Genomic DNA, 922,746 nt, shown 5'->3' on the forward strand with positions numbered 1-922,746 from the left:
AATGGTTCAAGCCGTCCCCACCCCGGAGCAGCACCGCTGAAGAAGCCCAGCAGATTAAAATATCCTCGCGCGGACAGTGCTGCGAGCCGTTCCGGTCACTGTACCGGGCCACGCGACCATGACGTAGATCACATCCATCGCGTTCAACATCCAGCGCCCCGCGTGCGAATCCCTCTGCGACACGTACGACGGACAACACGCACAGTGCGGGACGAGAGGAGCCGGCCGGTGGGAATGCACGGCGGCGGTAGACCGGTCGGCGGGTCGGCGTGAGGGCGGGACGCGTGCGGTGGCCCCGCCGCAGGGCCGTCGCCGGCGGCGAGCCCGCCGTGACGTCTCTGCGCAGCGAGCAGGACGTGCGGGCGGCCTACCGGCGGTACGGCTCGGAGCTGTTCGGGTTCGCCTGCAACGCGCTTGACGACCGGCAGCTGGCCGAGGAGGTCGTCCAGGAGACGTTCCTGCGGGCCTGGCGCTCGGCGCCGTCCTACGACGAGCACCGGTCGGGAGTGCGGACCTGGCTGTATGCCATCGCGCGCAACGTGGTGGCGGACGCCAGGCGGCGCAGGTCGGCACGGCCGCCGCTCGCCGGGCACGAACCGGAGCGGGACGGGCGGCCGGGCCCGGGGGACGGGTCCGGTGACCCGTTCGACAAGCTGCTGCTGCGCATCGAACTCGACGAGGCGCTGCAACGGCTGAGCCCGGACCAGCGGCAGGTGATCACGGACGTCTACCTGCTCGGCCGTTCCTGCGCCGATCTGGCCGCCGAACTCGGCATCCCGGCCGCCACGGTGCGCAGCAGGCTGTACTACGGTGTCCGCGCCCTGCGTGGGATTCTGGAGGAGAACGGATGGCTGGCCCCGTGAACACGACATGCCACGCGGTCCGGATGGAACTCACCGAACTGCTGATGCTGGAGCGGCCGCTGCCCACGCCGCTCGCCCGCCACCTCGCCGGTTGCGACGCGTGCGCCGACGAGGCCGAGGGGGTCCGCCGGGTGATCCGGACGTTCGAGCGGGCGGAGTCACCGCTGACCATCCGCGACGACGCGCACCCGGCCCGGCTCGCACGGACGCCGCTCGGCAGGGCCGTCCGGACCAAGCCGTCGTACGCACGGGGCCGCCGCCGCGCGGCGCTCGTGACGGCTGCCGTGGCGTTGGCCTGTTGTGTGGCGGTGACGGTGACGGCGGACGGCGACCGCAGCGCTCCCGCCGCCACGCGGGTGACCCTGTCCCGGGAGGGGCGGATGGTCGAGCGCGGTTGGGGGACCGAGGTGCCGGTGTCCCTGTCCGGGCTGCGCCCCGGGCAGACCTACCGGCTGATGACCGCCGACGCGGACGGCCGGCGGATGCCCGCTGGCAGTCTGCGTGCCGACGAGGGCGGTTCCTCCCTGCACACCCGCATGATGACGGCCATGCCCCGGCGGCGGATCAGTGTTCTGCTCGTGCAGGACGAGCACGGTCGCCTGGTCGCCAGCGTCAAGGTGACCCCTCCGCCCGCCACCGGAGAGGCGTAGCCGGCCGGGCGGCAGGCGCTACCGGCCACCTGCCCCTTCCTGTTCGCCCCCGTCCTGTTCCCACCCCGCTCCCACTCCGTCCCCGCGCGGTCCACGCGATCCGCTTCCGCCGCGTGCCCCCGGACTTTCTCCCCCGCCGGGCACGGCTCTTGCCGTCCCGCATGCCCATGCCTGATGACCCCCGACCATCGGGCGCCCCTTTTACGGAGGTTCATTCATGTTTTCCGTACGACGTATCTCCGGTACCGCCGCAGTGCTCGCCGGTCTCGGTGTCACCGCGTCAGGTGCCGTGGCCATCGCCCAGGACAAGCCGGCCCGGCCCGCCGCGTCCCGTGCCGCGTCCGCCCGGCCGGCGGACGACGCCACGTCGTCGTCGGCATCGGCATCGATCTCTGGACGCGACCGGGTCTACACCGCCGACCAGACGTCCAACACCGTCACCGTGATCGACCCGTCCACCGACCGCACCCTGGGCACCATCGCGCTGGGCGCGCAGCGGCTGGGCGCCACCCTGAGCCCTCAGTACACCGACAACGTCGGCGTCCACGGGCTGGCCTTCTCCCCCGACCACACCCGCCTCGCGGTGGTCAGTGTCACCAGCAACACCGTCGACATCATCGACACCACCACCAACAAGGTGCTCAGCCAGACCGACGTCGGCCGCGCCGCGCACGAGGGCACCTTCACCGCCGACGGCAGGAAGTTCTGGGTCGCCGACCGCGGACGCGACACCGTCACCGTGGTCGACGCCGTGCACGGCGGCGTCCTGGGTACCGTGCGGGTGGGCGCCGGACCGTCGAAGGTGGTGCTCAGCCCGGACGGGAAGTACGCCTACGTCAACCACATCAGTGAGCCGGAGATTACGGTCGTCGACGTCGCCTCGCGCAGGGTCGTGGACCACATCACCGGGCTCGGCGACACCTTCTCCTCCGACGAGGCCATCTCCCCGGACGGCACCGAACTGTGGGCCGCGCACAAGCGCGTCGGCAGGACCAGCGTCATCGACCTGGTGCACCGCAAGGTCACCACGGTGCTGGACACCGGCCCGGACACCAACCACCCCAACTTCGCCACCACGAAGGCGGGTTCCTTCGCCTACCTCACCGTCGGCGGTCTGGACGAGACCCTGGTCTACAAGCGCACCGCCGACGGCATCCCGAAGCTGGTGACCCGGATCCACGACCACGGACACGCCCCGCACGGCATCTGGCCGAGCGGCGACGGCAGCCGGCTGTACGTCGGGCTGGAGAAGTCCGACAAGGTCGACGTCATCGACACCGCCACCAACGAGGTCGTCGACACCATCGGCGTCGGGCAGGAGCCGCAGGCCCTGGTCTACGTCTCCGACGCGGCCCCGGCCGGCTCCGCCGCCGGCCTCGGGCAGCAGGGACTGGGCGGCTCGCCCCGCAACGTGCCCACCGCCCTGCCCGACGGCACCGCCGGCGAGACGATGCGCCGGGGGAACAAGGGCCGCTCCCTGGAAGCCACCATCCGTCCGGTCAGCGGCCTGGACATGATCCAGCTCCAGGCGCGGGACCTCCAGCCGACCACCACCTACCAGGCCTACTCGGTGGACGCCGAGGGCAACCGGATCCCGGTGGTGTCCTTCACCACCGACTCCAGCGGCAACGCCGCCCAGGTGCTGGCCTTCGCCGACTTCACCGGCCGGAGCATCGCCCTGGAGTCCAAGGGCAAGGCCACCCAGCAGACCCTGGCGAACGCGGCGGCGGCCGCCGCGGCCATGCACCCCGGATCCGACAGCAGCGTGCAGGCGGCCGACCTGCTGTACTGCGACTGCTGCTGACCTGATCAAGGCGCCTGTGACGGCTCCCCGCCGCGTCGCGGCGCCCGGCACGCGCCCTCGCTGCACCGCATGCCGAGCACACGCACCGCACGCCGCTCCCCCTTCCCGGAGATCCGCCACAGGCGCCCCGGCGCCGGGACGACGATTCCCTCCTCCTCCGAAAGGCCCGCCACGATGGCACACCGCCTCCCCCGTCCGCGCTGCGTCCGCCGAGCGGCCGTGGCCGTCCTCGGCTCTTGTGCCGGATCCGTGCTGCTCCTGGCGGGTCCCGCCTCGGCCCACGTCAGGGTCTTCTCCGACGGAGCGAGCGAAGGGCACGCGGCGACCCTGCGGTTCCGAGTGCCCGCCGAGAAACCCTCGGTGACCACCGTACGGATCGAGGTGACCCTGCCGGCCGGCGTGCGACCGGTGTCCTATCCGGCCGTACCGGGGTGGACCCACACCCAGAGGTCCGTCGGCACCACGACACACGTGGTGTGGACGGCCACCGCCGGACACGAGATCAAGCCGGACGACCACCGGTACTTCCCGGTCCGGGTCGGACCGCTGCCGCACCGGCCCAGCCTGGGGTTCGACACCGTCCAGACCTACTCCGACGGGTCCGTGGTCGACTGGAACCAGCCCACGACCGGTGACGGGGAACCCGATTTCCCCAGCCCTCAGTTGGTCTTGGACGCGGCGGTGGTGAGGGCGCAGCAGGGCAAGGCACGGGAGGAGGCCGCCCCCACGCCGTCGTCCCCGGCCCCGAGCGTGTCCGCCACCGCCGCCACCTCGGCCGCCGGGTCCGCGACGGCGGAGGGCGGCACCTCCTGGGTGCCGTGGGCCGTGGTCGGCGCGGCCGTCGTCGCGACCGGCGCGGTGGTCGGCAACCGCCGGCGCGGACCCGGCGGCCGAGGTGGCGGCAGGAGGAGCGGCGCCGCGGACCGTTGACGTCCCGGACGGCGGACGGCGACGGCATCCGCGGCGGAACAGCCGCGGATGCCGTCGCCGTCACGCGCCCGCCCCCGCGGGTGACCGCGCGTCCTGCGGGCGGCGCGTACAGCGCGCGGCGGTGCGCCGGTGTCCCGGCGCACGGCGGGGCGGCGGAGGTCACGCCGTGGTGAGGGCGGCGTTCATCTCCCGCAGCAGCACCTCGGCGCCGTCCGGGCCGCCGTGAGGCGCTGGTCCTCCGCCCCGGAGGCGCGCCACGGCGTTCCCGGTCCGCAGCGCTCCCGCCTCCTCCGGGTCGGCGCTGCCGCAGGCGGCGAAGAGATCGAGGGGGGTGTCCGCGACGGCGAGGGTCTGCGTGGGCCGGATGCGGGCGATGCACGGCGCCGCGTGCTTGTGCCGGATGCCGATGACTCGCCGGTCGGGGTGCCGGGGCATGCCGGACGCCAGGGTGGTCCGGCCGCCGCGGGCAAGTTCGTCGTCGAGGTCGAACTGCTCGCAACCGGGCCGGATGCCGGCCTCGTCGGGGCGGCCCACATTTCCACGAAGCGGACGAGCTGTTCGTGGGCGAGTTCGCCGGTGGGGTTCGGGGCCGTTCCTCTCGCTGTGCAGGATGCCGATGCCGGCGCTCGCCCGCTGGGCCGGGCCCGGGTGGATCACGCCGTCGCGCCCCTCGGAGTCCCGGCGCACCAGGGCTCCGACGAGGACCCGGGTGACGATCTCCATGTCCTGGTGGGAGTGGACGTCGAGGGCCGGGGTCATGGCGGGATCCTTCTGCCCGCCCGGTGTGCGCGGTTGCACATCGCCATTGAAATTGAATATTAAACAATACGGATGAGGGGATTCCCGTCCGGCCCGGTGACCGCGACGACGCGCCGGCCGAGCCTCCGCACGGACCCGGGTCCGTGCGGAGGCTCGGCCGGCGCGGGCGCCGGACCGGTTTCACGCCGCGGGCGCTGCCGGCAGGAAGAGGGTGCCGCGGGCGCTACCCGCCAGGGTGCGTACGGCCACAGTGGCCCAGGCGACGACGAGCAGCGCGTACAGGGCGACCGCAGCGGCGGTGAAGGCGGCGGCGTGCGTGCGGGACGCCAGTGCGCTGGTGCCGGTGACGCAGGTGCCGACGGGGAAGGTGAAGCTCCACCAGGTGAGGGAGAACGGCAGGCGGACGCGGGCGGTGCGCAGGGTGAGGGCCGCGGCCAGGGCCAGCCACATCATTGCAAACCCCCAGGTGGGCACGGAGTAGAGAAGGCCGAAGGCCTCCGCCCCGGTCGAGTAGGGCCGCGGCAGGGCTAGGTGGGCGGCCGAGCCGAGCAGGTTCGCGGCGGTGACCGACTGGCCCAGCGGGCCGAGCACGATCCACAGCGTGGGCACCATGGCCGCCGGGCCGACCTTGTGGTGCACGAGGCGGCTCCACACCTGAACGAGGATCACGAAGCTGCTGAACAGGCTGATGCCGAACAGGGCGTAGCAGGCCAGCAGGAAGGTGAGACGTTCCTGTCCGGGGGAGACGTACGGGACCAGCGCGGCACCGGTCGCCGCGGAGACCATGGGCGGGACGACCGGCATCAGCCAGCCGCCGAAGGCGGAATCCGCGGCGACCTTGTGCCCGGTCATCGCGCGGTACGGGATCCACACGCTGGTGGCCACGCCCAGCACGGTGCCCGCCGTCCACAGCACCGCGTCCACGCGCACCGCTGTGTGCAGGCCGATCCAGTCCTGGCCCAGCGCGAACGTGCCGGCGCCCACGGTCATCAGCGCCATCGGAGGGGCGCCCCAGAAGTGCGCCGTCACGGGGTGGTACGCGTGGCCGCGGGCGATTCGGGGATGGCGGACCCAGTGCACGGCCCACGCGCAGGACAGCGCCACCAAAAGGAGGGCCGCCAGCGCCCACACCACGGTGGCGGCCGTCCGCAGGCCGGTGATGTGCGGTGGCAGGCTCGCCGCCGCGTTCGCCACGATCCCGGTTCCCATCACGGATGCGAACCAGTTCGGGCCGAGATGGCGGAACACGTGCGACGGACGGTCCAGGTCGCGCAGGAGTCCGGCGGGCAGCCGGGGGCCGGGGTGTGCGACGGAGCGCTGCGGCGGTGCGGTGAGCGAGGTCATGCCCCCACCCTCGGTGCTGCGGCGCGCACCCAGTAGGGACCGGTTCGGCATAAGGCCATAGGCTGGTTCTATGCCCCTTGCCAGCAGAGTCACCGATCTCGGTCCTTTCGACCTGCTCCTGTCCGTCGCGAGACTCGGCAGCGTGGGGGCCGCCGCCCGCCATCACGGCATCAGCCAGCCAGCCGCCAGTTCCCGCATCCGGCACCTCGAACGGCGCCTGGGCCTGCAACTGCTGGCACGTTCCCCTCAGGGCTCACACCTGACCGAGCACGGGGCGCTCGTCGCCGACTGGGCCAAGACCGCCCTCGACGCCGCCGACGCCATGGAAGCCGGTATCGCCTCCCTGCACCACACCGCGGAGAGCAGACTGCCCGTCGCCGCGAGCCTCACCATCGCCGAATACCTTCTGCCGCACTGGTTGGTCCGCTTCCACCGCCGCGTACCGGGCACCACCGCGGCTCTGACCACGGGCAACTCCGATGAGGTGGCCGCCGCCGTGCTCGCCGACCGGGTCGGCATCGGATTCGTCGAAGGCCCCACACTGCCCCGCGGTCTGAGCGCGCAGACCGTCGGACACGACGAGCTGCTGGTGATCACGCATCCCCGGCACCCGTGGGCACGCCGCCGGTCCGGCATCAGCGCCGCGGAGCTGGCGGCGACCCCTCTGGTGAGCCGTGAGCGCGGCTCCGGCACCCGCCTCTCCCTCGAACGCGCCCTGCGGGCCCACACCGACACCCCGCCGGCCCCGCCCCTGCTGGAGCTGTCGTCCACGACGGCCATCAAGACGGCCGTCGCCGAGGCCGTGGCGCCCGCGGTCCTCAGCAGCCTCGCCGTCTCCCGGGAACTCGACGCCGGGACGGTCGTCGCCGTTCCCGTGGCCGGCCTCGACCTCACCCGCCGGCTCCGCGTGATCCACCGCTCGCACGCGCAGATCGTCGGCGCGGCCCGGGAACTGGTCGCCATCGCCTGCACGCCGGAAAGACTGCGGGACGTTCCGAGGAGTAGAGGGCTCTGACCGGTGCCGGGGGGCGGGACCTCACTGAGGCTGCCCCTTTGGAGTGGACACTCTGACAATGGATCTCGATGGTCCAGGGAGGGATGTCCAGGTGGGACGGAAGTCTCCGTATCCGGATGAGTTCCGGAACGACGCTGTCGCGCTGTACCGCGCGTCGGACGGTAAGCGGACGTACGCGGCGGTGGCCGCGGATCTCGGGATCACCGGGGAGACGCTCCGCACGTGGGTCCGCAAGGACACCAGCCGGCCCGCGCCCGAGCCACCGGGCGGCACCGCGCTCAGCCCGGCCGAGGAGCTGGCCCGGCTGCGGGCCGAGAACCAGCGGCTGCTGAGGGCGGAGAAGGAATGGCAAGTGGAACGAGAGATCCTGCGCCGTGCAGCCGCCTATTTCGCTCGGGAGGTGAAGTGAGCCCCCACCGCTGGGACTTCATCTCCGACAACCGCGCCGCCTTCGGCGTGCAGCGGATCTGCCGGGTCCTGGACGTCTCCCGTTCCGGCTACTACCGGCATCAGGCCACCGCGCAGGCCCGCGCCGCGCGTCAGGCCGAGCAGGCTGCGGCAGTCGCTGAGGTCCGGCGGATCCACGCCGAGCACCACGGCGCCTACGGCGCCCCGCGGATCCATGCCGAACTCCGGGCCCGTGGCCGCAAGGTCAACCACCGCAAGCGCGTCACCCGGCTGATGCGTGTCAACCACCTTGTCGGCGGTCATCTGCGCCGGAAGAAGCGGACCACGATCGCGGACAAGACGGCCCCGCCCGCACCGGACCTGGTAATGCGGGACTTCACGGCCACGGCGCTGAACACCACGTGGTGCGGCGACATCACCTATATCGCTGTCGGCTCGACGTGGATGTTCCTGGCGACGGTCGTCGAGATCTGCTCGCGTCGCGTGATCGGCTGGTCCATCGCCGACCACATGCGCACCCAGCTCGTCACCGACGCACTCGAAACGGCAGCCGCCGCCCGCGGCGGCCGGGTCGACGGAGTCGTCTTTCACACGGACAGGGGCGCCCAGTACGTCAGCCGGGCCTTCGCCGAGGTTCGCCGTCGGCACGGCATCCGCCGCAGCATGGGACGTATCGGATCGAGCTACGACAACGCCCTGGCCGAGTCGTCTTCCAGGGCATGAAACGCGAGTTGCTCCACGGGCGACGCTTCACCTCGAAGGCTCAGACACGCCTGGAGCTGTTCCCCTGGCTCGCCTACTACAACCGGCGCCGCCGCCACTCCGCCCTCGGCTACCTCACACCAGCCGAGTTCGAACGACAGCTGGTCTCGTCACATACGCTGTCACTTGTCGCATGAAACCCGATGTCCACTTCCGAGGTTGAGCCTCACACCCGGCGCGGCCGCCCACCCCGGCTCACCTTCAGCGACCAGGTCCTGGCCACTGTGCTCCACCTACGCGTCAACCTGGCCGCAGAACCTCTTGCCGTGCTCTTCAACAGCAGCCGCACCGCCATGCACCGCACCCTGCAGAAGATCAGGCACCTGCTCGAAGCACAGGGCATCACCATCGCGCCGGCCACCACCCCACCGGCCGCCCTGGCAGCCCTGCGAGCCCGAGTAGCCGCCCAGAGCAGCAGCCCCAACAGCAAGATCTAGACGACAGGTTAATGATCGGCGGACCCTTAGATCAACTTCCTAGCGTTGTTTTTCGCTGGAAGCAGGACGGAGCGATGCCCGGTGGAGACGACGCTCATCATCCGAGCAGCCGCACTGCTTCGGCGAGCCGACGGGCCCCGGCCAGGCCGCTGGTGACCACTCGCTGCGCCGTCTGCGGGTGTGTGCCGGCATCGCTCATCGCCGCAGCGAAGATCACCATGTCGAGCACGCAGACCTCGAACAGGTGGTCGACGGTGTCAGGCCGGACCATCGTGCCCAGCAGGTCCAGAGCGCGGCTCGCCGCGCTGCCGGACCGAAGCGCATCCACCAGCGCACCCGTGTCGGTGCCGGTGCCGCTCGCGAGGGTGAGGATGTCGGTGATGGCCTGCATGTTCATCAGCATCAGCGCGTTGTTGAACAGTTTCGCCCGCTGCCCGGCGCCGGCGGGACCCAGATGGATGACGCGGGCAGAGAAGGTCTCGAACACCGGTTTCGCCGCCTGGATGGCCGCTTCGTGTCCGCCTGCGAGGGTGGTCAGGCTGCGGGCCTCGGCGCCCGGGCGGCCGCCGCTGACCGGTGCGTCGATGACGCGGATGGCATGCCGGGCGCCGAGCTCGGCCAGCGCCACGGCGTTGACCGGTGTCCCCGTACCATGGTTGACGAAGATCGATTCGGGGCGCATTGCCGGGATGATCGAGGCCGCCAGGTCGAGGACCGCCTCGTCTGTGCTGACGCAGAGCGCGACAAGGTCGACCGCGGCCGCGAGCTCGGTCACACTGGCGTGCCGTGTGAGGTCGCCGAGCCGCGGATCGTCGAGCGTCTGTGGGCGGCGCGCCCAGGTATGCACGGCGAACCCGGCTTCGGTGATCGCCTCGGTCATCGGCAGCCCTTGGTCGCCCAGGCCGATGAACCCGACGATCTGCCTGCGGTCCTCGCTGTGCGTAGTCATCTCAGGATCCTTTCGTGGAAAAAACGGGCCGCGGGGGGGCCGGCTCCCCGGCCCCCCGCACACGAGCACGGCGCACAACGCGACGGTTCTCGGCACCTTGGCGGGCTTGGCAGTAGCACGGAACGGCGCTTGGAGATGGCTGAGCGCGGCGCGGATCAGCGCCCGGGAAGGTTGTTGAGCGGCTGGGAGCGGCGCTCGAGGAACTCGGCGTAGGTGCCGTCACGTTCGGCCCAGCGCAGCGGGAGTGCGGCCTTGACGACGATCTCGCGGGCCGTCGGCTCCGCCGCCAGCAGTTCCATGACCTCGTCGAGGTACTCATCTACCGGCAAAGCCGCCGGATTGAGCTTCGCCATCGCCGGGGTGGCGACAGCGGGCGGCACCAGCTCGGCCACTTCGACGCCCGTGCCCGCCAGGTGCGCACGCAGCGATTCCGTGTAGGAGTGCACGGCCGCCTTCGTGGCGCCGTAGGTGGCCATCAGCGGGAACGGAAGGAACGCGATTCCCGAACTGACCGTGATGATGGTTCCAAAGCCACGGGCGATCAGGTGGGGGGTGAAGGCGTCGACCACCCGGATCGTGCCCAGCAGGTTCGTGGCGATCGTGGTCTCGGCTGCGGCGATGTGCCCCGGGTCCCGCAGGTCCTCGGTGAGCAGGACGCCGGACATCGTGATGACGGCATCGAGATCGGGGTGCGCGGCCAGCACCTCGTCGCGCGCTCGCAGGACCGAATCCGGATCGGTGACATCCATCCGGACACTCTCAAGCCCGGCCTGCGGCTCGGCACTGCGGCCCCCGACGATGACCGTGCTGCCGACGTCGGCGAACCGCTGCGCGAGCCCGCGCCCGATCCCCGACGTGCCGCCGACGATGAAGACTGTGCGGTTGGTGAGCTTCACGAGAGCCTCCGTGTAGATGCAGTCAGTTCCATAAAGATTTCCATTTAGCCCTTGGCGGCTATCGGATTTCCTGCCATCAGGTTCTCCCGCGTGCTGCAAAGCTGAAAGGTCCCTGCCGATCCAGGGTATGGCAGGGCCCCCTCTGAGACCGCCTGACGCGGTTATCATCGGGAATACGCTTTGATGGAAGCGATGCGAACCGGCTGGGCGAGTATTCGCGCGCCCGCCGTGACCTGATTACGCCCGAGCAGGTCGGCATCCCGGTCGGCGTGAGGCGGCGGGTGCCCGGGCTGCGCCGGGAGGAGGTCGCGACGCTGGCCGGTATCAGCTCGGATTACTACCACCGGTTGGAACGCGGCCGGGACCACAGTCCCTCGCCACAGGTGCTCGAGGCCATCGCCCGCCTGCTGCGCCTCGATGAGGTGGAGACCGAATACCTCCTCGGTCTGAACTCGCCGCGGTCACGAGCCCGCCGCAAACGCCATGCGCCACGGCTGCCCTCCCGGTTGGAGCACCTGCTCGCGGCCCTTGAAGTGCCCGCGTTCGTCGAAGACCAGCACTTCTACGTGCTCGCCTCCAACCAGTTGGCGCGCGTCCTGTCCCCGCGGCTGCGGCCCGGCGAGAACCGGCTGCTCTCCCCTGCTGCTGGACCCCGAGGAACAAAGCTTCCAACGGGACCGGGAGGCGGCGGTCGTCGACGTCGTCGCGGCATTCCGCCGTTCGGCCGGCGACAGCGTCACCGACCAACGCACCGTCGGACTCGTCGGCGAACTCTCCCTGTCGAGCAGCCTCTTCCGCACCCTGTGGGCGCGCCACGACACCAAGATCCTCAAGGGCGGCCTCACGATCGACCACCCCGTCGTCGGCGAACTTAACCTCAACCGCGAGAAGCTCCCCGTCGGTGAGGTGCTCCTCGTGCTCTACTACCCCGACCAGGACAGGGACGACGCCGAGAAACTCCGGCTGCTGGCTTCTTTGGCCCCGCCCATGAGGCCGCGCCTGCCGACGATCTTCCAGCGTGACAAACCACCCCGCCGGATCGGCGGTCGATCCGCGCGACGGCCGACCGGATCACCGCGGTCGTGCGCAGTGCGGGCCGAGTAGCAGGTCAACGAGGAGCTAATGGAGCCTGATGCGCTGGATGAGCAACTGCTCGGCCAGCTGGATCAGGCACGCAAGGGATCGCGGTGTGAAGCTGGCCGGGGAGGGAGGACTGTTCCAAGCGCTGGGCAAGCGGCCGCTACGCCCGGCTGATCGTCGTCTTCCGCCGGGCCGCCCGGCACAAGACCCAGCGACTGAACTCAGCCCTCGACGACCACCGCGGCCCGACCGCTGTTGCTCGCCGGGTTCTTCGCCGCCCTCGGCCTGACCGGCCCGCTCGTGGCCACCTGGGGCGAGCGCACCCGGCCCCGTCAGTGGGCGGTGGGGTTCCGCAGGATGAACATCCGCCGCTGGGACCGCATCGTCGCCGCCTGGGCCGCCGGCGACGACCAGGAAATCGACGACACATGGGTGGACCAGGTCGTCGACCTCGGCTCGCAGTGGGGCCAGTACGAGTGCGTCACCAACTCGGCTTCGCGGCATGGCGGCGCCCTGTTTATAACCTGCGGCCCAACACACAGGATGCGAACGTTCGTTCCATGGGTGGGGTGGCGGGAGCCGCGTCGCAGCCGGGTGGTTGGATGCCGGTGTCCGCTTGTGCGGCGCCTCGTCGGGCCGCTGCGGTACCGGTGGACAGGCTCGGTTCGAGGGGATGGAGGGCCGACCGCGGCTGATCGCAGTTCGATCGAGTGGACCGAAGCGACGTGGCACCCGACCACGGGATGCCACCGCGTCTCACCAGGATGCGACAACGGCTGTGCGCTGACGTTGTCCAAGCGGCTGAAAGCGATGGGATCACCGAAGTATCAGGCCGACGGTGACCCGCGGACGTCCGGGCCCGGCTTCGGGCTGACGGTGCACCCCGATGCTCTGCGCGTGCCCTACGGGTGGAAGAGCCCGCGGACGGTGTTCGTGAACTCCATGAGCGACCTGTTCCACGCCCGCGTGCCGCTCGACTACGTGCGCCGCGTCTTCGAGGTCATCGCCGACACCCCGCAGCACGACCACGGCCGACCGGATCAGCAAGCCTCCCTGTCGGCGATGGTGCTCTCGGCGGCCGGTTGTGGCGCTATCGCGGGTAGTGACTGGCCTCTGTTCCCAGAACGTTCAGCAGGGCCAGGGCCTCGGCGCCGGGCGATCCCGGCGGCGCGCTGAAAAGCACGAGGTACTGGTCGCGGTCGGTGAGGGCGAGGGTGTCGCAGTCGACGGTGACCTCGCCGACGGTCGGGTGGCGGAAGGTTTTCGTGAGCATCGGCGCGGCCTGCACGTCGCGCCGTTCCCAGAGCCGGGCGAAGTCGGGGCTGGCATCGCGGAGTTCATCGACGAGGCCGCTCACCGCAGGATCGGTGGGGTAGCGGGCGAGGGCGGCGTGGAGCTGCATCACGACCCCCAGCCGGAAGTCGGCGGCGTCGGAGATCCCGTACAGTGCCGCATCGGCGGGCTGCGGCCCGGGGAAGGCCCGGCGCGCGAGGTTGCGGTCCTTGGGGGCGAGCGGGGCGAAGTCCTCCATGAGTGCGGCCGCGAGATCGTTCCAGGCGAGGACCTCGCATGCGGCGGACATCACGAAGCCGGCCGTCTGCGGCAGCCGCTCCAGGAGCGCGAGGATGCTCGGGCGGACGTCGCGCCGGTGCAGTCCGGTACGGTTCGGCGCGGTGCCCGCGAGGACGTGGAGGTGGTCGGACTCTGCGTCGGTGAGCCGCAGCGCTCCCGCGATGGCGGCCAGGACGTCGCCCGAGGGGCGTGGCGCTCGGCCCTGCTCGAGCCGGATGTAGTACTCCGTGGAGATGTACGCGAGGACCGCTGCTTCCTCGCGGCGAAGACCTGGTGTGCGGCGTCGCGGGCCGGAGGGGAGGCCGACGTCCTGCGGGCGGAGCCGCTCGCGGCGGCTGCGGAGGAACGCCCCGAGTTCCTGTTTGTCCATACGCCCAGTGTGCGCGCGGCGCGGTGGCGGGTCCTGGTACAGCCTGTGCCTGTATCCGGCTGGCAGCCAGCCGGACGCTGTTGCCATGACGAACAACACGAACACCACCGACAGCGCACCCATCAGCCTGCTCACCGGCAAGGTCATCTTCATCACCGGCGCCAGCCGCGGCATCGGGGCCGCCGCGGCCCGGCTCTTCGCCTCCGAGGGCGCCGCCGTCGTGCTCGCCGCCCGCAGCACCGGCGCCCTCGAGACCATCGTGAAGGAGATCCGCGCCGACGGCGGCGTCGCCGACGCCGTCACCCTGGACCTGGCCGACCGTGCGAGCATCCGCGCGGCGGTCGACCGCGTCGAGGAGCTGCACGGACGCCTGGACGGTGCCTTCAACAACGGCGCGGTGATCCAGCAGCCCGGCCCGGTCGACGCCACCACCGATGAGGACATCGACGAGCAGTTCACCGTGAACTTCCGCGCACACTGGACCGCCATGAACGCCGAGGTCGCACTCATGCGGCAGGGCGGCGGCGGGGCCATCGTCAACACCTCCAGCATCGGCAGCCGCCGCGCCAATCCCGGCCTGCCCGCCTACGGGGCCATGAAGCGCGCGCTCAACAGCCTCACCGAGACCGCCGCGGTCGACCTGGCCCCCGCCAACATCCGGGTGAACGGCATCACCCCCGGCGGCACCGCTACCGAAATGATCGACGAATGGGAAGCGGCGACTCCCGGACTCATCGAGGGAATGAGCGCAAGGATCCCGATGGGCCGGATGGGCGAGCCCCGGGAGATCGCCGAGGCAGCCGCCTGGCTGCTCAGCGACCGCGCCTCGTACGTGACCGGTGCGATCGTCCCGGTCGACGGCGGCGCCGGCGCCTGAAAAGGAGCGGCCGAAGCTCCGGGCCGCTCCTTCACGACTCTGTACAGGAACGGCGACAGCATTTCGATCACCGGCGACGCGCTCGGTATGGCATTGTCGGGTTGAGTGGTGGTCTTCCCGGGCGGCGTGATCATCCGTCTGGTCGGATCGCCGGGGGCTTTCCGTGGTGACGCCGTCGTGCCGGGGTTTCCGCTTCCCTCCGGAGGTCATCTCCCACTGCGTGTGGTTGTAGCACCGCTTCGACCTGAGTCCGCGCGACATCGAGGAGCTGGTGCTCGAGCGCGGCATCGAGCTCGGCCACGAGGCAGTCACAGTGGACGCGCCGGTTCGGCCCGGCTTGTGCCGCTGCTCGGCGCCGGCGCCGTCCGGGGCCTGGTGACAAGTGGCACCTGGACGGGGTGTTCGTCAAAACCAACGGTGTGCAGCGGTACCTGTGGCGGGCCGTGGACCAGCACGGGAACGTGCTCGACATCCTGCCGCAAAACCGGCGGGACCAGGCCGCGGCCAGGCGCTTCTTCCGGAAGCTGATGAAGAAGACCCGGCTGGTGCCCCGGCTGATCGTCACCGGCAGGCTCCGCTGCTACGGCGCCGCCCACCGCCACGAGATGCCGTCGGTCGAACACCGCTCACACCAGAGCCCGAACAACCGGCCCGAGAACTCTGAGCTTCCCCCGCTGTGCGGGAGGTGCTGACTAAGAACTCCTATCGCAATGACGTCAGGCGCCTCCAGCAGATGAGCGCGCATCCGAGGGTGAGGAAGGCTTCGTGGATGTCGTCGCGGATCTCCCAGCGGATCCGCAGACGGCGGAACCAGTGCAGGTGGGCGAATGCGCGTTCCACGACCCAGCGTTGGGTGCCAAGTCCGGAGCCGTGTTCGGTGCCGCGTCGGGCGATCAGTGGCTTCACGCCCAGGTCCCGGACGAGCCGGCGGTACTTGTCGTGGTCGTAGCCGCGGTCGCCCAGCACCACGTCCGGGCGGCGTCGGGGCCGGCCTCGCTTGCCCCGCACCGGCGGTATCGCCTCCAGCAGAGGGATCAGCTGGGTGACGTCGTTGCGGTTGCCGCCGGTCAGCGTGGCGGCGAGCGGGATGCCGGTGGCGTCGGTGATCAGGTGGTGCTTGCTGCCGGTTCTGCCCCGGTCAACAGGGCTTCGTCCGGTCTTGGGACCCCCTTTAGCGCGCGGATGTGGGAGCCGTCGACGGCCGCTCGGGAGAAGTCCAGGGCGTTCGCGCTGCGGAGCTTGGCAAGGAGGACCTCGTGCAGTCGGGGCCACACGCCGGCCCCGGTCCACTCGGCCAGGCGTCGCCAGCAGGTCATGCCCGAGCCGAAGCCGAGTTCCTGCGGCAGGTGTTCCCAGGAGATCCCGGTGTGCAGGACGAACAGGATGCCCTGGAACACCAGCCGGTCCGGATGCCGCTTGCGCCCTGGGTGCCGGGCCCGACGCTCGACCTTGGGCAGCAGCGGTTCGATCACCGCCCACAGCTCGTCATCGACTTCCCACGGCTTCGGCCGTGCCACTTCGCACCCCCAGATCATCGCTGCCGTAATGATCCAACCACCTCGAAAATCATTTCGTTAGGAGTTCTTACACCGACGTGGGACGACAGCTGAGCGTGGGCCCGGCCTAGTGGGCGCGCATCATGTTCGCCTGTTCCCACGTCTCAGTAGTCCCTCTCGGGTTCCCGAGCGAGACTACTGTAGCCACGATGGTGACAAGAATGGCAAGATGGGGTAATGGCCCGCTCCACGAACACCCAATTCGCCGTCGCCGTGCACGTACTGGTCATCCTGACAGTCGCCACTGATGGCCAAGCCGTGAGTTCCGAGGAACTCTCCAAGAGTGCCAATGTCAACCCGGTCTATGTCCGCCGCGTGCTCGGGCCGATGCGCAACGCGGGGCTGGTCCGGTCCCGGCCCGGCGTGAACGGCGGCTGGGAGCTGGCAGCCGACCCTGCCCAGATCACGCTCGAACAGGTGTGGCTGGTGCTTCAGGGCGACGAACCCGTGCTCGGACTGCACGGCCCCGATCCGTCCTGCGTCATGGGCCGGTCCGTCCAGAAGTCCCTGGTCTCGATCGACCGTACGGTTGCCCATGCTGTGGCGGCGGCTTTGGGGCGCTTCACCGTGTGGGACATCTCGCAAGGTGTTCCGGGGGCGGCGCTGCTTCTGGAGGGTATGCGATTGTGATCCTTTCCGCCGGCCGTGGAGGGCTGTGCCGTAAGGCGGTGGTCGGCTCGGGTCCGTTGCGCGTAGCGCTTCCGGCCCGCCGGGCTGGAGCCTGGCGGGCCGGAAGTACGGGAGAGACCTTTCACGCGGAGACGGACGGACTCTCCTTATCGACGGATCCGGCCCGAGCCGTGGTGAGTGCGATGAGCGCGTCGGCGGCGGGGCCGGAGGAGGCGGGGTTCTGGCCGGTGATGAGCAGGCCGTCCTGGACGACGTAGGGCTGCCAGTCGCCGATCTTGGAGTAAAGGCCACCGAGCTTCTTGAGTTCGTCCTCGACGAGGAAGGGGACGACGTCGGTGAGGGCGACGCCTTCCTCCTCGGTGTTAGTGAAGCCGGTGACCTTGCGGTCCCGGACCAGCGGGGTGCCGTCCTCGTTGACGGTGTGGCGCAGGACACCGGGGGCGTGGCAGACCAGGGCCAGGGGCTTGCCGGAACGCAGGGTCGTTTCGATCAGACGGGCGGAGTCGGCGTCCTCGGCCAGGTCCCACAGGGGGCCGTGGCCTCCGGGGTAGAAGACGGTGTCGTAGTCGTCGGCGGCGACCGAGTCCAGGCGCACGGTGGTGGCCAGGGCGCGGGTGGCTTCGGGATCGGCTTCGAAGCGGCGGGTCTGGTCGGTCTGGTTGGCGGGTTCGTTGCTCTTGGGGTCCAGCGGCGGTTGGCCGCCCTTCGGGGAGGCGAGGGTGATGTCCCAGCCGGCCTCCTGGAACCGGTAGTAGGGGGCGGCGAGTTCCTCCAGCCAGAACCCGGTCGTGCGGCCGGTGTCGCCGAGCTTGTCGTGCGAGGTGAGAACGATCAGAACCTTCATGATGACTTCCTGTAGATCAGTAGGCCGATCACCCCTGGCGAGGCGAGCGGTGCAGGGGACGTAATGAAGCGGGGCGCGAGGGTGCGGGCACGGCCCGCCTGCCGGAGCGGCCGGCCAGGCAGCGGTGCGGCTTACTGGGCGAGGAAGGTCAGCAGGGTTTCGTTGACTTCGGCGGTGTGGGTGGTCAGCAGGCCGTGGGGGGCGCCGTCGATCTCGGTGTACTGGGCGGTGGGCAGGGCCTTGGCGAAGCGGCGGCCGGTGGCGTCGATGGGCAGGGTCCGGTCGGCGGTGCCGTGGACGATCAAAGCCGGGACGTCGATCTTGGGGATGTCGGCGCGGAAGTCGGTGGGCCAGGCGAGGGGTGCGGCGGCCGAGGCGATGGCCCCCGATCCCGCGGCGACGTTCCAGGCGTTGCGGACCGCTTCTTCACTGACGCGGGTGCCCAGGTTCTCGTCGAGGTTGAAGAAGTCGTTATAGAAGTCGGTGAAGAACGCGTACCGGTCCTTCTTGACCGCCTCGGAGACACCCTGGAAGAAGGAGGCGGGCGCCGCACCGTCGGGGTTGTCGTCGGTGATCTCCAAAAACGGCTCCAGCGAGGCCAGGAACACGGCCTTGGCCACCCGCGCCGAACCGTAGACGGACAGGTAGCGGGCCACCTCACCGGTGCCCATGGAGAACCCGACCAGTACCGCCTCGTGCAGATCCAGCGCCTCCAGCACCGCGTTCAGGTCCGCGGCGAAGGTGTCGTAGTCGTACCCCGTCGAGGGCTGGCTCGACTTGCCGAAACCCCTGCGGTCGTAGGTGACGACCCGGTAACCGGCCTCCAGCAGCGCCGACGTCTGCCCCTCCCACGAGTTCCCGTCCAGCGGATAACCGTGGATCAGCACCACCGGCTGCCCCGATCCCTTGTCCTCATAATGCAGCTCGATGTCCGCGCTGTTTTCCGTACCGACCTTGATACGTCCCATGACGCCCAACCTCCACAGTGTGTTCCGCGCTCCGACAACCACAACTATACGACCGGTCTACTCAACCGTCAATCATGCCCGCGCCGACAAACCCGCCGATCACCCCACCGACGGCCGAAGACCGCAGGTCATGATCGACACAGACACCCCAGGGGCTACTCGGAGGTGGCTCGGACGGCCTGCTCGATGAGACGGGTGACCGCGCCGGGGTGAGAGACGGCGACCGCGTGCGAGGAGTCGACCTCGACGGTGTGCGCGTGGGCACGTTCGGCCATGAACCGCTGCTCGGCCGGCGCGATCGCATGATCCTCGGTGGTGACCAGATCCCAGGAAGGGATGGTCTTCCAGGCCGTCTTGGTGGTCTTCTCATCGAAGACGGAGGCGGCCAGCGGACGCTGGGTGACGGCCATGAGATCGGTGACCGACCTGGGCACGTCGGCGGCGAACGCGTCGTGGAACTTGCCCTTTTGGACGTAGAGATCGGTGCCGGTGCCTCCGCCGGGCAGCGGATAGGGCACGGCATCGAGGACCGAGGGGAGCGTCGCCCCCGGGAACCTGTCGCCGAGTTCGGCGAGGGTCTCACCCTTGTCGGGAACGAACGCGGCAACATAGACCAAAGCCTTGACCTGCGAATTGCCCGCAGCGGCATCACTGATCACCGAACCACCGTAGGAGTGGCCGACCAGCACGATCGGACCCTTCACGCTTCGGAGGTAGCTCTCCAGGTAGCCCGAGTCACTCGCCACGCCGCGCAGCGGATTGGCGGGAGCCTCCACCGGATACCCCGCGCGCCGCAGACGCGTGATCACTCCGTTCCAGCTGGAGGAGTCCGCGAAGGCCCCGTGCACCAGCACCACCGTGGGCTTCGCCCCCCGCCCGGCGGGCTCGGCGGTAACCGCGGAAGCCGGCATCACGGACGCCAGACCAAGGGCAGCCACACCCGCAACGGCCGCGAGCGCGGAAACACGCCGGCGAGACGGACGCAGCACACTCTTCATCTTCGCCTTCATATCCATCTACATCTCCTTGAGAGGTGTCGTTCATCGCTCTTCGAGTGGTAAGTGCCGCCACCCCACGGACACGGACCGGGGCAGTAGCCGACACGCCGGACACACCGGCACGCGCAGCGCCGAGCACGACGTCAGACGCGCCCAGCCGGTTCGAAGGGCTCCCCAAGCCGCCGCTCCCACCTGCGTGAATACGACGATCTCACCTTTCCGTCACCGGCGTGGCTACATTAACATAACTGTAGCCGAGACGATTACGAAAGTGGGTGACATGAAGATGACCAGCAACACCGACCCCCCAAGTCCGCACACCACACGGCCAGGACGCCGAGGCGAGAGCGCACGGATCGCATACCAATGACGGGGTAGTCCACCCTCTCGGCCCGAACATCCATAGGGCTGGTCTACTCATGGTTTGGGGTTGTGGCATGGGTACTTCGAAGATCAAGGCTTCCCCGCACCGGCATGTCGCTGTCGACCTGCACGGCTCCCACCACAGCGGATTGAACCGCAGCACGGGGTCTTTCGACGCCGCGGCGCCGGCCGCGGCGGAGACGTCGCCTGTGGTTTCGCGGATGGCGTGGGTGCGGCCTGCGGCGGCTGTGTTCACGGTGGGATGGGGGCGAACATGTTCGCCTCGGTCCTTCAGGTCTACCGGGGCAGTCTGAGCGGTTTCCAGGTGAACGCTCTGTTCGGGGCCTACGCGGTGGGGCTCATCCCGGCGCTGCTGGTGATGGCGAAGGTCTCCGATCGGCTGGGCCGGCGGCGCGTTCTGCTGGCCGCCCTGCTGTTGTCCGCGCTCGGCTCCGCGGTGATCCTCTTCTCCGGCGAAGCCTTCGGGACGATCCTGGCCGGGCGGATCCTGGTCGGGGTCAGCGCCGGTTCCGCGTTCGGGCCGGGAACGGCGTGGATCAAGGAGCTGTCCGACACCGGGAAGCCCGCCCGCACCGGGTCCGGGGCGGGGGCGCGGCGGTCGGCCGTCGCACTGACCGCCGGGTTCGCCGTGGGGCCGTTGCTGTCCGGGGTCGTCGTGCAGTGGCTGCCCTCTCCGCAGACCACGGCCTACCTGGTGCACATCGCCCTGGTGGCGCTGACGCTGCCGGTGGTGTGGCGCGCCTCGGAGTCGGCTCCGCCCGCCGCCGGACCCGCCGCCGGACCCGCGGCCGGTGCCGGGGCCGATGACGGGCTGCGGCGTGGTGCGGGAGCGATGAGCGTGCTGACCAGCCGCCTGTTCGTGACCGCGGTCCTGCCCACCGCGCCGTGGGTCTTCGGGGCCGCGACCGTCTCCCTCGCCGCGCTTCCCGTCCTGGTGCCCCTAGGCGGCTACGCGGCCGTCGGCGGCGGTGTGGTCGCCGCCGTCACCCTCGGCAGCGGCATCGCCGTGCAGCCCTTCGCCCGGCGGCTGGCCCGGCGCTCCCCGGCGGCACCGTTTCGCACCGGCATGGCATCCGTGACCGCCGGACTGCTCGCCGCGGCACTCACCGTCACCACCGGCTCACTGCTCCTACTGCTGGCCACCGCCGTCGTCCTGGGCGCCGCCTACGGCATCCTGCTGGTGAGCGGCCTGCAACTCGCCGAGTCCCTCGCCGGCCCCCAGACCATCTCCACGGTCATCGCCGCGTTCTACAGCCTCACCTACATCGGCTTCGCCTTCCCCCCACTCGTCCAGGTCCTGGGCAAACTCTGGGACCCGGCACCCGTCCTGATCACCGGCTCGGCACTCGCGGTCGGCGCCCTGACCACCACCCTGCTCGCCTGGCCGGCGCGACGGACCACACACGCCGCATCCTGAACCGGCCGGGGCACGACCGACCCCTGCGATAAAAACCACGGACGGACCCCGGCCGCGCACCGGTACCAGTGCGCTCGGGCCGGAGGGAACACCTGGGGATTGTGCTGGCCGACCACGGTCGGGCCGCGGCGGAACCTCTCCCGCAGCCCGGCTGCGACAGACGGCAGGAAACCGTCGCCGCCGTCGGACCGGCCAAGTCGCCACCTAGGATTCCAACTCGCAAGGGCGAACCCGAACGGGTCGGAGCCGAGTTGTTCAAACCGCTGCACCAGCTGATCGAGTCCGTCAACGGGACTCTCAAAGCCCAACTGGACCTCGAACGCCACGGCGGCCGCACGCCCGGCGGGGTGGCCGTCCTCGTCCCGCAGCGGCTCCTCACTCTGACCACGGCGTTCTGGCACAACCACCACACCAGTAGCCCGATCACCCGCTCCCTGACCGCCTACGACCACTGACCTTGGAATCAATCATCTAGGAGCTGTCGCAACCGGGCTCGTCGTTCGGCCGGTAGACGCCGACGAGGTGCCACCCTTCGTCGTCGGGACGCTGACCGGTTCCAGCGCGGTGGGGATCGCTCCGTCGGCGAACAGCCGCTTGCCGGTGCCGACGATCACCGGGTGGATGGTCAGCCGGTACTCGTCGACGAGACCGTGCCGCATGAGGCTCTGGGCGAGGTCGCCGCTGCCGACAATATTGATGTCTCCGCCTTCGGACGCCTTCAACTCGCGTACGGCATCGGCGGCATCGCCAGCGAGCAGCGTGGAGTTCCGCCACTCGACGGATGTCAGGGTCCGGGACGCCACGTACTTGTGCCTGCTGTTCATCCGGTCGGTGAACGGGTTGCCGGCACTACCTCAGACCGGGATCGCCGGGGGGACCGACCACCAGGTGCCGCATTCGGTTTACGGCCGCAACACCCAGGTCCCACAGGAGGTGTACGGTCCCCCGCAGGGAATCGGCACGGACAGCCGAAACGTGCAGCGGTCCAGCGACCCGCGCGATCCGTCCGTCGACGCCGCTCGGCGCGAGTCGGTCCTCCACGGACGCCGGAACGTCCACACGGTCGCCGCGTCGCGCGAAGCACGTGTGCGTGCCATGGGCGGGAGCCCCGCGGCCCGGGTGAACGCCAACTGGGACCGGTGGTTCCTGGAGAAGGTCGCCACCGGTGACCTGGACGACGTGGCCGCCCTGGAAGACGAGTGCCTGGAGGAAGAGGCGGGCAGCGGCGGCCACGAGGTGCGCACCTGGCTGATCGGCCGGGCCGCGGTCGACGTCCCGCTGGTGTGGACCTGCTACGAACCCATCCCGGAGTGGATCACCGGAATGGGCACCGGCTCGACCTTCGCGGTGGAGGGGCCCTGAGCAAGCGGGGGTGAGGAAGCTCGCCCTGCCGATCCCGCTGGCAAACCCGTCCTGCTCGGTGAACGCCGTTTTCCTTGAGCCGGCAGTTCCGAAGGATCTTCCGGTTCTCCGTCGGGACAGAGCGCGTTCGACTGGCGCGCGCCCCGCGGTGGACGGTGTTCCCCGGCGGTCCGGGGCGATGAGCGTGCCGGACCACGAGGTGGAAGAAGAACCAGCGTCTTTGGTATGTACGCGCAAAAGGGACCTGGGATACCTTCTCCTCGCACGCCTCGTTTGAATCGTTTCATTCCGATCAAGAAGGACAAGGTGTCATGTCGTCGAGCCGCAACAACCCCCAGCCCCCGAGCGATCCCACCCGCAGAACCGTCGTGGCGGCGGGAGCCGGTCTGGCCGCACTCACCGCCGTAGGACTCCCCCTGGCAGCGTCCACCACGGCCACGGCCGCACCCTCGGCAGGGTCGCCGAGGTCGGTCCCGCGCGGCGCGACGTCCTGGCACCGTTACGTGCAGGGCCCGTCCAGCCGCACCGTACAGCCGGTCCGCGTCATCGCGTCCACCGGCGACGTACGCCTGCCCGACGCCCTGCTCAAGCGCGGTGGAGCCGTGACCGTCCTCGACCGCCCCGAGCCCGTCGCACCGCCGCGCTGGCCCGAAGGCACCACGGCCGAGGCCTCATCCTCGCACGCGGGCAACGGGGGCAACGACGGCAACCCGCGCACCTACGACGCGGGCAACGCCATCGACGGCAACCTCGACACCTTCTGGAACGACGACACGCTGGGCGTCTTCCCCGACACGCTCACGATCACGACCCCGGCCGCCCAGCGGCTGTCGGGCATCACCGTCATATCCAACAGCGACGGCGTACCGACCGACTTCACCGTCGACACCTGGCAGGACGACGCCTGGCAGACCGTCGCCACGGTCTCTGGCAACGATGCCGTCCAGCGGGCCGTCACCTTCTCCCAGTCCGTCTCCACGACCCGGGTCCGCATCACGGTCACGAACGTGCAGGACACCCCGCGCGGTGCGTTCACCCGGATCAACGAGGTGTGGCCCGCCGCCGTGCAGACGCCCGACGTCCCCAGCGTCACGATCGACTTCGGCAAGGTCGTCGTGGGCTACCCCCGCATCCGCTTCGCCTCCGCGTCGGCCAACTCCCCCGGCGTACGCCTCGCGTTCTCCGAGACCAAGGAGTTCCTCACCGACCGCTCCGACTTCACCCGCTCCGACCAGTCCGGCGGCGCCGGCCAGGGCACCGACCAGTTCGCCGTTCCGCCCGGCGGCACCACCTGGACGGACCACAAGGGATACCTGCGCGACGGCAAAGTCTACGCCGACGGACTGCACGGCTTCCGCTACCTCAAGATCACCCTCGACGCGCTGGCCACCGACGCCCCCGTCGCACAGCCCTGGGGCACCGTCCGGATCGACTCCGTCGACCTGGACTTCACCGGCTACGTCGGTACGCCCAGCACCTACCGCGGCTGGTTCCTGTGCTCCGACGACGACCTCAACCGGTACTGGTACGGCGCCTCCTACACCAACGAACTCGTCACGGACACCTTCCGCCAGGACGACGTGGACCCGCGCAACGCCTGGAGCGCCTCCCTGGAAGGCAAGCTGGTTCTGCACGACGGAGCCAAACGCGACCGCGACCCCTACGTCGGTGACCTCGCCGTCTCCGCCCGCACGCTCTACCTCACCCATGACGACACCGCCGCGGCCGCCCGCAACGTCCTGGCCGATCTCGCCGACCACCAGCGTGCCGACGGTTGGATTCCCCCGGCCTCCATCTCCGGATACGAACTGCCCCTGTTCGACTATCCCTTGTGGTGGGTGACGTGCAGCTGGGACTACGTCCTGTACACCGGTGACCGCTCCTACGCGGCCCGGTACTACCCCGCGCTGGTCAAGGTGCTGGACACCTGGTACCCGAGCGTCACCGACGAAGCGGGACTCCTGAGCAAGGGCCTCAACGACACCGGCCGCTACGGCGACTACGCCTTCCTCGACCGCACCGGTCAGATCACCTACTACAACGTGCTGTACGTGCAGGCCCTCAACGACAGCGCGGCGCTGGCCCGTTGGCTCGGCCACGAGGCGGACGCCAAGCGGTGGACCGCCCGTGCCCGGGCGGTCGCCGACGCGGTCAACGCCCACCTGTGGGACGACTCCGCGGGCGCCTACCTCGACTCATCGACCGGAGCCGTACGGCACGCCCAGGACGGCAACTCGCTCGCCATCGTCTCCGGCGTCGCCGGGACCGAGCGGGCGGCCTCGGCGCTCGACCACCTCGACGCCACCACGCAACTGCCCTACGGCAACGCCTTCATGGACAACGACACCCTCTTCGGCGGCGCCTCCCAGCGCGTCTACGCGTTCACCTCGTATCCCGAAATCGTGGCCCGTTTCGAGAGCGGACGGGAGTCCTCGGCACTGGACCAGATCCGGCGCACCTACGGCTGGATGGACAGCCACGATCCGGGCGTCACCGACTGGGAGGGCATCGGCCCCGACGGTTCCCTCTACGAGGGCGGCTTCACGAGCATGGCGCACGGCTGGTCCACAGGCGTACTGCCGGCACTCACCCACCAGCTCCTCGGCGCCAGGCCCACCTCACCCGGGTACGCCACCTGGGAAGTGCGGCCCCACCCCGGCGACGTGACCTGGGCGCAGGGCGAGCTGCCCACACCCACAGGCCCGTTGGCCGTGGACTGGACGAACTCGGCCACGTCGTTCACGCTCACGCTCCAGGTGCCCCACGGCACCCGAGGCACTGCCTCGCTGCCCGTCAGCGCCTCACGCGGGGTGGTGCGGCAGGAAGGGCACGTCGTCTGGGACGGCCACCGCGCGCGCGGCCGCCAGGTGGCGAAAGACGGCGACCGGGTCACCGTCTCCGGTCTGGGACCGGGCCGTCACCGCTTCACCATCACCCACTAGACGGATGAGTCCGATGTTCGTGCTGGTCGCGACCAGCACGAACATCGGACTCATCCATCTAGGAATCACGAAGCTGCACTGCAGCCCGTGCCAGGCAACCGCGAGCACTCCCGAACTACGTGAATCGAACCCGTCATACGGCGCGCCCCAGCAAGGAAAGAAGCTGAACGACGGGGTCGGTGCTGGTGGTGCGCACCGGAGCAGCGAAGATTCCCAGGCCTGCCACTCTCTCGGCGTTGGCGCGCGCGTAGGCCAGGCTGTGATCGACCGCGGCCGGGGCGAGCCACTCGGGCTGGCCGCACCCGCGGGCCAGGTCCCACTCGTGGACGGTCAGGTCGACGAGCATCTGGTCCGCGTACATGGTCAACGGCGCCTCCCCGAAGGAGAACCGAGCTGTCCCGGAAAGATCTGCGCCCTTCCACGCCGCGAGGGAGCGCTCCGCGGCCTCGTCCCACGCCCGCACGGGATCTGCGCCGACCATGTCACCGTCGTAGCGGTCACCCACCTCCTCCAGGGACTCTCCGGCGAGCAGGTGCGGAACCCACAAGTGCTCGCTGACCAGGTGGTTGACGAGGTCCCGAACGGTCCACTCGGTGCACGGCGTCGCATCGTTCCACTGGTGGCCGTCGACCGCGTGTACTCGTGCGCCGAAGCGGTTGATGGCATCGGGAATTAACTGCAGAGATGAATTCGTCATGGCAGTACGCTATGCCATGACCTTCCACTCTCCCCGAACGGAGGTCAGACGACGGCGCCGTCGGTGGGCCGTCCGGGATCGCCGTCCGCGACGACCTGCGCGGCTTCGTCGTTGACCACCTCGGCACCGACGCGTCGTCCCGGTCGTCGACGAGACCGGTGACCGAAGAAGGGCACGCCCAGGGTCGGTGTGCAGCGCCAGTACACCAGCACGGCCTGGTCCTTGTGAGAGCGGTTCGGTCAGCCACGATGGAAGCGCGGTGACAGGGCTCCTCCGTGATCACAGAACGTCGCAACTCCATGATCACCAGACCTGTTCCCGTTCTGCTACCGAGGTCCCCTCACCACGCCTATCTGCGCGACCTCTAAGAACTCCTATCGCAATGACGTCAGGCGCCTCCAGCAGATGAGCGCGCATCCGAGGGTGAGGAAGGCTTCGTGGATGTCGTCGCGGATCTCCCAGCGGATCCGCAGACGGCGGAACCAGTGCAGGTGGGCGAATGCGCGTTCCACGACCCAGCGTTGGGTGCCGAGTCCGGAGCCGTGTTCGGTGCCGCGTCGGGCGATCAGTGGCTTCACGCCCAGGTCCCGGACGAGCCGGCGGTACTTGTCGTGGTCGTAGCCGCGGTCGCCCAGCACCACGTCCGGGCGGCGTCGGGGCCGGCCTCGCTTGCCCCGCACCGGCGGTATCGCCTCCAGCAGAGGGATCAGCTGGGTGACGTCGTTGCGGTTGCCGCCGGTCAGCGTGGCGGCGAGCGGGATGCCGGTGGCGTCGGTGATCAGGTGGTGCTTGCTGCCGGTTCTGCCCCGGTCAACAGGGCTTCGTCCGGTCTTGGGACCCCCTTTAGCGCGCGGATGTGGGAGCCGTCGACGGCCGCTCGGGAGAAGTCCAGGGCGTTCGCGCTGCGGAGCTTGGCAAGGAGGACCTCGTGCAGTCGGGGCCACACGCCGGCCCCGGTCCACTCGGCCAGGCGTCGCCAGCAGGTCATGCCCGAGCCGAAGCCGAGTTCCTGCGGCAGGTGTTCCCAGGAGATCCCGGTGTGCAGGACGAACAGGATGCCCTGGAACACCAGCCGGTCCGGATGCCGCTTGCGCCCTGGGTGCCGGGCCCGACGCTCGACCTTGGGCAGCAGCGGTTCGATCACCGCCCACAGCTCGTCGTCGACTTCCCACGGCTTCGGCCGTGCCACTTCGCACCCCCAGATCATCGCTGCCGTAATGATCCAACCACCTCGAAGATCATTTCGTTAGGAGTTCTAAAAGGCGTTGTCCGTCGTCAGGGTGAGCTCGGCGATCCGCCACCCACGGTCGGACCGGCACAGGCCGAACGTGTAGACCCCGGTCGAGACCATCTGGGTGCTCTCGCCGGTGTTCCTCGTCTGCACCAGATAGGCCCGCACCTCAGCGGTAGCGGCGTCCGTCGTCGTGACCACGACATTGCCCAGGTGGTGCCGCACCCTTCCGGTCTGGGCCGTGTGCCCGTCACGGACGAAGTCGAGCACCGCCGCGCGTCCGGCGACCGGGCCGAGCACTCCCTGTCCGGGCATCGTGAAGGTCCAGGTGGTGTCTTCGGTCAGGACCGCTTCCAGCTCGGGCACATTCAGTTCGTCCAGGGCGTGGGCGTACTTCGCCACCGCCTGCTGGAGTTCGGCGATCACGAGACCACCGTCAGCACGATCTTGCCCTGGAGGTGACCCTGCGCGGCTCGCGTGTGTGCGTTGCCCGCTTCGGGCAACGGGTAGGTGCTGTCCACCCCGACCTGGAGCTTGCCCTCGTCGAGCAGGCGCCCGATCTCGGCGAGCTGGGGGCCGTTGGAACGCACCTGAATGTTCGAGACTGTGATGCCCCGCCTCGCCGTCTCTTCCGGGTCGTACTCGGCGAAGAACACCGGAAGCATGGTGCCACCGCGCTTGAGCACGGCCAGAAAGCGTGAGCTGTCCGGGCCGCCGACGGCGTCGATCACCAGGTCCACACCGCTGACCACGTCCGCGGCCTGCGTCCTGGTGTAGTCGATGAACTCATCGGCGCCGAGCTTGCGCAGGAACTGCTCGTGCCGGCCCGAGGCCACCGCGATGACGTGTGCCCCCTTCCATTTCGCCAGCTGCACCGCGAAGTGGCCCACTCCACCGGCGGCCCCGTTGACCAGCACGGTCATCCCCGGCGTGATCGGCACCGGCTGGTGCACCTGGCCGGTGAAAGGAGACGGCACGTCGTGGCCGAGATCAATCAGGTACTGCCAGGCCGTAAGCACGGCCATCGGTGCCCCGGCCGCCTGCACGTGGTCGATACCGGCCGGCTTGTGAGCCAGGTCCGAAGCCGGCGCGGCCACGTACTCGGCGTAGGTCCGGCCGTCGAATCCGGGGAACCGCAGCATGCCGAAGACCTCGTCACCGACGGCGAACCCCAGCACGTCCGGAGCGACCGCCTGGACCACGCCCGACATGTCCGTCCCAGGGATCAGGGGGAACTCCAGCGTCGGCCTCATCTCGGCCGGCATGACCTTCATCCCCTCACGCAGGTACCAGTCCGGCGGGTTGATGCCCGCCGCGTGCACCCGGACGAGCACCTCGCCCGGACCGATCTCGGGAACCGGCACCTCGTCATACCGCAAAACTTCCGGCCCGCCCGCTTCGTGGACCTGGATCGCCTTCATCGCACCTGTCGCTTTCCTGGGGAAACGTTGCCCCTTCAGTCAAGGCCCAGGACGGCATGGCCGTCCAAGACCGGTTCGGCAACCCGATCATTCCGAAACGGCATGACGCGTACGCTGGAAGGGTGAACGATTTCGGACAGGACCTGGAATTGCGGCTGGTGCGCTACTTCACCGTGGTGGCGGCGCACCAGCACTTCGGCCGGGCGGCCGCCGACTTGCACGTGGCCCAGCCGGCGCTGAGCCGCCAGATCCAACGGCTCGAGAAATATCTCGGCGCACGCCTGCTGGACCGCACACCCCAGGGCGCCCGGCTCACTCCGGCCGGACAGACGTTCCTCCCCCAGGCCCAAGCCCTGCTGCAAGCCGCCCGCCAGGCCGAGCTGGCCGTGCGTGAACAAGCCGGGACCGAACGAATCGCCATCGGCTACGTTGAAGACCTGGTGATCACTGCCGCCGTACGGGAACTGCGCCGCCGTTACCCGAACGCCGAGATCGCCACCCGGTACCTGAGCTGCCGCGACGTCGGGGCGCTGTCCGACAAACGGGTCGACGCCTTGATCGCGCGGGCCCCGCTGCCGTTCGCCGCCGACGACGTGTTCACCACCCCGCTGTACGAGGAGCCCCGGATGCTCGCGGTCCCGCGCGGCCACCCCTTGGCCGACCGCGCGTCGGTGACCGCGGAAGAACTGGCCGGCGAGGAGGCGGCGCCGTGCGCGTTCGAGACCGCGGACTGGACTTCCTACCGGATCCTCGGGACCGGCGTGCCGCCGATCGAGAGTTACGAGGACAAGCTCGAATTCGTCGCGAGTGGCAGGGCGATCGCCGTGCTACCGGTCGGCGATCGGCGTAGCTCACTGCGCCCCGACCTCGTCACCGTCCCGATCGAGGGCGCTCCCCCCAGCCAGGTCGTCCTGGTCAGCCGCAAGGGCGACCCGAATCCGATGATCAGGCATCTCCGGCTGGCTGCCAAGGCCGTCCTGACCGCCCCGGCAGCCTGACCGGGACCAGCCATCCCGCTTGGCGCCGAACTGCACCAAGCGGTGTTCACGCGCGCCGTGTTCGTCGCGCATCTGCCGGTATCGCCCGGGGTCAGGTGATGCCGGCTCAGCGTCCGACCCCATGGAACGGCGATCAAACACGCCGTCTCGACCGGGAACCGTTGGGCGGCCCGGTGCCGCCGGTAGGGCCAGGTCGTGGTGTCGGTGCCGGAGAGCCGGAACAGATCGAGGGCGCCTTGGCGCTGACGGACAGCATGACCCGCGAGGACCTGGAGGGTGAGGAGTTCCAGGACACCTGCACCGAGGCTCTGGAGCAGATCATCAAGGCGAAGCGGGAGCACCGCGAGCCGCCGGCCATGCCGCAGCCGGAGGGGGGCGGGCCAGATCGTCGATCTCATGGCCGCCCTGACCCAGTCTGTGCAGAAAGCACGGGCGGACAGGGGCGAGGACGCCGACGTGCACGACATGCCGAAGAAGACCACGAAGAAGCAACCCTCCAAGAAGGCCGCGGCGAAGAAGACATCAGGGCGTGAGCCGCGCAGGAGCGCGTGAGGTCGGGCGCCGACGGCGCCGAAGCGTGACCGCGACGAGCAGCACGAGCCGGTCGGCAAACGACGACTACGGTCAAGGACTACGCCAAGGGCGAGGTCACTGGACGCCTACCGCGCCCGCCGCATTTCTCCTTGACCACGGCCCGTGTCAAGACATCTCAAGGGGATAAGAAGTCAAGAGGGACCGTGAACCGCCCCGGGTTCGGTAGAGATCTCAGATTGTGGGTGTGACCTGTGGTTTCGTGAGTTCCGTGTAGTAGTTGGTCTCGTACTCAACGGGTGGGACGTGGCCTATCTCACCGTGCAGGCGTCGGTGGCAGTACCAGTCGACCCACTCGGCGGTGGCCAGCTCGACCTGGGAGAGTGTCTTCCAGGGTCGCTGTGGCTTGATCAACTCGGTTTTGAACAGGCCGATCGTGTTCTCCATCAGGGCGTTGTCGTAGGCGTCGCCGACGGAGCCGATCGAGGCCGCGATGCCGGCCGCGTCGAGGTGTTCGGCCAGCTTGAAACTGGTGTATTGGCTGCCCGCATCGCTGTGGTGTATCAACTCGCCCCGAATGTGGGGGCGTTCATCGCGGTCGCGCTGCCACAGCGCCATCTCCAGAGCGTCCAGGACGAGCTGGGTCTCCTTCGACGTCGCGGCGGACCAGCCGACGATACGGCGGGAGAAGGTGTCCACGACGAAGGCGACGTAGACCACCCCGGCCCAGGTCGCCACGTGCGTGAAATCCGCGACCCAGCAGCGGTTCGGTGCCGTGGCGACGAAGTCGCGGTCCACCCGGTCCGGTGCCCGCCCGGCTTGCTGGTCCGGGACCGTAGTGATGACCTTCTTGCCGCGGACGGCGCCGGCGATGCCCAGCTCGCGCATCAGCCGCTCCACGGTGCAGCGGGCCACCTCATGACCCTGCCGGTTCAGTTCCCGCCAGATCTTCCGTGCCCCGTAGACACGGTAGTTGTCGGTGTAGACCTGCCGGATCAGCTCCTTGAGTTCCGTGTCCCGCACGGTACGAGCGGACGGGGCGGCCAGTCGTTTCTTGTAGGCGTAGTAGGTGGAAGGGGCGATCTTGCAGTCGTGCTCGGTGAGCGTCCTGCAGATCGGCTCGACCCCGCCGAAGCGGTCCCGGTGCTCGTCGATGAACGCTACGAGCGCAGGTGTGGCCGGTCGAGCTCGGCCGCGAAGAAACTCGCCGCCGCCTTCAGGATCTCGTTCGCCCGCTTCAGCTCGGCGATCTCCTTCTTCAGCGCCTTGAGCTGGACCGATTCCTCCGTCGTCGTCCCCGGCCGTGTCCCCGCGTCGATCTCCTGCTGCTTCAGCCAGTTCCGCAGTGTCTCGCGGGAGCCGATGCCGAGCTTGTCGGTGACCGCCTGCAGGGCGGCCGTCTCGTTCGGGTAGTCGTCGCGCACCTCGGCGACCATGCGCACCGCACGACGGCGGAGCTCAAGCGGGTAACGGGAAGGTCGTGCCATGACTCGATCCTTTCATGAAATCGAGTCTCTATTCGAACCGGGGCGGTTCACCGTGAGTCTTGATCGCTACTGAGGCCGCTGATTGGCTGGCCGACATGAATGATCTCGGACCCGTTGCGTGGCCGCCTGCACCGATCAAGACCGAGAGGCTCGTGTTGCGTGAGCCCGAAGCCCGGGACCGTGCGGCGTTCATCGAACTGCACGCCTCGTCGGAGGTGCACACCTACCTCGGCGGCCCCCGCCCGCGTGACGAGCTTGAGCGCGAGATGCCCGAGGTGCCCGGGCGGCGGCCCGGGAGTTTCGTCGTCGATCTCGACGGGGCGATGATCGGCCAGGTCCTGCTCAGGAGAGCAACGGAGCACCTTTGCCCCGCTGCCCTGGGGAAGGTGGATCTCGGCTACCTGTTCCTGCCGCGGGCGTGGGGATTCGGGTATGCCGCCGAGGCGTGCGCGGCGGCACTGGACTGGCTCGCCGGCGTCCTTCCGGGTGAGCCGGTGGTGCTCGCCACCCAGACCGCCAACGTCCGTTCGATGCGCCTCGCGGCAAAGCTGGGGTTCACCGAAGTGGAGCGGTTCCGGGCCTGGGACGCCGATCAGTGGCTCGGCCTGCGGGCCCCGGTAATGCCGTCCGGTTGAGCCCGGCACCTCGGATCTGTCGACGTGCTGTTGACGGAGCCGGGCGGGGTCGCGGGTGATGCAGGCGTTGGGAGGAGTGGCGCGAAGGCGCGCTGCGCCGCCGGCAGCCTCGGTCTGGAGACGAGTGGCATCTGGACGAGGTCTTCATCAAGATCAATGGGGAACAGAAGTACCTGTGGCGGGCCGTCGGCCAGGACGGCAACGTCCTGGACATCCTCGTGCGGAGCCGACGGGACAAGGCCGCGGCCGGGCGCTTCCTGCGCCGCCTGCTGAAGAAGACCCGTACGGTGCCGCGGGTGATCGTCACCGGCAAGCTCCCCTCCTACGGCGCCGCCCGCCGCGAGGTCATGCCTTCCGTCGAGCACCGGCAGCCGAAGTACCCCAACAACCGGGCGGAGAACAGCCACCAGCCCACCAGGCAGCGCGAACGCGCGATGAAAGGCTTGCCGCAGCGTGGACGCGGCCCAGCGGTTCCTGGCCGCGTTCAGCGGCATCCCACCCCACTTCCGTCCCCGCCGCCACCTGATGCCCGCACACGACTACCGCGCCCAGATGACCGTCCGCTTCGCCGTCTGGGAACACATCACCGGCGCCGCCGGCCTCGCAGCCACGGCCTGAGCACAGTACGAAGCCGGGCTCCACCACGCCACGACACACCGTCAGGCACCTACCTACCCAACAACGTGACAGCACCTTCCCAAGCGTGAGGCGGGGCCTGCGGTCGCAGGCGGTTCGGGTGCGGATTACCAACTGCTCTTGGTCACGCCGGGGAGCTCGCCCGCGTGGGCCATCTCGCGCACGCGGATGCGAGACAGGCCAAAGGCGCGCAGGTGGCCACGGGGGCGCCCGTCCACGGCATCGCGGTTGCGCAGGCGGGTGGCGCTGGCGTCGCGGGGCTGCCGGCGCAGTTCCCGCTGGGCGGCGGCGCGTTCCTCGTCCGAGGTTCCGGGGAACGAGATGATCGCCTTCAGCGCGGCGCGGCGCGCGGCGTAGCGGGCCACGACAAGGCGCCGCCGTTCGTTCTTCGCGATCTTGCTCTTCTTCGCCATCAGACCTTCTCTCCCCGGGCGCGGATGCGGGCCACGGCGGCCTCGATGCCGATCGTGTCGACGGTCTTGATGCCCTTGGCGGAGAGCGTGAGCCGGACGTGGCGGCCTTCGCTGGGCAACCAGTAGCGCTTGCGCTGGATGTTCGGGTCGAAGCGGCGCTTGCTGCGCCGGTGCGAGTGGGAGATGTGATGGCCGAAGCCGGGCTGTCGGCCGGTGAGTTGGCAGTGGGCGGACATGGGGTTCCTCCTCTGTTGGCGGCAACAACAGCACACTAGCAAGTTAATGAAAATGAAAACCAATCTCCTGTATGGTGCCGTCCATGGTCCGCACCGAACTCCGCCCGATCATCAAACTGAGGTCCACCGCCGGCACCGGCTACACCTACGTGACCCGCAAGAACCGCCGTAACAACCCCGACCGGCTGAGGCTGCGCAAGTACGACCCTGTCGCTGGCCGCCACGTCGACTTCCGTGAGGAGCACTGAGAGCCGTGAAGCCCGGAATCCACCCCGCCTACCGCCCGGTCGTCTTCCGTGACCGGGCCGCCGACTTCGCCTTCCTGACCCGGTCGACGGCCACCAACGACAAGACCGTCGAGTGGGAGGACGGCAACACCTACCCGGTCATCGACGTCGAGATCTCCTCGGCGAACCACCCCTTCTACACCGGCACCCAGCGGGTCCTGGACACCGCGGGGCGGGTCGAGCGTTTCGAGCGGCGCTACGGACGCGGAGGGAGCAAGCGGTGAGCGGGGACCAGGCGCGGATGCCGGTCGTGATCGTCGCCGGGTTGCACGTCGATGCCCGCCGGGCCGCCGTCGAGGAGATCCTGCGCACGGTCCCCGGCTCGGTCGCCCTGCACCACGACCTGACGTCCGCCGTCGACAGCGCGGTGCACCGCACCGTACGTGATGCCGGCGGCCTGCTGGGCAGCGGTGACGCACCCCTGGTGAACGACTGTGCGTGCTGCGCGCTGCGCGAGGACCTGGTCCCCGAACTGCTGCGGCTCGCGCGGGAGGACAGGTACCGGCTTGCCGTCGTGGAACTGTGGGACTCCGTCGAACCCCAGGCCATGGCCGGAGTCATCACCGCCGCAGGCGCACCGCTCGCGCTGACCGGTGTTGCCACCGTGATCGACCCGGCCCTCGTCCTGCCGTACCTGTCCAACGGCGATGACCTGGCCGACGCCGGCCTCGCCGCCGCCCCGACCGACCAGCGCACCATCGCCGACACCTTCGCCCGGCAACTGGAGTACCCCACGCTCATCGCCGTCGGTGGGGACGGTTCACACGGGCAGGACGTCGAGGCCGCGGACGACACCGACCACGCGCTGCTCGCCCAGCTCACACCAGGCGCACGCAAGGTACGCGTGGACAGCGGCGCCCTGGGAGCAGTCCTGCTGGCGGGCTTCGACGTGGCAGCGGCCGCCGCCCGCGTGCACCCCGCGTGCGCGCTGCTGCCGCAGGAGGCCGACGAGCACGGCGTGAGCACCCTCGTCTGGCGGCGCGAACGGCCCTTCCACCCGTAGCGCCTCTACGCGGCGCTGGAGGACCTGACCTGCGCCGCCGCCCGCAGCCGTGGGCGGTTCTGGCTGGCGGACCACCCCGACACACTCCTGTCGTGGGATGCCGCAGGCGGCGCGCTGTGCGTGGAGTCGGCCGGCCCCTGGCTGGCCGCCCTGCCCGACGCCGCCTGGGAGATGGTGCCTGCCGAACGCCGCATCGCCGCCTCCCTGGACTGGCACCCCGAACACGGCGACCGCTGCCAGCACCTTACCTTCACCTCGCCCGGCCTGGACCGCGACGGCCTGTCGGCCCTGCTCGACTCGTGCCTGCTCACCGATGACGAGTACGCGGCGGGCAGGGACCGCTGGAAGCAACTTCCGCATGCTTTTGACGACTTGCTCGACCCCGTGACCTGAAAGAGAGGAACGATCTCACCATGCCCCGACCCACAAGCACCCGGCGGCAGACCGGCAAGCGTCAGCGCACGAACCCGCTGGACGCCGCCGGCATCACCTACATCGACTACAAGGACACCGATCTGCTGCGGAAGTTCATCTCCGACCGCGGAAAGATCCGCAGCCGCCGAGTGACCCACGTGACGCGTCAGCAGCAGCGGCAGATAGCGCGGGCCATCAAGAACGCACGCGAGATGGCGCTCCTGCCCTACAGCTCCCGATAGCCGAGACGACTGAGGAGCCGTACGGATGGAGTCACCGCTCCTCGTACGGCTCCGGAACAGTGTCCGTGCCGGGCCGGGCGGCGCCGTGGCCGCGTTCGCCGCCCGGCCGGGGGTCTTCAGACGCCCGCCACGAGTTCGGGGTGCTCGTGCTCGCAGGTGTCCTCGATGCCATAGGTGTTCCAGGCAGGGAACGGGTCGGTGGGCGGCAGGCTCTCGCCGTCGGTCACAAGGCAGTCGGTCAGTGTCGCGTGCAGTGCGTCCGCACGCAGGTGCGTGCCGATGGAGATGAGAACGCCTCGGCCACGCGCTCGACGACCTGCGCACCGCCGTGGCCGCCGTCGAGGGCGACCGGACGTGCGCCGACGCCGACGACAAGGGGTGCGCCTGAGTCGACGGGCCGGCTCAGGCCGCATTGGGTGCAGAGGAGGTGGTGGCGGTGTTCGGGTCCCGGGCGGTAGCGGAAGAGGCGTTCACCACTGGTGTCGCGCACCATGTCGGCCCGGCCGACGCCGGCCAGGCCGGCCAGCGTGCGGTAGACCGTGGACAGGCCGACCGGTGAGCCGGCGGCGGCGAGCTGGTTGTGGAGGGCCTGGGCGCCGACGAAGCCGTCGGCCCGGATGAGCGCCTCGGCCACGATGGTGCGTTGCCGGGTGAGGCGGCCGATCAGCGTGATGTCGTGCGACGGGGTGGGGGTGCACTGGCGGTCGGGTGCCATCGGGTGCCTTCGCTCATGTGCCGGTGAGGACGGCGGTTCGCGTGCGGGGACCGGGGGCGGGTCGTCGTATCAGGAAGGTGGCGGCGTATACGGCCGTGGCGGCGGCCATGATGGCGAAGCTCGGCGGCATCTTCGGCACCGCGTACGAGGCGAGCAACCCCGCCCACATCTCCAGCACCGCCAGGCCGGCCGAAAGGGCGAGCGCACGGTAGGGGCGGTCGGTGAGCCGGATCGCGGCGCCGGCGGGGGCTGCGAGCAGGCCGAGCAGGAGCAGGGAGCCGACCGCCTGGGTGGCCTCGGCGGCGCTGATCCCGGCCAGGGCTAGGAAGCCGTAGCCGAGCAGCCGGACCGGTACCCCACGGGCGGCGGCCACGGCCTCGTCGAGCGTGGCGAACAGCAGTGGGCGGGCGATGAGGACCACCAGCAGGCCGACCCCGGCGGCCACCAGGGCGGTGACGGCCGCGCTGCTGGAGGAGATGCCGAAGATGGAGCCGAACAGCACACTCACCCCGGCGGTGCCGTTCGTGGTGCTGCGCGAGGTCGTGTAAAGGGTGATGAAGAAGGCGCCCAGGCCCAGGATCCAGGAGAAGACGCTTCCGATGACCACGTCGTCGGGCCGCGCTTTGCGGCCGAGGGTGCCGAAGAGCACCGCCACGGCGATGGTGGCGGCGAACAGCCCGAGGCGAAGGTCGGCGCCGAAGGCGAGGGCGGCCATCGCGCCGGTGAAGGCGACATGGCTGAGCGCGTCGCCGGTGAAGACCTGGGCCCGCAGGACCAGGAAGTAACCGACCGGTCCGCAGGCCGCGGCGATGGCGGTCCCGGTGAGAAAGGCGTGCAGGAAGAACGGGTGGGACAACGGGGAGGCGGCGAGCAGGACGGTCATGCGACCACCTCCCCGGCAGTGGGCGCGGCGCCGGCCCGGGTGCGACTGAGTACCTCGCGCAGGGAGCGCTGGCCCAGCGCGAGCAGGTATCCGGCGAAGGCGATGGTCGTCACGAAGAAACCCAAGGGGTAGGGCGAGTAGTAGGCGGCGGTCAGCCCCAGCCAGGTCGCGGCGAAGGCCAACAGGACGGCCAAGGCCAGACTCAACGCCGGGCGGACGGTCAGGACTTGCGCGGTGGCGGCCGGGATCACCATGAGGGCGAAAACCAGGAGGGTCCCGGTGATCTGGCTCGCCTCGGCGGTGGCCGCACCGAGCAGGACGAGGAAGACCACCGACAGGGTGCGGACCGGCACCCCGCGCCCCTCGGCGACCTGTGGGTCGACGGACGCGAACAGCAGCGGCCGTCCGATCAGCACCAGCACTGCGAGCACCGCCGCGCCGACCCCCGTCACCACGCTCACCTGGGCGGAGGTGATGCCCAGGAAGGTGCCGAAGAGGATGGTCTGCGGTCCCTCCAGCAGCCCCCGGTACAGGGCGGTGAACAGGAACCCGGACGCGAGCAGGAACGCCTGCACGGTCCCGGTCAGTGCGGAGTCCTCGTGGTCACCGCGGCCACGGAGGGCCGCGATGACCAGGGCGGCGGCCACGCACAGCGTGAAGTAGCCGTAGACCGCGCTGAACCCGAGCAGGAGCGCCCCGGCGGCGCCGGGGAAGGCGACCACGGAGACGGTGTGCGCGGCGAACGTCTGCCGCCGCAGCACCACGAACCACCCCACCATCGCGCAGACCACGGCCACGACCGCGCCCGCGCGGAACGCGTTGACCATGAAGGGGTAGGACCATATGTCCTGGAAGTCGGTCAGGAGGTTCCACGACCAGGTTGGTGCCCCTGCCTCAGCTAGCCACATGACCGCTCCCCGGGGTGGCGTGCCGGTCGGTGTGCACGGCCGGTGCCTCCGGCTGGCCCACCACGACCAGCCGCCCGTCCGAGGTCTGCAGCACCTCGACCGGAGTGCCGTACAGCCGGGTCAGCGTCTCGGAGGTGACGACCTCGGTCGGTGTGCCGGTGGCGGCGCCGCCTTCGGCCAGGTACACCACCCGGTCCAGGTGGTGGAGGATCGGGTTCACGTCATGGGCGACCATGACCACCGACACGCCATCCTGGTGGCAGATGCGCCCGATCAGCGCGGCGACGGCGCTCTGGTTGGGCAGGTCGAGGCTGTCCAACGGCTCGTCGAGCAGGAGCAGTTCGGGCCGTCGGACCAGTGCCTGGGCGATCAGCAGGCGCTGCTGCTCGCCGCCGGAACACTGCCCGATGGGCCGGTGTGCGTAGGCCGACGCCCCGACCAGCTCGATCACCTCGTCCACCCGCGCGCGGGCGGCCCGCCGACGCTCGCTGGGGAACGGCAGCGGTACTCCCCAGCGGTCGCCGTCCAGGCCCATGCGCACCACGTCGACACCGCGGATGCGCAGGTTGGCGTCGAAGCTGCGGCGCTGCGGCAGGTAGCCGATACGTTCGTTGGCCTGCCCGGGCCGGGCGCCGAGCACCCGAACCTCGCCGGCCGCCGCGGGCAGGGCGCCGAGCAGGACCTTGATCATGGTGGACTTGCCGACGCCGTTGGGACCGAGCACGGCGGTGAACTCACCGGCCCCGATGCGAAGGTCCACACCCGACCACAACGTGCGGCCGCCGACCCGCACGGCGGCGCCGCGCAGGGCGACCACCGGGTCGCTTCCTGTTCCTGTGGCCGTGTCGTGGCCGCCGCTTCGGCGGCCGGGGACGGTGTGGCCGCTGGTGTGGGTGACGGCTTCGCGGGCCTTCGCTGTCGCGTTCATGGCTTCAGTTCACTTCCCGGTGGCCTTGGCCAGGGCCTGCTCGATGCCCTGCAGCTGGGTGGTCTGCCACTGTTGGAAGGTGGCCCCGGAGGGGGTGAGGGTCTCGGTGACGGTGGCGACCGGGATGCCCTGCGCCTTGGCCTCCTTGACCTGCGCCTGCACGTCCGGCGTGGAGTTCTGGGAGTTGTAGACGTAGATCTTGATCTGTTTGTTCTTGATCTGCTGGTCGATGGTGGCCTTGTCCTTGGCCGTAGGGTCGGAGCCCTCGCTCATCGCGTCCAGGAACGTCTCCGGGGTGAGCGTCTTCAGCCCCAGGCCCTTGGCGAGCGGCGTGACGATGGACTCCGAGGCACCGATCGGGGTACCCGCGTACTTCGCCCTGATGTCGGTGATGAGCTTGTTGTAACCGGCGAGCGTCTTCGTCTCGAAGGCCGTCTTCTGCTGGTCGAAGTAGGCCGCGTCGGCCGGGTCGATCTTCTTGTAGTCGGCGGTGATCTTCTCGATGACCTGATGGACGTTGTCCGGGGAGTACCAACGGTGCGGGTTGCCGCCCGGCTTGATGCCGACCAGGTCACCGACCTTGAGCTGAGTACGTCCGCTGCCGGGGTTGGCGGCCAGCAGCTTGTCGGCCCAGGCGTCGTAGCCGATGCCGTTGACGATCGTGTACTGGGCGCCGGCCACGGTGCGGGCGTCGGCGGCGGTCGGCTCGTAGTCGTGCGGGTCGGCGTCCGGGTTGTTGATGACGCTGGATACCTTCACGTGGCTGCCGCCGAGCTGGGAGGCGATGCTGCCCCAGAAGTTCTCCGCCGCCACCACCCGGATCGTCTTGCCCGAGCCGCTGCCGCCCCCGGTCGCGGCGGTGTCGGTGGTGTGCGAGGAGGAGGTCGAGCAGGCGGTCGCCGTCACGGCCGTCAGAGCGGCCGTCGCGGTGACCAGTGCGATCCTCGCGGTCGGCCAGGCGGAACGGGAGGCGGGGGCGGTGGACATGCGGCAAGCTCCTTCGGGCGGTACCGGACGCGCGGCGCACACGCGCCGGCCGTGTAGCGACACTCCGACGTTAGATGGAAATGATTTTCAGACCAATGGCAGATGAAAACCGTTGCCATCTTTTGACCGGGCGTACGACTCCTCCGGGCTGCGCGGGTAGGGGGTGCGGCGGATGCCTCCGGGACAAGCGTTGGCGGCCGTCGCTCGCAAGGACCGGGTGTCCTTGCGGGCTACGGCCGCCAAGGGGGCGAAGCGGTCGGCCTGATTGCCGAACGCCGGTTCCGGCGGTCGGCGGTCGCGACCGGCAGTGGTTCAGCAGTCGCGGAACTCCGGTGACTGGTTGAGGATCTGCGCGCGCAGGGAGGTGAAGCGGGTGTGGGTGGCGCCGCCGCGCGCCTCGGGGTGGAAAGCGGCGACGCGGTGGCAGTTCTGGAAGGCGAGGGCGATGCCGAAGTGTCGTTCCAGGCTGCCCCGGATGGCGTCGCTGGACAGGGCGCGCAGCAGCTGGCCGCGCTCCGTCTCGGAAGGCGGCGGGGTCTGGTTGTCGGCGAACTCCGCAGTACCGGAACGCAGTTCTTCTGCCAGGCGGGCGATGAGGTCGTAGGCGTACGGCAGGGAGGTGCGCACCGTTCCCACGAAGTCCTGCTCTCGCACATCGCCGTTCTCGGCTTCGGCGAGCAGCTGCGGGGAGACGTCGAGTGACATGACGGACTGTCCTGTTCTGTGGTTCTGGTCTTGATGGAGTGGGGTCAGGCGTGGGCGGTCAGCGCTGCGGGGCCGTGCCGGAAGTCCGGGTCGACCTGGGCGGCGAGGTCCTGGCCGGTGGCCGTGTTGGCCCAGGCGGCGGCGTTGCGCAGGTGGAACTCGACGGCGTGCTTCTGGAAGGCCGCCCAGTCCTTGGGCCGGGCGTCCACGGCCGCGCGCAACCGGTCCAGGGTGCGGGTGTTGTGCGGCTCCAGTTCCCCCCGGCCGCGGCCCTGCTCCTGGGCGCGCACGTAGGAGGACTGCTCGCAGTGGGCGAGCAGGTCGTCGCCGACGTGCTCCTTGAGGAAGAGCAGGTCGTCCTCACCGGTGATCTTGTTGCCGACGACGGCGATGGGGATGTCGAACTCGGCGGCGTGGTCGCGGTACTGGCGGTACACGGCGACGCTCTTGCGGGTCGGTTCGACGACCAGGAAGGTCATGTCGAAGCGGGTGAACAGCCCGGAGGCGAAGGCGTCGGCGCCGGCGGTCATGTCGACGACGACGTACTCGCCGGGGCCGTCCACGAGGTGGTTGAGGTACAGCTCGACCGCACCCAGCTTGGAGTGGTAGCACGCCACCCCGAGGTCGCCCTCGTCGAAGGCGCCGGTCACCATGAGCGGTACGCCGCCGACCTCCTGGACGTGGTGACTGTGGATCTCATCGTCACCGAGCGGGCGCAGCAGCCGGGAGCCGCGTCCGGGCGGTGTCGTCTTGACCATGACGTCACGGGACGCGATCCGCGCGTTGGTGCCCCGCAGGTAGTCCTTGATCTCGCCGGTCCGCGCGCTGAGCGGCGGGGCGGCGAAGAACTCGTCCTCACCGAGACCGAGGGCGTGGGCCAGGTGCTGGTTGATGTCACCGTCGATCGCGACGACCGGCGCTCCCGAGCGCGCCAGGTGGCGGGAGAAGAGGGCCGACAGGGTCGTCTTGCCACTGCCGCCCTTGCCGACGAAGGCAACGCGCATGGCTAGGCACCCCCCGTATTGAAAATGGATGTCATGAGCATAGGTTGGTGGTGCGGCCAGGTGTTGTCAAATCATCAGAGCCTGAACTTGCCGATCGCTACGGCGTGTTGGGCCGCCCGGCGGCAAACAGGGGATCGCTTTCACTCATGCGGAGGTGAACCGCCCCGGGTGAAGTGGAGGCTCGATTCCATGTAAGGGTTGGTCATGGCACGACCTTCCCGTTACCCGCTTGAGCTCCGTCGTCGTGCGGTGCGCATGGTCGCCGAGGTGCGCGACGGCCACCCGAACGAGACGGCCGCCCTGCAGGCGATCACCGACAAGCTCGGCATCGGCTCCCGCGAGACACTGTCGAACTGGGTGAAGCAGCACGAGATCGACGCGGGGCAGCGTCCGGGGACGACGACGGAGGAGTCGGCCCAGCTCAAGGCGTTGAAGAAGGAAAACGCCGAGCTGAAGCGGGCGAACGAGATTTTGAAGGCCGCGGCGAGTTTCTTCGCGGCCGAGCTCGACCGGCCACACACGCGCTCGTAGCGTTCATCGACGAGCACCGGGACCGCTTCGGCGGGGTCGAGCCGATCTGCAGGACGCTCACCGAGCACGACTGCAAGATCGCCCCTTCCACGTACTACGCCTGCAAGAAACGCCTCGGAACTCCCTCAGCCCGTTCCGTGCGCGACGCGGAGCTCAAAGAGCGGATCCAGGACGTCTATACGTCCAACTACCGTGTCCACGGGGCCCGTAAGATCTGGCGCGAGCTGAACCGACAGGGCCAACCGGTGGCCCGATGCACCGTCGAGCGCCTGATGCGCGAGCTCGGCATCCAGGGTGCGGTGCGCGGCAAACGCGTCATCACCACGCTCCCCGGCGGCCAGTCCGAGCGGGCGCCGGACCTGGTCGACCGCGGCTTCGCCGCCGCCCCGAACCGGTGCTGGGCAGCGGACTTCACCCACGTGAAGACCTGGGCCGGTGTCGTCTACGTCGCGTTCGTCGTGGACACCTTCTCCCGCCGGATCGTCGGCTGATCCGCGGCCACCGTGAAGGAGACGGTCTTCGTGCTGGACGCCCTGGAGATGGCGATCTGGCAACGCGACCGCGACCAACAGCCCCTCCAGCCAGGCGAGTTGATCCATCATTCCGACGCCGGGTCGCAGTACACGAGTTTCCGGCTCGCCGAGCATCTGGACGCCGCCGGCATCGCCACCTCGGTCGGATCGGTCGGCGACGCCTATGACAATGCCCTGATGGAGAGCATGATCGGCCTGTTCAAGACCGAGCTGATCAAACCCCGACGGCCGTGGAAGACGCTGTCCGACGTCGAGCTCGCCACCGCCGAGTGGGTCGACTGGTACAACCACCGACGACTCCACGCAGAGATAGGCCACATCCCACCCGTCGAATACGAAGCCAACTACTACACCGAACTCACGAAACCCCAGGTCATCACCACAATCTGAGATCTCCACCAAACCCGGGGCGGTTCAACGGCTGCTACCCGCGGATCCGACATCAAGATGATCTCGCTCATCTCGTAATGATCCCTGAGCGCGGTCAACGACCACAACGTTACTCAACCACCCGGCGAACGTTCCTGGTCACAGCACTGGCTCTCGTGTCCGAGTCCGGTTAGCCGACTCAGCGCAGCCGTATGAGGATCACCGCTACTACGCTTGCTCCATGCCCGATTTCTCGTCACACTTCGCCGGCTACCTGCCGGGCCTGACGCCCCATCCGGCGCCGGCCTTCCCCGTACTGGTGCAGGCACGCCATGACGACGTTCATCATCTGGCCGTGCTGCAAACCGGTATACGGGGCGGCACCGTCTCACAGTGGGCCGATCGCATTGCCCGGACGGTCGACGGTGAGCGCAGTGCCGTGGTGCTCGCCAGGGTGGACGGGGAGCTGGCCGGGTACGCCAACGTGGCTTTGCTTCCGGAGAATCCGGACGACGGCGCGCCGAGTGGGTACTACCTGACCGGGGTGACGGTGGCGGTCCGTTGGCGGCGGCGCGGGATCGGCAAGTCGCTGACTCGGTGGCGGATGGCCTGGGCCTGGCAGCGTGCTTCGGAGGTGTGGTGCTTCGTCTCCGCGCAGAACCGGGCCTCCCTTGACCTCCATGACGCGCTCGGCTTCGCCGAGGTGCGGCGCGCGGACAGGCTGCAGGGGGTGTCCTTCGACTGCGGGGAGGGTGTCCTCCTGCGGGCTCATCCGCCGCGATGACCGTTGATGCGCTGGAGCAGCTCTGCCAATGGGACCCGGTGCCAGTCCTGTTCGACCGCCGTGAGGTCGATGCCCGTGGCCTGGGCCAGGTTGATCTCTGGGGATTCGAAGAGCCAGTCGAGCTGAGCGACCAAGCCGCTGCGCGCTGCCGTTACCTGTAGTTTTCGGCCGATTGCCAGGCGACCCTTGAAGGTGAACGGTGACCCGGTGGCGAGGGTTCCGACCACGGCCTTCAGCATGGCGAATGATCTGCGAGGACTCGTCACCGTTAGGTCGGCGTCGGGGGGGACGATGACGGTCCAGCGGTTGCGCTCCGTCAGGCCGTCGGAAAGCGGGGAGGGGGAGAGAAATCCGTCGGCGGTGCAGGAGCCGCGGAGCCAGACTGTGAGAGGGATCTCGGTCAGGCACTGCTCGATCCGTGTCCGGTCTAGGTAGCCTCCGAGGCGCGGATCCTTGAACCGGAGTTCGGAGTACTCGTCGGTCACGTCCGCCTCTCCGTCGCGGACCCGAAAGGTGCCTTCCAGGTGGGGAGCGCTCAGCAGGCGGGCAACGGCGGCCGTGAAGGTCTGCTGTGTCGGGGTCGTCATGGTCAAAGTCCCAGTCGGCGGACGGCGTTGAGCAGCACGGTGTCCGGGTGTGTTTGTCCGTTCACCAGGAGTTCCGTGGCAAGAGCTGACGGATGCGGTCTGGTGATGGTGAAGGTCAGGTGCGTCGATCGGTTCGAACTGGTCCTGGCTCGGTGCGGCCAGCCGTGTGGCAGGTACAGCACGTCTCCGGGCGAGAGGACAAAGCTTGCCGGCTCCCCCTGCGGAGCGGGTTCAAGTCCGGCGTTCGGGTTGGTGCCGCCGACTGGCCGAACGATCTCCCAGTGCTTCTGTCCTTCGAGCTGGACGGCCACCACGTGGGAGGCATCCCGGTGAAAGCTCAGCCCTCGTGACTCTGCAGGAGTGACGAATGCGTAGGACGTCGTCGCAAGGCCGAAGTGATCCTGCAGTGCGATGGTCGTGGCCCGGACGGTGTCATCGAAGTCCTCGATACGCTGGTACTTCAAGGTGTAGCCGTCGGCGACGAGCCGGCTGAGCCGGTCGACATCGATAGTGCGCTGCCGGTAACCGGGGATGTCGGTGGTGAAGTCCCGGACGGCGGGCTGGGCGCTGGACTTGACCAGCGTCAGGTAGGGCCAGTGCATGCCCGGTGCTGTGACCAAACGCAACAGCGACTCTGCGCCAAGGCATTCGGCGGGCAGGCAGCCGCGGCCGATCCAGTGGCGCTCGTTCCAGTCGTCTGAGATGCGGTGCAGCACAGCAAGGGGAAGGATTGACATGTGCCTTAATCTCCAGCCGGCGAGGTGAGTACCTGGGAGGGAAGACGGCGGAGCCTGCAGAGGTAGCCGACCAGCACCATGCCGCTCAGCACGGCGGCGGCCAGTGAGCTGCTGCGGACGCCGGCAAGCGAGCCCAGCAGTCCGCTCGCCAGCGCACCCAGGGGCATGCCCGCCACCGACACGGTCCGGAACAGTGCCATGGTGCGACCGATCATCTCGCGTGGTGCCGTGGTCATCAGCAGCGTGGAGGAGGGTACGTTCCACAGGCCGCTGGCCAGTCCCAGCGTGGCGGTCCCCAAAGCAAGCGGCATCGGCGAGTGGGCGGCGCAAATCAGCAGGAAGCCGGGAAGCTTCATGCCGATCGCCAGGGCCGCGACGTGGTGGTGGGGTGTCCCGCGGTCGGCGAGCCGGCCGGCGAGGAGATTCCCCGCGACCATGCACGCGGCACCGGCGCCGGTCAGAAATCCGAAGGCGGCTGGGTGCAGGCCGACGGAGCGTATCGACAGGAGGGGCAGCATCGCACTGTTCAGGCCGTTGCAGAAGTTGTTGACGGAGACGCAGAGCAGGAGCGTTGACAGCAGTCCCCGGGTCCGTACGGCTCCCAGACCGTCGCGGATGTCGCGGGCCAGTGTTCGGGGTGCCGCTCTGACGGGCTTCGCCTTGGAATGCCAGTCGGTGTCTCTTGGGAGTGCTGTCACCCAGCCCGCTGCCGCTCCGAAAGTGACCACGTTCAGCAGGAAGGGCAGTGCGGAAGAGACGATGGCGAGCCAACTGCCCAGCGGCGCGGCGACGATGCCGACGGTGGACTGGGAGGCACTCAGTCGTGCGTTGGCGGCACCCAGGTCCTTCTCTTCAACGATCGAGGGCAGCAGGCTGTTGAAGCAGCTGTCCGAGACCGTCTGCAAGGTCGTGAGAAGGAAGACGAAGACGATGAGGAGTGTGATCGACAGACGTCCGGAAAGGGCCAGGCTGCACAGGAGCGCTGCTGCCGCGCAGCGGACGCTGTCCGCGGTGAGGAACGCACGACGCTTGTCCCAGCGGTCGACCAAGGCTCCGGCCGGCAGCCCGAACAGCAGCCAGGGCGCGAAGGACATCGCCAGGACGACGGAGACCGCAGCGGGGCTTCCCGTCAGCTTCGCCGCCAGCACGGCGACCGCCGAGGTCCGCGCAGCGTCGCCGAGTCGGGTGCCCACGGCGGCGGCATACAGTTTTTCGAAGGATGCCCCGTAGGTGCGGACCATGTCGGCTACGCCTCCGCCAGCATGGCACCGATGCACTCGGGTACGGGGATGAGCTCAGTGGGAGCGCTCGTTGGGGCCAGCCCCAGGACGACGTCGCGGATTGCGCTTTCGGCATCGTGCCGCTTCGCATCCCAGTGTGCCAGCTGTGGCGGGGTCAACCGGTGGAGGACGAGTTCCAGGGTGCCGGGGGCGAGGCTGCTGCCGCTTGCGAAGCACGTCCGGGCGAGTTGGCGCAGTGCGGAGTAACTGCGATCACCGAAGTAGAGTTCCCGGGCCCGGCGCCTGAACTCCTCGCAGTGCCCCGCAGACACTCCCTCGGCGGCCAGCAGCGTGCACAGCAGATCGACGTTGACCGTGGGCGCGGTCAGACTTCGGTAATGGTCGTCGTGCAGCAGGGCCACGTTCTCGTCGGCAGTGCGCCTGCCCGTGAGGTAGTCGGTGAAGATGACGCCCAGGCCGATCATGCCCCATGGTCGTGCTTCGACTGCCCGCAGGGCTCCCATGCTGCTGCAGCCGTACAGGCGCACTCCTCGGCCGAGGGTCTCCTGGATCTCCGTCAGGCTGACAGCCTGGCCGGCGCCGAAGTACCCGTCGATCATGAGCACGGTGGTGGGTGGCGGAGTGCGGGTCAGCAGGGCGGTGAGATCACCGTCCCGGACGGGAGGAAGGATCAGGTGGGCGGCCGGTGCGGTCAGGGGGGAGTCGGCGAGGCTCGGTCCGGCGTAGATCACGAGGTCGGCTTGGTCGAACTCAGCCAGTGCCCGGGACAGGGCGGGGTCGTTGACCGGCGAAGTGTGTGACACGGATCAGCGCACCTTCCGTGCTTCGCGGTAGAAACGGCTGCCTATCCGGGAGGGTTCGTTGGCCGCGAACTCCAGACCGGGGACGACGACCTTGACCACCCGTGGCAGCAGCTCGTCGGTGCGCGCGCCATTGCACAGGGTCAGATCGGCGACAAGAAGCCGTCGCAGTCCCGTGTCGGTCAGACGCCGGCAGATCGTCGCCAGGTCAGTTTCGAGGTCGCCGGCCGACTGGTTCGGGATCTCGTCGAAATCGATCTGCTCCCAGTCCTGTGACCAGCGGACCGCGCGATCGTGAGCTGCCTGGTAGGTCTCGTTGCGGCGCTCCCGGTAGCGGGTGCTGAAGTCCTCTCGAGCGCCGGAAATCACGCTCAGCCGGGACTGCGCGAGTTCGGTGAGCGCCCGGGAGGCACCGATCGCCGGGTTCAGGTGGCAGCCAGCGCCGGCATTCACCAGCATCGGGTTCTCCGCGAGGCGGTCATCGCCAAGCGCGAACAGGCTAAAGACCTCCAGGGATGAGCGGAACGCGAAGAGAGTCAGGGAGATCCCGGCGTCCTCGAAGGTCCGCGCGAGATCCCGCAGTTCGGGCGGCAGTGAGTCGATACGGACCTGGAAACCCTGCCGGAGCACTTCGCCGAAGGACCGGCTGTCCCGTTCGATCAGCTCGTAGAGCGCATGCAGGGTGGCCTCAGTCAGGCAGTTGCCGGACGCCAGGCCGTCGGAGTGGCTGGCGAAGAGCCGTGCACCGCGCGCCGCGTACGGTGAGAAGACCGCGTCGGCGGGGATTCGGACCACGTCCCCGCTGACCAGGTCCCGGGTGGGAATCCATTCCAACGGTGAGTCCAGGTTCCAGCCGGTGCGAGTGTCTAGGACAAGTTCTCGGGGGTCCAGCACCTCGCCGAAGTACTCCCGTGCCCGAGTAAGGGTCATGATGGCCCCGGAGCGGCCCTGCTGCTCTCCGCAGTACCGCTCGTGGGCCTCCATCAGCGCGGAGGCCAGCGCAGCCTCGCGCGTGCGTCCCTTTCCACAGGTCACGGTGAGGTTTCCGGGAGCTGCAGTGGTCCGGTACGTGTTGAACACCGGCACGCCCAGGCGGTCGAGCCCGGTGATGTCAGCAACCCGGGAGACGCCCGAAATCCCCCGCAGCCGCCAGGCGGCCTCGATGGAGTCGGCCAGCGGGCGGTGGCGGCCGGTGCTGGCGTAGAGCTTCTTGTCGCAATGCGGCTGTGTGTCGACCAGGACGGTTTTGAAGTCTGGGACGAGCTGGTCCAGGGACTGCGTCGTTGGGGGGAGCGTCATTGAGCCGCCCTCAGATGAAGTCACGTAGATCGGCCGCCTGGTAGGCGGATTCCTGCGGTTCCGGCTGGGACAGCTGTCCGAGCGCCAGCTGGCGAAGTGCCTGGGGATTGCGCTTGGCAACTCGGGTGAAGGCGTCGAAGGCGAAGCCGATCAACGCCTTGCGCTCATGGCACGCTGCCGGCAGCGTGCCGAACTCGCCCGCGCCGGCGGACAGCGATCGGTGATAGCACTCCCCACCACAGACATGCTTCGCCCAACAGCTTCGGCACGGTTCGCGCTCGTCGACCCTCTTGAAGTGCTTACTGCGGATTTCGACGATTGGAAGCCCCCGGCCGATGTGTCCCATCTCGAAAGCGGGCTCCTCAATGGCGTGATGGCAGGAATACACTCGGCCATCGGGTCCGACCGTGACCGCATTTCTGGCCGCCAGGCAGGGGTACCAGGAACTGACCGCACGTCCTTGGTGCAGGATTTTTTGGAAAAACGCACCGAAGGGCATGATGTCCAGTACCGTCCCCTTTTCGAGGTTGTCCGTCCACCAGTCCAAGAGCTCGATCATTTCGGATTCGCCGACAGAAGTTATTCCCTCGCCGTTGTACATCGGTTGTACGTGGACCTCATTGAAACCAAGAGCAACCAGATATTTGTGCAGGGCCAGCAGAGAGGTTCCGGGCTGGCTGACCGCGCGCACCCGCCGCATCGGTGAGGTCTGGGTCTCCATCAGACGCCGAATATTGCGCAAGACGATCTTGCTCGTTGGGCGCCCCGAAAGGAGCACGCGGTTGGTGTTCAGTGCGGGTGGCCCGTCCAGGCTGACGATCAACGAGATAGCGTGCTTCTCGCACCAGGCAAGCGTCCGCCCAGTGAGCAGGGTGCCATTGGTGTACACGTTGAAGCGGACCTTCACCCCGAGTGGAGCCGCGTATGCCTCGGCGTATTCGACGCTGCGCTCGAGGATCTCGCGCTCCAGCAGTGGCTCGCCGCCAATGAAGAAGATCCGCACGGGCCTGCCAGGGTCGGCCTGGTCGAGGACCTGCTCGATGCTGGTCCTGGCCGTCTCCCAGGTCATCCCTGTCGGGACCTCGGACCCCTTCTTCTCCTTGGTCTCCAGTTCGTTGTAGCAGTACGTGCAGCCCATATTGCAGTGGTAGGTATTACCGATGACCAGTTGGCTGATGCGGGTGCTGGCATTGTCCGCCGGCACCGGGAAGGAGGAGGCGGAGATCAGATGGGTCAGCTCTTGCCACTCCTGCAGTTCCTCGGCGGTCAGGTCCGCCCCGCCATGCCCAGCCGCCGCAAATCGCCGGGCGCGCTCGACCGCGTGCGGGGGCAGGCTGGCGAATGACATCCGGTCCGGGTCGTAGAGCGTTGCCCGCGAGCCGTCGGCACTCGGGAGAACCACTGCCTTGTCGGAAGCCATCCGCTGCGGCCACCTTTCGTATTGCACTGCTTATGAAGCGGACGCAAAGGACCTCAGGCCCGTCTGTTGGGCCCTTACTGACGGGCCTGAGGTCCCTATGAAATCGGAATCATCTGGAGTGGCCGCTAGGCGGAGATATCGCAGATGATACCGGGACGCTCAACCTGGTTCTCGGCGTAGATCTCGTCGACGAGGTCGCTGAGGTCGATCAGTTCGATGTCCTGCTCGACGGTCTCGGTGGGGGTAACTGCACTGGCCATTGGTTCGTTCACCTCCCTTAAATCGACGGTAAATGGCATACCCGGGCCTCGCCGCCGGAAACCATCAAATCGGAATGTCCGGTATATTAATGATGTGGTCATTGTTGCTAGAATGTCGATTCGACTTTTTAATGGCATCCCCAACCGATCATGGTCGCAGTCGATTGATCGGGGAGACGCTGATCAGAGTCACTTAGCAGGTTAAGCGGCCGTTTATTGCGTCTTCCAGAGTCCGGAATGCTGCTAGGATTTGGCCGATCGATCAAGTCCGCAGCCGGATAACGAGGCCGCCGCAGTGACTATTGATCATTGGTCGGTAGGCGGATTTTACGTCCCTCAACTGAGACCGAATCATCCGAACGAGTGACGTCGGTGGCGCTGATCTGCGGGGCACCGCCCTTCGTTCGGTGCGGGCCTGGGATCACGGCCGTACCTCTTCCAGCTCCCCGGCGCCCAGGCCGATGCTCCGGGCGACCACGTGCCCGGGCCGCGGGGACAGGTCGACGGCCTGGCCCTGGGTGCCGGCCCTCTCGGCCTTGACGAGCGCCTGGAATCCCGAGGCCACCGACGGCTTCTTCCCGGTGCTCTTACCAACCTTGATAACCAGCTTCCCCGCGATGTCCGACCCGGCATTCCATTGGCCTTGAGCGCGAGGGCCAAAGGTCAGCATGTCGTCGTGGGACCTTGGGTCGGCCGCCGCGGTTGCCTCTGGCCGCGGCGATCTTTTGGCCCTCCAGCGCCTTCCCCGGATGCAGTTGGGCTCGATCTGGGCGGCGGCCAGCGCGGCGAGAAACTTCGCACCCATCCCATTCGGGGCGTACACCGCGGAGGGGAGCTGCCAGCGGCAGGGGCAAGCGGACTGCCAGGGAAATGACGAGCATCGTGCGGCCCGTCGCTGTACCGACCCGCTGATCGGCGGTTGACCAACTCGCGCTGGCTTCTCATGAGCAGGGCTTTGCCACAGTTCGGGATCCGGTCGTTCAATCTGGCGGACCGAGCTCGAGAACCGGGGTGTCGGCAGGGGACAAGTTCGGGCGCATCCGGTGCCAGCGCACTGGGTGGCGCCGGCGCCCGGTACTGTCGCGGGCGACATCGACGCCGACCTCCACCACCAGCTCCGGCACAACGAGTGTGATGTGCAGCTTCTCGCGCGAGCCCCACCCTGCGCTGAACGTCCAGCCGGTCCAGGGGCGGTCTCGTGCCGGGAACGCAGCACCAGCCCCGGGATGCCCTGGTGGTTCTTGATCTCGTCCAGGGTGTTCTCGATCTCCCACCGCTGGGCATAGAGGGCGGCGAGCTCCTCGGCCGGTGCATGGTCGGGGTCGAGGACGGTGGTGATCAGCCGGTAGGCGGCGCCGTCGCCGCCGCGTGGGCCGAGGGTGTACTCAATCGCCCGCACCCGCTCGGGGTCCGCGCGCCGGTAGTGGTCCCGCGCGGCGACGATCTCCGACAGGTAGGAGCCGTCGGCGAGGGCTTCCAGGACCGGCAGCACTACGGTGCTGCGGACCCGCCAGAGCAGGTCCGCGCCGCCCGCTTTCGCGGCCCGCCACAGGTCGAAACCGCAAAAGCCCCGGTCGGCGAGTACGAGCATGCCCTTCGTCAGCGCGGGGAACAGTCGCCTGGCCAGAGCGGTCTCATGGAGCGACAAGGGGCCGCCCTCGGCCGCGAACACGGCATGGGTACCGCACTCGGCCAGGGCCGCCGCCCTCGCCTGCGGATACGCACTGCGGCCCTGCCCGCGACTGGTACCGGGACGCCCGAAGCACTGGGCGTTCGCCGGGGTGTCGGGGACATCGAAGACCGTCCCGTCCACCGCGACCAGCCGCCACCGCCGGTACCAGGCGCCTTGCGTCCGCGCGACCGCCACCGGCCGGCACACCCGGGCGAACAGGGCCCGCAACGGCTCCGGCCCCAGCCGCACCTTGGCCCTGCACGAGAACACCGTGGCGGTCGACACCCTCTCCACCTTGTACTTCATGGAGGAGATGTCCGCCCGGCTCGGGTGGGCGTGGGAGCCACGCGAGGTGACGCCCGGCCGCCGGCCCGTCATGGAGATCGCAGGCCTCGACCAGCGGCTCATCGGCTGGCAGTCGACCCGCCGCCAGTAGATCGAGGACGCGCTGCCCGTCCTCACGGCCAAGTACGAGGAGAAGCAGGGGCACGCGCCGGGGGAGCGGGCCGCCTACGCACTGGCTTGCCGGGCCGCCGACCAGACGCGCCCGCCCAAGCGCACGGAGCTGCTGTAGCTGACCGAGCTGCGCGAGCGATGGCGGGACTCAGCGATCCGGACCTACGGTGCCGACGTTGTCGACCGGCTTGCGGAGCGGGCGCGGGTGCGGCCGGTGGTCGACATAGCGCTGCCGGCCGCCGACGTCGTCGCCGTGGTGTATGTGATGTGCGGTGCGTTCAAGCGCCATCACCTGCTCGCCGAAGCGCGCCGCTACTTCTCTACATCCTGCGCGGCTGGCCCCACCAGACGGGCCTGGACGACCAGATCGTCCAGGCGGTCGTCGACGACTACACCCACTCCGTCGGCCGGGGCCGGATGATGACGGCTGACTTGCGCGCCCTGTACACCCGCGACACCGAGGACCAGACCACGCTGCGCCCGCTGACACGCAAGCGGACCGCCCCACCGTACGAGCGGGCCCGCCTCGCCGCCGACGCATTGACCGCCCGGGTCCACGCTGCGCGGCGTGCGGACCGTCTGGGCTCCCGCACCCGGCCCCGCACCGTCGCCGTGCCCGCCGCCTTGGTCGCATCCGCGGCCTTTCCACACTGGCCGGGAGACCGGCCGCGTTCCAGAGCAGACGACCGACGTCGACACGGCGGAGCAGACCGGACGCTCGCCGAAGCCGGCCTCGCCAGGGTCCAGGAAGGCGCCGGGGAACGCGCCCTCACCCACGGCCCCGACCGCAGCCCACCCCGGCGACCGCCCCGCCGCCGCACACCCAGCAGCCCGGCACCCAGCACACACCGGGCCGGACCACAGGAGGAGTCGCGTGAGCACCCCGGAAGAACAACCCAGCCCTGACGAAGCCCGCGCCCGCGCCGCCGCCAAGAAGACGGCTGCCGCGCTCGACTACGAACCCCACCTGCGAGCCGGACGGCTGGTGCTGGGGCTGCTGTCGGACCTGCCCCGCAAAAACTGCTGAACGATCACGGAGTAGGCCGGGGAGGCCAGCCCCACGGCATGCAGCACCTGTTGCGCCGGGCCGCCTGGGATGCCGAGGCCGTCCGCGACGACGTGCGCGAATACGTCGTCGAGCACCTCCACGACGATGCCGCGGTGCTCGTCGTCGACGAGACCGGCGATGTGAAGAAGGGCATCCACACCGTCGGGGTCCAGCGCCAGTACACCGGCGCAGCCGGACGGATCGAGAACTCCCAGGTCGCGGTCCACCTCGTCTACGCCGGCGCACGGGGACACGCGGCAGTCGACCGCGAGTTGTACATTCCGCGCTCTTGGACGAGTGATCTGGATCGCTTCCGGGCGGCGAGGCTCAGCAGGGACACCGTCTTCGCGACCAAGCCGGACCTGGCCCTCAGGATGATCGAACGGTTCTGGGATGCCGGCCACCGCGTCGGCTGGGTCACCGGGGTTCCGCGCCGATGCCCTGGTGAAGAAGGTGCCGAAGCGGGCATGGCAGAAGCTCTCGGCCGGATCCGGCGCGAAGGGACAACGGTTCTACGACTGGGCCGTCGTCGACCTCATCGACCCGACGCCAGGCAGCCACCAGCTCTTGATCCGCCGCAGCCGCACCACCGGCGAACTGACCTACTACCGCTGCCACTCACCCGAACCGGTGCCGCTGACCACCTTGGTGAAGGTCGCCGGCTCCAGATGGCGGGTGGAAGAGACCTTCCAGGCCGGGAAAGGGCTGGCGGGACTCCACGAGCACCAGGTCCGCCGCTACCGCTCCTGGATTCGTTGGACCACCCTCGCGATGCTCGCCCACGCCTTCCTCGCAGTAGTTCGCGCCGACGAACACGTCCGCAGACCCGCCCCGGACGGCCTGGTCCCGCTGTCCTGCAACGAGATCCAGCACCTCTTCATCACGCTCACCGTCCAGCCTCGCCACAACGCAGCTCACCGGCTCGGCTGGTCGCACTGACGGCGGCTCCATCAGCAGCGATCCCTCGCCAGCCATTACCGGCGACAAGCCGTATCCCCGACCTGAAGATCGCGATCTACAGCTGGAGTATTAGTACTCCAGCAGCGGTTCGTGTCCTGAGCTGGTGGTTGTCGTTGTCCTGGTATGGAGGGGATGAGTGAAGCCGCTTGCTGGGCCGGCGAGTTGGAGTTGGTGTTCGCTCGGGTGGCGGGCAGGTTCACTCGGGCGGATCTGCGGTGGCGGATGCGGGACTACGTCCGTGGTCTGCTGGGGCGGGCGACACGCAAGAACGGCTGGCAGCTTGCGGAATGGGCAGGTCACCGCACTCCGGACGGCTTTCAGCGGCTGCTGAACAGCAGTGTCTGGGACGCGGACGCCCTGCGTGACGACGTCCGTGCCTACGTCGCCGAACGGCTCGGACCGGGCGGTGTGCTGATCATCGACGACACGGGATTCATCAAGAAGGGCACCACCTCAGCCGGGGTCAGTCGGCAGTACACCGGCACCTCAGGAAAGATCGACAACTGTCAGATCGGCGTGTTCGGCGCCTACGCCACCAGCTCAGGCCGGGCCTTGGTGGACCGGGAGCTCTACCTGCCCAAAGCCTGGACGTCCGACCGTGACCGCTGCCGGGCGGCCAAGATCCCCGACGGGCGAGGCTTTGCGACCAAGGGGGAACTGGCCCGGGACATCGTCCGCCGCTGCCTGGCCGCCGGCCTGCCGGCGTCGTGGGTGACCGCGGATGAGGCCTACGGGCAGGACTGGCACTTCCGCCGCCTGCTCGAGCAGACGGGCGTCGGCTACGTGGTGGCGGTGCCCAAGTCCCAGCAGATCAAGTCCCTGGCCGGCATCTGGCGCATCGACCATCTCATCGATGAAGCACCCGATGATGCCTGGCAGCGGCTGTCCTGCGGCGATGGGGCGAAGGGCCCGCGGATCTACGACTGGGCCGGGGCCAAGTTGCCCGCCAACATCATCTTCGATCCGGATCCGCCGACCCATCACCGGTGGGTGATGGCCCGCCGCAGCCTGTCCGACCCCGAAGATGTGGCCTACTACCTGGCCTACGCACCCGTGGGTGTCGAGATCGCCGAGCTGGTCCGCATCGCCGGCTCCCGCTGGGCGATCGAGGAGTGCTTCCAGGCCGCGAAGAACGAGTGCGGCCTGGACGAGTACGAAGTCCGCCGCTATGTCGGCTGGTATCGGCACATCACCCTGGCCATGCTCGCCCACGCCGTCTTGGCCGCACTCGCAGCACAAGCCCAGGCCGGCGGGGAGGCAAAGGGGGCTGCAGAAACGGATCAGCCACCGTCCCGCTCACCGTGGCAGAGATCCGGCGGCTCCTGGACACTCTCCTGCCCCACCCACGAGCCGACCGCGATCCCATCACCCACGCACTGAACTGGTCCGCCTGGAGAAGACACCGCCAGGCCATCGCCCGCCGCTGCCACTACCGAAAACGCACCTCAGGCCACGAACCGCTGCTGGAGTATTAGATCGTGTTCTATGTGGTGGTGACTCGTTGGGCCGGTCATGGGACGGGGTACGTGGAGTTGGGTTGTTCCGGACGGGCTGTGGGAGATCGCCAAGCCGTTGATCCCGCCGTCGAAGGTGCGGCCGCAGGGCGGGAGAACGCAGGACACCCCTGATGAGACGCTGTTCGCGGCCATCATCTACGTGCTGGTCAGTGGGTGCACCTGGCGTCGGCTGCCGCCCTGCTTCGGCATATCGAAGCCGACGGCTCACCGCGGGTTCCTGATCTGGTCGAGAGCCGGTGTGGGGGGCCGCCTGCACGAGGCGGTGCTGCACCGGCTCGACGACGCCGGCCTCATCGACGTCACCCGTGTGGTCCTGGACTCCGCCCACGTGAGGGCTGAAAAGGGGGCGGACACACAGGTCCGAGTCCCGTGGACCGGGGCAAGCCGGGTTCCAAAAGGTACATCCTGTCGGACGCGAACGGACTGCCCCTTCTCGTCGGCGTCTCCGCCGCGAACGTCCACGACGGCGAAGGGCTGAAGCCCATGGCCGAGGGGCACCAAACGAGACACGACCCCCGCCGCGGCCGCCACTTCAAGCCCCAGCCTCTGCATGCGGACAAGGCTTACGATGTGCCTCACCTGCGTAAACGGCTACCTGGCAAACGCATCGGCGTGCGGATCGCCCGCAAAGGGATCGAGTCCAGCGAACGACCGGGCCGCCGCCGGGTCATCGAACGGACCATCTCCTGGCTGTCCGGCTACCGCCGCCTGAGCCCTCGCTACGAGCGCGATCCCCGCGACCACCTGGCCTTTCTCGGCCTCGCCGCCGCCCTGCGCTGCTACAAACGACTCATCCGCCTCACCACATAGGACACGGTCCACCCCCCCACCACGCCCAGACCAGGTCGAGCACCGGTCGGCCGGCGCACCCACTACGGCGTAACAGGTGAAGGCCCACAGAGTCGACCTGGAACACCGGACGGTGGTGAACGGGGTACCGTTCCGGCCCGCCCTGAAACCGTCAGCCCGTCGGTGTACCGGTACGGTCGCGTTCGAGGGCCGCGCGCAGCGCCGCGAGGACCTGGGCCGCGGCCGTGGCCGAGGGGCCGTGGAGGACGGTGCCGAGCAGCTCGGACAGTCCCTCGGTAAAGGTTTCCTCCGCCGCGTCGACGAGCCGCGAGCCGTCGTCGGTCAGGACCAGCAGGGGGGAACGGCCGTCGGCAGGGTTCGGCTGCCGGGCGGCCCAACCTTGCTTCTGCAGACGGTCGACGCTCTTGCTGGCCGCCCCGACGCCGATGGCGAACTCGGCGGCGAGGTCCGCCACTCGGCACCCGGGATGGTCGCGCAGGTAGCACAGGGCCTCGAACTGCGAAGTGACGATCCCGTGCCGCGCGCGGAGCCGGTCATTGAGCGCGTTGTACAGCCGTGTCTCACAGCGGACGAGGTCGGCGAAGAAGCCTGCGAGATCGAATGTGTTTGATTTATATGCCACGGCATATAGTATAGATGTATCGCTCACGAACGGAGTACATACATGAGCAAGGAACAGCGCGCCCAGGTCAACGCGATGCTACGGCAACCGCGGCCCGAGGGCCCCCGGACGGTCGAAGCGCTCCGCGCCGGTTTCGAGGCACTGATGTCCCGGACGACAACCGTGCCGGACGGCATCCGCACCACACCGGCGACGCTCGGCAACCGGCCTGCGCTCCACGTTACGCCGACCGACGGTCCACGCCCTGGCCTAATCCTCTATTTCCACGGCGGCGGCTGGGTGGTCGGCTCCCCCGAGTCCACGATGTCGTTGACCGGGCGCCTTGTGACCGGCACCGGCTTCGAGGCATACTCGCTGGACTACCGGCTCGCCCCCGAGCACCCGTTCCCGGCCGCCATCGAGGACGGGGTGAGCGCCTACCGCGCTCTTCTCGACCGGGGACAGGACCCTTCGGCCATCTTCTTCGCCGGTGACTCCGCGGGCGGTGGTCTGGCCGTCACCACCTGCCTCGCCGCACGGGACGCGGGTCTCCCGGTGCCCGCCGCGATCGTGGCCTTCTCCCCCGGCCTCGACGCCACCCGCACGGGCGAGAGCATGGACACCAAGGAAGGCACGGACCCCATCTTCACCCGCGCGTCCGTCGAGCACACCGGAGCCATGTACCTGGCCGGAGCCGACCCGCGCCAACCCCTGCTCAGCCCGGCCGTCCTCGCCGACCTAACCGGCTTTCCCCCCATGCTGATCCAGGTGGGCACCAACGAGATCCTGCTGGACGACTCTACGCGCCTGGCGGCACGGGCATGGGCCGCCGGGGTGGACGTCATCCTGGACGTCACCGCCGACGTGCCGCATGTGTTCCAGTCGTTCGCCGGCATCCTGGACGAAGCGGACGAAGCGCTGGACCGCGCGGCGCACTTCCTCAGCCAGCGACTCCGAGCCGCGGTCGCGCCGCGCCCGTCAGCGCAGTAGGTTAAAACTCGTTCTTCGCGGCCTGGAAGCACTCCCCGATCGCCCAGCGCGTCCCGGCGACCCGCACAAGCTCCTGAACGGTGGTCTCCAAAGGGGCGTAAGCGAGGTGTTGACCAGGAACTCAAAGGGTTCTCGTCCTGGACGTAGCGGACGTGGGGCCGCCGAAGTAGCCGCGGACGATGTGCGGTTGTCGCTGGCGTCTGTGGGAGAAGCGGCGGGTCTCGGCGGCGGGTTCGGCCTGGTTCCGGGCCCGGCGCTGTCTGGGCAGGCCGTGCTTGAGGTCGGCGTTGACCGGTTCGTCGGGGTGAGCTCGGGTGAGTACGGCGGCGGGAAGTGCGGTTCGACGTCGTCGGGGTGGGCGGCGAGCCAGTCGCGGACCTCCTTGGAGCGGTGGGCGCAGTGCCCGTCGACCACGAGGTGGACCTTGTGGTCGACGTAGTCGGCGAGCCGGTCCAGGAAGCGGCACATCACCTCGGCGGTGAAGTGCTCGGTGAAGACCATGAAGTGCATCCGGCCCTTGGTGCTGATCGCCGACATGGCGTTCACCGAGAACCGGTTCCCGCTCCGCCGCACCACGGGTGTCCTGCCCTTCTCGCCCCAGGTGCGGCCGGTGACCTGGTCGCAGCGGACGCCGACCTGGCCGGCGAACAGGACCTCGCCGCCGTCCTTCCCCGCCTTCGCACGGATCGCCGGCCAGGTCTCCCTCGTGCCGGCGGCACACGGTCTCGGGGTCCTGCTCGGCAACCCGCTTGTCCGGACGCTGGAAGGACAGCCCCACCGCCTCAGGTACTTGCCCGCCCCGGACTCGGTCAGCCGCACCCGGTACAGCTTCACGATCAGCTCGCCCACCAGCCGCCGCGTCCACAGCTGCCCGCTCAGTCCCACGTCACAGGGCCGGTGATCGAAGACCGCCTGCCGGACGGCGCCCTGCCCGGCCTCCCCGAACACCTGGTGCACCCCGACCGGCTTGCCCCGCGGCCGCACGACCAGCGCCTCCCGCCCGCCGACCTGCCACTTCGCCCACCACGCGTCGGCCGCCTTCAGCGACACCCCGAAGACCGCCGCCACGCCCTCACGGTCCCGCTCCGCCACCAACGCGGCCACCGCCCGCAACCGCAGGACCTCCTGCGCCGACGGCGACAGATGCCGCGCGTCCCCCACCAGATCGTTCACACACCACCAACGACCCAGAACCCAAACCCTCTCGAATCAATACCAGCAGGCGACGCTGCCGCTCGTCGAGGTGCGGCAGAATCGCCTCGGACTCGGCTGCCAACACAGCCTGCTGCCCATCCAACCCGCTCATGCCAGGCCAACGAACCACCGAACGAAAAGCCACGGGTTGAAAATCTGCACGTCCTAAGCGCTGTCCCGCAAATGATCTACGGCATGCTGGCTGACCAGCGTTGTTTCCCGGTCATCCGGCAAGGGTGAGGGTGTGGAGCCGGGCGATGCCGAGCATGGCGTGGTGACGCCGTCGTCTTTCGAGCGGCAGTCACGGAGGATCTTCCAGGTCTTCATGCGGGCGAAGGCGTGCTCGACGCGGGCGCGGACTTTGCGGTGCGAGGCGTTGTGGCCCTCCTTCCAGCTCGGGAGTTCGGTCCGGCCGCGTTCGCGGCGGTGCGGAATGACCAGGCCGGTGCCGTGATAACCGCCGTCCGCGATCACTGTGGTGCAGCCGACGGCGTCCTTCGCGCCGGACTCCTCCCACGGCTTGCAGTCGTTGCGGTTGCCGGGCAGCGGCCGGCCGACGGCGACGACGAGCCGGGTGTCGGCGTCGATGACGACCTGGTGGTTGGTGGAGTACCGGTAGTTCTTCGGCTGCTCGGCGACCGCGTGGTGGCGCGTGGGCACCGAAGTGCCCTCCACGATCAGCACGGCGTCTTTACGGAACCGTCTGCAGGGGCTGGAGCACGAGGGACGGGCCGAGGTGGTCGACGATCCGGTCGGCCGCGGACTTCGACACCCCGAACGACGGAGCCAGTGGGCGCAAGGTGAGGTACGTACGCCGGTAGGCGGCGACCAGGAGCGCACAAGCCTGCTGCCGTTCACTGGTCGAACACCTCGTAGGGAAGCTCGGAGAAGAAGCGTGCGGCCCGGATGAGCTGTGCGACGTCGATCCGCTCGTCGGTCTGGTGGGCGAGAGTGGGGTCGCCCGGACCGCACAGCAGTGTCGGAAGACCGGTCGGTGGCTGGAGGATCGAGCCGTCACTGAAGTAGCTGACAGCTGTCTTGTGCGGTGCGTCGTCACCGAGCGTTCGCAACACGCGGTCGGCGGCTGTCACGAGCGGGTCATCGGGTGCGGTCCCGACGGGCGGGTAATCACCGGTCACATGCAAGTCGAACTCGACGCCGTCGACGCGATGAGCGTCAACCAGGTGAGCGAGCATCGCGAGCAGCGTTTGGTGATCGACGGCGGGCGTCGTCCGAAGGTCGACCTGCGCCACGCAGCGGTCAGGGACGATGTTGACGACCGACCCACCGGTGATCGTCCCGACGGTGACGGTCGGGCGGCCCAGCAGCGGGTACTCGCCGACACCGAAATCCAGTTCTTCGATGCGTCCGAGCAGACGCATCATGTGGCTGACGGCATTGATTCCCTGTTCGGCCATCGCCGCGTGCGCCGCACGTCCTCGCGCTGTCAGTTCCAGGAACAGCGCACCCTTGTGAGCGACGACCAGCTCCATGTTGGTCGGCTCGGCAATGACGAGCTGGCCGACACCGTCCATCGCACCGGCGTCGAGCGCGGCACGCGCGCCTGCGCAGTCGACTTCCTCACCGATCGTGCCGAGGAACCGGATCTCGGCGGGAAATCGCGCTGACCTGCGCGCGAGCGCTGCCATACCGCACACCATCGCCGCGACACCGCCTTTCATGTCGACCGCGCCACGTCCCCACAGAACACCCTCGGGGCTGAGATGGGCACCGTGAGCAGCGTGCGTCCACGGGGCACCGCCGAGCGGCACGGTGTCGAAGTGCCCGCAGTACATCAGCGCCGGCCGATCGGCGCTGCAGCCGGGGAGCCGCAGCTGCAGGTTCGCCCTGTCTGCAGACAGCTCCACGATCTCACCCTCCAGACCCCACTCAAGCGCGCGATCGAGCAGTAGCTGCGCCACCGCGCGCTCGTTGCCAGGTGGGTTGACGGTGTCGATCCCAATCAACGCCCGCGTGACTTCCACGAGTTCGGCCGCCTCAGCCGAGCTGAATAGGTCGGTTTCGCCTTGCATCTGGTCCATGAGGTGCAAGGTGAAGCATGGGCCGCAGCTCGGCAAAGAGCCAATCGGACACAGGTGGCCCTGATCGTCGGCCGGAACGGCGCGTCCCGCGCTGTCGGGCACGATGACGAGCGAGCGCACCGAGCCATGCCGATCTGCCCAGCTGGAGATCGCCCCTGCGGGAGAAGACGCGGTGGGAGATGCTCTACGAGTTCGCCGCACGGGCCGATGAGGTGCTGTGCCTGAAGCTGTGCCTGAACATGGAGGACCTGTACCCGCAGGGCAAACGCCGAAGGATCACCGCCAAGGACGGGCCGAAGAGATCTTCGAGGAGAACACCCGGCTGCTGGCCAACCCGCTCGCCTCGACCGAGGACATCGAGGACCTGGATGGGTGGACGCTCCGCCGGCTACGTCACAGTGCCCTGACACGACGCCGAGGTTGGCACCTCCACTCCGATGTTGCCGGCCCGCTCCCGCCACGCCTCCGTACGCTCCCCGGAGCGGTACGCCCGCCCCGGTCGTCGACGCGGTCGCCCGATGCGCCGCGAGTCGCACTGACACAGATCGTCAACTGATCGATTCTCACGGGACTGGTCGCTGCCCCGGTCCTGCATAGGGTTTCAAGAAGGCGGCAGTGCGGCGTTCGCACGCTCTCCGCTGCCACGCCGAGTGTTCCGGCGTTTTACGAGAGAAGGAAGCACATCACATGCGCGCCCTTGTGGTCGCTCACGGCGAGGCCGGACCCATCCGGTTCGCCGATGTCGATGAGCCCGTACCGTCCGCCGGTGAGGCGTTGGTGGAGATACGGCACATCGGCCTCAACTTCGGAGAGTTGAACTACGCGCACCAGTGGCCGGCCGGCGCTGTGCACGGTCACGACGCGGCCGGCGTCGTGGTGCGCGCCGCATCCGACGGCTCGGGGCCACCCGAAGGTACGCGCGTCGCACTGGGAATGGCTCCCCACGCGTGGGCGGAGCGGGTGGCAGTCAGCCCCGCCTCGCTCGGCACCGTCCCCGCGGGCGTGAACCTGGCCGACGCCGCCGCGCTGGGGATCGCCGGAGTCACAGCACTCCGGGTGCTGCGCAAGCGTTCCCTGCTGGCGCGCAACGTCCTGGTCACCGGCGCCAGCGGGGGCGTGGGGCACTTCGCCGTCCAGTTGGCGGCGCTGGCGGGCGCCCGGGTGACGGCACTCGTCGGTTCGCCGGGCCGGGCCGCCGGACTCCGCGAACTCGGCGCCGACGAGGTCCTGACCGACCTGGCTGGGACCGAGTACCGGTTCGACCTCGTCCTGGACACGGTCGGCGGGCCGCTGGTGGCCCAGGCGTGGAGTTCCCTCGCCGAGGGCGGCACCATCCACCTGGTCGGTTACTCCTCGGGGCAGGAAACCACTTTCCCGTCAGGAGCCTTGTTCGGCTTCGGCGAACCCCGCAGCATCGCCACCTACGGCGACATGACGCCGACCAGCGGGGAGCTGACGGACCTGCTGGGCCTCATGGCCGCCGGGAGGCTCTCGGCACCGGTCGGACTGCGAGGCGACTGGCAGGACGTGGACGACGCCGTCCAGGCGCTGTTCGCACGGAAGGTGCACGGAAAGATCGTTCTCGACGTGACCTGAAGCTCTGGATGAGGACACATGCGCCGTCGCCCGCCGGTGGACGGTGCGCGGCGATGGACGAGAATGGACCCATGGATGTGCTGGCGGAGGTCTTGCGTGTCTCGGGTGCGCGCGGGGCGCTCGGAGGCGTGCTGAAGGCCGGAGGAACCTGGGGCCTGTGGCTGGACTCCTATCCAGGAGCGGCACTGCACGTGGTGTCCCGCGGCACGATGTGGCTCCACGTCACAGGCGAGAAACCTTTTCAGGCGCAGGCCGGAGACGCCGTCCTGGTGTCGCCGGGCACCGCACACGGGATAGCCAGCGGCACCAGCGTGACGATGGGTTCCTGCGACCGTGAGGCGGCGGCCAGGGCTTTTGGCGATGGCCGAGCCCTGCTGCTGGGCTCGGTGCCGGTGCAGACAGAAGTGATCGTCCTGCACTATGAGAAGGACCCGGAGGTGAGCACACCGGTGTTCACCTCCCTCGCCCGGCCGATGCACGTCACAGCCCGCCAGAACGCGCAGCTCAGAAGGACCGTCGAACTCCTCAGGGCGGAACTCGCACAGCCCCAGATCGGCACCACCGCCGCCATCAACAGCATCGTCGACCTTCTGCTCGTCCAGTTCGTACGCGCCTGGCTGGCCCGCCACCCGGAGGAGCAGTCCGGCTCGTGGCTGGGAGCGATGCGTGATCCGGTCGTGCGCGACGCCCTGGCATGTGTCCACGCCCAACCGGAACACCCCTGGACCACGGAGACCCTGGCCGCCGCGACGAGCGTCTCCCGGGCGACGCTGTCCAGGCATTTCCAGTCCGCCCTCGGACAGACGCCGGGCGCGTACGTGACGCAGTGGCGCATCGACCTGGCATCAGTCCGGCTCCGCGACACCGATGAGCCGGTCGAGTCGATCTCCAGCGCGGTCGGCTACGCCTCTCCGCACGCTTTCAGCCGTGCCTTCAGACGTGTCCGAGGCACGGCCCCGGGCGAGTACCGTTCTCGACTTCGCCAATGATCAGGGGAAACGAGAGGGACGCCCGGAGACGGGACGGGACCTGGGGCTGAACGGGGTGAAGGACCTGGTAGCCGAGAGGAAGGCGCGACACACTTCCTGCGCAGCGCCGGCGGCACCTGGATCCTGCTGAGGGGGCACAAAATCCTCGTCGGCACCACCGGGCCTACGGCTCACCCACCGAAGGCGGTATCGCCTTGACCACTCCCCGTCTCGACCGCCGGCGTAACCCGATCGTCCCTTACGGGCTGGTGCGTGATTGCGGGTGGGGTGTCCTTGCCGGTGGTGGCATGATCCTGCTGTGACGGCCATGGTCAGCCGGACGGTTCCCACGCATCGGGTGTTCACGGGGAGCTCCTGGGAACACCTGGCCTGTCCGGTTGGGGAGCTGGCCGGCCCGTGGCCGAGAGGCATCGCCACGAAGTTCGCGGCGGGGCCGGAAAGCGTGCGGCAGGTGTCCGGCATCGGCCGGTGTTCGCCGACCGGCTGGTGGCCACGCCGATCCATCTGCGGCACGATCTGCCGCACGCGGTGCTGGGACTGCTGTTCGGTGCCGACCGCTCCGCCCTCACCCGCGCGATCGGCGAGATACGCGGGCTGCTGGCCGATGGGGGATGTGCAGTCGTCTGTAGTGCGAAGGGCGGCCAGAACCGCACCGACCCTGGCGAGCCAGGCGGTGAGGCGGTCCGGCCGGAGTACGGCCACGAACGAACGCACCATGCCGATCGTCAGGGAACGCAAGGCGGCCGCGAAGGCCACATGACACAGCGGGAGAAGAACCTCCGAACGCCGGTCAGTCCAGGCCGGCACTGGCCAGGGGTGACCGCGGGCGTGAGTGCGGAACGGCGCGCCAGCAGACTTCCACCGTCGTGTCCGGGTCGGATGCGGTGCGCACCTCACCGGGGGGTTCGGGCGCCGGAAGAAAGATGAAAACGCCGTGCCGGGGCATCCGCTGTTCGACCGGAGGGACGGATGAGGGCAGGTGGCGGCGGATGGACTTCGACGACAACGCGGGGCTGGACACCTCGCAGGTGGACGACCGGCGCGGCATGGGCCGTGGCGGCCTGGCCGTGGGCGGCGGAGCGGTCGGCATCGTCGGGCTGCTGATCGCGCTGTTCTTCGGCATCGATGCGACCGGCGGCGGTGACGACGGCAGCCCCGCGGGCCCTGCGGCGTCCGGCACGCAGGATGTGCGCAACGACTGCCGCTCGGGTGCGGACGCCGATGAGCGTACGGACTGTCGGGTCGTCGGCGTCGTTAACAGTGTGCAGGAGTATTGGACGTCCGAGTTCAGGGCCGAGAACCGCGCGTACGAGCCGGCGAAGACCGTGCTGTTCGCGTCGAGCACCCAGAGCGCGTGCGGGACCGCCAGCAGCGACGTCGGGCCTTTCTACTGTCCCGGCGACAAGGAGGTCTACCTCGACGTCGGCTTCTTCCGTGAGCTCACCTCGCGCTTCGGCGCCAGGGGCGGCCCCTTCGCCCAGGCGTATGTCGTCGCCCATGAGTACGGGCACCACGTCCAGGACCTGCTCGGCACGATGGGCAAGGTCGGAGACGGCCGCCGGGGCGCGGACAGCGCGTCGGTGAAGCTGGAACTCCAAGCGGACTGCTACGCGGGCGTGTGGGCCCACCACGCCCAGTCCACGCCCGACCGGAAAACCGGCCGCCCGCTCCTCGACAAGGTCACCCCGGCCGACATCGACGACGCTCTCGACGCCGCGGCCGCCGTGGGCGACGACCGGATCCAGCAGGGTTCCCAGGGCCGCGTCGACCCCGACACCTGGACCCACGGATCGTCGGCGGAACGCAAGCGCTGGTTCGCGACGGGCTACCGCTCGGGCAAGCCGGCGTCCTGCTCGACCTTCAGTTGACGCCAAGGGGTGTCCCGCAACGTTGAGGTGGGCGGTTGAGAGACCGAGGGGTTCGCCGCCCATCCTCCTGTTGTGCAGTTGCCTCGTGATCCGTCGAACGTCGCCCGCGCCCTGGTGGCGGCATTTCCGACCCGTCTTGCCGGTGAGGTGCTTCGTGTCCTGGCGGTCATGCCGGAGGCCAGCTCCGCACCGATGATGCCCTTCGAGGTCGAGGTGCGGGGCGAGACCGTCGCCATTCCACCGCGCATCTACAACGAGGAGCCGGACGCCGGAACCGAGCGGGCCCTGTCCGGAACCCAGCAGATGATTTTGCACTGCCGGTACTCCCGGCACCACGATGGCCGGGTCCGCCAGCGGCGCCTCGAGCGGATGACGGCGTCGGATGAGCCGTGGGCGGTCCCGTCCCTGGTGCGGTTGGCCGGCGAATATGTGTTGCAGACCATTGGGTCGATCGGCCGGGGGCTGCCCGGGTTAGCGGAGCCGGGCTCAACCCAGCGCCGACTCTACGGGGAGTTCATCGCTCGCAACCCGGCCTTCTTCGCACGCACTGAGCGGCGCGCGGTGAGCTACTGGTCGTGCTACTACCGCTGGGAGTACGGAGCGTTCGGGATGTATCCCGGATGCGTTCTCTTGGAGGCGTTCCGGGCCGCTGTCGTGGAACAGGTGGGCGCGCAGTGGCCGCGGCACGCGCCGCCCCCGCTGACGGGCGCGAGTGAGGCACCTGCCTGAGTTCGGCCATGGTCTTATCCAGCAAGGACGAGATCGTGCAATCGCCTTCGTGTTCCCGTCCGGCGGCTCACTGTCCCTGTGGGAGCTGCGGGAGCACCTGGCCGGCGCGACTACCGGGCCGCTGACCTGCCCACCATCAGCTCCGGAAGACGAAAGAACCCACCGACTCCGTCGGCGGATCCTCACGAAAAATCGAGGCCGGGCTATGACTTGGCCAGGAACGGGTCGATCGCCGCCCAGGTCGCGTCCGGGGCTTCGAGGTGCGGGAGGTGTCCGGCTTCCGGGATTTCGGCGAACTGCGCGCCCGGCACCACATGTGCGACGGCCCGCCCGTATGCCGGCGTGACGATCCGGTCGCTCTCGCCCCACACGACGAGCGTCGGGACGTTCACCGTGCCGAGCCGGCCGAGCAACGTCGGGTCGCTCATGCTCGTGCCGGCGATGGCGGCCATCGCGCGTCCGTTCGCCTGCTGGATCGCGCGCTGCTCATCGGTGAAGCCGGCCGGGTCGACGTATCCGCGCTCCGGGTCGTGCCAGGCGGCCTCGGCGAGCCCGCGGGCATCGAGGGCGAAGAAGTCCGCGACAGGCTCGCCCTCCACAACCGCACCGACGCCGTCGATATCGACCACGGACCCGATCAGTCCTGCGTACCGCTCGTCGGCGGCGGCCTGCACCGCCATCTCAAGGGCGATCCACCCGCCGATCGAGGACCCGATCAGTACGACGTCATGCTCTCCGTGCTCGAGCAGGCGCGTGAGGTAACCGGTCGCGAGTTGCGCGACCGAGGTGATGGAGTCGGGGCGTGCTGTGCCCTCCCAGCCGGGATGCGTCGGCGCGAGCACGTGCATGGTGTTCGCGAGGTGTCCCACTATGGGCGCGACGGTCCGGGGCCCGCCGCCGCCGTGCAGCACGAGTGCCGTGCGTGACTCGGGGGCGCCGGCCTGAACGACGGGAAGGTCCTCGGGAAGGGAGATGTCCATGATGCTCCTCAATGAATCAACATGTTTATATACCGGTGTTGATACCGTAGCACCATGACGACCGACCTAGAAGCCCTCGGGCAGGCGATCAAGCGTGCGCAGCACCGGAACCACCGCGCGATGGATGCCGCGCTGCGCGAAATCGGGGTCAGCCTCGTCCAGTGGGACGCCCTGCGCGCCATCGAGCGAATGCCTGGGGCCTCCGGGCACGAACTCGCCGTCGCGACGTTCCAGAGCGATCAGGCGTTCGGCACCCTCGCGAGCCGCCTTGTGGATCGTGGACTCATCGCTCGGTCCGCAGGCCGCGGGCGACGCCTCGAGCACGTCCTCACCGAGGCGGGGCATGCAGTGCTCGCGCAGGGTCGACGGCTGTCGACCGGCGTGCTGCAGGACCTCTTCGCACCTCTCGACGAGGCACAGCGTACGGAATTGCTTCGATCACTGCGGGAACTCACCGAGGACACGTGATCGGGCATCACGCGACCCAATCACCCCGGGACGCCACCTCAAGGAGCAGGGGAGGACGCGACGGCAGTTGACGGACGGCATACGGCGGCGGACCCGGACCGGGCCCCCTGGGGCGTGACATGCCGGGAAGGTGCGGCTACGGGACCGGGGTTGACGACCTGTTCCGGTGCTGGCGGCGCGACGGCACCTGGGCGAGAACCCTGACCCAGGTGCAGGTCGGGAGCGAACGGCTACGGTCGGCACTTTCGCAACAATATCTATACGACTGGTCTATTCATAGAATAGAGTATGGAACATGCCAGTCATCACAGCACGCAGTGCCGACACCCGTCGGAACATCCTCAACGCCGCTCAGCGAATCATCGCGCATAAGGGCTACTCCGCGGTCGGTCTCAACGAGGTGCTCGCGGAGGCCAGCGTACCGAAGGGGTCCTTCTACCACTATTTCTCCTCCAAGGACGCCTTCGGTGAGGCCCTGCTGAAGAGCTACTTCGACGAGTACCTCGCCGACATGGACCAGGTACTCACACAGCCCGGCCGGTCCGCCGCCGAGCGACTGATGTCCTACTGGCAGGTGTGGCGGGAAACGCAGAGCTTCGACGAGTGCCAGGGCAAGTGTCTCGCCGTGAAGCTCGGAGCCGAGGTCTCCGACCTCTCCGAACCGATGCGACTGGCCCTCAGGGAGGGCACAAGCGCGATCGTCGACCGCCTTGAGCGGGCCATCACCAGTGGCCTCACGGACGGATCGGTCGTGATTGACGGCGCTCCGCGCGAGACGGCACAGATCCTCTACGACATGTGGCTCGGTGCCAGTGTCATGGCCAAGATCCATCGGAGTCTCGAGCCCCTCGACGCCACTATGGCGATCACTCGCCGGCTCCTGCACGTGTAGGAGCAGACACACACGTCGCCCGTGTCCGGCGAACCGCCGGACACGGGTGTTCTACGCCAGTCCGTAAGTGACGCCGGGCGGACCTGGGTTCCGTCGTACAGGTCCCTCTCGATTCGGCGCATTTCGCCGACCTGCGCGTCGACCGTCTCAGCCCGTGACGCCGTCAGCCGGCTCACCTGGGTCCGCAGCCTGGCCCGCGGTGGGGGCCGGGAACGACCGGATCACCGCCGCATTCGTTCGCCGGCGGCACCGCGCTGACGTGCCAGAGCGCCAGGAGCACGAAGCCGAGCGGCGGTGCCGCGCTGGCCACGGTGCTGGTGCGCTGATTCGCCGACAGGCACCGGGACTGGGACTGGGGCCAGTGCCTCTATGCCCGCCACCTTCCTGTCGCCGGTCGGCCGATCGACCGTACGGTTGCCCATGCTGTGGCGGCGGCTTTGGGGCGCTTCACCGTGTGGGACATCTCGCAAGGTGTTCCGGGGGCGGCGCTGCTTCTGGAGGGTATGCGATTGTGATCCTTTCCGCCGGCCGTGGAGGGCTGTGCCGTAAGGCGGTGGTTGGCTCGGGTCCGTTGCGCGTAGCGCTTCCGGCCCGCCGGGCTGGAGCCTGGCGGGCCGGAAGTACGGGAGAGACCTTTCACGCGGAGACGGACGGGCTCTCCTTATCGACGGATCCGGCCCGAGCCGTGGTGAGTGCGATGAGCGCGTCGGCGGCGGGGCCGGAGGAGGCGGGGTTCTGGCCGGTGATGAGCAGGCCGTCCTGGACGACGTAGGGCTGCCAGTCGCCGATCTTGGAGTAAAGGCCACCGAGCTTCTTGAGTTCGTCCTCGACGAGGAAGGGGACGACGTCGGTGAGGGCGACGCCTTCCTCCTCGGTGTTAGTGAAGCCGGTGACCTTGCGGTCCCGGACCAGCGGGGTGCCGTCCTCGTTGACGGTGTGGCGCAGGACACCGGGGGCGTGGCAGACCAGGGCCAGGGGCTTGCCGGAACGCAGGGTCGTCTCGATCAGACGGGCGGAGTCGGCGTCCTCGGCCAGGTCCCACAGGGGGCCGTGGCCTCCGGGGTAGAAGACGGTGTCGTAGTCGTCGGCGGCGACCGAGTCCAGGCGCACGGTGGTGGCCAGGGCGCGGGTGGCTTCGGGATCGGCTTCGAAGCGGCGGGTCTGGTCGGTCTGGTTGGCGGGTTCGTTGCTCTTGGGGTCCAGCGGCGGTTGGCCGCCCTTCGGGGAGGCGAGGGTGATGTCCCAGCCGGCCTCCTGGAACCGGTAGTAGGGGGCGGCGAGTTCCTCCAGCCAGAACCCGGTCGTGCGGCCGGTGTCGCCGAGCTTGTCGTGCGAGGTGAGAACGATCAGAACCTTCATGATGACTTCCTGTAGATCAGTAGGCCGATCACCCCTGGCGAGGCGAGCGGTGCAGGGGACGTAATGAAGCGGGGCGCGAGGGTGCGGGCACGGCCGGCCTGCCGGAGCGGCCGGCCAGGCAGCGGTGCGGCTTACGCAGGGGTGCGGCTTACGCAGGGGTGCGGCTTACGGTGGGGTGCGGCTTACTGGGCGAGGAAGGTCAGCAGGGTTTCGTTGACTTCGGCGGTGTGGGTGGTCAGCAGTCCGTGGGGGGCGCCGTCGATCTCGGTGTACTGGGCGGTGGGCAGGGCCTTGGCGAAGCGCCGGCCGGTGGCGTCGATGGGCAGGGTCCGGTCGGCGGTGCCGTGGACGATCAAAGCCGGGACGTCGATCTTAGGGATGTCGGCGCGGAAGTCGGTGGGCCAGGCGAGGGGTGCGGCGGCCGAGGCGATGGCCCCCGATCCCGCGGCGACGTTCCAGGCGTTGCGGACCGCTTCTTCACTGACGCGGGTGCCCAGGTTCTCGTCGAGGTTGAAGAAGTCGTTGTAGAAGTCGGTGAAGAACGCGTACCGGTCCTTCTTGACCGCCTCGGAGACACCCTGGAAGAAGGAGGCGGGCGCCGCACCGTCGGGGTTGTCGTCGGTGATCTCCAAAAACGGCTCCAGCGAGGCCAGGAACACGGTCTTGGCCACCCGCGCCGAACCGTAGACGGACAGGTAGCGGGCCACCTCACCGGTGCCCATGGAGAACCCGACCAGTACCGCCTCGTGCAGATCCAGCGCCTCCAGCACCGCGTTCAGGTCCGCGGCGAAGGTGTCGTAGTCGTACCCCGTCGAGGGCTGGCTCGACTTGCCGAAACCCCTGCGGTCGTAGGTGACGACCCGGTAACCGGCCTCCAGCAGCGCCGACGTCTGACCCTCCCACGAGTTCCCATCCAGCGGATAACCGTGGATCAGCACCACCGGCTGACCCAATCCCTTGTCCTCATAATGCAGCTCGATGTCCGCGCTGTTTTCCGTACCGACCTTGATACGTCCCATGACGCCCAACCTCCACAGTGTGTTCCGCGCTCCGACAACCACAACTATACGACCGGTCTACTCAACCGTCAATCATGCCCGCGCCGACAAACCCGCCGATCACCCCACCGACGGCCGAAGACCGCAGGTCATGATCGACACAGACACCCCAGGGGCTACTCGGAGGTGGCTCGGACGGCCTGCTCGATGAGACGGGTGACCGCGCCGGGGTGAGAGACGGCGACCGCGTGCGAGGAGTCGACCTCGACGGTGTGCGCGTGGGCACGTTCGGCCATGAACCGCTGCTCGGCCGGCGCGATCGCATGATCCTCGGTGGTGACCAGATCCCAGGAAGGGATGGTCTTCCAGGCCGTCTTGGTGGTCTTCTCATCGAAGACGGAGGCGGCCAGCGGACGCTGGGTGACGGCCATGAGATCGGTGACCGACCTGGGCACGTCGGCGGCGAACGCGTCGTGGAACTTGCCCTTTTGGACGTAGAGATCGGTGCCGGTGCCTCCGCCGGGCAGCGGATAGGGCACGGCATCGAGGACCGAGGGGAGCGTCGCCCCCGGGAACCTGTCGCCGAGTTCGGCGAGGGTCTCACCCTTGTCGGGAACGAACGCGGCAACATAGACCAAAGCCTTGACCTGCGAATTGCCCGCAGCGGCATCACTGATCACCGAACCACCGTAGGAGTGGCCGACCAGCACGATCGGACCCTTCACGCTTCGGAGGTAGCTCTCCAGGTAGCCCGAGTCACTCGCCACGCCGCGCAGCGGATTGGCGGGAGCCTCCACCGGATACCCCGCGCGCCGCAGACGCGTGATCACTCCGTTCCAGCTGGAGGAGTCCGCGAAGGCCCCGTGCACCAGCACCACCGTGGGCTTCGCCCCCCGCCCGGCGGGCTCGGCGGTAACCGCGGAAGCCGGCATCACGGACGCCAGACCAAGGGCAGCCACACCCGCAACGGCCGCGAGCGCGGAAACACGCCGGCGAGACGGACGCAGCACACTCTTCATCTTCGCCTTCATATCCATCTACATCTCCTTGAGAGGTGTCGTTCATCGCTCTTCGAGTGGTAAGTGCCGCCACCCCACGGACACGGACCGGGGCAGTAGCCGACACGCCGGACACACCGGCACGCGCAGCGCCGAGCACGACGTCAGACGCGCCCAGCCGGTTCGAAGGGCTCCCCAAGCCGCCGCTCCCACCTGCGTGAATACGACGATCTCACCTTTCCGTCACCGGCGTGGCTACATTAACATAACTGTAGCCGAGACGATTACGAAAGTGGGTGACATGAAGATGACCAGCAACACCGACCCCCCAAGTCCGCACACCACACGGCCAGGACGCCGAGGCGAGAGCGCGGAAATCAGCACCCGACGAAGAGGTCCCTCAGCGCGGTCCCCACACGTCGACCGACCTCCGGCTGTTCGCACAGCCGGGCGTCGGACGCGGCGCGGCGCGGCGCGGCAGCCGAGTCGCACGCCGGTGACGGAGCGGTCCACTCCCCGGCCCTGGGGGCGGACCGGCTCAGAAAAAACCGCGAGCTATATACGACCGGTCTACTCATAGTTTAGTGTCGTGGCCATGGATACTTCAGAGATCACGGCTCCCCCTCGTCAGCACGCCGCTATCCGCCCGCGAAGCACCGGTGACGGCGGGCGGAACCGAGGCGCGGGGCCTTCCGGCATCGTCACGCCGGCCACGGCAAGGACGTCGGCAGCAGTCACGCGGGCCGCGTGGACACGGCCCGCGGCCGCTGTCTTCACCGTGGGGTGGGGCGCGAACATGTTCGCCTCCGTCCTCCAGGTCTACCGAGGAAACCTGAGCGGACCCCAGGTCAACGCCCTCTTCGGGGCCTACGCGCTGGGGCTCATTCCGGCGCTGCTGGTCATGGTCCGGGTTTCGGACCGGCTCGGCCGGCGGCGCATTCTGCTGGCCGCCCTGCTGTTGTCCGCACTCGGCTCCGCGGTGATCCTCTTCTCCGGCGGGGCGTTCGGGACGATCCTGGCCGGGCGGGTCCTGGTCGGAGTCAGCGCCGGTTCCGCGTTCGGGCCGGGAACGGCATGGATCAAGGAGCTCTCCGACACCGCGAGGGCCGCGGGGGCGGGAGCGCGCCGTTCGGCGGTCGCGCTGACCGCCGGGTTCGCGCTCGGACCGTTGCTCTCCGGCGTCATCGTCCAGTGGCTACCCTCTCCGCAGACCACGGCCTACCTGGTGCACATCGTTCTGGTGGTACTGACGCTGCCGGTGGTGTGGCGTGCTCCTGAGTCGGCTCCGCCCGCCGCCGGACGTGACAGTCACTCGTCGAACCACGGTGACGGGCCCCTGAAGGTGCTGACCAGCCGTCTTTTTCTGACGGCGGTGCTCCCGACCGCGCCCTGGGTCTTCGGGGCCGCGACGGTGTCGCTCGCCGCGCTGCCCGTCCTGGTGCCTCTGGGCGGGTACGGCGCCGTCGGCGGAGGCGTGGTCGCCGCCGTCACCCTGGGCAGCGGCATCGCGGTGCAGCCCTGGGCGCGGCGTCTGACCCGGCGGTCCCCGGCGGCACCGTTCCGGACCGGCATGGCATCAGTGATCGCCGGACTGCTCGCCGCGGCGCTCACCGTCGCCACCGGTTCGCTGGTCCTGCTGCTGGCGACGGCCGTCGTCCTCGGCTCGGCCTACGGTCTTCTGCTGGTGAGCGGTCTGCAGCTCGCGGAGTCGCTCGCCGGCCCGCGGAACATCTCGACCGTCATCGCCGTGTTCTACAGCCTCACCTATGTCGGATTCGCCGTCCCCGTCCTCGTGCAGGTGCTGGGCAAGCTCTGGGATCCGGCAGCTGTCCTGGTCACCGGCTCGGCGCTCGCGGTGGCCGCCCTGGCCGTGACCCTGATCGCCTGGCCGGTACGACGGGCGTCCCGTACCGCGTCCTGACTCCGCCTCGGGCACGGCCGGGCGGGTGCGATGAAATCCGCGGACGGGCTCGGCGCCGTACCTGTAGCGGTGTGTTCGGGCCCGGAGGGAACACGGGTCCTCCGGGCGAATCCGTGCGGTCGTACCGGACCCGGCGGACGGCGTCGCCGGCTTTCCGCCTCCCGGTTCGTCCCTCGGTTCGCAGGCCGGACCGGTGGTCCCGGCCAGGTCGGGCAGCCGGGCTCCGGCGGCGGCGAGGCGGAGCCGTCCGAGGCGCGTCCGGCGCAGGCGGGCGCAGGTGACACAATTGGCGTGACAGGACACTGAGTTGCCGGACCCGCGACTGAGTTGCCGGACCCGCGGTCGAGCGTGCGCCGTACCTCTGCCACCATGGCCCCGCGGTGCCACGACGATCACGGTGGTCCGCCCCCTCATGAATCGAACCCGCGTGGCGCCGCACCGAAATCCATGAATCGAAACGTGACAGGTACGTCTGCTCCGGGCCTGCGTATGTATTCTGACCACTCGACGCGGAACAGAGGCGCCGTCCGACCGAAGAGGCCCGGAAGGAAAAGGAACTTGAAGCATGAGTAATAATTTTCATCCTGTGCACCACAGGGACCGAAGTGTTTCCATAATTGATGCCGACACAGCGGACAGTGAATCCAGGTTTTTTTCCTCCGTTCCAGGCTACAGCCTGACGGTTGCCGACCGGGACGAAGTGCGCGAAGCTCAGCAGTTGCGTCACGATGTGTTCGCAGCTGAATTCGGCGCCCATATGTCCAGCCTGACCAATGGATTCGACGCCGACGAGTTCGACGAACACGCCGCCCATCTGATCGTGCGCGAGAACAGCAGCCGGAAGATCGTCGGAACGTACCGCATGATGACACCGCGCTGCGCAGCGCTCGTGGGAGAGCGGTTCGGGGACCGGACCTTCGACCTCGGCCCCCTGCGGCCCATCTCCGCCGATCTGGTGGAGACGGGGCGCTCGTGCGTACACCCCGACCACCGGAGCGGCGCGGTCATAAATTTGATCTGGAGTGGTATCGGTCAGTACATGCGCAGGACCGGGTATCGCTGGCTGGGTGGCTGCGCCTGGGTTCATCTACGGGGCGGCGAAAGTGAATCCACTGTCACATGGAAAACGCTGCGCGAGAAGTACATGGCGCCGCCCGAATTTCGGGTCGCCGCGCATGAGCGCCTCTTGAGTGATGACACTGTCGATGTGGACAGTCTCGCCATTCCACCACTGTTGCGCGGGTATTTGCGGTTGGGTAGTTGGATCTGTGGCGAGCCGGCGTACGATCCGGATGTCAGAGTGGCCTCGTTCTATGTGCTCCTTTCCCTGGATCATATGAACCCGCGCTACCGTCGTCATTTCTTCGAGTGATCTCGAGTCCCTCACCTGGAGGGCAAACCGCTCCGGCCCGGCCCGGCCGGGACAGCGAAACGGTCGAGCCCGTGCGACGGAGGGGCTCTGGCCACCGGCTACCTGCCGGTGCTCGGCATCGCCGTGCCGCTCAGTACCTAGGTGTATTGCCCTGTGAGGTGGGGGACGCGGCTGGCGGGTGGTCGGCCTTTCAGTGCGGTGTGTCCGCGGTGGTGAGTGTAGGTGTGCAGCCGGTCGGGGAATGCCGCACGTCGTTCGGCTTCTGAGCGGTGGGGGCGTGCGTGGGCCCATTCGTGGAGCAGGGTGCGGTTGAAGCGTTCGACCTTACGGACGGGGCCCACGGATTCGAGGCCGGCTTCGCAGCCATGACCGCGCCGGTGACACCGGGCGCGCCGGCTCGACGGTGACCCACGCTTTCGGGCTGCTGGTGGTACGTGGCATGCCTCGGGCGGGTCGGTACCCCGCCGCCGCACCACTCGGACGACCCCGTGGTCGTCAACGTCGGCAGCAGCACGGACTCCCCCACCCATTCCCGCCCACGGTCCGGGCCGGGCGTAGTCGCGCCGCGGTGCGCCGCCCGGAGGCGGCACCGACGATGCCGGCCACCCGGTACGTCGGGGCACCGCGGGGCATCGGTGTCCATGCCGCCGGCTCCGGCTGCGGCTGCGGCGACCGGCCTGAAGGATCACGACACCCCTCGGACCGCCACCGAGCGCCATGGGGGGCGGCCCGTCAGGTCCCGGGTAGGCCGCGCCGCCCCGTCAACCGCTGTGGCACACCCAGGCGCCGGGATCCTCCTTCACCATGGCGAGCGTGGCCAGCGCGGTCACCTCTATCTCCGCGTACGGCCGGATCGGCAGGCTCTCCAGCGCCCCCTCCAGGGCGTCCGCGTCCGCGGCCGACCAGATGCCGACATTGGCACGCGTACCGGGCACGCGCCAGATGTGCCGCAGCACCCCCTCCGCGTGCAGCTCACGGCCCCGGGTCTGTTCCCGCTTGATCAGGTCGGCCCTCTCCTCGGCCGAAAGGTCATAGGCGCGGCGCACATCGATACGTACCAAAAAATCCATCACGGTCTCCTCGGCTTGCACAATGAACCATACATCGATGTTCGTCAAACATAGATCATGGACGTAGACTCGCCGCATGCCCAAGCACCCCCATCACCCCGACGTACGGGACGTCCGGCTCGTCCGGATATTCTCGGCGCTCGGAGATCCCGCCCGCCTGTCGATCATGAAGATCCTGGCGGACCACGGAGAGCATCAGCGCGGCGATTTCGAGGTGGACGTCACCCCCTCGACCCTGAGTCACCACATGAGGACACTGCGCGAGGCAGGACTGACCCATCACCGGATGGAGGGCACACGCTGCTTCGTGTCGCTGCGGGAGGACACCCTCCAGCGCTTCCCCGCCGTCCTGAAAAGCGTCCTGCAGGCTGTCACCACCGAAGAGCGGGAGCACGGGAGCGTCCTCTGACGAGGGTGCGGGGAGCCGGCCGTCCTCCGCGGCCTGAGACTGCGGTCGACACCCGGCCCGGGACGTCGATGGCGCCGCGCCTGCCGCCGTGGCCGGCGCGGCGCCACGGCTGTGCCACCGTGCCGGCCGGGACTGGTGGGCGGACCGACGCGCTGTCCGGCCGCGGCGGGGACACCCCGGGACGTGTCCGCACTGGCGCCTCGGCGCCGGGGGCCCTCACCCAAGGCCTGTAAGTTACAGGGCTTGCAGATCAATAACTCGCCGTCTTGATCTCTGGTTTGGGGCTGCCGAGGTGTGTGGCGAGGTCGGTGAGATCGTCGAGGGTGGCCAATTGCGTCTCGGCGGGTTCGATGGCGTGCCCGATGTCGTGGAGGAGCCGACGGGTTTGGCTGATGGCCCGGTTGAGGGTCACGGATGTCACGGTGAAGAGCGGGGCGAGGACGACCTGGGGGAGCTTGAACCGCTGGTAGAGGATGGTGGCCAGGAGTCGGTCGACGAGGGTGAGGCCGGCGCGTCGACCGGTGTAGAGGCCAGCGGCAGGGGTCTTCCGTCGATCGCCGCCGCGTCGCTGCTGGGGGTCTGCTTCCCGCTGAGCCGCGCGGGCCGCTGCTAGCTCGGTGACCAGCGAGTCCCACTGCTCGTGCGGGATGCCGGTGAGAGCGGGATGGGTCAGCCAGTCGCGGCCGGGGCCGCTTCGTTCTGGGGCGGGATCGGAAGGACGCCGTCCCGGCGGTGTTCCTGGGGATGGAGGGTGTAGTTCCAGTCGCCGTGCCAGTCATGGCGGCTCAGCGGCAGGGCGTTCAGCTGCCCGTCACTGATGCGGACGCCGGTCTCGTAGAGGGCGGTGTCGAGTTCGGCGCGGACTGTCAGCCCCGTGCGGGTGGTGGTCGCTGCGATGCTGTTCACGATGACTTCATGGCTGGTCAGCGGCCTGCCCCGCCAGTTCATCGTGATGTGGGAGAACAGTCGATGCTCGATTCGGTTCCACTAAGAAGTCGTCTCATTTGGAGTGTTCGGTAGTCTGGCGTCGTGGGGATCGTTGAGCGTCTGGTGCCAGATGGGTTGTGGGAGTTGTTCGAGCGGGTGGTACCGCCCGCTCCGTCTCGGCCGCAGGGCGGTGGCCGCCGTCGGTACGGAGACCGGGAGGTCCTGGCGGCGATCATCTTCGTGGCCACGTCGGGCTGCACGTGGCGGCAGTTGCCCCCGTCGTTCGGGCCCTCGGGGCCGACAGCCCACCGGCGGTTCACCGAGTGGACCAAGGCCCGGGTGTGGGCCAAGCTCCACCGTCTGGTCCTGGACGAACTGGGCAGGCACGGTGATCTGGACTGGAGCCGGTGCGCGATCGACTCGGTGAACATGCGCGCGATGAAAGGGGGGAGCTGACAGGTCCGAACCCTGTCGACCGGGGCAAGAAGGGCTCAAAGATCCACTTGATCACCGAGCGGACCGGTCTGCCCCTTTTCCGTCGGCATCTCCGGTGCGAACCTGCACGACAGCCAGGCCCTGGAATCCCTCGTCCGCGGCATCCCGCCGATCCGCTCCCGCCGCGGACCTCGCCGACGGCGCCCCGCCAAACTGCACGCGGACAAGGGGTACGACTACGACCACCTGCGCCGATGGGTACGCAAACGCGGGATCACCCACCGCATCGCGCGCAAGGGCATCGAGTCCTCCAAGCGGCTGGGCCGACACCGCTGGACCATCGAACGCACCATGGCCTGGCTCGCCGGCTGCCGCCGACTCCACCGACGCTACGAGCGCAAAGCCGGCCACTTCCTCGCCTTCACCAGCATCGCCTGCACCCTCATCTGCTACCGAAAATCCACCAAATGAGACGACCTCTAATACTCCAGCAGCGGTTCGTGTCCTGAGCTGGTGGTTGTCGTTGTCCTGGTATGGAGGGGATGAGTGAAGCCGCTTGCTGGGCCGGCGAGTTGGAGTTGGTGTTCGCTCGGGTGGCGGGCAGGTTCACTCGGGCGGATCTGCGGTGGCGGATGCGGGACTACGTCCGTGGTCTGCTGGGGCGGGCGACACGCAAGAACGGCTGGCAGCTTGCGGAATGGGCAGGTCACCGCACTCCGGACGGCTTTCAGCGGCTGCTGAACAGCAGTGTCTGGGACGCGGACGCCCTGCGTGACGACGTCCGTGCCTACGTCGCCGAACGGCTCGGACCGGGCGGTGTGCTGATCATCGACGACACGGGATTCATCAAGAAGGGCACCACCTCAGCCGGGGTCAGTCGGCAGTACACCGGCACCTCAGGAAAGATCGACAACTGTCAGATCGGCGTGTTCGCCGCCTACGCCACCAGCTCAGGCCGGGCCTTGGTGGACCGGGAGCTCTACCTGCCCAAAGCCTGGACGTCCGACCGTGACCGCTGCCGGGCGGCCAAGATCCCCGACGGGCGAGGCTTTGCGACCAAGGGGGAACTGGCCCGGGACATCGTCCGCCGCTGCCTGGCCGCCGGCCTGCCGGCGTCGTGGGTGACCGCGGATGAGGCCTACGGGCAGGACTGGCACTTCCGCCGCCTGCTCGAGCAGACGGGCGTCGGCTACGTGGTGGCGGTGCCCAAGTCCCAGCAGATCAAGTCCCTGGCCGGCATCTGGCGCATCGACCATCTCATCGATGAAGCACCCGATGATGCCTGGCAGCGGCTGTCCTGCGGCGATGGGGCGAAGGGCCCGCGGATCTACGACTGGGCCGGGGCCAAGTTGCCCGCCAACATCATCTTCGATCCGGATCCGCCGACCCATCACCGGTGGGTGATGGCCCGCCGCAGCCTGTCCGACCCCGAAGATGTGGCCTACTACCTGGCCTACGCACCCGTGGGTGTCGAGATCGCCGAGCTGGTCCGCATCGCCGGCTCCCGCTGGGCGATCGAGGAGTGCTTCCAGGCCGCGAAGAACGAGTGCGGCCTGGACGAGTACGAAGTCCGCCGCTATGTCGGCTGGTATCGGCACATCACCCTGGCCATGCTCGCCCACGCCGTCTTGGCCGCACTCGCAGCACAAGCCCAGGCCGGCGGGGAGGCAAAGGGGGCTGCAGAAACGGATCAGCCACCGTCCCGCTCACCGTGGCAGAGATCCGGCGGCTCCTGGACACTCTCCTGCCCCACCCACGAGCCGACCGCGATCCCATCACCCACGCACTGAACTGGTCCGCCTGGAGAAGACACCGCCAGGCCATCGCCCGCCGCTGCCACTACCGAAAACGCACCTCAGGCCACGAACCGCTGCTGGAGTACTAAGACCGTGTCCTATGTGGTGATGGCTCGTTGAGCTGCGTATGGGGCGGGGTACGTGGAGTTGGATTGTTCCGGACGGGCTGTGGGAGATCGCGAGGCCGCTGATCCCGCCGTCAAAGGTGCGGCCGCAGGGTGGCGGGACGCAGGACACGCCTGATGAGACGCTGTTTGCCGCGATCATCTATGTGCTGGTCAGCGGCTGCGCCTGGCGGGCACTGCCACCGTGCTTCGGTATATCGAAGTCCACTGCGCATCGCCGTTTCGTGATCTGGTCGCGCGCCGGTGTGTGGGGCCGGCTCCATGAGGAGATCCTGCGCCGGCTCGACGACACGGACCTCCTCGATCTTTCCCGTGTCGTCCTCGACTCCGCCCACGTGAGGGCTAAAAAGGGGCGAACACACAGGTCCGAGTCCCGTGGACCGGGGCAAGCCGGGTTCCCAGATGCACATCCTGTCGGACGCGAAGGGACTGCCCCTTCTCGTCGGCATCTCCGCGGCCAACGTCCACGACAGCCAGGCCCTGAAGCCCATGGTGCTCGGTCACCTAACGAGACACGACCCGCACAACGGCCGGTACTTCAAGCCCCAGCGCCTGCATGCCGACAAGGCATACGACGTCCCTGAGCTGCGGAAATGGGTACGCGGCAAGCGCATCGGCGTCCGCATCGCCCGCAAGGGCATCGAGTCCAGCGAACGGCTGGGCCGGCGTCGTTGGGTGATCGAACGGACCATGTCCTGGCTGACCGGCTACCGTCGGCTCAACTACCGCTACGAACGCAATCCCCGCAACTACCTGGCCTTTCTGGGGCTTGCCGCAGTCCTCTGCTGCTACAAGCGACTCCTCAAGCCCACCACATAGGACACGGTCTAAGAGTCGTCCTTGCGAACCTACGTCCGCAGCGACTTGGCAGTGATGCCGAGGTCCGCGGTCACCGCCGCGCACGTCCACTTCCCGGCCACGGCGCGGCAGAGCGCGACCGCGTCCTTCCTGAACTGCTCCGGATACGGAGACGTGCGTCCCGCCTGGACGTCCCTCCATGGGCCATCAGCATCCATTGTCAGGGTGTCCACTCCAAAGGATCAGCCTCGTCCGGCAGTTGCCCGCTTAACGACGCCTCAGCGCCGCAGCCGAAACGGCGAGGCTAGATCACCAGGCCGTGCCGGTAGGCGTAGATGACGGCCTGGACGCGGTCACGCAGGTCGAGCTTGGTGAGGAGGCGGGAGACATAGGTCTTGACGGTCTCATGGCTGATGACGAGCGCCGCGGCGATCTCGCTGTTGGACAGTCCGTCCGCGATGAGGTGGAGAACCTCCAGTTCGCGGGGTGTCAGCGGGATGTCCCGCGCGCCGCCCCCGGCGGGCCGGACACGGGCGGCGTAACGGCTCACGAACCGACGCGTCACCTGGAGGTCCAGCAGCGCCGCGCCCGTGGCCACGGTCCGGATTGCGTGCAGCAGCCGGTCCGGCGGCGCATCCTTGAGCAGGAACCCGCTCGCTCCGGCCCGCAGCGCCTCGTAGAGGTACTCGTCCGCATCGAACGCGGTCACCACGAGCACCTTCACGGGGTGCTCGACCCCGGCACCAGCCAGCAGCCGGGTGGCTTCGATGCCGTCGAGGACCGGCATGCGCACGTCCATCACCACCACGTCCGGGCGCAGTCGGCCGGCCAGCTCCACCGCGGTCCGCCCGTCCCCGCACTCGCCCACCACCGCCAGGTCCGGCTGAGCCTCGATGATGGTCGACAGCCCGGTGCGGATCAGTACCTGGTCGTCGCAGACCAGGACCCGGACGGACGCGCTCATGCCGGGCTCCCCACGGGTGTCCGCGCCCGGACGAGGAAGCCGGCGCCCAGCAGGCCGACCCGTTCGCGCAGACCCTCCAGTCCCCTCCTGCCGCCGCCGGGGGAACCGGCCCGCGAACCGGAACCGTCCGTGCCGGCCCCCACCGTGAGCTCCCCTCCACCATGACGCACCGGGGCCGAGGTCCGGCCGCCGCGGTCATGCTTGAGCGCGTTCATCAGGGCCTCCTGCACGGCCCGGCAGGCCACGGGGCCGGCGCCGCGCCCTCCTCGGCGAACCTCACCGGCTGCCCGGCCGACCGCGCCTGCCCGACGAGCGTGAGCACCCACCCGAGGGGGGGGCATCCTGTCCTCGTCGCCGTGGCCGGTGCCATGGCCGGGGGCGAGCAGGCCGAGCAGGTACCGCAGGTCCGTGACGGCTTTCCGGCCGGTACCACTGACGGCGGCCAAGGCCTGGCCGAGGCGGTCCGGCGAGGCGGTCAGGTACCGGGCCGCCCCTGACTGCACCACCGTCCCCGCCACATGAGGGGTCACCACGTCGTGGAGCTCGCGGGTGATCCGGACGCGCTTCGGGCAGAACGCACCCTGCCCGCGGATGGTGCCGAACTGCCGCAGAGGGTTCTCAATGGAAAAGGACATGCACAACGCCCGGTAGGCCGCACCGGACGCTCGGCTCGACTCCCCAGGCGGACTCACTTTGGCCGGGCGGACAGAGGGCGGGCGACTCGATGCCGAGGGCGGCCAGGGCTTTTTCGGCGGCCTTCGGAACGGCCCCCAACAGTCCGACCACCATGGCGAGAACCATGGCGAAGGACGGGGCACGCCGCAGTAAGGCGGCCCGTCGGCCCGGAGACCCCCGGCGCGAGGCCCGGTGTCAGACACGCGGGCTGTGAGCAGCCGGGTGCTTCATGGGTAACTGCATGGTTGTACCTTCCGCGCGCCGCCTCCCCGTGCCGGGCCGTCGGTGGGCGCACGGCAACGGACATCCGCCACCCGGTCGGGCGGACGCGACAAGTACACTGCTCGTCACGGCCGGTGCCCAGGTAGAACAGCAGGCACAAGTAGCGCCGACCAAGATGCCCGCACGCATACTGGCAGGGACGCGGACGGTGGACAACTTAGGAGCGCTCGTACGGCGGCTGCGGCACGCCGCCCAGATGACCATCGAGGAGTTGTCGCACGCTTCCGGGGTGAGCGTGCGAGCGATCGGCAACCTGGAGCGCGGCGGGAGCCTCGGGCCGCAGCGCGCCACCGTGACCGCGCTCGCCGAGGCGCTGCGGCTGACCGGCGATCCGCGCGACGAACTGCTGCGGACCGCCCGTGCGGGCCGGCGCCGCAGCCCGGCACCGGCCCCTGGACTGATGGCGATGCCGCGCGCGGTGCCCGACTTCACCGGCCGCGGTCAGGAAATGAGCCGGCTGACCTCATTGGCGGACGGATCGCCGGACGAGCCGGCGCCCATCGTCGTGATCTCGGGCCAGCCGGGGGTCGGCAAGACCAGCCTGGCCGTGCACGCCGTCACCGAGCTGTCGGGGCGCTTTCCCGACGGGTGCTTCTTCGTCGACCTGCGCGGCATGGAGGCACGGCCGCTGGACCCCGGCGTCGTTCTGGAGCGGCTGATCCGCGCCCTGGCACCGGACCACAGCCGGCTGCCGCTGGATCCGATCGACCGGGCGGCCGTGTACCGGTCCGTGGCGGTCGGGCGCCGGTTCGCCGTGGTGCTGGACAACGCGGCGGACGAGGCCCAGGTACGTCCCCTGCTGCCGGCGACCGGCACGATCCTGACAGTGATCACCAGCCGCCGGATGCTCACCGGTCTGGAGGGGGTGGCCCGGCTGACGCTGATGCCCCTGCCCGTCGCAGAAGCCCGCGGCCTGCTGGAACACTTGATCACCGACCTGCCCTGTACCGACCGCGCCACCGACGCGGTGATCCGGCTGGCGCGCTCCTGCGGCAACCTCCCCCTGGCCCTGCGGATCGTCGGGAACCGCCTGGCCAGCCGCCCCGACTGGTCACCCGATCGGCTCGCCGCCCGTCTGGAGGACGAGGAACGCCGCCTGGACGCGCTGACCGCCGGTGACCTGGAGGTCACCGCGGCCTTCGAACTGTCCTACGGACAATTGTCCGGCGCCGCACAGCAGCTCTTCCGGCGCCTGTCCCTGATGCCGGGACCGCACAGTGGCCCCGAACTGGCCTCGGTGCTGGGAGGACTGCCGGGCGCCGACACGGAGGACGCCCTGGACGAATTGGTGGAACTCGGTCTGGTCCAGTCCGGTTTCACCGCGCGCTATCGACTGCACGACCTCATCCGGCTCTTCGCGCGGCGGCGGCTCGAGAAGGAAGAGCCAGAGGACGAGCGCATCGCCGTAGAGGCACGGGCGGTGGACTGGTTGCTGGACACGGCGATCACCGCCGGCCGCCGGTTCCACCCGGACCACCCCGCCTTCCTCGAGCACCGGGACGACCGCGTGCGGCTGGACACCCCTGAGGCGGCACAGCACTGGCTGACGACCGAGGCCGACAGCTGGCTCGCAGCGCTGGAACTGGCTGCCGCCACCGGAAGGCGGCGACGGGTGATCGATGTGGCAGAAGCCATGCACTGGTTCTCCGACCGCTGGATCCACTGGGGCCACTGGCCCCGGGTGTTCGCCCTGTCCAGCCAGGCTGCCGCCGAACTGGCCGACCACGCCACCACCGCGACGCACCTGAACTACCTCTCCTGGGCACACAACACCTGCCTCGGCGACACCACCGGAGCGAGCGACTGCGCCCGTCGGGCCCACGCGGAAGCGGTCGTGGCCGGGGACCTGCGACAGCAGGCGTGGGCCGACTCCTACCTGGCGGTGGCGCTGCTGAAGGGCGGGGACGCCCAGGGTGCGCTGCCGCTGGCCGCCCGGGCGATGCGGGGGTTTCGCACGGTGAACGACCGCGAAGGCCTGGTGATGCACGCGCTGTCCACCCTGGGCAGGGCGCTCGAACGCACCGGGAAGCCCCACCAGGCGTTGCGGGCCTACGGGCGCAGGCTGGCACTGGCGGCCGACCCGGCCACCGCGCCGTCGCCCGTGATCGCCGGAATGACGCGGGTGTCGGCGGCACGCGACATCGGCCTGCTGCACATCACGCAGGGGCGGTGGCGGGAAGCGGTGGAAACACTGGAAGCGGCCGTAGCCTGGGAGCCGGCGTCGAACATCCCGCAATGGCAGGCGCAGATGTACGCCGCGCTCGGCCGGGCACGGCGCGAACTGGGGCAAAATCGGCGGGGATCGGCCGACGTGGACCGCGCCATCGCGATCTACCGGAGGATCGGTGACGACAGGGCCATGAAGGCTCTCCAACCCCTGCGGGACAGTTTGGGCCCGCCTCCGAGCTCGCTCGACAGCGGATGCGGGGAATCATGTCCGGAAGTGGCGTCAACTGGGTGACGTCGTGTCTGTTTCCGCTGCTCAGAGTAACGACGAGGGGTGTTCCGTGCCGGTCGGTGATCAGGTGGTGCTTGCTGCCCGGCCGCGCGCGGTCGCCCGGCGAAGGTCCGGTGTGAGCGCCCTAATGCGGCCTGCAGGCGGTTCCAACTCGTTCGTGCAAGGTACTGGAACCGCTCCACGCCGGTGACGGACAATGACCGTGTAGGCCGACTTCTCGTTCGGCTGGGCGTCTTTGACGTTGTTCGCGCGGGCCCGGGATCGGAGCACGGCTTCGGCACGGCTGGGGGAGAGTACGGCTGCTCCCCCGGCCGCCGCCTGTTGCGTGGCATACGCACCGGGACGCATCGCCCTCGGCGTCGCCTGTATCAGCAGTCTTTGATGGCCAGCCGGACCGGTCTCGCTCATGCCGGCGACAAGCTCCGGCTCAGATCCGGGATAGAACATCCCCGGACCTTGTCCAGTGAGCCGAGCCAACAGCACGCGGGCCCGTGTTCCGCACTTCATGGTCAGCCGGGGATTTGCAGCATCTCTCGCCGGCAGGGGAGGGCGAACGGGGTCCGCAGGGCGGTCCCCAGTGGCCTCGCCGAGTTGCTGGTCGCACGGGAGCCTTGAGAGTCGCCGACCGTGGATGTACGGGAAGGCGGCGACGCGTCACCGGCCGGCGTGCCGTCAGAAGTCGTACGGCTTCTCGGTGCTCCAGTTCAGCACGTCGGCCTCGTTCCAGCTGAACTGCGGCTTCTGGCCCTTGTTGACGACGGAGCAGAAGGGGCCGGTGCGACCGTCCGCGCCGCGCAGCGCGATGGCGAGCGACTGCGCCGTGTGGTTGTTCGAGCCGTAGTCGAAGAGGTTCACCGCGCTGTATGCCTTGCCTCCGGGCTGGAGCGTGATGCGCTTGTCGCCACCCGGGTTGTCCTTCTTCGAGTGCGGCAATGCCGTGTTGTCGACGTTCCAGTCGAGCACCACGGCGGGGTAGGAGGTGACCCAGCATGGCTTGGTGCCCTCGTTCACCGCGGTGAGCAGCAGGTGGTCGCCCTGCTGACCGGCGAACCGGTGCACCGCGGTGACCAGCATCTCGTCTCCGCGGCACGGCTGGGTGCCGGCCGTCGTGCGCTTGCTCACGACCTTCTCCGTCACGCCCGAGGCGGTCGCCGAGCGCACCCCCACCCTGAGGTGACCAGCGCTGTTGGTCTGCTCCGTGCCGCCCTTGCCGTTCTCGGCAGACGCGGACCTGCTCTGGGCGGTCACAGCGCTGTAGTCGCCGCCCGCCGCCGTCGAGCCGCCGTTGGCGCCGCCGCAGGCGGTCAGGCCCAGCGCCAGCGCGGCGGTGACGGCGGCCAGGGCGGCGGAACGGGCGGTACGGCGGGCACGGTGCGTGGTCATGGTGAAAGCTCCCCTGTGGTCTGCCCGGACGCGGTACCTCCCCTGCTCCCGCAGGGTGACCGGCCGCATCGGCTGTTTCACTGCACCCCATGAGATGACGTCGGGGCGAACGTCGGTTCACTCGGGTCCGTCCGCATTCGGTAACAAGGCGACCGGGCGCAGGCACGACGGTGTTCAGGCCGCGTCCGTCGCGGTGCGGCGCCCGTGGCCGCTGCGACCCTGGGCAGGGCCACCAGGCGCTCCCATCCTGGCCGCAAAACGGTTCGCCGGCGGTCCACCGCGTATGCGACCACCGCCACGCCCAGCCCCGGCAACGCCGGTGCCACCCTGGTCGGCATCGGTGACGTCACGCCCAAGCCCGGCCACGAGTGCCGGACCGCTGAGCCACACTTCCCCTTGGAGCGTTCGATCACAGTCCGGGCGCGCGAGCTGTGGGGAGAGCGGCCTCTACAGGTCGAGTTCCAGGTGCTCCACGTCCGTGAACCGCACCTCCTCCGGGCTTCCGGCGCGGCGGCCGCCGTCCTGGAAGCAGACCTCCTTGAGCGCTTCGGCCGCGATCTCCTGCAGGCGGGCGTCGCTGGCACCCTGCTCCTGGGCCTCGAAGAAGCGGGCGGCGTGGACGGGCGGCAGGACGACGGTCAGGTGCTCGTCCTGCCCCAGGCCGTGCCGCAGGTGGTGGATGAACACGTCGGTCATACCGAGGCTGAGGAACGTGGTGATCGTCAGCAGCACGGCCAGCGCCCGCAGCACCGGCGTGCGCCGCAGGAAAGCGGCACCGGTGCGCAGGTCGTGCGCGCGCGTGGGGCCGCTCGCCGGCCCGCCGTCCGGCGGCCGTTCGGTGGGCCTGAGCCTGATGGCGGCCAGGCCGAGGAGGGAGGTCCCGAAACTGCCCGCGTTGATCGCCACCGTCGCCGTGGGCCCGAGGGACCCGGAGACCACACCCGCCAGGGCGGGCCCGGCGATGTACGCGACCGCGTCGGTGGCCTCCAGGCGGCCGTTCGCCGCGGCGATCTGGTCCTTGCCGAGACGGGCAACCCCGTGCCCAGTGCAGCTCCGGCAGGTGGTCGAAGTTCATGCCGTGGACGGAGGCGACCAGCGCCGGGTGGACAGGATCGCCGCCCACGACGAAATCCTCTTCACCTGCTCGCCCCATTCGGAGGTCTCCTCCGTGAAGCGGCGGCTCTCCTCGCCCCGGGCAGGGCTCGCGCTCGACATGCGCCGCACGGCTTCGTTCTGCTCCATCGTCACAGCGCGGAGCGGGCGGTCAGGGCGTTCTCCAGCGGCGACCTGGCACCGTCGACGCGTTCCGTCACCCGGATCGCGTGGTCCAGCACGTCGCGTAGCCTGTCCTGCACATCGTCGCCGGTGCCGAGCCGCGCCGAACAGACCGGGCCAAGTAGGTGGACGAAGCAATACTGGTCGTTTGAGGAGCCTCAAAGCACTGACAGGCGATCCCCTCCGCGGACGGCCTCCACGACCAGCGCGAGCACCTCGGCAACCAGTCACACCAGCTCTTCGAGCTGCGTCTTCAAGCTGGCGGAGGCTCACCGGGTTGCCGCCGACGTGATGTGAGGCATGCGGATGGGGGCGGGCTGAGCGCTGCGGGACAACGGCGCTGGGAAACGGTGCGGATGCAGGCAACTGGGTGGAACGGCGTGCCGCCCCCGCGGGCGCTGCTGGCCGAACAGGACTCGCCCCGGGGCGGCAACCCAGCTTGCGGGGTGGTTTCATCGCGGTGCGCGCACTTGTTGACGCTGCCCTCCGGCGATGATTCACTTCGCTTCCGAGAGCGCTCTCAGTCGGTTGAGGACCAGCCGCGATCCCCTTTGCCCACCATGATCAGGGAGAGCCGTGCCCGTGATTCCCACTCGACGTGCCCTGCTCCGCGGAGCGGCGGCCGTTGCCGCCGCGGCGCCGCTGGCCGGCGTCTCCACAGGAACCGCCGCCGCCGCGTCGCCGCCCGCACCCGCGGAACACCCGGGCCGCCACCGGACGGCGAGCCTGGGGCCGAACGTCCTGCTCTTCAACCCCTCGATGGGCGACGCCGCGATCCAGAAGCAGCTGGACGCCGTGTTCGCGGTCCAGGAGTCCAACCAGTTCGGCACCGAGCGGTACGCCCTGGCGTTCGAGCCGGGCACGTACAACGTCGACGTCAACGTCGGTTTCTACACGCACGTGCTCGGGCTCGGCGACAGCCCCGGGGACGTCGTGATCAACGGTCACGTCACCGTTGACGCCCAGTGGTTCGACGGCAACGGCACGCAAGACTTCTGGCGGTCCGCCGAGAACCTCACTGTCGTACCGCCGGACGGACTGGAGCGCTGGGCCGTCGCCCAGGCCGCGCCGATGCGCCGCGTGCACGTCAAGGGCAGCATGAACCTGATGCCGAGCCCGCCCGGCAACGGGTGGTCCAGCGGCGGATTCCTGGCCGACAGCGTGGTGGACGGCGACATCAACTCGGGTTCGCAGCAACAGTGGCTCTCGCGCAACGACACCATCGGCAGTTGGACCGGCTCCAACTGGAACATGGTCTTCGTCGGTGTCCAGGGCGCGCCCCCCACGTCCTTCCCGACGCCGCCCTACACCACCGTGGAGCGCACCCCCGTCATACGCGAGAAGCCGTTCCTGACGGTGGACCGCCGCGGCGCGTACAGCGTCTTCGTACCCGCGCTGCGCCGCAACAGCACCGGCACCTCCTGGGCGAACGGGCGAGCCGCCGGCCGCAGCATCCCGCTGTCGCAGTTCCACGTCGCGCACCCGGGCGAGTCGGCCGCCAGCATCAACCTGGCACTCGCCCTCGGCAAGCACCTGCTGCTGACCCCGGGCATCTACCCGCTGTCCGCTCCGCTGCGGGTGTCCCGCCCCGGCACCGTCGTCCTGGGCCTGGGCCTGGCCACTCTTCAGGCGGTCCGCGACAACGCGCTGATCGAGGTCGCCGACGTCGACGACGTCTCCCTGGCCGGCGTGATCCTGGAGGCCGCCTCGGCCGACTCCCCCGTCCTGCTGCGCGTCGGTCACGGCCGCAGCCGGCTGAGCCATGCCGCCCGGCCCACCGCCCTGTTCGACATCTTCCCGCGCATCGGCGGTGCAGTACCCGGCGGCACCCAGGTCAGCATCCAGATCGACAGCAACGACGTGATCGTCGACCACGTGTGGGCCTGGCGGGCCGACCACGGCCTGGACGGCACGGTCGGCTGGTCCGTCAACCCGGCCGGCACCGGCTTCCTCGTCAACGGTGACCGGGTCACCGCGTACGGCCTGTTCGTGGAGCACCACCAGAAGTACGAGGTGCTCTGGAACGGCAACCACGGCCACACGTACTTCTTCCAGAACGAGCATCCCTACGACGTCCCGACGCAGTCGGCCTGGAGGCACGGCAGCACCAACGGCTACGCCGCCTACAAGGTCGGTGAGCACGTGACCGACCACCACGCATGGGGCCTGGGCAGCTACTGCTACTTCAACCTCAACGCGGACATCTACACCGACCGCGCCTACGAGGTTCCCGACACCCCCGGCGTCGTCCTCACCTCCCTGATGACGGTCTGCCTCAACGGCCCGGGCGGAGGCGGCATCCTGCACTGCGTCAACAACACCGGTGACCCCGTCCAGAACGGCTTCGGCGTCTTCAGCATGCAGTCGTACACGCACGGCGTCGGCACGCCCTGACCGCGCCTCCGCCCCTGAGCGGGCAGCTCCCCTTCCCTGGAGCTGCCCTGCGAAATCGCGCTCCTATCGATCCCAAACGGTTCGGGTTCCGGGCCGTTGGTGGTGTGTGAGCGATCTGGTGGGGGACGCGCGGCCTCCGTCGCCGCCGGCGCAGGAGGCCCTGCGTGGAACCAGCAGTACGTCGTCGAGCCGATCCCGTCTGTCTTGCAGTGACGGGAGACGGCCGTGGAGACGTGGGCCTTGGCGTACGCCGTGACCTTCACGGTGCGCGGCTTGTAGGGCGAGTCGCCCTTGAAGACGGCGTGGACGGTGGTGTCGCGGACCATGTCGACCACGGCGGAGATGTCGCCGTGGGAGTTGACCGTTCCGGACTCGACGAGCTTTTGGGGGCGGTCCGAGCCGAACGGGTCGGACCGGATCTCCACCGTGCGGTTGTTGTACGTCGTGCCCAGGTGCGCGGTGAAGCGCACGTCGGCGCCGTACGCGTACACCTTGCCGTTGTTGTCCAGGTTCAGCGACGGCGTGGCGCGCGAGACCGGGACCTCGTCGTAGGCGCTCGCCGTGGTGTGCTCGGCGTCGCCCGCGTAGGACACCCGGTAGGTGACGGTGCCGCCGCAGTCCGGGGTGTCGGAGAAGGAGTACGTGCCGTCCGCCTTGACCGCGACCGCGGGCAGCGTCTTGCCGTCCGGGTGCTCCATGTCGGTGCGAGTGGCCTTCAGCCGGGCCCGGCCGGGAGCTTCACCGTCGCCGTAACCTCGCCGACACCGCCAGCGGCTTGGCGCGGGTGGCCGTTGACGGCGCGTTCACCGTGATCGTGGACACACTCAGCGCGGGGTCGGTGAGCACCCTGAGCGTGTAACCGCCCGGGGACGACACGAGGGCGAACAAAGGGGAGGCGTCCGGGGCCCAGGCGACCTGGGATGCGTCGAGCGCGCAGGTGCGGACCGCCTTGCTCTCGCCGGGCCGGTAGACCGACACCCGGTTCTCCTCGACGGAGCCGACCTGGGCGACCAGGCCGTTCGGCGCGACGTCGGCGCGCTGCCCGAACGGGTAGGAGACGGTTTCGGTGAACGCTCCGTCGGCGTACGCGTACCGCTTCGTCGCGCCGCCCCGGACCGTTGGGCCACCGGGCAACAGGTCGTCGTTAGTCACGGCAAACCCGGTGTCCCACACAGGTCGTGTCGCCTGACCCTCGCTTTCCCTCTCTGACCCAGCCGTTCCGCTCCTGGCTCCTGCGCGTTGGGGGCGGTGGTTGTACGCCGGCGTCCCGGAGGGCGACACCGTGATCGCGGTGCGCGGCCCGCACCGCGGATCCCGCTGTGCGCGAGCGGGCCCGCTCCGGACGGCTCGGCTTCGTCCAGGAGCCGGTCAACTGCACGATCCATACGGCGCCGTGCGGTCTGCGGCAGCGGGCAATGCCCGGACGACGGCCCCGTCGGTGATCTGCTGGCGGAGGCGTTCGATCTCCGCATGCTAGGCGGCCAGCCGGGAGATCGCCAGCTGCTTGAAGTCGGTGAGCTCCGCCAGGCTCGCGTCGCGGTCCGTGAGGCGCTTCTTCAGTTCCGCCCGCTCGGTCTTCAGCCGTTCGATCTGTGCCCCGCGCGGGTCGACGATCTTCCCGGCCTGCTGGAGTTCGCGAACCCGGCGCTCGAACTCTTCGGCCAGGTACTGGTAAGCGCCGGGTCTGGGGGTGCCGTCGCGGCTCTTCTTTGGGTAGAAGCCAGTACGGGTCACTCCGGCGACCGCAGCGAGGGTCTTGAGATCGGTCTTGCCGCCCGGCGGCAGGTTCCCGCTCAAGATCCGCTCCATCGCGCCCCGGATCGCGGCCTCGTTACGGGCTTTGTCCTCCTCGGTGAGCCGAGCCATCACATTCCTCTCACGCCACCGCAGAAGCGGCATCGATCTCGGCGACCACACGCAGGGCACGGTCGCGTTCAGGCAGGAGCCGTTCCTTCTCGCCCTTGGCCACCCGAGGGCTCTCGAGGGCTCTCGACGAAGGTGTCGATCACGGTGACCTGGACGAGCCACACGGGCCGGTGACTTTGGTGATGGGTGGCCTGCGGACAACGGGCCGAGTCACACATCCCCACCAGCGGCTGCTTGGCATTCGGGTTGCCCGCGAGCTTGAGGCACAGCGCCTTGGACGGGTCGCGGAACCAGCAGAAGTTCGCCACTTCGACGTGCAGCACCTTCGACGGGAGGTAGGAGTCAGGTGACGTCCCACATCGTCCACACCAACCTGGTCGACGCCGATATCAACTCACTCACCGACAGGGCGGCGATGGGGCTGCCGGAAGGCTACGTGGAACCGAGAGCGGCACGCCTCGAGCATGCCGCTCAACTGGCGCGCCACCCGGCCGCCCAGCTGGCCGCTGCGGTCGAGGACGCGTCCACCACTGTCGAACACCACTTGGCGGCGGGCACCGTACTGGCCTTCACCGAACTCCCCCGCGCGCACCCGGCCGCGCCCGTTGTCGCCGTCGCCGTCGTGGTGGCGGTCGTGGCCGGAGGACTGCTCGCGCTCAGCCAGGGGCGAAGCCGGCCGCTGGTTCCACGCGCCCTGTTGCGCGTGCGAACCCTTCGAACAGCCGGCCTGGTCGCGGCGTTGTACATGGCGAGCTCCGGGGCCGAGTTCTACCTCGTCACCTTGTACCTCCAGGAGGTACGGGCCTACGGCGCCCTCGCCGCAGGCACGGCCTTCCTGCCGCTGGCCGGAGCCATCGTCGTGGGAAACACGGCAGCCGGTCGGCTGGCCGGCATCCGGTCACTGCGGTGGCTGTTGTCCACGGCCTTCCTCACCGGAGCGGCCGGCCTCCTGGTACTCGCCCTGGCCGTCGCCGCCGGGGGCGGATACGCTCCGGCCATCCTGCCAGGACTGCTGCTCAGCGGCCTCGGACAGGGGACGGCCTTCACCGGCATGTTCATCACGGGCACCCGGGATCTCCCCGAGGAGAGCAACGGAACCGGAAGCGCCCTGGTGACGACGGCGCAGTACATCGGCGGCTCCGTCGGCCTGGCACTACTGGTCCTGCTCCACGGAGAGCACCCGGCAGCCCCTGACTTCGTACGAACGTTCTGCGTCACCGCGGTCATCGCGGCGGCCGGTGCACCGCTGGCGCTTTCCCTCCTCGGCCGCAGTGGGAGCCACCCCGCTGCGGCGTCCTCGCAGGACCAATTCTTCGAGCAAGGACCGGAGGCCATCAATGAATGCCGCCCGATTACTCGGCAGGCCCGGGCTCCTCCCGGAAGTCCGGCACACGGTGGACGAATTCGAGAAGGAACACGACACCTACTTCAGCCACTTGATCCATTTCGAACCACAGGTACTGGAGTCGCTGCACTCCCCGGGCCCCGTGCCGCAGAACGTACGCGTCGCGTCCGCGGCCCATCCCCAAGTGGCCGAGCGGATGGCCACGGTCACCGCAATCGCCAACCTTCCCCAGCAGCAAGACGTCGACCGCGCTCGATACCTGCAGGCTCTCCTCGACATCTACGGGATGCTGCCCGTTCAGGTCGCATCCAGCGCGTCCGCTCCGGGAACCGCCCTCATCGCCCCGGAACGCGAGGGACGCATCCTGGCCGAACGGCTCGGGGTCATGCCGCACCACCGGGGCTGGACGCCACAGGCCAAACGCATGCCGTTGGACGGCGGACTGCTCGTCGGCGTGGACGAACGGCTCCCATCCCGGACCGACCGGCTGGTGATCGTCGACGGTGTCGTGGTCAGCGGGGTCACCCTCATGGCCATGCTGCAGTTGACGGCTCGGCCGGGAGCCTCAGTGGAGATCTTCACCTGCCACTCCACCGAGCAGGGTGCATTGGCCCTGGCAAGGTACGCCGAGCGGATGGGGGTATCACTGACCCTCCACGTCGGCCATGTCTCCGGCATCTTGAACAAGAAGTTCTACGCCGTTGAACCCGACTCCCCCCAGAACGTGGTCCTCGGGGATGTCGGAGACACCGTCAGCCCCGTCGCACCCGCCGTCCCACCGCGGCGGAAACCGGCGTGAGTCCGACCGAAGGCCCGGCGCCCGGGCCAGGACTGCTCCAACGAGAGCCTGCGACCGGTGACGGAGCCGTCGACCGGTACTTCCCCCCTCACCGCGCGGGGATCGACATGGCGCCGCGAGGTCTTCGCCGGGATGTCGACGTTCCTGGCCCTGTCCCACATCGTGGTCGTCAACCCGGCCGTCCTCAGTCAAGGAGGCTTCCCGCACGGCGCCGCCTCCTTCGCCACGGCAGCGGTCGGCGGCCTCGCCACCATCGCCATGGGCCTGTGGGCCCGGCTTCCCTTCGCCGTGGCACCGGACATGGAAACGAACGCGATGATCGCCTTCTCTGTGGTCGGCACCCTTGCCTACACCTGGCCTCAGGCGCTGGGCATGGTGTTCTGGTCCGGCGTCGCCATGCTCGTCGTGTCCCTGCTGCGACTGCGCGAAGCGGTGGTCAACGCCATTCCCGCCGAACTGCGCTCGGCGCTCGCCGCCGCGGTCGCCGCCTTCATAGGCCTGGTCGGTCTGCGGATGTCCCACCTCGTCATCACCTCCGACAGCCGGCTGTCCGGCTCGGGCGACTGGACAGCGGCTCCCGCCGTCGCGCTGTACATCGGTCTGGCCGTCGCCCTCGTCCTGGATGCGTCCGGCGCGCGCGCCGCAGCAGTCCTGGGTGCAATCGCCGCCTCGGCGGTCTACTGCGCCGTCGGAGGAATCAGGGCCACAGCCGCCCACGCCACACTCCACGATGCCGGGGCGGCCCTCTTCCGCTTCGACCTCACCGTCATCGCCGATCCCCGTGCGTGGGGCGTGATCCTGGTGCTCTTCGCGCTCGACTTCTTCGGCAGCATCGCCAAAGTGGTGGGCCTTTCGGCGAACACCCCACTGCATGACCACGAAGGACGGGTGCCCGGCATGCGGCAGGCACTACTGGTCGACGCGGGCGCCACCGTGACCGGATCCGCCGTCGGCTCGTCGAGCTTCGTGGCATACGTGGAGAGCGCCGTCGGTATCCGCGCCGGCGCCAGAACGGGGATCGCAGCAGTGGTCACCGGACTGCTCCTGTTCTCCCGCCTCTTCCTCAGCCCGGTCCTGGTCCACGTCCCGGTGGAGGCCACGACAGGCGCCCTCGTCTTCGTGGCGGTCAAAATGCTGACCGTACGCCGCCCGGGGACCACGGGCGCACCGGCACTGATCCCCACCGCGGCCGCCGTGATCGTGACCGTTGCCACCCTCGCGATAGACCAGGCCATGGCCGCGGCCTTCCTGGTGAGCACGGCCGCCCGCCTCATCCGGCGACGATGGCCGCATCCCGCGCTCTGGGGGACAACACTGACACTCGTAGCCGGCGTCGTTCTTCAATACCTCAACCGCTGAGCGGCGCACTCACCACACCATCGAGGAACCTTCCGTGCCCGACGACACACCCCCCTTCTCTGCGACTCGGTTCAGCAACCCGAAGGCACCCCCGACAGGCTGCGCCGCCAGATCGAGTTCATCATCGAGGTCGACCGCCTCAAGGCCGTCTTCCGGCAGAGCCCCCTGCTGGCAGCGGACCGCAAGGAGAACGACGCCGAGCATTCCTGGCACCTGGCGCTGATGACCCTGGTCCTCGCGGAATACGCGGACGAACCCATCGACACGGGCAAGGTGCTCGCCCTGGTCGTCCTGCACGATCTCGTGGAGATCTACGCCGGGGACACCTTCCTGTACGACACCGCGGCCTCCGCCGACCAGGAGGAAAGGGAGCAACAAGCCGCGGACAAGCTCTTCGCGCTCCTGCCACCGGACCAGGGCGATCACTTCCGCTCCCTGTGGGACGAGTTCGAGGCACGCATCACCCCCGAGGCGCGATTCGCCAAGGCCATGGACCGGCTCCAGCCGCTGCTGCTCAACTACGGCAACCGCGGCGGGACCTGGCGCGCTCCAGGGGTCACGGAGGAAGACGTACTCGTCCGCAAGTCCGTGATCAAGGACGCCTCCGCCGACCTCTGGGCATACGCGCAGGAACTGATCCACACCGGAGCCGCCAACGGATGGGTCCCCCGTTCCGGGACCCAGGACTGACAGTCGACAGAGCACGCGCCGAGGCACCGCGCCCAGCACGGGCGTGGGGCCGCGCGCTGGCTGGCGTAGCCAGGGTGCCTCCCCACCCTGCCGGTGTCCCGGTCGGCAGGGTGGGGACCCGGTGCGGGCGGGCGCTGGCCCGCCCACGCTCTCCGGTGACGCCCCGCAGCCCCACCGCCGGTGAACTCCCCCTGCTTCGAGCCGTACTCGCCCCTGTTCACAGGATTCGGGCCCGTCGAGGACCAGGCGGTGGGGCTTCGCCCACGCCCGGGCCTTCGACCACTCCGTGAACCGCCGGTGGGCGGTGGCACCCGCCGGCCCGAACGAGGCAGAGGGCGACTGCTGCCACGTGCAGCCCGACGTCGCGACGAACACGATCGCCGCCGGCACCTCCCGATCGCCCTTGCCGAGGCCGGCCTGCTCGACGGACTGACCGTCACCCCACCGGCAAGTGGCGGACCGCCTGGGCCGGAAGCATCCGGCAGTCACTGTGGATCCCGACGTCCTCTGCCCCGGTCATGATCAGGTTCTGCCCTCTGCCAGCGCGTCCGCAGGAATCGGTCTCCGTCTGCACGTCATCCGGGGACTACGGCGCGGACGCCGCCAACGCCGCTGCCAGGTTCGCGGTCGCCGCGCCACGCCGTACCGGGGGCCAGAACCAGTACGTCAAGCGGTCCGTGCCCCAGGCATCCGGACAGTCACTTGCCCGGACTCGGGAGTGGGCGCTGCGTCACCTCGGCGAGGCACTGCCGGTCCGCCGGTTGGCCCAGCACGCGGCCCTGGCAGAACGCACGGAGGTGCTCCACGGGAGGCGCGGGACCCCGACGGCGCAGATCCGGCTCGGGCTGTTCCGCCGACTGTCGTACTGCAAGCGGCGCCGTCCGGCGCTCCGCGCCCGGCCACCTCACCCCAGCCGGGTTCGAACAGCTTTACGGCGTGCTGGGCGAGTGCGTGAGCTGCAGGCGTGGTGCCGGCGGCAGCGGCGCAGGCGCCCCCGTCCTCGGTGCGGCGCGGAACGCCTCGATCACGTAGGCGGCGAAGCGGCGGGAGGCCGTGACCCGGGCGGCAGATGGCGCGTCCTGGACGCCCTGGTGGGCCATGAGCACGAGGACGAGGTCGTCAACGACGAAGGCGGGGCGCAGCAGGCCGATCTCCTGGGCGCGGCGGGCCAGTTCGCCGACCGCGTGCAGGGTCTGCTCCCGGTCGGCGGCGAAGTCCACGGTCCCGGGGAAGGCCGTCATGAAGGCGTCGGCGAACCCCCGGCTGTGCGCGTGGAGTTCGCAGATCCGCTCGACCAGGCTCCGGAATCCGTGCCACGGGTCCGAGTCCGCGAGGGCGTCGCGGACGGCGGCGTGGCAGGCGCGCCGCTGCTCGGCGAAGGCTTCCGCGATCAGTGCCTGCTTGGTCGGGAAGTGCCGGTACAGCGTGGCGGGGCCGACGCCTGCGTGTCGGGCGACCTCGCGCATGGGCGCACCCAGGCCCTCCTCGCCGAACACCGCGTGGGCGGCGTTCAGGATGCGGGCCCGGTTGTCGCGGGCGTCGGAGCGCACGGTCCGAGGCAAACGGGTGGTCATCGTTTCCCACTTTAGCCAAACGGACGGGGACGTCCGTTACGGTCCGATGGCGGTGCTGCCACCCCGTTCCGGCACTTCGCCGGTGGTGCCCCGGTTGTGGGGGTCGGCTCGACGCCCACGGCCGCAGCAACTGCGATCCGTCCCTCCACCGACCCGAGGAGCAGAGATGAAAGCCGTCGTGATCAGGACGTTCGGGGACCCCGATGGCCTGGAGGTCGTCGACGTGCCCGCGCCCGTTCCTGCCCCGGGGCAGGTGCGGATCGCCACGGAGGCGATCGGGGTGGGCGGCGTGGACGCCGTGATCCGCCGGGGAACGCTTGCCGCCCACGGCTTCCGGAAGGGCCATCTCCTCGGCAGCGAGGTCGCGGGAAGGGTAACCGCGGTGGGGGAGGGAGTGGACGCCTCGTGGACCGGGCGGCGGGTGTGGGCGTCCACCGGGTTGTCCGGTGGGTATGCCGAGCAGGCCGTCGCCGCGGTCGAGGACGTCCTTGCGCTGCCGGACGGCCTGACCGGAGCCGACGCGGTGACCCTCGGCGGCTCCGGCGTGGTCGCCCACTTCGCCCTGGACCGGGCCCGCTTCACGCCCGGTGAGACGGTGCTCGTGCGCGGTGCGGCGGGCGGCATCGGGATCATGACGGTCCAGCTCGCAGCCGGGGACGGCGCGGGCGCGGTGGCGGTCACCACCTCATCGGCGCGGCGCGGCGCCCGCCTGAGGGACCTGGGCGCAACCCATGTCCTCGACCGCTCCGGCGGGGGCGGCCCGGACGCACCGGAGGGCTTCGACGTGGTGATCGATGTCGTGGGGGGTCCCCGGCTCCCCTTCTTCCTGGACAGGCTGAACGCCAACGGGCGGTTCGTGGCTGTCGGTGTGGTCGGTGGACAGCCGCCGGCGGACTTCGGCATGCGGCTGATGGACGCCTTCCGCAGGTCGCTGTCGTTCGCCACTTTCAGCTCCGACACCGTGCCCGGCCCCGACCGGCAGACGGTACGGTCCTCCCAGTTCGCCGATGCCGCGCGCGGGGAACTGCGCACGGTCGTACACGAGGTGCTGCCCCTGGACCAGGCGGTGCGGGCCCACCGGAAGATGGACGCGGGCGAAGTGTTCGGCAGGGTCGTGCTGGTTCCCTGAGCCGGCCGGGGACGGCCTGCGCGGCCAGCCGGTCAGGCAGCGCAGGGCCGGGCTGGCGCGCACCACGGGTTCCGGGCGACCTTCCGCCCCGAACCACGGCCCCGCACCCGCACCACCGGGAGCTGGCCGACCCTCCCCCACGCCCTGGCACGCGGCGGAGTCACCGGTTGCCCGGCCTCGTCCCCGAGGACAATCCCGGCCCCGTGCTCCGCCGCGATGCTCCTGCCCCTCCCCCGGACCCCGTCCGGGGGTACCCCCACCCACGCATTCTCCCGGAGCCGGACGATCGCCGGATCCTTCCTGTCCCAGGCACCGGCGAACTCCGTGAACCGCTCCAGTGCGTCTTCTTCGGTCGCCGCGGTGCGGACGGGCTGGAGAAGCTTGGGGATCCTGTCCCACGTCCTGGCGGGCGGCATGACGGAAGGAGGTCCGCAGCAGGTGGACCGCGCAGGTCCGGACGACAGTACGGGGCCGGACGGTTCCGACGGCGCCGGGCAGTCCCTCCAGGCCGTCACGGGCGGGCATGCTGCAGGCCTCGGCCTGAGCCCGGTCCGCCAACTCGTCGATCAGCCGGTCGTCCACGGACTTTGCCGGCGCCGCCTCAGACGGCTCGACGGACTCGGCCTCGGTCACGTTCCCGCTGATCATCGATGCGTCCTCCACGATCGGGAGTCGCACCGGCCGTTTCACAGTCCCGCTCGAGTCCGGGGCGGCCGCGTCACCGGCGCGGCCGCCCCGCCGTATTAAAACCTGTGTGAATCCGCGTCCGGTTCCGGGCGTTGCCTGAAAAATTGTTTTAGTACTCCAGCTGTAGATCGTGATCTTGCTGGTCGGGTCGGGTCCGGGCATGGGTACGGCCACCAGTGATCATCGGTGTGTGAAGACAGGAGAACAGCTGGTGGCCGCGGGCCACAGCATAGATCCTGCCCGCTGGCACCTCACGTTCGAGGTCCTGATGGACCGGATCGCCTCCCGGTTCCGGAGAGTCGAACCACGGCGTCATGCCCGGGGGTTCGTGCTCGGGCTGATGGCCGGGCTCCCGCGGAAGAACTGCTGGACGCTGGCCGAGCACGTCGGCCAGCCGAGCCCGGACCGGCTCCAGCACCTGCTGGCCAGGGCGAAGTGGGAGGCGGACGCGGTCCGTGACGACCTGCGCGATTTCGTCGTCGGCCACCTCGGCGGCGATGACGTGGTCCTGGTGGTCGACGAGACCGGCGACCTGAAGAAGGGCAGCCACACCGTCGGTGTCCAGCGCCAGTACACCGGCACCGCCGGCAGGATCGAAAACGGCCAGGTCGCCGTCTATCTCGCCTACTCCACCCCGCACGGCCACGCCGCGGTCGACCGGGAGCTCTACGTTCCCCGTTCCCGGACCGACGACCCGGACCGCTGCCGGGCCGCCGGCATTGCCGAGGACCACCGGTTCGCGACCAAGCCGCAGCTCGCCCTGCGAATGATCAACCGGGCCAAGGCGGCCGGAATCAGCCCGGGCTGGGTGACCGCCGACGAGATATACGGCGGCAACCCCGCACTCCGGCACAGCCTCGAACAATGCGGCCAGGCATACGTTCTCGCCGTCGCCTGTGACCATCAGATCAGCACCCGGGCCGGGAAGATCCGAGCTGACCGGCTCGCGCAGAAGATCCCGAAGCGGGCCTGGCAGAAGCTGTCGGCCGGAGCCGGCGCCAAGGGCCACCGCCACTACGACTGGGCCCTGGCCGTGATCGCCGACGACCGGCCCGGCCACCGGCACCTCCTCATCCGGCGCAACCGCCGCACCGGCGAACTCGCCTACTACCGCTGCTACTCGACAGGCAAGGCCCCCTGTCCACCCTTGTCCGCGTCGCCGGACGCCGCTGGACCATCGAGGAGACGTTCCAGTCCTCCAAGACCCTCGCCGGCCTCGATGAACACCAGGTCAGACGCTGGACCTCCTGGCACCGCTGGGTCACCCTCGCGATGCTCGCCCACGCCTTCCTCGCCGTCGCCACTGCCGCCGAACCCGCCACCGGCCAGAATCCGGACGACCTGATCCCCCTCACCCGCAACGAAATCCAACACCTGTTCACGACCCTGACCGCCAAACCCCACACGGCCGAGCACCGGCTCCGCTGGTCCCTCTGGCGACGACGCCACCAAGCCACAGCCCGGACCTGCCATTACGAACGGCAGGCCACCCGAGCAACATGAAGATCGAGATCTACGGCTGGAGTACTAGGACGCTCTCAGACCAACCAGGCAAAACAGGAGATCACCCAGGCCGGCGCCTTCCTCGCCTGGCTCGCCGATCAAGGCCGCACCATCGAACACTGCCAGCAGGCCGACCTCGACGCTTGGCACACCGAGAAGCTGGCCACCCGGCGCCCGGCCCAGACGTTCCTGCGCTGGTGCATGAAGACCGGCAGGATGCCCCGCCTCAACCTGCCGTCCCAGGTCATCAACCAGGACCAGACGCCGCTGCACCAGCACCGCCGACTTGCCATTCTCCGACGGATCCTCAGCGACGACTCCCTGCCCCTGCGGGCCCGGGTCGCCGCTGCGCTCGTTCTCCTCTACGCGCAACCCGTCACCCGCATCGCCCGCCTCACTGTCGATGACGTCATCGACGACGGGGCCACCGTCAACGTCCGGCTGGGACACCCGCCGTCCCCGCTTCCGGAGCCCGTCGTTGACCTCGTGCGGGCATACGTCCAGTCCCGCCAGCACCTGCCCTACGCCAGCAGCAGAAGCTCCCAGTGGCTCTTCCCTGGCCGCCAGCCCGGACAGCCGATGAACCCGGTCAGTCTCCAAGTCCACCTGCGGAAGATCGGCGTCCCGCCGCAGCGCGGCAGGACCTCCGCGATCCGCCAACTCGTCCTCCAGGTCCCGGCCCCCGTTATCGCGAAGGCACTCGGCTATCACGACAAGACGGCCACCCGCTTGGTCACCGAGGCCGGCGGCACCTGGAGCCGATACGCCCCCGGCGACCACACACGGTGATTGACTGGCCGATCAATCACCGCTGCGCGGCCTTGCACGCTGGGTAAGGCGGTCGATGGTCAGGCGACGGCTGGCTGAACCGTCAAGGTTCCTTCGGCGGTGTCGATCGTGGCCTGAGTGCCAAGCGGGATGGTCGGGGGGTGGAGGCCGTGTCCGGCAGGGAGTCCGCCGAGAACAGGAACACTCAGGCGCGTCAGCCGGTCGCGCAGTACGTCGGCGATGCCCCATCCCCCCAGCGTTGGATCATCGGCATCCTGGTCGAAGCCGAGGAACTGGCCAAGCGCGACACCGCACAGCCCCTCCAGGGCTCCAGTACGGGTCAGCTGGGTCAGTGCGCGGTCGACCTCTCCCAGCCCTATGCCTCTCTGGTGTTCGAGAAAGAGGATTGTCCCCCTAAGGCTCGGCAGACCGGCTCCGGCCTCGGTGCGGATCGCGTCAAGGTTGCCGCCGACCAGGACACCGGTCGCGGTGCCCTCGACGGTGACCGCCGCGCTGGCTTGGCTGGTGTCCCGGTGGAGGATGACAGGGTCGGTGGTCATCAGCGCGCGGCGAAGGGCTTCGGCCGACGCCGGCCCGGACCATTCGTCGCTCCAGTTGGCGAAGGGGCCATGCAGCGAGGCCAGACCGCATCGCGCCCACAGGGCAAGGTGGAGGTGGGTGATGTCGCTGAAGCCGACCAAGGGTTTCGGGTCGCGCCGCACGGCGTCGATGTCCAGGTCGTCGACGATGCGGTAGGCGCCTTTGCCGCCCCGGGTGGCAATCACCGCGCGGACTCCCGGGTCACCGAACGCGGAGTTCAGGTCGAAGACGCGATCCTCATCTCGGCCAGCCATATACCCCCATTGGCCGAAGATGTGCTCGCCCAACTCGACCCGAAGCCCCCATGACGTCAGTAGCTCGATGCCACGGGCGACTCCCTCGCGGCTGGGTGGACTGGCTGGAGAGACGATCCGCACCCGATCCCCGGGCCGTAACCGCGGCGATTGCACGGTCTGATGACTGTCGCAGTTGTGCATGCCGGGATCTTCCTACACCCGCCGAGCCGAAGGTGAACCGTCTACAACGATCACTCACCGTCAACGCAGCCAGGCAGCCGTCAGCGAATACGCGACACCTGAACATGCGAGCTCACCAGTCCCGAGGCCGGGGACCGACTGGACACGTCCAGCCCGCACGGGTAGACAAGCACGTAAAGCCTCTGGTGGGTACCGGGTGACCTTGGTCGTGAACCCGTCTACCAGGGGCTTCACTCGTCTGCCGATCCAACTGAACACCTCACGCCTGAGGTTGGCAAAGGCTCAGTGTCGATCAGTTCGTGTCAGGGGTTTCTGTCTGCCGGCGGCAAACGCGCCGCATGCCCCGGCCGCGCCAGGCTGGGGCATGCGGCTTTCTCCAGGGTCTCCGGTCAGCAGGCCGGGACCGAAGACTGGTTGGTCACGAAGGACGAGTGCACATACGCCCAGACCGGCGCCGATCCGCCGGAGTAGTTCACGTAGGCATAGAACCACCGGTTGCTGGAGTAGTTGCCGGTTGCCCACCCCGCGTCTTTGTAGCAGGCCACCCACGAAGCCTGCCCGTTCGGGTTCCGCCACCCGTCGGAAGTCACCCAGCCGATGAAGGACCACGACTCGGCATAGGGCGCGGTGCGAGCCGCGGCCCCGGCTTGGACGGTCATCGTCGGATAGCTGGTCGCGTCCGCCTGCGCGGCCGGCGCAATCGTGAGCATGGCGCCCATCACCATGAAGAAGGTCACGACGGATACGCTCACACGCTTCAGCAGTGCTTTCATGCCTCACCCTTTCGGTTCGACAGCGGTCCTCACCGCGTTCTGCGGGACACCGTAGGGCGGTTGTGGCGTCGTTATGGCGATGGCTTCCCGGATCAGAACGCCAGGGGGTACGCCGAGATGATGCCTTCTCCGTACGGTTCGACGATCACCCGGACCGCCACCGCGTCGTACTGCCCGTCGACCCGAAAGCGGGCCGGAATGGCCCACTCCACCTCCGGGAGGGTGTGCCAGGGATTGAACAGTGTCCCCCGCTCGCCGCTGAAGTCGTCATAACCGCGGCTCCATCGGGAAGACGGGTCGGCGGCCACCGTCTGAGCGGCCAGGAAGATCTTTTCGTCGGTCCAGTCCGCCGGGAAGAGACTCTTCCCGAGCTGGAGGGCTGCGGCTCTGCCGGAATGCAGCTCCGCGATGTGGTCCATGCGGAACGGTGACAGGTAGCTGCCCGCATGTCGTTGCTCGGCGCTGATGCCGAGTACGGTCTCACCCACCACCGGAACTTCTTCCCACCCGCCGTACTTCCCGGGCAGGGCGCCACGGCCGCTCTCCTCGTGACCGTAAACGTTCTTGGGGTGATACGGCTCAGGTTCCTTGGTCAAAGAGTCTCCTGGAAGGCTGCGGTAAGGGCCCAAGCAGGACTATAAATTGCTGGTATGAATGCGGGCCAGGGCGGCGGACACCCGCAGGACCCGGAGTCGTCGCGGGTCGCTGCGGCGGGAAGGTGCCTGCGCGTCCTGCTCACCGAACGTCGTGAGTACCGGCGCCGCTGGCTCGCCTACACGCGGCGACGGCGGGGGGACGAGGTCAGCTACTCCGGGGTCTCGCAGGTCGTCGCCCTGCATTTGTGGGAGAACGGTCTGCGCTCGGACACGGACCGCGAGTTACCGAGGAAGTTACGCGACCGTGTGCGGCAGGCGCTGCGTGGCGAACAACTCACTCACGAGACAATCACCTGGCTCACCGAGTCGTTCGACTTCTCCCCGGAGGACGTCACAGAGGTCTGGGACGCCTTCTCCGGGCGTAGCGCGGTTGACTTGGGCGGCAACGGCGTCGCGTTCACCTTACGCGAACAGCCGGTACCCCTCATCCGGCCGCAGCGCCACCGCACGACGGCTCTGTTCACGCGCTACTACGTGGCGGCGGACCGCGCACTGCGACGCATAGAGACTAGTCACGTCCTGGTCGCTGCGGAAGACGGCTTCGAGGTCTTCGCCTACAGTCCTCGTGACACGGTGATCGGTGTCGCATCGGTCGTCGGTGGAACCTTCACTGGTTTCTCCCCGAGCAGCCCGGGATACGTCGGGATGGAATTCCAACTGGACCGGCGACTGTCGAAGGGCGAGCACGCGTCACTACATTACACAACGCTGCACCGGCTGGCACCCGATCCCTGTGTCCACGTGCGGCGGGCGGCACGGAAACGCATGGAGAACGTAGACATGCGGGTCATCTTCGACGCGGTGGTGCCCCGAACGGCTTGGTGGTGCGTGTGGGACGACTACAGCGGCACCGAACCGATCCGCAGGATCCGAACCGCCATCTCACCCGCAGGTGAACTGCACCAGTTCTTCCCGTATCTGGAACAGGCGGTGGTCGGTTTTCAGTGGGAGTGGTAACACGGCCAGGACCGGCAAGGTCGTGTTCTTTACCGAACGGACTTCTCATCGTTTCGGCACTATTGCGTTGACTGATGGGGTGGGATGATCTTCGGATTGGTCATGCTGGAGAGAAGTCGTCCGTGGGGAGCGCGTCGCCGTCGTACAGAGGGCACCGGCACCCGATCGAGGTCGTCTCCCACTGAGCCTTTGCCAACCTCAGGCGTGAGGTGTCCAGTTGGATCGGCAGATGAGTGAAGCCCCTGGTAGACGGGTTCACGGCCAAGATCACCCGGTATCCACAGAGGCTTCACGCGCTTGTCCACCCGTGCGGGCTGGACGTGTCCAGTCGGTCCCTGTCCTTCCTTACCGCTCGCCTGCGAGAACACCGGCGTCGGATCGGAAGTCGCTGGCGCCGGCTCCCCGTCGGCCGGCAGGCCCTGCCGGTGGTGGCGCATCTGCGGGACGGGACCGCGTACGCTCAGCTCGCGGCGGGTTTCGGGATCGGGACGAGCACGGTCTACCGCTGCATCAGCGAGGCCGTCGACCTGCCGGCCGCACTCGCACCGACCCTCGACGAGGCCGTCCGGGCTGCTTCGACGAAGGCGTACGTCCTGCTCGACGGGACGCTTCTGCCGATCGACCGGATCGCCGCCGACCGGCGGTCCCACTCCCGAAAGCACGAGAGGCACGGTATGAACGTGCAGGTCATCGCCGATCCCTTCGGCCGGCTGCTGTGGGCTTCACCCGCACTGCCCGGGGCGGTTCACGATGTTCGCGCGGCCCGTGAACACGGCATCGTCAACGCCCTCGGCCAGGCCCGGGTCCCTTGTCGGGCGGGCAAGGGCTACCAGGGCGCCCGCGGCACGGTCCGGGTTCCGTTCCGCGGCCGTTGAAAGACGCTCTCCGCAGGTCAGCAGGCCGTGAACCGATCCCAGGCCAAGAGCTGGGCCCTCGTCGAACAAGCCATGGCCACCCTCGGGAATTGACGGCTCCTCCGCAAACCGAGGTGCTCGACGACCCGCATCACCGCTCTCGTCCAGGCCGTCCTCGTCCTGCATCAAGCCAGCTCAACCGCAGGATGAAAAAGACTCAGTGAGCGAGCTGGGAATGTACCGACCCATGACGGCCGCGAGGTCACGAAGTACCACCGCCGTGTCAGTGGCAAGCTCCGGTCGCAGACCGACGACCGGCACGGACCGCGTACCGCCCCCGTGGTACGCGGCCCTGCGCCCCTCGCCGGTCAGGGCGCGGGAACGACGCGCCCTGCGGTCAGCGCACCGGCTTCGGACCGGCCGCCTCCGGCAGCAGCCGGGGGTTTGCGTTGTGCACCAGTTCCAAGGCCTGCTGCGGGAACCACTTGCCGGCCGCGGGGTCCTGGTAGCCGCGCTCGGGATCGTTCGGACCCGCCGTGCCTCGGGTGCACTGCCCGTCCGACTCACCGGGGATCTTCACCCAGACCTTGGCGTCGGCCAGCGCATCCCCCGTGTTCAGCGTGGGCCGGGCGCCGGTGCCGCGTCCGGGCGGATTGCACCAGTCCTGCGGGTCGGAGTAGACGCCGGCTGGCGGGGTCCACGGCCCCTGGCCATTGCGGCTGGTGTCGGTGACGAAGTGCTTCATGGCGGACGGCGCCGCGTGCACGTGCGCGTCCAGCCACGCCTGGGCGTCGTTCACCGACCACCACTGGTTGGGGCAGTCGGCGGCCGAGCCGCCGTCCGACACATGACTCAGGCAGGACGAGACCAGCTTGCCGTACCAGGCCAGTTCGCTGTCGGGACGGTAGTTGGACACGTTCAGGAAGAAACCGGTGGCGGTGTCGATGCCGCCGGCGACCAGGCGGGGCACGAGGTCGTTCACGCTGTGCCAGCCGCTGTGCCCGGCATCCAGGTAGACCTTGGTGCCGGCCAGTGGTTCCAGGGCGTCCACCGCGTAATGGATCTCGGTGTAGCGCTCGGTGGTCTTGCTGCCCTGCGCATCGTCCTGACCACAGTCTGAAGGCAGCAGCGCGAGCGAGTCCGGCTCCAGGATGACGGAGGCCGGCAGGTGGCCGATGCCCGCGCGCACGGCGTCGATCCACGCCTCGTACTGCGGGGTGTCGGCGGCCCCGCCGGCCGAGTACTGGGCGCAATCCCGGCCCGGGATGTTGTACAGGGCCAGCACCGGGAGCGCGTGGTGGCGGGCCGCCTCCACGACGGTCCTGTGCACGGACACCCGGACCTCGTCGGGTGTGCCGTCGCCGTACCACACGGCCTGCGGGGTCCGCGTCATCGCGAGCACACCGGCCGCGTCCTTCAGTTGCCTGTGCCGTACCAGGTCCAGGATCTGCTGGTTGGCGTCCGAGTTGGCGGGCGGAGTGTACAGCGCGGTGGGCGGCGCGACGTACGCCGACGTGGCGGCCTGCGCAGGGGCGGCGGCGAGTGCACTACCGGCCAGAGCGGCGGCGACCACGGCGACCGTCAACGGGCGGAGGGCCCTGCTGGTCCTGCTGGGTGTTCCGTTGCTTCCGGCATGGTCGTGTGCGGTCATGCGGACGGCTCCTCGGATACGTGGATGGCAATGCTCGCTCACGACAGCCTTGGGAGCGCTCCCATGAGTGGCACCAAGGACTTAACCCCCGCACGGGAGCAGCGTCAATCCCCCCGTCAGGCTTCAAGAACTGAAAATTCAGAGGCGTGACGGGAACTCGCGCAGCATCCTCGCGACGAGCTACTCCGCACGGACGGCTTCGCATGCAAGGCCACCCGGACGATGGCCAGTTGGGCGACCGTGCACCCCTTCGCGTCGGCCACCTGGCGCAGGGTGTCGAGGAGGGCCAGGTTGTGCTCCACGTTCCCGTGCGAGAACCGCGGGTTGGGGCCGCGGCTGTCGCCGAGGAAGGGGTCGGGCCGGCGGACCAGTGGGGGCTTTCCCTGTGATTGTGGGTGCCGCCGGTCATGCGGTGGTGGCCGGCGTGTTTGATACCTGTTTATGCGTGATGGGGTTGATCTGACCGGGACGGGAGTGTTGCCGGCGGGTATTGTGGTGTGTCGCCTGCCGGAAGATCGAGAGGCGGGTCCCGTGGACTCTGTTCCACTGCTTTCGGCTCTGGGGCGTTTCGCGTTTCATGGTCGTGTTCGGATTCTCCGCGGCAGCGTTGTCCGCGCTCGTGCCCACCGCGTCGTGCGATCTGCTCAGACCGAGCTTCGAGCAGGCCTGGACGGTCTTTTCGATCCGTGCGGGCCCCGTTGTCGCTGCGGAAGACCGCCCCGCGCAGGCCGTCCCCGCCGTGGACCGCCGCGGCGGCCCTGAGCGCGTCGGTGACCGGTGAGGTGCGCATGTGGTCGGCGATCGACCAGCCTGCCAGGCGTTTCGAGCGCAGGTCCACAACCTTGCCGGATAGAGGAATGGGCTGTTCCCGATCGGGAGACAGGTTATGGCACCGACGTATTCGGTGTTCGGTGCCTGGACGGTGAAGTCGCGCCGCGACAGGTCCGGCACAGGCGTCACCGACGGCTCGGGGGCGGTCGCGCGGATCTTCTTGTGCGGATGCAGTCCGATGATGCGGAACTTGCGCACGATGCGCTCGGCACGCTTGTGGTTGACCGGCCTCCCAGCCTCCTTCAGCTCGGCGGTGACACGCGGGACCCCGTAGGTTCCATCCGATTCCTGGTGGATTTCGGCGATGCGTTCGGTGGGTCCGGCGTCCGCCCTCATCCGGCTGGCCCGCGTTTCCGTGCCGGCCGGCCACTGACAGAAACAGAACGCGAGACCTGAAGCGTCCGGCACAGCCGCTTGACGCCGAAGGCGTCACGGTGATCTTCGGCGAACTGGAAGCGGCTGCTCACCGGCTGGTCCCGGCCGCAAAATACTTTGCGGCCCCCCGCAGGATCTCCCGGTCGAGCTCGAGTCCCTTCGCCCGCGTCCGCGGCTGCCGGTTCCCCTTCCCCCTCTCCCCCTTCTCCATCGCCGTGGCCTCCACGTCCCCGGGTCGGGCGACCTGCTCGGCATCCCGCACCCAAGTGCGGAGCGTCTCATGGGTGACGCCCAGGTCCCTGGCCATTGGCGCATACGTCCCACTCGGGCTCGAGTAGTACAGCGCGACGGCATCGGCCCGGAACTCAGGCGAGCACTTCGGCGTCCCCAACGGGAACTCCTGTCCCATGGATCTTCACGATCCAATGATCAGGATGTCCACGATCAAGGGGGAACGCCCGATCGACCCCACTACAGCCAGCCGGCACGGATTTACAGAACGATGCGTCCAATATTATTCAGTCGTTCTGGTTTCGGTTGGGAGACGCACATGAGTGAAGCGGCAACGGTCGACTGCGGGGGCAATGTCGTTCGGCGCGGTCCGGGCAGGCCCCGCAGTGAGGAACGGCGTACCGCCATCCTGGAGGCGGCCGGTGACCTCATGATCCAGGGAGGGCTCAAGGCGGCCACGATGGGCGCCATCGCGGAGCGCGCCGGAGTGGGCAAGGCGACGATCTACAAGTGGTGGCCGTCACGGGGGGCGGTGGCCATGGAGGGGTTCATGCTCCGTGCGGCCGACTCCTGGTCATTGCCGGAAGGCGTGCGCGCCACAGAGGCGCTGCGCATCCTGGTAGCGGCGGCGGTGCGCCTGTTCACCGGCACCGCTGCCGGACCTCTCATGCGCGCCCTCGTGGCGGACGCGCAGTCCGACGACGAGCTGGCGCGGGCGGTGCGGGAGCAGTGGCTCGCGCCGCGTCGGGCGGTCGCCGCCGAAATCCTGCGCAGCGGCGTCACGCGCGGCGAGCTCCGGGCCGATCTGGACGTGGAGACGACGCTGGATCTCGTGTTCGCTCCCGTCTACCACCGGCTGCTCTTCGGCCACGGCGCCCTCGATGAGGCGTTCGCCGAGCGCACCGTCGCGCACGTCCTCGCCGGGGTCGGGAACGAGGCGGGCGGATCGCAGCCCGAGACCATATACTGAACTCATCGTTCAGTAATACTCCAGGCTCGGGCTGTGCGGCACCGTTCGAGTCCGGACTCACAGGCCGTGCGCGGCCCGCTCGCAACTGCGAAAGAAGCGAATCCGGTGACACAGAACATGACCGCTCACCCCCTCCCGTCGACAACCCGCGCGTGGCAGCTCTCGGCCAGGCCGCATGGTGTGCCGAAGCCGGCCGACTTCACCCTGCGGGACGTCCCTCTGCCCGGTCTCTCGGCAGGTCAGCTCCTGGTGCGCAACCAGTTTTTGTCGGTGGACCCGTACATGCGCGGCAAGATGGACGCCAACCGTACTGACCAGCCCTATGCGCTGGGAGAACTTCTCACCGGAGCCGCGGTCGGCGTCGTCGAGGCCTCGCAGTCTCCGGACGTACCCATGGGCTCGCTGGTGCGGCACATGCTGGGATGGCGTGAGCACGCGGTGGTGCGCGCGTCCGACGTCACCGTGCTGAAAGGGACCGGTATCCCGCTCTCCGCTCACCTCGGAGTGCTCGGCAACGGGGGGCTCACCGCCTACGCCGGTCTGTCGCGCATCGCGAACCTGAGGAAGGGTGACGTCGTCTTCGTCTCTGGGGCCGCGGGTGCTGTCGGCAGCCTGGTCGGGCAGATGGCCCGCATCATGGGGGCTGCGCGCGTCATAGGGTCGGCCGGAACCGACGACAAGGTCGGACAGCTTCGCGAAGAGTACGGCTTCGACGCCGCCTTCAACTACCGTGCTGCCCCGGTTACCCAGCAGTTGCGCGACGCCGCGCCCGAAGGCATCGACGTCTACTTCGACAACGTGGGAGGCGATCACCTCGAAGCGGCCCTCGACTCACTGAACCACCACGGACGAGCGGTTCTGTGCGGCATGATTTCGCAGTACAACGCCACCCAGCCGATCCCTGGACCGGCCAACATCATGCTCGCCGTATACAAGAGCCTCCGCCTGGAGGGCATGCAGGTCTCCGAACACACGGATCTGCGGGACGAGTTCGTGGGGCGCGCAGCCGAGTGGCTGCGCGAGGGTTCCCTGCGCTATCACGAGACCGTGGCCGAGGGCCTGGAGAGCATGGCGAATGCCTTCATCGACATGCTGAACGGTGTCAACTCGGGAAAGACCGTCGTCGCTCTGGCCGACTGACGCCTCGGGCCCCCGTGGGAAAGGCGAGGAGAAGCTGTGCATCCACTCGACGACGTCCTCAATCTTCCGCGCACCACCTCCGGCTCCTGCATCCCACCTCCGGCGACTTCGCTCGGCTCGTCGCCGGAGGTGGCTGGGCGGTGCGTTTCACCCCGTCCCGTGGCACCAAGTTCAACGCGGTGATGCGGGGTCCGTGCGTGGTGGCCGTGGAGGGCGGCGAGCCGGTCACCGTCCAGGAAGGGAGCTGTTACGTGGTGAGCGGCGCTCGCGGCTGTACGCGCGGCAGCACTCCTGCCGTTCCTCCCGTCCGCGCGAGGACTGTCACGCTGGGACAGGAGAAGAATGCGCCCTGCTCGGCGGCTCGTTCACGTTCCGTGGACGCTCCTGCGCCATACTGTTGGAGCATCCGCCGCCGCTGATCCACGTGCCCGTCACTTCCGCCGAGTCGCCCGGCATCCGCCGCGCCCTCACCTGGATCGATCGGGAATCCTCCGGTGACGGCCTCGGTCATTCCTTGGCCACGGGTCGCCTGGCGCTCGTCATGCTGACGTACGTGCTGCGCCAACGGAGCGGGAGCCAGCGGCTGGCCGACAGGTCTGTCGCATCCGGTGGTGGCGCCGGTGCTGCGGGCACTGCACACCGACCCGGCGCGCTCCCAGACCTTGAGTGGGATCGCCGAGAGTATGGCTGTGTCACGGTCGACCCTTACCGCGCGCTTCAAAGAGGTCGTCGGCACCGACCCATTGGACTACCTCCCCTACTGGCACCTGGAGCACACTTCTTGTCGACTTCGCGAAGGGAACAAAACTGTTGCGTGCATCGCACGGTCGGCGGGCTACGGGTCCGAGAGTTCGTTCAGTGTCTCGTTCAGGCGCGTGATGGGAAGCACGCCGGATTCGTTTCGACGGGCGCACGCAGCGATCGCCGATCACACCTTGGAACTGCCCGACTGATCGCGGGGCGCGAACCTCACCGCACTGTTGGCGGTCCACGCGCCGGACGGCGACTGCGTGCACGTCTAGGGACTGATCACCTGGGGCGTGAACGTCGACTCCACCGTCTGCCGGGCCCACCAGCACGCCGCCGGGCGTCGAAAAAGGGGACCTGCAGAAGGAGCCGCCCGGCGGCATCGCCGTCGAGCCGGCCGACCGCGGTCTCGGACGCTCCCGGGGCGGGCTGACCACCAAGATCCACCTCGCCGGCGAGCAGGGGCAGGAGCCGCTGTCGGCGGTGATCACGGCCGGACAACGCGGGGATTCCCCGCGGTCCGAGCCGGTCCTGGAGGCAATCCGAGTACCCCGGCTCGGCCTGGGACGGCCGCGCAAGCGCCCGGACCGGGTGCGGACCGACAAGGCGTACGACTCCCGCGAGAACCGCGCCTACCTGCGCCGACGCGGGATCAAGGCAACGATCCCCGTCCCGGCGGACCGGAGCCGCAACCGCAGGGATCTCGGCTCCCACGGCGGTCGGCCGCCGAAGTTCGACAAGACCGACTACCGCGAACGCCACGCGGTCGCATGCGGGATCAATCGCCTCAGGCGCCACCGCACGGTGGCCACCCGCTATGACAAATTGGCCGTCCGCTACGAGGCCACCGTGCTGGTCGCGGTCCTGAACGAATGGCTATGACCAGCAGCGGAATCGTCCTCATCGATCACCTTGTAGCCGGGGACGGAAGGCCAGCGAGCCGTCAGAACCACCGACTCTTCCTCCGCGAACCAGGAGTGATCGACGCCCCGGCCCCACACCACGTAGTCCCCCTGCTCGGCCAGGAGAACACTGCACCCGGGCAGTTCCAACCGGAAACGCCCGCTGGTGAGGACCAGCAGGGCGGTGCGCTCTTCGCCGGTCACTGAGCTTGAACTCGTGATGCCGTCTTCGGTGATCAGGGGTTGGTGGTCAGTCCCGTCTCGGCAAGGCAGCCGTCTGTGGGGGCTGCGGTTGTGGATGTGGCGGAGGCCGCGCCGGGTGCGCTGGACGAGGTGTTCGGGGGTGCTGAAGGCGACGTGGGAGAGCCAGCCGCGCCGCAGCAGGGACCAGATGCCTTCGACGGGGTTGAGGTCGGGTGCGCAGGGCGGCAGGTAGGAGATGGTCAGCCAGTTCCGGGCTGCCGCCCATTGCCGCAGTTGGGCGGCTTTGTGGACGTTGAGGTTGTCCCAGACGAGCACGACCGGACCGCCGAGCTGCTGGTGTGCTGCGGTCCGCAGGTCGCGGTAGCCGCGCCGGGAGAAGCTCCTGCGGCCGTCGCGGCGGCCGTCGTCCCGGCGCGGCCGGTGGATCGGCCTGGATCAGCTGCCGGGTTCGTAGCAGGTCAGCGCGGCAGTGGACACCCGTCTGCGAGAACGGCCCCGTACCCGCACCACCGGGGTCCGGCCGCGCTGTGAGCAGGTCTTCGCCTGCGGCGGCGTCATGCAGAACCCGGCTCCGTCCTCGAAGACGGGCCAGGCTCCACGGGCCGCCGCGAGCCTTCCACGCACGGCCACACCTCCTTCACCCACCCGGCCACCGCCTCGTCGTCCCGCTCCATGGCGCGGCGGGCCGGGACCTGGCAGGACCAGCCGTTGCGCACCAACAGCTTGCGCACGCCCTGGATGGTGTAAGCCAGGTGGAAGCGCCGACCGATCACGGTCTTGCCCCGGCCAGGGACCAGCGCTGGTCCTCCCAGCCGTGCGCGGCCGGCCCCTTGGCCGGCTCCGCCTCCAACTGCGCGAACCGCCTCTCGCTCGGCCTCGGCAACAACGCCGGTCCCCGTGACCGCACAGCACGCGGCCCACCCCCGTCCCACGCCCGCCGCCACCGCTGCACCGACCGGACGCTGACGCGCAGGTCCTTGGCGATCACCGAACCCGCCTCGCCCCGGGCGAACCGCTCGGCCACCTGAAGCCCAACCCCTCGCGGAACCGCTGCCGCTCGGCGGTCAGCCCGCCCCTTGGGGATACCGCATACCCCGGTGATACCGCACGCGACTGCCGCCCGCCAGCCCTTACGACGTCACGAGTTCAACCTCAGTAACCTGATCAACCGTCAAGAAGCGGACATCAGCCGATTACGCCGAAACCCTGAGGTCCCGAGACGCAGTCAGATCAAGAGCCGGTGATGACCCGCGATCTGGGCATGCACTGTTCCGCCACCCCGGGACGTATGGCGCGATTGGTTTTACTGCATCATCTTCAAAATCCGGAAACACCTGATGCAGCCTGTCCATCGCGACCTCCGCCACATGCAGTACCGCAGACACCATGCAGGCGGCTGCTTCACCTTTCCACGGCATGAAATCGACGGTTTGGCCTGAAAATAAGGAATAAGATATGCGCTGCGTCATCATTGCCGAGATGAATCGGCCGACTGTAGCATGCCCGACTGACGGCATGCTGACAGGTAACTGATATAAATCTTCGATTGACTCTGATTACCTATTCGGGCATGCTGTGTTTGATCTGAAAGCCGGAGCCGACTCATCCTTGTTCAAGATCTGGAGTACGGATGAACGACAGCCTGCGAGCCGACGGACCAGTTGGCGCCATCCGCCTGTCGGAGCTTCAATGGGAACGCTCGCCGCCGGCCACCTCTGCCCCAGGAACTCTCCCGCAACTGGATGAATAGCCGAGCGGCCCACTGCCGCCGGATCGTCTTGTTCGGCTTCGCTCCGATTCGCGATCCCGTCGATGTCCTTCCCGGATGAGGCGAACTGGGCGCCGACGAGCGACCCCAGGAGTTGTGGGACAACCTTTACAGTCTTCGATGGCAGAAGTTTACCAATCGAGTTTTCAGTGCCGTCGGAGGATCGTTGCCCCACCACTCCCCCAAACCTCTTGGGCGCTGGGCACAGGCGGCCTTTCGCTAACTTGATCGGCCAGGTCGGAGCCACAGGGCTGGCTCAACGGTCCAGAGGCTGCACCGCCGCGCTGTCCGTACATTACGGATGCCGGTAAACAGAGTCGGCCCACTGGGGGTGATGTTACAAAAGATGCACGATAAAATTCGGCACAAATGACTTGATTTCAGGGCGATCGCGATAGCCCGCTAGTGGGAGAACCCTGACGGCGTACGGCTCGGAGCATCAATTATTTCCGTTTCAGAGTCGAAGGAGCAGGCGTGAGTGTTGTTCTTATAACAGGCTGCAGCAGTGGCATCGGCCTCGCGACCGCCTTGGCGTTCGCCCGAGGCGGCATGACAACGTATGCCACCATGCGGGACCTGTCCAAAGCTGAGAAGCTACAAAATTGTGCCGATGCCGAGGACCTGACGCTCCAGATACTGCCACTCGACGTAACGGACGACGCCTCGGTGGAGGCGGCGATACGCGTGATCAAAGAGCAGCACGACGGCGTGGACATCTTGGTCAACAACGCGGGGGTAGGATTCAACGGGCCGGTCGAAACCATGCCCCTAGAGCGAGCACACGCCGTCTTCGAGACAAATGTGTGGGGACCGATACGGCTCGTCCGGGCGGTGCTGCCGACGATGCGCGAGCGGCGCTCCGGCGTCATCGTCAATGTCGGTTCGATCGTGGGTCGGATACCCGGCTGGCCGCACAATGGCTTCTACGGCGCCAGCAAGCACGCGCTCTCGATCCTCACCGACGCTCTGAGTTGGGAGCTGGCTCCCTTCGGGGTACGCATGGTGATCGTGGAACCAGAATTCTACGCCACGGAACTCCTCCATAGTGGTGTGGCCGGCTCCATCGTCGACGGGCCCTACCGCGACGACCAGAGATGGGCCGCTGATTATGCGCTGCGCGCTTGCGAACAGGCGGGGGGTGATCCGGCGGATGTAGCGGAGGCCATCGTGGCGGCCGCGCTCGCCCCTGACTCACCCGTGCACGTCCCCATCGGGCCCGGCGGCCCGTCACTCGCCAAAAGCGCGACTGCGGTCAGCAGTTTCGAGGACTGGGTAAAAATCGTGACACAGATCATGGAATCCCTCGCGGGCCCCCGGCCGAATGGCTCCGTCGCCCGTTCCTGAAATACCCCGCGGTCCACGGTTCCTCCGACCGCAGGCCGATCAAGCCTTGGCTCCTTCGCCTGGCAGAGCGCCGCGTTCCGCGTCCAGACCGCCGCCGGCGCACACCCCGCCCACGGGGAGACGCACCCGCAAGCGGCGGAAGTGGTGTGCTGCCCGACGAGCGGTGTACGCCTCCGCTTCCCGTCCCCGACAGGCCCGGCGGCGCGATGGAAAACCAGGGGCGTCCTCATCCGGGCACGGTGTTCCGTGCCCGGATGAGGACGCCCCTGGTTGAGGTCAGGACCGGATGGTTCAGCAGCCGGATGCCGGGCCGGTTCAGGATGCGGCGTGTGTGGTCCGTCGCGCCGGCCAGGCGAGCAGGGTGGTGGTCAGGGCGCCGACCGCGAGTGCCGAGCCGGTGATCAGGACGGGTGCCGGGTCCCAGAGTTTGCCCAGGACCTGGACGAGTGGGGGAAGGCGAATCCGATGTAGGTGAGGCTGTAGAACGCGGCGATGACCGTGGAGATGGTCTGGGGGCCGGCGAGGGACTCGGCGAGTTGCAGGCCGCTCACCAGCAGGATGCCGTAGGCGGCGCCCAGGACGACGGCGGTGGCCAGCAGTAGGAGCAGTGAGCCGGTGGTGACGGTGAGTGCCGCGGCGAGCAGTCCGGCGGTCACGGATGCCATGCCGGTGCGAAACGGTGCCGCCGGGGAGCGCCGGGCCAGCCGCCGGGCGAAGGGCTGCACGGCGATGCCGCTGCCGAGGGTGACGGCGGCGACCACACCGCCGCCGACGGCCGCGTAGCCGCCTAGGGGCACCAGGACGGGAAGCGCGGCGAGGGAGACGGTCGCGGCCCCGAAGACCCACGGCGCGGTGGGCAGGACCGCGGTCACGAACAGGCGGCTGGTCAGCACGCTCATCGCTCCCGCACCACGCCGCAGCCCGTCATCGGCCCCGGCACCGGCCGCGGGTCCGGCGGCGGGTCCGGCGGCGGGCGGAGCCGACTCCGAGGCGCGCCACACCACCGGCAGCGTCAGCGCCACCAGGGCGATGTGCACCAGGTAGGCCGTGGTCTGCGGAGAGGGCAGCCACTGCACGACGACCCCGGACAGCAACGGCCCCACGGCGAACCCGGCGGTCAGTGCGACGGCCGACCGCCGCGCCCCCGCCCCGGACCCGGTGCGGGCGGGCTTCCCGGTGTCGGACAGCTCCTTGATCCACGCCGTTCCCGGCCCGAACGCGGAACCGGCGCTGACCCCGACCAGGATCCGCCCGGCCAGGATCGTCCCGAAGGCTTCGCCGGAGAAGAGGATCACCGCGGAGCCGAGCGCGGACAACAGCAGGGCGGCCAGCAGAACGCGCCGCCAGCCCAGCCGATCGGAGACCTTCGCCATCACCAGCAGCGCCGGGATGAGCCCCACCGCATAGGGCCCGAACAGAGCGTTCACCTGGAAACCGCTCAGACTGCCCCGGTAGACCTGAAGGACCGAGGCGAACATGTTCGCCCCCATCCCCCCGTGAACACAGCCGCCGCAGGCCGCACCCACGCCATCCGCGAAACCACAGGCGACGTCTCCGCCGCGCCTTCCGCAGGGCCCGATGAACCGGGACCGGGACGTTCCACGCCTCGGTGCCGCACACCGTCGCTGTCGTGGCTCAGCGGAGGAAGAGTGACATGCCGACGCGGCGGGACTGTGATCTCTGAAGTACCCATGACCACGACGCTAGAGTACAAGTAGACCAGTCGTCTAGATAGCTGCACGAATCGGTTGCCCGTCCCGGCCTCCGCCTACGAGGCGTTCCTGGTGACGCTCGCCGCCGGCCGCCCGCGGACCGGGCCGAGCACGCACGGCAGGGCGGGGAACGACACCCGTGGCCGTCCCCCGCCCTTTGCTCAACCCCTGCCGACCAAGGTCAGCACGTCCCCCGCGTAGTCGAGGGATTGCCCCGGTGTCTCTGCGACGTAGAGCGAGTCGACCAGGAAGTGGTCGATGCCGGTCCGTTCGTGCACGTTCCTGATCACGTCGGCGACGGCCGAAGCCGGGGTACCGGCGTCGGCGTTGACCCGCAGCACGGTGTCGATCGCCGACGGATCACGACCGGTCTCGATGGCCAGACGGTCGATCAGCTTACGCTGGGCGATCAGCCCGTCGATGTCCACGTAGCTCGGCACCACGCACAGCGGCAGCCAGCCGTCCGCCCGCTGCGCCACCCTCCGCAGAGCGCGCTCCGACAACGCACCGAGGTAGACCGGGGGCCTGGGGTGGCACTGCGGCTTCAGGGGGGCGTGATGCAGCGGCACGGTGATGTGCGTGCCGGTGTACTGGGCAGGGTCGGAGGTCCAGATGATCTCCAGGGCATCGAGGAGTTCCTCCATTCGGGCTCCGCGCCGGTGGAAGTCGAGGCCGGCCGCCTCGTACTCCTCCGGGGACCAGCCGATCCCGAACCCGGGCAGCAGGCGCCTCCCGCTGATCAGATCGACGGTCGTCAGCGCCCGGGCCAGCTGCACCGGCGGGTACAGCGGAGCCAGCAGCACATGGGTCCCCAGTTCCACGCGCTCGGTGACGGCCGCCACGGCGCCCAGCAGGACCAACGGGTCGGCCGCCGCGTTGAGTTCGGGCGGGATGGTCGTGCCCCGACCACCGTAGCCGACCTTGGGATGGACCGCCGCCAGGTAGCGGTCGCTGACCCACAGACTCGCCGCGCCGAACCTTTCCGCCTCCCGGGCGAAGTCGGCGATCTGCGAGATCTGGAACGCCTGCTTGTGGAACTGCGGAAGGGCGAAGCCTGTTTTCATGGTCGCTGTCCTGCTCATGTGATCGAGGGGGGAAGAAGGAGCCACCGGCACGAGGCCCTTGCCGTGCCGCTTGAAGGAGGCTCGGCACCAGTCAGCCTGCGACGTAGGGCGGTTCTCCGGTACGGCACGCCGGCGCACCGGTACCCACCCGCCGTCAGCCGCGCAGGATACGCCCTTTGCTGTCGGCACGGTCGTCGCCGGTGAGGAAGAGGATGCCATCGATCAGCGCCCAGATCCCGAGGCCGCCGAAGGTGAGCAACCGGGCGATGCCGGTACCGACGGAGCCTGCGTACAACCGGCCGGCACCAAGACCTCCCACAAGGATCCGAAGGATCCCCGCGACGACCTTCGACTTCTCGGAGTAGGGCCGGCCAAGGGGGTCGACTCCATACGGAGTCTGGGTGGGGTAGGTGGTCACGCAACTGCCTTTCCTGTCACGACCGACGGCATGTCGGGCGACACCTCCCACGGGATCATGTCGTCCAAGCACCACGACGTGGTGGGGTGGACAACGATTCACCCGGCCTTCGCGGATGAGGGGCGGCGCCGGCCTCGCCCTCGGCTCCGAGTCCTGGGTGAACCACCGGCGCGGCGGAGCCGTAGTCGTTGACCGGTGAGACAGGTCGGGCCCTGCGAGAAGCCACGGACGAGGCATATCACCGAACATCCGCGGGAAAGGACCGCAAAAACTGCGCGAATTCGAAGGCCCCCCCATGACACCCGCATACGAAGAAAACAGTACGTCCGCCTGCCAGATTCAGCGGCTCCGTGACGTCAGCGATCCGACGGATCAGCTCCTCGCCCAACTGGAGGGGCTGGAACGGCAGATGCCGCTCTCGGCCCAACTCGTACGCGCCAAGTGGGGCCTTGAGAGTCTGCCCGATGATCTCGATGCCTACGTCGACCGTCTTGAGGAGGTGGCGGCGGAGTCCGTGTTCTTGCGGGCCGAGGACATTGTTCCGGACGTGGATCTGGTCCAGCTCACTCGGGACCTGCTCGACTTCGCCGACTGGCTCGACGAAGTCGAGGAGATCGTCGCCGCGACCCACACCTCCCGCCCTTGGCCCACCCTCTGAAGCCACGGCGCGCTCCTTCGGAACGCCGGTACCGGCAGAGGGCGCCGGCCGGCTCGGAACCGCATGGTCCGCCCTCAGGCCGCGTCCTGCTGCCCCTCCGGCCTCATACCGACTGGGGCTGGTGGCCTTCGAGCAGTTTGGCGAGCAGACGGTGCAAGTCCCTCCGTTCCCCGGCGTCGAGGCCGGCGAGAAGGGCGTCCTGCACGGCGTCGGTGTGCCGTTGCAGTTCTTCGAGGTAGGCACCGCCCGCGGGGGTGAGACTGACCACCTCAACACCGCGGCGATCTGCGCGAGTCTCTACTGGATCACCCAGATCTCCGCCCTGGCCTATCCCGGCTCCGCCGCCGTCGATCCACCCGGCACCGCCACGTTCCCCCAGGGCAAGTTCGCATTCCCGGCCCTGGCACTCGTCGGACTCGGCTACCTCATGGAACGCGCCCGCACCACCAGCGGCCGGCCCGACCGCAGGACCCGAAGGGACAACGGCAAGTCCGACCCCGTTGACGCCTATGCCGCAGCACCGGCCGTGCTCTCGGGCCGCGCCCAGGGAATACCGACGTCCCGCAACGGCATCGCTGGAGCCATCCGCGCCCTGCGGGCGGCGCGCAACTCGGCCGATCAAGGCCCGCACCCTGATCCTCACCGCCCCTGCCGAAGTACGCGAGCAGTTCCGGGGATTGCCCACGGTGGAGCCGATCGACCACCTGGACCGCTCCCGCCCTGCCGGCGATCCGGCGGACCCCGCCTGCGCCGTCAGAACAGCTCTGCGGCGTCTCGCCCGCCGTTGTCGGGCACTCAGCCAGGAGATCGCCGACCCGGACGCTGAGCTGAAGCCCCTGGTGACGAGGACCGCACCGCAGCTGCCTGCCCTACCAGGCGTCGGTCCCGAGACCGCCGGACAGCTTCTGATCACCGCCGACGACAACCCCGAGCGGCTGAGGTCCGAGGCGTCCCCCGCGCACCTGTGTGCGGCCGCACCCATCCCAGCGTCCTCCGGCCGCACGAACCGGCACCGCCTCAACCGCGGAGGTGACCGCCAGGCGAACCGGGCTCTGCACACGATCGTCACCGTTCGCATGCGGCACGATCGCCGGACGCAGGAGTACGTTGCCCGCCGCGCCGCCCAAGGCATGACGGAGAAGGACATCATCCACTGTCCGGAACGCTTCGCTGCCCGGGAGGTCCACAAACACCCGCCGTGTCCGCACATCACGCCTCAACAGCTTCAACCGACCCTTGACGAACCTGCAGGAGCTTCCAAGCAGCTGCTGGAGTCCGCCCTGGAGAGCGAGATCACCGACCACCTCGGCTACGAGAAGCACGACGCGGCGGGCCGGGACAGCGGCAAGGCACTTCCCCAACGAGGCCGTCCCCAAGTGCGTCCACATGGCGCTGATGAGCCTGGACCCGGTGGAGGAAGGCCCGCAAGCGGTGGACCATGCGCTGGAAGGCACCCTTGAACGCCTTCCAGATCGCCTTCGAGGGCCGCCCCACCCCGAGCAACAACTGATCACCCAACAACCAGGATCAGCCGTTGGATCGACACAGCCGGTGCAGGAGCTCCCTCTCGGGACTGGGCCAGCAACCAACGCTCTCGAGCGGCGACGCTCTCCGCCGAGCGCATGGAACAGCTCTCCGTCGTCGGCATGCGGTGGGCGTAGGTAGTCGGGGTGCCCTGTCCTGCGCCGGATGGGCAACCGTTCGCGAACGGCAGGAGTCTAGCGGGCGGGAACTGTTCCCTCGGAGACACCGTCCGTGACACCGTCCGTTCACTCGCGCCCCAGCAAAGGATTCCTTCCGTGCAGGCACCCTCACCAGCCCGTCGCGCTTTCTGGTCCTCTGTCGCCGCCCTCGGCGCAGCAGGTCTTATTGCACTGGCCACCGCACCTGCGGCCCACGGCGAAGAGAACTTCCCCGACCTGGTCGTCGGGGGCATCGCGCCGGTCAGCGGGCTGAGGCCGGGAGAGAGCATCGACGTTCCGGCCACCGTGGCGAACAAGGGCACGGTGACGGCCGGGAAGGTGTGGGTCGCCTACTCCGTCAGCCGAGGGCTCGACTTCGCCCAGGTGCCCTCCAACTGCCAGGTGCAGCACGTGCGGCCCTACGACGAGATGCCCGAGCGGTGGACTGCGGTGTGCGCGTTCGACCAGGCGGTGGAACCCGGCGCCGTCTACACGACCGACAGGCCCCTGCGCGTCACGGCTCTGGACCGCGCGCTCAACGACGAACTGCGCCTGCGTGTCGAGAGTACTGATCCGGGGGCTGATGAGAACGGCAGTGACCCGGTGGCGGGAACCGCGTCGCCCGTGAAGCTCGTTGCGGCGGAGGGCGGGGAGGTGGGGTCGGCGCGCATCGTCGACGTGCCCGTCACCACCGTGAACACGGCCGACTACCAGGTGACGGGTGCCACACTCAGGGGGAGCGTCGGGGACACGGTCACGATGAAGGTGAAGTTCACCAACGCCGGACCCGCCTGGGTGTGGCCCAGGGAAGGAGACAAGGCCGTCCACGTGGTGATCACTCCTCCCACCGGAACGTCGGTCGTCAAGCGCGGCACCTTCTGCCGGGCCGAGGATGGAACGTACGTCTGCGGCATGCGGTCGCTCTACGAGGGCAGCGGGGAGACCTACACCTTCGACTTGCGCATCGACAAGCGGGAGCCCGGCGCCAAGGGGTCCATAGCCCTGAGCACCGAAGCCCGGCCGTTCGATCCCTACAAGGCCAACGACCATGCCGACATCACCCTGGACGTCGCGGGCGGTGGTTCCTCCGGCTCGGCAGGCGGCTCGGACGGGTCAGGTGGCTCCGACGGATCGGTGGGCGGCTCGACCAGCGGCACGGGCGGACCGGTGGGCGGCTCGAACGGCTCGACAAGCGGCTCGACCAGCGGCATGGACGGCGGATCGTCCTCCACGGTCACCGGCGGGACGGCGAGCGGCGGCAACCTCGCGGACACCGGCTCCTCGGCGCTGCCGGCCGTCGGCGTGGCTGCTGCGGCGGTAGCGATGGGAGCCGGCGTGCTGCTCGTCCAGCGCCGCCGCCGCGCCCAGCGGCCCGACTGACCTCTTGCCGATGTGTCCGTGGGCACCTGGCCCGGTCCGGGGGCGGTAAGCCGGTGCGGTGCCCACGTCCAGGCATCGACCGTCTGTCGCGGGACATCGTCACGACGCGGGGATGGAGTGCAGGTGCTCAACCTGTGGTGCAGCGGCGAAGTGCGGTCCAGCCAGTGTGCGCCATAGGGCGTAGCCCTCTGAGGCACGGAAGGCGACGATGTGGTGCTCGACCGCCGCCCATCGGACCAGGAGCCCGGTAGCGCGAGGGGTGTGTGCGACGACGTCGCCGGCGCCGGACCGGGGGACGACGCTGCCGGGGGCGCAGGGTGGGCTCGTACAGGGCCTGCCTGGCGCATCCGAACAGCGCCGAGCGGACCGCCCATCTGGCCACGCTGACCCCCGGCCCCGGCCATCGGGGCACACACTTCAACCAGAGCCTGCTCGACGAACTCCTCGCACCGCTCAGGGATCCGGGGAGCGGGCGGGCGCGGGTGGAGGAGGCGTCGTTGGACGAGGTGCGGTTCACCGGGGACGCGGAGTTCGCGGCGATCGACTTTGGCGGCTTCCGCTCCTTGGCGTCGGCCGTGTTCGGCGGAGGAGTGTACGTCCGTGACGGGGGCGATCTCCGCCTCGGAGCGGCGCAGGTCGCGGAAGACGTGTGGCTCGACGTTCGGTCAGGCTGGACAGCTGCAGATCGGGCAGTGCGACCGGCTCGGGCAGCGGTGCGGTGATGGTCGGCGAGCAGCCCTCGGACTCGGCGGCCTTGCGGGCTTCCAACGCGACCATGTCCGCGGTGCGGACATGGATCACGGGGGCGGCTCGTATCCCGGCGACCACGTCACGGTGCTGCAGGTGCCGGTGCAACAGCAGGATGTGGACCAGGACCTCGGTCCCTTCGATCTCGCCCAGGCCCTGCTTGGCCGCGGACCAGAACGCCTCGTGGACCGAGGCGAAGGGGCCCTCGCGGCGGGCCTGATCCAAGGCTTCGGAGTCGGCCAGCGCGCCCGGCTTGGCTAGGGTCTGTTGCGAAAGTGGATCTTGTTCGTCGATGATCACCTCCTGTGGGACGTGGGGATCCGGCGAACGGCCAGTGGGCCCGGCTGGAGCCGTTACTGCCGCGGGGCATCAGGCCGGGCCGGCCGCAGGTGTGGACGCGGCGGCAGTTGATGGACGGCATACGGTGGCGGGCCCGGACCGGCGGCCCGTGGCGTGACGTGCCCGAACGCTATGGCCCGCGGGACCGGGTCCATGACCTGTTCCGGCGCTGGCAGCGGGACGGAGCCTGGGCCGGGATCCTCACTCAGCTCCAGGCCGGAGCCGATGCGCAGGGCCTGATCACCTGGGACGTGAACGTCGACTCCACCGTCTGCCGGGCCCACCGGCACGCCGCCGGGACGGCGAAAAAAAGGGGATCTCCACAAGGAGCCGCCCGGCGGGATCTTCGTCGAGCCGGCCGACCACGGCCTCGGACGCTCCCGGGGCGGTCTGAGCAGCAAAATCCACCTCGCGGTCGGGCAGGGGCAAAAGCCCCTGTCCGTCGTGGTCACGGCTGGGCAGCGGGGCGACTCGCCGCAGGGGCCTTGACCCCTGATCTTGGACACACGAGACACTGGATCCTGAGGATCTGAGAACGGACATCTCCTGGTCATGAAGCACTGTCCGCCGCAGTTCAAGGCGGGCGCGGTCGCGCTGTACCAGTCGCGACCGGAGGCGACGATCCGGCAGGTCGCTGCCGATCTGGGTATCAACCCGGAAACCCTGCGGAACTGGGTTCGGGCGGCCGGTGCGAGCCGGCCGCGGGGGCGCCGGGCGGAGACACCCGCCGAGCCGCCCACGCCGCTGGAAGCGGAGAACACCGCGCTGCGCCAGAAGGTCCGCGACCTGGAGGAAGAACGCGAGATCCTGCGCAAGGCCGCGAAGTATTTCGCCGGCCAGACGCGCTGGTGAACCGCTTCCAGTTCGTCGCCGACCACCAGCGCCGCCACGGCGTGAAGCGGCTGTGCACCATCCGGGGCATTGTCGGGTCCCAGCTGATGTCTGACGGTTTGGTCCCAGGTGATGCTTGACGGTGGGCCTAGTACTCCAGCCGTAGATCTCGATCTTCATGTCGCTCGGGTGGCCTGCCGTTCGTAATGGCAGGTCCGGGCTGTGGCTTGGTGGCGTCGTCGCCAGAGGGACCAGCGGAGCCGGTGCTCGGCCGTGTGGGGTTTGGCGGTCAGGGTCGTGAACAGGTGTTGGATTTCGTTGCGGGTGAGGGGGATCAGGTCGTCCGGATTCTGGCCGGTGGCGGGTTCGGCGGCAGTGGCGACGGTGAGGAAGGCGTGGGCGAGCATCGCGAGGGTGACCCAGCGGTGCCAGGAGGTCCAGCGTCTGACCTGGTGTTCATCGAGGCCGGCGAGGGTCTTGGAGGACTGGAACGTCTCCTCGATGGTCCAGCGGCGTCCGGCGACGCGGACAAGGGTGGACAGGGGGGCCTTGCCTGTCGAGTAGCAGCGGTAGTAGGCGAGTTCGCCGGTGCGGCGGTTGCGCCGGATGAGGAGGTGCCGGTGGCCGGGCCGGTCGTCGGCGATCACGGCCAGGGCCCAGTCGTAGTGGCGGTGGCCCTTGGCGCCGGCTCCGGCCGACAGCTTCTGCCAGGCCCGCTTCGGGATCTTCTGTGCGAGCCGGTCAGCTCGGATCTTCCCGGCCCGGGTGCTGATCTGATGGTCACAGGCGACGGCGAGAACGTATGCCTGGCCGCATTGTTCGAGGCTGTGCCGGAGTGCGGGGTTGCCGCCGTATATCTCGTCGGCGGTCACCCAGCCCGGGCTGATTCCGGCCGCCTTGGCCCGGTTGATCATTCGCAGGGCGAGCTGCGGCTTGGCCGCGAACCGGTGGTCCTCGGCAATGCCGGCGGCCCGGCAGCGGTCCGGGTCGTCGGTCCAGGAACGGGGAACGCAGAGCTCCCGGTCGACCGCGGCGTGGCCGTGCGGGGTGGAGTAGGCGAGATAGACGGCGACCTGGCCGTTTTCGATCCTGCCGGCGGTGCCGGTGTACTGGCGCTGGACACCGACGGTGTGGCTGCCCTTCTTCAGGTCGCCGGTCTCGTCGACCACCAGGACCACGTCATCGCCGCCGAGGTGGCCGACGACGAAATCGCGCAGGTCGTCACGGACCGCGTCCGCCTCCCACTTCGCCCTGGCCAGCAGGTGCTGGAGCCGGTCCGGGCTCGGCTGGCCGACGTGCTCGGCCAGCGTCCAGCAGTTCTTCCGCGGGAGCCCGGCCATCAGCCCGAGCACGAACCCCCGGGCATGACGCCGTGGTTCGACTCTCCGGAACCGGGAGGCGATCCGGTCCATCAGGACCTCGAACGTGAGGTGCCAGCGGGCAGGATCTATGCTGTGGCCCGCGGCCACCAGCTGTTCTTCTGTCTTCACACACCGATGATCACTGGTGGCCGTACCCATGCCCGGACCCGGCCCGACCAGCAAGATCACGATCTACAGCTGGAGTATTAGACGCGATTCATCGAGGCCTCAGCAAAACCGGCTTTTTCCGGCTCCGGTGTCCCGTAGTGTTTTCCATACCGAAAGCGAACGACGCGAAAGCGAAGAGCGCGAACGGGAAGCGGATCGCTGTCATCGACGGATCGCTGACGGATCACCGACAGAAGGAGACAGGCATGAGCTTCCACAAGGTCGCCCTGGCCGAGAAGGCCTGCAAGCCCGCCGCAGCGGTCGCCAGGAAGGCCGCCCCGAAGCGCCGCCCGGTCATCCACAAGGGCTGACAAAGAATACGCCCAAGCAAATCAAAGCAATTACTTATTCAGAGAGGGAACCGTCATGAGCTTCCACAGGATCACCCCCGTCAAGAAGACCCGCAAGCCCGCCCCGGCGCCGAAGAAGAAGGCCCCCGCGAAGGGGGCTTCCGCCCGGTGGGTGGGACGCAGCGGTTCCTGTCCGCGCCCAGCGGCGTCTCACCCCGCATCCGCCCCGGCGCCGCCTGATGACCACACCCCATCACCGAGCCGGGACGACTGTTCGCTTTGCCAGCTGGGACCGGACCACCCGCGCCGCCAACCAGCCCACCGTGAACGGCCCCGTCCCACCGGCGGGTGAGCAGTTCACCCATCCGGGTCGGGCTCTCCCGTCGGAGCACGGCCGCACGGCCGGCTCCGCTCCCGAATGCCCGTCCATGTCCATGTGCCCGGCCCTCAGGGGAAGCGCACGAGGACGGGCCCCGCCGGTCGGGGACCGCCGGGGCCCGCTGCCCAAGGAGGTGTGATCAGTCCGTGCCGGATTCCATGGCGGCGCGGTCCAGGGCCTCGTCCTCCTCCGAGACCTCGCCCCGGGAAGCGATCGCCTCGGCGCCGCCCTGGGGCATCGCGCCGATCAGACCAGTGGAGGCGGCCTGGGCCGCGCCGATCAGCGCGGGGTGCTCGGTGCCGACCATGCCGAGGCCCGCGTACTGCTCCAGCCGGGCCCGGGAGTCGGCGATGTCCAGGTTGCGCATGGTGAGCTGCCCGATCCGGTCGGACGGGCCGAACGCGGAGTCCTCGGTCCGCTCCATGGAGAGCTTGTCCGGGTGGTAGCTGAACGCCGGGCCCGTGGTGTCGAGGATCGAGTAGTCCTCGCCGCGCCGCAGCCGCAGCGTCACCTCACCGGTGACCGCGGCGCCGACCCAGCGCTGCAGCGACTCGCGGATCATCAGCGCCTGCGGATCCAGCCAGCGGCCCTCGTACATGAGGCGGCCCAGCTTGCGGCCCTCGCTGTGGTACTGGGCGAGGGTGTCCTCGTTGTGGATCGCGTTGACCAGGCGCTCGTACGCGGCGTGCAGCAGCGCCATGCCGGGCGCCTCGTAGATGCCGCGGCTCTTGGCCTCGATGATCCGGTTCTCGATCTGGTCCGACATGCCGAGCCCGTGCCGGCCGCCGATGGCGTTGGCCTCCGTGACCAGCTCGACCGGGGAGGCGAACTCCTTGCCGTTGATCGTCACGGGGCGTCCCTGGTCGAAACCGACCGTCACGTCTTCGGCGGCGATCTCCACCGACGGGTCCCAGAACCGCACACCCATGATCGGTTCGACCGTCTCGATGCCGGTGTCCAGGTGCTCCAGGGTCTTGGCCTCGTGGGTGGCGCCCCAGATGTTGGCGTCGGTCGAGTAAGCCTTCTCCGTACTGTCGCGGTAGGGCAGCCCGTGCGCGAGCAGCCACTCGGACATCTCCTTGCGGCCGCCCAGCTCGGTCACGAAGTCGGAGTCCAGCCAGGGCTTGTAGATCCGCAGGTGCGGGTTGGCGAGCAGGCCGTAGCGGTAGAACCGCTCGATGTCGTTGCCCTTGAAGGTGGAGCCGTCGCCCCAGATCTGTACGTCGTCCTCCAGCATCGCCCGGACCAGCAGGGTCCCGGTCACGGCGCGGCCGAGGGGCGTGGTGTTGAAGTAGGCGCGCCCGCCCGAGCGGATGTGGAACGCGCCGCAGGCGAGCGCGGCCAGCCCCTCCTCCACCAGGGCCGCCCGGCAGTCGACCAAGCGCGCGATCTCGGCACCGTAGTTCGTCGCACGGCCGGGTACCGAGGCGATGTCGGGCTCGTCGTACTGGCCGATGTCGGCGGTGTAGGTGCACGGGACGGCACCCTTGTCGCGCATCCAGGCGACGGCGACCGACGTGTCGAGGCCGCCGGAGAAGGCGATGCCGACGCGTTCGCCGGCCGGAAGGGAAGTGAGGACCTTGGACATGGGAATAGTATGCACAATTTCGCATACCAATGCACAACGCCGGGTTCTCTCGGCGCCGGTCAGTCCATGGCGACGAACCGTCCGGCCATGACGTGGCGTGCACCCCACTTGACGACACCGGGGGCCGTCCCGTGACTGCGGGCCCTCCCGTCCCGGCGGAGTGGGGCGACCGCACCAGGGGAGGAGCGAGTACCGGGCGGGGAAACCAGCTCGACGGTGGTCACCGCGGTAACCGATCATGCCCTCATGCCGTTGCGAGAGACCCTTGCCCGAGTCGATGCAGACCTGGCCGCCGGCCGGGTCCCCGTCGCGCGCCAGCGCCTGCGCGGGCTGGTGTCGTCCTTTCCGGACGATCTGATGCTCCGTCGCCGCCTGGCCGGGATCTACCGCTTGTACGGGGAGCCCGCGGAAGCGGGCCGTTGGATGTACCTCGAACGGGACCGGGACGAGGCTGAGACCTCCGCCTTCGAGGCGAGGTACCGCACCGCTCCACAGCGCATGCGGGCACTTGCCTGGCACGGTCCTGAGTCGCTTGCCCGAACCGCCTTTGCCCGTGAGCAACTGGCAGCGGTACGAGCAGCCTGCTCCGAGGCCGTGGGACACCCCGTCGACTGGGGCTCGGCGCCAGTCGGCGGGGAGGAAGGCAGCGGAGGGAACTCGTTCGCCGACTTCCTGGCAGGGACCGGATGCCTGGTGGTGGTCCTTGCGTTCCTCGCCGTCTGGGTGAACGGACTCGTCGCCCTCTTCGACTGACGCAGGTCACCCGGGACGACCAGGCGCACGCCCAATGCCCGGGAGACCGTCCGAACCCTCAATGATCCAGACACCGCTCACCGGTGGGATGGTCCTCGGGGTGACCAGGCCGGGAGGGAGCGTCCGTGGGGAGCGCGTCGCCGTCGCGCAGGGGGCACCGGTGCCCGGCCGGGGTGGCCCCGCAGCGCGTGCGGCTGTGCCTGCGGTTCCCGCTCGGCCCCCGCGAGGCGGAGGAGCCGATGCTCCGGCGCGGTGCGACCCCCTCGTAGGGGACGGGTACGGCGGCGGTGTCAGAAGTCGCGCGGGCCTGTGCCGGCGGACTGTGCCGCCACCGTCTCCCCGCCGGGGACGAACGGCACCTGAACAGGGTCTTCCGCAAAGCCGGCGAAGAGCCGGGACGTCCGTGGCGGGCCGTCGGCCAGGCCGGGACGGCGACGTGCTCGACATCCTGGCGCGGAGCCGCCGGGACCAGGCCGTGGCCGGACGTTTCCTGCGCGGACCGGTGAAGAGGACGCCCCCGGTGCCCCGATTCGTCGTCACGGACAAGCTCCGTTCCCGCGGCACCGCCCAGCGTCGGGTCGTGCCCTGCGCCGAGCACCGCTCCGTCAAGGGCCTGGAACAACCGGGCCGGGGACGGCCGTCGGCCGGCAAGGCGGCGGGAACGCGCCCGCTTCCACCGCACCCTGCTCGACGAAGGGGCCTACCTCCGGCCCTACACCGGCAACGACGAACGACCCGCAGCCCTGGCGGACTTCCTGCACCACTACAACCGCCACCGCTGCCACACCGCACTCGGCGGCCACCCACCGATCAGCCGTGTGAACAACCCCGCGGGTCGATACAGCTAGACACCGGAGCCGGACCACGGGTTTTCCTCCCGGCGTGGTCCCCGCCGCATACGGGAAACCCCGTGGGTCCCACCACCGGGGAGAAGTGTGCGGGGGCGCCGGCGGAGCGGGACGGGACCAGGCCGCGCGGGCCCCGGCTTGCGTCACGGCTTGCCCGCCCCGCGCGGACCGTCACCCGTAACGGCCGGGGTGCCTGCCAGGATCGGTACCATGGAAATGCACATCGCACCGGCCGGCGTGGCCGACTTCCACCAGGTCCTGGCCGATCACCCCCGTTACTGGGGCGAACGGGACCTTCGGCCGCTGCACCTTCTGGCACTGGTACAGGAGTTCGCTTCCACCTGCCTGGTCGCCCGAGCCGAGGACGGGATCCGTGGGTACGTCTTCGGGTTCGTCACCCCGGACGGCACCGGGTACGCGCATCTGGTCGCCACCCGGGAGGACGCCCGTGGCACCGGTCTCGGGCGCCGTCTGTACACGGCGTTCGCCGAAGCAGCGGAACGTCACGGTGCACGGCGGTTGAAGGCGATCACGTCGATCGGGAACACCGGCTCGATCGCCTTCCACCGCAGCCTCGGCTTCGACACGGAGGTCGTCGACGACTACAACGGGCCGGGCCGGGGCATGGCCGTCTTCCACCGGGATCTGCCGCTCGACGCCCCGCGGCCCTGACCGACGCCACGGGCATCACCCGGGCCAGCGCGTACGCGGCCTTCGGCAACAAGGAGGACCCGTTCCGCAAGGCCCTGGAGCGCTACGCCGAAGGCCCCGACGCCGCTCGGGGCGGTGACCGGCTTCGGTGTCGACACCGTTCCACAGATCTCGGCCGGTGTGCATCCGGCCTTCCGTCACTGCGTGGCCGGCTGGGGCGGGAAGGCGTGGTCGGCGTTCTCCTCGACCCATGAGCGCAGCGCGTTGAGCGGGACCGCGGCGCTCTGGCCGAGGGGGGTGAGGGAGTACTCGACGTGCAGCGGGACGGCGGGGTAGACCGTGCGGTCGAGGATGCCGAAGTTCTCCAGGCGGCGCAGGGTCTGGGTGAGCACCTTGGGGCTGACGCCCTGGAGCCTGCGCTGGAGCGCTCCGAACCGCTGGGGTCCGTCCTCCAGGGCGCCGATGGCGAGGGCGGACCACTTGTTGGTGAGCAGGTCGAGCAGGGCGCGGCAGGGGCACTGGGCGGCGTAGACGTCGTGGTGCGAGTGCTGGCCGCTGGGGCAGGTGGCCGTCATGGTCACTCTCCTGACCTTGATGCTTCCCGATGGGAAGCAGGAAACCTTGAAGGTAACCATATGCCTGCGAATAGCGTCGCCGAGGTCAAGGGAGGACCCCAAGGGCCTTCCGCAAGGCGCTGTTTCAGGAGATGACGTATGTCCGCAGACACGATGCGTGCGGTGGTGCAGGACGGTTTCGGCGGTCCGGAGGTGCTGCGGGTCCGGCAGGTGCCGCGACCGGCGCCGCTGCCCACCGAGGTGTTGGTCCGGGTGCACGCCGCCGGCATCAACCCGGTCGACTGGAAGACCCGTGGCGGCACCGGTATGGCCGGCGTGCTCGGCGAGCCGCCGTTCACCCTCGGCTGGGACGTGTCCGGTGTGGTGGAGGAGACCGGCTTCGGCGTGACCACGCTGAAGGTCGGTGACGAGGTCTTCGGAATGCCGTGGTTCCCGCGCGCCGCGAACGCCTACTCCGAGTACGTGACCGCACCGGCCCGGCAGTTCGCCCGCAAGCCGGCCACCGTCGACCACGCGCACGCCGCCGCCGTGCCACTGGCGGCGCTGACCGCCTGGCAGGCCCTGACCGACACCGCCCACGTGCAGGTCGGCCAGCGTGTCCTGGTCACCGCCGCCGCCGGCGGAGTGGGCCACTTCGCCGTCCAGTTCGCCCGGCACCTGGGCGCCCACGTGATCGCCACCGCCAGTGCCGCCCGCCACCCCTGGCTCAAAGAGCTCGGCGCGGACGAAACCGTCGACTACACCACCACCCGCTTCGAGGATGCCACCGCCGACGTCGACGTCGTCATCGACCTGGTGGGCGATGCCCATGACCTGACGAGCACCCGCTCACTGAAGGTGCTGCGTCCCGGCGGACTGCTGGTCGCCGTCCCGGCCGGGGTTTCCCCGGAGCTGGCGCGGGCCGCCGAGGCGGCCGGGGCGCGGGTCACCCCGTTCCTGGTCGAGCCGGACGGTGCGGCGCTGACGGCGATCGCCGGACTGATCGACGCCGGCGAGGTCGTGGTGGAGGTGGAGGAGATCTTTCCGTTGGAGCAGGCCGGCACGGCCCACGCCCGCGGCGAGGCCGGCCGTACCCGCGGCAAGCTCGTCCTGACCGTCACCGACTGACCGCCCGGGCAACCCCCTCGGAGTGACGTCGTGCTCCACGAGATCCGTCGCCACCAGGTCCGGCCCGGACGCCGTGCGGAGTGGGTCCGCTCCCTGCAGGAGGTGGTCATGCCGTTCCAGGCCTCGCTGGGCATGGACGTGACCGCATCCCTCGTCCTCGTCGAGGAGGAGGACGACTACGTGTGGATCCGCCGGTTCGAGGACGAGGCCCGAAGCGAGTCCCTGCACGCGGCGGTCCGCGACCACGGCCGCTGGAGGAACGGGACCGGTCCGGCGGTCCATGACCTGCTGGTCCCCGAGGAGTCCGTCATCACCCGCGTGGTTCCCACCCCCGCCCCGCCACTGCGGTGAGGCGGCTCCCACTCACCGCGAACACCACGAACCGCCCGTGCCGACGACGCGCCCTTCCTCACCACCGAGGTCGCTCTCGACAAGGCGTGGACCGCGGCTGCCTTCCACATCCCAACCCACGCGTGGAACGACTACCTCGCCAACCCGCGCGTGGCGCCACTGGCCGGTCACCCGCGTATGACGGCGGTCGGCGGCGGCTACCCGATCATCGAGGACGGCCGGTGCGTCGGTGGTCTCGGGATTTCCGGCGGCAGCTCCGGGCAGGACCAGCAGGCCGTCGAGGAGGCTCTGACCGCCCTCGGGTTCGGGCTGCCCGTTCACTGACCGTCCATCGGCCAACGCCGCCGGGCTGTCCGTCCCAGCCCACGGCGTTGCCGATGGCAACAGGGGTGGTCGGCCCCGACGGCGAGAGGGCTCCCGTCGCGGGCCTCGCGTGAGCGAGGCCTCACTGATGAACGGGTCGAGGTCGACGGCCCACCACCGGTTTGTGATCCGGTCCCGGGCCGCGTCCGGGGCCGCCTGCATGAGGCGGTCCCGCACCAGCCCGACGACGCGAACCTCCCCGGTCTGCCCGTGGATCAGGGGGCAGGGCGAGCGCTCCACGCGTTCCGGAGAGCCGGCTGCACGTCTTCCCCGAGAACGAGATGCGTCGTCCTGCCCGGCAGGGTGGGCGGCTCAGCCCAGTGAGTCACGGTGTCGTCGCCGGCGGGACCGTAGGGCAAGCGGACGAACCCGTCGGAGTCGGCGAAGCAGTCCCTGTGTTCCGTCCCGTCCTCACTGAAGTGCAGAAATGGTGAAGTACATCGGCTCACCAGCCAGAATGCCTCCCCCAACGCTGTGCCGCACCCAGCACTGCCGACTGGATACCGGCCCGTGATCGCCGCCGCCACCGGTACACCGCTCCGCGGCAGATCCCGACGTACGTCAACCCAGGTCACCTTGGTCCTCAGATCCGTCATTCCCGTCCTCATCCGAGCGCTCGGACAACCGTTCTCCGCCCATGCGCCGGCACGTCGGCAAGAACGCCGTCCCGACCTCGGCATCCGGTAGGACTGCTCGGCGCTCGCGGAGGTTGCTCGAGCCGGAACGAACACGGCACCGGGCCGACCGAGGCGTCGACCGGAGTCCGTGTTCCTGCGCGGGATGCGGGGCGTGATGCCACGGCCGCGGAGCCATCGCCGCAGGTGGTCGTCTTCGCGGCCTTCGCCGCCGTGGAGCTTTCCGGCCGACGCCTGCGTCGGCCCCGCCGGAAGCCGACCGACGGCATGTCCTCCGCCAGTGGGACCAGCGCCCGGCTGGCGTGCACGTTCCCACCGGAGGTGCCGACGGACGGGGACGACCGGTCCGCTCGGTGATCAAGTGGGTCTTCGAGCCGTCCTTGCTCCGGTCCACAGGACCCGGGCCCGTCAGGTCCCCCTTTTCCGGGACTCGCATGTTCACGGGGGCGACGGCACCTGCTGTCCGGCGGCGGTTCGTCGTCACAGTCCCTGCGCGTCGGCCATCGAGGCGGCCTCGCCCAGCATCCGTACCGGGGTGTGGCCGCTGCCGAAGCTGTCGTTGAACGCGGGTACGGAGTCGATGTGGGTGCCGAAGCGGCGCCGGATCGCGTTCAGGACGGTGCGCGCGGCGTCGGCTTCCAGTGCGCGGTTGCCGCCGGCCTCCGCGCGGATGGCTCCGATGAGGCAGACCGCGCCGTTCTCGTCGGCCGCGACGCCCGCGCACCATCCGCCGGTTTCCATCCGGTGCCGGGCGCGCTCAAGGAGCGCGGCGACCGGAGTGGCGTAGGTCCGGGGTGCTGCCTGCGGGGCCGCGGTGAGGGGGACGGTGATGACGTCGGCCAGGTCGACCGGGGCGGTGTCGATGTGCGCGGTGCGCACTTCGTGGGCAACGGCGGCTTCGTCCAGCCGGACGGTCATGGCCGCCTCCACCGCGGCCAGCCGGGCCTCCAGGCTCAGCACCGCGCCGTCGGCCCCGGGCGCTGCGGAGGCCGGCGGGGCGGGGGCGGGGTGCGGTGCGGCGGCCATGGAGTTCCCGTCAGTGCACGGAAGCGGGGCCGACAGCGGCGGCCGGGACGCGCGCGACGGCGGGGGCCGGGCCGGTGGGGGCGAGGCAGGACCCGAACGCAGCGCGGACGGGGGCAGGAACGGCACCCACGGTGCGCCGGCGCAGCAGAACGGCCACGACGACGATCGGGAGCAGCGCGGCGGAGACGGGGACGACCACGGGAGGATCCCTTCCCCGAGGCCGGGCGGAGTGGTGTCGGCCGTGCGGGTACGGTTGCGGCCCCGGCGGGTGCCGGGGCCGCAGCGGAGGGGTGCGGCCAGTCGTCCGGGAGCCGGCGCCGACGGAGGCCGGGACGAGCGCGTGGACGCCGGGACCGACCTGGTGCAGGCGGCGTTCGGCGGCTTCGGCCGACCCGTTCCGTGAGCGCGGTTGCGGCCCGCAGGGCGCGCCGGCCCTCACGGTCCTGCGCCGGCGAGCGCGCCGGCCCCTCCGATCACCAGCCCTCCGGTCGATGTCACGCGCGCGCTCCCCCGAAGGCAGCCGTGATCTCGTCGGTGGTGGTGATGGCGTGGGCGTAGGTGGGACCGTTCAGTTCGTGCGCGGCGTGCATCATCTCGGGGAGGAACGCCGCGGTGGCGTCACGCACCAGCGTCACGTGGTAGCCGAGTTCCATGGCGAAACGTCCGGTGGACTCGATGCAGGTGTTCGCCAGCAGGCCTGCGACGACGACGTGGCTGATGCCGTGCTGCTTGAGCCGGAGGTCGAGGTCGGTGTTGGCGAACCCGCTCTGCCCCCAATGCTCCTGCGCTACGACGTCGCCGGGCCGGGGCCGGAAGTCGGCGTGGAACTCCCCGCCCCAGGTGCCTCGGGCGAAGCTGTGCCGTTCCATGACGGCGCGCTGGGTGGGGTTGGGGTGATCCCACGTCTCGTAGTCGCCCGGCTCCCAGCGGCGGTGCGGAACGAACACCACGCGCACACCGGCCCCGCGGGCGGCGGCGACCACGCAGCGCAGGTGGTGCAGCAGACCCACCTCCTTCGCCACGGACTCCAGGCGCGGCCAGATGCTGCCCCCTTCGGACAGGAAGTCGTTGTAGGGGTCGACCAGTAACACGGCCGTCTCCTCGGTCAGGTCGCCGTGATCGCGCACACTCCACTGCGACTCGAACTCGAAGCCGGCACGGCGCTGGACCGCAACGCGGTGCACGGCATCGTCCTCGTGCTCCTCGCCGTCGGCGGCGCGGCGCCGGACGCCCTCGCCACGGGCGACCCGGGTTCCGGCGTCGGACGCCTCGCGCTCCCATCTGCCGTCGGGGTCGCTGAGGCCGGCGGGGGCCGCCCGCGCGCGCAGGCTGATCAAAGTTGCTGTAGTTGTTGCATAAATGTCCTGAACGGCGCTGTCACGTTGGCTGACCGGGTGGGATGATTTTCTGGTTGGTCGTGCTGGGAGGGGTCGTCCGTGGACAGCGCACCGCCGTCGCACCAGGGGCACCGGTACCCGGTCGGGATCGTCTCCCGCTGCGTGTGGCGGTACTTCCGCTTCCCGCTCGGCTTCCGCGAGGTCGAGGGGCTGATGCCCGAACGCGGCGTGGTCGTGTCCCACGAGACGGTCCGCCGCTGGTGCGCGAAGTTCGGGCAGTCCTGCGCCGACGGCCTGTGTCAAAGGCGGCCCCGGTCCGGGGACACCTGGCACCTGGACGAGGTCTTCACCAGGGTCAACGGCGAGCGGAAGTATCTGTGGCGGGCCCTCGACGCCGGCGGCAGCGTGCTCGACATCCCGGTCCAGAGCCGGCGGGACACCGCTGCGGCCAGGCGCTTGTTCCGCAAACCGCTCAAGAAGACCTGCCCGGTGCCGCAGGTGGTGGTCACCGGCAAGCTCCGTTCCCACGGCGCGGCCCACCACGAGGTCACGTCCTGCGTCGAGCACCGCCCGCACAAGGGCCTGAACAACCGGGCCGCGAACAGCCACCAGCCCACCCGGCAGCGCGAACGCGCGATGAAAGGTTTCCGCAGTACCGGCGGGACCCAGCGATTCCCGTCCGCGTTCAGCGGCATCCCACCCCACTTCCGACCCCACCGCCACCTGATGACCGCCGCCCACCACCGCGCCGAAACGACCCCCCGCTTCACGATCCGGGATCAGACCACCGGCGCCACCGGCCAACCCGCCGAAGCCTGAACACGGAACCGGAACCCTGCCCCACCACACCCCGACACGCCGCCAGGCACTCACACACCCACCAACGTGACAGCGCCGTTGGGCGGCGGTGCGGCTGCCAGCCGTTGCCGAGTTCGACTGCAAGTGCGAAATTCCCCACGGATTCGGTGGGCCCTGGACGGGCGCCGCCTCAGCAGCGCCCGTGGGGCCGTGTGAATGAAGTCTTCGAATGTTTTTTCCCATGCTTTTTGAGAAAAGCAAGGAGGAGGTCAAGACGTGGAAGAACCGGCAGCAAAACTCACCTGTCGGGAGTTAGAAGTACTCCGCCTGCTGGCCCAGGGGTTAAGCAACCGGCTCATCGCCCGAAAACTCGACATATCCGAGAAGACCGTGAAGAACCATCTCAGCAACATATACTGCAAGATCGGGGCCACCCACCGCACCCAGGCCGCCCTCTACGCCCAGTACGCCGGCCTGACCGACCCCGGGGAAGCGGCTCCGCCCGCTTCGGCACCTGCTCCCCTCCCCGAGAAGGACGCGCCCCCCGCTGGCCCCTGCCTCACCGCACGCGAGCGGGGCGTGCTCTGCCTGCTGGCCTGGGGATTAAGTAACCGGCTCATCGCTCAAAGACTCGACATATCCGAGAAGACCGTGAAGAACCATCTCAGCAACATATACTGCAAAATCGGGGCCACTCACCGCACCCAGGCCGCCCTCTACGCCCAGTACGCCGACCTCGCTTAGAGGTCATCTCATTTGGAGCCAGCAGTAACCTGGAGGGGCGCCGATGGTTGGGCGTCTGGTCCCGGACGGGTTGTGGGAACTGTTCCAGCGGGCGGTGCCGGAGGCGCCGTCACGCCCGCAGGGTGGTGGCCGGCGCCGGTACGGCGACCGTGAGGTGCTGGCCGCGATCACCTTCGTGGCGACATCGGGCTGTACGTGGTCGCAGGTCCCGCCGGTGTCCGGACCGTCCGGCGCGACGGCCCACCGCCGGTTCGCGGAGTGGTCGAAGGCTCGGGTGTGGGCGAAGCTGCACCGGCTGGTGCTGGACGAGCCCGGCTCGCGGGGCGAGCTGGACCGGTCGCGGTGCGCGATCGGTTCGGTGAACATGCGGGCCCGGAAAGGGGGGACCCGACGGGTCCGAATCCTGTGGACCGGGGCAAGGAGGAGTCGAAGATCCACTTGATCACCGAGCGGACCGGACTGCACCTGCCCGTCGGGATTTCCGGGGCCAACCTGCACGACAGCCAGGCCCCGGAGCCACTCGTGCGCGGTATCCCGCCCATCCACTCCCGCCGCGGCCCACGTCGGCGCAAGCCCGCCAAGCTCCACGGCGACAGGGGATACGACTACGCTCATCTGCGGAAACGGCTGCGCGAGCGCGGCATCCGGCACCGCATCGCCCGCACCCTCATCTACTACCGCCGACTCACCAAATGAGATGACCTCTTAGACCGTGTCCTATGTGGTGATGGCTCGTTGAGCTGCGTATGGGGCGGGGTACGTGGAGTTGGATTGTTCCGGACGGGCTGTGGGAGATCGCGAGGCCGCTGATCCCGCCGTCAAAGGTGCGGCCGCAGGGTGGCGGGACGCAGGACACGCCTGATGAGACGCTGTTTGCCGCGATCATCTATGTGCTGGTCAGCGGCTGCGCCTGGCGGGCACTGCCACCGTGCTTCGGTATATCGAAGTCCACTGCGCATCGCCGTTTCGTGATCTGGTCGCGCGCCGGTGTGTGGGGCCGGCTCCATGAGGAGATCCTGCGCCGGCTCGACGACACGGACCTCCTCGATCTTTCCCGTGTCGTCCTCGACTCCGCCCACGTGAGGGCTAAAAAAGGGGCGAACACACAGGTCCGAGTCCCGTGGACCGGGGCAAGCCGGGTTCCAAGATGCACATCCTGTCGGACGCGAAGGGACTGCCCCTTCTCGTCGGCATCTCCGCGGCCAACGTCCACGACAGCCAGGCCCTGAAGCCCATGGTGCTCGGTCACCTAACGAGACACGACCCGCACAACGGCCGGTACTTCAAGCCCCAGCGCCTGCATGCCGACAAGGCATACGACGTCCCTGAGCTGCGGAAATGGGTACGCGGCAAGCGCATCGGCGTCCGCATCGCCCGCAAGGGCATCGAGTCCAGCGAACGGCTGGGCCGGCGTCGTTGGGTGATCGAACGGACCATGTCCTGGCTGACCGGCTACCGTCGGCTCAACCACCGTTACGAACGCAATCCCCGCAACTACCTGGCCTTTCTGGGGCTTGCCGCAGTCCTCTGCTGCTACAAGCGACTCCTCAAGCCCACCACATAGGACACGGTCTTAGAGCTTGTCTCACGTGGCGATCTTTGCGAGTTTCTTGTAGCAGGTCAGGACCGCTGCGAGCCCGAGGAAGGCCAGGAAGTGGCTGCCTTTGCGCTCGTAGCGGACGGTCAGGCGGCGGTAGCCGAAGAGCCAGGAGATCGTCCGTTCGATCTTCCAGCGGTGCCGGCCGAGACGCTCGCCGGACTCGATGCCGGGTCGGGCGATGCGCGGGACGATGCCCCGTTCACGCAGCCACCTCAGCCTCTCGGCGGAGTGGTACGCCTTGTCCGCGCGAAGCCTGCCGGGCCTGCGTCTGCGAGGGCCGCGCCGGGAACGGACGGCGGGGATGCCCAGCACCAGCGGCAGGAGTGCCTGGCTGTCATGGACGTTCGCCCCCGAGACGCCAAGGGCGAGAGGGAGGCCCTGGGCGTCGGACAGGACGTGGAGCTTGCTGCCCTTCTTGCCCCGGTCGACCGGATTGCGCCCGGTCAGCGATCCCCCTTTTTCGCCCGGACGGAGGCGGCGTCCACGATCACCGAGGTCCAGTCCACCTCGCCGCGGGCGCCGAGTTCGTCCAGAACGGCCTGGTGCAGCCGCCGCCACAGCCCGTCCTTGGTCCATGCGGAGAACCGGCGGTGGGCGGTGGCCGGTGAGACGCCGAACGTCTCCGGCAGGTGCCGCCAGGCGCAGCCGCTGGTCAGCACGTACACCACGGCCGTGAACACCGCTCGCTCATCCACCGGGGCCGTGCCTCCGCCTTGCGGACGGGAAGCGAACGAAGGCAGCAACGGTGCCACGAGCGACCAGAGTTCGTCAGGAACCAACCGCTGCGACAAACCAACACCCATGGCACGGCATCATGCCGCATCAACCTCACACCACGTGAGACACCCTCTTACTCGTTAAAACTACATCAGTGAGCTGGTGGATTCAATGCGTTGCTGATCGCGAAGTGTCCATTTCTGCTGAGGACTTGACAGGTGCCGTTTCCCAAGGCTTGAACGTCTACGGTCTTCGCGTCCATTCTGGGAGCGGGTATTCGCGGCTGGAAGGCGGAGCGGATCGCATCAGCGTGCCATGACCCGGGCCGACCCGAGCATGCCTGTGCCCGCCCGCATGCGGCCGTCATGCTGCAGTTACGCGAGGCCTGGCCGGTGTCGCCTGCTTGACCATCCGCCACGCCAGTGCCGGACCTGGTCCGGCGCGACGTCACCGCGAGCGCGTCGAACACCCGGTCCGGTAGGGGCATCACGTACCCGGCCGCGGACGACGGCGAGTTCCCGCCTCTGTCCGGCGATCAGCCGCAGGTGATCCTCGTCGCGGCCGGCGGCGGGAAGTACCGGCCCCTCTGGGGCCTCACACCCGCCAGTCGCCCGCGATCTTCAGCAGATGGTCGTTCTCCTCGGGAGTGCCGATGGTGATCCGCACCCCCTCGTCGCCGAAGGGGCGCACCATGACTCCCGCCGCCTCGCACACGTCGGTGAACGCCGTCGTGTGCGCACCGAGGCGCAGCCAGACGAAGTTGGCCTGGCTGTCAGGAACGTTCCAGCCCGCGGCCCGCAGAGCGCGGGTGACCCGGGAGCGCTCGCCCACCAGGGTCTGTACTCGCTCCAGCAGTTCGGGACCCGCGTTCAACGATGCCTGCGCGGCGGCCTGGGCGAGTCCGCTGACGGCGAACGGCGCGGTGCAGGCCCGCAGCGCGGCCGCAACCGGCGGATGCGCCACCGCGTAGCCGACGCGCAGTCGCGCCAGCCCGTACGCCTTGGAGAAGGTGCGCAGTACGGCGACGTGGGGACGGTCGCGGTAGAGGTCGATGCCGTCGGGTACATCGGTGTCGTCGACGAACTCGCGGTACGCCTCGTCGAGCACCACCAGCACGTCGCCCGGCACCCGGTCGAGGAAGCGCTCAAGCTCACCACGGTGCACGGCCGTGCCGGTCGGGTTGTTGGGGCTGCACACGATGATCACGCGCGTGCGGTCGCTCACCGCGTCGGCCATGGCCTCCAGGTCATGCCGCTCGTCACGCAGCGGAATCGGCACGGGCGTTGCCCCGGTGGCCCAGACGAGCAGCGGGTACGCCTCGAACGAGCGCCAGGCGAACAGCACTTCGTCCCCCTCGCCGACCGCGGCGCACAACAGGTCCTTGGTGACCCCTAGGGATCCGGTGCCGGGCACGCAGTGTTCCGGAGGCACCCCCAGGGCACCGGACAACGCCGTGACCAGTTCACTGCTCTTCGCGTCGGGATAGCGGTTGACGCGCCCCAACTCCTCGCGCATCGAGGCGACGACCGACGGCAGCGGGGGGTAGGGGTTCTCGTTCGATGACAGCTTGTCCACCAGGTCGCTGGGCGCGACCCGGCCGGGAACGTAGCGAGGCAACCGGGAGACATCGGCGCGCAGCCGGGGAGCAGGTGCAGGGGGCATCGGTGGAACTCCTGAACGGGGGGAGGTGAACGGTCCCGGGTGTCGTTCAGCCGGGGTTCCGGGGGCCATGCGCCGCGGGGCGCGCGGGCGTGAGATCCAGCCCGCGCGCCGACACCTCTGCCATGGTCAGCTGCGCGTCTCGATCACCTGTCGGGTCCGGTCTTGCGCGCCCCCGCGGCACAGCGGCCCGCCGGGGTTGCCGCAGGCGGGGTCAGCCGACGGCCCCAGCGGGCGCGTTCTCCTCCTCGACGGCCGTGGTCCGCACCCCTGCCTTGGTGAACTCCTCCATGAAGGTGGGAAAGGACAGCCGGACGTCTTCGAAGCCCGAGAACCGGTTGGCGGACTGCATCCGCAGGCCTGCCACGAACAGCGACATGAAGATGCGGTGGTCGCCCCAACTGGAGAGCGTCACTCCGCCGGGGTACGTCCGCGCGCCGCGGACCTCGAAACCGTCGCAGACGCCGTCGTCGTACAGGACCTCGATGTCCACGCCCGCGCGGGTCAGTTCAGCGACCATGGCCTCGATGCGTGACGCCTTGTGGAAGCGGGTGAGGCGTCCGCCGGTCACCCGCAGGCTGCCCTGCACGTACGCCCCGAGGGCGGCGAGCGTGGGCACGATGTTCGGGCAGTCCCGCACATCCACCTCGAAGTTGCCGCGCAGACTGTCCTGCGGGTTGTCGACGGTCAGCGACGAGGTGGCCCGGTCGAAGGTGACACTCACCCCGAGCTGCTCCAGGATCGGGACGATCGCGAACTCACCCTGCATGCTGTCGCCGTACACGTTGGTCAGGACAGTCCGGCCCGGGAAGAGCGCGGCGGCGGCCAGCAGGTACGAGGCCGAGGTGTAGTCCTCGTGCGTGGTGACGTCCTGGGCCTGGTAGGAGGAGGGCTCCACGTGGTAGCGACGCATGTCCTCCGACGCGGAGACCTTGATACCCGCTTCCGTCAGGCTCGCCAGCGTCTGCCGGATGTACGACTGGGAGAAGACCTCGCCCGTCACCTCGATCTCCACCGGGCGGTTGGCCAGCGGCGCGGCGAATAGGACGGCGGTGATGAACTGCGAGCTGATGTCGCCCGGCAGCCGGCACGTGCCGCCCTTCAGGCCACGTCCCCAGTTGACGACCGGAGCCTTGTTCTCGCTGACGATCGACTCGATGTCCGCGCCGAGTTCGCGCAACGCCTCCAGCAGGGGCTCCATCACGCGGTTGCACAGGGTCGCGTCGCCCGTCACCACGACCGGCGACGGCAGTACGGACGCCAGCGCCGTCATGACGCGAAACACCAGACCCGAGCCGCGGGCCTGGATGACGCGCCGGATGTGCGGGCGCGTCCCTCCGATGCCCTGGATCTCCAGGAATCCGTCGTGCTCGGTGATCTTGGCACCGAAGGCACGGCAGGCGTTTTTCATGGTCTCCGTCTCGTCGCAACGGAGGTCGTTGTAAACACGTGACGTACCCGCGGCCAGTGTGCCGGTCAGAATTGCCCGTTGCGTCTCCGGTTTCGAAGAAGGGACGCGGAAAGTTCCGGAAAAGGAATCGACCGGATCAACCCTCAGCAGCATCCTCGTATCTCCTTTTTCCCATCGTGCGCCGTCTGAGACCGCAAGCGATGTCGCATTGGCGTTCAGGGGCGGCGATATCTGCGGAGGGAGAATAGGTCATCCCAACGCTTGGCGCTTCGATGTCGGGGCGACAGTTCCAAAAAGTTTCCTGGCGCGCACGACAGCCCTCCTCCGACGGTGGGGGCGCGAGAAGAATTCTGCGTCCCGTGGTGTGCGCGCGCAATAGGTCCATCGGCCCATGACGCTTCCGGTACGCATCCGGTACGAGGTGGTTCATACCATGGTGCAGCGCGGGACGCCACTGTCGTCGATGCTCAGTGACACCACCGGGACCAGCGGACGAGCCGTCAACCGTGCACTCTTCACGGGCCGAACGTGCCCCTGGTGTCCTGCAGGTGCTTGATTTATCACTTGTTGGCGACGGCGATCGCGCACAGCCCTTCGTCCCGGCCGGGGCGGCCGCAATAGCCTGGCAGCACGTGCCCGCGCGCCTGCAACGCCGGGGGTGCTGGGACCTAGGTCCTATTCTGACCAGGCCGGTCCCATGCGAGGCTATGGCAGCGCGATCAACACGTTGCGGGCCCGTTCCCGAGATTCGGGTTCGGGTTCATTCTTCGGTTCCGAAATGCCCGCCGCCGCTGTCAACCGGCTGCCCCCGGCCGGGCACGTCCATGCTTCCTGTGAACCGTGAGGACGACATCCATGTCCGGCGCAATCCTGTTCTTGACCCGCTGGCCCTTGTACGAGGACGAACGGCGCTGGGAGAACCGCCTCGCCGCTCCCGAATTGGTCTTCGACCCGGAGACCGACCGCGTCACGTACGTGTGCGACGAGGGCGCCCGCAGCGGAGTGCCCGCCGACGCCGAACGGGTCCACGTCGTACGGGACTTCGGCGACCTGGACAACGTGCTGAAGGTGGTCGACGCCATCGTTCGCGAAGAAGGCCCGTTCGACCACGTCATCGGCTTCTCCGAAATGCTCCTCGACCTCGCGGCTACCCTGCGCGAGCGGTACGGCGTCCCGGGCTTCAGCCCCGAGGAAACCTCCCGCTTCTGCGACAAGACCGTCATGAAGGAGAGGGTGTCGCGGGCCGGCCTCCGAGTGCCGCGCTGGGCGCCCTGCTGGACCGAGGAGCAGGTCCTCGCGGCCGCCGAGGAGTTCGGCTACCCCGTGATCGTCAAGCCGGTGCGAGGGGCGTCGAGCCAGGGGGTGCGCGAGATCGCCTCGGCCGGGGAGCTGCGGGCCCTGTGTGCCGAACGGAACCTGAGCGACCTCGAGATCGAGGAGTTCGTGCGAGGCGAGATCCTGCACGTCGACGGCGTCCTGGACGCCGCGGGCAAACCGCTGTTCCTGTGTACCTCGCGCTACGTCTCCACCTGCCTGGACTTCGAGGTCCTTGGCGCACCGCTCGGCTCCGTCTTCCAGACGGACCCGGTGGTGCGCGGCCGCTGCGAGGACTTCGCCGTGCGCTGCCTGACCGCGCTTGGCCTGCACAGCTCCGCCTTCCACCTCGAACTCTTCGACACCGGCGAAGAGTTGGTGTTCCTGGAGGTCGGAGCCCGAGTGCCAGGCGCCGACGTGTCGTACGTCATCAACGACGTCCACGGCGTGAATCTCTTCCGGCTGTGGGTCGACGTCCTGCTCGGCCGCCCGGTGGACCCACCGGTCCCCGACCCGGAGCTGAGCGGCGGCTGGCTGATCATCCAAGCTCCCAAGCCTCTGCCCCAGAAGGTCACCGCCGCCAGCTCGCTCCTGGGTCACGTGCCCTACCTGTACCGCGAGTTGGTGCCACGGCCGGGCGAGGTCCTGGTCTCACGGCCCGGCGCGTACGCCACGCTCCAGGGCGGACGCTTCCTTTTCCGGGGCGGCACCCAGGAGCAGATCGAGGAGGCCGTGCGGCAGGCGCGTGAGCAGTACCGCCTGACGACCGAGCCTGTCCCGTAGACCACCCGAACCATCTCGTGCCACCGGCAATAGAACCGTCGAGTCCATGGAGGAAGACGTGGATCAGTTGAGCCATGCGGAGCTGGTCGACAAGAACTTCGTGTTGTTCGCCGAGGGGTGCTTCGGACTCTTCACGAGCAAGATCGCCGCCTCACTGATCCGCTACAACGGGGACCGCTGCGTCGCCGTGATCGACAGCCGTAAGGAAGGCCAGACCGTTCAGGACGTCCTCGGCTACGGCGGTGCGATACCGATCGTCAGCCGCGTCGAGCACGCTTTGCACCTGCGTCCCGAGGTCATGATCATCGGCAAGGGCCTGCATTCCGCCAACCTGCCCTCTGCCTGGAAGCCGCACATCCTCACGGCCGTCCAGAGCGGCCTGCACCTGATCAACTCGATCCACTACCGCCTCGCCGACGATCCAGACATCGCCCGTGCCGTCCGTGAGAAGGGCATCACCGTCTGGGAGACCAAGGACGCCCCGGCAGTGCAGCTCAACAAGGCCCGCGTCCTGGACCTGGACACCTGGGTCATCCACACGTGCGGCAGCGACTCCAACATCGGCAAGAAGACCGCCGCCCTGCAGATCTGGAACGAGGCCAACCGCAGCGGCATCCGCACCGGCTTCGCCGCCACCGGCCAGAGCGGCATGCTGATCTCCGGCCATGGCATCGCGGTCGACGGTGTGCCCGGCGACTTCATGGCCGGCGCCGTCGAGCAGGTCGTCATGGAGGCCGCCGCCGGCAACGAATGGGTCGTCGTCGAGGGCCAGGGTTCCCTCAACCACATCGGGTTCAGCGGCGTCGCCCTCGCCATTCTCCACGGCGCGCTGCCGCACGCCCTGGTCTTCTGTCACCGCCTCGGCGCCGAGCGCACCAAGGTCTGGGAGACACCCATCATCCCCATCCCCGAGCTCATCCGCATGAACGAGGACCTCTCCGTCTTCGCTCGGCCCGCCAAGGTCGCCGCCGTCAGCGTCAACAGCGTCGGCTTCTCCGAGGAGGACTACCGCCGCGAGACCGAGAAGCTGGAGGCCGATACCGGACTGCCCGTCGTCGACCCGATCCGTGAGGGCGGCGCCGCCCGGCTCGTGGAGATCCTGCGCACCCACCAGCGCGAGACCGCGGGCAAGCTGTCGGGCCACCGGGGCTGAGGGCGGTCCCGGAACTCCGAGGAGATGCACAGATGAAGCGAGCAATCCTGCTCCTCATGCACCAAGGCAAGTCGTACACCGAGGAGGCCGCCGCGGCCACCGCCGCTCTCGGCCTGACCTTGGTCGCCCTCAGCTCCCGGCCGGAGACGCCAGGAGTCCTGGACGCGAGCCGCCGCCACGTGGCGGACTGCGTGGTCACCGAGGAACCCGAACTGACCTCCGGCGACCTCGACAAGGCCGTTCGTGAACTCGCCGACCGGGGCTATCGGGTCGAGGCCGCCCTCGCCACCTTCGAGGGCTACCGACTGCTGATGGCAGAGCTCAATGAGCGGCTCGGCGCGCGGGACTCCGCCGAAGCCGCGTTGCGCCTCTGCCTCGACAAGTACGAACTGCGCCGCCACCTCCTCGCCGAGGGACTGAGCGAGGTCCGGCTGCACCGCCTCACCCCCGGCGCAACCCCTGAACTCGACCCCTCGGCACGCTGGTTCGTCAAGCCGGTGCGCGGTGCCTCGTCCTTCGCGACCTTCCTTCTGGACGACGTCAACGACCTGGCTGACCTGCCCGCGATCCAGGGGCAGATGCGTGCCGACCGGCGCATGAAGGCGATCTTCATGGACCGGTACGACTTTCTCGTCGAGGAGTACGTCGAGGGTCCGGAGTTCAGCTTCGAGACGATCGTCCTCGACGGCCGGATCCACCACCTGTGCGTCCACGAGAAGGCCCGCGTGGAACACCTGGCGCGGACCGTCCTGGAGGGGATGTCGGTCAGCCCGCCCGCGAGCCTCGACCGTGACCTCGTCCTGGAGGGGGCCGACCACGTCAGCAGCTGCCTCGCCGCGCTAGCGGGGCAGGGGCTGACCGACGGCGTCTTCCACATCGAGGCCAAGTACTGGGAGTCGAGGAAACGCTGGGAGATCATCGAGATCAACCCCCGGATGGGCGGCAGCCTCATCGACGCCAGCGTCCAGACCGTCACCGGGCACTCCCTCCTCGACCTGTGGACCGAGTCCCTGCTGCTGCCCGATGGCGAGCGGGGCGCCTTCCACGAGCGACTCACCCGTGCCTCCCAACTGGAGGCCCTGCGCACCGGCGCGCCCGCCCGGGCGACCGTGTTCCTCAGCAAGTACGGAGAGAAGGGGCGGACCGTCGACACGATCCGCTTCGAGCCGCCCACCCGTCCGCCCCGGATCCTGCGCGTCCACGTGGCGGAGGGAACCGAACTCGACGAGTCCGACCGCGGGATCTGCCTGATGGACGCCCTGTGGGACGTGGCGGCCGACGACCTCGACGCCGAGACCGCCTTCCTCGACCGACACGCGACGGAGCATTTCCACGTCCGCTACCGCTGACCGTGGGCGGCACCACGCTCCGTCCCGTCCGTGAACGCCCCGAACCCTCTTGGGAAGGAGAACGCGATGAACCGCGTGCAGAACACCGGGATCGACCATCCGAAGCCGTTCTACAACGACGAGCAGAGCCGTCTGAAGAAGGCCGAGCTCAACCACTACATGGACAAGAAGATGGCGGAGTGGAAGGCCACCGTCCCCTTCGCGTCCCACCTGGCCGAACCTGAGCTCCACCAGGCGTACTACCGCCGCACCCTCATCGAGCACGTGTGGCGGATCCGCCTGTCCCGGGTCAGCCAGTCCAAGGCCATCTACAAGATCGCCCAGGTCTCGCCCAGGGCCGCTCGCGACTACGCGCAGTACCAGGCCGACGAGATGCTCCACGACAGGCTGTACGTCAGCGACGCCGCGGCCGCCGGCATCACCGAGGAAGAGATCCTCGCTACCGAGCCCTACCTGTCCACGCGTCTTTTCGAGGGCTTCTTCTACTACACCCTTGAGCACGAGTCGGCTCTCGCTCCGGTCGTCTCGAACTACCTGGTGGAGTACACCCAGGTCAAGCTCCAGCCGGCCATCGTCGAGAACCTCCAGGACCGGCTCGGCAAGGAGAACGTCAAGGGGCAGGCCGCCCACCTCCACGTCGACACCACCGAGGACCACTCCCAGGAGATGTGGGACATCCTCCGCCAGCTGATCTTCAGCGAGGAGGACTTCCAGAAGGTGTTCAAGTACATCGACGACGTCCAGGAGATCCTCGCGATGTTCTTCCGGGAGATCTACGAGGACACCGTCGCGAAGCAGGTGCAGCCCTCGAACGCCTGAGGGTGAACCGGCCGGGAGCTTCGCGGGGACGTTCCGCGTCCCCGCGCCGAAGCCGGAGGCACGGCGGGCGGGCCGGCGAGGGCGGGTGCCAGCCGCGGCGCCGGTCGGTGGCGCCGTTGAGCCATCGCGGGTCCGCCGGGCAGTCGTTGCCCGGCGGACACCCGTACGGGCCCCGCCCCACCGCACTCCCGCCACCCGACAGAGAGGTCCCCACTCTCCGTCAGAACTCCAAGGCCCGCGGACGACGAGGGGGCCGTCATGCGGCGGGCTCACACCACGACGATCAACGGCCAGTGCGTTTCGCGGGGCCGACGGCACCGGGTGGCAACCGTTCTCTCCGGAGGACTCACGGGCCGGGAACCAGCAGGAGTCGGGCCGGGCCCACGTGACCACCGCGAGCCCACCACCACACCAGTCCGGCCGGTCCCCGAAGGGGACGAGCTGGAACCAGTCACCCAAGGATTGAGGAACTCTGCGCATGCCCGCACCCGACACAGCCGCGCTCACCAAGGAGTACCGCGAAAACGGCTTCGCAGTCGTCGAGCGTCTCTTCGATCCGAGCGAAGTCGCCGAGCTCAACACCGCCATCACGGAGATCCTGAACGTCCCCGACATCGGCTCCGTCGCCGAGGTGGAACCGGGTGACAACGGCATCGCCCGCCGGATCTGGTCACCCACCAAGCAGCACTCCGCATTCGAGCGGGCCGCCGCCCACCCCAAACTGCTCGACCACGTCGAGGCACTCATCGGCCACGACATCCTGTTCCACTACAGCAAGCTCCACCTCAAGGCCCCGCAGGTGGGCAGTGTCGTGGACTGGCACCAGGACTTCGCCTACTACCCCCACACCAACACCGACCTGGTGACGGCCCTCGTCTACCTCGACGACACCACGACCGAGAACTCCGCCCTCCAGGCCATCCCCGGCTCTCACCATCGCGGCCTCGCCGACCACTACGTCGACGGCTTCTTCCGCGGCAAGGTGGCGGGTGCCGACGCGCCCGACCCGGCGCTCGCCGTGCCCATCGAGGCCCCCGCGGGCAGCGTCGTCTTCATCCACCCCCTGCTTCTGCACTACTCGTCTCCGAACCGCTCCGACCGGTTCCGCCGCGCCTTCCTTCCGGCCTACCGGGCGGCCGACGCCTACCCGATCCACTTCGGCCCGCACGCCGGCCACAACGAGCCCGGAGTGAAGGTGCTGCGCGGGAGCGCGTCGGACACGGCACGTGTGGAAGCCGGGGCGTGGCGTCTGCCGCTCGCGGAGCGCCCCTTCGGCTCGCTCTTCCAGCTTCAGGAGGGCTCCGACAAGGCCGCGACCGCGGCGGTGACCACCGGGTACGCCACATTGGAGTAGGCGAAGCGGCAGCCCCGTGTCCACGCCGAACGTGACGGCCGTCCGCGCCTGCCTGCGAGGAGGCGCGGACGGCGACCCCACAGCCGCCGTCCCGGAGGACGACCGGACGGCCCGCCGCAGGGCGACGACGAGCGGCGCCGGATCCCCGTAGCACGGAGCGCCTCGCACGCTGTGTACGTACGTCACACCGGCAACGCGACCGAGCTGCGCTTCTTCACCGCGTAGGGGGAATACCACCCCTGTGGTCACGGCACTGCCCTCGCCCTTCTCGCGGCACGGCACGGCTGTGCCGGGCCCCACCGGACCACCCTCCGTGCCGGAGGAGGCATGCCTTCCCTGGGCGGGCCGAGCGTGCCGGCGAGCCGATCACCGCCGCCCTCGCCCCGGACCCGTGGCGCCGGGCACCTGGCCGGCCGAGGCCGTCCACCGGATCGCCGTCGATGGGCGACGCCCTCGGCAGCACACCACCACCGCCACGGCGGGACGGGGCTCCCCCAGCCGAACATGTCGGCACCGCCGCAGTCGTGACGGCGCATCAGCTCTTTCGGCCTTCTTGAGAACGAACGGGCGTTGTTCGGCACAGGCGGTGGTCTACCGGCCTCTTCGCGCGGGTGACGGGGGCACCGAAACCGCATCGTCTTCCTGAGCGGGTCCGGGTATCGGCCGCGCTGCTCTTACGGCTTCTGCGCGGTGGTGAGGAAATCCAGGACGAGGGGGCTGGCGTGGGTGCGGCATTCCTCGAAGTAGGCGTGCCGACCATGGGGGACCAGGTGCAGTCGGGCGCCGGGGATGCGGTCGGCGAGCAGGGGCGCGTTGGCGGTGGGGTTGAGCAGGTCGTCGTTGCCGTGCACGACCAGGGTGGGAGCGGTGATGTCCGGCAGGAGGTCCCAGGCGTTGTGCTGGTTGCTGGCCACGAGGTGGTGGCGCCGGGCGTGGGCGGGCATGTGGGGGTCGCCGAGGGTGTGGTGCGGGCCGGGATGGGAGGCGAGCCACCCCGGGGTGTACATCAGCTCCAGCAGGGCCTGTCGCGCGGCTCCGGGCCGGGACTGCGCCAGTGCCCGGCGGACGTCGTTGCCGCGTTCGACGCTGTGAGGGCCCCCGGGTGAGGTGCAGCCGAGAACCAAGGCACCTACCCGGCGGGGATTGCGGGCCGCGATCTGTTGGGCCACTCGTCCGCCCATGGACGTGCCGTAGACGTCGGCCCGGTCGATGCCGAGTTCGTCGAGGACTGCGATGACGTCACGGGCGAACAGTTCGGTGCTGTAGGGGGTGTCGGGCTTGTCGCTGTCGCCGGTGCCGCGGTAGTCGAGCGTGAGGGTGCTGCGAGCGGGATGGAAGTCGGCGCGAACCGCGTCCCACCAGTGGTGGTTGTTGGCCTGGCCCGCCAGCAGGACCAGCGGCTCCCCCCGACCCTGGAGTTGGTAGGCGATGCGGGTTCCGTCCGGTGTCGTGACGTACGTCATCGGGTTCGTCGCTCCTGTGCCGTCGGGCGGAGAGCCCGCGTGGCCCCGGCCGGGGTGTACGGCCGAGCCGGAGCCTATCGTTCCGGTGTGCTCCACCGCCACCGGGCCTGCCGGGCGACCGTGACTCCCCGTACGCAAGGCGGCAGCCGCCTCGGGCGGTCCGGCGCCGCTGGATACGTACAGGTCCTCAGAGACCTGCTGCCACCGCGGCGCCCAGCCCCAGCAGGACGACGCCGGTGGTCACGCTGAGCCCCCGCAGGACGTTCGGCTGCGATACCAGGGCGCGCCCTCGACTGGCGGCCCAGGTGAGCAGTATGTACCAGGAAGCGCTGACGAGTGCCCACAGGACTCCCAGGGCGACGGTCGACAGGAACACCGGGCCTTTCGCGGTCACGAACTGGGGCAGCACCGATATGGCGAACACGCCCGCCTTGGGGTTGCCGAGGTTGGTGCCCAGCCCGGTGATGTATCCACTCACGAAGCCGTTGCGGCGCTCGCCCTCGTAGGTCGGCTGGGTGGAGACGGTGGTGAGCGCGGTCCACAGCGTCTTCGCCCCGAGGTACATCAGCACGATGCCGCCCGCGATCCGGAGCACCGCGTACGCGGTGGGGCTGGCCAACAGGACGGCGGACAGCCCGGCTGCGGCGGCCGTGGACCACAGCAGGAAGCCGCTGGCATTGCCCGCGAGCGTGCCTTGGAGCGTACGTTTGCCGCCTTCCAGAACCTGCCGGATCATCAGGGCTGCACTCGCGCCTGGCAGCATCGCCAGCAGCAAGGTGGTGGCGATGAAAATCGGCACATGCGTCGGCATGGAAAAGGAACCCTTCCGGGGATTGCGACCGATGGGTGTACCTCCAGGCTTCCTGCCACGCGCCCCCAAGAGAAGTTAAAAAAGAAGGGTGCAGCGTTAGGATTACTGAATGGGAATGGTGGTGGATCCGGGACAGCTGCGGCTGCTCGCGTTGATCGAGCGGCACGGCTCCCTGACGGCGGCAGCTCACGCACTCCAACTCACGCCCGCGGCGGTCACCCAGCAGGTGACCAAGGCCGAGCGCAACTGGCAGGTGCCCCTGGTCATCCGTGGTCCTCGCGGGGCAACGCTCACCGCGGCCGGTGCGCTGCTCGCCTCCCACGGTCGAACTGTGGAGGAGGCATCGGACAGGGCCGAGGCGGAACTCTCTGCACTGCTCGGCCACCTCTCGCTCCGTCTCCGGATAGGGACGTTCCAGGCGGCTGCCCTGCACCTGCTGCCACCGGCCCTGACGACTCTGCGACACCGTCATCCGGACGCCGACGTCTCCGTCATAGACGTGGTGTCCGGGCGCGGGGCGGACGAGATCAGCGCGGGTCGCCTGGATGTGGCCATCGTCGCGTCCTGGGGCACCTCGCTCGCGCCGCCCCCACACCTACGGGCCCACTCGCTGCTGTTGGACCCGATGGTCGTGGTTCTCCCCGATGACCATCCACTGGCCACCGGGCAGCCCGCGGACACCCAACTTCACCTGGAGCAACTGCGCGACGAATCGTGGGTTTCCATCCTGGCCGGCCATGCCGCCCGCGAACAGTTCCACGACGCTGCCCGCGAGGCCGGTTTCACTCCCACTGTGCGGTTCGAGACCGAGTCCTACGACGTCGCCCAGGCCCTTGTCGGCACCGGCATCGCGGTGGCCCTGGTCTCGCGCCTGGCCCTGACCCATGCGCCTGGCACCACCTACCGCGAACTGGCCCGCCCCAGGCCCTACCGCCAGCTCTACGCCGTGACCAAGACCGCCGTCAGCCTCACACCACTCGCGGACATGCTCATCGACCTCTTACGCGATGTCGCCCGCGACATCACCGCCACGTGGGAGGCTCCCCCGCAGGAAGACAACGCTCATCGAACTCACCGCACGGAGCCTGAAGGCCGAGGCCGTGACGTCAGGTCTGGTGAGGGCCAGGTCCGGTGAGGGCGCTGTCACGTTGGTGGGTGTGTGAGTGCCTGGCGGCGTGTCGGGGTGTGGTGGGGCAGGGGTCCGGTTCCGTGTTCAGGCTTCGGCGGGTTGGCCGGTGGCGCCGGTGGTCTGATCCCGGATCGTGAAGCGGGGGGGTCGTTTCGGCGCGGTGGTGGGCGGCGGTCATCAGGTGGCGGTGGGGTCGGAAGTGGGGTGGGATGCCGCTGAACGCGGACGGGAATCGCTGGGTCCCGCCGGTACTGCGGAAACCTTTCATCGCGCGTTCGCGCTGCCGGGTGGGCTGGTGGCTGTTCGCGGCCCGGTTGTTCAGGCCCTTGTGCGGGCGGTGCTCGACGCAGGACGTGACCTCGTGGTGGGCCGCACCGTGGGAACGAAGCTTGCCGGTGACCACCACCTGCGGCACCGGGCAGGTCTTCTTGAGCGGTTTGCGGAACAAGCGCCTGGCCGCAGCGGTGTCCCGCCGGCTCTGGACCGGGATGTCGAGCACGCTGCCGCCGGCGTCGAGGGCCCGCCACAGATACTTCCGCTCGCCGTTGACCCTGGTGAAGACCTCGTCCAGGTGCCAGGTGTCCCCGGGCCGGGGCCGCCTTTGACACAGGCCGTCGGCGCAGGACTGCCCGAACTTCGCGCACCAGCGGCGGACCGTCTCGTGGGACACGACCACGCCGCGTTCGGGCATCAGCCCCTCGACCTCGCGGAAGCCGAGCGGGAAGCGGAAGTACCGCCACACGCAGCGGGAGACGATCCCGACCGGGTACCGGTGCCCCTGGTGCGACGGCGGTGCGCTGTCCACGGACGACCCCTCCCAGCACGACCAACCAGAAAATCATCCCACCCGGTCAGCCAACGTGACAGCGCCTGACGATCGGCTGGCCGTCCCGGTCGACCATGCCGCGCCGCTGTCGAGGAGCACGCCCCCGACACCGTGGTGACGGACGTACGCATGCCGCCTGGTTTCCAGGACGAGGGCCTGCACGCGGCGGTGCGGCTTCGAGCGGGCGGAGCCCACGACCGCGCCGACCTGCGCAAACGGCTTGGGGAAACGCAGCGCAGTGCGCATCGCCCGCAAGGGCACCGAGTCCGGCGGGCGGTCGGGGCGGCACCGCCGAGCGGCCGAGCGGCAGGCACCAGCACCCCGACCGCCCGCGACGCCGCCGGGTCAGCCCGTCGCAGACCCACCCCTGCTTCGCCGACAAGGACGACCTCGCCCGGGACCAGCACGCCACCGGGGTGCTCGAAGCCGCTCCGGACGCCGTCGTCGCGCACGTCCGCCACCACGCGACCGAGCCGCGACGACGGTGCTCGCGGTCCCCGAAGCGAACGGCTCGCACGCCGACCGCCGCGGCACGGACGGCGAGGAGGTGGTGCCCGCTGGTCCCGGGCCCGGCCGCCGACGGGACCTCCCCCACCGCACCGGGCATCTCGCCGCGCGACCGCAGCCGGCCGGCCGGTGGGCCGGATCAGCTGTGCGTGGTGGCCGGCGGTCCGGCGACGGCGGTGAGCCGGAGCCTGGTCTCGTCCTCGCTGCCGGGTGCGGCGGTCATGATGACGATCTTGAGCTCGGAGTCGCCGTCGGTCAGGATGTCGCAGTCCACCGTGACCGGGCCCACCGAGGGGTGGTGAATCGTCTTGTGGTCCTCGCGGTGTGCGGCCACCTCTCCGGTCGCCCACAGCTCGGCGAACCTGCTGCTGCCCGCGTTCAGATCGCGGATCAGCGCGTCCAGGCGGCTGTCCCGGGGGAAGCGGCCGGTGGCGCGGCGCAGGTCGGAGACGACGGCGGCGTCGGTGGCGGCGCGGTCCGCCTCGGTCACCGGCCACCGCGTGAGGCGGGCGGGGCCGGCGTCCACCGGGAACCTGTCGCGGGCGAAGTTGCGCAGCCGCGGCGGCGAGGCGGAGGGGTCGCCCAGCAGGGCGGCCCACCCATGGTTCCACCACACCAGTTGCCAGTCCGCCGCGAACACGGCGACCGGCACGTCCCCGAGACGGACGAGCACCCGCTGCACGCCGGGCGGAAGGTGGTCACTGATCGCGCCGCTCACCGGAGGTGCGAGCCGGGCCAGCCGGTACAGGTGATCCCGCTCGGCGGTGGACAGCTGCAGGGCGCGCGCCAGGGACGCCACCACCGGCGCCGAGGGCGTCGTGGCCCGCCCCTGCTCCAGGCGCACGATGTAGTCGACCGACATTCCTGCGAGGTCGGCCAGTTCCTCGCGCCGCAGCCCGGCCGTGCGGCGCCCTCGTGCCGTCGGCAGTCCGGCGGCCTCCGGGGGCAACCGGTCCCGCCACGTGCGGATCATCGCGCCCAGTCCGGTCCCGGGTGTCGTCGTCATGACCTCCATCCTCCCGCATCCCGGGTCGTGCGGGGGAGCGCGAGGGTGGTACCGCTCCTCCCACCGTCGCAGCGTCCCCGGTCCACCTCCGTCAGCGGGGTCGGTATCGAAGGCATGGCGATCACCTTCATCACCGGAGCCAACAAGGGTCTCGGCCGCGAGACCGCCCGCCGCCTGATCGAGCACGGCCACACCGTGCTCGTCGGAGCCCGCAACCGTGAGCAGGGCGAGGAGGCCGCCGCAGCGCTCGGCGCACGCTACGTTCCCATCGACGTCAGGGACGACGCGTCCGTGGCCGCCGCGGCCGCGAACGTCGCCGAACACGAGGGCAGGATCGACGTCCTGATCAACAACGCCGGTGTGCACGGTGCCGCCGGCGATCCCAGCGACCTCACCGCCGCCGATGCCCTCGCCGTTTTCGACGTCAACGTCATCGGCGTCATCCGCACCACCACCGCGTTCCTGCCACTGCTGCGCCGTTCGGATGACCCTATGATCGTCAACGTCAGCAGCGGCATGGGCTCCCTCGCCCTCACCCACGACCCCGACCGGCCCGAGTCGCATGTCGTCGCGCCGCTGTACACCTCCTCGAAGGCGGCGCTGACGATGCTGACCACGCAGTACGCCAAGGGACTCAAGGACATCCGCGTCAACGCCGCCGATCCCGGCTACACCGCGACCGACCTCAACGGTCACAGCGGCCCCCGGACCGTCACCGAGGGCACGGACGCGATCGTGGCCCTCGCCACCGAGGGGCCCGGCGCCGCGACCGGGCGCTTCGTCCCCCGCCACGGCGAGATCGCCTGGTCCTGAACCTGTTCGGGCCGGCAGCCGGTTGCGGTCCGTCGGCGTTCCGCCGGGCCGCACGGTCACGACCGTGCGGCCGCGAACCGCTTCGGTGCCGGGGCCGCCCCTGCGGCGGGGCGCGCGGGGAGGCCGGCGACGTCGTGCCACGCCGGTCGGGACTCCCAGGAATCGGTTCGGCCGAGGGCAGCGTTTCGGCACCGGGCGACGGGTGGCGCCGTGACCGGGGGCGCGCCGGAGGCACGAGCCACTGGCCGGAAATCGGCGTGGTCCAGGCGCATTGCCCGTCCCGAAATCGACGCGGCGAAAGACCTCTGGCAGAGTCCGGACCCATGACGACTTCCCATGCCCACGACCCCCACCAGGACAGCCCCGAGGCGGCCGTCTTACGCATGAAGGCCGAGGCGGTCCGCCGCCTGGCGGCTCGTCAGCACGTCGATCTGGACCCGAGCGGGGTGGCCCGCGACGCCGGGCTCGACCCGGTGCGCGCCGAGGAGTTCTTCCCCGACCGGGACAGCCTGTTGACCACGCTCGTCCTGGACGCCTACAACGCCATGGGCGACAGCGCGGAGCGGGCCGCGACCGAGGCGGAGAAGGCGGGAGCCGACCGGCTGGGACGCTGGACCGCCTGCTGGGAGGGCGTGCGCGGCTGGGCGCTCGCCCACCCCGAGGAGTACGTCCTGATCTGGGGCCGGCCCGTGCCCGGCTACAGCGCCCCGCCGGAGACCATGGCCGCGGGTGCCCGCACCGTGCTCGTCCTCCTCGGTGTGGTGCGAGAGGCGCTCCAGGCCGGAGAACTCGCCGTGGACCACGTCCCCGCGCCCGCGCTGTCCGAGGGCATGGCACGCACCACCGAGACGCTGGCCGGTGGTCTGCTGAGCGGGCTGCCCGCCCCCGTCATCGCCCGCATGCTCATCATGTGGACCCAGCTGCACGGCATGGTCGGTTTCGAGGTCAACGGCCATGTCGCGGGTGTCGCCGCGGACCCGGGGGCGTTCTTCACCCACGCGGCGACGGCCATGGGACAGTACGTCGGCCTGACCCGCTGACCCCGGCCCCGGCACTCGCACCCGCTCCTCACCGCCTGGAATCCTCCCCGTCGCCCGCGGTGGTCGCCCCTGCCGTCCGGTCCCGGGGCGGGCGGGCGTGCCGGTCGGCCCCCTCATGCCCAGGGAGCCTCTTTCCGGCCATCCGATCATGGGCCCGGCTGTGGCGAAGGCGGGACGGGTGACGCCCGCCGCGGGGGCGAACCGGTCGAAACCGCACAGGTGGCCGGGGTGCACGTGGAGTTCCGCCGACACCCCGGCGGCCGACGACCGCACCGCGCGGCGGACGTCCTCGCCGCGGGAGCGGCGGGCGCCGACCCGTCCGCCGACCGCCGTGACGGCAGTTCCCGGAACCCGCCGGATCACGTCCCTGCCGGATCACGTCCCCGCCGGACGCGCCAGCGCGCCGACGGCCGCGGAGAACAGCCACGGCAGCCGCTGCGCCGCGGGCACCAGCGCCGCGCGGACCGGGGGCACCCTCGCCGCGCCGAGCAGCACGTGCGTCAGCCAGCGGTGGCGCCGGGTGAGTCGCCGCCACTCCCGTTCGTAGGCCCCCGGGTCACCGCCGATGACCGCCCGCACCGCCGCCGAGGCCTGTGCGAGCGCCAGGGCGATGCCCTCGCCGGTCAGCGCGTCGACGTAGCCGGCCGCGTCACCGACGAGCAGCACCCGGCCGGCGGTGCGCGCGCTGGTGTCCTGGCGGAGCGGACCCGCCCCGCGCACCGGTCCGGCGGTCCCGGCCCCGGCCAACCGCTCCCGCAGCTCGGGGAAGTCGGCGAGGTGGTCGTCGTACGGGCCGCAGCCGGCGGTGAGCACCGCGACGCCCACGAGGTCGTCGGCCACCGGCGTCACGTAGGCCTCCGCGCCGCGGGCCCAGTGCACCTCGACGCGGTCGCTCCAGGGGCCGAGCACGTAGTGGCGCCGCAGCCCGTGCCGCCGGTGGGCCCGGCGGGGCCGGTGCAGACCCAGGGCCCGGCGGATCGGCGAGTGCAGACCGTCGGCCGCGACGAGGTGGCCGGCACGGGTGCCGTCGACCACCACACCGTCCCCGTCCTGCTCGACACGGCGCACGGTGCGCTGCTCGACCCGCACGCCCGCGGCCGACACCGCCTCGCGCAGCGCCGCGTGCAGCGTGGTGCGACGCACTCCGCGGCCCGGGCCCGCCCGGAAGACGGCGTCGGCCCGGTGCGGTCCGGCGACGTACCGGACGCCCAGCAGGTCGCGCCCCCGCGGGTGAACGCCGAGTGCTGCCAGGGCGGCGACGGCACCCGGCATCAGGCCCTCGCCGCACGCCTTGTCGACGGTGCCGGCACGCTGCTCCCAGACGGTCACGTCGAGCCCCGCCCTGGCCGCGTGCAGGGCCGTGGCGAGACCCGCGGGTCCCCCGCCCGCGACGAGCAGGTCCATGCGCGTCCCCTCAGGCCAGCCGCGCCAGGGCGGCGGCCTCGGCGCGGATGCGGGCGGTGAGCAGGAACCCGTTCAGCACGGTGAAGACGACCGCCGTGACCCAGGCCGAGTGCACCAGCGGGAGCGCGATCCCCTCGACGGCGACGGCGGCGTAGTTCGGGTGCGGGAGCCGGCGGTAGGGGCCGCCGGTCACGCGCGGAGCACCGGGCACGACGATCACCCGGGTGTTCCACTGCCGGCCCAAGGTGGCGATGCACCACCAGCGCAGCGCCTGCGAGGCCGCGACGAGGGCGAGCATGCTCCAGGCGAGGACCGGTACGGCGTCCGGCCGGCGCACCCAGACCTCCGCGAGCGCACCGGCCAGCAGTCCCGTGTGCAGCACCACCATGACCGGGTAGTGCCCCCGCCCGGACTCCACGCCGCCGCGCGCGAGGCTCCAGGCGGCGTTGCGGCGGGCCACGACCAGCTCGGCGGCCCGCTCCAGACCGACGGCCAGGACCAGGGCGGTGAACAGGACCTGACCGTTCACCCCTCGTCCCCCGCGGCGCGCAGGAGCACGAGTTCGGAGCAGAAACCCGGCCCCATGGCGAGCAGGAGCCCGTAGGAGCCGGGCCGGGGCGGGCGGTCGGCGAGCGTGTCCGCCAGGACGTGCAGCACCGAGGAGGAGGACAGGTTGCCGACCCGGCGCAGGGATTCCCAGGTCACGCCCAGGACGTCCCGTCCGACCCCGAGGGCGTCCTGCAGCGCCTCGATGACCCTGGGGCCACCGGGATGCGCGACGTACCAGCCGAGGTCGTCGTCGCTCAGCCCGTGGTCGGCGAGAAAGCCGCGGACGTCGTCACCGACGTACCGGCGCACGAGGCCGGGGATCGAGGAGTCGAGCACGATCCTGAACCCGCCGGAACCGACGTCCCAGCCCATCGTGCGCTCCGAGTCGGGGTAGAGGCGGCTGCGCGAGGCGAGCACCTCGGGGCGGACGGGGTCGTCGGACCGTGCGAGCGGATGCTCGGGACCGACGGCGACCACCGCCGCGGCGCCGTCCCCGAACAGGCCGCTCGCCACGAGATTGGCGACCGAGGTGTCCTGGCGCTGCAGCGTGAGCGAGCACAGCTCGACCGACATCAGCACCGCGACCCCGTCCGGACGACCGCACAGCAGGTCGTGCAGGCGTGCGATGCCGGCCGCGCCGGCGACACAGCCGAGGCCGACGAGGGGCAGGCGCACCACGTCGGGGCGGAGCCCGATCCGGGCCGCGACGCGGGCCTCGAGCGTGGGGACGGCCAGACCGGTCGCCGTGCACGACACGACGTAGTCGACGTCGGCCGGCGTGAGGCCGGCGTCCTTGAGCGCGTCGACGACCGCGCGCCCGCCGAGCTCGACACCGGCCCGGATGAAGGTGTCGTTCGACCGGCCGAAGTCCCCGAGCCGGGCGTACTCCTCCAGTGGGAGGACGGTGTGCCGGGTCTCGACGCACGCGTTGTGGTGGAGCCGCTCGACGACACCGCGGTCGACCGTGCCCTCGGCCAGCGTGGTGGTGAAGGACTCGGTGATCTCCTCCTGCCGGTGGCAGTGCTCGGGCAGGACGCCGCGGACGCTGAGGACGCGCATGGTCATGCTGGCTCCTGAGGTCGGCCGGTCGGACGGAGGGGCGCGAGGAACGCCCGGCCGAGGCCGAGCGCGACGGCGGGGGTGAGCCGGCCCCCGGCCAGACCGAGTTCGACGAAGTCGTCGAAGACACGCTGGTCGGCGGCCGAGGCCCGCAGCCCGGCCTCGACGGCGCGCGTGCTGCGGGCGAGGCGGGCGGCCAGGGCGGTGTGGCGCAGGTGGGGCAGCAGCATCCGGCGGGTGGCACGGGCGTACCGCTCCCCAGCCCGCTCGGGCCGTCCCTCACGCAGGGCCGCGGCGGCAGCGCGACCGGCCGCGATGCCGGTGGCCACGGCGTGGTGGATGCCCTCCCCGGTCAGCGGGTTCACCAGGCAGGCGGCATCACCCACGAGCAGTACGGGGCCGGCCGGAGGGCACCAGCGCGCCGTCGAGAGCGGCAGGTGGTGCCCGACCCAGTGCCGCCCGCCCTCGGTGGCGCCGGGCAGGAGCGCCTCGATGCGCTCGAGCAGGCGGGCACGGGTCGGCGCCGGACGGTCCTCGTGGAGGGATTCGCCGTACCCGACGTTGGCGAGGCCGTCACCGCGGTCGAAGGACCAGGCGTACGACGGCTGGTGCCGGGTGCCGAACTCGATGACCTGCGCGCCGCGCCGCCCGGCTGTGACCGGGGCGTATCCACGCAGCGCCAGGGCCACCGGCCCCCGGGACCGGCCGAGCGCGCGCCGGACGACCGAGTGGGCACCGTCGGCGCCGACCACGACCGCGGCGCGGACCTCCCCGTCCAGGACCACCGCGTCGGTGTCCTGCCACAGGTCGCGGACGCGGTGCCGCAGGAGTCGTGCGCCGGCGGCGACCGCCGCGTCGACCAGCCGGGCATCGAGGATCCGGCGCGGTACCACCCACGCCGAGCGGGCCATACGGCGCTCGGCGACCAGGCCGCCGCGGCCGAGGCGGAGGCGGTCGACCGGGACCCGGTCGTCGACGAAACCGGTGGCACCGACCCCCGCGAGGAGGTCGAGGGCGTGCGGGGCCACTCCGTCGCCGCAGGCCTTGTCCCGCGGGAAATCCACCCGGTCCAGGAGGGCGACGCGCAGTCCGGGGTCGGCGTGCAGTGCGCCCAGGGCGGTGGCGGCACCGGCCGGTCCGGCGCCGACCACCGCGAGGTCCCAGTGGGTGGGTGCCGACGCCATCAACCGGCCGCCACGAGCAGCACGACGTCGAGCAGGGCGATGGCCACCGCGGCCCGGAACGGAGCACGGCCGCGGGTGGCCCACGTGAGCACCACGAGGACCGCCACCAGCGCGAGGGCCGCCCACGCCCATGTTGCAGGGGGCCCGGCGGGACCGAGCACGGCCAGCAGCGAGGCGGCGGACAGCAGCACGACGGCCAGGACGCGCGAAGGGCGCTCGCCGATCCGGTGCGGCAGGCCTCGGACGCCGGTGCGTTCGTCGTCGGCGAGGTCGGGCAGCGTGTTGAGCAGGTGCGCCCCGACACCGAGCGCGGCGCCGGCACCGGTCGCCCACGGCGGCGCCCAGGCCGGGGCGGGGCCGGCGAGGGTGACGACCGAGGGCAGCGTCCCGAAGGCACTGGCGTACGGCGCCCACGACCACCGGGTCGCCTTGAGCCCCAGGTTGTAGGCGTGGCCCGCGCCGGCGCCGAGGACGACGTTGACCAGCGCGCCGCGCCAGCCGACGAGCGCGGACAGCACGAGGCAGGCGAGCCCGGTCACGACCAGGGCGCGCACCGCCCAGCCGACCGGGAGGGCTCCGGTGACCAACGGCTTGTCGGTGCGGCCGGCGGCGCGGTCGCGAGGGAGGTCGCGCAGGTCGTTGCCCCAGCCGATGGTGAGCTGGCCGGTGAGCACCGCCGCGGTGACGACGGCGGCGTCGAGCGGGCGCAGGTCGCTGCGGAGGGTGAGCAGGCCCGCGATGGCGCCGACCGCCAGAGCCGGCCCGCCGTGGGCGACGGTGAACAGCGCGAGCACGGGCGGCGGCCCGGGGCGCGTCGGGGCCGCGCCGGCGGTCACGGGTACCGCCGCACGGCGACCGGCCCGCGGCGGATCGAGTCGCCGAGCGCGCCGAGGACGGTGCGCGGGCGCAGCACGGGTGTCCGGCCGGACGCGGCCTCCTTCATGCCCTCGATCACCTCGGCGAGCACCTGCGGGCCGTCCTTGACCGGTGCCCAGTCGAGTTCCGTGCGCGCGCGGGTCGTGTCCAGCGTCGGGAGCGCGAAGCCCATGTCGAGCCATCCGGTGTCGACCTGTTGCAGGTGCGCGTGCCAGGCGGCCGACATGGCGGCGCGGACCACCGCGGAGGGCACGTGCACCAGCCTGGCGCCGAGCGCGTCCGCGAGGACCGCCGCGGTCACGGGCGTGTCGGCGGCGAGGTTGAACGGACCGCCCGCGCGTCGGCGGAGCACCGCGACGATCGCCTCGGCCACGTCGTCGGTGTGGACCATCGGGACGGTCATCCGCCGGTCCATCGGCAGGACCGGCAGCAGGTCGAGCACCCTGGAGGGCACCAGGGCGGGCACGCCGTACCGGAGGAGGGCGCTGCCGGCGGCGCGCTGCCCGACGATCCCCGGCCGCAGGCGGGTGACGAGGGTGCCGGCGCCGGAGGCCTCGTGCCGGTCGAGGAGGCGCTCGGCCGCCGACTTGTGCCGGCTGTACCGCGAGCTGCGCACGCCTCCGGTGGGCCAGGACTCGTCGACCGGACGGTCGTCCCTCTTCGGTGAGTAGGCGCCGACCGAGGACATGTGGACCAGGTGCGGGACACCGGTCTCGGTGACGGCCCGGAGCACGCGGCGGGTGCCGCCGATGCCGAGCTCGGCGAGGTAGGCGAGGTCGTGGGACGGCTGGAACCCCCACGCCAGGTGGACGACCGCGTCCGCGCCGGTGAACGCCTCCGCGAGCGCGTCCTGGCAGGCCTCGGTGCTGAGGTCCACCGAGCGCCAGTCGACACCGCGGCCGTCGGGACCTTCGGGCAGCCGCCGGGCCAGGCCCACCAGGTCGTGCGCGCCCTCGGCACGCAGCCGTCGCACGATGACGGAACCGATGTTCCCGGTCGCTCCGGTGACCACGATGCGCATGCAGGATGGGATGCCCCGCCGCTCCTCCGCTCACACGGGGCACTACGGCATCCGGTCTACACCGGCGCCACCCGGCTGGTGCACCGCGCGACCTCCGTTTCGCCCCCGCTCGTGGACGCCGCGTCCCACCGGCGCACCGCGGGAACCGGGAACCGCCGGCCCCCGCGGCACCACGGGTTCGTCCCCGGCGACCGGCGAAGGCGGCTCGGGAGGCCGGCGCAGCGGGTAGTAGCCTGTGCGCCCTGCCGGCGCCGTTGGGAAGGTCCGGCACCGTCGGGGAGGGCCTTGATGAACTACCGGAACGCGCAGCATGAGCACTGGCCGCAGTACGAGGACATCACCGACGAGTACTACCGGCACGGACGGTTCTTCTACGGCGAGGACGGGGGCGGGCGGCTGCGGTGGGGGCGGGTCGTCGCCTTCTACCGGGCGTTCAACGGGATCACCACGCCTGCGATCGAGCCGGTCGTGCGGTTCCTCGGTCAGGACGGGACGGAGGGCCGCCCCGAGTACGTTTCGCTGGGGAGCCGGACCGAGAGGTACTGGATGGGCCGGACGGTCCAGGACGTGGAGCAGGCGTGGCGGGAAGCGTCGTCCACCGGATCGTGGCCGCGGCCGCACGGTAGGCCCATGGCTCATCGTGCCGACCCGTTCCTCATCGACCCGGCGCACTACCTGCTGTTCTACGCGGCCCGGACCGAAGAGGGGGAAGCCTGCCTCGGCCGGGTCGTGGGGTGGGACCCGCCCGAGTTCAACGACGAACTCCCGGCCCCGGTCGTGCGCCTCTACGGTCCGGACGGCGGCCTCGAAGAGGAGGCCCAGTACGTGGGGCTGAACGTGCCGGACACCTACTGGTTGACGGGCTCGCTCGAATCCGCCCGGCGGCATCTCGCCGACCGGCACGCGTAGAGGGGCCGGAACCGCGCTCGGCGCACCGGCCGCCGGTGGGGGGCTCACCTCGCACCGGCGGCCCAGGGGTCCTGCCGGCTCCTTCCCGCCACCCGTCCCGGCAGGTCCCCGTCCCGGTCCGGCCGCGCCTGCTGACGACCTCGTGCACGACGCGGACCGGCACTTCCCTGCGGGTGCGTCCCTGCCGGTCACAGCCTCGTCCCTTGACGACGGGCTCCGCCGGCGTGCCCGAACGGCCGTCGGGCGCGAGAACGCGAAGGGTGTGGCAGCGGGCCGTGATCACGCGGACCGGAGCGGGCGGTCCGGCGGCGCAGTCGCGGTCCGAGCACTGGTCCTCCCCCGGCCGTACCCGGGGGCCACCTCTGACGAGGGGGGCGCCGGCCCGCCGGGCGACGGGAAGACGTTCATCACCTCGGCGAGTACCGCGCGGCAGAAGTCGAGCACCTCGTCGTGGACGCCGAGGACGGTGTCGCAGACGCCCCAGCGGGTCCACACGTCGAGGCTGCGGTCGGGGCGGTTGCCGAGGTGGGGGCAGGCGGCCAGGGCGGCGCGGACGCCGGGCGGCGCGCAGCAGGACGGAGTGCGGGGAGACGGTGAGCCCGTCCCCTTCCCGGCCGAGGCCGTGCAGTCCCGCGTCGACGGCGAAGGTGACGGCGCCGGACGGCGAGGGGGCGAGGGGCAGGCCGGTGGCGGGGGCGAGGGCACGAGCGGCCGTGGCGCTCCGGAGCGACGGGGTTCGCCGGCGGCTGCCTGTCCGGGCGCCGCGTTCCGGGCACCCGGACAGGCCGTCCCGGCTACAGGTACGGGCGGGTGATCAGCTCGATCGCGTGACCGGCGGGGTCCTTGAAGTAGACCCCGCGACCGCCGTGCTCGTTGTTGATCTCGCCGGGGCGCCGCATCCGCGGGTCGGCCCAGTGTTCGATGCCGCGACCACGCAGTCGCCGGTACGCCCGGTCGAACAGTTCGTCGTCGACCAGGAACGCGTAGTGCTGCATCTGGATCTCCACCGGCGGCTCGGCGAACTGGAGCAGCACGCCGTCACCGAGCTGGATGTTGGTGAAGGGGCCCCAGGACGGTGCTTGGGGAAGTTCCAGCAGCTCCCGGAAGAACCGGGCCGACTCGTTGCGGTCCCTGGCGGCGATGATGGTGTGGTTGAACGTGACTGTCATTCGGCTGACCTCGCTGTTGCTCGGCACGGAGAACGGACTCGTGGTGCGCGAGCGCGGGGAGGTCCGCGTGCGGAACGTGGGTGCCTGCTGCGCACCCGCTGTGCGATCAGCCTCCCACCGGGTGGCCGATCCGTGCGTGGCGTGGCGCCGATCCGGTGTTCACGTGGGTGAGCCTATTTGATCTCGCTGACCGCGGCAACGGTACGGCGACCGGCTCCTGGGCGGGCGGCGGGCAGCGGCCCCGGGGGACGGGCGGACGCGTGAAGCGCGGCGTGGGGCGGGGGGACGCGCGGTGCGCGGCGGGGCCGAGCGGCCGGGTCCCCCGGGCCGGGGGACCCGGGCCCGGGCCCGGCGGCCCGCCGGCCGGGGGTGAGCGGCGGGTGGCGGGCGGGTACCCGTGGGCCGGCCGGCCGCCGGAACCCGGCACCGCCGAGCCCGTGGCCCGCGCGGGCCGCCGGCGGACGGGAGCGCAGCGGCCCCGGCCCGGCGGCATGCGCGGGCCGCGGGCTCGGGGCCGCCTTCGTGTCCGCGTCAGAGCGCGTCGTCGTCCCCGTGGCTGCGCACGATCTCCTTGACCTTGGCCAGGGCGAACCCCCAACCCTGCTCGACCGTCGGTTTGGCCGGCACCGCGATCTCGTCCGGGTTGGTGAGCACGTCGAGCAGCACCGGCCCACGGGTGTCGAAGGCGCGGCGTACGGCCTCCTCCAGCTCGGCCGGGTCGGTCACGCGGATCCCGGGGATGCCCATGGCCGTGGCGACGGCGGCGAAGTCGGGGTTGTCGAGGACGGTGCCGAACTCCGGGAGGCCGGCCTGCTCCTGTTCCAGCTTGACCATGCCCAGACGGCGGTTGTCGAAGACGACGAGCTTCACGGGGAGGCGGTGCGTCTTCAGCGTCATCAGGTCTCCGAGGAGCATGCTCAGCCCGCCGTCCCCGCAGAAGGCGACGACCTGCCGCTCGCGGTCCAGGCACTGGGCGCCCAGCGCCTGCGGCATCGCGTTGGCCATCGAGCCGAGGTTGTAGGAGCCGATGAGCCGCCGCGCACCCCGCATCTCGACGAAACGCGAGAGCCACACCGTCGCCATGCCCGTGTCGGAGGTGAAGACGGCGTCGTCGTCGGCCAGCCGGTCCACCACTGCCGCCAGTGCCTCCGGCCGGATGTCGTGGGTGCGGTTGTCGAGCGAGGAGCGCACCCGGCCGATCAGGCCCTTGTCGTGTGCCGGGTCGGCCAGCCGCGCCTGGCTCTCGCGCCACCGTCCGAAACGCTCACGTGCCTCCTCCAGGTGCGAGCGGTCCCGCGCGCCCTCCGTCCCGGCGGGAGCGGCGGCGAGGTGGGTGAGAAGGTCACGGGCGGTCGCGCCCGTGTCGCCGACGAGACCGACGTCGACCGGTACGCGCCGCCCGATGTGGGCCGCCTCGGTGTCCACCTGGATGACGGTCTTCCCCGCCGGGTACCAGTCCCGGTAGGGGAAGTCGGTCCCCAGCAGCAGCAGGGTGTCCGCCTGCTGGAGGGCCGACGCGGCGGCCGGGTTGCCGATCAGCCCGGTCTGGCCGACCTGGAACGGGTTGGCGTCGCCCTCGAAGCCCTCCTTGGCCTTGAGCGTGAGCACCATCGGCGCGGCCAGCCGGTCGGCGAGGGTCAGCACGTCCTCGCGGGCGCCGCGGGCGCCCCGTCCGACGAGCAGCGTGACCCGCTCCGAGCCGTCGAGGAGTTCGGCCGCCCTGCGCACGGCGGACTCCTCCGGCCGGCTGAGCGGGGCGTTCAGGGAGAACCTGGCCGGGCGGTCCGTGTCCAGTTCGCGCTCGCCCAGGTCGCCGGGCACGGTCAGGACGGCGACCCCCTTGCGGCCCAGGGCGTGGCGCACCGCCGTCTCGAGCATCTGCGGCAGTTGGCCGGGAGAGGTGATGGTCGCGCGGAAGACGGCCACGTCGCTGAAGAGCGCGTCGTTGTCGACTTCCTGGAAGTAGTCGGTGCCGAGTTCGGCGAGCGGCACCTGGCCGGCGATCGCCAGGACGGGGGTGTGGCTCTTGGCCGCGTCGTACAGCCCGTTGAGCAGGTGGACGGAGCCGGGTCCGACCGTTCCCATGCAGACACCGAGAGTGCCCGAGAGCTGCGACTGGGCGCTCGCGGCGAACGCCGCCGCCTCCTCGTGCCGGCAACCCACCCATTCCAGGTCCTCGGTGTTGCGAATGGCGTCCGTCAGGGGATTGAGCGCGTCTCCCACGACGCCGAAGACCTGACGCACGCCGAGTTCGCTCAGTGCGTCCACGATGACGCGGGCGACGGTACGGGCCACTTGAGTCCTCCAGGGTCAGACGGTGAATCGGTCGGGATCGGCGGCCTCCCAGTCGGCCGCCCAGGAGTGGGGGGCTCGGCGAGCAGTTGCCCTGGCGCGAGCCATTCGTACAGCTCCTCGTAGGAGCGTTCGGTGTAGGGGTCGATGCGCCGGCGGAGCATGTGGGGACGCAGCTCGGCGGGATCGGTGACGCCCATGGACGCCATGATCTGCAGGGCGCTGGCCACGGTCGCCTCCTGGAAACGCTGGACGCGCGGCGTCTTGTCGCGGACGTCGAGGGCGCGGGCGCGCCGGGGGTCCTGTGTCGTCACACCGGTGGGGCAGGTGTTCGTGTGGCACCGCTGGGCCTGGATGCAGCCGACGGCGAACATCATCGCCCGGGCCGCGTTGCCGTAGTCGGCGCCCTGCACCAGGCGTTTGACCAGGTCGGTGCCCGTGGCGATCTTGCCGCTCGCCCCGATTCTGACGCGGTCGCGCAGGCCCGCGCCGACGAGGGCGTTGTGCACGGTGAGCAGGCCCTCGGTCAGCGGGGTCCCCACGTGGTCGGCGAATTCCAGGGGCGCGGCTCCGGTACCGCCTTCCCCTCCGTCCACGACGATGAAGTCGGGGGCCGTGCCCTCCGCCAGCATGGCCTTGCACACGGCGAGGAACTGCCGGCGCGAGCCCACGCACAGTTTGAACCCGGTCGGCTTGCCGCCGGACAGCTCCCGCATCCGGGCGATGAAGCGGACGAGTTCGCGCGGGGTGGAGAACACCCTGTGGTACGGCGGCGAGATCACCGTCCGTCCCTCGGGCACGTCCCGCACCTTCGCTATCTCGGCATTGACCTTCGCACCCGGCAGGACCCCGCCGATACCCGGTTTGGCGCCCTGGGAGAGCTTGAGGGACACGCACTTGACGTGATCGTGCGCGGCCTTGTCGGTGAACTCGGCGGGATCGAAGTCGCCGTCCCGGGTGCGGCAGCCGAAGTAGCCGGTGCCTATCTCCCAGACGAGGTCCCCGCCCGGCCTGAGGTGGTACTCCGACAGGCCGCCCTCGCCGGTGTCGTGGGCGAAGCCCCCGGCCGCCGCTCCGCCGTTGAGCGCGAGGATCGCGTTCGCCGACAGCGAGCCGAAGCTCATCGCCGAGACGTTCAGCAGCGCCATGTCGTAGGGGCGGCGGCAGTCGGGCCCACCGATCCGCACCCGCACGGGGGTTTTCGGCACCGGGCAGGGGGCCATCGACGGCACCAGGAACTCGTAGCCGGTTTCGTACACGTCCCGTTCGGTGCCGTACGGCTGTTCGGCGTCCGTGCCCTTCGCCCGTTCGTAGACGATGGTGCGCACGTCCCGGTCGAAGGGGCGCCCGTCGAAGTTCCGCTCGACGAAGTACTGCTGCAGTTCCGGGCGGATCCGCTCCAGGAGGAAGCGGGCGTGCCCCAGGACGGGGTAGTTGCGCAGCACCGAATGCCGACGCTGCAGCAGGTCCGCCGCACCCAGCAGACCCAGCAGGACGAGCGGTACGGCGGCCGGGCACCACCAGGGCGACACAACGACCGCTGCAACGGCCGCCGCGATGCCGGCGGCCAGGGTCAGGGCGACGATTGCCATACGAGTCACCCCTCGCTCATTGCCCTGGTGCGGCCTTCCAGTCCTGCGGTTTCGTCAAGAAACCTGCAAAGGTGCGGCTCAGTGGCACCACGTGGTCGGACCGGTCCGGCTTACCGGCTCGTGCGCAGGGCAGGTGATCGACGGGCCGGAGGGACGACGAAGCCCTCATCACCGTCTCCACGGTCGGTGGTGCGCGGTGACGAGCGGAACGGCCGGTGGGCCGGACAGCGAGGAAGAGGGGACGAAAACGGTGAAGGAGAGTGGGCCGGTCCTGCCGGCGATGGTGGACAGCCCCGCGCTGCGGACGCAGTCCGCCGGCCGGCTGGCCGGCTGGTTGTTGCGCCACCGGGTGCAGCCGGTCGGACCGGCCGCCGGCGAGGGGCACGGTGAGCCGCATCCGTGGTGGAAGGTGATGTGCCTGACGGGCGTGGACTACTTCTCCAGCCTGGCCTACGTGCCGGCGATCGCGGCACTGGCGGCCGGGGCGGTCTCTCCGCTGGCCACGCTGATCATCGTGGCGCTGACCTTGCTGGGGATGCTGCCGATGTACCGGCGGGTGGCGCGGGAAAGCCCCTACGGGGCCGGTTCGGTGGCGATGCTGGAGGACCTGCTGCCCTTCTGGTGGGGCAAGCTGTTCGTCCTGGTGCTGCTCGGGTTCGTCGCCACCTCGTGGATCATCACGATCACCCTGTCCGCGGCGGACGCCTCGGTGCACATGGTGGAAAACCCCTACCTGCCGCACGCCCTGCACGGTCACGAGGTCGCCATCACCGTCGCGCTGCTGTTGCTGCTCGGCGGGGTGTTCCTGCTGGGCTTCAGCGAAGCGGTCAGTGTCGCCATCCCTCTGGTGGCCGTCTTCCTCCTCCTGAACGCGGTCGTCGTCGCCGTCGGTCTGGCGGACGTGGCCACCAGCGACGGGGCGTGGGCGGCCTGGACCGGTGCCCTGGCCGACACCGGAGGCGGCCTGACGGACCTCGCCGGCCCCGCGCTGCTGGCCTTCCCACTGCTGGTGCTGGGCCTGTCGGGATTCGAGACGGGGGTGAGCATGATGCCGCTCGTGGCCGCCGAGGGCACCGGCCCCGGCCAGCGGCTGGAGTCCCGGGTCCGCAACACCCGCAAGCTGCTCACCGTCGCCGCGGTGATCATGAGCGTCTACCTGCTGTCCGCGAGCTTCGTGACGACCGTGCTCATCCCGCACAAGGAGTTCGAGGCCGGTGGTGGCGCCAACGGCCGGGCCCTGGCGTGGCTGGCCCACGAACGCCTCGGGGAGGCGTTCGGCACCGCATACGACATCAGCACCATCCTGATCCTGTGGTTCGCCGGCGCATCCGCGATGGCGGGTCTGGTCAACATCGTCCCCCGCTACCTGCCCGGCTACGGCATGGCCCCCGAATGGGGCCGCGCGGTCCGCCCGGTCGTCCTCGTCTACACGGGGTTGTGCGTGGGCATCACCATCGCCTTCGACGCCGACGTCAACGCCCAGGCGGGCGCCTACGCCACCGGCGTCCTGGCGATGATGGTCTCCGGTGCCTTCGCCGTGACCGTATCGGCCGCCCGCCGCCGTCAGCGCACGACCACCGTCGGTTTCGCCCTGCTCACCACGGCGCTGCTCTACGCACTGGTGGCGAACATCGTCGACAAACCCGACGGCATCGCCATCTCCGCCGTCTTCATCGCCGGGATCATCCTCGTGTCGCTGGTCTCCCGGATCTCCCGCACCACCGAACTGCGCGCCGACAGCATCGAGTTCGACACCGCTGCCCGCCGGTTCGTCGCCGACAGCCTCGCCCACGACCGCTCCCTGAACATCATCGCCAACCGCCGCCAGGCCGGCGACCGGGCCGAGTACGCCGGCAAGGAGCGCGAGCAGCGCGGCTCCAACCCGGTCCCCGGCCGGGCCGACGTCCTCTTCCTGGAGATCGACGTGGTCGATCCGTCCGACTTCAGCGACACCCTGGCCGTCCACGGCGTCGAAGTCGACGGCTACCGGGTCCTGCGCGCCCAGGCCCCGGCCGCCCCCAACGCCATCGCAGCGATCCTGCTGGCCCTGCGCAACGCCACCGGCATACGCCCGCACTGCTACTTCGCCTGGGCCGAGGGCAGCCCGCTCAAGCACATGTTCCGTTACTTCCTCCTCGGCCGCGGCGACACCGCCCCCGTCACCCGCGAGATCATCCGCAAACACGAACCCGACCCCGACCGCCGCCCCGGCATCCACGTCGGCGGCTGACCCTGCCGCCCCGCCGCCGCGGGAACGCGAAGGACCCCTGGCGGTGTGGCCCGCCGGGGGTCCTGGGCCGGGGCGGTCCGTGTCAGTCGTCGGACTCCGCCGACGGGATGAAGGCGCCGGGCACGTCGTTCGGTGCGTAGATCTCCTTCTCCCCGGGGTACGGCTTGCCCCAGTTGTGCGTCTCGTACCACGTCAAGTGGTTCATCTGCGCCGGATTGGCGTAGTCGGGGACGGCCTGGGGGCCGGTCAGGCGCTGCTTCGACTTCCAGGACTCCCACTCGGCGGCGAGCGGCTTCCTGTCCGCCGGCACCTTCGCCGACGGCACGGCCGCCGCCCCGGGGTCCTGCGGGGCGGGGGTGTCCGCACCGCAGGACGGTGGGGTCTTCAGGCCGTCGGTCAACGGGGTCCGGTTGGGCAGCGCCGTGAACGGCGTGCGGTCCGGGTGCCGGGTGAACGCCCCTCGCATGGGGGTGGCCGCGCTGTCCTTCTGGTTCATCGGACGGATCCCGAGGATCTGCTCGATGGTGCGGACGACCGTGATCTGCGAGTAGTAGTGGTCGTCGACGACACCGTGCTGGGCCCAGGGGCTGATGATCTGGATCGGGGCGCGGTGGCCGTCGACATGGTCCAGGCCGGCCTGGGAGTCGTCCTCGACGACGAAGACCGCCGAGTCCTTCCAGTACGGGCTGTGCGAGATCTCGTCGACGATCCTGCCGGTGGCGAGGTCGTTGTCGGCGACCTGGGCGGCCGGACTGGCCGGACCACCGGTGTGGTCGCTGGAGAGCCAGAACATGTTCAGGTTCGCCGGACCGTTCTTCTCGAAGTCCTGCTTCCAGATCTCGTACCGGTAGAGGTCCGGGACGCTGGTGTCGAACTTCGGGAAACCGGGCACGGACACGCTGTTGAGCGACGGAATCGGCGACGACGAGTTCAGGGGGTAGGCGGTGCCCTGCCCGGTCGCGTCCATGTTCCTGGCGTCGCAGTACAGGTTCTGCCAGCTCGCGCCGGCCGGCTTGGTCAGGAACTGCTGGAACTCGCCGAAGTCCCGCACGGTCTTGCCGGCGGCCTGCGCACCGGTCCACAGGAAGCCGGTCTTCTGGTGGCCGAGGGCGTCGTCCTCGGTGTCGTAGCTGCGCGCGTACTCGCCGGCCGAGGACTCGGTGTACTCGGGGTTGTCCGCCTGCATCAGCCAGTTGTGGCCCTCGGCGGAGTTGGTGCCGATGTCGTAGGTGTTGTCGTACAGCCCGAACTGCTCGGCCAGCGCGTGCTGGTTCGGCGTCACGTTCTCGCCGAACTGCGTCAACGACGGGTCGCCGTCGCCCTTGGCGATGTCGCCGAGGACCTGGTCGTAGGTGCGGTTCTCCTTGACGATCAGGAAGACGTGCTTGATCGTCGACGGGTCGCCGATCCGCACCGGGACCGGCTGCGGCTGCGCGTGGCTCCTGCCGTTGGCGAGCTGGACGGAGCCGGGACTCCAGCCGTTCTGCCGGAAGACCTTCGCGGTCTGGGAGCGGATGACACGGTCGCCGGGGAGGGTGAACTGCGTGAGGCTGGAGGTCGTGTCGTGGGTGCCGCGGCCGGCGCCGCCGGGGCGGCGCGCGTCGATGCCGCGGGTGTGGGAGATGACGACCTTCTCGCCCACGGTGGTGATCTCGGCGGGGAAGTAGTCCGTCGGAAGCAGGCCGACGTAGCTGACCGGTTCCTGCGGGGAGGTGTAGCGGTAGACGGCGACGGCGTTGGCGCGACCGAGCGTCACCAGCAGGTGGCCGTCGTCGGTGAGCGTCACCGCGTCGGGCTCGTATCCGACCGACGCCTCCGGCCACGGCTGGGTGGAGATGGTCTGCACGACCTTGTCGTTGCGGGTGCTGATGACCGACACGTCGTTGTCGGCGGTGTTGGTGACGAACACGGCGCCGTTCCTGGCGTACACCGCGGTCGGGTGCAGGCCGACGTCCGTGGTCCGGACGGCGGCGGACGGGTCGGCCAGGTCGATGACGCTGACCGTGCCCGTGGTGGTGGCACCGGTCCCGGGGTCGGCCGGCACCTGGGTGCCGTAGGAGTTCATCGTGGTGTCGCCGGCCTTCGCGGGCCGCCCGCCCTCGTTGCTGACGTAGAGCTTCTCACCGACCCGGGCCATGCCGCGCGGGGCGTTGCCCACTGCCCAGTCCTGCTCGATCGCCCCGGTGGCGGTGTCGATGGCGACCACCCGGTTCTGCCCGTTGACGGCGGAGTACACGGTGGAGCCGTCGGCCGAGAACACCGCCACGGCGGCCAGGGCGTGCTTGCCGCCGTCGGCCGGGATCCTGACGGTCACCGGGCTGGAAAGGGTGCCGTCCTCGTTCACGGTGAACTTGGTGTAACCGTCGGTCTGGCCGAGCCACAACTGCTTGCCGTCGGGTGAGTACGTGGGGCCTTCCTGGCCGACGGAGGCACTGCCGATGCGCAGGTCGTCCGCGGCGGCGGTGCCGATGCGCTGCTTCACCCGCCCGGTGGCGAGATCCACGACGACCAACGCCGCGTCGCCGTCGGTGACCGAGGCGGCGAGATGGCCGCCGTCCGGACTGACCGTCGAGGACATGATCTTGCCGTCGTTGATGACGAGGCGGTCGCCGTACGGGGAGATGTACTGGTCGGCGGAGAGGACCTGGCCCCGGGCGGTCACCTGGCCGACCCGGTCGGTGCCGAACTGGCGCGTTCCGGCGACGGCGGTGCCGGTGGCCAGGGCGGCCGTGGTGATGCATGCCGTGAGCAGCGTTGCCCGGCGGCCGACGCGTCTGCCCAGCAGGACGTAGTACTCCTTCTTGGCCTGCCGGCGGCGTGTGGTCTGCATGAGGTCATCCCTTCGGGGAGGTGGAGAGCAGTTCGACGTCGCCGTCGAACTGCCACAGCGGGTTCGGTGCGTCTCCCGTCGGAGTCCGCACCAGGAAGTAGCCGTTCACGCCCTTCGGTCCGTCGCCGTCGGCGACGAACCGCCCGTCCGCCGTGATGTCGAGCTGGTAGACGGCCGACCCGGTGGCCGCGACGCCCGGCAGGTGCCAGGAGACGACGCACCGCCAGTCGTTGCCCGGGCCGCGGGCGTCGTCCTGGACGCCGGCCTTGGTGCACGTCGCCGAGGTGTTCAGCTGCGCTTCCGTGACGGCGGGCCGGTGGAGCTGCCGGGTCTGCATGCGGTACAGGTGCGCGAACTCCGTGGCGAGGGAAGCCTGTACCCCGGCGCGGTCGATTCCGGAGCCGGCGACCGTGGTCGTCGCCGCCACGACCGCGACCGTCACCCCGAACAGCCCCGCGAGCGGCAGGGCACCCACGGTGACCGCGCGGCGCGCTGAGCCGTCGTCGGTGAGGTCGGTGAAGTCGCGCCGCAGGAACAGCGCACAGGCCAGCGCGGTCGCGGCCGCGGCCCACAGGAGGCCGACAACGATGCCGGTCAGCAGCGGGGCGAGCTGCACCGGGCTGGTGAACAGGCCGTTCCAGGCGGTGAAGGCGCAGCCGGGCAGGGCGAGGCGGACGGCGACGGGGAGCGGCAGCATCTGGGCGAGCTGCATCGCCAGCGCGACGAGCGCGGGCAGCAGCAGCCCCATCGGGGACCGTGCAAGCACGATCGACCCGAGGAGCCCGATTCCGGCGAGTGCCAGGGCCGGGGCGAGCACGCAGGTCCAGGCGAGCAGGACCCGGCCGGCGGCGTCCCCCGGCGCGAGCAGACGGCCGTCGAGGCCGACCAGCGGCTGGTTGCCGACGGCCGCCAACCCGCCGGCCGTGCTGGAGACGGCCAGCCCGGCCACGAGCAGCAGGATGACGGTCAGGCTGGCCAGCGCCTTCGCGGCGAAGATCCGCCGGGGTGAGCGGACGGCGACGAGCAGGTGGCGCCAAGTGCCGAGCCGGTCCTCGGCGGCGAACACGTCACCGGCGACGACGGAGACGAGCAGCGGGAGCGCCCAGGTGCCGGCGAACCCGAGCGTCACCAGTGGCCCGGCCCAACCGGTGGCGTGCATCCAGCGGCCGAAGAGGGTGTCCGTGGGCAGTGTGCTCTGCCGGCTCACCCCGGCCACGAACAGTGCCGGCGCGGTCCAGCAGGCCAGGACCAGCAGGCGGATCCGCCACTGCGAGACGAGTTTGACGACTTCGAAGCGGTAGCTCCGGGCAACTGAGGCACCGCCCGATACGGCGGCGTGCTCAGGGGATGCGGTCGCGGTCATCGGCCGGCCTCCTGGCGCTGGACGCCGGTCTGCTGCGGGCCGGCGGTGCCGTCCTGCCGTTGCCGGACGCCGTGGACGCCGGCCGACTGCTCGGTCAGGGCCAGGAAGGCCGCCTCCAAGGGGGAGACGACCGGGGTGAGTTCACGCAGGGCGACGCCGGCCCGGACGAGCCGCACCACCAGGTCGTCGAGGGCCGGCACCGACGCGCGCACCACGAGCGCCTCACGGTCCCGGTGTCCCCCGGCATCGTCGGCCAGGCGGATTCCGGGTGTGCCGACGGCCAGTCGGCGGGCGTGCTCCGGGCCGGACGTGACGAGCCGGTAGTCGAGTTCGCGGTTCCCGGCGGTCAGCCCGCCCAGTGGACCGGAGAAGACGACCCGGCCGGTCGCGAGGATGGTGACCGCGGAACACAGGGCTTCCAGGTCGTCCATGCGGTGACTCGACAGCACGACGCCGGTTCCCTCCCGGGCGAGCCGGGTGAGGACACCGTGGACGTGCTTCTTGCCTGCCGGGTCCAGGCCGTTGGAGGGTTCGTCCAGGACGAGCAGCCGCGGCTTGGTGAGCAGGGCCGCGGCGAGACCGAGCCGTTGGCGCATGCCCAGGGAGAAGCCGCGGGTGCGGTCGTCGGCGACGTCGGTGAGCCCCACTTGGTCGAGCGCGTCGTCGATCCCCGCCGTCCGCGTGCCGCCGCCGCGCAGAGCGGCGAGCGCGGCGAGGTTCTGCCGGGCGGTGAGCGAGGGGTACAGACCTGGCCCGTCCACGAACCCGGAGACGCCTCCGGGGGCCTCGAACGCCCGGCCCACCGGCGTGCCGAGGATCTCGAGACTGCCGCTGTCGGCCGCGGCCAGGCCGAGCAGGAGTCCGAGCAGTGTCGTCTTGCCGGCGCCGTTCGGTCCGACGAGGCCGTGGATCCGGCCCTGCGCCACATCCAGATCGACGCCGTCGAGCGCGATGACATCACCGAAGCACTTGGTGATGCCGCGAGCCCGGACCGCGAGGTGTGAGTCCATGGGTTCCTTCTTTCGAAAGCCTTATGGACCCTAGGGACTCCACACGACGCGGACGGAGATCGCCAGTTGAACGCTCGGGGAACGGACGTCCAAACGGGAGTCAATGGGCGTCCACCGCACCGGGAGCCGGGGACGCACGCTGACAGCCGTGCCGTGGCCCGACGGTGGTGACCGGTCCCGGCTCCGCGAGGTCCGGCAGGCAGGGCCGGGCGGGCGCGGCGGGCGAGCGGCCGGGCCCGCTCCGCGACGGCCCGGGCGGTGGTGTCGGCGAGGTCGGCGTCAGGAGCTCGTCGACCAGGTGGAAGGCGTCGAACGCGATCACCGACGCGACGCTGCGGCACTGGAGCCGGTTCACCGATCGCTCGCGCCGGCCCCACGGCGTCTGGTGGTAGTCGACCGCTTCGATCATGTCGATGTCGGTGATGCCCGCCTCCGCCACGTCCTGCGGGCTGTCGGGGATCCAGTGGGTGATCAGCGGCTCGCCGCCACGGGCCCCGGTCGTACGCCGCTCCCCCACCGCTTCCAGGTCCTCGATCACGGAGCCGCCGGATCGGCGGGCCCGGCCGATGTCCACCGGGACGACCGCGCCGACCGCCTTGATGCGGTGCTCGGTCATGGCGGCGTTGACCGCGTAGCCGCCGCCGGCGCACACGCCGAGCACACCGATCCGCCGGTCGTCCACGTAGGGCAAGGGCGGTCAGGAAATCGACGGCGCACCTGACGTCCTCCACCCGGACGGCCGGCTCCTCCAGGTACCTGGGTCCACCACCGCTCTCGCCCTGGTAGCAGGCATCGAATGCGACCGTGACGTACCCCTTGTCCGCCATGTGCCGCGCGTAGGTCCCGGCCGTCTGCTCCTTCACGCCGTTACCGGGGTGAACGCAGACGATCGCCGCGTGCTTGCGGCTCCCGTCGAAGCCGGGCCGAACCGCCGTCGCGCGGGCGTCCGCCGCCACTTCCCCGGCCGGGTTCCCGGACAGCTCGGTCCGGGAACCGCGGCACGACACCTGCTGAGGCCGGAAGGGGCCGCCCGGCCGCCCGGGGCGATCGCTCGAACTCCGGTGGGACCGCTCACGCCACGCCGAGCGGTCCCACCGCGTCGGGGCGCGCGCCGGCACCTCGGCGCGGGCGTGGCGGATCCGGCCGTGCCGGCGCCGCCCACGACGGACCCGGCCCCTTCCACCACACCGCACACGGTCCCGGTCCGTCGTCCGGCCCCTGTTCCGGGCGGGTTCAGCCGAGGACTTCCTGGGTGACGACGATGTGGCCGGCGTCGGGGTCGAGGCTGCCGCCGAGCCGGCTGAAGGCGCCGTCGGTCAGGTCCAGGCACTTGGGTTCCTGCGGGGTCTGCTGGAAGGTGCCGCGGTCGTTGATGCGGACGACCAGGGAGGCGCCGTTGGCCACGTTCACGACCCGTACGAGGGTCCCGAACGGCAGCTGCGGCGAGCGGGTCAGGGAGGTGGCCGCGGTGTCGGCGTTGTTGTCGAACACCTCGCCGCTGGCGGTCAGCGCACCGGCCGGCTGGGGGCCGTAGTGGGTCGCCCAGCAGGTCTCGGCGGCCCGGACCGCCGAGCCGGTCCCGGCCGCGGTGGCGGGCGCGGCGGAGACCAGCGCGCACACGGCGGCGACCGCGGCGGCCGACCGCAGCGGCAGGGGGTCACGGAGCATGGGGGGTTCCTTTCTCGGGGCGGCGTGGTGCCGTGCGGTGCAGGCGCGTCGGGAAGGCGGTGGCGGCCGTCGGCCGGCGTTGCGGTGAACGGCCGCCACCGGGTGGGGCGGCGACGGCGGTCAGCCGACCGCGCGGTAGGCGGCGCCCACCTCGTTCGCGGCCGAGCCGTCGTACAGGCCCGTGCCGTCGCCGCGGCTGGTGGACAGCGTGAACCACGCGTAGCGCTCGACGAACGACAGCTGCCCGAGCATGGCGGTGGACTGCCGGACGAACTCCGCCTGCTGGGCCCGGCTCGGGTAGCGCGGGGTGCCGGAGGAGAAGTCGGTCAGGGCGTACTCGGTGAGCCAGATCGGCTTGTGGTAGCGGTCGTACACCGCCTGCAGGTACGACCGCAGCTGGCCGGTGGCGCGGGCCGGGTCGAAGTCGGCGCCGTACCAGTGCAGCGGGATGAAGTCCACCCGGTAGCCGCGGGCGGAGGCGCCCTGCATGAAGCGGTCGAGCCAGCCGCCGGGGGTGTCCCCGCCGTAGGCGACCGCGGGGGCACCGAGCCGCAGGCCGGTGGACTGCAGCCGGGGCCACAGGGTGAGGGCCTGCTCCACGGTCATGGCGGCCTGTCCCTGCATGTCGGGCTCGTTGAAGCCGAGCAGGGTGGTGCCCTGCTGCCGGGCCCGGTCGAGTTCCGCGTCGGTCACGGAGCCGGCGCCCCAGATCATGGGGACGAACTCCACGCCGGGCGGGGCGGTGATCTGTTGCGGGTCCGCCGCCCAGGTGTAGAACCAGCCGGAGCCCGAGTCCCGCAGCGCGTCGGTGACGCCGGCGAAGTTCCAGGCGCTGACGCCCTTCTTCTTGACCGCGTCCGCGGCGTCGGTGTCGGCGCCGGCCGTGCCGGAGGTGGCGAGGACGGCCAGCAGCGCCAGCAGTACGGTGAGGATGCGTGTCCTGCGCACGGTCGCCCCCCTCACGCGCCGGTGTGGAACTCGACGGTGAAGCCGGTGCACGAACTGCACTGTTGCATCACCTGGTTGCCGGGTTCCTGGTCCTGCCGCGACCAGCCGTAGGCCCGCGGGCAGTGCGAGGCGATCATGTTGCTGTAGGAGGTCTTGGCATCCCGGTTGGGGTTGGTGCACAGCATCGGCGTGCCGTCGGGCCACCGGGTGAGGTCTTCGGCCGGACACAGCGGCAGCAGGTTGTCCGAGCAGCCCATCGTGGCGCAACCGCCGCCACCGGGGCGCGCGTTGACCGGGGTGATGGTGACGGGCACCGAGAAGGCGTTGACGTAGCTGACGTCGTACCAGGGGGCCAGGCCATCGGCGGTGTCGAAATTGAACTCCGCGAGGCTGACCGGCTGTTCGCCCGTCTCACAGTGGTCGGCGTACTTGCCGCAGTCGCCGAGCCGGCAGTGGAAGGTACTGCCCGGGGAGCCGCTGCAGTCCGTGCGGGCGAAGAACTTGCCGCGCCAGTGCCCGGGATCGGCCGTCTCGGGGATGGTGATGGTGGCCGACTGGTTCGGCTGCAGCACCGGCAGCCCGGTGAGCTGCTTCGAGCCGTCGGCGTTGACGGTGCTGCCGATCCACACCGTGCGCCCGGTGTGGTTGACGAACGTGACCGTGTGGGCGGTCACGGCGGCCGCGGCCGGCGCCACCGAGCGGGCCGCCGGGGCGGTGGCCGCGCCGGTGCCGGCCGATGCGCCGGCGTGCGGTGCCACCGCCACCAGGACGGCTGCGGCCGTCGCGGCGAGGGTGGCCGGGGTCTTGCGCACGGCTCCTCCGTGGAAAGCGTGTGAGGTGGGGGGTGGGGTCGGCGGGGCGGGCGGCCGGGGTGCCGGGGTGCCGGACATCGTTGTCGCTCACATATTGGTCAAGTCCATGACAAATCAAACCCTTGGCCGGTCCTGGGCCGACGGCCACATATGACAGCGACGACCGCCCCTGCCTGTCAATGGTGTGCGCCACGCACCGAACACTTCCGGACATACGCCGACCGGCGGGGCACGGCCTGCCCGGGACGCTCCGCGGACCTCGGTGAGCACGCCATGACGTGCCTCCGCCCGGGCACGCGGCGCCCCCGCGGGACCACTGCCCGACGCCTCGTCCGTGCGGCCGGAACGGCTGTGCCACGTGCCCCGGTGACCCCGCTGGACTCCGTGGTCGGGACCGTGGGACGGGAGCGGCCGCTGCCGCCGGGCGTTGCGCGGCTCAGGGGGAGCACTGCAGCGTGCGGGCGCCCTCCCTCATCCGGTCGCCGTCGTCGGCCCGCTGTCCTTCGAGGCCGGTCCGGCCGGTGCCCAGCACCTGGTCCACACCCGGCCCCGGCCAGTCGGCCGGCACGTCCTCACCGCACGGCCGAGCGGATACCGGCGGCACCGGCACGTGCCCAACGTCCGGGGCCGGTGCCGGATCGGCGGAAGCAGCGGCCCTCGTCCAGGCCGGCCACCGGCCGAGCTGCTCCGGCTGCCGTCCGCGCGGGCCCCGGGTGCGCGTGCTGGACGCCCGTACGTCGAGGCCGTGGAGGTGACCGGGCCGGCCGAAGCGCGCCACCACGTCCTGCTCCGGGGCGACGGACACCACCGGCGGCCCGAGGCCGCGCCCGGTCGCCCCGGCGGTCGCCCGGGCCGCCACGCCCTCCTCCGCGATCCGGAGCGGGCGGGCCCGACCACCTCGTGCCCCGCCGCCGGTGGCTCGGGCACGACGCCCGAGCCGATCCGGCCGGACCCGCCGGTCACGAAGACGCGCACGCGCCACCTCCCCGGGGTGCCGTGGACCGCACGCCCGTCACCAGGGCACCTCGCCCTCGTCGTCGAAGAAGCGGCCCGTCGGCCCGTCGGCCGGCACGGTCGCCAGCCGGATCGCGGAGGCCGCGCCCTGCCGGGGGGTGCGCACTCCCCGGAAGCCGTTGAGGTCGGTCGCGGTGAAGCCGGGGCAGACGGCGTTGACCAGGATGTTCGTGCCGGCCAGTTCCTTGGCGTACTGCACGGTGACGGCGTTGAGGAACGTCTTCGACGGCGCGTAGGCGACGGAGATCGGACCCGTCTCCGCGCCGGGCGTGGTCTGGAGGGTGAGGGAGCCGACGCTGCTGGAGACGTTCACGATCCGCGGCGACGGCGAACGGCGCAGCAGCGGCAGCAGGGCGTTGGTGACGCGGATGACGCCGATCACGTTGGTCTCCACGGCCACCCGTACCCGGTTCACGTCGACCGTGGTGGGCTCCTGCGGTCCGCCGCCGGTGATGCCCGCGTTGTTGACGAGCGCGTCGAGCCGCCCGGCCCGCTCCTCGACCAGCCGGGCCGCCGCGTTCACGCTCGCGTCGTCGGTCACGTCCAGCGGCACGCCGAACGCGTCGGCCCCGGCCGCGCGCAGCTTCTCCACAGCGGCCTCGCGCCGCTCCTCGTTCCGCGCGCCGACCCCGACGGACCAGCCGAGGGCGCCGAGCCCGGCGGCGATCTCGTACCCGATGCCCTTGTTGGCCCCGGTCACCAGTGCGATCCTGTGGTGGTTCCCGATGTTCGTCTCATTCATGGCACCGATACTTCTCCCCCGCCCGGCGGGGCGTCCAAGACCGATCGGGTGGACGGCGATACCGCCCGGGTATCGCTCGTGGACGGCCCGGTTACGCTGGCGGGGTGGAGACACGTGAGCTGCGGTACTTCGTCGCGGTCGCCGAAGAGCTGCACTTCGGCCGGGCCGCGCAGCGGCTCGGGATCGCCCAGCCCCCGCTGTCGCGGGCGATCGGCAGGCTGGAACGGCGTCTGGGAGCCACCCTTCTGGAACGTGGCAGCCGGGGCGTCGCCCTGACCGGGGCCGGGTCGGTGCTGCTGCGGGAGGCGCGGGCAGCCCTGGACAGCGTCGAGGCCGCCGAGCGGCGCACCCGCCGGGCCGCCCTCGCCTCGGCCGGCCGCCCCGCCGTGGTCCTCGCCGCGAAGGCGGGCGCCTCCGGCGAACTGCTGGCGAAACTGCTCGACGCCTACGCCGCCGAGCCCGGCGCCGTCGCCGTGGACGTCGTGCTGTGCGGGCCGGGCGAGCAGGCACAGGTGCTGCGCGACGGACGGGCCGACGTGGCCCTGCTGCACCGGCCGTTCGACGACACGGCCGGCTTCGACGCCGAGGACCTGCACACCGAGGGCCAGGTCGCGATCCTCCCGGCGGGCCACCCCCTCGGCGTCCGCCCCCACCTGCGGCTCGCCGAGGTCACCGGCCTTCCCGACCTGCCCCTGCCCCGCTGGCCGCGTCCCGACGGCACCTTCCCGGACGGGCCCGGCCCGCAGGTGCGCGACCACACGCAGCTCACCCAGCTCATCGCCCTCGGCCGCGCCTGCGCGGTCGTCCCGGAGTCGGGCCGCACCGGCCTGCGCGAAGACCTCACCGCCGTACCGGTCCTGGACGCCCCCCGCGTCACCACGGTCATCGCCTGGCCCCCGCACAGCCGCTCGACGGCGGTCGCGGGACTGGTCCGCGCCGCCACCGGTCTGTGACCGGCGGCGGTGAACGCCGGGTCCGACGGGAGCGGGCACCCGGCCACGGTCCGCTCGGCGGCCGCGGCGAGCGCGGTCGAGGGGAAACGTGCGCGGTCGGACCGCGGCCGGAGGGGCCGTGGCCCGCTGCCCGGCAGATCCTCACCGTCCGGCCCCGGCCGGCCGGGGCCGGAGGGTCCCCACCTGGATCCCGCACTCGTCGAGGGCGAGGCGTCCGAGGATGTCGAAGCTGGTGCGGGACACGACCAGGCCGCCGTCCGCCCGCCCGGCCAGGTGGCGGTCGATGGCGTGGACGATCAGGCCGTCCAACGGGCTGAAGTGCTGCTCGTCGGGGTCCCACGCTCCGCTCGCACGGGGCGTGGGTCTGTAGCGGTGTTCGTCGACGGCCTCGAAGTAGCTGCCGGTGCTCAACAGGGTGCCCCCCTCAGTGGGCGGAGGCGGTACCGGCCGGGATCACGCGGACGAGGGAGCCGAGCAGGGCTCCGGCTGTCGTGCTGCCGGTCCGGTACAGGTGCGTGAACAGGTGCAGCCAGAGGATGCCCCGGCCCGGCCAGGAGCGGGAGTGCTGGGCGGCGGTCGGGGCGTACGCCCCGGCCGTGAGCGCGAAGGCGCTGTGCGTCCTGCCGGTTCGGTGGCCCACCCGCCGTCCAGCGGCTGACGCCCCACCGCACCACGAAGAGGACCGAGGCGAGCAGCCGAACGCCGGCCTGCTGCGCACCGGCACCGCCCCGCCGGTTCGAAGCCCCCCCACCGGGTCGAAGCCCCCATCGGGTCGAAGCCCTCGCGGAACGGTCCGGCCCGACAGGCCCGGCCCCGGCGGCGGTTTGCGTGCCGCGAGCACTCGTCCCCCGGAGCGCTCCGCGAGTCCGCGGGAACCGAAGACCCACCAGCGGGAGCCCGAGGGTCCGATGCCTCTGTTTGCGGGAACGGACCCGTGGGTCCGTGGTGAACGGCCTGGGTCGCTTCGCCGTGATCTAGGCTGGGCTCGCACCACCGGCCCCCCTGGAATCGGAGTTCCCATGCGTGTCTTCGTCGCCGGCGCCACCGGCGCCGTCGGCAGTCTGCTCGTCCCGATGCTGCTCGCGGCCGGGCACGAGGTCACCGGGACCTCACGGACCCCGGCCGGGACCGAGCGGATCCGGGGCCTCGGAGCGACCGGAGTCCAGGTGGACGCGTTCGACGCGGAGGAGCTGAAGCGCGCGGTCTGCACGGCGGCGCCGGAGGCGGTGATCCACCAGCTCACCGACCTCTCCGGCGCGGACGGGGCCGCCAACGGCCGGATCCGCCGCGAGGGCACCCGCAACCTGGTGGAGGCCGCGAAGGCTGCCGGGGTCGGCCGGATCGTCGCGCAGTCGATTTCCTGGGCGTACACGCCGGGCGACGCCCCGGCCGATGAGGTGGTACCGCTCGACAGCACATCCGCTCAGCCCCGAGCCCGGACGGTGGCCGGTGTCAGGGCCCTGGAGGAGACGGCGGCGGAGCTGGGGACAGCGGTCCTGCTGCGCTACGGCCTGCTGTACGGACCCGGCACCTGGTACGCACCGGGCGGCGCTTTCGCGGCGTCCCTGGCCGGCGACCGGACGGCACGGTTCCTGGGGAGCACCGTGGTAAACGACGCGGTGAGCTCCTTCGTCCATGTCGCCGACGCGGCGGGCGCGGCGCTGGCCGCGCTCGAGTGGCCGGGCGGACCGGTCAACATCGTGGACGACGAGCCCGCCCCGGCCCACGAGTGGCTCCCGGTCCTGGCCGGGGCCCTCGGTGTGCCCGCGCCCGATCCGGTGGCGGGCCGCCAGGGGTGGGAGCGCGGTGCTCTCAACACACTTGCCCGCAACCGGGGTTGGCAGCCCGAATGGCCGACCTGGCGGACGGGTTTCGTCGCCCGGCGCGACGTCCTGTGAGTTCTTCGCAGCCGTGTCCCTTCGGCCGGAGCGCAGGTCGGTCCGGCGGAACGGGGACGCTTCGGGAAGTGCCCGGGCACGTCACGAGCCGGCCGGGCACGTCGGCGCGGGAGAAGCCCCGGACCGGGGACCGCGGACCCCGGCAGGGGGCTCGGGGGCTCACGGCAGGTCGCGCACCGGCGGCCACCGGGCGGGCTCGGGACCGGGCGTCGGACGGCCCGCGGGAGTGGTGATCGTGCGGTACGACAACTGCCGCCACGCCCCAGTGAGTAGCATCCGGCAGCAACACCCGGATACGAGGAGCGTGCCACCGTGGCCGAAGAGCCCGAGAAGACCACCATCCAGAACGTGTACGCACAGCGATACGCCGCCGACCTCGCGGCCAACCGCACGGAGCAGGGCGAGCTCATCGAGCGCCTCGAGCAACTGAAGGCGGACGAGGCGTGGTTGGAGCGGGCGCTGGCCAACGTGCCCGGGGCGGTCACGAGCCCTTCCGGCGCCGGGCCCGCCGCCGGGCCGGACGAGGAACCGACGGCACCCGGGAAGGGCCGGCGCAAGGGCTCGGCTCCGGCCGGGGCCGGTAGGCCCGCGCCCGTTCCGCAACCGCGGCAGGACGGCCAGGGCGAGGCGGCGCCGTCGGAGCCCGTCGCCGAGAAGGCGGTTGCCTCCAAGGGCAAGGCACCGGTGGAGAGGACCACCGTGAAGAAGACGGCGGCGAGGAGGAGGAGCACCGCGAAGAAAGCCCCGGCGAAGAAGGCTCCGGCGAAGAAGACCTCGGCCGCGGACGCCCCGGCGGGCAGGACGGCGGACAAGGCGCCGGAGCCGCCGCTGCACGAGCTCGTTCTGGGCATCCTCCTCAAGGCGCCCGGCGAGCCGCACATGACGCGTGAGGTGCGTACTCGGCTCGAGCAGGACCATCCCGGGCGGACGACGACCATGCAGACGGTCCGCAACACCTTGGAGGCCCTGGCCAAGAAGGGCCGTATCGACAAGTCCAACCAGCAGGGCTCGGTGATGTACACCGCGTTCGCCGGCGCGGACGCCGCCCCCGGTGCGGGCAACGAGGCCGGGCCGGCTCCCGCGGGGACGGACGAGGAGGGCCCGGCGGAGGGCTAGCCAGGCCGTTTCCTTCGGATCACTTCGCTGACCGGACGGGGACGGCGGCGGGGCGGATGGCGGCGGTCCTGCCGTGGCGGGTGGCCGGGCCGCACCACTGCTTGGGTCCGCCGCTGCGGCACCCGAGGCCGTCGCGCCGCTTGTACGCCTCCCGGCGGGGGACCGGGGGGCCGCGACGCGGGGACCCGGGTCCGTGGTCCGGAGGACGTGCCGGTGAACCCACTGCCTGTTCGTCGCATCCGGCGGCGAGCCCGGGATCCGTGTGCCGCGCTCCGCTTCAGGATCGCGGTGCCCGTGGGTGGTGGCCGAGGAAGGCGCGGACCGGTCCGGACAGTTCGTCGGGCCTGCTGATGGTCACGACGTCGACGCCGGTGGCCGTGGTGTGCAGGGGCCGGTAGGCGATGTCCGGCAGCGCGATGCGTTTCGTCACGGTGGGCACGACGGCCACACCCGCTCCGGCCGCGGCGAGGGCGAGTACGCCGAGCGTGCCGCTCACCAGGCGGATGCGTGCCCGGTGCCCGCCGGGGGCCGTCCGGAACCGGACGAGGACGGTCTCCTCGTCCTCGTCGGCGGCGAACACCATGAGGTCCTCGTCCGCCAGATCGGCATCTGTCACCGACACGGCGGCGGCCAGTTCGTGGTCGCGCCGGACGGCGATCGACAACGACGTCTCCGCACGGCGGGTCACGACGAGGTCGTGCGCGTCGTCGAGGCCGAAGCCGGGGCTGTAGCCGACGTCGAGCGTGCCGTCGCGGACCCCCTGGACCTGCGCGGCGGGGGGAAGCTCGGTCAGGGCGAGTTCCACCCGGGGGTGTGCCCGGTGGAAGCGGCGCAGGTCCGCGGTGAGGACGCCCTCCAGCACGGCGACACCGGAGAACCCGATGCGCACCGCTCCGATCTCGCCGCCGATGGACTGCCGGGCGACGCTCAGCGCCCGGTCGGCCTGCGCCAGGGCACGACGCGCCTCGACCAGCAGCAGCTTCCCCGCCTCGGTGAGTTCGACACGGCGGCTCGTCCGGACGAACACGGGACCGCCGACCCCTCGCTCGAGCCCTTGCACCTGAGTGCTCAGCGTCGACTGCGTCACGTGCAGCCGGGTCGCCGCACGCCCGAAGCGGCGCTCCTCCGCGACCGCCACGAAGTAGCGCAAGTGACGCAGTTCCCTCCTGCTCCCATCGCTGAAAACGATTGCTGCGTCGTATCAATCGACTGGCACGATCGAGTCGGCGAGCGGACACCGGGGCATGACAGCAACGCCGCGGGACCGTCGGGACATCGCCGACCTCATGACCGGATGGGTCCGCCGCGACCTCGGTGAATGGGGCCGGCTCCGTGAGCTGTTCCATCCGGACGGGCGGATCGAGATCACCTGGTTCGAGGGACCGGCCGCCGGCTTCGTCGACGCGTCCACGCGCGCGGGCGCCTCCGACTTCCGCACCAAGCACCTGATCACGGCACCTGTGGTGCCGGGCCCGCGTCCACCGGATCATCACCGACCTCGCCGTCCCGGACGTCACCGAGCACGGACTGGTCCTGGTCGAAACCGCCCCGGCACCGCCGCCCAGGACGTGGTCACCGCCACGGCGGCCCCGCTCCGCATCCCGGAACCGGCCGGCCCGCCCGGATGAGGTCTTCCGCCGGCCCGGTGATCCCGGACAGCCACCGGGCCGGCGGAACCGGGCAAGCCGCCCGCCCCTCGGCTCCGCCCCGGCCGCGCCCTGTCCGGGGTTGCCCTGCCTCGCGGCCGGGGCGGATCCTCCCCCTTTCGCCGTCCCACCGCCGTACGACCGGCATCCCGGACACCGCCAGGAGGCTCGTCTCCCCCGTCCCCGAAGAGGTCCTGGTCCCCAGCAGTTGGACTCTCTCTCCTCCCCCTCCCCGGGCACACCGGACGCTGTCGCGCACCCCGGCGTACGGTCACCGGCCGGACGGGATCCGGTGTGGCGTTCCGCCCGGCCGGCAGGTGCCGGGCGGTGCGGCTCCCACGGACTTTCAGGCGCCGGGTGCCGACCACTTCTGGTTCGCCCCGCCGTTGCAGTCCCAGATCACCGGTTGCGTGCCGTCGGTGATGGAGGACGCCGGGTCGTCGAGGCAGCGGCCGGAAGCGGGATTGCGGTAGCCGCCGTTGTACGACTGCCACTGCTGGTTGCCGCTGCCGTTGCAGTCCCAGACGCCGACCTTGTTGCCGTTCGCGGTGCCGGCGCCGACCACGTCCAGGCACTTGCCGAGCGCACGCAGCGTGCCGTCGGAGGACGCGGTCCACGCTTGCGCGCCGGTGTTGTTGCAGGACCAGACCTGCGCGGCGGTGCCGTTGGCGGTGTTGCCGCCGGTGACGTCGAGGCACTTGCCGGCGATGCCCGAGCGCACGGCGCCGACGCCGCCGGTGGCGACGGGCGTCTTGATCCAGCCGGCGGCGTCGGCGGCCTGGACGCCGGCGTTGAAGGCGTCGGCCATCTTCCGGTAGCCACTGTCGTTGGGGTGCAGCGCGTCGGCCAGGTCGGCGGTGGTCAGCGCGCTCATGTCGACCAGCCGGACGTGCTTGCCGGCCGCCTGCTCGGTCTGGACGATGCCGGGGATCGCCCTGTTGAACGCGGGCCGGTTGGGTTCCTCGGTGGAGTTCGTCGACACGATGAGCGTGCCGACCAGCACGGTGGCGTCGGGTGCGTCGGCGGTGATCTGGTCGATCAGCGCGTGCAGCCGGTCGGTGGCGGTGGGCACCTGGTAGTTCTGGTTGAGGTCGTTGGTGCCGATCTCCAGGGTGACGACGTTGGGCCGGTACTGGGCCAGCACGGAGTCGGCGATGCCGGCGATCTGGTCGATCCGCCAGCCGGAGTGGCCCTCGTTGTCCGGGTCGGACATGGTGCCGTTGCGCTGGGTGCCGACGAAGTCGAGCGCGTGGCCCTCGGAGGACAGCCTGTTCCACAGGTCGCCCCGGTAGCCGTTGCCCGTGCTGCTGCCGATGCCCCAGGTGATCGAGTCGCCCAGCGGCATCACCCGTAAAGAGGCGGGTGTGGCCGCGGCCTGGCGCTGGTCGGCGGTGGCCGGGCCGGTGGCGGCGGCCGCGGGCGGGGCGACGCCCACGCTGAGCGCGGCCGCCACCACGGCCGCGAATCCTGCCGTGTGATACCTCATGCTTTTTTCCTTTGCTGTGTGGGGGATGTGCGAGGCTCTGCGCTCGGCCGCCTGGGGCCGTCCTGCGGACCGGGGGGTGCCTGCGCGCGCGTCCGCGCCGGCACACGTCCGGCCCGGGCCCGCCGGCCGGCAGCGGTTGCCGGGGGCGCTCCCCGGGGACCGGGGGCACCCGGCTCACGATGCGGAGGGGACGTTCCACCTCTGGTTGGCACCGCCGTTGCAGTCCCAGATGTCGAGGGCGGCGCCGGCGGCGGTGGGGTCGGTGTAGTCGTCGAGGCACTTGGCGGTGTTCAGGGCGGGGGTGACCTGCCCGGTCGCAACACCGCCCGCGCTTCCCGGACCCGCGGTGATGGACAGGTTGTCGAACTGGTCGGTGCGGTAGCCCTGGATGCCGGGACCGGCCTGCCCGGGCTGGAAGGAGGTGTCGGTGACCGAGCCGATCTGTCTGCCGCCGGTCCTGGCGCTGATCGTGGAGTCCTGGAAGGTGAGGGCGAGGTCGTGCCACTCACCGGTGCCCGGGGTGTGGTTGGAGCCGTCGGTGTGCGTCTTCTCGATCCACCACCGCCCGGTGTCACGGATCCGGAAGTAGTGGGCGTTCACGTGCGACCGCGGGCGCAGTTGGGTGTTGGCCCTGCCGAGCAACTCGGTCGTGCCTGCGCTGCGCAGCAGGACGTCGGAGCTGACGGTGTAGTTCGACCAGCCGGTGTCACCGATCAGTGCGTAGGAGTCGGAGTCGTCCTGCCACTCGATCGGTTTGACCGGTGCCACCTGCTGGACGCACCGCCCGGGACGACCGGTGCGGGGTTGGACCTCGGAGGATCCCTGCATGTCGGACAGGTACGTCGCCTCGGTGCCGTCGGCGTCGGCCTCGAAGTCGTCGCTGCGGGGCGGACCGAGGGAGTGGGCGGCGGACGCGGTCGCGGTGCCCTTGCCCTGGCCGGTGGTGGTTTCCAGGATCGTGGAGTAGTCGGAGCCGGTGTTCGACCTGATGGTGACGTAGCTGCCGTGGGACTCCGAGCCACCCAGGCGGCCGGCGGCGGAGTCGATGAACTTCCAGCCGGGCCGGGTGAACGGGGTGACCTGCGCGGTGGCCCAGGTGCTGCTCCCGATGGCGTGATGACCCGACCGGGGGGAGCCGGCGGTGGCCAGGCCGACCGTGCTGAAGGGCACATTCGGATGGACCGCGGCGAGCAGCGGCCGGTTGAAGTAGCCGGTCATCCTCGCGTCGATGTAACCGCGGGTGATCGCCCAGATCAGCGCGGGGGCGCCGGTGTTCATGTCCTGGGAGCCGTTCTCGCTGTCCCGCAGGGGCTTGCCGAGGTCCCTGCCGGTCTGGGTGCTCTGGCAGGAGCGCGCGTCGCCGTCGTCGCCGCCGTCGCAGGAGTAGTGGACACCGATGGTCGACGCCGCGTCGTTGAACGCCGGGTTGTTCGCCATGTCGTCCGCGCCGCTCCAGCCCGAGTCGTTGCCGACGAGCTGCGCACTCGAGCAGCCGGCGCTGTTCAGCGCCGAGCGCAGCCGGACGTACCAGTCGGCGTCGTGACCGCGTTCGTTCCAGCCGCCGAGGTACCCGCTGTTCAGGCCGTGCCGTTCGACGCAACCCAGCCAGGAGATCAGGCGATCGATGATGGCGGTCGGCGCCGGACCGGCGACGGCCGCGAGCAGTGCGGCGAGCAGCGCCAGTACCCACACGGGAGTGGGTCTCGCTAATCGGGGCACGGACCCGCCCTTCGACGTGGGGAGTTGACAGGGAGCGCGCACCCGGCCGGAAGGCGCGCCGAGCACCGCCGAGATGATGGCGCACAGCGTGCGTTCGCGTTTCTTTCGAGGTCAACCCTCACGGCGAGGAAACAATTTCACACATACTGTGACCTGGACCGCGCCACAGACCGCGGTTCCGCGGGTGGTCGACCGGTGAAGTGCGGCCGTCCCGTCGACGCCTGCCGTCCGGTGTTCGCGCACGGCGTGTTCCCGGACGGTCCTTCGCGCGGCGGTCCGACGAGCGCCCGAACCGGTGGGGCGGGGGGTGGGCACTTCGGGGCCGGTGGGCCCCCTGCTCGGCGCTGATCGGCGGGGCGGGAAGCGGTGAGCGGCGTCGTCGGCGAAGTGCGGCGGCAAAAGTGCATACGTTGATCGATCGGGGGCAGACGCCCCACCGGAGGGGGAGCGTCCGCCCCCTTCCACCTGTGTGCCACCTGGCGGGTGCCCGCTCAGGGACGTCGCAGGCCCGGCGAGAAAACGGGCCTTTGGAGAAAGGTTGTCGCTGTGCTTCTGCCTGCGGAGAAGGAACTGCGCGCGGTGCTGGCCCGCTTCGCCGAAGTTCGCTTCCGCCATGACCTGCAGCCCACCGGCCGTTCGAGCAGGGAGCTGGAGGACATCTCCTACACGCTGTGCGTCATGACCGGCACCCAGTCGGTGGACCAGGCCCTCGCCGCTGCCGACGCCCTCCTGGAGCAACTGCGGGCGGACCGCCGCACGGTCACCGAAGTGCCGCAGATCCTGGCCGCCTGACCCGCGCGGCGAGCGGGCGCCGTGCCGACCGGGCGCGAGGGACCTGCCTGGCACTACCCGGCGGAGCTTCGAGCAGGCACCGGTGGTCCAGTCCGGGGCCCCGGCCCCGTCCGTCCTCAGCAAGTCGGCCCGCCCGCCGCGGACCGGTCCGCGCGCTCGTACCCGCCCGCCGGGAACCGCACCTCCCAGCAGCGCCCTCCTGGGCGCACCGGAGAACCCCCGCACGCCCGCCTCGACGTCGGCGGGACGCGGTACGACCCCGCTCCTGCCGTTCGCCGTCGTGTGGAACGGCTTCAGGCCCGGCGTCTTCCCCGCCTCGGCCCGGGGACCACGGACGCCGGAAGGGCCGACGCTCCCCGCTCGCCGTTTGGCGGTTCCCCGGCCCGATCCGGGCCACCCGCCGACGACGCCGTCCCTCCCCCGTCCGGTGGGAAGGGCGGCGTCGTCGTGCGTGAGCCGCGGATGGAGGCGGTCGGGCGGGAGCCCGGTGAAGCGCGGGGCGTACCTGGTGAGACACCGTTCCGTCCGGGCGGGGACGGTTTCCGGACCGGGTGCGGTCGTCGCGCAAGGGGCCGGGGCCGGTCCCCCTCGTGCGCACGGCGCACCGGCGCGCGGGCAGGTGTTCCCGGATCCGCGGCCCGGCAGACCGGCCGCGCGCGGGCGGCTCACAAGTGGGGTGTCGTCCGGGCGGGACGCCGTGCCGGACCGTGGCGCGTGTCCGCAGCGCCGGGCGGCGGGCCGGCGGCGATCGCCCCGTCCGTGGCGAAGCGCGCGCGGTAGGCGGACGGGCTGAGCCCGGTGTGGCGCTTCATCAGCGCGCGCAGGTTCGCGGTGCTGCCCGGGCCCGTCCGGTGCGCGACCAGTTCCAGGTTGACCGTGCCCTGCTCGATCAGTCTGCGCGCCAGCTCGACGCGCTCGGCGGTCAGCCACTTCAGCGAGGTGGCGCCCAGCTCGGTGCGGAACCTCCGGTGCAGCGTGGTCACGCTCAGGTGGGCGTGCCGGGCGAGCGCTTCGACCGGCAGCGGCTGGTCCGGACGCCGCTGTGCCCAGGCGAGGGTCGGCGCCAGCGGTTCCTCGGACCACTGCGGCACCGGGCGCTCGACGAACTGTCTCCGGCCGCCCTCACGGAACGCCGCGAACACCGGTTGCCTGCTGACCTGGTTGGCCACCGCGGCCCCGTAGTCGCGCCGGACGATGTACAGGCTCAGGTCGAGTCTGGCGCGGCGCAAGGAGCGGACCGTGTCTTTCGTTCGGAACGCAATGTCTTGGGGCCGCACGCACCTCGCGCCGCCAGGCGTCGTACACCAATGACTCCTGCCGGTTCTGCAGCAGGTGCAGGCTCAACGCCGCGTCCCACAGCGGGTCCGTTCCGCAGGCCACACGTAACCGGGCCAACGTCCCTTCGCCGAAGTCCGCTTGCAGCACCGTGCACGTGCCCCCTGAAAGGGCCGCGACCGTCGCGGGACCGGTGGCTCACTGTGGTGACCCCGGGGCGGCAGGTCAGCGGGTGATCCGCAGCAGGCGCGGCGGCCGTGCGGCGGGGGCGGGCAGGCGCAGCGGTGACGGGCCCGGGGTGATGCTGCCGAGGAGTGCCGCCCGGCGGGCGCCGGTGCCCGAGGGCAGGGTGCCCGGCAGACCGTGCACCGTGAGGAACCCCAGGACGGCGAAGGCCAGGGCCTCCTTGGCGTCGGAGGGCAGGCCCAGGTCGTCGCTGGGGCGCAGCGGGACGCCGGGCAGTTCCTCGGCGAGCATGCGCATCAGCACCGGGTTGCGGACGCCGCCGCCGGAGACGACGAGCTCGGTGACCCCGTGGGCGCGGCAGGCGTCGGCCGCGGTGACGGCGGTCAGCCGGGTCAGGGTGGCCAGTACGTCGTCGGGAGCGGGCGTGGACACCTCGTCGAGCGCCCGGCGGAGGTAGGGCAGGTGGAAGTGCTCCTTGCCCGTGCTCTTCGGAGCCGGTCGGCGGTAGTAGGGGTCGTCCAGGAGCACGCGCAGCAGCTCGGGGCTGGTGCGGCCGGCGGCGGCCCGGCGTCCGTCCTCGTCGTAGGTGCGGGCGCCGTCGGTGAAGTGCCGTACGGCCGCGTCCAGCAGGGCGTTGGCGGGGCCGGTGTCGAAGGCCAGCGGCTCGGCGCCGGGGGCGAGGACGGTGACGTTGGCGATGCCGCCGAGGTTCAGCGCCGCGGGTGTGCCGGGCAGGCCGCGCAGCAGCAGGGCGTCGGTCATGCCGACCAGCGGGGCTCCCTGCCCGCCCGCCGCCACGTCCCCGCTGCGCAGGTCGGACACGACCGGCAGTCCGGTGGCCTCGGCGATCCAGGCGGGCCGGCCGAGCTGGAGCGTGCCGCGGACGATGCCGTCCTCCGACCAGTGGTACATGGTCTGGCCGTGCGAGACGACGAGGTCGGCGGTGCCGTCGCACAGTTCGCGCAGGGCACGCTCCGCGGCGCCCGCGAAGGCCTGGCCGATGCCGGTGTCCAGGGCGCAGACGGCCTGCATGGTGGTGGCGGCCGGCGGCAGGGTGGCGGCGATCAGGTCCCCCAAGGTGCCCGGGTAGGGGACGCAGAGGTGCCCGAGGGGCCTCAGGAGCAGGGTGGTGCCGTCCAGGGTCAGGTCCGCGGCGGCCGCCTCGATGGCGTCGTACGAGGTGCCCGACATCAGGCCGATCACGCGCACGGTGCCTCCCGGCACCCGGTCCGCCGCGTGGGCGGGGCCGGCTGCGACTGTCGCATGGCTTCTCCGACGGGTCCGCCGGACGGGACGGGTGCGGCCCGGACGGGGCACCGGTGCCGGGCGGGGCGGGTGCGGGACCGCCGCGGCGGTCCCGCGCCCGCCGCGGCGGTCCCGCGCCCGCCGGGGCGGTCGTGCTGTCAGTCCTGGTCGGCGGCCGCCGCGACGCGGTCGGGACCGGGGCCCGGTTCACCGCCGACCGCGGGGGCCTTGGCGGTGACGGGGGCGCGGTGGGACAGGCTCGTCAGGCCGCCGACGGCCAGGGTGATCACCACGCCGATCGGTACGAGCCACTGGGCGGCGATCGCCGTGGGCACGGTGGCGCCGGCCACGGTGACGTCGATCTTGACGCTGCGCACGATGTACGTCATCACGCCGACCGTCACGAGGAACGCCACGACGGAGTCGATCTCGTTGGCGCGCCGGACGGTCCGGCCGAGCAGGAACGCGCCGAGCAGCGCGCCGTAGGTGTAGCCCGCGATGGTCAGACCGGTGAGGTAGACGTTGCCGGTACTGGTGCTGAAGGCGCAGGCGAACACCGCCATCAGCACGGCCCAGACCAGCGTCATCACCCGGGCGAGCCGGAGCAGGAACTCCTCGGAGGGCGTGCTGCGGAAGAAGCTGTGGATGATGTCGGCGACCGTCGAGTTCGACATGGAGTTCAGCGCCGAGGACAGCGAGCCCATCGCGGCGCCGAGGATGCCGGCCACGAGCAGGCCGGAGACCACCACGGGCAGGCCGTGCAGGATGAAGTTCGGGTAGAGGTTGTCGGAGCTGGCCAGCCCCAGGTCCTTGAAGCCCTTGCCCCCGTTGTAGGACCACAGCAGGGCGCCGACGAGGGAGAAGGCGGCGAACTGGAAGGTGACGAAGACACCGGAGGCGATCATGGCCTTCTGGCCGTCGCGCAGCGAGCGGGTGGCGAGGATGCGCTGGACGATCAGCTGGTCGGAGCCGTGGCTCGCCATGGCGAAGATGGCGCCGCCGATGATCGCGGTGGGCAGGGCGAAGGGGCTGGTCAGGATGTGCGCCGGGGCGAAGTCGGTGTCGAAGAGCTTGAACCGGCCCGCGTGCAGGGCGCGCGAGAAGCCGTCGCCGCCGACGTGGCCGGACAGCACGGCGATGGCGAGGACCGCGCCGCCCAGGTACAGGCCCATCTGGATCGCGTCCGTCCAGATGACCGCCTTGATGCCGCCGAGGTAGGTGTAGACGACGGTGATGACGGTGAGCACGATGATGATGGCGCGGTAGCTCGCGTGCACACCGAACTCGTCGAGCAGCAGCTTGATCGGGATGGCGGAGGCGAAGAGCCGGACCCCCTCGGCGAGGAGCCGGGTGAAGACGAAGGTCACCGAGGCGAGCCCCTGCAGCTTCAGCCCGAATCTGTCCCCCAGGTACTGGTAGGCGCTGACGAAGCCGCCGCGTTTGTAGAGCGGGATCAGCACGGTGGCCACGACGACGCGGCCGATCACGTAACCGAGGGCCAGCTCCACGTTGCCGAAGCCCTGCCCGCTGTAGGCGCCGCCGGGCACGCTGATGACGGTGAGCACGCTGGTCTCGGTGGCCACCACGGAGAAGGAGACGGTCCACCACGGCATGTGGCCTTCGCCGACGAAGTAGTCCTTGGCGGTCCTCTGCCGTCCGGCCAGCCGCAGTCCGATCGCGGCGATCGCCACCAGATAGACGACGACCACCACGAGGTCGAGTTGGCGCACGCTCACTCCTAAACAGCGGCCGGCGGGGTGGCCGGCGGGGCGGGGACGGTGTGCAGGGGCGTCGTCCGCCGTACGCGGACGACATGGGCTTCGTGCGGTGCCGACGCGTCCAGCGCCAGCAGGCGTGCGCCGTCCAGCGGATCCCCGAGCGGGGGCCGCAGGTGCAGGGGGCGCGGGGAGCCGGTGAGCAGCGACCGCAGCGGGCCGAGGAGCGGTTCGCCCAGTTTGGTGAGCCCGCCGGTGACGGTGACCGGGAGGGCGTCGCCGCCGATGCGGCGGGCGGCGGCCAGGACGGCCTCGCCGAGCGCGGTGGCGGCGTCCCGGACGATCGCGGAGGCGGCGGCGTCACCCGCGGCGGCCGCGCGCGCCACGTCCGGGGCGAAGGACGCGGCGGTGCGGGCCGGGTTGCCGTCCCGGCCGACGGCCGAGGGCAGCCGGTCGAGGTCGCCGAAGCGCTCGGCGGCGGCGGCCAGCAGCGCGGTGTCCGGTCCGCGTCCGTCGTGGGCGCGCAGTGCGGCGCGCAGCCCGGCGGCACCGATCCAGGCGCCCCCGCCCTCGTCGCCGAGCCAGGGGCCCCAGCCGTCGACGCGGGCGCAGGACCGGTCGTCCCCGATGCCGACGGCGACGGCGCCGGTGCCGATCGCGAGCACCACGCCGGTCCGGCCGCCGAGGGCGCCCGCATGGGCGGTGACCGCGTCGCTGGTGACGGCCACCTCGTCCACGGGCAGGTCCCCCAGGAGCAGACCGGCCAGGGCGCGTGCGGCCTCCGGCGCTGCGGCGGCCCCCGCGGCGCCCACGCAGAGCGCCGCCGGTCGGAGCGAGGGCTCGCGTGCGAGGAGGGGGAGGACGGCGGCGCGCACGGCGGCGCGGGCCGCCGCCGCTCCGTTGCCGGTGGCGAGCCCGGGCGCTCCGGGCACTTCGTGGACGTCGTGGGCGGGACCGGCGCCGTCGTTCCACAGGACGGCGCGGCAGCCGGTCTTGCCCAGGTCCACCGCCACTGCTGCTGTCATGGGGCATGCCTTCGCGTCCCTGCGGATCCGTCGCGTCGGGCGGTCGCCGGGGAACCGGAGACCGGCGCGGATCACGGTCCAGCGAGTATCGGAAGGCCAACATCTTCATGTCAATAAGTAACCTCACGTAATTCGGTGCGTAAATTTTTGACGCACAGCCGGGGCCTGGTTACCGTGTCGCCCAGCCACCGAGGAGGGAACGGTCCATGTCCCGCCAGGAACCGCCCCGCATACCGTCCCGGCCGGTGGAGGACACCTCCCCCGCCGGGACCTTGGCGCGCATACGCGCGGCACTGCCGTCCCTGGCGCCCTCAGAGCGGCGGGTCGCCGACGCCGTCCTGGCCGACCCGGCGCAGGCGGCGGAGCTGTCCATCAGCGCGCTCGGCCGGCGCGCCGACACCTCGGTGGCCACGGTGATGCGCTTCTGCCGCGCCATAGGGGTCGCCACCTACCCGCAGCTGCGCCTGGCGCTGGCCGTCGCCGCGGCCCGCGAGCACGCCCTTGGCGGTGAGCGTCCGGCGCCGGGCACCGACATCAGCGCCACGGACACCCTCGACGAGATCGTCAGCAAGATCATCTACAACGAGGTGCGCGCCCTGGAGGACTCCGGGGCCGGGCTGGACGTGGAGGTGCTGGGCCGCGCGGTCGACGCCGTGGCGGGGGCCCGGCGGATCGACATCTTCGGCATCGGCGCCAGCGCCTTCGTCGCCCAGGACCTGCACCAGAAACTGCACCGCATCGGCCACATGGCGTTCGTCTGGACCGACCGGCACGCCGCCCTCACCGCCACCGCCCTCCTCGGGCCCGGTGACGTCGCCCTGGCCGTCTCCCACTCCGGGGAGACGGAGGACACCGTCGAGCCCCTCCGGGCCGCCGCCGAGCGGGGCGCCACGGCCATCGCCCTGACCAACGCGCCGCGCTCCGCCCTCGCACGCAGCGCGGACCTGGTGCTGACGACCTGCGCCCGGGAGACTCCCTTCCGCTCCGGCGCGACGGTCAGCCGCATCGCCCAACTGGCCCTGATCGACTGCCTGTTCGTGGGCGTCGCCCAGCGTTCCTACGACGCCACGGCCGCGGCGCTGGAGAAGACCTACGGGGCCGTCCAGCGCCGCGGACGCCCGCAGCCGCAGCGCCGCTCTCCGGCCGGCGACTGACCGCCGGCCCGGGTTCCCCCTCCCCGCGGCACCGCTCCCGGGCGGCACTTGCGAACGGCCGGCTCCTGGGCGGCGGACGACCCTCGGGGGGCGCACCCGCGACGGGCGGGGCGGGGATCGGTCCGGGAGTTGCCGTCGAACGTCACGTCCGCGTCAGCAGGGAGGCGCGGGGGCGGCTGCCCGGGGGCCGCGCCGGGCTTGCCGTGGCGAGTGGTGATGCCGCGCCGCCGTGTCAGCCGGCTGGAGCGCCGTTCCAGCACGCTGCGGTGCTTGTGGATCCTCCGGATCGAAGGCGGGGGGACGGCCCCGCTGCGGCTGCCGCGCTCGGGGCGGTTGCGTACCGGTCGGCCCGCCCGGGGACGCCCCGCCAGACCGTCCCGGTGCGGGACTTCCGCACGGTCCCGTCGAGGACGGTGCGGTCGTCCCACCGCTTCCACCCCGACGGCTCGACCAGCAGCCGCCGGACGAACCACCAGCCGGTGGCCGGTACTTCATGGCGACGTGTCGTCCGGCCGTGGTCCACCACCCGGGACCGTTCGTCGGCGGCCCCCGGCCAACGCAAACCGTTCGGCGGTTCAGCCCCTGGTCAGGGGTCCGGCGGTGGCTTCGGGGTCCGGGTACAGCATGGGGCGCGTCCCCTCGGTGAAGACGGGCACGTACGGCCACACGACGCTCTGCCGGTCCCAGACCGCGGAGGTCACGGCCCACACGACGCCGTTGCGGTCGGTCACGCGCGGGGAGGAAGACGTCCAGCACCCACGGGGTTGTCCGTGCGGCCGGCCCGCCCGTCCGCGGCGGGTCGGCGGTTCGGTAGGGCGGCCGGTCGTAGGCGTCGGCAGCTGTCATGGTGAGTCCCCCGCACCTCGGTCGACAACGGCGCCATGATGGGGTGTCACGACCGGTACCGCGGCTGCTTTTCCGGGCCGTGGGCTCCGCCGCTGCCCTGCGCGGCCGTGACGGGGGCGCAGGGCACGGCCCGGACCCGCGGGCTCCTCCCCCACTCGTGCCGCGGGCGCCGGAGCCGAACTCGCGGACGGACGGCCGGCGGACACGCGGACCGGGCCGGGTGACCGGTGAGGCCGGTTCGACCCTCACCGGTCACCACGGGGCCGGCGGCACCTCCGCTACGGCGTGCCGGTCCTGTTGAAGCCCTTGTCGAGGTAGGGGTACTGGTCCACGACGAAGTCGTCGTGACGCAGGCGGGCGATGCCGCCCTGGTCCCGCCAGACCTCCTGGGAGGAGCCGAAGGAGAATCCGCCGAACTCCCGGTGGGTCTCGTTGGTGTGGACCCGGTAGCGCTGGCCGGGCTGGATGACCGTCCCCGGGGGGAAGGTGAAGGCGTGTCCGGTGGTCTTGCACTCCACGACCCAGCCGGTCAGGTCCTGGGGCGCGCCGCCCTTGTTGAAGATCTCGACGTACTCGTCGGGCTGGCCCTGGCCGGTGCCCAGGTAGCGCAGGTCGGAGATGATCACGTCGGGCTCGTCGGCGGTGAACATGCAGACGACCTCGGCGAAGTTGATCCCGCCCTCGGGGCTGCGGAACTGCCGGACGACCTGGCCGTTGCGCTTGAACCCGCTCAGGACCGCCTTGTACTGCTTGCCGGCGACCGTGACGGGCTGGGGGTGGACGAAGGTCTCCAGGTCGACCAGATCGTCGTCCGCGGGACTGCTGCCGGTGCTGTTGGGCGTCTCGTGGTGATGGAAGCTGAAGTCGAGGCCGGTCGTGCTGCCGTCCTCGAACATGACGTTGACGGTGAGCTTGACGTCGAACTGGCTCGGGCTGACGTTGGTGGGCATGTTGCGGTGCACGAAGGTGCCGACGACGAACTCGGTCCCGTCGAGCTGGACGTCGGCGGCCGCGCCGCGGAACTGGTAGCCGCTCTGGGAACCGCTGCTGCCCCACCTGATGTCCGCGGTGCCCAGCCCGTCGGCCTGGGAGAGGGACGGGTCGGTGGACGGGAAGGCACCGGAGGTGACGACGGTGGTCATGGCGTCTGGTTCCTGCTCTCTCAGTCCTCGTCCTCGATGACCTCGGCCTTGAGCTTGGCCGGGGGCGCGGTGCCGATCCGGGCGACGCCGTCGGTGCGGCGGCCGGGCTCGGCGCCGTCGACGGCTTCGAGGCCGCAGGTGTAGACGATGAGGTCCCTGTCCTCGTCGCTCGTGTTCAGGTGCACGTGGTAGGTGAAGGTCAGCGTGCGGCCGTCCCCGCTGACCTCGGCCCGGACGGGTGGCAGGTTGCCGCCCGTGGTCTGGTCCATGCGTTTGTACTGGGCGCCCACCGTGCCGTTCCAGCGGAATCCGGTGGGGGCGGTGAAGACGTGCTCGCGTTCGCCGGCGTCGACGGTGTCGCTCCAGTCCGGCGTACGGACGCAGATGTTGACGGTGGTGCCGAGGCCGCCCGGGGCGTCCTCCACCCCGCCTTCCTGCCACACCACGAGGTTCAGCTTCTGGGCGCGGGCCTGTTCGTAACCCCAGTCGTAGCCGTTCGCGTAATGGTCCTTCTCACCTCGTGCGCCGTCGCGCGGCGGGTCGGCGTACGGGTGGCCGGCGAGCGCGTCGGCGCGCCCCTGTTCCTCTCCCCGTTTGTAGGCTTCCTTCTTCGCGGACTGCACGTCGGTGGTCATCTCCGGATCCTCCTGGGACTGTGATCGAAGTACGCGATGGAACATGATGAGATTCCGCCAAGAGGTGCGTCCCGGCGCGGAGCACCCCGACCCGCAGGCGGCGGACAGGGCCTGACACCACGCGCCGCGCGGGTGCGCGGCGCACGGGACGCCGCGGGAGCGGCGTCACCGGGACAGGACGCAGGACGCCGCCGGTTTCGGCCGGGGTGTTGCGTACGCGAACAGCGCCACCGGACCGGTCGTCCGCGTTCATGGTTAGCCCGGGCTCAGCGGCGGTATGCCGCTATTACGCCGTTTGTGCATGCGGGATCGATTCTGTGTCACTTGTTCGAGTGGAGCTGGGGCGCGCAGGGGCGCGCGAGCGCGGAGCACAGCGGCCCCGGTGCCCGTGGGAGAGATCCCAACGACGGCTCGGCGAGGAGGAACCGCACGGACGGGCTTCCGGGTGCGGGAGCCGCGGAAGGTGGCAGACGCCGCCCGGGTGCCACCGCGCCGGTACGGCCGCACCGGCGTGTCCTGGGCGGGCAGCACCAGCACGTGGGAGAGCCGGAGTCGCGTGCGCCACTGCGGGAGCGGCATGCCGAGGTCGGCTTTGAACAGCCGTGACAGTGTGCGGTCGCCGGCCCTCGATCGGCCTGTACGTCCCGTTCTCGCTGCAGGTCACGCTCGCCCAGGCCCATCTGCCCACGCGCGTCGGCACAGCCGGCGGGATCGCCCCGGCCTCACGGTCGGCGTCGGCGGTCCGACCGGTCCGGTCATCGGCGGCATCACCGACGCCACGTCGCCGCGCACGGCCCCGACACCCCTGATCGTGATGCCCGCCCTCGGGTGGCTGCTGTTCCGCCCCCCCCCGTTATGTTCTTCGCGGTCCTGCAAGAGGGCCGCTGGCTTCCGGGCCCGGCATGACTGTTCCCCCCTGTCGAACGGATGACCTGGGGGGTGGTGTCACCGGGCCCGAGAGGCGCCGTTGGAGACGCTGATGAGAGGTCCGACTACCGCCTGGCCTGGCGCAATGCCCGGCCGCTTGCAGGCGGCAGGTCTGCATAACGTGGATGCGCGCATACGACGCCAACGCCCTGGCCAGCACCGCACGAACCCCGTTCCGGAGGATGGGTTGGACGACATCGACGACGTGGGCGTCTTCCTTGGCTTGGACGTCGGCAAGAGCGCCCATCACGGGCACGGTCTCACCCCGGCCGGCAAGAAAGTCTTCGACAAGCAGCTGCCCAACAGCGAGCCGAAGCTGCGGGCTGTCTTCGACAAGCTGGCCGCGAAGTTCGGCACCGTGCTGGTCATCGTGGACCAGCCCGCTTCCATCGGAGCCCTGCCCTTGACCGTCGCCCGGGACGCCGGCTGCAAGGTCGCCTACCTGCCCGGACTCTCGATGCGGCGGATCGCCGATCTCTACCCGGGCGAGGCGAAGACCGACGCGAAGGACGCCGCGGTGATCGCGGACGCCGCACGGACCATGCCGCACACCCTGCGCTCGCTCCAGTTGACCGACGAGATCACCGCCGAGCTGACCGTGCTGGTCGGCTTCGACCAGGACCTCGCCGCCGAGGCAACCCGCACCTCCAACCGGATACGCGGCCTGCTCACCCAGTTCCACCCCAGCCTGGAACGCGTCCTTGGCCCACGCCTGGACCACCAGGCCGTGACCTGGCTGCTGGAACGCTATGGATCCCCCACCGCGCTGCGAAAGGCCGGTCGCCACAGGCTCGTTGAGGTGATCCGGCCCAAGGCCCCGCGCATGGCCGCCCGGCTGATCGACGAGGTCTTCGACGCGCTCGACGAGCAGACCGTCGTGGTCCCGGGCACCGGCACCCTCGACATCGTGATCCCGTCCCTGGCCCGTTCCCTCGCGGCCGTCCACGAACAGCGACGAGCCCTGGAAGCGCAGATCGGACAGCTGCTGGAGGCTCACCCTCTTTCCCCGGTCCTGACCTCGATTCCCGGGGTCGCGGTCAGGACCGCCGCCACGCTGCTGGTCACCGTCGGCGACGGGTCCAGCTTCCCCACCGCCGCTCACCTGGCTTCCTACGCCGGCCTCGCCCCGACGACCAAGTCGTCCGGGACCTCGATCCACGGCGAACACGCACCCAGAGGCGGCAACCGGCAACTCAAACGCGCGATGTTCCTGTCCGCGTTCGCCGCCCTGCACGATCCCGCCTCCCGCACCTACTACGACCGATGCCGGGCCCGCGGAAAGACCCACACCCAGGCGCTTCTCCGACTGGCCCGCCACCGCACCAGCGTGCTGTTCGCCATGCTCCGCGACGGCACCTTCTACGAACCCAGAACCCCACGCCTCGCTTGACGAAAGACATAGAGGCACCCCCCCGCTCTGACCGGCCGTGCCGAAGCGGCTGGCGGACCACGGCGAGCAACCCCCGCCGGCGAGGTCAAGCGGACGCCGCTGTCAGCTTGCTCCTGCGGGCCCACCGCACGGCGGGTCCGATCGCGGCTGCGCCGGAAAGGAAGATCAGGCACATGGTGAGCCACCCCGAAGAGCCGTGGCGGATCACGAGGAACGAGACCACGGCCGGTCCGACGGTGGCCTGAACGACCATGTGGAGATGGAATGCTCCCAGGTACTCCCCTTTCGCCGACTCGGGGGCGAGCCCGAACCCGAGGCCGAACGCGCTGGACGACTGCCACAGCTCGGCGAACGTGAAGAGGAGAACCGCTGCCAGCGCGAAGAGGCCTGCGGCCCATGCCGTGGTGATGTTGCCGATCACCAGGACGAGGCATCCTGCCACGCTGATCAGCCCCGCCCTGCGTGCCGCCCCGACGGAGCCGTCCAGGGTCTCGGATCCCCTGGCGCACTTCACCTGGAAAAGTACGACCAGGATGGTGTTCAGCACGAAGACGACAGGAATGACACTGCGGGGAAGCTTGTCACTGGTCACGAGCCACAGCGGAATTCCGACCATGAGGACCGCGCTGTGCAGAGCCAGCAGGCTCGATGCGCCGATCACGCTGAGGAAGGACGTGTCCTTCAGCGCCCGGAACCGGGACACGCGTTCCGTCCCGGGCGGCGGGACAGGGGTGGCGGGCAACCGCAGCACGAGTCCTGCCGCCAGCAGGAAGGAGAGGGCGTTGCCCAGAGGCAGCGCCTGCATGACGGAGCCCCCCACTCCGATGAGGGCAGCAGCCACCAGGGCACCGACCGAGAAACCGACGTTGAATACCGAACGCAGGGCCGCGCGTGCACTCACCCGGTCGTCTTCCGGTACCAGTTCCATGATCAAGGTGTGGAACAACGGGCCACTGCCCCACTCGAGCGCTCCGACCAGGCCCACCACCGCGAAGAACGCCGGCAACGAACCGACTGCGGGGTAAAGGCAGTAGGCCCCTGCGATCGCCAGCATGCTGAGGAACAGCAGACGCCGAGCACCGATCCGATCGGCGGCCATACCCATGAGCACGCTGGACACGAACCCGGAGAAGCCCGCGAGTGAGAACCCGAGACCGACCTGGGCGGCAGGAAGGTCGGTGACCACGATGAAATAGACAGCCGAGCCGGAGGTGAAGATACCGCCGCCCACGCTGTCGAGGAAGTGCAGCGCGCCGAGCGTCCTGGCCGGGCCGTTCAGCGAGGCATAGTTGTTGCGTACGAAAGAAACGATCAAGTTGATCTCCGTGGCATGTCGGGCGGACGGGGATCGCCGAGGATCACTGAGCGCCGGGTTCTGTTCGGTGCGGGCCCGGCTCCCGGGCCGCCGCCATCAGCACCGGGGCGACCGCACGACTCGCACCTCGAAGCCGCTGGTCTCGCCGCGGGTTCGGCCGCGGCGGGCCGAACCCAGTCCACCGCACCGCACGGGACACGGTCCGGGCGCTCCGGGACGAGCCGCGCCCGGATCCGCCCGCCGGAGGTCCACGAGTGGGACGTCGTGGGCACGGCGCTTGCCGGTGTCGGCCGGTCTCCCCGTGCGGAGGCTCTCCTTCCCCTCGTCCCCGCCCCCGCGTCGCCGCGCTCGGCCGGCCCCGGGGCGGAGCCGGCCTTCGCCCCAACCGCCCGGCCGTGGTGCGCGCGTCAGGTGCTGGGCCGCGGTCCGCGGCAGCAGCGGGGCTCGACCTCACGGGAGCCTCGGGAAGTCGTCGTCCGGGAAGGGGATGCCCTCGGGGACGCCGCCCACCTCGGTGAGGGGCTGGCCGGCGGGGCGCTTGCGAGGGTCGTAGCGGGTGTCGGCGTCCATGTAGACGACCACGTGGGCGATGCGTGGGTCATCGGTGCGGTTCGGGGCGGCGCTGTGGGCGGTGAACGCGTGGTGGAAGGTGCAGTCGCCGGCCCTGAGGGGGACGGTGACGCGGGGTTCCCAGAGCAGTTGCGGAGCGACCCGCATCAGGTTGTCGGCGTCGTGCACGTCCTGGCGGCGCAGGCCGTCGAGGCGGTGTGAGCCGGGAATGAAGGTCATGCAGCCGCGCGCCGCGGGTACATCGACGAGGGCGACCCAGGCGGACAGGGAGTGCCGGGAACCGAGGTGCGGCCAGTAGGGCTGGTCCTGGTGGAACTCGGTGGCGGCGCCGTTGTGCGGTTCCTTGATCAGCAGATGGTCGTGGTACAGCCGCAGCGGGATGCCTGCCAGGGCGGTGGCCGCGGCGGCCAGGACGGGGCTGAGGGTGAGTTCGCGGAGGGTGTCGTCCTGCTGCCAGACCTGCGCCACGCGGGTGAAGGTCGGATCGGCAGGAAGGTCGCTGATACGGTCCCGGGCCGCCAGTGCCGCTTTGGCGTAGCGGGAGGCGTCGTCCTTGTCGATGATGTTGGGGATTCGGACGAACCCGTCGCGTCGGTAAGCGGCGATCTGATCTTCAGTCACGGAGTTGGTCATGCGTTCTTCCTGCCGGAATCCGTAGAACGGGGTCAGGCCCCTTCGCAGGGCCTGTGCATCCCCATGCGGTGAGACCGAGTGGGTGGACGGTCTGGTCGGGATGGCCGCGGTAGGGGACGTCAGCGGCGCTGACGCCGGCCGCCCGCGAACGTCCGGATGACGTGGCCCTGCGTCTCAGGACAACGCCGCTTGGACGGCTTCGAGGGCGTCGAGCCTCTTGCGGTCCCAGTGGTCGAGACGGTCAGCGGCGAAATGCGCTTCCAGGGCCGCCGCGGTGCGCCGGGGAAGCCCCCGTTTCCACTGCTTCAACAGAACGGAATGCCGTCTGTTCCGGAAGTTCAGGGACTTCGCGATCCCCAGCGCACTGCTCGCCTCCTCGGCGGAGATCTCTCCCTCCTTGGCCTTCTCCCCCAGCAGCCAGCGGACGTTCACCAGGGGAATGGTGACGGGGGTGAAGTCCTCCGGGTCGTAGAGGAGCGCCACATCGCCGTCGGACTCGATCGAGCCGTTCAGGTACTGCGCGTAGACCCAGCCGCTGCCGGTCATCCCGATCGTCCGGCACTCCACGGCCCGCAAGGCGCCCATCGAGGACGCGCCGGACAGCGGTTGCCCCGCGAACAGCAGGGCCCGCACCTCGGTGACGCTCACCGCGAGGCTCTGGCCGAATTCCCCGTCCAGCATGATGATCTTCCGGGGGACTCCGCGCCGATGAGGGCCAGCAGGTCGTGCCGGCGGACCGGGGGGCGCAGGTCGAGCGTCCGGTTCCGTTCACCGGCGAGGGCGTGCAGCCGTGTGAGGTCCGCCGGGCGCAGCGAAGGGCCCACGAACACCGTGACAGTGGGGCCGGCGGTCATGACAGGGGCTTCGCAAGGCCGGCCCGCACCATCTCGCGGTGCAGGCGTGTGCCCAGTCTCGCGCGATCGTTGTGGTAGACCTCGAGTCCGGGAACGATCACCTTGGTCACCGAGAAGGGAAGGTCGTCGGGCGCCAGTTCCGTCGCGAAGACCAGCGGGAGCCCGGCGCGTTGCAGTCCGGCCAGGACCACGTCGAGGTCGCCGTCCGTCGTGCCGGTGCTCGAGCTCTCGATCACGTCAAAATCCGCTGTGGGCCGCCCGCTGCTCCAGATCCTGTACATCTCCTGCAGGGCTTCGTAGGACGAGTGCCGGCGATAGGCCTGTCCCGTGAAGTCCTCCCGTGCGCCCGCGATGACCGCGAGTCTCGACTGGGCCGCCTCCGTCAGCGCGCGGGTCACCGCGACGACCGGATCGAGATGACAGCCCGCACCGCCGTTGAAGAGCATGCCGTCGCCGGCCTGGGTGTCGTCGGTCGTCGCGAAGAACGTCGGCACTCCGATGTCATTGGCATAGGCGAAGACCTGGACGTCGACCCCTATCCGGTGGAATCGCCCGACCAGTTCCCCGGCGGCGTCCGGCAGCGAGGACAGCTGGATGTTCCAGCCGCTCTTGAGGGTCTCGCCGAATGCCGTGCAGTCGTGCTCGATGGTCTCGAGCAGTCCGTGCAGCAGAGCTTCCTGGGGACTGTTGCCCACGGCGAGGCCGATGGTGTTCGAGCGGAACATCCCGCACTCGTTCGGGAAGGGGACGAAAACCGCGAGAGCGGGAATGAGGACCTCGGCGTTCGAGACCAGTTCCCGCACGGGCCACCAGCCGATGGACGCGTTCTCGGTCCAGGTGTGGCCGCGCTTGAGGATCAGGCGCCGCGGATCGAGGGCCGGGACACCCGCGTCGCACAGCTCGGCGTACGAAGCCCGGAGCGGGGGCTCACCCGCCCGCTGCTCGCACCAGGTCCGTTCGATCGCCTCCATCATGGCCGACACCCGGGCCGCGGCCGCGGTCATGCCCTTTCCGCTGGTCACCGTGTTGAGCCCCGGTGCCGCGGTGGGACGGAAGCTGTTGAAGACCGGGATGCCGAGGTCGTCGAGCTCGGTGACGTCGGCGATCCGGGTTATTCCGCACCGGGTGAAGCTGCTCCGGGCCAGCGCCTCCGTCTCCTCCAGCGTGCGCGTCCGCAGGGAGGTGCCGCAGGCGGTGGCGGGCGCGTCCCCTGCGGGCGGGAACCAGTGGATCCGGTCGAGGCTCGCGGGAACACCCGCAGGAAGAGCCGTGGGAACACCCGTATGAACGATCGTCATCTGACGCTGAAGTCCTTTCTGGCTGACCGGTCGCCGAGCGTCTCGCGACATGCTTGGGCGACCCACCGGTGCCAGGCGGCGGCATTCGCGGGTCTGAGGATGCTGTGCCCCTCGTGCGGGACGAGCATGAGCTCGACGTCCACACCCTGGGTTTCCAGCGTCCGGTACATGGCCCGTGATTCGCCGACCGGCACGTGGGTGTCCTCGCACCCGTGGGACAGGAGCACCTTCGTCCGCGGCGGGACGGCCTCGAGCGAGAGGCTCTCCGAGCGGTAGGACGGCGACGAGTCCACCGGGCCGTACTCGCGCAGCCAGTGCCAGTGCAGGTCGCACGCCCGGGCCACCGCGGGGAAGTCGGCCCAGCCGCAGTGGCTGACGATCAGGCGCGGTTCGGGCAGGAGGGTCCCCAGTGCCAGCGACAGGAAGCCGCCGAAGCTCGCTCCCATCACCGCCACCCGCTCGGCGTCGAGACGCGGATCGAGCAGCGCGTCCCTGACCTGCTCGGCGGCCACGGCGGCCACCTCGGAGGTCCATTTCCCCCACCCGCGCTCGATGGCGTCCTGGCCGTACCCGACCGACAGGGGAGGGTCGGGCATCAGCACCGCGTACCCGTCGGCGACGAACGGCCAGGGGTTCCACCGCCAGGACCAGTCGGTCCAGCTGAGCATCGGTCCGCCGTGGCACCAGACCAGGACGGGCAGTTCCCCGCTGACGTCCTCGGGCAGGCAGAGCCAGCTGCTCCAGCCGACTCCGTCGGGTGCCTTGTAGGTGAGGCGCTCCATCCTTCCCCGGGGGGTGGCCGCGGCGGCCGGGGCGAAGATCTCCGTCCGGGTGGCTTCCGGCGTGGGAAGCGCGAGCGCCACGACCGAGGGGGGCGACGCGATGGAGGAGCAGACGACCAGGGCCTCGCCCGCACGGGCCGTCACGGAGAGCGTCGAGCCGCCGGTGTCGATCCGTGTGACGGCGCCCGTGTCGATGGCGATCCGCCAGAGGTGGCGCTGCCCGTCCTCCTCTCCCGTGCAGAGGAGGTTCTTCGGGTCCTGCCAGCAGCGGGGCTGCAGCCAGTCGCGGTGTTCCTGGCCGACCTTGCGGACTTCGAGTCCGTCGCTCGACACCAGGGCCGCTTCCTGGCGGGGCGCCCTCCCGGGGACCGCGATCCGTTCCGCGGTACAGGCGAACCAGGCGCCGTCAGGGGAGGGAACCGTGTCGCTCAGGTCGTCGTCGGCCCATACCTGCCGGGCCTCGTCCGGCGTGGCCGGGGAGAAGAGGAGCAACCCGTAACGACGGTGGCCGCCGGGAAGGAAGCGGACCAACCCCGCGGCGCAGCGGCGGCCGTCGGGGGTCAGGGCGACCTGCCCGGACAGCCGGGTACGCCGGTCGAGGGGCAGTTGCAGCAGTTCCGGCTCGGCCGGGTCGTCGTCCAGGGACAGTCTGACCAGCTTGAGCACCTCGGTGCCGAACTGGTGGCTGGAGCGCGGCCAGAGGTCGCCCTCGACGGTCACCGCGGTCAGGCCCTCCCGGGCCAGCTTCTCCCGGCGGACTCGATCCGACGCGAAGGAGTCCGCCTCGGCGTGCACCCAGGCGGCCGCGACGGCCGTCCGCCCGGCGGCGGCGTAGCCCACCACGTCGCGAGCGGTGCCGAGCAGCGCCGCCGGTTCCTGCCCCTCGCGGTGCCGCCAGAGCGACCGGCCGCTCACGGAACCTCCCGCTCGCGGTCGCCGGTCCGAGAGGAAGAGGTAGTCGTCGTCACCGAGAACGGTCACCGACGAGGCACCCGCGTGGGCGTGCCGCAGGGTCGGCCGGCCGTCGCCGTCCGAGGAGTAGCCCAGCACGAAGGGAACGAGGTCGGGACGGTTCTCCCGCTCGATGTCGGATTCGACGAGAAGACGGCTGCCGAGTCTGTGTGCCGTCTTGAGCCGCTGCTGTGCTCTGATGAGTTCGTACAGAGCGGTCCCGGCGGCGCCTTCGGTGGTGGGCTCGCTCACGGTCCTAAGCCCTGCCTTCGCGTTGCCGGAGCAGCACGGCCTGTTCCGCCAGCGCTCCGCGGTCGTGGCCGGCCAGATGCGCGCGCAGCTCGGTCCGGAGCCAGGCGACCTTCTCCTCCAAGGACAGGAAGTGATGCGTTCCCGCGATCCCTGCCGCGGCGGGGCCCTTGAGGAACGTCGCCAGGGCCAGCTCGGCGAGGTCCCGGGCCGTGGGCTGCTGGAGGGAGATCACCAGGTGGAGCGCGTCGGCGCCGCACGGGGCTCCTTGCCGCACCTGTCCGGCGGGGACGTAGAGGATGTCGCCGGCTTCGGCAACGGTCTCGGACACGTGCTCGCCCTCACCCACGGACCAGCGCATCCGGCCTTCCAGCTGAACGGTGAGGGTGTGGGCGCCGTCGGCGTGGGCGGGCACCCCGCCGGATCCGGCGGCGCAGAAGTACGCGGCAGCGCCGGCCTGGGCACGGCACTGGGCACGGAGCGAGTCGACCAGTGCGCCGACCCTGCCGTTCCAGTCCTCCAGCTGGTTCAGCACGAAGACGTGGCCGGAGGCGACCAGTTGTCGCACCGCGGCCGGTTTCGCGTACCCCGGCCTGGGCTTCGTCTGGACGATCCGGGTCTCGGTGATGCCCGAGACCGTGGGGGTGGTGCCCTCCCGGAGGACGCCGAAGTAGGGAGCGACCAGCGAGCCGCAGTCCAGCTCGCGCCAGACGTCCGCCGTGGAGAGCAGCGCCTTCGCCCGCCCACAGCTGAACGTGGCCGTACGGACCCCCCACACCTCGCTGAGGAACGACTCGGCGTCGCCGACGAGGTCGGCGAGGTGCTCGGGCGCCCGGGTGGTCTCTTCCGCCGGTGAAGAAGCGTTGATCGTCATCGGTTCAGGCTCTCCGGTTCCGCATGCGCATCACGGCCGCGTTCACGAGTGCTTCCGGGTCCACCCGGTCCAGGTGGTCGAGCAACGCGCTGGTCACCGCCTCGGCCTTGTCCTCGGTGGAGATGCCGGAGGTGAGGGAGTCGAGGCGGTCCGCCTCGTCGCCGAAGCCCTCCATCAGGGACTCGACGAGCTCCAGCGGAGCCGGCTCCGTGATGGTCAGGGTCAGGTGAAGCGAGGTGCCCGTCCGGGCCGTCGCGACATGGGGGATGCCGTGCGGCAGGTAGAGGACGTCCCCGGGCTCCATGACGAAGGAGTGCGAGTGGCTGTCCGCATCCAGGTCGGGCAGGAGCCCGCCACGGGAGTCGACCTTGTCCGGGGCATCGTAGATGCGCCATTCCTTGGCGCCCGCGATCTGCAGGGCGAGCACATGGGACGGGTCCCGGTGCGGAAGCATGCCGGTGTTGTCGCACGGGGTGTAGAAGATGTACGCCTTGAGCTCGGCGGGGAGCCTGCTCTCGATCTCGTCCATGAGCTGCCGCGTCGGCAGGTGCCAGTCTTCGAGCTGGCTCAGCTTCATCGTGGCACCGCCGTCCAGGAGCTTCCGGACCTTCTTGGCGTCGGCGAAGCCGCTCACGCTCTGGCCGCGGACGTTCCTGGTCCGGGTGAAGTCCGAGATCGCGGGTTGGATCCCCTCTTTCAGGAGCATGAAGTACGGCCAGCGGAGCAGTCCGACGTCGAGTATTTCCTGAATGGCAGTCTCGTCCAGCATTCCCGCGACGGGAGAAGCATTCTTGAACAAGCCGTGTTTCTTGTTCCAGAAGGCATCCATGAGATCGACTTCATCAATGAGGCGAGTAAGTGGATGCACAGTTCCCACGAGAATCCCTATCGGTCAAATGGAAACCATTCGGAGACGACCCGGAGGCCGTCTCCGAATGGCACGCTCTCAGGCCTCGTTGATGACGCCGATGACCATCGGGCGCTCGTGCTCGGACAGCTCCGCGATCTCGGCCTCGGCCTCGGCGATGATGACCTCTTCGTTGGTGGCGGAGAGCTTGTCGTTGATGGACATCGAATACCCCTTTTCCTGATGATCGACTTCCCGTCGAACAACGGGCTTAGAAATATTAGATAGGAGTGTTGATCTCGCGTCAAGAGGCAAGAAATGAAGCAATTTTCTGACGCAGTCCCGCCGGGCCCAGGCCATGCGCGATAGCGTGCTGCCGCGGCGATCCGTAGTTCCTCAGCTCTTCTTTCGCGACTCCAAGAGCGAGGGTTCTGTGCGGCCTGTCCACAAGGGCGCCAGCGACTTCGGCCGCCGATGTCCCCGCCAGGTAGGGCTCGACCAGGACGACGGAGGCCACCGCTTGCTCGCGCACCGCCGCGCGCAGTCCCTCGCTGTCGAAGGGGCGGATGGTGGCGGAGTAGAGGACGGTGACGTCGAGGTGCTCGGTGGCCTGGAGCACCGCGTCGGCCAGGGGACCCACCGCGAGGACGGTGGCCCGGGTCCCCCGGCGCAGGACCCTGAAACGCCGCCCGGAGTCCAGACCGTACGGCTCGGCGTTCGACTGGTTGGACAACCGGACGTAGACAAGTCCGTCGCCCGTCGCGGCCTCGCGCAGTTGCGCCTCGGCCTCGTCCGGGTGGCCCGGCACGTGGATGGTCCAGTGGGGCAGCGTCGACAGCAGCGCGACATCGCCGGGCGACTGGTGGGACCGGCCGCTGCTCGCCATGTCGTAGGAGGCGCCTGCGCTGACCAGGACCGCGCCCACGTCCTGGTGGTTCAGGTCGAGCTTGATCTGCTCGAAGGGCCGCTCGATGAGGAAAGGAGCGAAACTGTGGGCGATCGGCCGCATGCCCGCCAGCGACAGGCCGCCCGCCACGCTCACCAGCAGCTGTTCCCTGATCCCCAGGTTGACGACCCGGTGGGGGTGGTTCTCCCTGGCCGCGCGGAACAGCCCCGCGGTGAGGTCGGCGGTCACCAGTGCAAGGTTCTCGTGGACGTCCAGCAACTCTGTCGTGACATCGACGAAGCGCTCGCGCATGATGCCGGCCAAGGACACTCCTCCGGATAGCTCTGATATCTGTGCGTCAGCGGTCGCCCGCGGCACCCACATCGGCGACGACCAGACCGGGCCGGCCGGGGTGCGGAGCGGTGAAAGCCGCTTCCAGCGCGTCGTGGTCGCGGCCGTCGACCCGCCGGGTCGCCCAGCCTTCGGCCGCGAACCGCGTCTCCAGACCGCCGGGCCACCCCTGTGTCGCCGAGTGGTTGTCGATCACCACCGCGTTGAGCCGGTCCAGACCGGCACGCGCGGCATAGGCGACCGCTTCGTGGTTCGACCCCTCATCGAACTCGCCGTCGCCGAGCAGGACCCAGAGCCGGGAGTCGGTGAGTCCGCGTGCCCGCAGCCCCAGCGCCGTTCCCACCGCGAGCGGCAGTCCGTGTCCCAGCGATCCGCTGGAGATCTCGACACCGGGGACGAGCGCACGGTCGGGGTGGTAGCCGAGCGGCGACCTGAACGCGCCGAACATGTCGAACAGTTCGGGCTCGAAGAAGCCCTTGGCGCACAGCACCGCGTAGTAGGCCTGCGGACCGTGGCCCTTCGAGAGGTAGAACCGGTCGCGGTCCTCGCGCATGGAGGGATCGACCTTCAGGACCCGGTCGTAGAGGACCCAGAGCACGTCCATCGTCGAGGTCGCGGCTTCGGAATGCTTCTCGTCCCCGGTCATCCTCGACATCAGCCCGGTGAGGTCTCCGAACCCAGACGGGGCCGGCTCCGCATCCCGTTCCCGCGTCAGGTCATCGCGCATGCTCGTCCTCTCCAAGGCCAAGCGAGAACGTACACCTGTTCTGGTCAACGGCGACCTCGAACTGGCGGGTTGGCCGAAATCATTCGGCGAGATCGCGCCATTGGCTGATTATGGCCGGGCGTACACTGCCGAGCCATGAAGCATCGAACACTTGGGCGTAGCGGGCTGAAAGTAAGCGAAATCGCCTACGGGAGCTGGATCAGCTATACAGAGGGATCTGCCGAACGAATCGCCCGCGAAGCGCTCGAGCAGGGCATCACGACCTTCGACACCGCCGATGTCTACGGTGGGACCCGGGCGGAAGTCGTGCTCGGTCGCGCTCTGGAGAGCGTGCGCCGGGAGTCCGTCGAGATTTCCACCAAGGTCTTCTCCCCGATCGGACCGGGGCCGAATGACCGGGGGCTGTCCCGCAAGCACATCATGGAGGCGGTACACGGGTCGCTGCGCCGGCTCAGGACCGATTACATCGACCTCTACCAGGCGCACCGCTTCGACGAGCGGACCCCGCTCGCCGAGACCCTGCGCGCCTTCGACGACCTGGTCCGGCAGGGGAAGGTCCTCTACGTAGGGGTGTCGGAGTGGACGGCGGGCCAGATCTCCGAGGCCCTGGAGCTGGCCGACCGGATGGGGCTCGACCGGATCATCTCCAACCAGCCCCAGTACAACCTGGTGTGGCGGGTCATCGAGGAGGAGGTCATCCCGCTGTGCGAACGCGAGGGGATCGGCCAGCTCGCCTGGTCACCGCTGGCCCAGGGCCTGCTGACCGGCAAGTACCTGCCCGGCCGGCCGGCCCCCGCCGGATCGCGCGCCGCAGGGGCGGCCGCCTCCCAGTTCGCCTCGGGGGCGCTGACCGACGACGTGCTGGCGCGCGTCGCCCAGCTCGGCGAGGTCGCCGCGGACCTCGGGCTGTCCATGCCCCAGCTGGCCATCGCCTGGGTGCTGCGCAACCCGAACGTGGCGTCCGCGATCGTCGGCGCGACCAAGCCCGAGCAGATCGCCCAGAGCGCCACGGCCTCGGGGGTCGAGCTGGACGACGAGACCGTCGAGCGCATCGACCGCATCCTTGGACCGATCGTCGAACGCGACCCCCGCAGGACTCCGGCGCAACCGACCGACTACGGCAACTGACAAGGCAGAACACCCGTGAGTTCCACGTTGATCCGCTTGATCGAGCCCTCCGACGGCCCCGTGCTCGCCGGTCTGCTCTCCCGGGACAAGCAGGCGTACGCACGCTGGCTGCCCGCGAGGCCCGCGGAGTTCTACACGCCCGACGGCCAGGCCTCGGTCGTCGAATCCCTCCTGGCCTCCCACGACAAGGGCCTCGCGTGGCCCGGCGTCATCGTCTGCGACGGGACCGTCATCGGGCAGGTCACCATCAGCTCGATCCTGCGCGGCCCGTTCCAGAAGGGGTTCCTCGGCTACTGGATCTCCTCCCTCCACCAGGGACTCGGGCACACGAGCCGTGCCGTCGGCCTGGCACTGCGGATCGCCGAGGACGAGCTGAACCTGCATCGGCTGGAGGCGCACACCCAGTTGGAGAACCTCGCGTCCCAGGCGATCCTCCGCAAACACGGGTTCAGTTCCTGGGGCATCGCCCACGAGCACTTCTACGCCGACGGCGCATGGCGCGACGAAGTCTTCTGGGAGAGGAAACTGACCGGCGGGCCCGCCTCCTGAGGGTCGTCCCGCAGCTGCTGGTCACGGCCGTGGTCAGGGGCGGGAACCGCACGGCCGCCGGGTCGGCCGTCCCGCTCGGCGGCCGGCGGTGTGCGTGCCCGACGGGGCGCCGGCCGGCGCCCCGGTCCGGGCCGGCGGGGCGGTGAGGTGAAACTCACCGAGTGGACCACGGCCGCACGTGCCGCAGTCCTGCTCCGCTTGCACGGTTGCGCCAACGGCCCCGAACTTGACCGGCCCACCGTGGACTGCCGGTGGGCCGCGGCGGTCCGCGACCGAGTCCGTGAGGGTGCTCCTGCCGCCGCCCGCCGCCGCGGTCGTCCGCGGGAGGTGGCGGGTGGAGCAGAGGGGATCAGCCGATGGCGGAGAGCAGGTGCGGCTTTCCGTGGCTCTCACTGCCCGGTGCGGCCGTGAAGTCTCCTCCCGGCGCAGCCCTCCGGTGCGCCGGCGCGCCCCCGGGGAAGACCGACGTCCTCGGGTTGCAGTGCCTCGCGTCGCGTGCGCAGGAAGTGGGCAAGCCGAGCTCGGTCCATCGTCTCGGTGTCCCCGGGCGGCGAACGCGACGCGGACCGGGCCGGGGCCGATCCCGTCACTCGCGCCGGTGACGACCGCGAGTTTGCCGCGCAGGTTCGTTCGGCTCATGAACCAAGCACGGGCGGACCGGCCGCACGGATGAAGGACCTCCTTGTCCACGGACGAATAGTCCGTGGACAAGAGTGCCGCCACCCGGAGTTCCACAACTTCAGAAGCCGCTCACCGGGGACTGCGGCGGCTGAGCGGTTCGGCGGGACCGGTCTCCGGGGACGGCGGGAGGTCGCCGGACGGGGGCCTCCGGCGGTGGACGCGGCCCCCGCCCGGCGCTGCCGGCCCCCGGTGGACACGATGACCACCGCGTCCCAGAATGCGGAAAGGCTGGTCCACGGGCGATCCGTGGGCCAGTCCTCGACGCTCCGGCGACACCCCGCGGCGACGACCACCGGCGTGGTCCGTCCGGACGGACACCTCCGTCGCACGCGGAAGCGGTCGGCCGGGCCGGACCCGGGCACTGCACCGCTCCCGGCACGGAGCACTCCCCCGGCTGCTCGACCGCCGGGCCCGGGTGCGCACCGGCCCGGCGGAGCGGTTCCGTGGGCAAGGCTGCACCACGCCCTGCCCACGGGACGCGCTACAGCGCGCGTTCGAGCCGGTCGGTGACCAGCTTGACGAATCGGCCGGGCTCCTTCGGCCGGCCTCCCTCCGCGAGGACCGCCAGGCCGTGGAGCAGTTCGGCGGTCTCCGCGAGGGCGGTGCGGTCCTCCCGCTCCTTGTACGCCTGGTTGAGGCCCTTGACCAGCAGGTGGTCGGGGTTGAGCTCGAGGATGCGCTTGGTCCGCGGCACTTCCTGCCCCATGGCGCGGTACATGTTCTCCAGCGCGGGCGTGAGGTCGTCGGCGTCGGAGACGACACAGGCCGGGGAGACCGTGAGCCGCGCGGACAGGCGCACGTCCTTGACCTCCTCCTGCAGTTGCTCCTTCATCCAGCCGAGCAGGCCGGCGTACTCCTCGCCGCGCTTCTCTCGTTCCTGCCCGGCGTCCTCGTCGCCGTCCGCGTCCAGGTCGACCTCGCCCTTGGCCACAGACCGCAGCCGCTTGCCCTGGAACTCGCCGACGGCGTCGACCCACACCTCGTCGACGGGGTCGGTGAGCAGCAGGACCTCGACACCCTTGGCGCGGAACGCCTCCAGGTGGGGGAGCTTTCGATGCTCTGCCGGGACTCGCCGGTCATGTAGTAGATGTCGGCCTGGCCCTCCTTCATCCGCTCCACGTACTGCTGGAGGGTGGTCGGCTCGTCGCCGTGGGTGCTCGCGAGGGTGGTGACGGCGATGATGGCGTCGCGGTTGTCGGCGTCGGTGACCAGCCCTTCCTTCAGGGCCGTCCCGAACTCCCGCCAGAAGGTGGCGTACTTCTCCGCGTCGCCCGCCTTCATGTCCTTGAGCGAGGACAGGACCTTCTTCGTCAGGCGCCGCTGGATCATCCGGATGTGCCGGTCCTGCTGGAGGATCTCGCGGGAGACGTTGAGCGAGAGGTCCTGGGCGTCGACGACACCCTTGACGAACCGCAGGTACGGCGGCAGCAGCGCCTCGCAGTCGTCCATGATCAGGACACGCTTGACGTACAGCTGCAGGCCGCGCCGGTAGCCCTGGGTGAACAGGTCGTGCGGGGCGTGCTCCGGGAGGAACAGCAGGGCCTGGTACTCGAACGTGCCCTCCGCCTGGAGCCGGACCGTCTCCAGGGGGGCCCGCCAGTCGTGGCTGATGTGCTTGTACAGCTCGTGGTACTCGTCGTCCGAGACCTCCTCGCGCGAACGCGCCCACAGGGCCTTCATCGAGTTCAGCGTCTCGGGTGCCGACGACTCGGACGCGGTGTCGCCCTCGCCCTTCTCCGGGGCCATCCGGATCGGCCACGTGATGAAGTCGGAGTACCGCTTCACGATCTCCCGGATGGTCCAGGGGGAGGTGTAGTCGTGGAGCTGGTTCTCGGGGTCGGCCGGCTTGAGGTGGAGGGTGACGGCAGTGCCCTGCGGGGCCTCGTCCACGGTTTCCAGGGTGTACGAGCCCTCGCCGCGCGAGGTCCAGCGGGTTCCCCGGGCCTCACCGGCCCGGCGGGTCACCAGGGTCATCTCGTCGGCCACCATGAAGCCCGAGTAGAAGCCGACGCCGAACTGCCCGATGAGGCCCTCGGCGCCGGCCGCGTCCTTCGCCTCCCGCAGTTCGCGCAGGAACTCGGCCGTGCCCGAGTTGGCGATGGTGCCGATGAGCCGCCCGACCTCCTCGTAGGACATCCCGATGCCGTTGTCCCGCACGGTGAGCGTACGGGCTTCCTTGTCGGCCTCGATCTCGATGTGCAGGTCGGAGGTGTCGACGTCGAGCGCTTCGTCCCGCAAGGCCTCGAGGCGCAGCTTGTCCAGCGCGTCGGAGGCGTTGGAGACCAGCTCGCGCAGGAAGACATCCTTGTTCGAGTAGACCGAGTGGATCATCAGCTGCAGCAGCTGACGAGCCTCTACCTGGAACTCAAACGTTTCGATGGGCATGGTGGGTGCTTACCTCACAGGTCCCGTCGTGGCCGGATTCGATGACTGTCACTTTAACGACTGAGTCGATTGCACGGACCCGTATTCGCCGGGGGCGAATGCCGGCCGCGGCGAACGACGCGCTCGCTCCCGGAACACCCCGGCCGGCGAACCGGGCCGTCACCGAGGCGGCGTCACCTGCTGGCGGGCGGCGTGTCGCCCGGGTCACCGGGGCAGTTCGACGGCACGCTCGGCGCGCCCAATGACCTCCGCAAAGTAACGCAAGAAATTGCGTATACACTGCAATTATTTAACAAAAAGTTGTCACTTGGGCCGACGAGGCTCGACGGACGCGTCGAGTCCCGTCGCGGAGCCCCGCATTCGCAGGTCGGTGGTGATGGGCGTGGTTCGTGACGGCCGCGGTCAGGACGACGGCCGGGGTGCCGGCGGACACCCGGGGCCCGCGGCGACGCGAGGCCCGGCCGCCCTCCGGGAAGCGCGACCCGTACCGCCTGCTCACCGGGGCTCACCAGCGGCCGGCCCCGTCCTCGTGCGGGCCGTGACGTGTTCCCCGGTCCCCGCAACCGGACACCGAGCGGGTGGAAGCGCTTCGCCGAGTGGCCGACGCGGCCTCCGACCGCACCCGCCGGCCCCTTCACCGGCCCCGGAAGCGCGCAGCCGCCGTCTCCCCCGCCGGGACGGATGCGACCGGTGAAAACTCGTGCTGTCGCAACCGTGGACGAACCCAAGAGCCTCTGCAATATTGCGATGAATAACTGCAAGAAGCTGCGCATGGGTTCCCGGCCTGGCCGCGTGGGCCCATCGACGCACGCACCTCCGGCTTCCCACGCCTTCGCGTGAGGCCGCTACAGCTGTGCCAGTGGCGGACGGCTCCGGCCCTCCCGCCCGACCGCGCCACCGCTCCGCCCCGTAATGAGCCGCCCTCGCGCGCCCCCACTGGTGCGTGAGCCTCTGCAGGGAGTGACCCCGCATGACCCGATACAAACCCAGTTGCAGGAAACGGCGCACGGCCGGCGTTGCGCTGGCCTCCACCGTCATGGTCCTCGGGCTGCCCGCCCTCGGCGCGCACGCGGCGGGCGGCCCGAACACCGGGGCCGGTGCCGCGGCCAGGGCCGGCAGTGCGCTCGGCGCGCACTCCGCGGCCAACGTGAGCGACGGCGACACCGGCACGTACTGGCAGGCCGGGAAGAAGTCCGCGCAGTGGGTGCAGACCGATCTCGGGCGGACCGAGCGCGTCCGCCGGGTCGTGCTGCGTCTGCCGGCCCGCTGGCAGACCCGCAAGCAGACGATCGCCCTGCAGGGCAGCGCCGACGGCAGAAGCTTCATCACGCTCAAGCCGTCGGCGCCGTACGTCTTCAGCCCCGGCAACGGCAACACGGTGACGGTCTCCTTCCCCGCGACCCTTGCCCGCTACGTACGTGCCGATTTCGGCGGCAACTCGGTCGCCGGCACGGCACAGCTCGCCGAGATGCAGGTGTCCACGACCGACGCCGCCACCCCCAACCTCGCGCAGGGCAGGCCCTTCAGCGAGAGCGGGCACGCCGACGTGTACGGCGCGGCCAACGCCGGTGACGGCAACCGTGCCACGTACTGGGAGAGCAGGAACAACGCCTTCCCGCAGTGGGTGCAGGTCGATCTCGGCTCCTCGGTCAAGGTGAACCAGGTGGCGCTGCGGCTGCCGAGCGGATGGCCGAGCCGCAGTCAGACGCTCAAGGTCCAGGGTTCGGCCGACAACCAGAACTTCACCGACCTGACGGCGTCCAAGGCCTACACCTTCGACAGCGGCAACGACCAGTCGGCGACCATCGGCTTCGACACCACCACGACGCGGTACGTGCGCGTGCTGGTCACCGCCAACACGGGCTGGCCCGCCGGACAGCTGTCCGAGCTGGAGGTGTACGGGCCGGCGACCGGTGACACCCAGGCGCCCACGGCCCCCACGAACCTGAACTACACCGAGCCCGGCACCGGGCAGATCAAGCTCACCTGGAACGCGGCCGGCGACGACACGGGCGTCACCGGCTATGACGTCTACGCCAACGGCCAGCTACGCGCGAGCGTCCCCGGAAACGTCCTGACGTACACCGACACCCAACCCGCCGGCAGCGACATCACCTACTTCGTCCGCGCCAAGGACGCCGCGGGCAACGTGTCCTCCAACAGCAACAGCGTCACCCGGAAGGGCTCCGGCGGCGACACCCAGGCGCCCACCGCGCCCGGGAACCTCGCCTACACGCAGTCCGGCGGCGACGTGAAGCTCACGTGGCAGGCGTCGAACGACGACGTCAAGGTCACCGGTTACGACGTCTACGCCAACGACCAGCTCGTCAAGTCCGTCGCGGGTGACGTCACGACGTTCACCGACACCCCCTCGGCGGCCTCCACCGTCACCTACTACGTCAAGGCGAAGGACGCCGCCGGCAACGTGTCGGCGCCGAGCAACAGCGTCACCCGACCCGGCTCACCCAGCGGTCCCGGCTCCGACCTCGCCCAGGGCAAGCCCATCGAGGCGTCCTCGGACACCTTCACCTACGTCGCCGGCAACGCCAACGACGGCCTCACCAGCACCTACTGGGAAAGCGCAGGCGGCGCCTACCCGGCCACCCTCACCACCAGGCTGGGCGCCAACGCCGACCTCGGCCAGGTCGTCGTCAAGCTCAGCCCGGACGCCGCCTGGTCCTCGCGCACCCAGACCATCCAGGTGCTCGGCCGCGACCAGGACGCGACGTCCTTCACGAGCCTGGCGGCGGCGAAGGACTACGCCTTCTCCCCCGGCAGCGGCAACACGGTGAGCATCCCGGTGTCCGGCTCCGCCGCCGACGTCCAGCTCAAGTTCACCAAGAACACCGGCGCACCGGGCGCCCAGGTCGCCGAGTTCCAGGTGATCGGCACCCCCTCCGCCAACCCGGACCTCAAGGTCACCGGCATCACCAACACGCCCGCCGCGCCGGTCGAGTCGGACGCCGTCGGCCTCACGGCCGCCGTCACCAACAGCGGCAGCAAAGCCGCGGCGGCCACCAGCCTGAACTTCACGCTCGGCGGCACCAAAGTCGCCACCGCGGACGTCCCCGCCCTCGCGCCCGGCGAGTCGAGGACCGTCACGGCGGGCATCGGGGCACGCGAGGCGGGCAGCTACCCGGTCGGCGCCGAGGTGGACCCCTCGAACAAGGTCATCGAGCAGGACGAGGCGAACAACGTCTTCACCCGCTCCGACGCCCTCGTCGTCAAGCCCGTGTCCAGCTCCGACCTGGTCGCCGCACCGGTCTCCTGGACCCCCTCCAGCGCCTCGGCCGGCGACCAGGTCGGGTTCACGGTCGCGATCAGGAACCAGGGAACGACGGACTCGGCCGCCGGCGCCCACAACGTGACGCTCACGATCCAGGACGCCCAGGGCGCCACCGTGAAGACGCTCAGCGGCTCCTACAGCGGCACCATCGCGGCAGGGCGGACGACCGCCCCGGTGAACCTCGGCTCCTGGACGGCCGGCAACGGCAAGTACACCGTCAGGACGGTCATCGCCGACGACGCCAACGAGCTGCCGGTCAAGCGGGCCAACAACACCACGGCGCAAGCCCTGTTCGTCGGCCGCGGGGCGGACATGCCGTACGACGTGTACGAGGCCGAGGACGGCACACTCGGCGGCGGGGCCAAGGTCGTCGGCCCGAACCGGACCGTCGGCGACCCCGCCGGCGAGGCGAGCGGCCGCAAGGCCGTGACCCTCACCGGAACCGGCCAGTACGTCGAGTGGACCACCCGCGCGGCGACCAACACCCTCGTCGCCCGCTTCTCGGTCCCGGACGGCACCGACACGACGCTCGACGTCTACGTGGACGGCCAGTTCCTCAAGGCGATCGACCTCACCCCGAAGTACGCCTGGCTCTACGGCAACGAGACCTCGCCCGGGAACTCGCCCGGCTCGGGGGCCCCGCGGCACATCTACGACGAGGCGAACCTGCTGCTCGGCAGGACCGTTCCGGCCGGTTCGAGGATCCGGCTCCAGAAGGACGCGGGCAACTCCTCCAGCTACGCCATCGACTTCGTCGACACCGAACAGGCGACGGCGTCAGCGAACCCCGACCCGGCCGCCTACACGGTCCCGGCCGGCTTCTCGCAGCAGGACGTGCAGAACGCGCTCGACAAGGTCCGCATGGACACGACCGGCAAGCTCGTCGGCGTCTACCTGCCCCCCGGCGACTACGAGACCTCCAGCAAGTTCCAGGTCTACGGCAAGGCGGTGAAGGTCCTCGGAGCCGGGCCGTGGTTCACCCGCTTCCACGCGCCCTCCTCGCAGGAGAACACCGACGTGGGCTTCCGGGCCGAGGCGAGCGCCAAGGGCTCCTCGTTCACGGGCTTCGCCTACTTCGGCAACTACACGTCCCGGATCGACGGTCCGGGCAAGGTGTTCGACTTCTCGAACGTTTCCGACATCACCATCGACGACATCTGGGTCGAGCACATGGTGTGCCTCTACTGGGGCGCCAACACCGACAACATGACCATCAAGAACTCCCGCATCCGGGACACGTTCGCCGACGGCATCAACATGACCAACGGCTCCACGGACAACCACGTGGTCAACAACGACGCCCGGGCCACGGGTGACGACAGCTTCGCGCTCTTCTCGGCCATCGACGCGGGAGGCGCCGACGAGAAGAACAACCTCTACGAGAACCTCACCTCGACGCTCACGTGGCGGGCGGCAGGCGTGGCCGTCTACGGCGGCTACAACAACACCTTCCGCAACATCCGCATCGCCGACACCCTGGTGTATTCCGGCATCACGATCTCCTCGCTGGACTTCGGTTACCCGATGAACGGCTTCGGGACCGGGCCCACGACGATCGAGAACGTCTCCCTGGAGCGCACGGGCGGCCACTTCTGGGGCTCGCAGGTCTTCCCGGCCATCTGGGCGTTCTCCGCCTCCAAGGTCTTCCAGGGCATCCGGGTCAACGACGTCGACATCGACGACTCCACCTACGGAGGCGTGATGTTCCAGACCAACTACGCGGGCGGCCAACCGCAGTTCCCGGTCAAGGACACCGTCTTCACCGACATCTCCATCACCAACTCCAAGAAGAGCGGGGACGCGTTCGACGCCAAGTCCGGCTTCGGCATCTGGGCCAACGAACTGCCGGAACCCGGCCAGGGCCCGGCAGTCGGCGAAGCCACGTTCCGCAACCTGCGGATGAGCGGCAACGCCGAGGACGTCCGCAACAGGACCAGCACCTTCAAGATCAACATCGAGTAGCGTCCGTCCGGACGGAACCGGCGGGCGGGGGCCGCCCCTCGTGAGCACGGCCCCCGCCCGCCGGTTCCGCGCCGCAGCGTGGAGGAGTTCCGGCAGGTCGCGGCGATCGCCTCGGCCGCCGGGCTCGGTGTCGTCAACGGCGGCTACACGTACGACCGCGAACTGGTCCACCGACTGCCCGAGATCAGGCCCGGGGTCAGCGTCGCCGACCTCGATCCGGCGACCCTCACCGCCCACCTCGACCCCGTCGACCGGGAGACGGAACTGGCCGCCGCGGCCTACCTCGCCCTGGCTCGCGACACCCTCGACGTCTTCGACTGCGACGTCGCGCCGCGCGCCTTCCAGCCCGCCTCCGCCCCCGCCCTGCTCGTCGACAGCCGCGAGGCCCAGCACGAGCGCACCCGCTCCCAGCTCGCCCGTGAGCAGGAGGGCGGTCTGTGGGGCGACATCCTCGGTGCTCTGCGCCAGGAAGCCCCGCGGGCCCAGCTGATCCTCAACCAGCTCAACCCGCTGGTGCGCACCGCCGTCGCCATCGACGAGCCCGAACTGGCCCGCACCAGCGCCGAAGCCCTCTACGGGCAGGCCGCGCTGCTGTCCCGGCGCCCGCTCAGGCCCGCCGAGTCGAGCTTCATCAACCGCTCCTTCCTCGGCCTCCTCGCCCACGCCCTCCGCAAGGACAGCTGACGATGCCGACCGCACCCGAGACCACCGACGAGCTGTACCGGGCGCTCCAGGAGAACGACCGGCGCCCCTACGGCCGCACCCGCACCGTCACTGCCGAGGAACTCGTCGACGCCGCGGAGCGGTTCGAGGAGCCCGTCCCGCTCGTCCACGCCCTCCTCGAACTCCAGGAGGCGTACACCTACGGCTCCGAGCCCCGGAAGTCGCCCGTGGTCTTCGCCCGCCTGCTCACCCTCTTCGACGAGCGCCTGCGCCACATGCTGTTCTGGCGGTTCAAGTGGGTGGCCGGCGCCCTGCGCGCGCTGCCCGAGATACCGCTGGTCAGCCTGCGCCAGTGGCTGACGGAGATGCGCGACCGGTACGAGAGGGCCGGCCTCGGCCTCCAGCCGTACTACGGACAGGCCTATCAGCTCACCGCCCACGTCGGGGAGGACACCGCCCTCGCCTACGAACTGTGGGCGGGCCGCGCCCGCACCCGGCTCAGCGACCGCGAGGCCTGCGGGATCTGCGAGCACGCCCTGCACCACCTCGCCGCAGGCGACGACGAGCGGGCGCTGCGCGCCTGGGAACCCGTCCTGGCCGGCAAGGAATCCTGCCAGGAGGAGCCGGTCCGCTCCGTGTCGTACGCGCTGCTGCCCCTGCTGCGCACCGGCCGCGCCGACCGGGCACGCGAACTGCACCTCGCCGGCTACCGCGGCTGCCGCCGCAGTCCCTCGATGTCCGGGGAGGTCGGCCGGCACCTGGAGTTCTGCGCGCTGACCGGCAACGAAGCACGTGGCCTGGAACTGCTCGCCGAGAACCGGAACCTGTTCGACGAGGTGGACTCGCCGCTGGACCTGTTGGACTTCCTCACCGGCGTGGAGGTCCTCCTGCAGCGCGTCGGGCTCCTCGGCCACGGCGAACTGCCCGCCGCCGGGTACGCGGGCCGCACCTGGACGGTGGCCGCCCTGCGCGCCGAGGTGCGGGGCCGCGCCGACGGCCTCGCCGCCCGCTTCGACGCACGCAACGGAACCACGGCCCACACCGACCGCCGCAGGGCCCGCCTCGACCGTGCACCGCTCCTGGACGCGCTGGAACTGACCCTGCGCACCCGCGGCATCGCCGACGTGGCCCCGGCCGCGCCGGTCGCCGTGCCCGCCGCCCCCACGGCCGCCGACTCCGGATCGCTGTCCGAACTCATCGTCCGGGCCAGGGCGCTGGACGAGCAGGGGCACCCGGACGCGCAGGCCTGCTGGGCGCGGCTGCGCACGCTCGTCGCCGCCCGCGACTACACCCACCCCGACGACCCGGCCGTGGGCCCGCTCGTCCGGCTGCGCGCGGACCTGCTGGCCGACGAGGCGAGCCGGGCGGGCGAGAAGGACGAGTTCGCCGTGGCCGCCGCCCTCCACGAGGAGGCCGCGGGCCTGTACGAGGACGCCGGAGCGCGGGGCCACGCGGCACTCGCCCGCGCCTGCGCCCTGCTCGCCTCCACCGGGGGCCCCGCGGAGGGCGCCGGCGGGACCGAGGCGAGGGCCGCCGCGCTGACCGCCGCCCACGCCTCCATGGTCCGCCTGCACGAAGGGCCCCCCGGCCTCGCCCCGTACCAGGAGGCACGTCTGCTGCGGCTGCGGGCGACCGCGCTCGGCCTGCGCCTGCAGACCTCGGGGAGCGAGGAGCACGTCGCGCCGGTCCTGGCCGAGGTGGACCTGCTGCACGCGTTCGCCACCCGGCACGACGTCGCCGGGCAGATCTCCGGTGCCCGGCTGCTGCGGGCCAGCACGTACGCCATCTCCGGCGACCTGCCCACCGCGGTCACCGAGATCGACGGTCTCCTCGACCGGCTGAAGGCACACGGCCCCGCCTGGCACCTGCCCCGCACGCTCGGGCTGCGCGGCCGGTTCCAGCTGGGCCTCCGCAACGCCGAGGCCGCGCACGCGGACCTCACCGAGGGTCTGCGACTGGCCGCCGACTGGCCGGCCGACGCGGTCGACACCGCCCGCCTCCACGGCGATCTGGCGGAGGCCTGCATGCACCTGGGCCGTCCCGACGAGGCACTGCGGCACCTGACGCGCTCGGCGGAACTGGACCTTCGCCGCGGCAGCCGGACGGACGCGTTCTGCGCCTACGGCAACGCGGCACAGCTCAGCCTCGACCTGGGCCGCGTCGAGGACTGCATCGCGCTGCTCGATTCCCTGCTGGCCGAACCGGACGTGGCCGCCGGCGAGCTGGACGACCGGCTCGTCGCCCAGCTGCGCCTGACCCGCGCCCGCGCGCTCCACGCGGGGGAGGACCTCAAGGCGGCCACGGCGGAGTTCGTCACCCTCGCGGCCGAGTCGGCCGGCTGGGACGACGACCCGGGGAGCCACGCCATGATCGCCGCGGAGACGGCCGTCCTCCTCGGCGAGTCCGGCGAGTTCGGCCGGGCCCGCGAGGCCGCGGACCAGGCGCTCACCGCCCACGCGCGGGCCCCGCGCTACGAGCAGCTCAGCAACTGCCTGCGCGAGCTCGCCCGGCTCCAGGCCCAGCGGCAGGGCGCCGACGGCCTGGCGGACGCCCTCGCCTTCCTCGCCGACGCCGGCCGGATCGCCGACGAGGCCCGCGCCGCCGGATTCGACGCCCGCGGCCGCTCCCTGGACACCGCTCTGGCCTACGAACACGGGCGGGTCAACGCCTACGCCGCTGCGTACGAGGACGCCCTGGCCGCCTTGGAGAGGGCCCTCGCCCTGCTCGGTGAGCCGGGACCGGAGCAGGGCCGCGCCGGCGAGTGGGCCGAGTGCGTCCGCCTCGCGGGTGCCGTGGAGGGCATCTACCTGGAGCGCCCCGCCCCCGCCCTCACCCGCCTCGACGCCGCGGTCTCCCGTCTGACCGCCCTGGGCCACGCCGGGGAGACCGAGCCGCTGACCTCCTTGGCGGCCCGGCCGCGCGACGGGCGGTGACGCGGCGGGCACGGTGCCGGGGCGGCAGCCCGCCGGCGGCGGACTCCGGACGGGCGTCCGCGCTGAGCGCCGCGGAGCGTACCGCCGGGGTCACCGGTGCGTGGCACGGGACCGCGCAGCGGCCCGCCCGCCGTTCGCCGCACTGCCGGCGGACGCCTGCGGCCACCGCCGGACCGCGTACGGACGGAGAACCCCCGCGGTCGGGGAGAACGGCCGCCCTCCGCACGGCGGCGGCTGCCGGGGCCGTGGGCGGGCACGACCGCCCGGGAGCGGTTTTCGGTCAACGCCCGCCGGTGGCCGGACCGGGGCCCCGACGGGGCTGTTCCACCTGACGGGCTATCAATAGCCTTGCACGTCGGAGACGTCAACGATCTGAGGAGCTGTATGCCCACCGCGCAGCAGGTGCCCGACATTCTCTCGCCCGAGTTCGCAGCGGACCCCTACCCCGCCTACCGCCTGATGCGCGACACCGCGCCCCTCATCTGGCACGAGGCCACTCGGAGTTACATCATCTCGCGCTACGAGGACGTCGAGCGCGTCTTCAAGGACAGGAACAACGAGTTCACCACCGACAACTACGACTGGCAGATCGAGCCCGTACACGGCAAAACGATCCTTCAGCTCAGCGGACGGGAGCACGCCGTGCGCCGGGCCCTGGTCGCCCCCGCCTTCCGCGGCAGTGACCTGCAGGAGAAGTTCCTGCCCGTCATCGAGCGCAACTCCCGTGACCTGATCGACGCCTTCCGGCACACCGGCTCCGCCGACCTGGTCACCGACTACGCCACCCACTTCCCGGTCAACGTGATCGCCGACATGCTGGGTCTGGACAAGGCCGACCACGCGCGCTTCCACCGCTGGTACACGGCCGTCATCGCCTTCCTCGGCAACCTCTCGGGCGACCCGGAGGTGACCGAGGCGGGCCGGCGGACACGTGTCGAGTTCGCCGAGTACATGCTGCCGATCATCCGTGAGCGCCGTGAGAACCCGGGCGACGACCTGCTGTCCACGTTGTGCGCCGCCGAGATCGACGGCGTGCGGATGAGCGACGAGGACATCAAGGCGTTCTGCAGCCTGCTGCTCGCCGCCGGCGGCGAGACCACCGACAAGGCGATCGCCGGCATCTTCGCCAACCTGCTGCTCCACCCCGAGCAGCTCGCCGCCGTCCGCGCGGACCGCAGCCTGATCCCGCGTGCCTTCGCCGAGACCCTGCGCCACACCCCGCCCGTCCACATGATCATGCGGCAGTCCGCGACCGAGGTGACGCTCAGCGGCGGCACCGTACCCCCCGGCGCCACCGTCACCTGCCTGATAGGTGCCGCCAACCGCGACGAGAACCGCTACCGCGATCCCGACCGCTTCGACATCTTCCGCGACGACCTCACCACCGCGACCGCCTTCTCCGCCGCCGCCGACCACCTGGCCTTCGCGCTCGGCCGGCACTTCTGCGTCGGCGCGCTGCTCGCCAAGGCCGAGGTCGAGACGGGCGTCAACCAGCTCCTGGACGCCATGCCCGACGTGCGCCTCGCCGACGGCTTCGATCCGGTCGAGCAGGGCGTCTTCACCCGCGGGCCGCAGTCCGTGCCGGTGCGGTTCACTCCGGTGTCCGCCTGAGGCGCGCCGCGGCCGAGGTGGTGGGCCCCGGCCGCGGGGCCCACGTGCCCGCCTACTGCACGACCGGCGTGAACTGCACCGGGAGCTCCGTCAGCCCCCGCATCCAGATCGACGGCCGCCAGGTCAGCTCCTCCGGCTCCACCGCCAGCACCAGGTCCGGCAGCCGTTCCAGCAGGGTCTCGACCGCCGTCCGCGCCATGACGTCCGCCAGCAGCGGGGCCGGATAGGGGCAGCGGTGCTCGCCGTTGCTGAACGACAGGTGGGCGGAGTTCTCCGCGCCCACGTGGGCCTCCGGCCAGATCTGCGGATCGGTGTTGGCCGCGGCCAGTCCCAGCACCAGGCAGTCGCCGGCCCGGATCTGCCGGCCGCCGAGCTGGGTGTCCCGCACGGCCCAGCGCCCGATGAAGTTCTGCGTCGGGGTGTCCAGCCACAGCACCTCGTTGAGGGCCTCGCCCACGCTGAGCCGGCCGCCCGACACGTTGACGGCGAACCGCTCGTCCGTCAGCAGCAGCCGCAGCGTGTTGCAGATCCAGTTCGCCGTCGGCTGCTGGGCCGCGGCGATCACCGAGATGAGGTCCTGGACGATCTCCTCGTCCGTCAGCCCCGCCGGATGCAGCAGCATGCGGGAAGTGACGTCCGGACCGGGGCTGGCCCGCTTGTCCTGCACCAGCTGCCGCAACCGCTCGCCCACGCGCGCGTAGGCCGCCACCGGGTCGTCGCCCTCCGCCGCGTCCAGCGAGATCCGCAGGTCGTCGACGAGCTGCTGGGTGTCCGCGCCCGAGGTCGGCATCCCGCACATCTGCACCACGGCCCGCATCGGCAGCGCGTGCGCGTACCCCGTCATCAGCTCGGCCTGGCCGCTGCCCGCGAAGTCGGCGATGAGCCGGTCGGCGATCAGCTGGCAGTCACGGCCGAGCTCGAACTGGTCGACGCCCTCCAGCGCCTCGGTGATCACCCCGGCCCGCCGCCGGTGCTCGTCGCCCTCGGTGAACAGCACCGACGGCTGGTACCCGACGAACGGCAGCAGCGGCCAGTCCGGCGGGATGTTCTCCCACTGGTTCCAGCGCCGGGAGTCCCGCGCGAACAGCTCGTCGTGGCTGGTCACGTACGTGACCTCGGAGTAGTCGAGCACCAGCCAGGCCGGCACGTCCCCGTCGAGCAGGATCGGCGCGACCGCGCCGTGCTCCCGGCGCAGCGCCCGGTACATCTGCGACGGCGTCTGCTGGTACTGCAGCCCCGTCAGGCGCACCGCGTCGGCGTGGGCGGGACAGCCCGAGGGCGCGGAGTGCACGGAAGAGGAACCGGTGTCGGTCACGGTGTCGCCTCCTGGGCCATGGCCAGTTCGTGAAGGTGGGCTACGAGGGTGATCAGCACGTCCTTGCCGGACTGCCGGACCCGGGCGTCGCAGTCGACCATCGGCACGTGCTCGGGCAGCGCGAGCGCCTGACGGATCTCGTCCAGGGAGTACCGGACGGTGTCGTCGTCGAACCGGTTGACGGCCACCACGAACGGCGTGCGGTGGTGCTCCAGCCGGTCGATCGCGTACCAGGAGTCGTCCATGCGGCGCGTGTCCACGAGCACCACCGCGCCCAGCGTGCCGGAGAACAGCCGGTCCCACAGGAACCAGAAGCGCTCCTGGCCCGGCGCGCCGAACAGGTAGAGGACCATGCGCTCGTTCAGGCTGATCCGCCCGAAGTCGAAGGCCACGGTCGTGGTCGTCTTGGACGCCACGGCGCTGGTCTCGTCGACGCCCACGCCGGCCTGCGTCATCACCTCTTCGGTGTTCAGCGGGCGGATCTCGCTGACCGAGCGGACCAGGGTGGTCTTGCCGACGCCGAATCCGCCCACGATGACGATCTTCAGGCCGGTGTCCGCCGCGTCGGCCAGCGGCGTGCGGTGGGAGGGCAGCTCAGAGGTTGCGGAGCCCATGGAGCACCTCCTTGAGAAGGGCGGAGTCGGGAAGCGAGGCGACGGACCGCGCCGCGCGTGGGTGGCGGGCGGTGATGCAGCCCATGTCGAGCAGGTCGCCGAGCAGGATCCGCACCACCGTGATCGGCAGTTTCAGCTCCGCGGCGATCTCGACCACGGCCGTGGGGTGCCGGCACAGCTCCAGGATCCGGACGAGCTCCGACTGCATCCCCGCCGTGGGCTGGCTTTCACTGACGACGAGGGTGACCAGGTCGAAGGAGTCGTCGGCGGTGCTCCGCCCGCCCGTGACCGTGTAGAGCCGGTCGGGGTCACCGGTGTCCACCGGCTTGCGCATCACGAGACGGCACTCCCCCGGCCGGACTCGCGGGGCTCGGCCCGCAGGTGCTCGCCGATCTGATCGACCAGTTCGGTCATCTGGTGGCCCACCACACCGGGATCGGCGCTCTCCTCGGCGACGACCGCGAGATGGGCCCCCTCACCGGCCTCCACGATGAACAGCAGGCCCCCGTGGAACGCGGTCATGGAGTGCCGGACGCCGCCGGTGCCGTCGCCGAACTCCACGGACGCTCCTTGGGCGAGGGCCTGGATGCCGGAGCAGATCGCCGCCAGCTGGTCGGCCTGGTCCAGCGTCAGATGCTCACTCCAGCACAGCTTCAAGCCGTCCCGGGACAGGGCCAGGGCGTGCCGGGTGCCGGGGGTGCGCTTCAGCAAGCTCTGCAGGAGCCAGGTGAGGCTGTTGTCGGTGGTCTGCATGTCGGGTGACGGGACGGTGGTGTCCGGCTGACCGGTCACCGCCGTCCCGTTCCTCCAATCTCACGTACTCGAGCGGGGAAGAGGGCACCGCAAACGGGCGGGGCTTGCGGCTACGGGGAGGCCGGCGGCCGGGCGTCCGGGGAGGCGGCGCCGCTTCCGGACTGGCGCCCGCGGTGGAAGGCGCCGAACCGTGATCCCGCGTCACTGGCCGGGCGCTGCCGCGGCGGGGTGCCGTCCGTCGTCTCGGGTGCGGACCGGCGCTGCTCGCGCTCCCGCTCGGCCTCGGCCATGGTCCGGCCGGGGGCGCGGACGGGCAGGCCGTTCGGCGTGGAGTCGGCAGAGCGCCGGTGCCGCCCCTGTTCGGGCGGCTCGGGCAGGGCGGTGGGCCGCTCCGCGGCGGCGAGGCGCGGGGACACGGCGGGTGCCGGGACGGAGGACGCGGCGGGTGTCGCGGCCGGGACGGAGGGCGCGGCGGGTGCGGAGTCCGGCGTGGGCGCGGTCAGGGCGGCCGGACGGGGGGACACCTCGCGCGGCGCGCGGCCGCGCTCCTGGGACAGCAGCTGCGGGGGCAGCAGGATGACCACGCCGGTGCCGCCGCGTGAGGAGGGGCGGTAGTTGACGCTGATGCCGTACTTCACCGCGAGCCGTCCGACCACGGCGAGGCCGAGCCGGGTGCCCTGCAGCGAGGCCAGGTCGGTCATGCGGCCGGCCACGGCCTCCTCCGCGCGGCGCATCGCCGCGTCGGCCATCTTCAGGCCGCTGTCCTCGATGGTGACGACGATGCCGGCGCTGCGCTCCTCGACGTAGACGTGCACCTCGTCGATGGGCGGGGAGAAGTTGGCGGCGTTGTCCATCAGCTCGGCGAGCAGGTGCATGACGCCCTCGGCGGCGAAGCCGGAGATCGAGGCGGTGGTGGAGCAGTGCAGGCGCACCCGCTGGTAGGCGGCGATACGGCCGACGGCGCCGCGCAGGATGCTCTCCATCACGATCGGCTTGTTCCAGGCACGGCTGGACCGGCCGCCCATGAGCAGCGCCAGCCGGTCGGCCATCAACCCGAGCTGGGAGGTGCTGTGGTCGAGCCTCAGCAGGTCACCGAACACCTCCCCGCCGTGCCGGTCCTGCATCTCCCGCAGGTCGGCGAGCATGCTGACGGCCTTGGCCTGGACGCGGCTGAGCGCCTTGGCGGAGGCGGCCTGTGCGGCGGCGGCGCGCCGCTCGCTGTGGGCGACTTCGCGGACGAACACCTCGGCGGGGGCGCGGACCACGGGCAGCTTCGGCAGGTCGAGTTCGGCGAGGACCGTGGCGGCCGACTGGCCCTCGCGCAGCCGGGCGACCGCGGCGGGCAGCGTCTCCCGCCCGAGCCGCTCCAGCTCGGCCGCCGCCTCCTTCAGCTCCTGCCGGGCCCGTCGGCGCTCGCCGTCCAGGATGGCCGCGTGCCGTACACCCTCTTCGACGGCGGTGGCGAACATCTGCGTGAGCCGGTGCAGCTGCGGGTCCGCCGGCAGCGGCAGGCCGCCCAGCGCGTCGGCGGCGCTGGCGCCGTCACGCAACCGCTTGGCCACGGCGGGCAGCGTCACGTTGACCAGGTGTGCGCTCTCCGCCGAAAGCCGGGCCACCTGTACCTTGAACTGCCCCGTCTCGGCATCCTGTGATGCCGCCGTCCGCCGGGCCCGGTGGACGAGCCGGTGGCCGGCGAGGACGGCGACGGCCACGCACACCCAGGCGCTCGCCACCACGGCCGACGTCCAGGCGCGGGCCCCGGACGGCGCCAGGGCGACCGCGGCGCCCGCGGCCGCGGCGCTCACCGCCAGTCCGGCCAGAGGCACGACCGGTGAGGTCCGCGGCGCCTTCGCCGATCGGTGCTGACTGGGCGGTGCAGGCACTGGCATTCCGCGGTCCCTCGGTCCGTGAGAGCAGAAAAAGTGAGGCGACCGACACACGACGGCCGCAGGCCGGGATGCAGCCGCCAAGAGGACGACGATCTTCCGACCGGTACTGGTTCATGCTAGCCGTCCTGCCGTGCGACGAGATCTGACTAGCTGCATAGTCGGCCCACCGCCCGAGTTCGTCGCAAATGCAGCGCTGATACCGCTCAGCATGGTAGGGGAGACAGCGTCAATTCGCTGGCCCAGCGCACTGAAAGACGTTCCAGGGACGCCTGACGGGTCGTCGAATGGCAAGCAGGCATGCTTCTCCAGGACGTCGATTCCTCATGTGAGCAACCAGTTTTCGGCCAAGTGCACCACGGAGGGGCCGGACCCGAACGACGGGCGTAGGGCCGGGTGCTTCCCGGTTTCCGCCGATGCCGCCGCAGCCTTCACCGGCCACCACCGACCCGCCGGCCGGGGCGAGGGCCATCACCGCACCCTGTCACCGCGTCCCCTGCGCGGTGGTTCGTTGCGCCGCACCGGGGCCGGCGTTCCATCCGTCTTCGAGCAGGCCGAAGGCGGCTCGACGGCTCGTTCAGGGCAGCGTCGGCGAGCGCCCGGCGCGTGGCGGCCCGGCCTGCGCCCGCCTCCTGCAGCGCCCCGGCGTCGACGTCACCGTCTACGACCTCGACGCCGACGCGACCGCCCGCGACCAGGGCGGCACCCTCGACATGCAGCCCGGGACGGGACAGTACGCCCTGCGCGCCGCCGGCCCGTGGGAAGACCTCACCTCCCTGGCCCGTCCCGAGGACGAGCAGACGCGCCTGGTCGCCCGCGACGGCCGCGCCCTGTTCGACGCCGGCCCGCCCCGGGACGGGCCGGGCAACCCCGGGACCGACCGCGGACAGGAGGACATCGATGGCGCCTTCGCCCCTGACAGCGCCGAGCGGACCTTCGCCCACATGACCGCCCACCGCTGACACCAGCCGCTCCCGGCCGCTCCTTCCGCAGCGGCGGCAGGGCGGCGCAGGGCCGCGGTGCCTGCCGGAGTGCGGGGGCGGCGTGACCGGGCGCGTCCCGGGGCCCTTCCGCGGCCGGCCGGTCGTGCGAGCTGATCGCGCACGGTTCGCGGTTCGCGGCCGAGCAGGTCGGCGAGCAACGGATCCACACCGGCGCGCACACGCACGTCCTCGGGAGACCGTGCGTGCCATGCCGTCCGACGGCGTCACGGCCCGCCCCGTCACCTGTTCCGGCGCCGGGGCGCCCTCCTGCGCGCGAGAACCGCGTCGACGAAGGAGCGTGTGAGCGGGGCCGCCCCGGCCGCCGTGACGTCCTTCGTCCGGCTGCCGGTCGCGCGCCCACCGCGGTCCGGCCCGAACCGGTGCGCCCCGGACGCGAGTTCCGGGTGACGGGCGTGCGGCTGCCGGCGTCAGCGTCCGTGCCGCCCGGCCCGCCGCAGGAGGGCCCGAACCGCACCCGTGCGCAGCCGGCGCCGACTGCCGGCGCGGCGCGGCGTCAGAGCCGCCCCGGGCGCCGTGCCCGGCGGGCGAGCGTGGCGAAGAGCAGGCACAGGGCGCAGAATCCCGCGAGGGTGAGCGGGATCGCCGCGGGCGGCCGGGTGTCCGTGAGTCCCTCCACCACCGCCGGGACGGTGGCGTTGCCGAGCATGCAGCACAGGGTGAGGACGGAGGTCGCGCGCTGGGGGACGTCGGCCACGCCCGACGTCCAGGTGATCACGGTGGGCAGCACGGGGGCGAGGCAGAGCCCGGCCAGGGGGTAGGCGGCCATCGCGAGGTGGGGGACGGCGGCCAGCAGGAGCGCTCCGAGCGCGCTGACGAGGTAGAGCGGGACCGTGGTGCCGGCCGGCAAGCGTGCGGTGAGCTGGGGGACCACCAGGCGGCCCAGTGCCATGCCCGCCCAGAATCCGGACGCTGCCATGGTCGCCGCCGCGAGGCTCCAGCCGCTCCTTTGCAGGTGGGTGGACTGCCAGGCACCGATGCTGGTCTCCAGGCCCGCGTAGAGCAGGCCGGTGACGAGGAAGAGGACCAGGACCGCGCTCGGGCGGCCGAGCCGGGGCCGGGCGCCGCCCGTCCGCGCGGAGGCCGGCTGCTCGAGCACGACGCCCATGCGTCGCACCAGGATGCAGGGCAGGGCCAGCAGACAGGCCGCCAGGGCCAGTAGCCGGATGTCCGTCCGGCCGACGGGACCGGTGGCCAGGGGGCCGAGGATCGCGCCGACGCCGAACACGGCGTTGAGGCGGTTGACCATGATGACGCTGTTGTGGCCGAAGCCCCTGGCGAAGGCGGTGTTGAGGGTGAGCACCATCCCGCCGTAACCGGCCCCGGCGACGGTGGTGGCGCACAGGTACGAGGCCCAGCCGGGACTGAGCGCCATGCCGGCGGTCGCGGCGGCGAACACGGCCAGCAGGAGGGTGATCGTCGGCCGGGGCCTTGCCCTGCGGCCGAGCAGGCCTATCAGGGCGGTCGCCGCGAGCGCCCCGAAGTTGTAGCAGGAAACGATGCGTCCGACCGCGTGCCCGGAGCCGAATTCGGTCTTCAGGTAAGGCAGCGACGCCCCCAGGGACGCGGTGAGCGCGCCGAGGACGAAGAACACGCAGAACGCGGAGACGACCGTGGTCCCCGCGACGTGCGGCGCGGACGCCGGCGCGCCGGTGGGGGCTTCGGGAACCGCGGCCGACGCGGCTTGCGGTCCGTCGGCGGGATCAGGCATGCGCGCGCTCCCCGGCGGAGGTGATGACGACCGGGACATTGAGCCCCGTGAGCACCAGGCTCCCCCGGCCGCGGGCGGCTCCGACGCCCAGACCGGTGAAGTCCGGGGTCACGGCCACGGCACCCGCCTCGGTCAGCTCGTCCCCGCCGATGCCGACGCAGACGGCGCCCGCCGACACGGCCGAACGCACCCCGCTGACCGAGTCCTCGAAGACGAGGGTGCGCTGCGGCCGGACGCCCAACCGCCGGCAGGCTGCCAGATAGGGGTCCGGATGCGGTTTTCCGCGTGTGACGTCGTCACGGGTGACCTGGATGGCGAACACGTCGAGGAGGTGCAGTCCGCCGAGGGCGTTCTCGATCTTGCGTGTCCAACTGCTGGTGGCCAGCGCCAGGGGGACGCCCTTGCCGGCCAGCCCGGTCGCCAGCGTGTCGGCGCCGGGCACGACCGGGTAGGGGGCCTCCTCCTCCAGCGTGTCGACCTCGGCCCAGATCGCCGACCGGTCGCTGTCGGAGTGGTGGGGGAACAGCAGTCGGACGGTCTCGGATCCGGTCCGTCCGTGCACGTACCGCTCGAGGTCGGCGGACGTCAGGGTCCTGCCGTGACGCCGTGCGACATCACGCCAGGCGTTCTCGATCACGGGTTTGGAGTCGATCAGGACCCCGTCCATGTCGAAGACGACGGCATCCACCTCGTACGGTGCACCGACTGCCAGTTGCATTGTTCTCCTCACCCGTCCGCTCGCGGGTCCGGTCGGCGTTGGGTCGTCAGGACGTCACGTCGTCACGTCGTCACGTCGCCCGCGAATCCGTTCGCGCCGTCCTTCCACACCAGGTACACGTCATCGATGAGCAGCAGGTCGATGACCTCGTCCCGCAGCGGATCCAGGGCGTCGCGGTGCGACTCCACGATGGGCTCCTCGTGCTTGTTGAACGACGTGTTGACGAGCGCCGCCTGTCCGCTGCGCTCGTGCCAGGCCAGCAACAGGCCGTGCAGGAAGGGATCGTCGCCCCGCCGTACGATCTGCGGGCGGGCGGTGTTGTCGACGTGCACCACGGCGGGACACGTCTTGGCGAACTGCTCGTGGCAGTCGTAGGTGATGGTCATGAAGAGGGCCGCGGGCTGGTCGGGTGCCCAGCCGCGGTAGCAGTCCGGAGCCAGTTCCTCCGCGGTGATGGGGGCGAACGGCATGAACTCGGTGCGGTTGAGGCGCTTGTTCAGCCAGTCGTTCATCGAGGGGTCGTCGGTGCGGCAGAGGACGCTGCGCCGGCCCAGCGCACGGGGGCCGAACTCCATGCGGCCGCGGTGCACACCGATGACCTTTTCCTCGTCCAGTGCCCCTACCAGCAGCTCCTGCAGACCGTGGTCGACCCGGCGGAAGCGGAGCTCGGGATAATCCTGGAGAATCTCTTCCAGGTGTCCCTCGGAAATGGCGGCGTCGGGGCCCAGCGCCATGGACGGGAGCCTGTGCCGCTGCCCGGTCTCGCGGTAGGAGACCACCGACGCCGCTTGCAGGGGAAGTCCTCCGTCACCCATCGGCGGCAGCACGTATATATTGCGTACGCCCGGGGTCTCGAATATGCGCTGATTCAGCTTGACGTTCGCGAAGACTCCGCCTGCCAGACAGATGTTTCCGCTCGGCACCTTTTCGATGTGCTGGGCCACCACGGCGGTCAGCAGGTTTTCCACGTGCATTTGCGCGGCGGCGGCGACGTCGGCCGGGTCGTGCTTGGCGATTTCGTTCAGGATTTCCTCGGAGTACCCCTCGTAGGAGGGCTGGTAGTACTTCCCGGTGCGCGCCCTGATGGCTCCGTCCCGGGTGATGTCGATCATGCTCTTCATCAGGGGGAGGAGCTTGTGGGGATCACCGTTGGCGGCCAGCCCGGTGATCTTGCCCTCGTGGCGGTTCGGCTTGAAGCCCAGCAGTTTGGTTATGCGGCCGTAGAAGTAGCCGAGGCTGTCGACGGAGGTCTCCCGCTGGAGGACCTCCTCCCCCTCCGGGGAGCAGCGCATCACGGTGAGGGACTGGAAGTCGCCCCGTCCGTCACAGGTCAGTACCAGTGCCTCGTCGAAGGGCGAGCAGAGGAAGGCGCCGAGGCCGTGGGACTCGTGGTGGTCCACGTGGACCGCCTTGCCGCGCAGCCCGTTCTTGTCGACGAACTCGTCGAACTCGGCGCGCTTCGCCTTGTCGTTGCGTATCTCGTCGGACACCCGCTTGCGCAGGTGGACGAGCCCCTCGGGGCGCTTCTGCGCCTCCTCGGCGACGCGGTCGACGTACAGGAGGAGGTGCTTGTCCGCGTCGAAGCCCGCGCACCAGCCGTAGGCGACGCGGTCGACCTCTTCCAAGGAGACGCCCGCCTCCCGTAAGACGTACTCGATGGAACGGGCCGGCCAGGTCTTGTGGTCCTTTATTCGGGTGAACCGCTCCTCGCTCACCGCTGCGATTATTTTTCCGTCCCGGATGAGACATGCGCCGGCAAGGTCATTGTTGGTGATGCCCAGGATCTTCACCCTGTATGCCTCCGAAACGCGTGTGGGAACCCGAGAATCAATGCGAGTTCCTCGGGATGCGATGATGCTAAGCAGGCCGTCCGCGATTCGACAACATCATGAGCGCTTCTTGGCCATCCTGTCCGCCGGTCGGAAAAACGACGACGGGGACTGTTGCGTTAACCCCGATTTTGCGTGCTGGTCGGCCGACGGGTTCGGCGCACCTTTTCATGCTTTGTGGCTGATGACGGGCAGGCCGGCGGCCCGGTCGCCGCATCGGGCGGACGCCGGGTTCCCCGCTCCGGCCCGGGGCGGCCGCCCGCCGGCGGTGTTCGTGGCGTGATCCGCACGCCGTCCGCATCCGTGGCCCGCACCCGGGTGTCATGGCACGGCCGTTCCTGTGGACGATCAGCCGCTTCCCCTTCGGCCGGCCGTCGGGGACGTCACCGGCCGGTCCGGTCGCCGTCCCGGGCACGGCCGCCGGTCCCGGTGGCCGTGCCCCGCCGGTACGGCGGGCGATCCGACGGCCCGGTGCCCGCGGGTCCTGTGCGGTGGTCCGGACCCGGCCGCCGCCCGTCGTCGGCGGGAGGCGGTGGCCACGGCGACGGGCCTGCCGACCGGTTCGCACGCCCTGGCCGCATTCCGGGGATCACACGCCTCAGCCCCCTCTGCAGTACCAATTATACTGTGTGCAAAGGTCGTTGATCGCCGTACATACGGTCCGGCCGCGCGCGGCCCCGGTGTTCGTCCACCGCGCGCGGGTCCGGCGCTCCCCCCGTCCGCACCCCATCCGCATCCCGGCACACCCACCCAACCGGTTCCGCCCCCAGGTCCCGTCTCGAACGGGCCCGGACCGAGGAGGATCATGCTCGACCGTTTCCCGACCACGAACTCCCCCTCCGACCCGCCCGGGCCCGGTGCCGCTCGCGTCGCCCCGGCCGGAGCGCGGGCCGGTGCCGACGGGGCGCCCCTGGAGTGGACGCAGGAGGGCGTCGTCGTCGTCGACCAGCGGGCCCTGCCGCACGAGGTGCGGCGGCTGTGCCTGCGGACCGTGGACGACGTGATCGACGCCATCCGGACCCTCGCCGTGCGAGGCGCGCCGGCGATCGGCCTCACCGGCGCTCTCGGCGTCGCCCTGTCCGTTCGCCGGAACACCGCGGCCGACGGGTCGGTCGACGAGAGGGCCGTCCGCGCCGACGCCGAGCGCATCGCCACCGCGCGGCCGACCGCCGTCAACCTCGCCTGGGCCGTCGCGCGCGTCCTCGAACAGCTCCCGGACGGTCCGGACGCCGTGCTCGGCACGGCCCTGCAGTTGGTCGAGGAGGACGTCACCGCCAACCGCGCCGCCGCCCTCGCCGCCGCCGACCTGGTCGCCGGCCTGTTGCCGGACCGGCCCCTGCGGCTGCTCACCCACTGCAACACCGGGCGGTTCGCCACGGCGGCGGGCGGCACCGCGCTCGGCGCCGTCCTGGAACTGGCCGCCCGCGGCCGGGTCGCGGAGGTGTTCGTCGACGAGACGCGCCCGTTGCTGCAGGGCTCCCGTCTCACCGCCTGGGAGCTGGGCGAGGCCGGCGTGCCGTACCGGCTGTGCCCCGACTCCGCCGCGGCGGCCGCGATGGCGCGGTCCATGGTCGACTGCGTCCTCGTGGGAGCCGACCGCATCGCCGCGAACGGGGACACCGCGAACAAGATCGGCACCTACTCCCTGGCCGTCGCCGCCGCCCGGCACGGCATCCCGTTCGTCGTCGTGGCGCCGGAGTCGTCCTGGGATCCCGCGCTGCCGGACGGGGCGGGCATCGTGATCGAGGAGCGGGACGCCGAGGAGGTCACCTCGGTCGCCGGGGTGCGGGTGGCCCCCGAAGGCGCCCGGGCGTTCAACCCGGCCTTCGACGTGACCCCCGCCGACCTGATCACGGCCGTCGTCTCCGAGGCCCGCGTCCTGCGTCCCTGCGCCGCGCCCGGCCCGGAGGCCGGGGCGGCCACCGCCCTCGCCGACTGCTCCCGCGACCTGTACCGGCGGGGCTGGATGCCCGGCACCTCCGGAAACCTCTCGGTGCGGCTGCCGGGCCCCGGCTCCCGCGCCCTGATCACCGGCAGCGGCCTGGACAAGGGCACGCTCGGCCCGGACGACATGGTGCTGGTCGACTCCGCCACCGCCCGGGCGCTGCGCCCGGGCGGCCGGCGTCCCTCGGCGGAGACCGCCATCCACACGGCCGTGTACCGCACCACCGGCGCGGACGCCGTGGTCCACGCGCACCCGCCGTACGCCACGGCCCTCGCCCGTCTCGCGGCCGTGCCCGGGGAGTTGGGCCGGATCCCGCTGAAGGGCCTGGAACTGCTGAAGGGGCTGGGGCTCGACGACCCCTCCGCGGCACTGCTGCCGGTCTTCCCGAACTGGCCCGACGTGGCGCGGATCGCCGACGAGGTGGCCGCCCACCTCAGCGGGGATCCCGCCGCCCCGCCGGCGCTGCTCATCGCCGATCACGGCGTCACGGTGTGGGGCGATGACCTCGCCCAGGCCCGCAACCGGCTGGAGTGCGTGGAGGCCATGTGCCAGATCCTCCTGCTCACCGGCGAAGGAACCGCCTCCCGCGCGGCCGCCTGACGTCTCCGCCGCCGACCCCTCCCGGAAGGAAACCCCGATGACACTGCTGCAGATCATGCCGGAGGACGCTCCGGACCGGGTGCTGCTGCGCACCCACGACGACGACCGCATCGTCACCGAACTCGCCGCACACGGAGTGGCGTTGCGCCGCTGGCCGGTGCTCGCCCCCGACGCGTCCGCCCTCGACGACCAGACCCTGCTGGACCTGTACCGCGACCGGATCGACGAGGTGTGCGCGCGGGATTCGATGACGCTCGTCGACGTGGCGCGGCTGCACCCCGAACCCACCGCGGAGTGGCGCGAGCGGGCGGCGAAGGCCCGGCTGACGTTCCTGGAGGAGCACCGGCACGGCGAGGACGAGGTGCGCTTCTTCGCCCACGGCCGCGGCCTGTTCACCCTGCACCTCGACGAGCGGGTGTACGCGGTCGTGTGCGAGGCCGGTGACCTGCTGTCGGTGCCCGCGGGGGTGCGGCACTGGTTCGACATGGGCGAGTGCCCCGACTTCGCCGCCGTCCGGTTCTTCCAGGAGGAGGACGGCTGGGTGGGCGACTTCACCGGCGCCCCGATCGCCGACCGCTTCCCGCGCCTGGACGAGCTGACCGGGGCCGGGCGGTGACGGTCTACGACGCGGACGTGGTGGTGCTCGACATCGAGGGCACCACCGGCTCCCTGTCCCACGTGCGGGACGTGCTGTTCCCCTACGCGCGCCGCGAGTTCACCGGGTGGCTCACGAACCACCGCGACGAGCCGCGGGTGCGGGAGCTAATGGACGCCGTGGGCCGTGAGGTGGGGCGGCCCGGGATCGGACCGGACGGCGTGGCGGCGGCGCTGGCGGCCTGGTCGGACGCGGACGTGAAGGCGGCCCCGCTGAAGACCGTGCAGGGCTGGATCTGGGCGGAGGGATACGCGGCCGGCCGCCTGCACGGCCATGTGTACCCCGAGGTGCCCGGCGTGCTGCGGGACTGGCGTGCGGCGGGCACCGGGATCGCCGTCTACTCCTCCGGTTCGGCGGCGGCCCAGCGGGACTGGTTCCGGCACACCGGGTACGGCGACCTGTCGGGGCTCCTGGACGCCTTCTTCGACCTGGACAGCGCCGGCGCGAAGACGGACCCGGCGTCGTACCGCGCCATCGCCCGCGCCGTCGGCGCACCGTCCGGACGGCTGCTCTTCCTCAGCGACGTCGCGGCCGAACTGGACGCCGCCCTCGCGGCCGGCTGGCAGGCGGCCGGGGTGCGGCGGGACGGCGACCCGCGCGGTCCCGAGGTGCCCGGTCACCGCACGGTGCCCTCCCTCGACCGGCTGCGCGTGTGCCGTCCGTCCTCCTCCGCCCCGTCCCGTGGACTCCCCGGGACGTCGTCGTCATGAGTGCCTCCCCGCGCCGCCGGAACCCGCCGGAACCGGTCTGACCGGCGGCACCGGTGTCCGCGAACCGCTGTCGGACACCGCCGGGGCGCGCGTCACCGTGCCCCCCGGCGGGCCGTCCGGCGCCGGCCGCCGGCGTGGTCGCCGGCCGCCGGCGCCGCGACCGCGCAGGACCTCACGGAGCGGTGCCGGACCGGCCCGCCGAGGGGCACGGGCCGTCAGGACGGGGCGGGTGACCACCGGCACCGCCCGGAGCGTCCGCGGGCGGCCGGCCTCCGGAATCGATCATCCGGGTGGCGGGGCGCTCATCGCCCCTCGGTGGGGGGCCGCCGCACCTCGAAGTGGAAGCACCCGTATTCCACTGCCCTGACGTGCACGAGCACCACTTCCGGGTCGTCGAACGCGTCGTCAAGGGCGGCGTCGAAGCCGGCCGTCGCGTCGGCCGGGATCTCCAGGAGGCGGCCACCTGCGATACGGCCCCGGGCGTCGTAACGGCGCGCGGTGCGCAGGGCCCCCGGCCGGTCGAAGGGATAGTTCCCGCGGGGAGTGAACCCCTCGCAGTCGTCGGCGTGGATGAAGACGGGACCCTGTTCGTCGTACGCGCCCGGATCCACGCCCCTGGCGGCGGCCCAGCGGCGCAACGGGGCGTACGAGACAAGGGCGATCCGCTCGCCGGACGTGACGGGACGCAGGCAGCACCGCAGCGGGGAGCCCCCGTCGTCGCGGGTCGCGGTGTACGGGGCGCAGGGACGGCCCGCGTCGTCGGCGGTCCGCAGTTCCTTGAGGACGGCTGGGTCGACGGGGAGGACGGTGTACCGGGTCATGTGCCCATGCTGGACCGGTACGCGTGTGCTCACCGGCGGGAAACGGACGTCATGGCGGTGCCTGCCCACCTCGGCCGCCGCTGACCCGCGGGATGCCGGGCGCGGTCCGGCCGGTCCCGGCACCCGGACCGGTGCCGGTCGCGCTCGGCGCCTCGTGGGCGCGCCTCGGCGGAGCGGTCCGTTGCCGGCGTGCCGGGCCACGAGCCGGCCGGTGGCAGACGGTCCGCCCGTCCGGGCATCGCCTCGCGGCCTCCGGTTCCGGCCGCACGACGGGCGCGGGCCGGGGACGCCCGGCCGGCCCCGCCGCACGCCCGCCGCCGCGGGAACCGGGGTCGCGGGAACCGGGGCCGTGGCGCCGTGCTCCGGGAAGGAGCGGCGCGAGCGGGGATCAGCCGGCCGGCTGGGGTGCGGGGTGGCGGGCCATGAGGTGTTCGATCAGGGTGAGCAGGACGTTCCGGCCTTCGGTCCGTTCGCGTGCGTCACACATCACCAGGGGAACCTGGGGATCGAGGTCCAGGGCGGCGCGGACTTCCCGGGGCGTGCGATCGCGGACGTTGTGGAAGCAGTTGACCGCGACGACGAACGGGATGCCGCGGCTTTCGAAGAAGTCGATGGAGGCGAAGCTGACCTCCAGGCGGCGGGTGTCGGCCAGCACCACCGCTCCCAGCGCGCCGTGCACGAGGTCGTTCCACATGAACCAGAAGCGTTCCTGGCCCGGGGTGCCGAACAGGTAGACCACCAGTTCGTCGCTGATGGTGATGCGCCCGAAGTCCAGGGCGACGGTGGTGGTGGCCTTGGCGTCGACACCGACCAGGTCGTCCACGCCGACGCTGGCGCGGGTCAGGTATTCCTCGGTGTGCAGGGGGGCGACCTCGCTGACCGCGCCGACCAGGGTGGTCTTGCCCACCCCGAAGCCGCCCGCGATCAGGATCTTCACGGCCTGGGCCGTCTGTGCCGGATCAGAGCCCGCGGAGCCCATTTCTCACCGCCTCAAGGATCGTCATGTCGGGGAGGGTGCCGTTGTACGCGAAGGCCAGGGGCGGCCGGGCCCGTACCCGGCCGGCGTCGATCAGGTCGCCGATGAGAATCTTGGTCACCGACACCGGCAGGTCCAGTTCGGCGGCGATCTCGGCCACCGCGACGGGCCCGCGCGCGCACAGGCGCAGGACGGTGCGGTGTTCCGGCTGCAGTGCGTGGCGGTCGGCCGCGGTGTCCGTGCCGGACGTGGTCTGTGCCGTGATCAGGGTGATCAGGGTCAGGTCGGCACGGCCGGCGGTGGTACGGCCGCCGGTGATGGTGTAGGGGCGGACCAGTGGTTCGTCCGCGTCGTCGTCCAGGTCCTCCGTCCAGTGCCTCATGCGCCGGCCCCGGGGCCGGCGGGCGGGGACGGGTCGGACTGCGGGGTACGCGCGTCGGTGCCCAGTTTCTGGCCCACCTGCTGGACCAGGGTGTGCATGGCGACCGCCATCACCTCGGCGTCGACCTCCTGGGAGGCGACCACGGCCAGGTGGGTGCCGCGGCCGGCCGCGGTGACGAACAGCCACAGGTCGGCCATCTCGACGATGACCTGGTGGACCGGACCGCCTCGGAAGAGCTGTCCGACACCACGGGCCAGGCTCTGCTGACCGGTGGCGATCGCAGCCAGGCGCTCGGCGTCGGAGCGCTCGACGGTTTTCGAACGGCTGATGACCAGGCCGTCGTCGGACAGGACGATGGCGTGCCGGGTGCCGGCGACCTGGTCGACCAGTCCGTCGAGGAGCCAGTCCAGGTCTGCGTCGGTGGCGATGGTTCGCTGAGTCATCCTCGGTCTTCCGTCGTGAGCGGTTCGGACTGGTCGGTGCTGGGCGTGGACGGCCGCGCGTCGGCGGCGCGGTTCTTGCGGGACTGCCGCTGGAAGGCGCCGATAGTAGCGCCGGAGCGGGTCGGGGCGCCGGGCGGGGCCTGGGGGGCCGGGGCGTCCTGCGCGTCCGGCGCGCGCAGTTCGGCCGCCAGGCTGGCCTGACGCGTCCGGCGGGGCAGCGGTGCGGGCCCGGTCCGCGGGTTCGCGGGGGCCGGCGCCGGTGCGGTGACGTCGGCCATCGCCTGTCCGCGCGACCGCACCGGCAGGTCGTCCGGACCGTCCGGGCGACGGGAGCCGTCCGCGGGGCGGGAGTCCGCGGACCGGCGCGGCGCGGGGAGGGGGGTGCCGGCGTCGTCCGGCGACGGGCCGTCGGCCGCGTCCGGTACCGACCGGGGCCGCTCGGCGACGAGGGCCTGCGGGACGAGGACGATGACGCGGGTGCCGCCGAACGCCGACGGCCGCAGTTCCACCTGCAGGCCCAGGGACGCCGACAGGCGGGCCACCACGTACAGGCCCAGGCGCGCGTCGTCGGCGCGGGTCATCACGTCCAGCTGCGGAGGGGCCTGCATCAGGGCGTTGGCGGCCTCGTACTGCTCGGCCTCCATGCCCAGTCCGCGGTCCTCTATCTCCACCGCGATGCCCCGGCTGACCGGAGCCGCCTTGATCTCGACCGGAGCCGGCGGCTTGGAGAACGCGGTCGCGTTCTCCATCAGCTCGGCCAGGATGTGGATCAGCGGTCCCACCGCCCGCTCGGAGATCCACGGCCGGCCCTCGACGTCGATCGCGATGCGCCGGTAGTCCTGGACCTCGCCCTGCGCGGCGCGCAGGACGTCCAGCAGCGGCACCGGTTTGCGCCAGCGGCGCCGCGGCTGGCCGCCGCCGAGGATCACCAGGTTCTCCTCGTAGCGGCGCAGCCGGGCGGTGAGGTGGTCCAGGTCGAACAGCCCCTCCAGCACCTGCGGGTCCTCGTGGCGGCGCTCCAGCTCGTCCAGCTTCTTCAACTGCAGGCCGATCAGCAGCTGGGTGCGGCGCGCGATGCGCTGCAGCAGCCGTTCGAAGCCGCGGTGCTGCTCCGCCTGGCGCACCGCGGTGCGCACCGCGCTGCGGCTGGCCAGGTTCAGCGCCCGGCTCAGCTCGCCGAACTCGTCCGATGCCGGGGCGAGTACGGGAACCTCCACCTCCACGTCCACGTCCTCGCCCTGTTCGAGCCGGGCGACCACCCGCGGCAACCGCTGCCCCAGGTCCTGCGCCTGATCGCGCACGGCCATGACCCGCCGGCGCAGCCTCACGGTCAGCCGCCAGGTCACCAGCACGACGAGGACGATCGCGAGCAGGCCCAGCGCGGCGGCGGAGTACAGGAACAGCCGCAGCTGCCGCACCTCGGTGGCGCCGGCGGCGTCGGAGACACCGCTGCGGACGTTGATGAGCCGCTCCAGCCGGTTGACCGAGGCGTCCGCCGCGGTCCGCCACTCGGTGCGGGCACGTGGCAGCGCCACGCCGTCGGGGCCGGCGTCGGCGGCCTGCAGCCGCTCCTCCAGCGCGACCCGGCTCCGCCACTCCTTGCTCTTGGTCATCGCCGCGTACAGCCGGCTCTCCGCCGGGGTGAGGTTCGGCGCCACCCGCGAGTCCAGCAGGTACTCCTGGGTGCCGACGGCGTCGGTGACCAAGTCGTAGTCGTCGGCCGACAGCCGGCCCGACGCCCAGCCATGCGCCAGTACCGCGTCCTCCCGGCTGATCATGTCCACGACCCCGTTCAGGTCGAACAGGACCTGTGACAGGTCGGCCACTTCGCCGTTGGCGCCGTGGGACAGGGTGGCGAAGACGTCGGTGCTGGCGCCGACGGCCTCGGTGTAGTAGGCGAACGCGCGGTCCTGGCCGACGGTGCCGGCGTCCACCGCGCGGCGTTCCTGCGCGAGCCGGTCGGTCACCCGCACCGCCCGGGCGAGCGCGTCGGCCAGCCCCCGCTGCCCGTTGCCGGTGTCCAGCGAAGCCAGTGGCCTGAAGGCCCGCACCGCCCGGTCGGTGACCGTACGCTGCCGGTCCAGGGCCGTCCGGGCCGCCCGGGGTGAGGCCAGTGCCTCCCCGGTCAGCCGGCGCTCCCGCTCCAGGGCGTTGAACAGCGCCGCGTTGGGCTGGGTCACGGCCGCGGTCAGGTCGTACTGGGCGGCCTGCTCCCGGTACTCGTCGCCCAGGTGGTACGTGCCCAGGCCCCACAGCGCGACCAGCGCCACGCTCGGCACGAGCAGCAGCACCAGCAGCGCCGTGCGCAGCGACAGGCGGCGTTCACCGGCCGTCCACGCCTGCTCGTCCGTCCGGTCCGTTCGTCGGCGGCCGGTCCGCGCGCTGCCCGCTCCGCGCCGTCCGGTCCTGTTCAATCCGCTCACACGCAGGACCCTCTCCTCGTCACTGGTCAGCCGCACCTGTGACGAGAACGCGCCAGACAGTAGCGGTTGGTGGCTTGATATTAGTCATACAGTCAGCGAAGTCCGAAAGTTCATCCGGTGGTACGCGCGAACACGGCGTCCGGAAACGGATCCGGCACCCCGCGAGGGAGCCCGGTCCCCCGCGTTCCCTCCGCCCCTCCACGACGGCCGGCCGGCCCGGCGACGGCCCCTCCCCCACCCGGCCGGGCTCGACCCGGCGGCCCGCCCGCGACGCCGACCGACGAGGCCGATGGCCGCCACCCCCGCACGGTGGCGCGCCGCAGGCACCTCCTCGACCGATCGGCGGGAACGCGTGCGGAGGTGTCCGGAAAACGTGTCGTCCGGGCACGCCCGACGCCCGCCCGACCCCCGTCCACCCGTGACCGCCCCCACGGCCGTTGTCCTGGATCGTGCGGGAAATGAGCTCCGCGCGACACCATGCAATCCTTGCGGAGCAGGACACCCCTGGATTCTCCGGTAATGGTCGGCTAGGGTTTGCCGGAACGGTTCCACGATAAAGGAGGGAAAAGTGTCCAGTTATCCAGGACTGACTGCGGAAGAGGAAAAGCTTCTGCCGACGCAGGCCGACGTCCGCCTCTACGAGGAGCGTGGCTGGTACTTGTCCGAGAAATTACTCAGCGACGCCGAGACCGACGCGCTCACGGCGGCCAGTGAGCGGTACTATGCAGGTCAGAGGGACCGCCGTCTGCCAGTAGAGCCGGACAGGTGGGCGGACTGGAAGCCCTCGGACGGTGACGTCCAGCGAAACAACGACTATGTGCACTACCAGGACGAGACAATAGCCGGAATCCTGCGCAAGCCGGTGATCGGAGCGGTCGCCGCACGCCTTGCGCGGACTTCCTCGATCAGGGTCTTCCAGGCAACCCTGATTTACAAGCCGCCGATTGCCGAAGAGCGGTCGAACATCGTCTCCTGGCATTTCGACAAATACTTCTGGCCGACCTGTTCATCGGACCGCATGCTGACGGCGTTCATTCCCTTCCACGACTGCGGGGAAGTGGACGGCACCATCACCATGGTGAACGGCAGCCACCTCTGGACCGAACGGCACGGCGCCGACCGGGGCAGCGGCGCGCCGGAGGACGTGGCGCGCGAGTACCTGCTGAGGAACGACGCCGAGCGCAACGGCAGGGCGGAGGTCGAGAGGGTGCCGGTCCACATACCCAGGGGCCACATGACCTTCCACCACTGCCTCCTGTACCACGGCAGCGGACCCAACCGCGGCACCCGCCCGCGCCGTGCCATCTCGTTCCACCTCCAGGACGAGGAGAACGCCTACCGGCCGCACCACCTGTCCGACGGGCGCCAGCAGCCCTACAAGCACGACCGCTTGGTCCGGACCACACCGGACGGCACACCCGACTACGCCGACCCCGACTTCTGTCCGCGGCTGTGGCCCGTCGCAGGGGCCTGAAGCCACCGCCGTCCGGGCCGGTGACGCCGGGACGCCGACCGCGGGAGGGGGTCCCGCGGTCGGCGTCCCGGCTCGCACCACCACGCTCAGTCCAGCATCCAGCTCTCGGCGTCGATGCCGCCCACCACGGTGGGGCCGTGCTCCTCGGCGAAGGCCAGCACCTCGGAACGGTTGCGCTCCCTGACGGCGGCGGCGTCCGCGTCCAGCGGGCGGTCCACCCCGACCAGCACGGAGTACAGGGGGGTCGGCTGGGCGCCGCGCGACATCTTCGCGTGGAAGGTGCCGAGCCCCAGGTGGATCGCGCGCACCGAACGCCCCGCCCCCGTCGTGATGGGGTGGTAGAAGACCAGGTTGAAGTAGTCCGCCAGGTTCGACGCGGAGTAGTCGAAGCCCGCGACCCGTCCGTAGAGCATGTCGTGCTGGCGGTAGCGGAGCACGCACCCCACGGGCCTTCCCGCGTCCTCGGCCATCAGCAGCGAGCTCTGGTCACCGAGGAAGCGGCCCTGCCGTTCGTAGACGGTCGCGACGCGCTCCTCGTCGAACGCGGTGTGACCGTGGCGCTGCATCAACGCGCTGTTGAGCGGGGCCATCTCCTTCACCGCTTCGGGCAGCCGGTACTCCTTGACGATCCGGTCGCTCTCCTGGAAGAGGCGCAGCTCGCGGAGGGCTCGTTGCCGGCGGCGGGCGGGCAGCCAGGCCCGGTAGTCGTCGAAGGTGTCCCACAGACCGAGCGGCAGCGAGGTCTCCACGTCGTGGAAGCGCACCACGGCACCGTCCCCGGCGTGCGCGCGGGCGACCTCCAGGGCCTGCTCGCGAGGCAGGTAGTAGTACGCCAGGACGCTCGCGCCGTTCGCCCCGGCGAACCGCATGGCCTCCGCGGTCAGGGCCCGCACGGCGGCCTCGCGGTCCGCGGCGGACACGTCCGCACGGCGGGGAAGCTGCCCGCGGAACTCCGACCAGCCCGAGCCGAACGCCAGCGGATTGGTGGCCACCCGGTGGTGCCGTTCCCCGGGCACCAGGCCCGTCAGCAGGTCGGCAGGTGTGTACAGGACGTGCGGAGGGGTGCGGAAGGAGTACGCCTCCAGCCCGGAGACCGCCGCGCCGCCGGCGTCGCGGGCCAGGAGGTAGTGGCCGTGGGCACCCTCGGGCAGCTCCTCCTCGCGGACCTTGAGGAAACCGCTGCTCGAGTAGATCGTCGCGTCGACGGTCAGCGAATCCCAATCGCCGGCCGGAAGTTGTCGGGATGTGCTGTGTAAGGAAACACGCATGGGGCTCTCGCAGAAAGATGGGGAGGAAGGGTCAGCTCCGGCCGTGGCCGACTAGTGACCGTACCCGGTAGGTCCGGGTGCGGACGAGCCGGACGCCGGAATCCTGCAGGCGGGCGAACAACTCCTCGTTGGCCCGCTGCTGGGTCCGGCGCACGCGCAGTGCGTACCAGAGGATGGAGCGCGGGCCGATGACGGTCCGCAGTGTCTCCCGGGTGCCGCCCCACAGCCGTTCACCGCGGATCCAGCGGCTCACGGTGCGTCGCACGAGGCGGGGCCAGGACACGAGGAGCGGGACGTCCAGCCAGATCACGCAGTCGGCCCGGTCCACGCACGCCGCGAGGGCCGCGGGGTACTGGCCGTCCGCGATCCACCGGGGACCGCTCAGCGCGGACCGCACCGACGCCACGAACACCTCCTCCGGGTTCGGGTGGCCGCCCGGTCCCCAGAACAGGTCGTCCAGCTGTACCGCGGGGGCCCCGGACACCTCGGCGAGCGCCGCCGCCAGGGTGGACTTGCCGCAGCCGGGACCACCGACGACCCAGACGGTACCGGCGGCGGCCGCATCGCTCAGATCGGGGTCGGACACTGTTCCTCCAGCCACACGGCCACGCCGTCCGCGGCGTGGTGCCCGGCCACCGCGTCGGCGGCCGCGCGTACTTCGGGGCAGGCGTTCGCCATGGCCACCCCCCGGCCCGCGGCGGCGAGCATCCCGGCGTCGTTGAGCGAGTCACCGAACGCGAGCACGTCCTGCCACGTCCGGCCCAGCCGGACGAGGACGTCCGAGAGGGCGGACACCTTGTCGGCCCCGGCGGCCGAGAACTCCAGCAGGCCGGGCTGCGAGGAGGTCCACACCACGGCGTCCTGCGGCCGGCACAGCGCGGCGGCGTCCGCGGGACCGCCCGTGACCATCAGGCACAGGGCGGGCTCCGGGTCCGCGGCGGCGGGCGGCCCGGCGACCGAGCGCTCGACGAGGGGGCCGGCGGCCAGGACGTCCGGCCAGCCGGGGCCCAGGAGCCGGTCCCCCTCGCGGTCCACGGCCCAGGCCGCGCCGGCCTCCAGCCGCGCGACGACCGCGCGTACGGTCGAGGACGGCATCCCTCGCACCCAGTAGGGCCGGTCGCCGTCGAGGTCGCCCGCCACCGCGCCGTTCGACGAGACGAGGACGGCTCCCAGACCTGCGGCCGGGGCGAGGACGGCGCGCGCGGACGCCGCGGGACGCGCGGTCGCGAAGACGATCCGGACACCGGCGGCGGCCAGCGCCCGCAGGACGCGCACGGTCCGCTCGCGGAGCACGCCCTCGGCGTCCAGCAGCGTGCCGTCCAGGTCCGTGACCAGGACGTCGAACGTCCTGCCCGGCCGCTCCGCGGTCCCCGGACCGGGGACCGCGCGTGCGGTGTCCGGCCCGGTCACCTGGCCACTGCCGTCTCGCGCGGCGGAGGCATCCGGTGGGTGATGACGGCGGCGTAGCGGTGGTAGTGCCACTGCTCGTAGCCGAGGTGGCTCTCGCCGTGGATCCCCAGGTCCGCGTTCTCGAAGAGCGTCCAGCCGGGCCGGTCGACGATCTTCTCCATCACCTCGGTCTCCGGGTAGTAACCGCACTCCCTCTCTTCGTCGTTGAGGCCGATGAGGTAGTCGCCGAAGAAGATGCCGCCCGGTGCCACCATGTCCATCGCGTGGTCGATGAGGGCCTGCAGGCTGTGTGCCCTGTTGGGCGCCATGGACCACAGGCCACTGCCCATGACCAGCTGGAAGTCCCCCTCCGCGGGGACGGTCATGTAGTCCTGCTCCACGATGGTGCAGCGGTCCGCGAGGTGTTCCGCGGCGAGCCGGTCACGGAGCCCGGTGACGACGTGGTGTCCGTCGAGCAGGTCCAGTTCGCCACCGCCGAGGAAGAGCTCGTCGGTCTCGATCGCGACGACCTCCCAGCCGGCGCGCAGCAGGGGCAGGGCGAACTTGCCGTCGGAAGCCCCCAGGACGCAGGCGCGCGGCCGGGTGAGCCGTGCGTAGTCACCCAGCGGGACGTAACGGGTCAGGGCGGGGAAGTAGGTGAAGTACTTGCCCCAGTAGCTCCCCCGGTCGACCTCCAGCGTCGGGGGGTCGGCGGGCGGACGCGGGATCGTCGGGTTCATGAGGCCTCGTTCAGGGAGTGGCTGTCGAGATTGCGGGTGGTGCCCCAGCGTTTCTCGGCGGACGTGTGGATGTACCAGATGTCGTCCTCGGTCAGCAGCCTGGAGACGACTTCCGGATATGCCTCTTCGAAGTAGGTGTACGGGGGCCGGTTGTCCTTGCGGGAGTGGTAGTCGAGCCGGTCCTGCCCGTGCTGCGCGGTGATGGCGGTCCCGGGGTGGTAGGTCAGGATGTTCGGGCTGGCCATGACCAGCAGGCCGTCGTCGATGAGACGGCCGATCTCCTCGATCGTCTCCTCGATCGTCTCCCGGTTCTCGCCGTCGAGGCCGAAGAGCACCGAGCTGCCCACTCGGATGCCGTGCCCCCTGATGGTCTCGAGCGCCTCCCGCACCTTGTCCACCCAGGCTTCGGGGTTGCGGCGCGTGAGGTTCTTCCCCACGTGGTCCATGACGCGCTGCGCCATGCTCTCGATCCCGATGTAGACGTACGTGCAGCCGCTGGCCGCCATCAGGTCGAGGGTCTGCGCGACCTCCGCCGCCTTCGCCCGGTTGAGGACCACGTCCACCGTGAGCTGGGCACCCCACTCGAACGGCACGGTGTCACCCTGCTCGGCGCGGCGGGCCTGGAGGTCGTGGCAGAAGTCGCTGATCGCCTTCCAGTTGCCGCCCCAGAACACGGGGTCGTCGAAGAAGGCGGCCTCCGCGCCCCAGTCGATCAACTGGGCCAGCCGGTCCGCGGCGTGCGCGGTCTCACTGACGGCGAAGCGGGTGGGCCGCTGGGACACCTGGATGCTCTCGGAGCAGAAGGTGCATTTGAACGGGCAGGAGTCCAGCGTCATCATGTGGGCCGTGCGGCTGCCGACGGGTGAGCTGCCGGCCCGGGTGAAGACGGCGAACCGGGACCGGACGGAGAACGCCTCGTAGGGCGAGGGGAGTTCGGCCGACGTGAGCCGACGCCCGAGCACCGGCTGCACCACGACCCGGTCCGCGCAGAGCCCGGCGATGGTGTACGAGCCGGTCAGGTCGTCGGTTCCGGCGGCGACGAGCGGCAGGGCGGCGAGGACGTCCTCGGTCCGGACGGGTCCCGGTTCCGGCGCGAGGACGAGGGAGAGGGCCTGTAACAGGAGGTCGAGGCCGGGAGCCCCGTCACCGGCCACGACGAAGTCCACGACCGGCGCGGACCGGCCGTCACGGATGACTTCCACGGTGCTGCTCCAGGACAGGTCGACGGTGTGCGAGGCGGGCGCGTAGCGCACGGTCTCGTCGGCGTGCCGTCCGCCGACCACCACTAAGCAGCCGGGTGAGTGGGTCTTGGCCAGCTCGGCCATCTCCAGTGCGTAGCGGTGCGCGGCGGACACCGCACTGAGCAGGACCACGGTGGGCCGCTGGGCCCGCAGTTCGGTGATGAAGCGGGTCCGGGCCGCGCCGTCCCAGACGCGCGGGTCGAAGACGTGGCCGTCGGTCGTCGGGTTGTCGGCGATCAGCGTCGTGCGGGGACCGCTCGCCGTCCGCCGGTACGCGTCGGTCGGGTAGTCGCCCCAGTCCGCACAGACGTCGTCGAGGGCGGGCTGTTCGGACAGTCCGGCCCGTGAGCGGGCGACACCGCGGCGGATCGCCAGTGTCAGCGCGGAGTAGAGGCACATCGGGTCACCGGGGTAGGCGACCTCTCCGCCCCTGCTGGTGGCCACCGGTACCAGCGCGGCCATGACCGGGTAGCGGTATCGGGCCCCGGGCGTGGAGTCGAACAGCCGCCGCCGGCGCAGCAGGCGGGAGGCCAGCTCGTCAACGGCCGTTTCTTTGCCGGGGCTTCGGGGTGAGAGCACGGGGCGGAGGGCGGTCTTCACGTGGGGGTCCGTTTTCCGCATGCTCAGGACGCGGCGATCAGGTCCGCGACTGCTTCGCTCGCCACGGGACTGGAGACGACCGTGGTGCTGTCACCGAGCTTCCGGTACGCCTGGGTGGCGAGGCAGGCGCGGGCCACGTCGGTGAAGTCGCAGCCGGCCTTGCGCCCGGCGATCTCGTCCACGGTGGCGCGGTCGCCCGCCTCGGCCGCCTCCCGCAGCCGGCTCTCCAGGAGGACCAGTTCACGGGCCGCCTCGCGGCCGGCCTCGGCGGTGCCCGGGAAGGCGGGCAGTGCGGCCGCGACGGGCGGCGTGTCCACGATCTTCCGGGCCATCGACTCCTCGTTCTCGTAGAAGTGGAAGGTTCCCGCCTGGTGGATGTAAGGACCGCAGGGGACGTTGAGCAGGGAGGCCGCGTACTGGTGCAGGCCCATGAAGAGGAAGGCGTCGTACGGCATGACGGTCAGTGCCTGCTGGGCCCGCATGACGGTGAGCCAGGTCAGCGCGCCGTCCCGCAGGAAGAGGTGCACACCGACGGCACAGGGATACTCGCGCGACTGGCGGAAGTTGTCCTCCGGCTCCAGGACCAGGGCGAAGGCACGACGGTGTGCGGGGTCCTGCTCGATGCGGCGCACCACTTCCGCGAGCTGGTCCCCGTTGTGGGTGATCAGCCGGTGGCCGAAGGCTCCGCTGAGGGTGTGCTGGTCGTCGGAGTACTCGTGCGCGCCGCGGCGGTAGTACGCCGGTGTGGCGACGTCGTTGCGGCCGTCGAGGGACCACGCCAGCAGGCCTAAGCAGTACGGCAGGTTGACGGGGAGGGCCGGGCTCACGGCGAGGCAGGACGCCGGGTCCTCGATCGTCGTCTGGTACCCGATCAGTTCCCGGTACGGGCGGTCGTTCCGCCCGAAGTCAGATGCCTTGGACAACGGGTCGCGTACCGAGGGGACGTGTTTCCCTTCGTCCAGAACCTCTTTGAGGCCCGCAACATAGGCGCTGGCGAAGCTCTGATGGGTGGCCATGGAAACCTTCTTTCGGTAAAAAGTCGGCAAGAATGCGGACCCTGTGGGCAGACAGCAAGGAATAACAGGTTCCACTTGGTGGCCCGTGCTGATTCCACGTCACAAATAGCGGGCTGTCAACCGGCGATTCGATCGCGTGATGGCTGATTTTGATGGCCTATCGGATCGGTCGGCGAGGACGTGTTGTAGGCACGTTTTCCCGCGGCGTCGACGACCCGCCGCATCGCCGTCCCCACCTCGAACGACCTCTTCCTCCCCACCCCCCGGAGCGCCGGTCGCCGAACCGGAGCACGGCGGGGAGAACCGCTCCGCAGGTGCCGTCCACCCTCACCGAATGTCGCACCGGGCGGACCTCCGCAACCCTGAACAGGCCATATGCAGAAGTCACGGAGAAGCCGGGGGCCGACCCCGCCCCGGCCGTGCCGACTTCGTCAAGGGTGTTTCACGCCCAAGGACCCGTCGAACACCCTGCGCGAAGAGCACGACCGGGACGCCGGCACCGGCCTTCACCGCAACGCCCGCGCCCCCCTCACCCATCGGGCCCTCCAGTCGAAATGAACATGAACCGGGCAACGGCCGACCAATGCCGAGTATGTGCACGGTAAACGAGCGGCACGTGATTTCGCTGTTTCTCACAGAGGACACTAAAAACCCAGGACGGCATTGACACGGATCGCGCGGACTGACGAAGGTGTCTGTCTCACAAGACGACCCGTGGTCCGGATATGGGAGCTCGTGAACCAGTGGAAGAAGACAAGCGCCCGATGCATGACCGGGCAGTGGCTGGGCATTTACGTGCGGGAGTCGGAGCGGCGGTCGTCGCGGCCACCTACGCGGTACTGATCGCGGTGCGCCCCACGTCCGAGCACGGGGTGGGCGGCCCGGCGGCCCTGCTGGCGCTCCTCGGGTACGCCGCCGGCGCGATGCTGATCGTCTCCGGCGCCATGGCCGGGATGGCGACCGCGACGGTGTCGCTGCTTCCGGTGGCCGTCGCCGTCAACATCGTCATGGGCAAGGTCGTCTACTTCAGCGGTCTGCCCCTGCAGCTCGACTCCATCGGCACCGTCCTCGTGGGTGTGCTCGCCGGCCCGGCGGCAGGAGCGGCCACCGGGGCGCTCGCCAGCATCCTCGTCGGCATGACGATCACGCCCGGCGCCCTCCCCTACGCCGCCACCGCGGCGGCGATCGGCTGTACCGCCGGCCTGCTGGCCCGCTGCGGGTGGTTCCGCCGTACCCCGACGGCCCTGCTGGGCGGGGCTCTGATCGGAGTGGTGGCCGGTACCGTCTCCGCGCCCATCACCGCCTTCGTCTTCGGCAACGCCTCGGGCTCGGTGGGGCAGTCCGCCCTGATCGCCACCTTCCAGGCGTACGGCAACGGCATGCTCAAGGCGGCCAGTCTGCAGGGGCTGGCCGCGGACCCGCTCGACAAGGCGCTGACCGTGGCCCTCGCCCTCGCCGTCCTCGCGGGACTGCCGCCCGGGTTCGGTCAGCGGTTCCCCTTCGTCCGCGCGCACCGCGTCCTGCGGTCGTCCCGGCGGCACCCGGAGGCGAAGGCGACGTGAACGTCCTGGCCAGCACCGGCACCTCCTGGGTGCACCGGCTGAATCCGGTCACCAAGCTCGTCTTCGCCGGCTCCCTCGGGGTGTGCGCCTTCGCCGACACGTCCGCGTGGTGGCCCGCCCTCATCCTGCTCGTGGCCGTCGTCCCGGTCGCCGTCTGTGCCGGAGTGACACGAAGGCTCCTGCTCCTGGTCGGATCGCTCGGCCTTCCCGTGGCGGCGGCCCTCTTCCTCGTGCAGGGCTTCTTCTACCCCGGTGCGCAGGACGTGCTGGCTCGCGTCGGGCCGCTCAGCCTCAAGGGCGAGGGGGTGCGGTTCGCCCTGGAGACCTCGCTGCACATCATGGTGCTCATCGGCGGATTCTGCTTCGTCCTGCTCACCACGCACCCCGCGCTGCTGATGGGCGCGCTGCTCCAGCGCGGCATGTCGCCACGCGTCGTCTACGTCCTCTCGGCGGCCCTGCAACTGGCTCCCGCCCTCGCCGCCCGCGCGCAGGGCATCCTCCACGCGCAACAGGCCCGGGGCCTGATGCTGAAGGGTGTCCGGGGCCGTGTCCGCGCGCTGCTGCCGCTCGCGGCACCCCTCGTCATGGGGGCCTTCACCGACGTGACGGACCGCGCCGCCGCCATGGAGGCGCGGGCCTTCGGGGCACCCGGCCGTCCGACCAGCCTGTCCGACGTGCCGGACACCGCCGCCGAGCGCGCCGCCCGCACGGTGCTGCTGCTGTGCGCGCTCGCCGCCGTCGCGTTCAACGTGTGGGGAGCCGCCCGGTGATCGAATTCAACAACTACTCGTTCGCCTATCCCACCGGATCGACCGACGCCCTGAGCGGTGTCCAGCTGCGTGTCGAACAGGGTGAACTGGTCGTCGTGGTGGGCGCCGAGGGCGCCGGGAAGTCGACCCTCGCCGCATCGATCGGCGGCACGGTCCCCCACCTGACCGGCGGTGAGACCACCGGGACGGTCCGTGTCGCCGGGCGCCCGGTCGCCGATACGCCGGTGGCCGAACTCGCCGCCCACGTCGGGCTGGTGATGCAGAATCCCTTCAACCAGATATCGGGAGCGCGTTTCTCGGTCCGGGCGGAGCTCGCCTTCGGCCTGGAGAACCTCGGGGTCGAACGCGGCGAGATGGGCGAGCGGGTCGACCAGGTCATGGCCGACCTGGGGATCACCGGGCTGGCCCACCGGTCGCCGTACGAACTCTCCGGCGGCCAGCAGCAGTTGCTCGCCATCGGTTCCGTCCTCGCCATGCGCCCGTCCGTACTCGTCCTGGACGAACCGACCTCCCAGCTGGACGCGGACGGAGCCCGTCTGGTCCTTGACACGCTGGGCACGCTCCGGGAGTCGGGCACGACCGTCGTGCTCGTCGAACACCGGCTGGAGCTGCCGGCCCACTGGGGCCCCCGTGTGGTGGTGCTCGAGAACGGCCGGATCGTTGCCGACGGCACGGCCCAGGACGTCCTGACCGATCCCCGGCTGGCGGACTGGGGCGTGGCCCCACTGGACTACACGACCGCCGCCCGGCGGGCCGCCGGGCACGGCCTGTGGCCGCGCAGCCGGCCACTTCCCATCACCCTGGACGCCGCGGCCGAAGGTTTCACCCGGGCCGGCCGCAGGCCCCTGGTCATCGGAGACGGTTCATGATCCTTCGTGTCGACTCCCTCACCCACCGCTACCCCGGTGGCACCCTCGCGCTGCGGGACGTCTCGCTGCAGGTGCGGGCCGGTGAGCGCGTCGCCGTCGTCGGGCCCAACGGCGCGGGCAAGAGCACCCTCGCCCGGCACCTGATCGGGATACTCCGCCCCACCTCGGGCGTGGTGGAGGTGGACGGCAGGAGCACCGAGGGGCTGCCCGTCGCCGCCCTGGCCCGCACGGTCGGCTTCGTCTTCCAGAACCCGGACAACCAGCTCCACGCCCGCACGGTGGCCGACGAGGTGGCCTTCGGACCCCGCAACCTCGGCTTCTCCGCCGCGCGGCGTGACGAGCTCACCGCCTGGGCGCTGCGGGTCACGGGGCTGTCGGGGAACGCCTCGGACCACCCCCATCACCTCTCCTTCAGCCGGCGCAAGCGGGTGGCTCTCGCTTCCGTCCTCGCCATGGACACCCCCGTGCTGATCCTGGACGAGCCCACGATCAACCAGGACCACCGCTCGCTCGAACTGCTCGGCACGGTCGTCGACGAACTCGCCGCGCGCGGCAAGACCCTCGTGGCCGTCACGCACGACATGGACTTCTGCGCCCGCCACTTCGACCGGGTCGTGGTGATGCACCAGGGGCGTGTCCGCTGGGACGGGCCGTTCGAGCAGTGGCTCGACGACCCGGAGCACGCCGCCCGCGCCGGCGAGCTGCCGCAGGTCACCCGCCTGGGCCGGGCACTGGGCTGGAACGCCCCACCGGCCACCGTCGACGCGTTCCTCGACCGGCTCCGGGCCCGCGACGGCGCTGCCTGACCACGAGGGTTCCCGGGCGGGCCCGCCGGAGGGCATCCACTGCCCCGGGCGGGCCCGCCGGAGGACCCCGGTGTCACCCGCCCCCGCCGGACGCGTCCTCCACGCCTCAACTGCTGGTGAACGTCCGGCCGTCGGCCGGAGCCTGCGCGATGATGCGGCCGTCCTGGTCGGCGCTCAGCAGCGGACGCAGCGTCAGTGCCAGCAGCGAGGCGACCAGGCAGCCCGCCGTCACCAGCCCGGCCCAGACCGTGCCGCCCCCGAGGGTCAGCAGCGGACCGGCGGTGACGGGACCGATCACCCCGCCGATCCCGAAGATGACGGACGTGAAGGAGTTGTACCGGCCGCGCAGTTCGTCCGTGGCCAGTGCGTTGGTGAGCACCGGAAGCACCGGCGACAGCATCGTCTCGCCGAATCCGAAGACGGCGGCGCAGGCCGCCACGCACACCGCCGCCAGCAGCGCGTGGTGTTCCGCCACGACACCGCCGAGGCCCAGCACGAGCCAGGCGGCGGCGAAGGTCACGCCCACCACCGCCAGTACGCCGGACCTGCTGCGGCGTTCCATCAACCGGATCATGAGCAGCTGCGACACCACGATCACGACGGTGTTGCCCGCCAGGGCCCACGCGACGATGCGCGGTGTCACCTCGACCACCCGGGTCGCGAACGCGGGGAAGCCGACCTGGATCTGGGCGTACCCGCACGTCGTCAGCACCAGGCCGTAGCCGACCAGCCGCCGGAAGGGACGGTCGCGGAGCACGGCCGCGTACCCGCCGGACCGGGCGCCGCCCGAGGCCGGCCGGACCTCCTCCTTCTCCGGCGTCCGGTGCCGGTCGCTGACTCCCGGAAGCGCCAGCAGGATCACCACCGGCGCGAGGAAGCTCACCGCGTCGATGAGGTAGACGGCCTGGAACGTTCCGGGCCTGGCCGTGTCCACCAAGGCGCCCGCCACCACTCCGCCCAGCCCGATGCCGAGGTTGAGCAGCGTGAAGTGGAGCCCGAAGACGCGCTGCCGTTCGTCCGCGCCGGTGAGGCGGGTGAGGATGGTGGACTGCCCGGCCAGGACGGAGGCGTTGCCCACGGCCACCGCCGACATCACCGCGAACGCCGTTCCCACCGTGTGGACCAGCGCCAGGGCCCCGGTGCCGACGGCTTCGACGAGCAGGCTCGACACGACCACCCGGCGGGCTCCGAACCGGTCGATGAGGGCGCCGCCGACCGGCGACAGGACCAGGCCGACCGCACCGTACCAACCGATCACCAGTCCCGCCTGGGTGCCGGACAACTCCCTGACGTCGCTGAGGTAAACGAACAGGAAGGGCAGGGTGAGTCCGCGGCCCACCGCCGACAGCAGCGTGCCGGCCAGGATCCAGCGTGCCTCCGTACGGCGGGGCAGCGCGCTGTTTAACATGAGGAGGCTTTCCGATGGTGTTCGCAGGGCCGAAGACGGTCGCCCCGATGACAGGCTGACAGTCTAGGACCGGCCGATCGGATGCCCGGGCCCGTTCGGCCACGCGGAGGGTCCGTCCGCGGGCGGCCGAGCAGGCGCCGGCACCCCCGCGCGCGGCACCGGCCGGTGCCGCGCAGTGCGCGCTGCGAACCCGCCCCGGCGGATCACGTCGGTCCGCCCTGCGGCGCCTTCCTGTCGAGGAAGGCCGGCGTGCCGCAGTGTTCGCCGCCGTCGGTCAGGTCGTCCCGCACCAGGGCGAGGAGCTGCGTCAGCCGCGGACGCTGGGAGCCGTCCAGTGAGCGGAAGAGGTCGTCCTCCGCTTCCCGCTGCGCGCCGACCGCGGCTCGCAGCCGCCGCTGTCCCGCTTCGGTCAGCACAACCAGGTGACGGCGCCGGTCGCGGGGATCGCGCGTACGCGCCACCAGCCCCTCGTTCTCCAGGGGGTTGAGGAGGGTGACGAGCACGCTGGCCGCGGTGTCCGTCTCCGCGGCCAGGGCGGTCTGCGCCAAGGGGCCCCGATCGTGGAGCAGTCCGAGGACGTGGAACCGCCGGGGCGTGAGGCCGTTGGCGGTGTGCGCACCCCTCAGACGACACGTGGCCCCGTGCCCGAGGGGGGCGAGCATGAGGCCGGGGCATGCTCTCCTTCCGGAGCGCACTGGGCCCTCCCGGGCCCGGGCGTCGGACTCCGCACCACGCACTTCGACCTCCAAGCCGCAGCCACCCAGCTCAGCCGGGACTCGTCCTACCCCGACATCACCGAGCGGACGGACCACTTCCTGCACGCCCGCGCGACCGACGCCGACGCCCTCGCGGCCTTCGTCCCACGGGACGGACGCGACCACGGCCCATGACGCTCGCTGCCCCTCCGCAGCCGGGGGAGCCGAACACCGACTGCACGATCAACGACGCCTACCGATCCCGGGGCCGGACGCGGAGCGAGGCCACCGCTCACCGCACGCCGTCGCGGTCCGGGATCCCGTTGGCGCGTCCGCCGGCCGGCGACGCCGGGCTGGAGTACCGGTCCGCCGTCCGGTCCGGGCGAACCGGGTGAAGCCGCGGGCGGCTCCCCGTGCGGGGCGGGTTCCCGCTTCGCGGTGCCGGCCCGCACGGGGTCAGCGGGCGAGGGGGACGGCGAAGGGCTTGAAGCCGTGCCGGCGCAGGATGTGGGGCACCACCAGGATCATGGCCTCGGTGGCGCGGGCTGTGGTGAATGTCCCCGAGGTCCTCGATCCACGCGGGCTGCCAGCCCAGGTCGCCGAGCAGGCCGGCGACGGTCTTCTTCGCGTGTTCGTCGTTGCCCGAGACGTAGGCGGTCGGCGGGGTGGCCAGGATTTCGGGAGCGGTCATGACCATGAACAACATGGTGTCGAGGGTCTTGACCACACGGGTGTCGGGGAGGGCTGCCTGGAGTTGCTCGGCGAGGCTGCCGCCGGGGCAGCACAGGTCGCCGGGCAGGCCGTCGTCGGCGTCGCGGGTGGCGTTGGAGACGTCGACGAGGATCTTCCCGGCGAGTTCGGTGCGCAGGTCGGCGAGGCGGTCCAGGGCGCTGCCGCCGGGCGTCGCGTTGATCACGATGTCCGCGGTGCGGGCGGTGGTGCGCTGGTCGGAGAGGGAGACGCGGGGATCGGCGCCCTCGCCGGCCGCTGCGGTCCGGTCCTGCGGGCTCCGGCGGCCGAGGACGACGTGGTGCCCGGCCGCGGCGAGCTTGCCGGCGAGGCCGGTGCCGACGCGGCCGGCCCCCAGGATGCCGATGGTGGTCATGAGGTGGTGCTCCTTGCGGTGTGTGCGGGGAGGGAACGGAATCGGGCCGCTGCGCGGTCAGACGATCGGTGACGGGACCTTGAGGGCGGCGGAGTGGATGCCGGGGCGGCGGCTCGTCGTCGCCGTCCGCCCCGGCCACCCCCTCGCCGAGGGTCCGCTGAGCCTGGAGCGCTACGCGGCCGCCGAACACCTCACCGTCTCGCGGCGCGGACGCCTGCGCGACCCGATCGACGACGCCCTGGCCACGCACGGGCACGAACGCCGCGTCGTCGCCGCCGGGCCCACCGTCGACCTGGCGCTGCGGCTCGCCCCCGGCACCGACCTGGTGCTCAGCCTTCCCGACGCGGTCACCCGCGCGGCACGGGACCGGCTCGGCCTCATCACACTGCCGCTGCCGCTCCCGATGCCCGCCGTCCCGCTGTACTTGCTGTGGCACCAGCGCCACGACGACGACCGTGCCCACGCCTGGCTGCGCGACCTGGCCACCGAAACCGTCCGGGCACTGTTCGCGCCACCGGCCGCCTCCCCGCGGTCCCCCACCTCCGTGACCGGGCAGTGAGGGCACCCGGGGCGAACGGGGCGGGAAGCCGGCAGCACCGGCGGGTCGTGGAGGTACGTCGCCGTGATCGGTGCCCGGCGTGACCACACGCGGGCGGACCCGGGGCGGGCAGGAGCCCGGCAGGGCGGACGGCGGTGGAACGCGCGGCGCGGCACGGGCGGGGAGGACCGACCGCGGCCGGCCGTCCCCGCCGCTCGGACCTCGTTTTGCCGGACCGGCAACAGGAATGGCGTCCCGGGACGCGCTGGGCGACGGTGGCCCCGTGAACGACGAAATCGCAGCGGAATCGACCGCGCCCAGCACCCCCTCGTCCACCGACGGATACGTCGGGGATCCCGCGGTGCGGGCGGAGTGGGACAACCGTTACGCCGAACGACAACAGCTGTGGAGCGGCCGGCCCAACGGTGCGCTCGTGGCCGAAGTAGCCGCGCTCACCCCCGGGCGGGTGCTCGACGTCGGCTGCGGCGAGGGCGCGGATGCCGTCTGGCTCGCGCGCCGCGGCTGGGACGTGACCGCGCTGGAGGTCTCGGGCGTGGCACTGGAGCGGGCGGCCGGACACGCGCGGGAGGCCGGCCTCGCCGTCCGCTGGGTGCACGCCGCGCTGACGGAGGCGGCGCTCCCACCGGCCTCCTTCGACCTGGTCTCCGCGCAGTACCCGGCCCTGCTGCGCACTCCCGACGCCGCGGCCGAGCGAGCGCTGCTCGATGCCGTCGCGCCCGGCGGTGTGCTGCTCCTCGTGCACCACGCGGGGATGGACACCCAGCACGCGCACGACAGCGGCTTCGATCCGGCCGACTACGTCTGGCCCTCGATGGTCACCGCTCTGCTCGACGACGACTGGGAGGTGGAAGTGGACGAGCAGCGGCCACGCGTGGCACCCGACGGCGGCGCCGGCGCGCACCATGCCGACGACCTGGTGCTGCGCGTGCGCCGGCTGCGCTGAGACCGCTCGCAGCAGGCGCACGGCCGGCCGGGCACATGGCGGTTCCCGTACCCCGCCACCCGGCCCCCGCCACCCCCCACTGCACCAGCGGATGAGTTGCTCGTGGTCCTGCGCTTCCACGTCCGGGCCCCGACCCTCCGGGAACGGCTCCGGCGGGGTGAGCGTGCCGAGGCGGTGGAGGCGGCCCCGCCGGCTGGGAACCGGCACTGCGCCCGCGTGCCGCCGCCACGCCTCGGCGAAAGCGGTGGCGGTGCCGTGTTCTGCGGTGACGCCGAGGAGGGGCCGGCCGAGGCCGGCCAGGTGAGCGGCGAGGGTGTCGGCCTGCTGGGGGAGACGGGGGTGAGGCTGAGGCGGTGGGACGCAGGACGGTAGAAGACGGCGCAGACCTCGCCCCCTCGCTCCAGCCGGCCGAGCACGGTGGCTTCGGCGCCCGGCGCGTCCGCCCCGCGCGTTCTCAGTTTCTCGATCACCGTCAGCGGCATGGTGTGCAGGGTGGGGCGCGAACGCAGGAAGTCTCCGGCTCGGGCGAGAAAGTCGTCGATGCCTTCGGTGAGGTGGCAGTCATCCGAACGCATGCCTCATCGTCCCTGAAGTACTCGGCCGCGGGGAGCACCTGCCCGGAAACGGTGCCCGTTCCCACACCGGCACGGCGATGCCCCCGGTCACCGCGTGACACGGGCCGGGGGCACTGCTGCCGGTCCCCGCACCGGTCAGCGGGACGGGCGGGGCGACGACCCGGCCGGACTCACCCGTACGGCCACCCGGACACCCTGGCCCGCGGCCGCCCTCCGGCTGGCCGCACTCGCTGACACCTGTACGGCATCAGGTCGCGTCAGCAGTTTCTACCCACCGCGTCCATCTTTCCGCCGAACCCGCTCAGGTAGTAGTCCCGGTAGTCGCCCTTGCGCACCGAATGGCACTCCTTGCCGCTGGCCCAGTCGATGAAGGCGCCGCCCGTGTTGGCCCGGAAGGAACCCACGTGGTCCGTGAAGTTGCCGGGCAGGTCGTGATAGCCGCCCGTCCACACGTAGCGGGTGCCCGTGTGGCGCTCCCCGCGCCACAGGCAGATCGCATTGCCGGGGCACAGGGCCCGCGCCTGCGTCCGCGCCTGCGCCTGCGCCTGCGCCTGCGCCTCGACGGGAGCACCGAGCGTCATCGCCACCATCGTTCCGGCGACCAGCGCGAAAATCGCCAATCGTTTCCTCATTCCGCCCCCCTTGATTCAAAAGCGATTTCCTTCATTGTCCGACTCGAAGGACAGAACGGGAATCCGGGTCATCAGTTCGGTTTGGTCTCGAAGGACTGACAAGTCGCCACTGCATCCGCAAGCTATGGTCATATGCAATATTCATTCGACGCAGGCGTGGCGGCATGCGGGGATTTCGACCACGGCGGCGGCCGGCCCCTTGGAGGATCCTTCCCGACTGCCGTCTGAAGGGCGACGGAGTTCGCACCGCCGTGCTCGGCATCGCCCGGCCGCACGACCTCGCCCGCGCGGAACGGCTCCCGCCCCGTGCGGGACCAGAGAGGCCCGAGGGATGCGGCTGCCCACCTCGCCGGCTCCGAGGACGGTCAGTCAAGACAGAACTCGTTGCCCTCGATGTCCAGCATCGGGATGCACGCGTCACTGCCGTCATACAGCGTTCGCACGTGTACCGCGCCGAGCGGGACCAGTCGTGCGCACTCGGCCTCGAGTGCGGCGAGGCGCTCTTCCCCCACGAGTCCGGTGCCGACCCGCACGTCAAGGTGCAGCCGGTTCTTGGCGGCCTTCCCTTCGGGAACGCGCTGGAAGAACAGTCGCGGGCCCACACCGGAGGGATCGACGCACGCGAACCGTGCGTCCCGCTGCTCAGGTGGCAGCGAGCGCTTGAAATCGTCCCACGTGGCGAACCCCTCCGGTGGCGGCGGTACGACGTACCCCAGCACCTCGCACCAAAAGCGAGCGAGACGTTCGGGTTCCGCGCAGTCGAAGGTGACTTGGAACCGTTTGATCGATGGCATCGGCGCACCTTACCGAGGACGAGGCAACCCCGGCCACGTGGCCCACCGGTGGGGCCCACGCCCCTCTCCCGACCACCCTCGGGCGAGGGGCGATCAGGATTCGTAGAACATCAGCCAGGTGTTGTGCGCCGCGTCGTGGATGCAGGTGGTGGCCTCGACCCACCAGTACTCGTTCTTGTACGCGGCGGCTTTGGCCAGGCAGGCGCCCGCCGTGGCGAACGTCGCGTAGAACGTCCAGTCCGTGTCGTACGCCGGCCGGCCGACGGCCGTGTACGAGGTGCTCGCGGGGGCGGCCGCCAGCGCCGCCGGCGCACCGCTGCCGCCCACGGCGGCGGCCAGCACCACGGCGGGCAGGAGCCGCTTGGCAACGGAGGTCATGCGCACCATCAGTCCCTCTCCCAGACGAAGACGTAGGAATGTCCACCGGACATCTGCTGGGTCGCGTCGACGATGTTGTACATCTGCGTGTGAACGCCGAACGTCTTCGCCTTCCACAACTGGAGTCCGTGGGCTCGGAAGTCGGAGACCGAGAACTGGGCGGCCGACGAGGTCTGGTTGTCCTGCGCCTGGCAGAGCACGATCGGTCCCGACTGGATGCCCTTCCACCAACTGACCCCGGCCAGCTTCAACTGGATCTTGATCACCCCGGGATCCACGCCGCCGGGCAGGTCTGTCGCCTGGATCATGTCTCCGTCGGACAGGCGCTCGCCGTTGAGGAGCTGACTGAAGCGGACCCCGACGGCGGCCCGTGCGGCCGGGGCGTCGGCCGCCACCTGTACGGCGGCGAGCATGACCGCGGACAGGCCGAGGGCTGAAAAACGTTTCATGGACACACGCATGATTCCACCTCACGCGGTTGCAGAATTACTGGCGGGAAAACGGCGTGAACCCGGGACAAACGGGCTCGCCTTTGCCTGCCCACCAAGGATCGCAGTCTTTCGCGTCGGTCCGAAAGGCGCAGAAGGGAGCGCTCGAAGCATACGGGTTTATCGCATGTTCGCTAATTCCTATGGAACCAAAACGCGTCGCGAAGGCCACGGGGTACGTGGAGACGTGCGGACGTCCGACGGCCGGGATCCTCGAGGCGCCCCGTGCTCCTCCGCCGTCGGAGCAACTGAGGACGTCCGTGGTGAGCACCTTCTCCAGCGTCGCCGCATCACCCGCCCGGGGGGCGCCGGGGAACACTTCCGGCAGGCGCCGGCGGTTGACCGGGCTGACGCGTTCCCTGCGCCCGGCGGTCGGGTGCTCGCGCACACGGCTCACCAAACGGCGGTTGCCCGTTCGATCGCCTCGGCCCGTTCGGCCCCGCGCGACGATGCCCTCGGCCTCGGTCCGAAGCGCACCGAAGTGTTGGGCGCACCGCACTTCCCCATGTCACGCGTGCGGTGCGGTCCCGTTTGGGAGTACAGGGGCCGAGCCGGTGACGGGGATCGTGATGGACGGCTGCGAGGTCGTGTGAACGTGAACCGGCCGATCGGCCTCCTCCCCCGCGGCAACGGAGCCGGGCCACCAGGACGGGTGGCCGGCGCCGCGGCGGGGAGCGGATGCCCTCGACGGGACCGGTCAGGTGTGCGGGGCGGCAGGCGGCGGGCGGCCAGCCGGTCCGTGAAGCGGCGGACCGGTTCTGCGGACAACTGCGCGGCGTGGCCGCCCGCCGACCCTCCCCCTCCGGGGCGGGACCCGTCCGGGAGCGGGTCACCCCGCGCCCCGCTCCCGGACGGGCCGGTCGTCAGCCTCCCGAGCACGCAGTGCCGTTGAGGCGGAGGACCGTCGGTTCCGGGTTGGGTCCGTCGTTGGCGCCGACGAACCCGAACGAGGCCGTCGACCCGCCGTCCGGGGCCAGCGGTCCCGCGCCCTCGGAGGCGGTCACCCGCACGTGCCGGCCGGTCTGGTGGAACGTGGCGTTCCAGCCGGAGGACACCGATTGGCGGTCGGTCGGCCAGTCCCAGTCCACGGTCCAGCCGGTGATCGGATCGTCCGAGAGGTTGCGGACGGTGACCGTGGCCACGAAGCCGTTGCCCCAGCTCGTGTCGTGGTGGTACGTCACCGCGCAGGTGGCGTCCGGCGGGGTGCCGGTGGTGAAGGTCAGCGGGGTGGACGGGGCGGACAGCCGTCCCGAGGCGTCGGCCGCCAGCACGTTGACCGTGTGGGTGCTGCCCGGGGGCAGGTTCCGCAGGGTCACGGACGTGCCGGTGGTTTCGCCGACCAGGTGGGTGTACGCGCCGTCGCGCTCCTGGACCAGGTAGCGGGTGGCGCCCGCGGCGCCCTCCCAGGACAGGCGCGCAGTGGTGTCGGTCGCCGCCTCCAGCTTCGGGGTGCCCGGGGTTCCAGCGGCCGAGGCCCCGGGCCCGGTGCCGGCTTGCGGTTCGAGGGTGACGGTGAGCATCGCGTACGGCGGCACGGTGACCCGGGAGGCGGACGCCTCCCCGCCGGTGACCTCGGTGATGCCGCTGTCGCCGCGTGCGTAGCGACTGACTTCGGGTGCGGCGGCGGACGGGGTGAAGCCCGCGTACTGGAGGTCCACGGTCCGTGCGGCGTCCGGGTCGTTGTTGATGAGCAGGACGCCCAGGCTCCCGTCGCGACGGTGCACGGCGTGTACCGAGACGTCTTGCGCGGAGGAGGTGGCAGCGACCATGGTGTCGCCCGCACTGCCCAGTTCGCCGGTCATCCTCATGCCGTAGTAGGGGTGGAACGGCGTGTTCGGCGCGGGCTCGCAGACGTCGCCGGTGCAGGCGCCGCTGGAGAGCATGCCCATGTCGCCGTAGTCGGTCTCGCCGTCGACGGTGGTGATCTGGCCCGCGCCGTTGTGGGTGTTCCACCAGTCGACGGTGAAGACGCCGTTCTCCAGGGCCGTCATGAACGCGTCCGCGGCGAACAGGCCGTTGGGGCGGGCGGTGAGCCGGGCGCCGCCGGTGTTGGTGTTGATCTCGGTGAGGGCGATGCCGATGCGCGGCGAGTCGGCGCCCGCGTACCGGTCGATCTGGTTGCGCACCTCACGCAGTTCGCCGGGCAGGCCGGACAGCCTGGCCGTGGCGTCCTGGGCGGTGGTGCCGGATCCACCCGCGTACCAGTGGACGCTCACGAAGTCGATGACGTCGGTGACTTCGGAGAGCACGGTGTGGTTCCAGTCGCCGGGGTCGCCCTCGCCGACCACGCCGTCCGGCCAGTAACCGGGGGTGGTGAGGACCGCGCCGATCTTGACGGTCGGGTCGACGGCCTTCATGGCCTCGGCATAGGCGCGGACCTGGCGGGCGTACTCACGGGGGCTCTTGTCCCCGTGCTCGTCGTGCTCCCAGCCGTTGCCGTAGTGGCCGTTGCCGTAGACCTCGTTGCCGATCTCCCAGTACTTCGCCCCGTAGTCCTTGGTGACGTTCGCGTACCGGACCCAGCCGGCCGCCTCCTCGGGCGTGCCGGAGCCGTAGTCGGCGATCAGGATCGGCTGCGCCCCGGTGGCGCGGACGGTGCCCATGAAGGAGTCGAAGTCGGTGCCCGGGGCGACGTACCCCCCGGGCGCCGTGTGCGTCTGCCAGTGGTAGATGTCCGCGTACGAACCGCCGGGGTAGCGCATCGCCCCGACGTCGGCCGCCTTCATCAGTGCGGCGGCCCCGAAGTCGTTCATGTGCGAGTCCCAGACCGCGGTGTTGACGCCGCGGGCGGTGCCGGACAGCCGGCCCAGCGATGCCTGGGTGTTCACCCGGACGCTGACGTCCGCCGCGGAGTCCGCCTGTGACGTGGCGGACGCGACGCCGGCGGCGCCCGGCGGGGACAGCAGGGCGAACGCGGCGGCCAGGACGACCGCGGTGCGCGCGGCGCGGCGGCGGCCGGTACCGGCCGGCCGGCCGGGTCCGTGCGGTAAGTGCATGGGGATCCTCCCTCGGGGGTCCGGCGGCAGGGTGGGGCAGCGGATGCCGGACCGTGCCGCCGGAGGGGCGGGGTGCCGGTGCGGCGGCAGGGCGTTCCGCACCGGTGGCACGGAGGGCGGAGCGGGGTTGCGGTGCGGTGGCCGACGGGCGGGGCAACGGCCGGCCCCATCATGGGAGCGCTCCCATGATGGGAGCGGTGTCACCTCCTGTCAACGCCCCGGACACCGGTGCGCGGGCGGTGGACGGAACCGGCCCGGCGCGGGCCGCGACGTCCCCGACGGTCACCCGTCGCTCGCCCACGAGGGATCCGCCATGGACCGGTCCAGTTCTCCTGCACCCTCACCCAACGGGCACGACCCCTTTCACTACGTGCCTTTTACTTAACTTACTCAACGTCTGGGCAACGATGTCCTCGGTCTGCAAAGTGTCCGGACAGCACCGTCTTCGGCAACCTGCCCTCCAGGGAAGGGAACTGTCCCGTGCGCGGAACGCCCATGCCCCGAGCACGCGGCATCGCGCTGCTCGCCGCCGCGCTCCTGGCGCTGGCTCCGACCCCGAACGCCCGGGCGTTCCCGAGTGGTTCCAAGCAGCAGGTGCTCGACCACCTGCGCTCCATCACCGGCTCGTACGTGGTGTCCGGCCAGCACAACAAGGAGCCCGCGAGCAATCCGGGCCAGTACACCCAGCAGGTCAAGGACGTCACCGGGCGGTACCCGGGCCTGTGGGGCGGCGACCTGATGTTCCGGGCCGAGGACGTGGCCGATCGGCAGCGGGTGATCGACCAGGCGGAGACCGAGTGGGCCAACGGCTCACTGGTGGCACTGACCTGGCACGTCTGTCCGCCGACCATGGGCAGCTCGTGCGAGTTCGAAGACGGTGTGAAGTCCGCCCTCACCGATGCCCAGTTCACGCAGGTCGTCACCGACGGCACGGCGCTGAACACCGCCTGGAAGCGCCGCCTCGACGAAGTCGTGCCCTACTTCCAGCAGTTGAAGGCCGTGGGCGTGCCCGTCCTGTTCCGGCCGCTGCACGGGATGAACGAGTCGTGGAACTGGTGGGGACACCGCCCGGGGACGAACGGCAGTGCGCGGCTCTACCGGATCACCCATGACTACCTCGGGGCCAAGGGACTGGACAACCTGATCTGGGTGTGGAACGTCCAGGACAATCCGGCGGGCGGTTGGTCGAACTACTACCCGGGCGCCGGTTGCGTCGATGTCGTGTCGCTCGACGTCCGGTACAAGAGCTACCCGAGCTCGTCCGACTACCAGCAGTTGCAGGGCATCGCCGGTGGCAAGCCGATCGCACTGGCCGAGATGGGCAAGATCCCCAATGCCGCCCTGCTCGACGGCCAGACCCGCTGGGCGTACTTCATGATGTGGTCGGAGCAGTTGCGGGGGAACAACACCAACGCCGAGCTCCAGGCCGGCTACTTCCACCCGCGCGTCCTCAACCAGGGAGAAGTGAAGTCGCCGTAGTGCCGCGGCAGGGGCGCCGCCACGGTACCGGGCGTCGTGGCGGCTCCCATCACCGTCTTCGTGGCCCCGAAACGGGGTTGCCGCCCGTCGGGGTCCAACGGCCTCGCCGGCCGGTTCGGTTGCGCGGGCAACCGGGAGGAGGCCGTCGACCCGGGTGCGGCCCCGCCCGGGACGCGTCCTCCTTGCCGCCCTGGCCGCGTTCGGGACCGAGTACGTCCAGCGCGGCACGGCCGCCGGCCGCCCGCCGGCCGTGGGGGACGCGCTTTCGCCCCGGCCTCGGCACCGCATCGGGTGGGCGGACAGAGGCGGGCAGGCGGGCAGGTCCGGACGACGCGGCAGGCCGGTCAGCGCGTCGTCCGGACGGCGCAGAGCTCGGCGGTGCCGTTGAAGATCCGCCGCGAGAGCACCTGCCCGCCCCCGTCCGCCGCCGGTCCCTGGCCCAACGGGCGCAACATGCCGGACCTGACCGCTCCGAGCTACGACAGCAGCGTCGCGCAGGGCTGCAGGAACCCCCTGACCGCTGCCGAGGAGATCCACTGCGAGGACCCGGAGCGCACGGCTCACGATCGCCGGCCACTCCCAGGGCGCGCAGGCCGCCGACGCGGTGCTGGAGACCATCGCGGCCGGCGCCCCCGGCATCCCGCGGGAACCGGTCAACGGCATGCTGGACGCCGACCCGAAGCAGCCCGGTACCGGCCTGCGGGCCAAGGCCCCCGGGGTCTGGACGCCCTCGGCTTCACCTCCGCGGGCCCGGGCCCCGAGGGGTTCCCGGGCGTCCCGGTGGCCCGCTTCCGCATCCGCGGCGACCCGGTCCGCGACGCCACGACGCCCGCGGCGCCGTCGGCCTCTTCCTCACCGACACGCACAGGCGCCACTTCCCGGACGGGAACGTCATGACCCGTACCCCCGCCGAGGAGGACCTCGACGGGGTCTTCCGGTACGAGTCGTGACCCCGTCCGGGCCGTGACGGGCCGGGGCCGGGTCCGCCCGTGGCGCACGCCGGTGCGGCTGCTGTTCCCGGCTTCGTCCCACCCGGGAGCCGAACCGGCCGTGCGCCCGGCCCACGCCTTTCGCGGCACGGTCACCGCAGCGGCGATCCGCCCGTGGTCCCGCCCGCGCTTCGCCGGACACCCTGCTCCGGTGCGATGTCTCCGGAACGGGACGGGACGGCGTCCAGGACGGAGAGCGTCGCCCCGTCCAGGGTGACCGCTCCGGCCTCCGCGTTCGCCTCCAGGTGTTCGGGGTCGGCGGTGCCGGGGATCAGCAGCACGTTCGGGGCGTGGTGGAGCAGCCAGGCCAGTCCGATCTGTGCGGGGGTGGCGCTCAGCTCGCGCGCGACGGTGACGACGGCGGGCTCGTCGGTCACCTTCGGCATCCCGTCGAAGGCGCTGCCGAGGGGGAAGTACGGAACCCAGGCGATGCCCTCCTCCAGGCACAGCCGGAGCATGTCCTCGTCGTCGCGGGCCAGGAGACTGTAGGCGTTCTGCACGCACGCGATACCCGCGGGAAGGGCGCTGCGCAGAACGTCGAGGGAGACGCTGCTGAGGCCGATCGCGCCGATCTTGCCCTCGTCCCGCAGGGCGGTCATCACGGCGAGCTGGTCGTCGGGGTCGACGATCTGGTCGCCTTCGGCGCGCAGGCCGGGGCCGACGTCCGTACGACGGAGGTTGACCAGGGGGATCCGTTCCAGCCCGAGGGCCGTCAGGTTGTCCTCGACACTGGCGCGCAGCTGTTCGGGGCGCTGCGCGAGGCGGAGGGGGAGCGGGCCGCCGGGGGCGGGTTCGGCGCCGACCTTGCTGACCACCATGACGTCGTCCCCTGGACGGACGGCTTCGCGGATCACCTCGTTGACGAAGCCGTGGCCGTAGAACTGGGCGGTGTCGATGTGGTCCATTCCCAGCTCGACGCAGCGGCGCAGCATCGCGATCGCCGCCTCGCGGTCGTTCCGCAGGCGCTCCAACTGCATCGCGCCGAAGCCGATCCGGGAGACGGTACGGCCCGCGAGCCGTCCGGCGCCGCCGGCGCGTCGCGCGCCGGACGCGGTGACCTGAGGGGATCGGGCGGGGGTGGCCATGGGTGTGCTCCCTCACATGGGACCATAGAGAAAACGGAGCAACTCCGTTTCACCCAACGTACCACTAACCGGAGGTCCTCCGTTTTGTCTGGGAGTGAACCCGCGGCCGCCGGCCGCGGCGCGGCAGTGCCGGATCGGCCGGTGCGCGCCGACGCGCGGCGGAACCGCGACCGGCTCCTCGCCGCCGCCCGGGACGCCTTCGCCGCGTCGCCGGACGCCGTACCGCTGGACGCGATCGCCCGCGCGGCCGGCGTCGGGATCGGCACGCTGTACCGGCACTTCCCGACCCGCGAGGCGATCGTGGAGGCCGTCTACGCCGCAGAGCTCGACGAGGTCGTGTCCAGCGCACCGGCGCTCCTCGACGAGCTCGGGCCCGCGGCCGCGCTGCGCGCGTGGATGACCCGGTACGAGGCGTTCCTCAGGATCAAACGCGGCATGTCCGACACGCTGCACGCGGGCTGGGCCTCGGGAAGCATCGCCACGCCCGCGACGCGGGAACGCATCACGGCCGCCATCGCCATGATGCTCCGCAGGGGCGCGGAGGCCGGTTCGCTGCGCCCGGACGTCGACCCCGAGGACGTCACCGTGATGCTCCTCGGCGTGTTCCTCTCGACTGCGGCGACCGACGCACCGGACAGGGTCGGCCGGCTCCTCGATCTGACCGTCGACGCGCTGCGCCCGCCCCCCGAACCGGGGAGCCGGTGACGGCGCGGACCGGCCGTCCGGTCCGGGCGGCGGCGCCGTGCTTCACAACCGGGTGCTCCACCTGCCCCCGAGGCGTGCCGCCGTGGGGTGCTCGGTCGCGGTGGGCGGCGGCACGCTGTCCCTGCCGACCCAGGCGGCCGAGCTGAACCTCGGCGACAACACCGCCTCCGTCCTGACCCGCCCCGCGCCCACGGGCGACTACACCGTCGAGAAGAAGCTGCGCTTCGCCCCCACCGCCTCCGACCAGCGGGCCGGACTGGTGCTGTACGGAGGGGACGACCGGTACTTCAAGCTGGTGCACACCGTACTGCCGGTGGCCCACACCGCGGGTGTCCTCACCCACGTCACCGAGTTCGCCGAGGAGGGCTCACGGCCACCGCCGCACCGTCGGCCCTCCCGGCCTACGGCCCGATGTGGGGCGGCCCCACGGCGGACACCCTGTGGCTGCGGCTGACCCACCGCACCGGCACCACCCCGGACGAACACGAGGTACGCGCCGCGACCAGCACGGACGGGGTGCACCGGGAGCGGACCGGTGCCTGGACCCTGCCGGACGAGGGCCCGCTGCGGATCGGCCTGGTCTCGATGAACACCGCCGGCGCGACGGCCCGCTTCGCGTACGCGCGCACCTACCACGGCTGGCACTCCGGTCGCGGTCGCCGTCCCGGCCGGGTCGCGTCCAAAAGCACCTTCGCCGTGCGGCCGGCCGGGCCGGCCGGGCCCATGCGGGCGCGGTGCGGGTTCCACCCGGAGGGGTCCGCGCCCGCTCCCGGCGGGCGGCGGGGAACGCGACGGGCGGCGTACGCCGACGCGGTGCCGGAAGTACGCCGCCCTCGGGCGGGACGGGCCGCGGGAGGCGGGTGAGGTCCTCCCGGCTACTTCGGATCGCGGTTGAAAGCCGCCTTCGCCCAGAGGTGGCCGAGCACCGTCAGACCCAGGCACCAGGCGACCGCGAGCCACCCGTTGTGGCCGATCCGGCTGCCGAGCAGCAGTCCGCGCAGGGTCTCGATGGCCGGCGTGAACGGCTGGTACTCGGCGATCGGCCGGAACCAGCCCGGCATCGTGTCGACCGGGACGAAAGCGCTCGAAATGAGCGGCAGGACGATCAGCGGCAGCGCGTTGTTGCTGGCCGCCTCGGCGTTGGGGCTGACCAGGCCCGTCCCGACGGCGATCCAGGTGAGTGCCGTGGCGACCAGCGCGAGCAGTCCGAACGCCGCCACCCACTCCAGGGCCGTGGCGTGGGTGGACCGGAAGCCGATGGCCACGGCGACGGCACCCACGAGGGCCACGCTGACGACCGACCGCAGCACGCCGCCGACGACGTGCCCGGTGAGCACCGAACCGCGGTGGATCGCCATGGTGCGGAAGCGGGCGGTGATGCCCTCGGTCATGTCGTTGGACACGGACACCGCGGTCCCGACCACGGTGCCGCCGATGGTCATCAGCATGATCCCCGGCACGAGGTAGGCGATGTACCCGGAGCGGCCGGCACCGCCGCCTCCCATGCCCGCGCTCATCACGTCGCCGAAGACGTAGACGAAGAGCAGCAGCAGGACGACCGGTGTGAGCAGGAGGTTCAGGGTGAGGGACGGGTAGCGCCGCGCGTGCAGGAGGTTGCGGCGCAGCATCGTGGACGAGTCGCGCACGGCGAGGGAGAGGGAGCTCATCGGACGGCCTCCTCGGAGGTCTGGTCGGTGCCGCCGGTCAGGGCGAAGAACACGTCGTCGAGGTCGGGGGCGTGCACGGTGAGCTCGTCCGCCTCGACGCCGGCCGACTCCAGCCGGTCGAGGAGGGCGCGCAGTTCGCGTTGGCTGCCGTCGCTGGGGATCTGCAGTGACAGTGCCTCGTCGTCCCCGGTGACCCCGCGCAGGGCGACGGCGGCGGACCGGTACGCGGACGGGTCGGAGAACCGCAACCGCACGTGCCCGCCCGGGACGAGCCGCTTCAGTTCCCCGGCGCTCCCCTCGGCCGCGATCCTGCCGCCGCTCAGTACCGCGATGCGGTCGGCGAGCCGGTCGGCCTCCTCCAGGTACTGGGTGGTGAGGAGGACGGTGGTGCCGCCCGAGACCAGTTCGCGGACGATCCCCCACGTGTCGTGGCGGCTGCGCGGGTCGAGGCCGGTGGTCGGCTCGTCGAGGAAGATGATCCGCGGTTCGCCGACCAGCGTCATGGCGAGGTCGAGGCGGCGCTTCATGCCGCCGGAGTAGCTGGAGACGGGCTTCTTCGCGACCTCCGCCAGGCCGAAGCGTTCGAGCAGTCCGGTGGCGGTGCGGCGCCCCTCGCGGCGCGGGAGGTGGTGCAGGTCCGCCATGAGGAGCATGTTCTCCTCGCCGGTGATCAGTCCGTCGACGGCGGAGAACTGCCCGGTGACGCCGATCACGGCGCGCACCGCCTGCGGGTCGGTGGCCAGGTCGCAGCCGCCGACGTGCAGGTCGCCGGCGTCGGCGGTGATGAGGGTGGAGAGGATCTTGACGACGGTGGTCTTGCCGGCGCCGTTGGGTCCGAGCAGCGCGCACACCGATCCGGCCGGGATGTGCAGATCGATGCCGTCGAGTACGGTCCTGCCGCCGTACGACTTGCGCAGACCGACGGCACGGACGGCGGCGGGCGGCTGCGGACCACCGCCCCATCTGGACGTGGACATGACAGAAGAAGGCATGGAGTTCTCCCTTTCGAAGGCTCGGGCGACCGGGGGGCGAGCGGGTGGCGGGGCCGGTGTTCAGGCCCGGGCGCGGCGCACGTCGATGTTGCCGTAGCGGGTCCGGGCGCGGACCTCGACGGTGTCCTCGGCCTCCCCCGGGACCTCGGAGGCGGTGAGCGTGTTGCGCACCTGTCCGTGGTCGGAGCTGACGTCGAGCCAGGCGGCGGTGCCCTCGCGGATGCCGACCTCGATGGCGCCGTAGGAGGTCTCCAACTGGACGGTGCCGCGGGCGACGTCGGCGACGCGCAGGGTGCCGTGGGCGGTGGTGGCGACGACCGAGCCCTTGGCGCGCGCGATGTCGATGTCGCCGTTGGCGCCGCTCACCCGCAGGTCGCCGGCCGCGGTGCCGACGGTCGTGGTGCCGTGCGAGTTCTTCAGGACGGCGGGGCCGTCGACGGTGCCGACGCGCAGGCTGCCGGAGCTGGTGGTGATCTCGGCCGCGCCCTCGATCCGGTCGACGGTGATCGAGCCGTGGGAGGCGGTCAGCTGGAGCGGTCCGGTCGTGTCGAGGCGGACGTCCCCGGAGGAGGTCTTCACCCGGACCTCGCCGAGCACGCCCTCGCCGAGCACCTGGGCCCAGGCGCCGGTCACGTCGGCGCGCGAACCCGTGGGCAGTTCGACCGTCACGTCGACGGTGCCGGTGCGGCCGACGAGATAGCGCTGCTTGGGCGTCCTGACGGTCAGCACGCCGCTCGCGTACGTGACCTCGGTCTGGCCGGCCGCCCGTACGTCCTGGTCCTTCTCCGGGTCACGGGGCCGCACCTCGACGGTGGTGTCGAGGCGGTCGCCCGCGGTGAACCGGATGGATCCGGCCTCCACGTGCGCCGTGGCCGAGATCGGTTCGGGAGTGTCGAAAGAAGGCATGGCTGTCCCGTTCTCGTGGGTCTTCAAGGCGTCCTCGCTGGTGGGACGTGGTGCAGGTGAAGTGGATGGCGTGGGTGGAGCGGTGCGGGCGGGGGCGCGGCTAGCGCACCCAGCCCGTGTAGCGCTGCCCGATGCTGCGGGTCCGCTCCGTCGCGCGCGGCCGGGTGCCACCGTCGAGCGCGGCCGACACGGCGCGCACCAGCCACGCGTTGACCGACAGGCCCTCGCGGGCCGCGGCCTCCTCGGCGCGGGCCTTGAGGTGGGCCGGCAGGCGCAGGTTGACGCGGGCGGTGCCGCCCTCGTCACCGTCGGCCGGGACCGGGGCCCCCTGCGGTTCGACGGGCGCGGCGGGTTCCGCGGGGGCGCCCCCGTGGGCGGGCGGCGGTGTCACCACGAAGTCGGGGTCGAGCCCGCGCAGCCGTACGTCGACCGAGCCGGGGGCGAGTTCGCGGGTGATCTCGTCCATCGCGGCGGAGAGCACGTTGAGCATGGTCAGCCGGGTCGCCGACTCCAGGGGGGCGGTGAGCCTCTCGGCCAGCTCGCGGGCTTCGTCACCGCCGGCTTCGGCGGCCACCGCGAGTTCGCGGCGAAGAGTGTCGACATACGGGGTGAGGTCCATGACGCCATCATGGCATCACTATGGCGTCATACACAAGTCCGCATGGCACCTCGCATGGGAGCAGGTCCACGAGGGACCCCGGAACACGCAACGCGCAGGGCGGCTCGGACGGCGGCCGCACACTGCGCGTTCACGCCCTTCCGGGAATCCGGAAGGGCCCTTCACGGGACCTCGTGGCGCCGGATGGCACTATCTGACGCCATCCGGTGCCGTCCGGCGCCACGAGGTGTCACCTGGTGTCGCAAGGAGGTGGCCTCAGCCCGTGACCGAGGCGGACAGGATCCGGGAGACCCGCACGGTGCCGCCGCAGGACTCGAAGGGGAAGGCGACCGTCTTGGCGGCGTCGGCCAGGGGGTCGAGCGGCGGGCGGAAGGCGAAGCCGGTCGCCTCCGGGCACGGCGCGTCGCCGACGGGCACGGTGATCCGGGTGAGGAAGAAGACCGCGCTCTGACCGGGCACGAGCACCACCGTCCCCCGCACTGGCCGAGGTCGCCGAAGGTGTCGGGGATCGGCGTCACCTGGACGGTGTCGCCGCCGGGCGTCTGCGGCACCACGGCCGGCATGCCGGTCATCGCGCACGAGGTGTGCGCCACGTCGGTGACGAGGAAGCGCTGCACCCGGGTGCCTGCGGCGCCCTGCGACGTCGACGCCACCACCTTCAGCCAGGGGTTGCGGATGACGTGGTTGACGCTGGCGGAGGTGATCTCCCGCTCGATCTTCTCCCGGCACTCCTGCGGTGAGCCCGCCACGGAGAGGCACCCGGCGACCCCGGGAGGCGTCAGGCCCCGGAGGCGGGAATCCTGGGAGCGGGGCCCGCCGGGGAGACCGGGCCATGATGCCCGCGGCGGATCCGCACGTCACGGGTGCGGGTCCGCCGGGGCGGCGGCTTCCAGGTCGGCGATGCTGCCCGACATGATCGTCCGCACGTGTTCGGTGATGTGCTCGGCGGGCCAGTCCCACCAGGCCACCGCCAGCAGCCGGGCGATCTCGTCCTCGCCGTAACGGCGGCGGACGAGGCGGGCCGGGTTGCCGCCGACGATGCCGTAGTCGGGTACGTCGCCGGTGACCACGGCGCCGGAGCCGATGATCGCGCCGTGCCCGATCCGCACGCCGGGCATCACCGTCGTGCCGTGGCCGAACCAGACGTCGTGGCCGACGACGGTGTCCCCCCGGTTCGGCAGGCCGGTGAGCAGGTCGAAGTGATCGGCCCAGGAACCGCCCATCGTGGGGAAGGGAAAGGTCGAGGGGCCGTCCATCCGGTGGTTGGCACCGTTCATGAGGAACCGCACGCCCGTGCCCAGCGCGCAGAACCTGCCGATGATCAGCTTCTCCGGTCCGTAGTGGTGGAGGACGTTGCGCGTCTCGAACGCGGTCGCGTCGTCCGGGTCGTCGTAGTAGGAGTACTCCCCGACCTCGATCAGCGGGGACTTCAGCAACGGCTTGAGCAGTACCACCCGCGGCTGCTCGGGCATCGGGTGGAGGACCGTCGGGTCGGCGGGTACGGGCATGGCGGACGATTCCTCAGCGGTCGTGTGCCGTCGGTGACCGTCCCATGATCGCCGCACCGCGCCGTCCAGGACACCGATTTCACCGCCTGGATGAGCGTGCGCCCGTCCCCTGCCGGCGTCGTCCCGGGCCCGCAGGGACTCCCGGCGGGCCCCGCAAAGGGGGCAGGACCGGCCGGTGGTGCGACGGCCGGCCGGTCCGGTCCGGTCCGCGGCGGACGGCGGCGGGGTCCGGCCCGGGCCTTCGGGCGCCCGGGCCGTCCGTCACGCCCGCGTCATCCGGCCTGCATCGCCTGTGCCATCCGGAGCACCTCGTCGCCCTCGGGCGCGTCGATCTCCACGTCGAGCACCGTGCACACCCGGGCCACGAGGAAGTAGAAGCCCACCAGGACCAGCGCCTCCACGACCTGCTGTTCGTCGTAGTGCTCGCTCAGCCGTGCGTAGAGGGCGTCGTCGACCCGGGGGCCGGCGGCCACTGCCGCGGTGAACGCCACGAGCGCCCGCTGCGCGGGGCTGAACGCCGCCGCGTCGTGGTCCAGGCGGCGCAGGGCCGCCCGTTGCTCGTCGGTGACACCGACGGCCCGGGAGATGGAGACGTGCTGCGCCCATTCGTACTCGGAGTCGAAACCGGTGGCGCAGGTGAGGATGAGCAGTTCGCGGTCCACCGCGCTGAGGCCGCCCTCCGTGAAGAGCGCGGCGCCGAGCCGGGCGATCTGCTCGACCGACTGCGGGGCGTGGGCGAGGATCCGGTACAGGTTGATGATGCGGCCCTGGGTGAGGGAGCGCAGGGCTTCGGGAAGGGCCTCGGTGTCGAGGCAGGGGATGCGGGACATGGTGACGTCTCTCCTCGATCGGTGTGCGGGGCGGGGATCAGCGGGTCCCGGTCTCCAACCAGTGGGGCTGCGAGGAGCCGCGGGGCACGAGGAGGGGGCCGCGCCAGGACGGCGGGGTCTCGCTCATGCGTACGGGAGGGGCGACGAGGCTCAGCTCGCCCAGGGGCGTGGACCGGGTGAACCGCTCGGCTGGGGGCAGGGAGTCCGGCGTCACCGACCGGGCCACCTCGTCCTGGCTGAACGTGCCCAGCTCGTAGGCCCAGTTGGAGACACCGGCGAGGGACACGCGCACCTCGTAGCTGCCGCCTTCCCGGGCCCGGCGCAGCACCGCGCTCATCACGCCCGCGGCGGCGAGGTACGCGGCCAGGTAGTCGTTGAGCATCCGCCCGTGCGGGAGCCTGGGCTCGTCCCCCTGCCGCTCGCTCCAGTTGATGCCGGTCAGTGCCTGGGCGTGCTGGTCGAAGCCGCCACGATCGCGCCAGGGTCCGCTGTGGCCGTAGCAGCGCACCGACACGTAGATCAGTCCGGGCGCGGCCTCCGCGCATTCCCGGGGCCCGAGTCCCAGCCGGTCGATCTTCGGGGCCCGGTGGTTCTGGACGAAGACGTCGGCCGTGCGCAGCAGTTCGTCGAACCTCCGGCGCCCGTCGCTGTCCCGCCGGAGGTCGAGCCGGGCGGATCGCAGGCCGATTCCGCACTCGTTCCAGCACACGTCGTGGTCGAAGGCGTGCGGTTCGCACACGTGCAGCACGTCCGCGCCCTGTTCCGCCAGGACCCGGCCGGCCGCGGTGCCCGCGAAGACGTGGGTGAACTGCAGACTGCGCAGTCCGGACAGCGGCTGCGCGCCCACCGGCAGGGGGCGCGGCGGGGCATCGCCGATGCGCTCGACCGAGACGAGCGGCTCGGCCAGCACCGCCCGCCCCTGCGGGTGGTCGAGGAACTCCTGCCTGCTGCGGACGACGGCGAGCGGCACGCCGCGCGCCGCCGCCGCCTCCTCCAGTTCCCAGGAGTTCCACTTGGCGATGGCGGCGGTGAAGTGCTCGCGCGTGTGGGCGGTACCCAGCAGGGCGAGCAGCTCGTCGCGGGAGCGCGGGTAACAGGCGATGGGGACGACCCAGCGGTCGTCCGCCGTGTGGTACAGGTCCCACAGGGCGGGGATGGGGGTGCCGTCCCCGCCGAGCACGCTGCCCATGTTGGAGCCGTATCCGTTCAGCGTGTTGCCGCCGCCCAGGTACGGCGTGATCTGGTGCACCGCCTGCCCCAGATCCAGTGCCAGCCGTTGCGGGCGCCCGGTGCCGGCCTGCCATATCTGGGCCGCACCGACGGCCGCGGACAGCAGGGAGATGCCCATCGCCGAGCCCATTCTGATGGTGGACGGCACCAGGGGGTCGCTTCCGCTGACGCTGATCTCGCTGACCGCCGTGTCCCGCGCGAGTCCCAGCACCTTCAGCGTTCCGTCTAATTCTCCCAGTAGATCGAATTTGTTTTCCGTCATGGGTGGGATCGTAACACCATCGCGTCGGCAGTAAAGCGGCCGGCGTGAAATGCCGGACGCCGGAAACCGCCATCAGCCGTCTATCAGTTGATTATCAGACGCGACTGTTCTGATGACAGGGAAGCAGTCGAATCGGAAAGGCGGTGATCGAGGTGTCGCATGATTTCCCCTCCATGGAGAAGCTGAGGCTCATGCCCCTGCACGAGCGGCGGGACATGATCGAGGACTTGGTGATCGAAGAGTTCAAGCAGGCACTTTTCATGACGGAGCGGGACGAGATGCCGCTCGATGTCGGCTTCTTCGACCTCGGCCTCACCTCGTTGCGCCTCAGCGAGGTGAAGCTCGCGCTGGAACGCAAGCTTGAATGCGAGATCTCCACGGCCGCCCTTTTCGGGCATCCGACGGCGGGCCAACTGATCGACCACCTCTCTGAATGACCGACCCTCCGGTTGGAGATAACAAATGTCAGACACGTCGAAGCCGAGGCAAGACGAATTGGCCACCGTGCTGGCCAAACTGCGGGACACGGAAGAAGCGCTCGCCGAGCTGACGCGCGAGAAGTACGAGCCCATCGCCATCGTGGGAATGGGACTTCGTTACCCGGGCGGGAACAGCACGGCCGACGCGTTCGCCGATTTCCTCAGGGAGGGACGGTCGGGCATCCGCCCCCTGCCGGCCGACGAGCGCCGGCAGCTGGCCCCGGACCCCGACTCCGACAAGGGACCCGCCGGCGAGCGGCCCAGCGGCGGCTTCCTGAGCGACGTCGACCGGTTCGACGCCGCCTTCTTCTCGGTGTCCCCCAAGGAAGCCCCGTACATCGATCCCCAGCAGCGTCTGGCCCTGGAGACGGCCTGGGAGGCGCTGGAGCACGCGGGCATCGACCCCACCTCCCTGCGGCACGGCGACACCGGCGTGTTCATGGGTGTCACCACCCTCGACTACATCTTCGAGTCCACCGACCTCGCCTCCTCCGATCTCGACGGCTACCTCGCCGCGGGGCTCACCCACAGTGCCGTGTCGGGCCGGCTGTCGTACTTCCTCGGCCTGCGCGGTCCCTGCATGACGATCGACACCACCTGCTCCTCGTCGCTCACCGCGACCCACCTCGCCGTCCAGGCGCTGCGCAACGGCGAGTGCCGCGTGGCGCTGAGCGGCGGTGCCAACGTCATCCACAACGCGCACAACCACAAGATCCTGTCCCTCGGCGGGGTCCTGTCCGCCGACGGGCAGTGCAAGACCTTCGACGAACGGGCCGACGGCTACGCCCGCGCCGAGGGGTGCGGTGTGCTGGTCCTGAAGAAGCTGTCCGACGCGCAGCGCGACGGCGACACCGTGCACGCCGTGATCCGCGGTTCCGCGGTCGGGCAGGACGGGGAGAGCGCGGGACTGGCGGCGCCCAACGGCGCGGCCCAGGAGCAGGTGATGCGCTCGGCCCTGGCCCGGTGCCGGCTGGAACCCGGTGACATCCAGTACGTCGAGGCGCACGGCACGGGCACGGCGCTCGGTGATCCCACGGAGATGGACGCGATCATCGACGTCTTCGGCCGGTCGCACAGCGCCGCCGAGCCCGTCGTCGTGGGATCGCTGAAGACGAACATCGGCCACATGGAGGGGGCCGCCGGTGTGGGCGGCATCATCAAGGCGGCCCTCCAGCTGCGGGAGGGGACGATCTTCCCGCACCTGAACCTCGTCACGCCCTCCCGCCGCATCGCCTGGGACGGAGCCCCGGTCACCGTCCCCACCGAAGCACGTCCCTGGCCCACCGCCGGCACCAGGCGCGCACTGGTGAACGGCTTCGGCGTGACGGGGACCATCGCGTCGATCGTCCTGGAGGAACCGCCGGTCCCGGCCGCACCCGTCGGCGGCGGTTCCGCCGCCGACGAGCGTCCCGACGCCGTGTTCACCATCTCCGCCAAGAGCCGCAAGTCGCTGCGCGCACTCGCCGAACGCCACCTCGACCACCTGGAGCGCAACCCGGGCCTGACGGTCGCCGACCTGTGCCGGACCTCCAACACCGGCCGGGCGCACTTCCGCTACCGCATCGCCGAGGTGGTCCGCGACCGGGAGGACGTCGTCCGGGTGCTGCGCAAGCGCATCGCGGCGCTCGAACAGGGGGACACCGGGGCCGGCAGGTCCAACGCGCCGAAGGTGGCGTTCCTCTTCTCCGGCACCGGGACGCAGTACCCGGGCATGGGCGCCGCCCTCTACCGCCAGTACCCCGTCTTCCGGGCGGCCCTCGACGCGTGCGACCGCGTGCTGACGCCGTTGACGGGCGTCCCGCTGGGCGAGCTGGTGCGCGGCGAGTGCTCCGAGCCCGAGCGCATCCACGAGGTCCGCCACCTCCAGCCCGCCCTGTTCAGCTTCGAGTACGCCTTGGCGCAGCTGTGGATGTCCTGGGGCGTGCGCCCGTCGGTGCTGATGGGTCACAGCCTGGGCGAGTTCGCCGCCGCCGCCACCGCCGGCCTGTTCTCGCTGGAGGACGCGGCCCGGCTGGTGGCCGCGCGCGGACGGCTCAGCGAACGGGTGCAGGTCAAGGGAGGCATGGCGGCGATCGGCGCTCCGGCCGCCGAGGTCGCCCCGCTCGTCGAGCAGTACCCCGATCTCGTGATCGGTGCCGTCAACGGGCCCGGCCAGTGCCTGATCACCGGCGCGAGCGCGTCCCTGGCCGAGGCCGGGCGGCGGCTGGCCGACCGCGGTGTCAAGGTCACGCCGCTGCGGGGAGCCGTGCCCTACCACTCCCCCCTCATGGCGGAGATCGTCGACGAGTTCCGCGAGGTCCTCACGACCGTGAAGTTCGGCGCGCCGACGATGGCCCTGGTGTCCAACGTCACCGGTCGCGTGGCCAGGTCGGGCGAGATGGCGACCCCCGACTACTGGATACGCCACCTGCTCGACCCCGTGCAGTTCGAGTCCGGGGTCCGGGCGGTGGACAAGCGCGGGCGGCACGTCTTCGTCGAGGTGGGCCCCTCGACCGCGCTCACCGCGCTCGCCCGGACGTCCGTCGGCGACTCGGACCACGTCTGGCTGAGCAGCGCCTTCCGCGACGACCACGACGCCAGCATGATCCGCCGCTCGCTGGCCAAGATGTACGAGGCGGGCGTCACCGTCTCCTGGGCGGGCTACCACCAGGGCGCCCCGCAGTACCGGGTGCCGCTGCCGTCCTACCCGTTCGACGGCAAGCGCTACTGGCTGCCCACCCCGCAGCGCCGGGCGGCCGAGGCGGCCCGGCTGGCCGGGCAGCGGCCGGAGGAGGAGCGGACGGCGGCCGGCCGCCTCTTCTACGAGCAGCACTGGACGGCCCGGCCCCTGTCCGGCGACCGGACCGGCAAGCGCCGCGTGCTCGTCCTCGGGGGCCCGGAACACCGGCCCCCGGGACTGCAGGACGCTGCCGCCGGGGCCGGCGTCGACCTCGCCTTCGCAGCCGACGTACCGGCGCTGGACTCCGCGCTGGCGGCGGAACCGCCCACCGACCTGTGCTGGTTCTGGCGCGGCGGCCCGGACGACGACGTCAGCGTGCAGGGCCTGCGCGCCGCGTGCGAGCGCAACTACCGCGACCTGCTCCCGCTCCTCGACACCCTGGCGCGCCGGGGCTTCGGCCGGGGCCAGCGACTGTGGCTGGTCGGCGAGGGAGCACAGCGGCTGCCCGGCGACGGGGACACGCGACCGCCGACCGCCGCGGCCACCCTGTGGGGCTTCGGCCGCGCCCTCGGCGTCGAGTGCCCGGGCTACCGGGTGACGCTGGTGGACCTGCAACCCGGCGCCGACAGCGTCACGGGCCTGGTGCGGGAGTGGACGGCGGACGGGGACGCCGAGTTCGAGATCGCGCACCGCGGCGGGCAGCGCTGGGTACGCCGGCTGCGCCCGGCACCGCAGACGCCCGAACCATCACTGCCGATCACCGTCCGTCCCGACCGCACCTACGTGGTGGCGGGCGGAACCGGCATGGTCGGACTGGCCGTCGCGCGTCGGCTGGTCGCCCTGGGCGCCCGCCACCTGGCGCTGCTGAGCCGCACCGGCGCGCCCGCGCCGTCCCTCGGTGACGGGGTCACGGTGACGGTCCACCGGTGCGACATCGGCTCGGCCGAGGACGTCGCCCGCACCATGGCCGGCATCGGGGCCCTCGGGCAGCCGGTGGGAGGCGTGGTGCACGCGGCCGGGGAGGGGCAGGACCTCCCGGTCGACCAGCAGACCTGGGAGACCCTCGACGCGGTGTTCCGGACGAAGGTCTACGGGGCCTGGCTGCTGCACGAGGCGACGGCCCGGATGCCCGAACTGGACTTCTACCTCGGCTGCTCCACGGCGGGTGCGCTGGTCGGTGCCCCGACCCAGACGAACTCCGGCGCGGGCAACGCCTTCCTCGACCACCTGATGGCCTGGCGGGCCGACACGGGCCTGCCCGCCACCACCGTCAACTGGGGGCCCTGGGCACCCGAGGACCCCGCGCAGCAGCTCAGCTCCTCCCTGCTCAGGAGCTGGGAGGGCCAGGGCATCGCACTCCTGGAGCAGTCCACCGCCGTGAACGCGCTCCCGGCGCTGCTGGACCGCGGCCGGGCGCAGGTGCTCATGGGGCTGTGCGACTGGGAGCGCTTCACCTCCCGCAGGGCGCACAACGCGCTCTTCGACGACCTGGTGACCGGCCGCGACCGGGCCGGGGGCGGAGCGGTGACCGACGTGAGCGACCTGCCGGCCGCGCCGGGCCCGGCCCGGTCGGCGGGGGTCAACGCGCTCGTCCGTGCCCGGCTCGCCGACGTCCTGCGCTTCGAGGGGGCCGACGACCTGGAGACCGACGCGGAACTGGCCGCCCTGGGAATGGATTCGCTCAACTCGGTCGAGATCCGCAACTCCCTGGAGGCGGCCTTCAGGGTCACGCTGCCGGCGTCCGTCGCTTTCGACCGGCCCCGCGTCGACCTGCTCAGCGAGTACATCGAACAGCTGCTGCCCACCGCGGGCGCACCAGCACACGAGTCAGTGACGGGAGCGAAGTGATGACCACGACAGTGCGACCGCGTACGCTGCAGGCCGTGATCTCCGGCCGGGCGCGGCTGCAACCCGACTGCCCGGCCGTCGTCTGCGAGGGCCGGACCGTCACCTACGCCGAGCTGGACCGGGACAGTGACCGCACGGCGCAGGTCCTGCTCTCGGCCGGGATCGGCCCCGGTTCCCGGGTGGGCTACCTCGGCAAGGAATCGGTGGAGTACTGGGAGCTGGCCTTCGCCTGCGCGAAGACCGGTGCGGTGCTCGTGCCCGTCAACTGGCGGCTGACCGCACAGGAGGTGGACCACATCCTGCGCGACTCGGGCACCGAGCTGCTCCTGGTGGACGAGGAGCACCTGCCGGTCGCCACCGCGGTGCGGGCGGGACTGCCCACCTTGCGCACGGTGCTGCGCGCGGACGCCGCCGCCGACGATCCCGACGGACTGGCGGCGCGCAAGGCCGCCGTGCGCGCCGGGGCCACCGATGCGGCCGCGGACGACGAGGAGAGCCCGGTCGTGCAGATCTACACGAGCGGTACCAGCGGTCTGCCCAAGGGTGTCGTCCTACCCCACCGCAGTTTCTTCAACGTGGCCGAGGCGATGGAGAGCCACGGACTGGACTGGTTCGACTGGAAACCCGGCGACCGCAGCCTGATCGGGCTGCCGGGCTTCCACATCGGCGGTCTGTCCTACGGCATGCAGGCGTTCAACGCGGGCGCCACCGTCGTGTCCCTGCCCACCTTCGTCAGCTCCCACGCGGTGCGGGTGATCGAGGAGCAGCGGGTCACCACCGCCATCGTGGCCCCCGCGATGCTGGAGCTGATGCTCGCCGAGCCCGCCGCCGCCCGCGGCGCCCTGGGCTCGCTGCGCAAGATCGTCTACGGGGGCTCCCCGATCAGCGAGGACCTGCTGCGCCGGGCGCTGGACGTGCTCGACTGCGACTTCCTGCAGATCTACGGCAGCAGCGAGACCGGCAACTTCGCCGTCTGCCTGCCACCGGCCGACCACGTCGTCGGCAGTCCCCGGCTGCGGGCGGCGGGCCGGCCCTACCCGGGCATCGAGATACGGATCGAGGACACCGACGGCAAGCCGCTGCCCGCCGGTGCGGTGGGGGAGGTCTGTGTGCGCACCCCCGCCAGGATGCTCGGTTACTGGCGGCTGCCCGAGGCCACGGCGAAGACCGTGGTCGACGGCTGGGTCAGGATGGGGGACGCCGGCTACCTGGACGAGGACGGCTACCTCCACGTCCGCGACAGGGTCAACGACATGATCATCGTGGCCGGGGAGAACGTGTACCCGGCCGAGATCGAGGAGGCCCTCGTCCAGCACCCGGCCGTGGCCGAGGCGGCCGTGGTGGGCCTTCCGCACGAACGGTGGGGCGAATCCGTCCACGCCCGGGTGGTGCTGGAACCGGGCGGGCAGGCCGGGCCCCGGGACCTGCTGCTGTTCCTCCACGGCCGCCTGGCCGGCTTCAAGATCCCCACGTCGTACGACTTCGCCGAGGCGCTGCCGCGCAATCCCAGTGGCAAGGTCCTGCGACGGGCGGTGCGGGCGGAACTGGCCGTCCCCGCGGCCGGCTGACCGGTCCCCCACGCGAGAAGCGGTGGCCGTTTCGGCCACCGCTTCGTCCTTGCCGGTTCGTGCCCTCATTCCAGGGCGTAGTCCTGCGGCACGAAGACCGCGGTGCGTTCCCGGTACTCCTCGATGCTGGACGGCCAGTTGTTGACCACCTTGCCGTCCTGCGTCTTGTACCAGCTCGCGCAGCCGGCGCTGAAGGCGGTGTCCGCCAGCTTCCGCTGGAGTTCCTCGTTGTAGCGCCCCTGGACCTCGGGATCCACGTCCACCCGCCCTGACGGGACGGCGTCCAGTGCCTCCAGCGCCTGCAGCACGTACGCGATCTGGCACTCCACCATGAAGAGGATCGAGTGGTGGCCCACGTTGGTGTTCGGGCCGTAGAGCATGAACATGTTGGGGAAGCCGTTGACCGCCATGCCGAGGTACGCCTGGGGGCCCTCCTTCCACACCTCGCGCAGGGACCGCAGGTCCCGTCCGACCACGTCCACCCCGCCGGTCCGGTCGAGCGGCTCGAAACCCGTGGCGTGCACGATCACGTCGACGTCGTGGAGACGGCCGTCCGCGGTCCGTATGCCCTCCGGCTCGATGCGGGTGATGGGCTCGGTGACGAGTTCGACGTTGTCGCGGCCCAGTGCCGGGTAGTAGTCGTCGCTGATGAGCACCCGCTTGCAGCCGAACGCGTAGCCCGGGGTGAGCACCTTCCGCAGGCCCTCGTCCGGCACCTGGGCCTCGAGCAGTTCCCGGGCGGCGCGCAGGAACTCCCCCCGGACCGGGTTGGCGTCGTTGCTCAGGGCCACGACCCATCCGTCGCGCTCGTGGTACATGGCGTCGCGCATCGCCTGGTAGCGGTCGGGCTCCGCGAGGAGCGAGGCGCGCTCCTCGTCGGTCAGCACCCGGTCCTGCCGGGCGATCAGGTAGTTGGGGGACCGCTGGAACACCGTCAGCCGCTCGGTCGCCGGGGCGATGGCGGGCACCAGCTGGACGGCGCTGGCCGCGCTGCCGATGCAGGCGACCCGCTTGCCGGTCACGTCCAGGTCCTCGGGCCAGCGCGCGGTGTGCACCTGCACACCCGTGAAGGTGTCCACCCCTTCGACGCGCGCCGGGGCCGGCCTGTTCAGCTGCCCCCACGCCGCGACCAGGACCCGTGCGCGCACCTCCTCGCCGCGCGCGGTGTGCAGGACCCAGACCCCCTCCCCCGACGACCACGACGCCTGGGTGACCTCGGTGCCGAAACGGATGTACTCACCGAGACCGTGGGCCTCGGTGAAGCGTTCGAGGTTGCGGAGGATCTCCGGCTGCCCGGCGTAGATGTGGCTCCAGTCGGGCTGCTCGCCGAAGGAGTACCAGTACAGGTGGGACCGCACGTCGCAGGCGGCACCCGGGTAGGTGTTCTCCCGCCAGGTGCCGCCGACCGACGCGGCCTTCTCCAGCACCGTGAACGCGTGCCGTCCGGCTTCCTTCAACCGGGCGGCCATGCCGAGGCCCGACATCCCGGCACCGATGATGACCACTTCGTAGTCTTCGCTCATCCTCTTCCCTCCGTGGCATCGATTCCGTCGTTCACTCTGACCAGTGGTGCTGATCGAGGACTGAGAATCGGCTGATGGTCCGCACCGGCGAAGACGGCGGCGACGGGCACCGGCGGGGGACGTCCGTGCTCTTCCGGACCGCCTGAAGGGCACGGGTCCGGTGGGGGACGGATCGTTGGGCTGTACAACCTTTCAGCGATCGATCAGGCGGTCATCAGGTGCCGTTGGTGGGATTGCCGGAACCGCTCCCCCTACTTGAGAGAGGTGCGTGATGGGTGTCTCCCGTCAGCAGTTCCGCACAGGGACCCCGCTGCCGGCCCGGGAACGGGCGGCCCCCGGTGGGGACGAGGCGTTCGAACAGGCCCTCCATGCCCGCGGCGACCGGCTGTCCTCCGGGCCCTGGGGCGGCCCGGCCGCCGGGGGGACGGCATGAGCGCCGCGGGGAGCGCGCGGCGCGCCCGGTGGTTCGTCACGTCCGACGCCGCCCCCGATGCCCCGTACCAGGTGTTCCTGTTCCCGCATGCCGGTGGCACGGCTCCCATGTACCAGGCGTGGGCGGCCACCCTGCCCTCCACGATGCACGTCCACACGCTGCAGCTCCCCGGACGCCAGGAGAGGCTGGGAGAGGAACCGTTCAAGGACGTGGCACCGCTGCTGGACGCCCTGCAGGAGGCGTTCGAGGCCGAGCTCGACGGCAGGCCCTACCTGCTCTTCGGGCACAGCTTCGGTGGGCTGCTGGCGTACCGGCTGGCCGTGGCCGCCGAGTCGAGCGGCCTGCCGGTTCCCGCGCTCCTGGCGGTGTCCGGCTGGGCTCCCGCGCTGGAATCGGCGAAGGAGCTGGAGGGCGTCGCCGAGATGTCCGACGACGGACTGCTGGCCCGGGTACGGCAGCTGGGGCTGATGCCGGACGACGCGGCGCTCGACCCGGCCACCCTGGCCACGATCATGCCGGCGCTGCGCAGCGACTTCCTGGTCGCCGGGGGTTACCAGGACGACGGGGCGCCGGCGCCCTGCCCCGTCGCCGCGTACTGCGGCACGGCCGACCCGATCGTGAGCCCGGGGGACATGGCCGGCTGGTCGGCACTGTCCCAGGACTTCCTCGGCGTCACCGAGTTCCCCGGGGGCCACTTCTACTTCTTCGAGCACGCAGCCGCGGTCCAGCACGGTCTCCAACGCCACCTGCGCCGGCTGGCCGCGCACATGTGAGCCTTCATCGACCGCACCGGACGACGGGCACACGGAGGGCGTCCGTCCGCGGCTGCCGCCGCGGGGACGCGCCCGGCGCCACGGGAGCGGGGAACGGACGGAAGCCGGAAGCCGTCCCGTGGACCGGGCGTACCGGCCGGCGTCGATCCGGCCGGACAGGTGCCGCCCGTTCGAGGACCCGCCCGCACCGACGCGTTGACCGAACCGCACGGCTCCGCGCGTCACCGCCTGCGCGCGAAGGAGAAGCCATGACGTACGTCCCGCCGCCGTTCGACCCCGAACTCGCCGCCGCGCTGGAACTGATGGGCGAGGCCGTCCAGCCCGGGCTGACTCCCGGGGAGATCGAGGCGGTCCGCCGGGGGCCGGGCATCGCCATGCTGGCCGACCTGGACCTGACCATGGGCGGTGCCTTCGAGGTCGAGGACCGGACGGTGCCGGGGCTGGGGGGCTCCCCCGACGTCCCGCTGCTGATCTGCCGCCCCGCCTCGCCGCCCTCCGGCGGGCCGCGACCGGTCGTCTACCACGCGCACGGCGGCGGCATGGTCATCGGCAACAACCGGGTGGGCATGGACGCGGCCCTGGGCTGGGCACGGGAACTGGACATGGTCGTGGTGTCCGTGGAGTACCGCCTGGCCCCCGAGCACCCCCACCCCGCGCCGATCGAGGACGTGCACGCCGGTCTGCTGTGGACGGCCGAGAACGCCAGGGAGCTGGGCGGGGACCCGGACCGGATCGTGCTGGCCGGGGCCAGCGCGGGCGGCGGCCTCAGCGCGGCGCTCGCCCTGCTGCTGCGCGACCGCGGGGGGCCGCGGCCGCTCGGCCAGCTGCTGATGTGCCCGATGCTGGACGACCGCAACGACACCGTCTCCTCGCACCAGATGGAGGGCCTCGGCGTCTGGGACCGCACGGCCATCAAGACCGGCTGGAACGCCCTGCTCGGCGGGGTGCGCGGCGGCCCGGCCGTCTCCCCCTACGCGGCGCCCGCCCGTGCCGAGGATCTGTCCGGTCTCCCCCGGCCTTCCTCGACGTGGGCTCCGCCGAGACCTTCCGGGACGAGGTCGTCGCCTACGCCACCCGCATCTGGCAAGCCGGCGGGGTCGCCGAACTGCACGTCTGGCCGGGCGGGTTCCACGGCTTCGACGGGTTCGCCCCGCAGGCCGCGCTGTCCCGGGCGGCCCGGGCGGCCCGGATGGACTGGCTGCGCCGGCTGCTCGCGGGGTGAGACGCCTCCCCGTGCGGCGCCTCCGGCGAGGCGCCGCACGGGGAGGCCGGGCGTCACCCGCTCGGGGCGCCGGGTTCCGGTCCGCCCCGGCGGCCCGGAACCGTACGGCGGCGAGTCCGGCGCAGGGCCGCCCGGGACGCGGGCCGCGGGCACGCCGCCGCCCGGGTCCGGTGACCGCCGCCGGCCCGGCCGGCCGCCGCCCGGGCAACCCGGTCCCGCCGCCCCCGGTCACCCGCCGTCGCCAAGCGGCCGGCCGCCCGGGAGCCGGCGGTCCCTCCCTCCGCTCCGGCGATTACCCGGCAGGTAATCGACCGGCCGCCCAGCGCCCGGCAGAGTGTCTGCACGGCCGCGCTGACACCGCGGCTCGGAACAGGAACGAAGGAGAACCCCATGACGACGTACGCCGCCGCTGCCGAGCGCTACTTCGCCGCCTGGAACGCCGACGGAGCCGAGGCGATCGCCAAGGCCGTGTCCGACGCCTTCACGGCGGACGCCACCTACACCGACCCGCTGGCCGACGTGTCGGGTCACGACGGGATCGCCGCGGCGATCGCCGGCGCCCAGTCCCAGTTCCCCGGCTTCGAGTTCCGGCTGAAGGGGGAGGTCGACGGCAACCACCACATCGCCCGCTTCTCCTGGGACCTGGTGTCGAGGGCCGACGGGTCCTCCCCCGCCGGCGGCTCCGATGTCATCACGCTGGCCGAGGACGGCCGCATCAGGTCCGTCAGCGGCTTCCTGGACCGGGTTCCGGGGGCCTGACCTCGCCGGTCATCTCCCGCAGGGCGGCGGCCGTCTCCGGGTCCGAAGGCAGGAAGGTCTCGATTGCCAGCTCGGAGACGGTCACGTCCAGGGGCGTGTTGAAGGTCGCCAGCATCGACACGAAGGAGAGCTGCCTGCCCCGCCAGTCGATCCACAGCGGCAGCGCGTAGGCGTTGCCGGAAACCGGCGCCGAGGGCCCACCGTCGGGGACCGGGTAGGCCGCCACTTCCCGGTAGAGCTCCGCGATGGCCGCCGAGCCGCTCAGCGCGATCTGCCGTTCCATCTGGCCCAGCAGATGGGTGCGCCACTGTGCGAGGTTGCGGATCGCGGGGGCCAGGCCCTCCGGGTGGAGCGTCAGGCGCATCGTGTTGATGGGCGGTTCCAGCAGGTGGGGGGCCGCGCCCGAGATCAGGGCGAGCAGACTGCGATTGGCTTCGACGATACGGTAGTGGCTGTCGTGCACGAGGGCCGGGTTCGGATCGTGGACGGCCAACAGCCGTTCGAGTTCCCCGCTGAGCGTCTTCATCGAGGGGTCATCGAGCGGAGTTTCGGGGAATTGCGGGGCGAATCCGGCAGACACCAATAAACTGTTGCGGTCCCTCAGCGGCATGTCGAGGTGTTCGGCGAGCTTCATCAGAAGGGTGTGACTGGGCCTGGCGCGGCCGGTTTCGATGAAACTGATGTGCCGGGCGGAGCTGCCGGCCCGGGAGGCCAGTTCGAGCTGGCTGACTCCCCGTCTATCCCGCCACCTGCGCAGAACGGCGCCGACGTCGGGGGTATCGGGTGACCGCAGCGAGGTGATCATTGTTCAACATTAGCCGATCGGTTTGGAATGTGTTCCGGGGAAGCCCGACCGTCATAGGACGGTGGCGAGCCCCTCCGCGACATCAGATATTTCTGCGCCGACGCCCCAGGACGCGCAGTCCCGTTGCTCCTGGATCGCACGCACGCCACCCTTGCCGACCGGGCCGACCGCCGGCGCCCGGGACGACGTCCCGGCCGGACGCACGGCCGCGGGAGACCGCGGACCCGGTGACGCCCCCGGACCGGGGCCGTGCCCCTCGCGGCGCCTGCCCGCGGGGCCACGTGCGGGGCGGGTCGCGCGCAGCCGGTCCGCCCCGCGGCGCGCAGGGCCGCGAACCTGCCGGGAGACGCCCGGAGGGACCCCGTCCACCGCCCCGTCCACGCGTCGGCCCTCGGGCGGGGGCGAGCCGGCGGGCCCCCGCCCGAGGGCCGGACGAGCGGCTCCTTCGAAGGCGTGCCCGGGCCGGCACGGACGGGCCCACCCTTGCGCGCCGGCGTCCGCGTACGGCGCCGGTCACGGCACGCCGGCCGGGCTCCTGTTACCGCCGATGTGCCGCAGGCGCCGGACCGTGCTCCACGCCGCCCGCACAGGCGCCGGCTCCGGCGAGCAGCCCGGCCGCCACGGGTGGACCACCGAGCGGACCGCCCCCCCGGTCGGCTCCGGTACTCCGCGCCGTCGCAAGCGCTGCGAAAATTCCGGCCACCGGACCGGGCCGGCAGGCGGGACACGGCCGGCGGCGCGGACGAGTCGCGCGCATCAAAAGCGCTTTCCTCGGCACCTCCTGGTAACCGCACCCATTACCTGGGCGCCCACAGGTAATGAAATAAATTACCCGGCCGACCTTTGAGGCCGCTTTTCAATCTGCCGCCGTTTTGCACCGCCGATTATTCCCGCTTTTCTGACGCGCCACTGACTCGGCTCTGACATGACACTGACTTGGCACTGACGCGCCACTGACTCGCCGCCTGGCGGAAAATGTAGGCCAGGGTGTCATTGGACTCCCTGCACAGCCGCCGCGAACACCGGACTTCCCACCTCGCCCGTCGGCGCGTCGCACCTCCGGGGCCTGTCAATTACCTTTGAGGTAATGGGCGGAGATGCCCCCCAATCACGCCGCCATTCCCCTGGCCGGACGCTCCCTGAGAATCGAATCCGTCAACGCCGAGTTGACAAAATCGAAGGGGCGTTGGTGAATAATCGTTCCTGCAATCAACGCTTCGCCCTTTTTACCCCTTATTTCATGACGGACTCATAAGATTTTCAACCTCTCACGCACCTTGGCCAATAATCGACTCCCACCATCCCCGCCCTCTTGCCCCTCCCTTATTTCGTCGTATTAATTAATATCTGAATAGGGGCCGTCGCTCATGCATGATCGGAGAATGTCTGTGCTGAAGAGGGTTGGTTCTTCGTACCGGGCTGTTGTCTCCAGTCGCTGCTCCGAAGGCAGAGAGGTGAACCCGGAAAAAAGCAAAGAGAGCAAGAGCGAATTGGACTTCAGGCTCCTCGGACCACTGGAGATCCGGGCCGGCGACCAGGTCAGTACCGTCGGAGGTGCCCGCCAGCGCACCCTGCTGGCCATCCTGCTCGTCGACAGCGGACGGCTGCTCTCCGTGGACCAGCTGTACGGAGAATTGTGGGGCGAGGCCCCGCCGCCCACCATGGGCAACTCGCTCCAGGCGCACGTGTACCGGTTGCGCCGCACGCTGCAGCAGATCTCGCACCCGACGGCCGGCCCCCGTCTGCTCAACCGCTCCTCCGGCTACGTCCTCGAACTGAACGGTGCGACGGTCGACACCAACACCTTCCACCAGACGGTCTCCCGGGCACGGGCCCGCATGTACACCGATCCCGTCGCCGCGCACGCCCTGTTCAAGGAGGCGCTCTCCCTGTGGCAGGGCGAACCGTTCCAGGGCATCGCCCAGGGTCCCAGGTGCCGCAGCATCGCCCTCCAGCTCAAGGAGGAGTACCTCACCGCGCTCGAGGACAAGCTCTCGCTCGACATCGACATCGCCGACCCGGTCCGCACCATCGGTGAACTCAAGAGGATGAGCGCCGCTCACCCGTGGCGCGAGCGCATCATCGAGCTGCTCATGCTCGCCCTGTACCGGGCGGGCCGCCAGGCCGAGGCGCTGGAGACCTACTACAGCACCCGGCGCCGGCTCGTCGAGGAGCTGGGCATCGAACCCTCCGTCCAGCTCAGGGAGCTGCTGCGGGAAATCCTCGCCCAGGAAACCCGGACGCACAGGCCGGCCTTCGCGCGGAGTGCCCGGGTCCCGGTGACCAGCGGCAACTGAGGGGCCCGCCGCCCGGTCGGCGGTGGGGTGGGGCTCGATGCGGCCGTCGGCGCGATCGCGCGCAGCCCGGCCGCTCCCCGCACACCGCGGTTCGACCGACACGACGGCAGGCGCGTCGCCCGCGCACACCCGCCGCACCACCACCCGGCCGGTCGGCGAACGCCCCGTCGCGGTTCCGCCCGTCCACCCGGCGCACCGGTGGACCGGCACCCGGGCAGGCCCGTCGGCGGAGACGGACGGGTTCCGGCGGCGCGACGGGAAGCCGGCTCCCGGCACCGCCGTACGCACCGGTTCAGTACGGGCTCGGCCCACTCGGCGGCCGGGGAGCGGCGCTCCCGCCGGTATGGGCCGGACCGTGCGGCACCTTGCGCACACCGGGCGCGGTGGCCGGTCATTCCTGGTCGCCGGAGCCGGGTTCGGCCATCTTGCGGTGGGCCTCACCCTTGAGCCGGTCCGGGAGCACCTTGTCGGCCAGTCCCTGCGCCTTGGTCTTCGCGGAGCCTGCGACGAGCTTGTCCTTGCCCGAGAAGAGGGCGTCCAGTCCCTGCTGCGCGACCTGGGCGGGGTCGTCCTTGTCCTGCTGGCCGATCCTGGTGTCGTCCATGCCGGCCCGGTGGAAGAAGTCCGTCTCGGTGGGGCCGGGCATCAGCGCGGTCAACGTGACGCCGGTGTCCTTCAGCTCGTTCTGCAGGGCCTGGGTGAACGACTGCAGGAACGACTTGGACGCGTTGTACACGGCCTGGAAGGAGCCGGGCATCGTGGACGCGATGGAGGAGGTGACGAGGATGCGGCCCTCGTCCCGGGCCGCCATGTCCCGCACGACGTGCTTGGCCAGGTGCACGGTCGAACGGACGTTGAGGTCGATGATGTCCAGCTCGTCGGCCAGGTCGGTGTCCGTGAAGGCGCCACCGCGCCCCACCCCGGCGTTCAGGACAGCGACAGCGAGCGGCCGGCCTGCCGCGGTGACCGCCCGGTGGAGGGCTTCGACCTCGTCGGCGAGGCGCAGATCCGCCCGGACCGCCTGCACCGTGGCGCCGGCCGTCCGGATCTGCTGGGCCGCCCGCTGCAGGCCGGCCTCGTCCTCGGCGTTGATGACCAGGTCGTGGCCCCGCTCGGCGAGCTGCTTGGCCAGTTCGAGACCGATACCGCTGGACGCGCCCGTGACGAGGGCGAGAGGTTTGACGTCGTTCATGAACGGTTCTCCTTCCGGGCGGTGATGACGCTGCCGCCGAGCGCCTCGGTGCCCGGGATCCGGGGGCGGGGCTGGGGGTGCCGTCGGCGACGAGCGTGCGCATGGCCCCCTGTTCCCCGATCCGCGGTCCCTGAACGGCGGGTCGCGCAGGTCTTCACACGGGCGGAGGCGGGCCTTCCGGCCGGGCGTCCCGAACGGCCTGCCACCCGACCCCGGCGCGCCCCGCGCCGCGGGCAACCGCTTCGCGGGGCGTCCCGCGCCGCCGGTGCAGCCCGCTCCGACGGCTTTCACCCGTTCGGCCCCTCGTCCGCGCAGGAGCGAACGTGCCCACCGGCCGCCCGGCACGCCCGGCCCCGGCGCCCTCCGCACGCTCCCGGACCCCCCGGGGCCCCTCGGCGGCCGGCACCGCCGAACACCTGGCGGGTCATACTCGACCGAAGGGGTCGGAACGTGTCGGTGACCCGCGGAGGTGCAGCCATGCACGACAACGCCGAAGGCGACGACAGCCCCGTCGAGGAGCGCGACCTGCACGACGGGGCCGGCGCCGGGGAAACCGGCGGGTACGTCGAGCCGGAGCCGGACGACGGCGAGGAGCCGGATTTCCACGGCGGGGACGAGGCGGCCACCGCCTACGGGGACGCCGTCGTCCCCGTAGGCGGTGGGAGCGCCGGTGCCGGCGTGGCGGCCGCTGCGGCTCCCGACGTCTTCCTCGACGTTCCCCTCCTGAAGGTCGACCAGATCGACCTCGACGTCGAGGACCTGCGGGCGCGCGTTTCACTGCAGGCCGAGGTGCTGGACCTGCTGAAGCTGAATGTGGGCGCCGACGTCGCGCTGGGCCGGGTGCACCTGGGCATCTCCGGTGTGGAGGCGCAGGCGCAGCTCGAGGTCCGTCTCGACAACGTCGCGGCGATCATCAGCCGGGTGCTCACCACGCTCGACCGCAACCCGCAGATCCTGCAGGAGCTGGCACGTGGGGTCGGGTCCGCCGTGCGGGACGTCGGTGGCGGGGCGCGGCGGGCCGTTGGTGAGCTGGGTACGGGCGCGGGCAGAGCCGTCGAGGACGTCGGCCGGGGCGCCGGGTCGGCGGTAGGGGACGTGGGCCGCGGCGCCGGCGGTGCGGTGGAGGACGTCGGCCACGGCGCCGCAGGGGCCGTCGAGGACGTCGGCCGGGGCGCCGGGTCGGCGGTAGGGGACGTGGGCCGCGGCGCCGGCGGTGCGGTGGAGGACGTCGGCCACGGCGCCGCAGGGGCCGTCGAGGACGTCGGCCGGGGCGCCGGGTCGGCGGTAGGGGACGTGGGCCGCGGCGCCGGCGGTGCGGTGGAGGACGTGGCCGGTGAGGTGGGCCGGACCGTCGGTGAGGGGACCGGTGACGCCACCGGAGACGTGGCAGAAGCGGTGGGCGGCGCGGCGCGCAAGGGCGGTGGCGCCGCCGAGGACGTCCAGGGCGCGGCGGGCGGCGCCGTGCGCCGCGCCGCCCCGGCCGGACGGGCCACGCCGCGCAGGGCCGCCGAGGGGGAACGCGGCCGGACGGCGCCGGGCCGGGACAGCGCTCGCGCGCGCCGGGTGCGCGCCGAGGACGGGAAGGAGCCGTCGCGGCCCGCCCGCCGTACCGGCGGCAGGCGTGAGGAGCCGCCGTGAACGGCCGGGGGCACGGGACCACGGGACGCCGGCCCGCCCGCCGCCGCCGGACGGGGCCCGGGCCGGGAGCACGTCGCGGGTGGGGGCCCGCGACCGGACATCTCGTTGCGGACGACGGTCGGGGCCGACCGCCTCCGCTTCGCGGAGGAACCGCGGACTTGCGTCGGCTTCCCCGGTACCGGGGAGCGGGAGTCGACGTCCCGGAGCGATCGGACCAACCTTCCCGGCAAGGTCGTTCCGGGTGAGGACTACCACCACGTCACCGTCAGCCACCACCTCGCGACCCTGCTCGGCGGGGAACCGCGGGGCGGGCGGGACGGGCCGGGTGGCACGGACGGGCGGTGAGCGCACCGCCGTGCCCCGCGACGGCGCCGCCCACCGGGGGCGGCGCCGCCCACCGGGGGCGGGCCGGTCAGCAGTAGAGGTTGGCGCCCGCCGTGGTGCCCAGGATCTGGACGAAGCGCTGGTAGGCGTCCACCCGGCTCTGGACCTGCGCGGGGTTCTTGCCGTCGCACTCCAGTGATCCGTTGATGCTGCGGATGGTCTGGCCGAATCCGGCGCCGTTGACCATCGCGTTGTGGGGGGTCATCGTGCCGGGGCCCGTCTGCGTGTTCCAGTACCACAACCCGGTCTTCCAGGCGACGGAGGCGTCCGTCTGCACCAGGTTGGGGTTGTTGAGCAGGTCGATGCCCAACGCGTCGCCCGCCGCCTTGTAGTTGAAGTTCCAGCTGAGCTGGATGGGCCCGCGGCCGTAGTAGGCCGCCTGCCCGGCCGGGCATCCGTAGGGCTGGCTCCAGTCGCAGTAGTGCGGGTAGTTGGCGGTGTTCTGCTCCACCACGTAGACGAGCCCGCCGGTTTCGTGGCTGACGTTGGCGAGGAAAGCCGCGGCCTCCTGCTTCTTCACGGTGTCGCTGCCCGTGTTGGCGAAGCCCGGGTACGCGCTCAGGGCCGCCTTCAGACCGTTGTAGGTGTAGAACGAATTCCGGTTCGGGAACATCTGGTTGAACTGCGCCTCACTCACGACGAAGCTGCCGGAGGGGTCGGTGGAGCCGCCGTCGCAGGCGTAGGGTTCCCAGTACCAGGTGCTGATGACCGGGTCGTAGCCGGGGTTGTCGTGCTCCGCGATGTAGGCCTTGCCGTCGGTGTAGCGGACGATGTCGCCGGTGACGTAGGACCTGCCGGCCGTCCAGCTCGGGTAGCTCGAACAGGACGCGGCGGAAGCTTCCGCGCCCGGCAGCAGCGCCGGAGTCGCGGTGCCGACCACGATCGCGGCCAGCAGGGCGGCAAGTCGGGCGGAGGGGCGGCGCTTCGACACGGGACCACTTCCTTTGCGTTGCCAGGCCGTACCGATGGCGAGGAAGGGCTCTGTGCGCACGCGCCGACGGAGTCGGCCACGGCATCGGTGCGGCCGCGGTGGGGGGTGTGGGGCCACACTCAACCGCTTTGGTATGTACCAGTCAAGAGTGTGGATCTGTCTTCGGACAACCCCGGCGGGCCGCGGTGGCGCGGGGAACGCGGCCTGACGGCGGGTCAACCGCCCGTGACGGACGGCGGATCCGTTCCGCCGGGTCGCCCCGGCCGCCCGCCCGGGGCGCACCGGGCGCCGCCGCCTCCCGTGCGGCCGACGGCGCGTCAGCCGCCGATGTGCAGGCTCCCGTGCACGTCCCGTGCCTGGACGACGGTGGTCTGGGTTCCTCCGGACACGGTGTTGCGCACGTCCCCCTCACCGGTGCGCACGGTGGTCCCCGCCTCGGCCTCGCGCCGCCAGGCGGCCAGTTCCCGCGCGAACGCGGGGTCCTCCCCGGCACGTACGGCCAACGCCCGCGCCAGGCCACGCGCCTGCTCGGGGCTGTCCGACGCCTCCTCCAGGGCCGTCAACTCGTCCTCCCCGCCGACCGGGTCGGCCGTAGGCCTGCGGCGGACGAGGTCCCGCAGGGACGCCCAGAGCTGCTGTCCCGCCGCGCCCGCCGTGCCGCCGGCGAGGGCCATGAGGAGTTCGGGTGCGACGGATTCCATGAAGAGCCTCCTCGTGCGCGCCGTGTGCTGCTTCCCGCACAGAGCGTAGGACACGCGGGGTGCCGACGGCCGCCCGTTGCGCCGGTGTCTCCCGGGCCGTTCCGCGCCGGGGAGCGCCGCGGTGCCCGCCGCCGGGACACCGGGGAGGCGGTCGGGGCACGTGCCGGGGCCGGGGGCCGGGCGGCCGTACCCTGACAAGGTGCACAGCGTGGAACTGCTGCCGGACCGTGCGACCGGGCGGACCGTCGAGGACGTGTGGCGCCGCCTGCTGGAGTCGGGCCTGCCCAGCCAGGCCGCGCACCGGCATCCGACGAACCGTCCGCACCTCACCCTCGCCACGGTCGACACCCTTGCGCCGCGGGTCCGCGACCAGCTGGAGCGGGAGCTGGCCGTCCTGCCCCTTCCGCTGTGCCTGGACGGCGTCGTGCGGTTCACCGGCCGGTACCGGGTGCTCGCCTGGGCGGTCCGGGCCGACGACGCCCTGCTGCGCCTGCACGAGACGGTCTGGCGGACGCTGCGCGACGCGCCGGGGAGCGGTCGGCTCAACCCACTGCACGACCCGGTCCGCTGGGTCCCGCACATCACGCTCGGCCGCGGACGCGACGCCGTCTGGCCCGGTCCGGACGACGACCTGTTCGGAGGGACCGCCGCGCCGTCCGCCGTCCTGACGGGCTGGTGGACCGACGCGCGGCACTACGACTCGGTCACCCGCGTGACCGGGCGCATCGGTTTCTGAGCCCGGCCACCCGGCCCTTGGGTCCTTCGACCGTCCGGGACGGAGTGGGCGGCCGTGGCGTCCGGGTCGGTTCGGGGCCCGCCCGCCGGAGGGACCGCGGAAGGCGACAGTGCCCGCCGCTGGCGCGGGGTGAGCCCGCCCCACACCCCGTCGGTTTCGCCGCAGCGCAGCGCCCACCTGCGGCATTCACGCAATACGGGACAGCGGTGACAGATCCGTCTGGCCTCTTCGATCTGACGCAGGGACGAGCCCCCGTCGCTGACGGGGAAGAACAGTTCGGGATCCTCGAAGCGGCAGGCGGCCATCTCGCGCCAGTTCACAACGCCCTCCTCTGGCGAGCCGGACGGGAGCGCGGTGCGGCACGGGGCATGTGGCACCGACGACATCCCACACGTCGTCGACCCGGCAGGGGTTCCGTCCAAAATAGGGGCGATTGGTTTTTTTGTCCAGCTTCCACCACTGATCACGATTTCGCCGGAGGCACGTCAGCACGCCGTCAGCACGCCCTGTCACTGTGGTGCACGTGAACGGCACGGGACACCGGACGCCGGACACGAGGAGAGGTGCCCGGAGCGGTTGATCGGGGACCGACGAGCACGCCTCGAAGGTCGGGCCACCCCGGTGGCCCACGCAGGTTCGAATCCTGCCCTCTCCGCCCACGGCCCTCCGCACAGCCGGACGGGCCCACGTGATCGGCCGGCCCAGCGCTCTTCGGACGCCCCGCCCGGTCGCCCGCGTACGCGTTCGCCGACGACGCGGAAGTCGTGTTCACTTTCCTGGCATGATCCGCAGAAGTCAGTTCCAGTGCCGGGCCGGAGCCGCCGATGGATGAAGCCGGGTCGGGGCACGCCGCGCGAGTGTCCGCCCACGCGGCAGTGGGAGCACGGCTGTCCCTGTTCAGCGACCGTCGGCTGCGGGACGTGGTGGCCGCCGCACCGGGTTCCGGTTCCGGCATCGGCGGCAGGTCGGCGGAGATCGAGGTCGAGGGCAGACGCGTCTTCGTCAAACGGGTTCCGCTGACGGACCTCGAACTGCGGCCCGAGCACGTCCGGTCGACCGCCAACTTGTTCGGTCTCCCGCTCTTCTACCAGTACGGGGCCGGGTCGGCGGGTTTCGGCGCCTGGCGTGAGCTGGCCGCACACCTCATGACCACGGCCTGGGTGCTGAGGAACGAGTACGCGGGTTTCCCGCTGCTGCATCACTGGCGCGTCCTGCCCGACAGCGCCCCCGTCGGTTTCGCCGACGCGTTGGGGGGCGTCGAGGGGGCCGTCGCGCACTGGGAGGGGTCGCCTGCCGTGCGCCGCCGGCTGGAAGCCATCGGGAGGTCCTCCACCAGCCTGGTCCTCTTCCTGGAGCACGTGCCCCGGACGCTCGCCGCGTGGCTCGCCGACAGGCACCGCGCGCAAGGACCGGGACCGGCGGACGAGGCGGCCTACCAGTGGGTCGAGGAGGCGCTGTCGCGGGGCACGGAGTTCATGAGCGCGCACGGAATGGTCCACTTCGACACGCACTTCGCCAACCTGTTGACCGACGGCCGGCAGGTCTATTTCGCGGACTTCGGGCTCGCGTCGAGCCGGGAGTTCGAACTCTCACCGGAGGAGGGCGCCTTCCTCGCCGAGCACCTCGTGTACGACCGCTCGTACGCACCGAGCCACCTGCTTCGCCACCACCTGCCCGACAGCGTGCGCGGCGGTACCGAACCCGGGGCCTTCCTGCGTGCGTGGGCCGGGGGTCACCGGCCCGACGGGGTCCCGCCCGGCATCGGGGAGATCATCGACCGCCACGCCCCGCACGCGGTCGTCCTGGACGACTTCCACCGGCGGCTGCTCACGCGGAGCAAGCGCACTCCGTTCCCCGCGACCGCGATCGAACGGGCCCTGGCCCGCGCATCGATGCCGGGGAGGTGAGAACCGCCTCCGGCGGGCGGCCGCGGGACGAGGGGCCGGCTGGCGGGCTCGCGCGACGGCGGTGCCCCCTCCCGCCACGAGCAGGACGGGCAGCGGTGCCGGCCGGGACCCCTCGGCCGGGGTTCCGGCCGGCGGCCCGTCCCCGCGCCCGTCTCCCGAGGCGGCCGGTGTTCGGCGGTGGTTGCGGTCCCGGCCGGGACCGGCGTCACCGGAACACCCCTGGCCCCCGGCGCGTCGCGCCGGGGGCCAGGGGTGTTCCGGTGCGGGTCAGCGCTCCGTCGTGTCGTCGCCCCCGTAGGAACGGCGCACCGCGTCGGCGGCCTTGTCGGTCTGGGCGTCGTACTTGTCGCCCGTACGCTCGTCGATCATCCGCTCGGCGCCCGCGACACCCTTGTCGGCCTGGTCGGGGTGGCCCTTCGCCAGTTCCTTGGCCTTGTTCGCCATGTCTCCCAGCTTGCCCATGGGTACCTCCTGCGATAGCGCCGGCGTCGTACTCGACCGCGGGTACCCCCGACGTCCCGTCCCTCACCCCCCGATCCCAACGGGCGACGTCCATGCGCTGTGTGCCGATGACCGACAGCAGGCGCAGCGCTTCCCCGGACGGCGAACCCGGGGCGGTGGTGTAGATCACGACCTGCTGGTCGCGGTCGGCGATGCCGAGGGCGTCGCAGTCGACGGTGACCGGGCCGACGATCGGGTGCTGGAAGGTCTTGCGCAACGTGGACTCCGCCGACACGTCGCGGGAGGCCCACAGCCGGGCACTCGGGGCTGCCCACGAGGAGTTCGTCCACCAGCTCGGGCACCTCGGGCGCCTCGGTGTAGCGGGCGGCGGCGCGCAGGCGCCGGGCCGCGCGGCGGGCGAACGCGTCGGCGTCGGAGACGCCGTACAGGCGCCGGCCCTCGGGGGGCGGCCCGAGGAAGACGCGGCGCACCAGGTTGCGGTCGCGCCGCGGCAGGGCCGAGAAGTCCTCCATGAGAGCGGCCGCCCATTCGTTCCAGGCGAGCACCTCGAGCGTCGCCGACGTCACGAACGCGGCGGCCTGCGGCAGCCTGTGCAGCAGCCCGAGGATGCTCCGCCGCACCTCGCGCGGGGGCCCGGTGGCGAGGCGGGCGGAGCGCCGGCGAGGTGGTGGAGGTGGGCGCGCTCGGCGTCCGACAGGCGCAGGGCCCGGGCCAGCCCGGCCAGCACCTCGCGCGACGGGCGCGGGCCTGCTCCAGCCGCGTGCAGTACTCGGTCGAGACGAAGGCGGGCTGTGCCGCCTCCTCACGGCGCAAGCCCGGGGTACGGCGCCTCGGCCCGGTGGGCAGGCCCACGTCGGCAGGCCTGATCCGCTCGCGCCTGCTGCGCGGGAAGGCCGCCAGTCCTCGTCCGTCCACACCCCCGGTGCCCGCGGTGGCGCAGGGGCGATCCGGGTACCGCCCGTGCCTGGATCGCCCCCGCCGCCGGCACAGGCTCCTCGCCATGGACAACACACCCGCCACCGTCTCCACTCCACCTCCACCGCGGGCCTGCAGGCCGGGAAGGTCGCCTTCGTCAGCGGTGCCGGTCGCGGCATCGGGGCCGCGGCGGCGCGGCTGTTCACCCGGGAGGGCGCCCGGGTGCTGCTCGCGGCCCGGACGGAGGCCCGGCTGGAGGAGGTGACCGAGCAGGTCCGCGCGGCGGGCGGCACCGCGGACTACGTCGTGTGCGACCTGGCCGACCCGGCCGGCGTGCGCGCCGCCGTGGACCGCGCCGTGGGCCTGTACGGTCGGCTCGACGTCGCCTTCAACAACGGGGCGGCCATCCAGCGGCCCGGCCCGATGGACCAGCTCCCCGAGGCGGACTTCGACCACGTCCACGCCGTCAACCTCAAGGGTGCCTGGCTGGCCGTGGTCGCCGAGGTGGCCGCGGTCCGGGTCACCGCCGGCACGGGCGCCGTCGTCAACAACCCCTCGGTCGGCAGCCTGGCGGGCAACCCCGAGCTGCCCGCCCACGGCGCGATGAAGCGGGCGGTCAGCAGCCCCACCGAGTCGGCCGCCATCACCTACGGCCCCGAAGGCATCCGCGTCAACGCGATCGCCTCCGGCAACGCGCTGACCGGGATGATCCGCGCGTGGGAGGCGGACTGCCCCGGCCCGCAGGAACGGTTGCGGGCCCACACACCGCTGCGCCGCGGGGCCGATCCGGCCGAGATCGCCGAGGCCGCCGCCTGGCTGCTCAGCGACCGCTCCTCCTGCGTGACCGGTGCGGTTCTGCGGGTGGACGGCGGTGCCCGGGCCTGAGCCGGGGGCACCCCGCCCCGGCCGGTCCTGCGGCCGGTCCTGCCACTGCGGGACCGGCGGTGCGAGGAGGCCTGCGCCGGTCGGGGTCAAGGGGCTGCGAAGGCACGGCAGTTGTGCGCAGAGCGGCCGGAGGTCCCCTCAGTGGCCGGAAAGCCACTGTCCGACGACCTCTTGACCTTCTTCCGATCCCCGGCTTAACGTTCCGGCGTTTACAGGGAATTGAAACGATTCAACCCCTGATTCGATCCGGACGACCTGTTCGCAGCGTCACCGAGCACTTGGGGCGACACATGCAGAAGTACATCCCGCAGCGTGGCGGGACCTCCCGGCGCGCGGTACTGGCCGCCTCCCTGGCCGCCGGCGCCGCCGTGGCCCTCACGGCGGTCGGTGCCCCGGCAGCCGGCGCCGCCTCGGCCCTCCCGTCGGCCGGTGCCGGGAACCCGTCCGACGACTGGTTCGCCGCCGCACCGCGCTCCGTGCGCCCCAAGTTCCGCTGGTGGTGGCCCGACGGCCTGGTCGACCCGGCGGAGATCGCCCGGGAGATCGACCAGATCGCGGACGCCGGCTTCGGCGGTGCCGAGATCGCCGCCGTCCACCACAGCGTCAAGGACAAGTCCGTCCTGGACACCGCGCACCACGGCTGGGGCAGCGCGCCGTGGCGCGAGGGCGTCGAGGCCGCCCTGCGCCAGGCCGCCCGCCGCGGCCTGACCATCGACCTCACCCTCGGCCCCAGCTGGCCCGTCGCCGTCCCCGGCGTCACCCCCGACGACGAAGCCGCCGCCCAGGAACTCGCCCACGGCCGCGTCTTCGTGGCCGCCGGTGCCACCTACCAGGGGCCGGTCCCCGAGCCCGTGCGCACGGCCGCCTCCGGCGTCACCCGGCGCAACCTGCTCGCCGTCCAGGCGGTCCGCGTCGAGCCCGCCAACGCCACCCGCAAGGAGACCGGCCTCGACCTCGCCAGCGTCCGCGACCTCACGGCCACCGTCCGCGACGGCGCCCTGGCCTGGACGGCCCCCGCGGACGGCGACTGGGTGCTGCTCTCCCACTGGCAGCGCGGCACCGCACAGCAGCCCGAGTCCGGCCCGCACTCCTCCCCGGCCGCCTACGTCGTCGACCACCTCAGCCCCGCCGGCACCGCCGCCGTCACCGGCTTCTGGGAGCGGGCCGTGCTGACCGGCACCGTGCGCCGGCTGCTCAGGGCGGCGGGCGGCGCCTTCTTCGAGGACTCCGTGGAGCTGGAGACCGACGCCCTCCTGTGGACGTCCGCACTGCCCGACGCCTTCGAGAAGCACACGGGCCACTCGCTGCTGCCCTACCTGCCCGCCCTCGTCCTGGACAAGGGCAACCAGGTCTTCGCCTTCGAGGCGCAGGTCACCCGGCAGATCCGGCACGACTTCTGGGAGACCGTCTCCCAGCTCTTCAACACCCACCACGTCACCGCGCTGCGCGACTGGGCGCACTCGCACGGGATGGCGCTGCGCTCGCAGCCGTACGGGCTGCAGACCGACGCCATCGCCTCCGCCGCGATCCTGGACATCCCCGAGGGCGAGTCGCTCGGGTTCAAGAACCTGGACGACTTCCGCTGCCTGGCCGGCGGGCGCGACATGGCCGGGCACACGGTGCTGTCCTGCGAGTCGGGCGCGTACACCGGGTCCGCGTACAGCACGACCTGGGACCGCTTCCTGCGCACGATGGGCGGCGCCTACGCGGCCGGCGTCAACCAGACGGTGGTGCACGGCTTCTCCTACGCCACCGCCCCGGGAGTGAGCTGGCCCGGCTTCGCCGCCTTCAGCCCGTACAACGGCGCCTCCGGCTACGGCGAGTCCTGGGGGCCGCGGCAGCCCACCTGGCGGCACGCCGAGGACGTCGCCGGCTACCTCGGCCGTGTGCACCAGGTCCTGCAGACCGGCAGCCCGCGCGCCGACGTCGCCGTCTTCCGGCAGACCGGCTACACCGCCACCGGCATCGGCGCCTCCTGGTTCACCGCGACCGGCGTACCACTCGGCTGGACCCACCAATTCCTGAGCGGGCCGCTCCTCGACCTGCCCGGTGCCCGGGTCTCCGACGGACGCCTCGCCCCGGACGGCCCCGCCTACAAGGCCCTCTTCGTCGAGGGGGACTTCTTCTACGGCTCCACCCCGACGCTCGCCCTGGCGGACGCCCGCAAACTGCTGGGGCTGGCCGCGGCGGGGCTGCCCATGGTCCTGCTCGGCGCCTTCGACCAGGCACTCACCCCCGGTGTGCCGGACCAGGGCGAGACGGAGCAGCTGCGCGACGTCCTCGCCCGGCTCCTGGCCCTGCCGCACGTCACCGCCGTCACCGACAAGGCGGCCGTGGGGGACGCCCTGGCCGCCCTCGGCGTCGCCCCGGACGCCCGCTACGCGACGCCGTCCACGCTGCTGAACGCCCATCGCGTCAGCGGGGACACCGACTTCTACTACCTGTGCAACGGCAAGCACGCCGAGACCGTCAAACCGCCGGTCGCGACGATCGACCACGACATCACCCTGCGCCGCACCCGGCGCGGCACCACCGTCCCCTACCTCCTCGACCCGTGGACGGGCGAGGCGGCCCGCATCGGCCGCTACACCGAGGACGGCGACGGCATCACCGTGCGCGTCACCCTCGAACCCGGTCAGGCCACGGTCATCGCCCTCGGCAGACCCGGACTCTTCGGGGACCGCAACGGAGACAGTCCGCACGCCGTGGGCGGGGACGCCGAGCGCGTGCTGTTCACCGCCCGCGGCCTCGCCGTGCGCACCACGACGGCGGGCACCTGCACCACCGAGCTGTCGAACGGCCGTACGGTGACCACCACCGTCCCCCGGGTGCCCGAGCCCGTCACCCCCGCCCGCTGGCAGCTGGAGGTCGAGGACTGGCGTCCCGGCGCCGGGCCGACCAGCACCGAGATCGTCCGGCGCACACTCCGCCTCGACGCCCTGCTGCCCTGGTCGCAGATCCCGGACCTGGCCGACTCGGCCGGCATCGGCCGCTACCGCACCACCGTCGTGCTGCCCTCCGACTGGACGTCGTCGCACGGCGCCTACCTGGAACTGGGCCAGGTCAGCGACACCTTCCGGGTCACCGTCAACGGCACTCCCCTGGCCCCCGCCGACCGGCTCCACCCGGTCGTCGACCTGGGCGGGCGGCTGCGCAGTGGCGACAACGTGATCGAGGTCGAGGTGGCCACCCCGCTCATCAACCGCCTCCGGGTGGCCCAGCCGGCCGTGTTCGGTGCCGTCGCCCGCCAGGCGTACGGGCTGACGGGCCCCGTCCGGCTGGTGCCCTACGTCCAGGAGGTGCTGGGCTGACGGTCCCTCCGCACGCCGGAACCGCCCGGCCCCGGCCCGGCCGCCTCGGGGCGGCCGGGCCGGGACGGCCGGGCCGGGGCCGGGCGCGGCACGGAAAAGGGCCCCTCGGAGACCACGACCTGCTCGTGCCCTCCGGGAGGCCCCTGCTGTGGCGCCGCCCGCACCGCTGCGACGGCAGCCGCCCGCGCCGGTCCGGCGGACCGGCGCGGTGGTCGCTCAGCGGGTCACCATGTGTCGTTCGTCGGGGACGCAGTGCGTCATCGTGATGCCCTCGACGTCGCGCGGCGGGTTCTTGCCGAGGTTGGAGAGCCGCTCCTTGTCCTCCGCGGTCAGGTCCTGACTGGCCAGCGGTTCCAGGTCCGCGACGTCCTCCGGGCGGATGCCGAGGCCCTCGCCGACCCTGAGGCCGAGGTCGTTGTCCACCAGCAGGAAGTGCCAGACCATGCGTTCCTGGATGGGCCGGTCACACCGGGAGAGCTGGCCCACGAGGTTCTTCACCAGGTCGTCCCGCTCCCACTGCTCCATGAGCAGGTAGCGCTGACCGGCCTGCTGGTAGTCGTTGGTGCGGGGGATGCGCTTGCGGGTGAGCCGGCCGCGGATCTCCGGGCCCTGCTCGTCGTGCATCGGGTACTGCGCCTCACGCAGGCCGCCCCGGATCGACGGCTCGTAGTTGACGTGGGGGTTCTCCCCGCCCCCGTCGACGTGGTAGGTCATCAGTCCGTCGCGCTGGTTGGTGCGGACCTCGGCGTTCTTCGCCTGGTTGACCGGGAGCTGGAGGTAGTTGGGTCCGACGCGGTAGCGCTGGGTGTCGCTGTAGGAGAAGGTGCGGCCGATGAGCATCTTGTCGTCGGAGAAGTCCAGTCCGTCGACGAGCACACCGGTGCCGAAGGAGATCTGCTCGTTCTCCGCGAAGTAGTTGTCGGGCATGCGGTCCAACACCATCCGGCCCACCGGCTTGGGCGGGAAGTCCTGCTCGGGCCAGGTCTTGGTGTCGTCCAGCGGGTCGAAGTCCAGTTCCGGGTGCTCGTGGTCCTCCATCATCTGCACGAGCAGTTCCCACTCGGGGTACTCGCCGCGCCCGACCGCCTCGTACAGGTCCTTGGTGGCGTGGCCGAGGGAGTCGGCCTGGACGTTCGCGGCGTCCTCCTCGGTCATGGAGCGCACGCCCTGCTTGGGCATCCAGTGGTACTTCACCAGTACGGTGTCGCCCTCGGCGTTGACCCACTTGTACGTGTTCACACCGAAGCCCTGCATGTGGCGGTAGTCGGCGGGGATGCCGCGCGGGCTGAACAGGTTGACGAGCATGTGCATGGATTCCGGGGTCTGCGACATGAAGTCGAAGATCCGGTTCGGCTTCTGCTCGAAGTCCACCGGGTCCGGCTTGAGGGCGTGGATGACGTCGGGGAACTTGATGGCGTCACGGATGAAGAAGACACCCAGGTTGTTGCCGACGAGGTCCCAGTTGCCGTCCTCGGTGTAGAACTTCACCGCGAAGCCGCGCGGATCGCGTGCCGCTTCGGAGGAGTCCCGGCCGCCGATCACGGTGGAGAAGCGCACGGCGAGCTCCGTGCGCTTGCCGCGCTCCTGGAACAGCTTGGCGCGGGTGTAGCGGCTGATCGGCTCGTCACCCCAGGCGCCGTACGCCTCGAAGTAGCCGAACGCGGTCACGCCCCGCGCGTGCACCACGCGCTCGGGGATGCGCTCGCGGTCGAAGTGGCTGATCTTCTCCAGGAACTGGTAGTTCTCCAGGGTCGCGGGCCCCCGAGCGCCGACGGTGCGCTGGTTCTGGTTGTCGTAGACCGGGTGACCCTGCCTGTTGGTGAGGGTCTTCCGGTCGTCTCCGGGCTCGGGGCCGCTGCTGGCTACGTCCGTCATGGTGTTTCGGCTCCTTCGGATTGTGCCTGCCGCCGGGCGGGAACGCGGCAGTGGCGACCGGCGGGTACCCGGCCGGGGTGCCGGCCACTCGTGCGGGCGCGCACTCATGGATCCATATCCGCCACCGCTGGCTCCAGCCTTGCACCGCGGCCTGCCGGGCACGGCGCGGGCTGGGCCGAACGGGCCGGGAAATCGCCCGCTCGCCGTCCGGGCGCCGTGGGCGGGGGACCGTGCCGGGCGCACCGGGGGCCGGGGGGGCGTGCCGCCGTTTCCCTGCCGTGGCGTGCGGGAACCCGGGCGGGCCGGTTCGAGGATGCGGGGGACGGACGTGACGGAGCACACCGACGACCCGGTGGGCGGGTACGAACGCGCACGCGACGAGGGTGAGTCCGGGGCGCGCTCGGGCGGTGAGAGCCAGCCGCGCGAGCGGACGGTCCCGGGAACGGCGAGTGCCGCGGAGGGTTACCGGCCCGGGTGGGGCACGGCGGGCGGCGAGCCGCTGGAGGGGGTGGCCGGGGCGAACGAGGAGGACGGGGAGGAGGAGTCGGAGGAGCGCGGCCGCGGGTAGCCGCGTCCGGGCGCGGGTGGCGCGTGGGCGGGCACCGGGTGGCGGGCGGGTCGCGGGGCTTCAGATCCGGTGGCCCTGCTCGGCCAGCCACTGGTGGACGTCCTCCTTGTCCGCCGGGGTGATGCGGGCCGGACCGGCGACGTCGGGGCCCTCGTCCTCGTTGAAGCCGGTGTCCGTGATCCTGGCGGTCACCCACATGGCCAGGTCCTGCGCGGCCTCGGGGGAGAGCTCCCCCTCCCGCCAGCTCTCGCGGGCCCGGCGGGCGGCGTCGGGGTCGTGCTGCTCGGTCTCCCGGAGCCAGACGGGGACGAGCCGGTCGACGGTGCGCCGGCCGGACGCCCGCTGGTCCTCCTGCGCGTTCGGGTCGCTCATGCCGTTCACCCTGTTCGTGCCCTTGACGGTGTTCCTGGCGGGCGGGTTCCCGGAACGCGCCCGCCCTACCGCGGTTCGGGAACCGGCCGCGTCCGGGATGCGGACCGCCACCCGTGAGCACTCCCCCGCCCCGGAAACCGGCCGGAAACCGCCGGGTGCGGTGAGCGCGGAACACGGGAGCAATCAGTGCGGTCGGCGGGGGTAGCCGGTAGTGGCCCGATTCCCCTGCACGAAAGTGATCCCGGTCATGCCCGAAACGCACGATGTCGTCGAGCTCATCCTTCAGGACCACCGGCGTATGGAGGACCTCTTCCGCCTGATGCGAAGCGTCGAAGCCGACCGAGCCGCCGCGCTGGAGGAGTTCGCGGACCTGTTGGTCGCGCACGCGCTGGCCGAGGAGGCCGAGGTCTATCCGGCCCTCAAGCGCTACAAGAACATCGACGACGAAGAGGTCGAGCACGGCGAGCACGAGCACGACGAGGGGAACGAAGCCCTCCTGGCCCTCCTCGAGGTCGATGAGGTCGGCTCCGAGGAATGGGACTCGAAGCTGGAGGAGCTGGTGGAGGCCGTCACCCACCACGCCGACGAGGAGGAGCGCACCATCCTCAACGGCGCGCGCGAGAACGTGGCGATGCGGCGGCGCGAGGAGCTGGGCGTGGCCTTCCGGGAGGAACGGGAGCGCCAGCTGAAGGCCGGCTGCGGCTCCGTGGACAACCTGCGCCGGATCGTCGGGCCCTGATCGCACGCGCTCCGCAGGTCGTCAGCGGCCGGCCGCTCGTCCGCGGCCGGCCGCTGACGTTCGCCGGTGTCAGGGGCCCGGGTCGGGGTTGACGGCACGGCCCAGGCCCGCCCGCGCCGCTTCCAGCTGGGCGGCGAACGCGATGCCCAGGAACAGCGCGACGCCCGTCAGGTTGGCCCACAGCAGCAGGGCCACGAAGGCCGTGAGGGGGCCGTACACGGCACCGAAGGAGCCGCTTCGGGAGACGTAGAGCGTCAGCAGCCAGGTGGCGACGACCCAGAGCACCAGGTGCACCGCGGAGCCGAACGCCAGCCAGGTGTAGCCCGGCTGGTCCCTCCGCGGCGACCAGCGGAAGATGACGGCGGAGGCGATCCAGGCGAGGGCCGTTCCCACCGGGATCTCCAGGGCGCCCCACCAGCCCGGCGGCCGGGACCAGCCGAACGCCTCGGCCGTCGAGGCGCCGACGGCCTCGCCCGCGACCAGGGCGAGGAAGCCCAGGACCATGGGGACGCCGGCGGCGAAGGCGAGGAGCACGGCCCTGCCGTACTTCTGCGGCAGGGGCCGGTCCCGTTCGACGCCGTAGATGCGGTTGGCGCCCCGTTCGACCTGGCCCATGGCCGAGGCCAGGTTGACGACGGAGAAGACCAGGCCCAGGCACAGCGCCACGGTGCCCCACCTGTCGGAGCCGGCCGCGCGGCGGGTGCCGCGCAGCGCGTCCTCGATCACCTCGGCACTGGCACCCGGCACGATCCTGCCCAGGGTCAGTTCGATGATCCGTCCCACGCTCTCCGTGTGCGCGGCCGAGGCGAGGCCGACGAGCGCGATGGTGAACGGCACCATGCCCAGCACGATCTGGAAGCCGAGGGCGCGCGCGTTGGTGAAGCCGTCGGCGTAGCGGAACCGGGAGAAGGCGTCGAGCAGCAGTCGGACACTTCCGTAGTGCCGCAGCGCGGTGAAGGCCTCGTCGCCGGAGAGCTCGTCCCCGATCATGTCCCGCGTCTGCGGGACGTGCACCACCGTCCCCATGGCCTGGTCTTCTCCTCGTCGGTGTGAGAGCGGCGGCGTACGTGCGCGCCGGGGCGCCCGCCGCTCGCGGGGCCCGGCTTACCGTCTCCCCTGCCGCGGGCGATTCAGCCCTCGGGGCCCCTGCCCGCACGGCCCCCGTCCGCACGGGCTCCGGCCCTGTCCGGCGCGCTGACGCCGCGGGAGCCGGGGCAGGTGTCCCGGTCCCGTGCCGCGTCACCCGCTCACGGGTGCCCGCCGGCCGGCCGTCACCGCGGGTCCGGGTGGTTGCCGGGTTCGCCGCCGGGGCCGGCCAGCGGGGTGGGCGACAGGGTCGTGGGTTCCTCGCCCGGTTCGAGCAGGGTGTCCGCCGCGCCGACGATTAGCGGATCGGGTTTGCCCACGGCCGCGTGGTCCTTGGCCGGGTAGTCGAAGCGGTCCAGGAGGCTGCGCATCGCTTCCAGCCGGCCCCGCCGTTTGTCGTTGTTCTTCACGACCGTCCACGGCGCGTGCGCCGTGTCCGTCGCCCGGAACATCTCGACCTTGGCGGCGGTGTAGTCGTCCCAGCGGTCGAGCGAGGCCAGATCGGTGGGGGAGAGCTTCCAGCGGCGCACCGGGTCGACCTGGCGTATCGCGAACCGGGTGCGCTGCTCGGCGCGGGACACCGAGAACCAGAACTTCACCAGCAGGATGCCGTCGTCGGTGAGCAGTTGCTCGAACATCGGGGCCTGGCCGAGGAACTGCCGGTACTCGGTCTCCGTGCAGAAACCCATGACCCGTTCGACACCCGCCCGGTTGTACCAGGAGCGGTCGAAGAAGACGATCTCGCCGCGGGCCGGCAGGTAGGTCGCGTACCGCTGGAAGTACCATTGTCCCGCTTCGCGCTCGGTCGGCTTCTCCAGTGCCACCACGCGGGCCCCGCGGGGGTTCATCCGCTCGGTGAACCGCTTGATGGTGCCCCCCTTGCCGGCCGCGTCGCGCCCCTCGCAGACCACGACGACCCGCTGGCCGGTGTCCTTCACCCAGCGCTGCAGCTTGAGCAGTTCGATCTGCAGGATCCGCTTGGTACGTTCGTACTCGCGCCGGCCGATCCTGCGGTCGTAGGGGTGGTTCTCGCGCCAGGTCTCGATCGGCCGGCCACCGGCGTCCAGGAGCACCGGCCGCTCCGGTTGCCGGTCGTCCACCTCGAGGCCCCGCAGCAGGTCGTTCCCGTCCCCCGTGCCGTGGGTCTGCTCCCCCTTCGTCACGTCCCCGCCCTCGTGCTCGTACTCGTGCTCGTACTCGGCCACGACACCGCCTCTCCCCGCTCCGCCGCCCGCAAGGGCCGCCGTGACGGGCCGCCCGCCACGGTCATTCACCGCGTGCCCACACCGGGCGGACCCAGACGCGCGGCGCGCGGGGGAAAGCGCGCGGGAAGCGGCACCGGTGCCGGGTGCAAGTCCGGTCCGCCACGGGGTAGCCGCTGTGGGGCCTGGGGGCGGCCATCGGCCGCGGAGCCCTGTACGGTCTCCTCGGTCCTTCTTTACCGTACGTGCAAGACAGGAGGGCGATCACCGTGGCCGAACTGCGCCTGGGTCCACTGCTGAGGTACACCGACGGCTCGTGCGCGACCGTCTGGGTCGAGACGAGCGGTCCCTGCTCTGCGGAGGTGCGCTGTTCCGACGGCGCGGGCGGCACGGCCGCCACCTTCCAGGTGGCCGGGCACCACTACGCGCTCGTCACGGTGGACGGGCTGCGGCCGGGCACCTCACCGTCGTACGAGGTGTTCCTGGACGGCAGCCCGGTGTGGCCCCTGCCCGACTCCCGCTTCCCGCCCTCCGTCATCCGGACCCCCGCCGCCGGCGACGCCGTCCGGGTCACCTTCGGGTCCTGCCGCTGGGCCGCGCCCCCGGCCGACGGCAAGGACCCGATCGGTGCCGACGCCCTCGACGCCCTCGCCACCCGCCTGTCCGCCGATCCCGGGGCCGAGCGTCCCGACGTCCTGCTGCTGCTGGGCGACCAGGTCTACGCGGACGAGACGTCCGAGGAGATGCAGCGCTGGCTGGCCACCCGCCGCGATCTCGACGAGGACCCCGGCAGCCAGGTCACCGACTACGAGGAGTACTGCCACCTCTACTACGAGTCCTGGCTCGACCCCGAGATCCGCTGGCTGCTGTCCACCGTGCCCAGTTTCATGATCTTCGACGACCACGACATCGTCGACGACTGGAACACCTCCGCCGCCTGGCTCGCCGACATGCGCACCACCGACTGGTGGCAGAAACGGCTGGTCAGCGGCCTGATGTCGTACTGGGTGCACCAGCACCTGGGCAACCTCTCCCCCGCCGAGCTGGCCGGCGACCCGACCTACGCCGCCGTGTGCGCCGCACCGGACGGCACCGAGGCGGTGCGTGCCCTGGCCGTGCAGGCCGACGCCGACCTGGCCTCGGTCCGCTTCAGCTACCGGCGCGACTTCGGCCGGACCCGGGTGGTGATGGTCGACTCGCGGGCCGCCCGGGTCCTCGAGGAGGACCGCCGTGCCATGCTCGACCCGGGCGAGGCCGACTGGCTGCGCGAGCAGGTGCTGGCCGACACCGGAGCGTACGACCACCTCCTGATCGGCACTTCCCTGCCCTGGCTGCTGCCGCACCTGGTGCACGACACCGAGGCCTGGGACGCGGCCCTGTGCGCCGGCCGGCGCGGGCGGCGCTGGGCCCGCTTCGGCGAGTACCTGCGCCGCGCAGCCGATCTGGAGCACTGGGCCGCCTTCCCCCGGTCCTTCGCCGACCTGGCCGGCCTGATCGCCGAGGCCGCCGCCGCGCCGGAGGGCCCGGCGAGCGTGTGCGTGCTGTCCGGAGACGTGCACCACGGTTACGTCGCGCGGGCCTCCTGGCCGTCCGGAGGACCCGGCATCCCCGTCCTCCAGCTCACCTGCTCGCCCGTGCACAACTCCGTGCCCCTGTCGATGCGGCTCGGTTTCCGCTTCGGCTGGAGCGCTCCGGCCCGCCTGCTGGGGCGGGCCCTGGCCCGGCACGGACGCTGCTCCCGGCCGCCGGTGACCTGGCGCAAGGAGGGCGGCCCGTGGTTCGGCAACCAGCTGATGACGCTGACCCTGCGGGGGCGTTCGGCCCGGCTGCGGCTGGAGCAGACCGGCACGGGCGCGACACTGCGCACCGTGCACGACCGTGACCTGACGCCCGCGTGAGCGCCGGCCGCCGATCGCCGGGGGTGCACCGCCGGGGTCCGGCGCGGCGACCGCTGCGCTATGGCGGCGGGCACCGGCCACCGGTTGTCCTGCGGGCGGGTCCGGGCCCGAAGGGGCGCACGCGGCCCGCTCGCGGATGACGGCGGCCCCGTCCCGGACGGCGCCGGGACGGGGCCGCCGTCGTACCCCTGGGGTCCTCGGTTCGGATCGGGTCGGACCCCGCGGGCCCGGCGGGGTCCGAACGAGGGGTCCTAGCAGGGGCGGATGTAGAAGACCGGGGTCCACGAGGCGGTGCCCGTGGCCTTGGCCACGTTGGACCAGCGCTCCGATCCGTCGGAGTTGTAGAACCGGGCTCGCGTGCCGGAGGTCTGGTTGTTGTTGAAGACGCCGTCCCCGATCCCGTTGAAGCTGTAGTAGCCGCAGCGGTAGTAGTCGTAGACCTGGCCGCGGCCGTCCTGGATGCACAGGTGGCCGCTGCCGCACGCGATCGCGGCGGTGCCGGCGGCGCCCTTGCCCGTGATGGTGACGGTGCCGCCCGGGATCTTCAGGGTGTCGGCGTCGATCTGCTGCGCGTTCGGGTGGGCGGCCTTGAACGCCGCGACGTTCTCCCGGAGCCGGGCGTCGCCCGCGGGTGACGCGGAGGCGGTGGTCGCGGCCAGGGAGCCCAGCAGCAGCGCTGCGGCGGTCGCGGCGGTCGCGGCGGTACGTGAGAGGTTCATCGGTCCCCGTTTCTCTTCGTGGGAGCTGACCCGGACGACGGACAGCTCGAAGCACGACTTACCGTGCCAGGAACGAAGGCTCCTCCCGTAGGGGCATTTCGGTCGTAAAAAACGGACTAGAGAGGAGAAAATGTAAAATCCACCTTTGATTACGGAGGGTGATCGAGCGGTCCGTGCGGCGGCGGGGAGTCCGGCGACCCGGTCCCGCTCCGGATGCAGGACCAGCCGGGTCCGCCGACGGTGCGCCGCGCGGAGCCTTGGGCACGGCATTCGGCCGAGCACAGCGGAGTCGCCCGCGCCACCCGCCCCAACACCCCCACCGGTGTGGCCGAAAGCCCTCCTTCCGGACCACGCGTCCCGATGGAAGCGCAGCCGCGGCGCCCGGCCGGGGCGCCGCGGCCCGGCCCGCGAGACGCCCGATCGCGCAGCCGGCCCCGCGGCCCCACCCCCGGCGGCCCCCGGACGGCACGCCGCCCGCCGGAGCGCCGCCGCACCGTCCGCCGACAACGCCGTCACGTATCCGTACGCCACAGCCGGATCTGTAATAGCGCCTCCCCGCACGCCGCGTTTGAATCGATTCAAACAATCGCGAGGATGAGTTCCCATGTCATCGAGTCCCTGGAGGGACGGCTGGTCCTCCACGACGGCGCCAAGCGCGACCGCGCCCCCCACGTCGGCGACCTCGCCGTCGCCGCGCGCACCCTCCACCTGACGCACGCCGAGGCCGCGGACGCCGCCCGCAACGTCCTGGCGGACCCCGCGGAGCACCAGCGGTCCGACGGCTGGACACCACCGGTCTCGATCTCCGGCTACGCCCTCCCCCTGTTCGACTGTCCGCCGTGGTGGGTGACGTGCAGCTGGCACCACGCCCTGTACACCGGCGACCGCGCCCACGCGACGCGCCACTGCCCGGCCCTGCTCAAAGTGCTCGACGACCGGTGCCCGGGCGTCACCGACGAGACCGGCCCGCTGAGCAAGGGGCTCAACGGCACGGGCGGCTACGGCGACTACGCCCTCCTCCCCCGCTCCGGCCGGGTCACCTACCACAACGCCCTGTACGTCCAGGCGCTCAGCGACGGTGCCCGGACGGCGCGTTGGCCGGGACACGAGAGCGACGCCGGTCGCCGGAGCCGACGGGCCCCGGACGTCGCCGACACGATCAACCGGCACCTGTGGGACGGCGCGGCCGGCGCCTACCTCGACTCCGCCACGGACGCCGTGCGCCACGCCCAGGACGCCAACGCGCTCGCCATCACCACGGGCGTGGCCCCGGCGGAGCGCGCGGCCTCGGCCCTCGCCCGCCTGGACGCCACGACGAAGCGGGACTACGGGAACGCGTTCGTGGACAACGACACGCTCTTCGCGGGGGCGTCCGAGCGCGTCCACGCCTTCCCCTCCTACCCGGAGATCGTGGCGCGGTTCACGGCCGGCCGGGCCGGCTCGGCCCTGGACCAGATCAGACACACCCACGGCTGGATGGACGCGCACGACCCCGGGATCACGAACCGGGAGGGCAGCGGCCCCGGCGGATCGCTCTACGAGGGGACCTGCACGAGCATGGCGCACGGCTGGTCGACCGGCGTGCCGCCCGCGCTCACCCACCAGTCGCCGGGCGTCCTGCCCACCTCGCCCGGCTACGCCACCCGGGGCGTGCGGCCGCATCCCGCGGACGTCGACTGGGCCGAGGGCCAGCTCCCCACCCCGCAGGGATCCCTGCGCGGTGACACGGCAGAACACGGCCGCGCCCTTCGTCCTGACCGTGTACGTCCCGCCCCGCACCCGCGGGACGGCCTCGCCGCCCACCCGCGGGGGTCCGCGCCGCCCCTGCGGTCCGACGACGGCGTCGTGCGGGACGCGCACGGCGCCAGGGGACGCGGTGTCCCGGCGACCGGCGACCGCGTCGAGGTCGCCGGGATGGGTCCGGGCACTCCAGGCCTTGGGCCTGGCCCACTTCGAGGGCCGCACCTGGAACGGTTGGCACCACCACGTCACCCTCGTCTCCGCCGCCCATGCCTTCTGCGCGCTGCAGCGACTGACGCGAGACCCAAGAGATCCGGTGCCGGCCTGAGCCTCTACCAGGTCGTCCGCGAGCTGCAGACACCCCTGGCCACCTGGACCGGCGCCTGCCCCACCTGCCACCGCGACATGCCCACACCCATACGGACCTGACCAAGCCCTACTAGGGCTGCTCCGCGGAAGTCCGTGGAGGGGTGTTGATCGGATGGTCGATCCGCCGAGGTAGAGGCCATCTGCGCAGTAGAGAGCTCTCTCAGGAGAGCCAGCGTGCAGTCCGCTGGGCAGGATGTTGTCCCGGTTGCTGTCGCTGCGGGCCAAGTTGGGGTGACGTTGACGGGTGGGGTACCAGCCGTCATAGCGGCTGGTACCCCACTCGTCAACATCACCTTAAGCCGGTTGCGGCTTGTGGCTGTCGAGCAGCTTGGCAAGCAGGGAGTGAAGCTGTCGTCGTTCCGCGGCGTCGAGGCCGGCGAGGAGTTCGGCCTGGACGGCATCGGCGTGCTGTTGGAGTTCCTCGAGGTGCTGCCTTCCGGCGGCGGTGAGGGTGACGACGTTGCGGCGCCGATTGGCGGGGTCGGCCTGCCGGTCGACCCGGCGGCAGCCTTCCAGGCGGTTGAGGATGCCGCTGACGTCGTTGCGGTCAAGGCCGAGGCGGCGGCCGATCTCGGCCTGACTGAGCGCCCCGTACTCCTCCAGTGCCGCCAGGACGGCGAAGTCGGCGCGGGCGCTCAGCGGCATGCGCTGCGCGGTCAGCCGAGCGCCGAGCGTCGACACCTTGCCCGCCTGCCAGCTGGCGAGCTCACGCAGTCGGGCCGGGGGTTGCAATGCGTGATCCATGTCCCCATCCTAACCGTTGGCCAACCCAACACACACCTGTTATGTTGGACTAGCCAACGTTGGCCTGGCCAACGCTTAAGTGGGGTCAGTGGAGGACCGCCGGTCGACTGCCCCGCACCGCTCCCGAGGAGTCATCTCATGCACAGCAACAATGCTCTTCCCGATCTGTCCGGTCGCAGGGTCGTCGTTCCGGGCGGCACGGGAGCCGTGGGAGAGGGTGTCGTCCGCAGCTACCTCGCCGCCGGTGCGGACGTCGTTGTCCCGACCCGCACCCAGGAGCGGGCGGAGGAGTTCCGGCGCGTGCTCGGTGACGCGGCGACCGACCACCTGCACCTGGCGGTTCACGACTACACGACGTTCGCCGGCGCCGAGCAGCTTGCCGAGGAGATGGAGCGCAGGCTCGGTGGTGTCGACGACGTGGTGGCCCCGATCGGTGGGTGGTGGGCCGGCAAGCGGCTCTGGGAGATCGACGAGAGCGACTGGCAGAACGCCTTCGTCGGGCTCGCGACCGCGCACGTGGCCGTCCTGCGGGCCTTCCTGCCCAGGCTGGACGCCCGCGGCGCCTACACGTTGATCGTCGGGGCTTCCGCGTTCACGCCAGTTCCCGGTAGCGGCCTGGTCAGCATGGAGCAGGCCGCCCTGCTGATGATGCGGCAGGTGGTCGAGGCCGAGGTGGCAGGACAGCAGCGGGTCTTCGCCCTGGTCCTCGGGCCGGTCAGGACCCGCCTGGTCGACTCCGGCGATCCGGACTGGGTCAGTGCCGAGCAGGTCGGTGCGGTCGCCGTCGCGGCCTCGGCCGCAGCGACAGTGGGCGGCCTGGAGATCCGGCTGCGCAGTCGGGTCGAGGCAGACGAGGCGCTGGCAGTGCTCCAGGGCGACCAGCCGATCAGGACCGGCGCGGTCGTTGCCGTGTCCACGATGGAGCCCAGGAACGGACGGCGCGAGGACCTCCTCGAGGTGCTGGCCGAACTCGCTCCGCAGATCCGCGCCGAACCGGGGTGCCTGTGCACCACTCGGTACACCGACCACACGGCGATGCCGACGGACCACTGCTGATCATCCAGAGGTTCGCTTCGATCGAGGCGTTCGAGGACGGTGACCTCTGCGAAGTCTCAGGTTCGGGCGGTGTTGCGGGCCCGGATCGTGCTCGCGGCAGCGGACGGGCTCGCCAACGGCGCCATCGCCCGGGAGCTGGAGATCAGTACGAACACGGTGCGCAAGTGGCGGGGACGGTTCGCCGCCTGTGGGCCGGCCGGCCTTCGAGATGCCGAACGGTCGGGACGGCCGAGGACCTACGGGCCAGCGGTGCGCATGACGGTCGTGGCCACCGCGACGAGCGAGCCGCCGCACCCGGAGGCGACCTGGTCGCATCGGGCCATCGCGCAACGGGTGGCCAGCACGTGCTTCGCGTCGGTGTCTGCCTCCCAGGTCGGCCGGATCCTGGCGGACCTGGAGCTGAAACCGCACAAGGTCCGAGGCCGGCTCACCCGCCGGGACACCCCCGACTTCTGGCAGCGGGCCGCCGACGTGTGCGCTCTCCATCTGGAACCGCCTAAGGGGGGCAGTCGTGCCATCGATCGACGAGAAGACCGCGATCGCCGCCCGCTCGCGCCGGTATCCCGGGCGCCCCGCGCGCCCGGGAGAACCCGTCCGGCAGGAGTTCGAGTACCGGCGTCACGGCACCGCCTCCCTCGTCGCGGCACTCGACGTTCGCAGCGGTGAAGTACTCACCGAGGTGATCACGCGCAACGACGCGGTGACCTCCACCGGCTTTCTGGACCAACTCGACGCCGTCATCGCCCCGGGGCACGAGGTCCACATCGTGCTCGGCAACGGCCCCTCGCACACCGCCAAGCGCACCAAGGCTTGGCTGGCCTTGCACCCGCGCGGGCAGGTCCGCTGGACCCCACCGCACGCCTCTTGGCTCAATCAGGCAGAGCTGTTCTTCTCCGCCCTGACCCGCGGGGTCGTGCGGCACGGCGACCTCGCCGGCCGCAACGACCTGATCGAGAAGCTGGAGGCATACACGATCGGGCACAACGAGACCGCCAAGCCCTACCGGTGGACCTACGAAGGCACCCCACTCAAGGCAGCCCGACCACCACCCCTCCACGGACTTCCGCGGAGCAGCGCTAGCGGACGGACCGGCCCGCGCGGGCACGCCCCCCGTCCCGGCCGGCCGGCAGGTCGACACCGTCCACGCCGGCCGGCGCCCGGCGGGCCCGGCGCGCTGCTCCCGGCGCGTGCGCGTCGGGGGTGTGCGGGGCGGGCTCGTGGAGCGGAGTGCAGTGGTTCGGGACCGGGCCTTCGGGGGTGCCTGCGCGCGCAGGGACCCGGCCGGTGGCCGCGGTTCCGCGAACGCCGGGCGGGCCGGCCGGGCGGCCGCCGGCGGACCGGCGCTCCGGGCCGGCCCTGCCGCCGAGCGGCCCGTGGTGGCCGGCCCGGGGCCCTACGGTCTTCGCGGACCGGCCGCCACGGGCCGCTTCCACCGCGCCGGCTCCGCGCGCAGGTCGCGGCACGCGTCCGGTGTGCCGCACGTGTCCGGGACCTCCGGCTCGGCGCGCGGACGCGCCCGCTCCAGCCATTCCCGGTAGGCCGGCGCCTCACGGGCCGCCGCCCAGTAGGACTTCTCCAGCTCCGGGTACGCGTCCTCCAAATCGTCCTCCGTACGGGCCGCGAGCAGCAGGCGTACGCCGATCGGGTCGCCCTCCAGGGGGCGGATCGCCAGGTCGGGGCGGGGGTGGGCGATGGGCTGACTGACCGTGACCACCTCACCGGTGGCGGCCAGTGAGTAAGCCGTGAGGTAGTCGCCGTGCAGCATCTCCGACTCCAGGCCCACCGCGCGCAGCGCCCGGCACAGGGCGTCCCACTCGCCGTCGACCGTGGAGTCGACCATCCAGCGGTCGCCGGCCAGGTCGGCGAGCCGCACCTGCCGCCGCGACGCCGCCGGATGATCTGCGGCGAGCGTGACGAACTGCGGTTCGCGCTCGACGAGTACGCGCAGGCACAGGCCCGGCGGAATGCGCAGCGGACTGCCCTCGACCTCGTGCACGAAGGCCACGTCGAGCCGGCCCGCGGCGACCATGGTCAGCAGGGAGTTGGCGGACACGTCCATCTGGAGCGTCGGTTCGATGCGCGGCACCCGGGCCCGCAGCCGACGCAGCCAGCCCGGGATGGCCCGGCTCGCCGTGGCGCCGATGCGCAGGTGGAAGCCGCCGGCGGCCCGGGCGGCCGCCGCCCTGGTCTCGGTGACGACCGCCGCGAACTCCGCCACCAGCGGCCTGGCCCGGCTGAGCACCGCCAGCCCCAACGGGGTGGGACGGCAGCCGGTCCGGTTGCGCACGAACAGCTGAGCATCGAGCGCGTGCTCGATGCGCCGCAATTGGGTGCTCAACGACGGCTGTGCCATGCCGAGTTGCCGAGCGGCTTTGTGCAGGCTGCCGGTGTCGGCGATGACGCAGAGAACGCGCAGGTGCCTCACCTCGAGCTCCATGGGGGGAGCGTAGGGCGGCGCGCGGCATGGCACCAGATGTTCAAATCCGACTGGAAGTGAACGAGTCGGCCGCCGATAGTCCCGTGTTATCCCCGGTTGCCATCATCCGCGCTCCCGTCGGCCTGCCTGAGACTCACTGGCAACCGACCGTTCGACCCCACAGGACGAGTAGGAGTCCCCCCATGGCATCCTTCCGCACGCGCAACGGTTCGAAGAACCCCAGGAGACTCCTGGCCCTCGCGCTCGGCCTCGGCCTGGCCTCCGCCGCACTCGGCACCGCCGGCCCGGCGAGCGCGCAGGGCACCGCCCCGGCCCCGGCCCGCTCGGTCACCGCCGGCTACGTGGGCTCGGCGCAGGGCACCGCCGACAAGGCGTTCTTCGACGCCGTGCTGAAGTCGGTCGCGAAGCGGCAGGCCGGCCAGCCGTCCCTGAAGGCGGTGACCGTCTACTACAACGCCTCCCAGGCGCCGAGCTTCCGTACCCAGATATCGAGCGCCGCCTCCATCTGGAACAGCTCCGTGACGAACGTCAAGCTCCAGGCGACGTCGGGCAGCGGCGACTTCAACTACTACGAGGGCAACGACTCGCGCGGGTCCTACGCCTCCACCAACGGCCACGGCAGCGGCTACATCTTCCTGGACTACGCGCAGAACCAGCAGTACGACTCGATCCGCGTCACCGCCCACGAGACCGGCCACGTGCTGGGCCTGCCGGACCACTACAGCGGCCCGTGCAGCGAGCTGATGTCGGGCGGCGGCCCCGGCCCGTCCTGCACCAACCGGTACCCGAACGCCACCGAGCGCTCGCGGGTCAACCAGTTGTGGGCCAACGGCCTGGCCAAGGCCCTCGCCGAGGTGAAGAAGGCGGGCTGACCCTGCCGAACCGGGCGGGTGCGGGCTCCCCCACGGCCTTGTCCGCCCTCCGGGGCCCGGACCGCGGTACCGAACCGCGGTCCGGGCCGTTGTCGTGCCCGGCGGCGGCCGGCCCCGACCCCACCGCCGCCACGCCCCCCGCGACCGGCGTGGCGCACGGGGTGGCCGCCGGGTCGGCTCCTGTCCGCCCGCTCCGGCCCGTGACCGGCGCCGGGTTCAGTCCCTGCGCACGTCGACGTCGCCGTTGACCGTGGTCAGTGTCATGGCGGGGCCGCGACCGGTGTTCCGTGCGGGGGCGGCCACGGTGGCGCGGCCGTTCTCGGTGCCCGCGGTGACCCGGTACGCGGGGCTGTCGTGCGGAACGGTGACGTCGACCGAGCCGTTGGTGGTGGTCGCGGTGACGCCGGACGGCGCGGTGACACACGCCAGGACGACGTCCCCGTTGGTGGTCGCGCCGGTCAGCCGGCCCGCGGCGAGGGCGGAGGTGCGCACCGAGCCGTTGTGGGTGGACAGCCGCACCGCGGCGGCGCCGCGGCCGGAACGCGTCACCGTCACGTCGCCGTTGACGGTCGTCAGGTCCAGGGCGGCGGCGATGCCCGCGACGTCGATGCCGGCGTTGCGGGCGGTCACGGTGACGCCGACTCCGCCGGGGACGCCGACCCGGGGCATACGGGGGCACGGACCCCCGTCCGGGCTGCGGTCGGCGCAGGACAGGTCGAGGGTCCAGGTGTGGTCGCGGTGGGACCAGCGGTGCTCGACGCGGTCGTCCACGGTGGCCCGGTCGCCGTCGGTGGGGCGCAGTCGCAGCCCGTCGTCGGTGGTGATGATGAGGTTGTTCCCCGGTGCCCCGAAGACCGGGGCTTCCGTCCCGGCCCCGCCGCCGGACCCCTCGTCCCCGTGGCCCGCGCACGACACGGCGGCGGGTAGCGCCGCCAGTACGGCGGTCAAGCGCAGCAGGTGCCTTCTCGTCCTCGCCCTCATGCCTGTGCTGGTGCCCCGCCTCCACACCGGCATGACCGCGGCGGACACCTGCGGGCGGTGCCCGCGCGCTCAAGCCGCCCGGCGGGCGGCGCCGTTGACGGTGGACGACGCGGGCCTGCCGGTGTCGCCGGTGTGCGTGGCCCGGAAGCCGAAACAGCCCCCGCCGCGGGCGGCCGACCAGGAAGCCGTACCGGTCGGCCGGGAGAAGCCGTACCGGTCGGCCGGGGACGCGAACCCGGTGCCCGGATGGAAGGCGGGTCCGGAGCCGGTGCAGTGGTCCGGGGTGGCAGCGGCGCGGGGTGGACCGACGCGCTGTCCGGCCGGTGGACGTACCTGCATGGGTTGCCGGGTTCCCGCCCGAACCGGTCACCTCGGTGAGCGGGCCGGCCTGGGCGGCGGGGGCGGCCGGTGAGCGCCCGAGCCCCGGGCCTCGGGGCATGTCGGCGCCCTTTCGGCTGCCGGAGGAGTTGGGCTTTCGAAACTTTCGAAGGAATTTCCGGAAGGTGTCGCGACACGCCAGGGATCGGACGGACCCGCGTCAACCACTCCAACACCGGTACGCACGGCGGCAGTCACGAAAGAGCCCACGTTCGGACATCCGCCCTCGACCGACGCGCAAACGGTTGACCCGGCCCATCGGTGTTCGTATGGTCTGCGAAGCAATTCGGTAACATATTCGAAACTTTCGCCGCCCCTCGGTGCGCGGCGACCACCGCGCACGACCACCGAAAGGAATGTCATGACCATGATCAGAAAAGGACGGGGCGGTGTCCGCTCCGCGCTGAGCGCGGCCGCGGTCGGCCTGCTCGCCGCGGCGGCGATCCCGGCCCTCGCGCACCAGGCCGCCGCGGCCGACACGCTCGGCTCGGCCGCGGCCGGCAAGGGACGCTACTTCGGCACCGCCGTGGCCGTGAGCCACCTGGGCGAGTCGGCCTACGCCGGCACGCTGGACCGGGAGTTCACCGCGGTGACCCCGGAGAACGAGATGAAGTGGGACGCCACCGAGAGCAGCCGGGGCACGTTCACCTTCGGCTCCGCCGACCAGATCGTCAGCCACGCGCAGGCCCACAGCATGAAGGTCCGCGGGCACACGCTCGTGTGGTACTCGCAGCTGCCGTCATGGGTGTCGAGCCTGTCGGCGACCGACCTGCGCACGGCCATGAACAACCACATCACCCAGGTCATGCAGCACTACAAGGGCAAGATCTACGCCTGGGACGTGGTCAACGAGGCCTTCCAGGACGGCGGCAGCGGTGCCCGGCGCAGCTCGCCGTTCCAGGACAAGCTGGGCAACGGCTACATCGAGGAGGCGTTCCGCACCGCCCGCGCCGTCGACCCGAACGCCAAGCTCTGCTACAACGACTACAACACCGACGGCGTCAACGCGAAGAGCAATGCCGTCTACAACATGGTCAAGGACTTCAAGTCCCGTGGCGTGCCCATCGACTGCGTGGGCTTCCAGTCGCACTTCAACAGCGCCTCCCCGGTGCCGTCCGACTACCAGGCCAACCTGCAGCGCTTCGCCGACCTCGGCGTCGACGTGCAGATCACCGAACTGGACATCGAGGGCTCCGGCACCGCGCAGGCCACCAATTACTCGAACGTGGTGCGGGCCTGCCTCGCGGTCAGCCGCTGCACCGGCCTGACCGTGTGGGGCATCACCGACAAGTACTCCTGGCGCAGCAGCGGCACCCCCCTGCTGTTCGACTCCAACTACAACAACAAGCCCGCCTACGACGCCGTCCTGTCCGCCCTCGGCGGCTCGGGCTCCGGTGGCGGGGACGGCGGGGGCGGCGGCACCGGCGCCACGTGCAGCACGTCGTACACCAGGACCCAGGAGTGGAGCGACCGCTTCAACGGCCAGGTCACGGTCACGGCGGGCTCGGCGCCGATCAGCGGCTGGAGCGTGACGGTCACCCTGACGTCCCCGCAGAAGATCTCCACGACCTGGAACGGCTCCCCCACCTGGGACAGCAGCGGCAACGTCATGACGATGCGGCCGAACGGCAACGGCACGCTGTCGGCGGGCGCCTCGACCAGTTTCGGGTTCACCGTCATGAAGAACGGCAGCTCCGCGGCACCGGTGATCGGGGCCTGTACGGCCTCCTGACCGGTCCGCCCCCGCGTGCTGCCCGGGTCACCGTCGAGGGGGGACGACGGTGACCCGGGCAGCAGCCGGTACGGGCCGGACGCCGGACCACGGCTCCTGCGACGGCGTCGGCGCCCGGCCCCGCGCGGGGCCGGGCGCCGAGGTGTTTCTCGAAGGGCAGCAGGCCGACGGTCCCGGGGCCGGCCTCCGTGTCGGACGACAGCCGGTGGCCGGAGACGGGTTCCGGGCCTCCGGCTGGCCCGGCCCGGTGGTCGGGTGCACCCGCCGGCGTCCGCCGCTGCGCCCGTGCCCGCGTGCCGGACCACCCGGCCCCCCGTTCGGGCCGGAGGGGCGCGGGGCCCGCCACCGCGTCCGCCGGCACCGGCACGTCGCGCGGGCGGCGCGATGCCGCCGGACGGGCCGGGATCGCGAACCTTTTCCGCACTTACCGCGAACCTTTTCCGCACGTGCGGCATCTCACCGGGGGAAGGCGAACTCAAGAGCCGAAAACGAAGGGGAGAACGCTCATCATGACCCAGCACCAGAGCCGCACGCCTCGGACCGCCACGGCCACCCGCACCGGCCGGCGCCGCCCGCACCTCGTACGCGCGACGCTCGCCGCGACCACCGTCGCCGCACTGGGCGTCGCGGGCGCGGGCGCCGCGCAGGCCGCCGGGGCGGCCACCGCGACCGCGACGCCCACCTGCTCCGTGTCCGGCCTGAGCGCCTCGTTCGGCGAGAGCCTGGCCGGTGGCATGAACCACCAGGGCGTGGTGGTCAAGCTCCGGAACACCAGCGCCCGCACCTGCCTGCTGCGGGGGTACCCGGGCCTCGGCCTGGAGGACTCCGCCCACCGGACGCTGCACTCGACCACCCACTGGGGCGACACCTGGTACACCAGGAGCCCCGCCAAGTCCACGCTGACCCTCCGGAAGGGGCAGAGCGCCGAGGCGGTCATATCCTGGACGCACGCCAACACCGGCACGCCCGACGCCGTCCACGCCGCGTACCTCCAGATCACCCCGCCGGCCGCGACCGGCCACAAGACCCTCGGGTTCCCGCAGTGGGTCGACAGCGGCGACCTCCGGGTCACCGCCCTCGCCTACCGGGTGCACGTCGACGGCTGAGGGCGGTGCGGGCGGGCCCTGCCGGCCGGGCGTCCGTCGCCGAGCCGTCGCCGAGTCGTCGGGGACGGACGGGTCCCCGTGCCGGCGCCCTCCGGCGGCCGCGTCGGGCCGCCGGACGGCGGTGAGCGCAGCGGCTGCGGCAGGGCCGAAAGGCCGGTCACGTCCGCGCCCTGCGCGTCGCCGGCGGTACACCGGCTCGCGGTCCTTGCCCGACGGCCCCCGCACGGGTGGCGGGCGCCGTCAGGGGCAGTCGCCGGACCAGTCGAAGCGGCCGCGGTCGCCGGGGCGCGGGTCGTACAGTGCGCGCCCGCCGGCGCCGAACGCCCCCAGCTCGGTGGGGAGGGAGACCCCGGCCCCGATCTCCTCGGCCGTCCAGCCGGTGATGTCGAGCAGCAGGCCGTCCAGTGGACCGCCGACCAGTTCGGCGTACGTCTGGCCGGGGCGCGGGCCCGGGTGGTCGTGGTCGGTGCCGTAGACGCGGCCGCGCAGCAGCTGCTCATCGTCGCCATTCATGCCGTCCAGCTTTCCAGCCGCCACTGACAGCGCGGCTGTCCGGGGGACGGGGCCCACCCTCCGCCCCGGGTTCACCGGCCCGGGCGCGGAGGCGCGGGAGCCGGGCGCCGGCTCCGCGGCACCTGCCGCCCAGGAGGGGCGGCAGCGGTCCGCGGGTCCGCCGGGCGCCGGGAGGGCGGCTCACTCCTCCCGGGGCCCGATCTCCTTCCCCGCCGCGTCCCGGACGGTGATCGCCAGCATCGGGCAGATGTCGGAGGCCTCCAGGGCCCGGTCGTCGCCCTCCGGGATGCGCTCGCTCACCGGGCGTGCGCGATCGTCGCCGTTCAGGGTGAACAGGTCCGGGGCGGCGCCGGCGCACATGCCGGAGCCGATGCAGCGGTCGGGGGCGACCTGCAGGTGCCAGCTCATGCGCCGCCTCACCACCCCACCGGCATGACGCGGGGGCCGCGCACCAGCATCTCGGTCTTCCAGGTGATGTCACCGGCCAGGTGCAGCCGGGGGAACCGGGCGACCAGCGCGCCGATGGCCTCCTGGAGTTCGAGGCGGGCCAGGGGCGCACCGAGGCAGTGGTGGACGCCGTGGCCGAAGCCCAGGTGGGGGTTGCCGGTGCGGGAGATGTCGAGCGTGCCGGCGGCGGTGAAGCGCAGCGCGTCGCGGTTGGCCGCGCCGATGGCGACCAGCACCGGCTCCCCGGCCCGCACCAGGGTGCCGCCGACCTCGACGTCCTGTGTGGCGTAGCGGGGCTGGCCGGCTCCGCTGCCCAGGGGGACGAACCGCAGCAGTTCCTCGACCGCGCCCGTGATGAGCGCGGGCTCGGCGCGCAGGCGGGACAGCTGCCCGGGGTGGTCGAGGAGGGTGAGCACGAAGTTGGGGATCTGGGTGGCGGTGGTCTCGTGGCCGGCGACGAGGATGCCGACGCACAGATCGACGAGTTCCAGCTCGGACAGCCGGTCGCCGTGATCGCGTGCCTCGATCAGTGCCGTCATGAGGTCGTCCCGGGGCTGCTCGCGGTGCCCGGTGATCAGCCGGGCCATGTACGCGCGCAGCTCGTCGCGGTTGCGGTGGAACTCCTCGGCGGTGAGCGAGCTGGTGGACAGGGCGGCGTCGCTCCACTCGCGGAACCGCGGACGGTCCTCCTCGGGCACGCCGAGGAGACGGCAGATCACCGCGACCGGAATGGGCAGGGCGTAGCGGTCGACCAGGTCGGCCGGCGGGCCCGCCGCCTCCATCCCGTCCAGCAGGGTGGATGTCAGCTGCCTGACCTGGGGGCGGAGCTTCTCGACCTGGCGCACCGTGAACGCCTTGGCGACCAGCGAGCGCAGCCGGGTGTGGTCGGGCGGGTCCATGCTCAGGATCCCGCTGTCCCGCCTGCCGGCGGAGGCGCGCGGCTCGTCGTGTTCGCGGCCCAGCGCCCGGCTGAAGCGCTGGTCGCCGAGGACCAGCCGGGCGTCCGCGTAGCGGGTGGCGAGCCAGGCAGGCTCCCCGTAGGGCATCTGGACGCGTAAGAGGCCCGGGGTGTCGCGGGCTCGTCCGTACGCTTCGGACAGTGCCAGGCCCCGGCTGGAGTTGAAGGGGTAGGCGAGGGGTGCGTGGTCCGCCGTCGTCATCGCTGCCTCTCTGTAAGCATGTGCTTACAACCTAGGTGGCGTCCGCCGGGCGGGCAACGACGCTAACCAGCCGTTACGCTGACGGGCCCTCGGCAGGCGCGAGCGGGCCACGGCGGGAAGGAGCACGGGGTGGACACCAGCGGGCACACGGGCGGTCACGAGCGGCCCGGAGGCGGTCTTGCGCACGAGGAGTCGTTCCACCGTCCCCGCGACGCCCGGGCGACCCGCACCCGCATCCTCGACGCGGCCGGAGCGCTCTTCGCCGAACGCGGGTACGAGGGGGCCACGGTCCGCGACATCGCCGGCCGCGCCGGGGTCAACCAGGCGCTGATATTCCGTTACTTCGGTTCCAAGCAGGCGCTGCTCACCGAGGTCATGGCGCAGGGGGGCAAGGAGCAGCTGACCAGCACGCCCCCGGACCGGCTGTTCGAGACCGCCCTGCGGGGCGTTCTGGCGGGGGGCGGCGCGGCCGGCCCGGACCGGCTGCTGGCCGTCTACCTGCGCTCCATCGGCAGCGCCGACGCCGCCCCCGACACGGTCCGCGCACTGGGCGACGAGTACGCCGCCGTGCTCGCCGCCCTCTCCCCCGCCGACGACAGCGGCCTGCGCGCCCAGCTCGCCATGGCCTGGCTGCTCGGCATCGGCCTGATGCGGGTGGTGGTCCACCAGGAACCCCTGGCGAGCGCGGAACCCGACGAGGTCTGCGCCCACGTCCTCACGGCACTCGAACAGCTCCTGGGCGGCGGGGAGGGGTCCGGTCGCGTCCGCCGGGCCGGCTGAGGCGGAGCGCGGTGCGGGCGCCGGGTCAGACGAAGGCGCTCTGCCCGGTGATCGCCTTGCCGACGATCAGCGTGTTCATCTCCCGGGTGCCTTCGAACGAGTAGATGGCCTCGGCGTCCGCGAAGAAGCGTGCGACGTCGTACTCCAGGACGATGCCGTTGCCGCCGAAGATCTCCCGGGCCCAGGCCACGACCTCGCGCATGCGGGCGGTGACGTGGGCCTTGGCGAGTGAGGAGTGCTCGTCCCGGAACACCCCGGCGTCCTGCAACCGGGCCAGTTGCGACAGCATGCCCCAGCTCGAGGTGATGTTGCCCAGGCTCTTGACCAGGAGGTCCTGGACGAGCTGGAAGCCCGCGAGCGGCCGGCCGAACTGCTGCCGCTCGGTGGCGTAGCGCAGGGCCAGTTCGTAGGCGCCGATCATGACGCCGAGGGCCTGCCAGGCGACCCCGCTGCGCGTGGCCCGCAGGATCTCGGCGACGTCGCGGAAGGAGGACGCGTTCTGCAGGCGGTCCTCCTCCGGGACCCGGACGTCGGTGAGGGTGATGTCCGCGTTCTCGACGATGCGCAGGGAGGTCTTGTGGGCGATCTTCTCGGCCTTGAACCCCGGTGTGCCCCTGCCGACGACGAATCCCTTGACCTGGTCGTCCTCGACGTCCCGGGCCCACACGACGACGTGGTCGGCGAAGGTGGCGTTGCCGATCCAGCGCTTGGCCCCGTTGAGCACCCACGTGTCGCCGTCGCGCCGGGCGGTGGTGCGCATGCCGGCCGCTATGTCGGAGCCGTCGAGCGGCTCCGTGAGCGCGAAGGCGCCGATGGTGTCCATCCTCGCCATGCCGGGCAGCCAGCGGTCGCGCTGGGCCTGGTCGCCGCCGGCGTGGATCGCGTACATGGCGAGGCCGTTGTGCACGCCGAAGAAGGTGGCGACCGAAGCGTCGACACGGCTCATCTCCATCGCCATCATCCCCGTCAGCAGGTGGCCGGCGGCGGGGCCGTGCTCGCCGTAGCCCTCGTAGGGCAGCCCGACCAGACCGCTCTCACGGAACCGGGTGATCAGCTCTTCGGGGAAGGTGCCCTCGGCCCAGTGCCGGGCCACCAGGGGCTGGACCTCGTCGCGCATGAACGCCCGCGTCCTGAGCAGGACCTTGCGCTCCTCCTCCGTCAAGGAGGCCTCGAAGTCGTAGAAGTCGGCGGCGTTGCGCTGTTCCGTGGGAGAAGTCATGGGGCCCTTCTTCCACGCCCGCGCCGTGCGATGCGTGGCCGCGGCGGTGCCCTGCCCGTCCCCGCGCACAGCCCCTGCGGACGCCGAGCGGCTCACCGGCCGCCCGCCGGCCCGCACCACCGGGGGACCGTGAAGGACACGGCGCGCACCGGGCGGGGAACGGCCTGGGCGGCGGGCGGGGCCCCGCGCCGGTGCCACCGACGGCATCGCCCGGTACGCGGTCGGGTGCTCCTCGGAGCCGACCACGGACGCGCCCCCGAACCGGTCGCCGGGGGCGCGGGGCTCACGGTCGACGGCGAGCTGTCGCGGGCGGACCGGGAGGGCCCGGCAACGGCCCCGGGCTCCGGCCCTTGCGGGCAGGGGTCCGGCCCGTCACGAACCGGACCGCGGTACGGCGTAGTAGAGGCGCAGCCCGTCCAGCGGCACGGACGGCCAGTGGCGGGCGTACCCCGGCGGCCGGGAGTCCGGCGTCACCAGCGTGGCCACCGGGGTGTGCCGGGCGGTGCGGGTGATGGCGCCGGCCGTGCTGTTGGCGTTGTGCCCGGCGGTGGCGGCCGAGGAGCAGCCGGCGTAGAAGGCCACCGGAATGGCCTCGTGCCCGGTGAGCAGGCAGGGCGGGCGGACACCGAGGCCGTGCAGGGTGGCGGCGGTGCGGGACCAGGTCCGGTGGGACGTGGTGGTGTGGTCCACGGTGTGCGCCAGGACGACCAGTTGCACCGCGAGGTGGGCCGCGAGCCCGAGCGCCACCAGCGTCACGGCCACCGGCCGCGGGCCGCGGCGCGGCGCGGTCGCCAGGTGGACGAGCGCGTCGGCGACGGGGATCGCGCACAGGGCGTAGGCGGGCAGCAGGAAGCGGGGCGCCGCGTAGCCGAGCATGAACAGGTAGGGGAAGGCGGCCGTCGCGGCGCAGGCGAGCGTCAGCAGGGTGGCCGTCGTCCGCCGGGCGCGGACCGCGACCGCCAGGCCGAGCACGGCGAGCAGGGGCAGGACGAACCACCAGGCGGTCACCGCCGGGTGGGGCGGCGGGACCGTGCACGGCCGGCACAGGGTCCGCCCGCCCAGGCTGCGCAGCTGGTCGTCGACGGCGAGGTGCAGTCCGAGGCCGCCCTGGATCTCCGATCCCTCGGCCAGGCGGCGGCCGAGCCCGCCGAAGCCGACGTACGCCTCGACCACCCATTCGGCCGCCCCGGCCGCCAGTCCGGCCAGGAGGACGAGCAGCGTGCGCCGGTGGCGGCGCGGCAGGCCGAGGGCGAGCAGCGGCAGGGTGACCCAGACCGCGTCCATGGGCCGCATCCACGCCATCAGCGCGCCGCTCACGGCCAGCCCCCACCACGCGGCCCGGTCCCGGCCCGGACCCCTCGCCCCGCTCACGCCGGGCGGACGGCCGGAGTCGGCGCGGGCGCGCAGGAAGCAGGCGACGGCGGCCAGGGCGCCGACGGCCACCCAGTAGTTGGGCATGGCCTGCGGGCCGTAGAAGAGGGTCACCCACAAGGAGGCGAACAGGGCACCGGCGAGGGTGAGGACGCGGACGGGGAAGAGCCCCCGCCACGCCCGCAGGGCCAGGAACAGGGCGAGCCCGGACAGGACCGCCAGGTGGACGCGCAGCAGGACCGTGGAGGACGACCAGGAGGCGACGGGCGCGACGAGCAGGGTGACGCCCCGCGCGCGGGGTGCGCTGAAGTAGGCCGCGGGCGCGTGCCCGCTGACCTGGCTGACGTACACCGTCTCGTCCCAGCCCAGGCCCATGCCCGGGCGGACGAGGAGGAGCTGGGCCAGGGTGAAGGCGGCCGCCAGGGCCGCCAGCGGCCGGTCGGCGCGGGTCCACCGGGTGCCCGCGGCGGCGCGGCGCGAGCGCTCGCGCCGGGTCCCGGCGAGTGTGGCGTGTGCGCTGTCGGCCATCATCACCCCTCCGTCCCCACGGCGTGCGGGATCGCTGGCTCCCGCAGCCCGCAGGGCCGAGGGCGGAGGCGGGGAGAACACGGCCAAATTAACGCGGACCGCTCGCTCCCGCCTCGCGGGCGCGGCCGGCCGGGCCACGGCCCCGCCGGTGGGGCGCACGGACGGCGCTCCCCGCCCTCCGCGGGATGCGCGCAGCGGCCTTCCGCGGCCGTCGCCCGGCTCCCGGCACCGGTCCGTCCCCGGCTCCCGCCCTCACCGGCGGCCCGCTCGTTCGGCGAGCGCGGCGTACCACTGGTGGGTGTCCCGCCCCGCGGGGCGGTCGTGTCCGTGCCTGTCCGCCTGCTGCCGTGCGATGCGCCGCAGTTCGCCGAGCGGATCGCGGCCGGGCGGCAGACGCCGGCCGGCCGGTGCCAGGGCGCGGGCGACGGTCAGGTACTTGTGGGTTTCGAGGGTGTCGGGGTGGTCGGGTCCCAGTTCGCGTGTTCGCCGGGCGGCGACCGCGTCGTATTCGTGTCCGGCTTCCCGCCAGCGTTCCTGGCAGGCGACGGCCCGGGCGAGCATGCACCGGATGTGCAGGCGCAGCGACGGGTCGGCGTGCGGGTGCTGCGCGATGCGGGCGCCGAGGTCGCGCAGCCGGGCCTCGCCTTCGGCGAAGCGGGCCGTCTTGACCGGGCCCGGCCCAGCGGGCGGCGGGTGGGGAACGTGTCCGGATGGCCGGGCCGTAGGTCCGTGCCTCGCCCCGGCCCGGTTCCTCCAGCAGGGCGGCCTGCCGGAAGCGGCCGGGTTCCAGGGTGCGCGGGCCTGCGCGCGGCGAACGCCGAGGACGGCCGGGCGAAGGGGGCCCAGGGTCGCCGCCAGCGGACCGGCGGTGTCCGCGAGCCTCTGCGCCGCGCGTTCGTGTCCGAACCGGTCGGCGGCCCGGCCTCCCACAGCACCTCGGTCATGGTGTCGGCGCCTCCCGCGCGCGGTGCCGCCCCGCGGATCACCGGAAGGCACCCGGGCGCCGCCCGGGGTCCGTACCGGCCGCGGGCCGTGTCAGACGCAGTACCAGCCGATACAGGTGCTGGCCGCCGCGCCCGCGCGGTCCGGGATCTCCTGCTCCAGTTCGCCGATGACGAGGTCGGGCTCCTCCTCGGCGGACGGCCGGGTCTCCGGGCGGGCCTGTGCTTCGTGCGTGGTGGCCTGAATCACGATGATCCTCCTGGGGGCAAGAGACGATCGGGAGGTGACGCGCGACCCGGCCGAGCTTTAGGCGCCCGCGGACCGGCAGCGCAGGGTCCGCGTGCGTCAGTTTGCGCCAAGTAGCGCGCATGGGGTGCGACTTGTCCCGCGGGTGCCGTCACTCAGCACCCGGATGCCCCCTTCGTGTCCCCCTCCGTGTCCGAGGAGGGCGCGGGGGGCCGCCCGGAGTAGGCCGCCCACCGCCCGCCGTGCCGGACCACGGTGACGGGCCGTCCGAAGCACTGCGTCAGCCGTTCCCCGGTCAGCACCTCGCCGACGGGGCCGCCGGCCAGGACCCGGCCCTCCCGCAGCAGCAGCGCGTGGCCGACCGCGGGGGACAGCTCCTCCAGGTGGTGGGTCACCGTCACGCTGGACAGCTCCGGCCGGGTCGCGGCCAGCCTCTGCAAGGCCTCGACGAGGTCCTCGCGGGAGGGCAGGTCCAGCGCGTTGAACGGCTCGTCCAGCAGGAGCAGGCGCGGCGCCGCCATCAGCGCCCTGGCGATCAGGACGCGCGCTCGCTGGCCGCCCGAGCACACCCCGTAGGGCCGGTCGGCCAGGTCCTCGATCCCCAGTTCCGCGAGGAGTTCGTACGCGCGCTGGCGCACTTCGCCGTCGTAGGTGGCCCACAGCGGCTGCACCGTGCCGCTGTGGCCGGTCAGCACGATCGTGTGCGCGGTGGCGTCCTGCGGCACGCGCTGGGCCGGGGTGACGTGGCCGATGCGGGCGCGCAGTTCGCGGACGTCCACCCGGCCCAGACGGCACCCCAGCAGTTCGACGCTCCCGGAGGTCGGGTGCATCAGCGCTCCCAGCAGCCGCAGCAGCGTGGTCTTGCCGGCGCCGTTGGCGCCGAGCAGCGCCCAGTGCTCCCCCGCCCGCACCGTCCATCCGATGTCCGTCAGGATGGTCCGGCCGCTGGTGTGACGGCGGACGTCCACGTCCTCCAGGGACACCACCACGTCCTGCGCCGCACGCTTGCGGTCGGTCGGCACCTCGGTCACGGCCACGCTCCTCTCGCCTCGACGGGATCACGGGGATCCCGGGAGCATCCTGCCGTCCGGGCGGCGGGGCCGTGAGACCGGCCCGGCCGGTATGCGCTCCCGGGCGGTGCGTCCGCGCACGCCTCGGGAACGCGCCCCCGGCGCACGCCGTATGCCGACGCGCAGGGGCGTGCACCCGAGGGCCCGCATCATCCGCCGCCCGCTCGGACAGCCTTAGGACACCCCTGCGGGCCCCTGATGACTGCTGAGGAGTTCCGGTGACGGATCGTGCGGAGTCGGTCGAATCGATGGAACAGCTCGCCACGGTCTGGCGGGCCATGGTGCTCGACCGGAATCCGGAGGCGGACGTGCGGGACCTCCCGGGCATCGCCGTGCGCTGGGCCGACTGCCGGTTCGCGTTCTGGAACTGCGTCACGCTGACCGACACGGGAGCGGACGCCGGCCTGCTGGAGCGGCGCCTGCGCGAGGCGGTGGACGTCATGCGCTCGAAGCGGCGTCCCGGCTTCCTGTGGCTCTTCGAGGACCTGCTGGCCCCGGAGGCACGCGCGAGGCTGGAGCGGACCGCGGAGGAGGCGGGCCTCCAGTACGCCTTCCCCGGCACCGGCATGGCCGGCGACCTGCTCCCCCTTCCCGAACCGGCCCACCCCGAGCTGACCTTCGCGCGCGTGAGCACCGACGAGCACCTGCGGGCCTACGCCGACCTCAACTCGCGCGCCTACGGCTTCCCCCTGGAGGACGGCCGCGACGGGCTCGAAGGCTCCCGGCTGTGGAAGAAGGACGTGCACGCCTACCTGGGGCTGCGGGACGGGGTCCCGGTGACGTGCGCGGGAACGGTGGAGGCCGGGGGCCGCCTGTTCGTGGTGCTCGTCGCCACGCGCCCGGACTGCGAGCGCCGGGGCTACGGCGAGGCGGTGACCCGCAAGGCGCTGTACGAGGGCGCCCGGGCCACCGGTCTCACCCGCGCCACCCTGCACGCGACCGCGGCCGGGGCGCCGGTGTACCCGCGTATCGGTTTCAGGCCGAACTCACCGATCCGCTTCTACGGCCTGAAGGGCTGAGCTCCCCCGGCGCCCGCACCTGCCCGCCGCGTGTCCCGCGGCGCCGGTGCCCGCGCGGGGACCCGGGGCACGACGACGTGGAACCGCAGGAGGAGAGACATGACCGACACCGTCCGAGTGGACGCCGACGGCGTGGTGGACGTGGGGCTGACCGCCCTGATGGCCGCCGCGGCGCGGGCCATCGAGGCGTCCCGGCCCGATGCGCTGGCCCGGGACACGTTCGCCGAGCACTTCGTCCGGGCGGCGCCCGCCTGCGCCGGCTGGCCGCGACGCCCGGAGGACGTGCCCGACGCGGAGGCCGATCCGCTGTGGGGCCGTCTGGCCCGCTTCTTCGCGCTGCGCACCCGGGTCTTCGACGACTTCCTGCTGTCCGGGGCCGCCGCCGGCAGCCGTCAGGTGGTCCTGCTCGGTGCCGGTCTCGACACCCGCGCCCACCGGTTGCCGTGGCCGGACGACTGCGTGGTCTTCGAGATCGACCGGGAGCAGGTGCTCGCCTTCAAGCAGTCCGTCCTGGACTCCCTGGGCGCCGCACCGCGTGCCGAGCGCGTCGCCGTCGCCGCCGACCTGCGCGAGGACTGGATCGGCGCGCTGGTCGCGGCCGGCTTCGATCCGGCACGGCCGTCGGTCTGGCTCGCCGAGGGGCTCCTGCCCTACCTGCCGCCGGCCGCCGAGCGGGAGGTCCTGGCGACCGTCCACGCCCACAGCGGCCCGGGCAGCGCGCTCGGCTGCGAGGTCAAGCACGGGGTGGACCCGGCCGGGCAGCGCGACTACCCCATCTACGCGGCGGCCCGCGAGAGGGCCGGCATCGACCTGCTCGCCCTGTTCAGCGCGGAGCCCCGTCCCGACTCCGCCGCGGAGCTGGCCGCCCGCGGCTGGGCCACGTCCGTCCACAGTCCGTTCGACTTCACGCGCCGCCACGGCCGCGGCCCGCAGCCGGCCGAACACGACGCGCTGGCCGCCAACCGCTGGATCCTCGCCACCCGCCCACCGGTCCGCCCTCCCGCGCGTCACCGCCTCGACGGGTGACGGTTGCCGTGTGAGCGTGGGGGCACCGAGTCGGGCGAGGAGCAGTCGGCTCCGCTCCCGACCCAGTGGAGGCCGCCCCGTGAAGAACGACGACGCCCCCGGCCGCGCCGCGGTCCGCCGGACGAAGTTCGGCAAGCCGCCCGAGCGCGTCCCCTACGCCGACATGACCACGGAGAAGCCCGTCGGTCCGAGGAACCCCGCAGGGGACGGGTACAGCCTCGAGGGATCGTGGAAGCACTTCTCCCGGCGCGGACGAGGCGTCGGTACGCGAGATCACCGAGAACACCACCGCGCCCGGTGTCCGGCTCAAGACCTTCGTCCCGCCGGAGGCCCTCGAACCCTGGCTCGCCCCGGCTGGAGCCTCGCGGGTGGTGACGGTTTCCTGATGTGCGCCGGGTCCGCCCCGATCGACGCCCCCGAGGGCTACCGGGTGCGCGCCTGGACCCGTGCCGACGTCACCCGCGCCCTTGGTGCGCACCACCGGCGGTGCCTTCGCCGCACGCGGTCAGATCGCCGTCACCGGCCCCACCGCCGTCGTCGACCGGGTGGAGACCGACCCGGCCCATCAGCGCCGTGGCCCGGGGCGCCTGGTGAGGCGCGCGCTCACCGGTGCCGCCGCGGACCGGGGTGCCGTGGCGGCCGTGCTGGGCGCGGCACCGGAGGGCCGGGCGCTGTACGAGAGCGCGGGGTGGCGCGTGCCGGCCCCGCTGACCGGCGGCGTGTCCCCCTCGGGCGGCGGTCGTCGAACGAGCGCGCCCGGGAGGCCCGCGGGCGGCGGCCGGTGACGTGACCGGCCGGTGGCACAGCCCCGTCGGCGGCGCGTCAGTGCGGGGTCAGCGGGGCCTGCCACGGTGGTGACCGTGAACGGCACGGGAGACCGGGGGCCGGACACGGGGAGAGGTGCCCGGAGTGGTTGATCGGGGACCGGCGAGCACGTCTCGGGGTCGGGCCCCAGTGGCCCACGCAGGTTCGAATCCTGCCCTCTCCGCCGCACGACCGTCCTCGGCACGCCGGTCATCCGCGCACGGCCAGGACCACGAGGAAGAGGTTCAGCCCGCTGACCGCGGCGCAGATCACCACTGCGGCCCCGGTGGTGACGCCCCGGTTGACGAGCGGGCCCATCAGCGCCCGCCGCGCGGTGAACCACAGCAGCGGCGCGAGGGCGAAGGGGATGCCGAAGGACAGCACGATCTGGCTCAGGACCAGTGCCCCGGTCGGATCGGTGCCCAGCGCGAGCAGGACCAGCGGCGGTGCCATGGTCAGCAGCCGGCGGACCGTCAGGGGCACCCGCCTGCGCAGGAACCCGCGCATGATGACCTGTCCGGCGAACGTCCCCACGCCCGCCGAGGCCAGGCCCGACGCGAGCAGGGCCAGCGCGAAGGCCAGGGCCGCGCCGGGGCCCAGTGCGAGGCCGAGGCCTTCGTGGAAGCCGTCCAGGCTCTCACCGCCACGGCCGGAACGGTGCAGCGTCGCGGCGGCCAGGGTGAGCATCCCGGCGTTGACCAGGCCCGCCAGCCCGAGGGCCACGCCGATGGAGAGGCGGTGCGCGCGCAGCACCCGGCGCTTCTGCGTCAGCGGGGTGCCTGCGGGCAGTTTGCCGAGGGAGGAGTGCAGGTAGATCACGTGCGGCATGACCGTGGCGCCGATGATGCCGGTGGCCAGCAGCAGGCTCTGCGATCCCGCGAGCCGGGGCTGCATGCCGGCCAGGGCTCCGTGCCAGGAGCCGGCCCGCAGGGACTGGTAGACGAAGCCCAGGACGAGCACCAGCAGCAGGAGCGCGGTCACGACCTCGAAGCGGCGCCGTCCTTCGGGTGCCACCGCCAGCAGCACGAGGGAGGAGGCGGCGACGATGACCGCCGCCGGCAGGGTCGGCAGTCCGAACAGCAGGTGCAGGGCCACCGCCCCACCGACGAACTCGGCCAGGTCGGTGGCCATGGCCACCAGTTCGGCCTGGACCCACAGGCCGTGGGTGAGCGCGCGCGGTGCGTGCTCCCGGCACAGTTCCGGCAGGTCCCGGCCGGTGGCGACGCCGACCTTGCAGGCGAGGTACTGCACGAAGACCGCCACCACGTTGGCCAGGACGATCACCCACAGCAGCCGCGGGCCGTACCGGCTGCCCGCGGTCATGTTGGTGGCGAAGTTCCCCGGGTCCATGTAGGCGACGGAGACGACCAGGGCCGGCCCGAGCATGGCCAGCCCCGCCCGGGCCCGCCCCGGTGCGCGTGCCGCCCGTTTCCCGGGCGGGGGGACCGGTCCGGCACGGGGGGACCGGGGCGGGGTCCGCGGGAGGGCGGCGGGCGGTGCCTCCCCCGGACGGGGTCCGTCCGCTGCGGCGGGCGGCCGCAGGGTGCCCGTGGGCGCTTTGCGGTAGGACCGCGGGTCGAGCATCACGGCCGGCTCCCCTCGCTCCCCGGCTCACGGCCGGCTCCGCTCCCCCGGCCACGGCCGGCTCCGCTCCCCCGGCCACGGCCGGCTCCGCTCCCCCGGCCACGGCCGGCCCGCCTGCCCGGCCGGCGGCCGGCGCGTCCGGCCGGCGGGCCGTACTGCTCCGCTGTCCGGACGGTCCGCCTGCGCGCGGTGGCGCGGTGCGCGGCCACGTGGTGGACGGCGGCGGCCAGCAGCACGGGGGCGAGCAGCCGCTGCGGCCACCCGCCCAGGGCGAGGCCGGTCACGGCGGCGGTCAGGTAGAGGCAGACCAGGACGGGGCACGCCCGCACCGAGCGGGGCCGGTGCCGTGCGGCGGCGGTGGGGGACGGGACTGCCATGGTCGCTCCCGGGAAGGCGGGTGACGGGTGACGGGCCCGCTGCGGCGGGCCGGTGGGCCACGGGGCCCGGCGGGCCCCGTGGGCCTGGTTCATTCGTCCGGGGTCAGCACGTCCTTGATCTTTCCCTTGACCCCGGTCTCGGTGCCCAGGACCGGACCCCTCGGCTGCCCGAGGCTCCCGTCGTAGGTCGCGAACAGCTTGGGGTCGGGCGGGGGCGCCATGCCGATGTCACCGAGCGGTTGCGGGGTGTTCAGGATCGTCAGCTCGTGCTCGCCGTCCGGTGCCGGGCCGGTGGCCCACAGTCCGGCCCCGGCCTCGGTGCCGTCGGAGAGGTGCCACAGCGTCTGCGCGTGCTCCCGGTACTCCTCCTCCTCGAGACCGCCGGGTACGACCACGCCTTCCAAGCCGTCCTCGCGCAGTTGCTCGATGGCCGCCAGCCACTGGTTCTGGTGGACCGTGTCCCGGGCCAGGTTGAACCGGAGCATGTCCTTGACCCCGGGATCGTCGGTCATGTTGTACAGCCGCGCGGTCTGCAGCCGGCTCTGCGCCTCGGCGGCGACGTTGGCGTAGAAGTCGGCCAGCAGGTTGCCGCTGGCGACGGCGTAACGGCCGTTCCAGGGGTAGCCGTTGCTGTCGGCGGGCAGCGCACCGCCGCCGGCGATGATGGCCTGCTGGGGGTCCATGCCGCCCAGGACCGCGCCGACGGCCGGGTCGCTGGTGGCCATCTTGGTGGTGGCGGTGGCCGGCGCGCCCTCCAGGAGCCTGGCCACCATGGTGGCCAGCATTTCCACGTGGCCGATCTCCTCGGTGGCGATGTCCATGATCAAATCCTTGTACTTGCCCTTGATGCGGGCGTTCCAGCCCTGGAACAGGTACTGCATCATCACCGACATCTCGCCGTAGGCGCCGCCCACCAGTTCCTGCAGCTTGTGCGCGTAGGGGGGATCGGGCTTCTCCGGCTTGGCTTCGAACTGAAGACGTTGGGTGTGGGTGAACATCGGCACTCCTCGTCCGGGACGTGGTCGGTGTCCGCCGGCCGGAAGGACGTGGGCGCCCCGGTCGCCGGAACAGGTGTCGTCGACGCTAGGAGGGGGGCGTCACCGGCCCGTCTCCAACGGTGTACGCATCCGGGGCCGACCGCGTCGCCGGCCTCCGTCCGCGGCGGGTGCGGCGTGTCCGGCGGCCGGCGGACGGGACGGCGGCCGGGCGGGGCTTCCCCGTGCCCGGCCGGGCGGGACACCCCGTCCGGCACCCGGGAACGGCACGGGTGACCGCGTGGAGACGGGCGCCGCCTCGATCCGCGCGGGCACGGGACCGCCCGTTGGAAACACCGTGGCCGGTTTAGGCCTGCCGGGGCCGGTTACCTGGCTGCGGACGGGTGGAAAAGGCAGCGACCCGTCTGCCACACCGCAGGAGCGGACGCCACGGGCACCGCCGCGCACCACTTTCCGCAGCGGAGCCGGCACGACCCGGCGACGGCACTCGGCGTGCGCCACTCGAGCCAGGTGCGGAGCGATGAGGCCTCAGAACGACACTCCCCGCGCGGACCAGGCCCCGGCCGCCCTCCTCAGGCTGCTGGGGGACTTCCGCCTGGAGGTGAACCGGCGCAACGTCTACCTCCCGCCCTCGGCGCAGCGGCTCCTGGCCTGTCTCGCCCTGCACGCCGGAGGGGTCGCGCGCGAGCGGGCCTCGCAGCTGCTGTGGCCCGACCTGCCGCACGCCCGCGCGGGAGCGAGCCTGCGCTCGACGCTCTGGCGGATATCCCGGCGCAGCGATCAGCAGGGGCTGGTGGACCTGGGCGCCGCCCGGCTGTCCGTGTCCGGCCGCGTGGACGTCGACCTGCACACCGCCTCCCGCTACGCCGCCGAGCTGGCCAACGGCCCCACCCGCGACGCCCCCGGCGTGGAGATCCCGCCCGTCCTCCGCCAGGACCTCCTGCCCAGTTGGTGCGAGGACTGGCTCACGGACGCCCGCGAGCACTTCCACCAGACCCGCCTGTACGCGCTGGAGGCCGTCAGCCGGCACCACCGCCGCCAGGGACACATGTGCACGGCGCTGAGGTACGCGATGACGGCGGTCGAGGCCGAACCCATGCGGGAGAGCGCCCACCGCGAGGTCACCGCCGTCCACCTCGCGGAGGGCAACACGGCGGAGGCGCTGCGGCACTTCGAGAACTACCGGCGCCGGTTGCGCGGCGAACTGGGCCTTCCCCCGTCCACGGGCTACCGCCGCCTGCTGGCTCCCTACCTGGGCCGCCCCCTCGACTGAGCACGGCGGCGGGGCCGCTCCGCGGCGGGCGCCGGGGTCCGGTGGTTCGGAGGCGCAGGTCCCACTGCTTCACCGGGCCCCGGCTGTGGCCCCGGGTGCCCTGACGGGTGACCCCTACACCGGTTCGCCCGAAGAACGCGTCCGGCCGGGAACAGGCCCGTGGGCCCCGGGGACGTTCCCCGGGGCCCACGCAGCAGCGCTCCCGCGATCTACCAGCGGTACCAGCGACCCTTGCGGCCACCGCCGTCCGCACTGCGCACGACGAAGCCCAGCAGCCAGACCACCAGCACGATCACCGCCACCCACCACAACGCCTTCAGCGCGAAACCCGCACCGAACAGGACCAGGGCCAACAGCAGAACAAGAAGCAGGGGAACCATGTGCATCAACCTCCGGCCCTCCTCGTGCCCGCCCCACGCACGAACACACGGCCGAACCACACGGTTTCTCCACCACTTCCCCGGGCACCGGAACGGGTTGCGGGCGCCGGGGACCGCCCGGTCGGCCCGGGTGCGGGCCGTGGCCTCCGCCGTCACAGTGGTAGTCGGGCACGCAATCGCCGGCAAGGAGGAACGACCATGGCGAAGCCGAAGGACACCTCGGGGAAGCGGGAGCCGTCCAAGGGCGACAAGGTGGCCTGGAACAGTCACGGCAGCGAGACCTCGGGCACCGTGGAGAAGAAGATCACCAAGCGGACGGAGGCGGCGGGACGCACCGTGGACGCCTCGCCGGACGAGCCCCAGTACGAGGTGCGCAGCGACAGGTCCGGCCGTTCGGCCGTGCACAAGGCCTCCGCCCTCAAGAAGAAGAAGCGGGGCTCCGAGTGACGTCCGACGAGGACCGGGGCGAGGTGTGGGACACCTTCCGCGAGCTGGTCAACATGACACCGTCCGCGCTGGAAAAGTGGCTGGACACCGAAGACTCCCGGACGGCCGGGCAGCACAAGGACGGGGGCGAGTCCACCGGTCACGCCTCCGGCCGCGCCATCGTCGGGATCCTGCGCAAGAAGAAGGGCGACCTCACGGACGCGGATTACCAGCACATGCGCAAGGTGAACGGTTACATCCACCGTCACCTGGCGCAGCGCCCGGCGGGGGACGTCCGCGACACCCGGTGGCGCCACTCACTGATGAACTGGGGCCACGACCCCCTCACCGACAAGTAGGGCAGATGGACAAGGCACAGTTGATCGAGGCGACCGCGGACTGCACCACGGACACGGCCGACGGCCGCAAGCACGCCGCCGAGGACGTCGAGCGGGTGCTCGACGCGCTGTTCGGGACGGTGGAGCACCCCGGAACCATCGCCGAGGCCCTCAGGCGGGGCGAGACGGTGCTCGTGGGCAGTTTCGGCAGTTTCCAGAGCGACGGTCGAAGCGCCGTCTTCCGCCCCGGCAGGGCACTCACGGAGTACCTGCACGGCACGACCCGCTGAGCGGGGGAACGCGTACCGCGCGCGGGCCGTGCCGCCTGCGTCAGAGGGGCCGGTATCCGGTGACCGCACCGCCCGGGTCGTCCAGCAGGGCGAGGCGGGCGGTGATGCGCTTGCCGACCGGCTCCCGCCGCGCCTCGAAGCCCTGGCTGACCGCCATGACGATCTCCAGGCCGTGCTGGCCCACCCGTCCCGCGTCGGCCGCCCGGGCCACCGGCAGCACCGGGTCGGAGTCCCACACCGCCACCTCGATCAGGTCCCCCACGACCCGCAGGTCCAGCAGCACCGGACCCGGCGCGTACTTGCGGGCGTTGGTGACCAGCTCGCTCACCACCAGCTGCGTCAGGTCCAGGGCCCGGGCGGACACCGGCAGCCCGTACTCGCCCTGGACGCGCGTGAGGAAGCCGACGGCCAGATGACGGGCCCTGGCGATGTCCGAACCGTCCCCGTCCAGGGCCACGGTGGTCCGTATGGCCCACTCGTCCGGCACCGTGCCGTCCTCACCCACGGGCACCGGTTCCCTCACGGCCGCCTTCACTACCCTGTTCACACCCCGCGCTTACCCGCGCGTTCGCGGGTGATGCCTCATTTTCGACTGTGGGCTGCGCCACACCGGCGCATCGGCCCTGACATGCGGGGCAGCGATTCCGGGTGAAGGTCAGGTGTGCGAGTATCACCGGCATGGCTGAGGGAAGAGTGGCAGGGACCGAACGAGCTGAGCACCCGAGCCGGCTGTCGGTCACGGCCACCGTCGCCGAGGGTGTCCGCGTGCTGAGCGTGGCGGGGGAGATCGACCACCACACCGGCGACGCGCTCCGCCGGGCCCTGGACGTCCCCGACGGCCCCCCGCGCGTCGTGGCCGACCTGCACCGGGTCACCTTCATGGACTCCAGCGGCATCAACATCCTCCTCGCCGCCCACCGCACCCTCACCGAGGCGGGCGGCTGGCTGCGCCTGGCCGCACCCACCCCCTCCGTCCTGCGCACCCTGCAGATCGTCGGCATCGACAGCGTCATCGACTGCCGGGACACCCTGCACCAGGCCCTCGACGGCTGACCCCGCCCGACCGGGACGGGGCCGTCCTAACCGGCCGTGCGGGCACCCTCCCCCGGCCGCGGGCCGGCCGGCTGGACGGCCAGGGGGGCGGCGCCCGGTGTGATGAGCAGGAAGGTGTCGAGGCCGAGGCGGCTGAAGACGCGCTGCAGATGGTCACCGACGCCCGTGAGGCTGAGGGATCCTCCGCTGCCGGCGAGCCGCTGGTACCAGCTGAGGAAGACGGTGATGCCGGTGGAGTCCCAGTTCTGGACCCGGGAGAGGTCCAGGACCAGATGACGGCAGCCGTCGTCGATGAGGCGCTCGCCGGCCGAGTGGAGCTCGGGCGAGGTGTACAGGTCGACGTCTTCGGGCAGGGCGGCGGTGACACGTTCGCCCGTACGCCGGATGTCCTCCAACACAGCCGTAGGCCTTTCCCTGCCGAGGCGGACAGACATGTGAGCTGCAGTGCTACGGCAGACCACCCTACAGAAGGCACCGCTCCCCGACCGACCGGAGGCCCGTTCAGCGGGGTCTGGGCCCGGGACCGTCCTCCTCGCCGGGGTGTTGGAGCGGCAGGCCGGTCAAGTCGGCCGCCCCGTCGGCCGGTTCCGGTTCCGGACCGAGCCACTCGCACAGCAGGACGGTGGCGTCGTCCTGCAAGTGGCCGTCGTGGTACTCCAGGACGGCGTGGATGAGGCGGCGCAGGGTCTCGGCCACCGGCAGGCCGTCGGCGTGGTGGCGGATGAGGAATTCGGTGAAGTGCTCCAGTCCGAATTCGGGACCGCCGGGGCGCCGGGTCTCGGTGGTGCCGTCCGTGTAGAGCACGATGCGGTCACCGGGCCGGAGTTGCTCCTGGCACACCTTGGCGGGCAGGCGGGGTGGGAGCTCCAGCGGCCGTCCCGGATGATGATCGGCGGGTGGTGGCCCCGGTTGACCCACTTCAGGACGCCGGTGCGGGTGTCGAGGGTGGCGAGGATGCCGGTGACGTAGCGCCGCCGGCCGTACTGCTCGATGAGGGCGGCCTCCACCGCCTCGCTCCTGCCGACGAGGCCGGCTCCCCGGCGGCGAGCGTTGCGGCAGGCTCCCGGTGCGAGGGTTCCGGACAGGCCGGCGGCGGTGTCGTGGCCCATGGCGTCGAAGACCGACAGGTGGACGAGCGGTCCGTCGATGGCGTACTCGAAGACGTCGCCGCTGATCTGGTAGGCCGGTTCCAGCGACGCGGAGATCGCGACGCGTCCGTCCGCGTAGGAGCGCGGGGGCAGCAGGTTCCACTGCATCTCCGCGGCCAGGCTCATCGGCTGCGCCCGCACCAGTTTGGCGAGCGCGTCGCTCGTCCCCCGCTTGCTGACGATGATCAGTGCGATGAGGGCGGCCAGCGCCTCCATGTCCTGGCGGGCGCGGGCGTCGTCGCGGTCGGCGGTCATCCGCAGCAGCCCGATGCGTTCGGTGCCGTCCAGCAGCGGGACCCACCACACGGACACGCCGGCGTCCGCCGGCGCGGCGGGCAGGACGTCGCCGTACTGGAAGGCCCGCCCGGCGACCGTCCCCTCGATCTGCAGTTCCCTCCCGTACCGCTCGCCGGACGCCTTGGCCGGCAGCAGTTCGACCGGCATGAGGTGGCTGGCCTCCAGCGGACTCGCGAGCATCACCCGCCCGTCCTGACCACTGCCCTGCATCCGCGCGCGCCTCCGGTCCCACCGGGCGTGTCGGAACGACGCCCTTCAGCAGTTCTGTCCCACCTGGGCGGCCCCCGCGGCCCCGCCCCGGACGACTACCCCCTGATGCCGACGAAAAGGCGGCCACATCCCGCTCCCCCGGCGGGAGGGCCGGCCGCGGGGCGGTGAAGCGGTCCGCGGGGCGGTGAAGCGGTCCGCGGGGCGGTGAAGCGGTCCGCGGGTCCGCGGTCCGGTGCGCGCCGCGGGGCCGGCGGGCGGGGGTGCGGGCTCCGGACGGTGACCATTCGGGAAGGCCCGTCATTTTCACCACGAACGGCAGTAAGGTTGTCACTCCTGGCAGCGAGGCCTCGCTACCACGTTCTAGCTCGGTGGGGACATGCGCGCCGGTGATGCGGAGGTTCGACTGTGCTGGTCGTCACCGAACGCGCGGGGGACCGCGTCACCGCGGCCCTGCCCGAGGACGTGAGCCTCTTCACGGTGCCCGGCCTGCGGGCGGTGGGCGACCGCATCATCGACGAAGGCTGCCGGCACCTGACCCTGGACGCCTCCCACACCCAGGACCTGGACTCCACCGGCATCACCGCCCTCGTCACCTGGTACCGGCGCCTGGAGGACCTCGGCGGCACCCTGGCCGTGATCGAGGTCAGCGACCACCACCACCGCCTCCTCACCCGGCTGGGCCTGCACACCGCCCTGGCCGTCTCCCCCCGCACCGGTCCCGCCGGTCCGTCCCGGCCCGCGAACTGACGCCACGCCGGTCCGCGCGGGACGGGCGGCGCGGCACCCCCGCGCCGGCCGGGTCCCGGGGACGGATCAGGCGGCACCCAGGCCGGCCCGGGCGGCGTCCAGGTCCGGATAGTGGGGCAGCACCCCGCCGGTGCCGGTGATCTCCAGCAGCCGCTTCACGGAAGTCCGGGGGGCCACCAGCCCGACGGGACGCGTCCGCACCGTGCCCAGGAGATGGTTGAGCAGGGCGGAGTCGCAGAAGGTGACCTCTCCCAGGTCGTAGACGAGGGGTCCGGCGAAGGAGCGCAGGGCGCGGTCGGCGGCGCGCTCGACACCCTCGATGGACTCCAGGTCGAAGGAGCCGGACAGAGTGATCACCCATACGTCGCCGTCGGGCGCTGATGCGGCCACCCCCTCCGGTGCGGGACCGAGATCAGATGTCATGCGACAATGGTCTCCGCAGGTGCGTGCAATGTACAGCCAGCCGACAAAACCGGACACGCTCCCGGAGTTCCGGCCAGGATGCGCCGCCCCTTCGCCGCCGTGCGATCCCCCGCGAACCGATGACGACCGGCCCCGGTCGCCCTTCGAGCCGTTCTCCCCCGCGCGGACGGGACACGCCAAGCCGCCGCGGCGGCGGCCGCGTGCGGCGGGAGCCCGGAGACCACGAGCGACGCGCCGGGGCGCGCGGGACCGCGTCCGTGGACGAGTCGGCACGTCAGGCGGAGCCCGCGGCTGCGGACGGGTGCCCTCAGGCCCGGACGCGGTCCTGCGCGGCACCGGTGCCGTCCGTGCCCGCGACCGGCTGGAGTTCGCTGGTGCAGTGCCCGCACCGCCGGGCCCGGACCGGGACCGGATTGAGGCAGGCCGGGCAGTCGCGTTTGTCGGCCTGGACGTCCTGGTGGGGCGCGAACCGCTCGTGCAGCTTGTTCACGGGCAGCACCACGAGGAAGTACAGGGCGCAGGAGACCAGCAGGAAGCTGACCACCGCGTCGACGAAGGCGCCGTAGGGGAAGACCGTCCGGCCGACCGTGAACGTCTTGCGGTTGAACTCCCCCGTCATCCCCGCGGCCAGCCCCACGACCGGGGTCAGGAACGCCCGTACGAATCCGTTGACGACGGCGGTGAAGGCCGCGCCGATCACGATGCCGACGGCCAGGTCGACGACGTTCCCGCGCAGCACGAAGCTCCGGAACCCCTTCAGTAGGTCCTTCACCGGCCACTTCCCCTTCCTGTCGGCTCCCCCTCGACGCGCACGGACCGGCGGACCGTCCGGTGCCGGACACCGGCGGCCACACGGCCGCTCCTCCCCCGTTTCCCGTCCGGCGGCGGGCATGCTTGGCACCACCCGGCCCGAAGGCTTGTGGGGTCCGCCTTGCGGGCAAGCGGAAGCGCAGGGGAACCCCGGTAGTTCGAGAGCACGGTCACGAAGGAGGTCGGCAATGGTGTGGTGGGGCTGGATGGTCCTGCTCGTCGCGGTGATCGGACTGGCAGCCGCGGCGACGCTGGTGGTTCAGGCCAAGCGCCGTGCCGGTACGGTCATCGCGGTGCGCGGAGGTCGCAGGTCGGGCCGGGGAGGTGTGCGGTGACGTCACTGGTGCTCGCCTCCGAGCTGACCAAGCGGGTGGTCGTGACCCTGGGCGGCGAGGCGGTGGCGCAGATCAAGGACACCGTCTTCGACGCCGGGGCGGGCCGCGTCACCGGGTTCACCCTCAGCGGGCGGGGCCTGCTGTCGGGTCCGCTGAAGCAGGCCCTGCCGTTCTCCGGGGTGCACGCCGTGGGCCCCTCGGCGGTGATGATCCCGAGCGAGGCCGTCCTGGAGGACCGGGACGCCGTCGTGCGGTCCGGTGACGCCGGACACGGCCAGGTGATCGGCGCGCCGGTGGTCACCGACGAGGGCACCGAAGTGGGCACCGTGCGGGACGTGGTGATCGAGGCCGGCACCGGTGGACGGGTGATCGGCTTCGAGATCGCCGCCAACGAGAACCTGGACCGCCGCCAGCGCAAGGTGTTCATCCCCCGCGGACAGACACTGTCCGTCTCCGGTCAGGCCCTGGTCGTCCCCGCGCGGGCCAGCCACTTCGTCGCCGAGGACCTTCCCAGCTTCGGCGCCCAGGTCGAGGCCTTCCACGCGCAGACCGGCCGGCCGTACGCGGACACCCGCTCCCCCGTCGAAGGAGGCCTCGCATGATGCTCTTCACACAGGCCCGGGGTCTTCCGGTGATCACCGCCGAGGAGGCGGTGACCCTGGGCACGGTGAAGGACCTGACCATCGACCCCCACACGCGCGGCATCGCCCGGCTGCGCCTGTCCGGGGCGGCGAAGGACGCCGCGGTCGTCGACTGGCAGTCGGTGGAGGCGGTGGGGCAGGACGCCGTGATCGTGCGCTCCGGTTCCGCCGCCGGGCTCGGCGCGAAGGACGCGCCGGAGCACCACGAGGCCGTCGGGAGCCGGGTCCTGACCGAGTACGGCGCCGAGCACGGCACCGTCAAGGACGTCGCCTTCGACCCCGTGTCGGGGCGGGTCCTGACCCTGTACACGGCGCTCGGTGACATCCCGGGGGAGCGCCTCATCGGCCTCGGCTCGTACGCCGTCGTCGTCCACGCCGAGCGCCCCTGAGACCCCGAGCCCCGGCGGCCCACGGAAAACGGCCGGCCGGGCCGGCGCCCTCGCGGCGCCGGCCCGGCCGGCCGTTCCGCGGTCCCCCCTCCCGGTCCGCCGCCCGGTCCGCCGGGTGACCGGCGACCGGTGTCCGGGCGGCCCGGTGCGCGTGCGCCGCGCCCGGGCCGGTGCCGGGACGCCCGGTTCCGTGAGCGGGCCGCGCACGCGGCCTGCGGCCCCGTTCCGCAGCGACCGCACGGCGCCGCAACCCGCGGTGACGGCCGCCGCCGAGGTCCGCGCGGTCTCGGTGCCGAGGGGCCTCGGCCCCGGGCGGAGACGCCGGCGTCGGCCTCCTCCGTGGTTCCGGCGCCCGTGCCGGACCGGAGCGCGAGCGGCCCGGCTCCGCCGGGACGGGATGCGGCAACTGTTGACATGGGCATGCGCTACCTCCATGCTCCTGCTCATTGTTTCCGTTCCTCTGGACGCGCCACCCCACTCGCGCTCCCCTTCGCACCGTTGCCCGAGTGCTCCCGTTCTGCGCCCAGTGAAGCGGGACTTTCCCCCACACCGCTCCGGCCTCCCCGTCGGAGCACAGGAAGGACAACGTTGTCAGCTCTCCCTGCCAAGCGTCTGGTCGCCCTGGGCGCCGCGCTCGGTTCCCTCGTCCTCGCCAGTGCCACGGCCCAGGCCGCCGGGCGGCCCGCCCCCATTCCGTCGGCCCGGACGGTCAGTGCCGCCCAGCAGTCGGCGGCGCTGGCGTTCTGGACTCCGGAGCGCCTGGCCCACGCCGTCGACCTGGACGCCGCGGTGCACGCCGGCCCGGCGCCGCGGGGGTCCGGCGCCGCCGGTGCCGCTCCCCGGCGGGCGCTCGAGCCCACCTCGGTCCCCGCGGCGATGCCCAAGGACGAGGCGGCCCGCAAGGCGGTCGCCGCCTCCCCGCGCGTCGCCGAATCCTCGCCCCAGCGCTACACGGGCGGCGGCCTGATCAGGACCACCGCGGGGAAGGTGTTCTTCTACAACCCCAAGACCGGCGGCTCCTACGCCTGCAGCGGCGACGCGGTCAACAGCGGCAACAAGTCCGTCGTCGCCACGGCGGGCCACTGCGTGGTCGACACCGACGGCACGGCCTACCAGAACTGGGTGTTCATCCCCGCCTACGACCACGGCAACCGGCCCTTCGGCACCTTCGCCGCGACCTCGCTGCACTGGGAACCGCAGCGCATCGGCGACGCCGACGCGGCCTGGGACGCGGCGTTCGCCACGGTCGGCACGGTCGGCGGACGCACGCTGGTCGACACCGTCGGCGGCCAGGGCATCGGCTTCGACCAGGCTCCGGGGCAGTACGTGTACTCCTTCGGCTACGGCGGCTCCGCGGCCGAAGGCGGCGGGGAACAGATGAACTGGTGCGCCGGCACCGAGGTGTTCCAGACCGGGCACGCAGGCGGCGGCGTCTGGGGCATCGACTGCGTCCAGACCGGCGGGTCGAGCGGCGGCCCCTTCCTGGCCCGCTTCGACACCGGGAACGGGACCGGCATGCAGATCGGCAACATCAGCATCAGCGTCGGCTCGTACGAGTACCACCCGTACTACGGGCGCGAGGCCGCCGGCGCCTACAACGAGGCGGCGCGCTGACGCGGGACCCCCCGCCCGCACCGCCCGGCCCCGCCCCCCGCACCGCATCCAGGCGCCCGCGCACCCCGGCGGGCGCCCCCTTCCCCCTCCGCGGAGAGCCGCATGCCGCTCGACCGGCGCCAGTTCCTCGGCCTGACCAGCACGTGGTCGAACCGCTGCAGACGAGTCCGGCACCGAACACCCAGCCGGTGGAGACGGTCACGCCGATCCCGCTGGGTGCGGCGCGGTTGCGCATCTCGGCCTTCCCGCTCGCCTCCGCGTCCGGCACCCGGTGGCACGCGGCCGGGGCGTTCTTCCGGCTGGCCAGCCGCCGCAGCGGCAAGGTCCTCGGCGTCCACCTGATGTCCCACGACGACAGCGCCCCGGTCGTGCAGTCCGCCGACAACGGCACCGCCGACACCTCTGGCGCCTGCTATAGGCCCGCGCCGCGGTGAGGCGCCGCGGTGCCTCCGGCGCCGTCCCGGCGGGCCGGGCGCCCGCGGGCCCGCAGCGGTGTGCCGTGCGTACGCGCACGGGTGCCCCGGCCGGCGGAGGGTTCCGCCGGCCGGGGCACCCGGTCCGCTCGTTGCCGGCACGAGGCGTGCCCCGGGGGCCGGCCGGGCGGGGAAGGGCCGGGGGGACACGGCCACCGCCCCGCGGGTGGAGCGGTCAGATGCGGGAGCGGTCGGTGCGGCGGCTCAGCAGGAAGGCCAGGGCGATCATGCCGATGCCGAGGACGAAGTGCAGCCAGTTGTCGGCGGTGTTCAGCGGGATGAAGTTGGCGTCACTGCCGTGGCTGATGATCAGGCCGTAGATCCACAGCACCAGGTAGATGGCGCCGCCTCCCATCAGGTAGGCGTAGGCGCCCGAGGCGGTGCGGGCCATGGCCAGACCGGCGACGCCGAAGGCGAGGTGGACCAGGTTGTGCAGGATGGAGATCTGGAAGATGCCCAGCAGCTTGGCGCCGGAGGTGTGGGTGGCGAACTCCATCGAGCCGTAGTGCGTGGTGATACCGGGAATGAACCCCAGCACACCGACCAGCAGGAAAACCGCGCCGACCAGCAGAGCGGCTTGCTGGATCCGGGTTCGGTCGGTCGCGGGACGTGTATGCGTGGCCATGGCGGCATCCTTCACTCGTGCGCTCTACGAACGAGCCCGTGCGGGCGTGCTCTTGGGCGTCGTGTACCACACTGGTCCGAGGTCATACTCCGGCGCGCGGAGCCTTTTCGGCCCGCCGGCCGCGGTGGTGCCGCAGCGGGCGTGCCGGTGGTCACCTCGGCAGCGGGGGTCACCGGAACAGCGGGGTGGCGGAGCGGGCGTGCTCCCAGAAGCCGTGCATCTGCTCGAAGGGACGCTGCTGCTCGCCGTGCAGTGCGTTCAGCACGACCAGGCATCCGGTGAGGGCGGGCACCGCCCACTGGAAGCAGACGAGCTGGCGCGCGGCCTTGGCCGTGTCGATGGGGTGCTGGGCGGCCTTCTCCAGGTCCTGGGGGTCGGAGGAGGAGGCCAGCTCGATCTTCTTGCCCAGGACGCGGGCGTAGGCGGTGGCGGCCAGGGCCGCCGCGGTGACGGCGGTCTTGGCCGTGGTGGAGGCGGCCACGCCCTTCTGCCCGGTGATCCGGTGGGCGTTCACCGCGAGCAGTCCGCCGCCGCCGAACAGGTGTGCGCCGATGGCGGCGGCGTTGACCGGGGTCCACTTCGCCCAGCCCGACGAGGAGATCCGCGCCACGGCGGTTTCCGAGCCGCCCTGGTCCTTCGCCGCCCCGTTGAGGCCGACCGCGCCCATCAGGGAGCCGCCGAACCACGTTGCGAGGCCCACGTCGTGCAGGCTGCGGATGACGGTGTTGCGTCCGGACATGGCTGTGCTCCTTTGCCAGGGGTGAGGTGAGCCGACAGGGGTGTCGAGCACTCCTCCACCCTCGCCGGACCGCGCCCCCACCGCTATCGCTGCTGGTCCAGACGGGCTCCGGCGGGTGAGCGGCGACCGGCCCGCCCAGCGGCGCGCACGCCCTCGACCTGTCGGTACGAAAAATCTCGGTACGAAAAACCGATGGGGCGGATTTATGTGTCAATTTCGGCCAGCTCGTTACTCGTCAGTGAGACGACAGCACTTCGGTGCCGAGGAGGATCACTGATGAGTGAGACCACGCAAGAAGGGGCCGGGAGGCTGAAGCAGACCGGTGAGACCGCCAGGACAGAGGCGTCCACCACGGCCGGCCAGGCCAAGCAGGCCGCGAACCAGGTCGCCGGAACGGCTGCGGAGCAGGCCAGGACCGTGGTCGGGGAGGCACGGCAGCAGGCCGGCACGGTCATCGACGAACTGCGCGGCCGGGTGATGGACGAGGCCGAGGGGCAGGCCCGGCGTGCGTCGGGCGCCCTGCGCCAGTGGTCGCAGGACATGACCGACCTGGCCGACAACGCCCCGGGCGACTCGTCCGCCCGCAACCTCGCGGCCCAGGCGGCCGACAGGGGACACCGCGCCGCCGACTACCTGGAGAGGCAGGGGGTGGACGGGGTGGTGTCCGACATACGCGACTTCGCCCGCCGACGCCCCGGGGCCTTCCTCGGGGGCGCACTGCTCGCCGGGGTGGCGGTCGGCCGGCTGGCCAAGGCGGCGGGCCGGGCCAAGCAGTCGTCGGAGCCGGAGCGGCGGACGGCCGGCGGCGGGCGGTTCGAAACGCAGGACGAGCCGCTCACCACGCCGGCTCCGCCGGCGGGAGCGGTGCCGCAGGCCCCGCCGATGCCGCCGGTCCCGCCGGGCCCGGTCCCGCCGGCGGAGCCCTCGGTGTCGCCGCAGGCCCCGCCGCTGCCCGTCGATCCGCCACCGCCGACCGGCACGCCCGTCCGGCCCTATCCGGAGGTGTGAGGTGTCGTCGATCCCCCCCGGCCCCGCGGAGCGCGGGCAGGACCCGTCGGTGGGTGAACTGCTGTCGGTGGTGACCTCCGACGTGCAGACCCTGTTCCGCCAGGAGGTGGAACTGGCCAAGGCCGAGGTCCGGCAGGAGGCCGCCAAGGCGGGCAAGGCGGCCGGCATGTACGGCGGTGCCGGGTTCGGCGGCTACATGGTGCTCCTGTTCCTGTCGCTGGCGGCCGTGCTCGGGCTGGCGAACGTGATGGACGGGGGCTGGGCCGCCCTGATCGTCGCCGCCGTGTGGGCCGTCGTCGCGGCCGTGCTCTACCAGCGGGGCCGCACGCGGATGCGCACCGTGTCACCCAAGCCCGAGCAGACCGTCGAATCGTTGAAGGAGGATGCGGAATGGGCACGTCACCCGACCAAATAAGGGCTGAGATCGACGCCACCCGCGACCAGTTGTCCGTGGACGTGAACCAGCTCGCCGACCGGACCAGTCCCCGGCGCATGGCGCAGCGCCAGACCCAGCGTGCGCGGGGCAGGCTCACCGGTCTGCGGGACCGGGTCATGGGATCCGCCTCGCAGACCGCTCACGGGGTCACCGGTGGTGCCCGCTCGGCGGCCGGCTCGTTGCAGGAGGGCGCCGGACAGGCGACCGACTCCGTCCGTGAAACGGCCGGTCAGGTGGGCGATGCGGTGAAGGAGGCGCCCGGACAGGTGAAACGCCAGACGCAGGGCAGCCCGCTGGCCGCCGGACTGATCGCCTTCGGCGCCGGTGTGCTGGTGTCGTCGCTGCTGCCTGCCTCGCGGGCCGAGGAGCAGGCGGCCTCGGGCCTGATGGAGCGCGGCGGCGAGGCGCTGGAGCCGGTGAAGCAGGCGGCCCTGGAGTCCGTGCAGCAGGTGAAGGAAGACGCCAAGGAGGTCGCGCAGCAGGCCACCGAGGAGGTCAGGAGCACCGCCGCGGACGCCGCTCGCACGACGCAGGAGGAGGCGCGGGGGCAGGGCGAACACCTCACGTCCCAGGCGCGTGAATCGGGCCGGCAGGTCGCCGACGAGGCACGTCGGCAGCCGGGGGGCTGACGGCCCGGCCGACGGCCCGCTCAAGTGGGACGCCGCGTGCGCGGCACCGGCACGGTCGCACCGCGTGCGGCCACAGGGGGCGCGCGAGCGCGTCCGTCCTCGTCCGCCCGGGCGCCGGATCGATTCCCGATCCGGCGCCCGGGCGGACCGCGTGCGGCGCCGGTGCGTGCCGGCGCATGAGGAGCGCGCGGTGCATCCGTTCCGCCCGGCGATCCGGAAGTGCTGGTGGGGCCGTGCCCTCCGGAACCGGGGACGCGCTCCGGCGCCCTCCCGCCGGGCCGGCCGCCGCGACGGCACGTGCGACGGTGTGGTGCCGTCCACCCGCTCCCCGCCACCCGTCCCGGAGGCGCCATGTCCGCGACCGACCCGCCCGGCGAGCGCCCGTCCCCCCGCCCGGGGCGGCTCCGGCTCAGCCTGACCGTCCACCTGGTCGTCAGCGCCACCGAGGGCCTGGACGTGGAGACGCGCTTCAGCTACGACTCCACGGACCCGCTCGCCGTGCGCATGGACTTCCCGGACGCCGGCGGCGCGGCACCCTGGGTGCTCTCCCGCGACCTGCTGCACGAAGGCCTGCGGTCGCCCTGCGGCGACGGCGACGTACGGGTCTGGCCGCCGTGCCGCTGCCACGGCACGACGACGGCGCGCATCGCTTTGCGGAGCGCGGAGGCCGCCGCCGTCCTGTACGTCCCGGCCGAGGCCCTCCGGCGGTGGCTCACGGCGACCTACCGGGAAGTGCCCGCCGGCGACGAAGGCCGTCACGTGCGGTGGGACGACCTGGTGGCACGGCTGCTGCGTCGCGACCGGCCGGAGCCGGGTACCACCGAGTAAACGATGCAGAATCGATGCGAGTTGTTCGATGCATCGTTTTACCGGACGGTGGTCCGGACGGCGGTGCACGACACGGCCGTCACTCGTCCGCGGGTGGCGCGGAACGCACCTCCGTCCGAGCAGGAGTGGTCGCCGTGACAGCAACGCAGGCGGTTCACGCCGAAGGCCGCGACGCGCCCGCCCCCTCCCCCGCCGTCGCGTCGGACCTGACCGACCGCTTCACCGCCGGCGACGAAACGGCGCTGGCCGAGATCTACCACGCCTGGGGCGCGCTGGTGCACACCGTGGTGCGCCGCACGCTGGGCGATCACTGCGAGGCCGAGGACGTCACCCAGAACGTGTTCCTGGCCGCCTGGCGCGGCCGGGCGGGGTTCCGCCCGGAGCGCGGCAACCTGTCCGCCTGGCTGATGGGCATCACCCGGCGCAAGATCGCGGACGCGCTGGCGGCCACGCTGCGGCGGATGGGGTTCGCCGCCGTGGTCCTGTGGTCCCAGGCCCGCTCCACCGCGAACCTGGCGCTGGCACGGCACATCGCGGCCACGCGGTGGGGGGTGCGCGGCGCCCGTACGCACAGTCCCGTACTGCTCTGCGGTCCGGGCTGGGGCCTTCCCGGCAGGTCCGAACCCGGGCTGTCGCGCCCCGGGAGCCTGCGGGAGGCGGTCGGGATCCTGGCCGGCCCGGACCACGTCCGCGGGGACGGCGAGGGAGCCGGGGCCGGCGCGGACGCGTGAGACCGGCGGCGGTTCAGCGGGCGTCCGGAAGGGCGGCGGAGTGGGCGCGGGCCCGGGGCGGCCCGCCGCGGCGAAGACCCAGCGGTCGGCCGCCAGGGCGTCGTCCGCTCCGGGAGCGGACCGCGGCCGTGCAGGCGGGCGAAGTCGTACGGACTGCGGACCGCCACCGTCCAGCCGCGGCCGGCGAGTTCGCCGGCCGAGTCGGGACGGGGCCCGGCGGCGAAGAGGGACGGCAGGTCGACGCCGAGCCCCTGCCGCGCCGCGACGTACACCGCGCCGGCGCGCACCCGCGGCGACTCGCCTGCCTCCTTGATCTCGTACGCCAGGGTGCTGCCGGCCGCGCTCAGCCGGTCCACCGTGGCGATCAGGAGCCGCTCGGCCTCCGCCGGGAGCTAGAGCAGCAGTCCCTCGGCGAGCCAGGCGGCCGGCGCCCGGCCACGGGCACGGCCCCGGCCCGGCCGAGCACCGCCTGCCTGAAGGCCAGCACCTCCGCGGTGTCGACCTCGTGGACGGTGCAGCCGGTCGGCCAGCGGAGCCGGAACGCCCGGGTGTCCAGGCCCGCGCCCAGCAGGACCACCTGGCGCACGCCCGCCCGCGCGGAGCGGAGCAGGCGGTCGTCCAGGACGCGGGTGCGCAGGCCGAAGTACCGGCCGAGGCGGCCCCAGAGCGGGTCGGCGGTCCCCCCGGGCACCTGGTCGGGGTGGACCGGCCAGCCGGCCGAGACCGGTGCCGCGCGGACGGAGTGCTCCGCGAGCGGGTCCCGGGCCAGGGGGTCGGGGCGGTGGGTCCCGATGGCGCGGGCGGCGGCCACCAGCAGGGCGGTGCGGCCCACGCCCGCCGCGATCCCCGCGCTCAGCCCGGGGACGGTGCACATGGTTCCCCCCTCGGGCCGGGCTCCTGGCCCGGGACGGGCGCGGCCCACGCCCCGGGGTCGTCCGCGGTGGTGGTCCGGGCGCCGTAGACGACGCGCATGAACCGCAGGACGGCGTCGTACGGCAGGTGCAGGGCGGCGGTGAGCGCGCCCAGGACCCGCTCGAAGACGGCCGCGAGCTCGGGGCCCGTGCCCCGGCCGACCGCCAGGCCGATGACGGGCCCGGTGGCCGGCGGTTCCTCGCCGGTCCCGCCCCGCGGGCCGGGCCGGGTCACAGGACCGCGCCCGCGGTCAGGTGGTCGCCGGGGATCCCGGTCTTCTCGGGGTGGTGCTAGCCCCTGATGCCGCCCGCCCAGGTGGACACCGGGACGCGGTCGCCGTCGACCGGGCCGAAGGCGTCGAAGAGCGCCTCGGTGCCGGACGGGCCGAAGCCGATGGCGGCCATCAGGGCGAGGAAGTCGGCGCGGGTGACGAAGCCGTCGCCGTCCGGGTCGCCCAGGGCGGCCAGGGACTCGGCGAACTCGTCCACGACGGCGACGATCCGCTGCGGGTCGAGCGTGACGGCGGTGAACTCCCCGGGGCTGATCCGTCCGTCGCGGTCGGCGTCCAGCTCGGTCGCGAGCGTGTCCCCGTACCGGCGGAGGGCGCCGAGGAACCCGTTCTTCGCGGCGTCGGTGGCCGCCGGCACCGCCGCGACGACCCGCTCGCCCATCAGCTCGAAGTCGGCGGGTTCCAGGTAGCCGTTCCCGTCGGCGTCGAAGAGGGAGAAGACGAGCTGGACGCGGTCGCTCGCCTCGCTGGTGGGCATGCTGGTGCACCTCTGCTTCCGGACGGAGCGCGCCGGTGCCCGTGCCCCGGCGGCTGATCCACTATCCGGCCGCCCGGCGGCTTGGGCGGAGGGAAGCGGGGCCATGCATACGATCGAGGGAATTCGCCGGCCGGTGCATGAAACACCGCGCTCCCGGGAAGCGTCCGGCGGCGCACCGGCCCGGTGCCGGGCGGGCGCCCCGGCGCGGGGCCGGGCGGGCGCCCCGGCGCGGGGCCGGACCCGGCGGGTCAGGCGCCCGCCGCGGGGGCGGCGGTGTTCCAGTCCAGGCGCAGGATGGCGAGGTCGTCGGTGTGGCGGTCGGCGTTGAGGGTGCGGGTACTGGCGATGAGCTGGTCGAGGTGTGCTCCGGGGTCCGGCGTGCGGATCGTGTCGATGATCCGCAGCAGGCCGTTCACGCCGAGCCGGGCGTCGGTGGTGTCGGCGAAGCCCTCGATGAGGCCGTCGGTGTAGGCGATGAGGGCGCCGCGGGCCGGCAGGGCGAGGGTGGTGGGGGGCCATTTGCCCAGCCCGGGGACGATCCCGAGGGCGACCCCGTGGGCCGCGTTCACCTCCCGGGCGCCGTCGGCGGTGACGAGCAGGGGTTCGTGGTGGCCGGCCAGGTGCAGGGTGAGGGTGGCCGCGTCGGGGTCCAGGGTGATCAGGGTGCAGGTCGCGAACAGGTCGTTGCCGGCGCGTTCGGCGATGTGGATCTGTTCCAGCAGGTGCAGCAGGTGCTGGTCGCGGTGGCCGCCCAGGGTCAGCGCGCGCCAGGCGATGCGGAGGCAGACGCCGAGCGCGGCGGCGTCCGGGCCGTGGCCGCTGACGTCGCCGATGACGGCGTGCACCTGTCCGTCGTCGGTCTGGACGACGTCGAGGAAGTCGCCTCCCAGCAGCGCCTGCGCCCGGCCCGGGTAGTAGCGGCTGGAGACGGTGACGGCGGAGGAGGTCAGCAGGGGCTGGGGCAGCAGTCCGCGCTCCAGCCGCGCGTTCTCCTCGGCCCGCAGCCGGCCGATCTGGAGGGCGGCGTTGGCGCGCTCGGCCTGCTTCCGCTGGACGGCGTAGCGGACGGCGCGCTGCATCAGGTCCGGTTCGACCTTGCCCTTGACGAGGTAGTCCTGTGCGCCGGCGGCGAGGGCCTCGACTCCCGCGCGGGGTTCGGCCAGCCCGGTCAGGACGATGATGGCGGCCTGGGTCTCCGTCTGGACGGCCTGGACCGTCTCCACTCCGGAGGCGTCGGGCAGGTGCAGGTCGAGCAGGACGCAGTCGACGGGGCCCGCCGCGAGGGCGGTGCGCGCGTCGGCGGCCGTGCGGCAGCGCGCCAGGGTGTACGGGAGGTCGGTGTCGAGGAGCAGTTCCTCGACCAGGAGGGCGTCCCCGTCGTCGTCCTCCACCAGCAGGATGCGGTACTGCTCGGCGCGGTCCGGGGCCTGGTCGGTCACGACTGCGTCTTTCTCTCCGGGGCCGCGGGCGCGGTGTCGGAGACGGGGAGGGTGAAGACCACGCGGGTGCCGGTCCGGTGGCCGGGGTCGATCCCGATCGTGCCGCCGTGGAACTCCACGACCTTCTTGCACATCGCCAGGCCGATGCCGGTGCCCGGGTAGGCGTCCTTGGTGTGCAGCCGCTGGAAGAGGATGAACACCTTCTCCTGGAACTCCGGCGCGATGCCGATGCCGTTGTCGCTGACCGCGAACTCCCAGTGGTCGCCGACGGCCGTGACGCCGAAGTGGATGCGCGGGGCCCGGTCGGGGCTGCGGAACTTGATGGCGTTCGACAGCAGGTTCTGCCAGAGCATGCTCAGCTGGGTGGTGTCCCCGACGACGGTGGGCAGCGGGTCGTGGGTGATCTCGGCCCCGCTCTCCTCGACGGCCACGCTGAGGTTGTCCGCGGCCCGCTCCATCACCTCTTCCAGGTCCACGGTCCGGTGGTCGTTGTGCACGCGGCCGACCCGCGAGAAGGCGAGGAGGTCGTTGATGAGGACCTGCATGCGGTTGGCGCCGTCGACGGCGAAGGCGATGTACTGGTCGGCCCGCTCGTCCAGCTGGCCCCCGTACCGCCGCTGCAGGAGCTGGGTGAAGCTGGACACCTTGCGCAGCGGCTCCTGCAGGTCGTGGGAGGCGACGTAGGCGAACTGCTCCAGTTCCGCGTTCGACCGCCTCAGGTCGGCGGCCTGCTCGTCCAGCAGCGTCCGGGATGCCTCGCTGAACTTCAGTTCCTCCACCAGGCGCCGGCGCATCGAGTCCATGTCCGAGGCCAGCCGGCGCAGGTCGGCCGGGCCGCTGCTGTCGAGGGCGCGGTCGAAGTGGCCCTGCGCGACGTCGCGGGCGGACGAGCCGAGGCGGTTGAGCGGAGTGGTGATGCCGCGGCGCAGCCCCTCGAAGACGAGACCCGCCACCAGGAGGATGAGGCCGGCGATGATCGCGAACGTCCAGTTCCGCAGGGTCACGGCCTGCCGCAGGTCACGGGTGGCCGCGGCCCGCTCGCCCTGCAGGTGGGCCTGCTGGCGGCTCATCGCGCGGCGCAGCGAGTCGAAGGTGGTCTTGCCCTCCGTGGCCCGTTCGGTGGCGAGTTCCACGGTGTCCTCGGCCGACGCGGTCGAGATGGGCCGGGCGATGCGCTCCTGCCAGGTACCGGCCAGTTTCTCCACGTCGGCGAGGTCGGCGCGGGCCCAGGTGTCCCGCGCGACCAGGGGCCGCAGCCTCCTGAGGGCGGTCTGCTCGTCGGTGACGCCCTGCGCGTAGGGTTCCAGGAAGTCGGCGCGGCCGGACAGCCCGTAGCCCCGGATCCCGGTCTCCTGGTTGACCAGGGCCTCCTCCAGCCGCATCGAGTCGATCAGGGCGGGCGACCGCCGGTCCACCAGCTCGGACGTGATCTGCGAGGTGCGCCACATGGCCCAGCCTCCCAGCGTTCCCAGCACCGCCAGGACGACCAAAGTGGTGGCGACCCCGACCCGCAGCCAGCGTCGGGTGGTCCAGCCGGAGAAGGCACCCCTGGTGCCGGACGGCTCGCTGGTCATCGCGGTTCGACTCTTTCCCTCGGCGCTCTGCGCCACGCCTGGGCGCGCGGCAAGCCAACCATACCGGTGGCCCGACAACGCATGTTGTCCCTGGTGAGATCAACGCCGTAGGGTGATGCCATGCCTGGTTCGCCGTCCACTCCGCGTGCGTCCGGCGGGGAAGCCGCCGCGCTGGTGACCCAGGCGGTGGACGAACTCGCCCGCCGTCTGGCGCGCAGCACCGTCCCCCCGCCGGCCGGGTCCAGCGACGAGACCGGTGACGCCCGTCGGCGCGCGCTCGTGCGGCTGCGCGTCCTCGCGGGCGTCAAACAGGCCGTCCGGCACCTGGAGGACCAGGCGGCCCTCGCCGCGGCCGCGAGCGGCGCGGGTTATCCCGAGATCGGCCAGGCCATGAGCATGAGCCGGCAAGGAGCCCGTCGCCGCTGGCCCGGGCTGATCACTTCCAGCACACCCCGTCCCACCCCCCATCGCACCCCCCGGAGCTCGTGAAATCATGGCTGCCGCCGCAATCCGCCCCTACGACGTGCTGCTGGTCGAAGACGACGTAGCCGACGCCATGCTCATCCAGGACGCCCTCGCCGAGCGCGGCACCCGCAACCTCACGCAGGTCCCCGACGGCATCGCGGCCCTGGACTACCTGCGTGACCCGGACAAGGAGCGGCCCGACCTCATCGTGCTCGACCTCAACATGCCGCGCATGAACGGCCGGGAGTTCCTCGCCGTGGTGAAGGAGGACCCCGAGCTGCGCACCATCCCGGTCGTGGTGCTGACCACCTCCGCCGCCCCCGACGACGTCAGCGGCGCCTACCGCCACCACGCCAACGCCTACGTCACCAAGCCGGTGAACCTCGAGGAGTTCGAGGCGGCGGTCCGCAGCATCGACGCCTTCTACCTCGACATCGCCGTGAAGCCCCCGAAGGAGTAGGGCGCGGCGTTGCGCGGAAGGACCCGAACCGTCCGGCACCGCCGGCCCGCTACCGGGGGCGGCGCCGGCCGGCGGCGGTCCCGCCCGGGTCGTCCAGCAGGGCGAGGCGGGCGGTGATGCGCTTGCCGACCGGCTCCCGCCGCGCCTCGAAGCCCTGGCTGACCGCCATGACGATCTCCAGGCCGTGCTGGCCCACCCGTCCCGCGTCGGCCGCCCGGGCCACCGGCAGCACCGGGTCGGAGTCCCACACCGCCACCTCGATCAGGTCCCCCACGACCCGCAGGTCCAGCAGCACCGGACCCGGCGCGTACTTACGGGCGTTGGTGACCAGCTCGCTCACCACCAGCTGCGTCAGGTCCAGGGCCCGGGCGGACACCGGCAGCCCGTACTCGCCCTGGACGCGCGTGAGGAAGCCGACGGCCAGATGACGGGCCCTGGCGATGTCCGAACCGTCCCCGTCCAGGGCCACGGTGGTCCGTACGGCCCACTCGTCCGGCACCGTGCCGTCCTCACCCACGGGCACCGGTTCCCTCACGGCCGCCTTCTGCCACCCCGTTCACACCCCGCGCTTACCCGCGCGTTCGCGGGCGACGCCCCATGCCCCTCTGCCTGCTTTCCCGCATCGGCGCATCACCCGTTTCAAGCTGGGCAGTGATTCCGGGCAAGGGTTCTGCTGTGCCAGTATCACCGGCATGGCCGAAGGACGAATGACGGACTCCGTACGAGCCGAACCGAACCGGCAGCCCGACGCGCTGTCGGCCGACTCGACCGTCGCCGAGGGTGTCCGCGTGGTGACGCTCGCGGGGGAGATCGACCACCACACCGGCGACGCGCTCCGCCGGGCCCTGGACGTCCCCGACGGCCCTCCGCGCGTCGTGGCCGACCTGCACCGGGTCACCTTCATGGACTCCAGCGGCATCAACATCCTCCTCGCCGCCCACCGCACCCTCACCGAGGCGGGCGGCTGGCTGCGCCTGGCCGCACCCACCCCCTCCGTCCTGCGCACCCTGCAGATCGTCGGCATCGACAGCGTCATCGACTGCCGGGACACCCTGCACCAGGCCCTCGACGGCTGACCCCGCCCGACCGGGACGGGACGGGGGCCCAGTGGTCACCAGGCCTTCACGTACGGGGCCGACTGGCCGCCGCCGGGGCGGGGATCCGGTGTGGTGTCGTCGGCTGTGAGGGGCTCGTGGTGATCGTCGTCGCTGTTCTGGTGCTGCCGGTGGTGGGAGCACTGATGTACGGGATGGACCGCCTGCTGCCGGGCCCCGGGAGCGCGCCACGCGCGGGGCCGGCACCTGCGGCTGGTGCGCAGCGCCGGCGCCTCCCCTTCCGCCCGCCGGCGGGCCGGACGCGGGGAGCGGGACGCCGACGCCGCCTGAGGCGTCGCACCGGGCCCTCACGGGACCCGCGGCCCGTGCCGCCGCACCGCGTGCGCCGGCGGGCCGGTCACCTCGCGGTGCCCGTCCGGCTCCACGGCGGTCCGGCCGGACATGGAACCGCCCGGCCGGGCAACCCGTCGACCGGTCCGTGCCACAGGGGCCGCGGACGTGGACGAGGGGGTTGTCATGCCGTTCGACTCACGCGACGCGCTCGCCATCGCGACCGCGGCGCTCGCGGGCAGCGGGGCCGCCGTCGGCGCTCTCCTGTGGTGGTCGCGCCGCCGGCCGCCCGTCCGCCGGCACACGGCCGGCCGTGACGGGGCGAAAGCCCTGCACCTGACCCGCCGGGATCCCGCCGTCCCGCTCCCGGAGGAGCCCGAGGACGAGCTGCGCCACCAGTGGAGCAAGCTGCAGCCGCTGCGCCTGGCCCGGTGAACCCGCGCGGCACGAGCGCGTTCCGGCGGCACCGCGGGCGGCACCACCGCGCGCCCGGCCCCCGGCCGTGCCGGGGCGGTGGCGCCGGTTCCGGGCACTCCCGGCCCCCGTGACCGGGCGGGCCCCGGTGCGGTGGTCACGGCCCGTGCCGGGGGCCTTCGCCCGCGGGTGCGCCGCGGTCACGGCCGCTGGGCGGATTCCAGTTCCCGCTTGAGGTTGCGCAGCGTCCTGTCGATGTTGTCCACCTGGAACTCGGCGAAGGTCCTCCCGGCGGTGACCACCCGGTCGAAGGCGACGGCCACCGCGTCGGGCCACGCGCGCCGGTCGTCCGTCCAGGTCTCCGTCACCCGGGTACCGGCTCCCTCGGGCTCGAAGCGGTACTCCCACGTGGCGATCGGGCCCCGCAGCCGCGGACGCCCCACCCCGATCGCGTGCACGCGGAAGGCGAAGCGGCGGCCCGGATCGGCCGCCGTCACCGTGCACCGCGTCACCCACCGGAACGCGCCCCGCCTGTTGCGCCCCACGAAGGTCGTTCCCGGCACGGCCGGGCCGTCCGGCGTCCCCGCCACCGTGCCCAGGTTCTCCGGGCTCCAGCGGCCCATGTCACCGGGGCGCGACACCGCCTCGTAGACGGTGCCGGGCGGGACGTCGACGAAGATGCCGCGGGTCACGGTGAGGACGCGGGCCACGGTGGCACCTTCCGTGGGAACAATGAGGCTGCTGACAAGCAGCAGCATGGCACGGGGAGGTCCGCCCGCCGCGTGCCGGGAACAGGCCCGTGGGCCCCGGGGACGTTCCCCGGGGCCCACGCAGCAGCGCTCCCGCGATCTACCAGCGGTACCAGCGACCCTTGCGGCCACCGCCGTCCGCACTGCGCACGACGAAGCCCAGCAGCCAGACCACCAGCACGATCACCGCCACCCACCACAACGCCTTCAGCGCGAAACCCGCACCGAACAGGACCAGGGCCAACAGCAGAACAAGAAGCAGGGGAACCATGTGCATCAACCTCCGGCCCTCCTCGTGCCCGCCCCACGCACGAACACACGGCCGAACCACACGGTTTCTCCACCACTTCCCCGGGCACCGGAACGGGTTGCGGGCGGGACGGCGGGCGGGGCCGCGGCCGGCCGCCCGGCCGCACGAGCCCGCCGGCGGGCTCGTGCGGTCCCCGGCCGGTGCCCGGCGCCGCGCGTACGGCGCTCCTCAGGCCGCCGACGGCTGCCAGGCCTCCTGGAAGCGGCGCCGGGCGCGGTGGAGGCGGGAGCGGACCGTGCCGACGGGCAGGGACAGCGCCTCGGCCATCTCCTCCTCGTTGAGGCCGTAGACCCGCAGGGCCAGCACCTGGCGGTGCGCCTCGGACAGCCGGTCCAGCACGTCGTTGATGTGGACCGCGTCCAGCGGGTTGGCCTCGTGTCGGGACTCGACCTGCGATATCGCCGGCTCGTCGCCGAGCCGCTTGACGGTGCGCAGGGCCGCGCGGGCGGCGACCGAGCGGACCCAGCCGTAGAGGGCGGCGGGCTCGCGCAGGGTGGCGAGCCCGCGGTAGATCGCCAGCAGCGCCTCCTGCGTGGCGTCGGAGCCGTTGTCGCGGGCGATCGAGGCGCAGACCCGCGCGACGTACGGGGTGATGTGGGTGAGCAGGTCGTTCATGGCCTGCTCGTCGCCCGCCTGGGCGCGCGGCAGCAGGAGCACGGCGGACGGGGTGAGTTCGTGCACGGTGTTCATGTCGGGGTGGTGCTCCTCGGGGGCGGCCGGTGGGGGTGCGGCGGGGGCCGCCCTCAGGACGCGGCCGCGGCGGGTTCGGTGCCGGCGGAGCCGGTGAAGGCCAGCAGGGCGGCGCGGACGTCGTCGCGGAAGGCGCGCATGAAGGCGGGGGTGAAGCAGGCCGTGTGGTGCGGGAACTCGATGGTGAGACGGCCCTCGAAGGACACGACGCAGGCCATGACGGGGCTGCGGCCGGCCTGCGGGAAGTAGTTCTCGCGGCCCGGTACCAGGCGGACGTCCTCCAGGGTGAGTCCCTCGGGCAGGCGCGGGCCGGGGACGACACCCATGTTGGTGACGATGACGGTGCCGCGCTGCAGGACCGGGTGCCGGGCGGCCTCCGGCATGATCCGCGTCTCGCGGAAGAGGTCGCCGCTCCCGACGAACTGCCGCACCCGGCCGGCGACCTCGCGTGCGAGGACGAGCGGGTCGGTGTCCTCGGCCACCTCGACGGTCTGGTTGTGGATGGTGACGGCGGCCACCATCTCCGAGGCCGGCACCGGCGGCGTCAGCCGGGAGCGGAGGTCGACCGGTGACATGCAGCCGAGGGTGCGCGCCCCGGTGCCCCCGATGCGCCGCCGGGCCGCGGTCAGGACGGCCGCGGCGACCAGGCCGTGCACGGAGACGCCGGCCGCGCGGGCCGCGCGGCGCAGCCCGGCGGTGCGCTCCGCGTCCAGCGTGAGGCGCCGCACCTCGATGTGGCCGGGGTAGGAGGGGGCGCCGGCGGACGTGCCGGACGGCTCCCTCGGGGTGTCGTAGGCGACGAGTTCCAGGTCGTGCCGGGACGCCTCCTCGACGCGCTGCCGCAGGTACTTGGCGATCTCCCCCCGGTCGCTGGGCGGCAGGAGCGTGCTGACGGGCACCGGCCAGCGGACCTCGTCGTCCTGCGGGGCGTGCGCGGTGGCCGCCTGGCCGGACACCAGTTCCCGGTAGCGGTCCCAGACCGCGTTCTGCAGGGTGACGGCGCTGTGTCCGTCCGTCACGGTGTGGTCGACGCACAGCACGAGGAGGTGGCGGTCGCCGTCGGGCGTGCTCGCCAGGACGGCGCGGGACAGCGGGCCGCCGACCGGGAGCGGGGTGTTCAGCTCCTCCTCGTACGCCTCGTCCCCGCCGATCCTCGTGATGAGCCGGGGGCGCTCGTGGTCGGGGAGGAGTTCGAGCGCGTAGCCCTCGCCGTCGGGCACGATCCGGGTGCGCAGCGTCGGCTGCGCGGCCGTGACGGCGTCGAACGCCGCCGACAGCGCCGCGGTGTCGAGCCGTCCGCGCACGACGGTGGAGAGCACCGCCCTGCTCCTCTGGGCGACATAAAGCGATTCCACCGGACACAGCGCACGTCGCATGCGGCCAGCCCCTCTTCTCGTCGTGATCCGTCGACCGCGGTCGTCCGGGCTGCGCCCGCCGCGGTCCGTGAGCCCCGATCCCGGCAGAGAACCGGCCTTCCCCCGACGGCCCCTGGTCGGCGGGCCGTCGCCCCGGCCCCGGGCGGGCGGTGCGCGTCGGCGTGCGCCCGCCCGAGCGCGGCAGTGCGGAACAACCGGATCGGTACCCGGTCATTGTGGGCACCTCAAATCTCGGGATTTCCCTAGACAGATGACGGATCGGTCCCGAGCGGTGCCCATGCGGACATAGGGATGGAGGGGCCGTCCCCGTACCGGAATCCGGGCATCCGCCCGCTTCTAAGGATTCACCTGAATTGCGCCCGCGCCCAGCGGGATCCGCTTGACCTGCGTGTTCGACGTCGCCGAACGTGGTGCGACGTGGACATCGCGGTGGGCCGCGCGGTGTCCGGAGCCTGGAAGCGTGCGGCGGTCGTCCGCACCCGCGTTCCGCGTCCCGGCGGCGCCCCTGGCGGCACCGGCGCGGGCCGGCAGCGACGGACGGCGCACCGAACCGGCCCGGCCGGGCACTTCCCTGCCCGGGTGAAAAACCGCTCGCCACTGAGGGTTGGTGCTATGTCAGTCCACGACGACGATCGTCGACCGCTGTCCGGAGCCCAGGAAGGCCTGTGGTTCGCCCAACGGCTCGCGCCGGGAAGTGCCGCCTACAACACCGGCGAATGCGTGGAGATCCACGGTCCCCTGGACACCGCCCTGTTCGAGCGGGCGCTGCGCCGCGCCGTGGGCGAGGCCGACACCTTCGCGCTGCGCTTCTTCGACACCGACGACGGCGTCCGCTGCCGACGGGCCCCGGACGCGGACGACTGGCCGCTGCACCGGATCGACGTCAGCGACGCGGCCGATCCCTCCGCGGCGGCCATGGAGTGGATCCGCGCGGACCTGGCGACGCCGGTGGACGTGGAGAAGGGCCCGCTGTTCTCGCACGCGCTGCTCACCCTGGCGCAGGATCGTTTCATCTGGTTCCTGCGCGCGCATCACATCCTGCTCGACGGCTACAGCTACAAGCTCCTCGGCCGCCGCCTCGCCGACGTCTACGACGCGCTCGCCGCGGGACGCGAACCCGCCGGCTCCCCCTTCGTGCCCGTGGACCGCTTGCGCACCGACGAGGAGGCCTACCTCGCCTCCGAACGGTACGCGCGCGACCGCGACCACTGGACGCGGCGCCTGGCGGGGCTCCCGCCGGAGCCGGCGCGGCTCGCCCGGCGCACCGCCGATCCCGTCGCCCCGTTCGTGCGCCGCGCCGCGGAGCTGGCGCCCGCCGAGGCCGAGGCGCTGTCGCGGGCGGCGAGCCGGTTCGGCGTGTCCCGCACCGACCTGTTGACGGCGGCCTTCGCCCTCTTCCTGCACCGCATGACCGGCGCCGACGACCTGGTGCTGGGGCTGGCCACGATGAGCCGGCCGGGCAGCGCCGCGCTGCGCACCCCGGGCACCGCGTCCGACATCCTGCCGCTGCGCGTGGCCGCCTCCGGCGGCACGGCCGTCGGGGACCTGGTGCGGGCGGTCGCCGCCGAACTGCGCGAGCTGCGCGGGCACCAGCAGTACCGCGGCGAGTTCCTGCGCCGCGACCTCGGCCTGCTCGGCACCGGCCGGCGGGTGCACGGGCCGGTGCTGAACATCATCCCGTTCACCGAGGAACTGACCTTCGGCGGACACCCGGCCACCTGGCACCACCTGTCCGGCGGGGCCGTGGAGGACCTCCAGGTCAACGTCCGGCCCTCGGAGGTCAAGGGCGGTCTGTGGCTGGCCTTCGACGCCAACCCGGCGGTGTACGAGGAGGACGAGCTCGGCGCCCACCGCGACCGGTTCCTGTCCGTGCTGCGGCAGCTCGCCGACGCCGACCCGGCCACGGCCCTGCGGGAGGTGGACCTGCTGCTGGCGGGCGAGCACCCGCGGGACGCCGTCGTGCGGGAGTTCCCGGTCACCCGCACCCTCACCGGGCTGTTCGAGGAGCAGGCCGCCCGGGTGCCGCAGCGGACGGCGGTGACGTGCGACGGCGAGTCCGTCACCTACGCGGAGCTGAACGCGGCCGCCAACCGGCTCGCCCGGCTGCTGGCCGGGCACGGCGCCGGCCCCGGCCGCTTCGTGGCGCTGGCGCTGCCCCGGGGCATCCGGCTGATCACCGCCCTGCTCGCCGTGCTGAAGACGGGCGCCGCCTACCTGCCGCTGGACACCGGCCACCCGGCCGAGCGGCTGCGGCTGGTCACCGAGGACGCCGGGCCGGCCGTCCTGGTCACCGAGGGCGACCTCGCCGGGCGGCTGCCGTCCGTGCCCGTCACCGTCCGGCTCGACGACCCGCTGGTCGCGGCGGACCTCGCCGGGCGGCCGGCCGGCGACCTCACGGACGCCGAGCGCACCGGTGCCACGGGCCCGGCGGACATCGCCTACGTCATCCACACCTCGGGCTCCACCGGCCGGCCCAAGGGCGTTCCGGTCCCCCACGCCAACGTGGTGCGGCTGTTCGCCGCCTGCGCCGAGCACTTCGACTTCCGCGAGGACGACGTGTGGACGCTGTTCCACTCGTACGCCTTCGACTTCTCGGTGTGGGAGATCTGGGGTGCGCTGCTGCACGGCGCGCGCCTGGTCGTCGTGCCGTACGCGGTCAGCCGCTCCCCCCGCGACTTCCTGCGGCTGCTCGGCGAGGAGGGCGTGACCGTGCTCAGCCAGACGCCGTCCGCCTTCGAGCAGGTGGTGGACGCCGACGCGGCCGGCGAGAGGGGTGCGCACGCGCTGCGGTACGTCGTCTTCGGCGGTGAGGCGCTGCGCCCGGAGCGGCTGCGCCCCTGGGCCGACCGGTACGGCCTGGACGCGCCGGCGCTGGTGAACATGTACGGCATCACCGAGACGACCGTGCACGTCACCCACCACCGGGTGACGCGGGCCGACCTGGACGACGCGCGGCGCGGCAGCGTCGTCGGCACGCCGCTGGCCGACCTGCGGGTGCACCTGCTGGACGCCGAGCGGCGCCCGGTGCCGCCGGGCGCGGTGGGCGAGATCCACGTGTCGGGCGCGGGCGTGGCCGTCGGCTACCTCAACCGGCCCGAGCTGACCGCCGAGCGGTTCCTCGACGACCCGTTCGGGCCGGCCGGGGCACGGATGTACCGCTCCGGGGACCTGGCGCGGCGCCGGCCCGACGGCACCCTGGAGTACCTCGGGCGGGCCGACCAGCAGGTGCAGATCCGCGGCTTCCGGGTGGAGCCCGGCGAGATCGAGGCGGTGCTGGCCGCGCACGAGCAGGTCGCGCGGGCCGCGGTGGTCGCGCGCCGCGCGGCGGACGGCACGCAGCAGCTCGTCGGGTACGTGGTGCCCGCGGCCGGCGCCCGGCCGCTCGCGGCCGACCTGCGGGCGCACCTGGCGGCGCTGCTGCCCGAGCACATGGTGCCGGCCGCCTGCGTGCTCGTGGACGACCTGCCGCTGACCGCGAACGGCAAGCTCGATGCGGCGGCGCTGCCCGAGCCGGACTTCGCCGCCGCCGCGGGCGGTGCCCGCCCGTCCACGCCCGAACAGGTCCTGGCCTGCCGTCTGTTCGAGGAAGTGCTGCAACTGCCCGGGGACACCGTGGGCGTGGACGACAACTTCTTCGACCTGGGCGGTCACTCGCTGCTCGCGACCCGGCTGCTGGCGCGGCTGCGCGCCGGGACGGGCGTCGAGGTGCCCATCACGGCCCTGTTCGACGCGCCGACGCCGAGCGCCGTGGCGCGCCGGCTGGCCGCGCAGCCCGGCGTGGGCCCCCGGCAGCCGGCTCTCGCGGACGTCGTGCGCCCGCAGCGCGTGCCGCTGTCGTTCGCGCAGGAGCGCATGTGGTTCCTCAGCCGGTTCGACGACGCGTCGGCCACCTACCACATCCCGCTGGTCGTGCCGCTGCCCGACGGTGTGGACACCGAGGCGCTGCGCGCGGCCCTCGGGGACGTCGCCGACCGGCACGAGACGCTGCGCACGGTGTTCGCCGAGCACGACGGGAAGCCGTACCAGCGGATCCTGCCGCCCGGCGCGCTGCGCCCCGCACTGCACTGCGTGGACTGCCCCGCCGACGAGGTGGACGCCCACGTCGCCGCGGCCTCGCGGCGCCCCTTCGACCTGAGCGCGGAAAGCCCGCTGCGGGCCGCGCTGTTCGGCTCCGGCCCGGCGCGCACCCTGCTGCTCCTGCTGCACCACGCCGCGGCCGACGGCTGGTCGCTGCGCCCGCTCGCGGACGACCTGAGCACCGCCTACGAGGCGCGCCGGGCCGGCCGGGCACCGCGGTGGGAGCCGCTGCCGGCGCAGTACGCGGACTACGCGGTGTGGCAGCGCGCCGTCCTCGCGCCCGAGCCCGGGGGTGCGGGCCGGCTGGAACAGCTGACGGCGCACTGGCACCGGGCGCTGGCCGGGCTGCCGGCCGAGTGCACCCTGCCCACCGACCGGCCGCGCCCCGACCAGCCGCGCGGCGGTGGCGCGAGCGTCACCGCGACGGTGGACGCCGGGCTGCACCGGCAGCTGCTGTCGCTGGCGGACCGGGAGGGCACGAGCCTGTTCATGCTGCTGCACGGCGCGGTCGGGGCGCTGCTGACGCGGGCCGGCGCCGGTACGGACGTGGTCCTGGGCACGCCGGTCGCGGGCCGCTCGGAGCCGGTCCTGGACGACGTGATCGGCCTGATGACCAACACGCTGGTGCTGCGGGCCGACACGTCGGGCAATCCCGCCTTCCGCGACCTGCTGGCGCGGCTGCGCGGCACCGACCTGGCCGCCCTGGACCACCAGGACCTGCCCTTCGACCGGCTGGTGGACGAACTGAACCCGCCCCGGCATCCGGCCCGGCACCCGCTGTTCCAGGTGATGCTAGCGCTGCAGAACAACGAACGGGCCGTGCTGCGGCTGGACGGCACGCGCGTGGCGCTGCGGCCCACCGCGACGGGTACCGCCAAGTTCGACCTGTTCGTCGACGTCCTGGAGCGCCACGACGCCGGGGGCACCCCGGACGGCCTGGAGCTGCACGTCGAGTACGCCACGGACCTGTACGACGCGGCCACCGCCGAGGCGTTCGCGGCCGGCCTGCACGCCGTGCTGCGCGCGGTGTGCGCCGACCCGGGCGTCCGCGTCGACGCGCTGCCCGCGCCCGGGCGGCCCGCCGCCGGCACCGCCACCGGGTCGTACCGGGCCCGGGAGGCGGAGCGCACGGCACTGGCCGTGCCCGGCGTCCGGGACGCCGTCGCGCTGTCCGCGCCGGACGGCGCAGCGGTGCGGGTGTATGTGGTGCCGAGCCGTGCCGGTGCCGCGGACGCCGTCGAACAGGCCCTGGCCGCGGCCGGTTCCGCGGCACGGGTCACCGCCGTCAACGGTCTGCCGCTGACCCCGGACGGCCGGGTGGACGCCGACGCGCTGCGGGCGGTGCCGGTGGTCGACCGCGCGGCGGCGGACGCCTGGCAGCGGCACCTCGCGCGCGTGCCGGGTGTCCGGGAGGCCGAGGTCGCGCTGGAGGAGGTCCCCCAGGAGCTGGGCCGGCTGCACGTGGGCACCGCCCGCCGCGCCGGCCGGCCAGAACCGGGGCAGGAGACGCGGGAGCGGCCGGCCGCCGGGGGCGTGCCGGCGCTCAGCGAGGGACCGCGGCTGGCGGAGCCGTCCGTGCCGGGCTGGGCCGCGGCGCTGCTGCGGGCGGCCGGGAGCGCACACGGGGAGATCGTGCACGTGCGCGCCGACGGCACCGAGACGCGCCGCGATTACGCCTCGCTGGTGACGGAGGGGTCCAGGGTCCTCGCGGGCCTGCGGCGGGCCGGTCTGCAGCCCGGTGACCGGGTGATCCTGCAGTGCGGCGACACCGAGGACTTCCTCGCCGTGCTGTGGGGCTGCATCCTGGGCGGCTTCGTCGCCGTGCCGCTGACCGTGCCGGCCTCGTACTCGACGCCGTCGGCGGCGCTCACCAAGCTGGAGGGCATCTGGGAGATGCTCGGCCGGCCGTGGATCGTCTGCTCCCCCGGCAGCGGGCCGGGGCTGCGCGACCTCGCGGCGCGGCAGGGGTGGCCCGGGCTGCGGCTGGCGACGGCGGACGTACTGCGCGCGGCGCCCGAGGACCGCGACTGGTACGAGGCGCGGCCCGACGACCTGATCCTGATGCTGATGACGTCCGGCAGCACCGGGCTGCCCAAGGCCGTCCGCCTCACCCACCGCAACGTGCTGACGCGCTCGGCCGCCGCGGCGGCGATGAACGGGCTGGGCGAGCGGGACGTCACGCTGAACTGGATCCCGCTGGACCACGTCACCGGCGTGGTGATGTTCCACCTGCGGGACGTCTACCTCGGCTGCAAGCAGGTCCACGCGCTGACGCCGTGGATCCTGCAGGACCCGGTGCGCTGGATGGACCTCGCCAACCGGCACCGGGTCAGCGTCACCTGGGCGCCGAACTTCGCGTTCGGTCTGTTCGCGGAGCACGCCGACCACTTCCGGGACCGTTCCTGGGACCTGTCGCCGATGCGGCTGGTCATGAACGCCGGTGAGGTCGTGGTGGCCGCGTCCGCGCGCCGGTTCCTGCACGTGCTGAAGCCGTTCGGGATGCCGCAGGACGTGATGCACCCCGGCTGGGGCATGTCCGAGACGTGCTCGGTGGTCACCGACTGCGTACTGCCGGGCGAGGAACCGGAGCACGACGAGTCGTTCGTCAGCTGCGGCCTGCCCTACCCCGGTTTCGCCATGCGCGTCGTCGACGAGCAGGGCACCGTGCTCACCGAGGGCGAGGTCGGCCGGCTGGAGGTCCGGGGCACCTCGGTGACCCAGGGCTACCACGACAATCCCGGGGCCAACGCCTCGTCGTTCACCGAGGACGGCTGGTTCGACACCGGCGACCTGGCGTTCCTGCGCGCGGGCGAGCTGTACATCACCGGCCGCGCCAAGGACGTCATCATCGTCAACGGCGTCAACCACTACAGCCACGAGATCGAGGCGTGCGTCGAGGAACTGCCCACCGTCGTGCGCAGTTTCACGGCGGCCGTCGCGGTGCGCTCGGACCCGTCGTCGCCGACCGACGAACTCGCCCTGTTCCTCCACCTGGCGCCGGGGCAGGACGCGGCGTCGGCACTGCGGGAGATCAGCGGCAAGGTGACCCGCGAGATCGGGGTCAGCCCGGCCTTCCTGGTGCCGGTGGAGCAGGACGCCATCCCGAAGACGGAGATCGGCAAGATCCAGCGCACCAAGCTGCGCAAGGGTTTCGAGGCGGGCGACTTCGACGAGCAGGTCCGCGCCGCGCAGTTGCTGCTGGGCACGGCGGCCACGCTGCCCGACTGGTTCCTGCGCCCGGTGTGGCGGCGCGCCGAGCGCGCGCACCCGGCCGGTTCGCCGGCGGGCCGGCACACCCTGGTCCTCGCGGGGGCCGCGCCGGCCGCGCACGCGCTGGCCGAACGGGTCGCCGAACGGCTGCGCGCGGACGGCGGGCTGTGCACCGTCGTCACGGACGGGGCGGCGTACGAGCGCGTGGACGCGGCCCGTTACCGCGTCCGGCCGGCCGAGGAGGCCGACCACGCGGCGCTGCTGGGGCAACTGGCCGAGGACCACCGGCCGGTGGACGCGGTGCTGCACCTGGGCGGCCTGGCAGCCGGGGCGGACGGTGCCGCGCGGGCCGGTGCGCCCCGCGGCGGCGCGGCGAACGGCCCGGACGGTGCGCTGTCCGGGAGCGCGGTGTCGCTGCTGGTGCTGGCGCGTGCGCTCGCCGGGGTGTCCGGGCCGTCGCGGCCCGTCACGCTGCTGTACGTGACGGCGGGTGCCCAGGCGGTCGCGGAGGCGGACCGGCCGGTGCCGGCCCACGCGGTGGCGGGCGCCCTGCTCAAGTCGCTGCGGGAGGAACTGCCCGCGCTGCGCGGGGTCCACCTCGACCTCGCGGCGGACGCCCTCGACGGCGCGGCGGACGGCACGGGCGCGGCCGACGTCCTGGTGGCCGAGTCGCTGGCCGTGCCGGCCGAAGCGGAGGTCGCCCTGCGCGAGGGGGCGCGGTACGTGCGGCGGCTGGCCCCGCTGCCCGATCCGCTGCCCCGCACCGAGCCCGCTCCGGTCGAGGGCTTCCACCTGGTCAGCGGCGGCCTGGGCGGCGTCGGCGGCGAACTCGCCGCCCACCTGCTCAAGGCGCCGGGGACCCGGCTGCTGCTGGTCGGCCGGGCCGAGGAGGGCGCCCGCGCCGAGGAGCTGGCACGGCTGCGGCAGCTCGGTGAGGTCCGGTACGCCCGCGTCGACGTCACCGACGAGGCACGGGTGCGGGCCGCCGTGGACGCCGCCGCCGAGGCGTGGGGCGTGCCCCTGGCGTCGGTGCTGCACCTGGCCGGCGCCTTCGACGAACGCCCCGTCGGCGCGCTCGACCCGGACGGCTGGCGGCGGGCCCTGGACGCCAAGGTGCGCGGCGCCTGGACCCTGCACCGGGTCGCCGCCGACCACCCGGTGACGCGGTTCGTGCTGTTCTCCTCGGTCAACGGCTACTTCGGCGGCGCCATGAACGCGGCGTACGCCGCCGCCAACGCCTACCTCGACGCCCTCGCCCTGCACCGGCGCGCGCTCGGCCTGCCCGCGCAGAGCCTGGCGTGGAGCATGTGGCGCGAGCGGGGCATGAGCCGCGGCTACGGGCTCGCGGCGCTGACGGAGGCCCGCGGCTACCGGGTGCTCGACGCGCCGGCCGCGCTGCGCAGCTACGACCTGGCCCGCTCCCTGGACGAGCCGCACCTGCTGATCGGCGTGGACCGCGGCGCCCCGTGGGTGCGCAGTCACGTCGTGGCGCCGGTGCGGCAGGTGCGACGGCTGTCCGGACGGGTGGCGCTGGAGGAGGGCACCGATCTGGCGGCCCTGCTGTCCGCCGCCGGGTCGGCCGCCGACGCGGGCGCCTGGGTGCTGCGCTCGGCGGGCAGCGCCGAGCGGGCCGCCGACACGGACGCCGGGGAACGGCTGCGCCGGCTGGAGCAGCGACTCGCCGAGGTGTGGTCCGGGGTGCTGGGCCGCGACCGGGTGGGCCGGGACGAGAACTTCTTCGACCTCGGCGGCAACTCGCTGCTGCTGGTCGCCGCGCAGAGCGCGGTCAACAAGGCGCTGGGCTGCGAGCTGAGCGTGGTCGACCTGTTCGGTCACCCGACGGTACGGGACCTGGCCCGCTACCTGGCGGAGCGCGGCACCGCGGCACCCGCCGGTGAGGCGGCGCCGGCCCGGGCCGGCGCGCCGGCGGCCGGCGGCCTGGACCGGGCCAGGGAACAAGCACAGCGGCAGCGCGCGGCCCGTACGGCGCGCCGCTCCGCACGGGACAGGAAGGACCGAGGCCATGACTGAGACGGCCCCGCAGGACGAGGAGGTGCCCGCCGTCGCCGTGATCGGCATGGCGGCCCGCTTCCCGGGCGCGGACGACGTGGACGCGTTCTGGGAGAACCTGGCGGCCGGGCGGGAGTCCGTACGGCCGGTGACCGACGAGGAGTTCGTCGCGGCGGGCGGTGACCCGCGCGACCTCGACGACCCGTCGCTGGTGCGCATGGTCTCGGCCGTCGACGGCATCGACCGCTTCGACTCGGGCTTCTTCGGCTACAGCCCGGCCGAGGCGGCCGACGTGGACCCCCAGCAGCGGCTGCTGCTGGAGACGGCGTACCACGCGCTGGAGGACGCCGGGTGCGTGGACGCGGAGGCGGCCGGCACGATGGGCGTGTACGCGGGCAGCGCGGACAGCCGGTACTACCCGGCCCACCTGTACCCGCGGTTCGCCGGGCAGCCGGGGTCGGTGGCGCTGGTGCACGCGGCGACCGCCAACTCCCTGGGCACGCTCGCCACCCGGCTCTCGTACGAGCTGGGGCTGACCGGTCCGAGCCTGTCGCTGCAGACGGCGTGTTCGACGGCGCTGGTGGCGGTGCACACCGCCTGCCAGGACCTGCTGGACTACCGCTGCGACACGGCGCTCGCGGCGGCGGTGTCGCTGAACCCGTCGGCGTTCCTGGGCTACCGGCACGTGCCCGACGGGCCGTTCTCCCCGGACGGTCACTGCCGGGCGTTCGCGGCCGACGCGGCCGGCACCTCCTCCGGCGACGGCCTGGGCGCGCTGGTGCTCAAGCGGCTGGAGGACGCCCTCGCCGACGGCGACCGGATCCGCGCGGTGATCAGGGGCAGCGCCGTGAACAACGACGGGCGCCGCAAGGTCGGTTTCACCGCGCCCAGCACCGCCGGGCAGACGGAGGTGATCCTCGCCGCGCAGGCCCAGGCCATGGTCGACGCGGACACGATCGGCCTGGTCGAGGCGCACGGCACCGCGACGAAGCTGGGCGACCCGATCGAGGTGGCCGCGCTCACCGAGGCGTTCCGGCAGAGCACCGACCGGCGCGGCTTCTGCGCGCTGGGCTCGGTGAAGACGAACATCGGGCACCTGGGCGCGGCGGCCGGCATCGCCGGGATCGTCAAGGCGATCCTCGCGCTGGAGCACGGCCAGATCCCGCCGAACCTGCACTTCGACCGGCCCAACCCGCTGATCGACTTCGAATCCGGGCCGTTCCGGGTGCCGACGGCCCTGGAGGAGTGGCCGCGGGGCGCCCACCCGCGGCGGGCCGCCGTCAGCGCGTTCGGCATCGGCGGCACCAACGCGCACGTCGTCCTGGAGGAGGCGCCGCCCGTCACCCCCGCCCCGCCCCGCCCGCCGGAGGACGGCCGCCGCCTGGTGCTGCCGCTGTCGGCGCGCACGCACGGCGCCCTGCGCGGCCAGGCCGACGCCCTCGCCCGCCACCTGGAACGCCGCCCGGACCTGCGGCTGGACGACGTGGCGCACTCGCTGCGCGTGGACCGGCCGGCGCTGCGCCACCGGCTGGCGGTCTCCGCCGCCTCCCGCGCCGAGGCGCTGTCCGCGCTGCGCTCGGCCGTGCCGGACGTGCCGCCGGTGCCCGACGAGCCGCCGGCGGTGGCGTTCCTGCTGCCGGGCGGCGGCGCCCAGTACCCCGGTATGGGCGCGGAGCTGTACCGCGACAACGACGTCTACCGCGACACCGTCGACCGGTGCGCGCGCATCCTGCGCCCCGCGCTCGGCAGCGACGTGCGCACCGCGCTGTTCGAGGAGGCGGAGCCGGACAGCACGTCGTCGTTCCTGACGCTGGTGGTGACCGAGTACGCGCTCGCGCGCACCCTCATGGAGTCGGGGGTGCGCCCGGACGCGCTCATCGGGCACTCGCTCGGCGAGTACACCGCGGCGTGCCTGGCCGGTGTCATCGACCTCGACGACATGCTGCCGCTGGTCACCGAGCGGATGCGGCTCATCTCCTCGGCGGGCGGCGCCACCGTCGGCGTGGCCGCTCCGGCCGAGGACGTCCTGCCGCTGCTGGACGAGCGGTTGTCGCTGACCGCCGTCAACGGGCCGGCCGCGTGCACCGTCGCCGGGCACACCGGGGCGGTGGAGCGGCTGGAGGCCGAACTGGCGCGCCGGGGCGTGCCGTTCCGCCGGCTGCGCATCCCGCTGGCCGCGCACTCCCACCTCCTGGACCCGGTGCTGGAGACGTACGCGGGCCACCTGCGCGGCGTCACCCTGCGCCCGCCGCGGATCCCGTACGTCACGAACGTGACCGGCACCTGGGCGACCGACGCGCAGGCGACGTCGGTGCGGCACTGGATCGACCACACGCGGGAGACGGTCCGCTTCGCCGACGGCATCACGGCGCTGTGGGAGCGCGGGCGTCCGGTGCTGGTGGAGATCGGACCGGGCGACACCCTCACCAAACTGGCCACCGCCCAGCTGGAGGAGCACGCGCCGGTGACGGTCACCACCATGCGGCACGCCAAGGCCGACGCCTCCGACGGCTTCGTCCTGGCCGAGGCCCTGGGCCGGCTGTGGAGCGCCGGCGTCGACACCGCCCTGCCGGACGTGCCGGGCACCGGTGACGGGCCGCTGCGGGTCCCGCTGCCGGGCTACGCCTTCGAACGCCACCGGCACTGGATCGACGCCCCGGGCGCCCGCGCCGGCGCGCAGGACGACCGGGAGGCGGCGCGCGCGGTCCCGGAGCTCGCCCCGCGCCCCCGGCTGGCGACCGAGCCGGTCGCCCCGGCGACGGACCGCGAGCGGGCCGTGGCGCGGCTGTGGGAGGAGACCCTCGGCATCGCCGGTATCGGTGTGCACGACAACTTCTTCGACCTCGGCGGCGACTCGATGCGGGCCGTGCTGCTGGCGGGCCGGCTGCGCCAGGCCGGTGTGCTGGACGTGCCGGCCGCCACGCTGCTGGCGGCGCCCACGGTGGCGGGCGTGCTGAAGGCGGCCGAGGAGGACGGTACAAAGGCCGCGGGTACGGGTGCGCAGGCCTTCGGACCGCTGCTGCCGCTGCGCACGGAGGGTGGCGCCACACCGCTGTTCTGCGTCCACCCCGGTGCCGGTGTGGCCTGGCGCTACACCGGTCTGCTGCCCCACCTCGGCGGTGACCAGCCGGTGTTCGGCATCCAGGCGGCCGGCCTCGACGGCTCCCGGCCGCCCGCGCCCGACGCCGCGGCCATGGTCGCCGGGTACCTGGAACTGGTCCGGCAGGTGCAGCCGCACGGCCCGTACCGGCTGCTGGGCTGGTCGTACGGCGGTTTCGTGGCGCACGCGATGGCCTGTGCGCTGCAGGAGGCCGGCGAGCGCGTGGAACTGCTCGCCATGCTCGACGCTCCCCTCCCCCACAGCATGCCCTTCGACCCGGTCACGGCGGAACGGCAGGTGGCGTCCCTGCTGATGCGGGTGGCGGGACTGCCCGTCGATCCGCAGGACGTGCCGGGGGTCGACACCGTCCTGGACCTCGTCGACGCGAGCGTCCGGGCGGACCCGGGCAGTTCGCCGGTCACGCGGGCGCAGGCGGCGGCCATCGCCGCGGTGATGCGCAACAACCTGCGGATCGCGCCCCGGTTCGTCCCCGGGATCTACCACGGCGACGTGCTGTTCTTCAGCGCCCGGGAGGACGCCCGGTCGTCCTTCGAGGGTGACGTGTCCGTGATGACGGGGAAGGCCGACAGCTGGCGCGCCCACGTCAACGGGACGCTCGAGGACCACACCGTGCCCTGCGGACACTACGAGATGACCGAACCGGACCCGATCGCCCGCATCGGTGCGGTGGTCGCCAAGGCGCTGCGCGGAACGACCGCCTGACCGACGCCTGGGCAATGCCGGGTCGTATCCGCGTGCCCCGGCGGGCCGGGGCCGCCGGGGCACGGGTCCTCGGCGGCCCCGGCCCGCCGGATGTCGTGGGGGCGGCCGGTGGGGAGGTGTGCGCCGGCCGCGCCCTGGCCCGCGGCACCTGCGTGCGCCGTGCCGGGGCGGGCCGGCTGTCAGGGGTGGGGAGCTTTCGTCGCACGGCGACGGCCGACCGGGGGCGGCGGGCGGCCCCGGCCGCGGCGGTGTGGGAAACACGGCGGAACACGCCTTGAACCGGGACGTCGGGGCGTCGGGACGTCGGGGCGTCGGGGCGTCGGGGCGTCGAAGAACGGTTACGGCCGCTCGTCGGCGGGGCCGGCCGCCCGGCCCAGTACCCAGCTGAACACGCCGTCGACGAGGGGCACCACCCGCACGTCCACCGCGCGTTCCGGGGCGGTGCGGGACCACACGCGCACGCGGTCGCCGAGGGGCTCGGCCCGCAGGTCGCGCAGGGTGCCGCTGGAGTGGGCGGGAACCGCCGGGACGGGTCGGGCGCAGTGGGGCGCGAAGCCGTCGAGGCCGTGCGGCTCCGGCACGGCCGGGCCGGGACCGCCCCGGCCGGCGCCACCGCGCACGGCGGACGCCTCCCGTGCCGCCGCACACGCGGCGCACGCGGCGGGCACGGTGCTGACCGCGCACGCGGTGGGCCCGGTGCGGGCCGCGGGGACGGCGTGGTTCACGGGCGCGGCCGGCCCGGCGTGTGCCGTGGGCGCGTGCAGCGCCTTCCACGCCGCCTCCTTCGCCGAGAACAGCGCTGTGAGCCGGTCGCCCAGGTGCTCGGCGGGGCCGGCCTCGCGCAGCCACCGTTCCTCGTCCTCGCGCAGCACCAGACGGGCCGCGGCGCCGGGCAGCGGGCGCAGTTCCAGGTCGCAGCCGGCGGGCCCCAGGCGGCCGGGCACGCGGGCCACGGCGACCGCGAGACCGTCGCTGTGGGTGATGGACGCCGTCCGGCCCGGCGGGAACACCGGCGCGCGCCCGGCGCGTGGGATGTCGCCGCAGTCCAGCCCCACCGCGCACAGCGCACGCCGGGCGGCGAGGCGGCCGGCGAGGAACTCCCGGCGCCGCCCGTCCGGCATCGCGGACGCGGCGGCCTCCTCGGCGGGGCCGGCCGGGCGCGCAGCCGGGTCGGCCGTGCCGGCGAGGCCCAGGCCGAGGCCGCAGGCCGTCAGCACCGGCCGGAGCGCGAGGAGTTCGCGCACCGCGCCGTGCGCGACGGCCGACGGCACCGACAGGGCGTCGAGCGGCGAGGCACCCCCGCCCCCCGGCGGCAGCCGCCCGGCGTCGAACCGTACGGCATCCGCCGGGACAGGCGTCACCCGTCGCTCGTCCACGGCCTCAGACCCGCAGCAGCTTCTTGATGATCTTGCCGGCGGGGTTGCGCGGCACCTGCTCGATGAACTCGACGTGCCGGGGCCGCTTGTAGGGCGCGAGGAGACCGGCGACGTGGGCGATCAGCTCCGCCCTGCCGGTGCCCTCCTCGGCGACGACGTAGGCGAGCGGGACCTCGCCGTAGTCCTCGTCGGGGGTGCCGACGACCGCGGCGTCCCGGACCGCAGGGTGGCTCATCAGGGCCCGCTCGATCTCCGAGGGGTAGACGTTCTGGCCCGCCCGGATGATGACGTCCTTGCTGCGGTCGACCAGGTGGATGCGGCCGTCCGCGTCCACGAAGCCGAGGTCGCCGGTCCTGACCCAGCCGTCGAGGGTGATCTCCCGGGTGGCCTCGGGGTCGTTCCAGTAACCCTGCATCAGACCGGGGCCCCGGACGATGATCTCGCCGATCTCGCCGCGCGGCAGCTCCTCGCCGGCCTCGTCCACGGCACGGGCCGACATGCCGGGCACGACCCGTCCGCAGGGGATGCGGGCGGTGACGTCGCCGGGCTGGGGGTGTTCGTCCGGGCCGAGCGTGACGAACGGGCCGCCGACCTCGGTCATGCCGTAGACCTGGCGGAAGCCGCAGCCGAAGCGCTGCACGGCGTCGGCGTACACGTCGAGCGGCATGGGGGCGGCGCCGTAGAGGATCTCGCGCAGGGACGACAGGTCCGTGCTCCGCGAGGCCTTCGCCTGGAGCATGAAGCGCAGCATCTGCGGAACCAGCCAGACGTGCGTGGCCCGGTGCTTCTCGACGGCGGCGAGCGCCCGCTGCGGCGTGAAGCCGGGCAGCAGCACGATCGTGGCGCCGGCGGCCATGTAGGTCAGGGAGACGACCATGCTGCCGTGGTACAGCGGGCAGCAGTTGACCATGACGATGTCGTCGGTGGGCCGGGCCATGACCAGCCAGCCCAGCGCGATGGCGCGGAACGAGCCGGCGTCGACGGTGACGCCCTTGGCCTGTCCCGTGGTCGCCGAGGTGTGCAGCACGGCGGCCGGGTCGGTGTCGGTGACGTCCGGCAGGTCCAGCGGCGGCGCCAGGGTGCCCAGCGACTCGAACCCGGGCTTGTCGAAGGCGATGCGGAGGCGGACCGACTCCGGCAGCGTGGCGTGCCGGTCGAGCAGTTCGGACTCGCCGAGGACGGCCACGGCGCCGACCCGCTCGACGATGCCGGCGACCTCGGGCACGGCCAGGCTGTGGTTCAGCGGGACGAACAGCGCGCCGAGCCGGGCGAGCGCGAAGTAGCTCTCCAGCACCTCGATGCGGTCCTGCGACAGGACCGCGACCCGGTCACCGCGCCGGATGCCCGACTCGGCCAGACCGCGCGCGAGCTCGATCGTCCGGTCGTGGAACTCGGACCAGGTGACACTGCGCCGCTCGTCCACGAGGGCGGTGCGGTCGGGGTGGCACTGCCGGTTGCGCTCCAGCAGCTGGGTCAGCCACATCAGGCACCGCCGGCGGCGACCGAGCGCTCGGCGACGAAGTGCTCGTAGTCGGCGATGGTGTGCAGCTTCTCCATGTCCTCGGCGGTGATCTCCACCCCGGTGCGCTGCTCGACGAGCAGGACCAGACGCACCAGATCACCGGAGTCGATGCCGCTGGCGGCGAGGTCGGCGTCGTCGCCGATGGCCTCGGCGTACTCGGCGGTGCCGGTGAGTTCAACCAGCAACTCCCTGATGGTGCTCATGGGTTTCCTTTCGCTGTGCCGTACCGGCGGCCGTCGCGGGCCACGCGTGTGTCACCCCAACAAGAGACCCGCGGGCCGCCGCGCACTCCCCCGCACCCGGCGTGACGCTTGTCACGCACCGGAAGCGGGACGCCGGGGATAGCGGGCCCGGCCCGCGGACTCTTTCCGGGGTGGAGGTCACGTCCGGCCTCGGGGGACGGACGCGATCCCCCGGCGAGTTCGAGGCGAGGGAGTGATGCGAGTGCGCGGGCAGTGCCTGCGGGCCGGCGCCGGAAGGCGGTACGGCCCCACGACGGCAAAGACCGGCCTCGAGGACGGTGCGGCGTGAGCGCCGGAGCGGCCGTCACTGCGACGGCGGACACGGAGGACGGGCTGCAGGCCCGCTTCGAGGCGCTGGTCGCCGGGGGCGGGACGGTGGAGCCGCGCGACTGGATGCCCGACGGCTACCGCCGGATGCTGCTGCGGCAGATCGCCCAGCACGCCCACTCCGAGATCATCGGCATGCAGCCGGAGGGCGCGTGGGTGACGCGCGCGCCGTCGCTGCACCGCAAGTCGGTGCTCATCGCCAAGGTCCAGGACGAGGCCGGGCACGGGCTGTACCTGTACTCGGCGGCCGAGACGCTGGGCGTGGACCGCGCCGACCTGCTGGACGCCCTGCACCGGGGCCAGCAGCGCTACGCCGCGACCTTCAACCACCCCGCGCTGACCTGGGCGGACGCCGGAGCGGTGGCGTGGCTGACGGACGGCGCGGCCGTGATCAACCAGGCGCCGCTGTGCCGGACCTCGTACGGCCCGTACGCGCGGGCGATGCGCCGGGTCTGCCAGGAGGAGGCCTTCCACGTGCGGCAGGGCTACGACCTGATGCGCGCGCTGTGCGAGGGCACGCCGGAGCAGAAGAGCATGGCCCAGGACGCGGTGAACCGCTGGTGGCTGCCGGCGGTGGCGCTGATGTTCGGCCCGCCGGACACGGAGGCGGGCGGCGCCGACGCGCGCACCGCCGCCCTCGGCGCCGCGGTCTCCCGCCGCGCGATCGCCTGGGGCATCAAGCGGCACACCAACGACGAGCTGCGCCAGCGCTTCGTGGACCAGGTCGTGCCGCAGGCCGAGCGGATCGGCCTGACGCTGCCGGACCCGGCGATCCGCTGGAACGAGGAGCGCGGCCACTACGACTTCACGCCGGTCGACTGGGAGGTGTACCGCGGGGCGCTCGGCGACGACACGCACTGGGCGCGGCAGCGGATCGCGCACCGGGTCGCCGCGCACGACGACGGCGCGTGGGTGCGGGAGGCGGCCACCGCGTACGCCGCCCGCACGGCCGCCGGGAAGGACCCGGCGACGCCCGCGGACACCGATGACCGCGGCGCTTCGGACGACTCGGAGAACGGGAGGCGGGCATGAGCCGCCGGACGGAGGGCGCGCCCGCGTCCTGGGAGGTGTTCCTGCGGCCCCGCCGGGGGCTCGCGCACAGCCACGTCGGGTCCGTGCGGGCCGGCGACGCCGACATGGCGCTCGCCTACGCCCGCGACCTGTACACCCGGCGCGGCGAGCCGCAGTCGCTGTGGGTGGTCCGCTCGGACGCCGTGCACACCTCGTCGCCGGACGAGCGCGATCCGTTCTTCAGCAACGCCCGCCACAAGCCGTACCGGTACCCCGAGCACTTCACGCCGCTCACCGAGAAAGGCCCCGACGGTGACGCCGACGACCACTGACCCCGCACCCGGCGCGGCCCGCACCGACGCCGACACCGCCGTGCAGCTCAGGCGGCTCGGGGACGACGCGCTCGTCCTGGGGCAGCGGCTGTGCCAGTGGCTGACCCGGGCGCCCACCATCGAGGAGGACCTGGCGCTGTCCAACATCGCCCTGGACCTCATCGGCCACGCCCGGACGCTGCTGGCGTGGAGCGGACGGCTGGACGGCTCCGGGCGCAACGAGGACGACCTGGCGTTCACCCGGTCGGACCGCGAGTTCACCAACGCCCTGCTGACGGAACTGCCGAACGGCGACTTCGCGGTGACGGTGGCCCGGCAGCTGGTGTACACGCACTACGCGGTGCCCTACTACGAGGCGCTGGCCGGCTGCGCGGACGCGGAACTGGCCGGGTTCGGGGCGCGGGCGGCCAAGGAGGTCGCCTTCCACCGGCTGCACGCCGAGAACTGGACGGTGCGGCTGGGGCTGGGCACCGGGGAGAGCGCGCGGCGGATGCAGGCGGGCCTGGAGCGGGTGTGGCCGTACGCGGCCGAACTCTTCGAGGAGGACGAGGTGGTGGGCCGGCTGGCCGGGGCCGGTGTCCTGCCGTCACCGGCGCCGCTGCGCGCGGTGTGGCAGGAGCGGGTGGCCGAGGTGGTGGGCCGGGCCGGGCTGGCCGTGCCGGCGCCGCGCTGGGTGGCGCGGGGCGGGCGGGCGGGCCTGCACAGCGAGGAGTTCGGGCCGCTGGTCGCCGAGATGCAGTCGGTGCACCGCCAGTTCCCCGGGGGTACCTGGTGAGCGGGGCGGTGACGCGTGCGGCGCTGGACGAGGTCCGGGCGCGCGTGGAGGCGGTCCCCGATCCGGAGCTGCCGATGATCGGACTCGGCGACCTGGGCGTGGTGGGCTCGGTCGCGCGGGGCGCGGACGGGGCGGTCGAGGTGGAGATCCTGCCGACGTTCCTCGGCTGCCCGGCGCTGCCGGAGATCGAGGCCTGCGTCCGGGACGTGCTGGCGGCGTGCGGCCATCCGGACGGCCGGGTCCGGCAGGTGCTGGCGCCGGCCTGGACGACGGACCGGATCACCCCCGCCGGGCGCGCGAAGCTCGCCGCGCACGGCATCGCCCCGCCCGTGGCGGCCGGCCGGGGCGGCCCGGTGGACGTCCGGCTGGGCGTGCCCTGCCCGCACTGCGGATCGCTCGCGACCCGGCCGCACAGCCCGTTCGGGCCGGCCCGCTGCCAGTCGGTGATGCGGTGCTCGACCTGCCAAGAAACGTTTCCGCACATGACCACGCTGTGAGGCCTCCCGTGGACACCGCACGCCCCTCAGGGACCACCGCCGGGCCCCGCGCCGGCGCCCCCCGCACCGGATGGCACCGGCTCACCGTCACGGACGTCCGGCGGCTCACCGACGACGCCGTGGCCGTGACGCTGGGCGTTCCCGGCACGCTGCGCGAGGTGTTCCCGGGCCGGCCCGGGGCCCACGTCGTCGTCCGGCACCGGCTCGGCGGCGCGGAGGTGCGCCGCAGCTACTCGGTGTGCCCGCCGCCGGGCGACCCGGCCGCGCTGCGGCTGGTCGTCAAGCGGGGCCGTCCCGACGGGTTCGGCGCCTGGGCCGCGACCGCCCTCGCGCCGGGCGACACCCTCGAACTGTCCGCGCCCGTCGCGAACTTCTCCCTGCCCGACCTGCCCGGCGGGCACCACGTGCTGGTCGCGGGCGGCTCCGGCATCACACCGCTCGCCGCGCTGGCCGCCGACGCCCTGCGCACGGACCCCGCCTGCCGGGTGTCGCTCGTCCACGCCGTGCCCACCGCCGCGTCCGCGCTGCTGGCCGACGAGATGGCCGAGCTGAAGGACGCGTTCGTGGACCGCTTCACCGCCCTGTACGTCCTCACGCGCGAGGACCGGGAGAGCGAGCTGTTCACCGGCCGCGTCGACGGCCCCAAGCTGCTGCGGTTGCTCACCGCGCTCGACGCCCGCCCCGGACCCGGCACGTCCTTCGCCCTGTGCGGACCGGCGGGCCTGACGGACACCGCCCGGCGGACGCTCACCGCGTGGGGCGCCGAACCGTCCGCGGTGCGCACCGAGGTGTTCACCGCCGACGGCGCGCCCGCGCCGCCGGTGCCGGTCCCCGCCGACGCGGCACCGGACACGAAGGTGACCGCCGTGATCGCCGGACGCAGCAGCGTCGTGGCGGTCGAGCCGCAGGACGCGGTGATCCTCGACGCCCTGCTGCGGGTCCGCCCCGACGTGCCGTACGCCTGCCGGGACGGCGTGTGCGGCAGCTGCCGCGCCAAGGTCGTGACCGGCGCGGTGGTGCTGGGCAGCCAGCAGGCGCTGGACGCCGGGGACCTGGCCGCCGGCTACACGCTCGTCTGCCGGGCCCGGCCCCGCACCGGCGAGGTCACCGTCGACTTCGACGTGTGACCGGCGCACCGCCGCGCGACCGCCACCCGGGCGCGGCGGGCCCCTCCCCCATGCCAACCCCCGACGCAAGGAGACAACGTTGACCACCACCCAGCGGCTCGGCGGAAGAACCGCCCTGGTCACCGGCGGAAGCCGCGGCATCGGCCGGGCGATCTCGCGTCGCCTGGCCCGCGAGGGCGCCCTGGTGGCCGTGCACTACGGGCACAACCAGGACGCCGCCGAGCGCACGGTGAAGGAGATCGGGGCCGACGGCGGCCGGGCCTTCGCGGTGCACGCCGAACTCGGTGTGCCGGGCGACGCCGCCACGCTGTGGGCCGCCTTCGACGAGGGCCTGTCCGGCCAGGACGCCGAGCCCGGTGTGGACATCCTCGTCAACAACGCCGGCATCACCCTGCCCCGTCCCCTCGCGCACGTCACCGAGGAGGACTACGACCGGGTGTTCGCGGTGAACACCAAGGCGCCGTTCTTCATCGTCCAGGGCGCCCTGGACCGGCTGCGCGACGGCGGCAGGATCGTGAACATCTCGACCGGCGTCACCCGGTTCGCCTTCCCCCCGATCGTCGCCTACGCCATGACCAAGGGCGCCCTGGACGTCCTGACGACGAACCTCGCCCAGGAGCTCGGGCCGCGCGGCATCACGGTCAACGCCGTGGCGCCCGGTTTCACCGAGACGGAGATCAACCCCACCCTGGCCGATCCGCAGATCCGCAAGAGGTACTCGGACCACTCGGTGTTCGGCCGGCTCGGCCAGCCCGCCGACATCGCCGACGTCGTGTCGTTCCTCGTGAGCGACGACGGGCGGTGGGTGACCGGCCAGTGGATCGACGCCACCGGTGGCGTCCACCTCGGGGTGTGACCGCGGCCCGGCCCGTCCCGCCCCGGGCGTAACGCCCCACGCCACATCCCGGCCCCGCCCCCCGGCCGGCGGCAACAGCAAGGAGAAGCCATGAACGACGGCCCGTCCGCCCTCGCAGAGCTGCCCACGGACGATCCCCTCACCCGGCCCTTCGAGGGCGCGAGCCCGTACGACGAGTACGTGCGCGCGTCGGTCCTCAACGCCCTGCAGCACCCGCTCACCGAAGCGGCTGACGAGATGGGGTTCCTCGTCACCACCCAGGTGATGGAGCTGTGGTTCACGCTGATCGCGCACGAATGGCGGGCCGCCCGCGAGGCGTTCGCCAAGGACGACCTGGACAGGGCGATGGACGCGCTGGTGCGCAGCCGCCGCGCCCTGGGCGCGCTGGGCGCCTCCTGGCAGCCCATCGCCGCGCTGACCCCGGCCCAGTTCAACGGGTTCCGGGCGGCGTTCGGCAAGGCGTCGGGCTTCCAGTCGGCGATGTACCGGCACCTGGAGTTCCTGCTCGGCGAGAAGTCGGCCGGGATGCTGCGCCTGCACCTGGGCGACGGCGCGGTGCACGAGGCGCTCGCCGAGACGTACCGGGAGGCGTCCCTCTACGACGAGGTGCTGCTGTTCCTGCACCGGCAGGGCCTGCCCGTCCCCGAGCACGTCCGGGAGCGGGACGTGACCACCCCGTACACCTCGGACCCGGGCGTGGTGGAGGTGTGGCGGCGGATCTACGCCGGCCCGCAGCACCATCCGCTGCTGCGGCTGGGCGAGTTGCTCACCGACGTCGCCGAACTGGTGACGCGCTGGCGGCAGGACCACGTGATGGTGGTGCGCCGGGCGATGGGTGCCAAGACGGGCAGCGCCGGCTCCACGGGGCTGGCCTGGCTGGAGAAGCGCGCCGGGCGCCCGGTCTTCCCGGAGCTGTGGGAGGTGCGCGGTGACGTCTAGGGAGATCTCCGCGTTCGCCGCCGAGGAGGAGCGGCGGGTGCTGGGCCTGAAGCCGGTGCTCGCCCCCGAGCACGGCCGGTACGGCGACCACCCGCACCAGGTGTACGACGCCTGGCCGGCCGGGGACGCGGACGCGCCCCTGGTGGTGCTGCTGCACGGCGGGTACTGGCGCTACGACCGGATGCACCTGACGCCGTTCGCGGCGTACCTGTCCCAGCAGGGTTTCGACGTGCTGCTGCCGGGCTTCCGGCGGTCGGGCGGTGCGGGCGGGTACCCCGAGACGTTCGACGACGTCGCCCGGATCGTGGACACGCTGCCGGCGGGACGGCCGTACGTCCTGGCCGGGCACTGCTCCGGCGGCCACCTGGCGCTGTGGTGCGCGGCCCGCGGGCTGCTGCCGGAGGACTCGCCGTGGCACACGCGGACCCTGCCGACGGCCGTCCTGGCGCTGGCGCCGATCACCGACCTGAGGGCCACCCGCCGCGACCGGCTCAGTGACGACGCCGCGCTCCAGCTGCTGGGCGGTGAAGAGGTGTTCGAGGAGCGGCTGCCCGGTGTCGACCCGCTGACCCTGCTGCGGGAGGCCGGCACGACCGGCGTGCCGACGGTCCTGCTGCACGGCGCGGTCGACGAGGAGGTGCCGCTCACCCAGTTCGCCGACTACGCGGCCGTCCACCGCGACCTGCGCACGGTCGTCCTGCCCGGTACGGGCCACTACACCCTCATCGAGCCGGGCGCCGACGGGGCCCGCGCGGTCGCCGGCACGCTGTGGGAGATGGCCGCCGGCTTCGGCGCCGTACGGCCCGACCGCGGTGCCGCGAAGGAGGTGCGGGCATGACGACCGCTCCCGCCGTGATCGGCGAACTCGCCCGGTCCCTCGACGCCCGGGACGTCCTCGCCCCGCTCCGTGAGCGGTTCCTGCTGCCCGAGGGGGTCGTCTACCTCGACGGCAACTCCCTGGGCCCGCTGCCCGCCGCGGTGCCGCCCGTCCTCACCGAGGTCGTGCACCGGCAGTGGGGCACGGACCTGATCCGGTCGTGGAACACCCACGGCTGGTGGGAGGCGCCCACCCGGATCGGGGACGCGGTCGGGCGGCTGATCGGGGCGGCGCCGGGCCAGACCGTGGCGGGCGACTCCACCAGCGTGCAGCTGTTCACCGCGCTGAACGCCGCCGCGTCGCTGCGGCCGGGCCGCCCGCTGCTGGTCACCGACCCGGGGCACTTCCCCACCGACCGCTACCTGGCGGACGCGGTGGCCCGCGGCCGGGGCCTGGAGGTGCGGGGCGTGCGTCCCGCCGAACTGGAGGCGTTCCTCGCCGGGGAGGGAGACCGGGTCGCCGTGGTCAGCTACTCGCCGGTCGACTACCGCACCGGCGAGCTGTACGACATGGAGTCGCTGACGCGGGCCGCGCACCGGGCCGGCGCGCTCGTCCTGTGGGACCTGTGCCACGCGGCCGGGGCCTTCCCGCTGGCCGTGGACGAGCTGGCCGTGGACCTCGCGGTGGGCTGCGGCTACAAGTTCCTCTCCGGCGGCCCGGGGGCGCCCGCGTTCCTGTACGTGGCGCGACGCCACCACGCCTCGCTGGAGACGCCGCTGACGGGCTGGACCGGGCACGCGGACCCCTTCGGGCTGGGAGCGCACTACACGCCGGCCGAGGGCGTGGCCCGGGCGCGCATCGGTACGCCGCCGATCCTGTCGCTGCTCGCCCTGGAGGCGGCGCTGACCGCGTTCGACGGCGTCGACCTGCACCGGGTGCGCGCCAAGAGCCTGTCGCTGACGGGGTTCCTCATCCGCTGCGCCGAGGAACTGCTCCCGCTCGGCTTCGAGGTGGTGACGCCGGTGGAGCCGGCGCGCCGCGCGAGCCACGTGTCGCTGCGCCACCCGCACGCCTACGGCCTGGTGCGGGCGCTGGCGGACCAGGGCGTGGTGGCGGACATGCGGGCGCCGGACCTGCTGCGGTTCGGCGTGAACGCCCTGTACACCACGCACCGCGACGTGCTGACGGCCGTCCTGCGGCTGCGGGACCTCGTCAGCACGGCGGCCTACGACCCGACGCCGCACCGCCCGGGCGCGGTGACCTGAGCGGCCGGGCGCGGGGGACGCCCCGGAGGGCCCCGCCCCCGCGCCCGGCCGCGTCCGCCGACGCGGCGCCGCGTGTCCCGGCCCCTGCGCCGGCGGGCCCGGAACGCGTCCCCGGGCCGGCGGGGCCGTGCGCAACGTGGTCGCAACCTCCCGTGCGCTGGGCTGGAGCCGCAGGGCCGCACGGCCCGGTCTGTTCCGGTACGGCGAAGGACGGCGACGATGAACGAGCAGGTCCCCCGCGTCGAGCTCACCTCCGCTGCCGCCGACGTGCTCCGGCGGCTGAGCGGGGCGCACGGCCCGCTGATGTTCCACCAGTCCGGCGGCTGCTGCGACGGCAGCGCCCCCATGTGCTATCCGGCGGGTGAGTTCCGCACCGGCGACGCGGACGTGCTCCTCGCGGAGCTGGAGGTCGAGGGGGTCGGGAAGCCGGTGCCGTTCTGGATGTCGCGCAGCCAGTACGCGGTGTGGAGCCACACCCGGCTGATCGTGGACGTGGTGCCGGGGCGCGGCAGCGGCTTCTCCCTGGAGGCGCCCGAAGGGGTGCGCTTCCTGACCCGTTCCCGCCTCCTCGACGGATAGCGCGGGGTCCGCGGGCCGCGGCGCCCCCGGACACCTCGGCGGACGCGGGGAGCGCACGACGCCCGCGCAGCCGCCGTGGGCGGCTGCGCGGGCGTGCGCCGGTGGCCGGGTCAGAAGGCCGTGAGGGTCAGGCTCATCCCGGTGGGGGCGGTGTCCTGGATGTACGAGGCGAAGTCGGCCACGTCGTCGAAGGCGAACCCGTAGGCCCTGCCGTCCTCGGTGACGGCGTGCATGGCCTTGGCGTAGTGGTTGGTGATGTCCGTGCCGTAGAAGGACGCGGCGTCCGTGGCCGGCTGGGCCGGGTTGCTCAGCAGGGTCGAGCGGTTGAAGCCGGCGCCCAGGACAGCGGCCACGGGACCGGTCGTCCCGTCGTTCGGAGCGGCGAGGCGGCCGTCGCAGAACAGCACGTCCCGGGTGGAGGGCTTGTCGAAGGAGACCTGTCCGGGTCCGTCGAAGGTGAACTTGTCGCCGCGCACCCGGCCGGTGAACGCACCGGCGTTGGTGGTGACGGTCAGGTCCCGTCCGGTGTAGGTGCTCCACACCTCGTCGATGTAGGGGGCGAAGTAGTCCGTGGGGAACAGGCCGGCGTCCAGGCCGTGCCCGGGGGCGATGACCCGGGTGTCGTCCACCACGAGCCGCGCGAAGTCCTCCGCCCGGCGTACGGCGTCGAAGGCGGCGGCCCTGCCGCCGGGGCGCACGGTGCCCGTCGTCTGGTCCTTCGCGCCGGTCAGCCGGATGGCCAGCGGCACGCTGAACATGTCGACCATGGTCGTGTTGCAGAACATGCCCGACGCGTTGTAGGTGAACTCGGCACAGTCGTGCAGCACCCCGTAGTTGGGGTCCGAGGTCACCCATCCCGCCGGGTACTGCAGCGCGGCGTTGCCGTTGCCGTCGGTGACGGCCTTGAACTTGAGCTTCGCGCCGAGCGAGACGTAGATGCGGCCCGACATGTACGGCAGGGACAGCCGGGTCTGGCCGCCGCCGGCCAGGTCGATGGCGTAGTCGGTGAAGCCGTCGGCGCCGTTGTCCGACAGGGAGATCGGGGCGAGGGTGCCGTCGGGGGTGACCCGCACCTGCTTGCCGTCCTGGTTGCCGACGATGTAGACGTGCACGCCGGCGTTGTCGTACGCGCCGGTGTTGTTGGTGATCGTCAGCGGCAGCGCGCCCGCCGCGGCCGACTTCGCCTCACCGGTGCCGGGGTCGGCGAGGGCGTGGGGCGCCACCGCGGCGATGGCGGGCACGGCCACCGCCGCACCGCCGAGGGCGAAGAGGAACTTGCGGCGGCCGAGACTGCGCTGATGGCGAGGTGTCATGGGGGGGCCTCCTGGAACAGGGCGTTGCTGTGCGTCCATGGCCGGGGAAGTTGCCGTCGGACCATCGGGACGCGGGGACGGGGCGGACGTGCGGGGTGGGAGCGACACGGTACTGAGAGCGCTCCCAGGAAGCTGCCGCATCTCGGATGCTACGGACACCGACCGCTTGGTCCAACCCTGGCGAACACGGCCCACACGCCGCTGACCTGCGGATACTTCATAAAGAGGCCGTCACTCACCATCGCTTAAGCGGCTCTTAAGGATCACTTAATCGCCATCGCGAAGAACACGGCAATTGACCGCTGGGCCTCCTGGTTCCAGCCGGCACGAGAAACCGGACCGGGCGCTTCCGCGGCCCGGTCCGGCTCGGTCCCACCGACCGGTCGTCCCGGCCCACCCGGGCGGCGCCCCGGCGGGCCGCCGCTCCTCAGCCGTCGAAGTCGACGGTCAGGGCGTCGGAGACGGGGAAGGTCTGGCAGGTCAGTACGTAGCCCGCGTCGACCTCGGCGGGTTCCAGCGCGTAGTTGCGGCGCATGTCCGCCTCGCCGTCGGTGATCCGGGCCCGGCAGGTGCCGCAGACGCCGCCCTTGCAGGCGAAGGGGAGGTCGGGGCGGACACGGGCGGCCGAGTCGAGGAGGGTGGTCCCGCGGGGGAGCACGGACGTGGTGGAGCGGCCGTCCAGGACGACGGTGACCCGGCTGACCGGTCCGTCGGCCCGGGACTCCTCGTGGCGCACGGCCGCGACGGGCTCCTCGCCCGCGTAGAACAGCTCCTGGTGGACCCGGTCGCCGGGCACGCCCAGGCCGGCCAGCACCCGCTGGGCGTCGCGGACCATGCCGTGCGGGCCGCACAGCCACCAGTGGTCGGCGTCGGAGACGTCGACCAGGCCGTCGATGAGGGCGGCCAGCCGCTCGGCGTCCAGGCGCCCGGTGAGCAGTTCGGCCTCGCGCGGTTCGCGGGACAGCACGTGCGCGAGCTGGAACCGCGCGGGGTGGAGGTCCTTCAGGTCCGCCAGTTCGTCGGCGAACATCACCGAGCCGGTGCGGCGGTTGCCGTAGAACAGGGTGACCCGGGAGCGGTCGTCGGCGGCCAGGACCGACTCGGCGATGGACAGCATCGGCGTGATGCCCGAGCCGGCCGCGATCAGGACGTGGTGGCCGGGCGTGGTCAGGTCGGGGGTGAAGGCGCCCGTCGGGGCCATCACCTCGACCGTGTCGCCGGGCTGCACCTCGTGGACGAGCCAGGAGGAGAACAGGCCGCCCGGCACCACCCGGACGCCGATCCGCGGCCGGGACCCCACCGGCGAGCAGATCGAGTACGAGCGGCGTTCGTCCCGCCCGTCCACCTGGCGCCGGAGGGTGAGCGACTGCCCGGGCGCGAAGGCGAACTCCTGCGCCAGTTCGCCGGGGACGTCGAAACCCACCGCGACCGCGTCCTCGCACAGCCGGTCCACCGCCGCCACCCGCAGAGCGTGGAAGGCCGGCCGGCGGCGTGCGCGCCGCGCCGGGGCGGGGGCCGCGGCGCCGGGGGCCAACAGGTCCTCCATCAGATCTCCTTGACGTACTCGAACGGTTCGCGGCAGGCGCGGCAGCGCCACAGCGACTTGCAGGAGGTGGCGCCGAAGCGCGAGGTCTCCTCCGTGTCCGCCGCACCGCAGCGCGGGCACGGCACCGTGCGCCGGGTGGCGGACAGGACCAGCGGCACGGGCCCGGGCGCCGGGCGCGGTGCCGGCCCGGGGGGTGCGATCCCGTGCTCGGTGAGCTTGCGGCGCCCCTCGGGGGTGATCCAGTCGGTGGTCCACGGCGGATCGAGGACCGTGCGCACCTCGACGCTGCGGTAGCCGGCGTCCTTCAGCCGGGCGGCGACGCCGGCCCGCATCTCCGACATGGCCGGGCAGCCGGAGTAGGTGGGCGTGAGGTCGGCGACGACCGTGCCGTCCGGGTGCACCGTGACCCCGCGCAGCACACCGAGATCGGCGAGGGTGAGCATGGGCAGCTCGGGGTCGGGCACCTGCTCGGCGATGCGCCGGGCGCGCCGGGCGTCCACGGGCGTGGTCACCACGTCGCCTCCGGGTGGGCACGGGCCACGCTCTGCAGTTCGGCCAGCAGCGGGGCCAGGTGCTCGGTGTGGTCGCCCGCGCGCCCGGAGCCCGGGACCCGCGGGGCGTCCGGCAGGGGCAGGCACGCGGCCCCGGTGACCTGCCGCAGCACCGCGAGGACCTCCGTCCGTGCCTCCCCGGCCGCGTCCGCGCCCTGCGCGTCGAACAACTCGCCCAGGTAGGGGGCCACCCGGCCGAGTCCGGCCCGCATGCGCCGGTGGGACTCCTCGGTGCCGTCACCGAGCCGGACGACCCACTCCGCCGCGTACTGCCGGTGGTAGGCCAGCTCCTTGACGCCCTTGGCGGCGACGGCCGCGAGCACCGGGTCGGGCGAGGCGGTGAGCCGCTCGAAGCGGGCCAGCCGCCAGGCGGCGAACACCAGCAGCCGTGCCATGGAGAACGCGAAGTCGCCGTTGGGCAGTTCGGCCAGGCGTACGTTGCGGAACTCCTCCGGACCGCGGAAGTAGGCGTAGGCGTCCTCGCCGCGTCCGGTGCCGTCGACCTGTCCGCAGCGGGCGTACAGCAGGCGGGCCTGGCCGAGCAGGTCGAGTCCGATGTTGGCGAGGGCCACCTCCTCCTCCAGCTCCGGTGCACGCGTGGTCCACTCGGCCAGGCGCTGGGCCGTGACGAGGGCGTCGTCGGCCAGCGCCAGGCAGTCCGCGGCCAGCTCGGCCCGGTCGACGCCCTCGGGAACGGCGGTGCTCACGCCGTGCAGCGGGTCCTCGAAGCCGGTCCCGAAGGCCCAGCGGGCGTCGCCGTCCTCGTGCCCCTCGGCCAGGGACAGGTAGACGTGATCGTCGCTCATCGCCTGCTCCTAGATGTGCGGGACGTCGTCGGGGATGTCGTAGAAGGTGGGGTGCCGGTAGACCTTGTCGGCGCTCGGGTCGAAGAACGGGTCCTTCTCGTCGCGGGTCGAGGCCGCGATGTGCTCCGAGCGCACCACCCAGATGCTCACGCCCTCGTTGCGCCGGGTGTAGAGGTCCCGGGCGTGGGTGAGCGCCATGCGGTCGTCGGCGGCGTGCAGGGAGCCGACGTGGACGTGGTTGAGTCCGCGCTTGCCCCGCACGAAGACCTCGTACAGCGGCCAGTCGCCCCTCGTCGCCTGCGTGTCGCTCATGCTGCCGCTCCCTTCCGCGTCCCGGCGGCCTGCTTGGCGGCGTGCGCGGCGGCCGCCTCGCGCACCCAGGCGCCCTCCTCGTGCGCGGTCCGGCGGCGTGCCATGCGCTCGGCGTTGCACGGCCCGCCGCCGCCGATCACCCGCTTCAGTTCGGCCCAGTCGGGGGTGCCGAAGTCGTACCGGCCGCGTTCCTCGTTCCAGCGCAGCTCCGGGTCGGGCAGGGTCACGCCCAGCTTCTCGGCCTGCGGCACGGTCATGTCGACGAAGCGCCGGCGCAGTTCGTCGTTGCTGTGCCGCTTGATCCTCCAGGCCATGGACCGGGCCGAGTTGGGCGAGTCGTCGTCGGGCGGGCCGAACATCATCAGCGACGGCCACCACCAGCGGTTCACCGCGTCCTGGACCATCTCCCGCTGGGCCCCGGTGCCGCGCATCATCGTCATCAGCAGTTCGTAGCCCTGCCGCTGGTGGAAGGACTCCTCCTTGCAGATGCGCACCATGGCGCGCGCGTAGGGGCCGTAGGAGCTGCGGCACAGGGGCACCTGGTTGCAGATCGCGGCGCCGTCCACGAACCAGCCGATGACACCGACGTCGGCGAAGGTCGGGGTCGGGTAGTTGAAGATCGACGAGTACTTCTGGCGGCCCTCGATCAGCCGCTGGGTGAGGTCCGCGCGGTCGGCGCCCAGGGTCTCGGCCGCCGAGTACAGGTACAGCCCGTGGCCGGCCTCGTCCTGGACCTTGGCGAACAGGATCGCCTTGCGCCGCAGCGACGGCGCGCGGGTGATCCACTCCCCCTCCGGCTGCATGCCGATGATCTCGGAGTGCGCGTGCTGCGCGATCTGCCTGATCAGCGTGGTGCGGTAGCCCTCCGGCATCCAGTCGCGCGGCTCGATCCGCTGGTCGCGCGCGATGGTCTCGTCGAAGCGCTCCTGCAGTTCGGGCGGGGCGGCGTCCGCCGCCGCCGAGCCGGGCTGCCGTGCAGTCATCCCTACCACCTATCCCAACCGACCGTTCGTTCGGTCCATGATACGCCGGACCTCCGCGGTTTCGGCAAGTACCGGGAGGCGTCCGGGTGCGGCCCGCGCCGCCCGGCCACCGCCACCCGTGGGAACACCGCACCGCGCCGCCGGTCCGACCGGCCCCTTGACAGGCGGCGGCGCGGCTTGATTATTTGACCCTGCCGCACACTAACCGAATGTTCGGTCGGTACACGAGGTGGTGTCAATCGTGACGGAAACCAGGCGACCGGTTCCGGGACCCGCCGCGCGCATGTTCGCCGCGGACCGGGCCTCGCAGCTGCTCGGCATCGAACCGCTGGAGCTGGGCGAGGGGACCGCCGTGCTCCGCATGACCGTCACCGCGTCCATGGTCAACGGCCACGGGATCGCACACGGCGGGTACGTCTTCCTGTTCGCCGACACCGCCTTCGCCTGCGCCTGCAACAGCCACGGCGCCGTGACCGTGGCCTCCGGGGCGGAGATCAGCTTCGTCGCCCCGGCGCACGAGGGGGACGTCCTGGTGGCCACCGCCCGGGAGGTCACCCGCTTCGGCCGCAGCGGCATCTACGACGTGCGCGTGGCGCGCGGGGACGCGGTGATAGCCGAGTTCCGCGGCCGCAGCCGCAGCATCCGGAGCACGGAACCCGAGGAGCCGCAATGACCAGCGAACCGAAACCGCCGGCTCACGCCCCGGCCCGCCGCGGTGAACCCGTTCCGGCGCATCTGCTGGACGACGCCGAGCGGATGCCGCGGGAGGAGGTGCGGGACCTGCAGCTGCGCCGCCTGCGGTGGACGCTGCGGCACGCCTACGACAACGTCGAGCTGTACCGCCGGAAGTTCGACGCGGCCGGGGTGGCTCCCGACGACTGCCGCTCGCTGGCGGACCTGGCCCGGTTCCCCTTCACCACCAAGGCCGACCTGCGCGACACCTACCCCTTCGGCATGTTCGCCGTCCCCACGTCCGACGTGCGGCGCATCCACGCCTCCAGCGGTACGACCGGGCGCCCGACGGTGGTCGGCTACACCGAGCGGGACCTGGCGACGTGGGCGGACCTCGTCGCCCGCTCGATCCGGGCCGCCGGCGGCCGCCCGGGCCACAAGGTCCACATCAGCTACGGCTACGGCCTGTTCACCGGCGGGCTCGGCGCCCACTACGGCGCCGAGCGGGCCGGGTGCACGGTGATCCCCGCCTCGGGCGGCATGACCGCGCGCCAGGTGCAGATCATCCAGGACTTCGAGCCGGACATCATCATGGTCACGCCGTCCTACATGCTCACCCTGCTGGACGAGTTCGAACGGCAGGGCGTCGATCCCCGCTCGTCCTCACTGAAGGTCGGCGTCTTCGGCGCCGAGCCGTGGACCGAGGAGATGCGCCGCGAGATCGAGGAGCGCATGGACCTCCACGCGGTCGACATCTACGGACTCTCCGAGGTGATGGGGCCGGGCGTCGCGCAGGAGTGCGTGGACACCAAGGACGGACTGCACGTGTGGGAGGACCACTTCCTCCCCGAGGTGGTCGACCCGATCACCGACGAGGTCCTGGCCGACGGCGGGAACGGTGAACTGGTCCTCACGTCCCTCACCAAGGAAGCGCTGCCCGTCGTCCGCTACCGCACCCGGGACCTGACCCGGTTGCTGCCGGGCACCGCCCGGCCCGGGTTCCGCCGCATCGAGAAGATCACCGGCCGCTGCGACGACATGATCATCCTGCGCGGGGTGAACGTGTTCCCCACGCAGGTAGAGGAGATCGTGCTGCGCACCCCCGCCGTCGCCCCGCACTTCCAGATCCGGCTCAGCAGGCGGGGCAGGATGGACCACATGACCGTCCGCGTGGAGGCCCGGGCCGGTGCCGGGCCGGAGCAGCGCGACGCCGCGGCGCGGGCCATCGCCCAGGGGGTGAAGGACGGCGTCGGCGTGAGCGTGGAGGTGGAGATCGTGGAACCGGAGACCCTGGAGCGCTCCCTCGGCAAGCTCCGCAGGATCAAGGACGAACGCGACTCCTGATCCGCGCCGCCGCGACCGTGTCCGGCGGTGCCCGTGTGGACGGAGCGCCGCAGGGCAGGCGAGTGGCGACGTCCGAGGGACAGGAGACCACGTGTTCGACGGCTTCGAGCTGACGCGGTGCGAGGGCGACGGGGTCCGGCTGCGGGTGCGCCACGGCGGCCGGGGCCCCGCCGTGCTGCTCCTGCACGGGCATCCGCGCACGTACGCGACCTGGCACCGCGCCGCCCCGCTGCTGGTCGCCGCCGGCCACACGGTGGTCTGCCCCGACCTGCGGGGTTACGGCGGGTCCGACAAGCCCCCGACCGACCCGGAGCACCGTCCGTACGCCAAGCGCGCGATGGCCGGCGACTGCCTGGCGGTGATGCGCCGCCTCGGGTTCGAGCGCTTCGCCGTCGTCGGCCACGACCGGGGCGCCTACGTCGCCACCCGCCTGGCCCTGGACCACCCGGAGGCCGTGTCCGCCGTCAGCGTGCTGGACGCCGTGCCGATCGGGGAGGCGCTGCGCCGCTGCGCCGCGGCGTTCGCCGCGAGCTGGTGGCACTGGTTCTTCCTCGGGCAGACCGACAAGCCGGCCGATGGAGGACGGCGTCCGCGGGCGCCGGGTGGCCGGACGAAGTGAGGATGCCATGTGCCGTCTGTTCGGGCTGATCAGTTCCCCCGCGCGTACGCACGCCACGTTCTGGCTGCTGGACGCGCCCGACAGCCTCAGCGCGCAGAGCCGCCGCGAGCCCGACGGCACCGGGCTGGGGTACTTCACCGCCGACGGCACCCCGGAGGTGCACAAGGCGCCGATCGCCGCGTTCGAGGACCGGGACTTCGCGCGGGAGGCCCGGCAGGTGCTGTCCGCCACGTTCCTCGCCCACATCCGTTACGCCTCCACCGGAGGCCTCGACGTGCGCAACACCCATCCTTTCGAGCAGCAGGGCCGGTTGTTCGCCCACAACGGGGTGATCGAGGGCCTCGACGAGCTGGAGCGCCACCTGGGCGAGGACCTGTCGCTGGTGCGCGGCGACACCGACTCCGAGCGCTTCTTCGCCCTGGTGACCCGGGAGACGGCGGCGCACGGCGGTGACGTGTCCGCCGGGATCGCGGCCGCGGCCCGCTGGGTCGCCGCGCACCTGCCCGTGTACGCCCTCAACGTCGTCCTCGTCACCGCCGGCGAACTGTGGGCGCTGCGCTACCCCGCCACCCACGAGCTGTACGTCCTGCAGCGGCCCGCGGGCGGCCGCCACGGGGCGCGGCACCTCGACCACAGCGGCCGTCACGGCCACCTGCGCGTCCACGCGGCCGGCCTGGCGGACCGCGCGTCCGTCATCGTGGCCAGCGAGCCCATGGACGAGGACCCGCACTGGCGCCTTTTGGAACCGGGTGAGCTGGTCCACGTCGACCGGGAGCTGAACACCACCTCCCGTGTCGTCCTGGCGGACGCTCCGGCCCGCCCCATGACGCTGGACGACCTGCGGCCCGAGGCGGCCGCCTCGCAGAAGGCCGTCTGAGACCCCCGTCCGGGCCCCGCCGGGCCCGCGGGGTCCGGCCCGGTCCGGCGAAGGACCCCGCGCGGACGCCGCCGGCGTGCGGCAGTGCGTGGTCCGGACGGGTCAGCGCGGCGGGCACAGGCGTTCCAGGGCCGGTATCACGGCGCGCAGGTCCTCGTCGGCCACCGACATGTCCGCCCGGGCCCGCAGGTCCGGCGGCGCGTTGAACGCGACGCCGAGGCCCACGGTCTCCAGCAGCGGGCCGGCGCCGGGGAGGGCTCCGACCGCCGCGCAGTCCTGCGGCGCCACGCCGAGGTCGTCGGCCCGCCGCACGGCGGCGTCGCGCAGGCACGCCGGGTCCATCGGGCCGGCCCCGCGGCCGGTGAAGACGCCGGTGTCCGCCTCCAGTGCCCTGCCGGTGTAGGAGTGGAAGCCGAAGCGGTCGGCCAGGTAGGCGCCGACCGGGGCCCAGGCCGAGGTGGCGATGACCGGCAGCAGTCCGCTGCGGTGGCACCACAGGGCGGTCTCCTCGACGCCCGGCACCGGATCGATGCCGTCCAGTTCGGCGCGCACCGCGCTTTCGGGGATCCCGGCCCACCGCCCCGCGTCGATGCACCCGTCCGCGGCACCGGTCACCGCGCCGGGGCCCGAACGCAGGCCGAGGCGGTACTCGAGCAGGAGGGACAGATCGGCCCTCCGGACCAGAACGCCGTCCACGCAGAAGAAGACGACGCCGACGTGATCAATCGGCAACACGCTTCGACTATGCCACTCGGAAAGCGCGTGCATAAGGCCCACTCGAACGTACCCCCGGTATCTGCACAGCCCCGGCCGGGTCGTGAAGGCGGGCGTGCGGCGGGAGAACGCCCCCGCCGCGCCGTGCGCGGCGGTGCGATGTCTAGGGATCTGCTGGGACGGATCCCACCAGCATGGGAGGCCCGTACCCACCGGGCCGGCACCGGCCCACCGCGACTGGAGACCCGTGCCGCCCAACTACGTCGCCCTCACGCTCGCCCTCAGCGCCGTACTCGCCGGCTCGGCGGTGGCCATGCTGATGCGCGCCCGCTCCATGGTCACGCGGCTGACAGCGCTGGGAGTGCCCGAGAGCTGGCTGCCCCGTCTGGCCGCGGTGGAGATCGCCGGCGCGCTGGGGCTGCTCGCCGGTTTCGCCTACCGCCCGCTGGGCGTGGCGGCCGGTGCCGGGGCGCTGCTGTACTTCGTCGGCGCCGTGATCGTGCACCTGCGTTCCGGTGACACGAGGGGATCGCTAGCGCCGCTCGTCCTCGTCCTGGTCTCCTCGGGTGCCGCTTTGCTGGCGCTGCAGACCAGTTGACCGTCCGATCGCCACTACCACCGCAACCCCAGGGAGCGTTGTGTCCCGTCGTCTGTTCACCTCGGAGTCCGTGACCGAGGGTCACCCCGACAAGATCGCTGACCAGATCAGCGACACCATCCTCGATGCGCTCCTGCGCGAGGACCCGGCTTCCCGGGTCGCCGTCGAGACGTTGATCACCACCGGTCTGGTGCACGTGGCCGGTGAGGTCACGACCAAGGCCTACGCGGACATCCCGACGCTGGTCCGCGGCAAGATCCTGGAGATCGGCTACGACTCCTCCAAGAAGGGCTTCGACGGTGCCTCCTGCGGGGTGTCGGTGTCCATCGGTGCGCAGTCCCCGGACATCGCGCAGGGGGTGGACGCGGCCTACGAGGCGCGGGTGGAGGGCGACGAGGACGAGCTGGACCGGCAGGGTGCGGGTGACCAGGGTCTGATGTTCGGGTACGCCTCGGACGAGACGCCGACGCTGATGCCGCTGCCGATCTTCCTGGCGCACCGTCTGTCGCGGCGGCTGTCGGAGGTCCGCAAGAACGGCACGATCCCCTACCTGCGTCCGGACGGCAAGACGCAGGTGACCATCGAGTACGACGGTGACAAGGCCGTGCGGCTGGACACGGTGGTGGTCTCCTCGCAGCACGCCAGTGACATCGACCTGGAGTCGCTGCTGGCGCCGGACATCCGTGAGTTCGTGGTGGAGGCGGAGCTGCGGGCGCTGCTGGAGGAGGGCATCAAGCTGGACACGGAGGGCTACCGGCTGCTGGTGAATCCCACCGGGCGGTTCGAGATCGGTGGTCCGATGGGGGACGCGGGGCTGACCGGCCGGAAGATCATCATTGACACCTACGGGGGGTTCGCCCGGCACGGTGGTGGTGCGTTCTCGGGCAAGGACCCCTCCAAGGTGGACCGTTCGGCGGCGTACGCGATGCGGTGGGTGGCCAAGAACGTGGTGGCGGCGGGGCTGGCGGCGCGCTGCGAGGTCCAGGTGGCCTACGCCATCGGCAAGGCCGAGCCGGTGGGTCTGTTCGTGGAGACCTTCGGTACCCACACGGTGGAGCCGGACAGGATCGAGAAGGCGATCGAGGAGGTCTTCGACCTGCGTCCGGCCGCGATCATCCGTGACCTGGACCTGCTGCGCCCGATCTACGCGCAGACCGCGGCCTACGGTCACTTCGGCCGTGAGCTGCCCGACTTCACCTGGGAGCGCACCGACCGCGTCGACGCCCTGCGCAAGGCCGCCGGGCAGTAGGTCCGGCGGGCACGCCGCACCTCACTCCGGCACCCGCAGCCGTCCGGCCCAGCGGGGATCGTCCAGCGCCTCGGCCGCCTCGCGCGGAACGCTGAGGTGGACGTCCCGGCTGTGGCCGTCCTCGGGTGTCGGAGTGATGAGGACCGTCCAGGGGATGGGGCTGGCCGGGTACTCGTACCAGAACGGCCGGCCGGCGCCGAACTCGACGTCGTAGACGGGCAGCCGGCTGACGTTGTTCAGCGCGACGGTGCCCTCGAAGGCGTCGAGGGACATCCGGCTGAAGACCCGCTTGATGCGCCCCGCACGGTGCTGGGCCTGTAGGAAGGCCATCTCGTCGCGCACGCGTTCCGCGGTGACGCGGTGGCGGGCGTCCCGCACGGCCGCCGCGGTGTGCGCGAGCGGTTGCGCGCGCAGGGCGTGCGCGGGCAGGGCCGCGGTGATGTTGGAGACGGCGTTGCCCGAGTAACCGTCCGGCAGCCGGTCCTTCAGGGCGGGGCGCAGGCTGACGACCATGCCGAGGCGCTCGGTGCTCTCCGGCGTCCGGTCGCGCAGGGCGGCCAGGACCCGCCACACGTGCGCGCCGAGCGCGTCCCCGCTGGACACCGGCGCGGAGCCGTCGGCCGCTCCCCCGCCCGCCGCCTCCTTCAGCGCCAGGACCTCCTGAGCGTCCAGGCGCACCGTCAGGGTGCGCATGCGGTGGGCGCCCGCGTTGACCCGCCAGAGGAAGCCCCACTTCTGCCGGCCGGTGACGACGGTGTACTGCGGGTCGTCGGGCCCGGTGGCCGGCGCCGCGTCGGGGGTCGCGTCGGGAGCCGGGCCCTCCAGCAGCCGGCGCGCGTAGGGCGCGGCGCGGTGCGCGAGTCCGCGGTGGGTGCGGGACCAGTGGAGCAGGAAGTCCAGGAAGCCCGCGCCGTCGACGACGCTGTGGTTGATGCAGACGCCGAGGACCGAGCCGCCGCCCCGGGTGTGGGTGACCTTGACGGTGAGCAGGGGGATGTCGTGGCCGACGACCCGGAAGGGGTTGACGGTGTGGACGTAGCGGCGCAGGTCGTTCCCGGCCCGCCGCCCGGGGCCGTACTGCGGCATGGGCCGGTCGGAGTGGTGGACGCTGAACGCCGCTCCGGCGTCGTTGCACAGCACGCTGAGGCCGCCGTCGTCGTCGCGCTCCAGCCGACCGGTGAGCATCGGGTACCGCTCCAGGGCGCGGCGCAGGGAGTCCCGCAGGGCGTCGGCGTCCAGGGTACGCCGGTAGTAGAAGGTGCGGGCGGTGGCGAAGGTGCCGTTCACCAGGTCGTACACGCTCAGCCGGATGCGCTCGCCGGTCGGCCGGCCGGTGCGCAGGGTGACGGTGCGGGCGGTCTTTCGTACCGCGGGGCCGGAAGTCATGCAGCCTCACTGGGCAGACGTGGTCGGGCGGGCCGGACGCCCCAGCCTCTCCCGCCCGCGTCGAGGAAATCCCTAGACGTACGGGCGTGGCCGCGGCCGCCCGCGGGGAAGCCGCGCGGTGTGCGCCGGGCCGCCGCGGGGGCTTTTTGGTGGATCCCTAGTCTTGCCCGCCCGCGCTGGCCCGCGGCCCGTCCCGCGTGCTGGGCTGGAGTCCCCGATCGATCGATTCGGGCGTGGGGACGCTTCGGCCGCGGGCCTGAGGTACGGCTCGCCCCCCACTGGCACACACAGGAGGCCGTCAGCCGATGGGGAACGACAAGACCGAGATCCTCGACCTGGTCCGCGAGTACCACCGCAACAACGCCTCCTCCGGGTTCGTTCCGGGCGTCACGCCGGTCCTGGCCTCCGGTGCCGTGCTCACGGAGGACGACCGGGTGGCCCTGGTGGAGGCGGCCCTGGACATGCGGATCGCCGCGGGCGTCAGCTCGCGCAGGCTGGAGCGGGCGCTGGCCAAGTACTTCGGCCTGCGCAAGGCGCACCTGACGAACTCCGGCTCGTCCGCCAACCTCCTGGCGCTCAGCTCCCTGACCTCACCGCAGCTGGGCGACGACCGGCTGGTGCCGGGCGACGAGGTGATCACCGCCGCGGCCGGCTTCCCCACGACGGTCAACCCCATCCTGCAGAACGGTCTCGTGCCGGTCTTCGCCGACATCGAACTGGGCACCTACAACGTCTCGCTGGAGAGCGTCGAGCGGGCGATCGGACCGAACACCCGGGCCATCATGATGGCGCACGCCCTGGGCAATCCGTTCCAGGTCGCGGAGATCGCCGAACTCGCGCAGGACCAGGGCCTGTTCCTCATCGAGGACAACTGCGACGCGCTGGGCAGCACCTACCGGGGGCAGTTGACCGGCACCTTCGGGGACCTGGCCACCGAGAGCTTCTACCCGGCCCACCACATCACCATGGGCGAGGGCGGCTGCGTGCTGACCGACAACATGATCCTGGCCAGGATCGTGGAGTCCATGCGGGACTGGGGCCGCGACTGCTGGTGCGAGCCCGGCGAGGACAACCGGTGCTTCAAGCGGTTCGAGCACCAGATGGGCTCCCTGCCCCAGGGCTACGACCACAAGTACATCTTCTCGCACGTCGGGTACAACCTGAAGTCGACCGACGTCTCCGCCGCCCTGGGACTGCAGCAGCTCGGCCGCATCGACGAGTTCGGCGCGGCGCGGCGCCACAACTGGACGCGGCTGCGCGAGAACCTGGACGGGCTGCCGCACCTGGTGCTGCCGGAGGCCACCCCGGGCAGCGATCCGAGCTGGTTCGGGTTCGCCATCACGGTGCGGCCCGACGCGCCGTTCGAGCCGGGCGCGCTCATCGACCACCTGGAGTCCAGCAAGGTCGCCACCCGCCGCTTCTTCGCCGGCAACCTCACCCGCCACCCGGCCTACGAGGACCGCCAGTTCCGGGTGAGCGGCACGCTGGCCAACAGCGACATCACCACCGAGCGCACGTTCTGGATCGGTGTCTACCCCGGTCTGACGGACGAGATGATCGACCACAGCATCAGCACGATCAGCGAGTACGTGACGCTCCCCCACTGACCCCGCCCGCCCCGCCCCGCCGGCCCCGGCCGGCGGGACCCACCCGGGACGCGTGCGGGTCCCCTCCGGTCCCCCCGGCCGCGACCGGAGGGGACCGCTCGTGCCCCGGCGGGCGCTCCGGGTCAGCCGGCCGCGGCGGGTGCCGCGGATCGCAGCCCGGCCCAGGTCTCCAGCAGGTCGGCGGCGCGCACGGCCCCGCCCGCGGCGCGCACGGCGTCCCGCATCCCGGCGCGCGCGGCCGGTCCGGCGGGGTCCGCCAGCAGGTCCGTCACGGTCCGCCTCAGCCGCTGCGCGGTCAGCCCCCGCCGGGACAGGCAGCGTCCCACCCCGCACTCCTGGAGGCGGTTCGCGCTCAGGGCGAGTTCGTGCGCGCGGGGCAGGGCGACGACGGGGGTTCCGTAGGCGAAGGCCTCCATGAGGCTGCCCATGCCCGCGTGGCAGACGAAGACGTCCGCGTGCGGCAGCACGGCCGGATGCGGCAGCCAGGGGTGGGCCTCGACGTGGGCGGGCAGCGGGCCCAGCGCGGCCGGGTCGCTGCCCCGGCCGAGGGTCATCACGACGTGCCACCGGTCCGGCGCGAACGCCTCGGCGCACATGCGGAAGAAGTCGCCGCGGTCCGTGGACTCGGTTCCCAGGGAGACCAGGGCGACGCGCCGGCCGTCGGACGGGGGCGTCCAGGTGCCGGGGGCCGGCTCGGCGAACGTCGGCCCCACGAAGGCGAACCGGTCGTCGAAGCCGTCGCCCCCGATCTGGAAGGCGCGCGGCAGGAACACCAGGTTGCGGTCGTCCCACTGGGCGCCGTAGCGGCCCATCTCCTCCAGGCCGATGCCGTGCTCGCCCATGAACCCGATCAGCGCCTCGGCGCCGGCGATCATCAGCGGGTGGCCGGGGTCCCACATCTGCGCGCGCAGCGAGAACGTCTCGTTGGCCGCGTGGCTCGGGCTGACCTGGACGGAGACCGCGTCCAGCCGCCGGGCCAGGACGCGGGCGGGGGCGACCGTCTCGAAGTCGTAGAGGACCACGTCCGGCGGGTCCTGCGCGAAGGCGGCCCGGGCCACCGGGAAGACGGTGCGCACGGTGTCGAGCAGCAGCTCGTAGCCGTCGCGGGCGAGCTGCTCCGGTGTGGGGTCCGCCGCGCGGTAGAACGCGCCGCGCGCCGAGGTGTAGGTGACGGCGCGGGCGCCGGCCTCCTCGACGGTGGCGGCGAACCGTTCGTCGACGACGTAGGTGACGCGGTGGCCGCGGGCGCGCAGTTCGCGGGTGACGCCCAGGGTGGGGCCGATGTGGCCGAAGTCGGCGAAGAGCAGCAGGGCGAAGTGTCGGGTGGGTTCGGCGGTGCCGGACGGCATCGGCTCTCCTCAGGGTGGCGGTGCCGGCCGGGCGGGTGCCGGCCGGCGTGCGGCGGTGGCCCCCCGGGGCTTCAGCGGGACGCGCGCAGTGCCGCGTAGTGGGCCAGGCAGTCCTCGTAGCGGGCCAGCAGCCCGGTCCGCCGGGCCTCGGCGACGGAGATGGCCGAGGAGTCCTTGTCCGACATCAGGGGCGCGTCCGCCAGCCCCCAGGGCAGGTCGAGATCGGCGTCGAAGGGGTTGATGTCCACCTGCGTGCCGGGCACGAACTCGGTGGAGCACAGGTACGACACGCAGGTGTCGTCGGTCAGGGCCAGGAAGCCGTGGACGAGCCCCTCGGAGACGAACAGGACCTCCCCGGACTCGCCGTCCAGCCAGTTCACCTCGTGCACGCCCCAGGTCGGCGAGCCGACGCGCAGGTCGACGACGATGTCGAGGACCGCTCCGCGCACGACGGACACCACCTTGGCCTGGCCCGGGGGCAGCAGCGTGCCGTGCAGGCCGCGCAGGGTGTGCCTGCGGGACACCGAGTAGTTGACCTGGGCGACGGGCACGGGCCTGCCGATCTCCTCGGCCAGCCGGTCGCCGCGGAACGCCTCGTAGAAGCAGCCCCGCACGTCACGGATCTTGTGTGGGGTGATGTGGTACGCGTCCGGCACCGCCGTCTCTCGAACCTTCATGGTGGCCCCACCCTAGGACCCGTACTTCGAGGCCGCCCACGGCTGCGGTCGAGGCCCGGTCCAGGACGGGTACAGGCCCGCTCCGGCGCCGCTCGCGGGCCGGTCCGGTCGGACGGGCCTGGACCGATCCTGGAACACCGGCTGTCACAGTGGACGCCTGCCCGCACGGCGGGCCGGGCAATTCGGACGGGTGCGCCGCGCGTGCGTCCGGGAGGAGAGAGGCATGAGGGACGTCGGTGCGCGGGAGCTGCCGGGCGGAGCCTGCGGCCGGGCGATGGTTCTCGGGGCGACCGGTTTCGTCGGCCGGCACGTGGGCGCCGCCCTGGAGGCCGCCGGTCACGAGGTCGTCGCCGTGGCCCGCAGTCCCCTGAAGACACCGGCCTCCTGGCGGTTCTTCGCCCTGGACCTCGTGCACGGCGGCCTGGACGCGCTGACCGACCTGCTCGTCGCACAGCGGCCCACGGTGGTCGTCAACGCGGCCGGCGAGGTGTGGTCCTCGTCGGCCGACGCCATGCGCCTGAGCAACCAGCTACTGGTGGACCGGCTGCTGGCCGCGCTCGCCGCGGCCGGGTCCCGGGCCCGGCTGGTGCACCTCGGATCGGTCCACGAGTACGCGCCGCAGCCCTCGGGCGTGTGGCTCACCGAGGCCTCGCCGACGGAGCCGACCACGGACTACGGGCGGTCCAAGCTGGTGAGCACGCGGGCGGTGCTGGGCGCCGCCCGGGCGGGAGAGGCGGACGCGGTCGTCCTGCGGCTGTCGAACGTCATCGGCGCCGGTACGCCGTCGGCCAGCCTGCTGGGCCAGGTGGCCGGTCAGCTGCTCGCCGCGTCCGCCGAGGAGGTCGCGCAGGTGCGGGTCTCGCCGCTGCGCAGCAGCCGTGACTTCGTCGACGCCAAGGACGTGGCCCGGGCCGTGGTCGCGGCGACGCGGGCGCCGGAGGCGGCCGGGCGGGTGCTGAACATCGCGAGCGGCACCTCGCAGCACGTGCGGGACATGGTCGATCTGCTGATCTCGGTCAGCGGCCGGCGGGCGCGGCTGGTGGAGCGGGCCGGCACGGGGGTGCGTCCGGTGACCGACACCCACTGGATGGGGGTGGACGTCTCGGCCGCCCGGCAGGTGCTCGGCTGGACCCCGCTCCGCACGCCCCGGGACATGGTGCGCGACCTGTGGGGGGCGGCGGAGCGGGGCGCGGCCGTCAGCGCGGCAGCAGTCCCAGGTCGGCGAGGCTGATCTGGTCGGTCAGCACGTGCTGGCGGATGCGCTGCAGGCCGGGCGAGGGGTCGAGGCCGAGTTCGTCGCGCAGCCTCTCCCGGAGCCGCTGGTAGACCTGGAGCGCCTCGCTGCGCCGGCCGCACCGCTGCAGGGCGATGATCAGGGTGCCCTGGAACCACTCGTGCAGCGGGTGGGCGCAGGCCAGCTCCTTCAGCTCGCCGACCAGCTGCCGGTGCCGGCCGAGCCGCAGATCGGCCTCGATGCGCAGCTCGCGGGCCTGCAGGTGCAGTTCCTCCAGGAGCAGGGCGTGTCCCTGCAGGGCCGGCCCCTGCGGGACGTCGGCGAAGGGCGGTCCGTCCCACAGGGCGAGCGCGCGGCCGAGCAGGTCAGCGGCCGTGGCGTGGTCGCCGGCGGCCAGGGCGGCCCGGCCCTTGGTGGTCAGCGTCGTGAACTCCGCCGCGTCGCACTCGCCGTGCTCGACGTTCAGCAGGTACCCCTGGGGGCGGGTGATCAGCGGGCCGCCGTCCGCCGGGCCGCGGCCGTCGCCCTGCAGGGTCTTGCGCAGCTGGTAGGCGTAGGTCTGCACGACGCCGGTCGCGCTGCGCGGCGGCCGCTCGGGCCACAGCTCCTCGACGAACGCCGTGACCGGCACGAAGGTGTTGCGGCGTGCCAGCAGCAGGGCCAGGGTCTGCCGCACCTTGGGGGCGGTCGGGGTGAGGTCGTGACCGCCGGGGGTCATGCGCACCGTTCCGAGGACGTGCCAGGTCAGCACGGTGCGTCCTCCTCGGGACCGGGGTGGGCCGGGGTGCGGGCCCACACGTCCCGGTTGTCCCGGTACCAAGCGACGGTCTCGGCGAGTCCCTCGGTGAAGTCCTTCTGCGGCTTGTAGCCCAGCTCCACGTGCGCCTTGCGCCAGTCCACGGAGTAGCGCCGGTCGTGGCCCTTGCGGTCGGTGACGTACTCGACGCTGTCCCAGGTGGCGCCGCAGGCCTCCAGCAGCAGGCCGGTGAGGCGGCGGTTGTCCAGTTCGGTGCCGCCGCCGATGTTGTAGACCTCCCCGGCGCGGCCCGCGGTGCGGACGAGCTCGACGGCGCGGACGTGGTCGTCCACGTGCAGCCAGTCGCGGACGTTGAGGCCGTCGCCGTAGAGGGGCACCGTCCCGCCGTCCAGCAGGCGGGTGACGAACAACGGGATGATCTTCTCCGGGAACTGGTGCGGCCCGTAGTTGTTGGAGCAGCGGGTGATGCGCACGTCGAGGCCGTGCGAGCGGTGGTAGGCGAGGGCCGTCAGGTCGCTGGAGGCCTTGGACGCCGCGTACGGGGAGTTGGGGTTCAGGGGCTGCTCCTCCGAGCACGACCCGGTCGGGATCGAGCCGTAGACCTCGTCGGTGGAGACGTGGACGAAGGTGCCGACGCCGTGTTCGAGGGCGCCGTCCAGCAGGGTCTGGGTGCCCAGGACGTTGGTGCGGACGAACTCCGCGGCGCTGGCCAGGGAGCGGTCGACGTGCGACTCGGCGGCGAAGTGCACCACCTGGTCGTGCTCGGCCATGAGCCGTGCGACGGTGGGCGCGTCGCAGATGTCGCCGACGACGAGGCGGAAGCGCGGGGAGTCCCGGACGGCGTCGAGGTTGGCCGGGTTGGCCGCGTAGGTGAAGGCGTCCAGGACGGTGACGGTGACGTCGTCGGGGCCGGCGGGGCCGAGCAGCGTACGGACGTAGTGGGACCCGATGAAGCCGGCACCGCCGGTCACCAGGATACGCGTGGGACTCATCGTGGGTGCGGCGCGTCACCGGTCGGGCCGAGCGGGCGCCGTCCTCCTTCCTCGGACGGGTGGTGCGGTGGGTGGAGCGGTCGTGGGCGGGGCCGGTGGCGGGATCAGAGGTCGGCGACGAGGCGTTCCAGTTCCGGGACGAGGTCGTGCGGGCTGGGCATGGCCGCGGACTCCTCGCGGAGCTTGCGCGCCGCGGCCGTGTAGGAGGGATCTTCCAGCAGGCGGCGCGTCAGGTCCGCGACCCTGTCCGGGTCGGCCTCGCTGTGGTGCAGGTACAGCCCCGCCCCGGCGTCCTGCAGGGACCGGCCGCGCAGCTCCTGGTCGGCGACGTGGGTCGACAGGGCCAGCTGGGGGACGGCGTTGACGAGCGCGGTGGAGAAGGTGCCCCAGCCGCCGTGGTGGACGACGGCGGCGCAGGAGGGCAGCAGGGTGCTCAGCGCGACCCCGCTGACGGCCCTGACGCCCGCGGGCAGATCGCCGAGCCGCTCGACCTGTTCGGGCATGAGGGCGGCGACGAGGTCCACGTCGAGGCGGGCGAGCGAACGCAGGATCTCCTCGACGGGCACGTAGTCGCCGCCGTAGGCCTCGGTGTTGGTGCGGCCGAGGGTGACGCAGACCCGGGGGCGCCGGGGCTCCTCGCGCAGCCAGTCCCACTGGACGGCGGGGCCGTTGTAGGGCACGTACCGCATGGACATCTCGCGCAGCGCGCTCGGCGGGCGCAGGCTCGGCGGCAGGGTGTCGATGGTGAACTGGCCGTTGATCAGCTCTTCGTCGCAGTGGACGCCGTAGGGCCGCCCGCGTTCGCCGAGCCATTCGGCGAGGGGGTCGCGGCGGACGGACCCGGGCACGTCCCGGGCGAGTTCGGTGAAGGTGCCGCGTGCCTGGCCGTAGACGTCGGCGCACCACAGCAGGCGGGCGTGCGCGGCGCCGCAGGCGCGGGCCGCGATGCCGCCCGCGTAGGCGATGGGGTCCCGTACGACGAGGTCGGGCCGGAAGTCGCGGGCGAGGGTCACCAGGTCGTCCAGCAGGGGGTCGTTGTAGCGGGCGAACCCCCAGGGGACGCTGATCTCGTAGCGGGCCAGCAGGCTGTCGAAGTCGACGTCGCCGTAGCCGAGGCGGCTCCAGTTGGCGACGTCCGCGTCCTGGGAGTCGCGGGCCACCGCCATGTCCTGGTGTAGCCCGGGGTCGCTGCCCACCGGGGCGGCGACCAGGCCCGCGCCGGTGACGGCGTCCGTCAGCGAGGGCGCGTTGGCCATCAGCACCTCGTGGCCGGCCGCCGTCAGCGCCCAGGCCAGGGGCACCATCGTGAAGACGTGCGACTTCTCCGGCAGGCCGGCGAACAGGACGCGCATGGGTTGCTCTTTCGTCGGACGGTCGTGGTGGTGGCGGGGGCCGCCGTCAGCCGCGCGCGGGCGGGTCCTCGCGTACGGAGATGGCGCCGAGCGGGCAGGACTCGCTCGCCTCCCGCACCGCCTCGCGCTGGCTGTCGTCGGGGCGCTCGACCAGCAGGACGGCCAGGCCGTCCTCGATCCGCTGGTCGAAGACCTGCGGGGCGATCAGCGCGCACTGGCCCGCGCCGATGCACCTGCCGTGGTCGATCGCGATGTCCATGCGGGTCCTCCACGAGCTGGTCGGGCCGGCGCGGATGGCCGGAGCGGGACCATCTTGCGGGGCCGTGCCCCGTTGCGGCCGGCCGCGGGGGACGGTCTGGGGTTTCCTCCAGACATTGGCGCGCACGCGCGGGCACCGACGAGGACGCGCCGCCGCCGGCCGCCGTGGCCGGAAGGCCGTACAGACGCGGTGAATCCCTAAACTGTGCCCTCTCCCCTGGCCGTTCGCCGCGCCGCCGTGCTGGAGTGGCCCGCGAACGGCGGTCGGCGGGCGCGGTGCCCAACCAGTGGCCCCACCGTTCGTCCGGGTCCGGCGGGCCGGCCGGCGGGTGCGGCCCGCACCGGTACGACGCCCCCGCGCGGACCCCTCGCCGACTGCGGCCCACGGCATCCACGGATGCACCAAGCGCGTGACACGTGAAAGGGGAATCCGGGTGGCGCGACAAGGCACTCCGGACGTGCTCGACCCGGCACCCGTGGCGGACGCCGCCGGCCGTGCCCCCACGGTGGCTCCCGACGGCGGGGCCACGCTGCTGCGGTGGGCGGCGCGGATGCGGGCCGAGCAGCCCGCCTGGCGGGACGACGCCGGCAACGTGCACGTCTTCCGGCACGCGGACGTCCAGCGGATCCTGGCGGACCCGGCGGTCTTCTCCTCGGACACGGTGGGCCGCCTGTCGGGCGGTGAGCGGCAGGCGCCGCGCGGCACGCTGCTGCTGCTCGACCCGCCGATGCACGGCAAGATGCGGCGCCTGGTCAGCAAGGCCTTCACGCCGGGGCTGATCGCGGGCCTGGAGCCGTGGATCACCGAGCTGACCGGGGGACTGCTCGACCGGGCCCCGGCGGACCGGTTCGACCTGGTCGACACCCTGGCGAACCCGCTGCCGGTGACGGTCATCGCCCGGATGCTGGGCGTGCCGACCGCCGACCGGGACCTCTTCCAGGGCTGGGCGGACCAGTTGCTGTCCACCGACCCGGAGGACCCGGAGAGCGTGCGGCGCATGGAGGAGACCGCGGTCACGATCTCCTCCTACCTCCAGGGCTTCATCGAGGACCGGCGCAGCCGGCCGCAGAGCGACCTGCTGGGCACGCTGGTGGCGGCCGAGCTGGACGGGGAGCGGCTGGAGGACGAGGACATCACCAGCTTCGCCACCCTGCTGCTGCTCGCCGGGCACATCACCACCTCGGTGCTGCTCGGCAACACGCTCATGTGCCTGGACGGCGACGAGGAGCTGTTCGCGCGGGTCCGGCAGGATCGCTCGCTGATCCCCGCCGTGCTGGAGGAGACGCTGCGGCTGCGCCCGCCGTTCACCCGGATCGAACGGGTCACCACCGAGGACACGACCCTCGCCGGTCTGGACGTGGCGGCCAACACGCTGGTGCACCTGTGGCTGCTGTCCGCCAACCGCGACGAGACGGTCTTCGAGGCCCCGGACGCGTTCCGGCCGGAGCGGACCAACGCCCGGCAGGCGGCCTTCGGGCACGGCATCCACTACTGCATCGGCGCACCGCTGGCCCGGCTGGAGGGCCGGATCGCGCTGGAGGCGCTGCTCGACCGGTACACGCGCATCGGGGTGGACCCCGAGGCCCGGCTCTCCTGGCACGGCACCAACGTCTTCGGCGCGCGCCACCTGCCCCTGTGCGTGGAGCGGGCCTGACCGGACGCGGCAGCGCCCCGCTCCCGTCCTCGCCTCCGCCTTCCCTCTTCCCCGCTGCCCCGCTGCCCCGCTTTCCAACGGAGTCACCATGAAGACCAGGCCCGACCCCGCCGTGATCCCCACCGACCGCGGCAGGTGCCCCTTCGACCCGCCGGCCGAGTACGCCCGGCTGCGCACGGAGGAACCGGTCAGCCCCGTCACCTTCCAGGTGGCGCCGAAGGATCCCTCCGGGTGGCTGGTGACCCGGCACGACCTGGTGCGGCAGATCCTGTCGGACGACCGTTTCAGCCACCGCAACGAGCTGCTCGCGCACGTGGTCGCCCCGCCGTTCCCGATGGCGGAGTACGCCCCGCAGCCCTCTCCGCCGGGTTCCTTCGCCAAGATGGACGCCCCCGAGCACACCAAGTACCGCAGGCTGCTGGCGGGCCACTTCACGCTGCGCCGGATCCAGCAGTTCGAGCCGGAGCTGCGGAGCATCGTGGACGGCGCGCTGGAGGAGATGGCGGCCAAGGGCTCGCCGGTGGACCTGGTGAGCGCGTTCGCCGAGGTGGTCAGCCTCCGTTCGGTGTGCTCGCTCATGGACGTCTCGCCGGAGCTGATGGACGGCATCGCCGAGCACTTCGCCGCGCTGATGACGCTGACGTACACGCTGGAGGAGTTCATCCACCACGTGGAGTCGATGGACGCGCTCATCCGGCCGATGGTGCGCGAGCGGATGGCCGAGCAGGGCGACGACTTCTTCGGCCGGCTGTCGGCCACCGGCGAGCTGACCGAGGAGGAGCTGGTCAACCTGGCGGTGCTCACGCTGGGCGGCTCGCTGGACACCACCCCGAACATGCTCGCGCTGAGCACCTTCGCCCTGCTGGAGCACCCGGACCAGCTGGCGCTGCTGCGCGAGCGGCCGGAGCTGTACGAGGAGGGCGCGGTGGACGAGCTGCTGCGGTACCTGACCATCTCGCAGCTCGGCTCCAGCAGGTGTGCCCTGGAGGACGTCGAGATCGGCGGGCGCACGGTCAGGGCCGGGCAGACGGTGGTGCTGTCCCTGCCGGCCGCCAACCGGGACCCGGAGGTCTTCGAGGACCCCGACCGGCTGGACGTCACCCGGGTCCCGCGCAAGCACCTGGCCCTCGGTTTCGGCGCGCACCAGTGCCTGGGCCAGCACCTGGCCCGGGCGAGCCTCAGGATCGGGCTGGGCCGGCTGTTCGACCGGTTCCCCACGCTGCGGCTGGCCGAGCCCGCCCAGGAGGTCCCGCTGCGGGACCGCGCCGTGCACTACGGCGTGGACCGGCTGCTCGTGGGCTGGGACTGAGGCCGTGCACAGACAGCGGGCCCGGAGCGTGCGCACGGCCGTGGACAGCCGGGCCGACAGCGTCCACACGGTGCGGACCGGGCACGCCGGCGGCGACCGGGTCCGGCTCAGCGGCTTCGACCTGCTGACCGGACCGTGGTACATCCCCCTGACGTTCTTCTACCGCAAGACGCTGGACGCCGAGGCACTGCGGGACTCGCTGGCGCGCACGCTGCGGCACTACCCCGTGCTGGCCGGGCGCCTCAGGCGCGACGCGGACGGCGGTCTGAGCGTGGTCTGCGACGACGCCGGGGTGCGCTTCACCGAGGCGTGGAGCCCGGACGCGATGGGCGACTTCGGCCACGACCTGCGCAGCGAACCCGTGGCCGGGAATCTGGTGCGCGAGGTCACCGCCTTCGGCGTGGTCGACCGGGACACCCCGCTGCTGAAGATCCGGCTGACGCAGATGCGCGGCGGCGGCTCCGTGCTGGCGGTGATGATCAACCACACCCTGGCCGACGGGGCCAGCGCCCTGTCCTTCCTGCAGAACTGGTCCCACGAGCACCTCGGCCTGCCCTGGGAGAAGCCGAACCACGCGCGGGAGGTGCTGGACTCGCTCGGGCGGCCCTCCCCCAGCGCGGCGGTGCGCGAGGGCCGGGCACTCGTCACCGTCGGCCGCCTCCGCCGCCTGGCCGCCACGGCCCGCCTGGCGGCCAGGCGCCTGACCACGGTGACGACCCGGTTCCACGCGGCGGAACTCGCCGCGATGAAGGAGGACGCCCGCGCCTCGCTGCCCGGGTCCGGCGCCTGGGTGTCCACCAACGACACGCTCACGGCCCACCTGTGGCGGGTCTACGGACAGCTGCGGGAACGCCCGGCGGACGCGCCCGAGTGGCTGGGACTCGTCGTCGGCGCCCGCACCCGGCTGGGCGGGGAGCTGCCCGCCGGCTACTGGGGCAACTGCGTCAGCAGCAGCTGGACGTCGACCACCGCCGCCGCGCTGCGCACCGCCTCCCTCGGCGCGCTCGCGCTGGGCGTGCGGCGGTGCCTGGAGAGCACCACGGAGGACAAGCTGCGCGACGAGATCGCCTTCCTCAACTCGTTGCGCCGCAAAGGGATCTCCCGGCGCGTGATGTCCGCCCGGGCGCACGACGCGTTCGACGCGTCGCTGTCGGTGAACAACTGGTCGCGGTTCCCGCTCTACGGCGTCGACCTGGGCGGCGGCCGGCCCTTCTGGTACGAGTTCCCCGACGTCCCGGTGCCCACGGTGCACATCACGCCCACGCCCGACGAGGACGGCGGCCGCGACGTGTACCTGTGCCTGCTGGAGGAGCACGCGGGCGAACTGGCGGGCCCCGGCTGGCAGGCACGGCTGCATCCGTTCCGCTAGCCGAAGCGGCAAGACGTGACCTGGATGTTGCGCGAAATTTTCGGTCTGTGCGATCTTCGGCCTTGGCCTGGGCCAAAATGGCGTGGTCAACCTGTCTCGAGGAGAGCGTCCGGACAACGCTGATCGCCCGGTGCGGCACGTCGGGCGGGTCCGAGGGGCACCGGGGTGCCACTGCCGCCCCGGAGGAGAGGGACGCGGTGATGGTCGTTGCCTCGGGCGGGCGCAGTCCGCGAGGGACACGGGTCGATGAGCCGTGCCCGTATCCGGTGGAGCGCGAGACGGAACTCGCGGTGCTCACCGAGTCGGTCCGGCAGGCCGCGGCGGGCCGCTCCGGGCTCGTGGTGCTGGAGGGGCCGGACGGCATCGGCAAGACGACGCTGCTGCGCGCCCTGGTCGTCGAGGCCCGCCGACTGGGGCTGCGCGTGCTGCGCGCCCGCGGCGGTGACGACGCGCACGTGCTGCCGCTGAGCACGGCGCGGGACCTGCTGCAGGAGGTGGCGGACGACAGCGCCGCCGTTTCCCCCGCGCCACCCTGGCACACCGGGCCGGACGAAGCGGGACTGCTGCGCCGGCTGTTCCTGCTGCCCTGCTGCGACTGCGACTGCGACTGCGACGACGTTCCGCACGGCGTGCTGGCCGCGCTGCACCGGCTGGTGCGTTCCGCCGCCGCCCGGGGACCGGTGCTGATGGTGGTGGACGACGCCCACCGGGCGGACGCCGCGTCGCTGCGCTTCCTCGCGCACACCGCCCGCAGACTGCCGGGGCTGCCGGTGCTGCTCGTGCTGGCCCGGCGCGCCGGCGGCGAGGCGCCCTTGCTGAACGACGTGGTGGCGCAGCCGCGGTGCCAGGTGCTGCGGCCCCGCCCGCTCACGGGCGCCGGCATCGGGCTGGTCGCCGCACGCCTCACCGCCTCCGCCAGCGACACCGCGTTCCAGGAGGCGTGCCTGGCCGCCACCAACGGCAACCCGCTGCTGGTGACACGGCTGCTCACCACCTTGCAGGAGGAGGGGCTGCCGCTGACGGCGGCGGCCCTCGCGGCCGTGGACGGCCAGGACATGCCCGCCTTCCAGGCCCGCATCGCCCGTCTGCTGCACCGGCAGCAGGCCGCCGCGGTGCGCACGGCGCGGGCGATGGCCGTGCTCGGCGACGACGCCTCACCGGAGATGTGCGCCCAGCTGGCGGCGCTGGACACCGTCACCTGCGGGCAGGCGCTGCTCGCGCTGGACGGCCTGGGGCTGGTCAGCGCGCCGGAGGCCGGCGACGGGAGGTGGGCCTTCGCGCACTCGGTGGTGCGCGGCGCGGTGCTGGCCGGCATGTCGGCCGAGGAGCGGGCCGCCGCGCACGGCCTGGCCGCGCGGTTGCTGCACGACAGCGGACGGCCCGCCATGGACGTCGCCGAGCACCTGAGCCTGTCGCAGCGGCCGGTGACCGCCGGGTGGGCGCTCGCGGTGCTGCGCGAGGCGGCCCGGGAGGCGACGCTGCGGGGTTCGCCCGAGCGTGCGCTGGAGCTGCTGCGGCCGTGCGTGCCGGACGGCGAGGAGGAGAACTGCGATCCCGAGCTGCTGGTCGAACTCGGCCTGGCCGAGGCGCGGGTGGACCCTCCGGCCGGCGTGCGGTACCTGACGTCGGCGCTGGACCGCCTGCACTGCCCCGACCTGCGGCTCACCGCGCTGAGTGCGCTGGTGGGCGGGCTGACCCGCACCGGGGAGGTGGGCCGCGCCATCACCCTGCTGGACCGCTGCCGCTCCGAGGCCTCCGGTTCCGCCGCCGGCACCGCGAACGCCCAGTTCCTGGAAGCGCAGTTGCTGTTGTCGGCGACCGCCACCCTCGAGGGCTACACGCAGATGCTCACCAGCGTCTCGTTCGACCTCGGGCTGCCCGGTGACACGCCCGCCCAGCGTGCCCTGCTCGCGGCGCGCGCGGTGCTGTCGGTGTCGCGCATGCACCAGGTGTCCGAGTCGCGTGCCGCGGCGCGCACCGTGCTCGCGCAGGGTGCCCCGATCACCGACGCGGCCTCCTTCCTCGCCTCCGCCGCGTCCGTCCTGCTGTACGGGGACCGCCCGCACGAGGCGGCGCGCGGCTACCGGCAGCTGATCGACTGCGTCGAGGTGTCGCTGGAGCAGGCGTACCTGGGTCTGCTGGCCCTCAGTGCGGAGGCGCACGAACGGCTCGGTGCCCTGGACGAGGCGCTGCGGCTGACCGAGGAGGTCCTCGGGGAGCGGGGAACCGGGCAGGCCGGCCGCCGCGAGGCGCTGCCGCTGGCGGTCCGGCTGCACACGCTGCTCGACCGGGGGGACCTGGCGGCGGCGGGCGACCTGGTCGCCGGACTGCCCTCGCTGTCGGCGCGGGAGGGCGCCTGGCAGTGGAACGAACTGCTGTGCGCACGCGGCCGGCTACGCCTGGCGATGGGCGATCCCGAGGCCGCCCTGCTGGACCTGCAGGAGTGCGGGCGGCGCCAGCGCGCCTGGCAGCGCACGAACCCCGCCGTCTCCCCCTGGTGGTACTGGGCCGGGCAGGCCCACCTGGCCGTGGGAGAGCGAAGGGCCGCGCTCGAAATGGCCGAGGAGGCCGTCACCCTCGCGCGCCGGGGCGATCTTCCCTGCGCCCTGGCCTCGGGCCTGGAACTGCGGGCCGCGGCCGGGGACGAGGAACACCGTCCCGCCCTGCTGGAGGAGGCGGAGGCGGCACTGGCCGGGACCGGGGCTGCGTTGCTGCTGGCCCGGGTGCGGGTGGCCCGCGGACGGGCCCTGCACCGGGCCGGGTTCAAGGAGTCGGCGCGCACCGTGCTGCGGAAGGGCTGGGAGGAGTCCTACGCCCTGGGAGCGCGGCCCCTGCACGCCGAGGCCCACCAGGCGCTGCTGGCCACGGGGGCCCGCCCCCGGCGCCCGGTCTCCCACGGGCCGAGCGCGCTCACGCCGAGCGAGCGGCAGGTCGCGGACCTGGCCGCCGGGGGCCGGTCGAACGCGGAGATCGCCGAGGCCCTGTTCGTGACCCAGCGGACGGTGGAGGTCCACCTCACCTCGGTGTACCGCAAGCTGGGTCTGTCCGGGCGCCGGGAACTGCGCGGGGCGTTGGGCGCCGCGGCCGGCCCGGAGGCCGACGGCCGCTGAGTCCCGCCCCCTCCGCGCGCTCGGGACGGCCGCGGACCCCGGCGCACGGGGCCCGGCGCACGGGGCCCGGCGCACGGGGGCCCGGCGTTCGCCGAACGGAAGGTGACCGGTTCGCCACGGACCGTCCGCGGGCACCGTCGGCAATTCGCCGACGATCTCGATGTGCTGTTTTCGCATGACAATGTGTGTTCGGCGACGTGATTACCGGCGGGAAACATTCCGCCCGGTCGGAATGATCGGCGATCGACACTCGGCGCTTATGACGAAATCTCCCGCCGTTACCGCGATGTTGTTTCCGGATGATTAGCTATACGCCCACGAGCATCGCGAATCGCCGTCAATTGATGCCCCTTGCCCAGGGGCACACGGCTGTGATCTGCTGAGCTTGAGCTTTCAAGGTCTGTGACCAACCCTCAGGGAACCTTCCTCATGCACGATTTCAGGGGCGACCCGGCACACCTCGCCGTGGAATGCGCGCCGCTGCGGGGGTTTTCCCGGACGGACCGATTCGGCACGCCCGGGAGCGAGTGTCCGCGTGCCTCACGGACCAGGAAGGACGGTCATGGATTTACTGGAGCGTAAGGAGGAACTGGCCCTCGCGGCCACGGCCCTGCGGCAGGCCCGGGAGGGCCGCGGTTCACTGCTCGTCGTGCAGGGCCCGCTGGGCACGGGCAAGTCCTCGTTCCTGGAGGCCGTCGCCGAGCTGGCCCGGGACCACGGGGCCGTACTCCTGCGGGCCCAGGCCGCGGAGGCCGAGGAGGGCTTCGCGTACGGCGTGATGCGGCAACTGGTCGACTCGGCCGTCTGCGTGGCCGCGGACGGCGAGGCGGAGCGCTGGCTGGGCGCCGGGGCCGCGGCCGTCCCCGACGTCCCGGCGGCTTCCCCGGACACCGCGTGGGAGTGTCCGTGGGCCGGTCCGGAGAACGTGCGGCGGTGGCTGACGGCCGTGCTGGACGCCATGGCCGACGACGGCACCGTGATGCTGCTGGTGGACGACGTGCATTGGTCCGACACCGAGTCGCTGCGCGCACTGGTGCCCGCCCTGACCCGGCGCCACGACCGGCGCATGCTGTTCGTCGTCTCGGTCATGGCGGGCGACGTCCGCGGCGACCGCTCCCAGGTGCGGCACCTGCTCGGGCTCACGGACCACACCATCGGGCTGTCCACGTTCGGCCCCGGCACGATCCGCCGGCTGGCCGAGCACACCTTCGGCCAGCCGGCCGAGGAGGAGTTCGCCGAGGCGCTGCGCGTCCGTTCGGGCGGCAATCCGCTGCTGCTGCGCACCCTGCTGGACGAGGCCCGGTTCCGGGGTCTGCGGCCGACCGCGGGGTACGCCGCCGCGGCGAGGACCCTGCGGCCCGACCGTGTCCGCCAGCGCCTGGCGGCGTTCCTGCGCTCGCAGCCCGACCACGTACGCCGCGCGGCCTACGCGCTGGCCGTGCTCGACCGGGCCGCCGACGTCCAGCTCATGGCCCACCTCGCCGAACTGGACGAACGGCAGCAGTCCGAGGCGGTGCACATCCTGGGCCTGGCGGGCCTGGTCGACGAGCGCACCTGCACCCTGACCTCCGGGACGGTCCTGCGGGATCTGCTGGACGAGAGCATGCCGGACGGGGAGCGCGCCGCCATGCGCGGCGTGGCCGCGGAACTCCTCCACCGCAGCGGGTACCCCGCCGAACTCGCCGCCGAGCAGCTCATGTCCGTCATGACCCTGCACGGCCGGGAGGCCGTCGGCATCCTGCACAACGCCGCGGACAGCGCACTGGGCCGCGGCTCACCCCGCGACGCGGCACGCTACCTGCGCCGCGCCCTGCTGGATCCGTCCTGCGCCGGCGCCGACCGCGCGCACCTGCTCATCGACCTGGCGTCGGCGGAGCGCAGCTTCGCCACCGCCGCCTCCCTGCGCCACGTCGTCGAGGCCGTCCCCCTGCTCACCACCGTGCGGGAGCGGGCCGCCGCCGTGGTCCGGCTGGGCCCCCTGCTCATGGACCCGGCCTCGTTCCGCATCGACCTGATGATGCGCCGCGTGGCCGGAGAGCTGCGCTCCTCCCCGGCCGGCGACGCCGTCGACCGGGATCTGGACCTGCGCCTGCGGGCCCGCGAGCACTACCTGTCCGCCCAGGACCCGGTGCACATCCGCGACACGCTGCGCCACTTCCGCGCGCTCGGTCCGCGTCCACCGTTGCGCACCACCGGCGAGCGGGAACTGCTCACCTCCCTCATCCACATCGCGTTCGTCGCCAACGCCGCGCCGGCCGCGGAACTGGCGGAACTGGCCACCCGGCTGCTGGAGCTGGAGGCGCCGACCCCCGAGCACGTGCACACCACGCTGCCGCTCGTCGTGAACATCCTCGCCGCGGCGGACCGTACGGACGGGGCGGCGGGCTGGCTCAGGCGGGCGCACCGGCTGGCGCAGCGCCGCGGCGGTGACGTCGAGCAGGCCGTGATCCGCGCCGAGCAGGCCCTCGTCGCCCTCGCCGACGGCCACCTGGGCTACGCCCGGGAGAAGGTGCTGCAGGCCGACGCCCTCGCCGGCCCGGAGATGAGCGGTCTGCCCACCATCTGCGCCGCCATCCTCGCCATCGTCGCCCTCAACACCGGTGAGCCGGAACTGGCGGAGCAGATACTCGTCCAGCACCGGCTCAGCGCCGAGAACCAGCATCTGGCGGCCCTGCTGCACGTGTCGCGCGGCACCGTCGCGGCCCGGCGCGGTGACGCGCGGACCGCCCTGGACCACTTCCGCACGGCGGGCGTGGGCATGGAGCAGATCGGCTGGCTCAATCCGGCCACGCTGCCGTGGCCGTCGTGCGCCGCCCTCATGCACCACCGGCTCGGCGAGCACGAGGAGGCGCTGGCCACCGCACACCTGGAGGTGGCGCGGGCCCGCACCTGGGGAGCCCCCATCACGCTCGGACGGGCGCTCGTGGTCCTGGGCCGGGTCACTCCCGGACGCCGGGGGGCGGAGGTACTGGAGGAGGCCGTGGCCGTCCTGGAACAGGGCTCGAACGGCTACGAGCTGTGCCGGGCGCAGTACGCCCTGGGCGTCTGCCCGGAGACCGAACCCGCCCGGCGCCGGCTCATGCTGCAAAAGGCGTACGACACGGCCGCGGAGTGCGACGCGCACTGGCTGATGGGGAAGATCCACCGCGAGAAACGGTCCCTGGAATCCACGGACATCACCTCGCGGCTGACGCCTTCGGAACGCCGGGTCGCGCAGCGGGCGGCGTCCGGACTGAGCAATTCGGAAATCTCGACCGAGCTGAACATATCCTCCCGCATGGTCGAAAAGCACCTGACTAATTCTTATCGGAAGCTCGGAATTCCCGGGCGGTCCAGCCTTGCCGCCGTCCTCGGCCGCGCCGGCGAAGCAACCGAGAGCTGATCGTTTTTCAGGTGCGGCGGTACCGGCACGGGAATCGGGCAGCAAACGGTCACCGGTGCGCGAGCAAACGGGCAGGCACGCCGACGACTTCGCCTCCCACCGTGGCGAACTGCGCCCGACCGTGCCTGAACCCCGGTCACCTTGAGTGCGAAATCCACCACGCGCGGCGACCGACACCTGCTCAAAGCGCTGGTGTTGGAGGGAATGGGGCGGCCCGCCGGCTCCAGCGCCCCCGAACCACCGAACCATGGACCACAGTGTTTTGCTCGCAAGCAAGAGTTTGCTTGACCGGCTCTAGGTGGATTCCTAGGCTCCCTGGCAGTTGGGGAAGGACGGTACCGGCCGGTCGACCGCACAGCACCAGTGAAGGTACTGCTTTCCTTCCGCTTCGCCTCACGGCAGTGCATGACCCCCCACATCTGAATGTAGAAAGACGGTACGTCGTAGTGACCACGCGAACAGCAGGTACCTCGCACCACAGAGATCGGGTACAGACCTCCTCGCCTGCCGCCGCTCACCGGAACGCACCTGAGCCCCAGCCTCTCCCGGTGAACAGCCGCCCGTTCTTCACGGCGCACATGAATCCCGGTATGCACATCATCGCGGCAGAGCCGGACTTTTCCCGCCAGTTCGGCCGGACGTCCGCCGAGACGTGCGGCCGCAGCCTGTACGAGCTACTGCACCCCAGCTCACCTGTGATACTGAACCGGCACTTCGACCGGTTGTCCCAGGGCCGCTGCAACCGCTTCGCCGAACGAATGGTCGGACTGGCCGGTTCGGGACGTGCGTTCTCCGGCGAGCTGACGGGCATAGCGGTGCAGGACACGTCCGGCGACCTGGCCGGCATCGTCGTCCAGGTACGCCCCGACGACCACGTCGCCCATCCGGAAACGGAGGAAGGAGCGGTCAACCCGCGCGAGCGTCTGCTCAGCAAGCTCGACGCACAGGTTCTTGAAGGTGTGGCCAGCGGCGCCTCGACCGTACAGCTGGCCACTCGCCTGTACCTCAGCCGTCAGGGAGTCGAGTACCACGTGGGCCTGATGCTGCGGAAGCTGAAGGCACCCAACCGGGCAGCGCTCGTGGCCCGCGCCCATTCCATGGGCATGCTGACGGTGGGGCAGTGGCCGCCGCGCGTCCTGCCGGAGTTCATCAAGTAGTTCCGGCAGCCCGGTTCTGTGTAACGGGACGCGCATGGGTCACGGGGGACCAGCACGAAGATCGACGCACCTGAAGGCGGTCGTACCGTTCCTGCCGGTACGGCCGCCTTCGCGTGTCCACGTCCGGCCCCGGTGGGGCCCGCCGGGGTCAGGGCTGTTCGAGCGCGCCGTCGATGAGGCTGAACAGCTCCTCGTCGGTGGCGTCGTCGAGACGCTCGCTGAGCGAGGGACCGCTCTCACCGGACGCCCGCTCACCGCCGTCGACCTCGGCGAGCAGCGCCTTGAGGCGCGTGGCGAGCAGGCTCCTGGCGTCCGGGTCCGGGTCCGCCTTGAGGATGCGGTTGATCCCGGTCTCCAGTTCGGCCAGCATCGTGGCCACCGTGCCGCCCTCACCGGCCAGTTCGGCTTCCAGGAAGCGGGCGAGATCGGCGGGTGCCGGGTGGTCGAACACCAGGGTGGCGGGCAGCCTCAGCCCGGTGTCCCGGGCCAGGCGGTCGCGGAGTTCCACGGTGGTGAGGGAGTCGAAGCCCATGTCGCGGAAGGCCCGGCCCGGCTCGACCGCGGTGGCGTCCTGGTGTCCGAGGGCCGTCGCCGCCGCTTCGCGGACGTGGTCCAGCAGAGCGGCCCCGCGGTCCCGGGGCGGCAGCGCCGCGATCCGCTCGGCCAGAACGGGGACGCCCGTGCCGGCGGCGTCCCCACCGGAGGCGTCCGGCCTGCCACGGTCGGGGCCGTCGGTGGTGGTGGGCAGGGTGGTCAGCAGGGGGCTGGGCCGGCCACTGGTGAACGCGGGAACGAACCGCTCCCAGTCCACGTCCGCCACCACCACGGCACCCTCACCCCCCGCCAGCACACCCTCCAGCCCCGCCAGCGCACGCCCCGGATCCATCACCCGCAACCCACGACGCTCCAGCTCCACCGCACCCGCAGCCGACACCATCCCCCCACCCGACCACGGACCCCACGCCACCGACACACCCACCAGACCCCGACGACGCCGCTCCAGCACCACCGCGTCCGCAAACGCATTGGCCGCCGCATACGCCCCCTGACCACCACTGCCCCACACACCGGCGATCGACGAGAACACCACGAACACCTCAAGATCCCACCCGGCCGTCAACGCATCCAGATGCACCGCACCCCGCGCCTTCGCCCCCCACACCGACTCCAGATACCCCTCATCCACCCCACCCAAGGGCATCAGGTCCGCAACCCCCGCCACATGAAAGACACCATCCACACGATGCCGGGACAACAACCCCGCCACCTGCTCCCGATCCGCCACATCACACGCCTCGACGAAAACGGAAACGGCACCCAGACGGCGCAGATCGGCAAGGAGCTCGGAAGTGCCGGGAGCATCCGCCCCACGCCGACTGGTCAGCACCAGCTCGGTGGCACCGTGCCCGGCCAGCCAGCGCGCCACACGGGAACCCAGCGCGCCGGTACCCCCGGTGACCAGGACCCTGCGAGGAGCCGTCCAGGCGCCCGCACCGGGCGCCCGGACGGACGGTGCGGGCCGCAGGCGCCGGGCGTGGACGCCGTCGGCGCGCACGGCGACCTGATCCTCGCCGGCGGATGCCAAGACCTGGACGGCATGGGCTAGTTCGTCCCGCCCGGGCCGCGCCGGGAGGTCGAGGAGACCGCCCCAGCGGTCGGGGTGCTCCAGGGCCGCGACCCGCCCCAGTCCCCAGACGGCGCACTGCGCGGGGGCGTCGGGAGCGTCGCCCGGCCTGAAGCCGGCCCGGGTGACCACCCAGAGCGGTGCCGCCACGGCGGCGTCACCGAGTGCCTGGACGACGGCCAGGGTGGCGGCCACGCCCGCGTCGGCGGCGGAAAGGGCGACGGAACCGGCGTCGGCGTCATCGGAGATCGCGGTCCCCGGGACGTCGACGGTCTCCGGCACCGCCTCGGAGAGGCAGGACAGGACACCGTCCGGTGCCGCGTCACCGACCGCGTCACGAATGGTCCGGGCGAGGCCGTCGCGGTCCCGGGCGGCACAGGACACCCGTACCAGCCCCGGCAGGAACTCCTCCAGCCCCTCCAACGGGACGGCGCCCGGCGGCTGCAGCAGGAGCCAGCGGCCTTCCACGGGCGTCGTACCCCGGACGATCACGGGTTCCCAAGTGGCCCGGTAACGCCACGAGTCCACCGCCGTACGCTCCAAGTGCCGCTCCCGCAGCGTCGTCAGCGCGGGGAGCACGACACCGAGGGCGTCCTCGGGGACGTTCAGCGTCTCGGCCAGTGCGCCGGGCTTCCCGGACCGCACGACCTCCCAGAAATCGGCGTCACCGGCACCACCCGGTCCGGAGGCGCGCGCCACCCCGGTCACGTGGGGCCAGAAACGGGTGCGCCGGAAGGGGTAGGTGGGCAGGTCGACGTGCCCCCGCGGCGCCGTGTCGGCGAGTGCGGACCAGTGGACCTCGGCACCCGTGACGTGCAGGGCCGCGATGGCTGCGAGGAGGGTGTCGGTCTCGGGGCGGTCCTTGCGCAGGGCGGGGGTGCACAGGGGGGCGGGAGCGGACTGGTCGGCCAGCGTGGTGCGGGCCAGGGCGGTGAGGGTGGCGTCGGGCCCCAGTTCCAGGAACCGGCTCACCCCTTCCGCCGCCAGGGCGCGCACGCCGTCGGCGAAACGCACGGCTTCGCGCACATGGCGCACCCAGTACTCCGCCGTGACCAACTCACCACCCACCGCCAACCGCCCGGTGACGTTGGAGACCACCGGCAAGGACGGAGCCCGGTAGGAAACCTGCTCCGCCACCGCACGGAACTCCTCCAGCATCGGCTCCATCAACGGCGAATGGAAAGCATGACTGACCCGCAACCGCGTGGTGCGATGACCAGCGCCGGCCAGAGCCCGGGCCACCTCGGCCACGGCCTCCTCGACACCAGCGATCACCACCGCACGCGGACCATTGACCGCCGCGAGCGACACCACACCCGCACGACCCTCCAGCAGCGCCAGCACCTCCCCCTCGGAGGCCTCCACCGCCACCATCACACCACCGGCCGGCAACGCCTCCATCAACCGACCACGCGCCACCACCAAACGACAGGCATCCTCCAACGAGAACACCCCCGCCACATACGCCGCCACGATCTCACCGACCGAATGACCCGCCAGGAAATCCGCCCGCACCCCCCACGACTCCACCAACCGAAACAGAGCCACCTCAACAGCGAAAAGAGCCGGCTGCGCCCACCGCGTCCGATCCAACCGCCCCCCGTCATCCCCGACATCCCCGAAAACAACCCCCCGCAACTCCTCCCCCACACACGCACACACCGCATCGAACGCCTCCGCGAACACCGGAAACGCCTCATACAACTCCCGGCCCATCCCCACACGCTGAGAACCCTGACCGGAGAACAACAACGCCGTCCCGCCCTCCCCGGCCCTGCCCACCACCGCCCGGGCAGCCCCCTCACCCCGCGCCACGGCCCCAAGAGCGGCCAGCAACTCGGCACGCCCACGCCCCCACACCACCGCACGGTCCTCGAACACCGCACGCGAGGACACCAAAGCCCCCGCCACCTCACGAACACCCACACCGGGCTCGGAACGGACGAAATCCAGCAAACGCCCCGCCTGCGCACGCAACGCATCCACCCCCCGACCCGACACCACCCACGGCACAACCGGCAACTCGGTGGTGGACTCGGTCTCTTCGGCGGCCTCACGCTCAGGAGCCTGTTCCAAGATGACGTGGGCGTTGGTGCCGCTCAGGCCGAAGGAGGACACACCCGCCCGCCACGGCCGGTCCACCTCCGGCCAGGCCCGCTGCCCGGTCAGCAGCCGCACCCCGCCCGAGGACCAGTCCACATGCGAGGACGGCTCATCCACGTGCAACGTCGCCGGCAGCACACCATGCCGCAACGCCAACACCATCTTGATCACACCGGCCACACCCGCAGCGGCCTGCGTGTGCCCGATGTTCGACTTCACCGACCCCAGCCACAACGGCCGCCCCGCAGGACGCCCCCGGCCATAAGTGGCCAGCAACGCCTGCGCCTCGATCGGATCACCAAGGACGGTACCCGTGCCATGCGCCTCCACCACGTCCACACCGTCCGGCTCCAGCCCCGCACTCGCCAACGCGGCCCGGATCACCCGCTGCTGAGAGGGACCGTTGGGCGCCGTCAGCCCATTGGACGCACCGTCCTGATTGACCGCACTACCCCGCACCACCGCCAGGACACGGTGCCCGTTGCGGCGGGCGTCCGAAAGCCGCTCCACCACCAAGACACCGACACCCTCACCCCAACCCGTGCCATCAGCACCCTCCGCGAACGCCTTGCACCGCCCGTCCGACGCCAGACCACCCTGACGCGAGAACTCCACGAACGCACCCGGCGTGGACATCACCGTCACACCACCGGCCAGCGCCAGATCACACTCCCCCGCACGCAGCGCCCGCACCGCCAGATGCAACGCCACCAGCGACGACGAACACGCCGTGTCGACCGTGACCGCCGGACCTTCGAGGCCCAGCACGTACGACACCCGGCCCGACACCACACTCGCCGCGTTCCCGGTCCCGACATACCCCCCGAAGTCACCCCCGGACACACTCAGCAACGCCGGGTAGTCCTGACCGTTCGTCCCCGCGAACACACCGGTGCGCGTGCCACGCAGCGACCGTGGGTCCACCCCCGCCCGCTCCACCGCCTCCCACGACGCCTCCAGCAACAACCGCTGCTGCGGATCCATCGCCAACGCCTCACGCGGCGACACACCGAAGAACTCCGCATCGAAGTCCGCAACACCATCGAGGAAACCGCCGCAGCGGGCGAAGTCGACGCCTTCCGAGCCGGGTCCCGTGGCCATGCCGTAGACCGGGGCCAGCAGGTCCCAGCCGCGGTCGGTGGGGAAGTCGGTGACCCCGTCACGCCCCTCGGCCAGCATCGACCACAACGCCTCCGGGGAATCCACACCCCCCGGGAACCGGCACGCCATCCCCACGACCGCCACCGGCTCATCCACCACCGAAGCAGCCGCCACCACCGCACCGGCCACCTCCGCCGGCCCACCCCCGCACAACTCACCGAACAGGAAATCCGCCAACGCCCGCGGCGTCGGATGATCGAACACCACCGTCGCCGGCAACGACACCCCACACACCGCCGCCAGCACGTTCCGCAACTCCACCGCGATCAGGGAATCCACCCCCAGATCACGAAACGCCCGCTCAACCCCCACCAACTCCGCACCGGCATACCCCAGCACCGCAGCAGCCCGCGCCCGCACCTCCTCCACCAACACCCGACGCTGCACATCGGCAGACAACCCGTCCAGACGGGAACGCAGTTCGTTGCCGGACGTCCGGGTTCCGTTGCCGGACGCGAGCGGTGCGGGTGCGGAAGCCGGGCGCTCCACCAACGGTGTCAGCAGTGCGCTGGGGCGCGTCGAGGTGAAGGCGGGGGCGAGCCGGTTCCAGTCGACGTCGGCCACGAGGTGCGAGGCGCGGCCGGTGTCCAGCACCCCGCCGAGGGCGGCCAGCGCCTCTTCCGGCGCGAGGCCGGTCACCGCGCCGTGCCCCCGGTGCCGGTCCGCGACGGTCGCGGCCATGCCGCCGCCCGCCCAGGGACCCCACGCGATGGACGTCGCCGGCAACCCCTCCGCCCGCCGCCGCTCGGCCAGCGCGTCCAGTACGGCGTTGGCCGCAGCGTAGGCGCCCTGGCCGGGGTTGCCGAGGGTGCCGGCGAGGGAAGAGAAGAGGACGAAGGCGGAGAGGTCGGCCGTCCTGGTGAGTTCGTCGAGCAGGAGGGCGCCGACGGCCTTGGCCCGCATCACCCGGTCGACGCGCGCGGCGTCGGTGGTGAGCAGTGTCCCGTCGTCCAGCACGCCGGAGGCGTGGAAGACGGCGTCGGGACGGTGCTCGGCCAGCAGCGCGGCGAGGTCCGCCCGGACGGAGACGTCGACGGCGGTGATCGTGACGTCGGCGCCGCGGGCCGTCAACTCGGCGTGCAGTTCCGCCGCTCCCGGTGCCTCGGGCCCGCGGCGGCTCACCAGGACGAGGTCGCGCGCGCCCCGGTCCACGGCCCAGCGGGCGACCTCCGCACCGAGGGCACCGGTGCCTCCGGTGACGAGGACCGGGCCGCGGGGCCGCCAGGTTCCCTCGGTGTCGGGGAGGGCGACGGCCCGGACGATACGGCGTCCGAACAGGCCGTGTGCCCGTACGGCGATCTGGTCCTCGCCCGGAGCGAGGGCCGTCAGCGCCGTGACCACGCGGGCGCAGACGCGGTCGTCCACGCGCGCGGGCAGGTCCAGCAGTCCGCCCCACAGGTCCGGGTGTTCCAGGGCGGCGACCCGGCCGAGCCCCCACACGGCGGCGTCCCGGGGCCGGGCGATCCGGTCCGACGGACCGGCCGACACGGCTTCCTGCGTGATCGCCCACAGCGGTCCGCACGGCTCCGCCCCGGCGAGCGCCCGCACGAGCGTGAGGACGGCGACGGCCGGGTCGGGGGTGGTGCGGGGAGCCGGGTCGGGGGCCGGGGTGGGCAGCAGCAGGACGCCGTCGGGTGCGACGCCGATGCGGGCGCGGGTGGCCCGGACGTCCTCCGGGCACGCTGCGCCGTCGTGGAGGTCCGTCTCCACCACGTGTACGGTCAGTCCCCGCTTGCGCAGACCTGCCATCAGGCGGGTCACGGTCTCCGGCAGGGTGGTGTCCCCACCCGTCGGCAGTACGAGCAGCCAGTGGCCCGAGCGGAGCCCCCGGTCGGACGCGGGCCTCTCGTGGTCCCGGGTCAGCGGGTGCCAGCACACCTCGTGGCACAGCGAGTCGATCCGCGCCCGGGTCAGTCGACGCCGGTACCAGTCCGAGAGTGCGGGCACGACCGGTTCGAGCGTCTCGGGGGCGAGCCGCAGGTCGGCGGCGAGTCCGGGGATGTCGTCGTGTTCGACAGCGGCCCAGAACTCCGCGTCCACGACTGCGGAGGCGCGGGCCGCCGCCGCAGCCGTACCCGGCGCGGACTCGGTGGGGGCGAGCCAGTAGCGCTGCCGCTGGAAGGGGTACGTCGGCAGGTCCACCGCGCACGGACCCTCGTCGCCCAGCACGCGGGTCCAGTCGACCTCCACGCCGTCCACGTGCAGTCCCGCCAGCGCCCGGAGCACGGAGTGGGAGGCGGGAAGGTCCTTGCGGAGGGCGGAGACGAAGAGGGTGTGGGAGTCGTCCTCGACGCAGGTGCGGGCCAGGGCGGTGAGGGTGGCGTCGGGGCCCAGTTCCAGGAACCGGCTCACCCCTTCCGCCGCCAGGGCGCGCACGCCGTCGGCGAAACGCACGGCTTCGCGCACATGGCGCACCCAGTACTCCGCCGTGACCAACTCACCACCCACCGCCAACCGCCCGGTGACGTTGGAGACCACCGGCAAGGACGGAGCCCGGTAGGAAACCTGCTCCGCCACCGCACGGAACTCCTCCAGCATCGGCTCCATCAACGGCGAATGGAAAGCATGACTGACCCGCAACCGCGTGGTGCGATGACCAGCGCCGGCCAGAGCCCGGGCCACCTCGGCCACGGCCTCCTCGACACCGGCGATCACCACCGCACGCGGACCATTGACCGCCGCGAGCGACACCACACCCGCACGACCCTCCAGCAGCGCCAGCACCTCCCCCTCGGAGGCCTCCACCGCCACCATCACACCACCGGCCGGCAACGCCTCCATCAACCGCCCACGCGCCACCACCAAACGACAGGCATCCTCCAACGAGAACACCCCCGCCACATACGCCGCCACGATCTCACCGACCGAATGACCCGCCAGGAAATCCGCCCGCACCCCCCACGACTCCACCAACCGAAACAGAGCCACCTCAACAGCGAAAAGAGCCGGCTGCGCCCACCGCGTCCGATCCAACCGCCCCCCGTCATCCCCGACATCCCCGAAAACAACCCCCCGCAACTCCTCCCCCACACACGAACACACCGCATCGAACGCCTCCGCGAACACCGGAAACGCCTCATACAACTCCCGGCCCATCCCCACACGCTGAGAACCCTGACCGGAGAACAACAACGCCAGGGGGGATTCGCCTCCGGCGGTACCGGTCACGATGTCGCGGCCCTGCGTCGTGGCGCCGTTCGCGAATCGGAACAGCGTGTCCGGCAGTGCGGTGGTGCCGTCGCCGATGACGACGGCGCGGTGCTCGAAGGACGAGCGGGTTGCGGCGAGGGCCCGGCCGGTGCGGACCGGCGCGATGTCCGGGTGCTCGGTGGCGAACTCGGCGAGTGACCGGGCCTGTGCGCGCAGGGCTTCTTCGGTGCGGGCCGAGAACGGCCAGACCACGGGGGAGGAAGTGGCGGCCGGGTCGTCCGCGGGGGCGGGCGCCTCGTCGGCAGGGGCCTGTTCGAGGATGACGTGGGCGTTGGTGCCGCTGACACCGAAGGCGGAGACCGCCGCGCGCCGCTGCCTGGCGACTTCCGGCCAGGCCCGCTGCCCGGTCAGCAGCCGCACCCCGCCCGAGGACCAGTCCACATGCGAGGACGGCTCATCCACGTGCAACGTCGCCGGCAGCACACCATGCCGCAACGCCAACACCATCTTGATCACACCGGCCACACCCGCAGCGGCCTGCGTGTGCCCGATGTTCGACTTCACCGACCCCAGCCACAACGGCCGCCCCGCAGGACGCCCCCGGCCATAAGTGGCCAGCAACGCCTGCGCCTCGATCGGATCACCAAGGACGGTACCCGTGCCATGCGCCTCCACCACGTCCACCTCGGTGGCGTCCACGCCCGCACTCGCCAACGCGGCCCGGATCACCCGCTGCTGAGAGGGACCGTTGGGCGCCGTCAGCCCATTGGACGCACCGTCCTGATTGACCGCACTACCCCGCACGACGGCCAGGACGCGGTGTCCGTTGCGGCGGGCGTCCGAAAGCCGCTCCACCACCAAGACACCGACACCCTCACCCCAACCCGTGCCATCAGCACCCTCCGCGAACGCCTTGCACCGCCCGTCCGACGCCAGACCACCCTGACGCGAGAACTCCACGAACACGTCGGGGGTGGACATGACGGTGACGCCGCCCGCGAGGGCCATCTCGCATTCACCGGCCCGCAGCGCCTGCACCGCCAGGTGCAGGGCCACCAGCGACGACGAGCACGCGGTGTCCACCGTCACCGCCGGACCCTCCAGGCCCAGCACGTACGACACCCGGCCCGACACCACGCTGATCGCGTTGCCGGTGAGCAGGTGGCCCTCGGCGCCGGTGGGCAGGTCGCCGTCGGCGCCGGCGCCGTAGTTCTGGTTGCTGCACCCGACGAAGACCCCGGTACTGCTGCCCCGCACGGATGCCGGGTCGAGGCCCGCGCGTTCGAGGGCCTCCCACGAGGCTTCGAGGATGAGGCGCTGCTGCGGGTCCATCGCCAGGGCCTCGCGGGGCGAGATGCCGAAGAAGGCGGCGTCGAACTCGGCGGCGTCGGTGACGAAGCCGCCCCGGCCCGCGGCCGGATCGTAGGAGTCGGGCAGGGTCCAGCCCCGGTCCGCGGGGAACGGGGACATGGCGTCGGCGCCGTCGGCCACCAGGCGCCACAGGTCCTCCGGGGAGTGGACGTCACCGGGGTAGCGGCATGCCATGCCGACGATGGCGACCGGTTCGCCGGCCGCGTGCACGAGTTCCTCGTTCCGCTTGCGCAGACGCTCGTTCTCGAGGAGGGACGCGCGCAGTGCCGCGACGACACGCTCATCGGAGGCGGACATGTTTCAACTCCACTGGATGGTGGCCGAGTAGAACGAAAGGGCAGGGCGGGGGCGGGGGCTACGGCGTGGAGTCGCCCAGGGCCAGGTTGACGAGGGCGTCGACGTCCATCGAGCTGATGGCGTCCTCCTCGGTGCCCGCGGCCCCGGCGCCCCCGGTGGGTCCGGTGGTCCCGGTGCTCCGGGCGCTCCCGGTCGTCCCGCCCGCCCCGGTGGTCTCGGCGAGGGTGAGGACGGCGGTGAGCAGTCCGCTCTCCTTCCAGCGCGAGAGCGGGATCCGCGCGAGTGTGCGCTGCAGGGTCGCCTCGTCCGGGTCGGCCGTGCCCGGTGGCACGTCCTGTGCCGGGTCCGGCGCCGGGAAGAGCTCCTCGTACAGGTGGTCGGCCAGCTCACGGGGTGACGGGTGGTCGAAGACGAGGGTCGCCGGGAGACGCAGTCCGGTGTCGGCGTTCAGCCGGTTGCGGAGTTCGACGGCCGTCAGGGAGTCGAAGCCGACGTCGCGGAAGGACCGGTTCATGTCCACGGGCCGGTCGGCGGGCCTGCCCAGGACGGTGGTGGCACCGTCCCGTACCAGTCGGCGCAGGGCCCGGCGCCGCTCCGTGTCGGAGTGGTCCGCGAGACGCGCCACCAGCCGCGCCCGCGCGTCCCCACCGGAGGCGTCCGGCCTGCCACGGTCGGGGCCGTCGGTGGTGGTGGGCAGGGTGGTCAGCAGGGGGCTGGGCCGGCCACTGGTGAACGCGGGAACGAACCGCTCCCAGTCCACGTCCGCCACCACCACGGCACCCTCACCCCCCGCCAGCACACCCTCCAGCCCCGCCAGCGCACGCCCCGGATCCATCACCCGCAACCCACGACGCTCCAGCTCCACCGCACCCGCAGCCGACACCATCCCCCCACCCGACCACGGACCCCACGCCACCGACACACCCACCAGACCCCGACGACGCCGCTCCAGCACCACCGCGTCCGCAAACGCATTGGCCGCCGCATACGCCCCCTGACCACCACTGCCCCACACACCGGCGATCGACGAGAACACCACGAACACCTCAAGATCCCACCCGGCCGTCAACGCATCCAGATGCACCGCACCCCGCGCCTTCGCCCCCCACACCGACTCCAGATACCCCTCATCCACCCCACCCAAGGGCATCAGGTCCGCAACCCCCGCCACATGAAAGACACCATCCACACGATGCCGGGACAACAACCCCGCCACCTGCTCCCGATCCGCCACATCACACGCCTCGACGAAAACGGAAACGGCACCCAGACGGCGCAGATCGGCAAGGAGCTCGGAAGTGCCGGGAGCATCCGCCCCACGCCGACTGGTCAGCACCAGCTCGGTGGCACCGTGCCCGGCCAGCCAGCGCGCCACACGGGAACCCAGCGCGCCGGTACCCCCGGTGACCAGGACCCTGCGAGGAGCCGTCCAGGACCGGCGGCCGGTGACCGAGGAGGACGACTCCACCGGCTTGAGCCGCCGGGCGTAGACCTGTCCGGAGCGCAGGGCGACCTGGTCCTCGGCACGGGAGGTGATGACGTCGGCCAGTTGCCGCAGGTCGGAGACGTCGGGACGACCGGGCAGATCGACGAGTCCGCCCCAGCGGTCGGGGTGCTCCAGGGCGGCGACCCGCCCCAGTCCCCAGACGGCCGCCTGCTCCGGTCGCAGGGCGTCGGCCGGGTCGCCGACGGCCACGGCGTCCGTCGTCACCCACCAGGAGGGTGCCGTGACCCCGGCGTCGCCGAGGGCCTGCGCGAGCTTGAGCGTCGCCGCGACCGTGCCGGGCAGTGCGAGCACGCCCGCGACGGTCTCGTCGCACACCGCCGCCGCGATGCCGCGGGCCAGCGTGGCACGGTCGGCGTCCGCGGAGCAGGCGAAGGGGAGCACGTCCGTCAGGTGGCGGGCGATCGCCTCCGCCAGGGACGTGTCACCGTCGGGGTGCACCAGCAGCCAGCGCCCCGGCACCCGCGGGGACGACGTGACCGCGACCGGTTCCCAGGCCACGCGGTAGCGCCAGCCGTCCGTCTCCGACCGCTCGACACGCTCCCTGCGCCAGTCGGCGAGGGCCGGCACGACCTTGTCGAGCACAGCCTCGTCGACGTCGAGGGCGCGGGCCAGGTCCTGAGTGTCCTGCCGCTCCACCAATTCCCAGAACGCGGCGTCCTCCGCACCGGCGGTCTGCGCGGTGGGCCTGGTCCGCGGCCAGAACGCGGTGCGCTGGAACGCGTAGGTGGGCAGGTCGGCCTCGTGGGCGCTCCGGCCCACCCACGCCGACCAGTCGACCGGAACCCCGGCCACGTGCGCGGCCGCGACGAGACCGGTCAGGCTGTCCACTCCGTCACGGTCCTTGCGGAGGGCGGAGACGAAGAGGGTGTGGGAGTCGTCCTCGACGCAGGTGCGGGCCAGGGCGGTGAGGGTGGCGTCGGGCCCCAGTTCCAGGAACCGGCTCACCCCTTCCGCCGCCAGGGCGCGCACGCCGTCGGCGAAACGCACGGCTTCGCGCACATGGCGCACCCAGTACTCCGCCGTGACCAACTCACCACCCACCGCCAACCGCCCGGTGACGTTGGAGACCACCGGCAAGGACGGAGCCCGGTAGGAAACCTGCTCCGCCACCGCACGGAACTCCTCCAGCATCGGCTCCATCAACGGCGAATGGAAAGCATGACTGACCCGCAACCGCGTGGTGCGATGACCAGCGCCGGCCAGAGCCCGGGCCACCTCGGCCACGGCCTCCTCGACACCAGCGATCACCACCGCACGCGGACCATTGACCGCCGCGAGCGACACCACACCCGCACGACCCTCCAGCAGCGCCAGCACCTCCCCCTCGGAGGCCTCCACCGCCACCATCACACCACCGGCCGGCAACGCCTCCATCAACCGACCACGCGCCACCACCAAACGACAGGCATCCTCCAACGAGAACACCCCCGCCACATACGCCGCCACGATCTCACCGACCGAATGACCCGCCAGGAAATCCGCCCGCACCCCCCACGACTCCACCAACCGAAACAGAGCCACCTCAACAGCGAAAAGAGCCGGCTGCGCCCACCGCGTCCGATCCAACCGCCCCCCGTCATCCCCGACATCCCCGAAAACAACCCCCCGCAACTCCTCCCCCACACACGAACACACCGCATCGAACGCCTCCGCGAACACCGGAAACGCCTCATACAACTCCCGGCCCATCCCCACACGCTGAGAACCCTGACCGGAGAACAACAACGCCGTTTTGCCCTCCCCGGCCCTGCCCACCACCGCCCGGGCAGCCCCCTCACCCCGCGCCACGGCCCCAAGAGCGGCCAGCAACTCGGCACGCCCACGCCCCCACACCACCGCACGGTCCTCGAACACCGCACGCGAGGACACCAAAGCCCCCGCCACCTCACGAACACCCACACCGGGCTCGGAACGGACGAAATCCAGCAAACGCCCCGCCTGCGCACGCAACGCATCCACCCCCCGACCCGACACCACCCACGGCACAACCGGCAACTCGGTGGTGGACTCGGTCTCTTCGGCGGCCTCACGCTCAGGAGCCTGTTCCAAGATGACGTGGGCGTTGGTGCCGCTCAGGCCGAAGGAGGACACACCCGCCCGCCACGGCCGGTCCACCTCCGGCCAGGCCCGCTGCCCGGTCAGCAGCCGCACCCCGCCCGAGGACCAGTCCACATGCGAGGACGGCTCATCCACGTGCAACGTCGCCGGCAGCACACCATGCCGCAACGCCAACACCATCTTGATCACACCGGCCACACCCGCAGCGGCCTGCGTGTGCCCGATGTTCGACTTCACCGACCCCAGCCACAACGGCCGCCCCGCAGGACGCCCCCGGCCATAAGTGGCCAGCAACGCCTGCGCCTCGATCGGATCACCAAGGACGGTACCCGTGCCATGCGCCTCCACCACGTCCACACCGTCCGGCTCCAGCCCCGCACTCGCCAACGCGGCCCGGATCACCCGCTGCTGAGAGGGACCGTTGGGCGCCGTCAGCCCATTGGACGCACCGTCCTGATTGACCGCACTACCCCGCACCACCGCCAGGACACGGTGCCCGTTGCGGCGGGCGTCCGAAAGCCGCTCCACCACCAAGACACCGACACCCTCACCCCAACCCGTGCCATCAGCACCCTCCGCGAACGCCTTGCACCGCCCGTCCGACGCCAGACCACCCTGACGCGAGAACTCCACGAACGCGGCGGGAGTGGACATCACCGTCACACCGGCGACGAGGGCCATCGAACACTCGCCCGAACCAAGGGCGCGGGCGGCCCAGTGCAGTGCCACCAGGGAGGACGAGCAGGCCGTGTCGACCGTGACCGCCGGACCTTCGAGGCCCAGCACGTACGACACCCGGCCCGACACCACACTCGCCGCGTTCCCGGTCCCGACGTACCCCCCGAAGTCACCCTCGGAGACGTTCAGCAACGCCGGGTAGTCCTGGCCGTTGGTGCCGGTGAAGACACCGGTGCGGGTGCCGCGCAGGGACCGTGGGTCCAGCCCGGCCCGCTCCACCGCCTCCCACGACGCCTCCAGCAACAACCGCTGCTGCGGATCCATCGCCAACGCCTCACGCGGCGACACACCGAAGAACTCCGCATCGAAGCCGGCCACGTCACGGAGGAAAGCACCGTGCGTGGTGCCGGTCCCGCCCGGCCGGTCCGGTGCGTGCCGCAGCGTCTGGAGGTCGAAGGCGTCCCAGCCACGGTCCGTGGGGAGGTCTCCGATGGCGTCCTCACCGCGTAGGAGCAGCTCCCACAGGGCTTCGGGGCTGTCCGCGCCGCCGGGGAAGCGGCAGCTCATGCCGATGATCGCGACGGGGTCGTCGGCGAGGTCCGCCGCGGTTCCCCGCCAGGTGCTGGCCGGGGTCGCGGTCGCCTGCGCCGTTCGGGGTGCCGTGGCCCGCACGAGGTGGTCGATCACGGCCGACGGGGTCGGATGGTCGAACACCAGGGTGGCGGGCAGGGCCAGTCCGGTGGCCCGGGTGAGGGCGTTGCGCAGTTCCAGTGAGGTGAGGGAGTCCAGGCCGAGTCCGCTGAACGGGGCTTCGAGGTCCACCGGTGTGCCCGGTGCGTGCCTGAGGACGGTGGTGAGCGAGGTGCGTACGAGCTCGGTCAGGACGGCACGCCGCCGGGGCTCCGGCAGCTCCGGCAGTGCGCCGGATCCCTGGGGGGCGGAGGCGCCCGCGGTGACGGGCGTGGCCCTGCGCAGTGCCGGAAGGCCGGTGAGCGAACGCAGGAGCGGGGGCAGGCGCTCGGTGTCGCGGCGCAGGGCACGCCGGTCCAGGAGGAGGGGGATCGGGGTGGTGCCGGTGTGCGCCAGGCAGCGGTCGAAGAGGGCCAGTGCCTCGCGGGTGGGCAGGGCGCCCAGGCCGCTGCGCGCGGCCCGGTCCCGGGCGGTGCCGCCCGCTCGCCGGGTCATGGCGCTGTCCTCGTCCCACAGGCTCCAGGCGATGGCCAGTGCCGGCAGGCCCTCTGCGCGCAGGCGGGCGGCGAAGGCGTCGAGGAAGGCGTTGGCGGCGACGTAGTTGCCCTGGCCCGAGGCGCCGAAGGCGGCTGCCGCGGAGGAGAACAGGACGAAGGCCGAGAGGTCGTGGTCGCGGGTGAGTTCGCGCAGGTTGACCGCCGCGTCGGCCTTGGGGCGCAGGACGGAGGCCAGGCGGTCGGGGGTCAGGGAGGTGAGGACGCCGTCGTCGAGTACGCCGGCGGCGTGCACCACGGCGCCCAGCGGGTGCTGCTCCGGGATGCCGCGGATCACCTCCGCGAGGGCGGTCCGGTCGGCGGCGTCGCAGCTCACGGTCCGGACGTGGGCGCCGGAGGCGGTGAGTTCGGCCGTCAGCCCGGCGACGCCCGGGGCGTCGGGGCCGCGCCGGGTCACGAGGAGGAGGTGGCGCACGCCGTGCTCGGCCACGAGGTGGCGCACGAGGGCGGTGCCCACCGTGCCGGTGGCACCGGTGACCAGGACGGTGCGCCGCGGGTCGAAGGCGAGCGCCGGTTCCGCAGCGGCTTCGGTCGCGCGTTCGAGGCGTGGGGCGAGGAGGACGCCCGCGCGGAGGACGAGGTCGTCGTGGCCGCGGCGCGCGGCCTCGGTGACGGTTTCGGGAGCGGGGTCCTCGTCGGTGTCCAGGAGGAGGATGCGTCCCGGGTTCTCGGACTGGGCGGTCCTGATCAGGCCGCGGACCGCCGCCGTCGGCAGGTCGGTGACGGTTTCACCGTCGGTCGCCGCGACGGCGCCCCGGGTGAGGACGAGCAGGCGCGAGGTCGCGGAGCGCGGGTCCGCCAGCCAGTGCTGGAGCACGGCCAGGGCGTGCGCGGTGGCCGTGTGCACGGCGGCGGCCAGGTCCGTGCCGGCCACCGGGTCCGCACCGGTGGCCGGGGTGTGCCAGGGCAGGACGACGAGTTCGGGGTGCGGGGCGCCCGCGGCGGGGCCCCGCAGGATGTCCCCGGGGCCGGTGAGGACGGCGGTGGTGGCGGGTACCGGGTGCACGGCGGGACCGGCCGGTGCCCAGGCGACGGTGTAGAGGTCGCCGGAGTGGCGCCTGCTCGCCGGGACGGTGTCGTCGCCGGACGCGGGCGGCAGCAGGCGGACGGTGCGCGCGGTCAGCACGGGGGCTCCGGCACCGTCCAGGAGGCGCAGCGCGGCCTCGTCCCCGTCGCCCGGCCGGACGTGGATGCGGACGGATTCCGCGTCGTTCGCGTGCAGGGTGAGGCCGGACCAGGCGACCGGCTGGCCGGCGTGCCGGCCGGTGGCGGCGGCCACCGCGGTCAGGGCGCCGTCGAGCAGGGCGGGGTGGAGGGCGAACCGGGCCGCGTCCGGCGTCTGGCCCTCCGCCAGGGCCGCCTCGGCCAGGACGTCGTCGCCGAGTCGCCAGGCGGCGGTGAGTACGCGCGGCGGCTGTTCCGCCGCTCCACGCAGGTCCGCCTGCCCGTACAGCGCGTCGAGGTCGAGCGGTGTCGCGCCGGCCGGTGGCCAACTGGCGTCGGCAGCCGCGGCCGGGGCGGCGTCCGGGTCGTGGCCGGTGTCGTCGGTGAGGGTGCCGTGCGCATGGCGGACCCAGGGCCGGTCGAGGCCTTCACCGTCGTCGTCGGGGTCGTAGGGGCGGGCGTGGAGGGAGAACGTCCACCGACCGCTCTGCCCGGTGGCCTCGGCGACGGTCTGGATCTCGACCGCGTCCGTCTCCGGCAACAGCAGCGGACGGTCGACGTGCAGGGCGCTGAGGTGACGGGCGCCCAGCGTGCGGCCGGTGTGGAGCGCGAGGTCGGTGAGCACGGAGGCGGCCACCAGGCCGTCGTCGCTCGCGGCGAGGCCGGTCAGCCACGGCTGGGCGCGCCGGGAGAGCCGCCCGGTGGCGACGACCGCCGTGGACGCGGCCAGGGCGATGCCCGCCGAGAGCACCGGGTGGCCGCGGCGGTGACCGGAGCGGTCCGTGGGCGGGTCCAGCCAGTAGCGGTGCCGCTGGAAGGCGTAGGTCGGCAGGTCGACCAGCTCGTGTTCGCCGGATACCAGCGCGCCCCAGTCGACGTCGGTGCCGTCGGTGTACAGCTCCGCGAGCGCGGTCAGGGCCGTCAGCGGCTCGTTGCGGTCCTTGCGGAGGGCGGAGACGAAGAGGGTGTGGGAGTCGTCCTCGACGCAGGTGCGGGCCAGGGCGGTGAGGGTGGCGTCGGGCCCCAGTTCCAGGAACCGGCTCACCCCTTCCGCCGCCAGGGCGCGCACGCCGTCGGCGAAACGCACGGCTTCGCGCACATGGCGCACCCAGTACTCCGCCGTGACCAACTCACCACCCACCGCCAACCGCCCGGTGACGTTGGAGACCACCGGCAAGGACGGAGCCCGGTAGGAAACCTGCTCCGCCACCGCACGGAACTCCTCCAGCATCGGCTCCATCAACGGCGAATGGAAAGCATGACTGACCCGCAACCGCGTGGTGCGATGACCAGCGCCGGCCAGAGCCCGGGCCACCTCGGCCACGGCCTCCTCGACACCAGCGATCACCACCGCACGCGGACCATTGACCGCCGCGAGCGACACCACACCCGCACGACCCTCCAGCAGCGCCAGCACCTCCCCCTCGGAGGCCTCCACCGCCACCATCACACCACCGGCCGGCAACGCCTCCATCAACCGACCACGCGCCACCACCAAACGACAGGCATCCTCCAACGAGAACACCCCCGCCACATACGCCGCCACGATCTCACCGACCGAATGACCCGCCAGGAAATCCGCCCGCACCCCCCACGACTCCACCAACCGAAACAGAGCCACCTCAACAGCGAAAAGAGCCGGCTGCGCCCACCGCGTCCGATCCAACCGCCCCCCGTCATCCCCGACATCCCCGAAAACAACCCCCCGCAACTCCTCCCCCACACACGAACACACCGCATCGAACGCCTCCGCGAACACCGGAAACGCCTCATACAACTCCCGGCCCATCCCCACACGCTGAGAACCCTGACCGGAGAACAACAACGCGGTGCGCCGGCCGCGCCGTGCGGTGTTCACCGCGACGTTGGCGGCCTGCTCGCCGGCGGCCAGGGCCTTCAGGCCGCTGACGAGGGTGTCGCGGCTCTCGCCGAGGACGACGGCCCGGTGCTCGAACCGGGAGCGGCGGGTGGCGAGGGTGTGGGCGATGGCCTGGTCGTCCTCGGCGGGGCGGCTGCCGAGGTGGGTGAGCAGGGCGCGGGCCTGCTCGCGCAGGGCGTCGGCCGTGCGGGCCGACAGCGTCCAGGGCAGGACGGGCGGCACGCCGGGCACGGCCGTCACGACGGGGGTGTCCCGCTCGGTCGCGGCCGGTTCCGCGGCCGGGTCGTCGGCGGGCGGTGCCGGTTCGGCGGGCGGTGCTTCCTCCAGGATGACGTGGGCGTTGGTGCCGCTGACGCCGAACGCGGAGACGCCGGCGCGGCGGGGCCGGTCGCCGTGCGGCCACTCCACGGGCCGGACGAGCAGGCGGACGTCGCCCTCGCTCCAGTCGACCTTGGTGGTGGGCGCGTCGACGTGCAGGGTGCGGGGCAGGCGGCCGTGGCGCAGTGCCTGGACCATCTTGATGACGCCGCCGACGCCGGCGGCGGCCTGGGTGTGGCCGATGTTCGACTTCAGGGAGCCCAGCCACAGCGGGCGGCCGGACGGCCGGTCCTGGCCGTAGGTGGCGAGCAGGGCCTGGGCCTCGATGGGGTCGCCGAGGACGGTGCCGGTGCCGTGCGCCTCCACGGCGTCCACGTCGGCCGGGGAGAGCCCGGCGGCGGCGAGGGCGGAGCGGATGACCCGCTGCTGGGCGGGGCCGTTGGGGGCGGTCAGGCCGCTGCTGGCACCGTCCTGGTTGACGGCGGAGCCGCGGACGACGGCGAGGACCCGGTGGCCGTTGCGCCGGGCGTCGGACAGGCGCTCCAGCAGGAGCATGCCGACGCCTTCGCCCCAGCCCGTGCCGTCGGTGGCGTCGGCGAAGGACTTGCACCGGCCGTCGGGGGCGAGTCCGCGCTGCCGCGCGAACTCCAGGAAGGTGACCGGGGTCGACATGAAGGCGACGCCGCCGGCCAGGGCGAGGTCGCACTCGCCGCCGCGCAGTGCCTGGACGGCGAGGTGGAGGGCGACCAGGGAGGAGGAGCACGCGGTGTCGACGGTGACCGCGGGGCCCTCGAAGCCGAAGGTGTAGGAGATGCGGCCGGAGGCGATGCTTCCGGCGCTGCCGTTGCCGAGGTGGCCGTCGAGTCCCGCCGGCGGCTCGGGGAAGCGGGTGGCGTAGTCGTTGTACATGACGCCGGCGAACACGCCGGTGGCGCTGCCCCGCAGGTCGGCCGGGCGCAGCCCGGCCCGTTCGAGGGCCTCCCACACCACTTCCAGCAGCAGGCGCTGCTGGGGGTCGGTGGCCAGGGCCTCGCGGGGTGACATGCCGAAGAACGACGCGTCGAAGTCGGCGGCGTCGTAGAGGAATCCGCCTTCGCGGGTGTAGCAGGTGCCCGGGCGGGAGGGATCGGGGTCGTAGAGCGTCTCCAGGTCCCAGCCGCGGTCGGCGGGGAAGCCCGCGATGCCGTCGGTGCCGGTGTCGACGAGGTCCCACAGTTCCTCGGGGGTGCGCACCCCGCCGGGGTAGCGGCAGCTCATGGAGACGATGGCGATGGGCTCCCTGGCCCGGGCCTCGACCTGGCGCAGCCGGGTGCGCGTGCGCTGCAGGTCGGCCGAGACACGGGTCAGGAACTCGCGAAGCCTGTCCTCGCTCACGGATCGGTCTCCCTTCGAGGGCGGGCCCGGGCCTGGGGCCTGTCCGGCGGGGCACGGGGGCGGGGGTGGCCCCGGCGCTCCCCGAGGGGGCACCGGGGCCGGGGGCGGAGGGCCTCCGTCCCCGGTGCCCTCCTGGGGACGGAGGCCCTTGACGCTCCCGGGTTCAGGGCTCGTCCCCGCGCCGATTATGGGCAGCGGGGTGGCCACCGGCGGGGGCGGGCGGTGCGGGTCTAAGTGAACTTCTAGCGTTGGCAGCGGCGGTGACCTCGCCTTTCGCCCCGCGGGGCGGTCCGCGCCGGGTGTCCTTCGCCGGTGGCCGGGGTCAGGCCGCGGGAACCGGGTCCAGGGCGCCGGACGGAATGGCGGGCAGCAGGCCCTGCTCCGCGGAGCGGGTCAGCAGCGTGTGCACGGCGTGCAGGCCCTCCTCGCCGAGGTCGGCGGTGAAGTGGTTGACGTACAGGCCGATGTGCTGGTCGATGACGTCGGCGTCCATTTCCTGCGCGTGCCGCCGCACGTAGGAGCGGCACAGGCCCGGTGCGGCCCACGCGGCGCGGACGGAGTCGCGGGCGGCCCGGGCCAGCCGGGCGACGTTCGCGTCGCCCAGGGCGCGGCGGGCGACGATGGCTCCGAGGGGAATGGGCAGGCCCGTCTGCTTCTCCCACTCCTCGCCCATGTCAGCGAGGCGGTGCAGGGCGAAGCGCTGGTAGGTGAAGCGGGCCTCGTGGATGACGAGTCCGGCGTCCACGCGGCGGTCGCGGACGGCGGGCATGATCTCCTCGAACGGCAGGACGACGACGTCGCCGACGCCGCCGGGCACGGCGCGGGCGGCCCACAGCCGGAAAAGCAGGTAGGCGGTGGACGTGGTGCTGGGCACGGCGATCCGTGCTCCGGCCAGGGCGGCCGGTGCGACCGGGTCGGCGGTCAGCACGAGGGGGCCGCAGCCGCGCCCGAGAGCACCGCCGGCCGGGAGCAGGGCGTACTGGTCGAGGATGTGCGGCAGGACGCCGTAGGAGACCTTGAGGACGTCGAGTTCGCCGCGCCGGGCCTGGCCGTTGGTGACGTCGATGTCGGCGAGGGTGACCTCCACCTCGGGTGCGTCGGGCAGCAGTCCGTGCGTCCAGGCGTGGAAGACGAACGTGTCGTTCGGGCAGGGAGAGTGCGCCAGGCTGAGCGGTGCCGTCATCGGTGATCGCGTCCTTCGTCCGGGTGCGGATCGGTTCTGGTGCGGTGAGCCCTCAGCAAAGCCGTTGCGGGTATGGGGTTTTCCCCAGACTGCCGTCCGCGAAGATGAGGACGCCCCCACCGGCGCGGCGTCGATGTCCGCGTCCGGCAACCGTGGTGGCCGTGGTGCCCGGATCGTTGGCCGGGTGCCGCGGACGCCCGGCCGAGCGGACGACTGCTGCGGAGTCGTCCGGGTGCCGCAGCTGTTCCGTCCGGCCGTCCCCGGACGGAACGGCCGGCCCAGGGCCGGCGGCACCGTTGTCCGGGGTCCGCTGACGCGCACTGCTCCGTGCTGCGTGATCAGGATTCGCTACCTGTGCCGCCAGGCACCGACCGAGGAGGTTCCCGGCCATGGACGCTGGGCTCAAGCGCGAGCTGGAGGAGAAGGTCCGCTCCGGTGAGCGGCTGTCCCGCGAGGACGGCATCGCCCTGTACGAGTCGGACGACCTGGCGTGGCTGGGCGGCCTCGCGCACGAGGTGCGCACCCGCAAGAACGGCGACGTGGTGCACTTCAACGTCAACCGGCACCTGAACATGACCAACGTGTGCACGGCCTCCTGCGCCTACTGCTCCTTCCAGCGCAAGCCGGGGGAGGCCGACGCGTACACCATGCGCATCGAGGAGGCCGTCAAGCTCGCCAAGGCGATGGAGAACGAGCACCTCTCGGAGCTGCACATCGTCAACGGGCTGCACCCGAACCTGCCGTGGCGCTACTACCCGCGTTCCCTGCGCGAGCTGAAGAAGGCGCTGCCGAACGTCTCCCTGAAGGCGTTCACCGCCACCGAGATCCACCACTTCGAGACCATCTCCGGGCTGAGCGCGTCGGAGATCCTGGACGAGTTGATCGACGCGGGCCTGGAGTCGCTGACCGGCGGCGGCGCGGAGATCTTCGACTGGGAGGTCCGCCAGCACATCGTGGACCACCGCACCCACTGGGAGGACTGGTCCCGCATCCACCGCCTGGCGCACGAGAAGGGCCTGAGGACCCCGTGCACCATGCTCTACGGCCACATCGAGGAGCCCCGCCACCGCGTGGACCACGTGCTGCGGCTGCGTGAGCTGCAGGACGAGACGGGCGGCTTCCAGGTCTTCATCCCGCTGCGCTACCAGCACGACTTCGTGGACATGAAGGACGGCAAGGTCCGCAACCGGCTCCAGGCCCGCACCCGGATGGCGACCGGCGCGGAGGCGCTGAAGACGTTCGCGGTCTCGCGCCTGCTGTTCGACAACGTCCCGCACGTGAAGGTGTTCTGGGTGATGCACGGCGTGCGGACCGCCCAGCTCGCCCTCCAGCACGGCGCCGACGACATGGACGGCTCGGTCGTGGAGTACAAGATCACCCACGACGCCGACAACTACGGCACCCCGAACAAGCTGACCCGCGAGGACCTGCTCGACCTCATCCGCGACGCCGGCTTCCGCCCGGTCGAGCGCAACACCCGCTACGAGATCATCCGCGAGTACGACGGCCCCGACCCCCTGCGCCGCGAATCGCCGCAGCCCATGCGGGTCTGACCCGTCCGCGGACGGGCCGGCCGGGCCGTCCGCTTCCGCCCATGGCGCACCATGACCAAGACGACACTGCCAGGCAGGTGTGAATGTCCCCGCAGACGACGAACGAGCAGGACCTGGAAGTCTGGATCGACCAGGACCTGTGCACGGGCGACGGGATCTGCGCCCAGTACGCCCCCGAGGTCTTCGAGCTGGACATCGACGGGCTCGCCTACGTGAAGGACGGGCAGGACGAGCTGCTCCAGGAGCCCGGCGCGACGACCAGGATCCCGCTGACCCTGCTCGGCGACGTGGTCGACTCGGCCAAGGAGTGTCCCGGCGAGTGCATCCACGTCCGGCGGGTCGCCGACCAGGTCGAGGTGTACGGCCCCGACGCCGAGGACGACTGACGGCCCGCAGCCCGAGACGTGGGGCGCCCCGGTTTCCCCCACCGGGGCGCCCCGCCTCCTCCGCATCCCCGTTCCCGGCCGCCGCGCGGGACCGGATGCGTCGACCCACCGGAAGGACACGCACGTTCCATGAGCACCGCCCCCTCCACCGACCTGTGGATCCGCAGGTTCCGGCCCGCACCGGAAGCCGCCGAGCAGCTGGTGTGCTTCCCGCACGCCGGCGGGTCGGCCACCTTCTACCTGCCGGTCGCGGCCGCTCTCAGCCCCCGTGTCGACGTGCTCGCGGTCCAGTACCCCGGCCGTCAGGACCGCAGGAACGAACCGGGGCCGGCCTCCGTCGCGGACCTCGCCGACCGGATCACCGACGCCCTGGCCGCCTGGGACGACCGGCCCCTGACCTTCTTCGGCCACAGCATGGGAGCCCTGGTCGCGTTCGAGGTGGCGCTGCGGATGGAGCGGGCCGGGACCGGACCGGTGCGGCTGTTCGCCTCCGGCCGCCGCGCCCCCTCCCGGACCCGGGACGAGAAGGTGCACACCCTCGACGACGACGGCGTGGTCGCCGAGCTGCGCGCCCTGGCCGGCACCGACACCCAGTTCCTGGAGGACGAGGAGCTGCTGCGCATGGTGCTGCCCGCCATCCGCAGCGACTACCGGGCCGTGGAGACCTACCGCTGCGCGCCGGGCGCGGCGGTGAGCTGCCCGATCACCGTCCTGACCGGGGACGCCGATCCCAAGACGTCGCTGGACGAGGCCGGGGACTGGGAGAAGCACACCAGCGCGCAGGCCGACGTGCGGGTCTTCCCCGGCGGCCACTTCTTCCTCTCCGAGCGCCCCGCCGAGGTGCTCGCCGTCCTCAACGGCCACTTCGACGCCGCGGCGGCCCGCCGCGGCTGACGCCCGCGTGCCCTCCCCGCCCCTCTCGCCCCGCCCGCCGACCTCCCCCTCCCCCGCCTCTCTCCTCCGACCCGTCCGGGAGCTGTGCACCGATGACCGAGCAACCCGTCCAGGAGACCGGTCCGTCACCGCGGGTCCGGCGGCGCCGGCCCCGGGTCGGCCACATCCAGTTCCTCAACTGCCTCCCCCTGTTCTGGGGCCTGGCTCGCACCGGCAGCCTGCTCGACCTGGACCTGCGCACCGACACCCCGGACGGGCTGAACGACGCGCTGGCCGCCGGGGACCTCGACATCGGGCCGATCAGCCTGGTCGAGTTCCTACGGCACGCGGACGACCTCGTGGCGCTGCCCGACATCGCCGTCGGCAGCGACGGGGACGTCATGTCCTGCCTGATCGTCAGCCAGGTGCCGCTGGAGGAGCTGGACGGACAGCCGGTCGCCCTCGGCTCGACCAGCCGCACCTCGGTGCGGCTGGCCCAGCTGCTGCTGGCCGAACGGATCGGCGTCACACCCCGCTACCACGTCTGCCCGCCCGACCTGCGCACCATGATGACCGGGGCGCGGGCGGCGGTGGTCATCGGCGACGCCGCCCTGCGCGCCGCGCTGCACGAGGCGCCCCGGATGGGCCTGCAGGTGCACGACCTCGGCCGGATGTGGAAGGACTGGACCGGACTGCCGTTCGTGTTCGCGGTGTTCGCCGCGCGGCGCGACTTCCTCACCCGGGAACCCGACCTGGTGCACCGCGTCCACGCCGATCTGCTGGCCTCGCGCGACCTGTCGCTGTCGGAGGTGGCCAAGGTGTGCGAACAGGCCTCCCAGTGGGAGGAGTTCGACGCCGCGACGCTGGAGCGCTACTACACGACGGCTCTCGACTTCCGCCTCGGCTCCGAACAACTGGCCGGAATAGCGGAGTTCGCGCGCCGGGTGGGCGGCGAGGCCGAGGGGTTCCCGCCCGACGTGCAGGTCCGGCTGCTCACCCCGTCCCCCGTATGACCTCGCTCCCATCCGCTAAGACCGGAAAGGCCGGCACCATGCCCCCAACCCCGCAGCCCGAACCCGCTTCCACCGACATCGCAGCCGTGCTCGAGCGAGCGGCGGCGGGCGGACGCATCACGCCCGAGGAGGCGCTCGTCCTGTACCGCGACGCCCCGCTGCACGCGCTGGGCGCCGCGGCGGACGCCGTGCGGCGCCGCAGGTACGCGGGTAGCGAGCACATCGCGACGTACATCATCGAGCGGAACATCAACTACACGAACGTGTGTGTCACGGCGTGCCGGTTCTGTGCCTTCTACGCGGCTCCGAAGGACACGGAGAAGGGCTGGACCCGCGACCTGGAGGACATCCTGCGCCGGTGCGCGGAGACGGTCGAGCTGGGCGGCACGCAGATCATGTTCCAGGGCGGTCACCACCCGGACTACGGGGTGGAGTACTACGAGGAGCACTTCTCGGCGATCAAGAAGGAGTTCCCGCAGCTCGTCATCCACAGTCTGGGGGCGAGCGAGGTGGAGCACATGGCCCGGATCAGCAAGGTGCCGGTGGAGGAGGCGATCGCGCGCATCCACGCGGCCGGTCTGGACTCCTTCGCGGGGGCGGGTGCCGAGCTGCTGCCGGAGCGTCCGCGCAAGGCGATCGCGCCGCTGAAGGAGTCCGGCGAGCGGTGGCTGGAGATCATGGAGACCGCCCACCGCCTGGGGGTGGAGTCCACCACGACGATGCTGATGGGCACGGGGGAGACGAACGCCGAGCGCATCGAGCACCTGCGGATGATCCGGGACGTGCAGGACCGCACGGGTGGTTTCCGCGCGTTCATTCCGTACACGTACCAGCCGGAGAACAACCACCTGAAGGGCCGTACGCAGGCGACGCTGTTCGAGTACCTGCGGATGATCGCGATCGCCCGCCTGTTCCTGGACAACGTCCCGCACATCCAGGGCTCGTGGCTGACCACGGGCAAGGAGGTCGGCCAGCTCTCGCTGCACTACGGCGCCGACGACCTCGGCTCCGTCATGCTGGAGGAGAACGTGGTCTCCTCCGCCGGCGCCAGGCACCGCTCCAACCTCCTGGAGCTGATCGCCCTGATCCGGGCCGCCGGCCGCGTCCCGGCGCAGCGCTCCACGACGTACGAGCACCTCGTCGTCCACGAGGACCCGGCCGACGACCCCGTCGACGACCGCGTGGTCTCCCACGTCTCCTCCACGGCGATCGCCGGCGGCACGGCCCACCCCGAGCTGAAGCTGATCGCCGCCACCTGAGCCGGTCGTGCGCCCGGCATCCCGCCTGTCACAGCCGGGCGCACGGCTCCCTCCCCGTCCCACCCCGGGACACCCCACGCACCACACACGGACGGAGAAGCCCATGGCGGGCGCCATTCACGCCAGCGGCCTGGTGAAGAGCTACGGCGAGGTCCGGGCCGTCGACGGCATCGACCTCGACGTTCCGGAAGGCAGCGTGCTGGGCCTGCTCGGGCCCAACGGGGCGGGCAAGACCACCACGGTGCGGCTGCTCACCACGCTGGTGCGCCCCGACGCGGGCACCGCGACCGTCGCCGGCCACGACGTGGTGCGCGCCCCCGACCTGGTCCGGCTGTCGATCGGGCTCTCGGGCCAGTTCGCCGCCGTGGACGACCGGCTGACGGGCCGCGAGAACCTGCGCATGATCGGCGAGCTGTACGGGCTGCGCAGCCGCCCGGCGCGCCTGCGGGCGAATGAGCTGCTGGACCGGTTCGACCTGACGGCGGCGGCCGACCGGAGCGCGGGCACCTACTCGGGAGGCATGAAGCGCCGCCTGGACCTGGCCTGCGCATTGGTCGTGCGCCCCTCGGTGATGTTCCTGGACGAACCGTCCGTCGGGCTGGACCCGACGAGCCGGCTCATGCTGTGGGACGCCATCGAGGACCTGGTGGAGCAGGGCACCACGCTGCTGCTGACCACCCAGTACCTGGAGGAGGCGGACCGCCTCGCCCGGGACATCGCGGTGGTCGACCGGGGCCGGATCATCGCCCGCGGCACCCCGCGCGACCTGAAGACCCAGGCCGGCGGCCAACGGGTGGAGGTGGTGGTGGCCCGGCCGGAGCACCTGCAGGCCGCGGCCGCGCTGCTGGCCCGCTTCGCCTCCCGGAAACCCGAGGTGGACCGGCCCCGCTCGACGGTGTCCGCGCCGGTGGACGGAGGCGTGCGCCTGCTGACCGAGGTGGTCGCCGCGCTGGACGCCGAGGGCGTGGAGATCACCGACATAGCACTGCGCCGTCCCACGCTGGACGAGGTCTTCCTCGCCCTCACCGACGACAGCCCGGACCGCCCCCGCGAGACCGGGCGCGCCACGGTCGGCGCCGGCGCGCCGGGCGAGAAGGAGTGATGACCGTGTCGGCAGCGGCACCGACCGTGCCCGACCTGAAGCCCGGGACGGCCGCCAAGGCCGTGCGCGACGTCGTGGTGGTGACCCGGCGGAACGTGGTCAGGATGATGCGGATCCCGGAGGTGCTCATCCTGAGCCTGGTGCAGCCCGTGGTGTTCGTGCTGCTCTTCGCCTACCTCTTCGCGGGCTCGTTCAGCCTGCCCGGCGCCCACGGGCCCGCCGCGTACCGCGAGTTCATGATGCCGGGGTTCTTCGCCCAGACGATCGCGTTCGCCACGGCCAGCAACAGCAGCGTCAGCATGGCCAACGACGTCAAGGACGGCATGGTGGACCGCTTCCGGTCCCTGCCGATGGCGCGCGGCGCGCTGCTGACCGGCCGCACGCTGGCGGACCTGGTGCAGAACTGCGCCGTGATCGTCGTGATGATCGCGTGCGCGCTGCTGGTCGGCTGGCGCGTGCACCACGGACTGCCGCGCGCCGCCGCCGCGTTCGCGCTGCTGCTGCTCATGGGGTACGCGCTGTCGTGGGTGGGTGTCGTCATCGGCCTGGCGGTCAGGGCTCCGGAGGCGGCGGCGACCTCCAACTTCCTGTGGCTGTTCCCGCTGACGTTCCTGTCGAACGCGTTCGTGGCGCCGTCGACGCTGCCGACCGTGCTGCGGTGGGCGGCCGAGTGGAATCCGCTCAGCGCGACCGTGCAGGCGGCGCGGGGGCTGTTCGGCAACCCGGGTGTGGCCGCCACGGGCGCCTGGCCCGCGCAGCATCCGGTGCTGGTGTCGGCCGTGTGGTCGGTGGTCATCGCGCTGGTGTGCCGGACGCTGGCGGTGCGCCGGTACTCGGCGGGGAAGTGAGGGACGGTCGCATGAGTGCCGACACCGCGTTCCGCGCGGACCTGATCCGCCCGCTGCACGAGCTGCTGGCCGGGCACGCCGCCCGGCAGCCCGACCGGGTCGCGTTCAAGGACGCCCGCCGCGCGGTCACCTACGCCGAGCTGGACCGCCGCACCGCCCGGGTGGCCGGCCACCTGGTGGGCCTGGGCCTCGACCGCGGGGCGTGCGCGGTGATCCACCTGGAGAACCGGGTGGAGATGGTGGAGGCCTACCTCGCCATCACCCGCGCGAGCGCGGTCGGGGTGCCGGTCAACCCGCGCTCGACGGACGTCGAACTCGGTTTCCTGCTCGACGACTGCGCGGCCCGGCTCGTGGTCACCTCGGCCGCCCAGCTGCCGCAGGTGCGCCGGGTGCTGGCCGACCGGCCGGGCGTCGCCGTCGTCCTGGTGGGCGACGGCCCGGACACCGGCCCCGGCGACGGGCGGGACGCGGGCGAGGAACTGCCCCGCTGGGAGGTCCTGGCCTCCACCTGGTCGCTGCGCGACCCGCCCCGCGACGACCTCCGGCTCGACGAGCCGGCCTGGATGCTGTACACGTCCGGGACGACCGGGCGCCCCAAGGGCGTCGTGTCCACGCAGCGCGGTTCCCTGTGGGCGACCGCCGCATGCAACGCCCCGCTGCTGGGGCTGTCGGCGCGGGACACGGTGGTGTGGCCCATGCCGCTGTTCCACGCGGTCGCGCACAACATCGGCGTGCTCGGCGTGCTCGCGGTCGGCGCCACCGCCCGCATCACCGACGGGCTCGCCGCGGAGGAGATCCTGCGCCTGGCGCACGAGGAGGCGGCCACCTTCCTGGTCGGTGTGCCGACCCTGTACCACCAGATGGTCGACCTGGCGCGGTCCGGAGCCGTGCAGGCACCGCCGCTGCGCGTGTGCATGGTGGCCGGCTCCTCCTGCCCCCAGTCCCTGCACGAGGCGTTCCGGGCCGCCTTCGGCATCCCGCTGCTGGACAGCTACGGCTCGACCGAGACCGGCGGGGCGATCACCACCAACCTGCCCGAGGGCCCGTACGTGCCCGGTTCCTGCGGGGTGCCGCTGCCCGGCCTGACGCTGCGGCTGGTCGACCCCCGGACGCGCGCCGAGGCCGAGCCGGGCGGGGAGGGCGAGGTGTGGGTCTCCAGCCCGGCCCTGATGCTCGGCTACCACCAGCGGCCGCGGGAGACGGCCGAGGTGCTGTCCGACGGCTGGTACCGCACCGGGGACCTCGCCCGCCAGGACGCCGACGGCTACGTGACGATCACCGGCCGGCTGAAGGAACTCATCATCCGCGGCGGCGAGAACATCCACCCCGGCGAGGTCGAGCGGGCCCTGGCCGCGGCGCCGGGCGTCGCGGACGCCGCCGTCGCGGGCAAGCCGCACCCCTCGCTCGGCGAGGTGCCGGTGGCCTACCTGGTCCCCGGCCCGGACGGCGTGGACGTCGAGGCGGTGCTGGCCGTGTGCCGGCAGCGGCTGTCGGCGTTCAAGCTGCCGGAGGAGATCCACGAGATCGCGGAGGTGCCCCGCAACCCGGCCGGCAAGGTGGCCCGCAAGCGGCTGGCCGGCCTGCCCGCCCGGCTGCTGTGGCGCAGGTCCCGCGAGGTGGCGGCCGCCGCGGCGGGCAGTGGTGCCGGCGCCGCCGGCCTGGGCCTGACCGACGGCGGGCACCCGCTGCTGACGGCGGCCGTGGAACTGCCGGAGCGGGACGAGACGGTGTGGACGGGCCGGGTGACGGCGCGCGAGGGCGATCCCTCCCTGCTGCACCGGGACGGCGGCGGCGTCCTGACCGGCTCGGCGCTGCTGGAGATGGTGCTGCACGCCGCGGACCGGGCGGGTTGTGCGCGGGTCGCCGAGCTGACGGTGACCCGGCCGCTGGTGCTGCCGGAGGACGGCGGGGTGCAGCTGCGGGTGAGCGTGGGCGCCGCGGACGCCGACGGGACGAGGCCCGTGGCCGTGCACGGCCGCCGCGACGCGCGCGGCGCGGCCGGCCGCCCCTGGACACGGCACGCGCACGGCCGGCTCGCCCCCGAGCCGGTGCCGGACGGCGGCTGGCGGCCGCAGGTGTGGCCACCCCGGGACGCCGAGCAGGTGCCCGCTCCCGCCGCCGGGGGCGCCCACCGCACGCCGCAGGGTCTCTGGCGGCGCGGTGCGGAGGTGTTCGCGGAGGTCGTGCTGCCCGGCCGGACGGTCACCGAGGACGCCTTCGGGCTGCATCCGGCACTGCTGGAGGGCGCCTTGTCCCCCCAGGTGCGCGGGGCGGCCGGTGACCCGGAGGGCACCGGCCCGGACGCCGCCGGCTCCGACGCGGTGCCGGTCCGCTGGCAGGACGTGTCCCTGTACGCCGTGGGCGCCCGCGTGCTGCGGGTGCGGCTGTGCCCGGCCGGGGACGGGGCGTGGAGCCTCGATGCGGTGGACGGTGCCGGGGACCCGGTGCTGACCGCCCGGGCCGCCGGCTGCGCACCGCTGCTGGAGCGGACCGCGCTCGCGGCGGCGTCGGCGGCGCAGCAGGACGGGTTGTTCGAGCAGGTGTGGGAGACGGCGGAGCTGCCGGGGCTGCCCGCGCGGCCGGACCGGTGGGCGGTCGTGGGACCGGACGGGGTGCGCGCGCGGGCCGGGCTGATGTCGGCCGGCCGGTACAGCGAGACGCATCCCGACCTGCCGTCCCTGCTGGGCGCCGTGGAGCAGGGTGCGCCGGTGCCGGACGTGGTGGTCGTCTCCTGCGCCGGTGCCGGCCAGGACGCGGACGAGGCCGCCGCGGTGCGCTCCTGGATCGGCCGGGCACTGGGGTGGGTCCGGCTGTGGGCGGACCCGCGGTTCGCCGACAGCCGACTGGTCGTGGTCACCCGGGACGCCGTCGCGGCCGGGGACGACGGTGTGCCGGAGCCGTGCGCCGCGGCCGTGTGGGCGCTGATCGGCGCCGCGCAGGACCGCGCGCCGGGACGGTTCGCGCTGCTGGACACCGACGGCTCGAAACGGTCCTGGCGGCGGGCGCAGGACGCGGTCGCCTCCGGGGAGCCCCGGCTGGCGCTGCGGGGCGGCCGGACGCTCCGCCCCGGCGCCGCGCGGCCGGCGGCGGTCACGGTGGCGCCGCCGGCGCCGGGCCGGTGCGCGTTGTTCGCGGGCCGTGAGGAGCCGACGGCGGCCGAGCGGTTCGTGACGGCCGCCGGGCCGGCCGGGCCGCTGCTGGCGGGTCCGTTCGCCAAGAACGCCGCCGACCGGATGCCCGAGGGCGCCTTCGCCGACCCCCTGCCCTGGGACCCGATGGATCCGGTGGCCTGCGTGCGGCCCCTCCTGGACGGAGGGACGGACACGATCGTGTTCGCCGCGTCCGTGCGGTCCGAGGCGACGGCGGCCGGCGCGCAGGCGGACGTGGACGCGGCGTTGCGCCCGGTGGTCGATCCGGCGCTGGAGCTGGGTCGGCTCGCCGCAGGACGGGGTGTCCCCCGCGTCGTGTTCGCGGCGCCCTCCCCCCGGGAGGCCGGGCTGGCCGACGCGGCGGTGGGCGCGGTCCTCGACGTGTGCGCGCGCCGCCTGCGCGCGGCCGGCGTGTCCGCCGTGACCGTGCACGGGCCCGCCGCGGCGACCGGGGAGGCGGTGGACCTGTTCGCCGCCGCCGTGTCCGGCGGCGCGGTGTCGGTGACGGCCGAGCGGCCCGACCTGGCCGTGGCGCCCCACGGTGCCCTGTCCGCGACGGCCGCGCTGCTGCGCGGTCTGCTCCCGGGCGTCGCGCGGCGTCCCGCGCGCGACGCCCTCGCCGATCCGTCCGGACTGCGCCACCGGCTGGCGGAGCTGTCCGGTGCCGAGCAGGACGAGACGCTGCTGCGGCTGGTGCGCGGGCACCTGGCCACCGCGCTGGGCCGCCCGGGAGCCGCACGGGTCCCGGCCGACGGGGAGATACGGGACCTGGGGTTCGACTCGCTGACCGCGCTGACCGCCCGCAACGCGCTGCAGGCGGCGACCGGGCTGGACCTGCCCGCCTCGGTGGTGTTCGACCACGCGACGCCGGCCGGTCTGGCCCGTCGTCTGAAGAAGGAACTGCTCGCCGGCTGAGGCGGGCTGCGCGCCGGGTGGCGCGGCACCCGTCCGGTGCCGCGCCACCCGGCACCGTCATGACCAGGAGGAGGAGCGGATGCGTGTCGAGAACGTGCACATCGAGTCCCTGGGCGTGGTGCTGCCCGAGTGGGCCAGTGCCGAACAGGCGGTGGCCGAGGGCCGCCTGGACGCCGAGGTCCAGGCCGCGAACGGGCTGACCGGCGCCCATGTGGCCGGGGAGGTGCCGGCGATGGACATGGCGGTGGCGGCGGCCAGGATCGCCCTGGACCGCTCGAAGACCGACCCGGAGGACCTGGGCGCCCACATCCACAGCGCGGTCCACTACCAGGCCCCGGAGGGCGCCTACCCGCCCGGTTACATCCTGCGCGAACTCGGCCTGGGCCGGCTGCCGGCCCTGTACCTGCAGCAGGGCTGCGACGGCATGCTCAGCGCCCTGGAGGTGGCGGTCGGCAAGCTCACCGGGGCGGCGGAGGCCGGGACGGTGCTGCTGACGACGGCGGAGAACTTCGCCTCCCCCACGATGGACCGCTGGAAGGGCTTCGGGCAGGCGTACATCCTCGGCGACGGGGCCGCGGCGGCGCTGGTCAGCGACGCGGGCGGGTTCGCGGCGGTGCGCTCCCTGAACTCCGGGGTGCTGCCCGAGCTGGAGCAGTGGCACCGCGGGGACGGCCCGCTGCTGCTGCGGGAGGGCGGGGCGCAGACGGTGGACATGGCCGAGCGGGCGCAGCGGTTCACCGACAGGGAGATGCCCCTGTCGGAGACCATGGAGAAGCTGACCCTGTTCGACCTGGAGATCATCCAGCGGTCGCTGGTGGACGCGGACCTCAACGCCGCCGACCTGGCGAAGGTCGTCCCGATCAACATGGACGGCCGCATGATCGAGTACTCGATCATGATGCCGCTGGGACTGCCGATGAGCCGGTGCAGCTGGGACTTCGGCCGGGCGGTGGGGCACGTCGGCGGGGCCGACGTCTTCATCACGCTCGAACACCTGGTCCGCACACGCGAGGTGGGTCCCGGCGACCACGTCCTGCTGGTGTCCCAGGGGCCCGGCTGGCTGTGCAGCGCGGCGGTGGTGACCGTCACCGAGGTGCCGCACTGGGCGGAGTGAGCCGGCCGGCGCCCACCCGCGGACGTGCCCGGGGCCCGTCCCCTCCGTGCGGAGGGGACGGGCCCCGTCGCCGTGGCGGGGTCCGCTCACACGCCTCGGCCGGCGAGCCAGTCGTCGGTGGTGCGGGCGGTGGACCGGGCGTGGGCCTCCATCATCGTGAAGTGGTTGCCGGGCACGTCCACCACGGTGTGGGCGCGCCGCCAGGAGGTCTGCCACTCCTGCGGCGGCAGCTCCTGCCCGGGCCCGGCGGGCACCGGCGGCTCGCTGGAGCGCACCAGCAGAACCGGGCAGTCCAGCGGCCCCGGCTCCCACTCGCCGATGAGCGCCACGTACCAGCTCATCGCCGTCAGCCGGTCGGCGTCCATGTGGGCGAACATCGACTCCCGCTCGAACATGCCGCCGAGCATCTGCTGCGAGAAGCGCAGGAACGGCGAGTCGGCGCGCGGCATGTAGGTGTCGAGCAGGACGACGGCGGCCGGCGCGGTGCCCCGCTCCTGCAGGCGCCGGGCCGCGGAGAGGGCGAGGACGCCGCCGGAGGAGGAGCCGACCAGGACGGCCGGGGTGTCGCCCGCGGTGCGGACCACGGCGTCGGCGTGCAGGTCGGCGACCGCGTCGAAGGTGGCGGGCAGCGGTTCACCGGTGCCGAAGCCCTGCGTGGGCAGCGCCCACACGTCGCGCCGGCCGCGGAAGGCGGAGGCGAAGCGGGCGTACTGGTGCACGCCGGCCAGTGCCACGTAGGAGCTGAAGCAGACCAGCGGGGCGGCGGCGTCGCCCGCGGCGAGCCGGATCGCCTCCGGGACGCGCTCCAGTTCCTCCGGGGAGGCGAAGGTGGGGCGCAGTTCGGCGGCGGCCTGCAGCAGGGCGAAGCCGTCGTCGACCCGGCCCGCCTCGCAGGCCCGCCGGAACAGGCCGCCGAGGGTGTCCTCGGCCCGGGGTGCGGGCGCGGCCGGCTCCGCCGCCCGCGGCTCCGGCCGTTGCCCGGGGGTGTCGGCCAGCAGCCGGTCCAGGTGCGCGGCGAGCGCCTCGGGCGTGGGGTGGTCGAACAGCAGGGTCGGAGCGAGCTTCAGGCCGGTCGCCGTGGCGAGGTGGTTGCGCAGTTCCACCACGGTGAGGGAGTCGAAGCCCTGCTCGGTGAAGAGGCGGTCGGCCGCCACCTCGTCGGCGCGGGCGTGTCCGAGGACGGTGGCGGCCAGGTCGCGCACCAGGTGCAGCAGCAGACCCGGGCGTTCCTCCGGTGCGCGGCCCGCGAGCAGCGGGGCGGCGGCCGGGGCGCCGGGGGCCCCGGCGGCGGCCCGGCGGGCCGGGGCCGCGGTCGGCGGGTGCAGCAGGGCGCGCGCGGCGGCCGGGCCGGAGCCGGTGTTCATGGCGATGACGGCGGGGGTGGTCGTGGCCAGCGCGTCGTCGAGCAGTGCCAGGGCGTCCTCGGTCGCCAGGGGCCGCATGCCGCCGCGGGCGAGGCGTTCGCGGTCGGCGTGCGACAGGCGTGCCGTCATGCCGCTGCCGGCGTCCCACAGGCCCCACGCCACGGAGGTCGCCGGGCGGCCCTGCGCGTGCCGGTGGGCGGCGAGGGCGTCCAGGAAGGCGTTGGCGGCGGCGTAGTTGGCCTGGCCGGGGGATCCGAAGGTGCCCGCGGCGGAGGAGAACAGGACGAAGGCCGCGAGGCCGAGGTCCTCGGTGAGCCGGTGCAGGTGCCAGGCGCCGTCGGCCTTGGGCCGCAGGACGCTGTCGAAGCGGGTCGGGTCGAGGGCGGTCAGGACCCCGTCGTCGGTGACGCCGGCGGCGTGCACCACGGCGGTCAGCGGCGCGTCGGCGGGCACCTGGGCCAGGAGCCGCCGCACCTCGTCCTCCTCGGCGACGTCGCAGGCCGCCACCCGGGCGCGGGCGCCCAGTGCGGTCAGTTCGGCCACCAGGGCTTCGGCGTCCGCGCCCGCGGGGCCGCGCCGTCCGGCGAGCAGCAGCGAGCGCACGCCGTGCCGGGTGACGAGGTGCCGGGCGACCGCGCGGCCCAGGGTGCCGGTGGCGCCCGTGACCAGGACGGTGCCGGCGTCCAGGGCGGGCGGTGCGGCCCCGGCGTCCGCGGGGGCGGCGTCGGGCAGCAGCAGGCGTCCGTCGCGCACCGCGCCGTGCGGGTGGCCGGCGGCCACCGCGGCGAGGAGGGCGTCGTCGTCCGCCGGGCCGGGGTCGCCGGGCAGGTCCAGGAGCTGGAAGCGGCCGGGGTGTTCGGCCTGCGCGGAGCGGACCGCGCCCCACAGGGCGGCGTCCGGCAGGTCCGGCTCGTCCGGGGCGCCCGCCGCGCCCCCGGTCGTGGTGGTCACGGCGGACCGGGTGACGAGGACGAGCCGCGCCGCGGCGAACCGCTCGTCGGCGAGCCAGGCGCGCATCAGCTCGTGGGTGCGGGTCAGCCGGCCGCGCACGGCCTCGGGCGTCCCGGGGCCGCCCGGGGCGCGGTCCCCGGGGACGGCGAGCACCACGTCCGGCATGGCCATGCCCGTGTCGACGGCCTTGGCCAGGGCTTCGAGGTCGGCGTACGTCTCCAGGTGGACGCCGGCCGCGTCGAGCGCGGCGGCCACCCGGTCGTCGCCGCCGCCCAGGATGATCCACCGCGTGGTCTCCGGGCGGGGCGCCGCGGGCGCGGGGGCGGCCTCCCGCCAGAGCAGGCGCAGCAGTCCGGGGCGGGCCGCGGGGTCGGGCCGGGCGGCGGACGCCGGGCGCAGGGTGATGGCCTCGGCGGAGGCGACCGGGCGGCCCGCGGGGTCGGTGACGAGGACGGCGTACCCGTGCTCGTGTCCGGCGGGTGTCAGCCGCACCCGCAGGGCGGTGGCGCCCTCGGCGTACAGGGTCAGTCCGGTCCACGCGAACGGCAGCATCGGTTCCGCGGTCCGCCCGGACGCCGCCGCGCCGGGGCGCCGGACCAGCAGGGCCTGGACGGCCGCGTCGAGCAGGGCCGGGTGGAGGCCGAAGCGGGCGGCGTCCGCGCGCTGGGACTCGGGCAGGGCCACCTCCGCGTAGACCTCGTCGCCGCGCTGCCACACGGTGCCCAGGCCCCGGAAGGCCGGCCCGTAGGTGAAGCCCGCGGCGTCGAACCCGGCGTACGGGTCCTCGCCGGAGGCGTCCCGGCCGCCGACGGCGACGGCGCCGGGCGGCGGCCAGGCCGTGAGGCCGTCGGCCGGGGCGGCCGGCGCCTGGGGTGCCAGGACGCCCTGGGCGTGCCGCCGCCATGCGGCGTGGCCGTCGTCGGCGGGCCGGGCGTGGACGGCGAAGGCGCGCCGGCCGGAGTCGTCGAGGGCCTCGACCTCGACCTGGATGCGTACGGCACCGTCGGCCGGGAGCACCAGCGGGGTGTGCAGGGTGAGTTCGGCGAGGTGCCCGCAGCCGGTGCGGTCGCCGGCGTGCACGGCGAGGTCGAGGAAGGCGGTGGCGGGCAGGATGACGTCGCCGAGGACGGCGTGGTCGGCCAGCCAGGGGTGGGTGCGCAGCGACAGTTGCCCGGTCAGCAGCAGCCCGCCGGATCCGGCGGGTTCGACCGCGGCGCCGAGGAACGGGTGCGCGGCCGCCTCCAGGCCGGCGCCGCCGAGGTCGCCGGACCAGGGCGCGGCCGGCAGCCAGTAGCGCTGCCGCTGGAAGGCGTACGTGGGCAGCGGCACGGTGCGGGCGTCCGGGAGCAGGGCGGCCCAGTCGGGTTCGCCGCCGTCGGCGTGGAACGCGGCCAGGGCCGTGAGGAGCTGACGCCGTTCGGGCCGCTCGCGCAGGACCGCCGGGAAGCACGCGGCGTCGTCGGCCCCGGCGTCGAGGAGCGTGGCCTCGGCGAGCACGGTGAGGCGGCTGTCCGGGCCGACCTCCACGAAGCGGGCGGCGCCCAGCTCGCGCAGGCTCCGTACGCAGTCGTGGAAGCGGACCGGTTCGCGCACGTGGCGGACCCAGTAGCCGGGGTCGGTGAGCAGGCCGGGGCCGGCCGGGGCGCCGGTGAGTCCGGAGACCAGGGTCAGCCGGGGCTCGTCGTAGGCGAGTTGTTCGGTGACGGTGCGGAACTCGGCCAGCATCGGTTCCATCAGGGGCGAGTGGAAGGCGTGGCTGACCCGCAGGCGCGTGGTGCGCCGCCCGTCGGCCGCGAGCGCGGCGGCGACCTCGTCCACCGCGTCCCGCGCGCCGGAGACCACCACGGCCCGGGGCCCGTTCACGGCGGCGATCCCGGCCCCGTCGCGGTCCTCCAGCAGGGCGAGGACCTCCTCCTCGGTCGCCTCCACCGCGACCATCGCACCACCGGGCGGCAACTGCTGCATCAGCCGGCCGCGGGCGCCCACCAGGGCGCACGCGTCCGCCAGCGACAGCACGCCCGCCACGTGCGCGGCGGCGATCTCACCCACCGAATGCCCGGCGAGCAGGTCCGGGCGCACGCCGAGCGACTCCAGCAGGCGGAACAGGGCGACTTCGAAGGCGAAGAGGGCGGGCTGGGTCCACCGGGTCTCGTCCAGCGGTCCGGCGTCCGTGCCGAAGACGACCTCGCGCAGCTCGTCGCCCAGGTGGGCGCACACGGCGTCGAAGGCGTCGGCGAAGACGGGGAACGCCCCGTACAGCTCCCGGCCCATGCCCGGACGCTGCGCGCCCTGACCGGTGAACAGGAACGCTGTCCTGCCTCCGGTGCGGGCGGTGCCGGTCACGGTGGCCGGCAGCGGGGTGCCGTCCGCGAGCGCGCTGAGCTGGCCGAGGAGTTCGTCCCGGTCCGCGCCGAGCAGCACGGCGCGGTGGGTGAACGGGGTGCGGGTGGTCGCCAGTGACAACGCCGTGTCGGCGAGCGGCACGGACGGGTGGGACCGTGCGTGGTCCAGCAGCCGCTCCGCCTGGGCGCGCAGGCCCTGCGCGGTGCGGGCACTGATCACCCAGGGCACGTCGCCGGCCGGGGTGCCGGTGTCCGCTCCGGCCGGGCCGGGCTGCGCGGGCGGGGCCTCCAGGATGACGTGCGCGTTGGTACCGCTGATGCCGAACGAGGACACACCCGCCCGCCGCGGACGGTCCCCCGTCCCCGGCCACGCACGCGCCTCGGTCAGCAGCTCCACCGCACCCGCCTCCCAGTCCACGTGCGAGGAGGGACGGTCCACGTGCAACGTCGCCGGCAGCACACCGTGCCCCAACGCCAGCACCATCTTCATCACACCCGCCACACCGGCACCCGCCTGCGTGTGACCCACGTTCGACTTCACCGACCCCAGCCACAACGGCCGCCCCGCAGGACGCCCCTGGCCATAAGTCGCCAGCAACGCCTGCGCCTCGATCGGATCACCCAGCGTCGTACCCGTACCGTGCGCCTCCACCGCATCCACCTCGGTGGCGTCCACGCCCGCGTCCGCCAGAGCGGCGCGGATCACCCGCTGCTGGGAGGGACCATTGGGGGCGCTCAGCCCGTTGGAGGCGCCGTCCTGGTTGACCGCGCTGCCACGCACCACCGCCAGCACCCGGTGGCCGTGGCGGCGGGCGTCGGAGAGGCGCTCCACGAGCAGCAGGCCGCCGCCCTCGGAGAAGCCGGTGCCGTCGGCGGCGTCCGCGAACGCCTTGCACCGCCCGTCCGCCGCCAGACCGCGCTGCCGGCTGAAGTCCACGAACAGTCCCGGCGACGCCATCACCGTCACACCGCCGGCCAGCGCGAGATCACACTCACCCGACCGCAGCGAACGCACCGCCAGGTGCAGCGCCACCAGCGACGCACTGCACGCGGTGTCCACCGTCACCGCGGGCCCTTCCAGACCGAAGGTGTACGACAGCCGTCCCGACATGACGCTGGCGGAGTTGCCGGTGCCGAGGTGGGCCGCCACGTCGTCGCCGGGCGCGATGGGGCGGGAGGAGTAGTCCTGGTAGTTGGTGCCGGCGAACACGCCGGTGCGGCTGCCGCGCAGCGTGCGCGGGTCGAGGCCGGCCCGCTCGAACGCCTCCCAGGCCATCTCCAGCAGCAGCCGCTGCTGCGGGTCCATCGCCACCGCCTCGCGCGGGGAGATGCCGAAGAAGCCGGGGTCGAAGTCGGCGAAGCCGTTGAGGAAGCCGCCGGTGAGCGTGGAGGTGCGGCCGGGGCGGCCGGGCTCGGGGTCGTACAGCGAGGCGAGGTCCCAGTCGCGGTCCTCGGGGAAGGGCCCCATGGCGTCGGTGCCCTCGGCCAGCAGCTGCCAGAACCGCTCGGGGGTGTCGGCGCCGCCGGGGAAGCGGCAGGCCATCGCGACGATCACGACGGGGTCGTCGGCGTCGTCCGCGGGGCGCGGACCGGCCGTGGCACGCACGGCGGGCGCCGCGGGGGCCCCGGCGGGGGCGAGCGCGTCGCTGAGGTGGTCGGCGAGCGCGGCCGGGGTCGGGTAGTCGTAGACGAGCGTCGCGGGCAGCCGGGTCCCGGTGGCCTCGCCGAGGGTGTTGCGCAGTTCCACGGCGGTGAGCGAGTCGAAGCCGAGTTCGCGGAAGGCGCGGGCCGGTTCGACGTCCTCCGGGCTGGGGTGGTTGAGGACGTAGGCGATGTGCGCGCGGACCAGTTCCAGTACGGCGTGCCGGCGTTCGGCGTCGCCGAGCCGGGCCAACTGGGCGACCAGTTCGTTGCCCGTGTCCGCGCCGGCCGCGGACTCCCGGGCCTGCGGGCGCCGGGCGGCGAGGACCGGGCGGAGGTCGGGGAGTTCGGCGTACAGGCGGCGCGGGCGGCCCCTGACCAGTTCGGCGCCGAACACCTCCCAGTCGATGTCGGTGACGACGAGGGCGGTGTCGTCGTGGTCGAGGGCGTCCTGCAGGGCGGTGACGGCGATCTCGGGTTCCATCAGGCGGACGCCGTGGCGCTGCAGGCGTTCGCCCACGGTGCCCGCGGCCATGCCGCCGTCCGCCCAGCCGCTCCAGGCCACCGCGGTGGCGGGCAGGCCGCGGGCCCGCCGGTCCTCGGCGAGGGCGTCGAGGAAGGCGTTGCCGGGCGCGTAGTTGCCGTGCCCGGGGCTGCCGAAGACGCCGGAGGAGGAGGAGAACAGCACGAACGCGGACAGGTCCAGGTGCGCGGTGGCCGCGTCCAGGTTGCGGGCGCCGCCGACCTTGACCCGCAGCACGTCGGCGAGGCGCCGGGGGGTGAGCGCGCCGATGATCCCGTCGTCGAGGACGGCGGCGGTGTGGAAGACGGCGCCCAGCGGGCGTTCGGCCGGCACGGAGGCCACCAGTGCGGCGACCTCGGCGGGGTCGGCGACGTCGCAGGCGACCAGTTCGGTGTGCGCGCCGAGCACCGACAGTTCGGCGAGCAGGTCGCGGGCGCCGGGGGCGTCGGCCCCCGACCTGCTGACGAGCAGCAGGTGGCGGGCACCGCAGCGGGCGAGCCAGCGGGCGACGTGCCGGCCGAGGGCACCGGTGCCGCCGGTGACCAGGACGGTGCCCTGCGGGTTCCAGGCGCGGCGGCCGGGCAGGCCGCCGGTCGCGGCGCGCTCCAGGCGGCGGCCGAGCACGCCGGTGGCGCGCACGGCGACCTGGTCCTCGTGGTCGGTGCCGGCCAGGACGCCCACCAGGCGGTCGGCGGCGCGCGCGTCGACGCGGGCCGGGAGGTCGGCCAGACCGCCCCAGTGGTCGGCCTGTTCCAGCGCGACGACCCGCCCGAAGCCCCACACCAGGGACTGGGCCGGGCTGTCCACGCCGGGGCCGGGGCCGGTGGCGACGGCGCCGCGGGTGACGAACCACACCGGCAGGTGCGTGTTCAGGTCGTCCAGGGCCTGCACCAGGGCCACGGTGGCGGCGAAGCCGGCCGGCAGGTCCGGGTGCGCGGGGTGTGCGGACTCCTCCAGGGCCAGCAGGGACAGCACGGCCCGGGCCCCGGACGCGGCGCCGCCCAGCGCCTCGGCCAGGGCGGCACGGTCGGCGGCGGGGTCGACGACGACGAGCGGGCTGTCGGCGCCGGCCCGGACGAGGGCGGCGCGCACGGCGGTGGCCTCGGGGCCCGTCTCGTGGCCGCGGGGCACCACCAGGGGCCAGCTGCCGGTCAGGACGGGGGTGCCGGCCTCGGCCAGGGGGTGCCAGGTGATGCGGTAGCGCCAGCGGTCGGCGGTGGCGCGGTCGGCGCTGCGCCTGCGGTAGCGGGCGAGGGCCGGCACCAGGGCCGACACGGCGGTCTCGTCCAGGTCGAGGGCGGCGGACAAGGTGGGCAGGTCGGCGGACTCCACGGCCTGCCAGAACGGCGCGTCCGCGGTGCCGGCGGCCGGCGCCTCGGTGTCGCGGGCGCTGAACCCGGGCCAGTAGCGGCGGCGCTGGAAGGCGTAGACGGGCAGGTCGACGCGGCGGCCGGGCTCGTCGTGGACGCTGCTCCAGTCGACGCGGACGCCGCGTACGGCGAGTTCGGCGACGGAGGCGAGGAACCGCCGCGGTCCGCCCTCGGAGCGGCGCAGGGTGCCGGTGACCACGCCGTCGGTGATGCCGAGGTCGTCGAGGATGTCGCCGACGGCGGTGGTCACCACCGGGTGCGGGCCCGCCTCGACGAACACCCGGTGCCCGGCGGCGGCCAGTTCGCGGACGGTGTCCTCGAAGCGGACGGTCTGCCGGATGTTGCGGTACCAGTAGGCGGCGTCGAGCGTGGTGGTGTCCTCGACGCGGGTACCGGTGACGGTGGAGTGGAAGGGGATGCTCGCCTGGCGCGGGCGCACGGGGGCGAAGCCGTCGAGCAGGGCCTCGCGGACCTCCTCGACCTGGGCGCAGTGGGAGGCGTAGTCGACCGGGACGCGGCGGGCGCGGACGTCCTCGGCGGTGAGCTCCTCCAGCAGTTCGGTCAGGGCGGTCGTCTCGCCGGAGACGGTGACCGAGCGCGGACCGGTGACGGAGCCGACCGAGATGCGGCCGTCCCAGCGGGCGATGCGCCGCTCCACCTCGGCCAGCGGCAGCGGCACGGAGACCATGCCGCCGCGGCCGGTGATCGCGGTGAGGGCGCGGGAGCGGGTGACGACGACGCGGGCGGCGTCGGAGAGGGTGAGGACGCCGGCGATGTGGGCGGCGGCGATCTCGCCCTGGCTCTGCCCGGCCACCGCGGCCGGGGTGACGCCGCAGGACTCCCACAACCGGGCCAGGGCGACGCAGACCACGAACAGGGTGGGCTGGACGACGTCGAGGCGTTCCAGGGGCGGTGCGCCGGGGGCCTCGTGCAGCACGTCGAGGACCGTCCAGTCGGTGAACTGCTCGACCGCGCCGGCCGCCTCGGTGAAGTGGGCGCGGAAGCGGGTGTCGGACTCGAGGAGTTCGACGGCCATGGAGGGCCACTGGGGGCCCTGTCCGGGGAAGAGCAGGACCGGGTCGCCGGTGGTGTTGGCGACGCCGCGGACGACGGAGGCGGCGGGGGTGCCGTCGGCCACCGCGCCCAGGCCGCGCAGCAGTTCGTCGTGGTCCCGGGCGACGACCACGGCGCGGTGTTCGAGCGCGGGCCGGGTGGTGGCCAGCGACCAGGCGAGGTCGGCCGGCCGGTCGGCGAGGCCGGGGGTGTCGCGCAGGTGGGCGGCCAGGCGTGCGCCCTGGGCGCGCAGGGCGGCGGCGGTGCGGCCGGACAGGGGGAAGGCGCGGGTGCGGGGGGCGCCGGCGGGGGCCGGCCGCGGGCTCGGTTCCTCCTCCTCGGCGGGCGGGGCCTGTTCGAGGATGACGTGGGCGTTGGTGCCGCTGACGCCGAAGGAGGACACGGCGCAGCGGCGCGGCCGGTCGGCGTCCGGCCAGGGGCGGGGGTCGGTGAGGAGCTCGACCCGGCCGGCGGACCAGTCGACGTGCGAGGAGGGGCGGTCGACGTGCAGGGTGGCGGGCAGTCTGCGCTCGCGCAGGGCGAGGACCATCTTGATGACGCCGGCGACCCCGGCCGCGGCCTGGGTGTGGCCGATGTTCGACTTGACCGAGCCGAGCAGCAGGGGCCGGTCGGCGGGCCGGTCCTGGCCGTAGGTGGCGAGCAGCGCCTGGGCCTCGATGGGGTCGCCGAGGGTGGTGCCGGTGCCGTGCGCCTCGACGGCGTCCACGTCGGCCGGGACCAGTCTGGCCGCTTTCAGCGCCTGCCAGATGACGCGTTCCTGCGAGGGGCCGTTGGGGGCGGTCAGGCCGTTGGAGGCGCCGTCCTGGTTGACGGCGCTGCCGCGGACCACCGCCAGCACCGGGTGGCCGTTGCGGCGGGCGTCGGACAGCCGCTCGACGACCAGGACGCCGGCGCCCTCGCCCCAGGCGGTGCCGTCGGCGGCGTCGGCGAAGGCGCGGCAGCGGCCGTCGGGGGACAGCCCGCGCTGCCGGCTGAACTCCAGGAAGATCGTCGGGGTGGACATCACGGTGACGCCGCCGGCCAGGGCGAGGTCGCACTCCCCCGCGCGCAGCGCCTGGGCGGCCAGGTGCAGGGTCACCAGGGAGGAGGAGCAGGCGGTGTCGACGGACACGGCCGGCCCCTCCAGGCCCAGGGTGTAGGAGATGCGGCCGGACAGGACGCTGGGCGCGTTGCCGACGCCGTCGTCACCGGCGTTGTCGGACAGGCCGAGCAGCGTCGTGTAGTCCTGCAGGTTGGTGCCCGCGAACACGCCGGTGCGGCTGCCGCGCAGGGACAGCGGGTCGATGCCGGCGCGTTCCAGGGCCTCCCAGCAGATCTCCAGCAGCAGCCGCTGCTGCGGGTCGGTGCCGACCGCCTCGCGCGGGGAGATGCCGAAGAACCCGGCGTCGAAGTCGCCGACGCGGTCGATGAACCCGCCGGTGCGGGTGTAGCTGCGGCCGGGGGTGCCGGGCTCGGGGTCGTAGAGCGACTCGACGTCCCAGCCCCGGTCGCGGGGCCACTCGGTCATGGCGTCGACGCCGTCGTCCAGGAGCCGCCACAGGTCCTCGGGGCCCTGGACGCCGCCGGGGAAGCGGCAGCCCAGGGCGACGATCGCTATGGGCTCGTGGTGGCGTGCCTCGGCCGCGGCGAGCCGCTGCCGCGTCTGGTGCAGGTCGGCCGTGACCTTCCTCAGGTAGCCGAGGAGCTTGTCCTCATCACTCATGCGTTGTTCACCCGTTCCCAGGTCCGGTGGCCGTGCACTCGTCAGGAGATGCCGAGGTCGTTGTCGATGAAGTCGAAGATCTCGTCCGCCGCGGCGGAGTGGATCCGGTCGCCGATGTCCGCGGCGGCGGTGCCGGACCCGTCGGCGGGGGTGTGCTCGGACCCGTTCCAGTGGGCGAGCAGTGCCTGCAGGCGGGCGCCGATGCGGTCGCGCCGGGCGTCGTCGCCGGGCACGGCGGCCAGGGCGGCCTCCAGTCGGTCCAGGCCGGCCAGGACGCTGTCGGCGCCGTCGGTGCCCTCGGTGAGCCGGCCGCGCAGGTAGCCGGCCAGCGCCGTGGCGTTGGGCTGGTCGAACAGCAGGGTGGCCGGCAGGGCGAGCCCGGTGGCCGAGCCGAGCCGGTTGCGCAGCTGGACGGCCATCAGGGAGTCGAAGCCGAGCGCGTTGAAGGCCTGCGCGGCACCCACCCGGTCGGCGGTGGCGTGGCCGAGGACCGTGGCGGCCTCGGCGCGCACCAGGGCGACGAGGGTGCGCTCCTGTTCGACGGCCGACCGGCCGGCCAGCCGGTCGCGCAGGTCCCGCGCGCCGCCGGCCGCTTCGTCCGCCCGGGGCCGGGCGGGTCCGAGGCCGGCGACCTCGGGCAGGTCCGACAGCAGCGGGCTGGGCCGGTCGGCGGTGAAGCCGGGCGCGAACCGGGCCCAGTCGACGTCGGCGACGGTGAGCACGGCCTCGCCGCGGGCGACGACCCGGCCGATGACGTCGGCGGCCCGGTCGGGCGGCAGCGGGGTCAGCCCGCCGCGCCGCATGCGGGAGGCGGTCTCGGCGTTGTCGCTCGCCATGCCGCCGCCGTCCCACGGTCCCCAGGCCAAGGAGGTGGCGGGCAGCCCGGCGGCCCGGCGGCGCTGGGCCAGGGCGTCCAGGAAGGCGTTGGCGGCGGCGTAGTTGGCCTGGCCGATGGTGCCGAGGGTGCCGGAGACGGAGGAGTACAGGACGAACGCGGACAGCTCGCGCCCGCGGGTCAGTTCGTCGAGGTTGCGGGCGGCGGCCAGTTTGGGCCGCAGCACGCGGTCCAGGCTCGCCGCGTCCATGCCGTCGATGAGGCGGTCGTCCAGGACGCCCGCGGTGTGCACGACGACGTCGACGGGATGCTCGGCCAGCAGTGCGGCCAGGGCCGCCCGGTCGGCGACGTCGCAGGCGGCGACGACCAGTTCGGTGCCGGTGCCGGCGAGGGCCTCCTTGAGCCGGGCGGCGCCCTGCGCGCCGGTGCCGGACCGGCTGACCGCGACGATGCGGGTGGCGCCCTGTGCGGCCAGCCAGGCGGCGGTGCGCAGGCCGAGGGCGCCGGTCGCGCCGGTGAGCAGGACGGTGCCCGTCCAGTCGGCGCCGGTGCCGGCGGGCGGCCCGGCCGGCACGTGTTCCAGGCGGCGCAGGAAGGTGCCGGAGGGCCGTACGGCGGCCTGGTCCTCGCCGTCGCGGGCGGCGAGGAGGGCGCACAGCCGCGCCGCCACACCGGGGTCGACGGCCGCTTCGGTGCCGGCCGGGACGTCCACCAGGCCGCCCCACAGCTGCGGGTGTTCGAGCGCGGCGCAGCGGCCGAAGCCCCAGACGGCGGCCTGTTCGGGCGCGGCGGGTGCCTCGTGGCCGAGGGGGGCGACGGCGCCCGTGGTCAGGCACCACAGCGGCACCGGTGCGGCTCCGGCCGCGCCGTCGGCCAGGCCCTGCACGAGGGCGGCGGTGGCCGCGAGGCCGGCCGGGGTGGCGCTGTGCGCGGCCAGCGGGCGGGTGTCGGCGGCCAGCAGGGACAGCACGCCCGCCAGGTCCCCGTCCCCGGTGTCGCGCAGGGCGGCGAGGTCGGCGGCCAGGGTGGTGCGGTCGGCGGTGGCGCAGTCCACCGGCAGGGTCAGGACGCGGGCGCCGCGCGTGGTGAGGGCGTCGGCGAGGGAGGCGGCCCAGGCGCTGCGGTGCAGGGACGCGGGCACCGGCAGCAGCCAGGTGCCGGTGAGGGTGCCGGCCGCGCCGTCGGGGGCCGGCCGCCACACCACGCGGTGCTCCCAGCGCTCCGACTCCGCGCGGCTCCGGCTGTCGCCGCGCCAGGCGGCGAGGGCGGGCAGGACGGCGGTGAGCGGGGCGTCGGGATCGACGTCGAGGTGTTCGGCCAGCGCGGCCGGGTCGGCCGACTCCACCAGGTCCCAGAACGCCCCGTCCTCGGCCGGGGCGGTCGTCGGGGCGGAGGACTGCAGCCAGTACCGCTCGCGCTGGAAGGCGTAGGTGGGCAGGTCGACGGGCCGGGCGTCGGGGTCGGCCAGGACGTCCGGGCCGCTGCCGCGGCCACGGGTGTGCAGGTGCGCCAGCGCCAGCAGCGCGGCCCGCGCCTCGGGCACCTCGCGGCGCAGCAGGGACACCGCGGTCGCCGCCGCCGGGTCGGCCAGGCCGTCGGGGACCAGGGTGGCGAGGGTGGCGTCGGGACCGAGTTCGAGGTACGCGGTGACGCCCTGCTCCTCCAGGGTGCGCACGCCGTCGGCGAAGCGGACCGCCTCGCGGACGTGCCGTACCCAGTAGTCGGGGGTGATCAGGTCGTCGCCGCCGGCGACGGCGCCGGTCAGGTTGGAGACCACCGGCACGGCCGGCGGCGCGTACGCCACCTGCTGCGCGACCCGCCGGAAGTCCTCCAGCATGGCGTCCATCAGGGGCGAGTGGAAGGCGTGGCTGACCCGCAGCCGGCGGGTCCTGCGTCCGCGTCCGGCGAACTCGGCGGCGATGCGCTCGACGTCGGCGCCGTCGCCGGAGAGGACCACGGACGCCGGGCCGTTGACCGCGGCCAGGCAGACGCGGTCGCCGAGGTGGGGCCGCACCTCCTCCTCCGTGGCCTCCACGGCCGTCATCGCGCCGCCCTCGGGCAGGGCCTGCATGAGCCGGCCGCGGGCGGCGACCAGGGCGCAGGCGTCCTCGAGGGTCAGCACGCCGGCGCAGTGGGCGGCGGTCAGCTCGCCGATGGAGTGGCCGAGCAGCAGGTCGGGCCGCACGCCCCAGGAGACGGCGAGGGCGTGGGCTGCGGTGCCGAAGGCGAACAGGGCGGCCTGCGTCCAGGCGGTCCGGTCGAGCAGGGCCGCCTCCTCGCTGCCCTCGGCGGCGAACACGACCTCGCGCAGGGGCGGGCCGTCGAGGTGACGGTCCAGTTCCGCGCAGGCCGCGTCGAAGGCCGCGGCGAACACCGGATGGGTGGCGTGCAGTTGGGCGCCCATGCCCGGGCGCTGCGCGCCCTGTCCGCTGAACAGGAAGGCGGTGCGCCCGCCGTCGGCCGTGCCGGTGGCGACGTGCGCGGCCCGCTCCCCCGTGGCGACGGCGTCGAGTCCGGCCAGCAGTTCGGCGGGGTCCTCGGCGACGACGACGGCCCGGTGGGCGAGCGGGTGCCGGGCGGCGGCCAGGGTGAGGGCGACGTCCCGCGGGTCGGCGCCGGCGCCGGCCAGGTGGGTGCGCAGGCGGGCGGCCTGGGCGCGCAGCGCCTCGGGGGTGTGTCCGGTGACGGGGAAGGCGCGGGGTTCGGTCCGCGCCGCGGGACGGTCGGCTGCCCGCCGCGGGGCGGGGGGTTCCTCCAGGATGACGTGGGCGTTGCTGCCGCTGATGCCGAACGAGGACACACCGGCCCGGCGGGGCCGCCCGGTGACCGCCGGCCAGGGGTGCGGCTCGGTGAGCAGTTCGACGGTTCCGCCGGACCAGTCGACGTGCGGGGACGGCTCGTCGACGTGGAGGGTGCGCGGCAGTTCCCCGTTGTGCATCGCCATGACCATCTTGATGACTCCGGCGGCGCCGGCGGCGGCCTGGGTGTGGCCGAAGTTGGACTTGGCGGAGCCGAGCAGCAGGGGGCGGCCGGCGGGCCGTTCCCGGCCGTAGGTGGCGAGCAGCGCCTGGGCCTCGATGGGGTCGCCGAGGGTGGTGCCGGTGCCGTGCGCCTCGACGGCGTCCACGTCGGCCGGGGAGAGCCCGGCGGAGGCCAGCGCCTGCCGGATGACACGCTGCTGGGCCGGGCCGCTGGGGGCGGTCAGGCCGTTGGACGCGCCGTCCTGGTTGGTGGCGGAGCCGCGGACGACGGCGAGGACCCGGTGGCCGTTGCGTTCGGCGTCCGACAGGCGCTCCAGGAGCAGGACGCCGACGCCCTCGGAGAAGCTGGTGCCGTCCGCGGCGGCGGCGAACGCCTTGCACCGGCCGTCGGCGGCCAGGCCGTTCTGGGCGGTGAACTCGGTGTAGGTGCCGGGCGTGGCCATCACGGTGACACCGCCGGCCAGGGCCAGGGAGCACTCGCCGCGGCGCAGGGCGTGCGCGGCCAGGTGCAGGGCGACGAGGGCGGAGGAGCAGGCGGTGTCGACCGTCATGGTCGGCCCTTCGAGGCCGAAGGTGTAGGCGACGCGGCCGGCGATGACGCTGCCGGAGACGCCCAGGCCGATGTAGCCCTCCATGCCCTCGGGGATGTCGGCGAGGCCGGAGGCGTAGCCGGAGCCCATGGCGCCGACGTAGACGCCGGTGGCGCTGCCGCGCAGGGACAGCGGGTCGATGCCGGCGCGTTCGAACGCCTCCCAAGAGGTCTCCAGCATGAGCCGCTGCTGCGGGTCCATCGCGAGGGCCTCGCGGGGCGAGATGCCGAACAGGGCGGCGTCGAAGTGGGTGGCGCCGTAGAGGAACCCGGCCTGCAGGCCCCCGAGGCGCTCCAGGTCCCAGCCGCGGTCGGTGGGGAAGGCGGAGATGGCGTCGCCGCCTTCGGCGACGAACCGCCACAGGTCCTCGGGGGAGTTCACGCCGCCGGGGTACTGGCAGGCCATGCCGACGACGACCACCGGGTCGTCGTCGGTGGCGGTGACGGCCGCCGCCGTGGTGCGGTCGACGGTGCCGGCCAGTTCCCGGCGCAGGTGACGGGCGAGGGCGGCGGGGCGGGGGTGGTCGAAGACGAGCGTGGCGGGCAGCCGCAGGCCGGTCTCGGCGTTGAGGCGGTTGCGCAGGTCGACGGAGGTGAGGGAGTCGAAGCCGAGGTCCTTGAAGGACTGCTCGCCGTCCACCGCGCCGGCCGAGGCGTGGCCCAGCGCGGCGGCGGAGTGGCGGCGCACCACGTCGAGCAGCAGCCGCTCCTGCTCGGGTTCGGACAACCCGGCCAGCCGGCGGGCGAGGTCCGGGGAGTCGGACCGCGCCGCCCGGGCGGCCGGACGGGCCGGTGCGGGGACAAGGCCGCGCAGCAGGGCGGGCAGGCGGCCCGCGGCGGCGGCCGCGCGCAGGGCGGTCGGGGCGGTGCGCAGCGGGGCCAGCAGGGGTTCGCCGGTGCTCAGCGCGGCGTCCAGCAGCTCCAGGCCCTGTGCGGGCTCCAGCGCGGGCAGTCCGGAGGCGGCGATGCGGCGCACGTCCTCCTCGCCGAGGCCGCCGCTCATGCCGTCCGTGCCCTGCCACAGGGTCCAGGCGAGCGAGGTGGCGGGCAGGCCGTGGGCGCGGCGGTGGTGGGCGAGCGCGTCGAGGACGGTGTTGGCGGCCGCGTAGTTGGCCTGCCCGGCCCCGCCGAGGAGGCCGGCGGCGGAGGAGAACAGCACGAACGCGGTGAGGCCGGTGTCCTTGGTGGCCTCGTGCAGGGCGAGCGCGGAGCCGGCCTTGGCCCGCAGGACGGAGGCGAGCCGTTCGGGGGTGAGGGAGCCGAGGACACCGTCGTCGAGCAGGCCGGCGGTGTGCACGACACCGCGCAGGGGGCGCTCGGCGGGGATGTCCGCCAGGAGGGCGGCCAGGGCCTCGGGGTCGGCGGTGTCGCAGGCCGCGATCCGGACGTCGGCGCCGTGCGCGCTCAGGTCGGCGGCGAGGTCGCCGGCGCCGGGTGCGTCGGGACCGCGGCGGGAGGCGAGGACGAGGGAGCGGATCCCGTGCCGGGCGACGAGGTGCCGGGCGACGAGGGCGCCGAGCGCTCCGGTGCCGCCGGTGATCAGGACGGTGCCGTCGGCGTCCCAGGGTGCGCCGCCGTCGCCGGCGGGCACCTCGGCCAGGCCCGGGGTCAGCACCCGGCCGTCGCGCAGCGCGAGCTGGGTGGCTCCGGAGGCGACGGCCGCGGGGAGGGCGGCCAGCGAGGCGCCGGTGCCGTCGAGGTCGACGAGGACGAGCCGGCCGGGGTTCTCGGTCTGCGCGGAGCGGACGAGGCCCCAGACGGCGGCGGCGGCGAGGTCCGCCACGTCCTCGCCGTCGCCTGCGGCGACGGCGCCGCGGGTGACGACGACGAGCGGGGCGGCCCCGACGCGCTCGTCGGCGAGCAGGGCGCGCACGGCGTCCAGGGCGCGGGTGGCGACGGCGGTGGCGTCCTCGCCGGGGGCGCAGGCGCAGGGCAGCAGGACGGCGGTGGGGGCGGCCGCGCCGTCGGCGGCGCCGAGGCGCGGCCAGGCCGGGAGCAGGCCGGTGGGGTCGCCGCCGCCGAGGAACCAGCCCTCGGCACCGGGGCCGGCGGGGTCGCCGCCGGGCGAGCGGTCGTCCGGGCCCGCGGCGGCCGGTGACCAGCGCACGGCGTACAGGGCACCGTCGGCGGCCGGGGCCGTGGTGAGGGCGCCCGCGGGCACGGCGCGGCTGACCAGGGCGTCGACGGTGGCGACGGGGCGGCCGGTGCCGTCCGCGACGCGCAGCGCGACGCCGCCGCCGGTGGAGGCGCTCGGCTCCATCCGCACGCGCAGTTCGCTCGCGCCGACCGCGTGCAGGGTGACGCCGCCGAAGGAGAACGGCAGTCCCGCGCCGCCCTCGCCCCCGTCCCCGGTGACCCCGGCGAGCTGGGCGTGCAGCGCGGCGTCGAGCAGCGCCGGGTGCAGGCCGAAGCGGGCCGCGTCGCGGTGCTGGTCCTCGGGGAGGACGACCTCGGCGTACCAGGCGTCGCCCTGGCGCCACACGGCGCGCAGGCCCTGGAAGGCGGGCCCGTACTGGTAGCCCCGGGCGGCCAGCGCGGCGTAGAAGCCCTCCAGCGGCACGGCGTCGGCGTGGGGCGGCGGCCAGGCGGTGAGGTCGGCCGGACTGCCGGCGGCGGCGCGGGTCAGGACGGCGGTGGCGTGCCGGGTCCACGGCGCGTCGTCGTCGCCGTCGGGGCGGGCGTGTGCGGTCAGGGTGCGGCGGCCGGTGGCGTCGGGGGCGCCGATGCCGAGCTGGAGCTGCACCCCGCCGCTGCCGGGCAGCACGAGGGGCGCCTCCAGGGTCAGTTCCTCCAGCAGGTCGCAGCCTGCCTCCTGCCCGGCGCGCAGGGCCAGTTCCACGAAGGCGGTGCCGGGCAGCAGGACGGTGCCGTGCACGGCGTGGTCGGCGAGCCAGGCCTGGGTGCGGGTGGACAGGCGGCCGGTGAGCAGGATCCGGTCGTCGTCGGCGACGCGCACGACGGCGCTCAGCAGGGGGTGGTCCGCGCCGGTGAGGCCGGCGCCCCTGGGGTCCCCGGCCGTCGTGGCGGGGCGCAGCCAGTACCGCTCGTGCTGGAAGGCGTACGTGGGCAGCTCGACGTGCGCGGTGGCGCCCCGGCCCAGGAGGGCCTCGACGTCCGTGGCGGCGCCGTGGGCGTAGGCGCCGGCCACGCCGGTGAGGACGGCGACCGGTTCGGGGCGGTCCTTGCGCAGCAGCGGCAGGCACACCCGCTGGGTGGTGTCCTCGGGCAGGCAGGTGCGGGCCAGGGCGGTGAGGGTGGCGTCCGGGCCCAGTTCCAGGAAGCGGCTGACGCCGTGTTCGGCGAGCCAGGTGACGCCGTCCGCGAACCGTACGGCCTCGCGCAGGTGGCGCGCCCAGTAGTCGGGCGAGGCGAGGTCGTCGGCGGTGGCGGGCCGGCCGGTGAGGTCGGAGACGACGGTCAGGCGCGGCCGGTGGGCCGTGGCGGACCGGACGACGGCGCGGAAGTCGTCCAGTACGGCGTCCATGCGGGCGGAGTGGAAGGCGTGGGCGACGCGCAGCCGGCGGGTGGCGTGGCCGCGCCGGCCCAGTTCGGCGGCCACGGCCTCGACGGCGGCGGCGTCGCCGGAGACGACCGTGGCACGGGGTCCGTTGACCGCCGCGACCGTGACGGCGCCGGCGTCGGGGCCGGCGAGCCGTGCGACGGCCGCGGCGACCTCGTCCTCGCCGGCCTCCACCGACACCATGGCGCCGCCGGCGGGCAGGTTCTGCATGAGCCGGCCGCGGGCGGCCACGATCCGGCAGGCGTCCGCGAGGGACCACACGCCGGCGACGTGGGCGGCGGTGAGTTCGCCGAGCGAGTGGCCGAAGACGTACTTGGGCGTCACGCCCCAGGACTCCAGGAGCCGGAACAGGGCGACCTCGACCGCGAACAGGGCCGGCTGCATCAGGTCGGTGCGGTGCAGCGCCTCCTCACCGAGCGCGCCGTGGAAGACGGCGTCCTTCAGGGAGGTGCCCAGTTCGGTGTCGAAGTGGGCGCACGTCTCGTCGAAGGCCCGGGCGAACACCGGGAAGGCGGCGTGCAGTTCGCGGCCCATGCCGGCCCGCTGGGCGCCCTGGCCGGAGAACAGGAAGGCGGTGGCGCCGCGCAGGACACGTCCGGTGACCACGTCGGGCCGCTCCTCGCCGGCGGCGAGGGCTTCGAGGGCCGTGCGGGCCTGTGCGGCGTCCCCGGCGAGCACGACCGCCCGGTGTTCGAGGGCCTGCCGGGTGGTCGCGAGGGCGTGGGCGGTGCCGTGGGGGTCGTCGTGCGGGTGGGCGCGGACGTGGTCGGCGAGCCGGGCGGCCTGGTCGCGCAGGGCGGCGGCGGCGCGGGCGGACAGCACCCACGGCACGACGGGCGGCACGGCCGCGGTCGCGGGGGCGTCGCTGCCGGGGGCGTCGCCGGGAGTGTCGTCGGCGGGGGCGGACTCGATGATGGCGTGGGCGTTGGTGCCGCTGATGCCGAAGGAGGACACGGCGGCGCGGCGGGGCCGTTCGGCGCTCACGGGCCAGTCGGCGGGTTCGGTCAGCAGCCGGACGTGTCCGGCGCTCCAGTCGACGTGGGTCGAGGGCGTGCCGACGTGCAGGGTGCGCGGGAGGCGGCCGTGGCGCATGGCCATGACCGTCTTGATGACGCCGGCCACGCCCGCGGCGGCCTGGGTGTGCCCCAGGTTGGACTTCAGCGAGCCGATCAGCAGCGGCCGGTCAGCGTCGTGGGCGCGGCCGTAGGTGGCGATGAGGGCCTGGGCCTCGATGGGGTCGCCGAGGGTGGTGCCGGTGCCGTGCGCCTCGACGGCGTCGACGTCGGCGGCGGTCAGACCGGCGTTGGTGAGGGCCTGCTCGATGACGCGCTGCTGGGAGGGGCCGTTGGGGGCGGTCAGGCCGTTGGAGGCGCCGTCGGAGTTGACGGCGGAGCCGCGGACCACGGCGAGGACCCGGTGGCCGTTGCGGCGGGCGTCGGACAGCCGTTCCACCAGGAGCAGGCCGACGCCCTCCGACCAGCCGGTGCCGTCGGCGTCGTCGGAGAAGGCCTTGCAGCGGCCGTCGGGCGCCAGGCCGCGCTGCCGGCTGAACTCGAACAGCAGGCCGGGGGTGGCCATGACGGCGACGCCGCCGGCCAGCGCGAGGTCGCACTCCCCCGCGCGCAGCGCCTGCACGGCCCAGTGCAGCGCCACGAGGGAGGAGGAGCAGGCGGTGTCGACGGTGACCGCGGGGCCCTCCAGGCCGAGCACGTAGGCGATGCGGCCGGAGGCGACGGAGGTGGCGTTGCCGGCGAGCATCAGGCCGTGGACGTCCTCGGGGACCTCCACGGGGCCCTGCCCGTAGCCGGAGGTGGCGGCGCCGACGAAGACGCCGGTGGCGCTGCCGCGCAGGGTGGCGGGCCGGATGCCGGCCCGCTCCAGCAGTTCCCAGGAGGCCTCCAGCAGCAGGCGCTGCTGGGGGTCGGTGGCGAGGGCCTCGCGCGGGCTCATGCCGAAGAAGCCGGCGTCGAAGGAGGCGGCGTCGCGCAGGAAGCCGCCCTCGCGGGTGGTGAAGGTGCCGGCCTTGTCCGGATCGGGGTCGTAGCGGTCCTCGATGTCCCAGCCGCGGTCGCCGGGCAGCGGGCCGATGGCGTCGCCGCCCCGGTCGACCAGCTGCCACAGGTCCTCGGGCGAGGTGATGTCGCCGGGGAAGCGGCAGCTCATGGCGACGATGGCGATGGGCTCGCGGCCCCGGTCCTCCACTTCGCGCAGCCGCTTGCGCGTCTGGCGGAGTTCACCCGTGACCCGCTTGAGGTAATCCACGTACTTGTCGTCGTCAGCCACGTGCGTCACTTCCTTGAGCCGTGCGGGCCGTGCGGGCCGGGCGGGGCCGAGGCCGGAGTCGGGGTCGGGGCGTGCGGGGGCCGGTGGCGGCGCGATGAGGCCGGCTCGGGGAACTCATGCGTCGCCCAGCTCCCGGTCGATCAGGTCGAAGAGGTCGTCGGCGCTGTCCACGCCGTCGAGTTCGGCGTCGCCGGAGACGGCGGACACGGGGGCCGGCACGGGCTCGCCCTGCCAGTGGGACAGCAGTTCCCGCAGGCGGGCGGCGACCCGGTCGCGGTCCTCGCCCGCCACCTCCGCGTCGTGCAGGGCGGTCTCCAGCCGGTCCAGCTCGCCGAGCAGCGCCTGCGCGGTGCCGGGGGGCTCCGGCAGGTCCAGTTCGGCCAGCAGGTGGCCGACCTGCGCGAGGGGGGTCGGGTAGTCGAAGACGAGCGTGGCCGGCAGCCGCAGGCCGGTGACCGCGCCGAGCCGGTTGCGCAGCTCGACGGCGGTGAGGGAGTCGAAGCCGAGCTCCTTGAAGGTCTGCTCGGGTTCGATCTCGGCGGCCGAGCCGTGGCCGAGGACCGTCGCCGCCTGCTCCGCGACCACGTCGAGGAGCAGCTGTTCGCGGTCGGCCGCGGGCAGCGGTGCCAGGCGCTCGGCCAGGCTCTGCGGTGCGGCCTCCTCGCGGACGGGTGCGGCGCCGACGGCGCGGCGCCGCACGGGGCGGACGAGTCCGCGCAGCAGCACCGGCAGCGCGTCGTGGTGGGCGCGCAGGGCCTCCGGGTCGAGGTCCATCGGCAGGACGGCGGCCCGGTCGGTGGTGCGCGCCGCGTCCAGCAGGCGCATGCCCTGCTCGGGGCCGAGCGGGACCATGCCGGTGCGGGCGTGGCGGTCGCGGTCGGCGTCGGTGAGGCTGCCGGTCATGCCGGCGTCCGGCAGCCAGGTGCCCCAGGCCAGGGACACGGCCGGCAGGCCGAGGGCGCGGCGGTGGTGGGCGAAGGCGTCCAGGAAGGCGTTGGCCGCCGAGTAGTTGGCCTGTCCCGCTCCGCCGAAGGTGCCGGCCACCGAGGAGAAGATCACGAACTGGGCGAGGTCCAGGTCGCGGGTCAGCTCGTGCAGGGCCGTCACCGCGTCCGCCTTGGGCCGCAGTGCCTCGGCCAGCCGCTCGGGCGTCATCGAGGTGACGACGCCGTCGGCGAGGACCCCGGCGGTGTGGACGACGGCGGTCAGCGGGTGCGTGCCGGGCACGCGGTCGAGCAGGGCGGCCAGGGCGGTGCGGTCGGCGACGTCGCAGGCCGCGATGGTCACCTCCGCCCCGAGCGCGGTGAGTTCCCGGTGCAGCTCGGCGGCGCCGGGGGCGTCGGGGCCGCGCCGGCCGGCGATCAGCAGGTGGCGCACCCCGTGGTGGGCGACCAGGTGGCGGGCGGTGAGGCGGCCGAGGCCGCCGAGGCCGCCGGTGAGGAGCACGGTGCCCTCGGGGTCGGGGGCGACCGGCACGGTCAGCACCACCTTGCCGACGTGGCGGGCCTGGCTGAGGTGGCGGAAGGCGTCGGGTGCCCGGCGGACGTCCCACACCGTCATCGGCAGGGGCCTGAGCACGCCCCGGTCGAACAGGTCGACCAGGTCGGCGAGGATCTCGCCGATGCGGTCGGGGCCGGCCTCCACCAGGTCGAACGCCCGGTAGGCGACGCCGGGGTGGTCGGCGGCGACCCGTCCGGGGTCGCGGACGTCGGTCTTGCCCATCTCCAGGAAGCGCCCGCCGCGCGGCAGCAGCCGCAGGGAGGCGTCCACGAACTCGCGGGCCAGGCTGTCCAGGACGACGTCGACGCCCCGGCCGCCGGTGGCCTGCCGGACGCGCTCCTCGAAGGACAGGTCGCGGGAGGAGGCGATGTGCGCGTCGTCCAGCCCCGCGGCCCGCAGCGCGTCCCACTTGGCCGGTGCGGCCGTGCCGTACACCTCGGCACCCAGGTGGCGGGCGAGCTGGACGGCGGCCGAGCCGACGCCGCCGGCCGCCGCGTGCACGAGGACCGACTCGCCGGGGCGCAGCCCGCCGAGGTCGACCAGTCCGTAGTAGGCGGTCAGGTAGACGATCGGCGCGGTGGCGGCCTCGGCGAAGGTCCAGCCCTTGGGGATGCGGGCGACCATCCGCTCGTCGGCGACGGCGACGGGGCCGAACGCCCCGCCGAACATGCCCATGACCCGGTCGCCGGGGGCCAGCCCGGTCACCCGGTCACCGACCTCGGTGACGATGCCGGCGCCTTCCAGGCCGATGGCGGTGGCGTCGCCCGGGTACATGCCGAGCGCGGTGAGCACGTCACGGAAGTTGACGCCCGCCGCGCGCACCGAGACGCGCACCTCGCGCGGGGCGAGCGGCGCGGTGACCTCCGGGCAGGGGGCCAGGCGCAGGCTCTCCAGGGTGCCCGGGCGCTCGACGCCGAGCCGCCAGGCACCGGTGCCCGCGGGCGGGACCAGGGCGCGGTCGGCGGCCAGGGGCACGAGCCGCGGCGCGGTCACCACGCCGTGCCGGACGGCCAGTTCGAAGGCGTCGTCGGTCAGGGCGGCGGGCAGCGCGGCGGCGGAGGCCGGGGTGCCGTCGACGTCGGCGAGGACGAAGCGGCCGGGGTTCTCCGAGCGGGCAGCGCGGACCAGTCCCCACACGACGGCCTGCGCCGGGTCGGCCAGACGGGTCCCGGTGCCGGTCGCGTCGCGGGTGACGACGGCCAGCCGCGCGTGGGCGAAGGCCGGCTCCTCCAGCCACCGCCGCACCAGGGCGAGGGTGTGCTCCGCCGTCTCCCGGGCGGCGCGGGCCGGGTCCGCCGCGGCCGGGGCGGGCACGGCGTACAGCACGGTCGCCGGTATCCCGTCGAGCCCGGCGAGGGCGTCGGGACCGGGCACGGTCCGGACCTCGGTCCCCGCCTCCCGCAGCGCGGCGGCCAGTTCGCGGGTGGCCTCGCTGTCGCCGACCACGGTGCACCGCCGCGGCGCGGCGGCGGTGCCGGCGGCGAGCGGTGCCCAGTCCAGTTCGTACAGGTCCTGGACGCCGGGGGCGCCGACGGTGGCTCCCTCCACGTCGCCGGTCAGCTCCCGCAGGGTGAGGGAGCCCACCGAGGCGACCGGGCGGCCGGCCGGGTCGGCGAGCGCGAGGCCGACGGCCTCCGGTCCCCGCTGCACCATGCGGACGCGGACCGCGCGGGCGCCGACGGCGTCCAGCCGCACGTCGCTCCAGGAGAAGGGCAGCCGTCCGGCGTCCTTCATGGGGACGAACATGACCGCGTGCAGCGCCGCGTCCAGCAGGGCCGGGTGCAGGTCGAACGCGTCGGGCGCCGGGTCGGCGTCGTCGGGCAGCGCGACCTCGGCGAAGACCTCCTCGCCGCGCGTCCACACCCGGGTGAGCCCCTGGAAGAGCGGGCCGTACAGGTGGCCGCGGTCGGCGAAGTTCTCGTAGAAGCCGTCCAGGGGCACCTCCTCGGCGTCCCGCGGCGGCCAGGCGGTGAAGTCGTACGGTGTCTCGGCGGGTTCTGCCGCCGGGGTGAGCAGGCCGGTGGCGTGCAGGGTCCACGGCGCGCCGGGGCCGGCGTCCTCGCGCCGACCGTGCACCGTCACCGGCCGGGCGCCGCTGGCGTCGGGCGCGGCCACCCGGACCTGTACCTGGACGCCGCCGCGCTCGGGCAGGGTGAGCGGGGCCAGGATGGTCAGTTCGCCGATGTGCTCGCAGCCGACCTGGGCGCCGGCGTGCAGGGCCAGGTCGAGGAAGCCGGTCGCCGGGAACAGGGCGGTGCTGGTGAGCGCGTGCTCCCGCAGCCAGGGGTGGCTGCCCAGGCCGAGCCGGCCGGTGAGCAGGCAGCTGTCTCCGTCCGCGAGGTCCACGGCGGCGCCCAGCAGGGGGTGGCCGCTCGCACCGAGGCCCGCGGTCGTGACGTCGCCCAGCAGGACGGGCGGCTTCGGCCAGAACCGGCGGCGCTGGAAGGGGTAGGTGGGCAGTTCGGCGACGCGGGCGCCGGTGCCGTCGAAGACGCGGGCCCAGTCGACGCCGACGCCCTTGGTGAAGGCGCGGGCGAGGGCGTCGAGCAGGGCGTCGCGCTCGGCGCGGTCCTTGCGCAGGGCGGGCACCAGCAGGGTGCCGTCGGTGTCGGTCAGGCAGCCCTCGGCCAGTGCGGTGAGGGTGCCGTCGGGGCCGATCTCCAGGAAGCGGGTGACGCCGAGCCCGGCGAGTTCCCGCACGCCGTCGGCGAAGCGGACGGCCTCGCGGACGTGACGGACCCAGTAGTCGGCGCACTGCAGTTCGCCGGGTGCGGCGGGCCGCCCCGACACCAGGGAGACGACGGCCATGCGCGGCGGCGCGTAGGCGAGTTGTTCGGTGACGGTGCGGAACTCGGCCAGCATCGGTTCCATCAGGGGCGAGTGGAAGGCGTGGCTGACCCGCAGGCGCGTGGTGCGCCGCCCGTCGGCCGCGAGCGCGGCGGCGACCTCGTCCACCGCGTCCCGCGCGCCGGAGACCACCACGGCCCGGGGCCCGTTCACGGCGGCGATCCCGGCCCCGTCGCGGTCCTCCAGCAGGGCGAGGACCTCCTCCTCGGTCGCCTCCACCGCGACCATCGCCCCACCGGGCGGCAACTGCTGCATCAGCCGGCCGCGGGCGCCCACCAGGGCGCACGCGTCCGCCAGCGACAGCACGCCCGCCACGTGCGCGGCGGCGATCTCACCCACCGAATGCCCGGCGACGAAGTCGGGGCGCACGCCCCAGGATTCGACCAGCCGGTAGAGCGCGACCTCGACGGCGAAGAGGGCGGGCTGGGTCCACCGGGTCTCGTCCAGCGGTCCGGCGTCCGTGCCGAAGACGACCTCGCGCAGCTCGTCGCCCAGGTGGGCGCACACGGCGTCGAAGGCGTCGGCGAAGACGGGGAACGCCCCGTACAGCTCCCGGCCCATGCCCGGACGCTGCGCGCCCTGACCGGAGAAGAGGAAGGCCAGTTTGCCCTCGCCGCGGTGGACGCCGGTGACGGCGTGCGGTCCGCTCTCGCCGGTGGCCAGCAGGCGCAGTCCGTCCACGAGTGCGGCGCGCTCGGCCCCGAGGACGACGGCGCGGTGCTCGAACACGGCCCGGGTCGAGGCCAGGGACAGTCCGAGGTCGGCGGCGCCGAGGCCGGGGTGCTCCTGGAGGTGGTGGAGCAGCTGCTCCGCCTGGGCGCGCAGGGCGTCGCGGCTGCGGGCGGTCACCACCCAGGGCAGGGTGCCCGGGGTGCCGGCCGTCCGGTCGTCGCCGGCCGGGGTGCCGGTGTCCGCTCCGGCCGGGCCGGGCTGCGCGGGCGGGGCCTCCAGGATGACGTGCGCGTTGGTACCGCTGATGCCGAACGAGGACACACCCGCCCGCCGCGGACGGTCCCCCGTCCCCGGCCACGCACGCGCCTCGGTCAGCAGCTCCACCGCACCCGCCTCCCAGTCCACGTGCGAGGAGGGACGGTCCACGTGCAACGTCGCCGGCAGCACACCGTGCCCCAACGCCAGCACCATCTTCATCACACCCGCCACACCGGCACCCGCCTGCGTGTGACCCACGTTCGACTTCACCGACCCCAGCCACAACGGCCGCCCCGCAGGACGCCCCTGGCCATAAGTCGCCAGCAACGCCTGCGCCTCGATCGGATCACCCAGCGTCGTACCCGTACCGTGCGCCTCCACCGCATCCACCTCGGTGGCGTCCACGCCCGCGTCCGCCAGAGCGGCGCGGATCACCCGCTGCTGGGAGGGACCATTGGGGGCGCTCAGCCCGTTGGAGGCGCCGTCCTGGTTGACCGCGCTGCCACGCACCACCGCCAGCACCCGGTGGCCGTGGCGGCGGGCGTCGGAGAGGCGCTCCACGAGCAGCAGGCCGCCGCCCTCGGAGAAGCCGGTGCCGTCGGCGGCGTCCGCGAACGCCTTGCACCGCCCGTCCGCCGCCAGACCGCGCTGCCGGCTGAAGTCCACGAACAGTCCCGGCGACGCCATCACCGTCACACCGCCGGCCAGCGCGAGATCACACTCACCCGACCGCAGCGAACGCACCGCCAGGTGCAGCGCCACCAGCGACGCACTGCACGCGGTGTCCACCGTCACCGCGGGCCCTTCCAGACCGAAGGTGTACGACAGCCGGCCCGAGACGACGCTGGCCGCGTTGCCGGTGAGCAGGTAGCCCTCGTAGTCCTCGCCGGAGGCGGCGAGCATGCCGGTGTAGTCCTGGCCGTTGGTGCCGGCGAACACGCCGGTGCGGCTGCCGCGCAGCGTGCGCGGGTCGAGGCCGGCCCGCTCGAACGCCTCCCAGGCCATCTCCAGCAGCAGCCGCTGCTGCGGGTCCATCGCCACCGCCTCGCGCGGGGAGATGTTGAAGAAGGCCGGGTCGAAGCCGCCCACGTCCTCCAGGAAGCCGCCGGTGCGGGTGTAGACGGTGCCGGGCTTGCCGGGCTCGGGGTCGTAGAGGGCGTCGAGGTCCCAGCCGCGGTCCTCGGGGAACGGGACGAGGCCCTCCTCGCCGTCCGTCAGCATCCGCCACAGCTGGTCCGGGGTGCTGATGCCGCCGGGGAAGCGGCAGGCCATGGCCACGATGGCGATCGGGTCGTCGTCGTGGGCGGCGGGACGCGGCGCCGCCGGCACGGCGGCGGGCGCGGCGGCGTCGCCGGCGACTTCGGCCAGCAGGAAGTCGGCCAGCGCCCGGCAGGTGGGGTGGTCGAAGACGAGGGTGCTGGGCAGGCGCAGACCGGTGACGCGGTTCATGCCGTTGCGCAGTTCGACCGCGGTGAGCGAGTCGATGCCGAGGTCCGTGAAGGGCCGCTCGGGCTCGACCGCCTCGGCGGACGCGTGTCCGAGGACCGCGGCGACGTGGCCGCGGACGATGTCCAGCACGGCGCCGGCCCGCTCGTAGTCGGGCAGGGCCGCGAGGTGGGCGCGCAGCGAGGAGGGGGCGGCGGCCGGTGCGGTCGCGGCGGTCCCGCCGAGCGCCTCCAGCGCCCGCCGGGCGTCGGGGAGTTCGTCCAGGAGGTGGCTGGTGCGCGGCGCGGTGAAGGAGGGCGCGTAGGTGTCCCAGCGGATGTCGGTGACCACGACGTGGGTGTCGTCGAGGTCCAGGGCGCGGCCGAGGGCTCCGCAGGCGGTGGCGGTGTCCATGGGGTGGACGCCGTAGCGGCGCATGCGCTCGCCGGCCGCGTCGCCGACCATGCCGCCGTCGGCCCACAGGCCCCAGGAGACCGCGGTGGCGGGCAGGCCCTCGGCGCGGCGCTCCTCGGCGAGGGCGTCGAGGTAGGTGTTGCCGGGCGCATAGTTGGCCAGTCCGGCGCCGCCCAGGACGCCCGCGGTGGAGGAGAACAGGACGAACGCGGACAGCTCCAGGTCGCGGGTCAGCTCGTGCAGGGTACGGGCGGCACCGGCCTTGCCGCGCAGCACGGGGTCCATCCGGCCGGGGGTGAGGGCGTCGATGACGCCGTCGTCGAGCGAGCCCGCCGCGTGGAAGACCGCGTCCAGCGGCCGGTTGGCGGGTACGGAGTCGAGGAGGCGGCGCAGCGCGTCGCGGTCGGCCACGTCGCAGGCTTCGAGGCGGACCTCGACGCCGCGGGCCTCCAGTTCGGCGCGCAGCTCGTCGGCGCCGGGCGCGCCGGGGCCGCGCCGGGAGGCGAGCAGCAGCCGGGTGGCGCCCCGGTCGGCGAGCCAGCGGGCGACGTGCCGGCCGAGGGCACCGGTGCCGCCGGTGACCAGGACGGTGCCGCGCGGCCGCCACTGCTCGTCCGGGTCCTGGGCGCCGGGGGCGTGCGCCAGGCGGCGTCCGTAGGCACCGGAGGCGCGCAGGGCGATCTGGTCCTCCTGGCCGGGGTCGGCGAGGACGGCGGCCAGGCGGGTGCCGACGCGGGCGTCGAGCGTGGCGGGCAGGTCGATCAGGCCGCCCCACCGTTCGGAGTGTTCCAGGGCGGCGACCCGGCCGAAGCCCCACACCAGGGCCTGGGCGGTGTCGGGGGCCGGGTCGGCGGAGGCGGTGCGGACCGCTCCGGTGGTGGCGCACCACAGGGGGGCGTCGGTGCCGAGGTCGCCGAGCGCCTGGACGAGGGCGAGGGTGGCGGCCAGTCCGGCCGGGACGGCCGGGTGGCCGGGGTGCGGGCGGGTGTCCAGGGCGAGCAGGGACAGCACGCCCCGCGGGGTCTCGTCGGCGGCGCCGGTCGCGGTGAGCAGCGCGGCCAGCGCGGCCCGGTCGGCGGCCGCGTCGTCGGCGGCCACCGTCACCCGGCGCACCTCGCGGGCACCGCCGGCGGTGAGGGCGTCGGCGACCGCGCCCGTCAGGCCGGCGTGGGCCCCGGGGTCGGCGGGTTCCACCAGCAGCCAGGTGCCGGAGAGGGTTGCGGCGGTGCTGCGGGTGAGCGGGCTCCAGGCGATGGTGTACCGCAGGGCGTCGGCGGCGGCGCGTTCCCGGCCGGTGCGCCGCCAGGACGACAGGGCGGGCAGGACGGTGCCGAGGGGGGCGTCGGCGGGCAGGTCGAGCGCCTCGGCGAGGGCTTCGAGGTCCTCCTCCTCGACGGTCCGCCAGAAGCGGGCCTCGACGGAGCCGGCGGTCGGGGCGCCGCTCGCGGCGAGGTCGGCCGCGGCGGCCTCGCGGACGTTCGGCCAGTACCGGCGGTGCTCGAACGGGTAGGTCGGCAGGTCGGTGCGGCGGGCGCCGGTCCCGGCGAACACCGCCTCCCAGTCGACGGCCACGCCGTGCACGTGGGCGTCGGCGGCGGCGGCCAGGAACTGGCGCAGGCCGCCCTGGTCGCGGCGCAGGGAGCCGAGGACGGCGCCGGTGACGCCCAGGTCGTCCAGGACGTCGCGCAGGCCGACGGCGAGCACGGGGTGCGGGCCGACCTCGATGAAGGCGCGGTGTCCGGCCGCGACGAGTCCGCGCACGGCCTCCTCGAAGCGGACGGTCTCGCGCAGGTTGGCGTACCAGTAGCCGGCGTCGAGGCCCTCGGTGTCCTGCCAGTCGCCGGTGAGCGAGGACCGGAAGGGGATCTCGGCCTCGCGGGGCCGGATGCCGTCGAGGGCGTCCAGGACCGTGTCGTGGATCGCCTCGACCTGCGGGGAGTGGGAGCCGTAGTCGACGGCGACCTTGCGGGCGCGGACACCGTCCCCGGTGAGCGCGGTGAACAGCTCGTCCAGGGCGTCGGCCGCGCCGGAGACCACCACGGAGACGGGTCCGTTGACCGCCGCGACGGCGAGCCGGCCGGCCCAGGGGGCCATCCGGGCGCGGGTCTCCTCGGCGGACAGCGGCACGGACATCATGCCGCCGGTTCCGGCGATCCGGGTGATGGCGCGGCTGCGCAGGGCGACGACGCGGGCGCCGTCCTCCAGGGTGAGCCCGCCGGCCACGCAGGCGGCGGCGATCTCGCCCTGGGAGTGGCCGACGACGGCGGCGGGGCGGACCCCCACCGAGCGCCACAGCCCGGCGGTGGCCACCATCACGGCCCACAGGGCGGGCTGGACGACGTCGACGCGGGCGAGGTCGGCGGCGTCCTCGTCGCCGCGGAGCACGGCGGTGAGCGACCAGTCGACGTACGGGGCGAGGGCCCGCTCGCACTGCTCGATCAGCTCGGCGAACACCGGTGACTCGGCGAGGAGTTCGCGGGCCATGCCGGCCCACTGGGCGCCTTGTCCGGGGAAGACGAGCACCGGTTCGGCGGCCGCCGGCACGGCGCCCGCGACGAGCGCGGGCGCGGTGAGCGGTCCGTCGGCGGCGAGGGCGGCCAGTGCCTCGTCCAGCTCCCCGGCGGTGCCGGCGAGGACGGCGGCCCGGTGCTCGAAGGCGGAGCGGGCGCAGGCCAGGGTGTAGGCGACGTCGGTGAGGGCCGTGCCGGGCGCCGTCCTGAGGTGCGTGCGCAGCCGGGCGGCCTGGGCGCGCAGGGCGGCCGGGGTCCGGGCGGACAGCAGCACGGGCAGGGCCGGGAGGTCCCGGGCGGGCGCGGGGTGTTCGTCGGCGTCGTCGGGCGCCTGCTCGACGATGACGTGGGCGTTGGTGCCGCTCATGCCGAAGGAGGACACGCCCGCCCGGCGGGGCCGGCCGGTGTCGGGCCAGGCCTGCTCCTCGGTGAGCAGGCGGACCCGCCCGGCGCTCCAGTCGACGTGCGGGGTGGGGTTCTCGGCGTACAGGGTGCGCGGCAGGACGCCGGCCCGCAGTGCCATGACCGTCTTGATGACGCCGCCCACGCCGGCCGCGGCCTGGCTGTGCCCGATGTTGGACTTCAGCGAGCCGAGCCACAGCGGGCGGTCCTCGGGCCGGTCCTGGCCGTAGGTGGCGAGCAGCGCCTGGGCCTCGATGGGGTCGCCGAGGGTGGTGCCGGTGCCGTGCGCCTCGACGGCGTCCACGTCGGCCGGGGAGAGCCCGGCGGAGGCCAGCGCCTGGCGGATGACGCGCTGCTGGGCCGGGCCGTTGGGGGCGGTCAGGCCGTTGGAGGCGCCGTCCTGGTTGAGGGCGGAGCCGCGGATGACGGCGAGGACCCGGTGGCCGTTGCGCCGGGCGTCGGAGAGGCGTTCCAGGACGACCATGCCGACGCCCTCGGCCCAGCTGGCGCCGTCGGCGTCCGCGGAGAACGGCTTGCAGCGGCCGTCCGGGGCGAGGGCCCGCTGCCGGCTGAACTCGATGAGGGAGCCGGGCGTCGACATCACGGTGACGCCGCCGGCCAGCGCCAGGGAGCACTCGCCCTGCCGCAGGGCCTGGGCGGCCAGGTGCAGGGCCACCAGGGAGGAGGAGCAGGCGGTGTCGACGGAGACGGCCGGGCCCTCCAGGCCGAGCGCGTAGGCGACGCGGCCGGACAGCACGCTGGGCGAGTTGCCGGTGCCGACGTAGCCCTCGAAGTTGTCCTCGGCGGCGGCGAGGATCGTGACGTAGTCCTGGTAGGTGACGCCCGCGTACACGCCCGTGCGGGTGCCGCGGGCGGCGGCCGGGTCGATCCCGGCGCGTTCCAGCGCCTCCCAGGAGACCTCCAGCAGCAGGCGCTGCTGCGGGTCCATCGCCAGGGCCTCGCGCGGGCTGATCGCGAAGAACGCCGGGTCGAAGCGGCTGGCGTCGTGCAGGAAGCCGCCCTCGCGGGTGTAGACGGTCCCGGGGTGGTCGGGGTCGGGGTGGTAGAGGCGCTCGGGGTTCCAGTTGCGGTCGGTGGGCAGCGGCGAGATGCCGTCCTGTCCGGCGCGGACCAGCTCCCACAGGTCCTCGGGGCCGGCGATGCCGCCCGGGTAGCGGCAGGCCATGCCGACGACGGCGATCGGGTCGTCGTCCACGGGCCGCGCCGCGGCGGCGGTGGCGGCACCGTCGGCCGCGGTGCCGAATAGGTCGCCGGCCAGGTGGCGGGCGAGCACCGCCGGGGTGGGGTGGTCGAAGACGAGGGTGGCGGGCAGGGTGACGCCGAGGGCGGTGCTGAGGGAGTTGCGCAGCTCCACGGCGGTCAGCGAGGTGAGGCCGAGGTCGGTGAACGGCCGCTGGGGTTCGACCTCGTCGGGGCCGTCGTGGCCGAGGACGGCCGCGACCCGGTCGCGGACGACGGCGAGCAGCGCGCGTTCGCGTTCCGCGGCGGACCGGCCGGCCAGCCGCTCCAGCGGGCCGCCCGCCGGCTGGGTGCGGGCGGCGGCCCGCCGCCGTACGGGCCCGGTGTCACCGGCGGTGGCGTCCTGCACGGCCTGCGCGGCCTGGGACCGCCGGCCGGTTCCGGCCTCCGCGGCCCGGGTCCGCGGGGCGGGTACGGCCGTGGTGTCGGACACCGGGCGCAGCAGCAGGGAGCCGACGGCGAGGACCGGGTCGCCCACGGCGTCCGCGGCGGTCAGCGCCAGGGTGTCGGGGCCGGTGCGTTCCAGCCGGACCCGCAGCGTGGTGGCGCCGGTGGCGTACAGCCGGGCCCGGCCGGCGGAGAACAGCACGCGTCCGTCGCCGAACCCTTCGAACACGCCGAGGCCGAGCGGGTGCAGGGCGGCGTCGAGGAGGGCGGGGTGCAGGTCGTAGCGTGCGGCGGCGTCCTCCTCGGATCCGGGCAGCGCGACCTCGGCGTACACGGCGGCGCCGTCGGACCAGGCGGCCAGCAGCCCCCGGAAGACGGGTCCGTAGTCGAGTCCGGCCGCCGCGAGCCGGGTGTACAGGTCCTCGGTGGGGATCTCCCGCGCCCCGGCGGGCGGCCACGCGGTGAGGTCGTGGTCCGGGGCGGGCCCGGCGGCCGGGGTGAGGAGTCCGCCGGCGTGCCGGGTCCACGGCGTGCCGGATTCGGCGGTGGCGGGGCGGGCGTACACGCCGAAGGCCCGGGTACCGCGCGCGTCCGGTGCCTCGACGCGCACCTGCAGGGTGACGGCGTCCCGCCCGGGCAGCGTGAGCGGGTTCTCCAGGGTCAGTTCGCCGACCTCGGCGCAGCCGGTGTGGGCGCCCGCGCGCAGGGCGAGTTCGAGGAAGGCGGTGCTCGGTACGACGGCCTCGCCGCCGATCCGGTGCCCGGCCAGCCAGGCGGGCGCGTCGGCCGACAGCCGGCCGGTGAGCACGAGGGTGCCGTCGACGGCGGACGGGACGAGGGCGCCGAGCATCGGGTGGCCGGCGGTGAGCAGTCCGAGCGCGGCCGGGTCGCCCTGGCCGGCCGGGACCTCGATCCAGTAGGAGCGGTGCTGGAAGGCGTAGGTGGGCAGCTCCACCGGCCGCGAGCCGGGCGCCGTGGCGTCCAGGACGGCGTGCCAGTCGACCGGGACCCCGCGGGTGTGCAGGGCGCCGACGGACGCCAGCAGGGTGGCCGCCTCGGGGCGGTCCTCGCGCAGGGCGGGCACGGCGAGCAGGCCGGCGGTGCCCCGGGCGCCCTCGGCGAGCGCCGTCAGGGTGGCGTCGGGGCCGAGTTCGAGGAGCCGGTCGACGTGGTGGGCCTCCAGCCAGGCCAGGCCGTCGGCGAAGCGCACGGTCCGGCGGATGTGCGCGACCCAGTGCTCGACGCTGGTCAGTTCGCCGGCGGCGGCCACCCGGCCGGTCAGGTTGGTGACGACGGGGATGCGGGGCTCGGCGTAGGCGACGCCGGCGGCGACGGCGCGGAACTCCTCCAGCATCGGTTCCATCAGCGGGGAGTGGAAGGCGTGGCTGACCCGCAGCCGCGCGGTCCGGCGCCCCCGGGCTGCGAGCCGGGCGGCGACCTCCAGAACGCCGTCCTGGGCGCCTGCGACGACCACCGAACGGGGGCCGTTGACGACCGCGACGGACACGTCGTCCGCGCGTCCCTCCAGCAGCGGCAGCACCTCGGCCTCGGACGCCTCGACGGCGACCATCGCGCCGCCCGCGGGCAGCGCCTGCATCAGCCGGCCCCGGGCGGCGACCAGACGGCAGGCGTCGGCCAGTGACATCACGCCGGCGACGTGGGCGGCGGCGAGTTCCCCGACGGAGTGCCCGAGCAGGTGGCCGGGGCGCACGCCCCAGGATTCCAGGAGCCGGAACTGGGCGACCTCGACGGCGAACAGGGCGGGCTGCGCGTACTCGGTGCGGGCCAGCACCTCGGCGTCGTCGCCGAGGACCACGTCGGCGAGCGGTCGCGGCAGCAGGCCGTCGAAGTGCGCGCAGACGGCGTCGAAGGCGTCGGCGTACGCGGGGAAGGCCGCGTACAGCTCGCGTCCCATGCCCGGCCGCTGCGTGCCCTGGCCGGCGAACAGGAACGCCGTGCCGCCCTCGGCGAGGGTGTCGCCGGTGACGGCGCCGGAGCCGGGGCGCCCGGCGGCCAGGGCGCCCAGGTTCCGCAGCAGTTCGGCGCGGTCGCCGCCGACGACGACGGCCCGGTGCTCCAGTGGTGCGCGGGTGAAGGCCAGGGCGTGGGCGACGTCGGCCGGGCGCAGGTCGGGTCGCCGTTCGACGTGGTCCAGCAGCCGGGCGGCCTGGTCCCGCAGGGCGGCCTCGCCGCGGGCGGACAGCAGCCAGGGCAGGGGCGTGCCGGGGGCGCTGTCCGCACCGGCCGGGACCGGGCCGGACACCGGTTCGGCGGGAGCGGCGGGGGCTTGGGCGGACGGGCCGGCGGACATCCCGGCGAAAGACCCGGCGGCGTCTTCCGCGGGCGGTTCCGTCAGGACGACGTGGGCGTTGGTGCCGGAGACGCCGAAGGCGGAGACGCCCGCGCGGCGGGGCCGTTCGCCGCGCGGCCACTGGACGGCCTCGTCCAGCAGGCGGACGTGACCGGCGCTCCAGTCGACGCGCGAGGAGGGCTCGGTGGCGTGCAGGGTGCGGGGCAGCGTGTCCTCCCGCAGGGCCAGCACCATCTTGATGATGCCCACAGCACCCGCCGCGGCCTGGGTGTGGCCGAGGTTGGACTTGACCGAGCCGAGCCACAGGGGGCGGTCCTCGGGCCGGTCCTGGCCGTAGGTGGCGAGCAGGGCCTGGGCCTCGATGGGGTCGCCGAGGACGGTGCCGGTGCCGTGCGCCTCCACGGCGTCCACGTCGGCCGGGGCCAGGCCGGCCGCGGCCAGCGCCTGGCGGATGACGCGCTGCTGCGAGGGGCCGTTGGGGGCGGTCAGGCCGTTGGAGGCGCCGTCCTGGTTGACGGCCGTGCCGCTGACGACGGCGAGGACCCGGTGGCCGTTGCGCCGGGCGTCGGACAGCCGCTCCACGACCAGGACGCCCACGCCCTCGGACCAGCCGGTGCCGTCGGCGCCGTCGGAGAACGCCTTGCAGCGGCCGTCCGGGGCGAGACCGCCCTGGAGGCTGAACTCGACGAAGGCACCCGGGTCGGCCATCACGGTGACACCGCCGGCCAGGGCCAGGTCGCACTCCCCCGACCTGAGGGACTGCGCTGCCAGGTGCAGCGCGACCAGGGAGGAGGAGCAGGCGGTGTCGACGGTGACCGCGGGCCCTTCCAGGCCGAGCGTGTAGGCGATGCGCCCGGACACCACGCTGCCGGCCTGGCCGGTGAGCAGATGGCCCCCGAGCCCTTCGGGGACCTCCCGCAGCCCGGCCGCGTAGCCGGAGCTGCCCGCACCCACGAACACGCCGGTGCGGGAGCCCTTCAGCGCGGTCGGCGCGATGCCGGCCCGCTCCAGGGCCTCCCAGGAGGTCTCCAGGACGAGCCGCTGCTGCGGATCGAGCGCCTGCGCCTCGCGCGGGCTGATGCCGAAGAACGCGGCGTCGAAGGCGGAGGCGTCGGCGAGGAAGCCGCCGGAGAGGGTGTCGCTGGCCCCGGCGAGCGCGCGCAGGTCCCAGCCGCGGTCCTCGGGGAAGCCGCCGACGGCGTCCCCGCCGCCGGCGAGCAGCCGCCACAGGTCGTCGGGCCCGTGCACGCCGCCGGGAAGCCGGCAGCCCATGCCCACGATGACGACGGGGTCGGTGTCGGTCACGGCTCGGGAGGCGGCCGGGACCGCCTCCTTTGTGCCGGCGCCGTACAGCTCGGCGTCGAGGTGGGCGGCGACGGCGAGCGGCGTCGGGTGGTCGAAGACGAGCGTCGAGGGCAGCACCACCCCGGTGGCGGCGGTCAGGTCGTTGCGCAGCTCGACCGCGGTGAGCGAGTCGAAGCCCATCTCGCGGAAGGCCCGGCCGGCGGCCACGGCGGCGGCGTCACTGTGCCCGAGGGCCACGGCGGCACGGCGGCGCACCAGGTCGAGCAGGGCGGCGGCGCGTTCGTCGGCGGTGAGCCCGTCGAGCTCCTCGCGCAGCGCGGCGCCGGGCCGGGTCCCGGCGGACGCGGCCTCCTCCCCCGCGGAAGCCGCCGCGGCCTCGGGCAGCGCGGCCAGCAGCGGGCTGGGGCGTCCGGTGGTGAACGCGGGCGCGAACCGCGCCCAGTCGACGTCGGCCACCACGACGGTGGTGTCCGACGCGCGCAGCGCGGCGTCCAGCGCGCGCAGTGCCGCGTCGGGGTCCAGCGGCGGCAGGCCACGGCGGCGCAGCAGTTCCTGGGCTTCGGCACCGGCGGCCATGCCGGTGCCGTCCCACGGTCCCCAGGCGACGGCGAGGCCGGCGAGGCCGCGGGCGCGGCGGCGCTCCACCAGGGCGTCCAGGTGGGCGTTGGCCGCCGCGTAGGCGGCCTGCCCGCCGCTGCCCCAGACGCCCGCGATGGAGGAGAAGACCACGAACTCCGTCAGGGCGGCGTCCCGGGTCAGCTCGTCGAGGTGGTCGGCGGTAGCCGCCTTGGCCCGCAGGACGCGCGCCAGCCGTTCGGGCGTGGTCGCCGCGATCACGTCGTCGTCGAGCACGCCCGCGGCGTGCACGACGGCGTCGACCGGGTGTTCGGCCAACAGCCGCTCCACGGCCCGCCGTTCGCTCAGGTCGCAGGCGGTCACGACGACACGCGCGCCGAGGGCGGCGAGGTCCCGCCGCAGTTCGGCCGCGCCCGGGGCGCCCGGCCCGCGGCGGCTGGCGAGGACCAGTTCCTCCGCTCCCCGCTCCACGGCCCAGCGGGCGACCCGGGCGCCGAGCGCACCGGTGCCGCCGGTGACCAGCACCCGGCGCGGGGCGCGCCAGGCGGTCCGGGCGTCGGCGGACGCGGGCGCGTGCACCAGGCGACGGGCGTGGACGTCGCCGCCGCGAACGGCGACCTGGTCCTCGGTCCCGTGGGCGAGCACGGCCGCGAGGCGTCCCAGGGCCCGCCGGTCGGGCCGGGCCGGTACGTCCACGAGACCGCCCCAGCGGTCCGGGTGCTCCAGGGCGGCCACCCGCCCGAGGCCCCACACCGCGGCCCGGGCGGGCTCGGCCGGAGCCTCCACGGCACCGCCGACGGCGACGGCCCCGCTGGTCACCACCCACACCGGAGCGGTGAGTCCCGCGTCCCCGTGCGCCTGCACGAGCGCGAGCACCGCCTCCAGGTCCGCGAGGCAGCAGAGCACGCCGGCCACGGGGCCGTTCCCGGCGGCGGCGGTCAGCAGCCCGGCCAGCTCGGAGCGGCCGGCACCGGCCGGGCACGCCACGCGTTCCACCGCGGGCAGGAACTCCTCGAAACCGGTCAGCGCGGTGGTGTCCGCCTCCTGCAACAGCAGCCACCGGCCCTCGACGGCCGGTACCTCCGGCACCGGGACCCGTTCCCACCGGACGCGGTAGCGCCAGCCGTCCGTGGTGCGGCGCTCCACTTGGGCCCGCCGCCACGCGGACAGCGCGGGCACCACCGAGTCCAGCTCCGACGCGGGAACGTCGAGCACGTCGGCGAGTTCCCCGGCGTCCCCGCGCTCCACGGCGCGCCAGAAACCGGACTCCTCCGGGCGCTCCCCGCCGGACACCGGGTCCGGGGAGCGGCGCGGCTCCGGCCAGTACCTGGCCCGCTGGAAGGCGTACGGAGGCAGGTCGACGGGCCGGGCCGGCCCCGTCAGCGACTCCCAGGCCACGTGCGCCCCACTCACGTGCAGGGCCGCGATGGCTGCGAGGAGGGTGTCGGTCTCGGGGCGGTCCTTGCGCAGGGCGGGGGTGCACAGGGGGGCGGGAGCGGACTGGTCGGCCAGCGTGGTGCGGGCCAGGGCGGTGAGGGTGGCGTCGGGGCCCAGTTCCAGGAACCGGCTCACCCCTTCCGCCGCCAGGGCGCGCACGCCGTCGGCGAAACGCACGGCTTCGCGCACATGGCGCACCCAGTACTCCGCCGTGACCAACTCACCACCCACCGCCAGCCGCCCGGTGACGTTGGAGACCACCGGCAAGGACGGAGCCCGGTAGGAAACCTGCTCCGCCACCGCACGGAACTCCTCCAGCATCGGCTCCATCAACGGCGAATGGAAAGCATGACTGACCCGCAACCGCGTGGTGCGATGACCAGCGCCGGCCAGAGCCCGGGCCACCTCGGCCACGGCCTCCTCGACACCGGCGATCACCACCGCACGCGGACCATTGACCGCCGCGAGCGACACCACACCCGCACGACCCTCCAGCAGCGCCAGCACCTCCCCCTCGGAGGCCTCCACCGCCACCATCACACCACCGGCCGGCAACGCCTCCATCAACCGACCACGCGCCACCACCAAACGACAGGCATCCTCCAACGAGAACACCCCCGCCACATACGCCGCCACGATCTCACCGACCGAATGACCCGCCAGGAAATCCGCCCGCACCCCCCACGACTCCACCAACCGAAACAGAGCCACCTCAACAGCGAAAAGAGCCGGCTGCGCCCACCGCGTCCGATCCAACCGCCCCCCGTCATCCCCGACATCCCCGAAAACAACCCCCCGCAACTCCTCCCCCACACACGAACACACCGCATCGAACGCCTCCGCGAACACCGGAAACGCCTCATACAACTCCCGGCCCATCCCCACACGCTGAGAACCCTGACCGGAGAACAACAACGCCGTTTTGCCCTCCCCGGCCCTGCCCACCACCGCCCGGGCAGCCCCCTCACCCCGCGCCACGGCCCCAAGAGCGGCCAGCAACTCGGCACGCCCACGCCCCCACACCACCGCACGGTCCTCGAACACCGCACGCGAGGACACCAAAGCCCCCGCCACCTCACGAACACCCACACCGGGCTCGGAACGGACGAAATCCAGCAAACGCCCCGCCTGCGCACGCAACGCATCCACCCCCCGACCCGACACCACCCACGGGACCAAAGGAAGATCGGGAAGGACCTCGGAGACGGGTGCCGCGGTTTCGTCCTCCACGGCCTGTTCCAAGATGACGTGGGCGTTGGTGCCGCTCAGGCCGAAGGAGGACACACCCGCCCGCCACGGCCGGTCCACCTCCGGCCAGGCCCGCTGCCCGGTCAGCAGCCGCACCCCGCCCGAGGACCAGTCCACATGCGAGGACGGCTCATCCACATGCAACGTCGCCGGCAGCACACCATGCCGCAACGCCAGCACCATCTTGATCACACCGGCCACACCCGCAGCAGCCTGCGTGTGCCCGATGTTCGACTTCACCGACCCCAGCCACAACGGCCGCCCCGCAGGACGCCCCCGGCCATAAGTGGCCAGCAACGCCTGCGCCTCGATCGGATCACCAAGGACGGTACCCGTGCCATGCGCCTCCACCACGTCCACACCGTCCGGCTCCAGCCCCGCACTCGCCAACGCCTCCCGGATCACCCGCTGCTGAGAGGGACCGTTGGGCGCCGTCAGCCCATTGGACGCACCGTCCTGATTGACCGCACTACCCCGCACCACCGCCAGGACACGGTGCCCGTTGCGGCGGGCGTCCGAAAGCCGCTCCACCACCAAGACACCGACACCCTCACCCCAACCCGTGCCATCAGCACCCTCCGCGAACGCCTTGCACCGCCCGTCCGACGCCAGACCACCCTGACGCGAGAACTCCACGAACGCACCCGGCGTGGACATCACCGTCACACCACCGGCCAGCGCCAGATCACACTCCCCCGCACGCAGCGCCCGCACCGCCAGATGCAACGCCACCAGCGACGACGAACACGCCGTGTCCACCGTCACCGCCGGACCCTCCAGACCCAGCACGTACGACACCCGGCCCGACACCACACTCGCCGCGTTCCCGGTCCCGACGTACCCCCCGAAGTCACCCTCGGAGACGTTCAGCAACGCCGGGTAGTCCTGACCGTTCGTCCCCGCGAACACACCCGTACGCGTGCCACGCAGCGACCGCGGATCCACCCCCGCCCGCTCCACCGCCTCCCACGACGCCTCCAGCAACAACCGCTGCTGCGGATCCATCGCCAACGCCTCACGCGGCGACACACCGAAGAACTCCGCATCGAAGCCGGCCACGTCACGGAGGAAGGCACCGTGCCGGGTGTGGCTGGCGAAGGGGCGGTCGGGGTCCGGGCCGAAGAGGAGGTCGAGGTCCCAGCCGCGGTCGGTGGGGAAGTCGGTGACCCCGTCACGCCCCTCGGCCAGCATCGACCACAACGCCTCCGGGGAATCCACACCCCCCGGGAACCGGCACGCCATCCCCACGACCGCCACCGGCTCATCCACCACCGAAGCAGCCGCCACCACCGCACCGGCCACCTCCGCCGGCCCACCCCCGCACAACTCACCGAACAGGAAATCCGCCAACGCCCGCGGCGTCGGATGATCGAACACCACCGTCGCCGGCAACGACACCCCACACACCGCCGCCAGCACGTTCCGCAACTCCACCGCGATCAGGGAATCCACCCCCAGATCACGAAACGCCCGCTCAACCCCCACCAACTCCGCACCGGCATACCCCAGCACCGCAGCAGCCCGCGCCCGCACCTCCTCCACCAACACCCGACGCTGCACATCAGCAGACAACCCGTCCAGACGGGAACGCAGGGCCGTGGTCGTTCCGGCGGTGTCCCGTGCACCGGCCGGTGCGCGGTACACCTCGGTGAGCAGCGGGCTGGGGCGTACGGCGGTGAAGGCGGAACCGAAGCGGTCCCAGTCGACGGCGGCGACGAAGGGGGTGGCGCTCGTTCCGTTGGCGTGGACCGCGAGGGCCCGCAGGGCGTCGGCGGGGTCGAGGAGGCCGACGCCGCCGCGCACCTGCCGGTTCTCGGCCGAGGCGTCGGCGGCCATGCCGCCGCCCGCCCAGGGGCCCCACGCGATGGACGTGGCCGGCAACCCCTCGGCCCGCCGCCGCTCGGCCAGCGCGTCGAGCATGGCGTTGGCGGCGGCGTAGTTGGCCTGGCCGGCGGAACCGACGGTACCGGCGAAGGAGGAGAACAGGACGAAGGCGGAGAGGTCGCGGTCGCGGGTCAGTTCGTCCAGGTGGTGTGCCGCGTCGACCTTGGCCCGCAGGACCGTGTGGAAACGGTGGGGTTCGAGCCCGTCGAGGACGCCGTCGTCGAGGACGCCGGCGGTGTGGACGACGGCGTCCACCGGGTGGTCGGCGAGGAGTGCGCGGACGGCGGAGCGGTTGGCCAGGTCGGCCGACACGAAGGTGACGTCGGCGCCCAGGGAGACGAGTTCCTCGCGCAGTCCGGCGGCTCCGGGGGCGTCCGCACCGCGTCTGCTGACCAGCACCAGGTGGGCGGCGCCGTGCTGTGCGGCCCAGCGGGCGACGTGGGTGCCGAGCGCGCCGGTGCCCCCGGTGATCAGGACGGTGCCCGTGGGCTCCCAGCCCGTGCCGCCGCCGGGTGCGGCCGGGACGAGCCTGCGCCCGAGCACGGTTCCGGAACGGACGGCTGCCTGGTCCTCCCGTGCCTCCGCGGTGTTCCGGACGCCGCCGAGCAGGGCGAGCAGACCGTCGGCCGAGCGCCGGTCCAGCGTCACGGGAAGGTCGACGAGTCCGCCCCAGCGGTCGGGGTGTTCCAGGGCGGCCACGCGTCCCAGGCCCCAGAGGGCGGCCTGGGTGGGGTGCGGCGCCGGGTCGTCCGCCGACGTGGCGACGGCGCCCCGGGTCAGCACCCACAGGGGCGCGGCGATGCCGGCGTCGCCGAGGGCCTGGACGAGCAGGGTGGTGGTGAGGAGCCCGCCGGGCACCTCCTCGATCTCCTCCCCGGCGTTCGGGGCGGGCAGGCTGAGCACGCCCGTGAGGGGGCCGTCCTCGGTGGCGTGGGTGAGGCGGCGGGCGAACTCGGGCCGGGTGTCGAAGGGGTGGTGGTCGACGGTGACCAGGTCGGCGCCGGCTTCCCGTAGGGCGGCGGTGAGGGCGCCCTGCCAGCCGTCGTCGCCCTGGAGGGAGACGGGGCGCACGAGCAGCCAGCGGCCCGTCAGGTGGCCGGTGTCGGGCAGGCCGGCCACCGGGTGCCAGGCGATCCGGTGGTGGGCCGGTTCCGCGTCGGCGGCCTCGGCGGGCGCGGCCGAGCCGTCCTCGGCGTAGGAACGCTCCAGCCAGTAGCGGTCGCGGCGGAAGGCGTAGGTGGGCAGGTCGACGGTGCGGGCGTCCGGCAGGATCCGGGACCAGTCAAGCGCCGCGCCGTCGAGGTGGAGCCGGGCGAGTGCGCGGACGAGGTCACGGGCGTCCTGCCCGTCCTTGCGCAGGAGGGGCACGAACGTCGTCGCCGCGGTGTCGTCCACGCAGTTCTGGGCGAGTGCGGTGAGGGTGCCGTCCGGGCCGATCTCCAGGAAGCGGGTCACGCCTTCGGCGGCCAGGGCGCGGACGCCGTCGGCGAAGCGCACGGCTTCGCGCGCGTGGCGCACCCAGTGGTCGGGGGTGGCCGGCTCGTCCTCGGCGGCGACGGCACCGGTCAGGTTCGACACGAGCGGAATCCTCGCGGGGGCGTACTCGATCTGCTCCGCGACCGTGCGGAACTCCTCCAGCATCGGCTCCATCAACGGCGAATGGAAAGCATGACTGACCCGCAACCGCGTGGTGCGATGACCAGCGCCGGCCAGAGCCCGGGCCACCTCGGCCACGGCCTCCTCGACACCGGCGATCACCACCGCACGCGGACCATTGACCGCCGCGAGCGACACCACACCCGCACGACCCTCCAGCAGCGCCAGCACCTCCCCCTCGGAGGCCTCCACCGCCACCATCACACCACCGGCCGGCAACGCCTCCATCAACCGACCACGCGCCACCACCAAACGACAGGCATCCTCCAACGAGAACACCCCCGCCACATACGCCGCCACGATCTCACCGACCGAATGACCCGCCAGGAAATCCGCCCGCACCCCCCACGACTCCACCAACCGAAACAGAGCCACCTCAACAGCGAAAAGAGCCGGCTGCGCCCACCGCGTCCGATCCAACCGCCCCCCGTCATCCCCGTCATCCCCGAAAACAACCCCCCGCAACTCCTGCCCCACACACGAACACACCGCATCGAACGCCTCCGCGAACACCGGAAACGCCTCATACAACTCCCGGCCCATCCCCACACGCTGAGAACCCTGACCGGAGAACAACAACGCCGTTTTGCCCTCCCCGCGGGCGATGCCGGTGAGCAGGCTCTCGTGGGGTCGGGCCGCGGCGAGCGCGGTCAGGCCGGTGCGCAGGTCGGCGGAGTCGGCGCCGACGACGGCCGCGCGGTACGGGTGGGCGGTGCGGGTGGTGGCCAGGGAGGCGGCGAGGTCGTAGGGGTCGGTGTCCGGGTGGGCGGCCACGTGGGCGGCGAGCCGGGTCGCCTGGGCGCGCAGGGTGTCCTCGTCGCGCGCGGACAGCACCCAGGGCAGCACCGGCGGGCGGGTACCGGCCGTGGCGGTGGCGGCGGCCCGGTCGGTGCCGGTGTCGGTGTCCTCGGTGGGGGCCGCGGGGGCCTCTTCGACGATGACGTGGGCGTTGGTGCCGCTGACGCCGAACGCGGAGACGCCCACCCGGCGCGGGTGGTCGGTGTGCGGCCAGTCGGTGGCCCGGTCCAGGAGCTTGACGTGTCCGGCGGACCAGTCGACGTGGGTGGAGGGCCGTCCGGCGTGCAGGGTGCGCGGCAGGACGCCGTGGCGGAGGGCGAGGACGGTCTTGATGACGCCGACGACGCCCGCCGCGGCCTGGGTGTGGCCGATGTTGGACTTGGCGGAGCCGAGCAGCAGCGGACGGTCCGCGGGGCGGCCCTGGCCGTAGGTGGCGAGCAGGGCCTGGGCCTCGATGGGGTCGCCGAGGGCGGTGCCGGTGCCGTGCGCCTCGACGGCGTCGACCTCGGCGGCGGGCAGGCCGGCGTTCGCGAGCGCGGCGAGGATGACCCGCTGCTGGGACAGGCCGTTGGGGGCGGTGAGCCCGTTGGAGGCGCCGTCCTGGTTGACGGCGGAGCCGCGGACGACGGCGAGGACCCGGTGCCCGTTGCGGCGGGCGTCGGAGAGCCGTTCGACGACGATCATGCCGGCGCCCTCGGCCCAGCCGGTGCCGTCGGCGTCGTCGGAGAAGGCCTTGCAGCGGCCGTCGCCGGCCAGGCCGCCCTGCCGGCCGAACTCCAGGAACGCGCCGGGGCTGGACATGACGGTGACGCCGCCGACGACGGCGAGGGAGCATTCGCCGGAGCGCAGGGAGCGGGCGGCCAGGTGGAGGGCGACCAGGGAGGAGGAGCAGGCGGTGTCGACGGTGACCGCGGGTCCCTCCAGGCCGAGCGTGTAGGCGACGCGGCCGGAGAGGACGGACATCGAGTTGCCGGTGAGCAGGTGGCCGCGCACGTCCTCGGGGACCTCGCGCAGGCCGGAGGTGTAACCCTGGTCGCTGCAGCCGACGAAGACCCCGGAGCGGCTGCCGCGCAGGGCGGCGGGGTCGATCCCGGCGCGTTCGAGGGCCTCCCAGGTCACTTCGAGCAGCAGGCGCTGCTGCGGGTCCATGGCGAGGGCCTCGCGGGGCGAGATGCCGAAGAAGGCCGGGTCGAAGCGGTCGGCGTCGTGCACGAAGCCGCCGCGGCGTCCGGCGGCGTCGATGTCCGCGGCCGGGGCCGTGTGCCAGCCACGGCCGGCGGGCCAGTCCGTGATGGCGTCGGTGCCGGACACGAGCAGGTCCCAGAAGTCCTCGGGGCCGCGCACCGAGCCGGGGAGCCGGCAGGCCATGCCGACGATCGCGATGGGTTCCTGCTCGCGGGACTCCAGTTCCCGCAGCTTGCGGCGGGTGTCGTGCAGATCGACGGTGACCCGCTTGAGGTAGTCCCGAAGCTGCGCTTCCTTCGACATGGACTGCCCCCATGGTGTTCGGTTTCGGTGACGGCGTGCACAGCATGACCTGCGGGGGGAGGCTTTTTCGGCCCTCGGCGGGGTTGTCTGGGGAAACCCCTGGAAATCGCCGCCGGGTGAGCATCCGCGCAGGCGAGCGCCTCGACCGCGGTGTGTCCGGAAGCGCGAAATCCCCCTGCTTCAGGGGGATTTCGACGGGCGGATCACATGTAGGGGGGCGGTGCGGCGCGATCGAGCACGGTGCGCAGGACGGCGAAGGTGTCGCGCAGCGCGGCGAGGGCTTCGGGTATCCGCCAGGCGGCCCGGTCGCGGGCGCCGACCGTGTTGGAGACGGTCCGGATCTCCAGCAGGGGGACGCCGTGCGCGGCGGCGGCCTCGGCGACGCCGAACCCCTCCATGGCCTCGGCGGCCGCGTCCTGGTGGCGGTGGCGCAGCGCGGCGGCGGACTCGGTGGTGCCGGTGGCGGTGGAGACGGTCAGGACGGGGGCGTGCACGGCGCCGAGGGCACGGGCGACGGCGGCGCCCAGGCGTGGCGCGCAGGTGTGGACGGTGGTGCCGAAGCCGAGCGCGTCCACGGGCAGGAAGCCGTCGGCCGTTTCGGCCCCGAGGTCCGCGGCGACGACGCGGTCGGCGACGACGACGCCGCCGAGGTCGGCCACGGGGGCGAAGCCGCCGGCGATGCCCGCGGCGATGACGAGGTCGTACGGTTCCCGCCACAGGGCGGCGGCGGTCAGGGCGGCGCCCGTGGCGGCGGCGGCCGCGGCCGGTCCCACGCCGGCGGCGACCAGGTCGGCCCGCACCGGCCGGGGCACGCCGTGGCCGGTGGTGCGGACCATCCGGTGGCCGGGCAGGGGGTGGGGGCGCGGTGGCGCGGTGGCGTCGAGTCCCCGGGCGGCGGCGTCGCGTTCGGCGGTGACCGCGGTGACGACGAGCAGGCGTACGGCGTTCACGACGACAGCTGTACCTGACCGTGGTCGCCGATCACCAGACGGTGGGTGGCGGGCAGCCGGGGTGCCAGGGTGACCTTGACGTTGCGGCCGACGAGGGAGGCCTCCACGCGGCGGATGCGGTCGAAGGAGGAGTCGCGCAGCACGATGGAGTACTCGATCTCGGTGCTGGTGATGCGGCAGTTCTCCGCGACGGACGTGGACGGGCCGATGTAGGAGTCGGTGACGACGCTGCCCGCGCCGATGACGGCGGGGCCGACGATGCGGGAGCGGCGGACCTCGGCGCCGGCCTCGATGCGGACGCGTCCGATGATCTCGCTCTCGTCGTCCACGAAGCCGTCGACGCGGGGTTCGACGCGTTCCAGGAGGGTGCGGTTGACCTCCAGCATGTCGGTGACGTTGCCGGTGTCCTTCCAGTAGCCGGTGATGACCGTGGAGTGGACGGCCAGCCGGTGGTCGATCATCCACTGCAGGGCGTCGGTGATCTCCAGCTCGCCGCGGGCGGAGGGCCGGATGGCGCGGACGGCGTCGTGGACGACGGGGGTGAAGAGGTACACGCCGGCGACGGCGAGGTCGCTGCGCGGGTGCCGCGGCTTTTCGGCGAGTTCGGTGACCCTGCCGTCGGCGTCGGTCACGGCGACGCCGAAGGCCGACGGGTCGGCGACGCGGGTGAGCAGGATGTGGGCGTCGCGGCGGTCCTTGCGGAACTCCTCGACGACGTCGGTGATGCCGTCCATGACGAAGTTGTCGCCGAGGTACATCACGAAGTCGTCGTCGCCGAGGAAGGGCTGGGCGATGAGGACGGCGTGGGCCAGCCCGAGGGGTTCGCTCTGCGGGATGTAGGTGACCCGCAGACCGAAGGCGGAGCCGTCGCCGACGGCGGCCTGGATCTCCGCGGCGGTGCTGCCGACGACGACGCCGACCTCGGTGATGCCGGCCTCGGCGATGGCCTCCAGGCCGTAGAAGAGGATCGGCTTGTTGGCGACCGGGACCAGTTGCTTGCTGGACGTGTGGGTGATCGGCCGCAGGCGCGTACCGGATCCCCCCGCGAGCACGAGAGCCTTCACTTTTCCATCCAGGTGACAGGGGGCGGACGGCGGCCGGGCGGGGGCCCGGCCGCGACGGTCGGGTGGTCAGGAACCGCCGAGTTCGCCCTCCAGGAAGGCGCGCAGTTCGTCGTCGGAGACCTCGTCGGCGTCGGCGGTGGTCACCGGGCCGCCGGCGGGCTCGGCCGGGAGCGGTGCCCCGTCGAGCCGGTCGAGCAGGCCGCGCAGCCGGGTGCGCAGTTCGTCGTGCACGAGGGCGTCGTCCGGCGTCTGGTGGAACTGCTGCTCCAGCCGCTGCAGTTGGGCGAGCAGCGGGTCGGTGGCCGGGGTCGGCGCGGGCGGGTCGGCGGGGGCGGTGCGGGACAGCAGGTGCACTGCCAGCCGCTCGGGAGTGGGGTAGTCGAACATGAGGGTGGCCGGCAGCCGTACGCCGGCGAGGGCGCCGAGCCGGTTGCGCAGTTCCACGGCGGTCAGTGAGTCGAACCCGATGTCGAGGAAACCCCGTTCGGGGTCGATGGCCGCCGGGGTGTCGTGACCGAGGACGAGTGCCGCCTGGGCCAGGACGGCGTCCAGGACGGCCGCCTGCCGTGCGCTTCCCGTGAGCCCGGCCAGGCGTGCGCGCAGGCCGCCGTCCGCCGTGGCGGTGTCCGGGCCGTCGGTGCCGGCGGCGGTGGAGGCGGGTGCCGGACGCCGGGGTGCGGCGGGCACGAGGTCGCGCAGCAGGTCGGGCACGGTGCCGTCGCCGCGCAGCGCCGCCGTGTCCAGGGCGGCGGGCGCCAGGACGGGTTCCGGGCTGCGCAGGGCGGCGTCCAGCAGGGCGAGCGCGTCGCCGGTCGCCAGCGGACGCAGCCCGCCGCGGGCCACGCGGCGCAGGTCGGCGCCGTCGAGCTTGCCGGTCATGCCGCTGCGTTCGGCCCACAGGCCCCAGGCGAGGGACCAGGCCCGGCGCTCCGCGCCGCGGCAGCGGGTGGCGAAGGCGTCCAGGAAGGCGTTGGCGGCGGCGTAGTTGGCCTGTCCCGCGCCGCCGAAGGTGCCGGCCAGCGAGGAGAACAGCACGAGGGCGGCGCCGGTGTCGCGGGTGAGTTCCTCCAGCAGCACCGCGGCGTCGGCCTTGGCGTGCAGCACCCGGTCCACGCGGTCGGGGGTGAGGGACTGCACGATGCCGTCGTCGAGGACGCCCGCGGTGTGCACGACGGCGGTCAGCGGGCGTGCGGCGGGGATGCCGTCCAGGAGCGCCGCCAGTGCCCGGCGGTCGGCCACGTCGCAGGCGGCGACGGTGATCTCGGCGCCGTGTCCGCGCAGTTCCTCGCACAGCTCGGCCAGTCCCTCCGCGGCGAGGCCGCGGCGTCCGGCCAGCAGCAGGGAGCGGCTGCCGTGGACGGTGACGAGGTGGCGGGCGACCTGCCGGGCCAGGACGCCGCCGGCTCCGGTGATCAGTACGGTGCCGTCGCCGGACAGCCGCGGCGCGGCGTCGTCGGCCGGGAGCCCGGTGCGGGTGAGCCTGGGCACCAGGGCGGTGCCGTCGCGCAGCGCGGTCTCCTCGGCGCCGCCGGCCAGGGCGGCGGGCAGCAGGGCCAGTGACGCGGCACGGCCGTCGTGGTCGATCAGGGCGAAGCGGCCGGGGTTCTCCGTCCGGGCCGACCGCAGGAGCCCCCACACGGCGGCCTGGGCCGGGTCGGTGCGCGGTGCGTCCTCGGGCCGGGCGGCGACCGCGTCGCGGGTCAGCAGCACCAGCCGGGAGTCGGCGAGTGCGTCGTGGGCGAGCCAGCCGGTGACCAGGCGCAGGGCGTGGTGCGTGGTGAGCCGGGCGGCCTCGGCCGGGTCGGGCAGGGTGTCGGTGCCGGGCACGGTGGCCACCACGGTGCGCGGCACCGCCCCGCCCACGGCGGCCAGGAGCGCGTCCAGGTCGTCGTACCGGGCGACGGTCGCGGGCGCGTTCGCCCAGGCGGGCTCCGCGCCGATCACGTGGACCGTCGCCGGGACGCCGCCGGCCGGGTCGGCCGGTGTCCAGCGCACCCGGTGCAGGGCGCCCGCGCCGGGCGCGGGGCCGAGGCGGGTGGTGTCCACCGGGCGCAGGGCGAGGGAGCCGATGTCGGCCACCGGGGCGCCGGTGCCGTCGAAGAGCCGTACCCCGTAGGTGTCCGCCGCGCCCGGTGTCAGCCGCACCCGCAGGGCCGCCGGGCCGGTGGCGTGCACGGTGACGTCGGTGAAGGCGAACGGGACCACGGTGCGGCCGCCGCCGGCGGCCAGTGCCACGGTGTGCAGCGCCGCGTCCAGCAGGGCGGGGTGGACGCCGAACCGGTCGGTGCCCTGCAGGTGGTGGCCCTCCTCGGGGGCGATCTCCGCGTACACCGTCGTGCCGTCGCGCCAGGCCGCGCGCAGTCCGCGGAAGGCGGGGCCGTAGGCGAAGCCGCCCCGTGCCATCCGTTCGTACGTCGCGGACACGTCGACGGGCTCGGCGCCGGCCGGCGGCCAGGTCTCCAGGGGTGCGGGGCCGGCCGGGGCGCCGGTGGCGCTCAGGGTGCCTTCGGCGTGCCGGGTCCACCCGCCGGCGGGCGCGCCCGCCTCGACGGGGCGGGCGTGCACGGTGAGCGTGCGGTCGCCGCTGCCGTCGGGTGCGCCGACGGCGACCTGGAGCTGGACGCTCCCCGACTCCGGCAGCACCAGCGGGGTGCGCAGGGTGAGGTCGGCGACGCCTGCCGCGCCGGTGTGGGCGCACGCCTCCACGGCGAGGTTGAGGAACGCGGTGCCGGGGAAGAGGATCCGGCCGTCCAGGGCGTGGTTGGCGAGCCAGGGCCGGCCGTCGAGGGAGACGGTTCCGGTCAGCAGGACGCCGTCGCCGTCCGCGAGCGGCACGGCCGTGGACAGCAGCGGGTGGCGTACCGCGTCCAGGCCCGCCGGGGCGGCGTCGTCCGCGGTGCTCTCCAGCCAGTAGCGGCGGCGCTGGAAGGGGTAGGTGGGCAGGTCGACGGGGCGCCCTCCGGCGGGTGCCAGGAGCGCGGCCCAGTCGACGGACCGGCCGTGGACGTGCAGCCGGGCCAGGGCGGAGGTCAGCGACTCGGCCTCCGCGGTGTCGCGGCGCAGCAGCGGTACGAGGGTGGCGTCGCCGTCCACGCAGTCGCCGGCCAGGGCGGTGAGCACACCGCCGGGGCCGATCTCGACGTAGGTGGTGACGCCCTGTTCCTCCAGGGCGCGCACGCCGTCGTGGAAGCGGACGGCCTGCCGGACCTGGCGCGGCCAGTAGCCGGCGTCGAAGGGTTCCTCCGCGGTGACGGGCCGGCCGGTGACGGTGGAGACCACCGGCAGGGCGGGGGCCTCGTGGTGCAGCGCGGCCGTCTGCTCGGCGAACGCGTCGAGCATGCCGTCCATGAGGTGCGAGTGGAAGGCGTGGGCGACGTTGAGCCCGCGGGTGCGGTGGCCCGCGGCGGCCAGCGCGCCGGCGACCTGCGCGACGGCGTCCGCCTCACCGGAGACGACGGTGGAGCGGGGGCCGTTGAGGGCGGCGACGGTCACCCGGTCCTCGTGTCCGGCGAGCGCGCCGGCGACCTCCTCCTCGGAGGCCTCGACGGAGACCATGGCACCGCCCTCGGGCAGGGCCTCCATGAGCCGGCCGCGGACGGCGACCAGCCGGCAGGCGTCCTCCAGGGACAGCACACCGGCCACGTGGGCGGCCGCGATCTCGCCGACCGAGTGCCCGAGCAGCACGTCGGGCCGCACGCCGAGGCTCTCCAGCAGCCGGAACAGGGCGACCTGGAGGGCGAACAGCCCGGCCTGGGTGCAGGAGGTGCGCTCCAGGTGGGCGGCCATGGGAGTGCCGGGGTCGGCGAACAGCACCTCGCGCAGCGGGACGTCGAGGTGGCCGTCGAGGTGGGCGCAGACCGCGTCGAGCGCGTCGGCGAACGGCTCGTGCGCCGCGTACAGCGCCCGGCCCGTCGCGGCGCGCTGGGAGCCCTGTCCGGAGAACAGGAAGGCCACCTTGCCGCCGCGGGCCCGCCCGAGGGCCAGGGCCGGGTGCTCGCGGCCCTCGGCGAGCGCGCCGAGCGCGTCGCGCAGGGTGCCGGTGTCGCCGGTGACGACGGCGGCCCGGTCCTCCAGGTGGGCCCGGGTGGTGGCCAGGGACAGCGCGAGGTCGGCCGGGGCGGCGTCGGGGTGTGCCGCGAGGTGGCCGAGCAGCCGGCCGGCCTGGGCGGCCAGCGCGGCCGGGCCGCGGGCCGACAGCAGCCACGGCAGCGGCTGTCCGGACTCCGCGGCGCCGGCGGGCGCCGGCGGCTCGGGTGCGGCGGCGGGCTCGGGCTCGGGTTCCTGCAGGATCACGTGGGCGTTGGTGCCGCTGACGCCGAAGGAGGAGACGCCGGCCCGGCGCGGGGCACCGCCCGCCGTCCACGGCTGGTCCTGCTGCAGCAGGCGCACCGCGCCCGACGACCAGTCGATGTGCGGGGAGGGCTGCTCGGCGTGCAGGGTGCGCGGCAGGACGCCGTGCCGCAGGGCCATCACCATCTTGATGACGCCGGCGACGCCCGAGGCGGCCTGGGTGTGGCCGATGTTGGACTTCAGCGCGCCGAGCCACAGCGGGCGTTCGGCGGGCCGCTCCTGCCCGTACACGGCGAGCAGGGCCTGCGCCTCGATGGGGTCGCCGAGCTTGGTTCCGGTGCCGTGGGCCTCGACGGCGTCCACGTCGGCCGGGGAGAGCCCGGCGCTCGCGAGGGCCTGCCGGATGACGCGCTGCTGCGCGGGGCCGCTCGGGGCGGTGAGCCCGTTGGAGGCGCCGTCCTGGTTGACGGCGCTGCCGGCGACGACCGCGAGCACCCGGTGCCCGTTGCGGCGGGCGTCGGAGAGCCGCTCCAGCAGCAGCAGGCCGACGCCCTCCGCCCAGCCGGCGCCGTCGGCCGCGGCGGCGAACGGCTTGCAGCGGCCGTCGGGCGACAGGGCCCGCTGCCGGCTGAACTCGACGAACGTGTCGGGGGTGGAGATCACGGTGACACCGCCGGCGAGGGCGAGTTCGCACTCGCCGGACCGCAGCGCCTGGGCCGCCAGGTGCAGGGCGACCAGGGAGGAGGAGCAGGCGGTGTCGACGGTGACCGCGGGGCCTTCGAGTCCGAAGGTGTAGGCGATGCGGCCGGAGGCGACGCTGCCGGCGCTGCCGGTGGCCAGGTAGCCCTCCAGGTCCTCGGGGGCCTGCCGGACGCGGTTGCCGTAGTCGTTGTAGTTGGAGCCGACGAACACGCCGGTGCGGGTGCCGCGGACCCGCTCCGGGTCGATCCCGGCCCGCTCGAAGGCCTCCCAGGAGGTCTCCAGCAGCAGCCGGTGCTGCGGGTCGATGGCCACGGCCTCCCGGGGCGAGATCCCGAAGAACGCCGGGTCGAACCGGTCGGCGTCGTGCAGGAAGCCGCCGTGCCGGGCGTAGGAGTGGCCGGTGCGGTCGGGGTCGGGGTCGTACAGGTTCTCCACGTCCCAGCCGCGGTCGCCCGGGAAGGGGGTGATGGCGTCGGTGCCGTCGGCGACCAGCCGCCACAGTTCCTCCGGGGAGGTGACGCCGCCGGGCAGCCGGCAGCTCATGCCGACGATGACGACGGGGTCGTCGTCCACGGCCGCCGTGGGCAGCGCGGACAGCGGGTCGGCTCCGGAGCGCGTACCGGACAGCTCGTGGTCGAGGTGCGCGGCGAGCGCGTGCGCGGACGGGTGGTCGAAGGCGAGGGTGACCGGCAGTTGCAGACCGGTGGCCTCGGCGAGCCGGTTGCGCAGCTCGACCGCGGTCAGCGAGTCGAAGCCGAGGTCGCGGAAGGCGCGGCCTTCGGGGACGGCGTCGGTGTCCGCGTGTCCGAGGACGGCCGCGGCCTGCGTGCGGACCTCGGCGAGCAGGGCGGCGCGGCGCTCGGCGGGAGCCAGGGCGGCCACGCGCCGGGCGAGCGGGGGTCCGTCGGCGGACTCGGTCTCCTTCTCGGCGCGTTCCTGCGTCTTCACGGTACGCGCCTCGGGCACCTCGCGCAGCGCGGCGAAGGCCCGGACGGTGATGAGCTTCCAGTCGACGTCGGCGACGATGATGAACTGCTCGTCCTGGTCGAGCGCCTTCTGCAGGGAGGCGACGGCCAGTTCGGGGTCCATCGGCGGGACGCCGTCCCGGCGCAGCCGCTCGGCGACCTCCTCGCCGACCATGCCGCCGCCGGCCCAGGTGCCCCAGCCGACGGAGGTGGCGGGCAGTCCCTCGGCCCGGCGGCGCGCGGCCAGCGCGTCGAGGAAGGCGTTGGCGGCGGCGTAGCTGCCCTGGCCGGGTCCGCCGAGGGTGCCGGCCATGGAGGAGAACAGGACGAACGCGTCCAGGTCCAGGTGCCGGGTGGCGGCGTCCAGGGCGAGGGCGGCGTCGGCCTTCGGCCGCATCACGCCGTGGGCGCGCTGCGGGGTGAGGGCGTCGATCAGGCCGTCGTCGATGACGCCGGCGGTGTGCACGACGGCGGTCAGGGTGCCGCCGCCGGGCAGGTCGTCGACGAGCCGGCGCACGGCGTCGGCGTCGGAGACGTCACAGGCCACCAGGGTCGCCGGGGTGCCGAGTTCCGCCAGTTCGGCGGCGAGTTCCGGCGCGCCCGGCGCGTCCGGTCCGCGCCGCGAGGCCAGGACGAGACGCTCGGCGCCGGTGCGGGCCAGCCAGCGGGCGACGTGGCGGCCCAGTCCGCCGGTGCCGCCGGTGACGAGCACGGTGCCCGAGGGGCGCCACTCGCCGTCCGGGCGCGGTCCGTCGCCGGCCCGCACCAGGCGGCGGGCGAAGACGCCGGACGGCCGGACGGCCAGGTGGTCCTCCTCCAGCGCTCCGGACAGTGCGGTGACCAGGCGCCGCGCGGCCCGTGCGTCCAGGGTGCCGGGCAGGTCGACCAGGCCGCCCCAGCGCTGCGGGTACTCCAGGGCCGCGATCCGGCCCAGGCCCCAGCTCATCGCCTGCAGCGGGCTGTCGAGTTCGTCGTTGCGGTGCACGGACACCGCCCCGCTGGTGGCGCACCACAGGGGCGCGTCCACCTGGGCGTCGCCCAGCGCCTGCAGGAGGGAGGTCATCAGCACCAGGCCGGTGGGCAGCACGCCCTCGTCCGACCAGGGGCTCTCGTCCAGGGCGAGCAGCGACAGCACCCCGCCGACGCGCTCCCCCCCGGTGTGCTCGCGCAGCAGTGCGGCCATGCGTTCCCGTTCGGCCTCCGGGGCGCCCGCCACCACGAGCCGGACCCCGGCCGACCGCTGCTCGACGGCGGCGGCCACCTCGCGCACGGTCCGGTGCTCCTCGTGGCCCTCGGGCACGACGAGCAGCCAGGTGCCCGGCAGTTCGCCTGCTGCGACGGACTGTTCGCCGCGCGGCCGCCACACCACGCGGTAGCGCCAGCCGTCCAGCCGGGAGCGGTTGATCCGGTTGCGGCGCCACGAGGACAGCGCGGGTACGACCTCGCTGAGGGCGCGGACGTCGGCCACGCCGAGGCTTTCCGCCACGGACTCCACGTCGTGGCTGTCGACGGAGGTCCAGAAGCCGTCGTCCATCAGGTCGACGCCGCCGAAGGTGACGTCGTCACCGCCGGCCGGGCGGCGTGTCGTCTCCAGCCAGTAGTGCTGGCGCTGGAAGGGATAGGTGGGCAGCTCCACCCGCCGCGGCGACAGCCCCTCGAACGCGGGCGTCCAGTCCACCTCCACGCCGCGGGTCCAGGCCTCGCCCAGCGACAGGTAGAACCGCTCCAGACCCCCCTGACCCCGACGCAGCGTGCCCGTCACCACGGCTTCCGCGCCCGCGGCCTCCACCGTCTCGGCGACGGGAACGGTCAGCACCGGATGCGGACTCATCTCCAAGAACGCACCATGCCCCTCGGCCACCAGCGTGCGCACCGCCGGCTCCAGCTGCACCGTCTGACGCAGATTGCGGTACCAGTACCCGCCATCGGTCTCAGCCGACTCAACCCACCGCCCCGTCACCGTCGACAAGAACGGAACCCGCGGAACCAACGCCTGAACCGGAGCCAGCAACCGCGCCAGCTCCCCCTCTACCTCCTCCACATGAGCCGAGTGCGAGGCATAATCCACCTCCACCCGACGCACCCGCACACCCGACTCCTCAGCACACACCACCAACTCATCCAGCGCGTCCGCATCCCCCGACACCACCGTCGACGACGGCCCATTGACCGCAGCCACCGACACACGACCCACCCACGGCCGCACGAACTCCTCAACCGCCCCCCGCGACAAAGCAACCGACACCATGCCACCACGACCCGCCAACGCCCTGAGCACACCACTACGCAACGCCACCACCCGCGCCGCATCCCGCACACTCAACGCACCCGACACACACGCAGCAGCAATCTCACCCTGCGAATGCCCCACCACCGCAGCAGGCCGCACACCGAACGACTCCCACAACGCAGCCAGCGACACCATCACCGCCCACAACACCGGCTGCACCACATCCACCCGATCCAGCCCCGGAGCACCCTCCACACTCCGCACCACATCGAACACCGACCACCCGACAAACCCCTCAAGCGCCCCCGCACACTCCGCGAACCGAGCAGCGAACACCGGCGAGGAATCCAACAACTCCACCGCCATCCCCACCCACTGCGCCCCCTGACCCGGAAACACGAACACCGCATCGACCGACTCACCCGGACGCTGTGCGGTGCCGCGGGTGAGGGCGGCGTCGGAGGTTCCGGCGGACAGGGCGCCGAGCGCGGTCAGGAAGGTGTCGCGGTCGGCGCCGACGACGACGGCGCGCTCCTCCAGCGCGGCGCGTCCGCCGACGAGGGAGTGCGCCACGTCGACGGTGTCCGGTTCGGCGGACCGGACGTGGGACCGGAGCCGGTCGGCCTGGGCGCGCAGGGCCGCCGCCGAGCGGGCGGACACCGGCCACGGCACGACGGTGCCGGTGCGGTCGCCGGCGGGCACGGTCACCTCGGCGGCCGGTTCGGGCTGTTCGAGGATGACGTGCGCGTTGGTGCCGCTGACGCCGAAGGAGGAGACACCGGCGCGGCGCGGACGGCCGGACTGCTCCCACGGCCGGGTCCGGGTGAGGACCTCGACGTGCCCGGCGGTCCAGTCCACGAACGGGGACGGCTCGTCGGCGTGCAGGGACCTGGGCAGCACGCCCTCACGCATCGCCTGCACCATCTTGATCACACCGGCCATGCCGGAAGCGGCCTGGGCGTGGCCGATGTTGGACTTCACCGACCCCAGCCACAGCGGGCGCTCCGCGGGCCGGTCCTGGCCGTAGGTGGCCAGCAGCGCCTGCGCCTCGATCGGGTCACCCAGCTTGGTACCCGTACCGTGCGCCTCCACCACGTCCACGTCCGCCGCCGACAACCCCGCGTCCGCCAGGGCCGCCCGGATCACCCGCTGCTGCGACAGTCCGTTCGGCGCCGTCAGACCGTTGGACGCACCGTCCTGGTTGATGGCCGAACCCCGCACCACCGCCAGCACCCGGTGGCCGTTGGCGCGCGCGTCCGACAGCCGCTCCAGCAGCAGCACACCCACGCCCTCGGACATTCCCATGCCGTCGGCACCGGCGCCGAACGCCTTGCAGCGGCCGTCCACGGCCAGACCCCGCTGGCGGCTGAAGCCGACGAGACCGATCGGCTCGCCCATGACGGCGGCGCCGCCGGCCAGCGCGAGGGAGCACTCACCGGAGCGCAGGGAGCGCATGGCCAGGTGCAGGGCGACCAGGGAGGACGAGCACCCGGTGTCCATGGTCACGGCCGGGCCCTCGAGGCCGAGGGTGTAGGAGACGCGGCCGGAGGCGATGCTCGTGACGGTGCCGGTGATCAGGTGGCCCTCAAGCCCTTCGGGGACCTCGTCGCCGGCTCCGTAGCCCTGGTGCGAGACGCCGACGAAGACGCCGGTGTCGCTGCCGCGCAGGCTGTCGGGCGCGATGCCCGCCCGCTCCAGCGCCTCCCAGCTGGTCTCCAGCAGCAGGCGCTGCTGCGGGTCCATCGCCGTCGCCTCGCGCGGTGAGATGCCGAAGAACCCTGCGTCGAACTCGGCGGCGTCGTGCAGGAAGCCGCCTTCACGGGCGTACGTGGTCCCGGCCTTGTCGGGATCGGGGTCGTAGAGGGCGTCCACGTCCCACCCGCGGTCGGTGGGCAGGTGGCTGATCGCGTCGGTCTCGTCCAGGATCAGCCGCCAGAACTCCTCCGGCGTCCGGGCGCCGCCGGGGAACCGGCAGCCCATCGACACGATCGCGATCGGCTCGTCGTCGCGGACGGCCGGTGCGGCCGGTGCGGCCGTCGCGGTGGCCGCGGCGGGCGGGGCGGCCTGCTCGGCGGCGGTGTCGTCCACGAGGTGGCCGCGCAGGTGCCGTGCCAGGTCACGCACGTTGGGGTGGTCGAAGACGATGGTGGCGGGCAGGGCGAGCCCGGTGGCCGCGTTGAGCCGGTTGCGCAGTTCGACGGCGGTGAGGGAGTCGAAGCCGAGTTCGCGGAAGGCGCGGGTGGCCGCGACGTCCGAGGCGTCGGCGTAGCCGAGCACGGCCGCGACCTCGGTGCGCACCAGGTCCGACAGGGTCCGGTCGCGTTCGGCGGCGGGCAGGGCGGCCAGTTCGGCGCGCAGGCTGCCCGCGCGGTCGGTGGTCCCCTCGGTCGCGGCCTCGTCGGCCTTCATCGCCTCGGCGACCTCCGGGACCTCGTGCAGCAGCGGCCGGGGGTGGGCGGCGGTGAAGACGGGGACGAAGCGCTCCCAGTCGATGTCGGCGACGGCCAGGAAGGTGTCGTCGTGGTCGAGTGCCTGCTGCAGGCCGGTGACGGCGAGGCCGGCGTCCATGAACGGGATGCCGCGCCAGCGCAGCTGCTCCCGTACGACGTTGACGGCCATGCCGCCGCCCTCGGGGCTCCAGATGCCCCACGCGATCGACGTGCCGGCGAGGCCGCGTGCGCGGCGCTGCTCGGCGAGGGCGTCGACGTAGGCGTTGGAGGCGGAGTAGGCACCGTGGTCGCCGCTGCCCCAGGTGCCCGCGACGGAGGAGTACAGCACGAAGGCGTCGAGGCGGTCGTGGTCGAAGAGGGCGTCGAGGTTCTGTGCGCCGAGGAGCTTCGCGCGGGCGCCCTCGGCGAAGAAGTCCAGGTCGGTCTCGGCCAGCGGGGCGAGCATGCCGACGCCGGCGGTGTGCACCACGGTCCGGATGGCGGGCCCGTCGCTCTCGACCTCCCGGACCAGCCGGGTCAGGGCCTCGGCGTCGGCGACGTCGCAGGCGGCGATGGTGACCCGGCAGCCGAGGGCGGTGAGTTCGTCGCGCAGCTCCGGTGCGCCGGGCGCGTCGAGTCCGTGCCGGCTGGTCAGCACCAGGTGCTCGGCTCCGTTGCGGGCCAGCAGGCGGGCGGCGTGGGCGCCGAGTCCGCCGGTGCCGCCGGTGACGAGGGCGGCACCGCTGGTCCGCCAGGTCCGCGGTGCGGCGCGGCCGGCCAGCGGGGCGCGGACCAGTCTGCGGATGCGGGCGTCGGCGCCGCGCAACGCGATCTGGTCCTCGTGCCCGCCGGCGGCCAGGACCGCGATCAGGCCGCGGGCCGTGTCCGCGTCGAGCGCGGCGGGCAGGTCGACCAGGCCGCCCCACCGCGCGGGCTGTTCCAGTGCGATGACGCGCCCGAGGCCCCACAGCGCCGCCTGGAGCGGGTTGCGTACGGCGTCGGAGTCCGCGCCGGTGGTGACGGCCTGGCTGGTCAGGATCCACAGCCGGGCGTCGAGGCCGGCGTCGAGCAACCCCTGGAGCAGGGTGACGGACGTGGTCATGCCGACGGTGGCGCCGGAACGGCCGGGGGCCGGGCGCTCGTCGAGCGCCAGTAGGGAGACGACACCGCGCAGGGGTTCCGGTCCGTCCGCGCCGACACCGGCGGCCAGGCGCCCGGCCACCTCCGTCCGGTCCTGGTCCCCGGCCGCCATGACGAACGTCCGGGGAGTGGCACCGGCGGTGGCCAGAGCCTCGGCGACCGCGGTGACCAGCGGGGCGTCACGGTGCTCCTCGGGTACGGCGAGGAGCCAGGTGCCGTCCAGTGCCGCGGTGTCCGCGTCCGGGGGCGTGCCGGGAGCGGTGTGGGGCCGCCACACCACCCGGTACCGCCAGCTGTCCAGCGTCGCCCGCTCCCGCCGCCCCTCACGCCAGGCGGCCAGCGCGGGCACCAACGACTCCAGCCCCTCGGTGTCCGCCAGCCCCAACGTCCGCGCGAACCGCCCCAGATCACCCTCCCGGACCGTCCGCCAGAACTCCTCCTCCACCGGGTCGGCCGCCGCCTGCGCACCCTTCGGCGCGTCCAGCCAGAACCGCTGACGCTGGAAGGGATAGGTGGGCAGCTCCACCCGCCGCGGCGACAGCCCCTCGAACGCGGGCGTCCAGTCCACCCCCACACCACGCGCCCAGGCCTCGCCCAGCGACAGGTAGAACCGCTCCAGACCCCCCTGACCCCGACGCAGCGTCCCCACCACGGCCGCGTCACTCCCCGCGGCCTCCACCGTCTCGGCGACCGGCACCGTCAGCACCGGATGCGGACTCATCTCCAAGAACGCACCATGCCCCTCGGCCACCAACTGGGCAATAACCGGCTCCAGCTGCACCGTCTGACGCAGATTGCGGTACCAGTACCCGCCATCGGTCTCAGCCGACTCAACCCACCGCCCCGTCACCGTCGACAAGAACGGAACCCGCGGAACCAACGCCTGAACCGGAGCCAGCAACCGCGCCAGCTCCCCCTCTACCTCCTCCACATGAGCCGAGTGCGAGGCATAATCCACCTCCACCCGACGCACCCGCACACCCGACTCCTCAGCACACACCACCAACTCATCCAGCGCGTCCGCATCCCCCGACACCACCGTCGACGACGGCCCATTGACCGCAGCCACCGACACACGACCCACCCACGGCCGCACGAACTCCTCAACCGCCCCCCGCGACAAAGCAACCGACACCATGCCACCACGACCCGCCAACGCCCTGAGCACACCACTACGCAACGCCACCACCCGCGCCGCATCCCGCACACTCAACGCACCCGACACACACGCAGCAGCAATCTCACCCTGCGAATGCCCCACCACCGCAGCAGGCCGCACACCAAACGACTCCCACAACGCAGCCAGCGACACCATCACCGCCCACAACACCGGCTGCACCACATCCACCCGATCCAGCCCCGGAGCACCCTCCACACCCCGCACCACATCGAACACCGACCACCCGACAAACCCCTCAAGCGCCCCCGCACACTCCGCGAACCGAGCAGCGAACACCGGCGAGGAATCCAACAACTCCACCGCCATCCCCACCCACTGCGCCCCCTGACCCGGAAACACGAACACCGCATCGACCGACTCACCCGGGCTGGTGGTGGTGCCGAGGACGGTGCCGGAGGGCTGCTCGCCCCGGGCGAGGCCGCGCAGGCCGGTGAGCAGGGCGTCGCGGTCGGCGCCGACGACGAGGGCGCGCTCCTCCAGCGCGGCGCGTCCGGTCGCCAGTGAGTGGGCGACGTCGGCCGCGCCCAGGCCGCGGGCCGGCACGTGGGCGGCCAGGCGCTCCGCCTGTTCCCGCAGGGCGTTGCCGGAGCGGGCCGAGAGCAGCCAGGGCAGTGGGGGCGTGGGGGCGGTGGCCGGGGCCCCGTCGGCCGGGGTGGTCTCCTCCGGCTCCTGTTCGGGGGCCTGTTCGAGGATGACGTGGGCGTTGGTGCCGCTGCCGCCGAAGGAGGAGACGCCGGCCCGGCGCGGACGGTCGGTGCCGGGCCAGTCCACGGGCTCGGTGAGCAGGCGCAGGGTGCCGGAGGACCAGTCGACGTGCGGGGTGGCCTCCTCGGCGTGGAGCGACTTCGGGACGACGCCGCGCCGCAGCGCCTCGACCATCTTGATGACGCCGGCCACGCCCGAGGCGGCTTGGGTGTGGCCGATGTTGGACTTCAGCGAGCCGATCCAGAGCGGGTGCTGCTCGTCTCGCTCCCGGCCGTAGGTGGCGAGCAGGGCCTGCGCCTCGATCGGGTCGCCCAGCTTGGTGCCCGTGCCGTGTGCCTCGACCACGTCCACGTCGGCCGCCGACAGTTCGGCGTCCGCCAGGGCGGCCCGGATCACCCGCTGCTGGGACGGACCGTTCGGTGCCGTCAGACCGTTGGACGCACCGTCCTGGTTGATGGCCGAGCCCCGCACGACGGCCAGCACCCGGTGGCCGTTGGCGCGCGCGTCCGACAGCCGCTCCAGCAGCAGCACACCCACGCCCTCGCCCCAGCCGGTGCCGTCGGCACCGGCGGCGAAGGGCTTGCAGCGGCCGTCGGGGGCCAGTCCGCGCTGGCGGCTGAACTCGATGAAGTTGCGCATGGTGGCCATGACGGTGGCGCCGCCGGCCACGGCCATGGAGCACTCGCCGGAGCGCAGGGCGCGCACCGCCAGGTGCAGGGCGACCAGGGAGGACGAGCACATGGTGTCGAGGCTGACCGCGGGGCCCTCGAAGCCGAAGCTGTAGGCCAGCCGACCGGAGAGCACGGCCGCGGAACCACCGGTGAGGAGGTGGCCCTCCACGCCCTCGGGCGCGTTGGTGCCGTCGATGGCGTACGCCTGGTTGCTGGCGCCGACGAAGACGCCCGTGGAGCTGCCCCGCAGGGTGGTGGGGTCGATGCCGGCCCGTTCGAAGGCCTCCCAGGTGGTCTCCAGCAGCAGGCGCTGCTGCGGGTCCATCGCCGTCGCCTCGCGCGGCGAGATCTCGAAGAACCCTGCGTCGAACTCGGCGGCGTCGTACAGGAACGCGCCCTGGCGGACGTAGCTCTTGCCCACCCGGTCGGGGTCGGGGTCGTAGAGCGACTCGATGTCCCAGCCGCGGTCGGCCGGCAGGTCGGCGACCGTGTCGACGCCGTCGAGGACGAGCTGCCACAGCTCCTCGGGGGTGCGCACTCCGCCGGGCATGCGGCAGGCCGTCGCCACGATGGCGATCGGTTCGTGGGCGCGCGTCTCCAGGTCGGTGAGCCGGCGGCGGGTGTGCCGCAGGTCCGTGGTGACACGCTTGAGGTAGTCGCGGAGCTTGTCCTCGGTGCTGTCCGTGTGTGCCATGGCAGATGAGCCCTTCGAGAAAACGGGAGGTCGTGTCGGGGGTCCGCTCAGGAGATCCCGAGTTCCCTGTCGATCAGGTCGAACATGTCCTGGTCGGAGGCGCCGGCCAGTTCCTCGTCCACGGCCGTGTGCTCCGGTTCGTCGGCCGGTTCCGGTGCCGCCCAGGTGTCGAGGAGGGTGCGCAGGGCGTCGACGAGCGCCTGTCGCTCGGCCGGGCCGGTCGCGTCCCGGTAGGCGGCCTCGACGTCCCGCAGCCGCGGGTCCGTGCCGCCGGCGCCCGTGGCCGCCGGGTCCGGGCCGTGGTCCGGCTCCGGGAGGAGTTCGGCGGCCAGGTGGTCGGCGAGCGCGCGCGGTGTCGGATGGTCGAAGACGACCGTCGCGGAGAGTTTGGCGCCGAGGGCGGCGCCGAGGCGGTTGCGCAGTTCCACCGCGGTCAGCGAGTCGAAGCCCATGTCGCGGAAGGCCCGTGCGGCCTTGACGGCGTCGCCGGGACCGAGTCCGAGGACGGCGCTCACGTGCGTGCGGACCAGGTCCACCAGGCGCCGCCGACGCCGGGCCTCGGGCAACGCGGCCAGCTCGCGCAGCAGTTCGTTTCCGGTGTCGTCCCCGCTCCGCGCGCCGGGGTCGGGGTCGCCGGCCCGGCCGGCCGCCGTCAGCTCCCGTGCCTCGGGCACCTCGTCGATCAGCGGACGGTGCCCGTGGGCGCAGTAGGCCGCCACGAAGCGGTCCCAGCGGATGTCCGCGACGACCAGCGCGGTGTCCCGCGCGGTGACGGCGTCGCGCAGGGCGCGCACGGCGAGCCGCGGCTCCATGGCGGGCACGCCGCGGCGCAGCAGCTGCTCGCCCACCTCCTCGTCGACCATGCCGCCGCCGGCCCAGGCGCCCCAGGCGATCGCCGTGGCGGGCAGCCCCTCGGCGCGGCGCCGTTCGGCGAGGGCGTCGAGGAAGGCGTTGGCCCCGGCGTACGGCGCCTGGCCGCCGTTGCCCCAGACGCCCGCCCCGGAGGAGAAGAGGACGAAGGCGTCGAGCGGCTGCCCGGCGAGCAGGTCGTGGAGGTTCCGCGCCCCCGTGACCTTGGCCTCCATCAGGGCGATCGCCTCCTCGTCGGTCATCTCGGCCAGCGGCCGGGCCCGGTCCACCGCGCCCGCCGTGTGTACGACCGCGGTCAGCGGGAAGCCGTCCGGCACCGAGTCCAGGAGCCGGGCGAGCGCCCCGCGGTCGGCCACGTCGCAGGCGGCGACGGTGACCGCGCAGCCGTGCGAGGCCAGTTCCCGCTCCAGCTCCGCGGCGCCGGGCGCGTCGGGTCCGCGCCGGCCGGCCAGCAGCAGGTGCTCGGCGCCCGCGCGGGCCAGGTCACGGGCCACGTGCGCGCCGAGGGCACCGGTGCCTCCGGTGATCAGGACGGTTCCGCGCGGACGCCACGGCGCGTCGGCCCCGGCACGCGCGCCCAACGGGGAGCGCACCATGCGCCGCACGTGCGTGCCGCCGGGACGCAGGGCGTACTCCGTCTCGCGCCCCGGTCCGGCCGGGCCGCCGAGCAGCGGGAGCAGGTGGGTCAGCGATTCCTCGGCGGCGTCCGACGCCGGCAGGTCGACCAGTCCGCCGAAGCGCCCGGGGTCGTCCAGGCCGGCGACCCGGAGCAGTCCCCAGACGGCGGCCTGGGCGGGATCCGGGGTTTCCGTCCCGGCGTCGACCGCGACCGCTCCCCGGGTGACGCTCCACAGTGAGGCGTCGAGGCCCGCGTCGGCGAGGGCCTGGCTCAGCGCCATGGAGCCGAGGAGACCGCACGGGACTGTGGCACTCCGCCTGTCGACGCGGTCGTCGAGCGGCAGCAACGACAGCACTCCGGCGAGCGGTGTCCCGGGAACGGCGGCGGCCAACCGGGTGGCGAGCACCACGCGGTCCGTCCGGTCGCCCGGTACGGCGAACCGGACGACGCGTGCACCCGCCCCCTCCAGCGTCTTGTGGGTCGCCGTCGTGAACGCGTCGTCCTCGAGGTGTCCGGGTACGGCGAGGAGCCAGGTGCCGTCCAGTGCCGCGGTGTCCGCGTCCGGGGGCGTGCCGGGAGCGGTGTGGGGCCGCCACACCACCCGGTACCGCCAGCCGTCCAGCGTCGCCCGCTCCCGCCGCCCCTCACGCCAGGCGGCCAGCGCGGGCACCAACGACTCCAGCCCCTCGGTGTCCGCCAGCCCCAACGTCCGCGCGAACCGCCCCAGATCACCCTCCCGGACCGTCCGCCAGAACTCCTCCTCCACCGGGTCGGCCGCCGCCTGCGCACCCTTCGGCGCGTCCAGCCAGAACCGCTGACGCTGGAAGGGATAGGTGGGCAGCTCCACCCGCCGCGGCGACAGCCCCTCGAACGCGGGCGTCCAGTCCACCCCCACACCACGCGCCCAGGCCTCGCCCAGCGACAGGTAGAACCGCTCCAGACCCCCCTGACCCCGACGCAGCGTCCCCACCACGGCCGCGTCACTCCCCGCGGCCTCCACCGTCTCCGCCACCGGCACCGTCAGCACCGGATGCGGACTCATCTCCAAGAACGCACCATGCCCCTCGGCCACCAACTGGGCAATAACCGGCTCCAACTGCACCGTCTGACGCAGATTGCGGTACCAGTACCCGCCATCGGTCTCAGCCGACTCAACCCACCGCCCCGTCACCGTCGACAAGAACGGAACCCGCGGAACCAACGCCTGAACCGGAGCCAGCAACCGCGCCAGCTCCCCCTCTACCTCCTCCACATGAGCCGAGTGCGAGGCATAATCCACCTCCACCCGACGCACCCGCACACCCGACTCCTCAGCACACACCACCAACTCATCCAGCGCGTCCGCATCCCCCGACACCACCGTCGACGACGGCCCATTGACCGCAGCCACCGACACACGACCCACCCACGGCCGCACGAACTCCTCAACCGCCCCCCGCGACAAAGCAACCGACACCATGCCACCACGACCCGCCAACGCCCTGAGCACACCACTACGCAACGCCACCACCCGCGCCGCATCCCGCACACTCAACGCACCCGACACACACGCAGCAGCAATCTCACCCTGCGAATGCCCCACCACCGCAGCAGGCCGCACACCAAACGACTCCCACAACGCAGCCAGCGACACCATCACCGCCCACAACACCGGCTGCACCACATCCACCCGATCCAGCTCCGGAGCACCCTCCACACCCCGCACCACATCGAACACCGACCACCCGACAAACCCCTCAAGCGCCCCCGCACACTCCGCGAACCGAGCAGCGAACACCGGCGAGGAATCCAACAACTCCACCGCCATCCCCACCCACTGCGCCCCCTGACCCGGAAACACGAACACCGGCGAACACGCCGACGCCAGCACCGAACCCGACACCACCGGCTCCCCACCCACCAGCACCGCCCGGTGCTCGAAAGCCGACCGACCCGACACCAACGACCACGCCACATCCACCCGGTGGGCGTTCCCGGTGTCCACGTAGCCGGCCACCTGCCGGATCTGCTCGGTCAGAGCCCTTTCCGACCGTGCCGACACCAGGAGCGGGAGTGCGGCGGTCTCACGGCGCGGGTCCCCGGCGCGCGCGGACGCTCCGGATGCCCCGTCGTCCTCCGGGGCCTCGATGATGACGTGGGCGTTGGTGCCGCTGATGCCGAACGAGGACACGCCCGCCCGGCGCGGACGCCCCTCGCCCTCCTCCCACGGCCGGCTCTGCGCCAGCAGCTCCACCGCGCCCTCCGCCCAGTCCACGAACGGCGACGGCTCCTCCGCACGCAGGGACCTGGGCAGCACGCCCTCACGCATCGCCTGCACCATCTTGATCACACCGGCCATGCCGGAAGCGGCCTGGGCGTGGCCGATGTTGGACTTCACCGACCCCAGCCACAGCGGGCGCTCCGCGGGCCGGTCCTGGCCGTAGGTGGCCAGCAGCGCCTGCGCCTCGATCGGGTCACCCAGCTTGGTACCCGTACCGTGCGCCTCCACCACGTCCACGTCCGCCGCCGACAACCCCGCGTCCGCCAGGGCCGCCCGGATCACCCGCTGCTGCGACGGACCGTTCGGCGCCGTCAGACCGTTGGACGCACCGTCCTGGTTGATGGCCGAGCCCCGCACGACGGCCAGCACCTGGTGGCCGTTGGCGCGCGCGTCCGACAGCCGCTCCAGCAGCAGCACACCCACGCCCTCGGACAGCGCGAACCCGTCGGCGTCCCTGGAGAAGGGCTTGCAGCGGCCGTCGGGGGCGAGGGCACGCTGCCTGCTGAAGGCCACGAACGCTCCGGGACCCGACATCACCGTGGCCGCCCCGGCGACCGCGAGGCCGCACTCGCCGGAGCGCAGGGCGCGCACCGCCAGGTGCAGGGCGACCAGGGAGGACGAGCACGCCGTGTCGACCGTCACCGCCGGACCCTCCAGACCCAGCGCGTAGGCGATGCGCCCGGAGGCCACGCTGGCGGCGGCGCCGGTGGCGAGGTACCCCTCGTTCTCTCCGGAGGCGGTGCGCAACCGGTCGGCGTACTCCTGGTCCGTCAGGCCGACGTAGACACCGGTGGTGGAGCCTCGCAGGGTGCGCGGGTCGATGCCGGCGCGTTCGAGGGCCTCCCAGGTGGTCTCCAGCAGCAGGCGCTGCTGCGGGTCCATCGCCGTCGCCTCGCGCGGCGAGATGCCGAAGAAGGCCGCGTCGAATCCGGCGGGGTCGTCGAGGAAGCCGCTCTCGCGGACGTAGCTGGTGCCGAGGTGGTCGGGGTCGGCGTCGTACAGGGCCTCCAGGTCCCAGCCGCGGTCGGCGGGGAACGGGGCGATGGCGTCCGCCTCCTCGCTGACCAGCCGCCACAGGTCCTCGGGGCTGCGCACGCCGCCGGGGAACCGGCAGCCCATCGACACGATCGCGATCGGCTCGTCCTCCTCGCCCGGGTCGGCCGCCCGGGTCGTGGCCGGGGCCGGGGACCGGGACGTGTCGGACTGTTCGCCGCCGAACGCCTGCTCGTGCAGGAACGCCGCGAGCGCCGTGATGCTGGGGTGGTCGAAGACCACCGTGGTGGGCAGCTTCAGCCCGGTCGCCCGGCTGAGCCGGTCGCGCAGGGCGACCGCGGTGAGGGAGTCGAAGCCCATCTCCTTGAACGCCGCCTGCGCACCGAGCGCTCCGGCGTCGGTGTGCCCGAGGGTGGCGGCCACCTGGGCGGCGACGAGACCGCGCAGCGCGTCGGCGCGCCGGGCCGGTTCCAGGGCGGCGATGTCGGCGAGTGCCGCGCTGCGTGCCTGCGCGGGGGCGTCGGCCGACTGCTCCGACGCGTCGCGGACGGCGGGCAGTTCGGTGAGCAGGGGACTGGGGCGCACGGAGGTGAACACCTCGGCGAAACGCCGCCAGTCGACGTCGGCCAGGGCCACGAACGTGTCGTCGTGGTCCAGCGCCTGCTGCAGGCCGGTGATCGCGGTCGCCGGTTCGATGACCGGTACGCCCCGGCGGCGCAGGTCGCCCTGCACCGACTCGGCGATCATGCCACCGCCGGCCCAGGGCCCCCAGGCCACCGACAGCACGGGGGCGCCCTCGGCCCGCCGTCGCTCGGCGCGCGCGTCGAGGACGGCGTTCGCGGCGGCGTACGCACCGTGCTCGGCGACGCCCCAGGTGCCGGAGATGGACGAGAAGTGGACCACGGTGTCCAGTTGCTCCGGGTCCAGCACGGCGTCGAGGTGGGCCGCGCCGAGGACCTTGCCGGAGAACGTGGCGGCGAGGTCGTCGACACCCGTCTCCGCCAGGGGGCCGAGCACGCTCACGCCGGCCGCGTGCACGACCGCCCGTACCGGGTCGCCCTGGTCGGCCAGGTGCGCGACCAGCTCGGCCACGGCGCGCCGGTCGGCCATGTCGCATGCGGCGGCGGTGACGCGGGTCCCGTACGGCTCCAGCGTCGCCCGCAGTTCGGCGAGGTGCGGTCCGTCGCCCCGCCGGCCGGTGAGGACGAGGTGCTCGGCGCCGTTGCCGGCGAGCCAGCGGGCCACGTGGGCGCCCAGTGCCCCGGTACCGCCGGTGACGAGCACGGTGCCCCGGGGCCGCCAGGCGCGGCGGGCAGCGGCCCGTGCGGGTGCCTGGACGAGCCGCCGGCCGAACAGGGTTCCGTTGCGCACGGCGACCTGGTCCTCGGCACCGCCCGCCGCGACGGCGTCCGCCAGGAGCGGGAGCGCTGCGGCCGTGCCCTCGGTGGGCAGGTCGGCCAGACCGCCCCACCGCCTGGGGTACTCCAGGGCCGCGGTCCTGCCCAGGCCCCAGGTGGCCGCCTGCTCGGGCGCCGAGGGTGCGTCGTCCGTGCCGGTGCCGACGGCTCCCCTGGTCACGCACCACAGGGGGGCTTCGATCTCCGCGTCGCCGAGCGCCTGGACGAGCGTCAGCGTCGCGGCGAGCCCCGTCGGCACGGCCTCCCGCGCCGGATGCGGCCGCACGTCGAGCGGCAGGAGCGAGAGGACCCTCGTGAACGGGGTGTCCGCACCGGTCCGGGCGAGCAGGTCCGCCCACCGCCCGCGGTCCGCGTCCGCCGCGTCGAGCGTCAGGACCACGGTTTCGACGCCTCGGTCGTTCAGCGTGGAGTCGAGGGCCACGACGAGTGCCTCCTCGCCCGTTCCCGCCGGGGCGACGACGAGCCAGGCGCCGTCCGGCCGCGTGGAACGCGGCCGGGGCAGAGCCCGCCAGACGATCCGGTGCCGCCAGCCGTCCACCAGCGCGCGCTCACGGCGGGTGCGCCGCCACTCGGCCAACGCCGGCATCACGTCCTTGAGCTCTTCCTGCGGCGAGACCCCCAGGGCGTCCGCCAGCAGGGCGGGGTCGCCCGACTCGACGGTCCGCCAGAAGTCGTCCTCCACCGGGTCGGCCGCCGCCTGCGCACCCTTCGGCGCGTCCAGCCAGAACCGCTGGCGCTGGAAGGGATAGGTGGGCAGCTCCACCCGCCGCGGCGACAGCCCCTCGAACGCGGGCGTCCAGTCCACCCCCACGCCGCGGGTCCAGGCCTCGCCCAGCGACAGGTAGAACCGCTCCAGACCCCCCTGACCCCGACGCAGCGTCCCCACCACGGCCGCGTCACTCCCCGCGGCCTCCACCGTCTCGGCGACGGGCACCGTCAGCACCGGATGCGGACTCATCTCCAAGAACGCACCATGCCCCTCGGCCACCAACTGGGCAATAACCGGCTCCAACTGCACCGTCTGACGCAGATTGCGGTACCAGTACCCGCCATCGGTCTCAGCCGACTCAACCCACCGCCCCGTCACCGTCGACAAGAACGGAACCCGCGGAACCAACGCCTGAACCGGAGCCAGCAACCGCGCCAGCTCCCCCTCTACCTCCTCCACATGAGCCGAGTGCGAGGCATAATCCACCTCCACCCGACGCACCCGCACACCCGACTCCTCAGCACACACCACCAACTCATCCAGCGCGTCCGCATCCCCCGACACCACCGTCGACGACGGCCCATTGACCGCAGCCACCGACACACGACCCACCCACGGCCGCACGAACTCCTCAACCGCCCCCCGCGACAAAGCAACCGACACCATGCCACCACGACCCGCCAACGCCCTGAGCACACCACTACGCAACGCCACCACCCGCGCCGCATCCCGCACACTCAACGCACCCGACACACACGCAGCAGCAATCTCACCCTGCGAATGCCCCACCACCGCAGCAGGCCGCACACCGAACGACTCCCACAACGCAGCCAGCGACACCATCACCGCCCACAACACCGGCTGCACCACATCCACCCGATCCAGCCCCGGAGCACCCTCCACACCCCGCACCACATCGAACACCGACCACCCGACAAACCCCTCAAGCGCCCCCGCACACTCCGCGAACCGAGCAGCGAACACCGGCGAGGAATCCAACAACTCCACCGCCATCCCCACCCACTGCGCCCCCTGACCCGGAAACACGAACACCGGCGAACACGCCGACGCCAGCACCGAACCCGACACCACCGGCTCCCCACCCACCAGCACCGCCCGGTGCTCGAAAGCCGACCGACCCGACACCAACGACCACGCCACATCCACCCGGTGGGCGTTCCCGGTGTCCACGTAGCCGGCCACCTGCCGGATCTGCTCGGTCAGAGCCCTTTCCGACCGTGCCGACACCAGGAGCGGGAGTGCGGCGGTCTCACGGCGCGGGTCCCCGGCGCGCGCGGACGCTCCGGATGCCCCGTCGTCCTCCGGGGCCTCGATGATGACGTGGGCGTTGGTGCCGCTGATGCCGAACGAGGACACGCCCGCCCGGCGCGGACGCCCCTCGCCCTCCTCCCACGGCCGGCTCTGCGCCAGCAGCTCCACCGCGCCCTCCGCCCAGTCCACGAACGGGGACGGCTCGTCGGCGTGCAGGGACCTGGGCAGCACGCCCTCACGCATCGCCTGCACCATCTTGATCACACCGGCCATGCCGGAAGCGGCCTGGGCGTGGCCGATGTTGGACTTCACCGACCCCAGCCACAGCGGGCGCTCCGCGGGCCGGTCCTGGCCGTAGGTGGCCAGCAGCGCCTGCGCCTCGATCGGGTCACCCAGCTTGGTACCCGTACCGTGCGCCTCCACCACGTCCACGTCCGCCGCCGACAACCCCGCGTCCGCCAGGGCCGCCCGGATCACCCGCTGCTGCGACGGACCGTTCGGCGCCGTCAGACCGTTGGACGCACCGTCCTGGTTCACGGCCGAACCCCGCACCACCGCCAGCACCCGGTGGCCGTTGGCGCGCGCGTCCGACAGCCGCTCCAGCAGCAGCACACCCACGCCCTCGGCCCAGTTGGTGCCGTCGGCACCGGCGGCGAAGGGCTTGCAGCGGCCGTCGGGGGCCAGTCCGCGCTGGCGGCTGAACTCGACGAACATGCCGGGGCTGGACATGACGGTGGCGCCGGCCGCCAGGGCGAGGCTGCATTCGCCGGAGCGCAGGGCGCGCACCGCCAGGTGCAGGGCGACCAGGGAGGACGAGCACGCCGTGTCGACCGTCACCGCCGGACCCTCCAGACCCAGCGCGTAGGCGATGCGCCCGGAGGCCACGCTGGCGGTGGTCCCGGTGAGGACGTGGCCTTCGCAGGCCGCGTCGGCCTCGTGGAGGCGGGGCCCGTACTCGGGGGCGGTGGCGCCCACGAAGACGCCGGTGTCGGTGGCCGCGAGGCGGCGCGGGTCGAGGCCCGCGCGCTCGACGGTCTCCCAGGCGGTCTCCAGCAGCAGGCGCTGCTGCGGGTCCATCGCCGTCGCCTCGCGCGGCGAGATGCCGAAGAACCCTGCGTCGAACCGGGTGGCGTCGTCGAGGAAGCCTCCGGTGCGCACGTAGGTGGTGCCGGAGCGTTCGGGGTCGTCGTCGAAGAGGGCGTCCAGGTCCCAGCCGCGGTCGGCGGGGAACGGGGCGATGGCGTCCGCCTCCTCGCTGACCAGCCGCCACAGGTCCTCGGGGCTGCGCACGCCGCCGGGGAAGCGGCAGCCCATCGACACGATCGCGATCGGCTCGTCCTCGCCGCCGGGGCGGGAGCCGCCGGGGCGCGTGGCCCGGCCGGTGTCCGGGGTGCCGTCCTGTGCGGTGGACAGGTGCCGGGCCAGGCGGGACGGCGTCGGGTACGCGTAGACGGCGGTCGCCGGCAGCGGCAGTCCGGTGAGGTGGTTGAGACGGTCCCGCAGCTCCACCGCGGTCACGGAGTCGATGCCGAGGTCCTTGAAGGAGCGCTGCGGGTCGATGCCGCCGGGGTCCGGGTGGCCGAGGACGACGGCGGTGCTGTCGCGGACCAGGTCCAGGGCGTCGTCGGCGGTGAGTGCCGGAGGCTGTGCGGGTGCGGGACCGGTGGTCGTGTCCGGGGCGGAGGCCGCCGGGGAGGCCTCCGCCGGGGCAGGGGCGGGCGTGGTCCGGCCGGCCGGTGCGGGGACGTCCCCGATCCAGTGGCGGCGGCGCTGGAAGGCGTAGGTCGGCAGTGCGACGCGGCGGGGCGCGAGTGCGCCGAAGGCGGGCGTCCAGTCGATGGCGGCGCCCCGGGTCCACAGGGCGCCGAGCGCGGTCTGGAAGCGGGCGGGGCCGCCGTCGTCGCGGCGCAGGGTGCCGGTGACGACCGCCTGGTCGCGGCCGGCGGCGGACTCCACCGTCTCCTGCACGGGCGCGGTGAGCACCGGGTGCGGGCTGACCTCCACGAAGGCTCCGTGTCCGGCGGCGACCAGGGTGCGCACGGCGTCTTCGAGCAGTACGGGCCGGCGCAGGTTGTCGTACCAGTACCGGGCGTCCGTGGCGGGGCCCCGGAGCCAGTCGCCGGTGACGGTGGACAGGAAGGGGATGCGGGGCGGCCGGGGGGTGATGGGGGCCAGCAGCCGCAGCATCTCCTCGCGGGCGGGCTCGACGTGCGCGGAGTGGGAGGCGTAGTCGATGCCGACGCGGCGGGCACGGACCTGTTCGCGTTCGGCGGTCGCCAGGAGGTCGGTGAGGGTGCCGGCGTCGGTGGAGACCACGACGGAGGCCGGTCCGTTGAGGGCGGCGACGGTGACGCGGTCGCCCCACCGGCCGATGAAGCGGCGGGTGTCGGCCTCGGACAGGGCGAGCGAGACCATGCCGCTGAGGCCTTCCAGCGGGACCAGGACCTTGCTGCGCAGCGCGACGACGAGGGCCGCGTCCTCCAGGCTGAGGGCGCCGGCGACGCAGGCGGCGGCGATCTCGCCCTGGGAGTGGCCGATGACGGCGGCGGGCCGGACGCCGTACTCCTCCCACAGGGCGGCCAGGGAGACCATGACGGCCCACAGCACGGGCTGGACGACGTCGGAGCGGTCCAGACCCGGTGCGCCGGGGTCGCCGCGCAGGATGGCGTGCGGGTCCCAGTCGACGTGGGGGGAGAGCGCCCGGGCGCACTCGGCGAGGCGCTGGGCGAACACCGGTTCGGCGGCGAGGAGTTCGGCGGCCATGCCGGCCCACTGGCTGCCCTGGCCGGGGAAGACGAGGACGGGCCGGTCGATGTCGCCGTTCACGGCGGTGGCGGGCAGGGCGGTGCGCAGGTCGCGCAGGGGGCGGTCGGTGTCCGTGCCGGAGGCCACGGCCCGGTACGCGTGGTGGGCCCGGGTGGTGAGCAGGGACCAGGCGGTGTCGACGGGGTCCGGCCGGTTGTCGCGGACGTGGCCGGCGAGGCGTTCGGCCTGGGCGCGCAGGGCTTCGGGGGTGCGGGCGGACAGCAGCCAGGGGACGACGGCGGGGGTGTCGCGGGCGGGGCGGGGCTCGGCGGCGGCCGGGACGGGTGCCGCTTCGAGGACCAGGTGGGCGTTGGTACCGCCCATCCCGAAGGAGGAGACGCCGGCGCGCAGCGGGCGGCCCGCCCGGGCCGGGGTCCAGGGGGCGGTCTCCAGCTGGACGCGGAGGTTGAGGGTGTCCAGGTCGATGGCGGGGTGGGCCTCGCGGTGGTTGAGCGTGGGCACGAGCCGGGCGTGCGACAGGCACAGGACGGTCTTGATCAGACCGGCGATGCCCGCGGCACCCTCCAGGTGGCCGATGTTGGTCTTCACCGACCCGACCGCGAGGGGTGCGGACCGGCCGGCCGCGGTGCCGAGGACGGCGCCGAGTGCGGCGGCCTCGACGGGGTCGCCGGCCCTGGTGCCGGTGCCGTGGAGCTCGACGTAGTCGATGTCGGCGGGGTCGACGTCGGCGCGGGCGCAGGCGGCGCGCAGGACGGCGGCCTGGGCGTCGGCGTCGGGGGTGGTGAGGCTGAGGCCGGTGCCGTCGTTGTTGACCGCGCCGCCGCGCACCACGGCGTGGACGTGGTCGCCGTCGGCGAGCGCGCGGGAGAGGAGCTTGAGGACGACGACTCCACCGCCCTCACCGCGTACGTAGCCGTTGGCGCGCGCGTCGAAGGTGTGGCAGGCGCCGTCGGGGCTGAGGGCGCCGAACTGGGCGGCGGCCCGGGTGCTGTCGGGGCTGAGGTTGAGGTGGACGCCGCCGGCGAGGGCGAGGTCGCAGTCGCCGGAGCGGAGGCCGTCGCAGGCGAGGTGGACGGCGACGAGGGAGGAGGACTGGGCGCTGTCCACGGTCATGCTGGGGCCGTTGGCGCCCAGGACGTAGGACAGCCGGTTGGCGATGAGGGCGCGGTTGAGGCCGGTGAGGGTGTGGTGGCCGATTCCGTCCGGGCCCTGCCGGCGGACGACGTCGGCGTAGTCGCACACGTCGGCGCCCAGGAAGACGCCGGTGGCGCGCGGCGTTCCGGTGGGCGGGATGCCGGCGTTCTCCAGTGCCTCCCAGCCCAGTTCGAGGGCCAGCCGGGCCTGCGGGTCCATGGCGTCGGCCTCGCGGGGCGAGATGCCGAAGAAGGCGGCGTCGAAGTCGGCCGGCGCGGTGAGGTGGCCGGCCCGGTGGGGTGCGGTGGCGCCCCGGGGTGCCGGGTAGCCGTCGTGCGGTGCCCCGGCCCGGCGGTCCGCCGGGGTGTCGGTGACCGCGCTGCGTCCTTGGCTGAGCAGTTCCCAGAAGGCGGCCGGGTCATCGGCTCCCGGCAGCCTGCACGCGAGGCCGACGACGGCCACGGGCTCGTGGCCCGGGGCGGTGGGGCGGGCGTCGGCGGGCACCGGCTCGGTCATCGATGGCACTCCAAACACCAAGGGCAGGGGCAGCCCTCACGGTGGCATGCGGTGACGTGCGGTGGACGGCCCGGCGGAATGCTCTAGGGAAATGTCTAGGCGGCTCGGCGGCCATTGCCGCGGGCGTTCCCGCGCCGCGGATCGGGCGCCGCAATTCCGTCGCACATAGCCGGTCCGGGAACCGGGCGCAAGAGCGGGACTCTAGGCGCATGCTGGAATTACCGGGGGCAGGATCGCCGGGTGGCCGTCGGGTGCCGTCGCATTCGCGCGGACGGCGCGGAACGGGGTTTTCCCGCCGGTGGGCCGCGCTCGTGGCCGTGGCCGTGCTGCCGGTGAGAGAAGAGGGCGGAAGGATGACCGCGACGACCCTGCTGAGGCCGTCCCGTTCCGAGGAGTTGCGCATCCGGTCCCGGCTGGCCGCGTCCGCCGCGGCCCGCGACGGCGGAGTGCTGAGCAACGCCCGGCTCGCCGAGTGGCTCGAGGACCGGCGCCGGGCACAGGCGCAGCGCGTGGAGCGGGTGCCGTTCGCCGAACTTGCCGGCTGGGGGTTCGACGAGGAGACCGGTGACCTGCGGCACCGCAGCGGGCGGTTCTTCACCGTGCACGGGCTGCGGGTGCGCTCGGACTTCGGCCCGGTGGCGGAGTGGGACCAGCCGATCATCGACCAGCCGGAGATCGGGATCCTCGGCATCGCGCTGCGCGACTTCGACGGCGTGCCGCACCTGCTGATGCAGGCGAAGTCGGAGCCCGGCAACGTCAACGGTGTGCAGCTGTCGCCGACGGTGCAGGCGACGCGGAGCAACTACACCCGTGTGCACGGCGGTTCGGCTGTCCCGTACCTGGACTGCTTCCGGCGCCCCCGGCCGGGCTCGGTCGTGGCCGACGTGCTGCAGTCCGAGCAGGGCTCGTGGTTCCTGCGCAAACGGAACCGCAACATGATCGTCGAGGTCGGGCCGGAGGTGGAGGCGGGCGAGGACTTCGCCTGGCTGACGCTGGGTCAGGTCAACGCGCTGCTCGGCGCGGACGACACCGTGAACATGGACGCCCGGACGGTGCTGTCGTGCCTGCCGGACTGGCGGCAGGACGCCGGCGGCGCGGACCGGGCCCTGCACACGGACACGGAGGTCCGCAGCTGGATCACGCGGCGGCGGGCCGAGCACGAGGTCGTCGCCGCGCCGGTCGGGCTGGCGCGGCTGCGGGGCTGGCACCGCGACGAGCGGGCGGTCTCCCACGAGCGCGGTCAGCACTTCAGCGTGGTGGCGGTCGACGTGGCCTCGGGCCGGCGCGAGGTGCCCGCCTGGTCCCAGCCGCTGCTGCAACCGCACGGGGTGGGGCTGGCGGCGCTGTTCGTGCGCCGGGTGGACGGGGTGCCGCACGCACTGCTGCGGGCCCGCGCCGAGGCGGGCTTCGCGACGGTGGCGGAACTGGGGCCCACGGTGCAGTGCACGCCGGAGAACTACGCGCACCTGCCCGAGGAGGTTCGGCCCCCGTACCTGGCCGAGGCGCTCGCGTGGCGGGAGAAGGCGGTGTACGACGTGGTCCAGTCGGAGGAGGGGGGCCGCTTCCTGCACGCGCGCAGCCACTACGCGGTCATCGAGGTGGAGGACGCGCTGCCTCTCGTCTCGGACGAGTTCCAGTGGGTGTCCCGTCCTCAGATCGAGGACCTGCTGCGCTACAGCCATCATCTGAACGTGCAGGCCAGGACGCTGGTCGCGGCCCTGAGGACACTGTCGTGACCGGGCGCGGGGAGCCCGTGCGGCTGGGGGTGGTGGGCACCTCGTCGATCGCGTGGCGCCGGGTGCTGCCCACCGCGGCGGCAGCCCCCGAGGTGGAAGTCGTCGCCGTGGCCGGGCGTTCGCCGCACAAGACGGAACGGTTCGCCGGACGGTTCGGGTGCGCGGCGGAGGAGAGCGAGGAGACGCTGCTGGCCCGGCCGGACGTGGAGGCGGTCTACATCTCGACGCCGACCGCCCTGCACCACGCGTCGGCGGAGCGCGCACTGCTGGCGGGCAAGCACGTCCTGGTGGAGAAGCCGGCCGGCGTGGACGCCGCCGAGGCCCGTGCCCTGGCCGGGCTGGCCGCGGAGCGCGGGCTGGTGCTGCGGGAGAACTTCATGTTCCTGCACCATCCGCAGCACGACTTCGTCAGGGACCTGGTGGACCGCGGGCGGCTCGGCCGGCTCGCCTCCTTCCGGGCGGCGTTCTGCATCCCGCCGCTGCCCTCCGACGACATCCGCCACGACCCGGCGCTCGGTGGCGGGGCGCTCCTCGACGTCGGGGTGTACCCCCTGCGGGCCGCGGCCCTGCTGCTCGGCCCGGAACTGCGGGTGGCCGGGGCCACGCTGCGCACCCGGGCCTCGGACGGACTGGACCTGTCCGGGCAGGCGCTCCTGGTGTCACGGACGGGTGTGCTGGCCGAGGTCGCCTTCGGGTTCGAGCACGCCTACGCCTCCACCTACACCCTGTGGGGGGACCGGGCGCGGGTGACGGTGCCCTGGGCGTTCACCCCGCCCCCCGCCCACCGTCCCGAGGTCGTCCTGGAGGAGCAGGACCACGAGGAGCGGTTCACCCTTCCGGCGGCCGACCAGTTGGCCTCGTGCCTGGCCGGGTTCGCCGATGCGGTACGCCGTGGCGGGGAACGGCGGACCGCGGCGTCACCCGCCGCCGCCGTCGCGGCGATGGAGGTGGTCGACGCGGTGCGCGAGACGGCGCTGAGAGTGCCCGTCGGCTGAGCGGGGTCGCCCGGGCGCGGCGGGACAGGACAACCGGAACACGATCAGGCTGATTTGAATAGATGATGGCCAAGGCAGCTCAGGCGAACGCTCGTACTTTCACCCAAAAGGCACGGAGGGCCCAGATAATTGAGGCAGCCATCGAGACCCTGGCCGAAGCCGGTTATGCGAAGGCCACCTTCAGCAGGATTTCCCAGCAGGCCGAACTGTGCAGCACGGGCCTGATCTCGTACCACTTCTCCGGTAAGCCGGAGCTCCTGCGCGAGGCCGCCCGCACCATCGTGGCGCAGGCCGAATCGGTGGCGGGCTCGCGCATCGGCACGGAGCGCACCTACCGCGGGAAGCTCAACGCGTACATCGCGGCCAGCTTCGAGTTCGTCGTCCGGTATCCGGTCCACACGCGGGCGCTGACGGAGATCGTGGCGATGATCCGCGACCGGCGCATCACGGGCCTGGACGAGGTCGAGCACACCCTCATGTCCGTGGACCGTCTGGCGAGCCTGCTCGAACGCGGGCGCAGAGCGGGCGAGTTCGGTACCTTCGACAGCCTCGCGATGGCCCTCGCCATCCGCGGTGCCATCGACAACGTCCTGTGCCACCACTTCCGTACGGCGGAAGTCGACCTGAACCACTGTGCCCGGGAGCTGACGACCATGTTCGACCGCTGCACCCGGCCAGCCTGACATCCGGCTGCGGCCGGCGCGCGGCCTCCGGGCCTTCCACAGGGAGCACGTTCATGAAACCCCCCACGTCCCGTCCCGACTCGCCGGCCTCCCCCGCGGCCCACGGCGAGGACGACCACTCCGCGTCCGACAGCGCCCCCTCGTCCCGCTGGGGCTTCGTGGTGACGGTGGTCTGCGACATCGCCCTGCCCGTCGGGCTCTACTACCTGCTGCGTGCCGCCGGCGCGTCGGAGATCGTCGCCCTGCTGCTGAGCGGTTCCGCACCCGCCCTGCACGCGCTGTACTCCGCCGTCCGCCACCGCAGGGTGGACGCCGTCGGCGTGTTCACCCTCGCCCTGCTGCTGCTGAGCGCCGGGGCCTCCCTGCTCACCTCCGATCCGCGGATCGCCCTGGCCCGCAACGGGCTGTTCACCGCGCTCGCCGGTGTCTGGCTGCTGGTCACCCTGTTCATGGCGCGTCCCTTCACCTACCTGGCGCTGCGCACCCTGGTGCAGGGCCGGGCGGACCTGCTGGAGCGGCTGTGGACGTCCGACGCGGCCTTTCGCCGGGTGTGGCGCGCGCTGACCGTGCTGTGGGGGGTGGGGCTGCTGTGCGACGCGGCGGTGCGGCTGGTGATGGCCTACACGCTGCCCGTCGACACCGTGCCGGCGCTGGACGCGGGCCTGTACGCCGTGTCCTGGGTCGTGCTGCAGATCATCACCCAGGTCGTGCTGTTCCGCACCGGAACCCTCAAGAAGGTTTTCGGTGATCTGCGTCCGGGCCACCGCTCCTCCCGCGGCACGCCGGACGCGTCACCGGACACCCGCCCCTGACCGTGCGCCCGGCCGACGTGCCGCCGGCGTGGGGCCGCGCCCCGGACGCGGGTGCCGCCGAGCCGGACGGTCGTGCCGGTCACCGGCGGGTGCCTTCCTCGCGGATGAGGACCTTGCCGGGGTTGGACAGGTGGTGCGGGTCGAGGGCGTCCCCGACCGCCCGGTTCGGGGTCAGGACCGCGGGCCCCGCCTCCGCGCCGGGTGCGTCGAAGCCCGGGGAGCGGGTACACGCGCGGACACGGCTTCGGTGATGTTCCCGCGGGGAGGCGAACGGTGAGCGATTCTTCGTTGAGGGCGGTCGGCTGGGCGCGTTCGCTGCCGCTCGACACGACCGTCAAAGCCGCGCGCGACTGGGCGCGCGAGCACATGCAGTCCCTGGACTGGGCCGAGTCCTCGCCGGACACCGTGGACGCCGCGCTGCTGACCATCTCGGAACTGGTCACCAACGCCCACGTGCACGCGCACAGCGCGGCCGACCTGGTGCTGACGTGGGACGGCTCGTGTCTGCACGTCGCCGTGCACGACACCTCCTCCCACCTGCCCACGCCCCGCCCGGTCGACTTCGAGCGCCCGAACGGACGGGGCATGCTCCTGGTCGACGCCCTGTCCGACACCTGGCAGGCACGCCCCTGCCCGGCGGGCAAGATCGTGCACGCCTGCTTCCGGCCGTCGAAGGGTGACGCGGGCGACGGGGCGGGCACCGGCTGAGGGAACGGCGCCCGCGCCGGCCACGCGGGCCGCACGGGAAGGCCGGGACCGGGGCACCCGCCCGTACGCGCGCCCGTCCCCCCGCGGGGCCGAGGGCCTGATGGAGGATCAGCTTCGCCGCGCCCCTGGACGGGGTCCGCATTCCATGTTGTCATGCCCACTACTGTCCATGACAACGTTGTACTGGACCGGATCGATCACCTGTCCGCGATCATCCGTCCCACCCCGTTCCCAACCCTCCCGAGGCCTTCATGACTTGGAAACGGCACCTCGGTCTGTGCCTGGCCGGGACCCTGGCGGCGACCGCGCTGCTCACCGCTCCCGCGACCGCACAGGCCGACGGGTCCTCCGGCACGCGCCTGACCGACCTCGTCAACCCGTTCATCGGCACCCAGAACGAGGGCAACACCTACCCCGGCGCGGCCGTGCCCTTCGGCATGGTGCAACTGTCCCCCGACACCGGCCACAACACCGGCTACGACTACGCCGAGGACCACATCCGCGGCTTCTCCCTGACCCACCTCTCCGGCGTGGGCTGCGGCCTCGGCGGCGACCTGCCGGTGCTGCCGACCACCGGCGACGTCACCTCGACGGACTACGCGCGCTACGCCGCCGGGTTCGGCCACGACCACGAGGAGGCGAGCCCCGGCTACTACCGCGTCGGCCTGGACAGCGGCGTCGACGCCGAACTGACCGCGACCGCCCGCACCGGCGTGCAGCGCTACACCTTCCCGGCCACCGACAAGGCCAACGTCCTGCTCAACGCCGCCCAGTCGCTGCACCGCAAGGTCGCCACCCGGGTGGAGATCCTGGACGACCACACCGTACGGACCACCCTCACCGGCCGCGGCTTCTGCCAGGACACCCTGCCCTACACCGTCTACACCCTGACCCGCTTCGACCGCCCCTTCACGGCCTACGGCACCTGGAACGGATCGACCGTCACCGACGGCGCGAGGACGGGTTCCGACGGGGCGTACGTCCGGTTCGACACCACCGGGGACCGTACCGTCGAGGCGACCACCGCGCTGTCGTACGTCGACGCGCGCGGCGCGGCCGTCAACCTGCGTGCGGAGGGCGGCCGGTCCTTCGACGCCGTGCGCCGCGCGGCCCGGCGGGCCTGGGAGGACCGGCTCGACGACGTGCGCGTGCGCGGCGGCGGCGACGAGCAGCGCCGCACCTTCTACTCGTCGCTGTACCGCTCCTTCCTCGCGCCGAACACCGGCAGCGACGCCGACGGCCGCTACACCGGCTGGGACCGGGAGGTGCACCGCGCCAAGGGCTTCACGTACTACCAGAACTGGTCGCTGTGGGACACCTACCGCACCCAGTCCCAACTGCTCTCCCTGCTCGCGCCGCGCGAGGCCCGCGACATGGCCATCTCGGTGATCAGGATCGACGAGGAGGGCGGCTGGCTGCCCAAGTGGGGCTACGGCACCGTCGAGACGAACATCATGACCGGCGACCCGGTCACCCCCTTCCTGACCAACGCCTACCAGCAGGGCCTCCTCAAGGGCTACGAGGAGCGGGCCTACCGGGCGCTGCGGAAGAACGCCGACGGCGTGCCGCCGGCGGACTCGCCGTCCGTGGGCCGGGAGGGCAACCGGGAGTACCTCGCGAACGGGTTCGTCCCCTACCTCAAGGACCGCCCGCACGCGAAGCCGGGCGACTCCGACTACGACCACGGCCCCTCGGCGACGCTGGAGTACGCCCTGTCGGACGCGATGCTCGCCCGGATGGCGCGCGACCTGGGCCACGAGGCCGACGCCGCCCGCTACGCCGCCCGCGCCCGCAGCTACCGCAACGTCTTCGACCCCTCGACCGGCTTCTTCCGCGCCCGCGACGCCTCCGGCGCCTTCACCGGACCGGACGACCCGGCCCGCAGCGAGGGCTTCCACGAGGGCACCGCCTGGCAGTACCAGTGGCTCGTCCCGCAGGACCTGCCCGGCATGGTGGACCTCATCGGCGGACAGCGCGCCGCCAACGACCGCCTGGACTCCTTCTTCGCCTACGACCGGCTGCTGGAGGACCCGGAGCGCACCGCCCGCGAGGTGTGGGTGCACGGAGGCGCGTACGACTACTACGACGCCGACAAGTACAACCCGCAGAACGAGCCCGACCTGATCGCGCCCTACACCTACCTGTCCACCGGCCAGCCCTGGAAGACCACGGACGTGGTCCACGCGGCGCTGACCCTCTTCACCGACGGGCCCACCGGGATGACCGGCAACGACGACCTCGGCACGATGTCCGCCTGGCACGTGCTGTCGTCCATCGGCCTCTTCCCCGTCCAGCCCGGCTACGACACCTGGGGCCTGTCCACCCCCGTCTTCGACCGCGTCAACCTCACCCTGGACCGCCGCTACTACCCCCACGGCCGGCTCACCCTCACGGCACCCGGCACCTCGGCCGCGGACCGCTACATCCAGTCGGCCCGCCTCGACGGGGCGGCGTACGGCCGCACCTACCTGACCACCGACGCCCTGCGTTCGCACCGGGCGCTGACCCTCACCGTCGGCCCCCGCCCGTCGGACTGGGGAACGTCACCGCAGGCCGCGCCGCCGGCGCTCGGGTGACACCCCGGGGGCGGCAGGCCGCACCGCCGGCCGGGCACGGGCCCGCCGCTCCTCCGGCCCCCGGCCCCGGCACGGCGGGCCTCCCGCTGCCGGGGACCGGCACCGGCCGGGACGGCCTCAGTCGGGGGTGAGTGACTGTTCGGCCCAGATGGTCTTGCCGTCGGTGGTGTAGCGGCTGCCCCAGCGGCGGCACATCTGGGCCACGAGGAACAGGCCCCGCCCGCCCTCGTCGGACAGCCGGGCCCGGCGCAGCCGGGGCTGGGTCTGGCTGCTGTCGCCCACTTCGCAGACCAGGGTCCGGTCGTGGATGAGGCGCAGTGCGACGTCACCGCCCCCGCCGTGGCGGATGGCGTTGGTGACCAGTTCGCTGGCGACCAGCTCGGTGGTGAAGTGCAACTCCTGCAGTCCCCAGTCCGTGAGCTGCTGCTGCACGTGCTGCCGGGCGGTGGCCACCTCGGCCGGGTCGCCGGAGAACCGCCAGGTGGCGATGGACGAGGCGGGCAGGCGGTGGATGCGGGCGAGCAACAGGGACACGTCCCGGTCCAGCGGCGCGGTGATCAGCTCCCTGCGGATCAGGCTGCTGGCCTGGGAAGCGGAGGAACGGCCCTGCGCGGCGTCGGTGAGCGCCCGGCAGAGCAGCCGCCGCCGCGTGTCGAAGGCGTCCCCGGTACCGCCGGCCAGCAGCGCGGTGCTGTGGAAGGCCAGCAGGCTGCCGGGGCCGAGGGTGAGGCTGACGGCCTCGAAGGGCAGCCTGCCGTTGCCGAGCACCGGTCCGGGGACGAGCTTGACCGGCTCGGCGGGTGTTCCGGGGGCGGCGAGCACGGGGGGCGGGTGCCCGGCGCTGGCCATCTCACAGCTCCCGTCGACCGGGTCGTACACGCAGTACAGGCAGGTCGCCGCCATGCCGGGCCGGGCGGCGCCCTCCGGGGCCGGCTCGTCGGCGAACGCCTCGTCCGCGCTTTCGTCCGCCGCGAGGTGGACCACGAGATCGTCCAGGTGGGTCAGCAGTTCGCCCGGTCCCAGGTCGAGGTCGGTCAGCGTGTGGATGGCCGTGCGCAGGCGCCCCATGGTGGCCGCCGCGGCCAGTCCGCGGCCGGAGACGTCACCGACGACGAAGGCGGTGCGCGAGGACGACAGCGGGATCACGTCGAACCAGGTGCCGCCGATGTCCTGCGCGCTCGCCGCGGGGATGTAGTGGCCGACGGTGTCCGCCGCGCTGGTCTCCTTGACGCCCTTGGGCAGCAGGCTGCGCTGCAGCGCCTCGGCCGTCTTGCGCTCGCGGGTGTAGCGGCGCGCGTTGTCCAGCGCGAGCGCGGCCCGGGACGCGATCTCCTGGGCCAGGTCGGCGTCGCTGCGGCCGAACAGGGCGTTCCTGCTCGTCCGCCACATCACCAGGGCGCCCAGCGGCCGTTCCCTGGCCACCAGGGGCGCGACGAGGTAGGACACCGCGGCGGGCGGCAGGAACAGCCGGGCATGCTCGGGGTCGTCCGCGAAGTCCCGGAACCAGTCGCTCAGGTCGGCCTTGTAGACGGCCCGGGCGCTGCGCACGTGGTCGCTCTCCGGCGTGCCGAGCCGGAAGTCCGCTCCGCGCGGGTGCACCTGCGCCGGCCACGGGCCGTGCGCCGAGGCCACGGCCACCCTGCGCACCACGGTCTCCAGCCGGAGCCCCTGCGGCTCCGCACCGCGCAGCACACCGTGGGTGAGGTCCACGGCGGCCAGGTCGGCGAACCCCGTCGAGACCATGACGCCGGCCAGTTCCTCGGCCTCACGGGTGACGTCGAGGGTGGAGCCGATGCGTTCGGCCGCCGCCTGCAGCATCGTCATCCGCTGCCGGGCCAGCTGCTGCTCGGTGACCTCCGTGAAGATGACGGCCACGCCGCTGGGCGTGCCGCGGGCGTCGTGCAGGCGGAAGGCCTGGAACGACAGGACCCGCTCCCGCTCCGGCGAGTGGCGGAGCCGGGCCCGGTGCACCCAGTCCATCAGCGGTTCCCCGGTCGCGGCGACCCCTTCGAGCCGCGCGCGCACGGCCGCCGCGTCCTCGGGCACCAGGACCTCCTCGATGCCCCGCCCGACGGGGTGCATGGCGGCGCCGGCCTCGCTCGGCGGTCCCAGGGAGGCCGGGGTGATGTTGAGCCGCGTGACCCTCAGGTCCATGTCCCGGATCGACAGGCCCACCTGGCGCTGCGCGAAGAGCGCGCGCACCAGGTCGTCGTTCTCCTCGCGGCGCCGGGCGACGTCCAGGGGGACCAGGCGCACCCAGAAGTGCGGCCGACCGGCCGTGCGCAGCGGGTGCACCTCGGCGCGGAACACGGCGTCCGCCAGGTCCGCGCCGCGCAGCGTCACCGTCTGCGGTCCCGAGGCCTCGGCGCGGGCGCGTAGTTCCGGCCAGCCGACGGGCTCCAGCAGCAGGTTGGTGAGGGGCCGCCCGCACACCTGCCGCCACGGCCGGCCCGCCGGTCCCTGCACACCGCTGCCGCACATGACCACGCGTCCCGCGGCGTCGACCACGAAGAGGGCCTCGCCGGCGGCACGCGCATCGCCGAGCTCCCACGCGGAGGTGTTCGGGTTCGCCATCTGCTGTGCTTCCGCCGGTCACGTCTGGTCTCGCTTCCTCCCTCCATTCAAGCCCCTCCCCGGCCGTGCTGCGCGGCAGTCGCCCCGGGCGACGACCCCGCCCTGCACGGGCGGAACCACCCGTGCGCCACGGCACTCCCCGCCGGTCGCGCCACGGGGTCCTCGTGCGTCCGGGGGCGGCGCACATCGGCCAGGCCGGTCCGATCCGGTTCGGTCCTGTCCGATCCGGTTCGGACACGTCGTTCCGGTCCGATCCCGTCCCGGTCAGCGGGACGACGTCCGGCTGGACGGGAGGCGGGCGTGCAGGGTGGCGGCTAGCTCCTCGGCGCGGGCTAGCTGGGTGCGCAGGTCCTCGATCCTGCGCTGCACGGCCTGCTCGAAGCCGCGGATCTGCTCCAGCAGGTGCGCGCGCTCCTCGGGCGGCAGTTCCTCTCCCGAGTCGAGGCGGTCGGTGGCGGTCAGGAGAGCACGCATCTCGTCGAGGGTGAAACCGAGCGGCTTCATGCGGCGGATGACCATCAGCCGGGCGACGTCGGCCTCCGTGTGCAGACGGAAACCGCCCTGGGAGCGGGCGGAGGGGGTGACCAGGCCGGTGTCCTCGTAGTGCCGGATCGTGCGCAGCGACAGCTCGGTCCGCGCGGCGACCTCGCCGATCCGCATGTACTCGCCGCTCACCGAGTGCCCTTCCTCGTCCCTCACCGCACCCGCGGACGGCCGGTGCGATCCCTGCCCCTTCCCACCAGCCCCGCTTCCCCCGCCCGCTCGGCGCACGCCTGCCCGGAACGCTCGGCGTCGAAGTCGCCGGCGGTCACCGACGGCCGGCCCGCGTCGTCCGGGAGCCCCGGCCCCGTCGCCGCCCGCGCCCGGGGGCCCGGTGGCCGGAAGCCGCCGGCGCCAGGGCGGGAAAAGCGCGTTCACCTGCCCTGAACCGGTCTTTTCGGGGTACTCGCCCTCAGCGGATGGCCGGGTGCCGCGGCGCCCGGGGGCCAGTACAAGCAAGTGACGCGAGGTGATCGCCGTGGCGAGTACGCAGCAACACTACGAATCAGGTCCGCGGACACCGGGTTCCGAGCCGGTGGGCGAGCTGGTGCAGCGCGCGTCGCAGCAGCTCACGGAGCTGGTGCGCAACGAACTGCGTCTGGCACAGGCGGAGATGAAGGAGAAGGGCAAGTCCTACGGCAAGGCCGGCGGGATGTTCGGCGGAGCCGGGGTCCTGGGCTTCCTGATGCTGCAGGCCCTCGTGGCCACCGTCATCGCCGCCCTGGCGGTGCCGCTGCCGGTGTGGGCCGCGGGTCTCATCGTCACCGCGCTGCTCGGAGTGATCGCCGCGGTGATGGCGATCACCGGGAAGAAGCAGGCCTCCCGGGCCGCGCCGCCCACGCCGGAGCAGACCATCGAGAACGTCAAGGCCGACGTGGCCGAGATCAAGGAGAGTGCGCACCGATGACCGAGCTTCCCCACGAGACCGCCCAGAGCCCGGAGGAGCTGCGCGAACAGGTCGAGCAGACCCGCGCCGAGCTCGGCGAGACGGTCGAGGCGCTCGCCGCCAAGACTGACGTCAAGGCCCGCGCCCAGGAGAAGGCCGGCGAGATCAGGGAACAGGCCGCCGCCAAGGCCGGCGTGCTGAAGGCCAAGGCGGCCGAGGCCGCCTCCCGCGTGCAGGACAAGCTGCCCGACCCGGTCAAGGACAAGGCCGCCCAGGCCGCCGATCTGACCCGCGCCAAGGCGGCCCGGGCCGGTTCGGTCTGGGAGGAGAAGGCGCCCGAGCCGGTGCGGGCCAGGACCGCCCAGTACGCGCAGGTGGCCCGCGACAACCGCACCGCGCTGCTGGCGGGCGCGGGCGTGGCCCTCGTGGTGTGGCTGGTCTGCCGCCGCAAGGGATGAGCCCCCGGGCGGCACCGGCCGCCCACGGCCGGCCGGCCCCCGGGCACTTCGCCGCCGGACCCGCGCGAGCGGGCCGGCCCGTGCCGGGGCCACGGCCGGCGCGGGCCGTACCGGTGCCGCCGGCTGATCACGGCACCACCCGGCGGGGACGGCCTCGCACGGGGGTCGGCAGCGGCACGCGCCGGCCCCCTCCCCCGGCAGAAACCCGCCACCCGCACGGAAAGACCTCTCCCTGTGTCCGTACACACGCTCCCCGTCCTGACGGCCGCCGCGGCGGCCGGTGCCGTCCTGGCCGCCCGCCGGGCCGCCACACACAGGCGGCGCGGACCGGTGCCGCACGGTGCCGGCGCCGCCCGTCCGCCGTGGCGCCGCACCGCCCCGTCCCCCGCCGCCGGGCCCCCGGCCGAGGCTTCCTGGAACGCCGTGCACCGGGCCGAGGAACACGTCCACCGCTGCTGGCGGCAGCTGTCCGCGGAGTCCGGCCAGGGAGGCTGAGAGGCGCCGCGGGGCCGGTGCGCACCCCTGCGGAACCGCGTTCCGGCCGGCCGGAACGCATCCGAACGCCCGCTGCTTCCCCTGCGGGCCCACGCCGGCCCCCGTTCCGCCCGGCACGAGGACGGCGTCGCGGCCCCCGTGCCGCCCGCCCCCGCCCGGTGGGCCCCGTGCCGAGCCCCTCGCGGTGTCTGCCCCGCCCACCGGGTGCTTCTCCTCCCGCGAGCGGGGCGTAACGGCGTGACCGGGGGTTACCCGGCAGACATGGCAAAACCGCACCTTCCAGGACACAAGGACCACCACGACGGCGACGAGGCCCCGGCGCCCCCGACGCCCGAGGAGGCCGGGCCGGGGCCCGAGGTGGAACGGCGGGCGCCGCACGCGCCCACCGAACTGCCCAAGGGCGCCTGGCGCCGGGTCCTGAAGGGCTCGCTGCGCGAGTTCAAGGACGACGAGCTGACCGACCGGGCGGCGGCGCTCACGTACTACGGCGTGCTGTCGCTTTTCCCGGCGCTGCTGGTGCTCGTCTCGCTGCTGGGCCTGACCGGCAGGTCGACCACGGACAAGCTGCTGTCGAACATCAAGCAGCTCGCCCCCGGTCCCGCGCGCGACATCCTGACGCGGGCGGTGGAGCAGTTGCAGGGCAGCGCGGGCACCGGTTCCGTCATGGCCGTCGTCGGCATCGCGCTCGCCGTCTGGTCGGCCTCCGGTTACGTGGCCGCCTTCATCCGCACGGCCAACGCCGTGTACGACATGCCCGAGGGCCGGCCGGTGTGGAAGGTCCTGCCGGTGCGCCTCGGTGTGACGGTCGTCCTGATGGTGCTGGCCGTGGCGAGCGCCCTGATCGTGGTCTTCACCGGCGGACTGGCCAGCCGGGCCGGGCAGGCGCTCGGACTGGGGGACGCGGCGCTGACGGCGTGGTCGATCGCCAAGTGGCCCGTCCTGGTCGTCCTGGTCGTCATGATGATCGCGATCCTGTACTGGGCGACGCCCAACGCCAAGGTGCGGGGCCTGCGGTGGATCACCCCGGGCAGTTTCCTCGCCCTCGTCATCTGGTTGATCGCCTCCGCCGGCTTCGCGTTCTACGTGGCCAACTTCGCCTCGTACAACAAGACGTACGGCACGATGGCCGGCGTCATCGTCTTCCTGGTCTGGCTCTGGATCAGCAACCTGGCGATCCTGCTCGGCCTGGAGTTCGACGCGGAGACCGTGCGGCAGCGGGCCATCGCCGGGGGCCATCCGCCCGAGACCGAACCGTACGCCGAGCCGCGGGACACCCGGAAGTGGGACGAGGAGGACGTGCGCCGGCTCGGCGACGCCTGACCGGCCCGGCCCCGGGTCACGGAGGGGAGCGTCCTTGCCCGCCCGCCCCGCCCTGCCGCCGAGGAAGGCGGTCACCCAGCGACCGCGGCAGCCCGGCGCCGGCGGTCCCGCCGCACGCGCCGGCAGCGGTGCCGGCACCGGCACCGAGCGCGTACGGCGGCCCGCCCCGCTCGTGGTGGGCCGCCGTCCCCCGCACCCCCGCCCGCGCCACCCCCGGCCAGTCCGTCAGTACAGTACGGCCAGGTCACCGGGCCGTACCCGCACCGTCACGGGCAAGACGGCCTCCACCTCGCCGTCGGCACCGCAGGGCACGGGCCGGGAGGCCTCGACGCGCAGTTCCCGGCCGCGCAGGACCCGCACTTCCGGGCGGTGCACGTGGGCGCCCGTCCTCAGCTCGTTCATCAGGGCGAAGAAGAGGCGGCGCGGTGCCTCGCGGATCAGCACGGCGTCGAGCAGGCCGTCGTCGACCCGCGCGGCGGGGGCGATGAGGCGGCCGGAGCCGTAGTACGGGGAGTTGGCGGCGACGACGGTGTAACCGCGGTGGGCGTGCTCCCGGCCGTCCAGGGTGACGCGGTAGTCCGCCGGGCGCCAGGCGGCGACCGCGCGCAGACCGCCCGCGTAGTAGGAGGCGGCGCCGCGCAGCAGGCGGGAGCGGTTGGCGTGCCGGTTGGCCAGCGCGTCGACGCCGGCGTAGACGCTGCCCAGGACCACCGTGCGCGGGTGGGCGGCCGACTCGACCTCGAGGGTGTCGACCCGTCGGGGCTCGCCGTGCAGCAGGATCCCGGCGAGGGCGGCGGGGTCGTCGGGCAGGCCCAGGGCGCGGGCGAAGTCGTTGCCGCGTCCGGCGGGTACGAGCCCGAGTACGGTGCCGGTGCCGCTGAGCGCCCCGCCGATGCCGCCGGCGATGCCGTCGCCGCCGACCGCCAGGACCACCCGGCCGCGTTCGCCGGCCCGGCGGGCGAGGTCCCGGGCGTGGGCGAGGCTGAGGCTGTACTCGGTCTCCAGCGGGGCGCCGGCCTCGCGGAGCAGCCGGGCCAGCCGGAGGAGCGTCGCCGCCCCGGCGGAGCCGCCCGCGGTCGGGTTGACGACGGCGGTGAACTGTCGCATCGGTGTGCCTCCGGGGCGGACGAGCGTGACGGGAGGGGGCGGGGCAAGGGCGGAGCGGGAACGGGGCGGGTCCGGGACGGGTCAGTCGGCGGGCAGTAGGACGCCGGGGTTGAGCAGGCCGTCGGGGTCCAGGCGGCGCTTGACGGCGCGCAGGGCCCCGATGCCCAGGGGGCCGGCCTCGCGGACGTACCAGTCGCGGTGGTCGGTGCCCACTCCGTGGTGGTGGGAGATGGTGCCGCCGGCGGCGAGGACGGCCTCGTTGGCCGCGTGCTTGGCGGGCGTCCAGTGCGCGACCGGGTCCTCGCCCCGGGCGCTGACCACGGTGAAGTACAGGGAGGCGCCGTTCTCGTACACGTGGGAGATGTGGCACATGACCAGGGGAGGCGTACCTGCCCGGGTGAGGGTGTCGGTGAGCGCGGTGCGCACGGAGTCGTACAGCGCGGGGACGCGGGACCAGAAGGCGGCGGTCTCCAGGGTCTCGGCGAAGGCTCCCGCGTCGAGCAGGGCGTCGCGCAGGTAGGGGGCGGAGTAGCGTCCGCGGGCCCAGCGTTCGCCGGGTTCCGCGCCGAGGTGGGTCCCCCCGGCGGCGCGCAGCACGGCCGCCGCCCGCTCGCGGCGCGGACCGGTGTCCCGCCGCGCGCCCTCGTAGCCGGTGACGGCCAGGCATCCGGTGTCGCCGCGGGCCGCGGCGGCGCCGATCGCGTCGGGCTGGGCGAGGCCGACGAGCGTCTCGGTCTCGTCGGACAGCCTCAGGACGGTGGGCGGCGGTCCGTCCTGGGCGAGCCGGCGCAGCGCGGCGGCACCCTCCTCGAAGGAGGCGAACCGCCAGCCCTCGTACACGCGGTGCTCGGGCAGCGGGCGGATCCGCACGGTGACGGAGGTGATGACGCCGAAGGCGCCCTCGGAGCCGAGGACCAGCTGGCGCAGGTCGGGGCCGGCGGCGGAGCGGGGGGCGCGGCCGGTTTCCAGGGTGCCCTCGGGGGTGGCGAGGGTGAGGCCGAGCACCATCTCGTCGAAGCGGCCGTATCCGGCCGAGGCCTGGCCGCTGGAGCGGGCGGCGGCGAAGCCGCCGACGGTGGCCCACTCGAAGGACTGCGGGAAGTGCCCGAGGGTGAACCCGCGGGCGGCGAGGAGGGCTTCGGCCTCGGGGGCGCGCAGGCCGGGCTGCAGGACGGCGGTGCGGGAGACGGGGTCCAGGTCGAGCAGGGCGTTCATGCGCCGCAGGTCGAGGGCGACGAAGTCGCGCCGCTGCGGGGCGAGGCCGCCGACCACGGAGGTGCCGCCGCCGAAGGGCACGACGGCCAGGCCGTGCGCGGCGCAGGCGCGCAGCACGGCGAGGACGTCCTCGTGGGAGGCGGGCAGGACGACGGCCTGGGGGACGTCACCGGTGTCGCCCGCGCGGATGCGCAGCAGGTCGGGGGTGGACTTGCCGCGGGTGTGCCGGATCCGGCTCTCGGCGTCCGTGCGGACGTGCTCCGCGCCGCCGACGGCGTCGGCGAGGGCGCGCAGCGCGGCCGGGGCGGCCGTGGTGGCGGGCGGGCGGAGGTCCGGCAGGGCGAGCGCCCCGGCGGGGCGCGGTGTGACGCCGAGCAGGTCGCGCAGCAGCGCGGTCGCCGTGTCGGGCAGGGGTGCCGCCTTCGCCGGGTCGCCCCAGCCGTTCCACAGCATGTCCATCGACACGGTCGTCCTCACAGGTCGGTTCGCTCGGTGCGCGCGGTGCCGTCTTCCGCCCCGACTCCGGGGCGTTACACTGTGACACATGGCGCCTATTCGTCACAACCGTTCGGGCGGCGACGCCGTGCTCGACGCGGTGCGCGACTGCGTGCTGGCCGTCGGGGTCCGCCGCACCACCCTGGCCGACGTGGCCCGCCGTGCCGGCGTGTCCCGGATGACGCTGTACCGGCGCTGGCCCGATCTGCGGTCACTGGTGGGCGATCTGATGACCCGTGAGTGGATCGCCGTCGCCACCGGCGCGATGCCGCCGCGCGCGGACGGCGCGGACACGCGGACCCGGATCGTGGCGGGGCTGGTCGCGGGGGTGGAGGCGTTCCGCGCCCACCCCCTGTTCCGCAAGATCGTCGACGTCGACCCCGAGCTGCTCCTCCCCTACGTGCTCGACCGGCGCGGAGCCAGCCAGGAGGCGCTGCTCGGGCTGCTCGCCGACGCCCTGCGCGAGGGCCACGCGGACGGGTCCGTCCGGATCGCCCACGTGGAACGGCAGGCCCGCACCACGCTGCTGGCCGTGCAGTCCTTCGCGCTGTCGCTGCGCACCATGACCGACGAGGACGACCCCGAACTCGGCGCGTCCGCCTTCCTCGGCGAGCTGCGCACCCTTCTGGAGAGGACCCTCAGCCCATGAGCCCCACCAGCAGCCGGCCCGGGTCCGCCGCGGCACCGGGGTCCTCCCTCAGCGCCGGGCGGCGTGCCGGCGAACTGGCCGCGGCGGCGGACGGCACGGTGGCCGACGTCCTGGTCGTCGGCCTCGGCGCGACCGGGGCGGGCGCCGCCCTGGACGCCGCCGCCCGCGGGCTCGACGTGGTCGCCGTCGACGCCCACGACCTCGCCTTCGGCACGTCCCGCTGGAGTTCCAAGCTCATCCACGGCGGACTGCGCTACCTGGCGTCCGCGCAGTTCGACGTCGCGCACGAGAGCGCGGCCGAACGCGGCGTCCTGATGACCCGCACCGCCCCGCACCTGGTGGCCGCCCAGCCCTTCGTCCTGCCGCTGACCCCCCTGGTGTCGCGCGCCCAGGCCTCCCTGGCCTGGGCCGGCTTCCGGGCCGGGGACATGCTGCGGCTGGCCGCGCGGACCCCGCGCCGGGTCCTGCCGGCGCCCCGCCGGCTCACCGCGGCGCAGGCCCGGCACCTGGCGCCCGCGGTGCGCGCCGCCGGCCTGCGCGGCGGACTGCTGTCCTGGGACGGACGGGTGAGCGACGACGCCCGGCTGGTCACCGCGCTGGCGCGGACGGCCGCCGCCCACGGCGCCCGCGTGCTCACCCGGGTGCGGGTGCTGGAACTGACCGGCACGGGCGCCCGGATCCGCGACGAGCTCACCGGCGAGGAGGGCGAGATCCGGGCCCGCGCCGTGATCAACGCCACCGGCGTGTGGGCCGGCGGGCTCGTCGACGGCGTCCGCATCCGCCCGTCGCGCGGCACGCACCTCGTCCTGCGCTCGGAGCGGCTCGGCTCCCTCCCGGCGGGCCTGCACATCCCGGTCCCGGGCGAGACCAACCGCTTCGTCCTCGTCCTGCCCCAGGGGGACGGCCGGGTCTACGTCGGTCTCACCGACGAGCCCGTCGAGGACGGGGTACCGGACGTGCCGGAGGCCCCCGAGAGCGACGTCGGCTTCCTCCTCGACGTCCTCGGACCGGTGCTGGACGCGCCGGTGCGGCGGGAGGAGGTCGCCGGCGCCTTCGCCGGACTGCGGCCCCTGCTGGACACCTCCGGGCACGAGGGACCCGGCGCCGCCCGCACCTGCGACATCTCCCGCCGGCACGCGGTGCTCACCTCGTCCGAGGGCGTGGTCACCGTGGTCGGCGGCAAGCTGACCACCTACCGGCGGATGGCCGAGGACGCCGTCGACGCCGCCGCCGCGGCGCGCGGCCTGTCCGCGGGCCCCTCCCCCACCGCCGCCCTGCCCCTGGTCGGCGCCGCCGCCCCCGCACGGCTGCGCGCCCTGCCCGCGCCCCGCCGGCTGGTCCACCGCTACGGCACCGAGGCCCCCGCGGTCCTCGCCCTCGCGGAGCGGGATCCGGCCCTGGCCGAGCCGGCCCTGCCGGGGCACCCGGTCACCCGTGCCGAACTCGTGTGGGCCGCCCGGCACGAGGGCGCCCTGGACGTATCGGACCTCCTGGACCGGCGCACCCGCATCGGCCTCGTCCCGGACGACCGCGCCGGGGCGCTACCTGCCGCCCGGGAGGCGCTGGCACGGGCCGCGGCGCACTCCTGACCGGCCGGGGTGCGGGGCCGCCCGGGCACGCCGGTGCCGGAGCCGTGCCCGCCGAGCGCCCCGTGACCGTGCATCGGACGTCCCCGGCCGGCGGCCGCCGGGTGCGGACGGACGGCGAGGTCCCCGGTCCGGCCCACGGCGTGCGCGACCTGGTGGGGCTCCCGCGCCGGGCCGGGCCGGAGATCGAGCCCGGGGGAGGTGGCGGACTCCCCGCCCATCGACTGGCGCGGTCCCGGTCCCGGCCCTCAGTCGGCGAGGTGCCGCTGGATCCAGTCGGCGGCGGTGCGGCGGAACAGGCGCCGGTTGTCCGCGCGGCGGAAGTCGTGCCCCTCCTCGCGCAGCAGCAGGAGTTCCGCCTCCAGCCCGCGCTCCCGGGCCGCCCGGACGAACTGCTCCGACTCCCCCGGCGGCACGTTGGTGTCGTGCTCGCCGTGCACGGTCAGGACGGGCACGCGCAGGGCGTCGATCCGGCTCATCGGTGACAGGTCCCGCAGCAGGTCGCGGTCGCGCTCCGGATGCCCGTACTTGTGGGCGGCCGACTCGGCGATCCACGGCTCGGTACCGGCGAAGAACGTGTGCAGGTCCGACATCCCGCACACCGCCACCCCCGTACGGAACAGCTCCGGGTGCCAGACCAGCGAGGCCATCACCAGGTAGCCGCCGTACGAGCGGCCCATCACCGCCAGCCGCCGGGGGTCGGCCATGCCCTCCACCACCACGTGGGCCGCGCAGGCGGCCACGTCCTCGATCGCGGCGAAGCGGCCCTCGCCCAGGTCGGCGTCGACGAAGGAGCGGCCGTACCCCGACGAGCCGCGGATGTCGGGCGCGAAGACGTCCAGGCCGCGGCCCAGCAGCTCGTGGTAGAGCGGTTCCAGGACGGGGCGTTCCTGTTCCTCGGGACCGCCGTGCAGGTGCAGGACGCACGGCGCCGGCTCACCCGGCGAACGGCCCGGCGCCCGGTAGTACCAGCCGCCCAGGGCGAGTCCGTCGCGGGCGAGGGGGCGCAGCGGTACCGGCCGCACCGGCGGCCGGCCGTCCGGCACCTGCTCCTCGTCGCGCGAGGACCAGGGGGTGCGCAGCGCCGCCCCCTGGGGCAGCCACCACACGCCGGGCCGCCGCCGCGAACCCGACAGGGCCACCACGGGGCCGTCGGGGCCGAAGCCGGGGGCGGCGCGGACGACGACCTCGTGGGGCAGCGCCACGGCGCGGGAGGGGCCGAGCAGGGGGAGGTCCGGCGGGAGGCCGGGCGGCTCGTGGGCGTCCGCGGCGCCCACCGGGGCGGCCGGGCGCGTCCCGGTGCCGTCCGGGACGGCCGCCGGGACGGCCGCACGCGCCGCGGGGACGGGCGGTCCCTGCCCCGGGGCGCCGGCGGCGGCACCGGGACGCCGCGTCCCGTCCGCCCCGTGCCGTTCCGGGGCCGCCGGCGCCAGGGCCGCGACCTCCAGCTCGCTGACGCCCCGCACGTTCCAGCACAGCACGGCGCTGTGCGCCTCGCGGTCGAGGGCGAGCAGTTCCAGGTCGCAGTCGGGTCGGGCGGCGGCGACCGTCCGGTCCAGCTGCTGCCCCCGCGGGCCGAGCCGGACCGCGAGCAGGGCGGCGTACTCGCGGCCACTGTCGCTGCGCAGCCACAGCGTGCGGCCGTCCGGTGAGAAGCCGCCGATCCACGGGTCCCCGTCGGCGACCCGGACCGCGCAGGTGACGGTGCGGTCGGCACCGCGCACCACGAGCGCCTCGCGGTTGCCGCGGGGCCCGCGGCGCAGCAGGGCCAGCCGGCCGTCCCGGCTCACGTCGCACACGCGCAGGGTCGGCGCCCCGGGTTCGCTCGCCAGCAGGACCGGCGCCGCCTCGCCCTCCGGGTCGACCAGGTAGGCCGTCAGGGTCCTCGGGCCGGGCTGTTCGCGCACCGCGCCGGGGTGGGGCGGGTGGACGCCGGCCGCGGGGGCGTCGAGGTGGACGGGGTGGGGCGCCGTGGTGAGGGCCGTGCCGCCGAGCAGCACCGCGCGGCCGGCGCGGCCGGTCCAGTCGCGGGTGCGCACGGGCACCTGCGGATCGGCCGACGCGGTCGGCGCGTCGGGTCCGTCCCGGGTGAGGACGGCGGGGCCGGGCTCCCTGACGGTCACCGCGAGGGCCGAGCCGTCGTGCGTCCAGCAGCCCAGGTGGGCGGAGGTGCCGGGCTCGCCCCCGGCCAGCAGGCGCCGTCCGGTGCCGTCGGGGCGGACGCACAGGACCCGGGTCAGCTCCCCGCCGCCGGGGGCGGTGGTGTAGGCGATCCACCGGCCGTCCGGCGACCAGGACACCTCGGTCACCGGCTCCGGATCGGCGTCCAGGAGCCGGACCTGCCCGCCGTCCACGGGCCCGGCCCACAGCTGGGGCACTCCGGTGCGGTCGCAGATGAAGGCGACGTGCCGGCCGCCGGGGTCCACGGAGGGGTACCAGCAGCCGTGGGCGACCAGGGGTTGCGGGACGTCGTAGGGGGCGGCGGTGTCCGCCAGGTGCACCGGCTCCGGCGCCGCGCGGATCGCGGCCGCGCCGCCCCCGTCCGGCCCCGTGGCCAGGTGCACCGGACCGAACGCGTGCAGCGCCTCGCCGCCTCGCGCGATCACCCCGGAGTCCGCGCGCGCCTGCCGGGGCCGGCGCGTGTCCACGTGCCCGTGGTGCGCCGGCTCGGTCACCTCCATGCCGCCGCGCGCCGGTCCGGGCGCCACCGGAGCACCGTACGCCCGGCCGGGCGCCCCGTCACCGGTGCGGCCGGGGGCGGGCGCGTCTTCCCGGCCGCGCCCGGCCCGCGCCGCCCCGGCGTGCGCCCGGCCGGCCGCAGGGGCACCGTCCGCGCCCCGGCCGCCGGCGCCCGCCCCCGCGCCGCCCGGGGCTGGGGCCGGACCGCCGGCACCCCCGGCGGTCCCGTTCTCCCCGGCGTGCCCGGCTCCCGCGTTCGCCCCGCTCAGCGGATGCCGTGGGTCTGGAGCCATGTCTCCAGCAGCGCGACCTGCCACAGTGTGTTCGCTCCTCGCCTGGTCCGGTGCTCGTTGGGTGCCGCGAGCAGCTCGGCGACGTACTCCTGGCGGAAGACGCCGCGCTCCTTCGCCTCCGGGGAGGTGAGGGTCTCGCGGACCCGCTGCAGGACCGGGCCCGCCATGTGCTTGATCGCGGGGACCGGGAAGTAGCCCTTGGGCCGGTCGACGACCTCCCGGGGCAGGACCTTGCGTCCGGCCGCCTTCAGGATGCCCTTGCCGCCGTCGGCGAGCTTCAGTTCGGGCGGGCAGGCCGCGGCCAGCTCGACCAGTTCGTGGTCGAGGAAGGGCACCCGGGCCTCCAGGCCCCAGTCCATCGTCATGTTGTCGACGCGCTTGACGGGGTCGTCGACCATCATCACGTGCGTGTCCAGCCGCAGGTCGGCGTCCAGGGCCGTCTCGGCCCCCTCGGCCGCCATGTGGGCGCGCACGAACTCGGCGGAGGCGTCCTCGGCGGCCAGCAGGCCGGGTTCGAGGATGCGGGCGAGATCGGCGTGGGACCGGTCGAAGTAGGTGTCGACGTACGCGTCGGCGGCGCTCTGCCGGGGCACGCCCGCCATCGCCGGGTACCAGTGGTAGCCGGCGAACACCTCGTCGGCGCCCTGGCCGCTCTGCACGACCTTGACCTCCTTGGCGACCTGCTCGGACAGCAGGTGGAAGGCCACCACGTCGTGGCTCATCATGGGCTCGCTCATGGCGCGCACCGCTGCCTCCAGAGCTCCGGAGACCCGGTCGGAGGGGACCATGAGCTGGTGGTGGCGGGTGTCGAAGTGCCGGGCCACGAGGTCGGAGTAGTGGAACTCGTCGCCCTCCTCGCCGCCCTCGGACTCGAAGCCGACGCTGAAGGTCGCGAGGTCGTCCTGCCCCTGCTCGGCCAGCAGGGCCACGATGAGGCTGGAGTCCAGCCCGCCGGAGAGCAGCACGCCGACGGGCACGTCGGCGACCATGCGGCGGCGCACGGCGGTGCGCAGCGCGTCCAGTACGGCGTCCGTCCAGTCGTCCGCGCCCAGTGCCGCGTACTCGGCGCGGCGGGTGTACGAGGGCTGCCAGTAGCAGTGGTCGCGCCGGGTGCCGTCGGGCTCGACGGTCCGCACGGTGGCCGGGGGCAGCTTGCGCACGCCGTTCAGGACGGTGTGGGGCGCGGCGACGGTCGCGTGCCAGCTGAAGTACTGGTGCAGGGCCACCGGGTCGAGCGAGGTGTCGACGCCGCCGCCCGCGAGCAGCGCGGGCAGGGAGGAGGCGAACCGGAGCCGGTCGGGCGTCTCGGCCAGGTACAGCGGCTTGATGCCGAGCCGGTCGCGGGCCAGCACGACCCGCCCGGTGTCCTGCTCGACGATCACGAAGGCGAACATGCCGTAGAAGCGGTCGACGCAGTCGGCGCCCCACTGCGCGTAGGCCTTGAGCACCACCTCGGTGTCGGAGTCCGAGAAGAAGTGGTGGCCCAGGCCGCGCAGTTCGTCGCGCAGTTCCCGGTAGTTGTAGATGCAGCCGTTGAAGACGCCGGCGATCCGGGCGCGGGGGTCGGACATGGGCTGGGCGCCGGTCTCCGACAAGTCGATGATCTTCAGCCGACGGTGGCCGAGGGCGACCGCTCCCTGGGACCAGACGCCCCGGCCGTCGGGGCCCCGGGGGGCGAGCCGGTCGGTCATCCGTTCCACGGCCGCCAGGTCGGGGCGTTCGCCGTCGAACCGTATCTCTCCGCTGAGTCCGCACATCAGAGGCGCCCCTTCTCCCGGTCCGCGGTGCGTCCCGGACCCGCCGGGCGGCTCCGGGCCGGGCGTCGCGGCCCGGGGGCGCCGGCCGGGACGGCGGACGCCGGGTGCGGGTGGTCGGAGGTGGCGGGGTGCTGCCTACTGGACATGACGGTCTGACTCTCCTTCGTCACTCGGGGGTGCCGGCACGGTGGGGGGGTGCGGCGGGCCGGGAGCGCGGTGCTCAGGCGCTCGGGCTCGGGGCGGCCGGCCTGCGGACGGGACCGCGCACACGTCCGGCGCCCACCGGCGCGGTCCGGTGCGGGGGGCGGGCGGCCGCGCGCCGCGTTCCGCGGTCGCCGCGGGTCTCGGCCACCATCAGGTCGACGCTGGCGAGGAGGTCCTCGGCCTGGGCCGTCCGGCGCAGGCGGTGGGCGGCGCTGCCGGCCTCCAGGGCCTCCTCCAGGAGCGTGCTCACGGTGTCCCAGTCGCCGGAGGCCTCCAGCGCGGGGCGCAGCCGGGCCAGCATGCCGCGCAGCACCACGGGGGCGGGGGCCGCGCGGTGCGCGACCGGGTCGACCAGGGGGCCTTCGAGACCGGAGCGCGCGGCCCGCCAGGCGGCGGCGCGCAGCCGGTCGTGGCGGCCGTCGCACAGCGGGCCGTCCGCGCGTTCCAGGCGCTCGCAGGCGTCGCGCACCAGCGCGCGGAACAGCCCGGCGACCAGTACCACGGTCTCCGCGCGCGGACAGGCGTCGCAGATGCGCAGCTCCAGCGTGCCCTGGTGGGCCGAGGGCCGCACGTCGTGGTAGACCATGCCGGCGTCGGTGATGACACCGGAGTCGATCAGCTCCGCGAGGGCCGCGTCGTAGGCGGCGGCGTCCGGGTGGCAGCCGGCCGGGCCGGCGGTGGGCCAGCGCTGCCAGAGCATGGTCCGCCAACTGGCGTAGCCGGTGTCCGAGCCGAGCCAGAACGGGGAGCTGGCGGAGAGGGCCAGCAGCGGCGGCAGCCACGGCGAGACCAGGCACATGGCGCGGACGGCGGTGTCGCGGTCGGGCACGTCGACGTGCACCTGCGCGCTGCAGATGAGCTGTTCGTCGGCGACCAGGCGGTAGTCGTCGACCATGCGCTGGTAGCGCGGGTCGGCGGTGACGTCCCGCGGGGTGACGCGGGCCAGCGGCACGGTGCCGGCCGCCACGACGGCGAGGCCGAGGTCGGCGGCGGCCGTGTCCAGGGCGCGCCGGGCCGAGGACAGGTCGGCGTACAGACCGTCCAGCGTGGCGTGCACGCCGCTGTTGCGCTCCACGACCGAGCGCTGCAGTTCACCGGTGAATCCGGGTCTGCCGAGCCGGCCGAGCAGTTCCCCGGCGCGTGGGACGAGCCGCCCGCTCTCCACGTCCAGTACGTGAAACTCTTCTTCTGCCCCAAGGCGCGGCGTCACGGCTTCTCCCCTGTGCGTAGACAACAGCCGCCGACGCGCGGCGCCCGCTGGGCGCCGCCGGCCGGCCGACGTCGCCCGAGTTCCCCGATCAGCCGTTGACAAGCATGTTCACGCGCCGTATGTGACCCCTCACTCTCATGTGAGCGGGTGCGGTCGCCGGGGAGTCACCGGCCTGCGGCCCACCCCGGCGCCCACGGCCGCGACCAGCGGCGCCGCGCACGCGGTGAAGACCAGGCCCGCCTCGCGCACCCCCAGCGCCACCGCCAGCGCGCCCACGGCGACGAGCGGCGAAGACGCCCGCCGCGGCCGGGTATCCCGGGCGGCGGGCGTGCCGGTGCGTCCCGGCGCCGCCGTTGGCCACACCCCATCATGGGCACGCCGCCCCCACTGCCGGAGGACGGCGCTCCCCGCGCGGGCCGGACTTCAGCGGCGGGCCGTCCGGGCGCCCCGGCGCCGGGCGGCGGCGAACAGCAGGCCGCCGAGCGCCGCCGAGCCGGCGGCACCGGCGGCCACCAGCCCGGTGCCGTCGCTGCCCGTGGCGGCGAGGCTGCCGCCGGCCGGGGTGCCGGCCGGACCGCCCGTGGCACTGCCGCCCGTGTCACTCCCGGCCGTGGCGCTCGCCGGCGTCGGTGCCGGGGTGCCGGAACCGCCCGTGGACTGGCCGTGCGGGTCGTTGCCGGTGCCGCCCGTGCCGGAGCCGCCGTCCGTCTCCCCGCCCCCGGAGGTGCCGGTGCCCGGGTCGTGGTCGTCGGTGACGTCGACGGCGAGGTACGCCGTGTCGTTGGCCGGGTTCTCGTCGTACGCCTGGTGGATTCCGTAGACGGAGGAAGCGGTCACCGCGCCCTTGGTGTCGTGGGCGTGCCCGCCGATCCTCAGCACGAAGTCGTACGCGAGCGACTGGCCGACCTCGATGGTGTTGTCGTCGTGCCAGCACACGTACGTGGAGTGGCCGGGTTCGGACGGCCCGGTCGGCGCGTCGATCCCGAACGGGGCGCACTCCTCGGGGACGTCGACGGCCTCGGTGCCCGGCGGGATGTGCACCATCAGGCCCGGCTGGTCGTCGCTCTCCTGGTTGTGGATCCAACCGGGGCCGTCGTTGCGCAGGGTGGCCCTGACGGTCACGCGGCTGCCGCGCCGCCCCTCGGCCCGGTCCCCGATCGCGACGAGGTCGGCGGTGCTGTCCGCGGTCAGCGGCAGCCGGCGGTAGCTGTCGCCGTACCCCTCCGCCGCCGGGGCCGCGCCGGTGGAGGAGGTGCCGTACTCGACGGACTCCAGCAGCGCCTCGGGCAGCGCCTTGAACCGGACGGGCGTGCTGACGGAGGCGCCGGGTGCGATGGCCGTGGCCAGCTCGCACCGCGCCTGCCTGACCTGGCCGGCGAGGGTCGAGTAGGTGCAGCCGGGAACCGGCTCCGGGAAGTCGAGGCCGCGGGTCAGCCGGATCTGGAAGGTGACGCGGTCCGCGGCCGCCGTGCCCTCGTTGGTGATCGTGACGGACCGGTCGTACACGTCGCCCGGCCTGGGCGTGGCGCTCGGCAGCGACGAGACGACCAGGTCGGGTGCGGTGTCCTCGGCGTGGGCCGCGGGGGCGGCGAGGGCGGGAACGCCGATGCCGATCGCTGCGGCTGCCACGGCTGCTGCCGCGGGCGGGAGGTGTGGACGCACGGTGGGTCTCCTCGTCGGAACCGGATGGGCGGCGACCGGGGCGGATCACCGCCGGCCGGTCATGTCCTGGACACCCGGGGAGCCCCTTTGGTTGCCCTGGGGGCCGTCCCGGTCCGGCGGCGGGACGCGGCGGGCCGGGCCGGGGCGACACCGGGCTCCCGGACGGGGACCTTCCGTACGGGGCCGCGCCGGGCACCGGTAGGTTGATCACCATGAGCGACAACGTCTACTTCGACATCACCATCAACGACGAGCCGGCCGGCCGGATCGTGTTCAAACTGTTCGACGACGTGGTGCCCCGGACCACGAAGAACTTCCGCGAGCTGGCCACCGGTGAGCACGGCTACGGTTACGCCGGTTCCTCGTTCCACCGGATCATCCCCCAGTTCATGCTGCAGGGCGGCGACTTCACGCGCGGCAACGGCACCGGCGGCCGGAGCATCTACGGCGAGAAGTTCGCGGACGAGAACTTCACCCTCAAGCACGACCGCCCCTACCTGCTGAGCATGGCGAACGCGGGCCCGAACACCAACGGCTCGCAGTTCTTCGTCACCACGGTCGTCACGTCCTGGCTCGACGGCAAGCACGTGGTCTTCGGCGAGGTCGTCGAGGGCAAGGAGATCGTCGACCGGATCGAGTCCCTGGGCAGCGGGAGCGGAACGCCCGGCGCGAAGGTCACGATCGCCGCGAGCGGCACGGTCTGACCGGTACCGGTACCGGGCGACCGGGTCCGCCGTCCCCCGGCGGACCCGCCGCCCGTCCGCGGCGGCCGGTCCCCGGACGGGAACGCCCCGGTTCCGGGGGCGTTCCCGTCCGGGGACCGGCCGGCGCGCGGTCGTGCCCGTCCCCGCCGGCCGGGTCACGACCGGCCGGGCGGAGCCTGGACGCGGGGGCCGGCGAGGTCCGCCACGCACGCCAGGGCATCGGCCCTGAACAGCTCCCGCGCGCGGGCGGTGCGGCGCCTGCGCTCCGGGCCGGACGGCCGCAGCCGGTCGAGCGCGGCCGGCAGGTCCGCGGCGCGCGCGGCGAACTCCGACAGTCCCGCCGCGGCCATCCGCCGCACGCCCTCCGCCCCGTGCCCGGGCAGCGGGCGGTACCCCACCACCGGCAGCCGTGCGGCGAGCGCCTGGACGGCGGTCTGCCCGGCGGCGTTGTCGACCAGGGCGTACGAGGCCCCCATCAGCGCGGGCATGTCGGCCACCCAGCCCAGGGCCACGGCTCCGGGAAGTCCGGCGAGCCGGCCGAGGAGGCGCTCGTTGCGCCCGCACAGCAGCACGGGCAGGAAGCCGGCCGACGCCAGCAGCCGGGCCGTGCCGGCGGCGTGCGACAGGGCTCCCCAGGCGCCGGCGGAGACCAGGACGGGCGGGCGGCCCGGAGCGCGCCGGTCGAACCACTCGCGCCGGCGGGCCGACGGGGCACCCGGCGGGGCGAAGAACCCGGGGGCGACGACCGGCCCCGTCGTGCGCACCCGGGACTCGACCGCACGCCGGACCTCGCGCGCCGCCTCGTCGGTCAGGCACAGGTAGTGGTCGTTGCCCGGGTGCAGCCAGTGCCGGTGCACGGCGAAGTCCAGCAGGAACACGGCGCTCGGGACGTCGAGCCCGCCCCGGCCGCGCAGGTGGCCGGTCAGCTGGGCCGCGAGGTGGAAGACGGGCACCACCACGTCGGCGCCGAACCGGTCCACCCGTTCGCGCAGCCGGTCACCGGCCAGCCGGGCCAGCGGGACGCCGCTGGGGCGGGCTCCGGGCCCCGGACGCATGAACGTCCGGTACAGGCCCGCGTACGCCCAGGGAGCGTGCCGCACCGACGCCTGGTAGCACTGGCGCAGGGCCGCCCCCAGGCCGCGGGGCAGCAGCTGGAGGACGTCCACGACGCGGGCTTCGTGGCCCTGGACCCGGGCGCGCCGGGCGAGTTCGCCCGCCACCGTGTCGTGTCCGGCGCCCATGCCCGCGCTGACGACGAGGATCCGCCGGGGCCCGCCGCGCGGGAGCGCGGGCCGGCCGGGTCCGGGGGAGCAGTCACGCACGTCCACCGGGCGACCGTACCCCGCGGCGCGCGGGCCGGCGGGCCCGCGCGCGGGTGTCCGGCATGTCGCGTTTCATCCGAATGGCCAGTTGTGCGTTTCGCGGTCCGGCCCGGAGGATACTCCGGTCACTGCCCGCATCCCCCGACTCCGGGAACGTCGACTGCCCGGCCTCGTTTCCGCCTCCGTTCCCGCAGCGAGGTCACACCATGTCCCAAGCGCCAGCCCGTGCAGGATCGGCGGCCCCCGCGTCACGGGCGACGGCCCCGGAGACCGGATCGGCGCGCCGGCTCGCGTCCCGGCCGGCCGCGCCCCTGGGCACGGCCCTGGTGACGGGCGCCTCGTCCGGGATCGGCGCGGCCGTGGCCCGCCGGCTCGCCGCGGACGGCGGCTGGGACCTGGTGCTCAACGGGCGCGACACCGCCCGGCTGGAACGGGTCGCGGCCGAGGTGTCCGCCACGGCCCTCGCCGCCGACCTCCGCCTGCCCGACGCCGGCCGGGTGCTGGCCGAGTTCGCCCTGGAGCACACCGGCCGGGTGGACCTGCTGGTCGCCAGTGCGGGCATCGGCTGGGCGGGCGACTTCACCGCCATGCCCCGGCACGCCCTAGACGACGTGCTCCGGGTGGACGTGCTGGCCACGCTGCACCTCGTCCGGCAGGTGCTGCCGCACATGGTGGCGGCCGGGCGCGGGCGCGTCGTGCTGGTCGGATCCGTGGCGGGCTGCGTGGGCGTGCGGGGCGAGGCCGTGTACTCCGCCGCCAAGGCCGCCGTCGCCGCGTTCGCGGACGCGCTGCGCTACGAACTGCGCGGCACCGGCGTCGGGATCACCCTGGTCGTCCCGGGCGTGGTGGACACGCCGTTCTTCGACCGTCGTGGCGTGCCCTACCGGCGCACCCGGCCGAGGCCGGTGCCGCCCGAGCGGGTCGCGGACGCCGTGCGGACGGCCGTCCGGCGGGGCCGGGACGAGGTCTACGTGCCCGGCTGGGTGCGCCTGCCCGCCCGGGTGCGCGGCGCGGCACCCGGCCTGTACCGGCGGCTCGCCGCCCACTTCGGATAACCGGCCGTGAGTGTCCTCACCGTCGTCCTGGCCCTGCTCGCGGCGCTGTCGAACGCGACCGCCTCCGTCCTGCAGCGGCGGGCCGCGGTGGACGAGGCGGACGACCGGCGCGGCGTCCGGTACGCGGTGCGCTGGCTGGCGCACCTGCTGCGGCGGCCGTACTGGCTGGCGGGGGCCGGCCTGCTCGCCCTGTCGGCGGTGCTGCAGGCCTGGGCGCTGTCCATGGGCGGCCTGTCGCTCGTGCAGCCGCTGCTCGCCAGTGAGCTGCTGTTCACCCTCCTCGTGGGCAGTCTGGTCTTCCGCCGGCGTCCGGAGGTGCGGACGTGGCTGGCGTTCGCGGCGCTGGCGGTCGGGCTGGCCCTCTTCCTGGGGGTGGCCTCGCCGTCGGCCGGGCGCTCCACCGCTCCCGCCGGGCGCTGGCTCGTGGCGGGCGGCCCGCTGCTGCTCGTGGTGGTGGTCCTCGTGCTGCTGGGCCGGCGGGCCCGGGGAGCACCGCGCGCGGCACTGTTCGGCCTGGCGTCCGCCGTCTCCTTCGCCGTCACCGCGGCGCTCGTCAAGGAGGTCGTGGGCGGGTTCGGACAGGGGGTGGCGGCCGTGCTGGCGCACTGGTCGCCGTACGCCACCGCGGTCGTCGGGCTCGTGGCCTTCCTGCTGCTGCAGAGCGCCTTCCGCGCCGGCACGCTGACGGCGTCCCAGCCCGCGCTGACCCTCGGCGACGCGGTGACCAGCGTGGCGCTGGGCTGGGTGCTCTTCGAGGAGCACATCGCCCTGGGGGTGCGGATCCTCCCCGAGGTCGTCGGCATCGCCCTGATCGGGGCGGGCAGCGTCGGCCTGGCCGGGGCCCCGTCGGTCAGCGGGGCCTGGGACACGGCGCCGGGGGCGGACCGGCGGACCGGGACGTCGGCCGGGGCCGGGCCCCCGGAGCGACGGTGACCCGCGCGGCGCGCGGGGACACCGGTGCCCGGTTCCCCGCGCGGTGCGGCCCCCGGCCCGCCCCGGCCCCGAAGGGGGCGCCCCGGGCGCCCGGCACCGGGCCCGTACCGCCCCGAGGGGGACCGCCGGCGTTCCCCCGTCCCGTCGCTCCCGGCGGGCCGCCGCCGTGGCGCTGCCGCTCACCGTCCTGGCGGCGGCGCACATCGGCCCGGCGGCCACCTGGCTGCCCGGCCTGCGCCGCGCCCTGTTCCCGGCCCTGGCCGGGAGCGGCCGCCCGGACCACGTCGCCCTCACCTTCGACGACGGTCCGGATCCGCTGTCCACGCCCCGCTTCCTCGACGCCCTGGACGGCCTCGGCGTGCGCGCGACCTTCTTCGTGCTGGGCGAACGCGTCGTGCGGCATCCCGGACTGGTCCGGGAGACCGCACGGCGGGGGCACGAGCTGGCGGTGCACGGCTGGGCCCACGACCGCCCCTGGTGGCCGGCCCCGGCGCGCGACGCGGCGGACGTGCTGCGCGCCGTGCGCGCGCTGTACGACGCGACCGGGGTCCGCCCGCACTGGTACCGGCCGCCGTACGGCATCCTCACCTCCGGCCGCTGGCTGGCCGCGCGCGGGGCCGGGCTGCGCCCCGTGCTGTGGACCGCGTGGGGCCGGGACTGGACGGCGCACGCCACGCCCGCCTCCGTGCGGGCCCGGGTGGGGGCCGGCCTGCGCGGCGGGGGCACCGTCCTCCTCCACGACTCCGACCGGCACGCGGCCCCCGGGTCCTGGCGCTCCGCCCTCGGCGCGCTGCCCGGCATCGTGCGCGGCTGCCGGGACGCGGGCCTGTCGGTGGGACCGCTGGCCGAACACGGCACGGCGGCGGCGCGGTGCGGGAGCGCCGCGGAGGAGGGCGGGGAGGTGGCTGGGGCGGTTGCCGGGTGAGACGCTTCCCGAAGCGGCGCGGCCCGCGCTCCGGCCGGTGCGCGGCGCCGGACCGGCGCGCCGTGTCCGGCCGGTTGACCATCTGCGGCCGGTCCGCCACCCGAGGCCGGGCGCGCGGGCGGCTTCCGGCCGGCCGTGCCACCGGGGACCCGCAGGGGGCCGCGCCCGCCCGTGGCGGCCCGCGGCCGTCGGTGGGCGGCGCGGCGAGCACGGGAGGGTACCGTGAGACAGGGGCGGCGCGGCCTCCACCGCGCCTGGGAGTGGCTCGGGGTGCGCGTGCTGTTCCGGCGCGGCCGCGAGCTTGAGCTGATGCACCGGGCGATGGGGTTCGCCACGCTGGCCCTGGTGACGCTGGCCCCGCTGCTGATCGTGGTGGCGGCGGCCGACCCGCTGGGGCGGGGCGGCTTCGCCTCCTGGCTCACCGACGGCATGGGCCTGTCCGGCCGGTCGGCCCGCGCGCTCACCGCCGTCATCTCCCCGCCCCGCAAGGTCATCGGCACCACCAGCCTGCTGAGCGGCCTGCTGCTCGTGGTGTTCGGCACGTCCTTCGGGGGCAGCGTGCAGAACGGGTACGAACGGATCTGGGGTCTGGCCCCCGGCCCCTGGCACCGGGTGTGGCGGCAGGCGACCTGGCTGGTGGTGCTGACCGCCTACCTCTACCAGGAGGTGCTCACGCAGACGGCCCTGCGCGGTGACCAGCGGATCGCGCTGTCGACCGTGAGCGGCGTCCTGTTCTTCTGGTGGGGGCAGCGCTTCCTGCTGGGCGGCCAGGTCCACTGGCGCACGCTCCTGCCGGGCGCGCTGGCCACCGTCGTCGGCCTGGGCGGGCTGCGCGTCTTCTCCTCCCTCGTCTTCGAACCGCTCATCGTCACCAACGCGCTGAACTACGGCGCGGTCGGCACGGTGCTGGTGGTGGAGTCCTGGCTCATCGGCGTCGGATTCGTCGTCTACGGCGGCGCGCTCCTCGGCCGCTGGTTCTGCGACCACCACTGGATGCCGCGCCACGACGGGTGAGCGGGCGGCGGGCCGGTACCGGAGCGCGGCCCGGCCGGGGAGGACGCCGCGCAAGCGGGTCCCGACGGGGGCTCCTTGACGCCGTGTCGGTTCCGGGCGGCCTTGTCCCGGGCGGGCGGCGTCCGCATGCTCGGACGTACCCGGGGACCGGGGTGCCCGTCACCGGGTGCGTCCGGTCCCGTTCCGACCGGACCCCTTCCTCCTTGGAGCCGCCATGCCAGCTGCCGCCACCGTGCCCGGTGACCGGGCCGCCGTCTCCCCCGGCGCACGCCGACTCGCGCTCGTCGGCGGGTCCCTGGGCAACCTCGTCGAGTGGTACGACTGGTTCGTCTACGCCAGTTTCGCGATCTACTTCGCCGACTCGTTCTTCCCCGGCGACGACCCCACCACCCAGTTGCTGAACACGGCCGGCATCTTCGCGGTCGGCTTCCTGATGCGCCCGGTCGGCGGCTGGATCCTGGGCCGGGCGGCGGACCGGCACGGCCGCAAGAGCGCGCTCACCCTGACCGTCGGCATGATGTCGGTCGCCGCCCTGCTCATCGCCGCCGCGCCCACCTACGGCCGGGCCGGCCACCTCGGCGCCGGGGTGCTGCTGCTGGCGCGGCTGCTGCAGGGCCTGAGCATCGGCGGTGAGTACGCCGCCAGCGCCACCTACCTGACCGAGGCGTCCGCCCGGAACCGGCGCGGACTCGGTTCCTCGTTCCAGTACGTGTCGATGACGTGTGGTCAGCTCCTCGGCCTGGCGATCCTGATCACCTTGCAGCACACCCTGACCACCGGCCAGCTGGAGAGCTGGGGGTGGCGCATCCCGTTCGCGTTCGGGGCCGTCTTCGCCGTGGTGGTGTTCTGGCTGCGGCGCCGGCTGACGGAGACGGAGGCCTTCACCGAGGAGTCCGGCGCGGACGGGCCCGCGGACGGCGCGCGCGGCACGCTCGGGGCCCTGTGGGAGCACCGCCGCGAGGCCGCTCTGGTCATGGCGCTGACCCTGGGGGGCACGGTGGCCTACTACACGTACACCACCTACCTCACCAAGTACCTGGTCGGCAGTGCCGGGATGGCCAGGTCCACCGCCACACTGGTGAGTTTCACCGCGCTCACGGTCTTCGCGCTGCTCCAGCCCCTCGCCGGGCTGCTCTCCGACCGGATCGGACGCCGTCCGCTGCTGATCACCTTCGCGGTCGGCTGCACGGTGGGGACCTATCCGATCATGACCGCTCTCGGCTCGGCGTCCTCCTACTGGCCGGCGTTGGGCCTGTCCCTGCTCGCCCTGGTCGTCGTCACCGGGTACACCTCGATCAACGCGGCGGTGAAGGCCGAACTGTTCCCCACCCGGGTCCGTGCCCTCGGCGTGGCGCTGCCGTACGCGATCGCCAACGCGCTGTTCGGCGGGACGGCGGAGTACATCGCCCTGTGGTTCAAGGACATCGGCCACGAGAAGGCGTTCTTCTGGTACGTGTCGGGGTGCGCGCTGGTCTCGCTGGTCGTCTACGTCCTGATGCCGGACACCCGTGGCGCCGCGCTCAGCCGCGCCGAGGCCGGCGCGGACGCGGGTCCCGGCCACGGCGCGGCGAAGGCCGCCCGTTGATCCGGGGGCGGCGACCGGGCGGACGGCCGGGGCCGAACGGACGCGCCTGGCCCGGGCGGACGGCGTGGCACTATCGTTGCGCCTTCGATCACGGGTGCGGAGAAGGGACACAGGCGTGGCATGGAAAGCCTTGCGGTCGGCGTTGGAAGCGGTTTACGTACGGCGCCTGAACCGCAAGCTGGAGGGGCTGCCCCGGCCGCGGCATGTGGCGATCATGCTGGACGGCAACCGGCGCTGGGCGCGGGGCGCGGGACACAGGGACGTCCGTGAGGGCTACCGCGTGGGGGGCGCGAAGGTCACGGACTTCCTGCACTGGTGCACGGACGCCGGGATCAAGCACGTCACGCTGTGGATGCTGTCCGACGACAACCTGCACCGGCCGGCCCACGAACTCGAGCCCCTGCTCGACATAATCGAGGAGACCGTGCAGCGTGTCTGCGTCCCCGGGGAGCCCTGGGAGATCGAGATCATCGGCGCGCTGGACCTGCTGCCCGGCAACACCGCGCGGGTGCTGAAGGAGGCCGCCGCGCCGACGAAGGGCCGCGGCGGCCTCAAGGTCGACGTCGCCGTCGGCTACGGCGGCCGCCGCGAGATCGTGGACGCGGTCAGGGCGGCCTTCGACAGGCACATCGGCGCGGGCGGCGACCCCCGGGACCTGGCGGCGGAGTTCGACCTGGAGCACATCACGGACAACCTGTACTCACCGGCCGGGCACGACACCGACTTCATCATCCGCACCTCCGGCGAACAGCGGCTGTCCGGGTTCCTGCTGTGGCAGTCCGCCTACGCCGAGGTGCACTTCGTGGACGTGCTGTGGCCGGCGTTCCGTCAGATCGACCTCCTGCGCGCGCTGCGCTCGTACGCCGACCGCGACCGCCGCTACGGCCGCTGACCGCGCGCGTCCGCCGCGCGCGGTCCCGCGGGTCGTGCGGCGGGGCGGCCCCGGCCCCGTGGTGCGGGGGTCCTGCCCGGTGGGACGCGGTGCGGGGGCATCGCCCGGCGGGCCCGCCACGGCCCGCCCCGGTGCCGCGCCCCGCGTCCCGCACGGTCGGGGCCGCGGCCCGCGGGATGCCGCCGCGTCGCGGAAGCACCCCGGAATCGTCCGTGATCGGTAACAGGCGGATCCTCCCGCGGGTCCCGCCCGTCCTGACAGGTGCACGGGAAACGGCACCACGAGGAACGGGGCGGACATGGCACGGCACGGTGGGCGGGGATGGTACGGCCGGGTGGCAGCGGCGGCGCTCGGGGTGACGGCGCTGGCCGCCGCCACCTCGGTGTGGACCGCGCAGGCGGGCCCGGCTGGCGGTCACCCGGCGGCGCGTCCCGCCGCGCCCCGGGCGGCGCACGTGTCCGCCGCCATCGCCCACGCCTCCGACCGCGGCGCCCACGCGGTCAACATCACCGTCGACGACGGCCCGGACCCGGTCTGGACGCCGCAGGTGCTGCAACTCCTGCGTGACAACGGGGTGAAGGCGACCTTCTGCATGGTGGGCACCCAGGCCGAGGCCCATCCCGACCTGGTGAGACGGGTGGTGGCGGCCGGACACCGGCTGTGCGACCACACGGTGTCGCACGACACCACCATGGACACCAAGTCCCGGGCGTACCAGTCGCAGCAGATCCTGGACGCCGAGCGCCGGATCACGAAGGCCTCCGGAGGCGTGCGGCCGGTGTACTACCGGGCACCGGGCGGTGCCTTCACCCCCTACAGCCGCCACCTCGCGGCCTCCCACGGCATGCGCCCGCTGGGCTGGAACGTCGACTCCATGGACTTCGAGCGGCCCGGCGCGGACGCCATCGTCGCCACCGTGCGGAGCGAGCTGGGCAACGGCCCGACGCTGCTCTTCCACGACGCCGGCGGTGACCGCTCCCAGACCGTGGCCGCCCTGCGCACCCTGCTGCCCTGGCTGAAGCGGCAGGGCTACTCCTTCGGCTTCCCGGTGCGCTGAACGGCGCGCGCGTGAGCGACCCGGTCCACCGGCCGGGCCGCTCGCGCGTCAGCCCGCCGTCAGCGGCTCCTGCCACTGTTGTCCACGTGAACGGCGGACGGGACACCGGAAGCCGGACGCGGGGAGAGGTGCCCGGAGTGGCTGATCGGGGACCAGCGAGCCCAGCTCACGGTCGGGCCCCCCAGGGGGCCCACGCAGGTTCGAATCCTGCCCTCTCCGCAGCGCGGTCGCCGGCGCGTGGCGTGATCCCGCCGGTTCAGGGGACAAGGGCGACATGTCGACGCTCAAGCCACAGCCGCACGCGGCCGCCGCGGGCCCGTCCCTCGAACGGACCCTCACCACCCCCCTGCTCTACTTCTTCATCCTGGGCGACGTCCTCGGTGCCGGGGTGTACGTCCTGGTGGGCCAGGTCGCCGCCAAGGCGGGCGGAGCGGTGTGGGTGCCGCTGGTCGCCGCGCTGCTGCTGGCCCTGCTGACCGCCTCCTCGTACGCCGAACTGGCGACGAAGTACCCGAAGGCCGGCGGAGCGTCCCACTACGCCACCCTGGCGTTCGGCCCCTTCGTCGGGTTCGTGGCGGGCTTCTGCATGCTCGCGGCGGGCATCGTCTCCGTGGCCGCGCTCGCCCGGGGGTTCGGGGGCGACTACCTGTCGGCGTTCGTCACCCTGCCCGTGGGGGCCGTCGCCGTGGCGTTCCTCCTGCTGCTCGCGCTGGTCAACGCCCGGGGCATCAGGGAGTCGACCCGCGCCAACGTGGTCGCCACCCTGATCGAGGTCGGCGGTCTGGTCACCATCGTCGCGCTCGGCGCGTGGCTGCTGCTCCGCGGCGACGGCGACCTGGGCCGTCTCACCCGGCTCGGCACCCCGGACAGGGGCGCCGCCGCCGCCGTGCTGGGCGGGTCGGTGCTGGCGTACTACTCCTTCGTGGGCTTCGAGACGTCGGTGAACGTCGCCGAGGAGACCCGCGACCCACGGCGCTCCTACCCCCGCGCGCTGTTCGGGGCGCTCGCCACGGCGGGGGCCGTGTACGTGCTGGTGGGCGTCGCCGCGTCCGCGGCCGTCCCGACCGGCCGCCTGGTGGCGTCCAGCGGGCCCCTGCTGGAGGTCGTCAAGGCCGCCGGTGGCGTCCCGCCCCGTCTCTTCAGCGCCGTCGCGCTCGTCGCCGTCGCCAACGGCGCCCTGCTCACCGGCATCATGTCCTCACGCCTGGCCTTCGGCATGGCCCGCGACGGGCTGCTGCCCTCCGCGCTGACCAAGGTGCTGCCCGGCCGCCGCACGCCCTGGGTCGCCATCGCGGCCACCACCGCGCTGTCGATGCTGCTGGCGCTCACCGGCAGCGTCGCCACGCTGGCCTCCACCCTGGTCCTGCTGCTGCTCGTGGTCTTCCTGATCGTCAACGTCGCGGTGCTGGTCCTGCGCCGTGATCCGGGATCCGCCGAGCACTTCCGCACCCCGACCGCGCTGCCCGTCCTGGGGGCCGCCTCCTGCGTGCTGCTCGCCACGCAGGTCGAGGCCGCCGTGTGGTGGCGCGGGCTGGTGGTGCTCGGTGCCGGGACCGTGCTGGCCGCGGTCGCCGCCGTGCGGCGGGGCAGGGCCGCGGGGGCGGCCGGGGACGAGCCCGGGACGGACACCGCCGGGCCGCGGACGCCGGCGTGACGGAAGGGGACGGGGGGCAGGCCCGTCCCCGGGGGGCGCGCACCGCCGGGGCGGCGTGCCCGTACGACGACGGACCGGCCGGGCGGCCGGACGTCGGGTCCGGCTCGGGACGGCGGACACGGCCCGGCCGGGTGGTGCGGCCGGGCCGCCCGTCCGGCCCCCGGCACGTCCGCTGCGGCCGGGCGCACGGAAGAGGCCGGCACCGCGCCCGACGGCGGTGCCGGCCCGGGACGGCGGGCGCCGCGATCAGGGCAGCGGGGTGCCGCCGGTCGCGTTCAGGATCTCGCCGGTGATGAAGCTCGCCTGGTCGGAGGCGAGATAGACGTAGCCCGGAGCCATCTCCGCGGGCTGCGCCGGCCGGCCGAGCGGGGACTGCTTGCCGAACTCGGATGTGTCGGGCATCGTCGCGGGGATCAGGGGGGTCCACACCGGCCCCGGCGCGACCGCGTTGACGCGGATGCCGCGCTCGGCGACCATCTGGGCCATGCCCTGGGTGAAGGTGACGATCGCGCCCTTCGTCATCGCGTAGTCGAGCAGGTGCGGACTGGGCTTGTAGGCCTGGACCGACGTGGTGTTGATGACCGAGCCCCCGGCCGGGATGTGCGGCAGGGCGAACTTGGTCAGCCAGAACATGCCGTACAGGTTGGTCCGCAGCACCCGGTCGAACTGCTCGGTGCTGATCGCCTCGATCCCGTCCGGCTGGGACATCTGGTAGGCCGCGTTGTTCACCAGGACGTCGATGCGGCCGAACTCGTCGACGGCCCGTCCGATCAGCGCCCGGCAGTTGTCCTCCTCCCGGATGTCGCAGGACACGGCGACCGCCTTGCGGCCGGCGTCCTCCACCAGGCGGGAGGTCTCGCGTGCGTCGTCCTCCTCCTCGGGGAGGTGGGTGAACAGCACGTCGGCGCCCTCGCGGGCGAAGGCGAGCGCCACCGCACGGCCGATGCCGGAGTCCCCTCCCGTGATCACGGCCTTGCGGTTCTCCAGTCGGCCGGAGCCCCGGTAGGACTCCTCGCCGTGGTCGGGCGGCGGGTCCATCGGCCCGGTCCAGCCCGGATGCGGCTGGTCCTGCGAGGGGAAGTCGGGGCGGTCGTGCTGTGTGACCGGGTTCGGCCGGTCGCCCTGCTGGTCCGTCACGGGGCCTCCTGGGTGTCGAAGGAACGGAACGGCGACCGGGTTCCCGGATCACGGCGGCCGAAAAGCACTTCCGGTGCACGGAAACCCGCAGGTCCACTACGACCCGTCACAGGCGGCGGGTGCCCGCCGGGGGCGCCGGGCCGGCCCCCGGCGGACGGGGGAGGACGTGCCTGGACCGCGCGCCGTCCAGGGCGCCACCGCCGAAGGCGGGCATCAGGGGGAACCCGTCAGCACCACGTCAGCCGGCCGTCAGCGGCCCCTGCCACTGTTGTTCCTGTGAACGGCGGACGGGACACCGGAAGCCGGACGCGGGGAGAGGTGCCCGGAGTGGCTGATCGGGGACCAGCGAGCCCAGCTCACGGTCGGGCCCCCCAGGGGGCCCGCGCAGGTTCGAATCCTGCCCTCTCCGCTCGTGCACGGCCCGCACGGCCCGCACGGCCCCGGGGCCCCGGTCCGGCGGCTACTACTCGCCGGGGGCGAGGGCGCGTGCCAGGACGCGGGCCGTTTCGGCGAGCAGGGCCTCGTCCACGGGTGCGTCCTCGGCGGACTTGGCGGACAGCACCGTCAGCAGGACGGGTGTCCCCCGGGTCGTCCAGGCGACACCGATGTCGTGGGCGCTCGCGTAGGAACCGGTGCCCGTCTTGTCGGCGAGGACCCAGTCCCGGGGCAGTCCGGCGCCGAACCGCCGGGTGCTGGTGGTGTTGCCCTTCAGCCAGGTGACGAGCTGCTCGCGGCCGAACTCGTCCAGGCCCCGGCCCAGTGTCAGCCGTTCGAGGACGGTGCCGAGGGCCTCGGGGGTCGTGGTGTCGCGCGGGTCGCCGGGGACGGCGGTGTTGAGGTCGGTCTCCCAGCGGTCGAGCCGGCTCACCGGGTCGCCGAGCGACCGGAAGAACGCGGTGAGGCCGGCCGGCCCGCCGATCCGGCGCAGCAGGAGGTTGCCGGCCGTGTTGTCGCTGTAGCGGATCGCGGCCGCGCACAGGTCGCCCACCGCCATGCCGGTGCCGACGTGCTCCTCGGTCCTCGGCGAGTTCGGCAGGATGTCGTGCGGCGGGTAGTGGACGACCTCGTCCAGCGGTGCGCAGTCGCCGCCGTCGCGCAGGACGGCCGCGGCGGCGAACACCTTGAACGTGGAGCACATCGCGAACCGCTCCCCCGCCCGGTGGGCCACGGTCCGCCCGGTGCGGACGTTGCGGGCGTACACGCCGAGGCGCGCGCCGTAGCGCTGCTCCAGCCCGGTCAGCTCGGCCCGGGCGCCGCCCGGGCCGGTGGCGGAGCTCGCGGAGGCGGCCGGCGCCGCGGCGGGGGCGGCGGCGGTGAGGGCGAGGCCGGCCTTGATCAGGCCGCGGCGCGGCACAGGGGTGGCACTGGTCATGTGCGGAGCTCTCCCGGGGGTTCGTCGTCGGCTGGGCGGATCTTCGGCGGGGACAGCAAAACAGCGGGACACCCCTCATGTCCAAGAGTGAGCTTTGAAGCTGCCATAACGTATGGGTATGACTGCTGGATGGACCTCCTCGCACACCTAGAGGCGTACGTCGCGACCGCCGACGAGGCGGGCTTCTCCCGGGCGGCGGACCGGCTCGGGATCGCCCAGCCGCTGCTGAGCCGTCGCATCAAGGTGCTGGAGGACCACTTCGGGGGCCGGCTGTCCGACCGCTCCCGGCGCCAGGTCCCGACCACGGAGTTCGGCCTGTTCCTGCTGCCGTACGCCCAGGACGTGCTGGACCGGGCCCAGCGGCTGCGCCGGGCCGCCCGCTCGGCCCGACAGGCGCGGCCCCGCGCCACCGGGGCGCGGGGGACGTGCCGGGCTGGCTGGTCGCGCTGCTGGCGGCGGGACCGCCGCGCCCGGCGCGGGGCGGTCCGGTGCGGCGGCCGGGGACGCGGCAGCGCGGCTGGCGGCACGCGGATGAACGCGGAGGCGGTGCACCGGCCGGCCTGTGTCGGCGGCGACGGCGGTCTCCTCGCCCTGGCCGAGGAGACCGCCCGGGACTGGGCGGACCTCGGTGTGCGCGGGGCGTTCCTCGCCCGCAACCCCGACTCGGGCGAGGAGCTCGGCTTCGACGTGGACGAGGCGGTGCCGCTGGCCTCGGTGGTGAAGGTCCCGCTCGTCCTGGCCGTGCTGGACCGGATCGCGACCGGGGAGCTGGATCCGGCCCGCCCGGTGACGGTCGACCCGGCCACCAGCGGCGTCGGCCCCACCGGGCTGGCGGCGTTCCGGCACCCGGCCACCGTCGCGGTCGGCGACCTGCTGTTCCTGATGCTCTCGGTGAGCGACAACGCCGCCGCCGACGCGCTGTTCGACCTGGTGCCGGTGGCCGACGTCGACGCGCGGCTGCGCGCCTGGGGCTGCGCGGGCATCAGGGTGCGGCACCGGATGAACCACATGTACGAGTGCGCCGCCGGTGCCGCCGGCGACGACTTCTCCCTCGCCCTGGAGCTGGCCGTCCGGGACGAGGGGTCGGGCCGGCACGCCATCGGGACGCTCGACCCGGTGTACGCCAACCTCGGCACCGCTTCCGCACTCGTCGGCCTCCTGCAGCGCGTGTGGCGCGACGAGGTCTCCCACCCCCGCGCGACCGCCGAGCTGCGCCGGCTGATGGGGCTTCAGGTCTTCGTCCAGCGGCTGACGGGTGAGCTGCGCGCCGACAGCCTGCGGCTGAGCGGCAAGGCGGGCACCTTCCTGCACCTGCGGCACGAGATCGGCGTGGTGGAGGCCGACTCCGGGGACCGGGTGGCGCTGGCCGCGCTCACCCGCGCCGACCGCCGGGCCGGGCCGGGCCCGGACATCGACCTCGCGATCGGCACCGCCGCACGGCAGGCGTTCGAGGCCCTGCGCGGCTGAGCCGGCGCCCGGGGTTCAGCCCCGGCCGCCGCTCAGGTCGCGCCACTCGGGACCGATCCGCTTCCACTCCTCGTCCCACTCGGCCAGCCGCCGGCGCACGAGCCGGGTGCGCACCAGCCACCCGGCGCCCCAGACCGCCGTACCGGTGACCTGGGCGGCGAGGGCGCCGCCGAGCACCATCTGCGCGCCCGCCTCGGACGCCGAGGCGGGCGGCGGCACCACCCGGTCCGCGCGGTCCGCCCACATCGTGACCGTGGCGCCCGCCGCGGTGCCCGGGAGGACCTTCACCCGGTCCGTGCGCACGGAGCCGTCCCGCGCCGTCCAGCGGACGGTGGCCCACACCCGGGCGTCGTCGTACCCGCCGCCGGCGGCCGGGGTCTTCGCCGCGTCGTCGGTGAGGACTGCGGAGACGGGGTGCGCCTGGGCCCGTCGTGCGGAGAGCGCCGTGTCGGTGCAGTACGCCACCGCCGCGCCCGCGGCGGTGCCGGCCAGCAGGGCGAGGATCCAGGTGGCGAGGACGATCCAGGCCTCCACGATGTCGCTGTGCCGTCTGAGCGGATTGCGCCGCCAGCGCCACAGCCGTACCCGTGGGACCGCCGTGGGAGGTGTCCGTGTCATCAGCCGCCTCCTTCCGCGTGCCGGCCGCCGCGCGCGGGGGTGTGCGGTCCCGCTCGGCACCGGGACGATCCGGACCGGGGTCCGGGTGACGGGCGGGCCGGACGGCGCGCGCTCGCGGGCCGCCCCCGCCGCCAGGCCGGGAGGGGACGGGCGGCGGACGGTGCGGAGCGGTCGCGCGCATCCGGCGCGTGGCGCCACCAGACCATCGTGCGCCTTGTTCCGGCCCGGTGCAGACCGGGATCCGCGGATCCCGCGGGCGGGAGGGCGCCCGGGTGCGCCGAAGGCGCCCATCCCGGCCGCGGAGGCCGGGACGGGCGCCTTCGGCAGGACCGTCAGGCGAGGTCGAACCGGTCCAGGTTCATGACCTTGTCCCACGCGGCGACGAAGTCCTTCACGAACTTCTCCTTCGCGTCGTCGGCGGCGTACACCTCGGCGAGCGCGCGCAGCTCGGAGTTGGAGCCGAAGACCAGGTCGGCCCGGCTGCCGGCCCACTTCACCTCTCCGGTGACGGCGTCGCGGCCCTCGAAGGCGGTCTGGTCCTGCGAGGTCGCCCTCCACGTCGTGCCCAGGTCGAGCAGGTTGACGAAGAAGTCGTTCGTCAGCGAGCCGGGGGTCTTGGTGAAGACGCCGAGCTGGGACTGCTGGTGGTTGGCGCCCAGCACGCGCAGGCCGCCGACCAGCACGGTCATCTCGGGGGCGCTCAGGGTCAGCAGGTTGGCCCGGTCGAGCAGCAGGTACTCGGCCGGCAGGCGGTTGCCCTTGCCCAGGTAGTTGCGGAAGCCGTCCGCGGTCGGCTCCAGCGCCTCGAAGGACTCGGCGTCGGTGTGCTCCTCGGTCGCGTCGACACGGCCCGGGGTGAAGGGCACCTCGACCTGGAAGCCGGCCTCCTTGGCGGCCTTCTCCACGGCCGCGACGCCGCCGAGGACGATCAGGTCGGCGAGGGAGACCCGCTTGGCGCCGGAGGAGGCGTTGAACTCCTGCCGGACGCCTTCGAGGGTGCGCAGCACCAGCGCCAGCCGGTCGGGGTCGTTGACCTCCCAGCCGCGCTGCGGCTCCAGGCGGATGCGGGCGCCGTTGGCGCCGCCGCGCTTGTCGCTGCCCCGGAAGGTGGAGGCGGACGCCCACGCGGTGGTGACCAGCTGGGACACGGACAGGCCCGAGTCGAGCAGCTTGGTCTTGAGGACGGCGATGTCCGCGGCGTCGATCGGGTCGCCGTCGCGCTCCGGCAGCGGGTCCTGCCACAGCAGGGTCTCCGCCGGGACCTCCGGGCCGAGGTAGAGCGCCTTCGGGCCCATGTCGCGGTGGGTCAGCTTGTACCAGGCGCGGGCGAAGGCGTCCGCGAACTCCTGGGGGTTCTCGTGGAAGCGGCGGGAGATCGGCTCGTAGACCGGGTCGAAGCGCAGCGCCAGGTCGGTGGTGAGCATGGACGGGGCGATCTTCCTGGCGGAGTCGTGGGCGTGCGGGACCGTGCCCTCGCCCGCGCCGTCCTTCGGCCGCCACTGCTTGGCGCCGGCGGGGCTCTCGGTCAGCTCCCACTCGTAGCCGAAGAGGTTGTCGAAGAAGCCGTTGCTCCACCGGGTCGGCGTCGAGGTCCAGGTGACCTCCAGGCCGGAGGTGATGGTGTCCGCGCCCTTGCCGGTGCCGTAGGTGCTCTTCCAGCCCAGGCCCTGGTCCTCCAGCGTGGCGGCCTCGGGGTCGGGGCCGACGTGGTCGGCGGGGCCGGCGCCGTGGGTCTTGCCGAAGGTGTGGCCGCCGGCGATCAGGGCGACGGTCTCCTCGTCGTTCATCGCCATGCGACCGAACGTCTCGCGGATGTCGCGGGCCGCGGCGAGCGGGTCCGGGTTGCCGTTGGGGCCCTCCGGGTTGACGTAGATCAGGCCCATCTGCACGGCGCCGAGCGGATTCTCCAGCTCGCGGTTGCCGGTGTAGCGCTTGTCGTCGAGCCAGGTGGTCTCCGGACCCCAGTAGACGTCCTCCTCCGGCTCCCACACGTCCTCACGGCCGCCGCCGAAGCCGAAGGTGGTGACGCCCATGGACTCCAGCGCCACGTTGCCGGCGAGGATCATCAGGTCGGCCCAGGACAGCCTCTGCCCGTACTTCTTCTTGACCGGCCACAGCAGCCGGCGGGCCTTGTCCAGGTTGGCGTTGTCCGGCCAGCTGTTCAGCGGGGCGAAGCGCTGCTGGCCGGCGCCGGCGCCGCCGCGGCCGTCGCTGATGCGGTAGGTGCCCGCGCTGTGCCAGGCCATACGGACGATGAAGGGGCCGTAGTGGCCGAAGTCGGCCGGCCACCAGTCCTGGGAGGTGGTCAGCACCTCGGCGATGTCCTGTTTGACCGCGGCCAGGTCCAGGCTCCGGAAGGCCGCGGCGTAGTCGAAGTCCTCGCCCAGCGGGTTGGCCACGGCCGGGTTCTTGGCGAGGATCTTCAGGTTGAGCCGTTCCGGCCACCACTGGCGGTTGCCACCGCCCTGGGTCGGGTGCAGCGCCCGCTCGTGCGCGACGGGGCAGCCGCCGCTCCCCTCCTGCGCCTTCGCGTCTGTGACGATCGCGTCGTGGTTCTCGGTCATGGCAATCCTTCCGAACGGGCGGAACTAGGGGCTCAGGAACTACGAACGGTGGAACAGCCGGGACACAGGCCCCAGTAGACGACCTCGGCCTCGTCGATCGAGAAGCCGTGGTCGTTCGACGCGGTGAGGCAGGGAGCGTCACCGACCGCGCAGTCGACATCGGCGACGGCACCGCACGAACGGCACACGACGTGGTGGTGGTTGTCGCCGACGCGCCCTTCGAACCGCGCGGGGCTGCCGGCCGGTTCGATGCGGCGGACGAGTCCCGCGGCGGTGAGCGCGTGCAGCGCCTCGTAGACGGCTTGCAGGGAGACGTGGCCCACGCGGTCGCGGACGCCGGCGGCGATCGCCTCGACACCGAGATGGTCACCGCCCCGGACGGTCTCCAGCAGCGCGACGCGCGCCGCCGTCACGCGCAGGCCGGCACCGCGCAGTTCCTCGGCCGTGGCCGGAGTCCGGGAAGCGGTCATGTGGGCGAACCTATCCTCAAAAACACGAGGGGTTCAATAAAACGAACCGTGCAATTTCGGTGCCGGGTCCCCGACCCGCCGTCGGCCTGCGTTCACCCCGGCGCGGTCCGGCCCGCCGGCGCCCCGCCGTAAGTCCGCGCGGGGGGGGCGCGGGAGGCCGAACGGGAGCCGGGAGGGGTGGGCGGGGGCGGGGAACGGAAGGGGCCGGACACCGGTCCCGGGCCGCCGCCGAACGAGGCGGACGCCCGGCCGCCGGCGCGTCGTGGCTGCGGGCGGGGCCCGCGCTACCCCTTCACCTCGTCCGTCCTCTTCCCGGCCGAAGCCAGGGTTCCGCCCAGGAGGGCGGCTCCCAGTGGCCACGAACGCATGTGCACGGGGAGGGTCACGCACTGGTCCCCGACGCGCAGGAGCAGGCCCGCGTCCACCAGGTCCCGCGCGGCGGCGGCGTGCCGCGGGGTCCGGGCCGCCTCGGCCCACGCGCAGCCCTCCAGGGCCTGGAGGAAGACGTCCGTCATGGCGGGATCGTCCACGACGACCTGTCCGCGGGAGTCGGGCCGCTGGTCGACGACGGACAGGAACGCCGGTCCCTTGCGGAAGTACAACAGGCCGAAGGTGCCGGCGGACCGCCACTCGCCGACGGGTGCACCGCCCTCCCCCCGCACCGTGAGGGCGCCGGGGGCGGGAAGGTGGTCGAGCCGCGGGACCAGGTCCAGCTGGTCCGCGCCCAGGATCAGGGACCAGGTGACCCGGGCGCCGATCGAGGAGCACTCGCGGATCAGCGCGATGAGGCGCACGAGCATGTGGTCGGGGAGAGCCGGGAAGTCGGCGGGCTCCGCCAGCCGCACCCCCGCGACCGGCACCCGGGACAGGAGCGCCGTCAGCTCGGCGGCCGTGGGGAGCCCGGCCCCGTCGGCCCCCAGGGTCAGCGTCGCGGCCCCGGGCCGGCCGCCGGCCGGCGCGCGGCCCCGGGCCGCGGCCCGGGTGCGCAGTTCCCCGATGTCCATCAGCGCGTTCGTCATGACGCGGCGACCTCCTTGCCGTTGACCAGTTTCCGGCGGTACGGGTCGACCCCCAGGGCGACGCTCACGTACCGCCCCTCGTCCTCGAAGGCCAGGCCGCGATCGACGAAGTAGCGCAGCGTCTGCTCCAGTTCCGCCTCGCCGACGACGTGCCCGCTCTCGGCGAGCCGCCGGCGGATGCCCTCGCGCGCGGCGCACTGGAACATGCCGAGGTACACGTTGCTCCGGACGTCGTCCAGTTCGATGACCTCCTGCGGCCAGCTGGCGCGGCGGTCCTCGACGACCACCCGGCCCCGGTCGTCGGTCCAGTAGGTGAGGGTGCTGTGCCGGTAGGCCCTGGCCCACTCCTCGACCCCCTGCTTCAGCTCGTCCTCCAGGGGGCCCGCGATCCCCTGGATGCTGGTGTCGAAGAGGTAGACGAGGTCGTACAGTTCGTCGCGCGGGACCTTGTAGATGAAGTCGTATATCTCGGCCGGTCGCCGGAACATGAACCCCTGGCCGGGGTCCTCGAAGTAGGGGCTGAACCGCTCCAGCGCTATGCGCCACGCTCCCGTCGGCGGCTGCAGGTGCTCCAGGGTGGCGAACTTCCCGAGCAGCGGGCGGTAGTCGTCCTCGGTCTCGCCGGGGAAGCCGTAGAGGATGTTCCACGTCACGTTGAGGCCGAGGTCCTCCCCGTCGCGCAGCATCCGCACGTTGTGCGCGCCGCTGACGCCCTTGTCCATGAGGCGCAGCACGTGGCTGCTCAGGCTTTCGATGCCGGGCTGGACGTAGAGGACGTTCGCCTCCTTCAGGGTGCTCAGCTGCTCCCGCGTCATGTTGGACTTGATCTCGTAGTGGATCCTCAGGTCGCAGCCGAGGGCGGCCATCGCCGGCATGGCCGTGTTGAGGTACTTCATGTCGAGGATGTTGTCCACCATGATCAGGTCGAGGACCCGGTACCGCTCGGCGAGGTCCCTGACTTCTTCGGCGATGCGTTCGGGGGCCTTGCTCCGGAAGTCGATGTTCGACCCGTTCAGGCCGCAGAACGTGCACTGGTGGACCTCCCCCCACCAGCAGCCGCGGGAGGTCTCCAGCACCATCATCGGGCGGATGTGCTGCCGGAAGACCGACTTCTCGAGCGCCTCGAAGTAGCTGTCGTAATCGGGCGGGGGGACCGCGGCGAACGGCAGCGCCCCCTGGGCGGGCGGATTCACCACCGTCCGCCCCTCGTCCCGCCAGCTGAGGCCCGGGATGCCGGCGAAGTCCCGGCCTTCGGCGATGCGCCTCAGCAGCGCGGGCAGTGACCGCTCGCCCTCACCGCTCACCACGAGGTCGACCTGCTCGAAGTTGCGGTGCAGGGCGGGACCCTGCGCTCCGTCGCAGTTGCTGCCGCCGAGCACCGTGACGATGCCCGGCACGAGGCGCTTCAGTTCCCCGGCCAGCGCGAGGCACGGCACGTTCTGCATGAAGGTGCTCGTGAACCCGACGACGTCGGGCGGGTCGAGGGCGATCTCGGCCGCCAGGGCCCGGATGAACTGCCGGGCGTGCTTCTGCATCGCGACGGGCACGAGCGGGTCCACGTCCCGCTGCCGCAGGAACTCGGAGAACTCGTCGGCCCGGTAGGTGTCCAGGTCGTACAGCGCCGGGGTGAACACCCAGTCGCCCACGCCGTGGAACACCTGGACCGCGACGTGCTGGTAATCCGCCGACGTGATGGCGCCGTCGCTCTCGCGCACCAGGTGCTCGGCCCAGCGGATGTTGGCGTACAGCTCCTCGACGGCCCAGCCGGTGGCGTTCCTGCGAACGCACTGCCCGAGTATGCCCAGTGCGCTGGACGGTGTGTCGAGCCCTTGCCACGGCATGCTGATCAACAGGATTCTCATACGGTGCCTGCCCTAGGACGTCGGTGCGCGAGCGCGGAAGGGGTTCCGCCGGCACGGATCGGAAGGTGCGGGTGCGAAGGACATCGGGGAAGCCCGGGTCGGCGGGTTCCGTTGCTGACGGGGGCCCTCACGTGTTCCGGGCCGGCCGGCGGCGGCCGGCCCGGGGCGCCGCGCCGGTGGCGCCGCGCGTCCGGTGCCGGTGCCCGCGGCCCGTCGCCGCCTGCCGTGACCGGCGCCCGCGGCCCGCCGGGCCGGGGCGGGCCGGAGGCGGACGAAGCCGGCCCGGGAGGGCGGGACGGGCGGGCCGCAGACCTTGGCGAAGGGACCGCGGGGCCACGGTGCCGCGGACCTCCCCGCGCCGGTGGGGACGCGTGGTCCGGTGCCGGTGATCCGCCGCCGTGGGGGGCGCCGGGCCCGCCCGCGGGCCTCCGGGCGAGCCCGGCGGTGGCGGTCCGGCGCGGGCCCCGGTCCCCGGGCTTCACCCGTGCGTCGCCGGCCGCGCCGCGCGCGTGGCGAGCAATTCGTACAGCATCTCGTGGACCGGCGCGGTCAGGCCCGCCCGGCCGGCGAGGCGGACCACGGCCCCCGTCCACGCGTCGAGTTCGGACGGCCTCCCCTCCAGGATGTCCCGCTGCAGCGAGGTGGTCACGTCCGGGTGCTGCCGGTCCATCAGTCCGGTCGCCGTGTCCACGGCGTCCTCGGGCAGCGCGATCCCGAGCGCGGTGCCGGTCTCGTGGATTTCCCGCATGCCGGCGAGCAGCATCCGCCGGGTGCCGGGGCGCGACCGCAGTTCGCCGACGGTCGCCCCGGCGGTGGCGGCCCCCAGGCTGCCGATCGGCACCAGCAGCAGGAACTTCGCCCACAGCGCGGCCCAGATGTCGCTCGGCTCCGCCGCTGTCAGCGAGGCGTCGCGACACACCTCGCGCAGCCGCTTCACCCGGTCGGACACACCGCCGTCCCACTCGGCGAAGCCCAGCACCGCGGGGTCGCCCACGTGCCTCACCTCGCCGGGACCGGCCAGCGTGGCGACGATCCTGACCGTGCCGGGGAGCACCCGGCCGCGGCCGACGCGGGCCGCGACCTGCCCGGGGGCCTCCACGCCGTTCTGCACGGTGAGCACGGCGGTGTTCCCGCCGACCATCGGGCCCAGCGCGTCGACGGCCGCGGGCAGCTGCCACGTCTTGACGCAGAGCAGTACGTAGTCGACCTCGCCGATGTCCCGCGGGTCGTCCGACACCCGCGGGCTGCGCACGGACCAGTCCCCCGCCGCGTGCCTGACGCGCAGTCCGGTCCGTCCGAGCGCGGCGAGGTTCTCCCCGCGGGCCAGGAACCGCACGTCGTGCCCGGCGGCGGCGAGCCGGCCGCCGAGGTAGCCGCCGACTCCGCCGGCCCCCACCACGGCGATGCTCGGGCCGCCCGTTTCCCCCGTCATCCCTCCGCACTCCTCACCGGCTCCGGCTCGCGCCGCGCGTCCCGCACTACGCCCTTCCGCGCACCCGTCATCGCGGCAACCGCCCCCGCAGCCGCAGGGGGAGGGCCTCCAGGCCCCGGCTGAGCGAGCTGTCGGCGATCCAGGAGACCTCCTCGGGAGCCACCGCGAGCTCGAAGTGCGGCAGCCGGCGCAGCAACGTGCCGAACGCGATCTCGCCCTGCAGCCGCGCCAGCGGAGCGCCGATGCAGAAGTGGGCGCCGTGGCCGAAGGACAGGTGGCGGTTCGGCGACCGCGTGATGTCGAAGCGCTCCGGGTCGTCGTACACCTCGGGGTCGTGCCCCGCGGCGGACAGCGACAGGTGGACGAAGCTGCCCTTGGGTATGTCCACCCCGCCGAGCCGCATGTCCTGCGCCGCGATCCGCAGCGAGGCCCAGGCCGCCGACCCCTCGTAGCGCAGGATCTCCTCGATCGCCGAGGGAATCAGTTCGGGCTCGTCGCGCAGCAGGGCGAGTTGCCCGGGGTGGCGCAGCAGCAGCTCCGTCCCGTTGCCCACCATGTTGGCGACCGTCTTGTGCCCGGCGATGATCAGCAGGAGGATCGTGGAGAGCAGCTCGTCCTCGCTGAGGTCGTCCGCGTCCCTGGCTCTGATGAGTTCGCTCAGCAGGTCGTTGCGCAGTGCGTCGCGGCGCCGGGCGACCAGGGCGGTGAAGTAGTCCCGGAACTCCCCGCTCGCCCTCTTCAGGTCCGCCTCGGGGTGCTGCAGCGGATCCTGGCTGAGGACGTAGCTCCACTCCTGGAACAGCGGCCGGTCCTCGACCGGTATCCCCAGGTACTCGCAGATGGTGATGAGCGGCAGCGGCAGGGCGAAGGCGCTCAGCAGGTCGATCTCGCCCGACTCCGGGAAGGCGTCGATGAGGTCGTCGACGATGTCCTGGATGCGCGGGCGGAGCCGGGCGACGGTCGCGGGCAGGAAGGCCCGGCTGATGGGCTTCTTCAGCCGGGTGTGCTTGGGCGGGTCGGCGAAGCCCAGGTTGCCGATCACGAGGAGGCTGTTCTGCGCGGCCTTGTCCCGGTAGGGGTCGGGCAGGTTCTCGACCTGCTTGGTCAGCCGCGAGTCGCCGAACGCCTGCTCGACCACCTTGTTCCCGAGGACCGCGTACGCCCGGGCGCCGGGGGGGATGTCGATCCGGTGGACCGGGCACCGTGACCTGAGTTCCGTGGTCGCCGCGTGCGGAGACGGCCCGGGGTGGGTGAAGAATTCCGAGGGGAGAATGTCCGGCATCGTGACTCCTGGGCCCGCGTCATTCCACTGCCGCCCGCTGCCGCCCGCTACCGCCGGCACTATCCACACGACGTCTTCGTTCGCCACTTTCGTTTCGAGGCCGTCGAGGTCCCTGATGTCGTTGTCGTTCCGGTAGACGTTGACGTAGCGCTTCACGGACCCTTCCGGGTCCATGAGCCGTTCGAGTATGCCGGGACAACATCGGTCGAGGGCGTCGAGCGCCTCCCGAATGGTGTATCCTTCAACGGAAACTTGCCGCTGACCGCCGGTCAGCATGTGGAAGGCTGCGGGGAGTTTGATGGTCACCGAGGACATCGGAAGACTTCTACTGACATCCTGCGAGACGTCGGGCATGTCTCATCTCCTTGGATAGTCCCTCTTGTTTCGCCCTGCGGGAGCCGCACTCGTCAGTGGGGCGGGAATTCGACGTCGAACTCGTCGCGGATCGCCGGCGGAATGCGTATGTCGAGGCTTTCGCACCGCTCCGCGCCGGGCCGCCAGCCCGCCACCCGGTGCGCCGTGCCGCCGCGTCCCCCACGGATGTACCAGATCACGTTGACCGGCCAGCACGACTGGCGGAAGAGGTACTCGTCCATCCTGGTCGGGTTCTCGCTGAGCTCCTGGTAGCGCTCGTGCGGCGGGCCGATCTCGTGCCAGTTCGGATGCGAGTGCACGGATCCCATCAGCTCCCGGCCCCGGACGGACTGCTTCTTGATCGCCTGGAGCACACCCTTCCCGTCGCACCAGAACCCCCGTCCCGAGTTCCTGTACACATCGCCGAACCGGGGGGCGATCGTCCCTTCGAACTCGGCCATGACGCTCTCGTCACTGTCGCGCACGTTCGTCACGAATTCGATGCCGCTGATCGTTATCTCGACGCCGTCCGACTCTCCGAACAGAAGGGCCGAGGCGCGCGGCAGGTGGGTGGGGACTCCGTCGCCGTTACGGCTGTCCAGGCATTTCTGGTACTCCTGGACCGCATGGTCGATGAAACGCCTGGCGGGTTCCGGCTCCCATCGGGCGATTGCCGGAAGGCCGCCGAACGGCGAAGCGCGGTCCGCCTCGCCGGCCGCACCGCGGTCCGCAGCAGGAGTCACACGTTGAGCATTCCTCATGCCTGCCTGTACCTCCCCCATTGATTTCCTGTTGAAACCTTGCGTGGAACAGACGGGCGGGACTTCTCCGCACTTCGCGGAACACGGCTCCCTCTTGGCCGTTCATTTGGCCGGATGCCGCAGCAGTCTCCGCTTCGCATCACGTCGGCGAGGAGGGCCGATCAAGCCAACCTGCAAGAAGGGGGTACTCGGAAACCCTGGAGCGTTTCGGCTTTGTCGAAATACCAGTGACTTAGGCCCCTGTTGTCCGCGGCCGGCGCGGCGGGCGCCGGCCGCGGTGGCCGGCCGGGGGCGTGCCGGGGCCGCGACGCGGTGGTCCGCGTGGCCGGGGGCCGGCCGGCGGTCTCGCGTCCGGCGGCGCCCGGGGCCGGCCCGCGCCGGCCGGCGTACCGGCTGCCGGGCCGTGGCCGCCGGTGCGCCGCGGCGCTGTGGACGGCGGCCGAAAAGTCCCGGGTGGGCGGGACGGCGGCAGCGGGAGCAGGGGACCGCGGCGCGCCCCCGCGCGCCGCGTGCGGATTCCGGCCCGTCCGCGTGCACGCCCGTGCACGCCCCTGCGGGACGGGGGTGGGGCACCGTCACGCCACGCGGGGGCGGCGCCCCATCGGGCCGGGACCGTCAGTACCGGCTGTTCATCGCGGCACGCACCTCGGCGAGCGTGGCGTCGGCCACCGCCCGTGCGCGCTCGTTGCCCTCGCGCAGCGTCCGGCGGAGGAAGGCGCGGTCCTGCGCGTACTCGGTGCGGCGCGTCCGGATCGGTGCCAGGTACTCGTTGACCGACTCGGTCACGGTCTTCTTCAGCGCGGCGGCTCCCGCGGCGCCGATGTCCTCGGCCACCTGCTGCGGGGTCCGGCCCTGGCAGAGGGCTGCCAGCAGCAGGAGGGAGGAGACCTCGGGACGAGTGGCCGGATCGTAGGTGATGTGCCGCTCGGAGTCGGTCTTGGCGCCCTTGAGCAGCCGGGCGGTCTCGTCGGCGCCGGCCGCCAGGGCGATGGCGTTGCCCCGGCTCTTGCTCATCTTCGTGCCGTCCGTGCCGAGCAGGAGCGGTGCGCTCGACAGCAGGGCGTCGGGCTGGGGGAAGACGGCAGTGCCGTTCCCGTAGCGGTCGTTGAAGCGGCGGGCGACGGTCCGGGTGACTTCCAGGTGGGGAAGCTGGTCCTGGCCGACCGGGACGAGGTTGGCCTTGCAGAAGAGGATGTCGGCGGCCTGGTGAACGGGATAGGTGAACATCAGGCCGCTGACGGCGGACTGGCGGGAGTGGGCGATCTCGTCCTTGACCGTGGGGTTGCGGTTGAGTTCGGCGACGGAGACGAGGCTGAGGAAGGGCAGCATCAGCTGGTTGAGCGCGGGGACGGCGCTGTGCGTGAAGACCGTGCTGCGCGCCGGGTCCACGCCGATGGCGAGGTAGTCAAGCACCAGTTCCTCGACGTGCCCGGTCAGGTTGTCCGCCACGTCCCGGTCGGTCAGGACCTGGTAGTCGGCGATGACCACGAACGTCTCCACCCCGAGGTCCTGCAGGCGTACCCGGTTGTGCAGGGTCCCGAAGTAGTGCCCCAGGTGCAGGCGGCCGGTGGGGCGGTCGCCCGTCAGGATGCGGAACCGTCCGGGATCCTCGAGGATCTGCTCCTCCAGCACCGCGCTGCGGGCCTGTGCGGTGGACGTCCCGAGCGTGTCGGCGGAAGGACCTGGGGCGGAGGCGTCGGGGTCCACGGTCTGGGGGGTGGTGTTCACAGGGTCTCCTGGTGCGTCGGTCTCGCCGCCAGGATGGCAGAGCCCCGGTCCAGGGGGACGCGAACGGGCCGTCCATCCGAACGGCCCGGTCATGCGTGAGAGGTGGCCGCTCCTACGAGGAGCGCCACCAGCTCAGGCGGGGGGAAAGCTGCATGCGCCCATCGTAGCGTCCGCCGCCGTGCCCCCACAGGCATTGCCCGGCCATCCGCCGGAAGTACCGGGGGCCGGGAGGGCCGGAGGGACCGCCGAGGAGGAGCGGGCGGGTGCGGGCCTGCGGGCGGGTTCACCCGTCCAGGTGCACCGGAGCGGCCGTCCGTGGCGTGCCGGGGGCTCCGTCGTCCGGCAACGGTGTGAAGTTCGCGGCCGGACGCGAGAGCACGCCGGCGACGGGGCAGGGAACCCCTCCATGCCCCACGCGAACCCTCTGCGGCAGGTGATCCGATGACCACGGCGACGACCCGGACGCCCCGGACGCCGCCCGCACGCACCGGCGCGGACACGGCCGCGGCGCGCCCCGTCCCGCCCGCGGCCAGGCCCTCCCTGCCCTCCCTCACCGGCCTGCGCTGGGTGGCGGCGCTGCTGGTGTTCGGCCTGCACGTGAGCAACTTCGGTTACTTCAAAGGCGGTGCCGGCCGTCTCGTGTCCTGGGGGTTCGGGGCCGGTGCGACGGGCGTCTCGTTCTTCTTCGTGCTGTCCGGCTTCGTACTGACCTGGTCCGCGCGCCGCCACGACCGCGCACGCGACTTCTGGCGGCGGCGCGTCGCGCGGATCTACCCGGTGCACCTGGTCACCCTGGCCGCGGCGCTCGTCCTGGCGTACGCGCCGGCCCACCAGGCCAGGCCCGGCCGCTCCCAGGCGCTCGCCAACGTGCTGCTGGTGCACTCCTGGTGGCGGCCCTGGTGGCAGACGCTGAACCCGGTCAGCTGGTCGCTGGCCTGCGAGGCCTTCTTCTACGCCGCGTTCCCGGCGCTCATCGTGCTGCTGCGGCGGCTCGGTGCCCGCGGCTCCGCGGCGCTGGGCGGCGTGTCGGTCACGGCGGTGCTGGGCCTCGCCTGGGCGGACGCGCACCACTGGATCGGCCAGTCGCCCTATTCCCTGCCCGCCGCCCGCCTGCCCGAGTTCGTGCTCGGCGCGGTCGCGGCCCGGCTGGTGCTGCTCGGCCGCTGGCGCGGGCCCGGGCCGGAGGCGTCGCTGGCGGTGGCGGTCATCGGTTACTTCCTGGTCCCTCAGGTCACGCCCGGGTACCCCGCCACCGTCTGCACCCTGGCCGGGTTCGCCCTGCTCATCCCCGCGGCCGCCCTCGCGGACCTGCGCGGGCTGCCCTCGCCGTGGCGGGGCCGGCGGCTGGTGCGCCTGGGGGAACTGTCGTTCGCCTTCTACATGGTCCACCTGCTGGTCCTGCGCGCGGCCACCGGCCTGCTGGGCACGAAGCCGCACTTCGGCGTCCTGGCCGGACTGGCCGTCACCAGCGCCGTGTTCACCGTGTCCCTCGCCCTGTCCTGGGTGCTGTACGAGGCGGTGGAAGTCCCCGCCCGGCGCCTGCTGCTGCGCGGCCGCCGTTCCGACGCGCCCCGGCCGGTCCTGCCGGCTCCGGTCCGGGCGCGACGCGGCGAGCCCCCGCCCCCGGTGGCGGCACCGGACCGGAGCCGGTGACCGCCCCGGCCCCTACCGGGTACCGGGCGCGGGGAGTCGGGGGGCGCACCGGCCGCGGGCGGTGCCGTGCCGGCCGGCCGGCCGGTGCGGTGCGGTGCGGTGTTCGCAGGAATACCCTGCGCGCGAGCAGGAACCCGTACTCCAGACACAGTCGACAGCAACGAGAGGTGCAACTCATGTCGCAGGTCGAGGAGTCCGTGCGGGTCGACGTCCCCGTCCGTACCGCCTACAACCAGTGGACGCAGTTCGAGACCTTCCCGAAGTTCATGGAAGGCGTGGAGCGCATCGAGCAGCGCACCGACACCCTCACGCACTGGGTGACGAACGTGGGCGGAGTACGGCGGGAGTTCGACGCCGCGATCACCGAACAGCGCCCCGACGAGCGGGTCGCCTGGACCACCGTCGACGGCGAGGCGAAGCAGGCCGGTGTGGTGACCTTCCACCGCATCGACGACTCCACGACGAAGGTCATGCTGCAGCTGGAGTTCGAGCCCGAGGGCGTGGCCGAGACGGTCGGCGACAAGCTGGGCCTCGTCAAGCGGCGGGTCTCCGGCGACCTCAAGAGGTTCAAGGAGTTCATCGAGCAGCGCGGTGGCCTGGAGACCGGTGCCTGGCGGGGCGAGGTCGGCGGATCGCAGGGCGGTGGGGCGTTCTGATCGGTTCGTACGCGCGGGTGATGGGGAGGACGGCCAGGAGAGGTCGCGCGCATTCGGGGTAGACGCGGGCGAGAGCGGCCCGGCGGCAGGCTGCCGCCGGGCCGCTGCCGCATGAGGGTACGAAGGAGCTGTGTCGGACGTGCGCGGGGAAGCGGCCGGTGGGCCACCGGCGGGGACGAGGCGTGCCGTGGGCGCCGCGCGCCGGCCTCCGTCCCCCGGCCGGCCGGCCCGCCTGCGCTCCTCGCCCGCCCCGGCCGACCCGGAGCTGCTGCGGACGACTGGTGCGCGTGACCTCGTGAACGGCCTCGCGGCCGCCTGGCGCCCCCCGCACCCGGCGGTGCCCCGCGGCCTTCCGGACGCCGTGCGCCGTGCTCCGGTGGAGCGCGGCGCCGGGCCGTGCCCGGCCGGCCGCGGCCCGACCGCGCCGGCCCCGCCTTTCCCACCCGCCCCGTCCGTTCCGCGTGCCCGGTCCGGCGGCGGTGCGGCACCGGTCCCGCCGGGCCCGCTCGGGTCCCCTTCGAAGACCCCGCGGTCGGGTGCCGGGACGACCGGAGGGGTTTGTCCGGGCAGGAGCCCGACGACTACTGTTGCCACACGGCAATGATCGGCGGAGGACCGGTCGGCTGGCCGCGGCGCCAGGCAGCTGGAAGGGAGAGGATGCAGGTGTCAGAGCAGGACGCGGCCGAGTCGGCGCCGCAGCTCGTGGGCGCCTTCCTGAAGCACCGACGGGAGCAGATCGTCCAGCGCTGGGCGGACGCACCGCTGTTCCGAACGGTCTTCACCGTCTCCCGCGACGAAGCGGTGGAGGCGTGCGGGGCGGTCGTGGACGCCCTCTGCGAAGTGGCGTCCAGCGGGCGCCTGGAGGACATCGGGGCCCCCGGTTTCGAAGCCGTGCGCGACCAGTTGGGGCGCATGACCGCGGCCCGGGCGCGCACCGGATCGGGCCCGGCCCAGGTCACCGAGGAGGTCGCCGCGCTGCGCGCCCCGGTGCTGGAACTGCTGCGCGAGGAGTTCCCCGACCCCGCTTCCCCGCGCGCCCGGGAGGGCGTGCTGGCCCTGACGCTGCTCATCGCGACACTGCGCCTGGTGGTGATGGAGACCGCGCTGCACGCCGGCGAGGACCTGATCGAGCGGCAGCGGCAGCAGCTGCTCGAAGTGGCCACGCCGGTCGTCAAGCTGTGGGAGGGGACCGTGGCCGTCCCGCTGATCGGCACCCTGGACAGCGTGCGCAGTCAAGTGGTCATGGAGTCCCTGCTGGAGGCGGTCGTCGACCAGCGGGCCCGGTACGCGATCCTGGACATCACCGGCGTGCCCACCGTGGACTCGCTCGTCGCCCAGCACCTGATGAAGACCGTGGCCGCCGCCCGGCTGATGGGCGCCGAATGCATCGTCTCCGGTATCCGCCCGGCGATCGCGCAGACGATCGTGCAGCTCGGCATCGACCTGGGACCGGTGCTCACCCGTGCCTCGCTCGCCGACGCGCTGGCCTACGCGCTCGGCCGGCAGGGCATCGAGGTCTCCCGCGCGGACGCCGGTGCGGGCGCCCGGTGAACGGGCCCCTTCCCGGCCGGGCCCAGGTACCGGTGCTCGCCCTGGGCGACGTCCTGCTCGTCACGCTGCAGGGCGAGCTGCACGACGGCACGGCCGAGCAGCTCCAGCAGGACATCACCAGCCGCATCGCCGCCAGTGGGGCGGCCGGCGTGGTGATCGACGTCTCCGGCGTGGACGTCGTGGACTCCTTCCTGGGCCGGGTGCTCGCGGAGATCGCCGCCACGGCCGGGCTACTGGCGGCCCGCACGGTGCTCGCCGGCATGCGGCCGGCCGTGGCCATCACCCTGGTCGAACTGGGGCTCACCCTGCCCGGCCTGGTCACCGCCCTGGACGTGGACCGCGCCATGGAACTGCTGTCGCGAAGGGGGACGTGATGCCGGCGTCCGGCCGGATCCCCACGACCAGCCTGCCCATCGGGTCGGACGCGGATCTGGCCTGGGTCCGGCAGCAGGTGCGGCAGTGCGCCGCCCAGCTCGGGTTCGGCCTGGTGCAACTGACCAAACTGGTCACCGCGGCCAGTGAGCTGGCCCGCAACACCCTGGTGCACGGCGGCGGCGGCCGGGCGGAGCTCACTCCGCTGAACGACGGCCGCACCCCGGGGCTGAGGATGGCCTTCGTCGACAGCGGCCCGGGCATCCGCGACCTCGACCTGGCCATGACCGACGGCTACACCACCGGCGGCGGCCTGGGGCTGGGACTGAGCGGGGCGAAGCGGCTCGTGAACGAGTTCTCCGTCGAGACCGAACCCGGCCGGGGCACCACCGTCACGGCCGTCGCCTGGGTGGCGCACGTGCCCTCCGCCCGTCCGGGGGTGCGATGAGCCGGGTCTGGGAGGTCCCCGTGCACGACTCCACGCGGGTGCGGGGCGTCCGCGTGGCGGTCCACGAGGCGAGCGCCCACGCGGGCCTCGGCCGGGAACGCACGGCGGCCGCCGAACTGGTCGCCACCGAGCTGGCGGCCAATCTGCTCGGGCACGCGGGCGGCGGGCAGCTGGTCGTGAACCTGGTGGGCGCGCCGGACGCCTCCGGCGGGTCCGGCGCGTCGGTGCAGCTGTACGCGCTCGACCACGGGCCGGGCATCGCCGACGTCGCGGCGGCGATGCGGGACGGCCGGACCACCACCGAGGGGTCCCTGGGCGCGGGTCTGGGCGGTTGCCGGCGCATCGCCGACGCCTTCGACCTCTTCAGCGCCCCCGGCCGGGGCACGGCGGCGGCGGCCCGGATCGACCCCGCGCCGCCCGCCTCCGGACGGGGCGCCCCGCCGGCCCCGCCCGTCGGCGGCATCACCCTCGCCCTGGCGCGGGCCGAGCACTGCGGGGACGGCTGGGGCTGGGCACGCTCCGGTGACCTGCTGACGCTGGTGCTCGCCGACGGCCTCGGCCACGGCCCGAAGGCCGCGCACGCCTCCGCCGTGGCCGTCGCGGAACTGCAGCGGGCCGCCCACCTGCCGCCCGACGAGGTGCTGCGCGTCCTGCACACCGCGCTGCGGCCCACGCGGGGCGCGGCCGTGGCCGTGGCCCAGGTCGACGGCCGGCGGGAGGAACTGCACTTCGCCGGTGTCGGCAACATCGGTGCCCGGCTGCGCGCCGGGGACCGCTGGACGGCCCTGATCTCCCACCCGGGCGTCGTCGGGGCCCACTTCCCGGCGCGCGTCCCGGTTCGACGGGTGCCGTGGGACCGGGACAGCCTGCTCGTCGCGCACAGCGACGGGCTGCCCTCCCGGTGGGAGCCGCCCGGCGACCCCCGACTGCTCACCCGCGACCCGGCGGTGGTGGCCGCGGCGGTCCTGCGCGACGCCGGCAGTCCCGCCCGCCCCCTGCGCGACGACACCAGCGTGGCCGTACTGGCCCCCGACCGCCGGACCGGCTCCCATGACGACCGCCTCTGACATCTGGACCATCGCCTCGGCCGCCGACGCGGCCCGTGCCCGCGCCCGCCTGGCCTGCCTCGCGGCCGGCAGCGCGGCGGGCGCGGTCGAGCGCGCCCGTTTCCTGACCGAGGTCGGCGCCCGGCTGCGGGAGGGCGTGGAGCGGGGCGGCGCGGACCTCGCCGTCTCCACCGGTGCGCAGGAGGAACTGCGGGTCACGGTGCGGCAGCCGGGCCGGCCGGGCGCGTGGGAGCGCACGCTGCCCGGCCCCGCGCCCGCCGCGGCGCCGGACGGCGGGGGCGGCAGGGAAGGCGGGGAGGACGGGGAGGACGGGGAAGGGGCCGCCGCGGAACTCGCCGAGGCGCTGCTGTGCGCCGACGAGGACACCGCCGCCGTACTGGCGACCCTCGCCGAGAGGGAGGAACTGGTCCGGTTCCACCGGGAGGAGCTGCACCAGACCAACCAGGGCGTCCTGGCGCTGCACGCGGAGCTGGAGGCCGCCGCGCTGGCCCAGCGCGAGCTGCTGGAGGCCGAGCGCGCGGCCCGCGCGGAGGCGGAGAACGCCCGCCGCCTGCTGACCTTCCTGACGGACGCGAGCGCCACGCTGAACGCCTCCCTCGACCACGAGGACATCCTGCGCAGGCTGCCCGGTCTGCTCGTCCCGGAGTACGCGCACCACGTGGACGTCTGGCTCGCCGACGACGACCGGACGCCTCCGGGCGACCGGGCGGCCGCCACGGTGACCGCGGTGCGCACCGGGCGCCCGCAGCACGCGGCCGCGCACCCCGCCGGCCTGCCCGGCGTGGACGACCTGCCGGCCTCCGCCCTGTCCCCCGACCGGCCGCTGCTGTGCGTTCCGCTGGGCGCGCGCACGGTGCAGGGCGTGCTGACGCTGACCGCACCCGGCGACCGCTTCGACCCGGACACCGCCGTCATGCTGCTGGAACTGGCCCGGCGCGCGGGCATCGCCCTGGACAACGCCCGCCAGTACGAGCGGCACCGGGACGTCGCCGAGGCCCTGCAGCGCGCACAGCTCACCGACCTGCCCGTCATTCCGGAACTGGCCCTGGCCGCCCGCTACCTGCCGGCCACGCACGGCCTGAACATCGGCGGCGACTGGTACGACGCCTTCCCGCAGCCCGACGGGAGCGTGCTGACCGTGATAGGGGACGTCACGGGGCACGGGCTGCGCGCCGCGGTCATCATGGGGCAGCTGCGCACCGCCCTGCGCGCCTACGCCGTCGAGGGCAACGGGCCGGCCGGCATCCTCACCCTGCTGCACCGCATGCTCCGGCACCAGCAGCCGGAGCTGTACGCGACGTGCGCCATCGCCCGGTTCACACCCGGTGACCCCACCGTCGTCTGGGCCGCCGCCGGCCATCCGCCCGCCCTCACCCGCGGCCCCGGGGGCGAGGTGCGGGTGCTGGACGCCAAGCCGGGGATCATGCTGGGCGTTCCGGTGCCCTTCGAGTACGAGGAGCACACCGTCCGGCTGCCGGCCGGTTCGACGCTCGCGCTGTACACGGACGGGCTGGTGGAGCGCCGGGCCGCGGGGATCGACACGGGCATCGCCCGGCTGGCGCAGGCACTGGCGGCCCTGAGCGCGGCGGACATGGAGGACCTGGACGCGGCGGCCGAGTCGCTGCTGAAGCCGATGCTGCACGATTCCGAGCACGACGACGACGTGTGCCTGCTGCTGTGCCGCACGGCACCGGAGGGGGCCTGAGCCGCACGGCACCCGAAGGGGTCCGGCGGGCCGGCGCGCGCCCACCCGGCGGGCGCCGGCCCGTCCGCCCGCGGTGCCGTGCGGTCTGCTCGTGGTGCCGCCCGGTCCGCGGACCGCACCGGCCGCGGACCGCACGGGCCGGGGACCGCCGGTCAGCGGCGTGCCACGACCCTCAGCGTCTCCAGGGCGGGATCCGCGGCGTCCGAGATCAGGAAGCCGTGCTCGATCCCGCTGCGCAGGTAGTCCAGCACGTCGGCGGTGATCACCTCGCCCGGGGCCACGACCGGTACGCCGGGCGGGTACGGGCTGATCATCTCGGCGCAGACGCGGCCCACGGCCCGGTCGGCGGGGATCTGTTCGGTGGGGCCGAAGAAGGCGTCGCGCGGCAGGACGGCCTGTTCGAGTTCGAGGACGTGGGGCTCGGGCAGGTGGACCGGGGGCTGCCGTTCGATGGAGTCGGCACGCTCGACCAGGCGGCGCAGGGCGTCGTGGAGGACCTTCTCGCTCTCGTCGTCGTCGGCGTGCGTGAGGGAGGCGCTGATCCGGCAGCTGTCGGAACCGCCCACGTCCACGTGGAGGTTGGCGCGCAGCCACTCGGCGGCCTGCATGCCGCTGATGCCGAGGTCCCGCACGTCGATGACGATCTTCAGGGGGTCGAACTCGGCGGCCAGGCCCTCCTCGATGATCTCGCCGCCCATCACCCGCAGTCCGGGCAGCTCCCGCAGTCCGGCCCGCAGCCGTTCGGCGCGGTGCAGGGCGGCGTCCAGCAGGGCGTGCCCGTGCTCCACCATCTGCCGCCGCCAGCCGTCCAGGGCGCCGTGCACCAGGGAGGAGGCGCTGGTGGTGCCGAGCAGGTCCTCGCGCTGCTTGAGCACTTCGGGGGCCACGCGGTCGTGCTGGAGGTGGAAGACCGAGCTCTGCTCGATCGCGCCGCCCATCTTGTGGACGCTGGTGACGACCAGGTCCGCGTCCGCGTTCATGCCCCAGACCGGCAGGCCCGGGTGGAAGGGCAGGTGGGCGCCCCACGCCTCGTCCACGATGAGCGGCACGTCGAACGAGTGGCAGGCGTCGGCGACGCCCCGGACGTCCGCGCAGGTGCCCCAGTCGGTGGGCGTGATCAGCAGCATGCCCTTGGCGTCGGGGTGTTCGCGCAGCCGGTTGCGCACGTCGTCGGGCTCCGGCGGGTGGGCGAGGTGCCGCTCGCGGTCGAACTTGGGGTGGACCCAGATCGGTTCCACCCCGTTGATGATGACCGCGGCCATGACGGCCTTGTGCGCGTTGCGGGACAGCAGGAGCTTCTCCCCCGGGCCCGCGACCGAGAGCATCGCGGTCTTGACCGACAGGGAGCTGCCGCACGTCGAGAAGAACGCGTGTTCGGCGCCGACGGCGTCCGCCATCAGCTCCTGGGCCTGTTCCAGGACGCCCTGGGACTGGCGGCGGTCGTCCAGGCCGTTGAGGCCGAGCACGTCCGAACGGAACACGTCCATGCCGAGGACCTCCGCGACCCGGGGATCGGTACCGCGCCCCTGCCGGTGGCCCGGTGGCCCGAACACCACGTCCCCCCTGCGCCGGAACTCCTGCAGGGCGTCCAGTACGGGTGCGCGTGAGTGGTCCACGGTCGTCCTCCTCCCGGGACCGGGTCCGGGCGTACGGCACCGTTTCGCCGTACGCGTCACCGCCCGGTGCCGCACCGATCGTGTTGCACCCGCCGGGCGCTCCAAACCCCCGGCCCGGTGTGGGTGCCCCGATCGGTGGAACCCGGCATGACGGGAAGTCGGCCGACCGTGCGAGGAGGTCCGCGTTGTCCAGCCCGCAACTGCCGTACGAGCGCGTCCGGGACGAGGTGGCGAGGCGTGCCGGCCTCTTGTGGGAGGTGGCGTCGGCCCTGCACGCGGACCCGGAGCCGGCCTTCGGCGAGCACCGGGCGGCGGCCCTGCTGACCGATGAGCTGGAACGCGCGGGCTTCGCCGTGGAACGGGGGGTGGCGGGCCTGCCGACGGCGTTCGCGGCGCGTTCGGGCCAAGGACGGCCCGCGGTGGCGCTGTTGATGGAGTACGACGCCCTGCCCGGCCTGGGGCATGCCTGCGGGCACAACCTGATCGCGGCCGCCGGCCTCGGTGCCGCCCTCGTCGCCGACGCCGTGCTGGCGGGGACCGGGGGGTCGGTGCTGGCGGTGGGCACGCCGGCCGAGGAGGGGGGCGGCGGCAAGGCCCTGGAGGTGGCGGCGGGGGTCTTCGACGACGTCGACGCCGCCTTGATGTTCCACCCGGGGGTGTACGACTGGGTGCGGGCGCCCCTGACCGCGCAGGAGCAGTACCGGGTGGGCTTCCGGGGCCGGGCGGCGCATCCGACGGGCAGTCCGACGGAGGGCGTCGACGCGCTCGCGGCGCTGATCGAGCTGTTCAACGTGCTGTCCTCCCTCGGCCGGCGGCTGCCGCAGGGTTCGCACGTGCAGGGCATCATCACCCACGGGGGCACGGCCACGAACATCGTGCCGGAGTACGCGGAGGGACGGTTCGGGCTGCGGGCGCTCACCACCGGCGCGCTGGACGACCTGGCGGCGCGGCTGCGCACCGCGGCCGAGGGTGTCGCGTCGGCGACCGGTACGGCCGTCGAGGTCGAGCGGGCGACCGTGCGCTACGAGCACTTCCGCGACAGCGGGGTGCTGTCCGGGCGCTTCGCCGGCCACCTGGACCGGGCCGGGATCACCCTCACCCCGCCCGTTCCCGGTGTCTACCTGGGCTCTTCGGACATCGGCAACGTCAGCGGCCGGGTGCCCGCCATCCATCCGTTCGTCGCGATCATGGACGACAGCGGCTCCGACCACACCCCCGAGTTCGCCGCCGCGGCGGCCTCGGAGCGCGGCCGCCGGGTATTGACGGCCGTGGTGGAGGCGTTGGCCTGCACGGCCGTCGACGTGCTGCGGGACGCGGACCTGCGGACCCGGGCCTGGGAGGGGCACCGGGCCGGGGCCGGCGCGCCCTGAGCACGGCGGGGCCCCTCCGCGCCACCGGGGCGGGCCGGCGGACGCGGAGGGGCCCGGTGGTGCCTACGGGAACAGGGTCACCTTGGACGGGACGGTGCTCGTCCCCGAGGTGGGCGCGCCCGTGTTGTTGACGACGTGGGCGTACTGCCCCATGCCGCCCAGGGAGATCACCTGCAGGTCGTGCATCTTGATGCCCGGGGTGGCCGGGACCTGGAAGCCGTGGGTCTGGACGATCGAGGGATCGGCCGTGAAGTTGCAGTAGCTGCCCAGGCCCCACGCCTCGTGCGTGGTGACGGAGTCGGCGACCTTGTAGGCCGCGTAGCCGACGACGCCGTCGTGGGTGACGGTGGCGGCGTTCGGGACGTCGTACGCCTTCTCGTTCTGGAAGAAGATCGTCCGCCCGCGCTCCCCGCTCCAGTAGACGTCGTACTTGTTGAAGTGCTCGACGAACAGGCCGGTGGCGAGGACGTCGTTGCCGTTGACGCGCAGACCGTAGTCCGCCCGGTTGGTGTCCCAGCCGACGCCGCTGCCGTGGTCGGCCCGCCACAGCCAGGTGTGGTCGACGATGACGTTGTTGCTGTTGACCACGACCGAGTTGGTGGCGAGGCCGGGGCCGGCGCCGCCGATGCGGACGAACACGTCCTGCATGGTGGTGGGGTTGGCGGAGTGGTCGGCGGTGGAGCCGGGGGGGCCGATCCGCAGGAGCGTGTCGGAGTTGACCGAGCCGGCGTCGATCAGGAAGCCGGCGAGCCTGACGCCGTCGACGTCGGCGACGTGCATCGCGTCGACGCCGTTGTCCGGGACGAGCGTGGCGAGGCCGAGGCCGAGGACCACGGTGTTGGCGCGGGTGACGTCGATGGTCTGGTCGAGGTGGTAGACGCCCGGGGTGAACAGGAGGTTCAGGCCCTGGGCGAGGGCCGCGTTGATGGTGGCGGCGGTGGCACCCGGCTTGACGACGTAGAACTGGTCCAGCGGGATCGAGGTGCCGGCGTTGGCCGGCCAGGAGACGCCCCGGGCGTTCGTGCGCTTGGCCGGGACGAACACCTTGTAGGTGGAACCGTCCAGGTAGAGGAACGGCTTCTCGCGGGAGACCGGGGTCGTGTCCAGGGTGGTGTACGGGCCGCTGTCGAAGTTGGTCGCGGGCGCGCCCTGGACGCCGGAGAAGGTCATGTTCCACACGCCGTTGGTCCAGCCGCCGACGGAGCTGTCGCGGGTGTACCACTGCTGCTGGGAGTACGGGCCGACCGTGCCGTCGACCTTGGAGTCGGCGATGTAGCCGCCGGAGGCCCAGCCGTAGCCGTTCGGGGCGAGGTTGAGGCCGCCCTGGACGTGGATGCGGCGGAAGGGGGCCGCCTGGGCGACGGCCCAGCGGTCGTCGCCGTTGGACGGCCTGATGGCGAGGTTCTCCGCCGAACGCCAGAAGTTCTGGGTGGCGTTGCCGTTGAACCAGCCCGCGTCCACGGTGACGTCACCGTTGATCTGGGTGTCGTCGGGGTTCAGGCCGAGCCCGGAGATGGAGGTGTAGAAGCCGATCTGGGCGTTGATGCCGTTGTAGGTGCCGGGCTTGAGCAGGAACTGGTAGCGGCCGGTGCCGAACTGGTTCGACTCCTGCTGGGCGAAGACGCTGTCGAACTTCTGCTGGAGGTTCGGGGTGGAGGGGTCCACGACGATCACGTTCGGACCGAGGTCGCCGCCGCCCTGGACCGGCGGGACGCCGGTGGAGCCGGTGTGCACCGCCACTTCCCACAGGGAGTAGCCGTAGGCGGTGCCGCGGGCCGTGCCGTAGATCCGCACGTAGCGGCCGGAGCCGCTCACGTCGTAGGAGGCGGTGCCGCCCGTGGCGTCGGTGACGCTCTTCAGCGTGCTCCAGGTCTGACCGTCGGAGGAGGTCTGGATCTGGAAGTTCTTGCCGTACGCGGCCTCCCAGTTCAGGTCGACCTTGCACAGGCTCTTGACCGAGCCGAGGTCGACCTGGACCCACTGCGGATCGGCGGCCTGGCTGGACCAGCGGGTCGCGGTGTTCCCGTCGAAGGCGGCGGAGGCGGGGGTGCCGGCGTTCTCCGTGGAGGAGGCGGTGGCGGTCCTGCCCTGGGCGGCGTTGGCCGTGTCACAGGTGGGCTGGGTGCTGCTCGTGCTGCCGAACACCTGGAACTCCCAGAGGGAGTAGCCGTACTGGGTGGCCCGGTGCACGCCGAGCATCCGCACGTAGCGGCCCTGGCCGGACACGGCGACCGTGTCGGTGCCGCCGTCGCCGCCGGTGACGGACTTCAGGTCCGTCCAGGCGGTCCCGTCGTTGGATATCTGGAGTTTGTAGTCCTTGCCGTAGGCGGCCTCCCAGTTCAGCACCACCTGGCTCACCGTGGCGGTGTCGCCGAGGTCGACCTGGACCCACTGGTCGTCGGTGGCGGCGGAGGACCAGCGGGTCCCCGTGTCGCCGTCGACGGCCATGGCGGCGGTGGTGCCGTAGGTCTCCTCGGAGGAAGCGGTGGCCGTCTTCCCCTGCGACAGGGGGGTTTCGGCGGCGGCGGCCGGTGGGTGGGCGGAGGGCAGGGCGATCAGCGCTGCCGTCGCGGCCAGCGCGATCCCCAGGGATCTCAGTCTCGTTCTCATACGGCGGCTCCATGCGGCTGCGGGATCCAAGAGGTGGAACCCCTCACTTAGTTCATGTTTTGATTTAAGTGATGAACCAAACGGTCGGCAAGCCTTCGGAAGTCAAATCCTCAAAACCCGGCGCCCCGCCGGGCGCCGCACCGCCCCGGCGCCCGCACGTGGCTGCCCGCCGGGCCCGCCTCTTAGGGCCGCGTGGGGGCGCGCCGCTGGTCCTGGTCGCCGACGGGGTCGGACAGGGGCGTGTCCCAGGCCAGTTGGTGGTGCGGCGCCTCGTCCTGCCGCTGGACGGGGGAAGCCGCGGCCCCGGCGCGCGGGGCACCGGGCTGGGCCGGGGCGCGCATGCCGTTGCCGGCGGGGGTGAGGAAGGCGCCGAGGTCCTCGGCCGTGCCGGAGTGCGCCTCGTGCACGGTGACCTCGTGTCCCGCCTTGTGCAGGGCCAGGGCCGCCGCCGTGCCCGCGATGCCGCCGCCGATCACCAGTACTCGTGTCACGCTCCGCTCCCACCGGCCGTATGCGTTGGCACCGTCCAAGGGCAGTGACGGGCGCGGGGGCCGTCCGGGGGCCGCGATCCGGACACGTCCGGCCCGCCCGGGGCAGGGCCGGCGACCGGCCGGGGCAGGGGCCGCGATCCGGGCAGGCCCTCCCCGGCGGGGTGGCGGGTCCGGCTCCGGCCGGCCCCGGGGGACGGCTCGCGGCCCGCCGCCCCGTCACGGCGGGGGGCGGCGGGGGCTCGGGGTGTGCTCGCCGTGCACACGGCCGTGCTGCGCACGGGCGGCCCGTGCGGAGTCCGCGCGGGCGCACGGGCGGCGCGGACGCGGGTCCCCGCGAGGCCGCCCGCGGTGACCCGGGGCGTTTCCGGTGGCCCGGGAGCCGTGCCCGGCCGGCCGCGGGCCGGACGCTCCCCGCCCGGCGCGCCGACGGCAGGGCGCACGGCGAGCAGGGCCTTTGCGACCGTGCGCGGGGTGTCCGGCGGCCTGTCGAAGGGGTTTTCGCCCGCGGAACGGGTACGTGCGGGCCATGCGGGTGAGCGTGGTGGATGCGGGTTCGAAGACGGTCCGGTTGGCGGTCGCCGATGCGCAGGGGGGTCTTCCGCTGCCGGTGCACACGGTCAAGTGGAAGCTGCGCCTGTCCGACCACGTGGCGCCGGACGGCACCATCGGCGAGGCGGCCGTGGACGAGCTGGTCAAGGCCGTGGCCGCCGCCGGCAGTGCGGCCCGGCGCTGGAAGGCGGCGGGGCCGCTGGCCTTCGCGACCACCGTCGTGCGCAACGCCCCCAACCGGGAGGAGGTGCTGGAGCGGGTCTCCTCGGAGACCGGCGTCCGCATGTGCACCCTGCCCGGCGAGACCGAGGCCGAGCTGACGTTCCTGGCGGCGCGCCGCTGGCTGGGCTGGCGCGCCGGTCCGCTGGCACTGCTCGACGTCGGCGGCGGCTCGCTGGAGGTGGCCTTCGGCCGCGGACGGCTGCCCGACTTCGCCGCCTCGCTCCCGCTCGGCGCGCACCGGCTCACGCAGGAGCTCCTCGGCCCGCAGGACCCGCCCGCCCCGGGGGACGTCAAGTCGCTGCGGCGCCGGGTGCGCCACGAACTGCGGGACGTGGCGGCGCGGATCCGCTGGGAGGGGCCGCGCACCGCGGCGGTGACGTCCCGCACCTTCCAGCAGCTGGCCAGGCTGTGCGGGGCGGCGGCGGGGCGGCACGGGCCCTTCGTGGGACGCGAGATGCTCCGCCGGGACCTCCGCGAGGTCATCGACACCCTCTCCTCGCTGCCCGCCGCCGAGCGGGCCCGGCTGCCCGGCATCTCCGCCCCGCGGGCCGAGCAGAGCCTCGCGGGCGCCGTCGTCGGACACACCGCCCTGAAACTCATGGGACTGCGCCGGGTCGTCGTGTGCCCGTGGGCGGTCCGGGAGGGCGTACTGCTCCGCTACCTGGAGGACGGCGCCGACTGGTGGGCGGAGGCTTCCGCGGCCGTCACCGCGCCCGCCGGCACCGCCGCCCTCACGCCTCCCACGGTCCTCACGAGACCGCCCCGGCTCCCGCACGCCCGGGTCGGCGGGTGAGCCGGAGGACCCCCGGCGGCCCGGGGCGCGGCGCCCTCGGCCGGGCCGGTGCCGCCTGCCCGGGCGGCAGGACCCGGCCGGTGCTCCCGGTGTGCCCGGCGCGGGGGGAGCGGGCCTGCGCCGGCCGCCCGTCGTCGTCGCCCGCGAGCAGGGCGACGAGTCGGGCGCCGGTCACCGTCCCGTCGTCCTTGTGCGCGGCCCAGCGGGCGAAGGTCTCCGCCGCCGCGTCGGCGAAGGTGCCCGGGAGTCCGGTGTCGTGCCGGGCCGTGCGGATCTCCCGCATCCCCGGTTCCCGGCGCCAGGCCCGCGGACCTGCGCCCGCCGGCTGACCGGACTGTGCCAGCGGGGTGCCGGGCAGCGACCGTCCGGCCAGTTCCGGCAGTTCCCCGCCCACCTCATGCCCCTCGGCGAGGGCGAGGGCCTGGGCGGCCAGGGCGTGGGAGACCTCGGTGCAGGCGGCGAAGGCCAGCTTGAGCGCCGAGGCCCGCCCGACCGGCCCGGGCAGGGGGCGCGGGGCCAGGAGGGCGCCGGTGAACAGCGCCCAGACCCGTGCGACGGCCTCCGCCGGGCCCGACAGGTACAGCCGGGTGGTCCCGGCCGTGCGGGGCGGCGGGCCGGTGATCCCGCCGTCCACCACGGTCGTGCCGGCGGCGCCGAACACCTCGCTGATTTCGGCCATTCGCCGCGGGCTGACCGCGTTGGCCCCGGCGTAGACGCCGCGGAAGCCGGTGGCCGCGACCTGCCGGGCGACGTCGAGCGCGGCGGCCGGCGGGCATCCGCTCAGCACGACGTCGCAGGCCGCCGTCAGTTCCGCGGGGTCCCCGGCGGGGCACAGCCCGGCCTCGGCGGCCCGTTCCCGCGAGGCGTCCGAGCGGCCCTCGGGCACCCGCCGCACCGTCGCTCCCGCGGCCACGGCCTGCGCGGCCACCCGCGCCCCCATGGCGCCGGGGTGCACGATCCCCACCTGCCGCCCAGTCATGCGGGGACCCCGACCCCACGCCCCGCGCAGGGGCGGCGGGGCTGCCGGGGAGGCCTGCCCCGGGGCGCCGGGGCCCGGCAGCCGGACAGCCGGTCGGGCCAGGTGACCCGGCCGGCGCCGAAGGGGCCCCGCTCGCACCGGAAGGAGCCGACCGCCTCGCCGTCCCCGCGCGCCACCGCGGCCCGTGCCGCGGCCGCGGTGGCGGCCGGCCCCCGGCGCGTTCGCGCCGGCCGGTCCCGGGCGTGCTGGCACACTGCCTGGTCGGCCCGCGGAGCCCCGCGGCCCCGACGAAAGGCGGTACGCCATGTCCTCCCTCCCGAAGCCCGCCGAGTTACTGGCCGCCATGCCGTTCGCGGCCGGGCTCGGCATCGAACTGCTGGCGGCCACGGCCGAGCGCACGGTCGGCAGCCTGGCCTGGTCCCCACGGGTCTGTACGGCGGGCGGCGCGCTGCACGGCGGGGCGCTGATGGCGCTGGCGGACAGCGTCGGTGCCGTGTGCGCCCACCTGAACCTGCCCGAGGGGGCCTCGGGCACCTCGACGGTGGAGTCCAAGACCAACTTCCTGCGGGCGGTGACGGGCGGGCACGTCCGCGCCACGGCCCGCCCGCTGCACCTGGGCGGCACCCTCCTGGTGGTGCAGACCGACCTGCGTGACGACCGCGACCGGCTGGTCGGCCAGACGACGCAGACCCAGATCGTGCTGCGGAGGGGCACCGGCTGACGACGTGCCGGGACCCGCGGGCCACCGGAGCCGCAGCCTCCACCACAGGTAAAGAGATCGCATGGTCTAGTCCAAAGAGCAGCTTTGGACTAGACCAACCCATTGACGTGAGCGCAACAGCTCCCGGAGGCTGGGGCCCCTCCCCCATCCCATCCCCTGGAGGCACGCAGTGAGACGTCTTCGCGCATGGCTGGGCGCCGCGGCCGCCGTCGGACTGGCCGCCGCGGGCACGACCGCGTTCGTCGCCGGCAACGCCCAGGGCGCGACCAGCGCGCTCAGCAACCGCTGGTACGCCGCCGCGCCGTACCTGATGCCGCTGGACAACGACCCGCCGAACCCGGCCGCCATCATGGACGCCACCGGCCTGAAGGCCTTCCAGCTCGCCTTCGTCCTGGCCCCCAACGGCGGCGGCTGCTCGCCGACCTGGGGCGGCACGGCGGCCGTCTCCTCGGACACGGCGGTCCAGTCGGTCATCAACACCGTCCGCGGCAAGGGCGGCGACGTCTCCGTCTCCATCGGCGGCTACGGCGGCACCAAGCTCGGCCAGGCCTGCCCGGACGCGGCGTCCACGGCGGCGGCCTACCAGCAGGTCATCAGCAAGTACGGGCTGCACGCCATCGACTTCGACCTGGAGGAGCCGGAGTACGAGAACGCGGCGGCCATCAGGAACGAGATCGGCGCCGCGAAGATCCTCCAGCAGAACAACCCGGGCCTGTACGTCTCGGTGACCACGGCCGGCACCGCGGACGGCACCGGCTGGTTCGGCAAGCAGATGCTGCTGGAGGCGAAGTCGCAGGGGTTCACCCCGAACAACTTCTCCATCATGCCGTTCGACGGCGGCTTCAACGGCGCGGCGAGCCAGACCAGCGCGCTGACCAACTTCAACGCGATCCTGCAGTCCACCTTCGGCTGGGACCAGGCGACCGCCTACGCCCACGAGGGCTTCTCGGGCATGAACGGCCGCAGCGACACCGGGGAGTACTTCTCGCAGGCCGACTTCCAGACCGTGCTGGACTACGCGACCAGCCACAACATGGACCGGTTCACGTTCTGGTCGCTGAACCGCGACCGGCAGTGCACCCCGGCCGACAACGGCGGCCGCACGTCGGGCACGTGCTCCAGCGTGGCCCAGAACTCCTGGGACTTCGCGAAGTACTCGGTGAAGTTCGCCGGGGCCACCCCGCCCACCACGCCCCCCACCTCCACGCCCACGCCGACCCCGACCCCCACCCCGACGTCCTGCAAGACGGCGTGGAGCCCGGCGGCCGTGTACACGGCGGGCAACGAGGTCTCGTACAACAAGCACAACTGGAAGGCCAAGTGGTGGACCCAGAACGAGGTACCCGGCACCTCGGAGTGGGGCGCCTGGCAGGACGAGGGCTCCTGCTGACCCCTTGACTCCCCTGGTTCGGACCTCTAGCTTCGCGGGTCACCAGCAACCAAGGATGCGTTCGGCGTTCATCATGCTGAACGCATCCTTGCGGCGAAGGGACCCCCACATGATCCGTTCCAGGCTCCTCGCGGCCGTCACCACCGCGGCCTTCGCGCTCGGCCTCACCGCCCTCGGCGGCGGCAGCGCCGACGCGGCCGACCCGCACGTCGCGCCCGGCGGCAACTTCGACCTGTCCGTCTGGCAGCTCCAGGAGCCGGTGGGCTCACCCGGCTCCCCGACCACCGTCCCCTCCTCCCGGCTCCAGGGCGCGGACGGCTACCAGGACGCGTACTTCCACACCGACACCCGCGACGGCGCGATGACCTTCTGGGCACCGGAGAAGGGCGTGACCACGCCCAACTCGAACTACGCGCGCTCCGAACTGCGCGAGATGAACCGCGACGGCAGCGCCGCCGACTGGCCGCTGAGCGGTTCCCACCGGATGAGCGCGACCCTGCGTGTGGTCTCCGTGACGAAGAACGTCTGCGTCGGGCAGATCCACCTGGGCTCGGGCGGCTCCTCGACCAAGCCGCTGCTGGAGCTGTACTACCACTCGGACGGCGACATCGTCCTCGGCACCGAGAACTCGCCGGCCGGGGGCCAGACCGCGCACACCGTGGGCCACGTCCCCGTCGGCAAGACCTGGACCTACACCATCGCCGTCTCGGGCGGGAACACCGTCGGCCTGACCGTCAACGGCACCACCACCCACTACGCCGTCCCGTCCTCGTTCCAGCCGTACAAGCAGTACTTCAAGGCGGGCTCCTACAACCAGTCCTCCTCCGACAGCACCACCCAGGGCGCCCGGGTCGCGTTCTACGGGCTGACCGTGAAGCACGGCTGACACGCGGTCCGACCTGCGCGACTGGTGCAACCGGCCGAACGGCCGTAGCGTCGGTGTGCACCGGTCGGACACGGCACGACGAGTGGGAGCGGCCATGCGCGGATCACTGGTGGGAACGGCGGTCACCCTCGCGGCGGGGACCATGCTCACCGCGGCCATGACCACGGCCTCGGCCAGTCCGCCGGAGACGGCGGCCCAAGCCGCTCCCGCGCAGCTCACGCAGCCCGTGCTGGTCGACTGCCTGTGGCACCGCGACGTCCGCCCGGCCGACTTCGTCCTGGCCTGCGGCGACGGCAACAGCCGCCTCACCGGACTGCGCTGGACGAGGTGGAGCCCGCAGGCGGCGGACGCCGAGGGCGTCAACGTGGTCAACGACTGCAAGCCGTACTGCGCGGCGGGCACCTTCCGCTCGTACCGGGTGACCGTGCGGCTGGACCGGCCCGAGCCGTGGAAGAAGCACCCCGGCACCCAGCACTACACCCGGATGAGCCTGACCTACACCGGCGCCCGGCCGGAGGGCTTCCAGCAGGTCATGACCTACCCGTTGTGGGACTGACCGCCCGCCCGGCGGGTCCGCCGGGACGCCGCTCGCCGCGACCGGTCCTCCCGGGTCGCGGCAAGCGGCGTCCTGGCGGGTGACCCGGCCGGTCAGGCGATCTCGACCAGCAGGTCGCCGCCCTCCACCTGCTGGATCCGGTTGATGGCGAGCCGGGAGACGCGTCCCGCCCTCGGCGCGGTGATCGTGGCCTCCATCTTCATCGCCTCGATGGTCGCCACCGTGGCCCCCGCCGCCACCTCGTCGCCCTCGGCCACCGAAAGCGTCACGACCCCGGCGAACGGCGCCGCCACGTGACGGGGATCGGCCCGGTCGGCCTTCTGCGTCGCCGGCACGTCCGAGGCCGCCGCCCGGTCGCGCACCCGGATGGGCCGCAGCTGTCCGTTGAGCGAGGACATCACGGTGCGCATACCGCGCTCGTCGGCCTCGCCGACCGCCTGCAGCTCGATGAGCAGCCGCACCCCCGGCTCCAGGTCGACGGCGTACTCCTGGCCCGGGCGCAGGCCGTAGAAGAAGGCCTTGCTGTCCAGGACGCTGGTGTCGCCGTAGGACTGCCGGTGCGTGTCGAACTCACGGGTCGGACCGGGGAACAGCAGCCGGTTCAGGGTCGCCCGGCGATCCCCGGCCAGTCCGTCGCGGTCCTCGGCGGACAGCCCGGGGACCGGCCTGGGCGCGCCGCGGCCCTGGAGGGCCTTGGTCCGGAACGGCTCGGGCCAGCCGCCGGGCGGGGTGCCCAGCTCGCCGCGCAGGAAGCCGATGACCGAGTCCGGGATGTCGAACCTGTCGGGGGTCGCCTCGAAGTCCTCCGGGCAGACCCCGGCGCCGACCAGGTGCAGGGCCAGGTCGCCGACCACCTTGGACGAGGGGGTGACCTTGACCAGGCGGCCCAGGATGCGGTCGGCGGCCGCGTACATCGCCTCGATGTCCTCGAAGCGGTCGCCGAGGCCGAGGGCGACGGCCTGGGTGCGCAGGTTGGACAGCTGCCCGCCGGGGATCTCGTGGTGGTAGACGCGGCCGGTCGGGGAGGCCAGGCCCGCCTCGAACGGGGCGTAGATCCGCCGGACGCCCTCCCAGTACGGCTCCAGGTCGCCGACGGCCTGCAGGTCGAGGCCGGTGGGCCGGTCGGAGTGGTCGGTGGCGGCGACGAGCGCCGACAGCGAGGGCTGCGAGGTCGTACCGGCCATGGAGGCCACCGCGCCGTCCACCGCGTCGGCGCCCGCCTGGATCGCGGCGAGATAGGTGGCGAGCTGGCCGCCCGCGGTGTCGTGGGTGTGCAGGTGCACCGGCAGGCCGAACTCGCGGCGCAGCGCGGAGACGAGCCTGGCGGCGGCCGGGGCGCGCAGCAGTCCGGCCATGTCCTTGACTGCGAGGACGTGGGCGCCGGCCTCGACGATCCGCTCGGCCAGGCGCAGGTAGTAGTCGAGGGTGTAGAGGCGCTCGGCGGGGTCGCTGAGGTCGGCGGTGTAGCAGAGGGCGACCTCGGCGACCGCCGTACCGGTCTCGCGCACGGCGTCGATGGCGGGCCGCATCTGGCCGACGTCGTTGAGCGCGTCGAAGATGCGGAAGACGTCGATGCCGGTGGCCGCCGCCTCCTGGACGAAGGCGTCGGTCACCTCGGTCGGGTACGGGGTGTAGCCGACGGTGTTGCGGCCGCGCAGCAGCATCTGCAGGCAGATGTTGGGCACGGCCTCGCGCAGGGCGGCCAGCCGCTCCCACGGGTCCTCGGCGAGGAAGCGCAGGGCCACGTCGTACGTCGCCCCGCCCCAGCACTCCAGCGACAGCAGCTGCGGCAGGGTGCAGGCGACCACGGGGGCGACGGCGAGGAGGTCCTTGGTGCGCACGCGGGTGGCGAGCAGCGACTGGTGGGCGTCGCGGAAGGTGGTGTCGGTGACGCCGATGGTCGACGATTCGCGCAGGTGGCGGGCGAAACCCTCGGGGCCGAGGTCGACCAGTCGCTGCCGGGAGCCGGCCGGTGGCTCGCCGGCCGGGAGCGGCGGCAGCTTGGTGACCGGGTCGAGCAGGCGGGGACGCTCGCCGTGCGGCTTGTTGACGGTGACGTCGGCGAGGTAGGTGAGCAGCTTGGTGCCGCGGTCGGCGGAGTGCCGGGCGGTGAGCAGGTGCGGACGCTGCTCGATGAACGACGTGGTGACCCGGCCCGCCCGGAAGTCGGGGTCGTCCAGGACGGCCTGCAGGAACGGGATGTTGGTGGCCACGCCCCGGATGCGGAACTCGGCCACCGCCCGCCGGGCCCGGCCGACCGCCGCCGTGAAGTCCCGTCCCCGGCAGGTCAGCTTGACCAGCATCGAGTCGAAGTGGGCGCTGATCTCCGTGCCCGCGTGGGTGGTGCCGCCGTCCAGGCGGATGCCGGAGCCGCCCGGTGAGCGGTAGGCGCTGATCCGGCCGGTGTCGGGGCGGAAGCCGTTGGCGGGGTCCTCGGTGGTGATGCGGCACTGGAGGGCGGCGCCGCGCAGGGTGACCGTGTCCTGGGACAGGCCGAGGTCGGCGAGGGTCTCGCCGGCGGCGATGCGCAGCTGGGCCTGGACCAGGTCGACGTCGGTGACCTCCTCGGTCACCGTGTGCTCTACCTGGATGCGCGGGTTCATCTCGATGAAGACGTGGTTGCCGTCGGGGTCGAGGAGGAACTCCACCGTGCCGGCGTTGCGGTAGCCGATCTCGCGGGCGAAGCGCACGGCGTCGCCGCAGATCCGCTCCCGCAGCCCCGGGTCGAGGTTGGGTGCGGGCGCCAGCTCGATGACCTTCTGGTGACGGCGCTGCAGCGAGCAGTCGCGCTCGAAGAGGTGGATGACGCCGCCCTCGCCGTCGGCGAGGATCTGCACCTCGATGTGGCGCGGGTCCACGACGGCCTTCTCCAGGAAGACGGTCGGGTCGCCGAAGGCGGACGCGGCCTCGCGGGAGGCGGCCTCGATGGACTCGCGCAGCTGCGCGGGGTCCGCCACGCGGCGCATGCCGCGCCCGCCACCGCCGGCGACGGCCTTGACGAAGACCGGGAAGCCGATGTCCTCGGCGGCGCGGACCAGCTCGTCCACGTCGTTGGAGGGGGCCGAGGAGCCCAGCACGGGTACCCCGGCCGCCCGGGCGGCGGCGACCGCGCGGGCCTTGTTGCCGGTCAGCTCCAGGGTCCGTGCGTCCGGCCCGACGAAGGTGATGCCCGCCTGCTCGCAGGCACGGGCCAGTTCGGGGTTCTCGGACAGGAATCCGTAGCCCGGGTAGACCGCGTCCGCTCCGGCCCGGCGGGCGGCGCCCACGATCTCCTCGACCGAGAGGTAGGCCCGCACCGGGTGTCCCGGACGGCCGATCTCGTAGGCCTCGTCGGCCTTCAGCCGGTGCAGCGAGTTGCGGTCCTCGTGCGGGAACACGGCGACCGTGCGCGCGCCGAGTTCGTAGCCCGCCCGGAACGCGCGGATCGCGATCTCTCCACGGTTGGCGACCAGCACCTTGCGGAACATCATGAATTCCCTTCAGCTGCCTGTCGGCGACGACCACCATGGTCTCAGCCACGCCCTGCCGTACCTCGCGGCAACATTAGGTGCTGCCCGTACGTGTCGAAGTGCGAAAACCATCACATCGACGTGGTGCGGACGCGCCGGGAGCGGGGATCCCGCGCCCGGCGCGTCCGGCCCCGGGACCCGGCGGTGCGGCGGCCACCGCCCGCCGGGCGCGGTCGTCCGGGCGCCGGCACGGCCGCCGGGGTCCGGGCCGCTCGTGCCGGCGGGACGGGACCCGGTGTTCCCCGCTCGGAGTCAATGCGCGTACATGACCGACGAATTTGTGGAATGCCGTCGGAATCTTTCGAATCCGAACAGCAACTCTCGTATAGTGACCGCCGGTTCGCCCCCTCCCGGAGCGACTGCGCTGTACCCGACCGCCCCTGTTCGTCCCCTTCTGCCGCGAGGACCAGACCGGACCGATGACCGCGCCCACGCCTCCCGGCGACCGTCCCCCCTCCGCACCCTCGTCGTCACCCTCGTCGTCACCGGCGCCCTGTCGGCACTCGCGGTCGGCGCGGCCGTGGCCGCCGCACCGGACGCCGTGCGCACGCCCCTCGCCCAGGGCGCGGGCGCCGCCGCGGTCGCGTTCTGCGCGGCCGTGACCACGGCCGTGTACGCGCTGCGCAGCGCCCGCGGCACCCGGCGCAGGCTGCGGAGCGCGGTCCAGGAGGTCGCCCGGCTGCGGCAGGAGCAGGCCGGGGCGGCCGAGGAGGCACGCCGGGAGCGGCAGCGGCTCGTCGACGAACTGGCGCGGCAGCGCGAGGGGTTCACCGAGTCGCTGGCGGCCGGGCGCGCCCGGCTGGAGGAGGAGGCCGGGCGGGAGGGGGACCGGCTGCGCCGGGAGAACGCCCGCCTGGCCCGGGAGGCGGAGCGGGCCCGGCGGGAGCGTGCCGCGGCGATCTCGGCGACCTCCGGCGTCGCCGGGCGGATGCAGGCCCTCGCCACCGCGACCCTCGCCGACCTGCGTGCGATGGAGGAACGGCACTCCGACGAGGACGTGCTCGCCGACCTCCTGCACCTGGACCACCGTACGGCCCAGGCCGGACGGCTCGCCGACTCCATCGCCGTGCTGACCGGGGCCCGCTCGGGACGCCGGTGGGCGCGGCCGATCGGGATGGAGTCCATCCTGCGCGGCGCGATGGGCCGGATCGCGGGGTACCGGCGGGTGCGCGTCCATTCGGTCAGCGAGGTCGCGGTCGCCGGGCACGCGGCCGAGGGCGTGATGCACGCGCTCGCCGAACTCCTCGACAACGCCGCGAACTTCTCGCCCCCGACCGCCGAGGTCCACGTCTACGTGGAGGAGGTGCCGGCCGGTGTCATCGTGTCCGTGGAGGACAGCGGTCTGGTGATGGGGGACGTCCAGCTGCGCCGCGCCGAGCGGGCGGTCTCCGGCGACGCCTCCGAGCTGGGCGGTCTGACCGGTACCCGGCTGGGCCTCACCGTGGTCGGCCGGCTGGCCCGCAAGTACGGCCTGAAGGTGTCCTTCCGGCCGTCCGCGCGCGGAGGCACCGGTGTGCTGATGCTCGTCCCGCAGGAGATCCTCACCGGCCCGGCCGCGCCCGGACCGGCGGCCGTGACCGTCCCTCCCGGCGCCGGGAAGCGGGCCGAACCGTCCGCCGTCCCCGGAGCGGCGGACACCGCCCCGGCCTCCCGGGCCCCTCGGCCCGCCACCGGCGCGGAGGACGCGGAGGACGCGGGACTGCCCCGGCGCCGCCGGGGCCGTACCCTCGCCGAGGCCGAACGCTCCCGGTCGGCCTCCCGGACCGACGCCCCGCGGCCCGCGCCCGGCACCGACGACGCGAAGGCCCGGGCGGCCCGTTTCGGCAGCTTCCGCCAGGCCGTCCGCCCCCCGGCGCCGGAGATCCGGCAGCCCGCGCCCGGCTCCGCGTCCGCGCCCGGCCCGGCCTCCGCCACGGACAGCGCCCCTCGCCACGCCCACGCCGCCGGCACCGCCCCGCAGGACCGCCCGGCCACCGCACCGCAGGCCGCGACGCGGGACGGCCACCGCCCCGGCGCCCCGCACGACGCGGCACCGGAACACCGCACGCCCGACTCACCCCACGCCGCCCGCACCCCCTCCGACGGGGCCGGGCACACCTCCCCCGCACCCCCGTCCTCATCATCCCGCCCGCACGCGTTCCCGGAAGGCGACACCACTTCATGACCGGCAGGACCACCGCCGACGACACGCTCACCTGGCTCCTGGAGGGCCTGCTGGAAAGGACCCCCGGGGCCCGGCACGCGCTCGTGCTGTCCCGGGACGGACTCAAACTGTGCCGTTCCCCGGAGCTGACCGTCGACCAGGCCGACCAGCTCGCCGCGATCGCCGCCGGCATCCAGTCGCTGTCGCACGGCGCGTCCGTCGAGTTCGGCGACGGCAGTGGCGGCGTACGCTCGGCCATGACCGAGTTCTACGGGGGCGTGCTGTTCATCGTCGAGGCCGGCGAGGGCGCCCACCTGGCGGTCGTCACCGCCGAGGACGCGGACCCCGGGGTCGTCGGGCACCACATGAGCGAACTGGTGGAACAGCTCGGCGAGCACCTGACCGCACCGCCCCGGACGTCATGAGCCGTCCGGGCAGGGACGACGCGCCCGACCGCCTCTACACGATCACCCAGGGACGCAGCCGGACCGGCCCCGACAACCCCTTCGACCTCGTCACACTGGTCGTCGCCGAGTCGGAGCCGGTGGCCGGCATGCAGTCGGAGCACACGGCGATCCTCAGGACGGCCGAGTTCCCCACTTCCGTGGCCGAGATCGCCGCCGAACTGCGGCTGCCCGTGAGCATCGCCAAGGTGCTGCTGTGCGACCTGCTCGCGGCGGGCCGGATCAGCGCCCGTCATCCGCACCGGCCGGCCATCACCGACCCCGACATCCTGGAGCAGGTGCTCGTTGGACTCCGCAACCTCTGAGGCGCGCGCCCCGCTGAGTGCCTCCGCCGCCAACGGTCTGAAGATCGTCGTCGTGGGCGGCTTCGGCGTCGGCAAGACCACCCTGGTCCGCTCGGTCAGTGAGATCCGCCCTCTCAGCACCGAGGAGACGATGACCCGGGCCGGCGAGACGGTGGACGACACCGGCCGGGTGCGCGGCAAGGCCACCACCACCGTGGCCTTCGACTTCGGCCGGATCACACTGGACGCGCGCAATGTGCTCTACCTGTTCGGCGCACCCGGCCAGGAGCGGTTCTGGTTCCTGTGGGACCGGCTGTTCTCCGGCACGCTCGGCGCCGTCGTGCTCCTCGACACCCGGCGGATCGACGACTCCTGGTACGCCATCGACCGGCTGGAGCAGCACGGCACGCCGTTCATCGTGGCCTGCAACGACTTCGGCGGCCCGGTGCGCGCCTCGGAGAAGGTCCGCACGGCCCTGGACCTGGATCCGCAGGTGCCGCTGGTCGACTGCGACGCCCGCTCCCGCCGGTCCGCCAAGGAGGTCCTGATCACATTGGTGCAGCACGTGAAGAACCGGTACGCCGGCCCGGCGGTACCGGCCGGCCCGCCCCGACAGGAGTTGGTGTGATGTCCGACGCCGTCCCGCTCGGCGGGTCCCGGTTCCGGACCGGACCCGACCGCCTGTACCGGGAGATGCGGCGCGACCACGGTGCCGTGGTGCCGGTACTGCTCGACGGGGACCTCCCGGCCTGGCTGGTCCTGGGTTACCGGGAACTGCACCAGGTGACCGGCGACCCGGTGCTGTTCAGCCGCGACTCCGAGCTGTGGAACCAGTGGGAGAACGTTCCGGAGGGCTGGCCGCTGCTGCCGATGATCGGCCGCCGGCAGCCGTCGATCCTCTACACCGTCGGCGAGCGGCACCGGCAGCGCGCGGCGATGGTCAGCGACGCGCTGGAGGCGGTGGACCCCGTCGAACTGCGGGGCCACGCCGAGCGGTTCGCGGACGAGCTGATCGACGCGGTGTGCTCCGAGGGCGAGGCCGACCTGATCGCGCAGTACGCGATGCTGCTGCCGGTACGGGTGCTGGCCCGCCTCTACGGCTTCCCGGACGAGGACGGCCCGGGTCTGGTCACCGCCCTGAACGACATGATCGACGGCCGGGAGCGCGCCCTTGCCGGACAGGCCCACCTGGGCCTGTCCATGGGGCAGTTGCTCGCCGCCCGGAAGAAGGAGCCGGCCGACGACGTGGCCTCGCGGATGCTCGCCGACGGCAGCGGGTTCACCGACGAGGAGATCGCGCAGGACCTGATGGTGATGATGGCGGCCGGGCACCAGCCGACCGCCGACTGGATCGGCAACTCGCTGCGGCTGATGCTCACCGACGACCGGTTCGCCGCCTCCCTGTTCGGCGGCCGCAACAGCGTCGCCGAGGCGATGAACGAGGTGCTGTGGGAGGACACGCCCACCCAGAACGTGGCGGGCCGCTGGGCCGCCCGCGACACCCGCCTCGGCGGCCGTCGCATCCGGGCCGGTGATCTGCTGCTGCTCGGCCTGCAGGGCGCCAACTCCGACCCCCAGGTGCGCACCGACGCCTCCGCGCTGACCGGCGGCAACAACGCGCACTTCTCCTTCGGCCACGGCGAGCACCGCTGTCCCTTCCCCGCACAGGAGATCGCCGAGGTGATCGCGCGCACCGGCATCGAGGTCGTCCTGGACCGGCTGCCGGACATCGACCTGGCGGTGCCCGCCGGATCCCTCACGCGTCGGCCCTCGCCCTGGCTGCACGGCCTGACCGAGCTGCCCGTGCGGTTCACCCCGTCCCCTGCTCCGGGAGGCGCGCCACGATGACCGGTACCGAGACCGCCAGGATCGTCCTCGACCCCTTCGTCACCGACCTGGACGGTGAGAGCGCGGCGCTGCACGCGGCCGGCCCGCTGGCCGCCGTGGAGCTGCCGGGCGGCGTCCCGGTGTGGGCGGTCACCCACCACGCCGAGGCCAAGTCGCTGCTCACGGATCCGCGGCTGGTGAAGGACATCAACGTGTGGGGCGCCTGGCGGCGCGGTGAGATCCCGCCGGACTGGCCGCTGATCGGCCTCGCCAACCCGGGCCGCTCCATGCTCACCGTGGACGGCGCCGACCACCGCCGGCTGCGCGCCCTGGTCGCGCAGGCGCTCACCCCGCGCCGGGTGGAGCTGATGCGCGGACGGATCGAGGGGCTGACCCGGGACCTGCTGGACGCGCTGCCCGCCGGCGAGGACGTCGTGGACCTGAAGGCGGCGTTCGCCCACCCGCTGCCCATGTACGTCGTCGCCGACCTCATGGGCATCGAGGAGGCGCGGCTGCCCCGGCTGAAGGTGCTGTTCGAGAAGTTCTTCTCGACGCAGACCCCGCCGCAGGAGGTCCTCGCGACCCTGACCGAGCTGGCCGGGATCATGGCCGCGACCGTGGCGGCCAAGCGGGCCGAGCCGGGCGAGGACCTGACCAGCGCGCTGATCCTGGCCTCCGAGGACGGGGACCGGCTCACGGACGAGGAGATCGTCTCCACGCTCCAGCTCATGGTCGCGGCCGGTCACGAGACGACGATCTCACTGATCGTCAACGCCGTCGTCAACCTCTCCACCCACCCCGGACAGCGGGCCCTGGTACTGAGCGGGGAGGCGGACTGGTCGGCGGTCGTGGAGGAGACCCTGCGCCGCTCCACCCCGACCACGCACGTCCTGATCCGCTTCGCGACCGAGGACGTGCCGGTCGGCGACCGGGTGATCCCGGCCGGGGACGCGCTGATCGTGTCGTACGGGGCGATCGGCCGCGACGGGAGGGTGCACGGGCCGAGCGCCGGTGGGTTCGACATCACGCGCGGGACGCGCCACCGGCACATCTCCTTCGGGCACGGGCCGCACGTCTGCCCCGGTGCCGCGCTCTCCCGTCTGGAGGCGGGCGTCGCCCTGCCCGCCCTGTACGCCCGCTTCCCGCGCCTGGAGCTCGCGGTGCCGGCCGGGGAACTGCGCAACAGGCCGGTGGTCACCCAGAACGACCTGTTCGAACTGCCGGTGCGGCTGAACCCCTAGCGCCCGCCGGCCGGCCTTGACTTGGAGCGCGCTCCAGGCCGTAGCGTCGCAGTCACCCACGCGGACGAAGGCGCCGTCGCGGCCGCCCGGGATGCCGGGCGGCGCGATCCGCCCCTCAATGGAGGAAGGCCCTCGTACCGCGGGGAACGACGTTCGAGTGTGCAGGAAAGGCTGGGACACCACATGCGTCAGCGCAATCTACGGGATCTACAGGTATCGGCCATCGGCCTGGGCTGCATGGGCATGTCCGCCTTCTACGGCTCCGCCGACCGCGACGAGGGCGTCGCGACCATCCGGCGCGCCCTGGAGCTGGGCGTCACCTTCCTCGACACCGCGCAGGTCTACGGCCCGCTCACCAACGAGTCGCTGGTGGGCGAGGCGATCCGCGGGCACCGCGACGAGTACGTGATCGCCACGAAGTTCAACCACCGGATGGACGACGCGGTGCCGGGCGACATGAGCACCGTGGGCCGGCAGGACGGCTCGGCCGAGCACGTGCGCAGTTCGGTCCACGGCTCGCTGCAGCGCCTGGGCACCGACCGCATCGACCTGTACTACCAGCACCGGGTCGACCCCGAGGTGCCCATCGAGGAGACCGTCGGCGCCCTGGCGGAACTGGTGGCCGAGGGCAAGGTGCGGCACATCGGGCTGAGCGAGGCGAGCGCGGAGACCATCCGGCGCGCGCACGCCGTCCACCCGGTCACCGCCGTGCAGAGCGAGTACTCGCTGTGGACGCGGGACGTGGAGGCCGAGGTGCTGCCCGTCTGCCGGGAGCTGGGCATCGGCTTCGTCCCGTACTCGCCGCTGGGCCGGGGCTTCCTCGCCGGGCGCTTCTCCTCCCCCGAGGAGCTGGACGAGAACGACTTCCGCCGCGGCAACCCGCGCTTCACCGACGCCAACCTCCAGGCGAACCTGCGGCTGGCGGCGAAGGTGCGGGAGATCGCCGCCGAGAAGGACGTGACCCCGGCCCAGCTGGCGATCGCCTGGGTACTGGCCCGGGGCGAGGACCTGGTCCCGATCCCGGGCACCAAGCGCCGGACCTACCTGGAGCAGAACGCGGGCGCGGTCGGCATCGAACTGACCGGGGACGACCTCGCCCGCATCGACGCCGAACTGCCGCAGGCGGCGGGCGAACGCTACGACGAGGCGGGCATGCGCACGGTGAACCGCTAGGCAACCGTCCCCGGCCCGGACCCGCCGTGCCGGCCGCACCGGCCCGGCGGGCGCGACGGCGGGTGCGGCCGGGGGCGGGTGTCCGGTTCCGGGCGGGGCGGGCCGGTGCCGGCCGCCCGGCCCGCCCGCACCTCTCACCCGGCGGGCGCCGGTCGCCGGCCCGGCAGGTGGTACACGTGGAACGCCTGGCCGATCACCGGCTGGGCCACGTTGCGCACCCGCACGCCCCCGCTCGTCATCCCGTGCTCGGTGCCCGCGTGGGCGTGGCCGTGCACCGCCAGGTCCGCTCCCCCGGTGTCGATCGCCTCCGCGAGCAGGTAACTGCCGAGGAACGGGTAGATCTCCGGTGGCTCCCCCGCCAGCGTGTCCGGCACGGGCGAGAAGTGCGTCAGGGCGATCCGGACGTCGCAGCCCCGTTCGTCCAGCTCCTTCAGCGCGCCGAGCAGCCCGTCCGCGCACTGCCGGCTGTAGCGCACGAACTCCTTCATGACCGGCTCGCCGAACTCCCCGGCGCAGCGCCCGACGAACCCGCCGCCGAAGCCCTTCGTCCCGGCCACGCCGATCCGCGCGCCGTCGGCGGTGACGACGGCCGCCTGTCCCTCCAGGACCTGCGCGCCGGCGTCCCGGAGGATCGCGCAGACCTCCTCGGGCCGGTCGTCGTGGTGGTCGTGGTTGCCGAGCACGGCGACGACCGGCACCGCGAGGTCCTTGATCTCCCGGGCGACCACCCGGGCCTCCTCGGGGGTGCCGTGCCGGGTGAGGTCACCGGCGAGCAGCAGCACGTCGGCGCACTCGGGCAGCGTCTCGAACGACGGACGGAGGGTGCCCTGGCTCTCCGCCGCCATGTGGATGTCCCCCACGGCCGCGATCCGGATCATGACAGGTCCTCCCCGTGGTCGGGCGAGGCGGTCCCGGCGACGAGGAGGTCGCAGTGGACCGGGTGCCCCGCCAGTTCCTCGCGGGCCGTGCGCAGGATCTCGTCCCGGCACTGGGTGGACGGCACGGTGCCGGTCAGCAGCACGGAGTCGCCGTGCACGGACACCCGTACGCCGAGTTCGCCGAGGGTTCCCGAGGCGAGGTGCTCGGCGAGATGGGCGACGCGGTACTCCAGGTTGAGGCCCGCCGCGTCCGCCGGCGGACGGCTCACGTCGTGGTCGGTCATGAGAACCCTTCCCGGGGGTCGATCACGTTCATGCGTTCGAGCAGGAAGAGGAAGGCGGCGGGCATCGGCTCGTCGCCGCAGGCGTCCCGCACCTCGTCCCAGTCGACCTTCTCGCGCACGGCGCGCGCCACCGGCAGCACCGAGCCGAAGTCGCAGTAGTGCTCCGAGAAGGCGCTGATCAGACTGCGGATCAGGTCGGTCGGGGACAGCACGGGCATGATGACGGAGTCGACCGGGAGGCGCTGCGCCCGGTCGAGCATGTCCTTGGTGACCGGCCGGTGGGCCAGCGCGAAGATGATGTCGACGTCCTGCCCGTGGCAGGTCGTCTTCAGCAACCAGTCCTCCGGCGGCTGCCGCACTTCGAGACCGGCCTCCCGCAGGCTGGCGGCCACCGCTTCGGCGTCCCCGGGCAGCACGCAGAAGTCCGCGTCGTGCTGGAGGTGCCGGCTTCCGCCGTGGGCGTAGACGGCCACGCTGCCGGCCAGCGCGAAGGGGTGCCCCCTCTTCTTCAGGAGGGCGCCGATCTGCTTGGCCGCCTCCAGGATCGCCTGGCTGCGGTCGTGCGGCAGGTTCTCCGCCTCCGGTGCGGGCGACACCGTCCGCCCGTCCGGCGCGAGGCGGAGTCCGGTGACCTCCGGTCGCCGCGCGGATGCGGTTTCCTCCCCGTTCTGCGTCATGGCCTCTCCATTCACGGCACCCAGCGCCCCGGGCGGTCCCGGGGGACGTCCGGGTACCCGGCGTGCCCGCACCGACACCGCCCGACCGGGTGCGCACGTGACGGCGCGCCGGGTCCGCGGACACGCCGCGTGGGCACCGGTCCCGGGGCCGGCGGCGGGTCCGCGGCGGTCAGGGCTTGCGGGCCACCGCGCCGTACATGGCGATGTCCTCGTCGCGGATGCCCTGGTCGCCGGTGCCGTCGGGGCGCCACTTGTGCACCTGGACGATGCCCGGCTCGACCAGTTCCAGGCCCTCGAAGAACTCGCGGGCCTCGTCGGGGGTGCGCAGCCGCATCGGCATGTTGCGCGCCGCGTACTCGCGGGCGACCCGGCCCACCTCCTCGGGCGCGAACTCGGCGGTGCCGATGGACATCGCCAGGTGGCTGCCGGAGGGCAGCGGCTCCAGCAGCCGCCGTACGACACCGACCGCGTCGTCCGCGTCGAGCATGAAGTGGACGATGGCGATGACGGTGAGCGCGACGGGCTCGCCCAGGTCGAGGGTGTCGCGCAGTTCGGGGGCGCCCAGGATGGCCGCCGGGTCGCGGAAGTCGGCCTCGACGTACGACGTCCGGCCCTCGGGCGAGCTGGCCAGCAGACCCTGGGAGAGGGTGAGGACGATCGGGTCGTTGTCGACGTAGACGACCCGGGACTCGGGCGCCACCGCCTGGGCGATCTCGTGGAGGTTGGGCGAGGTGGGGATGCCGGTGCCGATGTCCAGGAACTGGCGTATGCCGGCCTCCTGAGCGAGCCAGCGCACGGCGCGGTTCATCCAGTCGCGGTTGGCGCGCATGTGGACCGGGAGGGCGGGCCACTCCCGGACCATGGCGTCGCCCGCCTCCTGGTCGGCGGGGTAGTAGTCCTTCCCGCCGAGGATGTAGTCGTAGATGCGGGCGGAATGGGCGTTCTCGGTGTCGATGCGGTCGGCCGGCCATCCGTTGTCGGGCAACGCCGTGTCTCCCTTTCGGGTCGGGGGGTGGGGCGTGCGCCAATGTACGTGCGTCGAGGGCCGATCGGGAGTGCGCCGGTGGTGCCGGGGCGGTCAGAGCAGGAAGTCGGCGTCGCCCTCCTTGACCCCGGTCAGGAAGTCCGCCATCTCGCGGGGCGTGAACACCAGCGCCGGCCCGTCGGGGTCGATGGACTGGCGCACGGCGACCCGGCCGTCGGCGAGCTTCTTCACCTCCACGCAGGCCCCGCCGGCGTCGTCGCTCCACGGCTTGGTCCAGCCGCGGGCGCCCAGGTGCCGGGCCGGCATGCCGTTGCGTGGGGGAGGGTGCACCTCACAGCTCCTTCCGGATCGCGCCGAGCAGCGCCTCGGTCTTCTTGGCGGATGCCGCCTGGGCGCCCAGGCGGTCCATGGCCTCCCGGTACCTCACGACGTCGTCGGCCTTGTCCAGGTAGACGGCGCCGACCAGGCTGTTCAGGTAGACGATGTCCGGCAGCTCGCGGGCCCGGAACCGGAAGAGGTGGAAGGCGCCCGCCCGCATCGCGGGGTGCGGGCCGTTGGCGAACGGCATGAGCTGCACGGTCACGTGCGGCAGCCGGTTCAGCTCGACGAGGCGGTCGATCTGCGCGCGCATCACGCCGGGTCCCCCGACCGGCCAGCGCAGGACGGTCTCGTCCATGACGACCCACAGGCGCGGCGGGCCCTGGCGGACCAGCAGCTCCTGGCGGCGCATGCGCAGGGCGACCCGGCGCTCCGCCGCCTCGGCCGGGGCGCCGGTGCCCAGCAGGGCGCGCGCGTAGTCCTCCGTCTGCAGCAGGCCGTGCACGAACTGGTTCTCGTAGGCGCGGATCTGCAGCGCCGCCTGCTCCAGGCTGAGGTAGGCGTCGAACCAGTCCGGCACGACGTCGCGGTAGGCGTGCCACCAGCCGCGCTTGTTGGCCTCGCGCACCGAGTGCAGGAAGGTGTCGATCTCCCCCCGGTCGGTGACGCCGTAGACCTGGAGCAGTTTCTCGGCGTCCGTGAGGCGGAGCCGGGCGACCTTGGCGGCCTCCATGCGGCGGATGGTGGAGTGGCTGACGCCGATGGCCGCGCCCGCCTGTTCGAAGGTCAGGCCGGCCCGGGTGCGCAGTGCCTCCAGTCGCCGGCCGAGGATCATGCGCAGGACGGACGGGGCTCCGCCCCAGTCACTCTCCGCGGTCAAGCCCCACTCCCCTCACGCCGGTCCCGGAACCACCGTCTCACGTGGCCGGAGCCGTGCACCCCTGCGATCGCGCCTCGCCCGCAGCAGCATGCACGGGACCGCCTGAAATTTTCAACTTGCCGGTTGCGGGCCGTTGTTGGCTGATGCCACAGTGGACCCACTGCTCCGGCCGACCGACGGAGCGGGCGGCGCGGCCCGGTCGGGAGAGGGTGGGCCGCACCACGGCCCCGCACGGGGGCGGTGTGTCGTCTGCTGCGTGAGCGGCCGGCCCAGGCCCCACCGCCCCCCCCACGACGCGCGGCCGGACGAAAGGCGTACGGCGATGGCTCCGCCCCTCCTTCCCCCAACCGCCGCACCCCCGGCCGGACACCGACGACCGCCCGCTCCGGCCGGTGCCCCCGGCCGGCCTCCCCCGGCCCGTCTGGAGGCGGGCGTCCGCGTCGACTCCCCGGGTCCGACGGCCCCGACCGGCTCGCTTCCGGGGCCGCTCCCCCGGCCCGCCGCCCGCGGTGCGCGGGGCCGCCCCGCCGCCACCCGGCCGGACCGCACGCGCCGCCGTCGCGGAACCGCCGCCGGCGCCCCGCGCCCGGGAGGCGGCCGGCCCCACGCCGGACGCCGCCCTCCCCCGGACCATCCCCCACTCGTCCGAAGGACCCACAAGCCCATGACCCAGTACGCACCCGGTTCCGACCCGTCCGCCGACCCGTCCTGGACCCGCACCCGCCCGAAGCCGGGCACCGACCCCGACACCGGCCGCATCTGACCGGCTCCGGTCACCGGAGGGCGCGCCGGCCGGGCCGGCGGGGCTGCCGGACCCGCTGCCGGTCAGCCGCGGGTCCGGCCGCGGCGGTTCCGGCCGCCCCCTCGCCCGCTGCCGTGCGGGGCGCCGGACCGTTCACGCGCCGCGCGCCCCGCCGCACGCGTACCACCTCCGCGAGCGGTGCCGGCGCGCCGTTGTGGACGCCCGGAGCGGGGTGCGACGATGCCCCGGCAGTCGACAGGACGACAGGGGGAGCCGTCGTGGCCGAGGACGAGGACCGGGCACCGGCCGCCGTGGTGTTCGACGCGCTGGGACTCGACTACGAGAAGGCGTTCGCCTCCTGCGAGGCGCACCGGGCGTCGCTGCGGTGGCTGCTGGACGGACTGGCGCCGGGCAGCCGGGTGCTGGACGTGGGCAGCGGAACCGGCAGGCCGACCGCGTGGACCCTGAGCGGGGCGGGACACCGGGTGCTGGGCGTCGACGTCTCCCCGGTGATGGTCGCCCTCGCCTCCCGGCAGGTGCCGCAGGCCGTCTTCCGGCTCGCCGACATCCGCCGGCTCCCGCTCGCCGAGGGCTCCTTCGACGCGGTGTGCGTGTACTTCTCACTGCTGCAGATGTCCCGCGCCGAGCAGGCGTCCGTGGTGGCCTCCCTGGCCCGGGCGCTGCGGCCCGGCGGCCTCGCCGTGCTGGCCACCGTGCCCCTCGACGCGGACGCCGCCGAGGGGCGGTTCATGGGACAACCGGTGCGGGTGACGAGCTTCGCCGCCGCGGCCTTCACCGAACTGGTGGCCGGGGCGGGCCTGACGGTGCTGTCCGAGCACCACGCCCTGTTCACCCCGGCCCATCCCGACGCCGTGCCCGAGCCGCACCTCTTCCTGTACTGCCGGCGGGACGGGGACTGAGCCCGTCAGGGCGTCAGGGGCAGGTACCGGCAGGTGGCGGAGGCGGGCCTGCCGGAGAGGCGGTCGGTCAGCCAGCCGAGTTGAGTAAGTTACCGGTGGTGGCCCGTGGAGGGTCACGGTTGGGCAACGTGATCTCCCGTCAGCCGCGGTCGCCGGCCGGCATGCCCACGGCGGTGGTGTTCAGTCCGTGATCGTTCGGTCCGTGGCCGTGGCCCGCCCCAGGTAGGTGAGCGGACCGGCGTCCGCGACCGGGATCTCGTGGAAGCCCAGCCGGTCGTAGAAGGCCCGGGCGGCCGTGTTGGCGGTGACCGTGCCGAGGTGGACGGCCGGGACGCCCCGCCCGTGCAGGGCGTCCAGCAGCGTGCGCATCAACCGCCGGCCGTGTCCGCGCCGCTGCCAGGCCGGCAGCAGGTCGATGTGCAGGTGGGCGGGGTACGCGGCGAGTTCGGGCACGAGCATGCGCTCGGGGTGGTGCAGGAGGCCGGTCATCTCCTCGGTGGGCGTGCGCGGCGCCCCGGCGGGGGGCGTCGTTGGACTGGTTGCCGACGTAGTCGTGGACGTGGTGGGCGCCGTTGGGGACCCCGGGGGCGACGATGACGTTGTCGGAGTTGAACAGGCCGCCCGCGTTGACGCCGCAGTCGGAGGTGAAGGTGCCGCGCGAGGCACCGGCCCGGCGGGGCGGCTCCGGCACGTTGGGCCGTACGGCGGTGATGTCGGCGTAGTCGGAGGTGAAGGGGCCGGTGCCGCCCTGGCCGGCACCGTTGCCGCCCTGGCCGCCGGCCTGCCGGGCGGACCCGGCACCGCTCCCGCCGCCTCCGGCGGCCGGGGCGTGGACGTTCGCGGCGACGAGCCCGCTTCCGCCGAGCACCAGGGCCACCGCGGTGAGGGTCGCGCGCCGGGCGCCGGCCGGGCGTCTGCGCGTGGTGCGTACCAAGGTCTTCCCCCCTGCGGGTCGCGGCGGTGGACGCGGGGTCCCCGGCCCCGTACGGACGGCGGCGCCGCCGCGTCCGACCGGACCGGCGGTTCACGGCGAACCCGCGGGAGAACCCTGCCACACCGGACCGCGGCCGGGCGCGGCTCCCCGCCCCGCGGCCGGGCGGGCGGGAACGGCGGGACCGGCCCGACCGGTTGGACCGGTTGGACCAGCACCCGGTCCGTCCGCCGGACGACGCGGTGAACGCCGCGCACGCGTATCGGACATCGCGCTCCCCGACCTTCACACGGGGCACACGAGTTGGCTAGGTTGACGCCGGGCCGCCCGGCTCACCTCCCCCACCGACCCCGGGCACACCGGCCCGGCCGCCCCGTGGGGCGAGGAAGGAGCACGTCCTCCATGGCGCCGGAGAGCCGCGACGAGGTTCGGCAGCGGATCGACTCCCTGTACGAGCGGGCCGAGAACGCGACCGGGAACTTCAACGCGACCCGGGCCATGGCCGCGGCGGCCCGCAGGAGGGGCGTGCCGCCGGCCGAGCGGCCGGACCGGCGGCCGGACCCGGCTCCGGCTCCGGACGCGGTGGCGCAGCAGTGGTTCGACGTGGCGCGGACGCGATTCGGCCCGACCGTGCCCGCCGTCCTCCCCGCCGACCGGCTGCCCGGCCGCACCCCGCCGGCCCGCTCCCGGGACCGCGCGGCCGGCGGCCCGCCCGGCGGCGGCCGGGCGGACCTGGCGGCCCGATTGCCCGAACTCGCCCCCGGGTCCGCGGGACGGCCCGCCGGGCGTGCGCTGCCGGGGCCGGCCGGCGGCCCGCCGGCCCACCCGGCCGGGCGGCCCCGGCCCGCCCTGGAGCCCGGCCCCACGGCGCGACCCGGCGGACGGCCCGTTCCGCTCCCCGCCGGAACGCCGGAGCCGCCCGCTCCGGGCGCACCCGCGCCCACCGGACGGCGGGCGGCGGGGACGGCCGTCCTGCCCGCCGCCTTCCCGGCCCCCCTGCCGGACGCCCCTCCTGCCGCAGCTCCGGGCCCCCGCCACGCGGCACGTCCGGACGCCTTCCCGGTCCCGTACCCGGGGGCACCGCCCGCCGCGCACCCGGCCGCCCCGTGGGACGTCCTCCCCGCCGCGCGCCCGGCCGCCGAGCCGCCCACCGTGCCGCGCACCGCCCCGGAGGGGACCGCCCCGCAGGCGCCCGGAGCGCTGTCCGGCGCCCCCGCCGCCCCCCTGCGCCCCTCCCCCGCCGACCGCAGGGCGGGGACCCGGCGCAGGCTCGCCGCCGCCGCGGACCTGCTGTCCCGGCGCACCGGCCCCCCTTCCCGTCCCGCCCCCGCCGCTCCCCCCGCCGGTGCCGGCTCGCCCGGCCCCTCCACGGACCCGGGGGCGGCCCGCGCCGCGCGCATCGCGCAGGTCATCGGCTTCGCGCGGGCACAGATCGGCAAGCCGTGCGTGTGGGGTGCGACGGGACCGGACTCCTTCGACTGCTCCAGCCTGACCCGGAGCGCGTGGCGGGCGGCCGGGGTCACCCTGCCGCGTGCCGCACACCAGCAGGCGCTCGCCGGCACCCCGGTCGCGTTCACCGGCATCCAGCCCGGTGACCTGGTCCTCTTCTTCGACGACGACCGGCACGTGGGTCTCTACGCCGGGGATGGCATGATCATCCACGCGCCGGGCCCGGGGGCGTTCATCCGCGAGGAGTCGGTGTACGGCGCCGGGGAGGCAGCGGTCCACCGGGTGGTGCGACCCGCCTGACGGGGCGGGTGGTGCGGCCCCGCGCGACGGGCGGTCCCGCACGGCGCACGGACCGTCGGGAGCGGCCCACGAGCAGCCACCGGACCGCTCATAAGCTCAGCTTATGAGGTCATAGACCGGACCCGCGTACCAACTTAGGGCTGCCTCAGTTTAGGCTTCCTGATCGAGTCGTCGTTCACGCTCGCACCGTTCACGCTCGAAGGGAACCTGATCATGCCGCGCCCCCTGCGGGTAGCCATCGTCGGAGCCGGTCCCGCCGGGATCTACGCCGCCGACGCCCTGCTGAAGTCCGAGGTGGCCGCCGAGCCCGGTGTGTCCATCGACCTCTTCGAGCGGATGCCCGCACCGTTCGGCCTGATCCGGTACGGCGTCGCGCCCGACCACCCGCGCATCAAGGGCATCGTCACCGCCCTGCACCAGGTCCTCGACAAGCCGCAGGTCCGCCTGTTCGGCAACGTCGACTACCCGGGCGACATCAGCCTGGACGACCTGCGCGCCTTCTACGACGCGGTGATCTTCTCCACCGGCGCGATGGCCGACCGCGAGCTGTCCATACCCGGCATCGACCTGGACGGCTCGTACGGCGCCGCCGACTTCGTCTCCTGGTACGACGGCCACCCGGACGTCGCGCGCACCTGGCCGCTGCACGCGGAGAAGGTCGCGGTGCTGGGTGTCGGCAACGTCGCGCTAGACGTCGCCCGGATCCTGGCCAAGACGGCGGACGAGCTGCTGCCCACCGAGATCCCGCCGAACGTCTACGACGGCCTGAAGGCGAACAGGGCGGTGGAGGTCCACGTCTTCGGCCGCCGGGGCCCCGCGCAGGCCAAGTTCAGCCCGATGGAGCTGCGCGAGCTGGACCACTCGCCGAACATCGAGGTCATCGTCGACCCCGAGGACATCGACTACGACGCGGGTTCGATCGAGACCCGGCGCGGCAACAAGCAGGCCGACATGGTCGCCAAGACCCTGGAGAACTGGGCGATCCGGGACGTCGGCAACCGGCCGCACAAGCTGTTCCTGCACTTCTTCGAGTCCCCCTCGGAGATCCTCGGCGAGGACGGGAGGGTCGTCGGCCTGCGCACCGAGCGCACCGCCCTCGACGGCACCGGCAACGTCAAGGGCACCGGCGAGTTCAAGGACTGGGACGTCACCGCGGTCTACCGCGCGGTCGGCTACCTCTCCGAGAAGCTGCCGAAGCTGCCCTGGGACATCGGCTCGGGCACGGTCCCGGACGAGGGCGGCCGGGTGATCGAGGAGTCCGGCGCGCACCTGCAGTCGACGTACGTCACCGGCTGGATCCGGCGCGGTCCGGTCGGCCTGATCGGGCACACCAAGGGCGATGCCAACGAGACGGTGTCCAACCTGCTGGACGACTTCGCCAACGGCCGTCTGCACACCCCGGCCTCGCCCGAACCCGAGGCCGTGGACTCCTTCCTCGCCGAGCGCAACGTCCGCTGCACCACCTGGGAGGGCTGGTACCGGCTGGACGCCGCCGAGCGCGCCCTGGGCGAGCCGCAGGGCCGCGAGCGCGTGAAGATCGTCGAGCGGGAGGACATGCTGCGGGAGAGCGGGGCGTAAGGCCTGCGACCGCGGCGGCGAAGACGCCGGGGCGGACGGGCGGGCCGGCTCCGTCCGCCGGACCGTTCTGGACGCGGCGGCAGGTCACGGGGGCGCGTGAACCCCGGTCACCCGGCGTGTGCGGTGCGCATCCCGAGCGCGTGGCGCGCGTCCCGCGCGCGGGGCGTACCCCGGACCGGCGCGCCGTGCGCGGGCCCCACCGACGGATCACGCCGCCGGACGGTGATACTGGTAGGCGCACCCGCCCCCATCAGCAGATTGGCTCATGTCGAACTCCTCCGGCGACCGCGCCACCATCCCGCACACCCTCTGGGCCGCCCGGGGCCGTCACACCGGCTCCGCCCCCGAGGACGTCGTCCGTCGCACACTGCGCCGGCGCAAGGAGAGCGGGGACATCGACGACTTCGCCGAGCCCCCCGCGCCCGACGGCTCACCGGAACGGGTCTTCGAGGCGCGCTGGCGGGCCGGCGGCTCGGTGACCGTGCGGGCCCGCCTCGTCCTCGCGCCCCGGCAGGACCGGCCGACCGGGCAGCCGTGGACGCTCGTCGCGGAGGCCGAGCGCCCCTGGGACGAGACCTGGCCCTCGCCCGCGACCCTGTTCTGGCCCGAGGCCGCGGCGGAGGGCGACGACGGCGCCTGGGACCACCACCCCACCGTCGGCGGCCTGCGCCTCCGGCAGGTCAACGCGCTGCCGGAGGACGACAAGGAGATGCGGCGGCGGCTGCGGGACGCGGCCCGCGAGTCCTGGTGCGTCAACATGGTGGTGCACGAGGCGATGACCCCGGACGAGCGCGGCCGGCTGCCGCTCGCCCGCCTGCTGCCGCCGGGCCTGCGGCACCGGGTGGTGGAACACCGGGCCGCGCCGCAGCAGTTCCGCGCCGTCAACTGGGCGCTGAAGGACCTCGGGGTCGAGGTGCCGCGCGGCGGGGCCGTCCTGCTGCCGCCCGACCCGGCGCCGGACGGCTACGACCACCGGGAGCACAGCGTGCGCAACGTCTTCCTGGACGGCTCCGAACCGGTCGAACTCGTCACCGCCCTGCGGCACTTCGTGGCGCTGCCCCGGCCCCTCCCGCAGGGCGCCGGACAGGCGCTGAGGGACCTGCGCGAGAAGTGGACCTTGATGACGCTTCAGGAGGAGCTGGAGCGCCAGCGGCAGCTGGTCGCCATGTACGCCGAGGCGCTGGAGGCCATGACGGAGTCCCGCGACCTGTACCGGGAGGCGGCCGAACAGGCCCACCAGGCACTGGCCGCCTACCGCGACGCCCCCGTCCCCGCCATGCCCCCGCAGCGGCCCGCCGCCCGGGCGCCCTTCGCGCTGCAGCAGCTCACCCGCACCCTGGAACGGCTGCGGTTCGCCGGCAAGGACGACGGACCGGACCGCCCCTCGTAGCCCGGGAGCGAGGCGGAACGGGCCACGGCGGGCCACGGCGGGCTACGACGGGCCGGACCGGGAAGAGGAAGGGGCAGCGGCGGGACGCCGATCCCGCGCGCCCCGCACATCTCCCAGGGACAGGAGGCCGTATGGATTCCAGCGCGACCCCGCTGTGGATCGCCGCCGTCGCCGCGGCGCTGCTGCTCGCCGTCGCCGTCGGCCTGCTGGTGAGACTGGTGCGCACCCGGCGCACCCTGCGGCGGGCCGGCCTGCCCACGGGCCCGCGCTGGGTGTTCTGGGGCGCGGTCCTGTACCTGGTCCTGCCCACCGACCTGCTGCCCGACCCGGTCTACCTGGACGACATCGGCGTCCTGCTGCTCGCCCTGCGCAGCCTGCGCACCGGCGGCCACACCCTGCCGCCCGGCACCACCGGGCCCTGAACCGGGCGGGTCCGCCGCCGGCGTGCCGCCGCCTTCCCGTCCGGCGGGCGGGGCGCCGACCGGCGCCGGCTCAATCGGCGGTGGCGCGGCGGGTGTTCACCAGGAGCAGGGCGGTGAGGAGCACCGGCAGGACCGCGAGCGCGGCCACCGCGGCGGCCGCTCCCGAGAGCCACGGCGGGGCCAGCATGGCGGCCTGCAGCCGGGACGGGTCCGGCAGCCCGAACCGGCCGCCGAGCATCTGCCCGACGGTGAGCGCCGCCGTGACGGCCAGTGCGGCCGTCGCCACGACCAGCCGGACCGCCGCGGCCCGCGCCGGCAGGGCCAGGGCCAGCAGCACGCAGGGGCCCGATGCGAGGAGCGTGGCCGCGAGGACGTTCGAAGACAGGCCGGTCCAGTGGCGCGGGGAGTGCGCCACCCCGCACAGCAGGACCGTCAGCGCGGCGACCCGCGCGAACCGCAGGGAAGCCGGAAGTTTCCCGCGGGGCTCGGCCGGCACCGCCGCGACGGCCGCCTGCGCGGACCGGACCGGGGCACCGACCGGCACGGACCCGGCCCGGTCACCGGGCGGCGTGGACCGGACGGGGCCGCCGGACGGGACGGGCCGGAACGGGTCACCGGCCGGAACGGACCGGGAGGAGGTGCCGAACGGCGCGGACCCGGCCGGGTCACCGGGTGGCGCGGACCCGGCCGGGTCACCGGGTGGCGCGGACCCGGCCGGGTCACCGGGTGGCGCGGACCCGGCCGGGTCACCGGGCGGCGCGGGCCAGGACAGGTCGTCGAACCGGGCGGATCCGGCCGGCTCACCGCCCGGCGCCGACCCGGCCGTGCCGGCGAACGCCACGTCGTCCGCCGGCACGGGCCACGCCCGGTCACCGGACGGCAGGGAGCGGACCGGACCGCCGAACGCGGCGGACCCGCCCGGCTCACCATCCGGCACGGACCCGGCCGGGGCGTCCGGTGACGCCTCGTGCGACGGCGGGGCCCAGGCCCGGTCACCGGACAGCGCCGCACCGGCCAGCTCACCGGACAGCACGGACCGGACCGGACCGCCGAACGCGGCGGACCCGCCCGGCTCACCACCCGGCTCACCATCCGGCACGGACCCGGCCGGGGCGTCCGACGGCACGTGCCCGACCGCGTCGCCCGGCAGCGTGCGGCCGGCCCGGTCGCCGGACAGCGCCGCACCGGCCGGATCATCGGGCGGCGCGGGCGGACCGGCCGGGCCGGAGACCTCCTGCGGCGGTGCCGAGAGGGCGCGGTCGGCTCGTGCGGCGGACAGCCGGGCGATCAGTTCGGCGAGTTCCTCGACGGGCCGGTTCACCGCCGCCGCCTCGACGGCCGTACGCCCGCAGTGGGGTTCCACGGGCGCGCGGTGCAGCAGTTCCATCAGTCGGGAGACCTCCGCCACGGGGCGGTGCTCGACGGCGGCGCGGATCGTGTCGTCGGCACCGTCGGCCGGTCTGGGCGGCCTGGTGAGGAGGGCGACCAGGCGGGTGACGTCCTCGACGGACCGGCCGACACCGGCCGCGCGCAGGGCGTCGGCCGTGGCACGGGCGTGCTCCGGTGAGCACTCCAGCAGCGTGATGAGCCGGACGACGTCCTCCAGGGGGCGGTCGGCCACGGCCGTGTTCAGCAGCCCGTGCAGCGGATCGGCGTACGGGGCCGCCTGCCCCTGTGCGGCCGCGGCCTCGTGGGCCGGCGCGTACCGGTAAGGGACCGCGCCCCGGTGCGGCGGTGCCCCGGGGAACTCCTCCGCAGGCGCCGCGAAGGAAAGGCCCGGGCCGGGGGACGGCGGGGCGCCCCCGGTCGCGGCCGGCGGGGCGGACACGGCGGAGTCGTCGGGACGGAGGGACGAAGAGCGGGTGGTCATCTCGGCTCCAGGAGAAGGGTGCGGGCCGACCAGGGCCCCGCGTGCGGCGCGCGGCGGTACACGGACCATTACTAGGAGTCCCCGGGGAGCCCCGCCACCGGGGTGCGGCGCGGGTGTGACGGGGAGTGCGGCCCCGCCGCCCTCCTCCCGGGTGCGTCACACCACCGCCTTGGCGCATTCTTGCTGTGTCATCCAACCCGGCGGCGCGGGACGAGGTAGAACCGATGGCTGGGAGCGGGGAACGGGCGGTCCGCACGCGGGCCCGGCTGGCCGCGCTGCTGACCGACGCCTCGACCGGTGCGCTCGGTGCGGCCGGCGGCCGTGTCGCGGGCGTGTACCTGCGCTCCGGCACCCCGGGGCTGCTGCACCTGGCCGTGCTCGTGGGGCTGCCCGGCCCGCTGTTCCGGTCGTGGTGGCGGCTGCACGTCGGCCGGCCCTTCCCGGTGTCCGACGCCTACCGCCTGGGCGTGCCGGTGGTGCTGCCCAACGCGACGGAGACGGTGCGGCGCTACCCGCAGTTCGCGGCGGGCCTGCCCTTCCCCTTCGGGTCGGTGCACGTGCCGGTGCCGGGCGGGACCGAGCCCCTGGGAGTGCTCACGGTGCTGCGCCCGTCCGGGTCGGACACCCCGCAGGAGCTGCTGGACCGGGAGCTGCTGACCCGGCTGGCCGAGGGGCTGGGCTCGGAGCTGCTCGGGCTCGCCGACGGCGACGAGGCGGTGGTCGCCTGGGACGGGGAGCCGCTGTGCGTACGGCCGCCCGCCACCCGGCCGGCGCAGATCCGCGTGGGCCGGTTCACCTGGGACCCGGCGACCTCGGCGGTGCGCGCGGACGACCGGCTGCACGCCGTGCTGGGGCTGTCGCCCGACGCGGTCACGGGCACCGGCGCGGCGTTCGCGGACGCCGTGTCCCCGGCCGACGCGCACCGGATCCTGGCCGCGCTGCGCGATACGGCCGCCGGGAAGCCGCCGCCCGAGCCGCTGCCGCTGCGACCGGGGGACGGCGTCCTGCGGCTGCTGGACCTGTGGCCCACGGGGGAGAACGGCGGGGCGCCCCAGGTCGCCGGAGTGGTCCTCGACCCCGGCCCCGCCGCGTCGGCGGACGGCGCGGCCGACCTGCTCCCGCAGGGGGTGTTCTGCCTGGACCGACTGGGGACGGTCGTGTACGTCAACCCGGCCGCGGCGCGGCTCGCCGGCCGGGAGCGGGCGCGCCTGCTGGGCCGTCCGCTGTGGGAGGCGATGCCGTGGCTGACCGGGCCGGCGTACGACGACCACCTGCGCGGCGCGCTGCTGTCCACGGGGCCGGTGCGCTTCCACGTCCGGCGGCCCCCGGACGGCGGCGGGGCCCCCGGGGACGGCGACTGGCTGGCCCTGTCGGTGCATCCCGGCCCCGACATCCTCACCTGCACGCTGGAACCCGCCAGCCGCGTGGACGCGCCCCGGGAGCCGGCCCGCGAGGTTCCCGACGTGCCCGGGGAGGTGGCCGGTGACCAGTCCATGGCGCCGCTGTACCGGCCCATCGCCCTGGCCATCGCGCTCACGGACGCGGTGACCGCCCAGCAGGTGTCGGCGGTCGTCGTGCGGGAGCTGCTGCCCGCCTTCGGGGGCCGGCGCCTGGCCATCCACCTGCTCCAGGACCGCCACCTGTACCTCGCCTGGGAGACCGGATTCCCGCCCGGCTTCCTGGTCCCGTTCGAGGGCGTCGGTCTCGACGCGCACCTGCCCGGCGTGGAGACGCTCACCACCGGCCGCCCGCTGTTCTTCGAGTCCATGGAGCAGTTGGCCGCCACCTATCCGGGGATCCCGCTGGACGCCGAGGAGGGCGCCCGCGCCTTCCTGCCGCTGATCGCCTCGGGCCGGCTGGTCGGCTCCTGCATCCTCGGCTTCGAGAGCCCGCGCCGCTTCAGCACCCAGGAACGCACGGTCCTCACCGCGCTCGCCGGACTGATCGCCCAGGCGATGGAGCGGGCGCGGCGCTACGACAGCGAGGCCGCGCTCGCCCGCGGCCTCCAGCAGGCCCTGCTGCCGCGCCGGCTGTCGGCGCATCCCGGGGTGGAGACGGCCGGCCGGTACCTGCCGGGCACGCAGGGCATGGACGTGGGCGGGGACTGGTACGACGTGGTGGAGGCGGGTGACGGACTGGCGCTGGTGATCGGTGACGTGCAGGGGCACGGGGTGCAGGCGGCGGCCACCATGGGCCAGCTGCGCAGCGCCGTGCGCGCCTTCGCGCTCGGCGACCGGCCGCCCGACGAGGTGCTGAGCGGGACGAACCACCTGCTCATCGACCTCGACCCGGGCCAGTTCGCCAGCTGCTGCTACCTGCGGCTGGACCCGGCCACCGGTCGGGCCCGGGTCGCGCGGGCGGGGCACCCGCCGCCGCTGCTGCGCTCCGCCGACGGCCGCACGCGGGTACTGGACATACCCGGCGGAGTCGTCCTGGGCGTCGATCCGCACGCCCGGTACCCGGTGACCGAGCTGTGGATGGAGCCGGAGGCGATCCTCGCGCTGTACACCGACGGGCTGGTGGAGCGGCCCGGTGCCGACATCGACGACGGCATCACCGCGCTGCGGCTGGCGCTGGCGAGGGCCGCGACGGCCCACGGCCGGCGCGGCGGACGGTCCCTGGGCGGGGTCGCCGACCGGCTCACCGCCACGGCCCGTCACTCGGTCGACCGTCCCGACGACGTGGCACTGCTCCTGGCCACCCGCCGTCCCGGTCCGGCGCACCACCGGTGACCGGACCGGGACGGCAGATGATCGTCACGGTGGGTGACACCCTCGCCTGACGGGGCCGGGCAGTGTAGACATGGGCACATGGTCCGACTGCCCGGCCGGTCCGATACTCGGCCCCCCCGCCCTTCCGGCCGCCCGCGCGCACCGCTGCCCGCGAGCCCGGGCGGTCCCGTCGCGGACGGCGGCCGGCCCGCGGGGGTGCTGCGGCCGGCGCTGGCCCGGCGGAGCGTCGCCGGGCAGGTGTTCCTCCTGCAGTTGCTGATCGTGCTGCTGCTGGTCCTCGCGGCCGTGGTGGCGCAGGTGCTGCAGGTGCGGCACGACAGCGACCTGGAGGCCCGCAACCGCTCCCTCGCCGTCGCCGAGACCTTCGCCAACGCGCCGGGCACGGCGGCCGCGCTGCGCGCCCCGGACCCCACGGCCGTGCTCCAGCCCAGGGCGGAGGCCGCCCGCAAGGCGACCGGGGTGGACTTCCTCGTCGTCATGACCACCGACGGCGTCCGGTACACGCATCCCCGGGCCGACCGCATCGGCAGGAAGTTCGTCGGCACCATCGCCCCCGCCGCGGCCGGCGGGACGGTCACCGAGGAGGTCGACGGGACGCTCGGGCCGCTGGTGCAGGCGGTGGTGCCGGTCAGGGACCCCGCCGGCACGGTGGTGGGCCTGGTGTCGGCGGGCATCACCACCGCGCACGTCGGCGGGGCCGCCGACCAGCAGCTCCCGCTGCTGCTGGCCGCCGCGGCGGCGGCGGTCGCTCTGGCCACCGCCGGCACGGCTCTGGTCAGCAGACGGCTGCTGCGCCAGACGCGCGGCCTGGGCCCCTACGAGATGACCAGGATGTACGAGCACCACGACGCGGTGCTGCACGCGGTCCGGGAGGGCGTGCTCATCGTCGGCGGCGACGGCCGGCTGCTGCTCGCCAACGACGAGGCGCACCGGCTGCTGGACCTGCCCGGGGACGCCGAGCGGCGGCACGTGCTGGAGCTGGGCCTGGACGACGAGACGGCGGGACTGCTCGCCTCCGGGCGGGTGGCCACCGACGAGGTGCACCTGGTCAAGGACCGGCTGCTGGCCATCAACCAGCGCCCCACCGACCTGCGCGGCGGTCCGGCCGGCAGCGTCACCACGCTGCGCGACTCCACCGAACTGCGTGCCCTGTCCGGCCGCGCGGAAGTGGCCCGCGAGCGGCTGAACATGCTGTACGACGCCGGGGTGGGCATCGGCACCAGCCTGGACGTGACCCGTACGGCACAGGAGCTGGCCGAGCTGGCCGTGCCCCGGTTCGCCGACTTCGCCACCGTGGACCTGTTCGACCCGGTGCTGAAGGGCGAGGAGCCGAGGCCCGGGACGGCGCTGCGCCGGACGGCGTCCAGTGGTATCCGCAAGGACGCCCCGCTGTACCCGGTGGGCGAGCGGATCCGGTTCGTGGTCACTTCGCCGCAGGCCCGGAGCCTGACCACCGGGCAGTCCGTCGTCGAGCCCCGGCTGCGCGAAGCGCCCGGCTGGCTCGCGCAGGACGTGGAGCGCAGCGGGCGGATCGTCACCTACGGCATCCACTCGCTGATCACCGTGCCGTTGCGGGCGGGCAGCCTGGTGCTCGGCGTGGCGAACTTCTGGCGCTCGGAGAAGCCGCAGCCCTTCGACACCGAGGAGCTGGCGCTCGCCGAGGAACTGGTCGCGCGGGCCGCCGTGTCTATCGACAACGCCCGCCGCTACACGCGCGAGCACAGCATGGCGGTGACGCTGCAGCGCAGCCTGCTGCCGCGCACCCTGCCCGAGCAGGGCGCCCTGGAGATCGCCTACCGCTACCTGCCGGCGCAGTCCGGCGTGGGCGGCGACTGGTTCGACGTGCTGCCGCTGTCCGGCGCGCGGGTCGCCCTGGTGGTGGGGGACGTCGTGGGGCACGGGCTGCACGCGGCGGCGACGATGGGCCGACTGCGCACGGCCGTGCACAACTTCTCCGCGCTGGACCTGCCGCCCGACGAACTCCTCGGCCTGCTGGACGAGCTGGTGGGCCGGATCGACCAGGACGAGACCCCGGCCGACGGCGCCGCCGCGGTCACCGGCGCGACCTGCCTGTACGCGGTGTACGACCCGGTCTCCCGGCGCTGCACCGTCGCCCGGGCCGGCCACCCGCCGCCCGCGCTGGTGCACCCGGACGGGGACGTGGAGTTCCCGGACGTGCCCGCGGGACTGCCGCTGGGCCTGGGCGGCCTGCCGTTCGAGACCGTCGACTTGGAGCTGCCGGAGGGCAGCCGGCTGGTGCTGTACACCGACGGGCTGGTGGAGGACCGGGTCCGGGACATCGACGAGGGCCTGGAGCTGCTGCGCGAGGCCCTGCGCCGGGCGCCGGGCGCCTCGCCCGAGGCCACCTGCCGCACCGTGCTGGACAGCCTTCCGGCCCGGCCCAGCGACGACGTGGCGCTGATCGTGGCCCGCACCCGGGTCCTGGGGGCGGACCGGGTCGCCGAGTGGCAGGTGCCCTCCGAGCCGGCGGCGGTCTCCGAGGTGCGGGCCTCGGTCGCCCGCCGGCTCGCCGACTGGGGCCTGGACGAGCTGGCGTTCACGACGGAGCTGATCCTGAGCGAGCTGGTCACCAACGCCATCCGCTACGGGCGCGGGCCGATCGGCGTACGGCTGCTGCGCGAGCGCACGCTGATCTGCGAGGTGTCCGACCGCAGCACCACGTCACCGCACCTGAGGTACGCGGCCAGCACCGACGAGGGCGGTCGAGGCCTGTTCCTGGTGGCGCAGGTCGCCGACCGCTGGGGCACCCGCTACACCCCCCACGGCAAGATCATCTGGGCGGAGCAGCCGCTGCCCTGAGAACGGTGCGCGCCGGGCGGGCGGTCGTCAGCCGCCACCCAGCCGTGAACGCAGCAGTTGCTTGCCCAGTTCGGCACCCTTGCGGCTGTCGGCCTGGGCCTTGCGGAACAGGTCCGCGGCCTCGTCGTCGCCGTCACGCTCGGCGTCCTGGACGTACTGCTCCAGGCGCAGGGCGTTGCTCAGGCACGCCTCGACGTACCAGATCAGGTTGTAGTCCTTGTCCCGGGTGCCGGTGACGTCCCCGGTCTCACTGGTGCTGGTCATCCGGGGTCTCCTCCCTGTGTCGGTCCGGTGTCGGTCGGTCTTCGGAGACTGCCGGGTACCCGCGGCGAAGTGCGGGCACACCGCCCGGAACGGATCCGGCTCACTCGTCGATCACCGCGCCGAAGCGGGCCCCGCGGGCCGCGGCGCCGTAGGACCAGGAGCCGTCGGCGAGCGGCCCGTGGTCGCTCGCGGGCGGGGTCAGCCGAGGGCGCGGTCCAGGTTGAAGGCGGCGCTGATCAGGGACAGGTGGGTGAACGCCTGGGGGAAGTTGCCCTGTTGCTCGCCCGTGCGGCCGATCTCCTCGGCGTAGAGGCCGAGGTGGTTGGCGTAGGTGAGCATCTTCTCGAACGCCAGGCGGCCCTCGTCGATCCGGCCGGCGCGCACGAGGGCCTCGACGTACCAGAAGGAGCAGATGGAGAAGGTGCCCTCGTCGCCGCGCAGCCCGTCGGGGCTGGCCTCGGGGTCGTAGCGGTACACGAGGGAGTCGGAGACCAGTTCCCCGGTCAGCGCGTCCAGGGTGGACAGCCACTTCGGATCGGTGGGCGCGATGAACTTGGCCATCGGCATCATCAGCACGGAGGCGTCGAGGACGTCGCCGCCCTCGTACTGCACGAACGCACCCCGGCGCGGCGACCAGCCGCGGTCCATGATGCGCCGGTAGACGGCGTCCCGGCACGCGAGCCAGCGGGGCAGGTCGGCGGGCAGGCCGCGCCGGTTGGCGAGGCGGACGGCGCGTTCGACGGCCACCCAGCACATCAGCCGCGAGTACAGGAAGTCCTTGCGGCCGCCGCGCGTCTCCCACACGCCCTCGTCGGGCTGGTCCCAGTGGTCGCAGACCCAGCTCACCAGGTGGCACACGTCGTCCCACTGGGCGCTGGAGATGGGCTGCGCCCACTTGTCGTACAGGTAGACGGAGTCGATCAGGGCGCCGTAGATGTCCAGCTGGAGCTGACCGGCGGCGGCGTTGCCGACGCGGACGGGGGCGGAGCCGCGGTGCCCCTCCAGGTGCGGCAGTTCGCGTTCGGGCAGGTCGGTGCGGCCGTCGATGCCGTACATGATCTGCAGTGGGCCCGAGGCGTCGCCGCAGCCGGGGCTGATGTGCGTGGTCAGGAACCGCATGAAGGCCTCCGCCTCGCCGCTGAAGCCGAGCCGCAGCAGCGCGTACACGCAGAACGCGGCGTCGCGCACCCACACGTAGCGGTAGTCCCAGTTGCGCTCGCCGCCGGGCTGCTCGGGCAGGCTGGTGGTGGGTGCGGCGACGATGGCGCCGGTGGGCGCGTAGGTGAGCAGCTTGAGGGTGAGGGCGGAGCGGTGGACCATCTCCCGCCAGCGACCCCGGTAGCGGGACTGGTGCAGCCAGCGCCGCCAGTAGGCGACGGTGGCGTTGAACTCGTGCTCGGCCTCCGCGCGGGCGCAGCCGCGGGGGGCCACCGTGCCGTCGACCTGGTCCAGGGCGAACACCTCCGTCTCGCCCTCGGCGAGCTTGAAGGCGGCGAGCACGTCCGGGCCGGCGCACTCCAGGGTGACGGTGGAGGTGAGCGCGAGGCAGCGGTCGGGCGACTCGAAGAGGAGCGGGCCGTCCGGGCCGTCCACCGGGCGCAGGGTGTGCGGGTCGGCGCCGTAGTTGAAGCGGGGCGCGATCCGGGCCCGGAAGGGCACGGCGCCGCGTACGCAGACCACGCGCCGGATGAGCCGGTGCCGGTCGCCCCCGCCGGCCGGGTCCGCGCCGACCGGCATGAAGTCCTGGACCTCGCCGACGCCCTCCTCGGTGAAGAAGCGGGTGATCAGCACGTTGGTGTCGGGGAAGTAGAACTGCTTGGTGCGCGCGCTCACGGCGGCGGCCAGCTCGAAGGCACCGCCCCGCTCGGCGTCCAGCACGGCCGCGAAGACGCTGGGCGCGTCGAAGGACGGGCAGCAGTACCAGTCGATGGTGCCGTTGCTGCCGACCAGGGCGACGCTGCGCAGGTCCCCGACGAGGCCGTGCTCGGCGATCGGCAGGTAGCGGGGGTGCGCGGGCGGGTCCGGCTGGAAGGACGTGTCGGCCATCGCGGCCTCCCGGTGCGGTGGGCTGCTCGTCCCAGCTTACGGGCGGGTTTCCGGCCCCGGGCGGCGGACGGTCCGGGCGGGCGCCCCGCACTCCGTGCCCGGCGCCTTCCGGATGCAGGGTGCGCCGAGCCGGGCAATGGTGAGAGGGTGCCCCGTTCGGCGGCACCGGCACGGATGCGGTCATCCGGACCGAGGAGGAGGCATCATGTCGACGTCAACACCCGACGAGTCCCGGTCGCCCGACGACAGCTGCACCCCGGACGCCCTGCTCCACTCCGCTCCCTCCCGGGACGTCACCCCGGAGGACCTGGTGATGGCGGCGGGCAGGGACGTCACACCGGCGAGCCTCGACTGGGCGCGCCGCAAGCTGGACAGCGAGGGTTCGGCGGCCATCGAGAAGCTGCTGCCCTAGGTCCCGCCGCCGCGCCCCCGCCGTCCGCCCCGCGGGGCGGACCCGCGGCGTCGGGTGCGGCCCCCGGGCGTGCCGGGTCCCGGCCCGCGTGCCGGACGTCGTGCCGGACGTGCTCGCGTGCGCCGGGCCCGGGGAGCCGCCGGGCCGCGGCGGGAGCGCCGGGCGGGCGCTCGTCCGCGCGGGCGCCCCCGGCGGGGCGCCGGGTCCGTGCCCGCCCAGGGGCTCACCCCGCCCCGGTGTCGCGGTCCGGCAGCTCCGTCTCGTCCGGTACGACGTGCATCGCGGCCTCCTCCGCGCCCGCCGCCCCGCCGTCGATGCCCACGTCGTCGGCGACCTCTTCCTTGGTGGTGTCGGTGTGGGCGCCCTCGTCGGGGGCGACCAGGCGGCCGGCCCGTTCGCCGCCGGCCTCGGGGTCCACCGGCTCGCCCTCGCCGCCGGGCAGGTCCCCGACCTCGTCCCCGGCCGGCGGGACCACGTCGGGCACCTCCTGGCGGAGGCGCTCGTCCAGGCTCTCGCCGTCGTGCTGCTCGGCGGCGGTGACACCGTGCTTGGTGACGCCCAGGGGGCGTTCCGGCGGGGAGTAGCCCTCGTCGAGCATGTCGTCGTAGGTGCGCTCGCCGACCGCGTCCTGGAGGTCCAGGGGGGCGGCGTCCTCCTGTTCCTCGTTGGTTCCGGTGGGCTGGTAGGCGTCGTCCGCCATCGGGGTCTGCTCGGGCTGCAGGTCGCTCATCGCGCCTCCTTCTCGGCTCGCGGTCCCGGTCCACGTTTCCCGCAACCGCCTCCCTAACCCCACCTGCTCCCATCGGGTGCGGCCGGGGGCGGCCGGTCATGGAACGGCGGGGTGCGGGCAGGGGCCGGGGAACGGACCGCGCCCACCGGTCGTCTACAGTTCGGTAGACCGTCTACAGGTGCGTAGTCGGACGTAGTCGAAGGAAGGGCGTGCGCCATGGCCGCTCCCCCACCGGCCCCCGGCGACCGCAGGGGCATCGCGGAGCTGGCGGGCAGTGTCGCACTGGGCGCCTGGGCGGCGTTCGGGGTACTGGCGATGGCCGTGCTCGGCGGACGGAGCGCTCCGCCGGGCGTGGACCTCGGTCTGCTGTCCTGGTCCGTCGGCCACCGCCCGCGGACGGCGGTGGCAGCGGCCCGCGCGCTGACCGCCACCGGCACCGGGGCCGTCCCGTACGCGCTGGTCGTGCTGGCGGGACTGCTCGTGGGCCGCACCGGGCGGCAGCGGCGGACCACCGCACTGCTCGCGGCCGGCTGTCTCGCCACCGGCCAGGCCGCGCGGTACGGAACCATGGAGCTGGCCGCCCGGGCGCGCCCGCCGCACCCCGACTGGCGGACGCACGCCTCCGGCTGGTCGTTCCCCTCGGGGCACACCACCACGGCGGCCCTGGCGGCCGGTCTGGTGATCGTCGCGCTCTGTCTGCGCGCCCCGCGCGGTCGCGGCCTGCTGTGCGCGGCGACGGCCGGCTGGGGGGCGGGGGTCGGGCTGACCCGGGTCTTCCTCGGCGTGCACTGGTTCACCGACGTGCTGGGCGGCTGGCTGTTCGCGGCCGGTTGGCTCGGTCTCTGGCTGTGCGCGACGGCCCGGTGGCTGCCCACGGGCCCGCCCGCCGGCGCCGGCGCCCCGGACACGGCCGGGACGCCGTCGCCGGAGCGCCCCCGCGCCGAGCGTACGGCCGCACCCGGAGCCGGGGCGCGGCGCGCGAGCCGTCCGGACGCCCGCCGCTCGACGGCCCGGCGCCCCGCCCCCCTGCCCGCTCGCCGCACCGCCGCGCCGTCCTCCGGCTAGGCTCCCGCCCCACCGCCCACCGCCCGCGGACCTCCTGCGTGCCCCGCGGCACGTACGGGCGGGACGTGCACGGGCGGTACCGGGTGCGGCGGCGGTCGCCACCGGGGTTCCGCGGGCGGCCGGGCACGGCTCAGGCGCCGTTCGGGGCCCGGTGGAGCGGTTGTTCGGGGGTCGGGCGCGGGGTGGCCGGCGGGATGGCGCGGACCGTGGGTCCGTCGGTGCTCACCGTCACGGGCTCGCCGTGGTGGTGCAGCGTCAGCGGCGGTCCGTCGAGCAGCGTGTAGACCGCCTTCTCCGCGCCGATCTCCACCCGCAGGCGGCGGCCGAGGACCTGGAGGTGGAAGGCGAGGCGGCGCAGCCGCTCCGGCAGCCGGGGCGCGAAGCACAGCCCGGCGCCGTCGTGGCGCATCCCGCCGAAGCCCGCCACCAGCGCCATCCAGGTACCGGCCAGCGAGGCGATGTGCAGTCCGTCGCGGGTGTTGTGCTCCAGGTCCTGCAGGTCCATCAGGGCCGCCTCGGCCGTGTAGGCGTAGGCGAGCCGCAGGTGGCCGGCCTGCGCGGCGATGACGGCCTGGCAGCAGGCGGACAGGGAGGAGTCGCGGACGGTCAGCGGCTCGTAGTAGGCGAAGTTGCGGGCGATCTGCTCCTCGTCGAAGTGGGCTCCGCACGTGTACATCGCCAGCACCAGGTCTGCCTGCTTGACGACCTGCTTGCGGTACAGGTCGAAGTAGGGGAAGTGCAGCAGCAGCGGGTACTGGTCGGGGCGGGTGCCGGCGAAGTCCCAGCGCTGGTAGCGGGTGAAGCCCGCGTGCTGCTCGTGGACGCCGAGTTCGTGGTTGTAGGGGACGTGCATGGCCTCGGCGGTGTCCCGCCAGGCCGCGCTCTCCTCCTCTTCCACGCCCAGCCGGCGCGCCTCCCCCGGGTGCCGTTCGACGGCGTCCGCGGCGGCCAGCAGGTTCGCGCGGGCCATCAGGTTGGTGTAGGTGTTGTCGTCGGCGACCGCGCTGTACTCGTCGGGGCCGGTGACGCCGTCGATGTGGAAGACGCCGTGGTGGTCGTGGTGGCCCAGCGAGCGCCACAGCCGTGCGGTCTCCACCAGCAGTTCGACGCCCACCTCGCGTTCGAAGGCGGTGTCCCCGGTGGCCTCCACGTAGCGGATGACCGCGTCGGCGATGTCGGCGTTCACGTGGAAGGCGGCGGTGCCGGCCGGCCAGTACGCCGAGCCCTCCGAGCCGGCGATGGTCCGCCAGGGGAACGCCGCACCGCCGAGCCCGAGCTGGACCGCGCGCTCGCGGGCGGCGTCCAGGGTGTTGTAGCGCCAGTGCAGCGCCTCGGCGACGGCCTCGGGGGCCGTGTAGGTGAGGACGGGCAGCACGAACATCTCGGTGTCCCAGAAGGCGTGCCCGTCGTAGCCGGAGCCGGTGAGCCCCTTGGCGGGGATGGCCCGCTGCTCGGCGCGGGCCCCGGCCTGCAGGACGTGGAAGAGGGCGAACCGGACGGCCTGCTGGATCTCCTCGTCGCCCTCCACCTCGACGTCCGCGCGGCCCCAGAAGTCGTCCAGGTAGGCCCGCTGGGCGTCGAGGAGGCCCTGCCAGCCGTCGTGCGCGGCGGCGGCGAGCGCCGCGTCGACCTGGTCGGCCATGGCGGGCAGCGAGCGGGTGCCGGACCAGCCGTGGGCGACCAGCTTCTCCACGCGCAGCGTCTGCCCCGGCTCCAGGACGGAGGTGACGGTGAGCCGGGCCACGTCGATGCCGCTCTCGCCGCGGATCGTGGTGCGCTCGGGCCCGGTGACGACGTGGTCGGCGGCGACGGCCACCCGCAGGCCGCTGCGGCGGGTGCGGTGGACCAGCCGCAGCCGGTTGCCGGAGGCGAAGCCGTCCTCCTGCTCCAGTGGCGACTTCAGGGCGATCGCCGCGCGCGGGTCGCCGTCCGGTTCCGGCAGGCTCTCGTTGGTGACCAGCTCGGACTGGATCACCACCCGGGTGCGGCTGTCGACGGGCTCCACCTCGTAGGCGACGGCGGCCACCGCCCGCTGGGTGAGCGAGACCAGCCGGGTGGAGCGCACCCGGACCGTGGAACCGGCCGGGGACGTCCACTCGCAGGTCCGCTCCAGCACCCCCCGGCGCAGGTCCAGGACGCGTTCGTGGGCGACGAGCCGGCCGTAGCGCAGGTCGAACGGCTCGTCGTCCACCAGGAGCCGGAGGATCTTGCCGTTGGTGACGTTGATGACGGTCTGCCCGGACTCGGGATAGCCGTAGCCGGCCTCCGCGTACGGCAGCGGGTGCAGCTCGTGCACGCCGTTGAGGTAGCTGCCGGGCAGGCCGTGCGGCTCGCCCTCGTCCAGGTTGCCGCGCCAGCCGACGTGGCCGTTGGACAGCGCGAACACCGACTCGCTCTGGGCGAGGACGTCGAGGTCGAGCGCCGTCTCGCGCACGGTCCACGGCTCGACGGCGTACGACCGGTCGGTGATCACCGCGCACCTCCCAGCTCTTCGAGGTCCTTGACGACGACGCTCGCGCCGTGCGCGTACAGCGCGTCGGTCTGTCCGGTGCGGTCGACGCCGACGACGTACCCGAAGCCGCCCGCGCGGCCCGCGTCCATGCCGGCCAGCGCATCCTCGAAGACGGCCGCCCGCCCGGCCTCGACGCCCAGGTCCCGGGCGGCGGCCAGGAAGGTGTCCGGGTTCGGTTTGCCGGGCAGCTTCCGTTCGGCGGCGACGACGCCGTCGATCCGCACGTCGAAGAAGTGCTCGGCGCCGACGGAGCGCAGCACGTCCCGGCAGTTCGCGCTGGAGGACACGATCGCGGTGCGCAGGCCCCGGGCGCGGACGGCCTCCAGATAGCGCAGGGTGCCCTCGTAGGCCTCCACGCCGCCGGTGCGGATCCTCTCCAGCAGCAGGTCGTTCTTGCGGTTGCCGAGGCCGTGGACGGTGCGGGCCTCGGGCGGGTCGTCGGGGGCGCCCTCGGGCAGGTGGATGCCGCGCGAGTCGAGGAAGGCGCGGACCCCGTCGGCGCGCGGGCGTCCGTCGACGTACTCGTCGTAGTCCGCGACCTCGTCGAACGGTCGCGCCCGCTCGCCCTCGCGGTCGCGCAGGAACGCGTCGAAGGTCTCCTTCCAGGCGGCGGCGTGCACGACGGCCGTCTTGGTGACGACTCCGTCGAGATCGAAGAGACAGGCCGTGATGGTGTCGGGCAGACCGAGCTGAGTCATACCCAGCACTGTTCCCCGCCCGGGGCCCTTAAGCCGGTGGCGAGCACCACATGGGTCCGCTTTCCCGGCGGCGCCCCCGTTCCTCCCCTCCGGGCGGGCGGGTGACACACTCTGCCGTGTGCCGCTGACCTTCGACGATCTCCTCATCCGCGCCCGTGCGCTCGCCCCGGGCGGACGGCGCGCGATCCTCGGTGTCGCGGGCAGCCCGGGGGCGGGCAAGACGACACTGGCCGAGCGCCTGGTGGGTGCCCTCAACGACGGGGGACCGCCCTGGGCGGCGCACGTCCCCATGGACGGCTTCCACCTGGCCGACGCCGAGCTGGAGCGGCTGGGCCGCCGGGAACGCAAGGGCGCGCCGGACACCTTCGACGCGGCCGGGTACGCGGCGCTGCTGCGGCGGCTGCGCGAGGACACCGACGAGGTGGTGTACGCGCCCGCGTTCGAACGGACGCTGGAACAGCCGCTCGCGGGCGCGGTCCCGGTGCCGCCGACGGCCCGGCTGGTGGTGACCGAGGGCAACTACCTCCTGCTGCGGGAGGGTGCCTGGGCCCGGGTGCGGCCGTGCCTGGACGAGGTGTGGTTCTGCGCGCTCGGCGAGGAGGAGCGGATCAGGCGGCTGGTCGCCCGGCACGAGGAGTTCGGCAAGGACCACGCGGCGGCGGTGGCGTGGGTGCGGGGCACGGACCAGCGCAACGCCGACCTGGTCGCGGCGACCCGGGAGCGGGCGGACCTGGTGGTGCCGCCCGGCGCGCTGCCCGCCCCGGACGGGACGCCGGACACCCGGTCCCGGCCCGTCCGGGGCTGAGCGGCCGCGCTGCCGGCCGGCGGGCCGGCGGTTCGTGCGCACCGGGCTGAACCCCGGCCGGCCGCGGACCGCACCCGTGTGCACGGCGGAGGGCCTGCCGGCAGGACGCGTGGAGCAGTGGCGCCGCCGGTCGCGGGAGCGGTGCGCGCGGGGCGCCCGCCGGGCCCCGCGTACGCTGGCGCCGCCGTGCGTCCGGGGCCGCCGAGGGGCGGACGATGGCATGCGGGCGGCGCACGCCCCCGGTCCGGACGGCCTCGGCACCCGGGCCGCCCGGCGCCCTCCCCCCCCGCCGCCCGTGCGCCGTGCTGCGCCGCCACCGCCGCCGGCTGCTCCCGCTCCCGGTGGTGCCGGCCCGGACGGGCTCCGCGACGGTCACCACCGCCGGCCGGCGACGCCCGCCGTCGACGAACCCGTGTGCGTGGCGACGGCCACCGACCGCCTGCGCGAGCACCGGCTGCGCCACGACCCCGAACGCCCGCCGCTCGGCAGGCTGCCGGTCGCCGCCGGGGTCGCACCCGGCCCGCGCGGTGCCGCCGGGCCGGGTGCGCGGGCCGCTCGCGGCGCCGGACTCCGCGGCGGCCGGGGCGCGCGGGGAACTGGCCGGACTGCTGCGCACGAGCCGTCCGGCGGACCAGGTCGGCCACTCGGTCGCGCCGTACCGGCGGTGGGCCCGCGGTCCCGCCGCTCCCGCTGGTCAGCACGGCCGGTGGGCTATGTTGAGTGCTCGTGGGAGACAAAGGAGGCGGACCGGTGTCCTCGCCGCAGCAGGCACGCGCACAGGCATCCGCGATCACCTCGGGCAGGACCGCCCCGGCGGCCGGCGCCGCTCCGACCTCCCAGCTCCGCGAGCTCTTCGACGGTCCCCGGCTGTCCCCCGGCCAGCGCCGCGTCGCGCAGTACCTGATCGAGCACATCACCGAGGCCGCCTTCCTGTCGATCACCGAGTTGGCGGACCGCGTCGGCGTCAGCCAGCCCTCCGTCACCCGCTTCGCCGCCGCGGTCGGCTTCAGCGGCTACCCGGCACTGCGGGAGAAACTGCAGTCGATCGCGCTGCGCACGCTGGCCGGCGGGCCCGGCGAGGAGAACCGCGCCAATGAGCTGCAGGCGGCCGTCGACGCCGAGATCCAGAACCTGGAGAACCTGCGCCGCGACTTCGCCGACCCCGACCGGGTCATCCGCACCGGCCGCGCGCTGTCCCGCTCCGCCCCGCTGACCGTGCTGGGGCTGCGCATCTCCGTGTCCCTGGCCGAGTACTTCGGTTACGCGGCGCGGCGCATCCATCCCGACGTGCGGCTGGTGACCCGGGGCGGCAGCGTCGCCTACGACGCGCTGCTGCAGTCGCGCGAGGCCGGCGGCACGTGGGTGCTGGCGTTCGCCATGCCCCGGCACGCGCAGGAGACGCTCACCGCGCTGCGGGTCGCGCGCGGCGCGGGCCTGAAGGTCGCCCTGGTCACCGACCTGGCGCTGGGCCCGCTGGCCGACGAGGCCGACGTCGTCTTCGCCACCGGCACCGGCTCCCGCCTGGTGTTCGACTCCTACGCCGCGTCCGGTGTGCTGGCCGCCGCGCTGCTGCAGGCCATGACCGACGCCGACCCCGAGCGCACGCAGGCCCGCCTGGAGAAGTACGAGCAGGTCGCGGAGACGCACCAATTCTTCCTGAAGGACTGACCGGGTCGGTCCTTCGCGCCGGGGGCCGGTGTCCCCGCAGATCTTCCCGTCCCCCGCCCGCCGGACGGAATCTTGTGTCGCACGGGGATCATTCACCACATTTCACGGATGAATGTTTTTATGCGTCTTGCAAAGTGGACGGCATATATAAATACTGCTCACGGATCGCACCCGGCGCACTCCGGGCACGCTCCGCAGCAGCGGGCCCACCGCTCGACCACGTCCCGGAACGCCGACGGACCGACCATGCGCACGCAAGCCCAGCCGCCGTGCCGGTTCCCGGCGCCCGGGGCTCCCGCACCGGTGTCCCGGGCCGCCGTTCCCCACCCACGGCGACGTCCGGGACACCCGCGGGCGCACCGTCCCGCGCGGTGCGCCCGCGGCGGCCCCGGTCATCCCCTGGCCGGGGCCGCCCCACCGTCGGACCACCCCCACGACGCCGCACACCGGAAGCGATGACCATGCCCCTGACCACCCCGCGCATCAGTCCCGACTGGCCCTGTCAGGTCAAGACACCGGGCAGCTACGACTGGGAACGCTCGGCGGCCAAGTGGCTGCGGGAGCTGATCCCGGCGCGCTACGCCAGCTACCCGGCGCTGATCCGCCACCCCGTGCTGCTCGCCCGGCACGCCCGGCTCCAGGTCGAGCAGGAGATCAGGGTGGCGCGGACGGCCCTGCAGACCGCGCGGGCCGAACTGCCCGTCCTCGGTCTGCCCGAGTCGGTCATCGAGCACACGATCAAGCTGTACGCGGCCGAGGTGCTGCAGCTCCAGCACATCGCGCGCAGCGTCCGCGCGGTGTCCGAGGCCCTGGCCGGGCGCGGCCGCTGACCAGCCGCGCCGGGCCTCCCCGCGGCGCCCCGCCCCGCCGGCGTCCGGCCGCGCTCCGCCTCCGGGCCCCGGGGGAGGCCTGACGCGGCAGACGAGTGATCGCAGGGGACCAGGTGTGCGATGCTCGTCGCGTGACGAGCGAGCCCGTGCCCCCTGTGGACACCCCGTCCGGCGCCGACCCGGTGGCGCTGGCCGAGGTCGTGGCCCGGCAGCGCGCCGAGCTGGAGCGGCTGCGCGACCAGGCCGCGACCTCGGCCGTGGTGGAACGGGCCAAGGGCGCTCTGATGGCGATGACCGGATGTTCCCCGGACGCGGCGCACGAGGAGCTGCTGCGGCGTGCCGGGGCCGGCCCGCGCACCCTCCTGGAGGAGTGCTGGATCACCCTGGGCGCCCTGGCGCCGCCGGAGGGGCGGGACCCTCGCACCGTGCCGGCGGTCCCGGGCCCGTCCTCCGCGGCCGGCCACCGGGAGGCCGCCGGCGCCGGCGACGTCGCGGAGGCGCTCGGCCGAATCGGTCGGGACCTGGCCCAGGCCCGCTCGCCCCAGGAGCTGGCCACCCGCCTGCTGCGCCACCTGGCACCCGAGGTGGGCGCCGACGCCGTCCTGCTGTACGAGCTGCGGCCCGGGGGCGGGCTCGAACTGATCGGGAGCGCCGGCCTGGACGCCGCCCTCGCCGCCCAGTGGCGGCGCGTACCGCCGCTGGGCGGCGTGGCCGCGCTGGAGGCCCTGCGGGAGCGTGCGCCGCGGTGGCTGGAGGATCCCGCCGCGGACCGGAAGCGGTACCGGCTCATCGGGGAGCCGTCCGGACGGTGGCGGTCGCGGGCCTGGCTTCCGGTTCCGGCCGGGGACACGACCACGGTCGCGCTCGGCGTGCTGCGCCGGGCCGAAGGGCCCTTCGAGTCGCGCGCGCGGGAACTGCTGCCGGCCGTGGCCCGGTTGTGCGCGGGCCGGCTGCGCGCCTTCGACGCCTCGCAGGAGCCCGCCGGCGGCTCCGTCGCCCGGACCGTCCAGGCCGTGCTCGACGCCCTGCCGGGCGCGACGATCCTGCTGACCCCGCTGCGCGCCCCCTCGGGCGCGGTGGAGGACTACCGCATCGACGCCGCGGCCCCCGGCGCCGTCGACGTGTTCGGCCGCGCCGGCCGTGACATGGTCGGCCGGCACGTCCTGGAGAGCTACCCCTCCGTCGCCGGGGAGCCGCTGTGGCACGGCTACCTGGAGACGCTCGCCACCGGAGTGCCGTTCGAGAGCGAGCCCTTCGCCCACCAGGACGTCCTCGACGGGGTGCCCGTGACCGCGACCTACACGGTGCGCGCGGCGGCGCTGGGCGCCGGACTGCTGGTGACCTGGGCGCGGCACGACGCGGTCGGCCGCCAGGAGCAGCGCCTGGCCGACGTGCAGCGGCTCGGCAACCTGGGCTGGGCCAACTGGAACCTGGTCACCCGGGAGACCGACTGGTCCGCGCAGACGTACGCCGTCCTCGGCCGTGACCCGGCCTGCGGCGCCGTCCGCCTCGAAGCGCTGCCGGACCTGGTGCTGCCCGAGGACGCCGGAGCCATGGCCGAGGCCATCGCCGGGCTCGTCCGCCGCGCCCAACCCTTCGACGTGCCCTTCCGCATCCAGGACTCCGGGGGCGTACGGCACCTCAGGATGGTCGCGGAGGCCGTCACCGAGCCCAACGGCACGCCCGCCGAGGTGCACAGCTTCGTCCAGGACCTCACCGCGCAGCGCAGCGCGGAACTCGCGCTGGTGGAGAGCGAGCGCGCGATGCTGCTGCAGCGCGGGGTCCTGCAGGCCGAACGGGCCCTGGCCGGCCGGCTGCAGCACGCGCTGCTGCCCCTGCCCGGCAAGCCCCGGCTCCTGGCCGGACTCCGCGTCGAGGTCGCCTACCTGCCCGCGCAGTCGGGGATCCACGTCGGCGGCGACTGGTTCAGCGCCGTCGAACTGCCCGACGACGCCGCGCTGTTCGTGGTCGGCGACGTGGCGGGCCACGGCATCGACGCCGTGGCCACGATGGCCCAGCTCCGGTTCATGGCCAAGGGCATGGTCAGCACCGGCTCCTCGCTGACCGGGGCGCTGGGCCGGCTCAACCAGCTGCTGCTGCACTCGCGGGACGGCCAGACCGCCGCCACCATGGTCCTCGCCCGCTACCACCCCGAGCAGCGCCTGCTGGCCTGGGCGCAGGCCGGCCATCCGCCGCCGCTGCTGGTGCGCGACGGCCAGGTGCGCTACCTCGACCGGCCCGGCGGCATGCTGCTCGGCGCCACCGCGAACCCCGCGTACGACTCCGCCGAGATCCGCCTGGAGCCCGGCGACCGGCTGCTGCTGTACACCGACGGACTGGTCGAGCGCCCCGGCGAGGGCATCGACACGGGCTTCGCCCGGCTGGCCGACGCGGTCCGCGCGCACGGGAGCGCGGAGAGCGGCTCCCTGGAGGCGCTGCTCGCCACGATGCTGGCGGACGAGCGGCGCGACGACGTGTGCGTGCTGGACATCCGGATGCCGCTGGAGGAGTAGGGGACCGGGACGGCGCCCGGGGCGCGGCGGAGCCGCGTCAGGCGGGGTCGAACGCCCCCTGGGCGAACCGGCCCAGGGACTTGGTCAGCGCGTGGACGAACGCCTCCCGGGCCTCCTCCGGCAGGGCGTCCAGGGACAGGTAGGGGTTGAGGTCCTCCAGCTCGACCAGCAGCAGTCCGCCGTCCGGGGTGCGGCAGGCGTCGACGCGCTGGACGCCGTAGTCGAGGCCGTTCCAGTCGATGAAGCGCCGGGCGAACTCCAGGTCGGCGGCGGTGGCCGAGTACGGTGCCAGCTCCCAGCGGCGCCCGGGGTCGGGGGCGTGGAGGGCGTACTGGAAGTCGTCGTCGACGAAGTAGAAGGAGACTTCGTGAACGAGGTCGACGCAGGGCTGGATGAGGAATTCCCCGTCGGCGAGGGGGGTCCCGGCGAGCCGGCCGGGGGACAGGACGCGCAGGCCGAAGGAGTCGGCGCCGAGCTTCGGCTTGACCACGTAGCGGTCGGCCGCCGGCAGCCGGTGCAGGTCCTCGGCGCGGTCGACGGTGGGGATCACGGGGAGGCCGGCGGCGGTGAGGTCGAGCAGGTACTGCTTGCCCGCCATGTCCGCCTTCCCGGTGAGCGGGTTGTACACGCGGGCCCCGCTGCCCAGCGCGTGCGCGCGGAAGGCCTCGTACTCCTTCCGGTAGCCGAGGACCGGGCCGCTGTTGCGGACGACCACGGCGTCGAAGGCGTCCATCAACGCGGTCGCCTCCCCCGGGTGGCACAGGGCCAGGTCGAAGTGGGCGCGCAGCCGGGAGGTGAGGTGGATGTCCTCGTCGCAGTAGCGGCGCCCGCGGGCCTCGTACGCCAGGTCGGTGACGTAGAGCAGGCGGGGGCGGGCGACGGACATGCGGGATCTCCTTGGACGGGCCGGTGCCGGCGGCGGTGCCGAAAGGTTACGCCGCAGGGTGCGGGCGGTTGCCGGTGCCCCTGCCGACCGGCTGTCCGCCGGCTGCCCGTGCGGTGCGCCCCGGCCGTGGGCCGTCCCGCCGGCGTCGGGACGTCCCACGGGACGGCGGTGGAACAGCGGCGGAACGGCGGCGGGTGGAGCACTCGGTTCCCTCCCGCACGGCGTGGACTGCACTGAGTGCCATGGGGCCCGCGCGGGTGCTACGTTCCCGTCCATGAGCTCCAGCAGCGCGGCGCCGACCGCGAAGCCGCCGATGCGGGACGCCCTGGTCGCGGCGGCCTTCCGGCTCTTCCTGGAACGCGGCTACGAACAGACCACGGTGGACGACATCGTGGCCCTGGCCGGGGTCGGCCGGCGCTCGTTCTTCCGCTACTTCCCCTCCAAGGAGGACGTGGTCTTCCCCGACCACGAGCGCTGCCTGGCCGACATGACCGCCTTCCTCGCCACGAGCGACGAGGAGGCCGAGCCGGTGGGCCGGGTGTGCGACGCGGCGCGGACGGTGCTGCGCGTGTACGCGGAGAACCCGGCCTTCTCCGTGCAGCGCTACCGGCTCACCAGGAAGGTGCCGGGGCTGCGCGCCTACGAGCTGTCGGTGGTGTGGCGTTACGAGCGCGCGCTCGCCTCGTACCTGCGCGGGCGCTTCGCCGGGCGGCCCGACGGGGCGCTGCGCGCCGACGTGGTCGCGTCCGCGGTGGTCGCCGCGCACAACAACGCCCTGCGCTCCTGGCTGCGTTCGGACGGCAAGGGCGACGCGGCGGCCGGGGTGGACCACGCCCTCGGGTACGTGCGGGCCGCGTTCGGCCGGTCCGCGCACGCCCGCTCGGCCCCCGCCCGCTCCGCGCCCGCCCGCTTCGGCCCCGGCCACCGGGAGCCGGCGCCCTCCGGCGCGCCGCACGCGCCGCAGGAGGACGTGGTCGTCGTCGTGGCCCGCCGGAACGCGCCCCTGTGGCAGGTGGTGCGGGAGGTCGAGACGGCGCTGGGCCGGGCCTGATCCCGCCGCGCCGGGCACCGCACGGGGCCCGGGAGCACCGGCCCCTCACGGATTGGGGGTACGCAGTGCCTTTACGAGTGACACTGAGTGCCATACCCTGTCGGCGTGCACGACGGCACGGCCGCCGCGCACACGCGTGCCCGGTTCGCGTCGGCACGCGGGTTTCCGGCCGAGCGCAGGGAGTTGACCAGCGTGTACCACCACTCAGCAAGCGTCTCGCAACCGGCGGCCGGCTCCGCGGCGGGTGTCCTCGACCCCGCGGCCGCGGACTCCAAGGACGCCATCGTCTTCCAGCGCTGCACCTGGTGCGGCACCGCGATGTACCACCGGCTGCTCTGCCCCGTCTGTCAGGGCAGTGACCTGCGCACGGAGCGCAGCGGGGGCGTCGGCACGGTCCGCCACTCCACCGTGGTGCACCGCAGCACCCCGGCGGCCCGCAACGTGTCGCTGATCGAGATGGCCGAGGGGTTCGTCGTACGCGGCCGGGTCATGGGCCCGCCCATCGGCATCCACAGCGGCGACCGGGTCCGCCTGTCCACGGCCGAGGACCCGGTGCGGGGCGAGCCGGTGTTCCAGCTGGCCGACGAGCCGTACCGGGCCTGGACCTGAGGGAGTCCGCCCGCCGGGGGCTCTCAGGACCCCAGGGTCACCCGGATCCCCACCGTGCCGTCCCGGCCGCGGCGCAGGCGGCTGCCCAGCAGGGTGAGGCGGCCGGCGACGCCGTACTTGCGGGTGAGCAGGGTGCGGTAGCGGGCGGTGGTGGATGCGTCGGCGATCTCGGCGGTGGCCGGGAGCTGGTCGCCGGTGGGGTGGCCGCGCACGTCGCAGGGGCCGACGAGGACGTCGGGGCGACGACGGATCCGTTTGACCTTCCCGCTGCCGGCGGCCGTCCACACCCCGAGGGTGTCGCCGTCCCGGACCACCCACACCGGGGTGGCGACCGGGCTGCCGTTCTTGCGGTAGGTGGTGACGAGCAGGTACTTGCCGGCGCCGAGCCGGTCCAGCCGCGTGTCGTCCATGCCGGGAGTCTAGTGGTTCGCCCCACGCCGTCGACCGGGTCACCGACGCGCCGCCCCGCGGTCGGACGCACGCGGTGCCGCGGGTTCCCCGGCCCGCCCCGGCGCCGGGGAACTACTGTCGCGAGCATGGTCGAACACGATGCCCTGAGTGCCACCCGCGAGGCCTACGACGCCGCCGCCCCCGTGTATGCGCAGCAGTTCCGCGACACGCTGCGCGACAGGCCGCTGGACCGCGCGGTCCTGAGTGCCTTCGCCGAGGTCGCGCGCGCCAGTGGGGACGGCCGGGTCGCGGACCTGGGGTGCGGCCCCGGCCACGTCACCGCGCACCTGGACGAGCTGGGGCTGGCGGCGTTCGGCGTCGACGCCTCTCCTGCGATGATCGCGCTGGCCCGACGGGCCTATCCGGCCCTGCGGTTCGACGTGGGCTCGATGGCCGCACTGGACATCGCCGACGGCGTGCTGGGCGGCGTGCTCTCGCGGTGGTCCGTCATCCACACTCCGCCGCGGGAACTCCCCGCCGTCCTGGCCGAGTTCCACCGCGTGCTGGCACCCGGCGGCCACCTTCTGATCGGCTTTTCGGCAAGCGAGGGTCCGTCCCGCCCGACCCAGGTCTTCGATCACGCGGTCGCGCCGGCCTACCGGTGGTCGCCCGATCACCTCGCCGGGATGCTGCGCGGGGCCGGGCTGGTCGAGGTGGCCCGGATGGTCCGCGAGCCCCAGCCCACCGACCGGCGGCAGTTCCAGGAGGTCCACCTCCTCGCCCGCAAGGCCCGGTCCGGGGCTGCCTGACCGGGGCGCCGGGCCGGGCGCCGGCGGCGGTGAACGCCGCCGGGCCGGGCCGCGTACTCAGGGGCGGGCGCCCGCGACCGGAGGGCCCCGCGGTGCCGGTACGGACACCGCACGTCCGGGGTTCGGGAGCCATGCATGAGGCACGCACGACGACGGGTCGTCCGGCGGGTGGCACGGCTGGCGGCGGTCGGCGGACTCCTCCTGGGAGGCGCGATGGTCGCGCAGGCGGCCATGGCGGGCGAGCCCTCCCCCGGGTCCGCCGGGGCACCGGGTCCGGCCGGTCCGGCCGCGGACCCCGGTCCGGCACTGGTGGCACGGCTCGGCACGGCGCGGACGGCGGGCAGCTGGATCGGCGCCGACGGACGCGCGGTGGTGGCGGTGACCGACTCCGCGGCGGCGCGGACGGCGCGGCGGGCGGGGGCCGGGGCGAAGCTCGTGCGGCACAGCACGAACGAGCTGAGGTCGGCGACCGACACGCTGCGTTCGGCCCCGCGGGTGGCGGGCACCGCGTGGGCGGTGGACTACCGGACCAACCGGGTGGTGGTGCGGGCGGACCGCACGGTGTCGGCCGCCGACTGGTCCCGGCTGAGCCGGACCGCCGCGGACATCGGCGGTTTCGTGCACGTGGAACGCACCGAGGGCACCTTCACCACCCGGCTGAACGGGGCCCGGCCGATCCTGTCGGCCCAGGGCCGCTGCTCGGCGGGCTTCAACGTCACCGACGGGCGCCGTGACTTCATCCTGACGGCCGGTCACTGCGGGCCCGCCGGATCGGTCTGGTTCGCCGGCGGCCAAGGCGGCGGGCCGTTGGGCAGGACGGTGAACAGCGGCTTTCCCGGGACCGACTTCTCGCTCGTGCGGTACGACTCCGGCAGCGCCGGCGACGGCGCCGGCGTGGTCGCGACCGGCGGCGGCCAGGGCGTGCGGATCACGGGGGCGGCCGATCCGGCGGTGGGGCAGCGGGTGTTCCGCAGCGGCAGCACCAGCGGGCTGCACGGCGGCCGGGTGACCGCGCTGAACGCGACCGTGAACTACCCCGAGGGCACGGTGACCGGACTCATCGAGACCACCGTGTGCGCCGAACCGGGCGACAGCGGCGGCCCGCTGTTCGCCCGGGGCGTGGCGCTGGGGATCACCTCGGGCGGCAGCGGCGACTGCGTCACGGGCGGTACGACGTTCTTCCAGCCGGTGACGAAGGCGATGGCGGCGCTGGATGTCCGGCTGATCGTGCGGGCACGCGGCGCGGGCGGCGCACCGGGCGCCTCGCCGTCCCCCGCGCCCACGGCGACGGCCGCCCGGGGCGCGGCCGCCTCAGGTGCGGCCTCCCCCGGTTCCGCGGCACCGGTCACCGGCGCCGCGCCGGGACGGTCACTGCGGGCGCGGCTCACCGGCACCCGGAGCGTGGGCCCCGGGCTGCTGGTCGTCGCGGGCAGCCTGCTCGCCCTCCTCGCGACCCGGTACGTCCGGGCCGAGCAGGACCGCAGGGCGTACCGGCGCCACTACCGGGCGAACTGGGGCTGAGGGACGACGGGGTCGGCGGCAGGGATCAGGGGCCGTCCGGCCCCGGAGGTACTGCGAGAAGGGCGCCCGTGCACCCACGGGTGCCCGGGACGGTGCGGCGCCGCGCGCCGGCCGGCTGCTTTCAGGCCGCCCGGCGGGAGCGCGGGGCCGCGGCGGCCCACTCCATCACGAGGCGCTGGTACTCCGCGCGCTGCTCGGTGGTCAGTGTCCCGCCCGACCGGCGCCACAGGGCCCGGATCTCCTCGTTGACCTCCGCGGCCGATCGCTCGGAGACGGTTTCAACAGTGGTGGACATGGTGTGAAGCATATGCCGGAGGAGGTGAAGGCCGCGTGAGCAAGTGCCCTCGATACGGACATTCCGGACCGTGTCCCTCATCACGTCAAGATCTCAAGCGGAGGCGGGAGTTCGGGTCGCGGACCGCGCCGGACGGGCGCGGCCCGCGACCCGGGACACGGGCTCAGGTGCCCGGCTTGCGGCCGTACACGAAGACGTCGTCGCCGTTCCTCAGCAGCGACCAGTACTTCTTGGCGTCCTTGGTGGTCATGTTGACGCAGCCGTGGGAGCCCGGCGGGTTCCACATGCTGAGGCCCACCGAGTGGAAGGCCTGGCCGCCGTCGAAGAACTGGCTGTAGGGCATCGGCACGTCGTAGACGGTCGAGACGTGGTCGATGTGGCGCCAGTAGATCTTCTTCGAACCGGTGCGGGTCTCGTAGCCGTTGCGGCCGGTGCGCACCGGCACGGGCCCGTAGACCAGCTTGCCGCCGTCCTGGATCCAGCTCAGCTGGAGCGTGAGGTTCACGCAGGCGATGCGGCCCTTGTTGACCGGGCACTTGCCGTCCTTGTTCGGCTTGTTCCCGACGGCCTTCTGCTTGTTCATGAGGTTCATCACGCCCCAGGTGACGGGGCCCGCGTAACCGATGTCCGGCGTGATGCCGTGCCTGTCCTGGAAGGCCTGGGTGGCCCTGCAGTCGGTGGTGGACTGCTTCCCGTCGACCGGCCGGCCGAGGAACCCCTCCACCTGCCTCTGGTACGGCCCCGCCTGCGTGGTGCAGCTCGCCGCCTGGGCCGGTGCCGCCGTGACGGCGAGCGTGAGCGGTGTCACCAGGGCGGTGACCCCCAGTGCCACGGCGCCCCGTCTGCGTATGTCCCCCATGCCGGCTCCTCCCTTCTCCCCTGTGTCCGGGGCTCCCCCCGGACCTTTCCCTGCGCGGTTCCCGCGGTGTCGGACTGCTAGACCTCTCGGCGGGCCCGACGGTTGTGGTTCCGGCCAGGTTGTCACGAAACGGTGGGTCGCGGCCGCCGGGACCGGGGCGGGTGACGGGCACGGCCTGCCCCGCCGAGCGCCCGGGAGCGGTCGTGGAGGGGGCGGCGGGGCCGCGGCGAGCACCGCGGCAGGGGGCTGTACGTCCCCGCGCGCCTCCGGGTCGCCGGGGCCCCTCACCGGGTCACGGCCCGCCGGCCCGGTTCAGTGGCCGCGCTTGACCCACTCCTGCAGGTGGGGTGCCTCGGCGGCGATGGTGGTGGGGTCGCCGTGGCCGGTGAGGACCCTGGTTCCGGGCGGGAGGGTGAGGAGCCGGTCGCGGATCGAGTCGATGATCGTCGGGAAGTGGGAGTAGGAGCGCCCGGTGGCGCCGGGGCCGCCCCGGAAGAGGGTGTCGCCGGTGAAGACGGTGGCCAGCCCGGGGTCGTGGAGGCAGACGGCGCCGGGCGCGTGGCCGGGGGTGTGCAGGACGGTCAGGTCGGCGCCGGCCGCCTCGATGACCTGGCCGTCGGTGAGGTACCGGTCGGGGTCGCGGTCGGGGTGGGTGAGCTTCCACAGCGGCAGGTCGTCGGGGTGCAGCCAGATGACGGCGCCGGTGAGGTCGGCGAGGGCGGGGGCCGCGTCGATGTGGTCGTTGTGGGCGTGGGTGCACACGATGGCGGTGAGCCGGCGGTCGCCGACGGCGCGGGCGATGGCCTCGGCGTCGTGGGCGGCGTCGATGACGACCACCTCGTGGTCGTCGCCGACGATCCACACGTTGTTGTCGACGTCCCAGGCGCCGCCGTCGAGGGTGAACCGCCCGGAGGTGACGAGGTGTTCGATGCGGGCGGTCATCACAGCACCACCACCGAGCGCAGCACGTCGCCCTGGTGCATCCGCTCGAACGCCTGCTCCACCTCGTCCAGTCGGACGGTCTCGGTGACGAAGGCGTCCAGCGGCAGCCGGCCCTGCAGGTGCAGGTCGATCAGCATGGGGAAGTCGCGGGAGGGCAGGCAGTCGCCGTACCAGCTGGACTTGAGGGCGCCGCCGCGGCCGAAGACGTCCAGCAGCGGCAGTTCGAGCTCCATCCCGGGGGTGGGGACGCCGACGAGGACGACGGTGCCGGCGAGGTCGCGGGCGTAGAAGGCCTGCCGGTACGTCTCGGGACGGCCGACCGCCTCGATGACGACGTCCGCGCCGAAACCGCCGGTCAGCTCCCGGACGGCCTCGACCGGGTCGGTCCCGGTGGAGTTGACGGTGTGGGTGGCGCCCAGCGTGCGCGCCTTGTCCAGTTTGCGGTTGTCGATGTCCACGGCGATGATCCTGGCCGCGCCGGCCAGGTTCGCCCCGGCGATGGCCGCGCCGCCGACGCCGCCGCAGCCGATGACGGCGACGGTGTCGCCGCGGCCGACTCCGCCGGTGTTGATCGCGGCGCCGATGCCGGCCATCACCCCGCAGCCGAGCAGTCCCGCCACGGCCGGGGAGACCGCGGGGTCGACCTTGGTGCACTGCCCGGCCGCGACGAGCGTCTTCTCGGCGAAGGCGCCGATGCCGAGGGCCGGGGAGAGTTCCCGGCCGCTGCCGGCGAGGGTCATCCTCTGCCGCGCGTTGTGGGTGTCGAAGCAGTACCAGGGGCGCCCGCGCAGGCAGGCGCGACAGGCGCCGCACACCGCACGCCAGTTGAGGACGACGAAGTCACCGGGTGCCACGTCGGTGACGCCCTCGCCGACGGACTCCACGACACCGGCGGCCTCGTGGCCGAGCAGGAAGGGGAACTCGTCGGAGATGCCGCCCTGTTTGTAGTGCAGGTCGGTGTGGCAGACGCCGCAGGCCTGGACGCGTACCACGGCTTCCCCGGGCCCCGGGTCCGGGATCACGATCGTCTCGATCCGCACGGGCTCGTCCTTGCCCGGTGCGATCACGCCGCGTACTTCCTGCGCCATGGCCTGGCCCTTCCCCTCGACATGCCTTCGCCCCCGACCCTACGCGCGAGGAATCGGCGGGGGCACGGACCACGACGGTGATCGTGGATCTTTCCGGCCACCGCGCACCCTCGGACGCCGGCCGCTGCGGCGGGGCGGCGGGGCGGCGGGGCGGCGGGGCGGTCACGGGGGCCGCCCGGCGGGGCGGCCCCCGTGACCGTGCGGGGGTCAGGCCCTGAGGCCGGGCAGCAGGCCGGTGGCGGGGGCGACCGGGCCGGTGAGCCGGTTGAGCTGGTCCAGGTCGCGGAGGTGGACCAGCCCCTGGAGCTGTTCGGTGAGGCGGGGGAGGCCGGTCTGGTTCTCGGCGGAGGCGTCACCGCGGTCGACCGGGTCCAGCGTGCCCGCCAGGCCGGCCCGCCCGCTGTGCGGCGCGCCCGCGCCGGCCGCGTTCGCCAGCGGTGCGACCAGGGCGCTCAACCCGACGGCCAGTGCGACGGCGGCGACGATGCGTCGTGTTGGGATCATGTCTCCGGCAACGGCGCCGCACACCCGCCGGACACGGCCGCGGGGCCGCGCTCACCCGTCAGGCGGAGCACGCTGCGCCCGCCGCCGGGCGCAGCGGCCCCGGCGGGCGCCGGAGGGGGACCCGGGCGGCCGGCGCGGCGGCGGGGGCCGCTACCGCCGCGGCAGCCGGTGCAGGGTCACGTCGGTGAGGGCGCCGTGCGCGAGCGTCGCCGTGAGGTAGGTGCAGTGGGGCTGGCGGCGGCGGTCGGTCGGGGAGCCGGGGTTGAGCAGCCGCAGGCCGCCGGGGGCGACGGTGTCCCACGGGATGTGGCTGTGGCCGAACACCAGGACGTCCAGGCCGGGGAAGCGGGCCGCGCAGCGGGCCTCCCGGCCCTGGGCGGGGCCGGTCTCGTGCACCACGCCGAAGCGCAGGCCGTCGAGTTCGGCGTGGGCCACCTCGGGCAGCCGGGCGCGCAGTTCGGGGCCGTCGTTGTTGCCGTACACGGCGACCAGCCGGCGGCTGCGGCTCTCCAGCAGGTCGAGGGTGGCGGTGTCGACCCAGTCCCCGGCGTGGAACACCACGTCGGCGTGCGGGAGTTCGGCGAGCAGCGGGTCCGGGAGCCGCTTGGCGCGCTTGGGCAGGTGGGTGTCGGACACCAGGAGCAGGCGCACGACGCCGGCCTAGGCGGACCGGGACGTCAGGCGGCGGATCGCGCGGACGGCGCCCAGGACGGCGGCGCCCGCGCCGAGGACGGTGGCGGCCGGGTGCCGGACCAGGATCTCCTGCCAGGAACGGGCGTGGGCGCTGTCGTCGAAGACACCGTGGGCTCCCTGGTCGTCCTCGGGCCGCCGGTCGGCCGGTTCGAAGAGGTTGTCCAGGCCTGCCGGGGGCATGCGGTCGGTCTGCTGGGAGTCGAAGCCGGTGCGGGCCAGGTAGCGGTCGAGCGGGGCCGGGGCGATGCGGTTGGCCCAGAGGGTGGCGACGGTCGTGGCGCCGACGTAGTACTGCTTGCGGCGCGGGTGGTCGGCCGCGTGGGCCACGCCGCGCGCGGCGACCTCGGGCTGGTAGATCGGTGGCACCGGCATGGGGTGCTTGGGCAGGCGGGAGCGCACCCACTGGAACTGCGGCGTGTTGACGGCGGGCATCTGGGCGACGGTGACGTGCACGTTGCTGCCGCGGTGCAGCAGTTCGACGCGCAGGGAGGAGGTGAAGCCGTTGACGGCGTGCTTGGCCCCGCAGTACGCCGACTGCAGCGGGATCGACCGCTCCCCCAGGGCCGAGCCGACCTGCACGATCGTGCCCGCGTCGCGCGGCAGCATCCGCTTGAGCGCCGAACGCGTGCCGTTGACGAAGCCGAGGTAGGTCACCTCGGTGACGCGGGCGAACTCCTCGGCGGTGATCCCGTCGAAGGGGGCGAAGACGGTGGAGAAGGCGCAGTTGATCCACACGTCGATCGGGCCGAACGCCTCCTCGGCGGCGTCCGCGGCCGCCTCCACCCGGGCGGCGTCGGCCACGTCCGCGACCTGTACGAGGGGGCGTCCGCCGAGCGCCGCCACCTCGTCGGCCGCCGCCTCCAGACCGCCCTTGCCGCGGGCGATGAGCACGACGTCGGCGCCGCGCCGGGCGTACAGGCGGGCGGTGGCCCGTCCGATTCCGGCACTGGCACCGGTGATGACGACGGTCTGGGGCATGCTCGGTTCCTTTCACCCTCGGTCCACGGCGGACGGTGCCGCCGGCACGGCGGCGGCACCGGCGGGCGCGCCGGCCACGCCGGTACCGGTCGCCGCGTCCGTACCGCCGGCCTCCCGCGCTCCGCCCTTCCCGGACGTGCGGGTACCCGCCTCGGGCGCGGCGCAACGGGGGTGCGGGTGCCCGTCCCGGGCGCGGCGCACCGACCGTGACCCGCCCCGAGAGGTATACAGGCCGAGCTGAACAGTTTGGACTGGACAGCCTTCCCTGACGTTCCTAGGATCGGGGGCATGGATCGCATCTCGGACTCCGCCGTCCGCTCCGCACGCGACCTGCGCGTGGTGTTCAGCCGGCTGCGGCGCCGCATCCGCGAGGTCGCGCAGGACTCCGACCTCACCCCGCCGCAGGAGTCGGCGCTCTCCCTGGTCGGCAAGCACGGTGCGGCGGCGGCCAGTGCCCTCGCCGCCGCCGAAGGCGTACGGCCGCAGTCCATGGCGACCACGCTGGCCGCCCTGGAGCAGCGCGGACTGATCCGCCGCGCCCCCGACCCGGACGACGGCCGGCGCCAGCTCGTCACCCTCACCGAGTCCGGCCGGGCCCGCGTGGAGGGCAACAAGCAACTGCACGGGGAGTGGCTGGCCCGCGCCTTCCAGGACCGGTACACCGAGGAGGAGCGGCAGACGGTCCTGCGGGCCCTGGAGCTGATGGAACGGCTGTCGCAACCGTGATACCGAGGCCCACCGGACGCACCGCCCGCGGTGCGCGCCCCTCCCCCGCCGGGTTCGACCGCCGCCTGATCGCGCCGATGGCGCTCGGCTCGGTGCTGAACCCGGTCAACTCCTCGATGATCGCCGTGGCCCTGGTGCCGATCGGCATCGCCTTCGGCGCGCCGCCGGCCGAGACGGTCTGGCTGGTGTCGGCGCTCTACCTGGCCACGGCGGTCGGACAGCCCGTCATCGGGCGCCTGGTGGACATGTACGGCCCGCGCCGGCTCTACCTCACCGGGACCGCCCTGGTCGGCGTCGCCGGTGTGCTGGGCGCGCTCGCACCCTCGCTCGGCGTGCTGACGGCGGCCCGCGTACTGCTCGGGTTCGGGACGTCGGCCGCGTACCCGGCGGCCATGCGGCTGACCCGCGGTGAGGCCGAACGCACCGGGCAGGACAGCCCGGCGGGCGTGCTGGCGACGCTGGCCGTCGCCGGCCAGACCGTCTCCGTGGTGGGCCCCGCGCTCGGCGGCCTGCTCATCGGGCTGGCCGGCTGGCGTGCCGTCTTCACCGTCAACGTGCCGCTCTCCGCCGCCTGCCTGGTGCTCGGCGCGCTGCGGCTGCCGAGGACGCCCGGACAGCGGCACCGGGGGGTGGACCTGCCCGGCATGGCCCTGTTCGCCGCGCTGCTCGTCGCGCTGATGCTGTTCCTGATGGACCCCGTCCCCCGCCACTGGTACCTGCTCGCCCTGTTCGCCGCCGCCGGCACCGCGTTCGCGGTGCGCGAGCTGCGGGTGCCGGACCCCTTCGTCGACCTGCGGGTCCTGGGCGGCAACGGCCCGCTGCTGGTCACCTACCTGCGCCAGCTCCTGGCCTACACCACCGCCTACGCCTTCATGTACGGCTACACGCAGTGGCTGGAGGAGGGCCGCGGACTCAGCGCCTCCACCGCCGGGCTCGCCCTGCTGCCGCTGTCGGTCGCCGCGCTCACCGTCTCCACCCTCACCGGCCGCCGCGAGGCGGTGCGCGCCAAGCTGCTCACGGGCTCCGTCCTGCAGATCGCCGGCAGCGCCTGCCTGCTCCTGGTCCGCGCCGACAGCCCGCTGTGGCTGCTGCTCGCGGTCGGCGTGCTGCTCGGCCTGCCGCAGGGACTCCTCGGCCTGGCCGCGCAGAACGCCCTGTACCGGCAGGCCGACCCGGAGCGGATCGCCTCGGCGGCCGGCTTGCTGCGGACCTTCATGTACCTCGGCGCGCTGGGCGCCTCCGCCGCCACCGCGGCGTTCTACCCCCGTCGCGCCGACACGGCCGGGCTGCACGGCCTGGCCCTCTTCATGCTCGCCGGCTCGGCCCTGCTGCTGGCGGCGACCCTCCCCGACCGTTCACTCGGCCGGCTCACCCCCCGAAAGGCCTGATCCGCACATGTCCGTCACCACCCTCGACCCCCGCACCGCCCTCGTCGTGATCGACCTGCAGAACGGCATCGTGGGCATGCCCACCGAGCCGTACGCCGCCTCGGACGTGGTGGCCCGCTCCGTCGAGCTCGCCGACGCCTTCCGCTCCCGGAACCTCCCCGTGGTCCTGGTGCGGGTCTCCTTCGCGCCCGACGGCGCGGACGCGGTCCCCGGCCGCACCGAGCGCCAGGCACGCGGCCTCTCCTTCTCCGAGGGCTGGGACGCCGTCGTCGACGAGCTGTCCGGCCACCCCGGCGACATCCACGTCACCAAGCACAACTGGAGCGCCTTCCACGGCACCGACCTGGACGTCCAGCTGCGCCGCCGCGGCGTCACCCAGGTCGTGCTGACCGGCATCGCCACCAGCATCGGCGTGGAGTCCACCGCCCGCGACGCCTACGCCCACGGCTACCACGTCACCCTCGCCACGGACGCCATGGCCGACGGCGACGGCGAGGCGCACCGGGGCAGCGTCGAGCGGATCTTCCCGCGGCTCGGCGAGTCCGGCACGACGGCGGAGGTCCTGCGACTGCTGGCCGGCACCCACGCCTGACGGCCGACGGCCCGGTCCCCTGCGCGGGCGCGCACGCGTCCGTACGGGGGGCCGGGCCGGCAGCCGGCCGCGCGGACCGTGCCCCGGGACGGCGCTTCAGGTCCGGCCGCCGCCACCGCCGCCGAAGGACCCGCTGGAACCGGGCGACCAGCGCCGGCGGCTCTGGTCGTCGGCGCGCCTGGTGCCGCCGTTGCCGAGCTCGTGGGGGGTGAGCCGTTCGCTCTCGTCCGTGGCCCGGGGCACCTCGTCGGGCTCGCGCGCCTCGCGGGTCTCGTGGACCGGACCGGACGGCGGCATCGTGGGCTGCTCCTCGGGCGTGGGCGGGGCGGGCTCGCGTTCGCGCACCTTGATGCCCAGCCGGAAGGCCCAGATCAGTCCCGCGACGACGGCCACCCCGGCGACGAGGATGAGGACGTAGCCGAACTTCTGAGCGCCCGATGCTGCTTCGTACATCGCTGTGTCCATGGGCGCCGGGTACCCGCAGCCGCGCTTCGGATGCCCGGACCTGCGCGGGCCGGCCGGTCGGCGCGGCCGGATGCGCCCGCCCGCCGCCGCACGCGGTCAGCCGTCCGTCGCGGCCGCCGCCCGCTCCACCTCGGCCTCGACCTCGGACCGCGCCCTGCCGGTCTCCTTGGCGTACTCGCCCACCGCGCCCTGCGCGTCCCGGGCGAGGTCCCGCCAGGCGCGCAGGGCGGTCTCGTAGGTGCCGGACTGGGCGCCGGTCATCCCCCGCTCGGCGGGCGGGCCGTAGGTGTCCCGCAGCTCCTCCACCATGCGCTGTGCCGCGTCGGCGGCCCGCTGCTTCTGCACCAGTTCCTCGAAGGTGTGTGCCACGTCCACCGACCCTAGGCGCCGCCCGCGCGCGCCGCATCCGACCTGCCGTGGGCGGGTGCCGTCCGCACCCGTGTGGCGGCTCAGCCGTCGGGCGCCAGATCCGCCCACACCTGTTTGCCGCCGCTGACCGGCACCGTCCCCCAGGCCACCGACACCGCCTCCACGAGCAGGATGCCCCGGCCGCCGGTGGCCTCCCAGCCGATGCTGGTGGGCTTGACCGGGCTGCGCGGCGAGGTGTCGGCGACGGCGAGCCGCACCCGCTGGTTGACCAGGCTCAGGTCGAGGCGGACCTGGCCGCCGGTGTGCACGAGGGCGTTGGTGACCAGTTCGGACACGACCAGGAGGGCCGCCTCCGCCGTGTCCCGGGACACGCCCCAGGTGCGCAGGGTGCGCCGGGTGAAGCGGCGGGCGTGCCGGACGGCCTCGGGGACCCGCCACACGGTCCAGCTCTCGCGCAGCGGGCGCACGGCCATGCCGTCGTAGCGCACCAGCAGCAGGGCCACGTCGTCGCCGCGGTGGGCGTCGGTGAGCAGGGCGTCGGCGACCAGGCCGAGGTGGCCGGGGTCGGCGGCGGCGAGCCGGCGGGCGAGGCGGTCCATGCCGGCGTCGATGTCGGAGCCGGGGGACTCCACCAGGCCGTCGGTGGTGAGGGCGAGCACCGTGCCGGGCTGCAGCCGCAGCGGGGTCATCGGGAAGTCGGCCTGGTGCAGCACGCCGAGCGGGGGGCCGCCCTCGGCCTCGACGACGCGGGTGGAGCCGTCCGGGTGGCGCAGCACGGGCTGCAGGTGGCCGGCGCGCACGCACAGGGCGGTGCCCTGTTCCATGTCGATGTCGACGTAGCAGCAGGTGGCGAACAGGTCGGTCCCCATGTCCAGCAGCAGCCGGTTGGCGTGCGCGGCGACCACGTCCGGCGGGTGGCCCTCGGCGGCGTAGGCGCGCAGGGCGGTGCGCATCTGCCCCATCAGGGTGGCGGCGCCGGCGTTGTGGCCCTGGACGTCGCCGATGACGAACGCGACGTGGTGGTCGGCGAGCGGGATGACGTCGTACCAGTCGCCGCCGACGTCCAGGCCCTCGTCGGTGGGCAGGTAGCGGGCGACGGCGACCGCGCCGGGCAGCCGGGGCAGGCGGCGCGGCAGCAGGGTGCGCTGGAGCATGCCGACGAGTTCGTGCTCGGCGTCGAAGGCGTGGGCGCGCAGCAGGGCCTGCCCGGCGAGGCCGGCGCAGACGGTGAGCAGGGCGCGCTCGTCGGGGGCGAACTCGTGCGGGCGGTCCCAGCCGATCAGGCAGGCGCCGGCCATGCGGCCGCCGGCCGGCAGCGGCAGGACGGCCAGGCCACCCGGGCCGACCTCGGCGAGCGCGGGCTCCAGGTTGCTGCCGGCGGGCCAGATGCGGGCGCGGCCCCCGCGCAGGGCGGCGGCGAGGGTGGGCATGGAGCGCACCGGAGCGTCGGGCCACTCGGTGCGCCACTCGGTGCGCCACAGCTCGGGCCAGGCCTCCGGTTCGGGCGGATCGAGGACGGTGACGACCAGACGGTCGTTCTCCAGCTCGGCGAGGGCGATCCGGTCGGCCCGCAGGGGCTTGCGCAGGGCGGCCACGACGGCCCGGCCCACGTCCTTGACGGTGCCGGCGGTGGCGAGGGCGGCGGCCAGCCGCTGGACGCGGGCCACGTCGGTGGCGCCGGAGCGCAGGGTGGAGGCGTCCGCGACGGTGCCCACCAGGCGGGCCGGGCAGCCCGCGCCGCCGAGCAGCAGCCGGCCGCGCAGCCGGAGCCACCTGGGCGGCCCGGAGGGCTGCAGGACGCGGAACTCCAGCTCGCGTTCGCCGATGGACATGTGGTCGGCCTCGACGACGGACATCAGGGCGGGCAGGTCCTCGGGCACGGTGAGCCCGAGCAGGGTCTCCACCCGGTCGTCGAACTCGCGGCGACCGATCCCGAAGAGGCGCAGGAGCGCGTCGCCGACCTCGATCCGGCCGGTGTCCATGGCCAGGCTGAAGGCGTCCTCGGGCAGCTCGCCGTCGGCCGCGCCGGGCGGGGCGGGGACGGCGACCGCCCGGACGATCAGCTCCAGGCAGGCGCGGTCCTCGCCACCGAAACCGCCGGGCTGCTCGCTGACGGCGAGCAGGCAGCCGCCGCCGGCCGCGCCGAGCGGCAGGACCGCCAGGGAGAAGCCCGGGAACGGCGTCCGGCGCGCCTCGGCGGAGCCGGCCAGCTCCGCCGGGTCCAGCCACAGCGGCCGCCCGGTGCGGTGGACCTCGGCGACCGGGGAACCACCGGCCGCCGGATAGCCGTTCCGCAGGCCGTACAGGGTGCGCGGCAGGCCCGCCGACTCGGCCAGGCACAGTGAGGAGGGGTCGCTGCCGGGCGTGTAGACCCCCACGAACGCCGCTCCGGCGAAGACCAGCGCCTGTTCGAGGACGCGGCGCAGCCGGTCGGGGGACGGGGGCGCGGCGGTGAGCGTGTCGAGGGCATGTTCGGCACGCTCGGTCCTTGTGCCGCGCACCGCAGCACCCTCACTGGCCACGTTCGTCATTACAGCGCGTATGAGGCGTCCGCGCAGCCCCTGCGACCGCCGCCGGACCCCGCCGGACCTCCGCCGCCCGCCCGGGCGGGCGGCGGAGGTCCGGCGGGGGTCCGGCGGCGGCGCCTAGGCGGACGCGGTCCGGATGCCGCGGCTGCAGGTGGCCGCCACCGCGGCGACGGTGACCAGCAGCGGGAAGACCAGCATCGCCGTGCCGGCGGGCCAGCGGGCCAGCAGCGCCCCGGCCAGGGCGGGCGCCAGGGCGGCCGCCGAGCCGGCCGCCAGCAGGACCACGCTGACCACGCGTCCTTGCAGGTGGTCGGGGGTGACGGCGGCCTGGTGACCGAAGAGGGAGGCGTTCGCGGTGGGGCCGAGGAACACCGCGGCGGCCAGGGGCACGGCGGCCAGCACGCCGGTGGTCAGCAGCGTGCTCACCGCCATTAGGGCGGCCGTGGTCCAGCACAGCAGTGTGATCAGGGTGGGCAGGCGCAGCCGCCGCTGGAGGGCCGGGGCGGCGAAGGCGCCGAGGAAGCCGCCCAGTGCGAAGATCGTGCCGGCGAGTCCGACCAGGAACGGCGGGACGCCCGAGTCCCTGAGCGAGAGGGTCATCGCGAAGATCATGCCGGTGAAGGCCATGTTGAGCGGGGCGGCGATCAGGAGCAGCGTCCGCAGGAACGGGTGGCCCAGCACGAACCGCACCCCCTGCCCGGCGGACGCGCCGGCGCCCTGCGCCTTCGGCTCCCGGAGCTGCTGCAGGGGCCGGCGCACGCACACCACGGCGGCCAGCGACAGCAGGAAGCTCAGGGTGTTGCCCAGGAAGGGCAGGGCCCGGCCGACGCCGAACAGCAGACCGCCCAGCGGCGGGCCGGCCAGCGACGTGCCGTAGGCGCGCGCCTCGTTGCGGGCGACCGCGGTGGCGATCTGGTCGGGACGCACCAGGTTGCGCACCGCGGCGTGCTCGGCCGTGCTGAACAGGGCGGTGGCGGCGGCGCTGCCGGCCACCACCGCGAGGATCACCGGCAGGCCGGCCGCGCCCGCCAGGACGGCGCAGGTGAGGAGGGCGTACGCGGCGATCCGGAAGGCGTCGCAGGCGATCATCAGCCGGCGCCGGTCGAAGCGGTCGGCGAGGACACCGGCCGGCAGTCGGCACACCATCGTGGTGGCCAGCCCGACGGTCCCGACGAGCCCGGCTCGCGCGGGGGACCCGCTCTGCTGGAGCACCAGCAGCGGCAGCGCCAGGTCGGCCATGGAACCGCCCAGGTCCGACAGGCACTGACCGCTCCACAGCAGGGTGAAGTCCCGGTTGCGCCACAGGCTGGGCGGCCGGCCGGTGACCGGTGTGCCGGCGGCGTCCTCGGCGAGCGGCGGCCGGGTCACACCGGCTCCGCCGTGCCGGTCACGTCCACCGCGGCCGGCACGGGCGAGGTGCCCGGTGCACCGGCGGTGGACGCCGCGCCCGCCGTCCCGGGCGGTGCCGTCGCGGCCGTCGCGGCCGTCGTGGGGACGACGAGCATCTTCGTCACGGAGCCGTCGTCGCCGACCACGTCGCGCACGTGGCGGAAGCCGAGGCGGCGGCACATGGCCAGGCTCGCGGCGTTGTCGGCGCCCACCATGCCGTAGGCCTGCGCCAGTCCCAGGTTGTCGGCGGCGTGCCGGAGCAGGCCGCGCACCACCTCGCCGCCCAGCCCGTGGCCCCAGTGGGCGGGGGCGAGCGCGGTGACGAGTTCGTGGCCGTCGACGTTGCCGGTCCTCTTCACCTCGGCGTGACCGACGTACGCGCCCTCCAGCCACAGGCCCCACACGTCGAAACGGCGCTGCGGATAGACGTCGTCGAGGATCGCCCGGAACAGCTCGCGGATGTCCGCCTCGGGCACCCGCTCCTGCCCCATCCAGCGGCACACCTCCTCGTCGCCGAGCAGGGTGACGAAGCAGTCCTCGTGCTCGGCCCGGTACGGGAGGAAGTCCAGGCGCTCGGTGCGCAGTACGGGGGTCATGGCAGCTCCTCGAAAGGTGTCGCGGTGCGGTGGGGGCCGAGGGCGGTGGGGCGCCGGTACGGCGTGTCGAGAGCGTGGGGGCACGGGTGGGCGAGGGGCGTGGGGGGCGCCGGGCCGGCGGTGCGGCCGGCCCGGCGCGGTGGTGCTGCGGGGCCCGTCAGGCTCCGGCGTTCTCCATGCGCTCGCGCAGGCTGCGCGGGCGCATGTCGGTCCAGACCTCGTCGACGTAGGCGGAGCACTCGGCCTCGGTGCCCTCCTTGCCGACGGGCTGCCAGCCCGCGGGCACCTCGACGTCGACCGGCCACAGGGAGTACTGCTCCTCGTCGTTGCGCAGCACCTGGTAGCGGGTGTTCTCGTCCATGTCGTCCTCTTCTTCCTCGGTCGTGCGGCGGGGTCCGGTCCGGTCCGCCGTGGTGGGGTGCGGGTCCGCGGGCAGGTGCCGGCGGGTCGGGGCGCGGGGCGACCGCGGGCCGTGCCGGACCGGGCGCCGGGGCGGTGGCTCGGGGGGGCCGGGAGTGGTCACCGGCCTCCCCGGGCGTGGTGGGCGATGTGCCGCAGCGCCTCGGCGAACTCCTCGGCGACGCGACGCACGGTCTGCGTGTCGTGCAGGGCGGGCCGGTGGTGCCAGGTGAAGGCGAGCCGGCCGTGCTGCACCGCGCCCACCACCTCCACCAGGTGCGAGCCGGCGTCCCGGGGGTCGTGGTCCTGCCCGAAGGAGCCGTGCTCGGCGCGCACCAGACCGCCGTCGGAGTCCTCGGGGCGCGCGTCCCACTGGCCGAGGTAGTTGAACACCACCTGTCCGTGCGCGCTGCCGCCGAGGCGCTCGCGGACCTCGGGCGGGCCGAAGGTGCGCAGGGCGCCGAAGCCGAGCCCGTTGCCGGGCACCGCGCGCAACTGGCGGCGCACCGACTTCACCAGGGACCGCCAGTCCCGGTCCGCGGCGAGGTCGCCGGGGTCGGGCACGTGGACGGCGACCGGGTACACGGTGGTGAACCAGCCGACGGTGCGGGAGAGGTCGACGCCGTCGAGCAGGTCCTCGCGGCCGTGTCCCTCCAGGTCGAGGCGGACCCGGTCGCTGCCCCGCCAGCGGGCCAGGGCCAGGGCGAGCGCGGCGAGCAGCACGTCGTTGACCCGGGTGCGGTAGGCCGTCGGGGCGGCGCGCAGCAGGGCCGCGGTGTCCTCCTCGCCCAGTTCCACGCTGACCGTCGCGGTCCGGGCCGCCTCGGGCCCGGGGGCCGCGTCCGCGGGGGCGGGTTCGGCCCGCACCGCGTCCTCCCAGTGGGGCAGTTCGTGGTCGAGGCCGCCCTCGGCGACGTGCGCGGCGAGCCGGCGGGACCACTCCCGGAAGCTGGTGCCGCGCTCCCCCAGCGTGACCGGGTCCCCGCCCGCCGCCTGCTGGTAGGCGGTCTCCAGGTCGTCGCGCAGGACCCGCCAGGAGACGGCGTCGACGACCAGGTGGTGGGCGACGAGGAGGAGGAACACCGGCCGGCCCGGGTCCCCGGTGAACAGCGCCGCCCGCAGGTGCGGGCCGCGGGCCAGGTCGAAGCCGGCGTGCAGTGCGTCGGCGGCCTTCTCCATGGCCGTGTCGGCCTCCTCCGCGGACAGGCCGGTCAGGTCGTGCTGGACGAGGACGTCCTCGTCCCCGCCGGGCGGCGGGTTGAACTGGTGCCAGCCGTCCTCGTCGCGGGTGAACCGCATGCGCAGGGCGTCGTGGTGCTCCACCAGGGCGGCGAGGGCGGCGCGCAGTGCCCGCGGGTCGGGGGCGCCGCCGAGTTCGAACAGCGCCGACTGGTTGAAGTGGTGGTGGGCGGCGCGCGGGGTGGTCAGGAACCACTCCTGGATCGGGGTGAGCGGCACCTCGCCGGTCACCGGGCCGTCCCCGCGCCGTTGCGGCGCGCCGCGGACGACGGTGGCGAGTTCGGCCACGGTCTGGTGCGTGAACAGGTCCCGGGTGGCCAGGTGCAGGCCGTCCCGGCGCAGGCGCGAGACGACCTGCATGCTCAGGATGGAGTCGCCGCCGAGGGCGAAGAAGTTGTCGTCGGCGCCGACCTCCTCGATGCCGAGGACGTCCGCCCAGATGCGGGCGATGCGGCGCTCGGTGTCGGTGCGGGGCGCGGTGCGCGGTCCGTCGGCCGCCTGCGCCGGCCCGGGGGCGGGCAGGGCGCGCCGGTCGGTCTTGCCGTTCGGGGTGAGCGGCAGCCGCTCCAGCGGCACGAAGACCGAGGGCACCATGTGCGGCGGCAGCAGTTCGGCCAGGTGCTCCCGCAACCGCCCGGCGGGCGCCCGCTCCGGCAGGGGGTCGGCGGAGTCCCGCGCCGGGACGACGTAGGCCACGAGCCGGGCGGGACCGGCCGGTCCGTCCCCGCCGTCCCCCCGGGCGTCGGCCCGTACGACGACCACCGCGTCGCGCACCAGCGGGCTGCGGCGCAGGGCACCCTCGATCTCGCCGGGTTCGATGCGGAAGCCGCGCAGCTTGACCTGGTCGTCCGCCCGTCCGGCGAACCGGAGTGCGCCGTCGGCGCCCCAGCGCACCAGGTCCCCGGTGCGGTACATCCGCTCCCCGGGCGCACCGAACGGGTCGGCGACGAACCGCTGGGCGGTGAGTCCGGGCCGGCCCAGGTAGCCGCGGGCCAGGCCGGGACCCGCCACGTACAGCTCCCCGGTCACGCCGGGCGGGACGGGACGCAGCGCACTGTCGAGGACGCGGACGCGGGTGGCGCCGGAGGGGCGGCCGATGGGCGGGGCGCCCTCCCCCGGGGACAGCGGTCCGGTCCAGGTGGCGACCACGGTGGCCTCGGTGGGCCCATAGCTGTTGATCATGCGCCGGCCGGGTGCCCAGGTCTGGACCAGGTCGGCCGGGCAGGCCTCGGCGCCGACGATCAGCGTGCGCAGGCAGGGCAGCGCGCCGGCCGCCTCGGGCGGGACGGTGGCCAGCGCCGCCGGCGGGATCAGCGCGTGGGTGACGCGCCGGCCGGCGAGCACCTCGGCCAGCCGCTCGCCGACGAGCGGCCCCTCCTCGCCCGTCACCAGCGAGGCCCCGCTGAGCAGGGACACGCACAGCTCCAGCACCGAGGCGTCGAAGCTCGGCGAGGCGAACTGCAGCACCCGGTCGCCGGGGCCCGCGGCGTACTGCTCGGCGGCGGCCGCGGCGAAGGAGGCGAGGCCGCGGTGGGTCACCGTCACGCCCTTGGGGGTGCCGGTCGACCCGGAGGTGTAGATGACGTAGGCGGGGTGGCCGGGGGTCAGCGCGGTGGTGCGGTCGGCGTCCGTGGGCGCCGTGTCCGGCCCCTCGGCGGCCCACACCCCGGCCGGGTCGTCGAGCACCAGCCGGGCACCGGCGTCGCGGATCATGAACGTCCGGCGTTCCGCGGGGTAGTTCGGATCGACGGGCAGGAAGGCGCCGCCGGCCTTGGTGACGGCGAGCTGGGCGATCACGGTCTCCGCCGAGCGCGGCAGGGCCAGGGCCACCACCCACTCGGGTCCGACGCCGAGCCGGATGAGCCGGTGGGCCAGCCGGTTGGCCGCCCGGTCGGCCTCCGCGTACGTCAGCTCCCGGTCCCCGTCCACCAGCGCCACCGCGTCCGGGGTGCGGGCGGCCTGCCGTTCGAACAGCTCGGGCAGGGTCGTCCTGGGCACCGGGCGGAAGGTGCCCCGGCCCTGCTCCAGCAGGGCCTTCAGCTCGTCGTCGGAGGTCAGCGGCAGGGCGCCGAGGGGACGGTCCGGGTCCTCGGCGACGGCGGCCAGCAGGGTGGCGAGCTGGCCGGCCATCCGCTCGGCCGTGGCCGCTTCGAACAGGTCGGTGTTGTAGGTGATCAGGCCGTGCAGCGCCCCGGTGCCGGTCTCGGCGAACTCCAGGGTGAGGTCGAACGCCGCCTGCTCGGAGTCGGGTTCGACGTCGCGGACGTCCAGCCCGGGCAGGTCGAGGTCGGCGGCCGGGGTGTTCTGCAGCACGACCATCACCTGGAAGAGCGGGCTGCGACTGGTGTCGCGGACCGGCTGGACCTCGTCGACCACCCGCTCGAACGGCACGTCCTGGTGGGCGAAGGCGTCCAGGACCGTCTGCCGCACCCCGGTGAGGAAGTCGGCGAAGGGCCGTCCCCCGTCGACGTGCGAGCGCAGCACCAGGGTGTTGACGAAGAAGCCGACGAGGCGCTGCGTCTCGGCCCGGTCGCGCCCGGAGGTGACGGTGCCCACGGCGATGTCCGTTCCGCCGGACAGCCGGGCGAGGTAGGCCTGGGCGGCGGCGACGAGCGTGGTGAACAGGGTGGTCCCCCGCTCCCTGGCGAGCCGCGTCAGGCGCCGGGCCGTCCGGGCGGGCACCTCCAGGCGGGTGGTGGCGCCGTTGCTGGTGCGCACCGCCGGCCGGGGCCGGTCGGTGGGCAGTTCCAGCGGCTCGCCGCCGGCCAGCCGCTCCTTCCAGTAGGCGAGCTGCTCCTGTGCGCCGGTGCCGCCGGCGGTGCGCTGCCAGTGCGCGTAGTCGGCGTACTGCACCGGCAGCGGCGGCAGTTCCTCGCGCGTGACGCCGAGTTCGGCGCGGTAGAGGTGGGCCAGGTCACCGAGCAGGACGGAGGTCGACCAGCCGTCGGTGACGATGTGGTGCAGGGTGAGGGTCAGGACGTGGTCGCCGGCACCGAGCCGGACCAGTCCGGTGCGCAGCAGCGGCCCCCGGCGCAGGTCGAAGGGGCGGGTGCGCTCCTCGGCCAGCAGACGGCGCAGGACTCCCTCCCGTTCCCCCTCGGGGAGTCCGGACAGGTCGCGCAGCGGCAGGGGGACGTCCTGCGGCGGATGGACGATCTGGACGCCGTGGCCGTCGACGCTGTCGAAGGTGGTGCGCAGCGACTCGTGCCGCGCCACCAGGGCGCCGAACGCCGCGCCCAGGGCAGCGGTGTCGGGCGTGCCGCGCAGGCGCAGCGCGAGCGCGGTGACGTACTCGGCGCCACCGGGTGCGAACTCCTCCAGGAACCACAGGCGCTGCTGGGCGTACGACATCGGCGCGACCGCGTCGCGGGCGACGGGGACGATGGCCGGGCGCGCGCCGCCCCGCTGTGCGGCGAGCAGTTTCGCCAGGCCGGCCGGGGTGGGCTCGGTGAACACCGCGCGGGGGGTGAGGTCGGTGCCGAAGACCTCGGCCAGACGGGAGGCGAGCCGGATGCTGAGGATCGAGTCGCCGCCCAGTCCGAAGAAGTCGTCCTCCACACCGGGCGGTTCGATGCCGAGGACGTCGCCGAAGACCTCCGCCGTGCGGCGCTCGGCCTCGGTCCGCGGTTCGACCCGCCCGGTGCCGGCCGGGACCTCGGGCGCGGGCAGCGCCGCCCGGTCGACCTTGCCGTTGCCGCTCAGGGGCAGGGCCTCCAGCGGGACGAACGCGGTGGGGACGAGGTAGTCGGGCAGGGTACGGGCGGCGAAGGCCCGCAGTCCCGCCTCGTCCTGTCCGGCCGGGCCGACCACGTAGGCCACGAGCCGCCTGGCGCCGGGCCGGTCCTCGCGGGCCAGCACGGCCACGTCGGCGACGCCGGGGTGGGCCGCGAGCACGGCCTCGACCTCGCCGGGCTCCACCCGGAAGCCGCGGATCTTCACCTGGTCGTCGGCACGGCCGAGGAACTCCACGGTGCCGTCCGGCCGCCGCCGGGCCAGGTCGCCCGTGCGGTACATGCGGGCTCCGGGCGGGCCGGCGGGGTCGGCGAGGAAGCGGGCCGCGGTGTCGCCGGGACGGCCCAGGTAGCCGCGCGCGAGGCCCTCGCCGGCCAGGTACAGCTCGCCCGCGCAGCCCGGCGGGACGGGTCGCAGGCGGGCGTCGAGGACGAGCACCCGCATGTCGTCCAGCGGGTGGCCGACGGGCACGGTGGCGGGCACCGCCGCCGCGTCGGTGAGGGCGAAGGACGTCGCGAAGGTGGTGGTCTCGGTGGGACCGTAGCCGTCCACCACGCTCAGGCCGGGGCAGGCGGCCAGCACCCGGCGCACCGCCGCGGCGGGGACGACGTCACCGCCGGTCCACACCTGGCCGAGGCCCCGGAAGCAGTCCGGCGCGTCCTGCGCGAGCAGCCGGAAGAGGCCGGCGGTCAGCCACAGCGCCGTCAGCCCGTCCTCGGCGGCCAGGCGCCGCACCAGGTCCGCGTCCACGCTGCCGGGGGCCACGACCACGCAGCCGCCGTTGAGCAGCGGCGCCCACACCTCGAAGGTGGCGGCGTCGAAGGCCACCGGCGAGTGCAGCAGCACCCGTGCGCACACCCCGCCGGCGAAGCGGCTGTCGGTGGCCAGTGCCGCCACGTCGCGGTGGCGTACCGCCACCGCCTTGGGCCGGCCGGTGGAACCGGAGGTGAACATGACGTACGCCAGCCGGTCGGGGTCGGCGGGCGGCACGGACCCGCCCGCGGCGGCGGCCTCGGCCCCGGTGGCGTCCACCGCGCTGACGTCCGCCGCCGTGACGTCCGCCGCCGTGAGCCGGACGGTGGCGCCGGCCTGGGCGAGCAGGGTGCGGCGGCGCTCCTCGGGGGCGCGGGTGTCGACGGGCACGTAGGCGCCGCCCGCCCTGAGCACCGCGAGCTGGGCGACGACGAGCTCGGCCGAGCGGTCCATCAGCAGCGCCACCCGGTCCTCGGGCGCCAGGCCGCCGGCCCGCAGCCGGGCGGCGAGCCGGCCGGACCACTCCGCGAGCCGGCGGTAGGTCAGCCCGCGGTCGCCGTCGCGGACCGCGGGCGCGTCCGGGGTGCGGCGGGCCTGCTCGGCGAACAGGTCCACCGGGCTGCGCGGGGCCACCCGGCGGGCCGGGGCGTTCCAGGCCGCCAGCAGCTCCCGGTCGGCCGGGGTGAGCAGGTCCAGGTCGTCGAGGCCGCCGTCGAGGCCGTCGGCGAGGGTGGTGAGCAGGCCGGCCAGGCGGTCCACGGCCCGCTCGACGGTGGAGCGGTCGAACAGGGCGGGGTCGTAGGCCAGGTCGAAACCGAGCCGTTCGGTCAGGTGGGCGCGTAGGCACCAGGGGAAGGTGGTGGCGTCGTCGGCGCGCACCTCCGTCACGCGGACGCCGGTGCGGGCCGCGGCCGCCTCGTCCACGGGGTAGTTCTCGAACACCACCATGCTGTCGAACAGCGCCTCGCCGGCCGGGACCGCGGTGACGGCCTGGATGCGGGGCAGCGCGAGGAAGTCGAAGCGGCGGGCGTCGCTCTGCCGCTCCTGCAGGTCGCGCAGCCACGGCAGCACCCCGCCGCCGGGGACGCGGACCCGGGTCGGCACGGTGTTGATGAACATGCCGATCATGGTCTCGACGCCGGGCAGCTCGGCCGGGCGGCCGGAGACGGTGGTGCCGAACAGCACGTCGTCGCGTCCGCCGGAACGGGCCAGCAGCAGCGCCCAGGCGCCCTCCACCACGGTGTTGACGGTGAGTCCGGCGCGGGCGGCGGTCTCCCGCAGCCGCTGTGACACCTCCCGGTCCAGCTCGTGGTGGACGGCCTCGGTGGAGCGGGCGCGGTGGGCCTCGGCGGGCGTGCGGTCGTACGGCAGCGGGGTGCGGGCCGTGAAACCGGCCAGGGCACCGGCCCAGTGCCGTTCGGCCGCCGCCGCGTCCTGGTCGCGCAGCCAGTGCAGGAAGTCCGCGAAGGGCCGCCGCGCCGGGGGTGCCGCGCCGGGGCCGCCGGTCGGCGCGGCGTACCGCTCGCACACCTCGGTCAGCAGTTGTCCGGTGCTCCAGCCGTCCAGGACGATGTGGTGGGTGGACCACACCAGCAGCACCTCGTCGCCGGGCAGGGCGGCCAGGGTGAGGCGGGTGAGCGGCGCGGTGCCCAGGTCCATGCCCGCGGCACGGTCCTCGGCGAGCAGCCGTTCGGTCTCGGCCGCCTGCCGCCCGGGCGCCAGGTGGCGCCAGTCGAGGTGTGTGACGGGCAGCTCGGTGTGGCGGTGGACCACCTGGACCGGGTGGGGCAGGCCCTTCCAGTGCACGCTGGTGCGCAGTGCCGGGGTGCGGTCGGTGACCCGCTGCCAGGCCTCGGCGAACGCGCGCGGGTCGGCCACCCCGGCCAGGCGCACCGCCGTGCGGTCGAAGTAGGCGCCCTCGGTGCCGACCAGCCCGTGGAAGAGCATGCCGGACTGCAGCGGGGTGAGCGGCAGGACGTCCTCGACGTGCCGGCCGTCGCCCACGAGCAGGTCGAGCTGGTCCTGGGTGAGGCCGGCCAGCGGGAAGTCCGACGGCGTGCGGCCGCCGGCGTCGGGGCTGGCGCAGTGCGCGACGATGTCGCGCAGTGCCGCGACCGTGTCCTCGGCCAGCCGGCGGACGGTGTCCTCGTCGTAGACCGCCGCCGGGTAGGTCCAGCCCAGTTCGAGCCGTCCGTCCTGCACCACGCCCGTGATGTCCAGGAGGTAGGGGCGTGCCTCGTCCGGGTCGGTGTCGCGTCCGGCCGGGGGCAGCGCGGCGCCGTAGAGGCCGCCGGTGCCGGTGCCGCCCGCGTCCCACTGTCCGTGGTAGTTGAAGCCGACCTGCGGCGCCGGGGCGCCGGCCAGCGGGCTGCCGGGGACCAGGTGGCGCAGGGCACCGTGGCTGAGGCCGTGCAGCGGGACGGCGCGCAGCTGCTCCTTGACCGAGCGCAGCGTGTCGTGCCAGCCGGCGTCCGGGTCGACGCACAGGGCGAGCGGGAACTCGGCGGTGAACCAGCCCACCGTCCGCGACAGGTCCACGTCCTCGAAGAGGTCCTCGCGGCCGTGCCCCTCCACGCCGACCAGGACGGTGTCGCGTCCGCACCAGCGGGCCAGGGTGCGGCCCAGGGCGCTGAGGAGGACGTCGTTGACCTGGGTGCGGTAGGCCTCGGGGACCTGGCGCAGCAGGGCGCCGGTGGTCTGCGCGTCCAGGGCGACGGTGACGGTGGCGGCGGTGCCGTGGGTGTTGGGACCGGTCCGGCCGGCGGGCAGGCCGGCCGGCGCGGCGCAGGTGCGCGCCCAGTGGTCCAGGTCGGCGTCCAGGGCGCCGGAGCGGGTGTGCGCGTCGAGCCGGGCGGCCCAGTGGCCGTAGGAGGTGCCCGCGGCGGGCAGTTCCACGGCCTGCCCGGCGGTGGCCGCACGGTGGGCGGCTTCCAGGTCGGCCAGCAGGACGCGCCAGGACACGCCGTCGACCGCCAGGTGGTGGACGGTGACGACCAGCTGGCCCGCGCGCTCCGGGCCCCGGTCGAAGAACAGCACCCGCACCACCCGGCCCGCGACCGGGTCGAGGGCGGCCTGCGCGTCGTCGGTGACCTGCTGCACCCGCGCCTCCAGCGCCGCGTCGTCCAGGCCGGCCACGTCGTGGCGGGCGAAGACGGCGTCCGGTGCCCCGGCCAGGACCTCCTGGCGCCAGCCGGTGCCGGTGTGCCGGAACCGGGTGCGCAGGGCCGCGTGCCGGCGCACGAGGGCGTCGGTGGCCCGGTGCAGGGCCGACGGCTCGGTGCCGGGGGCCAGTTCCAGGCGCTGCGTCATGGTGAAGCGCAGCCTGCTCCCCGGGCCCCGGTCGTCCAGGTACCAGTGCTGGATGGGGGTGAGCGGTGCCTCGCCGGGCGGGGTGTCGCCGGTCACCGCCGGGCGTGGGGCCGACTCGCCGACGCGCAGCGCGAGTTCGGCGACGCTCTGGTGCCGGAAGACGTCCTTGGTGGTGAGGGCGAGTCCGGCCTGCCGGGCACGGGCGACGATCTGGATGCTGAGGATGGAGTCGCCGCCGAGCGTGAAGAAGTTGTCCCGCGCGCCGACCCGGGGCACGCCGAGCACCTCGGCCCAGATGGCGGCGAGGCGTTCCTCCGTGCCGGGCCGGGGGGCCACGTAGGGGGTGGCTCCGTCGGGCTGGGCGGGCGGGGCGGGCAGCGCGCGCCGGTCCGTCTTGCCGCTGGTGGTGCGCGGGATGCGGGCCAGCGGGACGAACGCGGTGGGCACCATGTGGTCGGGCAGTGTCCGGCGCAGCCCGACGCGCAGTTCGTCGGGCCGCGGGTCGCGGTCGCCGGCCGGCACCACGTAGGCGACGAGCATCAGCCGGCCGGCGTGCTCGCGGGCGCTGACCGCGGCGTCGGCGACGCCGGGCAGGGCGAGGAGGGCGGCCTCCACCTCGCCGGGTTCGATGCGGAAGCCGCGGATCTTGACCTGTCCGTCGACGCGGCCGAGGAACTCCAGCAGCCCGCCCTCGTCCCAGCGGGCCCGGTCGCCGGTGCGGTACATCCGCTCCCCCGGCGCCCCGAACGGGTCGGCCGGGAAGCGGGCGGCGGTCAGGCCGGGCCGGTTCAGGTAGCCGCGGGCCACCTGGGCCCCGGCCAGGTACAGCTCGCCGGGCACGCCGGGCGGTACCGGGCGCAGGGCGCCGTCGAGCACGTAGGCGCGCAGGTTGCCGCCGGGGCGGCCGATCACCGGGCGGCCGGGCCGGTCGGCGCAGCGGACGTAGACGGCGTCGACGGTGCACTCGGTGGGTCCGTACATGTTGTACGCGGTGACGCCCCACCGCTCCTCGGCCGCGGCGAGTTCACGCCAGGTGGCGGCGGGGACGGCCTCGCCGCCGACGAGCAGCAGGGCCGGGTGGTGGCGGCCGGGCGCGAGCAGGCCCGCGGACAGGAGTTCGCGCAGGAAGGACGGGGTGACGTTCACCAGGTCCAGGCGGCGGCCGGCGATCCGGGCGCAGAACGCCTCCGGGTCCAGGCGCACGTCCTCGTCGATGAGGTGCACCTCCTGGCCGAGGGCCAGCAGCAGCGCTCCCTCCCAGGAGGTGTCGAAGGCGAAGGAGGCGCTGAGCGCGGCGCGCAGCCGGCGGCCGTCCCCGGTGTGCGGGGCGAGCAGGCCGTCGCGGTGGTCGTGGCAGAGGTTGACCAGCTGCCGGTGTTCGACGGCGACGCCCTTGGGGCGACCGGTGGAGCCGGAGGTGTAGACGACGTAGGCCGTGTGCTCCGGCAGCAGCGGGCGGATCCGGTCGGAGTCGGCCGGGTCGTGGGCGGGCAGCCGGTCCCAGGGGACCTCGTCCAGGTCGGTCAGCAGCGTGTGCGGCCGGGCGTCGTCGAGGAGGAGGGCGACGCGCTCCGCGGGCAGGTCGGGGTCGAGGCAGAGCAGGGTGGCACCGGCCTTGAGGACCGCCAGCAGCGCCACCACCAGGTCGCTGGTGCGCGGCAGGCGCACCCCGACCACCCGTTCGGGTCCGGCGCCGAGGGCGATGAGGTGGTGGGCGAGCCGGTTGGCCCGCTCGTTGAGCGCGGCGAAGTCGAGGGTGGCGTCGCGGGCCACCAGGGCGGTGAGGTGCGGGGTGCGGGCGGCCCGCGCCTCGAACAGGGCGGTGAAGGTGGTGTCCGCGGCGGGCAGCCGCATGCCCCGTCCCTGCCGCAGCAGGTGCCGCCGTTCGGCGTCGGTCATCAGCGGCAGGGCGCCCACGGCGCGGCCGGGGTCCTCGGCCGCCGCTTCCAGCAGCAGCCGCAGCCGGGCCGCCAGGCGTTCGGCGGTGCCGGTGTCGAACAGGCCGGTGTTGTACTCCAGGTAGCCGGTGAGGCCGCCGTCCTGTTCGACGAAGTCGAAGGCGAGGTCGAAGGCGGCGTTGCGGACCGGCGGTGTCACCGGTTCCACCTCCAGGCCGGGCAGCCGGGGTGTGCGGGTGCCGAGGTTGTGCAGGGCCACCATGACCTGGAAGAGCGGGGTGCGGCTGGTGTCCCGCTCCGGCTGGAGGGCGTCGACCACGCGCTCGAAGGGCACCTCCTGGTGGGCGAAGGCCTCCAGGACCGTGGTGCGCACCTGCGCCAGCAGGTCGCGGAACGGCAGCTCGGGGCGCACCCGTGCGCGCAGCACCAGCGTGTTGACGAACATGCCGACCAGGTCGTGCAGTTCGGGCCGCTCGCGGCCGGCGGTGACGGTGCCGACGGTGACGTCCTCCTGGCCGGCCCAGCGGGCGAGCAGGACCTGGCAGGCGGTCACCAGGGTGGCGTAGAGGGTGGCGTCGACCTCCCGCCCCCGTTCGCGCAGCCGCTCGGTGAGGGCGGCGGGCAGCGTGAAGGTGACCAGGGCGCCCTCGCGGGTGCGGACGGCCGGGCGCGGCCGGTCGGTGGGCAGCTCCAGCGGGGTGACGCCGTCCAGGGTCCGGCGCCAGTGGGCGAGGTCGGCCTCGGCGCGGTCGGTGCGGGCACGCTGCCAGGCGGCGTAGTCGGTGTGGCGCACGCGCAGGGCGGGCAGGTCGGGGCGGCGGTCCTCCAGGGCCGCCGCGTACAGCTCGCCCAGGTCGCGGCCCAGGACGCCCAGCGACCAGCCGTCGGTGGCGATGTGGTGCACGGCCAGGACGAGGACGTGCTCGGCCGGGCCGGACCGGGCCAGGCGGGCGCGCAGCAGCGGCCCGGTGGTGAGGTCGAACGGGGTGTCGGCCTCGCGTTCGAGGAGGGCCTCCAGGGCGGCGTCACCGTCGGGCAGGTCCTCCAGCGGGAGGTCCACGGGGTACGGCGGGCGGACGACCTGCCGCGCCCGGCCGTCGTGTTCGGCGAACGTCGTGCGCAGCGCCTCGTGCCGGGCGACCAGGCCGTCCAGGGCGGCGCGCAGGGCGGACCGGTCGAGCCTGCCGCGCAGGCGCAGGACCGACAGCGTCGTGTACTCGGTGCTGCCCGGTTCGAACCGGTCGAGGAACCACAGGCGTTGCTGGGCGTACGACAGCGGCGGCTCGGTGTCAGGGGCGGCGGCCGGGATGGCGTCGGCCGGGGCGGCGCCGTCGCCGGCCGGGTCGCCCAGGGCCGCCGCGAGGTCCGCCAGCCGGGGGTGGGTGAACAGCAGCCGGGGCGAGACGTCCGCGCCGAAGGCCGCGCGCAGCCGGGAGGTGACGCGGACGGCGAGGATGGAGTCGCCGCCGAGGGCGAAGAAGTCGTCGTCGGCGCCCACCTCGCCGGTGGCCAGGACGTCCGCCCACGCGGCGGCGACGAGGTGCTCGGCGGGCGTGTGCGGTGCGGTGCGCCCGCCGCCGGCGGCGAAGCCGTCGGGACCGGGCGCGGGCAGGGCGCGCCGGTCCAGCTTGCCGTTGGCGGTGAGCGGCAGCGCCGCCAACGGCACGTAGGCGGCGGGCACCATGTGGGCCGGCAGCAGCTTCTCCAGGTGCGCGCGCAGTTCGGCGGCCGGGGGCGGCGGGACGGCGCTGCCACCGCTGCCGGTGCCGACGACGTGGGCCACCAGGCGGCGCGTCCCGGCGGAGTCCTGGTGGACGCCCACGGCGGCCGCGCCCACGCCGGGGTGGGCGTGCAGGGCGGCCTCGATCTCGCCGGGCTCGATGCGGTAGCCGCGGATCTTGACCTGCTGGTCGGCGCGGCCCAGGTACTCCAGGGTGCCGTCGGACCGCCGGCGGGCCCGGTCGCCGGTGCGGTACATGCGGGTGCCGGGCCGGCCGAACGGGTCGGCGACGAAGCGGGCCGCGGTCAGGCCGGGCCGGTTGAGGTAGCCCCGGGCCAGGCCCTCCCCGGCCACGTACATCTCGCCCACGGCGCCCGGCGGTACCGGTTCGAGGGCTTCGTCGAGGACGTGCACGCGCAGGTCGGGGATGCCGGTGCCGATGGGGCTCGCCGTGCCGGTGCGGGCCGTCGCACCGTCCAGCGGGGCGTAGGTGACGTGCACGGTGGTCTCGGTGATGCCGTACATGTTCACCAGGCGCGGTGCGGTGTCCGGGTGGCGGGCGTACCAGTCGGCGAGCCGGGAGGCGTCCAGCGCCTCGCCGCCGAAGACCACCGTGCGCAGTGCCAGCCGGGCCCCGAGGGCGGGGTGTTCGGCGTCCGCGCGCGCCAGCGGGTAGAAGGCGGACGGGGTCTGGTTGAGGACGGTGACCCGTTCGTCGGCGAGCAGGCGCAGGAAGTCCTCCGGGGAGCGGGCGGTGTCCTCGGGGACGACGACGAGCCGGCCGCCGTGCAACAGCGGGCCCCACAGCTCCCACACCGAGAAGTCGAAGGCGTAGGAGTGGAACAGGGTCCACACGTCGTCGGGGCCGAAGCCGAACCAGTGCCGGGTGCGGTCGAACAGCCGGACCACGTTGGCGTGCGGGACGACGACGCCCTTGGGGCGGCCGGTGGAGCCGGAGGTGAAGATGGTGTAGGCGGGGCTCTCGGGCAGCGGGCGGCGGGCCGGGTCCGCCGGGGCGGTCCGCGGGAGCCGTGCCAGGGCGGCGCGCTCCCCGGCGTCGTCCAGCAGCAGGCGGGGTACGGCGCCGTCCCCGGCGCGTGCGGCGGTCTCCGCGGTGGTCACCAGCGCCACCGGGGCGGCGTCGGCGAGCAGCGCGCCGATGCGTTCGGCGGGCAGCGCGGGGTCGATGGGCAGGTAGGCGGCGCCGGCCTTGAGGACGGCGAGGACGGCCACGACCAGGTCGGTGGAGCGGGGCAGCGCGAGCGCCACGTACCGTTCGGGTCCGGCGCCGAGTCCGGCGAGCCGGTGGGCGAGCCGGTTCGCCCGCGCCTCCAGCGCGGCGTAGTCGAGGCGGTCGTCGCCGCAGGACACGGCTTCGGCGCGGGGGGTACGCGCCGCCTGCGCCTCGAAGCGGTCCACCAGGGTCTCGGCGGGCCGGCCCTCTTCGGTGCCGTTCCACTCGACGAGCATGCGCCGCCGTTCGTCGGCGGTCGTCCAGGCCAGGCTGTGCAGCGGGCGGTCCGGGTCGTCGGCCAGCTCGGTGAGCAGCAGGCACAGCCGACCGGCCAGGGCCCGCACGGTCGCGGCGTCGAACAGCGCGGGGTCGTAGGCGAGGTCGAAGCCGAGGCGTTCGCCCTGGTGGGCCCGCAGGACGAGGGGGTAGTTGGTGGCGTCCCGGGAGGAGACCTCGGCCAGGCGCAGGCCCGAGGCCGCCGAACGGGCCTCGTCGAAGGGGTAGTTCTCGAAGGCGACCATGCTGTCGAACAGGGCGCTGCCGGCGGGCACGTCGCTCAGGCCGGTCAGCTCGGCGAGGGACACCGCGGCGAACCGCCGTGCCTGGGCCTGGCCCTCCTGGAGGTCCCTGAGCCAGTCGGCGGCCCGGCGCCGGCCGTCGACGCGGACGCGGGTGGGCAGGGTGTTGATGAACATGCCGACCATCGACTCCACGCCGGGCAGGTCGTCGGGACGGCCGGAGACGGTGGTCCCGAACAGCACGTCCCGCTCGGCGCTGTAGCGCGACAGCAGCAGCGCCCAGGCGCCCTGCACCACGGTGCCGAGCGTCAGCCCGGCGGCCCGGGCGGTGCGCGCGAGGCGCGCGGACACCTCGTCGGACAGCGCGGCGGTGTGCACGTCCGCGGAGCGGGACTCGTGTCCCGCGGGCCGGACGCGGTCGGCGGGCAGCGGGGTCGGGGTGGCGAAGCCGTCGAGGACGCCCCGCCAGTACGCCCGGGCGGCGTCGGCGTCCTGGCCGGCCAGCCAGCGCACGTAGTCCCCGAAGGGCCGCCGGGCGGGCGGGTGGGCGGCGGTGCCCGCGGTGAGCGCCGCGTACTCCTCGAACACCTCGGTGAGGACCTGGGCGAGGCTCCAGCCGTCCAGGATGAGGTGGTGGGAGGTCCACAGCAGGTGCAGGCGGGCGTCCGGCAGCCGGACCAGGGTGAGCCGCATGAGGGGTGCCGTGCCGAGGTCCAGGCCGCGCGCGAGGTCGTCGGCGCGCAGCCGAGCCAGCCGCTCGGCCCGCTCCTGCGGACCGGTCCGCCGCCAGTCCAGCTGGGTGACGGGCACGCGCACGCGGCGGTGCACGACCTGGAGCGGGACCGGCACGCCCTCCCAGACCACCGAGGTGCGCAGGGCCGGCGTGCGGTCGGTCACCCGCTGCCAGGCCGTCGCGAGGGCGTCCGGGTCGCCGACGCCCTCCAGCAGCAGCGCGGCCTGGTCGACGTACACGTCGTCCGGCCCGCCGACCAGGCGGTGGAAGAGCATGCCCTCCTGGAGCGGGGTGAGCGGCAGCAGGTCCTCCACGTCCCGGCCGTCCCCGGCCAGACGGTCCACCCCGGCCTGGTCCAGGCCGGCCAGCGGGAAGTCGGAGGGGGTGCGGCCGCCCGCGCCGGGGCGGGCGCAGTGCTCGGCGATGGCGGCGAGGGCGCGGACCATGCCGTCCGCGAGCCGGCGGACGGTGTCCGCCTCGTGCACCCGGTCGCTGTAGTGCCAGGCGATCTCCAGTTCGCCGTTGGCCACCACGGCCGAGACGTCCAGCAGGTGGTCCAGCGGCTCGCCGGGGTCCGTGTCCCCGCCCGGGGCGTCGGCGACCGGGGCGAAGTCCCCCGTCCCGGACGCCTCCCACTGTCCGTGGTAGGTGAAGCACACCTGCGGCAGGGGCAGTTCCCGCAGGGCGCGGGCGGACGGGTCGGGCGAGCCGAGGCGGGCCAGCGCCTCGTAGCCCAGGCCGCGGCGGGGCACGGACCGCAGCCGTTCCTTGACGGACTTCAGCGTGGCGGCCCAGTCGGGTGCGCCGGACGGGCCCGCCGGGACGAGGGTGACGGGGTACTGGGTGGTGAACCAGCCGACCGTCCTCGACAGGTCGACGCCCTCGACCAGGTCCTCCTCGCGGCCGTGCCCCTCCAGGGCGACGGTCACCCGCCCGGCGCCGGTCCAGTCGGCGAGGACCCGGCCCAGCGCGCTCAGCAGCACGTCGTTGACCTGGGTGCGGTAGGCGGCCGGGACCCGCCGCAGCAGCGCCCCGGTGGTGGCGCGGTCCACCCGGGTGCGCACGGTGCGCACGGACCCGGCGAGCGGGGTGCCGGGCAGGTCCACGGGCAGCGGGGTGCGCGCCTCGGCGGCCTCCGCGGTCCAGTACGGCAGGTCCTCGTCGAGGTCGCCGGCCCGCACGCGGTCGGCGAGCCCGCGGGCCCAGTCGGTGAACGGGGTGTGTTCGGGCTCCAGTTGCGGTGCCCCGCCCGCCGCGGCCTGCCGGTAGGCCTGTTCGAGGTCGGTGAGCAGCACCCGCCAGGAGACGCTGTCCACCGCCAGGTGGTGGACCGCCAGGAACAGCCGCGGGCGTTCCCCGCCCGGCAGCAGGGCCGCGCGCAGCAGGGCGCCCCCGGCCGGGTCCAGGGCCGCGCGGGCGGCGCCGGCGGCCTCGGCGGGCGCGGTCGCGGGGGCGTGGCGGGTCAGCAGGCCCGTGGCCGGGCCCGCTCCGGGCTGCTGCCGCCAGGTGTCCCCGGACCGGGTGAACCGGGACCGCAGCGCCGGGTGGTGGGCCACGACGGCCTCCAGCGCGCGTTCCAGCGCCTGCTCGTCCAGGTCGCGGGGCAGGTCGAGGAGCATCGACATGCTGAAGTGCCGCAGCGGGCCGTGGGTGGCGAAGAACCACTCCTGGACCGGGGTGAGCGGCGCGGGGCCCTCGTCGTGCGGGCGGCGCGGGGCGGGCACGGCGGCGGTGCGGCCGGCCGCCGCCGCGGCCAGGTCGGCGACGGTCTGGTGGCGGAAGACGTCCTGCGAGCCGAGGTGGAGGCCGGCCGCACGGGCCCGGGAGACGGCCTGGATGCTCAGGATCGAGTCGCCGCCCAGCTGGAAGAAGTTGTCCGTCACGCCCACCCGGGACACGCCGAGCACCTCGGCCCAGATGCCGGCCAGGGTCTCCTCGTCCGGGGTACGCGGGGCCACGAACTCCCGCTGCTCGCCGTCGCCTTCGAGGTCGGGGGCGGGCAGGGCACGGCGGTCCAGCTTGCCGCTGGTGGTCAGCGGCAGCGCGTCCAGCGCGGTGAAGGAGGAGGGCACCATGTGGTCGGGCAGGACCCGCCGCAGCGCCGCCCGCAGCTCGGCGGGGACGGGCCGGGGCGCGCCGGGCGCGGGGACGGTGTAGGCGGCCAGCCGGGTGTGGCCGTGGGCGTCCGGCAGGGCGACGACCGCCGCCGCGCCGACTTCGGGCAGGTCCAGCAGGGCCGCCTCGATCTCACCGGGCTCGATGCGGTGGCCGCGCACCTTGACCTGGTCGTCGGCGCGGCCGAGGTAGTCCAGCCGGCCGTCGGCGGTCCAGCGGACCAGGTCGCCCGTGCGGTACATGCGCGTCCCGGGCGTCCCGTACGGGTCGGCGACGAACCGTGCCGCGGTCAGGCCGGGGCGGTCCGCGTAACCGCGCGCCACCTGGGGGCCCGCGAGGTACAGCTCGCCGCCGACGCCGGGCGGGACGGGCTGGAGCCGGTCGTCCAGGACGTAGGCCCGTACGCCCGGCAGCGGACGGCCCACCAGCGGGCGGTCACCGCCGTCGATGCGGCAGGCCAGCGCGTCGACCGTGCACTCGGTGGGGCCGTAGAAGTTGTAGGCGGCCACGTCCGGGTGGGCGGCCAGGTCCCGCCACAGCGCGGGGCCGACGGCCTCGCCGCCGAGCATGAGGACGCGGGGCCGGTGCCGGGGGTCGGTGAGGAGCCCGGCGGGCAGCAGCTGCCGCAGGTAGGAGGGGGTCACGTCGAGGAAGTCGACGCGGTGCTCGACCACGTACTCCACCAGCGCGGCCGGGTCCATCCGGGTCACCTCGTCCACCAGGTGGAGCGGGTGGCCGTCGGCCATCAGCAGGACGCCTTCGAGGGAGGTGTCGAAGGAGAAGGAGGCCGTCAGCGCCACCCGCAGCGGGCCGCCGCCCGCGTCGGCGACGAAGCCCGCCCGGTGGGCGGCCAGCAGGTGCGCCGCCGAACGGTGCGCCACGGCCACGCCCTTGGGGCGGCCGGTGGAACCGGAGGTGTAGATGACGTAGGCGGTGTTCGCGGGGTGCAGCGGGGCCCGGCGGTCGGCGTCGGTGGGGTCGGTGTCCGGTGCGGTGCCGGGCACGGCGCGCAGCGCGTCCTCGTCCAGGACCAGCGCCGGCCGGGCGTCCGCGAGGAGGTGGCGGACGCGTTCCCCGGGCAGGGCCGGGTCCAGGGGCAGGTAGCCCGCGCCCGACTTCCACACGGCGAGGATCGCCACGATCATGTCGGCGGTGCGCGGCAGTCTGAGGGCGACCAGCCGTTCGGGTCCGGCGCCGAGGGCTATGAGGTGGTGGGCGAGCCGGTTGGCGCGGCCGTTGAGCGTGGCGTAGTCCAGCCGTTCGTCGCCGGCGACCAGGGCGAGGGCGTCCGGGGCCAGGGCGGCCCGGCGCTCGAAGACCTCCGGGTACGTGGTGTCGTCGACGGGGTGCGCGGTGCCGCTCCAGTCACCGGTGACCTGGCGCACCTCCCGCCCGGACAGCAGGGGCAGGGTGCCCAGCGGCCGGTCGGGCTCACCGGCGGCCCCCTCCAGCAGCCGCAGCAGTTGCCCGGCCATGCGCTCGGCCGTGGCCGCGTCGAACAGGTCGGTGCGGTACTCCAGCAGACCGGCCAGGCCGTCCCCGTCGGGCACGAACTCCACGCTCAGGTCGAAGGTGGCCGCCTGCCGGGGCACGGCGACCGGGGAGGCGGCGAGCCCCCGCGGGGCGGTCGCGGCGGGCGGGTCGGGGTGCAGCAGGACCATCACGTCGAACAGCGGGTTGCGGCCCGGCTCGCGGAGTGCGCCCACCGCCTCCACGACGCGCTCGAACGGCGTGTCGCCGTGCGCGAAGGCGTCGTTGACGGTGCCGGCCGCCGTCGCCAGCAGTTCGCGGAAGGACCCGGCGCACTGCACCGGGGTGCGCAGGACGACCGTGTTCACGAAGAAGCCGACGGCCCGTTCCAGGTCGGTGCGCGACCGGCCGGGGGTCAGCGAGCCGAGGGTGATGTCGTCCTCGCCCGACCAGCGGGCCAGCAGGGCCTGCACGCCGGCGACCAGGACGGTGTACAGGGTCGTGCGGGCCTCGGTGGCGAGGTCGCGCAGCCGGGCCGTGAGGGCGGCCGGGACGGTGAAGCCGTGCACGGCGCCGGTGCCCGCCTCCTCGCCGCTGCGCGGCCGGTCCAGGGGCAGCCGGGGGGCCACGGCACCGGCCAGGCGCTCCTTCCAGTGGGCGAGCTGGTGTTCCAGCCGGGGACCGGAGAGCTGCTCGCGCTGCCACACCGCGTAGTCCGGGTACTGCGTCGCCACCGGGGGCAGGTCCGGTGCGGCGCCCCGGGCGAGGGCCTCGTAGGCGGTGCACAGTTCGTCCAGGACGACGCCCATCGACCAGCCGTCGGTGACGATGTGGTGGGCGGTCAGCAGCAGCACGTGGGAGGTGGCCGACTCGCGCAGCAGCAGGGCGCGCAGCAGCGGGCCGCGCAGCAGGTCGAAGGGGCGGGCGTACTCCCGGCGCAGGTCGGCGTCGGTGTCCGCGGTGTCCCGGACCGGCAGCGGCACCGGCCCGGCCGGGTGCACGGTCTGCACCGGCCGGCCGTCGGTCTCGGCGAAGGTGGTGCGCAGTGCCTCGTGGCGGGCCACGACGGCGGCCAGCGCGGCCCCCAGCGCCGTCCGGTCCGGCGCGCCGGTGAGCCGCAGCGCGACGGCGCTGTTGTAACGGGCGTCGCCGGGCCGCAGCCGGTCCAGGAACCACAGGCGCTGCTGGGCGAAGGACAGCGGCAGCGGCCGGTCGCGGTCGGCGCGCGGGATGCCGGCGCGGGCACCGGCGGCGCCGCCGGCCCGGCCGGCCAGCCGCCGGCGCAGCGCCTCCTGCAGGTCCTGGGGCAGGGCCCGGGCGCGGTCCCGCTTGGAGGCCGCCGCGGAGTCCCCGGGATTCGCGGAGTTCGAGGGGTTCGAGGGGTTCGCAGGGGTCGAAGACGTCATAGCCGTCGGGTCCTCACCGTTCGTCGTGGTCGTGGCCGCCGTACGCGGCGTCTTCGAGTTCGCTCAGCACCTGCTCCTCCACCAGCTCCGCCAGGGCGGCCACGGTGCGGGAGACGAGGACGTCGCGGGGGGTCAGGGTGACGCCGAACGCGTCGTTGGCGCGTGAGGCGATGAGCAGGGCGCGCAGCGAGTCGCCGCCCAGCAGGAAGTAGTCGTCCTCGGCGCCCACGGCCGTCTGGAGGGTCTCCTCCCACAGGGCCGCCAGCGCCTCCTCGGTCGGGGTGCGCGGTGCGGTGTACCCGCTTCGTCCCCGCTCCTCGGCCGGGGCCGGAGCGGGCAGCGCCGCCCGGTCGGTCTTGCCGTTCTCGGTGAGCGGGAAGCGGTCGAGCGCCACGAACGCCGAGGGCACCATGTGGCCCGGCAGTACGCGGGCGGCCAGCGCCCGCAGCTCGGCTCCGGACGGCGGCTGCGCACCGGGGGCCGTGAGCAGGTGGGCGACCAGGCGCGGCAGGCCCGGCTCGTCCTCCCGCACGGTCACCACGGCGTCCAGCACGGCCGGGTGGCGCACCAGGGCCGCCTCGACCTCGCCCGCCTCGATGCGGTGGCCGCGCAGCTTGAGCTGGTGGTCGGTGCGCCCCAGGTAGTGCAGCTCGCCGTGGGCGTCGCGGCGCACCAGGTCGCCGGTGCGGTACATGCGGGTGCCGGGCGGCCCGAACGGGTCGGCCGTGAACCGCGCCGCGGTCAGGCCGGGGCGGCCCAGGTAGCCGCGCGCCAGGGCGGGGCCGCTCAGCCACAGGTCGCCGGGGACCCCGTCGGGGACCGGCCGCAGCCGGGCGTCCAGGACGTAGGCGCCGGTGGCGGGCAGTGGGCGGCCGATGGGCGGCGCGGCGCCGTCCGGTCGCAGCGGCGCGGACCAGGCGGCGACCACGGTGGCCTCGGTGGGCCCGTAGGAGTTCACCATGCGGTGGTGCGGGGCCCAGCGGGCGACCAGGTCGGCGCCGCACGCGTCGGCGCCGACGATCAGGGTCTTCAGGTCCGGCAGGGTTCCGGGGGTGCCGGGCGGCAGGGTGGCGAGCGCGGCCGGCGGCAGCAGGGTGTGAGTGATGCGCTCCTCGCGCAGCACGCCGGCCAGTTCGGCACCGAGCAGCGGGCCGGGTGCGGGCACCACCAGGCGGGCGCCGTGCGGCAGGGACATGCACAGTTCGAGCACGGAGGCGTCGAAGCTGGGCGTGGCGAACGCCAGCACCCGGTCCCCCTCGGCCACCTGGTAGTGGGCGGCCTCGGCGGCGCTGAAGGCGGCCAGCCCGCGGTGGGTGACGACGACGCCCTTGGGGGTGCCGGTGGAGCCGGAGGTGTAGATGACGTAGGCCGGGTCGTCCAGGTCGAGCGGCCGGGTCCGGTCGGCGTCGGTGGGCCGGTGTCCGGGCACGTCGTCCGGCGGGGCGGCGAGCAGGCCGGCGACCTCCTTGGCGTCCAGGGCGAGGGCGGGGGCCGCGTCGCGCAGCATCAGCGCGATCCGCTCCTCCGGGTAGGCGGGGTCGACGGGCAGGAACGCGGCGCCCGTCTTCGCCACCGCCAGCTGCGCCAGCACCATGTCCGCCGAGCGCGGCAGGAGCAGCGCGACGACGTCGCCGGGGCCCGCGCCCCGGGCGATGAGCCGGTGCGCGAGGCGGTTGGCCCTGGTCTCGGCCTGCGCGTACGTCAGCACCCGGCCGGGCGCGGCGAGCGCGGGCGCGGCCGGCCACCGGTCGACGGCGGACTCGACGAGGGCGGGCAGGGTGGCCGGTGCCACCGGGGGGTGGTCCGGGCGGACCGGTCCGCGCAGCAGCCGGGCCCGGTCCGCGGGCGGCAGGACGTCGACGTCGTCCAGGCGGGCGGTGCCGTCGGACGCGGCCAGGGCCTGCAGGGTGTGCAGGAGCTGCCCGGCCAGGGAGCGGGCGGTGGCCGCGTCGAAGTGGCGGGGGTCGTAGCCGAGTTCCACCGCGAGCCGGTCGCCGGGCGAGACGACCACGGTGAGGGGGTAGTTGGTGGCCTCCCGGGCGTCCAGTTCCCGCAGGGTGAGGCCGTGCGCACCGGCCGTGGCGTCACCGACCGGGTAGTTCTCGAAGACCACCAGGGAGTCGAACAGCGGTGTCCCGGCGGGCAGTTCGGTGAGCCCGTGCAGCGCGTTCAGGGGGACGTGGTCGAAGCGGCGGTCCTCGGCCCGTGCGTCCTGCACCGCGCGCAGCCAGGCGGCGCAGCCGGCGCCGCCGTCGACGGGGATCCGGGCGGGCAGGGTGGTGATGAACAGGCCGGTGATGGTGTCGGCGCCGGGCAGGTCGGCGGGCCGCCCGGAGACGGTGGTGCCGAAGCACACCTCCCGCTCCCCGCTCCACCGGGACAGCAGCAGCGCCCAGGCACCCTGCACCAGGGTGTTGAGGGTGAGGCGGTGCCGGCGGGCGAACTCCCGCAGGCGGTGCGTGCCCTCGGCATCGAGCCGCTGGGAGAGCCAGGTGCCGGAGCGGGCCGTGGCGTCCGGTCCGGGCCTGCGGTCGTAGGGCAGCGGGGTCGGGGTGGTCAGGTCCGCCAGGACGCCGCGCCAGTACTCCTCGGCCCGGCCGGTGTCGCGGGCGGCGAGCCAGGCGGCGTAGTCCGCGAACGGCCGGCGTTCGGGCAGCCGCGGCCGCTCGTCCCGGGCGAGCGCGGCGTGGGCGGCCAGCACGTCGGACAGGACGTGGAAGACGCTCCACCCGTCCAGCAGGACGTGGTGGAAGGTCCACACCACTCGCACGGCGTGCGGGCCGAGCCGGATCAGGGCCAGGCGCAGCAGCGGCGCCCGGTCCAGGGCGATGCCGCGGACCCGTTCGGTGGCGAGCAGCCGTTCCAGTTCCGCCGCGCGCTCCTGCTCCGGCAGGGTGCTCCAGTCGTGTTCGGTGACCGGCAGGGTGACGTCCCGGTGGACGACCTGGAGCGGCACGGGGACGCCGCGCAGGGCGACGCGGGTGCGCAGGACGGGGGTGCGGTCGACGACGTGCTGCCAGGCGGCGGCCAGCAGCCGGGGATCGCGGGCGCCGTCCACGACGAAGGTGATCTGCTCGACGTACAGGCCGTTCTCGGCGTCGTCCAGGCCGTGCACGACCATGCCGGTCTGGGTGGGCGTGAGCGGGTAGACGTCCACGACGTCCGCGGCCCGGGGCGCGGCGTCGACGAGCCGGTCGACGGCCGCCTGGTCCAGGGGGGCCAGCGGGAAGTCGGACGGGGTACGGCCGCCGGCACCGGGTTCGGCGCAGTGCCGGACGATCGCGCGCAGTTCGCCGGCCAGTTCGGCCGCCAGCCGGGCGACGGTCCCGCGCCGGTGCACCTCGCGGGAGTACGACCAGGTGAACTCCAGCCGCCCGCCGCTCACCCGGCCCAGGACGTCGAGCAGGTACGGCCGGTGCGCGGCGGGGTCGATGCCGCCGGTGAGGCCGCCGTGCGGCGCGTGCAGCAGGCCGCCCGGGCCGGCGTGGGCGTCCTGCTGGCCCAGGTAGTTGAAGCAGATCCGGGGCAGCTCCGGCAGGCCGGGGCCGGCCGTGGGGCGCAGGTGGCGCAGCGCGCCGTAGCCCAGACCGCCGCGCGGGACGGCCCGCAGGTTCTCCTTGACGGTCTTCAGCGCGGTGCCGGTGTCGGCGTCCCGTGGCACGTCCAGGGCGACCGGGTACATGGTCGTGAACCAGCCGACGGTGCGGGCGAGGTCGACGTCGTCGAACAGTTCCTCGCGGCCGTGCCCCTCCAGGGTGACCGCCACCCGGTCGCGGCCCGTCCAGCGGGCGAGGACCCGGCCCAGCGCGCACAGCAGCACGTCGTTGACGCGGGTGCGGTACGCCTCGGGGACGTCCTGGAGGAGCCGGCGGGTCTCCTCGGCGTCGAGGCCCGCGGTGACGCTCTCCTCGGTGGCGACGGTGTTGGCGCCGCCGGTGTGGTCGGCCGGCAGGGAGGGGTCGGCGTCCAGGCCCTGCCAGTGGGCGAGTTCGCCGTCGAAGCCGCCGGCCGCGGTGTGGGCGGCGAGCCGCTGGGCCCAGGCCCGGAAGGAGGTGCTCTTGGCGCCCAGGGCGGGCCGTTCGCCGTCCCGCAGGGCGCGGTAGGCGGTGTCCAGGTCCTCCAGCAGCAGCCGCCAGGAGACGGCGTCCACGACCAGGTGGTGCGCGGCCAGCAGCAGCACCGGCCGCGCGCCGTCGTCCGGCCGGCACAGCGCGGCCCGCAGCAGCGGTCCGGCGGCCAGATCGAAGCCCGCGGCGAGCGCGCCGGCCACCTGCGGCGACGGGGCGGTGCGGTGGACCTCCAGGTGGGGGGCGTCACCGGGCACGGTGCCGTACTGCCGCCACCGGCCGTCCCCGGCCGGCTCGAAGCGCAGGCGCAGCGCGTCGTGGTGCTCCAGGACGACGGCCAGGGCGGCCCGCAGCAGCGTCTCGTCGGTGTCCGCCGCCACCTCGAAGGCGACGGCCTGGCTGAAGTGGGCCGGATCGCCGGTGAGGGTGTCGAGCAGCCAGTGCTGTACGGGGGTGAGCGGGGCGTCGCCGACCACCGGGCCCTGTTCGGCGACCGCGGCCCGGGCGGGCACGTCGGCCGCGGCGGCCGCGAGTTCGGCGAGGGTCTGGTGGGTGAACAGGTGGCGCGGGGTCAGGGCGAGGCCGGCCCGGCGGGCGGCGGAGACGATCTGGATGCCCAGGACGGAGTCGCCGCCGAGCGTGAAGTAGTTGTCGTCCGCGCCGACCTCGGGCACGCCCAGGACCTCGGACCAGATCGCCGCGAGGGTCTGCTCGGCCCCGGTGCGGGGCGGGCGGCTGCCGCCGGGTGCCGGGGCCGCCCACACGGGTGCGGGCAACGCCTTGCGGTCCAGCTTGCCGGTGGCGCCGAGCGGCAGTTGCTCCAGCGGTACGACGAGGGCGGGGACCAGGTGGTCGGGGAGGCTGCGGGCGAGGAAGGCGCGCAGGTCGGCCGGGTCCGGCAGGCCCGCCCCGCGGGGCACCGCGTAGCCGACCAGCCGGCGGTGGCCGTCGTGCTCGACGACGCGGGCCGCCGCCCCCGCCACCGCCGGGTGGCGGGCCAGCGCGGCCTCGACCTCGCCGAGTTCGATACGGAAGCCGCGCACCTTCACCTGGTCGTCGCCGCGGCCGAGGTAGACGAGATCGCCCTCGGCACTCCAGCGCACCAGGTCTCCGGTGCGGTACATGCGGCTGCCGGACGGGCCGTAGGGGTCGGGCAGGAAGCGGGCGGCGGTCAGGCCGGGCCGGCCCAGGTAGCCACGGGCCACGCCGGTGCCGGCGAGGAACAGCTCACCGGGCGCGCCGACGGGCACCGGACGCATCCGGTCGTCCAGGACGTAGGCGCGGGCGCCGCCGACCGGCCGGCCGATGGGCGGGTCGCGGTCGGGGTCGGGGTCGGCGGGGTCGCAGGTGTGGGCGGTGGCGTAGACGGTGGCCTCGGTGGGGCCGTAGATGTTCCGCACCTGGCAGCCGGGGATCGCGGCGCGCACCTGGCGGACCGTCCGGGCGGGCAGGCCCTCGCCGGCCAGCACCACGGTGTCCGCGAGGACTTGCACGGCGTCCTCGGCGAGCAGCCTGCCCAGCGCGGAGGGCACCGCGCTGAGCAGCCCGGCGCGCCAGGGGCCGGGGCGCTCGGCCAGGGCCAGCAGGTCGCGGACCACCTCCACGCAGCCGCCGGACAGCAGGGGGGAGAAGATCTCGAAGACGGACACGTCGAAGTTGAGCGAGGTGGAGGCCACCACGTGCGCCAGTCCCCGGCCGGAGAACTCGGCGGCGGCCCAGTCGGTCAGGGCCAGCACCGAGGCGTGGGCGACCACGACCCCCTTGGGCCGGCCGGTCGAGCCGGAGGTGTGGATGACGTAGGCCGGGTGGCCGGGGAGCAGGGGGCCGTGCCGCTCGTCGTCGCCGACCGGGGCGGCCGAGGCGGCGGGCAGGCCGGGCTCGTCCAGCAGGATCCGGGTGAAGGGGCCCCCGGGCAGGCGGCCGGCGGTCTCCGTGTGGGTGATGACGGCGTCGGGCCGTACGTCCTCGAAGAGGAACGCGATGCGCTCGGCCGGGTACCGCGGGTCCACCGGCAGGTAGGCGGCGCCGCTCTTGAGCACGGCCAGCAGGGCCACGACGAGGTCGGCGGTGCGGGGCAGGGCGAGGGCGACGAAGCGCTCGGGGCCGGCGCCCGCGGCGATGAGCAGGCGGGCGAGCCGGTTGGAGCGCTCGTCCAGTTCGCGGTAGGTGAGGCACTGGTCGCCGGAGCGGACCGCCGGGGCGCCGGGGGTGCGGGCGGCCTGCCGCGCGAACGCCCCGGGCAGGGTGCCGCGCGGTGCGCGCACGCTCGCCCCGCCGAACCGTTCGAGGAGGTCCCGGCCCCGGGCGGGGTCCATGAGCGGCAGGTCGGCCAGGCGGCGGCCGGGGTCGGCGGCCATCGCGGCGAGCAGGGTGTGCAGGCTCCGCCCGAGTCCTTCCACCGTCGCGGTGTCGAAGGCGGCCGGGTCGTAGTCGAGGCTGACGGCCAGGGTGTCGCCGGGCGCGACGACCACGCTGAGCGGGTAGTTGGTCGGTTCCAGGTCCCGTTCCTGTTCCATGGCCAGGCCGTGGCGCGCGAGCGACCCCTCGTCGAAGGGGTAGTTCTCGAAGACCACGATGGAGTCGAACAGGTTGGTCCCGCCGGGCACCTCGCTCCACGTCTGCAACTGGGCCAGCGAGACGAAGTCGTGGCGCCGGGCCTCGGACTGGGCGGCCTGCAGCTCGCCCAGCCACTCCAGCAGCGGGCGTTGTCCGTCCACGCGGGCCCGGGTGGGCAGGGTGTTGATGAACAGGCCGACCATCGAGGTGACGCCCGGCAGTTCGGCGGGCCGGCCGGAGACGGTGGTGCCGAACACCACGTCGTCACCGCCGCCGTAGCGGGACAGCAACAGCGCCCAGGCGCCCTGCAGGACGGTGTTGACGGTCAGTCCGGCCTGCTGGGCGGTTCGCCGCAGGCGGGCCGACAGCCCGCTGTCGAGCGTCACGTGCACCGACCCGGACGAGGAGCTGCGGTGGGCCTCGACGGGCCGCCGGTCCCGGGGCAGTTCGGTGGGGGCGGCGAACCCGGCCAGGGTCTGGCGCCAGTACCGCTCGGCGCCGCCGGTGTCCTGTGCGGCCAGCCAGCGCAGGTAGTCGCCGAAGGGCCTGCGCTCCGGTACCCGGGGGCGGCGGCCCGCGGTCAGGGCGGCGTACCGCTCGCACACCTCGTCGAAGACCTGGGCGGCGCTCCAGCCGTCGAGCAGGACGTGGTGGAAGGTCCACACCAGGCGCACGCGCTGCGGTGACAGCCGGATCAGGGTCAGGCGCATCAGCGGTGCCGTCCCCAGGTCGATGCCCGCCGCGCGGTCCTCGGCCAGCAGCCGGTCGAGCGCGTGCCCGCACCAGTCGGCGGGGCGTCCGGACCAGTCGTGGTGGGTGACGGGCACGGGCGCCCGGCGCTGGACGACCTGGAGGGGTTCGGCGGTCTCCTGCCACACCAGCCGGGTGCGCAGTACCGGGTTGGCGTCCGCGGTGCGCTGCCAGGCCTCGGCGAGGGCGTGCGGGTCGGTGACGCCGGACAGCACCAGCTGCACCTGGTTGACGTAGGTGCGGCCGTCGGGGTCCAGCAGGCTGTGGAAGAGCATGCCCGCCTGCATCGGCGTCAGCGGGTGGATGTCCGCGACGGCGCGCCCGTCCCCGGCGATCCGGTCCACGGCCGCCTGGTCGAGGCGGGCCAGCGGGAAGTCGGAGGGGGTGCGGCCGCCCGCGTCCGGCGCCGCGCAGTGGGCGACGATGCCCTCCAGCGCGCGCAGCATGCCGTCGGCGAGCGCGGTGACGGTCTCCTCGCGGTGCCGTCCGCCGCCGTAGTGCCAGGTGATCTCCAGCCGGTCGTCGTGGACGCGGGCCACCACGTCCAGCAGGTGCGCCCGCTCGGTGCCGGGTGCCTCGGCACCGCCGAGTCCGCCGGGCACCGAGCCGATGAGGGCGCCGCCGCCGGCGGACCAGTCGAAGCGGCCCAGGTAGTTGAAGCTGATGCCGGGTGCCGGGGTGTCCACGAGCCGTTCGTCGCGGGCGAGGTGGCGCAGGGCGCCGTAGCCGAGGCCCCGGTCGGGAACGGCCCGCAGCTGCTCCTTCACCGCCTTCAGCGCGGTGCCCCAGTCCCCCGTCGGCACCTGGAGGGCGACCGGGAAGAGCGAGGTGAACCAGCCGACCGTGCGGGACAGGTCGATGTCCTCGAACAGCTGGTCCTCGCGGCCGTGTCCCTCCAGGCCGACGGCGACGGTGTCGCGCCCGGTCCAGTCGGCGAGCACCCGGCCGAGCGCGGTGAGCAGGACGTCGTCGACGCGGGTGCGGTAGACGCCGGGGACCTTGCGCAGCAGGTCGTCGGTGCGCTCCGGGTCCAGCCGGACGGTCACCGCGCGCACGTCGGCCGTGGTGCCGGCGCCCTGCCCGTCCTGCCCGGCGTCCACCGGCAGCGGGGCGGCGCAGTGCCGGGCGGCCTGCTCCCAGTGGGCGCGGTGGCCGGTGAAGCCGCCGTCGTCGGTGTGGGTGCGCAGCCGGCGGGCCCACTCCTGGACGGAGGTGGTGCGGGCGGGCAGCCGGACGGGCTGTCCGGCCGCGGCCTGCCCGTAGGCGGTCTCCAGGTCCTCCAGCAGGATCCGCCAGGAGACGCCGTCGACCACGAGGTGGTGCACGGCCAGCAGCAGCCGGGCGGGCCGGGTGCCGTCGGCGGTGAACAGGCGGGCGGTGAGCAGGGGGCCGCTGTCCAGGCGGAAGCCGGCGTGGGCCGCGGCCGTGACGCGGGCCTCGGTCTCCTCGGCCGCCGCCGGGTCCAAGCCGGTGAGGTCGCAGACGCCGAGCAGGTCCGGTGCGGGCGCGTCACCGGCTTCGACGTGCTGCCGCCAGGTGCCGTCCTCGTCGAGGACGAACCGGGAGCGCAGGGCGTCGTGGTGCGTCCACAGGGCGGTGAGGGCACGGCGCAGGGCGTCCTGGTCGACGGCGCCGGGCGTCTCGACGAGGACGGACTGGTTGAAGAACGCGGCGTGCGGGGGCCGGGGGTCGAGGAACCAGTGCTGGATCGGGGTGAGCCCGGCCGCCCCGCTGACCGGCCCGGTCCCGGCGACGGCCGCGGTGCTGCCCCCGGCGGCGGCCAGTTCGGCCACCGTGGGACGGCGGAACAGGTCGCGGGGGGTGAGGGCGAGGCCCGCCGCGCGGGCGCGGGAGACCACCTGGATGCTGAGGATCGAGTCCCCGCCCAGCATGAAGAAGTTGTCGTCGACGCCGACCCGTTCCACGCCGAGCAGGTCGGCCCAGATCCCGGTGAGGACGCGCTCGGTCTCGGTGCGCGGGGCGCGGTAGGCGCTGTCGCCGCCGCCCGACCAGTCGGGGACGGGCAGCCGGCGCCGGTCGACCTTGCCGTTGGCCGTCAGCGGGAGCTCCGCCACCGTGACGAACGCGGCGGGCAGCATGTAGTCGGGCAGGCCGGTCGCCAGGTGGGCGCGCAGCTCGGTGCCGGAGGGCACCGCCGCGCCGTCGGCCGGCACCAGGTGGGCGGCCAGCCGCTTGCGTCCGGCGTCCTGGTACAGGGACACGACCGCCTCGGCGACGGCGGGGTGGGCGGTGAGCCGGGCCTCGATCTCGGCGGGCTCGATGCGGAAGCCGCGGATCTTGATCTGGTCGTCCGCGCGGCCGACGAAGTGCAGTTCGCCGTCGTCGCTCCAGCGCACGACGTCACCGGTGCGGTACATCCGCTCCCCGGGCGGCCCGAAGGGGTCGGCGACGTAGCGGGCGGCGGTCGCGCCGGGACGCCCCGCGTACCCGCGGGCCAGTCCGGCGCCGGCTACGTACAGCTCGCCGGGGACGCCCGGCGGCTGGGGCTGGAGGGCGCCGTCCAGGACGTACACGCGCGTGTTGTCCAGCGGGCGCCCGATGGGCAGCACGGCGGGCAGCGGGTCGCCGGCGCGGAAGACGCGCCGGGTGGCGAAGGTGGTGGTCTCCGTCGGGCCGTAGCCGTCGACGACGCTCAGGCCGGGGCAGGCGTCCAGGACCCGGCGCACGACCGCGCCCGGCACGGCCTCGCCGCCCGTCCACACCTCGCGGGCGCCGCGCAGACAGGTGGGGTCCTCCTGGGCCAGCAGGCGGAACAGGCCCGCGGTCAGCCACAGGCAGCGCACCCCCTGTTCGGTGATCGCGCGGCGGACCAGGGCGGCGTCCAGGTCGGCCGGCGGGGCCAGGACGGCCGTGCCGCCGCGCAGCAGCGGCACCCACACCTCGTAGGTGGAGGCGTCGAAGGCGTGCGGGGAGTGCACGAGGACGCGGTCGTGGCCGGCGAACGCGCGGTCCAGGGCGAGCGCGGCGACGTCCCGCTGCCGCACCGCGACGCCCTTGGGGGTGCCGGTGGAGCCGGAGGTGAACATCAGGTACTGCACGTTGTCCGGGTGCACCGCGAAGCGGGTCCCGTCCGTGGCCGGGGCGCCGGCGCGCGTTTCGTCCCCGGCCGGGGCGCCGGCCTGCAGGACGGCCTCGGCGGGGAGCAGTTCGCGGGCCGTCTCCCGCCAGGCGGCGTCGGTGAGCAGCAGGCCGGTCCCGGCCTCGGCCAGCATGCGGCGCAGCCGTTCGCGCGGCGCCCGGCCGTCCAGCGGCACGTACACGCCGCCGGTGCGCACGAGCGCCAGCTGCGCGACGACCAGTTCGGCGGAACGGTCCATCAGCACGCCCACCGGGCGTTCCGCCCGCACCCCGAGCGCGGTCAGGCGGTCCGCCAGCGCCGCGGCGCGGGCGTCGAGTTCGCGGTAGGTGACCCGCTCCTCGCCGGCCTCCAGCGCGACGGCGCCGGGCGTGCGCCGCGCCTGCGCGGCGAAGAGGTCCGCGACCGTGCTCCCGGACGGTTCGGTGGCCGTGTCGTTCCAGTCGCGCAGCACCTGCTCGCGCCGGGCCGCCGTCAGCAGCGGCAGCCGGGCCGGGGGCCGTTCGGCCCCGGTGGTCATGCCCTCCAGCAGGACGGCGAGGTACTCGGCCGTCCGCCGCACGGTGGCGGCGTCGAACAGCTCCGGGTCGTAGCCCAGCCGCAGGACCAGTTCGTCGCCCGGGTAGGCGACCAGGCTCAGCGGGTAGTTGGTGGTCTCGATGCCGTCCAGGTCGCTCAGGCGCAGTCCGTGCGCGGCGGCGAGCCCGTCGTCCACCGGGTAGTTCTCGAAGACGACGATGCTGTCGAACAGCCCGCTCCGCTCCGGCAGTTCGGTGAACGTCCTGATCCGGGTGAGCGGCACGTGGTCGAAGCGCCGGTCCTCGCTCTGGTCGTGCTGCAGCCGGCGCAGCCAGTCGAGCAGGGTGCCGTCGGCCGGGACGGTGACCCGGGTGGGCAGCGTGGCGATGAACAGGCCGGTCATGGCCTCGGAGCCGGGCAGCTCGGGCGGCCGTCCGGACACGGTGGTGCCGTACACGACCTCCTCCCGTCCCGACTGCCGGGCCAGCAGCAGTGCCCAGGCGCCCTGCACCAGGGTGTTCAGGGTCAGCCCGGAGGTGCGCGCCAGGTCCTCCAGCGCCCGGGTGGCGGCCGCCGGCACGGTGACCCGGACCGCCTCCGTGGACTCGGCGCGGTGGGTCTCGCGCGGTTCGCGGTCGTACGGCAGCGGCGTGGCCTCGCCCACGCCGGCCAGCCGGTGCCGCCAGTGCCCCTCGGCCTCCTCCTGGCCGCGTGCGCGCAGCCAGGCCACGTAGTCCCGGTAGGGGCGGCGGTCCGGCAGGGCGTCCGGGGCGGCCCCGGCGTGGCAGGCGAAGACGTCGGTCAGCACCTGGAACAGGCTCCAGCCGTCCAGGACCAGGTGGTGGAAGGACCACACCACCTGCACGGCGGTGTCGGAGACGCGGGCGAGCACCAGGCGCTGCAGCGGTGCCGCGGACAGGTCGACGCCCTCGGCGCGGTCCCGTTCCAGCAGCTCCGCGAGCCGCGCGCGACGTTCGTCCCCGGTCAGCTCGCGCCAGTCCAGGTGGGTGACCGGCACACTCGCGCGGCGCTGCACCACCAGCAGCGGCTCGGGCACGTCCTGCCAGACGACCCGGCCGCGCAGGACCTGGGTGCGGTCGGTCACCCGCTGCCAGGCGGCGGCGAGGGCACCGGGATCGGGCACGCCGTCCAGGACGAAGGTCAGCTGCTGGAAGTAGACGCCGCGGTCGTCCTGGGAGAGTCCGTGGAAGAGCATGCCGGCCTGGGTCGGGGTCAGCGGCAGCAGGTCCTCGACCGCCGCCGGGTCCTGCCCCGTGATCCGGTCCACGGCCGCCTGGTCGAGGCGGGCCAGCGGGAAGTCGGAGGGGGTGCGCCCGGCGGCGCCCGGCCGGGCGGCGTGGCGGGCGAGGTCGGCCAGCGCGTCGGCGAACCGCGCGGCGAGACCGGCGACGGTGTCGTTGCGGTGCAGCCCGTCCGAGTGGAACCAGGTGAACTCCAGCGCGTCGCCGTCGAGCCGGCCGACGACCTCCAGCGCGTGCGGGCGCTCGGCCCGCGGGTCGGCGTCCAGCTCCAGCGGCCGTACGGTGTTCCGGTACAGGCCCCGCGGATCGTCCGGCAGCGCGATGCGCCCCAGGTAGTTGAAGCTGACCTGGGCGGCCGGGGTGCGCGGCGCGCTGTCCGGCCCGGTCAGGCGGCGCAGCACGTCGTGGCCGAGGCCGTGCCGGGGCACGGCGCGCAACTGCTCCTTGACCTGCTTGAGCACGGTGTCCCAGCCGGCCTCCTCCGGGACGGCGAGGGCGACGGGGTGCCGGGTGGTGAACCAGCCGACGGTGCGGCTGAGGTCCAGTTCGGGGAACAGTTCCTCACGGCCGTGCCCCTCGACGTCGACCACCACCCGGTCCTGGCCGCTCCAGGCGCACAGCACCCGGCCCAGGGCGCTGAGCAGCACGTCGTTGACCTGGGTGCGGTAGGTGTCGGGCAGGGTGCGCAGCAGCACCGAGGTGTCCTCGGGGCTCAGCCGTACGGTCACCGCGCGGGCCGAGGCGTAGGTGTTGCCGCCGCTGAGGTCGGCGGGCAGGGCCGGGACGGCGTCCGGGACGGCCTGCTCCCAGTACGCCCGCTCGTCGTCGAAACCGCCGTCGGCGGCGTACGCGCTCAGCCGGCGCGCCCAGTGCCGCAGCGGCGAGGACTTGGCGGGCAGCGCCGCCGCGCCGTCGCCGCCGTCGCGGCGGGCCCGGTAGGCGCGGTCGAGGTCCTCCAGCAGCAGCCGCCAGGACACGCCGTCGATCACCAGGTGGTGCACGGCGAGGTGCAGCACCCGGGGCCGGCCGGGGCCGCGGTCGTGCAGCACGGCCCGCAGCAGCGGACCCCCGGCGAGGTCGAAGGGCCCGAAGTGCGGGGTGTCGGTGTCCGGGCCGGTGTGGCGGGCCAGGGCCGTCCGCGGGACCCGGTCGGCTATGTGCCAGGCGACCGCGCCGCCGTCGCCGGGGACGAAGCGGGAGCGCAGGGCGTCGTGGTGCGCGACCAGGTCGTTCAGCGCCTCCTCCAGGGCGCCGGCGTCCAGGTCGCCGGGCACCTCGGTGGACAGCGCCTGGGCGTAGTGGCCGGCCCGCCCGGCGGCGGTGTCGAACAGCCAGTGCTGGATGGGCGTCAGGGGGGCCGTGCCGGTGGCCGCCTCCACGGCGGGGGCGGCCTCGCGGGGGGCTCCGGCCGCGTCGGCGCAGCGGGCCAGGGCGGCGACCGTCTGGTGCTGGTAGACGTCCCGAGAGGTGACCTGCAGGCCCTCCTGCCGGGCGCGGGCCACCACCTGGATGCTGACGATCGAGTCGCCGCCGAGTTCGAAGAAGTTGTCGTCGACGCCGACCCGTTCCAGGTGCAGCACCTCCGCCATGATCGCGGCGAGGACCCGTTCGGTGGCCGTCCGGGGCGCGACGTGGCGGACGGCGCGCACGGCCGGGCCGGGGTCGGGGAGCCGGCCGCGGTCGAGCTTGCCGTTGGGGTTGAGCGGCAGGGCGTCCAGCACGACGACGGTCGAGGGGACCATGTAGTCGGGCAGCGTGCGGCCGAGGGTCCGGCGGACGGACTCCGGTTCCGCGCGTTCCCCGGGGACGGGGACGACGTAGCCGACCAGCCGGCGGTGGCCGTCGCCCCCGGTGGCGGCGGCCGCCGCCTCCGCCACGCCCGGGCAGCCGCGCAGCGCCTCCTCGACCTCGCCCAGTTCGATGCGGAAGCCGCGGACCTTGACCTGCTGGTCGACCCGGCCGACGTACTGCAGTTCGCCGCCGGTGCTCCAGCGCACCAGGTCGCCGGTGCGGTACATCCGCTCCCCCGGCGCACCGAACGGGTCGGCGACGAACCGGGCGGCGGTCAGCCCCGGGCGGCGCAGGTAGCCGCGGGCCAGGCCGCCGCCGCCGAGGTAGAGCTCGCCCGTGACGCCGGGGGGCTGCGGGCGCAGGGAGCGGTCCAGGACGTAGGCCCGGGTCAGCGCCACCGGCCTGCCGATGGGCGGCGCCTGGTCGGGCAGCCGGTCACCGGCGAACCAGGCGGTGGCGTACACGGTGGCCTCGGTGGGGCCGTAGACGTTGGCGATCTCGCACGCGGGCATGGCGGCGCGCAGGTCCTGCACCGTCTGCAGGGGCAGGGCCTCGCCGGCCAGGACGACGGCGTCCGCCGCGACGGGGGACGTGCCGCCCGCGACCATGCGGGAGAACACGGACGGCACTCCGCTGACGAGTCCGGCCCGCCGCGGCCCCGGCGCGTCGGCGAGGGCGGGCAGGTCGGCGACCACCTCCACGCTGCCGCCGGCCGTCAGGGGGCACAGCAGCTCGAAGACCGAGACGTCGAAGTTCAGGGAGGTGGAGGCGATGACGTGCGCCAGCCGGTCGGGGCCGAACCGTTCCCGGGCCCAGCCGGCCAGTGCGGTGACGCCGCGGTGGGTGACCACGACGCCCTTGGGACGGCCGGTCGAGCCGGAGGTGTAGATGACGTAGGCGGGGTGGTCCGGCGTGAGCGGCCGCAGGCGGTCGGCGTCGGTGAGGTCGCCGTCGGCCGCCGACAGGTCCGCGCAGTCCTCCAGGAGGAGCGCGGCACGGCCCTCGGGCAGGGCGCGGGCGGTCGCACGGGTGGCGACGACGAGGGCGGGCGCGGCGTCGGCGAGCATGAACCCGATGCGCTCGGCCGGGTAGGCGGGGTCGACGGGCAGGTAGCCCGCGCCCGACTTCAGCACCGCCCACAGCACGGGCAGCAGGTCGGCGGTGCGCGGCAGGCACAGCGCGACCAGGGTCTCCGGTCCCGCGCCGCGTGCGACCAACTGCCGGGCCAGGCGGTTGGCGCGCCGGTTGACCTCGGCGTAGTCCAGCCGGTCGGGGCCGCAGAGGACGGCGGTGCGGTCGGGGGTGCGGGCCGCCTGCGCCTGGAACAGCTCGGGCAGGGTGACGTCCTCGGTGTCCCGGGAGCGGCGCGCGGGCGGATTCCAGGCGTCCACCAGCGTGCGCTGCTCCTGCGGCGCGAGCATGGGCAGCTCCGCCAGCGTCCGGTTCGGGCCGTCGGCCATGCCCTCCAGCAGGCGGTGCAGGTGGCGGGAGAGGCGGGCCGCGGTCGGGGCCCCGAACAGGTCGGTGTTGTACTCGACCGTCAGCGCACAGCCGCCCTCCGCGTCGGGGGCGAACTCCAGCACCAGGTCGAAGCGGGCGGCGGGACGGGGCAGCGGGTGGTCCTCGAAGCGCAGGCCGCCGGCGTGCGGCGGGGCGGTGCCGGCGGTCTGCTGGACGACGAGCGCCTGCACCAGCGGGGTGCGGCTGGGATCGCGGGGCGGGGCGAGTTCCTCGACCACCCGGTCGAACGGCACCCGGTCGTGGGCGAAGGCGTCCAGCACCGTCGTGCGCATGCTCTCGACGAAGGCGTCGACGGTCGCCCGCTCGTCCACGTCGCCGCGCAGGACCACGGTGTTGGCGAAGAAACCCGCCACGTCCTCCAGGTCCCGCCGGCCCCGCCCGTTGGTGACGGTGCCGAAGGCGACGTCCCGCTGTCCGCAGTAGCGGGCGAACAGCAGCGCGGAGGCACCCGCGAACAGCGTGAAGACCGTCGTGCCGCGCCCCGCCGCCAGGTGCCGCAGCCGGGCGACCAGGTCCGCGGGCAGGTGGTGCCGGTGCGCCGCCCCGGCCGTGGTGCGGACCGCGGGCCGGGGCCGGTCGGTGGGCAGGTCCAGGTGCTGGATGCCCGACAGGTGCCGTCTCCAGTAGGCGAGGTCCGCGGCGTCCTCGCCGTCGGTCCGCTGCCGCCGCTCCCACGCGGCGAAGTCCGGGTACTGGACGGCGGGGGCGGGCAGGCCGTCCGGCTCGCCGGTGACCTCCGCGTGGTAGAGGGCGGCCAGCTCGCGGGTGAGCAGGCCCACCGACCAGCCGTCGGTGACGATGTGGTGCTGGGCCAGGAGCAGCAGGTGCTCGTCGGCGGCGAGGCGGACGAGCAGCGCCCGGGTCAGCGGGCCCGCCGTCAGGTCGTAGGGGCGGCTCAGTTCTTCGGTGAGCAGCCGCTCGGCGGCCTCGGCGCGGTGCCGCGCGGGGGTGTCGCCGAGGTCGGCGGTCCGCAGCGGCAGGGACGGCTCCGGGGCGACGCGCTGCGCGCCCTGCCCGTCGGCCGTGGTGAACGTGGTGCGCAGCGCGTCGTGGCGGGCGGCGAGCCGGTGCAGGGACCGGCGCAGGGCGCCGGGGTCCAGGGGGCCGCGCAGCCGCAGCGACACGCCGGTGTTGTACTCGGTGCCGCCGGCGGTGAGGTCGTCGAGGAACCACAGCCTGCGCTGGGCGCTGGACAGCGGCACGGTGCCCCCGCGGGGCGCGGGCGGTATCGGTTCCGGCGGGGCGGCGGCGGACGGCTCGCCGAGCAGGGCGGCCAGGGCGGCGACGGTGCGGGCGGTGAAGACGTCCCGCACCGTCAGCCGGACGCCCAGGTCCTCCCGGATCCGGGCCAGGGTGCGGGCGGCGAGGATCGAGTCGCCGCCCAGGTCGAAGAAGTCGTCGCCCGCGCCGACCGCGCCGACGCCCAGGACGTCCGCCCAGATCGCCGCCAGGGACCGCTCCTGCTCGGTGCGCGGGGGCACGTGGCCCGCGGCGGGCACGTGGTCGGGGACGGGCAGGGCGCGCCGGTCGATCTTGTGCTGGGCGGTGAGCGGCATCCGGTCCAGGACGACGACGGCGGAGGGCACCATGTGGGCCGGCAGGACGGCGGCCACGGCCGTGCGCAGGGCCGCCGGGTCGGGGGCGCGCGCGGGCTCGACGGGCGTGACGTAGCCGACGAGGCGCTGTCTGCCCGGCTCGTCCTCGCGGACCACGACCACGGCCTCGGCGACGCCGGGGTTCCGGCGCAGCGCCGCCTCGATCTCGCCCGGTTCGATCCGGAAGCCGCGGACCTTGACCTGCCGGTCGAGCCGGCCGAGGAACTCCACGTCCCCGTCGGCCGTCCAGCGCGCCCGGTCGCCGGTGCGGTACAGCCGGGCACCGGGCGGTCCGAAGGGGTCGGCGACGAAGCGGGCGGCGGTCAGACCGGGGCGGCCCAGGTAGCCCCGGGCCAGCGCGTCGCCGCCGATGAACAGCTCGCCGTCGGTGCCGGGCGGTACGGGCCGCATCGCGGCGTCGAGCACGTGCACCCGGGTGTGCGGCAGGGCACTGCCGATGGTGGGCGCGCCGCGGCCGGCGGTGAGCGGCCCGGTCCAGGTCGCGACGATGGTGGCTTCGGTCGGGCCGTAGGAGTTGATCATGCGGCGGCCGGGTGCCCAGCGGTCGACGAGCGCGGCCGGGCAGGCCTCGGCGCCCACGACCAGCGTGCGCAGGTGGCGTGCCGTGCCCCCGGCCGGGTCGGGGAGGGTGGCCAGGGCGGCCGGCGGGATCAGGGCGTGGGTGATCCGGTGGCCGTCCAGGACGGCGGCGAGTTCGTCGCCCAGCCAGGGGCCGTCCGGCGGTACGACGAGGGTGGCGCCCGACAGGACGGAGATGAACAGCTCCAGCACGGAGGCGTCGAAGCTGGGCGAGGAGAACTGCAGCACGCGGTCGCCCGGGCCGACGGCGTACTGGGCGGCGGCGGCCGTGGTGAAGCCCACGATGCCGCGGTGGGTGACCGTCACGCCCTTGGGGGTGCCGGTGGAGCCGGACGTGTAGATCACGTAAGCCGCGTGGTCGGCACCGGTCTCGGCTCCGGCCGGGTACGCGGGTGTGGGTGTGGGTGTGGGTGTGGGTGCCACGCTGCCCGCGGTATCAATGTGCCCGGCATCCATGGGTTTCGCACCCATGTGCCTGGTGCCCGTGTGCCGGGGATCCACGTGCGTGCCACCCATGTGCGCCGCGTCCACATACGCGCCGTCCATGAGGTCACGGACCTGCCGCGGGTCGTCGAGGATCACGGCGGGCGCGGCGTCGGCGAGCATCAGTGCCCGCCGCTCGGCGGGGTAGGCGGGGTCCACCGGCAGGAAGGCGGCGCCCGCCCGGGCCACGGCCAGCTCGGCCGCGATCAGTTCCATGGAGCGCGGCAGCACCAGCGCGACCACCCGGTCCGGTCCGGCGCCCCGTGCCGAGAGGTGGCCGCCCAGCCGGTCGGCGCGGGCCGCCAGTTCCCGGTAGCTCCACGTCCGCCGGCCGTCGGTGAGCGCCGGTGCGTCCGGGGTGCGGGCCACCCAGGCGGTGAACAGCTCGCCGAGCGTCGGGGGAGCCTGCGCCGCGGCGCTCCCGGCGGGCCCGGCGGCCTGGTCGGCCTGGGGCAGGGGGGACGCCGGTGCGGGCTTGTCGTGCAGGTCCGTCATGGGTCAAGTCCTTCGGAAGCGGGACGGTGCGTCGGCAGCCCGGACCCACCGGAGCGGTGCGGCGGGTCGGCACGGGCGGGGCACATCGGGCATGCGGGGGCGGTGCTGCGGGGCGGTGCTGCGGGAGGACCGCCCCGCCGGGGCCGGTCCGGTGACCGCACTGCGGGGGAACAGCGTCACCGGACGGTGCGCCGGGGCGGCCGTGGGCGGTCGGCGGTGGCGCCGGAACCGGCGCGTCGCCCGCGTGGCTCAGCCGTCGCCGGTACGGCGGGCCGTGCGCCCGGATATCTGTACGCGGTCGATGCCGCCGGTGACGGGGTCGCGGTGGAACCTGCCGCCGGGCTCGGGCCGCCCGGTGACCGGGTCGACCAGGTCGCACGACAGGTCGGCGTGGCACACCAACGGGAGGGGCAGGTCACCGTCCACGGACAGGGTCACCGAGCCGTCCGGCCGGGAGGCGACGTGGTAGGTCAGGGCGCCGTTGCGGTAGGTGCCCACGCAGTCGGGCAGCACGACGGGACGGCCCCGCTCGGCGGGCGTGACGGCGGCGGGCACGCGCACGCCGGCGATCCGGGTCAGGTCCTCGGCGAAGTCGCGCCAGAGCGCGGTGGCACCGCCGGCGTTGCCGGTGAAGGCGACCACCACGCCGCTCACCGGGTCGGCCCGCAGGTGGCAGGAGGTGCCCTGGGCGTTGCCGTCGTGGCCGCACCACACGCGGTCGTCCTGCCGGTACAGCGCCGCTCCCGCCCCCCAGCCGTCGGCCAGCGCGCCGGGCCGGGCCGCGGGCTCGGGGCGGCGCATCTCCTTGGCGGTGGCGGGCGGCAGGACGTCCGAGCGGCCGATCAGCGCGGCGCCCAGCGCGGTCAGGTCCAGGGCGCTCGCGAGCAGCGCGCCGGCCGGTGCCTCCACCGGGGCCAGGTTCTGGCGGGCCGGGCGGGCCCGGCCGGTGGCGGTGTTGAGCGCGTGTCCGGCGGCGACCGGGCGGCCGTGGGTGCGGTCGCCGAGGAACGCGGGGACCGTGCCGAGCGGTTCGAGGAGGAGCGCGCGGACCGCCTCGTGCCACGGCATGCCGGTCACCGCCTCCACCAGCCGTCCGGCGGCCACGTAACCGGCGTTGGAATACGAGAAGTCGGTGCCGGGCGGGAAGAGCGCGTCGTCGGCGGTGCACACGGTGGCGAGGTAGCGGGCGCCGGTCAGCGCGGCGGCCGTGTCGGAGTCGGGCCCGGTGGGCAGCCCGCCGGTGTGGCTGAGGAGCTGGCGGATGGTCACCTTGGGCGTCGCGCGCAGCTCGGGGAGGTGGTCGGCGGCCGGCTCGTCCAGGTCGAGGTCGCCGTCGTCGGCGAGGAGCAGCACGAGGGCGGCCGTGTAGGGCTTGGTGAGCGATCCCAGGGGTACGGCCGTGGCCGCGGTGAAGGCCGCGCCGGTGGCGGTGTCGGCCGTGCCGGTGTGCAGGCTGACGACGTCGGTGCCGGTGTCCAGGGCCAGTTGGGCGCCGGGCACCCGGTGGACGCGGGCCAGGGTGTCGAGGCGGTCCTGCAACTCCTGGCGTAACGGGGACGGCGCCCAGGGGGTGGGCGGGGCGGCGGGGACGGTGTACGGCATGAGAAGGGGACTCCCGTTGCGTGGGTCTCATGTGCGGGTGGAACGGTCCGGCCCGTGAGCGAGCGGGTGCGGGGGCCGGCCGGGGCGAAAGGCGCCGGGGCTTACGCCCGGCTGACCTCGACGGGCAGGTGGCGGACGCCGACGATGACGGCCGGATTCTGGAAGACGACGTCCTCGTAGGAGGGGACCGCCAGCACGGGGAACCGTTCGTGCAGCATGCGCAGGGCGATCCGCGCCTCCAGCCGGGCCAGCGGCGCGCCGAAGCAGAAGTGGATGCCGTGACCGAACGTCAGGTGGGGATTGGGCTGACGGGTCACGTCGAAGACGTCGGGCGCGTCGAAGGCGGCCGGGTCCCGGTTGGCGGCGCCGATGTGCGCCATGACCAGGCTGTCCGCCGGGAGTTCGTGGCCGCCCAGGACGACCGGCCGGGTGACGCGGCGCCCCAGTTCGGGGAAGGGGGGCAGCCAGCGCAGCACCTCCTCGACGGCCGGGGGCAGCAGGCCGGGGTCGGCGCGCAGCGCGGCGCCGGTGCCGGGACGCCGGTCGAAGGTGACGACGGCGTTGCCGAGCAGGGCGGTCGTGGTGATGTGCCCGGCGACCAGCAGGAGTGCCACGAACCCGACCGTCTCCTGGTCGGTGAGGCGGACGCCGTCCACCTCGGCGGCGATGAGCCGGCTGGTGAGGTCGTCGCCGGGGCGGGCGCGGCGGGCGCGGATGTGTTCCAGCACGTAGCCGTTCATCTCGCGCACCGTGGGGGCGACGGCCTCCAGCGCCCGTGCCAGGTCGGCCGTGTCGGGCGCGTCGCCGAGCTGGTCGCCGCTGAAGAGGACGGCGGCCCACTCCTGGAAGAGCCGGTGCTCCTCGGCCGGGATGCCGAGCAGTTCGGCGATGACGATGATGGGCAGCGGATAGGCCAGCGCGTCGACCAGGTCGAACCGGTCCCGGTCGGCCACGGCGTCCAGCAGGTCCGCGCACACGGCCTCGATGCGGGGGCCGAGGCCCTGCACGACCCGCGGGGTGAACGCCTGGCTCACCAGCGTGCGGAGCTTGCGGTGCTCGGGCGGGTCCATGCCGACGAAGTTGCCCTGGCGGAAGGTCTCGAAGTCGGACTGGGTGGGGGCCAGGGCGGAGAGGTCCGAGGAGTACGTCGCCGGGTCGGCGAGCACGGCGGCGACCGTCTCGCGGTCCAGGACCTGCCAGGAGCCCCGGCTCTCGTGGTAGCGCACCGGACCGGACGCGCACGGGCTCCGCCAGCGGCCGGGTAACTCCTCCGGCAGGAGCGAGTCACCCGTCAGTTCGTTGCCTATCACCATTTCTCCTCGGTACGGCGCGCGGGAAACGCAGGGATCGTGCGGGCGTGGGTGCCGCGGGGCGACTGCGGGCGGGGCAGGCCGCACAGGGCGTGGGTCACGGGCACGCCTGCGGCACCGTCGACGGAACGTCGGGGAGCGCGGAACGTGTGACCCGCGTGGCTTCGTCGTGCGCGGCGCTGCGGCCGGATGCCGTCAGCCTGCCGCCGGAGCGGTCCGGAGCGTCTCGACACGCCCGGGGAGGGGCGTGCCGGCGCCACGGCCGTCACTGCCCCGTGCCACTGGGCTCTGCGGCCCGTCGGACCAACTCATCGCGCATCCCCCTTGATGTCGCCTTCCCGCGCGACGACCGCGCGGGACCCTCCCGGCTCCTGAGCGACGGCGGGCCACCGACCCGACCGTGTGAAACGAGGCGAGAGAATACTCAGTACCGACCGGTACTGCCTCACGATTGGCACGATACGCACCCAGAATCGCCTTCGTTTCCATGGAACTCGGCCACAGTCTTCACGGCCTGTCACCCGAAGGCAACCCCATGAAATCGAACGGAGCGTGATTTGGCGGTGCTTTTGCGTCACCGCTTCGCCACTTCGACACGGGCGGTGCACCCACGTCGCCCGGGTCGGATCCCGCCTCGGCGCCCGCTCCGGCGATTCGCCGGCAAACCCGTGATTCTCGAAAAAGACGCCTGTCGCCCCCCCTCCGCCACACCGACCGGCCGGCCCGCCCCACCGCCCCGGAGTCCGCCGCGACGGCCGGCACCACCCCTGATCTGGAGGAATGTTTCGGCCAACGACAAGCGAGGACACATGGACACAACCGGAACACAACGTACCGGTCAGCGGGCCGATCGCCGACCGACGGGAACCGGCCGGCACGCGGTCCGTGCGGCCGACACGTCGTCTGGTCGGCGCCGGGCACCGGGATCGTTCCCCCTCGTCCGCCACCCCCGGCCGCCGGGCGTCGCAAATCAGCCATCCTGGCGCGTAGGAGCACATGAACCATGTCGGCTCGCGCCCCGATCACGCGGGCTTGAAGGAAGCGGATCCGGGTATGCGGGTGGGTTGGCTCGTCCCGGTCCGGGCGCGGCACGGGCGGGCCGCACGACGCGCGGGCGGGTGGTTCGCCGTGCGCGGGGCGCGTCCGCGAGGGAGCCTTGACCCGGGATGCGACGCGCGGCCGTACGAGGAGGTGGTCGGCGTGCCCGACGGGCCAGGACCCGGGCAGGCGCCGGGTGCCGCCGACACGGCGGACGGCCGGCCGCTGCTGTCGCTCGCGCTGACCGCGATGATGGAGCAGGTGCACGCCCACACGGGCGCGGTGTACCTGCTCCGGCCCGACGAGCCGGTGCTGGAGATGGTGGTGATGGCGGGCATGCCCCGGGCGTTCGCGGCGCCCTGGGAGCGGGTCGGGCTGAGCGCGCCGATCCCGGTCGCGGACGCGGTCCGCGAACGGCGCCTGGTCTGGGTGGGCGGCGAGGAGGAGATGGCGCGCCGCTACCCGCGCGTCTCCGTGGTGCTGCCCTACCCGTTCGCACTGGCCGCGGTACCGGTGGCGACGGGACGGGCCGTGTACGGCGCCGTCTTCGTCACCTGGCCCGGCGGGCACCCGCCGGAGCTGTCCGACGGGGAGCGCGAACGTCTGACGGCGGCCTGCGGCCGGCTGGCGCAGCGCCTGGAGCTGGTGGCCAGGGAGAACCGGCGGCTCGGTCCGGAGACCGATCTGGTCGCGACGCCCTGGGCCGGGGTGTCGGGGACGCTGGAGTCGCTCGAGGCGGCCCGGATGGTGGCCCGGCTGCCGTACGGGCTGGTGTCGCTCGACCTGCTCGGGCGGGTCTCCTTCGTCAGCCCGGCCGCCGCCGACCTGCTCGGCCGGCCCGCCCGGGAGCTGCTCGGCACCCTGCCGTGGGTGTCGGTGCCGTGGCTGCGCGACCCGGTGTACGAGGACCGCTACCGGGCCGCCCTGCTGAGCCAGCAGGCCACGTCGTTCGTGGCGCTGCGTCGGCCGGGCGACCCGCTGTCCTTCCGGCTGTATCCGAGCACGACCGGGCTGAGCATCCGCGTCAGCCGGGCCCCGGCGGTGGCGGACACGGCGGTGGCGGACACGGCGCGCGCGGCACCGCGGGCGGGCCCGGGGCCGTCGCGGCTGGTCACCATCTCCCAGGTGCTGAGCCTGGCCGGGGCGCTGACCGAGGCCGTGGGGGTGCAGGACGTCGTCCAGCTGGTCGCCGACGAGGTCGCCCCGGCGGTCGGCAGCCGGGCACTGGTGATCCTCGGCACCCGGGGCGGGCGGCTGCACGTCCTGGGACACCGCGGGTATCGGGACCCGCGCGTGGTGGAGCGGCTGGACGGCCTGCCGCTGGGCGAGCGCACCCCGGGCACCCAGGTCCTGACCACCGGAGTACCGGCGTTCCTCGACTCGCGCGAGCAACTGGAACGGCTGTATCCGGGCCGGCCCGCGGCCCCGGACGGATTCGCCGCCTGGGCCTACCTGCCACTGATCTCCTCCGGGCGGCCGGTCGGCACGTGTGTGCTGGCGTACGCCGCCCCCCGCGTCTTCCCCGCCGACGAGCGGGTGGTCCTGACCAGTCTCGGCGGGCTGATCGCGCAGGCGCTGGAGCGGGCCCAGCTGTACGACGCCAAGCACCGGCTCGCGCACGGACTGCAGGAGGCGCTGCTGCCGCACTCGCTGGCGCCGCTGCCCGGCGTCGAGGCGGCCGCCCGCTATCTGCCGGCCACCCACGGCATGGAGATCGGCGGCGACTTCTACGACCTGGTGCCGGCCCGGCCGCTGCCGGCGGCGGTGATCGGGGACGTGCAGGGGCACAACGTGACGGCGGCGGCCCTGATGGGGCAGATCCGCACCGGGGTCCGGGCCTACACCACGGTGGGGCAGGCGCCCCACGAGGTGATGAGCAGCGCCAACCGGCTGCTGATCGACCTCGGCAGCGAGCTGTTCGCCAGCTGTCTGTACCTGCGGCTGGACGCGGCGCGGGGGCGGGCCGTGATGGCGCGCGCGGGGCACCCGCCGCCGCTGCTGCGCCACCCGGACGGACGGGTGCGGGTGCTCGACCTGGCCGGGGGGCCGCTGCTGGGCATCGACGCGGCGGCCTCGTACCCGACGACCGAGGTGGCACTGGCCCCCGGTTCCGTGCTCGCCCTCTACACGGACGGCCTGGTCGAGTCGCCGGGCGTCGACATCGAGGACGCCCTGGTCGGGGTGGGTGGGCTCCTCTCCGAAGCGGGCGAGGAGCCGCTGGAGAACCTGGCCGACGCGCTCGTCCGCCACGGCGCGGCGGGTGGGGAGCGGATCGACGACGTGGCGGTCCTGCTGCTGAGGGTCCGGAACCCCGCCTGAGGCCCACGCCCGCCGCGCCCGCCCGCTTTTCCGGCGGTCCCGGTCCGGCCCTCCCGCCGGAGGGCCGGACCGCTCGCGGCCGGCCGGTGCCGGACCGTGCGGACGGCTCAGCGGGTCCCGGTGAGGGACGACCCGCCGACGGCCCCCGTGCCGTAGGGGTCACCGCCCGCCCGGTCGTCCCCGGCACCCGCCCGGTCGTCCCTGGCGCCGGTGGGGTCGTCCGCTCCGGCCGTGTCGCCCGCGCCGGCGCCGAGGGTGGCGCCGGTGGCCCGGAGGGCGGTGGTGACCGGCTGGAAGAAGGTCTCGCCGCCGCTGGTGCAGTCACCGCTGCCGCCCGAGGTCAGGCCGACCGCGCCGCCGTCCGCGGTGAACAGGGGGCCGCCGCTGTCGCCCGGCTCGGCGCAGACGTCGGTCCGGATCAGACCGGTGACGGTGTCGACGCCACCGGGGTCGGTCTCGCTCTGGAAGTTGACGGTGGCGTCGAGGCCGGTCACCTGCCCGTCGTGCAGGCCGGTGGTGGAGCCCATCCGGAACACGCTCCCACCGACGGTGGCGTCCTCGGCCCGGGTGATGGGCACGGTCCGGCCGTCGCCGGTGTCGACCTCGCCGGGCGCCCGGGTGGCGGGGTCGTCGTACTTGACGAGCGAGAAGTCGCCCCCGCCGGGGAAGGTGGCCCGGTCGACCGTGGCGACGGGCTGCCCGGCCTGGGAGTCGGACCACTCCTTGGCGGCGACTCCGCAGTGACCGGCCGTCAGGAAGGCGGGACCGCCGTCGGCGGCGGTGACGTTGAAACCGAGGGAGCAGCGGACGGTGCCGCCCTGCACCCGGGAGAAGACGGCGTCGCCGCCGGAGGCGAGGGTCTTGAAGGTGCCCGCGGACTTCTTGAGGGTCGCCGTGCCGGGCCCGAGGCCGCGCACGGTCGACCGCAGCCGGTCCCAGCGGGCGCCGGTGACGGTGGAGTCGGCGGTGACCACGAGCCGGTCGGTGCGCGGGTCGACGGCCCAGGCCGTGCCCGCCATGGTCGCCCGGGTCCGCAGGGTGCGGGCGGCGGACCGGAGTTCGGCGGCGCTGTTGTCGACCCGGCGGACGACCGCGCCGGTCCTCCTCACCCGCGCGACGGTGTCCTCGTCCGCGCCGGCCACGTTGACGACCAACCGCCGTCCGCCACCGTCGTAGTAGGAGCCGGCGAGGGTGTCGCCGAGCGTTCGCCGCAGTCGTGCGGCGAGGTCCGAGGCGTCCGCGGCCCGCAGCGTCCTCGCGGTGACGGTGGCGCCCGCGACCCCGTCCTGCGAGGCGTTGGCGTGGGGCAGCAGCAGGGCGGCGGCTCCGAGCGCCGCGACACCGCCGGCCGCCAGCGCGGCCTTCCGCCTGGGCATTCGCTTGTGACTCAACCTTCTCGACCTCCTGGGGGACGGGGACCTGCCGCTGTCGGGCGGTCGACCGGGGCGCCTGGACGGCTGTGGGTACGGCGGGCCGGGCCGGTGCGTTCAATTCCGCTTCCCGGCCCCCCGCCGGCGGAGGGCCGGGCCGGCCCCTGTTCCGGATGCACCGGGTGAGCGGGCGGTGACCTTCCGTTCCGAACACGTACCGGAATCCCCGCTTCAGGAAATCTGCACAGCGCGCACCCAAGCGGGTCACCGCCGTCAGCGGTCCTGCACATCCGTGCGCCCCCCGGCACACCTTTGGCGTGGAGTGCCGGATTCACCTCCCGGGGGGCAAGGACACGGGGCCGCCGATGCCGCGCGGCGTGTGAAGGAGTGGCCGACATGTCGTGCGGACGCCTGCACGGAAGGACCCCCACGAAGGAGAAGTGCCCTGGTGAGAGGCCTGGTTGAGTGGAAGCACGGCCCGCGTGCGTGCTTTGATCCATCGCACCGCGGGGGTCCTGCGGGTCTCCGTCCCACGGATGCCCGGCGCCCGCGGCCGCGGCCGTCCGTCTGTACCCCAGAGGGGGCCGCTCCCCCCATGTGAACCATCCGTACGAAGGGAAGTCCCCCCATGAACTCCACCTCCCGGGTCGAGACCGCCGAGATCTCGGACGCCGAGCTGGACAACGTCTCCGGCGGTCTGTCCGTGAACGCCCTGGCCACCGTCACCGGCGCCGTGAACGGTGTCGTCCCGGTCGCCGGTCTGGTGGACACGGCCGTCGGCACCGTCGAGGGTGCCACCGGCCTGAGCGTCCAGCCGGTCACCAACCTGGTCGCCGGTCTCTGACCGCACCTCGGTGTCCCCCGTGTCCCGGAGCCGCCCCGGCTCCGGGACACCCGGGTGCCCGGGCACGTCGTGACGTCGTCTCTCCTCGGGTGAGGGAAGTTCCGTGCAGTTCCGCCAACAGGCCCTCGCCAAGCTGCAGTCACCGGAGGAACTGGACCTCCCGGTGCGGCTGGCGCGCCCGCAGGGCCGGCTCGCGCTGGGCGTCACCGTCGTCGTCATGGCGGCGGCCTCCGTGTGGGCGGTGACCGGTTCGGTCGCCTCCACCGTCGGCGCGCAGGCCGTCCTCACCCACGCACAGGGCAGTTACCCGCTGCAGAGCCCGGTGACCGGCCAGGTGACCGCCGTCCTCGCCCGGCAGGGCGAGCGCCTGCCCGCGAACGCCCCCGTCCTCAGGGTCCGTACGGACCGGGGCGACGCGGTGGTCCGGACGGTCGCCGCGGGACGGGTCACCGCGCTCGCCGCCGCCCTCGGGCAGATCGTGCGCACCGGCACCACCGTGGCCTCCGTCGAGAAGGTCGCCCACGCCTCGGACCCGCTGTACGCGACGGTCTACGTCCCCGCCGAGAACGCCGCCGCCATCCCCGCGCACGCCCCCGTCGACCTCACCGTGGCGTCGGTGCCGGCACAGCGGTACGGCGTGCTGCGCGGGCACGTGAAGGCGGTGGACCGCAGCGCGCAGTCCGCCCAGTCGATCTCCGCGTTCCTCGGTGACGGCCAGCTCGGCGAGCAGTTCACCCGGAACGGGCGCCCGGTGGCCGTCCTGGTGTCGCTGGACAGGTCGGCGTCCACGCGCAGCGGTTACCGCTGGTCGTCCGCCGGCGGACCGCCCTACCGGCTCGACTCCATGACCCTGGCCGAGGCCTCGATCCGGCTGGCCGACCAGCGTCCCGTCGACTGGCTGCTCCCGTGAGCGCCGTCCGGCAGGGCCGCGGCCGCAGGCGGGCCGCCCCGTCCCGGCGTCCGGTCCCCCGTCCCCGCACCGGCACCGTCCGCACCCCGACCGTGCTCCAGATGGAGGCCGTCGAGTGCGGCGCCGCCGCCCTCGCCATGGTCCTCGGCCACTACGGCCGGCACGTCCCACTGGAGGAACTGCGCATCGCCTGCGGGGTGTCCCGGGACGGCTCGCGGGCCGGCAACCTGCTGAAGGCGGCCCGCGGTTACGGGCTGACCGCCAAGGGCATGCAGATGGACCTGGCCGCGCTCGCCGGGGTGCGGGCACCGGCCATCCTGTTCTGGGAGTTCAACCACTACGTCGTCTTCGACGGCATGGGCCGCCGCTTCGGCCGCCGCGGGGTGTACGTCAACGACCCCGCCAAGGGCCGCCGGTTCGTCCCCATGGAGGAGTTCGACGGCAGCTTCACCGGGGTCGTCCTGGTGCTGGAGCCCGGCGAGGACTTCACCCGGGGGGGCCGCAGGCCGGGCGTGCTCGACGCGGTGCCGGCCCGGCTGCGCGGCACCGCGGGCACCCTGCCGGCGGCGGTGCTGGCCAGCCTGCTGCTGGTGGCGGTCGGTGCGGCCGTGCCCGCGCTCAGCCGCACCTACATCGACATGTTCCTCATCGGCGGGCAGACCTCCCTGCTGGGCGTGCTGTTCACCTCGATGGCCGCCTGCGTGCTGCTCACGCTGGTGCTGACCTGGCTCCAGCAGGCCAACCTGCTGCACGGCCGGATCGTCTCCTCCACGCTGTCCAGCGCCCGTTTCCTGCGCCACCTGCTGCGGCTGCCGGTGACGTTCTTCGCCCAGCGCTCCCCGGCCGACCTGGTGCAGCGCCTGCAGTCCAACGACCAGGTCGCCGAGACGCTGGCCCGCGACCTCGCGTCGGCGGGCGTGGACGCCGTCGTGGTCGTGCTGTACGCGGTGCTGCTGTACACCTACGACCCGCAGCTGACGTTCGTCGGCATCGGCGTGGCCCTGCTGAACGTGGTGGCGATGCGGCTGGTCGTACGGCTGCGGGCGGCCCGGACGGCGAAACTGCGCGCGGACACCGCGCGGCTCACCAACACCGCGTACACCGGCCTGCAGCTGATCGAGACGCTGAAGGCGACCGGCGGCGAGGACGGCTACTTCCGCAAGTGGGCCGGGCAGCACGCCACCACGCTGGAGGAACAGCAGCGGCTCGGCGTGCCGAGCGCGTGGCTCGGCGTGGTCGCCCCGACACTCGCCACCTTCAACAGCGCGCTGATCCTGTGGATCGGCGGTCTGCGGGCGGTCGAGGGGCACCTCTCGGTCGGTCTGCTGGTCGCGTTCCAGGCGCTGGTCACGCGCTTCACCGCGCCGCTGACCCGGCTGAACGGCGTGGCGGGCCGCATCCAGGACTTCGCGGCCGACGTGGCCCGGCTGAAGGACGTGGAGGACTTCCGGGCCGATCCGCTGCACGCCCGCCCCGGTGCCGGTGACTCCACGCGCCGGCTGCACGGGCACGTCGAGCTGGAGAACGTCAGCTTCGGGTACAGCCCGCTGGACCGTCCGCTGCTGACCGGCTTCGACCTGAGCGTCGGCCCGGGACGGCAGGTGGCGCTGGTCGGCGGCTCGGGCAGCGGCAAGTCGACGGTGTCCCGGCTGATCTCGGGCCTGTACGCGCCGTGGGACGGGGTGATCCGCATCGACGGCCGCCGGCTGGAGGACATCCCGCGCGGCGCGCTCGCGGCCTCCGTCTCCTTCGTGGACCAGGACGTGTTCCTCTTCGAGGGCTCGGTCCGCGACAACGTGGCCCTGTGGGACCCCTCGGTCCCGGACGAGGCCGTGGTGGAGGCGCTGCGGGACGCGGCCCTGTACGACGTGGTGATGCGCAGGCCCGGCGGCATCCACAGCAGGGTTGAGCAGGACGGCCGCAACTTCTCCGGCGGGCAGCGCCAGCGCCTGGAGATCGCGCGGGCGCTGGTGCGCGGGCCCAGCGTCCTGGTGCTGGACGAGGTGACCAGCGCGCTGGACGCGGAGACCGAGCTGGTCGTGATGGACAACCTGCGCCGGCGCGGCTGCGCCTGCGTGGTGATCGCGCACCGGCTGAGCACGGTCCGCGACAGCGACGAGATCGTCGTGCTCCAGCAGGGCACGGTCGTCGAGCGCGGGCGGCACGAGGAACTGGTGGCGCGCGGCGGCGCGTACGCCGCGCTGGTCAGGGAGCGCTGAGATGACGTCCGTGCACGGAGGCGACCCCGTCCTCGACGCCCTCGGCTCGCTGGGCACGCCGATCGACTGCGCCGGTCCCGGCCGGCTGGACCTGGCCGGTCCCCAGGTGCTGTGGCTGGTCGCGGCCGGTGCCCTGGACCTGTTCGCGGTGGACGCGGACCAGCAGGGCCACTGGCACCCCCTGGGCCGGCTGGAGGCGGGCGCGCTGCTGCTCGGCCCGGTCTCGGGCCCCCGGCACACCCTCGTGGCGCGTCCGGTGCGCGACTGCGTGGTGCGCCGCGTCGCCCTGCGCGAGCTGTACCGGACGGAGCCCGCCCCGGCGTGGCCGTCCGACGGGTACGGCGGTCCCCGGTGCGTCCCACCGGCCCCGGACCCGCTCGAACACGCCCTGGCCCTGGGCGTGGGCCGCGGCCTGTCCGTCCTGTTCCAGGCGCCGGCGGCCGAGGAGCGGGCCGCGGCGCCCGCCGACGACGACGTGTTCTGGATGCAGGTGCCGCCCGGCAGCGTGCGGTACGGCTCCCTGTACGGCGCGGAGGCCGCCGCCGACCTGCTGGTGGACCCCGTGCTGTGGCAGAGCATGGTCGATCAGCAGTACCGGCTGCTGACCGTGCTGGACCGGTGGATCGAGCAGCTCGAACGCGCCCACGAGATGCGCACGGCGGCCGGGATCGAGGCCGGTGAGGCGGTGCGCGCCCAGGCCGACCGGACCCTGCTGGCGTCCATCGGCAAGCGCTCGGCGGGCCGTCCGACGGCCGCCGACACCGACGCCGGCCACGCCGCCTGCAGGCTGGTGGCCGAGGCGGCCGGGATCACCCTCGCCGAGCCCGTGGGCGCCGGCGCCGGGAGCGAGCGGCTGGACCCGGTCGAGCGGGTGGCCCTGGCGTCCCGGGTGCGGACCCGGGCCGTGCGCCTGGACGGGCACTGGTGGCGGGAGAACGTGGGCCCGCTGGTCGGTCACCGGGCGCTGTCGGGGGCACCGGTCGCGCTGCTGTGGCGGCGCGGCGGCTACGTGGCCGTGCACCCGGTGACGGGACGCCAGACCCCGGTCGGGAAGGCGAACGCGACGGAGTTCGAGCCGCGCGCGGTGATGTTCTACCGGCCGCTGCCCGAGCGGCGGCCCACACCACTCGGCCTGCTGCGGTTCAGTCTGCGCGGCACGCGCGGCGACCTGCTGAACCTGCTGCTCGCCGGGCTGGTGACGGTGGCCATCGGCGCGCTGGTGCCCGTCGCCACGGGCAAGGTGCTCGGCGAGTACGTGCCGAGGGCCCAGGAGGGCCCGATCGCCCGGGTGTGCCTGGCGGTCATGGTCAGCGGGGTCGTCTCGGCCGTGTTCACCCTGCTGGAGAACCTGACCGTCCTGCGCCTGGAGGGCCGTGTCGAGGCGGCGCTGCAGCCGGCGGTCTGGGACCGGCTGCTCAGGCTGCCGGCCCGGTTCTTCACCGGACGCTCGACCGGTGAACTGGCGAGTGCCGCCATGGGGATCAGCGCGATCCGGCGGCTGCTGGCGGGCGTCGGCCCGGTGGTCGTGCAGTCGGTGACGGTCGGCACCGTGAACCTCGCCCTGCTGTTCTGGTACAGCGTGCCGATGGCCGCGGCGGCGCTCGGCATGCTCGTCGTCATCGGTGTCGTCTTCCTCGGGCTCGGACTGTGGCAGGTGCGCTGGCAGCGCCGCCTGGTGGTGCTCGGCAACAAGCTGAACAACCAGGCCTTCCAGACCCTGCGCGGCCTGCCCAAGCTGCGGGTGGCGGCGGCGGAGAACTACGCCTACGCGGCCTGGGCGCGGCAGTTCGCGCGCAGCCGGGAGCTGCAGCGCAAGGTGGGCCGCATCAGGAACCTCACCTCGGTGCTGGGCGCGGTCTACCTGCCCGCCTGCACCCTGCTGATGTTCATGCTGCTGGCCGGTCCGGCGAAGGGCGCGATGCCGGCGGCGGCGTTCCTCACCTTCAGCACGTCGGTGACGATGGTGCTGACCTCCGTCACCCAGCTCACCGGTGCCTTCGTCTCCGCGGTGGCCGCGCTGCCGCTCTTCGAGGAGATCAGGCCGGTCCTGGACGCCACGCCCGAGGTGCGCACGGCGAGCACCCGGCCGGGGCCGCTGTCCGGCGCGGTGGAGGCCCGCCGGCTGTCCTTCCGGTACGCCGACGACGGCCCGCTGGTGCTGGACGACGTGTCCTTCGCCGTCCGTCCCGGCGAGTTCGTGGCGATCGTCGGCCCCAGCGGCTGCGGCAAGTCCACCCTGCTCAGGCTGCTCATCGGCTTCGACAGGCCGGTCTCGGGCAGCGTCCTGTACGACGGCCAGGACCTGGCGGCCCTCGACCGGTCGGCGGTGCGCCGCCAGTGCGGTGTCGTCCTCCAGCACGCGCAGCCGTTCACCGGTTCCGTCCTGGACGTCATCTGCGGCTCGGAGCCGTACACGCCCGAGGAGGCGATGGCCGCCGCCGAACTGGCGGGACTCGCCGAGGACATCCGGCGGATGCCGATGGGCCTGCACACGATCGTCGCCGGCAACGGCGCGATCTCCGGCGGGCAGCGGCAGCGCCTGATGATCGCCCAGGCACTGATCCGGCGCCCGCGCATCCTGTTCCTCGACGAGGCGACCAGCGCCCTGGACAACGAGACCCAGCGCACGGTCATCGAGAGCACCCGCAAGCTCAACGCCACCCGCGTCGTGATCGCCCACCGCCTGTCGACGGTGCTCGACGCGGACCGGGTCGTCGTCATGGAGGACGGCAGGATCGTCCAGCAGGGCCCGCCCGCCGACCTGCTCGCCGACACCGGCGGCCGGCTGCACGAGCTGGTGCGCCGGCAGCTCGCGTAGGCCCACCCCGCCGGTGACCGGCCCCGGCCCCTGGCGGGCCGGGGCCGGTCACCGCCGGTGCGTCCACGACCGCCGACTGCGCGCTCCCCCGGGCCGGGCCGCCCCGTGAGCGAAACTTTGCCGTTTCGCTAGGAGTGCTCTAGGCTCGATGTGTACGAAACGGTTTCGTTTACGCGCTCTTTGCACGCGATCAGCGAACGACTTCCCTGGAGTGGTTCCCCCATGCCCCACAAGACCCTGGCCGACGGCTCCCCCGCGGGAACCCTGCAGACGGCCCCCGCCGAAGCCCCGCCCAGGCGGTGGTGGGTCCTCGCGGTCATCGCCACGGCCCAGCTGATGGTGGTCCTCGACGCCACGATCGTGAACATCGCCCTGCCCTCCGCCCAGGCCGACCTCGGCTTCTCCGACGGCAACCGGCAGTGGATCGTCACCGCCTACGCGCTGGCCTTCGCCTCGCTGCTGCTGCTCGGCGGCCGCATAGCCGACCTGTTCGGCCGCAAGCCCGCCTTCCTCGCCGGCGTCGTCGGCTTCGCCGCGGCCTCCGCGCTCGGCGGTGCCGCCAACGGCTTCACCATGCTGGTCACCGCGCGTGCCCTGCAGGGCGCCTTCGGCGCGCTGCTCGCGCCCGCCGCGCTGTCGCTGCTCAACACGACGTTCACCGACGCCAGGGAACGGGCCCGCGCCTTCAGCGTGTACGGCGCCATCGCCGGCGCCGGCGGCGCGGTCGGCCTGCTGCTCGGCGGTGTGCTGACCGACGCGTTCGACTGGCGCTGGACCCTGTACGTCAACGTGGCCATCGCGGTCCTCGCCTTCACCGGCGGCTGGGTGCTGCTGGGCAGCCACCGCGACGCGGCCGGCGCCAAGCTGGACGTGCCCGGCACGGTGCTGGTCGCCGCCGGCCTGTTCTCCGTGGTGTACGGCTTCTCCAACGCCGAGACGCACGACTGGGACTCGCCGCTGACCTGGGGCTTCCTGATCGCGGGCGGTCTGCTGCTGACGGCCTTCGCCTGGTGGCAGACCCGGGCGGCGCACCCGCTGCTGCCGCTGCGCATCCTGCTCGACCGCGACCGCGCCGCCTCGTTCCTCGCGGTGCTCATCTCCGGCGCGGGCATGTTCGGCGTGTTCCTCTTCCTGACCTACTACCTCCAGCTCAACCTCGGCTTCAGCCCCACCAGGACGGGTGCGGCCTTCCTGCCGATGGTCGGCGCGCTGATGGTGACCGCGCAGCTCGGCACCACCGTCCTGCTGCCCCGGATCGGCCCGAAGGCGGTCATCCCGCTGGGCTTCGCGATCGCCGCGGTGGGCATGGCCTGGCTGACCGGCATCGACGTCGGCTCGCACTACGTCAGCGCGGTGCTGCCGCAGCTCGTCGTGACCGGTGTCGGCCTCGGCCTGGTCATGCCGCCCGCCATGCAGCTGGCCACCGGCGGGGTCGCGGCCGAGGACGCGGGCGTCGCCTCCGCCACCGTCAATGCGATGCAGCAGGTGGGCGGCTCGATCGGCACCGCCCTGCTGAACACCCTGGCCGCGAGCGCCGCCACCGACTACCTGGCCGGCCGCGACGCCACCAGCAGGCTCGTCCGGGCCCGGGCGACGATCGAGAGCTACACGACCGCCTTCTGGTGGTCGGCCGGCTTCTTCGCCGCGGGCGCGGTCATCGCCTTCCTGCTCCACCGGCGCGGAGCGCCGACGCAGGACGCCGGGGCCGCACCGGTCGTCCACATGTGAGGCCACGGGCGGGAGCCGCCGCGGCCGGCGCGTGATCACCGTGCCGGTTCCGCGGGGCCGCCGAGCCGAGCCGTCCGGTCCCGGGGGCCGCCGTCAGCAGGGAGACGGCGGCCCCTTCCCGTCGTACCCGCGGCGGGGACGCTTGAGGACGCGCGGGCGGGTAACCCGCTGTGGATCACGGCCCCAGCGACGGAAGGAGACGGCGTGTCCGGCGAGAACGACCACCGGGAACGGCCCGAGACGGCCCTGGAGGAGGTCCTCCAGGAGGCCGAGGAGGCCCAGAAGCGCAACGTCGACGGCGACGGTGACGACGAGCGGGACGGGGGCGAGGCCGCCGACGCCATCACCCCCAACGTCCGGGCGCAGGAGGAGTCGCGGGGGAACTGACGGCCGCGGCCGGCTGGCCCGGGCGAGCGCCGCGCACCGGCGCCACCGGTCCGCCGCGGAGCGCGGCGGACGAGCGCCCACCACTGTTTCCGGGGCGCGCGGGTACTAGAGGTCCATGAACCACCACCTGCGAGGACCCGAGCTGCCCCCGGCGCGCGGACCGCTGTCCGCCGCCGTCGCCGCGTACCTGCGCGGCACCGGCCCGCTGCCCGGCCCCGACGGGGCCGGGGACGCCGACCCCTACGGCGACGACCTGCAGCTCGCCCTGTACCTGTGCTACGAGCTGCACTACCGCGGCTTCGCGGGGGTTTCTCCGGAACACGAGTGGGACCCCGGGCTGCTGCGGGTGCGCGCCGCGCTGGAGGGGCGTTTCCTGTCCGCTCTGCGCGCCGACACACCCGGGCACGACAGCCTCGACGACGCGCTCGCCGGCCTCCTGTCCGAGCCGGTCGAGGGTGCGGGCGTCTCGCACTTCCTGCGCGACGAGGGCGAGCTGTGGCAGCTGCGCGAGTACGCGGCCCAGCGCTCCCTGTACCACCTGAAGGAGGCCGACCCGCACGCCTGGGTGCTGCCCCGGCTGTGGGGCCGGGCGAAGGCCGCCATGGCGGCGGTGGAGTTCGACGAGTTCGGCGGCGGCCGGGCCGAGCGGATGCACGCGCGCCTGTTCGCCGACCTGATGACGGACCTGGGCCTGGACACCGCCTACGGCCGGTACCTGGACGCGGCCTGCGCCGAAATGCTCGCCGTGGTCAACCTGATGTCCCTGTTCGGACTGCACCGGGCGCTGCGCGGCGCGCTCGTGGGCCACTTCGCGGACGTCGAGATCACCTCGTCCCCCGGCTCGCGCCGGCTGGCCGAGGCCATGCGCCGCACCGGCGCGGGGCCGGCCGCGGAGTTCTTCTACGACGAGCACGTGGAGGCCGACGCGGTGCACGAGCAGGTGGTCCGGCACGAGGTGATCGCCGGTCTGCTCGCCGAGGAACCGGAGCTGTCGGCGGACGTCGCCTTCGGGATCGACGCGACCGAGTACCTGGAGGACCGGCTCGCGCGGCGGCTGCTCGGCGAGTGGCGCGCGAGCCGGTCGTCGCTCCGTGTGCCGCTCGTCCCCGAAACGGCCCATACATACTGATCGCCGGGGTACTCGGGCCACGTGATCGCTATGGTGCTCCCGGGCGTGTACGCCCCACAGGACGACACGGCCCTGCTGGCCGAGGCTCTGCAGGAGGAGGCGCCCCTGCCCGGCGTGCGGGTGCTGGACGTGGGCACCGGCAGCGGCGCCCTGGCGTTGGAAGCGGCCCGGCACGGTGCCGAGGTGACCGCGGTGGACGTGTCCCGGCGGGCGGTGTGGACGGCGCGGCTGAACGCGTGGCTCACCCGGCTGCCGGTGCGGATCCGGCGCGGCAACCTCTTCGGCCCGGTCCGGGACCGGACCTACGATCTGATCCTCGCCAATCCGCCCTACGTGCCGGCGCCCGACGCCGGACGGCCGCGCGGCCGGTCCCGGGCCTGGGACGCGGGCCACGACGGGCGACTGGTACTGGACCGGATCTGCCGGGACGCCCCCGGACTGCTGCGGCCCGGCGGTGTGCTGCTGGTCGTGCACTCGGCGCTGAGCGGTCCCGAGCGCACGCTGGAAATGCTGCGGGCGGCCGGCCTGAAGGCCACGGTGGTCCGGCGCCGCTGGATCGCCTTCGGCCCGGTGATGCGCTCGCGGGAGGGCTGGCTGCGCCGTCGCGGCCTGCTCTCGGCGGCCGACGAGAAGGAAGAACTGGTGGTCATCCGTGCCGAACGACCCTGCTGAGCAGGCCGCCGAGCGGCCTCGCCGGATCCGGATGCAGCGGCAGGGGCCGCTGCTCGTGGACGGCCCGGTGGAGGTGGAACTGGAGGACGGGAGCACGGTCTCCTCGGACCGGTTCCGCGTCGCCCTGTGCACCTGCCGGCGCAGCCGCCGCTACCCGTGGTGCGACACGAGCCACCGGCCGCGGATCTGAGAAACCGGCCGTTTTTCGCCGCTCTCCGGACGGCCCCCCACGGGCCTGTCCGGAGAGCGGCTGTGCACCGGGGCCGGCGGATGGCCCCACTCCGCCCGCCGATCCCGGCTGCGGGACCGCGGGGTTCCCCGCCCGAGGGGCCGCACTCCCCAGTTGCGGACCTGATCCGGCGTGGACGGGGACCCCGGTGCGATCCCGGTCCCTAGAACGCGAAGACGCTGCTGTCCAGCGCGTCCTTCGCGCAGCTGTTGCCGAAGGTCCGCTCGTACGAGACGCGCTCGCCCCGCCAGACGCCCTCGACGGTGACGACGACGGGGTCGTAGAGCCTGGTGCACCGTACGTCGGTGCGGCCCGTCAGGGCGTCGAGGTCGCCGCCCACGTCGCGCAGCTCGGCGCAGGCCCGGGCCGGGGCCGGGTGGGTGCCGGAGGCGGTGGGAGCGCAGGAGAGGGTGACGGCGCGCTCCGGGACGACCGTGGCGGCGGTGTCGCCGTGGCCCGTGGCGAGGACCAGCGCCGAGGGGGCGTAGAGCGACGGCGCGGCGTCCGGCGCGGCGACGGAGGCCCCGGTCAGGGGTCCGCAGACGGCGGCGGCCGTGAGGCCGAGGGTCATTGCCCAGCGCGCGGTGTTCCGCATTGTGTGCATCCTTCCGCTCGAACGGATCGGGTGCCGGCTCCGGTCCGGTGGGACCGGGAGCGGCGAGCGCCACTCTGCCGAGTCCGCCGTGGAAACACACATCGAACCCATAGGTTTCGGTAACCTTGTGTGTTCAATCAGTGGCGTGAAGTTACGGAAATCGAACAACTCGGCCCCGTGACTGCGCGGTCCTTGATCATGGCAAGCGGTCACATGGCCGAAAGACGCCGCCTCGTCAATCGGCCTGAAACATTCCGGTACCGGCGCGCGCCGACGTCTCCACGATCCGTCCACGCCTTCTCGCGTTCATCCCCGCGTCCGGTCCCGGAGCGCGGTCGGGGGACCGCCGTGGTCGCCGGTACCACCGGTCAGTATCGTCTGGCTCCGGCGCGTACCTCGGCGGCGAGAGGCGGGAGCGGCGGATGGCCGGACACTGGGGCGACTTCCAGTACGAGATCTACCTGAACGGGATGACGGGCGCCGTGCCCCGGCTCCCCACCGACCTGACGCGCCTGGAGGAGCTGGCCGAGCACCGGCTCGGACCGGGCCCGGTGGGCTACGTGGCGGGCGGCGCGGGCGACGGCAGCACCGCCCGGGCCAACCGGGCGGCGCTGGCCCGGCGCCGGATCGTGCCGCGCATGCTGCGGGACGTGGCCGAGCGCGACGTGTCGGTGGAGGTGCTGGGCCGCACGCTGCCGGCACCGCTCGCCCTCGCTCCCGTGGGCGTGCTGTCGATCGTGCATCCGGACGCCGAGCCGGCCGCGGCCCGGGCCGCGGCGGCACAGGGCGTGCCGTACGTCCTGTCCTCGGCGTCCAGCACGCCGATGGAACAGGTCGCCGAGACCATGGGGGACGCCGAGCGGTGGTTCCAGCTGTACTGGGGCAAGGACCGCGAGGTGACGCGGAGCTTCCTGATACGGGCCCGGGCCTCGGGCTTCTCCGTACTGGTCGTCACCCTGGACACCCCGCTGCTGTCCTGGCGGCCGCGCGACCTGGACCAGGCGTACCTGCCCTTCCTGCACGGGGTGGGCACCGCCAACTACTTCACCGACCCGGCCTTCCGGGCGGGCCTCGCCAAGCCCGTGCACGAGGACCCGAACGCGGCGGTGCTGCACTTCCTCGGCCTGTTCGGGGACGCCGGCCACACCTGGCCCGACCTGGGCTTCCTGCGGGAGAACTGGGACGGGCCGATCGTCGTCAAGGGCGTGCTGCACCCGGACGACGCCCGGCTCGCCGCGGAGGCGGGCATGGACGGGGTGGTGGTCTCCAACCACGGCGGCCGGCAGGTGGCGGGTTCCGTCGCCGCGGCCGACGCGCTGCCCCGGGTCGCGGACGCGGCCGGCGACCGGCTCACGGTGCTGTTCGACAGCGGGGTGCGCACCGGCGACGACGTGTTCAAGGCGCTCGCCCTCGGCGCGCGGGCGGTGCTGCTGGGCCGGCCGTACGTCTACGGCCTCGCCCTGGACGGGCAGGCCGGGGTCGAGCACGTCGTCCGCAGCGTCCTCGGGGAGTTCGACCTCACGCTCGCCCTGTCCGGGCACCGCACCCCGGCCACCGTCACGGCGGCCGACCTCGTCGAGTCGCCCGTGTGAGGCCACGGTCCGCCGGTGCCGCTCCCACCCCGGCGGCCGGCGGCCCCGGCGGTCTCCCCCGCCCGCCGGGACGGATCAGATCTGCCAGGAGCGGAGCCGGTCGGCCGCGCCGTACACGTCGGCCTTGCCGGCCATCAGGTCCCGGGCCAGGTCGACGAGCGCACCGTAGGGCGGATCGATGCCCACGCCGCTGACGAACATGTAGGCGACGGCGGTCGCGCAGGCGAAGCGGGCGTTGGCCGCGGGCAGCGGCTTGAGCAGGGCGAGGGTGTGCAGCAGGGCGGCGGCCCGCCAGGCCGGGTCGGAGTCCACGCCGAGCCGGGGCGGGTCGACGCGGTGCCGGGCGACGGCGGCGACCAGCGCGGAGAAGTCGTCCACCGTGGGCTGGTCGGGCAGGACCTCCTCGTGGCGCTGCAGCAGCCAGGGGACGTCGATGTGGATGACGGAGGGCATCATTCAGGCGGCCTCGCCCCGGGCGGGGGACTCGTCGTCGGGGAACGCGGCCGCGAACTCCTCGGCGTGGGTGGTGAAGAAACTCCGGAAGGCCTCCGCGCCCTCCTGCAGCGCCCGGTGCCGGGCGATGTCCGCGGCGGCGGCCTCGCGCACCAGGGCCTTCATCGACGTACCGCGCTCCTTGGCGATCTGCCGCAGGTCCTCTAGTTCGCGTTCGCTGAACTCCACGTTGAGAGCTGGCATGCTCCTCACGGTACCGCGCGGGTACTCCACCGTAAATAGCCGCAGGTCAAGCGCTTCCACCTCCGGTACCTCAGGAGGTACGGGCGGCTCGTCGCGGCACGCTCCCGCGGTCCGCGCCGGGCGGCCCCGTCCCGGGCCGGCGCCGACACCCCCGAACGCGCCGCTTTCATTCCGTCACACAGCCCTGCACAACCTGTCTCATTTCAGGCATGCACACACCTTCACGGCGTACTCTCCTCCGTGCCCCGACCGCGGTCGCCGCGGCGGGGCTCCTCGCTTCCTGCACCGGCACCGGCACCCGGTCCCGCTCCGGCGCCCGGGGCGGCGGGACGGGCGAGGGCGGCTTCGTTCCCCCCGGCCCCAGGGGATATGTCGACCCGTCGGGGCCGCAGGTCCGGGCCGCCGAGCGCAGGCGCGGCTCCGGCCCGGTCCGCATGATCAGGTTCACCGCGGCCGAGACCACCGTGGACCTGGGCGGGCGGAGCGTGCGGACCTGGACGTACCACGAGACGCTGCCCGGCCCGCTGGTGCGCGTCACCGCCGGCGACGTCCTCAGCCTCACCCTCGCCAACCGCCTGCCGGCCACCACCACGCTCCACTCCCACGGCGTGCGCCTGCGCTGCGACATGGACGGCGCCCCCGGTCTGACCCAGAACGCCGTTCCCCCCGGGTCCGACTTCACCTACCGCTTCACGGTCCCGCACCCGGGCACCTACCTGCTCCACTCGCACGTCGGGCTCCAGCCGGACCGGGGTCTGTACGCCCCGCTGATCGTGGACGACCCCAAGGAGCCGCTCTCCTACGACAAGGAGTGGATCATCGTCCTGGACGACTGGCTCGACGGCGTGCAGGGCTCCACCCCCGATCAGGTGCTCACGCAGCTCCTGCCGGACGCCGGCGCGTCGACGGCGGCCGCGTCGGCGGGGAGCATGGCGATGGGCCCCGGACCCGGCCGTCCGGCTCCCGGCGGGAACGCGAGCCCGCACGCGTCGCCCCCGCACCGGCCGACCGGCCCGTCCCGCGTGCTGCACCGGTCGTACAGCCGCGCGCTCGGCGGTGACGCCGGCAACGTCGCCTACCCCCACTACCTGGCCAACGGCCGGCTGCCCGGCAACCCGTCGGTGTTCCGCTGCCGTCCCGGCGAGCGGATCCGGCTGCGCATCATCAACGCCGGCTCCGACACCGCCTTCCGCGTCGCGCTCGGCGGCCACGCCATGACCGTCACGCACACCGACGGCTATCCCGTGGCGCACAAGGACACCGACGCCCTGCTCCTCGGCATGGCGGAGCGGTACGACGTCCTCGTCACCGCCGGGGACGGCGTCTTCCCCTTCGTCGCCCTGGCCGAGGGCAAGAAGGGGCAGGCCCTCGCCGTGCTGCGCACCGACAGGGGCAGGACCCCGCCCCCGGCCGGCGTCCGCCCGGGCGAACTCGACGGGCGGACCGTCCCCGCCCACCGCCTCGCACCGGACGACTCCGTGGCCCTCGACCACCGCGAGCCCGACCGCGAGCTGCGCCTGCGGATCACCGGCACGATGCGGAAGTACGACTGGGGCTTCGACCACCAGCCGTACTCCGCGAACCGGCGGCACCCGGTCCGCGAGGGCGAGCGGGTACGGCTCACCCTCATCAACGCCACCGACATGTGGCACCCCATGCACCTGCACGGCCACACCTTCGCCCTCACGGGCATCGACGCCGCCGGCGCGCGCAAGGACACCGCGGCGGTCCTGCCCCACCGCAAACTGGTCGTCGACTTCGACGCCGACAACCCCGGCCTGTGGATGCTCCACTGCCACAACCAGTACCACTCGGAGACCGGCATGATGACCGTCCTCGGCTACCGCGCGTGACGGGCGCGGCCTCACGCGAACGGCCCGGGCCGCGTCACCGCGGCGCCCGGCCCGTCCCCCCGCCCCGGGCGTCGAGACGGCTGATCCGCACCCCTCCCCGGGGTTCGCCCGGGTGCGCGCCGGTCGGCGGGAGCCGGGTGCGGGGCCGCGCAGCGGGTCGAGGGGGCACCGGCCGACCGCAGTCGTGGTCTGCGCCCGCGCGCGACGCACTGCGCTGGAGCGCGAGTGGTGCCACCTGTTCACTGTGGGTGTGCGCTTGGGAGCGGCGACGATGAGCCGGGTCCATCCGTTCGACGACGCGGCGACGGCCCGGGCTGTCATCGACGACGACGGAACGCTGGTGGAGTGGAACGAGGACGCGCGGCGCCTGCTCGGCCACCCCGCCGAGACCGTCGTGGGACGTCCCGCCGTCCGGCTGCTGGCCGGGGACGGCGGGACACCGGTGCCGTCCCGCGCGCGCTGGGAGGGCACCGTCGAGCTGCGCCACCGGGACGGCCGTGCCGTTCCCGTCCGGCTGATCGCCCACCGCCGGCCGCCCGCCGCCGGCCGCGGCGGTGACTGGCTCGTGGTCACCCCGCCGACCGGCACCCGGCTCCCCGCGGTCGGCGACCCGCTGGCGGCGGCCGGCCCCGTCCAGTCGCCCTGCGCCGTCGCCGTCTACGACCACGAGCTGCGGCTGCGCCGGATGAACGGCGCCATGGCCGCGATCACCGGCCTGCCCGAGGACCGGGTGCGGGGCCTGCGGATCTCCGAGATCAACGGCGGGCCGCAGGGCGAGGAGCTGGAGCGGAGCACGACGCGGCCACGCTGATCTGCGAGGTGTCCGACACCAGCCACACCGCCCCGCACCTCAGGCGGGCCAAGACCTTCGACGAGGGCGGCCGGGGCCTGCTGCTGGTCGCCCAGCTCACCCAGCGCTGGGGCAGCCGGCACACCTCGGAGGGCAAGACGATCTGGGCCGAGCTGGGGCTGCTGGAGGAAGACCGGTAGGCGCGGGCCGCCGGGGCGGTCAGTCCGCCCTCAGCCAGGGCCGCACCTGCTTGCGGGCCTCGTGCAGGCGGGACTTGAGGGTGCCGAGGGGGATGCCGGCCCGCTCGGCGGCCTCGGCGTAGTCGAGCTGGCAGATGTCCCGGTAGACCAGGGGCGCCACCAGGTGCGGGCGCTCGCGCTCCAGCCGCTCCAGCGCCTCCAGCAGGTCGACCCGGGAGCCGGCGATGACGCTGGTGGTGCGCGGATCGGCGGGCTCGGCGGGCTCGACGGCCACGGGCTGCTCGGCGGCCCGCCGCCTCAGCTCGCGGTACTTCTGCCGGCAGCAGTTGGCGACGACCGTGTACAGCCAGGTGCTGAAGCGGCTGCGGCCCTCGAAGGCGGTGATGTGCCGGGCCACTTGGAGCAGCACGTCCTGCGCGGCCTCCTCGGCGTCCTCCCGGCAGGGCAGGAAGCGCCCGCAGCGCAGCACGGCCTCGGGCCACAGTTCGGCCAGCAGCCGGTCCAGGGCCGCCCGGTCGCCGGCGGCGGCACGCCGGGCGAGTTCTTCGGCCGTCGCCTCGTCCCGCACGTCAAGGCCCCCTCGGAGTCGATCTCAGGGCAGGCATGATAGTCGTATGCACTCCCCGGAGCGGATCGGCCGCTACCGCGTCCAACGGCGTCTGGGCACCGGCGCCTTCGCCACGGTGTGGCTCGCCCACGACGAGGAACTGCAGGCCCCGGTCGCGGTGAAGGTCCTCGCCGAGAACTGGGCGCACCGGCTCGACGTCCGGGAGCGGTTCCTGTCCGAGGCCCGGCTGCTGCGCCGGGCCGGCTCCAGCCGGGTGGTGCAGGTCCACGACATCGGTGAGCTCGCCGACGGCCGGCCGTACTTCGTGATGGAGTACGCCGACGGCGGCACCCTGGCCGATCTGCTGACGGCCGGTTCACTGCCGGTGGCGCGGGCGCTGGCGCTGACGGCGCTGGCCGCGCGGGGCGCCGCCGCGCTGCACGAGGCGGGCATCGTGCACCGCGACATCAAGCCGACCAACGTGCTGCTGCACACCGCCCCGGACGGCGAGCGGCGGGTGCTGCTGGCCGACCTGGGGCTGGCCAAGAGCCTCGCGCAGGCCTCGGCACTGACCCTGGCGGCGGGCTCGGCCGGTTACCAGCCGCCGGAGCAGGCAGAGCCCGGTGCGGGCATCGACGCGCGCGCCGACGTCTACAGCCTGGGCGCGGTCGGCTACGAGCTGGTCACCGGGACCGTGCCGGGGCCGCCGGGGAAGGCGGTGCCGCCCGGCCGGCTGAGGCCGGGACTCGACGCGGACGTGGAGCGGGCGCTGCTGCGCGCCCTGGAGCCGGACCGGGAGCGGCGCTGGCCCGGCGCGCAGGCCTTCGCGCAGGAGCTGGAGCGGCTGGCGGCGGGTCCGCCCGCCCGGCGGGGCGGACGGGCCGGCACCGTCCGGGGCCGGGCCGCCGCCGCGCTGTGGCTGGCCGCGGCGCTCGCCGCCGCGGTGGCCGCCGGCGCCGTCACCCCGGCGCTGCACCGGCAGGGCGGCGGTGCCGGGGGCACGCGGGTGACGGACTCCACCGGGCGGGTGGTGGTCGAGGTGCCGGCCGGCTGGGGCCGTGAGCTGCGGGACGCGGGTTGGGACCCGCGCGCGCTCGGGCTGGCGGCGGGACACGAACCCGGGTTGGTGGTCGCCGACCACCTGGCCGGGTGGTCCGACCTGAGGGCTCCGGTGAACGGGGTGTTCGTCGGGGTCGGCGGGCACGGCGACGTCACCGCCCGGGTGTCCGCCCTCACCCACCCGGGCTGCCACTACACCGGCAGCCGCGCCTTCACGGGTGCGGGCTGGCGCGGCAGGGTGCGCAGCTGGAGCGGCTGCCCGGACGGCGGCTCGGTCACCGAGACCGCGCTGCGCCCCGCGCACGGCGCCGGCCGGCCCCAGGTGTACGTGCAGGTGCGGGAGCAGGGCGCGGACGCGACCGACGGCATACTCCGCTCCCTGCGGGTCACCTGAACGGGCGGAACGGGGCACCCGGGGCCCACGGCGGGGTGCGGAACCCCGGGCGTGCCGAACTTTTCCGCCGCCCCGCGCATCGGAGTGGGTGGCGGCGCATCCGGCGCCGCGGGCACGCGTGCGTCGCGTGCCGTGGAGAACCAGGAGTGTTGAGCGAGATGGCGTACTCATCCCAGTCAATTCAGCGCGGGGCCCTGCTCGCGGGCGCGGTCGCCGTCCTGGGCCTCCTGACCGCCTGCGGCGGCGAGGACGTGCAGGCCGGGCCGGTGAGGACGGCTTCCGGCACGGCCGCACCGGCGACCGGGGACACCGGACGGCCGACGTCCCCCGCCGCCGCCACGCCGTCCGGCGGCACCTCGTCCGGCAGCACGCCGTCCGCCGCCCCGCGGCCGACCGGCTCCGCGACCGAGGACACCGGCACCGGCACCGGCGGCGGGACCGGGAGCACCACCACCCGCTGCCACACCTCCGAACTGCGCGCGTCCGTCGGCCGCAACGACCCGGGGGCCGGTCAGGAGAACTTCCCGCTCGTGCTGACCAACAGGTCCGCCCGGACCTGCACCCTGCGCGGTTATCCGGGCGCGGCCTTCGTGAACGCCTCCGGCACCCAGCTCGGTCCCGACCCCAGGCGTTCCACCGCCTCCCCGGTGACGGTCACGCTCAGGCCCGGGCAGAGCGCCTGGGCCGGGCTGACCTTCTCCAATCCGGAGATCAGCGGCGCGAGGACGGCCGCACCGGCCGCCCTGCTGATCACCCCGCCCGACGAGCGGGACCACCTGCGGGTGGCGTGGACGGCCGGACGGGTCCCGGTCTCCGGTGACTCCTCCACCGTCTCCCTGACCGTCTTCACCCCCGGAGCCGGGGCCTGACCAGAGCTCCCCTCCCCCGTGCCCCGGCGCACCCCGGCGCCCGGGCACGGGGTGCGCCGGGGCGGTCTGCTTTCATGGGCGGGCGCCGCCTGACCGACCCCGGAGGGGACCGCCCTGAACACCGCACTCGCCGAGGCCCTGTCCGCGGTCCTGCTCGCCGCCGTGCTCGCCTGGGCCGTCGTACGGCCCTTCGGGTGGCCGGAGGCGGTCATGGCCGTCCCGGCCGCCGGCCTGGCGGTCGCCACCGGGGTGATCCCGCTGGAGCACGCCCGGGCCGAGGCGCAGCGGCTCGGTCCGGTGGTCGGATTCCTCGCGGCGGTGCTGGTCCTCGCCCACTTCTGCGACGTGGAGGGTCTGTTCCGGGCCTGCGGGGCGTGGATGGCGCGCTGGTCGGCGGGCCGCCCGGTGCGGCTGCTGACGGCGGTGTTCGCGCTGGCGTCGGCGATCACCGCCGTGCTCAGCCTGGACGCCACGATCGTGCTGCTGACCCCCGTCGTCTTCGCCACCGCCGCGCGGACGGGCGTACGGCCCGGACCGCACGTGTACGCCTGCACGCACCTGTCGAACACGGCGTCGCTGCTGCTGCCGGTGTCCAACCTGACGAACCTGCTGGCCTTCGCGGCCAGCGGGCTGAGCTTCACCCGGTTCGCGGCGCTGATGGCGCTGCCGTGGCTGGTGGCGATCGGGGTCGAGTACCTGGTGTTCCGGCGGTTCTTCGCCCGTGACCTCGCCGCGGCGGCCCCCGTCGGCGCGGGCACCGGGGAGGCGCCCGCCCCGCCGTGGTTCGCGCTGGTGACCGTGGGCTGCACGCTGGCGGGGTTCGTGGTGGCGTCGGCGTTCGCGGTGGACCCGGCGTGGGTGGCCGCCGCCGGGGCGCTCGTCCTGGCCGGGCGGGCGCTGCTGCGGCGCCGGGCGACCCCGCTCACCGTCGTCCGCGCGGCGGCACCGGCCTTCCTGGCGTTCGTGCTCGCGCTGGGCGTCGTGGTGCGCGCGGTCGTCGACAACGGACTCGCGGACGCGCTCGGACGGGTGCTGCCGGGCGGGGCCGGGCTGCCCGCGCTGCTGGGGACCGCGGCGCTGGCCGCCGTCCTGGCGAACGTGATCAACAACCTGCCCGCCGTGCTGGTGCTGCTGCCGCTGGCCGCTCCCGCCGGTCCCGGCGCGGTGCTGGCGGTGCTGCTCGGGGTGAACATCGGTCCGAACCTGAGCTACGCCGGGTCGCTGGCCACCCTGCTGTGGCGGCGGATCGTGCACCAGCACCGGCACGGCGTGGACCTCGGCGAGTTCACCCGGCTCGGCCTGCTGGCCGTGCCCTCGGCGCTGGCGGTGTCGGTGGTGGCGCTGTGGGGCTCGCTGCGGGTTCTGTGAGGGTGCGGGAGCGCCGCGGGAGGCCGACCGGATGCGTGTGATCGCCTGGCTCGTCGAGGGCACCTGGCCCGCCTGCGTGGACGCGGTGCGCACCCACGCCCCGCACGCGTCCGAAGTGGTGCTGCTGCACGTGAACGGCCCCGAGGTGCCCGGCGTGGCGCACGGTGCGTTCGCCGGACTGCTCGGCCGCGGGCACCCCGAACGGGACCCCGGTGACCGGCTGGAGGAGCTCGGCGGCGGTTCGGCCGCCGAGCTCCTCGACGCCGCCGCCGGGCGGCTGGGACGGCCGTGCCTGCGCGAGGAGCGCTCGGGGCGGGCCGAGCGGGAGGTGGTGGCCGCCGCCGAGGGCGCCGGTCTGCTGGTGCTGGCCCGGGACGGCGACCGGTCCCGGCTCGGGCCGCACAGCCTGGGCCCCGCCGCGCGGTTCGCCGTCGACCACGCGCCGTGCCAGGTCCTGCTGGTGTGGCCGGAACCGGCGCCCGGCCCGGGCACGCCACCTCCCCCGCCGCCGCACCGCCGCCCCTGAGCCCGGAGCCGGTCAGCGGCGGCGGTCCCGGCTGCCGCCGGGGCCCCGGCCGCCGTCGTGACGGCCGCCCGCGGCGCAGGGGGACGGGCGGACGGCGCAGCCGTCGGGCGCTGCCGGGCGGGCGGACGGCTGCGGGGCCCGCGCGGGGCGCGGGGCCGTCCCCGCCGGCGCGGCGGGGGACGGAGTGCTGTCCGCGTCCCAGCCGGCGGTCCGCACCTGCGGGTCGGTCCGGGCGGGGTCGACGGTCCAGCGCTGGACCGCGGTGCCGGTGCGGTTCTTCAGGACGAGCGTGCCGGAGCCGTCGGTGGCGGCGGGGGTCAGCGCCAGGTCCTGGTCCCGGCGGGGCACGAAGACGCCCTGGAGGGTGAAGTCGTAGCGGACGCCGCGGGCGGCCCTCCCGGTGGCCGTGCAGGAGGTGAGCCGGACCGAGTAGCCCAGGCGGGAGTCCAGGCACAGACCGGGATCGGAGGCGCTGCGCAGCAGTCCGTCGCTCTCGTACCGCCACTGCTGGTCCTCCGTGCCGGAGCAGGGGGCGAGTTCGGCCTCCGCGCCCCGGACGGCCTGCCCGCCGGCGACGTCCACGCACAGTCCCGAGGCGAGGTTGCGCAGCCGGCCGGCCAGTGCCCCCCGGGCGCCGCCGTTCCCGCCCGCCCAGGACGCTCCCGGCGCCGGGGGCTTTTCGCCGGAGGCCTCCGGGGGGCTGCCGGGGGCGCCGGCCCGGTCGCCACCCCCGGAGCCGAGCACCGACCACAGGGCCAGCGGGAGGATCACGAGACCGCCGACCGCGCCGGCGGCCAGTGCGAGGGTGCGGCGGCGGGCGCGGCGGGCGGCCCGGTGCGCGGAGCGGCGGGACGGACCGGGCGCGCCCGGGGGCGCGGCCGGGGCGGCGGCCCGGGCCCGCCGGCGTGGCGGGCGTGCGGCCGCGGCGGCCGGCGGGGGCGCGGCCGGGGCGCCGAAGTCCTCGCCGCCGGGCGGTGCGGGCGGGGTCGCCCGCGGGCGCGGCCCGGTGGTCCCGCCGTCACGGGCCGCCCGGGACTCCCGGTAGGCGCGGGCGCCCCAGCCGAGGACCGCCTCGGCCAGCGGGAGGCCGAGGCCCGTGGTGAAGTGGTCGAGCTGGTCGGCGGTCCGCCGGCAGTGCCGGCACCCCGCCAGGTGCTGCCGCAGGTCCGGGTCGACGTCGGTGCCGCCGCGCCGGAAGGTGACGTCCAGCATGCGCAGGTAGCGCCGGCACTCGTCCTGGGGGGCGAGTTCGCGGTGGGCCTGGAGGCATTCCTCGCGCAGTCGCTCACGGGCCCGGCGCAGTTCGCCGCGGGCGTCCTCCTCGTCCAGGCCCAGCAGCGCGGCCGGGACGGCGAGCGGCTCGGCCTCGGCCTCGGCGTGCCACAGCAGGACGCGGGCGGACTGCGGGAGCCGCTGGAACGCCCGGGTCAGCAACCGGCGGCCGGGCGGCGGGAGCAGCCGGGCCACCGCGCGCTCCCCGGTCCCGGCGTTCGACCGCAGGGCGGGGTGCAGCAGTTCCCGGCGGCCGTCGCCGTCCCATTCCGCGGCGATGTGGCGCACCGTGACCAGCAGGTGGGGCCGCCAGGCGGCGGACGGCCCGGCCTGTCCGAGGGACTCCCCGAAGAGGCGGGTGAAGGCGGCGGTGGTGAGCATGCCGGCGGCGCGCGGTCCGTCGGTGCACAGCCGGGCGTAGGCGAAGGCCGCCGCCCAGTGCCGGTCCAGGAGGACGCCGACGGGGTGGAGCGCGGGCGCCGTCACCGTCCACTTCCTCAGCGCGGCGCTCAGTTCCTCGTCCGAGACGTCGGACGGCCGGCCGGAGGCGGGGGGATCCGGCGGGCCTGCGTCGTTCACGGCGGCATTCCTCCGGCGGCTCTTCTCGAGCGTGGGGGACGTACGGGAGCGGCCTGGCGCGTGCGGGGGAGGAAGTCAGTGGCTGCACGCCGGCAGCGCACACTTTCGCACAGGCCGGCAGCGCGGAACAAGGGACCCTCCACCGCGCGCGGTTGCGCGCGGGAAGTCCTCTTCCGGCGTCGCGCCGGCGAAAGCCGGCCACCGTGGAAGCGGGGGCCGTGCGCCCGCCCGGCGAGCCCGCCGGCGTCGCCGGGCGGGCGGGTTTCAGTGACCGGCGACGGCGCGGGGCGTGCAGGGCTGCTGCGGTTCCTCGATCTCCTCGTCGCTCCGCCGGAGTTCGACCGCGGCCACGGCGTCCTCGATGTGCCCCGGCCTGGCGGCGCCGACGATCGGCGCGGTCACCGTGGGCTGGTGCAGGAGCCAGGCGAGGGCCACCTGGGCGCGCGGGACGCCGCGGTCGCCGGCGATGCGGGTGACGGCCTCGACGACGGCGCGGTCGCCGTCGGAGTGGAGGCCGCTGCCGAAGGCGTCGGTGGCGCTGCGCTCGGTCGCCGTGCCCCCGCCGCGGGTGAGCCGGCCCCGGGCGAGCGGGCTCCACGGCAGCACGCCCACGCCCTGGTCCGCGCAGAGCGGCAGCATCTCCCGCTCTTCCCCCGCTCTTCCTCGCGGTAGAGGAGGTGGTAGCGGTTCTGCACGGACACGCACTTCGTCCAGCCGTGCCGCTCCGCCGTGTACGGGGCCTTGGAGAGCTCCCACGCGTACATCGAACTCACCCCGATGTAGCGCACCTTGCCCGCCTTCACCAGGTCGTGCAGCGCCTCCGTCGTCTCCTCGACGGGCGTGGCGTGGTCGAAGCGGTGGATCTGGTGGAGGTCCACGTAGTCGGTGCCGAGCCGGCGCAGGCTGTGGTCGATCTCGGTCATGACGGCTTTGCGGGACAACCCGGCGCCGTCGGGGTCCGGCCGCATCCGGCCGTGCACCTTGGTGGCGAGCACGATCTCGTCGCGGTTCGCGAACTCGCACAGGGCCTTGCCGACGATCTCCTCACTGGTGCCGTCGGAGTAGACGTCCGCGGTGTCGAAGAAGGTGACGCCCGCCTCCAGCGCCTGGCGGATCAGCGGGCGGGACGCCTCCTCGTCCAGGGTCCACTCGTGCGCGCCGCGGTCATGCAGCCCAGACGGATCCGCGACACCCCCAGACCCGTCGAACCGGGCTTCACGTACTGCATCGTTGCTGCTCCCTGCCTCCAGACGGTGGGCGCGTCGAGCGTACGGGCTGCCCGGGGCCGGCTTGACCGCGGCCACGCCCGGACGGTTGGATCCTGGCGTGCCACGCACCCAAGACCCCTCCCGCGTCCCAGGTCCCCGGACGACCGCCGGTGCCGCGCTGCTCGCCCTGACCGTCGTCGCCTGCGGGCTGTCCGGCTGCCGGGCCGACGGCACGCACTCCGGCGCGTCGGAGCCCCCCGCGGTGCGCCTGCCGCCGCGCCACGCCGGGTTCGACTACCAGATCGGCGGCGCCTACCCCCCGCCCGCCGGGGTCCGGATCGTCAGCCGCGACCGGTCGGACTCCCCCGCGCCCGGCCTGTACAACATCTGCTACGTCAACGCCTTCCAGGCCCAGCCCCAGGAGCGCTCCGCCTGGCCCGCCGACCTGCTGCTGCGCGACGCGCACGGTGACGTCGTCATCGACCGGGACTGGAACGAGCCGCTGCTCGACATCCGCACCCCGGCCAAGCGCGAGCGCGTGGCCCGGCGGGTGAACGGGTGGATCGACGGCTGCGCGAGGAAGGGCTTCGACGCCGTCGAACCCGACAACTACGACAGCTACACCCGCTCGCGGCACCTGCTGACCGCCGCCGACGCCACCGCGTTCATGCGGCTGCTCTCCCGGCACGCGCACGCCCGGCGGCTGGCCATCGGGCAGAAGAACACCGCGGAACTGGCCGGGCTGCGCGAACGCGCCGGGCTGGACTTCGCGGTGACGGAGGAGTGCGGGCAGTACGACGAGTGCGGGGTGTACGCCGACGCGTTCGACAACCGGGTGGTGGACATCGAGTACACCGGCACCGGTCTGCGCAGGGCGCGCGCCCGCTGGGGCGGCCGGATCAGCATCGTCCGCCGTGACGTGAACGTCTCCACCCCGGGCAGCGCGCAGTACGTCCGCGCGGTGCGGTGACGGCCCTCAGGGCCGCTCCAGCAGGTCCAGGGCCCGTTCCCAGCCGAACGCGGGCCGGGTGCCGTCCGGCCGGGGCGCGCCCGAGTACCGCTCGCCGAGGCGGACGCCCGTGCCCCGCAGCCGCGGCAGGCTGTCCCGGCAGGCGGGGTGGGCGGCGAGCGCGTCGGCCACGCAGGGCAGGACGGCGATCGGCACCCCCAGGCCCAGGGCCTCGCACAACGTGCCCGGGGCGAGGGTGCCGGCGGTCCCGGCCGCCCACTTGTTGACCGTGTTGAAGGTGGCGGGCGCCACCACCGCGGCGTCCGGCGGCGGGAACGGCCGGGGGCCCTCCGGGGAGCGCCACGCCGACCGCAGGGGACGGCCCGCCCGGGCCTCGACGGCGGCGGTGTCGAAGAACCCGCCCGTCGCGACCGGTGTCGCGATGACGCCGGCCTGCCAGTTGCGCTCCCGCGCGGGCCGTGACCAGTTCGCCGGCGGCGGTCCCGGCCGCGCAGACGACGTAGCGGAAGGGCCGCCCGGTGTCTTCGGTCATCCGGGCACCCTGCTGACGCCGCCGTCCGGGCCGCGGCCGGTCCCTGCCGTCAGCCTGCCGCCCCGCCGATCGTGATCGCGCCGACCGGGCAGGCGCGGGCCGCCTCCCGGACCATCGCGTCGCCCGCGCCGTCCTCGCGGCCGGGGATCAGCGTGCTGTAACCGTCGTCGTCCTGGGTGAACACGCCCGGCGCCGCGAGCGCGCACTGGCCCGCGCCGATGCAGGCGTCCTTGTCGATGTCGATGTGCATGGGCAGAGCCTTACCAGGTCACGGGGAGTTCCAGCATCCCCTGGATGGTGTCGCCGGGCTTGAAGGGGATGTCCCGCGCGGGTGCGGCGAGCCGGAGGCCGGGCAGCCGCTCGAAGAGGCTGCCGAGGGCGATCTCCAGTTCCGCGCGGGCGAGGTTCTGGCCCAGGCACTGGTGGATGCCGAAGCCGAACGCCACGTGGTGCCGGGCGGAGCGGTGCCAGTCGAGGGCGTCGGGGTCGTCGTACACCGCCGGGTCGCGGTTGATCACCGAGGTGGCGAAGAGGACTCCGTCCCCGGCACGGATCGTGACGCCGGCGACCTCGATGTCCTCCAGGGCGATGCGCTGCAGTCCCTCCGCGATCGACAGCATCCGCATCAGCTCCTCGACGGCCGCGGGCAGCAGCGCCGGATCGGTGCGCAACTCCGCGAGCCGGTCGGGGTGCTGGAGCAGGGTGTAGGTGCCGAGGGAGATCATGTTGGCGGTCGTCTCGTGGCCGGCGACCAGCAGGATGACGGCCATCGAGACGAGTTCGGCGCGGTCGAGCGTGCCGTCGCGGAGCTGGTGGTGGACCAGGTCGTCCAGGACGCCGTCGCCGGGCGTGCGCTGCTGCGCCTTGCGGTCGACCAGCGCGCCGAGGTAGGCCTCCAGGCGGTCGCGCGCCTGTGCGGTGTCGGCGGCCGTGGGACCGCGCAGCAGCGTGCGGGACTGCTCCTCGAAGAACTCGTGGTCCTCGTACGGCACTCCGAGCAGCCCGCAGATCACCATGGACGGCACGGGCAGGGCGAACGCGGAGACCAGGTCGGCGGGCGGCCCCTTCTCGATCATCGCGTCCAGCAGCCCGTCGACGGTCCGCTGGATCTGCGGCCGCATCCCGGTCGCCCGTTTGAGGGTGAACGACGGCACGACCGTCCGCCGCTGGGCGCGGTGTTCGGGGTCGTCGACACCGAGGAGCCCGACCCGGCGGCCGCGGCCGGCCAGGAAGCGGGGGCTGGGCACGGGGAAGTCGTGGCGGCTCCGGTCGGAGGACAGCCGGCTGTCGGCCAGCAGTGCGCGGGCGGTGGCGTGCCCGGTGACCAGCCAGACCTCGCGGCCGTCGAAGAGGGTGACGCGGGACAGGGCTCGCCCGTCGCGCAGCGGGTCGTATCCGGTGGGCGGGTGGTAGGGGCAGGTGCGGTCCTGTGGGAAGGGGACTGGCGCGGCCGGGATCTCGGGGCCGGTGGTGTCCGTGCCTTCCGTCAGTTCCGTCAGTTCCGGCATGGAAAGACCTCGCAGACGAAGGAGTGCGTCGTACCGACCTCCATTAGATGCCTCAGGCACCTATATGGCGACGGCAAGTCCGGCCAGATCGGTGATCGGCGGGATCTGGCCGAAGAGCGCGCGCACGCGGGGCGGTCACCGGCCGCGGTCCGCACCGGGTGCGGTGCCCGTGGGGCGGGCTCACGGGGTGTCCGGCGCGAAGGCCCGGGCCACGGCGAGGCTGTCCTCGTACACGTGGTGGCGTACGACCAGGCCGTCGCGGACCGTGAGGTGCAGGGCGAACCGGGCCGCGTAGGAGCGGCCGGTCGGCGCGGCCGTCTGCCGGACGACGCCGAGGACGACCGCGTCCTCGCCGTCGACCAGGATGCGTTCGACCGCGGTGTCCGCTTCCTCCGGGACGTGGTGGGCGGCCAGTGCCCGGTAGTGCGCGGCGGCGTCGGCGCGGGTGCGGCGGTGCCGGATCCACGGGGTGTCGGCGCGGCCGTGCTCGTCCTGCGGCCAGCTCAGCCGCCAGTCGCCGCGCTCCGCGTAGAGCTCGGCGATCCGCGCCGGATCGCCCTGGCCGATCCGGCGCAGCAGTTCCTCCACGACGGAACGGGTCGGGGTGGTGCAGTCGACGTACACGAACGGTCCTGCCCCCTTCCAGCGGCCGGGTGCGGCGGGTGCGCGGCGGTCACCGCGCCCACCACTGTGCCGCAGCCGCCGCGGACGGCACGGTGACGCGCGCGGTAATCACTCCCCCGGGGAACGTGCCCGCGGTGCGGATGATTCGGGCGGCCGCCGGTGTTGAAGGGGGTTGCAGGTGACCGTGATGAGCCGTTGGACCGATGAAGGGGACGGAATTCCATGCCGCTTGAGGGCGAGTACGAGCCCAGCCCGACCCAGTGGGTGCGCGAGCAGGTCGAGTTGTACGAGAGGTCCGGCGGGACCGAGGGCACGACGTTGCGGGACACCGGGCTGCCGGTCATCCTCCTGACCACCCGCGGCGCCCGCAGCGGCAAGCTGCGCAAGACCCCGCTGATGCGGGTCGAGCACGAGGGCAGGTACGCCGCGGTGGCCTCGCTCGGGGGCGCGCCCAAGCACCCGGTGTGGTACTTCAACGTCCTGGCCGACCCGCACGTCGAGCTGCAGGACGGGCCGGTGAAGCGGGACATGACGGCCCGTGAGGTCACCGGGGCGGAGAAGGCCGAGTGGTGGGAGCGTGCCGTGGCCGCGTTCCCGCCGTACGCGGAGTACCAGGAGAAGACCTCCCGGGAGATCCCGGTGTTCGTCCTGGAACCCCGCGACGGGGACTGAATCCCGCGCGCGGTTCCGGCCGGGGAGCGGTTCCTTCCGGAAATGCCCGTGCGCGGGCGCATGAACCGGCTCCCCGGCGGGCAACGGTGCGTCAGGCCCCGCCGCGCTCCCCCGTAGCGGCGGGGTTTCTTCCTGCCTCGCCCGCCGGCCGGTCGGTGATGTCGAGGAAGATCTGGTCGGTGGCCGGAAACATGTGGGCGAGCGAGCGCTTGATGCGTACGGCGACCTCCTCGACGCGCTCGCTGTCCAGGCCGGGGACGAGGTCGATGCGGGCGGCCACCATCGTGGAGTCGAGGCCCATCTGCATGGTGAACAGCGCCTCCACGCTGTCGATCTCCGGCTGGGCCTCCAGCAGCGCCTGGATCCGGCCGCTCAGCTCGGGGTCGGCGGCCTCCCCGATGAGCTGGTCGCGGGCGTCACGGCCGAGCCGGTAGGCGACGTACACCAGCAGCAGGCCGATCGCCAGCGAGGCGGAGGCCTCCCACACGACCTGTCCGGTCACCAGGTGCAGGGCCATGCCGATGAGGGCCAGGGTGACGCCGAGCACCGCCGTGCCGTCCTCGGCGACCACCGTGCGCAGCGCGGGGTCGCGCAGTCCGCTGAGGCCGCCGCCCTGCCGGCGCACCTGGTGCAGCGCCCGCAGCAGCGACAGGGCTTCGGCGACCAGTGCCACGCCCAGCACCGCCAGGCCCACCACGTAGCCGCTGAACTCCTCGTCGGCGCCGCTGCGCAGGGCCTCGACGCCCTGGTAGAAGGAGAAGCAGCCGCCCATGACGAAGATCCCGACGGCCGCGAGGAGGGACCAGAAGAACCGTTCCTTGCCGTAGCCGAAGGGGTGCCGCCGGTCGGCGGGGCGGCGGCTGCGGCGCAGGGCGGCCAGCAGGAAGACCTCGTTGAGGCTGTCGGCGACCGAGTGCGCGGCCTCCGACAGCAGTGCGGGCGAGCCCGCGAGCACGCCGCCGACGGCCTTGGCCACGGCGATCACCAGGTTCGCGGCGAGGGCGACGAGCACGGTGACGCGGGTGTGCCGGTCGGCCTGGGAGTCCTCCGGCCGGCTCGCGGCACGCTCCGCCGGGGCGGCGCCGGGTGCCCGCGGGTCCGGATCGTGCGGGACGGCGCCCTTCGGCGACGTCCGGGGAGCGCCGTCGGCGGTCCGGTCCCGTGCCCCGGCGGTCGGTTCGGTGGTCGGTTCGCGCGTGGCCGTGTTCGTCCTCCCGGTGTCGTGTCCGCCGACCGGCGGCGCAGACGTGCTCGCCTCTCCGGTCCTGTCCTCGGCCGTCCGTGCGGCCCTCTCCCGTTCCGAGGATGTACCGCTCACCTCTCGGCGACTGCCCGCGCCCACGCGGATCACACCGTGCCGGCGGCGGGAAACGGTGAACGCGTCCGGCGCGGGCGCCCCGCTGCGCGCAGGCGCGCACTGCGGTCTCCGGCGGCTGGAGGCGCCCGCCTCCCGGCCGCCGGGGCAGCGCCGCCGACCCCACCGGCGTCCTCCCGCTCGGCCCGGACCCCGCCGAACGGCACACCGCCCCGCGCCACCGCCCGGGCCGGTGCCGCAGGGCGAACGAGTGGCGCCCGAAGGAGGCCTCGCATGAGGGCCGGATGACGAGGAAGGAGTCACACATGGCGAAGAACAAGAGCAAGAGGAAACAGGCGCTGCCCCTGGCGTACAAGCCGGTCGGTTTCGTGCTCAGCTGGGCGGGCGGCGCGCTGGCGGGAATGGCCTTCCGCAAGGCGTGGAAGATCGTGCGGCACGAGGAGGACGCCCCCGACGCGCTGGACCCGGACCGCGGCTGGGGCGAGATCCTGCTGGCCGCGGCGGTCCAGGGCGCCATCTTCGCGGTGGTGCGCAGCGCCGTGGACCGCACCGGGGCGAAGGCCATCGCCCGGTCCACCGGTGTGTGGCCGACCACCGACAAGGGCGGCCGGGACTGATTCGGGCGTCAGGGGGGTGTCTTCCGGGCCGGACCACCAGTCCGGCCCGGAAGACACCCCCGCGCCCTGTCCTCGGCCCTGTTCCGGGGCCTCAGCCCTGCTTCGGGGCCGTGGGCTGGACCAGGCGCAGGGTGAAGGAGTGGCCGGCCGGGTCGGCGTAGCCGCGCTCCTCGTAGGGGCCGTGGGCGTCCCGCGTCTGCAGCGGCCGGCCGCCGAGCGCCACCACCCGGCGTTCGGCCTCGTCCAGGTCCTCGACCAGGAAGTCCAGGTGCGCCTGCAGGGAGTTCTCGGGGCGCGGCCAGCTCGGGGGGGTCGCGGCCGTGTCCCGGCGGCAGGCGATCCGGATGCCGTCGGCACCCCTGACCTCCACGAGGTTGGCGGACGCCTCGGTCTGCCGGCCTTCCAGCAACTCCTTGTAGAACTGGGCGAGTTTCTCGGGCTCGACGCAGTCCAGCACCACGACGCCCGCGGTGACGAGGGGCATGTCTCCTCCTGGATGTCCTCTTGTCCTGGGACGCCCTCTTGCCGTCCTTCCCCTGCGGATACCCCGCCCACCGGTTTCACTCGGCGCCTCCTTTCTTGGACAGGTGTCCTGTTATCCTGGGCACCTGTCCAAGAAAGAGGGTGCCGATCGTGGAGATCGCGGCGAAGATGCTGGTCGGCCTGGTGGCCGTGCTGCACGTGTACTTCCTGGTGCTGGAGATGTTCCTGTGGCAGCGCGCTCCGGGGCGCGGACTGCACGGCCTGGATCCCGGGACGGCCCGGGCGACCGCACCGCTGGCCGCCAACCAGGGCCTGTACAACGGCTTCCTGGCGGCGGGCCTGGTGTGGGGGCTGGCGGCGGCCGGACCGACCGGATTCGGGGCGCGGGTGTTCTTCCTGGTGTGCGTGGTGGTGGCGGGTGTGTTCGGCGCCGTCACGGCCAACCGGCGCATCCTGTTCGCCCAGGCTCTGCCCGGAGCGCTCGCACTGGCCGCGGTGCTCGTCGCCCGATGACCCGGGCGCCCCAGGAGGACCCGCGGGCGGCGCGCACCCGTGCCCGGTTGCGCGCCGCCCTGCTCGACGAGTGCGCCGAGCGCCCGCTGGCGGAGGTGGGCGTGGCCGCCCTGGTGCGCCGGGCCGGGGTGGGCCGGGCCACGTTCTACGTGCACTACGACGACCTGGAGGCGCTGGCGGTCGACGCGTGCGCGGACGTCGTACGGCAGGCGGTGGACGCGCTGCACGCCTGGCGGGGGCGGCCCGACCCGGTCAACGCCCCGTCCGCGCTGCGGGAGTTCTTCCTGGGCCTCACCCCGCACGCGGGCCTGTACCGCTCGCTGCTCGCGCCGGGCGGCGGCGGCCCGCTGGGCCGGGTGCTGCACCGGGACCTGCGGGCGCGCAGCCTGGCCGAGCGCGAACTGGCGGGTGCGGCGGACGCCCCGCTGGTCGCCTCGGCCGTGGCCGCGACCTTCGCGGGGGTCCTCGCCGACTGGCTGCACGGACTGCTTCGGGCGACGCCGCGGGAAGCGGCGGACCAGGTCTGGCAGTTGCTCGTCGCGCTGCACCGCAGCCGGTGACGGTCGGCCGGTGGCGGTTCAGTCGCGGCCGGCGCCCTCCCGCACCCGGGGCCGCTCCTCGACCCCGTCGGGCGTGCGGACGTAGACGCTCGCCCGGTCGGCGGTGAGCCACAGCCGCCAGTGGCGGTAGTGGTACCCGGTGTCGCGGGCGCCGGCGGGCATGCGGGTGTCGCCGTCGTACCGGCCGATGAGCAGACCGTCGCCGGTGAGCACCCCCTCCGGGTCGCGGGCGTACTGCCGGGTGCCCGCGCCCTCGTCCGGTACCGGGAAGGAGGCGCTCTCCCCGCCGCAGTGCTCCGCGCCGGCCCCCGCTGCGGAGCCGGCTCACCGGCACCCGCCCGCCGTGCCCGTCCGTCCACACCTGCCGCCCCGGGGCGGCGGCGTACCGGGCGGGCAGTTCGGCGGGGTCGCAGGAGGCGTCGGTCTCCGGGCCCCGGCCGGGGCGCCCCTCCTGGTCCTTGGCGACGACGGCGGCCTTGGTCCGGCCGCCGACGCCGAAGGAGTACAGCACCCGGTCCGCCTCCGTGCGCTCCGCGCGGTAGCCGTCGCCGGGCCGGCTGGGTCGTGTCGAAGTGGAGCCCCAGCCCCTCCTCCGGTGTGTCCCCGCCGTCGGACGTGCTCCACTCGTCGGGTCCGCCGCACCCGAAGATCTCCCCGTCGTACTCCAGGGCCCGGCCGGCCGCCCCGGAGGCCGGCCGCAGGGCGCGGGGCCCTGTCCGCACGGCCCCTTCACCAGGACGTACAGCGGGCCGCCAAGGCGCGCGGCGCCCACGTGATCGGCACGGCGAGCGCGGGCAAGCACGGCTTCCTGCGGGGGACCGGCGTGGACGAGCCGGTCGACTACCGGTCCGTCGACGTCACCGGGGCGGTGCGGGACGTCGACGTGGTGCTGGACACGCCGGGCGGCGAGAGGTCCGTGCGGACCCTGCGGCCGGGCGGGGTCGTGGTGTCGGTCCCGCCGGGCGGCTCCCGGGACTTCCCCGACGAGGCGGCGCGGCCGGGGGTGCGCGCGGTGCGGGTGCCGGTGGACACCGACCGCTCCGGGATGCGGGCGGTGGCGGACCCGGTGGAGTCGGGCGGGCTGCGTACCACGATCGCCGGGACCTTCCCGCCGGCGGATGCCGCCGAGGCCCGTGAACGGGGCGGCACCGGGCGCACGACGGGCAGGCTGGGGCTGCTGGTGGACTGAGTCCGGCGAAATCTGGTGGGCGTCGCAGGCACCGCGAAGACATATGTCAATCGAACATGCTCAAATTCACTCCATCGAGGGTAACTTGACGAGCGTGAACCGATGCCGGGGCGCGGGGTGGGAGGTAAAGCCGTCATGGGACAGGGACCCGCACCGTCCGACCGGCACCTTCGGGTGCACGAGTACCGCGGCCACACGGTGCTGGAGTTCCGCGGCGAGATCGACATCGCCGCGGCGGCCGAGGTCCAGCCCGCGCTGGACCGGATCACCGACCGGCCGGGCCTGCGCGCGGTCATCGACCTGCGGCGGGTCGAGTTCTTCGACTGCTCCGGAGTGCGCCTCATCCACCGGGCCCGCGGCCGGGTGCTGGAGCGGGGCGGGCGGTTGCACCTGGTGTGCGCCCATCCGCTGACCCTGCGCGTCTTCCGGGTCACCGGGCTGACCCGGCTGCTGACCCCCGAGCCCACGCTGGATGCGGCCCTCACCCGGTCGGAGGCCGCGTCCGGCTTGCCGTGAGGCCGGCCGGCGAGCGGGGACCTCGGTGCCTTTCGGCCAACTCTTCGGTCTGGCACGCCCGGTGGCGGGCATCCGGAGAGCAGGAAGGAGGACCCTCCCATGACGACTTCGGTCAGGCGCCCGCCCCGGCACGTGCCCGGCTGGGCCAAGGTGATCGCCGCGTTGGTGGTGGTGCTCATGGTGCTGTTCGCGGGGATCCGGCTGGCCGTGCTCCCGGGCGTCAAGGACCTGTTCGGCACCGAGACCCACGACCGCTCCGGGCCCGCACTCCTGAAGTCCATCCAGGAAATGAGCCGTTACGACGCCGCGTCCGGCAACTTCCAGGTCGTCGTGGACCTGGAGAAGGACGCCAGGTTCCTGCCGGACGCGATCCGCGGCACCCGCACCCTCTACGTCGGCGCGGGCACCGTGGACGCCTACGTCGACCTCGGCCGGATCGGCCGCGACGACGTGCGGGTCGACGGTGACCGCACGTCGGCCACCCTCCGGCTGCCGCACGCGCGCCTCGGCCGGCCGGCCCTGGACCCCGACCACTCCTACGCCGTGTCCAAGCAGCGCGGTCTGCTGGACCGGCTCGGCGACGTGTTCTCGGACAACCCGAACAGCGAGCAGGCGGTGCAGAAGCTCGCGGTGCGGCACATCGGCCAGGCCGCGCGGAGCAGCGGACTGACCACGCGGGCCGAGACGAACACCACCGGCATGCTCCGGGGGCTGCTGCGCTCCCTCGGCTTCAAGGAGGTGCACGTCTCCTACGGGTCCTGAGACCCGGCCACCGCGGTCCCGACCGCTCCCCCACGGCCCCCGCCCGGCCTGCCGCGACTTCCGGGCGGGGGCCGTCGCGCCCGGCGGGGGCCGTCGCGCCCGGCCGTCCCGTTCGCGGCCCCTTCGCGGCCCGTTCGCGGCCCTGGCGGGAAGGGGGACCACCGGTGCGCCGGGCCCCGGGGCGACGGCATCCTCGGCGGCCCTCCGGGTAACCGCCTGGACGCGGGGACGCCGACGACTGGAGGATCGCATGGACCGGACCGCCCTACGCCTGCCCGCGGCGCTGCGTGCCCCGAGGAAGCGGCAGCCCGCCGGGGAACCGCCCCTGGAGCGGGAACACCACGTGCTCGCGCTGCCGTGGCGGGTGCTGGCGATGCTGTGCGCCTTCGTCTTCATGGTGGCCTTCGCCGTCGTCCTCGCCCGGATCACCCTGCAGCCGTCCCCGGCGTCGGTGTCCCTGACCCACAGCAACCTGCACCCCGGACGCTCCCTGCGGGCCTACGTGGACCACGCCCCGGTGCGCGACGCGGTCAAGCAGATCGGCGGCAACGTGCTGCTCGGCGTCCCGTTCGGCGTCCTGGTGCCGGTGCTCGCCCCGCGCGCCCGGCGCGTGCTGCGGGTGCTGCTGCTCACGGCCCTCGTGATGCTGATGGTCGAGATGGCGCAGGGCGCGCTGGTCACCGGGCGGGCCTTCGACATCGACGACGTCATCCTCAACACCACCGGGGCGCTGATCGGCTGGCTGCTCCTGGGACGGCGGCTCGGACGGGCCGTGCACGCGCGCGTACGGCGGCCGGCAGCTGAGTGACCGTCACGCAGAGGTCCGTACCAAGGTATTGACGCCTTCCTTATCTCACTCCTTAAATCAAGAGGCGTCACTCCCCCCACGTGAAACGGAGAGTCATGGCCTCCCCCGCCTGCTCCGCAGATGTCTGTTCGCCGCCCTGTCGGCCGCGCTGGTCGGTTCGGTCGCCGTCGGCCCGGCCCAGGCGCACACCGCCACCCCGGCCGTCGCCACCGCCACCACCTTCTCGGACACCTTCGACGGTCCCGCGGGTTCCGCGGTCGACTCCTCGAAGTGGACGACGGAGACCGGCGACAACGTCAACAACCACGAGCGGCAGTACTACACCTCGGGCACGAAGAACGCGGCCCTGGACGGCCAGGGCCACCTGGTGATCACGGCCCGCAAGGAGAACCCGGCCGGTTACCAGTGCTGGTACGGCAGCTGCCAGTACACCTCGGCCCGGCTGAACACCTCCGGCAAGTTCGCCGCCCAGTACGGCCACGTCGAGGCCCGGATGAAGATCCCGCGCGGCCAGGGCATGTGGCCCGCCTTCTGGATGCTCGGCAACGACATCGGCCAGGTCGGCTGGCCGAACTCGGGCGAGATCGACGTGATGGAGAACGTCGGCTTCGAACCCTCGACCGTGCACGGCACCATCCACGGACCGGGCTACTCCGGCTCGGCCGGCATCGGCGCGCCCTACACCCTGCCCAACGGCCAGGTCTTCGCGGACGCCTTCCACACCTTCGCCGTCGACTGGGCCCCCGACTCCATCACCTGGTCGGTGGACGGCACGGTCTACCAGCGGCGCACGCCCGCGGACGTGGGCGGCAACACCTGGGCGTTCAACAAGCCGTTCTTCCTGATCCTGAACCTCGCGGTCGGCGGCTACTGGCCGGGCGACCCGGACGCCTCCACGGCCTTCCCGGCGCAGCTGGTGGTGGACTCCGTGTCGGTGACCACGAGCAGCACCGCGGCCGGCGTCCCGATCACGGGCCTGGCGGGCAAGTGCGTGGACGTGGCCTCGGCCAGCTCGGCCAACGGCACGCCGGTCCAGCTCTACGACTGCAACGGCAGCGCCGCCCAGCAGTGGACGGTCGGCTCCGACGGCACGATCCGGGCGCTCGGCAAGTGCCTGGACGTCACCGGCAACGGCACCGCGGACGGCTCGACCGTCCAGCTGTGGGACTGCACGGGCGGCCCCAACCAGAAGTGGGCCGTCTCGGCCGCGCACGACATCGTCAACCCGCAGGCGAACAAGTGCCTCGACGTGCCCTCGGCCAACTCGGCCAACGGCACCCGGCTGCAGATCTGGACGTGCAACGGCACCGCGGCCCAGAAGTGGACGGTGGGCTGAGCCACCGGTTCAGTGCAGCGTCCAGGTGAACTTGTCACCGCCCACCCAGCGGACCACGTCCGGGTCGTCCAGGTCGTGGACGGTGATCCCGAAGGACGCGGCGGCCTCCAGCACGTCGGTGACGGTCCTGGCCTCGCCGACCACCTGACCGTCGATCTCCATGATCCGGAAGGGCGGGCGGCCCGGCTTGCCCGGCATCACCCCCAGCACCAGGATCCGCGGGTGCGGGATGTGGGGAGCTGCTTGTTCGGTCATGCCTTCGAGGGTAGAACGCGGGCCGCTCCGGCGGCTCGTCCGCAGGAGCCGTCGAGGAGGTCGAGCACCGCCGCCTCGACGGCTCCCTGCGTGGCCGGACGCCCGAAGTCCCCGTGTTCGCCCAGCCGGGTGAGCGCGGGGGCGACGGTGACGTCCTGCTCGAACAGCTCGAAGACCTGCGGGTCGATGTAGGAGGCCCGGCACACCGCGGGGGTGTTGCCGAGGTAGTGGCTGACCTCGCGGACCGCGCGGCTGATCTGCCGGCGCCGGGAGGCCTCGGTGGCCCGGGCCGTCCCGTGGGTGACGGCGACGGCCACGGCGGCGAGCACCGTGGCGTGCCAGGTGCGGAAGTCCTTCGCCGTGACGTCCGTGCCGGACAGCCGGCGCAGCGCCTCGTTCAGGTCGTCGCCGTGCAGGTCGTGCCAGGCGCCGCGCTCGTGGAAGACCAGGAAGCGGTCGCCGCCGCGCGGACGGCGCAGCAGGGCCCGCGCCACGGTGTTCACCTGGTCGTCGACCAGGGCCCGCACCATCTCGACGCCGCCCTTGGCGGGGAAGTTGAACGTGATCTCGCCCCGGCCGCAGCTGACGTGCTCGCGCAGCATCGTCGTCAGGCCGTAGGTCTCGCTGTTGCGGGTGTGCCGGTCGCTGCCGATGCGGAAGAACCCGAGGTCGAGCAGGCGCACCGCGCAGGCGGTGACCCGCGCGCGGCTCAGCCCGCGCCCCGCCAGGTCGGTGGCGACCTTGGCCCGCAGCTCGGGCAGGGCCCGCGCGACCTGCCGCACGTGTTCGTGCTTGGCCCGGTCCTGCTCCGTCCGGAACTGCTCGTGGTACAGGTACTGGCGGCGGCCGGCGTCGTCGGTGCCGACGGCCTGCAGGTGGCCGTTGGGCCAGGGGCAGATCCACACGTCGCGCCAGGCGGGCGGGATGGTCAGGGACCGGATCCGGGCCAGCTGCCCGGAATCGGTGAGGGGTTCGCCGGTGGCGTCGGCGTACCGGAAGCCCCGGCCGCAGCGGATGCGCTTGTAGCCGGGGCCGTCGCAGGAACTCGTGCGCAGCCTCACCGGCGCCTCACGGACGGCGCCAGTCGTCGCTCGTCAGGTGCGAGCCGGCCTGCGGGCCCATGCGGAGCATGCCGCCGTCGACGCTCCAGGAGGCACCGGTGACGTAGGAGGCGTCCGGGCCCGCGAGGAAGGCGATGACGGCGGCGACCTCGCGGGCGTCACCGGGGCGGCCGAGGGGGACGCCGGGACGGCGCTCGGTGTGCACGTCGGTGTCCTCCTGGCCGGTCATCGGGGTGGCGATCTCCCCCGGCGCGACCGCGTTCACCGTGATGCCGTGCTCGGCGAGTTCCAGGGCCATGACCTGGGTGAGCAGGCCGAGGCCGCCCTTGGCCGCGCAGTAGGGGGCGGCACCGACGCGGGGCTGGTGCTCGTGGACGGAGGTGACGTTGACGATCCGGCCGCCGTCGCCCTGCCGGATCATGTGCCGCGCCGCGCGCTGCCCGCACAGGAACGGGCCGACGAGGTCCACGTCGAGCACCTTCCGCACATCCTCCAGACCGAGGTCGAGGAACGGGGTCATGGTGCCCGTGCCGGCGTTGTTGACCAGCACGTCGACCCGGCCCAGGGCCGCGCACAGCTCGTCCACGGCGTCCGCCGCCTCGGGCAGCCGGGTCAGGTCCAGCCGCGCGAGCGCGGTCCGGCGGCCGGTCGCGCGGATCTCCTCCGCCGTCCGTTCGGCGCCCTCGCGGTCGCTGTGCCAGGTGATGCCGACGTCCAGGCCCTCCCGGGCCAGGCGTACGGCGGTGGCGCGGCCGATGCCGGAGTCGGCGCCGGTGACCACGGCCGCCCTCGGCCGCCCGGCGGGAACGGAAGCGGAATCGGGCATCGCGGACCTCCTCACGGTGGGACGGTGGGACATCGCAGTACCCGGTGCCGACACGGGCAAACCGGGCCCGGGAACCGCGGGAGGGGACGGTCCGAGGAGCCCGCGGGCCGTGCGCGGGGCCCTGACCGGGCAGGTCCCGGACCCGCCCGCGCGAGCCGGGGCGCGGCCTGCGCCGGGCCGGGCACCGTCACGCGTGACGCGGGCGTGGGGTGGTACCCGGTCCGCAGCGAGAGAAAGGACCCCCGCATGGACCGCGCCGCCGTCTTCGACGTCGACGGGACCCTCGTCGACACCAATCACCTGCACGTCGTCACCTGGTGGGAGGCCTTCCGGCAGGCGGGCCACCGGGTGCCGATGCACGCGGTGCACCGGGCGGTGGGACTCGGCTCCACGGATCTGATCGCCCACCTGCTCGGGGAGGACCGCGACCCGTCGCAGGACGCCGAGCTGAGCGCCGCGCACAAGGCGCTGTACGGGCAGTACTTCGACCGGCTGCCCGCCCTGCCCGGGGCCGGGGAGCTGCTGCGGCGGCTGCACCGCGAGGGCTGGGCGGTCGTCCTCGCCACCTCCGCGAGCGGCGGCGAACTGGGCGCGCTGCGCCGGGCGATCGACGCGGACGACGCCATCACCGGCACCGCCAGTTCGGACGACGTGCAGGAGGGCAAGCCGGCCGCGGAGCCGGTGGAGCACGCCCTGGAGCTGGCCGGCGTGCCCGCCTCCCGGGCGGTGTTCGTCGGGGACACCGTGTGGGACATGCGGGCGGGCGGCAAGGCGGGGGTGCGCTGCGTGGGCCTGCTGTGCGGCGGGATCCCGCGGGCGGACCTGACGGAGGCGGGGGCGCATGAGGTGTACGCCGACCCCGCCGACCTGCTGGCCCGGCTGGCGGACAGCCCGCTGGGCTGACCCGCCGCCCGGGTGTCCCGAGTCACAGGAGGAGCCGGAACGGCCCGGGGTGGTTGGCCGTTGAACGAACCGTGGGTGTGGACGGGACGGTGTCCGGGCCCCACCCACGGCCCACGGGGACGATCGTCCGGCTGAAGCCCTGTGGAGTCCCCGCCGCGGGGCGACCGCCGTCCGCGCCCGCACCCGGACCGCCCCGGCCGTGATTCCCCCGTCACGGCCGGGGCTCTTTCCCTGTCCCCGTTTCCCACCGCCGCCGTGTGCGGGCCGACCGCCCGGGTACCCGGGCGGTCGGCCGAGCCCCCCGCCGAGAGGAGCCGAAGGTGAACACACCAGCGGGCAGCAGGGTGGTCGTGACGGGCGCCACCGGGAACGTGGGCACGAGCGTGGTCCGCCTGCTCTCGGAGGACCCCCGGATCGCGTCGGTGCACGGTCTGGCACGGCGGACGCCCGAGTGGTCCCCGCCGAAGACGCAGTGGTCGGCGGTGGACCTGGCGTCCGGGACGGCCGGCCCGGCCGAGCTGTTCGAGGGCGCCGACGCCGTGATCCACCTGGCCTGGGCGTTCCAGCCGACGCACGATCCGGCGACCACCTGGCGGACCAACGTCCTGGGCAGCATCCGGGTGTACGAGGCGGTGGCCGCGGCCCGGGTGCCGGTGCTGGTGCACGCCTCGTCGGTGGGCGCCTACTCCCCGGGGCCCAAGGACCGCCCCGTGGACGAGTCGTGGCCGACGCACGGCTGGCCGGACGCCGCGTACTGCCGGGAGAAGGCCTATCTGGAGCGCACCCTCGACGTCTTCGAGCGCGACCACCCCGAGGTGCGGGTGGTGCGGATGCGTCCGGCGTTCCTGTTCAAGTGGCAGTCGGCGAGCGAGCAGCGCCGGATCTTCGGCGGACGCTTCCTGCCCGGTCCGCTGGCCCGGCCCGAGCTGTTGCCGTTCCTGCCGGACGTCCCCGGGCTCCGGCTGCAGGCGCTGCACACGGACGACGCGGCCGAGGCCTACCGGCTCGCGGTGCACTCGGACTCCGCCCGGGGCGCGTACAACCTCGCCGCCGAGCCGCCGGTCGACGCCGCGATGCTCGCGGAGATGCTCGGCGCCCGCCCGGTCCGGCTGCCGCGCACGGCGGTCCGTTCGGCGATCGCCGCGGCCTGGGGACTGCACCTGTTGCCGGCGTCCCCGCACCTGTTCGACGCGGTCCTGCGCCTGCCGCTGATGGACTGGAGCCGGGCCCGCACCGAGCTGGGCTGGCGGCCCCGGTACACGGCGGACGAGGTGCTGCGCGAGTTCCTGGACGGACTGCAGAAGGGCGGCGGCATGGAGACGGCGCCGCTGCAGGGACACAAGGTCGGCTGATCCGGCCGGAACGAGGAGTGAGTCATGACGGCACAACCCGAACAGCCTGCGGCGCCGGAGCCGGGGCCCGGCTCCGGCACGGACCGCCCGGTCCCCCGGGACCTGCCCGATCAGCAGGCGCGTCCCGGTGAGGACCCCTGGGAGGTCGCCCCGGCGGAGGCGGCCGGTGACGGCGCGGCGGCAAAGGACGCGGACGACGTGCCCGACCCCGACGAGGCCGGCGCGGGCCGCCGGGGCGGACCGGACCCCGCGGTGGCCCCCTCCGACGGGCCGGCCCCGGAGGAGTCCTCCGGCTGAGCGCTCCGCGCGGCCGGTGTGCTCAGCGCGGTGTCCGTTCCCGCAGGGCGGCGCGCCAGGCAGGCAGGCGGGCCTCGGTGACCGGTTCGGGGCGGTGGCCGCCGCGGGCGAAGAAGTCGGCCAGCGGCAGGATCGCGGCGCCGACGGTGACGGCGTCGGGACCGAGCCGGCCGAGGTCGATGGTGACCTTGTCGCCCGGGTGACGCAGGGCGTACGTCGCCGCGTGGCGGCGCACGGCGGGCAGGAACCGGGTGCCGAGCTGGAGGCCGGCCCAGCCGCCGATGAGGATCCGCTCCGGCTGGAAGAGGTTGATCAGGTCCGACAGGCCGGCGCCCAGGTACTCGGCGGTCTCCTCCAGCACGGCCAGCGCGACCGGGTCGGCCCCGGTGCCCCCGGGCGGGTAGGCGGCGGCGAGCATCGCGGTGAGCGCGGTCTCCTCGTCGGTCCCCTCCGGCGGGCGGCCGCCCTCCTCGCGCCAGCGGGCCAGCAGTGACTCGGCGCCGGCGTAGGCCTCCAGGCAGCCCGGTGCGCCGCAGCGGCACCGGCGGCCGCGGACGCGCACCGTCAGATGACCCCATTCGACGGCCCGCCCCTGCTCCACCTGGGGGGTGACCAGGCAGGCGCCGACGCCGGAGCCGAAGAGCACGACCACGGCGTTGCGGGCGCCGCGTCCCGCGCCGAACCACATCTCGGCCTGGCCCAGCGTCTTGGCGCCGTTGTCGATGAAGTACGGGACGCCGTCGGGGAGGCCGGAGGTCGAGTGGAGCAGTTCCTCCAGCGGGACCGCGTCCCAGCCGATGGTCTGCCCGTGCACCACCGCGCCCCGGTCCGCCGTGTACTCCACGATGCCGGGGACGCCGACGCCGACGCCCAGCAACCGCTCGGGCGCCGCCTCCCGGGCGGCGAGGACCTCCGATACGCCGTCGCGGATGTGACCGGTGATGACGTCGACGTCGTAGCCCTGCGGGCTCAGCGGGCGCTCGGTGCGGGCGAGTTCGGTGAGGGCCAGGTCGAACAGCTCGACGCGGACGCGGGTCTCGCCGACGTCGACGCCGACCATCTGCCCGCTGTGCGGGGCGACGCGCAGCAGGGTGCGGGGGCGCCCGCCGTCGGAGTCGACGCTGCCGGCCTCCTCGACCAGGCCGTCGGCCACGAGGTCCGCGACCACGTTGCTGACCGAGCCGGAGCTGAGACCGGTCGCGGGGCCCAGCTCGAAGCGGCTGAGCGGGCCGTCGAAATAGAGCCGCTGCAGCACGGCCGTGCGGTTGCCCCGTCTGAGGTCGCGTACCGTGCGCCCGCTCCGCGCCGCCATGTGGCCCCCTCCGTACCGTGTCCGACCTGCAACATACCCTCGCGGCCCGACCCCGGGCGACTTCGTTCCCCCTTATTTCAAACTGTGAGCGAAGCAGGAACCGGCTGTTTCCGGCCGGCGGGCCGGACCGTGTGCCCCTGCCGCGGGGCGCACGGGGCGCGGAACGGCTCACCGGCGCCCCGGGCCGCCGGCCGGGTCCGCCGACCGACGCACTCCGCACCTGCACCCGCACCCGCACCCGCACCCGCACACCGAAAATCCATTGGCCCATCCTTTTCTGGCTACGTAGGCTAGCCATGCACCTAGACCCCATAGGTTCACACTCCGGCGCTCCGGAAGGACTTCCCCCATGAGACCGCTCACCGAGCAGGACATCCGCAAGTCGTTCGTCAACTGCTCCCAGGGGGAGGCCAAGCGTCTGGCGGTCCCGCGCGATCTGGGCGAACGCCCGTGGGACGACCTCGACTTCCTCGGCTGGCGCGATCCGGGGGCGCCCGACCGCAGCTACCTGGTCACCGAGCGGGACGGCCGGCCCGTCGGCGTCACGCTGCGCTTCCCGGCCGCGCAGCGCGGGTTCCTGCGCCGCAGCATGTGCTCGGTGTGCCTGACGACCCATCCGGGCGGCGGGGTCTCGCTGATGACCGCGCGGAAGGCGGGCGCTGCGGGCCGCGAGGGCAACTCGGTCGGCGTGTACATGTGCACGGACCTGGCGTGCTCGCTGTACGTGCGCGGCAAGAGGCTGCCGCAGTCCGGGACGCGGTTCGAGGAGAGCCTCACCCTCCAGGAGCAGATCGCCCGGACCACCGCCAACCTCCGGGCCTTCCTCGACAGGCTCCGGGCCTGACGGGCCGGGCGCCCGGCCCGCCCCCGCCGGGGCGGATCGCCCGCACGCCGTACGCCTCCTGACCGAGGTGATCGATCCGGAAGGTCCGCGGACGGACACGGTCCCGGAAGAAGCACGTTCGACGCACCGGCGGAACGGGAACAGGCCAAAGGATGCACGACGTACGGAAATGGACAGCGGAACTGCAGCGCATGCTGGGACGCCGCCGGGAGCCGGTGGTCGTCCAGACCCTGCGATCGGCGACGGCGGCGACGATCGCCTACGTCATCGCGCTGCGCCTGAGCCCGGAATCCGCCCCCCTGACCGCGCCCCTGACCGCCCTGCTGGTCGTCCAGGTCACCTTCTACGCCACGCTCACCAACGGCATCCGCCGGGTGAACGCGGTGGTGGCCGGGGTGCTGGTCGCCATCGCCTTCAGCCTGCTGGTCGGGCTGACCTGGTGGAGCCTGGCGCTGCTGATCGTGGCCGCGCTGGGCGTGGGGCACCTGGTGCGGGTCGACGAGTACGTGGCCGAGGTGGCGATCAGCGCCATGCTGGTGCTCGGTGTCACCGCCCACGGGTTCACCGCCTGGGCGCGGATCGTGGAGACGCTGATCGGCGCGGTCGTCGGGATGGCCTGCAACCTGCTGCTGCCGCCCCCGGTGTGGGTGGACGAGGCCGGCCGGTCGATCGAGGACCTGGCGCGCCGGGTGCGGCAGCTGATGCTGCGGATGGGCGAGGAGGCGGCCGGCCGCATCCCCTGGGAGCGGGCGGCCGAACGTCTGCACGAGGCGCGCCGCCTGGACCACGACATCGTCCGGGTGGACGCGGCACTGCGGCAGGCGGAGGACAGCCTGCGGCTCAACCCGCGCGTGAAGGAGGGGCTGCTGCACCGGGTGGTGCTGCGCACCGGACTGGACACGCTGGAGATCTGCACGGTCGTCCTGCGGGTACTGGCCCGCTCCTTCACGGACCTGGCCAAGGCCCGCGGCCCCGAGGAGCTGTTCCCGCCCCGGGTCGGCGCGGCCGTGGAGCAACTGCTCTCCGAGGTCGGCGACGCCGTCGTCAGCTTCGCGGTGCTGGTGACCACCGACCTGAGCGAGAACGCCGAGTCGGCGGAGGCGCGGCTCACGGCCGAGCTGCACACGGCGACCGGCACCCGCGACCGGCTCGCCGGACTGTTCCGGGAGGAGATCCGCGAGGACTGGGAGAACTGGCAGCTGATGGGCGCGGTGCTGACCGAGGCCGACCGGATCATCGACGAGCTGAACACCGAGCACCGCACCCGGCGCCTGCTGGAGGAGCTGGACCGGGTCTCCCAGGAGCAGCGGGCGAAGCTGCCGCGGGTGACCCGGCTGCGCGACCGCCTCGGCGTCCAGGAGGAGCTGTGGCGGAACCGGGCGGGGATCGGCGAGCGTTCTTCGTGAGGAGTGCCGGGCGGGGCCCGGCACCGCGGGGGAGGGAGCGGACCGGTGGGCGCGGTACGGATCGACGGGAACACACTGCGGTTGCGCGGCGGGGTGGCGGTGCGGTTCGTCCGCACGCTGCGACTGCCCGAGACGGGCACGCACCCGCTGCCGCCGGGGCTGGGCGAGTTCCCGGTCCGGCGGGTCGCCGACCACGCCGACCGGGTCCCCGGGGAGTGGCGGGCGCGCGGCGGCGTGATGCTGCCGGTGCACCTGCGCGAGGCGATGTGGCTGAGCTTCGCCGGTACGACGGAACCGGCCGCCCTCCAGGTCGGGGTGGGCAGGGTGTGCGCCGTGTCGGGCGGCCCGTGGAGCGACCGGCTGCGCCGCGACCCGCAGAACTACGTGGTGCTGCCCCGCCAGCCCTGGCTGGACGGCATCAACTCCGGCACCGGGACGGTCCGCCAGTTCGTCGCCGTGCCGCTCGGGCTCGGTGCGACCGTGGAGGGGCAGGTCACCGGCGAGGAGGTGTGGGGCGGAGTACAACTGCAGGCGTTCCCGCTGGGACAGGACGTGCTGGCCGGGTGGCGGCGCCGGGAGCAGGAGCGGCTGCGCGCCCGGCACCGGGCGCCCGGGGTGTCCGCCGGCCCCGGCGCACCGCCGCCGGCCCCCGGTGCCTTCGGGACGCCCGCGCCCGTGGCGGCCGCCCCCGGCGGGCCGCCGCCGCCCGCCCCGGCGGCGGCCGGGGCTCCCCCGCGGCGGGCGGCGGCCATGGGGCTGGGCGTCGGCGGCACGATGCGCCAAGAGGTCCACCAGGACGACCGGCCGCTCCCGGACTGGTCCGAAACGCCCGCCGGGCGGGTCTTCGTCCACCTCGTCGCACCCCCGCAGTGGCGCCGCATCACGGGCGAGGCGCCGCCGCCCTCGCCGGTGGACCGGGCGGCGTACACGAGGGCGGGACTGCCCTGGTACGACCACTACGACGAAGGGGCCGAGGACCTCGCTCCCGCCGAGGCCCTGACGGCCGTCGAGCCGGTGGGGGCGTGGCTCGGGGACGACCTGGACCCCTGGCAGCAGCCGTCCGCCGGCCAGGTGCTCCCGCTGGGGGACGCACCGGGCGAACCGGTCGAGGACGGGCAGTGGTGAGCGCCGGTCCCGTTGCGCACGACGCAACAGGTTTTGCCGCCCTTGCCTTTGACGGTGGGTCCGCGCCATGGTGGCGGTCACGGACGGGGCAACCGACGACCTGAGGTGAGGGATGGACACGGACGGGCGGGCGGCACGGGACCAGGGGCCCGCGGACGGCTGGAGCAGGCGCCGGTTCGTCGGGGCGGTGGCGGGCACGGCCGCCGTGGTGGTGGTGCCCTCGCCGGCGGCCCCGCCGGCGGGCGGCGCACCGGCCCCCGCCGGGCGGCCGGCCGCCGTGCCGCCCCGCGGGTCCGCCGGCCCGCGTCCGCTGTACGTCGGCACCTACACCTCCACCGACGGCGGCGGCGCCGGCATCGGCCTGGCCTCGTACGACCCGGCGACGGGCCGGATCACCGGCTCGGGGACGCTCACCGGGATCCCCGACCCGTCGTACCTCGCGGTCCACCCGGACGGCCGCACGCTGTACGCGGTGGATGAGCGCCAGGACGGTGCCGTGACCGCCGTGCGGACGACGGACCGGCGGATCCTGGGCAGCCGGAGCACGGGCGGGGCGGGCCCGTGCCACCTGTCGGTGCATCCCGGCGGGCACTGGCTGCTGAGCGCCAACTACACCTCGGGCAGCGTCGCGGTGCACCCCATCGACGCCTCGGGCGCCCTCGGCGAGCGCACCGCCCTGGTCACGCACAGCACCCCGCCGCCGGGCCCCGGCCAGCAGGGCCCGCACGCGCACCAGTTCCTCACCGCGCCCGGCGGCGGTCACGTCCTCGCCGTCGACCTGGGCACCGACACCGTCTACAGCTACCGCCTCGACACGGCCTCGGGCACCCTCACCGAGGTCGCCCGGGCCCGCACCCGGCCCGGCGCCGGACCGCGCCACCTGGCCTTCCACCCGGGCGGGCGGTACGCCTACCTGGCCAACGAGGTGGACGACACGGTCGCCGTCTGCGCCTACGACCCGGCCACCGGCGGCCTGACGATCGGTGAGCCGCAGGCCACGGGCTCGCAGGGGGGCACCAACTACCCGGCGCAGTTCCTGGTGACCGCGGACGGCTCCCACGCCTTCCTCGCCAACCGCGGCCACAACAGCATCGCGCGCTACGCCGTCGAGGCGGACGGGGCCCGGCTGCGGCTGCTGGACACGGTGCCGGTGGCCGGGGACTTCCCGCGGCAGATCGCGTTCTCGCCGGACGGCCGACTGCTGTTCGCGGCGAACCAGCGGTCGGGCACGGTCAGCGTCTTCCACGTCGACGCCGCGAGCGGTGAACTCCACCTGGCGGGCGAGCCGTTCGCGTCACCCGTCGCCGTCTGCGCGCTGCCGCTGTAGGGCGCGGGGGCAGGCGGCGCCCGCCCGGGCCAGCAGCGCGTGCAGGCGTTCGGTGAGCTGCGCGACGTCGTCGGCGGGCGTGTGGAACGGCAGCCGTACGTCGCCGTGGGCGCGGGTGCGTTCGACGCGCAGGGTGAGGCCGTGCCGGTCCACGGCGAGGGGCACCACACGGGTCGCGGCGTGCAGGCTCCCGGGACGCACCAGCCGGGTGAGCCGCTCGACGGCGTCCGGGTGGGCGCCGGCGAGGTGGGTCAGCAGCCGGGCCTCGGCGCCGGCCAGCGGGTCGGGCCGGGCGGCGGTGAACTCGTCGGGGCCGACGAGCACGGTACCGGACGGCTGCCGCAGCACCACCCGGGTGGGCCGCAGGCGCAGCGGGCCGCCGTCGGCCGGGGCGAACCGGCCGGCGAGCCACAGCCGGGCCCGGATCCGCTGCCGCACCGGGACGGGGGCCACGTCGGCGAACTCCAGCACGGCGGACGGCCCCCCGCGCGGGGCGCGCGACGCGGCTGCGCGCAGGGGGCTGTCGCCGGGCAGGTCGAGGAGCACCTCGCCGTCGCCGGTCACCGAGTGCGCGCCGAGGTGCTCCTCGCGGACGCCGTCCGCGGTCACCGAGCACGACCACGCGGCGACCGGCACCGAACGCGCCCGTTCCCCTGCGCCGGGTCCGGCCGCCCGGTCCTGTGTGTCACCCATCCCCAGACCTCCTTAGGTAAGCCTTGCCTAACTTAGCCGAGATGTGCGCGCACGCCAACCGCCCCCGCAGCGTGCGCGGGCGTGACCGACGGTCCCGGGCGGCCGCCTACGCGAGGACGCCCAGCAGGGCGCGCGCACACAGGTCGCGCACCTGTTCCCCGGTCAGCTCGTCCTCGCGCAGCCACTCCAGGCAGACGGCCGTGGTGAAGGCGAGCCAGCCGCGCACGGCCAGCCGGACGTGCGGGGCGGTCCCGAAGCCGGGGCCGAACTCGGGGTCGGCCGCCAGCGCGGCGAGGATCTGCCGCTCCTGGGCGGCCAGGGCGCACCGGTAGGCGCGGCGCACGGCCTGGTCGCCCGCCGCGTCGGCGCGGTGGAAGGCGCGGAAGCCGTGCGCGTGGGCCCGGACGTAGGCGAGGTAGGTGTCGAGGCCGGCCGCGAGTTGTTCGCGCACCGGCATCCCGGGCACCGCCGCGGTCATGCGCAGCATCCGCCCGCTCTCGCGCTCCACGACCGCGGCGAAGAAGTCCCGCTTCGTCGGGAAGTAGTGGTACAGCAGCCCCCGGGAGACCCCGGCGAGCCCGGCGACCCGCTCGATGCGCACGTCGTCGTAGGGGCTCTCCGAGAACAATCGGGCCCCGACCGACAGAAGCTGTTCACGGCGCTCCTCGGTGCCGAGTCTGCGCCGGGCGCGCTCCCCCTGGTTCGCGGCCATGCGCTCACCTTACTTGACGCCGGTTCAACGGGCGGACCACACTGGAACGCGCTATTGAACACGCGTACAACACGCGGGTCGCAGGTCAACCGTCGGCTGGGTCGAGGGAGATCGCGTCATGGCGGAGACGACGGGGACCGGGTTGCCCAAGGGGTTCCGGGGCGCCGAGCAGGGCTGGCCCGAACTGCGGCGCATCCCGCACCCGCCGCACCGGGTGCCGCTGCTCGGCGACGTGCTCGGTGCCGACCGGCACCGGCCGCTGCAGGACTCCATGCGCCTCGCGCGCCGGCTCGGCCCCATCTTCCGGCGCCGGGCCTTCGGCAACGAGTTCGTGTTCCTGTGGGGTGCCCGGCTGGTCGCCGACCTCGCCGACGAGACGCGGTTCGCCAAGCACGTGGGCCTCGGGGTGGCCAACCTCCGTCCGGTCGCCGGGGACGGCCTGTTCACGGCGTACGACCACGAGCCCAACTGGCAGTTGGCGCACGACGTCCTCGCGCCCGGTTTCAGCCGGGAGGCCATGGAGGGCTACCACGGGACGATGCTGGCGGTCGCCGCGCGGCTGACCGGCCGCTGGGACCGGGAGCTGGCCGCCGGGCGGACGGTGGACGTACCCGGGGACATGACCAAGCTGACGCTGGAGACGATCGCGCGGACCGGGTTCGGGCACGACTTCGGCTCGTTCGAACGGGACCGGCCGCACCCCTTCGTCACCGCGATGGTGGGCACCCTCACCCACGCGCAGCGGCTGAACAGCGTACCCGTGCCGCTGGTGCCGCTGCTGCTGCGCGGCGCCGCCCGCCGCAACGCGGCCGACATCGCCCGCCTCGACCGCACGGTCGACGAACTGGTCGCCGCCCGGCGCCGCTCCGGCGGCGGGGACGGCGACCTGCTGGACCGCATGCTCCGCACGGCCCACCCCCGGACCGGGGAGCGGCTGTCGGCGGAGAACGTCCGCAGGCAGGTGATCACGTTCCTGGTGGCGGGCCACGAGACCACCTCGGGCGCGCTCTCCTTCGCCCTGTACCACCTCGCCCGGCACCCCGGGATCGCCGCCAGGGCCCGCGCCGAGGTGGACCGGGTCTGGGGCGGCACCCCGGAGCCCGGCTACGACCAGGTCGCCAGGCTGCGCTACGTCCGCCGGGTGCTGGACGAGTCGCTGCGGCTGTGGCCGACCGCGCCCGCCTTCGCCCGGGAGGCCCGGCAGGACACCGTGCTGGCCGGCGAGCACCCGATGCGGCGCGGCGCCTGGGCGCTGGTGCTGACGCCGATGCTGCACCGGGATCCGCAGGTGTGGGGCGAGGACGCCGAACGGTTCGACCCCGACCGGTTCGAGGCCCGGGCCGTACGGGCCCGCCCCCCGCACACCTTCAAGCCGTTCGGGACCGGCGCGCGGGCCTGCATCGGCCGCCAGTTCGCGCTGCACGAGGCGACGCTGGTCCTCGGCCTGCTGCTGCGCCGCTACGAGCTGCGGATCGACCCGGCCTACCGGCTGCGGGTCACCGAGCGGCTGACACTGATGCCGGAGGGACTGCGCCTGCGCCTGGAACGGCGCCCGGTGCCCGCGACCGCGCCCAGCGCGGCGGTCGCGGCAGCGGACGACGGCGCCGGATCAGCCGCGCGCCGCCCAGTGCACGGGGCGGGTGACTGACCCCGGCAGCCGGGTGCCGACGCTGCCGCGGGCCGCGTTCAGCTGGGGCTGGGTGAGGAAGAAGGCGCCGGTGAGATCGGCGTCGCTCAGGTCGGCGTCACGCAGATCGGCGCCGATCATGTCGGCCGCGCGCAGGTCGGCGCCGGTGAGGTCGGCGGCGATGAGGCAGGCGCCGCGCAGGCTGGCACCGCGCAGGTCGGCGCCCCGCAGCCGGGCGCCGAAGGTCCGCGCCCCGGCGGTCCTTCGCCCTGCCCTTCGCGCCCTTCCTGCCCTTCGCGCCGGCGGCGTCCGCGCGGATCAACTCGCTGGTGCGCAGCAGGAGGACGTTGACCTCCCGCCGGTGGGCGGCCACGTCCAGCGCGACCAGTGCCCCGGGGGTGCGCAGGCTGAGCCGTTCGGTGCGCTCCCGTGCCCGGCGCAGGTCGGCGTGGACGGGCCGGGCGGCGTCGAGGCCGAGCGCCTCCGTCAGGTACCAGAGCAGCTCGTGCAGCTGGCGGACCACGGGGAACACGTCGAACATCCGCCGCGCGCGCTCCGCGGACCCCGAACGCCAGTCCTGCCCGCCGAAGGTGACCTGCGAGACCTTCTGCCCCGCACCGAAGCAGTCGTAGACCGTGCAGCCGGTGAAGCCCCGCTCCCGCAGGCCGGCGTGGATGCCGCAGCGGTGGTCCTCCCGCAGGTTCGGGCAGGCCCGGCCCGCGGGTTTGTCGAGGGCGAAGTCCGCCGAGACCGCGAAGGGCAGGGCGACGCAGCACAGCCCGAAGCACTGTGCGCACTCGCCGCGCAGCCCCGAGCGGTCGGTTGTCTGATCCGGCATGGCGCCCAGCCTACTGATCCGCACCGCTCCCCCTCCTGCCGGCCGGGGGACGCGTCCCGGCGGTCGTGGCGCCCGTGACCGGCAGCGGCCCGCCCTCTCCGGCACCCGGGCCCCGCGCCCGTCGGCGGACCGTCCGCGGGGACCGTTCACACCTCGTCGCGGGCCAGTGCGAGCAGGCGGTCCAGGACGCGGGGGGCACCGGTGCGCAGGCCGTCGTGCTCGTACTCGTCGGTGACCCAGGTGCGCAGGCCGCGGACCGCGCGGGCCGTGCGCAGGGAATGCCCCGCGTCCACGAACATGTCGTCGTGGTAGACCACCGCGGCGGCCGGGACCTCGTTGGCGGCCAGGCGCGCCGGGTCGTACAGCGGTTCCCAGTCGGTGCGGGCGGCGAGCAGGCCGGCCGTCTCGCCGAGGGGGCGCAGGGCCGGGTCGGTGTCGAACGTCCAGGGGTGGACGCTCTCGCCGGTGAACAGCACCGGCGCGTCCCCGGCGAGCGCGCGCAGGGCCCGGCCGAGCCAGGCCTGCCGGCCGACGAACCGGTTCGCCCCGAAGCCGGGGCCGCCCTCCAGCTACAGCAGCCACGGCAGGTCCCGTCCCGTCCTGTCGTCCGCGACGACCTCCCGGGCGAACAGCTCGACGGTCTCGCCGCCGGGGTCGGCGTGGTCGAGGGGGACGGTGAAGTGGCGGTCGGTGAGGACGACGCCGGGCCGCCGGTAGCTGAGGCTCAACGGGTCTCCCGGGACGAGGGGGAAGGGACGGCTCCCAGTGGAGCACACGGACCGTCGCCGGCCGGTCCGCGGGCCGGGGACCGGCCGGCGGACCGCGGCTCAGCGGGCGACGAGGCTGGAGCGGCGCACGACCAGCTCGGGCTGGAGCACCACGCGGCGGTGCTGGTGCCCGGTGGCCCGGCCCTGCTCCTCGGTCTCCTCCAGCAGGAGTTCGGCGGCCAGGGCGCCCATGGTCACGGCGGGCTGGCGCACGGAGGTCAGCGGTACGGCGGCGGCCGCGGCGAACTCGATGTCGTCGTAGCCGACGATCGCCAGGTCGTCCGGGACCACCACACCGGCCGCGTACATGGCCTGGAGCACGCCGAGGGCGAGCAGGTCGTTGGCGCAGAACACGGCGGTGGGCCGGTCGGCCAGGCCGAGCAGGCGCGCGCCCGCGTCCCGGCCGGCGGCCACGTCGAGGCGGTCGGTGGGCAGTTCGCGCAGCGCGTCGGGGCCGAGGCCGGCCTCGGCGAGCGCGCTCAGCGCGCCGGTGCGGCGGTCGCGCACCTGGTTGAGGCCGGGCGGTCCGCTGACGTAGGCGATCGAACGGTGCCCGGCGTCCACGAGGTGGCGGACCGCGAGGGCCCCGCCGGCCACGTCGTCGACGGACACCGAGCACTCGGTGGTGCCCTCGGCGACCCGGTCGACCAGCACGAAGGGGATGCCGTGCCGGCGGAACACCGCGATGTTCCGGCCGGTGGCGTCGGCCGGGGTCAGCAGCACGCCGCGGACGCGCTGTTCGGCGAACAGGGACAGGTACTCGGCCTCCTCGGCCGCGTTCTGGGCGCTGTTGCAGATCATCACGCCGAGTCCGGCGTCCCGGGCGGCCCGCTCGGCGCCGCGAGCCACGTCCACGAAGAACGGGTTGCCCATGTCCAGCACGAGCAGGCCCATGATCCGGCTGCGGCCCGCGCGGAGCTGGCGCGCGGACTCGCTGCGGACGTAACCGAGCCGGTCGATCGCGGACAGCACCCGTGCACGGGTCTCGCCGGCCACGGTGTCCGGGCGGTTGATGACGTTCGACACCGTGCCCACGGAGACTCCGGCGGCGCGGGCGACGTCCTTGATACCCACCGACTGGGCCATCGGGCAGGGACCTCCAGGAAGACGAGGGGCGGCGGGTGCGTGGAGGGGGATCCTCACGGGGTGGTCCTCACCGGGGAAAGGACCTTCACATTACCGTCAGGGGCGGCGCGGCGGCCCCGGCCGGACGGGCCGCGCAAAGTCCGCGGCCCGCGGCGGCGGGGGCGGCGCGCCGGGACGGAGCACCCGCCCGCCGGGCGGGATGGTGCTCCGCCCCGCTCCCCCTCGTGGCGCGGGGCCCGGGACCGCGGCCCGTGGGGTGCCCGGCGCGGCGCCACGAGGTGCGGCTCCTCGGGGGGTTCAGGCCAGGTGGAAGACCTCGGCGAGCGGTTTCATGGCCTCGTCGGGCCGGGCGCCGTCCGGTGACTCGAAGAACGGCGCCATCTCCGCCTGCCAGCGGGCGTTGACACCGGTGGCTTCCATGCCGGCCCGGGCCGCGGCGAAGTCCTCGGTCTCCAGGTAGCCGACGAGCAGGCCGTCCTCGCGCAGGAACAGTGAGTAGTTGCGCCAGCCGGTCGCCCGCAGGGCGTCGAGCATCTCCGGCCAGACGGCCGTGTGCCGCTCGCGGTACTCGTCCAGGCGCTCCGCCCGGACCTTCAGCAGGAAGCACACGCGTTGCATCAACGGGCCCCTTCGGCCTAGAAGTTGAACCGGTCGATGTTCTTCGCGTCGAACACGGTCGGCTTGCCCAGGTCGACCACGCCGTTCTTGCCGAGGGTGTACGTGGTGGAGCCGGCCTTGAAGGTCTCGCCCTCCTTGCCGGTGATCTGCCCGGACGCCAGGGCCACGGCGGTGCGGGCGGCGAGGGCGCCGAGCTTGGCCGGGTCCCACAGCTCGAAGGCGTCGACGGTGCCGTTCTTGACGTACTTGCGCATGTCGTTGGGGGTGCCGAGGCCGGTCAGCTTCACCTTGCCCTTGTACTTGGAGCCGGACAGGTACTGGGCGGCGGCCTTGATGCCGACGGTGGTCGGGGAGATGATGCCCTTCAGGTTCGGGTGCTCCTGCAGCAGGCCCTGGGTCTGCTGGAAGGACTGCTGGGCGTCGTCGTTGCCGTAGGCGATTTTGACGAGCTTGACGTCCTTGTACTTGGGGTCCTTCAGCTCGTCCTTCATGTAGCCGATCCAGGTGTTCTGGTTGGTCGCGGTCTGCGCGGCCGACAGGATCGCGATCTCGCCCTTGTAGCCGATCTGCTGCGCGAGCAGCTGCACCTCGGTACGGCCCAGGTCCTCCGCGCCGGCCTGCGAGACGAAGACGTTGCGGCAGCCGGGGTTGGTGTCGGAGTCGTAGGTGACGACCTTGATGCCGCCGCTCATGGCCTGCTTGAGGGCGGTGCACAGGGCTCCCGGGTCCTGCGCGGAGACGGCCATGGCGTCGACCTGCTGCTGGGTGAGCGTGTTGACGTAACTGACCTGTCCGGAGGTGTCGGTGGCGCTGGAGGGTCCCACCTCCTTGTAGGACGAGCCCAGTTCGGTGAGGGCCTTCTGGCCGCCCTTGTCGGCGGTGGTGAAGTAGGGGTTGTTGACCTGCTTGGGCAGGAAGCCGACGGTCAGGCCCTTCTTGGTGGCGGCGTTCGGGTCGGCCTTGCCGGCGGAGGCGGCCGATCCGCCGTCGTCCTTGACGTCGTGCTTGGTGGTGCCGCCGCAGGCGGTGGCGGCGAGGGCGAGGGTGGTGACGGCGGCGAGGGCGACGCCGGCGCGGCGGACGGAGGACGTGCGCATGGAGGATTCCTTTACGGGGGTGAGCGGGACGGGGGTCACGGCGTCGGTGTCGAGGTGACGGCCCTGCGGCCCCTCGCGACGGAGATCTGGCGTGCGACCCGGGGGCCGAGCACGGACACCACGAGCAGCACGCCGGTGACGACGATCTGCGACTGGGCGGAGACGTTGAGCAGGCTCATCACGTTCTGCAGCACGCCCAGCAGGAACACACCGGCGATCGCGCCGCCGAGCGTGCCCCTGCCGCCGTCGAAGTCGATGCCGCCGAGCAGCACGGCGGCGACGACGGACAGTTCGAGGCCCGTGGCGTTGTCGTACCGGGCGCTGGCGTAGTGCAGGGCCCAGAAGACACCGGTGAGCGCGGACATGAGGCCGGTGGCCACGAAGAGCAGGAGCTTGGTCCGACGCACCCGGATCCCGGCGAACCGCGCGGCCTCCTCGCTGGCGCCGACCGCGAACAGCGAGCGGCCGAACGGGGTGGCGTGCAGGACGACGACGGCGATCGCGAGCAGGACCAGGAAGGGCAGGAAGGCCTGCGGCAGGAAGGTGCCACCGAGCCGGCCGGCGGCGAAGTCGAGGTACCGGCCGGGGAAGTCGGTCACCGCGTCCGAGCCGAGCACGATCTGCGCGATGCCCCGGTAGGCGGCGAGGGTGCCGATGGTGACGGCGAGGGAGGGCAGCCCGAGCCGGGTGACGAGCAGGCCGTTGACCAGCCCGCAGACCACGCCGAGCAGCAGGCACAGCGGGATGATCGTCTCGATGGTCATGCCCTCGTTCCACAGCTTGCCCATCACCGCCCCGGACAGCCCGGCGGTGGAGGCGACCGACAGGTCGATCTCGCCGGCGACCACCAGCAGGGTCATCGGCAGGGCGATGAGCGCGATCGGAAGCGTGTTGCCGATCAGGAAGGACAGGTTGAGGGCGTTGCCGAAGCCGTCCACGCATCCGAACGACAGCAGCAGCAGGACGATCAGGAGGGCGCCGACGACCGTGTCCCAGCGGATGGCGCGCGTCAACGACTCAGGCACCGGCGTTCTCCTTGGTCAGGGCGGTCTTGCGGCGCGCCGACTTCTTCTTCAGGGCGGTGGCCACCCGCAGTGCGACGATCCGGTCGACGGCGATGGCGAGCAGCAGCAGGACGCCGTTGATGGCGAGGACCCATACGGAGCTGACGCCGAGCGCGGGCAGCACGCTGTTGACGGAGGTGAGCAGCAGGGCGCCGAGGGCCGCGCCGTAGACGCTGCCGGAGCCGCCGGTGAAGGCGATGCCGCCGACCACGACCGCGCTGACGACGGTGAGTTCGTAGCCGTTGCCGGTGCCGGAGTCGACGTTGCCGAAGCGGGCCAGGTACAGCGCGCCGGCGAGCCCGGCGAGGGCGCCGCAGAAGGTGTAGGCGGTCAGGATCCGCTTGCGCACGGGGATGCCGGCGAGGCGGGCGGCCTCCGGGTTGGAGCCGAGGGCGTACAGCTCCCGCCCGCTGCTGAAGTGCTTGAGGTAGTAGGCGGTGGCGACCAGGACGACGAGCGCGATCAGGGCGAGCCAGGGGACCGCCGCCAGGCCCTTGGAGCCGAAGTCGACGAAGCCGCCGGGCAGGTCGGCCGCGGTGATCTGCCGGGAGCCGACCCAGATGGAGTCGATGCCCCGGATGATGTACAGGGTGCCGAGGGTGACGACGAGCGCGGGCACCTGGCCGAGGCTGACGAGCAGGCCGTTGAGGAGGCCGAAGCCGACGCCGAGCAGGACCGCGAGGAGCAGCGCGACGACCGTGTCGCCCCCGCCGCGCAGGTAGGTGCCGGCGGCGAAGGCGCTGATGCCGAGGGTGGAGCCGACCGACAGGTCGACGTTGCGGGTGACGACGACCAGGGACTGGCCGGTGGCGACCAGCACCAGGATGGTGGCGTTGAGGAGCAGGTCCTTGACGCCCTGCTCGGACAGGAACTCGCTGTTGCCGGCCTGGGTGACGGCGATCATCGCGAGGAACACGACGAGGATGGCGAGTTCGCGCATCTTGAAGACACGGTCCACCAGCCGGGTGCCGCTGGTCGCGGACACGTCGGCGGGCGGGGCGTGATCGGGTGCGGTCACCGTCATGCGGCGGCCCTCCTGGACAGGGGCCGCGCGGCGGCCCTCACGGCGGTTGTCGTCCTCATGCGGCGGCCCTCCCGGTGGCGGCGGCCATCACCGTCTCCTCGGTGGCCGCCTCGCGCGGGATCTCGGCGGTGATGCGGCCCTCGTGCATGACGAGCACGCGGTCGGCCATGCCGAGGATCTCCGGCAGGTCGGAGGAGATCATCAGGACGGCGACCCCGTCGGCGGCCAGTTCGCTGAGCAGGCGGTGCACCTCGGCCTTGGTGCCGACGTCGATGCCGCGGGTCGGCTCGTCCACGATCAGCACCTTCGGGCCGGTGGCGAGCCACTTGGCGAGGACGACCTTCTGCTGGTTGCCGCCGGACAGGGTGGCGACGGCGTCGGCGATCCGGGCGTACTTCACCTGCAGCCGCACCGCCCAGTCCAGGGAGCGGCTGCGTTCGGCGCCCCGGTCCACCAGGCCCGCCCGCACGGTGGTGCGCAGGCCGGTCAGGCCGATGTTCCGCTCGATGGACATGTCCATCACCAGGCCCTGGGCGCGCCGGTCCTCCGGGACGAGGGCGAGTCCGGCGGCCATCGCGGTGGAGGGCGCGCCCCTGGTGAGCCCGCGTCCGTCGACCTCGACCTCGCCGGCGTCCCACCGGTCGACGCCGAAGACGGCCCGGGCCACCTCGGTGCGGCCGGCGCCGACGAGTCCGGCGAGACCGACGATCTCACCGCGGCGCACCTCGAAGGAGACGTCGGTGAACACCCCTTCGCGGGTCAGCCGCCGCACGCTCAGGGCGACGTCGCCGGGGCGGACGTCCTGCTTGGGGTACAGCTCGTCCAGGTCGCGGCCGACCATCCGGCGGACCAGGTCGTCCTCGGTCATGCCGTCGAGGGGTTCGGAGGCGATCCAGGCGCCGTCCCGCAGGGTGGTCACCCGCCGGCAGATCTGGAAGATCTCCTCCAGGCGGTGGGAGATGAACAGCACCGCGGCCCCCTGGTCGCGCAGGGTGCGCACCACGCCGAAGAGCCGGGCGACCTCGCTCCCGGTCAGGGCGGCCGTGGGTTCGTCCATGATCAGGACGCGGGCGTCGAAGGAGAGCGCCTTGGCGATCTCCACGATCTGCTGGTCGGCGATGGACAGCCCGCGGGCGGGCCGGTCGGGGTCGAGGTCGACGCCGAGCCGCTTCATCAGGGCGGTCGTGGCCGCGCGGGTGGCCTTGTGGTCGATCCGGCCCAGAGTCCGGCGGGGCTGGCGGCCCATGAAGATGTTCTCGGCGATCGACAGGTCGGGGAAGAGGGTGGGCTCCTGGTAGATGACGGCGATGCCGGCGTCGCGCGCGGCGCCCGGGCCGTCGAAGACGACGGGCTCGCCGTCGAGCAGCACCTGCCCGGTGTCCGGCCGGTGGACCCCGGCGAGGGTCTTGATCAGGGTCGACTTGCCCGCGCCGTTCTCGCCCGCGAGGGCGTGCACCTCGCCAGGCAGCAGCTCCAGGGAGACGTCCCGCAGGGCGCGCACGGCGCCGAACGACTTGGAGACGCCCGTCAGCGCCAGCACCGGGGTGGGTCCCGTGTCGGGCGGGTGGGTCATGGGGGCTCCTAGACGACACCGGCGGCAGCACCTCACGGCGTCATGAAAGGTTTCAACTGGATTGCCGGGACGTTAGGCACCGCAGGGTTGTCGCGTCAATGGTTCCGTGTCGAAAAACTTCCGAAAGCTCTAGGTCACGGACGGGTCACGGGAAGAGAGCACCGGCGGATCGCTTGACACCCATCCGGGGGGCTCATAACTTGCCGTCCTGAAACGTTTCACGCATTCCAGCGTTCCGACCCACCCCACACCTCAGGAGTCCCGAAGTGACCGACCTCGCCGCGGTGAAGGCCGCGCTCAAGACCCAGGCCGTCGAGACGCCGTCGTGGGCGTACGGGAACTCCGGGACGCGCTTCAAGGTGTTCGCGCAGGCCGGTGTGCCGCGCTCGCCCTGGGAGAAGCTCCAGGACGCCGCGAAGGTGCACGAGTTCACGGGCGTGGCGCCCACGGTCGCCCTGCACATCCCGTGGGACGCGGTGGACGACTACGCCGCGCTCGCCGAGTACGCCGGGGAACGCGGCATCGGGCTGGGCGCCGTCAACTCCAACACCTTCCAGGACGACGACTACAAGCTGGGCAGCATCTGCCATCCGGACGCGGGGGTGCGCCGCAAGGCCGTCGACCACCTGCTGCGGTGCGTCGACATCATGGACGCGACCGGCTCCCGGGACCTGAAGCTGTGGTTCGCGGACGGGACCAACTACCCCGGCCAGGACGACGTGCGCACACGCCAGGACCGGCTGGCGCAGGGGCTGACCGAGGTGTACGCGCGGCTCGGCGACGACCAGCGCATGCTGCTGGAGTACAAGCTCTTCGAACCGGCCTTCTACACGACGGACGTTCCCGACTGGGGAACGGCGTACGCGCACTGCCTCAAGCTCGGGCCGAAGGCGCAGGTCGTGGTCGACACCGGGCACCACGCGCCGGGGACCAACATCGAGTTCATCGTGGCGACGCTGCTGCGGGAGGGCCGGCTCGGCGGGTTCGACTTCAACTCGCGCTTCTACGCCGACGACGACCTGATGGTCGGCGCCGCGGACCCGTTCCAGCTGTTCCGCATCATGTACGAGGTCGTCCGGGGCGGGGGGTTCACGTCCGAGGTCGCGTTCATGCTCGACCAGTGCCACAACATCGAGGCGAAGATCCCGGCGATCATCCGCTCCGTGATGAACGTCCAGGAGGCCACGGCCAAGGCCCTGCTGGTGGACCGGGCGGCGCTGGCCGCCGCGCAGGCCTCGGGGGACGTGCTGGGCGCCAACGGCGTGCTGATGGACGCCTACAACACGGACGTGCGGCCGCTGCTGCGGGAGGTCCGCGAGGAGATGGGGCTGGACCCCGACCCCATGGCCGCGTACGCGCGGTGCGGCTGGGCCGAGCGGATCGTCGCCGAGCGGGTCGGCGGGGAGCAGTCGGGGTGGGGCGCCTGAGCGCCCGCCCGGTCCCCGCCCGCCACGGGCCGCGTGCGGCCGGCCGCTCCCGCACCACGGCCCCGCGCCCCTGATCCTCCGACCGTCTCTCCAGTAAGGACCGCATCGCCATGGCAACCCATCCCGAAGCCGACGCCCTCCTCGCCCGTTCGCACCGGCTCGGTGCCGATCCCCGCAACACCAATTACGCCGGCGGCAACGCCTCCGCCAAGGGCACCGGCACCGATCCCGTCACCGGTGGGGACGTGGAGCTGATGTGGGTGAAGGGGTCCGGCGGCGACCTCGGGACGCTCACCGAGGCGGGCCTGGCCGTGCTGCGGCTGGACCGGCTGCGGGCGCTGGCCGACGTCTACCCCGGCGTGGAGCGCGAGGACGAGATGGTCGCCGCCTTCGACTACTGCCTGCACGGCAGGGGCGGGGCGGCCCCCTCCATCGACACCGCCATGCACGGGTTGGTCGACGCCGCGCACGTGGACCACCTGCACCCCGACTCGGGCATCGCCCTCGCCTGCGCGGCCGACGGGGAGGAGCTGACCGCCGAGTGCTTCGGCGACTCGGTGGTGTGGGTGCCGTGGCGGCGGCCCGGGTTCCAGCTCGGCCTGGACATCGCCGCGGTCAAGGAGGCCAACCCGCGGGCCGTCGGGTGCGTCCTGGGCGGACACGGCATCACCGCCTGGGGCGACAGCTCCGAGGAGTGCGAGCGCAACTCGCTGCACATCATCCGCACCGCCGAGGCCTTCCTGGCGGCCAGGGGCAGGGCCGAGCCGTTCGGCCCGGTGATCGAGGGCTACGGGGCGCTGCCCGAGGCCGAGCGGCGGGAGCGGGCCGCGGCCCTCGCGCCGTACGTCCGGGCCATCGCCTCCCGGGACCGGGCGCAGGTCGGTCACTTCACCGACTCCGAGGTCGTCCTCGACTTCCTGGCCCGCACCGAGCACCCGCGGCTCGCCGCGCTCGGCACCTCCTGCCCGGACCACTTCCTGCGCACCAAGGTCCGCCCCCTCGTCCTCGACCTGCCGGCGACCGCCCCCGTCGAGGACGCGGTCGCCCGGCTGGCGGAGCTGCACGCCGCGTACCGCGAGGAGTACGCCGCCTACTACCGGCGGCACGCCGAACCGGACTCCCCCGCCATGCGCGGCGCCGACCCGGCGATCGTGCTCGTGCCCGGCGTGGGCATGTTCTCCTTCGGCAAGGACAAGCAGACCGCCCGGGTGGCCGGCGAGTTCTACGTCAACGCCGTCAACGTGATGCGCGGGGCCGAGGCCGTGTCGGCGTACGCGCCGATCGAGGAGGCGGAGAAGTTCCGCATCGAGTACTGGGCCCTGGAGGAGGCCAAGCTCCGGCGGATGCCGAAGCCGAAGCCGCTCGCCGCGCGGGTCGCCCTCGTCACGGGGGCCGGCAGCGGGATCGGCAGGGCGATCGCACACCGCCTGGCCGCCGAGGGGGCGTGCGTCGTCGTCGCCGACCTGGACGGGCGCAACGCCTCGGCGGTCGCCGAGGAACTGGGCGGTCCCGACAGGGCCGTGGCCGTCACCGTCGACGTGACCGACGAGGAGCAGATCGCCGCGGCCTTCAGGGCGGCCGTACTGGCCTTCGGCGGGGTCGACCTGGTGGTGAACAACGCGGGCATCTCCATCTCCAAGCCGCTGCTGGAGACGTCGGCGAAGGACTGGGACCTGCAGCACGACATCATGGCCCGCGGGTCCTTCCTGGTGTCGCGGGAGGCGGCCCGGGTGATGATCGCGCAGCGGCTGGGCGGCGACATCGTCTACATCGCCTCCAAGAACGCCGTCTTCGCCGGCCCGAACAACATCGCCTACTCCGCCACCAAGGCCGACCAGGCCCACCAGGTGCGGCTGCTGGCCGCCGAGCTGGGCGAGCACGGGATCCGGGTGAACGGCGTCAACCCGGACGGGGTGGTGCGCGGCTCGGGGATCTTCGCGGGCGGCTGGGGGGCACAGCGGGCCGCCGTGTACGGGGTTCCGGAGGAGAAGCTGGGCGAGTTCTACGCGCAGCGGACCATCCTCAAGCGCGAGGTGCTGCCCGAGCACGTGGCGAACGCGGTGTTCGCGCTCACCGGCGGCGAGCTGACCCACACCACCGGACTGCACGTCCCCGTCGACGCGGGTGTGGCGGCCGCGTTCCTGCGATGAGCACGGGAACCAGGGCGTACGCCGCCGTCGACCTGGGCGCCTCCAGCGGGCGGGTGATGGTCGGCCGGGTCGGCCCCGGCCTGCTGGAGCTGCGCGAGGCGCACCGGTTCCCGAACCGGCCGGTGCGGCTGCCCGAGGGCCTGCGCTGGGACGTCCTCGGCCTGTACGCGGGGGTCCTGGAGGGACTGCGCGCGGCGGGCCCGGTGGACTCCGTGGGCGTCGACAGCTGGGCCGTGGACTACGGGCTGCTGGACGCGGACGGCGCCCTGCTGGGCAACCCGGTGCACTACCGCGACGCCCGCACGGAGGGGATCGCGGAGAAGGTGTGGGCCACCGTGCCGGCCGGCGAGCTGTACGCGGCGACCGGGTTGCAGCACGCCCCGTTCAACACGCTGTACCAGCTGGTCGCGGCCCGCTCGGCCGACCAGTTCGCGCACGCGCGGCGGCTGCTGCTGATCCCCGACCTGCTGACGTACTGGCTGACGGGCGAGCAGGGCACCGAACTGACCAACGCCTCCACCACCCAGCTGATCGATCCCCGCACGCGCGACTGGTCGTACGGGGTCGCCGAGCGGCTGGGCATCGACCTCGGCCTGTTCGCGCCGCTGCGCCGCCCCGGTGATCCGGCCGGTGCGCTGCGGCCGGAGGTGCTGGCCGGGACCGGACTCGACGGACCGGTACCGGTCACCGCGGTGGGCTCGCACGACACCGCCTCGGCGGTGGCCGCGGTCCCGGCCGGCGGCGAGCGCTTCGCCTACGTCTGCACCGGCACCTGGTCGCTGGTGGGCCTCGAACTGGACGCGCCGGTGCTCACCGAGGAGAGCCGGGCCGCGAACTTCACCAACGAGCTGGGCCTCGACGGCACGGTCCGCTACCTGCGCAACATCATGGGGCTGTGGCTGCTCCAGGAGTGCGTCCGGGCCTGGGGCGACCCGGACCTGGGCGCGCTGCTGCGGGAGGCGGCCGCGGCCCCGGCCCTGCGGTCGGTGGTGGACGCCGGCAGCGAGGCGTTCCTCGCACCGGGCCGGATGCCGGAACGGATCGCCGAGGCCTGCCGGGCCTCGGGGCAGCCGGTGCCGCTCACGCGGGCCGAGACCACCCGGTGCATCCTCGACTCGCTGGCCCTGGCCCACCGACGGGCCCTCGCGGACGCGCAGCGGCTGGCCGACCGTCCGGTGGACGTCGTGTACGTGGTCGGCGGCGGCACCCGCAACGCACTGCTGTGCCAGCTGACCGCCGACGCCTGCGGACTGCCGGTGGTGGCGGGCGCCACGGAGGCGGCGGCCCTCGGCAACGTCCTGGTGCAGGCCCGCGCGCACGGCCTGGCCGGTGACCTCGCCGACATGCGCCGGCTGCTCTCCCGCACCCAGCCGCTGACCCGGTACGCGCCCCGGGGCGGCACCGCGCCCTGGCGCGCGGCGGAGGAACGGCTCGGCGCGCGGTGAGCGGCCCCCTCCCGCCTGCGCGGGCGGCTCCGCCCGCCCGCGTGGCCCGGCGCGCGTGCCGCACTAGGCTCGACTCCGCGAAGGTGCCCCCGCCCCCGTCCGCCCCCCACCCCGCCCCCACCCGCCCGACGACCGACCCCGAGGAGCCGCGATGCGTGTCGCCCTGTTCCTGACCTGTGTCAACGACACGCTCTATCCGGACACCGGCCGCGCCGTGGTGCGCCTGCTGACGCGGCTGGGCGTCGAGGTCGACTTCCCGATGGCCCAGACCTGCTGCGGACAGGCGCACTACAACACCGGCTACCGGCACCAGAGCGAGCCGCTGGCCCGGCACTTCGCCGAGGTCTTCGCCCCGTACGAGGCGATCGTGACCCCGTCCGGGTCGTGCGGGGCGATGGTGCGCGAGCTGTACCCGCGCCTGGGCGAGCGGGCCCGGGCCGAGGGACGCGGGGACACCCTGGCGGCCGTCCTGGCCCCGGTGGTGCCCAAGACGTACGAGCTGACCGAGTTCCTCGTCGACGTGCTCGGGGTGACGGACGTGGGCGCCCACTACCCGCACAAGGTGACCTACCACCCCACCTGCCACGGCCTGCGGGGCCTCGGCCTCGGCGACCGCCCGCGCCGGCTGCTGCGGGCGGTCCGGGGGCTGGAGCTGGTCGAGCTGCCGGGCGCGGAGGAGTGCTGCGGCTTCGGCGGCACGTTCGCGGTGAAGAACGCCGACGTCTCGGCGGCGATGGGCGCGGACAAGGTGCGCAACGCGCGGTCCACGGGCGCCGAGGTGCTGTGCGCGGCCGACAACTCCTGCCTGATGCACATCGGCGGCACGATGAGCCGGCTGCGGACGGACCTGCGGCCGGTGCACATCGCGGAGATCCTGGCGAGCACGGAGGAGGACCCGGCGGCATGAGCACCACGTTCGTCGGCATGCCCGGGTTCCCGCAGGCGGCGCGCGAGGCCGTCGGCAACCCGGTCCTGCGCGGCAATCTGCGGCACGCCACGCACACCATCCGGGCCAAGCGGGCCAAGGCGGTCGCCGAGGTGTCCGACTGGGCCGAGCTGCGGGAGGCGGGCAAGCGGATCAAGGACCACACCCTGCGTCACCTCAACCGCTACCTGGAGCAGCTGGAGGAGTCCGTCACCGCCGCCGGCGGCACCGTCCACTGGGCGGCCGACGCCGACGAGGCCAACCGGATCGTCACCCGGCTGGTCAAGGAGACCGGCGAGAGGGAGGTCGTCAAGGTCAAGTCGATGGCCACGCAGGAGATCGGGCTCAACGAGGCCCTCGAGGCGGAGGGCATCCGCGCCTACGAGACCGATCTCGCCGAACTGATCGTGCAGCTGGGCAGGGACCGGCCCTCGCACATCCTGGTCCCGGCCATCCACCGCAACCGGGGCGAGATCCGGGACGTCTTCCGCACCGAGATGGGCCGGTGGGGCCGGCCGGCTCCCGAGGGACTGGGCGACACGCCCGCCGAACTCGCCGAGGCGGCCCGCCTGCACCTGCGGGAGAAGTTCCTGCGGGCCCGGGTCGGCATCTCCGGCGCCAACTTCATGGTCGCCGAGACCGGCACGCTGGTGGTCGTGGAGTCCGAGGGCAACGGGCGGATGTGCCTGACCCTGCCGGAGACGCTGATCTCGGTCGTCGGGATCGAGAAGGTGGTGCCGGCCTGGCAGGACCTGGAGGTCTTCCTGCAGACGCTGCCGCGCTCCTCGACGGCCGAGCGGATGAACCCGTACACGTCGATGTGGACCGGCACCGCCGACGACGACGGTCCGCGCGCGTTCCACCTGGTCCTGCTGGACAACGGCCGCACCGACACCCTCGCCGACGAGGTCGGCCGCCAGGCGCTGCGCTGCATCCGCTGCTCGGCCTGCCTGAACGTGTGCCCGGTGTACGAGCGGGCGGGCGGGCACGCCTACGGCTCGGTCTACCCGGGCCCGATCGGCGCCATCCTCAGCCCCCAGCTGCGGGGCACGGCGAGCGCGATCGACGCCTCCCTGCCGTACGCGTCCTCGCTGTGCGGGGCGTGCTACGAGGTGTGCCCGGTGGCGATCGACATCCCCGAGGTGCTGGTGCACCTGCGGGAGCGGGTCGTTCAGGGCGGTCCGGCGGTCCGGGAGGGCAACAAGGTGGTGCTGAAGCCGGCCCGGGGGCACGCGGCCGAGCGGGCGGCGATGCGGGCGGCCCGCTGGGCGCTGGCCCGCCCGGGCGCGCTGCGCGCGGGGCAGCGGCTCGCCTCGCGCACCCGCCGGCTGCACCCGCGCACCCTGCCGGGCCCCGGCCGGGCGTGGAGCGGGACCCGGGACCTGCCGGCCGTGCCGGCGGAGCCGTTCCGGGACTGGTGGCAGCGTACGCACGGGGGGAAGGACGCCACATGAGCAGCAGGGAACGGATCCTGGGCCGGGTGCGGCGCGCCCTCGCGGACGTGCCGCGGGACGACCGGCCCTACGCGCAGGCGGTGGGCCGGGACTACCTGCGCGAGCACGGCGGCCGTACGGCCGGGCAGAACGTGGACCTGCTGGCCGAGAACCTGGCGGACTACCGGGCCGTCGTGCACCGCTGCGCACGGGCCGAACTGCCTTCCCTCATCGCCCGCCTGCTGGCGCGGCGCGGGGCGGGCACGGTGCTCGTGCCGCCGGGAGCGGCATCGCGGTGGTTGGCGGAGGCGGACGTGGTGCGGGTCGCCGACCGGCCCGGGAGCACCCCGGCCGAGCTGGACCGGGTGGACAGCGTGGTCACGGGCTGTGCGGTGGCGGTCGCCGAGACCGGCACGATCGTCCTGGACGGCGGCCCGGACCAGGGCCGCCGCCGCATCAGCCTGGTGCCCGACCACCACATCTGCGTGGTGCGGGTGCCCTCCCAGGTGGTCGCCTCCGTGCCGCAGGCCCTCGCCCGCCTCTCCCCCACCCGCCCGCTGACCTGGATCTCCGGTCCGTCGGCCACGAGCGACATCGAGCTGGACCGGGTGGAGGGCGTCCACGGGCCGCGGACGCTGGAGGTCGTGCTGGTGGACTGACGGGCTGGGCGGGCCGCTGCCGGTGGGGCCCGCCGGGTCCGGCGGGACCGGGCCGACCGGGGCGGTCCCCCGGGCCCGTCCCTCGCGGCACGCGGTGGGCGGGGAGCCGGAGGAGGCGGGCCGGTGCGGGCCCGTCCGCCCCGATCGCGCCACCGGGTACGGCCGGCCCGGGGCAGGGGCCGCGGACCCGGGTCACGCCGGAGGTGTCCGGGGTGCCGGACGCCGGACGCGGCCGGGCCGTGGGCACCAGCCGTGGGCACCGCTCGTGGTGGCCGCTCGTGGTGGCCGCTCGTGGTGGCCGCTCGTGGTGGCCGCTCGTGCCCGGGTGGCCGGCCGGAACCCGGCCTCCGCCGGCCCGGTCGCCGGGAAACCGCCGAACGGACCCGGACGACCGGGTGCGGCGGCGGCAGGGGGGCCGGTGAGCGCGTCACCGGTCCCCCCTCCCGCCGCCCCGGGGCCCGCCGCGCCTACACGCGGCCCGTCGTCCCCCGCGCGGACACCTCCGCCGCGGGCCCGGCCGGCCCCGCGGCCGCCCCGGCCGGGAGCGGCGCGGTCCGGCGCGGGATGAACGCGGCCACGAGCAGGGCGAGGAGCGCCGCGCCGGAGCCGATGGCCATGACGACCTTGAAGCCGTTCTCGGAGGGCAGCCTTACCGTGCCGAAGGACGTGGTCATCTGGGCGAGGATCACACCCGCGACGGCACTGGCGGTGGAGGTGCCGATGGACCGCATCAGGGTGTTGAGGCTGTTGGCGGCGGCCGTCTCGGACGGGTCCACGGCGCCCATGATGAGCGCGGGCATGGCGCCGTAGGCGAAGCCGATGCCCGCGCCGATGACGCAGGAGGCGACGAGCAGCTTCCAGACGGCGTCCATCATCACGACGCTGAGCCCGTAACCGGCGGCCACGATCACCGCGCCGCACATCAGGGTCACCTTCGGGCCCCACTTCCTGGAGATGACGGCGGACACGGGCGCCATCGCCATCATGACCAGGCCGGTCGGGGCCATGACCAGGCCCGCGTCGAGCAGCGACTTGCCCAGTCCGTAACCGGTGGCCCGGGGCAGCTGCAGCAGCTGCGGGAGGACGAGGGACATGGCGAACATGGAGAAGCCGAAGGCGACCGAGGCGAGGTTGGTGACCAGGACCTGCCGGCGGGCGGTGGTGCGCAGGTCCACCAGGGGCTGCTTCGCGCCGAGTTCGTAGCGGCCCCAGGCGAGCAGGGTGACGACGGCCGCCGCGAAGAGGCCCAGCGTGGTGCCGCTGCCCCAGCCCCAGTCGGCGCCCTTGGAGATGGCGAGCAGCAGGCAGACGAGGCCGGCGGCCATGCCGAGGGCGCCGGGCAGGTCGAAGCGGCCACCGGTGCGCACCGCCGACTCGGGGACCAGCAGCAGGACGAGGACGGCGGCGACGACACCGAGGCCGGCCGAGGTCCAGAAGAGCATGTGCCAGCTGAAGTGGTCGGCGATGAGCGCGGCCGCGGGCAGCCCGAGGGCGCCGCCGACACCGAGGGAGGCGCTCATCAGCGCGGTGGCGGAGCCGAGCCGTTCGGCGGGCAGCTCGTCGCGCATGATGCTGATGCCGAGCGGGATGACGCCGGAGGCGAGGCCTTGCAGCGCCCGGCCGACGATCATCGGGGCGAGGGAGTCGCTGAGCGCGGCCGTGACCGAGCCGATGACCAGCATGGCCAGGCTGGCCAGCAGGATCAGGCGCTTGCCGTACATGTCGCCGAGGCGGCCCATGACGGGCGTGGCGACGGCGGCCGCCAGGAGGGTGGCGGTGACCGCCCAGGCCGCGTCCGAGGCCGGGGCGTGCAGCAGGTGCGGCAGTTCGGGCACGATCGGGATGACCAGGGTCTGCATCAGCGAGACCACGATCCCGCCGAGGGCCAGCACGACGACGACGACGTTCGGGCGTGCCGCGGCGGTCTCCCCCGTCTCGGCGGGCCGGGGTTGCGCAGGGGACATGATCGGGCCTCCACGAAGAACACACGGTCTGACGGTCGACCCGAATGTAGGTCAGTTGATTGACTTAAGCAAGCAGGATGGGGGCGGCCCCGCCCCTCCGGTCCGGGGCCCGGGGCCCCGGACCGGACCCCGGACGGGTGTGCGGGGAGGACCGCGGCCGGCCCCCCCGCGGCCGGACCCGTTCGGCAGCGGCGGCGGGCGGCCGCTAGGTTGTCCGGCACGACGTTCACCCCGATCGTCGGCGCCGACCTCGCGCTCGCCCGCGGCACCGAGACCCGGCTGCCCCTCGAACCCGATTTCGAGTACGGCGTGCTGGCCATGTCCGGCGAGGTGCACGTGGACGGCGTACCGGTGCTGCCGGGCTCGATGCTCTACCTCGGCTGCGGCCGGGACGAGCTCCCGCTGCGCGTCGAGTCGGACGCCGGGATCATGCTGCTGGGCGGCGAACCGTTCGCCGAGGAACTGCTCGTGTGGTGGAACTTCGTCGCCCGCTCCCAGGAGGAGATCGTCCGGGCGCGCGAGGACTGGATGCGGGGGAGCCGTTTCGGCAGGGTCGAGGGCTACGACGGGGCCCCGCTGCCCGCACCGGAACTGCCGCCCGTGCCCCTGAAGCCGCGGGGAAGGGTGCGCTGACCTCCGGAACCCGGACGTCCGGCCCACTGCGGCGGGGCCGCCCGGGGAGCGTCAGGACCGCCGCGGCGCGTCGCCGTCGCGTTCGGCGACGGCGGCGGCGGGGTGCCTTCGGACCGTCCCCGTCAACGGGTGCTCGGCGCCCAGGACGCGCGCGGCGGGGGCACCCGTGCCAAGCTCGGAACGGGCGGTGAGCGGCCGGCCGCGGCGCGGCCGCGGGACCGGGCGGCAGGAAGGTGAAACCACCGTGACGGTGTCTCACGAGGACGGGGCGGCCCGGCCCGCGGCGCGCGGTGAGCGCGCCCGGCAGGCGTCCCCCGGTCCCCTCCGCGGGCGAGGGGTTCCGGCCCGGGGCGTTTCCCGGCCGCCGGTCGTTCCCGCCCGGCGGGACCGCCCTGCACGGCCTCCCGGCGCTCCTGGCCGCGGGTGTCCCCCTGACGTTCCGTTTCCGTCCCGGCACGGCGGAGGAGTCGGACGGCGCGCGAGCGAGGAGGTTCGCACATGACGGATGACACCGCCGCGCGAGCGGCCGGGGCGGACGGGACCGCGGTGCGGGGCGACCGGCCGTCCGGCCCGCAGCCCGACGTGGCGCGGGCGGCCGGGTACACCGACGCCCCGCCCCGCATGGGTTTCTTCACGGACACCTCGGTGTGCATCGGCTGCAAGGCGTGCGAGGTGGCCTGCAAGGAATGGAACGCGGTGCCGGAGGGCGGCCTGGAACTGACCGGCATGTCCTACGACAACACCCAGGGGCTGGGCGCCAGCACGTGGCGGCACGTGGCGTTCATCGAGCAGCGCAAGCCGCTGGGCGGGCAGGAACCCGGGGTCGGGCACGAGGACGTCGACGTGTTCGCCGCCGCCCGCGGTCTGGGCGCCTCCCCCGCCTCCCCCGGCCCGGGGGCGACGACGCCCGTACCGGGCGGCGCGCCGGCGCCCGCCGCGCCCGCCGGGGAGGTCTCCCCGCTCGCGCCCGACGGGCGCACCGAGCTGCGCTGGCTGATGTCCTCCGACGTCTGCAAGCACTGCACCCACGCCGCCTGCCTGGACGTGTGCCCGACCGGCTCGCTGTTCCGCACGGAGTTCGGCACGGTCGTCGTCCAGGAGGACGTCTGCAACGGCTGCGGCTACTGCGTGCCCGCCTGCCCGTACGGCGTCATCGACCAGCGCGAGGAGGACGGCAGGGCCTGGAAGTGCACCCTGTGCTACGACCGGCTCGGCGTCGGCATGGAACCCGCCTGCGCCAAGTCCTGCCCGACCGACTCCATCCAGTTCGGCGCCCTGGACGAGCTGCGGGAGCGGGCCGCCGCCCGGGTCGCCCAGCTGCACGCGGCCGGCGTCGCGGACGCGCGCCTGTACGGCGAGGACCCGCGGGACGGCGTCGGCGGCGACGGGGCGTTCTTCCTGCTGCTCGACGAACCCGAGGTCTACGGCCTGCCCCCGGACCCGGTGGTCACCACCCGGGACCTGCCCGCCATGTGGCGGCACGCGGCGGCGGCCGCCGCCTCGCTCGCCGCGCTGGCCGCCGTCACGTTCCTCGGGAGGCCCCGGTGACCGGATCCGACGTCACGGGCGACGGGGTGGAGAACGCGCGGCCCGGACGCGACGCCCCCACCGGCGCCCAGGCCGGGCGTCGACGGCGGCGCCGCGGGCGCGGCGAGCGGGCCGTGGTGCCCGACGCGGAGTTCTCCTCGTACTACGGCAGACCCGTCCTGAACAGACCGACGTGGAAGCCCCTGGACATCGCCGGATACCTGTACCTGGGCGGTCTGGCGGGCGCGTCCTCGCTGCTGGCCGCCGGGGCGCACGCCACGGCCCGGCCGGCACTGGCCCGGACGGCGAAGCTGGGAGCGGCGGGTGCGATCTCCCTCTCGCTGGTCGCGCTGGTGCACGACCTGGGCCGCCCGGCCCGGTTCGTCAACATGCTCCGCGTCTTCAAGCCCACCTCCCCCATGAGCGTGGGGTCGTGGCTGCTGGCGGGTTACGCGCCGCTCACGCTGGCCGCCGCGGCCGCCGACGTCGCCGGCCGTCACCGCCTGGCCGGTGCCGCCGCCACGGCGTCCGCCGCCGTGCTCGGCCCGGCCGTCGCCACCTACACCGCCGTGCTGATCTGCGACACCGCCGTGCCGTCGTGGCACGAGGGCCACCGCGAGATGCCCTACGTCTTCGCCGGGTCGGGTGCCACCGCGGCGGCCGGACTCGCCCTGGCCTGCACCCCGACCGGTCAGACCGGCCCCGCGCGCCGCCTGGCCGTCCTCGGCGCCGCGCTCGAACTGGGCTGCTTCCGGCTGATGAAGCGGCGCATGGGACTGGCGGCCGAGCCCTTCGGGCAGGGCAGGCCGCACGCGCTGCTGCGTGCCGCGGAGGCGCTCACGGTCGGGGGCGCCGCCCTGGCTGCCCGCGCGGGCGGGCGGAGCCGGCCGGCCGCCGCCGTGGCGGGCGCGGCCCTGCTGGCCGGTTCCGCGGCCCTGCGGTTCGGGATCTTCCACGCCGGGGTGGCCTCGGCCGAGGACCCCAGGTACACGGTCGTGCCCCAGCGGGAACGGCTGGCCGCACGGTCACGGTCCGGGGAGTCCGGCGCCCCCCGGACGGACTCCTGACGCGGCCCGGCGCCGTGCCGGCCGCGTCGGGCGGGTGGCGGTCGTGGGCCGGCAGGACACCGGCGGGCGCGGCGGGGGCCGTCCCGTGCCGGCACCGGGGGCAGTCCCCGGCCGGCAGCCCGCGGCCCGGCGGGAGTGCGCGGCCCCGCCGCGCCGGCACCGCGCCTTCCGTCCGGAACGCCTCCGGTCCGTCCGCGCGGTGAACGGTCCGGCCCGCGCCGCGGCGGGTGCCCCGCGGCGACCCCGGCGGGGAAGGACGGGGCAGCTCCCGCACCCCCTCGTCCCGGCCGGTGCGGCAGGCGCGTGGCCTCCGAGGTGCCGCGTCCGCGCGGCTGCGGCAGGATGTCCCGCAGGGGAAGACGGCGCCGGTCCGACTGAACGGCGGAGGACCGGGCACCCGTGACGGCACCGGGCACCACCGGGAAGGGCGGGCGTGATGGGCGTACGCACCTGGATCGACTCCTGGCCGGTCTACCGCCAGCTGACGGGGACCGATCCCCTGGGCCGCGGGGCCGCCGCCCGGAGCGGCGCCAGCGCGCGGCTCACGCCCCGGGTCGCCTCCGCGGACCGGGTGGTGCGGTCCGTCTGCCCGTACTGCGCGGTGGGCTGCGGCCAGAACGTGTACGTCGAGGACGGCCGCGTCACGCAGATCGAGGGCGACCCCGACTCCCCCGTCTCGCGCGGTCGGCTGTGCCCCAAGGGCGCGGCCAGCCTGCAGCTGACCACCGGCGCCGCCCGCGAGCACCACGTCCTGTACCGGCGTCCGCACGGCACCGAGTGGGAACGCCTGGACCTGGACACGGCCATGGACATGATCGCCGACCGGGTGATCGAGGCCCGCCGGGCCGGCTGGCAGTGGGAGGCCGGCGGGGCCCGCACCCGGCGCACGCTCGGCTTCGCGAGCCTCGGCGGGGCCACGCTGGACAACGAAGAGAACTACCTGCTCAAGAAGCTGTTCACCGCGCTCGGAGCGATCCAGATCGAGAACCAGGCGCGTATTTGACACTCCTCCACCGTTCCCGGTCTGGGAACCTCGTTCGGACGCGGCGGCGCGACCACCTTCCAGCAGGACCTGCAGAACGCCGACTGCATCCTCATCCAGGGCTCGAACATGGCCGAGTGCCATCCGGTCGGGTTCCAGTGGGTGATGGAGGCCAAGGCCCGCGGCGCGAAGGTGATCCACGTCGACCCGCGCTTCACCCGCACCAGTGCGCTCGCGGACCTGCACGTGCCGCTGCGCGCGGGTTCGGACATCGCGTTCCTCGGCGCGATCATCAACCACGTGCTGCGCAACGACAAGCACTTCCACGACTACGTGGTGGCCTACACGAACGGGCCGGTGATCCTGCGGGAGGACTTCCGCGGCACCGAGGACCTCGACGGCCTCTTCTCCGGCCTGGACACCGGCAGCCGCACCTACGACAACAGCAGCTGGCAGTACGCGGGGGCGGAGGCCCGGGCGGCCTCGGGCGAACGCGACCAGGGGGACGGCAGGCGCACCGGCGGCAGCAGCCCGGCGAAGGACGCGGCACGCGGTGAGAGCCACGGAGCGGGCGGCGCCGACATCGGCGGGGGCGAACCCGAGCGGGACGAGACGCTGACCCACCCGCGGTGCGTCTTCCAGGTGCTCAAGCGGCACTACGCCCGCTACACCCCGCAGATGGTCGAGGACATCTGCGGCGTGCCGCAGGACCTCTTCCGCCAGGTGTGCGAGCTGATCACGGAGAACTCCGGCCGGGAGCGGACCACCGCGTTCGCCTACGCGGTCGGCTGGACGCAGCACACGGTGGGCGTGCAGTACATCCGCGCCGCCTCCATCCTTCAGACGCTGCTCGGCAACATCGGCCGGCCCGGCGGCGGCATCCTCGCCCTGCGCGGACACGCCTCCATCCAGGGCTCCACGGACATCGCGACCCTGTACAACCTGCTGCCCGGCTACATCCCGATGCCGCACGCGCACCAGCAGGAGGGCCTGGACGCCTTCGTGGAGGCCGAGGCGACCCACAAGGGCTACTGGGGCAACATGCGCGCCTACCTCGTCAGCCTGCTCAAGGCGTACTGGGGCGGGGCCGCCACCGAGGACAACGACTTCTGCTTCGACTACCTGCCGAGGCTGACGGGCTCCCACTCCACCTACGAGACGGTCATGGCCCAGCTGGAGGGCACCTGCAAGGGGTACTTCCTCATCGGCGAGAACCCCGCGGTCGGCTCCGCCAACGCCAAGCTGCAGCGCCTCGGCATGGCCGCCCTCGACTGGCTGGTCGTCCGGGACTTCTCCCTCATCGAGTCGGCCACCTGGTGGAAGGACGGCCCGGAGATCGGGACCGGCGAGATGCGCACCGAGGACATCGGCACCGAGGTGTTCTTCCTGCCGGCCGCCGCCCACACCGAGAAGGAGGGCAGCTTCACCAACACCCAGCGGCTGCTCCAGTGGCACCACCAGGCGGTCCCGCCGCCCGGGGAGGCGCGCAGCGACCTGTGGTTCGCCTACCACCTCGGACGCATCCTCCGCGAGAAGCTCGCCGCGTCCACCGATCCGATGAACCGCCCGCTGCTCGACCTGACCTGGGACTACCCCACCAGGGACGAGCACGCCGAACCGGAGGCGGAGGCCGTCCTCGCCGAGATCAACGGCCACGACGCGCAAGGCGCCCCGCTGGCCTCCTCCGAGCAGCTCGGCGACGACGGCTCCACCGCCTGCGGCTGCTGGATCTACTGCGGGGTGTACGCCGACGGCGTCAACCAGGCCGCCCGCCGCAAACCCGGCGGGGAGCAGAACTGGGTGGCGGGCGAGTGGGGCTGGGCCTGGCCCGCCAACCGCCGCATCCTGTACAACCGCGCCTCGGCCGACCCGGACGGCAGGCCGTGGAGCGAACGCAAGGCGCTGGTGTGGTGGGACCCGGACAAGGGCGACGGCGGCGAGTGGTCCGGCCACGACGTCCCGGACTTCAGGAAGGACAGGTCCCCCGATCACGAGCCGCCCGCGGACGCCACCGGCCCGGAGGCCCTGTCGGGCACCGACGCGTTCATCATGCAGGCCGACGGCAAGGCCTGGTTGTACGTGCCCTCCGGCATCGTCGACGGGCCGCTGCCCGCGCACTACGAGCCGCAGGACTCGCCGTTCCCCAACCTGCTGTACGAGCAGCAGCGCAACCCGGTGCGGCAACTGCTGCGCCCGCACCCCGACAACCGCTACCAGCCCAGCGGCGACGAGCCCGGCGCCGAGGTGTTCCCGTACGTCGCCACCACCTACCGGCTCACCGAGCACCACACCGCGGGCGGCATGTCACGGTGGCAGCCCTACCTCGCGGAGCTGCAGCCGGAGTTCTTCTGCGAGGTCTCCCCCGAGCTGGCCGCCGAACGCGCGCTGGAGCACACCGGCTGGGCGACGATCGTCAGCGCCCGGGGGGTGATCGAGGCGCGGGTGCTGGTCACCGACCGGATGGCGCCGCTGCGGGTGCGGGGCCGCACCCTGCACCAGGTCGGCCTGCCCTACCACTGGGGCCCGAACGGCTACAGCACCGGCGACGCGGCCAACGAACTGCTCCACCTGTCCCTCGACCCCAACACCCACATCCAGGAGACCAAGGCGTTCGCCGTCGACATCCGTCCGGGCCGCCGCCCCCGCGGTCCGGCGTCGGTGGAGCTGGTGCGGGCGTACCGGGCCCGGGCGGGCATCGACGAACGTACGGGCACCGGGCCGTGACCCCCGTGCGCCAGGGGCTCACCCGTACGGCGGTGCGCCCGGGGACGGCCGGCGCCGGGCCCGGTGGAGCGCGGCGGGAGCGGTGCCCGGCCGGCCGTCCGTCCGCCCCTGCCCGCTCCCGCGGCGATGGCGGGTGGGAGCCGTAGCCGTGCCGATGCCCGTTTCGTCCACCCGCCCTACGGTGGTGCCATGGCGGTGATCGACGAGGGGTGGTCCGGGGCGCGGGCCCGGATCCGCGCGGCGGAGGCCATGGGCGCGGCCGTGCTGTTCGTGCTGTCGGTCGTGGCGGCCTCGGCCGAGCCGCACCGGCACGAGTTCCTGTTGCGGTGGTCCGCCGTCGTGCCGGCGGCCGTGGGCTGCCTGGTGCTGCTGTGGCGCCATCGTCACCCGTTCGGCGTACTGGCCCTCGCCCTCGGCTGCGGGGTGGTCTTCCAGTTGCTCGGGTTCCGGCAGAGTCCGCTGGTGACGAGCCCGGTCCTGGTGTCCGTGTACACCGTGGCCGTGCGCACCGGCCGGCGTACGGCCTTCAGCGCGGCGGCCGTTTCGGCGGGCGTCCTGGTGGGCGCGGCCGCGGTGGGGGACCCGGCGTCGTGGCTGAACCCGGACAAGGCCGCGATGCTGGCCTGGACGGGTCTGGCCGCCGCCGTCGGGGACGGGGTGCGCTCGCGCCGGGCCTACGTGGCGGCGGTGGAGGAGCGGGCGGAGCACGCCGAGCGCACCCGCGAGCAGGAGGCGCGGCAGCGGGTGGCGGCCGAACGCGTCCGGATCGCACGCGAACTGCACGACATCGTCACGCACCACATCGCCCTGATCAACGCCCAGGCGGGCGTCGCCGTCCACCTGGTGGACAGACGGCCGGAACGGATCGTGGCCGCGCTGGAGGACATCCGGGACACCAGCCGCTCGGCCCTGGACGAGCTGCGGGCGACCGTCGGCCTGCTCCGGCAGTCCGACGATCCGGTGGCCCCCCGCGACCCGATGCCGGGCCTCGCGCAGGTGCCGGCCCTGCTGGCCTCCTTCGAACGCGCGGGGCTGACCGTGCGCCACGTCCGGCGCGGCACCGCCGAACCGCTGGATCCGGCGGTCGACCTGGCCGCGTACCGCATCGTGCAGGAGTCCCTGACCAACGTGCGCAAGCACGCCGGCGCCGGCTGTGCCCGGCTGCTCCTGCACCACGGCCGCGACCGGCTGACGATCACCGTCGAGGACGACGGGCCCGCCGGAGCGCACCGTTCCCACCCCGGGGCCGGCCACGGGCTGATCGGGATGCGGGAGCGGGCGGCCGCGGTCGGGGGCACGCTGACGGCGGGACCGCGCCCCGGGGGCGGTTTCACCGTGGCCGCGGAGCTGCCGCTGCACCCGGGCCACCCCGGCCCGGCACGGGAGCCGGAGGGACGGGCACGATGATCCGCGTACTGCTCGCCGACGACCAGGCCCTGCTGCGGGGCACCTTCCGCATGCTGTTCGACGCCACGGACGACATGGAGACCGTGGGCGAGGCGTCCGACGGGCGCGAGGCCGTCGAACTGGCCGGCGCCCGGCACCCCGACGTGGTCCTGATGGACATCCGCATGCCGGAGATGGACGGCATCGAGGCGACGCGGCGCATCACCGCGTCCGAGGACCTCACGGGCGTGAAGGTGCTCGTCCTGACCACCTTCGAGGACGACGAGCACGTCGCCGAGGCACTGCGCGGGGGCGCGAGCGGCTTCCTCGGCAAGGGGGCGCGGCCCGAGGAGCTGCTCGACGCCGTCCGCACGGTCGCCGGCGGGGAGGCGCTGCTGTCGCCGACGGCGACCCGGGCGCTGATCACCCGGTTCCTGGCCCAGCCGGACCCCTGTCCGGGCAGCGTCCACGAACGGCTGGAGTGCCTGACACCGCGGGAACGCGACGTCACCGGCCTCGTCGCGCTGGGCCTGTCCAACGACGAGATCGCCGAGCGCCTGTTCGTCAGCCCGCTGACGGCCAAGACCCACGTCAACCGGGCCATGACCAAGCTGGCGGCGCGCGATCGCGCCCAGCTGGTGGTCATCGCGTACCAGTGCGGACTGGTCAGTCCGGCATCCCGGGAGGAGCCGTCCCGGGATGCCGGCGTGAGCGCTGGTACGGGGTGCCGCGGCCCGTTCCGGCGGTAGGCCGGCGGCCCGGATACCGCAGGCGTGGTACCCCGGAATCGCCGCGCGCGGACGATGCGCCGGGGGCCGTTCCCGGGCGAGGGTGGAGGAACCACGAACGGAGGTTCCCGCCATGACCGAGACTCACCGTCCCACCAGGAACACCGAGGAGAAGACGGCCGTGGCGGAGTGCCGCACGGTCTGCGACCTGCTGGCCGGACACGCGCTCGCCGCCCTCGCACCCGGCGAGGCGGCCGCGGTGGGGGCGCACCTGGCGTCGTGCGGCAGGTGCCGGGACGAGTACGACTGCCTGGCGAGGGTGGCCGCGCACCTGTCGTCCCTGCGCGCCGCCGCCCCGGCCGGCCGCGGCGGCCCGCCGTCGCCCGGTCACCGCAGGCCGCACCGGCCCGTACCGCTCACCCTGCCCCAGTGGGTCAGCAGGACGGCGGCGGCCGGCGGCGGCCCCCGGTGCGGTGACGGCCGCGCCCGCGAAGCCGCCGCATGACCGGCCCGGCCGGCCCCCGGACGGCGTTCCGGGGGCGTCCGCCCGTGTCGCAGGTGGTCGGTGGCCCGGTGGGACTGGGCGTCCCCGGCGGGGCGGTGTGCGGCCGCGGAACCGGCGGTGACGGCTCCGCCCCGGCCGTCCGCGGGTGGAGCGGACCCGCGGGGGCGACGCACCGGGGACGACGTTTCCCTCCGTGCCCGCCCGGTTACCCATGGAGCACCGGCGTCCCGGACCCCGTGGTCCGGCGAAGCGGGCAGCCGGGGACGGCCGCCCGGTGCGCAGGACCAGAACGGAGTTCCCATGGCCAGCACGAAGGTGTCCGACCACGTCCTGCAACGGCTGCGCGACTGGGGTGTGGACCATGTCTTCGCCTATGCCGGGGACGGCATCAACGGTCTGCTGGCGGCCTGGGGGCGGGCGGGGAACGAGCCGAAGTTCGTCCAGGCCCGGCACGAGGAGATGGCCGCCTTCCAGGCGGTGGGCTACGCCAAGTTCTCCGGCCGGGTGGGGGTGTGCGCGGCCACGTCCGGACCGGGCGCGATCCACCTGCTGAACGGGCTCTACGACGCCAAGCTGGACCACGTGCCCGTCGTGGCGCTGGTCGGCCAGACCGACCGCAGCGCCATGGGCGGCTCCTACCAGCAGGAAGTGGACCTGCAGAGCCTGTACAAGGACGTCGCCTCGGAGTTCTGCGGGACCGTGACGGTGCCCGAGCAGCTGCCGAACCTCATCGACCGGGCGGTGCGCACCGCGTACGCCAGGCGCACCGTCACCGCGGTCATCCTGCCGGCGGACGTGCAGGAGCTGGACTACAGTCCACCCACCCACGCGTTCAAGATGGTGCCGTCCAGCCTGGGCCTCGGCCGCTACGCCCCGGTGCCCGCCGACGAGGACGTCCAGCGGGCCGCGGACGTGCTGAACGCCGGCGAGAAGGTGGCCGTCCTCATCGGGCAGGGCGCCCGCGGGGCACGCGACGAGGTGGAGCGGCTGGCGGACGTACTGGGCGCCGGGGTGGCCAAGGCCCTGCTGGGCAAGGACGTGCTGCCGGACGACCTGCCCTACGTGACCGGCTCCATCGGCCTTTTGGGCACCCGCCCGTCGTACGAGCTGATGCAGGGGTGCGACACCCTGCTGATGATCGGTTCCAGCTTCCCGTACACGCAGTTCATGCCGGAGCTGGACCAGGCGCGGGCGGTGCAGATCGACATCGACCCGCACATGATCGGCCTGCGCTACCCCTTCGAGGTGAACCTCGTCGGCGACGCCCGCGAGACCCTGCAGCGGCTGCTGCCGCGCCTGCACCGCAAGGAGGGCCGGGCCTGGCGGGAGAAGATCGAGAAGAACGTCGCCCGCTGGTGGGAGGTCATGCAGCGCCGCGCCGCCGTGGACGCCGACCCGCTCAACCCCGAGTACGTGGTGCACGCCCTGGACGGCAGGCTGCCCGACGACGCCGTCCTCGCCGCCGACTCCGGCTCCGCCGCCAACTGGTACGCCCGCCACCTGCGGCTGCGCGGCCGGATGCGGGGTTCGCTGTCCGGCACCCTGGCCACCATGGGACCCGGTGTGCCCTATGCCATCGGCGCGAAGTTCGCCCACCCCGACCGTCCGGCCATCGCCCTGGTCGGCGACGGCGCCATGCAGATGAACGGCATGATGGAGATGGTCACCGCGGCGAAGTACCACCACGAGTGGTCCGACCCGCGGCTGATCGTGGCCGTGCTGAACAACGGCGACCTCAACCAGGTCACCTGGGAGATGCGGGCCATGTCCGGCGCCCCGCAGTTCGAGGAGTCGCAGGCCGTCCCCGACCTGCCCTACGCCGGGATCGCCCGGCTCATCGGCCTGGACGGGGTGCGGGTGGACAAGCCCGAGCAGGTCGAGGCCGCCTGGGACCGGGCCCTGGCCGCCGACCGGCCCTTCGTCATCGACTTCCGCACCGACCCGGCCGTCCCGCCGATCCCGCCGCACGCCTCCCTGGACCAGATCGAGGCCGCCGCCTCCGCGATCCTGCACGGCGACAGCGACCGCGGGTCCATGGTCCGGCAGGGCATCAAGGCCAAGGTGCAGGAGATGCTGCCGGGCGGCCGCCACCGCGGTGACCGTCCCGGCGCCGGCCGGCACGACAGCTCCGCAGGGAACGGGTGACGCGCCCGACGCCCGGGGCAGTCGGCGAGGACGGTGCCGCGCCGAGCCGCGGCCAGGAGATGAGGCACGCCGGGCCCGCGCGTATCGTGGCTGCCGGTGGACCGGGGCGTGGCCTCCGGGCAGCGAGTGCCCCCGCCGGACCGGCCTGACCTGCCGCGCTCGCACGGCTTCCGCCCCGCCGCCCCAGCCATTCGGGCCGCTTCGGCCGTTCACCCGGAAGGATCAGCAATGAGCACGATCACCACCCAGGACGGCACGAGCATCTTCTACAAGGACTGGGGTCCGCGCGACGGCCGGCCGATCGTCTTCCACCATGGCTGGCCGCTCAGCGCCGACGACTGGGACAACCAGATGTTGTTCTTCCTCGCGCACGGCTACCGGGTGATCGCCCACGACCGGCGCGGGCACGGGCGCTCCTCCCAGACCGGGACCGGCCACGAGATGGACACGTACGCCGCGGACGTGGCGGCGCTGACCGAGGCGCTGGACCTGCGGGACGCCGTCCACGTCGGGCACTCGACCGGCGGCGGTGAGGTCGCGCGCTACGTCGCGCGCGCCGAGTCGGGCCGTGTCGGGAAGGCGGTGCTCGTCGGCGCGGTGACGCCGGTCATGGTCAGGTCGGCGGCCAATCCCGGCGGCCTGCCGATCGAGTCCTTCGACGAACTGCGCGCCGCCCTCGCCGCCAATCGTTCGCAGTTCTACATCGAAGTGCCGTCAGGTCCGTTCTACGGTTTCAACCGTCCCGGCGCCGAAGTCTCGCAGGGGCTGATCGACAACTGGTGGCGGCAGGGGATGATGGGGGCGGCCAACGCCCACTACGAGTGCATCAAGGCGTTCTCCGAGACCGACTTCACCGAGGACCTCGAGGCGATCGACGTTCCGGTCCTCGTCGCGCACGGCACCGACGACCAGATCGTGCCGTACGCGGATTCGGCCCCGCTGTCGGTCGAACTCCTGAAGCACGGCACCCTGAGGAGCTACGAGGGGCTTCCGCACGGCATGCTGTCCACCCACCCGGAGATCCTCAATCCCGACATCCTGGCCTTCTTGCAGGAATGAGGACCCCACCGCGGGTCCCGGCCGGGACCCGCGGGACGGGCCGGACACCGCCGCCCCGCCCCGTGCCACGCCGGGACGGGGCGGGTGTTGTCGTGCGCGGACCCGTGCCCCGCTCTCGGGCGGCGCAGCCGTCGCGCCGCCCGCCACCGCGCCGCCCCGCTTCGAAAGGACGAGCCCCGTGCTCACGTCGTACGCAGCCCACTTCGACACGCCCGCCGGGTACCTCGACTTCGCACGGTTCGGTCCGCCGTCGCGGGACGCGGTGTCCGCCACCGCGCGGGCCGCGGCGGAGTCCGCCCGTGCCGACCACACCACCGTGGACGGCCTGATGCGCGCGGAGGGAACCGCGCGGGAGACGGCCGCCCGCCTCGCGGGCACCGACGTCCGGCACACCGTGCTGCTCCCGAACGCGTCCACCGGCCTGTTCCACGCCGCCCTCGGCATCCGGGAGGGTGTGGTCCTCGCACCGCGCACCGACTTCCCCGCCAACCACTACCCGTGGCGCCGCACCTCGGACCTGGGCCGGGCCACGCCGCGCTGGCTCGACCCGGCGCCCGGCGGCGGGGTCACCCCCGGCCTGGTGCGCGCCGCCCTGACCGACGACGTCGTCGCCCTGTCCGTCAGCGCCGTCGACTTCCGCACCGGCTTCCGCGCCGACCTGGCGGCGCTGCGCGAGGCGATCGGACCGGACCGGCTCCTGGTCGTGGACGCCATCCAGGCGTTCGGCGTGACCGAGATGCCCTGGGAGGCGGCCGACGTGCTGGTCGCGGGCGGCCAGAAGTGGCTGCGTGCCGGATGGGGCACCGGCTTCGCGGCACTGTCCGAGCGCGCGCTGGAACGCCTGGAGCCGGTCCTCACCGGCTGGACGGGCGTCGAGGACGCCGGCCTCTTCGACGGCAGGGAGCACCCGCCGGCCCCGGACGCGCGACGGTGGTCGATCACCCATCTCAGCCCGGTGACGGCCGCCGCCTTCGCGGTCGCGCTGGACCTCGTCGAGCGCCACACCGTCGCGGCGATCGAGACCGCGATCGCCGCGCGGATCGCCCAGCTCACCGAGGTGGTCCGGGAGCACGGCGGCCGGATCCTCTCCCCCACCGACCCGGCGCGGCGCGCGGGCATCCTCTCCTTCACGGTGCCGGGCCACGACCCGTCGCTCGTCGCGAAGTCGTTGCACGCCGAGGGGGTCACTCCGACGGTGCGCACCGACTCGCTCAGGTTCTCCCCGCACGCCTCGACCCCGCCGGAGGCGTGCGAACGGGTCGCCGCCGCGCTGTCGTCGCTGCGCGCCTGAACCCGGCCGGCGGGGCGGCGGTCAGGTACCCGCTTCGTCGGCCGTTCCGCCGGCCGGGGATCCCGTCCCCCCGACGCGGGGCGAAGCCTGCTGCAGGCGGTCGATCATACGCGACGCCTCCGCTTTGGTGAGGTTCTGCGGGACCTCCTCGCCCGCCTCACGGGCCAGGGTGCTCAGGTAACTCAGCTGCGGACCGGTGGCTGGTTCCCCGCCAGTCGCCCAGTCCTCCACGGCCTTGTCCGGGTTCGCTTCACTCATGTCCCTCGGGTACCCCGTTTCCCCACCCGTCTCCACCCCGGGCCCCGGGATCACACCGTCCGCGTCACTCCCCTCCCCCGGCCTCCGCCGTCCGGGGGACGGGGCGCCGGCCGGCGCCCCGTCCCCGTCCCGGCACCGGTCACCGGTCACCGGTCACCGGTCCCCGGTCCCCGGTCCGCAGGCGTTCGAGGACCGCCGGGCGTACGGGGCCGCCCGCCGCTGCACCGCCTCGCCACAACCGGCCCGGCCGACCACAACTCACGCCGGTCCTCGCGGGTCCAACCCCACCACGGGCCACACCTGGACGAGACAAGGGGAGACACACCATGACGCACAGGCGCTCCGCGACCGTCGCCGCCGCCTCCTTCCTGCTGCTGACCGGGGCCGCCGTCACCACGGCGCCCGGCGCCTTCGCGGCCGCGTCCGGCGGCACGCACGCCGCCGACCGCGACAGCGACTTCGACGGCGACGGCTACGACGACGTCCTGACCGGCGCCCCGGGCGGCACCGACGGCGGCCACGGGAGCGCCGGTTACGTCACCGTCCAGTACGGTTCCGCAAGCGGCGTGGGCACCGCCACCGGCACGCGCAGGGGGCGGACCGCCGTCTTCGGCCAGGACACCCCCGGCGTCCCCGGCACCGCCGAGGCCGGCGACGGCTTCGGCACCGCCGTGGCCACCGGGGACCTCGACGCCGACGGCTACGACGACGCGGTCGTCGCCGCGCCGGGCGAGGACATCGGCACGCTGAAGGACGCGGGCCGGGTGACCGTGCTGTTCGGCTCGGCGGCCGGACTGGGCGCCGCCCGCAGCGTCACCCTCGCGGCAGCCGCGCCCGGGGCCGGCGCCGGGTTCGGCCTGGCCGTCGCCGCCGCGCGGTTCACCGGCGCCGCACCGGGCGTCGTCCTCGCCGTGGCGGACCGGCAGGGCGCGGACCTGTTCGCCTACGGCGCCGGGGCCCTGGAGGCGGCGGGCCGCATCGACACCACCGGTGCTCCGGGGGGTGAGCGCATCCAGCCGGCATCGCTGACCACGGGCGACTACGACGGTGACGGTGACGCCGACCTCGTCGTGTCCGGCCGCAGCCTGGAGGAGGACGGGACGGGACGGTCGGCCGTGTACGCGGGCGGTGCCGGAGGCCTGGCGTACGCACGTGACCTGGCCGGAGGCCCGGCGACCGCCTCCGGGGACATCAACGGCGACGGGTACGACGACCTCGTCCACGGCAGGCCCGACCGTCCCGAGGACGTCTACGAGCCCCTCACCGGGGGGACCGTCCTCGTCTACCCGGGCGGCCCCGGGGGATTCGAGGACGTGGACGAACTGGGCACCCCGGCACAGGTGTGGGCCCAGTACACCGCCGGTGTGCCGGGCACCGCCGAACTCGGCGACGCCTTCGGCGCCGACGTGTCCCTGGCCGACGTCGACGGCGACGGCTACGCCGACCTGGCCGTCGGCACGCCCGGCGAGGACGTCGGCACCGTGCCGGACGCGGGTGCCGTGGTGGTGCTCCGCGGTTCGGCCGGCGGGCTGACCGCGGTCGGCGCGGTGTCCTTCCACCAGGATTCGGCCGGCGTGCCGGGTACGGCGGAGAAGGGCGACCGCTGGGGCGGGCAGGTCCGGCTCGCGGACACGGACGGTGACGGCCGCTGCGAGCTGCTGGCCGCCGCGCCCGGCGAGAACACCTCCGACGGGGTGGTCTGGCTCCTGCCCGCGTCCGCCGCCGGGGTCGTGGCCGGCGGCTCGTGGTCGTACGGCGGCGGTTCGCTCGCCGCGCCGGGCACCGGCGCACGCTTCGGCGCGGCGATCGACGAATGAGCCGGCCCGCCCCGCGTTGCGGTGGCACGGGTGCCACGCCCCGGCGGGCGCCCGGGTCCCGGCACCGCGGTGGCCGGGCCGTCCGGAGCGGGGTCCGGTACCCGATCCGGTCGGGCCGCGGCCGGCCGGGCGCCGATTCACGCCATTCGCGAGGAAACGGCACTCCCGGGATTGTGGGACAGGTCACGATACGACCCAACGAACTCCCGTTCGCATCGGTCAGAAGGAGCGCTCGTGACGCAGACCGTTCCCCCTTCACCCGTGCTCATCGAGAACCCGTCCGTCAAGTTCTCCAGTGCCCCGCAGCGGCCGGCGCTGCGGCACCTGGGCAGGCCCTCGCTGCGCACGTCGGTTTCCGGCACCCGGCGGCGCGCCCGCGGCGAGGCGCCCCGCGTCCTGCTCGTCGTGCCCTCGTACACCCGGGTCGTGGAACCCTCCCCCGAGCGGAGCAGCTTCCGGGCGCTCGGCCTGAACACCTTCGAGGTCATGAAGCGGGCGGGCACCCCGATCGGCCTGCTGCGCATCGCGACCAACGCGCGCCTGGCCGGCTTCGACGTCCGCATCGTCGACTCCCCCTTCGCCGGCTGGGAGCAGGAACACCGGCTGGTCGACCTCGGCGGTGGCGGCAACCTGGTCCGCTACGGCCTCGACGATTCGCAACTCCGTCGCATCATCGAGGAGTTCGAGCCGGACGTCGTCGGCATCCAGTGCATCTACACGGTCCAGTGGGGCAACGCGCGCGCCCTCGCCGACCTGGTCAAGGACATCGACCCGGCGATCGTGACCGTCACGGGCGGCGCCCACCCCAGCGGCGACTGGCGGTACGCCGTGCCGGACTCCCCCTTCGACCACGTCGTCATCAACGAGGCCGACCAGACCTTCACCGCGCTGCTGCAGGCGCTGACCGAGGAGGGCGGCGACATCGACGCCGTGCCCGGCGTCGCCTACCGGCGGGCCGACCTGGCGGTGGTCCGGACCACCGCCAGGTCGCCGTACATGCGGATCCTGCCGAAGAAGCAGGGGCTGGACCAGCGGCTCGGCATGATGCCGCTGCCCGACTTCGGGATGCTGGACATGCGCCAGTACGAGCAGGCGTACCACTCGTCGGGGAAGCGGGTGCGCGACCACGGCTCCTGGGCGCAGATCTTCTCGACCATCGGCTGCAACGTGGGCTGCGACTTCTGCTACATCCCGATGGTGAACGGCCCGTGGCGAGCGCTCGGCACCGACTGGTTCGACCTGCACCTCGCCGAGATCACCAAGCAGGGCGTGACCGAGGTGCTCATCGAGGACGACCACCTGCTGCACGACCCGCTGTACGCGATGCGGGTCTTCGAACTGCTGCGCAAGCACGACCTGCCGTGGGTGGAGGAGGGCGGTCTGAGCCTGTTCAACCTCGTCCTGCTGCACCTGGGCGAGGGGTTCGCGAACGGCATGGACGACGCCGAGCGGCGCAACCCCAACTTCCGCAACGTCCTCGCGGCGATGCGCTCCGGACTCACCTGCCGGAACCTGATCAAGGCGATGGCCGACGGCGGCTGCTACAGCGTCTACCTCGCCGTGGAGAGCGCCAACGAGGACAGCCTGGAGCAGTCGGGCAAGCCCCGGCTCAACGCCATCCAGCAGGCCACCGGCGAGATCGTGGAGATGTTCACGGAGTACGGCATCCAGGTCACCGGCGGTTTCATGCTCGGCTTCGTCAACCCGCCCGAGCGGCCCGGGGGCGAACCGTACGTCGAGTCGATGGAACAGATCGAGAAGACCATCGACTACGCGGTCACGCTCATGGGCCACGGGATGGCGTACGCCAACCCCTTCATCGTCACCCCGCTGCCGGGCACGAAGATGTGGGACTTCCAGAAGGACTACGTCGTGCGCCACTACGACAACGGCTGGTCGCACGAGAAGGCGACCATGGCGACCGACAAGTGGAGCGCCGAGGACATCGAGCGCATGCGGCTGGAGCTGCTGGTGCGTGCCAACGGCGCCGACAAGGTGACTGAAATGGTCCGCCGGGGGACCTGGCCCGTGGACGCCTGACGCGGCGCCGCCGGCGGGCTCAGCCCCGGCGGCGCGCCGCACGCAGCGCGTCCGCCGAGGCCAGCACGGCGCCACCGGTGATCAGCACGCAGGCGGCGGCGACGGGCCAGCTCGCGTCGGCCCGTCCCGCCGCGATCAGCAGGGCGGTGGACAGGAGCGGGGCGAAGTACGACAGGGTGCCCAGGAGCCGGATGTCGCCGTGCTTGGTGCCGTGGTCCCAGACGTAGAACGCACCGCCGACCGGTCCGAGGCCCAGGGCGAGCACGGCGAGCCACTGCCCGCCGTCGGGCCGGACCGTCTCCTCGAACAGCAGGTGGCAGACGGCCGCGAGCACCGCGGTGGCCAGGCAGAAGAACGCCACCACGTCCGTCGGGACCCCCGGGTACCGCCGGTTGACCACCGAGTACGCCGACCACACCACCGCGCAGACGGCGGCGGCCGCGTATCCGAGCAGGTACTCCCCGCGGAAGTGGACGCCCTGCCCGCCGGTGACCAGCAGGAAGGTGCCGCCGAGTCCGAGCACCGCGCCGGCCGCGTGCCACCAGCGCAGCCGCTCGCCCGGCAGCAGGGCGGAGAGCACGACGATCAGCAGCGGCCACAGGTAGGCGATGAGGCCGGCGTCGACCGCGGGGGCGTTGCGCAGGGCCAGGAAGTAGAAGAAGTGGTAGCCGAACAGGCCGCCGACGCCGAGCGCCCAGGCGCCGCGGGGCACCGTGCGGGCGAGGGCCGCGCCACCGCGCACCGCCCGGGGCAGTCCGATGATCCCGCCGACCGCGAACGCCATCGCGGTGAGCTGGAACGGCGGTATCCGCCCGGTCAGCGTGGTGAACAGGGCCAGTGACGCCCACAGCAGCACGGCCCCGGCACCGATCCCGGTGGCCCTGAGCCGGCGCGCCGGATGCGTCGCCGCGCCGTGCCCGTGTCCCGACGCCACGGCGTCGGCTCGCGTCCCCTGAGCGTCCACATGCCCTCCAGCCCACCGTCGTGGATGACGGTCCGTCAGTCGGCGACCGCCGCGAGCATCGTAGGGACGCGCACCCCGGGCACCCGCGCTTTCCGGTCAGCCGGGGCAGACGCCGGCCCGCCCGCACCGCGTACCGCGCGGACGCGCACCCCGGGCCGGCTTCGGTGCGGGGAAGCACGCCGCCCGCCCGCTTCCCGATCACCGGGTGCCGGGGTGCGCGGCACTGCCGGAGACGGAGGGCGGGCGGGTGTCAGGGGGTGCCGGCAATGAGCTGCCCGGCCTGTCCGGTGGTCCTCCGAGCCGGACGGCGCGTCGTCACCGTGGCGGCGTTCCGGGCGGTCACCGGGCGTCGTGGAAGATCACGCCCAGGGCGTGGCGGTGCCCGCTGTGCACGGCGCTCACACCGTGACGCAGCATCACGCGGCTGTGGCCGCGCGCCGAGCGAACCGGGCGGCCGCTGACCGCGAAGACCAGGGCCTGGCCCCGCTGGGGCCGCTTGACGACGGGGCGGGAGCGGGCCCGCGGCCGCTGCTCCACGAACACGCTCTCACCGCCCGTGAAGTCCTCGTCGGGCCGGTCCAGCATGACCTCCACCTGCAACGGGAAGGTCAGGTCGCCGTACACGTCCTGGTGCAGGCAGTCGTAACCGCCCGGTCCGTGCCGGAGCAGCAACGGTGTCGGGCGGTGCTGCCCGGCAGCGGCGCAGGCCGCCACGAGGCCGTCGTGGTGCGCGGGGAAACCCGGTTCCCCCAGCCGCTCGGCCCAGGTGTTGGCGATCCGGGCGAGGGGCGGGTAGAGCTGCTGCCGCAGTGCCTGTACCACCTCGGGCAAGGGCCGGGTGAAGCAGCGGTACTGGCCCTCGCCGAAGCGGTGCCGGGACATCACCACCGTGCTGCGGAACCGCGTGGGGTCGTCGAACAGCGCCCGGAGCTCCGCGCACTGCTGGTCCGTCAGCAGCGGTGGGGTCAGCGCCACTCCTTCGGCGTCCAGTTCCGCCCTCAGCACGGCCCAGTCGAGGCCGCGGGGCGCGGTGAGTGTGCCATCGGCGGGGCCGCGGGAGGCACCGGGCGAACGGGCTGCGCCGGACGGATCCTCCTCGGCGACGCCGGGCAGCTGGAGTGTCTCGTATGCGCTCATGTGCTTCGCTTTCGACGGTACGGCGTAGGCCTCCCTGATATCCGCCGGGCCGCCCGTGGAACCTGTGATCCGATGGCGGCCGTGAAGCGTGGCGGCGGTGGTGCGGCCGGCCGGGTCGCGCGGCGCGGCCGGCACCCGCCGGGCCCTCACCCCTCCCACCGGGTGAGGGCCCGACCGGACGGCGCGCGGGGTCAGCGCGGCTCGGCGAGGTTGCGGCGCAGCGACCCCGGCGCGCGCAGCGCCCGCTCGATGTCCTCCAACGGCCTGTTGCGCGTCTCGGGCACCTTCAGCAGGACGAAGACGACGCAGACCGCGTTGAGGGCGGCGTACAGGAAGAACGTTCCCGACCGTCCGACCAGGTCGATGGCGGTGAGCGCCGTGGCGGCGATCAGGAGGTCGAACCCCCACACCGTCACGGTGGCCAGACTGGTGGCCGGCCCCCGCACACCGAGCGGAAGGATCTCGGGCGCGATCAGCCAGACCACCGACTGCATGCCGATGCCGTTGCACAGGATGTACGCGAACAGCGCCACGATCACGATCCAGTGCTGCGCGGACGAGTCGTGCATGAGGAAGGCGAGCCCGAGGACGGCCATCGCCAGGCCGGACAGGGGCAGGAACCACAGCATGGTCCTGCGGCGGCCGATGGCGTCGACCGCGATCGCGCCCGTGATGCCCGCGACCACCAGCATCGCCCCGATGCCGATGCCCGTGACCAGCGCGACCGACTCCCCGAAACCCGCGTCCGACAGGATCGTGGGGGCGTAGTAGACGATCGCGTTGATGCCGGTCAGCTGGGAGAACGCGGCCACGCCCAGGGCGACGACCAGGGCGGGGCGCAGCCAGGGCTGCAGCAGCGCACGGCTGTCCTGGCGCGGGGCCGACACGGACACCTCGCGGATGCCGGCGATCTCCGCGGCGATGTCGGCCTCCGGCGGGCGCAGCCGTCGCAGCACCGCTCCGGCCGCGTCGGGACGTCCCTGCTCGACCAGCCAGCGCGGGCTCTCCGGCAGCCGGGTCATGCCGAACGCCAGCACCGCGGCCGGTACGACGGCCAGGCCGAACATCACCCGCCACCCGCCGCTGCCGGCGAGCAGCCAGCCGCACAGGTAGGCGATCAGTTGCCCGATGGCCACCATCAACTGGAACAACACCATGAGGCGTCCGCGGATGGCGGGCGGGGCCACCTCCGCGATGTAGACGGGCACCATGTTCGAGGCCCCGCCGACCGCCAGGCCCAGGACCAGGCGGGCGGCGACCAGAGTGCCGGTGTCCGGTGCGGCCGCGGCGCCGAGCGCCCCGGCCGCGAAGACGATCGCCACCCAGAACACGATCCGGCGTCTGCCGTGCCGGCCGGCCAGCCGTCCGGAGACGAGGGCCCCGATCATCGCGCCCACGAGGATGACGCCGACGACGATCTCCTGTTGCTGCGAGGACAGGTGCAGGTCCTGGCGGAGGTAGAGCAGCGCGCCGGAGATGATGCCCGTGTCGTAGCCGAAGAGCAGGCCGCCCAGGGCGGAGACGGCCGCCACCGCGTAGACCTGGACGGGCCGGCGTGATCTCTGCGGCGCGGTGGCCGCCGCGCGCGTCACGGTCTCAGGCATCGCCCATGACCAGACCCTCGATGGTGTGCTTCTGGGTGACCGGCACCAGTTCGTCCACCACGGGGCAGTCGAGGTGGCGCCGCACCCGCTCGGGCAGGGTCTCCCAGTAGCCGCGGGTGACGGCGGTGTCGTGCCGCTCGCCGTTGTTCGCCTCCGGCCCGTCCACGCCCAGGACGAGGACCGGACGCGGCTTGGCGGAGTGGTTGGTGGTGCCCCGGTGGATGGTGAGCGCGGTGCGCGCGGAGATGTCGCCCCGCTGGGGGTACTTGCGCACCGCCCGCTCCAGGTAGCGCCCGTAGTGCGACTTCGGCGGGAACATACCGTGCTCGAACTCCGGACCGTCGTCCCACTGCGTGCCCGGAGCGATCTCGAAGGGTCCCATGTCCTCGGCGGTGTCCACGGTGGTCACGTTGAAGGCGAGCGAGGTCAGCCGGCGCTCGCGGCGCGTCTCCTCGGGCATCGGGAAGTCGCGGTGCCAGGGCTGGTTGACGGCGCCCTCCAGGGGGACGTCGAAGCCGAGCTCCACGATGCGGTAGCCGGGGCCCAGCACCGCGGTGCACAGGGACCGCACCCAGGGGTGGTCGACCAGTTCGACGAAGCCCCTGATCTGCTCGGGGTGGATCTCGACGTAGTAGCGGTTCGGTCCACGGCCCACCGCACCGCCCGGGCGGTCGAGCGCCTCGGCGAAGGCCGCGTCGACGTCCTCGCGCAGCCGGTCCGCCCACTCGGGGAGAACGCGCCCTTGCGGGCGGTGATGCCGTCCTCGTACAACGCGGCCACGTCGGCCGCCACGTCGGTGTCGAGACCCCGGGTGCTGATACCCGGATACCCGTGCGTGGTCATGGTGCGCCTCCTTGCGCCTGAGTGCCGTTCCCCTATGTTGCAGCGATGAATGCAACGTTGCAATAGGCTCCCGGATGTTCTCGTGCCCGACTCCGGACGTGTCAGGATGGCCACCGTGAGCAGTCGCCTGAAGGACGTCGCCGCCCTGGCCGGCGTGTCGGTACGCACCGTGTCCAACGTCGTCAGCGGTTCGGCGGCCGTCGCCGAGGAGACCCGCGCGCGGGTCCAGGCCGCACTCGACGAGCTCGGTTACCGCCCGAACCTGGCCGCGCGCAACCTGCGCGGCGGCCGCACCGGGCTCATCGGGCTCGCCATCCCCGAGCTGTACTCCCCCTACTTCGGCGAACTCGCCGGCCTGATCGTCGAAGCCGCCCAGCAGCGCTCGTGGACCGTGGTCATCGACCAGACCTTCGGCAGCCCGGAGGCCGAGCGGCGGCTGCTCCGGGGAACCGGGGGCCGCCTGGTGGACGGACTGATCATCAGCCCCTGGGCGCTCGGCCCGCAGGAGCTGACCGCCCGGGCCCGCAACGTGCCCGTCGTGCTCCTGGGGGAACGGCACCCCCTCGGCCTGGCCGACCGTGTCGCCATCGACAACGTCACGGCCGCCGACGAGGCGACGGCCCACCTGCTGCGGGCCGGACGCACCCGCATCGCGGCGATCGGCCCGCAGCCCCAGTTGGACAACGGCACCGCCCACCAGCGGCTGGCGGGACACCACCGGGCCCTGCGCCGGGCCGGCCTGACGCCCGATCCGGCGCTGGAGGTGCCGGTCGGGTCCCTGCACCGCCGGGACGGCGCCGAGGCCCTGGCCTCGCTGCTCGACGCGGGCGTACGGCCCGACGCCGTGTTCGCGTTCACCGACGAACTCGCCCTCGGCGCGCTGCACGTCGCCCACGAGCGCGGGCTCCGCGTCCCGGATGACCTCGCCCTCGTGGGCTTCGACGGCATCGAGGACGCGCGCTACTCCCACCCGCCGCTGACCACCGTCGTACCCGACAAGCGGCAGATCGCCGAGCGCGCCCTGCAGTGCCTCGCCGACCGCATCTACAGTCCGGCCTCGAAGGTGCCACCGCTGGACATCGTGATCCCCCACCGGCTCGAAGTCCGTGGCAGCAGTTCGCCCGCGGCGCACCCCACGGTGGCCGCCGCGCGGAAGGACTGACGCGGCGCCGGTTCGGCCCGGGCATGGGGGGCGTCCGACGGCACCCCGCCGTTCCCGTCAGGGGCGCGTCAGCCCGCCGTCAGGGCGCTGCGCCACCATGGTGCGTGTGAACGGCGGACGGGACACCGGAAGCCGGGAACGGGGAGAGGTGCCCGGAGTGGTTGATCGGGGACCACGAGCACGGCTCGCGGCCGGGCCCCACGGGGCCCACGCAGGTTCGAATCCTGCCCTCTCCGCCCCACGCCCGCCCGGACCCCGGCGGGCGGGGCGGCCCGCAATTTTGTGGAATATTCAACTGTCTCCGCCGGTTGGCCCCGCCGAAGGAGGTCTTCCGTGAACACCACGTACTACGACCAGGGAACCGCGGCCGAGCGCTGGGAGCGGGCGCAGATGTTCTTCGCCGCCAAGGACTACGCCGGCGCGGCGCGGGTGCTGGCGGGGCTGGTCGAGGAGGTGCCGGAGCAGACCGGCCCCCGGCTGCTGCTGGCCCGCGCCTACTACCACTCGGCCCAGCTGGGCCGTGCCGAGCACGAGCTGCGGCGCATCGTCGAGCGGGACCCGGTGGAGCACTACGCCCGCCTCCTGCTGGGCCGCACGCTCGAACGCCGGGCACGGCACGAGGAGGCCCGACGGCACCTGCGCATCGCCTCGGTGCTCGCGGGCGACCTCCCGCGCGGGTGAGCGGCGCGGCCGGGGGCGCGGCGGCTGGAAGCAGGGCGGCGCCCCTTCCGGGGCCGGGGCGGGGCGGGGGCATGGCATCCTGGCCCGATGGCACCTCGCAGTGATGACGCGCCGCCGGCCGAGCGGGTCGAGGAACTCCTCGCCGCCGGCGGCCCCCTGCCCATCGTCACGGCCGGCACGCCGGTCCTGCGCCGGGGCACCGAGCCGTACGACGGCCAGCTCGACCCGGCCCTGCTGGCCCGCTTCGTCGAGGCCCTGCGCCTGACCATGCGCGCGGCGCCCGGCGTGGGCCTCGCCGCGCCGCAGGTCGGCGTCCCGCTGCGGATCGCGGTCATCGAGGACCCGGCACCGGTGCCGCAGGAGGTGGCGGTGGCCCGGGGCAGGGTGCCGCAACCGTTCCGGGTGCTGGTCAACCCGTCGTACGAGCCGGTCGGCACCGGCAGGGCCGCCTTCTACGAGGGGTGCCTGAGCGTGCCGGGCTGGCAGGCGGTCGTGGCCCGCCACGCCGAGGTGCGGCTGCGCGGCGAGGACGAGCGGGGGCGTCCGCTGGACGAGGTGTTCTCGGGCTGGCCCGCACGCATCGTCCAGCACGAGACCGACCACCTCGACGGCCTGCTCTACCTCGACCGGGCCGAACTGCGCTCCCTGTCGACGAACGAGGCCGTGGCGGCCCGGTGGGCCCAGCCGGGGCCGGAGGCGGCGGCGCGGGCCCTGGGCTTCGAGCTGCCGTAGGCGGCCGTGGCGGTCGCCCGCGGACGGGCGCTCAGTTGTCCCGGTAGGCCTCCAGCAGCCGCAGCCACACCTCGCTCAGCGTCGGGTACGACGGGACCGCGTGCCACAGGCGGCCGACCGGGATGCGGCCGGCGACCGCGACCGTCGCGGAGTGGATCAGCTCGCCCACTCCGGGCCCGACGAAGGTGACGCCGCGCAGGACCTCCTCCTCCAGGTCGACCACCATCCGGGCACGTCCCCGGTAGCCCTCGCCGTACAGTCCCGCGCCCGCTACCGAGGAGAACTCGACGTCGACGGCGCGGACGCGGTGACCGGCCCGTTCCGCCTCGGCCAGGGAGAGGCCGACGGCCGCGGCCTCGGGGTCGGTGAAGACCACCTGGGGGACGGCGTCGTGGTCGGCGGTGGCGGCGTGCGCGCCCCAGGGCGCGTCCAGGAGGGGGTCGCCGGCGGCGCGGGCGGCGATGGCGGCGCCCGCGATGCGCGCCTGGTACTTACCCTGGTGGGTGAGGAGGGCGCGGTGGTTGACGTCGCCGACCGCGTACAGCCAGTCGGTGCCGGTGACGCGCAGGGTGTCGTCGGCCTCCAGCCAGGACCCGGGTTCCAGGCCGACGGTGTCGAGGCCGATGTCGCCGGTGTTCGGCGAGCGGCCCGTGGCGAACAGGATCTCGTCGGCCTCGATCCGCTCGCCGGTCCCGGTGACCGCCACGACGGTGCCGTTCTCGCGGCCGACGGACTCGACGGAGGTGCCCGTGCGGATGTCCACGCCCGCCTCGGCGAGCGCCTCGGCGACCAGTTCGCCGGCGAAGGGCTCCATGCGCCCCAGCAGGCCCTTGCCGCGGACCAGGAGGGTGACCCGGGAGCCGAGCGCCTGCCAGGCGGTGGCCATCTCCACGGCGACGACACCGCCGCCCACGACGATCAGCCGGCCGGGGGCGGCCTTGGCGCTCGTCGCCTCGCGGCTCGTCCAGGGCTCGACCTCGGCGAGGCCGGGCAGGTCGGGGAGCTGGGCGCGGGTGCCGGTGCACACGGCGACGGCGTGCCGGGCGGTGAGGGTCGTGACCGTGCCGTCGGGGCCGGTCACGGTGACCGTGCGGGGGCCGGCCAGACGGCCGTGGCCGCGGTACAGGCCGGCGCCGATGCCGTCCAGCCAGCCGACCTGGCCGTCGTCCTGCCAGTGCGAGGTGTACGCGTCCCGGCGGCCGAGGACCGCGGCGGAGTCGAGGGGGCCCCGCACCGCCTGGTCCAGGCCGGGCAGCCGGCGGGCGTCGGCCCGGGCGATGACCGGCCTGAGCAGCGCCTTGCTGGGCATGCACGCCCAGTACGAGCACTCGCCGCCGACCAGCTCGCTCTCGACGACCGCGGTGGTGAGACCGGCCGCACGGGTGCGGTCGGCGACGTTCTCCCCCACGGGCCCGGCCCCGAGCACCACGACGTCGTACACGATGGTTTCCGTTTCCGTCATGGGGTCAGTCTGAGGGGTGGTGGGTGCGCGGGCCACACGGGGTACGCGCGCGGGACGGTGCCCGGCGCGCCCGGAATAGGCGCTGCGGCCTCCGTGTTTCCGCCGTCGGCACAACCCCACTCGAGGAAGAGGGAACCACGCCATGAGCACTGTGGAGCTGACCAAGGAGAACTTCGACCGGACGGTCACGGAGAACGAGTTCGTTCTCATCGACTTCTGGGCGTCCTGGTGCGGGCCGTGCCGTCAGTTCGCGCCGGTCTACGAGAAGGCCGCCGAGGACAACCCGGACCTGGTGTTCGGCAAGGTGGACACCGAGGCCCAGCCGGAGCTGGCCGCGGCCTTCGAGATCCAGTCGATCCCGACGCTGATGATCGTCCGGGACCAGGTCGCGGTCTTCGCCCAGCCGGGCGCCCTGCCCGAGGCGGCCCTCACGGACGTCATCGGCCAGGCGCGCAAGCTCGACATGGACGAGGTCCGCAAGAGCATCGCCGCCCAGCAGGGCGGCGCCCGGTAGTCCGCCCCCGTGAGGGGCGGGGCGGCCGTCCCGCCCGTCCCACCGCGCCGGGTCAGCTGGACGCGCGCCGCACGAGCGTCGCACCCAGCACCTCGCGGACCTCGGGGTCGCCGCCGGGGTCGCGGACCGCGCGGTCGACCAGTTCCGCCAGGTCCTGCCCGGAGGGCAGTTCGACGCGGACGGTGCTGAGGCGGGGCCGCAGCAGCCGGCCGAGCATGAGGTCGTCGGCGCCGACGACGGCCACGTCCCCGGGGACGCCGACCCCCTCGTCCTGCAGGGCGCGCATCAGCAGCATCGCGTACTCGTCGTTGTAGGCGAACACGGCGTCGAGGCCCAGCCGGGGCCAGCGGGCGGCCAGTTCGGCGGCGGCTTCCTCGGTGTACGGCAGCGGCAGCTCGGTGACCGCGGCGTCCGTGCCGTGCGCGGCCCGGCGCACGCCGGCGAGCCGGGGCCGGGAGAAGACCTCGAGGCCCGCCTCCCCGGGGACGACGACCCCGATCCGGCGCCGGCCGCGGGCGAGCAGGTGGGTGCCGGCGCAGTGGCCGACGGCGGTGTGGTCCATGAGCAGGGCGTGGGCGCCGTCGACGCGCCGGGGGCCGAGGGTCACCACGGCGCGGGCGCCGGCCCGCTTGAGGACGGCGACGCCCTGCGGTCCGATGTCCGCGCCGGGCACCAGGACGGCCACCGGACGTAACTCCGCCCAGGCGCGGGCGGCTTCGTCGCCGCGCGGACCGGCGGTGCCGTACTGCACGACGGTGTAGTCGAGTCCGCCTAGGGCGGACTGCAGTTCGCCGAGGAAGCGGCTGTAGAGCGAGCCCACGGGAATCGTCGGGGTGGGCATCAGGACCGTACGGCTGTGTCCGGCGCGCAGGCTGCGGGCGGCCGCGTGGGGCACGTACCCCAGTTCGCGCGCGGCCTCGTGGACACGGCGGCGCGTCGACTCGCTGATCCGCACCGCGCTGGTGTTGTTGAGGACATAGGACACGGTCGCGCGCGAGACCCCGGCCAGGCGGGCCACATCGGTACTCGTGGGCGTGTTCGGTATCTGCACCATGACGGTCGGCATCCTGGCAGAGGCGCGGCGGCCGGCAGCGGGCGGGGGAACGTCGTTCACCACTGGACCAAGGGCCCGCCACCGCACCGCCACGGGCACCTCCTCCACCTTTTCGAACATGTTCGTTGCGAACTTGTTCGCGGCGAACATGTTCGTTACCGTCGTGGCATGACAGCGACCCCCCGCTCCCGCCGGGAACGCCCGGCCAAGCCCGCCCTCACCCGCGAGGGCATCGTCTCCGCCGCGGTCGCGATCCTGCGCGCCGAAGGGCTGCGCAAGGTGACCATGCGGCGCCTGGCACAGGAACTCGACACGGGCCCCGCCTCGCTGTACGTGTACGTCCGCAACACCGACGAACTGCACGCGGCCGTCCTGGACGAACTGCTCGGCACGGTCGGGCCCGCCCCGGCCGGGGGCGACTGGCGGCAACGGCTGGAACGGGTGCTCACGGCGTACACGGACATGCTCCTGGAGCACCCGGGCCTCGCCCGCTCGGCGCTGACCGCGCGGCCGAGCGGCCCGCACTACCTGAACCTGATCGAGACGCTGCTCGCGCTGCTCGACGAGGGCGGGGTGCCGCGCGAGCGGGCGGCCCGGGGTGTGGACCTGCTGCTCCAGCACGCCACCGCCACCGCCGCCGAGCACGCCGGCGAGGAGCCCCTGGGCGGGTGGCAGGCCGTGGAGCGTGCCGTGCGGGGCGCGTCCGGGCGCACCCACCCGCACATCGCCGCCACCGCGGACGACCTGCTGTCGGGCACTCCCGAGGCCCGGCTCTCGTGGGCCCTGCAGGCACTGATCACCGGCATCGAGCACACCGCCGTACCGGCTTGACCCCCGGACCCCGTCCTTTTCCCAAAGCCCCTCAGGAGGCCACCATGACCGTCCCCCACCACCGCGTCGCCGTCGTCGGCGCAGGACTCGGCGGGCTCGCGCTCGCCCGGGTGCTGCACGTGCACGGCGTCGACGCCGCCCTGTTCGACCTGGACGCGTCGCCGGCCGCGCGCACCCAGGGCGGCATGCTCGACATCCACGACGACTCCGGCCAGGAGGCGCTGCGCGCGGCCGGGCTGCACGACGCGTTCCTCGCCCGGGTGCACCCGGGCGGCGAGGCCCGGCGGATCCTGGACCAGCACGGCACGGTCCTCCGGGAGGGCCTCGACGACGGCACCGGCACGCGCCCCGAGATCGACCGCGGCGACCTGCGCGACCTCCTGCTCGGCTCCCTGCCCGAGGGCACCGTCCGCTGGGGCGCGAAGGTGACCGGCGCGCGCCCGCTCGGCGGCGGCCGGCACGAGGTGACGCTCGCGGACGGCACCGCCTTCACCACGGACCTGCTGGTCGGCGCGGACGGCGCCTGGTCGCGCATCCGCCCGCTGCTCTCGCCCGCCCGGCCGGCGTACACGGGCGTGTCGTTCGTCGAGGCCGACCTGCTGGACGCCGACACCCGCCACCCGGACGCCGCCCGGGTGGTCGGCGGCGGCATGCTGTTCGCGCTCGGCGCGGGCCGCGGCTTCCTCGCGCACCGCGAGAGCGACGGCAGCCTGCACGTGTACGTCGCCGTCGAGGCGCCGGAGGACTGGCTCGACGGCATCGACTTCACCGACACCGGGGCGGCCGGGACGGCCGTGCTGAAGGAGTTCGACGGCTGGGACGAGAACCTGCGGGCGCTGGTCACGGACGCGGACGGCGCGCTGGTGCCGCGGCGCATCCACGCCCTGCCGGTCGGGCACCGCTGGGACCGGGTCCCCGGCGTCACGCTGCTCGGCGACGCCGCCCACCTGATGTCGCCCTTCGCCGGCGAGGGGGCCAACCTCGCGCTGCTCGACGGCGCCGAGCTGGGCCTGGCGCTGGCCGCGCACCCCGGGGACACCGAGGCCGCGCTGGCCGCCTACGAGGAGCGCCTGTTCCCGCGCAGCGAGGCGTCCGCGGCACAGTCCGCGCGCGGTGCGGCCCTGCTGTTCGGCGCCGACGCGCCGCAGGGGCTGGTGGACGTGTTCGCGGCGCACGACGGCTGAGCGCGGACCGGGCCGCGGCCGGGCGGGTCTCAGCGCGGCGGTTCCGTGCGGGTCACCCGGGCGACCAGGTCCGTCCAGCCGGTCTCCAGCCGCTCCATGGGCATCCCGCACTGCCTGGTCAGGTGGTGGATCAGGGCGGGGTCGAGATAGGCCATCAGCGTCTGGGCGAGCAGGGGGCAGTCGGCGTCCGGCACGATCTGCCGCAGCAGGACGGTGGCGTGGGTGTGGAGCGCCTGGAAGGCGGGGTGGGAGAACCGCCGGGTCGGCTCCGGCTGGGCGGCCAGGTGGAGATCCAGCTGCTCCGCCGAGCGGTACAGCACGGCCACGCCGAACGCCCGCAGCCGCTCCAGGGGCGGTGCCCCGGGGCCCAGCGGCGGCGGCCCGCCCAGGAAGTCCGCCTGCAGCCGCCGGCCCGAGTGGTCGAGCAGCGCCATGAGCAGTCCGGTGCGGTCGCCGAAGCGGCGGAACACCGTCCCCTTGCCCACCTGGGCCGCCGCGGCCACCGCCTCCATGGTCACCCCGGCCACACCGTGCTCCGCGATCAGCCGGGCGGCGGCCTCCAGCAGGCGGGCCCGGTTGCGGGCCGCGTCGGCACGCAGGCACGGCTCGCCGGCGGCCGGGGCGACCTCCAGCAGCCGGGGCGCGTCGAAGGGCTCCTGGGGCAGGGGGAAGGGAGGCGGGACGCTGGACATGACGACAGCGTAAAGCATCGGGAACAGAACTGGACCGTGGTCCGTTTGGCCTGATAGAAATTCAACCGGACCCCGGTCCGGATCGTTACGGCGTTGTTCCAGCGCTCCCGTGTTCCACCCCCCTTTTTTTGGAGTACCCATGTCTGTTCGGATCCTCGCGCTCATCGGCAGCCTGCGCGCCGGTTCGCACAACCGCCAGCTCGCCGAGGCGGCCGCCAAGCTCGCACCGGAGGGCGTGGAGGTCGGGCTCTTCGAGGGCCTGGCCGACGTCCCCTTCTACAACGAGGACCTCGACGTCGAGGGCGACGTCCCGGCCGCCGCCGCCAAGCTGCGCTCGGCCGCGCAGGAGGCCGACGCGTTCCTGCTCTTCTCGCCCGAGTACAACGGCACCATGCCGGCCGTCCTGAAGAACGCCATCGACTGGCTGTCCCGCCCCTACGGTGCCGGTGCCTTCGGCGGCAAGCCGGTCGCCGTGATCGGCACCGCCTTCGGCCAGTACGGCGGCGTGTGGGCCCAGGACGACACCCGCAAGTCCGTGGGCATCGCCGGCGGCAAGGTGATCGAGGACATCAAGCTGTCCATCCCGGGCTCCGTGACCCGCTTCGCCGAGACCCACCCGGCGGACGACGCCGAGGTCGCCGCGCAGCTGACCGAGGTCGTGACGCGCCTGCACGGCACCGTCGCGGAGACCACGGCCGCCTGAGCCGGGACATGTTCCAGCAGGGCCGGGGCCTCGGGCGGGCTCCGGCCCTTCGCGCTGCCCGGCCGCTCCCGGGGGCCGGGCAGCGCGGGTGTGCGACCGCGGGGCCGCGGCGGCCGCGCGCCGGGCCGGGGTGTCCGGCCGGTGCGTGCGGCGCCGGGGCCCGGAGCGCTCCCGAAGTGGAGCGGACACGCGTCGGCAGGCGTCCGCCACGGGGTAGGCGGGTCCCGTGGCCGCACGTGCGCACGAGGAGCGCCGCAGGCCACGGACAGCACCACGCGCCGCATGAGCCACGCAAGGAGTAACCATGCCCCTGGTCCCGCCGCCGCTCGATCCGGAACTCACCGCCGCCCTGGAACCCTTCGGGGACCTGATCTCCCCCGGCTTCGGCCCGGAGGAGATCGGCACGGCGCGGCAGGGCGCGGGAACGGAACTGCTCGACCTGCTGGACCTCACGATGGACGGCGCCTTCGAAGCGGAGGACCGCACGGTCCCGGGGCCCGACGGCGCCCCCGACATATCCCTGCTCATCTGCCGTCCCACCGACCCGGAACGCTCCGCCGCCCTGCCGGTGATCTACCACGTCCACGGCGGCGGCATGGTCCTGGGCAACAACCGGGCCGGCGTGGACGCGCCCCTGGCCTGGGCGCGCGAACTGGGCGCGGTCGTGGTGTCGGTGGAGTACCGGCTCGCGCCCGAACACCCCCACCCGGCGCAGATCGACGACGTCCACGCCGGTCTGGTCTGGACGGCCGCGCACGCAGAGGAGATCGGCGGCGACCCCGACCGCATCGTGCTCGCGGGCGCCAGCGCGGGCGGCGGCCTGGTCGCCGCGCTCGCCCTCCTCCTGCGCGACCGCCAGGGCCCGCCGGTCCTCGGCCAGCTGTTGATGTGCCCGATGCTGGACGACCGCAACGACACCGTCTCCAGCCACCAGATGGCCGGCACCGGTGTCTGGGACCGCACCGCCAACGAGACGGCCTGGACGGCCCTGCTCGGCGAGCGCCGCGGCACCCCCGACGTCTCCCCCTACGCCGCCCCCGCGCGCGCCGCCGACCTGTCCGGCCTGCCGCCGGCCTTCCTCGACGTCGGTTCCGCGGAGACCTTCCGCGACGAGGCCGTCGCCTACGCGTCCCGCATCTGGCAGTGCGGCGGCTCGGCCGAACTCCACGTCTGGCCGGGCGGCTTCCACGGCTTCGCCTCCTTCACCCCGCAGGCGGCCCTGTCCCGGGCGGCCCGGGCGGCCCAGCTGGACTGGCTGCGGCGCCTGCTGGCGCGGTGACGGCCGTCCCCGCGGGGCGGGCGCCGCACGCGGTGGCTCAGCCCGCCCGCACCGGTTCCCCACCCGGTGCCCGCCGGACCGCCGCCCGGTCGAGGTGGACCACCACCTGCGCGTAGAAGCGCTGCACGGCGTCGTCCACGCTGCGGATGAAGCCGGTCCCGGCACCGCCGCGGCCGCTGCCCATGCCCTTGAGGAGGGGGAGGCGGAACCCGGTGACGCCGGCCTTGCCGGCCCGGGGCAGCAGGTCCGCCGGTTCCGGGCGGCGGGGCCCCGCCGGCCGCGGTCGGCCCGCCGGTCGCCCACGGCCCGCGGGTCGCCCACGGTCCGCTCCCGGAGCCGTCAGGTTCCGAGCAGGGCGGTGCCGAGGGCGATCAGGGCCACGACCTTGACCGCCTCCAGCGCCACGTACCACAGGTGGCTGCGGGAGCGGGGCAGTTCCTCCCCGGCGAGGACCCGGTCGGACCTGCGGTTGAGGAAGGGGCGGACGACGGCCAGCTGGACGAGGAGGAGCACGGCGGCGGCCCCGGCCGGCCAGACGACACCGGCCGGGGCGCCACCCGCGGCGACCGCGCAGACCAGGACGGCGGCCAGGACGGATTCGACGGCGTTCAGGGCCCGGAACACCAGCCGGCCGATGCCCAGCCCGACGGGGACCGTCACGCCCGGGGCGCGGAACTTCAGCGGCGCCTCCAGGAAGGAGATCGCCAGCACCATCCCGAGCCAGACGAAGGTGACCGCGGTCGCGGTGGCGGCCGACGTGGTGTTCATCGGGACTTGCCTCTCTCCGCCGGCCGGTGCGGCGGGGTGGAGCCGGGGTGGGCGGTGCCCCGGGCGGTACGGCACGGTCGCCGCGTGGCGGCGCGGGTGACCCGGCCGGCGGGACGGGGGCTGCGGCCGCTGGACCCGGGGCGGGCGGCCCGGGCGGCGCGGCCCCCTCCGCAGACCCACGCCCGATCACCCCTCCCACCTGGGTGTATTTTGCACGGCTCCGATGTGTAGTAATGGTAGGGCGGGCAAAGAAAGCCGAGGACCGAGGGGCACGCATGACGCCGTCTTCCGTGATCGACACCGGGCCGGACGGGCCCGCCGGGCCGGCTCCGCGCGTCCTGTGCGACACCCGGGCGCTGGCCGAGGCACCACCCGTCCCGGCCGGGGTGCTGTGGAAACTGGCCGAGGGCGGACGCCAGCTCGACGCCAACGTCGTCCGGCTCGCCCCGGGCGCCCGCGTCGCCACCCACACCGAGCCGGAGCTGGACGTCCTGCTGCTGGTCGTCTCCGGTGACGGCGTCCTCGGCAAGGGCGTCGAGGACGCGCCCGAGCCGGTCGCCGAGGGCGCCCTGCTCTGGCTGCCGCACGGCTCCACGCGCAGCGTCACCGCCGGTCGGCGGGGCCTGTCCTACCTGACCGTGCACCGCCGCCGTCCGGGTCTGCGGATCCAGCCGCGCCCCGGGACCGCGCCGGTGTGACCGGTGGTCCCGGGGCGCTCGTCGCGCGCCGGGACGGCACCACTAGGGTGCCCGCGTGAGCACGCTTGCCGATGAGAACGTCCCGGGCCGCCACGGCCCCCACGCCACCACCGAGGCCGACCCGCGCGAGGTCGGCCGGGTGTGCACCGAGTACTCCCCCGCCCACGACGGCGACCCCGATCCGGGCGAGATCGTGTGGACCTGGGTGCCGTTCGAGGAGAACGACGGCCGGGGCAAGGACCGCCCCGTGCTGGTCGTCGCCCGGGAGGCGGCGGGCACCGTCCTCGCCGTGCGGCTGTCCAGCCGACGGCACGACGGCGACCGGGAGTGGGTGGCCATCGGCAGCGGGCCGTGGGACCGCTCGGGCCGTGACTCGTGGGTGGCCGTGGACCGGGTGCTGCGGCTGCACGAGGCGGGCATGCGCCGCGAGGCGTGCGCCCTGGACCGGATGCGGTTCGGCCTCGTCCGGCAGCGGCTGCACGAGCGCTACGGCTGGACCTGAGCCGCGCACGCCCGCGCGAGGCCCGGGCGCCGCTCCCGGCGCCCGGGAAACGCCCGTACGGACGCCCCCCGGTGACGTCCCGCCACCGTGACCGCTGCGGCCTCCCGGGCGGTGCCCCGCGGGCGCACGTTCACGGCGCCACCCCCGCGGGCGCCGTGGACGCGGCCCGTGCGGCCCGCCCCGTCGTGCTCATGCACGCATCCTGGGTGATGCTGGGAGGCGGTGCAACGCAGTTTCCGGGGCCCGCGGCCACCCCGGAACGCGCACGCACACGGAGACGGCCGGTCCGGAACGTTCCACGGGGCCCCCTTGTGCGAACGGGTACGAGGGTCTTGGGTGGGGCGGGTGTCCGTCCGGCTCACCCGGAGCCGGGTCGGCGGCATGGTGGAATCTCAGGAGGATCCCGACATGTCCGACTCAATGACCGACGGCGGCGGCTGTACGCGGCGCCGCGCCGCCGTCACCGAAGCCGAGGTCGAGGCCCTGGTGAGGGGCATCTGCTTCAAGACCGGACCGCCCCGCAGGCTCGGTGTGGAAGTGGAGTGGCTCGTCCACGAGCTGCGGCAGCCGCAGCTCCCCGTGACACCCGGACGGCTCGAAGCGGCCTACGCCTCGCTGCGGACCGTTTCCCTGGGCTCGGCGCTCACCGTCGAACCCGGCGGCCAGCTGGAGCTCAGCTCGCCGCCCGCCGACTCCCTGATGGAGTGCGTACACACCGTCTCCGCCGACCTGGACGCCGTCCGCGCGGTCCTCGCCGGCGACGGCCTCGCGCTCGCCGGATTCGGCCACGACCCCTGGCACGTTCCCCGGCGCTTCCTGCGCGAACCCCGCTACGACGCCATGGAGGCCTGCCTCGACCGCACGGGCCCGGCCGGCCGGCACATGATGTGCGCCTCGGCCTCCGTCCAGGTGTGCCTGGACGCCGGGTACGAGGAGCCCGGCCCGCTCGGGCACGGGCGGCGCTGGTGGCTGGCGCACCACTTGGGCGCGGTCCTGGTGGCCGCGTTCGCGAACTCCCCGCTGGTCGGCCGGCGGCCCACGGGCTGGCGGTCCACCCGGCAGCTGCTGTGGGCGCGGATCGGCGCCGGCCGTGCCGGCGCCCCCCCGCCGGACGGGGAGCCGCGCGCGTCCTGGGTCCGGCACGTGCTGGACGCCCCGGTGATGTGCGTCCGCGGCAAGAACGCGCCGTGGGAGGTGCCCGACGGACTGACCTTCCGCGAGTGGACCCGCTCGCACTCCCCCCGGCCGCCCACCCGGGCGGACCTCGACTACCACCTGACCACCCTGTTCCCGCCGGTCCGGCCGCGCGGCCACCTGGAGCTGCGGATGATCGACGCGCAGCCCGGCGACGACGGCTGGATCGTGCCGCTCGCGGTGACGGCGGCGCTGTTCGACGATCCGCAGGCCGCCGAGACCGCCCACCGGGCGGTGCTCCCCCTGGCGGAGCGGGCCCTGCCCCGGCCCGCCCCGCACAACCCGCTGTGGACCGACGCGGCCCGGCACGGGCCGGCCGACCCCGGGCTGCGCGCGGCCGCCGTCGCCTGCTTCACGGCGGCGCTGGAGGCCCTGCCCCGGCTCGGCGCCACGACCGCGGTCACCGACGCCGTGGCCGCGTACCTGAACCGCTACGTCGCCCGGGGCCGCTGCCCGGCCGACGACCTGCTGGACCGCTCGCGCGCCGGTGACGGCCGCGCGCCCGGGAGGAAGGACATCCGCACATGACCGCTCCCGAGACCGGGGTGACGGCCACCGGCGCGGACACCGGGCCGCTGCGCGACCGGGTGCTCGCCTCGCTCACCACCGCCCGTGCCCGCACCACGCTGCTGACCGGCTGCGTCGACGGCCCCGACCTCACCGCCCAGCACTCGCCGCTGATGTCCCCGCTGGTGTGGGACCTGGCGCACATCGGCAACCAGGAGGAACTGTGGCTGCTGCGCGGGGTCGGCGGCCGGGAGGCGATGCGGCCCGGGATCGACAGCCTGTACGACGCCTTCGAGCACCCCCGGGCCGAGCGCCCCTCACTGCCGCTGCTGGCGCCCGACGAGGCCCGGCGGTACGCGGCCGAGGTGCGCGGGCGGGTGCTCGACCTGCTGGACGGCACGGACTTCCACGGCACCCGGCTGACCGAGGCCGGTTTCGTCTTCGGGATGATCGCCCAGCACGAACAGCAGCACGACGAGACCATGCTGGTCACCCATCAGCTGCGCGAGGGTCCCCGCGCCCTGACCGCTCCCGACCCGGCGCCGGCCCCCCTGTTCACCGGCCCGGCCGAAGTGCTCGTGCCCGGTGGCCCCTTCACCATGGGCACGTCCACCGAACCCTGGGCGCTGGACAACGAACGCCCGGCGCACCGGCGGGAGGTGGCGCCGTTCTGGATCGACACGACACCGGTGACGAACGCGGCGTACCGGGCGTTCGTCGAGGACGGCGGTTACGACACCGAGCGCTGGTGGACACCGGAGGGCTGGGCGCACGTCCGGCGGCACTCCCTGACCGCCCCGCTGTTCTGGCACCGCGACGGCGGCCAGTGGTTCAGGCGCCGGTTCCAGGTCACCGAGGCGGTCCCGCCCGACGAACCGGTGCTGCACGTGTGCTGGTACGAGGCGGACGCCTACGCCCGCTGGGCCGGGCGCCGGCTGCCCACCGAGCCGGAGTGGGAGAAGGCCGCCCGCCACGACCCGGTCACCGGCCGCTCGCGGCGCTACCCGTGGGGCGACGCCGACCCGGCGCCCGAACACGCCAACCTCGGCCAGCGGCACCTGCGGCCCGCTCCGGCCGGCAGCCATCCGGCCGGTGAGTCCCCGCTCGGCGTGCGGCAGCTGATCGGGGACGTGTGGGAGTGGACGGCGAGCGACTTCCTGCCGTACCCGGGCTTCACCGCGTTCCCGTACAAGGAGTACTCGGAGGTGTTCTTCGGCACCGGCCACAAGGTGCTGCGCGGCGGTTCGTTCGCCGTGGACCCGGTGGCCTGCCGGGGCACCTTCCGCAACTGGGACCACCCCGTCCGCCGGCAGATCTTCGCCGGGTTCCGCACCGCCCGCTCGGAGTCCGTCTGATGTGCCGCCACCTGGCCTACGTAGGAGCGCGGGAGCCGCTCGGCCGGCTCCTCGTGGAGCCCCCGCACAGCCTGTACCGGCAGGCGTGGGCGCCCCGCCGGCAGCGGTACGGGACCGTCAACGCCGACGGCTTCGGGGTCGGCTGGTACGCCCCGGACGATCCGGTGCCGGCCCGCTACCGGCGGGCGGGGCCGATCTGGGCGGACCTGTCCTTCGCCGACCTCGCCCGGGTCGTGCGCGCCGGGGCCGTCCTGGCCGCCGTGCGCGACGCGACCCTCGCGGGCGCGGACGCGGAGGCCGCGGCGGCGCCCTTCGCCGCCGGGCGGTGGCTGTTCAGCCACAACGGCGCGATCGCCGGCTGGCCCGACGCGGCGGCCCCGCTGGTGTCCGCGCTGCCCGCGGCCGACCTGCTGTCGCTGCAGGCGCGCACCGACTCGGCGTTCGTGTGGGCACTGGTGCTGCGCCGGCTGCGCGGCGGCGCGGCGGCGGACCGGGCGCTGGGCGGAACGGTGCGCGAAGTGGCCGAGGCGGCCCCCGCCTCCCGGCTGAACCTGCTGCTCACCGACGGAGTCACCATCACCGCCACCGCCTGGGGCGACAGCCTGTGGCACCGCACGGAGCCCGACCGCGGCACGGTCGTCGCCTCGGAGCCGTACGACGACGACCCGCTCTGGCGGGAGGTGCCCGACCGCACCGTGCTCACGGCGAGCCGCGCCGGTGTGCTGCTCGCCCCGATCGAGGACCCGGCGTCCGCCGCACCGAAGGAGCCCTGCACGTGAGTCCCCTGCACGTCACCCGCACCCTGCCCGAGGACGCGACGCAGGCCGCACTGCGCGCCGACGTCCTGCACGGCCTGACCGCCACCCCCAAGTCGCTGCCGCCGAAGTGGTTCTACGACGCCCGGGGCAGCGAGCTGTTCGAGCGGATCACGGAACTGCCCGAGTACTACCCGACGCGCGCCGAGCGGGAGATCCTCCTGGCCCGCGCCGGCGAGATCGCCGCGGCCTGCCGCGCCCGCACCCTGGTCGAACTCGGCTCCGGCTCCGCGCGCAAGACGCGTCACCTGATCGACTCCCTGACCTCGCTGGAGGCGTACGTCCCGGTCGACGTCAGCGAGAGCGCCCTCACCCGGGCCGGGCGGGCGCTCATCGGGGAACGGCCGGGGCTGCGCGTGCACGCCCTGATCGCCGACTTCACCGCCCCGCTGGCCCTGCCCGGGACGCCGGGGCCCCGGCTGCTGGCCTTCCTCGGCGGCACCATCGGCAACCTGCTGCCGGCCGAGCGCGCCCGGTTCCTCGCCTCCGTGCGGTCCCTGCTCGCGCCGGGCGACGGCCTGCTGCTCGGCACGGACCTGGTCAAGGACGAGCGGGTCCTGGTCCGGGCGTACGACGACGCGGCCGGGGTGACGGCCGCCTTCAACAAGAACGTCCTCGCCGTGGTCGACCGGGAGCTCGGCGCGGACTTCGACCCGGACGCCTTCGACCACGTGGCACGGTGGGACGCGGAGCGGGAGTGGATCGAGATGCGGTTGCGGGCCCGCACCGCGCAGTCGGTCAAGGTGCCCGCGCTGGACCTCGCCGTGGACTTCGCGGCGGGCGAGGAACTGCGCACCGAGGTGTCGGCGAAGTTCCGCAAGGAGGGCGTGAGCGCCGAAGTGGCCGCCGCCGGGTTCGCATTCGGCCACTGGTGGACGGACGCGCAGGGCCGCTTCGCGCTCTCCCTGAGCGTCGCCCGGTGAACCGGGACCGGCCGGGCCGGGTCAGGCCGCGGGCACGCCGAGCAGTTCGGTGATCCTGCGGGAGGCGCGGCGGGCCTCGACGGCCGGGTCGGCCCCGCCGAGCACCCTGCTCATGTACCCCTTGATCGGGTTGTCGGCCTCGACCGCGGCCCACTGGGGGGTGTTGGGGGTCGCCCGGCCGTGCGCGGCGCCCGCCGCCATGGCGGCGACCCCCTCCTCCCCCGCCACCGCGTCCGCCAGCGTGGTCTTGTTGGGCACGTAGTTCATGGTGCGGGCCAGTTCGGTGTCCCACTTGGCGCCGGTGAGCGCGCCGATCACGGCGGTGGCGGCGAACTGGTCGTCGGTGTTCTGCGGCACGACCAGGTCGGAGCCGCCGGTGAAGACGGTCCCGGGCCGGGCGGCGGTCTTCCCGGGCACCGGGAAGTAGCCCAGCTCGTCCTTCAGTTCGGGGTTCTGCCGGACGATCGACTGGGCGAGTCCGGGTACGGCGATGATCTGGGCCACCCTGCCGCGGGCGAAGACCCCGGCCTGGGGCGGGTGTTCCTCGTCGGCGTCCGCGGGCCCCGCGCCGAGCGCCTGGAGCCGGCGGTAGAAGTCCATGCCGCGCAGTGCGGCCGGCGTGTCCAGGGTGCCGCGCCACTGGTAGTCGTTCGCCTCGGCGAGTTCGCCGCCCTCGTCCCAGACGAAGCCGGAGAGGGTGTACCAGTCCTGCCCGGCGAGGTAGATGCCCTGGTTACCGTCCGCGTTGAGCTTCTCGGTGGCGGCCGGCCACTCCTCGCGGGTCCTCGGCACGGCGGTGATGCCGGCCCGGGCGAAGAGGTCCCTGCGGTAGACGACCACCCGGTTGGCCGCGTACCAGGGCACGCCGTACTGGCTGTTGCCGTCCTTGCCGGGCTCGGCGAGACCGGGCAGCCAGTGTTCCTTGCCCCAGTCCCGGATCGATTCCAGGGTCAGGTCGGCGAGCCTGCCGTCCTGGACGTAGAGCGGGACCTGGGTGTTGCCGACCTCGATGACGTCGGGGGCGTCGCCGGCGTGGGAGTCGAGGGCCCTGGCGACCTTGTCCACGATCCCGGTCCACTCCTGGATGCAGATGTCCAGGCGCAGGTCGTGGTGGGTGCGCTCGAAGTCCTCGGTGAAGCGCCGGAGGAACGCCTTCGAGGCGCTGTCCTTCATCAACCACACGGTGACCGTGTGGCGTCCGTGTTCGCCCGGGAGGAGCCCGCAGGCGCTGACGAGCGAGCCGGTGGCGCAGAGGAGGGCGAGCAGGCGACGTTTCACGAGGGGTCCTGTTCTGTCGTGCCCGGGCGGTGCGGACAGGTGGAAGGGGGCCCGACGCGGGGGGGCGAGACGGGGCTCTCGTACGGGTGTTCCGGATTTTGGTATGGACCAATGCGTAGGTCAAGCGCTACCCGGAGGTACGGCGGCGCGACGGGCTGCGACACCTCGCGCGCCACCCGGGGATGGGGCACCGTGGAGTGTGCCGTGGCACGTCCCGGCCCCACCGGGGAGAGGAGCACCCGCATGTCGAACCACACCTACCGGGTCACCGAGATCGTCGGCACCTCGCACGAGGGCGTCGACCAGGCCATCCGCAACGGCATCGCCCGCGCCGACCAGACCCTGCGCAACCTGGACTGGTTCGAGGTCACACAGGTCCGCGGACAGATCGAGAACGGGCGCATCGAGCACTACCAGGTGGGTCTGAAGGTGGGCTTCCGCCTCGAGGACGGCGACTGAGGGCGCCCGGCCCGGGCATCGGGGGCGAGGAAGCCGGCCCGGGCGCGCTCGGGCCGCCCGGCCCGGTGGGCGGCCTCGCCCGCGCGGGCGACCCCCTTCGGCGAGCGGTGCGTCCCCGGGCGCGGCGACGGAGGACGGGTCCCGCTTCCGCGGACGCCCCGCGGGGAGTGCTGCCGGTGCGCGGTGCCGGTGAGGGTGCCGGCGGGGGCGGACACGGCGGGCGGGCGCCGGGGCCGGCACGCGGCCGCCCCGGCCGGCGGACCCGGCCCGTCCCGGTGGCGGGGAACCGCGGGAATCCTGGGACGGCGGCGGCGTTGAACCCTGCATGAGCGCAGTGATCGCCCGGACCAGGTTCTCCCTCCTCGACCGTTCCCGTATCCGCGCCGGGCACACGGACGCCGAGGCGCTGCGGGACACCGTCGCGCTGGCGCGCGAGGCGGAGGGACTCGGATTCCACCGCTTCTGGGTGTCCGAGCACCACGGCGTGCCCGGGGTCGCCGGGTCCGCGCCGACGGTGCTCGCCGCCGCCGTGGCCGCCGCGACCCGCACGATCCGGGTCGGCACCGGCGGGGTCATGCTGCCCAATCACCAGCCCCTGGTGGTGGCCGAGCAGTTCGGCGTGCTGGAGTCGCTGTTCCCGGGGCGGATCGACATGGGCCTCGGGCGTTCCGTCGGCTTCACCGACGGGGTGCGCCGGGCCCTCGGGCGGGGCAGGGGGGACGCCGAGGACTTCGCGGCACAGCTCGGCGAGCTGCTCGGCTGGTTCGCCGGGACCTCGCCCACCGGGGTGCGCGCCCGTCCCGCGGAGGGCCTCGCCGTGCCGCCGTTCGTGCTGGCCGTGGGCGAGGGCGCGCGGATCGCCGCCGAGGCGGGGCTGCCCGTGGTCATCGGCGACCTGCGCGACCGCGAGAAGCTGCTGCGCGGCATCGACCGGTACCGCTCCTCGTTCCGCCCCTCCCCCTGGGCCGGCGAGCCGTACGTGGTGGTCTCCGGCACCGTGGCGGTCGCCGCCACCGCGCAGGCGGCGCGCCGGCTGCTGGTCCCGGAGGCCTGGTCCATGGCGTACTCCCGGACCCACGGCACCTTCCCGCCCCTGGTCCCCGCCGGGGAGGTGGCGGCCCGCACGATGACCGCCAAGGAGCGCGAGTGGTACGCCTCCGGACTCGCCGGGCACGTCGCGGGCACCGCGGAGCAGGTCGCCGACGAGCTGGAGGCGGTGCTGGAGGACACGGCCGCGGACGAGGTCCTGGTCACCACCAGCACCTACGACCGCACGGCCCTGCTGGACTCCCACCGGCGGCTCGCCGCGCTCTTCACGCCCGCGCGCTGAGCGCCCCGAGATGCGGGGACGGCGCGGCCCGGTGACCCTGGGAGGGAAGCCCCAAACGACGAGGAGGGCCGCCATGTCCTTCATGGACAAGATCAAGGGCATGCTCAAGGGCCATGAGAACACGGCCGACAAGGGCATCGACAGGGGCGGGGACTACCTCGACCAGCGCACCGGGAACAAGTACCGGTCGCAGGTCGACACCGGCCAGGACAAGCTGAGGGACGAGTACGGCAACCCTCAGGACCGGCCACCGCAGACCTGAGCGCGACGTGCCCGGCTCGGGAAGTCGTCCCCGGCCCCGGGCACCGTCCGTGCCGGGGCGCGGCGACGCTCCTGGGAGCCGGGCGGCGTGCGCGCGACCGGTGGCGGGGGTGCGGGTGCGGGGACCGCTGGACGGTGTGGCGGCCCGCCGGGAAAGCCAGACGGGGCCGGGATGAGCACCACTCCGGCCCCGCCCGTCCGCCTGCCGGCGGACGTTCACCGCACCGCTCCCGACGGGCGCGGGGCCGCGCCGGCGTACGGCCCGCCCGTGCGGGCGCGAGCGGTCGCGGCGTTCCCACGGCCCCGGGCGGCGTTACCTCTTGCCCGACTTGCGGGCGGCCCGCAGCCATTCCTTGTTCATGCTGGTGATGGACATGAGCGGGATGCCCTTCGGGCAGACGGTCGCGCACTCGCCGGCCAGCGTGCATCCGCCGAAGCCCTCGGAGTCCATCTGCGTCACCATGTCCAGCACCCGCGTCTCCCGCTCGGGGGCCCCCTGCGGCAGCACGTTGAGGTGGTTGACCTTGGCGGAGGTGAACAGCATCGCCGCCCCGTTGGGGCACGCCGCCACGCAGGCCCCGCACCCGATGCACTCGGCGTGCTCGAAGGCGAAGTCGGCGTCGGCCTTCGGCACCGGCGTGGCGTGTGCCTCCGGCGCGGACCCGGTCGGCGCGGTGATGTACCCGCCGGCCTGGATGATCCGGTCGAACGCGGAGCGGTCGACCACCAGGTCCTTGATGACCGGGAACGCGGCGGCCCGCCACGGCTCGATGTCGATGGTGTCGCCGTCCCGGAAGGACCGCATGTGCAGCTGGCAGGCGGTGGTCCGCTCGGGGCCGTGCGCCTCGCCGTTGATGACGAGCGAGCAGGCACCGCAGATGCCCTCGCGGCAGTCGTGGTCGAACGCGACGGGCTCCTCCCCCGACAGGATGAGCTGCTCGTTGAGGACGTCCAGCATCTCCAGGAAGGACATGTCGGACGAGATGCCGTCCAGCTCGTACGTGGACATCGCGCCGTCGGAGTCGGCGTTCTTCTGCCGCCAGACGCGCAGGGTGAGCTTCATGCGTAGCTCCGCTGGGTGGGGTGGACGTACTCGAAGACCAGGTCTTCCTTGTGCAGGGCCGGGGCCTGGCCCGTCCCCGTGAACTCCCAGGCGGCCGCGTAGGCGAACTCGTCGTCCCTGCGGGCCGCCTCGCCGTCCGGGGTCTGGGACTCCTCGCGGAAGTGACCGCCGCAGGACTCGGAGCGGTGCAGCGCGTCGAGGCACATCAGCTCGGCGAGTTCGAGGTAGTCGACGATGCGGTTGGCCTTCTCCAGCGACTGGTTGAACTCCTCGCCGGTGCCGGGCACCTTGATGCGCCGCCAGAACTCCTCGCGGATCCGGGGGATCCGTTCCAGGGCCTTGCGCAGCCCGGCTTCGGAGCGGGCCATGCCGCAGAACTCCCACATCAGTTCGCCCAGTTCGCGGTGGAAGGAGTCGGGCGTGCGGTCGCCGTCGACCGCCAGCAGCAGGTTCAGGCGGTCCTCGGTCTCCGCCAGCACCTCCTGCACGACCGGGTGCTCGTCGGTGACCGGTTCCTGGTGGGGATTGCGGGCCAGGTAGTCGTTGATGGTGGCCGGCAGCACGAAGTAGCCGTCGGCCAGGCCCTGCATCAGCGCGGAGGCGCCGAGCCGGTTGGCGCCGTGGTCGGAGAAGTTGGCCTCCCCGATCGCGAACAGCCCCGGAACGGTGGTCTGCAGGTCGTAGTCGACCCACAAACCGCCCATCGTGTAGTGCACGGCCGGGTAGATGCGCATCGGCACCTGGTACGGGTCCTCGTCGGTGATGCGCTGGTACATCTCGAAGAGGTTGCCGTACTTGGCCTCGACGGCCCTGCGGCCCATGCGCCGGATGGCGTCGGCGAAGTCCAGGTAGACGCCCTGTCCGCCGGGGCCGACGCCCCTGCCCTCGTCGCAGACGTTCTTCGCGGCGCGGGAGGCGATGTCCCTCGGGACCAGGTTGCCGAAGGACGGGTAGATGCGCTCCAGGTAGTAGTCGCGCTCGTCCTCGGGGATCTCGTTCGGCGGGCGGTCGTCACCCTTGGCCCTGGGCACCCAGATGCGGCCGTCGTTGCGCAGGGACTCGCTCATCAGCGTCAGCTTGGACTGGTGGTCGCCGGTGCGCGGGATGCAGGTGGGGTGGATCTGGGTGAAGCAGGGGTTGGCGAAGTAGGCACCGCGCCGGTGCGCCCGCCAGATGGCGGTCGCGTTGGAGTTCATGGCGTTGGTCGACAGGTAGAAGACGTTGCCGTATCCGCCGCTGGCCAGGACGACGGCGTCGGCGAAGTACGTGGAGATCCGGCCGGTGATCAGGTCCCGGGCCACGATGCCGCGCGCCCGCCCGTCCACGACGATCAGGTCCAGCATCTCGGTGCGCGGGTGCAGCTCCACGTTCCCGGCGGCGATCTGCCGGGACAGCGCCTGGTAGGCGCCGAGCAGGAGCTGCTGGCCCGTCTGGCCGCGGGCGTAGAAGGTGCGCGAGACCTGGACGCCGCCGAAGGAGCGGGTGTCGAGCAGGCCGCCGTACTCACGGGCGAACGGCACGCCCTGGGCCACGCACTGGTCGATGATGCCCACGGAGATCTGGGCGAGGCGGTGCACGTTGGACTCGCGGGCGCGGAAGTCGCCGCCCTTGACGGTGTCGTAGAACAGGCGGTGGACGGAGTCTCCGTCGTTGCGGTAGTTCTTCGCCGCGTTGATGCCGCCCTGTGCGGCGATCGAGTGGGCCCGGCGCGGGGAGTCCTGGTAGCAGAACTGGACGACGCGGTAGCCCTGCTCGGCCAGGGTGGCGCCGGCGGAGCCGCCCGCCAGGCCGGTGCCTACGACGATGACCGTGTGCTTGCGGCGGTTGGCCGGGTTGACCAGCTTGGCCTCGAAGCGGCGCTTGTCCCAGCGCTCGTGGACGGGGCCCGACGGGGCCTTGGTGTCGGCGACCGGCTCTGCGGTCGTGTAGTCGGCGTAGGAAGTCATGTCAGCTCACCACTCCGGTCATGACGCCCACGGGTACGGCGACGAAGCCGGCCGTGAGCAGCAGCGCGAGGACGTTGGCGGCGGTCTTCAGGGCGCGGTCGCGGGCGCGGCTGCCGACGCCGAGGGTCTGCGCCGCGCTCCAGAATCCGTGCCGGATGTGCAGGCCGAGCGCGAGCATCGCGACGATGTAGACGACGTTGCCGTACCAGGTGGAGAAGGTGTCCACGACGTTCTGGTACGGGTGGCCCGGCTGGAAGCCGCCGGAGTGCACGGTGCCGGTGGTCAGGTCGAGGACGTGCCAGACGATGAACAGGCCGAGGATGATCCCGCCCCAGCGCATCGTGCGGGTCGCGTAGCTCGCCCGGGGCCGGGTGTGCACGTACTTGCCGGGTCGGGCCCTGATGTCGCGGCGGCTGAGCTGGTAGGCGGAGGTGGCGTGGGCGACCACGGCGACGACGAGGACGATCCGGATGAGCCAGAGCGTCCACTCGTAGTGCATGAAGGGCTCGCCCACGGTGCGCAGCCAGTGGGCGTAGTGGTTGAACTCGCCCGCCCCGAAGTAGATCTTCAGGTTCCCGATCATGTGCGCGATCAGGTACAGCAGCATGATCAGACCGCTGACCGCCATCACCGTCTTCTTGCCGACGGAGCTGTCCCACATCGTGCGCGCCATGGACGGCCGCCGGTCCGTCCGCGTTGCGAGTGCCATGACACAGCACGTTAGGACCGGAGACGCCGATCAGTCCAAGACATGGCCCGGCTCGTTTCCATAGGCAGGAGCTATTGTCGCAGGATGCAGTTCCAGCAGCTCCAGTATTTCGTGGCCGTAGCCGAAACCCGGCATTTCACCCGGGCCGCCGAACGGGTCCACGTGGCCCAGCCCTCCTTGTCGCAGCAGGTCAAGGCGCTGGAGCGGGAGCTGGGCGCGGACCTGTTCCTGCGGGCCCGGGGGAACATCACCCTCACCGACGCGGGCGAGGCCCTGCTGCCGCTGGCCCGGCGGATCCTCGCCGACGCGGACACGGCCCGCCACGAGGTGCAGGAGCTGGTGCAGCTGCGCCGGGGGCGGGTCCGGCTCGGCGCGACACCGAGCCTGTGCACGGGCCTGCTGCCGGACGTCCTGCGCGCCTTCCACGACCGTTATCCCGGCATCCGGCTGCTCATCGAGGAGGGCGGCTCGCACGACCTCGTCCGGGAGCTGGCCCGCGGCGCCCTCGACCTCGCCCTGGTCGTCCTGCCGCTGCCCGCGCCGGCGCCCGCGCTGACGGCGGTGGAGCTGCTGCGGGAGGACCTGGTGGTGGTGTCCTCCCCCGAGGTGCCGGCGCCCGGGCGGGACGGCCGGGCGGTCGAGGTCGGGGACCTGGCGGGCGAACGCCTGGTGATGTTCCGGCACGGGTACGACCTGCGGGAGCTGACCGTCGCCGCGTGCCGCTCCGCGGGGTTCGAGCCGGAGTTCTCGGTGGAGGGCGGCGAGATGGACGCGGTGCTGGGGTTCGTGCGGGCGGGGCTGGGGGTGGCCGTGGTGCCCCGGATGGTGGCCGCGCGGGCCGGGCGGGGGCTGAGGGTCACCCCGCTGGCTCGGCCGGGGCTGCACCGGGTCATCGCGCTGGCCCACCGCAGCGACGTGGCTCCGCCCCGGGCCGCGAGGGAGTTGCAGCGGATGCTGCTCGAACGGTGAGGGAGCCCGTGCCCGGGAGCGTCGGTGCGGGGAGCGTCGGTGCGGGGAGCGTCGGTGCGGGCCGCAGGGGGCGCAGTCGCGCCGTTCCCCCGTGCCCCTCCACGGACGCGCCGGTGCCGTTCCGCGCCGGTGCGGGGTGCGGGTCGCGGGGACCGGCCGCGCCCCTCCCTGGCGGGAGGGGGTGCCGGTCAGCCCGTGGTGTCCGCCAGCGCCAGGTCGTGCAGCCTTTCCGGGGGGCCCGGACGGGCGTAGTACCAGCCCTGGGCGGTGTCGCAGCCCAGGACGCGGAGCTGTTCGGCCTGGGCGCTCGTCTCCACGCCCTCCACGGTCACCGCGAGGTCGAGGCTGTGGGCGAGGGAGACGATGCCCTCGACGATCTTCAGGTCGACGGGGTCGGCCGGGAACTGCTGCATGCCCTGGGTGAAGGAACGGTCCAGTTTGAGGACGCTCACCGGCAGGCGGCGCAGGTTGGCCAGGTTGGAGTAGCCGGTGCCGAAGTCGTCCAGGGCGATGTCGACGCCCATCTCGGCGAGCCGGCGCAGGGGCTTGAGGAGGTCGTCGTCGGCGCCGATCAGGGCCGACTCGGTGACCTCCAGGCAGAGCGCGTCCGGGGTGACGCCCGCGCGTTCCAGGATGTCGACCGTGTCCTGGACCAGGCCGGGATGGCTGAGCTGGCAGGGGGACAGGTTGACGTTGATGCGCAGCGGGCCCGCCGCCCGCTCGCGCTCGCGCCAGGCACGGGCCTGGCGGACGGACTCCTCCAGGACCCAGCGGCCGAGCGGCACGATCAGGCCCGTGTGCTCGGCGAGCGGGATGAAGCGGTCGGGCCCGAGGACCCCGTGCTGCGGGTGCAGCCAGCGCACCAGGGCCTCGGCGCCCCGGACGCTGCCGTCCCCGAGGTGGACGAGCGGCTGGTACTCGATGAAGAACTCACCGCGTTCCAGCGCCGTCGGGAGGGCCGTGGTCAGACCGTGCCGGGTGATGGTGCGGGCGTCGGCCTCGGGGTCGGCGAGTTCGGCGCGGTTGCCGCCCGCCGACTTGGCCCGGTACATGGTGATGTCCGCGCTGCGCAGCACCTCGGCCGCCGTGCGCTCCCCGGCCGGCCCCTCGACGATGCCGAGGCTGCCGCGCACCAGCAGGTCCCGGCCGTCGATGCTGATCGGCGTGACCAGCGCGTTCATGATGCGCTCGGCCAGTTCGTCGACCTCGCGCTGGGTGTCGGGGCCGGTGGTCAGCGCCACGAACTCGTCGCCGCCGAGCCGGGCGACCATCTCGCCGGGCGCGGTGGCGCAGGACTGGAGCCGGTCCGCGACCTCCACCAGCAGCCGGTCGCCGGCCGCGTGGCCGAGGCTGTCGTTGATGGTCTTGAAGCCGTCCAGGTCGAGGTAGCACAGGCCGAAGCGCTGGCCCTCGCCCGCGTTCAGGGCCTTCTCCAGGCGCTCGAAGAACAGGGTGCGGTTGGGCAGGCCGGTGAGCGCGTCGTGCGTGGCCTCGTAGCGCAGGCGGAGGTTGAGCAGGCGCCGCTCGGTGGTGTCCTCCATGAGGGCGAGCTGGTACTGCGGGTTGCCGTCGGGGTCCCGCAGCAGGGAGACGGTCAGGTTGGTCCACAGGACCGTGCCGTCGGGGCGGTTGAACGCCTTCTCGACGTGGTAGTGCTCGCGCTCGCCGCGCACGAGTTCGTCGTAGAGCCGCCACGTCTGGGGGGCGTCCTCGGGATGCGTCCAGTCCAGCACCTGCCGGCCGCGCAGGGACTGCTCGGGGAGCCCGAACATGCGCAGCAGCGCCTTGTTGACCTGGAGGACGTTGCCGTCGAGGTCGGCGATGCCGATCCCTATGGCGGCGCCCTCGAAGACCGCGCGGAAGCGGGCCTCGCTGGCGTGCAGCGCCTGCGCCACCACGCCCTGCGCCTGCAACGCGGCCTGGGCGATGGCCTCTTGTTCGGCGAGCGTCCGCGCGCGCAGGGCCTGCGCGTACCCGGCGGCCATGGCGTGCTGCATCCGGGAGGTCCGCATGCGCAATTCGTCCTGCGGGCCGTCGTCACCGCAGTAGAGGACGAGGTAGGCGTCGACGCAGTCCAGGGTGCGGCTGAGCGCCTCGGGATCGGTGCAGTGCGCCTCGACCAGCGCGGCGCCGACCGCCTTGGCCACCTCGGCGTCGAAGTTCCGGGCGCGCAGCAGGCCGCTCAGTCGGCGTGCGAGCGGCAGGAGCCGCGCCTCGAACTCGACCCGGGTCAGCGACGTGGAGGTGACCGGGTAGACCGCCCGGCTCCAGATCGTCGTCAGCCGGCGCAGTCTGTCCTCCGGCCCGTCCGGTTCCGTGCTCACGCCGAACGCCCCACACCTGCGAGCCCGGAGAAGGCGAACGGGTCCTCGTCCTCGGGCGCCGACTCCGGACGCCAGAGCGGCAGCGGCACCAGTCCGGGTTCCACCATGTCGTACCCCTCGAAGAACCGCGCGACGTCGTCGCGCGAGCGCATGATCAGCGGGTTGCGAATGTCCTTGTACACGTCCACCGCGCCCTCGGCCCGCTCCGCGGGCAGGGGCATTCCCTCGTACGAGGCGTGGGTGAGGATCAGCAGACTGCCGGGTGCGAGTGCCTCGCGCAGTTCGGCCACCGCAGCGTACGGGTCGTCCGCGTCTTCCACGAAGTGCAGTATGGCAACGAGCAGCAGGGCCACCGGCCGGTTCAGGTCGATCAGGTGCTGCAACCGGGGGCTGGCGAGGATCTCCTGCGGCTTGCGCAGGTCGGCGGCGATGACGTCGGCCCGCTCGTTGCCCTGCAGCACGGCCTGGCTGTGCGCCACGGCCACCGGGTCGTGGTCGACGTACACGACCCGGGCCTCCGGCGCGGCGGCCCGGGCCACCTCGTGGACGTTGCCGAACGTCGGGATGCCGGAGCCGATGTCGAGGAACTGGGTGATGCCCTCCGCGGCCGCGAAACGCACGGCCCGGCGCAGGAAAGCCCGGTTGGCCTGCATGGTCTTCGGCAGACCCGGCAGGTACTCCATTACCTTGCGGGCCGCCTCCCGGTCGACCTCGAAGTTGTGCGAACCGCCCAGGTAGTAGTCGTAGATACGGGAAACGCTGGGCACCGAGATGTCGATGCTCCTGGGAGCCCAGGCAGGACGCTCCATGTATCTCTCCAAGGCGTAGGCGGCAGGGACAGGCGATCCCGTGTTCGAGCTGAGGCTACTGATCGCCCGCCAAAGGGGCGAGTCCAAACGGAAATTGACCATCCGTTCCCGGTCACTGCCTGCGGCAAGTGCCCGTATGACCCCGGTGTGTGCCCGGGCGCACAGCGGTCCGCCCCCTCCGAGCGGTGCGGAGGGGGCGGACCGTAGGTCGCGCGCCGGCCGGGCGGGGCGGTCCCGCCCCGGGGCGGTGGTCCCGGGGCCTTTCCTCCGGATCGGGCCGGACCCCGCGGGCCCGGCAGGATCCGAACGGGGGCCCTAGTTGCCCGGTTCCCCGGCCGGCTTGCCGTCGGGCGCGACGGCGTACCACGTGCCGCCCACGCCCTGGCCGTCGGTGTCGCCCGGGGCGTTGTCGCCGGAGAAGGTGTAGACCGGCCAGCAGTTGACCGTCATCTGCTTGACCCCGTCGGGCCGGGTGAAGCCCATCAGGCCCTTCTTCCGGACGCCCTCGGTGTCATCGGCCGCGACCGGCGCGACCGCGGGCCACTTCTCCAGGCAGGCGCCCGTGCAGCGGGAGACGGACTTCGGCCACGCCTCGTCCTTCATGAAGCGGTAGACCGTCATGCCGTTCCGGTCGACGACGACGTCCCCCAGCTTCGGGTCCTTGCGCACGGACAGGCCGGGCAGGTCGGACCGCTTCGCCTTCTTGCCGGTGGGCGCGAGCGCGAACCACGTGCCGCCCACCCCCTGCCCGTTGACGTCACCGGAGGCGGCGTCCTTGGCATAGCGGTAGGCGGGCCAGCCGGCGACGGTGAGCTGCTTGCTGCCGTCGGCGCGGGTGACCTCGCCGAGCAGCGCCTCGTCGACGCCGGCACCGGCGGTGGCGTCGTCGGCGGGCACCGGCGGCCAGGTGGTGGCGCAGTCACCGGCGCAGTTCGACTTGGGCGGACGGGCGGTGTCCTTGTCGAAGCGGTACAGGGTGAGGCCGGAGCCGTCGGTCAGGACCTTGCCCAGGCCGGGATCGGGGGCCACGGACAGCCGGCCCGCGGGAGCGGGCGGGGCCGAGCTCTGGCCGCCGTCGGCCCCGTAGCCGCTGCCCGCGCCGATCGCGGAGCCGCCGTAGTCGCCCGCCGCGGCCGTGGCGCCGACGTTCCGGGCCGCCGAGGCCGGGGTCGTGGCGCTGTCCTGACCGCATGCCGTCGTCAGCGCCAGCACCGAAGCGGCCGCGGCCACCAGTGAGGCGGCCCGCCAGGAGGTCTTCATCGTCAGCTCCCCATATCTGCCTGGATGGCGCAGCGCCTTGCCGCGCCGCCGCACGGCCATGGGTACGCGGCGGAGGGGACCGGGCGTTCAACCCGGGCGTGACTTTCTTCCCGGACGCCGTCAAGGGGCCGCCGCCGGGAAGGTCGTACAGGTGTACGGGGAGGGCGCGTCGGTCGGTTCGGCGTGCCAAACCCCGGAGCGCCTCTTGTCCTCCCTTCGGGTCAATCGTGGTGCACTCCGGAGTACGGCCGGCGCTGTGGGCCTCATGATCTCCGTCGTGCGAGGACCCGAAGCGATCCGATGCGCCCCTGCCGTCCGGGTGCTGGCCCTGTTGACGCTGACCTGGACCCTGGTGGGCTGCCCGGCCGGCACGGCGTCCGCCGACGCCTGCGCGTACGCCTCCACGGGCCCGGGCGGCGCGGTGGCGGTGGCCTCGGCGGGCGGGGGGCACCACTGGCCCCACCCGCCGTGCCCGAGGCCCACCCCGCCGCCCTGTCCGCCGACACCGACGCCGTCACCGCCCCCCACGCCGACACCGACTCCGCCGACACCGACCCCGCCGCCCCGGCCGACGCCCACGCCGACGCCCACGCCGACACCCACGCCGACACCCACACCGGCGCCTCCGCCACGGCCGACACCGGTTCCGCACGCCCCGCCACCCGACCGGCCGGCCCCGGCGGCACCCGCGCCCCGGCCGGTCCCCGCGCCCCCTGCGCCACCCACCCCGGCCCCGCCGGCCGAGCCCGCCCCGCGCCCCGCCGCGACCCCGGTGAGCTACCCGGCGTACCACCCCCGGCACACGGCCCACGCCCCGCCTTCGCCCACCTCGCCGGTCACCTACGTCCTGCTCATCACCATCCCGGCGATCGTCGCCGTCGCGGCGCTGCGCCCGCGCTGACGCGCCGGCCCCCTTCCCTGGAGGCACCACTTGTCGGATTGGCTTGTTCTCGTCCTCGCGATGCTGGGGGCCTGTGCCGTCGTGGTCGTCACCACCGTCGTACGGCACAAACGGGCCCCGCAGGACGAGGACCCCAGCGAGACCCCCGACGTCATCGAGTACATGACGATGTGGATCGGCGTCGTGTACGCCATCGTCCTGGGCCTGGCCATCGCCGGCGTGTGGGAGGCGCGCAGCGCCGCCCAGGACCACGTGCAGGCCGAGGCCCAGGCACTGCACGAGATCTCCGAGCGGGTCCGGGTCTACCCGCCGGAGGTGCGTGACCGCATCCGGAACGATGTCAACACCTATGTCGGACACGTCGTGACCACCGAGTGGAAGGCGATGACGGATCACGGCCGGCTCACGGACCGCGGCACCGATCTGCTGGAGCGGGTCCGCCGGGACGTCACGGACCACCGGCCGGCGAACGACTTCGAGGCGCAGGCCTACCAGCCCGTGCTGGACCAGATGGCCGCCGCCGACCAGGCGCGCAACGCGCGGGCCGACTCCACCGGGGCGACCATGCCGCCCGTGGTGTGGTGGGGGCTGCTCACCGGGGCCGTCATCACCATCGGCATGGTCTTCGTGCTGCAGATCAGACGCACCGCGCGGGAACTGGTCCTGGCCGGGCTGTTCTCCGCCACCATCTCCTTCATGCTCTTCCTCATCTGGGACTTCGACGCGCCCTACAGCCGGGGCATCGCGGCGACGGCGGAGCCGTTCCTCAGCCTCTTCCCGGGCGCCGGCGGATAGGACGGGGCGTCCCGGCCGCGGCTGCTTCCCCCGGCGGTCCGTCGCCCCGGTCCCCTCGCGGGACCGGGGCGACGGACCGCCGACATGCGGATGTTCGGGGTGCCACGTGCGCTGCGCTCCGGCGGGAAGGGGGCCGGGGCCCGGTCAGATCCGCTTCTCACGGCGGCGGCGCAGCCAGAGCGCGCCACCGCCGATCACCGCGGTGGCCACGAGTCCGCCGCCGATGACCACGTCGGTGGGCGTGGCACCGCTGGAGCTGCTGCCGCCGACACCGCCCTGGACTCCGCCGAGCACGGTGAAGGCCCTCGGGCGGGTGAGGGTGCGTCCGTTGCAGTTGACCGTGATGTCGTAGCGGCCTGGACGGGTGTCGCGGTCGATGGCGGCGACGCCCCGCGAGGTGTCGTCGCGGGCCGGTGTCAGCCGGGTGGCGCGGAAGGCGCGGGAGGACATGGTGCCGCCGCGGCAGCCCTCGACCGTGACGGTGATCCGGCCGCCGGCGGCTACCACGCCCGGCGAGGCGACGATGTTGCGCAGGTTGCCGTCGCCGTGGCCCCCGAAGTCACCGCCCTGGCCGAAGTCGTCACCGCGGCCCCCGGAGTCGTCACCCCGGCCGTTGTTGCCGTTGTTCCCGTTCCAATTGCCTTCGCCGTTGCCGTTGTTGCCGTTGTTGCCGTTCCAGTTCCCGTTGCCGTTGTTCCCATTACCGTTGTTGTCGTTGCCGTTGCCGTTCTCGTTGTGGTTCTCGTTCCCGGCACCGTTGCCGTTGTGGTTTCCGTTCCCGGCACCGTTGCCGTTGCCGTTGCCGTTGTGGTTTCCGTTCCCGGCACCGTTCCCGTTCCAGTTCCAGTCCCCGTTCCCGTTCCCGTTGCCGTTCCCGTTGCCGTTGTGGTTTCCGCTCCCGGCGCCGTTGCCGTTCCAGTTCCCGGCACCGTTCCCGTTCCCGTTGTGGTTTCCGTTCCCGGCACCGTTCCCGGCGCCGTTGCCGTTCCAGTTCCCGGCACCGTTGCCGTTGCCGTTGTGGTTTCCGTTCCCGGCGCCGTTCCCGTTACCGTTCCAGTCCCCGTTCCCGAAGTGGCCGCTGAAAGTGCCGCTGAAGCTGCCGTTGTCCGGGCCGGTGCCCGTGTTGGTGGACGGGCCGCCCCCGTTGCCCATGCCGTCCGCGACGGCCACGGGGACGGCGAGCCCGAGGACGGCGACCGCGGTGCACGTGGCCGCCAGGGCACGTTGGTTTCGCATGTGATCCTCCGCGGAAGGCACCCGGGTTCCCGTTCCCGGTCGATCGGCGAGAAAGCACCTCCCGGAACGACCCTCGGACGCCCGGAACACGCCCGCATGTCGAGAATGGTCCGTCCTGGTGAGCCAACACGCCGACGGAAAACCACATAATCAGATATTGCCGCAGGTCACGGCCCGTCAGATTTTTCCCGCGTGCCGCAACTCGGATGGCGCACCGGCGCAGCGGTGCGCCACCCGTTCGCCCGCCGCCCCGTGGCCCGCGGTCCGCACGGGATTTAGCGTTTTCCCATGCGCGACGGACGTGGCGGCGGGCCGCGTCGAGAGGGGATGGCGAATGTCTGCGTCCGAGCTGGCCGAGCTGGCCGAGGAGGAGCGACGGAGGAGGCGTGCCCCGTGGGGCGTGGTGGCGCTCCTCCTGCTGACCGGCCTGGCGCTCATGCGCAACGGTTCGGGGGAGTTCGGCACCGGCCCTCCGCAACCCGCGTCCGCGGCCGCCCCGGACGGCCGCGCGGTGGCGGACACGTCCGCGGCCGCCCCGGCCCCGCTGCCGTTCTCCGCGGCCGACCGGGTGCGGATCCCCGCGATCCGGGTCGACGCGCCGGCCGTGCCCGTCGGTCTGGACGCGGCCGGCTGGGTGGGCGCGCCGCCGCCGGAGGACCCCAACCTGGCGGGCTGGTTCACCGGCGCGGTCTCCCCGGGTGAGAAGGGCACGGCCGTCGTCGTCGGGCACGTCGACAACCAGCAGGGACCGGCCGTGTTCTACGGGCTCGGGGCCCTGAAGAAGGGGAACAGGGTCGAGATCCTGCGCCAGGACGGGAAGACCGCGGTCTTCGACATCTACGGGGTCGAGGTCTTCGAGAAGAGCAAATTCCCCGGTGACCGCGTCTACGGCTCGAAGGGCACGCCGGAGCTGCGGGTGATCACCTGTGGCGGTGGTTTCACCAAGCAGAACGGCTACGACGGCAACGTCGTCGTCTTCGCCCGCCTGGCCGCGGTGCGCTGACCGCAACGGCCGGGCGGGGCCCGTCAGCCGAGCCGGCGGCGCGGCACGGTGAAGTGGTAGCCGGAGCCGATCAGGTGCGGCAGGTACCGGCGGATCGCGCGGACGCTCTGGGAACGGTCGCCCCCGGCGTCGTGGGAGAGCACCACGACGCCGGGGGCGGCGCCGCTCTCGACCCGGTCGACGACGGTGTCGGTGCCCGGGGCGGTCCAGTCGAGGCTGTCGACGGTCCAGGCCATCGGCTCCATGCCCATGTCGGCGCCGAGTTGGAAGGCCGCGCGGTTCCAGGCGCCGTAGGGCGCGCGGAACCACTGGGGGCGCTCGCCGTAGGCGTCCTCGATGACGTCGCTGGTGCGCTCCATCTCGGAGCGGATCTCCCCGCGGTCGAGGGTGGTCAGCAGGGGGTGCGTCCAGGTGTGGTTGCCGACCACGTGCCCCTCGTCGGCCATCCGGGCCAGCAGGCCCTTGTTGTCGACGGCCATCTCCCCGCACACGAAGAACATCGCCCGCACGTCGTACCGGGCCAGTGTGTCCAGGATGTGCGGGGTGTAGTCCGGGTGGGGGCCGTCGTCGAAGGTCAGCACCATGTGCCGGCCGCGTCCGGAGAGGCGCAGGATGGGTTCGTGCCGCACCTCGGGCCTGCCGGGGACGGGGCGCGGGGGGCCGTATCCGGTGAGTGGCCGGAGCCGGAAGGCGGAGGGCCCGAGCACCTGGCGCGCCTGGGGGCCGGGGACGGGGGCGGGGGTGGGGGACTGTGTCCCGCCGCCCTCCACGACCACTCCCGCGGCGCCCGCGGCTCCCAGCGCTGCGGCGCCGGTGAGCAGGATCCGGCGCCGCGTGAACAAGTGATCCTTCTGCATCACCCATCAGTCGCCCGGCGGGACTGCGCCGTACCGCAGCGACACCGGTGCGGCGGGAGCATTGCACTCGGTCGGCGTACGTCCTTCCACCTGCGCGAGAGCCCCGCTCGGCCCTCCTCTCCAGCGGCGGCGGACCCGCCGGAGCGGCCGGTGTGCGAAGGGGCGTCCCGGACGCGGGCCCGGTCGTGCGGGTCCGCGTCCGGGGCGACGGGTCCGGTCCCGTCCCCTCCGTCGGGGCCGAGCGCCGCCGGGACGGACGGGGCCCGCAGTGGTGACGGGCCGCCGCCCGGTCTTCGGGTGCCCCCTTTCACCGTTGTTTCGTGCAAGGGGACCGGCCGGGGGCCGCGCACGCCCGGTTCCCGGGCCGCCGCCCGGACTTCGGCGACCGGGACTCCGTGGTCCCCGCCCGTGGCCCCTCCGCCGGTGCTCCGCGGGTCACGGCGCACCAGGTCCGGAAGGAGCCGCTCCGGCCGGGGGGAGGGCACCGCCGGCCCGCCCTGCGAGCGGCCCGCGCACTGGACGGAGCCAGTGGTTCCGATAACCTCACCGCCGTGACGGAACAGCACGAACGACACGAGCGGCCCGCGTACCGCTTCGAGCGGGGCACGGACGGCCCGAAGGTCATCCTGGCCGGGGTGGACGGCTCGGAGTCCTCGCTGCGCGCCGCCGCGTACGCCGGTGGTCTGGCCCGGCGGCAGCACGCACTGCTGGCCGTCGTGTACGTGCAGCCGGTGCTGGCGGCCGGGGCGGCGCTCGGTGCACCGGTGGCAGAGACGACCGACGAGATCGCCGAGGACCTGATCACGCAGATCCGGGAGGCCGCGGAACGGGTCAAGGGGATATTCGACGTGCGCTGGGAGTTCCACACCTTCCGCGGCGATCCCTACAACGGTCTGGTGAAGGCGGCCGACGAGCTGAAGGCGGACGCGGTGGTGGTGGGCGCCTCGGAGCAGGCCGGGCACCGCATCATCGGCTCGGTGGCGATCCGGCTGGTGAAGGCGGGGCGCTGGCCGGTGACGGTCGTTCCGTAAGGCCGGCGCGGGCGCGGGTGGGCCCGCCGGGAGCGGGACGCCGGCCGGGGGCCGCGGCGCGGGTCGGGGACCGCGGACGGCGGCTGCGCGGGGCGGCCGGCCCACGGGACCGCGGCCCCGTCCGGTGCGCCGGCGGTGCCCGGGCTCCGGCCCGTGCGTGGCGTCTTCCGTCCGGGGCCGCCCTGAGCCATCATGTTCCGCCATCAGCCGTTTGCCTTCGGCGAAGAGGTGAGGCGCATGGCCAAGCTCCGCATGGGTGAGGGAATTCTCCGCCGCAAACCCATCGAGTTCGTCGAGGAGACCGAGGCCGGCGAGGGCACCGGGCTGGAGAGGTCGCTCGGCCTGTGGCAGCTCACCGCCATCGGCGTGGGCGGCATCATCGGCGCGGGCATCTTCACGCTGGCCGGCACGGTGGCGAACGGCACGGCCGGGCCGGCGGTGCTGGTGTCGTTCCTGATCGCCGGTCTCGCGAGTGCCTGCGCGGCGCTGTCGTACGCCGAGTTCGCGGGACTGATCCCGAAGGCCGGCTCGGCGTACACCTACGGCTACGCGGTGCTCGGCGAGTTCGCGGGTTGGTTCATCGGCTGGGACCTGCTGCTGGAGTACACCGCGATCGTCGCCGTGGTCGCCATCGGCATCTCCGGGTACTTCAGCTTCCTGGTCGAGGAGATGGGCGCGAACCTGCCCGCCTGGATGCTGGGGGCGCCCGGCACCGGGCACGGGCGCCGGGTCGACCTGTTCGCGGCCGTGCTGTGCCTGCTGATCGCCTACCTGCTCAACCTGGGCATCCGCAGCGCGGCCCGTTTCGAGACGTTCGTGGTCGCGCTGAAGGTGCTGGTGGTGCTGCTGGTGGTCGGAGTGGGGGTGTTCCACCTCGACACCGGCAACTACCGCCCGTTCTTCCCCTTCGGCGTGGGCGGGGCGTTCACCGGCGCGGCGACGGTGTTCTTCGCGGTGTTCGGCTACGACGCGATGTCCACGGCGGCCGAGGAGTCGAAGGACGCGCAGCGGCACATGCCCAAGGCGATCGTCTACTCGCTGGCGATCTCGATGGTGCTGTACGTGGCGGCGTGCCTGGTGCTGACGGGCATGCAGGACTACCGGCGCATCGACCCGGAGAGCGGCTTCTCGACGGCGTTCAAGTCGGTGGGCCTGAGCGGTCTCGCGGACGTGATCGCGGTGGGTGCGATCATCGGCATCCTCACGGTGATGTTCACCTTCATGCTGGGGGTGACCCGGGTGTGGTTCTCCATGTCCCGGGACGGGCTGCTGCCCCGGTGGTTCGCCAGGACCCATCCGACGCGGCACGTGCCGACCCGGGTGACCTGGATCGTCGGCGCGGGTTCGGCGCTGATCGCCGGGTTCGTCCCGATCGGGCAGGCGGCCGAGCTGACCAACATCGGCATCCTGCTGGCGTTCGTGGTGGTGTGCGCGGCGGTGATCGTGCTGCGCTACCGGCAGCCGGAGCTGCCGCGCACCTTCCGCACGCCGTGGATGCCGTTCGTGCCCGCGCTGGGTGTCGTCTTCTCGGTCTGGCTGATCACGTTCCTGCAGTGGCAGACCTGGGCGCGGTTCGCCGTGTGGTTCCTGATCGGCTGTCTGATCTACTTCGGCTACTCCTACCGCCGCTCGGCGCTCGCCGGAGGCCGGCGGGCCGGGTGAGCGGCACCGGGCCGGACCGGGGGGTCACCGCCCCGTGACGAGCCCGTCCCCGGCCGCGCCCCGGCTGAGGACGACGTCCCGGATGCGGTCGCGCACGCCGTGCAGGTCGGCGCCCCGGGCGATGGCCCGGTCGACGTCGACGACCCGGCCGGCGTCGAGGTCGTACATCTGCGGGACGAACTCGGCCCGGGTGACCCGCCAGCGGCCGCCGGGCCGGGTGGGCGGGGCGAAGGTGAAGCGGGCGAGGGTGGACTCGTTGCCGCGCGAGTCCCGCACGCCCCGGTCGTTGTACATCTCGCCGGCGATCTGGTCGCCCAGGCCGTAGACCACCCAGGTGCCGTTGACCTTCTCGTACGCCTGCGGGACGTGGGCGTGGGTACCGAGGATCAGGTCCACGTCCGGGCGCCCGTTGGTCCGCGAGGCGGTGAGCCGGTCGGCGAGGGCGACCTGCGCGGCGTCGGGGGCGTCCTGCCAGGCGGTGCCCCAGTGCAGGGAGACGACGACCACGTCGGCGCCGGCCAGCCGGGCGGCGCGGGCGTCGGAGACGATCCGCTGTTCGTCGATCAGGTTGACCGCCCAGGGCTGGCCTGGCGGGAGTCCGGGGCCGGCGGTGGCGTAGGTGTACGCCAGGTGCGCCACCCTGGCCAGGCCCGCCCGCAGCAGCGTGACCGAGCCGGCCTCGGCGTCGGTGCGGGCGGTGCCGGCGTGCTGGAGGCCGGCCCGGTCCATGGCCTCCAGGGTGCGCCGGATGCCGGGGGCGCCGTCGTCCAGGGCGTGCTCGGAGGCGGTGGAGCAGCCGTCGTAGCCGGCGGCGGTGAGTCCCTGGGCGAGTTGGGGCGGCGCTCCCGGCACGGGGCCGCCGTGGTCGCCGTCGGCGCCGTAGACGCCACCCAGGTGACACAGTGCCAGGTCGGCGTGGGAGGCGGCGGGTTCGGCGGCGGAGAGCATCGGGCGGAAGTCGTAGCCGCTGCCGCCGGCGTCGAAGCGCGCCCGGTCGGTCACGGAGGCGTGCGGCAGGATCTCGCCGGAGGCGACCAGGGTGAAGCCGCGGGCGGCGGGCGGTGCCGGGAGGCCCGCGCCGGCGGAGTTCTGCCGCGCGTGGTTCTGGCAGGAGGCCGCCGCGGCGAGGAGTGCGGTCAGGGCCAGCGCCACTCGTTGTCTGCGTCCGATCATCAGCTCACCCCAGTGTTGTCGTATTTACAGACGTGGCCGTGACAAAGACATGGGTATGAAGCCGGCCGCCCGCACAAACGGAACGGGGACTTTCCTTAACCCGTCCGGCGCTGTGCGCTTGCGGTCACGGACCGTTCGCCCGACCGTTCACCGACGCGATCCGACCGTCCGTCGCACAGCTGTGCGTGCTCCTTGTCCGCCGGCCGCAGCCTGCGCTGACATACGGCCATGACGGCCGGAACCTCACTTCCCCACGGGACGACGACCGCCGAGCACGAGCTGGCCGCGCTCCAGCGCGAGCACGGCGGCTTCCTGTTCGCGCTGCTGCTCAGGCTGAGCGACGGGGACCGGCAGCGCGCCGAGGACCTCGTGCAGGAGACCCTGGTGCGCGCCTGGCAGCATCCGGAGGCCCTGCGCGCCGACGCCTTCGACTCCGTACGGCCCTGGCTGCTCACCGTCGCCCGGCGGCTGGCGATCGACGCGCGGCGGGCCCGGCGGGCGCGCCCGGCCGAGATCGGCGACGGGGTGCCGGAGAACGCGCGGGTGACCGCCGACCACGCCGAGCGGGCCGTCGCGACGCTGGACGTCCGGCGGGCCGTGCGGACCCTCACCCCGGAGCACCGCGACGTCCTGGTCCTCGTGTACTTCCGCGGGGCCAGCGTGACGGAGGCCTCGGACATCCTCGGCATTCCGCCCGGTACCGTGAAATCCCGCGCGTACTACGCGCTGCGCGCCCTGCGGCGGGTCCTTCCGGGTTACGCGACCGACCTGCGGTGAAACCGGGCGCGCGGCAAAGCCTTCGCAAAGCGCCTTGCTGTCGTCCCCGTCCGGGCCATCAGCTGTCCTCATCCGCGTTCCGGTCGGGAGCCCGGGCCGGGCTCCGGGCGGGGGGTCCGGGCGACGCGCAGGCACCGGAGGAGGCAGGGAAGGATGCTGTACAGAGGGCACGACGACACGGAGGGTACCGATGGTGACGGCCTGGTCGTCCCGATGGCCTGGTTGTACGCCGAGTACATCGCCGACGAACTGCTGCGCACCGGCGACCTGATGCCGCCGACGTCGTTCGAGTTCCGGGCCGGCCGGGACGCGCTGGCGCTGACCGTCTTCCTGTCCGACACCGACGGCGAGCTCCCCGGCATCCGGGTGGTCTCGCAGCTGGAGACCTGGCTGTCGCTGACGGCGTACGACCAGCCGTGGCAGGACTGGGTGCGCGGGCGGCTGACCGAGCTGGCCGCCGAGGCGGCCGGGGCCGACGCGCCCGCGCCGGACCTGGCGCTGGCGGCGGACGCGTGGCGCTGGCTGCAGGAGACCGAACTGCTCGCGCCCGACCTGGACGCGGTGCCCGGCGGCGGCGCGGTGTTCGGGGAGGAGGACGGCCCGAAGGTGTGGACGCCGGCCTGGCGGCTCGGACTGCCCCTGGGGCACCTCGCCATCCACCTGTTCTGAGCCGCCGGTCCGTACCGGGTCCGAGCCGGGCCTGGGCCCGCGGAGTCCTGCGGACACCGGGCCGGTCCACGGGCCCGGCCGCTGCGGATCCCGCGACCGCGGTTCCGCGCGCGGCTTGAGTGATTCCGCCGTCCGCTGCGTACGGGTGGGTGCACGCAGTCACCCCCCACCCACGGCACGAGGATTCGGCATGAGGTCCCTGGAAAGGCATCGCGACGTCGGCGCGTACGCGCTCGGCGTGCTGGACGAGGCGGAGGCCTTCCGCTTCGAGGACCACCTCATGGAGTGCCCCCGGTGCGCGGCACACGTCACCGGGTTCGGCCCCACCACCCGGCAGCTGCTGCTGTACCGGCGCGCGACCCCGCGCTTCGTGCACCCGCTGGCCCAGCCCGGTCCCCGGCTGCTGGAGCGGCTCCTCGGCGAACTCGCGCACCGGCACCGGGCCCGGCGCCGCCGCCTGCTGTACGGCCTGGCCGCCTCGGTGGTGCTGGCCGTGGCCGGACCGGGCATCACGGCGTTCGCCGGTCGCGCGGAGCCGGAGGTGCGCGTCACCGCGGCCACCGATCCGCACACCGGGGTGTGGGCGCAGGTCACCGCCGAGGACTCGGAGGCGGGCAGCCGGCTGCGGCTGGAGGTCAGGGACGGCTCGGGACCGCACACCTGCCGTCTCGTGGCCGTCGGCCGGGACGGCAGCGAGCAGACCGCCGGCGACTGGTGGGTGCCCGCCCGCACCACCGCCACGACCACGACCCTGAGCGGCTCCTCGATGCACCCGCGGGAGATCGCCCGCTACGAGGTGCGCGCCGCGGACGGACGGCGCCTGGTCACGCTCCGGCAGCGGTGACCGCGGGGCGTCGCTCCGGTCTCCGGTCCCCGGGACGCCGACGGCTGACGGCGGTACCCGCGCCGCCCGGGTGCGCGGTGAGGGGGTCCCCCAGCCCGTCCCGCCCGGGGTGGTTCCGGCGCACGTCCACGGGGCCGTCCGGCGGCCCGCTCAGCCGGCGGCACCGGCCGGCACCCGGAACTCGCACCACACGGCCTTGCCGCCGCCTCGCGCCTCCACGCCCCAGCCGTCGGCGAGCAGCTCCACCAGGAGCAGCCCGCGTCCGGAGACCCCGCTCTCGCCCACCTCCCGGCGGCGCGGCAGCGCGCTGGAGGAGTCCTCGACCTCCACGCGCAGCCGGCGGTCGCCGTCGTCGACGACCCTGAGGGTGAGGATCGCCGAGCCCTCGGTGTGCATCAGCGTGTTGGTGATCAGTTCGTCGGCGGCCAGCTCGATCTCGTCGGCCCGGTCCCGGGCGCCCCAGGAGCGGACGGCGGCACCGATCATGTGCCGGGCCTCGGCGAGGGCCTCCGGGTCGCCGGGGGTCACGCGCTGCTGGAGCCGGCCGCCGGCCCGCGACGTCTCCGGCACCCGGCGGCGCAGCAGGAGCAGGGCCACGTCGTCGTCACCGCCGCGCTCATCGGCCACCTCGATCAGCCGGTCGGCGAGGTCGCGCACCCCCTCGGGGCCCTTGGCGATGAACCCGGCCAGGGCCCGCATGCCGTCGTCCAGGTCGGCCCCGGGCTGTTCGACCAGCCCGTCGGTGCACAGCAGCAGGGTGTGGCCGGGATCGAGTTCGAGGGTGGAGACGGGGTACTCCAGGCGGCCGAACTCGGCGGACAGGCCGAGCGGCAGCCCGCCCTCGGCCGGGACCCGGTGGCAGCTGCCGTCGGCGTGCCGCACCAGGGGGTCGATGTGCCCGGCGCGGACCACCTGGACGACGCCGGTGGCCAGGTCGGCCTCGGCGTACAGGCAGGTGGCGAAGCGGTCGGTGTCGAGTTCGTGCAGGAAGACCGAGGCGCGGGCCATCACCGTGGCCGGGGTGTGGCCCTCGGCGGCGTAGGCGCGCAGCACGATCCGCAGCTGGCCCATGACGGCCGCCGCGTGGGTGTCGTGGCCCTGCACGTCGCCGATGACCGCGCCGACCCGGCCGCCGGGCAGCGGTATCAGGTCGTACCAGTCGCCGCCGATGTCCCGGCCGACGGCGCCCCCGGCGGTGGCGGCGCGGTAGCGCACGGCCACGTCGGCGCCGCGGACGCTGGGGATGGTGCGGGGCAGCATCGCCTGCTGCAGGCTCTGGGCCAGGTCCCTGTCCTGCTCGTAGAGCATGGCCCGCTGCAGGCTCTGCGCGATGCTGCTGCCGAGCGCGACCAGCACGGTCCGCTCCTGGGCGGAGAAGCCGCGCCGGTCGCTGTAGAGCAGGCCCATGGCGCCGATCGGGCGGCCCTGGGCGATCAGGGGCAGGTAGGCGGCGGAGGTGATGTGCAGGCCGGTGAGGTGCGGCCACAGGACCGGGTAGCCCTCGGCGAACTCCTCGGGGGACTCGATGAAGCGCGGGGTGAGCGTGCACACGACCTCGCTCATCGGGTACGGCTCGTCGATCCGGGTCACCCGGGTGCCGGGCCCGGAGCTGTCGGCGGGGCCCTCGGCGGCGAGCCGGATCCGGCCGGCCTCCACCAGGCCTATCACCACGCCGGCCGCGCCGAGGTGGCGCACGCCGTGGGTGTCCTGGACGACGTCGATGACGTCCTGGACGCTGCGGGCGTGCGCGAGGGCGGCGGAGGTCACCTGGACGACGCTGGTCTGCTGGCGGAAGGCCTCGTCCTGGGCGGCGCGCAGGCTGCGGGCCTCGCTGTCGGCGAGTTCCCGGGTGGCGTCGCGGAGGATGCCGACGACCCGGCGCGGCCGTCCGGTCCCGTCGCGCCGGATGTAGCCCTGGGTGTGGGTCCAGCGGGAGGTGCCGTCGCGGCAGTGGATGCGGAAGTAGGTGCCGTAGGTCTCGCTGCCGCCCTTGATGGCGTTGGCGACCACCGTGTCGAGACGGGCGGCCTCGTGCGGCGGCACCCGCAGCGACAGGGACTCCACGCGGCCGTCGTATTCCTCGGGGAGCAGGTCGAACACCTCGTGGGCCTGGGCGTCCATGTGGAAGAGGCCCGCGTCCAGGTCCCAGTCGAAGCTTCCCATGCGGTTGAGCGCCAGGATCGGGTCCGGGTGGGCGGGCCAGTCCTCCGGGAGTGGCGGGGCACTCGCTCCCCGATCAGCCATGGGGCCACCTTGCCAGGGTTCGCCCGATTCTTCGACCGGGGCGGTGCCCGCCCCGCTCCGGGTTACGCGGGCGGAGCGGTGCGGTACACGCAGTGACGTGAACTGGTTCACCGCCCCCGACTACTGGCTGGGCCGGCTGGTCTTGCAGCGGGCCCTGGCAGGCGTGTACCTCGTGGCGTTCCTGACGGCCGCGCTGCAGTTCCGGGCGCTGCTCGGCGAGCGCGGCATGCTGCCCGTGACCCGCTTCACGGCCCGGGTGCCGTTCAGGCGGGCGCCGAGCCTGTTCCACCTGCACTACTCGGACCGCTTCTTCGCCGCCTGCGCCTGGACGGGCTGCGCGGTGTCGGCGGCCCTGCTCGCCGGCGCGGACGGCGCCCTGCCGCTGTGGGGCGGCGTCCTGCTGTGGCTGGTGCCGTGGGCGCTGTACCTGTCGATCGTCAACGTGGGCCAGACGTGGTACGCGTTCGGCTGGGAGTCGCTGCTGCTGGAGACCGGCTTCCTCGCGGCCTTCCTCGGCAACGACGAGGTCGCGCCGCCGGTCCTGGTGCTGTTCCTGCTGCGCTGGATCCTGTTCCGGGTGGAGTTCGGCGCCGGGCTGATCAAGCTCCGCGGCGACGCCTGCTGGCGGAGGCTGACCTGTCTGGACTACCACCACGAGACCCAGCCGATGCCGGGCCCGCTGAGCTGGTTCTTCCACCACCTCCCCAAGCCCGTGCACCGGGCGGAGGTGGCCGCCAACCACGTCACCCAGCTGGTGGTGCCCGTCCTGCTGTTCGCTCCGCAGCCGGTCGCCTCGGCCGCCGCCGCGCTGGTGATCGTCACCCAGCTGTGGCTGGTGCTGTCCGGCAACTTCTCCTGGCTGAACTGGATCACCATCGTGCTGGCGCTGTCCGCGCTCCGGCCGCCCGCCGCGGCACCGGCCGTGCCGCCCGCGCCGCTGTGGTACGAGGTCCTGGTGTCGGCGGTGGCCGCCCTCCTGCTCTGCCTGAGCCACCACCCGGTGCGGAACATGGTCTCGCGCCGCCAGGTCATGAACCGCTCCTTCGACCCCCTGCACCTGGTCAACACCTACGGCGCGTTCGGCAGCGTCAGCCGGGTCCGCCACGAGGTGGTGGTCGAGGGCACGCTGGACGCCGTACCCCGGGAGGACGCGGACTGGCGGGAGTACGAGTTCAGGGGCAAGCCCGGCGATCCCCGTCGCTGGCCCCGCCAGTTCGCGCCCTACCACCTGCGGCTGGACTGGCTGATGTGGTTCGCCGCGCTCTCCCCCGGCTACGCCGACGACTGGTTCGGCAAGCTGGTGGAACGGCTGCTGGAGAACGACCCCGACACCCTGAGGCTGCTGCGCCGCTCCCCGTTCCCGCCGGACACCCCGCCCCGTCACGTCCGCGCCCGCCTGTTCCGCTACCGCTACACCACCTGGCGCGAGCTGCGGGAGACGGGAGCGTGCTGGGAGCGGACGTACGTGCGGGAGTACCTGCCCCCGGTCCGGCTGGACTTGGCGGCCCGCCGGCCATGAGCCGGCCGGGACCGAAGGCGCCCGGGGGCCGGTCCCCCCGGCTCACGACGGCCCCGCCCCGGGCAGCAGCCCGAGGTCGCGCGCCTCCTGCCAGAAGGCGGCCGGGACGGGAGTGGCGAACTGGTCGGCACAGTCGTGCACTTCGGCGGCCGAGCGGGCACCGGCCAGGACCGTGGTGACGGCCGGGTGCGCGGAGCAGAACGCCAGGGCGGCGGCCCGCAGGGTGACGCCGTGGCGGCCGGCCACCTCCTTCAGCCGCAGGGCGCGCTCCAGCAGCTGCCGGGGCGCACGCGCGTAGTCGTACGTGGATCCGGGTGCGGGGTCGGCCAGGAGTCCGGAGTTGAAGGCGCCCCCGATCACGACCGACACGCCCCGCGCGGCGGCCTCGGGCAGCAGCTCGTCCGCCGCGCTCTGGTCGAGCAGGGTGTACCGGCCCGCGCAGAGCACCACGTCCACGTCGGTGTCGCGGACGAACCGGGTGAGCATCTCCGTCTGGTTCATGCCCGCGCCGATGGCGCCCACGACGCCCTGCGCGCGCAGTTCCTCCAGGGCGGGGTAGCCCTCGCGGAAGGCCTGTCCGGCGTGGTCGTCGGGGTCGTGGAGGTAGACGACGTCGACCCGGTCCAGGCCGAGGCGCGCCAGGCTGGCCTCCAGGCCGCGGCGGACGCCGTCCGCGCTGAAGTCCCAGACGCGGCGGTGCGTGGCCGGCACGGCGAAGCCGTTCGCCAGGTCGTCGCCGGCGGGGCCGTCCACCGGCTCCAGCAGGCGGCCCACCTTGGTGGAGACGGTGTACCGGGAACGGTCGTGGCCGCGCAGGGCCGCGCCCAGGCGCCGCTCGGACAGGCCGAGGCCGTAGTGGGGGGCGGTGTCGAAGTAGCGGATGCCCCGCTCCCAGGCGGCCCGCACGGCCTCGTGCGCCTGCTCGTCGCTGAGCGGGGTGTAGAGGTTGCCGATGCCGGCGGCGCCGAAGCCCAGCGGGCCGGTCCCGACGCCGCTGCGGCCCAGGGCGGTCACCGGGCCGCCGTCGGCGGTGGGGGCGGTGCCGGTGGCCGGGGCCCCCGGGCCCGCGAAGTCGCTCATGGTGTCCGTACCCTCCTCGTGTCCGGGCCGGCGGTCCGGGAGGTGCCGCCGGGTGGGGAGTACCACGCGCGGGACTCCGGACGCATGGTGGCCGATCCGCTCGCCGGTGAACAGCCGGTGGCCCGGGATCAGGGCGCGGTGCGGGCCGGGCCGGCGGGCCGGGCGGCCCGGGCGGAGCACCGGTGCGGCCCGGCGGGCGCGGCGCCGGCCTTCCGCCCCCTCGACGTGCCGCGTCCGACCGTGCACAGTTCTCCCTGCACGCCGGTTCGACACGCACCGGCAGCGGTACCGGGAGCCGAGGGAGGGTCCGTGAGCAGCTGGGCCGGACGGACCGCCGTCCAGATCGCCGCCGCCGTGCGCGCCAAGGAGGTCACGCCGCGGGAGGTGGTGGCGGAGCACCTCGCGCGGATCGAGCGGCTCGACGGGCGGATCGGCGCCTTCCGCACCCTCCGGCCGGGTGCGGCGCTGGCCGAGGCGGACGAGGTCGGCTCCCGTGCCGCCCTGTCCGAACTCCCCCTGGCGGGCGTGCCGGTGGCCGTGAAGGACAACCTGGCGGTGCGCGGCGAGTCCTCGCGCAACGGCTCCGCCGCGACGCCGGACACGCCCGCCGCGGAGGACCACGTCACGGTGGCCCGGCTGCGGGCGGCCGGTGCCGTGGTGGTGGGGCTGACGAACGTGCCCGAGCTGTGCGTCTTCGGCACCACGGACGGCGTCCACGGCACCGCCCGCAATCCGTGGGACACCTCGCGCACGGCGGGCGGCTCGTCCGGCGGCAGCGCCGCCGCGGTGGCCGCCGGATTCGTGCCCCTCGCGCTCGGCAACGACGGCATGGGCTCGCTGCGCATACCGGCGGCCGCCTGCGGCCTCGTCACGCTGAAGCCGGGACGCGGGGTGGTGCCGGCCGGGATCGGCAACGGCGGCTGGTTCGGCATGGCGGAGAACGGCCCGCTGGCCACCACCGTCGAGGACCTGCGTCTGGCGCTGGACGTCCTCGCCGGCGGCCGGGCCGGGCACCGGGAGGCGGACCGCGCACCGCGCTCGATCGCCGTCGCGCTGCGCAGCCCGCTGCCCGGGGTGGGCGTCGGCGCGCCGTACGCGACCGCGGTCCGGCAGGCGGCGGCCGTGCTGGCCGGGGCCGGGCACCGGGTGAGGCGGGCCGAGCCGCCCTACCCCCTGTCCCTGGGACTGACCTCGCTGCAGCACTGGACGGCGGGCACGGCGGTGGACGCGGAGGGTCTCGACCCGGCGCGGCTGGTCCGGCGCACCCGGGTGCACGCGGCGGTGGGCCGCCGCTTCCTCCGCGCGGTCCGCACGGGCGACCGCCGCGAGCGCCTCCGGGCCCGGCTGGTCCCGTTCTTCACCGAGCACGACGCCCTGCTCACCGTGGCCCTCGCCCGCCGCTCCCCCGCGGCCGCCCCGTGGCACGAGCGGGGCTGGCTGCGCAACCTCCTGGCGAACACCGCCGCTTCGCCGTTCACCCCGCCGTGGAACCTGACGGGCTGGCCCGCCATGTCGGTCCCCTTCGGCAGCCTGCCCTCCGGCGCACCCTGCGCCGTCCAGCTCGCCGGGCCGCCCGGCAGCGAGGTGGTCCTGCTGGGGCTGGCGGAGGAATTGCAGGCGCTGCGCCCGTGGCGGCGGACGGCGCCGCCGCCACCTCGCGCCCGGGGGCGGTCGTCGAGCGCCCTGTACTGATGTGCAGGCCGACCCGGCCGTAGCGGGGATGGTCGAACGTCTCGGGGACCGTGCCCAGGACGGTGAAGCCGAGGGACGTCCGCAGCCCGACGGCGGGATTGGTCCCGACGACGGCGCTGAAGACCCTGGCGCGGTAGCCGTGGGCCCGGGCCTCGGCCAGGACGTGCTCGGCGGGGGCGCGGCCGACCCCCCGGCCGCCGTGGTCCGGGTCGACCATGAACCCCGCGTTGGCCACGTCCGAGACGGGGTCGCCGTGGTTCGGGGCGAGGCGGGCCGGACCGAGCACGGTCCCGTCGTCGTCCTCGGCCGCGTAGAGGCGCTTGCCCTGACCCGTCCACAGGGCGCGGGCCTCCTCCTCGGAGGCGGCCGGGCCCCGGGCGTAGGTCTCGGCGGCGGCGACGATCCGGTGCCGGAAGGGCCGGATCGACGGCCAGTGCCCGGCCACGGTTTCTCTGATCGGCATGGGCGCGAGTCCGTCACGCCCACGCGCGCGTCGACCGCGAAGACGGGGCCCCGGGGTCAGTCCACGCTCGGCAGGATGTGGGGTTCGGCGAGGTCCTCCTCGTAGCCCGCGAGGCGGATCGGGGCGGACCGGGCCCACACGTCGAGGCTGCCGAGTTCTCCGGACCGGCGTCCGGCGCGCTCCATGCGTTCCTGGGGACGCTGTTCGAGGTTCGTCTTCTCCGGTGTCACCGCGCACTCCTTATGTGTCGGGTCACCCTCGGGCGTGCCGGACAGTATGTCCTCCGGTGCTCCACGCCCGCTCAGGTCTGGGTAAAGGGCCAGTTCGGACGCGGTGGCGCCGGTGATCCATGGCGGAGCGGGCCGCTGTCGACCGGCTCCGTCGCAGGACGGACGATGGGTGTGGGTGGGACCCCGTGCTGTTGTCCGTCCTCTCCAGATTAGCCAAATGAGCGGATGGCCGCTCGATAGGGGTGCAAACAAGATGTAACCATCGCGCATCGAACGGTTCCCAATACCCCTCAATATGCCGCTATTTACTACCGGACGCCTCGTCGGGACGGGATCGCCGTCACCCACTCGGCCTACTCGGGCGAACACGCCTTCGAGTCGAAGCCGCGTCTCCCGCGTCACGACACGCCCCGTTCCGGGTGGCGCCGGCCGGACCGCACGTGCGGGGCGCGGCGGTTGCGGTCCGGCCCTGACGCGAGGTCAAACCGCCGGGGCCCGGCCCGCCGCGGGGCCGGTGGGCCCCGGGCGCACGCCCCTACGGGCCGTTGTGGATGAACGGCACCCAGACGGTCGGATCGGTGAGGTGGTCGGCGCGCAGGGCCGCGACGGCCTCGTGCAGGGCGGTGGCGACACCGGCGGAACCGGGCCCCCGCGCCGTACCGAGGCGCCGGTGGAAGGACGCGGTGACCAGCGGGGCGACCGTGTCGTGAACGGCCCACAGACCTGCCACCACATGGCGGAAGCCGGCCATGCGGAAGGCCGCCGCGGTGTGCAGGGCCTCGTCCGGGAGCAGGGTGGTGCCGACGTGCGTGTGGCAGGCGGACAGGAACGCCAGCTCGGCGTGGTCCAGACGCAGGTCCGCCAGGTCCCGGAGGGTCAGGTCGCCGTCGCGCAGGCACAGGCCGGCCGAGGATCCGGTGAACAGGCCGGACCCGCCGTGGCAGGCGAAGTGGGCCCGGGGGCGACCGGGCAGGTGGCCGCGGACGGCCTCGACGGTGGCGTGCTCCTCACGGAGCACCGTCAGCCGGTCGCCGAGGTGCTCCCGCAGCGCCGCCAGCTCCGCGGCCACCCCCGGCAGGCGCCGGTGACCGCGTCCGGTGTCGGTGAGCCCCACGGCCAGCACGCGGCCCGGGGGCGCGGCCGGCCGGTTCCTGGCCAGGCTCAGGGAGGCCAGGGTGGTGGTGTAGGAGGACACCACTTCGTACGGCACCCCGGCCGGCCGCACGGGGTCGCCGCCGGTCCGCGGGTACCGGCCGGCCGCGTGGAGCGGCAGCACGGCCGCCGCGGCGGCCGGGCACCACCACACGCGGGGCGGCGGCCCGCCCGGGGGCCGTGCCGGGAGCCGGTCCATCTGCGTGCCGGTTCCACGCGGGAGTCCGGGTCGGGCCGGTCCCGCCCGTGCCGCTCGGCCAGCACGCCGAGGCGGTGGAGGGGGCTGAAGTCGCCGAGCGCGGCGGACCCTCCGGTCAGGGGCCCGCTCCCGTTGACCGGCCCGTGCCCGGCCGCCTCCGTGCCGACGTCATCCGGCGTCAACTCCCGCTTCCCCGGGCCCGGTTCGTCCCCCATGCACAGCCCCCGCCCCCGAAACCGTGAATCCACTCGCAGGTTAGTTCACGCTCATCTAGGTTGCCGCCATGTCTGGTGAAGCACCGCCCGCGTACGTGGCGACCTCCGATGTGCAGTGGACGAACCGGGCCTACCGCATGCTGCTCGACCGGCGCCCCACGGTCTCCCGGCGCGGCGGGGACGGTGTCCCGGGCCTCGTCGTGTCCGGTCCCTGCCCGCGCTGCGAGCACCACCTCGTCGACCGGCGGGTGCTCCTGGCCCTCACGGGCCTGGGGGCCACCCGGGGCGGCTCCGCGGGCGCTCCGGAAACCGTCGTCCTGGACGTCACCTGCGGCTGCGGTTCGACGCACCAGGACGCCCCCGAGGGCGTGACCGGGTGCGGCGCGAGCTTCCGCATCGAGCTGGAACTGCCGTGAGTTTCACGTTCCGGCAGCCGGAGCGGCCTCCGGCCGCGGCCGACCTGGCGGAGCGGGACCGGTTCGACCGGATGATGCGGGAGTCCCTGCCCGCGGTCCAGGCCGGCGCCGAGGCGTGGCGCAACGGACTCGCGGCGTTCCTCACCCTATCGGGACCGCGGTCGTGATCAAGGGGCGTGACACCACGGCGGGGCTGCCGACCGCCTGGAAGGCCGCCGTGACCGCCCTCGTCGGGGACGGCCTGGGGCTGGCCCTGGTGGGACTGTGGCTCGCGCTGGCCGCGCAGGCGGGCACCCGGCCGCTGGAGGTCACGCTGGCGGAGATCCACCGGGACCACGTGTCGGTGGACCACTTCAGGGTCACCCTGGCTGTGCGGGCGGCCCGCAAACTCACCCTGGCCCGCCGGACCGTGGCGCTCGCCCTGGTGCTGCCGTTCGCGGGCACCGCGCTCACCTGGTGGGCGCCCGACACCGCGCCGCCCTCCGGGCGGACGCCGGCCGTGACCGGCCCGGCGTCCCCCGCTCCGGGGAACCAGCGGTTCCCCGGGTGAACCACGGGGCGGTGCCGTCCCGGGACGGCACCGCGCTCTCACCACTTGCCCGGCGCGTAGTCCTTCAGGAAGACGCCGTACAGGTCCTCGCCGGCCTCGCCGCGCACGATCGGGTCGTAGACGCGGGCCGCCCCGTCGACCAGGTCGAGCGGGGCGTGGAAGCCGGCCTCGGCCAGGCGGACCTTGTCCGGGTGCGGGCGTTCGTCGGTGATCCAGCCGGTGTCCACGGCCGTCATGAGGATGCCGTCCCGGTCGAACATCTCCTGGGCGCTGGTGCGCGTGAGCATGTTCAGGGCGGCCTTGGCCATGTTGGTGTGCGGGTGCCCGGCTCCCTTGTAGCCGCGGGCGAAGACGCCCTCCATGGCGGAGACGTTCACGACGTACGTGCGCCGGGCCGGGGAGGCGGCCATCACCGGGCGCAGACGGCTGATCAGGATGAAGGGCGCCGTGGAGTTGCAGAGCTGGACCTCCAGCAGCTCGACCGGGGTCACCTCCTCCACCGTCTGCACCCAGCTGTTGGTGTCGTGCAGGTCGGGCACCAGGCCGCCGGCGTCGATCGCCGTACCGGCCGCGATGCGCTCCAGGGACGCCGAGCCGGAGACCAGGGCGAGGTCGGTGACGTCCTGGGCGGTGAGCGCGCCGACGCCCGCGGCCGGCAGCTCGGCGACGGCCCCGGAGCCGAAGGTGCCTATCACCCGGGCGGCCGGCAGCTCCCCGGTGGGCAGGGGCGCGGACTCGGCGGTGACCAGTTCGCTGTAGGCCTGCGGGGAGCGCCGTACCGTCTGGGCCGCGTTGTTGATCAGGATGTCCAGCGGTCCCTCGGCCGCCACCGAGTCGGCGAGGGCGACGACCTGGGCGGGGTCGCGCAGGTCGATGCCGACGATCTTCAAGCGGTGGATCCACTCGTCGCTGTCGGGCTGGGCCTTGAAGCGGCGTACGGCGTCGTTCGGGAAGCGGGTGGTGATGGTGGTGTGCGCGCCGTCCCGCAGCAGCCGGAGCGCGATGTACATGCCGATCTTGGCGCGGCCACCGGTGAGCAGGGCGCGCTTGCCGGTGAGGTCGGCGCGGGCGTCCCGCCTGGCGCGGTTCTCGTCGGCGCACTTCTGGCACAGCTGGTGGTAGAAGTAGTCGACCTCGACGTAGCGCTGCTTGCAGATGTAGCAGGAGCGCGGACGCTGGAGCACGCCCGCGATCCTGCCCTCCTCGACCTTGGAGGAGGGCAGGATGCCCTCGGTCTCGTCGTCGACGCGCTCGGCGGAGCCGGTGGCGGTGGCCTCGGTGACCGCGCGGTCGTGCGCGGTCTTGGCGGCCCGGCGCTCCTGGCGGCGGCGCTGCTTGACCGTGCGGTAGACGTGCGAGGTGGCCCGGCGCACCCTGATCGCGTCGGGGTGGTCGACGTCGAGCCGGTCGAGCTCCTCCAGCACGCTCAGGCAGACGGCGAGGCGCTCGGGGTCGATACCGGGCCCGTGGACCATCTCGTCCATGGAGGCGTCCGTGGGGACGCCCGTGGAGGCCGCCGTGGACGCGGACCCGTCCTCTGTCACCGTCATCGCGCTGCCGCTTCCCTGATCTCCCGGGCAGCGCTCCGACTCGCGCCCGCCTTCGAACGGGGAAGTGTACGGAGCGGGGGGCCGTACGGCCAAACCCGCTCCGTCAGTGCTCGCAGGCCGTGACCAGCGCCTCCGCCTCGTCCGCCACGGCGCGGGCGAACACGTCGAGGTCGGTGACGGCCCGGGCGTCGGCGACGAGCCCGTAGTGGGCATGGCCGCGGTAGGTGGAGACGGCGACCGCCAGCGACTGGCCGGGGGCGAGCGGGGCGAAGGGGTAGACCTCGGCGAGCCGGTGCCCGCCGAGCCGCAGGCCCGGGCCGGGCAGCGGCACGCTGGTGACGAGGATGTCGAACCACAGCCGGGCCGCCTGGCCGACCAGGGGGCCGCCGAGCCGGTGGCCGAGGGCGGGCACGTGGTCGGCGAGCAGCGCGAGGGCGCCGGCGCCCCGGTGGGGGCCCGCGTCCTTGTTGCGGAGCATCGCGGCGCGTACGGCGCCGAGCCGGCCGAGCGGGTCGGGGTCGTCGACCGGAAGCGGTATCAGGTACCCGGAGAGGCGGTTGCCCTGCGGGTGGGCGGTGTGCGGGCGGCGCCGGGAGACGGGGACGAGGGCGCGGGGCGCCACGCCCTCGCTGCCGTCGCCGCGCTCGTCCAGCCAGCGGCGCAGGGCGCCGGCCACGACGGCGATGAGCACGTCGTTGACGGTGCCGCCGGCGCTCTTGCGCACCCGGTGGACGTCGTCGATGTCGAGGACGGCCCCGGCGGTGCGGCGGGTGCCGCTGGGCGCGGAGGCCAGCGCGGAGGAGGGCCGCATGCCGAGGGTGGAGCGGGCGAGGGAGGCGCCGATGTCCAGGGCCCGGCCCACGTCGGACAGCGCGTCCTTGACCAGGCCGGGGAACAGACCGGGCAGCCCGCGCACGTCGGACGGCGGAGTGCGCGGGGACTCGACGGCGCGCGGTGCGCGCGCGGGCGGGCCGACCGGGTCCAGGATCCCGGCGGCCAGCTTCAGCGCGCGCAGGCCGTCGGCGAGGGCGTGGTGGAACTTGAACAGCACGGCGAAGGAGACCCCGTCCTCGCCGGGCAGGACGTGCGCCTCCCACGGCGGCCGGGCACGGTCCAGCGGGCGCTCCATCAGCCGGCCGGCGACCGCGTGGAAGTCGGCGGTCGGGGCATGCAGCCGTACGTGGTCGAGCGGGTCGAAGTCCGGGACGGGCTCGCGGGCGGCGCCGCCGAAGGCGAGCGGCTGCCACACGTCACGGATGCGCAGGCGCAGGCCGGGTACGGCGGCGGCGCGGACGGCGAGCAGGTCGGCTGCGTGGGCGCCCGCGGTGGGCGAGTGGGCGGTGAACACCCCGAGCGCGCCGAGGTGCATCGGGTGGCGGTCGCACTCCATGTTCCAGAAGGCCAGGTCCAGGGGGGCGAGCAGGTCGGGAGTCAAGGGCATGCCTCGTGTCGGCGTCGGGGTGGAACGGCCTCGGGTGGAGCTGCCGGGAAGGGGGCTGCCGGGGTCTGTCCGCGGTCGGACCCCCTGGGGTGGTTACGGCCGGGCACGGTCGTGCCGCGCACCGTTGGCGGCGGGCGGCGTCCCGCCCCGGAGGGGGGCGGGAGCCGGCGGATCCCGGGGCCGGTCCGGTTCAGTACAGCGCCGGGGGTGCCGCCCCGCGGGCCGTGCCCCACCCGGACGGGCGCGGGCCGACCGTGAACGCGAGCGTGCGCAGGGAGCGCAGCGCCCGCGTGGTCAGGTAGGTCCGCCGGTGCGGAGTGCCGTCGGTGCGGACGGCCTGGACGTAGCGGGAGGCGGCCGAGGTGCCGGGCGCGGTGACCGTCAGCCGGCCGCCCGGCCAGTAGCGGCGGTCCAGGGTGAGGTTGACGCGGTCGAAGACGGGGGTGGACAGGCCCCAGGTGTCGTAGCCGGGCTGGACGGGGAAGAGGCCGATGGACGACAGCACGTGCCAGGCGGACATCGTGCCGAGGTCGTCGTTGCCGGTCATCCCGGTGGGCCCGTCGGTGAAGAGGGTCAGCGCCGCGTGGACCACGTCCGTGGTCTTCCAGGGCTGGCCGGTGGACAGGTAGGTGTAGGGCGCGATCAGGTCGGGCTCGTTCATCGGGTTGTACTTGTCGGCGTCGTAGTAGTCGTACGCGCCTCCGTGCACCCACACCTCGCGGGCGGTGCGCTCCGGGTCCTCCAGCAGCCGGTCGTAGGCGAAGAAGGAGTCCAGGCGGTCGTTGGCGGCGCGCTGTCCGCCGATGAGGTCCACCATGCCGGGCAGGTCCTGCGGGACGAGCCACTGGTACTGCCAGGCGGTGCCCTCGTGGAAGCCCTCGCTGCGGGCCGGGTCGGGCGAGCCGGTGAAGGCGCCGGAGGCGTCGCGGGCGCGGAAGAAGCCGGTCGAGGGGTCGAAGACGTTGCGGTAGCTGCGGGCGCGGGCGGCGTAGCGGGCGGCGTCGGCCTCGTGGCCCAGGCCGCGCGCCATCCGGGCGAGCATCGCGTCGGCGAGGGCGTACTCCAGCGTGACGGACGCGCCGTGGTGGTAGTCGGAGTCGCCCGCCTTGGCGGGCGGGCGGTCCTTGACGTGGGGGGCGAAACCGCGCGCGATGTACTCGGCGTTGGCCTCCCGTCCGGTACCGGGGTGGTCCGCCGGCGGCACGCCGTCGGCGTTCTTCCGCAGCGCCCGGTAGGCCCGCTCCTCGTAGCCCTTGAGGAGGCCCTGCTGGTAGGCGTTGGTCAGGAAGGGGGTGACCGGGTCGCCGGTCATGATGTTCGTCTCGACGGTGCCGTAGCCCCACTTGGGCAGCCAGCCGCCCTCCTCGTCGATCCTGATCACCGAGATGGCCATGTCGCGGGCCTCGCGCGGCGCGAGCAGGGAGAGCAGTTGGGACTGGGTGCGGTAGGTGTCCCACAGCGACCAGTTCTGGTAGTACGTGAAGCCCTTGGCGCGGTGCACCTCCCGGTCCCAGCCGGTGTAGCGGCCGTCGGCGTCGCTGCCGGTGTTCGGCGCGAGGAAGGAGCGGTACAGCGACGAGTAGAAGGTGCGGCGCTGCTCGTCGCCGCCGCCGCGCACGCGCACGTCGTCGAGCCGGTCCTCCCAGGCCCGCCGGGCCGCGCGGCGCACGGCGTCGAAGGACCGGCCGCCCTCCGCACGCAGGTTGACGGCCGCGCCGCGCGCGTCGACGTACGACAGCGCGGTGGTCGCCTCGACGGTACGGTCCCCGGTGGTGTCGAACCGGACGTACGCCCCGTCGGAACCCGTCCTCGCGCCGTCGGTGACGGTCGATCCGTTCCAGGTGCCGTAGGCCGTGAAGGGCCGGTCGAAGCGGGTGACCGTGTGGACGGTGTAGGGGGCGGTGTCCCGGCAGAAGCCGTGGCCGGTGATCTCGGTGCGCACGGTGCGGTCGTCGAGGATCTCGACCGTGCTCGTGACCGGTCTGTGCAGCGACTGGGCGGCGTTGAGCAGGACGTTGGCCTTGTCGGTGGCCGGGAAGGTGTAGCGCTGCACGCCGGTGCGGGCGGTCGCGGTCAGTTCGGCGTCGACGCCGCTGTCCAGGCCGACGCGGTAGTAGCCGGGGCTCGCCTCCTCGTGGTCGTGGCCGAACCCGGCGGCGTAGCGCGCGTAGTCCGTCGAGGTGACGTCGCCGGTGGTCGGCAGCACCGGCAGGTCGCCGCCGATGCGGCAGCCGACCCCGGACAGGTGGACCAGCGAGAAGCCGCGGACGCGGCTGTGCCCGTAGTCGTAACCGGTGCTGTGCCCGGTGTCCGGGGAGAGCTGCACCATGCCGAAGGGCACGGCGGCGCCGGGGAAGGTGTTGCCCTCGTTCCGGCTCCCGATGAAGGGGTTCACCAGGTCGGTGAGGTGGCCGTCGGTCCGCTCGGCGGCTCGTGCGGCGGGGGTGGCGATCAGCGCGGACGCTGCCATCACCCCGGCCAGGCACAGCCGCGCGCGCCGGGTCCCTCTCATGTCGGATGACCTCCGCAGGTTCGACGTCGTTGCCTGCATCGTGCGGGGCGGACGGCGTGAACCAGGGCATCCCTGGCACAAGGGACCGGCGCGTCGCGGCGGCGCCCGGTGCGGACGGGGGGCGCGGGGCGCGGACGGGGGGCGCGGGGCGCTACGGCACCCGCTGGCCCTTCCCCAGGGCGATGACCCCGCCCTGGGAGACGGTGTACAGCTCGGCGTCCCGCTCGGGGTTGACGCCGATCGTCGCGCCGGGCGGGACCTCGACGTTCTTGTCGAGGACGGCGCCGCGGACGATCGCACCGCGCCCGATGCGGACGTTGTCGTGCAGCACCGAGCCCTGCACGACCGCGCCCGGGTCGACCCGCACGCCCGGGGAGAGCACGGAGCGGGTGACCTGGCCGCGGATCAGGCAGCCGGCGCTGATGATGGACTCGCTCGCGTTGCCGCCCGCGTTGAAACGGGCCGGGGAGAGCTGGTTGGAGTGGGTGTAGATGGGCCACTGCCGGTTGTACAGGTTGAAGGCCGGGCGCTCGGCGATCAGGTCCATGTGGGCGTCGTAGTAGGCGTCCAGGGTGCCCACGTCCCGCCAGTAGCCCTGGTCGCGGGTCGTTTCGCCGGGCACGTGGTTCTCGCTGAAGTCGTACACCTGCGCCTCGCCGCGCTCGGTGAGCTGGGGCAGGATCGAACCGCCCATGTCGTGCACGGAGTCCCCGTCCTCGGCGTCCCGCTGCAGCGCCTCGATGAGGACCTTGGTGGTGAAGATGTAGTTGCCCATGGAGGCGAACACGCACTCGGGGTCGTCCGCCAGCCCCGGCGGGTCGGCCGGCTTCTCCAGGAAGCCGTCGACGCTGCGGCCGTCCGAGCCCGGTGTGATCACCCCGAAGGACGGGGACTCCGAGCGCGGCACGCGGATGCCGGCCACCGTCACCCCGGCGCCGCCCTCGACGTGCTGGTGGAGCATCTGCCGGGGGTCCATGCGGTAGACGTGGTCGGCGCCGAACACGGCGACGTACTCGGGCTGCTCGTCGTGGACGAGGTTCAGGGACTGCAGGATCGCGTCCGCGCTGCCCAGGTACCAGCGCGGGCCGAGGCGCTGCTGGGCCGGGACCGGCGTGACGTAGTTGCCCAGCAGGCTGGACATCCGCCAGGTGGTGGTGATGTGCCGGTCCAGCGAGTGCGACTTGTACTGGGTCAGCACGCAGATGCGCAGCACGTCGGCGTTGACGAGGTTGGACAGGACGAAGTCGACGAGCCGGTAGGTCCCGCCGAACGTGACTGCGGGTTTGGCGCGGTCGGCGGTCAGCGGCATCAGCCGCTTGCCCTCGCCGCCCGCCAGTACAATTCCGAGAACCGAAGGCCCTCCACGACGCATGGCCGCTCCCCTCACCCTGGATGAACCATGGATGCCCCGAGTCGGCCGGACTAAGCCTGCTCGAGCAGCTCCTCGTACAGGTCCGCGGTGCGCCGCGCCACCGCGTCCCAGCCGAACTCGCCCACCGCGCGCCGCTGCCCGGCCTCCCCCATCCGCCGGGCCGCCCCCGGATCGCCGAGGACCGTGTCCAGCGCGCGGGCGAGGCCCGCCTCGAAGCCGTCGGTGTCCTCGCCCACGTCGACCAGCAGGCCCGTGCGGCCGTCGTCCACGACCTCCGGGATCCCGCCGACCCGGGAGGCCACCACGGGAGTGCCGCAGGCCATCGCCTCCAGGTTGACGATGCCGAGGGGTTCGTACACCGAGGGGCAGACGAACACGGCCGCGTGCGTGAGGAGCTGGACGACCTCCGGGCGCGGCAGCATCTGCGGGATCCAGAACACGCCCGCGCGGACCCGGCTCAGCTCCTCGAACAGCTCCCGGAACTCGCGGTCGATCTCCGGGGTGTCCGGCGCGCCCGCGCACAGCACGACCTGGGCACCCGGGTCGATGTCCCGCACCGCGCGCAGCAGGTGGGGCACGCCCTTTTGCCGGGTGATCCGGCCGACGAAGAGCACGTACGGGCGGGTGGGGTCGATGCCGTGCCGGACCAGGGCGTCGGTGCCGGGGTCGGGCCGGTAGATGGCCGTGTCGATGCCGTTGTGCACGACGTGGACCCGGGCCGGGTCCAGGGCCGGGTAGCAGGTAAGGATGTCGTCGCGCATGGCGCCGGAGACGGCGATCACCGCGTCGGCGGCCTCGACCGCCGTGCGTTCCGCCCAGCTCGACAGGGCGTAACCGCCGCCGAGCTGCTCCGCCTTCCAGGGGCGCAGGGGCTCCAGCGAGTGGGCGGTCACCACGTGCGGGACGCCGTGGAGGAGCTTGGCGACGTGGCCGGCCAGGTTGGCGTACCAGGTGTGGGAGTGGACGAGTTCGCGGCCTTCCAGGGCGGCGGCGATGGACAGGTCCACGGAGAAGGTGCGCAGCGCGTCGTTGGCGCCGTCCAGGGCGGGCCAGGGACGGTGGCGCGACACGCCGGCGCCGCGGCCCTCGCCCCAGCAGTGCACTTCCAGGTCCACCAGGGAGGCCAGCTCCCGGGCGAGGAACTCCACGTGGACGCCCGCGCCGCCGTAGACGTCCGGGGGAAACTCCCGGGTCAGCAGTCCCACTCGCACCCGTACAACCCCCTGGTCTCGTCGGCAGGTTCCTCCATGGTCACCCAGATGGGGCGCGTGGGGAAGTCCCCGGCGGCCGGGTGAAGCAGCAGTCGCCGCAGACCGAGCTGCCGGGGACGCGGTAGTACAGGCAGCAGCTGCGGCGGCGGAAGGCCGTGCCGGTGCGGCTGCCGGTGGGGCGCAGCAGGGGGTGGGCGAAGAGCGCGTCGGTGAGGGCGCGGGCCCGTTCGGCGGCGTCGCCGCGGCCGCTCGCGCGTGCCCGGCGGCCGAGTTCGCGGGCCGCTGCGGCGAGCGCCGAGCCGGCGTTGCCCCGCAGCAGGCCCGCCGCGATCCCGTACCTGGCTCTCAGGGCCTGCTCCAGGGGTTCGAGGTGGCCGTGCAGCACGGTGTCCGCGAGGGTGGCCGCGTCCCCGGGCCGCGCGCGCACCCCGGTCAGCCACAGGTCGTCGGGCGCGCTCGCGGTGGCGTCCCAGCGCAGCAGCGCGGGCGCGAGGTCGGGCGTCCGGCCGTACAGGGCGGCGCAGGCCAGGGCCACGGACCAGAGGCGGGCGGCGAGCCCCTGGTGGGCGAGGGAGGCGGAGACCCGCGGCTCACGGACGCGCAGCCGGTGCGCGACCGTGGAGACGCGGAGCACCAGCGCGTCGCGGCGGGCGTCCGCCGCGGGCGCCGCGTAGGCCTCCGCGAGGGTCGGCGGCACGGTGGCGGGCGGTGCGGCGTCCGCGGTCGTGCGCAGCACGAAGAAGCCGCCGAGGGGGCGGAGCGCGGCGAGGCCGGGGTCGAGGTCCACGAGGGGTACTGGTACCAGGTCCGCCCGCGGCCCGGGGCACCGGTCCCCGGCCCGTTGCGCCCGCCCGCCGGGTCCGTCCCCTGCTCACCCCCCTGAGGGATGACCGGGCCGGGGGCGTACTCCATCGGCAGTAGGACGCATGGCGTGCTCAGGTACGACGACGCAGCGGGCCCGAACGGGCAGAGTGGTCCCCATGAACGCCGACCGTGCGCCGCGCCGGGTCCCCGGGACCCGCTTCACGCAGAGGAGCCGCCGATGAGCGCCCTCGCGCTGTCCGTGCTGCTGTCGTTCGTCTCCGCCGTCGCGTACGCGGGCGGGGCGATCATCCAGGAGCAGGTCGCGGTGTCCTCCCCGGACGGTTCCATGCCGCTGCGGCGGCCCGGCTGGTGGGCGGCGCTGGCGCTGAACGGTCTCGGCGGCGTGCTGCACGTGGTGGCGCTGGCCTGCGGCCCGCTCAGCCTGGTCCAGCCGCTCGGCGCGCTGACGATCGTCTTCGCCCTGCCCATGGCGGCGCTGTTCGTGGGCCGCAGGGCCGGGGCGGCCGCCTGGCGGGGCGCGATCATGGCCACGGTGGGCCTGGCGGGCCTGCTGTCCCTGGTCGGCTCCTCCGAGGCGCACTCCCTCGGCGCGGCCCAGCGGGTGGCGGCCGGCGTGGTCACCGGCGCGGCGGTCGTGGCGCTGACGGCCGCGGGGCTGGCCGCGCACCGGCACCCGGCGGTGCGCAGCGTGCTGCTCGCCACCGCCTCCGGCATAGCCTTCGGCATGTCGTCGGTGTTCACCAAGACCGTCGCGGTCGACTGGGACAGCGGCATCGGCATCGGCGGCCTGTCCTCGCTCGCGGTGATCGGCGCGTTCTCGGTGGCCGGCGTCCTGCTGTCCCAGGCCTCCTACCGGGGCGGTGGCCTCGCCGCGCCGCTCGCCACGCTGACGGTGGTCAACCCGGTGCTGGCCGCCGCGGTCGGCATCCTGATGTTCGGCGAGACGTTCCGCCACGGCACCGCGGGCATCGTGCTCGCCCTGGGCTGCGGGGTGGTGGCCGCGGGCGGCCTGATCCTGCTGACGACGGAGCGGCTGGAGCAGACCCCGGCCGCGCGACCCGCCGGGGGGCCCGGGGCCGGCGCCGAGGAGGTCCCTTCGGCGCTCCCCCCGCAGCGCGCGGCGGGGACCGGGCCGGAGGAGGCCGCCTGGGCCGGGGCCGTTCCCGACGGGCCCCCTGCCGGCGTCCCGGACGGCGCCGCCCGGGACGGGGCGTCGCCGCCACCGCCCGGTGCCGCCCCGGTGGACGCCGGGGCGGGTCACGGTGAGCAGCCGCCCGGCCGTGGGACCGCGGCGGTCCGCGTCCCGTACTCCGCCGGCCTCCCGGTGCCGCTGTCCGTCGTGGACCGGCACCGTACGCGGGTCAGATCCTGACGCCGCCGGCCCGCAGGTAGGCGAGCGGGTCGACGTCCGAACCGAAGCCGGGGCCCGTCCGGACCTCGAAGTGCAGGTGCGGGCCCGTCACGTTCCCGGTGGAGCCGGACCGGCCGATGCGCTGCCCCGCGGACACGCCCTGCCCGGCCCGCACGGAGATCGCCGACAGGTGGGCGTACTGGGTGCAGCGGCCGTCGGCGTGCCGGATCACGACCTGGTAGCCGTAGGAGCCGCCCCAGCCCGCGGCCACCACGTGTCCGGCCGCCGCCGCTCTGACGGAGGTGCCGGCCGGCACGAGGAAGTCGACCCCGGTGTGGTAGCCCTTCGACCAGTGCGCGCCCGCCACGTGGTAGCCGGTGCCGACGGCGGCGCTGACCGGGGCGACGAGCCCGTGGCCGACGGGGGACGCCGGGCGGCCGCTGCGCGTGGGGGCCTTCTTCTGCGGGCTCTTCTTCCCCGAGGCCTGCTTCTCGGACGTCTGCTTCTCGGGCGTCCGCTTCCTCGGGGACTCGGGCGCGGTGCGGGTGCCGGCCGCCGGCTCGGCGGTGGTGCGCAGGCTCAGCCGCTGGCCCGGCATGATCAGGTCCGGGTCGGAGCCGATGGTCGTGCGGTTGCCCGCGTACAGCCGCCGCCAGCCGCCCCGGACGCGCTGCTCGCCGGCGATGCCGGAGAGCGTGTCGCCGTGCACCACCGCGTACATCTCGGCCCTGCCCGCGCGTGACTGCGGGGTCGTCTGCGGCCGCACGTCCGGCGCGCCGCCGGTCTTCGCCGGGTGGGCCGCGACACCGTCCGTGTGCGGTTCGGGCGCGGCGCCGCCCCGGGCCAGTCCGGCCCGCGCCGAGCACACCGGCCAGGCGCCGGGTCCCTGCCCGTCGAGCACCTCCTCGGCGACGGCGATCTGCTGCTCGCGGCTGGCCCGGTCGGCGCGCGGCGCGTACCGGGTGCCGCCGTACGCCTCCCAGGTGGACTGCGTGAACTGCAGCCCGCCGTAGGAGCCGTTGCCGGTGTTGGTGCTCCGGTTGCCACTGGACTCGCAGGCGGCCACCTTGCTCCAGGTGGCGGTGCCGGCCGCGTCGGCCGTTCCGGCGGCGACCAGCGGGATCGCGAGGCCGGCGCCGCTCGCCGTGACGGTGAGTGAGGCGCGGTTGATCCTGTTCGGCTGGTACCGGCGATGCCGGCCGCGTTCGGCCATGACCGAGTTCCCCTCGACATGCGTCAGGAGCGGCAAAAGTAAGCGCCGCGAACGGGCCGGGACAAGACGGCAATCGGCCTCCTGCGTCGGCCAAGTGGCCGGGGAAGAACTTTCCTTGGCGGCGCGGGAAGGGGCCGGACGGAGTGCGGTGCGGTGACGGACGGCGCCCGCTGCGGGGAGGTGACGGGCGCGGTCGGGTCCGGGGAGGTGGGTGGCGGACGCGGTCGGGTGCGGTGGCGGACGGAGCGCGGTGAGGCGGCGGGGGCCTCGCGCGCGCATGCGGGGGTGGCGGGCCTGATGTGCGCTCGCCGGGGCGGCACGACAGGATGGGCGGGGGCCGTACGGACGGTGCCGCGGACACCAGGCAGCTAGGGAGCAGGCACGTATGAGCACTTCAGCGCAGATCGGCGTCACGGGTCTCGCGGTCATGGGCCGCAACCTCGCCCGCAATTTCGCCCGCAACGGCTACACGGTCGCCGTGCACAACCGTACGGTGTCCAGGACGCGGGCGCTGGTCGAGGAGTTCGGGCACGAGGGGGACTTCGTGGCGGCCGGGACCGCCGAGGAATTCGTGGCCGCCCTGGAGCGGCCGCGCCGCCTGGTCGTCATGGTCAAGGCCGGTGAGCCGACGGACGCGGTGATCCAGGAGTTCGCGCCGCTGCTGGAGCCCGGCGACATGATCGTCGACGGGGGCAACGCGCACTTCGCCGACACCCGGCGCCGCGAGCGGGACCTGCGCGGGCGGGGCATCCACTTCGTCGGCACCGGCGTCTCCGGCGGCGAGGAGGGCGCGCTGCACGGACCGAGCATCATGCCGGGCGGGTCGACGGAGTCGTACGGGTCGCTGGGCCCGATGCTGGAGAAGATCTCCGCGAAGGCGGCGGACGGCGCGCCGTGCGTGACGCACGTGGGCCCCGACGGCGCCGGCCACTTCGTGAAGATGGTCCACAACGGCATCGAGTACGCCGACATGCAGCTGATCGGCGAGGCGTACCAACTGCTGCGCGACGTCGCCGGGTACTCCCCGGCGCAGATCGCGGACATCTTCCGCACCTGGAACACCGGCCGGCTCGACTCCTACCTGATCGAGATCACGGCGGAGGTGCTGTCCCACGTGGACGCGGCGACCGGCGAGCCGTTCGTGGACGTGGTGGCGGACCGGGCGGAGCAGAAGGGCACCGGCCGCTGGACGGTGCAGATCGCGCTGGACCTCGGGGTGCCGGTGTCGGGCATCGCGGAGGCGGTCTTCGCCCGGTCGCTGTCGGGACACGCGGCGCTCAGGGAGGCGTCGCGGGGCCTGGCCGGGCCCAAGGCGTCACCGCTGGGCGAGGCGGAGGCGGGCGCCTTCGCCGACCGGGTCGAACAGGCGCTGTACGCCTCCAAGATCGTTTCCTACACCCAGGGCTTCCACGAGATGGCCGCGGGCAGCGAGGAGTACGGCTGGGACATCGACCTCGGCCGGGTCGCCTCCATCTGGCGGGGCGGCTGCATCATCCGGGCGGCGTTCCTGGACCGGATCCGCGCCGCCTACGACGCCCGCGCCGACCTGCCGAGCCTGCTGTCGGACGAGACGTTCGCGCAGGAGATCGGCGCCGCGCAGGACGACTGGCGCGAGGTGCTGGTCGCCGCGACGCGGCAGGGCGTGCCGACGCCCGGGTTCGCGGCGGCGCTGGCGTACTACGACGCCCTGCGCGCGGAGCGGTTGCCCGCGGCGCTCACGCAGGGACAGCGGGACTTCTTCGGGGCGCACACGTACCGCAGGGTGGACCGGGAAGGGGCGTTCCACACGCTGTGGGGCGGGGAGCGGAACGAGGTTTCCGCCTAGCGGCGGCCCGGGGCGCCGGCCGGTACCGCCCGTACGGGGTGGGCCGCCCGCTGAATCCGGGGGGAGGCCGGCGGGCGCGGGCCGTTCGTGGCCGGCCGCGCCGGCTCCCCGTGTCCCTCGGGTGCGCCGCGCCCCGCTGGTGCGCTTCCGGCGGCCGGTGGGGCCACTGGCGCGGGGCGCACCGAGGGTGCCGACGGCTACGGGGCGCACAGGAGGCCGGCAGGCGCGGGGCGGGCGTGCGACTGCGCGCGCCCGCCCCGCGCCCCTCACAAGCGCTCGGCCCCGGCTTTGTCCCGGTGTTCCGGTGCCCCTGTGCCTCCGTGTCGCCGGGTCCCTACATGACGGGGTGGCCCGGGTCCGTGGTGGGGGTGGGGCCCGGAGGGCCGGGGGCGGGGGGCGCCGGGGGCGGGGTCGGGTCGGGGCCCGGAGCGGGCGGGGCGGGGTCCGGTCCGGGGGCGGGCGGTGTGGGCTGGGGGCCCGGCTCGGGCGGCGGGACCGGGGACGGGTAGGGGTCCGGCGGTGTGGGTTCCGGGGTGGGGGCCGGTCCCGGCGGGACGGGGTCGGGGTACGGGTTCGTCATCGTGTCCTCCCGCGCTCGTTGGACGTCACCTCTGGGTACTCCCCCCTACCCGACGCCCGCTCGCGCACTCACCCCCACGCCCGACCGCGGGACGCCGGCGCGCTCAGAACCGGCCGGGGTGCGCGCGCAGCCGGTCCTTGGCGGCGGCGAGCAGTTCCGGGGCGGCCGGCGGGGCCTCGTCGGGGTGGCGTTCGGCCCACCGGGCGACGTACGGGCACAGCGGGGCGACGGGTACGCCCTCGCGCTCGGCGACGGCGTACAGCTCGCGGGCGAGGGAGCCGGCGATGCCCTTGCCCTCGTGCGCCTGCTCCACGATCGTGTGAACCGGGACCAGGGCGCGTGCGGGCGAGTCGAGGACGAAGTACTCGAGGCGGCCGACCACGTCACCGCCGCCGACGGCCTCCAGGCGGCCCGCCCCGCGGTCGTCGCGGATCTCGATGTCGCTCATGGCCACGCACGCTCCTGGTCGTCGGCCGCCGGTCAGGCCGACACGGCCTGCGGGCTGCGCTCCTGGTCGGAACCGGGCACCGGCTCCGAGGCGTCGGCACCGAGGGCCACGATCCTGTTGTCGCGGTCGACGTGCACGACCCGCGGCCGCAGCTGTCGCGCCTCGGCGTCGGTGACCTGAGCGTAACTGATGATGATCACCAGGTCGCCCGGGTGGACGAGGTGGGCGGCCGCCCCGTTGATCCCGACGACCCCCGACCCGCGCTCCCCCTCGATGACGTACGTCTCCAGGCGGGCGCCGTTGGTGACGTCCACGATGTGCACGAGCTCACCGGGCAGCAGGTCGGCGGCGTCGAGCAGATCGGCGTCGATGGTCACCGATCCCACGTAGTGCAGGTCGGCCTGGGTGACGGTGGCCCGGTGGATCTTGGACTTGAACAGAGTTCGCAGCACTTTGGACTCCTGGAAGACGGCTCCCTGCCTGCTTCCTGCAGGTCAAGGGCGGTCTTCACTCTACCGCCGACACGCGCCCGGCCCGAAGACTGTGAGGAACGTCGCTTCACCCCCGCAACAGGGCTCCCCGTCTGCGTTTCCGTGCGAACCGGGCTGTTGTGACGCTGCCGCCAAGCGCCTGCCCGGACCCCCGCCCCGGAACGTGCGGGGACTGATGCTGATCGGACGCCGACTCACCTGACGGCGCATCAGGTACGTGAGGAGCGCGGGCGCGTCACTTGCCGGCAACACCTGGATCCGGGCGAAAGCGAGTACCGGTGCCGTCTGGCACCACGACGAGGAAGAAGCTCCGGCTTCCAGCAGGGGTCCGGTTCGAGCAGGTCCGCCGACGGAGGGACCGCGTCGATCGCCACAGGCGGTCCGTCATCCGCTTCTGCTCCTCCGTGTGGTGCCCGCCCGCAGCGGGCGGCAGGGCGTCGAGCCGGGCGAGCTGCCCGGGCCTCAGCCGGACCTCGGTGGCCGCCGTGTTCCCCTCGACGCGGGCGGCCCGTCGGCTGCCGGGGATCGGCACGACGCCCCCCGGGCGAGCAACCAGGCCAGGGCGACCTGCGCCGGGGTGGCGCCGGCCTCGGCGGCGACGGCCTCGATCCCGTCGGCGATGCGCAGGTTCCGCGGGAGGTTCTCCGCGGTGAGGCGGGGGTTGCCCACCCGCAGACACACCGGTCGTCCGGCCCTGTGATCCCACGCACGGCAACGGGCTGAAGCTGGCCGGCCACAAGACCCGGCTGATCGAACCGATGCGTGCCGAGATCGCGTCCTTCACCCGGGCGCTGCGGGCCCACGGGCAGTGGCCCGCGGGTCTCCACCTGGAGCTGACCCCGGACCCGGCCACCGAGTGCGTGTCGGAGCGGGACGAGCCGCCGCGGTTCACGGACTACCGGTCCACGTGCGACCCCCGTCTGAACCCGGGCGGTCGGCGGAGATGGTCTCCCATTTCCTCTCCCTGCTCTGAGGGGCGTCCCGTGCGCTCCGCGCGCACGGCCGGTGGCCCGTTCCCACGAGGAGGACGGGCCACCGGACACGGGGGGCGACGGTCAGGAAGGGGCCTGCACCGGACGCTCGGCCGGACGGTCCTCCGCGGCGCCGGTGCCGCTCCTGCCGCCGGTGATGCCGACGGCACGGGCCACGCCCGCCAGGACCAGGGCCGTGGCGACGAGCACGGCGCTCACCACCGGCGGCGAACGGTAGCCGAGGTCGGTGCCCAGGACGAGGCCCCCCAGGGCGGGTCCGGCCGCCGCGCCGACGTTCATCGCGGCGGTGGCGAAGCCGCCGGCCAGCGTGGGGGCGTCCGACGCCGTGTAGAGGGCCTGCGCGATCAGCGTGGAGCCCACGCCGAACGAGAGCGTCCCCTGGACGAAGGCGAGGACCAGCGCCGCGACCGGGTTCGCGGCCGTGAGGGCGAAGAGCAACCAACCCGCCGACAGCGCCGCACCACCGACCGCCAGCGTCTGGCCGGGACGGCTGTCCGCCAGCCGGCCGCCCACGTTGACCCCGACGAAGGACCCGATGCCGAACAGCGCCAGTGTGGCGGGCACCCAGCCGGAGCTCAGATCCGTCACGTTGGTGATGACGGGCGTGAGGTACGTGAACGAGCAGAACGTCGCTCCGTTGACCAGCGCTCCGAGCATGAGCGTCATGATCACCCGGGGCGTGCGGAACGCCCGCAGCTCGTGGCGGACGCTGGGAGCCGCAGGGTCGACGGGCGTCGCCGGTACGGACCGCAGCACCGCGAAGACCGCAGGGGTGGAGACGATCGCGACGCCCCAGAAGGCCGAGCGCCAGCCCCAGACCTCGCTCAGCACGGCGCCGAGGGGGACACCCGCGATGCAGGCGAGGGTGACCCCGCTCAGGAGCACCGAGGTCGCCCGGCCCTTGGCCTGGGGTCCGGCCATGCTCGCCGCGGTCGCGAGGCCGACGGCGAGGAAGCCCGCGTTGGCCAGTGCGGCGATCACCCGCGTGACGAAGAGGACCTCGAAGCTGTGGGTGAGGGCGCCCACGACGTGGGCCAGGAGGAAGGTGATGAGGAAGGCGAGCAGCGCCCGGCGGCGCGGCCACCGCAGGCTCAGCATCGCGACCAGCGGTGCGCCGACGATCATACCGACGGCGAAGGCCGAAGTGAGCGAGCCGACGGCCGGGAGGGGCACGCCGAAGTCGGCGGCCATGTCCTCCACCAGCCCGGACAGCATGAACTCCGAGGTTCCCTGGGCGAATACGGCCAGCCCGAGAACGTAGACGGCGAATGGCATGAAGAAGCTCCCACTACATCGCAGAAAGAGGAGACGCGACGCATGGACGGAAGGTCATGCGGTCGCGTGGGAGACGTCCCGGAGAGAGGTCCGGCCGTGATCCCGCGATGCGGTTGATCCGTGGCGGATGCGCGACCCGCTGCTCGGCGACGGGGCCGGGGGAAGCAGGGTCGTCGGAGGCTTACGCGATCAGCCACCGGATCACCGGTGGCCCGCTTCTTTCTGCCTCAGGACTCGACATACCTCTCAACATAGCTGGTCGTCACCAGCGGCGCGCACCGCGTCGACACCCGGCGCGTGGCCCGGCTGCGGGGCGTGGCCCACCGCCGGGTCCGGCACGCCGACCCCGAGTACGTCCTCCAAGTCACCGGTCAACGCGTCGGGGGCGTCGCCCCGATCGGCCATCCCGGCCCGCTGCCGACGCTGATCGACGAGCACCTGGACGCCTACCCGCACGTGTGGGCGGGAGCCGGTCCGCCGCACACGGTGTTCCGGACGACCCGCGCGGAACTGGCGCGGTTGACCGGGGCGGAAGTGGCGGCCGTGGGTGCGGGCCGGGCCTGACTCCGGCACGAAGAGCCGAGTGCCGCGGTCAGGCCGTCGCGGTCACGGGTCCGAACGAACCTTGCGGCCCGCCACTGCCGGCGGGCCCACCACGCTGTCCCCCCGGGCCCCGGGCCCCGGGTTCCCGGATGCCCAATCCCCCTCCCCACCGGCTGCCTCCACCCGCTGAAACTCCACCACGAGCAGCGGAAACGGGAGCGTGCGGCCGCAGGCACCACGTGGCAGCACGACGGGCACGCGTGCACCACTGCGCAGGACAGACCGATCGACCCGGCCACCCTGCCCCGTGTCTTCACCACGCTCCTGCGCAGGGCCGGCCTCCGCCGCATCCGCTTCCACGACCTCAGGCACTCGACCGCCGCCCTGCTCCTGGAACAGGGCGTCGAACTTGTCGTGATCAAGGTCGTAGGCGCGGGCGCCGGGAAGGGACAGGCCGGTGCTGGTGTCCTCGGTCTCGCCGAGGAAGCCCTTGTCGGTTCCGGCCGGCAGGCTGCCGCTGCGTTCGTCGCCGAAGGGCGTGTAGCGGCGGCGGGTCGAGGTGCCTGTCGTGGCATCGACGGCGATCTGTGTGGATGCCTGGCCGTCGGCCATCAGGTAGGTGAGAGTTTGCCGCCGGCGGTGGCGCGCACCGCCACGGCGCAGGAACCGCAGGTGTAGCCGGACGTCCTGGCGGGTTCGACGTGCTGGCCCATCTGGCCCGCGTCGTTCGGCGCGGGGGCCGTGAAGCGGGGGCGGAGCGAGGGGGGCAAGCCGTTCGCAGGCCCGGCGCACGACTGGGGCCGGGACCGCAGGCACCGGATCCGTTCGTCCGGGCCCGCGCACCGGCGTGCCCCGTCCGGCCGAAGGAGGGGCGGGGCACGCCCCGCGCGGTCGTGCTTTCCGGGACAGGCCCGTCAGGCGCTGGAGCGGGTGACCAGGTGCGTGGGCAGGATCAGCGGAGTGGGATCCTGTCCGTTGACGAGCGCGACGAGCATGCGCGCCATCTCCCGGCCGAAAGCCGTTATGGGCTGGTGGACGGTGGTGAGCGGCGGATCGGCGATCCGGGCCACGGTCAGGTCGTCGAAGCCGACGACAGCCACGTCGGCGGGGACCAGCCGGCCGGCCTCGCGCAACGTGCGCAGCGCCCCCGCTCCCATGTTGTCGTTGGCGGCGAACACCCCGTCCAGATCGGGATGGTTCGCCAGCAGTTCCGCCATGGCGGCGGCTCCGCTGGGCTCGGTGAAGTCCCCCTCCTGCGGCGGGAACGGATCGAGGCCGGCTGCCAGCACGGCGTCCCGGTAGCCGCGGTACCGGGCGCGCCCGGCCTCGGTGTCCAGACGCCCGCAGATCGCGGCCACGCGAGTCCGGCCGCGCGAGACCAGGTACTCGGTCGCCTCGCGCGCCCCGCCGACGTTGTCGACGTCCACGTACCACCGGGGAGCCGCACCGACCGGGCGCCCCCCGAAGACGACGGGCATCCGGGCCTCTTCGGCCATGCGGGCCAGCGGATCGCCCTCGCGCAGCGCCATCAGCATGACGCCGTCGGCGCCCTTGGACCGGAGAAGCTCCTCCACCCGCTTGCGGCCCCGGTCGGAAGCGGCCAGGCACAGCATCAGGTGCAGGTCGGCCTCTTCCAGAGCGGCCGAAGCCCCCACGATCACCTGGGCGAAGAACGGATCCGCGAAGATCGACGGGTCCTCTCCCGCGACGACCAGGGCGGCCGCTCCCGTCTGACGGGTGGCCAGAGCGCGGGCGGTCGGGTCGGGGACGTAGCCGAGTTGCCGCACGGCCCGTTCGACCGCCTCGCGTTTGACACGGCTGACGTGCGGGGCGTTGTTGAGGGCGCGGGAGGCCACGGAGCGGGAGACGCCGGCGAGTGCGGCCACCTCGTCGAGCGTCGTCCGCCGACGCGGCGCAGCGTGTGCCATGAACCACGAACCCTTCCCCCTCAGCCGGACGGGAAGCATCTCACTCCTGCCTTTTCCCCTGCCACCCGCTCGGTGCCGGAGGTCTGGAAGCGCTTCCAGTACAGGGAACGCAGAGCCGTGTTCCCGCCACGCGGAGGGCGATCACACGCCGACCCTTGACAGCTTCACCGGTGCGTCACACGATACCGAGCACACCCCAAAGGTTTTCCGTGGTTTTGGAAACGCTTCCAGTGGGAGCGCTCCCAGATGTGCCGTCGACCCTTCGAGCGCGTCACCCCCGCCGGGGAGCCCGCCGACGCGAAGGGGCGCCGTACCACCGCACTTCCTCAGCGCGCCGCACGCTCGGGACGAGGACGCGGCGCCTTCCTGCAAGGCAACGGAGGTACCGTCATGCGCCACAGGCTCCGCGTCCTCACGGCAGCGTTACTCGCCCTGCCGCTGGCGCTCGCGGTCGCGCCGTCCGCACACGCGGCCGACCCGATCACCATGACCAACGGGTTCTACGTGGACCCCGACTCCAGCGCGAAGAGGTGGGTCACCGCCAACCCCGGCGACGGCCGGGCGCCCGCGATCAACGCCTCCCTCGCCAGCACCCCGACGGCCCGCTGGTTCGGCTCGTGGAGCGGCACCATCGGCACCGCCACGGGCGCGTACGCGGGAGCGGCGGACAGCTCGGACAAACTGCCCGTCCTCGTCGCCTACAACATCTACAACCGCGACTACTGCGGCGGGCACTCGGCGGGCGGAGCCGCTTCGCCGTCCGCCTACGCGACCTGGATCGCGCAATTCGCCGGGGGGATCGCCGGCCGCCCGGCCGTCGTCCTCCTCGAACCGGACTCCCTCGGCGACTACGGCTGCATGACACAGGCCCAGATCACCGAGCGCCAGGGCATGCTCACCGGGGCCCTCACCCAGTTCGGCCGCCAAGCCCCCAACACCTGGGTCTACCTCGACGCAGGCAACCCGGGCTGGACCGGCGCGGCGACCATGGCACAGCGCCTCCACGACGCGGGCCTGCGGCAGGCCCACGGCTTCTCACTCAACATCTCCAACTACTTCACCACGGCCGAGAACACCGCCTACGGCAACGCCGTCAACAGCGAACTGAACGCACGCTACGGCTACACCAAGCCGTTCGTGGTGGACACCAGCCGCAACGGCAACGGCTCCAACGGGCAGTGGTGCAACCCCTCGGGCCGCCGCACCGGCACCCCCACCCGGCTGGGCGGAGGCGCCGAGATGCTGCTGTGGATCAAAACTCCCGGCGAGTCCGACGGCGACTGCGGCGTGGGAGCCGGCTCCTCGGCAGGACAGTTCCTCCCCGAGGTCGCCTACAAGATGATCTACGGCTACTGACCCAGGGCCCCGTGGCCCGGTGCGTCCATGCCCCGCGACCGGACCACGCACACCGTCCGGGGCCACCGCCCGCCCTTCGCGCACAGGCGGTGGCGGTCCGCCGGCGGCGGGCGCTCCCCATCCGTCCACCGCCCAGGAGCAGTCATGCAACCACGCAGCCTACGGGGCCGTGCGGCCGCCGTCGTCGCGGTGCTCACCGCCTGCGCCGCTCTCACCGCGACGCAGGCGCAGGCCACGCCCACGCCCACGCCCACGCAGGACGTGATCGCCCCGGCCACGAAGTTCTACGCGGACCCGCACAGCGAGGCCGCACAACAGGCCCTCGTGGACCTCAGTAACGGCGACGCCGAGAACGCCGCGAACATGGCCGGGCTCGCGAGCTGGCCGCAGGCCGAGTGGTTCACCCACGGCACGCCCGGCGAGGTGCGCGTCAAGGTCGGCGAACTCGTCCACCGGGCCCGGGCCGTCAACCGGACCCCCGTCCTGGTCGCTTACAACGTCCCGGGCCGGGACTGCGCGCAGTACTCCAGCGGCGGCGCCCCGCCCTCCGCCGCCTACCGGCAGTGGATCGACGCCTTCGCCGCCGGCGTCGGCGGCAACAGGGCGGTGGTCGTCGTCGAACCCGACGGCCTGGCCCTGCTCCCCAAGGACTGCGGGCCCGCCACCGACCCGGCGGGCGAACTCACGGCCGCCCGCATCGCGGACCTGGAGTACGCCGTCAAGACCCTCAAGGCCCGGCCGCGCACCGCGGTCTACCTGGACGCGGGCAACGTCCAGTGGAAGTCCGTCGGCGACATGGCGCAGCGCCTGCAGGACGCCGGGGTGCGGTACAGCGACGGCTTCGCCCTGAACGTGTCCAACACCCACCCCACCGACCACAACGCCAGGTACGGCACCTGGATCGCCAAGTGCATGTGGTTCGCCACCAGGGGACCCGAGCAGGCACGCGGTCACACCGACTGGTGCGCCAGCCAGTACTACTCGTCCGCCGCGCCCAACGACGGGACCCCCGGCAGCGCCGTCTCCTCCGCCGACCCCGCCACCTGGCGGTGGACCGACGCCTGGTTCGACCAGAACGCGGGCTCCCCACCGGCCGGCGAACCGCAGCACTTCGTGATCGACACCAGCCGCAACGGCCTGGGGACATGGGCCCCGGAACCGGGCAAGTACAGCGGGGACCCGGAGGCCTGGTGCAACGCGCCCGGCCGCGGTCTCGGTCTGCGCCCCACCGCCGACACGGGCGTCCCACTCGTCGACGCCTACCTGTGGATAAAGATCCCCGGTGAGTCCGACGGCAGTTGCACACGAAGCACCGGCGGCACGATCGACCCCGAGTACGGCATCGTCGACCCGCCCGCCGGCGCCTGGTGGTCCGACCAGGCCCATGCACTGGCCCGCAACGCGGCACCGCGCCTGACGTTCAACCGCTGAGCCCGGTCGGACACCCCGTACGCGTCCGGCTCCGAGCAGCCGTTCCGTGCGGTCCCGGCTCCGGGGCGGGCACGGGTTTCCCTCCGGCTTCCCCGAACCCGGGGGCCCGGCAGGTCCTCCGCCGAACCCACGTCGGCCCCGGACGGCTTCGGCCGCTCCCGGCAGCCGCGTACACACGACTGACAAACAGTTGTCACGCAAGAACCGGAATGCGCGGCCGGCCGCCGCCGGTTTTCGCCGACATGACCACAGGAGTAGCGCTCAACGCGATCGACGCCGACAACCAGATCGACGCCTCCGTGCGGCTCGCACACGAGGCTGCGGCCGCCGGGCTGCGGTCGGCCTGGTTCGGCCAGACCTTCGGCGCGGATTCACCCCAGCTCGCGGCGGTCGTCGGGCGAGAAGTGCCCGGTCTGCACGTGGGCACGTCGGCGATTCCTGTTTTCGGCCGCCACCCGCTGCTGGTCTCCAGCCAGGCCCAGACCGCCCAGGCGGCCACGCACGGCCGCTACCATCTGGGACTGGCGCTCGGCACCAGACTCCTGACCGAGGCGGGCTTCGGCATCCCCTACGAACGGCCCATCGCGCGCCTGCGTGAATTCCTCACCGCGCTCAGGCAGTTGACCGAGACCGGCACCGCGGACTTCCACGGCGAACTGCTCACCGCGACGACACCGGTCCCCGCCCGTGTGCCGGGCGCCGAGAGCGGCGTGCCGTTGCTCGTCGCCGCGATGGGCCCTCAGGCGCTACGTGTCAGCGGTGAACTGGCGGATGGGATCCTGCCCTATCTGGCCGGGCCGCGCGCACTGGGTGAGCACATCGTTCCGGCAGTCACCGCAGCGGCAGAGGCCGCCGGCCGGCCCGCGCCCCGAATCGTCGCCCTGGTGCACGGCGTGGTCACCGACGATGTCGACGCCGTACGGGAGAAGGCCGCCGAGCAACTCGCGTTCTACGAGCAGTTCCCGTCCTATGCACGGGTCATCGGACTCTCCGGCGGCCAGCGGGCCGTCGATGTGACTGTGATCGGCGACGAGCGGAAGGTCGCCGCCGAGGTGCGGCGTTACCGGGACGCCGGAGCCACGGAGGTGGTGTTCTCGGGGACGGAGATCGCCGGCGAGTCCGACCGGCGCCGTACCTGGGCACTCCTCGGAGAGCTGGCCGACTGAGCGCCGGCGGGCGGTTGCGCGCCCGGTGGCGGTCCCGGCACCGGGCGGTGCCCGCCACCGGTTCCCGGGAGGCCGGCCGCGGAGGCGGTTGGTCCGGGCGGGTGAGGACCGGCCGGACCGGTAGAGCGTCCGTGCCACGGGTACCCACCAGTCCATGGGATCTTTGAGTTCACCTGTGTTGCTGGTGCTGTTCCTGGGAAGTGCGGCGGTGATCTGGTATTCCGGGATCAAGCTGTCCGACACCACCGACGTACTGTCCGAGCGGCTGCACCTGGGCAGTGCCCTGGGCGGGCTGATCCTGCTGGCGATCGCCACGAACCTGCCGGAAATCGCCATCACCGCCAGTGCCGCCCTGTCCGGCCAGTTGGAGGTCGCGGTGGGCAACATCCTGGGCGGCATCGCCGTGCAGACCGTCGTGCTGGTCGTCCTGGACGCGGTCGGGGTGCGGACGCCCGTACCGCTGACGCGTCTGGCCGCCAGTCTCGTGCTGGTCCTGGAGGGCGCGCTGGTCGTGGTGGTGCTGGCCGTCGTGGTCATGGGCACCCAGTTGTCCGGTGACCTGTCGTTCGCCCGGCTCAGCCCGGCACCGCTGGTCATCGCCGTCCTGTGGGTGGTCGGACTGGTGCTGCTGGACCGGGCCGGCAAGGGGCTTCCCTGGCGTGAGGGCGGGGATGCCCCCGGCGCGCAGCCCGAGCCGCGCGGCCACTCCAAGGGCAAGAAGGAGAAGGCCGCCAGCAGCAAGGGGGTCGGCACCGCGCGCGCGGCCCTGGTCTTCGCCGCGGCCGCGGCGGCGACACTGGTCGCCGGTGTGGTGATCGAGCGCAGCGGTGAGGAGTTCTTCGGCCGGCAGGGGCTGAGCGGCATCCTGTTCGGTGCCACCGTGCTCGCCGCCGCCACTTCCCTTCCGGAGATCAGCACCGGACTGACCTCCACGAAGCTGGGCGACTACCAGCTCGCCATCAGCGACATCTTCGGCGGCAACGCGTTCCTGCCGGTCCTGTTCCTGCTCGCCACCGTCATCTCCGGCAAGCCGGTCCTGCCGGCCGCACACGACACGGACATCTACCTCACCGCCCTCGGCATCATCCTGACCACCGTCTACATCGCCGGGCTGGTCTTCCGGCCCAAACGGCAGTACCTGCGCATGGGCGTCGACAGCATCGCCGTCCTGGCCCTGTACGCCATCGGCATCGTCGGCCTGACCACCATCGCGGGTTGACCCGTGACCCGGCTCGTCGGCGACGGGGCCGTGGTGGCGGCGTACGGGACGCCGCCGACGCCCCGGAAGGGGCCTCGCGCGCCCCGGCCCCGGAAACGGCCGACGGGCGGGGCCTCCTCCCACCGGGTCAGGGGTTCGCGGACCGGGCGGCCGTCCGGTCCGCCCGCAGTCGCGCCGCCAGCCGCATGACCGCGGCGTGGAACGGCTCCTGCTGATCCACGCCCCACTGGTGCAGGTAGACGAGGAGCTGGGTGATGACGGTGTCGTACTCCACGAGTACGGAGCTGTTCGGTGCGCTCAGTTGCTCGATGTGCATCAGCCGTTGGTAGGTGGGGTCGTCGATCCTGTCGTGCGCCTTGAAGGACATGGCGTAGCGGCCGACCCCCTTCTTCGGCTCGACGGCGTACTGCAACTTGGCCGCGACGAGGCCCTCCTGTTCGGTGGTCAGGGCCCGGCTCTGCTTCAGCAACGTCTTCAGACGATCGACCTCGGCCTTCCGCCCTTTGACCAGGTCCCGGACCTCGCCGTCGCTCAGGTCCCGCCGCAACAGCAGCAGGATCTCGCTGTGGGCGTAGGTCTCGCCGGCGTCCACGTGGGTGAGTTCGTGGGCGAGCGAGCCGAGGCGCTCCGTGGCCCCTCCCGGCTGGTACAGCGCGTGCTTCAGGGTGTATTTCTCGGCGGTTCCGGCAGGGGAGAGCGCGGTCCCGGGCATTCCGCTCGTGAACTTGACGATGCCGCGGTGCGCCAGCAGGTCGCCCAGGACGTCCCGGGTGATCTGCGGGGCGCCGGTGTCCGCCCGGATGGCGTCCAGCAGTTGCAGGTCGTCCTCGACGAGGGTTCGCCGATCGTCTTCCGGCAGGCCGTTGACGACCCCGTTGAGCCAGTTCGAGAGGTTGGTGTTGGCGGCGAACAGATCGCTGTCGGGGCCCAGGCCGGTGGCGCGGATCTGCTGCAGGACGGCCTCCTGCGCGCTCAGGAGACGGCGCGCCTTCGCCAGCGGGTCGTCCTCCATGCTGGCGCTGTCGAGCTGCTGGTAGATCTGCGTGTGGGCGGACGCCTGCTGGAGGATCTCCTCGATGACGGCCGGCAGCCGTATGAGGTTGGATTCCGCGTGGCTCTCGGCGATCAGGTCGTCGACCGCCGTTTGGTGCCTTCCCGATTTCGACTGGCCACCGTACGCCTCGGCGACGGCCCTCAGTTTCTCCAGTTGCCTGCGCCTGGCCAGGTAACTGGTCTGCGGCAGCCGGTGGTAGGCGGCGAGAGCCTGTTCGACCTGCTCGATCGACGAGCCGCGCTTCTCGAGGAGGCCGACCGTGGTCTTCCGCCGGAATTCCTCGACCGACAGCAGGCGTGCGACGGGCAGGCCGGCGCCGGCACCGGGTGCCGTGGCGGCCGTGGCCGGGAAGCCGGCCCCGGCACCGGCCGCCACCCGTTCCGCCTCGCGCTCGAACCGGTCCGACGGGTCGCTGACGGCCAGTCCGCCACCGGTGTCGGTGCCGGCGACCGGGCCGCGGCGCTGCTGGAGGACGTGCGTCAGCTCGTGGGCGAGCACTTCCCGGCCCGAGTCGGACGCCGTGTCGTACCGGCCCCGTTGGAAGACGATGTGGGAGCCGGAGGTGTACGCCTGTGCGGCGACCGACGCGGCGGACTCGTGCGCCGCCCGGTCGGTGTGCAGGCGGACGTCGGAGAAGTCCGCACCCAGCGTGGCCTCCATGTCGGCGCGCACCGGGCCGTCCAGGGGACGGCCGGGAGAGCGCAGCACTCCGCGCACCAAGGCGGACCGGCGCTCGGCCGCGTCGGCGTGCTCCGCCGCGGCGCGGCCGAGCATCTCGCCGACCGCGGCGTTGCCGATCAGCCGCTGCAGGGCGATCACCGCGTCCGACCGCGGCACGGCCGCCCGTTCCGGGTGCCGCGGGTCCACCGCCCGCGCCGTGGCGGACTCGCGCGTCCCCCCGGCCGCAGCGGAATCCTCGTGCCGCTTGTGGTGTCCGCGCACGTCTCTCCTCACCACGCCTGGACCGACCCTTCAGGTGTAGGACGCGGAGGGTCCCGCCGGACAGGTCCGAACGGGCAACGCCACGGCAGAGCCGGTGCCTGCCCGGCCCACCGCCGACCGGGATCCCGACGCCCGCACGCCGTGGGCCGGGTTCGCCCGGGGACACCGCGGCCGTGGTCCGCCGCCACCGCAGCAGGACGTCTTCGGGGAGGACGGCGGCAGCCGCGCGGCCCGCGGGCCGGTCGGTGACGTCGAGTCCCACCGGCGGCGGCGTCCCGGGGTGGTCCCGGGCCGGCCGGTGGGGCGGCCGTTCCACCGGCACCACCGGTCACCGGCACCGCCTTCGGCGGAGCACCGGCCGGTGCGGCGGTGTGCACGGGCTCCGCGGCCCCGTCGTTCCTGGTCGTGCGGCCCGGGACGGCCCGCGGGCGCCACCGCGGGGAGGCAGCGCCGCGCCCGGGGTGCCGCACCCGGGAAGACCTCAACCGTTCGGGCATCGGCCGCGGCCGCGTCCCGCCCGGCGGTCCCCTCCGTGCCGCGCGGCCCCGGGGTGCGGGCGGCGCCGACCGCGGTGGGAGCGCCGGCGCCTGCCGCGAACCGGCCCCCGCCTCCGCCCCACCCCTACGGAACACCCTCGATTTTCCGCGGAACCCTGATCCCCGGGGCCCTGGATCTGGTATCCCGGTGAAGCTAAGTCCCCCCACATCCACAGGAGTTCGCATGCTCTCCGCGCGCGCACGCAGATCACTGACGTCCCTCTTCGCCGCCGCCGCCGCGGCCTGCCTCGCCCTCACCACGGCCCCCGCCGCGCACGCCGCGCAGCACGGGGAGGCCACCGTGGCGGCGGCCGGGAAGTACATCGCGCTCGGGGACTCGTACGCGGTCGGGCCCGGCACCCGGACCTACGACGACCCGAACGACGCCTGCCGGCGCGGGCCGCTGTCCTACCCCCGGCTGTGGGCGGCGCAGCACACCTCGTACTCCTTCGTGGAGGCGTCCTGCTCGGGGGCCACCACGGCGGAGATCAAGAGCCAGCAGGTACCGCAGCTCACCGCGGACGCGACGCTGGTGACGGTGCAGGTCGGCGGGAACGACGTGGGGTTCGTCAGCGTCCTGGAGAACTGCATCCTCACGCTGGACGACAAGGACTGCGTCTCCGGGGTGAACGCGGCCAAGGCGGCGGCGACCGGCGCGCTGCCGGCCGCGCTGGCCGACACCTACGCGGCCGTCAGGCGGGGCGCGCCCAACGCCATGGTGGTCGTGGTGGGTTACCCGCGGCTCTACACCATCGGCGGCACCTGCGGCATATTCGGTCTGAGCGACACGGAGCGGACCGCGCTGAACTCGGCGGCCGACGTGCTCGACGGCGTCCTCGCCCAGCAGGCCGCGAACGCCGGCTTCGCCTTCCTCGACCCGCGGCCGTCGTTCGACCCGCACACCATCTGCTCGAAGAACTCCGCCTGGGTCACCAGCCTGGAGTGGGACAAGATTAACGAGTCGTACCACCCGAACCAGGCCGGGCACCGCGACGGCTACCTGCCCGCCCTGGACGCGATCACGGGCTGACGGCACGGATCCGGCGGCGCGGACCCGGAGCCACCGCACCCGGGTCCGCGCCGCCGTTCGCTCGGCCGGGCGGCGGGCGCGGCGGGGAACGCGGGGGCGGCCCCCGCTCCGCGGCCGCGGCCGACGCGCTCCCGCCGCGCCGGGCCGCCCGCCGTCGGGGCCGGGGGCCCCGGTTACCGGGCCGGCTCCGCGTCCGGCCCCGGCGGCGGGTCGCTCACGGCGGGCACGAGCATCTGGGAGGCGGCGAGTTCGCGGTAGAGGGCGTCGGCGCCGACCAGGTCGTCGTGGGAGCCCGCGGCGCGGATCCTGCCGTCCTCCAGGACGACGATCTGCTCGGCGTCGGTGACCGTGGACAGGCGGTGGGCGATCAGGACGACGGTGCAGCGGCGCGCGGCCTGGTTGACCGCCTCGCGCAGCGCCTGTTCGTTGCTGGCGTCGAGCTGGGCGGTGGCCTCGTCGAGCAGCAGCACCTCGGGTTTGCGCAGCAGCGCCCGCGCGATGGCCAGGCGTTGGCGCTCGCCGCCGGACAGGGTGACGCCGCGGTTGCCCACCTCGGTGTCCAGGCCGTCGGGCAGCCGGGCGACCAGGGAGTCGAGCCGGGTGAGGCGCAGTACCTCGGCGATCTCCTCGTCGCCGGCGTCGGTCGCGGCGTAACGGAGGTTGTCGCCGAGGGTGCCCGCCATCACCGGGGACTCCTGCTCGACGTAGGCGATGCGGCGGCGGACCTCCGCGCGGGGCAGCAGGGCGATGTCCTGGCCGCCGATCCGGATGGCGCCCGCCTGCGGCTCGTAGAAGCGCTGGAGCAGGGCGAACATCGTGGTCTTGCCGGCGCCGGAGAGGCCGACCAGGGCGGTGCGGGTGCCGCCGGGCACGGTGAGGCTGATGCCGCGCAGCGCGGGGCCGCGTCCCGGGTAGGCGAAGTGGACGGCGTCGAACTCGACCGGCGGCGGCCCGTCCGGCTGCGTGCGGGTCGCCGTGTCCGCGGCGGGCGGGGCGGCCCGCTCGGGGAGGTCCACGTCGTCCTCGGCCGGCAGTTGCCCGACCTGCTCGATGCGGACGATGGCGCCGAGGCCCTGCTGGAGCATGCCGAGGCCGCCCAGGAGCGAGGCGATCGGGCTGGCCAGGTAGAAGACGTAGAGCAGGAAGGCGATGAGCTGGGAGGCGCCGAGGTCCCCGGAGGCCACCAGGGCGCCGCCGACGCCGAGCACCGCGAGGAAGGCCGCCTGGATGGCGACGCCGGACAGGACCTGGACCAGGGCGACGTACTTGGCGCCGGTCAGGCCCGCCTCGTAGGCCTCCTCGATGGCGGCCTCGGCGCGGGCGGTCTCGCGGGGTTCGGCACCGTTGGCCTTGACGGTGCGGGCGGCGCCCAGGGAGCGGTCCAGGGCGGCGCCGATCGCGCCCACGGAGGCCTGGGCGCGGGCGACGGCCTCGCGGATGCGGGGCAGCACCAGCCCGAGGACGGCGCCGGTGCCGAGCAGGACCGCGAGGGTGACACCGAGCAGGCCGAGGTGGACGGTGCCCATCAGGACGACGGCGCCGCAGACGGTGAGCACCCCGTTGGTGATCATGACCAGACCCTGTGTGGCGGCGTTCTGCACCAGGGCGCTGTCGGAGGTGACGCGGGCGACCAGGTCGCCGGGGGGACGGCGGTCCAGCTCGGGGACCTTCAGGCGGATGAGGCGGAAGACCAGGTCGCGGCGGATGGAGCGGACCACCTGTTCGGAGGTGCGCTGCTGCCACCAGGACTGCAGACCGGTCAGGACCGCGCCCACCACCACCAGGGCGCCGAGCAGGACCAGCGGCCCGGTGACGGCGGTGCCGTCCTCCAGGGCGTCCAGCACCGACCGCGCCACCAGCGGCTGGACGAGTCCGCAGGCACTGGCGGCGAGCACGAGCAGGAGCGAGCCGAGGAGTACGGACCGGTACGGGCGGGTCTGCCGGAGCAGTGCCCGCAGCGGGCGGCTGCCGTGGGGCGGCGACCCGCCGGGCCCGGGACCCGGCGCCTCCTGCGGTGGGGTCGGGTGGGCTGTGATCATGGGGGCTCCGGGTGTGGGGGACACGCTCAGCGGCCTGCGGGTGCCGCCGGGCGCGTCGCGACGAGCTGTTCGAGGTGGTCGGCGGCGGCGCGCTGGCCGCCCGCGGCGCGCAGCGACCTGCCGATGGCCGCGGCGGCGGCGCGGTGGGGGCCGGTGTCGTCCAGGACCGTGCGCAGCGCCTCGGCGAGCTTCGGCGCGTCCACCCGTCCGAAGCGCACCCGGACCCCGGCGCCCGCCTCGACCACCTGGCGGGCCACGATCGGCTGGTCGTCGCGGATCGGGGCGAGCACCAGCGGCAGTCCGTGCCAGAGGGCTTCGCAGACGGTGTTGTGGCCGCTGTGGCTGACCACCGCCCTGGCGCGGCCGAGCAGTTCGAGCTGCGGGACGTACGGGCGGACCAGGATGCCGGGCGGCGGGTCGGTGAGGTGGCCGCCGGGATCCGCGACGACGCCCTGCACCCGGTCGGCGAGCATGCCGAGCGCCCGGACGGCCTCGCCGAGGAAGCGTGCGCCGGCGTCGGTGTTGGCGGTGCCGAGCGAGACGAACACCAGGTCCCGGGAGGGGTCCAGGGCGTCCCAGGGGAAGCCGGGGTCCTGCGGCCGGTCCGCGACGACCGGGCCGACCAGGTGCACCCGCTCCCAGGGCAGGGCCGCGTCGCCGAGGAGCGCCCGGCTGGTGAAGGCGAGGACGCCGTACGGGGAGAAGCGCGGGTCGTGGGTGGCGGCCGGATCCCCGATCGCCTCCCGCAGCGCGGCCAGCCGGCCGGTCAGCCAGGCGGCCACCCTGGGCAGTTCGGCCAACGGGTCGACGAGTTCGGCCGAGGTGCTGGCCGAGGTGAAGTACGGGACGCCGAGGCGTTCGCAGACCAGGGCGCCGGCCACCGCGTGCTGGTCGCTGACGACCGCGTCCGGGCGGAAGGCGCGCACCGCGTCCGCCACGGCGGGCGCCATCGCCTCGGCGAGGGGGACGAAGAAGTCCTCCCAGAGGAAGCGGAAGGCGGCCGGTCCGGTCAGCGTCGGCGGGCGGACCAGTTCGCCGGTCCCGGGCAGGGTGCACGGGTGGATCACGGCGGCGGGCCCGGCCACGTCGCGGATGCGGTCGGCGTGGCCGCACCACATGACCTCGTGACCGCGCCGGGTCAGCTCGGCCGCCACCCCGACGAGCGGGTTGATGTGCCCGGTCAGCGGCGGCACGACCAGCAGGAAGCGGCTCATACGACCGCTCCGGCCGGGGCGGTCGTCCGGCGCGCGTGGTGCTCGCGCACCCACTCCAGGACGAGGTTGCGGGTACGGCCGGGCTGTTCGACCAGGACCGAGTGGCCCTGTCCCGGGAGCACCACGGTGCGGCACTCCGCCAGCTTCGCCTCCAGCTCCGGCACCTGGGCGCTGAGCCCGGAGTCGCCGCCGAAGACGGCGAGCAGCGGGCAGCGCAGCGCGGACAGGTCGTCCTCGATGAGCCGCCCGGCCGGGACGTCCTCGGCCAGGGTGGTGGTCTCCAGGATGCGACCCGCCGTACGGGACAGGCGGGCGGTGTGCGCCCCGTAGTGCTCCCTGATCCAGTCGATGGCCTCCTGGTGGACCAGCTCGCGGCGGGCGTGCGCGAGGCCGTCGGCGATGTGGCCGGCCCAGGCGGCCACCGGCGGCTCGGACTCGATCATGGTGACGGTGGCGGTGCGCTCCGGGTGCCAGGCGGCGAACGCCGCGGCGACGGTGCCGCCGAAGGAGTTGCCCACCAGGTGCACCGGGCGCCGCTCGCCGAGGCCGTCCAGGAGCAGCGCCAGGTCCTCGACGAAGTCCTCCAGGCGGTAGCCGGTGGCGGGCCGGTCGCTGCGGCCGTGCCCGCGCAGGTCGTACATCACCGTGTCCATGCCCGCCGCGGAGAGCGCCGGGCCGAGGGTGAAGTAGTAGCTGGCGAGCGAGTCCGTGAGCAGGCCGTGCACGAGGACGACCACCGGGGGCTCGCCCTCGGGGACCGTGCCGCCGGCCGCGCCCGCGGGCAGCTGCTGCACGTGGGTGGTGAGGGCGCCGGTCGGTATCTTCGCCATCCGTTCAGCCCTCTTCGGCGGCGCGCAGCGAGGCGGCGACGTAGTCGGCGAGCTGGCCCACGGTCAGCGCGATGATCTCGTCGAGTTCCAGGTCCGCGATGAACAGGGCGAGGTTGACGCGCTCGCCGTAGTGCTCGCGCAGGACGCCCGCGAGGGAGACCAGGTCGATGCTCTCCAGCTCCAGGTTGTCGTGGAAGAGCGTCTCGCGGCCGATCTCGGCGTCCTCCAGCCCGGCGTCGGGCAGCTCGCGCAGCATCGCGGCGATCTGCGCGAGGACGGTGCTCTCGTCGGTACCGGGGGCCGTGGTGGTGGTCGCCTCAGTGGTCATGCTGGCTCTCCTGACTGACTGGCTCGGCGCCGCCCTCGGTCCAGGCGACGACGTAGTTCCGTTCGGGCAGCCCCGCCGGGGCCGCGATCCGGCTGCAGCGCACTTCGCGGACGCCGCCCGGGTGCTCCACCCGCAGCAGGTCCGGGCGGGCGGCGGTGACGCGGTAGTCCTGGGGCCGCCCGCCCAGGCCGGTGCCGCGCTCCTTAGCGACGGCTTCCTTCGCCGCCCAGAAGCGGGTGAACCACAGGTCTTCGCTCCCGCCGTCCGCGGCGACGGTGCGGGCGAGGAGCGCGCGCTCCTCGGGACCGCAGGCCGCCGCGACGGTGGCGGCGGGCCGGGCGGTGACCTCTTCGAGGTCGATGCCGCAGGGGCCGCGGCGGGCCAGCGCGACCGCCGCCTCGCCGCAGTGCGCGAGGGAGACGGTCAGGCCGGGTCCGATGTCGCGGCCGTGCACGCCGGTCACCACCGGGCGGCCGGCCGCGTCGTTGTGCAGGGCGATCTCGGCCGGGTAGATGTCGCCCTCGCCCTCCGCCCAGAGCAGGTGGCGCACCGCGTCCTTGGCGGCTATCCGGCCGAGCAGGTGGCGGCGCCTGCGGACCGGGGGCTGGCTCGCGTAGCGATCGCGTTCGGCACCGCCGAGCATGTTCCGCATGAGCAGCTCGCGGGTGGCGAGGTCGGGCCAGCGCTCGTGGACCACCGTCCAGCCCTCGGGACGCGCCTCGGAGAGTGTGTTCCGGCCGGGGAAGCGGTCCACCGCGCGGATGCCGGGGTCGGTGTCGAAGCGGCGGTCGGTCCAGCCGGTGCACTGCGCCCAGACGCGGCCCTCGTGGACGAGCTGCATGTCGGCGGTGAGGGTGCTGTCGGTGACCCCGGTGATGCGGATGTGGCAGTCCAGGGCGGTGCCGGCGGCCGGTTCGGGGCCGTGGAAGTCGATCCGGGCCATGCCGACCGGGAAGACGGTGGTGCGCTCGGTGAGGGTGCTCATGATCCAGTAGCCGAGGAGCTGGCCGACGTTGTCGAGCAGCGCGCCGGGCGGCCCGGGCGCGGTGAGCACGCCGCGCACGTGGCGCTCGCCGAGCGCGGTGAGCTCGGTGACGCCCTGGAAGCGGGGGCCGTGGAACATCCAGCGCTCGGTGTAGAGCTGTTCGGCGGTCAGGTCGGGGACGCGTTCGCCGGCCGGGTCCACCGGCCAGACGGCGGGCGGGGCCGCCGGTCCCGCGGCGAGCCGGACGACGGCTCCCGCGAAACCGGTGAGTTCGACCTCGACCCGGTCCGGGCCCGCGCGGCGCACCGCGACGGGCACCTCGGAGGCGGGCACGGCCTCGATCCACTTCTGCAGCCGCACCCGGTGCACGGCCACCGCCCGCTGTCCGGGCACCGCCCGCTCCGCGATCCGCATCAGATGGTCGATGACGGTGGTCGCGGGCACGACCGGCCACCGGTCGGCCTCGTCGGGCCAGCCGGGACGCTGCCGGAAGAAGCAGTGGTCGAGCAGGTAGGGCATCCGCTCCACGTCGATCCGCAGGGTGGCGGGCACGGGCGCGAGGGCGTCCGTGCCGCCGGGGCCGTCGTGGCCCGCCACGCCACCGGGGCCGTGGCCGGCCGCGCCGCCGGGGGCCCGCGGCGCGGCGGGCGGGGGTGGTACCGCGGGGCCTGGCTGCCCGGCGCGCGGCAGGACGCGGGGGCCGCGGCGCGCGGGGCGCGGGGCGTGCCGTATCGCCTCCAGGAGTTCCCCGGCGACCGCGGTGGTGTCGGTGAGCAGCGCGGAGAACTCCGCGGCCACCGGGTGGTGCTCGCCGGCGCGGCCGAGCAGGGCGAGCGCGTCGGCGGGGGCGGCGGCCGGGGCCGCGGGGCGCGGGGGGTGTGCCGCGCGGTCCGGCGCAGTGCGGGCCGGCGGGCCGGCGAGCAGGCCGCGCTCGGCGGCGGGGAGGGTGACCAGGGCGCCACCGAGGTCGAGCTTCATCCCGGCACGGCGCACCGGGCGGGCGGGCGGCCCCGGCCGGGCGGCCGGGGGGTCGAGCGGGGTGACGTCCGGGGCGGCGCCCTCGGTCCACAGCGCGGTTGCCACCCGGCGGAGCTGGGCGAGGCTGTCGCGGGAGGCGGAGTGGGCGGGGACCACCAGGCGGTCCCGGCCCGCGAGGGTGTCGTCGATGAGGGAGCCGAGCTGGCCCGCGCCCAGGGTGAGGAAGACCCGGAAGCCCGCCTCGTACATCTTCAGGACGAGTTCGCGGAAGCGGACCGGTTCGAGCAGGTGGCGCACGAACAGTTCGCGGACCGCGTCCGGCTCGGCGGGGAAGGGGGCGGCGGTGGTCGCCGACCACAGGGCGGTGTGCGGCGGGTGCAGGCCGTACTGCTCGGCCGCCCTGCGGATCGGGTCCAGGTAGGGGGCGAGCATCGGCGTGTGGAAGCCGGAGCGGAAGGGCAGCACCTGTGCGATGACGCCCTCCGCGCGGAAGGCGCCGACCAGTTCGGCGACGGCCTCCTCCGGGCCGCAGATCATGGACTGGTTGGGGGCGTTGTCGTGGCTGAGGACCACGTCCCCGCGGCCGGCCAGCCGCTCCAGGACCCGGTCGGCGGCGGTGCCGAGGACGGCGAAGGCCACGCCGGGCACCCGCAGCGCGTCCGGATCGAAGCCGGCCAGGAAGGCGTCCACCTCCTCCGGGGCGTGCACCCCGGCCGCCGCCATCGCGGTCCACTCCCCCACGCTGTGGCCGGCGACGGCGTCGGGCACCACGTCCAGGCGGCGCAGGGCGGTGTCGAGCAGGCGGCCCAGCTGGAAGACGGCGGCGCCGTGCCGGCCCACGTCGCCGACCTCGGCTCCCTCGCCGAAGGACCAGTCCAGGCCGAGCCGGGCGGCGAGTTCGTCCACCTTCGGGGTGAACTCGGCCTCCAGGCCGGGGAAGACGAAGGCGGTTCGCCCGCCGGCCGGGCCGAGCACCGGGCGCGGGGTGAACCAGACGTCGTTGCGCCCGCGCCAGGGCTCGCCCTTGGCGACCGCCTTGCGGGCCAGTTTCAGGCGGCGCGCCGTGGGGTCGACGATGCCGAGCCGCACCGGGCCCGCGGCGGGCACGCCCGTCTCGGGCAGGCCCGCGGCGAGCACGGCGCCGTCCTCGGCGGCGAGCCGGGCGGCCAGTTCCCCGGGGGTGCGGGCGGCGAGGCGCAGTACGCGTTCCGGCTCGCTGACGGTCACCCGTGGGCGGCGGGTGCGGGCCGCGGCGGGCTGTTCGAGGACCACGTGGGCGTTGATGCCGCCGAAGCCGAAGGCGTTGACGGCGGCCCGGCGCGGGGCGCCGCCCGCCACCTCGTCCCAGGGACGGGCGGTGTCCAGTGTGGTGAACCGGGTGTCCGCGAGAGCCGGGTTGGGGTCGTCGCAGTGCAGGGTGGGCGGCAGCGTCTCGTGGTGCAGGGCGAGCGCGGCCTTGATCAGACCGGCCACGCCGGCGGCCGGCATGGTGTGCCCGATCTGCGACTTCACCGAGCCGATGACCGCGCGCCGCGCGGTCGCGGGGCCGAACACCTCGGCCACCGTGGTGAGTTCCGCGCGGTCCCCGGCGGCCGTCGCGGTGCCGTGCGCCTCCAGCAGCTGCAGCGCGTCGGCGGCGCGCGGGTCGAGCCCGGCGGCCTGCCACGCCTGGCGGACGGCGCGGATCTGACCTCCCGGGTCGGGGTTGAACAGGCTCGCGGAGCGGCCGTCGCTGGCCACCCCGGTGCCACGGATCACCGCGTAGATCCGGTTGCCGTCGCGCTGGGCGTCCGCGAGCCGCTTGAGGACGACCACGCCGGTGCCCTCGCCGATCAGGACGCCGTCCGCGTCCCGGTGCAGCGGTCGGATGCGCTCGCTCGGGGAGAGGGCGCCGAGCTGGGTGAAGACGCTCCACAGGGTGAGGTCGTGGCAGTGGTGCACGCCGCCGGCGAGCATCACGTCGCAGCGCCGGGAGGTCAGTTCGCGCACCGCGTGGTCCACGGCGACCAGCGAGGAGGCGCAGGCCGCGTCCACGGTGTACGCGGGTCCGCGCAGGTCGAGCCGGTTGGCGACCCGGGAGGCGACCAGATTGGGCACCAGGCCGATCGCGGACTCCGGCTCCTCGGGCCCGAGCCGGTCGCAGAACCCGGCGCGCACCGCCTCCAGTTGTGCCTCGTCGAGCTGCGGAGCCAGCTCGCGCAGGGTCTGCACGAGCTGGTTGGCGGTGCGCACCCGCTGGTCCAGGCGGACGAGGCCGGGGGTGAGGTAGCCGCCGCGGCCGAGCACGATCCCGGCGCGCTCGCGGCGGGCGGGCAGCACCGAGTCGCCGCCCGCGTCCTGCAGGGAGCGGTGCGCCACGTCGAGCGCGATGAGCTGGTCCGGCTCGGTGGCGGGCACCGAGTTCGGCATGATCCCGAAACGGGTCGGGTCGAACTCGGCCCCGCCGTCCACGAACCCGCCGCGGCGGCAGTAGAAGCGGTCGCTGCGGCGCCCGGCGGCCGGGGCGGCCGGGTCGTAGAAGAGCGGGTCCCAGCGGTCGGCGGGCACCTCGGTGACCGAGTCCACGCCGTGCGCGATGTTGTGCCAGTAGGTGGCCAGATCGGGGGCGCCGGGCAGGAAGACCTCCATGCCGACGACGGCGACCGGCTCCGGCCGCGCCTCGGGCCCGCCGGGGGGCGCCGGGGTGGTTGCGGGCATCGTGCTCACCATCCGGAGGCGGTGTAGACCACGGCGTGCTCGTCCGGGGCGCCGTAGGCGAGTTCGCGCAGCAGGCTGAGCGGGCCCTCCTCCAGGTCGATCAGCTTGATGCCGCGCGCCGCGTAGGAGCGCATCAGCTCGGGGCTGACCATGCCGCCGCCGGTCTCGGAGGCGGCCCAGGGGCCCCAGTGCACGGTCAGGCCGCGCCGCTCCGCACCGGACCAGCGGCGGCCCAGTTCCTCCAGGGCGTCGTTGGCGCTCGCGTAGTCGCTCTGGCCGCGGTTGCCGAGGGCGGCGGCGATGGAGCCGAACAGCACCGCGAAGCGCGGGCTCACCGGCAGCCGGTCCACCGCGTCGAGGACGGTGCGGGCACCGTCGGCCTTGGTGGTGAAGACCCGGGCGAAGGACTCCGGGGTCTTCTCGGCGATCAGCTTGTCCTCGATGAGGCCGGCCGCGTAGACCAGCCCGTCGAGCCGCCCGTACTGGGCGTACACCTGCTTGACCGCGGCGCCCACCGCCTCCGCGTCCAGCACGTCCACCCGCTGGTACTCGGCCTCGCTGCCCAGCTCGCGCAGGGCGGCCAGGGTGGCGCGCACCTCGCGCTCGGCGAGCAGCGCGGAGACCCGGCGCTCGGTCTCGGCGGGGGTGGTGGTGAGCTTCGCGGCGAGCAGGGCGCCGCGGAGCGAGGAGCGGTCGGTGGCCCCGGCCGTGGCCGGGTCCTCGGCCGTCGCGGGTTCCGGGGTGCGCCCGAACAGGACCAGGCGGCAGCGGGCGGCGGCGGCCAGGGTGCGGGCGAAGCGGGCGGTGATGCCCCGGGCGCCGCCGACCAGGAGGACCACCGACTCGCGGTCGAGCCCGACGGCCTCGGCCTCGGCGACGCCGTCACCGGCCGGTCCCGCGCCGCTGGTGGCGACCGCGCCGAGCGGGGTGGGCCGCAGGTGCGGGGCGCGGCGCCGGCCGTCCTGGTCCAGCAGCACCACCGGCTCGCCCTCGGGGGCGGCGAGTTCGGCGAAGAGGGCGCGGGCGGCCTCGGCGGCGCTCGCCCCGTCCGGGACCTCGGCCAGTGTGGCGCGGGTGGCGGGGTACTCGCGGGCCACCGAGCGGAAGAAGCCGCGCAGCCCGCTGGGCGCCCCGGTGCCCCGCCGGTCGGCGGCGAGCAGGCGGCGCGGGCCGGCGGCGAGGACCCGCTGGTAGAGCGCGAAGGCCCCGGGCAGTACGGGTTCCCCGGCCTCCAGCGGTGCCAGGTGTACGACCGTCTCGGCGCCCTCGGCGGGCAGTTCGCCCTCGGGGACCAGGTCGGTCCCGACGCCGGCCCCGGCCAGCAGCGCGGCCAGTTCGGTGGCGGTCTCGCCACCGCCGAGGATCTGCACCCGGCTGCCGGGCTCCGGACGCGCGGTGACCGGCTCCAGGACGCGTTCGGTGAAGAGCAGCCGCTGCGGGGCGGTGATCTCGGGTAGCGGTCCGTCCGCCGTGGCGGGAGCGGGGGCGGGGGCGGGAGCGGGGGCGGGGGCGGAGCCCAGGGCGGCTTCGAGGAGTGCGCTAAGCGCGGCGACGGTGCGGGCGCCGCTGAGGACTTCGAGGTCGGCCTCGGCGGCGCCCAGAGCGAGGCGGGCGCCGAGTTCGCCGGCGATCTCGGTGCGCTTGATGGAGTCGATGCTGAGGTCGGCCTCCAGGTCCAGGTCCGGCTCCAGCATGTCCACCGGGTAACCGGTGCGCTCCGCGACCACTTCGAGGACGGTGGTCAGCACGGGCACGCCACCGGCCGGAACACCCGCCGCGGCGGGCGCGGGCGCGGCGGCCGGGACGGCGGTGGCGGCCGGGACGGCGGTGGCGGTGGTGCCGAGCCGGTCGGCGAGGAACGCGGCGATGCCCTCGGCGGTGCGGACGCCGCTCAGTTCCTCCAGTTGCCCGCCGTCCCCGGCGGCGATACCGAGCCGGGCGGCCAGTTCGCCGGCGATCTCGGCGCGCTTGATGGAGTCGATGCTGAGGTCGGCCTCCAGGTCCAGGTCCGGCTCCAGCATGTCCACCGGATAGCCGGTGCGCTCCGCGACCACTTCGAGGACGGTGTCCAGGACCGGGGAACCCGGGGCGGCGGGCACGGCGGACGGCGGCACGGCGGCGGCCGACACCGGGGCGACGGCCGGGGCGGTCTGCGCCACGGATATCGCCTGTACGGTCAACGGCTGTGCCGACGGGGCGGGTTCGGGTGCACCCAGGTAGGAGAGGAGTACGTCGCGCTGGGCGGAGACCATGTCCCGGCTGCTGCGGAGGAATTCCGCGATCAGCGCTTCGGGACCGGCGGCCGGTGCGGAGGGGTGACGCGGGTCGGGCAAGGTGAACTCCGTCACGGGTCGGGCGGGGCGCAGGGCGTGCGGCGGGAAGACGCCGTCGGCACGGCGCAGCAGGTGGCCGTCGACGGTGAAGCCGGCCCGCCGGACGGTGCCGGCGGCGGCCGGGTCGGCGGTGTCGCGGCCGGTGAACAGGGGCCGGGTGCGCAGCTCGACACCGCTGACGGCGAGCCGGGCGAGCGCGGTCAGGAAGCCGGGCAGTCCGCCGTCACGGCCGTCCTCCAGGGGCACGGTGCAGTGCGGGCGGCCCGCCAGCACGTCCGCCACCAGGCGGCTCAGCACCTTGCCGGGCCCGGCCTCGACGAAGACCCTGGCCCCGGCCGCGTACATGGCCTCGATCTGGTCGGTGAAGCGGACCGGGGAGCCGATCTGGGCGGCCAGTTCGCCGCGGATGCCTTCGGCGTCCTCGGGATAGGGGGCCGCGGTGCGGTTGGCCCAGACCGGGAAGGCCGGGGCCGCCGGGTCGAGGCCGGCCAGGAACGCGCCGAAGTCCTCGTCCGCGCCGTCGAGCAGCGGGCTGTGGAAGGCGCAGGCCACCTTCAGCGGCTTCGCGGTGTGCCCGGCGTCCCTCAGGTGCGCGACCGCCGAGGCGACCGCCTCGCTGGGGCCCGAGACGACCGTCTGGGTGGGCGAGTTGTGGTTGGCGGCCACGACGTCGCCGGCCAGCTCCGCGAGTCGCAGGACCTCCTCGACCCGGTCGGCGGACGCGCCGACCGCGGCCATGGCGCCCGCGTCGTCCCGCGGGACCCGGCCGAGGATGGCCCGGGCGCGGGCGGCGCTGGCGGCGAGCAGCTCGGCCGGGGTGAACACCCCGGCGGCGGCGAGCGCGGCGAGTTCGCCGTAGCTGTGGCCGCCGGCCATCGCGGGGCGCACCCCGAGCGTGGTGAGCAGTTCGGTGGCGGCGAGCGCGGTGATGCCGAGGGCGGGCTGGGCCACGGCGGTGTCGGTGATCCGGGCCTGGGCGCGGGCCGCGGCGTCGGCGTCGAGCGCGGCGGGCGGGAAGACCGTGCCGGCCCAGCGGGCGCCGAGGTGGAGGTGGCGGTGCAGACCGGGGAAGGCGACGAAGAGCGGCGCGAGCATGCCGGGACGCTGGCTGCCCTGGCCGGGGAAGAGCAGGGCGAGCCGTCCGTCACGGACCTCCTGCGGTACGGCGCGCGCGAGGTGGATGCCGTCGGCGGGGGCGTGTTCGCCCTCGGCGGCCCGGCGCAGCAGGTCCGCCAGCTCCGCCGGCGAGGAGGCGACCACCGCGATGCGTACGGGCTCGCCGCGCAGCGCGGCCCGGTCGCTGCGTTCGGCGGTGTGCCGGGCGAAGTCGCGCAGCCGGCTCCTGCCGCCGTCCTGGCCGAGCAGGGTGAGGAGGACGCGGACCGACTTGACGGCGCTCTCCTCGTCGTGGCCGCGGAAGGTGAACAGCTCGGCCGGCCAGGCGTCCAGGGCGTGCGCGGCGGGCGCCTGGTCGTGGGCGCGCAGCACGACGTGGAAGTTGGTGCCGCCGAAGCCGAACGCGCTGACGCCCGCGATCCGCTCGGCCGGTTCGGCGGCCCAGGGGGCGGCACTGGTGTGGAAGACGAAGGGGCTGGCGTCCGCCTCCCAGGCCGGGTTGGGGGTGCTCAGGTGCAGGGTGGGCGGCTTGACGCCGTGGTACAGCGCGAGGGTGGTCTTGATCAGCCCGGCCAGGCCCGCGGCGCACTTGGTGTGCCCGATCTGGGACTTGACCGAACCGATGGCGCAGGAGCCGGGCTTGGCCCCGTGCTCCTGGAACACCTCGGTGAGGGTGGCGAGTTCGGTGCGGTCACCGACGACGGTGCCGGTGCCGTGCGCCTCGATCAGGCCGACCTCGGCCGGGGAGACGCGGGCGTTGGCGTAGGCGCGTGTCAGGGCGGCGCGCTGGCCCTCGGGGCGGGGCGCGGTCAGGCCGAGGCCGCGGCCGTCGCTGGCGCTGCCCACGCCGTCGATCACGGCGTAGACGCGGTCGCCGTCGCGCTCGGCGTCGGCCAGGCGCTTGAGGGCCACGCAGGCGACGCCCTCGCCGAGGGCGATGCCGTCCGCGCTCGCGTCGAAGGTGGCCGACCGGCCGGAGGGCGAGAGCGCGTGCACCGAGGAGAACAGCAGGTAGTCGTTGATGCCGTTGTGCAGGTCGGCGCCGCCGCAGAGCACCAGGTCGCTGGTGCCGGTGGTGAGTTCCTTGCAGGCGGCGTCGACGGCGGTGAGCGAGGAGGCGCAGGCGGCGTCGACGGTGTAGTTGGCGCCGCCGAGGTCGAGCCGGTTGGCGATGCGCCCGGCGATGACGTTGGCGAGCATGCCGGGGAAGGAGTCCTCGGTCAGCTTCGGCAGCTGTTCCTCCAGGCCCGGCGGCAGGGTGCCGACGTAGGCGGGCAGCACGGTGCGCAGGGTGGTGGCGTTGGCGAGGTCGCTGCCCGCCTCGGCGCCGAAGATCACCGAGGTGCGGCGGTGGTCGGCGTCCGGACCGTCGTACCCGGCGTCGGCGAGCGCGCGGCGGGCCGCCTCCAGGGCGAGCAGCTGTACCGGTTCGATGCTGGGCAGGGAGGCGGGCGGGATGCCGTAGCGCAGGGGGTCGAAGGGGATCTCGGGCAGGAAGCCGCCCCAGCGGGAGGGGGTGCGTTCGCCGTCGCCGTCCGGGGCGTAGTACCGCTCCGGGTCCCAGCGCTCGGCGGGCACCTCGGTGACGCTGTCGGCGCCGGACACCACGTTGGCCCAGAACTCGCCCAGGTCACGGGCGCCGGGGAACATCGCGGCCATGCCGACCACGGCGACGCGCAGCGGCGCGGGTGCCTCCTCGGCGGCCGGGGCGCTCTCGGCGGCGGCACGCGCGCCGAGCCACGCGGCGGCGCCCTCGGTCACGTCCCGGTGCAGGGCGGCGACCGTGGTGACCTCCCCGCGCAGCACGCTGACCTCGCCGGCCATGAACATGCCCTCGCTGCCCTGGCGCTCCTCGTCCACCGCGCGCAGTTCGTCCCCGACCCGCTCGACCCCCTTGGAGGCGATGCGCAGCCGGCCGACGTTGAAGCGCTCCAGGCGCTCCCAGACGTCGCGGTCCGGCACGCCCTCGGCGGCGAGTGCGTCGCGCAGCGCGGCGAAGTCGCGGGTGACCTCGCTGGCGGCGCAGCGGGTGGCGTGGCCCGGCGCGGTCTCCAGCAGGTCGGTGCGCTCGGCGGCGAGGACCCGCCGCTGGAAGAGCGGCTGGATGGCGCCCGCGCCGACCGCCTCGGCGGTGAACAGGTAGGCGGTGCCCATCAGTACGCCGAAGCCCGCGCCCGCCTCGGTCAGCGGGGCGGCGACGGTCGCGGCCATGGCGGCGGAGCGGGCGTCGTGGATGCCGCCCGCGAAGAGCACGGTCAGCTCCCGGGCCGCCCCGGGTCCCTGCGCGGCGAGCCATTCGCGCAGCACTTCGGTCTGCGCCTCCCAGAGCGGGAAGCTGTTGCGGGGCCCGATGTGGCCGCCGCACTCGGCGCCCTCGAAGATGAACTTGCGGGCGCCCGCGGCGAGGAACTGCCGCAGCAGCCCGGGCGAGGGCACGTGCAGGAAGGCCGAGATGCCCTCCGCCTCCAGGGCGGCGGCCTGCGCGGGACGGCCGCCCGCGATGATCGCGTGACTGGGTCTCAGCTCCCGCACGACGGCGAGCTGGGCCTGCTTGACCCGCTCGTCGGCGAAGCCCAGGATGCCCACGCCCCAGCAGGCGCCTTCGGGCAGCGTGTCCCGGGTGCGCTCCAGCATCGCCCGGGTGCGCGTGGCGTCGGCGAGGGCGAGGGCGAGGAAGGGCAGCGCCCCCTCGGCGGCGACCGCGGCGGCGAAGTCGGGCTCGTCGCTGACCCTGGTCATCGGGCCCTGGGCGATCGGGAGGCGGGTGCCGAGCGCGCGGGCCCCGGCGGAGCCCTCGGCGAGGGCGGCTGCGGGGGCCCCGTCGGCGGCGGCGCGGGTGATCGCGTCGCGGACCCGGCGGACCGCCTCCGCGACGGTGGCGGACCGGGCGGCGAAGGAGGCCGCGAGGTAGCCGTCCTGGCCGACCGGCAGCAGGCGCAGCGCGGGGTCGGCGGCGGCCAGGGCGCGCTCCGCGGCGGCCCGGTCGGCGGGCGGCTCGGGAGCCTGCGGCCCGCGGCGGCGCAGGTAGCGCACCCCGTCGACCAGGACGCTCTCGGAGCCGTCCAGCGAGCCCAGCGCCTCGGCGGTCTCGGCGTCGGGTTCGGCTTCGTCGAGCAGCGCGAGCTGGACGTCGAGCACCACGCCCGTGGCGCCGCCGGCCACCGCGGCGGCGGCGGTGCGCGGACCGATGCCGCCCCAGGCCCAGACGGGGACGGTGATCCCCGGGTCGGCGAGCACCCCCTGCAGCAGGACGAAGGTGCTCAGCTCACCGGCCCGGCCGCCGCACTCGCTGCCCCGCAGCAGCAGCCCCGCGGCGCCGGACCGGACCGCGCCGGCGGCCTCGGGGAGGCTGGTGACCTCCACGAGCACCCGGCGGCCCGGGAAGTCGGCGGCGGTCCGTGCGGGGTCGGCGAGCAGCACCGTGGTGGCGCCCTCGGGGAGGTCCGCGGCGCCGAGCGGGCAGCCGGGGCGGACCCGGACCCCGAAGGGCCGGCCGGCGGACCAGCGGGCGGTGCGGTCCAGGACGTCGGCGGCCTCGCGTGCCCGCTCGGGCAGTTCGAGCACGCCGAGGGCACCGGCCCGGCCCGCCGCGGCGGTGAGGCGGGGCGAGGGGCGGTGCAGCGGGTTCACCGCGAGGACGGCGTCCGTCGGGAAGTCAGACGGCACGGGGGAGGTGAGCGTCCGCATGGGAGTCTCCGGTGTGGGGGGTGGTGCGCGGTAGTCAACTGGCGCCACGACAGGCGGTCAACTCGTCACCGAGGGTGACCTTGCGCGCCCCTGCGCGTGTGCAGTCCGGTCCCGGACACCGAAAAGCGCGCACGGAACGGCACCGCGAGGCTTTTGCCGCAACACCGGGCGACCGGCCTGTGCAGGCGACGTGAACGCGCCACACGGCGGTAACACAGATGTCTCACCCGCCTCACCGGACTGTGCGGCAGATCACAGAATCGTTTAGGGAAACCACGAAACCCTCGCACCCCAGCACACTCTGCGTAGCGGGCGCATGACAATTCCACCCACTTCTGGCGATCCACCAGCGGCGAACACGGACACACGCCACAACTCCCGCTTCCCGCAAGTCCTTTGACCACTTCCGCCAGCCCCGGACGGCCGGGGCGCCCGCTGCCGTCCAGGACCTGGAACGGCATGGGGCACCCCGGGACCGCCGGGTGGCGGGGCGGTCCGTCGGGACCGTCACCGCGCGGGGCGCGCTCCACCCAGACCTCGTGCGGAGCGCGTTCCAGTGCCGGGCCGCGCGCCACGGCGTGCACCGCGGCCCCGGGCGAGGCCCCTCGGGGCGGCCGGGCGCGCGCACCTCCGCCGACTCCGGGGCCCGCCCGCCCGCGCGGTTTCGCGCGTGGCCCCATCGATCGAACGCCCTCAGCAGGCGAAGCGGGCCTTCGGTCCGTCCTGTGGCGCCCCCGGTCCCTGGCGTACGGCCTGTGCCTGTGTGTCCATGGGGATGACCGAGGAGTGCTGGGTGATGACCTGCTGGTAGATCAGGACCGCCTCGACCCGGTTGCGGACCTGCAACTTGGCCAGCAGGTGAGAGACATGGCTCTTCACGGTCGCGGCCTTGATGTCCAGCAGCTTCGCCACCTCTCCCGTGGACCGTCCGGAGGCCAGGTGGGAGAGCACCTCGAACTCGCGGTCGGAAAGGTTCAGCAGTTTCTGCGCGGGATGGGGTTTCACGTCGTCGGTTCCGGAACCGGGCGTCTCCCTGTCCGCCCCGCTGTGTCCTCCGTGCACAGCCGGTGAGACGAAGACGGCAAGCTCCGAATTGACGAGCGTGTAGCCGGCAGCCGCCGCGTTGACCGCAACCACCAACCGGTCGATCCTGGCGTCCTTGGTGAGCAGTCCCGTCGCGCCGGCCGCCAGGGCGGAACGTATCTCCCCCGTCGTCCAGCGGGCGCTGAGCAGCAGTACCCGTATGCGTCTGGCGGTCAGCGCACGGACTTGTCGGCTCACGTCGCCGCTGGAGCCGACCGACCACAGCACCACCTCGACCCCGTCGAGCCGCCACTCGCGCAGCGGCCGCCCCGCGTCGACGGTGGTCACCCCCAGCACCATGCCGCTGTCCCGTAACGTCGTCCCGATGATGTGGCGGGACAGCGGATCACTGTCCGCCACCAGAACGGTGGGCGCCGGGGAGCGCCTCGGTCTGACCGTGACCTCGCGAACGCTGCGGAGGCTGACGGCGTTTCCTGGGAACGAAGTCTTTGCCATGTCTGATTCCCCAATGTGTCGGCGTGAACGGGGGTCGCGCTCGCAGGAGGACGCGGCCGGACGTGTCACCCGGCCGGGCTGCGTCGTCGCAGCGGAGCGTCCGCGGAACGGGAACGCGGACCCGGAGCAGGCAGAAGCGCGGCCGGGGAGCGGGACCCGGCCGGCGTGGTTCACATGTCGGATGCCGTGGTGCGCCCGCCGGCGGCATGGCCGAGAGACAGCGCGTCACCGCGGGACGCGCCGGTGCACGCGACGCGGCCGGGCAGGCGCACTGACCGCGTATCGCCTTTGACACGTCGTATCAGCCTTCCATTCCCTCATGGAGGCGCGCCCAAGCCCGGATGAACGATCACGGGAGCGGATTATGACACCCGGCCGAACGCTCCCGAAGCCGGTGAAGACGTGCGGGAGCGTTCGGCCGGGCGGCCGGTGGGCGGTCCGGCGGACCGGGGTCAGCCAAGGGCGGCCAGGAGGCGGACCACGTCGACGGTGCGAGGGGAAAAGCCGACCTCGTTGTCGTAGCCGATGGTCCTGGCGGCATCGATGGTGGTCGGGATGATGGTGTCGGCGGCCGCCCGGGCCCGGTGGAAGTCGCGGTGCGGGGCGTCGCGGAGGCGCTGGTCACCGGTGCAGGCGTGCGGGGCGTTCTTCAGGCCGCGCCGTACGCCGAAGTTCTGGTGCAGCAGGCGGGCCGACGGAACGGCGCGGTCGGTGGTGCAGGAGACGCTCGAGACGGTTCCGTGGGAGGCCTTCGGGCCGCTGCGGCCGAACCTGTTGACGACGGTGCGGGGTGCCATGGTTCCGATACTCCTCGTTCCGGAAGGTTCAGACAGCGGCGCGCGCCTTTGCGTTCCGCCAGGAGGACAGGGCGAGCAGCATTGCGGCGAAGAAGGCCGCCGAGGCGATGAGGGCCGAGATGTGCAGGCCGGAAACCAGATCCCGGCCTGCGATCAGGGAGGCGAAGAGGGCGACGCCGAGCGAATTGCCGATCTGGCGCGCCACGTTGAACACCGCCGACGCCACACCGGCGTTCTCGGCGGGGGCGGCCTGCACGATGGCGGCGGTGGCCGCCGGGACCGTGCTCGGGGTGGCGAGGCCGGTCGCGATGAGGGCGGGCAGCAGCATCCAGTAGGGGGCGTCGGGGCCGGCGAGCAGCCAGCCGAAGAACCCCAGGGCACCGAGCAGCAGAGCCCCGGTCATCGGCAGGTACGGGCCGTAACGGGCGGTCAGGCGGCCGGACAGGGGGGCCGCGACGACGGCCATGCACACCGTCGGCAGCAGGGCGAGGCCGGCGCCCAGCGCGTCGTAGCCGCGTTCGTTCTGCAGGTAGAGCGTGGACAGATAGAGCATGCCGTAGTAGCCGAGGTTGAGCAGGACGCCCACGGCGGCAGTGGAGGAGAAACCGGGTGACCGGAACAGTGACAAGGGCAGCAGCGGCGGCCTGGCCGCGTCCGCGTGTGCCTCCATCCGCCGTTCGGCCACGACGAACGAGACGAGCGCGACCGCGGCGAGCGCGCCGGCGCCCAGCACCACCGGCGAGATCCAGCCCTGGGTGCCGGCTTCGTTGAGCATGCCGGCCAGCGCCAGCACGCCGACGATGCCCAGTACCTGGCCCACCGGGTCCAGGCCGCGCGCGCCGGTCCGGCCGGTGGGTGCGGGGACGTTCCTGCGGGTCAGCCAGACGGCCAGCAACGCGACGGGCACGTTGATCCAGAACGCGGCGCGCCAGTTCAGGCCGGCCACCAGCAGACCGCCCACCAGGGGTCCCGCCGCGAACGCGATGCCGGAGATGCCGGCCCAGACGCCGAGCGCCTTGGCCCGCACTTCCCTGGCCGGGTAGGCCGCGGTCAGCAGGGCGAGGGAGGTGGGCACCAGCAGGGCTCCGCCGGCGCCCTGTGCGAGGCGCGAGGCGATGAGCGTCCCCGGGCTGGTGGCCACGGCACAGCCGACCGAGGCGAGGGCGAAGAGGCCGAGGCCGGTGAGGAACACCTTGCGGTGTCCGAGCCGGTCGCCGAAGCCGCCGCCCATGAGCAGCAGGCCGCCGAAGACGGCGCTGTAGCCGTCGACGACCCAGGCCATCGTCGAGGCGCCGGCGCCGACCGAGTCACGGATGACGGGGACGGCGACGGTGACGACCGTGACGTCCAGCATCACCAGGAAGTAGCCCAGGCTCAAGGCGATGAGCGGGGGCCACGACAGCCGCTCGATCGCAGGGAGCGGCGCCTCGTTCGCCGCTGCCGTTCCGGTTGTTGTACTCATGTGGGTCATCCTCGACTCCGGACACTTAGCCGGTCACCAAAGTGTGGTTGCATGGCGGGCATGGAAGAAGCCCCTGACGAAGCCCGCGGCCGGGCCGGGGACAAGGCCGCGGACCAGACCGAGCCGGAACTGTCGCGCGCCGCGCGCCTGCTGGCCAGCCCCTCCCGGGCCCGGATGCTCAAGGCGCTGTCCGACGGCCGGCCGCTGGGCGTCACGGTCCTGGCGGCGGAGGCCGGAGTGAGCGTACCGACGGCGAGCGTGCACCTCGCCCAGCTCGCCGGGGCGGGGCTCGTGCGGACCGAACACTCCGGGCGGCACCATTACTTCCGTCTGGCCGGCCCCGACGTCGCCGCCGCGCTGGAGGCACTGGCCATCATCGCGCCGCCCGACCCCACCCCGGTGACCGCCCTGCGCGCCCGCAGCCGGCACAACGCGCTGAGGCGTTCGCGCACCTGTTACGACCACCTCGCGGGGTCCCTGGGGGTGGCGCTCATGGGGGCCTTCCTCGACCAGGGGCTGCTCCGGCGGGAAAAGAGCGACCCGGCGTCCGGCTCCCGCCCCGACCAGCCCGCCTCCTACGGCAGGCAGACGACGTACCACCTGACCTTCCGGGGTGGTGAGTGCTTCGGCAGGTTCGGCATCGACGTGAACGCGCTGGTCCGGGGGCGCCGCCCCGTGGTGCGCTACTGCGTCGACTGGAGCGAGCGGCGCCACCACCTAGCCGGTGCACTGGGCGCCGCCCTGGCCGCCCGGTTCTTCGACCTGGGCTGGCTGCGCCATGGCATCTCGCCGCGCGTCGTCCATCTCACCGATGCCGGCCGGGACGGGGTCCGGGACGCCTTCGCGATCGAGATCACCGGCTGACCGCCCGGCACGGCAGCGGAGCGGGCGGACGCCACCCGCCCGCGTGCTCCGACGGCCGCCCCGGTCCCGGCCCCGGTCAGCCGGCTTCCCAGGACACCGTGGGAGCCTGCCGCACGCCGAGCACGGTGACACCGGTCTCGGTGCGCACCCGGTGCACGCTGCCCGGATCCTCGACGACCAGGTCGCCGACGGTGTAGCGGTCGCCGTTGTCGTTGATGAGTTCCCCGTCGAGGACGAACATCAATTCATAGCCGAGGTGTTCGTGTAGATCGCCGTGCGCACCCGGACCGAAGCGCACCAGGAACGCGGTCGCACTCTGCGGCGCCTGGGTGGCGTACAGCGGTCGTATCTGCACCCCGGCCCGGCCCGGCTCGATCCAGCCGTTCCAGTCGAGGGCGTCACGGCCCTCGGCGGTGAGCAGGCCGCGGAGCACCGTGACGGTGCGCTGCTGGGGGGGTTCGGTCCGGTCCGCGAGCACGTCGCTCATACCGGGGCTCCTTCCGGTTCCAGGGCGGGAACGGTTTCTTCCACGACCGGGGTCGTGGGTACCGTGACGGCAGGGACGGCTGCTGGTACCGCGTTGAGGGCCGCGGCGGCAACGGCGTCGGCGTCGCGGATGAACTCGTTCCACGGTCCGGGGCGCCCACTGCCGACCAGGGTGAACCAGCGGGTGTGCTCGGTGGGCAGGCCCAGCACGATCAGTCCAGTGTCGGGCTGGCCCTCGGCGGTCAACGGGTGGAACGGGGTGCGGGTGACGGCCACGCCGCCGGTGCGGAAGGCCGACTCCCCCTCACCGTTGACGAACTCCGTCCAGATGCCGCGCCGCAGCAGGTTGACGGTCAGCGGCGAGGGGTCGAGCCGTACGTCCGGGTTGGGGATGCGGGCATCGATCAGGATGTCCACGGGAACCTCCGAACCCGGGACGGCGTCGGAGGAGATCGTGAAGGAGTCCGCCCCGGCGTCCGCGGCGAAGCGGGTCTCGGGCCCGACGACGCGCAACAGCCCGGCCTGGATGAGGGACAGCGCGTAGCGCACCCGGATCCGCGGTGGTCCGGCCGCGAGGAAGGAGTGGCGCGGCGCGAAGTCTGTGAGGAAGCCGCGGTGGGCCTGCGGGTGGAACCCGGCAAAGTCCATCAGCTCGCGGATGACCCAGCGGGTGTCGCGCAGCACGTCCAAGGAGGTCTTCAGGGCGTCGTCCATGTTGCCGCGTTCGGCGTGTTCGAGGTCGAGCCGCATTTCCTCGACCAGCGCCCGGTCGAAGTCGGCCACCCCGGTGAACGGCCGCCCCTTGAAGGGACGGCTCAGCCGCCACAGGTCCGGCGCCGTCGAGGTGTCCCGCACACCGTGCCGTTCGGCCAGGGCGAGCACGTCCGGCACCCCCCGCCGTGACCGGGCGACGACCTCGGTGCGGAAGTCCTCCACCCGCTCCGGGGCCTCGGCGCGCAGCACCGCCGTGAAGTACGTCAGGTGGATCTCGGCCAGCAGCCATGGCAGCACGTCCCGGTCGAAGTCCAGGGGCGCACCGGCCGCGTGTGCCCGGACGATGTCCGGTGTGAACAGGGTGCTGCCGGCCTTGTAGGCGGCCGTCTTCTGGTTGCGTCCGCGGGCGGGCAGCGGCATCCCGCTGCGGGAACCCACGAGCATCCGGGGCTCGTCGCCGCTCGGCTTGTAGCGGACGTCCCCGTCCGGGTCCTCGGCGAACGTGCCGCCACGCCCGACGGTGAGCGCGTACATGATGTCGTAGAAGGACAGGCCGATGCCGACGATCCCCACGGTCGCCGTCGCGGGGATCTCGTCCAGCGGCATGTCGGCCGGGGAGTCGCCGCGTATGTAGCGCAGGTGCGGGCGGGCGGCGGCGAATTCGGCGAGTTCGCGGTGCACGCCGGTGAGGGCGGGCGTCGGGTGTCCCGTGGTCAGCACGACCCGGTCGGCCCGGAACCAGGTGCCGTCGGACAACCGCAGGCTGTACCCGACGGAGCTTGGGACGAGGTCCTCGACAGTGGCGGTGACGCGGTGCAGCACGGCCCAGGGCGGCAGGTGCGCCTCGACGGTGTCCACCACGTAGCGCATGTACTGCCCGTGCAGGGCCCGGGGGGCGTAGGCGTTGGGCCCGGCGCAGTCGGGGTCGTGCAACTCCCACCACTGGGCCAGCGACGGGCCGGCGCCGGGGCGGGCGGGGCCGCCGTCGGGCGGCCCGGAGAACATGGTGACCTCGCCGCAAACGGTGTTCATCAGGAACCAGGCGGGCTGGTCGGAACGCCAGATCCGGCCGCAGCCGACCTCCACGGCGTCCACCAGAAAGATGTCCATCCTGCGAGGCGCGCCTTCGGCCAGCCGTGCGGCCAGCCGCTCCAGTACCCCCACTCCCCGCGGGCCACTGCCGACTATGACGATGCGATGCGAGTCTTCCACCACATGAGACCTTTCGGCTTTTTCTCCGAGATGCTGCACGGGCCCTCCGGATCTTTTGGAATCAAGGGTCCGCGCAGGCTCCAAGGGATTCTGGGTGCGCCCTCGAAGGGGGGATGCGAATTTCTTTCGCGGAAAGGAGACTACCGGGTTCCCGGTCGGCAAATCAAACAAATTCACTCATACCGTCATGAGCGGTCTTCATGGAAATGGGACACAGCACGAGGCGGCGGCTATTGTCGTACCGCACTTAATTGATTCGCCGCCGTGGCGATATCAATACTTCGCCCCCGAGCGACAGTGGAGACCCATCGTGGGACGTCCGGCACTCATTCTCATGGATCTCATCAACGACGTGGTCCACCCCGACGGCAGCTACGCCAAGGAGGGCTACGCGGAGCAAGTGGCCTCCCGCGGCGTCCTGGAGCGGGCCGCCACAGCGGCGGACCTCGCCCGCGAGCAGGACATCCCGGTCATCCACGTGACCGTCGGCTTCTCCCCCGGCTACCCCGACTGGCCCGCCGACTCCCCGGTGTTCGCTCCGTGCCGCTATGAGAAACGGCTCCAGCTCGGCACCTGGGGCACCGAACAGCACGAACGGGTACGGCCGCGCTCCGACGAGGTGCTGCTCGCCAAGCACCGGCTGAGCCCCTTCCACGGCACCGCGCTGGACCTGCTCCTGCGCTCCCAGGGTGTGGACCGGCTGCTGCTGGGCGGGGTGTCCACGGACCTCGTGGTGATGTCGGCGGCGCGTGATGCGCACGACCGCGACTACCGTGTGGAGGTTCTGGAGGATGCCACTGCCGCCGCCAACCCCGAGCTGCACCGGGCCGCAGTCACCCTCCTGGGCCGTACCGCCACCGTGACCAGCGTCGCCCAAGCCCTGTCCCGCTGACCACCACCGCACGAGGAGCACCCATGGGCTCGACCCTGGCCGAGAAGGTCTGGAACGCGCACGTCGTCCACCCCGGTGACAGTGGCGAGGACCTGCTCTACATCGACCTGCACCTGCTGCACGAAGTCAACACCCCGCAGGCCTTCGACGGCCTGCGGACCGCTGGGCGGCGGGTGCGGCGCCCGGACCTCACACTGGGGACCGAGGATCACAACGTCCCCACCATTGCCGTCGACAAGCCCATCCAGGACCCGGTGGCCCGCCGCCAGTCGGAGCTAATGCGCAAGAACTGCGCCGAGTTCGGCATCCCGTTGTTGCGCGTCGGCGACCCCCAGCAGGGCATCGTCCACGTCATCGGTCCGGAACTGGGCCTGACCCGGCCCGGCATGACGATCGTGTGCTGCGACTCGCACACCACGACGCAGGGGGCCTTCGGCGCCCTCGCCTTTGGCATCGGCACCAGCCAGGTCGAGCACGTGCTGGCCACCCAGACGCTGGCGATGAAGCGTCCCCGCGACATGGCCGTGACCGTCGGCGGCCCCCTGCGCCCGGGTGTGACGGCGAAGGACCTGGTCCTCGCCCTCATCGCCCGGATCGGCACCGCGGGCGGCCAGGGCCATATCGTGGAGTACCGCGGCACCGCCATTGACGCTCTGTCGATGGAGGGACGGATGACCCTGTGCAACATGACGGTGGAGGCGGGCTCGCGGGCCGGGATGATCGCACCCGACGCCACGACGCTGGAGTACCTGGCCGGCCGTCCGGGCATGCCGCGGGGCGCCGCCTGGAACGCGGAGGCTGAACACTGGACGCAGCTGCGCAGCGATCCGGACGCGGTGTTCGACAAGGAGGTCGTCCTGGACGGCGGCGCCGTGTCTCCGTACGTGTCCTGGGGCACCAATCCCGCCCAGAGCGTGCCGCTCGACGGCCTGGTCCCGGATCCGGGCGACTTCGCCACCGAGTCGGAGCGTGCGGCGGCCCGCCACGCGCTGGACTACATGGCGCTGACGCCGGGCACCGCGATGCGGGACGTGCCGGTGGATTCCGTGTTCGTCGGTTCCTGCACCAACGGCCGGATCGAGGACCTGCGTGCCGTGGCGGAGGTCCTCCGGGGCCGCAAGGTGGCCGAAGGCGTCCACCTGATGATCGTCCCGGGATCGGCGAGCGTGCGCCGCCAGGCCGTCGCGGAGGGACTGGCCGACGTATTCGACCGGGCTGGCGCGGACTTCCGGGCCGGCGCCGGCTGTTCGATGTGCGCAGCCCTCAACGAGGACCGGCTGCGCCCCGGGGAGCGGGCCGCCTCCACGAACAACCGCAATTTCGAGGGGCGGCAGGGCCGGGGGTCGCGCACCCACATCGTCTCCCCGGCAGTCGCCGCTGCCACCGCCGTGTCCGGGCGGCTGGCCGCCCCCGACGACCTGTAAGGAAGCTGCCTTGGAGAAGTTCACCGTCCACCACGGCACGGCAATGCCGCTGCGGCGCAGCGACGTCGACACCGACCAGATCATCCCGGTGCGGTTCCTCAACCACTCCGAGCGCACCGGGCACGCCGACGCGCTGTTCGCCGACTGGCGCACGGATCCCGGCTTCGTGCTCAACCAGCCCCAATACCAGGGTGCCAGCGTGCTGATCGCCGGCAACGACTTCGGCACCGGCTCCTCGCGCGAGTACGCGGTGTGGGCACTGCTGAACTACGGTTTCCGCGCCGTGGTCGCGCCCCGCTTCGGCGATATCTTTCACGGCAACGCGCTGATGAACGGCCTGCTACCGGTCACGTTGGCCGAGGAGACCGTCGAACGGCTGTGGGACCTGGTCACCGCCGAGCCGGCCCGCCGGGTCACCGTCGACCTGACAGAATCCAGCCTGCGCTGCGGGGAGGTCTGCGCCTCCTTCCGCATCGAGGAAGGAGCCCGCCGGCGGCTGCTGTCGGGCCTCGACCTCATCGCCGACACCCTTCGGCACGAGGACTCGATCGCCTCCTACGAGAGCACGCGCCGGTCGGCCATGCCCGTCACGACATCGCTCTGAGGGCCCACCAGAGCGCGCAGGTCGTTGATCCGCCGCCCGGCGATCTCCCGGGCGGCGGCGGCGAACGCCCGGACCCGGTCGTCGTCCTCGGCGGCCCGGACACTGAGGAACAGCTGACGTGAGCGGCGCGGCGCCAACTGCAGGACCCGCAGGCCGGGCAGCACCGCCGGCAGCACGGTGTCCGGCAGAATCGTCGCTCCCAGTCCCTCGCCGACCATAGACAGCACCGTGTTCAGGTCCCGTATGTGGTGCGGGACCGCCAGCTCCCCGTCCGCCTCCCGCAGGGTGCGCAGCACCGCTGCTTCCGGGTCCCAGGAGGGGATGATCAGCGGCAGGGCCGCGACCTGCTCGTACGGCAGGGCACGGGCACCGGCGAGCGGGTGGTCCCGGGCGACCAGGGCGTACAAGGTCTCGCGCACCAGGGGTGCCGTGACCACTCCGGGTGGCGCGGAGTAGGTGATGCCCACGTCCACGCCGCCAGCTCTCAACCAGCGGCCTATCTGCTTGTCGTCGGCCTCCCGGACGGTGATGGCCGGCTCCCGGCCGGTGGCGGCCAGCTGGACCATCAGCCGCGGCAGCAGCTGCGAGGCGAAGGTGGGTACCGTCGCCACCCGCAGCGGGCCGTCGTCGGCCCGGGCGGCACGCGCCCGCAGGATCACCAGTTCGGCGTGGTGCACCACGGCCTGGGCATGCTGGAGCACCCGCCTGCCCTCCGCGGTGAGGGTGACGCCGCCGCGCTCGCGGCGCATCAGCGTCACCCCGAGCTCCTTCTCCAGCGCCGCCACCGCGTGGCTCACCGCCGACTGACTGATGCCGAGCCGCAGTCCGGCCCGGGTGAAGCTTTCCGTCTCGGCCACTGCGACGAATGCGGAACACTGCGACAGTTTCACCAGGTCTCCCCGAACTGAATTCGTCATGCAAGACGCTCATGATTCGTCGGCCACGGTAAGCACAGTGGATCGGCACCGGACTACGGAATCCACACAACAGAGGAATGACGTCCGGGATTCCTCCACCTTTATGATGGACACCTCCACCTTTTGATGAGGTCCGTTGACTGCGTCTCGGCGCCCGTCGGATATTCCTTCCCGAATCCCCCACCCGCCCCCGCTCCGGCGTGGGCCCGTGGTGACTGTCGACCAGGATCAGGAAGCAAGCGATGCGACCCATCCACGCGCTGGACTCGTCGGAACACGACGAGCTGTACGACCTCCTCGCCTCCGTCGGAAAACACCCCTACGAGGATTACGCGGCCTTCTCCCGGGCGATCACCGATCTGATCGACCAGGGCCGGGTCCCCGCCTTCTTCACCGAGGTGTGCGTCCGCGTCAAGGACGAGCGTCGCTCCGGCGTCTCCCAGGCGCACGTGCTGCGCAACGTACCCATCGACGCCGAGGTGCCGGTCCTCGACCACGACGATCCGGTCAGCGACAAGCACAGGAAGAAGAAGACCTTCGTCGGCGAGGCACTGCTCGAGCTGTTCAACCAGCTCGTAGGGACGCCCCTGCTGACCTACGCCCGCAACCGGGGCGACTTCTTCACCGACGTCGTCGCCTACAACCGCTTCGACGGGATGTTCACCGGATACAGCGACAGCGAGCTGTACTTCCACAACGACCGCACCGCGCACCCGGTCCGCGCCGATTACATCTCCCTGCTCGGCATGCGCTGCCCCGATGACGTCATCTACACCGGGTACGTCGACGGCACGGCCTTGCTCGAACACCTCGACGAGCAGATACAGGAGACGCTGCGCCGGCCGTACTTCGTCACGTCCTTCGACGTCTTCTCCCGTGAGTTCAACGCGACCCTGACTGAGTCCGAGAAGCACGCGATCCTCTACAACGACCACAGCTTCCGGTACATGGACACCGCGACCACCGTCGCCACCGACGCCCCGATCGAGGCCCGGGACGCGATCATCGCGGTCAAGGACGCGCTGGCGAAGGCCGACAAGCAGCGCCACCGCATCCTCACCGGCGACCTGTTCGTCCTGGCCAACCAGGACGGCATGCACAGCCGGGAGAAGATCGAGATTCACGACCCGGTGAAGGCCAAGTCCCGCTGGCTGCTCAAGACCTACGCCTTCCGGGACGACGCCACCGCCGACAGCCACGCCGACGCCTGGGTCGACAGCGTGCGGGGCCGCGTGGCCGACTGACGCCGGTCCACGCCGCCCGGGCATCCACCCCGTCCTCCCCCTTCCCCCATCTCTGTCCTCTCCCTCCTCCCCTCTCCCGTGCCGCCCGCGCATCACCCCGCTCGTGCGGGCTGCGCGCGCCTCACCCCGTGCGCTACCGACAGGAGAACCCACTGTGCCCGTCTCTCGCGTGGCCTCCCGCTTCGCAGGGATCGAAGAATCACCCACCTACGCGATCCTCGACCTGGCCGCAGAATTGCGTGCCCGGGGCGAGTCGATCCTCGACCTCAACGGCGGCGAACCCGACTTCGACACACCCGGTCACATCACCGCCGGGGGCACGCAGGCGCTGGGCGGCGGCTTCACCCACTACACGCCCAGCCGCGGCCTGCCCGCGCTGCTGGAGGCCATCGGAGACAAGCTGTTGAAGGACAACGGCCTGTCCGTGGACCCGGCCCGCCAGGTCATCGTCACCCCCTCCGCCAAGCACGCGCTGTTTCTCTCGGTCATGACGCTGCTCGGACCGGGTGACGAGCTGCTGATCCCCACACCCAGCTGGGTGAGCTACCCGGCCATGGCCCGTCTCGCCGGGGCCGAACCCGTCTTCGCCCCGCTGAGCACGGACAACGGCTTCCGCCTCACCCGGGAAAACCTGGAGGAGCGCCTCACCCCGCGGACCCGTGCCCTGCTGATCAACAACCCGAACAACCCGACCGGCAACGTCCTCACCGCCACCGAGGCGGAGGCGGTCGCGGAGGTGGCCCGGGCCCACGACCTGTTCGTCATCACCGACGAAATCTACGAAAAGGTCCGCTTCCGAGGCGAGCACCTCAGCATCGCGGCGCTGCCCGGCATGGCCGACCGCACCCTCACGGTCAACGGCTTCTCCAAGGGCTACGCCATGACGGGCTGGCGCCTGGGCTACGTGGCGGCGCCCGAGGACGTCTCGGCGCAGATGCTGAAGGTGCAGCAGCACACGGTGGGCTGCGCCGGCTCCTTCGTGCAGCGGGGCGGGATCAGCGCCCTGACCGGCCCGCAGGAACCCGTCGAGGAGATGCGCGCGGCGTACGAGGCCCGCCGCGACCTGTTGGTGGAGGGCCTGTCCGGCATCCCCGGTTTCGTCTGCCCGAGCCCGGACGCCGCCCTGTACGCCTTCTGCGACATCGGCGGCACCCGGTTCGCCGACCCCGCGGCCTTCACCACCTGGCTGCTGCGCGAAGCGAAGGTGGCCGTCACCCCGGGCTTCGCCTTCGGCCCCGGCGGTGAGCGGCACGTCCGGCTGGCATTCGCCACGGACCCGAAGACTCTCGGGGAAGCGGTGGACCGCATCAAGACCGCCATGGAGCGGCTGTGACCGCCCCCGCCGCCGAGCCGGCGCCCCTGCAGCGGCCGGAGCGCCGCCCGACACCGATCACCGCAGCCACTGTGCGACAGCGGGCCTCCGGAATGCCCGTGCACCGGTACCGTCCCTACGAGTCCGTGGACCTGCCGGACCGCACCTGGCCGTCGAACCGCCTCACCGCGGCCCCGCGCTGGTTGTCGACCGACCTGCGCGACGGTAACCAGGCGCTGATCGACCCCATGCCGCCCAAGCGCAAGCGGATCATGTTCGACCTGCTCGTCCGGATGGGCTATAAGGAGATCGAGATCGGTTTCCCGGCCTCGGGCCAGACCGACTTCGACTTCGTGCGTTCGCTCGTCGAAGAGGACGCGATCCCGGACGACGTGACGATCTCGGTGCTGACCCAGGCGCGCGAGGAACTGATCGAGCGGACCGTGGAGAGCCTGGTGGGCGCGGACCGGGCCACCGTGCACCTGTACAACGCCACCGCCCCGCTCTTCCGCCGCGTCGTCTTCCGCAACGACGAGGAGGCGACCCGGCGGATCGCGGTCGACGGCACCCAGCTGGTGATGCGGTATGCCGACAAACTGCTGGGCGGCGACACGGTGTTCGGGTTCCAGTACAGCCCGGAGATCTTCACCGACACCGAGCCGGAGTTCGCCCTGGAGGTCTGCGAGGCGGTGATGGACGTCTGGCAGCCCGAGGAGGGCCGGGAGATCATCCTGAACCTGCCGGCCACCGTCGAGCGCTCCACCCCGTCGACGTACGCGGACCGCTTCGAGTGGATGTCCCGTCACCTCTCGCGCCGCGTCCACGTCTGCCTGTCCGCCCATCCGCACAACGACCGGGGCACCGCCGTCGCGGCGGCCGAACTCGCCGTGATGGCGGGTGCGGACCGGATCGAGGGCTGCCTCTTCGGGCAGGGCGAACGCACCGGCAACGTCGATCTCGTCACCCTGGGCCTGAACCTGTTCAGCCAGGGCGTGGATCCGCTGATCGACTTCTCGGCGATCGATGACGTCCGGCGCACGGCCGAACACTGCACGCAGATGAAGGTGCCCGCCCGGCACCCCTATGCCGGGGACCTGGTGTACACCTCATTCTCCGGGTCGCACCAGGACGCGATCAATAAGGGCTTCGCAGCGCTGGAGGAGAAGGCCGCCGCACTGGGCCAGCTGGTGACGGACGTCGTCTGGGAGGTGCCCTACCTGCCGATCGACCCCAAGGACGTCGGCCGCTCGTACGAGGCGGTGATCCGCGTCAACTCCCAGTCCGGCAAGGGGGGTGTGGCTTATGTGCTGAAGACCAACCACCGCCTCGACCTGCCCCGCCGACTGCAGATCGAGTTCTCCCGGATCATCCAGGACTACACGGACACGCGCGGTGGCGAGGTCACCCCGGAGCGCATCTGGTCCCTGTTCCGCGACACCTACCTCGCCCAGGACGACACTCCATGGGGCCGAATCTCGGTGCGGGACCACCACATCGACACCACGGCAGATGGCACCTGCCACCTCACCCTCGACGTGGAGGCCGCCGGGGAGCCGGCGAGCCTCATGGGCGCGGGCATCGACCTCTCGGAGGCCCTGAGCACGGCCCTGACGCCGCTGCGGCAGGTGTCCGTGCTGGAAACAGTGAGCCAGCCTCTCGACACGATCGGCGAGCAGACGGTCTGCTACGCCGAATGCCTGGTGGAGGGCGAGGTGCACTGGGGCGTCGGCACCGGGGCCGACCTCACCAGGGCCCTGACCGACGCGGTGGTGTCGGCGGCGAACCGGCGCGCCGGGTGTCCGGGCCGGCCGTCGGCGTGCGACCGGCCCGGGGAGCTCCAGCCGCAGGGCTGAGACCGGGCCGGGGTGTGCGGCACGGGCCTGCGGGCCGCGCACCCCGGGGCGCGGCGGTCAGGGCCAGTACGGCCAGGTCGTCCCGCAGGCGCTCGCCCCACCAGCGGTGCGCGGAGTCCAGCAGGGTGTCGACCACGTGCTCGGCGAGACCGGCGGTGCCGGCCGGCGGCAGCGCGGTGAGCAGGGCCGCGAGGTCCTCCGGCGTCCGCTGGTCCCGGCCGCCGGCCCCCTCGGTGAAGCCGTCGGTGTACAGCACCAGGGTCTCCCCGGGCCGCAGCTCCACCTCGGACACCGGATGGCGGGGGGCCTCCAGCACGCCCAGCAGGGGTCCCTGGACCGCCAGGGGCACCGTGCGGCCGTCCGCGCGGCGCAGCAGCGGTGCCGGGTGGCCGGCGCAGGCGATCCGCAGGCGGGCCGTGGGGCCGCGGGTGTCGAGCACGGCGTAGATGAGCGTGCAGAACGGGGCGCTCTGACGGCGCAGCGCGCTGTTGACGAGGCCGAGCACGTGGTTCGGGTCGCTGGTGTGCTGGGCGGCGGCCCACAGGGTGTGGCGGACCAGACCGGTGATGGCCGCCGCGTCGGGTCCCTTGCCGCAGACGTCCCCGAGGACCAGGACGTGCCGGCCGTCGGGGGCGCTGAAGGCGTCGTAGAAGTCCCCGCCGATGTGCAGCCCCCGACCGAAGGGGACATAACGGGCGGCCAGTTCGAAGCCCGGCAGGTCGGGCAGCAGGGGCGGCAGCAGGGGGCGCTCCAGGGCCCGGGTGCTCTCGTGCAGGCGGTGCAGGAGGCGGTCCCGCTGGGTGCCGACCGCGATCTGGTCGGCGATGTTCCCGAGGGTGGACAGGGTGGAACCCGGCACGGCGAACCGGGTGTGCAGCGCGAGCACGCCGATCAGTTCTCCGCCGGACACCAGGGGGTGGCCGGCGAACGAGCGGGGGACCGGGCCCCGCCCGGGTGCCGGGGCCGGGCCGGGTGCCGGGGCCGGGCCGGGTGCCGGGGCCGGGCCGGGTGCCGGGGCCGGGCCGGGTGCGACGTCGAGGTGGGGACGGCGGGTGCTGAGGACCCGTTCCACCAGTCGACGGGTGGTCTCCCGGCAGGGAGAGTCCCCGGATCCG

674 protein-coding genes, 2 tRNA genes and 80 pseudogenes (1 of these 756 cut by a window edge) are annotated in these 922,746 nt (G+C 73.5%); 377 read left to right on the top strand and 379 right to left on the bottom strand.

Features of this window, described 5'->3' with window-relative positions; translation table 11 throughout:
• Positions 1–329: 329 nt before the first annotated feature.
• The 4 genes from QQY24_RS00615 (at position 330) to QQY24_RS00630 (ending at position 4,247) form a co-directional block, all read left to right on the top strand.
• Positions 330–863, top strand: coding sequence for a sigma-70 family RNA polymerase sigma factor (locus tag QQY24_RS00615; protein ID WP_301970695.1), 534 nt, complete (start codon positions 330–332; stop codon positions 861–863).
• Positions 860–1,513 carry a hypothetical protein gene (locus tag QQY24_RS00620; protein ID WP_301970696.1) on the top strand — a complete coding sequence of 218 codons (654 nt, stop codon included), beginning with the start codon at positions 860–862 and terminating at the stop codon, positions 1,511–1,513. The genes QQY24_RS00615 and QQY24_RS00620 overlap by 4 nt, the downstream gene beginning before the upstream one ends.
• Positions 1,514–1,730: 217 nt before the next feature.
• On the top strand, positions 1,731–3,317 hold the full coding sequence (locus QQY24_RS00625) for a beta-propeller fold lactonase family protein (protein WP_301970697.1): 1,587 nt from the start codon (positions 1,731–1,733) through the stop codon (positions 3,315–3,317).
• Positions 3,318–3,491: 174 nt separating this feature from the next.
• The gene (locus QQY24_RS00630) at positions 3,492–4,247 is read left to right on the top strand and encodes a DUF1775 domain-containing protein (RefSeq protein WP_301970698.1); all 756 of its coding nucleotides are present in this window, start codon (positions 3,492–3,494) and stop codon (positions 4,245–4,247) included.
• Between the two features lie 159 nt (positions 4,248–4,406).
• Here the strand turns inward: QQY24_RS00630 and QQY24_RS00635 are convergent, their stop codons facing one another.
• Both QQY24_RS00635 and QQY24_RS00640 read right to left on the bottom strand, forming a co-directional pair.
• On the bottom strand, positions 4,407–5,066 hold the full coding sequence (locus QQY24_RS00635; protein ID WP_367658032.1) for a pirin family protein: 660 nt from the start codon (positions 5,064–5,066) through the stop codon (positions 4,407–4,409).
• Between the two features lie 120 nt (positions 5,067–5,186).
• The gene (locus QQY24_RS00640) at positions 5,187–6,350 is read right to left on the bottom strand and encodes a TDT family transporter (protein WP_301970699.1); all 1,164 of its coding nucleotides are present in this window, start codon (positions 6,348–6,350) and stop codon (positions 5,187–5,189) included.
• A gap of 70 nt (positions 6,351–6,420) precedes the next feature.
• On the opposite strand from QQY24_RS00640, the gene QQY24_RS00645 reads away from it, so the two are divergent.
• From QQY24_RS00645 to QQY24_RS00655, 3 genes and pseudogenes are all read left to right on the top strand, one after another.
• The gene (locus QQY24_RS00645) at positions 6,421–7,365 is read left to right on the top strand and encodes a LysR family transcriptional regulator (RefSeq protein ID WP_301970700.1); all 945 of its coding nucleotides are present in this window, start codon (positions 6,421–6,423) and stop codon (positions 7,363–7,365) included.
• A 91-nt stretch (positions 7,366–7,456) separates the two neighbouring features.
• Positions 7,457–8,672, top strand: a pseudogene (locus QQY24_RS00650) (IS3 family transposase).
• Positions 8,673–8,708: 36 nt separating this feature from the next.
• A pseudogene (locus QQY24_RS00655) lies at positions 8,709–8,972 on the top strand (transposase family protein); the annotation flags it as partial.
• A 97-nt stretch (positions 8,973–9,069) separates the two neighbouring features.
• Here QQY24_RS00655 and QQY24_RS00660 read toward each other — a convergent pair.
• Together QQY24_RS00660 and QQY24_RS00665 are read right to left on the bottom strand one after the other, a co-directional pair.
• A complete protein-coding gene (locus QQY24_RS00660) occupies positions 9,070–9,921 on the bottom strand; it encodes an NAD(P)-dependent oxidoreductase (protein ID WP_301970701.1) in 852 nt (283 codons plus the stop codon).
• A gap of 155 nt (positions 9,922–10,076) precedes the next feature.
• On the bottom strand, positions 10,077–10,817 hold the full coding sequence (locus QQY24_RS00665) for an SDR family oxidoreductase (protein WP_301970702.1): 741 nt from the start codon (positions 10,815–10,817) through the stop codon (positions 10,077–10,079).
• 173 nt (positions 10,818–10,990) lie between these two features.
• Here QQY24_RS00665 and QQY24_RS00670 point away from each other — a divergent pair.
• The 3 genes and pseudogenes from QQY24_RS00670 to QQY24_RS00680 all read left to right on the top strand — a co-directional run bounded on the left by QQY24_RS00670 (position 10,991) and on the right by QQY24_RS00680 (position 13,073).
• A pseudogene (locus QQY24_RS00670) lies at positions 10,991–11,921 on the top strand (helix-turn-helix transcriptional regulator).
• A 300-nt stretch (positions 11,922–12,221) separates the two neighbouring features.
• A pseudogene (locus QQY24_RS00675) lies at positions 12,222–12,386 on the top strand (transcriptional regulator); the annotation flags it as partial.
• 54 nt (positions 12,387–12,440) lie between these two features.
• The gene (locus QQY24_RS00680; RefSeq protein ID WP_301976095.1) at positions 12,441–13,073 is read left to right on the top strand and encodes a DUF5131 family protein; all 633 of its coding nucleotides are present in this window, start codon (positions 12,441–12,443) and stop codon (positions 13,071–13,073) included.
• On the opposite strand, the gene QQY24_RS00685 is transcribed toward QQY24_RS00680, so the two are convergent.
• Complete coding sequence (locus QQY24_RS00685) at positions 12,988–13,839, bottom strand: helix-turn-helix transcriptional regulator (protein ID WP_301970703.1); 852 nt, start codon at positions 13,837–13,839, stop codon at positions 12,988–12,990. The genes QQY24_RS00680 and QQY24_RS00685 overlap by 86 nt on opposite strands.
• Before the next feature lie 85 nt (positions 13,840–13,924).
• Here QQY24_RS00685 and QQY24_RS00690 point away from each other — a divergent pair, with 85 nt between their 5' ends.
• Both QQY24_RS00690 and QQY24_RS00695 read left to right on the top strand, forming a co-directional pair.
• Entirely contained in the window at positions 13,925–14,716 is a 792-nt protein-coding gene (locus tag QQY24_RS00690) for an SDR family NAD(P)-dependent oxidoreductase (protein ID WP_301970704.1), read from the top strand.
• A gap of 244 nt (positions 14,717–14,960) precedes the next feature.
• Positions 14,961–15,378, top strand: a pseudogene (locus tag QQY24_RS00695) (transposase); the annotation flags it as partial.
• A 40-nt stretch (positions 15,379–15,418) separates the two neighbouring features.
• Here the strand turns inward: QQY24_RS00695 and QQY24_RS00700 are convergent.
• Positions 15,419–16,251, bottom strand: a protein-coding gene (locus QQY24_RS00700; RefSeq protein WP_301970705.1) for an IS5 family transposase whose coding sequence is annotated in 2 segments (ribosomal slippage) — positions 15,419–15,904 and positions 15,907–16,251 — 831 coding nt in all. Because the reading frame shifts where the segments join, the coding sequence is not laid out codon by codon here.
• 198 nt (positions 16,252–16,449) lie between these two features.
• On the opposite strand from QQY24_RS00700, the gene QQY24_RS00705 reads away from it, so the two are divergent.
• Positions 16,450–16,902 carry an Rrf2 family transcriptional regulator gene (locus QQY24_RS00705; protein WP_301970706.1) on the top strand — a complete coding sequence of 151 codons (453 nt, stop codon included), beginning with the start codon at positions 16,450–16,452 and terminating at the stop codon, positions 16,900–16,902.
• Between the two features lie 121 nt (positions 16,903–17,023).
• On the opposite strand, the gene QQY24_RS00710 is transcribed toward QQY24_RS00705, so the two are convergent.
• The 3 genes from QQY24_RS00710 to QQY24_RS00720 form a co-directional block, all read right to left on the bottom strand.
• Positions 17,024–17,746: a type 1 glutamine amidotransferase domain-containing protein gene (locus QQY24_RS00710; RefSeq protein ID WP_301970707.1), complete on the bottom strand. Its 723-nt coding sequence runs from the start codon at positions 17,744–17,746 to the stop codon at positions 17,024–17,026.
• A gap of 131 nt (positions 17,747–17,877) precedes the next feature.
• Entirely contained in the window at positions 17,878–18,714 is an 837-nt protein-coding gene (locus tag QQY24_RS00715; protein WP_301970708.1) for an alpha/beta fold hydrolase, read from the bottom strand.
• A gap of 155 nt (positions 18,715–18,869) precedes the next feature.
• Positions 18,870–19,730: an alpha/beta fold hydrolase gene (locus QQY24_RS00720; protein WP_301970709.1), complete on the bottom strand. Its 861-nt coding sequence runs from the start codon at positions 19,728–19,730 to the stop codon at positions 18,870–18,872.
• 607 nt (positions 19,731–20,337) lie between these two features.
• On the opposite strand from QQY24_RS00720, the gene QQY24_RS00725 reads away from it, so the two are divergent.
• Positions 20,338–21,513, top strand: a complete 1,176-nt coding sequence (locus QQY24_RS00725) for an MFS transporter (protein WP_367657965.1) — start codon at positions 20,338–20,340, stop codon at positions 21,511–21,513.
• A 212-nt stretch (positions 21,514–21,725) separates the two neighbouring features.
• A pseudogene (locus tag QQY24_RS00730) lies at positions 21,726–21,968 on the top strand (IS982 family transposase); the annotation flags it as partial.
• A 16-nt stretch (positions 21,969–21,984) separates the two neighbouring features.
• Here the strand turns inward: QQY24_RS00730 and QQY24_RS00735 are convergent.
• Positions 21,985–22,358 (bottom strand): annotated as a pseudogene (locus QQY24_RS00735) (dihydrofolate reductase family protein); the annotation flags it as partial.
• Between the two features lie 130 nt (positions 22,359–22,488).
• Here QQY24_RS00735 and QQY24_RS00740 point away from each other — a divergent pair.
• Positions 22,489–22,875 carry a hypothetical protein gene (locus QQY24_RS00740; RefSeq protein WP_301970711.1) on the top strand — a complete coding sequence of 129 codons (387 nt, stop codon included), beginning with the start codon at positions 22,489–22,491 and terminating at the stop codon, positions 22,873–22,875.
• A gap of 311 nt (positions 22,876–23,186) precedes the next feature.
• Positions 23,187–25,817, top strand: a complete 2,631-nt coding sequence (locus QQY24_RS00745; protein WP_301970712.1) for an alpha-L-rhamnosidase C-terminal domain-containing protein — start codon at positions 23,187–23,189, stop codon at positions 25,815–25,817.
• Between the two features lie 133 nt (positions 25,818–25,950).
• Here the strand turns inward: QQY24_RS00745 and QQY24_RS00750 are convergent, their stop codons facing one another.
• The 5 genes from QQY24_RS00750 to QQY24_RS00770 form a co-directional block, all read right to left on the bottom strand.
• Entirely contained in the window at positions 25,951–26,514 is a 564-nt protein-coding gene (locus QQY24_RS00750; protein ID WP_301970713.1) for a TIGR03086 family metal-binding protein, read from the bottom strand.
• Positions 26,515–26,558: 44 nt separating this feature from the next.
• Positions 26,559–26,726, bottom strand: a complete 168-nt coding sequence (locus QQY24_RS00755) for a hypothetical protein (RefSeq protein WP_301970714.1) — start codon at positions 26,724–26,726, stop codon at positions 26,559–26,561.
• A gap of 162 nt (positions 26,727–26,888) precedes the next feature.
• Positions 26,889–27,721, bottom strand: a protein-coding gene (locus QQY24_RS00760) for an IS5 family transposase (protein ID WP_301970705.1) whose coding sequence is annotated in 2 segments (ribosomal slippage) — positions 26,889–27,374 and positions 27,377–27,721 — 831 coding nt in all. Because the reading frame shifts where the segments join, the coding sequence is not laid out codon by codon here.
• Between the two features lie 48 nt (positions 27,722–27,769).
• Positions 27,770–28,171: a nuclear transport factor 2 family protein gene (locus QQY24_RS00765; RefSeq protein ID WP_301970715.1), complete on the bottom strand. Its 402-nt coding sequence runs from the start codon at positions 28,169–28,171 to the stop codon at positions 27,770–27,772.
• Positions 28,168–29,166 (bottom strand): NADP-dependent oxidoreductase, encoded by a 999-nt coding sequence (locus tag QQY24_RS00770; RefSeq protein WP_301970716.1) that lies wholly within the window; start codon positions 29,164–29,166, stop codon positions 28,168–28,170. The genes QQY24_RS00765 and QQY24_RS00770 overlap by 4 nt, the downstream gene beginning before the upstream one ends.
• A 56-nt stretch (positions 29,167–29,222) precedes the next feature.
• Between QQY24_RS00770 and QQY24_RS00775 the strand changes: the two genes are divergently transcribed.
• Together QQY24_RS00775 and QQY24_RS00780 are read left to right on the top strand one after the other, a co-directional pair.
• Positions 29,223–30,164 (top strand): LysR family transcriptional regulator, encoded by a 942-nt coding sequence (locus QQY24_RS00775; RefSeq protein WP_301970717.1) that lies wholly within the window; start codon positions 29,223–29,225, stop codon positions 30,162–30,164.
• 396 nt (positions 30,165–30,560) lie between these two features.
• Complete coding sequence (locus tag QQY24_RS00780; RefSeq protein WP_301970718.1) at positions 30,561–30,716, top strand: hypothetical protein; 156 nt, start codon at positions 30,561–30,563, stop codon at positions 30,714–30,716.
• Positions 30,717–30,929: 213 nt separating this feature from the next.
• On the opposite strand, the gene QQY24_RS00785 is transcribed toward QQY24_RS00780, so the two are convergent.
• Positions 30,930–32,182, bottom strand: a protein-coding gene (locus tag QQY24_RS00785) for an IS3 family transposase (protein ID WP_301970719.1) whose coding sequence is annotated in 2 segments (ribosomal slippage) — positions 30,930–31,900 and positions 31,900–32,182 — 1,254 coding nt in all. Because the reading frame shifts where the segments join, the coding sequence is not laid out codon by codon here.
• 95 nt (positions 32,183–32,277) lie between these two features.
• On the opposite strand from QQY24_RS00785, the gene QQY24_RS00790 reads away from it, so the two are divergent.
• Positions 32,278–32,817 carry a GNAT family N-acetyltransferase gene (locus QQY24_RS00790; RefSeq protein ID WP_301976096.1) on the top strand — a complete coding sequence of 180 codons (540 nt, stop codon included), beginning with the start codon at positions 32,278–32,280 and terminating at the stop codon, positions 32,815–32,817.
• A gap of 92 nt (positions 32,818–32,909) precedes the next feature.
• Positions 32,910–33,435, top strand: a pseudogene (locus QQY24_RS00795) (IS6 family transposase); the annotation flags it as partial.
• A 125-nt stretch (positions 33,436–33,560) separates the two neighbouring features.
• On the opposite strand, the gene rpsN reads toward QQY24_RS00795, so the two are convergent.
• Both rpsN and rpmB read right to left on the bottom strand, forming a co-directional pair.
• On the bottom strand, positions 33,561–33,866 hold the full coding sequence (gene rpsN, locus QQY24_RS00800; RefSeq protein ID WP_301970720.1) for a 30S ribosomal protein S14: 306 nt from the start codon (positions 33,864–33,866) through the stop codon (positions 33,561–33,563).
• Positions 33,866–34,102, bottom strand: coding sequence for a 50S ribosomal protein L28 (gene rpmB, locus QQY24_RS00805; protein ID WP_109282987.1), 237 nt, complete (start codon positions 34,100–34,102; stop codon positions 33,866–33,868). Before rpmB ends, rpsN begins: the two co-directional genes overlap by 1 nt.
• Before the next feature lie 83 nt (positions 34,103–34,185).
• On the opposite strand from rpmB, the gene rpmG reads away from it, so the two are divergent.
• The 5 genes and pseudogenes from rpmG to QQY24_RS00835 form a co-directional block, all read left to right on the top strand.
• Positions 34,186–34,350 (top strand): 50S ribosomal protein L33, encoded by a 165-nt coding sequence (gene rpmG, locus QQY24_RS00810; protein ID WP_301970721.1) that lies wholly within the window; start codon positions 34,186–34,188, stop codon positions 34,348–34,350.
• 5 nt (positions 34,351–34,355) lie between these two features.
• A complete protein-coding gene (locus tag QQY24_RS00815) occupies positions 34,356–34,613 on the top strand; it encodes a type B 50S ribosomal protein L31 (RefSeq protein WP_301970722.1) in 258 nt (85 codons plus the stop codon).
• A 17-nt stretch (positions 34,614–34,630) separates the two neighbouring features.
• Positions 34,631–35,785: pseudogene (locus QQY24_RS00820) on the top strand (GTP-binding protein).
• A 20-nt stretch (positions 35,786–35,805) separates the two neighbouring features.
• Complete coding sequence (gene rpsR / locus QQY24_RS00825) at positions 35,806–36,048, top strand: 30S ribosomal protein S18 (protein WP_301970723.1); 243 nt, start codon at positions 35,806–35,808, stop codon at positions 36,046–36,048.
• A 289-nt stretch (positions 36,049–36,337) separates the two neighbouring features.
• Positions 36,338–36,436, top strand: a pseudogene (locus tag QQY24_RS00835) (transcriptional regulator); the annotation flags it as partial.
• 27 nt (positions 36,437–36,463) lie between these two features.
• Here QQY24_RS00835 and QQY24_RS00840 read toward each other — a convergent pair.
• The 7 genes and pseudogenes from QQY24_RS00840 to QQY24_RS00870 form a co-directional block, all read right to left on the bottom strand.
• Positions 36,464–36,763: pseudogene (locus QQY24_RS00840) on the bottom strand (Fur family transcriptional regulator); the annotation flags it as partial.
• A 13-nt stretch (positions 36,764–36,776) separates the two neighbouring features.
• Complete coding sequence (locus QQY24_RS00845; protein WP_301970724.1) at positions 36,777–37,646, bottom strand: metal ABC transporter permease; 870 nt, start codon at positions 37,644–37,646, stop codon at positions 36,777–36,779.
• Positions 37,643–38,554, bottom strand: a complete 912-nt coding sequence (locus tag QQY24_RS00850; RefSeq protein WP_301970725.1) for a metal ABC transporter permease — start codon at positions 38,552–38,554, stop codon at positions 37,643–37,645. The genes QQY24_RS00845 and QQY24_RS00850 overlap by 4 nt, the downstream gene beginning before the upstream one ends.
• Positions 38,541–39,482, bottom strand: coding sequence for a metal ABC transporter ATP-binding protein (locus tag QQY24_RS00855; RefSeq protein ID WP_301970726.1), 942 nt, complete (start codon positions 39,480–39,482; stop codon positions 38,541–38,543). The genes QQY24_RS00850 and QQY24_RS00855 overlap by 14 nt, the downstream gene beginning before the upstream one ends.
• A gap of 9 nt (positions 39,483–39,491) precedes the next feature.
• Entirely contained in the window at positions 39,492–40,469 is a 978-nt protein-coding gene (locus QQY24_RS00860; RefSeq protein ID WP_301970727.1) for a zinc ABC transporter substrate-binding protein, read from the bottom strand.
• A 312-nt stretch (positions 40,470–40,781) separates the two neighbouring features.
• The gene (locus QQY24_RS00865) at positions 40,782–41,174 is read right to left on the bottom strand and encodes an SCO5389 family protein (protein WP_301970728.1); all 393 of its coding nucleotides are present in this window, start codon (positions 41,172–41,174) and stop codon (positions 40,782–40,784) included.
• Between the two features lie 44 nt (positions 41,175–41,218).
• On the bottom strand, positions 41,219–42,178 hold the full coding sequence (locus QQY24_RS00870) for an ATP-binding protein (protein ID WP_301970729.1): 960 nt from the start codon (positions 42,176–42,178) through the stop codon (positions 41,219–41,221).
• Between the two features lie 204 nt (positions 42,179–42,382).
• Between QQY24_RS00870 and QQY24_RS00875 the strand changes: the two are divergent.
• A pseudogene (locus tag QQY24_RS00875) lies at positions 42,383–43,632 on the top strand (IS3 family transposase).
• A gap of 220 nt (positions 43,633–43,852) precedes the next feature.
• The gene (locus QQY24_RS00880) at positions 43,853–44,395 is read left to right on the top strand and encodes a GNAT family N-acetyltransferase (RefSeq protein ID WP_301970730.1); all 543 of its coding nucleotides are present in this window, start codon (positions 43,853–43,855) and stop codon (positions 44,393–44,395) included.
• Here the strand turns inward: QQY24_RS00880 and QQY24_RS00885 are convergent.
• The 8 genes from QQY24_RS00885 to QQY24_RS00920 all read right to left on the bottom strand — a co-directional run bounded on the left by QQY24_RS00885 (position 44,380) and on the right by QQY24_RS00920 (position 52,717).
• Positions 44,380–44,982 carry a hypothetical protein gene (locus QQY24_RS00885; RefSeq protein ID WP_301970731.1) on the bottom strand — a complete coding sequence of 201 codons (603 nt, stop codon included), beginning with the start codon at positions 44,980–44,982 and terminating at the stop codon, positions 44,380–44,382. The genes QQY24_RS00880 and QQY24_RS00885 overlap by 16 nt on opposite strands.
• 2 nt (positions 44,983–44,984) lie before the next feature.
• Entirely contained in the window at positions 44,985–45,698 is a 714-nt protein-coding gene (locus tag QQY24_RS00890; protein ID WP_301970732.1) for a cupin domain-containing protein, read from the bottom strand.
• Positions 45,699–45,724: 26 nt separating this feature from the next.
• Positions 45,725–46,960: an MFS transporter gene (locus tag QQY24_RS00895; RefSeq protein ID WP_301970733.1), complete on the bottom strand. Its 1,236-nt coding sequence runs from the start codon at positions 46,958–46,960 to the stop codon at positions 45,725–45,727.
• A 5-nt stretch (positions 46,961–46,965) separates the two neighbouring features.
• Positions 46,966–47,763: a TfuA-like protein gene (locus QQY24_RS00900; RefSeq protein WP_301970734.1), complete on the bottom strand. Its 798-nt coding sequence runs from the start codon at positions 47,761–47,763 to the stop codon at positions 46,966–46,968.
• Positions 47,764–47,766: 3 nt separating this feature from the next.
• Positions 47,767–49,059 (bottom strand): YcaO-like family protein, encoded by a 1,293-nt coding sequence (locus tag QQY24_RS00905; RefSeq protein ID WP_301970735.1) that lies wholly within the window; start codon positions 49,057–49,059, stop codon positions 47,767–47,769.
• Positions 49,060–49,069: 10 nt separating this feature from the next.
• Positions 49,070–50,479, bottom strand: a complete 1,410-nt coding sequence (locus QQY24_RS00910) for a radical SAM protein (protein WP_301970736.1) — start codon at positions 50,477–50,479, stop codon at positions 49,070–49,072.
• Positions 50,480–50,604: 125 nt separating this feature from the next.
• Positions 50,605–50,739 carry a hypothetical protein gene (locus tag QQY24_RS00915; protein ID WP_301970737.1) on the bottom strand — a complete coding sequence of 45 codons (135 nt, stop codon included), beginning with the start codon at positions 50,737–50,739 and terminating at the stop codon, positions 50,605–50,607.
• A 421-nt stretch (positions 50,740–51,160) separates the two neighbouring features.
• Positions 51,161–52,717, bottom strand: a complete 1,557-nt coding sequence (locus QQY24_RS00920; RefSeq protein ID WP_301970738.1) for an IS4 family transposase — start codon at positions 52,715–52,717, stop codon at positions 51,161–51,163.
• Here QQY24_RS00920 and QQY24_RS00925 point away from each other — a divergent pair.
• The 4 genes and pseudogenes from QQY24_RS00925 to QQY24_RS00940 all read left to right on the top strand — a co-directional run bounded on the left by QQY24_RS00925 (position 52,716) and on the right by QQY24_RS00940 (position 57,202).
• Entirely contained in the window at positions 52,716–52,847 is a 132-nt protein-coding gene (locus QQY24_RS00925; protein WP_301970739.1) for a hypothetical protein, read from the top strand. The two genes, QQY24_RS00920 and QQY24_RS00925, sit on opposite strands and share 2 nt — an antisense overlap.
• A gap of 987 nt (positions 52,848–53,834) precedes the next feature.
• A pseudogene (locus QQY24_RS00930) lies at positions 53,835–54,854 on the top strand (IS701 family transposase).
• 144 nt (positions 54,855–54,998) lie between these two features.
• Positions 54,999–56,255 carry an IS701 family transposase gene (locus QQY24_RS00935; RefSeq protein ID WP_301970740.1) on the top strand — a complete coding sequence of 419 codons (1,257 nt, stop codon included), beginning with the start codon at positions 54,999–55,001 and terminating at the stop codon, positions 56,253–56,255.
• 132 nt (positions 56,256–56,387) lie between these two features.
• A protein-coding gene (locus QQY24_RS00940; RefSeq protein ID WP_301970741.1) for an IS5 family transposase occupies positions 56,388–57,202 on the top strand; the annotation gives its coding sequence in 2 pieces (ribosomal slippage) (positions 56,388–56,730 and positions 56,730–57,202; 816 coding nt in all).
• 151 nt (positions 57,203–57,353) lie between these two features.
• Here QQY24_RS00940 and QQY24_RS00945 read toward each other — a convergent pair.
• A complete protein-coding gene (locus QQY24_RS00945) occupies positions 57,354–57,824 on the bottom strand; it encodes a MarR family winged helix-turn-helix transcriptional regulator (RefSeq protein WP_301970742.1) in 471 nt (156 codons plus the stop codon).
• 42 nt (positions 57,825–57,866) lie between these two features.
• Here QQY24_RS00945 and QQY24_RS00950 point away from each other — a divergent pair, with 42 nt between their 5' ends.
• Positions 57,867–58,793 carry an alpha/beta hydrolase gene (locus tag QQY24_RS00950; protein ID WP_301970743.1) on the top strand — a complete coding sequence of 309 codons (927 nt, stop codon included), beginning with the start codon at positions 57,867–57,869 and terminating at the stop codon, positions 58,791–58,793.
• Here the strand turns inward: QQY24_RS00950 and QQY24_RS00955 are convergent.
• The 3 genes and pseudogenes from QQY24_RS00955 to QQY24_RS00965 form a co-directional block, all read right to left on the bottom strand.
• On the bottom strand, positions 58,782–59,966 hold the full coding sequence (locus QQY24_RS00955) for an IS630 family transposase (protein WP_301970744.1): 1,185 nt from the start codon (positions 59,964–59,966) through the stop codon (positions 58,782–58,784). The genes QQY24_RS00950 and QQY24_RS00955 overlap by 12 nt on opposite strands.
• Before the next feature lie 244 nt (positions 59,967–60,210).
• Positions 60,211–60,825: pseudogene (locus tag QQY24_RS00960) on the bottom strand (transposase); the annotation flags it as partial.
• Positions 60,826–60,841: 16 nt separating this feature from the next.
• Positions 60,842–62,029, bottom strand: coding sequence for a M20 family metallopeptidase (locus QQY24_RS00965; RefSeq protein ID WP_301970745.1), 1,188 nt, complete (start codon positions 62,027–62,029; stop codon positions 60,842–60,844).
• Between the two features lie 179 nt (positions 62,030–62,208).
• On the opposite strand from QQY24_RS00965, the gene QQY24_RS00970 reads away from it, so the two are divergent.
• The 6 genes and pseudogenes from QQY24_RS00970 to QQY24_RS00995 all read left to right on the top strand — a co-directional run bounded on the left by QQY24_RS00970 (position 62,209) and on the right by QQY24_RS00995 (position 67,211).
• Positions 62,209–62,436, top strand: a complete 228-nt coding sequence (locus QQY24_RS00970) for a hypothetical protein (protein WP_301970746.1) — start codon at positions 62,209–62,211, stop codon at positions 62,434–62,436.
• Between the two features lie 280 nt (positions 62,437–62,716).
• Positions 62,717–63,625: a zinc-binding dehydrogenase gene (locus QQY24_RS00975; protein WP_301970747.1), complete on the top strand. Its 909-nt coding sequence runs from the start codon at positions 62,717–62,719 to the stop codon at positions 63,623–63,625.
• Positions 63,626–63,696: 71 nt separating this feature from the next.
• Positions 63,697–64,614, top strand: coding sequence for an AraC family transcriptional regulator (locus tag QQY24_RS00980; RefSeq protein WP_301970748.1), 918 nt, complete (start codon positions 63,697–63,699; stop codon positions 64,612–64,614).
• A 307-nt stretch (positions 64,615–64,921) separates the two neighbouring features.
• Positions 64,922–65,235, top strand: a pseudogene (locus tag QQY24_RS00985) (IS5/IS1182 family transposase); the annotation flags it as partial.
• Between the two features lie 368 nt (positions 65,236–65,603).
• A complete protein-coding gene (locus QQY24_RS00990; RefSeq protein ID WP_301970749.1) occupies positions 65,604–66,482 on the top strand; it encodes a neutral zinc metallopeptidase in 879 nt (292 codons plus the stop codon).
• Between the two features lie 72 nt (positions 66,483–66,554).
• A complete protein-coding gene (locus QQY24_RS00995) occupies positions 66,555–67,211 on the top strand; it encodes a hypothetical protein (RefSeq protein WP_301970750.1) in 657 nt (218 codons plus the stop codon).
• 203 nt (positions 67,212–67,414) lie between these two features.
• Here the strand turns inward: QQY24_RS00995 and QQY24_RS01000 are convergent, their stop codons facing one another.
• Positions 67,415–68,191 (bottom strand): alpha/beta fold hydrolase, encoded by a 777-nt coding sequence (locus tag QQY24_RS01000; protein ID WP_301970751.1) that lies wholly within the window; start codon positions 68,189–68,191, stop codon positions 67,415–67,417.
• Positions 68,192–68,245: 54 nt separating this feature from the next.
• Here QQY24_RS01000 and QQY24_RS01005 point away from each other — a divergent pair, with 54 nt between their 5' ends.
• On the top strand, positions 68,246–68,659 hold the full coding sequence (locus QQY24_RS01005; protein ID WP_301970752.1) for a MarR family winged helix-turn-helix transcriptional regulator: 414 nt from the start codon (positions 68,246–68,248) through the stop codon (positions 68,657–68,659).
• A gap of 295 nt (positions 68,660–68,954) precedes the next feature.
• Complete coding sequence (locus tag QQY24_RS01010; RefSeq protein WP_301970753.1) at positions 68,955–69,551, top strand: TetR/AcrR family transcriptional regulator; 597 nt, start codon at positions 68,955–68,957, stop codon at positions 69,549–69,551.
• 636 nt (positions 69,552–70,187) lie between these two features.
• Here QQY24_RS01010 and QQY24_RS01015 read toward each other — a convergent pair.
• From QQY24_RS01015 to QQY24_RS01025, 3 genes are all read right to left on the bottom strand, one after another.
• The gene (locus tag QQY24_RS01015; RefSeq protein ID WP_301970707.1) at positions 70,188–70,910 is read right to left on the bottom strand and encodes a type 1 glutamine amidotransferase domain-containing protein; all 723 of its coding nucleotides are present in this window, start codon (positions 70,908–70,910) and stop codon (positions 70,188–70,190) included.
• 182 nt (positions 70,911–71,092) lie between these two features.
• Positions 71,093–71,929, bottom strand: a complete 837-nt coding sequence (locus QQY24_RS01020; protein ID WP_301970754.1) for an alpha/beta fold hydrolase — start codon at positions 71,927–71,929, stop codon at positions 71,093–71,095.
• A gap of 155 nt (positions 71,930–72,084) precedes the next feature.
• On the bottom strand, positions 72,085–72,945 hold the full coding sequence (locus QQY24_RS01025) for an alpha/beta fold hydrolase (RefSeq protein ID WP_301970709.1): 861 nt from the start codon (positions 72,943–72,945) through the stop codon (positions 72,085–72,087).
• Between the two features lie 556 nt (positions 72,946–73,501).
• Here QQY24_RS01025 and QQY24_RS01030 point away from each other — a divergent pair.
• Positions 73,502–74,827, top strand: coding sequence for an MFS transporter (locus QQY24_RS01030; protein ID WP_301970755.1), 1,326 nt, complete (start codon positions 73,502–73,504; stop codon positions 74,825–74,827).
• Between the two features lie 565 nt (positions 74,828–75,392).
• A complete protein-coding gene (locus QQY24_RS01035; protein ID WP_301970756.1) occupies positions 75,393–76,199 on the top strand; it encodes a GNAT family N-acetyltransferase in 807 nt (268 codons plus the stop codon).
• Positions 76,200–76,336: 137 nt separating this feature from the next.
• On the opposite strand, the pseudogene QQY24_RS01040 reads toward QQY24_RS01035, so the two are convergent.
• Both QQY24_RS01040 and QQY24_RS01045 read right to left on the bottom strand, forming a co-directional pair.
• Positions 76,337–76,525: pseudogene (locus QQY24_RS01040) on the bottom strand (integrase core domain-containing protein); the annotation flags it as partial.
• Positions 76,526–76,960: 435 nt separating this feature from the next.
• Entirely contained in the window at positions 76,961–77,317 is a 357-nt protein-coding gene (locus QQY24_RS01045) for a muconolactone Delta-isomerase family protein (protein ID WP_301970757.1), read from the bottom strand.
• Positions 77,318–77,345: 28 nt separating this feature from the next.
• On the opposite strand from QQY24_RS01045, the gene QQY24_RS01050 reads away from it, so the two are divergent.
• The gene (locus tag QQY24_RS01050; protein WP_301970758.1) at positions 77,346–77,678 is read left to right on the top strand and encodes a helix-turn-helix transcriptional regulator; all 333 of its coding nucleotides are present in this window, start codon (positions 77,346–77,348) and stop codon (positions 77,676–77,678) included.
• 250 nt (positions 77,679–77,928) lie between these two features.
• On the opposite strand, the gene QQY24_RS01055 is transcribed toward QQY24_RS01050, so the two are convergent.
• Positions 77,929–78,090 (bottom strand): hypothetical protein, encoded by a 162-nt coding sequence (locus tag QQY24_RS01055; protein ID WP_301970759.1) that lies wholly within the window; start codon positions 78,088–78,090, stop codon positions 77,929–77,931.
• Between the two features lie 326 nt (positions 78,091–78,416).
• A pseudogene (locus QQY24_RS01060) lies at positions 78,417–78,674 on the bottom strand (ISAzo13 family transposase); the annotation flags it as partial.
• Between the two features lie 39 nt (positions 78,675–78,713).
• On the opposite strand from QQY24_RS01060, the pseudogene QQY24_RS01065 reads away from it, so the two are divergent.
• The 3 genes and pseudogenes from QQY24_RS01065 (at position 78,714) to QQY24_RS01075 (ending at position 81,780) form a co-directional block, all read left to right on the top strand.
• A pseudogene (locus tag QQY24_RS01065) lies at positions 78,714–79,511 on the top strand (IS5 family transposase).
• 62 nt (positions 79,512–79,573) lie between these two features.
• Positions 79,574–80,830 carry an IS701 family transposase gene (locus QQY24_RS01070; protein WP_301970644.1) on the top strand — a complete coding sequence of 419 codons (1,257 nt, stop codon included), beginning with the start codon at positions 79,574–79,576 and terminating at the stop codon, positions 80,828–80,830.
• Between the two features lie 133 nt (positions 80,831–80,963).
• A protein-coding gene (locus tag QQY24_RS01075; RefSeq protein WP_301970760.1) for an IS5 family transposase occupies positions 80,964–81,780 on the top strand; the annotation gives its coding sequence in 2 pieces (ribosomal slippage) (positions 80,964–81,313 and positions 81,312–81,780; 819 coding nt in all).
• Positions 81,781–82,063: 283 nt separating this feature from the next.
• Here the strand turns inward: QQY24_RS01075 and QQY24_RS01080 are convergent.
• Together QQY24_RS01080 and QQY24_RS01085 are read right to left on the bottom strand one after the other, a co-directional pair.
• Positions 82,064–82,723, bottom strand: coding sequence for a response regulator transcription factor (locus tag QQY24_RS01080; protein WP_301970761.1), 660 nt, complete (start codon positions 82,721–82,723; stop codon positions 82,064–82,066).
• A pseudogene (locus tag QQY24_RS01085) lies at positions 82,720–83,289 on the bottom strand (sensor histidine kinase); the annotation flags it as partial. The gene QQY24_RS01080 and the pseudogene QQY24_RS01085, both read right to left, overlap by 4 nt.
• Before the next feature lie 539 nt (positions 83,290–83,828).
• On the opposite strand from QQY24_RS01085, the gene QQY24_RS01090 reads away from it, so the two are divergent.
• Positions 83,829–86,141 (top strand): helix-turn-helix domain-containing protein, encoded by a 2,313-nt coding sequence (locus tag QQY24_RS01090; RefSeq protein ID WP_301970762.1) that lies wholly within the window; start codon positions 83,829–83,831, stop codon positions 86,139–86,141.
• On the opposite strand, the pseudogene QQY24_RS01095 reads toward QQY24_RS01090, so the two are convergent.
• The 4 genes and pseudogenes from QQY24_RS01095 to QQY24_RS01110 all read right to left on the bottom strand — a co-directional run.
• Positions 86,098–86,253: pseudogene (locus QQY24_RS01095) on the bottom strand (transposase); the annotation flags it as partial. The gene QQY24_RS01090 and the pseudogene QQY24_RS01095 overlap by 44 nt on opposite strands.
• Before the next feature lie 557 nt (positions 86,254–86,810).
• A complete protein-coding gene (locus QQY24_RS01100) occupies positions 86,811–87,521 on the bottom strand; it encodes a DUF4232 domain-containing protein (protein ID WP_301970763.1) in 711 nt (236 codons plus the stop codon).
• 447 nt (positions 87,522–87,968) lie between these two features.
• A complete protein-coding gene (locus tag QQY24_RS34625; protein WP_367658033.1) occupies positions 87,969–88,532 on the bottom strand; it encodes an MFS transporter in 564 nt (187 codons plus the stop codon).
• 60 nt (positions 88,533–88,592) lie between these two features.
• Complete coding sequence (locus QQY24_RS01110) at positions 88,593–88,763, bottom strand: hypothetical protein (protein ID WP_301970764.1); 171 nt, start codon at positions 88,761–88,763, stop codon at positions 88,593–88,595.
• A 615-nt stretch (positions 88,764–89,378) separates the two neighbouring features.
• On the opposite strand from QQY24_RS01110, the gene QQY24_RS01115 reads away from it, so the two are divergent.
• Positions 89,379–91,190, top strand: a complete 1,812-nt coding sequence (locus QQY24_RS01115; RefSeq protein WP_301970765.1) for an adenylyl cyclase — start codon at positions 89,379–89,381, stop codon at positions 91,188–91,190.
• Between the two features lie 738 nt (positions 91,191–91,928).
• Here the strand turns inward: QQY24_RS01115 and QQY24_RS01120 are convergent.
• The 3 genes from QQY24_RS01120 to QQY24_RS01130 form a co-directional block, all read right to left on the bottom strand.
• Positions 91,929–92,342, bottom strand: a complete 414-nt coding sequence (locus tag QQY24_RS01120) for a hypothetical protein (RefSeq protein ID WP_301970766.1) — start codon at positions 92,340–92,342, stop codon at positions 91,929–91,931.
• A gap of 321 nt (positions 92,343–92,663) precedes the next feature.
• Entirely contained in the window at positions 92,664–93,056 is a 393-nt protein-coding gene (locus QQY24_RS01125; protein ID WP_367657966.1) for a hypothetical protein, read from the bottom strand.
• A gap of 68 nt (positions 93,057–93,124) precedes the next feature.
• A complete protein-coding gene (locus QQY24_RS01130; protein ID WP_301970767.1) occupies positions 93,125–93,379 on the bottom strand; it encodes a hypothetical protein in 255 nt (84 codons plus the stop codon).
• Between the two features lie 92 nt (positions 93,380–93,471).
• On the opposite strand from QQY24_RS01130, the pseudogene QQY24_RS34630 reads away from it, so the two are divergent.
• From QQY24_RS34630 to QQY24_RS01140, 3 genes and pseudogenes are all read left to right on the top strand, one after another.
• Positions 93,472–94,191, top strand: a pseudogene (locus QQY24_RS34630) (MFS transporter); the annotation flags it as partial.
• A 259-nt stretch (positions 94,192–94,450) separates the two neighbouring features.
• Entirely contained in the window at positions 94,451–95,200 is a 750-nt protein-coding gene (locus tag QQY24_RS01135) for a hypothetical protein (RefSeq protein WP_301970768.1), read from the top strand.
• 57 nt (positions 95,201–95,257) lie between these two features.
• Positions 95,258–96,559, top strand: a complete 1,302-nt coding sequence (locus QQY24_RS01140) for an NCS2 family permease (protein WP_301970769.1) — start codon at positions 95,258–95,260, stop codon at positions 96,557–96,559.
• A 9-nt stretch (positions 96,560–96,568) separates the two neighbouring features.
• Here QQY24_RS01140 and QQY24_RS01145 read toward each other — a convergent pair whose 3' ends face one another.
• Complete coding sequence (locus QQY24_RS01145; protein WP_301976420.1) at positions 96,569–96,763, bottom strand: hypothetical protein; 195 nt, start codon at positions 96,761–96,763, stop codon at positions 96,569–96,571.
• On the opposite strand from QQY24_RS01145, the gene QQY24_RS01150 reads away from it, so the two are divergent.
• The gene (locus tag QQY24_RS01150) at positions 96,728–97,249 is read left to right on the top strand and encodes an HD family hydrolase (RefSeq protein WP_301976097.1); all 522 of its coding nucleotides are present in this window, start codon (positions 96,728–96,730) and stop codon (positions 97,247–97,249) included. The two genes, QQY24_RS01145 and QQY24_RS01150, sit on opposite strands and share 36 nt — an antisense overlap.
• Before the next feature lie 234 nt (positions 97,250–97,483).
• Here the strand turns inward: QQY24_RS01150 and QQY24_RS01155 are convergent.
• Together QQY24_RS01155 and QQY24_RS01160 are read right to left on the bottom strand one after the other, a co-directional pair.
• Positions 97,484–97,654: pseudogene (locus QQY24_RS01155) on the bottom strand (transposase); the annotation flags it as partial.
• Between the two features lie 524 nt (positions 97,655–98,178).
• Complete coding sequence (locus QQY24_RS01160; RefSeq protein ID WP_301970770.1) at positions 98,179–98,823, bottom strand: TetR/AcrR family transcriptional regulator; 645 nt, start codon at positions 98,821–98,823, stop codon at positions 98,179–98,181.
• A gap of 166 nt (positions 98,824–98,989) precedes the next feature.
• Here QQY24_RS01160 and QQY24_RS01165 point away from each other — a divergent pair, with 166 nt between their 5' ends.
• The 3 genes and pseudogenes from QQY24_RS01165 (at position 98,990) to QQY24_RS01175 (ending at position 102,931) form a co-directional block, all read left to right on the top strand.
• A complete protein-coding gene (locus QQY24_RS01165; protein WP_301970771.1) occupies positions 98,990–99,952 on the top strand; it encodes a zinc-binding dehydrogenase in 963 nt (320 codons plus the stop codon).
• Between the two features lie 955 nt (positions 99,953–100,907).
• Positions 100,908–102,142: pseudogene (locus QQY24_RS01170) on the top strand (IS701 family transposase).
• 201 nt (positions 102,143–102,343) lie between these two features.
• A complete protein-coding gene (locus tag QQY24_RS01175; protein ID WP_301970772.1) occupies positions 102,344–102,931 on the top strand; it encodes a hypothetical protein in 588 nt (195 codons plus the stop codon).
• A gap of 59 nt (positions 102,932–102,990) precedes the next feature.
• Here QQY24_RS01175 and QQY24_RS01180 read toward each other — a convergent pair whose 3' ends face one another.
• The 3 genes from QQY24_RS01180 to QQY24_RS01190 all read right to left on the bottom strand — a co-directional run bounded on the left by QQY24_RS01180 (position 102,991) and on the right by QQY24_RS01190 (position 105,316).
• Positions 102,991–103,947, bottom strand: coding sequence for an LD-carboxypeptidase (locus tag QQY24_RS01180; RefSeq protein ID WP_301970773.1), 957 nt, complete (start codon positions 103,945–103,947; stop codon positions 102,991–102,993).
• Positions 103,948–104,336: 389 nt separating this feature from the next.
• Positions 104,337–104,720, bottom strand: coding sequence for a hypothetical protein (locus tag QQY24_RS01185; RefSeq protein WP_301970774.1), 384 nt, complete (start codon positions 104,718–104,720; stop codon positions 104,337–104,339).
• Positions 104,721–104,812: 92 nt separating this feature from the next.
• Entirely contained in the window at positions 104,813–105,316 is a 504-nt protein-coding gene (locus QQY24_RS01190; protein ID WP_301970775.1) for an EndoU domain-containing protein, read from the bottom strand.
• Positions 105,317–105,370: 54 nt separating this feature from the next.
• On the opposite strand from QQY24_RS01190, the gene QQY24_RS01195 reads away from it, so the two are divergent.
• Both QQY24_RS01195 and QQY24_RS01200 read left to right on the top strand, forming a co-directional pair.
• Positions 105,371–106,333 (top strand): hypothetical protein, encoded by a 963-nt coding sequence (locus tag QQY24_RS01195; RefSeq protein ID WP_301970776.1) that lies wholly within the window; start codon positions 105,371–105,373, stop codon positions 106,331–106,333.
• Positions 106,334–106,599: 266 nt separating this feature from the next.
• Positions 106,600–107,397 (top strand): annotated as a pseudogene (locus tag QQY24_RS01200) (transposase family protein).
• Positions 107,398–107,584: 187 nt separating this feature from the next.
• Here the strand turns inward: QQY24_RS01200 and QQY24_RS01205 are convergent.
• From QQY24_RS01205 to QQY24_RS01215, 3 genes and pseudogenes are all read right to left on the bottom strand, one after another.
• Positions 107,585–108,838: a glycoside hydrolase family 6 protein gene (locus tag QQY24_RS01205; RefSeq protein ID WP_301970777.1), complete on the bottom strand. Its 1,254-nt coding sequence runs from the start codon at positions 108,836–108,838 to the stop codon at positions 107,585–107,587.
• A 209-nt stretch (positions 108,839–109,047) separates the two neighbouring features.
• Positions 109,048–109,217: pseudogene (locus tag QQY24_RS01210) on the bottom strand (aldo/keto reductase); the annotation flags it as partial.
• A 26-nt stretch (positions 109,218–109,243) separates the two neighbouring features.
• A pseudogene (locus QQY24_RS01215) lies at positions 109,244–110,453 on the bottom strand (IS3 family transposase).
• A 141-nt stretch (positions 110,454–110,594) separates the two neighbouring features.
• Here QQY24_RS01215 and QQY24_RS01220 point away from each other — a divergent pair.
• The 5 genes and pseudogenes from QQY24_RS01220 to QQY24_RS01230 all read left to right on the top strand — a co-directional run.
• On the top strand, positions 110,595–111,245 hold the full coding sequence (locus QQY24_RS01220) for a TetR/AcrR family transcriptional regulator (RefSeq protein ID WP_301970778.1): 651 nt from the start codon (positions 110,595–110,597) through the stop codon (positions 111,243–111,245).
• 117 nt (positions 111,246–111,362) lie between these two features.
• On the top strand, positions 111,363–112,385 hold the full coding sequence (locus QQY24_RS01225) for an NADP-dependent oxidoreductase (RefSeq protein WP_301976098.1): 1,023 nt from the start codon (positions 111,363–111,365) through the stop codon (positions 112,383–112,385).
• 14 nt (positions 112,386–112,399) lie between these two features.
• A pseudogene (locus tag QQY24_RS34635) lies at positions 112,400–112,938 on the top strand (cupin domain-containing protein); the annotation flags it as partial.
• A 130-nt stretch (positions 112,939–113,068) separates the two neighbouring features.
• Complete coding sequence (locus tag QQY24_RS34640) at positions 113,069–113,338, top strand: helix-turn-helix domain-containing protein (RefSeq protein ID WP_367658034.1); 270 nt, start codon at positions 113,069–113,071, stop codon at positions 113,336–113,338.
• An 87-nt stretch (positions 113,339–113,425) separates the two neighbouring features.
• A pseudogene (locus tag QQY24_RS01230) lies at positions 113,426–114,014 on the top strand (IS5 family transposase); the annotation flags it as partial.
• Here QQY24_RS01230 and QQY24_RS01235 read toward each other — a convergent pair.
• From QQY24_RS01235 to QQY24_RS01250, 4 genes and pseudogenes are all read right to left on the bottom strand, one after another.
• Positions 113,969–114,232 (bottom strand): annotated as a pseudogene (locus QQY24_RS01235) (hypothetical protein); the annotation flags it as partial. The pseudogenes QQY24_RS01230 and QQY24_RS01235 overlap by 46 nt on opposite strands.
• Before the next feature lie 38 nt (positions 114,233–114,270).
• Positions 114,271–114,796: pseudogene (locus tag QQY24_RS01240) on the bottom strand (transposase).
• On the bottom strand, positions 114,793–114,969 hold the full coding sequence (locus QQY24_RS01245; protein WP_301970779.1) for a winged helix-turn-helix domain-containing protein: 177 nt from the start codon (positions 114,967–114,969) through the stop codon (positions 114,793–114,795). The pseudogene QQY24_RS01240 and the gene QQY24_RS01245 overlap by 4 nt, the downstream one beginning before the upstream one ends.
• Before the next feature lie 38 nt (positions 114,970–115,007).
• Entirely contained in the window at positions 115,008–115,262 is a 255-nt protein-coding gene (locus QQY24_RS01250) for a helix-turn-helix domain-containing protein (protein WP_301970780.1), read from the bottom strand.
• A gap of 1,218 nt (positions 115,263–116,480) precedes the next feature.
• Between QQY24_RS01250 and QQY24_RS01255 the strand changes: the two genes are divergently transcribed.
• On the top strand, positions 116,481–117,350 hold the full coding sequence (locus QQY24_RS01255; RefSeq protein WP_301970781.1) for an SDR family oxidoreductase: 870 nt from the start codon (positions 116,481–116,483) through the stop codon (positions 117,348–117,350).
• Between the two features lie 401 nt (positions 117,351–117,751).
• Here the strand turns inward: QQY24_RS01255 and QQY24_RS01260 are convergent, their stop codons facing one another.
• The 3 genes from QQY24_RS01260 to QQY24_RS01270 form a co-directional block, all read right to left on the bottom strand.
• Positions 117,752–118,840 (bottom strand): MFS transporter, encoded by a 1,089-nt coding sequence (locus tag QQY24_RS01260; protein ID WP_367657967.1) that lies wholly within the window; start codon positions 118,838–118,840, stop codon positions 117,752–117,754.
• 383 nt (positions 118,841–119,223) lie between these two features.
• Complete coding sequence (locus tag QQY24_RS01265) at positions 119,224–120,144, bottom strand: TIGR03619 family F420-dependent LLM class oxidoreductase (protein WP_367657968.1); 921 nt, start codon at positions 120,142–120,144, stop codon at positions 119,224–119,226.
• Between the two features lie 136 nt (positions 120,145–120,280).
• Entirely contained in the window at positions 120,281–120,544 is a 264-nt protein-coding gene (locus QQY24_RS01270) for a TM2 domain-containing protein (RefSeq protein ID WP_301970783.1), read from the bottom strand.
• A gap of 295 nt (positions 120,545–120,839) precedes the next feature.
• On the opposite strand from QQY24_RS01270, the gene QQY24_RS01275 reads away from it, so the two are divergent.
• Positions 120,840–121,202, top strand: a complete 363-nt coding sequence (locus QQY24_RS01275) for a hypothetical protein (protein WP_301970784.1) — start codon at positions 120,840–120,842, stop codon at positions 121,200–121,202.
• Positions 121,203–121,305: 103 nt separating this feature from the next.
• On the opposite strand, the gene QQY24_RS01280 is transcribed toward QQY24_RS01275, so the two are convergent.
• Positions 121,306–121,470 (bottom strand): hypothetical protein, encoded by a 165-nt coding sequence (locus QQY24_RS01280; RefSeq protein WP_301970785.1) that lies wholly within the window; start codon positions 121,468–121,470, stop codon positions 121,306–121,308.
• Here QQY24_RS01280 and QQY24_RS34645 point away from each other — a divergent pair.
• The 4 genes and pseudogenes from QQY24_RS34645 to QQY24_RS01295 all read left to right on the top strand — a co-directional run bounded on the left by QQY24_RS34645 (position 121,417) and on the right by QQY24_RS01295 (position 124,264).
• On the top strand, positions 121,417–122,028 hold the full coding sequence (locus QQY24_RS34645) for a DUF6640 family protein (protein WP_367658035.1): 612 nt from the start codon (positions 121,417–121,419) through the stop codon (positions 122,026–122,028). The genes QQY24_RS01280 and QQY24_RS34645 overlap by 54 nt on opposite strands.
• Positions 122,029–122,041: 13 nt before the next feature.
• Positions 122,042–122,251: pseudogene (locus QQY24_RS34650) on the top strand (transposase); the annotation flags it as partial.
• Between the two features lie 301 nt (positions 122,252–122,552).
• Positions 122,553–122,712, top strand: a pseudogene (locus QQY24_RS01290) (IS256 family transposase); the annotation flags it as partial.
• A 289-nt stretch (positions 122,713–123,001) separates the two neighbouring features.
• Positions 123,002–124,264, top strand: coding sequence for a hypothetical protein (locus QQY24_RS01295; protein WP_301970786.1), 1,263 nt, complete (start codon positions 123,002–123,004; stop codon positions 124,262–124,264).
• 513 nt (positions 124,265–124,777) lie between these two features.
• On the opposite strand, the gene QQY24_RS01300 is transcribed toward QQY24_RS01295, so the two are convergent.
• The gene (locus QQY24_RS01300) at positions 124,778–125,311 is read right to left on the bottom strand and encodes a hypothetical protein (protein WP_301970787.1); all 534 of its coding nucleotides are present in this window, start codon (positions 125,309–125,311) and stop codon (positions 124,778–124,780) included.
• 89 nt (positions 125,312–125,400) lie between these two features.
• Here QQY24_RS01300 and QQY24_RS01305 point away from each other — a divergent pair, with 89 nt between their 5' ends.
• Both QQY24_RS01305 and QQY24_RS01310 read left to right on the top strand, forming a co-directional pair.
• On the top strand, positions 125,401–125,883 hold the full coding sequence (locus QQY24_RS01305; RefSeq protein WP_301970788.1) for a transposase: 483 nt from the start codon (positions 125,401–125,403) through the stop codon (positions 125,881–125,883).
• A gap of 19 nt (positions 125,884–125,902) precedes the next feature.
• A pseudogene (locus QQY24_RS01310) lies at positions 125,903–126,228 on the top strand (transposase); the annotation flags it as partial.
• A 129-nt stretch (positions 126,229–126,357) separates the two neighbouring features.
• Here QQY24_RS01310 and QQY24_RS01315 read toward each other — a convergent pair.
• On the bottom strand, positions 126,358–127,593 hold the full coding sequence (locus QQY24_RS01315; RefSeq protein WP_301976100.1) for an IS701 family transposase: 1,236 nt from the start codon (positions 127,591–127,593) through the stop codon (positions 126,358–126,360).
• A gap of 925 nt (positions 127,594–128,518) precedes the next feature.
• Positions 128,519–129,967 (bottom strand): argininosuccinate synthase, encoded by a 1,449-nt coding sequence (argG, locus tag QQY24_RS01320; RefSeq protein ID WP_301970789.1) that lies wholly within the window; start codon positions 129,965–129,967, stop codon positions 128,519–128,521.
• A gap of 246 nt (positions 129,968–130,213) precedes the next feature.
• Here argG and QQY24_RS01325 point away from each other — a divergent pair, with 246 nt between their 5' ends.
• The 4 genes and pseudogenes from QQY24_RS01325 to QQY24_RS34655 all read left to right on the top strand — a co-directional run.
• Entirely contained in the window at positions 130,214–130,720 is a 507-nt protein-coding gene (locus QQY24_RS01325) for a DUF6584 family protein (protein ID WP_301970790.1), read from the top strand.
• Between the two features lie 662 nt (positions 130,721–131,382).
• A pseudogene (locus tag QQY24_RS01330) lies at positions 131,383–131,568 on the top strand (integrase core domain-containing protein); the annotation flags it as partial.
• Positions 131,569–131,778: 210 nt separating this feature from the next.
• Positions 131,779–132,240, top strand: coding sequence for a GNAT family N-acetyltransferase (locus QQY24_RS01335; protein ID WP_301970791.1), 462 nt, complete (start codon positions 131,779–131,781; stop codon positions 132,238–132,240).
• A pseudogene (locus tag QQY24_RS34655) lies at positions 132,237–132,338 on the top strand (TetR/AcrR family transcriptional regulator); the annotation flags it as partial. The gene QQY24_RS01335 and the pseudogene QQY24_RS34655, both read left to right, overlap by 4 nt.
• Before the next feature lie 78 nt (positions 132,339–132,416).
• Here the strand turns inward: QQY24_RS34655 and QQY24_RS01340 are convergent.
• Entirely contained in the window at positions 132,417–132,794 is a 378-nt protein-coding gene (locus tag QQY24_RS01340) for a helix-turn-helix domain-containing protein (RefSeq protein WP_301970792.1), read from the bottom strand.
• A 138-nt stretch (positions 132,795–132,932) separates the two neighbouring features.
• Between QQY24_RS01340 and QQY24_RS01345 the strand changes: the two genes are divergently transcribed.
• The 3 genes and pseudogenes from QQY24_RS01345 to QQY24_RS01355 form a co-directional block, all read left to right on the top strand.
• Positions 132,933–133,901: an NADP-dependent oxidoreductase gene (locus QQY24_RS01345; RefSeq protein WP_301970793.1), complete on the top strand. Its 969-nt coding sequence runs from the start codon at positions 132,933–132,935 to the stop codon at positions 133,899–133,901.
• A 30-nt stretch (positions 133,902–133,931) separates the two neighbouring features.
• A complete protein-coding gene (locus QQY24_RS01350; protein WP_301970794.1) occupies positions 133,932–134,252 on the top strand; it encodes an NIPSNAP family containing protein in 321 nt (106 codons plus the stop codon).
• A gap of 45 nt (positions 134,253–134,297) precedes the next feature.
• Positions 134,298–134,576 (top strand): annotated as a pseudogene (locus tag QQY24_RS01355) (heme-binding protein); the annotation flags it as partial.
• A gap of 254 nt (positions 134,577–134,830) precedes the next feature.
• Here QQY24_RS01355 and QQY24_RS01360 read toward each other — a convergent pair.
• The 4 genes from QQY24_RS01360 to QQY24_RS01375 form a co-directional block, all read right to left on the bottom strand.
• Positions 134,831–135,295, bottom strand: a complete 465-nt coding sequence (locus tag QQY24_RS01360; RefSeq protein ID WP_367658036.1) for an AQJ64_40280 family protein — start codon at positions 135,293–135,295, stop codon at positions 134,831–134,833.
• A gap of 435 nt (positions 135,296–135,730) precedes the next feature.
• Positions 135,731–136,276 carry a hypothetical protein gene (locus QQY24_RS01365; RefSeq protein ID WP_301970796.1) on the bottom strand — a complete coding sequence of 182 codons (546 nt, stop codon included), beginning with the start codon at positions 136,274–136,276 and terminating at the stop codon, positions 135,731–135,733.
• A 10-nt stretch (positions 136,277–136,286) separates the two neighbouring features.
• Positions 136,287–136,475 carry a hypothetical protein gene (locus tag QQY24_RS01370; protein ID WP_301970797.1) on the bottom strand — a complete coding sequence of 63 codons (189 nt, stop codon included), beginning with the start codon at positions 136,473–136,475 and terminating at the stop codon, positions 136,287–136,289.
• Positions 136,476–136,770: 295 nt separating this feature from the next.
• The gene (locus QQY24_RS01375) at positions 136,771–137,613 is read right to left on the bottom strand and encodes an isochorismatase family cysteine hydrolase (RefSeq protein WP_367657969.1); all 843 of its coding nucleotides are present in this window, start codon (positions 137,611–137,613) and stop codon (positions 136,771–136,773) included.
• Positions 137,614–137,712: 99 nt separating this feature from the next.
• On the opposite strand from QQY24_RS01375, the gene QQY24_RS01380 reads away from it, so the two are divergent.
• The 4 genes and pseudogenes from QQY24_RS01380 to QQY24_RS01395 all read left to right on the top strand — a co-directional run bounded on the left by QQY24_RS01380 (position 137,713) and on the right by QQY24_RS01395 (position 140,719).
• A complete protein-coding gene (locus QQY24_RS01380) occupies positions 137,713–138,432 on the top strand; it encodes an IS6 family transposase (protein WP_301970798.1) in 720 nt (239 codons plus the stop codon).
• Positions 138,433–138,687: 255 nt separating this feature from the next.
• Positions 138,688–139,155 (top strand): LuxR family transcriptional regulator, encoded by a 468-nt coding sequence (locus tag QQY24_RS01385; protein WP_301970799.1) that lies wholly within the window; start codon positions 138,688–138,690, stop codon positions 139,153–139,155.
• 43 nt (positions 139,156–139,198) lie between these two features.
• Positions 139,199–139,818 (top strand): annotated as a pseudogene (locus QQY24_RS01390) (IS5 family transposase); the annotation flags it as partial.
• Positions 139,819–139,901: 83 nt separating this feature from the next.
• Positions 139,902–140,719 (top strand): IS5 family transposase gene (locus QQY24_RS01395; protein ID WP_301970800.1). Its coding sequence is split into 2 segments (ribosomal slippage): positions 139,902–140,250 and positions 140,250–140,719, totalling 819 coding nucleotides; the frame shifts between segments, so codons are not numbered across the junction.
• A gap of 21 nt (positions 140,720–140,740) precedes the next feature.
• Here QQY24_RS01395 and QQY24_RS01400 read toward each other — a convergent pair.
• From QQY24_RS01400 to aroA, 3 genes are all read right to left on the bottom strand, one after another.
• A protein-coding gene (locus tag QQY24_RS01400) for an IS5 family transposase (RefSeq protein ID WP_301976102.1) occupies positions 140,741–141,546 on the bottom strand; the annotation gives its coding sequence in 2 pieces (ribosomal slippage) (positions 140,741–141,201 and positions 141,201–141,546; 807 coding nt in all).
• Positions 141,547–142,066: 520 nt separating this feature from the next.
• Entirely contained in the window at positions 142,067–143,134 is a 1,068-nt protein-coding gene (gene hisC / locus QQY24_RS01405) for a histidinol-phosphate transaminase (RefSeq protein ID WP_301970801.1), read from the bottom strand.
• Positions 143,135–143,345: 211 nt separating this feature from the next.
• On the bottom strand, positions 143,346–144,695 hold the full coding sequence (gene aroA / locus QQY24_RS01410) for a 3-phosphoshikimate 1-carboxyvinyltransferase (protein ID WP_301970802.1): 1,350 nt from the start codon (positions 144,693–144,695) through the stop codon (positions 143,346–143,348).
• Between the two features lie 702 nt (positions 144,696–145,397).
• Between aroA and QQY24_RS01415 the strand changes: the two genes are divergently transcribed.
• From QQY24_RS01415 to QQY24_RS01435, 5 genes are all read left to right on the top strand, one after another.
• Entirely contained in the window at positions 145,398–146,639 is a 1,242-nt protein-coding gene (locus QQY24_RS01415; protein WP_301970803.1) for an acetyl-CoA carboxylase biotin carboxylase subunit family protein, read from the top strand.
• A gap of 46 nt (positions 146,640–146,685) precedes the next feature.
• The gene (locus tag QQY24_RS01420; protein WP_301970804.1) at positions 146,686–147,792 is read left to right on the top strand and encodes a DUF1611 domain-containing protein; all 1,107 of its coding nucleotides are present in this window, start codon (positions 146,686–146,688) and stop codon (positions 147,790–147,792) included.
• Between the two features lie 32 nt (positions 147,793–147,824).
• Positions 147,825–149,141, top strand: a complete 1,317-nt coding sequence (locus tag QQY24_RS01425) for an acetyl-CoA carboxylase biotin carboxylase subunit family protein (RefSeq protein ID WP_301970805.1) — start codon at positions 147,825–147,827, stop codon at positions 149,139–149,141.
• A 66-nt stretch (positions 149,142–149,207) separates the two neighbouring features.
• Positions 149,208–149,960 (top strand): iron-containing redox enzyme family protein, encoded by a 753-nt coding sequence (locus QQY24_RS01430; protein WP_301970806.1) that lies wholly within the window; start codon positions 149,208–149,210, stop codon positions 149,958–149,960.
• A gap of 478 nt (positions 149,961–150,438) precedes the next feature.
• The gene (locus QQY24_RS01435; protein ID WP_301970807.1) at positions 150,439–151,314 is read left to right on the top strand and encodes a phytanoyl-CoA dioxygenase family protein; all 876 of its coding nucleotides are present in this window, start codon (positions 150,439–150,441) and stop codon (positions 151,312–151,314) included.
• 674 nt (positions 151,315–151,988) lie between these two features.
• Here QQY24_RS01435 and QQY24_RS01440 read toward each other — a convergent pair.
• Both QQY24_RS01440 and QQY24_RS01445 read right to left on the bottom strand, forming a co-directional pair.
• A complete protein-coding gene (locus QQY24_RS01440) occupies positions 151,989–152,777 on the bottom strand; it encodes an alpha/beta fold hydrolase (RefSeq protein WP_301970808.1) in 789 nt (262 codons plus the stop codon).
• Between the two features lie 187 nt (positions 152,778–152,964).
• Entirely contained in the window at positions 152,965–153,588 is a 624-nt protein-coding gene (locus QQY24_RS01445; protein WP_301970809.1) for a LysE family translocator, read from the bottom strand.
• A gap of 109 nt (positions 153,589–153,697) precedes the next feature.
• Here QQY24_RS01445 and QQY24_RS01450 point away from each other — a divergent pair, with 109 nt between their 5' ends.
• Positions 153,698–154,723: a LysR family transcriptional regulator gene (locus QQY24_RS01450; RefSeq protein WP_301970810.1), complete on the top strand. Its 1,026-nt coding sequence runs from the start codon at positions 153,698–153,700 to the stop codon at positions 154,721–154,723.
• Positions 154,724–154,801: 78 nt separating this feature from the next.
• Here the strand turns inward: QQY24_RS01450 and QQY24_RS01455 are convergent.
• Positions 154,802–155,522 (bottom strand): annotated as a pseudogene (locus tag QQY24_RS01455) (IS6 family transposase).
• 102 nt (positions 155,523–155,624) lie between these two features.
• Between QQY24_RS01455 and QQY24_RS01460 the strand changes: the two are divergent.
• A pseudogene (locus QQY24_RS01460) lies at positions 155,625–155,723 on the top strand (DNA-binding response regulator); the annotation flags it as partial.
• A gap of 466 nt (positions 155,724–156,189) precedes the next feature.
• Here the strand turns inward: QQY24_RS01460 and QQY24_RS01465 are convergent.
• Positions 156,190–157,065, bottom strand: coding sequence for a helix-turn-helix transcriptional regulator (locus tag QQY24_RS01465; RefSeq protein WP_301970811.1), 876 nt, complete (start codon positions 157,063–157,065; stop codon positions 156,190–156,192).
• Positions 157,066–157,170: 105 nt separating this feature from the next.
• On the opposite strand from QQY24_RS01465, the gene QQY24_RS01470 reads away from it, so the two are divergent.
• Together QQY24_RS01470 and QQY24_RS01475 are read left to right on the top strand one after the other, a co-directional pair.
• The gene (locus QQY24_RS01470) at positions 157,171–157,869 is read left to right on the top strand and encodes an SDR family NAD(P)-dependent oxidoreductase (RefSeq protein ID WP_301970812.1); all 699 of its coding nucleotides are present in this window, start codon (positions 157,171–157,173) and stop codon (positions 157,867–157,869) included.
• Positions 157,870–158,192: 323 nt separating this feature from the next.
• Positions 158,193–158,909: a TetR-like C-terminal domain-containing protein gene (locus tag QQY24_RS01475; protein ID WP_301970813.1), complete on the top strand. Its 717-nt coding sequence runs from the start codon at positions 158,193–158,195 to the stop codon at positions 158,907–158,909.
• A gap of 375 nt (positions 158,910–159,284) precedes the next feature.
• Here the strand turns inward: QQY24_RS01475 and QQY24_RS01480 are convergent, their stop codons facing one another.
• From QQY24_RS01480 to QQY24_RS01505, 6 genes are read right to left on the bottom strand one after another with little or no spacing between them, the layout of a single operon-like run.
• A complete protein-coding gene (locus QQY24_RS01480) occupies positions 159,285–160,313 on the bottom strand; it encodes an NAD(P)/FAD-dependent oxidoreductase (protein WP_301970814.1) in 1,029 nt (342 codons plus the stop codon).
• A 10-nt stretch (positions 160,314–160,323) separates the two neighbouring features.
• Entirely contained in the window at positions 160,324–160,842 is a 519-nt protein-coding gene (locus QQY24_RS01485; protein ID WP_301970815.1) for an isoprenylcysteine carboxyl methyltransferase family protein, read from the bottom strand.
• Positions 160,839–161,927: a type III polyketide synthase gene (locus QQY24_RS01490; protein ID WP_301970816.1), complete on the bottom strand. Its 1,089-nt coding sequence runs from the start codon at positions 161,925–161,927 to the stop codon at positions 160,839–160,841. Before QQY24_RS01490 ends, QQY24_RS01485 begins: the two co-directional genes overlap by 4 nt.
• Positions 161,924–163,105, bottom strand: a complete 1,182-nt coding sequence (locus QQY24_RS01495; protein WP_301970817.1) for an NAD(P)/FAD-dependent oxidoreductase — start codon at positions 163,103–163,105, stop codon at positions 161,924–161,926. Before QQY24_RS01495 ends, QQY24_RS01490 begins: the two co-directional genes overlap by 4 nt.
• Complete coding sequence (locus tag QQY24_RS01500) at positions 163,105–163,941, bottom strand: UbiA family prenyltransferase (protein WP_301970818.1); 837 nt, start codon at positions 163,939–163,941, stop codon at positions 163,105–163,107. The genes QQY24_RS01495 and QQY24_RS01500 overlap by 1 nt, the downstream gene beginning before the upstream one ends.
• Positions 163,938–165,002, bottom strand: a complete 1,065-nt coding sequence (locus QQY24_RS01505) for an NAD-dependent epimerase/dehydratase family protein (protein ID WP_301970819.1) — start codon at positions 165,000–165,002, stop codon at positions 163,938–163,940. The genes QQY24_RS01500 and QQY24_RS01505 overlap by 4 nt, the downstream gene beginning before the upstream one ends.
• Positions 165,003–165,290: 288 nt before the next feature.
• Between QQY24_RS01505 and QQY24_RS01510 the strand changes: the two genes are divergently transcribed.
• A complete protein-coding gene (locus QQY24_RS01510) occupies positions 165,291–165,911 on the top strand; it encodes a hypothetical protein (RefSeq protein ID WP_301970820.1) in 621 nt (206 codons plus the stop codon).
• A 387-nt stretch (positions 165,912–166,298) separates the two neighbouring features.
• Here QQY24_RS01510 and QQY24_RS01515 read toward each other — a convergent pair.
• From QQY24_RS01515 to QQY24_RS01530, 4 genes and pseudogenes are all read right to left on the bottom strand, one after another.
• Positions 166,299–166,466: pseudogene (locus QQY24_RS01515) on the bottom strand (beta-hexosaminidase); the annotation flags it as partial.
• A 239-nt stretch (positions 166,467–166,705) separates the two neighbouring features.
• Positions 166,706–167,080 (bottom strand): VOC family protein, encoded by a 375-nt coding sequence (locus QQY24_RS01520; protein ID WP_301970821.1) that lies wholly within the window; start codon positions 167,078–167,080, stop codon positions 166,706–166,708.
• A gap of 531 nt (positions 167,081–167,611) precedes the next feature.
• On the bottom strand, positions 167,612–169,375 hold the full coding sequence (locus QQY24_RS01525; RefSeq protein WP_301970822.1) for a thiamine pyrophosphate-dependent enzyme: 1,764 nt from the start codon (positions 169,373–169,375) through the stop codon (positions 167,612–167,614).
• Between the two features lie 15 nt (positions 169,376–169,390).
• Positions 169,391–170,973: pseudogene (locus QQY24_RS01530) on the bottom strand (FMN-binding glutamate synthase family protein).
• A gap of 241 nt (positions 170,974–171,214) precedes the next feature.
• On the opposite strand from QQY24_RS01530, the gene QQY24_RS01535 reads away from it, so the two are divergent.
• The gene (locus QQY24_RS01535; protein ID WP_301970823.1) at positions 171,215–173,194 is read left to right on the top strand and encodes an amino acid transporter; all 1,980 of its coding nucleotides are present in this window, start codon (positions 171,215–171,217) and stop codon (positions 173,192–173,194) included.
• Between the two features lie 82 nt (positions 173,195–173,276).
• Here QQY24_RS01535 and QQY24_RS01540 read toward each other — a convergent pair whose 3' ends face one another.
• From QQY24_RS01540 to QQY24_RS01580, 9 genes are all read right to left on the bottom strand, one after another.
• Entirely contained in the window at positions 173,277–176,024 is a 2,748-nt protein-coding gene (locus QQY24_RS01540; RefSeq protein WP_301970824.1) for an alkaline phosphatase family protein, read from the bottom strand.
• Between the two features lie 4 nt (positions 176,025–176,028).
• Positions 176,029–177,387, bottom strand: a complete 1,359-nt coding sequence (locus tag QQY24_RS01545; protein WP_301970825.1) for an ABC transporter permease — start codon at positions 177,385–177,387, stop codon at positions 176,029–176,031.
• A complete protein-coding gene (locus QQY24_RS01550; RefSeq protein ID WP_301970826.1) occupies positions 177,384–178,397 on the bottom strand; it encodes an ABC transporter ATP-binding protein in 1,014 nt (337 codons plus the stop codon). The genes QQY24_RS01545 and QQY24_RS01550 overlap by 4 nt, the downstream gene beginning before the upstream one ends.
• A 100-nt stretch (positions 178,398–178,497) precedes the next feature.
• On the bottom strand, positions 178,498–179,088 hold the full coding sequence (locus QQY24_RS01555; RefSeq protein ID WP_301970827.1) for an acetylxylan esterase: 591 nt from the start codon (positions 179,086–179,088) through the stop codon (positions 178,498–178,500).
• A gap of 542 nt (positions 179,089–179,630) precedes the next feature.
• Positions 179,631–180,065: a septal ring lytic transglycosylase RlpA family protein gene (locus QQY24_RS01560; protein WP_301970828.1), complete on the bottom strand. Its 435-nt coding sequence runs from the start codon at positions 180,063–180,065 to the stop codon at positions 179,631–179,633.
• A 120-nt stretch (positions 180,066–180,185) separates the two neighbouring features.
• The gene (locus QQY24_RS01565; RefSeq protein ID WP_301970829.1) at positions 180,186–181,013 is read right to left on the bottom strand and encodes a glycoside hydrolase family protein; all 828 of its coding nucleotides are present in this window, start codon (positions 181,011–181,013) and stop codon (positions 180,186–180,188) included.
• Positions 181,014–181,024: 11 nt separating this feature from the next.
• Entirely contained in the window at positions 181,025–181,825 is an 801-nt protein-coding gene (locus QQY24_RS01570; protein WP_301970830.1) for a thaumatin family protein, read from the bottom strand.
• Between the two features lie 436 nt (positions 181,826–182,261).
• Positions 182,262–182,684, bottom strand: coding sequence for a hypothetical protein (locus tag QQY24_RS01575; RefSeq protein ID WP_301970831.1), 423 nt, complete (start codon positions 182,682–182,684; stop codon positions 182,262–182,264).
• A gap of 153 nt (positions 182,685–182,837) precedes the next feature.
• Positions 182,838–183,581, bottom strand: a complete 744-nt coding sequence (locus tag QQY24_RS01580) for an SDR family oxidoreductase (RefSeq protein WP_301970832.1) — start codon at positions 183,579–183,581, stop codon at positions 182,838–182,840.
• 104 nt (positions 183,582–183,685) lie between these two features.
• Between QQY24_RS01580 and QQY24_RS01585 the strand changes: the two genes are divergently transcribed.
• The gene (locus QQY24_RS01585; RefSeq protein WP_301970833.1) at positions 183,686–184,534 is read left to right on the top strand and encodes a LysR family transcriptional regulator; all 849 of its coding nucleotides are present in this window, start codon (positions 183,686–183,688) and stop codon (positions 184,532–184,534) included.
• Between the two features lie 165 nt (positions 184,535–184,699).
• On the opposite strand, the pseudogene QQY24_RS01590 reads toward QQY24_RS01585, so the two are convergent.
• Together QQY24_RS01590 and QQY24_RS01595 are read right to left on the bottom strand one after the other, a co-directional pair.
• A pseudogene (locus QQY24_RS01590) lies at positions 184,700–184,945 on the bottom strand (thioesterase family protein); the annotation flags it as partial.
• A 13-nt stretch (positions 184,946–184,958) separates the two neighbouring features.
• Positions 184,959–185,174, bottom strand: a complete 216-nt coding sequence (locus tag QQY24_RS01595) for a hypothetical protein (protein WP_301970834.1) — start codon at positions 185,172–185,174, stop codon at positions 184,959–184,961.
• A gap of 379 nt (positions 185,175–185,553) precedes the next feature.
• Between QQY24_RS01595 and QQY24_RS01600 the strand changes: the two genes are divergently transcribed.
• Together QQY24_RS01600 and QQY24_RS01605 are read left to right on the top strand one after the other, a co-directional pair.
• Positions 185,554–186,432 (top strand): NAD(P)-dependent oxidoreductase, encoded by an 879-nt coding sequence (locus tag QQY24_RS01600; protein WP_301970835.1) that lies wholly within the window; start codon positions 185,554–185,556, stop codon positions 186,430–186,432.
• Positions 186,433–186,744: 312 nt separating this feature from the next.
• On the top strand, positions 186,745–187,548 hold the full coding sequence (locus QQY24_RS01605) for a hypothetical protein (protein ID WP_301970836.1): 804 nt from the start codon (positions 186,745–186,747) through the stop codon (positions 187,546–187,548).
• 277 nt (positions 187,549–187,825) lie between these two features.
• On the opposite strand, the gene QQY24_RS01610 is transcribed toward QQY24_RS01605, so the two are convergent.
• Positions 187,826–188,698, bottom strand: a complete 873-nt coding sequence (locus tag QQY24_RS01610) for a LysR substrate-binding domain-containing protein (RefSeq protein ID WP_301970837.1) — start codon at positions 188,696–188,698, stop codon at positions 187,826–187,828.
• Positions 188,699–188,792: 94 nt separating this feature from the next.
• Here QQY24_RS01610 and QQY24_RS01615 point away from each other — a divergent pair, with 94 nt between their 5' ends.
• Positions 188,793–189,176: a nuclear transport factor 2 family protein gene (locus QQY24_RS01615; RefSeq protein ID WP_301970838.1), complete on the top strand. Its 384-nt coding sequence runs from the start codon at positions 188,793–188,795 to the stop codon at positions 189,174–189,176.
• Positions 189,177–189,540: 364 nt separating this feature from the next.
• Here QQY24_RS01615 and QQY24_RS01620 read toward each other — a convergent pair whose 3' ends face one another.
• A complete protein-coding gene (locus QQY24_RS01620) occupies positions 189,541–190,680 on the bottom strand; it encodes a ricin-type beta-trefoil lectin domain protein (protein ID WP_301970839.1) in 1,140 nt (379 codons plus the stop codon).
• Between the two features lie 174 nt (positions 190,681–190,854).
• Entirely contained in the window at positions 190,855–192,372 is a 1,518-nt protein-coding gene (locus QQY24_RS01625) for a hypothetical protein (protein WP_301970840.1), read from the bottom strand.
• Between the two features lie 573 nt (positions 192,373–192,945).
• Here QQY24_RS01625 and QQY24_RS01630 point away from each other — a divergent pair.
• Positions 192,946–193,191: a DUF5133 domain-containing protein gene (locus tag QQY24_RS01630; protein ID WP_301970841.1), complete on the top strand. Its 246-nt coding sequence runs from the start codon at positions 192,946–192,948 to the stop codon at positions 193,189–193,191.
• A 665-nt stretch (positions 193,192–193,856) separates the two neighbouring features.
• On the opposite strand, the pseudogene QQY24_RS01635 reads toward QQY24_RS01630, so the two are convergent.
• From QQY24_RS01635 to QQY24_RS01650, 4 genes and pseudogenes are all read right to left on the bottom strand, one after another.
• Positions 193,857–194,411, bottom strand: a pseudogene (locus tag QQY24_RS01635) (helix-turn-helix domain-containing protein); the annotation flags it as partial.
• A gap of 280 nt (positions 194,412–194,691) precedes the next feature.
• Positions 194,692–195,861: an anhydro-N-acetylmuramic acid kinase gene (locus QQY24_RS01640; protein ID WP_301970842.1), complete on the bottom strand. Its 1,170-nt coding sequence runs from the start codon at positions 195,859–195,861 to the stop codon at positions 194,692–194,694.
• Positions 195,862–196,055: 194 nt separating this feature from the next.
• Positions 196,056–197,627, bottom strand: a complete 1,572-nt coding sequence (locus tag QQY24_RS01645; protein ID WP_301970843.1) for a sodium:solute symporter — start codon at positions 197,625–197,627, stop codon at positions 196,056–196,058.
• Positions 197,628–197,635: 8 nt separating this feature from the next.
• Positions 197,636–198,637 (bottom strand): BadF/BadG/BcrA/BcrD ATPase family protein, encoded by a 1,002-nt coding sequence (locus QQY24_RS01650; protein ID WP_301970844.1) that lies wholly within the window; start codon positions 198,635–198,637, stop codon positions 197,636–197,638.
• Between the two features lie 206 nt (positions 198,638–198,843).
• Between QQY24_RS01650 and QQY24_RS01655 the strand changes: the two genes are divergently transcribed.
• The gene (locus QQY24_RS01655; protein ID WP_301970845.1) at positions 198,844–199,791 is read left to right on the top strand and encodes a MurR/RpiR family transcriptional regulator; all 948 of its coding nucleotides are present in this window, start codon (positions 198,844–198,846) and stop codon (positions 199,789–199,791) included.
• A 575-nt stretch (positions 199,792–200,366) separates the two neighbouring features.
• Here QQY24_RS01655 and QQY24_RS01660 read toward each other — a convergent pair.
• The 4 genes and pseudogenes from QQY24_RS01660 to QQY24_RS01675 all read right to left on the bottom strand — a co-directional run.
• Positions 200,367–200,522: a hypothetical protein gene (locus tag QQY24_RS01660; protein ID WP_301970846.1), complete on the bottom strand. Its 156-nt coding sequence runs from the start codon at positions 200,520–200,522 to the stop codon at positions 200,367–200,369.
• A gap of 393 nt (positions 200,523–200,915) precedes the next feature.
• A complete protein-coding gene (locus QQY24_RS01665) occupies positions 200,916–201,779 on the bottom strand; it encodes a lamin tail domain-containing protein (protein ID WP_301970847.1) in 864 nt (287 codons plus the stop codon).
• Between the two features lie 20 nt (positions 201,780–201,799).
• Positions 201,800–202,414 (bottom strand): hypothetical protein, encoded by a 615-nt coding sequence (locus QQY24_RS01670; protein ID WP_301970848.1) that lies wholly within the window; start codon positions 202,412–202,414, stop codon positions 201,800–201,802.
• A 504-nt stretch (positions 202,415–202,918) separates the two neighbouring features.
• Positions 202,919–203,038 (bottom strand): annotated as a pseudogene (locus tag QQY24_RS01675) (AraC family transcriptional regulator); the annotation flags it as partial.
• 2 nt (positions 203,039–203,040) lie between these two features.
• Here QQY24_RS01675 and QQY24_RS01680 point away from each other — a divergent pair.
• Positions 203,041–203,345 (top strand): annotated as a pseudogene (locus QQY24_RS01680) (MFS transporter); the annotation flags it as partial.
• 183 nt (positions 203,346–203,528) lie between these two features.
• On the top strand, positions 203,529–204,731 hold the full coding sequence (locus QQY24_RS01685; protein ID WP_301970849.1) for an IS110 family transposase: 1,203 nt from the start codon (positions 203,529–203,531) through the stop codon (positions 204,729–204,731).
• 85 nt (positions 204,732–204,816) lie between these two features.
• Here the strand turns inward: QQY24_RS01685 and QQY24_RS01690 are convergent, their stop codons facing one another.
• The 10 genes from QQY24_RS01690 to QQY24_RS01735 form a co-directional block, all read right to left on the bottom strand.
• Positions 204,817–206,046, bottom strand: coding sequence for an MFS transporter (locus QQY24_RS01690; RefSeq protein ID WP_301970850.1), 1,230 nt, complete (start codon positions 206,044–206,046; stop codon positions 204,817–204,819).
• Between the two features lie 450 nt (positions 206,047–206,496).
• Entirely contained in the window at positions 206,497–207,249 is a 753-nt protein-coding gene (locus QQY24_RS01695; RefSeq protein ID WP_301970851.1) for a phytanoyl-CoA dioxygenase family protein, read from the bottom strand.
• A gap of 174 nt (positions 207,250–207,423) precedes the next feature.
• Positions 207,424–207,930, bottom strand: coding sequence for a TfuA-like protein (locus tag QQY24_RS01700; RefSeq protein WP_301970852.1), 507 nt, complete (start codon positions 207,928–207,930; stop codon positions 207,424–207,426).
• A gap of 169 nt (positions 207,931–208,099) precedes the next feature.
• Positions 208,100–209,401 (bottom strand): YcaO-like family protein, encoded by a 1,302-nt coding sequence (locus tag QQY24_RS01705; RefSeq protein WP_301970853.1) that lies wholly within the window; start codon positions 209,399–209,401, stop codon positions 208,100–208,102.
• On the bottom strand, positions 209,398–211,386 hold the full coding sequence (locus tag QQY24_RS01710) for a prolyl oligopeptidase family serine peptidase (protein ID WP_301970854.1): 1,989 nt from the start codon (positions 211,384–211,386) through the stop codon (positions 209,398–209,400). Before QQY24_RS01710 ends, QQY24_RS01705 begins: the two co-directional genes overlap by 4 nt.
• 4 nt (positions 211,387–211,390) lie before the next feature.
• On the bottom strand, positions 211,391–212,257 hold the full coding sequence (locus QQY24_RS01715; protein WP_301970855.1) for a cupin domain-containing protein: 867 nt from the start codon (positions 212,255–212,257) through the stop codon (positions 211,391–211,393).
• A gap of 4 nt (positions 212,258–212,261) precedes the next feature.
• Positions 212,262–213,026 (bottom strand): cupin domain-containing protein, encoded by a 765-nt coding sequence (locus QQY24_RS01720; protein WP_367657970.1) that lies wholly within the window; start codon positions 213,024–213,026, stop codon positions 212,262–212,264.
• 177 nt (positions 213,027–213,203) lie between these two features.
• Positions 213,204–213,329: a hypothetical protein gene (locus QQY24_RS01725; RefSeq protein ID WP_301970857.1), complete on the bottom strand. Its 126-nt coding sequence runs from the start codon at positions 213,327–213,329 to the stop codon at positions 213,204–213,206.
• A gap of 79 nt (positions 213,330–213,408) precedes the next feature.
• Positions 213,409–214,302: a transketolase family protein gene (locus QQY24_RS01730; RefSeq protein ID WP_301976103.1), complete on the bottom strand. Its 894-nt coding sequence runs from the start codon at positions 214,300–214,302 to the stop codon at positions 213,409–213,411.
• Between the two features lie 46 nt (positions 214,303–214,348).
• On the bottom strand, positions 214,349–215,068 hold the full coding sequence (locus QQY24_RS01735; RefSeq protein WP_301970858.1) for a thiamine pyrophosphate-dependent enzyme: 720 nt from the start codon (positions 215,066–215,068) through the stop codon (positions 214,349–214,351).
• Here QQY24_RS01735 and QQY24_RS01740 point away from each other — a divergent pair.
• Genes QQY24_RS01740 through QQY24_RS01750 form a run of 3 tightly spaced genes read left to right on the top strand, consistent with a single transcriptional unit; the run spans position 215,067 to position 216,745 of the window.
• Complete coding sequence (locus QQY24_RS01740; RefSeq protein ID WP_301970859.1) at positions 215,067–215,207, top strand: hypothetical protein; 141 nt, start codon at positions 215,067–215,069, stop codon at positions 215,205–215,207. The two genes, QQY24_RS01735 and QQY24_RS01740, sit on opposite strands and share 2 nt — an antisense overlap.
• Complete coding sequence (locus QQY24_RS01745; protein WP_301970860.1) at positions 215,204–216,196, top strand: aldo/keto reductase family protein; 993 nt, start codon at positions 215,204–215,206, stop codon at positions 216,194–216,196. The genes QQY24_RS01740 and QQY24_RS01745 overlap by 4 nt, the downstream gene beginning before the upstream one ends.
• 15 nt (positions 216,197–216,211) lie before the next feature.
• Entirely contained in the window at positions 216,212–216,745 is a 534-nt protein-coding gene (locus QQY24_RS01750) for a GNAT family N-acetyltransferase (RefSeq protein ID WP_301970862.1), read from the top strand.
• 408 nt (positions 216,746–217,153) lie between these two features.
• Here QQY24_RS01750 and QQY24_RS01755 read toward each other — a convergent pair.
• Positions 217,154–217,275 (bottom strand): annotated as a pseudogene (locus tag QQY24_RS01755) (XRE family transcriptional regulator); the annotation flags it as partial.
• Positions 217,276–217,907: 632 nt separating this feature from the next.
• Positions 217,908–219,811, bottom strand: a pseudogene (gene htpG, locus QQY24_RS01760) (molecular chaperone HtpG).
• 970 nt (positions 219,812–220,781) lie between these two features.
• On the opposite strand from htpG, the gene QQY24_RS01765 reads away from it, so the two are divergent.
• The 4 genes and pseudogenes from QQY24_RS01765 (at position 220,782) to QQY24_RS01780 (ending at position 230,266) form a co-directional block, all read left to right on the top strand.
• Entirely contained in the window at positions 220,782–225,059 is a 4,278-nt protein-coding gene (locus tag QQY24_RS01765) for a discoidin domain-containing protein (protein ID WP_301970864.1), read from the top strand.
• 75 nt (positions 225,060–225,134) lie between these two features.
• A pseudogene (locus QQY24_RS01770) lies at positions 225,135–225,743 on the top strand (HSP90 family protein); the annotation flags it as partial.
• A 2-nt stretch (positions 225,744–225,745) separates the two neighbouring features.
• The gene (locus tag QQY24_RS01775; protein WP_301970865.1) at positions 225,746–228,655 is read left to right on the top strand and encodes a hypothetical protein; all 2,910 of its coding nucleotides are present in this window, start codon (positions 225,746–225,748) and stop codon (positions 228,653–228,655) included.
• A 384-nt stretch (positions 228,656–229,039) separates the two neighbouring features.
• Positions 229,040–230,266, top strand: a complete 1,227-nt coding sequence (locus QQY24_RS01780) for a cytochrome P450 (protein WP_301970867.1) — start codon at positions 229,040–229,042, stop codon at positions 230,264–230,266.
• A 52-nt stretch (positions 230,267–230,318) separates the two neighbouring features.
• Here the strand turns inward: QQY24_RS01780 and QQY24_RS01785 are convergent, their stop codons facing one another.
• The 5 genes from QQY24_RS01785 to QQY24_RS01805 all read right to left on the bottom strand — a co-directional run bounded on the left by QQY24_RS01785 (position 230,319) and on the right by QQY24_RS01805 (position 234,837).
• A complete protein-coding gene (locus tag QQY24_RS01785; protein ID WP_301970869.1) occupies positions 230,319–231,581 on the bottom strand; it encodes a cytochrome P450 in 1,263 nt (420 codons plus the stop codon).
• The gene (locus QQY24_RS01790; RefSeq protein WP_301970871.1) at positions 231,578–232,195 is read right to left on the bottom strand and encodes an ATP/GTP-binding protein; all 618 of its coding nucleotides are present in this window, start codon (positions 232,193–232,195) and stop codon (positions 231,578–231,580) included. The genes QQY24_RS01785 and QQY24_RS01790 overlap by 4 nt, the downstream gene beginning before the upstream one ends.
• Positions 232,176–232,532, bottom strand: coding sequence for a DUF742 domain-containing protein (locus QQY24_RS01795; RefSeq protein ID WP_301970872.1), 357 nt, complete (start codon positions 232,530–232,532; stop codon positions 232,176–232,178). The genes QQY24_RS01790 and QQY24_RS01795 overlap by 20 nt, the downstream gene beginning before the upstream one ends.
• Positions 232,529–232,987 (bottom strand): roadblock/LC7 domain-containing protein, encoded by a 459-nt coding sequence (locus QQY24_RS01800; RefSeq protein ID WP_301970873.1) that lies wholly within the window; start codon positions 232,985–232,987, stop codon positions 232,529–232,531. The genes QQY24_RS01795 and QQY24_RS01800 overlap by 4 nt, the downstream gene beginning before the upstream one ends.
• 71 nt (positions 232,988–233,058) lie before the next feature.
• Positions 233,059–234,837: an ATP-binding protein gene (locus tag QQY24_RS01805; RefSeq protein WP_301970874.1), complete on the bottom strand. Its 1,779-nt coding sequence runs from the start codon at positions 234,835–234,837 to the stop codon at positions 233,059–233,061.
• 500 nt (positions 234,838–235,337) lie between these two features.
• Between QQY24_RS01805 and QQY24_RS01810 the strand changes: the two genes are divergently transcribed.
• A complete protein-coding gene (locus QQY24_RS01810) occupies positions 235,338–235,796 on the top strand; it encodes a hypothetical protein (protein ID WP_301970875.1) in 459 nt (152 codons plus the stop codon).
• Between the two features lie 535 nt (positions 235,797–236,331).
• Here QQY24_RS01810 and QQY24_RS01815 read toward each other — a convergent pair.
• The 3 genes from QQY24_RS01815 to QQY24_RS01825 form a co-directional block, all read right to left on the bottom strand.
• On the bottom strand, positions 236,332–237,546 hold the full coding sequence (locus QQY24_RS01815) for a sugar MFS transporter (protein ID WP_301970876.1): 1,215 nt from the start codon (positions 237,544–237,546) through the stop codon (positions 236,332–236,334).
• Positions 237,539–238,264, bottom strand: coding sequence for an HAD family phosphatase (locus QQY24_RS01820; RefSeq protein ID WP_301970877.1), 726 nt, complete (start codon positions 238,262–238,264; stop codon positions 237,539–237,541). The genes QQY24_RS01815 and QQY24_RS01820 overlap by 8 nt, the downstream gene beginning before the upstream one ends.
• A gap of 62 nt (positions 238,265–238,326) precedes the next feature.
• Positions 238,327–240,054 (bottom strand): carbamoyltransferase C-terminal domain-containing protein, encoded by a 1,728-nt coding sequence (locus tag QQY24_RS01825; protein ID WP_301970878.1) that lies wholly within the window; start codon positions 240,052–240,054, stop codon positions 238,327–238,329.
• Between the two features lie 844 nt (positions 240,055–240,898).
• On the opposite strand from QQY24_RS01825, the gene mtnA reads away from it, so the two are divergent.
• The 3 genes from mtnA to mtnC are packed head-to-tail and all read left to right on the top strand — an operon-like array spanning position 240,899 to position 244,003.
• Positions 240,899–242,638 carry an S-methyl-5-thioribose-1-phosphate isomerase gene (gene mtnA, locus QQY24_RS34660; RefSeq protein ID WP_367657971.1) on the top strand — a complete coding sequence of 580 codons (1,740 nt, stop codon included), beginning with the start codon at positions 240,899–240,901 and terminating at the stop codon, positions 242,636–242,638.
• A 37-nt stretch (positions 242,639–242,675) separates the two neighbouring features.
• Positions 242,676–243,254, top strand: a complete 579-nt coding sequence (locus tag QQY24_RS01840; RefSeq protein WP_301970879.1) for an acireductone dioxygenase — start codon at positions 242,676–242,678, stop codon at positions 243,252–243,254.
• The gene (gene mtnC / locus QQY24_RS01845) at positions 243,251–244,003 is read left to right on the top strand and encodes an acireductone synthase (RefSeq protein WP_301970880.1); all 753 of its coding nucleotides are present in this window, start codon (positions 243,251–243,253) and stop codon (positions 244,001–244,003) included. Before QQY24_RS01840 ends, mtnC begins: the two co-directional genes overlap by 4 nt.
• 302 nt (positions 244,004–244,305) lie before the next feature.
• On the opposite strand, the gene QQY24_RS01850 is transcribed toward mtnC, so the two are convergent.
• The 5 genes from QQY24_RS01850 to QQY24_RS01870 form a co-directional block, all read right to left on the bottom strand.
• Positions 244,306–244,824, bottom strand: coding sequence for a DUF1203 domain-containing protein (locus tag QQY24_RS01850; protein ID WP_301970881.1), 519 nt, complete (start codon positions 244,822–244,824; stop codon positions 244,306–244,308).
• Between the two features lie 388 nt (positions 244,825–245,212).
• Positions 245,213–245,803 carry an ATP/GTP-binding protein gene (locus tag QQY24_RS01855; protein ID WP_301970882.1) on the bottom strand — a complete coding sequence of 197 codons (591 nt, stop codon included), beginning with the start codon at positions 245,801–245,803 and terminating at the stop codon, positions 245,213–245,215.
• Positions 245,784–246,182: a DUF742 domain-containing protein gene (locus QQY24_RS01860; RefSeq protein ID WP_301970883.1), complete on the bottom strand. Its 399-nt coding sequence runs from the start codon at positions 246,180–246,182 to the stop codon at positions 245,784–245,786. Before QQY24_RS01860 ends, QQY24_RS01855 begins: the two co-directional genes overlap by 20 nt.
• Positions 246,179–246,625, bottom strand: a complete 447-nt coding sequence (locus tag QQY24_RS01865) for a roadblock/LC7 domain-containing protein (protein WP_301970884.1) — start codon at positions 246,623–246,625, stop codon at positions 246,179–246,181. The genes QQY24_RS01860 and QQY24_RS01865 overlap by 4 nt, the downstream gene beginning before the upstream one ends.
• Entirely contained in the window at positions 246,622–249,048 is a 2,427-nt protein-coding gene (locus QQY24_RS01870; protein ID WP_301970885.1) for a nitrate- and nitrite sensing domain-containing protein, read from the bottom strand. Before QQY24_RS01870 ends, QQY24_RS01865 begins: the two co-directional genes overlap by 4 nt.
• A 568-nt stretch (positions 249,049–249,616) precedes the next feature.
• Here QQY24_RS01870 and QQY24_RS01875 point away from each other — a divergent pair.
• Positions 249,617–250,522, top strand: coding sequence for a phytanoyl-CoA dioxygenase family protein (locus tag QQY24_RS01875; RefSeq protein WP_301970886.1), 906 nt, complete (start codon positions 249,617–249,619; stop codon positions 250,520–250,522).
• 86 nt (positions 250,523–250,608) lie between these two features.
• Here QQY24_RS01875 and QQY24_RS01880 read toward each other — a convergent pair whose 3' ends face one another.
• From QQY24_RS01880 to QQY24_RS01905, 6 genes are read right to left on the bottom strand one after another with little or no spacing between them, the layout of a single operon-like run.
• Positions 250,609–251,790 (bottom strand): GNAT family N-acetyltransferase, encoded by a 1,182-nt coding sequence (locus tag QQY24_RS01880; RefSeq protein ID WP_301970887.1) that lies wholly within the window; start codon positions 251,788–251,790, stop codon positions 250,609–250,611.
• 31 nt (positions 251,791–251,821) lie between these two features.
• Positions 251,822–252,376, bottom strand: a complete 555-nt coding sequence (locus QQY24_RS01885) for a hypothetical protein (RefSeq protein ID WP_301970888.1) — start codon at positions 252,374–252,376, stop codon at positions 251,822–251,824.
• Positions 252,358–253,200: an HAD family hydrolase gene (locus tag QQY24_RS01890; RefSeq protein WP_301970889.1), complete on the bottom strand. Its 843-nt coding sequence runs from the start codon at positions 253,198–253,200 to the stop codon at positions 252,358–252,360. Before QQY24_RS01890 ends, QQY24_RS01885 begins: the two co-directional genes overlap by 19 nt.
• A complete protein-coding gene (locus tag QQY24_RS01895) occupies positions 253,197–253,919 on the bottom strand; it encodes a hypothetical protein (protein ID WP_301970890.1) in 723 nt (240 codons plus the stop codon). The genes QQY24_RS01890 and QQY24_RS01895 overlap by 4 nt, the downstream gene beginning before the upstream one ends.
• The gene (locus QQY24_RS01900; RefSeq protein WP_301970891.1) at positions 253,916–255,760 is read right to left on the bottom strand and encodes a radical SAM protein; all 1,845 of its coding nucleotides are present in this window, start codon (positions 255,758–255,760) and stop codon (positions 253,916–253,918) included. The genes QQY24_RS01895 and QQY24_RS01900 overlap by 4 nt, the downstream gene beginning before the upstream one ends.
• Before the next feature lie 23 nt (positions 255,761–255,783).
• Positions 255,784–256,776 carry a thymidylate synthase gene (locus tag QQY24_RS01905; protein WP_301970892.1) on the bottom strand — a complete coding sequence of 331 codons (993 nt, stop codon included), beginning with the start codon at positions 256,774–256,776 and terminating at the stop codon, positions 255,784–255,786.
• Between the two features lie 764 nt (positions 256,777–257,540).
• Between QQY24_RS01905 and QQY24_RS01910 the strand changes: the two genes are divergently transcribed.
• From QQY24_RS01910 to QQY24_RS01925, 4 genes are read left to right on the top strand one after another with little or no spacing between them, the layout of a single operon-like run.
• Entirely contained in the window at positions 257,541–258,338 is a 798-nt protein-coding gene (locus tag QQY24_RS01910; RefSeq protein ID WP_301970893.1) for a hypothetical protein, read from the top strand.
• Positions 258,335–259,108 carry an energy-coupling factor transporter transmembrane protein EcfT gene (locus QQY24_RS01915; protein ID WP_301970894.1) on the top strand — a complete coding sequence of 258 codons (774 nt, stop codon included), beginning with the start codon at positions 258,335–258,337 and terminating at the stop codon, positions 259,106–259,108. Before QQY24_RS01910 ends, QQY24_RS01915 begins: the two co-directional genes overlap by 4 nt.
• The gene (locus tag QQY24_RS01920) at positions 259,105–259,977 is read left to right on the top strand and encodes an energy-coupling factor ABC transporter ATP-binding protein (RefSeq protein ID WP_301970895.1); all 873 of its coding nucleotides are present in this window, start codon (positions 259,105–259,107) and stop codon (positions 259,975–259,977) included. The genes QQY24_RS01915 and QQY24_RS01920 overlap by 4 nt, the downstream gene beginning before the upstream one ends.
• Complete coding sequence (locus QQY24_RS01925; protein ID WP_301970896.1) at positions 259,974–260,783, top strand: energy-coupling factor ABC transporter ATP-binding protein; 810 nt, start codon at positions 259,974–259,976, stop codon at positions 260,781–260,783. Before QQY24_RS01920 ends, QQY24_RS01925 begins: the two co-directional genes overlap by 4 nt.
• A gap of 106 nt (positions 260,784–260,889) precedes the next feature.
• On the opposite strand, the gene QQY24_RS01930 is transcribed toward QQY24_RS01925, so the two are convergent.
• Together QQY24_RS01930 and QQY24_RS01935 are read right to left on the bottom strand one after the other, a co-directional pair.
• Positions 260,890–262,191, bottom strand: coding sequence for an MFS transporter (locus tag QQY24_RS01930; RefSeq protein ID WP_301970897.1), 1,302 nt, complete (start codon positions 262,189–262,191; stop codon positions 260,890–260,892).
• A 203-nt stretch (positions 262,192–262,394) separates the two neighbouring features.
• On the bottom strand, positions 262,395–262,853 hold the full coding sequence (locus tag QQY24_RS01935; protein WP_301970898.1) for a MarR family winged helix-turn-helix transcriptional regulator: 459 nt from the start codon (positions 262,851–262,853) through the stop codon (positions 262,395–262,397).
• On the opposite strand from QQY24_RS01935, the gene QQY24_RS01940 reads away from it, so the two are divergent.
• Positions 262,833–263,081, top strand: a complete 249-nt coding sequence (locus tag QQY24_RS01940) for a hypothetical protein (protein WP_301970899.1) — start codon at positions 262,833–262,835, stop codon at positions 263,079–263,081. The two genes, QQY24_RS01935 and QQY24_RS01940, sit on opposite strands and share 21 nt — an antisense overlap.
• A gap of 261 nt (positions 263,082–263,342) precedes the next feature.
• Here QQY24_RS01940 and QQY24_RS01945 read toward each other — a convergent pair.
• Positions 263,343–263,991 (bottom strand): annotated as a pseudogene (locus tag QQY24_RS01945) (NADPH-dependent F420 reductase).
• Between QQY24_RS01945 and QQY24_RS01950 the strand changes: the two are divergent.
• Positions 263,990–264,550 (top strand): LysR substrate-binding domain-containing protein, encoded by a 561-nt coding sequence (locus QQY24_RS01950; RefSeq protein WP_301976105.1) that lies wholly within the window; start codon positions 263,990–263,992, stop codon positions 264,548–264,550. The pseudogene QQY24_RS01945 and the gene QQY24_RS01950 overlap by 2 nt on opposite strands.
• A 262-nt stretch (positions 264,551–264,812) precedes the next feature.
• A complete protein-coding gene (locus tag QQY24_RS01955; RefSeq protein WP_301970900.1) occupies positions 264,813–265,493 on the top strand; it encodes a bifunctional 2-polyprenyl-6-hydroxyphenol methylase/3-demethylubiquinol 3-O-methyltransferase UbiG in 681 nt (226 codons plus the stop codon).
• A gap of 81 nt (positions 265,494–265,574) precedes the next feature.
• On the opposite strand, the pseudogene QQY24_RS01960 reads toward QQY24_RS01955, so the two are convergent.
• Both QQY24_RS01960 and QQY24_RS01965 read right to left on the bottom strand, forming a co-directional pair.
• Positions 265,575–266,068: pseudogene (locus tag QQY24_RS01960) on the bottom strand (GNAT family N-acetyltransferase); the annotation flags it as partial.
• A 257-nt stretch (positions 266,069–266,325) separates the two neighbouring features.
• Positions 266,326–266,688 carry a peptidase inhibitor family I36 protein gene (locus QQY24_RS01965; protein WP_301970901.1) on the bottom strand — a complete coding sequence of 121 codons (363 nt, stop codon included), beginning with the start codon at positions 266,686–266,688 and terminating at the stop codon, positions 266,326–266,328.
• 212 nt (positions 266,689–266,900) lie between these two features.
• Here QQY24_RS01965 and QQY24_RS01970 point away from each other — a divergent pair.
• Positions 266,901–266,990: pseudogene (locus QQY24_RS01970) on the top strand (IS5/IS1182 family transposase); the annotation flags it as partial.
• Between the two features lie 75 nt (positions 266,991–267,065).
• Here the strand turns inward: QQY24_RS01970 and QQY24_RS01975 are convergent.
• From QQY24_RS01975 to QQY24_RS01995, 4 genes are all read right to left on the bottom strand, one after another.
• Positions 267,066–267,494, bottom strand: a complete 429-nt coding sequence (locus QQY24_RS01975; protein ID WP_301970902.1) for a VOC family protein — start codon at positions 267,492–267,494, stop codon at positions 267,066–267,068.
• Positions 267,495–267,587: 93 nt separating this feature from the next.
• Entirely contained in the window at positions 267,588–267,872 is a 285-nt protein-coding gene (locus tag QQY24_RS01980; RefSeq protein ID WP_301970903.1) for a hypothetical protein, read from the bottom strand.
• Positions 267,873–267,880: 8 nt separating this feature from the next.
• Positions 267,881–268,321, bottom strand: a complete 441-nt coding sequence (locus tag QQY24_RS01985) for a hypothetical protein (RefSeq protein ID WP_301970905.1) — start codon at positions 268,319–268,321, stop codon at positions 267,881–267,883.
• 902 nt (positions 268,322–269,223) lie between these two features.
• Positions 269,224–271,356 carry a cellulose binding domain-containing protein gene (locus QQY24_RS01995; protein ID WP_301970907.1) on the bottom strand — a complete coding sequence of 711 codons (2,133 nt, stop codon included), beginning with the start codon at positions 271,354–271,356 and terminating at the stop codon, positions 269,224–269,226.
• A gap of 495 nt (positions 271,357–271,851) precedes the next feature.
• On the opposite strand from QQY24_RS01995, the gene QQY24_RS02000 reads away from it, so the two are divergent.
• Complete coding sequence (locus QQY24_RS02000) at positions 271,852–272,835, top strand: glycosyl hydrolase (RefSeq protein WP_301970908.1); 984 nt, start codon at positions 271,852–271,854, stop codon at positions 272,833–272,835.
• Positions 272,836–273,916: 1,081 nt separating this feature from the next.
• On the opposite strand, the gene QQY24_RS02005 is transcribed toward QQY24_RS02000, so the two are convergent.
• Positions 273,917–274,909 (bottom strand): aldo/keto reductase, encoded by a 993-nt coding sequence (locus tag QQY24_RS02005; RefSeq protein WP_301970909.1) that lies wholly within the window; start codon positions 274,907–274,909, stop codon positions 273,917–273,919.
• A 141-nt stretch (positions 274,910–275,050) separates the two neighbouring features.
• Between QQY24_RS02005 and QQY24_RS02010 the strand changes: the two genes are divergently transcribed.
• The 3 genes from QQY24_RS02010 (at position 275,051) to QQY24_RS02020 (ending at position 276,478) form a co-directional block, all read left to right on the top strand.
• Positions 275,051–275,614, top strand: coding sequence for a TetR/AcrR family transcriptional regulator (locus QQY24_RS02010; RefSeq protein ID WP_367657972.1), 564 nt, complete (start codon positions 275,051–275,053; stop codon positions 275,612–275,614).
• Between the two features lie 82 nt (positions 275,615–275,696).
• Positions 275,697–276,068, top strand: a complete 372-nt coding sequence (locus QQY24_RS02015) for a hypothetical protein (protein ID WP_301970911.1) — start codon at positions 275,697–275,699, stop codon at positions 276,066–276,068.
• Positions 276,026–276,478: a hypothetical protein gene (locus tag QQY24_RS02020; RefSeq protein WP_301970912.1), complete on the top strand. Its 453-nt coding sequence runs from the start codon at positions 276,026–276,028 to the stop codon at positions 276,476–276,478. The genes QQY24_RS02015 and QQY24_RS02020 overlap by 43 nt, the downstream gene beginning before the upstream one ends.
• A gap of 11 nt (positions 276,479–276,489) precedes the next feature.
• Here QQY24_RS02020 and QQY24_RS02025 read toward each other — a convergent pair whose 3' ends face one another.
• The 8 genes from QQY24_RS02025 to QQY24_RS02060 all read right to left on the bottom strand — a co-directional run bounded on the left by QQY24_RS02025 (position 276,490) and on the right by QQY24_RS02060 (position 283,628).
• Positions 276,490–277,281 (bottom strand): ABC transporter permease, encoded by a 792-nt coding sequence (locus QQY24_RS02025; RefSeq protein WP_301970914.1) that lies wholly within the window; start codon positions 277,279–277,281, stop codon positions 276,490–276,492.
• The gene (locus QQY24_RS02030; protein ID WP_301970915.1) at positions 277,278–278,273 is read right to left on the bottom strand and encodes an ATP-binding cassette domain-containing protein; all 996 of its coding nucleotides are present in this window, start codon (positions 278,271–278,273) and stop codon (positions 277,278–277,280) included. The genes QQY24_RS02025 and QQY24_RS02030 overlap by 4 nt, the downstream gene beginning before the upstream one ends.
• A 60-nt stretch (positions 278,274–278,333) precedes the next feature.
• Positions 278,334–279,179, bottom strand: a complete 846-nt coding sequence (locus QQY24_RS02035; RefSeq protein WP_301970916.1) for a DUF4097 family beta strand repeat-containing protein — start codon at positions 279,177–279,179, stop codon at positions 278,334–278,336.
• Between the two features lie 100 nt (positions 279,180–279,279).
• A complete protein-coding gene (locus QQY24_RS02040) occupies positions 279,280–279,798 on the bottom strand; it encodes a toxin-antitoxin system HicB family antitoxin (protein WP_301970917.1) in 519 nt (172 codons plus the stop codon).
• Positions 279,799–280,053: 255 nt separating this feature from the next.
• Positions 280,054–280,257 carry a hypothetical protein gene (locus QQY24_RS02045; RefSeq protein ID WP_301970918.1) on the bottom strand — a complete coding sequence of 68 codons (204 nt, stop codon included), beginning with the start codon at positions 280,255–280,257 and terminating at the stop codon, positions 280,054–280,056.
• Positions 280,258–280,655: 398 nt separating this feature from the next.
• Positions 280,656–281,306 carry a CatB-related O-acetyltransferase gene (locus QQY24_RS02050; RefSeq protein WP_301970919.1) on the bottom strand — a complete coding sequence of 217 codons (651 nt, stop codon included), beginning with the start codon at positions 281,304–281,306 and terminating at the stop codon, positions 280,656–280,658.
• A gap of 272 nt (positions 281,307–281,578) precedes the next feature.
• Positions 281,579–282,136 (bottom strand): carboxymuconolactone decarboxylase family protein, encoded by a 558-nt coding sequence (locus QQY24_RS02055; protein WP_301970920.1) that lies wholly within the window; start codon positions 282,134–282,136, stop codon positions 281,579–281,581.
• 37 nt (positions 282,137–282,173) lie between these two features.
• Positions 282,174–283,628 (bottom strand): CoA transferase, encoded by a 1,455-nt coding sequence (locus QQY24_RS02060; protein ID WP_301970921.1) that lies wholly within the window; start codon positions 283,626–283,628, stop codon positions 282,174–282,176.
• A gap of 143 nt (positions 283,629–283,771) precedes the next feature.
• Here QQY24_RS02060 and QQY24_RS02065 point away from each other — a divergent pair, with 143 nt between their 5' ends.
• The 3 genes from QQY24_RS02065 to QQY24_RS02075 are packed head-to-tail and all read left to right on the top strand — an operon-like array spanning position 283,772 to position 290,182.
• On the top strand, positions 283,772–284,065 hold the full coding sequence (locus QQY24_RS02065) for an acyl carrier protein (protein WP_301970922.1): 294 nt from the start codon (positions 283,772–283,774) through the stop codon (positions 284,063–284,065).
• A 25-nt stretch (positions 284,066–284,090) separates the two neighbouring features.
• Positions 284,091–288,614: a type I polyketide synthase gene (locus QQY24_RS02070; RefSeq protein WP_301970923.1), complete on the top strand. Its 4,524-nt coding sequence runs from the start codon at positions 284,091–284,093 to the stop codon at positions 288,612–288,614.
• Positions 288,614–290,182 carry a long-chain-fatty-acid--CoA ligase gene (locus QQY24_RS02075; protein ID WP_301970924.1) on the top strand — a complete coding sequence of 523 codons (1,569 nt, stop codon included), beginning with the start codon at positions 288,614–288,616 and terminating at the stop codon, positions 290,180–290,182. The genes QQY24_RS02070 and QQY24_RS02075 overlap by 1 nt, the downstream gene beginning before the upstream one ends.
• A 65-nt stretch (positions 290,183–290,247) precedes the next feature.
• Here QQY24_RS02075 and QQY24_RS02080 read toward each other — a convergent pair whose 3' ends face one another.
• Positions 290,248–291,705 (bottom strand): NAD(P)/FAD-dependent oxidoreductase, encoded by a 1,458-nt coding sequence (locus tag QQY24_RS02080; protein WP_301970925.1) that lies wholly within the window; start codon positions 291,703–291,705, stop codon positions 290,248–290,250.
• A 429-nt stretch (positions 291,706–292,134) separates the two neighbouring features.
• Here QQY24_RS02080 and QQY24_RS02085 point away from each other — a divergent pair, with 429 nt between their 5' ends.
• The 3 genes and pseudogenes from QQY24_RS02085 (at position 292,135) to QQY24_RS02095 (ending at position 294,892) form a co-directional block, all read left to right on the top strand.
• Positions 292,135–292,911, top strand: coding sequence for a thioesterase II family protein (locus QQY24_RS02085; protein WP_301970926.1), 777 nt, complete (start codon positions 292,135–292,137; stop codon positions 292,909–292,911).
• A 248-nt stretch (positions 292,912–293,159) separates the two neighbouring features.
• A pseudogene (locus QQY24_RS02090) lies at positions 293,160–294,133 on the top strand (alpha/beta hydrolase).
• Positions 294,134–294,523: 390 nt separating this feature from the next.
• Positions 294,524–294,892: a nuclear transport factor 2 family protein gene (locus tag QQY24_RS02095; protein ID WP_301970927.1), complete on the top strand. Its 369-nt coding sequence runs from the start codon at positions 294,524–294,526 to the stop codon at positions 294,890–294,892.
• Here the strand turns inward: QQY24_RS02095 and QQY24_RS02100 are convergent.
• Complete coding sequence (locus QQY24_RS02100) at positions 294,858–295,697, bottom strand: helix-turn-helix domain-containing protein (protein WP_301970928.1); 840 nt, start codon at positions 295,695–295,697, stop codon at positions 294,858–294,860. The two genes, QQY24_RS02095 and QQY24_RS02100, sit on opposite strands and share 35 nt — an antisense overlap.
• A 1,490-nt stretch (positions 295,698–297,187) precedes the next feature.
• Between QQY24_RS02100 and QQY24_RS02105 the strand changes: the two genes are divergently transcribed.
• Positions 297,188–297,994 carry an AfsR/SARP family transcriptional regulator gene (locus QQY24_RS02105; protein ID WP_301970929.1) on the top strand — a complete coding sequence of 269 codons (807 nt, stop codon included), beginning with the start codon at positions 297,188–297,190 and terminating at the stop codon, positions 297,992–297,994.
• A 391-nt stretch (positions 297,995–298,385) separates the two neighbouring features.
• Here QQY24_RS02105 and QQY24_RS02110 read toward each other — a convergent pair whose 3' ends face one another.
• On the bottom strand, positions 298,386–299,186 hold the full coding sequence (locus QQY24_RS02110) for an SDR family oxidoreductase (RefSeq protein ID WP_301970930.1): 801 nt from the start codon (positions 299,184–299,186) through the stop codon (positions 298,386–298,388).
• Between the two features lie 678 nt (positions 299,187–299,864).
• On the opposite strand from QQY24_RS02110, the gene QQY24_RS02115 reads away from it, so the two are divergent.
• Complete coding sequence (locus QQY24_RS02115; RefSeq protein WP_367658037.1) at positions 299,865–300,824, top strand: hypothetical protein; 960 nt, start codon at positions 299,865–299,867, stop codon at positions 300,822–300,824.
• 412 nt (positions 300,825–301,236) lie between these two features.
• On the opposite strand, the gene QQY24_RS02120 is transcribed toward QQY24_RS02115, so the two are convergent.
• Both QQY24_RS02120 and QQY24_RS02125 read right to left on the bottom strand, forming a co-directional pair.
• Complete coding sequence (locus tag QQY24_RS02120) at positions 301,237–302,139, bottom strand: glycoside hydrolase family 19 protein (RefSeq protein WP_301970932.1); 903 nt, start codon at positions 302,137–302,139, stop codon at positions 301,237–301,239.
• 317 nt (positions 302,140–302,456) lie between these two features.
• The gene (locus QQY24_RS02125; protein WP_301970934.1) at positions 302,457–302,840 is read right to left on the bottom strand and encodes a hypothetical protein; all 384 of its coding nucleotides are present in this window, start codon (positions 302,838–302,840) and stop codon (positions 302,457–302,459) included.
• Between the two features lie 199 nt (positions 302,841–303,039).
• Between QQY24_RS02125 and QQY24_RS02130 the strand changes: the two genes are divergently transcribed.
• Positions 303,040–303,576, top strand: coding sequence for a 2'-5' RNA ligase family protein (locus tag QQY24_RS02130; protein WP_301970936.1), 537 nt, complete (start codon positions 303,040–303,042; stop codon positions 303,574–303,576).
• 107 nt (positions 303,577–303,683) lie between these two features.
• Here the strand turns inward: QQY24_RS02130 and QQY24_RS02135 are convergent.
• Positions 303,684–303,896, bottom strand: a pseudogene (locus tag QQY24_RS02135) (WhiB family transcriptional regulator); the annotation flags it as partial.
• Positions 303,897–304,133: 237 nt separating this feature from the next.
• Here QQY24_RS02135 and QQY24_RS02140 point away from each other — a divergent pair.
• Both QQY24_RS02140 and QQY24_RS02145 read left to right on the top strand, forming a co-directional pair.
• Positions 304,134–304,231, top strand: a pseudogene (locus tag QQY24_RS02140).
• Positions 304,232–304,400: 169 nt separating this feature from the next.
• Positions 304,401–305,483 (top strand): protein kinase family protein, encoded by a 1,083-nt coding sequence (locus QQY24_RS02145; RefSeq protein ID WP_301970937.1) that lies wholly within the window; start codon positions 304,401–304,403, stop codon positions 305,481–305,483.
• A 267-nt stretch (positions 305,484–305,750) separates the two neighbouring features.
• On the opposite strand, the gene QQY24_RS02150 is transcribed toward QQY24_RS02145, so the two are convergent.
• Both QQY24_RS02150 and QQY24_RS02155 read right to left on the bottom strand, forming a co-directional pair.
• Positions 305,751–305,945, bottom strand: coding sequence for an antitoxin (locus QQY24_RS02150; protein WP_301970938.1), 195 nt, complete (start codon positions 305,943–305,945; stop codon positions 305,751–305,753).
• 85 nt (positions 305,946–306,030) lie between these two features.
• Positions 306,031–306,860 (bottom strand): annotated as a pseudogene (locus QQY24_RS02155) (helix-turn-helix transcriptional regulator); the annotation flags it as partial.
• Between the two features lie 132 nt (positions 306,861–306,992).
• On the opposite strand from QQY24_RS02155, the gene QQY24_RS02160 reads away from it, so the two are divergent.
• A complete protein-coding gene (locus tag QQY24_RS02160; protein ID WP_301976106.1) occupies positions 306,993–307,745 on the top strand; it encodes an SDR family NAD(P)-dependent oxidoreductase in 753 nt (250 codons plus the stop codon).
• 290 nt (positions 307,746–308,035) lie between these two features.
• The gene (locus tag QQY24_RS02165; RefSeq protein ID WP_301970939.1) at positions 308,036–311,056 is read left to right on the top strand and encodes a glycosyl hydrolase; all 3,021 of its coding nucleotides are present in this window, start codon (positions 308,036–308,038) and stop codon (positions 311,054–311,056) included.
• 216 nt (positions 311,057–311,272) lie between these two features.
• Here the strand turns inward: QQY24_RS02165 and QQY24_RS02170 are convergent, their stop codons facing one another.
• Positions 311,273–312,931 carry a catalase gene (locus QQY24_RS02170; protein ID WP_301970940.1) on the bottom strand — a complete coding sequence of 553 codons (1,659 nt, stop codon included), beginning with the start codon at positions 312,929–312,931 and terminating at the stop codon, positions 311,273–311,275.
• 328 nt (positions 312,932–313,259) lie between these two features.
• Between QQY24_RS02170 and QQY24_RS02175 the strand changes: the two genes are divergently transcribed.
• Positions 313,260–313,499, top strand: coding sequence for a hypothetical protein (locus tag QQY24_RS02175; RefSeq protein WP_301970941.1), 240 nt, complete (start codon positions 313,260–313,262; stop codon positions 313,497–313,499).
• A 60-nt stretch (positions 313,500–313,559) separates the two neighbouring features.
• Here QQY24_RS02175 and QQY24_RS02180 read toward each other — a convergent pair whose 3' ends face one another.
• Positions 313,560–313,871: a hypothetical protein gene (locus QQY24_RS02180; RefSeq protein WP_301970942.1), complete on the bottom strand. Its 312-nt coding sequence runs from the start codon at positions 313,869–313,871 to the stop codon at positions 313,560–313,562.
• Positions 313,872–314,118: 247 nt separating this feature from the next.
• Here QQY24_RS02180 and QQY24_RS02185 point away from each other — a divergent pair, with 247 nt between their 5' ends.
• Entirely contained in the window at positions 314,119–314,610 is a 492-nt protein-coding gene (locus QQY24_RS02185) for a hemerythrin domain-containing protein (RefSeq protein WP_301970944.1), read from the top strand.
• Between the two features lie 69 nt (positions 314,611–314,679).
• Here the strand turns inward: QQY24_RS02185 and QQY24_RS02190 are convergent, their stop codons facing one another.
• On the bottom strand, positions 314,680–315,636 hold the full coding sequence (locus tag QQY24_RS02190) for a YihY/virulence factor BrkB family protein (protein ID WP_301970945.1): 957 nt from the start codon (positions 315,634–315,636) through the stop codon (positions 314,680–314,682).
• 245 nt (positions 315,637–315,881) lie between these two features.
• The gene (gene ppk2 / locus QQY24_RS02195) at positions 315,882–316,859 is read right to left on the bottom strand and encodes a polyphosphate kinase 2 (protein WP_301976107.1); all 978 of its coding nucleotides are present in this window, start codon (positions 316,857–316,859) and stop codon (positions 315,882–315,884) included.
• Between the two features lie 308 nt (positions 316,860–317,167).
• Between ppk2 and QQY24_RS02200 the strand changes: the two genes are divergently transcribed.
• Entirely contained in the window at positions 317,168–318,796 is a 1,629-nt protein-coding gene (locus QQY24_RS02200; RefSeq protein ID WP_301970946.1) for an alkaline phosphatase D family protein, read from the top strand.
• 251 nt (positions 318,797–319,047) lie between these two features.
• Here QQY24_RS02200 and QQY24_RS02205 read toward each other — a convergent pair whose 3' ends face one another.
• On the bottom strand, positions 319,048–319,515 hold the full coding sequence (locus QQY24_RS02205; protein ID WP_301970947.1) for a hypothetical protein: 468 nt from the start codon (positions 319,513–319,515) through the stop codon (positions 319,048–319,050).
• Between the two features lie 594 nt (positions 319,516–320,109).
• On the opposite strand from QQY24_RS02205, the pseudogene QQY24_RS02210 reads away from it, so the two are divergent.
• Together QQY24_RS02210 and QQY24_RS02215 are read left to right on the top strand one after the other, a co-directional pair.
• A pseudogene (locus QQY24_RS02210) lies at positions 320,110–320,781 on the top strand (alpha-L-rhamnosidase); the annotation flags it as partial.
• A gap of 655 nt (positions 320,782–321,436) precedes the next feature.
• Positions 321,437–321,583: pseudogene (locus QQY24_RS02215) on the top strand (IS701 family transposase); the annotation flags it as partial.
• A gap of 335 nt (positions 321,584–321,918) precedes the next feature.
• Here QQY24_RS02215 and QQY24_RS02220 read toward each other — a convergent pair.
• Entirely contained in the window at positions 321,919–322,368 is a 450-nt protein-coding gene (locus tag QQY24_RS02220) for a MarR family winged helix-turn-helix transcriptional regulator (RefSeq protein ID WP_301970948.1), read from the bottom strand.
• Positions 322,369–322,506: 138 nt separating this feature from the next.
• Here QQY24_RS02220 and QQY24_RS02225 point away from each other — a divergent pair, with 138 nt between their 5' ends.
• The 3 genes and pseudogenes from QQY24_RS02225 to QQY24_RS34670 form a co-directional block, all read left to right on the top strand.
• The gene (locus tag QQY24_RS02225) at positions 322,507–323,424 is read left to right on the top strand and encodes an SDR family NAD(P)-dependent oxidoreductase (RefSeq protein WP_301970949.1); all 918 of its coding nucleotides are present in this window, start codon (positions 322,507–322,509) and stop codon (positions 323,422–323,424) included.
• Positions 323,425–323,493: 69 nt separating this feature from the next.
• A pseudogene (locus tag QQY24_RS34665) lies at positions 323,494–323,799 on the top strand (helix-turn-helix domain-containing protein); the annotation flags it as partial.
• Between the two features lie 136 nt (positions 323,800–323,935).
• Positions 323,936–324,331 (top strand): annotated as a pseudogene (locus tag QQY24_RS34670) (transposase); the annotation flags it as partial.
• Between the two features lie 486 nt (positions 324,332–324,817).
• Here the strand turns inward: QQY24_RS34670 and QQY24_RS02230 are convergent.
• On the bottom strand, positions 324,818–325,861 hold the full coding sequence (locus QQY24_RS02230) for a LysR family transcriptional regulator (protein ID WP_301970950.1): 1,044 nt from the start codon (positions 325,859–325,861) through the stop codon (positions 324,818–324,820).
• Between the two features lie 182 nt (positions 325,862–326,043).
• Between QQY24_RS02230 and snpA the strand changes: the two genes are divergently transcribed.
• Entirely contained in the window at positions 326,044–326,733 is a 690-nt protein-coding gene (gene snpA, locus QQY24_RS02235; protein WP_301970952.1) for a snapalysin, read from the top strand.
• A gap of 216 nt (positions 326,734–326,949) precedes the next feature.
• Here snpA and QQY24_RS02240 read toward each other — a convergent pair whose 3' ends face one another.
• Together QQY24_RS02240 and QQY24_RS02245 are read right to left on the bottom strand one after the other, a co-directional pair.
• Complete coding sequence (locus QQY24_RS02240) at positions 326,950–327,681, bottom strand: DUF4097 family beta strand repeat-containing protein (protein ID WP_367657973.1); 732 nt, start codon at positions 327,679–327,681, stop codon at positions 326,950–326,952.
• Between the two features lie 102 nt (positions 327,682–327,783).
• A complete protein-coding gene (locus QQY24_RS02245) occupies positions 327,784–328,053 on the bottom strand; it encodes a hypothetical protein (protein WP_301970953.1) in 270 nt (89 codons plus the stop codon).
• Positions 328,054–328,459: 406 nt separating this feature from the next.
• Between QQY24_RS02245 and QQY24_RS02250 the strand changes: the two genes are divergently transcribed.
• Positions 328,460–329,824 carry an endo-1,4-beta-xylanase gene (locus tag QQY24_RS02250; protein WP_301976109.1) on the top strand — a complete coding sequence of 455 codons (1,365 nt, stop codon included), beginning with the start codon at positions 328,460–328,462 and terminating at the stop codon, positions 329,822–329,824.
• Positions 329,825–330,333: 509 nt separating this feature from the next.
• A complete protein-coding gene (locus tag QQY24_RS02255; protein ID WP_301970954.1) occupies positions 330,334–330,930 on the top strand; it encodes a DUF4232 domain-containing protein in 597 nt (198 codons plus the stop codon).
• A 240-nt stretch (positions 330,931–331,170) separates the two neighbouring features.
• Here the strand turns inward: QQY24_RS02255 and QQY24_RS02260 are convergent, their stop codons facing one another.
• The 3 genes from QQY24_RS02260 to QQY24_RS02270 form a co-directional block, all read right to left on the bottom strand.
• Positions 331,171–331,443, bottom strand: coding sequence for a hypothetical protein (locus QQY24_RS02260; protein WP_301970955.1), 273 nt, complete (start codon positions 331,441–331,443; stop codon positions 331,171–331,173).
• A 180-nt stretch (positions 331,444–331,623) separates the two neighbouring features.
• Positions 331,624–331,851, bottom strand: coding sequence for a ferredoxin (locus QQY24_RS02265; protein ID WP_301970956.1), 228 nt, complete (start codon positions 331,849–331,851; stop codon positions 331,624–331,626).
• A gap of 8 nt (positions 331,852–331,859) precedes the next feature.
• Positions 331,860–333,050, bottom strand: coding sequence for a cytochrome P450 (locus tag QQY24_RS02270; RefSeq protein WP_301970957.1), 1,191 nt, complete (start codon positions 333,048–333,050; stop codon positions 331,860–331,862).
• Between the two features lie 234 nt (positions 333,051–333,284).
• Between QQY24_RS02270 and QQY24_RS02275 the strand changes: the two genes are divergently transcribed.
• Positions 333,285–333,830, top strand: a complete 546-nt coding sequence (locus QQY24_RS02275) for a TetR family transcriptional regulator (RefSeq protein ID WP_301976110.1) — start codon at positions 333,285–333,287, stop codon at positions 333,828–333,830.
• A 25-nt stretch (positions 333,831–333,855) separates the two neighbouring features.
• Here QQY24_RS02275 and QQY24_RS02280 read toward each other — a convergent pair whose 3' ends face one another.
• The 5 genes from QQY24_RS02280 to QQY24_RS02300 form a co-directional block, all read right to left on the bottom strand.
• Positions 333,856–335,049, bottom strand: a complete 1,194-nt coding sequence (locus QQY24_RS02280; RefSeq protein ID WP_301970958.1) for an acyl-CoA dehydrogenase family protein — start codon at positions 335,047–335,049, stop codon at positions 333,856–333,858.
• A 372-nt stretch (positions 335,050–335,421) separates the two neighbouring features.
• On the bottom strand, positions 335,422–336,948 hold the full coding sequence (locus QQY24_RS02285) for a hypothetical protein (protein ID WP_301970959.1): 1,527 nt from the start codon (positions 336,946–336,948) through the stop codon (positions 335,422–335,424).
• 252 nt (positions 336,949–337,200) lie between these two features.
• The gene (locus QQY24_RS02290) at positions 337,201–337,878 is read right to left on the bottom strand and encodes a hypothetical protein (RefSeq protein ID WP_301970960.1); all 678 of its coding nucleotides are present in this window, start codon (positions 337,876–337,878) and stop codon (positions 337,201–337,203) included.
• 105 nt (positions 337,879–337,983) lie between these two features.
• Positions 337,984–338,139, bottom strand: a complete 156-nt coding sequence (locus tag QQY24_RS02295; RefSeq protein WP_301970962.1) for a hypothetical protein — start codon at positions 338,137–338,139, stop codon at positions 337,984–337,986.
• 152 nt (positions 338,140–338,291) lie between these two features.
• Entirely contained in the window at positions 338,292–339,158 is an 867-nt protein-coding gene (locus tag QQY24_RS02300; RefSeq protein WP_301976111.1) for an ABC transporter ATP-binding protein, read from the bottom strand.
• A gap of 266 nt (positions 339,159–339,424) precedes the next feature.
• Here QQY24_RS02300 and QQY24_RS02305 point away from each other — a divergent pair, with 266 nt between their 5' ends.
• The 4 genes from QQY24_RS02305 (at position 339,425) to QQY24_RS02320 (ending at position 342,239) form a co-directional block, all read left to right on the top strand.
• Positions 339,425–340,225 (top strand): GNAT family N-acetyltransferase, encoded by an 801-nt coding sequence (locus QQY24_RS02305; RefSeq protein WP_301970963.1) that lies wholly within the window; start codon positions 339,425–339,427, stop codon positions 340,223–340,225.
• Positions 340,226–340,324: 99 nt separating this feature from the next.
• The gene (locus QQY24_RS02310; RefSeq protein ID WP_301970964.1) at positions 340,325–341,251 is read left to right on the top strand and encodes an SAM-dependent methyltransferase; all 927 of its coding nucleotides are present in this window, start codon (positions 340,325–340,327) and stop codon (positions 341,249–341,251) included.
• A 446-nt stretch (positions 341,252–341,697) separates the two neighbouring features.
• Positions 341,698–342,036: a hypothetical protein gene (locus QQY24_RS02315; protein ID WP_301970965.1), complete on the top strand. Its 339-nt coding sequence runs from the start codon at positions 341,698–341,700 to the stop codon at positions 342,034–342,036.
• A gap of 109 nt (positions 342,037–342,145) precedes the next feature.
• Positions 342,146–342,239: transfer RNA gene (locus QQY24_RS02320), tRNA-OTHER, on the top strand.
• A 26-nt stretch (positions 342,240–342,265) separates the two neighbouring features.
• On the opposite strand, the gene QQY24_RS02325 is transcribed toward QQY24_RS02320, so the two are convergent.
• The 3 genes from QQY24_RS02325 to QQY24_RS02335 form a co-directional block, all read right to left on the bottom strand.
• Positions 342,266–343,441, bottom strand: coding sequence for an Nramp family divalent metal transporter (locus QQY24_RS02325; protein ID WP_301970966.1), 1,176 nt, complete (start codon positions 343,439–343,441; stop codon positions 342,266–342,268).
• Positions 343,442–343,638: 197 nt separating this feature from the next.
• Positions 343,639–344,016, bottom strand: coding sequence for a hypothetical protein (locus tag QQY24_RS02330; protein ID WP_301970968.1), 378 nt, complete (start codon positions 344,014–344,016; stop codon positions 343,639–343,641).
• A gap of 89 nt (positions 344,017–344,105) precedes the next feature.
• Positions 344,106–345,014: a manganese catalase family protein gene (locus QQY24_RS02335; RefSeq protein WP_301970969.1), complete on the bottom strand. Its 909-nt coding sequence runs from the start codon at positions 345,012–345,014 to the stop codon at positions 344,106–344,108.
• A 517-nt stretch (positions 345,015–345,531) separates the two neighbouring features.
• Between QQY24_RS02335 and QQY24_RS02340 the strand changes: the two genes are divergently transcribed.
• Positions 345,532–346,284: a BTAD domain-containing putative transcriptional regulator gene (locus tag QQY24_RS02340; protein ID WP_301970970.1), complete on the top strand. Its 753-nt coding sequence runs from the start codon at positions 345,532–345,534 to the stop codon at positions 346,282–346,284.
• Between the two features lie 209 nt (positions 346,285–346,493).
• On the opposite strand, the gene QQY24_RS02345 is transcribed toward QQY24_RS02340, so the two are convergent.
• On the bottom strand, positions 346,494–346,664 hold the full coding sequence (locus tag QQY24_RS02345; protein WP_301976112.1) for a hydrophobic protein: 171 nt from the start codon (positions 346,662–346,664) through the stop codon (positions 346,494–346,496).
• Between the two features lie 198 nt (positions 346,665–346,862).
• On the opposite strand from QQY24_RS02345, the gene QQY24_RS02350 reads away from it, so the two are divergent.
• The 3 genes from QQY24_RS02350 to QQY24_RS02360 are packed head-to-tail and all read left to right on the top strand — an operon-like array spanning position 346,863 to position 347,718.
• Positions 346,863–347,111, top strand: a complete 249-nt coding sequence (locus QQY24_RS02350; protein WP_301970972.1) for a DUF2945 domain-containing protein — start codon at positions 346,863–346,865, stop codon at positions 347,109–347,111.
• Positions 347,108–347,449 (top strand): DUF3140 domain-containing protein, encoded by a 342-nt coding sequence (locus QQY24_RS02355; protein ID WP_301970973.1) that lies wholly within the window; start codon positions 347,108–347,110, stop codon positions 347,447–347,449. Before QQY24_RS02350 ends, QQY24_RS02355 begins: the two co-directional genes overlap by 4 nt.
• Positions 347,450–347,454: 5 nt before the next feature.
• Positions 347,455–347,718 carry an HU family DNA-binding protein gene (locus QQY24_RS02360; RefSeq protein WP_301970974.1) on the top strand — a complete coding sequence of 88 codons (264 nt, stop codon included), beginning with the start codon at positions 347,455–347,457 and terminating at the stop codon, positions 347,716–347,718.
• Positions 347,719–347,758: 40 nt separating this feature from the next.
• Here QQY24_RS02360 and QQY24_RS02365 read toward each other — a convergent pair whose 3' ends face one another.
• Positions 347,759–348,223 carry an ATP-binding protein gene (locus tag QQY24_RS02365; protein WP_301976113.1) on the bottom strand — a complete coding sequence of 155 codons (465 nt, stop codon included), beginning with the start codon at positions 348,221–348,223 and terminating at the stop codon, positions 347,759–347,761.
• A gap of 173 nt (positions 348,224–348,396) precedes the next feature.
• On the opposite strand from QQY24_RS02365, the gene QQY24_RS02370 reads away from it, so the two are divergent.
• The gene (locus QQY24_RS02370) at positions 348,397–348,771 is read left to right on the top strand and encodes an STAS domain-containing protein (protein ID WP_301970975.1); all 375 of its coding nucleotides are present in this window, start codon (positions 348,397–348,399) and stop codon (positions 348,769–348,771) included.
• A gap of 26 nt (positions 348,772–348,797) precedes the next feature.
• Here QQY24_RS02370 and QQY24_RS02375 read toward each other — a convergent pair whose 3' ends face one another.
• Entirely contained in the window at positions 348,798–349,169 is a 372-nt protein-coding gene (locus tag QQY24_RS02375) for an STAS domain-containing protein (RefSeq protein WP_301970976.1), read from the bottom strand.
• A 103-nt stretch (positions 349,170–349,272) separates the two neighbouring features.
• Positions 349,273–350,426 (bottom strand): annotated as a pseudogene (locus QQY24_RS02380) (PP2C family protein-serine/threonine phosphatase).
• 405 nt (positions 350,427–350,831) lie between these two features.
• Here QQY24_RS02380 and QQY24_RS02385 point away from each other — a divergent pair.
• The gene (locus QQY24_RS02385) at positions 350,832–351,173 is read left to right on the top strand and encodes an STAS domain-containing protein (protein ID WP_301970977.1); all 342 of its coding nucleotides are present in this window, start codon (positions 350,832–350,834) and stop codon (positions 351,171–351,173) included.
• A gap of 66 nt (positions 351,174–351,239) precedes the next feature.
• Here QQY24_RS02385 and QQY24_RS02390 read toward each other — a convergent pair whose 3' ends face one another.
• Complete coding sequence (locus QQY24_RS02390; RefSeq protein WP_301970978.1) at positions 351,240–351,596, bottom strand: STAS domain-containing protein; 357 nt, start codon at positions 351,594–351,596, stop codon at positions 351,240–351,242.
• Between the two features lie 307 nt (positions 351,597–351,903).
• A complete protein-coding gene (gene mscL / locus QQY24_RS02395; RefSeq protein ID WP_301970979.1) occupies positions 351,904–352,368 on the bottom strand; it encodes a large conductance mechanosensitive channel protein MscL in 465 nt (154 codons plus the stop codon).
• A gap of 226 nt (positions 352,369–352,594) precedes the next feature.
• On the opposite strand from mscL, the gene QQY24_RS02400 reads away from it, so the two are divergent.
• The 5 genes from QQY24_RS02400 (at position 352,595) to QQY24_RS02420 (ending at position 355,819) form a co-directional block, all read left to right on the top strand.
• Positions 352,595–352,741 (top strand): hypothetical protein, encoded by a 147-nt coding sequence (locus QQY24_RS02400; protein WP_301970981.1) that lies wholly within the window; start codon positions 352,595–352,597, stop codon positions 352,739–352,741.
• A complete protein-coding gene (locus QQY24_RS02405; RefSeq protein ID WP_301970982.1) occupies positions 352,738–353,343 on the top strand; it encodes a PRC-barrel domain-containing protein in 606 nt (201 codons plus the stop codon). Before QQY24_RS02400 ends, QQY24_RS02405 begins: the two co-directional genes overlap by 4 nt.
• Complete coding sequence (locus QQY24_RS02410; protein ID WP_301970983.1) at positions 353,340–353,771, top strand: PRC-barrel domain-containing protein; 432 nt, start codon at positions 353,340–353,342, stop codon at positions 353,769–353,771. The genes QQY24_RS02405 and QQY24_RS02410 overlap by 4 nt, the downstream gene beginning before the upstream one ends.
• A gap of 588 nt (positions 353,772–354,359) precedes the next feature.
• Entirely contained in the window at positions 354,360–355,385 is a 1,026-nt protein-coding gene (locus tag QQY24_RS02415) for a serine protease (RefSeq protein ID WP_301970984.1), read from the top strand.
• 143 nt (positions 355,386–355,528) lie between these two features.
• Complete coding sequence (locus QQY24_RS02420) at positions 355,529–355,819, top strand: RICIN domain-containing protein (protein WP_301970985.1); 291 nt, start codon at positions 355,529–355,531, stop codon at positions 355,817–355,819.
• Positions 355,820–356,033: 214 nt separating this feature from the next.
• Here the strand turns inward: QQY24_RS02420 and QQY24_RS02425 are convergent, their stop codons facing one another.
• On the bottom strand, positions 356,034–356,483 hold the full coding sequence (locus QQY24_RS02425) for a DUF4383 domain-containing protein (RefSeq protein ID WP_301970986.1): 450 nt from the start codon (positions 356,481–356,483) through the stop codon (positions 356,034–356,036).
• A 169-nt stretch (positions 356,484–356,652) separates the two neighbouring features.
• A complete protein-coding gene (locus QQY24_RS02430) occupies positions 356,653–357,222 on the bottom strand; it encodes a hypothetical protein (protein ID WP_301970988.1) in 570 nt (189 codons plus the stop codon).
• A 276-nt stretch (positions 357,223–357,498) separates the two neighbouring features.
• On the opposite strand from QQY24_RS02430, the gene QQY24_RS02435 reads away from it, so the two are divergent.
• The 5 genes from QQY24_RS02435 to QQY24_RS02455 all read left to right on the top strand — a co-directional run bounded on the left by QQY24_RS02435 (position 357,499) and on the right by QQY24_RS02455 (position 360,854).
• The gene (locus QQY24_RS02435) at positions 357,499–358,230 is read left to right on the top strand and encodes a hypothetical protein (protein ID WP_301970989.1); all 732 of its coding nucleotides are present in this window, start codon (positions 357,499–357,501) and stop codon (positions 358,228–358,230) included.
• Position 358,231: 1 nt separating this feature from the next.
• The gene (locus QQY24_RS02440; RefSeq protein ID WP_301970991.1) at positions 358,232–358,645 is read left to right on the top strand and encodes a phage holin family protein; all 414 of its coding nucleotides are present in this window, start codon (positions 358,232–358,234) and stop codon (positions 358,643–358,645) included.
• Complete coding sequence (locus tag QQY24_RS02445) at positions 358,621–359,295, top strand: DUF3618 domain-containing protein (RefSeq protein ID WP_301970992.1); 675 nt, start codon at positions 358,621–358,623, stop codon at positions 359,293–359,295. Before QQY24_RS02440 ends, QQY24_RS02445 begins: the two co-directional genes overlap by 25 nt.
• A 351-nt stretch (positions 359,296–359,646) precedes the next feature.
• The gene (locus QQY24_RS02450) at positions 359,647–360,123 is read left to right on the top strand and encodes an SsgA family sporulation/cell division regulator (protein ID WP_301970994.1); all 477 of its coding nucleotides are present in this window, start codon (positions 359,647–359,649) and stop codon (positions 360,121–360,123) included.
• A 206-nt stretch (positions 360,124–360,329) separates the two neighbouring features.
• Positions 360,330–360,854, top strand: coding sequence for an RNA polymerase sigma factor (locus tag QQY24_RS02455; RefSeq protein WP_301976114.1), 525 nt, complete (start codon positions 360,330–360,332; stop codon positions 360,852–360,854).
• A gap of 69 nt (positions 360,855–360,923) precedes the next feature.
• On the opposite strand, the pseudogene QQY24_RS02460 reads toward QQY24_RS02455, so the two are convergent.
• From QQY24_RS02460 to QQY24_RS02480, 5 genes and pseudogenes are all read right to left on the bottom strand, one after another.
• Positions 360,924–361,728, bottom strand: a pseudogene (locus tag QQY24_RS02460) (SAM-dependent methyltransferase); the annotation flags it as partial.
• The gene (locus tag QQY24_RS02465) at positions 361,707–362,000 is read right to left on the bottom strand and encodes a hypothetical protein (protein ID WP_301970995.1); all 294 of its coding nucleotides are present in this window, start codon (positions 361,998–362,000) and stop codon (positions 361,707–361,709) included. The gene QQY24_RS02465 and the pseudogene QQY24_RS02460, both read right to left, overlap by 22 nt.
• Before the next feature lie 56 nt (positions 362,001–362,056).
• Positions 362,057–362,533, bottom strand: coding sequence for an EF-hand domain-containing protein (locus tag QQY24_RS02470; RefSeq protein ID WP_301970996.1), 477 nt, complete (start codon positions 362,531–362,533; stop codon positions 362,057–362,059).
• A 248-nt stretch (positions 362,534–362,781) separates the two neighbouring features.
• Positions 362,782–363,972 (bottom strand): PP2C family protein-serine/threonine phosphatase, encoded by a 1,191-nt coding sequence (locus QQY24_RS02475; protein WP_301970998.1) that lies wholly within the window; start codon positions 363,970–363,972, stop codon positions 362,782–362,784.
• Positions 363,969–365,546, bottom strand: coding sequence for an ATP-binding protein (locus QQY24_RS02480; protein ID WP_301970999.1), 1,578 nt, complete (start codon positions 365,544–365,546; stop codon positions 363,969–363,971). The genes QQY24_RS02475 and QQY24_RS02480 overlap by 4 nt, the downstream gene beginning before the upstream one ends.
• Positions 365,547–365,666: 120 nt before the next feature.
• Between QQY24_RS02480 and QQY24_RS02485 the strand changes: the two genes are divergently transcribed.
• Positions 365,667–366,035 (top strand): hypothetical protein, encoded by a 369-nt coding sequence (locus QQY24_RS02485; protein WP_301971000.1) that lies wholly within the window; start codon positions 365,667–365,669, stop codon positions 366,033–366,035.
• A gap of 4 nt (positions 366,036–366,039) precedes the next feature.
• A complete protein-coding gene (locus tag QQY24_RS02490; RefSeq protein WP_301971001.1) occupies positions 366,040–366,471 on the top strand; it encodes a response regulator in 432 nt (143 codons plus the stop codon).
• A gap of 49 nt (positions 366,472–366,520) precedes the next feature.
• Here QQY24_RS02490 and QQY24_RS02495 read toward each other — a convergent pair whose 3' ends face one another.
• Positions 366,521–366,988 (bottom strand): ATP-binding protein, encoded by a 468-nt coding sequence (locus QQY24_RS02495; protein WP_301976115.1) that lies wholly within the window; start codon positions 366,986–366,988, stop codon positions 366,521–366,523.
• Positions 366,989–367,163: 175 nt separating this feature from the next.
• Here QQY24_RS02495 and QQY24_RS02500 point away from each other — a divergent pair, with 175 nt between their 5' ends.
• Together QQY24_RS02500 and QQY24_RS02505 are read left to right on the top strand one after the other, a co-directional pair.
• A complete protein-coding gene (locus tag QQY24_RS02500; protein ID WP_301971002.1) occupies positions 367,164–367,547 on the top strand; it encodes an STAS domain-containing protein in 384 nt (127 codons plus the stop codon).
• A 495-nt stretch (positions 367,548–368,042) separates the two neighbouring features.
• Positions 368,043–368,291, top strand: a complete 249-nt coding sequence (locus QQY24_RS02505) for a hypothetical protein (protein ID WP_301971003.1) — start codon at positions 368,043–368,045, stop codon at positions 368,289–368,291.
• 179 nt (positions 368,292–368,470) lie between these two features.
• Here the strand turns inward: QQY24_RS02505 and QQY24_RS02510 are convergent, their stop codons facing one another.
• From QQY24_RS02510 to QQY24_RS02525, 4 genes are all read right to left on the bottom strand, one after another.
• On the bottom strand, positions 368,471–368,980 hold the full coding sequence (locus tag QQY24_RS02510) for an SRPBCC family protein (RefSeq protein WP_301976116.1): 510 nt from the start codon (positions 368,978–368,980) through the stop codon (positions 368,471–368,473).
• A 139-nt stretch (positions 368,981–369,119) separates the two neighbouring features.
• On the bottom strand, positions 369,120–369,290 hold the full coding sequence (locus QQY24_RS02515; RefSeq protein ID WP_301976112.1) for a hydrophobic protein: 171 nt from the start codon (positions 369,288–369,290) through the stop codon (positions 369,120–369,122).
• Between the two features lie 207 nt (positions 369,291–369,497).
• The gene (locus tag QQY24_RS02520) at positions 369,498–370,019 is read right to left on the bottom strand and encodes an RNA polymerase sigma factor (protein ID WP_301971004.1); all 522 of its coding nucleotides are present in this window, start codon (positions 370,017–370,019) and stop codon (positions 369,498–369,500) included.
• A 53-nt stretch (positions 370,020–370,072) separates the two neighbouring features.
• Positions 370,073–371,395 (bottom strand): protein kinase, encoded by a 1,323-nt coding sequence (locus tag QQY24_RS02525; RefSeq protein ID WP_301971005.1) that lies wholly within the window; start codon positions 371,393–371,395, stop codon positions 370,073–370,075.
• A 612-nt stretch (positions 371,396–372,007) separates the two neighbouring features.
• Between QQY24_RS02525 and QQY24_RS02530 the strand changes: the two genes are divergently transcribed.
• Positions 372,008–380,713, top strand: coding sequence for a non-ribosomal peptide synthetase (locus QQY24_RS02530; protein WP_301971006.1), 8,706 nt, complete (start codon positions 372,008–372,010; stop codon positions 380,711–380,713).
• Positions 380,706–384,515 (top strand): type I polyketide synthase, encoded by a 3,810-nt coding sequence (locus QQY24_RS02535; RefSeq protein ID WP_301971008.1) that lies wholly within the window; start codon positions 380,706–380,708, stop codon positions 384,513–384,515. Before QQY24_RS02530 ends, QQY24_RS02535 begins: the two co-directional genes overlap by 8 nt.
• 338 nt (positions 384,516–384,853) lie before the next feature.
• Here the strand turns inward: QQY24_RS02535 and QQY24_RS02540 are convergent, their stop codons facing one another.
• From QQY24_RS02540 to QQY24_RS02550, 3 genes are read right to left on the bottom strand one after another with little or no spacing between them, the layout of a single operon-like run.
• Entirely contained in the window at positions 384,854–385,876 is a 1,023-nt protein-coding gene (locus QQY24_RS02540) for a 4'-phosphopantetheinyl transferase superfamily protein (protein ID WP_301971009.1), read from the bottom strand.
• 19 nt (positions 385,877–385,895) lie between these two features.
• A complete protein-coding gene (locus tag QQY24_RS02545; protein ID WP_301971013.1) occupies positions 385,896–387,374 on the bottom strand; it encodes a class I adenylate-forming enzyme family protein in 1,479 nt (492 codons plus the stop codon).
• A complete protein-coding gene (locus QQY24_RS02550; RefSeq protein ID WP_301971014.1) occupies positions 387,374–387,616 on the bottom strand; it encodes an acyl carrier protein in 243 nt (80 codons plus the stop codon). Before QQY24_RS02550 ends, QQY24_RS02545 begins: the two co-directional genes overlap by 1 nt.
• Before the next feature lie 324 nt (positions 387,617–387,940).
• Here QQY24_RS02550 and paaA (QQY24_RS02555) point away from each other — a divergent pair, with 324 nt between their 5' ends.
• The 10 genes from paaA (QQY24_RS02555) (at position 387,941) to QQY24_RS02600 (ending at position 396,180) form a co-directional block, all read left to right on the top strand.
• On the top strand, positions 387,941–389,014 hold the full coding sequence (gene paaA, locus QQY24_RS02555; protein WP_301971015.1) for a 1,2-phenylacetyl-CoA epoxidase subunit PaaA: 1,074 nt from the start codon (positions 387,941–387,943) through the stop codon (positions 389,012–389,014).
• Positions 389,011–389,325, top strand: coding sequence for a 1,2-phenylacetyl-CoA epoxidase subunit PaaB (gene paaB, locus QQY24_RS02560; RefSeq protein WP_301971016.1), 315 nt, complete (start codon positions 389,011–389,013; stop codon positions 389,323–389,325). Before paaA (QQY24_RS02555) ends, paaB (QQY24_RS02560) begins: the two co-directional genes overlap by 4 nt.
• Before the next feature lie 40 nt (positions 389,326–389,365).
• Positions 389,366–390,100, top strand: coding sequence for a 1,2-phenylacetyl-CoA epoxidase subunit PaaC (gene paaC / locus QQY24_RS02565; RefSeq protein WP_301976117.1), 735 nt, complete (start codon positions 389,366–389,368; stop codon positions 390,098–390,100).
• Between the two features lie 8 nt (positions 390,101–390,108).
• Positions 390,109–390,597, top strand: coding sequence for a 1,2-phenylacetyl-CoA epoxidase subunit PaaD (gene paaD / locus QQY24_RS02570; protein ID WP_301971017.1), 489 nt, complete (start codon positions 390,109–390,111; stop codon positions 390,595–390,597).
• Positions 390,598–390,605: 8 nt separating this feature from the next.
• Positions 390,606–391,724 carry a 2Fe-2S iron-sulfur cluster-binding protein gene (locus QQY24_RS02575; RefSeq protein ID WP_301971018.1) on the top strand — a complete coding sequence of 373 codons (1,119 nt, stop codon included), beginning with the start codon at positions 390,606–390,608 and terminating at the stop codon, positions 391,722–391,724.
• Positions 391,725–391,803: 79 nt separating this feature from the next.
• Entirely contained in the window at positions 391,804–392,580 is a 777-nt protein-coding gene (locus tag QQY24_RS02580; RefSeq protein WP_301971019.1) for an SDR family oxidoreductase, read from the top strand.
• Between the two features lie 90 nt (positions 392,581–392,670).
• Positions 392,671–393,519: a tryptophan 2,3-dioxygenase gene (locus tag QQY24_RS02585; RefSeq protein WP_301971020.1), complete on the top strand. Its 849-nt coding sequence runs from the start codon at positions 392,671–392,673 to the stop codon at positions 393,517–393,519.
• Entirely contained in the window at positions 393,509–394,357 is an 849-nt protein-coding gene (locus tag QQY24_RS02590; RefSeq protein ID WP_301971021.1) for a S9 family peptidase, read from the top strand. Before QQY24_RS02585 ends, QQY24_RS02590 begins: the two co-directional genes overlap by 11 nt.
• Positions 394,354–395,601, top strand: a complete 1,248-nt coding sequence (gene kynU, locus QQY24_RS02595; protein ID WP_301971022.1) for a kynureninase — start codon at positions 394,354–394,356, stop codon at positions 395,599–395,601. The genes QQY24_RS02590 and kynU overlap by 4 nt, the downstream gene beginning before the upstream one ends.
• Positions 395,602–395,820: 219 nt before the next feature.
• Positions 395,821–396,180, top strand: coding sequence for a DUF779 domain-containing protein (locus tag QQY24_RS02600; protein WP_301971023.1), 360 nt, complete (start codon positions 395,821–395,823; stop codon positions 396,178–396,180).
• Positions 396,181–396,290: 110 nt separating this feature from the next.
• Here the strand turns inward: QQY24_RS02600 and QQY24_RS02605 are convergent, their stop codons facing one another.
• The 6 genes from QQY24_RS02605 to paaA (QQY24_RS02630) all read right to left on the bottom strand — a co-directional run bounded on the left by QQY24_RS02605 (position 396,291) and on the right by paaA (QQY24_RS02630) (position 401,691).
• Positions 396,291–397,493, bottom strand: a complete 1,203-nt coding sequence (locus QQY24_RS02605) for a glycoside hydrolase family 64 protein (protein WP_301971024.1) — start codon at positions 397,491–397,493, stop codon at positions 396,291–396,293.
• 427 nt (positions 397,494–397,920) lie between these two features.
• Positions 397,921–399,039, bottom strand: a complete 1,119-nt coding sequence (gene paaE, locus QQY24_RS02610; RefSeq protein WP_301971025.1) for a 1,2-phenylacetyl-CoA epoxidase subunit PaaE — start codon at positions 399,037–399,039, stop codon at positions 397,921–397,923.
• Complete coding sequence (paaD, locus tag QQY24_RS02615; protein ID WP_301971026.1) at positions 399,039–399,554, bottom strand: 1,2-phenylacetyl-CoA epoxidase subunit PaaD; 516 nt, start codon at positions 399,552–399,554, stop codon at positions 399,039–399,041. Before paaD (QQY24_RS02615) ends, paaE begins: the two co-directional genes overlap by 1 nt.
• Complete coding sequence (gene paaC / locus QQY24_RS02620) at positions 399,548–400,396, bottom strand: 1,2-phenylacetyl-CoA epoxidase subunit PaaC (protein WP_301971027.1); 849 nt, start codon at positions 400,394–400,396, stop codon at positions 399,548–399,550. Before paaC (QQY24_RS02620) ends, paaD (QQY24_RS02615) begins: the two co-directional genes overlap by 7 nt.
• 9 nt (positions 400,397–400,405) lie before the next feature.
• The gene (gene paaB / locus QQY24_RS02625; RefSeq protein WP_301971028.1) at positions 400,406–400,708 is read right to left on the bottom strand and encodes a 1,2-phenylacetyl-CoA epoxidase subunit PaaB; all 303 of its coding nucleotides are present in this window, start codon (positions 400,706–400,708) and stop codon (positions 400,406–400,408) included.
• A complete protein-coding gene (gene paaA / locus QQY24_RS02630) occupies positions 400,705–401,691 on the bottom strand; it encodes a 1,2-phenylacetyl-CoA epoxidase subunit PaaA (RefSeq protein ID WP_301971029.1) in 987 nt (328 codons plus the stop codon). The genes paaB (QQY24_RS02625) and paaA (QQY24_RS02630) overlap by 4 nt, the downstream gene beginning before the upstream one ends.
• 283 nt (positions 401,692–401,974) lie before the next feature.
• On the opposite strand from paaA (QQY24_RS02630), the gene paaI reads away from it, so the two are divergent.
• The 4 genes and pseudogenes from paaI (at position 401,975) to QQY24_RS02650 (ending at position 405,203) form a co-directional block, all read left to right on the top strand.
• The gene (paaI, locus tag QQY24_RS02635; RefSeq protein ID WP_301976118.1) at positions 401,975–402,364 is read left to right on the top strand and encodes a hydroxyphenylacetyl-CoA thioesterase PaaI; all 390 of its coding nucleotides are present in this window, start codon (positions 401,975–401,977) and stop codon (positions 402,362–402,364) included.
• Entirely contained in the window at positions 402,361–403,707 is a 1,347-nt protein-coding gene (paaK, locus tag QQY24_RS02640) for a phenylacetate--CoA ligase PaaK (RefSeq protein ID WP_301971030.1), read from the top strand. Before paaI ends, paaK begins: the two co-directional genes overlap by 4 nt.
• Positions 403,708–403,798: 91 nt before the next feature.
• Positions 403,799–404,284: pseudogene (locus tag QQY24_RS02645) on the top strand (alpha/beta fold hydrolase); the annotation flags it as partial.
• Between the two features lie 49 nt (positions 404,285–404,333).
• A complete protein-coding gene (locus QQY24_RS02650; protein WP_301971031.1) occupies positions 404,334–405,203 on the top strand; it encodes a class II glutamine amidotransferase in 870 nt (289 codons plus the stop codon).
• A 102-nt stretch (positions 405,204–405,305) separates the two neighbouring features.
• On the opposite strand, the gene QQY24_RS02655 is transcribed toward QQY24_RS02650, so the two are convergent.
• Complete coding sequence (locus QQY24_RS02655) at positions 405,306–405,938, bottom strand: HAD family phosphatase (RefSeq protein WP_301971032.1); 633 nt, start codon at positions 405,936–405,938, stop codon at positions 405,306–405,308.
• 226 nt (positions 405,939–406,164) lie between these two features.
• Between QQY24_RS02655 and QQY24_RS02660 the strand changes: the two genes are divergently transcribed.
• Positions 406,165–406,515 carry a DoxX family protein gene (locus QQY24_RS02660; RefSeq protein WP_301971033.1) on the top strand — a complete coding sequence of 117 codons (351 nt, stop codon included), beginning with the start codon at positions 406,165–406,167 and terminating at the stop codon, positions 406,513–406,515.
• Between the two features lie 40 nt (positions 406,516–406,555).
• Positions 406,556–407,764, top strand: a complete 1,209-nt coding sequence (gene metK / locus QQY24_RS02665; RefSeq protein ID WP_301971034.1) for a methionine adenosyltransferase — start codon at positions 406,556–406,558, stop codon at positions 407,762–407,764.
• Between the two features lie 21 nt (positions 407,765–407,785).
• Here the strand turns inward: metK and QQY24_RS02670 are convergent, their stop codons facing one another.
• Entirely contained in the window at positions 407,786–409,150 is a 1,365-nt protein-coding gene (locus tag QQY24_RS02670) for an acyltransferase (protein WP_301971035.1), read from the bottom strand.
• Between the two features lie 305 nt (positions 409,151–409,455).
• Between QQY24_RS02670 and rfbH the strand changes: the two genes are divergently transcribed.
• Complete coding sequence (gene rfbH, locus QQY24_RS02675; protein WP_301971036.1) at positions 409,456–410,757, top strand: lipopolysaccharide biosynthesis protein RfbH; 1,302 nt, start codon at positions 409,456–409,458, stop codon at positions 410,755–410,757.
• A 122-nt stretch (positions 410,758–410,879) separates the two neighbouring features.
• On the opposite strand, the gene QQY24_RS02680 is transcribed toward rfbH, so the two are convergent.
• Positions 410,880–412,106: a macrolide family glycosyltransferase gene (locus QQY24_RS02680; RefSeq protein WP_301971037.1), complete on the bottom strand. Its 1,227-nt coding sequence runs from the start codon at positions 412,104–412,106 to the stop codon at positions 410,880–410,882.
• 71 nt (positions 412,107–412,177) lie between these two features.
• A complete protein-coding gene (locus tag QQY24_RS02685) occupies positions 412,178–412,783 on the bottom strand; it encodes a dTDP-4-dehydrorhamnose 3,5-epimerase family protein (RefSeq protein WP_301971038.1) in 606 nt (201 codons plus the stop codon).
• 223 nt (positions 412,784–413,006) lie between these two features.
• Here QQY24_RS02685 and QQY24_RS02690 point away from each other — a divergent pair, with 223 nt between their 5' ends.
• Entirely contained in the window at positions 413,007–414,014 is a 1,008-nt protein-coding gene (locus QQY24_RS02690) for an NAD(P)-dependent oxidoreductase (protein WP_301971039.1), read from the top strand.
• Here QQY24_RS02690 and QQY24_RS02695 read toward each other — a convergent pair.
• The 4 genes from QQY24_RS02695 to QQY24_RS02710 all read right to left on the bottom strand — a co-directional run bounded on the left by QQY24_RS02695 (position 413,980) and on the right by QQY24_RS02710 (position 417,377).
• A complete protein-coding gene (locus tag QQY24_RS02695) occupies positions 413,980–414,768 on the bottom strand; it encodes an AfsR/SARP family transcriptional regulator (protein WP_301971040.1) in 789 nt (262 codons plus the stop codon). The two genes, QQY24_RS02690 and QQY24_RS02695, sit on opposite strands and share 35 nt — an antisense overlap.
• Positions 414,762–415,766: a dTDP-glucose 4,6-dehydratase gene (gene rfbB / locus QQY24_RS02700; RefSeq protein WP_301971041.1), complete on the bottom strand. Its 1,005-nt coding sequence runs from the start codon at positions 415,764–415,766 to the stop codon at positions 414,762–414,764. Before rfbB ends, QQY24_RS02695 begins: the two co-directional genes overlap by 7 nt.
• 104 nt (positions 415,767–415,870) lie before the next feature.
• Complete coding sequence (locus QQY24_RS02705; protein ID WP_301971042.1) at positions 415,871–417,118, bottom strand: activator-dependent family glycosyltransferase; 1,248 nt, start codon at positions 417,116–417,118, stop codon at positions 415,871–415,873.
• 46 nt (positions 417,119–417,164) lie between these two features.
• The gene (locus tag QQY24_RS02710) at positions 417,165–417,377 is read right to left on the bottom strand and encodes a ferredoxin (protein ID WP_301971043.1); all 213 of its coding nucleotides are present in this window, start codon (positions 417,375–417,377) and stop codon (positions 417,165–417,167) included.
• Positions 417,378–417,810: 433 nt separating this feature from the next.
• Between QQY24_RS02710 and QQY24_RS02715 the strand changes: the two genes are divergently transcribed.
• From QQY24_RS02715 to QQY24_RS02740, 6 genes are all read left to right on the top strand, one after another.
• A complete protein-coding gene (locus QQY24_RS02715) occupies positions 417,811–419,031 on the top strand; it encodes a cytochrome P450 (protein WP_301971044.1) in 1,221 nt (406 codons plus the stop codon).
• Positions 419,032–419,119: 88 nt separating this feature from the next.
• A complete protein-coding gene (locus QQY24_RS02720) occupies positions 419,120–420,340 on the top strand; it encodes a cytochrome P450 (RefSeq protein ID WP_301971045.1) in 1,221 nt (406 codons plus the stop codon).
• A gap of 4 nt (positions 420,341–420,344) precedes the next feature.
• Positions 420,345–421,709 carry an acyltransferase gene (locus QQY24_RS02725; protein ID WP_301971046.1) on the top strand — a complete coding sequence of 455 codons (1,365 nt, stop codon included), beginning with the start codon at positions 420,345–420,347 and terminating at the stop codon, positions 421,707–421,709.
• Between the two features lie 266 nt (positions 421,710–421,975).
• On the top strand, positions 421,976–424,819 hold the full coding sequence (locus QQY24_RS02730) for a helix-turn-helix transcriptional regulator (protein ID WP_301971047.1): 2,844 nt from the start codon (positions 421,976–421,978) through the stop codon (positions 424,817–424,819).
• A 562-nt stretch (positions 424,820–425,381) separates the two neighbouring features.
• The gene (locus tag QQY24_RS02735; protein ID WP_301971048.1) at positions 425,382–428,201 is read left to right on the top strand and encodes a LuxR family transcriptional regulator; all 2,820 of its coding nucleotides are present in this window, start codon (positions 425,382–425,384) and stop codon (positions 428,199–428,201) included.
• A gap of 548 nt (positions 428,202–428,749) precedes the next feature.
• Complete coding sequence (locus tag QQY24_RS02740; RefSeq protein ID WP_301971049.1) at positions 428,750–429,358, top strand: helix-turn-helix transcriptional regulator; 609 nt, start codon at positions 428,750–428,752, stop codon at positions 429,356–429,358.
• Between the two features lie 148 nt (positions 429,359–429,506).
• On the opposite strand, the gene QQY24_RS02745 is transcribed toward QQY24_RS02740, so the two are convergent.
• The 3 genes from QQY24_RS02745 to QQY24_RS02755 form a co-directional block, all read right to left on the bottom strand.
• Positions 429,507–439,064 (bottom strand): type I polyketide synthase, encoded by a 9,558-nt coding sequence (locus QQY24_RS02745; protein ID WP_301971050.1) that lies wholly within the window; start codon positions 439,062–439,064, stop codon positions 429,507–429,509.
• 58 nt (positions 439,065–439,122) lie between these two features.
• On the bottom strand, positions 439,123–449,286 hold the full coding sequence (locus tag QQY24_RS02750; RefSeq protein WP_301971051.1) for a type I polyketide synthase: 10,164 nt from the start codon (positions 449,284–449,286) through the stop codon (positions 439,123–439,125).
• A gap of 322 nt (positions 449,287–449,608) precedes the next feature.
• Positions 449,609–450,469 (bottom strand): 1,4-dihydroxy-6-naphthoate synthase, encoded by an 861-nt coding sequence (locus QQY24_RS02755; protein WP_301971052.1) that lies wholly within the window; start codon positions 450,467–450,469, stop codon positions 449,609–449,611.
• A gap of 389 nt (positions 450,470–450,858) precedes the next feature.
• Between QQY24_RS02755 and mqnE the strand changes: the two genes are divergently transcribed.
• The 9 genes from mqnE to QQY24_RS02800 all read left to right on the top strand — a co-directional run bounded on the left by mqnE (position 450,859) and on the right by QQY24_RS02800 (position 462,681).
• Entirely contained in the window at positions 450,859–452,022 is a 1,164-nt protein-coding gene (mqnE, locus tag QQY24_RS02760; RefSeq protein WP_301971053.1) for an aminofutalosine synthase MqnE, read from the top strand.
• Positions 452,023–452,105: 83 nt separating this feature from the next.
• On the top strand, positions 452,106–452,408 hold the full coding sequence (locus tag QQY24_RS02765; RefSeq protein ID WP_301971054.1) for a ferredoxin: 303 nt from the start codon (positions 452,106–452,108) through the stop codon (positions 452,406–452,408).
• 129 nt (positions 452,409–452,537) lie between these two features.
• Positions 452,538–453,302 carry a thioesterase II family protein gene (locus QQY24_RS02770; RefSeq protein WP_301971055.1) on the top strand — a complete coding sequence of 255 codons (765 nt, stop codon included), beginning with the start codon at positions 452,538–452,540 and terminating at the stop codon, positions 453,300–453,302.
• Between the two features lie 92 nt (positions 453,303–453,394).
• A complete protein-coding gene (locus QQY24_RS02775) occupies positions 453,395–454,294 on the top strand; it encodes a menaquinone biosynthetic enzyme MqnA/MqnD family protein (RefSeq protein WP_301971056.1) in 900 nt (299 codons plus the stop codon).
• 38 nt (positions 454,295–454,332) lie between these two features.
• On the top strand, positions 454,333–455,553 hold the full coding sequence (gene mqnC, locus QQY24_RS02780; protein WP_301971057.1) for a cyclic dehypoxanthinyl futalosine synthase: 1,221 nt from the start codon (positions 454,333–454,335) through the stop codon (positions 455,551–455,553).
• Between the two features lie 103 nt (positions 455,554–455,656).
• Positions 455,657–456,655: an ATP-binding cassette domain-containing protein gene (locus tag QQY24_RS02785; protein WP_301971058.1), complete on the top strand. Its 999-nt coding sequence runs from the start codon at positions 455,657–455,659 to the stop codon at positions 456,653–456,655.
• Positions 456,655–457,503, top strand: a complete 849-nt coding sequence (locus tag QQY24_RS02790) for an ABC transporter permease (RefSeq protein ID WP_301971059.1) — start codon at positions 456,655–456,657, stop codon at positions 457,501–457,503. The genes QQY24_RS02785 and QQY24_RS02790 overlap by 1 nt, the downstream gene beginning before the upstream one ends.
• A gap of 11 nt (positions 457,504–457,514) precedes the next feature.
• Positions 457,515–461,567: an AMP-binding protein gene (locus tag QQY24_RS02795; protein ID WP_301971060.1), complete on the top strand. Its 4,053-nt coding sequence runs from the start codon at positions 457,515–457,517 to the stop codon at positions 461,565–461,567.
• Between the two features lie 79 nt (positions 461,568–461,646).
• The gene (locus QQY24_RS02800; protein WP_301971061.1) at positions 461,647–462,681 is read left to right on the top strand and encodes a ketoacyl-ACP synthase III family protein; all 1,035 of its coding nucleotides are present in this window, start codon (positions 461,647–461,649) and stop codon (positions 462,679–462,681) included.
• 86 nt (positions 462,682–462,767) lie between these two features.
• Here the strand turns inward: QQY24_RS02800 and QQY24_RS02805 are convergent, their stop codons facing one another.
• The 7 genes from QQY24_RS02805 to QQY24_RS02835 all read right to left on the bottom strand — a co-directional run bounded on the left by QQY24_RS02805 (position 462,768) and on the right by QQY24_RS02835 (position 537,811).
• On the bottom strand, positions 462,768–473,648 hold the full coding sequence (locus tag QQY24_RS02805; protein ID WP_301971062.1) for a type I polyketide synthase: 10,881 nt from the start codon (positions 473,646–473,648) through the stop codon (positions 462,768–462,770).
• A gap of 41 nt (positions 473,649–473,689) precedes the next feature.
• The gene (locus QQY24_RS02810) at positions 473,690–483,856 is read right to left on the bottom strand and encodes a type I polyketide synthase (protein ID WP_301971063.1); all 10,167 of its coding nucleotides are present in this window, start codon (positions 483,854–483,856) and stop codon (positions 473,690–473,692) included.
• 114 nt (positions 483,857–483,970) lie between these two features.
• Positions 483,971–508,234, bottom strand: coding sequence for a type I polyketide synthase (locus QQY24_RS02815; RefSeq protein WP_301971064.1), 24,264 nt, complete (start codon positions 508,232–508,234; stop codon positions 483,971–483,973).
• Between the two features lie 203 nt (positions 508,235–508,437).
• Complete coding sequence (locus tag QQY24_RS02820) at positions 508,438–509,184, bottom strand: futalosine hydrolase (protein ID WP_301971065.1); 747 nt, start codon at positions 509,182–509,184, stop codon at positions 508,438–508,440.
• On the bottom strand, positions 509,181–510,248 hold the full coding sequence (locus tag QQY24_RS02825; protein ID WP_301971066.1) for a glucose-1-phosphate thymidylyltransferase: 1,068 nt from the start codon (positions 510,246–510,248) through the stop codon (positions 509,181–509,183). Before QQY24_RS02825 ends, QQY24_RS02820 begins: the two co-directional genes overlap by 4 nt.
• 66 nt (positions 510,249–510,314) lie before the next feature.
• Positions 510,315–525,254: a type I polyketide synthase gene (locus tag QQY24_RS02830; protein WP_301971067.1), complete on the bottom strand. Its 14,940-nt coding sequence runs from the start codon at positions 525,252–525,254 to the stop codon at positions 510,315–510,317.
• A 47-nt stretch (positions 525,255–525,301) separates the two neighbouring features.
• Positions 525,302–537,811, bottom strand: a complete 12,510-nt coding sequence (locus tag QQY24_RS02835) for a type I polyketide synthase (RefSeq protein WP_301971068.1) — start codon at positions 537,809–537,811, stop codon at positions 525,302–525,304.
• Between the two features lie 353 nt (positions 537,812–538,164).
• On the opposite strand from QQY24_RS02835, the gene QQY24_RS02840 reads away from it, so the two are divergent.
• The 6 genes from QQY24_RS02840 to QQY24_RS02865 all read left to right on the top strand — a co-directional run bounded on the left by QQY24_RS02840 (position 538,165) and on the right by QQY24_RS02865 (position 545,321).
• A complete protein-coding gene (locus tag QQY24_RS02840) occupies positions 538,165–539,547 on the top strand; it encodes an NDP-hexose 2,3-dehydratase family protein (protein WP_301971069.1) in 1,383 nt (460 codons plus the stop codon).
• Complete coding sequence (locus tag QQY24_RS02845) at positions 539,544–540,542, top strand: Gfo/Idh/MocA family protein (protein ID WP_301971070.1); 999 nt, start codon at positions 539,544–539,546, stop codon at positions 540,540–540,542. The genes QQY24_RS02840 and QQY24_RS02845 overlap by 4 nt, the downstream gene beginning before the upstream one ends.
• A gap of 65 nt (positions 540,543–540,607) precedes the next feature.
• Positions 540,608–541,225, top strand: a complete 618-nt coding sequence (locus QQY24_RS02850; protein ID WP_301971071.1) for a TetR family transcriptional regulator — start codon at positions 540,608–540,610, stop codon at positions 541,223–541,225.
• Between the two features lie 53 nt (positions 541,226–541,278).
• On the top strand, positions 541,279–542,037 hold the full coding sequence (locus QQY24_RS02855; RefSeq protein ID WP_301971072.1) for a VC0807 family protein: 759 nt from the start codon (positions 541,279–541,281) through the stop codon (positions 542,035–542,037).
• Positions 542,038–542,310: 273 nt separating this feature from the next.
• A complete protein-coding gene (locus QQY24_RS02860; RefSeq protein WP_301971073.1) occupies positions 542,311–542,745 on the top strand; it encodes an ATP-binding protein in 435 nt (144 codons plus the stop codon).
• Between the two features lie 251 nt (positions 542,746–542,996).
• A complete protein-coding gene (locus QQY24_RS02865; protein ID WP_301971074.1) occupies positions 542,997–545,321 on the top strand; it encodes a GH92 family glycosyl hydrolase in 2,325 nt (774 codons plus the stop codon).
• A 117-nt stretch (positions 545,322–545,438) separates the two neighbouring features.
• Here the strand turns inward: QQY24_RS02865 and QQY24_RS02870 are convergent, their stop codons facing one another.
• Complete coding sequence (locus QQY24_RS02870; protein WP_301971075.1) at positions 545,439–547,895, bottom strand: SpoIIE family protein phosphatase; 2,457 nt, start codon at positions 547,893–547,895, stop codon at positions 545,439–545,441.
• Between the two features lie 264 nt (positions 547,896–548,159).
• Positions 548,160–548,570 (bottom strand): MerR family transcriptional regulator, encoded by a 411-nt coding sequence (locus QQY24_RS02875; RefSeq protein ID WP_301971076.1) that lies wholly within the window; start codon positions 548,568–548,570, stop codon positions 548,160–548,162.
• A gap of 343 nt (positions 548,571–548,913) precedes the next feature.
• Here QQY24_RS02875 and QQY24_RS02880 point away from each other — a divergent pair, with 343 nt between their 5' ends.
• The 4 genes from QQY24_RS02880 to QQY24_RS02895 all read left to right on the top strand — a co-directional run bounded on the left by QQY24_RS02880 (position 548,914) and on the right by QQY24_RS02895 (position 551,594).
• Positions 548,914–549,342: a phage holin family protein gene (locus QQY24_RS02880; protein WP_301971077.1), complete on the top strand. Its 429-nt coding sequence runs from the start codon at positions 548,914–548,916 to the stop codon at positions 549,340–549,342.
• The gene (locus tag QQY24_RS02885; protein WP_301971078.1) at positions 549,339–549,779 is read left to right on the top strand and encodes a DUF3618 domain-containing protein; all 441 of its coding nucleotides are present in this window, start codon (positions 549,339–549,341) and stop codon (positions 549,777–549,779) included. Before QQY24_RS02880 ends, QQY24_RS02885 begins: the two co-directional genes overlap by 4 nt.
• A 234-nt stretch (positions 549,780–550,013) precedes the next feature.
• On the top strand, positions 550,014–550,274 hold the full coding sequence (locus QQY24_RS02890) for a hypothetical protein (protein ID WP_301971079.1): 261 nt from the start codon (positions 550,014–550,016) through the stop codon (positions 550,272–550,274).
• Positions 550,275–550,535: 261 nt separating this feature from the next.
• On the top strand, positions 550,536–551,594 hold the full coding sequence (locus tag QQY24_RS02895) for a YihY/virulence factor BrkB family protein (RefSeq protein ID WP_301971080.1): 1,059 nt from the start codon (positions 550,536–550,538) through the stop codon (positions 551,592–551,594).
• Positions 551,595–551,819: 225 nt separating this feature from the next.
• On the opposite strand, the gene QQY24_RS02900 is transcribed toward QQY24_RS02895, so the two are convergent.
• Together QQY24_RS02900 and QQY24_RS02905 are read right to left on the bottom strand one after the other, a co-directional pair.
• Positions 551,820–552,701, bottom strand: coding sequence for a diacylglycerol kinase family protein (locus tag QQY24_RS02900; protein WP_301971081.1), 882 nt, complete (start codon positions 552,699–552,701; stop codon positions 551,820–551,822).
• An 81-nt stretch (positions 552,702–552,782) separates the two neighbouring features.
• Positions 552,783–554,375, bottom strand: coding sequence for an FAD-binding oxidoreductase (locus QQY24_RS02905; RefSeq protein WP_301971082.1), 1,593 nt, complete (start codon positions 554,373–554,375; stop codon positions 552,783–552,785).
• A gap of 85 nt (positions 554,376–554,460) precedes the next feature.
• Here QQY24_RS02905 and QQY24_RS02910 point away from each other — a divergent pair, with 85 nt between their 5' ends.
• Together QQY24_RS02910 and QQY24_RS02915 are read left to right on the top strand one after the other, a co-directional pair.
• A complete protein-coding gene (locus QQY24_RS02910) occupies positions 554,461–555,060 on the top strand; it encodes a TetR/AcrR family transcriptional regulator (protein ID WP_301971083.1) in 600 nt (199 codons plus the stop codon).
• Positions 555,057–556,649: a glycerol-3-phosphate dehydrogenase/oxidase gene (locus QQY24_RS02915; protein WP_301971084.1), complete on the top strand. Its 1,593-nt coding sequence runs from the start codon at positions 555,057–555,059 to the stop codon at positions 556,647–556,649. Before QQY24_RS02910 ends, QQY24_RS02915 begins: the two co-directional genes overlap by 4 nt.
• Positions 556,650–556,894: 245 nt before the next feature.
• Here QQY24_RS02915 and QQY24_RS02920 read toward each other — a convergent pair whose 3' ends face one another.
• The 5 genes from QQY24_RS02920 to QQY24_RS02940 all read right to left on the bottom strand — a co-directional run bounded on the left by QQY24_RS02920 (position 556,895) and on the right by QQY24_RS02940 (position 564,451).
• Positions 556,895–559,354, bottom strand: coding sequence for a prolyl oligopeptidase family serine peptidase (locus QQY24_RS02920; protein ID WP_301971085.1), 2,460 nt, complete (start codon positions 559,352–559,354; stop codon positions 556,895–556,897).
• A 236-nt stretch (positions 559,355–559,590) separates the two neighbouring features.
• Positions 559,591–561,375, bottom strand: a complete 1,785-nt coding sequence (locus QQY24_RS02925; protein ID WP_301971086.1) for an N-acetylglutaminylglutamine amidotransferase — start codon at positions 561,373–561,375, stop codon at positions 559,591–559,593.
• Between the two features lie 220 nt (positions 561,376–561,595).
• Positions 561,596–562,789, bottom strand: coding sequence for a YbdK family carboxylate-amine ligase (locus tag QQY24_RS02930; RefSeq protein ID WP_301971087.1), 1,194 nt, complete (start codon positions 562,787–562,789; stop codon positions 561,596–561,598).
• A 135-nt stretch (positions 562,790–562,924) separates the two neighbouring features.
• Positions 562,925–563,065, bottom strand: a complete 141-nt coding sequence (locus QQY24_RS02935; RefSeq protein WP_301971088.1) for a hypothetical protein — start codon at positions 563,063–563,065, stop codon at positions 562,925–562,927.
• Between the two features lie 147 nt (positions 563,066–563,212).
• Complete coding sequence (locus tag QQY24_RS02940) at positions 563,213–564,451, bottom strand: hypothetical protein (RefSeq protein WP_301971089.1); 1,239 nt, start codon at positions 564,449–564,451, stop codon at positions 563,213–563,215.
• A 212-nt stretch (positions 564,452–564,663) separates the two neighbouring features.
• On the opposite strand from QQY24_RS02940, the gene QQY24_RS02945 reads away from it, so the two are divergent.
• Complete coding sequence (locus tag QQY24_RS02945; protein WP_301971090.1) at positions 564,664–565,155, top strand: peptidylprolyl isomerase; 492 nt, start codon at positions 564,664–564,666, stop codon at positions 565,153–565,155.
• A gap of 155 nt (positions 565,156–565,310) precedes the next feature.
• Here QQY24_RS02945 and QQY24_RS02950 read toward each other — a convergent pair whose 3' ends face one another.
• Positions 565,311–566,477: a galactosyldiacylglycerol synthase gene (locus QQY24_RS02950; RefSeq protein ID WP_367658038.1), complete on the bottom strand. Its 1,167-nt coding sequence runs from the start codon at positions 566,475–566,477 to the stop codon at positions 565,311–565,313.
• Between the two features lie 206 nt (positions 566,478–566,683).
• Here QQY24_RS02950 and QQY24_RS02955 point away from each other — a divergent pair, with 206 nt between their 5' ends.
• From QQY24_RS02955 to QQY24_RS02995, 9 genes and pseudogenes are all read left to right on the top strand, one after another.
• A complete protein-coding gene (locus QQY24_RS02955; protein ID WP_301971091.1) occupies positions 566,684–567,532 on the top strand; it encodes an SDR family oxidoreductase in 849 nt (282 codons plus the stop codon).
• 6 nt (positions 567,533–567,538) lie between these two features.
• Complete coding sequence (locus QQY24_RS02960) at positions 567,539–568,465, top strand: DMT family transporter (RefSeq protein WP_301971092.1); 927 nt, start codon at positions 567,539–567,541, stop codon at positions 568,463–568,465.
• A gap of 166 nt (positions 568,466–568,631) precedes the next feature.
• Positions 568,632–569,390, top strand: a complete 759-nt coding sequence (locus tag QQY24_RS02965; RefSeq protein ID WP_301971093.1) for a polysaccharide deacetylase family protein — start codon at positions 568,632–568,634, stop codon at positions 569,388–569,390.
• Positions 569,391–569,660: 270 nt separating this feature from the next.
• Positions 569,661–570,404 (top strand): ribonuclease BN, encoded by a 744-nt coding sequence (locus QQY24_RS02970; protein WP_301976120.1) that lies wholly within the window; start codon positions 569,661–569,663, stop codon positions 570,402–570,404.
• Between the two features lie 214 nt (positions 570,405–570,618).
• Positions 570,619–571,989, top strand: a complete 1,371-nt coding sequence (locus tag QQY24_RS02975; RefSeq protein ID WP_301971094.1) for an MFS transporter — start codon at positions 570,619–570,621, stop codon at positions 571,987–571,989.
• Positions 571,990–572,104: 115 nt separating this feature from the next.
• Positions 572,105–572,881: an isoprenyl transferase gene (locus QQY24_RS02980; RefSeq protein WP_301971095.1), complete on the top strand. Its 777-nt coding sequence runs from the start codon at positions 572,105–572,107 to the stop codon at positions 572,879–572,881.
• Between the two features lie 298 nt (positions 572,882–573,179).
• Complete coding sequence (locus tag QQY24_RS02985; protein ID WP_301971096.1) at positions 573,180–573,938, top strand: polysaccharide deacetylase family protein; 759 nt, start codon at positions 573,180–573,182, stop codon at positions 573,936–573,938.
• 122 nt (positions 573,939–574,060) lie between these two features.
• Positions 574,061–574,157 (top strand): annotated as a pseudogene (locus tag QQY24_RS02990).
• Positions 574,158–574,212: 55 nt separating this feature from the next.
• The gene (locus tag QQY24_RS02995) at positions 574,213–575,592 is read left to right on the top strand and encodes an APC family permease (protein WP_301971097.1); all 1,380 of its coding nucleotides are present in this window, start codon (positions 574,213–574,215) and stop codon (positions 575,590–575,592) included.
• 246 nt (positions 575,593–575,838) lie between these two features.
• Here QQY24_RS02995 and QQY24_RS03000 read toward each other — a convergent pair whose 3' ends face one another.
• A complete protein-coding gene (locus QQY24_RS03000) occupies positions 575,839–576,729 on the bottom strand; it encodes an SDR family oxidoreductase (RefSeq protein WP_301971098.1) in 891 nt (296 codons plus the stop codon).
• Positions 576,730–577,041: 312 nt separating this feature from the next.
• Here QQY24_RS03000 and QQY24_RS03005 point away from each other — a divergent pair.
• Positions 577,042–577,138 (top strand): annotated as a pseudogene (locus tag QQY24_RS03005).
• Between the two features lie 54 nt (positions 577,139–577,192).
• On the opposite strand, the gene bla reads toward QQY24_RS03005, so the two are convergent.
• Positions 577,193–578,101: a class A beta-lactamase gene (gene bla / locus QQY24_RS03010; RefSeq protein ID WP_301971099.1), complete on the bottom strand. Its 909-nt coding sequence runs from the start codon at positions 578,099–578,101 to the stop codon at positions 577,193–577,195.
• 129 nt (positions 578,102–578,230) lie between these two features.
• Between bla and QQY24_RS03015 the strand changes: the two genes are divergently transcribed.
• Entirely contained in the window at positions 578,231–579,568 is a 1,338-nt protein-coding gene (locus QQY24_RS03015) for a serine hydrolase (protein ID WP_301971100.1), read from the top strand.
• A 15-nt stretch (positions 579,569–579,583) separates the two neighbouring features.
• Here QQY24_RS03015 and QQY24_RS03020 read toward each other — a convergent pair whose 3' ends face one another.
• The 9 genes from QQY24_RS03020 to trpS form a co-directional block, all read right to left on the bottom strand.
• On the bottom strand, positions 579,584–580,186 hold the full coding sequence (locus tag QQY24_RS03020) for a hypothetical protein (RefSeq protein ID WP_301971101.1): 603 nt from the start codon (positions 580,184–580,186) through the stop codon (positions 579,584–579,586).
• A 332-nt stretch (positions 580,187–580,518) separates the two neighbouring features.
• Positions 580,519–582,750: a catalase/peroxidase HPI gene (gene katG / locus QQY24_RS03025; RefSeq protein WP_301971102.1), complete on the bottom strand. Its 2,232-nt coding sequence runs from the start codon at positions 582,748–582,750 to the stop codon at positions 580,519–580,521.
• Between the two features lie 32 nt (positions 582,751–582,782).
• A complete protein-coding gene (locus QQY24_RS03030; RefSeq protein ID WP_301971103.1) occupies positions 582,783–583,220 on the bottom strand; it encodes a Fur family transcriptional regulator in 438 nt (145 codons plus the stop codon).
• Between the two features lie 284 nt (positions 583,221–583,504).
• Positions 583,505–584,239 (bottom strand): DUF5825 family protein, encoded by a 735-nt coding sequence (locus QQY24_RS03035; protein ID WP_301971104.1) that lies wholly within the window; start codon positions 584,237–584,239, stop codon positions 583,505–583,507.
• Positions 584,236–586,101, bottom strand: a complete 1,866-nt coding sequence (locus QQY24_RS03040; protein ID WP_301971105.1) for a RiPP maturation radical SAM C-methyltransferase — start codon at positions 586,099–586,101, stop codon at positions 584,236–584,238. The genes QQY24_RS03035 and QQY24_RS03040 overlap by 4 nt, the downstream gene beginning before the upstream one ends.
• 478 nt (positions 586,102–586,579) lie before the next feature.
• Positions 586,580–587,533 (bottom strand): 2-dehydropantoate 2-reductase, encoded by a 954-nt coding sequence (locus QQY24_RS03045; RefSeq protein WP_301971106.1) that lies wholly within the window; start codon positions 587,531–587,533, stop codon positions 586,580–586,582.
• 67 nt (positions 587,534–587,600) lie between these two features.
• Positions 587,601–589,169 (bottom strand): cytochrome P450, encoded by a 1,569-nt coding sequence (locus QQY24_RS03050; protein ID WP_301971107.1) that lies wholly within the window; start codon positions 589,167–589,169, stop codon positions 587,601–587,603.
• Positions 589,170–589,222: 53 nt separating this feature from the next.
• Positions 589,223–589,912 carry a hypothetical protein gene (locus tag QQY24_RS03055; RefSeq protein WP_301971108.1) on the bottom strand — a complete coding sequence of 230 codons (690 nt, stop codon included), beginning with the start codon at positions 589,910–589,912 and terminating at the stop codon, positions 589,223–589,225.
• Positions 589,913–590,545: 633 nt separating this feature from the next.
• Positions 590,546–591,658: a tryptophan--tRNA ligase gene (gene trpS / locus QQY24_RS03060; protein ID WP_301971109.1), complete on the bottom strand. Its 1,113-nt coding sequence runs from the start codon at positions 591,656–591,658 to the stop codon at positions 590,546–590,548.
• Between the two features lie 441 nt (positions 591,659–592,099).
• Here trpS and QQY24_RS03065 point away from each other — a divergent pair, with 441 nt between their 5' ends.
• The 7 genes from QQY24_RS03065 (at position 592,100) to QQY24_RS03095 (ending at position 599,110) form a co-directional block, all read left to right on the top strand.
• Positions 592,100–593,311, top strand: a complete 1,212-nt coding sequence (locus QQY24_RS03065; RefSeq protein ID WP_301971110.1) for an acyltransferase — start codon at positions 592,100–592,102, stop codon at positions 593,309–593,311.
• Positions 593,312–593,487: 176 nt separating this feature from the next.
• Positions 593,488–593,967 (top strand): SRPBCC family protein, encoded by a 480-nt coding sequence (locus tag QQY24_RS03070; RefSeq protein WP_301971111.1) that lies wholly within the window; start codon positions 593,488–593,490, stop codon positions 593,965–593,967.
• A 657-nt stretch (positions 593,968–594,624) separates the two neighbouring features.
• The gene (locus tag QQY24_RS03075; RefSeq protein ID WP_301971112.1) at positions 594,625–595,518 is read left to right on the top strand and encodes an STAS domain-containing protein; all 894 of its coding nucleotides are present in this window, start codon (positions 594,625–594,627) and stop codon (positions 595,516–595,518) included.
• On the top strand, positions 595,515–595,892 hold the full coding sequence (locus QQY24_RS03080) for an STAS domain-containing protein (protein WP_301971113.1): 378 nt from the start codon (positions 595,515–595,517) through the stop codon (positions 595,890–595,892). The genes QQY24_RS03075 and QQY24_RS03080 overlap by 4 nt, the downstream gene beginning before the upstream one ends.
• The gene (locus QQY24_RS03085; protein WP_301971114.1) at positions 595,892–596,338 is read left to right on the top strand and encodes an ATP-binding protein; all 447 of its coding nucleotides are present in this window, start codon (positions 595,892–595,894) and stop codon (positions 596,336–596,338) included. Before QQY24_RS03080 ends, QQY24_RS03085 begins: the two co-directional genes overlap by 1 nt.
• Complete coding sequence (locus QQY24_RS03090) at positions 596,335–597,405, top strand: ATP-binding SpoIIE family protein phosphatase (RefSeq protein WP_301971115.1); 1,071 nt, start codon at positions 596,335–596,337, stop codon at positions 597,403–597,405. Before QQY24_RS03085 ends, QQY24_RS03090 begins: the two co-directional genes overlap by 4 nt.
• Positions 597,389–599,110, top strand: a complete 1,722-nt coding sequence (locus QQY24_RS03095; RefSeq protein WP_301971116.1) for a PP2C family protein-serine/threonine phosphatase — start codon at positions 597,389–597,391, stop codon at positions 599,108–599,110. Before QQY24_RS03090 ends, QQY24_RS03095 begins: the two co-directional genes overlap by 17 nt.
• Positions 599,111–599,262: 152 nt before the next feature.
• On the opposite strand, the gene QQY24_RS03100 is transcribed toward QQY24_RS03095, so the two are convergent.
• Positions 599,263–600,726 (bottom strand): aminotransferase class I/II-fold pyridoxal phosphate-dependent enzyme, encoded by a 1,464-nt coding sequence (locus tag QQY24_RS03100; RefSeq protein WP_301971117.1) that lies wholly within the window; start codon positions 600,724–600,726, stop codon positions 599,263–599,265.
• A 185-nt stretch (positions 600,727–600,911) separates the two neighbouring features.
• Here QQY24_RS03100 and QQY24_RS03105 point away from each other — a divergent pair, with 185 nt between their 5' ends.
• Entirely contained in the window at positions 600,912–602,096 is a 1,185-nt protein-coding gene (locus QQY24_RS03105) for an amidohydrolase (protein ID WP_301971118.1), read from the top strand.
• A 63-nt stretch (positions 602,097–602,159) separates the two neighbouring features.
• Here the strand turns inward: QQY24_RS03105 and QQY24_RS03110 are convergent, their stop codons facing one another.
• Positions 602,160–604,706: a discoidin domain-containing protein gene (locus tag QQY24_RS03110; RefSeq protein ID WP_301971119.1), complete on the bottom strand. Its 2,547-nt coding sequence runs from the start codon at positions 604,704–604,706 to the stop codon at positions 602,160–602,162.
• 323 nt (positions 604,707–605,029) lie between these two features.
• Positions 605,030–605,197 (bottom strand): annotated as a pseudogene (locus tag QQY24_RS34675) (FAD-dependent oxidoreductase); the annotation flags it as partial.
• A gap of 526 nt (positions 605,198–605,723) precedes the next feature.
• Here QQY24_RS34675 and QQY24_RS03120 point away from each other — a divergent pair.
• Entirely contained in the window at positions 605,724–606,761 is a 1,038-nt protein-coding gene (locus QQY24_RS03120; protein ID WP_301971121.1) for a Ppx/GppA family phosphatase, read from the top strand.
• Here QQY24_RS03120 and QQY24_RS03125 read toward each other — a convergent pair.
• Positions 606,718–607,740: an NAD(P)-binding domain-containing protein gene (locus QQY24_RS03125; RefSeq protein ID WP_301971122.1), complete on the bottom strand. Its 1,023-nt coding sequence runs from the start codon at positions 607,738–607,740 to the stop codon at positions 606,718–606,720. The two genes, QQY24_RS03120 and QQY24_RS03125, sit on opposite strands and share 44 nt — an antisense overlap.
• Positions 607,741–608,044: 304 nt before the next feature.
• On the opposite strand from QQY24_RS03125, the gene QQY24_RS03130 reads away from it, so the two are divergent.
• The 4 genes from QQY24_RS03130 (at position 608,045) to QQY24_RS03145 (ending at position 611,293) form a co-directional block, all read left to right on the top strand.
• Positions 608,045–608,461: a PaaI family thioesterase gene (locus tag QQY24_RS03130; protein ID WP_301971123.1), complete on the top strand. Its 417-nt coding sequence runs from the start codon at positions 608,045–608,047 to the stop codon at positions 608,459–608,461.
• A 169-nt stretch (positions 608,462–608,630) separates the two neighbouring features.
• Positions 608,631–609,851 carry a chitinase gene (locus QQY24_RS03135; RefSeq protein ID WP_301971124.1) on the top strand — a complete coding sequence of 407 codons (1,221 nt, stop codon included), beginning with the start codon at positions 608,631–608,633 and terminating at the stop codon, positions 609,849–609,851.
• 109 nt (positions 609,852–609,960) lie between these two features.
• A complete protein-coding gene (locus QQY24_RS03140; protein ID WP_301971125.1) occupies positions 609,961–610,737 on the top strand; it encodes a polysaccharide lyase family 7 protein in 777 nt (258 codons plus the stop codon).
• Between the two features lie 94 nt (positions 610,738–610,831).
• Positions 610,832–611,293 (top strand): hypothetical protein, encoded by a 462-nt coding sequence (locus QQY24_RS03145; protein WP_301971126.1) that lies wholly within the window; start codon positions 610,832–610,834, stop codon positions 611,291–611,293.
• Between the two features lie 92 nt (positions 611,294–611,385).
• On the opposite strand, the gene QQY24_RS03150 is transcribed toward QQY24_RS03145, so the two are convergent.
• Positions 611,386–614,760 (bottom strand): pyruvate carboxylase, encoded by a 3,375-nt coding sequence (locus QQY24_RS03150; protein ID WP_301976121.1) that lies wholly within the window; start codon positions 614,758–614,760, stop codon positions 611,386–611,388.
• Between the two features lie 461 nt (positions 614,761–615,221).
• On the opposite strand from QQY24_RS03150, the pseudogene QQY24_RS03155 reads away from it, so the two are divergent.
• From QQY24_RS03155 to QQY24_RS03185, 7 genes and pseudogenes are all read left to right on the top strand, one after another.
• Positions 615,222–616,966 (top strand): annotated as a pseudogene (locus tag QQY24_RS03155) (ATP-binding protein).
• Positions 616,963–617,370, top strand: coding sequence for a roadblock/LC7 domain-containing protein (locus QQY24_RS03160; protein ID WP_301971127.1), 408 nt, complete (start codon positions 616,963–616,965; stop codon positions 617,368–617,370). The pseudogene QQY24_RS03155 and the gene QQY24_RS03160 overlap by 4 nt, the downstream one beginning before the upstream one ends.
• A complete protein-coding gene (locus QQY24_RS03165; protein ID WP_301971128.1) occupies positions 617,367–617,714 on the top strand; it encodes a DUF742 domain-containing protein in 348 nt (115 codons plus the stop codon). The genes QQY24_RS03160 and QQY24_RS03165 overlap by 4 nt, the downstream gene beginning before the upstream one ends.
• A gap of 13 nt (positions 617,715–617,727) precedes the next feature.
• Positions 617,728–618,321, top strand: coding sequence for an ATP/GTP-binding protein (locus QQY24_RS03170; protein ID WP_301976122.1), 594 nt, complete (start codon positions 617,728–617,730; stop codon positions 618,319–618,321).
• Positions 618,321–619,541, top strand: coding sequence for a cytochrome P450 (locus QQY24_RS03175; RefSeq protein WP_301971129.1), 1,221 nt, complete (start codon positions 618,321–618,323; stop codon positions 619,539–619,541). Before QQY24_RS03170 ends, QQY24_RS03175 begins: the two co-directional genes overlap by 1 nt.
• Positions 619,538–620,761, top strand: coding sequence for a cytochrome P450 (locus tag QQY24_RS03180; RefSeq protein ID WP_301971130.1), 1,224 nt, complete (start codon positions 619,538–619,540; stop codon positions 620,759–620,761). Before QQY24_RS03175 ends, QQY24_RS03180 begins: the two co-directional genes overlap by 4 nt.
• 183 nt (positions 620,762–620,944) lie before the next feature.
• A complete protein-coding gene (locus tag QQY24_RS03185; protein WP_301971131.1) occupies positions 620,945–621,934 on the top strand; it encodes an aldo/keto reductase in 990 nt (329 codons plus the stop codon).
• A gap of 134 nt (positions 621,935–622,068) precedes the next feature.
• On the opposite strand, the gene QQY24_RS03190 is transcribed toward QQY24_RS03185, so the two are convergent.
• The 6 genes from QQY24_RS03190 to QQY24_RS03215 all read right to left on the bottom strand — a co-directional run bounded on the left by QQY24_RS03190 (position 622,069) and on the right by QQY24_RS03215 (position 625,956).
• The gene (locus QQY24_RS03190; RefSeq protein WP_301971132.1) at positions 622,069–622,812 is read right to left on the bottom strand and encodes a metallophosphoesterase; all 744 of its coding nucleotides are present in this window, start codon (positions 622,810–622,812) and stop codon (positions 622,069–622,071) included.
• Positions 622,809–623,096 (bottom strand): BON domain-containing protein, encoded by a 288-nt coding sequence (locus tag QQY24_RS03195; protein ID WP_301971133.1) that lies wholly within the window; start codon positions 623,094–623,096, stop codon positions 622,809–622,811. Before QQY24_RS03195 ends, QQY24_RS03190 begins: the two co-directional genes overlap by 4 nt.
• Entirely contained in the window at positions 623,093–623,773 is a 681-nt protein-coding gene (locus tag QQY24_RS03200) for a nucleotidyltransferase family protein (protein ID WP_301971134.1), read from the bottom strand. The genes QQY24_RS03195 and QQY24_RS03200 overlap by 4 nt, the downstream gene beginning before the upstream one ends.
• Before the next feature lie 169 nt (positions 623,774–623,942).
• A complete protein-coding gene (locus QQY24_RS03205; protein WP_301971135.1) occupies positions 623,943–624,758 on the bottom strand; it encodes an SAM-dependent methyltransferase in 816 nt (271 codons plus the stop codon).
• Between the two features lie 93 nt (positions 624,759–624,851).
• Positions 624,852–625,064 (bottom strand): DUF397 domain-containing protein, encoded by a 213-nt coding sequence (locus tag QQY24_RS03210; RefSeq protein ID WP_301976123.1) that lies wholly within the window; start codon positions 625,062–625,064, stop codon positions 624,852–624,854.
• 25 nt (positions 625,065–625,089) lie between these two features.
• Positions 625,090–625,956: a helix-turn-helix transcriptional regulator gene (locus QQY24_RS03215; protein WP_301971136.1), complete on the bottom strand. Its 867-nt coding sequence runs from the start codon at positions 625,954–625,956 to the stop codon at positions 625,090–625,092.
• A 1,020-nt stretch (positions 625,957–626,976) separates the two neighbouring features.
• Here QQY24_RS03215 and QQY24_RS03220 point away from each other — a divergent pair.
• On the top strand, positions 626,977–627,618 hold the full coding sequence (locus QQY24_RS03220) for a class I SAM-dependent methyltransferase (protein WP_301971137.1): 642 nt from the start codon (positions 626,977–626,979) through the stop codon (positions 627,616–627,618).
• Between the two features lie 180 nt (positions 627,619–627,798).
• Here the strand turns inward: QQY24_RS03220 and QQY24_RS03225 are convergent.
• Positions 627,799–628,140 (bottom strand): annotated as a pseudogene (locus QQY24_RS03225) (GNAT family N-acetyltransferase); the annotation flags it as partial.
• Positions 628,141–628,147: 7 nt separating this feature from the next.
• Positions 628,148–628,390, bottom strand: a pseudogene (locus QQY24_RS03230) (hypothetical protein); the annotation flags it as partial.
• A 561-nt stretch (positions 628,391–628,951) separates the two neighbouring features.
• On the opposite strand from QQY24_RS03230, the gene QQY24_RS03235 reads away from it, so the two are divergent.
• The 4 genes from QQY24_RS03235 (at position 628,952) to QQY24_RS03250 (ending at position 633,688) form a co-directional block, all read left to right on the top strand.
• A complete protein-coding gene (locus QQY24_RS03235) occupies positions 628,952–630,298 on the top strand; it encodes an NlpC/P60 family protein (RefSeq protein ID WP_301971138.1) in 1,347 nt (448 codons plus the stop codon).
• A 213-nt stretch (positions 630,299–630,511) separates the two neighbouring features.
• A complete protein-coding gene (locus QQY24_RS03240) occupies positions 630,512–631,876 on the top strand; it encodes an FAD-dependent oxidoreductase (RefSeq protein WP_301971139.1) in 1,365 nt (454 codons plus the stop codon).
• A 265-nt stretch (positions 631,877–632,141) separates the two neighbouring features.
• On the top strand, positions 632,142–633,266 hold the full coding sequence (locus QQY24_RS03245; RefSeq protein ID WP_301971140.1) for a hypothetical protein: 1,125 nt from the start codon (positions 632,142–632,144) through the stop codon (positions 633,264–633,266).
• Positions 633,267–633,397: 131 nt separating this feature from the next.
• Positions 633,398–633,688 carry a YkvA family protein gene (locus QQY24_RS03250; protein WP_301971141.1) on the top strand — a complete coding sequence of 97 codons (291 nt, stop codon included), beginning with the start codon at positions 633,398–633,400 and terminating at the stop codon, positions 633,686–633,688.
• 70 nt (positions 633,689–633,758) lie between these two features.
• On the opposite strand, the gene QQY24_RS03255 is transcribed toward QQY24_RS03250, so the two are convergent.
• On the bottom strand, positions 633,759–635,558 hold the full coding sequence (locus tag QQY24_RS03255; protein WP_301971142.1) for a hypothetical protein: 1,800 nt from the start codon (positions 635,556–635,558) through the stop codon (positions 633,759–633,761).
• A gap of 224 nt (positions 635,559–635,782) precedes the next feature.
• On the opposite strand from QQY24_RS03255, the gene QQY24_RS03260 reads away from it, so the two are divergent.
• On the top strand, positions 635,783–638,290 hold the full coding sequence (locus QQY24_RS03260; protein ID WP_301971143.1) for a SpoIIE family protein phosphatase: 2,508 nt from the start codon (positions 635,783–635,785) through the stop codon (positions 638,288–638,290).
• Between the two features lie 78 nt (positions 638,291–638,368).
• A complete protein-coding gene (locus QQY24_RS03265) occupies positions 638,369–641,110 on the top strand; it encodes a SpoIIE family protein phosphatase/ATP-binding protein (protein ID WP_301971144.1) in 2,742 nt (913 codons plus the stop codon).
• Positions 641,111–641,137: 27 nt separating this feature from the next.
• On the opposite strand, the gene QQY24_RS03270 is transcribed toward QQY24_RS03265, so the two are convergent.
• Together QQY24_RS03270 and QQY24_RS03275 are read right to left on the bottom strand one after the other, a co-directional pair.
• Positions 641,138–641,374, bottom strand: a complete 237-nt coding sequence (locus QQY24_RS03270; RefSeq protein ID WP_301971145.1) for a hypothetical protein — start codon at positions 641,372–641,374, stop codon at positions 641,138–641,140.
• Positions 641,375–641,572: 198 nt separating this feature from the next.
• Complete coding sequence (locus tag QQY24_RS03275) at positions 641,573–643,420, bottom strand: glycoside hydrolase family 15 protein (protein WP_301971146.1); 1,848 nt, start codon at positions 643,418–643,420, stop codon at positions 641,573–641,575.
• Positions 643,421–643,625: 205 nt separating this feature from the next.
• On the opposite strand from QQY24_RS03275, the gene QQY24_RS03280 reads away from it, so the two are divergent.
• Positions 643,626–643,832 carry a hypothetical protein gene (locus QQY24_RS03280; protein WP_301971147.1) on the top strand — a complete coding sequence of 69 codons (207 nt, stop codon included), beginning with the start codon at positions 643,626–643,628 and terminating at the stop codon, positions 643,830–643,832.
• 223 nt (positions 643,833–644,055) lie between these two features.
• Here QQY24_RS03280 and QQY24_RS03285 read toward each other — a convergent pair whose 3' ends face one another.
• Positions 644,056–644,562 carry a DUF5709 domain-containing protein gene (locus QQY24_RS03285; RefSeq protein WP_301971148.1) on the bottom strand — a complete coding sequence of 169 codons (507 nt, stop codon included), beginning with the start codon at positions 644,560–644,562 and terminating at the stop codon, positions 644,056–644,058.
• Positions 644,563–644,778: 216 nt separating this feature from the next.
• Between QQY24_RS03285 and QQY24_RS03290 the strand changes: the two genes are divergently transcribed.
• On the top strand, positions 644,779–645,627 hold the full coding sequence (locus QQY24_RS03290; RefSeq protein ID WP_301971149.1) for a phosphatase PAP2 family protein: 849 nt from the start codon (positions 644,779–644,781) through the stop codon (positions 645,625–645,627).
• 130 nt (positions 645,628–645,757) lie between these two features.
• Here the strand turns inward: QQY24_RS03290 and QQY24_RS03295 are convergent, their stop codons facing one another.
• Positions 645,758–648,100: a glycoside hydrolase family 65 protein gene (locus QQY24_RS03295; protein WP_301971150.1), complete on the bottom strand. Its 2,343-nt coding sequence runs from the start codon at positions 648,098–648,100 to the stop codon at positions 645,758–645,760.
• Positions 648,097–648,837: an HAD family phosphatase gene (locus tag QQY24_RS03300; protein ID WP_301971151.1), complete on the bottom strand. Its 741-nt coding sequence runs from the start codon at positions 648,835–648,837 to the stop codon at positions 648,097–648,099. The genes QQY24_RS03295 and QQY24_RS03300 overlap by 4 nt, the downstream gene beginning before the upstream one ends.
• Before the next feature lie 118 nt (positions 648,838–648,955).
• Between QQY24_RS03300 and QQY24_RS03305 the strand changes: the two genes are divergently transcribed.
• The 4 genes from QQY24_RS03305 to QQY24_RS03320 all read left to right on the top strand — a co-directional run bounded on the left by QQY24_RS03305 (position 648,956) and on the right by QQY24_RS03320 (position 654,653).
• Positions 648,956–649,642 (top strand): nucleoside/nucleotide kinase family protein, encoded by a 687-nt coding sequence (locus tag QQY24_RS03305; protein WP_301971152.1) that lies wholly within the window; start codon positions 648,956–648,958, stop codon positions 649,640–649,642.
• A gap of 750 nt (positions 649,643–650,392) precedes the next feature.
• Entirely contained in the window at positions 650,393–651,310 is a 918-nt protein-coding gene (locus tag QQY24_RS03310) for a MurR/RpiR family transcriptional regulator (protein ID WP_301971153.1), read from the top strand.
• Positions 651,311–651,765: 455 nt separating this feature from the next.
• Positions 651,766–652,140 carry a hypothetical protein gene (locus tag QQY24_RS03315; RefSeq protein WP_301971154.1) on the top strand — a complete coding sequence of 125 codons (375 nt, stop codon included), beginning with the start codon at positions 651,766–651,768 and terminating at the stop codon, positions 652,138–652,140.
• A 155-nt stretch (positions 652,141–652,295) separates the two neighbouring features.
• Positions 652,296–654,653 carry a SpoIIE family protein phosphatase gene (locus QQY24_RS03320; RefSeq protein WP_301976124.1) on the top strand — a complete coding sequence of 786 codons (2,358 nt, stop codon included), beginning with the start codon at positions 652,296–652,298 and terminating at the stop codon, positions 654,651–654,653.
• A gap of 37 nt (positions 654,654–654,690) precedes the next feature.
• Here the strand turns inward: QQY24_RS03320 and QQY24_RS03325 are convergent, their stop codons facing one another.
• Positions 654,691–655,539, bottom strand: coding sequence for a hypothetical protein (locus QQY24_RS03325; RefSeq protein WP_301971155.1), 849 nt, complete (start codon positions 655,537–655,539; stop codon positions 654,691–654,693).
• A gap of 274 nt (positions 655,540–655,813) precedes the next feature.
• On the opposite strand from QQY24_RS03325, the gene QQY24_RS03330 reads away from it, so the two are divergent.
• Both QQY24_RS03330 and QQY24_RS03335 read left to right on the top strand, forming a co-directional pair.
• Positions 655,814–656,590 carry a TetR family transcriptional regulator gene (locus QQY24_RS03330; protein ID WP_301971156.1) on the top strand — a complete coding sequence of 259 codons (777 nt, stop codon included), beginning with the start codon at positions 655,814–655,816 and terminating at the stop codon, positions 656,588–656,590.
• 192 nt (positions 656,591–656,782) lie between these two features.
• Complete coding sequence (locus tag QQY24_RS03335; RefSeq protein WP_301976125.1) at positions 656,783–657,199, top strand: Zn-ribbon domain-containing OB-fold protein; 417 nt, start codon at positions 656,783–656,785, stop codon at positions 657,197–657,199.
• A gap of 23 nt (positions 657,200–657,222) precedes the next feature.
• Here QQY24_RS03335 and QQY24_RS03340 read toward each other — a convergent pair whose 3' ends face one another.
• Positions 657,223–657,609, bottom strand: a complete 387-nt coding sequence (locus QQY24_RS03340; RefSeq protein WP_301971157.1) for a PPOX class F420-dependent oxidoreductase — start codon at positions 657,607–657,609, stop codon at positions 657,223–657,225.
• Positions 657,610–657,735: 126 nt separating this feature from the next.
• On the opposite strand from QQY24_RS03340, the gene QQY24_RS03345 reads away from it, so the two are divergent.
• Both QQY24_RS03345 and QQY24_RS03350 read left to right on the top strand, forming a co-directional pair.
• Positions 657,736–658,398, top strand: coding sequence for a class I SAM-dependent methyltransferase (locus tag QQY24_RS03345; RefSeq protein WP_301971158.1), 663 nt, complete (start codon positions 657,736–657,738; stop codon positions 658,396–658,398).
• Positions 658,399–658,533: 135 nt separating this feature from the next.
• On the top strand, positions 658,534–659,919 hold the full coding sequence (locus QQY24_RS03350) for a S1 family peptidase (RefSeq protein WP_301971159.1): 1,386 nt from the start codon (positions 658,534–658,536) through the stop codon (positions 659,917–659,919).
• A 121-nt stretch (positions 659,920–660,040) separates the two neighbouring features.
• On the opposite strand, the gene QQY24_RS03355 is transcribed toward QQY24_RS03350, so the two are convergent.
• The 7 genes from QQY24_RS03355 to QQY24_RS03385 all read right to left on the bottom strand — a co-directional run bounded on the left by QQY24_RS03355 (position 660,041) and on the right by QQY24_RS03385 (position 665,278).
• Complete coding sequence (locus tag QQY24_RS03355; RefSeq protein ID WP_301971160.1) at positions 660,041–660,226, bottom strand: hypothetical protein; 186 nt, start codon at positions 660,224–660,226, stop codon at positions 660,041–660,043.
• A gap of 151 nt (positions 660,227–660,377) precedes the next feature.
• Positions 660,378–661,073: a L,D-transpeptidase gene (locus QQY24_RS03360; protein ID WP_301971161.1), complete on the bottom strand. Its 696-nt coding sequence runs from the start codon at positions 661,071–661,073 to the stop codon at positions 660,378–660,380.
• 312 nt (positions 661,074–661,385) lie between these two features.
• On the bottom strand, positions 661,386–662,015 hold the full coding sequence (locus tag QQY24_RS03365; protein ID WP_301971162.1) for an MBL fold metallo-hydrolase: 630 nt from the start codon (positions 662,013–662,015) through the stop codon (positions 661,386–661,388).
• Entirely contained in the window at positions 662,015–663,103 is a 1,089-nt protein-coding gene (locus QQY24_RS03370; RefSeq protein ID WP_301971163.1) for an S-(hydroxymethyl)mycothiol dehydrogenase, read from the bottom strand. The genes QQY24_RS03365 and QQY24_RS03370 overlap by 1 nt, the downstream gene beginning before the upstream one ends.
• Before the next feature lie 207 nt (positions 663,104–663,310).
• Entirely contained in the window at positions 663,311–663,607 is a 297-nt protein-coding gene (locus QQY24_RS03375; RefSeq protein WP_301971164.1) for a hypothetical protein, read from the bottom strand.
• 150 nt (positions 663,608–663,757) lie between these two features.
• Positions 663,758–664,258 (bottom strand): metallophosphoesterase, encoded by a 501-nt coding sequence (locus tag QQY24_RS03380; RefSeq protein WP_301971165.1) that lies wholly within the window; start codon positions 664,256–664,258, stop codon positions 663,758–663,760.
• Between the two features lie 9 nt (positions 664,259–664,267).
• Positions 664,268–665,278 carry an SDR family oxidoreductase gene (locus QQY24_RS03385; protein WP_301971166.1) on the bottom strand — a complete coding sequence of 337 codons (1,011 nt, stop codon included), beginning with the start codon at positions 665,276–665,278 and terminating at the stop codon, positions 664,268–664,270.
• Between the two features lie 288 nt (positions 665,279–665,566).
• On the opposite strand from QQY24_RS03385, the gene QQY24_RS03390 reads away from it, so the two are divergent.
• The 3 genes from QQY24_RS03390 to QQY24_RS03400 are packed head-to-tail and all read left to right on the top strand — an operon-like array spanning position 665,567 to position 667,984.
• Entirely contained in the window at positions 665,567–666,004 is a 438-nt protein-coding gene (locus QQY24_RS03390) for a MarR family winged helix-turn-helix transcriptional regulator (protein ID WP_301971167.1), read from the top strand.
• Complete coding sequence (locus QQY24_RS03395) at positions 666,001–667,392, top strand: MFS transporter (protein WP_301971168.1); 1,392 nt, start codon at positions 666,001–666,003, stop codon at positions 667,390–667,392. The genes QQY24_RS03390 and QQY24_RS03395 overlap by 4 nt, the downstream gene beginning before the upstream one ends.
• 7 nt (positions 667,393–667,399) lie before the next feature.
• On the top strand, positions 667,400–667,984 hold the full coding sequence (locus tag QQY24_RS03400) for an isochorismatase family protein (RefSeq protein WP_301971169.1): 585 nt from the start codon (positions 667,400–667,402) through the stop codon (positions 667,982–667,984).
• A 96-nt stretch (positions 667,985–668,080) separates the two neighbouring features.
• Here the strand turns inward: QQY24_RS03400 and QQY24_RS03405 are convergent, their stop codons facing one another.
• From QQY24_RS03405 to QQY24_RS03450, 10 genes are all read right to left on the bottom strand, one after another.
• The gene (locus QQY24_RS03405; protein WP_301971170.1) at positions 668,081–668,449 is read right to left on the bottom strand and encodes a DUF6479 family protein; all 369 of its coding nucleotides are present in this window, start codon (positions 668,447–668,449) and stop codon (positions 668,081–668,083) included.
• A gap of 96 nt (positions 668,450–668,545) precedes the next feature.
• The gene (locus QQY24_RS03410) at positions 668,546–668,818 is read right to left on the bottom strand and encodes a hypothetical protein (RefSeq protein WP_301971171.1); all 273 of its coding nucleotides are present in this window, start codon (positions 668,816–668,818) and stop codon (positions 668,546–668,548) included.
• 80 nt (positions 668,819–668,898) lie between these two features.
• Positions 668,899–671,349, bottom strand: a complete 2,451-nt coding sequence (locus tag QQY24_RS03415; protein ID WP_301971172.1) for a SpoIIE family protein phosphatase — start codon at positions 671,347–671,349, stop codon at positions 668,899–668,901.
• A 114-nt stretch (positions 671,350–671,463) separates the two neighbouring features.
• Positions 671,464–672,714 (bottom strand): MFS transporter, encoded by a 1,251-nt coding sequence (locus QQY24_RS03420; protein WP_301971173.1) that lies wholly within the window; start codon positions 672,712–672,714, stop codon positions 671,464–671,466.
• A complete protein-coding gene (locus QQY24_RS03425; RefSeq protein ID WP_301971174.1) occupies positions 672,711–673,331 on the bottom strand; it encodes a GNAT family N-acetyltransferase in 621 nt (206 codons plus the stop codon). The genes QQY24_RS03420 and QQY24_RS03425 overlap by 4 nt, the downstream gene beginning before the upstream one ends.
• A 157-nt stretch (positions 673,332–673,488) precedes the next feature.
• On the bottom strand, positions 673,489–673,692 hold the full coding sequence (locus tag QQY24_RS03430; RefSeq protein ID WP_301971175.1) for an MbtH family NRPS accessory protein: 204 nt from the start codon (positions 673,690–673,692) through the stop codon (positions 673,489–673,491).
• Between the two features lie 158 nt (positions 673,693–673,850).
• A complete protein-coding gene (locus tag QQY24_RS03435; protein WP_301971176.1) occupies positions 673,851–693,857 on the bottom strand; it encodes a non-ribosomal peptide synthase/polyketide synthase in 20,007 nt (6,668 codons plus the stop codon).
• Between the two features lie 13 nt (positions 693,858–693,870).
• Positions 693,871–712,593, bottom strand: a complete 18,723-nt coding sequence (locus tag QQY24_RS03440) for a non-ribosomal peptide synthetase (RefSeq protein WP_301971177.1) — start codon at positions 712,591–712,593, stop codon at positions 693,871–693,873.
• Between the two features lie 249 nt (positions 712,594–712,842).
• Entirely contained in the window at positions 712,843–714,195 is a 1,353-nt protein-coding gene (locus QQY24_RS03445; protein WP_301971178.1) for a serine hydrolase, read from the bottom strand.
• Positions 714,196–714,296: 101 nt separating this feature from the next.
• Entirely contained in the window at positions 714,297–715,508 is a 1,212-nt protein-coding gene (locus QQY24_RS03450) for a cytochrome P450 (RefSeq protein ID WP_301971179.1), read from the bottom strand.
• 1,197 nt (positions 715,509–716,705) lie between these two features.
• Between QQY24_RS03450 and QQY24_RS03455 the strand changes: the two genes are divergently transcribed.
• On the top strand, positions 716,706–718,862 hold the full coding sequence (locus tag QQY24_RS03455; protein WP_301971180.1) for a SpoIIE family protein phosphatase: 2,157 nt from the start codon (positions 716,706–716,708) through the stop codon (positions 718,860–718,862).
• Positions 718,863–718,969: 107 nt separating this feature from the next.
• On the opposite strand, the gene QQY24_RS03460 is transcribed toward QQY24_RS03455, so the two are convergent.
• Positions 718,970–720,253 (bottom strand): S1 family peptidase, encoded by a 1,284-nt coding sequence (locus QQY24_RS03460; RefSeq protein ID WP_301971181.1) that lies wholly within the window; start codon positions 720,251–720,253, stop codon positions 718,970–718,972.
• Between the two features lie 607 nt (positions 720,254–720,860).
• Between QQY24_RS03460 and QQY24_RS03465 the strand changes: the two genes are divergently transcribed.
• The 9 genes from QQY24_RS03465 (at position 720,861) to QQY24_RS03505 (ending at position 731,129) form a co-directional block, all read left to right on the top strand.
• Positions 720,861–721,076 (top strand): type A2 lantipeptide, encoded by a 216-nt coding sequence (locus tag QQY24_RS03465; protein WP_301971182.1) that lies wholly within the window; start codon positions 720,861–720,863, stop codon positions 721,074–721,076.
• A gap of 103 nt (positions 721,077–721,179) precedes the next feature.
• Positions 721,180–721,986, top strand: a complete 807-nt coding sequence (locus tag QQY24_RS03470; protein WP_301971183.1) for an HlyD family efflux transporter periplasmic adaptor subunit — start codon at positions 721,180–721,182, stop codon at positions 721,984–721,986.
• Positions 721,983–724,205 carry an NHLP family bacteriocin export ABC transporter peptidase/permease/ATPase subunit gene (locus QQY24_RS03475; RefSeq protein ID WP_301971184.1) on the top strand — a complete coding sequence of 741 codons (2,223 nt, stop codon included), beginning with the start codon at positions 721,983–721,985 and terminating at the stop codon, positions 724,203–724,205. The genes QQY24_RS03470 and QQY24_RS03475 overlap by 4 nt, the downstream gene beginning before the upstream one ends.
• Before the next feature lies 1 nt (position 724,206).
• Complete coding sequence (locus QQY24_RS03480; protein WP_301971185.1) at positions 724,207–727,023, top strand: NHLP bacteriocin export ABC transporter permease/ATPase subunit; 2,817 nt, start codon at positions 724,207–724,209, stop codon at positions 727,021–727,023.
• Between the two features lie 222 nt (positions 727,024–727,245).
• The gene (locus QQY24_RS03485; RefSeq protein WP_301971186.1) at positions 727,246–728,751 is read left to right on the top strand and encodes an MFS transporter; all 1,506 of its coding nucleotides are present in this window, start codon (positions 727,246–727,248) and stop codon (positions 728,749–728,751) included.
• A gap of 204 nt (positions 728,752–728,955) precedes the next feature.
• A complete protein-coding gene (locus QQY24_RS03490; protein ID WP_301971187.1) occupies positions 728,956–729,138 on the top strand; it encodes a hypothetical protein in 183 nt (60 codons plus the stop codon).
• Positions 729,139–729,253: 115 nt separating this feature from the next.
• Entirely contained in the window at positions 729,254–730,267 is a 1,014-nt protein-coding gene (locus QQY24_RS03495; protein WP_301971188.1) for an iron-containing redox enzyme family protein, read from the top strand.
• A 30-nt stretch (positions 730,268–730,297) separates the two neighbouring features.
• Positions 730,298–730,939 (top strand): HemK2/MTQ2 family protein methyltransferase, encoded by a 642-nt coding sequence (locus tag QQY24_RS03500; protein WP_301976126.1) that lies wholly within the window; start codon positions 730,298–730,300, stop codon positions 730,937–730,939.
• Positions 730,920–731,129, top strand: coding sequence for a CDGSH iron-sulfur domain-containing protein (locus QQY24_RS03505; protein WP_301971189.1), 210 nt, complete (start codon positions 730,920–730,922; stop codon positions 731,127–731,129). Before QQY24_RS03500 ends, QQY24_RS03505 begins: the two co-directional genes overlap by 20 nt.
• 202 nt (positions 731,130–731,331) lie before the next feature.
• Here the strand turns inward: QQY24_RS03505 and QQY24_RS03510 are convergent, their stop codons facing one another.
• Entirely contained in the window at positions 731,332–731,763 is a 432-nt protein-coding gene (locus QQY24_RS03510; protein WP_301971190.1) for a subtilase-type protease inhibitor, read from the bottom strand.
• 422 nt (positions 731,764–732,185) lie between these two features.
• Here QQY24_RS03510 and QQY24_RS03515 point away from each other — a divergent pair, with 422 nt between their 5' ends.
• A complete protein-coding gene (locus QQY24_RS03515) occupies positions 732,186–733,355 on the top strand; it encodes a lactate 2-monooxygenase (RefSeq protein WP_301971191.1) in 1,170 nt (389 codons plus the stop codon).
• A gap of 75 nt (positions 733,356–733,430) precedes the next feature.
• On the opposite strand, the gene QQY24_RS03520 is transcribed toward QQY24_RS03515, so the two are convergent.
• Both QQY24_RS03520 and QQY24_RS03525 read right to left on the bottom strand, forming a co-directional pair.
• Positions 733,431–733,808, bottom strand: a complete 378-nt coding sequence (locus QQY24_RS03520; RefSeq protein ID WP_301976127.1) for a toxin Doc — start codon at positions 733,806–733,808, stop codon at positions 733,431–733,433.
• Between the two features lie 3 nt (positions 733,809–733,811).
• A complete protein-coding gene (locus QQY24_RS03525; RefSeq protein WP_301971192.1) occupies positions 733,812–734,051 on the bottom strand; it encodes a hypothetical protein in 240 nt (79 codons plus the stop codon).
• A 209-nt stretch (positions 734,052–734,260) separates the two neighbouring features.
• On the opposite strand from QQY24_RS03525, the gene QQY24_RS03530 reads away from it, so the two are divergent.
• The 3 genes from QQY24_RS03530 (at position 734,261) to QQY24_RS03540 (ending at position 736,894) form a co-directional block, all read left to right on the top strand.
• Entirely contained in the window at positions 734,261–735,904 is a 1,644-nt protein-coding gene (locus QQY24_RS03530) for a multicopper oxidase family protein (RefSeq protein WP_301971193.1), read from the top strand.
• A gap of 271 nt (positions 735,905–736,175) precedes the next feature.
• Entirely contained in the window at positions 736,176–736,715 is a 540-nt protein-coding gene (locus QQY24_RS03535; protein ID WP_367657974.1) for a PAS domain-containing protein, read from the top strand.
• Positions 736,716–736,723: 8 nt separating this feature from the next.
• Positions 736,724–736,894, top strand: a complete 171-nt coding sequence (locus tag QQY24_RS03540) for an ATP-binding protein (RefSeq protein ID WP_301971194.1) — start codon at positions 736,724–736,726, stop codon at positions 736,892–736,894.
• Positions 736,895–736,913: 19 nt separating this feature from the next.
• Here the strand turns inward: QQY24_RS03540 and QQY24_RS03545 are convergent, their stop codons facing one another.
• On the bottom strand, positions 736,914–737,462 hold the full coding sequence (locus QQY24_RS03545) for an RNA polymerase sigma factor (RefSeq protein WP_301971195.1): 549 nt from the start codon (positions 737,460–737,462) through the stop codon (positions 736,914–736,916).
• A 46-nt stretch (positions 737,463–737,508) separates the two neighbouring features.
• Between QQY24_RS03545 and QQY24_RS03550 the strand changes: the two genes are divergently transcribed.
• From QQY24_RS03550 to QQY24_RS03565, 4 genes are all read left to right on the top strand, one after another.
• Complete coding sequence (locus tag QQY24_RS03550) at positions 737,509–738,894, top strand: serine/threonine-protein kinase (RefSeq protein WP_301971196.1); 1,386 nt, start codon at positions 737,509–737,511, stop codon at positions 738,892–738,894.
• A gap of 158 nt (positions 738,895–739,052) precedes the next feature.
• Positions 739,053–739,763 (top strand): DUF4232 domain-containing protein, encoded by a 711-nt coding sequence (locus tag QQY24_RS03555; protein ID WP_301971197.1) that lies wholly within the window; start codon positions 739,053–739,055, stop codon positions 739,761–739,763.
• A 114-nt stretch (positions 739,764–739,877) separates the two neighbouring features.
• Entirely contained in the window at positions 739,878–741,131 is a 1,254-nt protein-coding gene (locus QQY24_RS03560) for an arsenic transporter (protein WP_301976128.1), read from the top strand.
• 31 nt (positions 741,132–741,162) lie between these two features.
• Positions 741,163–741,657, top strand: coding sequence for a universal stress protein (locus QQY24_RS03565; RefSeq protein ID WP_301971198.1), 495 nt, complete (start codon positions 741,163–741,165; stop codon positions 741,655–741,657).
• 12 nt (positions 741,658–741,669) lie between these two features.
• On the opposite strand, the gene QQY24_RS03570 is transcribed toward QQY24_RS03565, so the two are convergent.
• Positions 741,670–743,508 (bottom strand): RICIN domain-containing protein, encoded by a 1,839-nt coding sequence (locus QQY24_RS03570; protein ID WP_301971199.1) that lies wholly within the window; start codon positions 743,506–743,508, stop codon positions 741,670–741,672.
• Between the two features lie 264 nt (positions 743,509–743,772).
• Positions 743,773–744,736, bottom strand: a pseudogene (locus QQY24_RS03575) (aldo/keto reductase).
• 188 nt (positions 744,737–744,924) lie between these two features.
• Between QQY24_RS03575 and QQY24_RS03580 the strand changes: the two are divergent.
• The gene (locus QQY24_RS03580) at positions 744,925–745,686 is read left to right on the top strand and encodes an endo alpha-1,4 polygalactosaminidase (RefSeq protein ID WP_301976129.1); all 762 of its coding nucleotides are present in this window, start codon (positions 744,925–744,927) and stop codon (positions 745,684–745,686) included.
• A 6-nt stretch (positions 745,687–745,692) separates the two neighbouring features.
• Here QQY24_RS03580 and QQY24_RS03585 read toward each other — a convergent pair.
• The 4 genes and pseudogenes from QQY24_RS03585 to QQY24_RS03600 form a co-directional block, all read right to left on the bottom strand.
• A pseudogene (locus tag QQY24_RS03585) lies at positions 745,693–746,218 on the bottom strand (flavoprotein).
• Positions 746,219–746,267: 49 nt separating this feature from the next.
• The gene (locus tag QQY24_RS03590) at positions 746,268–746,468 is read right to left on the bottom strand and encodes a ferredoxin (RefSeq protein WP_301971200.1); all 201 of its coding nucleotides are present in this window, start codon (positions 746,466–746,468) and stop codon (positions 746,268–746,270) included.
• A 10-nt stretch (positions 746,469–746,478) separates the two neighbouring features.
• The gene (locus QQY24_RS03595; RefSeq protein WP_301971201.1) at positions 746,479–747,726 is read right to left on the bottom strand and encodes a cytochrome P450; all 1,248 of its coding nucleotides are present in this window, start codon (positions 747,724–747,726) and stop codon (positions 746,479–746,481) included.
• A 180-nt stretch (positions 747,727–747,906) separates the two neighbouring features.
• Entirely contained in the window at positions 747,907–748,350 is a 444-nt protein-coding gene (locus QQY24_RS03600; protein ID WP_301971202.1) for a nuclear transport factor 2 family protein, read from the bottom strand.
• Between the two features lie 222 nt (positions 748,351–748,572).
• On the opposite strand from QQY24_RS03600, the gene QQY24_RS03605 reads away from it, so the two are divergent.
• Positions 748,573–749,022 (top strand): nitroreductase family deazaflavin-dependent oxidoreductase, encoded by a 450-nt coding sequence (locus QQY24_RS03605; protein ID WP_301971203.1) that lies wholly within the window; start codon positions 748,573–748,575, stop codon positions 749,020–749,022.
• Positions 749,023–749,113: 91 nt separating this feature from the next.
• Here QQY24_RS03605 and QQY24_RS03610 read toward each other — a convergent pair whose 3' ends face one another.
• Positions 749,114–750,340, bottom strand: a complete 1,227-nt coding sequence (locus QQY24_RS03610) for a cation diffusion facilitator family transporter (protein ID WP_367657975.1) — start codon at positions 750,338–750,340, stop codon at positions 749,114–749,116.
• Positions 750,341–750,642: 302 nt separating this feature from the next.
• Between QQY24_RS03610 and QQY24_RS03615 the strand changes: the two genes are divergently transcribed.
• Positions 750,643–750,954, top strand: a complete 312-nt coding sequence (locus QQY24_RS03615; protein WP_301971204.1) for a DUF4235 domain-containing protein — start codon at positions 750,643–750,645, stop codon at positions 750,952–750,954.
• A gap of 91 nt (positions 750,955–751,045) precedes the next feature.
• Here the strand turns inward: QQY24_RS03615 and QQY24_RS03620 are convergent, their stop codons facing one another.
• Positions 751,046–751,438, bottom strand: a complete 393-nt coding sequence (locus QQY24_RS03620) for a VOC family protein (RefSeq protein ID WP_301971205.1) — start codon at positions 751,436–751,438, stop codon at positions 751,046–751,048.
• 149 nt (positions 751,439–751,587) lie between these two features.
• Between QQY24_RS03620 and QQY24_RS03625 the strand changes: the two genes are divergently transcribed.
• Together QQY24_RS03625 and QQY24_RS03630 are read left to right on the top strand one after the other, a co-directional pair.
• Entirely contained in the window at positions 751,588–751,950 is a 363-nt protein-coding gene (locus QQY24_RS03625; protein WP_301976131.1) for a DUF1304 domain-containing protein, read from the top strand.
• On the top strand, positions 751,947–752,510 hold the full coding sequence (locus tag QQY24_RS03630) for a TetR/AcrR family transcriptional regulator (RefSeq protein WP_301971206.1): 564 nt from the start codon (positions 751,947–751,949) through the stop codon (positions 752,508–752,510). Before QQY24_RS03625 ends, QQY24_RS03630 begins: the two co-directional genes overlap by 4 nt.
• Before the next feature lie 18 nt (positions 752,511–752,528).
• On the opposite strand, the gene QQY24_RS03635 is transcribed toward QQY24_RS03630, so the two are convergent.
• A complete protein-coding gene (locus QQY24_RS03635) occupies positions 752,529–752,723 on the bottom strand; it encodes a hypothetical protein (protein ID WP_301971207.1) in 195 nt (64 codons plus the stop codon).
• 526 nt (positions 752,724–753,249) lie between these two features.
• Between QQY24_RS03635 and QQY24_RS03640 the strand changes: the two are divergent.
• The 5 genes and pseudogenes from QQY24_RS03640 to QQY24_RS03660 form a co-directional block, all read left to right on the top strand.
• Positions 753,250–753,699: pseudogene (locus QQY24_RS03640) on the top strand (zinc-binding dehydrogenase); the annotation flags it as partial.
• A gap of 135 nt (positions 753,700–753,834) precedes the next feature.
• Complete coding sequence (locus QQY24_RS03645) at positions 753,835–754,215, top strand: anti-sigma factor antagonist (RefSeq protein WP_301971208.1); 381 nt, start codon at positions 753,835–753,837, stop codon at positions 754,213–754,215.
• A gap of 99 nt (positions 754,216–754,314) precedes the next feature.
• Positions 754,315–754,977 carry a DUF4230 domain-containing protein gene (locus QQY24_RS03650; protein ID WP_301971209.1) on the top strand — a complete coding sequence of 221 codons (663 nt, stop codon included), beginning with the start codon at positions 754,315–754,317 and terminating at the stop codon, positions 754,975–754,977.
• 250 nt (positions 754,978–755,227) lie between these two features.
• Positions 755,228–755,785: a VanZ family protein gene (locus QQY24_RS03655; protein ID WP_301971210.1), complete on the top strand. Its 558-nt coding sequence runs from the start codon at positions 755,228–755,230 to the stop codon at positions 755,783–755,785.
• Positions 755,786–755,894: 109 nt separating this feature from the next.
• A complete protein-coding gene (locus QQY24_RS03660) occupies positions 755,895–757,121 on the top strand; it encodes a family 16 glycosylhydrolase (protein WP_301976132.1) in 1,227 nt (408 codons plus the stop codon).
• Between the two features lie 9 nt (positions 757,122–757,130).
• Here QQY24_RS03660 and QQY24_RS03665 read toward each other — a convergent pair whose 3' ends face one another.
• From QQY24_RS03665 to QQY24_RS03675, 3 genes are read right to left on the bottom strand one after another with little or no spacing between them, the layout of a single operon-like run.
• Positions 757,131–757,376: a hypothetical protein gene (locus QQY24_RS03665; protein WP_301971211.1), complete on the bottom strand. Its 246-nt coding sequence runs from the start codon at positions 757,374–757,376 to the stop codon at positions 757,131–757,133.
• Positions 757,373–758,437 carry a DNA topoisomerase IB gene (locus QQY24_RS03670; RefSeq protein ID WP_301971212.1) on the bottom strand — a complete coding sequence of 355 codons (1,065 nt, stop codon included), beginning with the start codon at positions 758,435–758,437 and terminating at the stop codon, positions 757,373–757,375. The genes QQY24_RS03665 and QQY24_RS03670 overlap by 4 nt, the downstream gene beginning before the upstream one ends.
• A gap of 7 nt (positions 758,438–758,444) precedes the next feature.
• Positions 758,445–759,263, bottom strand: coding sequence for an SDR family oxidoreductase (locus QQY24_RS03675; RefSeq protein ID WP_301971213.1), 819 nt, complete (start codon positions 759,261–759,263; stop codon positions 758,445–758,447).
• 246 nt (positions 759,264–759,509) lie between these two features.
• Between QQY24_RS03675 and QQY24_RS03680 the strand changes: the two genes are divergently transcribed.
• The 3 genes from QQY24_RS03680 to QQY24_RS03690 all read left to right on the top strand — a co-directional run bounded on the left by QQY24_RS03680 (position 759,510) and on the right by QQY24_RS03690 (position 761,815).
• Positions 759,510–760,166: an HAD family hydrolase gene (locus QQY24_RS03680; RefSeq protein WP_301971214.1), complete on the top strand. Its 657-nt coding sequence runs from the start codon at positions 759,510–759,512 to the stop codon at positions 760,164–760,166.
• Positions 760,167–760,486: 320 nt separating this feature from the next.
• Entirely contained in the window at positions 760,487–761,518 is a 1,032-nt protein-coding gene (locus QQY24_RS03685) for an SDR family oxidoreductase (RefSeq protein WP_301971215.1), read from the top strand.
• Between the two features lie 24 nt (positions 761,519–761,542).
• On the top strand, positions 761,543–761,815 hold the full coding sequence (locus QQY24_RS03690) for a hypothetical protein (RefSeq protein WP_301971216.1): 273 nt from the start codon (positions 761,543–761,545) through the stop codon (positions 761,813–761,815).
• A 22-nt stretch (positions 761,816–761,837) separates the two neighbouring features.
• Here the strand turns inward: QQY24_RS03690 and QQY24_RS03695 are convergent, their stop codons facing one another.
• Positions 761,838–763,127, bottom strand: a complete 1,290-nt coding sequence (locus tag QQY24_RS03695) for an ROK family transcriptional regulator (RefSeq protein WP_301971217.1) — start codon at positions 763,125–763,127, stop codon at positions 761,838–761,840.
• A gap of 349 nt (positions 763,128–763,476) precedes the next feature.
• Here QQY24_RS03695 and QQY24_RS03700 point away from each other — a divergent pair, with 349 nt between their 5' ends.
• The 4 genes from QQY24_RS03700 (at position 763,477) to QQY24_RS03715 (ending at position 767,829) form a co-directional block, all read left to right on the top strand.
• Positions 763,477–763,971 carry an FBP domain-containing protein gene (locus tag QQY24_RS03700; RefSeq protein WP_301971218.1) on the top strand — a complete coding sequence of 165 codons (495 nt, stop codon included), beginning with the start codon at positions 763,477–763,479 and terminating at the stop codon, positions 763,969–763,971.
• 152 nt (positions 763,972–764,123) lie between these two features.
• Positions 764,124–765,377, top strand: coding sequence for an aromatic acid exporter family protein (locus QQY24_RS03705; RefSeq protein WP_301971219.1), 1,254 nt, complete (start codon positions 764,124–764,126; stop codon positions 765,375–765,377).
• Positions 765,378–765,422: 45 nt separating this feature from the next.
• Positions 765,423–766,502 (top strand): hypothetical protein, encoded by a 1,080-nt coding sequence (locus tag QQY24_RS03710; RefSeq protein ID WP_301971220.1) that lies wholly within the window; start codon positions 765,423–765,425, stop codon positions 766,500–766,502.
• A 112-nt stretch (positions 766,503–766,614) separates the two neighbouring features.
• Positions 766,615–767,829 (top strand): lactonase family protein, encoded by a 1,215-nt coding sequence (locus QQY24_RS03715; RefSeq protein WP_301971221.1) that lies wholly within the window; start codon positions 766,615–766,617, stop codon positions 767,827–767,829.
• On the opposite strand, the gene QQY24_RS03720 is transcribed toward QQY24_RS03715, so the two are convergent.
• Positions 767,797–768,522, bottom strand: a complete 726-nt coding sequence (locus QQY24_RS03720) for a DUF2470 domain-containing protein (protein WP_301971222.1) — start codon at positions 768,520–768,522, stop codon at positions 767,797–767,799. The two genes, QQY24_RS03715 and QQY24_RS03720, sit on opposite strands and share 33 nt — an antisense overlap.
• Positions 768,523–768,628: 106 nt before the next feature.
• Complete coding sequence (locus QQY24_RS03725; RefSeq protein ID WP_301971223.1) at positions 768,629–769,234, bottom strand: TetR/AcrR family transcriptional regulator; 606 nt, start codon at positions 769,232–769,234, stop codon at positions 768,629–768,631.
• A 118-nt stretch (positions 769,235–769,352) separates the two neighbouring features.
• On the opposite strand from QQY24_RS03725, the gene QQY24_RS03730 reads away from it, so the two are divergent.
• Complete coding sequence (locus QQY24_RS03730) at positions 769,353–770,882, top strand: cytochrome P450 (RefSeq protein WP_301971224.1); 1,530 nt, start codon at positions 769,353–769,355, stop codon at positions 770,880–770,882.
• On the opposite strand, the pseudogene QQY24_RS03735 reads toward QQY24_RS03730, so the two are convergent.
• The 8 genes and pseudogenes from QQY24_RS03735 to QQY24_RS03770 all read right to left on the bottom strand — a co-directional run bounded on the left by QQY24_RS03735 (position 770,844) and on the right by QQY24_RS03770 (position 778,928).
• Positions 770,844–771,699: pseudogene (locus tag QQY24_RS03735) on the bottom strand (pentapeptide repeat-containing protein). The gene QQY24_RS03730 and the pseudogene QQY24_RS03735 sit on opposite strands and share 39 nt — an antisense overlap.
• 146 nt (positions 771,700–771,845) lie before the next feature.
• A pseudogene (locus tag QQY24_RS03740) lies at positions 771,846–772,427 on the bottom strand (hypothetical protein).
• A gap of 99 nt (positions 772,428–772,526) precedes the next feature.
• Positions 772,527–773,552, bottom strand: a complete 1,026-nt coding sequence (locus QQY24_RS03745; RefSeq protein ID WP_301971225.1) for a LacI family DNA-binding transcriptional regulator — start codon at positions 773,550–773,552, stop codon at positions 772,527–772,529.
• A gap of 297 nt (positions 773,553–773,849) precedes the next feature.
• Positions 773,850–774,170: an L-rhamnose mutarotase gene (locus QQY24_RS03750; RefSeq protein WP_301971226.1), complete on the bottom strand. Its 321-nt coding sequence runs from the start codon at positions 774,168–774,170 to the stop codon at positions 773,850–773,852.
• Positions 774,171–774,187: 17 nt separating this feature from the next.
• Positions 774,188–775,267, bottom strand: coding sequence for a rhamnose ABC transporter substrate-binding protein (rhaS, locus tag QQY24_RS03755; protein ID WP_301971227.1), 1,080 nt, complete (start codon positions 775,265–775,267; stop codon positions 774,188–774,190).
• 35 nt (positions 775,268–775,302) lie between these two features.
• On the bottom strand, positions 775,303–776,292 hold the full coding sequence (locus tag QQY24_RS03760) for an ABC transporter permease (RefSeq protein ID WP_301971228.1): 990 nt from the start codon (positions 776,290–776,292) through the stop codon (positions 775,303–775,305).
• Positions 776,285–777,355 carry an ABC transporter permease gene (locus QQY24_RS03765; protein ID WP_301971229.1) on the bottom strand — a complete coding sequence of 357 codons (1,071 nt, stop codon included), beginning with the start codon at positions 777,353–777,355 and terminating at the stop codon, positions 776,285–776,287. Before QQY24_RS03765 ends, QQY24_RS03760 begins: the two co-directional genes overlap by 8 nt.
• Positions 777,356–777,410: 55 nt before the next feature.
• Positions 777,411–778,928 (bottom strand): sugar ABC transporter ATP-binding protein, encoded by a 1,518-nt coding sequence (locus QQY24_RS03770; protein ID WP_301971230.1) that lies wholly within the window; start codon positions 778,926–778,928, stop codon positions 777,411–777,413.
• Positions 778,929–779,194: 266 nt separating this feature from the next.
• Between QQY24_RS03770 and rhaI the strand changes: the two genes are divergently transcribed.
• From rhaI to QQY24_RS03800, 6 genes are all read left to right on the top strand, one after another.
• The gene (gene rhaI, locus QQY24_RS03775) at positions 779,195–780,355 is read left to right on the top strand and encodes an L-rhamnose isomerase (RefSeq protein ID WP_301971231.1); all 1,161 of its coding nucleotides are present in this window, start codon (positions 779,195–779,197) and stop codon (positions 780,353–780,355) included.
• A 110-nt stretch (positions 780,356–780,465) separates the two neighbouring features.
• A complete protein-coding gene (locus QQY24_RS03780) occupies positions 780,466–782,505 on the top strand; it encodes a bifunctional aldolase/short-chain dehydrogenase (RefSeq protein WP_301971232.1) in 2,040 nt (679 codons plus the stop codon).
• On the top strand, positions 782,502–783,950 hold the full coding sequence (locus QQY24_RS03785; RefSeq protein WP_301971234.1) for a rhamnulokinase family protein: 1,449 nt from the start codon (positions 782,502–782,504) through the stop codon (positions 783,948–783,950). The genes QQY24_RS03780 and QQY24_RS03785 overlap by 4 nt, the downstream gene beginning before the upstream one ends.
• Before the next feature lie 151 nt (positions 783,951–784,101).
• The gene (locus QQY24_RS03790; protein WP_301971235.1) at positions 784,102–784,857 is read left to right on the top strand and encodes a (Fe-S)-binding protein; all 756 of its coding nucleotides are present in this window, start codon (positions 784,102–784,104) and stop codon (positions 784,855–784,857) included.
• Positions 784,854–786,329, top strand: coding sequence for a LutB/LldF family L-lactate oxidation iron-sulfur protein (locus tag QQY24_RS03795; protein WP_301971236.1), 1,476 nt, complete (start codon positions 784,854–784,856; stop codon positions 786,327–786,329). Before QQY24_RS03790 ends, QQY24_RS03795 begins: the two co-directional genes overlap by 4 nt.
• Positions 786,326–786,967, top strand: coding sequence for a lactate utilization protein C (locus QQY24_RS03800; RefSeq protein WP_301971237.1), 642 nt, complete (start codon positions 786,326–786,328; stop codon positions 786,965–786,967). The genes QQY24_RS03795 and QQY24_RS03800 overlap by 4 nt, the downstream gene beginning before the upstream one ends.
• Before the next feature lie 467 nt (positions 786,968–787,434).
• Here the strand turns inward: QQY24_RS03800 and QQY24_RS03805 are convergent, their stop codons facing one another.
• Complete coding sequence (locus QQY24_RS03805) at positions 787,435–788,931, bottom strand: MFS transporter (RefSeq protein WP_301971238.1); 1,497 nt, start codon at positions 788,929–788,931, stop codon at positions 787,435–787,437.
• A 216-nt stretch (positions 788,932–789,147) separates the two neighbouring features.
• Between QQY24_RS03805 and QQY24_RS03810 the strand changes: the two are divergent.
• From QQY24_RS03810 to QQY24_RS03855, 10 genes and pseudogenes are all read left to right on the top strand, one after another.
• Positions 789,148–789,564 (top strand): annotated as a pseudogene (locus tag QQY24_RS03810) (pirin-like C-terminal cupin domain-containing protein); the annotation flags it as partial.
• Between the two features lie 621 nt (positions 789,565–790,185).
• Positions 790,186–791,112, top strand: a complete 927-nt coding sequence (locus QQY24_RS03815; protein ID WP_301976133.1) for a 4Fe-4S dicluster domain-containing protein — start codon at positions 790,186–790,188, stop codon at positions 791,110–791,112.
• Positions 791,109–792,158 carry an NrfD/PsrC family molybdoenzyme membrane anchor subunit gene (nrfD, locus tag QQY24_RS03820; protein WP_301971239.1) on the top strand — a complete coding sequence of 350 codons (1,050 nt, stop codon included), beginning with the start codon at positions 791,109–791,111 and terminating at the stop codon, positions 792,156–792,158. Before QQY24_RS03815 ends, nrfD begins: the two co-directional genes overlap by 4 nt.
• A 436-nt stretch (positions 792,159–792,594) precedes the next feature.
• Positions 792,595–795,864, top strand: a complete 3,270-nt coding sequence (fdh, locus tag QQY24_RS03825) for a formate dehydrogenase (protein ID WP_301971240.1) — start codon at positions 792,595–792,597, stop codon at positions 795,862–795,864.
• A 189-nt stretch (positions 795,865–796,053) separates the two neighbouring features.
• The gene (locus QQY24_RS03830; RefSeq protein WP_301971241.1) at positions 796,054–797,271 is read left to right on the top strand and encodes a sensor histidine kinase; all 1,218 of its coding nucleotides are present in this window, start codon (positions 796,054–796,056) and stop codon (positions 797,269–797,271) included.
• Positions 797,268–797,999: a response regulator transcription factor gene (locus QQY24_RS03835; protein WP_301971242.1), complete on the top strand. Its 732-nt coding sequence runs from the start codon at positions 797,268–797,270 to the stop codon at positions 797,997–797,999. The genes QQY24_RS03830 and QQY24_RS03835 overlap by 4 nt, the downstream gene beginning before the upstream one ends.
• A 112-nt stretch (positions 798,000–798,111) precedes the next feature.
• A complete protein-coding gene (locus tag QQY24_RS03840; protein ID WP_301971243.1) occupies positions 798,112–798,483 on the top strand; it encodes a zf-HC2 domain-containing protein in 372 nt (123 codons plus the stop codon).
• A 300-nt stretch (positions 798,484–798,783) separates the two neighbouring features.
• Positions 798,784–800,628 carry a thiamine pyrophosphate-requiring protein gene (locus QQY24_RS03845; protein WP_301971244.1) on the top strand — a complete coding sequence of 615 codons (1,845 nt, stop codon included), beginning with the start codon at positions 798,784–798,786 and terminating at the stop codon, positions 800,626–800,628.
• A gap of 228 nt (positions 800,629–800,856) precedes the next feature.
• A complete protein-coding gene (locus QQY24_RS03850) occupies positions 800,857–801,687 on the top strand; it encodes an alpha/beta fold hydrolase (protein ID WP_301971245.1) in 831 nt (276 codons plus the stop codon).
• Between the two features lie 178 nt (positions 801,688–801,865).
• Positions 801,866–802,978 (top strand): aminotransferase class V-fold PLP-dependent enzyme, encoded by a 1,113-nt coding sequence (locus QQY24_RS03855; protein WP_301971246.1) that lies wholly within the window; start codon positions 801,866–801,868, stop codon positions 802,976–802,978.
• Between the two features lie 21 nt (positions 802,979–802,999).
• On the opposite strand, the gene QQY24_RS03860 is transcribed toward QQY24_RS03855, so the two are convergent.
• Positions 803,000–803,236, bottom strand: a complete 237-nt coding sequence (locus tag QQY24_RS03860) for a DUF3072 domain-containing protein (protein ID WP_301971247.1) — start codon at positions 803,234–803,236, stop codon at positions 803,000–803,002.
• A 326-nt stretch (positions 803,237–803,562) separates the two neighbouring features.
• Here QQY24_RS03860 and QQY24_RS03865 point away from each other — a divergent pair, with 326 nt between their 5' ends.
• Positions 803,563–805,053 carry an FG-GAP repeat protein gene (locus QQY24_RS03865; RefSeq protein WP_301971248.1) on the top strand — a complete coding sequence of 497 codons (1,491 nt, stop codon included), beginning with the start codon at positions 803,563–803,565 and terminating at the stop codon, positions 805,051–805,053.
• 234 nt (positions 805,054–805,287) lie between these two features.
• A complete protein-coding gene (locus QQY24_RS03870) occupies positions 805,288–807,093 on the top strand; it encodes a radical SAM protein (RefSeq protein WP_301971249.1) in 1,806 nt (601 codons plus the stop codon).
• Positions 807,094–807,112: 19 nt separating this feature from the next.
• Here QQY24_RS03870 and QQY24_RS03875 read toward each other — a convergent pair whose 3' ends face one another.
• From QQY24_RS03875 to QQY24_RS03890, 4 genes and pseudogenes are all read right to left on the bottom strand, one after another.
• Complete coding sequence (locus tag QQY24_RS03875) at positions 807,113–808,057, bottom strand: DMT family transporter (RefSeq protein ID WP_301971250.1); 945 nt, start codon at positions 808,055–808,057, stop codon at positions 807,113–807,115.
• 339 nt (positions 808,058–808,396) lie between these two features.
• A complete protein-coding gene (locus QQY24_RS03880) occupies positions 808,397–809,194 on the bottom strand; it encodes a 2OG-Fe(II) oxygenase (protein WP_301971251.1) in 798 nt (265 codons plus the stop codon).
• A 191-nt stretch (positions 809,195–809,385) separates the two neighbouring features.
• Complete coding sequence (locus QQY24_RS03885) at positions 809,386–810,798, bottom strand: sugar porter family MFS transporter (RefSeq protein ID WP_301971252.1); 1,413 nt, start codon at positions 810,796–810,798, stop codon at positions 809,386–809,388.
• Positions 810,791–811,641: pseudogene (locus QQY24_RS03890) on the bottom strand (phytanoyl-CoA dioxygenase family protein). The gene QQY24_RS03885 and the pseudogene QQY24_RS03890 overlap by 8 nt, the downstream one beginning before the upstream one ends.
• A 115-nt stretch (positions 811,642–811,756) precedes the next feature.
• Between QQY24_RS03890 and QQY24_RS03895 the strand changes: the two are divergent.
• The 4 genes from QQY24_RS03895 to QQY24_RS03910 all read left to right on the top strand — a co-directional run bounded on the left by QQY24_RS03895 (position 811,757) and on the right by QQY24_RS03910 (position 814,216).
• Positions 811,757–812,803 carry a LacI family DNA-binding transcriptional regulator gene (locus QQY24_RS03895; protein ID WP_301971253.1) on the top strand — a complete coding sequence of 349 codons (1,047 nt, stop codon included), beginning with the start codon at positions 811,757–811,759 and terminating at the stop codon, positions 812,801–812,803.
• 142 nt (positions 812,804–812,945) lie between these two features.
• Positions 812,946–813,039, top strand: a tRNA-Arg gene (locus QQY24_RS03900).
• A gap of 97 nt (positions 813,040–813,136) precedes the next feature.
• Complete coding sequence (locus QQY24_RS03905; protein WP_301971254.1) at positions 813,137–813,484, top strand: tetratricopeptide repeat protein; 348 nt, start codon at positions 813,137–813,139, stop codon at positions 813,482–813,484.
• 87 nt (positions 813,485–813,571) lie between these two features.
• Positions 813,572–814,216: a peptide deformylase gene (locus QQY24_RS03910; protein ID WP_301971255.1), complete on the top strand. Its 645-nt coding sequence runs from the start codon at positions 813,572–813,574 to the stop codon at positions 814,214–814,216.
• A 31-nt stretch (positions 814,217–814,247) separates the two neighbouring features.
• Here the strand turns inward: QQY24_RS03910 and QQY24_RS03915 are convergent, their stop codons facing one another.
• Complete coding sequence (locus QQY24_RS03915) at positions 814,248–815,678, bottom strand: NAD(P)/FAD-dependent oxidoreductase (protein WP_301971256.1); 1,431 nt, start codon at positions 815,676–815,678, stop codon at positions 814,248–814,250.
• Between the two features lie 82 nt (positions 815,679–815,760).
• On the opposite strand from QQY24_RS03915, the gene trxA reads away from it, so the two are divergent.
• Positions 815,761–816,192, top strand: a complete 432-nt coding sequence (gene trxA / locus QQY24_RS03920; protein ID WP_367658039.1) for a thioredoxin — start codon at positions 815,761–815,763, stop codon at positions 816,190–816,192.
• 52 nt (positions 816,193–816,244) lie between these two features.
• Here the strand turns inward: trxA and QQY24_RS03925 are convergent, their stop codons facing one another.
• Positions 816,245–817,258, bottom strand: a complete 1,014-nt coding sequence (locus QQY24_RS03925) for a LacI family DNA-binding transcriptional regulator (RefSeq protein WP_301976134.1) — start codon at positions 817,256–817,258, stop codon at positions 816,245–816,247.
• 156 nt (positions 817,259–817,414) lie between these two features.
• Here QQY24_RS03925 and QQY24_RS03930 point away from each other — a divergent pair, with 156 nt between their 5' ends.
• Positions 817,415–818,077, top strand: a complete 663-nt coding sequence (locus tag QQY24_RS03930) for a TetR/AcrR family transcriptional regulator (protein WP_301971258.1) — start codon at positions 817,415–817,417, stop codon at positions 818,075–818,077.
• A 44-nt stretch (positions 818,078–818,121) separates the two neighbouring features.
• Positions 818,122–819,261 (top strand): NAD(P)/FAD-dependent oxidoreductase, encoded by a 1,140-nt coding sequence (locus QQY24_RS03935; RefSeq protein ID WP_301971259.1) that lies wholly within the window; start codon positions 818,122–818,124, stop codon positions 819,259–819,261.
• A 29-nt stretch (positions 819,262–819,290) separates the two neighbouring features.
• On the opposite strand, the gene QQY24_RS03940 is transcribed toward QQY24_RS03935, so the two are convergent.
• Positions 819,291–819,971: a TetR/AcrR family transcriptional regulator gene (locus QQY24_RS03940; RefSeq protein ID WP_301971260.1), complete on the bottom strand. Its 681-nt coding sequence runs from the start codon at positions 819,969–819,971 to the stop codon at positions 819,291–819,293.
• A gap of 121 nt (positions 819,972–820,092) precedes the next feature.
• On the opposite strand from QQY24_RS03940, the gene QQY24_RS03945 reads away from it, so the two are divergent.
• The gene (locus QQY24_RS03945; protein WP_301971261.1) at positions 820,093–820,656 is read left to right on the top strand and encodes an NAD(P)H-dependent oxidoreductase; all 564 of its coding nucleotides are present in this window, start codon (positions 820,093–820,095) and stop codon (positions 820,654–820,656) included.
• A 304-nt stretch (positions 820,657–820,960) separates the two neighbouring features.
• Positions 820,961–821,935, top strand: coding sequence for an alpha/beta hydrolase (locus QQY24_RS03950; protein WP_301971262.1), 975 nt, complete (start codon positions 820,961–820,963; stop codon positions 821,933–821,935).
• 37 nt (positions 821,936–821,972) lie between these two features.
• On the opposite strand, the pseudogene QQY24_RS03955 reads toward QQY24_RS03950, so the two are convergent.
• Together QQY24_RS03955 and QQY24_RS03960 are read right to left on the bottom strand one after the other, a co-directional pair.
• A pseudogene (locus tag QQY24_RS03955) lies at positions 821,973–822,200 on the bottom strand (TerD family protein); the annotation flags it as partial.
• Between the two features lie 74 nt (positions 822,201–822,274).
• Positions 822,275–822,703, bottom strand: coding sequence for a hypothetical protein (locus QQY24_RS03960; protein WP_301971263.1), 429 nt, complete (start codon positions 822,701–822,703; stop codon positions 822,275–822,277).
• Between the two features lie 275 nt (positions 822,704–822,978).
• Here QQY24_RS03960 and QQY24_RS03965 point away from each other — a divergent pair, with 275 nt between their 5' ends.
• From QQY24_RS03965 to egtD, 6 genes are all read left to right on the top strand, one after another.
• Positions 822,979–823,401 carry a hypothetical protein gene (locus QQY24_RS03965; protein WP_301971264.1) on the top strand — a complete coding sequence of 141 codons (423 nt, stop codon included), beginning with the start codon at positions 822,979–822,981 and terminating at the stop codon, positions 823,399–823,401.
• A gap of 55 nt (positions 823,402–823,456) precedes the next feature.
• On the top strand, positions 823,457–823,903 hold the full coding sequence (locus tag QQY24_RS03970) for a type II toxin-antitoxin system PemK/MazF family toxin (RefSeq protein WP_301971265.1): 447 nt from the start codon (positions 823,457–823,459) through the stop codon (positions 823,901–823,903).
• A gap of 408 nt (positions 823,904–824,311) precedes the next feature.
• The gene (egtA, locus tag QQY24_RS03975) at positions 824,312–825,625 is read left to right on the top strand and encodes an ergothioneine biosynthesis glutamate--cysteine ligase EgtA (protein ID WP_301971266.1); all 1,314 of its coding nucleotides are present in this window, start codon (positions 824,312–824,314) and stop codon (positions 825,623–825,625) included.
• On the top strand, positions 825,622–826,959 hold the full coding sequence (gene egtB, locus QQY24_RS03980; RefSeq protein WP_301971267.1) for an ergothioneine biosynthesis protein EgtB: 1,338 nt from the start codon (positions 825,622–825,624) through the stop codon (positions 826,957–826,959). The genes egtA and egtB overlap by 4 nt, the downstream gene beginning before the upstream one ends.
• Positions 826,959–827,738, top strand: a complete 780-nt coding sequence (egtC, locus tag QQY24_RS03985; RefSeq protein WP_301971268.1) for an ergothioneine biosynthesis protein EgtC — start codon at positions 826,959–826,961, stop codon at positions 827,736–827,738. The genes egtB and egtC overlap by 1 nt, the downstream gene beginning before the upstream one ends.
• The gene (egtD, locus tag QQY24_RS03990) at positions 827,735–828,697 is read left to right on the top strand and encodes an L-histidine N(alpha)-methyltransferase (protein WP_301971269.1); all 963 of its coding nucleotides are present in this window, start codon (positions 827,735–827,737) and stop codon (positions 828,695–828,697) included. The genes egtC and egtD overlap by 4 nt, the downstream gene beginning before the upstream one ends.
• A gap of 21 nt (positions 828,698–828,718) precedes the next feature.
• Here egtD and QQY24_RS03995 read toward each other — a convergent pair whose 3' ends face one another.
• Complete coding sequence (locus QQY24_RS03995; RefSeq protein WP_301971270.1) at positions 828,719–829,975, bottom strand: extracellular solute-binding protein; 1,257 nt, start codon at positions 829,973–829,975, stop codon at positions 828,719–828,721.
• A 243-nt stretch (positions 829,976–830,218) separates the two neighbouring features.
• Here QQY24_RS03995 and QQY24_RS04000 point away from each other — a divergent pair, with 243 nt between their 5' ends.
• The 3 genes from QQY24_RS04000 to QQY24_RS04010 all read left to right on the top strand — a co-directional run bounded on the left by QQY24_RS04000 (position 830,219) and on the right by QQY24_RS04010 (position 832,026).
• Positions 830,219–830,434, top strand: coding sequence for a dodecin (locus tag QQY24_RS04000; RefSeq protein WP_014676440.1), 216 nt, complete (start codon positions 830,219–830,221; stop codon positions 830,432–830,434).
• A 325-nt stretch (positions 830,435–830,759) separates the two neighbouring features.
• Entirely contained in the window at positions 830,760–831,764 is a 1,005-nt protein-coding gene (locus QQY24_RS04005; protein ID WP_301971271.1) for an MsnO8 family LLM class oxidoreductase, read from the top strand.
• Between the two features lie 73 nt (positions 831,765–831,837).
• Complete coding sequence (locus tag QQY24_RS04010) at positions 831,838–832,026, top strand: antitoxin (protein ID WP_301971272.1); 189 nt, start codon at positions 831,838–831,840, stop codon at positions 832,024–832,026.
• A gap of 312 nt (positions 832,027–832,338) precedes the next feature.
• Here QQY24_RS04010 and QQY24_RS04015 read toward each other — a convergent pair whose 3' ends face one another.
• The 3 genes from QQY24_RS04015 to QQY24_RS04025 are packed head-to-tail and all read right to left on the bottom strand — an operon-like array spanning position 832,339 to position 835,707.
• A complete protein-coding gene (locus QQY24_RS04015) occupies positions 832,339–833,088 on the bottom strand; it encodes a succinate dehydrogenase/fumarate reductase iron-sulfur subunit (RefSeq protein ID WP_301971273.1) in 750 nt (249 codons plus the stop codon).
• Complete coding sequence (locus QQY24_RS04020; protein ID WP_301971274.1) at positions 833,085–835,034, bottom strand: fumarate reductase/succinate dehydrogenase flavoprotein subunit; 1,950 nt, start codon at positions 835,032–835,034, stop codon at positions 833,085–833,087. Before QQY24_RS04020 ends, QQY24_RS04015 begins: the two co-directional genes overlap by 4 nt.
• Before the next feature lies 1 nt (position 835,035).
• Positions 835,036–835,707: a succinate dehydrogenase gene (locus QQY24_RS04025; RefSeq protein ID WP_301976135.1), complete on the bottom strand. Its 672-nt coding sequence runs from the start codon at positions 835,705–835,707 to the stop codon at positions 835,036–835,038.
• 120 nt (positions 835,708–835,827) lie between these two features.
• On the opposite strand from QQY24_RS04025, the gene QQY24_RS04030 reads away from it, so the two are divergent.
• Positions 835,828–836,712 carry a LysR family transcriptional regulator gene (locus QQY24_RS04030; protein WP_301971275.1) on the top strand — a complete coding sequence of 295 codons (885 nt, stop codon included), beginning with the start codon at positions 835,828–835,830 and terminating at the stop codon, positions 836,710–836,712.
• Between the two features lie 188 nt (positions 836,713–836,900).
• Here the strand turns inward: QQY24_RS04030 and QQY24_RS04035 are convergent, their stop codons facing one another.
• The 3 genes from QQY24_RS04035 to QQY24_RS04045 form a co-directional block, all read right to left on the bottom strand.
• The gene (locus QQY24_RS04035) at positions 836,901–839,036 is read right to left on the bottom strand and encodes a bifunctional diguanylate cyclase/phosphodiesterase (protein WP_301971276.1); all 2,136 of its coding nucleotides are present in this window, start codon (positions 839,034–839,036) and stop codon (positions 836,901–836,903) included.
• Positions 839,033–839,845: an SAM-dependent methyltransferase gene (locus QQY24_RS04040; protein WP_301971277.1), complete on the bottom strand. Its 813-nt coding sequence runs from the start codon at positions 839,843–839,845 to the stop codon at positions 839,033–839,035. Before QQY24_RS04040 ends, QQY24_RS04035 begins: the two co-directional genes overlap by 4 nt.
• Before the next feature lie 315 nt (positions 839,846–840,160).
• Entirely contained in the window at positions 840,161–841,105 is a 945-nt protein-coding gene (locus tag QQY24_RS04045; RefSeq protein ID WP_301971278.1) for an SCO0930 family lipoprotein, read from the bottom strand.
• 772 nt (positions 841,106–841,877) lie between these two features.
• Between QQY24_RS04045 and QQY24_RS04050 the strand changes: the two genes are divergently transcribed.
• The gene (locus QQY24_RS04050; RefSeq protein ID WP_301971279.1) at positions 841,878–842,006 is read left to right on the top strand and encodes a hypothetical protein; all 129 of its coding nucleotides are present in this window, start codon (positions 841,878–841,880) and stop codon (positions 842,004–842,006) included.
• A 30-nt stretch (positions 842,007–842,036) separates the two neighbouring features.
• Positions 842,037–842,801: a DUF4239 domain-containing protein gene (locus QQY24_RS04055; protein ID WP_301971280.1), complete on the top strand. Its 765-nt coding sequence runs from the start codon at positions 842,037–842,039 to the stop codon at positions 842,799–842,801.
• 144 nt (positions 842,802–842,945) lie between these two features.
• On the opposite strand, the pseudogene QQY24_RS04060 reads toward QQY24_RS04055, so the two are convergent.
• Positions 842,946–843,361: pseudogene (locus QQY24_RS04060) on the bottom strand (hypothetical protein); the annotation flags it as partial.
• Positions 843,362–843,414: 53 nt separating this feature from the next.
• On the opposite strand from QQY24_RS04060, the gene QQY24_RS34680 reads away from it, so the two are divergent.
• Positions 843,415–844,041 (top strand): hypothetical protein, encoded by a 627-nt coding sequence (locus tag QQY24_RS34680; protein WP_367657976.1) that lies wholly within the window; start codon positions 843,415–843,417, stop codon positions 844,039–844,041.
• A gap of 330 nt (positions 844,042–844,371) precedes the next feature.
• Positions 844,372–845,040 carry a class F sortase gene (locus QQY24_RS04065; RefSeq protein WP_301971281.1) on the top strand — a complete coding sequence of 223 codons (669 nt, stop codon included), beginning with the start codon at positions 844,372–844,374 and terminating at the stop codon, positions 845,038–845,040.
• A 23-nt stretch (positions 845,041–845,063) separates the two neighbouring features.
• On the opposite strand, the gene QQY24_RS04070 is transcribed toward QQY24_RS04065, so the two are convergent.
• Complete coding sequence (locus tag QQY24_RS04070; protein WP_301971282.1) at positions 845,064–845,897, bottom strand: polysaccharide deacetylase family protein; 834 nt, start codon at positions 845,895–845,897, stop codon at positions 845,064–845,066.
• 551 nt (positions 845,898–846,448) lie between these two features.
• Between QQY24_RS04070 and QQY24_RS04075 the strand changes: the two genes are divergently transcribed.
• Complete coding sequence (locus tag QQY24_RS04075) at positions 846,449–846,928, top strand: universal stress protein (protein WP_301971283.1); 480 nt, start codon at positions 846,449–846,451, stop codon at positions 846,926–846,928.
• Positions 846,929–847,165: 237 nt separating this feature from the next.
• Entirely contained in the window at positions 847,166–848,590 is a 1,425-nt protein-coding gene (locus QQY24_RS04080; protein ID WP_301971284.1) for an amino acid permease, read from the top strand.
• A gap of 24 nt (positions 848,591–848,614) precedes the next feature.
• Here the strand turns inward: QQY24_RS04080 and QQY24_RS04085 are convergent, their stop codons facing one another.
• Positions 848,615–849,763: a CapA family protein gene (locus QQY24_RS04085; RefSeq protein ID WP_301971285.1), complete on the bottom strand. Its 1,149-nt coding sequence runs from the start codon at positions 849,761–849,763 to the stop codon at positions 848,615–848,617.
• A 228-nt stretch (positions 849,764–849,991) separates the two neighbouring features.
• Here QQY24_RS04085 and QQY24_RS04090 point away from each other — a divergent pair, with 228 nt between their 5' ends.
• The 3 genes from QQY24_RS04090 to QQY24_RS04100 all read left to right on the top strand — a co-directional run bounded on the left by QQY24_RS04090 (position 849,992) and on the right by QQY24_RS04100 (position 852,053).
• The gene (locus tag QQY24_RS04090; RefSeq protein WP_301971286.1) at positions 849,992–850,540 is read left to right on the top strand and encodes a sigma-70 family RNA polymerase sigma factor; all 549 of its coding nucleotides are present in this window, start codon (positions 849,992–849,994) and stop codon (positions 850,538–850,540) included.
• A 153-nt stretch (positions 850,541–850,693) separates the two neighbouring features.
• Positions 850,694–851,209, top strand: a complete 516-nt coding sequence (locus QQY24_RS04095; protein WP_301971287.1) for a hypothetical protein — start codon at positions 850,694–850,696, stop codon at positions 851,207–851,209.
• Positions 851,210–851,399: 190 nt separating this feature from the next.
• A complete protein-coding gene (locus QQY24_RS04100; protein WP_301971288.1) occupies positions 851,400–852,053 on the top strand; it encodes a zf-HC2 domain-containing protein in 654 nt (217 codons plus the stop codon).
• 150 nt (positions 852,054–852,203) lie between these two features.
• Here the strand turns inward: QQY24_RS04100 and QQY24_RS04105 are convergent, their stop codons facing one another.
• The gene (locus tag QQY24_RS04105; RefSeq protein ID WP_301971289.1) at positions 852,204–854,297 is read right to left on the bottom strand and encodes a SpoIIE family protein phosphatase; all 2,094 of its coding nucleotides are present in this window, start codon (positions 854,295–854,297) and stop codon (positions 852,204–852,206) included.
• 97 nt (positions 854,298–854,394) lie between these two features.
• On the opposite strand from QQY24_RS04105, the gene QQY24_RS04110 reads away from it, so the two are divergent.
• Positions 854,395–855,816 (top strand): lipase maturation factor family protein, encoded by a 1,422-nt coding sequence (locus QQY24_RS04110; RefSeq protein ID WP_301971290.1) that lies wholly within the window; start codon positions 854,395–854,397, stop codon positions 855,814–855,816.
• A 42-nt stretch (positions 855,817–855,858) separates the two neighbouring features.
• Here QQY24_RS04110 and QQY24_RS04115 read toward each other — a convergent pair whose 3' ends face one another.
• Positions 855,859–856,830 carry an aldo/keto reductase gene (locus QQY24_RS04115; RefSeq protein WP_301976137.1) on the bottom strand — a complete coding sequence of 324 codons (972 nt, stop codon included), beginning with the start codon at positions 856,828–856,830 and terminating at the stop codon, positions 855,859–855,861.
• 375 nt (positions 856,831–857,205) lie between these two features.
• Between QQY24_RS04115 and QQY24_RS04120 the strand changes: the two genes are divergently transcribed.
• A complete protein-coding gene (locus tag QQY24_RS04120; protein WP_301971291.1) occupies positions 857,206–858,588 on the top strand; it encodes an amidase in 1,383 nt (460 codons plus the stop codon).
• Here QQY24_RS04120 and QQY24_RS04125 read toward each other — a convergent pair.
• The 3 genes and pseudogenes from QQY24_RS04125 to QQY24_RS04135 form a co-directional block, all read right to left on the bottom strand.
• A pseudogene (locus QQY24_RS04125) lies at positions 858,587–859,051 on the bottom strand (N-acetyltransferase family protein); the annotation flags it as partial. The gene QQY24_RS04120 and the pseudogene QQY24_RS04125 overlap by 2 nt on opposite strands.
• Before the next feature lie 56 nt (positions 859,052–859,107).
• Positions 859,108–859,281 carry a hypothetical protein gene (locus QQY24_RS04130; RefSeq protein WP_301971292.1) on the bottom strand — a complete coding sequence of 58 codons (174 nt, stop codon included), beginning with the start codon at positions 859,279–859,281 and terminating at the stop codon, positions 859,108–859,110.
• Positions 859,282–859,816: 535 nt separating this feature from the next.
• Positions 859,817–860,632, bottom strand: coding sequence for a CHAT domain-containing protein (locus QQY24_RS04135; protein ID WP_301971293.1), 816 nt, complete (start codon positions 860,630–860,632; stop codon positions 859,817–859,819).
• 283 nt (positions 860,633–860,915) lie between these two features.
• Here QQY24_RS04135 and QQY24_RS04140 point away from each other — a divergent pair, with 283 nt between their 5' ends.
• Genes QQY24_RS04140 through QQY24_RS04150 form a run of 3 tightly spaced genes read left to right on the top strand, consistent with a single transcriptional unit; the run spans position 860,916 to position 861,813 of the window.
• A complete protein-coding gene (locus QQY24_RS04140; protein WP_301971294.1) occupies positions 860,916–861,263 on the top strand; it encodes a hypothetical protein in 348 nt (115 codons plus the stop codon).
• Positions 861,260–861,430: a hypothetical protein gene (locus QQY24_RS04145; protein ID WP_301971295.1), complete on the top strand. Its 171-nt coding sequence runs from the start codon at positions 861,260–861,262 to the stop codon at positions 861,428–861,430. The genes QQY24_RS04140 and QQY24_RS04145 overlap by 4 nt, the downstream gene beginning before the upstream one ends.
• On the top strand, positions 861,427–861,813 hold the full coding sequence (locus QQY24_RS04150) for a hypothetical protein (protein ID WP_301971296.1): 387 nt from the start codon (positions 861,427–861,429) through the stop codon (positions 861,811–861,813). Before QQY24_RS04145 ends, QQY24_RS04150 begins: the two co-directional genes overlap by 4 nt.
• Before the next feature lie 38 nt (positions 861,814–861,851).
• On the opposite strand, the gene QQY24_RS04155 is transcribed toward QQY24_RS04150, so the two are convergent.
• From QQY24_RS04155 to QQY24_RS04180, 6 genes are all read right to left on the bottom strand, one after another.
• A complete protein-coding gene (locus QQY24_RS04155) occupies positions 861,852–863,297 on the bottom strand; it encodes an SDR family NAD(P)-dependent oxidoreductase (protein WP_301976138.1) in 1,446 nt (481 codons plus the stop codon).
• Between the two features lie 169 nt (positions 863,298–863,466).
• A complete protein-coding gene (locus QQY24_RS04160; protein WP_301976139.1) occupies positions 863,467–864,798 on the bottom strand; it encodes a wax ester/triacylglycerol synthase family O-acyltransferase in 1,332 nt (443 codons plus the stop codon).
• Between the two features lie 196 nt (positions 864,799–864,994).
• Entirely contained in the window at positions 864,995–867,316 is a 2,322-nt protein-coding gene (locus QQY24_RS04165) for a GH92 family glycosyl hydrolase (RefSeq protein ID WP_301971297.1), read from the bottom strand.
• Between the two features lie 151 nt (positions 867,317–867,467).
• A complete protein-coding gene (glgC, locus tag QQY24_RS04170) occupies positions 867,468–868,688 on the bottom strand; it encodes a glucose-1-phosphate adenylyltransferase (RefSeq protein ID WP_301971298.1) in 1,221 nt (406 codons plus the stop codon).
• A gap of 50 nt (positions 868,689–868,738) precedes the next feature.
• Positions 868,739–869,899 (bottom strand): glycogen synthase, encoded by a 1,161-nt coding sequence (glgA, locus tag QQY24_RS04175; protein ID WP_301971299.1) that lies wholly within the window; start codon positions 869,897–869,899, stop codon positions 868,739–868,741.
• A 40-nt stretch (positions 869,900–869,939) separates the two neighbouring features.
• Positions 869,940–870,686, bottom strand: a complete 747-nt coding sequence (locus QQY24_RS04180; protein WP_301971300.1) for a (2Fe-2S)-binding protein — start codon at positions 870,684–870,686, stop codon at positions 869,940–869,942.
• Between the two features lie 255 nt (positions 870,687–870,941).
• Between QQY24_RS04180 and QQY24_RS04185 the strand changes: the two genes are divergently transcribed.
• Complete coding sequence (locus QQY24_RS04185) at positions 870,942–872,096, top strand: DMT family transporter (RefSeq protein WP_301971301.1); 1,155 nt, start codon at positions 870,942–870,944, stop codon at positions 872,094–872,096.
• Here the strand turns inward: QQY24_RS04185 and QQY24_RS04190 are convergent.
• Positions 872,086–873,288, bottom strand: a complete 1,203-nt coding sequence (locus tag QQY24_RS04190; protein ID WP_301971302.1) for a peptidoglycan DD-metalloendopeptidase family protein — start codon at positions 873,286–873,288, stop codon at positions 872,086–872,088. The two genes, QQY24_RS04185 and QQY24_RS04190, sit on opposite strands and share 11 nt — an antisense overlap.
• Before the next feature lie 385 nt (positions 873,289–873,673).
• On the opposite strand from QQY24_RS04190, the gene gndA reads away from it, so the two are divergent.
• Positions 873,674–875,113, top strand: a complete 1,440-nt coding sequence (gene gndA / locus QQY24_RS04195; protein WP_301971303.1) for an NADP-dependent phosphogluconate dehydrogenase — start codon at positions 873,674–873,676, stop codon at positions 875,111–875,113.
• A 683-nt stretch (positions 875,114–875,796) separates the two neighbouring features.
• On the opposite strand, the gene QQY24_RS04200 is transcribed toward gndA, so the two are convergent.
• The 3 genes and pseudogenes from QQY24_RS04200 to QQY24_RS04210 all read right to left on the bottom strand — a co-directional run.
• A complete protein-coding gene (locus QQY24_RS04200; RefSeq protein ID WP_301971304.1) occupies positions 875,797–876,141 on the bottom strand; it encodes a GNAT family N-acetyltransferase in 345 nt (114 codons plus the stop codon).
• A 32-nt stretch (positions 876,142–876,173) separates the two neighbouring features.
• Positions 876,174–876,593 carry an aspartate 1-decarboxylase gene (gene panD / locus QQY24_RS04205; protein ID WP_301971305.1) on the bottom strand — a complete coding sequence of 140 codons (420 nt, stop codon included), beginning with the start codon at positions 876,591–876,593 and terminating at the stop codon, positions 876,174–876,176.
• A 454-nt stretch (positions 876,594–877,047) separates the two neighbouring features.
• Positions 877,048–877,295 (bottom strand): annotated as a pseudogene (locus QQY24_RS04210) (aldo/keto reductase); the annotation flags it as partial.
• Positions 877,296–877,357: 62 nt separating this feature from the next.
• Between QQY24_RS04210 and QQY24_RS04215 the strand changes: the two are divergent.
• Positions 877,358–877,498, top strand: a pseudogene (locus tag QQY24_RS04215) (3-deoxy-7-phosphoheptulonate synthase); the annotation flags it as partial.
• A gap of 189 nt (positions 877,499–877,687) precedes the next feature.
• Here QQY24_RS04215 and QQY24_RS04220 read toward each other — a convergent pair.
• Complete coding sequence (locus QQY24_RS04220) at positions 877,688–878,899, bottom strand: Cmx/CmrA family chloramphenicol efflux MFS transporter (RefSeq protein WP_301971306.1); 1,212 nt, start codon at positions 878,897–878,899, stop codon at positions 877,688–877,690.
• 255 nt (positions 878,900–879,154) lie between these two features.
• On the opposite strand from QQY24_RS04220, the gene QQY24_RS04225 reads away from it, so the two are divergent.
• Both QQY24_RS04225 and QQY24_RS34685 read left to right on the top strand, forming a co-directional pair.
• Entirely contained in the window at positions 879,155–879,463 is a 309-nt protein-coding gene (locus tag QQY24_RS04225; protein WP_301976140.1) for a YbaK/EbsC family protein, read from the top strand.
• Positions 879,464–879,766: 303 nt separating this feature from the next.
• Complete coding sequence (locus QQY24_RS34685; RefSeq protein WP_367658040.1) at positions 879,767–880,120, top strand: hypothetical protein; 354 nt, start codon at positions 879,767–879,769, stop codon at positions 880,118–880,120.
• Between the two features lie 236 nt (positions 880,121–880,356).
• Here the strand turns inward: QQY24_RS34685 and QQY24_RS04235 are convergent, their stop codons facing one another.
• Entirely contained in the window at positions 880,357–881,370 is a 1,014-nt protein-coding gene (locus QQY24_RS04235) for a LacI family DNA-binding transcriptional regulator (protein WP_301971307.1), read from the bottom strand.
• A gap of 390 nt (positions 881,371–881,760) precedes the next feature.
• Here QQY24_RS04235 and QQY24_RS04240 point away from each other — a divergent pair, with 390 nt between their 5' ends.
• The 4 genes from QQY24_RS04240 to QQY24_RS04255 all read left to right on the top strand — a co-directional run bounded on the left by QQY24_RS04240 (position 881,761) and on the right by QQY24_RS04255 (position 886,542).
• Positions 881,761–882,726 (top strand): glycoside hydrolase family 6 protein, encoded by a 966-nt coding sequence (locus QQY24_RS04240; protein WP_301971308.1) that lies wholly within the window; start codon positions 881,761–881,763, stop codon positions 882,724–882,726.
• A 144-nt stretch (positions 882,727–882,870) separates the two neighbouring features.
• Positions 882,871–884,157 carry a glycoside hydrolase family 6 protein gene (locus QQY24_RS04245; protein ID WP_301971309.1) on the top strand — a complete coding sequence of 429 codons (1,287 nt, stop codon included), beginning with the start codon at positions 882,871–882,873 and terminating at the stop codon, positions 884,155–884,157.
• A gap of 242 nt (positions 884,158–884,399) precedes the next feature.
• Positions 884,400–885,323, top strand: a complete 924-nt coding sequence (locus tag QQY24_RS04250) for an LLM class F420-dependent oxidoreductase (protein ID WP_301971310.1) — start codon at positions 884,400–884,402, stop codon at positions 885,321–885,323.
• Between the two features lie 163 nt (positions 885,324–885,486).
• The gene (locus QQY24_RS04255; protein WP_301971311.1) at positions 885,487–886,542 is read left to right on the top strand and encodes a sodium:calcium antiporter; all 1,056 of its coding nucleotides are present in this window, start codon (positions 885,487–885,489) and stop codon (positions 886,540–886,542) included.
• Between the two features lie 127 nt (positions 886,543–886,669).
• Here QQY24_RS04255 and QQY24_RS04260 read toward each other — a convergent pair whose 3' ends face one another.
• A complete protein-coding gene (locus tag QQY24_RS04260) occupies positions 886,670–888,538 on the bottom strand; it encodes a DUF4157 domain-containing protein (protein ID WP_301971312.1) in 1,869 nt (622 codons plus the stop codon).
• Between the two features lie 720 nt (positions 888,539–889,258).
• Between QQY24_RS04260 and QQY24_RS04265 the strand changes: the two genes are divergently transcribed.
• On the top strand, positions 889,259–890,104 hold the full coding sequence (locus QQY24_RS04265; RefSeq protein WP_301971313.1) for an SGNH/GDSL hydrolase family protein: 846 nt from the start codon (positions 889,259–889,261) through the stop codon (positions 890,102–890,104).
• A 173-nt stretch (positions 890,105–890,277) separates the two neighbouring features.
• On the opposite strand, the gene QQY24_RS04270 is transcribed toward QQY24_RS04265, so the two are convergent.
• The 9 genes from QQY24_RS04270 to QQY24_RS04310 all read right to left on the bottom strand — a co-directional run bounded on the left by QQY24_RS04270 (position 890,278) and on the right by QQY24_RS04310 (position 910,109).
• A complete protein-coding gene (locus QQY24_RS04270; RefSeq protein WP_301971314.1) occupies positions 890,278–892,143 on the bottom strand; it encodes an ABC transporter ATP-binding protein in 1,866 nt (621 codons plus the stop codon).
• A gap of 26 nt (positions 892,144–892,169) precedes the next feature.
• Entirely contained in the window at positions 892,170–893,357 is a 1,188-nt protein-coding gene (locus QQY24_RS04275) for a glycosyltransferase (protein ID WP_301971315.1), read from the bottom strand.
• Positions 893,354–894,187 carry an alpha/beta fold hydrolase gene (locus QQY24_RS04280; RefSeq protein WP_301971316.1) on the bottom strand — a complete coding sequence of 278 codons (834 nt, stop codon included), beginning with the start codon at positions 894,185–894,187 and terminating at the stop codon, positions 893,354–893,356. Before QQY24_RS04280 ends, QQY24_RS04275 begins: the two co-directional genes overlap by 4 nt.
• 4 nt (positions 894,188–894,191) lie before the next feature.
• A complete protein-coding gene (locus QQY24_RS04285) occupies positions 894,192–894,515 on the bottom strand; it encodes an acyl carrier protein (protein ID WP_301971317.1) in 324 nt (107 codons plus the stop codon).
• The gene (locus tag QQY24_RS04290; protein ID WP_301971318.1) at positions 894,505–899,175 is read right to left on the bottom strand and encodes a type I polyketide synthase; all 4,671 of its coding nucleotides are present in this window, start codon (positions 899,173–899,175) and stop codon (positions 894,505–894,507) included. Before QQY24_RS04290 ends, QQY24_RS04285 begins: the two co-directional genes overlap by 11 nt.
• A gap of 5 nt (positions 899,176–899,180) precedes the next feature.
• Positions 899,181–906,311 carry a type I polyketide synthase gene (locus tag QQY24_RS04295; RefSeq protein WP_301971319.1) on the bottom strand — a complete coding sequence of 2,377 codons (7,131 nt, stop codon included), beginning with the start codon at positions 906,309–906,311 and terminating at the stop codon, positions 899,181–899,183.
• Positions 906,312–907,004: 693 nt separating this feature from the next.
• Positions 907,005–907,850, bottom strand: coding sequence for a response regulator transcription factor (locus QQY24_RS04300; RefSeq protein WP_301971320.1), 846 nt, complete (start codon positions 907,848–907,850; stop codon positions 907,005–907,007).
• A 452-nt stretch (positions 907,851–908,302) separates the two neighbouring features.
• Positions 908,303–908,647, bottom strand: a complete 345-nt coding sequence (locus QQY24_RS04305; protein ID WP_301971321.1) for a hypothetical protein — start codon at positions 908,645–908,647, stop codon at positions 908,303–908,305.
• A 28-nt stretch (positions 908,648–908,675) separates the two neighbouring features.
• Positions 908,676–910,109, bottom strand: a complete 1,434-nt coding sequence (locus QQY24_RS04310; RefSeq protein WP_301971322.1) for an MFS transporter — start codon at positions 910,107–910,109, stop codon at positions 908,676–908,678.
• A gap of 60 nt (positions 910,110–910,169) precedes the next feature.
• Here QQY24_RS04310 and QQY24_RS04315 point away from each other — a divergent pair, with 60 nt between their 5' ends.
• On the top strand, positions 910,170–910,973 hold the full coding sequence (locus QQY24_RS04315) for a helix-turn-helix transcriptional regulator (RefSeq protein WP_301971323.1): 804 nt from the start codon (positions 910,170–910,172) through the stop codon (positions 910,971–910,973).
• Positions 910,974–911,049: 76 nt separating this feature from the next.
• On the opposite strand, the gene QQY24_RS04320 is transcribed toward QQY24_RS04315, so the two are convergent.
• Positions 911,050–911,460, bottom strand: a complete 411-nt coding sequence (locus tag QQY24_RS04320; protein ID WP_301971324.1) for a cupin domain-containing protein — start codon at positions 911,458–911,460, stop codon at positions 911,050–911,052.
• The gene (locus QQY24_RS04325) at positions 911,457–913,562 is read right to left on the bottom strand and encodes an FAD/NAD(P)-binding protein (RefSeq protein ID WP_367657977.1); all 2,106 of its coding nucleotides are present in this window, start codon (positions 913,560–913,562) and stop codon (positions 911,457–911,459) included. Before QQY24_RS04325 ends, QQY24_RS04320 begins: the two co-directional genes overlap by 4 nt.
• Positions 913,563–913,695: 133 nt before the next feature.
• On the opposite strand from QQY24_RS04325, the gene QQY24_RS04330 reads away from it, so the two are divergent.
• Genes QQY24_RS04330 through leuD form a run of 3 tightly spaced genes read left to right on the top strand, consistent with a single transcriptional unit; the run spans position 913,696 to position 916,305 of the window.
• Positions 913,696–914,277: a cysteine hydrolase family protein gene (locus QQY24_RS04330; protein WP_301971326.1), complete on the top strand. Its 582-nt coding sequence runs from the start codon at positions 913,696–913,698 to the stop codon at positions 914,275–914,277.
• 23 nt (positions 914,278–914,300) lie between these two features.
• Positions 914,301–915,701 (top strand): 3-isopropylmalate dehydratase large subunit, encoded by a 1,401-nt coding sequence (gene leuC, locus QQY24_RS04335; protein ID WP_301971327.1) that lies wholly within the window; start codon positions 914,301–914,303, stop codon positions 915,699–915,701.
• A gap of 10 nt (positions 915,702–915,711) precedes the next feature.
• Positions 915,712–916,305 (top strand): 3-isopropylmalate dehydratase small subunit, encoded by a 594-nt coding sequence (gene leuD / locus QQY24_RS04340; RefSeq protein ID WP_301971328.1) that lies wholly within the window; start codon positions 915,712–915,714, stop codon positions 916,303–916,305.
• Here leuD and QQY24_RS04345 read toward each other — a convergent pair.
• On the bottom strand, positions 916,257–917,195 hold the full coding sequence (locus QQY24_RS04345; protein ID WP_301971329.1) for a LysR family transcriptional regulator: 939 nt from the start codon (positions 917,193–917,195) through the stop codon (positions 916,257–916,259). The genes leuD and QQY24_RS04345 overlap by 49 nt on opposite strands.
• A gap of 269 nt (positions 917,196–917,464) precedes the next feature.
• On the opposite strand from QQY24_RS04345, the gene QQY24_RS04350 reads away from it, so the two are divergent.
• The 3 genes from QQY24_RS04350 to leuA all read left to right on the top strand — a co-directional run bounded on the left by QQY24_RS04350 (position 917,465) and on the right by leuA (position 921,631).
• Positions 917,465–918,466, top strand: a complete 1,002-nt coding sequence (locus QQY24_RS04350; protein ID WP_301971330.1) for a TauD/TfdA family dioxygenase — start codon at positions 917,465–917,467, stop codon at positions 918,464–918,466.
• Positions 918,467–918,620: 154 nt separating this feature from the next.
• Complete coding sequence (locus QQY24_RS04355; protein WP_301971331.1) at positions 918,621–919,799, top strand: pyridoxal phosphate-dependent aminotransferase; 1,179 nt, start codon at positions 918,621–918,623, stop codon at positions 919,797–919,799.
• Between the two features lie 92 nt (positions 919,800–919,891).
• Entirely contained in the window at positions 919,892–921,631 is a 1,740-nt protein-coding gene (gene leuA / locus QQY24_RS04360) for a 2-isopropylmalate synthase (RefSeq protein WP_301976141.1), read from the top strand.
• Here the strand turns inward: leuA and QQY24_RS04365 are convergent.
• On the bottom strand, positions 921,522–922,746 hold the 3' portion of the coding sequence (locus tag QQY24_RS04365; RefSeq protein WP_301971332.1) for a SpoIIE family protein phosphatase. 1,007 nt of this gene lie beyond the right edge of the window; the window shows 1,225 of its 2,232 coding nt (coding positions 1,008–2,232); its start codon lies beyond the right edge, outside the window; its stop codon occupies positions 921,522–921,524. The genes leuA and QQY24_RS04365 overlap by 110 nt on opposite strands.

The organism is Streptomyces sp. TG1A-8 (assembly GCF_030499535.1).
GTDB lineage: Bacteria > Actinomycetota > Actinomycetes > Streptomycetales > Streptomycetaceae > Streptomyces.

Excerpts from the sequence above, each read along its gene's own strand:
- QQY24_RS04090 (WP_301971286.1), top strand. The coding sequence starts at position 849,992 with ATGACGGCCGGAACCTCACTTCCCCACGGGACGACGACCGCCGAGCAC.
- QQY24_RS03705 (WP_301971219.1), top strand. The coding sequence starts at position 764,124 with ATGCACGACGTACGGAAATGGACAGCGGAACTGCAGCGCATGCTGGGA.
- QQY24_RS03745 (WP_301971225.1), bottom strand. The coding sequence starts at position 773,552 with ATGGCCCAGTCGGTGGGTATCAAGGACGTCGCCCGCGCCGCCGGAGTC.
- QQY24_RS00690 (WP_301970704.1), top strand. The coding sequence starts at position 13,925 with ATGACGAACAACACGAACACCACCGACAGCGCACCCATCAGCCTGCTC.
- QQY24_RS02835 (WP_301971068.1), bottom strand. The coding sequence starts at position 537,811 with ATGACCGAGCCGGTGCCCGCCGACGCCCGCCCCACCGCCCCGGGCCAC.
- QQY24_RS02055 (WP_301970920.1), bottom strand. The coding sequence starts at position 282,136 with ATGTCCCGCATCCCCTGCCTCGACACCGAGGCCCTTCCCGAAGCCCTG.
- QQY24_RS03175 (WP_301971129.1), top strand. The coding sequence starts at position 618,321 with ATGTCCGACGCCGTCCCGCTCGGCGGGTCCCGGTTCCGGACCGGACCC.
- QQY24_RS02145 (WP_301970937.1), top strand. The coding sequence starts at position 304,401 with ATGGATGAAGCCGGGTCGGGGCACGCCGCGCGAGTGTCCGCCCACGCG.
- rpsR (WP_301970723.1), top strand. The coding sequence starts at position 35,806 with ATGCCCCGACCCACAAGCACCCGGCGGCAGACCGGCAAGCGTCAGCGC.
- QQY24_RS01025 (WP_301970709.1), bottom strand. The coding sequence starts at position 72,945 with ATGGATATGAAGGCGAAGATGAAGAGTGTGCTGCGTCCGTCTCGCCGG.
- QQY24_RS01930 (WP_301970897.1), bottom strand. The coding sequence starts at position 262,191 with ATGTTAAACAGCGCGCTGCCCCGCCGTACGGAGGCACGCTGGATCCTG.
- QQY24_RS02710 (WP_301971043.1), bottom strand. The coding sequence starts at position 417,377 with ATGGACATCGCGATCGACCACGGCAGGTGCATCGGCGCGGGCCAGTGC.
- QQY24_RS02885 (WP_301971078.1), top strand. The coding sequence starts at position 549,339 with ATGACCGAGCTTCCCCACGAGACCGCCCAGAGCCCGGAGGAGCTGCGC.
- mqnE (WP_301971053.1), top strand. The coding sequence starts at position 450,859 with ATGGACGCTGGGCTCAAGCGCGAGCTGGAGGAGAAGGTCCGCTCCGGT.
- QQY24_RS03770 (WP_301971230.1), bottom strand. The coding sequence starts at position 778,928 with ATGACCCACCCGCCCGACACGGGACCCACCCCGGTGCTGGCGCTGACG.
- leuA (WP_301976141.1), top strand. The coding sequence starts at position 919,892 with ATGCCCGTGCACCGGTACCGTCCCTACGAGTCCGTGGACCTGCCGGAC.
- QQY24_RS01335 (WP_301970791.1), top strand. The coding sequence starts at position 131,779 with ATGGAAATGCACATCGCACCGGCCGGCGTGGCCGACTTCCACCAGGTC.
- QQY24_RS02840 (WP_301971069.1), top strand. The coding sequence starts at position 538,165 with ATGACCGCGACGACCCTGCTGAGGCCGTCCCGTTCCGAGGAGTTGCGC.
- QQY24_RS01180 (WP_301970773.1), bottom strand. The coding sequence starts at position 103,947 with ATGCACAACTGCGACAGTCATCAGACCGTGCAATCGCCGCGGTTACGG.
- QQY24_RS01580 (WP_301970832.1), bottom strand. The coding sequence starts at position 183,581 with ATGAATGAGACGAACATCGGGAACCACCACAGGATCGCACTGGTGACC.
- QQY24_RS01880 (WP_301970887.1), bottom strand. The coding sequence starts at position 251,790 with ATGCGTGTTTCCTTACACAGCACATCCCGACAACTTCCGGCCGGCGAT.
- QQY24_RS01490 (WP_301970816.1), bottom strand. The coding sequence starts at position 161,927 with ATGACCATGCGCGTCCTCAGCGTCCGCGGCGTCCTGCCCGAGCACTGC.
- QQY24_RS03495 (WP_301971188.1), top strand. The coding sequence starts at position 729,254 with ATGAACCACCACCTGCGAGGACCCGAGCTGCCCCCGGCGCGCGGACCG.
- QQY24_RS02435 (WP_301970989.1), top strand. The coding sequence starts at position 357,499 with ATGAGTGAGACCACGCAAGAAGGGGCCGGGAGGCTGAAGCAGACCGGT.
- QQY24_RS03140 (WP_301971125.1), top strand. The coding sequence starts at position 609,961 with ATGATCCGTTCCAGGCTCCTCGCGGCCGTCACCACCGCGGCCTTCGCG.
- QQY24_RS01145 (WP_301976420.1), bottom strand. The coding sequence starts at position 96,763 with ATGCTCGGCGTCGTTCTCCTTGCGGTCCGCTGCCAGCAGGGGGCTCTG.
- QQY24_RS02450 (WP_301970994.1), top strand. The coding sequence starts at position 359,647 with ATGTCCGCGACCGACCCGCCCGGCGAGCGCCCGTCCCCCCGCCCGGGG.
- QQY24_RS03355 (WP_301971160.1), bottom strand. The coding sequence starts at position 660,226 with ATGCTTCACACCATGTCCACCACTGTTGAAACCGTCTCCGAGCGATCG.
- paaK (WP_301971030.1), top strand. The coding sequence starts at position 402,361 with ATGACCAGCGAACCGAAACCGCCGGCTCACGCCCCGGCCCGCCGCGGT.
- kynU (WP_301971022.1), top strand. The coding sequence starts at position 394,354 with ATGACGACCGCTCCCGCCGTGATCGGCGAACTCGCCCGGTCCCTCGAC.
- paaA (WP_301971029.1), bottom strand. The coding sequence starts at position 401,691 with ATGACTGCACGGCAGCCCGGCTCGGCGGCGGCGGACGCCGCCCCGCCC.
- QQY24_RS03750 (WP_301971226.1), bottom strand. The coding sequence starts at position 774,170 with ATGCAACGCGTGTGCTTCCTGCTGAAGGTCCGGGCGGAGCGCCTGGAC.
- QQY24_RS01275 (WP_301970784.1), top strand. The coding sequence starts at position 120,840 with ATGACACCCGCATACGAAGAAAACAGTACGTCCGCCTGCCAGATTCAG.
- QQY24_RS01975 (WP_301970902.1), bottom strand. The coding sequence starts at position 267,494 with ATGCCATCGATCAAACGGTTCCAAGTCACCTTCGACTGCGCGGAACCC.
- QQY24_RS01735 (WP_301970858.1), bottom strand. The coding sequence starts at position 215,068 with ATGCGCGATGACCTGACGCGGGAACGGGATGCGGAGCCGGCCCCGTCT.
- QQY24_RS02170 (WP_301970940.1), bottom strand. The coding sequence starts at position 312,931 with ATGACGGACGTAGCCAGCAGCGGCCCCGAGCCCGGAGACGACCGGAAG.
- QQY24_RS04080 (WP_301971284.1), top strand. The coding sequence starts at position 847,166 with ATGGCCAAGCTCCGCATGGGTGAGGGAATTCTCCGCCGCAAACCCATC.
- QQY24_RS03805 (WP_301971238.1), bottom strand. The coding sequence starts at position 788,931 with ATGTCCCCTGCGCAACCCCGGCCCGCCGAGACGGGGGAGACCGCCGCG.
- QQY24_RS03370 (WP_301971163.1), bottom strand. The coding sequence starts at position 663,103 with ATGGCGCAGGAAGTACGCGGCGTGATCGCACCGGGCAAGGACGAGCCC.
- paaB (WP_301971028.1), bottom strand. The coding sequence starts at position 400,708 with ATGAGCGACACGCAGGCGACGAGGGGCGACTGGCCGCTGTACGAGGTC.
- QQY24_RS01470 (WP_301970812.1), top strand. The coding sequence starts at position 157,171 with ATGGCGATCACCTTCATCACCGGAGCCAACAAGGGTCTCGGCCGCGAG.
- QQY24_RS02975 (WP_301971094.1), top strand. The coding sequence starts at position 570,619 with ATGCCAGCTGCCGCCACCGTGCCCGGTGACCGGGCCGCCGTCTCCCCC.
- QQY24_RS03300 (WP_301971151.1), bottom strand. The coding sequence starts at position 648,837 with ATGACTCAGCTCGGTCTGCCCGACACCATCACGGCCTGTCTCTTCGAT.
- QQY24_RS01035 (WP_301970756.1), top strand. The coding sequence starts at position 75,393 with ATGAGTAATAATTTTCATCCTGTGCACCACAGGGACCGAAGTGTTTCC.
- QQY24_RS03620 (WP_301971205.1), bottom strand. The coding sequence starts at position 751,438 with ATGCCCCTCGTCACCGCGGGCGTCGTGGTGCTGGACTGCGTCGAGCCC.
- QQY24_RS01790 (WP_301970871.1), bottom strand. The coding sequence starts at position 232,195 with ATGGGCTCCGCAACCTCTGAGCTGCCCTCCCACCGCACGCCGCTGGCC.
- QQY24_RS00925 (WP_301970739.1), top strand. The coding sequence starts at position 52,716 with ATGGAGGAGATGTCCGCCCGGCTCGGGTGGGCGTGGGAGCCACGCGAG.
- QQY24_RS01745 (WP_301970860.1), top strand. The coding sequence starts at position 215,204 with ATGAAGCATCGAACACTTGGGCGTAGCGGGCTGAAAGTAAGCGAAATC.
- QQY24_RS02720 (WP_301971045.1), top strand. The coding sequence starts at position 419,120 with ATGAAGACCAGGCCCGACCCCGCCGTGATCCCCACCGACCGCGGCAGG.
- QQY24_RS04305 (WP_301971321.1), bottom strand. The coding sequence starts at position 908,647 with ATGGCACCCCGCACCGTCGTCAACAGGTTCGGCCGCAGCGGCCCGAAG.
- QQY24_RS01125 (WP_367657966.1), bottom strand. The coding sequence starts at position 93,056 with ATGGCTCGGCTCACCGAGGAGGACAAAGCCCGTAACGAGGCCGCGATC.
- QQY24_RS04000 (WP_014676440.1), top strand. The coding sequence starts at position 830,219 with ATGTCGAACCACACCTACCGGGTCACCGAGATCGTCGGCACCTCGCAC.
- QQY24_RS01070 (WP_301970644.1), top strand. The coding sequence starts at position 79,574 with ATGGAGGGGATGAGTGAAGCCGCTTGCTGGGCCGGCGAGTTGGAGTTG.
- QQY24_RS03165 (WP_301971128.1), top strand. The coding sequence starts at position 617,367 with ATGAGCCGTCCGGGCAGGGACGACGCGCCCGACCGCCTCTACACGATC.
- QQY24_RS00975 (WP_301970747.1), top strand. The coding sequence starts at position 62,717 with ATGCGCGCCCTTGTGGTCGCTCACGGCGAGGCCGGACCCATCCGGTTC.
- QQY24_RS03260 (WP_301971143.1), top strand. The coding sequence starts at position 635,783 with ATGGCTGGGAGCGGGGAACGGGCGGTCCGCACGCGGGCCCGGCTGGCC.
- QQY24_RS04220 (WP_301971306.1), bottom strand. The coding sequence starts at position 878,899 with ATGCCATTCGCCGTCTACGTTCTCGGGCTGGCCGTATTCGCCCAGGGA.
- QQY24_RS01020 (WP_301970754.1), bottom strand. The coding sequence starts at position 71,929 with ATGGGACGTATCAAGGTCGGTACGGAAAACAGCGCGGACATCGAGCTG.
- QQY24_RS01185 (WP_301970774.1), bottom strand. The coding sequence starts at position 104,720 with ATGAAAGCACTGCTGAAGCGTGTGAGCGTATCCGTCGTGACCTTCTTC.
- rfbH (WP_301971036.1), top strand. The coding sequence starts at position 409,456 with ATGGGGAACGACAAGACCGAGATCCTCGACCTGGTCCGCGAGTACCAC.
- QQY24_RS02005 (WP_301970909.1), bottom strand. The coding sequence starts at position 274,909 with ATGGCCACCCCCGCCCGATCCCCTCAGGTCACCGCGTCCGGCGCGCGA.
- QQY24_RS04280 (WP_301971316.1), bottom strand. The coding sequence starts at position 894,187 with ATGGCGAAGATACCGACCGGCGCCCTCACCACCCACGTGCAGCAGCTG.
- QQY24_RS04235 (WP_301971307.1), bottom strand. The coding sequence starts at position 881,370 with ATGGCACACGCTGCGCCGCGTCGGCGGACGACGCTCGACGAGGTGGCC.
- QQY24_RS02485 (WP_301971000.1), top strand. The coding sequence starts at position 365,667 with ATGCCTGGTTCGCCGTCCACTCCGCGTGCGTCCGGCGGGGAAGCCGCC.
- QQY24_RS00885 (WP_301970731.1), bottom strand. The coding sequence starts at position 44,982 with ATGACGACCCCGACACAGCAGACCTTCACGGCCGCCGTTGCCCGCCTG.
- QQY24_RS02340 (WP_301970970.1), top strand. The coding sequence starts at position 345,532 with ATGAGGCCTCAGAACGACACTCCCCGCGCGGACCAGGCCCCGGCCGCC.
- QQY24_RS00725 (WP_367657965.1), top strand. The coding sequence starts at position 20,338 with ATGGGGGCGAACATGTTCGCCTCGGTCCTTCAGGTCTACCGGGGCAGT.
- QQY24_RS01695 (WP_301970851.1), bottom strand. The coding sequence starts at position 207,249 with ATGACCAACTCCGTGACTGAAGATCAGATCGCCGCTTACCGACGCGAC.
- QQY24_RS01765 (WP_301970864.1), top strand. The coding sequence starts at position 220,782 with ATGACCCGATACAAACCCAGTTGCAGGAAACGGCGCACGGCCGGCGTT.
- argG (WP_301970789.1), bottom strand. The coding sequence starts at position 129,967 with ATGTCCAAGGTCCTCACTTCCCTTCCGGCCGGCGAACGCGTCGGCATC.
- QQY24_RS03535 (WP_367657974.1), top strand. The coding sequence starts at position 736,176 with ATGAGCCGGGTCCATCCGTTCGACGACGCGGCGACGGCCCGGGCTGTC.
- bla (WP_301971099.1), bottom strand. The coding sequence starts at position 578,101 with ATGACCAGTGCCACCCCTGTGCCGCGCCGCGGCCTGATCAAGGCCGGC.
- QQY24_RS04070 (WP_301971282.1), bottom strand. The coding sequence starts at position 845,897 with ATGCAGAAGGATCACTTGTTCACGCGGCGCCGGATCCTGCTCACCGGC.
- QQY24_RS01360 (WP_367658036.1), bottom strand. The coding sequence starts at position 135,295 with ATGCCGAGGTCGGGACGGCGTTCTTGCCGACGTGCCGGCGCATGGGCG.
- QQY24_RS02390 (WP_301970978.1), bottom strand. The coding sequence starts at position 351,596 with ATGACATCTGATCTCGGTCCCGCACCGGAGGGGGTGGCCGCATCAGCG.
- QQY24_RS02900 (WP_301971081.1), bottom strand. The coding sequence starts at position 552,701 with ATGCGACAGTTCACCGCCGTCGTCAACCCGACCGCGGGCGGCTCCGCC.
- QQY24_RS03800 (WP_301971237.1), top strand. The coding sequence starts at position 786,326 with ATGAGCAGCAGGGAACGGATCCTGGGCCGGGTGCGGCGCGCCCTCGCG.
- egtC (WP_301971268.1), top strand. The coding sequence starts at position 826,959 with ATGTGCCGCCACCTGGCCTACGTAGGAGCGCGGGAGCCGCTCGGCCGG.
- QQY24_RS02330 (WP_301970968.1), bottom strand. The coding sequence starts at position 344,016 with ATGGCAGTCCCGTCCCCCACCGCCGCCGCACGGCACCGGCCCCGCTCG.
- QQY24_RS03645 (WP_301971208.1), top strand. The coding sequence starts at position 753,835 with ATGGGACAGGGACCCGCACCGTCCGACCGGCACCTTCGGGTGCACGAG.
- QQY24_RS01980 (WP_301970903.1), bottom strand. The coding sequence starts at position 267,872 with ATGACCTCCGTTGCCAAGCGGCTCCTGCCCGCCGTGGTGCTGGCCGCC.
- QQY24_RS02070 (WP_301970923.1), top strand. The coding sequence starts at position 284,091 with ATGTCAGACACGTCGAAGCCGAGGCAAGACGAATTGGCCACCGTGCTG.
- QQY24_RS03280 (WP_301971147.1), top strand. The coding sequence starts at position 643,626 with ATGTCGACGTCAACACCCGACGAGTCCCGGTCGCCCGACGACAGCTGC.
- QQY24_RS02025 (WP_301970914.1), bottom strand. The coding sequence starts at position 277,281 with ATGAGCTCCCTCTCCCTCGCCGTGCGCGACTCGTCCACGATGCTGCGC.
- QQY24_RS04270 (WP_301971314.1), bottom strand. The coding sequence starts at position 892,143 with ATGATCACAGCCCACCCGACCCCACCGCAGGAGGCGCCGGGTCCCGGG.
- QQY24_RS01730 (WP_301976103.1), bottom strand. The coding sequence starts at position 214,302 with ATGCGCGAGCGCTTCGTCGATGTCACGACAGAGTTGCTGGACGTCCAC.
- QQY24_RS03425 (WP_301971174.1), bottom strand. The coding sequence starts at position 673,331 with ATGACCCCCGTACTGCGCACCGAGCGCCTGGACTTCCTCCCGTACCGG.
- QQY24_RS04310 (WP_301971322.1), bottom strand. The coding sequence starts at position 910,109 with ATGAGTACAACAACCGGAACGGCAGCGGCGAACGAGGCGCCGCTCCCT.
- QQY24_RS03835 (WP_301971242.1), top strand. The coding sequence starts at position 797,268 with ATGATCCGCGTACTGCTCGCCGACGACCAGGCCCTGCTGCGGGGCACC.
- rhaS (WP_301971227.1), bottom strand. The coding sequence starts at position 775,267 with ATGCGCACGTCCTCCGTCCGCCGCGCCGGCGTCGCCCTCGCCGCCGTC.
- QQY24_RS02705 (WP_301971042.1), bottom strand. The coding sequence starts at position 417,118 with ATGCGCGTCCTGTTCGCCGGCCTGCCGGAGAAGTCGCACGTCTTCACG.
- QQY24_RS04045 (WP_301971278.1), bottom strand. The coding sequence starts at position 841,105 with ATGAAGACCTCCTGGCGGGCCGCCTCACTGGTGGCCGCGGCCGCTTCG.
- QQY24_RS03940 (WP_301971260.1), bottom strand. The coding sequence starts at position 819,971 with ATGCTTTACGCTGTCGTCATGTCCAGCGTCCCGCCTCCCTTCCCCCTG.
- QQY24_RS03345 (WP_301971158.1), top strand. The coding sequence starts at position 657,736 with ATGGTCGAACACGATGCCCTGAGTGCCACCCGCGAGGCCTACGACGCC.
- QQY24_RS02310 (WP_301970964.1), top strand. The coding sequence starts at position 340,325 with ATGACCGACACCGTCCGAGTGGACGCCGACGGCGTGGTGGACGTGGGG.
- QQY24_RS03790 (WP_301971235.1), top strand. The coding sequence starts at position 784,102 with ATGCGTGTCGCCCTGTTCCTGACCTGTGTCAACGACACGCTCTATCCG.
- QQY24_RS03510 (WP_301971190.1), bottom strand. The coding sequence starts at position 731,763 with ATGCGGAACACCGCGCGCTGGGCAATGACCCTCGGCCTCACGGCCGCC.
- QQY24_RS01820 (WP_301970877.1), bottom strand. The coding sequence starts at position 238,264 with ATGCAACTGGCAGTCGGTGCACCGTACGAGGTGGATGCCGTCGTCTTC.
- QQY24_RS03465 (WP_301971182.1), top strand. The coding sequence starts at position 720,861 with ATGAACTCCACCTCCCGGGTCGAGACCGCCGAGATCTCGGACGCCGAG.
- QQY24_RS01465 (WP_301970811.1), bottom strand. The coding sequence starts at position 157,065 with ATGGAGGTCATGACGACGACACCCGGGACCGGACTGGGCGCGATGATC.
- QQY24_RS02250 (WP_301976109.1), top strand. The coding sequence starts at position 328,460 with ATGATCAGAAAAGGACGGGGCGGTGTCCGCTCCGCGCTGAGCGCGGCC.
- QQY24_RS01015 (WP_301970707.1), bottom strand. The coding sequence starts at position 70,910 with ATGAAGGTTCTGATCGTTCTCACCTCGCACGACAAGCTCGGCGACACC.
- QQY24_RS00870 (WP_301970729.1), bottom strand. The coding sequence starts at position 42,178 with ATGCGCGTTGCCTTCGTCGGCAAGGGCGGCAGTGGCAAGACGACCCTG.
- QQY24_RS04295 (WP_301971319.1), bottom strand. The coding sequence starts at position 906,311 with ATGCGGACGCTCACCTCCCCCGTGCCGTCTGACTTCCCGACGGACGCC.
- QQY24_RS01175 (WP_301970772.1), top strand. The coding sequence starts at position 102,344 with ATGAAGACCGGCAGGATGCCCCGCCTCAACCTGCCGTCCCAGGTCATC.
- QQY24_RS01560 (WP_301970828.1), bottom strand. The coding sequence starts at position 180,065 with ATGCTCCGTGACCCCCTGCCGCTGCGGTCGGCCGCCGCGGTCGCCGCC.
- QQY24_RS01705 (WP_301970853.1), bottom strand. The coding sequence starts at position 209,401 with ATGACGATCGTTCATACGGGTGTTCCCACGGCTCTTCCTGCGGGTGTT.
- QQY24_RS02080 (WP_301970925.1), bottom strand. The coding sequence starts at position 291,705 with ATGAGCGAAGACTACGAAGTGGTCATCATCGGTGCCGGGATGTCGGGC.
- QQY24_RS01540 (WP_301970824.1), bottom strand. The coding sequence starts at position 176,024 with ATGCAGACCACACGCCGCCGGCAGGCCAAGAAGGAGTACTACGTCCTG.
- QQY24_RS04065 (WP_301971281.1), top strand. The coding sequence starts at position 844,372 with ATGTCTGCGTCCGAGCTGGCCGAGCTGGCCGAGGAGGAGCGACGGAGG.
- QQY24_RS02205 (WP_301970947.1), bottom strand. The coding sequence starts at position 319,515 with ATGAACCTCTCACGTACCGCCGCGACCGCCGCGACCGCCGCAGCGCTG.
- QQY24_RS02225 (WP_301970949.1), top strand. The coding sequence starts at position 322,507 with ATGCACAGCAACAATGCTCTTCCCGATCTGTCCGGTCGCAGGGTCGTC.
- QQY24_RS03385 (WP_301971166.1), bottom strand. The coding sequence starts at position 665,278 with ATGCCCCAGACCGTCGTCATCACCGGTGCCAGTGCCGGAATCGGACGG.
- mtnA (WP_367657971.1), top strand. The coding sequence starts at position 240,899 with ATGCTCGACCGTTTCCCGACCACGAACTCCCCCTCCGACCCGCCCGGG.
- QQY24_RS02180 (WP_301970942.1), bottom strand. The coding sequence starts at position 313,871 with ATGAGCGACCCGAACGCGCAGGAGGACCAGCGGGCGTCCGGCCGGCGC.
- QQY24_RS03695 (WP_301971217.1), bottom strand. The coding sequence starts at position 763,127 with ATGGCGGCGCGGAGCGGGCGCACGGTACGCGACCTCAGACGGGGCAAC.
- QQY24_RS03715 (WP_301971221.1), top strand. The coding sequence starts at position 766,615 with ATGGACACGGACGGGCGGGCGGCACGGGACCAGGGGCCCGCGGACGGC.
- QQY24_RS01080 (WP_301970761.1), bottom strand. The coding sequence starts at position 82,723 with ATGAGCGCGTCCGTCCGGGTCCTGGTCTGCGACGACCAGGTACTGATC.
- QQY24_RS02075 (WP_301970924.1), top strand. The coding sequence starts at position 288,614 with ATGACCACGACAGTGCGACCGCGTACGCTGCAGGCCGTGATCTCCGGC.
- snpA (WP_301970952.1), top strand. The coding sequence starts at position 326,044 with ATGGCATCCTTCCGCACGCGCAACGGTTCGAAGAACCCCAGGAGACTC.
- QQY24_RS03520 (WP_301976127.1), bottom strand. The coding sequence starts at position 733,808 with ATGCCCTCCGTCATCCACATCGACGTCCCCTGGCTGCTGCAGCGCCAC.
- QQY24_RS02325 (WP_301970966.1), bottom strand. The coding sequence starts at position 343,441 with ATGCTCGGGCCGGCCCTGGTCGTCTCCGTCGCCTACATGGACCCGGGG.
- QQY24_RS03340 (WP_301971157.1), bottom strand. The coding sequence starts at position 657,609 with ATGGACGACACGCGGCTGGACCGGCTCGGCGCCGGCAAGTACCTGCTC.
- QQY24_RS03650 (WP_301971209.1), top strand. The coding sequence starts at position 754,315 with ATGACGACTTCGGTCAGGCGCCCGCCCCGGCACGTGCCCGGCTGGGCC.
- QQY24_RS01265 (WP_367657968.1), bottom strand. The coding sequence starts at position 120,144 with ATGAGCAGGACAGCGACCATGAAAACAGGCTTCGCCCTTCCGCAGTTC.
- QQY24_RS02260 (WP_301970955.1), bottom strand. The coding sequence starts at position 331,443 with ATGAATGGCGACGATGAGCAGCTGCTGCGCGGCCGCGTCTACGGCACC.
- QQY24_RS02000 (WP_301970908.1), top strand. The coding sequence starts at position 271,852 with ATGCCCCGAGCACGCGGCATCGCGCTGCTCGCCGCCGCGCTCCTGGCG.
- QQY24_RS02335 (WP_301970969.1), bottom strand. The coding sequence starts at position 345,014 with ATGTTCACCCACACCCAACGTCTTCAGTTCGAAGCCAAGCCGGAGAAG.
- QQY24_RS03950 (WP_301971262.1), top strand. The coding sequence starts at position 820,961 with ATGCCCCTGGTCCCGCCGCCGCTCGATCCGGAACTCACCGCCGCCCTG.
- QQY24_RS01815 (WP_301970876.1), bottom strand. The coding sequence starts at position 237,546 with ATGCCTGATCCCGCCGACGGACCGCAAGCCGCGTCGGCCGCGGTTCCC.
- QQY24_RS04190 (WP_301971302.1), bottom strand. The coding sequence starts at position 873,288 with ATGGCCGAACGCGGCCGGCATCGCCGGTACCAGCCGAACAGGATCAAC.
- paaB (WP_301971016.1), top strand. The coding sequence starts at position 389,011 with ATGAGCCGCCGGACGGAGGGCGCGCCCGCGTCCTGGGAGGTGTTCCTG.
- QQY24_RS01995 (WP_301970907.1), bottom strand. The coding sequence starts at position 271,356 with ATGCACTTACCGCACGGACCCGGCCGGCCGGCCGGTACCGGCCGCCGC.
- QQY24_RS03375 (WP_301971164.1), bottom strand. The coding sequence starts at position 663,607 with ATGATCCCAACACGACGCATCGTCGCCGCCGTCGCACTGGCCGTCGGG.
- QQY24_RS02535 (WP_301971008.1), top strand. The coding sequence starts at position 380,706 with ATGACTGAGACGGCCCCGCAGGACGAGGAGGTGCCCGCCGTCGCCGTG.
- QQY24_RS02285 (WP_301970959.1), bottom strand. The coding sequence starts at position 336,948 with ATGGCCGACAGCGCACACGCCACACTCGCCGGGACCCGGCGCGAGCGC.
- QQY24_RS01600 (WP_301970835.1), top strand. The coding sequence starts at position 185,554 with ATGCGTGTCTTCGTCGCCGGCGCCACCGGCGCCGTCGGCAGTCTGCTC.
- QQY24_RS03200 (WP_301971134.1), bottom strand. The coding sequence starts at position 623,773 with ATGACGCAGAACGGGGAGGAAACCGCATCCGCGCGGCGACCGGAGGTC.
- QQY24_RS02060 (WP_301970921.1), bottom strand. The coding sequence starts at position 283,628 with ATGACGGAAAACAAATTCGATCTACTGGGAGAATTAGACGGAACGCTG.
- QQY24_RS01925 (WP_301970896.1), top strand. The coding sequence starts at position 259,974 with ATGATCCTTCGTGTCGACTCCCTCACCCACCGCTACCCCGGTGGCACC.
- QQY24_RS01840 (WP_301970879.1), top strand. The coding sequence starts at position 242,676 with ATGACACTGCTGCAGATCATGCCGGAGGACGCTCCGGACCGGGTGCTG.
- QQY24_RS00625 (WP_301970697.1), top strand. The coding sequence starts at position 1,731 with ATGTTTTCCGTACGACGTATCTCCGGTACCGCCGCAGTGCTCGCCGGT.
- QQY24_RS00965 (WP_301970745.1), bottom strand. The coding sequence starts at position 62,029 with ATGGACCAGATGCAAGGCGAAACCGACCTATTCAGCTCGGCTGAGGCG.
- QQY24_RS01050 (WP_301970758.1), top strand. The coding sequence starts at position 77,346 with ATGCCCAAGCACCCCCATCACCCCGACGTACGGGACGTCCGGCTCGTC.
- QQY24_RS03630 (WP_301971206.1), top strand. The coding sequence starts at position 751,947 with ATGACCCGGGCGCCCCAGGAGGACCCGCGGGCGGCGCGCACCCGTGCC.
- QQY24_RS01480 (WP_301970814.1), bottom strand. The coding sequence starts at position 160,313 with ATGGACCTGCTCGTCGCGGGCGGGGGACCCGCGGGTCTCGCCACGGCC.
- QQY24_RS02100 (WP_301970928.1), bottom strand. The coding sequence starts at position 295,697 with ATGATCACCTCGCTGCGGTCACCCGATACCCCCGACGTCGGCGCCGTT.
- QQY24_RS01100 (WP_301970763.1), bottom strand. The coding sequence starts at position 87,521 with ATGACCACGCACCGTGCCCGCCGTACCGCCCGTTCCGCCGCCCTGGCC.
- QQY24_RS01220 (WP_301970778.1), top strand. The coding sequence starts at position 110,595 with ATGAGTGAAGCGGCAACGGTCGACTGCGGGGGCAATGTCGTTCGGCGC.
- QQY24_RS01720 (WP_367657970.1), bottom strand. The coding sequence starts at position 213,026 with ATGCTGGACGAGACTGCCATTCAGGAAATACTCGACGTCGGACTGCTC.
- QQY24_RS02265 (WP_301970956.1), bottom strand. The coding sequence starts at position 331,851 with ATGAGCTGGCACCTGCAGGTCGCCCCCGACCGCTGCATCGGCTCCGGC.
- QQY24_RS03160 (WP_301971127.1), top strand. The coding sequence starts at position 616,963 with ATGACCGGCAGGACCACCGCCGACGACACGCTCACCTGGCTCCTGGAG.
- QQY24_RS03120 (WP_301971121.1), top strand. The coding sequence starts at position 605,724 with ATGCGGGTGAGCGTGGTGGATGCGGGTTCGAAGACGGTCCGGTTGGCG.
- QQY24_RS03525 (WP_301971192.1), bottom strand. The coding sequence starts at position 734,051 with ATGCCAGCTCTCAACGTGGAGTTCAGCGAACGCGAACTAGAGGACCTG.
- QQY24_RS03845 (WP_301971244.1), top strand. The coding sequence starts at position 798,784 with ATGGCCAGCACGAAGGTGTCCGACCACGTCCTGCAACGGCTGCGCGAC.
- QQY24_RS00915 (WP_301970737.1), bottom strand. The coding sequence starts at position 50,739 with ATGGCCAGTGCAGTTACCCCCACCGAGACCGTCGAGCAGGACATCGAA.
- QQY24_RS03780 (WP_301971232.1), top strand. The coding sequence starts at position 780,466 with ATGGCAACCCATCCCGAAGCCGACGCCCTCCTCGCCCGTTCGCACCGG.
- QQY24_RS03070 (WP_301971111.1), top strand. The coding sequence starts at position 593,488 with ATGTCGCAGGTCGAGGAGTCCGTGCGGGTCGACGTCCCCGTCCGTACC.
- QQY24_RS03675 (WP_301971213.1), bottom strand. The coding sequence starts at position 759,263 with ATGCCCGATTCCGCTTCCGTTCCCGCCGGGCGGCCGAGGGCGGCCGTG.
- QQY24_RS04015 (WP_301971273.1), bottom strand. The coding sequence starts at position 833,088 with ATGAAGCTCACCCTGCGCGTCTGGCGGCAGAAGAACGCCGACTCCGAC.
- QQY24_RS02040 (WP_301970917.1), bottom strand. The coding sequence starts at position 279,798 with ATGGACCTCACCCCGTATGTCGACACTCTTCGCCGCGAACTCGCGGTG.
- QQY24_RS04095 (WP_301971287.1), top strand. The coding sequence starts at position 850,694 with ATGCTGTACAGAGGGCACGACGACACGGAGGGTACCGATGGTGACGGC.
- QQY24_RS01425 (WP_301970805.1), top strand. The coding sequence starts at position 147,825 with ATGAAGCGAGCAATCCTGCTCCTCATGCACCAAGGCAAGTCGTACACC.
- QQY24_RS04250 (WP_301971310.1), top strand. The coding sequence starts at position 884,400 with ATGACCACAGGAGTAGCGCTCAACGCGATCGACGCCGACAACCAGATC.
- QQY24_RS04155 (WP_301976138.1), bottom strand. The coding sequence starts at position 863,297 with ATGGACGAGATGGTCCACGGGCCCGGTATCGACCCCGAGCGCCTCGCC.
- QQY24_RS03030 (WP_301971103.1), bottom strand. The coding sequence starts at position 583,220 with ATGACCGCTTCCCGGACTCCGGCCACGGCCGAGGAACTGCGCGGTGCC.
- QQY24_RS02085 (WP_301970926.1), top strand. The coding sequence starts at position 292,135 with ATGAGCGCCGCGGGGAGCGCGCGGCGCGCCCGGTGGTTCGTCACGTCC.
- QQY24_RS02520 (WP_301971004.1), bottom strand. The coding sequence starts at position 370,019 with ATGAACACCGTGCACGAACTCACCCCGTCCGCCGTGCTCCTGCTGCCG.
- QQY24_RS04315 (WP_301971323.1), top strand. The coding sequence starts at position 910,170 with ATGGAAGAAGCCCCTGACGAAGCCCGCGGCCGGGCCGGGGACAAGGCC.
- QQY24_RS01895 (WP_301970890.1), bottom strand. The coding sequence starts at position 253,919 with ATGAACCCGACGATCCCGCGTCCGCCCGCCGACCCCCCGACGCTGGAG.
- QQY24_RS03190 (WP_301971132.1), bottom strand. The coding sequence starts at position 622,812 with ATGATCCGGATCGCGGCCGTGGGGGACATCCACATGGCGGCGGAGAGC.
- QQY24_RS02690 (WP_301971039.1), top strand. The coding sequence starts at position 413,007 with ATGAGGGACGTCGGTGCGCGGGAGCTGCCGGGCGGAGCCTGCGGCCGG.
- QQY24_RS03390 (WP_301971167.1), top strand. The coding sequence starts at position 665,567 with ATGGATCGCATCTCGGACTCCGCCGTCCGCTCCGCACGCGACCTGCGC.
- QQY24_RS04105 (WP_301971289.1), bottom strand. The coding sequence starts at position 854,297 with ATGGCTGATCGGGGAGCGAGTGCCCCGCCACTCCCGGAGGACTGGCCC.
- QQY24_RS00980 (WP_301970748.1), top strand. The coding sequence starts at position 63,697 with ATGGATGTGCTGGCGGAGGTCTTGCGTGTCTCGGGTGCGCGCGGGGCG.
- QQY24_RS02410 (WP_301970983.1), top strand. The coding sequence starts at position 353,340 with ATGATGCTCTTCACACAGGCCCGGGGTCTTCCGGTGATCACCGCCGAG.
- QQY24_RS01775 (WP_301970865.1), top strand. The coding sequence starts at position 225,746 with ATGCCGACCGCACCCGAGACCACCGACGAGCTGTACCGGGCGCTCCAG.
- QQY24_RS02550 (WP_301971014.1), bottom strand. The coding sequence starts at position 387,616 with ATGAGCACCATCAGGGAGTTGCTGGTTGAACTCACCGGCACCGCCGAG.
- QQY24_RS00715 (WP_301970708.1), bottom strand. The coding sequence starts at position 18,714 with ATGGGACGTATCAAGGTCGGTACGGAAAACAGCGCGGACATCGAGCTG.
- QQY24_RS02910 (WP_301971083.1), top strand. The coding sequence starts at position 554,461 with ATGGCGCCTATTCGTCACAACCGTTCGGGCGGCGACGCCGTGCTCGAC.
- QQY24_RS01030 (WP_301970755.1), top strand. The coding sequence starts at position 73,502 with ATGGATACTTCAGAGATCACGGCTCCCCCTCGTCAGCACGCCGCTATC.
- QQY24_RS04285 (WP_301971317.1), bottom strand. The coding sequence starts at position 894,515 with ATGACCACTGAGGCGACCACCACCACGGCCCCCGGTACCGACGAGAGC.
- QQY24_RS02360 (WP_301970974.1), top strand. The coding sequence starts at position 347,455 with ATGGACAAGGCACAGTTGATCGAGGCGACCGCGGACTGCACCACGGAC.
- QQY24_RS01860 (WP_301970883.1), bottom strand. The coding sequence starts at position 246,182 with ATGAGGCACTGGACGGAGGACCTGGACGACGACGCGGACGAACCACTG.
- QQY24_RS04100 (WP_301971288.1), top strand. The coding sequence starts at position 851,400 with ATGAGGTCCCTGGAAAGGCATCGCGACGTCGGCGCGTACGCGCTCGGC.
- QQY24_RS01655 (WP_301970845.1), top strand. The coding sequence starts at position 198,844 with ATGTCCCGCCAGGAACCGCCCCGCATACCGTCCCGGCCGGTGGAGGAC.
- QQY24_RS04290 (WP_301971318.1), bottom strand. The coding sequence starts at position 899,175 with ATGCCCGCAACCACCCCGGCGCCCCCCGGCGGGCCCGAGGCGCGGCCG.
- QQY24_RS01910 (WP_301970893.1), top strand. The coding sequence starts at position 257,541 with ATGCATGACCGGGCAGTGGCTGGGCATTTACGTGCGGGAGTCGGAGCG.
- QQY24_RS02865 (WP_301971074.1), top strand. The coding sequence starts at position 542,997 with ATGACTTGGAAACGGCACCTCGGTCTGTGCCTGGCCGGGACCCTGGCG.
- QQY24_RS02765 (WP_301971054.1), top strand. The coding sequence starts at position 452,106 with ATGTCCCCGCAGACGACGAACGAGCAGGACCTGGAAGTCTGGATCGAC.
- QQY24_RS00790 (WP_301976096.1), top strand. The coding sequence starts at position 32,278 with ATGAATGATCTCGGACCCGTTGCGTGGCCGCCTGCACCGATCAAGACC.
- QQY24_RS04005 (WP_301971271.1), top strand. The coding sequence starts at position 830,760 with ATGAGCGCAGTGATCGCCCGGACCAGGTTCTCCCTCCTCGACCGTTCC.
- paaC (WP_301971027.1), bottom strand. The coding sequence starts at position 400,396 with ATGAGCGACGATCACGTCTACCTGTCCCTGGCCGAGGGGCACGAGGAC.
- QQY24_RS02030 (WP_301970915.1), bottom strand. The coding sequence starts at position 278,273 with ATGCCTTCTTCTGTCATGTCCACGTCCAGATGGGGCGGTGGTCCGCAG.
- QQY24_RS00895 (WP_301970733.1), bottom strand. The coding sequence starts at position 46,960 with ATGGTCCGCACCTACGGGGCATCCTTCGAAAAACTGTATGCCGCCGCC.
- QQY24_RS01010 (WP_301970753.1), top strand. The coding sequence starts at position 68,955 with ATGCCAGTCATCACAGCACGCAGTGCCGACACCCGTCGGAACATCCTC.
- QQY24_RS02095 (WP_301970927.1), top strand. The coding sequence starts at position 294,524 with ATGACGACGTACGCCGCCGCTGCCGAGCGCTACTTCGCCGCCTGGAAC.
- QQY24_RS03550 (WP_301971196.1), top strand. The coding sequence starts at position 737,509 with ATGCACTCCCCGGAGCGGATCGGCCGCTACCGCGTCCAACGGCGTCTG.
- QQY24_RS01450 (WP_301970810.1), top strand. The coding sequence starts at position 153,698 with ATGGGAATGGTGGTGGATCCGGGACAGCTGCGGCTGCTCGCGTTGATC.
- QQY24_RS01315 (WP_301976100.1), bottom strand. The coding sequence starts at position 127,593 with ATGGACCGGATCGCCTCCCGGTTCCGGAGAGTCGAACCACGGCGTCAT.
- hisC (WP_301970801.1), bottom strand. The coding sequence starts at position 143,134 with ATGCCCCCTGCACCTGCTCCCCGGCTGCGCGCCGATGTCTCCCGGTTG.
- QQY24_RS01110 (WP_301970764.1), bottom strand. The coding sequence starts at position 88,763 with ATGGAGCAGAACGAAGCCGTGCGGCGCATGTCGAGCGCGAGCCCTGCC.
- QQY24_RS02795 (WP_301971060.1), top strand. The coding sequence starts at position 457,515 with ATGAGTGCCGACACCGCGTTCCGCGCGGACCTGATCCGCCCGCTGCAC.
- QQY24_RS00855 (WP_301970726.1), bottom strand. The coding sequence starts at position 39,482 with ATGAACGCGACAGCGAAGGCCCGCGAAGCCGTCACCCACACCAGCGGC.
- QQY24_RS04020 (WP_301971274.1), bottom strand. The coding sequence starts at position 835,034 with ATGACTTCCTACGCCGACTACACGACCGCAGAGCCGGTCGCCGACACC.
- QQY24_RS03445 (WP_301971178.1), bottom strand. The coding sequence starts at position 714,195 with ATGCCGTACACCGTCCCCGCCGCCCCGCCCACCCCCTGGGCGCCGTCC.
- QQY24_RS02220 (WP_301970948.1), bottom strand. The coding sequence starts at position 322,368 with ATGGATCACGCATTGCAACCCCCGGCCCGACTGCGTGAGCTCGCCAGC.
- QQY24_RS04030 (WP_301971275.1), top strand. The coding sequence starts at position 835,828 with ATGCAGTTCCAGCAGCTCCAGTATTTCGTGGCCGTAGCCGAAACCCGG.
- QQY24_RS03785 (WP_301971234.1), top strand. The coding sequence starts at position 782,502 with ATGAGCACGGGAACCAGGGCGTACGCCGCCGTCGACCTGGGCGCCTCC.
- QQY24_RS02775 (WP_301971056.1), top strand. The coding sequence starts at position 453,395 with ATGACCGAGCAACCCGTCCAGGAGACCGGTCCGTCACCGCGGGTCCGG.
- QQY24_RS03050 (WP_301971107.1), bottom strand. The coding sequence starts at position 589,169 with ATGCCCGACGTCTCGCAGGATGTCAGTAGAAGTCTTCCGATGTCCTCG.
- QQY24_RS02855 (WP_301971072.1), top strand. The coding sequence starts at position 541,279 with ATGAAACCCCCCACGTCCCGTCCCGACTCGCCGGCCTCCCCCGCGGCC.
- QQY24_RS03555 (WP_301971197.1), top strand. The coding sequence starts at position 739,053 with ATGGCGTACTCATCCCAGTCAATTCAGCGCGGGGCCCTGCTCGCGGGC.
- QQY24_RS02230 (WP_301970950.1), bottom strand. The coding sequence starts at position 325,861 with ATGGAGCTCGAGGTGAGGCACCTGCGCGTTCTCTGCGTCATCGCCGAC.
- QQY24_RS03850 (WP_301971245.1), top strand. The coding sequence starts at position 800,857 with ATGAGCACGATCACCACCCAGGACGGCACGAGCATCTTCTACAAGGAC.
- QQY24_RS00990 (WP_301970749.1), top strand. The coding sequence starts at position 65,604 with ATGGACTTCGACGACAACGCGGGGCTGGACACCTCGCAGGTGGACGAC.
- QQY24_RS01650 (WP_301970844.1), bottom strand. The coding sequence starts at position 198,637 with ATGACAGCAGCAGTGGCGGTGGACCTGGGCAAGACCGGCTGCCGCGCC.
- QQY24_RS03035 (WP_301971104.1), bottom strand. The coding sequence starts at position 584,239 with ATGACGAACGCGCTGATGGACATCGGGGAACTGCGCACCCGGGCCGCG.
- QQY24_RS03330 (WP_301971156.1), top strand. The coding sequence starts at position 655,814 with ATGAGCTCCAGCAGCGCGGCGCCGACCGCGAAGCCGCCGATGCGGGAC.
- QQY24_RS00970 (WP_301970746.1), top strand. The coding sequence starts at position 62,209 with ATGCTCTACGAGTTCGCCGCACGGGCCGATGAGGTGCTGTGCCTGAAG.
- QQY24_RS01260 (WP_367657967.1), bottom strand. The coding sequence starts at position 118,840 with ATGGGGGCGAACATGTTCGCCTCGGTCCTTCAGGTCTACCGGGGCAGT.
- QQY24_RS00880 (WP_301970730.1), top strand. The coding sequence starts at position 43,853 with ATGCCCGATTTCTCGTCACACTTCGCCGGCTACCTGCCGGGCCTGACG.
- QQY24_RS03045 (WP_301971106.1), bottom strand. The coding sequence starts at position 587,533 with ATGACGGGGGAAACGGGCGGCCCGAGCATCGCCGTGGTGGGGGCCGGC.
- QQY24_RS03255 (WP_301971142.1), bottom strand. The coding sequence starts at position 635,558 with ATGACCACCCGCTCTTCGTCCCTCCGTCCCGACGACTCCGCCGTGTCC.
- QQY24_RS03110 (WP_301971119.1), bottom strand. The coding sequence starts at position 604,706 with ATGAGAACGAGACTGAGATCCCTGGGGATCGCGCTGGCCGCGACGGCA.
- QQY24_RS02050 (WP_301970919.1), bottom strand. The coding sequence starts at position 281,306 with ATGCCCGTACCCGCCGACCCGACGGTCCTCCACCCGATGCCCGAGCAG.
- rpmB (WP_109282987.1), bottom strand. The coding sequence starts at position 34,102 with ATGTCCGCCCACTGCCAACTCACCGGCCGACAGCCCGGCTTCGGCCAT.
- QQY24_RS03075 (WP_301971112.1), top strand. The coding sequence starts at position 594,625 with ATGCAGGTGTCAGAGCAGGACGCGGCCGAGTCGGCGCCGCAGCTCGTG.
- QQY24_RS02895 (WP_301971080.1), top strand. The coding sequence starts at position 550,536 with ATGGCAAAACCGCACCTTCCAGGACACAAGGACCACCACGACGGCGAC.
- QQY24_RS02915 (WP_301971084.1), top strand. The coding sequence starts at position 555,057 with ATGAGCCCCACCAGCAGCCGGCCCGGGTCCGCCGCGGCACCGGGGTCC.
- QQY24_RS02185 (WP_301970944.1), top strand. The coding sequence starts at position 314,119 with ATGCCCGAAACGCACGATGTCGTCGAGCTCATCCTTCAGGACCACCGG.
- QQY24_RS01165 (WP_301970771.1), top strand. The coding sequence starts at position 98,990 with ATGAAAGCCGTCGTGATCAGGACGTTCGGGGACCCCGATGGCCTGGAG.
- QQY24_RS01665 (WP_301970847.1), bottom strand. The coding sequence starts at position 201,779 with ATGACCACCGTCGTCACCTCCGGTGCCTTCCCGTCCACCGACCCGTCC.
- QQY24_RS03595 (WP_301971201.1), bottom strand. The coding sequence starts at position 747,726 with ATGCCGGAACTGACGGAACTGACGGAAGGCACGGACACCACCGGCCCC.
- QQY24_RS01780 (WP_301970867.1), top strand. The coding sequence starts at position 229,040 with ATGCCCACCGCGCAGCAGGTGCCCGACATTCTCTCGCCCGAGTTCGCA.
- glgC (WP_301971298.1), bottom strand. The coding sequence starts at position 868,688 with ATGCGTCGTGGAGGGCCTTCGGTTCTCGGAATTGTACTGGCGGGCGGC.
- QQY24_RS03240 (WP_301971139.1), top strand. The coding sequence starts at position 630,512 with ATGCCGCGCCCCCTGCGGGTAGCCATCGTCGGAGCCGGTCCCGCCGGG.
- QQY24_RS00640 (WP_301970699.1), bottom strand. The coding sequence starts at position 6,350 with ATGACCTCGCTCACCGCACCGCCGCAGCGCTCCGTCGCACACCCCGGC.
- QQY24_RS03690 (WP_301971216.1), top strand. The coding sequence starts at position 761,543 with ATGACGGCACAACCCGAACAGCCTGCGGCGCCGGAGCCGGGGCCCGGC.
- QQY24_RS03450 (WP_301971179.1), bottom strand. The coding sequence starts at position 715,508 with ATGGTGATAGGCAACGAACTGACGGGTGACTCGCTCCTGCCGGAGGAG.
- QQY24_RS01520 (WP_301970821.1), bottom strand. The coding sequence starts at position 167,080 with ATGACAGTCACGTTCAACCACACCATCATCGCCGCCAGGGACCGCAAC.
- QQY24_RS03615 (WP_301971204.1), top strand. The coding sequence starts at position 750,643 with ATGGCGAAGAACAAGAGCAAGAGGAAACAGGCGCTGCCCCTGGCGTAC.
- QQY24_RS03725 (WP_301971223.1), bottom strand. The coding sequence starts at position 769,234 with ATGGCCGCGAACCAGGGGGAGCGCGCCCGGCGCAGACTCGGCACCGAG.
- QQY24_RS02770 (WP_301971055.1), top strand. The coding sequence starts at position 452,538 with ATGAGCACCGCCCCCTCCACCGACCTGTGGATCCGCAGGTTCCGGCCC.
- QQY24_RS03090 (WP_301971115.1), top strand. The coding sequence starts at position 596,335 with ATGAGCCGGGTCTGGGAGGTCCCCGTGCACGACTCCACGCGGGTGCGG.
- QQY24_RS04240 (WP_301971308.1), top strand. The coding sequence starts at position 881,761 with ATGCGCCACAGGCTCCGCGTCCTCACGGCAGCGTTACTCGCCCTGCCG.
- QQY24_RS03815 (WP_301976133.1), top strand. The coding sequence starts at position 790,186 with ATGGGTTTCTTCACGGACACCTCGGTGTGCATCGGCTGCAAGGCGTGC.
- QQY24_RS04025 (WP_301976135.1), bottom strand. The coding sequence starts at position 835,707 with ATGGCGCGCACGATGTGGGACAGCTCCGTCGGCAAGAAGACGGTGATG.
- QQY24_RS03325 (WP_301971155.1), bottom strand. The coding sequence starts at position 655,539 with ATGTCCGTCGCCCGCCCCCGCCTGCTCTACGTCACCGACCTGGCGTAC.
- QQY24_RS01440 (WP_301970808.1), bottom strand. The coding sequence starts at position 152,777 with ATGACGTACGTCACGACACCGGACGGAACCCGCATCGCCTACCAACTC.
- QQY24_RS03915 (WP_301971256.1), bottom strand. The coding sequence starts at position 815,678 with ATGACGGAAACGGAAACCATCGTGTACGACGTCGTGGTGCTCGGGGCC.
- QQY24_RS01195 (WP_301970776.1), top strand. The coding sequence starts at position 105,371 with ATGAATGCGGGCCAGGGCGGCGGACACCCGCAGGACCCGGAGTCGTCG.
- QQY24_RS02905 (WP_301971082.1), bottom strand. The coding sequence starts at position 554,375 with ATGGACATGCTGTGGAACGGCTGGGGCGACCCGGCGAAGGCGGCACCC.
- QQY24_RS04200 (WP_301971304.1), bottom strand. The coding sequence starts at position 876,141 with ATGAGCGACATCGAGATCCGCGACGACCGCGGGGCGGGCCGCCTGGAG.
- QQY24_RS03235 (WP_301971138.1), top strand. The coding sequence starts at position 628,952 with ATGGCGCCGGAGAGCCGCGACGAGGTTCGGCAGCGGATCGACTCCCTG.
- QQY24_RS02480 (WP_301970999.1), bottom strand. The coding sequence starts at position 365,546 with ATGACCAGCGAGCCGTCCGGCACCAGGGGTGCCTTCTCCGGCTGGACC.
- QQY24_RS02670 (WP_301971035.1), bottom strand. The coding sequence starts at position 409,150 with ATGACTTCCGGCCCCGCGGTACGAAAGACCGCCCGCACCGTCACCCTG.
- QQY24_RS01850 (WP_301970881.1), bottom strand. The coding sequence starts at position 244,824 with ATGACCCGGTACACCGTCCTCCCCGTCGACCCAGCCGTCCTCAAGGAA.
- QQY24_RS02925 (WP_301971086.1), bottom strand. The coding sequence starts at position 561,375 with ATGTGCGGACTCAGCGGAGAGATACGGTTCGACGGCGAACGCCCCGAC.
- QQY24_RS02270 (WP_301970957.1), bottom strand. The coding sequence starts at position 333,050 with ATGACGACGGCGGACCACGCACCCCTCGCCTACCCCTTCAACTCCAGC.
- QQY24_RS02350 (WP_301970972.1), top strand. The coding sequence starts at position 346,863 with ATGGCGAAGCCGAAGGACACCTCGGGGAAGCGGGAGCCGTCCAAGGGC.
- QQY24_RS03400 (WP_301971169.1), top strand. The coding sequence starts at position 667,400 with ATGTCCGTCACCACCCTCGACCCCCGCACCGCCCTCGTCGTGATCGAC.
- katG (WP_301971102.1), bottom strand. The coding sequence starts at position 582,750 with ATGACCGAGAACCACGACGCGATCGTCACAGACGCGAAGGCGCAGGAG.
- QQY24_RS02525 (WP_301971005.1), bottom strand. The coding sequence starts at position 371,395 with ATGCGACGTGCGCTGTGTCCGGTGGAATCGCTTTATGTCGCCCAGAGG.
- QQY24_RS03430 (WP_301971175.1), bottom strand. The coding sequence starts at position 673,692 with ATGGACGAGAACACCCGCTACCAGGTGCTGCGCAACGACGAGGAGCAG.
- QQY24_RS02800 (WP_301971061.1), top strand. The coding sequence starts at position 461,647 with ATGCGTGTCGAGAACGTGCACATCGAGTCCCTGGGCGTGGTGCTGCCC.
- QQY24_RS02830 (WP_301971067.1), bottom strand. The coding sequence starts at position 525,254 with ATGGCACACACGGACAGCACCGAGGACAAGCTCCGCGACTACCTCAAG.
- QQY24_RS00685 (WP_301970703.1), bottom strand. The coding sequence starts at position 13,839 with ATGGACAAACAGGAACTCGGGGCGTTCCTCCGCAGCCGCCGCGAGCGG.
- QQY24_RS02490 (WP_301971001.1), top strand. The coding sequence starts at position 366,040 with ATGGCTGCCGCCGCAATCCGCCCCTACGACGTGCTGCTGGTCGAAGAC.
- mqnC (WP_301971057.1), top strand. The coding sequence starts at position 454,333 with ATGCCCCCAACCCCGCAGCCCGAACCCGCTTCCACCGACATCGCAGCC.
- QQY24_RS03020 (WP_301971101.1), bottom strand. The coding sequence starts at position 580,186 with ATGACACGGACACCTCCCACGGCGGTCCCACGGGTACGGCTGTGGCGC.
- QQY24_RS00850 (WP_301970725.1), bottom strand. The coding sequence starts at position 38,554 with ATGTGGCTAGCTGAGGCAGGGGCACCAACCTGGTCGTGGAACCTCCTG.
- QQY24_RS02685 (WP_301971038.1), bottom strand. The coding sequence starts at position 412,783 with ATGAAGGTTCGAGAGACGGCGGTGCCGGACGCGTACCACATCACCCCA.
- QQY24_RS02955 (WP_301971091.1), top strand. The coding sequence starts at position 566,684 with ATGTCCCAAGCGCCAGCCCGTGCAGGATCGGCGGCCCCCGCGTCACGG.
- QQY24_RS00920 (WP_301970738.1), bottom strand. The coding sequence starts at position 52,717 with ATGAAGTACAAGGTGGAGAGGGTGTCGACCGCCACGGTGTTCTCGTGC.
- QQY24_RS03795 (WP_301971236.1), top strand. The coding sequence starts at position 784,854 with ATGAGCACCACGTTCGTCGGCATGCCCGGGTTCCCGCAGGCGGCGCGC.
- QQY24_RS03440 (WP_301971177.1), bottom strand. The coding sequence starts at position 712,593 with ATGACGGACCTGCACGACAAGCCCGCACCGGCGTCCCCCCTGCCCCAG.
- QQY24_RS02545 (WP_301971013.1), bottom strand. The coding sequence starts at position 387,374 with ATGTGGCTGACCCAGCTGCTGGAGCGCAACCGGCAGTGCCACCCCGAC.
- QQY24_RS03150 (WP_301976121.1), bottom strand. The coding sequence starts at position 614,760 with ATGTTCCGCAAGGTGCTGGTCGCCAACCGTGGAGAGATCGCGATCCGC.
- QQY24_RS02505 (WP_301971003.1), top strand. The coding sequence starts at position 368,043 with ATGCCGTTCGACTCACGCGACGCGCTCGCCATCGCGACCGCGGCGCTC.
- QQY24_RS04320 (WP_301971324.1), bottom strand. The coding sequence starts at position 911,460 with ATGAGCGACGTGCTCGCGGACCGGACCGAACCCCCCCAGCAGCGCACC.
- QQY24_RS03485 (WP_301971186.1), top strand. The coding sequence starts at position 727,246 with ATGCCCCACAAGACCCTGGCCGACGGCTCCCCCGCGGGAACCCTGCAG.
- QQY24_RS00845 (WP_301970724.1), bottom strand. The coding sequence starts at position 37,646 with ATGACCGTCCTGCTCGCCGCCTCCCCGTTGTCCCACCCGTTCTTCCTG.
- QQY24_RS01950 (WP_301976105.1), top strand. The coding sequence starts at position 263,990 with ATGAGGTGGTGCTCCTTGCGGTGTGTGCGGGGAGGGAACGGAATCGGG.
- QQY24_RS02755 (WP_301971052.1), bottom strand. The coding sequence starts at position 450,469 with ATGACGGCACCGCTCAGCCTGGCGCACTCTCCCTGCCCGAACGACACG.
- QQY24_RS03840 (WP_301971243.1), top strand. The coding sequence starts at position 798,112 with ATGACCGAGACTCACCGTCCCACCAGGAACACCGAGGAGAAGACGGCC.
- QQY24_RS03665 (WP_301971211.1), bottom strand. The coding sequence starts at position 757,376 with ATGACCGAACAAGCAGCTCCCCACATCCCGCACCCGCGGATCCTGGTG.
- QQY24_RS04085 (WP_301971285.1), bottom strand. The coding sequence starts at position 849,763 with ATGATCGGACGCAGACAACGAGTGGCGCTGGCCCTGACCGCACTCCTC.
- QQY24_RS03275 (WP_301971146.1), bottom strand. The coding sequence starts at position 643,420 with ATGGCCGACACGTCCTTCCAGCCGGACCCGCCCGCGCACCCCCGCTAC.
- QQY24_RS03765 (WP_301971229.1), bottom strand. The coding sequence starts at position 777,355 with ATGACGGTGACCGCACCCGATCACGCCCCGCCCGCCGACGTGTCCGCG.
- QQY24_RS02995 (WP_301971097.1), top strand. The coding sequence starts at position 574,213 with ATGTCGACGCTCAAGCCACAGCCGCACGCGGCCGCCGCGGGCCCGTCC.
- QQY24_RS02445 (WP_301970992.1), top strand. The coding sequence starts at position 358,621 with ATGGGCACGTCACCCGACCAAATAAGGGCTGAGATCGACGCCACCCGC.
- QQY24_RS03315 (WP_301971154.1), top strand. The coding sequence starts at position 651,766 with ATGACCATGCCCCTGACCACCCCGCGCATCAGTCCCGACTGGCCCTGT.
- QQY24_RS01740 (WP_301970859.1), top strand. The coding sequence starts at position 215,067 with ATGCTCGTCCTCTCCAAGGCCAAGCGAGAACGTACACCTGTTCTGGTC.
- QQY24_RS01495 (WP_301970817.1), bottom strand. The coding sequence starts at position 163,105 with ATGGCGTCGGCACCCACCCACTGGGACCTCGCGGTGGTCGGCGCCGGA.
- QQY24_RS03700 (WP_301971218.1), top strand. The coding sequence starts at position 763,477 with ATGAGACCGCTCACCGAGCAGGACATCCGCAAGTCGTTCGTCAACTGC.
- QQY24_RS02255 (WP_301970954.1), top strand. The coding sequence starts at position 330,334 with ATGACCCAGCACCAGAGCCGCACGCCTCGGACCGCCACGGCCACCCGC.
- QQY24_RS01160 (WP_301970770.1), bottom strand. The coding sequence starts at position 98,823 with ATGACCACCCGTTTGCCTCGGACCGTGCGCTCCGACGCCCGCGACAAC.
- QQY24_RS04300 (WP_301971320.1), bottom strand. The coding sequence starts at position 907,850 with ATGGCAAAGACTTCGTTCCCAGGAAACGCCGTCAGCCTCCGCAGCGTT.
- QQY24_RS03880 (WP_301971251.1), bottom strand. The coding sequence starts at position 809,194 with ATGAGCGCATACGAGACACTCCAGCTGCCCGGCGTCGCCGAGGAGGAT.
- QQY24_RS03605 (WP_301971203.1), top strand. The coding sequence starts at position 748,573 with ATGCCGCTTGAGGGCGAGTACGAGCCCAGCCCGACCCAGTGGGTGCGC.
- QQY24_RS01365 (WP_301970796.1), bottom strand. The coding sequence starts at position 136,276 with ATGGCCGCCGCACCGCACCCCGCCCCCGCCCCGCCGGCCTCCGCAGCG.
- QQY24_RS00750 (WP_301970713.1), bottom strand. The coding sequence starts at position 26,514 with ATGACGAATTCATCTCTGCAGTTAATTCCCGATGCCATCAACCGCTTC.
- QQY24_RS03210 (WP_301976123.1), bottom strand. The coding sequence starts at position 625,064 with ATGCCGGCCCGGCACCTGGGCGCCCGCGGCTGGACCAAGCCGTGGAGC.
- QQY24_RS03270 (WP_301971145.1), bottom strand. The coding sequence starts at position 641,374 with ATGACCAGCACCAGTGAGACCGGGGACGTCACCGGCACCCGGGACAAG.
- QQY24_RS03885 (WP_301971252.1), bottom strand. The coding sequence starts at position 810,798 with ATGCCTGAGACCGTGACGCGCGCGGCGGCCACCGCGCCGCAGAGATCA.
- gndA (WP_301971303.1), top strand. The coding sequence starts at position 873,674 with ATGAGCACTTCAGCGCAGATCGGCGTCACGGGTCTCGCGGTCATGGGC.
- QQY24_RS01340 (WP_301970792.1), bottom strand. The coding sequence starts at position 132,794 with ATGACGGCCACCTGCCCCAGCGGCCAGCACTCGCACCACGACGTCTAC.
- egtB (WP_301971267.1), top strand. The coding sequence starts at position 825,622 with ATGACCGCTCCCGAGACCGGGGTGACGGCCACCGGCGCGGACACCGGG.
- QQY24_RS00860 (WP_301970727.1), bottom strand. The coding sequence starts at position 40,469 with ATGTCCACCGCCCCCGCCTCCCGTTCCGCCTGGCCGACCGCGAGGATC.
- QQY24_RS03480 (WP_301971185.1), top strand. The coding sequence starts at position 724,207 with ATGACGTCCGTGCACGGAGGCGACCCCGTCCTCGACGCCCTCGGCTCG.
- QQY24_RS01205 (WP_301970777.1), bottom strand. The coding sequence starts at position 108,838 with ATGACCGCACACGACCATGCCGGAAGCAACGGAACACCCAGCAGGACC.
- QQY24_RS03125 (WP_301971122.1), bottom strand. The coding sequence starts at position 607,740 with ATGACTGGGCGGCAGGTGGGGATCGTGCACCCCGGCGCCATGGGGGCG.
- QQY24_RS01855 (WP_301970882.1), bottom strand. The coding sequence starts at position 245,803 with ATGGGCTCCGCGGGCTCTGATCCGGCACAGACGGCCCAGGCCGTGAAG.
- QQY24_RS01620 (WP_301970839.1), bottom strand. The coding sequence starts at position 190,680 with ATGAGGTATCACACGGCAGGATTCGCGGCCGTGGTGGCGGCCGCGCTC.
- QQY24_RS02945 (WP_301971090.1), top strand. The coding sequence starts at position 564,664 with ATGAGCGACAACGTCTACTTCGACATCACCATCAACGACGAGCCGGCC.
- QQY24_RS00935 (WP_301970740.1), top strand. The coding sequence starts at position 54,999 with ATGGAGGGGATGAGTGAAGCCGCTTGCTGGGCCGGCGAGTTGGAGTTG.
- QQY24_RS03415 (WP_301971172.1), bottom strand. The coding sequence starts at position 671,349 with ATGACGAACGTGGCCAGTGAGGGTGCTGCGGTGCGCGGCACAAGGACC.
- QQY24_RS03680 (WP_301971214.1), top strand. The coding sequence starts at position 759,510 with ATGGACCGCGCCGCCGTCTTCGACGTCGACGGGACCCTCGTCGACACC.
- QQY24_RS01225 (WP_301976098.1), top strand. The coding sequence starts at position 111,363 with ATGACCGCTCACCCCCTCCCGTCGACAACCCGCGCGTGGCAGCTCTCG.
- QQY24_RS03040 (WP_301971105.1), bottom strand. The coding sequence starts at position 586,101 with ATGAGAATCCTGTTGATCAGCATGCCGTGGCAAGGGCTCGACACACCG.
- QQY24_RS01475 (WP_301970813.1), top strand. The coding sequence starts at position 158,193 with ATGACGACTTCCCATGCCCACGACCCCCACCAGGACAGCCCCGAGGCG.
- QQY24_RS02245 (WP_301970953.1), bottom strand. The coding sequence starts at position 328,053 with ATGCAGGTACGTCCACCGGCCGGACAGCGCGTCGGTCCACCCCGCGCC.
- QQY24_RS04165 (WP_301971297.1), bottom strand. The coding sequence starts at position 867,316 with ATGAGAGGGACCCGGCGCGCGCGGCTGTGCCTGGCCGGGGTGATGGCA.
- QQY24_RS03285 (WP_301971148.1), bottom strand. The coding sequence starts at position 644,562 with ATGAGCGACCTGCAGCCCGAGCAGACCCCGATGGCGGACGACGCCTAC.
- paaE (WP_301971025.1), bottom strand. The coding sequence starts at position 399,039 with ATGGAGGACCTGTTGGCCCCCGGCGCCGCGGCCCCCGCCCCGGCGCGG.
- QQY24_RS02985 (WP_301971096.1), top strand. The coding sequence starts at position 573,180 with ATGGCACGGCACGGTGGGCGGGGATGGTACGGCCGGGTGGCAGCGGCG.
- QQY24_RS02785 (WP_301971058.1), top strand. The coding sequence starts at position 455,657 with ATGGCGGGCGCCATTCACGCCAGCGGCCTGGTGAAGAGCTACGGCGAG.
- QQY24_RS02650 (WP_301971031.1), top strand. The coding sequence starts at position 404,334 with ATGTGCCGTCTGTTCGGGCTGATCAGTTCCCCCGCGCGTACGCACGCC.
- QQY24_RS03015 (WP_301971100.1), top strand. The coding sequence starts at position 578,231 with ATGGACCTCCTCGCACACCTAGAGGCGTACGTCGCGACCGCCGACGAG.
- QQY24_RS02020 (WP_301970912.1), top strand. The coding sequence starts at position 276,026 with ATGTGGGGCGGCCCCACGGCGGACACCCTGTGGCTGCGGCTGACCCAC.
- QQY24_RS00950 (WP_301970743.1), top strand. The coding sequence starts at position 57,867 with ATGAGCAAGGAACAGCGCGCCCAGGTCAACGCGATGCTACGGCAACCG.
- QQY24_RS02425 (WP_301970986.1), bottom strand. The coding sequence starts at position 356,483 with ATGGCCACGCATACACGTCCCGCGACCGACCGAACCCGGATCCAGCAA.
- QQY24_RS01550 (WP_301970826.1), bottom strand. The coding sequence starts at position 178,397 with ATGGACTCACACCTCGCGGTCCGGGCTCGCGGCATCACCAAGTGCTTC.
- QQY24_RS03910 (WP_301971255.1), top strand. The coding sequence starts at position 813,572 with ATGGCACCTCGCAGTGATGACGCGCCGCCGGCCGAGCGGGTCGAGGAA.
- QQY24_RS02150 (WP_301970938.1), bottom strand. The coding sequence starts at position 305,945 with ATGGGCAAGCTGGGAGACATGGCGAACAAGGCCAAGGAACTGGCGAAG.
- QQY24_RS01700 (WP_301970852.1), bottom strand. The coding sequence starts at position 207,930 with ATGCTGGACGGGGAATTCGGCCAGAGCCTCGCGGTGAGCGTCACCGAG.
- QQY24_RS02125 (WP_301970934.1), bottom strand. The coding sequence starts at position 302,840 with ATGGAATCCGTCGCACCCGAACTCCTCATGGCCCTCGCCGGCGGCACG.
- QQY24_RS00905 (WP_301970735.1), bottom strand. The coding sequence starts at position 49,059 with ATGACGCTCCCCCCAACGACGCAGTCCCTGGACCAGCTCGTCCCAGAC.
- QQY24_RS01420 (WP_301970804.1), top strand. The coding sequence starts at position 146,686 with ATGGAGGAAGACGTGGATCAGTTGAGCCATGCGGAGCTGGTCGACAAG.
- QQY24_RS02600 (WP_301971023.1), top strand. The coding sequence starts at position 395,821 with ATGAACGAGCAGGTCCCCCGCGTCGAGCTCACCTCCGCTGCCGCCGAC.
- QQY24_RS03365 (WP_301971162.1), bottom strand. The coding sequence starts at position 662,015 with ATGACCGCCCGCATCGAACACCTCGTCACCTCCGGGCGGTTCACCCTC.
- QQY24_RS03865 (WP_301971248.1), top strand. The coding sequence starts at position 803,563 with ATGACGCACAGGCGCTCCGCGACCGTCGCCGCCGCCTCCTTCCTGCTG.
- QQY24_RS02515 (WP_301976112.1), bottom strand. The coding sequence starts at position 369,290 with ATGGTTCCCCTGCTTCTTGTTCTGCTGTTGGCCCTGGTCCTGTTCGGT.
- QQY24_RS02790 (WP_301971059.1), top strand. The coding sequence starts at position 456,655 with ATGACCGTGTCGGCAGCGGCACCGACCGTGCCCGACCTGAAGCCCGGG.
- QQY24_RS02680 (WP_301971037.1), bottom strand. The coding sequence starts at position 412,106 with ATGCCGTCCGGCACCGCCGAACCCACCCGACACTTCGCCCTGCTGCTC.
- aroA (WP_301970802.1), bottom strand. The coding sequence starts at position 144,695 with ATGCTGCTGAGGGTTGATCCGGTCGATTCCTTTTCCGGAACTTTCCGC.
- QQY24_RS03180 (WP_301971130.1), top strand. The coding sequence starts at position 619,538 with ATGACCGGTACCGAGACCGCCAGGATCGTCCTCGACCCCTTCGTCACC.
- QQY24_RS03085 (WP_301971114.1), top strand. The coding sequence starts at position 595,892 with ATGCCGGCGTCCGGCCGGATCCCCACGACCAGCCTGCCCATCGGGTCG.
- QQY24_RS03360 (WP_301971161.1), bottom strand. The coding sequence starts at position 661,073 with ATGGGGGACATACGCAGACGGGGCGCCGTGGCACTGGGGGTCACCGCC.
- QQY24_RS03730 (WP_301971224.1), top strand. The coding sequence starts at position 769,353 with ATGGCGGAGACGACGGGGACCGGGTTGCCCAAGGGGTTCCGGGGCGCC.
- QQY24_RS03930 (WP_301971258.1), top strand. The coding sequence starts at position 817,415 with ATGACAGCGACCCCCCGCTCCCGCCGGGAACGCCCGGCCAAGCCCGCC.
- QQY24_RS03565 (WP_301971198.1), top strand. The coding sequence starts at position 741,163 with ATGCGTGTGATCGCCTGGCTCGTCGAGGGCACCTGGCCCGCCTGCGTG.
- QQY24_RS02815 (WP_301971064.1), bottom strand. The coding sequence starts at position 508,234 with ATGTCGAAGGAAGCGCAGCTTCGGGACTACCTCAAGCGGGTCACCGTC.
- QQY24_RS03945 (WP_301971261.1), top strand. The coding sequence starts at position 820,093 with ATGTCTGTTCGGATCCTCGCGCTCATCGGCAGCCTGCGCGCCGGTTCG.
- QQY24_RS02035 (WP_301970916.1), bottom strand. The coding sequence starts at position 279,179 with ATGCCTTCTTTCGACACTCCCGAACCGATCTCGGCCACGGCGCACGTG.
- QQY24_RS02280 (WP_301970958.1), bottom strand. The coding sequence starts at position 335,049 with ATGACTTCTCCCACGGAACAGCGCAACGCCGCCGACTTCTACGACTTC.
- QQY24_RS03935 (WP_301971259.1), top strand. The coding sequence starts at position 818,122 with ATGACCGTCCCCCACCACCGCGTCGCCGTCGTCGGCGCAGGACTCGGC.
- QQY24_RS03145 (WP_301971126.1), top strand. The coding sequence starts at position 610,832 with ATGCGCGGATCACTGGTGGGAACGGCGGTCACCCTCGCGGCGGGGACC.
- QQY24_RS01905 (WP_301970892.1), bottom strand. The coding sequence starts at position 256,776 with ATGGCCACCCATCAGAGCTTCGCCAGCGCCTATGTTGCGGGCCTCAAA.
- egtA (WP_301971266.1), top strand. The coding sequence starts at position 824,312 with ATGTCCGACTCAATGACCGACGGCGGCGGCTGTACGCGGCGCCGCGCC.
- QQY24_RS03245 (WP_301971140.1), top strand. The coding sequence starts at position 632,142 with ATGTCGAACTCCTCCGGCGACCGCGCCACCATCCCGCACACCCTCTGG.
- QQY24_RS02165 (WP_301970939.1), top strand. The coding sequence starts at position 308,036 with ATGCAGAAGTACATCCCGCAGCGTGGCGGGACCTCCCGGCGCGCGGTA.
- QQY24_RS04040 (WP_301971277.1), bottom strand. The coding sequence starts at position 839,845 with ATGGAGCGTCCTGCCTGGGCTCCCAGGAGCATCGACATCTCGGTGCCC.
- QQY24_RS04245 (WP_301971309.1), top strand. The coding sequence starts at position 882,871 with ATGCAACCACGCAGCCTACGGGGCCGTGCGGCCGCCGTCGTCGCGGTG.
- QQY24_RS01865 (WP_301970884.1), bottom strand. The coding sequence starts at position 246,625 with ATGACTCAGCGAACCATCGCCACCGACGCAGACCTGGACTGGCTCCTC.
- QQY24_RS00780 (WP_301970718.1), top strand. The coding sequence starts at position 30,561 with ATGGCCGCCCTGACCCAGTCTGTGCAGAAAGCACGGGCGGACAGGGGC.
- QQY24_RS04135 (WP_301971293.1), bottom strand. The coding sequence starts at position 860,632 with ATGGACCGGCTCCCGGCACGGCCCCCGGGCGGGCCGCCGCCCCGCGTG.
- QQY24_RS02735 (WP_301971048.1), top strand. The coding sequence starts at position 425,382 with ATGGATTTACTGGAGCGTAAGGAGGAACTGGCCCTCGCGGCCACGGCC.
- QQY24_RS01725 (WP_301970857.1), bottom strand. The coding sequence starts at position 213,329 with ATGTCCATCAACGACAAGCTCTCCGCCACCAACGAAGAGGTCATCATC.
- QQY24_RS04140 (WP_301971294.1), top strand. The coding sequence starts at position 860,916 with ATGTCTGGTGAAGCACCGCCCGCGTACGTGGCGACCTCCGATGTGCAG.
- QQY24_RS04185 (WP_301971301.1), top strand. The coding sequence starts at position 870,942 with ATGAGCGCCCTCGCGCTGTCCGTGCTGCTGTCGTTCGTCTCCGCCGTC.
- QQY24_RS03065 (WP_301971110.1), top strand. The coding sequence starts at position 592,100 with ATGACCACGGCGACGACCCGGACGCCCCGGACGCCGCCCGCACGCACC.
- QQY24_RS02430 (WP_301970988.1), bottom strand. The coding sequence starts at position 357,222 with ATGTCCGGACGCAACACCGTCATCCGCAGCCTGCACGACGTGGGCCTC.
- QQY24_RS01005 (WP_301970752.1), top strand. The coding sequence starts at position 68,246 with ATGACGACCGACCTAGAAGCCCTCGGGCAGGCGATCAAGCGTGCGCAG.
- QQY24_RS03265 (WP_301971144.1), top strand. The coding sequence starts at position 638,369 with ATGGTCCGACTGCCCGGCCGGTCCGATACTCGGCCCCCCCGCCCTTCC.
- QQY24_RS01000 (WP_301970751.1), bottom strand. The coding sequence starts at position 68,191 with ATGGACATCTCCCTTCCCGAGGACCTTCCCGTCGTTCAGGCCGGCGCC.
- QQY24_RS00680 (WP_301976095.1), top strand. The coding sequence starts at position 12,441 with ATGCGAACGTTCGTTCCATGGGTGGGGTGGCGGGAGCCGCGTCGCAGC.
- QQY24_RS03530 (WP_301971193.1), top strand. The coding sequence starts at position 734,261 with ATGCACACACCTTCACGGCGTACTCTCCTCCGTGCCCCGACCGCGGTC.
- QQY24_RS02850 (WP_301971071.1), top strand. The coding sequence starts at position 540,608 with ATGGCCAAGGCAGCTCAGGCGAACGCTCGTACTTTCACCCAAAAGGCA.
- QQY24_RS01670 (WP_301970848.1), bottom strand. The coding sequence starts at position 202,414 with ATGACCACCGACGTGCAGTCCGCGAAGAAGGAAGCCTACAAACGGGGA.
- QQY24_RS03130 (WP_301971123.1), top strand. The coding sequence starts at position 608,045 with ATGTCCTCCCTCCCGAAGCCCGCCGAGTTACTGGCCGCCATGCCGTTC.
- QQY24_RS03250 (WP_301971141.1), top strand. The coding sequence starts at position 633,398 with ATGGATTCCAGCGCGACCCCGCTGTGGATCGCCGCCGTCGCCGCGGCG.
- QQY24_RS04275 (WP_301971315.1), bottom strand. The coding sequence starts at position 893,357 with ATGAGCCGCTTCCTGCTGGTCGTGCCGCCGCTGACCGGGCACATCAAC.
- QQY24_RS01935 (WP_301970898.1), bottom strand. The coding sequence starts at position 262,853 with ATGCTCGCCCCCCTCGGGCACGGGGCCACGTGTCGTCTGAGGGGTGCG.
- QQY24_RS03720 (WP_301971222.1), bottom strand. The coding sequence starts at position 768,522 with ATGGGTGACACACAGGACCGGGCGGCCGGACCCGGCGCAGGGGAACGG.
- QQY24_RS03925 (WP_301976134.1), bottom strand. The coding sequence starts at position 817,258 with ATGCCGACCGTCATGGTGCAGATACCGAACACGCCCACGAGTACCGAT.
- QQY24_RS03435 (WP_301971176.1), bottom strand. The coding sequence starts at position 693,857 with ATGACGTCTTCGACCCCTGCGAACCCCTCGAACCCCTCGAACTCCGCG.
- QQY24_RS02470 (WP_301970996.1), bottom strand. The coding sequence starts at position 362,533 with ATGCCCACCAGCGAGGCGAGCGACCGCGTCCAGCTCGTCTTCTCCCTC.
- QQY24_RS00705 (WP_301970706.1), top strand. The coding sequence starts at position 16,450 with ATGGCCCGCTCCACGAACACCCAATTCGCCGTCGCCGTGCACGTACTG.
- QQY24_RS00910 (WP_301970736.1), bottom strand. The coding sequence starts at position 50,479 with ATGGCTTCCGACAAGGCAGTGGTTCTCCCGAGTGCCGACGGCTCGCGG.
- QQY24_RS02585 (WP_301971020.1), top strand. The coding sequence starts at position 392,671 with ATGAACGACGGCCCGTCCGCCCTCGCAGAGCTGCCCACGGACGATCCC.
- QQY24_RS01505 (WP_301970819.1), bottom strand. The coding sequence starts at position 165,002 with ATGCGCATCGTGGTCACCGGAGCGACCGGGAACATCGGTTCCGTCATC.
- QQY24_RS04265 (WP_301971313.1), top strand. The coding sequence starts at position 889,259 with ATGCTCTCCGCGCGCGCACGCAGATCACTGACGTCCCTCTTCGCCGCC.
- rpsN (WP_301970720.1), bottom strand. The coding sequence starts at position 33,866 with ATGGCGAAGAAGAGCAAGATCGCGAAGAACGAACGGCGGCGCCTTGTC.
- QQY24_RS01615 (WP_301970838.1), top strand. The coding sequence starts at position 188,793 with ATGACAGCAACGCCGCGGGACCGTCGGGACATCGCCGACCTCATGACC.
- rpmG (WP_301970721.1), top strand. The coding sequence starts at position 34,186 with ATGGTCCGCACCGAACTCCGCCCGATCATCAAACTGAGGTCCACCGCC.
- QQY24_RS34640 (WP_367658034.1), top strand. The coding sequence starts at position 113,069 with ATGGCTGTGTCACGGTCGACCCTTACCGCGCGCTTCAAAGAGGTCGTC.
- QQY24_RS02190 (WP_301970945.1), bottom strand. The coding sequence starts at position 315,636 with ATGGGGACGGTGGTGCACGTCCCGCAGACGCGGGACATGATCGGGGAC.
- QQY24_RS01415 (WP_301970803.1), top strand. The coding sequence starts at position 145,398 with ATGTCCGGCGCAATCCTGTTCTTGACCCGCTGGCCCTTGTACGAGGAC.
- QQY24_RS01510 (WP_301970820.1), top strand. The coding sequence starts at position 165,291 with ATGAACTACCGGAACGCGCAGCATGAGCACTGGCCGCAGTACGAGGAC.
- QQY24_RS02805 (WP_301971062.1), bottom strand. The coding sequence starts at position 473,648 with ATGAGTGATGAGGACAAGCTCCTCGGCTACCTGAGGAAGGTCACGGCC.
- QQY24_RS03195 (WP_301971133.1), bottom strand. The coding sequence starts at position 623,096 with ATGACCGACCACGACGTGAGCCGTCCGCCGGCGGACGCGGCGGGCCTC.
- QQY24_RS02345 (WP_301976112.1), bottom strand. The coding sequence starts at position 346,664 with ATGGTTCCCCTGCTTCTTGTTCTGCTGTTGGCCCTGGTCCTGTTCGGT.
- QQY24_RS02400 (WP_301970981.1), top strand. The coding sequence starts at position 352,595 with ATGGTGTGGTGGGGCTGGATGGTCCTGCTCGTCGCGGTGATCGGACTG.
- QQY24_RS00720 (WP_301970709.1), bottom strand. The coding sequence starts at position 19,730 with ATGGATATGAAGGCGAAGATGAAGAGTGTGCTGCGTCCGTCTCGCCGG.
- leuC (WP_301971327.1), top strand. The coding sequence starts at position 914,301 with ATGGGCTCGACCCTGGCCGAGAAGGTCTGGAACGCGCACGTCGTCCAC.
- QQY24_RS01985 (WP_301970905.1), bottom strand. The coding sequence starts at position 268,321 with ATGAAACGTTTTTCAGCCCTCGGCCTGTCCGCGGTCATGCTCGCCGCC.
- QQY24_RS02530 (WP_301971006.1), top strand. The coding sequence starts at position 372,008 with ATGTCAGTCCACGACGACGATCGTCGACCGCTGTCCGGAGCCCAGGAA.
- QQY24_RS02870 (WP_301971075.1), bottom strand. The coding sequence starts at position 547,895 with ATGGCGAACCCGAACACCTCCGCGTGGGAGCTCGGCGATGCGCGTGCC.
- QQY24_RS03590 (WP_301971200.1), bottom strand. The coding sequence starts at position 746,468 with ATGCACATCGACATCGACAAGGACGCCTGCATCGGCGCGGGCCAGTGC.
- QQY24_RS01715 (WP_301970855.1), bottom strand. The coding sequence starts at position 212,257 with ATGACGATCAACGCTTCTTCACCGGCGGAAGAGACCACCCGGGCGCCC.
- QQY24_RS03095 (WP_301971116.1), top strand. The coding sequence starts at position 597,389 with ATGACGACCGCCTCTGACATCTGGACCATCGCCTCGGCCGCCGACGCG.
- QQY24_RS01805 (WP_301970874.1), bottom strand. The coding sequence starts at position 234,837 with ATGCCAGTGCCTGCACCGCCCAGTCAGCACCGATCGGCGAAGGCGCCG.
- QQY24_RS03655 (WP_301971210.1), top strand. The coding sequence starts at position 755,228 with ATGGACCGGACCGCCCTACGCCTGCCCGCGGCGCTGCGTGCCCCGAGG.
- QQY24_RS01325 (WP_301970790.1), top strand. The coding sequence starts at position 130,214 with ATGCCGTTGCGAGAGACCCTTGCCCGAGTCGATGCAGACCTGGCCGCC.
- QQY24_RS00710 (WP_301970707.1), bottom strand. The coding sequence starts at position 17,746 with ATGAAGGTTCTGATCGTTCTCACCTCGCACGACAAGCTCGGCGACACC.
- QQY24_RS00660 (WP_301970701.1), bottom strand. The coding sequence starts at position 9,921 with ATGACTACGCACAGCGAGGACCGCAGGCAGATCGTCGGGTTCATCGGC.
- QQY24_RS00630 (WP_301970698.1), top strand. The coding sequence starts at position 3,492 with ATGGCACACCGCCTCCCCCGTCCGCGCTGCGTCCGCCGAGCGGCCGTG.
- QQY24_RS03185 (WP_301971131.1), top strand. The coding sequence starts at position 620,945 with ATGCGTCAGCGCAATCTACGGGATCTACAGGTATCGGCCATCGGCCTG.
- QQY24_RS02605 (WP_301971024.1), bottom strand. The coding sequence starts at position 397,493 with ATGACACCTCGCCATCAGCGCAGTCTCGGCCGCCGCAAGTTCCTCTTC.
- QQY24_RS03405 (WP_301971170.1), bottom strand. The coding sequence starts at position 668,449 with ATGGACACAGCGATGTACGAAGCAGCATCGGGCGCTCAGAAGTTCGGC.
- QQY24_RS03830 (WP_301971241.1), top strand. The coding sequence starts at position 796,054 with ATGGCGGTGATCGACGAGGGGTGGTCCGGGGCGCGGGCCCGGATCCGC.
- QQY24_RS03290 (WP_301971149.1), top strand. The coding sequence starts at position 644,779 with ATGGCCGCTCCCCCACCGGCCCCCGGCGACCGCAGGGGCATCGCGGAG.
- QQY24_RS01435 (WP_301970807.1), top strand. The coding sequence starts at position 150,439 with ATGCCCGCACCCGACACAGCCGCGCTCACCAAGGAGTACCGCGAAAAC.
- QQY24_RS00745 (WP_301970712.1), top strand. The coding sequence starts at position 23,187 with ATGTCGTCGAGCCGCAACAACCCCCAGCCCCCGAGCGATCCCACCCGC.
- QQY24_RS02500 (WP_301971002.1), top strand. The coding sequence starts at position 367,164 with ATGGCCGAAGGACGAATGACGGACTCCGTACGAGCCGAACCGAACCGG.
- QQY24_RS04010 (WP_301971272.1), top strand. The coding sequence starts at position 831,838 with ATGTCCTTCATGGACAAGATCAAGGGCATGCTCAAGGGCCATGAGAAC.
- QQY24_RS03960 (WP_301971263.1), bottom strand. The coding sequence starts at position 822,703 with ATGAACACCACGTCGGCCGCCACCGCGACCGCGGTCACCTTCGTCTGG.
- QQY24_RS02110 (WP_301970930.1), bottom strand. The coding sequence starts at position 299,186 with ATGAACGACGTCAAACCTCTCGCCCTCGTCACGGGCGCGTCCAGCGGT.
- paaI (WP_301976118.1), top strand. The coding sequence starts at position 401,975 with ATGTTCGCCGCGGACCGGGCCTCGCAGCTGCTCGGCATCGAACCGCTG.
- QQY24_RS02745 (WP_301971050.1), bottom strand. The coding sequence starts at position 439,064 with ATGTCCGCCTCCGATGAGCGTGTCGTCGCGGCACTGCGCGCGTCCCTC.
- QQY24_RS01345 (WP_301970793.1), top strand. The coding sequence starts at position 132,933 with ATGTCCGCAGACACGATGCGTGCGGTGGTGCAGGACGGTTTCGGCGGT.
- QQY24_RS03515 (WP_301971191.1), top strand. The coding sequence starts at position 732,186 with ATGGCCGGACACTGGGGCGACTTCCAGTACGAGATCTACCTGAACGGG.
- QQY24_RS03350 (WP_301971159.1), top strand. The coding sequence starts at position 658,534 with ATGAGGCACGCACGACGACGGGTCGTCCGGCGGGTGGCACGGCTGGCG.
- QQY24_RS03860 (WP_301971247.1), bottom strand. The coding sequence starts at position 803,236 with ATGAGTGAAGCGAACCCGGACAAGGCCGTGGAGGACTGGGCGACTGGC.
- QQY24_RS00645 (WP_301970700.1), top strand. The coding sequence starts at position 6,421 with ATGCCCCTTGCCAGCAGAGTCACCGATCTCGGTCCTTTCGACCTGCTC.
- QQY24_RS00770 (WP_301970716.1), bottom strand. The coding sequence starts at position 29,166 with ATGAAGGCGATCCAGGTCCACGAAGCGGGCGGGCCGGAAGTTTTGCGG.
- QQY24_RS00775 (WP_301970717.1), top strand. The coding sequence starts at position 29,223 with ATGGCCGTCCAAGACCGGTTCGGCAACCCGATCATTCCGAAACGGCAT.
- QQY24_RS01430 (WP_301970806.1), top strand. The coding sequence starts at position 149,208 with ATGAACCGCGTGCAGAACACCGGGATCGACCATCCGAAGCCGTTCTAC.
- QQY24_RS04350 (WP_301971330.1), top strand. The coding sequence starts at position 917,465 with ATGCGACCCATCCACGCGCTGGACTCGTCGGAACACGACGAGCTGTAC.
- QQY24_RS01445 (WP_301970809.1), bottom strand. The coding sequence starts at position 153,588 with ATGCCGACGCATGTGCCGATTTTCATCGCCACCACCTTGCTGCTGGCG.
- QQY24_RS00865 (WP_301970728.1), bottom strand. The coding sequence starts at position 41,174 with ATGTCACTCGACGTCTCCCCGCAGCTGCTCGCCGAAGCCGAGAACGGC.
- QQY24_RS02370 (WP_301970975.1), top strand. The coding sequence starts at position 348,397 with ATGGCTGAGGGAAGAGTGGCAGGGACCGAACGAGCTGAGCACCCGAGC.
- rfbB (WP_301971041.1), bottom strand. The coding sequence starts at position 415,766 with ATGAGTCCCACGCGTATCCTGGTGACCGGCGGTGCCGGCTTCATCGGG.
- QQY24_RS03965 (WP_301971264.1), top strand. The coding sequence starts at position 822,979 with ATGACGCCGTCTTCCGTGATCGACACCGGGCCGGACGGGCCCGCCGGG.
- QQY24_RS01545 (WP_301970825.1), bottom strand. The coding sequence starts at position 177,387 with ATGACCGCGACCGCATCCCCTGAGCACGCCGCCGTATCGGGCGGTGCC.
- QQY24_RS03500 (WP_301976126.1), top strand. The coding sequence starts at position 730,298 with ATGGTGCTCCCGGGCGTGTACGCCCCACAGGACGACACGGCCCTGCTG.